607 protein-coding genes, 4 tRNA genes, 1 rRNA gene and 9 pseudogenes (2 of these 621 only partly in view) are annotated in these 922746 nt (G+C 71.1%); 300 read left to right on the forward strand and 321 right to left on the reverse strand.

Annotation, left to right across the window (positions count from 1 at the left end; genetic code table 11):
- Together WMF36_RS20970 and WMF36_RS20975 are read right to left on the reverse strand one after the other, a co-directional pair.
- A 16S ribosomal RNA gene (locus WMF36_RS20970) occupies nucleotides 1-486 on the reverse strand (it extends 1071 nt beyond the left edge of the window).
- 1029 nt (nucleotides 487-1515) lie between these two features.
- A complete protein-coding gene (locus tag WMF36_RS20975; protein ID WP_437581389.1) occupies nucleotides 1516-2139 on the reverse strand; it encodes a hypothetical protein in 624 nt (207 codons plus the stop codon).
- 381 nt (nucleotides 2140-2520) lie between these two features.
- Here WMF36_RS20975 and WMF36_RS20980 point away from each other — a divergent pair, with 381 nt between their 5' ends.
- Nucleotides 2521-4041 (forward strand): hypothetical protein, encoded by a 1521-nt coding sequence (locus WMF36_RS20980; RefSeq protein ID WP_437581941.1) that lies wholly within the window; start codon nucleotides 2521-2523, stop codon nucleotides 4039-4041.
- Nucleotides 4042-4078: 37 nt separating this feature from the next.
- On the forward strand, nucleotides 4079-8707 hold the full coding sequence (locus WMF36_RS20985) for a HEAT repeat domain-containing protein (protein WP_437581390.1): 4629 nt from the start codon (nucleotides 4079-4081) through the stop codon (nucleotides 8705-8707).
- A 403-nt stretch (nucleotides 8708-9110) separates the two neighbouring features.
- Here the strand turns inward: WMF36_RS20985 and WMF36_RS20990 are convergent, their stop codons facing one another.
- The gene (locus WMF36_RS20990) at nucleotides 9111-9485 is read right to left on the reverse strand and encodes a hypothetical protein (RefSeq protein ID WP_437581391.1); all 375 of its coding nucleotides are present in this window, start codon (nucleotides 9483-9485) and stop codon (nucleotides 9111-9113) included.
- Between the two features lie 192 nt (nucleotides 9486-9677).
- On the opposite strand from WMF36_RS20990, the gene WMF36_RS20995 reads away from it, so the two are divergent.
- Entirely contained in the window at nucleotides 9678-10364 is a 687-nt protein-coding gene (locus tag WMF36_RS20995; RefSeq protein ID WP_437581392.1) for a DUF1349 domain-containing protein, read from the forward strand.
- Here WMF36_RS20995 and WMF36_RS21000 read toward each other — a convergent pair.
- The 4 genes from WMF36_RS21000 to WMF36_RS21015 are packed head-to-tail and all read right to left on the reverse strand — an operon-like array spanning nucleotide 10313 to nucleotide 14565.
- Nucleotides 10313-11020, reverse strand: coding sequence for an SDR family NAD(P)-dependent oxidoreductase (locus WMF36_RS21000; RefSeq protein ID WP_437581393.1), 708 nt, complete (start codon nucleotides 11018-11020; stop codon nucleotides 10313-10315). The two genes, WMF36_RS20995 and WMF36_RS21000, sit on opposite strands and share 52 nt — an antisense overlap.
- Nucleotides 11017-12324: an aspartate aminotransferase family protein gene (locus tag WMF36_RS21005; RefSeq protein WP_437581394.1), complete on the reverse strand. Its 1308-nt coding sequence runs from the start codon at nucleotides 12322-12324 to the stop codon at nucleotides 11017-11019. Before WMF36_RS21005 ends, WMF36_RS21000 begins: the two co-directional genes overlap by 4 nt.
- Before the next feature lies 1 nt (nucleotide 12325).
- Entirely contained in the window at nucleotides 12326-13078 is a 753-nt protein-coding gene (locus WMF36_RS21010; RefSeq protein ID WP_437493530.1) for an SDR family NAD(P)-dependent oxidoreductase, read from the reverse strand.
- Nucleotides 13075-14565 (reverse strand): radical SAM protein, encoded by a 1491-nt coding sequence (locus tag WMF36_RS21015; protein WP_437581395.1) that lies wholly within the window; start codon nucleotides 14563-14565, stop codon nucleotides 13075-13077. Before WMF36_RS21015 ends, WMF36_RS21010 begins: the two co-directional genes overlap by 4 nt.
- A gap of 76 nt (nucleotides 14566-14641) precedes the next feature.
- Here WMF36_RS21015 and WMF36_RS21020 point away from each other — a divergent pair, with 76 nt between their 5' ends.
- The 8 genes from WMF36_RS21020 to WMF36_RS21055 all read left to right on the forward strand — a co-directional run bounded on the left by WMF36_RS21020 (nucleotide 14642) and on the right by WMF36_RS21055 (nucleotide 23516).
- On the forward strand, nucleotides 14642-15400 hold the full coding sequence (locus WMF36_RS21020; RefSeq protein WP_437581396.1) for an ABC transporter ATP-binding protein: 759 nt from the start codon (nucleotides 14642-14644) through the stop codon (nucleotides 15398-15400).
- Entirely contained in the window at nucleotides 15397-16419 is a 1023-nt protein-coding gene (locus WMF36_RS21025; RefSeq protein ID WP_437581397.1) for an ABC transporter permease, read from the forward strand. Before WMF36_RS21020 ends, WMF36_RS21025 begins: the two co-directional genes overlap by 4 nt.
- A gap of 504 nt (nucleotides 16420-16923) precedes the next feature.
- Nucleotides 16924-18345: a S8 family serine peptidase gene (locus tag WMF36_RS21030; RefSeq protein ID WP_437581398.1), complete on the forward strand. Its 1422-nt coding sequence runs from the start codon at nucleotides 16924-16926 to the stop codon at nucleotides 18343-18345.
- An 84-nt stretch (nucleotides 18346-18429) separates the two neighbouring features.
- Complete coding sequence (locus tag WMF36_RS21035; protein WP_437581400.1) at nucleotides 18430-19722, forward strand: cytochrome P450; 1293 nt, start codon at nucleotides 18430-18432, stop codon at nucleotides 19720-19722.
- A 216-nt stretch (nucleotides 19723-19938) separates the two neighbouring features.
- On the forward strand, nucleotides 19939-21153 hold the full coding sequence (locus tag WMF36_RS21040; RefSeq protein WP_437581401.1) for a ferritin-like domain-containing protein: 1215 nt from the start codon (nucleotides 19939-19941) through the stop codon (nucleotides 21151-21153).
- Nucleotides 21154-21262: 109 nt separating this feature from the next.
- Nucleotides 21263-21568, forward strand: a complete 306-nt coding sequence (locus WMF36_RS21045; protein WP_437581402.1) for a DUF3817 domain-containing protein — start codon at nucleotides 21263-21265, stop codon at nucleotides 21566-21568.
- Between the two features lie 290 nt (nucleotides 21569-21858).
- The gene (locus WMF36_RS21050) at nucleotides 21859-22446 is read left to right on the forward strand and encodes a hypothetical protein (RefSeq protein ID WP_437581403.1); all 588 of its coding nucleotides are present in this window, start codon (nucleotides 21859-21861) and stop codon (nucleotides 22444-22446) included.
- A gap of 269 nt (nucleotides 22447-22715) precedes the next feature.
- Nucleotides 22716-23516: a GNAT family N-acetyltransferase gene (locus tag WMF36_RS21055; RefSeq protein WP_437581404.1), complete on the forward strand. Its 801-nt coding sequence runs from the start codon at nucleotides 22716-22718 to the stop codon at nucleotides 23514-23516.
- A gap of 94 nt (nucleotides 23517-23610) precedes the next feature.
- Here WMF36_RS21055 and WMF36_RS21060 read toward each other — a convergent pair whose 3' ends face one another.
- The 3 genes from WMF36_RS21060 to WMF36_RS21070 all read right to left on the reverse strand — a co-directional run bounded on the left by WMF36_RS21060 (nucleotide 23611) and on the right by WMF36_RS21070 (nucleotide 29141).
- Entirely contained in the window at nucleotides 23611-25446 is a 1836-nt protein-coding gene (locus tag WMF36_RS21060) for a M2 family metallopeptidase (protein ID WP_437581405.1), read from the reverse strand.
- A 290-nt stretch (nucleotides 25447-25736) separates the two neighbouring features.
- Nucleotides 25737-27047 carry a hypothetical protein gene (locus tag WMF36_RS21065; protein ID WP_437581406.1) on the reverse strand — a complete coding sequence of 437 codons (1311 nt, stop codon included), beginning with the start codon at nucleotides 27045-27047 and terminating at the stop codon, nucleotides 25737-25739.
- A gap of 795 nt (nucleotides 27048-27842) precedes the next feature.
- Nucleotides 27843-29141, reverse strand: coding sequence for an SRPBCC family protein (locus tag WMF36_RS21070; protein WP_437581407.1), 1299 nt, complete (start codon nucleotides 29139-29141; stop codon nucleotides 27843-27845).
- Between the two features lie 325 nt (nucleotides 29142-29466).
- Here WMF36_RS21070 and WMF36_RS21075 point away from each other — a divergent pair, with 325 nt between their 5' ends.
- Nucleotides 29467-30162, forward strand: a complete 696-nt coding sequence (locus WMF36_RS21075) for a fatty acid desaturase (protein WP_437581408.1) — start codon at nucleotides 29467-29469, stop codon at nucleotides 30160-30162.
- Between the two features lie 211 nt (nucleotides 30163-30373).
- Entirely contained in the window at nucleotides 30374-30754 is a 381-nt protein-coding gene (locus WMF36_RS21080; protein ID WP_437581409.1) for a VOC family protein, read from the forward strand.
- A 372-nt stretch (nucleotides 30755-31126) separates the two neighbouring features.
- On the opposite strand, the gene WMF36_RS21085 is transcribed toward WMF36_RS21080, so the two are convergent.
- The gene (locus tag WMF36_RS21085; RefSeq protein ID WP_437581410.1) at nucleotides 31127-31885 is read right to left on the reverse strand and encodes a hypothetical protein; all 759 of its coding nucleotides are present in this window, start codon (nucleotides 31883-31885) and stop codon (nucleotides 31127-31129) included.
- Between the two features lie 688 nt (nucleotides 31886-32573).
- On the opposite strand from WMF36_RS21085, the gene WMF36_RS21090 reads away from it, so the two are divergent.
- Genes WMF36_RS21090 through WMF36_RS21110 form a run of 5 tightly spaced genes read left to right on the forward strand, consistent with a single transcriptional unit; the run spans nucleotide 32574 to nucleotide 35929 of the window.
- Nucleotides 32574-33296 carry a TRP-like protein gene (locus WMF36_RS21090; RefSeq protein ID WP_437581411.1) on the forward strand — a complete coding sequence of 241 codons (723 nt, stop codon included), beginning with the start codon at nucleotides 32574-32576 and terminating at the stop codon, nucleotides 33294-33296.
- Complete coding sequence (locus tag WMF36_RS21095) at nucleotides 33296-34171, forward strand: DUF4388 domain-containing protein (RefSeq protein WP_437581412.1); 876 nt, start codon at nucleotides 33296-33298, stop codon at nucleotides 34169-34171. The genes WMF36_RS21090 and WMF36_RS21095 overlap by 1 nt, the downstream gene beginning before the upstream one ends.
- Complete coding sequence (locus WMF36_RS21100) at nucleotides 34168-34971, forward strand: ParA family protein (RefSeq protein WP_437493580.1); 804 nt, start codon at nucleotides 34168-34170, stop codon at nucleotides 34969-34971. Before WMF36_RS21095 ends, WMF36_RS21100 begins: the two co-directional genes overlap by 4 nt.
- The gene (locus WMF36_RS21105) at nucleotides 34943-35503 is read left to right on the forward strand and encodes a hypothetical protein (RefSeq protein ID WP_437581413.1); all 561 of its coding nucleotides are present in this window, start codon (nucleotides 34943-34945) and stop codon (nucleotides 35501-35503) included. The genes WMF36_RS21100 and WMF36_RS21105 overlap by 29 nt, the downstream gene beginning before the upstream one ends.
- Before the next feature lie 51 nt (nucleotides 35504-35554).
- Entirely contained in the window at nucleotides 35555-35929 is a 375-nt protein-coding gene (locus WMF36_RS21110) for a hypothetical protein (RefSeq protein ID WP_437493586.1), read from the forward strand.
- 399 nt (nucleotides 35930-36328) lie between these two features.
- Here the strand turns inward: WMF36_RS21110 and WMF36_RS21115 are convergent, their stop codons facing one another.
- The 12 genes from WMF36_RS21115 to WMF36_RS21170 all read right to left on the reverse strand — a co-directional run bounded on the left by WMF36_RS21115 (nucleotide 36329) and on the right by WMF36_RS21170 (nucleotide 53252).
- Complete coding sequence (locus WMF36_RS21115) at nucleotides 36329-39040, reverse strand: hypothetical protein (protein ID WP_437581414.1); 2712 nt, start codon at nucleotides 39038-39040, stop codon at nucleotides 36329-36331.
- The gene (locus WMF36_RS21120; RefSeq protein ID WP_437581415.1) at nucleotides 39037-40137 is read right to left on the reverse strand and encodes a beta-ketoacyl synthase N-terminal-like domain-containing protein; all 1101 of its coding nucleotides are present in this window, start codon (nucleotides 40135-40137) and stop codon (nucleotides 39037-39039) included. The genes WMF36_RS21115 and WMF36_RS21120 overlap by 4 nt, the downstream gene beginning before the upstream one ends.
- Before the next feature lie 155 nt (nucleotides 40138-40292).
- The gene (locus tag WMF36_RS21125) at nucleotides 40293-42068 is read right to left on the reverse strand and encodes a tetratricopeptide repeat protein (protein ID WP_437581416.1); all 1776 of its coding nucleotides are present in this window, start codon (nucleotides 42066-42068) and stop codon (nucleotides 40293-40295) included.
- A gap of 61 nt (nucleotides 42069-42129) precedes the next feature.
- Complete coding sequence (locus WMF36_RS21130; protein WP_437581417.1) at nucleotides 42130-43143, reverse strand: DUF2169 family type VI secretion system accessory protein; 1014 nt, start codon at nucleotides 43141-43143, stop codon at nucleotides 42130-42132.
- Complete coding sequence (locus WMF36_RS21135; protein WP_437581418.1) at nucleotides 43140-44138, reverse strand: type VI immunity family protein; 999 nt, start codon at nucleotides 44136-44138, stop codon at nucleotides 43140-43142. The genes WMF36_RS21130 and WMF36_RS21135 overlap by 4 nt, the downstream gene beginning before the upstream one ends.
- Complete coding sequence (locus WMF36_RS21140) at nucleotides 44135-44938, reverse strand: hypothetical protein (protein WP_437581419.1); 804 nt, start codon at nucleotides 44936-44938, stop codon at nucleotides 44135-44137. Before WMF36_RS21140 ends, WMF36_RS21135 begins: the two co-directional genes overlap by 4 nt.
- 9 nt (nucleotides 44939-44947) lie before the next feature.
- Nucleotides 44948-45646, reverse strand: coding sequence for a hypothetical protein (locus WMF36_RS21145; RefSeq protein ID WP_437581420.1), 699 nt, complete (start codon nucleotides 45644-45646; stop codon nucleotides 44948-44950).
- A 1-nt stretch (nucleotide 45647) separates the two neighbouring features.
- On the reverse strand, nucleotides 45648-46007 hold the full coding sequence (locus WMF36_RS21150; RefSeq protein WP_437581421.1) for a PAAR-like domain-containing protein: 360 nt from the start codon (nucleotides 46005-46007) through the stop codon (nucleotides 45648-45650).
- A 51-nt stretch (nucleotides 46008-46058) separates the two neighbouring features.
- A complete protein-coding gene (locus WMF36_RS21155; protein WP_437581422.1) occupies nucleotides 46059-48287 on the reverse strand; it encodes a type VI secretion system Vgr family protein in 2229 nt (742 codons plus the stop codon).
- On the reverse strand, nucleotides 48284-50497 hold the full coding sequence (locus tag WMF36_RS21160; protein ID WP_437581423.1) for a type VI secretion system Vgr family protein: 2214 nt from the start codon (nucleotides 50495-50497) through the stop codon (nucleotides 48284-48286). Before WMF36_RS21160 ends, WMF36_RS21155 begins: the two co-directional genes overlap by 4 nt.
- On the reverse strand, nucleotides 50497-52722 hold the full coding sequence (locus WMF36_RS21165; protein ID WP_437581424.1) for a type VI secretion system Vgr family protein: 2226 nt from the start codon (nucleotides 52720-52722) through the stop codon (nucleotides 50497-50499). The genes WMF36_RS21160 and WMF36_RS21165 overlap by 1 nt, the downstream gene beginning before the upstream one ends.
- Before the next feature lie 8 nt (nucleotides 52723-52730).
- A complete protein-coding gene (locus WMF36_RS21170; protein ID WP_437581425.1) occupies nucleotides 52731-53252 on the reverse strand; it encodes a hypothetical protein in 522 nt (173 codons plus the stop codon).
- Nucleotides 53253-53430: 178 nt separating this feature from the next.
- On the opposite strand from WMF36_RS21170, the gene WMF36_RS21175 reads away from it, so the two are divergent.
- Together WMF36_RS21175 and WMF36_RS21180 are read left to right on the forward strand one after the other, a co-directional pair.
- Entirely contained in the window at nucleotides 53431-54078 is a 648-nt protein-coding gene (locus WMF36_RS21175; RefSeq protein WP_437581426.1) for a hypothetical protein, read from the forward strand.
- A 43-nt stretch (nucleotides 54079-54121) separates the two neighbouring features.
- A complete protein-coding gene (locus WMF36_RS21180; protein WP_437581427.1) occupies nucleotides 54122-54631 on the forward strand; it encodes a hypothetical protein in 510 nt (169 codons plus the stop codon).
- A gap of 46 nt (nucleotides 54632-54677) precedes the next feature.
- Here the strand turns inward: WMF36_RS21180 and WMF36_RS21185 are convergent, their stop codons facing one another.
- Genes WMF36_RS21185 through WMF36_RS21240 form a run of 12 tightly spaced genes read right to left on the reverse strand, consistent with a single transcriptional unit; the run spans nucleotide 54678 to nucleotide 64836 of the window.
- A complete protein-coding gene (locus WMF36_RS21185) occupies nucleotides 54678-55202 on the reverse strand; it encodes a hypothetical protein (protein ID WP_437581428.1) in 525 nt (174 codons plus the stop codon).
- A 35-nt stretch (nucleotides 55203-55237) separates the two neighbouring features.
- Nucleotides 55238-55690, reverse strand: a complete 453-nt coding sequence (locus WMF36_RS21190; protein WP_437581429.1) for a phosphopantetheine-binding protein — start codon at nucleotides 55688-55690, stop codon at nucleotides 55238-55240.
- Nucleotides 55687-56316 (reverse strand): nitroreductase family protein, encoded by a 630-nt coding sequence (locus tag WMF36_RS21195; protein WP_437581430.1) that lies wholly within the window; start codon nucleotides 56314-56316, stop codon nucleotides 55687-55689. The genes WMF36_RS21190 and WMF36_RS21195 overlap by 4 nt, the downstream gene beginning before the upstream one ends.
- Nucleotides 56313-57071: an SDR family NAD(P)-dependent oxidoreductase gene (locus tag WMF36_RS21200; RefSeq protein WP_437581431.1), complete on the reverse strand. Its 759-nt coding sequence runs from the start codon at nucleotides 57069-57071 to the stop codon at nucleotides 56313-56315. The genes WMF36_RS21195 and WMF36_RS21200 overlap by 4 nt, the downstream gene beginning before the upstream one ends.
- Complete coding sequence (locus WMF36_RS21205; protein WP_437581432.1) at nucleotides 57068-58315, reverse strand: beta-ketoacyl-[acyl-carrier-protein] synthase family protein; 1248 nt, start codon at nucleotides 58313-58315, stop codon at nucleotides 57068-57070. Before WMF36_RS21205 ends, WMF36_RS21200 begins: the two co-directional genes overlap by 4 nt.
- A complete protein-coding gene (locus tag WMF36_RS21210) occupies nucleotides 58312-59226 on the reverse strand; it encodes a beta-ketoacyl synthase N-terminal-like domain-containing protein (RefSeq protein WP_437581433.1) in 915 nt (304 codons plus the stop codon). The genes WMF36_RS21205 and WMF36_RS21210 overlap by 4 nt, the downstream gene beginning before the upstream one ends.
- Entirely contained in the window at nucleotides 59223-59699 is a 477-nt protein-coding gene (locus WMF36_RS21215; RefSeq protein WP_437581434.1) for a hypothetical protein, read from the reverse strand. Before WMF36_RS21215 ends, WMF36_RS21210 begins: the two co-directional genes overlap by 4 nt.
- Nucleotides 59699-60301 carry a hypothetical protein gene (locus tag WMF36_RS21220; RefSeq protein WP_437581435.1) on the reverse strand — a complete coding sequence of 201 codons (603 nt, stop codon included), beginning with the start codon at nucleotides 60299-60301 and terminating at the stop codon, nucleotides 59699-59701. The genes WMF36_RS21215 and WMF36_RS21220 overlap by 1 nt, the downstream gene beginning before the upstream one ends.
- On the reverse strand, nucleotides 60301-61044 hold the full coding sequence (locus WMF36_RS21225) for an SDR family NAD(P)-dependent oxidoreductase (protein WP_437581436.1): 744 nt from the start codon (nucleotides 61042-61044) through the stop codon (nucleotides 60301-60303). The genes WMF36_RS21220 and WMF36_RS21225 overlap by 1 nt, the downstream gene beginning before the upstream one ends.
- A complete protein-coding gene (locus WMF36_RS21230) occupies nucleotides 61044-61787 on the reverse strand; it encodes an SDR family NAD(P)-dependent oxidoreductase (RefSeq protein ID WP_437493617.1) in 744 nt (247 codons plus the stop codon). Before WMF36_RS21230 ends, WMF36_RS21225 begins: the two co-directional genes overlap by 1 nt.
- Complete coding sequence (locus tag WMF36_RS21235; protein WP_437581437.1) at nucleotides 61784-63286, reverse strand: radical SAM protein; 1503 nt, start codon at nucleotides 63284-63286, stop codon at nucleotides 61784-61786. Before WMF36_RS21235 ends, WMF36_RS21230 begins: the two co-directional genes overlap by 4 nt.
- Nucleotides 63283-64836 carry a radical SAM protein gene (locus tag WMF36_RS21240; RefSeq protein ID WP_437581438.1) on the reverse strand — a complete coding sequence of 518 codons (1554 nt, stop codon included), beginning with the start codon at nucleotides 64834-64836 and terminating at the stop codon, nucleotides 63283-63285. Before WMF36_RS21240 ends, WMF36_RS21235 begins: the two co-directional genes overlap by 4 nt.
- Nucleotides 64837-64971: 135 nt before the next feature.
- Here WMF36_RS21240 and WMF36_RS21245 point away from each other — a divergent pair, with 135 nt between their 5' ends.
- Nucleotides 64972-65373, forward strand: coding sequence for a PEGA domain-containing protein (locus WMF36_RS21245; RefSeq protein WP_437581439.1), 402 nt, complete (start codon nucleotides 64972-64974; stop codon nucleotides 65371-65373).
- 73 nt (nucleotides 65374-65446) lie between these two features.
- Here WMF36_RS21245 and WMF36_RS21250 read toward each other — a convergent pair whose 3' ends face one another.
- The gene (locus tag WMF36_RS21250; RefSeq protein WP_437581440.1) at nucleotides 65447-67717 is read right to left on the reverse strand and encodes a hypothetical protein; all 2271 of its coding nucleotides are present in this window, start codon (nucleotides 67715-67717) and stop codon (nucleotides 65447-65449) included.
- Between the two features lie 346 nt (nucleotides 67718-68063).
- Between WMF36_RS21250 and WMF36_RS21255 the strand changes: the two genes are divergently transcribed.
- On the forward strand, nucleotides 68064-68984 hold the full coding sequence (locus tag WMF36_RS21255; protein ID WP_437581441.1) for a transposase: 921 nt from the start codon (nucleotides 68064-68066) through the stop codon (nucleotides 68982-68984).
- Between the two features lie 37 nt (nucleotides 68985-69021).
- Here the strand turns inward: WMF36_RS21255 and WMF36_RS21260 are convergent, their stop codons facing one another.
- Complete coding sequence (locus WMF36_RS21260; RefSeq protein ID WP_437581442.1) at nucleotides 69022-69786, reverse strand: SDR family oxidoreductase; 765 nt, start codon at nucleotides 69784-69786, stop codon at nucleotides 69022-69024.
- A 19-nt stretch (nucleotides 69787-69805) separates the two neighbouring features.
- Nucleotides 69806-70678: an NAD(P)-dependent oxidoreductase gene (locus tag WMF36_RS21265; protein WP_437581443.1), complete on the reverse strand. Its 873-nt coding sequence runs from the start codon at nucleotides 70676-70678 to the stop codon at nucleotides 69806-69808.
- Nucleotides 70679-70872: 194 nt separating this feature from the next.
- Between WMF36_RS21265 and WMF36_RS21270 the strand changes: the two genes are divergently transcribed.
- The gene (locus tag WMF36_RS21270; protein ID WP_437581444.1) at nucleotides 70873-71706 is read left to right on the forward strand and encodes a helix-turn-helix domain-containing protein; all 834 of its coding nucleotides are present in this window, start codon (nucleotides 70873-70875) and stop codon (nucleotides 71704-71706) included.
- A 9-nt stretch (nucleotides 71707-71715) separates the two neighbouring features.
- On the opposite strand, the gene sigJ is transcribed toward WMF36_RS21270, so the two are convergent.
- Nucleotides 71716-72633 carry an RNA polymerase sigma factor SigJ gene (sigJ, locus tag WMF36_RS21275; protein ID WP_437581445.1) on the reverse strand — a complete coding sequence of 306 codons (918 nt, stop codon included), beginning with the start codon at nucleotides 72631-72633 and terminating at the stop codon, nucleotides 71716-71718.
- A 1-nt stretch (nucleotide 72634) separates the two neighbouring features.
- Entirely contained in the window at nucleotides 72635-73066 is a 432-nt protein-coding gene (locus tag WMF36_RS21280; protein ID WP_437581446.1) for a carboxymuconolactone decarboxylase family protein, read from the reverse strand.
- 237 nt (nucleotides 73067-73303) lie between these two features.
- Here WMF36_RS21280 and WMF36_RS21285 point away from each other — a divergent pair, with 237 nt between their 5' ends.
- Nucleotides 73304-74854 carry an Hsp70 family protein gene (locus tag WMF36_RS21285; protein ID WP_437581447.1) on the forward strand — a complete coding sequence of 517 codons (1551 nt, stop codon included), beginning with the start codon at nucleotides 73304-73306 and terminating at the stop codon, nucleotides 74852-74854.
- Nucleotides 74855-74915: 61 nt separating this feature from the next.
- On the opposite strand, the gene WMF36_RS21290 is transcribed toward WMF36_RS21285, so the two are convergent.
- The 4 genes and pseudogenes from WMF36_RS21290 to WMF36_RS21305 all read right to left on the reverse strand — a co-directional run.
- Complete coding sequence (locus WMF36_RS21290; RefSeq protein WP_437581448.1) at nucleotides 74916-75854, reverse strand: AEC family transporter; 939 nt, start codon at nucleotides 75852-75854, stop codon at nucleotides 74916-74918.
- Between the two features lie 156 nt (nucleotides 75855-76010).
- A complete protein-coding gene (gene tkt / locus WMF36_RS21295) occupies nucleotides 76011-77999 on the reverse strand; it encodes a transketolase (RefSeq protein WP_437581449.1) in 1989 nt (662 codons plus the stop codon).
- 417 nt (nucleotides 78000-78416) lie between these two features.
- A complete protein-coding gene (locus tag WMF36_RS21300; RefSeq protein WP_437582071.1) occupies nucleotides 78417-79526 on the reverse strand; it encodes a hypothetical protein in 1110 nt (369 codons plus the stop codon).
- Nucleotides 79527-79529: 3 nt separating this feature from the next.
- A pseudogene (locus tag WMF36_RS21305) lies at nucleotides 79530-80249 on the reverse strand (hypothetical protein); the annotation flags it as partial.
- 184 nt (nucleotides 80250-80433) lie between these two features.
- Between WMF36_RS21305 and WMF36_RS21310 the strand changes: the two are divergent.
- The 3 genes from WMF36_RS21310 (at nucleotide 80434) to WMF36_RS21320 (ending at nucleotide 88640) form a co-directional block, all read left to right on the forward strand.
- Complete coding sequence (locus WMF36_RS21310) at nucleotides 80434-81243, forward strand: hypothetical protein (protein ID WP_437581450.1); 810 nt, start codon at nucleotides 80434-80436, stop codon at nucleotides 81241-81243.
- A 342-nt stretch (nucleotides 81244-81585) separates the two neighbouring features.
- On the forward strand, nucleotides 81586-82572 hold the full coding sequence (locus tag WMF36_RS21315) for a response regulator (RefSeq protein ID WP_437581451.1): 987 nt from the start codon (nucleotides 81586-81588) through the stop codon (nucleotides 82570-82572).
- A gap of 62 nt (nucleotides 82573-82634) precedes the next feature.
- Nucleotides 82635-88640: an AAA family ATPase gene (locus WMF36_RS21320; protein ID WP_437581452.1), complete on the forward strand. Its 6006-nt coding sequence runs from the start codon at nucleotides 82635-82637 to the stop codon at nucleotides 88638-88640.
- 116 nt (nucleotides 88641-88756) lie between these two features.
- Here WMF36_RS21320 and WMF36_RS21325 read toward each other — a convergent pair whose 3' ends face one another.
- From WMF36_RS21325 to WMF36_RS21345, 5 genes are read right to left on the reverse strand one after another with little or no spacing between them, the layout of a single operon-like run.
- Nucleotides 88757-89116 carry a hypothetical protein gene (locus WMF36_RS21325; protein ID WP_437581454.1) on the reverse strand — a complete coding sequence of 120 codons (360 nt, stop codon included), beginning with the start codon at nucleotides 89114-89116 and terminating at the stop codon, nucleotides 88757-88759.
- Between the two features lie 2 nt (nucleotides 89117-89118).
- Entirely contained in the window at nucleotides 89119-89745 is a 627-nt protein-coding gene (locus WMF36_RS21330) for a YdcF family protein (RefSeq protein ID WP_437581455.1), read from the reverse strand.
- Nucleotides 89746-89780: 35 nt separating this feature from the next.
- A complete protein-coding gene (locus WMF36_RS21335) occupies nucleotides 89781-90947 on the reverse strand; it encodes a DegT/DnrJ/EryC1/StrS family aminotransferase (RefSeq protein ID WP_437581456.1) in 1167 nt (388 codons plus the stop codon).
- A complete protein-coding gene (locus tag WMF36_RS21340; RefSeq protein WP_437581457.1) occupies nucleotides 90944-91729 on the reverse strand; it encodes a WecB/TagA/CpsF family glycosyltransferase in 786 nt (261 codons plus the stop codon). Before WMF36_RS21340 ends, WMF36_RS21335 begins: the two co-directional genes overlap by 4 nt.
- A complete protein-coding gene (locus WMF36_RS21345) occupies nucleotides 91726-93156 on the reverse strand; it encodes a radical SAM protein (protein WP_437581458.1) in 1431 nt (476 codons plus the stop codon). The genes WMF36_RS21340 and WMF36_RS21345 overlap by 4 nt, the downstream gene beginning before the upstream one ends.
- A 290-nt stretch (nucleotides 93157-93446) precedes the next feature.
- Here WMF36_RS21345 and WMF36_RS21350 point away from each other — a divergent pair, with 290 nt between their 5' ends.
- Nucleotides 93447-94649: an oligosaccharide flippase family protein gene (locus WMF36_RS21350; protein ID WP_437581459.1), complete on the forward strand. Its 1203-nt coding sequence runs from the start codon at nucleotides 93447-93449 to the stop codon at nucleotides 94647-94649.
- Between the two features lie 51 nt (nucleotides 94650-94700).
- On the opposite strand, the gene WMF36_RS21355 is transcribed toward WMF36_RS21350, so the two are convergent.
- The 3 genes from WMF36_RS21355 to WMF36_RS21365 all read right to left on the reverse strand — a co-directional run bounded on the left by WMF36_RS21355 (nucleotide 94701) and on the right by WMF36_RS21365 (nucleotide 97433).
- The gene (locus tag WMF36_RS21355) at nucleotides 94701-95597 is read right to left on the reverse strand and encodes a sugar transferase (protein WP_437581460.1); all 897 of its coding nucleotides are present in this window, start codon (nucleotides 95595-95597) and stop codon (nucleotides 94701-94703) included.
- Between the two features lie 74 nt (nucleotides 95598-95671).
- Nucleotides 95672-96472: an SDR family NAD(P)-dependent oxidoreductase gene (locus tag WMF36_RS21360; protein ID WP_437581461.1), complete on the reverse strand. Its 801-nt coding sequence runs from the start codon at nucleotides 96470-96472 to the stop codon at nucleotides 95672-95674.
- Complete coding sequence (locus WMF36_RS21365; protein ID WP_437581462.1) at nucleotides 96465-97433, reverse strand: radical SAM/SPASM domain-containing protein; 969 nt, start codon at nucleotides 97431-97433, stop codon at nucleotides 96465-96467. Before WMF36_RS21365 ends, WMF36_RS21360 begins: the two co-directional genes overlap by 8 nt.
- 216 nt (nucleotides 97434-97649) lie before the next feature.
- On the opposite strand from WMF36_RS21365, the gene WMF36_RS21370 reads away from it, so the two are divergent.
- Nucleotides 97650-98588 (forward strand): UDP-glucuronic acid decarboxylase family protein, encoded by a 939-nt coding sequence (locus WMF36_RS21370; protein ID WP_437581463.1) that lies wholly within the window; start codon nucleotides 97650-97652, stop codon nucleotides 98586-98588.
- Between the two features lie 84 nt (nucleotides 98589-98672).
- Here the strand turns inward: WMF36_RS21370 and WMF36_RS21375 are convergent, their stop codons facing one another.
- The gene (locus tag WMF36_RS21375; protein ID WP_437581464.1) at nucleotides 98673-99620 is read right to left on the reverse strand and encodes a glycosyltransferase family 2 protein; all 948 of its coding nucleotides are present in this window, start codon (nucleotides 99618-99620) and stop codon (nucleotides 98673-98675) included.
- A gap of 231 nt (nucleotides 99621-99851) precedes the next feature.
- On the opposite strand from WMF36_RS21375, the gene WMF36_RS21380 reads away from it, so the two are divergent.
- Entirely contained in the window at nucleotides 99852-100577 is a 726-nt protein-coding gene (locus tag WMF36_RS21380; protein WP_437581465.1) for a DUF4336 domain-containing protein, read from the forward strand.
- A 155-nt stretch (nucleotides 100578-100732) separates the two neighbouring features.
- Here WMF36_RS21380 and WMF36_RS21385 read toward each other — a convergent pair whose 3' ends face one another.
- Nucleotides 100733-103555 (reverse strand): RICIN domain-containing protein, encoded by a 2823-nt coding sequence (locus WMF36_RS21385; protein WP_437581466.1) that lies wholly within the window; start codon nucleotides 103553-103555, stop codon nucleotides 100733-100735.
- 795 nt (nucleotides 103556-104350) lie between these two features.
- On the opposite strand from WMF36_RS21385, the gene WMF36_RS21390 reads away from it, so the two are divergent.
- Entirely contained in the window at nucleotides 104351-104854 is a 504-nt protein-coding gene (locus tag WMF36_RS21390) for a GNAT family N-acetyltransferase (RefSeq protein ID WP_437581467.1), read from the forward strand.
- A gap of 32 nt (nucleotides 104855-104886) precedes the next feature.
- Here WMF36_RS21390 and WMF36_RS21395 read toward each other — a convergent pair whose 3' ends face one another.
- On the reverse strand, nucleotides 104887-107301 hold the full coding sequence (locus WMF36_RS21395) for an ATP-binding protein (protein ID WP_437581468.1): 2415 nt from the start codon (nucleotides 107299-107301) through the stop codon (nucleotides 104887-104889).
- A gap of 561 nt (nucleotides 107302-107862) precedes the next feature.
- Nucleotides 107863-109923 carry a lipoxygenase family protein gene (locus tag WMF36_RS21400; RefSeq protein ID WP_437581469.1) on the reverse strand — a complete coding sequence of 687 codons (2061 nt, stop codon included), beginning with the start codon at nucleotides 109921-109923 and terminating at the stop codon, nucleotides 107863-107865.
- A 151-nt stretch (nucleotides 109924-110074) separates the two neighbouring features.
- On the opposite strand from WMF36_RS21400, the gene WMF36_RS21405 reads away from it, so the two are divergent.
- Nucleotides 110075-110518 carry a helix-turn-helix domain-containing protein gene (locus WMF36_RS21405; protein WP_437574014.1) on the forward strand — a complete coding sequence of 148 codons (444 nt, stop codon included), beginning with the start codon at nucleotides 110075-110077 and terminating at the stop codon, nucleotides 110516-110518.
- A gap of 32 nt (nucleotides 110519-110550) precedes the next feature.
- Entirely contained in the window at nucleotides 110551-111135 is a 585-nt protein-coding gene (locus WMF36_RS21410; protein ID WP_437574015.1) for a transposase, read from the forward strand.
- Between the two features lie 694 nt (nucleotides 111136-111829).
- Here the strand turns inward: WMF36_RS21410 and WMF36_RS21415 are convergent.
- Nucleotides 111830-115135, reverse strand: a complete 3306-nt coding sequence (locus tag WMF36_RS21415; protein WP_437581470.1) for a PAS domain-containing protein — start codon at nucleotides 115133-115135, stop codon at nucleotides 111830-111832.
- 758 nt (nucleotides 115136-115893) lie between these two features.
- Between WMF36_RS21415 and gstA the strand changes: the two genes are divergently transcribed.
- The gene (gstA, locus tag WMF36_RS21420; RefSeq protein ID WP_437581471.1) at nucleotides 115894-116499 is read left to right on the forward strand and encodes a glutathione transferase GstA; all 606 of its coding nucleotides are present in this window, start codon (nucleotides 115894-115896) and stop codon (nucleotides 116497-116499) included.
- A gap of 153 nt (nucleotides 116500-116652) precedes the next feature.
- Here gstA and WMF36_RS21425 read toward each other — a convergent pair whose 3' ends face one another.
- Together WMF36_RS21425 and WMF36_RS21430 are read right to left on the reverse strand one after the other, a co-directional pair.
- On the reverse strand, nucleotides 116653-118137 hold the full coding sequence (locus WMF36_RS21425) for a serine/threonine-protein kinase (protein ID WP_437581472.1): 1485 nt from the start codon (nucleotides 118135-118137) through the stop codon (nucleotides 116653-116655).
- A 565-nt stretch (nucleotides 118138-118702) separates the two neighbouring features.
- Entirely contained in the window at nucleotides 118703-119602 is a 900-nt protein-coding gene (locus tag WMF36_RS21430; RefSeq protein WP_437581473.1) for an S-adenosylmethionine decarboxylase, read from the reverse strand.
- 844 nt (nucleotides 119603-120446) lie between these two features.
- On the opposite strand from WMF36_RS21430, the gene WMF36_RS21435 reads away from it, so the two are divergent.
- Together WMF36_RS21435 and WMF36_RS21440 are read left to right on the forward strand one after the other, a co-directional pair.
- On the forward strand, nucleotides 120447-122747 hold the full coding sequence (locus WMF36_RS21435; RefSeq protein WP_437581474.1) for a response regulator: 2301 nt from the start codon (nucleotides 120447-120449) through the stop codon (nucleotides 122745-122747).
- 242 nt (nucleotides 122748-122989) lie between these two features.
- The gene (locus WMF36_RS21440) at nucleotides 122990-124402 is read left to right on the forward strand and encodes a hypothetical protein (protein ID WP_437581475.1); all 1413 of its coding nucleotides are present in this window, start codon (nucleotides 122990-122992) and stop codon (nucleotides 124400-124402) included.
- 92 nt (nucleotides 124403-124494) lie between these two features.
- On the opposite strand, the gene WMF36_RS21445 is transcribed toward WMF36_RS21440, so the two are convergent.
- Nucleotides 124495-125022, reverse strand: coding sequence for a hypothetical protein (locus WMF36_RS21445; protein WP_437581476.1), 528 nt, complete (start codon nucleotides 125020-125022; stop codon nucleotides 124495-124497).
- A gap of 223 nt (nucleotides 125023-125245) precedes the next feature.
- Between WMF36_RS21445 and WMF36_RS21450 the strand changes: the two genes are divergently transcribed.
- Together WMF36_RS21450 and WMF36_RS21455 are read left to right on the forward strand one after the other, a co-directional pair.
- Complete coding sequence (locus tag WMF36_RS21450) at nucleotides 125246-126097, forward strand: alpha/beta fold hydrolase (RefSeq protein ID WP_437581477.1); 852 nt, start codon at nucleotides 125246-125248, stop codon at nucleotides 126095-126097.
- Between the two features lie 100 nt (nucleotides 126098-126197).
- Nucleotides 126198-126824, forward strand: a complete 627-nt coding sequence (locus tag WMF36_RS21455; RefSeq protein ID WP_437581478.1) for a class I SAM-dependent methyltransferase — start codon at nucleotides 126198-126200, stop codon at nucleotides 126822-126824.
- A 63-nt stretch (nucleotides 126825-126887) separates the two neighbouring features.
- On the opposite strand, the gene WMF36_RS21460 is transcribed toward WMF36_RS21455, so the two are convergent.
- Nucleotides 126888-128114 (reverse strand): MFS transporter, encoded by a 1227-nt coding sequence (locus WMF36_RS21460; protein ID WP_437581479.1) that lies wholly within the window; start codon nucleotides 128112-128114, stop codon nucleotides 126888-126890.
- Between the two features lie 187 nt (nucleotides 128115-128301).
- Here WMF36_RS21460 and WMF36_RS21465 point away from each other — a divergent pair, with 187 nt between their 5' ends.
- A complete protein-coding gene (locus tag WMF36_RS21465) occupies nucleotides 128302-129141 on the forward strand; it encodes a DeoR/GlpR family DNA-binding transcription regulator (protein ID WP_437581481.1) in 840 nt (279 codons plus the stop codon).
- Between the two features lie 405 nt (nucleotides 129142-129546).
- Here WMF36_RS21465 and WMF36_RS21470 read toward each other — a convergent pair whose 3' ends face one another.
- Both WMF36_RS21470 and WMF36_RS21475 read right to left on the reverse strand, forming a co-directional pair.
- Nucleotides 129547-130398 carry a hypothetical protein gene (locus WMF36_RS21470; RefSeq protein WP_437581482.1) on the reverse strand — a complete coding sequence of 284 codons (852 nt, stop codon included), beginning with the start codon at nucleotides 130396-130398 and terminating at the stop codon, nucleotides 129547-129549.
- Nucleotides 130399-130545: 147 nt separating this feature from the next.
- Nucleotides 130546-134742 carry a protein kinase domain-containing protein gene (locus tag WMF36_RS21475; RefSeq protein WP_437581483.1) on the reverse strand — a complete coding sequence of 1399 codons (4197 nt, stop codon included), beginning with the start codon at nucleotides 134740-134742 and terminating at the stop codon, nucleotides 130546-130548.
- A 76-nt stretch (nucleotides 134743-134818) separates the two neighbouring features.
- Between WMF36_RS21475 and WMF36_RS21480 the strand changes: the two genes are divergently transcribed.
- Both WMF36_RS21480 and WMF36_RS21485 read left to right on the forward strand, forming a co-directional pair.
- Entirely contained in the window at nucleotides 134819-136381 is a 1563-nt protein-coding gene (locus WMF36_RS21480; RefSeq protein ID WP_437581484.1) for a serine/threonine-protein kinase, read from the forward strand.
- 147 nt (nucleotides 136382-136528) lie between these two features.
- Entirely contained in the window at nucleotides 136529-137881 is a 1353-nt protein-coding gene (locus tag WMF36_RS21485) for a sigma 54-interacting transcriptional regulator (protein WP_437581485.1), read from the forward strand.
- 16 nt (nucleotides 137882-137897) lie between these two features.
- Here WMF36_RS21485 and WMF36_RS21490 read toward each other — a convergent pair whose 3' ends face one another.
- A complete protein-coding gene (locus tag WMF36_RS21490) occupies nucleotides 137898-138692 on the reverse strand; it encodes a Sua5/YciO/YrdC/YwlC family protein (RefSeq protein WP_437581486.1) in 795 nt (264 codons plus the stop codon).
- A gap of 365 nt (nucleotides 138693-139057) precedes the next feature.
- Nucleotides 139058-139693, reverse strand: a complete 636-nt coding sequence (locus WMF36_RS21495) for a cadmium resistance transporter (RefSeq protein ID WP_437581487.1) — start codon at nucleotides 139691-139693, stop codon at nucleotides 139058-139060.
- Nucleotides 139694-139894: 201 nt separating this feature from the next.
- Between WMF36_RS21495 and WMF36_RS21500 the strand changes: the two genes are divergently transcribed.
- Nucleotides 139895-142363 carry a heavy metal translocating P-type ATPase gene (locus WMF36_RS21500; RefSeq protein ID WP_437581488.1) on the forward strand — a complete coding sequence of 823 codons (2469 nt, stop codon included), beginning with the start codon at nucleotides 139895-139897 and terminating at the stop codon, nucleotides 142361-142363.
- A 38-nt stretch (nucleotides 142364-142401) separates the two neighbouring features.
- On the opposite strand, the gene WMF36_RS21505 is transcribed toward WMF36_RS21500, so the two are convergent.
- On the reverse strand, nucleotides 142402-145827 hold the full coding sequence (locus tag WMF36_RS21505) for a patatin-like phospholipase family protein (RefSeq protein WP_437581489.1): 3426 nt from the start codon (nucleotides 145825-145827) through the stop codon (nucleotides 142402-142404).
- A gap of 503 nt (nucleotides 145828-146330) precedes the next feature.
- Between WMF36_RS21505 and WMF36_RS21510 the strand changes: the two genes are divergently transcribed.
- From WMF36_RS21510 to WMF36_RS21520, 3 genes are all read left to right on the forward strand, one after another.
- On the forward strand, nucleotides 146331-148328 hold the full coding sequence (locus WMF36_RS21510; RefSeq protein ID WP_437581490.1) for a hypothetical protein: 1998 nt from the start codon (nucleotides 146331-146333) through the stop codon (nucleotides 148326-148328).
- Nucleotides 148329-148611: 283 nt separating this feature from the next.
- The gene (locus WMF36_RS21515) at nucleotides 148612-150015 is read left to right on the forward strand and encodes a selenium-binding protein SBP56-related protein (protein WP_437581491.1); all 1404 of its coding nucleotides are present in this window, start codon (nucleotides 148612-148614) and stop codon (nucleotides 150013-150015) included.
- A gap of 6 nt (nucleotides 150016-150021) precedes the next feature.
- Nucleotides 150022-150660, forward strand: a complete 639-nt coding sequence (locus WMF36_RS21520) for a hypothetical protein (protein WP_437581492.1) — start codon at nucleotides 150022-150024, stop codon at nucleotides 150658-150660.
- A gap of 26 nt (nucleotides 150661-150686) precedes the next feature.
- Here the strand turns inward: WMF36_RS21520 and WMF36_RS21525 are convergent, their stop codons facing one another.
- From WMF36_RS21525 to pucL, 12 genes are all read right to left on the reverse strand, one after another.
- Entirely contained in the window at nucleotides 150687-152351 is a 1665-nt protein-coding gene (locus WMF36_RS21525; protein WP_437581493.1) for an RICIN domain-containing protein, read from the reverse strand.
- Between the two features lie 309 nt (nucleotides 152352-152660).
- Complete coding sequence (locus WMF36_RS21530; protein WP_437581494.1) at nucleotides 152661-154790, reverse strand: ATP-binding cassette domain-containing protein; 2130 nt, start codon at nucleotides 154788-154790, stop codon at nucleotides 152661-152663.
- On the reverse strand, nucleotides 154787-157471 hold the full coding sequence (locus tag WMF36_RS21535) for an ATP-binding cassette domain-containing protein (protein ID WP_437581495.1): 2685 nt from the start codon (nucleotides 157469-157471) through the stop codon (nucleotides 154787-154789). Before WMF36_RS21535 ends, WMF36_RS21530 begins: the two co-directional genes overlap by 4 nt.
- Nucleotides 157472-157477: 6 nt before the next feature.
- Nucleotides 157478-158656, reverse strand: coding sequence for an HlyD family secretion protein (locus WMF36_RS21540; protein ID WP_437581496.1), 1179 nt, complete (start codon nucleotides 158654-158656; stop codon nucleotides 157478-157480).
- A 173-nt stretch (nucleotides 158657-158829) separates the two neighbouring features.
- Entirely contained in the window at nucleotides 158830-160362 is a 1533-nt protein-coding gene (locus WMF36_RS21545; RefSeq protein WP_437581497.1) for a hypothetical protein, read from the reverse strand.
- A 118-nt stretch (nucleotides 160363-160480) separates the two neighbouring features.
- Nucleotides 160481-161473, reverse strand: a complete 993-nt coding sequence (locus tag WMF36_RS21550; RefSeq protein ID WP_437581498.1) for an iron-containing redox enzyme family protein — start codon at nucleotides 161471-161473, stop codon at nucleotides 160481-160483.
- Nucleotides 161474-161489: 16 nt separating this feature from the next.
- Nucleotides 161490-162407, reverse strand: coding sequence for an iron-containing redox enzyme family protein (locus tag WMF36_RS21555; protein ID WP_437581499.1), 918 nt, complete (start codon nucleotides 162405-162407; stop codon nucleotides 161490-161492).
- 288 nt (nucleotides 162408-162695) lie between these two features.
- The gene (locus tag WMF36_RS21560; protein WP_437581500.1) at nucleotides 162696-162839 is read right to left on the reverse strand and encodes a hypothetical protein; all 144 of its coding nucleotides are present in this window, start codon (nucleotides 162837-162839) and stop codon (nucleotides 162696-162698) included.
- Nucleotides 162840-163583: 744 nt separating this feature from the next.
- The gene (locus tag WMF36_RS21565) at nucleotides 163584-164741 is read right to left on the reverse strand and encodes a GNAT family N-acetyltransferase (protein ID WP_437581501.1); all 1158 of its coding nucleotides are present in this window, start codon (nucleotides 164739-164741) and stop codon (nucleotides 163584-163586) included.
- Nucleotides 164742-165308: 567 nt separating this feature from the next.
- Nucleotides 165309-166670 carry a DUF1552 domain-containing protein gene (locus tag WMF36_RS21570; RefSeq protein WP_437581502.1) on the reverse strand — a complete coding sequence of 454 codons (1362 nt, stop codon included), beginning with the start codon at nucleotides 166668-166670 and terminating at the stop codon, nucleotides 165309-165311.
- Nucleotides 166671-166683: 13 nt separating this feature from the next.
- Complete coding sequence (locus WMF36_RS21575; protein WP_437581503.1) at nucleotides 166684-168393, reverse strand: DUF1592 domain-containing protein; 1710 nt, start codon at nucleotides 168391-168393, stop codon at nucleotides 166684-166686.
- Nucleotides 168394-168783: 390 nt separating this feature from the next.
- Nucleotides 168784-169629, reverse strand: coding sequence for a factor-independent urate hydroxylase (gene pucL, locus WMF36_RS21580; protein WP_437581504.1), 846 nt, complete (start codon nucleotides 169627-169629; stop codon nucleotides 168784-168786).
- 207 nt (nucleotides 169630-169836) lie between these two features.
- Between pucL and WMF36_RS21585 the strand changes: the two genes are divergently transcribed.
- From WMF36_RS21585 to WMF36_RS21600, 4 genes are all read left to right on the forward strand, one after another.
- Nucleotides 169837-170574: a cobalamin B12-binding domain-containing protein gene (locus WMF36_RS21585; RefSeq protein WP_437581505.1), complete on the forward strand. Its 738-nt coding sequence runs from the start codon at nucleotides 169837-169839 to the stop codon at nucleotides 170572-170574.
- Between the two features lie 64 nt (nucleotides 170575-170638).
- On the forward strand, nucleotides 170639-171913 hold the full coding sequence (locus WMF36_RS21590; RefSeq protein ID WP_437581506.1) for a sensor histidine kinase: 1275 nt from the start codon (nucleotides 170639-170641) through the stop codon (nucleotides 171911-171913).
- Nucleotides 171910-173061 carry an ATP-binding protein gene (locus WMF36_RS21595; protein ID WP_437581507.1) on the forward strand — a complete coding sequence of 384 codons (1152 nt, stop codon included), beginning with the start codon at nucleotides 171910-171912 and terminating at the stop codon, nucleotides 173059-173061. The genes WMF36_RS21590 and WMF36_RS21595 overlap by 4 nt, the downstream gene beginning before the upstream one ends.
- A 52-nt stretch (nucleotides 173062-173113) precedes the next feature.
- Nucleotides 173114-174199: an NAD(P)H-dependent flavin oxidoreductase gene (locus tag WMF36_RS21600; RefSeq protein WP_437581508.1), complete on the forward strand. Its 1086-nt coding sequence runs from the start codon at nucleotides 173114-173116 to the stop codon at nucleotides 174197-174199.
- Nucleotides 174200-174442: 243 nt separating this feature from the next.
- Here WMF36_RS21600 and WMF36_RS21605 read toward each other — a convergent pair whose 3' ends face one another.
- From WMF36_RS21605 to WMF36_RS21645, 9 genes are all read right to left on the reverse strand, one after another.
- Nucleotides 174443-177109: a glycoside hydrolase family 15 protein gene (locus WMF36_RS21605; protein WP_437581509.1), complete on the reverse strand. Its 2667-nt coding sequence runs from the start codon at nucleotides 177107-177109 to the stop codon at nucleotides 174443-174445.
- A 367-nt stretch (nucleotides 177110-177476) separates the two neighbouring features.
- Nucleotides 177477-178631 (reverse strand): ABC transporter permease, encoded by a 1155-nt coding sequence (locus WMF36_RS21610; RefSeq protein WP_437581510.1) that lies wholly within the window; start codon nucleotides 178629-178631, stop codon nucleotides 177477-177479.
- 37 nt (nucleotides 178632-178668) lie between these two features.
- Nucleotides 178669-180192, reverse strand: coding sequence for a sugar ABC transporter ATP-binding protein (locus tag WMF36_RS21615; protein ID WP_437581511.1), 1524 nt, complete (start codon nucleotides 180190-180192; stop codon nucleotides 178669-178671).
- A gap of 53 nt (nucleotides 180193-180245) precedes the next feature.
- Entirely contained in the window at nucleotides 180246-181280 is a 1035-nt protein-coding gene (locus tag WMF36_RS21620) for a sugar-binding protein (protein WP_437581512.1), read from the reverse strand.
- A gap of 176 nt (nucleotides 181281-181456) precedes the next feature.
- On the reverse strand, nucleotides 181457-186517 hold the full coding sequence (locus WMF36_RS21625; protein WP_437581513.1) for an AAA family ATPase: 5061 nt from the start codon (nucleotides 186515-186517) through the stop codon (nucleotides 181457-181459).
- Nucleotides 186518-186911: 394 nt separating this feature from the next.
- On the reverse strand, nucleotides 186912-187793 hold the full coding sequence (locus tag WMF36_RS21630; protein ID WP_437581514.1) for an ABC transporter ATP-binding protein: 882 nt from the start codon (nucleotides 187791-187793) through the stop codon (nucleotides 186912-186914).
- On the reverse strand, nucleotides 187790-188620 hold the full coding sequence (locus tag WMF36_RS21635) for an ABC transporter ATP-binding protein (RefSeq protein ID WP_437581515.1): 831 nt from the start codon (nucleotides 188618-188620) through the stop codon (nucleotides 187790-187792). The genes WMF36_RS21630 and WMF36_RS21635 overlap by 4 nt, the downstream gene beginning before the upstream one ends.
- 5 nt (nucleotides 188621-188625) lie before the next feature.
- Nucleotides 188626-189423, reverse strand: coding sequence for a nitrate ABC transporter permease (ntrB, locus tag WMF36_RS21640; RefSeq protein WP_437581516.1), 798 nt, complete (start codon nucleotides 189421-189423; stop codon nucleotides 188626-188628).
- A gap of 55 nt (nucleotides 189424-189478) precedes the next feature.
- Nucleotides 189479-190759: a CmpA/NrtA family ABC transporter substrate-binding protein gene (locus tag WMF36_RS21645; RefSeq protein ID WP_437581517.1), complete on the reverse strand. Its 1281-nt coding sequence runs from the start codon at nucleotides 190757-190759 to the stop codon at nucleotides 189479-189481.
- Nucleotides 190760-191383: 624 nt separating this feature from the next.
- On the opposite strand from WMF36_RS21645, the gene WMF36_RS21650 reads away from it, so the two are divergent.
- The gene (locus tag WMF36_RS21650) at nucleotides 191384-192253 is read left to right on the forward strand and encodes a fibrinogen-like YCDxxxxGGGW domain-containing protein (protein ID WP_437581518.1); all 870 of its coding nucleotides are present in this window, start codon (nucleotides 191384-191386) and stop codon (nucleotides 192251-192253) included.
- A 15-nt stretch (nucleotides 192254-192268) separates the two neighbouring features.
- On the opposite strand, the gene WMF36_RS21655 is transcribed toward WMF36_RS21650, so the two are convergent.
- Together WMF36_RS21655 and WMF36_RS21660 are read right to left on the reverse strand one after the other, a co-directional pair.
- Nucleotides 192269-193459, reverse strand: a complete 1191-nt coding sequence (locus WMF36_RS21655; RefSeq protein ID WP_437581519.1) for a cytochrome P450 — start codon at nucleotides 193457-193459, stop codon at nucleotides 192269-192271.
- A 179-nt stretch (nucleotides 193460-193638) separates the two neighbouring features.
- Nucleotides 193639-194505 carry an alpha/beta fold hydrolase gene (locus WMF36_RS21660; protein WP_437581520.1) on the reverse strand — a complete coding sequence of 289 codons (867 nt, stop codon included), beginning with the start codon at nucleotides 194503-194505 and terminating at the stop codon, nucleotides 193639-193641.
- A gap of 1113 nt (nucleotides 194506-195618) precedes the next feature.
- Between WMF36_RS21660 and WMF36_RS21665 the strand changes: the two genes are divergently transcribed.
- The 7 genes from WMF36_RS21665 to WMF36_RS21695 all read left to right on the forward strand — a co-directional run bounded on the left by WMF36_RS21665 (nucleotide 195619) and on the right by WMF36_RS21695 (nucleotide 203756).
- Entirely contained in the window at nucleotides 195619-197787 is a 2169-nt protein-coding gene (locus tag WMF36_RS21665; RefSeq protein WP_437581521.1) for a hypothetical protein, read from the forward strand.
- Complete coding sequence (locus WMF36_RS21670; protein ID WP_437581522.1) at nucleotides 197784-198332, forward strand: hypothetical protein; 549 nt, start codon at nucleotides 197784-197786, stop codon at nucleotides 198330-198332. The genes WMF36_RS21665 and WMF36_RS21670 overlap by 4 nt, the downstream gene beginning before the upstream one ends.
- A 6-nt stretch (nucleotides 198333-198338) precedes the next feature.
- Nucleotides 198339-199295 carry a formylglycine-generating enzyme family protein gene (locus tag WMF36_RS21675; protein WP_437581523.1) on the forward strand — a complete coding sequence of 319 codons (957 nt, stop codon included), beginning with the start codon at nucleotides 198339-198341 and terminating at the stop codon, nucleotides 199293-199295.
- A 365-nt stretch (nucleotides 199296-199660) separates the two neighbouring features.
- Entirely contained in the window at nucleotides 199661-200056 is a 396-nt protein-coding gene (locus tag WMF36_RS21680) for a VOC family protein (protein WP_437581524.1), read from the forward strand.
- Nucleotides 200057-200132: 76 nt separating this feature from the next.
- Nucleotides 200133-201821 (forward strand): serine/threonine-protein kinase, encoded by a 1689-nt coding sequence (locus tag WMF36_RS21685; protein WP_437581525.1) that lies wholly within the window; start codon nucleotides 200133-200135, stop codon nucleotides 201819-201821.
- Nucleotides 201822-201825: 4 nt separating this feature from the next.
- Nucleotides 201826-202902, forward strand: coding sequence for a hypothetical protein (locus tag WMF36_RS21690; protein WP_437581526.1), 1077 nt, complete (start codon nucleotides 201826-201828; stop codon nucleotides 202900-202902).
- Nucleotides 202902-203756 (forward strand): formylglycine-generating enzyme family protein, encoded by an 855-nt coding sequence (locus WMF36_RS21695; RefSeq protein WP_437581527.1) that lies wholly within the window; start codon nucleotides 202902-202904, stop codon nucleotides 203754-203756. The genes WMF36_RS21690 and WMF36_RS21695 overlap by 1 nt, the downstream gene beginning before the upstream one ends.
- Before the next feature lie 121 nt (nucleotides 203757-203877).
- Here the strand turns inward: WMF36_RS21695 and WMF36_RS21700 are convergent, their stop codons facing one another.
- The 5 genes from WMF36_RS21700 to WMF36_RS21720 form a co-directional block, all read right to left on the reverse strand.
- On the reverse strand, nucleotides 203878-204984 hold the full coding sequence (locus WMF36_RS21700; protein ID WP_437581528.1) for an SMP-30/gluconolactonase/LRE family protein: 1107 nt from the start codon (nucleotides 204982-204984) through the stop codon (nucleotides 203878-203880).
- A 99-nt stretch (nucleotides 204985-205083) separates the two neighbouring features.
- Nucleotides 205084-205308 (reverse strand): DUF2188 domain-containing protein, encoded by a 225-nt coding sequence (locus tag WMF36_RS21705; protein WP_437581529.1) that lies wholly within the window; start codon nucleotides 205306-205308, stop codon nucleotides 205084-205086.
- Between the two features lie 131 nt (nucleotides 205309-205439).
- On the reverse strand, nucleotides 205440-206573 hold the full coding sequence (locus WMF36_RS21710) for a glycosyltransferase family 4 protein (protein WP_437581530.1): 1134 nt from the start codon (nucleotides 206571-206573) through the stop codon (nucleotides 205440-205442).
- Nucleotides 206570-207121 (reverse strand): acyltransferase, encoded by a 552-nt coding sequence (locus WMF36_RS21715; protein ID WP_437581531.1) that lies wholly within the window; start codon nucleotides 207119-207121, stop codon nucleotides 206570-206572. The genes WMF36_RS21710 and WMF36_RS21715 overlap by 4 nt, the downstream gene beginning before the upstream one ends.
- A gap of 67 nt (nucleotides 207122-207188) precedes the next feature.
- Nucleotides 207189-208646 carry a sigma 54-interacting transcriptional regulator gene (locus WMF36_RS21720; protein ID WP_437581532.1) on the reverse strand — a complete coding sequence of 486 codons (1458 nt, stop codon included), beginning with the start codon at nucleotides 208644-208646 and terminating at the stop codon, nucleotides 207189-207191.
- Nucleotides 208647-208900: 254 nt separating this feature from the next.
- On the opposite strand from WMF36_RS21720, the gene WMF36_RS21725 reads away from it, so the two are divergent.
- Nucleotides 208901-209989, forward strand: a complete 1089-nt coding sequence (locus WMF36_RS21725) for an endo alpha-1,4 polygalactosaminidase (RefSeq protein WP_437581533.1) — start codon at nucleotides 208901-208903, stop codon at nucleotides 209987-209989.
- A gap of 75 nt (nucleotides 209990-210064) precedes the next feature.
- Here WMF36_RS21725 and WMF36_RS21730 read toward each other — a convergent pair whose 3' ends face one another.
- On the reverse strand, nucleotides 210065-214987 hold the full coding sequence (locus tag WMF36_RS21730; protein ID WP_437581534.1) for an MG2 domain-containing protein: 4923 nt from the start codon (nucleotides 214985-214987) through the stop codon (nucleotides 210065-210067).
- A 473-nt stretch (nucleotides 214988-215460) separates the two neighbouring features.
- Here WMF36_RS21730 and WMF36_RS21735 point away from each other — a divergent pair, with 473 nt between their 5' ends.
- Both WMF36_RS21735 and WMF36_RS21740 read left to right on the forward strand, forming a co-directional pair.
- Nucleotides 215461-216282 carry a hypothetical protein gene (locus WMF36_RS21735; protein ID WP_437581535.1) on the forward strand — a complete coding sequence of 274 codons (822 nt, stop codon included), beginning with the start codon at nucleotides 215461-215463 and terminating at the stop codon, nucleotides 216280-216282.
- A gap of 78 nt (nucleotides 216283-216360) precedes the next feature.
- Nucleotides 216361-217305 carry a bifunctional methylenetetrahydrofolate dehydrogenase/methenyltetrahydrofolate cyclohydrolase gene (locus tag WMF36_RS21740; protein WP_437581536.1) on the forward strand — a complete coding sequence of 315 codons (945 nt, stop codon included), beginning with the start codon at nucleotides 216361-216363 and terminating at the stop codon, nucleotides 217303-217305.
- A 67-nt stretch (nucleotides 217306-217372) separates the two neighbouring features.
- Here the strand turns inward: WMF36_RS21740 and WMF36_RS21745 are convergent, their stop codons facing one another.
- Nucleotides 217373-218227, reverse strand: a complete 855-nt coding sequence (locus WMF36_RS21745; protein WP_437581537.1) for an NAD(P)H-binding protein — start codon at nucleotides 218225-218227, stop codon at nucleotides 217373-217375.
- 172 nt (nucleotides 218228-218399) lie between these two features.
- Here WMF36_RS21745 and WMF36_RS21750 point away from each other — a divergent pair, with 172 nt between their 5' ends.
- A complete protein-coding gene (locus tag WMF36_RS21750) occupies nucleotides 218400-219335 on the forward strand; it encodes a LysR family transcriptional regulator (RefSeq protein ID WP_437581538.1) in 936 nt (311 codons plus the stop codon).
- A 121-nt stretch (nucleotides 219336-219456) separates the two neighbouring features.
- On the opposite strand, the gene WMF36_RS21755 is transcribed toward WMF36_RS21750, so the two are convergent.
- The 3 genes from WMF36_RS21755 to WMF36_RS21765 all read right to left on the reverse strand — a co-directional run bounded on the left by WMF36_RS21755 (nucleotide 219457) and on the right by WMF36_RS21765 (nucleotide 222538).
- On the reverse strand, nucleotides 219457-220977 hold the full coding sequence (locus tag WMF36_RS21755) for a protein kinase domain-containing protein (RefSeq protein WP_437581539.1): 1521 nt from the start codon (nucleotides 220975-220977) through the stop codon (nucleotides 219457-219459).
- Nucleotides 220978-221142: 165 nt separating this feature from the next.
- Nucleotides 221143-221970, reverse strand: coding sequence for a hypothetical protein (locus WMF36_RS21760; RefSeq protein ID WP_437581541.1), 828 nt, complete (start codon nucleotides 221968-221970; stop codon nucleotides 221143-221145).
- A gap of 154 nt (nucleotides 221971-222124) precedes the next feature.
- Nucleotides 222125-222538 (reverse strand): DUF4351 domain-containing protein, encoded by a 414-nt coding sequence (locus WMF36_RS21765; protein ID WP_437581542.1) that lies wholly within the window; start codon nucleotides 222536-222538, stop codon nucleotides 222125-222127.
- A 559-nt stretch (nucleotides 222539-223097) separates the two neighbouring features.
- Between WMF36_RS21765 and WMF36_RS21770 the strand changes: the two genes are divergently transcribed.
- Together WMF36_RS21770 and WMF36_RS21775 are read left to right on the forward strand one after the other, a co-directional pair.
- Entirely contained in the window at nucleotides 223098-226745 is a 3648-nt protein-coding gene (locus tag WMF36_RS21770; RefSeq protein ID WP_437581543.1) for a hydantoinase B/oxoprolinase family protein, read from the forward strand.
- 564 nt (nucleotides 226746-227309) lie between these two features.
- Nucleotides 227310-231644, forward strand: a complete 4335-nt coding sequence (locus WMF36_RS21775) for a peroxidase family protein (protein WP_437581544.1) — start codon at nucleotides 227310-227312, stop codon at nucleotides 231642-231644.
- Nucleotides 231645-231726: 82 nt separating this feature from the next.
- On the opposite strand, the gene WMF36_RS21780 is transcribed toward WMF36_RS21775, so the two are convergent.
- The 4 genes from WMF36_RS21780 to rnk form a co-directional block, all read right to left on the reverse strand.
- Nucleotides 231727-233046 (reverse strand): PEGA domain-containing protein, encoded by a 1320-nt coding sequence (locus WMF36_RS21780; protein ID WP_437581545.1) that lies wholly within the window; start codon nucleotides 233044-233046, stop codon nucleotides 231727-231729.
- A 73-nt stretch (nucleotides 233047-233119) separates the two neighbouring features.
- A complete protein-coding gene (locus tag WMF36_RS21785; protein ID WP_437581546.1) occupies nucleotides 233120-234748 on the reverse strand; it encodes a protein kinase domain-containing protein in 1629 nt (542 codons plus the stop codon).
- Nucleotides 234749-234932: 184 nt separating this feature from the next.
- Nucleotides 234933-235913: a mechanosensitive ion channel family protein gene (locus WMF36_RS21790; RefSeq protein ID WP_437581547.1), complete on the reverse strand. Its 981-nt coding sequence runs from the start codon at nucleotides 235911-235913 to the stop codon at nucleotides 234933-234935.
- Between the two features lie 261 nt (nucleotides 235914-236174).
- The gene (rnk, locus tag WMF36_RS21795; RefSeq protein WP_437581548.1) at nucleotides 236175-236597 is read right to left on the reverse strand and encodes a nucleoside diphosphate kinase regulator; all 423 of its coding nucleotides are present in this window, start codon (nucleotides 236595-236597) and stop codon (nucleotides 236175-236177) included.
- 645 nt (nucleotides 236598-237242) lie between these two features.
- On the opposite strand from rnk, the gene WMF36_RS21800 reads away from it, so the two are divergent.
- On the forward strand, nucleotides 237243-237716 hold the full coding sequence (locus tag WMF36_RS21800) for an SH3 domain-containing protein (RefSeq protein ID WP_437581549.1): 474 nt from the start codon (nucleotides 237243-237245) through the stop codon (nucleotides 237714-237716).
- Nucleotides 237717-237989: 273 nt separating this feature from the next.
- Complete coding sequence (locus tag WMF36_RS21805; RefSeq protein ID WP_437581550.1) at nucleotides 237990-239216, forward strand: hypothetical protein; 1227 nt, start codon at nucleotides 237990-237992, stop codon at nucleotides 239214-239216.
- Nucleotides 239217-239239: 23 nt separating this feature from the next.
- On the opposite strand, the gene WMF36_RS21810 is transcribed toward WMF36_RS21805, so the two are convergent.
- The 3 genes from WMF36_RS21810 to WMF36_RS21820 form a co-directional block, all read right to left on the reverse strand.
- A complete protein-coding gene (locus WMF36_RS21810) occupies nucleotides 239240-240451 on the reverse strand; it encodes a glycosyl hydrolase 53 family protein (RefSeq protein WP_437581551.1) in 1212 nt (403 codons plus the stop codon).
- A gap of 138 nt (nucleotides 240452-240589) precedes the next feature.
- A complete protein-coding gene (gene uxuA, locus WMF36_RS21815) occupies nucleotides 240590-241663 on the reverse strand; it encodes a mannonate dehydratase (protein WP_437581552.1) in 1074 nt (357 codons plus the stop codon).
- Between the two features lie 226 nt (nucleotides 241664-241889).
- Entirely contained in the window at nucleotides 241890-245249 is a 3360-nt protein-coding gene (locus tag WMF36_RS21820) for a glycosyl hydrolase 115 family protein (RefSeq protein ID WP_437581553.1), read from the reverse strand.
- 1114 nt (nucleotides 245250-246363) lie between these two features.
- Here WMF36_RS21820 and WMF36_RS21825 point away from each other — a divergent pair.
- The gene (locus tag WMF36_RS21825) at nucleotides 246364-247191 is read left to right on the forward strand and encodes a TetR/AcrR family transcriptional regulator (protein ID WP_437581555.1); all 828 of its coding nucleotides are present in this window, start codon (nucleotides 246364-246366) and stop codon (nucleotides 247189-247191) included.
- Nucleotides 247192-247266: 75 nt separating this feature from the next.
- Here WMF36_RS21825 and WMF36_RS21830 read toward each other — a convergent pair whose 3' ends face one another.
- Nucleotides 247267-247902, reverse strand: coding sequence for a hypothetical protein (locus tag WMF36_RS21830; protein WP_437581556.1), 636 nt, complete (start codon nucleotides 247900-247902; stop codon nucleotides 247267-247269).
- A 263-nt stretch (nucleotides 247903-248165) separates the two neighbouring features.
- Between WMF36_RS21830 and WMF36_RS21835 the strand changes: the two genes are divergently transcribed.
- From WMF36_RS21835 to WMF36_RS21845, 3 genes are all read left to right on the forward strand, one after another.
- Complete coding sequence (locus WMF36_RS21835; RefSeq protein WP_437581558.1) at nucleotides 248166-248582, forward strand: hypothetical protein; 417 nt, start codon at nucleotides 248166-248168, stop codon at nucleotides 248580-248582.
- Between the two features lie 70 nt (nucleotides 248583-248652).
- On the forward strand, nucleotides 248653-248898 hold the full coding sequence (locus tag WMF36_RS21840) for a hypothetical protein (protein WP_437581559.1): 246 nt from the start codon (nucleotides 248653-248655) through the stop codon (nucleotides 248896-248898).
- Nucleotides 248899-249088: 190 nt separating this feature from the next.
- Nucleotides 249089-251824: a bifunctional acetate--CoA ligase family protein/GNAT family N-acetyltransferase gene (locus WMF36_RS21845; RefSeq protein WP_437581561.1), complete on the forward strand. Its 2736-nt coding sequence runs from the start codon at nucleotides 249089-249091 to the stop codon at nucleotides 251822-251824.
- Nucleotides 251825-251898: 74 nt separating this feature from the next.
- Here the strand turns inward: WMF36_RS21845 and WMF36_RS21850 are convergent, their stop codons facing one another.
- Nucleotides 251899-253113, reverse strand: a complete 1215-nt coding sequence (locus WMF36_RS21850; protein ID WP_437581562.1) for a cytochrome P450 — start codon at nucleotides 253111-253113, stop codon at nucleotides 251899-251901.
- Nucleotides 253114-253119: 6 nt separating this feature from the next.
- Nucleotides 253120-253854 carry a TetR/AcrR family transcriptional regulator gene (locus WMF36_RS21855; protein ID WP_437581563.1) on the reverse strand — a complete coding sequence of 245 codons (735 nt, stop codon included), beginning with the start codon at nucleotides 253852-253854 and terminating at the stop codon, nucleotides 253120-253122.
- Between the two features lie 144 nt (nucleotides 253855-253998).
- On the opposite strand from WMF36_RS21855, the gene WMF36_RS21860 reads away from it, so the two are divergent.
- From WMF36_RS21860 to WMF36_RS21880, 5 genes are all read left to right on the forward strand, one after another.
- Nucleotides 253999-254322 carry an ArsR/SmtB family transcription factor gene (locus WMF36_RS21860; RefSeq protein ID WP_437581564.1) on the forward strand — a complete coding sequence of 108 codons (324 nt, stop codon included), beginning with the start codon at nucleotides 253999-254001 and terminating at the stop codon, nucleotides 254320-254322.
- A gap of 2 nt (nucleotides 254323-254324) precedes the next feature.
- Complete coding sequence (locus tag WMF36_RS21865) at nucleotides 254325-254804, forward strand: SRPBCC family protein (protein ID WP_437581566.1); 480 nt, start codon at nucleotides 254325-254327, stop codon at nucleotides 254802-254804.
- Nucleotides 254805-255099: 295 nt separating this feature from the next.
- Nucleotides 255100-256050, forward strand: a complete 951-nt coding sequence (locus WMF36_RS21870) for a PAS domain S-box protein (RefSeq protein WP_437581567.1) — start codon at nucleotides 255100-255102, stop codon at nucleotides 256048-256050.
- Nucleotides 256051-256170: 120 nt separating this feature from the next.
- Nucleotides 256171-257715 (forward strand): NCS1 family nucleobase:cation symporter-1, encoded by a 1545-nt coding sequence (locus tag WMF36_RS21875; RefSeq protein WP_437581568.1) that lies wholly within the window; start codon nucleotides 256171-256173, stop codon nucleotides 257713-257715.
- Between the two features lie 329 nt (nucleotides 257716-258044).
- On the forward strand, nucleotides 258045-260831 hold the full coding sequence (locus WMF36_RS21880) for a hypothetical protein (protein WP_437581569.1): 2787 nt from the start codon (nucleotides 258045-258047) through the stop codon (nucleotides 260829-260831).
- Nucleotides 260832-260859: 28 nt separating this feature from the next.
- Here the strand turns inward: WMF36_RS21880 and WMF36_RS21885 are convergent, their stop codons facing one another.
- The 3 genes from WMF36_RS21885 to WMF36_RS21895 form a co-directional block, all read right to left on the reverse strand.
- Nucleotides 260860-262680 (reverse strand): CotH kinase family protein, encoded by a 1821-nt coding sequence (locus tag WMF36_RS21885; RefSeq protein WP_437581570.1) that lies wholly within the window; start codon nucleotides 262678-262680, stop codon nucleotides 260860-260862.
- Between the two features lie 106 nt (nucleotides 262681-262786).
- Nucleotides 262787-263158 (reverse strand): Kazal-type serine protease inhibitor family protein, encoded by a 372-nt coding sequence (locus WMF36_RS21890; RefSeq protein ID WP_437581571.1) that lies wholly within the window; start codon nucleotides 263156-263158, stop codon nucleotides 262787-262789.
- Between the two features lie 120 nt (nucleotides 263159-263278).
- Nucleotides 263279-263890 carry a TetR/AcrR family transcriptional regulator gene (locus tag WMF36_RS21895; RefSeq protein WP_437581572.1) on the reverse strand — a complete coding sequence of 204 codons (612 nt, stop codon included), beginning with the start codon at nucleotides 263888-263890 and terminating at the stop codon, nucleotides 263279-263281.
- Between the two features lie 169 nt (nucleotides 263891-264059).
- On the opposite strand from WMF36_RS21895, the gene WMF36_RS21900 reads away from it, so the two are divergent.
- The 3 genes from WMF36_RS21900 to WMF36_RS21910 all read left to right on the forward strand — a co-directional run bounded on the left by WMF36_RS21900 (nucleotide 264060) and on the right by WMF36_RS21910 (nucleotide 268975).
- A complete protein-coding gene (locus tag WMF36_RS21900) occupies nucleotides 264060-266588 on the forward strand; it encodes a PEP/pyruvate-binding domain-containing protein (RefSeq protein WP_437581573.1) in 2529 nt (842 codons plus the stop codon).
- On the forward strand, nucleotides 266581-268041 hold the full coding sequence (locus WMF36_RS21905) for an MFS transporter (RefSeq protein ID WP_437581574.1): 1461 nt from the start codon (nucleotides 266581-266583) through the stop codon (nucleotides 268039-268041). The genes WMF36_RS21900 and WMF36_RS21905 overlap by 8 nt, the downstream gene beginning before the upstream one ends.
- A gap of 82 nt (nucleotides 268042-268123) precedes the next feature.
- On the forward strand, nucleotides 268124-268975 hold the full coding sequence (locus WMF36_RS21910) for a class I SAM-dependent methyltransferase (protein ID WP_437581575.1): 852 nt from the start codon (nucleotides 268124-268126) through the stop codon (nucleotides 268973-268975).
- A gap of 77 nt (nucleotides 268976-269052) precedes the next feature.
- Here WMF36_RS21910 and WMF36_RS21915 read toward each other — a convergent pair whose 3' ends face one another.
- A complete protein-coding gene (locus WMF36_RS21915) occupies nucleotides 269053-269967 on the reverse strand; it encodes an SDR family oxidoreductase (RefSeq protein ID WP_437581576.1) in 915 nt (304 codons plus the stop codon).
- Between the two features lie 269 nt (nucleotides 269968-270236).
- On the opposite strand from WMF36_RS21915, the gene WMF36_RS21920 reads away from it, so the two are divergent.
- A complete protein-coding gene (locus WMF36_RS21920) occupies nucleotides 270237-275300 on the forward strand; it encodes a protein kinase domain-containing protein (protein ID WP_437581577.1) in 5064 nt (1687 codons plus the stop codon).
- Here WMF36_RS21920 and WMF36_RS21925 read toward each other — a convergent pair.
- Nucleotides 275284-276918: a DUF1552 domain-containing protein gene (locus tag WMF36_RS21925; protein WP_437581578.1), complete on the reverse strand. Its 1635-nt coding sequence runs from the start codon at nucleotides 276916-276918 to the stop codon at nucleotides 275284-275286. The genes WMF36_RS21920 and WMF36_RS21925 overlap by 17 nt on opposite strands.
- Before the next feature lie 742 nt (nucleotides 276919-277660).
- Here WMF36_RS21925 and WMF36_RS21930 point away from each other — a divergent pair.
- Nucleotides 277661-278233 carry a hypothetical protein gene (locus WMF36_RS21930; RefSeq protein WP_437581579.1) on the forward strand — a complete coding sequence of 191 codons (573 nt, stop codon included), beginning with the start codon at nucleotides 277661-277663 and terminating at the stop codon, nucleotides 278231-278233.
- 274 nt (nucleotides 278234-278507) lie between these two features.
- Here the strand turns inward: WMF36_RS21930 and WMF36_RS21935 are convergent, their stop codons facing one another.
- From WMF36_RS21935 to WMF36_RS21950, 4 genes are all read right to left on the reverse strand, one after another.
- Nucleotides 278508-279329, reverse strand: a complete 822-nt coding sequence (locus WMF36_RS21935) for a hypothetical protein (protein ID WP_437581580.1) — start codon at nucleotides 279327-279329, stop codon at nucleotides 278508-278510.
- A gap of 222 nt (nucleotides 279330-279551) precedes the next feature.
- Entirely contained in the window at nucleotides 279552-281183 is a 1632-nt protein-coding gene (locus tag WMF36_RS21940; protein WP_437581581.1) for a DUF1552 domain-containing protein, read from the reverse strand.
- 19 nt (nucleotides 281184-281202) lie between these two features.
- Nucleotides 281203-282915, reverse strand: coding sequence for a DUF1592 domain-containing protein (locus WMF36_RS21945; protein WP_437581582.1), 1713 nt, complete (start codon nucleotides 282913-282915; stop codon nucleotides 281203-281205).
- A 727-nt stretch (nucleotides 282916-283642) separates the two neighbouring features.
- The gene (locus WMF36_RS21950; protein ID WP_437581584.1) at nucleotides 283643-294817 is read right to left on the reverse strand and encodes an amino acid adenylation domain-containing protein; all 11175 of its coding nucleotides are present in this window, start codon (nucleotides 294815-294817) and stop codon (nucleotides 283643-283645) included.
- A gap of 775 nt (nucleotides 294818-295592) precedes the next feature.
- On the opposite strand from WMF36_RS21950, the gene WMF36_RS21955 reads away from it, so the two are divergent.
- Nucleotides 295593-296276: an FxLYD domain-containing protein gene (locus WMF36_RS21955; protein ID WP_437581585.1), complete on the forward strand. Its 684-nt coding sequence runs from the start codon at nucleotides 295593-295595 to the stop codon at nucleotides 296274-296276.
- Between the two features lie 3 nt (nucleotides 296277-296279).
- Here WMF36_RS21955 and WMF36_RS21960 read toward each other — a convergent pair whose 3' ends face one another.
- Together WMF36_RS21960 and WMF36_RS21965 are read right to left on the reverse strand one after the other, a co-directional pair.
- Nucleotides 296280-297092 (reverse strand): response regulator transcription factor, encoded by an 813-nt coding sequence (locus WMF36_RS21960; protein WP_437581586.1) that lies wholly within the window; start codon nucleotides 297090-297092, stop codon nucleotides 296280-296282.
- A gap of 323 nt (nucleotides 297093-297415) precedes the next feature.
- Nucleotides 297416-298585: an alpha/beta hydrolase family esterase gene (locus WMF36_RS21965; protein ID WP_437581587.1), complete on the reverse strand. Its 1170-nt coding sequence runs from the start codon at nucleotides 298583-298585 to the stop codon at nucleotides 297416-297418.
- Nucleotides 298586-299125: 540 nt separating this feature from the next.
- Here WMF36_RS21965 and WMF36_RS21970 point away from each other — a divergent pair.
- Both WMF36_RS21970 and WMF36_RS21975 read left to right on the forward strand, forming a co-directional pair.
- On the forward strand, nucleotides 299126-300301 hold the full coding sequence (locus WMF36_RS21970) for an efflux RND transporter periplasmic adaptor subunit (RefSeq protein WP_437581588.1): 1176 nt from the start codon (nucleotides 299126-299128) through the stop codon (nucleotides 300299-300301).
- Between the two features lie 26 nt (nucleotides 300302-300327).
- Nucleotides 300328-303486: a multidrug efflux RND transporter permease subunit gene (locus tag WMF36_RS21975; RefSeq protein WP_437581589.1), complete on the forward strand. Its 3159-nt coding sequence runs from the start codon at nucleotides 300328-300330 to the stop codon at nucleotides 303484-303486.
- 157 nt (nucleotides 303487-303643) lie between these two features.
- Here WMF36_RS21975 and WMF36_RS21980 read toward each other — a convergent pair whose 3' ends face one another.
- The 13 genes and pseudogenes from WMF36_RS21980 to WMF36_RS22040 all read right to left on the reverse strand — a co-directional run bounded on the left by WMF36_RS21980 (nucleotide 303644) and on the right by WMF36_RS22040 (nucleotide 374566).
- Entirely contained in the window at nucleotides 303644-304405 is a 762-nt protein-coding gene (locus WMF36_RS21980) for an enoyl-CoA hydratase/isomerase (RefSeq protein ID WP_437581590.1), read from the reverse strand.
- Nucleotides 304405-305661 (reverse strand): hydroxymethylglutaryl-CoA synthase family protein, encoded by a 1257-nt coding sequence (locus tag WMF36_RS21985; RefSeq protein ID WP_437581591.1) that lies wholly within the window; start codon nucleotides 305659-305661, stop codon nucleotides 304405-304407. The genes WMF36_RS21980 and WMF36_RS21985 overlap by 1 nt, the downstream gene beginning before the upstream one ends.
- 15 nt (nucleotides 305662-305676) lie before the next feature.
- Entirely contained in the window at nucleotides 305677-306915 is a 1239-nt protein-coding gene (locus WMF36_RS21990) for a beta-ketoacyl synthase N-terminal-like domain-containing protein (RefSeq protein WP_437581592.1), read from the reverse strand.
- Nucleotides 306893-307141, reverse strand: coding sequence for an acyl carrier protein (locus WMF36_RS21995; protein WP_437581593.1), 249 nt, complete (start codon nucleotides 307139-307141; stop codon nucleotides 306893-306895). Before WMF36_RS21995 ends, WMF36_RS21990 begins: the two co-directional genes overlap by 23 nt.
- Before the next feature lie 58 nt (nucleotides 307142-307199).
- A complete protein-coding gene (locus tag WMF36_RS22000; RefSeq protein WP_437581594.1) occupies nucleotides 307200-313766 on the reverse strand; it encodes a beta-ketoacyl synthase N-terminal-like domain-containing protein in 6567 nt (2188 codons plus the stop codon).
- Between the two features lie 247 nt (nucleotides 313767-314013).
- A pseudogene (locus WMF36_RS22005) lies at nucleotides 314014-323598 on the reverse strand (SDR family NAD(P)-dependent oxidoreductase); the annotation flags it as partial.
- The gene (locus tag WMF36_RS22010) at nucleotides 323595-331649 is read right to left on the reverse strand and encodes an SDR family NAD(P)-dependent oxidoreductase (RefSeq protein WP_437581595.1); all 8055 of its coding nucleotides are present in this window, start codon (nucleotides 331647-331649) and stop codon (nucleotides 323595-323597) included. The pseudogene WMF36_RS22005 and the gene WMF36_RS22010, both read right to left, overlap by 4 nt.
- 5 nt (nucleotides 331650-331654) lie before the next feature.
- A complete protein-coding gene (locus WMF36_RS22015) occupies nucleotides 331655-338365 on the reverse strand; it encodes a beta-ketoacyl synthase N-terminal-like domain-containing protein (RefSeq protein WP_437581596.1) in 6711 nt (2236 codons plus the stop codon).
- Nucleotides 338362-347124 (reverse strand): SDR family NAD(P)-dependent oxidoreductase, encoded by an 8763-nt coding sequence (locus WMF36_RS22020; protein ID WP_437581597.1) that lies wholly within the window; start codon nucleotides 347122-347124, stop codon nucleotides 338362-338364. The genes WMF36_RS22015 and WMF36_RS22020 overlap by 4 nt, the downstream gene beginning before the upstream one ends.
- A gap of 168 nt (nucleotides 347125-347292) precedes the next feature.
- Nucleotides 347293-348099 carry a tyrosine-protein phosphatase gene (locus WMF36_RS22025; protein ID WP_437581598.1) on the reverse strand — a complete coding sequence of 269 codons (807 nt, stop codon included), beginning with the start codon at nucleotides 348097-348099 and terminating at the stop codon, nucleotides 347293-347295.
- Nucleotides 348096-355238, reverse strand: coding sequence for a beta-ketoacyl synthase N-terminal-like domain-containing protein (locus tag WMF36_RS22030; protein WP_437581599.1), 7143 nt, complete (start codon nucleotides 355236-355238; stop codon nucleotides 348096-348098). Before WMF36_RS22030 ends, WMF36_RS22025 begins: the two co-directional genes overlap by 4 nt.
- Nucleotides 355222-370464: pseudogene (locus WMF36_RS22035) on the reverse strand (SDR family NAD(P)-dependent oxidoreductase); the annotation flags it as partial. The pseudogene WMF36_RS22035 and the gene WMF36_RS22030, both read right to left, overlap by 17 nt.
- A gap of 109 nt (nucleotides 370465-370573) precedes the next feature.
- On the reverse strand, nucleotides 370574-374566 hold the full coding sequence (locus tag WMF36_RS22040; protein ID WP_437581600.1) for a beta-ketoacyl synthase N-terminal-like domain-containing protein: 3993 nt from the start codon (nucleotides 374564-374566) through the stop codon (nucleotides 370574-370576).
- A 547-nt stretch (nucleotides 374567-375113) separates the two neighbouring features.
- On the opposite strand from WMF36_RS22040, the gene WMF36_RS22045 reads away from it, so the two are divergent.
- The 5 genes from WMF36_RS22045 to WMF36_RS22065 all read left to right on the forward strand — a co-directional run bounded on the left by WMF36_RS22045 (nucleotide 375114) and on the right by WMF36_RS22065 (nucleotide 389312).
- Nucleotides 375114-375863 carry a polyketide synthase gene (locus tag WMF36_RS22045; protein ID WP_437581601.1) on the forward strand — a complete coding sequence of 250 codons (750 nt, stop codon included), beginning with the start codon at nucleotides 375114-375116 and terminating at the stop codon, nucleotides 375861-375863.
- A 282-nt stretch (nucleotides 375864-376145) separates the two neighbouring features.
- Entirely contained in the window at nucleotides 376146-378038 is a 1893-nt protein-coding gene (gene fabD, locus WMF36_RS22050; RefSeq protein WP_437581602.1) for an ACP S-malonyltransferase, read from the forward strand.
- Entirely contained in the window at nucleotides 378035-387778 is a 9744-nt protein-coding gene (locus WMF36_RS22055) for an SDR family NAD(P)-dependent oxidoreductase (RefSeq protein ID WP_437581603.1), read from the forward strand. Before fabD ends, WMF36_RS22055 begins: the two co-directional genes overlap by 4 nt.
- A complete protein-coding gene (locus WMF36_RS22060; RefSeq protein WP_437581604.1) occupies nucleotides 387766-389127 on the forward strand; it encodes a cytochrome P450 family protein in 1362 nt (453 codons plus the stop codon). Before WMF36_RS22055 ends, WMF36_RS22060 begins: the two co-directional genes overlap by 13 nt.
- The gene (locus tag WMF36_RS22065) at nucleotides 389124-389312 is read left to right on the forward strand and encodes a hypothetical protein (protein ID WP_437581605.1); all 189 of its coding nucleotides are present in this window, start codon (nucleotides 389124-389126) and stop codon (nucleotides 389310-389312) included. The genes WMF36_RS22060 and WMF36_RS22065 overlap by 4 nt, the downstream gene beginning before the upstream one ends.
- On the opposite strand, the gene WMF36_RS22070 is transcribed toward WMF36_RS22065, so the two are convergent.
- Nucleotides 389284-389358 (reverse strand) — tRNA-Glu (locus WMF36_RS22070). The genes WMF36_RS22065 and WMF36_RS22070 overlap by 29 nt on opposite strands.
- A 189-nt stretch (nucleotides 389359-389547) precedes the next feature.
- Nucleotides 389548-389787 (reverse strand): hypothetical protein, encoded by a 240-nt coding sequence (locus WMF36_RS22075; protein WP_437581606.1) that lies wholly within the window; start codon nucleotides 389785-389787, stop codon nucleotides 389548-389550.
- A gap of 267 nt (nucleotides 389788-390054) precedes the next feature.
- Here WMF36_RS22075 and WMF36_RS22080 point away from each other — a divergent pair, with 267 nt between their 5' ends.
- The 3 genes from WMF36_RS22080 (at nucleotide 390055) to WMF36_RS22090 (ending at nucleotide 395102) form a co-directional block, all read left to right on the forward strand.
- The gene (locus WMF36_RS22080) at nucleotides 390055-392115 is read left to right on the forward strand and encodes a TonB-dependent receptor plug domain-containing protein (protein ID WP_437581607.1); all 2061 of its coding nucleotides are present in this window, start codon (nucleotides 390055-390057) and stop codon (nucleotides 392113-392115) included.
- Nucleotides 392112-393179, forward strand: coding sequence for an HmuY family protein (locus WMF36_RS22085; protein ID WP_437581608.1), 1068 nt, complete (start codon nucleotides 392112-392114; stop codon nucleotides 393177-393179). The genes WMF36_RS22080 and WMF36_RS22085 overlap by 4 nt, the downstream gene beginning before the upstream one ends.
- A gap of 240 nt (nucleotides 393180-393419) precedes the next feature.
- Entirely contained in the window at nucleotides 393420-395102 is a 1683-nt protein-coding gene (locus WMF36_RS22090; RefSeq protein ID WP_437581609.1) for a hypothetical protein, read from the forward strand.
- A 46-nt stretch (nucleotides 395103-395148) separates the two neighbouring features.
- Here the strand turns inward: WMF36_RS22090 and WMF36_RS22095 are convergent, their stop codons facing one another.
- The 3 genes from WMF36_RS22095 to WMF36_RS22105 all read right to left on the reverse strand — a co-directional run bounded on the left by WMF36_RS22095 (nucleotide 395149) and on the right by WMF36_RS22105 (nucleotide 397626).
- Nucleotides 395149-395973, reverse strand: a complete 825-nt coding sequence (locus WMF36_RS22095) for a CBS domain-containing protein (protein ID WP_437581610.1) — start codon at nucleotides 395971-395973, stop codon at nucleotides 395149-395151.
- Nucleotides 395974-396542: 569 nt separating this feature from the next.
- Entirely contained in the window at nucleotides 396543-396977 is a 435-nt protein-coding gene (locus tag WMF36_RS22100; protein ID WP_437581611.1) for a hypothetical protein, read from the reverse strand.
- 448 nt (nucleotides 396978-397425) lie between these two features.
- Nucleotides 397426-397626, reverse strand: coding sequence for a hypothetical protein (locus WMF36_RS22105; RefSeq protein WP_437581612.1), 201 nt, complete (start codon nucleotides 397624-397626; stop codon nucleotides 397426-397428).
- Between WMF36_RS22105 and WMF36_RS22110 the strand changes: the two genes are divergently transcribed.
- The 4 genes from WMF36_RS22110 (at nucleotide 397625) to WMF36_RS22125 (ending at nucleotide 402235) form a co-directional block, all read left to right on the forward strand.
- Nucleotides 397625-398449, forward strand: a complete 825-nt coding sequence (locus tag WMF36_RS22110) for a GNAT family N-acetyltransferase (protein WP_437581613.1) — start codon at nucleotides 397625-397627, stop codon at nucleotides 398447-398449. The genes WMF36_RS22105 and WMF36_RS22110 overlap by 2 nt on opposite strands.
- Nucleotides 398450-398499: 50 nt before the next feature.
- Nucleotides 398500-399906: an FAD-binding oxidoreductase gene (locus tag WMF36_RS22115; RefSeq protein ID WP_437581614.1), complete on the forward strand. Its 1407-nt coding sequence runs from the start codon at nucleotides 398500-398502 to the stop codon at nucleotides 399904-399906.
- Nucleotides 399907-400034: 128 nt separating this feature from the next.
- Nucleotides 400035-400907 (forward strand): alpha/beta fold hydrolase, encoded by an 873-nt coding sequence (locus WMF36_RS22120; protein ID WP_437581615.1) that lies wholly within the window; start codon nucleotides 400035-400037, stop codon nucleotides 400905-400907.
- 104 nt (nucleotides 400908-401011) lie between these two features.
- Nucleotides 401012-402235 carry an MFS transporter gene (locus tag WMF36_RS22125; protein ID WP_437581616.1) on the forward strand — a complete coding sequence of 408 codons (1224 nt, stop codon included), beginning with the start codon at nucleotides 401012-401014 and terminating at the stop codon, nucleotides 402233-402235.
- A 62-nt stretch (nucleotides 402236-402297) separates the two neighbouring features.
- On the opposite strand, the gene serA is transcribed toward WMF36_RS22125, so the two are convergent.
- A complete protein-coding gene (gene serA, locus WMF36_RS22130) occupies nucleotides 402298-403557 on the reverse strand; it encodes a phosphoglycerate dehydrogenase (RefSeq protein ID WP_437581617.1) in 1260 nt (419 codons plus the stop codon).
- Between the two features lie 169 nt (nucleotides 403558-403726).
- Between serA and WMF36_RS22135 the strand changes: the two genes are divergently transcribed.
- Nucleotides 403727-404899, forward strand: coding sequence for a S1C family serine protease (locus WMF36_RS22135; RefSeq protein ID WP_437581618.1), 1173 nt, complete (start codon nucleotides 403727-403729; stop codon nucleotides 404897-404899).
- 90 nt (nucleotides 404900-404989) lie between these two features.
- On the opposite strand, the gene WMF36_RS22140 is transcribed toward WMF36_RS22135, so the two are convergent.
- Together WMF36_RS22140 and WMF36_RS22145 are read right to left on the reverse strand one after the other, a co-directional pair.
- On the reverse strand, nucleotides 404990-406366 hold the full coding sequence (locus WMF36_RS22140; protein WP_437581619.1) for a DUF1552 domain-containing protein: 1377 nt from the start codon (nucleotides 406364-406366) through the stop codon (nucleotides 404990-404992).
- Entirely contained in the window at nucleotides 406363-408081 is a 1719-nt protein-coding gene (locus tag WMF36_RS22145) for a DUF1592 domain-containing protein (protein ID WP_437581620.1), read from the reverse strand. Before WMF36_RS22145 ends, WMF36_RS22140 begins: the two co-directional genes overlap by 4 nt.
- Before the next feature lie 381 nt (nucleotides 408082-408462).
- Here WMF36_RS22145 and WMF36_RS22150 point away from each other — a divergent pair, with 381 nt between their 5' ends.
- Complete coding sequence (locus tag WMF36_RS22150) at nucleotides 408463-409293, forward strand: alpha/beta hydrolase (RefSeq protein ID WP_437581621.1); 831 nt, start codon at nucleotides 408463-408465, stop codon at nucleotides 409291-409293.
- A gap of 189 nt (nucleotides 409294-409482) precedes the next feature.
- Here WMF36_RS22150 and WMF36_RS22155 read toward each other — a convergent pair whose 3' ends face one another.
- Entirely contained in the window at nucleotides 409483-409827 is a 345-nt protein-coding gene (locus WMF36_RS22155) for a hypothetical protein (RefSeq protein WP_437581622.1), read from the reverse strand.
- 665 nt (nucleotides 409828-410492) lie between these two features.
- Between WMF36_RS22155 and WMF36_RS22160 the strand changes: the two genes are divergently transcribed.
- The 3 genes from WMF36_RS22160 to WMF36_RS22170 all read left to right on the forward strand — a co-directional run bounded on the left by WMF36_RS22160 (nucleotide 410493) and on the right by WMF36_RS22170 (nucleotide 418197).
- The gene (locus WMF36_RS22160; RefSeq protein WP_437581623.1) at nucleotides 410493-412277 is read left to right on the forward strand and encodes a hypothetical protein; all 1785 of its coding nucleotides are present in this window, start codon (nucleotides 410493-410495) and stop codon (nucleotides 412275-412277) included.
- A 183-nt stretch (nucleotides 412278-412460) separates the two neighbouring features.
- Nucleotides 412461-416795: a CARDB domain-containing protein gene (locus tag WMF36_RS22165; RefSeq protein ID WP_437581624.1), complete on the forward strand. Its 4335-nt coding sequence runs from the start codon at nucleotides 412461-412463 to the stop codon at nucleotides 416793-416795.
- A 334-nt stretch (nucleotides 416796-417129) separates the two neighbouring features.
- Nucleotides 417130-418197, forward strand: coding sequence for a trypsin-like serine peptidase (locus WMF36_RS22170; RefSeq protein WP_437581625.1), 1068 nt, complete (start codon nucleotides 417130-417132; stop codon nucleotides 418195-418197).
- A gap of 57 nt (nucleotides 418198-418254) precedes the next feature.
- Here WMF36_RS22170 and tnpB read toward each other — a convergent pair.
- Nucleotides 418255-418443, reverse strand: a pseudogene (tnpB, locus tag WMF36_RS22175) (IS66 family insertion sequence element accessory protein TnpB); the annotation flags it as partial.
- A 365-nt stretch (nucleotides 418444-418808) separates the two neighbouring features.
- Between tnpB and WMF36_RS22180 the strand changes: the two are divergent.
- Nucleotides 418809-418934 carry a hypothetical protein gene (locus tag WMF36_RS22180; protein WP_437581626.1) on the forward strand — a complete coding sequence of 42 codons (126 nt, stop codon included), beginning with the start codon at nucleotides 418809-418811 and terminating at the stop codon, nucleotides 418932-418934.
- Between the two features lie 391 nt (nucleotides 418935-419325).
- Here the strand turns inward: WMF36_RS22180 and WMF36_RS22185 are convergent, their stop codons facing one another.
- Entirely contained in the window at nucleotides 419326-420039 is a 714-nt protein-coding gene (locus WMF36_RS22185) for a hypothetical protein (RefSeq protein ID WP_437581627.1), read from the reverse strand.
- A 706-nt stretch (nucleotides 420040-420745) separates the two neighbouring features.
- On the opposite strand from WMF36_RS22185, the gene WMF36_RS22190 reads away from it, so the two are divergent.
- Nucleotides 420746-421309, forward strand: a complete 564-nt coding sequence (locus WMF36_RS22190) for a DinB family protein (RefSeq protein ID WP_437581628.1) — start codon at nucleotides 420746-420748, stop codon at nucleotides 421307-421309.
- Between the two features lie 43 nt (nucleotides 421310-421352).
- Here the strand turns inward: WMF36_RS22190 and WMF36_RS22195 are convergent.
- Nucleotides 421353-421919: pseudogene (locus tag WMF36_RS22195) on the reverse strand (phytanoyl-CoA dioxygenase family protein); the annotation flags it as partial.
- 460 nt (nucleotides 421920-422379) lie between these two features.
- Between WMF36_RS22195 and WMF36_RS22200 the strand changes: the two are divergent.
- Both WMF36_RS22200 and WMF36_RS22205 read left to right on the forward strand, forming a co-directional pair.
- Nucleotides 422380-423132: an SDR family NAD(P)-dependent oxidoreductase gene (locus WMF36_RS22200; protein WP_437581629.1), complete on the forward strand. Its 753-nt coding sequence runs from the start codon at nucleotides 422380-422382 to the stop codon at nucleotides 423130-423132.
- A 2-nt stretch (nucleotides 423133-423134) separates the two neighbouring features.
- Nucleotides 423135-423773 carry a TetR/AcrR family transcriptional regulator gene (locus WMF36_RS22205; protein ID WP_437581942.1) on the forward strand — a complete coding sequence of 213 codons (639 nt, stop codon included), beginning with the start codon at nucleotides 423135-423137 and terminating at the stop codon, nucleotides 423771-423773.
- Between the two features lie 203 nt (nucleotides 423774-423976).
- Here WMF36_RS22205 and WMF36_RS22210 read toward each other — a convergent pair whose 3' ends face one another.
- Both WMF36_RS22210 and WMF36_RS22215 read right to left on the reverse strand, forming a co-directional pair.
- Nucleotides 423977-425107 (reverse strand): substrate-binding domain-containing protein, encoded by a 1131-nt coding sequence (locus tag WMF36_RS22210; protein WP_437581630.1) that lies wholly within the window; start codon nucleotides 425105-425107, stop codon nucleotides 423977-423979.
- 98 nt (nucleotides 425108-425205) lie between these two features.
- Nucleotides 425206-425400: a hypothetical protein gene (locus tag WMF36_RS22215; RefSeq protein ID WP_437581631.1), complete on the reverse strand. Its 195-nt coding sequence runs from the start codon at nucleotides 425398-425400 to the stop codon at nucleotides 425206-425208.
- A gap of 1004 nt (nucleotides 425401-426404) precedes the next feature.
- Here WMF36_RS22215 and WMF36_RS22220 point away from each other — a divergent pair.
- The 6 genes from WMF36_RS22220 (at nucleotide 426405) to WMF36_RS22245 (ending at nucleotide 433792) form a co-directional block, all read left to right on the forward strand.
- Nucleotides 426405-427982, forward strand: coding sequence for a hypothetical protein (locus WMF36_RS22220; protein WP_437581632.1), 1578 nt, complete (start codon nucleotides 426405-426407; stop codon nucleotides 427980-427982).
- A gap of 283 nt (nucleotides 427983-428265) precedes the next feature.
- On the forward strand, nucleotides 428266-428616 hold the full coding sequence (locus WMF36_RS22225) for a hypothetical protein (protein WP_437581633.1): 351 nt from the start codon (nucleotides 428266-428268) through the stop codon (nucleotides 428614-428616).
- A gap of 129 nt (nucleotides 428617-428745) precedes the next feature.
- On the forward strand, nucleotides 428746-430314 hold the full coding sequence (locus WMF36_RS22230; protein WP_437581634.1) for a S28 family serine protease: 1569 nt from the start codon (nucleotides 428746-428748) through the stop codon (nucleotides 430312-430314).
- Between the two features lie 402 nt (nucleotides 430315-430716).
- Nucleotides 430717-431931: a hypothetical protein gene (locus WMF36_RS22235; RefSeq protein WP_437581635.1), complete on the forward strand. Its 1215-nt coding sequence runs from the start codon at nucleotides 430717-430719 to the stop codon at nucleotides 431929-431931.
- A 124-nt stretch (nucleotides 431932-432055) separates the two neighbouring features.
- Nucleotides 432056-433486 carry a serine hydrolase domain-containing protein gene (locus tag WMF36_RS22240; RefSeq protein WP_437581636.1) on the forward strand — a complete coding sequence of 477 codons (1431 nt, stop codon included), beginning with the start codon at nucleotides 432056-432058 and terminating at the stop codon, nucleotides 433484-433486.
- Between the two features lie 51 nt (nucleotides 433487-433537).
- Complete coding sequence (locus WMF36_RS22245) at nucleotides 433538-433792, forward strand: hypothetical protein (RefSeq protein WP_437581637.1); 255 nt, start codon at nucleotides 433538-433540, stop codon at nucleotides 433790-433792.
- Nucleotides 433793-434231: 439 nt separating this feature from the next.
- On the opposite strand, the gene WMF36_RS22250 is transcribed toward WMF36_RS22245, so the two are convergent.
- The 6 genes from WMF36_RS22250 to WMF36_RS22275 form a co-directional block, all read right to left on the reverse strand.
- Entirely contained in the window at nucleotides 434232-435542 is a 1311-nt protein-coding gene (locus tag WMF36_RS22250) for a glycosyl hydrolase family 18 protein (RefSeq protein ID WP_437581638.1), read from the reverse strand.
- A gap of 134 nt (nucleotides 435543-435676) precedes the next feature.
- On the reverse strand, nucleotides 435677-436870 hold the full coding sequence (locus WMF36_RS22255; RefSeq protein WP_437581639.1) for a glycoside hydrolase family 19 protein: 1194 nt from the start codon (nucleotides 436868-436870) through the stop codon (nucleotides 435677-435679).
- Nucleotides 436871-437381: 511 nt separating this feature from the next.
- The gene (locus WMF36_RS22260) at nucleotides 437382-438308 is read right to left on the reverse strand and encodes a hypothetical protein (RefSeq protein WP_437581640.1); all 927 of its coding nucleotides are present in this window, start codon (nucleotides 438306-438308) and stop codon (nucleotides 437382-437384) included.
- Between the two features lie 242 nt (nucleotides 438309-438550).
- Nucleotides 438551-439639 (reverse strand): lysylphosphatidylglycerol synthase domain-containing protein, encoded by a 1089-nt coding sequence (locus WMF36_RS22265; RefSeq protein ID WP_437581641.1) that lies wholly within the window; start codon nucleotides 439637-439639, stop codon nucleotides 438551-438553.
- Between the two features lie 202 nt (nucleotides 439640-439841).
- The gene (locus WMF36_RS22270) at nucleotides 439842-440705 is read right to left on the reverse strand and encodes a PAS domain-containing protein (protein WP_437581642.1); all 864 of its coding nucleotides are present in this window, start codon (nucleotides 440703-440705) and stop codon (nucleotides 439842-439844) included.
- An 82-nt stretch (nucleotides 440706-440787) separates the two neighbouring features.
- Nucleotides 440788-441063, reverse strand: coding sequence for a hypothetical protein (locus WMF36_RS22275; RefSeq protein WP_437581644.1), 276 nt, complete (start codon nucleotides 441061-441063; stop codon nucleotides 440788-440790).
- 501 nt (nucleotides 441064-441564) lie between these two features.
- Between WMF36_RS22275 and WMF36_RS22280 the strand changes: the two genes are divergently transcribed.
- Nucleotides 441565-442851, forward strand: coding sequence for a PAS domain S-box protein (locus tag WMF36_RS22280; RefSeq protein WP_437581645.1), 1287 nt, complete (start codon nucleotides 441565-441567; stop codon nucleotides 442849-442851).
- 56 nt (nucleotides 442852-442907) lie between these two features.
- Here WMF36_RS22280 and WMF36_RS22285 read toward each other — a convergent pair whose 3' ends face one another.
- The 7 genes from WMF36_RS22285 to WMF36_RS22315 form a co-directional block, all read right to left on the reverse strand.
- Entirely contained in the window at nucleotides 442908-443873 is a 966-nt protein-coding gene (locus WMF36_RS22285) for a hypothetical protein (RefSeq protein WP_437581646.1), read from the reverse strand.
- A 292-nt stretch (nucleotides 443874-444165) separates the two neighbouring features.
- On the reverse strand, nucleotides 444166-444498 hold the full coding sequence (locus WMF36_RS22290) for a hypothetical protein (protein WP_437581647.1): 333 nt from the start codon (nucleotides 444496-444498) through the stop codon (nucleotides 444166-444168).
- Nucleotides 444499-444564: 66 nt separating this feature from the next.
- Nucleotides 444565-445377 (reverse strand): HugZ family protein, encoded by an 813-nt coding sequence (locus tag WMF36_RS22295; protein ID WP_437581648.1) that lies wholly within the window; start codon nucleotides 445375-445377, stop codon nucleotides 444565-444567.
- 138 nt (nucleotides 445378-445515) lie between these two features.
- Nucleotides 445516-445851: a hypothetical protein gene (locus WMF36_RS22300; RefSeq protein ID WP_437581649.1), complete on the reverse strand. Its 336-nt coding sequence runs from the start codon at nucleotides 445849-445851 to the stop codon at nucleotides 445516-445518.
- A 175-nt stretch (nucleotides 445852-446026) separates the two neighbouring features.
- A complete protein-coding gene (locus WMF36_RS22305) occupies nucleotides 446027-450538 on the reverse strand; it encodes an SIR2 family protein (protein ID WP_437581650.1) in 4512 nt (1503 codons plus the stop codon).
- Nucleotides 450539-450710: 172 nt separating this feature from the next.
- Complete coding sequence (locus WMF36_RS22310) at nucleotides 450711-452540, reverse strand: radical SAM protein (protein ID WP_437581651.1); 1830 nt, start codon at nucleotides 452538-452540, stop codon at nucleotides 450711-450713.
- A gap of 26 nt (nucleotides 452541-452566) precedes the next feature.
- Nucleotides 452567-453841: a glycoside hydrolase family 1 protein gene (locus WMF36_RS22315; RefSeq protein ID WP_437581652.1), complete on the reverse strand. Its 1275-nt coding sequence runs from the start codon at nucleotides 453839-453841 to the stop codon at nucleotides 452567-452569.
- A gap of 263 nt (nucleotides 453842-454104) precedes the next feature.
- On the opposite strand from WMF36_RS22315, the gene WMF36_RS22320 reads away from it, so the two are divergent.
- Nucleotides 454105-454821 carry a tetratricopeptide repeat protein gene (locus WMF36_RS22320; protein ID WP_437581653.1) on the forward strand — a complete coding sequence of 239 codons (717 nt, stop codon included), beginning with the start codon at nucleotides 454105-454107 and terminating at the stop codon, nucleotides 454819-454821.
- A 97-nt stretch (nucleotides 454822-454918) separates the two neighbouring features.
- Here the strand turns inward: WMF36_RS22320 and WMF36_RS22325 are convergent, their stop codons facing one another.
- The 9 genes from WMF36_RS22325 to WMF36_RS22365 all read right to left on the reverse strand — a co-directional run bounded on the left by WMF36_RS22325 (nucleotide 454919) and on the right by WMF36_RS22365 (nucleotide 464213).
- Nucleotides 454919-456238, reverse strand: a complete 1320-nt coding sequence (locus WMF36_RS22325) for a cytochrome P450 (protein WP_437581654.1) — start codon at nucleotides 456236-456238, stop codon at nucleotides 454919-454921.
- Nucleotides 456239-456394: 156 nt separating this feature from the next.
- Nucleotides 456395-456724 carry a DHCW motif cupin fold protein gene (locus WMF36_RS22330; RefSeq protein ID WP_437581655.1) on the reverse strand — a complete coding sequence of 110 codons (330 nt, stop codon included), beginning with the start codon at nucleotides 456722-456724 and terminating at the stop codon, nucleotides 456395-456397.
- A 111-nt stretch (nucleotides 456725-456835) separates the two neighbouring features.
- Nucleotides 456836-457567: a methyltransferase domain-containing protein gene (locus WMF36_RS22335; protein WP_437581656.1), complete on the reverse strand. Its 732-nt coding sequence runs from the start codon at nucleotides 457565-457567 to the stop codon at nucleotides 456836-456838.
- A gap of 77 nt (nucleotides 457568-457644) precedes the next feature.
- Nucleotides 457645-460008 (reverse strand): lantibiotic dehydratase, encoded by a 2364-nt coding sequence (locus tag WMF36_RS22340; protein ID WP_437581657.1) that lies wholly within the window; start codon nucleotides 460006-460008, stop codon nucleotides 457645-457647.
- Nucleotides 460009-460012: 4 nt separating this feature from the next.
- Entirely contained in the window at nucleotides 460013-460858 is an 846-nt protein-coding gene (locus tag WMF36_RS22345; protein WP_437581658.1) for a hypothetical protein, read from the reverse strand.
- Between the two features lie 4 nt (nucleotides 460859-460862).
- Nucleotides 460863-461762 carry a DUF692 domain-containing protein gene (locus WMF36_RS22350; protein WP_437581659.1) on the reverse strand — a complete coding sequence of 300 codons (900 nt, stop codon included), beginning with the start codon at nucleotides 461760-461762 and terminating at the stop codon, nucleotides 460863-460865.
- Nucleotides 461763-461873: 111 nt separating this feature from the next.
- Nucleotides 461874-462071 (reverse strand): hypothetical protein, encoded by a 198-nt coding sequence (locus tag WMF36_RS22355; protein WP_437581660.1) that lies wholly within the window; start codon nucleotides 462069-462071, stop codon nucleotides 461874-461876.
- A 58-nt stretch (nucleotides 462072-462129) separates the two neighbouring features.
- Nucleotides 462130-463254 carry a site-2 protease family protein gene (locus WMF36_RS22360; RefSeq protein WP_437581661.1) on the reverse strand — a complete coding sequence of 375 codons (1125 nt, stop codon included), beginning with the start codon at nucleotides 463252-463254 and terminating at the stop codon, nucleotides 462130-462132.
- Nucleotides 463251-464213 carry a class I SAM-dependent methyltransferase gene (locus tag WMF36_RS22365; RefSeq protein ID WP_437581662.1) on the reverse strand — a complete coding sequence of 321 codons (963 nt, stop codon included), beginning with the start codon at nucleotides 464211-464213 and terminating at the stop codon, nucleotides 463251-463253. Before WMF36_RS22365 ends, WMF36_RS22360 begins: the two co-directional genes overlap by 4 nt.
- 276 nt (nucleotides 464214-464489) lie before the next feature.
- On the opposite strand from WMF36_RS22365, the gene WMF36_RS22370 reads away from it, so the two are divergent.
- Nucleotides 464490-464984, forward strand: a complete 495-nt coding sequence (locus WMF36_RS22370; protein ID WP_437581664.1) for a cupin domain-containing protein — start codon at nucleotides 464490-464492, stop codon at nucleotides 464982-464984.
- 865 nt (nucleotides 464985-465849) lie between these two features.
- Nucleotides 465850-466143: a hypothetical protein gene (locus tag WMF36_RS22375; protein WP_437581665.1), complete on the forward strand. Its 294-nt coding sequence runs from the start codon at nucleotides 465850-465852 to the stop codon at nucleotides 466141-466143.
- Nucleotides 466144-466324: 181 nt separating this feature from the next.
- Here WMF36_RS22375 and WMF36_RS22380 read toward each other — a convergent pair whose 3' ends face one another.
- Together WMF36_RS22380 and WMF36_RS22385 are read right to left on the reverse strand one after the other, a co-directional pair.
- On the reverse strand, nucleotides 466325-467128 hold the full coding sequence (locus tag WMF36_RS22380; protein ID WP_437581666.1) for an SDR family oxidoreductase: 804 nt from the start codon (nucleotides 467126-467128) through the stop codon (nucleotides 466325-466327).
- Nucleotides 467125-467448, reverse strand: coding sequence for a nuclear transport factor 2 family protein (locus WMF36_RS22385; protein ID WP_437581667.1), 324 nt, complete (start codon nucleotides 467446-467448; stop codon nucleotides 467125-467127). Before WMF36_RS22385 ends, WMF36_RS22380 begins: the two co-directional genes overlap by 4 nt.
- Nucleotides 467449-467532: 84 nt before the next feature.
- On the opposite strand from WMF36_RS22385, the gene WMF36_RS22390 reads away from it, so the two are divergent.
- On the forward strand, nucleotides 467533-467928 hold the full coding sequence (locus tag WMF36_RS22390; RefSeq protein WP_437581668.1) for a winged helix-turn-helix transcriptional regulator: 396 nt from the start codon (nucleotides 467533-467535) through the stop codon (nucleotides 467926-467928).
- A 171-nt stretch (nucleotides 467929-468099) separates the two neighbouring features.
- On the opposite strand, the gene WMF36_RS22395 is transcribed toward WMF36_RS22390, so the two are convergent.
- Entirely contained in the window at nucleotides 468100-473805 is a 5706-nt protein-coding gene (locus WMF36_RS22395) for a sensor histidine kinase (protein ID WP_437581669.1), read from the reverse strand.
- A 511-nt stretch (nucleotides 473806-474316) separates the two neighbouring features.
- Here WMF36_RS22395 and WMF36_RS22400 point away from each other — a divergent pair.
- Nucleotides 474317-474940, forward strand: a complete 624-nt coding sequence (locus WMF36_RS22400; RefSeq protein WP_437581670.1) for a GNAT family N-acetyltransferase — start codon at nucleotides 474317-474319, stop codon at nucleotides 474938-474940.
- Nucleotides 474941-474999: 59 nt separating this feature from the next.
- Nucleotides 475000-476025: a cation diffusion facilitator family transporter gene (locus WMF36_RS22405; protein ID WP_437581671.1), complete on the forward strand. Its 1026-nt coding sequence runs from the start codon at nucleotides 475000-475002 to the stop codon at nucleotides 476023-476025.
- 34 nt (nucleotides 476026-476059) lie between these two features.
- Here WMF36_RS22405 and WMF36_RS22410 read toward each other — a convergent pair whose 3' ends face one another.
- The gene (locus WMF36_RS22410) at nucleotides 476060-481762 is read right to left on the reverse strand and encodes an AAA family ATPase (RefSeq protein ID WP_437581672.1); all 5703 of its coding nucleotides are present in this window, start codon (nucleotides 481760-481762) and stop codon (nucleotides 476060-476062) included.
- Nucleotides 481763-481884: 122 nt separating this feature from the next.
- Nucleotides 481885-483777, reverse strand: coding sequence for a phosphoenolpyruvate carboxykinase (GTP) (locus tag WMF36_RS22415; RefSeq protein ID WP_437581943.1), 1893 nt, complete (start codon nucleotides 483775-483777; stop codon nucleotides 481885-481887).
- A gap of 515 nt (nucleotides 483778-484292) precedes the next feature.
- On the opposite strand from WMF36_RS22415, the gene WMF36_RS22420 reads away from it, so the two are divergent.
- From WMF36_RS22420 to WMF36_RS22440, 5 genes are all read left to right on the forward strand, one after another.
- Nucleotides 484293-485114, forward strand: coding sequence for an SAM-dependent methyltransferase (locus WMF36_RS22420; protein WP_437581673.1), 822 nt, complete (start codon nucleotides 484293-484295; stop codon nucleotides 485112-485114).
- Nucleotides 485115-485126: 12 nt separating this feature from the next.
- Nucleotides 485127-486242, forward strand: coding sequence for a tetratricopeptide repeat protein (locus WMF36_RS22425; protein WP_437581674.1), 1116 nt, complete (start codon nucleotides 485127-485129; stop codon nucleotides 486240-486242).
- Nucleotides 486243-486257: 15 nt separating this feature from the next.
- Complete coding sequence (locus tag WMF36_RS22430; RefSeq protein ID WP_437581675.1) at nucleotides 486258-486581, forward strand: hypothetical protein; 324 nt, start codon at nucleotides 486258-486260, stop codon at nucleotides 486579-486581.
- A gap of 24 nt (nucleotides 486582-486605) precedes the next feature.
- Nucleotides 486606-491963, forward strand: coding sequence for a trifunctional serine/threonine-protein kinase/ATP-binding protein/sensor histidine kinase (locus tag WMF36_RS22435; RefSeq protein ID WP_437581676.1), 5358 nt, complete (start codon nucleotides 486606-486608; stop codon nucleotides 491961-491963).
- 206 nt (nucleotides 491964-492169) lie between these two features.
- Nucleotides 492170-494149, forward strand: coding sequence for a protein kinase domain-containing protein (locus WMF36_RS22440; protein ID WP_437581677.1), 1980 nt, complete (start codon nucleotides 492170-492172; stop codon nucleotides 494147-494149).
- Here the strand turns inward: WMF36_RS22440 and WMF36_RS22445 are convergent.
- From WMF36_RS22445 to WMF36_RS22460, 4 genes and pseudogenes are all read right to left on the reverse strand, one after another.
- Entirely contained in the window at nucleotides 494092-495603 is a 1512-nt protein-coding gene (locus WMF36_RS22445; RefSeq protein WP_437581944.1) for a complex I subunit 4 family protein, read from the reverse strand. The two genes, WMF36_RS22440 and WMF36_RS22445, sit on opposite strands and share 58 nt — an antisense overlap.
- A 2-nt stretch (nucleotides 495604-495605) precedes the next feature.
- Nucleotides 495606-497030, reverse strand: a complete 1425-nt coding sequence (locus tag WMF36_RS22450) for a proton-conducting transporter transmembrane domain-containing protein (protein ID WP_437581678.1) — start codon at nucleotides 497028-497030, stop codon at nucleotides 495606-495608.
- Nucleotides 497020-500145, reverse strand: a complete 3126-nt coding sequence (locus tag WMF36_RS22455; RefSeq protein WP_437581945.1) for a YbcC family protein — start codon at nucleotides 500143-500145, stop codon at nucleotides 497020-497022. Before WMF36_RS22455 ends, WMF36_RS22450 begins: the two co-directional genes overlap by 11 nt.
- Nucleotides 500146-500232: 87 nt before the next feature.
- Nucleotides 500233-501837, reverse strand: a pseudogene (locus WMF36_RS22460) (SulP family inorganic anion transporter); the annotation flags it as partial.
- 530 nt (nucleotides 501838-502367) lie between these two features.
- On the opposite strand from WMF36_RS22460, the gene WMF36_RS22465 reads away from it, so the two are divergent.
- The 4 genes from WMF36_RS22465 to WMF36_RS22480 all read left to right on the forward strand — a co-directional run bounded on the left by WMF36_RS22465 (nucleotide 502368) and on the right by WMF36_RS22480 (nucleotide 507984).
- Nucleotides 502368-502805: a CBS domain-containing protein gene (locus WMF36_RS22465; protein WP_437581679.1), complete on the forward strand. Its 438-nt coding sequence runs from the start codon at nucleotides 502368-502370 to the stop codon at nucleotides 502803-502805.
- Nucleotides 502806-503049: 244 nt separating this feature from the next.
- On the forward strand, nucleotides 503050-503283 hold the full coding sequence (locus WMF36_RS22470; RefSeq protein ID WP_437494317.1) for an MbtH family protein: 234 nt from the start codon (nucleotides 503050-503052) through the stop codon (nucleotides 503281-503283).
- 112 nt (nucleotides 503284-503395) lie between these two features.
- The gene (locus WMF36_RS22475; RefSeq protein WP_437581680.1) at nucleotides 503396-505237 is read left to right on the forward strand and encodes a nitroreductase; all 1842 of its coding nucleotides are present in this window, start codon (nucleotides 503396-503398) and stop codon (nucleotides 505235-505237) included.
- Nucleotides 505238-505251: 14 nt separating this feature from the next.
- Complete coding sequence (locus WMF36_RS22480) at nucleotides 505252-507984, forward strand: protein kinase domain-containing protein (RefSeq protein WP_437581681.1); 2733 nt, start codon at nucleotides 505252-505254, stop codon at nucleotides 507982-507984.
- Between the two features lie 44 nt (nucleotides 507985-508028).
- Here the strand turns inward: WMF36_RS22480 and WMF36_RS22485 are convergent, their stop codons facing one another.
- Nucleotides 508029-509981: a DUF6345 domain-containing protein gene (locus WMF36_RS22485; protein WP_437581682.1), complete on the reverse strand. Its 1953-nt coding sequence runs from the start codon at nucleotides 509979-509981 to the stop codon at nucleotides 508029-508031.
- Nucleotides 509982-510211: 230 nt separating this feature from the next.
- Here WMF36_RS22485 and WMF36_RS22490 point away from each other — a divergent pair, with 230 nt between their 5' ends.
- The 7 genes and pseudogenes from WMF36_RS22490 (at nucleotide 510212) to WMF36_RS22520 (ending at nucleotide 520653) form a co-directional block, all read left to right on the forward strand.
- On the forward strand, nucleotides 510212-511324 hold the full coding sequence (locus WMF36_RS22490) for a polyprenyl synthetase family protein (RefSeq protein WP_437581683.1): 1113 nt from the start codon (nucleotides 510212-510214) through the stop codon (nucleotides 511322-511324).
- Entirely contained in the window at nucleotides 511321-512355 is a 1035-nt protein-coding gene (gene mvk, locus WMF36_RS22495; RefSeq protein ID WP_437581684.1) for a mevalonate kinase, read from the forward strand. Before WMF36_RS22490 ends, mvk begins: the two co-directional genes overlap by 4 nt.
- Nucleotides 512352-513365, forward strand: coding sequence for a diphosphomevalonate decarboxylase (mvaD, locus tag WMF36_RS22500; RefSeq protein ID WP_437581685.1), 1014 nt, complete (start codon nucleotides 512352-512354; stop codon nucleotides 513363-513365). The genes mvk and mvaD overlap by 4 nt, the downstream gene beginning before the upstream one ends.
- Entirely contained in the window at nucleotides 513362-514360 is a 999-nt protein-coding gene (locus WMF36_RS22505; protein WP_437581686.1) for a GHMP family kinase ATP-binding protein, read from the forward strand. The genes mvaD and WMF36_RS22505 overlap by 4 nt, the downstream gene beginning before the upstream one ends.
- A 484-nt stretch (nucleotides 514361-514844) precedes the next feature.
- Entirely contained in the window at nucleotides 514845-515765 is a 921-nt protein-coding gene (locus tag WMF36_RS22510) for a hypothetical protein (protein WP_437581946.1), read from the forward strand.
- Between the two features lie 235 nt (nucleotides 515766-516000).
- Nucleotides 516001-516222: pseudogene (locus WMF36_RS22515) on the forward strand (GxxExxY protein); the annotation flags it as partial.
- A gap of 279 nt (nucleotides 516223-516501) precedes the next feature.
- The gene (locus WMF36_RS22520; protein WP_437581687.1) at nucleotides 516502-520653 is read left to right on the forward strand and encodes a PAAR-like domain-containing protein; all 4152 of its coding nucleotides are present in this window, start codon (nucleotides 516502-516504) and stop codon (nucleotides 520651-520653) included.
- A 15-nt stretch (nucleotides 520654-520668) separates the two neighbouring features.
- On the opposite strand, the gene WMF36_RS22525 is transcribed toward WMF36_RS22520, so the two are convergent.
- Nucleotides 520669-521601, reverse strand: coding sequence for a hypothetical protein (locus WMF36_RS22525; RefSeq protein WP_437581688.1), 933 nt, complete (start codon nucleotides 521599-521601; stop codon nucleotides 520669-520671).
- Nucleotides 521602-521731: 130 nt separating this feature from the next.
- Between WMF36_RS22525 and hisC the strand changes: the two genes are divergently transcribed.
- Both hisC and WMF36_RS22535 read left to right on the forward strand, forming a co-directional pair.
- Nucleotides 521732-522823, forward strand: a complete 1092-nt coding sequence (gene hisC / locus WMF36_RS22530) for a histidinol-phosphate transaminase (protein ID WP_437581689.1) — start codon at nucleotides 521732-521734, stop codon at nucleotides 522821-522823.
- Entirely contained in the window at nucleotides 522814-523968 is a 1155-nt protein-coding gene (locus WMF36_RS22535) for a tetratricopeptide repeat protein (RefSeq protein ID WP_437581690.1), read from the forward strand. The genes hisC and WMF36_RS22535 overlap by 10 nt, the downstream gene beginning before the upstream one ends.
- A gap of 2 nt (nucleotides 523969-523970) precedes the next feature.
- On the opposite strand, the gene WMF36_RS22540 is transcribed toward WMF36_RS22535, so the two are convergent.
- From WMF36_RS22540 to nuoE, 8 genes are all read right to left on the reverse strand, one after another.
- Nucleotides 523971-525026, reverse strand: a complete 1056-nt coding sequence (locus WMF36_RS22540) for a hypothetical protein (RefSeq protein ID WP_437581691.1) — start codon at nucleotides 525024-525026, stop codon at nucleotides 523971-523973.
- Between the two features lie 143 nt (nucleotides 525027-525169).
- The gene (locus WMF36_RS22545; protein WP_437581692.1) at nucleotides 525170-526696 is read right to left on the reverse strand and encodes an NADH-quinone oxidoreductase subunit N; all 1527 of its coding nucleotides are present in this window, start codon (nucleotides 526694-526696) and stop codon (nucleotides 525170-525172) included.
- Complete coding sequence (locus tag WMF36_RS22550) at nucleotides 526693-528705, reverse strand: complex I subunit 4 family protein (RefSeq protein WP_437581693.1); 2013 nt, start codon at nucleotides 528703-528705, stop codon at nucleotides 526693-526695. The genes WMF36_RS22545 and WMF36_RS22550 overlap by 4 nt, the downstream gene beginning before the upstream one ends.
- Nucleotides 528702-531266, reverse strand: a complete 2565-nt coding sequence (gene nuoL, locus WMF36_RS22555; RefSeq protein ID WP_437581694.1) for an NADH-quinone oxidoreductase subunit L — start codon at nucleotides 531264-531266, stop codon at nucleotides 528702-528704. Before nuoL ends, WMF36_RS22550 begins: the two co-directional genes overlap by 4 nt.
- 1 nt (nucleotide 531267) lies before the next feature.
- The gene (gene nuoK / locus WMF36_RS22560) at nucleotides 531268-531579 is read right to left on the reverse strand and encodes an NADH-quinone oxidoreductase subunit NuoK (RefSeq protein WP_437581695.1); all 312 of its coding nucleotides are present in this window, start codon (nucleotides 531577-531579) and stop codon (nucleotides 531268-531270) included.
- On the reverse strand, nucleotides 531576-532229 hold the full coding sequence (locus tag WMF36_RS22565) for an NADH-quinone oxidoreductase subunit J family protein (RefSeq protein ID WP_437494356.1): 654 nt from the start codon (nucleotides 532227-532229) through the stop codon (nucleotides 531576-531578). The genes nuoK and WMF36_RS22565 overlap by 4 nt, the downstream gene beginning before the upstream one ends.
- On the reverse strand, nucleotides 532226-533578 hold the full coding sequence (gene nuoF / locus WMF36_RS22570) for an NADH-quinone oxidoreductase subunit NuoF (RefSeq protein WP_437581696.1): 1353 nt from the start codon (nucleotides 533576-533578) through the stop codon (nucleotides 532226-532228). Before nuoF ends, WMF36_RS22565 begins: the two co-directional genes overlap by 4 nt.
- 4 nt (nucleotides 533579-533582) lie before the next feature.
- Entirely contained in the window at nucleotides 533583-534065 is a 483-nt protein-coding gene (nuoE, locus tag WMF36_RS22575) for an NADH-quinone oxidoreductase subunit NuoE (protein ID WP_437581697.1), read from the reverse strand.
- A gap of 698 nt (nucleotides 534066-534763) precedes the next feature.
- Here nuoE and WMF36_RS22580 point away from each other — a divergent pair.
- The 3 genes and pseudogenes from WMF36_RS22580 to WMF36_RS22590 form a co-directional block, all read left to right on the forward strand.
- A pseudogene (locus tag WMF36_RS22580) lies at nucleotides 534764-534829 on the forward strand (zinc-ribbon domain-containing protein); the annotation flags it as partial.
- A 45-nt stretch (nucleotides 534830-534874) separates the two neighbouring features.
- Nucleotides 534875-536332 (forward strand): hypothetical protein, encoded by a 1458-nt coding sequence (locus WMF36_RS22585; protein WP_437582072.1) that lies wholly within the window; start codon nucleotides 534875-534877, stop codon nucleotides 536330-536332.
- 12 nt (nucleotides 536333-536344) lie between these two features.
- Nucleotides 536345-536800 carry a DUF2752 domain-containing protein gene (locus WMF36_RS22590; RefSeq protein ID WP_437581698.1) on the forward strand — a complete coding sequence of 152 codons (456 nt, stop codon included), beginning with the start codon at nucleotides 536345-536347 and terminating at the stop codon, nucleotides 536798-536800.
- A 7-nt stretch (nucleotides 536801-536807) separates the two neighbouring features.
- Here WMF36_RS22590 and WMF36_RS22595 read toward each other — a convergent pair whose 3' ends face one another.
- Both WMF36_RS22595 and WMF36_RS22600 read right to left on the reverse strand, forming a co-directional pair.
- Entirely contained in the window at nucleotides 536808-537383 is a 576-nt protein-coding gene (locus WMF36_RS22595; protein WP_437581699.1) for a hemerythrin domain-containing protein, read from the reverse strand.
- A 153-nt stretch (nucleotides 537384-537536) separates the two neighbouring features.
- Nucleotides 537537-538496 carry a serine/threonine-protein kinase gene (locus WMF36_RS22600; protein ID WP_437581700.1) on the reverse strand — a complete coding sequence of 320 codons (960 nt, stop codon included), beginning with the start codon at nucleotides 538494-538496 and terminating at the stop codon, nucleotides 537537-537539.
- A gap of 420 nt (nucleotides 538497-538916) precedes the next feature.
- Here WMF36_RS22600 and WMF36_RS22605 point away from each other — a divergent pair, with 420 nt between their 5' ends.
- On the forward strand, nucleotides 538917-539471 hold the full coding sequence (locus WMF36_RS22605) for an exonuclease domain-containing protein (RefSeq protein WP_437581701.1): 555 nt from the start codon (nucleotides 538917-538919) through the stop codon (nucleotides 539469-539471).
- Between the two features lie 19 nt (nucleotides 539472-539490).
- Here WMF36_RS22605 and WMF36_RS22610 read toward each other — a convergent pair whose 3' ends face one another.
- Nucleotides 539491-541944, reverse strand: a complete 2454-nt coding sequence (locus WMF36_RS22610; RefSeq protein WP_437581702.1) for a hypothetical protein — start codon at nucleotides 541942-541944, stop codon at nucleotides 539491-539493.
- A gap of 33 nt (nucleotides 541945-541977) precedes the next feature.
- Nucleotides 541978-543927, reverse strand: a complete 1950-nt coding sequence (locus tag WMF36_RS22615; RefSeq protein WP_437581703.1) for an ImmA/IrrE family metallo-endopeptidase — start codon at nucleotides 543925-543927, stop codon at nucleotides 541978-541980.
- Nucleotides 543928-544068: 141 nt separating this feature from the next.
- Here WMF36_RS22615 and WMF36_RS22620 point away from each other — a divergent pair, with 141 nt between their 5' ends.
- A complete protein-coding gene (locus WMF36_RS22620) occupies nucleotides 544069-544761 on the forward strand; it encodes an HAD family hydrolase (protein ID WP_437581704.1) in 693 nt (230 codons plus the stop codon).
- A 37-nt stretch (nucleotides 544762-544798) separates the two neighbouring features.
- Here the strand turns inward: WMF36_RS22620 and WMF36_RS22625 are convergent, their stop codons facing one another.
- Both WMF36_RS22625 and ileS read right to left on the reverse strand, forming a co-directional pair.
- Nucleotides 544799-546019 (reverse strand): AAA family ATPase, encoded by a 1221-nt coding sequence (locus tag WMF36_RS22625; protein ID WP_437581705.1) that lies wholly within the window; start codon nucleotides 546017-546019, stop codon nucleotides 544799-544801.
- A gap of 295 nt (nucleotides 546020-546314) precedes the next feature.
- The gene (gene ileS, locus WMF36_RS22630; protein WP_437581706.1) at nucleotides 546315-550256 is read right to left on the reverse strand and encodes an isoleucine--tRNA ligase; all 3942 of its coding nucleotides are present in this window, start codon (nucleotides 550254-550256) and stop codon (nucleotides 546315-546317) included.
- Between the two features lie 98 nt (nucleotides 550257-550354).
- Between ileS and WMF36_RS22635 the strand changes: the two genes are divergently transcribed.
- The gene (locus WMF36_RS22635) at nucleotides 550355-550948 is read left to right on the forward strand and encodes a Uma2 family endonuclease (protein ID WP_437581707.1); all 594 of its coding nucleotides are present in this window, start codon (nucleotides 550355-550357) and stop codon (nucleotides 550946-550948) included.
- Between the two features lie 36 nt (nucleotides 550949-550984).
- Here the strand turns inward: WMF36_RS22635 and WMF36_RS22640 are convergent, their stop codons facing one another.
- The 5 genes from WMF36_RS22640 to WMF36_RS22660 form a co-directional block, all read right to left on the reverse strand.
- A complete protein-coding gene (locus WMF36_RS22640) occupies nucleotides 550985-551602 on the reverse strand; it encodes a thiamine phosphate synthase (protein ID WP_437581708.1) in 618 nt (205 codons plus the stop codon).
- Between the two features lie 31 nt (nucleotides 551603-551633).
- Nucleotides 551634-551951, reverse strand: a complete 318-nt coding sequence (locus WMF36_RS22645) for a tetratricopeptide repeat protein (protein WP_437581709.1) — start codon at nucleotides 551949-551951, stop codon at nucleotides 551634-551636.
- Between the two features lie 116 nt (nucleotides 551952-552067).
- Nucleotides 552068-553342 (reverse strand): glycosyltransferase family 4 protein, encoded by a 1275-nt coding sequence (locus WMF36_RS22650; protein ID WP_437581710.1) that lies wholly within the window; start codon nucleotides 553340-553342, stop codon nucleotides 552068-552070.
- Between the two features lie 114 nt (nucleotides 553343-553456).
- Nucleotides 553457-554758 carry a glycosyltransferase gene (locus tag WMF36_RS22655; protein WP_437581711.1) on the reverse strand — a complete coding sequence of 434 codons (1302 nt, stop codon included), beginning with the start codon at nucleotides 554756-554758 and terminating at the stop codon, nucleotides 553457-553459.
- A gap of 355 nt (nucleotides 554759-555113) precedes the next feature.
- Nucleotides 555114-555896 (reverse strand): thiazole synthase, encoded by a 783-nt coding sequence (locus WMF36_RS22660; RefSeq protein ID WP_437494394.1) that lies wholly within the window; start codon nucleotides 555894-555896, stop codon nucleotides 555114-555116.
- Nucleotides 555897-556035: 139 nt separating this feature from the next.
- Here WMF36_RS22660 and WMF36_RS22665 point away from each other — a divergent pair, with 139 nt between their 5' ends.
- The 4 genes from WMF36_RS22665 (at nucleotide 556036) to WMF36_RS22680 (ending at nucleotide 560724) form a co-directional block, all read left to right on the forward strand.
- Nucleotides 556036-556689 carry a hypothetical protein gene (locus WMF36_RS22665; protein WP_437581712.1) on the forward strand — a complete coding sequence of 218 codons (654 nt, stop codon included), beginning with the start codon at nucleotides 556036-556038 and terminating at the stop codon, nucleotides 556687-556689.
- On the forward strand, nucleotides 556676-557641 hold the full coding sequence (locus tag WMF36_RS22670) for a matrixin family metalloprotease (protein WP_437581714.1): 966 nt from the start codon (nucleotides 556676-556678) through the stop codon (nucleotides 557639-557641). Before WMF36_RS22665 ends, WMF36_RS22670 begins: the two co-directional genes overlap by 14 nt.
- A complete protein-coding gene (locus tag WMF36_RS22675; protein ID WP_437581947.1) occupies nucleotides 557638-558849 on the forward strand; it encodes an HRDC domain-containing protein in 1212 nt (403 codons plus the stop codon). The genes WMF36_RS22670 and WMF36_RS22675 overlap by 4 nt, the downstream gene beginning before the upstream one ends.
- 114 nt (nucleotides 558850-558963) lie before the next feature.
- A complete protein-coding gene (locus WMF36_RS22680; protein WP_437581715.1) occupies nucleotides 558964-560724 on the forward strand; it encodes a mechanosensitive ion channel family protein in 1761 nt (586 codons plus the stop codon).
- On the opposite strand, the gene bioB is transcribed toward WMF36_RS22680, so the two are convergent.
- Nucleotides 560663-561715: a biotin synthase BioB gene (gene bioB / locus WMF36_RS22685; protein ID WP_437581716.1), complete on the reverse strand. Its 1053-nt coding sequence runs from the start codon at nucleotides 561713-561715 to the stop codon at nucleotides 560663-560665. The genes WMF36_RS22680 and bioB overlap by 62 nt on opposite strands.
- A 263-nt stretch (nucleotides 561716-561978) precedes the next feature.
- On the opposite strand from bioB, the gene WMF36_RS22690 reads away from it, so the two are divergent.
- Complete coding sequence (locus WMF36_RS22690; RefSeq protein ID WP_437581717.1) at nucleotides 561979-562146, forward strand: hypothetical protein; 168 nt, start codon at nucleotides 561979-561981, stop codon at nucleotides 562144-562146.
- 169 nt (nucleotides 562147-562315) lie between these two features.
- Here the strand turns inward: WMF36_RS22690 and WMF36_RS22695 are convergent, their stop codons facing one another.
- The 7 genes from WMF36_RS22695 to WMF36_RS22725 form a co-directional block, all read right to left on the reverse strand.
- Nucleotides 562316-563368, reverse strand: coding sequence for a type IV pilus twitching motility protein PilT (locus WMF36_RS22695; RefSeq protein ID WP_437581718.1), 1053 nt, complete (start codon nucleotides 563366-563368; stop codon nucleotides 562316-562318).
- 242 nt (nucleotides 563369-563610) lie between these two features.
- Nucleotides 563611-564294 carry a thiamine biosynthesis protein gene (locus WMF36_RS22700; protein ID WP_437581719.1) on the reverse strand — a complete coding sequence of 228 codons (684 nt, stop codon included), beginning with the start codon at nucleotides 564292-564294 and terminating at the stop codon, nucleotides 563611-563613.
- 13 nt (nucleotides 564295-564307) lie between these two features.
- Nucleotides 564308-565696, reverse strand: coding sequence for a phosphomethylpyrimidine synthase ThiC (thiC, locus tag WMF36_RS22705; protein ID WP_437581720.1), 1389 nt, complete (start codon nucleotides 565694-565696; stop codon nucleotides 564308-564310).
- A 166-nt stretch (nucleotides 565697-565862) separates the two neighbouring features.
- Nucleotides 565863-566315 carry an ExbD/TolR family protein gene (locus WMF36_RS22710; RefSeq protein WP_437581721.1) on the reverse strand — a complete coding sequence of 151 codons (453 nt, stop codon included), beginning with the start codon at nucleotides 566313-566315 and terminating at the stop codon, nucleotides 565863-565865.
- A 5-nt stretch (nucleotides 566316-566320) separates the two neighbouring features.
- Nucleotides 566321-566737 (reverse strand): ExbD/TolR family protein, encoded by a 417-nt coding sequence (locus tag WMF36_RS22715; RefSeq protein WP_437581722.1) that lies wholly within the window; start codon nucleotides 566735-566737, stop codon nucleotides 566321-566323.
- A gap of 111 nt (nucleotides 566738-566848) precedes the next feature.
- Complete coding sequence (locus WMF36_RS22720; protein WP_437494415.1) at nucleotides 566849-567565, reverse strand: MotA/TolQ/ExbB proton channel family protein; 717 nt, start codon at nucleotides 567563-567565, stop codon at nucleotides 566849-566851.
- A gap of 169 nt (nucleotides 567566-567734) precedes the next feature.
- A complete protein-coding gene (locus WMF36_RS22725; RefSeq protein ID WP_437581723.1) occupies nucleotides 567735-568508 on the reverse strand; it encodes an energy transducer TonB in 774 nt (257 codons plus the stop codon).
- A 264-nt stretch (nucleotides 568509-568772) separates the two neighbouring features.
- Between WMF36_RS22725 and WMF36_RS22730 the strand changes: the two genes are divergently transcribed.
- On the forward strand, nucleotides 568773-571943 hold the full coding sequence (locus WMF36_RS22730; protein WP_437581724.1) for a TonB-dependent receptor: 3171 nt from the start codon (nucleotides 568773-568775) through the stop codon (nucleotides 571941-571943).
- A gap of 30 nt (nucleotides 571944-571973) precedes the next feature.
- Nucleotides 571974-573065 carry a hypothetical protein gene (locus WMF36_RS22735; protein ID WP_437581725.1) on the forward strand — a complete coding sequence of 364 codons (1092 nt, stop codon included), beginning with the start codon at nucleotides 571974-571976 and terminating at the stop codon, nucleotides 573063-573065.
- 91 nt (nucleotides 573066-573156) lie between these two features.
- On the opposite strand, the gene WMF36_RS22740 is transcribed toward WMF36_RS22735, so the two are convergent.
- The 3 genes from WMF36_RS22740 to WMF36_RS22750 all read right to left on the reverse strand — a co-directional run bounded on the left by WMF36_RS22740 (nucleotide 573157) and on the right by WMF36_RS22750 (nucleotide 576178).
- Entirely contained in the window at nucleotides 573157-574458 is a 1302-nt protein-coding gene (locus tag WMF36_RS22740) for a hypothetical protein (RefSeq protein WP_437581727.1), read from the reverse strand.
- Nucleotides 574459-574524: 66 nt separating this feature from the next.
- Nucleotides 574525-575190, reverse strand: coding sequence for a class I SAM-dependent methyltransferase (locus WMF36_RS22745; RefSeq protein WP_437494425.1), 666 nt, complete (start codon nucleotides 575188-575190; stop codon nucleotides 574525-574527).
- Between the two features lie 10 nt (nucleotides 575191-575200).
- Nucleotides 575201-576178, reverse strand: coding sequence for an NAD-dependent epimerase/dehydratase family protein (locus tag WMF36_RS22750; protein WP_437581728.1), 978 nt, complete (start codon nucleotides 576176-576178; stop codon nucleotides 575201-575203).
- An 87-nt stretch (nucleotides 576179-576265) separates the two neighbouring features.
- On the opposite strand from WMF36_RS22750, the gene WMF36_RS22755 reads away from it, so the two are divergent.
- Complete coding sequence (locus WMF36_RS22755) at nucleotides 576266-577192, forward strand: lysophospholipid acyltransferase family protein (RefSeq protein ID WP_437581729.1); 927 nt, start codon at nucleotides 576266-576268, stop codon at nucleotides 577190-577192.
- 60 nt (nucleotides 577193-577252) lie between these two features.
- Here the strand turns inward: WMF36_RS22755 and WMF36_RS22760 are convergent, their stop codons facing one another.
- From WMF36_RS22760 to WMF36_RS22800, 9 genes are all read right to left on the reverse strand, one after another.
- Complete coding sequence (locus WMF36_RS22760; RefSeq protein ID WP_437581730.1) at nucleotides 577253-578227, reverse strand: S66 peptidase family protein; 975 nt, start codon at nucleotides 578225-578227, stop codon at nucleotides 577253-577255.
- 44 nt (nucleotides 578228-578271) lie between these two features.
- Nucleotides 578272-583515 carry a hypothetical protein gene (locus WMF36_RS22765; RefSeq protein ID WP_437581731.1) on the reverse strand — a complete coding sequence of 1748 codons (5244 nt, stop codon included), beginning with the start codon at nucleotides 583513-583515 and terminating at the stop codon, nucleotides 578272-578274.
- A 176-nt stretch (nucleotides 583516-583691) separates the two neighbouring features.
- The gene (locus WMF36_RS22770; RefSeq protein ID WP_437581732.1) at nucleotides 583692-585305 is read right to left on the reverse strand and encodes a serine/threonine-protein kinase; all 1614 of its coding nucleotides are present in this window, start codon (nucleotides 585303-585305) and stop codon (nucleotides 583692-583694) included.
- Nucleotides 585306-585398: 93 nt separating this feature from the next.
- Nucleotides 585399-586418, reverse strand: a complete 1020-nt coding sequence (locus WMF36_RS22775; RefSeq protein ID WP_437581733.1) for a hypothetical protein — start codon at nucleotides 586416-586418, stop codon at nucleotides 585399-585401.
- Nucleotides 586418-587497: a tetratricopeptide repeat protein gene (locus WMF36_RS22780; protein WP_437581734.1), complete on the reverse strand. Its 1080-nt coding sequence runs from the start codon at nucleotides 587495-587497 to the stop codon at nucleotides 586418-586420. The genes WMF36_RS22775 and WMF36_RS22780 overlap by 1 nt, the downstream gene beginning before the upstream one ends.
- Nucleotides 587498-587684: 187 nt before the next feature.
- Nucleotides 587685-587993 (reverse strand): hypothetical protein, encoded by a 309-nt coding sequence (locus WMF36_RS22785; RefSeq protein WP_437581735.1) that lies wholly within the window; start codon nucleotides 587991-587993, stop codon nucleotides 587685-587687.
- Nucleotides 587994-588051: 58 nt separating this feature from the next.
- The gene (locus WMF36_RS22790) at nucleotides 588052-589122 is read right to left on the reverse strand and encodes a DUF4190 domain-containing protein (protein WP_437581736.1); all 1071 of its coding nucleotides are present in this window, start codon (nucleotides 589120-589122) and stop codon (nucleotides 588052-588054) included.
- A gap of 66 nt (nucleotides 589123-589188) precedes the next feature.
- Nucleotides 589189-590319, reverse strand: a complete 1131-nt coding sequence (locus WMF36_RS22795; protein ID WP_437581737.1) for a hypothetical protein — start codon at nucleotides 590317-590319, stop codon at nucleotides 589189-589191.
- Nucleotides 590320-590555: 236 nt separating this feature from the next.
- Nucleotides 590556-590642, reverse strand: a tRNA-Leu gene (locus WMF36_RS22800).
- 245 nt (nucleotides 590643-590887) lie between these two features.
- On the opposite strand from WMF36_RS22800, the gene WMF36_RS22805 reads away from it, so the two are divergent.
- The 9 genes from WMF36_RS22805 (at nucleotide 590888) to WMF36_RS22845 (ending at nucleotide 599521) form a co-directional block, all read left to right on the forward strand.
- Nucleotides 590888-592219 carry a dihydroorotase gene (locus WMF36_RS22805; protein ID WP_437581738.1) on the forward strand — a complete coding sequence of 444 codons (1332 nt, stop codon included), beginning with the start codon at nucleotides 590888-590890 and terminating at the stop codon, nucleotides 592217-592219.
- Nucleotides 592216-593682 (forward strand): 30S ribosomal protein S12 methylthiotransferase RimO, encoded by a 1467-nt coding sequence (gene rimO, locus WMF36_RS22810; RefSeq protein WP_437581739.1) that lies wholly within the window; start codon nucleotides 592216-592218, stop codon nucleotides 593680-593682. Before WMF36_RS22805 ends, rimO begins: the two co-directional genes overlap by 4 nt.
- 109 nt (nucleotides 593683-593791) lie before the next feature.
- The gene (locus WMF36_RS22815; RefSeq protein ID WP_437581948.1) at nucleotides 593792-594184 is read left to right on the forward strand and encodes a hypothetical protein; all 393 of its coding nucleotides are present in this window, start codon (nucleotides 593792-593794) and stop codon (nucleotides 594182-594184) included.
- A gap of 125 nt (nucleotides 594185-594309) precedes the next feature.
- Nucleotides 594310-595788, forward strand: coding sequence for a sigma-54-dependent transcriptional regulator (locus tag WMF36_RS22820; RefSeq protein WP_437581740.1), 1479 nt, complete (start codon nucleotides 594310-594312; stop codon nucleotides 595786-595788).
- Between the two features lie 163 nt (nucleotides 595789-595951).
- The gene (locus WMF36_RS22825) at nucleotides 595952-596533 is read left to right on the forward strand and encodes a type IV pilin protein (protein ID WP_437581741.1); all 582 of its coding nucleotides are present in this window, start codon (nucleotides 595952-595954) and stop codon (nucleotides 596531-596533) included.
- A gap of 150 nt (nucleotides 596534-596683) precedes the next feature.
- The gene (locus tag WMF36_RS22830) at nucleotides 596684-597286 is read left to right on the forward strand and encodes a type IV pilin protein (protein ID WP_437581742.1); all 603 of its coding nucleotides are present in this window, start codon (nucleotides 596684-596686) and stop codon (nucleotides 597284-597286) included.
- A gap of 78 nt (nucleotides 597287-597364) precedes the next feature.
- Entirely contained in the window at nucleotides 597365-597976 is a 612-nt protein-coding gene (locus WMF36_RS22835) for a type IV pilin protein (protein ID WP_437581743.1), read from the forward strand.
- A 61-nt stretch (nucleotides 597977-598037) separates the two neighbouring features.
- Nucleotides 598038-598535 carry a hypothetical protein gene (locus WMF36_RS22840; protein WP_437581744.1) on the forward strand — a complete coding sequence of 166 codons (498 nt, stop codon included), beginning with the start codon at nucleotides 598038-598040 and terminating at the stop codon, nucleotides 598533-598535.
- Nucleotides 598532-599521, forward strand: a complete 990-nt coding sequence (locus WMF36_RS22845; RefSeq protein ID WP_437581745.1) for a hypothetical protein — start codon at nucleotides 598532-598534, stop codon at nucleotides 599519-599521. Before WMF36_RS22840 ends, WMF36_RS22845 begins: the two co-directional genes overlap by 4 nt.
- Before the next feature lie 197 nt (nucleotides 599522-599718).
- Here the strand turns inward: WMF36_RS22845 and WMF36_RS22850 are convergent, their stop codons facing one another.
- The 3 genes from WMF36_RS22850 to WMF36_RS22860 all read right to left on the reverse strand — a co-directional run bounded on the left by WMF36_RS22850 (nucleotide 599719) and on the right by WMF36_RS22860 (nucleotide 605339).
- Entirely contained in the window at nucleotides 599719-601923 is a 2205-nt protein-coding gene (locus WMF36_RS22850) for a PEGA domain-containing protein (protein ID WP_437581746.1), read from the reverse strand.
- Nucleotides 601924-601936: 13 nt separating this feature from the next.
- Nucleotides 601937-602452, reverse strand: coding sequence for a hypothetical protein (locus tag WMF36_RS22855; protein WP_437581747.1), 516 nt, complete (start codon nucleotides 602450-602452; stop codon nucleotides 601937-601939).
- 82 nt (nucleotides 602453-602534) lie between these two features.
- On the reverse strand, nucleotides 602535-605339 hold the full coding sequence (locus WMF36_RS22860) for a hypothetical protein (protein ID WP_437581748.1): 2805 nt from the start codon (nucleotides 605337-605339) through the stop codon (nucleotides 602535-602537).
- A gap of 185 nt (nucleotides 605340-605524) precedes the next feature.
- Here WMF36_RS22860 and gatC point away from each other — a divergent pair, with 185 nt between their 5' ends.
- From gatC to WMF36_RS22895, 7 genes are all read left to right on the forward strand, one after another.
- Complete coding sequence (gene gatC / locus WMF36_RS22865; RefSeq protein ID WP_020737093.1) at nucleotides 605525-605836, forward strand: Asp-tRNA(Asn)/Glu-tRNA(Gln) amidotransferase subunit GatC; 312 nt, start codon at nucleotides 605525-605527, stop codon at nucleotides 605834-605836.
- 5 nt (nucleotides 605837-605841) lie between these two features.
- Nucleotides 605842-607389, forward strand: coding sequence for an Asp-tRNA(Asn)/Glu-tRNA(Gln) amidotransferase subunit GatA (gene gatA, locus WMF36_RS22870; RefSeq protein WP_437581749.1), 1548 nt, complete (start codon nucleotides 605842-605844; stop codon nucleotides 607387-607389).
- Nucleotides 607390-607405: 16 nt separating this feature from the next.
- Entirely contained in the window at nucleotides 607406-608002 is a 597-nt protein-coding gene (locus WMF36_RS22875; protein WP_437581750.1) for a GNAT family N-acetyltransferase, read from the forward strand.
- A gap of 93 nt (nucleotides 608003-608095) precedes the next feature.
- The gene (locus tag WMF36_RS22880; protein ID WP_437581751.1) at nucleotides 608096-609262 is read left to right on the forward strand and encodes an NAD-dependent epimerase/dehydratase family protein; all 1167 of its coding nucleotides are present in this window, start codon (nucleotides 608096-608098) and stop codon (nucleotides 609260-609262) included.
- A gap of 55 nt (nucleotides 609263-609317) precedes the next feature.
- Complete coding sequence (locus WMF36_RS22885; protein ID WP_437581752.1) at nucleotides 609318-610541, forward strand: lysophospholipid acyltransferase family protein; 1224 nt, start codon at nucleotides 609318-609320, stop codon at nucleotides 610539-610541.
- Nucleotides 610538-611710, forward strand: a complete 1173-nt coding sequence (locus tag WMF36_RS22890) for a tRNA pseudouridine synthase B (protein ID WP_437581753.1) — start codon at nucleotides 610538-610540, stop codon at nucleotides 611708-611710. The genes WMF36_RS22885 and WMF36_RS22890 overlap by 4 nt, the downstream gene beginning before the upstream one ends.
- Nucleotides 611711-611875: 165 nt before the next feature.
- Complete coding sequence (locus WMF36_RS22895) at nucleotides 611876-613219, forward strand: hemolysin family protein (RefSeq protein WP_437581754.1); 1344 nt, start codon at nucleotides 611876-611878, stop codon at nucleotides 613217-613219.
- A gap of 306 nt (nucleotides 613220-613525) precedes the next feature.
- On the opposite strand, the gene WMF36_RS22900 is transcribed toward WMF36_RS22895, so the two are convergent.
- Nucleotides 613526-614458, reverse strand: coding sequence for a formin (locus WMF36_RS22900; RefSeq protein WP_437581755.1), 933 nt, complete (start codon nucleotides 614456-614458; stop codon nucleotides 613526-613528).
- A gap of 690 nt (nucleotides 614459-615148) precedes the next feature.
- On the opposite strand from WMF36_RS22900, the gene WMF36_RS22905 reads away from it, so the two are divergent.
- Complete coding sequence (locus tag WMF36_RS22905) at nucleotides 615149-616123, forward strand: alpha/beta fold hydrolase (RefSeq protein ID WP_437581756.1); 975 nt, start codon at nucleotides 615149-615151, stop codon at nucleotides 616121-616123.
- A 132-nt stretch (nucleotides 616124-616255) separates the two neighbouring features.
- Here WMF36_RS22905 and WMF36_RS22910 read toward each other — a convergent pair whose 3' ends face one another.
- The 4 genes from WMF36_RS22910 to WMF36_RS22925 form a co-directional block, all read right to left on the reverse strand.
- On the reverse strand, nucleotides 616256-618652 hold the full coding sequence (locus WMF36_RS22910; RefSeq protein ID WP_437581757.1) for a Tex family protein: 2397 nt from the start codon (nucleotides 618650-618652) through the stop codon (nucleotides 616256-616258).
- Nucleotides 618653-618707: 55 nt separating this feature from the next.
- Nucleotides 618708-619991, reverse strand: coding sequence for an imidazolonepropionase (gene hutI, locus WMF36_RS22915; RefSeq protein WP_437581758.1), 1284 nt, complete (start codon nucleotides 619989-619991; stop codon nucleotides 618708-618710).
- Entirely contained in the window at nucleotides 619988-621103 is a 1116-nt protein-coding gene (gene nagZ, locus WMF36_RS22920) for a beta-N-acetylhexosaminidase (protein ID WP_437581759.1), read from the reverse strand. Before nagZ ends, hutI begins: the two co-directional genes overlap by 4 nt.
- 122 nt (nucleotides 621104-621225) lie before the next feature.
- A complete protein-coding gene (locus tag WMF36_RS22925; protein ID WP_437581760.1) occupies nucleotides 621226-622236 on the reverse strand; it encodes a zinc-dependent alcohol dehydrogenase family protein in 1011 nt (336 codons plus the stop codon).
- Nucleotides 622237-622454: 218 nt separating this feature from the next.
- On the opposite strand from WMF36_RS22925, the gene WMF36_RS22930 reads away from it, so the two are divergent.
- Both WMF36_RS22930 and WMF36_RS22935 read left to right on the forward strand, forming a co-directional pair.
- Nucleotides 622455-623507, forward strand: coding sequence for a CAP domain-containing protein (locus tag WMF36_RS22930; RefSeq protein WP_437581761.1), 1053 nt, complete (start codon nucleotides 622455-622457; stop codon nucleotides 623505-623507).
- Nucleotides 623504-624691, forward strand: a complete 1188-nt coding sequence (locus WMF36_RS22935; RefSeq protein WP_437581762.1) for a GspE/PulE family protein — start codon at nucleotides 623504-623506, stop codon at nucleotides 624689-624691. The genes WMF36_RS22930 and WMF36_RS22935 overlap by 4 nt, the downstream gene beginning before the upstream one ends.
- A gap of 42 nt (nucleotides 624692-624733) precedes the next feature.
- Here the strand turns inward: WMF36_RS22935 and WMF36_RS22940 are convergent, their stop codons facing one another.
- From WMF36_RS22940 to WMF36_RS22970, 7 genes are all read right to left on the reverse strand, one after another.
- Nucleotides 624734-626125, reverse strand: coding sequence for a GH1 family beta-glucosidase (locus tag WMF36_RS22940; protein WP_437581763.1), 1392 nt, complete (start codon nucleotides 626123-626125; stop codon nucleotides 624734-624736).
- 18 nt (nucleotides 626126-626143) lie between these two features.
- Nucleotides 626144-627199 carry an ABC transporter ATP-binding protein gene (locus WMF36_RS22945; protein ID WP_437581764.1) on the reverse strand — a complete coding sequence of 352 codons (1056 nt, stop codon included), beginning with the start codon at nucleotides 627197-627199 and terminating at the stop codon, nucleotides 626144-626146.
- A gap of 2 nt (nucleotides 627200-627201) precedes the next feature.
- The gene (locus tag WMF36_RS22950) at nucleotides 627202-628161 is read right to left on the reverse strand and encodes an ABC transporter ATP-binding protein (RefSeq protein ID WP_437581765.1); all 960 of its coding nucleotides are present in this window, start codon (nucleotides 628159-628161) and stop codon (nucleotides 627202-627204) included.
- Entirely contained in the window at nucleotides 628151-629107 is a 957-nt protein-coding gene (locus tag WMF36_RS22955) for an ABC transporter permease (protein WP_437581766.1), read from the reverse strand. The genes WMF36_RS22950 and WMF36_RS22955 overlap by 11 nt, the downstream gene beginning before the upstream one ends.
- 21 nt (nucleotides 629108-629128) lie before the next feature.
- Nucleotides 629129-630106 (reverse strand): ABC transporter permease, encoded by a 978-nt coding sequence (locus WMF36_RS22960; RefSeq protein WP_437581767.1) that lies wholly within the window; start codon nucleotides 630104-630106, stop codon nucleotides 629129-629131.
- Between the two features lie 48 nt (nucleotides 630107-630154).
- Complete coding sequence (locus WMF36_RS22965; RefSeq protein WP_437581768.1) at nucleotides 630155-631876, reverse strand: ABC transporter substrate-binding protein; 1722 nt, start codon at nucleotides 631874-631876, stop codon at nucleotides 630155-630157.
- 747 nt (nucleotides 631877-632623) lie between these two features.
- Nucleotides 632624-634981 carry a right-handed parallel beta-helix repeat-containing protein gene (locus tag WMF36_RS22970; protein WP_437581769.1) on the reverse strand — a complete coding sequence of 786 codons (2358 nt, stop codon included), beginning with the start codon at nucleotides 634979-634981 and terminating at the stop codon, nucleotides 632624-632626.
- A gap of 1096 nt (nucleotides 634982-636077) precedes the next feature.
- Here WMF36_RS22970 and WMF36_RS22975 point away from each other — a divergent pair.
- Nucleotides 636078-636773 (forward strand): hypothetical protein, encoded by a 696-nt coding sequence (locus tag WMF36_RS22975; protein WP_437581770.1) that lies wholly within the window; start codon nucleotides 636078-636080, stop codon nucleotides 636771-636773.
- 231 nt (nucleotides 636774-637004) lie between these two features.
- Complete coding sequence (locus tag WMF36_RS22980; protein ID WP_437581771.1) at nucleotides 637005-638546, forward strand: Glu/Leu/Phe/Val family dehydrogenase; 1542 nt, start codon at nucleotides 637005-637007, stop codon at nucleotides 638544-638546.
- Nucleotides 638547-638615: 69 nt separating this feature from the next.
- Here the strand turns inward: WMF36_RS22980 and WMF36_RS22985 are convergent, their stop codons facing one another.
- Nucleotides 638616-640571: a sigma 54-interacting transcriptional regulator gene (locus tag WMF36_RS22985; protein WP_437581772.1), complete on the reverse strand. Its 1956-nt coding sequence runs from the start codon at nucleotides 640569-640571 to the stop codon at nucleotides 638616-638618.
- Nucleotides 640572-640789: 218 nt separating this feature from the next.
- On the opposite strand from WMF36_RS22985, the gene WMF36_RS22990 reads away from it, so the two are divergent.
- Nucleotides 640790-641104 carry an Mpo1-like protein gene (locus tag WMF36_RS22990; protein WP_437494514.1) on the forward strand — a complete coding sequence of 105 codons (315 nt, stop codon included), beginning with the start codon at nucleotides 640790-640792 and terminating at the stop codon, nucleotides 641102-641104.
- Between the two features lie 358 nt (nucleotides 641105-641462).
- The gene (locus tag WMF36_RS22995) at nucleotides 641463-642311 is read left to right on the forward strand and encodes an SDR family NAD(P)-dependent oxidoreductase (RefSeq protein ID WP_437581773.1); all 849 of its coding nucleotides are present in this window, start codon (nucleotides 641463-641465) and stop codon (nucleotides 642309-642311) included.
- Here WMF36_RS22995 and WMF36_RS23000 read toward each other — a convergent pair.
- A complete protein-coding gene (locus tag WMF36_RS23000) occupies nucleotides 642289-642591 on the reverse strand; it encodes a hypothetical protein (protein ID WP_437581774.1) in 303 nt (100 codons plus the stop codon). The genes WMF36_RS22995 and WMF36_RS23000 overlap by 23 nt on opposite strands.
- Before the next feature lie 226 nt (nucleotides 642592-642817).
- Here WMF36_RS23000 and WMF36_RS23005 point away from each other — a divergent pair, with 226 nt between their 5' ends.
- From WMF36_RS23005 to WMF36_RS23050, 10 genes are all read left to right on the forward strand, one after another.
- The gene (locus tag WMF36_RS23005) at nucleotides 642818-644419 is read left to right on the forward strand and encodes an HAD-IG family 5'-nucleotidase (RefSeq protein ID WP_437581775.1); all 1602 of its coding nucleotides are present in this window, start codon (nucleotides 642818-642820) and stop codon (nucleotides 644417-644419) included.
- A gap of 58 nt (nucleotides 644420-644477) precedes the next feature.
- A complete protein-coding gene (locus tag WMF36_RS23010) occupies nucleotides 644478-644798 on the forward strand; it encodes a hypothetical protein (RefSeq protein WP_437581776.1) in 321 nt (106 codons plus the stop codon).
- 107 nt (nucleotides 644799-644905) lie between these two features.
- Nucleotides 644906-646129 carry a tRNA pseudouridine(13) synthase TruD gene (truD, locus tag WMF36_RS23015; RefSeq protein ID WP_437581777.1) on the forward strand — a complete coding sequence of 408 codons (1224 nt, stop codon included), beginning with the start codon at nucleotides 644906-644908 and terminating at the stop codon, nucleotides 646127-646129.
- Nucleotides 646130-646190: 61 nt separating this feature from the next.
- Nucleotides 646191-646952: a MotA/TolQ/ExbB proton channel family protein gene (locus WMF36_RS23020; protein ID WP_437581778.1), complete on the forward strand. Its 762-nt coding sequence runs from the start codon at nucleotides 646191-646193 to the stop codon at nucleotides 646950-646952.
- Entirely contained in the window at nucleotides 646952-647455 is a 504-nt protein-coding gene (locus WMF36_RS23025) for an ExbD/TolR family protein (RefSeq protein WP_437581779.1), read from the forward strand. The genes WMF36_RS23020 and WMF36_RS23025 overlap by 1 nt, the downstream gene beginning before the upstream one ends.
- A gap of 19 nt (nucleotides 647456-647474) precedes the next feature.
- Entirely contained in the window at nucleotides 647475-648491 is a 1017-nt protein-coding gene (locus WMF36_RS23030; RefSeq protein WP_437581780.1) for an energy transducer TonB, read from the forward strand.
- A gap of 68 nt (nucleotides 648492-648559) precedes the next feature.
- Complete coding sequence (locus WMF36_RS23035) at nucleotides 648560-649033, forward strand: cyclic nucleotide-binding domain-containing protein (protein ID WP_437581781.1); 474 nt, start codon at nucleotides 648560-648562, stop codon at nucleotides 649031-649033.
- 115 nt (nucleotides 649034-649148) lie between these two features.
- Nucleotides 649149-649832 (forward strand): hypothetical protein, encoded by a 684-nt coding sequence (locus tag WMF36_RS23040; protein WP_437581782.1) that lies wholly within the window; start codon nucleotides 649149-649151, stop codon nucleotides 649830-649832.
- A gap of 293 nt (nucleotides 649833-650125) precedes the next feature.
- Nucleotides 650126-651568 carry an amidophosphoribosyltransferase gene (gene purF, locus WMF36_RS23045; protein ID WP_437581783.1) on the forward strand — a complete coding sequence of 481 codons (1443 nt, stop codon included), beginning with the start codon at nucleotides 650126-650128 and terminating at the stop codon, nucleotides 651566-651568.
- A gap of 32 nt (nucleotides 651569-651600) precedes the next feature.
- Nucleotides 651601-652587 (forward strand): hydroxymethylglutaryl-CoA lyase, encoded by a 987-nt coding sequence (locus WMF36_RS23050; protein WP_437581784.1) that lies wholly within the window; start codon nucleotides 651601-651603, stop codon nucleotides 652585-652587.
- Between the two features lie 63 nt (nucleotides 652588-652650).
- On the opposite strand, the gene WMF36_RS23055 is transcribed toward WMF36_RS23050, so the two are convergent.
- Both WMF36_RS23055 and WMF36_RS23060 read right to left on the reverse strand, forming a co-directional pair.
- Entirely contained in the window at nucleotides 652651-654330 is a 1680-nt protein-coding gene (locus WMF36_RS23055; RefSeq protein WP_437581785.1) for a putative metal-binding motif-containing protein, read from the reverse strand.
- On the reverse strand, nucleotides 654321-654863 hold the full coding sequence (locus WMF36_RS23060; protein ID WP_437581786.1) for a hypothetical protein: 543 nt from the start codon (nucleotides 654861-654863) through the stop codon (nucleotides 654321-654323). Before WMF36_RS23060 ends, WMF36_RS23055 begins: the two co-directional genes overlap by 10 nt.
- A gap of 145 nt (nucleotides 654864-655008) precedes the next feature.
- On the opposite strand from WMF36_RS23060, the gene WMF36_RS23065 reads away from it, so the two are divergent.
- Nucleotides 655009-655986, forward strand: a complete 978-nt coding sequence (locus tag WMF36_RS23065) for a lamin tail domain-containing protein (protein WP_437581787.1) — start codon at nucleotides 655009-655011, stop codon at nucleotides 655984-655986.
- Nucleotides 655987-656064: 78 nt separating this feature from the next.
- On the opposite strand, the gene WMF36_RS23070 is transcribed toward WMF36_RS23065, so the two are convergent.
- Nucleotides 656065-656865: a peptidylprolyl isomerase gene (locus WMF36_RS23070; RefSeq protein WP_437581788.1), complete on the reverse strand. Its 801-nt coding sequence runs from the start codon at nucleotides 656863-656865 to the stop codon at nucleotides 656065-656067.
- Nucleotides 656866-656931: 66 nt separating this feature from the next.
- Here WMF36_RS23070 and WMF36_RS23075 point away from each other — a divergent pair, with 66 nt between their 5' ends.
- Nucleotides 656932-657642: a DUF192 domain-containing protein gene (locus WMF36_RS23075; RefSeq protein ID WP_437581789.1), complete on the forward strand. Its 711-nt coding sequence runs from the start codon at nucleotides 656932-656934 to the stop codon at nucleotides 657640-657642.
- A gap of 49 nt (nucleotides 657643-657691) precedes the next feature.
- Here the strand turns inward: WMF36_RS23075 and WMF36_RS23080 are convergent, their stop codons facing one another.
- Nucleotides 657692-658537: an MBL fold metallo-hydrolase gene (locus WMF36_RS23080; RefSeq protein ID WP_437581790.1), complete on the reverse strand. Its 846-nt coding sequence runs from the start codon at nucleotides 658535-658537 to the stop codon at nucleotides 657692-657694.
- 138 nt (nucleotides 658538-658675) lie between these two features.
- Between WMF36_RS23080 and WMF36_RS23085 the strand changes: the two genes are divergently transcribed.
- The 6 genes from WMF36_RS23085 to WMF36_RS23110 all read left to right on the forward strand — a co-directional run bounded on the left by WMF36_RS23085 (nucleotide 658676) and on the right by WMF36_RS23110 (nucleotide 665858).
- Nucleotides 658676-660091 (forward strand): hypothetical protein, encoded by a 1416-nt coding sequence (locus WMF36_RS23085; protein WP_437581791.1) that lies wholly within the window; start codon nucleotides 658676-658678, stop codon nucleotides 660089-660091.
- Between the two features lie 167 nt (nucleotides 660092-660258).
- The gene (locus WMF36_RS23090; RefSeq protein ID WP_437581792.1) at nucleotides 660259-661134 is read left to right on the forward strand and encodes a formylglycine-generating enzyme family protein; all 876 of its coding nucleotides are present in this window, start codon (nucleotides 660259-660261) and stop codon (nucleotides 661132-661134) included.
- Nucleotides 661135-661345: 211 nt separating this feature from the next.
- Nucleotides 661346-662203, forward strand: coding sequence for a 1-acyl-sn-glycerol-3-phosphate acyltransferase (locus WMF36_RS23095; RefSeq protein ID WP_437581793.1), 858 nt, complete (start codon nucleotides 661346-661348; stop codon nucleotides 662201-662203).
- 168 nt (nucleotides 662204-662371) lie between these two features.
- Nucleotides 662372-663823 (forward strand): serine/threonine-protein kinase, encoded by a 1452-nt coding sequence (locus WMF36_RS23100; protein WP_437581794.1) that lies wholly within the window; start codon nucleotides 662372-662374, stop codon nucleotides 663821-663823.
- The gene (locus WMF36_RS23105; protein WP_437581795.1) at nucleotides 663820-664848 is read left to right on the forward strand and encodes a hypothetical protein; all 1029 of its coding nucleotides are present in this window, start codon (nucleotides 663820-663822) and stop codon (nucleotides 664846-664848) included. Before WMF36_RS23100 ends, WMF36_RS23105 begins: the two co-directional genes overlap by 4 nt.
- On the forward strand, nucleotides 664848-665858 hold the full coding sequence (locus WMF36_RS23110) for a hypothetical protein (protein WP_437581796.1): 1011 nt from the start codon (nucleotides 664848-664850) through the stop codon (nucleotides 665856-665858). Before WMF36_RS23105 ends, WMF36_RS23110 begins: the two co-directional genes overlap by 1 nt.
- Nucleotides 665859-665896: 38 nt before the next feature.
- Here the strand turns inward: WMF36_RS23110 and WMF36_RS23115 are convergent, their stop codons facing one another.
- From WMF36_RS23115 to WMF36_RS23135, 5 genes are all read right to left on the reverse strand, one after another.
- Complete coding sequence (locus tag WMF36_RS23115) at nucleotides 665897-666706, reverse strand: hypothetical protein (protein WP_437581797.1); 810 nt, start codon at nucleotides 666704-666706, stop codon at nucleotides 665897-665899.
- Nucleotides 666707-666715: 9 nt separating this feature from the next.
- Nucleotides 666716-667420, reverse strand: a complete 705-nt coding sequence (locus WMF36_RS23120) for a DUF2914 domain-containing protein (RefSeq protein ID WP_437581798.1) — start codon at nucleotides 667418-667420, stop codon at nucleotides 666716-666718.
- Between the two features lie 288 nt (nucleotides 667421-667708).
- Nucleotides 667709-667903: a hypothetical protein gene (locus WMF36_RS23125; RefSeq protein WP_437581799.1), complete on the reverse strand. Its 195-nt coding sequence runs from the start codon at nucleotides 667901-667903 to the stop codon at nucleotides 667709-667711.
- Nucleotides 667904-668155: 252 nt separating this feature from the next.
- Nucleotides 668156-668389, reverse strand: a complete 234-nt coding sequence (locus WMF36_RS23130; protein WP_437581800.1) for a hypothetical protein — start codon at nucleotides 668387-668389, stop codon at nucleotides 668156-668158.
- A gap of 81 nt (nucleotides 668390-668470) precedes the next feature.
- Nucleotides 668471-669070, reverse strand: a complete 600-nt coding sequence (locus tag WMF36_RS23135) for a hypothetical protein (RefSeq protein ID WP_437581801.1) — start codon at nucleotides 669068-669070, stop codon at nucleotides 668471-668473.
- A 100-nt stretch (nucleotides 669071-669170) separates the two neighbouring features.
- Between WMF36_RS23135 and WMF36_RS23140 the strand changes: the two genes are divergently transcribed.
- On the forward strand, nucleotides 669171-670424 hold the full coding sequence (locus tag WMF36_RS23140; RefSeq protein WP_437581802.1) for a serine/threonine protein kinase: 1254 nt from the start codon (nucleotides 669171-669173) through the stop codon (nucleotides 670422-670424).
- Nucleotides 670421-673615 carry a serine/threonine protein kinase gene (locus WMF36_RS23145; protein WP_437581803.1) on the forward strand — a complete coding sequence of 1065 codons (3195 nt, stop codon included), beginning with the start codon at nucleotides 670421-670423 and terminating at the stop codon, nucleotides 673613-673615. The genes WMF36_RS23140 and WMF36_RS23145 overlap by 4 nt, the downstream gene beginning before the upstream one ends.
- Nucleotides 673616-673774: 159 nt before the next feature.
- Here WMF36_RS23145 and WMF36_RS23150 read toward each other — a convergent pair whose 3' ends face one another.
- On the reverse strand, nucleotides 673775-674581 hold the full coding sequence (locus tag WMF36_RS23150; RefSeq protein ID WP_437581804.1) for a hypothetical protein: 807 nt from the start codon (nucleotides 674579-674581) through the stop codon (nucleotides 673775-673777).
- A 386-nt stretch (nucleotides 674582-674967) separates the two neighbouring features.
- On the opposite strand from WMF36_RS23150, the gene WMF36_RS23155 reads away from it, so the two are divergent.
- The 7 genes from WMF36_RS23155 to WMF36_RS23185 all read left to right on the forward strand — a co-directional run bounded on the left by WMF36_RS23155 (nucleotide 674968) and on the right by WMF36_RS23185 (nucleotide 688391).
- Nucleotides 674968-677325, forward strand: a complete 2358-nt coding sequence (locus WMF36_RS23155; RefSeq protein ID WP_437581805.1) for a cyclic nucleotide-binding domain-containing protein — start codon at nucleotides 674968-674970, stop codon at nucleotides 677323-677325.
- 295 nt (nucleotides 677326-677620) lie between these two features.
- On the forward strand, nucleotides 677621-680554 hold the full coding sequence (locus tag WMF36_RS23160; RefSeq protein ID WP_437581806.1) for a vWA domain-containing protein: 2934 nt from the start codon (nucleotides 677621-677623) through the stop codon (nucleotides 680552-680554).
- Nucleotides 680536-682263 (forward strand): DUF4215 domain-containing protein, encoded by a 1728-nt coding sequence (locus WMF36_RS23165; protein ID WP_437581807.1) that lies wholly within the window; start codon nucleotides 680536-680538, stop codon nucleotides 682261-682263. The genes WMF36_RS23160 and WMF36_RS23165 overlap by 19 nt, the downstream gene beginning before the upstream one ends.
- Complete coding sequence (locus tag WMF36_RS23170) at nucleotides 682247-684700, forward strand: NAD(P)-binding domain-containing protein (protein WP_437581808.1); 2454 nt, start codon at nucleotides 682247-682249, stop codon at nucleotides 684698-684700. Before WMF36_RS23165 ends, WMF36_RS23170 begins: the two co-directional genes overlap by 17 nt.
- Before the next feature lie 53 nt (nucleotides 684701-684753).
- Complete coding sequence (locus WMF36_RS23175) at nucleotides 684754-686295, forward strand: vWA domain-containing protein (protein ID WP_437581809.1); 1542 nt, start codon at nucleotides 684754-684756, stop codon at nucleotides 686293-686295.
- 110 nt (nucleotides 686296-686405) lie between these two features.
- Nucleotides 686406-687677: an endolytic transglycosylase MltG gene (mltG, locus tag WMF36_RS23180; protein WP_437581810.1), complete on the forward strand. Its 1272-nt coding sequence runs from the start codon at nucleotides 686406-686408 to the stop codon at nucleotides 687675-687677.
- Nucleotides 687678-687770: 93 nt separating this feature from the next.
- Nucleotides 687771-688391 carry a hypothetical protein gene (locus WMF36_RS23185; protein WP_437581811.1) on the forward strand — a complete coding sequence of 207 codons (621 nt, stop codon included), beginning with the start codon at nucleotides 687771-687773 and terminating at the stop codon, nucleotides 688389-688391.
- A gap of 12 nt (nucleotides 688392-688403) precedes the next feature.
- Here the strand turns inward: WMF36_RS23185 and WMF36_RS23190 are convergent, their stop codons facing one another.
- The 3 genes from WMF36_RS23190 to WMF36_RS23200 are packed head-to-tail and all read right to left on the reverse strand — an operon-like array spanning nucleotide 688404 to nucleotide 693327.
- On the reverse strand, nucleotides 688404-689849 hold the full coding sequence (locus tag WMF36_RS23190; RefSeq protein WP_437581812.1) for a cation:proton antiporter: 1446 nt from the start codon (nucleotides 689847-689849) through the stop codon (nucleotides 688404-688406).
- Between the two features lie 11 nt (nucleotides 689850-689860).
- Entirely contained in the window at nucleotides 689861-691165 is a 1305-nt protein-coding gene (locus tag WMF36_RS23195) for a cation:proton antiporter (RefSeq protein ID WP_437581813.1), read from the reverse strand.
- A complete protein-coding gene (locus WMF36_RS23200) occupies nucleotides 691162-693327 on the reverse strand; it encodes a mechanosensitive ion channel domain-containing protein (RefSeq protein ID WP_437581814.1) in 2166 nt (721 codons plus the stop codon). Before WMF36_RS23200 ends, WMF36_RS23195 begins: the two co-directional genes overlap by 4 nt.
- A gap of 143 nt (nucleotides 693328-693470) precedes the next feature.
- Here WMF36_RS23200 and WMF36_RS23205 point away from each other — a divergent pair, with 143 nt between their 5' ends.
- A complete protein-coding gene (locus WMF36_RS23205) occupies nucleotides 693471-694571 on the forward strand; it encodes a glucokinase (protein ID WP_437581815.1) in 1101 nt (366 codons plus the stop codon).
- Nucleotides 694572-694616: 45 nt separating this feature from the next.
- On the opposite strand, the gene pgl is transcribed toward WMF36_RS23205, so the two are convergent.
- The 3 genes from pgl to zwf are packed head-to-tail and all read right to left on the reverse strand — an operon-like array spanning nucleotide 694617 to nucleotide 698032.
- Nucleotides 694617-695345 (reverse strand): 6-phosphogluconolactonase, encoded by a 729-nt coding sequence (gene pgl, locus WMF36_RS23210; RefSeq protein ID WP_437581816.1) that lies wholly within the window; start codon nucleotides 695343-695345, stop codon nucleotides 694617-694619.
- A 36-nt stretch (nucleotides 695346-695381) separates the two neighbouring features.
- On the reverse strand, nucleotides 695382-696458 hold the full coding sequence (locus WMF36_RS23215) for a glucose-6-phosphate dehydrogenase assembly protein OpcA (RefSeq protein ID WP_437581817.1): 1077 nt from the start codon (nucleotides 696456-696458) through the stop codon (nucleotides 695382-695384).
- Nucleotides 696455-698032, reverse strand: a complete 1578-nt coding sequence (zwf, locus tag WMF36_RS23220) for a glucose-6-phosphate dehydrogenase (RefSeq protein ID WP_437581818.1) — start codon at nucleotides 698030-698032, stop codon at nucleotides 696455-696457. Before zwf ends, WMF36_RS23215 begins: the two co-directional genes overlap by 4 nt.
- Nucleotides 698033-698267: 235 nt before the next feature.
- Between zwf and WMF36_RS23225 the strand changes: the two genes are divergently transcribed.
- The 4 genes from WMF36_RS23225 to WMF36_RS23240 all read left to right on the forward strand — a co-directional run bounded on the left by WMF36_RS23225 (nucleotide 698268) and on the right by WMF36_RS23240 (nucleotide 705124).
- Nucleotides 698268-698597 (forward strand): DUF433 domain-containing protein, encoded by a 330-nt coding sequence (locus tag WMF36_RS23225; RefSeq protein ID WP_437581819.1) that lies wholly within the window; start codon nucleotides 698268-698270, stop codon nucleotides 698595-698597.
- 277 nt (nucleotides 698598-698874) lie between these two features.
- Nucleotides 698875-700173, forward strand: a complete 1299-nt coding sequence (locus WMF36_RS23230; RefSeq protein ID WP_437581820.1) for a hypothetical protein — start codon at nucleotides 698875-698877, stop codon at nucleotides 700171-700173.
- A gap of 362 nt (nucleotides 700174-700535) precedes the next feature.
- On the forward strand, nucleotides 700536-704309 hold the full coding sequence (locus tag WMF36_RS23235; RefSeq protein ID WP_437581821.1) for a serine/threonine-protein kinase: 3774 nt from the start codon (nucleotides 700536-700538) through the stop codon (nucleotides 704307-704309).
- Nucleotides 704306-705124, forward strand: a complete 819-nt coding sequence (locus WMF36_RS23240; protein WP_437581822.1) for a lysophospholipid acyltransferase family protein — start codon at nucleotides 704306-704308, stop codon at nucleotides 705122-705124. The genes WMF36_RS23235 and WMF36_RS23240 overlap by 4 nt, the downstream gene beginning before the upstream one ends.
- Nucleotides 705125-705205: 81 nt before the next feature.
- Here WMF36_RS23240 and WMF36_RS23245 read toward each other — a convergent pair whose 3' ends face one another.
- On the reverse strand, nucleotides 705206-707113 hold the full coding sequence (locus WMF36_RS23245; protein WP_437581823.1) for an MYXO-CTERM sorting domain-containing protein: 1908 nt from the start codon (nucleotides 707111-707113) through the stop codon (nucleotides 705206-705208).
- A 158-nt stretch (nucleotides 707114-707271) separates the two neighbouring features.
- Nucleotides 707272-708120 carry an SDR family NAD(P)-dependent oxidoreductase gene (locus WMF36_RS23250; RefSeq protein WP_437581824.1) on the reverse strand — a complete coding sequence of 283 codons (849 nt, stop codon included), beginning with the start codon at nucleotides 708118-708120 and terminating at the stop codon, nucleotides 707272-707274.
- Nucleotides 708121-708468: 348 nt separating this feature from the next.
- Here WMF36_RS23250 and WMF36_RS23255 point away from each other — a divergent pair, with 348 nt between their 5' ends.
- Nucleotides 708469-709077, forward strand: coding sequence for an acyl-CoA-like ligand-binding transcription factor (locus WMF36_RS23255; RefSeq protein WP_437581825.1), 609 nt, complete (start codon nucleotides 708469-708471; stop codon nucleotides 709075-709077).
- Nucleotides 709078-709095: 18 nt separating this feature from the next.
- Here WMF36_RS23255 and WMF36_RS23260 read toward each other — a convergent pair whose 3' ends face one another.
- Both WMF36_RS23260 and WMF36_RS23265 read right to left on the reverse strand, forming a co-directional pair.
- Nucleotides 709096-710829 (reverse strand): hypothetical protein, encoded by a 1734-nt coding sequence (locus tag WMF36_RS23260; RefSeq protein WP_437581826.1) that lies wholly within the window; start codon nucleotides 710827-710829, stop codon nucleotides 709096-709098.
- A gap of 209 nt (nucleotides 710830-711038) precedes the next feature.
- Nucleotides 711039-711254: a hypothetical protein gene (locus WMF36_RS23265; RefSeq protein WP_437581827.1), complete on the reverse strand. Its 216-nt coding sequence runs from the start codon at nucleotides 711252-711254 to the stop codon at nucleotides 711039-711041.
- Nucleotides 711255-711308: 54 nt separating this feature from the next.
- Here WMF36_RS23265 and WMF36_RS23270 point away from each other — a divergent pair, with 54 nt between their 5' ends.
- From WMF36_RS23270 to WMF36_RS23280, 3 genes are all read left to right on the forward strand, one after another.
- Nucleotides 711309-714734: a CheR family methyltransferase gene (locus WMF36_RS23270; protein ID WP_437581828.1), complete on the forward strand. Its 3426-nt coding sequence runs from the start codon at nucleotides 711309-711311 to the stop codon at nucleotides 714732-714734.
- Between the two features lie 66 nt (nucleotides 714735-714800).
- Nucleotides 714801-715175, forward strand: coding sequence for a response regulator transcription factor (locus tag WMF36_RS23275; protein WP_437494611.1), 375 nt, complete (start codon nucleotides 714801-714803; stop codon nucleotides 715173-715175).
- Between the two features lie 63 nt (nucleotides 715176-715238).
- Entirely contained in the window at nucleotides 715239-716252 is a 1014-nt protein-coding gene (locus tag WMF36_RS23280) for a chemotaxis protein CheB (protein ID WP_437581829.1), read from the forward strand.
- A gap of 39 nt (nucleotides 716253-716291) precedes the next feature.
- Here WMF36_RS23280 and WMF36_RS23285 read toward each other — a convergent pair whose 3' ends face one another.
- Nucleotides 716292-717053: a Uma2 family endonuclease gene (locus WMF36_RS23285; protein WP_437581830.1), complete on the reverse strand. Its 762-nt coding sequence runs from the start codon at nucleotides 717051-717053 to the stop codon at nucleotides 716292-716294.
- 258 nt (nucleotides 717054-717311) lie between these two features.
- Here WMF36_RS23285 and WMF36_RS23290 point away from each other — a divergent pair.
- Nucleotides 717312-717962 (forward strand): annotated as a pseudogene (locus WMF36_RS23290) (DNA alkylation repair protein); the annotation flags it as partial.
- A gap of 322 nt (nucleotides 717963-718284) precedes the next feature.
- Here the strand turns inward: WMF36_RS23290 and WMF36_RS23295 are convergent.
- Both WMF36_RS23295 and WMF36_RS23300 read right to left on the reverse strand, forming a co-directional pair.
- Entirely contained in the window at nucleotides 718285-718833 is a 549-nt protein-coding gene (locus WMF36_RS23295; RefSeq protein WP_437581831.1) for a DUF892 family protein, read from the reverse strand.
- Nucleotides 718834-719252: 419 nt separating this feature from the next.
- Entirely contained in the window at nucleotides 719253-721799 is a 2547-nt protein-coding gene (locus tag WMF36_RS23300; protein WP_437581832.1) for a DEAD/DEAH box helicase, read from the reverse strand.
- A 301-nt stretch (nucleotides 721800-722100) separates the two neighbouring features.
- On the opposite strand from WMF36_RS23300, the gene WMF36_RS23305 reads away from it, so the two are divergent.
- Together WMF36_RS23305 and WMF36_RS23310 are read left to right on the forward strand one after the other, a co-directional pair.
- On the forward strand, nucleotides 722101-724923 hold the full coding sequence (locus tag WMF36_RS23305; protein ID WP_437581833.1) for a PAS domain-containing hybrid sensor histidine kinase/response regulator: 2823 nt from the start codon (nucleotides 722101-722103) through the stop codon (nucleotides 724921-724923).
- 79 nt (nucleotides 724924-725002) lie between these two features.
- Nucleotides 725003-725329: a rhodanese-like domain-containing protein gene (locus WMF36_RS23310; protein ID WP_437581834.1), complete on the forward strand. Its 327-nt coding sequence runs from the start codon at nucleotides 725003-725005 to the stop codon at nucleotides 725327-725329.
- A 203-nt stretch (nucleotides 725330-725532) separates the two neighbouring features.
- Here WMF36_RS23310 and WMF36_RS23315 read toward each other — a convergent pair whose 3' ends face one another.
- From WMF36_RS23315 to WMF36_RS23325, 3 genes are all read right to left on the reverse strand, one after another.
- Nucleotides 725533-725856 carry a hypothetical protein gene (locus tag WMF36_RS23315; RefSeq protein WP_437494625.1) on the reverse strand — a complete coding sequence of 108 codons (324 nt, stop codon included), beginning with the start codon at nucleotides 725854-725856 and terminating at the stop codon, nucleotides 725533-725535.
- 67 nt (nucleotides 725857-725923) lie between these two features.
- Nucleotides 725924-728182 (reverse strand): serine/threonine-protein kinase, encoded by a 2259-nt coding sequence (locus tag WMF36_RS23320; protein WP_437581835.1) that lies wholly within the window; start codon nucleotides 728180-728182, stop codon nucleotides 725924-725926.
- 106 nt (nucleotides 728183-728288) lie between these two features.
- On the reverse strand, nucleotides 728289-728597 hold the full coding sequence (locus tag WMF36_RS23325) for an HNH endonuclease signature motif containing protein (protein WP_437581836.1): 309 nt from the start codon (nucleotides 728595-728597) through the stop codon (nucleotides 728289-728291).
- A gap of 402 nt (nucleotides 728598-728999) precedes the next feature.
- Between WMF36_RS23325 and nudC the strand changes: the two genes are divergently transcribed.
- On the forward strand, nucleotides 729000-729842 hold the full coding sequence (gene nudC / locus WMF36_RS23330; RefSeq protein ID WP_437581837.1) for an NAD(+) diphosphatase: 843 nt from the start codon (nucleotides 729000-729002) through the stop codon (nucleotides 729840-729842).
- 54 nt (nucleotides 729843-729896) lie between these two features.
- Here nudC and WMF36_RS23335 read toward each other — a convergent pair whose 3' ends face one another.
- Together WMF36_RS23335 and WMF36_RS23340 are read right to left on the reverse strand one after the other, a co-directional pair.
- A complete protein-coding gene (locus WMF36_RS23335) occupies nucleotides 729897-731372 on the reverse strand; it encodes an MATE family efflux transporter (protein WP_437581838.1) in 1476 nt (491 codons plus the stop codon).
- A 128-nt stretch (nucleotides 731373-731500) separates the two neighbouring features.
- The gene (locus WMF36_RS23340; protein ID WP_437581839.1) at nucleotides 731501-732598 is read right to left on the reverse strand and encodes a Nif3-like dinuclear metal center hexameric protein; all 1098 of its coding nucleotides are present in this window, start codon (nucleotides 732596-732598) and stop codon (nucleotides 731501-731503) included.
- A gap of 681 nt (nucleotides 732599-733279) precedes the next feature.
- Here WMF36_RS23340 and WMF36_RS23345 point away from each other — a divergent pair.
- The 3 genes from WMF36_RS23345 (at nucleotide 733280) to WMF36_RS23355 (ending at nucleotide 736984) form a co-directional block, all read left to right on the forward strand.
- A complete protein-coding gene (locus WMF36_RS23345; protein WP_437572945.1) occupies nucleotides 733280-735067 on the forward strand; it encodes an RICIN domain-containing protein in 1788 nt (595 codons plus the stop codon).
- 153 nt (nucleotides 735068-735220) lie between these two features.
- Nucleotides 735221-736609 carry a WD40/YVTN/BNR-like repeat-containing protein gene (locus WMF36_RS23350; protein WP_437572946.1) on the forward strand — a complete coding sequence of 463 codons (1389 nt, stop codon included), beginning with the start codon at nucleotides 735221-735223 and terminating at the stop codon, nucleotides 736607-736609.
- Nucleotides 736610-736645: 36 nt separating this feature from the next.
- The gene (locus WMF36_RS23355; protein WP_437572947.1) at nucleotides 736646-736984 is read left to right on the forward strand and encodes a hypothetical protein; all 339 of its coding nucleotides are present in this window, start codon (nucleotides 736646-736648) and stop codon (nucleotides 736982-736984) included.
- A gap of 31 nt (nucleotides 736985-737015) precedes the next feature.
- On the opposite strand, the gene WMF36_RS23360 is transcribed toward WMF36_RS23355, so the two are convergent.
- Nucleotides 737016-737609, reverse strand: a complete 594-nt coding sequence (locus WMF36_RS23360; protein ID WP_437572948.1) for an ATP-dependent Clp protease proteolytic subunit — start codon at nucleotides 737607-737609, stop codon at nucleotides 737016-737018.
- A gap of 122 nt (nucleotides 737610-737731) precedes the next feature.
- On the opposite strand from WMF36_RS23360, the gene WMF36_RS23365 reads away from it, so the two are divergent.
- Nucleotides 737732-738622 carry an AraC family transcriptional regulator gene (locus tag WMF36_RS23365; RefSeq protein ID WP_437572949.1) on the forward strand — a complete coding sequence of 297 codons (891 nt, stop codon included), beginning with the start codon at nucleotides 737732-737734 and terminating at the stop codon, nucleotides 738620-738622.
- A gap of 25 nt (nucleotides 738623-738647) precedes the next feature.
- Here the strand turns inward: WMF36_RS23365 and WMF36_RS23370 are convergent, their stop codons facing one another.
- Nucleotides 738648-739253, reverse strand: a complete 606-nt coding sequence (locus WMF36_RS23370; protein ID WP_437572950.1) for a hypothetical protein — start codon at nucleotides 739251-739253, stop codon at nucleotides 738648-738650.
- A 182-nt stretch (nucleotides 739254-739435) separates the two neighbouring features.
- Between WMF36_RS23370 and WMF36_RS23375 the strand changes: the two genes are divergently transcribed.
- From WMF36_RS23375 to clpA, 3 genes are all read left to right on the forward strand, one after another.
- A complete protein-coding gene (locus WMF36_RS23375) occupies nucleotides 739436-742006 on the forward strand; it encodes a glycogen/starch/alpha-glucan phosphorylase (RefSeq protein WP_437572951.1) in 2571 nt (856 codons plus the stop codon).
- A 257-nt stretch (nucleotides 742007-742263) separates the two neighbouring features.
- The gene (clpS, locus tag WMF36_RS23380) at nucleotides 742264-742587 is read left to right on the forward strand and encodes an ATP-dependent Clp protease adapter ClpS (RefSeq protein ID WP_437494666.1); all 324 of its coding nucleotides are present in this window, start codon (nucleotides 742264-742266) and stop codon (nucleotides 742585-742587) included.
- Nucleotides 742584-744899, forward strand: a complete 2316-nt coding sequence (gene clpA, locus WMF36_RS23385) for an ATP-dependent Clp protease ATP-binding subunit ClpA (protein ID WP_437572952.1) — start codon at nucleotides 742584-742586, stop codon at nucleotides 744897-744899. Before clpS ends, clpA begins: the two co-directional genes overlap by 4 nt.
- 80 nt (nucleotides 744900-744979) lie before the next feature.
- On the opposite strand, the gene apaG is transcribed toward clpA, so the two are convergent.
- Nucleotides 744980-745363, reverse strand: a complete 384-nt coding sequence (apaG, locus tag WMF36_RS23390; protein ID WP_437494901.1) for a Co2+/Mg2+ efflux protein ApaG — start codon at nucleotides 745361-745363, stop codon at nucleotides 744980-744982.
- Between the two features lie 180 nt (nucleotides 745364-745543).
- On the opposite strand from apaG, the gene WMF36_RS23395 reads away from it, so the two are divergent.
- Nucleotides 745544-746578, forward strand: a complete 1035-nt coding sequence (locus WMF36_RS23395; protein WP_437572953.1) for a rhomboid family intramembrane serine protease — start codon at nucleotides 745544-745546, stop codon at nucleotides 746576-746578.
- A gap of 9 nt (nucleotides 746579-746587) precedes the next feature.
- Here WMF36_RS23395 and WMF36_RS23400 read toward each other — a convergent pair whose 3' ends face one another.
- Entirely contained in the window at nucleotides 746588-747799 is a 1212-nt protein-coding gene (locus tag WMF36_RS23400; RefSeq protein ID WP_437572954.1) for a hypothetical protein, read from the reverse strand.
- A gap of 152 nt (nucleotides 747800-747951) precedes the next feature.
- Between WMF36_RS23400 and WMF36_RS23405 the strand changes: the two genes are divergently transcribed.
- Entirely contained in the window at nucleotides 747952-748584 is a 633-nt protein-coding gene (locus WMF36_RS23405; RefSeq protein WP_437572955.1) for a hypothetical protein, read from the forward strand.
- 29 nt (nucleotides 748585-748613) lie between these two features.
- On the opposite strand, the gene WMF36_RS23410 is transcribed toward WMF36_RS23405, so the two are convergent.
- On the reverse strand, nucleotides 748614-749768 hold the full coding sequence (locus WMF36_RS23410; protein ID WP_437572956.1) for a 1-aminocyclopropane-1-carboxylate deaminase/D-cysteine desulfhydrase: 1155 nt from the start codon (nucleotides 749766-749768) through the stop codon (nucleotides 748614-748616).
- Nucleotides 749769-749784: 16 nt separating this feature from the next.
- Nucleotides 749785-750747, reverse strand: a complete 963-nt coding sequence (locus WMF36_RS23415) for a ferritin-like domain-containing protein (RefSeq protein ID WP_437572957.1) — start codon at nucleotides 750745-750747, stop codon at nucleotides 749785-749787.
- A gap of 193 nt (nucleotides 750748-750940) precedes the next feature.
- Here WMF36_RS23415 and serC point away from each other — a divergent pair, with 193 nt between their 5' ends.
- Together serC and WMF36_RS23425 are read left to right on the forward strand one after the other, a co-directional pair.
- On the forward strand, nucleotides 750941-752026 hold the full coding sequence (gene serC, locus WMF36_RS23420; protein ID WP_437572958.1) for a 3-phosphoserine/phosphohydroxythreonine transaminase: 1086 nt from the start codon (nucleotides 750941-750943) through the stop codon (nucleotides 752024-752026).
- Between the two features lie 509 nt (nucleotides 752027-752535).
- Complete coding sequence (locus tag WMF36_RS23425; protein ID WP_020737259.1) at nucleotides 752536-752856, forward strand: KGG domain-containing protein; 321 nt, start codon at nucleotides 752536-752538, stop codon at nucleotides 752854-752856.
- Nucleotides 752857-753050: 194 nt separating this feature from the next.
- On the opposite strand, the gene WMF36_RS23430 is transcribed toward WMF36_RS23425, so the two are convergent.
- Entirely contained in the window at nucleotides 753051-753995 is a 945-nt protein-coding gene (locus WMF36_RS23430; protein WP_437572959.1) for a fatty acid desaturase family protein, read from the reverse strand.
- A gap of 380 nt (nucleotides 753996-754375) precedes the next feature.
- On the opposite strand from WMF36_RS23430, the gene WMF36_RS23435 reads away from it, so the two are divergent.
- Nucleotides 754376-755422, forward strand: a complete 1047-nt coding sequence (locus WMF36_RS23435; RefSeq protein ID WP_437572960.1) for an agmatinase family protein — start codon at nucleotides 754376-754378, stop codon at nucleotides 755420-755422.
- 9 nt (nucleotides 755423-755431) lie between these two features.
- Here the strand turns inward: WMF36_RS23435 and WMF36_RS23440 are convergent, their stop codons facing one another.
- Nucleotides 755432-756727, reverse strand: a complete 1296-nt coding sequence (locus tag WMF36_RS23440) for a M18 family aminopeptidase (protein WP_437581949.1) — start codon at nucleotides 756725-756727, stop codon at nucleotides 755432-755434.
- A 302-nt stretch (nucleotides 756728-757029) separates the two neighbouring features.
- On the opposite strand from WMF36_RS23440, the gene WMF36_RS23445 reads away from it, so the two are divergent.
- Genes WMF36_RS23445 through WMF36_RS23455 form a run of 3 tightly spaced genes read left to right on the forward strand, consistent with a single transcriptional unit; the run spans nucleotide 757030 to nucleotide 760086 of the window.
- On the forward strand, nucleotides 757030-758166 hold the full coding sequence (locus WMF36_RS23445; RefSeq protein WP_437572961.1) for a quinone-dependent dihydroorotate dehydrogenase: 1137 nt from the start codon (nucleotides 757030-757032) through the stop codon (nucleotides 758164-758166).
- On the forward strand, nucleotides 758156-759316 hold the full coding sequence (locus WMF36_RS23450) for a GNAT family N-acetyltransferase (protein WP_437572962.1): 1161 nt from the start codon (nucleotides 758156-758158) through the stop codon (nucleotides 759314-759316). Before WMF36_RS23445 ends, WMF36_RS23450 begins: the two co-directional genes overlap by 11 nt.
- A 59-nt stretch (nucleotides 759317-759375) precedes the next feature.
- Entirely contained in the window at nucleotides 759376-760086 is a 711-nt protein-coding gene (locus WMF36_RS23455) for a hypothetical protein (protein ID WP_437572963.1), read from the forward strand.
- Nucleotides 760087-760434: 348 nt separating this feature from the next.
- Here WMF36_RS23455 and WMF36_RS23460 read toward each other — a convergent pair whose 3' ends face one another.
- On the reverse strand, nucleotides 760435-761736 hold the full coding sequence (locus tag WMF36_RS23460; RefSeq protein ID WP_437572964.1) for a sigma 54-interacting transcriptional regulator: 1302 nt from the start codon (nucleotides 761734-761736) through the stop codon (nucleotides 760435-760437).
- A gap of 390 nt (nucleotides 761737-762126) precedes the next feature.
- On the opposite strand from WMF36_RS23460, the gene WMF36_RS23465 reads away from it, so the two are divergent.
- Together WMF36_RS23465 and WMF36_RS23470 are read left to right on the forward strand one after the other, a co-directional pair.
- Nucleotides 762127-764472 (forward strand): DUF1588 domain-containing protein, encoded by a 2346-nt coding sequence (locus tag WMF36_RS23465; protein ID WP_437572965.1) that lies wholly within the window; start codon nucleotides 762127-762129, stop codon nucleotides 764470-764472.
- 41 nt (nucleotides 764473-764513) lie between these two features.
- Nucleotides 764514-765755 carry a DUF1501 domain-containing protein gene (locus WMF36_RS23470; RefSeq protein WP_437572966.1) on the forward strand — a complete coding sequence of 414 codons (1242 nt, stop codon included), beginning with the start codon at nucleotides 764514-764516 and terminating at the stop codon, nucleotides 765753-765755.
- A gap of 67 nt (nucleotides 765756-765822) precedes the next feature.
- Here the strand turns inward: WMF36_RS23470 and pbpC are convergent, their stop codons facing one another.
- From pbpC to WMF36_RS23485, 3 genes are all read right to left on the reverse strand, one after another.
- The gene (gene pbpC / locus WMF36_RS23475) at nucleotides 765823-768357 is read right to left on the reverse strand and encodes a penicillin-binding protein 1C (RefSeq protein WP_437572967.1); all 2535 of its coding nucleotides are present in this window, start codon (nucleotides 768355-768357) and stop codon (nucleotides 765823-765825) included.
- A gap of 3 nt (nucleotides 768358-768360) precedes the next feature.
- Nucleotides 768361-774144, reverse strand: a complete 5784-nt coding sequence (locus WMF36_RS23480; RefSeq protein ID WP_437572968.1) for an Ig-like domain-containing protein — start codon at nucleotides 774142-774144, stop codon at nucleotides 768361-768363.
- Between the two features lie 220 nt (nucleotides 774145-774364).
- Nucleotides 774365-775369: a hypothetical protein gene (locus tag WMF36_RS23485; protein WP_437572969.1), complete on the reverse strand. Its 1005-nt coding sequence runs from the start codon at nucleotides 775367-775369 to the stop codon at nucleotides 774365-774367.
- A gap of 202 nt (nucleotides 775370-775571) precedes the next feature.
- Here WMF36_RS23485 and WMF36_RS23490 point away from each other — a divergent pair, with 202 nt between their 5' ends.
- The 5 genes from WMF36_RS23490 to WMF36_RS23510 all read left to right on the forward strand — a co-directional run bounded on the left by WMF36_RS23490 (nucleotide 775572) and on the right by WMF36_RS23510 (nucleotide 780636).
- The gene (locus WMF36_RS23490; protein ID WP_437572970.1) at nucleotides 775572-776672 is read left to right on the forward strand and encodes an ABC transporter permease; all 1101 of its coding nucleotides are present in this window, start codon (nucleotides 775572-775574) and stop codon (nucleotides 776670-776672) included.
- On the forward strand, nucleotides 776672-777601 hold the full coding sequence (locus tag WMF36_RS23495; RefSeq protein ID WP_437572971.1) for an ABC transporter permease: 930 nt from the start codon (nucleotides 776672-776674) through the stop codon (nucleotides 777599-777601). The genes WMF36_RS23490 and WMF36_RS23495 overlap by 1 nt, the downstream gene beginning before the upstream one ends.
- 73 nt (nucleotides 777602-777674) lie before the next feature.
- A complete protein-coding gene (gene biuH, locus WMF36_RS23500; protein ID WP_437572972.1) occupies nucleotides 777675-778373 on the forward strand; it encodes a biuret amidohydrolase in 699 nt (232 codons plus the stop codon).
- Complete coding sequence (locus WMF36_RS23505; RefSeq protein ID WP_437581950.1) at nucleotides 778373-779965, forward strand: ABC transporter ATP-binding protein; 1593 nt, start codon at nucleotides 778373-778375, stop codon at nucleotides 779963-779965. Before biuH ends, WMF36_RS23505 begins: the two co-directional genes overlap by 1 nt.
- Nucleotides 779962-780636: a cysteine hydrolase family protein gene (locus WMF36_RS23510; RefSeq protein ID WP_437572973.1), complete on the forward strand. Its 675-nt coding sequence runs from the start codon at nucleotides 779962-779964 to the stop codon at nucleotides 780634-780636. Before WMF36_RS23505 ends, WMF36_RS23510 begins: the two co-directional genes overlap by 4 nt.
- Nucleotides 780637-780664: 28 nt before the next feature.
- Here the strand turns inward: WMF36_RS23510 and WMF36_RS23515 are convergent, their stop codons facing one another.
- Complete coding sequence (locus tag WMF36_RS23515) at nucleotides 780665-781855, reverse strand: BMP family ABC transporter substrate-binding protein (protein ID WP_437572974.1); 1191 nt, start codon at nucleotides 781853-781855, stop codon at nucleotides 780665-780667.
- A 175-nt stretch (nucleotides 781856-782030) separates the two neighbouring features.
- Between WMF36_RS23515 and WMF36_RS23520 the strand changes: the two genes are divergently transcribed.
- Together WMF36_RS23520 and WMF36_RS23525 are read left to right on the forward strand one after the other, a co-directional pair.
- Complete coding sequence (locus WMF36_RS23520) at nucleotides 782031-782357, forward strand: cupin domain-containing protein (protein WP_437494711.1); 327 nt, start codon at nucleotides 782031-782033, stop codon at nucleotides 782355-782357.
- A 461-nt stretch (nucleotides 782358-782818) separates the two neighbouring features.
- Nucleotides 782819-784777: a DUF2169 family type VI secretion system accessory protein gene (locus tag WMF36_RS23525; RefSeq protein WP_437572975.1), complete on the forward strand. Its 1959-nt coding sequence runs from the start codon at nucleotides 782819-782821 to the stop codon at nucleotides 784775-784777.
- A 171-nt stretch (nucleotides 784778-784948) separates the two neighbouring features.
- Here the strand turns inward: WMF36_RS23525 and WMF36_RS23530 are convergent, their stop codons facing one another.
- Nucleotides 784949-786877, reverse strand: a complete 1929-nt coding sequence (locus WMF36_RS23530) for a type VI secretion system Vgr family protein (RefSeq protein ID WP_437572976.1) — start codon at nucleotides 786875-786877, stop codon at nucleotides 784949-784951.
- A gap of 166 nt (nucleotides 786878-787043) precedes the next feature.
- Between WMF36_RS23530 and WMF36_RS23535 the strand changes: the two genes are divergently transcribed.
- The 7 genes from WMF36_RS23535 to WMF36_RS23565 all read left to right on the forward strand — a co-directional run bounded on the left by WMF36_RS23535 (nucleotide 787044) and on the right by WMF36_RS23565 (nucleotide 795759).
- A complete protein-coding gene (locus WMF36_RS23535; protein ID WP_437572977.1) occupies nucleotides 787044-787934 on the forward strand; it encodes a hypothetical protein in 891 nt (296 codons plus the stop codon).
- Between the two features lie 333 nt (nucleotides 787935-788267).
- A complete protein-coding gene (locus WMF36_RS23540; RefSeq protein ID WP_437572978.1) occupies nucleotides 788268-789350 on the forward strand; it encodes an ABC transporter ATP-binding protein in 1083 nt (360 codons plus the stop codon).
- Nucleotides 789347-790072 (forward strand): ABC transporter permease, encoded by a 726-nt coding sequence (locus WMF36_RS23545; protein ID WP_437475460.1) that lies wholly within the window; start codon nucleotides 789347-789349, stop codon nucleotides 790070-790072. Before WMF36_RS23540 ends, WMF36_RS23545 begins: the two co-directional genes overlap by 4 nt.
- Entirely contained in the window at nucleotides 790069-792060 is a 1992-nt protein-coding gene (locus tag WMF36_RS23550) for a Gldg family protein (RefSeq protein WP_437572979.1), read from the forward strand. The genes WMF36_RS23545 and WMF36_RS23550 overlap by 4 nt, the downstream gene beginning before the upstream one ends.
- A complete protein-coding gene (locus tag WMF36_RS23555) occupies nucleotides 792057-793103 on the forward strand; it encodes a DUF4340 domain-containing protein (RefSeq protein WP_437572980.1) in 1047 nt (348 codons plus the stop codon). Before WMF36_RS23550 ends, WMF36_RS23555 begins: the two co-directional genes overlap by 4 nt.
- A gap of 147 nt (nucleotides 793104-793250) precedes the next feature.
- Nucleotides 793251-793895, forward strand: coding sequence for a hypothetical protein (locus WMF36_RS23560; protein ID WP_437572981.1), 645 nt, complete (start codon nucleotides 793251-793253; stop codon nucleotides 793893-793895).
- Between the two features lie 4 nt (nucleotides 793896-793899).
- On the forward strand, nucleotides 793900-795759 hold the full coding sequence (locus tag WMF36_RS23565; protein ID WP_437572982.1) for a serine/threonine protein kinase: 1860 nt from the start codon (nucleotides 793900-793902) through the stop codon (nucleotides 795757-795759).
- 15 nt (nucleotides 795760-795774) lie between these two features.
- Here WMF36_RS23565 and xerD read toward each other — a convergent pair whose 3' ends face one another.
- The gene (gene xerD, locus WMF36_RS23570) at nucleotides 795775-796665 is read right to left on the reverse strand and encodes a site-specific tyrosine recombinase XerD (protein ID WP_437572983.1); all 891 of its coding nucleotides are present in this window, start codon (nucleotides 796663-796665) and stop codon (nucleotides 795775-795777) included.
- Between the two features lie 158 nt (nucleotides 796666-796823).
- Between xerD and WMF36_RS23575 the strand changes: the two genes are divergently transcribed.
- From WMF36_RS23575 to rpmB, 3 genes are all read left to right on the forward strand, one after another.
- The gene (locus WMF36_RS23575; protein WP_437572984.1) at nucleotides 796824-797684 is read left to right on the forward strand and encodes an N-formylglutamate amidohydrolase; all 861 of its coding nucleotides are present in this window, start codon (nucleotides 796824-796826) and stop codon (nucleotides 797682-797684) included.
- Between the two features lie 13 nt (nucleotides 797685-797697).
- On the forward strand, nucleotides 797698-798783 hold the full coding sequence (locus WMF36_RS23580; RefSeq protein WP_437572985.1) for a hypothetical protein: 1086 nt from the start codon (nucleotides 797698-797700) through the stop codon (nucleotides 798781-798783).
- A 209-nt stretch (nucleotides 798784-798992) separates the two neighbouring features.
- The gene (gene rpmB / locus WMF36_RS23585; protein WP_437572986.1) at nucleotides 798993-799217 is read left to right on the forward strand and encodes a 50S ribosomal protein L28; all 225 of its coding nucleotides are present in this window, start codon (nucleotides 798993-798995) and stop codon (nucleotides 799215-799217) included.
- Between the two features lie 361 nt (nucleotides 799218-799578).
- Here the strand turns inward: rpmB and WMF36_RS23590 are convergent, their stop codons facing one another.
- The 10 genes from WMF36_RS23590 to WMF36_RS23635 form a co-directional block, all read right to left on the reverse strand.
- A complete protein-coding gene (locus WMF36_RS23590) occupies nucleotides 799579-800628 on the reverse strand; it encodes a hypothetical protein (protein ID WP_437572987.1) in 1050 nt (349 codons plus the stop codon).
- On the reverse strand, nucleotides 800625-801350 hold the full coding sequence (locus tag WMF36_RS23595; RefSeq protein ID WP_437572988.1) for a DUF72 domain-containing protein: 726 nt from the start codon (nucleotides 801348-801350) through the stop codon (nucleotides 800625-800627). The genes WMF36_RS23590 and WMF36_RS23595 overlap by 4 nt, the downstream gene beginning before the upstream one ends.
- Nucleotides 801351-801439: 89 nt before the next feature.
- Nucleotides 801440-802387, reverse strand: coding sequence for a lysophospholipid acyltransferase family protein (locus WMF36_RS23600; protein ID WP_437572989.1), 948 nt, complete (start codon nucleotides 802385-802387; stop codon nucleotides 801440-801442).
- Nucleotides 802388-802459: 72 nt separating this feature from the next.
- Entirely contained in the window at nucleotides 802460-803641 is a 1182-nt protein-coding gene (gene queG, locus WMF36_RS23605; RefSeq protein WP_437572990.1) for a tRNA epoxyqueuosine(34) reductase QueG, read from the reverse strand.
- A 70-nt stretch (nucleotides 803642-803711) separates the two neighbouring features.
- Entirely contained in the window at nucleotides 803712-804287 is a 576-nt protein-coding gene (locus WMF36_RS23610; protein WP_437572991.1) for an RNA methyltransferase, read from the reverse strand.
- Nucleotides 804284-805075, reverse strand: coding sequence for a tRNA (guanosine(37)-N1)-methyltransferase TrmD (gene trmD / locus WMF36_RS23615; protein ID WP_437572992.1), 792 nt, complete (start codon nucleotides 805073-805075; stop codon nucleotides 804284-804286). Before trmD ends, WMF36_RS23610 begins: the two co-directional genes overlap by 4 nt.
- 40 nt (nucleotides 805076-805115) lie before the next feature.
- Nucleotides 805116-805628 carry a ribosome maturation factor RimM gene (gene rimM / locus WMF36_RS23620; protein WP_437572993.1) on the reverse strand — a complete coding sequence of 171 codons (513 nt, stop codon included), beginning with the start codon at nucleotides 805626-805628 and terminating at the stop codon, nucleotides 805116-805118.
- Nucleotides 805629-805640: 12 nt separating this feature from the next.
- Complete coding sequence (locus WMF36_RS23625; protein WP_437572994.1) at nucleotides 805641-805892, reverse strand: KH domain-containing protein; 252 nt, start codon at nucleotides 805890-805892, stop codon at nucleotides 805641-805643.
- Between the two features lies 1 nt (nucleotide 805893).
- The gene (rpsP, locus tag WMF36_RS23630) at nucleotides 805894-806160 is read right to left on the reverse strand and encodes a 30S ribosomal protein S16 (RefSeq protein ID WP_012237071.1); all 267 of its coding nucleotides are present in this window, start codon (nucleotides 806158-806160) and stop codon (nucleotides 805894-805896) included.
- A 439-nt stretch (nucleotides 806161-806599) separates the two neighbouring features.
- Complete coding sequence (locus WMF36_RS23635; RefSeq protein ID WP_437475505.1) at nucleotides 806600-806782, reverse strand: hypothetical protein; 183 nt, start codon at nucleotides 806780-806782, stop codon at nucleotides 806600-806602.
- 250 nt (nucleotides 806783-807032) lie between these two features.
- Here WMF36_RS23635 and WMF36_RS23640 point away from each other — a divergent pair, with 250 nt between their 5' ends.
- The 9 genes from WMF36_RS23640 (at nucleotide 807033) to WMF36_RS23680 (ending at nucleotide 818790) form a co-directional block, all read left to right on the forward strand.
- Nucleotides 807033-808460 carry a DUF4350 domain-containing protein gene (locus WMF36_RS23640; protein WP_437572995.1) on the forward strand — a complete coding sequence of 476 codons (1428 nt, stop codon included), beginning with the start codon at nucleotides 807033-807035 and terminating at the stop codon, nucleotides 808458-808460.
- On the forward strand, nucleotides 808457-809434 hold the full coding sequence (locus WMF36_RS23645) for an AAA family ATPase (RefSeq protein WP_437572996.1): 978 nt from the start codon (nucleotides 808457-808459) through the stop codon (nucleotides 809432-809434). Before WMF36_RS23640 ends, WMF36_RS23645 begins: the two co-directional genes overlap by 4 nt.
- Nucleotides 809435-809441: 7 nt before the next feature.
- Nucleotides 809442-811118 carry a DUF58 domain-containing protein gene (locus tag WMF36_RS23650; protein WP_437572997.1) on the forward strand — a complete coding sequence of 559 codons (1677 nt, stop codon included), beginning with the start codon at nucleotides 809442-809444 and terminating at the stop codon, nucleotides 811116-811118.
- Nucleotides 811119-811127: 9 nt separating this feature from the next.
- Nucleotides 811128-811958: a 16S rRNA (adenine(1518)-N(6)/adenine(1519)-N(6))-dimethyltransferase RsmA gene (gene rsmA / locus WMF36_RS23655; RefSeq protein ID WP_437572998.1), complete on the forward strand. Its 831-nt coding sequence runs from the start codon at nucleotides 811128-811130 to the stop codon at nucleotides 811956-811958.
- A gap of 217 nt (nucleotides 811959-812175) precedes the next feature.
- The gene (gene atpD / locus WMF36_RS23660; protein ID WP_437572999.1) at nucleotides 812176-813600 is read left to right on the forward strand and encodes a F0F1 ATP synthase subunit beta; all 1425 of its coding nucleotides are present in this window, start codon (nucleotides 812176-812178) and stop codon (nucleotides 813598-813600) included.
- 7 nt (nucleotides 813601-813607) lie between these two features.
- Nucleotides 813608-814165: an ATP synthase F1 subunit epsilon gene (gene atpC / locus WMF36_RS23665; protein WP_437573000.1), complete on the forward strand. Its 558-nt coding sequence runs from the start codon at nucleotides 813608-813610 to the stop codon at nucleotides 814163-814165.
- A 199-nt stretch (nucleotides 814166-814364) separates the two neighbouring features.
- Nucleotides 814365-816314, forward strand: a complete 1950-nt coding sequence (dnaG, locus tag WMF36_RS23670) for a DNA primase (RefSeq protein WP_437573001.1) — start codon at nucleotides 814365-814367, stop codon at nucleotides 816312-816314.
- Between the two features lie 118 nt (nucleotides 816315-816432).
- Nucleotides 816433-818352 carry an RNA polymerase sigma factor RpoD gene (rpoD, locus tag WMF36_RS23675; protein ID WP_437573002.1) on the forward strand — a complete coding sequence of 640 codons (1920 nt, stop codon included), beginning with the start codon at nucleotides 816433-816435 and terminating at the stop codon, nucleotides 818350-818352.
- Between the two features lie 27 nt (nucleotides 818353-818379).
- Complete coding sequence (locus WMF36_RS23680) at nucleotides 818380-818790, forward strand: hypothetical protein (protein WP_437573003.1); 411 nt, start codon at nucleotides 818380-818382, stop codon at nucleotides 818788-818790.
- Between the two features lie 51 nt (nucleotides 818791-818841).
- Here the strand turns inward: WMF36_RS23680 and WMF36_RS23685 are convergent, their stop codons facing one another.
- Nucleotides 818842-819603 (reverse strand): rhomboid family intramembrane serine protease, encoded by a 762-nt coding sequence (locus WMF36_RS23685; protein WP_437573004.1) that lies wholly within the window; start codon nucleotides 819601-819603, stop codon nucleotides 818842-818844.
- Between the two features lie 258 nt (nucleotides 819604-819861).
- Nucleotides 819862-822198 (reverse strand): outer membrane protein assembly factor BamA, encoded by a 2337-nt coding sequence (bamA, locus tag WMF36_RS23690; RefSeq protein WP_437573005.1) that lies wholly within the window; start codon nucleotides 822196-822198, stop codon nucleotides 819862-819864.
- Nucleotides 822199-822821: 623 nt separating this feature from the next.
- On the opposite strand from bamA, the gene WMF36_RS23695 reads away from it, so the two are divergent.
- From WMF36_RS23695 to WMF36_RS23705, 3 genes are all read left to right on the forward strand, one after another.
- Complete coding sequence (locus tag WMF36_RS23695; RefSeq protein WP_437573006.1) at nucleotides 822822-825224, forward strand: DNA gyrase/topoisomerase IV subunit A; 2403 nt, start codon at nucleotides 822822-822824, stop codon at nucleotides 825222-825224.
- A gap of 2 nt (nucleotides 825225-825226) precedes the next feature.
- On the forward strand, nucleotides 825227-827164 hold the full coding sequence (locus WMF36_RS23700) for a DNA gyrase/topoisomerase IV subunit B (protein ID WP_437573007.1): 1938 nt from the start codon (nucleotides 825227-825229) through the stop codon (nucleotides 827162-827164).
- Between the two features lie 403 nt (nucleotides 827165-827567).
- Nucleotides 827568-828164 (forward strand): helix-turn-helix domain-containing protein, encoded by a 597-nt coding sequence (locus WMF36_RS23705; protein ID WP_437573008.1) that lies wholly within the window; start codon nucleotides 827568-827570, stop codon nucleotides 828162-828164.
- 135 nt (nucleotides 828165-828299) lie between these two features.
- On the opposite strand, the gene WMF36_RS23710 is transcribed toward WMF36_RS23705, so the two are convergent.
- Both WMF36_RS23710 and WMF36_RS23715 read right to left on the reverse strand, forming a co-directional pair.
- Nucleotides 828300-829118, reverse strand: coding sequence for a carbon-nitrogen hydrolase family protein (locus WMF36_RS23710; RefSeq protein ID WP_437573009.1), 819 nt, complete (start codon nucleotides 829116-829118; stop codon nucleotides 828300-828302).
- Nucleotides 829119-829177: 59 nt separating this feature from the next.
- Nucleotides 829178-829936 carry a hypothetical protein gene (locus tag WMF36_RS23715; RefSeq protein WP_437573010.1) on the reverse strand — a complete coding sequence of 253 codons (759 nt, stop codon included), beginning with the start codon at nucleotides 829934-829936 and terminating at the stop codon, nucleotides 829178-829180.
- Nucleotides 829937-830087: 151 nt separating this feature from the next.
- Between WMF36_RS23715 and WMF36_RS23720 the strand changes: the two genes are divergently transcribed.
- Both WMF36_RS23720 and ligA read left to right on the forward strand, forming a co-directional pair.
- Nucleotides 830088-830573, forward strand: a complete 486-nt coding sequence (locus tag WMF36_RS23720; RefSeq protein WP_437573011.1) for an NUDIX hydrolase — start codon at nucleotides 830088-830090, stop codon at nucleotides 830571-830573.
- A gap of 13 nt (nucleotides 830574-830586) precedes the next feature.
- On the forward strand, nucleotides 830587-832605 hold the full coding sequence (gene ligA, locus WMF36_RS23725) for an NAD-dependent DNA ligase LigA (protein WP_437573012.1): 2019 nt from the start codon (nucleotides 830587-830589) through the stop codon (nucleotides 832603-832605).
- Nucleotides 832606-832623: 18 nt separating this feature from the next.
- On the opposite strand, the gene WMF36_RS23730 is transcribed toward ligA, so the two are convergent.
- Nucleotides 832624-833628 (reverse strand): DUF2804 domain-containing protein, encoded by a 1005-nt coding sequence (locus WMF36_RS23730; protein WP_437573013.1) that lies wholly within the window; start codon nucleotides 833626-833628, stop codon nucleotides 832624-832626.
- Between the two features lie 170 nt (nucleotides 833629-833798).
- On the opposite strand from WMF36_RS23730, the gene pruA reads away from it, so the two are divergent.
- Nucleotides 833799-835439, forward strand: coding sequence for an L-glutamate gamma-semialdehyde dehydrogenase (gene pruA / locus WMF36_RS23735; protein ID WP_437573014.1), 1641 nt, complete (start codon nucleotides 833799-833801; stop codon nucleotides 835437-835439).
- A 68-nt stretch (nucleotides 835440-835507) separates the two neighbouring features.
- Here the strand turns inward: pruA and WMF36_RS23740 are convergent, their stop codons facing one another.
- The gene (locus tag WMF36_RS23740; protein WP_437573015.1) at nucleotides 835508-835780 is read right to left on the reverse strand and encodes a hypothetical protein; all 273 of its coding nucleotides are present in this window, start codon (nucleotides 835778-835780) and stop codon (nucleotides 835508-835510) included.
- Between the two features lie 441 nt (nucleotides 835781-836221).
- Between WMF36_RS23740 and WMF36_RS23745 the strand changes: the two genes are divergently transcribed.
- Nucleotides 836222-837745 (forward strand): hypothetical protein, encoded by a 1524-nt coding sequence (locus WMF36_RS23745; RefSeq protein ID WP_437573016.1) that lies wholly within the window; start codon nucleotides 836222-836224, stop codon nucleotides 837743-837745.
- A 240-nt stretch (nucleotides 837746-837985) separates the two neighbouring features.
- Nucleotides 837986-840136, forward strand: coding sequence for a M3 family metallopeptidase (locus WMF36_RS23750; RefSeq protein ID WP_437573017.1), 2151 nt, complete (start codon nucleotides 837986-837988; stop codon nucleotides 840134-840136).
- Between the two features lie 125 nt (nucleotides 840137-840261).
- Here the strand turns inward: WMF36_RS23750 and WMF36_RS23755 are convergent, their stop codons facing one another.
- Nucleotides 840262-843063, reverse strand: a complete 2802-nt coding sequence (locus tag WMF36_RS23755) for a tetratricopeptide repeat protein (RefSeq protein ID WP_437573018.1) — start codon at nucleotides 843061-843063, stop codon at nucleotides 840262-840264.
- A 149-nt stretch (nucleotides 843064-843212) separates the two neighbouring features.
- Between WMF36_RS23755 and WMF36_RS23760 the strand changes: the two genes are divergently transcribed.
- Nucleotides 843213-843509: a hypothetical protein gene (locus WMF36_RS23760; protein WP_437573019.1), complete on the forward strand. Its 297-nt coding sequence runs from the start codon at nucleotides 843213-843215 to the stop codon at nucleotides 843507-843509.
- Nucleotides 843510-843522: 13 nt separating this feature from the next.
- On the opposite strand, the gene WMF36_RS23765 is transcribed toward WMF36_RS23760, so the two are convergent.
- Nucleotides 843523-844857: a serine/threonine-protein kinase gene (locus WMF36_RS23765; RefSeq protein ID WP_437573020.1), complete on the reverse strand. Its 1335-nt coding sequence runs from the start codon at nucleotides 844855-844857 to the stop codon at nucleotides 843523-843525.
- On the reverse strand, nucleotides 844854-846080 hold the full coding sequence (locus WMF36_RS23770; protein WP_437573021.1) for an FHA domain-containing protein: 1227 nt from the start codon (nucleotides 846078-846080) through the stop codon (nucleotides 844854-844856). The genes WMF36_RS23765 and WMF36_RS23770 overlap by 4 nt, the downstream gene beginning before the upstream one ends.
- Nucleotides 846081-846185: 105 nt before the next feature.
- Here WMF36_RS23770 and pilB point away from each other — a divergent pair, with 105 nt between their 5' ends.
- The 6 genes from pilB (at nucleotide 846186) to WMF36_RS23800 (ending at nucleotide 853379) form a co-directional block, all read left to right on the forward strand.
- Entirely contained in the window at nucleotides 846186-847886 is a 1701-nt protein-coding gene (gene pilB, locus WMF36_RS23775) for a type IV-A pilus assembly ATPase PilB (protein ID WP_437573022.1), read from the forward strand.
- A gap of 3 nt (nucleotides 847887-847889) precedes the next feature.
- Nucleotides 847890-849029 (forward strand): type IV pilus twitching motility protein PilT, encoded by a 1140-nt coding sequence (locus WMF36_RS23780; RefSeq protein ID WP_437573023.1) that lies wholly within the window; start codon nucleotides 847890-847892, stop codon nucleotides 849027-849029.
- A 204-nt stretch (nucleotides 849030-849233) separates the two neighbouring features.
- Nucleotides 849234-849926 carry a transcriptional repressor LexA gene (gene lexA / locus WMF36_RS23785; protein WP_437573024.1) on the forward strand — a complete coding sequence of 231 codons (693 nt, stop codon included), beginning with the start codon at nucleotides 849234-849236 and terminating at the stop codon, nucleotides 849924-849926.
- A 153-nt stretch (nucleotides 849927-850079) separates the two neighbouring features.
- Nucleotides 850080-850358, forward strand: a complete 279-nt coding sequence (locus WMF36_RS23790) for a DUF4398 domain-containing protein (RefSeq protein WP_437302040.1) — start codon at nucleotides 850080-850082, stop codon at nucleotides 850356-850358.
- A gap of 8 nt (nucleotides 850359-850366) precedes the next feature.
- A complete protein-coding gene (locus WMF36_RS23795) occupies nucleotides 850367-851524 on the forward strand; it encodes an OmpA family protein (RefSeq protein ID WP_437573026.1) in 1158 nt (385 codons plus the stop codon).
- Nucleotides 851525-851768: 244 nt separating this feature from the next.
- Complete coding sequence (locus tag WMF36_RS23800; RefSeq protein ID WP_437573027.1) at nucleotides 851769-853379, forward strand: hypothetical protein; 1611 nt, start codon at nucleotides 851769-851771, stop codon at nucleotides 853377-853379.
- 258 nt (nucleotides 853380-853637) lie between these two features.
- Here WMF36_RS23800 and WMF36_RS23805 read toward each other — a convergent pair whose 3' ends face one another.
- A complete protein-coding gene (locus WMF36_RS23805; protein ID WP_437475591.1) occupies nucleotides 853638-854003 on the reverse strand; it encodes a PilZ domain-containing protein in 366 nt (121 codons plus the stop codon).
- A 252-nt stretch (nucleotides 854004-854255) separates the two neighbouring features.
- Between WMF36_RS23805 and WMF36_RS23810 the strand changes: the two genes are divergently transcribed.
- Both WMF36_RS23810 and WMF36_RS23815 read left to right on the forward strand, forming a co-directional pair.
- On the forward strand, nucleotides 854256-855818 hold the full coding sequence (locus tag WMF36_RS23810; RefSeq protein WP_437573028.1) for a TIGR02266 family protein: 1563 nt from the start codon (nucleotides 854256-854258) through the stop codon (nucleotides 855816-855818).
- 39 nt (nucleotides 855819-855857) lie between these two features.
- Nucleotides 855858-856823, forward strand: coding sequence for a hypothetical protein (locus tag WMF36_RS23815; protein ID WP_437573029.1), 966 nt, complete (start codon nucleotides 855858-855860; stop codon nucleotides 856821-856823).
- 255 nt (nucleotides 856824-857078) lie between these two features.
- Here the strand turns inward: WMF36_RS23815 and WMF36_RS23820 are convergent.
- From WMF36_RS23820 to WMF36_RS23860, 9 genes are all read right to left on the reverse strand, one after another.
- Nucleotides 857079-857150, reverse strand: a tRNA-Val gene (locus WMF36_RS23820).
- A gap of 384 nt (nucleotides 857151-857534) precedes the next feature.
- Nucleotides 857535-858734, reverse strand: a complete 1200-nt coding sequence (locus tag WMF36_RS23825) for a pyridoxal phosphate-dependent aminotransferase (protein ID WP_437573030.1) — start codon at nucleotides 858732-858734, stop codon at nucleotides 857535-857537.
- Nucleotides 858735-858959: 225 nt separating this feature from the next.
- The gene (locus tag WMF36_RS23830; protein WP_437573031.1) at nucleotides 858960-860075 is read right to left on the reverse strand and encodes an MlaD family protein; all 1116 of its coding nucleotides are present in this window, start codon (nucleotides 860073-860075) and stop codon (nucleotides 858960-858962) included.
- Nucleotides 860076-860110: 35 nt separating this feature from the next.
- A complete protein-coding gene (locus WMF36_RS23835) occupies nucleotides 860111-860890 on the reverse strand; it encodes an ABC transporter ATP-binding protein (protein ID WP_437573032.1) in 780 nt (259 codons plus the stop codon).
- Nucleotides 860891-860930: 40 nt separating this feature from the next.
- Entirely contained in the window at nucleotides 860931-862706 is a 1776-nt protein-coding gene (gene recJ, locus WMF36_RS23840) for a single-stranded-DNA-specific exonuclease RecJ (RefSeq protein ID WP_437573033.1), read from the reverse strand.
- An 84-nt stretch (nucleotides 862707-862790) separates the two neighbouring features.
- Nucleotides 862791-864032 carry a protein translocase subunit SecF gene (gene secF / locus WMF36_RS23845; protein ID WP_437573034.1) on the reverse strand — a complete coding sequence of 414 codons (1242 nt, stop codon included), beginning with the start codon at nucleotides 864030-864032 and terminating at the stop codon, nucleotides 862791-862793.
- A gap of 74 nt (nucleotides 864033-864106) precedes the next feature.
- Nucleotides 864107-866260, reverse strand: coding sequence for a protein translocase subunit SecD (gene secD, locus WMF36_RS23850; protein WP_437573035.1), 2154 nt, complete (start codon nucleotides 866258-866260; stop codon nucleotides 864107-864109).
- A gap of 55 nt (nucleotides 866261-866315) precedes the next feature.
- A complete protein-coding gene (gene yajC, locus WMF36_RS23855; RefSeq protein WP_437573036.1) occupies nucleotides 866316-866750 on the reverse strand; it encodes a preprotein translocase subunit YajC in 435 nt (144 codons plus the stop codon).
- 214 nt (nucleotides 866751-866964) lie between these two features.
- Nucleotides 866965-868107 carry a transketolase gene (locus tag WMF36_RS23860; protein ID WP_437573037.1) on the reverse strand — a complete coding sequence of 381 codons (1143 nt, stop codon included), beginning with the start codon at nucleotides 868105-868107 and terminating at the stop codon, nucleotides 866965-866967.
- A gap of 413 nt (nucleotides 868108-868520) precedes the next feature.
- On the opposite strand from WMF36_RS23860, the gene WMF36_RS23865 reads away from it, so the two are divergent.
- The 3 genes from WMF36_RS23865 to infC all read left to right on the forward strand — a co-directional run bounded on the left by WMF36_RS23865 (nucleotide 868521) and on the right by infC (nucleotide 871659).
- Nucleotides 868521-868592: transfer RNA gene (locus WMF36_RS23865), tRNA-Val, on the forward strand.
- Nucleotides 868593-868625: 33 nt separating this feature from the next.
- The gene (gene thrS / locus WMF36_RS23870; protein WP_437573038.1) at nucleotides 868626-870692 is read left to right on the forward strand and encodes a threonine--tRNA ligase; all 2067 of its coding nucleotides are present in this window, start codon (nucleotides 868626-868628) and stop codon (nucleotides 870690-870692) included.
- 244 nt (nucleotides 870693-870936) lie between these two features.
- The gene (gene infC / locus WMF36_RS23875; protein WP_437573039.1) at nucleotides 870937-871659 is read left to right on the forward strand and encodes a translation initiation factor IF-3; all 723 of its coding nucleotides are present in this window, start codon (nucleotides 870937-870939) and stop codon (nucleotides 871657-871659) included.
- A gap of 174 nt (nucleotides 871660-871833) precedes the next feature.
- On the opposite strand, the gene WMF36_RS23880 is transcribed toward infC, so the two are convergent.
- Entirely contained in the window at nucleotides 871834-873360 is a 1527-nt protein-coding gene (locus WMF36_RS23880) for a serine/threonine protein kinase (RefSeq protein WP_437573040.1), read from the reverse strand.
- A 162-nt stretch (nucleotides 873361-873522) separates the two neighbouring features.
- Nucleotides 873523-874209 carry an SMI1/KNR4 family protein gene (locus WMF36_RS23885; RefSeq protein WP_437573041.1) on the reverse strand — a complete coding sequence of 229 codons (687 nt, stop codon included), beginning with the start codon at nucleotides 874207-874209 and terminating at the stop codon, nucleotides 873523-873525.
- A gap of 125 nt (nucleotides 874210-874334) precedes the next feature.
- Between WMF36_RS23885 and WMF36_RS23890 the strand changes: the two genes are divergently transcribed.
- From WMF36_RS23890 to WMF36_RS23915, 6 genes are all read left to right on the forward strand, one after another.
- A complete protein-coding gene (locus WMF36_RS23890; RefSeq protein WP_437573042.1) occupies nucleotides 874335-874598 on the forward strand; it encodes a hypothetical protein in 264 nt (87 codons plus the stop codon).
- Nucleotides 874595-876202, forward strand: a complete 1608-nt coding sequence (locus WMF36_RS23895; protein ID WP_437573043.1) for a hypothetical protein — start codon at nucleotides 874595-874597, stop codon at nucleotides 876200-876202. Before WMF36_RS23890 ends, WMF36_RS23895 begins: the two co-directional genes overlap by 4 nt.
- 97 nt (nucleotides 876203-876299) lie before the next feature.
- Entirely contained in the window at nucleotides 876300-877691 is a 1392-nt protein-coding gene (locus WMF36_RS23900) for a hypothetical protein (RefSeq protein ID WP_437573044.1), read from the forward strand.
- A 22-nt stretch (nucleotides 877692-877713) separates the two neighbouring features.
- Nucleotides 877714-879087 (forward strand): protoporphyrinogen/coproporphyrinogen oxidase, encoded by a 1374-nt coding sequence (locus tag WMF36_RS23905; protein ID WP_437573045.1) that lies wholly within the window; start codon nucleotides 877714-877716, stop codon nucleotides 879085-879087.
- Between the two features lie 94 nt (nucleotides 879088-879181).
- Nucleotides 879182-879745 carry an FMN-binding protein gene (locus WMF36_RS23910; protein WP_437573046.1) on the forward strand — a complete coding sequence of 188 codons (564 nt, stop codon included), beginning with the start codon at nucleotides 879182-879184 and terminating at the stop codon, nucleotides 879743-879745.
- Complete coding sequence (locus tag WMF36_RS23915) at nucleotides 879742-880365, forward strand: hypothetical protein (RefSeq protein WP_437573047.1); 624 nt, start codon at nucleotides 879742-879744, stop codon at nucleotides 880363-880365. The genes WMF36_RS23910 and WMF36_RS23915 overlap by 4 nt, the downstream gene beginning before the upstream one ends.
- Nucleotides 880366-880618: 253 nt before the next feature.
- Here the strand turns inward: WMF36_RS23915 and WMF36_RS23920 are convergent, their stop codons facing one another.
- Together WMF36_RS23920 and glgB are read right to left on the reverse strand one after the other, a co-directional pair.
- Nucleotides 880619-881230, reverse strand: coding sequence for a response regulator transcription factor (locus tag WMF36_RS23920; protein ID WP_437573048.1), 612 nt, complete (start codon nucleotides 881228-881230; stop codon nucleotides 880619-880621).
- A 295-nt stretch (nucleotides 881231-881525) separates the two neighbouring features.
- Nucleotides 881526-883772, reverse strand: a complete 2247-nt coding sequence (gene glgB, locus WMF36_RS23925; protein ID WP_437573049.1) for a 1,4-alpha-glucan branching protein GlgB — start codon at nucleotides 883770-883772, stop codon at nucleotides 881526-881528.
- Between the two features lie 338 nt (nucleotides 883773-884110).
- Between glgB and WMF36_RS23930 the strand changes: the two genes are divergently transcribed.
- The 3 genes from WMF36_RS23930 (at nucleotide 884111) to WMF36_RS23940 (ending at nucleotide 886265) form a co-directional block, all read left to right on the forward strand.
- Nucleotides 884111-885679, forward strand: coding sequence for an aldehyde dehydrogenase family protein (locus tag WMF36_RS23930; RefSeq protein ID WP_437573050.1), 1569 nt, complete (start codon nucleotides 884111-884113; stop codon nucleotides 885677-885679).
- A gap of 152 nt (nucleotides 885680-885831) precedes the next feature.
- A complete protein-coding gene (locus WMF36_RS23935; RefSeq protein ID WP_437573051.1) occupies nucleotides 885832-886035 on the forward strand; it encodes a hypothetical protein in 204 nt (67 codons plus the stop codon).
- Nucleotides 886032-886265 carry a hypothetical protein gene (locus WMF36_RS23940; protein WP_437573052.1) on the forward strand — a complete coding sequence of 78 codons (234 nt, stop codon included), beginning with the start codon at nucleotides 886032-886034 and terminating at the stop codon, nucleotides 886263-886265. The genes WMF36_RS23935 and WMF36_RS23940 overlap by 4 nt, the downstream gene beginning before the upstream one ends.
- A 21-nt stretch (nucleotides 886266-886286) precedes the next feature.
- On the opposite strand, the gene WMF36_RS23945 is transcribed toward WMF36_RS23940, so the two are convergent.
- Nucleotides 886287-886544 (reverse strand): hypothetical protein, encoded by a 258-nt coding sequence (locus WMF36_RS23945; RefSeq protein ID WP_437573053.1) that lies wholly within the window; start codon nucleotides 886542-886544, stop codon nucleotides 886287-886289.
- Between the two features lie 47 nt (nucleotides 886545-886591).
- Here WMF36_RS23945 and WMF36_RS23950 point away from each other — a divergent pair, with 47 nt between their 5' ends.
- On the forward strand, nucleotides 886592-886753 hold the full coding sequence (locus tag WMF36_RS23950; protein WP_437573054.1) for a hypothetical protein: 162 nt from the start codon (nucleotides 886592-886594) through the stop codon (nucleotides 886751-886753).
- A 322-nt stretch (nucleotides 886754-887075) separates the two neighbouring features.
- A complete protein-coding gene (locus WMF36_RS23955) occupies nucleotides 887076-888485 on the forward strand; it encodes a right-handed parallel beta-helix repeat-containing protein (RefSeq protein ID WP_437573055.1) in 1410 nt (469 codons plus the stop codon).
- Between the two features lie 299 nt (nucleotides 888486-888784).
- Here WMF36_RS23955 and lon read toward each other — a convergent pair whose 3' ends face one another.
- The 4 genes from lon to WMF36_RS23975 all read right to left on the reverse strand — a co-directional run bounded on the left by lon (nucleotide 888785) and on the right by WMF36_RS23975 (nucleotide 894808).
- Nucleotides 888785-891178, reverse strand: coding sequence for an endopeptidase La (lon, locus tag WMF36_RS23960; RefSeq protein WP_437573056.1), 2394 nt, complete (start codon nucleotides 891176-891178; stop codon nucleotides 888785-888787).
- 228 nt (nucleotides 891179-891406) lie between these two features.
- The gene (locus tag WMF36_RS23965) at nucleotides 891407-893221 is read right to left on the reverse strand and encodes an LA_2272 family surface repeat-containing protein (protein WP_437573057.1); all 1815 of its coding nucleotides are present in this window, start codon (nucleotides 893219-893221) and stop codon (nucleotides 891407-891409) included.
- A gap of 49 nt (nucleotides 893222-893270) precedes the next feature.
- Nucleotides 893271-894113, reverse strand: a complete 843-nt coding sequence (locus WMF36_RS23970; protein WP_437573058.1) for a tetratricopeptide repeat protein — start codon at nucleotides 894111-894113, stop codon at nucleotides 893271-893273.
- The gene (locus tag WMF36_RS23975; protein ID WP_437573059.1) at nucleotides 894110-894808 is read right to left on the reverse strand and encodes an RNA polymerase sigma factor; all 699 of its coding nucleotides are present in this window, start codon (nucleotides 894806-894808) and stop codon (nucleotides 894110-894112) included. Before WMF36_RS23975 ends, WMF36_RS23970 begins: the two co-directional genes overlap by 4 nt.
- Nucleotides 894809-895187: 379 nt before the next feature.
- On the opposite strand from WMF36_RS23975, the gene WMF36_RS23980 reads away from it, so the two are divergent.
- Entirely contained in the window at nucleotides 895188-895700 is a 513-nt protein-coding gene (locus tag WMF36_RS23980; RefSeq protein WP_437573060.1) for a hypothetical protein, read from the forward strand.
- Nucleotides 895701-895779: 79 nt separating this feature from the next.
- Here the strand turns inward: WMF36_RS23980 and WMF36_RS23985 are convergent, their stop codons facing one another.
- Complete coding sequence (locus WMF36_RS23985; protein ID WP_437581951.1) at nucleotides 895780-897027, reverse strand: cytochrome P450; 1248 nt, start codon at nucleotides 897025-897027, stop codon at nucleotides 895780-895782.
- 463 nt (nucleotides 897028-897490) lie between these two features.
- On the opposite strand from WMF36_RS23985, the gene WMF36_RS23990 reads away from it, so the two are divergent.
- The 9 genes from WMF36_RS23990 to WMF36_RS24030 all read left to right on the forward strand — a co-directional run bounded on the left by WMF36_RS23990 (nucleotide 897491) and on the right by WMF36_RS24030 (nucleotide 907835).
- Nucleotides 897491-898534 carry an alpha/beta hydrolase family esterase gene (locus WMF36_RS23990; protein WP_437573061.1) on the forward strand — a complete coding sequence of 348 codons (1044 nt, stop codon included), beginning with the start codon at nucleotides 897491-897493 and terminating at the stop codon, nucleotides 898532-898534.
- 76 nt (nucleotides 898535-898610) lie between these two features.
- Nucleotides 898611-899882, forward strand: a complete 1272-nt coding sequence (locus WMF36_RS23995; protein ID WP_437573062.1) for a DUF3237 family protein — start codon at nucleotides 898611-898613, stop codon at nucleotides 899880-899882.
- Nucleotides 899883-899941: 59 nt separating this feature from the next.
- Nucleotides 899942-901141 carry an MFS transporter gene (locus tag WMF36_RS24000; protein ID WP_437573063.1) on the forward strand — a complete coding sequence of 400 codons (1200 nt, stop codon included), beginning with the start codon at nucleotides 899942-899944 and terminating at the stop codon, nucleotides 901139-901141.
- A 112-nt stretch (nucleotides 901142-901253) separates the two neighbouring features.
- Nucleotides 901254-902480, forward strand: a complete 1227-nt coding sequence (locus WMF36_RS24005; protein WP_437573064.1) for a flavin-dependent oxidoreductase — start codon at nucleotides 901254-901256, stop codon at nucleotides 902478-902480.
- Nucleotides 902477-902923 (forward strand): DUF3237 family protein, encoded by a 447-nt coding sequence (locus WMF36_RS24010; RefSeq protein WP_437573065.1) that lies wholly within the window; start codon nucleotides 902477-902479, stop codon nucleotides 902921-902923. The genes WMF36_RS24005 and WMF36_RS24010 overlap by 4 nt, the downstream gene beginning before the upstream one ends.
- 89 nt (nucleotides 902924-903012) lie before the next feature.
- Nucleotides 903013-904299 carry a hypothetical protein gene (locus tag WMF36_RS24015; RefSeq protein WP_437573066.1) on the forward strand — a complete coding sequence of 429 codons (1287 nt, stop codon included), beginning with the start codon at nucleotides 903013-903015 and terminating at the stop codon, nucleotides 904297-904299.
- A 238-nt stretch (nucleotides 904300-904537) separates the two neighbouring features.
- Entirely contained in the window at nucleotides 904538-905515 is a 978-nt protein-coding gene (locus WMF36_RS24020; protein ID WP_437573067.1) for a fumarylacetoacetate hydrolase family protein, read from the forward strand.
- Nucleotides 905512-906675: a 4-hydroxyphenylpyruvate dioxygenase family protein gene (locus WMF36_RS24025; protein ID WP_437573068.1), complete on the forward strand. Its 1164-nt coding sequence runs from the start codon at nucleotides 905512-905514 to the stop codon at nucleotides 906673-906675. The genes WMF36_RS24020 and WMF36_RS24025 overlap by 4 nt, the downstream gene beginning before the upstream one ends.
- Nucleotides 906675-907835 (forward strand): homogentisate 1,2-dioxygenase, encoded by a 1161-nt coding sequence (locus WMF36_RS24030; protein ID WP_437573069.1) that lies wholly within the window; start codon nucleotides 906675-906677, stop codon nucleotides 907833-907835. Before WMF36_RS24025 ends, WMF36_RS24030 begins: the two co-directional genes overlap by 1 nt.
- Nucleotides 907836-907925: 90 nt before the next feature.
- Here the strand turns inward: WMF36_RS24030 and WMF36_RS24035 are convergent, their stop codons facing one another.
- The gene (locus tag WMF36_RS24035) at nucleotides 907926-913241 is read right to left on the reverse strand and encodes an AAA family ATPase (RefSeq protein ID WP_437573070.1); all 5316 of its coding nucleotides are present in this window, start codon (nucleotides 913239-913241) and stop codon (nucleotides 907926-907928) included.
- A 131-nt stretch (nucleotides 913242-913372) separates the two neighbouring features.
- Nucleotides 913373-913996: a TetR/AcrR family transcriptional regulator gene (locus tag WMF36_RS24040; RefSeq protein ID WP_437573071.1), complete on the reverse strand. Its 624-nt coding sequence runs from the start codon at nucleotides 913994-913996 to the stop codon at nucleotides 913373-913375.
- Between the two features lie 276 nt (nucleotides 913997-914272).
- Between WMF36_RS24040 and WMF36_RS24045 the strand changes: the two genes are divergently transcribed.
- The gene (locus WMF36_RS24045; RefSeq protein WP_437573072.1) at nucleotides 914273-915781 is read left to right on the forward strand and encodes a serine/threonine-protein kinase; all 1509 of its coding nucleotides are present in this window, start codon (nucleotides 914273-914275) and stop codon (nucleotides 915779-915781) included.
- A 10-nt stretch (nucleotides 915782-915791) separates the two neighbouring features.
- Nucleotides 915792-916883: a hypothetical protein gene (locus tag WMF36_RS24050; RefSeq protein ID WP_437573073.1), complete on the forward strand. Its 1092-nt coding sequence runs from the start codon at nucleotides 915792-915794 to the stop codon at nucleotides 916881-916883.
- 4 nt (nucleotides 916884-916887) lie between these two features.
- Here WMF36_RS24050 and WMF36_RS24055 read toward each other — a convergent pair whose 3' ends face one another.
- Complete coding sequence (locus WMF36_RS24055; RefSeq protein WP_437573074.1) at nucleotides 916888-918330, reverse strand: PQQ-dependent sugar dehydrogenase; 1443 nt, start codon at nucleotides 918328-918330, stop codon at nucleotides 916888-916890.
- A 290-nt stretch (nucleotides 918331-918620) separates the two neighbouring features.
- Here WMF36_RS24055 and WMF36_RS24060 point away from each other — a divergent pair, with 290 nt between their 5' ends.
- The 3 genes from WMF36_RS24060 to nrfD all read left to right on the forward strand — a co-directional run.
- On the forward strand, nucleotides 918621-919271 hold the full coding sequence (locus WMF36_RS24060) for a cytochrome c3 family protein (RefSeq protein ID WP_437573075.1): 651 nt from the start codon (nucleotides 918621-918623) through the stop codon (nucleotides 919269-919271).
- Nucleotides 919272-919385: 114 nt separating this feature from the next.
- Nucleotides 919386-922412 carry a TAT-variant-translocated molybdopterin oxidoreductase gene (locus tag WMF36_RS24065; protein WP_437573076.1) on the forward strand — a complete coding sequence of 1009 codons (3027 nt, stop codon included), beginning with the start codon at nucleotides 919386-919388 and terminating at the stop codon, nucleotides 922410-922412.
- On the forward strand, nucleotides 922409-922746 hold the 5' end (the start) of the coding sequence (gene nrfD, locus WMF36_RS24070) for an NrfD/PsrC family molybdoenzyme membrane anchor subunit (protein WP_437573077.1). It continues 1006 nt past the right edge of the window; 338 of the gene's 1344 nt are visible here — the first part of the coding sequence; the start codon lies at nucleotides 922409-922411; its stop codon lies beyond the right edge, outside the window. Before WMF36_RS24065 ends, nrfD begins: the two co-directional genes overlap by 4 nt.

Below are 922746 nucleotides of genomic sequence, written 5' to 3' on the forward strand. Positions count from 1 at the left end.
GAGCTGGATGTTAGCCAACCCTTATTCGTCCCTCTCCACAGAGCTTTACAACCCGAAGGCCTTCATCACTCACGCGGCGTCGCTGCGTCAGGCTTTCGCCCATTGCGCAAGATTCCCCACTGCTGCCTCCCGTAGGAGTCTGGACCGTGTCTCAGTTCCAGTGTGGCTGATCATCCTCTCAGACCAGCTACCCGTCTACGCCTTGGTAGGCCATTACCCTACCAACTAGCTGATGGGCCGCAGGCTCATCCCCTGGCGCCAGCTTTCATGAAGAGGCCGGCTTTGACCCCATCCTCTTTCGAAGACGTGGTCTCATGCTGTATTAGCGCTCCTTTCGGAACGTTATCCACCACCTGGGGGCAGATTACCTACGTGTTACTCACCCGTGCGCCGCTTTACCGGGGCCGAAGCCCTTTCTCGCTCGACTTGCATGTGTTAAGCGCGCCGCTAACGTTCGTTCTGAGCCAGGATCAAACTCTCCAGTTAAATCCTGTTACATCAGACGGTGGCTAAGACCGCCTGATTTGCTCGTCAGTTATGACGTGCGAGGTCGAGCTTGCGCTCGCCTTTGGGACCCACGTCACTTCGTAGGCATACAACCCAGTTTTCAAGGACCGAGGAGGAGAGATCTGCTCGCTTGCACGAGCCAGCTCGCCTCGACCATCTGCAATCCGTGCCGGCCTTCCGAGGAGCCGCTTCGCGCAGACGCTACCCTCTCGGGTCACGCCGTCGCGTCGTTCAGCTCGGATGATGTCCGGCCTCGACCGGACCAGAGAGACACAAGCCTGTGCTTGCCGACCCTCCGGCTCCGTCGTTCGGGGCGGGCTTTTTAGCGGCCCGTCTCGAATCTGTCAACCTTTTCTTTCGAGAAGGTCAACCCGTCTACCAACCAACCGGGCGGTCCAGAGTTGCAGCGCCTCCGCTGCCCGACTCTCCGGGCCACCAGTTCGGGGCGGGCTTTCTAACGGCCTGCCTCGAACCTGTCAACCTTTTCTTTCGAGAAGGTCAACTCGTCTACCAACCAACCGGGCGGGCGGTCCAGAGTTGCAGCGTCTCCGCTGCCCGACTCTCCGGGCCACCAGTTCGGGGCGGGCTTTCTAACGGCCTGCCTCGAACCCGTCAACCTTTTCCTTCGAGAAGGTCAACCCGTCTACCCGCCGGGCGGTCCGGAGTTGCAGCGTCTTCGCTGCCCGGCTTTTCCGCCTATTCGCGACGAGCCGTCTACCGGCTTTCCGCGGCGCTGTCAACCGTCTCCTTCGAGGACGGTCGACCGAGCGAGCCAGCGTCGCAGCGCACGCACTGCCCGGATCGCCGGTTCCGCCGATTCGCAGGACCACGCTATTGACCTCCCACGAGGGTGTCAACCGCCGCGAGAAGGGCCGCGAGCACCGCCGACCGAGCGGCCCGGTATGTCTGGCATCGATCGGGACTGTGGCGGCGGGACTTGTGGCGGGCGAGCTGTTCGCGGAGGCGGCGGGCGAGCGGACTCGTGAGTCGGCTGATGTGTCCGGTGCGTCACGCCGGGGCGCTGCGCGTCGTCACGGTGCAGCGTCGTACCGCGAGGGCCGACCGGGCCGGAGCCAAGGTCGCGTACGCGGCGAACGCATCCGTCCTCGATCCATCGCCGCGGACGATCCGCCGCAGATCATAGACGTGATGGAAGAGGCCGAAGAACCTGCTCTCGCGCAGCCAGTGGCCATCGCTCACCCGGCGCATCGTGAACCTCGCCAGCGGCTCCGGGATGCGGACGCGCCGCCCGGCCAGGCAGACGAACGGGACAATCGCGCCGAAGGTCAGGTCCGCGTTGAGCCGGAGCTCGTAGACGAGACGCGCCGCGCGCACCAGCGCGTAGAGCCCGCGACCCCGGAGATTGGCGTGCCAGCTCCAGATCCTCTCGCCGTAGACATGGATCCGCGTCGTGCTGGTCCCGGCATCCCAGGTCGACCCGCCGAGCGATATCACCTCGTCGGGGAGCGGGTTCCCATCCATCCAGAAGAGACCCTGGAGCGCCTCCGGGATCCCGCTCGACGGACCGGCGAGGAGCATCTCTCTGTCCACCTGGTCCGAGGATATCTCGATGAGCTCGTACTCAGAGCCCTCGATCACCCCGACTGGCAACGTCACGGAGACACGCTCCATATCGGGTGTATAGCGCTCGGCGCCTCGCTCGCCCAGGAAGCTTGACGCCACAGCCGGACGACAGCCGCAGGGACGGTCGACCTCGCCGCCAGCAGCGACCCTCTTTTTCCCTGGTCGGCATCAAGGGCCGCCGCCCGTCCGAAGCGCCCGCGCGCGCGGCGCGGCCTTGCTCACGCGCGGCCGTCCGGAGCGCATGCACGTGAGCGCAAAGGAGAACGCAAAGGACTAACGAGACCTTCATTGCAGCTCGGCTGCGCGCGCGTGCATCGATTGCGCGATGCATCCACCTCCCAGCTGGCCTGACCTCTGCAGACATCGGCGACGCGGGTGGCACAAGGTAGGCGTCAGGGGGAAGCAGCCATGACTATGCGCATCGGAGCGATGGCGGTGAGCTCAGCGGTTCTCGCGCTGGGCTGCATGGACTCGGATCAGCAAGAGCCGCGGCGCGAGGGCGCGGCCGCTCTCCAGACCGGCGCGAGGCCGAAAGAGACGCGCTTCATCGAGGGCGGCTCGATCCCGTACGTGCTCGGGTTCTCGCCTGAGACCGGGCAGATCCTCGGCGGCTCGCACACGCTCCTCATCCCCCTGACCGGTACGCGCGAGCCCATGGACGCCGCGAACCTCCCCACGAGCCTGCACCCGGAGCTCCGGGGAACCTACACGTCGCTGAACTCGAGCCTGCTGCAAGGCCAGTCCACGGGCCCCTTCGCCTCGCAGTGGTGGCCCCAGAACAGGAACGGCATCGCGGACCGCTGGAACTCCGTGGTCAAGGACTACGGCGATCTGACGTCCGATCCGGACAACGTCTCGCCGGCGGAGAAGTACGATCTCCTGTTCTACGCAGGACAGGCCCGGTCGCTCGAGGCGCCCGCGGGCGCCGGCGCCGATGAGACGGGCCTGCCCGAGGGGACGCGCGCGGCGCCGCGCGCTCCACGGGCGACGCGGGTGGTGGGGCCAACGACGTACTGGGAGCTGCGACACCACGGCCTGTACCAGGGCGTGACCCCGGAATACTGGTGGGGACACTGCAACGGCTGGGCGGCCTACGTCGTCGCCGAGGGCGGCGGTCCACCGCTGCGCGACATCCGCGTGAAGCTCTCCGGCACCACGCTGACCGAGTGCGCGTCGGTCGAGCGGGGGTGCATCCTGTTCCGCACGGCGGACATCGAGGCGCTGATGACCGAGGTCTATCACAACGACTCCGCCACCGTGTCGGGGCGGCGCTGCGAGACGCGGGAGGACCTCGTCCAGCGCGACGTCTACGGCAGGCCGGTCGACGCCGCGTGCCGCGATCTGAACCCGGGGACGATGCACGTGGCCATGACCGGCCTGCTCGGGCTGGGCGCGAGCTCGATCAGCTCCGCGTCGAGCGGGCACGGGCGGCGCTCGTTCGTTGTCGACTACACATGGCACCGCGAGGTGTGGAGCTACCCGGTCACGTCGTTCAACATCGACTCGATGGCAGAGGTGAGCGCGCAGGAGGCGGCGCGGCTCGTCTGTAGCGGCGGGTACCAGGGGGCCGATTGCTATAATTACCGGTTCAACCCGAACGCGAGGCGCTTCGTCCGCGTCGGGGCGCGCTACGGGATGATCTCGGACGAGGTGAGCCCCGCGGAGCTCCTCCAGCCGCCCGCGCTCCGCAGCGTCCCGATCCTCAGCTCGGAGCTCCACTACGTGCTCGAGCTCGATGACCGGCTGACGGTGCTCGGCGGCGAGTGGATCAGGAACCCCGCCCTCGTCAACGGCGTGAACGGCAAGGCGATGCACCCGGACTATCTCTGGATTCCGGTGAGGCCGCAGGGCGCGGGCGAGGACGGCGACGATCTGGGCGGCTCCGGAGACAACCCGTACATCGCGTACTCGCGCGCGAGGGCGCTGCTCGATCTGTCGCGGAGACGGTGAGCGGGCGGCGCGCGGGCTGGTCTACGATGACCGCCCGATGATGCACCTGGACGAGGCGCTCGCGGCGCCGCTGCGCCGCGGAGATGTGCGGTGGCTCGACGAGCACCTCGACGAGGCGCGCTGCACCGACGAGGTGCTCCGCCAGCTCGTGCGGCACGGCGAGGCGCGCGTGCGTTACCTGGGGCTCTCGCGGATCGCGCAGGCCGCCGCCCGTCGCAGCGCGGGCGCGCGGCGGGCGCTCGCGGCGATTCTACCGCGCGCGATCGACGGGGACGGGACGCCCGAGGAAGCGCGGCTCCTCGCCGGGCTCTACCGCGAGCTCTGGCCGTTCCTCCCGGAGCAGCGGCTGCCGGCGTGGCGCGAGGCCGCGCTCCCCGCGCCCGTCCGCGTCGCCTGGCTGCGGACCGAGATCCTCACGCGGCCCGAGGTCCTCCGCGACGAGCCCGCCGGCGAGCTCGTCTACCAGGCGCTCCACGCCCTCGACCCGGCCGAGATCCCCGCGCCCGAGGCGCTCCTCCCGGAGCTCGCGGCGCGCCGCGACCCGGTCCTCCAGGCCGCAGCGCTCGATCTGACCCGGCGCTGCCTCCACGCGGCGCTGCTCGCGCCGGCGCAGGCGCGCGCGGTCCTCGGCGCGCTCGCCTTCGCGACGGCGCCCGCGGTCGCCGCCGCCGCGCTGCGCGAGCTCGCCGAGCCGTGGGCGGTCCTCGCCGGCGCGCCGCTCCCGGGCGCGCGCCTCGAGCAGCTCCTGCGCGGCGATCCCGAGGTGGCCGCGGCGGCGCTGGAGGCCGCGGCGCGCCACGGCGAGGGCGCGCCGCTCCGCGAGGTCGTCGCGCGCGAGGACGCGCCGCCGCGGCTCCGGCAGCGGGCGCTCGCGCTCCTGGGCGAGCGCGCGACCCGCGAGGACGTCGGCGCGATCCTCGAGCTCGCCGCGCGCGATCCGCTGCTGCTCGGCCCGAGCGCGATCGCCTGCCTGCGCGCGCTGCACCGGCGCGGCCACTTCCCTGCCCCGGAACACGCGGCGGCGATCCTCGAGCTCGCCCTCGCCGATCCAACCCTCCCCGCCGGCGACGTCGCGGCGATCACGTTCACCTGCCGGCGCGCGCTCTTCGAGGCGCTCGCCGCAGCGCCAGCCAGCGACGCGCGCTGGACGCGCCGGGCCGCGATCGCCGTCGCCATGGCGGAGCAGGGCGCGACAGACCTCCCCCTCGGGGACATGCTCGCCGAGAAGCTCCGCGAGGCCGCCTCGCCCGCGCCCTTGCTGCGCGCGATCGGCGCCCTTCGCCACGCGGCCGCAGAGGACGACGTGCTCGCCGCGCTGCCGCGCGCGCCCGCCGAGGCCCTGGACGCGCTCGCCGCGATCGGCGGCCAGCGCACCGCGGACGCGCTCCGCACCGCCCTCGGCCTCGACGGCGCAGGCGCGACCATCGCGCCATCGTCGATCGCCCTGAATCTCCGTCACCAACGGTATCGTGCCGTGACGCTGCTGTGGCATCTGACGGAGGAGCCCGGGGACCGTCGCGCGCTCCTCGCCCGCCTGAACCCCCGCGATCTGCCGGTCGAGCTCGCCGCCGATCTCGGCGGGGCCGAGCCGGCGGAGCTCGCGGTGCTCCAGCATGCGGTGGAGCGGTACACGCCCGCGGATGCGCTGCAGGCGCTCGCGCGCGCCGGCGATGCGCGCGCGCTCCCGGCGATCGCCGATCTGCTGCTCCGGATCGCGGCGGATCTCGCGGCCGCGTGGGCTCCCGGCGGGCCGGCCGAGCGGCTCGAGCCCGCGATCGACCAGGGCCCCCAGCGGCCCGCGGAGCCGGCGGTGCCGGCGGAGGTCGCGGAGGCGATCCGCGGCCTTGGCCGGCGGCTCCACCGGCGCCGGAAGATCCGGCCCGTGTGCCTGCTCGACGCCGCGAGCGAGCGCGAGGCCGGCGACGCGCTGCTCGCGAGCCTGACCCTCGACCTGCTCGACCGGCCCGGCCTGTCCGCGGGCGAGCGCGCCCTCCTCGTGGACCTGCTGCGCTCGGCGCCGTGGCGGCACGCGCGCCCGCGCGTCCCGCGCCTCCTCCGCCACCGCGACCCGCACGTGCGCAAGCGCGTGATCGCGCTGCTCGCCCAGGGCGGCGCCGAGGCGCTCTCGGCCACCCTGACGCTCCTCACGGGCGCCGGCGACGTGCAGACGGCGCGGCAGGCGCTGCGCGCGCTCGGCGCCATGGAGGCGCGCTGGGCCTGCCCCGCGATCGCCGCGTGCCTCGATCACCCGAGCATGAGCATCAAGAAGACGGCGGCCGAGGCGCTGTCGCGGGCGGGCGGGCCGGAGGCCGTGCCGCGGCTCGTCTTCTGGCTCGGCCGCCACGACAACCCGGGGCTGCGCGCCGCGCTCGAGGCCGCGCTGCGGGCGATCGTCGGGCCGGCCTGCGAGGCGACGCTCCTCGCCGCCGCCGAGGCCGCGGAGGACGAGCGCGCGCGCGATCGGCTGCTCGACGCGGTGGGCCGCGCGCTGTCGGCGCAGGCGATCCGGAGCGGGATCCGGCAGGGATCGGCCGCGGCGGCGCGGCTGCTGGAGCGGGCGATGGCCGGGGAGATCGCGCTCGCTTCCGGGACCGCCGCCGAGCTCGCCGCGGACATCGAGGCGCACGACCCGCACCGGCGCGAGCCGGGATCCGCGGGCGCACCGGCGCCGCCGGGCGCGGGGGAGGCGCTCGCCGCGGCGGCGCTCGCGGCCGCGCTGGCCCGCGGCGGCTGGGACGACGCGACGGCGCGGCGGCTGCTCGAGCGGCAGGCGGCGCTGCCGCAGGACGGGCTCGCGGCCCTGCGGCAGCTCGCGCCGGAGTGGCTCCGCCTCGCGGCGGCCGAGCCGGCGCTGCGCGACGCGGCGCTCCGGCTGCTCGTCCGCGCCTCCCCTGCCCCGTGGTCGCCCGGCGAGGCGCGCGCGTTCGCGAGGCAGGTCACGGTGCTGCTCGACGGGGCCGCGGCGGCGGCGGCCGATCTGCGCGACGGGCTCCTTTCGCTGCTCGAGGCGGCGGCGCCGGAGCTCCCGGCGGCCGAGGCGCTGGGCGTGGCGGCGCGGGTGCGCGGGCTCGCACAGGCGCCCGGGGCGCGCCGGTCGCCGCTCGAGGTGCTGCGGCGGTGCGGGGCGATCCTCGGGCGCACCGACGTCGAGCAGGCGCTCGCCATGGCGCGCGTGGCCGCCGATCCCTGGACGGCGGAGGCGGCGATCCTGCGCGAGGCGTTCGGCGCGCCGGCGGAGGCGGGCGAGGGCGCGGATCCCGAGGGCGCGGCCGCGTGGCAGGCGGCGCTCCGGGCCGCGGCGCAGGAGCCGAGGGAGCTCGCGGCGCTCCGGGCGGAGGGGCCGCGCGGCGGGGTCGGCTCGCGGGCGCAGCTGGCCGCGCTGATCGAGGTGTTCCCGTCCGCGGCCGAGCCGGCGCGGGCGCTCCTCCTGGACTGGATGGAGTCGCTGCAGCCGATCGGCGCGCCGCCGTGGACCCTCGCCGAGCAGGCGGCGGCGCGGAGCGGCGGCGCGCGGGCGCCGCGGCCGTCCGATCTCGACCAGCCGCGCTCGGCCGCGCTCCGCGGGCGCCTGCTGTCGATGCTGGACGCGCCCGCGCCGGCCGAGCGGCGCGCGGCGGCCACCGCGCTGCTCTCGTGGCCGGAGGAGGACGTCCGCGCGGCCGTGCTGCGCGCTCACCTGCGCGGCAACGTCGAGGGCCTGGATGGGCGGAGCCTGCCGCGTGTGGCGGGCTCGCTGCTCGATGTCACGGAGGAGGAGCTCCGGGGCGACACCGGCGACGAGCTGCGCCGGGAGCGCGCGGCGCGTCTCGCGGCCCTGCTCGATCGGTCGGCGGTCGAGCGCCTGTTCCCGCTGCTGCTCGGGTGGTGGGAGACGGGCGCGCCGGAGACGCGCGCGGCGGCGGCCCAGGCGCTCCGCCGCATCGCTCCCGACGTGCGGGCGGCGCGGATCGTCGAACGCGTCCGGCAGGGGGCGTGGGGCTACCTCGACCTGGTCGCGGGCGAGCAGCTGCTGCGCACGCCGGAGCTCGAGGCCGTCGTGAAGCGCCTGCGCGCCGAGGGGCGGGTCGACCTGGCGGAGCGGATCTCCCTCGTGGACGGCCCGCTCCGGCCGCCCGGCGGTGCGGACGAAGACGCGCGGGCGCTCGCGGCGCTGCGCGCGCGCCCGGAGCCGCGGGCGCGTGCGGCGGGCGACCGCGGCCCGGCGCGGCAGGAGCTGGTGCGGCTCGCGCGCGCCGGGGATCCGGAGCAGTCCCGCCGGGCGCTGTCGGCGCTCGCCGGGGCGCCGGACGAGGAGCTCGCGGCGCTGCTCGTGGAGCTGCTCGGCGATCGGCGTCCCCGGGTGCGGCTCCACGCGCACCGGCTGCTGCGCGACGCGGTGGACCGCGCCGCCTACCTGCGCGCGACGTGCGGGCTCCTCTCGGATCCGCTGCCCGACGTGGTCCGCTCGGCGATCCGCATCCTCAGCTTCGCGCCGTGGCCGGCTGCGATCCCCGCGATCGTGGGCCTGCTCCTGCACCCGCACAAGGCAGTCCGCCGAGCGGCCGCCGAGGGGCTCGCGCACGTGGGCGCGCCGGCGCTCCCCGCCCTCAAGGAAGCGCTGGGGCACGCGCGGCCGGATCGACGGGAGGTCTACGCAGAGGTGATGAGGCGAATCGGGACGCTGTGATGCGGGGACAGGGTTGCTCCGCAGGATGGTCGGCCGAGAGAGAGAGAGAGAGAGAGAGAGAGAATTCAACGCAAAGGCGCAAAGACGCAAAGACGCAAAGACGCAAAGACGCAAAGACGCAAAAAAAAGAGGAGAGATAGAATCACAGCATGAGCATCATGCCATCTCGTTCTCTTTGGTTTCCTTGGCGGCTCATCTTCATTCCTGATTCCTGTCATGAGCACCTCTGCGCCATCGCTTTCGGTGAGCAGCCGGTGACACAGACACCACGCGATCAACGATCTGCCAGGTCGGACGCCCCTCCCTAATGGTCTTTTTTTGCGCCTTTGCGCATTTGCGCCTTTGCGTTGAATTCTCCCCTCCTGTCAGGAGCCGCACGAGATGCGCCGTCGCGCCCATCTCATCAGTTCGCTCCCGCCCCTTCGACCTGGCCTGCCGCTCCCCCCGGCCCCTCAGTCTCGCCCGCCGCTCCCCCCGGCTCGGCCGGCAAAGGCACAACACCGCGGTCGGGCTCCCCGAGGACGCAGGCCTCTTTGCCCTCGACCACCTTGCAGCGGCGATCTGCCGGGCACTTCCCTCCACACGGCAGCCGCACACACAACCCCGTCGCCGCGTCGCACGCCGTCCCGATCTCACAGATCGCGTAGCAGGTGTCGTAGACCTCGCGGTTCACCACAGCCGCCCCGGCCGCGGCGGCGAGCGCCGCCGCCGCGTCACCATAGGAGCTCCCACCCGACCGCTCGGGATCGGGGCTCCCACCCGACTGCACGGGCCTCATCCCCAACAAAAACTCGGGGGGACCGCGCTTCGCCCTCAAGCAGCCGGCCAGGTTTACAGCCACACAGCAGGATATCAAAAGGACGGTAATTCTCATCAACCTGAGATCCTGCATACACACAGTAACGATTCGACGCCAGGTCAGGAGCATACTCCGGTACAATGCTCGCCATGCAGGGGGGAGGGAACCAAGGTGAGTGAGCCTGTGCACCTGGCGCCGTTGCCGACGCCGCTTCGCTGGGAGGTACCGCCCAGGAGCTGGAGCGCCGGCAAGGCATCGAGCCTGACCGTCACGGCGGGCGGCAAGACCGACCTGTTCCTCGATCCGGAGCGCACCACCGGCGTCCTGAACGCGCCGCGCCTGCTCGGGACGCCGCAGGGGGATTTCCTCGCCAGCGCGCGGGTGACCGTGGGCTTCGCGGCGGCGCACGACGCCGGCGTGCTGCTGCTCTGGGCGCACGAGCGCGCGTGGGCCAAGCTCTGCTTCGAGCTGTCGCCGGAGCGCGTGCCGACGGTCGTCTCCGTGGTGACCCGCGGCCTGTCCGACAGCCGCAGATCCTTCAACGTCGACGCCGACCACGTCTGGCTGCGCGTCTCGCGGCTCGGGCGGGTGTGCGCGTTCCACGCCTCCACCGACGGGACGATCTGGCACGTGCTCCGCAGCTTCTCGCTCGGCAGCGCAACCGAGCTCGACGTCGGCTTCTCGGCCCAATCGCCGGCAGGCGACGGCTGCACCGCCGTCTTCGACGACATCCGCTTCACGCCGCGCCGGGTCGGCGACCTGCGCAGCGGACACGCGGAGAGCGACGCAGCGCTGGCGCGCGCCGGTCAGATGCCGCCGTTGACCGGGATGACCTTGCCGCTCACGTACGTGTTGTGAAGGGCGAGCCACGCGATCGCGGCCGCGGCCTCGTCGGGCGTGCCGAGGCGCCGCAGGGCCGAGAACGCGAGGTACTCCTTGCGGAGGCCCTCGTCGAGCCGCGTCGATAGCCCGGCGTCGAGCAGGCCCAGCGCCACCATGTTGACCCGCACCCGCCGCGGGCCGAGCTCCTTCGCGAACGCCATGGCGGTGGCCGCGATCATCCCCTGGCTCGCCGCGAACGCGACCGGGATCGGCAGCGACTGCGCGCGATCGGGCCCGCCGACGAGGACGATCTCCCCGCCCCCGCCCCGCGCCATCACCGCCCCGACATCGCGGGCGACCAGGAAGGCCGCGCGGGCGTTCGACGCATAGGCCCGGTCCCACGCCTCGTCCGACAGCTCGAGCCCCGGCGTGGCGTCGAGGCTCCCGGCGCAGTGGATCGCCGCGGCAGGCACCGGCTCGTCCGCGCCCATCCGGCCGACGAATTCGCGGAGCGCGGCGGCGTCGGTGAGATCGAGCCGGACGGCGCGGAAGCCGAGCTCGCGCGACAGCTCGGCCGCCCGGACCTCGCTCCGGCAGTACGTGAACGTGGCGCTCGCCCCGCGCGAGGCGAGCGCGCGCAGCACCGCGGCGCCGACGGCGCCCGTGCCCCCGAAGACGACGGCGTGCTTCATGTCAGGCCCTCCACGTACGCGAGCGCCTCGGCCGCGGCGTCGACGAAGGTGTCGAGCGTGTCGCGCGGGATGTCAAACCGAGGCTGGAGCCGGAAGATCGTCCAGTCGTGCCCGCAGGTGAAGCAGAAGAAGCCACGGCGATAGAGGCGGTGGCACACGAGCGGCGACACCACCGAGTGGTGCGCGAGATCCGGGAACCCGAAATGCTCGAAGGAGAGCCAGGGGTGATCCGGCGGATCGAGCTGCACGCCGAGCATCAGGCCCGCGCCGCGCACCTCCCTGAACAGCCGGTTCGGCCGGAGCGCCGACTCCAGCCGCTCGCGGAGGTACGCGCCCGTCTCGCGGACGTACGCGATGAGCTCGTCCGTGATCAGGTCGAGCGTGGCGAGCCCCGCGACCGCGGAGAGGGCGTTGTAACCCATGGTGTTGTTGTGGCTCTCGCCCGCGGCGAACTGGCTGCCGTAGGCGCGCACGAAGAGGTCGCGCCTCGTCAGCATCGCCGAGAGCGGCAGGAGACCGCCGCCGAGCTGCTTCGCCAGGAGCACCACGTCCGGCCGGCGCGGCCAGCGCTCGGTCGCGAGGAAGCCGCGCCCCGTGCGGCCGACGCCCGTCTGCACCTCGTCGGCGATGAGCAGCGCGCCGTGCCTCGCCGTGAGGTCGCAGAGCGCCTCGACGAACGGCGGCGGCAGCTCGCGCACGCCGCCCTCGCCCTGGATCGGCTCCACGAGCACCGCCGCCACGTCACCCCCGGCGAACACCCGGGCGAGCGCGTCGACGTCGCCGAACGGGATCGACGTGGCGCCCTGCAGCAGGGGCACGAACGGGTCGCGGAGGTACCCCTCCCCCATGAACGAGACGCTCCCGTAAGAACAGCCGTGGTAGGCGCCGGTCAGCCCGACGAGGACGGGCTTCCGGGTGAGCGCGCGGGCGAGCTTGAGCGACGCCTCGACGGCGTCGCTCCCCGTGCACCCGAAGAAGACGTTGTCGTAGTGGCCCGTGCGCTCGCAGAGGCGGCGCGCCAGGCGGCCGGCGAACGGGTTGACGCGCGACGGGTACCAGGAGGGCGCGTCCGAGTCGAGGAAGGCGCGCACGGCGCGGGCGATGCCCGGGTTGCGATGACCGAAGGCCTGGGTGCCGTGGAAGTCCTCGATGACGAGGCCCTCGCTGTCGACGAGGAGGCCGCCCTCGGCGCGCACGACCCGGATGGGCTCGCGGGCGAGCTTCGCCCGCTGCGCGATGAGCGGGTTCACGAAGGCGCGGTAGTCGTCGAACCCGTCGCGCAGGATGTCGTCGAACGCGTCCACGTCAGAGCCCTCCGTCGGCGACGAGCTTGGCGGCGCTCATGAAGGCGCTGTCGTCGGAGCACAGGAACACCGCGAGCTCGGCGATCTCGTCGACGCGGCCGAGGCGACGCAGCCCGCAGTGCGCGACGTACTCCGCCTGGCGGTGCTGCGGGAGCCCCTGCGCCATGCCCTCCTCGAGGAGGCCGGGGCCGAGGAGGTTCACGCGCACGCCATAGCGGCCGACCTCGCGCGCGAGCGCCTCGGTGAGGCCGCGCAGGGCCGACTTCGAGGCGGCGTAGTGGACCGGCGCCTCGATCACGCGCTCCGACGCGAAGTTGCCGATGTTCAGGATGACGCCGCGCTTCTCGCGGATCATGAACCGCAGCGCGGCGCGGCTCATGAGGTAGGCGCCCTTCACGTTCACGTCCATCACGAGGTCCCAGTCCTCCTCCTCGAGCAGCGAGATGGGCAGGACCTGGGTGATGCCGGCGTTGTTGACCAGCACGTCGAGCCCACCCCAGGCGCGGTGCAGCGCGGCGAGGGTGTCCTTCACGTGGGCGGCGTCCGCCACCGAGCCCTTGAAGACGAGCGGCGGGGCGCCTGTCGCGGCGATCTGTCGGCCCGCCTCGGCGGCGTCCGCGTCGTCGGTCGCGTAGGTGAAGGCGACGCGCGCGCCGTGCCGGGCGAACGCGAGGGCGATCGCGCGCCCGAGCCCGCGCGAGCCGCCCGTGACGAGGCAGCGCCGGCCGGCGAGGAGGCCGGAGGCGGCGCTCACGGGGCCTCCCGGCGAGGCGCCGGCGAGAGGAGCGGGAGGGCGCGCCGCCCGCCGGATCGATCCGGCCACGTCCGCGGCTCGCTCATGAACCGCGGCTCCTTCTCCCGGTAGAGCACGTTGTAGTTGCAGACAGGCACGGTCCTCCCGTCGGCGGTACAGTTGCTGTCGCAGCACTGGGCCGCGCGCTCGACGTCGAACGTCTCCTCATCCATGTGCGAGTGGACGTACACCGCCTTCACCGCGCGCTCGCTGATCCGCAGGGACTCCTCCCGCCGGAGCGGCTTCTTCGCCGGGAACAGCGCGCGCAGGAGGCCGTTCAGGAGGCCGAGCGCGCGGTCGTCGTCGCCGCGCGACCAGAGCGCGTCGATCGCGTCCTGCATGGCGCGCTCGAGGCGCGCGCTCGGCTCGAGGTAGAGGTGGTCGCCGAGGCAGGCGTAGAGCGCCTCGCGGCTCATGAACCGGGTGAACGGGATCGGCGGGCCGCCCGCGGGATCCATGAGCAGGTAGGCGACCTGGTAGCAGAGCGGGTGAGCGCACGGCGACGGGACGAAGTCGCCCGGCGAGAGGAGCCCGCCCGTCGTCTCGGCGATCCGCTCGAGGACCTCGAGCGTGGAGATGCGGCCTTTGCGATCGAACGAGGCGCCGCTCTGGCCGGTGAACGTCATCGTGTGGACCTCGAGGTGGCGGACGCAGCCGAGCCGGAAGCCGAGCTCGAGGATGCGGCCGATCTCGTGGTCGTTGAGGCCACGGGTCATGACCGGGATGAGCGTCGTGTCGACGCCGGCGGCGTCGAGGCGCTCGAGACAGGCGAGCTTCTTGTCGACGCTCCTGACGCCGTTCAGGGCCCTGTCCGTGACGTCGTCGAAGGTGTCGAAGGAGAGCGCGATCCGCGCCCCGAGCTCCGCGAGCCGCCGGAGGAGCGCGTCGTTCCTGAGCAGGCCGAAGCCGTGGCTGCAGATGCTCACGCGGTGGATGCCCGCGTCCTGGCACATCGCGACGAGCTCGGGCAGCTCGGGGTGGAGCGTGGGCTCGCCGCCCGTGAGGTTGATCAGGTCGAGATCGCCGCCGGCGCCGTCGCAGAGGTGGCGGAGCACCTCCCCGAACTCGGCCTTGCTCATGAAGAACGCGCCGTCGTTCTTGTTGTGCACGTAGCACATGGGACAGTCGAGATCGCAGGCGCTCGTGATCGTGACGACCGGCATCCTGACCCGCTGGGTGTGGGCCTCGCACGGGCCGCAATCGAAGGGGCAGCCGTGCTCGATCGGGCGCCGCGGCGCCCGCGGCGGCGCAGGGACCGGCGCGATCGCGCGCGTCGACTCGTACCAGGCCGCGCTCGTCGAGAGCCGCACGTCGCGCGGGCCGTGCTCGGGGCACGCCTTGCGCATCCACACCTCGCCGGCGGGCGTCGCCACGACCCGGGCGGGGACGGCGATCTTGCAGGCCGGGCACAGGCTCGTCGTCTCGTGGATCAGCCGGTCGGTCCCCATGGGACGGAGGATATCAGGCTCCTCGAGGCGAGCGCGCTCCCGTCGACGCCCCGCGCGGCCTGATAAGCTCACGCGCATGCCCCGCGCGCCGGACGAGATCGTGGCGGTCGAGTCGCTCACCAAGACCTTCGGCGGGGTCGCCGCGCTCTCGGACGTGAGCTTCCGCGTCGAGGGCCCCGGCCTCGTCGGCGTCCTCGGCCCGAACGGCGCCGGCAAGACGACGCTGCTCGATCTCCTGGAGGGCCTCAGCGAGCCGACGCGCGGCGCGGTCCGCCTCTTCGGCGCGCCCGTGCCGCCCTACCCGCGGCGGCGGGTCGGCGTGGTCATGCAGAAGGAGGTCCAGCTCGAGCGCTGCACGACGCGGGAGTACGCCGGCCTCTTCGCCGCGATCTACGGCGTCCGTGACGGCGCGGCGCGGATCCTGGAGCGGGCGCGCCTCGCCCAGCGCGCGTCGGTGCCCATGGCGCGCCTGTCGGGCGGCGAGGCGGCGCGCCTGTTCATCGCCACCGCGCTGGTCCACGAGCCCGAGCTGCTCTTCCTCGACGAGCCCACGGCGCCGCTCGACCCGGCCGGCAAGCAGGAGATCGGCGAGGTGCTGCGCGGCGTGGCCCGCGAGCGCACGGTGTTCATGACGACGCACGACCTGCGCGAGGCGGACGGCCTCTGCGATCGGCTGCTCTTCCTCGTCGGCGGCAAGCTCCGGGCGAGCGGGACGCGGGACGAGCTCGTGGCCGCGGTGCCCGAAGGCCGCCGGACGGGGCTCGGGGTCGAGGACGCGTTCTTCCACTTCTGCGCGGTCCGGATGCGCCGCGGCGAGGCGGAGGTCGCGTCGTGAGCGCCTTCTGGGCGCTCGCGCGCCTCCGGCTGCTCGACGTGCTGCGGAGCGCGAGCTCGACGAGCTTCGTGCTGCTCTTCCCGGTCGTGCTCCTCGTCGTCGTCGGGTTCGTGTTCATGAACGGCCACCCGTTCGAGGAGCGGACGATCGCCGTCGTCGCCGGCCCCGGCGCCGCCGAGCGCCCGCTGGAGGCGCTCGGCGGCGAGCTCGAGCCCGCGCGGCTCGTGCACGTGGAGAGCGAGGCCGCCGGGCTCGCGCAGCTCCGGGCGCGGACCGCGAGCGCCGTCGTGGTGCTCCCGCGCGGCGACGGGATCTCGCGGGTGATCGTGGGGCCGCGCGACCGGCTCTTCGGGCGAGGGATCGCCGCGTCGCCCGGGGTGCGGGCCGAGCTCGCCGTCGTGGAGCTCCCGCGCTGGGGCTACGTCCACTACCTCTTCCCGGGGATCCTCACGTTCAGCGTCATGCTCGCCGGGCTCTTCGCGACCGGCTACACGATGGTGCTCTACCGGCAGAACCGCTTCCTGAAGAAGCTCGCGACGACGCCCATGCCGAAGGCGGTGTTCGTCGGGGCGCAGATCGCGGCGCGCTCCGTCCTCGTCCTCGGGCAGATCGCCCTTGTCGCCGCGGCCGGCGCGCTGCTCTTCGACGTGCCGTTCACCGCGGTGTCGGCCCTCTGGGTGGCCCTGGTGTCGCTGCTCGGCCTGCTCGCGTTCATGGGCGTCGGCTTCGTGCTCGCGTGCGTCCTCAGGACCGAGGACCTGGTGGTCGACATCGTGAGCGCGGTGAACCTGCCGCTCGTCTTCCTGTCCGAGATCTTCTTCCCCCTGGACGCCCTCCCCCGCCCGCTCGCCGCGCTGGGCGCCATCCTGCCGAGCACGCACATGGTGCAGCTCACCCGCGAGATCTTGCTGTTCGGTGCCACCGATCCGGGCCAGCTCGCCGGCGGCATCGCCGTCCTCGCCGGCTGGACGGTCGCGACGTTCGCGCTCAGCCTCCGGCTCTTCCGGTGGCATCGCTGAGGGCGGCGACCTCGACCTGGGCGGGGTCGCCGGAGGGCAGAGCAGCTTTCCAACAACGGTTCGGGGGCATCACGCCCGGGGAAGGCGGCCGCCACGGTTTCTACCGCTGCCTGTCCACGCGCTCGGTCTGCAGCCGATCTCTACGCGAGAGTCCCCATCAGGGCGGCTAAGGGGATCGCGAGGCAGAGTGTTCGTCCCGCCCGGAGCCGTGTCGCCCAGCACGCTCATGCCTTGCTCGCCGCGAGCGCCCCTTATCTCACATTTCACAACTCGTATCCAGGAGCACGCATCGAACCCCAGCAGGGTCGAGAACCCTAGAATTGGGGGGAATCATGGGCCAAATCCTCCGGAAAATCGGATGGATCGCATGCCTCCTCGTGGTGGCGTCGAGCTTCTCGCAGCTTGGCTGTAGCGGTGGGGACGACCCGCCGCAGGCGCACGTTGACGAGGGCGCACTCGCCGCCATGGCGGACGGAGCAGATGCAACTTTCTGGGTTGTCTTCAATGAACGCGCGGACCTCCGCGCGAGTGACGGGGACGCGCGGCCTGATGGACGAGATCGCGCGGCGCCCCGAGGTGGAGGCCATCGTCCTCGACGGCGCCTTCAGCATCCCGCCTCCCGTGGACGACGGGACAGGCCCAGGCGACGAGGTCGAGTGGAACATCGCCAGGATCCGCGCAGATAAAGTCTGGTCGGCGTTCGGCGACGGCGACGGGATCGTCGTCGGCAGCATCGACTCGGGCGTCCAATTCGACCACGAGGCGCTCGTCCGCCAGTACCGGGGCAACCTCGGCGACGGCAGGTTCGTGCACGATTACAACTTCTGGGATCCATCGCAGATCTGCGGGCCGCTCGGCAGCCCGCCCTGCGACAACAACGGCCACGGCACGCACACGATGGGCACCATCGCCGGCGGCGATGGACTCGGCCCTTTCGAGGACGACATCGGCGTGGCGCCGGGCGTGAAGTGGATCACGGCCAAAGGGTGCGAAACGATCTCCTGCTCGTTCGCGGCGCTCGTGTCCTCGGGCGAGTGGATGCTGGCGCCGACCGATCTGCTCGGAAGGAACCCGAAGCCCTCGCGCCGGCCTCACCTCATCAACAACTCCTGGGGTGGCGGCCCAGGGGATCCGTTCTTCCGGGGCATCGTCAAGGCCTGGCGCGCCGCGGGGATGGCCCCGGTGTTCGCCAACGGCAACGCCGGACCGGCCTGCGGGACCGTGGCGTCGCCGGCCGACTACCCCGAATCCTTCGGCGTCGGCGCCACCGACATGATGGATGAGATCGCCGCGTTCTCGAGCCGCGGCCCCTCGGCGTTCGGCCCCATCAAGCCAGATGCGTCGGCGCCCGGCGTGGAAGTGCGCTCGAGCGTCCCCGGCGGCTACGCGATCTTCAGCGGCACGTCGATGGCGGCGCCCCACGTCACGGGCACGCTGGCCCTCGTCTGGTCTGCTGCTCCGGACCTGATCGGCGACATCGGGAAATCGTTCGAGCTGATCCGGAGAACCGCCGTCAATCGCCGGAGCTTCGAGTGCGGCGGCGCGGCGGACGGCGACCCGAACAACACCTATGGCGACGGCCGGATCGACGCGTTCCGGGCGGTCGCCGCGAGCGAGCGGGTCGCGGGCAAGCTGATCGGCACGGTCATCGAAGCCCGCACGGGCAGGCGCGTGGAGCAGGCGATGATCGTCGCGAAGCGGCGCGACGATGGATTGAAGCGCAGCACCTTCACGGACGAGGCGGGCGCGTACGCGATGTCCCTGCCCGTGGCTCCGGCGCACAGACTCGAGGTGTACGACGTCGTGGTCACGGCGTTCGGCTACGAGCCGGCCGCCGCCCGGGTCGCGATCCGGAACGACGAGATCACCGTGCGCGCGTTCAGGCTCGTACCGCTGCGGCGCTTCGACCTCTCGGGTAGCAGGTGACGCACAGGCCAGACCTGTAGTCCGCCCCCCGGGCGACCGGCGGCCCCTTTCGCTCGATCGCCGGCCCCGGTACGCTCGGGCGCGATGATCGCAGAGAACACGCTTCAGGGGTCGCCGGTCGCCGAGAGCTCGCGCCGGGTCGGCGCGCTGTTCGAACCCTTCTCGCCGAGCTATGCGGACAACCCCGCGCTCGCGTTCTATCAGGCGGCGCACCGGGAGGCGCCGGTCGCTTACAGCGAGGCGTTCTCCGCTTACCTCGTCGTGGGGCACGCCGAGGTCACGCAGGTGCTCCGCGAGCCGGTCGGGTTCTCCTCGGCGCACATCCTCGACCTGCCGCCGGATCTGCCGCCGGAGGTGATTGCCGAGCTCCAGCGCGGCATCTACCAGATGCCGCCGGCGCTCTTCAACAACGACCCTCCCGGGCACACACGCGCGCGGGCGCTGTTCTCCAAGGCGTTCACGACCGCGAGGCTCGCCGCCCTCGAGCCGACGATCGCCCTGGAGGCGGACGCGCTGGTGCGCGCGATGGACCCGGGCGGCGACACGGTGGATCTCATGCATGCGCTCGCCTTCCCGCTCCCCTTGCAGATCATCGCCACCCTGGTCGGGATACCGCTGGAGGACGCACCGCTGCTCAGGGCCTGCCAGGACGAGCGGTTCAAGCTCTACGAGCCGGCGCTCGATACGGCGCGGAAGGTCGAGGCCGCGCGGAGGTTCGTCGCCTACGAGCGCTATCTGGCCGATCTCATCGAGCGGCGCCGCGCCGAGCCCGCCGACGACCTGATCACCGCGCTGATCGGCGCCCGTGTCGACGGCGAGGCGCCGCTGTCGGTCGAAGAGATGATCTCCCACCTCATCATCCTGTTCTTCGCCGGCTACGAGACCGTGGCGAGCCTGATTGGCTCGCTCGTGCTCCGCCTGCTCGAGGCGCCCGCGCTGTGGGACGCCATAGGCAGCGACGCGGCGCTGCTCCAGGCGGCGATGGAGGAGACGCTCCGGATCGACGCCCCCGTGCAGATGGAGCCGCGGCGCGCGACGGCGCCGGCCGTCGTCGGCGGCGTCGAGATCCCCGCGGGGGCCACGGCGTTCGCGTTCTTCGGCGCCGCCAACCACGATCCGGCGGTCTTCCCGGACCCGCAGCGGTTCGACGTGAACCGCAATGTCGCCGGCCCGCGTGCGCGGCACCTCGGCTTCGGCTGGGGGGTGCACACCTGCATCGGCGCTGCGCTCGCGCGCATCGAGGTGAGGTGCGCCGTGCAGGCGTTGCGCGCCGCGTTCCCCGGCCTGCGCCTCGCCGCCGCGGCGCGCCCGAGCTACGCGCCCAGCCTGTTCTTCCGCAAGCCCACGGCCGTGCCCGTGACGCTCGGCGCGGCGTGACCGCGGCGGCCGCCGCCCTTCAGGACGGGACAGGCCACCAAGAAGAGCTCTCCGAGTCCTCCCGGCGTCTTTGGCGTCTTGTCAGTCTTCATCTCCGGGTCGCCCCTTTCGCTCGATCGCCGGACCGGGTACGCTCGGACTCGATAGAAGAGTTGGGACGGAGCAGTTGAGCGTTCGGATACCGATCGACGGCACATCGCTGGGAGGCAGAGCGCCATGAACAGAGAGCTGCGCGCGCGCATCATGCAAATCGTGGGAGCTGGCATGTTCACGGGCCTGTCGCTGGCGCTCGGCTGCCAGGACGGCACCGGCGGCGGCGCGGCGACAGGGGCGGGTGGGACCGGCGGGGCAGGAGGAACCGGCGGCGCCGGCGGTCAGGGCGGCGCCGGCGGTCAGGGCGGCGCCGGCGGTCAGGGCACCTCCTCGGAAACGAGGTGCTTCTCGCTGGACGAGATCCGGGCCAGCTCCGACGGCGGCGCTGGCGGAAGCGGCGGCGCGGGGGGGAGCGCCGAGACCTGCCCGAGCGAGTACCATCCGAACCCCGTGTCCTGCGTGGTCTACGAGAATGGCCGGCTGGAGGACGGCCAGTGCTGCTACGACGTCAACGATCCGGGCATCGGCGCCTGCGGCCGCCCGTTCCTCGTGGGCGGCGAGCCGCGCCTGGCCGGCGTCGAGGCGCGGGCCGACTGGGTGCTCGACGCCGCCGCGGACGAGCCGCTCGCGGTCGACCCCGTGACGCGCGCCGCCCTCGCCGAGGCGTGGCTCGCCGACGCGCGGCTCGAGCACGCGTCCGTCGCGTCGTTCGCGCGCTTCACCCTGGATCTGCTCGCCCTCGGCGCGCCGCCCGCCCTGATCGAGGCCGCGCAGCGCGCCCTCTCGGACGAGCTGCAGCACGCCCGGGCCTGCTTCACGCTCGCGAGCCGCTACGCCGGCCGCTCGCTCGGCCCGGGGGCGCTCGCCATGGACGGGGCGCTCGACCCGCCCACGCTCGCCGGCGCCGCGGCCGGCGCGGTGCGCGAGGGCTGCGTGGGCGAGACGCTCGCCGCGCTCCAGGCCGGCGCGCAGCGGAGCCGCGCCCGCGACCCCGAGGTGCGCCGCGCCCTCGACAGGATCGCCGACGACGAGGCCGCGCACGTCGAGCTCGCGTGGGCCTTCGTGCGCTGGGCCGTCGCGCGCGGCGGCGAGCCGGTGCGCGCCGCCGTGGCCCGCGCGTTCGATGAGGCGCTGGCCGACGTGCGCGGCGCCCGCGGCCCGGCGCGCCCCGGGATCGACGCCGCCGCGTGGCACGATCACGGCCGGCTCACCGAGGCGGAGCGGGCGCGCTGCCATCTCGACGCCGCGCGCGAGGTCATCGCGCCGTGCGCGGAGGCGCTGCTGTCCACGCCGCCCTCCACCGCCGCGGCCAGCGCCGGCCTCGACGCCCCGGCGTAGCCTCCCCTGGATCCGGCGCCCGAGCGCACCTACGTCAAGGAACGAGCACGACGTCGATGCCCGAGACGAATCCCACGAACCTCCCCGCCGCCTGGCCTACCTTCCCGTCATGACCGCGCTTCGCCAGCTCCGCCTCATCGCGATCCTCGAAGGCCTGTCCTACCTGCTCCTGCTCTTCATCGCGATGCCGCTCAAGTACCTCGCCGACCAGCCGCTCGCCGTTCGCGTCGTCGGCAGCGCCCACGGCCTCCTCTTCGTGCTGTTCCTCGCCGCGCTCGTCCACGCCGCCGTCCGGCGCCGGTGGTCGCTCGGCCGCTCGCTGCTCGCCTTCGTGTCGTCGATCGTCCCCTTCGGGACGTTCGTCTTCGACCGCTCGCTGCGGCGCGAGATCGAGGCGACCCTGCCGTCGTCGTAGGCAGGCGCGGAGGCGGCGCGATCGCGGGATCGCCTGGCCCCCCCCGCGTCAGCCGGGCACAGCGCCCGCGCACCTCGCCGCGGAGCCGCCCGCGCGCGCCGGCGACGCCGGGCGCTCCTCGCCGGGCGGCAAGCATAAAACACAGTTATTTTATACACTTACAAATGATCGTAAAAAAATGGACCGGCGTGTCGATCCCGCGTCTGCCCGTTCGTCGTGACGATGGAACCTGGGCGCATCCGGTCGGGAACGCCCGGACGCGCCGCTTCGAACCAGAAGGAGACACGACGATGCGACCCATGAACACCGCGGGACCGGCAGCGAACGAGGCGAGGACGGACACGCAGCAGCCTGCTCACGTCACGCCGTCCGATCGCCGGACGACGCGAGGCAGCACGGTCATGAGGCGCATCTCGATGGCAGCGTGCCTGTTCGTCGCCGCGTGCGGCGGCGCGGACGACGGCGAGGTGGACCCGGTCGACGGCGAGCCCGATCCGGTCGCGTGGAAGGACATGAGCTTCGCGGAGCGCACCACGTACATGAACAACGTCGTCATGCCCCGGATGAAGGAGGTCTTCGTCGCGTACGACGCGAAGTACGCGTCCATGGACTGCACGACGTGCCACGGCGACGACGCGGTCGAGCGCGCCTACGCGATGCCGAGCCCGCAGATCGCCCCGCTCCTCGGCGAGGAGGAGTTCCCCGAGTGGGTGTCGGACCCGGAGCACCCGGAGCGCATGGAGTGGACCGACTTCATGTACAATCAGGTCGTGCCCGAGATGGCCGACCTGCTCCAGGTCGCCAGGTACGATCCGATGACAGGTACCGGCGAGTTCTCGTGCAACAACTGCCACACGGTGGAGGATGTCGAGCCGTGAGACGGCCCGAGGCGTGAGCGAGCGACGCGGATCCCGGCGTCCTCGGCGCCACCGCCCTATCTCTGGCTGGTTTGCGCCCTCGCGGCTCGGCGTCTTTGCCCGAATTCTCCCTTCCGGACCCTGACCCGACGGGGCGGCGTCCTCATCCCAGCGGAGCGCGCTGCCGCGTCCGGCGGCCCGTCAACGCCGCGCGGCCCGGCAACTCGACGGCTGCAGCTCGATCTCTGGACGCCGCGATCCGGCTACTCTCCGCCCGGAGGAGGCTTCGCATGTCCGTCCCGATCGAGCTCGAAGAGTCCAACGCTCAGTTCCTGGCCGCCTGGATGCATTTCAGCCAGGGTCTCCCGGGCCATCGGATCGAGCACACCGACGGCGTCACCGTCGTCCTCTCGGGCACGGACATGGTCCTGCTCAACATGGCCACGCTCTCCTCGCCGGCAACCGACCTCCAGGATCTCGAGCGCCGGGCCCTCAGGGCCGTCGAGCTCGCGCGGACCGGCGGCGTTCCGTGGCTCTTCGCGCTGTCCGACAGCTGGTCGCCGGGCGGCGACGCGGGCGCGACCGCCGAGCACCTGGCCCGGCTCGGCTTCACGCCGGCCGTGTCGCTCATGGGCATGGTGGCCGACGCGATCACCCCCTCGCGGCGCCCGGCCGTCGGCCTCGATCTCCGGCGCGTGGCCGACGCCGAGACGCGCGCCGCCATCGCCGACCTCAACTCCGCCGCGTACAGCGTCCCGATCGCTGCGGGGCGCGCCTCCGTGGCCCACGAGGCGCTGTGGAACGACCGGGCGTTCGGGCGGGTCGGCTACGTGGGCGACCAGCCCGTGTGCTCCGCGGCGACGTTCATCGTGGAGAAGATCCGGTACGTGGGCTTCGTCGTCACCGCGGCCGAGCACCGGCGCAAAGGGTACGCCGAGGCGGTGATGCGCCGCTGCCTCGACGACGCGCTGAGCGAAACAGGCGTCGCGAGGACCGTCCTCCACGCGACGGAGATGGGGCGGCCCGTGTACGAAGGGATGGGCTACCGCGCGGTCACGCGCTTCGCCTTCTACACGCCGCCGCAGGCCTGAAGCCCACACGCCGCCGCAGGCCTGAAGCGCCGGCGGCCTACACGCCGCCGCAGGCCTGAAGCCCCGGCGGCGCGCGTCCCGCTGCGGCCGCCGCCTACCACCCGCACGTCCTGCCGCGGTTCTGCTGGTCGAGCCACCCCTTGAGCGGCGCGAAGTAGTCGAGCATCGCCGCCGCATCCATCTGACGCGATCCGGTCACCGCCTCGAGCGCCTCCGGCCACGGGCGGCTCCGCCCCATCTCCAGCATCCGCCGGAGCCGCTCGCCGGCCTGCTTGCTGCCGTGGATCGTGCAGCGGTGGAGCGGCCCCTTGTACCCCGCCTCCTCGCAGAGCGCGCGGTGGAGCTGGAACTGGAGGATATGAGCGAAGAAGTACCGGAGGTACGGGACGCTCGCCGCCACATGGAACTTCGCGCCGGGATCGAAGTCCGCCTCGGAGCGGGGCACCGGCGGCATCACGCCCTGGTACCTCGTCCGGAGCTCCCACCAGGCCTGATTGTACTCCTTCGGCGAGATATCCCCGGAGAAGACCCCCCAGCGCCACCGATCGACAAGGACCGCGAACGGCAGGAAAGCCACCTTGTTGAGGGCGTCGCGGAGGAGGAGCGAGAGATCGCTCGACGGCGGGGGCAGCTCGTCCACGAGCCCGATCCGCTGGAGGTACTCCGACGTGACCGACAGCCCGATCGTGTCGCCGATGGCCTCGTGGAACGCGGGGTTCGGGCTGTCGCGGTACAGCCACGGCAGGTGGTTGTAGGCCCTCTGGTAGAAGGTGTGGCCGAGCTCGTGGTGGATCGTCTGGAAGTCGTCGGCCGTGATCTCGATGCACATCTTGATGCGCAGATCCTCCTCGTCATCGAGGTTCCAGGCGCTCGCGTGGCAGACGACGTCGCGATCCGCCGGCTTGACGAACAGCGATCGTTCCCAGAAGGTGGCCGGGAGCGGATCGAACCCGAGCGAGACGAAGAATCGCTCGCCCGTCTTCACCATCTCGATCGGTGTGAGGCCCTTTGCGCGGAGCACCGCGTCGAGATCGTAGATCGGCGCGGCCCCCTCGGGCGCGACGAGATCGTCAATGTTGCTCCAGTCCTGGGCCCACATGTCGCCGAGCAGGTCGGCCCGGATCGGGCGCGCGGAGGGGACGACTTCCTCGCCGTACTTTGCGGCGAGCCGGCCGCGCACGTAGCAGTGGAGCGCGTCGTAGAGCGGCTTGACCTGCTCCCAGAGGCGGTCGACCTCCCGCGGCAGCGCCTGCCGCGGCATCTCGTATTTCGAGCGCCAGGCATCGCCTGTGTCCTTGAACCCGAGCTCGCGGGCGCCCTCGTTCGCCAGCGCCACGAGCCGCGTGAAGTCGCCGCGCATGGGCACGGAGACCGTGCGCCAGCCGACCCACGCTCGCTTCAGCTCCTCGGGATCGCGGCTCTTTGCGATGATCCTGCTGAGCTCCTGGAGATCGAGGCACTGGCCGGCCGCGGGGCAGTACTTGCCCGCTCCGTACATCGCCTCGAGCCGCGACGCGATGGTCGCGAGCTCCTGCGTCCTCGCGGGATCGGCGGGCGCGTACAGCGTGAGCGACGTGCGCAGGAGATCGAGCCGCCGGCGGACGTCGTAGGGCAGATCGAGGTCGCGGAAGCGGGCCGCCCGCTTGGCGAGGTCGGACTGCGCGCCGAGCAGCTTCGCGCTCGCCGCGGCCGCGAGGATCTGCGTGTCGACGGTGATGTACGTCGACGCCACCCACGCGGCTCGGTTGTTGTGGGTGCTGAGCGCGTGGAGCTCCGACTCGGCCGCCTCGATGAGTCGCGCGGCCTCCTCGGCCGCCGGCTGGGAGCCGGGCTGCGGCCGCGGCGGAGGGGTGGGATCGGAGCAGGCCGCCGTGAGCGCGAGGACGCTGCAGGGCAAGGCGACGACGAACACCGGAACCATGCGCACCATTTCCCGCCGCTCCTGGATCACCGACAGCTGAAGCGTGCAATGGTCCCTCCACCCCGGACGCGCAGAGGGCGTGGGGTGCGCTTCGGCGCCGCGATCCTGGTAGGGCCTCTAAGGCCGCTCGGCGGCTCGAGCAATCCTCGGGGGTGCATCCTCGCGAGGGGCTGACATGCGGCAAAGTCGGCTCCTTTCACGCCGTCACGTCAGCCTGGAGGATGGCCCCTCATCGCGACATCGGCAATGATGTTGGCGGGTCGTTCCTCTTGCGATCGCCGCCGTCGGCAGCACCGGGCTCACTCGTAGCTGAGCAGTGAGACCGCAAAACCAGGATAGGGATCGTCCGGGAAAAAGTGGTCGCCCGGGAGGCGATAGCCGACCAGGAGAGCGCCTGAGAGCGGATCATGGCGGACGACGACGACGGCGCCCAGATCGAGGGCGAGGGTCCGCTGGGCCTCGACCGTGCGGGAGGCAATATCGACGCGCTGGACGAGGCAGCCGGCGTCGCAGGGGGGATCGGAGAACGAAGCGCCTGACAGGCTCACCAGCCCGTAGAGCTTGCCTCCGGCGTCGTTATCCATTCCTAGGAAGCGCTGGGCGCCAAGGAGCGTCCCGATGCCCCCGTCGCGGACGAAGCACTCGGAGTTGAAGCTGCTCTCCGCCGCGCTGCACTGGGAGCCGTAGATGCGGAGCATGAGGCCCTCGTGCGTCACGAGGTGGGTGGGCGGGCTGCCGTCGTAGGCATAGACGTTCGTGACCCCGAAGTCTCCGTGGTAGGGCGACTCGTTCACGAACTGCGCCACGCCCGTGCCTAGCACAGAGTACAGGTAAAAATCCGAGGGCGAGGAGCCGACCGTGACGGTCACGAAATCGTCGGTTCCCGGGATGCGGCGCATGGGGACGCCGTGGTACGTGTACTTCTCGGAGGAGGCGACGAACGCCCCGGTCTGTGCATCGTATGTATAGAAGATGCGATCCCAGTCGTTGCTCGGACCGCAGATGAAGCGGTGATCGCTGACGAGCACGGCCGACGCGCACGCCTCGACGAGGTCGCTCTCCGTGATCCTCGACAGCGTGGCATCGTAGCTCGCGAATCGAGCCTTGTCCGCGACGACGAGGATTTCGCCGTCGAAGGCCGCCGCGGTGTTCTCGCGAGGCGAGTCCACACGCGTGATCTCCTCGCCTCCGCGACCGATCAGAAGGATGGAGTCGGCCAGCACGATAATAACACCCGAGTCGGCCACGAAGGCATCGATGAGCACCGATGTCCCGGTCCGGAGCCGCACCTCGCCGTCGCCGACGGCCCCACCGCCGCCGGTGCCGACGGCGCCCACGCCGCCGCCGCTGCCCACGCCGCCGCCGCCGCTGCCCACGCCGCCGCCGCCGCTGCCCACGCCGCCGCTGCTCCCAGGAGTCCCCTCGCTGCACTGGCATGCGAGGAACCGCCCGTCGTCCCCGCAGAGCTGCGCGCTGCTGCGCCCATCACCGCAAGCACAGGTCACCTGATGACCCGGAATGCATCGGCGCGGCGGGTATTCCTCATCGACAAACGACGAGGTGCATCCCACACCGAACACGACTCCCGCCAGCAAGCAGGTCTGTCTCATGGTTCTCATCTCGTTTCGACTCTCCTCGCCTTGAAAGCACCGCGGATCCGCAGGCGCGCAAGCCGCGCGCGTCCGGGGGGCACGCCGCCATCGCGCGCCATCATCAGAAAACTGCAATGAACATACCACTACAGGATGCTCGCGCGTCGCGGCGCAGCTGCTGGTGGCGCGGAGGCCGGGCGCAGCCCGGGCCCCGGCGCGACGGATTGCGTGGTTACGCAAAGCTCGGTCCGCGGCTCCGCCACCCCATCGGCTCCGCCACCCCAACCTGGGTCGGCTCCGCCGGGTCGGCTCCGCCACCCCAACCCGGGTCGGCTCGCCCCGCCCCCGCCTTCCACCCCAACCCGGGTCGGCTCCGCCACCCACCCCAACCCCGGTCGGGTCGCCCCGGCACCCCAACCCCGGTCGGGTTCGCCCCGGCACCCCAACCCCGGTCGGGTCGCCCCGGCACCCCAACCCCGGTCGGGTTCGCCCCGCACCCCAACCCCGGTCGGGTCGCCACCGTCGACCGAAAAATCGTCACCGCCGATGTCGAGGACGCGCCGGCAGCTCCGACTCCTCTGTGTAGCGCCGAGAACGGCGTGACATCACGCGGACGAGGACCCCATGAACACCATCGAAGCTCTTCAAGGAACGCTCACCGTCACGGCCGACACCGCCCCGGCTCGAACCACGCTCCGCAGCGTCGGCGCGGTGCTCTGCGGCCTCATCGCGACCGTCATCCTCACCACAGCCGTGGATCTGGCGTTTCACGCCTCCGGTATTTTTCCGCCGCACGGCGAGCGGATGTCCGACTCACTGTTCGTGCTCGCGCTCGCCTACCGCATCCCGCTCAACGCCGCCGGCTGCTACGTCGCGGCCCAGCTCGCTCCGGCTCGCCCGATGCGCCACGCGCTCGCCCTCGGTTTCCTGGGCGTCGCTCTCGCCACCCTCGGCGCCGTCATGATGTGGGAGCTCGGCCCCGCGTGGTACTCGCTCGCGAACATCGCGCTCGCGCTGCCGTGCGCCTGGGCCGGCGCACGGCTTCGAGGCGCTCGCTCCTGACGAAGGCGCCAGATCGCCTCCGTCGAGGAAGAGCACCGGCTTCCTCCCGCGCGCCCCCGCGACCCGCGACGCCCCCTCGGGGAAATACCGCTCCGCCAGCCGCCGGAAGCTCCGCTCCGTCGCGCGCTGGAACAGCGGCCGAAACACCGCCCGATCGATCCACCGCCCGATCCCCCCCCAGCGCACCTCGTACGTATACGACGTCGAGAACTCCACGACCCCCTCTCCCACGGCCCGATACAGCCAGAGCCCGACTCCGCGGCGGATCAGCGACCGCCGATCCTCCGACCAGAACTCGAACGTGGACTGCCGGCACGGCCGGTGGAGCTTGTACCGTCCACCGCCGCGGATCGTCACCCCGAGCAGGTCCTTCTCGTAACGCATCGCCGTCCCGGTCTGGATGACCTCCCCGAGCATGGAGATCCTGCTGAAGCGATGGTCCCAGCTCGGATGGAGCCTGTGATCCTGCGTGACCTCCCAGAGCCGCTCGACGGTGGTGCGGAGCCGGACGCGGACATGGATCGGAGCCGGTCGCGGCAGGCGCTGCTCGACGAGCGCGAGCCCCTCGACCACCGCGACGAGCGCAGCCCCCGCGCCCATGAGCCCAAGCAGCCCGCGAAGCCAGCCGGGAACGTCCGCCGGCGCATAAACGACCGCCGAGGGCAGGTGCCGCCATGCCAGCGAACCCATCGCGATCGCATGCAGATAGGCGCCGACGAGCACGCTCAGGACGATGTGCATCAGGTACTCCCCGCCGGGCAACCCTCCCTGGCTGCGCCGCGACGCCGGCTCGACGGCGATATCGGCCATGGCGACGCCGATATCGGCCACGAAGAGCGCGACGAAGACGGCGTAGAAGACGCCATGAAACTGGACATTGGGCACGAGCGCGAGCTGGAGCGCATAGATGAAGCCGCGCGCCACATGGAGCCACACCTCGACCCGCGACTCGGCGCGATCTCCGAGACGGCACCGGTACCAGTGGAAGTAGGCGATATCGAACGCGCCGAGGAGGCAGATTACGGCGAGGAGAAATGATGCGGTGGCCATGGTGCGTCCATCCCTGAGCTCGAAGGACCCGAACGAGCGAGATCTCTCGCCGTGGTCCCCCGCGGGTCACCGCTTTTGCATCTGCAAGCCGCTCACCAACCCCAGGAACCACGACAGCGCGCCGCTCCCCGCCGCCTCCACGCGCGCGCCTCGGCCCCGCCCGCCCACGCGCCTTCGTGGCTGTCCACGCCGTGGACACCCGGCGTGCCGACCGCGTGGACACCGGAGGTCGCGCCGCGCGCGCCGGCCCCGTCAAGCGCGCCACCGCGGCCTGCTCCACGTCGGCGCGTGCTCCCTGGCACGGTGGTCGCACCAGGCGGATGTCATGAAGCCTCGCCTCGGCGACCTCGCCTTGCACATCGCCCGTATCGGTCTCTGCGCCTCCGGCGTCGCCGCCGCTGCGCGCATCGAGAGCGCGACGCTCGCCGCGGCCTCCGGGGGCTCGCTCTTCTTCGCCTCCTTCGCCCTGATGCACGATGTCGCTCACGGCGCCCTCCGCCTGCCGCGCAAGGCGAACGAGATCGCCCTCACCCTCTCGGCCGCGCTGATGCTCATGAGCGGTCACGCCCTGCGCATCATGCACCTGCGCCACCACGCTCGCCCCCTCGCGCCCGACGACACCGAGGGTGCCCCCGCGCGCCTGCCGCTCTCGCGGGCGCTCCTCGGCGCCCCCCTCGCCGCCTTCGCCCTCCGCGCCGAGGCGCTCCGCGCCGCCGGCCCCACCGGCCGCCGCTGGCAGCTCGCCGAGGCCGCGCTCAACCTCGCCTCGCTCGCCCTCCTGCTCGCATCGCGGCGGCCTGCGCTCCTCGCCTTCGCGGCCACCGCCGCGTCTCTCCAGCTCACCATGGCCGTGTGGGCCGCGTACATCCCGCACAACGCCCCGGCCTGGATGCTGGCCGCCGCCCGCCGGCTCGCCTTCACCCGCTCGCCCATCGCGCTGAGCCTCGCCTACCACGAGCGCCACCACCGCATCCCCAACCTGCCCTGCAGCCGCCTCGCCCTCCCCTCCGCCGACTGCTAGCTAGTGCGGTTGCTCGGGTGAGCCCACCATGGCACGCTCGCCCTGATCCCGGGCGGGCACGCGCGGCGAGCCTGGTGCAGCGGCTCGCTCGGCCGGGCTCGGCCTGGACGGAGGGTACAGAGATGAATGACACCAGGCCAAAGACTGGAATCATGGCCTCGACGCAGCGGCCACGAGGCCTGCTCGGGCGCCGCGGAACGGGGGTGCGAGCATGAGCGTCCGGCTCAACCACACCATCGTGTCCGCGAAGGACAAGAAGGTGTCCGCCACCTTCATGGCCGAGGTCCTGGGCCTCGCCGCCCCGAAGCCGTTCGGACATTTCCTGGCGGTGCAGCTCGACAACGACGTCACGCTCGACTTCGCCGACAGCCCTGACGAAATCCGCCCGCAGCACTACGCCTTCCTGGTCAGCGAGGCCGAGTTCGACGAGATCTTCGGTCGGATCCGCGAGCGAAAGCTCCAGTACTGGGCCGATCCCAGAGCGCAGCGCCCCGGCGAGATCAACCACAACGACGGCGGGCGCGGCGTGTACTTCCCCGACCCGGACGGGCACTTCCTCGAGATCATCACCCGCCCTTACGGCGGCGGCTGATCCGGGCGCGCCGCGCTCCCGGCGGACGGGCGCTCATCCAATCTCCAGCACCTCATCGCCCATGCTCGTCCCGGATCCCGGAAGAGGATAGGCCCGAGGAGCCGGTGCTCGTCCGCCGCGCCGGAAGGGTCGATGTGGGAGCCCATAAGTCCTCGCTCCGCCGGCAGAGCCGGAGGGGCGAGGGGCGAGGGGCGAGGGGCGAGCTCGGTGGGGTTTGCTCGCCACGCGAGTCGGCGGCCGGCTACCGCCATCCGTGCAAGACTGCAACAGAGATTTGCGTAGAATGCTCGGCGCGTGGCGAGCGCGGGAGGGGGCCGGGGGCCGTGGAGGGGGCGGTGCGGTTGAGGCCCGAGAGACCCCAACCGCGTCGCTTCACGCGGCGAGCACCGAGGACCGGGTCATCACCTGGCTCACGCCGTCCGTCTCGGGGTCGGCCACGGGGGCGCTCACGGGGTGCGCGAGGGCATAGCGCAGGAGTTCGTGCGTCCACGGCTCGAACATCGCGTACACCTCGTCCGCGAGCGCCTTGTACCGCTCGCGCGTCTCCGCGTCGAGCGAGATGCGCGCGAGCTCGGCATGGTCGGCGTTCACCGCGTGGCCCGACTCGCGCTCGAAATGGAACGGGCCGCAGTAGCGCAGCTGCGTTCCGAGCTCCTTCTCCAGCGCCTCCGCCAGGGGAAGCATCGCGCCGAAGAGGACGTTGCCAGTCTCCTCGATGGCTTCGATGATGACGAGCCGCTCGAGGCCCGTCGTGCCCTTGATGAGCGCGGTGAGCCGCGCGGTGAGGATCCGATTCTCGATCGTCTCCTCGCCCCAGAGGAAGTTCATCAGGTCCGAGCTCCGCGCCTCGATGTCGAAGCCGAGCTTGGCCAGATCCTCCAGGTACCACGGCCAATGATGATCGTCCTCGCGTGTGTGGACGTTGACCATCTCCTGGTACTCGTCCGCCGCGTGCTCCTCCCTCAACACGAACTTGTTCAGATCACCGAAACTCAGGATGAAATAAGCCATGCATGGGTAGAACGCGAGCCGCTCGCTAGGATCGAGCTGTTCGTCACGCATCCGCTCGAACAGGGGTAGACGAGCATACGCCTGCTTCTTCTCGAAGATGTGCCGCAAGACCTGCCGCATAAGCGATCTCCTTCTCGGCTGTGGGTGTCAGTTGGTTGAGCGATCCCTCTGTTTGCAAAAGCCAAGCGCCCTGCGCGCCCCGTGACGCCTCAAGGCAAGACCACGGCGTACCCAAATGGATGCTGCTGCTGGATCTCAGCCGTGTCGAAATCCTGCATTCCCCTCCCCCCTTGCAGTCCGAGCTTGATTTTCGGAAACTTCCTCGAACCACCTCAAACGTTATGCGACGTTGGAGGGTGCATCCACTCGGTGTACCCACTCTAGCGCAAGTGCGGCGTAAGCTGCATCCAGTATCTTCATGGATCTCCAGTCCAATTGGGATCGGGATTCGGGTGGGCGAACCGGAGCCAATGTGCGACACCGTATTCGCTATCCAGGATCGGCTGGCCATCCATTCTGCGGGGCGCGCGAGGGCGTTCGGCGACTCAATGCACCGATTGCGGAAGCGGGTCGCTGTCATCGCCTCGTCAATGTCTCCACCGCTTCACGTGGGCCCATGTCGCAGCACCCGATGCTTTAGAGTAGGGTTCCGGCTGGTCCCACACGCACGCACCTGACGTGCGGCGATCCGGGTGGACGGCGCTGACGATGGTTCCCGCGAAGGGGCAACCAAACAGCTTGAAGGTCGGCGGTCGAGGCATGTAGCTTGCCGAGTCGTGCCGTGAAAGACCCACGCGATTCAGCTTTGATGATGGAACCTGAGAGCCGCACGCTCCCGAAGAGCGCGCCCGTGCGGGCGGAGGTCGTGCGGCTGGTCCGTGAGAAGCGCTACGAGGAGGCGCTGGCGGTGCTGTACCAGGCGCGCTCGGAGGCCCCCGGCGATCGCGAGCTGCAGACGAGCATCGAGCGGATCAAGGAGTTCCTCGCCGGCGCGTACGCCAAGCGGCTCGGCGGCCTCGATCGGGTGGCGGGGCCCATCCCGGTCGCCGCGGGTCGCTCGCCCGACGCGCTGCTCGTGGTGCGGTACATCGATGGCTCGTCGACGTTCGACGACATCGTGCAAATGTGCCCGCTCGGGCGGCTCCGCACGCTGCAGGTGCTCGTCGGCCTTTATACGGGCAAGGAGGTGGCGTCGCCGTTCAGCGAGAGGACGCCGCAGTCCTGGCGGCGGCAGCTGGACACGCTGCCATCCGAGCCCGGCACGGACCCGGGGCCGCCGACCATGCCGGAGCGCGGGCTGCACCGGCGAGCGCCGGAGCCTCCCCCCGCGAGCGCGCCGTTCACGCCGCGGGTGTTCGAGACGGAAGAGGATCGGCGCTACCGCGAGGCGTTCGCCCGCGGCACCGCCGCGTTCGTGCAGCGCCGCTTCGCCGACGCGATCGAGGCGTTCGAGGCTTGCGAGCGCATGCGCCCGGGCGACGCGGCGTCGTCGGTCATGCTGCGCCGAGCGCGGCGCGACTTCGGAGTCTGATGCCCATCGTCGTGGTCGCCGATCCCGATCTGCGCGAGCGCATGCGGTGCATTCGCGTCATGGCCGGGCAGACGCCGGTGAGCGCCCTCGGCGCCGCCGCCTGGGAGGAGCTCGAGCAGGCCCTCGAGGGCGCGCCGAGCACGGAGCTGATCATCTACGCGCCGTCGCTCCCGGGCGCGCCGGAGGACGCCATCGCGCAGCTCCTCCGCCGCACGGCGCGGCTGGTGCTCGCCGTGAACGACGGCGCGGAGGTCCCGGGAGCGGTGAGCACCACGCGGGTGACGTGGCCCATCGCCGAGGAGACGCTCATCCTCATGGCGCACGCCGCGGGCGCGCAATCGACGCCGATCGGGATGAACTTCATGCCCGTCGACTTCTTGCAGATGATCTGCATGTCCGGCGACTCGCACGTCCTCGTGGTCAGCAGCGACAGCGCCGACGTGGGTCTGATCGAGGTGCGGCGCGGCAAGGTATGGACGGCGTTCGACGGCCTCGGCGTGGGCGAGGCCGCGTTCGCGCGGCTCATCCGCCCCGAGATGCGGGTGCGCGTCACCCCGGCCGTCGGCTCGACGAAGGAGCGCACCATCTTCAAGGACCTGGCGGAGCTGCTGCTCGACTCGCTGCGCCGGATCGACGAGGGCAGCGTGGAGGCGCCGCCGCCGATCTCGTCGAGGCGGCTCGAGGTCGCGCTCGCCTCGCCGGAGCAGATCGCGATCCGGATCAAGCAGCTCAACTCCGACGCGCGGCGCCTCTTGATGGAACGCAGCTACAGCGACGCGGCCCGCGTCCTCACCGACCTCTCGACGCTCGACCCTGCGTCGAGCCTCGTGCGCGCTAACCTGGAACAGCTACGCAAGCTCGGATACCCAAGATGACCCGATCCATCGCATTCGCCAGTCTGAAGGGCGGAGTCGGAAAGACCACCGTGGCGCTCAACTGCGCCTTCGCCTTCGCGCGCCGAGGCGCGCGGACCCTCCTCGTCGACACGGATCAGCAGGGCGCCATCGGCATGTCGCTCGACGGTGTCGGGGACCGCGCCGGCCTGGCCGCCAACCTCGCGCGCGGCGGCCCCCCGCTCGAGGGCATGGTGAAGACCCGGCTCGCGGAGCTCTGCCTCTTGCCCATGGGCCCCGTCGACGCGCTCGACGAGGATCGCTTCGCCGTCAACGCCCGCGAGGCCAACCTCCTGGGGCGCGTCCTCGAGCAGAGCCAGCGCGACTTCGACCTGGTCCTCTTCGACACGCCGGCCGGGCTCGGCGGGATGTCGCGCCTCGCCCTGGAGGAGGTGGACAGCGTCATCGCCGTGGCGCAGTGTGAGCCGCTCGCGCTGCGGGCCCTGCCGCGGCTGCTCGAGCTCCTCGCGCGGCTCCGCGAGATCGGCTCCGCCTGCTCCCTGCTCGGCGTGGTCGGCACGATGAGCTCGTTCCGCGACCCGGTGATGCTGGCCTCGCTGGAGGAGCTATGGTCCCTCTACCGTGATCAGGTCTTCGACACGGCGGTCCCGCGCGACGGCACGTTCCTCCAGGCGAGCCGCGCGGGCGTGCCGCTCGGTCTGCTCAGCCGCCGCCCGCCGGCGGTCTCTGCGGTGTTCGACAAACTTGTGGCCGAGATCGAGGAGCGCCTCGGCACCACGGCAGGAGGCGAGGATGACGGTCCGATCCGTCTCGTGGACTGACGCGCAGCGGGTGAGCTCGCTGCTCGCGCGGGTGACCGCGACGCGCTCCCCCGAGCCCGCGGGGCTCGTGAGCGCCATGGGGGCAGCGCGCGCCGGCGCGCCGGGGAAGGCGGCGCCGACGCCGGCGAAGGCCGCGCCGAAGGCGCCGAAGGAGGTGCCGCGCCTCGTGCAGACCTCCGACAACCCGGCCGACCGGCTCGACGCGCTCGTCGCCTGGACGCTCGCGCATCAGGCGTGCGTGGGCGCCTTCGTCGCCGACGACAACGGCCTCACGCTGGCGGCGCACGGCATCTCCGAGGCGCACGTGTCCCTCGTGGGCCCGCTGCTCTCGGCGCTGGTCGGCGTCCGCACCATCCCCGGCGTCGACGCCACGGCGGGCGCGCTCTGGCTGGGCGCGCAGATGATGTCGTGGGTCGAGGCGCGCACGACGCGCGGCGGCTTCTGCCTCGGGACGGTGGGGGACGAGGCTCTCTCCACGCGGGCGTTCGAGCAGCTGAAGGAAGCGCTCGGAACGACCGTGCGCGGGCTGTAACGGATCCGGTTTTCACTACGGGCGCGCGCGCCCAGGAGCGACGGAAGCACGATGATCGATACCAAAGTCCTCGACGCCGCAGTCCATGACCTCCGCAACATCCTCCGCGACGGGCTGCTGGCCACCGACATCTGGGAACGCACGGCAGGCCTGTCGCTCGCCGGCTTCAACCAGCAGCCGGTGGCGGTGGCCCTCTTCACGCGCATCACCGAGGAGCTGGACAGCTCGCTGCGCGACTCGAATTTCCCATCGCTCGGGCGGTATTACATGCTCGACATGGCGGGCAACCACACCGTGGTGGTGCTGAACCACGGGAAGCTGCTCCAGGGCATGCTGGTGGACAACAGGCGGGCGAACCTGGGGATCCTCATCTCCGTCGCCATCCCGCGGATGATCGAGACCGTCGCACAGGCGATGGAGCTCTGAGCTTTTCGGCCCCCACCCGGCTCCTCGACGGCCTCCCCTCGAGAAGGCCCTCGGGGGCTAGTCCGGCAGGCCGGGCCGCCGCTAGGACACCGATCACGTTGAAACCCGGAGAATTTTCACAGGGAGGCGGGGAGGCGGGGAGGAAGAAAAAAATGAATCTCTCCCTCCCGCCGTCTCTCGCTCCCCGCCTCCCCGCCTCCCTGTGAAATTCATGCTTTTTCTCGGGGTTTCAACCCGTTTGTCGCTCTAGTACTACAGCCGCACGTCGGTGAGCACCGAACGAGCTGGGCTCCATCCGTGTGCGGAGGAGCCAAGCGTCACGATCGTCCGCCCGCTCATCGAAATCCGCGGAGATTCCGCGACGTGCGGCTGTAGTACTAGGGGGCTCGCCGGGGCGTGTCAGCGGGGCCCCTGCCCGCGGTAGTAGGCGACCAGGTGACGCCAGCGCTCGTGGAGCGCCTGGTCGGCGCTCAAGCGCCGTTGCCACGCACGGTCGGCCGCGAGCCAGGCGCCCTCGCCCGCGATGCCATGCTGCGCGAGGAGCTCGGCGCTCCTCGCGGGCTCGACGAGGCGCCGGGTCCAGAGCCAGGCGTGCTGCTCGAGCGTGAGGGCCGACGCATCGGCAGCTGCGCCGGCATCGGCCGGCGCCCTGAACGGCAATCCAGCGTAGGACGGCGTCGCCTTGACCGCCGCCGGCGCTGGCTCCGCGGCCGCAGACCTCTTGAACGGCAAGACGTCGCGCGGCGCGTGCATGGCGCCCCCCGATACGAGGGGCGCGGGCGCGGGCGGCGCGGGCGGCGCGGGCGCGGACGGCGCGGGCGCGGGCACGGGGGGCACGGGCGGCGCGAACGCGGGCACGGGCGGCGCGGGCGCGGGCGCGGACGGCGGCGACACGAACGGCAGCGCCGTGTCACCGGCGGTCCGCGCGGCCGACGGCGTGCGCGGGGGCGCCGCGCCCGGAGGCGGCGGGGCGAACGGCAGCGCTCCCGCCACCTCCACCCGCGGAAAGGCCACCATCGTGGAAGCGAGCGGCCGGCGCGACACCGGCGCGGCGGGAGGCGGCGGCGGCAGGCTGCTCCGCGTCCACTCGAGCGCCCACCGGCCCGCGGGGAAGCTCGCGTCGCTCACGCGACCGCGGAGCTCCGCCAGGTGGGCGCGCTGCCGCGCGACCCAATCGTCCGGCGAGAACGCAGAGACGAGCCCCGTCGCGATCCAGAGCTCGAGCGCGGCCTCGTGGCGCCGCGGCGGCGGGGTCGACCTCGCCTCGATCTCGTCGACGATCGACAGCACGGTGAACGGCCGCCCGCCGCGCGTGCGCACCTCCGGATCGAGCCGGCGCGCGTCGCGCCGCAGGGAAGCCTCCCAGCGCGCGGGGTCGGTGACGACCTTCTCCACCTTGCGGACAGGGATCGGCAGCGCGTCGCCCAGGACCGCAGCCTCGACCTCGGGAGGCAGCTCCACCTCCCACGGCTCCTCGACCGTCTCACGCAGGCCCGCGCCCGTGATGCGCTCCAGCGCCTCGGCCGCTGCTTCCACGAGCGGCTCGTCGCCGGAGCCGAGCAGGCTCACCAGGAAGCCGAGCGCCCCGATGTGCCCGAAGCGCCCGAGGCCGCGCACGAGCTGGGCGGTGGGCGCCGCGGCCACGCTGGCGAGCAGCGGCTCCAGATCGCTCCCGTGCCCGCCGAGACACAGCAGCCACGCCGCGCCCGCGGCGCGCGCCGGGCCCGCCCGGCCCGCCAGCGTCACGCGCAGGAGCGAGCGCGTCGGCCCGTGCCCCCGCCGCATCGCCGCCTCGGCGCCGGCGAGGAACACGGCGTCGCTCCCCGTACGCGCGAGCACGCCATCGATCACCGCGAGCGCCTCGTCGCGCGGGCCGGCCACGGCGAGCGCGCGGAGCGCGCGCTCCGCGAGCTCGGGCCGCTCCGACCCCGCGAGCCGCGACGCGAGATCGAACGGCACCGCCTGCCGGAGCGTGAGCACGTCGAGCGCCACGGCGGCGAGCGGCGCGAGCGGGCCGGCCGCGAGCTCGACCAGCGCCGCGTCGATCTCGGGGTTCGGGGCGAGCCAGAGGCCCTCGACCCACCCCGGGTACGTCTCGGGCGCGCTGTGCCGGAGCGTGGCCAGCGCCGCGTCGACCGTGTCGCGGCCCTCGATCGCGCCGAGCGCCAGCGCCACGGCGAACGCGCGCCCCGGATCCGGCGCCCTCGCCTCGGCGAAATAGAGCGACACGAGCGGCAAGGCCGCGGCGCCGACGCTGGCGAAGCAGTCGACGTTGTCGAGCAGGCGCTGCTCGAACGGCTCCTGATCCACCCACGTCTCGATGGCGTTCGGCTTGCGCAGATCGCCGTGGATGGCGATGTCCTCGAGGCAGTCGCGCCCGAGGCGCCGGAGCATCTCCGCCTCCTCGACGGCGGGCTCGTGGACGAAGCGGGGCGGCTCCTCGGCCGGGGCGGCCGGCGCCTCCGCCGCGTTCTCGCCGAGCTTCTCCTCGATCTCGCCCGCCGCCGCCGCGCGGGCGAACGCCTTCAGCGCGTCGAGCGTCGCGGGCGGCTTCAGCTTGCGCGGCGCGGGCTGCGGCTCGCGCAGCGGGACGATCGGGTCGAGCGAGGGCTCCGGGACGAGCCGGCGCCGCGGGAACGCGTGCAGCGACGGCGTGCCCTGGCTCGCGCGGAACGGTCGCTCGCGCGGCGGCTCGCGGTGCCGGCCGCCGCCCGTGAGCTCGCTCCGGCGCTCGAGCTGGATCTGCGCCACGGCCGTCGCGCCCATCGCGAGCGCCGATGCGGCCAGGTCGAGCGCGCCGAGCGCCCTGCCGAGCGCCGGCGCCTCGCGGCGATCGCCGGCGCGCGCGAGCAGCTCGCGCGCCTCGCGCACGAGCGCCGCGGCCTCGGCGAGCCCGTCGTGGTGGACCGGCGCGAGCACGTCGCTGTCGAGCACCGCGTAGCCGCACTGCACGGCCCGGCGCAGCCGGTCGCCGATGCCGGCGCGATCCATCTGGAACGGGATCTCGGGCACGGCGGAGAGCACGTCCTCCACGGCCCGCTGGGCCAGCACGGCCGCGTTCTTCCCGGGCTCGGCGGGCACATCGCGGGGGGGCACGCTCGAGGAGCTCATGGGGTCGGGTCGCGGCTGGCGAGGAGGGCGCCGCGCTCGGGGCCCTCGGAGTGGGCGCCGATGAGCGCGCAGTCGGCGGCGGCGCAGCCGGTCTGCCAGCGCATCGCGGCGATCGCGAGGAGCACCGCGGCGCTCGCCGCGCCGAGGTCGCCGGTCTTCAGCAGCGGCTGATCGTGGATCACGTCGGGCGAGAAGGCCTCGAAGGCGCGCGCCATGACGTAGCTCCACTCATCGACGCGGTGCCGCTCGTTCACGACGTCCGTCATCACCCACGGGATCCGGCGCGCCCGGGCGCCCACGGGCGCGACCGCGCGCTTCACGGCCGCGGTGATCCCCTCTCCGAGGCACGGCTCGTCCGAGCCGTACGGTCGTGGCTCCGACGCCACGCCGGCGCCGAGGATCTGGGCCAGGCGGGGCAGCGACGCCGCGCTCCGCCGGGAGGTGAGCAGCGAGAACCCCGCCCCCTCGCCCGGGATGAAGCCGTTCTCGGTCTGCATGGAGTGCAGGCGGAGCTCGCGATCCAGCCATTCGAGCGCGTCGGGGTCGAACCAGCTGTCCACGCCGCCCACGGCCACCGCGTCGTGCTCGCCCGCGCGGAGGCGCTCGATCGCCAGCCGAAAGGCCTCGACGCCCCCGCCGCGACAGCCGAAGATCAGGCCCGAGCGCGCGTGGTCGATCGGCACCTGCGAGCGCGCCTCGAGGCCGCGCAGCAGGTGCTGCTCGAGGCGCGCGTCGAGCCCGGGGCGGCGCCGGCTCGGCAGCGCCACGAGGACGGGCAACGGCCGCGCGGTCCGCCCATTCCTGCGCTCCGCGGCGAGCCACGCGAACGCCGCCTGGGTGAGCGCCGGCCCGCCGAGCGCCACGAACCGGTCGACACCCATGACCTCGTCACCGATGGAGGGCAGCCGGCACATGACCATCGGCTCGCCGTGCCTGTCGATGAGGTGGGACTCGCGCGGGTCCATCTTCAGCGCGCGCACGCTCATCGTCACCTGCAGGGCCGTGAGCCCGCTCGGCGCGCGAGCCCCCACGCCGACGACGACGACGTCGGAGGCGGGCAGCGGCGGGTGCCCGGCGGGGGGCGAGGAGGCGGCCATCGCCGGCGCATCCTACCAGCGGGAACGGAGCCGGCGCACTGCCATGAAGCATTCCCTGCGCGCGCCCGGGAGTACCCCTCCGCGGTGGGCCAACGGGTCGCCGACCCGTTCCGCAGGCCTCGAGGAACAGCCCCACCGGCACGCTCGGGCGCCCGTCATTCGGGCGGCGCCGACCACCCGCTCAGGTCGAGCTTGCTGTGTGCCTCGAGCGCGCGCGCGTCCTCGGGGTTCGCGTCCGGGTCGAACAGGACGACCTCGAAGAGGTGCGCGAGGTAGACGTCCACGCCGGGGTACGCGACGCGGACCCCGGGCGGATCCACGCGCATCTCCAGCACCGGGTACTCGCCCGCGGCGTCGGGCTCGCCGACATAGAGCACGTCCCGCGCCTCGCCGTCCTGCGCGCCGAGGAGGTAGGCCTCCCCCGGCAGCGCCTCCTCGATGCCCTCGAACATGCCCGCGAGCATCGGGTCGAACTCCGCCTCCGCGATCTGGCGGAGCGTCCTCGGCGCGAAGCGGGGCGCCTCCGGGTCCTCGAACAGCCCGAGGAAGCTCGCGTCGAACGCGAGGAAGGCCGCGAGGCCAGGTGACAGCGGCTTCTTGCACGGGAACGTGAGCTTCTTGAGCTTCGCCGCAGGGACCGGCCGCGGATCCGCGATCGCGTCCGTGCCCGCGATCGCCTCGATCACCTTCGCGACGAGCGCCCGCCCGCGGAGCCGCGCGGCCTTGCCCTTCGCGGGGGCGGGCTTCTTCTTCGCGCCGCCGCCCGCGCGCTTCATCGCCGAGAGCACCTTCACGGCCGAGGGCAGGTCGTCCCACCCGAGCGCGCGCTCGCCCGCGGCCATCGCCTCGATGAGCGGCGCATGCTCGGTGCGCCCGAGCTTGACGAGGGCGCGCGCCGCGTAGAGCACGACCTCCCGGCTCGGGTCGAGGAGCATCGCGAGCAACGGCCCGGCGTCCCCGCGCTCGACGCACGCGTCGGCGAACTGGAACCGCACCTCCGACTCCTCCCCAAACTGCCCGTCCTCCTCGCGCGCGAGCGCCTCGACGACGCCGCGCGCCGCGTCGAGCGCCACGATGGCCTCCTCGCGCGCCTTGGCCCAGGCGCGGGCGACGCGCCCGTCGATGGGCGAGTCCTCCGTGACCCACTTCGGCGCCTGGCGCGTGGCGAACAGCGCGTAATCGTGGTGACCGCGGGCGAGGCAGGCGACCGCATGCGCCCGCCGCTGCTCCTCGCCCTCGGCGAACGGGTTCAGCGCGTTCACCGCGCAGAAGCGCAGCCACGCGTCATCCGACAGGGCCGGGATCTTCGCGAGGTCCGGCGCGTACGGCTGCGCCTTCGCCCCGTCTCCGCCGAGCGCGCCGATCAGCGCGCGGAGGAACGCCTCGGAGTAGCCCGAGGACGCGAGGTAGGTGAGGACGCCGCCCGCGCGGCCGCGATCGCCCGCCCTGGCCAGCGCCACACCGAGGGTCAGGAGCGCGTCCGGGTTGGTCGGGTCCCACTCGAGCGCGCGCTCGGCGAGGCGCGCGGCCTCGTCGAAGCGGCCGAGGTGCACGAGGTCGTCGGCGATGGCGTCGAGCACGCGGTAGACCGAGGTCGGGTGCCACCGCGGCGTGAGGCGCAGCGCCGTCAGGTGGACACGGAGCGCGTCGTCGTAGCGGCCTTGCCGCGTGAACGCCGTCCCGACCAGGCCCTGCAGGAGCACGAACGAGCCCCAGGGGACGACCGCCTCCGCGAGCGCGTCGGCCGCCGCGCGCGCGTCCTTGCCCTCACCGGAGAGCGCCACGTGCACCGTGCGCGAGAGCGGCGCTTCGCCGAGCAGCCGGCGGCGGCTCGCGGCGGCGCCGAACGCCTCCACGGTGACATCGTTCCCCAGAAAATCGCGAAAGGCGGCCTCGACGCCCCCAGCGTCGGCCGTGCTCACGAGCGCCATTCCACGCGCCTCCTCGCCCCCTCGACTTGATCCCGACGGCATCCCTCGCGGCCCGCGGCGGTCACACGACCCGCTTATGAACCACGTGGACCCACTCTAACATCTCGTACTTCCTGGGCAAAGGGATCGCCGCGCGCCACGTGAGCTCGACGCGCATCGCGTCCGCGTCGATCAGCACGGTATCCAGGTGCGTGCGGTGCTCGGTGCGGGCGCCGAGCGCGAAGCTCGTGAACCCGAGGTGCACGCGCGGCAGCGCGAAGACCCACCGGCCCTGCGGCGTTGCGCCGGTGACCTCGATCGGCTCATCGCCCCGCAGCGGCGTCGGCGACCACTGATCCTCGGGGACGCAGACGTGGAACCGGCTGTCGAAATCGTCCGGCAAGAGCGGCATCTTCGTCTCCATCCACTCGGGGCCGTAGGTGCCCGCGTACGAGGCGCGCGGCTGCCAGTGGCGATGGATCGCGCCGAACCCGGCCGGTACGTTGCGGTGCCCCCCGATCGGGTGAGCCGGGTCCTCGATCCGCGCGGCCGCCTGATCGACGAGCGAGCGCACGTCGCGCATGGCGCCGCGGCCGACGGTGTTCCTCGGCTCGCCGAACGGCCGCTCCGGATCGGAGAGATCGAGGCCGCCCCACGCGAGCTCGTACAGCAAGGGGACCGGCTCCACGATGGGCTGCGCCGGGCCCGGCGTGAGCCCGCCCATCGCGCCGAGCGCCCACGCGCGCTGGCCGAAGGCCCGGACCGTCTTCGCGATGGAGCCCATCTTCAACGACACGTCGACGTGCTTCGCCTGCCCTGGAGAGCGCGCGTGGGCGTGCCCGAGCAAGAGCACGTCGGTCCCGGGCTTCTCATCGAAGAGATCGGACGGCTTCCGGATGCTCGCCCTCGCCGCGTCCGCGCCGTTGAACTCGTCCGCCAGGTAAGGCGCAGGCCCGTCCGGATCGATCGTCACGCCGCCGCGCGCGTCCACGGCGAACGTGATCTTGACGATGATCGCGAGCCGATCGCGCCCCTCCTTGCTCTTCACCGGGACCGCGAGATGCTGGCCCGGGGTCTGGTTGATGATGCGGATCATGGGCCGCCGAGCACCTCGAAGCGGCGGAGCCACCGCTCGATCGAGCGCTCGTCCCAGGGCGCGAAGAACTGCAGGTCGGCGCCGCCCGCGGCGCGGAGCGGGCGCACCAGCGCGTCGACCTCCCGGTAGGCCGGCGGAACCTGCCGCCGGTTCACGTCGCCGCGCTCAGGCGCGCCGCCCGCCTGGATCAGCACCCCGTCGCCCGACGCCGTCCAGGTCGACAGGCGCGGCGCGCCGAGGCCGCCTCCGGCCCGCAACTCGTCGAGCATCGAGGGCCCAAGCCACGTGAGCCAGCTCACGGTACGGATCCGCCGATGGAACGCCTCGGTGAGCCGCACGTACTCCGCCACGTCGTAACCCCAGTACCTGCGCGAATGCGCATAGATGGCGGCCGCGGGCGCCTGGTAGTTCTGCGCCTCGCAGTCGGAGAACGTGTACCCCGCGGCGCCCCAGCGGAGCCGGAGCTTCGCCGCGATGGCGCAGATCCGCGCGTGGAAATCCGCGAGCGGCCACGTCTCCGGCACGGTCAGGTGCAGGACCGCGTGGGCCGTCAGGTGCAGAGCGTCCGAGCCCTCCGGGAGATCGCCGATCTCCGCCCAGAAGCGGTACGAGTACGGTGACGCCTCGAAGGGGTCGCGCGACCCGCTGCACACGACGGACATCTCGTCCCGGCCGAGCCGCACGAGGTGAGCGGAGATCCGCTGATCCTCCGGTCCGCCGCCGGGGACCGGAGGGACGCCGAGGTTCGCTCCATGAGTCGAGATGTAATCGAGGTGCGCGCGCCGGACCGCCTCGGGGCGCTCGGCGCACGAGAGCGATACGTGCGTCAGCGCGGGGCCGATCCAGTCCCACACCATGTCGTTGACCGCATCGAGCCGCGCCTCGTCCTCCGCGGCGAGCGGCTCGAGGTGGAGGACCGCGCCGAGCGCCCCGTAGACGATCGGCGTCCTGTTGGCCAGCCGCGCGAGCGGCTCCGGCGCGACCTCGTGGCTCATAGCTTCAGCGCGACGCGCGCGATGGGCGCGACCCTCCGGTGAAAGCGGTAGAGGAGGTTCTCGAGCAGCGCGCGCGCCGGAGCGCGCTTGTAGGGGAGCTCGGCGTAATGGGCCCGGAACTCGGTGCGGCTGGACCCGAACGTGGGCAAGGTCTTCGACGGGTTCATGATGACCTCGAGCCCGTCCTCGGAGACGTAGTTGCGGATGAAGTTGAGCCACCACACGCTCATCGCCTCGAGCTCGACGCGGATCCCGGGGGTGATCGAGGCGGCGAGCTCGACGCGCAGGTTAGCGACATGATCGGTCGGCTCGACGTCCACCGGGAACTCCCGGTGCGGCCACGCCTCCAGGTACGTCGAGCGATCGTCGAGCCACGAGCGCACGAGGCCCTCGCGGACCGACAGCTCGCCGCCGTCGAGCGGCAGCGTCCCGACGAGGCTCATCCGCGTCACCGGGTGATCCGCGCCCGCGCGCCGGAGCTCCTCGACGACGTTGCGGAGGAAGAGCGGCGCGACGCCGGCGACGCGCAGCCTCCAGCGGTACGCCGGGCCGAGGACGCCCTCGGCCTCCCAGGGCCCGTCGATGCGCTCGGCCGCGCCGAGGAGGGGGTCGAAGACCGCCCCGCCCGCCGCGCCGCGGTTGATCGCCTCGATCAGGGCGCGGAGCGACGCGACCGACATCGGGAACTCGGCCGTGCCCGCCGTCTCCACCTCGATGGTGAGCTCTTGCGGCTCGGCGCTCGCGCGGTAGGCGACGAGCAGGCCGCCCGCAGCGAACTCCATGTCATAGAGAACAGGCACCGTTCACCGTCACTTGCATCCACCGTTGCTTGTCTTCTTGTTATCGCAGTTGGCCGGGGCGCATGACTCGCAGCTCGGCACGATCGGCGGATCGGGCCTGCTGAACGCCTGATAGTCCTTGGCTTGGCCCTTGCTCATCGTGTCGCCAGGGCCCTTGATCTCGATCACCTGCCGGCCGATGAGCCCGTCCGGGAACTTCACCCGGACGCCGCGGTTCATGAGCCGGAAGAGCGCGAACTTGATGCGGCTGAACAGCGGCGCGCCCCTGCGGATGCCCTCCATGGCGCCGAGGCCGACGATCCCCCAGGGGCCGGCCGGGATGCGGGGGTTCGCGAGCGCGCCGGTCACCGCGGCCGCGCCGGGCCCCGCGAAGGCGCGCACGCCCGCCTGGTGCGCGGCGAGGACCGCGTTCGCCGCGGCGCCGGCCGCGCCGGGCGCGTTCGTCAGGTTCGCCGCGAGCTGGCCAGCCGACCCGGCGGCCCCGCCGAACACGATGGGCACCTCGCGCTGGATGCGCCCCGCCAGCTCGGGGTTGTGGCGCCGGAGCTTGTCGTAGAACTTGTTGTTGAACGACCCGCGCTTCCCCTTCGGCTTCGAGCAATGCTCGTCGACGGCCTCGCGGAAGGCCTGGCACATCACATCCTTGTAGCCCGACGCCGCGAGCCCGCCTCCGCCGTGGACGAGCTGCTCGGGAGCCTGGACGGCCATCTCAGATGTTCCCGTTCGACTTGTCGCCGGTCCGCACGACGCCGCCGCCCTCGGCGTCCACGTCGGTCGACGCCATCAGGATGGCGACCATACCCATGATCTTGTTGCTGACGACGCCCAGCGCGACGCCCGGCTGATCCCCGTTGGAGAGCGCGCTCTTCCCCTTCTTGGTCCACATCGGCGTGGCGATGCTGAGCGTCTTCGTCGTGTAGCCCGGGCCCATCGTCGAGGAGACGGCCACGTTGGGGTACGGCATGGGGACCGGACCGCCGGGCGTCGGCGTCTTGCAGATGTCGAGCGGCCCCGACGTGACGGAGGTGTGGACCGACGCGACGCTCGCGCACATCTTGTTCTGGTTCAAGAGAGGCATACTCGTTCAAGTCCGTGCCGGGGCGCGGCGGAGGCCTCCTCGCTACTTGTCCGCCACCATGGGGGCAAGCTCGGGTTGAGGTCCGGTCGCGGTGAGCTTGATCGTCGACGACTTGATGACGACGGAGCCGGCGGAGATCGTCACGTTGGACCCGCCGACCTTGAGCGTGATCGAGGCGGCGTTCATCGACAGCGCGCCGCCGACGGTGATGTTGAGCGTCGAGCCGCTCGAGATGGCGATGTCGCCGCCGGCCTGCGCCGCCCAGACGCCGCCGACCGTCGTGGCCTTGGCGCCGCCGACATTGATCGCGACGTCCTTTCCGCTCGCCGAGATGAAGGCGCCGCCGACCGTCGTCGCGTGCGCGCCGAGGGTGAACGAGCTCGCGCCGGTCGCGCACGCCGCGATCTCGGCGCCGCCCACGCTGATGCTTGTGACGCCGGCGACGGCCATCCCGACGCCGAGCGCGGCCGCCTCGACGGCGCTGCCGCCGATCGTCTCGCTGAACGAGGCCGGCGTGCTCGCGCTGACCGACATGGGCGTCATCGTCGTGTGGCTGCCGCCGATCGTGAGCGAGCGCGAGCCCTTGACATCCACCTTCTCATCGCTGCTCACGGCCTCGGTCCGCGACCCGCCGACAGCGATCGTCTGCGACCCGCCGATCTCGATGTCCTCCTGCGCGCCGACGTCCAGCGTGGCGTTCGCGCCCACCGTCTGCTCGTGGTTCGAGCCGACGCCGAGCGTCGCGACGTTCGTGACCTTCTCGGTCTTGTTGTTGGCGACGACGACGTTGAGATCCCTCTCCGCGTGGACATGGACGTGCTCGCCGCCCCCGCCGTCCTCCATGCGGATCTCGTTGTGCCCCCCGCCGCCGGGGCTCGACGACGACTGCAGCGCCGACTGGGTCTTGCCGTCGGGAAGCTTGTACGGCGGGCCGTACTTGCCGTTGTAGACGCGCCCGAGGACGATGGGCCGATCCGGATCGCCGCCCTCGAAATCGACGACGACCTCCCAGCCGACGCGCGGGATCGCCACCGCGCCGCTCGAGTGCAGCTGCGCGACGCGCACCCAGCACGAGCTCTTGTCGTCGCCGGTGCCGCGCCGATCCCAGGGGAACTGCACCTTGACGCGCCCGAACGCGTCGGTGTGGATCTCCTCGCCCGCGGGGCCCGTCACGGTCGCGAGCTGCGGACCCGGCACGTCGCACTCCGGCGCCGACGCGGGCGGGCGGAACGGGAGATCTTTCGGCAGGAGGTGGAAGCGGTTCCTGTAGGTGCCCTCCCCGGACGCGTCCTCCCACACGTGCTCGATCTCGCGGACGACCCACTCGCCCTCGAGCGCCTGCTCCGGCGCGTCCGTGAGCTTCACCGTGTGGCCCGGCGTCAGCGAGGCCACGGTGCTCGCGCCGCGCGCGCCCTGCGACGCGGCCTCGAACGCCTCGAGGCGGATCCGCGCGCGCCGCGCGCCCTCCGACGGCTCGACGTAGCGGCCGGGGTAGTCGTAATGCTCGCGGCCGAGCGGCGCCTTGCCGCTCGCGTTGGCCTCGAGATCGAGCGCGGGCCGCTTGAAGTCGTGATCCCGGAGCGTCACCTCGGCCGGGCGGGCGCGCTCGAACAGCGCGAGATCGGTGATCGCATAGCCCGAGGTGAGCCCGCTCTCGCGCCGGAACACGACCTCCGCGGTCGGCTGCGCCTCCGCGTAGGCCGAGCTCGAGTCGCCGAAGACGACGATCGCGCCCTCGTCGCCGTGCTCGTGGAAGTAGAAGATGCCGTCCTCCTCGAGGACGCGCGAGACGAACGTGAAGGTGTCCTCGCCGAACTGCGTGCACACCTCGCGCTTCGGGTAGCTTCCGGACAGCCGCCACCGGACGCGCGCGCCGTCGATGCCCCGCTCCTCGAGCAGCGCGGAGACGATCTCCTGGCTCGTCTGCTCCTGGAAGATGCGATGATCCGTGGTGCACCGGAGGACCGCGAGCGGCGACTCGAGCGTGACCGCGATCGTGCGCGGGTCGCCGCGGCTCGCGCGCTCGCGCACGCGCGTCACGACGCCGCAGAAGAGCCGCGGCGCGCCCTCCTGGCTCGCGACGATCGCCGTCGCGCTCGCGCCGACCCAGCCGCCCGGGTCGAGATCGGGCACGGAGAGCTCGATCTCGACCTCGACCTGGTACGAGAGGCTCAGCCCCTCGTGGGCGGCGATGCTCCGCACGCGCGCGAGCTCCGGGGAGAGCCCCTCGGCCGCGAAGAACGCCTGGTGGAGGGAGATCGCGTCGCTCATCCGTTGTGCGCAATCTTCGAGGCCTTCTTCGTGATCGTCGCGCCGGGCGCGGCGATCGCGGGCGCCTTGACCTCGACGCTCGACGCCTTGATCGTGAGCGAGGCGCCCCCGACGCGCATCGAGATCTCGCTCTCAGCCTCGATCTCGATCGTGGGCGCGTTGACGAGCATCGCGCCGCCGACCGTGAAGGCGAGCCGCGACGTCGCGCTCTCGCCCACGTTCGCCCCGGCGGCGATCACGTACGCGCCGCCGACCGTCTCGGCGCACGCGCCCTTCACCGAGACGGCGCAGCCGGCCGCGCCCGCGTTGATCTTGGCGCCGCCGACCGTCTCGGCGCACGCGCCGCCCGTCAGGTACGCGAGGCCGGTCGCCGCGGCGCTGACCCACGCGCCGCCCACCGTGACGCTCGCCGTGCCCAGCACGAGGCGGTTCACGCCCAGCGCGGAGATGGCCATCATCGTCCCGCCGATCGTCACCGAGCGCCCCCCCGTCGCGTCGAGGCTCGATCCCATGGTCGCGGTGACGCTGCGCGAGGCGCCGATCGTCGTCGTCTCGGAGCCGCCGACGACCACGGACCGGCTGCCCGACACGGTGAGCGACTCCGCGCCGCCGACGCTCACGTCCTGGTTCGACACGACGCCGACCTTGCGGTTCGAGCCGACCTTGGCGTCGAGGTTCGCGCCGATCGTCTCCTCCAGGTTGACGCCGATCTTCTCCATCCTGTTATCGCCGACGACGACGTTCATGTCCTTCGACGCGTTGATGAAGATCTCCTCGCCGCCCTTCTTGTCCTCGAACCGGACCTCGTTCGACGAGCCGCCGCCCGGCGTCGTCGCCGTCTGCCACGAGGTCCGCGTCTTGTTGCCGGGGAGGCTGTAGGGGACGGGGAACTGCCCGTCGTAGAGGTGCGCGCTCACGTAGGGGAAGTCGACGTCGCCCTCGACGTGGTGCGCGAGCACGTCCCAGCCGACGCGCGGCAGGACCATCGAGCCGCCGAGCGGGAACTGGCCGACGCGCATCCACGTCGAGGCCTTGTCGTCGCGCTGGCCCTGGCGATCCCAGTAGAACTGCACGCGGACGCGGCCGGACCTGTCGGGGTGGATCTCCTCGCCCGGCGGGCCCACGACGACCCCCGTCTCCGGGCCGGCCGGGTCGCGCGTGACAGGCCCGCGGCGCGCGGCGCGGTACGGCGTCGCCTTCGGGATGGCGACCCAGGCGATGCGGAGCGTCTCGCCCCCGCCCGCCGACGGACCGCGGTCGTCCGAGACAACGTAGGTGACGCGCTCGACCAGGTAGCTGCCGTCGAGCCCCTCGACCGGGTGCTCCGACAGATCGAAGCCGCGGCCGACCCGCAACCGGGTCGTCGACGCATCGCCCGCGACGACGACCCGGCGTGCCCGCAGCTCCTCCAGGCGGACCTGCGCGCGGCGCTTGCCGTCGCCGGGCACCGCGAAACGCCCGGGGAAGTCGTAGAGCTCGCGCGCGCCGCTGCCGGCCTTCTCGTCCATGAGAAGGCGCGGCTTGTCGAAATTGTAGTCGCGCAGGCGGACCGCCTCGTGGGCGAGGGCGGCGCGCTTCGTCACCCGGTACACGGCGCCCCGCGCCTCGAGCAGCTGCGCGTCGTCCCGGAACGACAGCTCCGCGCCGCCGTCGATCGGGGCCGCCGTGGTCGAGTCATCGCCGAGGACGAGCTTCGTCGCTCCGTCCTCGTGCTCGAACCAGTAATAGATGCCCTCTTCGTCCAGCAATCGCTGGACGAAGTCCCAGTCGCTCTCGCGGTACTGGGCGGTGTAGGGCCGCGTCGCGTACGACGCGCTCGTGCGCCATTCGACGTCGGCCACCTGGCCGCGCGCGAGGACGTCCTTCACGATGTCGACGACCGTCATCTCCTGAAAGACGCGGCTATCGCGCCCGAGCGCGAGCGGTGAGACGGGCGACCCCAGCGTGAGCTCGAGCCGCGCGCCCTGCGCGAGATCGCCGACGTGGCGGGCGGCCGAGACGACCACGCCGCGGATGGGCAGCACGCCGCCGAAGCCGTCGGAGAGCACGAGCTCGTACGGCTCGCCCAGGAGCTCGCCTGGGGAGGGGGCGCCGTCGCGCGTGAACACCTCGGCCGACAGCGCGTAGGGGCAGGACAGCGCGAGGGTCCCCTGGAGGCGCGCGACCTCCAGCCCGGTACCCCCCACGGAGAGCTCGGCCACGTGCGCCATCAGCCCACCAGGTTGGGGTTGCCGGAGATCTTGATCTGGCCCGAGGCGTCGAGGGTGATGAGGCCCGCGAAGCTCGCGGAGGCGGGCGTCAGCGTCAGCACGCCGCCGCCGCCGAGCAGGTTCGCCACCCCGCCGACGAGGATGTTGATCTTCTTCGCGTTGATCGCGACCTTGCCCGCAGCGTTCATCGAGGCCAGGCCGCCGACGGTCACCGCCGCGGCGCCCTTCGTGCCGCCGACCCGGTTCGCGGCCGCGGCGTGCACGCACGCGCCGCCGACCGTGACGGCGTAGGCGCCGACGACCGACTCGGTGACGGACTTGCCGGACGCGGTGATCTTCGCGCCGCCGACCGTCTCCGACTTGGCGCCCGCCACCGCCACGGAGACGCCCATGCCGGCCGCCGAGACCATCGAGCCGCCGACCGTGAGCGAGTAGCTCGACTTGGCCGTCTTGTCGATGCCGAGCGCGGCGAGCGTCGTGTGGCTGCCGCCGGTCGTCTCGGCGTCGCTGCCCGCGATGAGCTGGCTGATGTTGCCGCTCACCGAGACGGTCTCCGACGCGCCGATCGACACCGTGCGATCGCTCTTGATCTGGAGGCCCTGGTCGGCGCCGACCGTGGAGGTCTGGTTCGCGCCGATCGACACGGTCTGGCTCGCGCCGATCGTGATCTGCTCGTCGACGCCGACCTCCACCCGCTCGTCGACGCCCACCTTCTCGGTCTTGTTGTTGTTCGTCTGCGCGTCGAAGTCCTTCGACGCGTTGACGAAGAACTCCTGCCCGCCACCCCCGTCCTCCATGCGGATCTCATTGGATTTGCCGCTCGCCGGGCTCGACGGCGTCTGGAGCGCCATCCGCGTCCCCGCGGCCGGATGGGTGTAAGGAGACGTCTTCTCCGCGTTGTACATCCGGCTCACGGCGATGGGCCGGTCGGGATCGCCGTCGAGATAGACGATCGACATCTCCCAGGTCATCCGCGCGAGGGCCATCGATCCGCCGATGGGGAGCTGGACGACGCGCATCCAGCACGAGCTCGTGTCGTCGTCCTTGCCGAGCCGGTCCCAGAAGAACTTGCCCTTCATGCGGCCGAGCCGGTCGGTGTGGATCTCGCCGCCGGGCCCCGTGACGACCGCGGAGTGCGCGCCCCGCAGCCGCGGGCGCGCGGCGGTCCGCGGCACGCGGAACGGGGTCGCGTGCGGGATGGCCGTGAACCGGTTCGTGTAGGAGCGCGCGTCGCCGCCGCCGGCCGTGCCGAGCCCGCGCGCGATGATGTCGTGCCGCACGGCGGTGAGCAGGTACTTCTGCGACAGGTGCGCGCCGGCCGTCTCCTCCAGCTCGAACCACGAGCCGGCGCGGAACGTCCAGCGATCGCTGTGACCGGCGCCGACGCGGGACCGGGCGAGGATCTCCTCGCAGCGGATCTTCGCCAGCGCCGCGCCCTCCTCCGGCGTCCTGTGCCCAGCGGCGTACTCGAAGCGCTCGCCGCGCGGCGACTCGACCCCGGCGTGGGTGGACGTGAGGTCGAGTTGAGGCGTCTCGAAGTTGTAATCGCCCACGGACGCCGCCTCCGGTGTCGCGATCGTCTCGAGCTCGAAATCGAGCACGCCGACGCCGTGCTCGCGCCCGTCGACGATGGGCCACGCCACGGTCCCCTCGACAGGAGGGAAGCTCGATTGCGCGTCGGCGAACGTGACGTGGGTCCCGCCGCCGTCGTCGTGGATGAAGTAATGAATGCCCTCGTGCTCGAGCAGCCGCGAGGCGAAATTCAGGTCCGTCTCGCGGGACTGGACGCAATAGGTGCGCTCGGCGAGCGTGCGTTGCAGCGACCACGCCACGTCACCGCGCGGGATCCCGGCGCCCTCGAGCACCTCGGACACGATCGTCTTCGCGTCCTTCTCCTGGAACATACGCGTGTCGCTGCGCAGGGTCAGGAGCGAGAGCTCGTGGACCAGCTCGATGAAATAGCGCCGATGGTGGCCGTGCTGCAGGCCGTCGAACCGCGCCGCGGACACGACGAGGTGGAAATGGCGCACCGGGGCGCCGTCGACGCAGAGGGCGAGGTGGGCCTTCTCCCCGATGAGCCGCTCGAGATCGAGGTCGTCGGGGCCGACGAGCTCGACCGTGGCATGGGTCGGCTGCGAGATGGCCTCCAGGACGGTCGCGGCCACGGCGGTGAGGCCGGCCGGGATCGTGCTGCATTCGAGGGAGAGCGAAAGGAGCTGCTCCACGGTCGACCTCAGTTGAGCCGGATGATGCGGCCGACGATCTTGTGGATACCGGAGGCGCGCGCGGTGATGTCGTGCGCGACCGTCTCGATGAGCCCCTGGGCGCGGACGACGAGGCTCGCCGCGCCGCTCGCGATGGCGAGCTCGTGCTCCGCCGCGACGATCACGCGGCGCGCCTTGATGAGGAACTCGTCGCCCTCGTCGACGCCGGGCGTGGGCGCGGTGCGCAGGGCGCCGAGCACGACCCAGCCCCCGCCCTCGCGCTGGACGATGACCCGCTCGCGGCGGACCAGCGCCGTGGCGAGCACGCGCGGCGAGAGCGCCTCGTCGAGCGCCGCCTCGATCTCGGAGCCGCCGAGCGAGAGCCGGGCCGTGCGCCCCTCTGCGTCGAACGCGACGAGCCGCGCGGCCATCAACCCGGCGGCCGCCGACTGCGCCTGCGACGCGGGCGGCGGATCCGACGCCGGGGCGGAAGGCGGGCTCGGAGGAATATCGAGCTTTCGCACCGCCGCCCGCTTCACTTGCCCCGCCATGCGGTCCTCCTGTGGTCCTGAAGCCTCCCGCGAGGTTCGCTCCGGCCAGGATACACGAGGAGCGCGCAATCATGCATCCTTCGAACAGCGCGCCTGACGCCGGTCGCGGCGCAGTTCGTGCACGCACCGCGAGACGATCGACCCGGAACCACCGCAGGCGCTACCATCGACGGCCGTCATGGGCCACATCGTCCGCCGACCGTCCTGGGGAGTCATCGATCTCGATACCCGAACCGGGCACATCTTCGTGCAAGAAGAGTGGCGGTACGTATGGCAGCTCGACCCCGGGGCCCGGCCGTGGACCTTGCAGGAACGGCGCCGGTTCCATAACACCGCCGACAGGCACATCTGGGGCGCGTGGAGCCGCCGGCTCCGGGTCCAGCCGACCGGCACGCACCGGCTGGCGAATCCAGTGCGCGACCTCCCCATCGCCTTCGACATCCGGTGGGTCCTCACCGGAGGCCACTGGACGGTGAACGTGAAAAAACTCAGCGCCGGCGCCCCCTCGCCCCGGAGCTGGGTCGATTTCCGCGCGCGCACCATCCAGCTCGATCAGCTCGACGCGATCCCGCACGCCGTCGGGAATGCCGCGCATCAATCGAGGAGCGGCTTCTACACGATACCGCACGAGTTCGGGCACACGCTGCCGACGGGGGCCGGCAGCGCGCTGCCGGTGGACGACGAGTACGGCGCGGGGCACGCGCACCTCGCCGATACCGATAGCCTGATGAACATAGGCCGCCAGGTGCGCAGCCGCCACGTGCAGGCCGTCGTGGACGAGCTCAACGCCATGCTGCCTGACCTGCAGTTCTCGGTGGCGCCCTGAGGGCAGGCTGGACTTGGGCGGTGGGGGCGGCGAGGATGCCCGGGTGCCGGCCCGAGGCAGGGACGAGGACGACCAGAGCACCGCGGAGCGCGGCGCGCCGCACGGCGTGACGCTGTTCGATCACGCGCAGATCTCCGCCGAGCTCGCGGAGGGCGATCGCGCGCTCGCGCGCGTGCTCGATGCGCGCGGGCTCACGGAAGCGCAGTGGAACGAGGTGACGCTGTACTGGATGCAGCGAATGGGCGACGACGTGATGGACCACGCCGAGCGCGCGCGCATCCCCATCGTCTACTCCGACGCCTTCTCGAAGGCGCAGGACGCGCTGAAGCCGCTGCCCGCGATGGACGTCGAGGGGTACGCGGCGCTGGTCGCCGCCATCCAGGCGGCCGGCTCGCCGGCGCAGCCGCTCGCGGCGCGCCGGCTGTCGATCGCCGACTATCTGCGCCTCTCACGCCATTTCGCGCGCGCGATGGCGGCGGACGCAGAGCAGTCCAGGCGGTTCTTCGAGGTGCTGCAAGCCCTCGCCCCGCCGGAGGAGGAGGTCGAGGTCTGACGGACACGGCGGGCGGGCGCGGCGCCCTCGCGGCAGCGGGGGCGGCTCACCCGGGCGAGCCGAGCGCGGCGCGCGCCGCGGCCACCATCTCGCGGTAGGTCCGGGCAAGCGTCGGATCGGCGGCGAGGCGCTGGGTCCAGGCGCGCTGCTGACGGGTATAGGAGGAGAGCGAGAGCCGGGCGCCGGCCAGCACGGCGCTCGGGGGCTCGCCCGCCTCGATGCGCGCGGTGAGGCGGGCGTAGTCCTCGATCGGCAACGCGGGCTCCGACGGGCCGAGCGCCGCCTGCGCGGCGGTGTAGGCGCGATCGAGGTCCTGGCCGAGCGAGAGGTCGGCCTGCAGCGCAGCGGTCGCGACGCGGAGGAGCCACGTCATCTCGACGTCCATCCACCGCACCTCGTCGAGCCCGTGCGAGGCCAGGACGCTGGATCGAGCGGCGGGCGCCTCGGCGAGCTCGGCGGAGATGCGGGCGTACGTGTCGAGGTCGACGCCTTCCACCGGCGAGCGCGGCACCGGCTGCGTCGGGTCGGGGCCGCCGGGGAGCTGCGGGAGGGGGGGACGTTCGTCGGGCATCGGTCTCCTGTCGCGCCTTCGCGCGCAGCCTCCGGCTATTCCGGCGGCGCCGCCGGCGCCACGCCGGCCGCGGGCGGCGCGAGCCGGCGCGCGGCCACGATGCATATCGCCTCGACCGTGATCAGCGAGAAGAGCTGCCGGGGCGTCACCCGCATCTTGTCCTCCACCGCCGCGAGCGCCGGGAGCCACGTCTCCAGCCGGGCCACCACCGGCGCGGTGAGAAACCCCTCCTTCATCACCTCGGGCGAGGAGAAATCGAGGCGGGTGATGAAGTTGAACTCGCTCTCTCGCGCGCGGATGTGGAGCTCGTGATCGACCATGAACACGATGTCGACGAAGTCGAGCGAGTCAGCGCCGAGGTCGTCGATGAGGCGGCTCCCCAGCTCGACCGCGTCGGCCTCGACGGCGAGGCTCTCCACGATGCAGCGCTTCACCGCCTCGACCACGTGCGGAGGGATGTCCACGCTCGCTGCGTCCGTGTCCGTCATCGGATCCACCTCGTGACCTTGCTCCCGGCCTTGCGATCGGTCGGCGCCGGCTCGCCGGCGGCGTACCCGACCGCCACGAGCGCGACGATACCCCAGCTCGCGGGCACGCCGAGGATCTCCTTGAGCCGACCCGCCGCGAGCAGCGGACCGGTCATCGCCGACGCGCCGAGGCCGGCGTCGTGCGCCGCGAGGAGCAGGCTCATCAGCGCGAGCGACGCGCCGGTCAGCCCCGAGTCGCGCTCCATCGCGGCGATCGTCTCGCGCAGCTCCGCCGGCAGCGAGGGCGCGACCAGGCCCGACAGCACGGTGTGCCCGCGGAAGATCGGCGCGATCACGACCGGCGCCCCCTCGAACCGCGTGAAGTAGTCGCCGTAGGCCACGAAGGCCCCCTGGCTGTCGGGCGGCACGTGCTCCGCCACGGTCGCCACCGCCTCGCGCACCGCGCTCGCCATCGCCGCGATCGCCTCCGGGCGCTTCACGACGACGAAGCGCCACGGCTGCTTGTTGCTGGCCGACGGCGCGGTGACGGCGAGCTCGATCAGCCGCTCGATCACGCCGTCCGGCGGCGGCTCCGGGAGGAAGCGCCGCACGCTGCGGCGCGATCGCAGGAGCTCCTCGAGCGTCATCCGACCGCGTAGCCCCCGTCCACCGACGCCACCGCGCCGGTGACGTACGCGGCCCGGTCGCTCAGGAGAAACGCCGCGTAGTCGGCGATCTCGCCCGGGGCGGCGATCCGCTGCTGCGGCACGCGGGCCACGATCTCCTCGCCGGCGAGCGCGCGCGTCCCGCCCAGCATGTCGGTGTCGACCGGGCCGGGCCGGAGGCAGACGACGCGGATGCCCTTCCTCGCGTACTCGACCGCGAGCGCGCGCGTGAGCGCCTCGATCCCTCCCTTCGCCGCCGCATAGGCGGCCTGGCCGCGGGCAGGGCGGACCGCCGCGACGGAGCTCACGTTGAGGACCACGCCGCGCTTGCGCCGCATCATGAGCGGCAGCACGGCGCGGGCGCACAGGAGCGGGCCGAGCAGGTTCGTCTCGATCTGGGCCCGGATCTGCGCCACGTCGCCCGTCACGAGCAGCCCCGGCGCCACGACCCCGGCGCCGTTGACCCAGCCGTCGATCGGCCCCACCTCGGCCTCGAACCGCTCCACGGCGGCCGCCACGGCCGCGTCATCGGCGACGTCGAACCCGAGGGCCAGCGCGCGCCCTCCGCCCGCCGCCTCGACCGCGGCCGCGACGTCCGCGGCCTCGCTCGCCCGCTCGCGGTAGCCGATCCCGACGCCGGCCGCGCCCTCCCGCGCGCACGCGAGCGCGATGGCCCGGCCGAGGCCGCGGCTCGCGCCCGTCACCACGACGCGCTTGCCCTCGAGCAGGAGGCTCAAGGCCGGATCGCCTCCGGGTGGCGCAGGACGATGGCCGCGTTGTGCCCGCCGAACCCGTACGAGCTCGAGAGCACGTGGCGCTGCCGGTGCGCGCGCGCCTCGTTCGGCACGTAGTCGAGATCGCACTCGGGGTCCGGCTCGTGGAGGTTGATCGTCGGGTGCACGGCGCCGCGCAGCATGCACACGACGGCGGCCACGGCCTCGACCGCGCCGGACGCCGAGATCAGGTGGCCGATCATCGACTTTGTCGCCGAGACCGGGACGCCGCGCGCGCGCTCGCCGAGCAGCCGCTTCAGGGCGAGCGTCTCGGCGGGATCGTTCTTCGGCGTTCCCGTGCCGTGGGCGTTGATCGCGTCGACCTCGTCCGGGCCGATCCCCGCGTCGGCGAGCGCGCGCGACATCGCCAGGAAGGCGCCGCGCCCCTCGGGGTGCGGATCGCTGATCTTGTAGGCGTCGAAGCTGCTCCCGTACCCCGCCACCTCGGCGAGGATGCGCGCGCCGCGGGCCCGCGCGTCGTCGAGCCGCTCCAGGACGAGCACGGCCGCCCCCTCGCCCATCACGAAGCCGTCGCGCGTCCTGTCGAACGGCCGCGACGCCGCCTCGGGCCGGTCGTTGCGGAGGCTCGTCGCCTGCAGCGCGCAGAAGCCCGCGACGCCGAGGGGGTTGATCATCGAGTCCGTGCCGCCCGCGAGCATGACGCGGCGGCGGCCCGTGGCGATGAGCCGGTACGCCGCGCCGATCCCGTCGGTGCCCGCGGCGCAGGCCGACACGTGCACGAGCGGCGGCGCGGCGAGGCCGAAGCGGTGGCTCAGCGCGTGGACGCAGACCTCCGAGGGCGTCTGCATGAAGGCGAGCCGCGCGGCGAGCCCCTCCGGCAGCGCGAACCCCGGGCGCCGCGCCGCCGCGAGGTGATCCATGTTGAAGAGCTCCAGGCCGACGCCCATGCTCACGCCCGCGTCGGCGCGCGGCGCGTCACCGCCCGCGCCGAGCGCGAGCCCGGACGCCTCCACGGCGCGCCTCGCCGCCGCGAGCGCGAACGCGACCTTGCGATCGCCGAGCGGCACCTCGGCCGGCAGCGGGGCCTGCCCGGCGATGCGCGTCGGCAGGGTGGACGCGTCGAACAGGGTGATGTGACCGACGCCGCTCCGCCCGGCGAGGAGCGCGTCGCCGAACGCATCGACGCGATCGCCGAGCGGCGACACGACGCCCATCCCCGTCACCACCACCGCGTGGCGCGCCGTCACGAGACCCTCCGGATCCAGCGGCTCTCCGCGGTGATGCCGTCGCGCCCCTCGAGGCGGTGCACGAGCTCGACGGCGCCGCGCTCCCACCCGCGCGCGAGCGCGACGAGCGGCGACGCGGGCCCGAGCTCCGCGCCCGCGTCGAGCGCGGCGTCTCCACCGCCGCCGCCGTCGGCCTGCGCGGGCGACGCGACCGCGACCGCCTCGCGCTTCGCGGGCGCACGGGACAGCGGATCGAACGGCGCGTACGCCACCGTGACCGACGCGAGCTCGCCGAGGGCCCGCGCGCCCCGCCCCGCCGCGTGGGCCCCGCGCTCCAGGATGACGGTGGCCGACGCGTCGAACAGCCGGTCTTGCGGCACGGGGTCGTCGATGCGCCGCATGTGGTGCTCGACGAGGTAGTTGCGCTGGTGCGCCACCCCGACCACGAGCGCCACGTCGATCTCGCCGCGATCGAGCGCCTGCACGGCCTCCTCGAGCGCGAGGTAGAGCTGCCCCGCGCTCGGGTAGAGCACCGCGTAGGGCCCCTCCACGCCGAAGCTCGCGGCGACGTGGTAGGCGGGCATGTTGGGCAGGCAGCGGAACGCGAGCAGCGGGTGCGCGCGCGTGTACCCCTCGGCGCCGAAGCGCGCCGGGCTGAAATCGCCGCGCTCGTCGAGCGAGCCCTCGAGCACCGGCGCGATGTCGCGCTCCAGGAACGGGATGTAGCCGACCGCGAGGTAGAGCCCGGTGCGCTCGCCCGGCAGCGACGCGGCGAGCCCCGCCGCCGCGAGCGCCCGCCCGGCGCTCACCACCGCGAGCGCGTCCTGGAGCCCGAGGTACTTCCTGCTCTTCTTCTCGCGGAGGAACGGCGACGGATCGCACGCATCACCGGGCGAGAGCACGACGGACGCGAGGCCGGTCACGAGCGTCACGGCAGCCACACCCTGTCCGGGAGCTCGCGCGTCCACAGCGCGTAGAGGTAGCGCCGCTGCGCGTGCAAGCGCTCCGAGTCGATCGCCTTCAGCACGAAGGTGAGCGTCGCCCGCATGCACCTCTCCCCGCGGACGTCGGCGCCGACCGAGAGCTTCGCCGCGACGTCCAGCGACTGCGCCACCTCGGCGAAGAGCTCGACGCTGTCCCCCGGCTGCGCGGGGCGGTAGAACTTCGCCCGGTCGATCTGCGCGAGGAGCGCGCGGCGCGGCGCCTCGGACGGCCTGTTCTCCGTCACCTCGACGAGGAAGCCGGCGAGCTGCGCGGCCGCCTCGAGGAGCAGCGCGCCGGGGTAGATCGGGTAGTCGGGGAAGTGGTCGTGCAGGACCTCGTCGGTCAGGGTCACCGCCTTCAGCCCGCGCGCGCAGCGGCCGGGTTCGACGGACGTGATCCGGTCGAGGAGGATGTAACGCATCAGGGGGCGCTCGCTCCGCGGGTCATGCCGTCCGCGGCGCCCCGGCGCGGCGGGCCGAGCCACGCCGCGAGCGCGCGATCGAGGACGAAGAACGTGAGGGCCGCCGCGGCCGCCACGAGGACGAAGTACCGGTCGTAGCGCGGGAACATCGCCTCCCAGCCCGCCCAGACGCGGTGGGAGAGGTTGACGTTCGCCTCCGGGGGCGTGAGCACGCGCGTCAGCCCACCGAGGGCGAGCAGCGCCCCCGTGGCCTTGAGCCAGGCGCGCCGCGCGAGCCCCATCTCCCGCACCGCGAGGACGGCGACGACGGGACAGAGCACGTGCGGCAGGAACGTGGTCAGGATGAGCCCGCTCCCCGTCGCGATGTCGAGCAGCCACATGGGCGTGCCGAACGCGAGCCACAGCGCCGCGATCGCGGCAAGGTCCGGCTTCGCGAGGAAGCAGCCGGCCGCGAGCAGGAGCGGCGCGACGTTGCACATCCAGAGCACGTCGTGCGGCGAGCCCCGCCGCACGTGGTTGCCGCCGTGGACGAGGAACGCCACCGCGGCGAGGCCGCCCAGCACCCGGAGGCGCAACGACGACGACGAGGAAGGCGCCGCCATCAGAGCCCCCCGTCGACCATCATCGTCTGGCCGGTGACGTAGGTGTTCTCGAGCGCGAACCACGCGGCGAGCGCCGCGACCTCCTCGACCTTGCCGAGGCGGCGGAGCCCGCAGTGCTTGAGGTACTCCCTGCGCAGGTCGTCGGGCAGCGTGCGCGAGGCGCCCGCCTCCAGGACGCCGGGCGCCACAAGGTTCACGCGGATCCCACGCGGGCCGAGCGACTTGGCGAGGCTGAGCACGAGGCCGGCGAGGGCCGCCTTCGACACGGCGTAGGGGACCGGCGACGGCACCGGCTTGATGCCGTCGACCGAGCCGAACAGGACGATGTTCCCGCCGCCGTCGAAGTGCGGGAGCAGGCTCCGCGCGGCGGCGAAGGCGCTGGTCACGTTGACGGCGAGGACGTCGGCGAACCCCTCGAAGCTGACGTCCTCGATCGCGTCGAACGCGGGCGGCTCGACCGACGACGTGCGGACCGCGCAGTGCGCGAAGGCGTCCACGCCCCCGAGCCGGCGCGCGAGCGCGTCCGCGGCCTCCGCGGCCGCGCGCGGATCGCCGAGGTCGACCTCGAGCGCGGTCGTACCCGGGAGAGCGCGCACCAGATCATCAGCAATTTCGCGCCCTTGTCTGTACGTGAACCCGACGCGCGCCCCCGCCCGGGCGAGCTCCGCGACCAGGGCGCGCCCGACCGTGCCCGAGCCGCCGAGGACGACGCAGCGGCGCGGCTTCGCGGCGGAGGCGGCCATCACACGCCCCCGTCCACCACCACGGTGGCGCCGGTCATGTAGCCGTTGCGATCGGACACGAGGAACGCCGCGAGCTCGGCGACCTCGCGGAAGGTGCCGACGCGGCCGAGCGCGCAGTGCTTCAGGTAGTCGGCGAGGCGGTGCTCGGGCAGGTTGCGGCCGACGCCGTCCTCGAGCAGCCCGGGCGCGACGCACAGGACGCGGATCCCGTGCCGCGCGACCTCCTTGGCCATGGCCTCGGTCATCCCCTTCAGGCCGGCCTTGCTCGCGCAGTAATGGATGGGCGCCTCGATCATCCTGACCCCGGCGAGCGACCCGATGTTCAGCACCACGCCGCGCTTCTTCCGGATCATCGACCGGAGCGCCTCGCGGGCCGTGAGGTAGGCGCCCTTGAGGTTCAGGTCGAGGACGTGATCGAAGTCCTGCTCCTCGAGCAGCGCGAGCGGGAGATTCTGGGACACGCCGGCGTTGTTGACGAGCACGTCGACCCCGCCCCACGCCTCCTCGACGGCGCGCACCATCGCGCGCGTCGCGTCCGCGTCGAGGACGCTCGCCCGGAACGCGCGCGCCTCCGCGCCGGCGGCCGCGATCTCGTCGCAGAGGCGGCGGGCGCCCTCCTCGCTCTTCGTGAAGGTGAACGCCACCCGGGCGCCGTGCCGCGCGAACGTCGCGCAGATCTCCCGGCCGAGGCCGCGCCCGCCGCCGGTGACGATCGCGCGCTTGCCGGCGAGCAGGCCTGTCACGTCTTGCCCCAGATCTGCGGCTCGCCGATCGGGCCCGCATACCGCGGATCCTTGTCGCGGTAGAGGTTGTTGTACGCGCAGCCGGGGATCAGCCGCCCGTCGGGGAGCGCGTAGTGGGTGCAGCACTTCTTGATGCGGTCGATCTCGAAGTTGTGCACGTCCATGAAGGCGTGGATGAACACCGTCTTCACGAGGCCCTCGCCGATGTGGAGGCGCTCCTCGAGCGCGAGGGCGCGCTCCTCGGGGTACATGAGGAAGATCGCCCGGCGCAGGACCTTCAGGATCCGGTCGCAGTCGGGGACCTGGCCCGAGCTCGTCCACATCTGGTCGATCGCGTCGCGCAGGGCGCCCTCGAACTCCTCGTCGGGCCGGATCGTGCCGCGGTTCGCCAGGAGCTCTAGATAGCGATCGAGCTCGAGGAACCTGGGGAACGGGATGAACTCGCCGTCGACCTTGAGCAGGTAGGTGAGCGCGAAGCAGCTCGGGTGGGAGCACGGCAGCGGCAAGAAATCGCTCTTCCTGAGGAGCCCTGTCTGCTCCTCGGCCGCGCGGACGACGTCGGGGATGGTCATGACGTCGAGCGGATCGTGCGGCGCGAAGTGGGCGCCGCCGTAGCCGGTGTACGCCGCGGGCTGGAACGTGAGCGACAGGATGAAGTCGTTGTCGTAGAGCAGCCGGAGGCAGTCGCCGATGCGGTCATCGTTCACGCCGCGGGCCACGGTCGAGACGAGGGTGGTGCGCACGCCGGCCCGCTTCAGGTTGGCGAGGGCCTTCTCCCGCGCGGCGGCCTGGTCCCCTGCCCCGCGCAGGACCCGGAGGGCGGGGTTGCTGAGCGCGTCGAGCTGGAGGCTCACGTACACCTTGCGCCGGGCGAGCTCCTCGCAGAAGGCGTAATCGCTCGCGCAGCGGAGGCCGTTCGTCGAGATGGAGACGCGCGCGATCTCGGTCCTCGCGCACGCCATGTCGAGGAGCGCGAGGAACTCGGGGTGGAGCGTCGGCTCGCCGCCGGAGAGGTTGATCGTCTCGAGCGTCCCCTCCTTGGCCACGATGCCGTCGAGCACGCGCCCGAACTCCTCGCGCGTCATGGTGTAATTGTGCCGGTTCTGCACGATGCAGATCGGACACTCGAGGTTGCAATGATTCGTGATCTCGATGATCGGGAGGCACGAGTGCTGCTCGTGATCCGGGCAAAGGCCGCAATCGTCCGGGCAGCCGCGCTCGACCGAGGTCGAGTACTCGATCGGCCTGGATCCCTCCTTGACGTAGGTGAGGGACCTCAGGAACCAGTCGGCGTCGCCGGAGATGAGCGCCTCGCTCTGCCCGTGCGCCGGGCACTGCTTGCGGAGGTACACCTTGCCATTGCGGAGGAGCCTCACGCCGTCGACGGCCTTCTTGCACTGGGGGCACAGCCCCCGTGAGAAGGAGTGGAAGACCTCGCGGTCCTTCGCGCTCGGGGTGAACGTGAACTTCCGGTCGACGAGGGGGAGCTTCGCGGTCATGACGGCACCTTGAGGAGCGGAAGTGAGCGCCTGTTCGCGGGGGGCGCGGGCGCGAGGAGCGGGTGCGGCTCGGTCCGCCCCATGCGAGCGAGCATGTCGGGATCGGCGAAGCGCGCGTCGTTCTCGCGGTAGAGGACGTTGTACGAGCACGTCGGGATGTTGCTGCCGTCGACATCGGGGACGCCGATACTGCACTTCATGACGCGGGCGACGTCGAAGCTCTCCTCGTCCATGTGGGAGTGGATGTAGATCGCCTTGGTCGCGCGCTCGGCGATCTTCTGCCGCTGTTCGATGGGAAGCGGCTTGCCCGGGGGGAACATCTCGCGGAGCAGGCGCTTCAGCGTGCGGAGCAGCGCCTCGCTCTCGGGCAGCCTGTCCGGATCGGCCCAGAGCTCGTCCATCGCGGTCCGGAGCGCCTCTTCGACGGGCTCGCGGGGCTGGATATAGAGGGAGTCGCCGAGCAGCTCGAAGAGCTTGTCCCGGCCCATGAAGCGCGCGAACGGGGCGACGCCGCCGCCGTCGAGCACGAGCAGGTAGCAGATCGAGTAGCAGTGCGGGTGGGCGAGCGGCGAAGGGACGAAGTCGCGCGCGGCGATGGCGCCGCCTGTGTGCTCCTCGAGGAGCCGGTGGAGATCGGGCGTGGTGATGCGCGCGGCGCGGTCGAACCCGGCGCCGCCCTGGCCCGTGAACGTGAGCGTGTGGAGCTCGAGCGAGACGATGTTCGGCTTGCGCATCATCAGGTCGAAGAGCTTGCCGAGGTCCTTGTCGTTCAGGCCGGCCGCGATCGCGGGCAGGAGCGTCGTCGTGACGTCGTGCTTCTCGAGGAGCTCGAGCGCCTCGAGCTTGGCCCGCACGGTGTTGGCCCCGAGCATCCGCTGGTCGATCTCGGGGTCGAAGGTGTCGAGCGACAGCACGATGCGCGCGTCGAGGGCGGCGAGCTCGCGGACGTAGGCATCGTTCCGCAGCTTGAGCCCGTTGGTCGAGATGGTGAGGCGGCGGATCCCCGCCTCGGACGCCATGCGGAGGAGCTTCGGGAGCTCGGGGTGCATGGTGGGCTCGCCGCCCGTGAAGTTGATGATGTCGAGCTCGTCGTGCTGGGCGCGGAGGTGGCCGAGGATCGCGGCGAACTCGCCCTCGCTCATCTGGTGCGCCCCCTCGTTCTTGTTGACCGTGTAGCAGATGGGGCAATCGAGGTTGCACGCCGACGTGATGGGGACGACGGGCATGTACACCTTCTGCTGGTGCGAGGCGCACGGGCCGCAGTCGAAGGGACAGCCGCTCCGCACGGCGCGGATCTCGCCGCGCGGCGGCGTGTGCGGCGCAAGGAAGGAGAGCGCGTCGAGGTACCATTCGACGCTGGAGGCGACGAGCACCCGCTGGTGGCCGTGTTCAGGGCAGAACTTGTCGAAATATACTGCCCCACCAGAAAACTGGATCTTGGCGTCGACGCCCTGCTTGCAGGTCTTGCAGAGGCTCTTCGTCGACGAGTAGTAGACGTGCTCCGTCGGCTGTCGCTGGTTCCCCGTTCCGCAGATCGCCACGGTCGACATGGCGACCAGAAGTACCTGGGGTGGTCGGGCAGCGCAACGCCCGGCTCCCCGGCGCTGGCACCGCGCGAGCGCGGCGCGCGCGGTGCCAGCGCCGGGCCATTCCCCCGCGCGTGATTCGTGTCTAGCCTCCGCCGCATGGTCCGTATCGCCGCTCCCCTCCTCGTCATCGCGCTCGCCGGCTGCGGCGGGGCCGCGAGCCCGCCGCCCCCGGTCGAGCCCACGCCTCCGCCGGTCGTCACCCCACCCGAGCCCGAGCCCGAGCCGCCGCTCGACGACGCGCCGATGCTCGACGTCGTCTCGGCGCAGCCCACCGAGATCCTGCTCGACGGCAAGCCGATCGGGTCGACGCCGATCTCGGGGCGCAAGATCGCGCCCGGCACGCACGAGGTGACCTTCGTGGATCCGGAGCGCGGCAACCGCACGATGATGGTGACGCTCGAGCCCGGCGACGCGAAGACGGTCCAGTCGGACCCGCCGCCCTCCATCAGGGAGAACGCCGGCGACGCCAAGGGCGAGAAGCCCGAAGAGAAGAAGTAGCGCCGGCCCGCGCGGCGTCGCCGGTCCTGCGCAGGCCAGCGCCGCGAGCTCCCGCGGTGGCGGGCGATCGAGCCTACGGCCCGAGATCGCACAGGACGGCGGCGTTCGCCAGGCCGCCGTAGTGGCTCCGCGCACCCAGGTTGACCGTGGTGGCCACCCAGCGGCCGTCGCTCCAGAGCCGGGAAGGGAGCTCCGTCTCGCCGTTCGACGAGAAATGCATCCAGTCGTGGTTGCGGGTCCACGAGGTGCCGTCCGTCCGGCCGAGGTACTGGTCGAACGGCTCTGCGTTGTGCGAGGAGGCGCTCGCGACGAGCCGCCCGGGCGTGCCCGCGAGATCCTCGATGTGCGTCGTGGGAGGCAAGGCGCCGAGCCCCCAGCCGAGATCATCGCGCACGCGGTACACGCCCAGTCCCTGCGCCTTCTCCCACGCGTAGGCCTCCAGCGCGTCGGGCGGGCCGATCTGCGCGAGGGAGTCTCCGGTCGCGGGCGACTCGGACCACGCGGCGCCGTCCCATTCCACGAGTGACGGTCCCCGGGAGTCGTCCAGCGCGTGCCTGTCGCACAGCGCGACCACGGCCTGCGCGCCCGCGAGCGCGAGGCGCGCCATGATCGGATCCCGCCCGTCGCACGGCGACGCGCCGAGCGACGACCACGCGGCGCCGTCCCAGCGGTGGAGGGTGTTGTCCAGCGCGACGTAGACCTCGGACGACGCTCGCCCCACGATGTTCGAGGTGGACGCGGCCGGCAGCGACAGGTCGCGCGTCCATGCCGCGCCGTCGTGTCGCCAGACCGAGCTCACGCCGGCGTCCATCGCGACGACGAAGAGCGCGCCGTCCGGCGCCTGCCACGCCGAGCGGCCGCGGATGGCCTCGGAGCCGGCGACCGGCGCCCACGTGAGGCCGTCCGCCGAGAGTCGGGCGACGCCGTCGCCGATGGCGTAGAGCTCGTCGCGCGTGCGGCCCGCGAACGACCTCCACGTCGGCGCGGGCGACTCCACGAGCGATGTCCAGCCGGTCGGATCGAGCCGCTGGATCTGCCCGTCGGCCGCGCTGGCATAGACGACGCCCGCCGGGTCGACCCGGAGGGCCGGGGCGTCGTTCGTGGGCGGTTGCAATGGGATCGGCTCCGGGAGCGCGGGCGTCGCGACCCATGCGCCGCCGCTCCGGAGGAAGACCCGGAACATCGACGCGTCCGAGCTCGCGGCGCGGCATTTCACGCTGAGGGCCAGCGTCCCGCCCCCGGCCGCCAGGTCGGCGTAGGATGTGACGACGGCGCCGCCTCCGCAGTCCGGCGCGGGCTGCTGTACGAGCGAATCGCCCGAGACCAGGTAAAGCTCCTCGGCGCCGGAGACGAACACCTCGGTCCCGCTCCCCGCGATCGCGGCGTAGCGCTGCGGCGCCGGGCCGGAGAGCTCTCGCCAGCGGGAACCGTCCCACCGCCGGACGCCGGTGTCGTAGGTCTCGAAGAGGTGCGTCGGATCGCCCCAGAGCGAGTGGGGATTCCCGGTGCCCGCCGGGAGGATCCTGCGCCAGCCGGTCAACGGGTCGTACAGGTCGATCGTCCCCTCGAACGTGGTGAGCGCCAGGGTCCCACCGACGTTGTGGACACGGCCGGCGCCGGCCCCGGGCTCCGGATCAGCGATGTTGTACCAGGTCCCGCCGCGGCGGTACGGGAGCTGGGTGCTGTCGCTGGTGGAGATCGCAACCCAGTCCGTCCCGGCAGCGACGTTGTAGAGCGACAGGCGCGGTCCGAAGCCCGTCATCGTCCAGCCGCAGCGCGTGAGATGCAGGACGTGCGAGGAGCTCAGGTACTGGCCGCTGACGATCCACGGGCCTTCGTCCGAGATGGCAGGCGCGGGGTAATCGTAGACGGGCGGGACCTGCGACCAGCCGGTGCACGAGCCCGCGCGCCACGGGGGGCGCTGCTCGTAGGGCGCATCCGGAGGAAAGACCAACGGCGTGGCGTTGACGGGCGGCGCCGGGTCCTCGGCGGGCGTCTCCACGACGCAGCCACCGCCGGTGCCCGCGCCACCGCCGGTGCCCGCGCCGCCGCCGGTGCCCGCGCCGCCGCCGGTGCCCGCGCCGCCGCCGCCTCCCGAGCCAGCTCCCCCGCCGCCGGCCTCCGCACCCGCGGCGCCGCCTCCGCCGTCCGCACCCCCGCCGCCACCCTGCGGCGAGCCGCCCCCGCCGCCCGTGTGGCCGGCGTCGGGAGGCGCGGCACCGCTGCCGCCGTCGCCGGCCGGCGGCGAGCCACCGCCGCCGGCCGACGGGGGCGATGAGCACGCGGCCCAGGCCGCGATCAGCCCGAGCAGCAGGGCAGGTGTTCGGCAGGAGAGAGACATCACGGGGCGAGTCATAGGCGGACATTCCAGCAGATGTCCGTCGCCCTCGCGCCCCCGTCATTGCAGGCAACCCGACCCAGGTTGGGAACCGCCAGCACCGACCCAGGTTGGGAGCGCCGACCCAGGTTGGGAGCGCCGCCGCCGCTCCGACCCAGGTTGGGAGCGCCGCCGCCGCCGCCGCCGCCCCGACCCAGGTTGGGAGCGCCGCCGCCGCCGCCGCCGCCGCCGCCGCGCCGGCCCAGGGTGGCGGAAACTGGCGGAATCCCCCGCCGCCACCCTGTGAGCGGAGCAAACCATTGAAATGATTCACACCGACTCACGGCGTGGCGTTTGTCTCTGCGCTCCGGCCATGAGCCAGCCTCGCGAGATCGCCCCCGGCGCCACTTACCTGCTCACTCGTCGCGTCCTGCGCCGTCACTTCCTGTTGCGCCCCGATGTGGCCATGAACCAGCTGTTGGTCTACGCCCTCGCTGTCTCAGCGCGCCGCTACGGCGTCGAGGTTCACGCTCTTTGCGCGATGTCGACGCACCTGCACCTCGTGGTGACCGATGTGCACGGCGTGCTGCCGCGCTTCTTGCACCTCTTCCACCGCCTCGTCGCGCTGGGCACGAAGGTGCTGCGCAAGTGGGAAGGGCCAGTATGGGACCACGAGGCCACGAGCGTGGTACGGCTGCTGACGCCGGCGGCGGTGGTGGAGAAGATCGCCTACGTGCTCGCGAACCCAGTGGCCGCTGGTCTGGTCCGACATGCGAGGGAATGGCCGGGCGTCAAGGTGGATGTGGGCGAGCTAGGCTGTGGCGTGCTGCGCGCGACACGTCCCTCGGTGTATCTCGATCCGGAGAATCCACAGTGGGTCGAGGAAGCGACGCTGCCGCTGGCGCTGCCGCCGGGCATCGAACAGGAGAACGCGGGGAGCCTTCGCCATCAGATCGCTGCCGAACTCGAGCGCCTGGAAGCGCAGGCCCATGCGGAGGCGGAGCGGCAAGGGCTCCGCTTCTTGGGCGCCGAGCGAGTCAGCAGGGTCTCCCCCTACGAGCGAGCCACAAGCTCCGAGGAATTGCGCGGGCGCAATCCGACATTCGCCGTCGGCCGTGACCAGGGTGACTCGTGGCAAACCGCTGCTACCGCTGTACGTGCGTTTCGTGCGTCGTACCGTGCTGCGCTCGAACGATGGAGAGCTGGCGTGCGCAGCGTCCTGTTCCCGGTGGGGACGTGGTGGATGCGCACGTTTCACGGCGCCAACGTCAATGAGGTGGTGCTCATGGGATAGCACCCCGCGCGGGGGCGCGACAGCGAGACGGGCCGGGCTAGGCGTGGGGCGCGACGATGCCCTGGCCCAGACCGCCGTCGACGGGCAGCTCGACGCCCGTGGTGAAGGTCGCGTCGAAGGCGAGGAACAGCACGGCGCGGGCCACCTCCTCGGACGTGCCGATGCGCTTCATGGGGGTGACCTCGCGGCCCTCCTGCTCGAAGGCTGCCAGCGCCTCCGCGGAGGCCCCCGCGATGCCCATGGTTGGTGTCTTGATGAACCCGGGGCTCACCGCGTTCACGCGGATCTGCCTCGGCAGGAGCTCCGCCGCGAAGACCTGCGCGAACGACCGCAGAGCCGCCTTCGATCCGGCGTAGACGCTCATCCCGGGGCTGCCGCCCTCGTTGGCGATCGAGGTCGTGAACACGATGGCCCCGCCGTCCCGGATCAGCGGGACCAGCCGCTGCACCGTGAAGAACGCGCCCTTCGTATTGATACCGAAAGTCCAGTCGTATGAGGCCTCGGTCACCTGGTCCAGCATCTCCAGGTTCGCGACACCGACGTTGACGAACAGCAGGTCGACCTGCCCGAGCGTCTCTTTCACGGTCACGGAGAGCGCATCGACGTCCGCCATGCTCCCCGTGTCCGATCGCACGACATGCGCCTCCGGGCCGAGCTCGCGCCGCGCCGCCTCCAGGTTCCTCTCGTTCCGACCGGTGAGCAGCACCTCGGCGCCTCCGTCGAGGAGCGCCTTGACCGTGGCGAGCCCCATGCCGTGGGTCCCGCCGGTGACGACCGCTTTCTTCCCTGTATACCTCTTCATAACCAGTCCTTTCGTCAACTCAGGTTCCCTCGCGCAGCACCTTGATGAGCGCGCCCGGAGACTCGGCGCCGTAGCCTGCCGCCACTCCTTTCCGGAAGAGCCCCGTGGCGAACGCCGGAATCACGGCGTCGATCCTCGCCTCCCGGGCCTGCCGCAGGACGATCTCGGCGCCTCGCGCGCACATCTCGACCGAGCTCTCGGCGCTCTCGTACGTCCCGGCCTGGATGGCGTCGCCGTCCTGCTTGATCATCGCGCCGACGGCCGGAGCGACGTCGGCGAGCATTGAACCGAAGTCGCCCACGCGAAGGCCCTCGGCCTCGCAGATGCGAGCGCCGTGATAGAAGCCGATCAGCCCCGCGAAGACGAACGAGATGAAGGCCAGGTCCAGGGCCGACGCCGAGCCCACCTGCTCGCCGAGGTACGACACGGTGCCGGCCATGCGTTCGAGGAGCGCCTTGCTCTTCTGGAATGCCGTGGCCGAACCCGAGACGATGATGCTGCTCTCGGGCTTTCCCATCTGGCTCGGGACAGCCAGGATGGCGCCGTCGAGGTAATCGACGCCTCGCTCCTTCGCCCACGCCTCACCGTGGCGCGCGTCCTGTGGGGTCCCCGTGCTCAGCTGAACGACCACCTTGCCGGCGAGGGCGGCGGCAACCTCGGTCGCCTCCAGCAGGCGGTAGGTCGCCTGGTAATCGGCGATGCAGACGACGACGACCGAGCTCGCCTGCACGGCGGCCACGACGCTCGACGAAAGCGCCGCCCCCTCGGCGACGAGCGGCTCGGCTTTCGCGCTCGTCCGGTTCCAGACAGTGACGCGGGCGCCGCTCCGGAGCAGCGCCCCGGCGAGCGCGATGCCCATGGGACCCAGGCCGATGACCGAGACTTCACTCATACGATCTCCTCCGTTGGCTCACCCGGGTTCGATGGCGGGCGGGCGTGGTCGCCATAGATGCGGTCCTCGCGCCGGGCCGTCGCGCACGTTCGGATGCGCGGACAGCACGTTCGGCCAGCGGAGGGACGGCCGCGCGGCGCGTCGTCGGCGCCGTGGCATGGCGCGTTGCTGGGCAGCGGTGGATACTCGCGGGGATGCAAGCCACCGGTAGACAGCAGCACGCCGCGAGCGCCCCCCGGCCCCGCCTCGGGATGCGCGTCGATGTCCTCACGACCCCGGGCGGCCTGGTCGCGCTCGAGGCCATGGACGACCCTCGGCTGAGGATCCACGCGGGGTCGCCGGTCCGCGGCTCCTGCGGCGTCCACCGGTTCCTCTACACGCGCGGCGACATCGACGTCCTCCCCGCCGGGTTCGCGGACGTCTGGGAGGAGGACGACGCCAGCACGTCGCTCCTGCTACAGCTGCCCGCTTCGCTCCTGCGCCACGCGGCGATGGACATGGGGCGCGACCCCGACACCGCCGGCCTCGATCTGCGCCACCAGCTCCGGGATCCGCAGATCGAGCACATCGCCTGGGCGCTCGACGCCGAGCGCATGGCCGGCCATCCGAACGGCCTCCTCTACGCGGAGAGCCTCGGCCTCGCCCTCGCCGTGCACCTGCTCGGCCGCTTCGCGGCGCCGAGCCGGCCACCCCGCGGGCTGTCAGCGCTGCAGCTGCGGCGCCTCACGGCGTACATCGAGGAGCACCTCGACCAGAGCCTGTCCCTGGACCGGCTGGCCGGCGTCGCCGAGATCAGCGCGTCGCACCTCAAGACCCTGTTCAAGCGGTCGACGGGTCTGCCGGTGCACGAATACGTCGTCCAGCGCCGGGTGGAGCGCGCGAAGGCGCTGCTCTCGCGCGGCGACCTGCCCGCCAGCCAGGTGGCGCTCGAGGCGGGGTTCGCGCACCAGAGCCACATGGCGCGGTGCATGCGCCGCGTCCTCGGCGTGACGCCGACAGCGCTGGCGCGCCGCTCGCCCAGGCGCTGATCCGCCCGGTCACCGCGCCTCGCGCCCGCCCCCCTGCCCGCCTCCGCCGTCCCCGCCCAGGCGAGCGAGCTTGTCGGGGTTGCGCACGATGTAGATGTTCGTCGCCGCGCCGTCCTCGTCGTAGGCGAAGGACACGCAGGCCGCGGCCGAGCCGTCCTTCCACAGGACGACGCCCCGACCCCCGTTGATGTCCGTCGCTTCCCACGCATAGTCGCCCCAGTACGCGTGCAGCGCGCGGCCGATGAAATCGAGCACCTCGGCCTTCCCCTGCAGGACTTCAAGGAGGCTGGACACCTTGCCACCCCCGTCGGCGCAGAGCTCGATCTCGTCCGAGAGCAGCGCCGACAGGTGCTCCGTGCCGCCGCTCGCCACGGCCGTCTGGAAGGCGGCGAGCAGCTGCTCCTGCCGGTGCAGCGGGGTGGTGTACCGCACCTTCGACTGACCCACGTTGGCGCGCGCCCGCGAGACCAGCTTGCGGCACGTGGTCTCCTGGATGCCGAGCGTCGCCGCGATCTCCGGATAGGAGACGTCGAAGACCTCGTGGAGCAGGTACGCCGCGCGCTCCTTCGGGGTGAGGCGCTCGAGCACCAGCAGAAACGCCGTCTGGAGCGACGCCGCCAGCGACAGCCGCTCGCTCGGCTCAACCTCGGTCGGCGCGTGGATGGGCTCTGGCAGCCACGCTCCCACGTAGTCGACCCTGGCGTTGCGGGCGGCCCGCAGGAGATCGATGCACCGGCGCGTGCAGAGGGTCGTGAGCCACGAGGCCGGGTTCTCGATCGTGCTCCTGTCGGCGCTCTGCCATTTCAGGTACGTGTCTTGCACCGCGTCCTCGGCCTCCGCGCGCGAGCCGAGGATGCGGTAGGCGAGGCCGAGGAGCATCGGCCTCGTGGCCTCGAACGCCGAGACGTCGTCCTTCTCTTGCGCCATCTCAGTGCTTCGACACCTGGATGCGGTTCCACAGGTTGATCATGGCGACGGCGGAGGTCAGGACGCCGATCTCCTCCTCCGAGAAGTGCTCCCGCAGCCGCGCACGGAGGGCCGCGTAGTCGGTCCGCCGGTCGAGGACGGTCAGCGCCTCGGTCCAGGCGAGCGCGGCCCGCTCGCGCTCACTGAAATCGCTGACGTGCTCCCACACGACCACCCGGTCCAGCCGGTCGTTCGTCTCGCCGTCCTGCCGCGCCTCCCGCGTGTGCATCTTCACGCAAAACGCGCACTGGTTGATCTGCGACGCGCGCAGCTGCACGAGGTGGATGATCTTCCTGTCGAAGCCGTGCCGGTTCATCACCTCGTGCACACCGGCCAGCGCCTGCAGCACGTCCGGGATCGTCTGCTCGTATTTCACAGCGGATTTCTCGCTCACGGTGGTTCTCCTTGTCCTGGGCCGCGGGCCCCTCCACCTGACGACGATCCAGCCTTCCCGCCTGTGACGCCGGGACGGCGCCCGCGCTCGTTTTTCTGGGGTGATCATCTAACAACAAACGACTTCGTCGTTCGCGGCCGGCGTCATCCGCACCTCGAGATCTCCGGAAGCGCATCGCCGCGGAGTTTCACCTCGGGCGGTCCGATGTGGCAGCATGCGGGCCGGAGGAACTCTACCGTGCGCCTCGGGATCGATTTTGGAACCACGCGGACCGTGGTCGCGTGCTGCGACCGCGGGAACTACCCCGTCATCAGTTTTCAGGATGCGGCGGGGGACCCCGTGGACTTCTACCCCTCCGTGGCGGCCGAGCGGCAGGGGGAGCTCCGGTTCGGCTTCGACGCCCTCGCCGTCGCCTCGGACCCGGAGTGGACCGTCCTCCGCTCGTTCAAGCGCGTGCTCTCGGGCCCGCGCGCCTCGCCCGACGTCGAGGTCGAGATCGGCGGGACGAAGCTCCGGGTGCTCGATCTCCTGACCCTGTTCCTCAGGTCGCTCCGCGACGCCGTGCTGCACCGGTCGAACCGGCCGAAGAAGAAGGACGACGACGGGCGCCTCATCTGCGTCGTCGCGACCCCGGCGAACGCGCACGGGACGCAGCGCTTCGTGACGCTCGACGCCTTCCGCCGCGCCGGCTTCGAGGTCATCGCGCTCCTGAACGAGCCCTCGGCCGCCGGCTTCGAGTACACGCACCGCTACCGCAGCACCATCACGTCGAAGCGCGAGCACATCGTCGTCTACGATCTCGGGGGCGGCACCTTCGACGCGTCGCTGGTCCACATGACCGGGCGCAGCCACGACGCCGTGACGACCGCAGGGCTGAACCACCTCGGCGGCGACGACTTCGACGCCGTGCTGGCCTCGATGGCGCTCGCCGCGGCCAAGCTCGAGCGCGCGGAGCTGCCGGCGCGCGCGCTCGCCGCGCTCGCGGACCAGTGCCGCGAGGCGAAGGAGCGGCTCAACCCGAACTCCCGGCGGATCGTGATCGACCTGGAGGCGTGCCTCGGCGACCTTTCGCCTGCCCACGAGGTGACGATCTCGGCCTCCGACTTCTACGACCGGTGCGTACCGCTCGTGGAGGAGACGATCACCGCGATGCAGCCGGTGATCGCGCGCCTCGACGCCGGCGCGGGCGAGGCGCTGGCCGACATCGCGGGGATCTACGTCGTCGGCGGCGCGAGCTCGTTGCCCGTCGTCGCGCGGACGCTGCGCGAGCGCTTCGGGCGCCGCGTCCATCGCTCCCCCTACCCTTCGGCGGCGATCGCGATGGGCCTCGCCATCGCCGTCGACGAGGACGCGGGCTTCGAGCTGTCCGACCGGCTCTCGCGCCACTTCGGGGTCTTCCGGGAGAGCGGCGGCGGCGACGAGGTGGTGTTCGATCCGATCTTCGACCGGGAGGCGCGCATCCCGTCGAGCCACGAGGCGCCGGTGGTCTCGCGCCGCGTGTACCGGGCGGCGCACAACGTCGGTCGCTACCGGTTCGTCGAGTGCGCCGCGCTCGACCGGCTCGGCGTGCCCCACGGCGACATCACGGCCTTCAACGAGGTCGTGTTCCCCTTCGACCGGCGGCTCCGCGACCGCGCCGCCGAGCTCGCCGCCGTGCCCGTGCAGCGCGTGAGCGACGAGGGGCCGCTGATCGAGGAGCAGTACGCGATCACCTCGCACGGCATCGTCGAGGTGACGATCACCGACGTGGAGGCGGGCTACCAGCGCGTCTATCAGGTCGGGGCGTGAGCGCGCCGGGCGCGGCCTGAATCCATCCGCGCTCGGCCGCGGCTGCGCGCGTTCTTCGACGTCACGAGAGGAGCCGGCGCAGCACCTCGATCACGACCGGCAGGGTCGCCAGCGCCCCGAGCGTCGTCACGACCGCGGTGGCCGCGGCGAACTCGCCGTCGCAGCCGTACCGCGCGGCGACGATCACGGACACCATGGAGGTCGGCATGGCGGACTGCAGCACCGCCACCTCCGACACGGGGCGCTTCAGGCCGAGCGCGAGCGCGGCGCCGAGCGCGACGGCGGGGCACAGGAGCAGCTTCACCGCGGCGACGGCCGCGAGCGGCCGCACGCGGCCGCGGAGGGAGCGCAGGTCGAGGCTCAGGCCGAGCGCAAGGAACACGAGCGTCGGGGTCACGCTGCCGAGCGCGTCGAGCGCGCGCTCCACCCACACCGGCAGCGGGAGCGGCAGGGCGTGGAGCGCCATGCCGACGGCGATCGACAGCACGTTGGGGTGCAGGAGCACCGTGAGCAGGCTCCGCGCGTCCACGCCGCCGCCTCCGCCCATGCGCGCGACGAGCGCCACGCCGAACGTCCAGAGCAGCAGCGTCGTGACGATGCTGTCGACGAGGATCGCCGTCCCCGCCGCGCCGCCGGTGTGGCCGTAGAGGGCCAGCACGACGGGGACGCCGAGGAAGCCGGTGTTGGAGAAGCTGCCGACGACGCCGGCGGCGCCCTGCGCGGCGCGCGGCAGCCCGAGCGCGCGCGCGACCGCGACGCCCGCGAGGGCGCACGCGAAGAGCGCGATCGACGAGGCGGCGACCGCGCCCCAGGCGCCGTGGCCGAGGCCCGAGCGGCGCAGCACCGAGACGATCAGCGCGGGCGTGGTGACGTCGATGACCAGCCGATGGAGGACAGCGGCGTCCGCCTGGCCGCCGCGGCCGAGCGCGCGCAGCAGCACGCCGACCCCGAGCACCGCGAAGAGGGCAAGGAGCTGCGAGATCAGGTCGCCTGACGGCACGGGCGGCTTTTAGCTCCGCGGCGGGCGGCGTCCAGCGATAGGAGGAGCACGCGCACGCGCGCGCACGAAAGAGGGGGATCGAAACGGGAGACGAAAGACGCGGGAGGACACGGCGCGGGCGATTCGGCAGCCCGCGCGGATCCTCTCCTCAGAGGCTCAGGGCACGAGCTCCTGCACCGCCTGCACGATCGCCTGCGGATTCATGCCCAGCCGGTCCAGCACGATGTCGCCGGGAGCGCTCGTGCCGTAGCGATCGATCCCGAGGGCGAGCCCCTTGGAGCCGACCCACCGGTGCCAGCCGAAGGTGACGCCGGCCTCGAGGGACACGCGCCGCGTACACGCGGCGGGCAGCACGGCCTCCTGGTAACCGCGGTCCTGGCGCGCGAACCGCTCGATGCACGGCATCGACACGACGCGGACGCCGGGGCCGAGCCGCTTCGCGGCCTCGACCGCGTGCTGCACCTCGCTGCCCGTCGCGATCAGGATCGTCTCGAGCGCCGCCGTCTCCTTGACGAGGACGTAAGCGCCGCGCCGCACGCCCTCGCGCTTCGCGGCGGCGTCGCCCGGCAGCATCGGGACGGCCTGCCTCGTGAGCGCGAGGACCGTCGGGCCGTCGGTGCGCTCCAGCGCGGAGATCCATGCGCCGGCCGTCTCCTCGGCGTCCGCCGGCCGGATGACGTCCAGATCGACGATGGCGCGCAGCCCGGCGACGGTCTCCACCGGCTGGTGCGTCGGCCCGTCCTCGCCCACGCCCACCGAGTCGTGCGTGAAGATGTAGATGACCGGCAGGTGCGACAGCGCCGCCAGGCGGATGCTCGGCCGCAGGTAGTCGGCGAACACGAGGAACGTCGCGCCGCTCGGGCGCAGGCCGCCGTGGTAGGCGATGCCGTTCATGATCGCGCCCATGCCGTGCTCGCGGATGCCGGCGCGGATGTTCCGGCCGCCCGGGTGCTCCGGATCGAAGTCGGTGCTCGACGCGATGTAGTTGAACGTCGAGCCGTAGAGATCCGCGCTCGACCCGATGAGCGCCGGCACCGCCTCGGCGACGGCCTGCAGCACCGTCTCGCCGGCCTTGCGCGTGGCGACCTTGGTGCCGGCGGCGAAGGCGGGCACGCGCGCGTCGAGGTCCGCCGGCACCTTCCTCGCGGTGCCCTCGTCGAGCTGCCGGGCGAGCTCCGGGTTCTTCGCGCGCCACGCCTGGAACGTCGCCTCCCACGCCCCGCGCACCTTGCCGAGCGCTTCCTTGCGCTTCGCGAAGAACTGCTTGACCTCCTCGCTCACATAGAAGTGCTCCGGGGGCAGCCCCAGGCTCTTGCGCGCCTGATCCACGAACTTGGCGCCGCCCTCGCCGTGCGCCTTCTGCGTGCCAGCGACCTCGGGGATCCCCTTGCCGATCTGGGTGTGGGCCACGACGAACCTGGGCTTTCCGCTCTTCGACGCCCGCGCCTGGCCGAGCACCCGGTGGACGGCCTCCAGATCGTTGCCCTGCTCGACGTGGAGCACCTCGAAGCCGTAGGCCTCGAAGCGCTTGGCCGTGTCCTCGCTCTGGGTCTTCACGGCCATCGCGTCGAGGGTGACGTCATTGGCGTCGTAGATGAGGACCAGGTTGTCGAGCTTGAAGTGGCCCGCGAAGGAGGCCGCCTCGGCGGCCACGCCCTCCTGGAGGCAGCCGTCGCCGGCAAGGCAGTAGACGGTCAGATCGAAGATCGTGTGCTCCTGCGTGTTGTAGCGGGCGGCCAGCATCTTGGCGGCCACCGCGTGCCCCACCGCGTTGCCCACGCCCTGGCCCAGCGGGCCCGTCGTCGCCTCGACACCCTCGGTGTAGTGGTACTCCGGGTGGCCAGGCGTCTTCGACTCCCACTGCCGGAAGCGGCGGATGTCGTCGATGGACACCGGGTAGCCCGAGAGGTGCAGCCAACTGTACAGGAACATGCTCCCGTGGCCGGCGGACAGGACGAAGCGATCGCGGTTCAACCAGTGCGGTTCGCTCGGATCGTGGCGGAGGAGGTCGCCATAGAGAGCGGCTCCGACCTCGGCGGCCCCGAGCGGCAGGCCGAGATGACCGGACGAGCAGGCGTGGACGGCGTCCATGGCGAGGCCGCGGGCCATCGTGCACGCGGCGGCGAGCTTGGCAAAATCAGGCATGGCGCGCACTCTAACCTACTTCGCCGCGAAGCGCGCCCCTTCGCTCACCCTCGCCTCCCCCTCCCGGCCGGCGTCGGGTCTACCTGGAGAGGGCCCCTCGGCGCGCGCTCGATGTCCACGATTTCTCGGGATGCGCGAGGATCGCCGGTCGCCGGCTTGGCCGAGCGCGGCCCGACCCAGGTTGGCAGGACCGCCACCCGACCCAGGTTGGCAGCGCCGCCACCCGACCCAGGTTGGCAGCGCCGCCACCCGACCCAGGTTGGCAGCGCCGCCACCCGACCCAGGTTGGCAGCGCCGCCACCCGACCCAGGTTGGCAGGGCCGCGCGGGGAGGTGCAGCGCGGCGAGCGCCGGCCCGGCGTGGTGGAAGCTCGCGGGCGCCGGCGGCCGTCCCCCCTGACGCGCGCGATCGCGTGCGTCAGGGGGCGAAGACCGTGATGAAGCCGTCCCTGTCCGCGGCGGTGAGCGGGCCGGTGCCGAAATCGGCTGTACCCGTGAGCTCGCCGACCAGCGCGATATGGTCGTCGCGAAAGGTTGTCATGCCCGCGATCGTGGCGGGCGTGTCCGTGAACGTGCGGCGCCAGAGCTCCGCGCCGGAAGCATCGAGCTTGACGAGGGACTGTCCTCCCAGGACGATGACGTTCCCGGCCGAGTCCGTGGCCACGGCGTCGCTCGGAGACTCTCGGTGCCAGAGGTAGTCGCCGAGCGGGCTCATCTTCACCACGAAGTGCGTTCCGCGATCGATGGGCCCACCGCCGAGATCGAGGCTTCCCAGGCTGTGGCCCACGACCAGGATGTTGTCCTCGGGGTCGACGGCGACGTCCTTCGCCTCGCCGCCGTCATCCGAGAAGTGCGATTCGGATCCGGACAGGAGCTTTCGCCAGAGCACGGTGCCCGCAGGGTCTCGCTTCTGGACGTCGAAGTAGAAGTCGCAGGGACATAGCCCTACGCCCGAGGCGTGCGCCATGGCCACGACGACGTTGCCGGCGCTGTCCACGGCGACCCCGCCTGGCCAGTCGCTGTACGTCCGGTTGGAGAAACCCCACATGTACTCGCCCGCCGCATTGTATGTCACCAGGGTCATGCCCACGTCGACGGAGCTCGGGTAGGCCAGGAGCACAGAGGGGCTGTCCGCGGCACCGGCCGCGATGTCTCGTAGGACGACCGAGATCGCGGTGCTCCCGGTGGTGTAGCCGCGGCTCCAGAGGTGGTTCCCGTCCGGATCGAGCTTGACCAGGAAGACGGCGCTCGAGGAGAAGTCGTAGGCCCAGGGGAGCGGGCCGCCTCCGAAGTCGACCGGCGGCGGCCCATCGAAGACGGCGCCGCCATAGCTCCCGCCGAGGAGGATGTTGCCGCTCGCGTCGAGCGCGATCTTCGTCCCTGCTTCCCCGTAGGGGCTGCTGCCGAACCGCCTGCTCCATATCGCATGGCCTGCCGGGTCGAGCTTGAGCACGAACACGTCCGCGGATCCTGCGCTCACGAGCGGCCCCGCTCCGAAATCGACCGTCCCCTCAAAAGCGCCCGTCACATAGAGATTTCCCTCGGCATCCGTTGCGACGGCGTAGGTGGAGTCGGCGCCGGCGCCCCCCAGAGCGGCGGACCACAGCGGCAGAGGCAAGCATTGGCCCACGCCGTCGCAGTCCTCGTCGGCGTCCGTGGCGCAGTCTTCAGCAGAGGGCGTGTTCTCACCGGTACACGGGCCATAGCCGGATCCGTCTGGCAGGCAGGTTTGAGCGCCGGAGGTGCAGAGTCCTACCTCTTGCGTCTCCGGGGGCCCCGAATAGCAGCTCAGCTGCGACCCCGGCACGCAAACAGCTGTGCCGCCTCCCTGCCCCCCGCCGCCGGTCGCCGGTTCTCCCCCGCCGCCTCCCTGCCCCCCGCCGCCTCCCTGCCCCCCGCCGCTGGTCGCCGGCTCTCCCCCGCCGCCTCCCTGCCCCCCGCCGCCGGTCGCCGGTTCTCCCCCGCCGCCTCCCTGCCCTCCGCCGCCTCCCTGCCCCCCGCTACCGCCGGTCGCCGGCGCTCCCCCGCCGCCTCCCTGCCCCCCGCCGCCGCCACCTCCGCTCGTGCAGCCGATGGCCAGCGACATCGCCAGCATCGCGGCCCCTCTGAACCCCTGCCACACTCCGGTGCCTCTGTATCCCATGCGCTCCATCTTTCGTTGACAGGCAACTGGTATCCGAACGCTCCCCTGGCGCTGGACGCGGGGGAGCCCAGACCACGATGTGCTAGATGCCGCGATGCGCGCGCGCATTCATCCCCTGCTCATCGACCCTGGAGGTTCCGGCTTGTCCATCTCTGAACAGCGATCTGCTCGGCCTACCCCCTCCGCCGGTCTGCTCGAATGGACCGCCCCGGCGTGGCGTTCCCGCTGGCTCAGCGCGTCCTCTGGGCTGGCGCTCGCGCTCGGCGGGGTCGCGTGTGAGGATCAGCGCGTCGTGATCGGCGCGTTCGCGCCCGAGCGGCCGCGGTTCACAGCACCGCAGGAGGTCGCCACGCTCAACGACGACACCGCCAGGGACGAAGACCCGACCCTCACAGGCGATCTGCTCGAGATCCACTTCATGTCCGAGCGCGGCGCGAGCCAGGATATCTGGGTCTCGCGGCGGGCGGACCTGGGCTCGCCCTGGGAGACGCCGACCGTCGAGCTCGCGGAGAAGCTCAACAGCGCGGACGACGACGACACGCCTGCCATCTCGAACGACGGGCTCAGGATGTGGTTCTTCCGCAAGAGCGAGCAACAATCAGGCATCTGGATGTCCGAGCGCGCGAGCCGGGGCGACCCCTGGGGCGAGCCCTCCTACGTCGACGCGCTCAACCCCGGCCGCGACGATGGCACGCAGGCGATGAACCCTCACGTCGATCTGCCCGAGCTCCGCGCCGTGATCGGCCTGAACGGCCCTGAAACCCAGGGTTGGGACCTCGCGATCGCGTCCCGCGAGCGCCCGGAGGACGACTGGGGCGAGTTCGTTCCGCTCGCCGAGCTGAGCGACGCGGGCGACCAGCTCGCGCCCTTCCTGTTCGACGACGGCCGGCAGATCCTGTTCCGTTCGGGGGACGACCTGTTCTGGGCGCGACGCCCGGGAACGAACGGCGCCTTCGAGCCGCCGCAGGCGCTCGACGAGGTGAACGTACCGGATGCGCGCGAGAACGATCCTTACCTGTCGCCGGACGGGTCCATCCTGTTCTTCTCCTCGGAGCGGAGCGGCGGGACCGACATCTACGAGGCCCGCCGCATCGCACCATGAACGGCCGGCGCGTCGAAGCGACCCGATGCGGGTCGGGGTAGCAGCCAGCCGTACGTCGCCCCGCCCGAACCTGGGTCGGGTCGCTTCTTCAGGGCGGCGCCGACGACACGAAGGGGGTAGTCATCGACGACCTGTGTGGCGCAGCCCACCCTCCTCTTCCGCCCACAAAACACATGTGAAAGCTGATCGTCCCGTGGTACGAGAGGAAAGAGTCAGGGGGAATGTCCTCTGCGGCAGAACCGCACTGCTCACAGTGCATGTGTCTGCGCGCTCGCTGTCCGGCGAGACATGCCGACCGGGCGCGGGAGGCTCGTTCAGGCGTACCGAGACCGGCAGAGATCGATGCAAGAGCAAGAAACGCCGCCGTCTGGGCTCGTCCTCATCGTGGACGACAGCGCGGACAACCTGAACGTGCTGTCGGACGCGCTCATGTCGGATGGACTGGAGGTCGCCGTCGCGCGCGACGGCGAGGAGGCGATCGAGCTGGCCGGCCGGTCTCAGCCGGACCTCATCTTGCTCGACGCGCTGATGCCCGGCCTCAGCGGGTTCGAGGCGTGCCGGCGGCTCAAGGCCGACGCGGCGACGCGGAGCATCCCCGTCATCTTCATGACGGCGCTCGCGGAAGCGAAGTTCAGGCTCCAGGGCTTTCGCGTGGGCGCCGTGGACTATGTGACCAAGCCGTTCGAGAAGACCGAGCTGCTGGCGCGGGTGCACACCCAGGTCTCGCTCCGGCGCGCGACGCGGGCTCTCGAGGAGCAGAATGCGAGGCTCTCGGACGAGGTCCGGGAGCGCGTCAGGGCCGAGGAGGCGCTGGCGGAGGCCGCGCAGAAGCTGCGCGACGCGAACGCGCAGCTCTCGCATCAGCTGACGCAGAACGAGCGCGCCGAAGCGGCCAGGGCGGCGCTGCAGGACCAGGTCATCGCGGCCCAGCGGGAGCGGCTCCTCGAGCTCTCCGCGCCGCTCATTCCGATCATCGATGGCGTCCTCGTGATGCCCCTCGTCGGCGCGGTGGACGTCGAGCGTGCCAGGCAAGCCGTCCAGACAGCGCTGTACGGAGCGAGCGAGCGCGGGGCGGACCATCTCATCATCGACATCACCGGTGTCAGGGCGGTGGATGAGACCGTCGCGCGCATGCTCGTCCAGGCGGCGATGGGGCTCTCCCTGATCGGCACGCGAACGGTCGTCACGGGCATCCGCGCCGAGGTGGCGCAGACGCTCGTGGGGCTCGACCTGCACCTCGATTGCCTCGTGACGAAGGCCACCCTGCAGTCGGGCGTGGAGCACGCGCTGCGGACGCGCGGTCGTCGCCGGGGCGAGGGCGAGCCCTGAGGACCGGATGAATCCGTCGTTCCCCGGCCTCTCCGCCGGGCTTGGAGAGGAGCTTAACCGGGATGGACCTGAGAGACTACGCTGTGGGGGAGGTGATGCACGAAGGGGCCGAGACCCGCGTGTGCCGCGCGGTCCATCGTCCCTCGGGCGACAGGGTGGTGCTCAAGCTCCCCGCGGCGGCCGCGCCGAGCTCGCGCGTGACGGGGCGCATCCTGCATGAGCACCAGATCCTGACGCAGCTCGGGGCGGTGCCAGGGATAGCGCGGGCGCGGGAGCTCGTGCAGCAGGACGGCACGGTCGGGCTGGCGCTCGAGGACCCGGGCCTCCGGTCGCTGGATCGCCTGCTCGCCGAGCGCGGGCGCCTGCCGGTGGAAGCGGGGCTGAGGCTGGGTGCGCTCCTCGCGCGGGTGCTCGAGGCCGTGCACGCGGCGGGCGTGACGCACAAGGATATCAAGCCGCAGAACGTGCTCGTCGATGCGGCGTATACGCAGGTCAAGCTGCTCGACTTCGGCATCGCCTCGTCGCTTCCGCTGGAGGCGACGGCGGCGAGCATCCCCGAGGGGCTCGAGGGGACCCTGGCGTACATGTCACCGGAGCAGACGGGCCGCACCGCGCGGGCGATCGACGCGCGCACCGACCTCTACTCGCTCGGCGTGACGCTCTTCGAGGCGCTGTCAGGGCGGCTGCCGTTCACCGAGCGCGACCCGCTCTCGCTCGTGCACGCGCACCTGGCCCGAGAGCCCCCCTGCCTCGACGAGGTCGCCCCGGGGGTGCCTCCGGGGCTCGCGGCGATCGCGTCCAGGCTCCTGGCGAAGAACCCTGACCGGCGGTATCAGACGGCCAGGGGGGCGGCGGAGGACCTGGAGCAAGCGCTCCGCGCGTGGCGCGAGCGCGGCACGGTGGAGCGCTTCCCGCTCGGGACCAAGGACTTCTCGCGCAAGCTACGGCTGCCGGACGTCCTCGTCGGGCGCGAGCGCGAGCGCGATCTGCTGAGCGCCTCCTTCGCCCGCGCCGCCGAGGGCGCGGTGGAGCTCGTGCTCCTCGGCGGCCCGTCCGGCATCGGCAAGACGGCGCTGGTGCGCACCGTCTACCGGGACATCGCGCGAGCAGGGCGCGGTCTCTTGATCTCGGGCAAGCACGACCAGCTCGCGCGGTCGACGCCCTACGCGGCCATGGCTCAGGCATTCGGCGCGCTGATGCAGCAGTGGCTGGCGAGCCCGAAGCCGGCGCTCACGGCATGGCAGGAGCGAATCAAGACGGACGTCGGGGACAACGCGCGGCTCATCGCCGACGTGGTGCCGGAGCTCGACCGGATCATGGGCGAGCTCGCGCCGGTGCCGCCGGTGCACGGCGAGCAGGTGCTCGCCCGCCAGCGGCTGACCTGGCTGAGCTTCGTGCGGGCGGTCACGACGCCGAACGCGCCGCTCGTGATGTTCCTCGACGACATGCAGTGGGCCGACAGCGCCACGCTGGAGATCCTGAAGACGCTGCTGACCGACGCGGAGCGCAGAGAGCTCCTGGTGATCGCGGCGTACCGCGACAACGAGGCGCCGCCGGAGCATCCGCTGTGGCGGCTCGTGGCGTCGGTGGACGAGAGCGGGGCGAAGGTGTCGAGGATGTCGGTGCGCCCCCTGTCGGAAGAGCACGTGCAGGCGTGGGTGGCGCAGACGCTGAGCAGCGAGGCGGCGCGGGTGGAGCCGCTCTCGCGGGTCCTGTGGCAAAAGACGCGAGGAAACCCGTTCTTCATGGAGCAGCTGCTGCTCTCCTTGCACCGGCAGGGCAAGGTGGTCCGGGACCCGGAGAGCGGCGCGTGGGGCTGGGACCCGAGGGAGCTCGCGCAGGCGCAGGTCACGGACAACGTCGTGGCCCTTTTGACGGACAAGGTGCTCGAGATGCCCGAGGCGACCCAGCAGCTCCTGGGGCTCGCGGCGTGCGCGGGGCACACGTTCCACCTCCACGACCTGGAGCGGCTCAGCGGATGGGAGCGCGCCCGGGTGACCGGGGCGCTGTGGCCCGCCCTGCAGGAGGAGCTCCTGGTGCCCGCCGATGGGGCCTACCGGCCCGCGCAGGCGCTGGGACAGGTCGGCGAAGGGGCGCTGGACGCGGAATACCGCTTCTTGCACGACCGCGTGCAACAGGCGAGCTACGAGCGGGCCCCGCCCGAGCAGCGCGTCCTGGCGCACCTGGAGATCGGCCGGCGGCTCTGGGCGCGGCACCGGACGCAGGCGGGCACACCGCAGCAGCTCCTCGAGCTGGTGCGGCACCTGAACCTCGGCTCGTCGCGGATGGACTCCGCGGACGAGCGCGAGGCGCTGGCGCGGCTGAACCTCGAGGCCGCGCTCGCCGCGAAGGCGGCGAGCTCGCACCGGCTCCTGGCGAGCCTCACCGAGACCGCGCAGGCCTTGCTCGGCGACGACGCCTCTCGCAAGGACCCGGCGCTGTCCGCGCAGCTCGCGCTGGAGCGGATCGAGGCGGCCTTTCTGATGCGGGAGTTCGACGACGTCGAGGCGCGGGCGGTGCGGCTGCTCGCGACGCCGCTGCCGGCGCTCGCCAGGCTCTCGGTGCAGGAGATCCGCGTCCGCTGCTCCCAGGCGGCAGGCCAGTTCGCGCGAGGGGTCGAGCTGGGGCTCGCCGCGCTCGCCGAGCAGGACATCGTCTTTCCCGACACGGACGAGGCGCGCCACGCCGCGCTCCTCGAGGAGTCCGCCGAGCTGGATCGATGGTTCGAGCGCGACCCTGACGCGTTCGACCGGATGCCCGCCGATCCCTCCCCGGAGCGCGTGCTCGTCGATGCGCTGACGATGCACCTGATGGTGTGCGCCGCGATCGGCGGTCAGCCGATCCTGTCCGGGCTCGTGGTCGTCCGCGCCGTGCTGAGGGTGCGGCGACAGGGCGTGCTCACGCCGGTCTCTCCCTTCATCATCGTCTGCTTCGCGAACGTGTGGTCGTTGACCACGGGGCTATATCGCCGCGCCGCGGACTGGGTCGGACCGGGGGTGCGCGCGGCCGAGCGCGTCGCGTCGCCCTTCCTGGCAGAGTGTCTGTCCTTCCAGGGGCAGTACACGGCCTACGCCCGCCCCGCGGATGAGATGGCGCCCATCTTCGAGCGAACCTGCGCGACCGGGCTGAAGGTCGGCTCGTTCCAGGGGACGAGCTGGGGGCTGGAAGGCGACCTGTTCTATTACCGGGTGTGGCGTGGCCAGCCGCTCGGACAGATCGAGGCGCACCGGGCGGCTCGCGCAGGGCTCGTGCAGCGCGCGGGGACCGCGCTCGGGGCCCACTACTTCGAGGCGGCCGCCTCGTGGTGCGACCGCTTGATGACGGCGGGCGGCGCGGGGCAGCTCCTCTCGGAGCAGCCCTTCTCACGCGGGTCGCGCTCCCTGCTGGCCGACGGCGATGGGATGGCCGCCGAGCTGGCGCGCATCCTCGAGGCCCACCTGTTCCTCGTCGCCGGCGCGTACCCGATGGCGCTCTCGCGGGCTCGGGAGGCCGAGCAGCACCGCATGTCCATCTTCGGCTTTCCCCCGGTGACGGACGTACCGCTCTGGCTCGCGCTCGCGGCCGCGAGGTGCTGGCCGGGGACCACGGACACGGAGGAGCGGGCCAGGCTCGGCGAGCACATCGAGCAAGGCCTCGCGCGGCTCTCGTATTTCGCCGAGGGGAGCCCGGACAACTTCCTGCACAAGCTGCGCCTCCTCCAGGCCGAGCACGCCCGCGTGCAAGGCAGGACCGACGAGGCCATGGCCAGGTACGACGAGGCCATCGAGCTGGCCCGCGGGCAGCGCTTCTTGCACATCGAGGGCCTCGCCGCTCAGCTCTGCGCCGAGTTCCACCTCGAGGCGGGCAGGAGCCGTATCGCCGCGCTGTACCTGCGCGAGGCGAGGGACGCCTATGTCCGCTGGGACGCGCACGCGGTGGTGGCCCACCTGGAGGCGAGGTGGCCCGCCCTGCTCCGCGCGCCTGCCCAGCCCGCGACGCCCGCGAGCGCCGAGCGCCGCCTCGCGGCGGGCGTCCCCACGCTGACCACCACGGGCGTCGACGGCGGCGCGCAGCTCGATGTGAACACCGCGGTGCGCGCGGCGCAGGCGCTGTCGAGCGAGCTCGATCCGGAGCGCGTCATCGGCCGGCTGATGGAGCTCGTGCTGGAGAGCGCCGGGGCGCAGCGCGGCGTCCTCCTGCTTGTCGAAGGAGAAGAGCTCTCGATCGTGGCGCGGCTCTCGGTCGAGGGGGCCCGCATCGAGACGGGCCTGTCCGAGCCGCTCGCGCAGAGCGACGAGGTGGCGAGGACGGTCGTGCGCTACGTGGCGCGCACGAGCGAGCCGGTCGTGGCGGACGACGCCAGGGCCGACGCCCGCTTCGCGGCCGATCCGTACCTGGCCTCGCACCCCGTCCTCTCGCTCCTCTCGCTTCCCCTGGTGCATCGAGGGCGCCTCCTCGGCGTGCTGTACCTCGAGCACCGCGAGGCGCCTGCGGCGTTCCCCGAGAGGCGGGTAGAGCTCCTGTCGGTGCTCGCCGCGCAGGCCGCCATCGCCGTGGAAAACGCCCTCCTGTACCGGGACCTGGAGGCCAAGGTCAAGGAGCGCACCATCGAGCTTTGCGTCGCCAAGGAGGCGGCGGAGCGCGCCAGCCAGGCCAAGAGCGACTTTCTCTCCAGCATGAGCCACGAGCTGCGCACTCCGCTCAACGGGATCATCGGTTATGCTCAGATCCTGGAGCGAACGCCTGATATCGCGCCGGCGTGGCGGGAAGGGCTGCACGTCATCCAGAAGTCGGGCGAGCATCTGCTCTCGCTCATCAATGACCTGCTGCACCTCGCCAAGATCGAGGCGGGCAAGCTGGACTCCGTCCTGACGGAGGTCCGGTTGCCCGCCCTCGCGCGGATGGTTGTCGACGTGTGCCGGGTGCGCGCCCAGGCGAAGGGGATCGCGTTCACCCACGAGCTGCGCGGCCCCGCGCTCCGGGCCGTCCATGCCGACGAGAAGCGGCTGATGCAGGTGCTCTTGAACCTCCTCGGCAATGCCATCAAGTTCACCGAGCGAGGCGCCGTATCCTTCCATGTCGAGGCGCTGGAGGAGAGCGTCCCTGCGGGCCGGATGGTGCGTTTCCGCGTCGAGGATACGGGGCCTGGCATCGCCTCGGAGCACCTGTCGCGCATCTTCGAGCCGTTCGAGCAGGTGGGGGAGCAGAGCGCGAGGAGCGAGGGCACGGGGCTTGGCCTCGCCATCACGAAGAAGCTCGTGGAGCAGATGGGTGGAGCGGTCGAGGTGCAGAGCGAGATCGGCGTGGGCAGCGTCTTCACCGTGACGCTCCCGCTCGCCGAGGTGCAGCCGGCGACGAGCCCAGACGAGGCCAGGGGTTGGGACACGATCGTCGGCTATCGCGGGGAGCGCCGCACGATCCTCATCGTGGACGACAACGCCGACAATCGCGCCGTGGCGCGCGGGCTCCTGGGCCCGCTCGGCTTCGACCTGTGCGAGGCGGACGGCGGCGAAGCGGCGCTGCGCGTGGCCGCCCTGCACGCGCCGGCGCTCGTCCTGATGGACCTGTACATGCGGGGCATGGATGGCTACGAGGCCGCGCGCCGCCTCAGGCTCGTGCCCGCTCTCCGGCGGACCGTCATCCTGGCCTCGTCGGCGAGCGTCTCCGAGGCCGAGCGGCAGAAGTGCGCCCGTGCCGGCTGCGATGACTTCCTGCCCAAGCCCCTCCAGGCGAGCGCGCTCCTGGATCGGATATCGCGCCTGCTGGGGGTCGAGTGGCTCCACCGCGAAGAGGCCCCCGCTCGGGATTCACCGGCAGAGGTCCCCACGGACGGCGGCCCCCTCGCGTCGCCTCCGGCCGAGGAGCTGGCCCTGCTGTCGGCGCTCGCGAACAGGGGGCTCGTCCACAAGATCCTGGACGAGGCGGAGCGGATGAGGCAGCGCGATCCGCACCTCAGGCCCTGGCTCGATCAGCTCGTGACGCTCGCGCGTGGCTACCAGACCCGGAAGCTGCGGGAGTTTCTCGATGCGTACGGCCCAGGCGGCGCGGTCGGCGCCGAGGGCCCCGCGGATCCGCGGGCATCGATGTAGGTAGAACGACGAACGGGTCCGGGGCATCCGGCGAGGAGCGGCGGAGGGTGCGCAGCCGCTACAGCATTGAAAGAATTATTCAATGCAACGGTCGCTTGCGACCTCCGGGTTGAGTTTCAACTCTCCCCGCCCCCTCCCGGACCGCCTCCGGCGGTCGGCCGCCCCCGCTCGAGGTCGTGCTGGGTGCGCCACGCCTCGAAGATCAGCGCCTGGACCACGGAGAGGACCAGGACGGACACGTCGGTGTTGACGTAGAGCCAGATGAACCCCAGCCCGAGGCCGCGCACGAGCAGCGCCACCCCCACCCCGACCGCGACGTTGCCGCCCCAGAACAGGAGGCACACGCCCACGAGCCGGATCCCCCGCCGGACCGCGGGCGGGAGGAGCCCGGCGCGCATCCCTCGGCGGCGCCCCACCGCGTAGGCCGCGCACGACGTGGCCGCGACGACGCCCAGGATGTAGAGCGAGTCCGACATAGCTACACGTCCCCCCGGAGCCAGGAGAGAGCGCGCGCCGCGAGCTCCTGGAGCAGCCCGCCGATCGTCGAGAGGCGCTCGCCCGGGAGGTTCGAGGTCGGCGCCCCCTCGCGCACCGGCGCGGCGAGGACCTCGAAGCCCGCGCGCTCGAAGAGCCGGCGGGCCCGCCAGACGCGGTGCTCGCCGGTGACGAGCAGGATCCTCCTCGCGCCCCTTCCCAGCAGGAGCTCCGCGCTGCGCTGCGCCTCCACCGCCGTCGTCAGCCCCCGCGGCTCCGTGAGGAGGGCCGACGCGGGGACGCCGAGGCCCTGCGCGAGGCGGGCGCGCGACTCGGCCTCGCTGGCCGCCCCGTTGCGGCTGCCGAGCATCAGCACGAGCGGCGCGCGCCCCTGATGGTACAGCGCGACCGCCTCGACGGCGCGCCGGAGCGAATCCTCCGGCAGCCGCCCGTGCGGATCGACGTCCGCTCCGAGGACGACCACGGCGTCGGCCTGCCCGGCGTCGGGCGCCGACGCCATCCAGCGATCGAGCGGCGCGGCGGCCGGGGTGAACGCGGCGACGGCGAAGACCGCCAGCCCGACCCCGCCGGCCGCCGTGCTCAGGCGGTCCCACGCTGCTCCCATGCGCATGACGCTGATCCTGGAACCGGTCCCCGCGTCGTGCCCTACGTCGCGGCCAGGAGCGCTGGCCGCGAAGGACGCACGGCGAGCCGCGGCGCCTCCAGCTCCTCCGCGACGCCGTGGATGGCGGCCTCGATGCGCTCGAGCGTCTCCTCGCTCATGTGGCTGTGCAGGGGCAGGCAGACCTGGCCCGCGCAGAGCCGGTCCGTGTTCGGCAGGGCGTCGCCCGCCGGGGCGCAGGTCAGCTCGTGCAAGGGCGGGTAGAAGTACCGGCGCGCCTCGACGCCGCGCCGGGCGAACGCGGCGACCGCGTCGTCGATCGGGACGTCGACAAGCCGGACCCCGAGGTTCTGTCCATTGAGGATCACGCCCGGCGGAATGCGCTGGGTGCGGTACACCTGCGGATGCCCGGACAGGGCCGCGCGCAGCCGCTCGAGATACGCCCGCCGGCGGGCCAGCGCCTCGGGGAGCCGGCGGAGCGACGCCAGCGCCAGCGCGGCGCGCAGCTCGTCGATCTTGGCGTTCATCCCCGGGACCGACGCCCGCAGCGGCTGCGTGAGCCCGTGGTTGCGCAGCCGGCGCATCGCCGCGCTCACCTCCCGATCCGGGGAGACGACCACGCCGCCCTCCGCGGCCACGAGGATCTTCGTGGCGTGCAGCGAGTAGGTCGTCGCGGTGAGGAGCGCCTCGGCCTCCCGGCTCGCCGTCTCGGTGCCCATGCCGTGCGCGTTGTCGTAGATGACGGCCGCCCCCGCGGCCCGCGCCTGCCGCGCGATGCCGGCCAGATCGGGCGGGACGCCGAACACGTTGACCGGGAGGACCAGCGTCACGTCGTGCTTGGCGAGCAGGCCGCGCAGGTGCTCCGGATCCAGCGTCCAGGTCTCCGGATCGATGTCGCAGAAGATCGGCTCGAAGCCCGCATGGACCGCGGCGTTGAGCGTCGCGATGAACGTGAAGGCGGGGAGGATCGCCTTGCCCCGCCGCACCGCCGCGGCCTCGATGGCGAGGCTGATCGCGACGGCGCCGTTCGAGACGACCACGGCCTCCTCGACGCCGAGGAACGTCGCGATCGCCCGCTCGAAGCCCTCCGCGTACGGGCCGCCGTTGCTCAGCCGCCCCGAGCGCAGGACCTCGGCGAGCTGCGCCGCGATCGCGTCCGGCTCGTCCACCTGCGGCAGGACCATGGGGATCAAGGGTCGCGGGTCGCTCATGCTTGTCTCTCCAGAGAAAGGCGCTGCAGCGCAACGCGGCCGATGAACTCGGGGATGCCGAGCAGGTACCGCCGCCAGAGCCGCCTCGGCTCGACCACAAGGCGGTAAAGCCACTGGACGTGATGTCGACGCACCCACTCGGGCGGGTAGGTCACGGCCCCGGCCACCTGATCCAGCAGCCCACCCATGCACCACGCGGCGTGCACCTGCAGCGCCGCGAGGTGCCGGTCCACCCATAGCTCCTGCTTGGGCGGGCCGAGGCCGACGATGAGCAAGGCCGCGCCCGAGTCGTTGATCGTCCGGACCACCGCCGCCTCCTCCTCGGGGCCGAAGTACCCGTGGTGAACCCCCGCGATCCGGAGGCCCGGACGCTGCGCGACGAGGCGGCGAGCGACCTCGTCGGCGATCCCGGGCGCCCCTCCGAGCAGGAAGACCGAGGCTCCGCGCTCGGCGCACAGGTCCACGATCCTCCCCAGCTCGATCGGACCCACGTTGATGCGCTCCGGACACGGGCCGCCCAGCAGGCGAGCCGCCCAGACCACCCCGATGCCGTCGGCGTACACGACGTCGGCGCGGCCGACCGCGGCGCGGTACGGCGCCTCGCGCTCCGCCAGCGTGGCGCAGTACGCGTTGACATAGGTGTAGTACGCCGGCCTGCCGCCGGCCTTCGACGACCTGAGCAAGGCGTCGTCCAGGTCGAGCAGCAGCTGCTCGAACGTGAGCCGTGCGACGGGGACGCCGAGCACGTCGACCCGCGGCGCCGCGGGCGGGTCCGCGATCATGCAGCACCTCCGGCCGGCGCCACCTTGGCCTGGGTGCTGATGAACGCGCGCGGATCGGTGACCGGCCCGCGATCGAGGACGGGCCGCGCCTCGTCGCTACCGAACATCGCGACGTAGTCCCCGTGGAACCCGTCGCAGATGTCACGGAGCGCGCAGCTCCGGCATCCGGCGCCCTTCTCGTAGCCGTTGTGCTCGACGCGGTTCAGCGCGTCGCCGCGGTAGGCGGCGTCCTGATCCCCGCGGCGGCGGAAGAGCCGGTAGGAGAGCCCTTCCAGCTTCCTCAGCGAGGGGCCGAGCCGCGAGCTCACGTCGGCGCGGAGCAGCCGCCCCCGGAGGTCGAGCGCGTCGGCCAGGCGGAGCAGCGGCTGCCGGAGCGGCCCGAGGCGCGGCCGCGCGCCGAGCGGAACGGGCGGCGTCAGGAGACCGCCCCGCATCCGTTGCGGTCCCTTGTTGGTCCAGGTCCAGCTCGCGAAATCCCACTCGTGCGGGTCGTACGGGAGCTGCTGGTAGTCGTACACCGAGGGCCAGTGGCGCTCGGACACGACGCAGTGGGGCAGGTACCGGACGTTCGCCTCCACGCCGGCGCGCGCGAGCACGTCCAGGGCCTCGTCGAGCGGCTCCCGCAGCTCGGCGTAGCGAGGCACGTTCTCGGCGGTGCGGACCCCCGCGTTGCGCTGATCGGCGAACGGGTTGAAGGCGAGGAAATTGACGGCGCGCGCGCCCACCTCGACCGCCAGCTTCGCGACCGCCGGCAGCTGCGGCACCGCGCGCTTCGACATCACGCAGTTCACCCGGAACGGCACTCCGAGCGCGATGAGGTGGTTCAGCGCGCGCATCTGGCGCACGTGCGCGCCGTCCGCTCCCACGGCCAGGTCGTGCGCCTTCCCGAGCCCCTGGACGCTGACAAGGAAGTCGGCGACGCCGGAGTCCTTGAACTGCTGCACCTTGTCGCGCTTGTCGAGCACCAGCGCGTTGGTGATGAGCGTCGGCGAGAGGCCGATCCCGACGCAGTACCGGACCAGCGCGTGGATGTCGCGCCAGATGGTCGGCTCGCCGCCCTGGATGTCGATCGCTGTGTTCCCGTAGAAATCGACGAGCGTCCGGCAGATGGCCTGCGCCTTCTCCAGCGACATGAACGGGTGCTCGGGGTGCTCCTTGTCCTCGATCCGATCGAGGAAGTAGCAGAAGTGGCAGCGGAGATTGCATGTCTGCCCGAGCCACAGCACGCCACGGCGCGTGATCGCTCGGCCCTGGGCGTGCAACGGCGGCGCGGCGGCCGGGCGCGCGGCCGGCACCGCCAGGGCGAGGGCCCGCTCGAGCAGGACCTCCGGCGGCTCGATCTCCACGGGCTCCTGCGGCACCGAGGCCTGCGACCCCTTGCGCTTGAGCTGCACCAACGAATTGTTACCATCCGTGCTGGTCTTCACTTGGGCCTCACCTGGGTTCAATCCTTCACGCGCGGCAGCGCGCCGCGCGCTGCGAAGGCGCCGACACGGCTCGGGGGTTCGTCTCTCGATGGCGGCGACGTGGCGTTGCACGCCGCGCCCCGCCGCTCGCCGGATCCGCTGACGGGCAGTTGAACTGCTCCGCGATCAGGGCGATAGAGGAGCGCCATGCTCACGCCACGACCCCCGGCGAAGGCGCTCCTCCACCCGTGACGGCGCCGGCCCCGCGCGAGGACCCCCCGCCTCCGGCGAGGAGGAGCGTCTCCGGCAGCATGGCGCTGAAGACCGCGAGCGATCTCGTCTCGCGCGGCGTCCGCATGCTCCTCGCCGTGGTCGCCGCGCGGCAGCTGGGGCCGGCGGGCTTCGGCGACTACAGCTACGCCTTCGCGGTGGGCTTCCTGCTCGGCGAGCTCGCGGACCTCGGCCTGCACCTCTTCATCGCGCGGGAGGTCGCCCGGGATCCGGGCGCTCCCATCGGCCCGCTCGTGCGCCTCAAGCTCGCGGTGACGCTGGCGGCAGGCGGCGTCGGGCTCGGGGTCGGCCTCCTCGCGGACGCGGCCTCGCCGCGCCGCGCGCTCGTGTGGCTGCTGACCGCCGCGTGGCTGATGGCCTCGTTCGTCGAGATGCTGAACCAGGTGTTTCGCGGGCACCAGCGGATGGAGCGCGAGGTGCTCGTGGCGATCACCATGGCGATCGCGTCCTTCGGGCTGGGGACGGCGGCGCTGCTCTCGGGTCTGGGCGCGCTCGGCCTCGCGTGGGCCCTCGTCGCGGGCCACCTGCTCGCCCTCGCGCTGGCCGTGGCCCTCGCCGCCCAGCTCCTCGAGCGCCGGCCGGGGTCCGGCGGGGGCGCGATGCTCCCGCGGGGCTTCCTCCGGGAGGCTGGGCCTCTCGCGGTGGTGATGGTCGCCAGCCCCGCCTACTTCCAGATCGATCTCCTGATGCTGGGCTGGATGAGCACCGCCGGGGCGGTCGGCGACATGAGCGCCGTCCAGCGCGTCATCGGCGGCGCCATGGTGCTGCCGGGCGTCGTGCGCGCGGCGGTCTTCCCCGCCTTCGTCGCCAGCGGCTCGGCGACCGTCCGCAGGCGCCTCGCCGCGTCCACCTTCCTCGGCCTCATGGCCGCAGGCGTGCTCCTGAGCGCCGCGGTGTGGTGGCTCGGCGAGCCGCTCGTCCGGCTCGTGTTCGGCGCGGAGTACGCGGGCGCCGTGCTGCCGCTGCAGCTCATGACGACGGCGCTCGTGTGGATGCTGCCGGAGTTCGCCATCGGCCCGATGCTGTTCGCGACGGGCCAGCAGCGCCCGTACGCCGCCCTCTGGGTGACGAGCGTGCTCTTCATCGCGGCCGGCAACCTGTGGGCGATCCCGGCGCACGGCGCCGCCGGCGCCGCCCTGGTGAAGCTCGTTGTCACGTTCGGCCTTGTGGCAGGCGAGGTGCTCGTCCTCTGGCGCGTCCGGGACCGCCTGGGGGCCCCGTGAGCGGCCGCGGAGCGGGCCTCTCCCGCGCTCGTCGATCGCCCGGCGCACGGGTCAGTAGCTCCCCACGCCGAAGAGCATGCGCAGCGGCGTGAGCGCGATGATCTTCAGGTCGAGCCGGAAGCTGGCGTTGGCCAGGTAATAGATGTCGAGGAGGACGCTCTGGTCGAAGGTGACCTGGTTGCGCGCCGCGACCTGCCACAGGCCGGTGATCCCGGGCCGGCCGTCGCTGCGAAGCCGGTGCCACGCCTTCAGCGCGTCGAACTCCGCCATCGGATAGGGCCTGGGGCCCACGAGGGCCATTTCGCCGGTGAGGACGTGGAAGAGCTGGGGGACCTCGTCGACGCACAGCCAGCGGAGGACGCCGCCGAGCCGCGTGATGCGCGGATCCCTGGGGTGCTTGGGGATGACGACCCCGTCCTCGCGCACGAAGCCGGGGATGTCGCCGCGGATGACCGAGAGCCGCGCGGCGTCGCCCCCGTCCTCGCCGTCGCGTCGCCGCGCCCGCATCGTCCGGTACTTGAAGAAAGCGAACGGCTTCCCGCCCAGCCCTGCGCGCGGGGCGACGTGGAACGCCCCGCCCGGGGACTCGAGGCGGATCAGCAGCGCGATCACCAGCCACAGCGGCGCGCCCCCGAGCAGCACCGCCAGGGCCACGAGCTTCTCGACGGCCTGGGTCGCCGTGGCGTCGAGGCCGCTCCGCTCGCCCGAGCCGAACCGGACCACCGGGATCCCCTCCGCGGTCCGCTCGGTGAGGCCGAGGCGCACCGCGAGCCACTCGAGGTCCCGCGATGCGATCGCGACGGCCCGCGCCTGTCCGCTCGCCCGCCGCGCCCGCCGCAGCACCTCCCCGATCGCGTCGAGGCCCTCGACGGCGATGGGAGCGCTCGGATCCAGCGGAGGAGGCGACGCGGTCTCACTGCCAGCGAAAGACGTCGGTGCACAGCTCAAGCAAACCTCCTGGGGGTGTCCGGTCCGGCGTCGCGACGGTGCTCCCGCGCTGCCGGACGCGCTGCCGTCTCGTCTCAGCCCTCTCTCAGCTGCTCCCCGAACGCCCGGCGTGTTCGCCACCGCGCCCACGCCGGGAAGAGCTCTCCCACCGCGCTGCGGAGGCGGAGCCGCAGCGCGGCGCTCCCGCGGGCGTGCGGCGCGCGCCAGAGCGCGGCCACGCTCTCGGCGACCCGGTCCACCGGGACGCCGCCGTCCTGCGGTCGAGACACAGCCCCCCGGCGCCGCCGCTCGTCCTCGTGCAGGCCCGTATCCACCCAGCCGGGGTGCACCTGGGAGACCCGGATCCCCCGGGGCGCGAGCTCGAGCTCGAGCGCGTCGCTGAGGCCGCGGACGGCGAACTTCGTGGCGCAATAGACGCTCTTCAGCGGCACGGCGCGGAACGAGACCTCGGATCCGACGTTGATGATGTGCCCTCCCCCGCCCCCCATGGCCTGCACCGCGTGCCGGCAGCCGAGGAGCACGCCGACGAGGTTGGTGCGGACGATCGACTCGACCTCCTCGAGAGCCATCTCGTCGAGGCGCCCGTAGCCCTCCCGGGCAGCGTTGTTGACGACGACGTCGATCCCGCCCAGGAAAGCGCGCGCCGCGCCGAAGAAGGCGCCCTGGGAGGCGTCGTCGCCGACGTCCACCGCGCCCGTGCCGAGCCGCCGGCCCGCGTGCTCCGACGCGAAGCGCTGCTGCAGCGCGAGGAGCGCCTCCTCGCCCCGCGCGCCGGCGAACACCCGATGTCCCTCCTGCAGCGCGCGCGCCACGACGGCCCGCCCGATCCCGCGCGAGCCGCCGAGCACGACGATGGCGAGGGCGCGCTCAGGCACGCGCGACCCGCGCCAGCAGATCTCGTCCCAGGCTGCGCACGAGGAGCTGTTCGTTGCTCACGAGGTGCTGCTGGTTGAGCCACGGCGCCGCGCACGCGAAGCAGCCATGATCGTGCAGGTGCTCCCACGCGGCCCGGAAGCCGACCTCCAGCACGTTCTTCGCGGGGAAGTCCGAGAGCCGCTGGTTGCACGGGTACATGCGTCCATCTCCGTCGATGAACGCATAGTACCGGCCCGCGCTGCACGGGAGGTACGGGAAGCTCGCCCGCCGCGCCTCCTCGGTGACGCGGTCCTCGCCGTGGTGCTCCCACCAGCGCGCCATGTTCTCCCAGACGCGCTCGCGGAAGACCAGGGGCGCCCCCTCGCGCTTGAGGGCGAGCAGGGCGTCGGCCAGGACCTGGCGCTCGCCCGCGTCGAGGGAGTTGTCGCCGTGGATGCGCAGCTGACGGTCGGACTGCGGGGCGTAGCTCATCACGACCTCGAGCCGCGCGTCGAAGCGGGTCGCGAGGTCGAGGAGCCAGGGCACCTGATCCTTGTTCCGGCGGTTCAGCACCGCCTTCACGATGCGCGGGATGCCGCGCGCCTGGCATACCTCCAGCGCCCCCACCGAAACGGCGAAGGTCCCCTCGCCGCGATTCAGATCGTTGATAGGCGCTGGCCCGTCGACGCTCACGACGATCGAGCTCAGGTGCACGAGCTCGTCCACGCGCTCCTTGACGCGGAATCCGCTGGTGACCATCCCCACCGAGATCCCTCGGCTCACCGCCCGCTCGACGATCCGGCCGATCGACTTGTGCAGCATCGGCTCGCCGCCCGTGAGCGTCATGACAGCAGTCCCTAGCGCCGCCGCATCGTCCACAATGGCGCACAGCTGCTCATAGTTAAACTGCCCGATGCTGTCGCGCCGGTGGTGGTAGTCTCCGTAGCAGTACTCGCAGCTCAGGTGGCACCGATTGGTCACGGAAACGTCCACCCAGACGGGACGCGCTTCGCGGGCGAGCTTGGCGCGAACGAGTGAGCCCAGGTACCGAGGAGAGCGGTGCACAGCCGGCACTATAGGGAACTGGCACCCGGATGTCATCCACTCTTTATAAACACGTTTTCCTATGGTAAGGGTTCGACGGGTCAAGACGTTCCGGAGCTCTCACCGAGCGGCCGTCAAGGAGGCATTTTTGCGATGAGCGCGAGCAAGCGAATCCTGGTCACTGGCGGGGCAGGTTTCCTCGGGTCGCACCTCTGCGCTCGGCTGCTGGCCGAGGGCAACACTGTGACCTGTGTCGACAGCATGGTGACGGGGCGCGAGGAGAACCTCGCGCCGCTGATCAACAACCCGCGGTTCCAGTGGCATCGCTGCGACGTCAGCGAGCCGTTCCATTTCGAGGTCGACCAGATCTACAACATGGCCTGCGCGGCCTCACCGCCGAAGTACCGGGCCGATCCGGTGCACACGCTCAACACGAACGTCTTCGGCGCGATCAACGTCCTCCGGCTCGCGGAGAAGCTGGGAGCCCGCGTCCTGCAGGCCTCCACGTCCGAGGTCTATGGTGACGCGCTGGTCCACCCTCAGCACGAGGAGTACTGGGGGAACGTCAACCCGATCGGGCCGCGGGCCTGTTACGACGAGAGCAAGCGGGTGGCGGAGACCTACTTCTGGGAGTACCGCCAGACCCGGAACGTCGACACCGTCATCGTCCGCATCTTCAACACCTACGGGCCGAACATGGCCCGGGACGACGGCCGGGTCATCGCCAACTTCGTGGTCAAGGCGCTGCGCGGCGAGGCGCTGGAGCTGTACGGCGGCGGCGATCGCACGCGCTCGTTCTGCTTCGTGAGCGACCTGATCGAGGGGCTGGTTCGCGTGATGAACGCCGGGGACCTGACCGGGCCCGTCAACCTCGGGAATCCGGCCGAGACGACGATGACGGCGCTCGCCGAGCTCATCATCCGCAAGACCGGCGGGCGCGCGAAGTTGACGACGGGCGCCGCCGTGGTCGACGACCCCCACCGGCGCAGGCCCGACATTTCCCGGGTCAGCGAGCTCATCGGCTGGCGTCCGGTCGTGGATCTCGAGTCGGGCCTCGACCGCACGATCGACTGGTTCCGCCCGCGCGTTTGACGTGTCGACCCGGGCGGGCGAGGCCTGTCGAGGCGCTCGCCCGCCACCCTCTATCGAGGGGTCCGCGCTCCGGCCGCTCCGCGCTCAGCCGCCCTTCGAGGGGAGGCGACCGGAGGTGGCCATGACGCGCCCGCCGCGGCCGGCGTGGACGTCCGCCAGGATCCGATCGCATTGCGCCGTGATCCGCCGTTCGAGCGCGCGGTGGAGCACGGCCCTGAGGGCCATCCCGCCCAGCCCGCGCACGACGGCGCCCGGCCCGGGAGCCGACTTCAACCGTTCCATGAGGATCCGCGGCGCGGTCCGCATCGAGAGCAGGCGAGCGTCGTCACGCCGATAGAGCTCCGGGTAGCTCGAGCGGAGCTGCTCTCTCGCGGCGGCGTTGCGCGCCAGCGCGCGGACCACGTCGGCCATGCTGTCGACCTCGAAATGGATGGGCGCCTCGGGGACCACGACAAGCGTGTCGCCCGCGACGAGCGCGGTGAGCCACGAGTCCTCGGTGACGAGATCGATGGGCAGCTGAGGGAGCGTTCCCTCGCGCAGCAGCCCTCGGTTCGCCATCACCGCGCCCAGGCGGTCGCGGTCGATGGCGTAGAGGCGACCGGAGATGTAGTCCTGACCGAGGCTCGTCGTGAGCAGGCGGATGACGGTGCCGAGCGGCGCCGGCGGCACCCCGCGCGGCTGCTCGAACGCCGCGGCGACGGCGGCGCGCGGCGAGCGCTCCAGGGCGCGCAGCAGGGCCGAGATGGCGCCCGGGGCCGGGCGCACGTCCGCGTCCGTGAACACGAGGCGGCTGTTGCGCGCCCGGGTCACAAGGGCGTTCCACGCGTGGTTTTTGCCGAGGTCGCTCTGGATGACGGCGAGTCGCGGCTCTCGCCCTCGAAAGGCGTCGACGACGCCCTCGGTGCCGTCCGTGCATCCGTTGAGGCAGACGAGGATCTCGTCCACGTCGGGACCGAGCCGCGACAGCTCGGTGAGGGTCGCCTCGATGGTGCGGACTTCGTTGTACGCCGGCAGGCAAACGCTGGCTGACATCGGCTCCGACGCATAGCACCGCGCCGGCTCGGATGTCACGCGAAGCGCGGGCCGCGCCGGCGTCTCCCGGGGCGCGTCGGCGAATCAGCCATGACGCCTATGGGGTCGTCCCTCTCTGGAGCGAGCCCCGCCTGCTGGGCTATGCGTACGACGACGAACGGGCGACTCGGCAGCGGATCGAGGCCGTTTTGCCGCCTTGACGACGGGGTCGGGCGCGCCTTGTATGAGCGGATGCTCCGAGCGATCGCCGAGGACGTGTGGGCGTACGAGAGGGACCTCCGGCTGCCGGTCGGCTATCTGCCGTCACGCGCGACCGTCGTGAGGCGGGCCGATGGCGGGATCGTCATCCATTCGCCGCTCGCGTTCGACGACGACGCGGCCCAGGCGATCGACGCGCTCGGCGAGGTGCGCGCCATCGTCGCCCCGAGCCGCCTCCACCACCTCTTCGTGAAGGCCGCGACCGAGCGCTGGCCGCGCGCGAGCGTGCTCGGGGCGCCCGGGCTGGAGAAGAAGCTATCCGGCCTTCGCTTCACCCCGCTGCCTCGGTCCGGCGTGGCGCCCGAGCTCGGCGACGACCTCGGCGTTCGCCTCGTGGAGGGCGTGCCGTACATCACGGAGCACGTGTTCCTGCACGCGCGCTCGCGGACGCTCATCGTGACGGATCTCCTCTTCAACGTGCACGAGGTCCGCAGCTTCGGCATGAAGGTCTTTCTCTGGCTCGGCGGCGCGTGGAAGAAGACCGCGCAGGACCACGTGTGGCGCGTGCTCATGAGGGACCGCGCCGCGGCCGCGCGGAGCGTCGCCGACGTCCTCGCGTGGGACTTCGAGCGCGTCGTCGTCGCTCACGGCGACGTCGTCGAGGGCGACGCGAAGGATGAGGGCGACGCGAAGGACCGGGCGCAGCGGGCGCTCGCCTGGATCGGCGGTGGGGCTACCCCGCTCCTGCCGGCGAGATGAGAGCGCGCTGGCTCTCTCGGCGCCCTTGGCGCTCCAGGCGTTCTTCTTGAGGGGAGGGTCGATGCTGCGACGGGAGGGTCGATGTACCCGACGCGGCCTCGGCTCTGTCTGACGAACCGCCGGGCGGCGCTCGTCAGACAGAGCCAGTCATCGCGCTAGTTGGAGCGGGTCGGCGCGTACTTGTAGAAGTTCTGCGCCCACTCGATGGTCCAGATCGTCGGCTCCACGTACAGGTTCTTGTCCGTGCCGAGGATCATCTCCCGCTTCATCTTCGCCATCGCCGCGAGGAAGACGCGGCGGTCGTCCTCCATCCGCGACCGCATCACGGTCGAGGGCGGGTACAGCTCCTTGACCTGCGCCACGACCGCCGGGTCGTTGATCCACCCGTCGACCCCGTGCTCGCCCTTCGGGAGGCGCTCGCCGCCGGCGTCCAGCCAGTCGCGCAGATCGTTGTTGCCACGGTTCATGCCGTCCGCGTGGCAGCCGATGCACGAGCTGCCGGTGTTCAGGCGGCGGTCCTGGGCGGCGAAGCCCAGCGTGCTGTTGATCGCCGCGTCCGAGGCGTTCCGGAGGATGCGCGGATCACGCACGATGTTGACGAAGGCGTCGACGCGGCGCTGGTTGAAGCCGCCCCACAGGGAGTACCCCTGCAGGCCGTTCGGCAGATCCCAGATGACCTCCTCGGCCGACTGCTGGAGCCCGTCGGTCCCGGTGTAGTAACGGCAGTTCACGAAGCCGCTGCCGCCGTAGCTCGGCGCCGGGTCGCACCCCGCCGGCTCCGTGCCCTGGGGCTGAGCCAGGGTCGCGATGAAGCTGTAGTTATTCGCCGTGCCGCCGACGCCGGTCCCGCTGATGAACTTCGGGATCGGGTGCGCCCAGAAGGGGAACCGGATCTGCCCCGAGTCCCACGCCTGCTCGATCGTGTTCACGCCGTCCAGCTGCCCGGAGAAGACGTCCCACGTCTTCCAGTAGTACCCGCCGCGCCTCGTCTTCGCCCTGAAGTACATGCGGGAGTCGACGGTGATGGCCTGCTTGGTGAGCATGTACTCGTACGACTTCATCCCCGCGTCCTTGATGACGCCGAGCTCGCTCTCGAGATCCTGGGCGTACCACGGGATCGCCATGATGGAGTTGTAGACGTCCGGACGGGTCAGCGTGTAGACGAGCTGGCTCGCCTCGATGTAATCCGTCTTGAAGCCGTCGACGTAGGGCGGCAGCACCGCGCTGTCCGTGGCGCCTTCCACGTTGCCGGCGAGGACGCGACCCCAGACCAGGCGCGCGAAGCTCGGATCCCTCTGGACCTCCGACGTGTACCGGTACTTCTCCCTGAAGGTGACATCGGAGCCGACCGGCTCACCCAGGTAGTTGACGCTGGTCCTCCCGAAGAAGACGTCGTCGTCCGACCCGCCGAAGTGGAGCTTCGTGACGCCCTTGTTGTAGCCCCAGTAGTTGCGGGTATCGAAGCGGTAGACGATGCCCTTGCCGTTGATGTCCACCGGGTTCACGATCGTGGGAGCCCAGCGCGCGGTCGAGTTCAGCGCCTTCGACACCCCGACGCGGGCCACGTTCATCTCCTCCGCCGTGACGCCCTTGTTGTGGATCTCGTGCAGCGAGGCGTACTTGATGAACTCCGCGTCGGCCGCGGGAACGGTGGCCTTGTCCGACGCGATCCACGACTTGACCGTGGCCTCGGTGACCTGCTCGCCGGCCGCGACGGGGCGCGGGGTCGCCGGCAGGGTCGACGAGACGGCGTTTGTCCACGCCTGCACGGCGGCGAGCATCTGCGTGTTCGCGTCCCTGCAGCTCGAGCCGAAGCAGTTGTGCCGGTCGATGCCCATCCGGACCACGAACTTGGAGTCCGCCGGCTTCTTGAAGTTCACGCGCGTGAGCGCGTACTCGTGGGCCAGCGCCGGATCGACGTCGGAGTGGAGGGGCGCCTGGGCCTTGCCCGTCGAGCTATGGCAGCCCGAGCAGTTGGCGGTCAGCAGCGGATAGACCGTCGTCTTGAAGGCCGCGAGCGACGTGGCCATGTTGAAGTTCATCTCGCTCGGAATGCAGACGGCCTCGACGTTGACGCCGCCCTTGCCGTTCGGGAGCTGGCTATAGCCGAGCCCGCACCCGGACGCGGGGGAAACCCCCGTATCGCCGCCGGTGCCGCCGCCGCCGGTACCACCGGTGCCGCCCGTGCCACCGGTGCCGCCCGTGCCACCGGCACCGCCGGTGCCGCCCGCGCCGCCCGTACCACCGGTGCCGCCCGCGCCGCCCGTACCACCGGTGCCGCCCGTACCGCCCGCGCCGCCCGCGCCGCCCGCGCCGCCCGCGCCGGTCCCGGTGGTCGACGAGGAGGTCGTCGACGAGGAGGAGGAGGTCGTCGACGAGGAGGAGGTCGTCGACGAGGAGGTCGTCGACGAGGTCGAGGAGCCCGCCACGGCCCTCATCGAGAACATCTGGTTCTGTCCGTTGGCCCAGCTCCACTGCTGGAGGCCGGCGCCGTCCGACGTCGACCGCCCCGTTACGTCGAGCACCTTGTTGCTGTTGCGGTTCGTGAGCCGCTGGTTGGCGCCGACGTCCGCGATAGAAAATTGCTGGCTCGTGGCGTTGCCGCAGCTGGACTGGACGATGGTGGCGCCGTTCGACGTCGACCCTGCGTTGACCCCGAGGCAGAGGCCGCTGTTCACGTTGCGCAGCCGGAAGAAGTTGTTGCCCGCGGACTCCACCCGAAACTGCTGGTTCGTGTTGCCGGTGCTGCAGGTGGCGATCTGCGCGGCCGCCGAGCTCGATGTGCTCGCGCCGCGGATCTCCACGCACTTGTTGCTGGCCACGCCGACTATCGTGTACGCCGCGCTCGGATCGATCGTGAGGCTCTCGTCGAGCTCGCCACCTTCCTCGCTGTCGTAGTCCTCCGCGAGACCTACGCAGGAGACGGCGAGAAGGCCCGTCGCGGCGGCAAGCAAGGCATGCCTGGATCTGAGTCTCATAGGATTCTCCTCATTATGGTAACCAAGTAAAAAGCCGATCTGTCTACAGCTCGACGCTGCCCTTCGTTGATCGGACGCGCTCGCCACGCGGTGAAGGTTAAGGCTGCCGAGATATTGCCGCGGTGACCGTCCGGTGAATCTCTCTCGCGAGGTGCACGGAGCGAGTGGGCGCGTTCCGTGTTCGGTCAGGCACTGCGACGAGGGTAGTTATTGTTTCATGTCGGCTTGCAGGTCAAGAAGAACCTGCAATTCGAGGTGTTTTGCGAGCCGACGTGACTATTCCGGAGTCACAACAACGACAGTTGTGAGGTGATAATTGGTGGCGCAATATCCGACATCAACCGAAGCCTCGGCGGTTCTTCGCCCGTGACACTGAACTGGTTAAGTCTTGTTTGAATCGAGCGCGCTGCGACTCCCGGGTGGATCCACCAGCGACCAGGTCTTCGCGAGCGCCGACGGCTTCAAGAATCCAGGTGAGTCGGTTCTTTTGCGCGGGGACTGGACGGGATGGCACGAGCGGCCGAGGGGCCGGGGCACCAGGACGTCAGGAGAAGAATTTTGATGCACAGGCGTCAAGATGCCAATCGCGCCCGCGAGACAGGAAATTTCGGCGCTCCCTGGTGCTCTTGCGCCCCGGGCGCTCTGGGCGCTCTCGGCGGATTGATCCAGATTCCTGCGGCAGAGGCCGCCGAGCGCCGCGCCGGCAGCTCGGGGATCCTGGTAAAATGCACGACCGGGACGCGCTCGCATCCCGGGCCGCCCTCAGCTCTTGTCTCTTGTTGCTCGGGAGGACCGATGTCCGACATGCTCGTCAATCTGCTCAAGCTGCCGCCGCTCGAACCGGTGATCGAGGCCATGCGGCGGGCCTCCGTCGTCGTGCGGCGGGCGGCGCCATACGAGATCACGCGCGTCCGGCGGTTCGTCGAGCAGCGCTTCACGACGGCCTGGGCCGATGAGATCAGCGTCGGCTACGCGAACAAGCCCATCAGCATCTATCTCGCGATCCGCGACGGCGAGGTGATCGGCTTCTCCGCCTACGAGTGCACCCGCCGCGGCTTCTTCGGCCCGACCGGCGTCGCCGAGAGCGAGCGCGGCCACGGGGTCGGCAAGGCGCTGCTCCTCGCCTCCCTGCACGGCCTCGCGCAGATGGGCTATGCGTACGGCATCATCGGCGGCGTCGGGCCTGCCGAGTTCTACGCGCGCACGGTCGGCGCGACGCTCATCCCCGACTCCACCCCGGGGGTCTACGCCGACCCGCTGAGCCACCCGACCCCGCGCGACGGCGCGGAGCCGACGTGAGGCGCAGCTGCTCGGCCCGCGGGCGCCGGAGCTCACGGCGGCGGCTCGACCTCGTCTGCGTTCGCCAGCGGCATCGTGAACAGGAACGAGCTGCCTCGGCCGAGCTCGCTCTCGACCCAGATCTTGCCCCCGTGGGCCTCGACGAGCCCCTTCGCGATGTAGAGGCCGAGCCCGCTCCCGCCGCCGGCGCCCCGCGACGCCTGCCAGTATCTATCGAAGAGGCGCGCCTGCTGAGCCGCCGGGATCCCGGGGCCGGAATCTCGCACCAGAAACTGCGCTTCAGCATGGGTGCGACTGGCCTCGATGTGGAGGGTCGCGCCCTCTGGCGTGAACTTCACGGCGTTGCCGACCAGGTTCGACAAAATCTGGAAGAACCTCTCCGGATCGGCGAGGATCCAGAGGCTCTCCGGTGCAGCGCGGCTCACCTCGATCCTCTTCGCCTCGGCGAGCGGAAGGACCACGAGGAGCACCTCGTCGAGCAACGCCGATGCGCGGGCGGGCCGCGGCGATACCACGAAGCGCCCCGCCTCGATCTTGGCCAGATCCAGCAGGTCATGGATCAGCGTCTCCATCCTCTCGACCGAGCGCTGGATGCGCTCGACGATGCCGAGCGTCCGGCGCGCGGGCTCGGTGGGCTGGGGCGCGAGCGGCGCCAGCAGGAGCGCCGTGGCCATCCGGATGACGCTCAGCGGGTTCTTCAGATCGTGCGAGACCACGGCGATCAGATCGTCCCGCGTGCGTACGGCGATGCGTTCGCGCGCCACCTGGCGCCCGAGATCGACCTCGATCGCCGAGCGCCGGACATCCGCCGCCGCCTCGCGGTCGCCGTCGCTCCAGGGGACGGACTTGCCGCGGACCACCTCCCGCCAGATGTCGAACGATCGGCGCGGGCGCAGGCGCATCCCCGGCGCCCCCTCCTCGACCTCGACGGGCTTGTTGGGATCGCCGCCCCAGCGCACCGTCTGGACCGCTTCCGGCCGGAACCAGAGGAGATAGTACGGCTCGAGGCGAGGCAGCATGATGGCGATGAGCCCGCTCGCGACATCCCGGTAGGGCGCCATCGGTGGAAACGCGTGCGGAAGGGAGGACGAGCAGAACAGCCCGCCCGTCATCCTCCCTTGCTCCAGCCAGCGGACGAGCTCCCGGATCTCCCCCGCCGGAGGCGTGCTGCCGGCGGTCGCGCAGCGGTCGTCGGACTGCACGGCCGCCCCCGTGGCGCCCACGATGGCCAGCAGGTCGTCGGAGCGGTTCACCAGGTCGATCAGCACGTCGCCCGCTGGATCGGCGGCGAGCGCGTCGAAGAGCCTCGACCGGATGGCCGTCTTCCGAGCTCGCGTCTGCCGCATCTCCAGCTCCTCCTGCGCCGCGACCTGCAGCGAGATGAGGCGGCCGAGCATCTCGCAGGCCGAGCGGACCTCGTACGGAACGTATCTCGTAGAGCGGTCGCTGCAGGAAATGAGCCCCAGCAGCTGCTCTCCGCGGACGAGCGAGACGCTCATCGAGGCGCGCGCGCCGAAGTTGCGCAGGTACTCCAGGTGGATGGGCGAGACGCTCCGCAGGATCGAGAAGCTCAGGTCCAGCGGCTCCATGGAGTCGGGGCGCAGGGCTGGGACGATAGGGATCGGCCGATAACGCGCGTCGGGGATGATCCGCAGCCAGTTCGAGATATAGAGCTGCCGCGCCTGCCGGGGGATATCCGACGCCGGGTAGCGCAGGCCCAGGTAGGGGTCGAGGCCCTCCGCGAGCGACTCGGCTCTCACCTCACCGTGCCCCTCCTCATCGAACTGATAGAGCAGGACCCGTTCGAACCCGGTGAGGGCGCGGATCTCCTCCACGGTGACCTCGAACAGCTCCTTCAGGCCGGTCGTTCTCTGGATCCGGCCGATGGCCCCGCGCAGCGGGCGATGCAGGCCCGGCGACGCCTCGGGGACTCCAGGCTCGATCTCCAGGATCGTCGCTCCGAGCCGCCGATGGAGGACGCCGTCGAACGGACGCCCCGAGACAGCGAGCACGAGCGGGTTGCTCTCCTCCAGGTGCTCCCGGTCGAGCGCCTGCCGGACGCGCTCGCCGGCGAGCTCTCCAAGCACCTTCCCGAGCGGAGCGCCGAGCACATCCTCCGGGTCCATGCCGAAGAATTCGCCCACGTTGGCGCTCACCTGGGTGACGGCGAGCGCAGGCTCCTGCAGAACGAACAACGCTCCGTGGGGCTGGATGGCTCCGGGAATATGGATTGGCTCCCGGTCGCAATTGGTGAGATCGACCGGGGTACCAGGCGCCAGGAATTTTGGGCTTTCCATGCTCTCGCCCTCAGGACGCATCCGAACCACGAGGCTCCATAGCACACGTGCAAGCAGCCGTGAACGAACGGAGTCGGCGAGCGGGACAGCGAGGTTGACCGAGCTCAGCTCACGGTGCGAGCCCGGCGTCAGCACGTGGATGCGGAGCACCCGGCGCCCAGTCCGGTCGAGCGATAGAGGAGCGGCCGCGCCGCGTGCGCGAGCAGCAGATTCTGGACCGACGTCGCGTCGTCTGCTCGCATGCCGAAGCTTACGCCACCCCGGTGAATATGTTGAAAAACTTATCGAACAGTTCACTAGAGGAGGGACACGAGTGGATGGTCGATCTCGATCTGGAAAGCTCTTTCGATCGAGTCCACCACGACCGCTTGGTCGCCAGGATCGCGCTGCGGGTCAAGGACCGACGGCTCATTGATCTCATCCGAAAGATGCTCAAGGCCGAGGTGATCCTGCCGAGCGGGGTGGCGGTGAGAACGGAGGAGGGAGCGAGGCCTACTGGACTTTCCATGTCGAACAAGAGAATGCGAGGACCCGTCGCGTGCGCTATGACGGGGGTCGCGTCCCGTCCCCGCTGGCCCCGACACAACCGGCTCTGCGACGGGTCAAGCGATCGAAATCATTGGCGCGCAAAAGAGCCGCACCCATTTCGGATGGAACCCGACCGCCGGTCAGCAAATATGCGGAATTTCGACTCCGCGATGCCGACGGGAGTTAGATATTGATGCTTTGCGGAATCGCCGACGGCAGCAGCGTCGTGTACGAGGTCCTCACACGAAGCGCGTTCTTCCCGTTGATATCGACCTCTATCCTCCGGAGCTCTCGCTGGAACGCTTGCAGTGCCTCCCCCACCTGCCGGAGCGCGAGCTCTCCGCCGTACTGGCCGAGAGTTGTATAATAGACGCCGCCGAGCGCGGTCGCGACCAGCTGCTGGAGCAGCCCCATCTGGAGCGGCGGAAGGACATCGAGGGGCTGCGTCGCAGGAGCGCCCTCCTTCGAGGGGAACTCGGCATAGGTAGCGAACGGCATGGCAGGGGTATAGGCCATCATCGTGCGTTGTGGGAAATTTACCGCCGCGTGTTGCACGCTCGCCGTGAAGATCACCTGGGTCAACAGCCTCGCGAGGTACTCCGCTGTCTCGATTTGCGGCGTCCCATTCACGACTTTGTCGCCGATGTCCTTGATCCTGCCCCCATCCTCCGAGGCGAGCTCCGCTATCCATGCTTGCAGCTGGTAATCTTGGAGCACGTCGGCGCTGGTGGGATAGTAAACGCTGACGTACGCCGTGACCCATGCATGAACGGCGTTCCATAAGGCCAGGGCGTCGTCGCGATAAGGATAGTCGGGCAGCGCCTTGACGTCGTCGACACCCCGCTCGACCAGCGTGTCCGGGAAGAACATCCGGTTGTAACGCGCGCTCTCGACCACGTTCGCTGCGAGGAGCCGCGAGGATTCAATGGTGCCTACGAGCAGCTGATCGACCGCGCCGCCATCGGCAACGAGCGTCGTCTGTGCCGCGTAATTGATGAACAGCGTACCCGAGAAATGCGGCGTAAGGAGCGCGAAGAGCGGATGCATCGGATCGAGCTGCCGATACGTAGTAATCACGAACGGCTCCGTCAAGAGGTGCGTAAGACCGAGGTGGCTGACGAGCTCGTGGTAATTGACGTCCGCCATATTAACGATAATCTTGGCGACTTCCCACGGCGTTCCGCCGTCCGGGAAGAAGACCGGACCGCCGGGCGAGATTTGAATCGCGAGCGGGCGCAGCGAGCGGCTTCCCGAGGCGGGGACCTCGAAGAGTGCTTTGGGCACATAGGGGTATTTCGGGGCGGGGTTCGTGCCCGGCTTGAGGATCGAGAGCGCACTGTAATCCGCGATATACAAGGCGTTTCTGTTTTGGGCGTCCTCGATGTCCGCGGCGCGGGTGCCAAGCGAGAAGCCCTTGAGGTCCTCCGCGTTCACGCGGCGAATCATGATCGGGTTTGGTCCCGCGACGCGCATTTGGGCAAAGATCTCGTCGGTCTGGTAGACCCCCACAGGCCAGGGGAGGGGCAGTGAGCGGAATTGTTCCTGATAATCAAAAATGTCGGTGGCGCGGCCGTAAATCCCCATGAGCTTGCCCAGAAACTCTGCGATGATCTTGACGAGATCATCGAGCCACGAAAGTACGCGCTGCTCGACGGTGATCTCGATGGGCGCGGCGATGTCCTTCTCAACGAAAGCCGCAACGTCTCCGAGCAACGAGGGCCGCGCGGAGGGCCGCGCGGAGGGCGCGGGGAGCACGGGCGGGAACGCGGCCGGGTTCGGGATCGTGAATCTGGCAAGTTCCGCGCGGGCTTTCTTGAGATCCTGACGGAAGCGCTCTGCGTCCGAGGTGAGCTCGTGCAGGACGAGAGGGACATCCTTCGGCGCGCCCTCGATATCGACCTCTACCCTGCTCGGCAGGGAAGGCGGTGGCGCCGAGGCCTTTGGCCTTTCGTACTCGGGCTTCCCGACCTTCATCTGGATCTGGACATCGAATTCGATCACGTTCGGGGCCACGATGTTCAAGAGATTTTCCCCGAGCGTGAGCACCATCTCCCCGAGGCCGGAGGCCCAAACCAGCGATAGCTCTATCGGGATGGGCGTCGCGGCCATGGGCAAGCCAGCAAGGGTTTTCGTGTTGTAGTCGAAGCGGTAGTGCTGCTGCTGCTCCTTCAGCGTAGCGCTTCGCTTGACGCGATTCTCCGGAGTGTCGTTCTGAGGCAGGACGAGCAGTGTGAACGGATCCATAGGACAGCCTCCCCTTCATGACCATCGCGCCCCCAGGCGAGGCACCGATGACGGAGAATCTACAGCTTTCTAGAGCGGTTTTCGTTCGGGTTCGGTGCAAGCAGAGCACGTCCGGTAGGGTGATGGCACGCAGGCTGCGTGGGCTACGCGCATGGGACCGTACAGTGTCGACCTGCGACAGCGGATCGTTGATGCCTACCGCAACGGCGAGGGAAGCATGCGAGAAATCGCCGCGCGTTTCGCCGTCGTTCTCAGCACTGTGCAGGAGTATCTCAGTATCGAGCGGTCGACTGGGAGCGTAGCGCCTCGGCCGCACGGTGGCGGAAGGGCCTCGAAGATCGACGAGGCCGGAGCGCAGCAGCTACGAGCGCTCGTCGACGACAAAAACGACCGAACCCTGGATGAGCTCATCGAGCTGCTGGAGCACCGCACGGGTGCGCGCGTGAGCCGCCCGACGATGTGCCGCGCGCTGATGCGGCTCGGTTTGACACGAAAAAAAAGACGCTATGTGCAAGCGAACAGGACAGGCCCGATGTCCAAGTCGCGCGTCGGAGGTTCCGCCGCCGAGCGCGGGCGGCGGGTGCGCGTCGGCTGATCTTCGTTGACGAATTCGGCGCTAACCTGGGCATGGCGCGCCGTTATGGGCGTGCGCCTCGCGGGAGGCGTGCGTACGGCAAAGTCCCCGCCAATCCGGACCCGAACATCACGCTGGTGATGGGGCTTGGCTTGCGAGGTGTCGTTGCACCGTGGGCCTTCAAGGGGGCGATGAACGGTGAGCACTTCGAGGTTTACGTGCGCCAGGTGCTCATGCCCGAGCTGAAGCGCGGAGACGTGGTCATTGTCGACGGCCTTGGCGCGCATCGCCTACGTGGCGTGCGCCAGGCGCTTCGTGCCCGAGGCGTCCGCTACTGGATTCTGCCCGCCTACTCGCCGGACTTGTCGCCGGTGGAGAACTGCGGCTCCAAGGTCAAGGAGGCACTTCGCGCCGCCGCTCCGCGCACCGTGCCGGCGGTTTACGACGCGATGGTCCGTGGGGTCGACAAGGTCTTCCGACAGGACGCGCAGGGCTGGTTCGCGCTGAAAGGCTACGTCCGACGACCTCGTCGTCCTACTCGGCGGCGCCCAGTCCGGTCGCAGGCTCCTGCGCGCGTTGGTCGAGCCCGTGCCCCGCCGAATGCTGGGTGTACCGCACTCGAACGAAAACCGCTCTAAAGCCGGCGTGTGTGTTTTTTTCGTGAAGCTCCGGCCCGTTGCCTAGCTCGGGTAAGGAGCCGCCGTCACTCCTCAACGGGAGAGAATTCCTGGCCCGGGATGACATGCTCGACAACAGCAACCCGGCCTCACGCCGGCCCCGCTGGCGCCGTGCGCAGGCGATGGATAGGGGGATTGCGGCGAGCGCGCGTCGTTGCCACCGAGCACCACCATACGCTCATGCGGCGCTTCTTTTCGCTTCCGGGAATGCAAATATCTCGCATCAGTGAGGAGAGCGGATGCATAAACGCCTTTCGTGGCTCCGCCAAGCAAAGGCAGGAGTCAGTTTCGGACCGTGGTCATGACCACCGTGCGCCTCGGCGGACTGGCCGACACGACGGGATGGGTCCATGAAAGGCTTACGGGGCGCCGTTCCGAGCGCCAGACGTCTCCATGACTCCTGGCGCATCGCAGCGGCTGGCCCCGCGGCTCGCGACGCGACGCTCGCGGCGCTGTCGGGCGTGCTGTACGCGAGCGCATCTCGACCTGGTCGTGTGGCCCGAAACTGCGGTGCATGTCGTCTACGAGGCGCGAGCTCTTTCGAGCGCGCTGACCCGCAGCCTCTATCAGGATGACTCTGCCGGGCGGCTGCCCCCCATCTTGACGGGGGTCAACCTCCGCGAAACGCCGTGCTGCGTCTCCTCGTCGCGCTCTTCTATGGCAAGGGCGGCCCCTCGTTGTCCGCCCGCGGCCGCCCCGTTCTCGCGCCGCGAGCTGCCAGGAGCCCGATGGCCGCCATGAGCTCCGTCGGCTGGATCGGTTTCGCAATGTGCGTCTGGAACCCGGCGAGCAGCGCTTTGGCGCGGTCCTCGTTTCTGGCGTACGCGGTGAGCGCCACCGCGGGCACGTCCCCGCCGCGCTCCGGCGGCAGCGCCCGCACTCGGCGGATGAGCTCGTAGCCATCCATCCCGAGCATCCCGATGTCGCTCACGAGCACGTCCGGCCTCTCCAGATCGAGCAACCTCAGCGCCTCTTCCCCTGATCCTGCGAGACTGACGCGCGCCTTGTGTTCTTCGACGAATGTCCTGACCATGTCGCGGGTGTCCGGGGCGTCGTCCACGAAGAGCACCGAGATGCCGCTCAGGTCGGAGAGCTCGCCGACGTTGTCGCCGCTCGCCCGGGCATTGACCGCCCGCCCGTCCAGGGCGCCTTCCGCCGAGGCGTGGGCGACGCCGAGCGGGAGCTCCACGGTGAAGCTCGCGCCCTTTCCCACGCCGGCGCTCGTCGCCCGCACGGTGCCGCCGTGGAGCTCGACCAAGTGCTTCACGATGGAGAGCCCCAGGCCCAGCCCGCCGTGCCGCCGCGTCGTCGAGGCGTCGGCCTGGCGGAACCGCTCGAAGACGCAGGGGAGGAACCCGGGCTCGATGCCTTGCCCGGTGTCCGAGACGGTGATTTCGACGTGATTGTCGGCGCGGCCGACCTTCACCTGCACGCTCCCGCCCTCCGGGGTGAACTTGATGGCATTGCTCAGGAGGTTGCATACCACCTGTTGCAGCCGGCTCGGGTCGCCGCGTGTCACGCCCACGGCGGGACTCGAATTTTTTCCGAGCCGGATCCCCTTCGCCTCCGCCGAGGGCGCGACGGACGAAACGGCCGCGCCGACCACGTCGTGCAGGTCCAAAGCCTGCATGTCCAGGCGGATCTTGCCGGACGTGATGCGGCCCATGTCGAGCAGGTCCTCGATGAGCTGCGCTTGCGCGCGGGCGTTGCGGCCGATGACCGCGAGTCCCTTGCAGAGGTCCTCGCCCTCGCCGCTCATCCGGCGGAGCAGGAGCTGCGACCAGCCGAGGATGGCGGTGAGCGGGGTGCGCAGCTCGTGGCTGACGGTCGCGAGGAACTCGTCCTTCAGCTGGTTCGCCCGCTCCGCCTCGCTGCGCGCGGCCTGCTCGACCTCGAGCAGGCGCGCCCGCTCCTCCTCGGCCTGCTTGCGGTCGGTGATATCGATGACAGAGCCGACATAACCAAGAAACTCTTCGCTCGGACTGAACCGCGGGGCCGCCGCATCGATGCACCACCGGTACTGCCCGTCACGGCGGCGGAGGCGGTAATCGAGCCGGAACTGCTCCTGCCTGGCGTTGGCGGCGAGGAAGATGTTCGCCGAGCGCTCGGCGTCCTCCGGATGAATCATGTCGAGCCAACCGAACCCGAGGCTGGCGGCCTGGGTCTGCCCCGTAAAATCGGACCAGACCTTGTTGACGTAGAGGCAGTAGGCGTCGGGCCGGGTCACCCATATCATCACGGAGGAGTTGTCGGCGATGTTGCGGAATCGCTCCTCGCTCTCGCGTATCGCGTCCGCCGCCGCCCGCTTCTCCGTGATGTCGGTGACTGTGCCGACCATGAAACGGGGCTTTCCTGCCTCGTCGTGCCGAACGATACCGAGGTTCATGACCCAGCGGATCTGCCCGTCGGGGCGGACGATGCGGAACTCATTGTCATAGCCCGCCCGCCCCTCGATGGCCGCCGCCGCCTCCGCCCGGACCCGCTTCCGGTCGTCGGGGTGAATCATCCGCTCGAACGCATCGATCGTCCCCTCGAACGTGCCAGGCGAAAGCCCGAAGATACCGTACACTTCGTCGGACCAGACGGTGCGGCCGGTGACGAAATCCGAATCCCACACGCCGGTCTGCCCGGCGCGCAGCGCCAGCCGCAGCCGCGCCTCGTTCTCCCGCAGCGCCTCCTCGACGCGCTTGCGCTCGGTGATGTCTCGGACGACCCCGAGCATCACAAGCTCGTTCCCCGTGCGCTCGAAGGCGCCGCTCGACTCCAGCCACAGGAGGGTGCCGTCGACGTGGAGGACGCGGTACTCGTCCTTGTAATGGGCGTCGGGTAGCCCGGATCGAGCCTGCTCTATCGCCCGGTCGATCGCGCGGGTGGCGGACTCCCGGTCCTCGGGATGGAGACGTTCAATCCAGCGTTCGTATTCCACCAGGCCGCTCCCCGGGCGGCCCCCCGCGTGGCCGAAGAGCGCACAGGCCTCGGGCGTCCAGAGTGCCATTCCGCTGCTGGCGTTCAATTCCCACACGCCGATCCTCCCGGCGCGGCTGGCTCGCCGCAGCCGCTCCTCGTTCTTGCGCAACAACGCACTGTTGCGTCTCTCGTCGGCGACGACGGCCAAGACCAGCGCGGTCACGGCGGCAGCGCCGATGAACTGTTGGAGCAGCGCGCACTGCAACGCCGCGGGGGTGCCGAACGGCCCGTGCCCCTCGCTCGTGGCCTGGACTGCGACGGCCGCGACCGGGAGCATCACCGCCGTCGCGCCCCGCACGCCCCACGTCAATGCCGCCCAGATCAGGACGGGAAAGATCATCCAGGGCCGGAAGATGCGGGAGTATTCAGGCCCGAAGCTCAGCCAGGCCACGGCCCAGCCAGCCGCGGTGCACAGCGCGAGGTGCAGCCACCGCCCCCGGTCCCGGCCCACCGGCTCGCCCCGCGCCCAGCTCAGCACGAGGGGCGCCACCACCAGCACGCCCGTCACGTCGCCGGCCCACCAGCTGAGCCATGTCACGAAAGCCTGCCTCAAGCCTTTGTCGAACGCGCCGGCCAGCGCACCGGTCGCTGCAGCGGCGGAGACGGCCGAGCTGCCCAGGGCGACGGTGATGACGGCGAGCGCGTCGGTCAGGCGCGTGAGCGCCGGCCGCAGACGGGCGCGGCGCAGGGCCCACGCGCCGCCCAGGGCTGCCAGCGTGTTCCCGGACGCAAGGGCGGCCTTTACCCACAGCGGGAGGGATGGCGCTTCCAAGAGGAGCGCGGCCGTCGTCCCGGCGAACACCGCCGGCCACAGCCTCAGGCCCCCGAGCAGGAGCCCGGCGAGCGCGACACCCGCGGCGGGAAATACCGGGGAGGCGGCGCCGCGGTCCGTCGCCCACCGGAGGCCCAATACAGCCAGGAGGAAGTAGCTCGCAAACAACGCGGCGGCAGGGCCGAGGGGGCGTGGCCGGTCAGCGCTACCGCCTGTTTTCATGACGCGCCTCCTTCCGCCGCGCGATGCGCGATGCGTGCCGGTCAGCTGCTGCTCCGTTGGCGATCTCAGCCTCTCGCGGACCACGTCGCTCGCATGGCCGCAGACACTGGAGAAAACCTTCTCGACGATGCGTCTTCGAGGCGCCAGAACGACTTAAAGGGTGAGGGGGCATTTCGCGAACAAAATGGCTTACATGATCTGCGTGTGAGCTTCTTCTTGCGCATGAAGGAGGAGCCGTCCAGGCTCTCGGCCGCTGGGTTGCGCAATGCGGTGCCCGGGCCGCTGACGAGAATAGTCGTCCGCCGCGCGTACCGGCGCTCCACGCGCCGCGCCCGCCGTCGCCTCAGCGCCGTCGCTCGCCGTGCTCGCCGGCGGCGCAGGCGCGGGCATGCTCGGAGGCGCTAGAGCGACAAACGGGTTGAAACCGCCAGAGGAGAGCAGAATTTCGAACCGCCAAGGCGCCAAGGACGCCAAGAAGAGAACACGATCTTGGCGTCCTTGGTGCCTTGGCGGTTCATTTCTCGCTCGATCAACGTGATCGGTGTTCTAGCGACTCATCCACCCATCGGAGGGGCCGCCATCGCGCCAAAGCCTGCCGGAGCTCTGACCCCGATCCTCGGCCCCGGACCGGTAGGTGTTGGCGCCACGCCCAGCAGTCGACCGATCGTTGGGCGGCAAGGTACCTGAGCGGCGGTCCTCTTGACGGAGGCGTCGGCGACGGGAAGGATGCTGCCCTCCGAGCTCCGGTGGAGGCCACGATGAAGCTCTATTTCAGCCCTCGCGCCTGTTCGCTCTCTCCCCACATCGCGCTGCGCGAGGCTGGCCTGGAGTTCGCCCTCGAGCGCGTCCACCTCGGCACGAAGAAGACGAGATCGGGCGCCGATTTCACCCTGATCAACCCCAAGGGCTACGTCCCCGCGCTCGAGCTCGAGAGCGGCGAGGTGCTCACGGAGGGGCCGGCGATCGTCCAGTATATCGCCGATCGGAGGCCCGAGTCCGGGCTCGCGCCCCCGGCAGGCACCCTCGGTCGCTACCGGCTGCAGGAGTGGCTGAGCTTCATCGGCACCGAGCTGCACAAGCAGTTCGCGCCCCTCTTCAAACCCAGGCTGCCGGACGAGCAGAAGAGCGCGGCCAGGGCCTACCTGGGCCGGCGCTTCGGTTACGTGGCGCAGCGCCTCGACGGCACCACGCACCTCCTCGGCGAGCAGTTCACGGTGGCGGACGCCTACCTCTATACCGTGCTCACCTGGACGAAGCTCGCAGGCGTCGATCTCGGCAGCTGGCCTGTCCTCGGCCAGTACAGAGAGCGCGTCGGCGCCCGTCCTGCCGTGCAGGCCGCCGTCGCGGCCGAACAGGGGATGTAGCGGCCCCTTCCCCCTCCAGCGCCTCGACTGGCCGCGATCACGAGCTTGCGACGTGCTCGCCCCGGGCGCTCGCCCTGCCGCTCAGGCGGGCGCGCTGTGCGCGACCGCGCGTTGACGCGCCCCGCACCGCCCTCGCAGGAGCGGCGCGAGGGGCTACCTGTGCATCGCGATGTCGTTGCGGGGGAACGGCTTGATGCGCCGGGTGAGCCTCCCCGACGACGGGGTCGACGGGGTGGGCTTCGCCCGCCCTGGGGACCGCGCGGGGCGCGCGGTGGGCTTCTTCTTCGCGGCTGACCGGGTCGCCTCGCTCGCAGGCGTGTTCTCGGGCCGTTCCGACGTGGCGCCGGCCTGGACGGGCTCCGGGAGCTCCGGCGCGAGCAGCAGCCGCGGCGTATCCACGACGCTGGCGAGGAGCATCGCCTCGGTCGGGCCGGTCAACCCGGCGCCGCGGGAGGCGACGGCGGCGAGCGCGGCGCCGTCGGCGGTGGGCGCGAGGTGCCGGACGCCGAGGAACAGGCCGGCGCCGACGACCACGGCGCCGACGGCGACCATCGTGGCGAGCCGCACCGAGGGCCTGAGCTTCTTGCGGCCTGAGGTCGCCATCATGACCGTCGTCGGGCGATCGGGGGCGTCTGCCTCGCAGGGATCCGTCTCCGCCAGCGCGACCGGCAGGGGCGCCGGCGCGGGGTAGCGCCGGGTGACCGCGCAGTCCTGCGCGTCCGCGATCCGTGATGTGGTCAGGGTCTCCGCGCCGGCGTCTCGGGCTGCGGGGTCCCACGAGTCAGCGCCCCGCTTGCGCGAAGAGAGCGCCCGCTCCAGCGCGTCGGCCATCTGCCTGGCGGATCCGAAGCGCGCGCTCGGGTCGAACTGCAGGGCCTTCCGCATCCAGTCGTCGAGGGCGGGCGGCGCCTCGGGCCGGAGCGCGCTCGGCGGCCTGAACTTGCCCGTGTGCACCGAGAGCGTGAGCGCCACGAGCGTATCCCCGCCGAACGGGGCCTGCCCGGTGATCGCGTGGTAAGCCACGACGCCGAGGGCCCAGAGATCCGCGCGAAAATCGAGGTCCTGCGAGCTGATGAGCTGCTCGGGGCTCATGTAGAGCGGCGTCCCCACGACGTTCCCCGTCGAGGTGACGCGCAGGTCCCGGGCCCGCTTGGCGATGCCGAAGTCGAGCACCTTGACGAAGGTCTCCCCGTCCACCTCGGTCAGGAACAGGTTGTCCGGCTTGATGTCGCGGTGGACGATGCCGAGCCGGTGCGCCTGCCCCAGCGCCTTGGCCGTCTGCGCCACGATGCGCGCCACCTCGCCGAGCGGCAGCCGGCCCAGGCGGCGGATGCGGGCCCTGAGGTCCTCGCCGCGGAGGAGCTCCATCGCGATGTACGGCATGCCCTCCGCCGTCAGCCCGTGATCGAGGACCTGGGCCACGTGCGGGCTCGTGATCTGCGCCGCCGCGACAGCCTCTCGCCGGAATCGCTCCACGTAGCCCGGATCGTCCGCGAACTCGGGCGACATGAACTTCACGGCCACCTGCGCCTTCAGCGAAAGGCGATCGGCGACCCATATGCTCCCCATCCCGCCCCGCCGGAGAATGCGTACGAGCCGCAGCGCAGGGGTCACCATCTGTCCGGTGTGCAGGGGCATACCTCTGCTACTCCTTCTCGAAGAGGCCCGAGCTGGTGGTTCGTGTCAGCTCTAGCCGATAACTCGCGTAAATAGATCACTACGACGCCTTCATTGTCTCTGCAAGACAAACAAGTGCTCTCCCGCGACGTCGCAACGTCGCAACGTCGCAACGTTAAGATTCCCACTTCCCGCGACCTCAGGGATCCCGCGGACGATTCACGCGGGATACCGCGGGGTTCACGGCATGGACGGACACCTGGCCTGCACCGATGTCGGCGCATAGGCGCACAGGAGCACAGGAGCACAAACATCATCCAGCCGGCCGAGTCCAGAGGACGACACGCACGATGTAAGGGGATTCCAGAGCCGCGCTCCGTCGCGCGCCGCGCCGGTGGCCTGACGGAGCGCGAGGCGGGTCGTGCCACACGGCGGGTCGCGCCTCGCCCTGGGAGCGGAGGCGGCCGTGAGGATCAGAGTTGACCGCGAGGATGGGGAGAGACGCAGAGACGCCCAACGACAGAGTGCGAACGGGCGAGGACGAGATAGCCAGGATCGGCGAGCGGCGTGCCGCGCGCTCTCGAGCTCAACCCTTGGAGGGCTTCGGCCCGAGCGGGCCCCCGTCGCCCGGCATCCGCGCGTAGACGCCGGGGTGCGAGGCGGCGAGCCACTGGTTCACGTGGCTCATCACGTGCGGGCGCTCGGTCCTGAGCTGCAGGTAGCGCTGGCCGCGCGGGACGAGCACCTGCTCGGTCACGTTGCCGCCGAACTGCTCCGCCAGCACCTGCACGACCGACGGCACATCGAAGAACTTGCAGCTGAACAGATCGAAGAACGCCTCGTCGCTGTCGGGGAAGATGTGCAACGTGATGTGCGACTCCGCGATCATCACCATCGCGCTGATCACCGGGGCCCCATCGCGCGTCGCCGTCTTCACCACGAAGGGGCGCATGATCGGGGTCATCCCGATCTTCGACGGCAGGCTATCGAAGATGTCGAAGAGCGTGTCGAGCGAGGTGGGCCCGCGGTACGGGCTGAACTGCAGGAAGAGGTGGGGGCCGAAATCGGCATCGGGGCTCACCACCTCGTGCCCCCTGCGCTCCTGGAGATCGCCCCCGTCGCCGCGATCGACCGTCTGCGTGAACACGCTGCGGCAGGGGAGCGTCGTCTGGAGCATCATCTGAACGCGCTGGGGATCGAACGCCCCCGGGTACACGAGATCCGCGAAGAAGCACTCGCGGAAGCTGAAGGTGTGGATGGTGAGGTGGCCGCCGAGCAGCAGCACGAAGGCGCTGATGCCGCAGTCCTCGGCCACGACGCCGTTGTAGTACGGGAGGATGAACGGAGGCATCACCGGCTTCAGCCGAAGCACGCCGGGAATCTCCTCCAGGAGCTCCTGCGCCAGCTTCACATCGTCAAAACGGCTGCGGAAGCCGTGGAAGCCATCCATCGTGAAATGGGTGAGGTTCTTGCGTGCCTTGTGCATGTTGCCCCTTCGTCGATGAGTTGAGCGATGCTACTCCACGCGGAGCAGGCGCGAGCGGAGAAATTTCGCGAGCTGCCTTCCGTCCGCACATTCGTGTGCGCCATCCGATGATCAGGTGGGGAAGCCGGATACAAGCATGGCTGTCGTGCGGCCATGACCCGCGATCCGCTGCCGATTCGCCCATCGGCTCACCTCGCCGTGCACGATGAGCTCGCCGGGACGGCGCACGATGCGGCAGCGCTCGCCCGCCGCCGGCCCCCCTCTGAGAACGGCCGCCGCCCACGCTGCGCGGCGGCCGCCGGCGAGGCCCGCGGGAAGGCAGGAGACGCTTGACTTCAAAAAAAGTCTTTCATTTGCCCTCCAGGCGGCGTGACGAATGCCTTCCAGACCACGCGACGAATCGCTTCCGGACCGCGCGACCGGCGGCGCGCATGTCGGTCAGGCAGCGCAGGAGTCGTGTAACTGGACGATATCGATGGGGCGCTCGGCGTCCAAGACGGGCCTGTCTTCCGCGCGCCGCGCGCGGGGCGCGCGGAGCCCCCTTTGCGGCGCCCCGAGGCCGTTTCCCAGGTCCCCAGCGCGGCGCGGCGCGCGCGCTCCCCCCGGGGATCACGCGCTGCGACAGGCGGGTTGGCCCCGGAAGAGAGCCAGAACCTCTCTCGCTTTCGGGATGCCGGCACACTGAAAGAGTTCACCAGGACGGCCCGGACGCCCTCGGGGCGCGCGTTGCGCCGGCGGAGGAAATCCACCTGCTGTGGTTCAGGTGGCGGGGTGCGACAAAAATTGAAGCCCAGGTGTCATCCATCGTTGCCCCGACGCGCGCAGGCGTAGAATCGCCGGAGCTATGACCCGATCCCCCTCCGACAAGGACGCGCACAAGAAGGCACCGGTCAGCCCCGTGTCGTCGCGAGGGACCCCGCCGGAGACGATCCCGTCGCGCGGCAACACCATCGGCAGCTACGTGCCGCCGGCGCCGCACCCGGCGCGCAACAACAGCAGCGGCCTGCCGCCGGCGCCGGCATCGAACCGCGGCGGCAGCACCCTCCCGCCCCCGCAGCCCGCGCCATCCCCGGCGCGCGGCAGCCACTTCCCGACCGACGCACGCGTGCGGCGAGAGCGGCCGAGCGGCCCGAACGCGCTGCACGGCAGCCACCCCTCCCCGGACGCGCGCTGGCGCGAGCGGCCGATCGGCGCGGCAGCGGCCACGGCGCGCGGCGGCCAGGCGCTGCAGGATCCGTTCGATCGATGGGACCCGCCGGAGGGGCCGCTCGCGATGCCCGCGACCCAGCCGCCCGAGCCGCCGAGCTCGCGGGCGCCGGAGATGTCGCGCCACGACGACGCGGGCCGCGGCCACGCGCCGGCCTCGTCGCCCGGCAGGCGCGTCTCGCCCGGCGGCCCGCCCTCGGCGCAGCAGCCGTCGGCCCGCCCGTCGGCGGGGCGCGAGCCGCAGCGGCTCCACGAGCCGCACGGCGGGGGGCACGACCCGTACACGCCCATCAACCAGATCCTCGGCTACACGCGCCTGCTCGTGGCGTCGCTGCAGGGCAAGGTCGCGCCGCAGCACATCGAGGACATCCGCAACATCGAGCTCGCCTCGCGCAAGCTGCTCGGGATCGTGCAGGCGATGGAGAACGGCGATGAGGACGCGCCCTCGAGCGTGAACCTCAACGTCAGCGCCCCGCGCGAGGAGCCCGCGCTCCAGGCCGAGATCGAGGGCGGCGGGCGCGGCGCGATCCTCGTGGTCGACGACAGCCGGGGCAACCGCGACGTGCTCTGCCGCGTGCTGCAGAACAACGGCTTCCGCGCGGTCGCCGCCGAGGACGGCCCCCGCGCGCTCGGGCTCGCCGCGCGCGAGCGCTTCGACGCCGTGCTGCTCGACGTGAACATGCCCGGCATCAGCGGCCTCGGCGTGCTCTCCGCGCTGCGCCAGAGCCGGTCGCAGGCGGAGCTGCCCGTGATCATGGTGACCACGCGGGGCGCGAGCGAGGACGTCGTCGAGTCGCTCAAGCTCGGCGCCAACGACCACGTGACGAAGCCCATCGACTTCGACATCCTGCTCGGGCGCCTCGACACGCAGCTCACGCTGAAGCGATCGCGCGAGCAGCTCTCGCAGCTCGCCGGGGAGCTGTCGGTCAAGAGCGAGTTCATCCGCAAGACGTTCGGCCGCTACCTGAGCGAGGACGTGGTGAACCGCCTGCTCTCCTCGCCCGAGGCCCAGCTCCTCGGCGGCGAGGAGCGCGAGGTCACCATCATGATGACCGACCTGCGCAGCTTCACGACGATGACCGAGAACATGCCGCCCGAGGTCGTCATGCGCCTCTTGAACGGCTACCTCGGCGAGATGGCGCGCATCATCGTCTCGCGCGGCGGCACGATCATCGAGTTCATCGGCGACGCGATCCTCGCGCTCTTCGGCGCGCCGTTCGCCACGGGCGACGACACCCGCCGGGCGGTCGCCTGCGCGCTCGAGATGCAGATCGCGATGGACGTGGTGAACGAGAAGAACAGCGCGGAGGGCCTGCCGACGCTCCAGATGGGCATCGCGCTCAACACCGGCCCGGTGATCGTCGGCAACATCGGCTCCGAGGCGCGCACGAAATACGGGGTGGTCGGCTCGCAGGTCAACCTGACGTCCCGCATCGAGTCGTGCACGGTGGGCCGTCAGATCCTCATCGCGGACACCACGCGCCGCGCCGCCGGCGGCGGCATCCTGCTCGGCCAGAGCCACGCGCTGGCCGTCAAGGGGTTCTCGAACCGCGTGCTGGTCCACGAGGTGCTGGGCCTCGACAACCCCGAGCGGCTCTACCTGCCCGAGCGGCGCGTCGAGATCCTCGCGCTCTCATCGCCGCTGCCGGTCGTGTGCGCGCGCCTCGCGGGCAAGCGGGTGGAGGGCGAGCCGCAGTCCGCCTTCATCCTCGGGCTCTCCCCGTTCGGGGCGGTGCTGCGCCTGCACCCCCGCCCTGCGCCGTTCACCAACCTCCAGCTCCACCCGTCCGTGGCGCTCGCGGAGCAGCTCGGCGGCGAGCTGCACGCGAAGGTGATCGAGCTCGACCCGCGCGCCGAGGACGTGGTGCGCATCCACTTCACGTCCTCGCCGCCGGGGCTCGCCGCGCTCGTGCAGGAGCTCCACCGCGCCGAGGCCTAGCGCCTCGGCGCACAGAGAAGCTCGTTTCCGGGTGTACCGGAGGTGTTGCCGGGCCGCCCGGCTCCGTGGAGGACGCCTCCGCGCGATCTGAGGAGGCGGCTCGACACACCCTCTTCCAGCGCACGAGCGACGACTTCGTGCTGATCGACGAGGGCGCCGCCGTACGGCGCGATCAAGGCGCTCCTTGTTGACGGCGAACCCGAGAGAAATCATGACGCGTGGAAGAAGAGGAGATCATGACCATGATCAACAGGCCTTGGATCATCGTTCTCGCCTCGCTTGCCTCCGTCATGGGCTGCGCCAGCGAGCCTGAAGGCACGACTCCTCTGGTCGATGTCCCCGCGGCGGGCCCGACGTTCCACAAGGACGTGGCGCCCATCCTGCAGAAGCGCTGCCAGGGCTGCCACTCGCCCGGCGAGATCGCGCCCTTTGGCCTGATCGACTACACCGACGTGAAGCAGGTCTCGAGTCGGATCGTGGCGGTGACGCAGGACCGGACGATGCCGCCCTGGGGCGCCATGGAGACGGACGAGTGCGCGCCGCGCTTCGGGTGGAAGGACGACAGCAGGCTCTCCGACGCGGAGCTCGCGACCCTCGAGGCCTGGCATGACGCCGGCGCCCCCGCGGGCGACCCCGCGGACGCGCCCCCCGCGCTCGATCCGTCGGCGCTCCACGGCCTCGAGGGCGTCAGCGCCACCATCAAGCCCGCGAAGCCGTATGTGACGAGCGGCGAGGAAGACCAGTTCCGCTGCTTCGTCATGGATCCGAAGCTCACGCAGGACACGTTCGTGAACGGCATGAACGTGGTCCCGGGGAACTCCAAGGTCGTCCACCACGTGGTGGTCTTCACCGACCCGCACGCGGAGAGCGACGCCCTGGCCGACGCCGACGGCGGCTACGAGTGCTTTGGCAGCGCCGGCGTCCAGGACACCCAGGTCCTCGGCGTGTGGGTGCCGGGCGGGCGACCGACCGAGCACCCTCCCAACGCCGGCTTCCTCGTCCCCGCGGGCTCGAAGCTGGTGATGCAGGTCCATTACCACCCGGCGGGCACGGTCGCCGCGCCTGACGAGACCAAGCTAGAGCTGCGATTCCTCCCGGAGCCGCCGGAGTACAGGGTCGTCTTCCTGGCGTTCGGCAACTTCCCATCGCAATGGCCGAACGGCGACGGTCTCCAGCCGGGGCCCAACGACAGGGATGGGGTCGAGTTCTTCGTCCCGGCAGGGGTCAAGGACCACACCGAGGTCATGAAGATCACGCTCCCCGAGACGTTCATGGGAGAGTCGCTGGTGGATGGCATCAGGCTCTACAGCGCGATGACCCACATGCACTATGTCGGGACCGACATGAAGGTCGAGGTCCAGCGCCCGAGCCCGCAGGGCGGCGATCCGGCCGAGGAGTGCGTGGTCCAGACGCCGAGGTGGGACTTCAACTGGCAGCAGACGTACACAATCGATGCGCCGATCGAGGAGCTCCCTGTCCTGAAGACCGGCGATATCATGAGCGCGCGTTGCCTCTACGACAACACGATGGACAATCCCTTCGTGAGGAGGGCGCTCCATGAGGAGAACCTCACCGCTCCGAGGGATATCGTCCTCGGCGAGAGCTCGCTCGACGAGATGTGCATCGGCCTCTTCAACGGGCTCGTCAAGAACTGACGGGCGCTCGACCCGCCCTCTCTGTCGCCGGGCCTCCACGGCCCACGCCGCCCCTTCCGCGCCGCCGGCGGCGGCCTCTCATGGCCGCTCGGTCAGCTGAAGCGCGCCCGGATCGGCGCCGGGCTCTCGCAGATCGGGCACGCGTCCGCGCGTTCGGCGACCTTGCCGCAATCCTTGCAGTCGACGCGGTAGCCGTGGAACCCGGGGTCGTGCAGCTCGACGCTCGTCTGCGCCTTGTTCGCGCGCTTTCCTTCGTACTTCACGCGCGCTGGCACGAACGCGATGAAGCGCACCTCGATGTGCTCGCACCGCGGGCACCGCTCCGGCGCCGCGTACGCGTTGGTCGTCGTGAGCCCGCGCGCGAGGCCGCCTTCGTCGTGGCACCGCGGGCAGCGCTCGTCCTTGAACAGGAGGTGCTGGCACGCGCCGCACGCGATCTCGTACAGCCCGTCGACGAACATCTCGCCCTTGTAAACCCACTTGACCGGGCCGACAGGCTCGCCCTCCATGAGCGGCACGAGCCCGTCCACGTAGGAGCGCAGGTTGAGCTGTCGTCCCCCGCACGAGGGACACCCCGCCTCGACCATCTCGGCAAACGCGCGCTCGGAGAGCCTGCTCATGTGCGCCGCCTTCTAGCACGACTCGGCGGCGCGCGTGCCCCGGAGGACGCCGTGAGCGTCGCAAGGCGCGATCCCGGGCACATCGACAAGTCATCCATGCATCGAAGACGCCGCCCTCACGCCAAAAGTTGACATCCACCATCGAGCGGCGCATCCAAGGGCAGCTCGCGCAGCGCAACACGGCTCCTTCACGCAGCCAACCACACCGAGGTAGCAAACGCACATGCGTTCCCTGACCGTCGCGGGCCCTGCGGGCGCGCTCCACATCGTCGATCATCCGGCCACGGGCGCTCATCCCGCCGCAGGCGCTCATCCCGCCGCAGGCGCTCATCCCTCGCACGAGGCGCTGCCGGTCGTGCTCGTGCACGGGATGGTCGGCCACGCCGGCTTCTGGGAGGCGCCGCTCGCGCACGTCGCCGGCCGGCGCCGCGCCGTGGCCATCGACCTCCGGGGACACGGCGCGTCGGAGCCTCCATCCGACGCGGACTACGCTCCCTCCGCGTGCGCGGCCGACGTGCTCGCGGTCCTCGACGCGCTGGCTCTCCCCCGCGTGGCGCTCGTCGGCCACAGCTACGGCGCGCTCGTGGCGCTCGCCGCCGCGGCCGCCCATCCGGAGCGGGTCGCGCGCCTCGCGCTCGCGGACCCGCCCCGCGACTTCACGCAGATCCCGGCGGAGGTCCAGGCGCTGCACTTCCCGCCCTACCTCGCCGCCCTCGAGGCGGACGGCTGGCGCGACACCGCCCTGGCCACCTTCAACGAGGCGCTCGCGGGCAGCACGCCCGCGACGCGGGAAACGGTGCTGGCGCGCGTCGCCTCAACGCCGCACGACCGGATGCTCGGCATGTCCCGGCGCTTGCTGCAGTTCGAGGCGGTGAACGCGCTGGACCGCTACCTCGCCGCCCCCGGCGCCCGCGCCCACGCCATCCTCGCCCCCTCGAACGCATGGCCGCAGAGCCTGCACGTGCTGAGGCCCGCGCTGACGTCCGTCGTGCTGCCGGGAACGAGCCACTGGCTGATGCTCGACGCCCCGACCGCGTTCGCCGCGGAGCTCGAGGCCTGGCTCGACGCCGCCTGAGGGAGCGCGCGCAGGCGGGCCGGGCGGTGGTCCCACCGCGCCGCGCCGCGAGCGCCTCCGGGTCCTTTTCGGCCGGGCGTTTCCGGCCCACACTGCCGCCATGCGCGACGACGACAGCTCCCAGCTCACCGCGAGGACCCTGGCTCACTACGAGGATCACGCCCTGTCGTTCTGGGAGGGCACGCGCGACCACGACGTCTCGCAGAACCGCGCCGCGCTGATCGCGGCGCTGGAGAAAGCGGGGGCGGGCCCGTTCACGATCCTCGATCTGGGCTGCGGCCCCGGGCGCGACCTCGAGGCGTTCCGCGCGGCGGGGCACCTCCCGATCGGGCTCGACGGGTCGGCGCAGTTCGTCGAGATGGCGCGGCGGCACGCGGGGTGCGAGGTGCTCCACCAGGACTTCCTGCACCTCGATCTCGGGGCCGAGCGCTTCGATGGGATCTTCGCCAACGCGTCGCTGTTCCACGTGCCGGGCCGCGAGCTGCCGCGCGTGCTCCGCGAGCTCCACGCGGCGCTCCGCCCGCGCGGCGTGCTGTTCAGCTCGAACCCGCGCGGCGACGATCGAGAGGGGTGGTCCGGCGATCGGTACGGCTCCTACTGGTCGCTCGAGCGGTGGCGCGAGCACGTGACCGCCGCCGGGTTCGAGGAGATCGAGCACTACTACCGTCCGGCAGGCCGGCCGCGCGAGCAGCAGCCGTGGCTGGCGTCGGTGTGGCGCAAGCGCTGAGCAGGGCGGCGTATCGTCGAGCCGCTGCCCGGCACGCCGGCTCCACGGCAACGGCGCCGGCGGTCAGTGCGCCCTGATCGCGTGCGGGCGCGCCGCGGGCGGGCGCGCGGCAGGCGCGCCGGCGGCCCCGCGGGCCACCGCCGGGGCCAGGACGACGATCACGAGGACCAGCGCCACGACGAGGGCGAGCCCGCCGCGCAGGGTGAGGTGGTCGGCGACGAGGCCGATGACGGGCGGCCCGACGAGGAAGCCGCCGTAGGACATGGTGGCAAGCGTCGCCAGCGCCCTCCCCGGCGCGACGCCGGGGGCGCTCGCCCCGGCGCGGAAGACCAGCGGCACAACGATGGACAGGCCGGCGCCCACGCACGCGAAGCCCAGCAACATGGCGGTGGGCACGTTGGCGATCAGCGCCGCGCCCAGCCCGCCCGCGACCAGGAGCCCGGCCGCGCGCACGAGCCGCTCGGCGCCGAAGCGCTGCGTCAGCCCGTCCCCGGAGAACCGCCCGAGGAGCATCGCCAGCGAGAACACGGCGTAGCCGGTCGCCGCCACGGCCGCGGAGGTGTGGAGCTCGTCGCGGAGGTAGACGGCCGACCAGTTGGCCATCGCGCCCTCGCCGATGGAGGAGCAGAACGCGATGACGCCGAGCAGGACGAGCCGGGTCGAGCGGCCCTCCGCGGGGACGCGCGCGGCCGCCGTGGCCTGGAGCTCGGGGCGCGCATCGGCCGAGAGCGCCCCGCCCGCGGCGGTGACCGCCGCGGCGAGGACGGCGGCGACGGCGAGGAGGTGCGCCGCAGGCGACAGCGCCCGGTCGGCCGCGAGCGCGCCGAGGGCCGCGCCGATCAGGCCGCCGAGGCTGAACATGCCGTGGAACGAGGCGAGGATCGGCCGGCCGTGGCGCCGCTCGACCTCGACGGCCTGCGCGTTCATGGCGACGTCCATGAGGCCGTTGCTCGCGCCGAGCAGCAGGAGCGCGGCGACGAGCGCGGCGAAGGAGGGCGCGAGCCCGGGCAGGGGCAGCGCCGCGCAGAGAAGCACGACCGAGACGCGGGTGACGCGCCGGCTCCCGAAGCGGGCGATGAGCGGCCCGGCAGCGCGGAAGGCGAGGATCGCGCCGCAGGCGATGCCCAGCAGGGCGAGGCCGAGCGCGCCGTCGCTCAGCCCGAGCCGCTCGCGGACCGCGGGTACGCGCGCGGCCCACGATGCGAAGGCGATGCCGTTCGCCACGAACATGACCGAGACGGCGCGCCGGGCGCGCGCGACGTCGTCGACGGGCGCCGGGGGCGCGAGCATCACGGCACCCCCCGCGCCGAGCCGAACGAGACGCCGGCGCCGGACGGATCGAGGAGGGCCGTCCAGCGGACGGCATGGAGGGTAGGGAGCTCCCACGAATCTTCGTGCATTATCGTGAACATCAAGGAAGAATCTTGCAGCCGAACGCGACAGAATCAAGCAGTTGCGTGCACAAACAGGAATAAACGTGCAAAACAACGCAGACACCTCCGGCCTCATGGTCGCCGAGCGGCGGCGGCATATTCTCTCGGCACTGGAACGCGACGGGAAGGTGGTGGCGGCCGAGCTGAGCCGCGCCTTCGGCGTCTCGGAGGACACGGTCCGGCGCGATCTGCGCGAGATGGCGAACGAGGGGCTGCTGCAGCGGGTGCACGGCGGCGGCCTGCCGCTCGCCCGGGTGAACCCGAGCTTCCCTGCGCGCGAGCGGCAGCAGCCGCGCGTGAAGGAAGAGCTCGCGCGGGCCGCGGCCACGTTGATCAAGAAGGGTCAGGTCGTGTTCATCGACAGCGGTACGACCAACGTGGCTGTCGCGCGCCACCTCCCGCGTGATCTCGAGGCGACGGTCGTGACCAACAGCCCCCCTGTGGCGATCGCGCTGTCCGAGCACCCGCGCGTGGAGGTGGTGCTGCTCGGCGGGCGCATGCGCAAGGACCCGCTGGCCGCGGCCGACGCGGTGACCATCGCGGGCGTGCGCCAGATCCGGGCGGACCTCTGCTATCTCGGCGTGTGCACGCTGGATCCGACGTTCGGCATCACCACGGTGGATCTGGATGAGTCGTACGTGAAGCGGGCGATGGTCGAGGCCTCGGCCGAGGTGGTGGCGCTGGTCACCGCGGACAAGCTCGGCACGGTGTCGCCGTACGTCGTCGCCCCGCTGGGCGAGCTGACGTGGCTCTTCACCGAGCGCGGGGTGTCGAAGGAGGCGCTCGCGCCCTACCGGGAAGCGGGAGTCACGATCACGCAGGCGCTGGAGACGGAGACGGATCCGGCTCAGGCACTCTCGCCCAGGGACGAACCTGGTGGATGAGGCGCGACCCGCGATGCAGGGCCCATCGGCGCTCCGGAGCAGCCTGCCGCTCGATTGTTGAGCCGCCGGCGAGCGGCGGTGCGACTGCAGCGTCGAACAGCCCTTGCGAGCGGGGGATACATGCTCATGGGCTCGCGACCCATCGGCGCTGTCGGGTGCGGAGTTGAGACCACGGGCCCGGAGTTTCCCGACGATGTCGACGTCAGGGCAGGCGCCACGGCGATCGTTGCGATCGTCAATCCGGTGGTGAATACGCCGCACACGACAGGCGTGCCGAGGTGGTGCCCTCGAGCAACGCCACGCTGCTCGACAACCACGGTGTCACGCCGCTGGACGCTCTGCCGCCGGTCGTGTGCGATTGATCCTGTGAGCTCTTTCCGGGCAAGCCCGACCCCGGCCATCGCACTACAGCAACCCAGGGAGCAGCCCCAGGACATCGCACGTCAGGCCCCCCGAGGAGAGCGCGACGAGGGGCTCCAGGCTCGACGCGATCGACTCCGGGTAAACGCCGCTCCCGGAGGCGCGGCAGGTCGGCGCGCCCGCGCGGTCCCGGGTGCAGACCGCGTCACAACGGCCGAGGAGGGTGAGCCTGCACGTGGGCGACTGCCCGCAGATGCGCTCGAGGGTCTTCGCGCTCAGCGCCACGCCGCAGTCGTCGACCAGCGAGTTGTCGGCGCACGCGAACGCGGTCGGGCGCGCCCGGTCGAAGAGATCGCCGAACATGATCGCGTCCCGGACCGTGTACTCCGACGCCTCGCTGTCCGGCGCGTCGGCAAGGGCCGGATGGCCGCCGGTCAGGTGGACCGCGACGCGCGCGCTCAGCGCGTTCAGCGACTGCAGCAGGCAAGCCGTCACCCAGCGCCGTGACGCAGGATCCGAGAGCGGCGCGGAGGCCCACTCCGGCGCGAGCCCGATCGACCCGCGGAAGGACCGCCCGGTGCCCGCCTCCACCGCCGCCCCCGCAGGCAGGGCGCAGGCGACCACGCGCTCGGCCAGGTGCCTGCCCTGCTCGGTCCGGAGGAGCACCGCACCCCGGGCGCCGCCCAGCGCGTCCGCGAGCGGCGCCTGCGCGAGCGCCCGCAGCCCCTGCTGCGTCGAGGACCTCCAGAAGAAGTCCGGATCGAGGCCGTTCATCACGATGATCCCCTGCTCCGCGACCCCGATCGACTCGCCCTCCTCGGCCGGCGCTGCACCGCACCCGACCGCAAGCAAGCAGAAACCAATCAACCCGGCAGCGTCGTTCCGTAAGCGAAGCATCACCCGTCCTCCAGTTCAGGCGCACATGTGTGCGCATCACACCGGCTTGTCAGCGACTCTTGCTTTAGCAAATCCCGATCCGCAGCCGCGCCCGGCCGGTCGCCGCAGGCGCAGGGACCGGGCTCAGCCGGGGGGAGCGCGGAGCGATCAGCGGCCGCTCGCCGCGGCCGGCGACCCGCCGAGCCGGCGCGCGAGCTCGTCGAACCGCGAGCGCCAGGCCGGATGCTCCGTCAGCAGCGCGCCGGCCCTGCCCAGGCTCGCGGCGGCAACCTCGACAGCACCGTGGCGCAATGCCGCACGGCCGCGCCAGTAGAGGACCTCGAGGAGCTCGTCGACGAACAGGAACGGGCCGGCCTCGAGCTCGGCCTCGTCGAGACCGCCGAGGAGCTCGCGCGGCGTGAGGCCGGCGCTGTCGTGCGACAGGAGACAGCGCAGCATCATGTAACACCCGTGCGCCGCCTTCGCGGACGGCTCCGGAGGGCACGACCCGGCGATCCACGCAAGGAGGCGCCGCGCCTCGCCGAGCTCCCCCCGCGCCGCAAGGATGCGCGCGAGCAGCAGCGAGCACTCCGGCACAGGGCGATCCACGAACCGCCGCTCCAGCGTGTGCGCGCGGCGCGCGAGCGAGAGCGCCTCGCCCTGCTGATCGCTCCAGTAGAGCAGCTCGGCGACGTTGTACGTGGCGACGCGCTCGAGCCACGGGTTGCCGATCTCCCGCGCGAGCGCGATCGCGCTCCGGAGATCCGCGGTCGCGCGCGGCAGGTCCTTCTTCAGCGTCCAGAGCACGACGCGGTTCATGATCGCGACGCAGAGGTGCGGCAGGTCCTCGGCCTGCTCGCAGAGCGCGATCGCCTCCGCGGCCCGCTGCTCCGCCTCGGCGAAGCGGCCCGCGTGCGCGAGCTCGGTCGACAGCAGCACGAGCGCGATGATCCGGCTCTCCTCGTCCCCCGCGGACTCGGCCAGCGACGCCCCCTCCGAGAGCAGCGCGATCGCCTCCGCGACCTCGGCCCGCCGGAGGCGCGTGCGCCCCTCCGCCACGCGGAGGCGCGCCGAGAGGCGCGGCGAGCCCGCGCGCTCCACGAGCGGCCGCGAAAGCTCGACCCGACCCGACGACGCCTCGTAGGCGCCCGTCCAGTCGAGCGCGGTGGCCTCCTCGAGCAGGACGTCCGCGCGGAGCGCGTCGTCCGCGAGCTCGAGCGCCGCGGAGAGGTCGGCCAGGGCCTCCTCGATGAGGTGGAGCCGGTAGCGGATCCTGCCGCGCCCGGCCAACGCGAGCGCGCGCCGGCGGTGATCGCCCTCGCCGGCGAGCCTGAGGGCGGCGGTGTAGCAGCGCTCCGCCTCGACGTGCCGGTGCCGCGCGAACGCGAGATCCCCGAGCCGGAGGTGCGCCTCGGCCGCCTCCTCCCCCTCCCCGCACGCGCCCGCGTGCCGGGCGAGCGGCTCGAGCTCCTCCGGCCCCGGCTGCGCCGAGAGCTCGGCGGACGCCGCGGCCGGATCGACCTCGGCCGACGTCGCGGCCGGATCGGCCCGCGGAGCCGCCGGGGGCGCGGGCGGGCGCCCGCGCTCGACCCGCGCCCGCCAGAAGGCGAGCGCATGCCGGTGGATCTGGGCGCGGTGCTCGAGATCGAGCGTCTCGTACACGGCGTCGCGAAAGAGCCCGCTCTGGAACCACCACCGCTCGGCAGCGCCGCGCGCCCCGCCCTCGCCAGGCGCGCCGCGCGGCGCCGCGTCCTCGCCGTGCGCGCCGCGCCCGATGATGCCCCGCTCGACGAGCACGCCGAGCCCGTACCCCGCGTCGACCGGCGTCCCGGCGCCTCCGGCGCGATCCACGGCGTCCTGTACCCACTCCAGCTCGGCCCGGGTGAACGACTCGCCGAGCACGGCGCAGAGCCGCGCGAGCGCGGCGACCTCCTGCGGCAGCGCCCCGAGCTGCCGCATCGCCAGCCACTGCCACGCCGGGGAGACCGGCAGGCCCTCGAGCGCCGCCGTCTCGACGCAGTAGTCGCCGCCCCCGGGGCGGCGGCGCACGAGGCCAGCCTGCTTGAGCGACCGGATGATCGCGGCGAGGCAACCCGGGTTGCCGCCGGCCCAGCGGGCGAGCCCCCGGAGCGCGTCGGCAGGAGGGTACGCCGCGGGGAGGAGCAGCTGCGCCGCGAGCTCCGCCGCGGCGGCCTCGTCGAGCGGAGCGAGCGTCACCCGGTCGGCGCGCTGCGTACGCGCGCCCCACGTGGGGCGAAAACGCTCGAAGCGCGGGTGCGCGACGACCGCCGCCCAGAGCGTCACGCCGGCGCCGTCGAGCGTCGCGACCTCGAGCGCGTCGAGGACGGTGACGTCCGCCCACTGCGCATCGTCCACGATCACGGCCACGGGGGCGCGGCGCGCGCGGCGGCGCAGCCCCTCGGCGATCGCCCGCGCCAGGTGGTGGGGCGTCGCGGCGGGCGCGGCGCGCGCGGCGCCGGGAAGCGCCCACCCGAGCGCCGCGGCGACGGACGCGAAGGTCGAGGCGCCGATCTCCGGGCCGAGCCGCGCCACGCAGAAGGCGCGGGGGTCGGCCGGCGCGGCCGCGGGCGCGGCGAGCGCGAAGCGCAGGATCGCCGCGGTGTCCTTGCTCGCCTCGCCCGGCAGGGGCTGCGCCGCCCGCACGACGAGCGCCGCGGCGCCGGGGCGGAGGCGCCGCGCCACGGCGGCCGCCTCGGCCGCGACCCGGCTCTTGCCGAGGCCGTCGTCGCCGAGCACCGTGACGAGCGCCGGGCACACGCCGCCGAACGCCGCGGCGGCGCTCGCCTCGAGCGCCGCGATCACGTCGCTCCGCCCGACCGTGGCCGGCGGCGGCGCCTCGAGCTCCGACGCCGGCGCAGCCGGGGGCGAGGTGGGGGTCATGGTCGCCTCGGCCTCCGCGAGGGCGCGCTCGATCTCCTCGGTGAGCGTGACGCCGGTCCATGGGGATGCGGGGATCCAGGTCTCCGGGCGATCCACCGCCGCGCCGTAGACCGCGGGCGGGCCCCTGTCGCGCGGGCGGATGATGACGCCCGCGAGGTGGAGCGCGGCGCGGGCGCCGTGCCGCTCGACGAGCTCGCGCGCGGCGGCGAGCGCGAGCCGGACCGGGTCCTCGGCGTCGTGGGCCGAGAAGACGGCGGTGTAGCGGCGCCCGCGCTGGCGGACGCAGATCCCCCTGCGGCTCGCGAGCGCGGCGATCACGACCGGCGTGGCGGCGCCCGTCTCCGCGACGAGCACGACGGCCGGCTGGAGCCCCTCGGCGATGAGCCTGCCGCCTCCGTTGCCGGAAGGCGGCCCCGGCGCGATCGCCGGTCGCGAGGTCGGCTCCGCGGCCGCGCCGGGCTCCGCGGCCGCGCCGGGCTCCGCGGCCGCGCCGGGCTCCGCGGCCGCGCCGAGCGGGCAGGCCTCGTCGATCGCGCGCCGGAGCCAGACCGCGCTCGCGGGCCGGCGGCCGGGCTCCTTCGCGAGGCACGAGAGCACGAGCTCCTCGAGGGCCGCGGGGACCGGCGCGAGCTCCCCCGGCCGCGGCGGGCGCAGCGTGAGGTGCCCGTGCTCGACCGCGCCCGTGTCCCCCACGAACGGCGGCCTCAAGGTGAGCAGCTCGAACAGGATCGCGCCGAACGCATAGAGATCCGCGCGCTCGTCGAGGTCGACCTCGGCGCGGATCTGCTCCGGCGCCATGTACTCGGGCGTGCCGACGACCGTTCCCCCGCGCGTGATCTCGATCTCGTCGTCGTGATGCGGCGCTCCGGCGGGCCGCGCCAGGCCGAGATCGAGCAGCACCGCGCGCACCGCGCCCGCCCCCGCACCAGCGCGCGCGCGGGACGGCGCGAGGATCACGTTCTCCGGCTTGAGGTCACGGTGGACGACGCCGCGCGCGTGCGCGGCCGCGAGCGCGGCGAGCAGCGCGACGGCGCGCGCCGCCGCCCAGGCCGGCTCCGGGGGCCCGGGCAGCGCCGCGAGCGCCTCGGCGAGCGTCTCGCCGGGGACGTGATCCATGGCGAACCAGGGGCGGCCGTCGTCGAGCTGCCCCTCGGCGTGGACCCGCGGGACGTGCGGCGGACCGATGCGCCGGAACGCGCCCGCCTCGCGACGGAACCGCGCCTGGAGCGTCGCGCGGGGAGAGCGCCCGACCTTGAGGGCGACGGGGAGGCCGTCCGCCTCGCGCCGCGCGGACCACACGGCGGAGAAGCCACCCTGACCGAGCAGGCCGCCGACCAGGAAGCCCGGGACGCGCGGCGCCCCCGGCGCGGGGGTGCGCTCGGCCGAAGGCGGCGTCGTCCCGCCGTCTCGAGGGCACACTCCCGCCGGGGGGAGCCGGCGGTGGCACTGTGGGCAGCGGGACACGTCGTTGCTCCCAGGGGGCAGGACGGAGAGCCATCAGCTCGCCGTCCCGCTTATGGTACCGTCGGTCGGCCGGTCCATGGCGAGCGAAGAGTCCGACACCCTCCCCAGCGCGGGAATACCCATCGAGCGCACCGTCCGGTCCGCGCAGGCGCCCACGGCCGCGCCGGCCGACGCGGACACGCGGCTCACGCCGAGCACGCCGACCCTCACGGACATGCGCCCCCCGGCGGGGGCGCTCGGCGACGGCCCCTCGCTGGACGACCTCTCGCCCGGGGCGCGCGCGGGCGACTGGGTGACCGAGGGCCGGCTCGGCGCGGGCGGCTTCAGCGTGATCTACCGCGCGCGGCACGCAGAGCGCGGCACGCCGGCCGCCGTGAAGGTGCTGCACCCGGAGCTCAGCGTGCAGCCGGACGTGGTGATCCGCTTCCAGCGGGAGGTGGAGACGGTCCGACGGCTGGAGCACCCCGGCATCGTCCAGGTCTTCGAGCAGGGGCAGCTCGAGGACGGGCGGCCCTACTACGTCATGGAGCTCCTCACCGGCGTCAGCCTGGATCAGCACCTCCGGTCGCGCGGCCGGCTGTCGCCCGACGAGACGCTCGCGTTGCTGGAGCCGCTCTGCGACGCGCTCGAGGCCGCGCACGCCCTGGCCGTCGTGCACCGCGACCTCAAGGCGTCGAACGTCTTCCTCGAGGAGGGCGGCCGCCGCCGCGTCGTCCTGCTCGATTTCGGGGTGGCCAAGCTGCTCGACGCGCCCGGGCCGGCGCTGACCACCTCGCGCGAGGTCATCGGGAGCCCCTCGAGCGTCTCCCCCGAGCAGCTCCTCGGCCAGCCCGTCGACCTGCGGGCGGACGTCTACGCGCTCGGCGCCCTCGCCTACCGCATGCTCGTCGGCGAGCCGCTCTTCAGCGGGGACATCGGCGCGCTCCTGCGCCAGCTGCACCTGTTCGCGAGCCCGCCGCGCCCGAGCGCGAAGGCGCGGCTCTCCCCGGGGTTCGACGAGGTCATCCTCCGGGCGCTCGCCAAGGACCCCGAGGCGCGCTACCCGACGGCCGGCGCCTTCCTCGAGGATTTCCGCGGCGCGCTCGAGGCCTCGCGGGGCGGGAGCGACACGCCGAGCGGGGGGCGCGCGCGCCCCGGGGTGGCGGTCTACGCCGAGGTGGGCGCCGCGCCGGAGGCGCTCGACGCGCCGGACGATCGCCTGCTCGCGGACCTGGAGGCGATCCTGCCGTTCGTGGCCGCCGAGCTCACCGAGGCCGGGCTGTCCCCCGCGGCCGAGACCGGCAACAGCCTGCTCTTCAGCGCGGAACGCCCCGACGACGCGGCCGACGACGCCGAGGCCCGCCGCCGCGCCGTGGACGCCGCGCTCTGGATCTTCCGGCGGCTCGAGGGCCGCCCCGGGCGCGATCCCAGGGTGCAGGTTCGCCTGTGCATCCACACGGGGGAGCTGCTCCTCGGCCCTTCCGGCGAGCTCCTCGGCGGGTCGCTGGCGGAGGTCGGCGGCTGGGCGCCCGAGGGGACGCAGGAGGGCGTCTTCGCCTCGCCAGAGGCCCTCGCAGGCCTCGGGATCGTCGCCGGGCCGATGGCGCTCGAGGGGGCGATGCTCGTCCTCGCCGGCGCCGAGCCCGCCCCGGCACGGTAGCGAAGACCGCCGCGAGCGCATGCTGGAAAAGTTCATCCAGGGTGCTGCCTGCGGGCGTCATCAGCTGCTGCGTGCCCGGGCAGGCACCGCCTCGCGCGATGTCCGGGGCGCGGCTCGGGCCAGGGTCACCATGGTAAGCTTGTACGAGTGAGCCGCACTCCGGTACCCGCAGCAGGCCAGGACGCGACCACCGTGCTGAAGGTCCACCCGCGCGAGGTGGCGTTCGGCAAGTTCAGCGTGCAGGTGGTGAGCGGCCCGGATCAGGGCGCGTCCCACGTGGCCGACGCGCCGGAGCTCGCGATCGGCACCGCGGCCGGCAACCACCTGGTGCTCACCGACCCGTCGGTGTCGCGCCATCACTGCATCCTCGCGGCGACCCCCAAGGGCTATCTGCTGCGCGATCTCGACAGCACGAACGGCATCACGCTCGCGGGCTTCCGCGTGGAGACGGCGTACCTGACCCCGGGCGCCACGTTCGGCGTGGGCCAGACGTCGCTGCGCTTCGATCACCTGCCCGAGGAGGTCCGCGAGCCGCTCGGGGACGCGGTGCTCTCCGGGCGGGTGCTGGGGCAGAGCACGGCCATGCGCCGGCTCTTCGCGATGATCCCGCGGATCGCCGCGTCGGAGGCCACGGTGCTCCTCGAGGGCGAGACAGGGTCCGGCAAGGGGCTGCTCGCCGAGGTGCTCCACCAGCAGAGCCCGCGCGCGGCCGGGCCGTTCGTCGTGATCGACTGCGGCGCGATCCCGCCCACGCTCATCGAGGCCGAGCTGTTCGGGTACATGAAGGGCGCCTTCACGGGGGCGCACCAGGCGCGCGCCGGCGCCTTCGAGGCGGCGCGCGGCGGCACGGTGCTGCTCGACGAGATCGGCGAGCTGCGGCTCGACCTCCAGCCGAAGCTGCTGCGGGCGCTCGAGGAGCGCTCGATCCGCCGCATCGGCAGCCTCGATCCCGTCCCGCTCGACCTGCGGATCGTCGCGGCCACGAACCGCGACCTCCGGCAGGAGGTGAACCGCGGCACCTTCCGCTCGGACCTGTTCTACCGGCTCAACGTGGTCCGGATCCGGGTGCCGCCGCTGCGCGAGCGGCGGGAGGACATCCCGCTGCTCGTCGCGCACTACTACCGGCAGTTCGCGGATCAGGCGGATCCGCCGGCCGAGCTCCTGGAGCGGCTGGTCCACCACGACTGGCCGGGCAACGTCCGCGAGCTGCGCAGCGCGGTGGAGCGCGCCGTGCTGACCGGCGATCCCGCGATCGGAGAGGACGGCGCCGCGGCGCGGGAGGGCGGCGAGGAGGAGTCGGCGCTCCGCCCGGACGACCTCGAGCTCTCGTTCCGCCAGGCCAAGGAGCGCACGGTCGCGCGCTGGGAGCGGGCCTACGTGAAGACGCTGATCCGGGCGAACGGGGGGAACCTGTCGCACGCCGCGCGCGCCGGCCGCATGGACCGGAACCACCTGCGGGAGCTCCTGCGCCGGCACGGGGTCACGGCGACCGAGTCGTGAGCGCCGCGCCCGGGCCTCACGAGGCCCCGGACCGCGGGCGATGGGACCGCGCGAGGCGGACGGGACCGGCGCGGTCCGAGGTCCGCGAGCGCCGCGCATGCCGCCCGCCTCGCCCGTCCTGCCGCCGGGGGAGCTGATTCCGGAGGAAGGCGGCGTCGGCGCGCGAGAGGACGTCGGCGAGGTAGTCGCCCCGCCCGGCGGTCGCGCGGAGGGTGTCCTGGATGCCGCGCCTGTGGATCTCCCAGCCGCGGCCGGGGACAAAGCGGAGCGTCGTCGTGGGCGCGTGCGGCCGCGCGCGATCGCGCAGGGAGTCGCCGTCGAGCACCCACACCTCGGGGCCGAGGTCCGCGACGGCCTGCCGCAGGTCGACCGCCGGCGGCGCGCCGGCGCGGTTGGCGCTGCTCACGAACAGCGGCGCGTGGCGCTCGAGCAGCCAGGCGATGGGCTCCCACGCGACGCCGAAGAGGAGCGCCATGCCGTAGCTCGCGGCGGGCTCGATCCAGCTCGGCGCGGCGGCGTCGCGGGCCTGCGGCGCGAGGACGCTCACCCGCTCGACCGCGAGCAGCCAGCCGAGGCGGCGGCGCTCCATCTCGTCGAGCGCGAGGTGCGGCGCGAGCCGGTCGAAGCGCGGCTCCCACGTTGCGACGGGATGGTTGTGAGGCCGCTCCCGCGCGAGGTTCACGGCCGCGGCCGTCTTCGCCGCGACCACGTAGGCGAGCGGCGACGGGGTGGGCAGGACGACCGCCTCGCCGCGATCGAGCGCCTCGTCGATGGCGAGCTTGCCCTCGGCATCAAATAGCGCGACCGGCAACTGGGCCTCCTGTGCGCTCGCGACGCTGCGCGGGCACGGATGATTCGTGTCTTGCTTGAAACATGGCATTCACACTCGATGGCGGGCGAGGTGCACGGGGGTGCACGACGTGATGGCGCCCTGCCGCCGCCGCGCGCTTCCAAGCAGGCATCGCGCCACGAGCGGCGCGGGCCGGGGCGAGGGCGCTCGCTGCCTCGAACGGCCCTGATTTCGATGAGATACGAGGGCCCGACGGCGCCGCGGCCGGCGAGCGCGGGGCAGCGCGACGCCTGACGACCGAGGCCCCTCCGGCGCCCGGGTGCCGGCTGCAGCAGGCGGCACGTGCTGGCTGGAGCAGGCAGCAAGCGCCCGCTCCAGTCGGCCGGTCAACCCCCCGCGCTCGCTGGACGGGCGAGCGCGATGGCGTCGGACAGGATCCAGAGCCCCAGGCCGATCAAGACGAACGGCAGCGCCGCGCGACCGTGGCGCCGGATGCGGCTGCCCAGGATCGGGTGGTGGACGAGGTGGTGGCCGAGCGCGCAGAAGGCGCCGGTCAGGACCGCGAACACGGCCGCGTGCAGCGGGACGTGCCCGGGGGTGCTGGAGAACAGCGGGATGTAGACGCCGAGGTTGTCCCCGCCGTTCGCGACGGTCACGCTCGCGACGGCGAGCGCCTTGAAGCGCGCCGCGCCGCCGCGCGGCTCCTCGGCGTCGTCGTCCTCGTCTTCGTCCGCTTTCGCGGGGCCGGAGCCGCGCCGGAGCGCCCAGAGGCCCCGCAGGCCGAGCGCGAGGGGCGCCAGGCCGAGCAGGCCGATCCACCCGTCCGGCACGCGGACGGCGAGCAGCGCGCACCCGACGCTGGCCATCACGAGCGCCCCCATGCCGAGGAACTGACCGGCGACGACCTGGCGCGGGGTGAAGCCAGGATCCGCGAAGAAGGCCGAGATCAGGAGGAGGTCATCGAGGTTCGTGGAGATGAACACGATCACGCTCACCCCGAGAGCCGGAAGGATCTGCTCCATGACGCGCCCGCGGACGTAGCACCTCCCGCTGCCCGCGACCGCTCGGCGCGGGCGCGGCCGGGATCAGGGCCGGCGCCGCCTCGGCCTGCGCCTGCGGGAGCGCCGCAGGTCGTTCCGGGGTAGACCCTCGTGGCCGCCGGAGCGACCGCGCCTGTGCAGGGCGACGGGAGACGAGCCGCGCGCTCGTGTAATGGAGAGGCCATGGCGACGATTCCCCAGCCCGTGGAGCCGACCCGGGCGACGGCCGCGCCCGCTGCGCAGAACGCCCGGACGGACCTCCCGGTGCAGGGCATGACCTGCGCGGCGTGCGTGCGCCGCGTGGAGAAGGCGCTGCGCGCGACGCCCGGCGTCCAGGAGGCGACCGTCAACCTCGTGACCCAGCGGGCGACGGTCGCCTACGACGCGCAGGCGACCACGCCGGCGGCGCTCGCCCACGCCATCGTGGAGGCGGGCTACGAGGTGCCCGAGGTGCCCGAGGCCTCCGCCGGTGACGCCGCCCCCGCAGCACCCGCCGACGGCGCCCTCGCAGCACCCGCCGGCGACGGCGCCCCTTCAGCACCCGCCGGCGACGGCGCCCGTGCGGCCCTCGCGGCCCCCGAGCGCTCCGCGGCCGTCGCGGTCACCCCGCCGCCGCGCCGGCGCCCGACCGCGTCCGAGCGCGCCGCCGCCATGGACGCGGCCGAGCAGAAGGAGCAGCGGACGCTCCGTCGCGACGTCGCGATCGCCGCCCTGCTCACGGCCCCCCTGCTCGTCGTGGCCATGTCCCACGGCGCGATCCCGGCGCTCGAAGGCGCCTCCGGGCGCTGGCTCTCGCTCGCCCTCGCGACGGTCGTGGTCCTCGGGCCGGGGCGCCGGTTCTTCCGCCTGGCCGCGAGCGCGCTCCGGCACCGCGCCGCGGACATGAACACCCTCGTGAGCCTCGGCACCGGCGCCGCCTGGCTCTACTCGACCACCGCCGTCGTGGCGCCCGGCCTCTTCCCGCACGCCGAGCACGGCCACCTGCCGCCCGTCTACTTCGAGGCCGCGGCCGCGATCGTCACCTTCGTGCTGATCGGCAAGCTCCTCGAGACGCGGGCGCGGAAGCGGCTCGCCGACGCCGTGCGCGGCCTCGTGGCGCTGCAGCCGAAGACCGCGCGGCGCGTCCGCGGCGACACCGAGGACGAGGTGCCCGCCGCCGCGCTCGCGCCCGGCGACCTCGTGCTGGTGCGGCCGGGCGAGCGCATCGCGACCGACGGCGAGGTGGTCCGCGGCGCATCCGCGATCGACGAGTCGATGCTCACCGGCGAGAGCATGCCCGTCGACAAGACCACCGGCTCGACCGTGCTCGGCGGGACGCTCAACCAGAGCGGCGCCCTCACCTTCCGCGTCACGAAGACCGGCGCGGACACCGCGCTCGCGCGCATCGTCGAGGCCGTCGAGCAGGCGCAGGGGTCGCGCGCGCCGATCGCCCGCCTCGCCGACGTGGTGAGCGGCATCTTCGTCCCCGTCGTCGTCTCCGTCGCGGCGCTCACCTTCGTCGTGTGGCTCGCGGTCGACCCGACCGCCGCGGGCCTCGCCACGGCGATCGAGCGGTTCGTCGCGGTGCTCGTGATCGCCTGCCCGTGCGCGCTCGGCCTGGCCACGCCGGCGGCCGTGGCCGTCGGGACGGGGCGCGGCGCCGAGCTCGGCGTCCTCGTCAAGGGCGGCGCGGCGCTCGAGGCGGCGAGCCGCGTCGACACGGTGCTGCTCGACAAGACCGGGACGCTCACCTCGGGGCGGCCCGAGCTCACGGATGTCGTCGCCCGCGCGGGCCACGGCGAGGCGGAGCTCCTCGGCCTCGTGGCGGCCGCGGAGCACGAGAGCGAGCACCCCGTGGCGCGGGCGATCGTCGAGGGCGCGCGCGGCCGCGGCGTCGGCCTCCCGCCGGCCTCGGCGTTCCGCGCGGAGATCGGCCACGGCATCGAGGCGCGCGTCTCGGGTCGCCTCGTGCGCGTCGGCACCGCGGCGTGGCTGCGCCGGGCGGGCATCGAGACGGACGCGCTCGAGGCCGAGGCCGAGCGCCTCGCCGCGCAGGGCCGCACGCCGTCGTTCGTGGCCATCGACGGGGGGCTCGCGGGGCTCGTGGCGGTCGCCGATCGGCCGACCGAGGAGGCGAGGCGCGCCGTCGCGGCCATGAGGCAGCTCGGCGTCGAGGTGGCCATGGTGACCGGCGATCGCGCGGGCGCCGCGCGCGCCGTCGCCGAGGAGCTCGGCATCCGCGCCGTGTTCGCGGAGGTGAGGCCGGAGGACAAGGCGAGGATCGTCCGCGAGCAGCGGGCCGCCGGCCGCCGGGTGGCCATGGTCGGCGACGGCATCAACGACGCGCCCGCGCTCGCCAGCGCGGACGTCGGGATCGCCCTCGGCAGCGGCGCGGACATCGCTGTCGCGTCCGCCGACGTGGCGCTGCTCCGCGGCGGGATCGCCGGCCTGCCGGTGGCGCTCGGGCTCGCGCGCGCCACGCTGCGCACCATCCGCCAGAACCTCTTCTGGGCGTTCGTCTACAACGTGCTCGGCATCCCGATCGCGGCGGGCCTCCTGTACCCCCTGACCGGGTGGCTCCTCTCCCCCGTCCTCGCGAGCGCGGCGATGTCGCTGTCGAGCGTGTCGGTGCTCGCCAACTCCCTCAGGCTGCGCGCGTTCGGCCGCGGCTAGCCGGGAGGCCCCGCGGCGCCCGCGCGCCCTTTCGCCGGCTACCGCTGGCGGAGCCGCCAGTGCAGCTTCCAGTCGGACGGCGCGAGCTCCGCGCCGACGGTGTCGCAGCACCGCTCGTACACCCCGCGCGTCCGCGCATCCTCGAAGAAGGGGCACCGCCTTCGCTCCCGCTCCCCGGTCGACGGCTGTTGCCGGAACACGCAGAGCCCCCTCTTCCGCCGTGGATCCTCGCGCCGCCCGTCCTCCGCGTCCTTCCGGATCATCTCCATGAACCCGTCCCGGTGCTCGTCGCTCCGCCCCGGCCGCTGCTCCTGGTAGCTCCGCCACTCCATCGCGATCCGGGTGCGGCGGCAGCCCGACGCGATCATCTCGCCCTGCTTGCGATCCTCGAAGCCGAGGTACGACTTGAACGCGAAGGGGTGCTCGTAGATCGTGTACGTCGGCGAGATCAGATCCATGTCCGCGACGATGGCCTGCCGCCGCCCCGCGCTGCGCAGGATCGGGTTCGCGGCCTCGGCCAGCGCGTTGATGTGCTGCTGCGCGATGAGGGTCTTCTCCACCTTCTCGTCCTCGCCGATCGCGTAGGAGCGCAGGAGCGCGAAGGTCAGGCCCTCCTCGCCGCTCCAGCGGGCGGCGGCGGCCTTGCCGCGCAGGAACATGGGCGACGTCAGGCTGAGCAGGAGGACCCGGTGCTCGGCCGCGCCGATCCACCGGGTCTCGGGCTTCGCGCTGAGCCGCCTCAGGTACGAGAACGCCGTGTCGCTCGGGAAGTTGTTGAAGATGCCCCCGTCGGCGAACAGGTCGTCGGCCCTGCCCACGCTGTCGGGGCCGAAGATCTCGCGGCGGCTCCGCCTGCGGAACGCGAGCGGGAACGACGCGGCCGCGAGGCACGCCTGCACGGCCCTCGGCGACGGCCGCTCCGGATCGAGCTCGTCGTCGTACCCGAACGACTCCGGCACGCCGCGGGTGTGGTTGGTCACGCTGAAGATGTAGCGAACGCGCTCGCGGCTCGAGTGCAGCTGCAGCGTGGGGTCCCCGTCGCCGAACACGATGCGGCGGAGGTGGCGCTCGAGGTTCTCGAAGCCGATGATCTCGCCGCGATCGGGGTGATCCGGCTCGAAGCAGCCGAGGCTCGCGGCGATCGCGTCGAGCGGCGCCATCGCCTCGTCCAGCCGGAGCCGGGCGAGGCTCAGGAAGAACCCGCGGAGCGCCTCGTGGTCGCTCGCGCGCAGAGATCCGCCGGGGAACGCGCGGGGTGAGCCGGCCCCCGCGCCCGGCGCGGGGGCGAAGAGGAGCGCCTCGGCGCCGAGCCGCAGCTTCTCCCAGCGCGCCCGCGCCGCGGCCGACGTGAGCCCCGGGGAGGCGAGGACATCGACGATCTCGCGGGGCGTGAGCTCGCGCAGCGGCCGCACCGCCTCGGAGCGCCACCGCTCGGCGAGCGTCTCGCGGATCCGGTCGACCCGCCCGCGCGGCGCCTGGGCGCCGCCGTTCCGGAGGCCGAGCTGGCCGGCGATCGAGGAGAGCCACGAGGCGGCGCGCCGCGCGCGCGGCGGCGCGGGCGGGTCGCCCACCGCGTCGATCCAGGAAGGCACGGTGTAGAGGAGCTGGATCACCTCGGCCAGCGTGTTGCGATCGCGCTGACTCGAGCCGTCCTGGCCCTTCAGGCAGGCCTGGAGCAGGTAGGAGAAGATCGTCCCCACGGAGGCGCCGGCGTAGAGATCGGGCGCGATCCCGTACTCCTTCAACGCCGCGATCGCGCCGACCTGGAAGGCGCCGAGGAACACGCCGCCCGCGGGCACGATGACGGTGAGCGGCGCCGGCGGCGCCGTCGCGCCCTCGCTTCGCCGTTGCTCCTCATGGAACGGGGCGAAGTCGTTGACGCCGCGCGCGTCGCGGCGCGGCGGGCGGGGAAAGAGCTGGCCCGGGCAGTGCACGCAGACCTTCTCCAGCGGCTTGAAGTAGTCCGCGATCGGCGCGCCGTCGCGCGTGCCGCCCTGGTGCGCTGCGCGCGCTGCGTCGAGCACCTCGCGGCACGGGGCCGACGGGCGGTCCTTGCAGAGCTCCCCGATCTTCGGGGCGAGGAGCACCTCGAGCGCGCTCCGGCACCCGGTCGCGCTGGCCTCCGCGAGGTCCTGTTCCCTGGGCACGCTGACCGGGATGAACGGCAGCGCCGCTCGCGGGGCGATCTCGGTGATCCGGACCGGCACGTACGCGCCGCCGGAGGCGCGCTGCGGGACGGTCGCGCCGGCCTCCTGGAGGGTCTGGATCATGTCGGTGATCATCTCGACCACGCGCGAGATGTACTGCTGGTCCACGCGGCTCCGGAGCAGGAGGTTGTGGAGCGCGGGCATGAAGAACGAGGTCTCCTCGGGCGGGGCGACCTCGCCCGTCGGATCGCTGTACACGGCGAAGAGCCGGTAAGGCTGCTTCGGAGAGCGCTTCAGCCCGGCCCAGTGGGTGACGGCGGGCGAGAGCGGATCCCGCTCCACCTGCGCGGCGTCCATGAGCAGGTCCTCGGGGCGCAGATGGGGAGGCATCGCGCCGAAGAGCTCCTTCATGTGCACGCCGGGGAAGACCGGCGCGAACGCGCAGCTCGCGCGCAGCGCTGCGAAGAGGTTGGCTCCCGAGAAATCGCGGCGCCGGCCGGGTCGCTTGCCGATGAGCTCGAGGCGCGGGGTGCCGTCGCGCCTCCGGTGGGAGGAGAGGTTCGCGACCTGGAAGAGGAGAGCGGTGTTCTCGAGCTGGTCGAAGCGGGTCTCCCAGCCCGACGGCGCATGCCGCGCGATCGCCTCGCCGAAGTGAGTGTCCACCACGCTCGCTTCCACGAGCGAGCGGCGCATGTCGTACGCCGCGAGGAGCTTCTGGGCGAAGCGCAGCGAGAGATCCTCTGTCACGCGGTCCGCGCCGATCTGACCGCGCAGGAGCGCGAGCAGCTGGCCGTCGCGCCAGAGCGCCCCGGCGGCGTCGCCGCTGGTCTCGAGCGCGGCGCGCAGGATGCAGGATCGGAGGTGGGGCGGCAGCGCGCACACGAGCGACACCCAGGCGCTCGGCTTGCCGGAGAGCGCCGCGCCGAGGCGCTCGACGACCTCCCCGAGCGGAAGGTCGATGTCCACGAGATCGCCAGCGAGGCGGCCGAACGGGCCCTCGGAGAGGCAGGTGAGGATGTGCTCGCCCGGGTTCCTCATCCACGCGTCGAGGTGCTCCGAGACGAGCGCGAGCCGCTCCGCCTGAGACCTCACCTCGCCGGCGATCGCGAGCACGGTGCCGGCGAGGCAGCCAGCGCTCGTGCCCACGACCGTGCCCGGGTAGTAACCGCAAACGACGAACGCATGGACGACGCCGGCCATGTAGACGCCGCGCAGGCCGCTCCTGCCCAGCGCGATCCCGGCGTGCTCGTCGTGGATCGGAAGCGGCTCGCTGGAAGGGAAGATGAACGAGCTGTCCGGCTCTCTACGCGAGTTCATCAGTCCATCGTATCCGAGCCGGGGTCATTCACCTAGAACACCGGACCGGTTGAAACCGCGACAGAATCGACGGGAAGGAGGCAAGCAAACGAATCACGATCACCCCGACTCCTCAGCAAGACGTGCGCGCCCGAGGCCGAATCGAAAGATCACGCGATCTCGCTCGCAACGTCCCCCCGACCGGGCCGGGATCGTCACCGAGGACCTCGCCGCGAGGAGCGCGGGGGGCGCGCTGGCAGACACGGATCAGGGCTCGCTCGCCTGCGTCATCCTGCAGCGCAACGCGGCGCGCAAGCGGCCAGACGAGCCGGGCGAGCCGTTCGCGGCCGTCGGGTCAAATTTCCCCGGGGGGTCGGCTTGCGTCGGAGGCGATCGGCCCGGACGCTCTGCCGCACGGGCGCTCCACGGCACGCCCACGCGCGCCGCGGGAGCACTCCCCCGACGCCGACCGGGTGAATGTTAGAAACAGCGGGCGCACCGAAGCACCAGAATACGGAGGACCTATGCGAACTTACCGAAGACACATTGGCACAGCCATTGCTTTTATTCTATCCCTTGTAGCTCAGGCCGCTGATGCGGCCGTCACCGTCAACATCCTTCAGCCGAGCAACGCGATCATCGACGGCGGCACGGTCCCGGTGCGCGTCGCCGCGTCGTCGCCAGAGGACATCTACTACGTCGAGGCGGAGTTCGAGGGGCTCACCATCGAGCTCGCGCCGACGGGAGACGGCTACTTCGAGGGGGCGTTCGATCTCGGCGAGCTCGGTGGCGACCTCCCCTACGGCCCTTATGTCGTGATGGTCAACGCGTACAGCACGTTCGGCGAGGCGGCGAGCGACCAGGGCACCGTGCACCAGTACGCGCCGCCGACCCTCTGGTGGAACGTGCTGCCGCACGACGCCCTCCCGGCGGGCAAGCGCTTCGAGGCGAAGTGCATCCCGACCCCGCCGTACGAGTGCAAGACCCTCTCGGCGACGTTCCGCAGCGACGAAGGAGGCGGCTACGCGCTCTTCGCCGAGAGAGATCGGCCCTACCCGTACCCTCCGCAGCCTGTGCCGGGGCGGCTTTACGTCAAGGAGGGGGCGTACGGCTATTCCGGCGCGATCCCCTCGGGCAGAACGTACACGCTCACGATCGAGGCCAGCGACTACGTAGGGCCCACAATCACAAAGACGATCGGCCCCATCCACGTCGACCGGAGCCCGAGGCTCACCGCCGTCCAGCGCGCTCCTGGCAACATCCTCGATTTCGATGCCACGCGGTTTCTCTTCGTGGATCATTATCGGCGCCTCGGGATCTCGGATCGGAACACGCAGGAGGTGACGTGGATTGAGACCCTCACCCACACGAGCACCCCGCTCAGCGCGGTCTACGGGGCGCTCACGCCGTCGGGGTCGGTGTACCAGTCGACGACCGGCGTCATCCTCGCCTGGGTCAACGGCGTGCGGCGCACGATCGCGAGCGTGAACCACGCGCCGCGCCTCGACGCGGTGAACGGCGACACGGTGATATGGACGGCGAACGGCGACGACTGGGCCCTCGCGCACACGCTGTCGACGGGCACGAACCGGACCCTCTGGCTCCGCCCGGGGAGCCGATCGCCGTTCCAGGCCGACGTTTCGGCTTCGGGCGACATCTTCTTCGGCACCTACGAAAGAGCGTCCATCGTCGGGCCGGGCAACGCGCTCCTCGGGGATCAAGCGGGCAACCTGCAGCGGCCGATCACCGACGGGACCAACGTCGTCGGCCGGTGGTGGGACGGGATGACGAGCTCCAGCTACCTGTACACGGCGGATGGAGAGGAGGTGTTCCTGGGCGACTCGCTCACCAACACCTCGGCCGGGCTGCTGGCGCACGCGGGCCACGCCGGCTTCCTGAAGAGCGATGGCGATGTCAACCAGGTATGGCTGCGGACCCCCGACGGCGAGCAGCACCCGATCAGCGACTTTCCGACGTCGAGCCGGTTCGATCAAGCGAAGCTCCGGGTCGGCCACGACGGTATCAGCGACACCGGAGAGGTCCTGTTCCTGAACGAGGACAAGCGCTATCTCGGCCGGCCCGGGGGAGCGCCCGAGCCCATCAGCACGGACCTCGGGCACGGTCGCTGGGTCGACGGGAGCTGGCACGTGGCGATCGGCAACACGCTGTTCCAGGTCTCGAGCACGGAAGTCGCCGTCGCGCGGCTCGCCGCGCCGGGGATCGGGGCGTTCGCGCCGGCGGAGGGCCTCGGCGATCCCGAGGAGCTGTCCACGTCGTTCGCCGAGGACGCGGTGCTCGATTCGACGGTGTGGGCTCGCGATCTGCACGAGCCCGACGCGCTGCCGGCGCTGGACGACGGCTCCCTGCTGGGCGACGTCGACGAGGACACGGGCGCCGACATCGCGCCGGCCGGGGCGGGGTGCAGCACCTCTGGCCCGGCGGGCTCCACCGGCGGCGTCGCTGCGCTCGCCGCGGCGCTGGCGGGCCTCGCGCTCGCGCGCCGGGGCCGCGCGCGGCCGTAGCGCGCCCCGCGGCACCTCGCCGCTGACGAGGGGTTCCGGGAGCTCCGGAACCTCGCCGGCAGAGTGGCCCTCGCCCGCGACGTCTGATATAACGGATGTCCGTCCACGGCCTGGCCTGGTCCGGCTCGACGCGCGGGGCCGCCGGGCGATGAAGCGCATCGGCTCGGCAACGGATCGCCGTTCATGGTCTCATGTCGCGAGCATCGCGCGCCCGTCTCGCCGGGACCGGCGGCGGCGCCTGGAAGTACACGCGACCCCCCAGAAATCAAGGAGATCCCAGCGCATGCGATTTCGTCCGGATCCCACGTTCTACCCGTCGCCGCGCCTGGCGATGGAAGCGCCGCCCGAGCGGCTGGCCTACGTGACCGCGTTCGACGCGGGCGCCGCGCTGAAGCGCCCGGGCAACCTTCGCCACGACGCGCTCACCGTCGTCGACCTCGATCCGAGATCGCCGGCGTATGGCACCCTCGTCTCGGTCAACGAGGTGCCGACCTACGGCGACGAGCTCCACCACTCGGGCTGGAACGCGTGCAGCGCCGCCCTGTGCCCGTACGCGCCGCACCCCCACGTGGAGCGCCGCTTTCTCCTGCTCCCGGCGCTCCGCTCGTCGAACATCTTCGTCTTCGACGTCAAGCGGGACCCGCGCCGCCCCGAGCTCGTCCACACGGTCCGGGCCGAGGAGATCGCCAAGCGAGCCGGCTACTCGCGCCCGCACACGCTGCACTGCGGCCCCGACGGCATCTACGTGAGCGCGCTCGGCAACCCCGAGGGCGAAGGGCCGGGAGGCATCTTCGTGCTCGACTGCGAGAGCTTCGATGTGCTCGGCCGCTGGGAGATCGACCGCGGGCCGCAGTTCCTCCACTACGACTTCTGGTGGCACCTCGGCCACGATACGCTCCTCACGAGCGAGTGGGGGACGCCGAAGATGATCGAGGACGGCGTGAATCCGGAGCTCCTGCTCGGCAAGAAGTATGGCAACAGAGTTCACGTCTGGGACCTCCGCAAGCGCAAGCACCTCCAGGCGCTGGAGCTCGGCGACGAGCACCAGATGGCGCTGGAGCTCCGCCCCGCCCACGACCCGACAAAGGCCTACGGCTTCGTCGGCGTCGTCGTGAGCGTCAAGGACCTCTCCGCCTCGGTCTGGCTCTGGCATCGCGACGGCGAGAGGTGGGCGATCCGCAAGGTGATCGAGGTGCCGGCCGAGCCGGCGGAGCCCGACCTCCTGCCCCCGCTGCTCAAGGGCTTCAAGGCCGTCCCGCCCCTGATCACCGACATCAATCTCTCTCTCGACGACCGGTTCCTCTACGTGTCTTGCTGGGGCACAGGCGAGCTCCGCCAGTACGACGTGTCGGACCCGTTCCACCCGAAGCTGACCGGCTCGGTGCACCTCGGGGGCGTCGTGCGCAGGACGGCGCACCGCCGCTCCGGGCCGCTGCGCGGCGGGCCGCAAATGGTCGAGGTGAGCCGCGACGGGCGGCGCATCTACTTCACGAACTCGCTCTACGCGTCCTGGGACGAGCAGTTCTATCCCGAAGGCGTCGGCGGCTGGATGGCCAAGGTCGACGCGGCGCCGGGCGGCGGCCTCGCGCTCGACCCCGAGTTCTTCGTCGATTTCGGCCCCTTGCGCCCTCACCAGGTGAGGCTCGAGGGGGGCGACGCGTCCTCGGACTCGTTCTGCTATCCCTAGCCCGCCATGACACCCTGGCTCACGCTGGCGCTCCTCGGCGCTTATCACGGCATCAACCCGGGCATGGGCTGGCTGTTCGCGGTCGCCCTCGGCCTGCAGGAGAAGAGCAGCCGCGCGGTCCGGCGGGCGCTCGTCCCGATCGCGATCGGCCACGCCGCGTCGATCGGCCTCACGGTCGCGCTGCTCGGGCTCGGGCTCGCGAGCGTCCCCGCCGCGGCGCTCCGCTGGATCACGGCGGCCGCGCTCGTCGCGTTCGGCGTGCTCAAGCTCGTGAGGCCGCGCCACCCGAGGTGGGTCGGGATGCGCGTGGGCTTCCGCGATCTGACCTGGTGGTCCTTCCTGATGGCCACCGCGCACGGCGCCGGGCTCATGCTGCTTCCGGTCTTCCTGCTCGGCGCCGACAACCCGGCTCCGTGCCATGGCGGCGGATGTCACAACGCAGCTGGCCTGTCGCTGACGAGCCCCGCAGGCTACGTCGCCGCCGTCCTCGTGCACACCGCCGCCATGATGGCGGCGGCCGCCGCGGTCGCGCTCGTCGTCTACCACAAGCTCGGCGTCGCGATCCTCCGCACGGCCTGGTTCAACCTCGACCGCGCCTGGGCTGTCGCGCTCATCGGGGCCGGCATCCTCGCGGCCCTGCTCTGACGGCCGCTCCGCCGTTCACCCGCCCGTCAGTTCGCCACGACGATCTGCCATCGCTGCTCCTCGCCGCCGCTCCCCCGCTGCTCGATCGCGGCAGCGTCCTCGGTCGAGCCCTGGACGACCCCGATCATCTTGCCGCTGTTCTTGTTCCTGATCTGGAAATCGCCGCCGCCCAGATCGATGAACAGCCACGCCTGGTTGTCGCCGTCATGGTTCGTCCATTGCTTGAGCGCGATCCCGTCGCTCGTCGACTCGTCAGGGACGTCCAGCACCTTGCCGCTCTTGACGTTGGTCAGCCGGAAATGACCGGAGCTGTTGTAATTGAAGCTCCACTTCTGGTTGTCTCCTCCGTTGTCCGCGCTCTGGACCACCGCCGCCCCGTCCTCGGACGACGCGCCCACGACCTCCATCACCTTGCCGCTCTTCCTGTTCACGAGCTTGAAGTTGTTCGTCGCCCCGGTGACGCTGCCCGCCGCCGTGTCGATCGTGAGCGTGTTGTTCCAGCTCATGCTCATGGTCGTGTCCGAGGGAAACGAGATCGGCTGCCAGACATAGGTCGAGTCGTTGACCCGCCCGCTCCAGGCCCCCGCCCAGCGATCCCCCATGTACAGGTAGGCCGTCCCCGAGCTGCCCTGGACCGGGACCACGTAGGTCGACTGGGAGTGGTAGGTCGTGCCGTCGCCGACGTTGGTCATCGCCGACCAGCCCCTGTCGAGCGAGCGGGAGGTCGCGTACTTGGCCTGGTTGGGCGACCAGCCCGTGGCGCCGGAGGTCAGCAGGAAATAGGTCCCGTTCCGCTTGAACAGCGCCGGCGCCTCGCGGTGTCCGCCGGGGAAGAGCACGGCGGCCAGCTTCTCGACGGACAGGTAGTCCGGGCTCAGCGCGTAGAGGTTGAGATCGTAGTTCTCGTTCGAGGCGGAGATGAAATAGCCCTTGCCGTCGTCATCGACGAAGAGCCCGCAGTCCCGGGACATGTAACCGGGCTTGTCGTGGTCGATCACCCCGGTGCCCGCCATCGGCCGGAAGCTGCCGTGATACGTGTAGTCGCCGTCCACGGTGCTCGAGCTCGCGACCGCGGCCCGGGCCTCGCCGTAGTGCATCCCGTTCTCCCAGTGCATCCACATCACGTACTGGCCCGTGGACGCGTTGTAGACCACCTTCGGGCGCTCGATGTTGGCCGGGTCGAGGTCCTCGTCCGAGTCCATGGTCAGCACATGGTTCCTGAACTCCCAGCGCCGCAGATCGGCCGATCGGTAAGCGGAGACAGCATAGAACGTCCCGTCCGGGTTCCGGTTCTCGCCGAACCAGTAGTAGTAGGAACCCACCTTGATCACCCCTCCCCCGTGCGCCTGGATGGGATTGCCCGAGGTGTCGGCCCACTGGATCCCGTTGACCAGGGGCCCGACCGCCGGGAGCGGCTCCGGGCCCCCGCCCTCGCCGGCGGCGCCGCCCTCGCCGGGCGCACCGCCGCCGCCGGGCGCACCGCCGCCCGAGGCGCCGACCCCCGAGGACACGCCGTCGCCGGGCGCACCGCCGTCGCCGGGCGCACCGCCGCCCGAGGCGCCGACCCCCGAGGACCCGCCGTCCCCGGAGCGCGAGCTCCCAGGACGCGCTGCCGGGCCGGCATCGCAGGCCGCGAGGCCGAGCCCCGCGACCAGCAGGCACACCATCGGAGACAAGGAATCGAGACGCATGATGCCCTCCAGAAAGAGCACCATCTCCGGGCCTTCAACCGGGCTTGTCAAGGCCTTCCCGTGCGCCATGACAGCACTGGAATAATTCGCTCCCGTGCGAACTGCCAGCCTGGGCGATCTCGGCCTCGGCCGCCTGCCCTTGAGCGTATCCACATGAACGGATAGAGCCCTGCACCGCCATGGTCGCTTTATCGCCAGGATAATATTGTCAGCCAAGAGGCCGGCTGGCGCGGTGTTCCCGCCTCGTTGGGATCACGCGCAGCGCGCGCAGCGGGGTCATCGAGGCTTCGCGGCGTGGCGCGAGAGCGCTCACGGGTGCGCGATGAGCAGCAGCGTCTGCGCGCGCGCCATCACGCACTCCAGCGCCAGCCGGAGCGTCTCGGGATCCAGCGCCGCGAAGCTCTCATCGAGGATGATGAGGTCCGCGCCCTGGAGAATGGTCCGCGCGACATAGATACGGCTCTTTTCTCCGTGCGAGAGCTGCCAGCCTGTCTCACCCACCATCTGCATCATGCCCCCCGGCATCCGATCGAGCAGCCCCCCCAGGCCGAGCTCACGGCAGAGCTCCTCGGCCTCCTCGAGGTCGACGATCCGGGGTGGCCACTGCCGGCCGAGCAGCAAATTGAAGGCGAATGGCGCCGAGAGGATGTGATTCTCGTGGAACTGAGGCGCGGACGCGACGTGACGGCGCCAGCCCGCGAGGCCGAGCGTGGACCTGTCGAGCCCGCGAATCAACAAGAGCCCCTGGCTCGGGACGCGCAACCCCGCGAGGATCGCGCCGAAGGTGGACTTGCCGCTCCCCGAGGCGCCCTCGAGCAGGAGCCGCTCCCCGGCGTGGACCTTCAGGCTGCAGTCGCGCAGCGCAGGCGCGTGTCGCCCGGCGTGCCGGAACGAGATGGACTGCGCGTCGAGCAGGATCTCGCTCGGCGCGACGCTCCGGCGCGAGACGGTCGCGAGCGCCGCCGTCGTCGTCACCTCGGCGCGGGCCGACGCGCGCTGGAGCGGGGCCGCCTGCTCCCACGCCACGGCGGCGCCCAGCAGATCCGCGAGCCCCGTGACGAGCGTGCGGAAGGCGCGGAAGCCGAGCAGGATCCCCCCGAGCGCCACCGCGAGGGCCGAAGGCTCTGCCGTCCCCGCGACGAACGCAGGCCCGAGCGTGGCGATGCCCACGACCAGCCACCCGCGCGGCACCATGACCGCCAGCAAGGCGTACACGCGATCGAGTCGCCTGGACGACGCGAGGTAGCGCTCGAGCGCCAGATCGTCGGCCTCGTACCAGCGCTCCGGGACTTCCTGCGCCACCCGCGTCCTGTGCCCCACGATCTTCTCGATGAGCGCGTGGGTCATCTCCAGCCGCGCGCGCGTCCATCGCCGGCGCTGCTGCAGGTAGATCGCCGCGACGATCGCGGTCAGCCCTGCCCAGGCGGCAAGCCCGAGGAGCTGCGCCAGCCCGCTCGGCCCGGAGCCGAGCACGAACGCCGCCATGATCAGCTCGACCACGGCCACGACCCAGATCAGCCCGCCTCCCACGGTGAGCGCCTCGAGGGCGTCGGCCTCGATCACCCGGCCGAGCAGCTGCCCCGCGCCCTCGTGCCGTATCTCGCCCGGATCGAGCAGCAGCGACCCGGACAGGAGCCGTTGCTTGATCACGTTGCCCAGCTCGACCCCTACGAGCCCCGCGAGCCAGCCCGACAGGACCCTGAACGGCAAGGTGCTGAGGAGCAGGAACGCCCACGCGATCAGCCATGACAGCTCGATGTGCCCGCCCAGCACGCTGCTCCCCACGACCCACCAGGAGAGCAGGAAGAGGGCATACTCGACGGCGCGCGCGAGGAGGAGCACGGCCAGCTTTCGCCCCCACCGCGCCTGGGCGAGCAGCCCTCGCAGCCCCGTGTCCGGCGAGCGGCGGAGCAGGAAGCACCCCCGGATCACGGTGCCGCCGAGCTGCTCGCGGAGGATCGCGTGGCGCGCACGATCGCGCTTTCGCTGCGGGACGGCGGCGGACTCGAGCGCGAGCTCGACCGCGGGCAGGAGCGGCGTCTCGACGATCTCGCAGAAGGCCGACCGCACCGCCTCGAACGCGACCTCGATCGGCTCGTCCTCCGTGGTGCGGAGGCACACCCTGCCCCGGCGGACCCCGACGAGGACGAGAAAACGCGGCTCGGGGCCGAAGAGCCGCAGGATGGCCGGCCCCGCATGGCGAACGAGATCGTCCACGTCCTTGTAGCGGGCCTCGACGAACTCGGCCTCGAGTCCGAGCCAGCTCGCCGCGCCTTCCATCCATCGCGTGAGCGCGAGGCCCCCGGGCTGAACGAGATCGGCAGGCGGCGCGGGGACCCCCGTGGCGCGCACGGGGAGCCCGGCCGCGCGCGCCAGGACCTCCAGCGCCTCTCCCAGACGGTGCGGAGGCCAGCACACCTGCGGCGGGAGGAAGCTCACGAGGCGCGCTCTTGCTCCACGACGCGGCCACCCGCCATCCGCAGCCGGCGCCATGCGGCGCTCGTCCAGATCTCCTTTCGGACCTGCTCCTCGGCGTCGAGCAGGGCGCGGTATCGCGAGCCGGCGCGCGCCGCGAGCTCGGCGGGAGCGCCGTCCTCAACGACGCGCCCGTCATCGACCACAACGACGCGATCGAAGGCGTGCGTCTCCGTGAGATCGTGGGTGATGCAGAGCATCGTCGTCCCTGCCCAGGCCGCGCGGCTCCGCGCGAGCAGCGCGCGGCGAAGCTCGCGGTCGAGCCCGCGGAACGGCTCGTCGAGCAGGACGAGCCGCGGGCGCGCGCGCAAGAGCGCGCGGCCGAGCCGCACGCGCTGCCCTTCCCCTCCGGAGACGAGCGCGCCGCCCTCCCCGAGCGACGTCTGCAGGCCGTTCGGCATCGCCTCGAGCACGCGCGAGAGCTCGACCTCCTCGATCACGCGCCCGACCCCATCGAGGCCGCCGGCGCCGTAAGCGAGGTTGTCGAGGAACGAGGTGTTCCAGAGCTGGACCGAGGGATCGACCCAGGCCGTCCGCCGCCGCAGCGCCTCGATCCGGGCGGCGCCGAGCGGCTCCTCGTCGACCAGCACCCGGCCCGCGCTGGGGCGGTGCCAGCCGAGGAGCAGGCCCACGAGCGTCGACTTGCCCGCCCCCGACGCGCCCACGACCGCGACGTGCTCGCCCGGCGAGATCGCGAGATCGACGCCCCTCAGGATCCGGTGTCCGGCGGCGACGACCTCGACCCCCTCGAAGCGCAGCGCCACGGGCGCGTCCTCGTCGAGCGGGGGCTCGGCCCGCCCGTCGCCGCTCGGCTCGCGAGGCTCCTCCAGCGCTCCAAGCGGCTCGAGCAACCGCAGCGCGACGTTGCGGAGCGGCGGGAGCTGCCTGGCCAGGAGGGCGATCTCCTGCCCGATCGCCGGGATGTTCAACGCCCAGAACAGGAGGAGGAGCGTGCCCGACGTGCCCTGCATGCGGTGCAGGCAGCCGACGAACATCCACACGGCGAAGCCGAGGGCGATCAGCGTGCTGAAGAGATCCGTCGCCACGATGGCGCGCAGCAGCCCCTTGGCAGCCCTCGCCCACTCGACGAGCAAGCCCTCGTGCTCCCTGCGGACCAGCCGCTCTCCGCCGTGCGTGCGGACGGCCGTCAACCCGAGTAGCGCGTCGAGATAGAAGCGGGTGAGCGCTCCGGCGTGGTTGCGGACGCGCAGGTCGCGCTCCATGAGCGGCGTCTGGACGACCAGGGGGACCAGGATGGACGCGGCGGCCGCGGCGAACGCGACCGGGGTGCTCTCGGGGTCGAGCCAGGCGATGCCGACGGCGCAGAGGACGATCTCCAGCGTATGGCGCAAGAACCTGCCGGCGAGCTCGGGGATCTGGCGGAGCCTGTGGCTGTTGTGGCAGCGCTCGGCCATGTCGGACGTCGGACGGCTCTGGAGGTAGCGGTCCCCGAGCCGAGGGATCTTTTGCACGAAGGCGACGCGCAGGCGCGCCTCGATGTGCCGCCCGAGCCATCCGGTGCCGAGCGCGATGGGCACCTCGAGGAGCAGCAGGACGCCCAGGAAGAGGAGCAGGGCGCCCAGCGCGCCCAGGCGTTGCTCGAAGAGCGCGAGCCTCGCGCCCACGTCGAGCAGGCTCTTGAAGAAGAGCGCCATGGCCGCCACCCCCACCGCCGTGACGCCGATGCCGGCGGCGAGCATCGAGGTCGGGAGCAGGCCGGTCTCGCGGACGAGGCGCAAGAGCTCCCTGCCAGGGCGCGCGTCGGGCTCCCGCAGCGCCGCTGTGAGCTCCGGAGAACGCGGCGCCGGGACGGGGGCGCCGTCGCCCGCCGCTGCCCTCCGCACGCCGCGCACCGCGACGAGCACCGCCCCGCGCAGCGCGAGGCGCTCGACGCCGTCGGGCGCCTCCGGCGCGGGACGGACGCACCAGAACATCTCGGGGATGACCGAGGTCTCGTCGCCTTCGGCCGCGGCTTCTCTCGCCTCGCGCACGAGGTGCTCGAGCAGCCGAGCCGCTCTGGGGCCGTAGCTCAGGCCGCCGGACGCGGTGATCGAGTCGACCATCCTCACCGCGGCGTCGAGCCTCGCCGTGCCCATCCACCCGGCCTCCGCGAGCGCCTCGCCGACCAGCCGGGCCCCGCCGTCTTCGATCCCGACGCGGGTGCACCGCTCGCGGAGCACCCGCAGGAACGCCGGTGACCCCGAGAACGAAGCCCAGTCCGAGGCCGGGATCGACGACGTGTGAAGGTACACGTCCTCGAGGAGCCCGCGGCGCGTGATCCAGCGGCGGCCCGACGCCGGATCCATGAGCTGCACGAACGGCCCGAAGCGCCTCCAGAGCACGACGAAGTGCGGGGCCCCGCTCGGCACGCGCACGACGAGGAGCGCCGGGATCGCCTGTGCCTCGGGGAGCAGGAGGTGATCGATCGGCATCATCACCTGCTCGGCCTCCAGGCCGAGCTCGATCGCGACCTCCTCGATCGTGTCGATGGATGTCCCGTCGACGTCCGTCTGGCATGCCTCGCGCAGCCGGCCGTAGCTGACGTGCACCCCGAACCCTTCGAGCAGGCACTTGAGCGACGCCGGCCCGCAATCCATGGCCGACGTCTGCACGACCTCCGGGGCGATAAAGCGCCGACGCGTCATCACGGATCAGCGGCTCGCCCCGTCGCCCGCCCGGCCACGCTCGAGCATCCGGCCTGCGGCGCGGAGCACGAGCTCCGCCGGCAGAACCCGCTCGACCTCCACCTCCACGGCGCCCGGGAGCCCGTGCTGCATCGGGATCGCCGGCGGCCCGCTGCCCGCGATGCTCAGCTCCACCCGCACCTTCCCGTCGCGAACCTCGCTGCCGACGCTCTCGACCGAGAGCGGCAGCGTGCCATATTCGGCCCACGGGAACCCGGCCAAACGCAGCCGGGCCGCCTGGCCGGGGCGAACGCGCCCGAGCACCACCTCCGGCGAGAAATCGGCGGTGACCTGCAGCTGCCCGGGGGGAACGACGGCGCCGAGCCGGGCCCCCTTCGCCACCACGGAGCCGGCCCGGAGCACCGCGACCTCACCCAGCTTGCCGCTGACCGGGGCGCGGATGCTCCGCAGATCGATCTCGTGCTGCAGCGCCTCGATCGCCACGAGCTCCTGCGCCTTCTGCCCTTGCAAGAGCTCGATCTCCCGCGAAAGCTTCGCGATCTCCGCCTCGATCTCGCTCCGCTTCAGGCGGCTCTCCGCGTCGATGCGACCGACCGCCACCTCCAGCGCATCGGCGCTGGCGCGCTTCAGCCGCCCCTCGGAGATCATCTTGGCGAGATCGGCCGCCGAGACGAGCGCCTGCTCCCGGAGCGCCGCGGACCGCTGCGCCTCGGACTGGGCATAATCGGCCAGCACCATGGCGCCCCGGTGCTGGGCGCGCGCCTCCGCGACCTGCGCCCGCGCGACCCGTCCGTGCTCGCCGAGCGCCCGCGAGTTGGTCTCGACCTCGCGATCCAGCGGCCCGAGCTGCGCCGTGATGCTCTCGACGCGAACCCGCTTTGCAGACAGCTCGATCTCCAGCGCCCTTGTGTCGAGCACGACGAGCACCTCCCCCGCCTCGACCCACCTGTCGAGCACGAGGCTCGACGACACAACCCGCCCTTCGACGACCGGCTCGATCGGGTGCGTGGCCACCTCGACCTCGACGCGCGCCTCGGAGCTCACCGCATAGACCGAGACGCGAAAGAGGAAGAACCACGCGCTCCACAGCCCGCACAGCAGCACGGCGACGACCAGCACCTGGATCGGGCGGCGAGCTCCGTCGGCGGCCAGGGCGCGAAGGGAACGGTGAAAAGGTGCAGACATACCGCTGTTCTGTACGAGAGCGAGTGGGAGGGCGCGCCTTCAGCGGGGAAGATCCGCCGGCGGGCCCGTGATCTCACGGCGCGGCTGGCGCGGAGCCGTCCCCGCCCGAACCCTGCGGGGACGCCCTGCGTCGACGATATCACAAGCGGGCGCGAGACGCGTCCCGGCAGGGCTCAGGCCGCTTTTCTGCGCTTGATGGTGACCTTCGGCAGCACGCGCAAGAACCGCTGGTCGCCTCGCAGGTAATGGTCCAGCAGATCATCCCAGGCACGGTAGTTGAGCTCGAGCACGAGCAACATGTAGCTCATCGCGAGGCGCTGGATCGCGGGAGAGACCGTCTTCACCTCCGACATGAACAGCCGCGGGATGCTGGTGTGATGGTACTTCTCGTTGAGCAAGATGTGCTTGTCGAGCGCCATGAACTCCCCGATGAGCTTCTTGTACGGCTCGTCCAGCGGAGAATCGACGCCGAGCACACCTTCGGTGATGAAGATGGACACCACGTACGCGACGGGATCCAGCACGCCGAGCTGCGTGAACACATCCACGTACGCGAAATGCAGAGGCAGCGGCTGGGCGCTCTGGATCTCCTCCTCGGACAGGCCCAGCTCGCGGCAGCTCTGGTACTCGAGCACGTCGTGTCCGACCTCTTCTGCGTAGTACCGGAAGGCCTTCGCGCGCAGCGTCGCGTTGAGCCGCTTGGGCAGGATCGCCGCGACGATCTCGGGGAAACGGGTCGTCACGTGGTAGTCCTGCAGGTAGCGCCCGTGCACCAGGATGACATCGGCGTCCGGCGCGCTGAGCTCCTTCAGGTACGCGGGGATCCCGACGCGGCTCGTGACCTCGCGCGCCACGCGCTCGACCTCCAGCATGAACCCGATGCCCGTCAGGCACTCCTTCGGCTCGTAGGTCGCGACGCAGAAGCGCTTGGCCCTGGAAGGATCCGTCCCGCTGACGAGGCATTCCGCCAGGCCGTTGAGGTGGCGTTGCGCGTCCGGGCTCGAGTACGACCCGCCGGTCAGCTCGCTGATCAGCTCATCGAGGACGACCTCCCCTGCCTGCGCGCTCGTGAGCCGAACCTCGAGCGACAAGAGCGCCTGCGTGCAGCACACGAGCGAGAGCGGCGCCTGAACTCGCTGGTAGAGCGCCTGCACCATGGCGATCTGCTGATAGAAGTTGTCGAGCGCCAGGATCTCGGGAGAGCTGAGCGGCCTCGTGTCCGTCACGGGCAGCGGGCGCTCCAGCGGCAGGGTCCGCGAGAATTCCAGCGTCAGGTCAAGGAAATGCTGGCGGAGAGTCCGCGCGTGAGAGAGGAGCGCCTGGCGCCCCCCGGGCCCCACGTCCGTCACGACCTGCTCGACGCAGGTGGAGATCCAGCCGCGCAGCTTCGCGATCTCGGCGTCGCGGCGGCCCTTCACCTCCGGCGCGGCGTCGCACAGCAAGCCCAGGTAATCCATCGTCTGGAGCAGATCACGCCAGTCGGAGTCCGGGGAGGCGGACAGCACCTCCTTCCACACCTTCGAGCCGGGCTCTCGAAGGGCGTCGAGCCGGCTCACGACGTCCCGCGCGGCCGTGCCCTCCCCGTGCTCGATCACGTACTCGTTGACGTCGGCGGTGACGAGCACCTCCCCGGTGGCGTCGTCGAGACGCACGCCCGAGATCGCGAGATAAGGAGATTCATACTTTGTAATGTTCCAGGCTTCCATATCACTGACTCCTAGCCACAGAAATGCAGCAAGTGCACCCACAGCCGTTCAGAGCTCGCTCCCGCGAGAGGCGCGAGGAGCGCCGGGGCCGCCACCGCGGGCCCCTCCGCTGGCCGGCTCAATCCCAGATGCGAGGGATGACGCTCCCCGGCTTCCCGTAATAGTCGACGATCTGGCCATCCATGAGGACGATCGACTCGACGAGGATGCCGATGTGACGCATCACCGCCTTCTGTTCCTCCTCGGAGATGCACGGGATCTCGGCGAACAGAGCCTCGCTGATCTGACCGTGATCGCCGTCGTCGTTGATCGACGCGTGATCGAGGATGGGCTTGTAGAACCCTTCGGGCAGGCCGACCTCGACGCACCGCTTCTTGTAGGCGGCGTGGAACTCGTCGCTCACCTCCTCGAACAGGAACAGGGCCGCCTTGAACGACGGCGGATGCTGGCGCGCGTACACCCCGAGGGAGGAGCAGATCGTGAACGTCATCGGGAGCGGCACCAGCCGGTCGAGGTCCTTACGCTCGACGCCGACGGCGGCCAAGGAGCGCTCGATCAGCCGATCGTGGTTGAGCTCGGAGACGAAGAAATCCTGCAGGATGCGCAGCGTCTTCCTCGACTCGTGGTACGACAGCGCCGGGGCGAGCAGCCCCGGGCACATGCGCACGATATGGTAGTACTCGAGCGCGTAACCGATGAGCGGCTCGCGCCCCAGGGTGCCGTCCACGAGGCCCTGGTAGAAGGAGCGGGTGCTGAACTTTTGCCGCACGCGCGCGATGAAGCGCTGCAGCTCTCGGTAGAACTGCGCGCCCCGCTTGGCCTCCAGCGGCTTGTGGAACGTCTCCGTGAGCAGGCCGAAGCGGTCGAGATCCCGGCAGACCCGGCCCACCTCGTGGGAGAGCGACGGCAGCTCGTTCGAGAGCTCGTCCATGGATTTCCCGCCACGCAGGAGCATCTCCAGCATGCGCACCGAGTCGTCCCGCGTCTCGGGCGCGAGATCGATCTCGTACTCCTCGTCCCGGTAACGGAGGACGCAGCTCTCGCCGTTTGCCTGCATGGTGACGGCCTCGCGCAGGCGCGGCTGTTGGAAGAAATTCGTCGTCACGGTCATGATGATCGCCTCGAAGTCAGATGGTCGACATCCTGCGCACGAGTTCCGCGCCGGTCCTCGGAGAGTAGAAGTTCCAGATGGCGGTGTAGAAGTCGTCGTACATCTCGACGAAGAGGCGCATCTGGCGCCGCAGCCGTGCCATCGTCAGATCGTCCACGTAGGGGATCTCGGCGAAGATGAGGCGCGTCAGGTTTCCGTGCTCCCCCTTGCGGTTGATGTCCGAGTGATCCCGCATCGGCTTGATGAACTTGGGAGAGAGCGAGGCCTTCTCGCAGGCCTCGATGAAGAGATCCTCCTCGGGATCCTTGCCCTCGAGCACGCCCAGCGTCGCGAAGAAGAAGATGGGATCACTGGACGCCCAGTACGAGAGGGCATTGCAGAGCGCCAGCGTCTCGGCCAGCGGCATCATGTCCTCCACGTCCTCGCGGCTGATTCCGAGGGCGAAGATCGCCTTGATGATGATCTCGTCGTGCCCGTACTCGCTGCAGTAGAACTCGTTGATCAGCTGGCGGACCTTGGCGCTCGCGACGTAAGGCAGCACCGGAGCGTCGAAGAGGCTCTCGCGGAAAAGGAAGTGGTAGTTCTCGATGGCGAGGCCGTAGAACGCGCTCTTCGGGCAGCGCTCCGGATCGCCCAGCAGGCTGACCCAGAAGACGTTGCGGTTGATGCTCTTCTCCATCAGCGCATTGGCGAGATCCTCGAGCTCGAGCAGCGCCTGGGAGCCCGTGCGCATCTTCACCTTGCCCACGTCGTCCAGCAGCTGGAAGCGTTCGAGATCCTGCAGCAAGGTCCCGAACCGCTTTTGCTGGGCCGTGTCCAGCCCACGCTGGAGCTCGCTCACGGTCCGGCTGCCGTCCAGCGCCTTGAGGAAGCCTCGAAGCTCCTCGGCGGACGATCCCTCGGGCTCCAGGGCGAACTCCACCCCGTCCCGCATGAGCGAGATCGCGTCGTTCGTGACGGAGACCTCGCAGACTAAACGCGGCTGAAAACTGGTTGATTCCAACACGTAACTGCTCTCCCTGGGCTCAAGGTTCGAGCTGTTAGGGCTCCGATCGAAACGAAAGAGCGCGCCGGGAAGCGGACACGCTCTTTCTTCTCGACCGGAGACCTCACAGCGCTGGATCGACAGACCCAGACCAACACGTCTGGCACACACGTCCGGTAACTGTCCCGGAGAAGCACGGACGTGCCTCTCCGGGACAACACTACCTGCCGGTCGGCATCACAGATGCACGGCGACGACCGGACCCGCCATGACGCCCGTCTTCAGGCGGATGCGCATGGCGCGGCTCTCGGTCACGGGAGCCGGCTTGGCCTCGGTCTTCTCAACGTTGCTCTCGACCTTGGTCTCGATCTTATTCGACATGTTTTCCTCCACGGCTGCATAACGCAGCAATGCGTTCCCACCATAGGAGCGCAACTGGGGTAATGGCTACTACACGAACATCGATGCGTCAAAATCTAAAATGGAAATCATGACGCTCGAATCCTGCCATCCGGACTCATTGAAACCGTTCAGCGATCCTTCAGATCCTGGGTCATTTTCGATGGGGCTTCACGCAGGCTCGGAATCTTGCGATATCTGCGGGGCAAAAATCTGTGGGAATAATAGTGGGTGCTGCGTGAGGCGGGAGCCGCCCCGTCTTTTCGACGGCAGAGCGCGGCACGGGCGGTGCAAGGAACATCGATAAGCTATCGATGACTGTTAATTATTGTTAAAGGCAACCATTTTTCACATGGCCTGTTCCCGCGCGCTTGAGCTCGCTCTTTTGGCGGGCGAGCTCAAGCGTCGCACGTCAGCGCACACGCCTCCGTCAGCCGCATTTGCATCCGATCGCTGGTAAGCAACGGCGGTCGTTGCGAAGCAACACCGGTGCCCGCGGCTGAGCCAACCGCGCCGCCGATCTGCGTGACGAGGGGCAGCACAGGCACGAACGATGCGCGGTGCATGAAGGGAGATCAGCCCCTCGCGTCGTTGATCCTCTGCGTGGTCCCCTCCCCAGGGATCGACCCGGACTAAGAAGAGTTCACCCCGTGAGCATTCTGGCGGCTGCGCGCGAGCGCCGGCCGTTCCAACTCACCCCGGAGGAGATCTCCTTCCCCCTTCTGCTCACCTCGCCGGCCAGTACACCTCTGGCCGGAAGATCTCCATGAACCTCTCGGGCGCCGGTAAGGGCGTGAAGCCGAACCTGGCGTAAAGACCGTGCGCGTCCTTGGTGGCGAGCACGAACCGGCGGACCTTCTTGAGGGTGGGATGCTCTGCCACGATGCCGACCAGCCACTTGCCGAGCCCCTGCCCCTGGTGCTCCTCGAGCACGTACACATCGCAGAGATACGCGAAGGTGGCGCGATCCGTGACCACCCGTGCAAAGCCCACCTGACGATCCTCTTCGAAGAGCCCGAAGCACATCGACCCCTGAAGCGACTGCGCTACCAACTCTCTCGTGATGCCGGCGGCCCAGTAGGATCGGGTGAGATAGGCGTGGATGGCCGCGACGTCGAGCTCTTGTGGATTCGAGGACACTCTGTAACGCCCGCGGCGATGCTCGCGCCCCTCTGCTTCGAGCGGGGCGGCGCGGCGGCGAGACAACCACTGAGCGACGATCTCGCGAGCCAGGCATTGCCCCGCGTCGATCAGGCGTAGATCCGTCTCGATGTGAGCCTTGATGGCGCTGAGGTCCATGCAGGCGAGGAGGACGGCATCGGCCCCGGCCGACTTCGCCCGCCGGAGCAGGCTGTCCCAGCTCGCGCGGAACAGCGCGGGATCCCGGGAGGTCCTGGTCGCGCCGATCAGGGCGTCCACCTCTCGCTGCCAGTCGACGTCGATCGGCTGGCCGCCGCGCCGGCGAATGCCATCTTGATAGATGCCGGACTCGACGGTTGGGCGTGCCGCGATCAGCGCGATGGATCGCGCGGGCTCCGGGCCGGCGTCGAGCGCGAGCTCGACCATGTTCAGCAGCGGGACGTCGATGCAGGCCGAGAGCTTTGGGTAGTAGATGTGCGCCGTGTTGCAGGGGATCGCGATGAAATCGACGCCGGTCCTGGCCATGCCCTCGAGCCCCGCGCGGAGGGTGGCCTCCATCGCCGCATGATCCGTGGCGCGATCCGGATAAAAAGGTGCCGGCAGCGAGCAGATCATCATCTTCGGGAAGTCGATATCGTCCTTCGCCCCGTACTGCTCCTGGCATTCGGTGATCACGAGATCGATGAACGGGGCCGTTGATCGCGGCCCCATGCCGGCGAGGATTCCGATGGTCGGCTGTTGCATCCTGTCTTGTCCTCCTCCGTCGCCTTCGATGACGCGGGCCTGGCCGGCGCAGCTCGGGCAAGATCACGCCGACGTACCCCTTCCTGCGTCAACAGCTCAGTTGCGCACCACCATGCGGGCGCACGGACATCGCCCCAGCGCCGGAGCCCGGACCGTGGACCGCGCCCCCGGCGCGTGCCGGGCACGCTCGACCGCTGCGCGCCCGAGGCACCCAGTGCCCATCCCCGGCATTGTCTCGCGTTTCCGCGGTGGCCGGATGAACACGATGTCGCTTGGATGCCACCAGGGACGCCCCTCCCATGTGGTGCAGAGTACAGCCAGCGGAGGGACGCGCGCAAGCACTGCGTCCCCCGCCGGTTCTGATCCCTTCGGGCACCGCGCTTTTGGGGCCGCTTAAATCCGTCCGAGATGAATTTCTAGCCTGGCTGTTCGATCCTGCATGGCGGGACCTCGGCGTGACGCGTTCGCGATCGCCTCCCGGAGCTCTTCCTCCGAGCCGGGGGAGAACGAGTGCCCGAAGCGCGCGGACGACTCCGCCGGCCGCGGCCGTGCTTCAGAGGGGCGGGACTACGTGAGATCGGGGAGCGGCCCGCTGCTGAACTCGGGGTCGCCGAAGGTCGTGTCGTCGGTCCCCATCGCGTTCGCGATCGTCAGCAGCAGGTCGTTGTGCTGGCGGGCCGCGCCGCCGTTCGCCAGGTAGTCGACGAAGCGGCCGGTGCGGAGCGCCCCGCCCGCGCTGCCGGCGAGCAGGAACGGCATGTTCGTGAGCGCGTGCTGCGTCGACTCGCTGATCTCGGTGACCCACAGGACGACGGTGTTGTCGAGGAGCGTGCGATCCCCTTCCGCGTACGAGTCGAGCTTGCCGAGCAGGTAGGCGAGCTGCTCCGCGAACCACGTGTGGATCTTCGAGTACTGCGCTTTGCCCGGGGTGTCCCACTGGTGCGAGATGGCATGGTGGTTCCCACTGAGCCCGAGCCACGGGTAGAGGTGCTCGCTCTCGGCATACGACCACTGGAGCGTGACGATCCGGGTGAGGTCGCACGCGAGCGCCGCGGCCGCCATGTCCATCTGGAGCTTGCCGATGGCGGGCATGTTCGCGTCGTCCGAGAGGTCGATCCGCTCGCCCAGCGCCGGGGGCTGGCAGGTCGTGGTCGAGCCGCCGGTGCCGGTCGAGGAGCCGCCGCCGGCCAGGCGCGCCTCGATGTCCTGGATCGATTGCATGTGCGCGTCGAGCTTGACGCGATCTTCCCTGCCGATGCGAGGTCGCACCTCCGCGATGTCCTCGCGGAGGATGTCGAACACGGTCCGACGCTGCGCGCGGAGCCGATCCAGCGCATCGGAGCTGCCCTGGCCCTGCCCCGGCACCGACGCCCCGAAGAGCTGCTCGAAGGTATCGTAGGGATCCTCGCGAGGGGGGATCGGCTGGTCGGGCCCGCTGTAGCAGAGCCGGCCGCGCACCTCGGCGTCGCGGACCTGGACGCCGAGCTCCAGGGTGCGAAACAGCGTCGAGGGCTTCAGCTTGTTCGCGATGTGCTGATCGAGCGAGATCCCCGACGACCAGCCGGCGTTGTTGGAGTTGAAGCTCCGGAAATTGCCCTTGAGCAGCGCCCGCCCCGTGAGCAGGCCGCCGATGCCCCGCGCGTGCTCGGAGCCGATGTTGGAGTTCACCACGACGTTCATGTTGATCCCGCGCAGCGGGATCAGCTTCGCCTTGAACGGCGAGAGCGGCTGCAGCAGCGGGCTCAGCGTGTAGTTGGCCCCGGGGCCCGTGGGCATCCATTGCGACTCGAGCGTGCCGTTCGGCGTGTAGAACACCACGAAGCGCTTGGGCGCGGTGGTCTCCTGCCCGCGGGCCAGCTCCGAGTTGAGCAGCGGGATCGTCGCCGTCGCCGCCAGCGCGCCCTGGAGCATCCGTCGTCGAGAGATCATTCGCTGTCTCATGTCACTCCTCCTCTGCTGCGATCGCGCTGCGGAACATGAACGCCTCGGTCTGCGTCGTCTGCACGATGAGCTCCACGAGATCGCCCTCGGAGCCGTGGAACTCGGCGCGCAGCTGGCCGAGCGAGCACTCGTCGCCGACCGTCTCGAAGCGACCCGCCGTGTAGCGGAACCACTGCGTCGCGAGGCACTCGCGGACCTGCTCGCTCCCGGCGAGCTTCTCCGCCAGCTCGCGGACGCCGACGAACGGGCCATCCATGTCCTCGGACTGGAAGATCTCGCCGGAGACGTCGATGACCTGCCCGCCCTCCTCGGTGCGGTAGGCGCCGACGGAATCGAAGTTCTCGAACGCGAAGCCGATCGGATCCATCAGCTGATGGCAGCCGGCGCACGCGCCGGAGGCGTGCTGGTTGAACCGCTCGCGCGCCGTGACGCCTTGCTCGCCCGTGGGCGGCGTGAGGTCGACGTCGTCCGGGGGCGGCTTCGGCTCGGTACACATGAACTTCGACCGGATCGCCTTGCCGCGCAGGACCGGAGACGTCTGATCCGGGTGCGCATGGACGGCCAGGAACGCGGGCTGCGTGAGCACCCCGGCGCGCTGGTCGGGCGGGAGATCGACGCGCTGGGGCGTCGTCGAGCCGGGCGGGACCGACACGCCGTACAGCTCGGCGACCGACTCGGTGGCAAAGCCGACAGGCAACGTCAGCAGGCTCGACAGCTTGCGATCCCCCGACCACAGGACGTGCTCGATGAACGCGGGCGTCTCGGCGCTCATCCCCGCGACGAGCTCGTCGTCGAAGCCGGGGAAGGCGCCCTCCTCCTTGACGATGAGTTCGAGCTTCCCGAGGTTGAGCCATTGCTTGTAAAATTCCGCGATCGCCAGGCGCGCCCGCGGGCTCTCCAGCATCTCGCGGACTCGCTCGGCGAGCTGTTCGCGGGTCTGGAGCAGGCCGGCCTCGGCGGCCTCGAGCAGCGCGTCGTCGGGGCCCGACGCCCAGACGAGGTAGGAGAGGCGGGAGGCCATCTCGTAGGGATCGAGACGCACCTTCGGCCCGGCGCCGTCGAGCTCGTGGCGCAGCTCCAGACGGAACAGGAACTTCGGCGACTGCAGCGCGGCCCGGATGACCACCTCGATCCCCTCGCGCAGCGACCCGCCCGTCCGCCCCGCAGCGTACGCGCGCATCAGCCGCTCGACGTCCTGCGGCGCGAGCGGCCGGCGGTACGCGCGGCGGCCGAAGTCCTCGACGAACTCCCGCGCGCACGCCTCCTCCGCCTCGACCTGACCGTCGACGGCAGCCGGATCGCACGGCAACAGCGTCGACAGGTCGCCCGCCACGGCCTCGGCCGCGAGCGCCTCGGCCGCCAGGAGGTATTTCTCGGCGTGCAGCGACGACACGGTGAGCACCGCCGCGTTGTTGTTGAATCCGCCGGCGATCTCGTCCGGCGGGAATTGCTCGGCAGGGGTGAGCGACGTTCCGAGCAGATCTCGAACCGTATTGTTGTATTCGAATCGCGTCAGGCGCCGCTGCGGCGCGAGGAGCCGCTCCGTGCCCCCGCACGCCTGCGGCTCTCCTTGTCCGGACCCCGACCCCGGGCCGTCCGTCCCGGCGCCTGCCCCTCCGATCGTCCCATCGCACCCGGCCGCGAGCGCCAGCGCGAGCGTCGCGAGGGTCACGCGACCACCTCGCCAGCGACGATATCCTAAGTCAGCCATACCGTGACCTCCTACCGTCGTGCAGAACCTACGGTGAAGCCTCGTCACGCGTCAAGCGCTGTTCCCATGGGCGATCGCATCGGAGGCCAGCGCCCATGGGCGGACATCGCTTATCGTGGAATCATCAGATCGAGGACTTCACCGCTAACACAATGATGAATCACTCCTGCCTTGACGCGGCTCCATTGACTGGCCGCGTCACGACAGAAGATCGCCGTTCGCCTCGTACCAGACGTCGCGAAAATTGTACCCGCGCCGAATCCATCGTGTCTCTGAGAGCCACCAGGACCGAACGCCGGACAGCGATCTTGTTAAATGCCCGCGCAGGGGCGACTTGATCACGAGCGCGTCAGAAATCCGTCTGCGCCACGTTGGACCGGAGGCCCACGCTCATCCGCCGCGCTTCATCGTGGCGTGAATGAGCCCGTGCGGCTCGTCCACCGGGACGAAGATCTCGTTGTCGTTGACGAACCCGAAGGGCGAGAGATCGACCAGCAGGCAGTGCTTGTTCGGCAGCGAGAGGCTCAGCTCGTCGACGGCAGGGCAGGCCGCGAACACCGCCTCGCCGAGCGCATGGATGGTGTGCTGCACCGAGACGCTGTGTTGCTCGGCGAACGTCTCGAGCAGGGCGCGGCGGACGCGCTCCCACGTCGCCGTGGGGGCCTGGTCGCGGGCCGCCGCGCGCCATCGCGCCAGGATGAGGGTGGAGAGGATGCGGTCCTCCGTCTCCTTGAGCGTTGTGTACTTGTCGCGCGGGAAGCCCGAGAACGCCGAGCCGGTGGTCTTGAGGACGAGCAGATCCGCGATGCCCGACGCGATCTCGACCCCGCCGGGAGCCGCCGTGATCTCCGCGGTCCGCCGCTCTGCCCCGGCGCGGAAGAAGGCGTGCCGGTGCGGCGCGCCGCCCGCGTCGATGCGCGACCAGACGTTCTCGGCGATCGAGACCCTCGCCCGCCGGGTAGGGGCCGTTCCGAGGAAGTGCTCGGCCAGCACGACGCCGAAGTCCTCGATCGGCTCGACCGGGTGGCCCTTGGCGAGGGCGTACACGGTGTTCTTCATCGTATCCGTGGGGAGCACCTTGCTGTTGTCGCCCCGCGTATAGGCGTCGTCGAAATCGCCCTCGAGCTGGATGTCGACGTCGATGTCGGTGAGCTCGTGCCGCCCGTCCGCGCGGCGAACCTTGACGAGCCGCACCCTCGATTTGCCGTAGCTGTTCTGCACCAAGGAGATCGACATCGTTCTTCAGCTCCCGCGCCTGGCAACGACGCTTCGTTGCGATGCGGGAGACCGTACCTTGAAGCAGGACGCCGGCTCAAGCCCGGCGGGCAGTCCGGCGCCGGCGGGGCCTGGCCTGCCGGCGGCGCCCGCACGCTCGAGCGCCCCGGGCGAGCTCGTGCGATATGGGACGTGCGCCGGCGATCCCGCGCTACAAGATAGGCACATATGGTGATCGCAGAGCGCGACATGGCGGCGGCCGACCGGCTCACCTCGGCGCACGTCGAGCCCCCCAGCTTCGTCCGGCCCGAGGCCCCGCTCGGCGTCGTCGCGTGCGGCTACCTCGACGCGCTCCTCCAGGGGAACCAGCGGCGGGCCCTGGAGCTCATCCGGGAGGCGATCGAGGCGAGCACGCCGGTCAAGGACATCTATGTTCACGTCCTGCATCCGTGCCAGTACGAGGTCGGCCGGCTCTGGCAGCTCCGTCAGCTCAGCACCGCCGAGGAGCACTACTGCACGGCGGTCACCCAGATGATCCTGAGCCAGCTCTATCCGCTCATTTTCAACGCCGATCGCGCCGGCCTCCGGCTCGTGGCCACCGCGGTGGACGGCAACCTCCACGAGATCGGCGCGCGCTTCGTCGCCGATTTCTTCGAGATGGCGGGGTGGGACACCTTCTATCTCGGGGCCAGCACGCCGGCCCAGGACGCGATCGACGAGGTCGTCCACCGCGCGGCCAACGTCCTCGCGGTCTCGGCCACGCTCGACGAGCACCTCGCGAGCGTCGGCGATCTCGTCGCCGCCGCGCGCGCCGACGAGCGGTGCAGGGACGTCGTCGTTCTGGTCGGCGGCCAGCCGTTCGGCGTGGACCACGACCTCTGGAGGCAGCTCGGCGCCGACGGCTCGGCGCCGACCGCGGAGGGGGCCGTCCTCGTGGCGGAGCAGCTCCTCGCCGCGCCACGGTGAGGGTCGGATTCCGATGGTACCGCGCGAGCCGCGAAGCAGAGGAGATAACGAAGCAAGGTCGCTCGTGGCCCCGCCGGCGAGAGGGCAGCTCGGCGGCCCGGCCGCAGAGCTCGCCGGCGCTTTCCTCATGGACTCGACCGCGCTGGCGATCGGCGTCTTTTCGCCGGACGGCGCGCCGCGGTTCGCGAACCGCGCCATGCGCCGGCTGCTCGGACACGCGGGTGAGCCGGCCCGCCTCGTCAGCCCGAGCTTCCCGCAGCTCGCCGCGGCAGGGCACGGCTGCGGGGCGCCGATCCACCGCGGCATCCTGCACTTCGGGGATCTCCGCTCGATCGCGCACAGCCTCCGGGGGGAGGTGTGGCGGCTCGGCGATGAGCTGCTGATCCTCGGCGAGTTCGACGTCGTCGAGCTCGAGCGCGTCGTCGTCGAGGTGTCCGCGCTGAACTCGAGGATCTCGAGCCTCCAGCGGCGGCTCGTCTCCGAGCAAAAGGCGCTCGAGAGGTCGCTCGCGCGGCTGCGCGCCACGCAGTCGATGCTCGTCCACTCGGAGAAGATGAACGCCCTCGGCAAGCTCGCCGCCGGCGTGGCCCACGAGATCAACAACCCTCTCGCCTTCGTCCGCAGCAACGTGCACACCCTCGGAGAGTCGCTCGGGCGGCTGTGCGCCGCCTACGAGGCGCTCGAGGAGGCCGCGCTCCGCGGGGGCCCAGGCGACGTGACGGGCGTCGCCGAGGCGCTCCGGGACGACGCCGACCTCGCGTTTCTGCGCGAGGACGCGGGCGATCTCGTGAAAGGCACCCTGGGCGGCCTCGCGCGCGTGCAGAAGATCGTCGCGGATCTCAGGACCTTCACGCGGCTCGACCAGGCCGAGGTGGAGCAGTCCGACCTGAGGGAGAGCCTGGAGACCACCCTCGCGATCGCGGGCCCCGCGCTGAAGAGCGGCGGTGTACAGGTGCTGGTGGAGTGGGCCGACCTGCCGAAGGTGCGCTGCAAGCCGGCGGAGCTCAGCCAGGTGTTCCTGAACCTCCTCATCAACGCGGTCCAGGCGGTCGAGTGCCGCGGGCGGGGGAACGGTCGCATCGCGATCCGCGCGCGAGACGACGGGCCCCAGGTCGCCCTGGACTTCGAGGACAACGGCGCCGGGATGACCGATGACGTCCGCGGCAGGGTCTTCGATCCGTTCTTCACGACCAAGCCCGTCGGGCAGGGCACGGGGCTCGGCCTCACCATCTCGCACAAGATCGTCGTGGATCAGCACGGGGGCACGATCTCGGTCCGCTCGACCCCCGGGGCCGGCAGCACCTTCACGATCACGCTGCCGAAGGAGCTCGAGCGGTGACGCGCGCGCTGCTCATCGTCGACGACGAGCGCGAGACCCTGAAGGCGCTCCGCCGCGAGCTCCGGCGCGACTACGAGGTCCTCACCGCAGAGAGCGCCGAAGAGGGCCATGCGCTCCTGCGCGAGCGGCTCATCCCCGTCGTCCTCAGCGATCAACGGATGCCGGGCATGACCGGCACGGAGCTCTATGCGGCGATCAAGGCCGAGTTTCCGGATACCGTCCGGCTCCTCATGACGGCCTATGCGGACACGAGCGCCGCGATCCAGGCCATCAACGCCGGCGGCGTGTACCGGTTCATCCCCAAGCCGTGGGATCCGCCGGCGCTCGCCGGCGCCGTGCGCGACGCGTTCGCGCTCCACGAGCGCCTCAGCGACCAAAGGCGGCTCCTCGCCGGCCTGGAGGCGAGCGCCGAGGCGCTCCGCCGGGAGAACCAGCACCTCGCCGAGCTGAGCCAGCGGAGTCATGAGCTCGTGGGCGTCGCCGCGCACGATCTGCGCAATCCGATCGCGGCGATCCAGTGGTTCTCGACGATGCAGCTCGGGGGCGCCTTCACCGCGCGCGAGGACGCGCAGCGCCACCTCCTGAAGATCCAGGCCAACGCCGAGTTCGCGCTGCAGCTGCTCGAGGATCTGCTCGACATCACGACGCTCGAGCACGGGAACATCGCGCTTCGTCTGCAGGACGCCGACCTGCGCGGCATCATCGCGGCGGCGGCCTCCCTGAACGAGCACGGCGCCCGCCGCAAGGGGATCACGATGGCGATCGATGTGCCCGCCGGTCTCCCGCTCGTCCGCTGCGACGTCGAGCGGATCGAGCGGGTCTTGAGCAACCTGCTCAGCAACGCCTTCAAGTTCTCTCACCGGGGCACGACGGTGACGGTGCGCGCGCGGAGGCTCGGTCGGGCGGTCGAGGTGATGATCGAGGATCAGGGCCTCGGCATTCACCCGGAGGAGATCGGCGGCGTGTTCAGCAAGTTCCAGAGGACGAGCACCCGGACGACGGGCGGGGAGAAGAGCACGGGGCTCGGCCTCTCGATCTGCAAGAGCCTCGTCGAGCGCCACGGCGGCACGATCCGCGTGGAGAGCGAGCTCGGCCGGGGAACGCGGGTGTCCTTCACGCTCCCGCTGGAGGCAGAGAGGAGCAGCTGAATCGACGCAGCTTTCTTCGAGCGCGATTTCCCGTCGCCTACTCTGCTCTGCCATGTGGACCGATACGCGCCTCACCCGACAGCTCGGCCTGCGTCTCCCGATCATCCAGGGCCCCTTCGGGGGCGGCCTGTCCACCACCGCCCTCGCGGTCGCCGTCTCGAACGCCGGCGGGCTCGGCTCGTTCGGGGCGCACGCCCTGACGCCATCGCAGATCGCCGACCTCGTCCCCGAGCTCCGGCGGCTCACGCCGCACCCCTTCGCGGTGAACCTCTGGGTGCCTCAGCCCGGAGAGCCCACCACCCTCGATCCGGCGGAGCTCGAGCGGCACGTGGCGCGGCTGCGCCCCATGCTGCGACAGCTCGACCTGCCCGACCCCGAGGTGCCCAGCGCGTTCGCCCCGCGCTTCGAGGAGCAGGTCGAGGCCGCGCTCGAGGCGAGGCCGCAGGTCCTGAGCTTCGTCATGGGGGTTCCTCCCGGCCCGGTCATCGAGGGGGCGAAGGCGCGGGGCATCGCCGTCATCGGCACCGCCACCACGGTCGACGAGGCGATCGCGCTCGACCAGGCCGGCGTCGACCTCATCGTCGCCTCGGGCAGCGACGCGGGGGGGCACCGCGGCGCGTTCCTGCGGCCCGTGCGGGAGTCGCTGGTCGGCACGCTGTCGCTCATCCCGCAGGTCGTGGACGCGGTGCGGGCCCCGGTGGTCGCCGCGGGCGGCATCGCCGACGGCCGCGGCGTCGCGGCGGCGCTCGCGCTCGGCGCCAGCGGGGTGCAGATCGGGACGGCCTTCCTCGCGTGCGAGGAGTCGGGGGCGAGCGCCGGCCACCGCAGCGCGCTGGCCTCGCCGCACGCGCGTACGACCGTGCTCACGCGGGTGTTCTCCGGCCGCACCGCGCGGGGCATCCCCAACGCGTTCGTCGAGGCCCTGACGCCGCACGAGCCCGAGGTGCCGGAGTATCCGGTCCAGAACTGGCTCACCCAGCCGATCCGCCGGGCCGCGGCGGCGGCGGGGCGCGAGGACTACCTGTCGCTCTGGGCCGGCCAGAGCGCCGCCCTCGCCAGGCCGCGGCCGGCGGCCGAGCTCCTGGCGGCGCTCGCCGAGCAGACCGAGCAGGTGATTCGCGGGCTCATGCAGCCTTGAGGAGCGAGCCGGGCGGCCAGCTAGAGCACCAATCATGTTGAAACCGGGAGAAATTTCACAGGGAGGCGGGGAGGCGGGGAGGAAGAAAGAAAAGAATCTCTCCCTCTCGCCGTCTCTCCCTCCCCGCCTCCTCGCCTCCCTGTGAAATTTCTGCTTTTTTTCGGGATTTCAACCCGTTTGTCGCTCTAGCCAGTCGGCCGCCGCGCGGCGCTCACCCCTCCCCTCGCCCGCGCTGCGCTTCTCTTACCAGCTCACCGTGTCATTGAGCGTGAGCGTCCCGCCGGACGCGGGGGTGCTCATCGTGCGATTGCTGCCGCCGGGCAGGCTCTCCCAGGTGACGGTGCCATTGGCGTTCTTGCGGTAGTACTTGTACTGCAAGGCGCTGCTGGCCGGCAGGTTGGCGCGGTTCGTCCACACGGGGTAGCTGCGCGGATCGACCGGGATGCCGAGATCGGTATTCCAGCTGCCCAGCGCCGCGGTGTTGCCGGTGACGTACACGTGCTGGCCGACCACGGTGGTCGCGGTCGCGTTGAACACGACGCCGGCCTGGCCGGACGCGGGCGGCACGACGCAGGCGTTGTAGCGGCTGCACACCACCGACGGGATGTCGACGATCTTGCCCGCGCGGATCGACGCCAGCAGGCTGATGTACTCGCCCATCGCCCAGTTCAGGGGGCTCATCGACCTCGTCGGGGTGCCCGCCGTGGCGGTCGCCGGCTTCACCACCTGCCAGCCGGTGACGTCCGTCGTCTCGCTCCACACCTGCTCCGGGATGAAGCCCTGAGGCGTCGAGAACGCCTTCACCGCGGTCAGGAACGGGTTGCCATCGCTGCCGACGCCCGTGCCGGCGATCTTGAACATGCCGCGCTCGGCGGTGAAGATGGGCCACAGCCGGCCCCGGCCGCCGGCGCCGTCGAAGTTGCTGCCGTCGTTCTTCTCGCCGTATCCATCGTAGTTGTAGCGGAACCAGGCGTCACCCTTGCCGGCGATGTTGCGCTTCAGGATGAGGTCGTACTCCGGCAGCGTCGCGAGGATCGACGGATCGTCCGGGCGCTTCACCCCCATCCGCACGAGCTCGAGGAACCCGCCGTCGACGATGTAGCGCTGGTCGTGCGTGCCACCGCCGTTGCCGATCGTGAAGGAGATCGCCGCGTCCGGCCCGGACACCGGGTTATACACCTGCGGTCCTGTGCCGGTGTTGCCCCGCGCCGACGGGTTGATACGGATGTAGTACTTGCCGTCGCCGTGATAGCCGGTGTTCGTGAACGTCCAGCGGTCGACGCTCTGCTGCCAGGCGTCGGCGGCGGCCATGTAGCGGGCCGCGCTCGTCGTGTCGCCGTTCGCGCGCGCGATCGTGGCCGCGCAGACGAGGCCGGCGATCTCCGCGGCGATCGTCGACGGCGAGTACCCGGCGTTCTCCTCCCAGCGCTCCTGCTGCGTCCACGGGCCGGTGTTGACGATGTAGTCGGCCGTCCTCTTGATCTTCGGCCACAGCGGGTTGTACACCGCCGGGCCCAGGCGCCAGGCCAGGATGATCGGCATCGCCTGCTCATCCATCTGCGTGCCCTGCCAGTACTGCCAGCCGCTGACCCAGGCGTTCTGCGGGAAGCGGCCGACGCGGCTATAGCCCTGCGGGCAGCTCGGCGCGTTGTACTCGGCGACGCCGCAGTCGCTCGACTGCTGGAGCGTGTTGAACAGGTAATTGACCACCAAGGGCGGGGTCGCCGTGTCTCCGGCCGTCACCAGCGCGTTGGCGAACTTGAACAGATCGCGCGGCCAGATCAGGTGGTAGCCGCCGTTGTTCGCGTCGCCGTTGGTCTCGCCCCACGGCGTGCCCATCCCGGCGATCATGGCGCCGTTCGACTTGTCCTGGATCGACTTGAGCGACATCGCCGCGAGGTAATACTGGTCGTCGGCGGTGCCGCCCTGGTTGTTGAGCCCGCTGGAGTAGCTGTTCCACCCGCTGTCGTAGGTGGTTCGCAGGGTGGTCAGGTTGCTGCCGAGCGTCGCGTTCGCGGTGGTCGTCGCCTCGGTCTCGGTGGTGCCGAAGCCGAGCACCACGTCGAACGAGAGGCTCGTGACGGCGCTCGCGCCGAGGTCGATCCAGCCCATCTGCGCCACGTTGCCGCCGCTCGCCAGGTCGTTGCGCCAGTTCATCGTCCTGTCGGCGCTGCCGCCGAGCAGGTCGGTAAAGCCGTCCGTCTCGCCGACGAAGCCGCTCGACACCATCGGCAGGCCGCCCGTGGTCTGCGCCTTCCACGCCCGCGAGATGGCCAGCGCCGAGACGCGGTTGTTCTCCGAGGCGACGAGCATCGTGCGCCCGCCCGCCGTCGCGGTCTTCGCGCTGTCGCCGGCGCCGGAGTTGTCCATCGCCGGGTTGTGGAGCAGGTAGAGGTTGAACTGGGTGACGTTCCTGCCGTTCAGCGCGTCGAACTGGACGCGCTGGATCAGCGCGTTGCGGCCGGGATCGGTGAAGATGGTCTTGGTGATCCGCCAGTTGTGGCCGCTGTTGCTGGTGACCGCCTGCCACCGCATGGAGCGCTTGTCCGGCTGGGTGACGGTGTAGCTCTGCTGCTTCTCCTCATCGACGAAGGTCTTCGCCGTATCCCCCACCAGGAACTGCAAGTCGACGGTGTTGACGGTGTCGAGCACCGGATAGAACACCTCGGACACGATGCCGCGGTGTCCGGTGAAGTAGACCCGCGAGGCCGTGGTCGTCGAGGTGCCCAGGAACGACTTCTCGGCCGGCCCCCACACCGAGGCGGCCCCTGCGCCCGCCAGGGCCGCGACGCCACGTCCGATCGGGACGGCCGATGCCTCACGCGAGGGCTCCTCGGCGCCGGCCACACAGCCGGCGAGCCCCAGCGCCAGATGAATAATTATAGCTCTACAAGAAATCCGCTTCCGCATCACGCCATCCCCTTTCCACGCGGACATCGCCGCGTGAAGGCCTCTCCACGGCTATCATAAGCCAGCGACTTGATTGATGTTTCCACGTGGCGCAGGCGGTCCGCGGCCCGCCCCGCCCCCCGGCCTCTGCTCGCTCCTGCTCCGCGTGGAACGCCGGCGATCTTTCAGCGTAGCACGCGATCTGCGCGCTCTCGCGCGCCGCCATGCCGGGCTCCTGGCGAGGACAGCGACGTTGCGCCTTACGCACCGTGTCGACGCGGCGAGGCGCGTCCTGCGACCGCGGCCGCGGGCGTCGCGCCGCCGGGGCGTTTGCTGGGCCTCGGCCGATCTCGGCGGCGGCCTGCTGCGCCGCCGCGAGCTCATGGCCTCATGAGCCAACCGCCCTGCGCCGCGCCGCCGCATAGCGCCTGACCAGCTCGTCCGCGATGACGCCGATCAGGATGACGGCGCCGATCACCGCGAACTCGATCTGCGTCGGGACGCCCAGCATGTTGATGGCGTTGCGCAGCACCTGCATCAGCGCGGTGCCGAGGATCACCCCCAGCACCGCGCCCTCGCCTCCACGCAGGCTGAAGCCGCCCAGCACGGCGGCGGCGATCGCGTAGAGCTCGTAGAAATTGCCGAAATCAACCGGCTGGGCCGAGTTGACCTCCAGCGCGAACAGCATGCCTCCGAAGCAGGCGAGCACCGAGCACAGCACATAAGCGAGGATCGTCATCCTGTCGGTGTCGACCCCGCTGTAGCGCGCCGCCTGCTCGTTGCGGCCGAGCGCCATCAGATAGCGGCCGTAAATGGTGCGGTTCAGGAAGATCGACGCCGCGATCGCGATCGCGAGGAACAGGAGGAACGGCATCGGGATGTCGATCCACGTGATCGCCGCGAGGCGCGTCCTCGCGCCCGTGAACGGGTGCACCGCGTACGGGCTGAAGCGCCCCTCCGAGATCCACGAGAGGAACGGCACGGGGATGGAGAACGGGCTGCCGACCGACAGGTAGCGCAGCGACTCGAACCCCATGCCGAACCCCTGCGTCTGGTCGCCCGAGATCCCGCGGGCCGTGCCTCTGTAGAGCAGGAGCCCGCAGAGCGTCACGACGAACGGCTGGAGCCGCAGCTTCGTGATGAGCAGCCCGTGCGCGAGCCCGATGCAGAGGGAGATGCCGAGCAGCACGGGCACCGCCAGCGAAGGCGGCCAGTGCTGGACCGAGAGGAGCCACGGCAGCATGCAGCCGGCGAGCGCCACGACCGAGCCGATCGACAGGTCGATGCCGCCCGTGATGATCACGAAGCCCGCGCCGATGCTGAGGATGCCGAACAGCGCCGTCCGCCGGATCAGGTTCTCGAGGTTCTCCGCCAGGAGGAACCTGCCGTTCATGAGCGCGGTGCCGAGCGACACGGCGAGGAGCAGCCAGAAGACGCCGAGCACCTTCCGCCGCGTGCTCGGCACGAGCGACGCGGGCGGCGCGGGCGGCGCGGGCGGCGCGGAGCCGCGCGCCCGGAGATCACGTGTCGTCGTCACAGGCATGCTCCTCTGGCCTCGGCCCCGTCTCGATGGCTCCGGGTCACGCCGCGGCGTCGCTGCCGGTCGCGAGCTGCAGGATCGCCTCCTCGCTCAGCCCGGCGCGGCCGAGCTCGCCGGCGATGCGCCCCTCGTGCATCACCAGCGCTCGATCGGACATGCCCATCACCTCTTCCATGTCGCTGGAGACGAACAGGGTGGCCATGCCGCTCGCGGCCAATCGCTCCATCAGCTGGTATATCTCGTGCTTTGCGCCGACGTCAATGCCGCGGGTCGGCTCGTCCAGGAGGAGCACGCGCGGCGACATCGACAGCCACTTTCCGATGACCACCTTCTGCTGATTGCCGCCGGAGAGGTGCTGCGCCGGCTGCACGTCGCTCGGCGTCCGCACGCCGAGCTCCCGGATCATCTCCGCCGACATCCGGCGCTCGTCCGCGCGGTCGAGGAGGCCGTAGCGCTGCGCCCGCCGGAGGCTCGGCAGGCTCACGTTCGCCCGGATCGCCATCTCCAGGATGATGCCCTGTTGCTGGCGATCCTCCGGGACCAGGCCGATCCCGGCGGCGATGGCGTCGCGCGGCGTGCGCGGGGTGATCGCCCGCCCGGCCACGCGCACGGCGCCGCCGGCCGCCGGCGTGACGCCGAACAGCGTCCGGAGCAGCGACGTGCGCCCTGCGCCGAGGAGCCCCGCCACGCCGACGATCTCGCCGGCGCGCACCGTGAACGAGAGCGCGTGCTCGGGGTGCCGCGGCGTCCGGAGGCCGGAGACCTCGAGCACCGGCGCGCCCGGCGGGTGCGGGACGTGCGGATAGAACTGGGAGAGATCCCGGCCCACCATCAGCCGCACGATGCGTTCGTGGCTCATCTCGTCGCGCGGCAGCTCGCCCGCGTTCTCGCCGTCGCGCAGCACGAGCACGCGATCGCACAGCGCCGTCACCTCGCCGAGGCGGTGAGAGATGTACACGACGCCGATGCCGCCCGCGCGGAGCTCCCGCACCACCTGGAACAGGGCCTCGGCCTCATGCGGGCACAGGCACGACGTCGGCTCATCCATGATGAGCACCCGGGCGTTCGCGGAGAGCGCCTTCGCGATCTCCACGAGGTGACGCTGCCCGAGCGACAGGCCGCCGACGAGCGCGCGCGGCGAGCACGCGAGGCCGACCCGCGCCATGATCGCCCGCGCCTCGCGCTCCATCCTGCCCTCGTCGATGAAGCCGCCCCGCCGCGGCTCCCGGCCGAGGAAGATGTTGGCCGCGATATCGAGGTTCTCCGCCAGGTTGAGCTCCTGGTGGATGAGCGCGATCCCGCGGGAGAGCGCCTCCCTCACCGAGCCGAGCGCGACCGGCCGCCCGTCGAGGCGCATCTCGCCGGCGTCGGGCGCCTCGACGCCGGCGAGGATCTTCATGAGGGTGCTCTTGCCAGCGCCGTTCTCGCCGACGATGCCGAGCACCTCGCCGCGGCCGAGCGCGACGTGAACGTCGCTGAGCGCGAGCACGCCGGGGAAGCGCTTGGTCAGGCCGCGCGCCTCGAGCAGCGGTGTCGCGTCCAGGTCGGGCGAGGAGGCGTTCATTCGCTTCAGGGGTCGTCAGCCCGGGCGGCGCGCCGCGCGGCCCGCCCGGGGGCTCACTCGGCCTTGCCTGCCTTCTGCTTCAGATCCGCCCAGAACTCGCCCAGGTTGCCCTTGCGGATCTGCCGGGCCGGCAGCGAGATGAACTCGTTCGGGGGCACGACGGAGCTGTCGCCCCGCACGAGCGCCGCGAGCACGCGCACCGACTCCTTGCCGTACATGTACGGGTTCTGCACCACCGTGCCGACGACCTCGCCGTCCTGGATCGCGCGCAGCGTCGCGTCCTGCTCGTCGAAGCCGACGACCTGGATCGAGCTCATCTTCCCCGCCTGCTTGAGCGCCTCCAGCAAGGCCGGCGTGTGGTACGCGTTCAGACCGATGAGGCCGACGAGGTCCGGGTGCGCCGACATCATGTCTTCGGCGTTGCTCTTCGCCTTGGCGGCATCGATCTGGTCCGTCACGGTCGCGATGACGGTGTACTTCGCCCCCTTCAGCTCCTGGTTCAGCGGGTCGTTCCCGGCGCTGTTGTCCGGGCGATCGAGCAGCTCGTCGAGCACGCCCTGGCGGCGCTTGCGGGCGTTGTCCCCCTCGAGCCGCCCGACGAAGATCGCCAGCTTGCCGCCGCCTGGGATCGCCTCCTTCACGAGCTGCCCCGCCATCCGGCCAGCGACGTAGTTGTCGATGCCGATGTACACGATCCGCTCGCTCTTCGGAGCGTCCGAGTCCTGCGTGATGAGCTTGGTCTTCGCGGCCGCCTTGTTGAGCAGCGGGACCTGGTTCTCCGCGTCGATGGGGCTTATCGCGATGCCGTCGACGCCGCGGATCAAGAGATCCTCGACCCGCTGCATCTGGTCGTTCACGTCGCTCGGCATCACGACGCTCACCTCGGCGTTGTACTCCTTCGCGCCGTCGATGACGCCCTTCTCGGCGATGGTCCAGAACGGGGCGACCCCGTTCGTGATGTAGGCGAGCTTCGGCTTGCCGCGCTCTGCCGGCGCGCCCGCCGCGCCGCTGCCGTTGTCGCAGCCGAGGGCCGCGAGCCCCGCCGCCACGCAGACCCCGACGATGAACCGACCGATTCTCTGGACCATACGCCTCACCCCCTCCACCCGCGAGGAGCCGCCCTGTTGTTCGGCGGCTCAGTACACCTCGTACCCCGCACGGCGCACGATGAAGCAGGCGCCCCCCGGCGGACTGGCGAGCTCATGATGCGCCATCCGCTCCGGAGCTGTCTACACGATTCGACGTAGAGACATCCGGCGAGGCCCTACACACGCGGCCCCGAAGAGCTCCCGGCGCCCGCTCGGCCGACGGCGTAGGCGATCCCGCTCTGCAGTGTCCCGCGGATCACGATGCGCGACAGGTCGATGTCGAGCCGGATGAGCGCCTGAGCGACCTCGCCGCGGATGCCCGTCAGCACGGCCTGGGCCCCGAGCAGCCGGAGGGCGTTCGCCGCGTTGATCAGGGCGTTCGCCACGCGGTGATCGACCCCCTTGATCCCGGTGACATCGATGATGACGACGCGCGCGCTGCTCCTGGCCGCGCCGTCGAGCAGGGTTTGCAGCACGTCCTCCGCGCGCTCCTCGTCGAGCGTGCCGATGAGCGGCATGACCATGACGTCGTTGGTGATGGGCACGAGCGGGGTCGACAGCTCCGAGATCTTCGCCCGCTGGAACCGGATCACCTCCTCATGCAGCTGGGCGCGGGCCTCCTCGGCGCGCTCACGCTCGCCGAGCTCGTGCAAGAGGCGCAGGTTGGTCTCCCGGAGCTCCTCGCCCTGCGCCGAGAGGCGCTCGTTCGCCTGCGAGAGCTCCTCCGTGCGCTCCCGCACCTCCCGCTCCAGCCGCTCGTTCGCCGCCCGGAGCTCGGCGCTGACGGCCGTGAGGTCGGTGTAGAGCAGCGCGTTCTCGACCGCCACCGCGGCCTGCGAGGAGAGGAGCCGCAAGAGCGCGATGCGATCGGCGGTGAACGCGTGCTCGGCGAGGTGGTTCTCCAGGTACAGCACGCCGCTCAGCCGGCCCTGGTGCAGGAGCGGCAAGCCGAGGATCGATCTCGGCCGGCGCGCGATCACGTGCGGATCGCCGGCGAGGCGCGGATCGTCCGCCGCGCGCCCGATCACGAGCGCCTCGCGCGAGCGCGCCACGTAGTGCACGACCGAGCGGGCCAGATCGAGGCGCGCCTCCAGGGGCATCGAGAGCCCGAGGCTCACCATGTCGGGGTCGACCGAGATCATCGCCTCGACCGTCAGCACCTCGCCGCGCGACAGGATCAGGAACCCCCGGCTCGCCCCGGCGCTCTTGATCACGATGCGCAGCACCTGATCGAGCACCTTGTCCAGCACGATCTCGCTCGAGATGGCCTGCGCTGTCTCGAGGACCGTGGCGAGATCGAAGCTCTCCCCCGCGGCGAGCCCTTGCAGCGCGGTGCTCGTCGGCGAGAGCGCGAGAGGCCCGCCCTCGGCCGACGGGACGGCCGGCGCGAGCTCCTCGCGCAGCGCCTCGGCCTTCTCGCTCGCCCCCCAGCGCTCGTACAGATAGAGCGCCCTGCGCAGGAAGATGCCGGCGAACTCGGCCCTGCCCTGGGCGAGCCAGAACCTGCCGTAAAGCTCGTTCCCGAGCGCCTGGTTGTTGATGTAGTCGGCCTGACGCGCCGCCTCGATCCCCCGCTCGTAGAGGTCCATGGCCTCGGCCCTCCGCCCCTCGACGCGGGCCTGCTCGGCGAGCAGGAGCAGGTATTTGTGAAGGACGTTGTCCGGCCCGGCGTCGGCCCACCGCTTCATCCGCACGAGGAGCCGCTCCAGCTGCTCCTCGTGCTCCCGCCGCTCGGCGCCCTCGGCGCTCTCGCACACGGCGATCCGCATGAGCGCCGCATAGAACGTCGCCTCGGGCACCTTGGCGTGCGTGGGCAAGGCGCCCTCGATCACGGCGAGCTTCGGCATCAGATCGGCGAAGCTCGCCCTGTCGCCGAACAGATAGGCATTCCGGATCTTGGCGTGGACGAGCCACCCCATGTGGTAGGGCGAGCCGCCGTGCCTCGCCGTGTAGGACGCCTCGTCGAACGCGCCGTCGTCGAAGCTGAGACGGCTCTTCGTGAGCCCTTGCAGGCATTTCAGGGGCTGGATCACGCCCGCGAGGAGGATATCGATGATGTCCTGGCTCCGGGCGCGCCGCAGGAACGCGAGGTGCGTGTCGGTGAGCTGCGCGAGCTCCGCGAGGGGCATCCCGTAGGTGAGCCGGTCCGAGCCGCTCTGGCTGATCATGTAGCCCATGGCCGTCCAGTCGCCGGCCTGGAGCCCGAGATCGTAGACGCGGTCGTAATAGGGATCTGCCCTCCGCAGCGGCTGCGTCCAGCTGTGCACGTCCGCGGAGAAGATGTGGTAGGTCTTGGCCCGGAGGACGAGGTTGTCGAGCTGGTCCGCGAGCTCGATGGCCATCCGGCCGAACCGATAGGCCGTCTCGTACTCGCCGAGCAGCGGGCCCACCACCATGCCGTACGCGACGTATCCGAAGGCGGACATATCGCTGTTCCCGTGCTGCAGCGAGAGCGTCACCATCTTCACGATGGCGAGGTTCGCGAGCGTCTGATCGCTCGAGTTGTAGGCCCCGAAGAACAGGTTGACGAGGAGCTCCAGCGTCACCGGGTGCTCGGGGCGCGTCGTCCTCGGGGCGTGGGCGAGCTCCTCGATGCTCCGCCCTCCGAGGAGGACCGGCACCGCCTCGAGCTCCCGCTCGAGCAGCGCGGCGACCTCGGCCCTGTCCTCGGGGATGGGGCACCCGAGGAGCCGGAGGCCGGCCTTCTGGACCAGGGTCGCCTCGTGGTTGCGCCACTGGAGCAGGTACTGGTTCGCCTGGACGAGCTGGATCGAGACCTTGTCCATCGCCGTCCGGGCGCAGGCGAGCGCCGCGGCGCAGAGCCGCTCGGCCTCCTCGAACGCGCCGCACAGCGACTCGACCTCGGCGCGCTCCCTGTGGAGCGCGAGGGCGAGCTCGTAGTGGTCGTCGAAGCCGCCGCGGGGCAGAAACCCCATGCCCGCGCGGAAATAGCCGGCGGCGGCCTCGTAGGCGGTGGCCGCCTTGGCCCTCCTGCCGGCGGCGAGGTTCAGCTCGGCGGCCGTGGCCTGCTCCGCGGGGGAGGTCACGATGGGCGCCGCGATGTTGACGTGGTTGACGATGTCGAAGAGCGCCTCCTCCCGCGCGGCGCCCTCGCTGCTGGCGAGCATGAGCCGCCCGATCCTGAGGTGGACCTCTCTCCTGTGATCCTCGCCGATGAGCGAGTAGGCCGCCTGCTGGACGCGATCGTGCAAGAAGCGGTAGTTGACCCGCCAGTCGACGCCGGTCTGCGCCTCGCCGTCGGTCGCGTGCGCGAGGCGGTAGTCGGCGTCGACGGGCGCGATCAGGCCCTCTTGCAGGATCCTCCACAGCGCGGCCACGGTCTCGTGCGGCGGCCGCTCGCTGATGACCGCGAGCGTGCGCAGGTCGAACTCGTGCCCGATGCACGCCGCGAGCCGGAGGACGCGCACGAGCTCGGGATCGAGCTCCTCGATCTTGCGCGCCATGAACTCGACGACGTTGTCGGTGACCGTGCGCCGCCGGATGCCGTCGAGCTCCCAGGTCCAGGCGCCCGCGTGGAAGCGGAGCAGGCCCTCGGCGTGGAGCGAGACAAGGAACTGCCGCACGAAGAACGGGTTGCTCTGGGTCCGGTCGAACACCACGCGGGCGAGCGGCTCGACCTCGGCGCGGGACGCGGAGAGCGCGTCCGAGAGCAGCTCGGCCACGTCGGCGAGGGCGAGCGGCTCGAGCCTGAGCTCGCGGAGCGGCGCGCCCGCCTTCTCGATCTCGCCGAGCGCGACGCGGAGCGGGTGAGCCGCGTACACCTCGTTGTCCCGGAAGGCGCCGATCACGAGCAGGTGGCCGCGCTCCGGATCCGCGGCGAGGACCTGGAGCAGCTTGAGCGAGGCGGGGTCAGCCCATTGCAGGTCGTCCAGGAAGAGGACGAGGGGGTGCTCGGCGGTCGCGAAGACGCGGACGAACGCCTTGAAAGTCGCGTGGAAGCGGCCCTGCGACTCCGCCGGCGCGAGCTGCTGGACCGGGGGCTGCGGGCCGACGATCCACTCGAGCTCCGGGATCAGGTCGACGAGGAGCTGCCCGCTCGTGCCGAGCGCGCGGCCGAGCTCGGTGCTCCAGCGCGCGAGCTGCTCCGGCCGCTCGGTGAGGATGTGCCGGATGAGCTCGCGGAACGCCCGCGCGAGGGAGGTGTACGGCGCGCCGCGGTTCAGCTGGTCGAACTTTCCCGCGGTGAAATAGCCCCCTCGCTGGGCGATGGCCCTGTGCATCTCGTTCACGAGGGCCGACTTGCCCATGCCCGAGTACCCCGACACGAGGAGGAGCTCGCCCTCCCCGCCTGCGGCGCGCTCGAAGGCGGCGAGCAGCGCGCGCTCCTCCTCGGCGCGGCCGTAGAGCTTCTGCGGGATGCGCAGCGTGTCCGGGATGTCGCGCTGGCCGAGCGCGAAGGGCGCCACCGCGCCGGAGGTCGAGAGCTGGCGGAGGCACGCGTCGATGTCGGCGAACAGGCCGAAGGCGCTCTGGTACCGGTCCTCTGCGTTCTTGGCGAGGAGCTTCATCACGATCCGCGACACCGCCTCGGGCATGTCCGGGACCCGCTCGGGCGGGGGCACGGGCGTCCGCGCGATGTGGCCGTGGATGAGATCCATCGGGTTGCTCTCGCTGAACGGCAGGACGCCGGTGAGCATCTGGTAGAGGGTCACGCCGAACGAGTAGAGGTCGGTGCGGCGGTCGATCACGCGGTTCATCCGGCCGGTCTGCTCGGGCGACATGTACGCGAGCGTCCCCTCGAGCGCCTCGGGGCTCACCGCCTGCTGCGTCTCCTGCGGGAGCAGCGTGGCGATGCTGAAGCCGGCGAAGTGGACCTCGAGCGTGTCCGGATCGACCAGGAGGTTGTGCGGCTTGACGTCCTTGTGAATCACCTTGCGGCGGTGGATCTCGTCGAGGACCCGGGCCGCCGAGCGGGCGATCGTCAGGGCCGCCTTGAGCTCCAGCCGGCCGGCGCGCAGGAGGTCGTGGAGCGTCGTCCTGCTCGGCATCTCGAGCACGAGGGCGAGGCCGTTCTTGTGCTTCTCGATCCCGTACGCCTTGACGACGCCCTCGACGTCGAGCTCGCACAGGACGTTGTACTCGTGCCGGAGCGCCGCGAGCTCGCGCGAGCTCGGGAACTCGCTCTTCAGGACCTTGAAGACAGCAGGCTTGCGCTCGTCGCCCCAGGTGCCTTCGAACACCTCGATGCTCGAGTCGCTGTAAATCTGCTGGCTCACAGTACAGGTTGCGGAGAGCATCTCACCTCGCCACGGCGCTGGACCTCCGGCCGACACTGCCGCTCACGCCGAGCAGACAGGACGGACGGTGGTCTCGCAGAATCGCACCGTGGGCGGATTCTGTCTAGATCGCTTGTCCGCGGATCCCCGTCGAACTGTGGGCGTCCATTCGCACCTGATTGATATTTTGCAGTCCTTGTGTCCCAGCTCTCTCGCTCGAACCGAGCCCGGCGGTCGTGCCCGGCGACGGGCGCGCCGCAGAACTTGCGCGCTGCCGCGTCCCTGTCGCGGCGCGCTATGCGTTGTGGGCTATCTCGCGGGGGACAGGAGCAGCGCGCCATGCGCTGTGGGCTATCTCGCGGAGGACAGGAGGCGAGTAATCCACCTTGCGGCGCTACGCCGACGTCCTGCTCCCCTTCCAGAGCGCGGTCCAGAAGCGTCCCGTCTTCACGGCGGCCTCCGGGGCGGGCTCGAGCGCGGTGTCCACGGCGGGCTTGTCCTTGTGCGCCTGGGCTTCGAGGAACGTGATCAGCCGCTCTCGGAGGGGATAGTACATCGGGTCCTCCAGCACCGCCTGACGGTCCCTCGGGTGCGGGAACGGCACCTCCAGGATCTCGCCCACGCGCGCCCCCGGGCCGTTCGTCATCATCGCGATGCGGTCCGACAGGAACAGGGCCTCGTCCACGTCGTGCGTGACCATCAGCGCCGTCTTCTGGTCCTCTGCCCACAGGTTCATGAGCACCTCCTGGAGCTCGAACCGGGTGAGCGAGTCGAGCATGCCAAAGGGCTCGTCGAGCAAGAGCATCTTGGGCGACAGGGCGAAGGCGCGCGCCAGCCCGACGCGCTGCTGCATCCCGGAGGACAGCTCGCGCGGCTTCTTGTGCATCGACTCCTCGAGCCCGACCAGCTCGAGGTAGTGCGTCGCGATCTCGATGCAGTCCTTCTTGCTCTTCTGCCGGTGGACCTGCTCCACCCCGAGCAGGACGTTCTCGAGCGCCGTCATCCAGTGCAGCAGGCAGGGCGACTGGAACACGACCCCGCGGTCCGGGCCGGGGCCGTGGATCTGCCTGCCCGCGAGGACGATGCCGCCGCTCGTGATCTCGCTCAGGCCCGCGACCATCGACAGCACCGTGGACTTGCCGCAGCCGGAGTGGCCGATGAGCGACAGGAACTCTCCCTTCTTCAGGTTCAGGTCGAAGTTCCGGACGACGATCGCAGGCCCCTTCGGGGTGGGAAACGTCTTTGTGACATTCCAGATCTCGAGATACTTCTTCATGCGACTGCCTCCGCCTCCCGCGCTGCGCCGGACACGCCCTTGCCCGCCTTCGGCCCGGCCCCCGGGCCGAGCAGGTAGTTGATGACCGCGCCGCGGATCTCCTTGAAGCGCGGATCGTGGTTGAGTGCCTTGCGATCCCGCGGGCGCTCGAGATCGACGATCACCCCGGGACCCAGCGTGGCGCCCGGGCCCTTGCTGAGCGGGACGATCCGGTCGGCGAGGAGGATGCCCTCGTCGACGTCGTTGGTGATGAGGAGCACGGTCTTCCGGGTGGCCCGCCAGATCCGCGCGATCTCGTCCTGCAGCGTCGCGCGCGTGAGCGCGTCGAGCGCGCCGAGCGGCTCGTCCATCAGGAGGACCTCCGGTTCCATGGCGAGCGCCCGCGCCACCGAGACCCGCTGGCGCATGCCGCCGGAGAGCTGCGCCGGCTTCTTGTCGCGGGCCGGGGTGAGCTTCACCATGGCGATGTATCGCTCGGTGTGCTCCCGCTTCTTCTCCGCGGGCCAGGACGAGAAGATCTGGTCCACGGCGAGATAGATGTTCTCGTAGACGGAGAGCCAGGGCAGGAGCGAGTAGTTCTGGAAGATGACGCCGCGGTCGGGCCCCGGCCCCTCGACCGCCTTCCCGTTCAGCGTCACCACCCCGGTATCCGGCTGCAGGAGCCCGGCGATGAGCGACATGAGGGTCGTCTTCCCGGCCCCCGAGTAGCCGACCACGGCGACGAACTCGCCCTTCTCGATCTCCAGGTCGATGTCCCTGAGCACCTCGGTGCGGGTGACCCCGGCGCCGTAGCTCTTCCCGACGTTGCGCAGCTCGAGGAGCGCCATGGCCGTCACCCTCCCGCCAGCTTGAGCCTGCGCTCGACGAGGCTCATGAGCGCGTCCAGCAGGAAGCCCACGAGCCCGATGGTGATGATGCACAGGATGATGTGCTCGTAGATGAGGCTGTTGTACTCCTGCCAGAGGAAGCCGCCGACCCCGGGCGAGCCGGTCAGCATCTCCACGGCGACGATGACCAGCCAGGCGATGCCGAGGCTGAGCCGGAAGCCCGTGAACATGTACGGCAGCGCGGCGGGGAGCTGCACCTTGAGCAGCGTCTTCATGCGTGAGAGCCGGAGCACCCGGGCGACGTTCATGTAATCTTGCGGGATCGACCGCACCCCGAGCGCTGTGTTCAGGACCGTCGGCCACATCGAGCACATGGCGATGGTGAAGACGCCGGCCGGGTCCGGCTTCTGGAAGAGCACGAGCCCGAGCGGGAGCCACGCGAGCGGGGAGACCGGGCGGAGGATCTGGATGATCGGATCGAAGCTCGTCCTGAACAGCTTCGAGGCGCCGAGGAAGAAGCCGATGGGGATCCCGAGCAGGATCGCCAGGGTGTAGCCCTTCGCGACCCGCTGGAGCGAGTACCACGTGAAGCGGAGGATGCCCTGGTCGAGCTCTCCCCGCTTCTCGAACGGCTCGAAGATGTAAGGCTTGCTCACCTCCCACGTCTTGAGCGGAGAGGGCAGCGCCTGGGTCCACAGGCTGCTCGCGATGGCCCACAGCCCGATCACGCATGCCACCCCGACGAGGGGCAGGATCAACTTGTCGACTCGAATCCTCGGAGACATCGCTTTCGCCTCGCTCATGCAGCACTCCTCCGCCGCCGCCGCGCTTTCCGTCGGCTCCCGGCGATGTGGGGGTTCATCCCTTCAGGGCGTTGACCGGGAAGGACGTCGCGTACTTCTCCGGGTCCTTCGGGTCGAACGTCACGCCGTCGAACAGCGTCTCGGGCTCGTCGCTCGGGCCGCCGTGCTGGACCCCGAGCTCCTTCATCGCCTCCTCGTAAAGGTCGGGGCGCATGACCTGCTTGACGACCCCCTCGTAGTCCGGCTTCCCCGCCACCATGCCCCAGCGGCGGAACTGGCTGAGCCACCAGAGCGCGTATTTCGCCTGCGGGTAATTGCAGCCCCGGTCGCTGAAGATCATGTAGTCCTTGTCCTCTTTCTTACGACCGTCGCCGTAGTCGTAATGCCCCTGGAGCCGGCCCAGGATGAGCTCCGGCGGACAGTTGATGTACGTGGGCCTCGACACGATGTCGGCCTGCTCGGGGCGGTTGTCGAGCTTGTCGAGCCAGACGCTCGCCTCGTGGAGCGCCTTGAGCACCGCCTTCACCGTCCTCGGGTTCTTGTCGGCGAACTCCGCGGTGAACGCGCACACCTTCTCGGGGTGGTCCTTCCAGAGCTCCTGCGTGGTGATGGCCGTGTAGCCGATCTGATCGGCGATCGCCCTGGCGCCCCACGGCTCGCCGACGCAGAACCCGTCCATCTGGCCCACCTTCATGTTGGCGACCATCTGCGCGGGCGGGATGGTCACGAGCGCGACGTCCTTGTCCGGGTGGATGCCGCCTGCGCCGAGGAAGTAACGGGTCCACATGGCGTGCGTTCCAGGCGGGAACGTCATCGCGAAGGTCATGGGCGAGCCCTTCTCCTTCGCCTCGTCGACGAACGGCCGGAGCGCCTTGGGATCCCCGGCCACCTTGCCCTTCAGGTCGCTTTTCAGCGTGATCGCCTGACCGTTGCGGTTGAGCTGCCACGGGATGACCATGGGCTTCTTCGGCGACCCGAGGAGCCCCATCGTCGAGGCGAGCGGCATGCCGAAGAGCATGTGCGTCGCCTGGAGGTCTCCGTTCGACAGCGAGTCGCGGATCGCCGCCCAGCTCGCGCCCTTCACGATGGTCGAGCTGATGCCGTACTTCTTGAAGAACCCCTTCTCATGAGCGATCACGAGCGGCGAGCAGTCGGTCAGCGCGATGATGCCGAAGCGCAGCTCGGACACCTCCGGCCTGTCGGCGGTCGCCACGAGGGGCGCGGCGTTCGCCGCCGGCGGCCCCGGCTCGCCGGAGCGTGAGTCGCAGGCGGGGAGGAGCGCGGCTCCCCCGAGCCCGAGGGCGCCGCCGAGAAAGCGCCGGCGTTCGAGGGGCATGGCGCTCGGTGCCTCACGCGAAGGTTCTCGTCTCTTCATTCCATCGTCCTTTGCTGTGAATGACCGCGGAGTCGCGGGCGCGTGGAGAGGTACGCGCCCGCCGGTCGGGGCAGAACGGACGGGTTGCGCTCCGGGGGCGCCGTCCGTGAAATCGCCTGTTCGTTCGACGGTGTGCCAGGCCAGCTCCGCAGCGGATCGGCGGGAGGAGATCGATCTCGCGGCGGGTGTGTACCCGGGATGGCATCAACCCTACACGGGCCCATGATCCGCCAAGGACGATGCATGGGCGCGTGTTTCAATCAAGTTTCTATGGAATGTTTTTTCTGCATTCGAAGTCGTGCGCGTCTCGACGTCTCCACGTCTCGACGTTTCCACGTCTCGACGTTTCCACGTCTCGACGTTTCCACGTCTCCACGTCTCCATGTCTCCACGTCGGTTGCCGGGCGGCAGCGTTCCGGGGCCGGGTCCGAACGCCCTCGCTCGACGGATGGATCGCCTTCTCCGGCGGCCGCCAGGTCGGCGTGCGTTGCTTGCCAGGCTGCAGGTGAGGCGGTAGCGTCCGCGCCGCGCGGCTCATCGCCGCGCAGGGCGTGACGGGATGATGCGGTAGGGAGAGGAAGGTAGATGACGAGCGGGTCCGCGAGATGGGTGTGGGCGGCGGCGTGCCTCGTGGCCTGCGGGTGTACGGCCGTGGCCGGGCTCGACAAGCCGTTTCATCTGCAGGAGGGCGGTGGCGCGGGGGGAGAGGGCGCCAGCGGAGGCGGCGGGGCCGGAGGCGGCGCCCCCGAGGGGTGCGAGGACGAGGTGAGCGAAGGGTGCGTCTACGCGCGGTGCGGCGCCGTCCCGGCCAGCGCCCCGGGCGGCGTCTACACGCTCGATCCCGACGGCTCCGGTCCGCTGGAGGCGCTCCAGGCCCACTGCGGTGAGCCGGCCGAGGACGGCGACCGGTGGGCGCTCGTCTACAACAGCGTCGGCGCGGCGGACGGCGCGACGCTGCCGTTCTGGAAGATCCTGTATGCCGACCGGCTCGGCGCCAAGGGGGAGCCGTCGCTCGGCGAAAACCATTACCAGCCTTCCCTGTACGTCGCCGGCCGGGAATACCGCGACGAGGTCGAGGACATCGCCGGGACCGTCGCCGAGGTCCTGCGCGCGACGGCCGAGGGCATCGACACCGCGGACATGCACCTCCTCACGCCGGTCCGCGTCGCCGGGGAGGAGGAGCTCTTTTCGTGGCAGTTCGCCACCGGGTGGTCGTCGCCGGACTTCGACACGGACACGAAGAGCGACGGCAACTGCGCGAGCGTCTATGCGGGCGTCACGCAGCACTACGGGCACTGCTTCGTCTACAACCTCGGCGCGGACGACGACGAGCCGATCGAGGACGAGGGCTGGGGGCCGCACGTGAACACCGCGGCCGCGACGTCGTACGGGCTCTCGAACGATGGCAGCGGCTACACGCGCGTGAAGCGGATCTCCCGCTGGACGCGCTGGTGAGCGCGCCCCGCGGGCTCAGGCCGGGTGCGCCACGAGCGGCAGCGACGTCACCCCGCGGATCGAGAGGGCTCGCCGCCACACCGGCGACCCGGCCAGGGAGAAGCGGCGGACGCGCGGCAGGAGCGCCGCCAACACGAGCCTGGCCTCGAGCCGCGCGAGCGGCGCGCCCAGGCAGAAGTGGATACCGTGCCCGAACGGCAGGTGGGTGACCCCGCTCCGGTCGACGTCGAACCGATGCGCGTCCGGGAAGTGCGCCTCGTCCCGGCTGGCGGATCCGATGATCACGAGCACCTTCGCGCCCTCCGGGAGGCGCACTCCGCCGAGCTCGGTGTCGGCCGTGGCGACCCGGTACACCGACCGCACCGGCGGCTCGTACCGCAGGACCTCCTCGACGAACCTCGGGACCAGCTCCGGATCGGCGCGCAGGCGATCGAGCACCTCCGGGTGCGCGATGAGCTGCAGCGCGCTGTGGCTCAGGAGGTGCACCGTGGTCTCCAGGCCGCCGACGAGGAGCAGGAACAGGAAGCTCATCAGCTCGGCGTCCGTGAGCGACTGGCCGTCTACCTGGGCGCGCAGGAGGTCCGTCACCATGTCGTCGGCGGGCTCGCGGCGGCGGCGGGCCAGCACCTCGGTCAGGTACTGCTCCGCCTCGCGCACCGTGGCGCGGATCTCCTCCATGCGCGCGGTCATGTCCGGCGTGACCGGAGCGATGCTGGTGAGATCGTCGGTCCAGCGCTTGAAGCGCGGGTGAAGGGACGGATCGAGGCCGAGGAGCTCGCCGATGACGCTCGCGGGGAGCGGCATGGCGAGCGACTCCACCCAGTCGACCGGCTCATCCAGCGGCAAGCGCGCCGCGAGGTCCTCGGCGAACGCGCGCACGCGCGCCTCCAGACGGGCCATGGCCGCGGGCGTGAAGGCGCGGTTGACGAGCGACCGCAGGCGGCCGTGCGCTGGCGGGTCGAGGACGAGCATGGAGTCGCCGAACGGGTTGTGCCCGAGCCACGCCGGCTTGGTGGCGGCGCGGAAGCCCTCGGACGAGAACAGCGCAGGGTCCTTGAGGACGGCGACGACGTCGTCGTGGCGGGTCACCGCCCAGAAGCCGCCCGGGTCGACCTGGCACACGGGCGCGTCGCGCCGCAGCTCGGCGTAGGTGGGGTACGGGTCGGCGAGCATCGCGGGGGACATCAGGTTCAGCCGTTCGCTCATGGATCGAGACCTCTCGGATCGGTCGGAGATGGGGCGGCATGGTCGCCTGCCGCGGGGGCGCGCTGCAAGCTCGTCCCCGATGCATGAGAGAAGGAATCACACAGGCGCGGAGGACACGGAGGAGAGGGCGCGAGTCAATGCCGTGCCCTCTGCGGGGAACCAGGCGACGGCTCCGCCGATCAGCGTTCTTTGATGAAGCCCAGGACCGCGGCGCAGAACGCCGCCGCGTCCTCCTCGGGCCACATGTGGGTGGCCCCGCGGACCACCAGGTGCTGCCCGGGGATGCAGCGGGCCGCCGCGCGGGAGACCACGCTGAACAGCGGCCGGGAGAGCTCGCCGTACGCAAGGGTGACCGGCACCTTCAGGCTGGCCAGGTCGCCGCACGTGATGGCCGGGGGCTGGGGCTGCGACAGGAGGAGCGGCATGGTCCGCGCGTTATCCAGGTAGATGGCCTGCCGCTCCGCGGGCTGAGCGGCGAAATAGCCCTCGCGCTGGCCCGAGCCGTCCAGCAGGAGCCTCACGGCTTCCTGGCTGTCACCGCGCTGGACTGCCCCGAAGACGGGGCCGAACATGGCGTTCATGTCGTCCCCCAGCGCGCTCAGCTCGGCGGGATCGGTGACGTACGAGGGCACGCCCGGCTCGTAGACGAAAGCGCTCCTGATCAGCGCTGGATGGCTCAGCGCTGCGCCCAAGGCCACATGGCCGGCGTAAGACCACGCGACCAGGTGCGCGGGGCCCGCGTCGAGGGCGCGAAGGAGCGCGACAAGGTCGTCCGTGTGCGTCTGCACGCCGAGCGGAGGCCAGCTCGATCCCCACGCGCCAGTCCCGAAATAGCGCTGGCTGTAGGCGATGGCCCGGTGATGCTGGCCCACGATGGCGCGATGCCGGTCCCACATCCGGTGGTCCGAGGCCGCTCCGTGCAGGAACACCACCGGGGTGCCCTGCCCCTCCTCCGCACAGGCGAGGTGGGCCCCGTTCACCTCGATGAACCGAGGAGTCTGCGCGCCGTCCGGGCCGCCGTGGCCCGCCAGGGGTGCTGTCGTCATGGGCATGGAGCGATAGCTCGCTCGAGCGCCCGGATCAATTGCCGCGGGGCGACGATGGGAGCAACGCCGTGAACTCGCTCGACATCGAGGTCTCGAGCCCACGCCCGCGCCGGCTCCTGTGGGAAGTGTCATGGGGCCTTCCGGCGCCGGCCCTCCGGGGGGACGGCTCGGGTCAGCAGGTCAATCCGGGGTGATGCTCAGCTCGAACGAGCCGGCAGAGACGTTGTTGTAGCTGTCGACGAAGATGTCGATCGGAGTCCCCGCCCTCGCGCACGTCGCGCTCCTCGCAGTCCTTCAGGATGTCCCCGTCGACAGAACGTGCCACAAGACTGCAATAGCGGAAATGGTGGACACTATTGCGTCCTGGACGAACTTTTCTAGTAAAGAAATAGATCTAACAATCGTGCACTCATGAGATGGCGACGTTGCATAATCGAAACGAGAGAGGGCACGTCCGTGACGCATCGACGCAATTTGGGGGAAGTTCCCGATGGCACATTCAGTGCTTCATAGGACCGCAGCGCCGCCGGCGCGGCCTTCGCCCCCCCTGAGGCCCCGGCGGCGCTGCCTTTTTGTTTGTCTGCGTGGGTTGCGTGCCTGACCGGCTCAGCCTGCCTCCCTGGCGGGCCGGGTCCGTCCGGCACGACGGCGGTGAGAGCCGTTCCCCGTGACGTTGTAGGGTCCGCCGCCCCAGGGCGACGAAGCTCTCCTCTCCCCCGGATCAACTCCCCCGAATCAACGGTTCGAGTGCCGCGACTGCCCATCTCGGTGCAGCCGGCCGCCCTGGACCCTCCGCTTCAGCATCGAGGAAGCCGCGCGATAGGGGGTCTGCCGAGCAGCGCGTGCCGGCGACTTGGCTCGCGAGCACCGCGGCCTCGAGAGAGGCGACCTCCGACGCGTCGAGGGAGAGAATCGAGACTCGATAGCGCGTCCTCGAGCTGTTTGCGCGTGCGATACGGATCCGCGAAGGCCACTTCCGGCGCCGTCGAGCTCGCGGCTCGAACGCCGCGTGGAGCTCGTCGGGCGCGGGCTCGGGCTCTCCGGCGCCCGCGGCCCCTCCGCCCGCCCGTTGTTGACCCGTGACCGGAGGGCGCGCGAAGATCCGGCGCTGCCTTGCTCCACCCCCTGACACGCACTCTCGCCGCACTCCTCGCGCTCGCTGCGGGCGCATGCTCCCGGGGTCCCGCTCCCGGCACGGACGCGGGCGCGGCCCCGGCCGGCAGCGCGGGCGCCTCGATCGGCAGCGCGGCCGCTCCGGTCGATCCCCTGGCGCCGCCGGGCGCCGCGCCGCTGCGCGCGCCGGTCCGGGAGGGCGGCGCCCTCGCCCGCGCGGCGCGCGAGGACGCGCTCTACGTGGCCGACGAGGACCACGGCGTCGTGCGCGTCGTGCCGCTGCCGCTCGACCCCGCGCGTCCCGGCGCAGGCGTGCCCGCGCCGGGACGGCCCGCGCAGGTGCTCGCGCTCGGCGGGCCCGAGGGGCGCGTGCTCGCCACGGTCCGCGACCCGGGGCTCTTGCTCATCCTCCGGCCGGACGCGGCGGCCGGCCTCGTCGAGGTCGGCCGCGTGCCGCTGCCCGCCGACGCGTGGGGCATCGCGGTCACGCCCGACGAGAAGACCGCGATCGTGACGTCGGCGTGGACGCACAAGGTCTCGGCCGTGGACCTCGAGACAGCCAGGACGAGGTGGACGGTCGACGTGGCGCGCGAGCCGCGGGGCGTCGCCGTGCTGCCCGACGGCAGCGCCGCGTACGTGAGCCACCTCGTCGGCGCGGATCTCACGCGGATCGACGATCTCGGCGGGGCGCCGAGGGTCCGGCGCGTCGCCCTGCCCGCGTCGCCGCTGCGCGCCCCGTCGGGCGAGCGGCTCGCGGCGTCGCTGGGCTATGCGCTGGCGCTCTCCGAGGACGGGCGGCGCCTGTTCGCGGCGCGGCACGCGCTCGGCGCCATGGGCCACGCCGCGTGGTTCGGCGCCGCGACCGTGGACGTGCTGATCACCGGCCGGGACGAGCCGCTCGCCCCGCCGCACCACGGCAACCTGCCGGTGCTCCGGTCGGCGTTCGCCGAGCAGGTGATCACGCCGGAGAGCGTCATCACCCTGCCGGGCGCGAGCGTCACGCCCGTCACCCAGCCGCGCGCCGTGGCGTACCGCAAGCGCGCGCGCACGCTGCTCGTGGCGGGCGAGGGCGACGACCTCGTGCTCGAGGTGGACGCGACCGCGGTGGATCCGACGCTCGCGATCGTGAAGAGCTACCCGGTCGGCGGCCGCTATGACCCGCACATCCGCGTGGCGGGCACGTGCGGCGCGCCGACCGGCCTCGCGCTGTCCGCGGACGAGGCGACGGCGTGGGTGTTCTGCCGCTCGACCGGCGACGTGGCGGCGCTCCGGCTGCACGATCCGGCGACGGGCGCGGCCGCGGCGACGGCGAGCTCGGCCGCGGCGTCGGCCGGCGCTGCGCCGACCGCCGCGCCGCCCCCGGAGGGGCCGGCGGCGCTCGTGCACCTCGCCGACGATCCGCTGGGCCCCGAGGTCGCGAAGGGCCGCCGGCTCTTCTACAACGCGCTCGATGGCACGGTGAGCGGCAACCTCGGCTGCGCGGGGTGCCACCCCGACGGGCGCGACGACGGGTACGTCTGGCGCGAGGCCACCTTCAGCACGGCCGACGGCGAGCACGCGAACTTCGTCGGCCGGCCGGAGAACATCCCCGAGGTCGCCAAGAAAAAGGGGGTTCCGCGGCGCACTCCGATGCTCGCCGGCAACGTCGGTGCGGCCGGGCCGTACGGCTGGCATGGCGAGAGCGACGATCTCGTCTCGAGGCTCCAGACGGGCATGGGGCTGCACCGCTGGGGCGGGCTGCCGATCGACCACACGCCGGCCGGCGTCGCGGCCCGGGCCACGGCTCTCGCGATGTTCCTCCGCCGGGGCCTGGTGACGCCGCCGCGCGCCGAGGGGGCGCCCGACGAGCGGGTGAAGCGCGGCCAGGAGATCTTCCGCAGCGACGAGGCGAAGTGCTCGCGCTGCCACGTGCCCGAGAGCGAGTACACGGATCGCATGGCGTACCCGATGCCGAAGCGGCCGCCGCTGCCGGGTTACGACGAGGATCCGCGCCCCGAGTACAAGACGCCGTCGCTGCGCTTCGTGGGCGGGCGGCCGCCCTACCTGCACGACGGGCGCGCCGGCACGCTCGCGGAGCTCATCGAGCAGAACGCCGACCGGATGGGCAAGACCAGCCACCTGTCGCCCGAGGATCGGGCGGCGCTCGTGGCGTTCCTGGAGACGTTATGAAGCTGCGCTTCGCGTGGATCGCCTGGATGGCCGCCGGAAGTGCCGGCGTCCTGGCCGCGGCTGCCGGCGCATCCGGCGCGCAGCAGGGCGGCGCGCGCGCGGCCGCAGCGCCCGACGCCGGCGAGGAGCGATCCCTCGACGCCGAGCCCTTTCCTGCCGAGCCGTCGAAGCAGCCCACGGCCGCCGAGTGGAAGACCGCGCCTCGCGTCCGCCTCTCCCGCACCGGCCCCGCGGCCGCGGGCTGCCGCGGCTACCGGATGAGGGAGTGGCTGCGCATCCGCTGCCCTGAGCTCACCGTCTCGGCCATCTCGCTGCTCGGCGGGAAGACCGAGGGCGTGGCCTTCTGGATCGATCCTCCCCTCGGCGGCAGCGAGCTCCCCCGCGGCGGCGAGGTGATGTTCCCGATCCGCCGCGGCGACCGGCGCGTGATCCAGATCCTGACCTTCGGCCCGGGCTACGACGGGCCGTTCACCTTGTTGCCGGCGATCGTCGTCCAGGAGCAATGGCTGGACGACGAGCCGGCGCCGACCGTGACCGCCTCCTGAGACACCATGCGATCCCACACCACGCCCCTGCCCCTCTCCGCGCTGCTCTTCCCTGCCGCCGCGTGCGGCGTCCTCGTCGCCGCGTGCGGCGCCTCCCCGGCTGCCCCCGAGGGCGCCCCGCCCCCCGCGCCGTCGCCCGCAGCGCAGGCCGTGCCGGCGAGCCCCTCCGGAGGCGCGGCGACCGCCCCGGCGCCGCCCCAGCCCGGGTCCACCGCGGCCCCGGCGCCGGCCGGCGCCGACCCGGCCGCCGCGCCGCCGGCCGGCAGCGGGCAGGCCTCCGCCTCGGCCGCGCCGGCGCCCCTCTCGGACGGCTGCCCCGACGGCATGGTCCGGGTCCCGGGCGGCAGCTTCGTGATGGGCCCGCTCAAGGTGAAAGCCACCGTGCCGGACCTCTGCATGGACAGGACCGAGGTCACCGCCGAGGCCTACGCCGCGTGCGTCAAGGCAGACAAATGCACGGATTCATTCGCAAATTGCGCAAAGGAAGCGTCGACCTACGGCGTGCCCGGCAAGGAGAAGCAGCCGATGGTCTGCGTCGACTTCCCGCAGGCCGAGGCCTACTGCGCGGCGCAGGGCAAGCGGCTGCCGCGCGACGGCGAGTGGGAGTGGGCGGCCCGCGGCGGCGAGGAGGCGCGGCCGTACCCGTGGGGCGGCGAGGCCCCGAAGGATCAGCTCTGCTGGTCCGGCGGCGGCACCGTGCGCAAGACCGCGTGCGACGTGGGGAGCTTCCCCGCCGGCGAAAGCCCGCAGGGCATCCAGGACCTGGCCGGCAATGTCTTCGAGTGGACGACGAGCGCCAACGACGGTAGCGGCAAGATGCGCGTCGCCCGCGGCGGCAGCTGGCGTGACGGCATCCCGCCGCTCGTCAGGACGGCGCGGCCGGGAGGGTTCGAGGTGACCTACCGCTGCGGGTTCCTCGGCATCCGCTGCGTCGTCGAGCCGGCGGCGCCGGCGGCCAAGTAGGTCGCGCCGCGTCGGTCAGCGCTCGGCGCGTCCGGAGACGCTGTCGATACAACACCAGCGATCGAGTGGACACCTTGTGGCATCGCGCTCGGCTTCGCGGGCGGTGCTGTATCCTCCGCGCCGATGAATTGACCCCATCGCCCCGCGCCCCACAGGCAGCGTCCCATCGCGCGCGCAAGCAGCAGAGTCGGCACATCCCACCGCGGGCCTTCCGCGCGCTCACGAGCCCAGCGTCGAAGGAGCGAGCATGACAGAGCATGACAGCGCAAGTTGACCGCGCCCGCCGGGCTCGCGGACGCCTGCTCCGCCCGCGTCTCGCGGCTTGCCTTCCGGCCCGGCGCGGCGCACCTTCGCGCCCAGCCACCATGCACAGCGACGATCCCTACGTGATGTCCGCCTACGTCAAGCTCCTCGTGGCCGACGCGGAGCGCTCCGCCTCGTTCTACGAGCTCCTCGGCTTCACCCGAGCTCACCAGGATCCGGTGTTCGTCCACCTGCGCTGGGCGCCCCATGCCGATCTCTTCCTCATCGCGACGCCGCCGGGTGTCTCGCTGGCCGGTCAGCGCGGCCTCGGCGTGATCGTCTGTTTCAGCGCGACCGGCGACCTCGGCATCGAGACGATCGCCGCGCGCGCCGCTGCGGCCGGCGCCGCCGTCGACGGGCCGCGCGACCAGCCGTGGCATACGCGGGAGGTCGTCGTCACCGACCCCGACGGCTACCGCCTCTGCTTCGTCGAGCCGAGCACGGCCCTGCCGGGCTGACGCCCCGCCCGACGACCGGGGACGCGAGCGGGCGAGGCGGGCAGCGCCGTGCGGGCTCGTGTATCATCGCGCCGGCATGTCGTCGGAGCCGTCGCAGCCCAGGCGAATCGGGCGGTATCTGCTGTACAGCCCCATCGCGTCCGGCGGGATGGCGTCCGTGCACCTCGGCCGGCTGGTCGGCGAGGCGGGCTTCGCGCGCACCGTGGCCATCAAGCGGCTGCACCCCCAGCTCGCCGAGGCGCCCGAGATCGCCGAGAGCCTGCGCGGCGAGGCCCGCATCGTCGCGCGCATCCAGCACCCCAACGTGGTCGCCACGCTCGATCTCCTCATCGCCGAGGACGAGGCGTTCCTTGTCATGGACTACGTGCGGGGCGAGTCGCTGGCGCGCCTGCTCCGGGCGGCGCGCGCCCGCGGCGCGCCGGTGCCAGCCCCGATCGTCGCGAGCATCGCGTGCGGAGCGCTCCACGGCCTCCACGCGGCCCACGAGGCGCACAGCGAGTCCGGCGAGCCGCTCGGCATCGTGCACCGGGACGTCTCGCCCGAGAACGTGCTCGTCGGCGTCGACGGGACGGCGCGGCTGCTCGACTTCGGCATCGCCAAGGCCCGCGGGCGGCTCAGCACCACCCGCGGCGGGCAACTGAAAGGCAAGCTGCCTTACATGTCGCCCGAGCAGATCCTCTGCGCCGACGTGACCCGGAGGACCGACGTGTTCGCGGCGGGTGTGGTCCTGTGGGAGGCGCTCGCGGGCCAGCGGCTGTTCGACGGCGGCGACGAGGCCGCGCTCATCGGGGCCGTGCTCGAGCGGCCGATCCCGCCCCCGAGCTCGCTCGCGGCGCACGTGCCGCCGGCGCTCGACGCGATCGTGCTCCGGGCGCTCGAGCGGAACGCCGAGGGCCGCCACCCGACCGCCCGCGAGCTCGCGATCGCCATCGAGGACGCGGTCCCGCTCGCGTCGCCGCGCGCGGTGGGCGAGTGGGTGGAGGAGCTCGCCGGCGACGCGCTCGCGCGGCGGGCGGCCCGCGTCGCGGAGATCGAGAGCGCCTCGGCGGCGGGCCTGGAAGACGCCCGGGCGGCGGGGATGGAGGGCGCCCAGACGGCGGGCTTGGAAGACGCCCAGACGGCGGGCCCGGGCAGCGCGGCGGCGCCCCCGCCTGGGTCCGCGACGTCCAGCGGGCTCTCCATGGCGCTCTCCCCGGGAGACGGCGCGCCGCGCGACGTCCCGCCCGCCGCGACGTCGAAGCGCGCACGCCCGGCCCTCGCGCTGGTAGGTGTGGTGCTCCTCGGCAGCGCGGCCGCGCTCGCAGCGCAATGGGTGCGCCGCGGCCCGCCCGGGCCGGAGGACGCAGCGAGCGCGGCCCACGCGCCCGCGGCGCAGCCCACCGGCACGGGGGTGGTGACGCCAGGCGTGACCGGCGCGCCCCCGACCCCAGCCCTGCCGGCGCCAAGCGCGCCGGGCGCGATGAGCGCGACGCCCACCGCTCCCGCCCCGCCGGCGTCCAGCCCGGAGAGCGCGCCGAGCCCGCCGGCGTCCAGCCCGGAGAGCGCGCCGAGCCCGCCAGCGTCCAGCCCGGAGAGCGCGCCGAGCCCACCGCCGGCGTCGAGCGCCGCCGTGACCGCTCCCGCCTTGAGGCCGGCACGCCCGGCGGCGGGTGCGCGCGCTCCTGCGCCCGCGCCGCGCGCGGCCGGCGCTGCCGCCCAGCGCTGCTCCCCGCCCTATACCGTGGACAAGGCCGGCATACGCCGGCTCAAGCCCGAGTGCATGTGACCCGATGAACGCCTCCTCTCCCGCTCGCGCGCGGCCCGCGCCCACGCTCGCCCTCGCCCTCGCCGTCGCCGCGGCGCTCGCGCTCACCGGCGCCCGCGCCCGCGCCGAGCCTCACAAGCGGGCGTGCGCCGCCGCCTACGAGCGCGCGCAGGGCCTCCGTCGAGACGGCAAGCTCCTCGCGGCGCGGGAGGCGCTCATCGCGTGCTCGCAGCCGACCTGCCCGGCGGCCGCCGTGGCCGACTGCGGGCCATGGCTCGCCGAGGTCGAGAAGAGCCTGCCCACCGTGGTCATCGCCGCCAGGGACGCGCACGGGCGGGAGCGGCTCGACGTGCGCGTGCTCGTGGATGGGCGCCTCCTCGCGGCGGCGCTCGATGGCAAGGCGCTGCCGGTCGACCCCGGCCCGCACACCTTCCGGTACCAGCCCGCCTGGGGCCCCGCGGTCGAGGAGCGTGTGCTGATCCGCGAGGGCGAGAAGAACCGCGCGCTCACCGTGGCCCTGGGCGCCTCCTCGGCCGGCGCGCCGGCCTCTCCTCCGCCGCCTGCCGCGTCGCCGCCTGCCGCGTCGCCGCCTGCCGTGCCGCCGCCCGCCTCGCCTGCCGCGTCGCCGCCTGCCGCGTCGCCGCCTGCCGTGCCGCCGCCCGCCTCGCCTTCCGCCCCGCCGCCCGCCTCGCCTGCCATGCCGCCGCCCGCCTCGCCTGCCGTGCCGCCGCCCGCCTCGCCTGCCGCGCCGCCGCCTGCGGAGCCCGCGGTCCCCGGGCTCGTGTGGGCATCCGGCGCCGTCGGCGCCGCGGGGCTCGCCGTGTTCGCCGTCGCCGGCGCGCTCTCGCTGAGCGCCGAGGCCGACCTGCGCGCCACGTGCGCCCCGCGCTGCGCGGCCGACGAGGTGCGCGCCATCCGCGTCCAGCACGCGGTCGCCGACATCGGCCTCGGCGTGGGCGTCGTCGGGCTGGGGGCCGCGGCGTGGTTCTACGCGACCCGGCCGGCCGCGGCGAGGCCGCCGAAGGCCGGCGCGGGCGCGCCCGGGCCGGCGCTCCGGCCGTTCGTCGCCGGCACCGCTGCCGGCATCGAAGGGGCCTTCTGATGCGTCCCCGGCCGGCCCACGCCGCCGCGGCCGCCCTCGCGGCCGCCCTCGTCTCGGCGTGCACGTTGGTGCGCCCGCTGCACGGCCTCACCTGCGAGCCCGGCGCCGGGAACGCCTCGTGCCTGTACGGCCAGCCGTGCGAGGCCGACGCCGACTGCGCGACGGCCTCGTGCGCCGCGCGCGTGTGCCAGTGCCCCGCCGCCATGGTGACGATCGAGAGCTCGTTCTGCATCGACCAGACCGAGGTGTCGAACGCCGCCTACCGCGCCTTCCTGGCCACGCAGCCGGACGTCGCCGCGCAGGAGCCGTTCTGTCGGTTCAACGACAGCTTCGCGTTCGACACCGGCCCCGGCGCGCCCGACGTGTGCACGACCCGCCGCGAGGACGACCGGCACCCCGCGACCTGCGTCGACTGGTGCGACGCCCGCGCCTTCTGCAAGAGCCTGGGCAAGCACCTCTGCGGCAAGGTCCACGGCGGCCCGCTGCCGTACGGCGGCGACACGGCGCAAGGCGAGTGGTTCGAGGCGTGCAGCGCGGGCGGCGCGCGCTCTCACGCCACAGGTGAGTTCGACGCGCAGCTGTGCAACGGCGACGGCGACGCGACGGTGCCGGTCGGCGACGACGCCAGCATGGCGTGCGAGGGCGGCTATCTCGGCCTGCAGCACATGAGCGGCAACGTCCGCGAGTGGGAAGATGCGTGCTCGGGCGACACCGGCTCCGGCGACCTTTGCAGGACGCGGGGCGGAGCGTTCGACAGCGGGGACGCGCTCGACGAGCTCCGGTGCGACGCGCGCGACGCGCGAGAGCGCGCCGACACGGACCACACGATCGGGTTCCGCTGCTGCAGCGGCTAGCGCCGCGTCGCCCGCGCTCGTCCCTGGTTCCTCGAGAGGCTAGTCCCGACGAGCCCGCGCTCGTCGCGCGGCGCGGGAGTCCCGACGAGCCCGCGGTCGCCGCGCTGCGCGGAGGGTCAGATCAAGGCAACCCCGGCACGTTCATCTGCACGGCGCGCACCTTCGTCCCGCCGCCGACGACCAAGAGGGTCTTGCCGTCGGCGCCGCCGAAAGCGAGGTTGGTGCCGCCGGGGAAGTCGCCGATTGTCTGCCCGTCGGGGTTCAGGATGGTCCCGCCCGAGAGGTACACGTTGCCGTCGCAGTCGACGCCGATGCCGTCGGCGTTGAGCGGAAAATCGCGCTGATTCGACGTCACGCCGGCCGCGTCCACATCGTAGAGGCCTGCGTTCACCACGTAGAGCCGAGTCTGATCGGGCGATAGCGCGATGCCGTTCGGCTGGTCGCCGCCTTGCTTGATGATCGACAACACCCCCTCGGGATCTCGCCTGAACACCGCGCGCCCGACGCCGGGAGGACGATTTCCGACCTCATAGGTCGGGTTCGTGAAATAGATCGTGCCGCTCTGGTGCGCGATCAGATCGTTCGGTGAGTCGAGCAGCCGGTTCATGTACATGTCGGAGAGGATCGTCACCTGCTTGGTGGCGACGTCGAACGAGCTGATCGAGCGGGTCTTGTGGCTCGCGCCCAGCAAATTCCCGTCGAGCGACGCCGCGAGACCGTTCGCGCCCACGTCCGAGATGAACACCTCGCAGCCGCCGCCAGGCGTATATTTGATGATGTCGCCGGTGAAATTGTTGCCTGCGGCGTGCTGCACGAAGTTGGTGAAGAAGAACGCGTTTTGCGCGGCGATCCACGTCGGGCCTTCGTTGTAACCGTAGTTGTACCGGAAACCCTCGCAAACAGCCGTGGATGTGACCGCCTCCGGCGCCGGGAACGGCCCTTCGGGGCACGCCGTCGCCGAGGGCGCCCCGCCCGAGCCGACGGAGCCCCCCGCCCCGCCCGCGCCCCCGGCTCCTGTGCTGCTGCTGCTGCCGCTGCTGCTGCTGCCGCCGCCGCTGGTGCTGGTGCTGGTGCTGCCCCCGCCGCCGGTGCCAGCCGCGTCTCCCCCGGCGCCTCCCGCGCTGCCGGTCGGCTGCGGCGGGGGCTGCTCGGTGTCTGCCGCGTCGCTGCATCCGACGAAGCTCGCCAATACCGCCAATCCAACCCAGTAGAAGCTGTGAAGTCTCATGATGCTCCGAGGGTAGGATAACGGAGGCGAATTGGCCATGGGTTTCCCCGCGCGACGTCGACATTCACCCCGAGCCGCGCGAGATGGGACGGGCGGATATCACGCCGCGAGCCGGTGCTCGAGCTCGATCGGAGTGAGCCGCGGGGGCTGTTCGTCGACGACGATCGTGCTGCCCGGATACCTGCGGACGAGCCCCTCCGCCACCTCGAGCGCTTCCTCCTTCGTGCCGTACGGGAGCGAGTGGGCCACGTACCCCTCGACCGCGACGATCCACCCCCGGCCGTCGGGATCCGGCAGGACGTGATACGCGAATTTCCTCATCATGGCGTCACCTCTCGCCCAAAAGCTAGAGCGGCGCCCGCGATCCGCAAGCGACCGGCGCTGCCGCGTTCGCCGGCCCCTCGGTCGACCTGCGCCCCGCGCGAACGCAGAGGAAAGCGCCGGAGCGCGGCGGCTCACCCCCCGTCCTTCGCCCTCGGGGAACGACGTACCAGCTCGTCGTAGCAGCGGCTCAGCTTCTTGAAGGCGACCTCGCTGGTGAATCTCTCCTGGAAGAGCCTCCTCCCGTTGCTCGACCTCTTCGTCGCGACCTCCCTCTGCCCGTCGATCGCCCTGATCGCCTCGCCGACCTCGCCGGTGGACACCTCTTTCAGGAAATATGCGCTCTCATCGCTCAGGATATCCCCCAAGAAGCCCTTCCTGGTGGTGATGATCACGAGCCCCATCATCAGCGCTTCATTGATGGAGTTGTTGTGCCCTTCCCCCTTGTGGCTCGTGGGATAGCAGAAGATGTCGTTCAGCTTGAAATGCCGCAGCACCTCCTTGTGCGGCTGCAATCCAAGGCGCTGGATCTTCAGGTTGGGCTGCTCGGCTTTGGAGTCCATCCACCGCGTGAAATCATCGTGCTCTTTCCCGATGATGGTCAGGCGGATCCTGGTGCCCTGCCTGGCGGCCTCCTCGCAGCCCGATACGACCTCGTAGACGCCCTTGTCCTTGTAGCAGTACCCCACGAACAGGACCTTGAGCTCTTCATCTCTCAGCTTGTCGGAGACCTCGTCGGGGATCTCTTCCGTCGGGATGAAGTTCGGGAAATAGTGCGCCTCTTTCCCGAACGTCTCCTTGACGAAGTCCAGGTACACGCTCCCCTCGGCGAGGACGACCTTGGAGCTCTTCAGGCAGAAATCGGTGAGGCGCCGCGACAGCGGGTTCGTGCTGCTGTACCACTGCATGAAGGCCCCTGCCTTGATCTCGTACAGGACCGGCTTCCCGAGCATCCTGGAGATCAGCACCACGGCGAACTCCCGGGGGATCGCCCCCCGGTACTGCGCGAGGATATGAACGCCGTCTGGCCTCGCCTTCACGAGGCCGGAGATGAAGGCGGAGATGTCCTTGGCAAGCCGCGCGGGAGCGGTGAATGGACCGAAGTCGTACTGGCCTCTCACGGTGTGAAAGCACGGGACGATCGTGAACTCATCGGACCTGAAATGGTTCAGGTACACCGACATGTTGCGCGTGTAGCCGCCGGTGCCGCCCCCGTACGCGTTCTTGAGCTTGGACAGCACGGGGCCGAACAGGAGGATCGTCTTCACTTGAGCTCCTTGAGGATCTTGAACGGAACACCGCCGATGACGCAGTTGGATGGAACATCCTTGTTGATCAGGGTGTTCGCTCCCGCGACGACGTTGCTACCGATGGTGACCCCCCTCAAGACAGTGCACTTGTCCGCGAGCCAGACGTTGTCTCCGATCACGATGGGCGACGTGCTGTACCCCTTCAGGAGCAATCGGTCGCCCTCCATCGTGTAGTTGTGATCGTGATCCACGATCGCCACGTGCTGAGCGATGGTCACGTTGTTCCCGAGGCGTATGGATTCGAACGCGACCACCCTGGAGTACCGGTTGATGACGAAGTTGTCTCCGATGGTCAGGCTGCCGTCAGCCTGCAGCTCCGTGTGGTCGCCCAGGATCGCCTTTCTCCCGAGCTTGAGCGTCCCCCTGGGCGAGACGAGGACGTAGCAGCTCTCCCCGAGCATCCCCACGCCCCCGAGCTCCAGCCTCCGCCCGTGAACCATCTTTGCGAAGGCGAGCCTCAGCACAGAGCATGATTTGTATGCGATGGAGTTCTTTACTATCCTCATGACCGTTTCCTGGGAGTATCGCCCCCGCCCTTCGTCCCTGCGGGATCTCGTGCTCGATCGCCCGCCCTCACCGCCGGAGATCGTATTTTTCCAGCTTGTAGAGCAGCGCGCGCCGCGAGATGCCCAGCCGCTTCGCCGCGCGCGTCTGGTTGTTGCCCTCGGCGGCGAGCGCGTCCTCGATGCTCTTCTTCTCCAGCTCGGCGAGGCGCGCCGGCATCGACGCGTCCTCCGCGGGCGCGCCCGCGCTGGCCGGCGCGCCCGCGCTCGGGGGGGCCGCGCCGTCCCCGGCCACCGAGGCCGGCAGGTGCTCGACCTCGATGACGCCGGCCTCGGCCAGCACGACAGCGTGCTCGACCGCGTTGCGCAGCTCGCGCAGGTTGCCGGGCCACGCGTGCGCCTCGAGCACCTGCATCGCGGCGGGCGCGAAGCGCGGCGCCCGCTCGCTCATGCGCTCGGCGACCTGCTGCGCGAAGCGGTGCGCGAGCAGCGCGATCTCGGCGCGCCGCTCGCGGAGCGGCGGCACGCGGAGGACGAACGTGCTGATGCGATAGTAGAGATCCTGCCGGAAACGCCCGGCCGCCACCTCGGCCTGGAGGTCCCGGTGCGTGGCGCACACGACGCGCACGTCGAGCTCGATCTCCTGCGTGCCGCCGATCCGGGCCATGCGCCGGCTCTCGAGCACGCGCAGCAGCTTGGCCTGCATGGCGAGGGGCAGCTCGCCGATCTCGTCGAGCAGCAGCGTGCCGCCCTGCGCCGCCTCGAAATAGCCGATCTTGCGGCGATCCGCCCCGGTGAACGCGGCCTTCTCGTGGCCGAAGAGCTCGCTCTCGAGCAGCGTCTCGGGCAGCGCCGCGCAGCTGAGCTGCACGAACGGGCCGCCGGCGCGCGGGCTCACGCGGTGGATCTGCTCCGAGACGACCTCTTTGCCCGCGCCCGTCTCGCCGAGGACGAGCACCGTCGTCCGGGCGCGCGCCAGGCGCTGCACCACCTGGAAGACCTTCACCATCGCCTCGTCCGCAACGACGAAGCCGGCGCCGGAGAGCGCGTCCTCCATCACCGGCGCGGACCCCGGCGGCGTCGGCGGTGGAAGACGCGCGGGCGCAGCGATCGCGACGACGATCTCGGCCGGGCCGACGCGGATCACGTCGCCGCCGGCGAGGTCCCGCACGGCGTCGCGCAAGACGGCGCCGTTCACCGAGGTGCCGTTGCGGCTCCCGCAGTCGACGACCTCGAGGGCGTCGCCGTGCCGCGCGACGATCGCGTGGTTGCGCGACACGCGGGGGTCGTCGACGCAGACCGCGGACTCCGGCGCGCGGCCGATCGCGACCACGTCGCCTTCGGTCAGGTCGATCACCCGCGCCGTGCCGTCGGCGGCGCGGACGATGAGCGACGCCTGCCCCTGGGGCGTCCGGCCGCCGAGCGCGCCCTCCGCGGCTTCCAGCTCGGTCGCGACCTCGGCCGCGAGGGGCGGCGGCACCTCGCCTGACGGAGGGGCTGCCTGTCGACGAGGATCTCGCTCCGTCATGCCGTTCGAAGGTTGCGCAAGTGTACGACGCTTGCGCAACGCTCAGCAACGGCGCAGCGCGGCACGGGCGCGAGACCGCGGGGCGAACGCGGAGCGTGCGCTGGCCCTCGCCTTGCAGTGCCTCTCCAGCGCGCACGGAGACGATGCGGGAGCCGCCGTCGCCGGGAGCCATCGCGGGGACCGCGGAGCGTCGAGAGACGCCCCGCGCCGCCGTGCGCCCAGCTTCACGAACGCACGAACCGAGGAGAGAACCCATGACTTATTCCAGCCGTCCGGCGTCCGTTCTCGCGCGCCGCAGCGCGCTGCGGCACGCCGCCGTGTGCTTGACCGCCGCGCTCGCCGCCGCCGGGTGCGGCGCAGATCCGGGCGCCGGCGCGGACGGCGCCTCGGCGGCGAGCGGCGATGCGGTCACCGGCAGCGGCGGCTCCACCGGCAGCGGCGGCTCCACCGGCAGCGGCGGCTCCACCGGCAGCGGCGGCTCCACCGGCAGCGGCGGCTCCACCGGCAGCGGCGGCTCCACAGGCAGCGGCGGCTCCACAGGCAGCGGCGGCTCCACCGGCAGCGGCGGCTCCACAGGCAGCGGCGGCTCCACCGGCAGCGGCGGCTCCACAGGCAGCGGCGGCTCCACGGGCGGCGACGTCTGGGTGCCCGCCCCGGGGACGACGTGGCAATGGCAGCTCACGGGCACCATCGATACCAGCCTGGACGTCGCCATGTACGATATCGACCTCTTCGAGGCCCCGCAGGCGACGATCGACGCCCTGCGCGCGGCCGGGAAGAAGGTGGTCTGTTACTTCAGCGGGGGGAGCCACGAGGACTGGCGCAGCGATGCGCCGGAGTTCCCCGACGCGGCGCTCGGCAACCCGCTCGACGGCTGGCCCGGCGAGCGGTGGCTCGACACCCGCAGCGCCGGCGTGCGCGACATCATGAAGGCCCGGCTGGACCTGGCCGTGACGAAGCGCTGCGACGGCGTGGAGCCCGACAACGTCGACGGCTACACAAACCGTCCCGGCTTCCCGCTGACCGCCGCGACGCAGCTCGACTACAACCGCTTCCTGGCCGCCGAGGCGCACGCGCGCGGGCTGTCGATCGGGCTGAAGAACGACCTCGATCAGGTGAGAGATCTCGTCGGGGACTTCGACTGGGCGCTCAACGAGGAGTGCCACGCGTACGACGAGTGCGAGATGCTCACGCCGTTCATCCGCGCCGGCAAGGCCGTCTTCCACGCGGAGTACGTCGCCGCGTCGAGGGCAGACGCCGTCTGCGCCGCCACGAAGCCGCTCGGCCTCTCGACGGTGATCAAGAAGCTCGACCTCGACGCCTGGCGCATCGCCTGCCCCTGATCCGAGCGCGCCGGCCCCCGCCGGCGCGAGCGCTGGCCGCCCGCCGGCGGCCAGCCCTCTCGCCCGCTCAGTCGCTCACTCCCCCATCACCTGCAGGAGCTGCGCTTCGGAGAAGCTCTGCTGCTCCGGCTGGTAATACGGGTGCACCTCGGCGCCGCCGTCCTCCGCCCGGACAGGCATGGTCGCCTGCAGCCGATAATCGAAGCTCGCCGCGCCGCCCGCGGGGATCTCCTTCACGTAGAGGATCAGCTGCTTGCCCGTGATCTCGAACTTCGAGAGCAGGCCCGCGGCGATGTACTGCTGGAGATCCTCGGTCAGGAGCTGGAAGCCGGGCGGGAGCCCGACGGTCACGAGGACCATGCTCTGCGCCGAGCTCGTCGTGTTCCGGACGTTCAGCGACGCGGTCACGATGTCGTTCACGTACAGCGAGGTCTTGTCGTAGCTCAGGCTGACCGCGAGCGGCCCGCCCCCGTCGCTCGGGACCGCGCTCCAGGGCAGGTTGTGGCGGCTCACCAGGTTGTAGCTGAGCTTCCCCTCCCCCGCGAAGGCGAGCGTGACCTCGTGCGCGCCGGAGGTCGCGAGGTGCGTCAGGTCGACCGTGGTCATGACGTCGGCCTGGTCCTCGCGCAGGGCGACCGTGCCCGTCGGCTCGCCGTCGACCGCGACGGTCACCGACCCGGTGGCGCCCTCGGTCCCCTTGCTCGCGGCGAGCAGCAAGGTCCGCAGGCTCCAGATCGTCGCCTGGGTGGAGCCGAAGTTGCCGTTCGGGTCCTTCGCCTGGGTCAGGAACCTCACGCCGCCGTCGGCGCTCGACCGGTGCGCGCCCGCGGAGAGCAGCGCGTGCGCCGCGAGCGCGGTGGTCGTGACCTTCGCGTCGTCTCCGACCTCGTAGAACGCGGTCTGCGTCCCGCCGTCGTCCCAGAAGAACGCGTCGCCTTCGGCCGTCTTGCGCTCGTCCAGGGCGTCGAGCACCCGGTCGGTCAGCGCGCCGGAGGGGTCGGCCACGGCGAGCGCATTGGCCACGATGGCCAGCGTGTACAGGTCATCGGTCGCCGGCTGCACCGACCTGCCCACGTAGCCGAGCCCCGCCGAGATCTCGGGTCCCGTGTACCCCGCGCTCGCGAGCGCCCAGAGCACGAAGGCGCTGTTGCGGAGCGTGCCCGTGTGGAAGCTGAAGAACTCGGTCTGATCGCCCTCCCACGTGCCGTCCGACTTCTGCTGCCCGGCGAGCCACGCCACGGTCCTGGCGAGCATCGCCTCGTCCACGGCGTGCACCTTGATCATGTCGGCGAACTCCATGACGCCGAACGCGGTGACCGACAGGTAGGGGTGCCCGTCCTGCTCGCCGAACCACGAGAACCCGCCGCCGGGGTGCTCGAAGGTGAGCAGGCGCTGGTACCCCGCCGAGATCAGCGACTCGGCCTTCATCTGGATCTCCGGGGTGATCTGGCCCGTCTGCTTCATGTACTGCGTGACGAGCACGTTGGGCCAGGTGGTCGAGGTGGTCTGCTCGAAGCAGCCCGACGGCACCTGGAGCATGCTGTCCATGCCGCTCACGACCTGCGACAGGAACGCGGGGTAGATCTCGAGATAGAGCTGGTTCGAGCCGGCGACCGCGCCCTCCGGGAACGAGAGGGCGTGGGCGACGCTGCCCGTCTCGAGCATGCCGGACTGGCTCTCGGCGAACGGCTTGCCGTCCGGGACCACGCGCACGGTGCGGGCCACGGCGTCGGCGCCCTCGGTGCCCCGCGCGGTGACCGTGAGCGAGTTGACGCCCACGGTGTCCACGCGCACGGGGAACCGGACGCCGAGCACCTCGCCCGGCGCGAGCGACACCCGCGAGGAGGTCGCGCCGAGCGCGGTGTACCAGCTCCCCGGCTCCAGGCTGAGATCGACCGTCTGCGGCGTCTCCAGGTAGTTGTAGACCGCGATCGGGAACTCGACCTCATCGCCGCGCGTGAGCGTGGCCGGGAAGCTCACGTCGACGAAGAAGTCCTGGAACACCTTGAAGCCGCTCTGCACGCCGCCGAGCTTGCCGTCGGCCGAGTTCGCCAGCGCCGAGAGCCGCCACTCGGTGATGCTGTCGGCGAGCGGGATGCTCAGGGTCGCCGTGCCGTCGGAGCTCGTGATCACGCTCGGGTTGACATACAGGGTCTCGGGGAACTCGCGCCGGACGCGCGGCCCGCTCTCGCCGCCGCCGCCGCCGCTGGGGTCCCCGGCGCTGCCGCCGCCCGCTCCGCTGGCGACGGCCCCATCGGCCCAGCCGCCGTTGTCGCCTTCGGCGGCGGGCCACGACCCCTCGGGCACGTCCACCCCGAGCGCGCCGAACGCGAACACGATCGACGCGTCGTCCGCGGTCTGCGACACCTCGTCGGGACCCGACGAGACCAGCGTGAGCCCCGTCCAGCTGGAGCTCACCTTGTACGCGTTGCCCCACACGTCGAAGGCGCGGAAGCGCTCGGTCGTCCGGCTCCCGAGCAGCGTGACGTACTCGCCCTCGGCACAGTAGTACTGGCTCGGTTCGCATCCGAGCGCCCGGAGGTCCTGGACGGCGCTCGCCGTGGCCTCGGCGAGCCAGGGCTGGAGCGCGCCCCGCTGGCGCTCATGGAACGGCGCGAGCTCGGTTTGCACCTTCGTCAGCACGGAAGGCCACGTGCGCGCCTGGAGGCCGGTGAGCGACGTGCCGGCGAGCGCGGCGAGCGACGCCTGGGTCGTGCGCTGCGCGGCCTCGGCCTGCTCGGGGTCCTCGCTCGCGGTCGCGCTGAACAGGAGGTTCTGGAGGTTCGCCGAGGGGCCGCGGATCTGGTAGCTCGGCTTCGCGAACTCGTCCTCCAGCTCGAAGTAGGTGCGGAGCAGCCCGGGCTGCGCGTCGACCAGCGCGAAGACGGCCTGATCGACCACCTGGACGCCGACCGCGGCGACCTTCGGGTTGCCCGCGTCGTCCTTGACCGAGAGCCGCAGCGTCGCCGTCTCTCCCGGCGCATACAGGGGCTTGTCGGCGGTGACCTCGATGCTGAGCGCCGAATCGCCCCGCGCGAAGACGGTGCGGCCCGAGCGGACCAGGTTGCCGTCGTCGTCGACCAGGTACGCCTCGACCCGGTTGCTGCCGAGCAGGCCGGCGTCGACGGGCATGCTGAAGCGGGCGCGCCCGCCCTCGAGCTCGAGAGAGCGCATGTCGACGGCCTGACCGTCGTTCAGCCAGTCGACGTAGACGCTGCCTGTCTCCTCGCTCGCCTCGATGGCGACCTCGATCGTCTCGCCGGCCTCGTACACGGCGCGGTCGGTGCGCACGATCAGGTGCTCGCCGCCCGCCTGCGCCACGAAATAGAACTCCCGCTCGACCGCCCGCTCGCCCACCGTGGCCCGGACCGAGAAGGCGCCGTGCGCCGAGCCGAGCGGCGGGGTGAAGCTCACCGCGGCCTGGCCGAAGGCGTCGGTGCGCGCGGCGAGCTGCGCGCCGTCCGGCGCGGTGATGACCGCGTCGGTATCGGGGATCGGCGCCCCGAGCGGGTCCGTGATGAAGAGCAGGAGGGTGTTCGGGACCCCCGGGACGAGCTCGCGCGCCTCGGGCACGAGGACGAGGGAGGCCGCGTCCGCGGCGACCTTCACCGGGATCGCCTTGGTGACCGCCTGTCCTGCCGTGTCCGCGACGGTGACCGTGAGCGTCACGGCGGCGTCGCCCTGCTCCAGCGGCAGGCCCGCGAGGCTCGGCGGCAGCGCCAGGCTGAAGCCGTAGTGCCCCTCGGCGTCGAGCTCGCCCAGGATGCGCTGGAACGTCGTCTGACCGACGTCGAGCGACGCCGCCTCGATGGTCACGCTGCCGCCGGCGACGTTCTTGCCGAAGAAATAGCGCGCGTCGATGGTGCCGGTCACCGTGTCACCGGCGCTGTACCAGGGCTTGTCGGTCCTCACGGCGACCTCGAACCTCGGCAGCGCGTACTGCCCCACGTTGACGGTCTTCTCCGTCGTCGTCTCTCCGCTCACGAGACGCACCTTGAACTCGCCGACGTTCACGATGGAGCCGATCCGGAACGTCGTGGCGGCCACGCCGAAGGCGTCGGTCACGACAGGCTTCTTGAAGATCTTGTTGCCCTTGCCGTCCTCCACCTCGAACGTGACCGCCTCGCGGACGAGCGGCGCGTTGTTCCCCCGCTCGAGCGCGAGCGCGCGGAGGTGGATCGTCTGGCCGGGCTTGTAGAGCGGCTTGTCGGTGGTGAGGAGCAGCTTCGGGCCGGGGCCCTCGACGGTGATGCTCTCGTCGACGACCGCGCTCACGCCGAAGCCGAGCGCCCGCGCGGAGACGGGGAGCGAGCCGATCTCGCCGGGCTCCACCTCGAACACCGCGGCGCCCAGCGCGTCGGTCGTCCCGCGGAGCTCCCGCGCCGCGGCCCCCTCGCCCACGGCGAGCTCGACGGCCACCTCGGGCACGGGCTGGTGGGTGAAGGCGTCCGTCGCGCGCACGCGGTAGCTCGCGGCGCGCCCGCGCACCACGCGCGACGGCCCCTCGAGCTGCACGTCGTAGGGTGGGATGACGCGCAGCAGGCTTCGCGTCACGAGCAGCCCCCTCTCCGACCCGTCGTCGATGCGGACGAGGTAGCGCGCGAGCCCCGGCTGCGCGCTCACGGCCGGCGCAGGCAGGCGAGCCTCCGCGGTCGCCGCCGCCGCGCTCGAGATCTCGACGTCGACATCGGTCGTGCCTTGTTCCTTGTCCGCGTCGATATCGACGAGCGTCACGCGCAGGTGGCCGCGCGTCGCCCCCGTGGTCAGGTTGCGCACCGGGATCCGGAGGCGCAGGTCGCCCTCCTCGATCACGCCCCTGAGCTGCGCTTCGTCGACCTCGATCGTGCCGTTCTGCGGCTGATCAGGGCGGCCGAACGGCGCTTGCGGCGCCTCGTCGGAGGAGCAAGCGGCCCCCGAGGACGCGCCCGCCAGCGCCAGCGCGGCAAGCAGGTGGGGTGAGCTCCAGCGTCGGCGGATTGCATCGAAGCGAACGCGCATAAGTCCAGTCCTCCCGAACGGCGCTGGCACAGCTCCAGCGACCGGCGCGTAGATTGCATCCGGCGTACCAGGACGCTCGAGCAGCAAATCCGCGGGAATAGACGCGGGTCGTCCCGGGGATGTGCCACCTTGTGCCCGGGATCTGGCTCACGCGATGCTCCCGGCGCGGCGCTCGTGGAGGGGTCGCTCCGCGCTCGCGGGGGCGACGGCGGTCGACGGCGCCCGGAGGGGGCGCTCGTCATGAAGCGTGGCGGCCATCTCGCGATCGCACCGGAGAGTCGCCGCGAGCCGGCCCTGTCAGGATCGCGGTTCGGGCTCGCGCGATCAGCATAGATGACCTCCCTGACAACACGCCGACACAGCCCAGGACAAGGGCTGTCGGGTCTCCTCGCTCGCTGGCGCTCCCCTGGACATCGGCGCCCGACCGTCTCAGGCTCTCGCTCGAGCACGAGGCTCTTCGTTCAGGAGGAACCATGCAGATCGACTTCGAGATGCCTGTGATCGCGGAGGGCGGCCTTGATGCGGGCGTGCTCGACCGGGTCCTGGTCGACCGGGAGCGGGGCGTGCTGACCCATGTGGTGCTCCGTTCACCGCTGGCGAGCGAAGAGCTCCTTGTATCGATGGATCTCGTGCAGGGCACGACGGGGGGCGAGCTCCGCCTGCGGCCGGGTCGAGACGAGCTCCTGGCGCTGCCTCGGTACTACGACGGACGGACGACGGCGCAGCCGGCGGGGCGGGTCGACACCTCGCTCGTCCCGCAGCCGCCCGAGCGGAGGCAGGAGCTGGAAGAGGCCCTTGGGGTCACCGAGGATACGGTCGAGCTCGGCCCCGAGACGCGGGTGATGACCGCCGATGAGGCCGAGGTGCAGCTCGTGGGCATCGGCGCGAACGACCCCGGCAATGACATCTCGCGGCTCCGCGTGCGCGGCCCCGCGGGCGCCGAGGCCGACTTCCCCGCATCGTGGATCGAGGTGATGCGCGAGGACGTCGTGGCGCTGACGGTGACCCGGGACGACGTCCTGCGGTTGCGCCCCGCGCCCAGGCGCCGTGACGGGAACCTCGCGGACCTCGAGGGGCTCTCGGGGATGGGCGGGCTCGACGGCGACACGCCCGAGGAGGTGTTCGGCGCGGACTTCGTCGATGAGCTGCGTGACAAGGGCGGAATGGTCCTCAATGTGCCCGGCACGAGCGGCCCCGGCGAGGCCGCCGACAGCCGCGTTGGAGAGCCCGTCGACGCGGGGGCGGGGGCCGGGGTGGAAGGGGTGGAAGCCGAGCGGCAGCGCCCCTCACGGTGAGCTCACGATACGGGCCGCTCGACGGTGCCCGTCTCGATCTTGACAGCGATGCTGGCGCGTGCTCGTCTCCGCGCCCAAATGGACCCGCACGACAAGCCGGCGCGCCGGGACACGGGCACGGCCAGAGTTCTCGATCCGACCGCGGTGGCGGAGGCGTTCCGAAGCGAGATGCGGGCGGAGATCGCCGCCCTGCCTGAGCCGCTGTTCCTGGTCGGCGTGCTCGCTGCGGATCACGGGCCTTCGTATACGTACGCGGAGTACACGCGCAAGGCGTGCGAGGACGTGGGGGTCCGCTTCGAGATCCGCCACGCCACGCGGCTCAGCGCCGAGGCCGCCATCCGCTCGGCGAACGAGGACGCGGGCGTGCACGGGATCATGGTGTATTACCCGATCTTCGGCACGGAGCAGGACGTCTATCTCCGGGACAGCGTCGAGCCGTCCAAGGACATCGAGGGGCTCCACACGTTCTGGGCACGTTGCCTGTACGGGAACCAGCGTTTCCTGGACGAGGCGAGGACGAAGAAGGCGATCCTGCCCTGCACGCCGCTGGCCATCGTCAAGCTGGCCGAGGCGGCCGGCTACTTCGGCCAGGGCGAGCGGCCCCTCGAGGGCCGGAGCGTGTGCATCTTCAACCGCAGCGAGGTCGTCGGGAGGCCGCTCGCGAGCATGATGGCGCACGACGGAGCGCACGTGACCTCCTTCGACATCGACGGTCCCCTGCTGTTCGTCCCCAGCTCGTCCGGCGGCACGCACGAGGTGCACGAGACGACGGTGGACCGGGCGAGCGCGCTGCGGCAGGCGGACATCGTGGTGACCGGCGTGCCTTCGCGGAGCTTCCCCCACGTGCAGGCCGCCGAGATCCGCGAGGGCAGCCTCTGCATCAACTTCTCCACCTTCAAGAACTTCAGCGACGATATCCAGAGCAAGGCGAGCGTGTTCGTGCCGCGCGTCGGGCCCATGACGGTGACCATGGCGATCCGCAACAGCCTGCGGCTCTACAAGAACACCCACCCGACCGCGTGAGCCCGGCGCGCTCGCGGCGGTGAGGCGCGCGGCCGCGCGGAGCCGTCATCGCCTGCGCTCGCCGGCGTCAGTCTCCGGTCCACGCCCGCGCGTGCTCGCGCGCCCAGGCCTCGAAGGTCATCGGTCTCCGCCCGGTCACGCGCTCGACGATGTCGGTCTGCATGGCGCCGTTCCCCGCGCGGATACGCTCGATGAGCTCGCCGACGGCCGTGGCGAGCGACGGGGGGGTCCCGGCCTCGATCATCCTCCGCCTGGCGGCGTCGATCGAGACGTCCACGCGCCGCAGCGGCGTGCCGAGGACGCGCGCGAGGATCTCCACCTGTTCCGGCGTGCTGAGGAGCTCGGGGCCAGTCACTTCCAGCGCCTGTCCCAGGAGCTCTCCCGTGATCATCGCGCGCGCGGCGACCGCGGCGATGTCGCGCGGCGCGATCGGCGCGGTCTTGCCGTCTCCGTGCGGATTGTACACCACGCGCTCGGCCCGGATGGACCGGGCCCACTGGAAGGTGTTCGACATGAACGTGCCGGGGCGGATGAACGTCCAGCGGAGCCCGGACGTCTTGACGAGGTGTTCCCTCTCGGCGTGGCTGCGGGCGAGCTCTACCGTAGGCGCGCCGGCGCTGATGCTCGACAGGAGGACGATGCGGGGCGCGCCGCTCGCCTGCGCTGCCGCGAGGAAGCCTCGGACGTGATCGATGCCGTCGGCCGCCGCGACCGGCAGCAGGAACGCCGCCCTCACGCCGTCGAGCGCCGGCGCGATCGTGTCCTGTCGCGTGAGGTCCCCCACGGCCTTCTCGACCCTGGCTCCCCAGCGAGCCACCTTGCGCTCGTCGCGCGTGAAGACTCGAACCTTCTCTCCGGCGGCGAGGAGCTCCTCGACGACTTCCTTCCCGACGTTACCGGTAGCACCCGTGACCAGGTACATGAGTGTCTCCTTCCAGGTGACTCCTCGGATCAACCCGTGAGTCGCGCGTGAGCCGTCGTGTCGCGATCGCGACCGAACCGAGCCACCCGTTCTGGAGAGAACCTAGGACTGTTCCACGGGGTTGATTAGTGTTGACCTTCAGGAAGGATCGTTCCATGAATGGGACAATCTGATGCTGCCCGACCTCAACGAGATCGCGGTCTTCGCCAGGGTCGTCCAGGCGGGCAGCTTCACGCGGGCTGCGCGCGAGCTCGGGATGCCGAAGTCGACGGTGAGCCGGAAGGTGTCCGAGCTCGAGGCGCGGCTCGGGGCGCAGCTGCTCCGGCGGACCACGCGCAAGCTCGGCCTCACCGACATCGGCGCGGTGTACTACGAGCGCTGCGCGCGCATCGTGGCCGATCTCGACGACGCGGACCGGACCGTGACGCAGATGCAGGACGGGCCGCGCGGGCTCTTGCGGGTCACGGCCCCGCTGCACTTCGGGTGGATCGGCGGCGTGGTCGCCGAGTACCTGCGCGATCACCCCGAGGCGAGCGTGGAGGTGGTCTGCACCGATCGCATCGTCGATCTCGTCGCCGAGGGGTTCGACGTGGCGCTGCGGTTCGGCGCGCCCAGCGACGCCTCGCTCGTCGCGCGCCGCCTCGGGGCGCTCCCGCGCTACCTCGTGGCGGCGCCCGCGTACCTCGCGCGGCGCGGCGCCCCGCGCGCGCCGGCGGACCTCGCGGGCCATGACGTCCTCGTGTCCGCGGGAGCGCGCGCGGGGGAGCCGCCCGGCGCGCGGTGGGTGCTCGACCGCGGCGCCCGGCGCGCGGAGGTGCGCGTGACGCCGCGAGCGACGGCGAACAACCTCGAGGTGCTGCACCGGATCGCGCTCGCGGGCGTGGGCATCGGGATGCTACCCGCCATGCGCTGCGAGCAGGACGTGCGCGAGGGGCGCCTCTCGCGCGTCCTCGACGAGTGGAGCCCGGCCGACGTGCCGCTCCACGTCGTCTATCCCGGCACGCGGCACCTGTCGCCGAAGGTCAGGGTGTTCCTCGACCTCGTGCGCGAGCGCATGGCCCCCGCGCTGCGCAACCGGCGAGAGGGCGGAGCAGGCGCCGGGAGGTAGCTGGCTCACCGGCCGGAGCGAGCCCGCATGAAGGCGGGAAGGCCGTCGATGTCCTCGTCCCGCATTCCCGCCTTCCGCCTCGGATCTGACCGCCATCCGCCGTGCGGAGCAGCCGACGAGATCACATGTGCTCGGTGGGATCGTCAGGAGCGGCCCTTGGCCTGGCGGGTGGCGACGTGCCTTTTCTGATGGATGGTGAAGGCGAAGGCGGCGCGTGCACGGGCGCGGATGCGCTGGTCGGCGCCGCGGGGGCTGGCGTCGCGCTCGCCGCGGCGGGGACGCTGTCGGCGGGCGGCGGAGGAGGCGCCGTCGCCGCCGCGGAGGGCGCTGTCGCGGACAGCGCTGCTGCGGAAGCAGGCGAGTCCGCCGAGTCGAGCCGCGGTGTCGGGGCGTCGCTCGACGCGGTGATGCGAAGAACAGCGTAGGTGACGAGCCCCATCGCGAGCGCGCCGAAGGTGAGCGGGATCCAGACGCGGCGGCCGCGGCTCGGCGGCGCGATCACGCTGCTTCCGGCCGGCGCCAGCGTGCTCGCGGTCTCCTGGAAGGCCGGCGCGCCGCCCTCCGGGGCGCTGCTGCCCGGCGAGCCCCGCGGGAGGTCGAATGGGCTTGCCGGAAGGGTGGACAGGAACGCGCCGCCGTCCGACTCCCTCGCGTCGGGGCCTGAACTCGGCGTTCCAGGGCGGGCTCCCATGGCGCCTGGGCTCGCTCCCGGCGCGTCGCCGCGGACGACGAGCACGGGAGAGGCGCCCTCCGCGGATGCCAGCGGCGCCGGGGCTCCGGTCCTCGCCCCCGGCGAGCTGACCGCCGCGCCGAGCGCCTCGGCGAGCGCGCTCGCGTTCTGGAACCGATGCTCGGGGTCGCGCATGAGCGCGCGCGAGAAGAACCTGTCCACCTCGGGCCCGACCTCCGGCGCGAGGCTGGACGCCAGGGGGGCGTCCTCGGTGCAGATGGCCACGAACACCTCGCCGATCTCCTCGCCTGGGAACGGGAGCCTGCCGGTGAGGCAGCGATAGGCGATCACGCCGACGGACCAGAGATCGCTGCGCCAGTCGAGGGTCTTGCTCCGGCGCACCTGCTCGGGGCTCATGTAGTAGGGCGAGCCGACGAGCGTGCCCGTCTTCGTCTCCTTGCCGGCCAGCAGCATGCCCGGGGCCTTGGCGATCCCGAAGTCGAGGACCTTCACGAGCTCGTCGTCGTCCTGGCGCGAGAGGAAGAGGTTCGCCGGCTTGAGGTCCCGGTGGATGATCCCCATCTCGTGCGCGCGGCGCAGGGCCTTGCACACCTGCGTGACGATGCTCAGCGTGGCCGCCATCGAGAGGCGCCCCTCGCGCGAGAGCCGCGTCTCGAGGTCCTCGCCGTCGAGGAGCTCCATCACGAGGAACGGCGTGTCGCCCTCGATCCCGTAATCGTGCACATGGACGACGTTCGGGATCTTGAGCTGCGCCGCGGCCCTCGCCTCGCGCTCGAAGCGCGCCCGCGCGGTGGACGAAGCCGCGTACTCGGACGCCATGAGCTTGATCGCGACCCCGGCGTCGAGCTGGAGGTGCCGGGCTACCCAGATCGCCCCCATGCCGCCTCGCGCGAGCATCCGCTCCAGGCGGTATCTTCCAGCGATGACACTGCCTTCTGCGAGCGAAATCATGAGCTTCGGCCTCTCGCTGGGATGACGTATCCAGGGGCCCGGGAGCCAGCGCTCCGGGGCGTCTCGCACCCAACGAAGCAAACGAACGGGCCCCCCGCAACAGGATCCGGCCCGGGGGCGGGAGCGCGCGCCGTGGCGTCGCCTGTCTCGCGCGGCGCGAGCCGCCTACCTGCGTCTCGGTCGCGTCGTCGAGCCCGCGGCGCCCAGCGCTGCCGGCGCGGCGGCGGCGCGCCCGGCGCCCTGCGGGGCCCGGAGCTCGCTCGCCCTGGATCGCCGCGCGGGAGCGCTGCCCTGCGACGTCAGCGGCTCCAGCGCGGCCCGCAGCTCGGCGCGCACGTGCGGGCCGAGGAGCTTCTCCGCCATGGCGCTCAGGCGCCCGGCGAACGTGGCCATGATGCAGCCGGCGCGCTGGTCGTCGCGGTCCGGGGCCCCCGAGCGCCGGTAGTGCCGTGCGTAGTCGCGCGTGATGGCCCCGAGGTCGCCGCCGACGTGGACCGCCTGTCGCATGAAGAGCCGCGCGGCGCGCTCGTTGGCGATCGGCGGCATCTGCGCGAGGGTCAGGGCGACGTCGGTCCTGCCCACGGCGAGCAGCATCGAGACCACGCGCTGGCGGGCGATCTCGACGAGCCTCGGGGCGAGGGTGTGCTCGTCGAAGACGTGGACGTTCGGCGGCACGAGCTCCCCGCGCTCCGTGCCGAGCTCGCTCAGGAACGCGTTGAGCACCGGCGAGCGCGTCGGCGCTGCCTGCAGGTACTCCCGCGCGCTCCCCGCCGTCGGCGCGCCGCCCGGCGGCGGGTGCGGGCCGGCGTCGGGCGTCGCGGGCGCCACGGGCGCCTGACGTCGCGCGGCGCGCGCCTGCCGTGCCCGCTCGAAGTGCCTCTCCGCGCTCCCGGCGCGCTCATCCGCCGCGGCGGGATCCGTCGCGCCGAGCAGCGCGACCAGCCCCGCCGCGTGGGCGGCGGTAATGTGCGGAAGGGGTTTCTGTCTGGACATTCGAGCAGGCTCTCTCTTTTCCAGAGCTGCTCGGGCGTTTACCACACCGTGCAAACAGTTGTACAGCGCTGAACCCCGGTTCCCAGGCGCACGTACGCGGGCACGAGGCCTTAGTGAGGCGGCGGAGCCACGTCCAGCGCGGCGAGACGTGCCCTCAGGGCTCGCTCAGCACGTCGGCCAGTGTCGGCGCCGTGAGCACGCGCTCGGACCAGCGATCGAGCTCCGCGATGTCGGCGGCGTTGATCCGCGCGACGGCGGCACCGGGCAACGCGCCGAACCGCGCGCCGAGCTGCCTCAGCAGTACGTGCCGGCGCCCCTGTTGCAGGCCTTCCCGCAGCCCCTCCCGCAGCCCCACCTGTCTTCCGCGCTCCACCAGCTGATCGGCTGCCGACACGATCTCCTCCTTCCAGGGTTCTCCCGCCGCGACCAGGAGCCGTTGCAGCCACAGCTCGGCGAAATCGATCTGCGACGACAGCTCGGGCGACAGCGCTTGCCGCAGCTCTCCCGCCGCGTGCTCGACCTGCGAAAAGGCGGCCTTGAACAGCGCATCATGCGTGTTGGTCTGCATCGGTCGATCGACACAATGCCTCATGGGCACGCCGCCGACACCCTTTTTGGCGATGCACTTTTGCGCATCAACTCAGGCGACTCTCCGTAATTCAGACCTCGCCTGTCCATTCGCACGCACGCCTGCGCCGCACGCATCGAACGGGAGCACGGCGCACGGCGGGCCGAGGCTGGATTCACGAACGAGAACGAAAACTTATCGTCCGTTCACACATTTTGTTGGCACAATGTCACCGCCAGCTCGGCGAGGTCGCGCGGCTCCTGCGCAGGCTGTCCGGCGCGTACGACCAGGCAACCCGTGCCGCCGGCTCGCTGTGAGCCCGGAGGCGCAGACGCCCGCGCCCCCGGCGCGCGAGCGCAGCCCCAGAAGAGACGCTAGAACGCCAATCATGTTGAAACCGGGAGAAATTTCACAGGGAGGCGGGGAGGCGGGGAGGAAGAAAAAAAAAGAATCTCTCACTCTCGCCGTCTCTCGCTCCCCGCCTCCTCGCCTCCCTGTGAAATTTCTGCTTTTTTTCGGGGCTTCAACCCGTTTGTCGCTCTAGCAAGGAGCGGAGCCCATGACGTCGACCTCGAGCAAGTGGCAGTTCTGGATCGACCGCGGCGGGACGTTCACGGACGTCGTCGCCAGGCGGCCGGACGGTTCCCTCACGACCGCCAAGCTGCTGTCGGAGAACCCCGAGCAGTACGCCGACGCAGCGGTCGAGGGCATCCGCCGCCTGCTCGGCCTCCCGCCCGGTCAAGTCATCACCCCCGACCAGGTCGCGTGCGTGAAGATGGGCACCACGGTGGCCACCAACGCGCTGCTCGAGCGCAAGGGCGATCGCACCGTGCTTGTGACCACGCGCGGCTTCCGCGACGCGCTGCGCATCGGGTACCAGAACCGCCCTCGCCTGTTCGACCGCCACATCGCGCTGCACGACCTCCTGTACGAGCGCGTGATCGAGGCGCGCGAGCGCATCGACGCGCGCGGCGAGGTGATCGAGCCGCTCGACGTCGCGGCGCTGCGCCGCGACCTGGACGAGGCGTTCGAGGCCGGCGTCCGCGCCTGCGCCGTCGTGTTCATGCACGGCTACCGCTTCACGGCGCACGAGCGGCGGGCGGCCGGGATGGCGCGCGAGGTCGGCTTCACCCAGGTCTCCGCCTCGCACGAGGTCAGCCCGCTCATGAAGCTCGTCTCGCGCGGCGACACCACCGTGGTCGACGCGTACCTCTCGCCCATCCTGCGCCGCTACGTCGAGCAGGTGGCCAGCCAGATGCCCGGCGTGCCGCTCTACTTCATGCAGTCGAGCGGCGGGCTGACGCTCGCCCACCGGTTCCAGGGCAAGGACGCGATCCTGAGCGGCCCGGCCGGCGGCATCGTCGGCATGGTGCGCACCGCGCTCGCAGGCGGGCACGAGAAGGTCATCGGCTTCGACATGGGCGGCACCTCGACCGACGTGTCGCACTACGCGGGCGAGCTTGAGCGCGCCTTCGAGACGCAGGTGGCCGGCGTGCGCATGCGCGCGCCGATGATGAGCATCCACACCGTGGCCGCCGGCGGCGGCTCCCTCCTCGGCTTCGACGGCGCGCGGCTGCGCGTGGGCCCGGAGTCGGCCGGCGCGAGCCCCGGCCCCGCGTGCTACCGCCGCGGCGGCCGGCTGGCCATCACCGACGCCAACGTGATGCTCGGCAAGATCCAGCCCGACTTCTTCCCGCGCGTGTTCGGACCGGGCGCCGACGAGCCGCTCGACCGCGAGGTCGTCGAGCAGCGCTTCCGGGCCATGGCGGAGGACGTGCGCCGCGAGACGTCGCGCCCGATCACGCCCGAGCAGCTGGCCGAGGGCTTCCTGCAGATCGCCGTCGCGAACATGGCCAACGCGGTGAAGAAGATCTCGGTCGCGCGCGGCTACGACGTCACCCAGTACACCCTCCAGTGCTTCGGAGGCGCCGGCGGCCAGCACGCCTGCGCGGTGGCCGACGCCCTCGGCATGCGCCGCGTCCTCGTGCACCCGCTCGCGGGCGTCCTGTCCGCCTACGGCATGGGCCTCTCCGACCAGAACGCGATGCGCGAGGCCGCGGTGGAGCGGCGCCTCGACGAGGCCGGCCTGGCCGCAGCGCACGAGGCGCTCGCGCGCATCGGCGGCGACGCGGAGGCCGAGCTCGTGGAGCAAGGGTTCTCGCCGGAGCGCGTGCGGCAGCGAAGGCGCGTGCACGTGCGCTACGACGGCACCGACACCGCCCTCGTCGTGCCGTACGGCAGCGCCGAGGCGATCCGCGCCGCCTTCGAGGCGGCCTACCGCAACCGGTTCGCCTTCCTGATGCCCGACAAGGCGCTGGTCCTGGAGAGCGTCTCGGTGGAGGCGATCGGGCCGGGCGACGCCGCCGAGGAGCGGCCCGCCGAGGCGCGCCCGCACCGCCCCGAGGCCGATGCCCGCGTGCGCATTTACTCCGACGGCGCCTCCCGCGACGCGGCGCTGTACAGGCGCGAGCGGCTGGGGCGCGGCGCGGAGATCGACGGCCCCGCCATCGTCGCCGAGGCCAACGCCACGACCGTCATCGAGCCCGGCTGGCAGGCCGAGATCACCGCGCTCGGCCACATGGTGCTCACCCGGGCGTCGCCGCGCCCCGAGCGCCGCGCGGTGGGCACCGCGGTCGACCCGGTGATGCTGGAGGTGTTCAACAACCTGTTCATGAACATCGCCGAGCAGATGGGGCTGCGCCTGCAGAACACCGCGCACTCGGTCAACATCAAGGAGCGGCTCGACTTCTCCTGCGCGCTGTTCGACGCCGAGGGCAGCCTGATCGCGAACGCCCCGCACATGCCGGTGCACCTGGGCTCGATGGGCGAGTCGATCAGGACCGTGATCGCGCGCAATCCCGAAATGAAGCCGGGGGACGTGGTCGTGCTCAACGACCCCTACCACGGCGGCACGCACCTGCCCGACGTGACGGTGGTCACGCCGGTATGGGACGAGCAGGGCGCTCGCGTGCTGTTCTACGTGGCCTCGCGCGGCCACCACGCCGACATCGGCGGCATCACCCCGGGCTCGATGCCGCCGTTCTCCAGGACGATCGAGGAGGAGGGCGTCCTGCTCGACAACCTGAAGCTCGTCGAGGCCGGGCGGCTCCTCGAGGCCGAGATCCTCGCGGCGCTGGGCAGCGGCCCGTACCCGGCGAGGAGCCCGCAGCAGAACCTGGCCGACCTGCGCGCGCAGATCGCGGCCAACGAGAAGGGCGCGCAGGAGCTCTGCGCGATGGTGGCCCAGTTCGGGCTCGACACCGTGCAGGCGTACATGAAGCACGTGCAGGACAACGCCGAGGAGAGCGTGCGCCTCGCGATCGCGCGGCTCGACCCGGCGCTCCTCCGCGACGGGCGCTTCACGCTGCCGCTCGACAACGGCGCGACGATCGCGGTCGCCGTCCGGATCGACCGCGCGCGCCGCTCGGCGGTGGTGGACTTCACCGGCACGTCGGCGCAGATGGACAACAACTTCAACGCGCCGCGCGCGGTGACCCTGGCCGCCGTGCTCTACGTCTTCCGCACGCTCGTGGACGACGACATCCCGCTCAACGCCGGTTGCCTGAAGCCCATCGAGGTCGTCGTCCCCGAGGGCTCGATGCTGAGCCCGCGCCCGCCGGCCGCGGTGGTGGCAGGCAACGTGGAGGTGTCGACCTGCGTGACCAACGCGCTGTACGGCGCCCTCGGCGTGCTGGCCAGCAGCCAGCCGACCATGAACAACTTCACGTTCGGCAACGACAGGGTCCAGTACTACGAGACGATCTCGGGCGGCTCGGGCGCGGGCATCGAGCTCGGCGCGGGCGGCGCGCGCGGCTTCCCGGGCACGAGCGTCGTGCAGACGCACATGACGAACTCGCGCCTGACGGACCCGGAGGTGCTGGAGCATCGGTTCCCGGTGCGGGTCGACCGCTACGAGATCCGCGAGGGCTCGGGGGGCGCCGGGCGCTTTCCGGGCGGGAACGGCGGTACGCGCGCCGTGCGCTTCCTCGAGCCGATGACGGCGTCGATCCTGTCCAACGGGCGCTCGACGGCCGCGTTCGGCCTGGCCGGCGGGGGCGCGGGCGAGCCCGGGCGCAACCTCGTGGCGCGCGCGGACGGCTCGATCAAGGTGCTGTCGCACATCGGGTCGGTGGAGGTGGGTAGAGGTGATGTGTTCGTAATCGAGACGCCGGGCGGCGGCGGGTATGGAGCGCCGGTGCCTGACTGAGGCAGCGCGGACCCCGGGGCGAACTGCCTGTTGCTGCCGGGGTGTGCCGGTGGCCACGCGCCACCCTGGAAGATCGCCGCCTGCGCCGCTCCGGCGCCGTTGAAGGCGAATGGAACGTCAGGGTCATGCTCGCGTGTCTCCCGCCTTTTTCTTGTTCACGGGCTGTGTGGTGCGTGCACACGCGCTCGCGTACACACCACTCCTCGTGAAGTCCAAGGCATCCTGCGTCGGCGCCTCCGCCGCGCGAGGCGTGTTTGATCGCGCTCTCCTGTAAACCCCTGTGGCACGCGAGCATGCGTGTGCGCGCACGAGCGAGACCTCACCGCGTTATCGCCGTACGGCACCCGGCTTGCCAGCAGCCTGTCCCCCAGCTCGCACAGGTGACCACGAAGAGAGGTGCGCGCAGCGCGCGGCAAAGAACGCGCTGCGCCGCACGTCGCGGGCTGCATGGAGGAGATATAGATGTCAAAGATCGCCAGCCACACAGGGTCTGGCCGCGGGCGCGCCGTCTCGACGCGCCCAGCGTCACGCAGGCAGCGCGCCGCCGTTCGCGGCGTACGTGCGGTGAATCGATGGTCGACGGTGCTCGCGCTCGCCGTGCTCGTATCGATCGCCGGCAGTCTCGCGATCGCGCGGACGGCCAGCGCCCAGGCTCCCGTCGGAGCGGGGTTCAACCTCGACGCCGGCGACCTGCGGTTCATCTTCCGGCAGATCGAGATCGCCCAGGCGCACGCGGCCGGGGGAGAGCTGCTGGGGCCCGGGTCGAACCAGGTCAACGAGCCGCGGCTCCCGTTCGGCCTGCGGACGGTCGACGGGTCGTTCAACCACCTCCTGGCCGATCAGACGACGTTCGGCGCCGCGGATCAGCTCTTCCCGCGCATGACGACGCCGAGCTTCCGCGCCGCGGAGGCCGGGACGTCCTACGCCCAGAAGACGGGGCAGGTCGTCGACTCTCGGCCGCGCGTGATCAGCAACCTGATCGTCGATCAGACGGACGGCAACCCGGCCGCTCGCGCGGCGGCTGGTCCGGACGCCGAGCCCGACCCGTCCGGCACGCTGTTCATCCCGAACGTGGCGCCCGACGCCGGCCTGTCCGCGCCGTTCAACGCGATCTTCCCCTTCTTCGGCCAGTTCTTCGACCACGGCCTCGACCTGTTGTCGAAGGGCTCCGAGACGGTCTTCGTGCCGTTGCAGCCGGACGATCCGCTGTTCGTACCGGGCAGCCCGACCAACTTCATGATCCTGAACCGAGGCGCGAACCACCCCGGGCCAGACGGCATCCTGGGGGACGACCCCGCGACCCCCGGCGTCGACGAGGGCGCCGACGATCTGCAGGAGGGGAGAAACAGGACAACGCCGGTCGTCGACCAGAACCAGACCTACACGTCGCACCCGTCTCACCAGGTGTTCCTGCGCGAGTACGAGATGGTCGGTGGTCAACCGGTGGCGACCGGCAGGGTGCTCGGCGGCGTCGGCGGCAACATCGCCACCTGGGGAGAGGTCAAGCAGCAGGCCGCCGAGCTGCTCGGGATCGGGCTCGTCGACACCGACGTGCTCGACGTGCCGCAGCTGGCGACAGACCCCTACGGCCGCTTCCTGCGCGGCCCGAACGGCTTCCCGCTGCTCGTCATGGCGGACGGCGTGACGATGGTGGAAGGCGACCCGTCGGCCCCCCTCTCCACCGTGGGCTCGAGCAAGACCGGCCATCAGTTCCTCGATGACATCGCGCGCGCCGCCATTCCCACGAGCCCCGCGTACGACGCCGCGCTGCTCGACGCGCACTTCGTCACCGGCGATGGCCGCGGCAACGAGAGCATCGCGCTGACCGCCGTCCACACCGTGTTCCACTCGGAGCACAACCGGCTCCGTGACAACATCGATCAGCTGATCAACGGCCCCGGCAGCCTGCTCACCGCGGAGGAGATCACGGCGTGGAACACCACGGATCCGGCGTCCGGCTGGGACTACGCCGAGCGGCTGTTCCAGGCGGCGCGGTTCGTCACCGAGGTGGAGTACCAGCACCTCGTGTTCGAAGAGTTCGCGCGCAAGGTGCAGCCGCTGATCAACCCCTTCATCGTGGACGGCATCAACTTCCAGAGCGAGATCAACCCGGCGATCGTGGCCGAGTTCGCGCACGCGGTCTATCGCTTCGGTCACTCGATGCTGACCGAGACCGTGTCCCGCACCGTCGCCAACCCCGACGGGACGACGACGGACCACGACATCCCGCTCGTCGATGCGTTCCTCAACCCCCTGGCGTTCAACAACGTAGGCGGCCAGGTACTGACCGCCCGCGAGGCGGCCGGGGCCATCTTCCAGGGCGGGACGCGGCAGATCGCGAACGAGATCGACGAGTTCAAGACAGAGGCCCTGCGCAATCGCCTCCTCGGGCTCCCGCTCGATCTGGCAGCGATCAACCTGACGCGCGGCCGGAGCGAGGGCATTCCTCCGCTGAACGCTGTGCGCCGCCAGCTCTACGAGATCAGCGCCAACTCGAGCCTGGTTCCCTACGAGAGCTGGAAGGACTTCGAGCTCGGGCTCAGGAACCGGGAGTCGGTGATCAACTTCATCGCCGCGTACGGCCAGCACCCGACGCTCGCCGCGGCGACCACGGTGGCAGAGAAGCGCGCCGCGGCGCAGGCCCTGTACGCCGACGCCGGCTTCATGTTCGGCGGCGCGGGTCAGACAGGCGTCGAGAACATCGATCTCTGGGTCGGCGGTCTCGCCGAGAAGCAGGCCCCGTTCGGCGGACTGCTGGGCTCCACGTTCAACTTCGTGTTCGAGACGCAGCTGGAGAACCTGCAAAACTCCGACCGGTTCTACTACCTGGAGCGCCTTGACGGGTTGAACCTCCTGGTCCAGCTCGAAGGCAACTCGTTCGCGGAGCTGATCTCGCGCAACACGACGGCCGCAGGCATGCCGGCCGACGTCTTCGCGCGGCCGGACTTCGTGCTCAACGTGCCGCGCATCGATGGGCCGGGAGGTTCGATCCAGGACGACCCCACGACGCCGGACGACGAGTCGGCGATGCCGGATCTCCTCCGGATGCCCGACGGGACGTTCCGCTATACCGGGACGGCTCACGTCGTCTGGAACGGCAGGGACGACGCGGATGACCGCCTTGAATCCAGCGAAGGTGACGACACCCTCCGCGGCGATGGCGGCAACGACCGCCTGGAAGGCGGCGACGGCAACGATCAGTGCATCGGCGGCCTCGGCGACGACATCCTCATGGACACCTTCGGCGACGATGTCCTCAAGGGCGGCGACGGCAACGACGCCCTCAGCTCGGGGCCGGGCTTCGACCTGAACCAGGGCGGGCGCGGGAAGGACTACATCGTCGGCGGGTCCGACGGCACGGAGACCTTCGGTGGACCGGGGGATGATTTCATCTTCGCCGGCGACGCGGAGGATACGGTCTTCGGTGACGACGGCGACGACTGGATAGAGGGCGGCCCGCAGCTCGACCTCCTGCAAGCCGACGCGGGCAATCAGTTCCAGAACGACCCGAACGGTGGCCACGATGTCATCATCGGCGGCCTCGGAGACGACGACTACGACTCCGAGGGCGGCGACGACATCATGGTCAACGACTCGATGGGAACCGAGCGAAACGAGGGCATGCTCGGCTTCGACTGGAGCACGTACCGCGGGGACCCGTTGCCGGTGGACGCCGACATGGCGATCCCCGTGCTGGCGCCGCCGACGCTCGACGAGCTCCGTGACAGGTTCGACCGCGTCGAGGGGCTGTCGGGGTGGATGCACGACGACATCCTGCGCGGCGACAGCCGCGACGCAGCCGCGATGATCCAGCACGAGCTGACCGAGGACGGCAGCGCCCGGATCGAGGGGCTGCGGACCCTGCTCGGCGGTGCGACCACGTTCACGGGCGGCAACATCCTCCTGGGTGGCGCGGGCAGCGACCTCATCGAGGGGCGCGGCGGCGACGACATCCTCGATGGGGACGCGTGGCTGAACGTGCAGATCGAAGGGCCGGACGTCGAGAATGGCGGCACGAGGCGGGCCGACAGCATGCTCGCGTTCCGGACCGACGTGTTCGCGGGCAGCGTCAACCCGGGCAACCTCCACATCCGTCGCACCATCGAGCTCACGGGCGCCGGCGCGGCCGACGTGGACACGGCGCTGTTCTCGGGTCCTCAATCCGAGTACGTCGTCTCCACGAACCCGGACGGCAGCTTGACGGTGAGCCATCAGGACGGGGCAGGCGTCGACGGCACGGACATCGTGCGAAACATCGAGCAGCTGACGTTCGCGGACGGGACCATCCAGCTCGTGAGCGGCAGGCTGTTGCAGGTGCCCGGCGTCGTCGGCGAGACGCAGGAGGCAGCGACGGCGACGATCGCGAGCGGGATGCTGCTGTTGGGCGACGTCACGTTCGAGAACAGCGACACGGTCGCGGCTGGCAGCGTCATCCGCCAGACGCCGGCCGCGGGCGAGACGGCGTCGCCGGGCAGCCCGGTGGATGTGGTCGTCTCGCTCGGACCGGCCGAGCCGGTCCTCGCCGCGACGGTCGTCGGCGCCACCCTGGGTGCCCGCGCCGTGACCAGCCCGTCGATCACGCCGGCGGCGAACACGTTGCTCGTCGCATACGTGGCGACGGGTGGCCTGACGGGGGCGGGCACGACAGTCACCGGCATCACGAACACGGGCGTCCCCCTGACCTGGACGAAGGCAGCCCGATGGAACAGCCGGCGCGGAACCGCGGAGGTCTGGTGGGCACATACGACGCCCGCGCACGCCAGGATGACGGTCACGGCGAACCTGAGCCAATTCCAGCCCGCCGCGCTGGTCGTCATGGCGTTCGCCAACGCTGACCCGTCGTCGCTCGCGGAGATTCTTGCCGGTGGGGTGAACGGCGCGCCGCGCCGCCTGCCCTGATGACCGCAGACGTGCCTCCATCCATCCGCCGCGCGGGAGCCCTGCAGGCAACCCGGGTCGGGTCGTCCCGGCGGCGCGCTCTCTAGAAGCTGCCCACCACCTGGACGCCGAGGCCGTCGCGGCCGTCGCGGCCGAGGCGCGCGGGCGAGGCGCCGAGGAGGCGCGGGCCGGAGCGCGCGACGTCCTCGCGCACGAGCGTCGTCTTCCGGAACAGGATACCGCTCGCGATCATCGCGAGGCCCGCCGCCTGCAGGATGCCGTCGGCCACGAAGAACGGCTCGCCTCCGCTCACCTGCGCCGCGTGGATCAGCGGACCGGCCACCGGCACGGCGAGGATCTCGTAGCCCAGAGCCGAGCCCGAGACCGAGAAGGTCGTGTAGGTGACGCCGAAGAGGGTCGCTCCCGCGGTGATGAGCCCGCTGCGCGCGTTCGTCTCGCGGCGATACCCCAGGGGGATGGGCGCGCCCTCCTCGTAGTCGAGCACGATCGGGTCCGCCGCGGTGAGCATGGGGCGCGCCTTCACCGCCCGGAGAGACGCGTCGACGACCTTGCCCGCCCGGACGGAGATCGTGGTCGGCGGCGTCCCGAAGCCGTCGGTCCCGAACAGCACGACCACGTGCGCGCCGGGCTCCACCTTGCCCTCCCAGGGGGTCGTGCCAACGCGCACGCCGTCCAGCGCGACGCCGAGCCGCCTGCCCGTGGTCTCCGAGATGCGCAGGCGCCCGCGCGTCTCGAGCGCCTTGAGGCTCGCCGTGACGCGCGCCGTCTGGCGGCCGAGGACGTCGACGCGCGCCTCGAACGGCTCGAATCCATCCTTCTGGATGCGCACCGCGTGCGCGCCCGCCGCGACGCGCAGCGGGGACGAAAGCGGCAGCTCGGCGCGCCGCTCGCCGTCGAGGAGCACCACCGCGCCGGGCGCGCCCCCCTCGATCGCGATCACGCCGACGACCTCGCGCAGCTGCTCCACCTCGGCGAGCGCCGCCTGCTTCGCATCGGCCGGGAGCACGTCCTCGAAGTCGGAGAGGAGCGACTCGAAGAGCTCGAGCGCGTCGGTGGTGCGCCCGAGCTTCTGCAAGCAGCGCGCGGCGCTGGACGTGGCCCCCCAGGTCGGGAAGAGCCGCCGCGACTCGAGGAACTCGGCCGCGGCGGCTTCCCACGCCTCGGCCCTGTACATGCGCAGGCCGCGCTGGAAGCGGGCCTCGGCGTCCGCCTTCGCGGCGTCCGCCTTCACGGCGTCCGTGGCTGCGGACGCGCCGGCGGAGGCGGGCACGCCGGCGGTGGGCGCCTTGGCGGCGGGCTCCGTGCGTCCGGCGTCCTGCGCGAAGAGCGGCGCCGCCCACGCGGCGAGGAGCAACGCGGCGGCCGCAGCGACGCGTCGGGGAGGGCAGATCCGGGTTCGCATGGTCGAGGATGCGGCGCCCGCAGCTTACAGGAACCCTGTCCCTTTCCCGCAACCTGGTTCGGGGCGCCGCCCGCTAGTGGAGCGTGCTCGGGACGAGCGGGTCCGCCGCGGGCATGGGCGCTGCCGGGGGCGCCTTCTCCGGGGCCGGCCGGCGTGGCGGCTGCGGTCTGGCGATGGGCGCGCTGGTCGGTCCGACCGCCGGGACGTCGAGCGCAATCCGCGGTGGAGACGCGCCGTTCTCGGTCACGACGACCTCCTCCACCCGCTCGGCCCCCGCGCTGACGAGGCGCACGCGGTGGTTGCTGCCGAGCACGCCGGCGATCTCGACGAGCCCGTCGCGCACCTCGGCGGGCGCTCCGTCCACCTCGACGGCGGCGTCCCTCGGCGCGACGGACAGAGCGACCCGCCGGAGGACGGCGGGCGCGGGATCGGGCGCATCGGGCGGCGTCGCCGGCGCCGCGCTGGCCGCCGCCGACGCGCTGGTCGCCGGCTCCGCGCTCGTTGCCGGCGCGGCGTCGCCGCCCGGGTCCGCCGCGCGCGGCGCCGCAAGGAACGCGATCGCGCCGGCGACGCCGAGGACGAGCAGGACCGCCGGCCCCCGCGACCGCGCCGCGGCGGTGCTCGTCGACGCGCCGCTCGCCGATCCGCTCGCGGCCGGATCGCCGGACGACCCGCTCACGGCGGGGCCGCGCCCGCCGTCCCCTGTCGGGTCGCTCCGGCTCCCCTCGTCGGCCGTCGCCGGGCTGCCTCGGCGCGCCGCGGGGCCGACGTCGAGCCTCGGCGCCAGCACGGCGCGCTCTCCGTCGGTGACGGCCACGAGCGCCTCCTGCCGCAGCGCGTGGCCGTCGGGGAGCAGCGGGTGCATCGCGGCGAGCATCTCCTCCGCGCCCTGGAAGCGGTCATCCATCTTCAGCTGGAGCGCGCGGTGCACCACGGCGGCGATCTCGCGGGGGACCCACGGCGCGACGTCCTGGATCGGCGGGGCCGGCTCCGTGCAGAGCAGGACGAAGAGGCGCGCGATCGAGGCGATGTCATGACGAGGCGCGTTCCCCGCCAGCGCGGCGTACAGGAGGACGCCGAGCGACCAGATGTCGGTGCGGTAATCGACGGTGCGGATGTCCTCGATCTGCTCCGGCGCCATGAAGAGCGGCGAGCCGAGCATCTTCCCGGTCGTGGTCAGCCCGGTCGTCGCGCCGCCCTCTGACGGCTTGATCTTCGCGATGCCGAAGTCGAGGAGCTTGACCACGATCTCCCCGTCGCCGGAGCGCGCCAGGAACACGTTCGCCGGCTTGATGTCCCGATGGATCACCCGAGCTTCGTGGGCCTTCTGCAGGCCGAGGCACGCCTGGACGACGACGCGCAGCGCGACGTCGGGCCGGAGCGGCCCGAGGCGGTGCAGCAGCTGCCCGAGGTCCTCCCCTTCGAGGTACTCCATCACGAGGTACGGCGAGCCGGTCACAGGGTCGGTCCCGGCGTCGAGCAGGCGAACGATGTGCGGGGTCTCGATGCCTGCCGCGGCGCGCGCCTCGCGCTGGAAGCGGCCCAGGGCGGTGCCGCTCTCCCGGCGCTTCTGCCCGCTGATGAGCTTCACGGCGACCTGCTCGCCGGTATCGAGCTGCCGCGCCTCGTAGACGCAGCCCATCCCTCCCTCGCCGATCAAGCGGGTAAGCTTGTATTTGCGGTCGACGATCTCGCCGTTCAAGGCCGCACAGGGTAGGTCGAAGGGCGCCCGGCTGCAAACCAAGCGCAAGCCGGGCGGCAGCCGAACGCCTCGACCTGCCCGCCGCGGAGACGAGAGGAGACGAGAGGTGCCCGGTCGACATCCCGCGCCCCGGGCGCCCTCGCGCCGCGGGCGTCCGGGGTCCTGCCGCGCGCTGCGGAGCGCGTCAGCCCTGCGCGCCGGCTCCCTCGAACCGCGCGCCGCTCGCGCCGTCCGGCGCGCCGTTCGCCGCCCTCGCGTCGGCCCTGGACGGCGGCTTCGCCTGGGCCGCGTGGACCGTCCGGTGAGCGAGCGGCATCTCGATGCCATGCGCGTCGAACGCCTTCTTGAGGCGCCTCCGGTACTCCCGGCCTACCTGCCACTGCTCGGCGGGCTGCGTCTTGATGCGCGCGCGGACGACCACCGCCTGCTCGTCGAACGACTCCACCCCGAAGAGCTCCAGCGGCTCGAGGAGGCTCGCCTTGTAGCGCCTGTCCTCGTGGAGCTCGTGCGCGACCTCGCGCATCACCCGCATCACCCTGTCGACGTCCTCGGTGTAGGCGACAGCCACGTTGAACATCACGGCAGACCACTCCCTGGTCATGTTCGAGAGCGCGTTGATCTTCCCGTTCTGAAAGACGTGGACCACCCCGGACTCGTCGCGCAGCGTGACCGTCCGGAGGCCGACCTGCTCCACGAGACCGCCGGTGCCGTTGACGACCACCACGTCGCCGACCCGGAGGTGGTTCTCGAGGAGCAGAAAGAAGCCCGAGATGACGTCGCGCACGAGCTCCTGCGCCCCGAGGGCGATGGCCAGACCGGCGATGCCCGCGCCCGCGATGAGCGGCGCGATGTCGACCCCGAGCTGAACGAGGAGGAGCATCGCCACCACGATCCAGATGACGACCTTCCCGGTCGTCCGGAAGATGCCCAGCAACGTGTCAGAGCGCTTCTCGATCTCGCGCACCGTCTTCACGTCGCCGCTGCGGCCGCGCCTCATCAACGACACTTCCACGCGCCTGCACAGGAAGTGGAGCACCTTGAGCAGCACGAGCGCGAGGACCACGATCAGCAGCACGGCCGGCAAGGCGTGGATGGCCCACGCGACGGTGCGCCGGAGAACGTCCGGCCAGAACGTGATGTCGAGCCAGGAGTCGAGCTGCGGCATGAGCGATGGCACCTCCACCGCAGGACGTCCGCAACCCACATGCCAGCGAGCTCGGGGGCTGCGAGGCCCGGCAGCGGGCGCGCGCGGTGCTGCGGCGGGCGGACCGCTCGCGCGCCGGTGCGACACGATGTCGCAGAGGAGCCGAATTGTCGCAGGGGTCGTGCACCCGGCGCCGCGAGCCGAGCGGTGCGCTGTGGAGGCCGGCGTCGTGAGCGGGCGCGGGCCTCCGGCGTGGCGGATCGCGCAGCGATCGGAGCGGTGTCAGAGGTCGAAGCGACCGGCCGCCTCGGGCTGATAGACGACGCGCTCGATCCGGAGGCGGCGCGTTCGGCTCGGCGTGGGCCACTCCACCTCTTCTGCTTCTCGACAGCCGAGCAGCGCGAGCCCCATCGGCGCGAGCACCGAGATTCGCCCGCTGTTCACGTCCGCGGACCCGGGAAACACCACGGTCACGCTGAGCGCCTCCTGCGTGTCGAGGTCGACGAGCTGGGCCCTGGAGTTCATGGTGACGACGTCCGGCGGGATCTCCTGCTGCTTCACGACGTCCGCGCGCTCGAGCTCGATCTCTAGCGCCTCCAGGGTCGGGGAATCGGCCCCCGGCCGCGCGCGGAGGGCCTCGAGCAACCGTGTGAGCCGCTCGCGGTCGAACTCGGTGATGACAATGGGGTTCGTATGAGGTGCCATGAACAGGGATCTCCTTGTGTCGTCGACTCGATCCAGGCCGTGGCCGAGGGCCCGCGTCGGGCGAGCAGACCGTCGAGCGCGCCCGGTAAATCCGTCCGGACGCAGGCGCGCTCGACGAAAGCCGCGCTTCATCCCGGGAGCGGCCGGCGAAAGGCGCCGGAAGACCGCTCCCTTACGAGCGTGCGGGCGACCTCGGACAGAGCAGCCGGGTCCGCGGGAGAACGAACGCGCCACGCGCGCCGCGGCGAGGCCACGGACACGATTCGAGGTGCAGGCGGGCGTTCATTCCACGCGGACGGTAGCACGGCGGACCTCCGCGAGCCATCGAGCCGCGCTGCATGGCGCTCCCGGCGCTGCGCGTCGCCGCCACCACCATCTCCCCGACGAGTCGAATCGGCCGCGCCGCCGGCGTCCGTGCCCCGGGCTCTGCGGCGACCGCTGACAGGGACAGGGACTCCGCGGATGGCGCGGCACTTGCCCGCAACCGCAGCCGCGCCGCCCCCCTCGGACGAGGCTGGACGGCACGAACGCACGCCGGTGCGCATCACCTCGGGCGGAGCGCGGTGACCGGGATCGAAAACTTGACAGCATCGATTCATCCCAGGACCGTCGCTGCCGATCGACCATCAACAGAGGAGGAAAAACTTGGACATCCGGCCGCTACTGCCAGTGCTCATCTTCTTCGTCGTCGCGCTCCCGAGCGCAGCGCGGGCCGAGATGCTCAGCGTCAAGGTCCCGGTGGCGAACTTCCGCGCGGGCCCGTCCACGAGTGAGCCCGTCGAGTTCACCGCGACCCGCTACTACCCCGTCAAGATCGTGGAGCGCGAGGACGGGTGGTGCAAGATCAAGGACTTCGAGGGCGACCTGGCGTGGGTGGCCGATCGCCTCCTGGCCAGGGTCAAGACCATCGTGATCAAGGCCGCACGGGGCAACGTCCGCGAGGCGCCGACGACCTCCGCGGAGGTCGCGTTCCAGGCCGAGCGCGGCGAGGTGTTCAAGGTCCTCGACCGCAAGGGGCGCTGGCTCCAGGTCGTCGACGTCAAGGGCGGGAAGGGCTGGGTGCGTGAGGATCTGGCCTGGGGCATGAAGAAGCCCGATGACGCGGGCGGCTCGTCGTGATGTGTCGCCCGCCACGAGAACGCCAGTCGAACAGGCGGCCTGCACAGGACGCCTCTCGCACCGGAGCCCGCGGGTCTCCCGCGCTCGCGGATAGTGGCCGCCGGGTGGCTCGCCCGTCGAGGCGGCTTCCCCTGCCGCCACGATGACCCGGGCTGCTGCTCCGCCCACCCGGGCCCGGCCTCTGAACGAAACGAAGAGCACCGGGCACAGACGGGCATGGCAAGGAAGACCTCCCGAACCCCCGAGCCGCGCGCATCACGGCCCGACGGTTTCATGCTTTACGCACCGCATGCGGCGCCAGCCCGCGTCGCGAGCCGCAGCCTCACGATGGCCTGCGTCACCGCGCTCATGGCGACGTCGAGCGCATGCACCACGACCGGGACGGGGACGCAGCCAGCGGAGCGCGGAACCCTGATCTCCGCCACCCCGGTGGCGGTGCTGGATGCCGACCAGGTCTCCGACTACCTCGAGGAGCTCGGCCTCGACACGTCGCAGGTGCGCTTCGGCGTGGCGGCACACCAGATCGTGTACCGGACGATCGACACGGACGGCGCGCCGACCACCGCGAGCGGCCTGGTGGCGCTGCCCGGCAACGACGAGAGCGAGCTGCGCGTCGTCGCGTGGCTGCACGGCACGACGGTTTACCGGCGCGACGTGGCCTCGGTGAACCCGGAGAGCCTCGATCGGGCGGCGGCATTCCTGTTCGCCTCCTCCGGCTATGCGACGTCGGCGCCGGACTACCTCGGTCTGGGGCTCGGCCCCGGCTTTCATCCTTACGACCACGCTGCGTCGACGGCCACCGCGTCCGTGGACGCGCTGCGCGCGACCCGCGCGCTCGTCGAACGGAGCGCCCGGCGCCTCGACGAGCGCGTGCTGATCAGCGGGTTCTCCCAGGGCGGCAACGGCGCGCTGGCCCTCGGCCGCGCCCTGCAGCAAGGCGCCGACGCCGAGCTGAGCGTCGGCGCCATCGCGCCGATCAGCGGGCCCTACGACGTGAGCGGCACGCTCGAGACCGCCGTGACGAGCGGGATCGAGCACGTCGCGCCCTATGTGGCCTATTTGACGGTCGCGTGGCACCGGATCCACCACCTGTACGACGCGCCGAGCGATGCGTTCCGCGCCCCCTACGACGAGATCGTCGAGGACCTCTTCGATGGCCACCACACCGGCAACCAGATCTTCGACGCGCTGCCCGCGACGCTCGAGGAGCTCTTTACGCCGCAGTTCCTGGGCTACCTGCGGAATCCGACGGGCACGCTCCTCGAGGCGCTTCAGGAGGCCGACAGCACGTGCGATTGGCGCCCCGGCGTGCCCGTGCATCTCTATGCGTCGACCGGGGATCGCGATGTGCCGATCGCGAACGCGCACCATTGCAAGGAGCTGCTCGAAGCGCAGGGGGCCGAGACCCAGCTTGTCGACTTCGGCGAGGCGGACCACGGCACGTCCGTCAACCTGAGCTTGCCGAGGGTCCTCGAGCAATTCGGCGCGCTCGAGGACTGAGCTCGGCCGGGATCACCGGATGGTCAAAAATCCCGATAATCGATCTTCATCTGATCGTAGGGCGCGATCATCGCCTCGATGACGTTGCCCCGGGAATCGAAGATGCGCTCGTGGTACTCGGTCGGCTCCCAGATGAAGGTGCCGAGCCCGCGCTTGTCCGGGAGGTTGAACATCAGATCGTTGGCAGCGCGTTTCTCCCACGAATACTCCGCCACAACGAACTTCAGGTCGGGGTAGCGCGTCACGAGATCGTCGAAGTTCCTCTGCCAGTCCGACGGCGGCCCCTGGTACTCGGTGTAACAGGACTGACCGAGCACATCGAACGCGACGCCCTGCCCGAGCACGCCGTCGACCCACCACCGCGTGACCGCATTGTCGTTGCAGCGGTCGAGGTGCAGCATGACCGCGATCGTGTCGTCGGCGTCCTTCACACCCTGGATCCCGGCCTTCAGGAGCGCGCCGAGCCCCTGGAAGGCCTGCCCCGTGACGAACCCGTCGGGCCACAGCAACCCCTGCGGGGTCTCGTTGCCGATCTGGACCATGTCCGGGCGCGCGCCGGCGGCGCTCAGCTGCTCGATCGCGTCCCGCGTGAACTCGCGCATTGCGCTCGCCAGCGCATCTCCCTCGAGCTCCGCCCAGGCGACGGGCTTGTGTTGATCGTCGGGATCGGCCCACACGTCGCTGTAGTGAAAGTCGAGGAGGAGCCCCATGTTCGCTCGCTTCACGCGCTGCGCCATCTCTATCGTGTGCGCGAGATCGCAGAACCCCTCGCGCGAGTACGGATCGTCGTCGACGACCGGATCGGCGTAGATCGCCGTGGGGTCGTTGAACAGGCGCAGGCGGATCCAGTTGAACCCGTGCGCCTTCAGGATCTCGAGGATGTCCTTCTCGACGAGCTCACCCGTCGCCGGGTCGACGTCGCGGAACACCTTGCCACCGGCTTCGCGCTCCTGCACCCAGGAGATGTCCGCACCGAGGATGAAGCCCGCGGGCGTGCCCGGCGTCCCGCCCCCTCCGGTCCCGCTCGTGGAAGCGCCGCCGCTGCCGCCGGCGCTCACCGGCGCTCCGCCCGCGCCCGCGTCGCCTCCGGTCGCGGCGCTGCTCGCGCCCCCGGATCCGGTTCCTGTGGAAGGGCCAGCGCCTGTCGTGGCGGCCTGACCGGCACCCCCCCCGCCGTCCGCCCCGACACCCGAGCTCTCACCGCACGCGACCAGCGCGGTAAGCAGCGTTGCCACAGAGATCGCGTTCAGCTTCCTTCGCCGCATCGTTGACCCCCTTGAGGAGATGACCCCACCGCTCGCTCGATCGCGGGGCCCGGCGCCGGGCGCGCCGCTCGTTCGCCTTCCGTCAGACACGTTGACTCCCCTACCCGCTCATGCGGGGCCGCTCGCCTTGGTGCCAGGTCCGCGTGAGAGCTTGCACGTCGCCTCCCACAGGCCGTTCAGGTAGACCAGGCCGAGCGCGCGGTCGTACAGACCATATCCGGGCTTGCCGGTCTCGCCCCAGATCATGCGGCCGTGGTCCGGACGCACATAACCGTCGAAGCCGACGTCGTGGTACGCCTTCACGATGGCGGCCATGTCGAGCGAGCCTTCACAGGACAGGTGCGCGGATTCGAAGAACGTGCCGTCCTCCTGGACCGCCACGTTGCGCAGGTGCCCGAAGGGAATGCGGCCCATGCCGCCGAACTCATGCACCAGCGACTCGATGCTGTTGCACAGGTCCGCGCCCAGCGAGCCGGAGCACAGCGTGATGCCGTTGGCCGGAGAGTCGACGATCTTCACCAGGCGCATCAGATCGTCGCGGTTCTTGACGATGCGCGGTAGACCGAAGATCGGTCGGGGCGGGTCGTCCGGATGCATGGCCATGCGGACGCCGACCTCCTCGGCGACCGGGATGATGCGCCGGAGGAAGTGCTCGAGGTGCTCCCACAGCGCCTCTTCACCGATGTTCTTGTACTCGCCGAGGACGGCGCGGAGCTGCTCGGGCCTGTAGCTGCTGTCCCAGCCGGGCAGCGCGATGCCCTGTTCCGGGTCGATCTTCGCCACGGCCCCGGCGTCGAATGCCAGGGTCAGCGAGCCGTCGGCCAGCTCCATGGCCATCTCGGTGCGCGTCCAGTCGAAGACCGGCATGAAGTTGTAGCAGATCACCTTCACGCCGGCGGCCGCGCAGTTGCGGATGTTCTGGCAGAAATTGTCGATCAGGCGCTCGCGGGTCGGCTTGCCGAGCTTGATGTCCTCGTGCACCGGCACGCTCTCCACCACATCGAACTTCAGCCCGACGCCCTCGATGCGCGCCCTGAGCGCCTGCAGCTTCTCGACCGGCCACACCTCGCCCACCGGCACGTCGTAGATCGCCGAGACGACGCCGTAGAGGCCCGGAATCTGGCGGATGTACTCCAGCTTGACGGGGTCGTTCTCTCCGTACCAGCGAAAGGTCATCTTCATCGTTGCGATCTCCTCGGGGACGTCCTCGGCTCGCGAGCGCGCGTGGCCAGGTCGACCTCCGGGGCAGAGCGGCGCGGCCTCGGCGCTGCGGGCCCCGGCATCGTACAGCCAGCTGGAAGCAGAGCAAAGAGATCGCGGGCGCAAAAAGCAGGCGGACACAAACGGCGAGAGCCCGCCGCGCACCCCGTGCACGGCGGGCTCTCCAAGGTAGCAACCAGCCGACTTGCTACTGTCCCAGTCCCTTGCCCATCCAGTAGCTCTCGGGCGGGCCCAGGTAGCTCTCCTTCACGCCACCCGCGTCCACCACGATCTTCTGGAGAACCACGCCCGGATGGACCATCCAGAACTTCAGCACGTGGTCCCCCGGCGCGTTGATCGTGTGCTTGGTGCGCATGATGTTGACGTTGTCCGAGGTGTGCCTCTCCCAGATCTTGTTGCCATTGCCGTTGAGCTCGACGGCATAGGTCATGTTGACCGGCTGGATCTCGCCATTGTCGATCGACACGGCGTACTGCATCCCCTCCTGCCAGTTCTGGAAGTTGTTCCTGGGCGACACGTACACCCAGACCGTCACCTCGCCGCTGCTGGTGAGGTGCATGTCGTACTCAAGCCGGGGAGAATCGTCACCGGGCTCCTGGGCCTCCGCCGTCACCGGGAACGGCGTCATCCCCGCTCCGGTGCGACCGATGTCCGGAAGCCGCTTCCACCAGATCTCCTCCGTCTGGACCGCGCGGCTGTAGTGATCCGCGAGCATCGACACATAGCCGTTGGCCTCGATGTAGCGGTTGGGCTTCCACTCGATCTTCCGCGGGTCGTCGACGCGAGCCGTGACCACCACCGAGCTTCCATCCGACCCGGTCACGGTGATCGGGACTTCGAGCGGGAACTCCAGCGGCAGCTGCTGCGCCGGATCCGCGGGGTTGGGGTACGTCGTGGGAGCGAGGGTCCAGTCCACCCGCACCGTCGCGCGCACCTCCTTGTCGACGACGCCATGGCTCGGGTAGACGTTCAGCCACGGCGGGCACGGGGCGCCCCCGCCCCAGCCGGCCCAGCCGGCCGGGCACGCGACGGGGAGCGCGGCCTCGATCGTGTACTCGAGCGGCTCGCTGCCGCGGTTGAACACCTCGATGTACTGCTCCGGTTGCGTCTGGTACTGGCTGAACGTCGGCAGCACGGGCAGCTCTTCGCTCGCGTCGCCTGCCCCGCCCGCCGTCCAGTAGTTGCTCGAGCCATCGATCGCCACGCCGAGCTCCGCCGCCGCGGGGACCTCGATCGACACGAGCTCAGGCCAGATGAACTCCTGGATGTTGTTGTACTGGTACTCGGCCTGCTGCCAGGACGGGTTGCCCGGCGCGCCGTAGCTGATGTGAGGCTGCGTCTGGAAGCCCTCCCACTTGCCGTCGGCGAGGTCGTGATTGTAGTAGTACGAGAGCGCCAGGTCGTCCTGGAGCCGCGCCTCCGCGATGGCCGCCAGGTCGTTGGTCGCCGCCCGCCCCTGCGCCGCGTAGTGCCGGTTCTTGAAGCCCGCCAGGCGCAGCGCATACAGGTTGGCGGTCGCCTTCACCTGGTAGAGCACGAGCTGGAAATAGGCGTCCTGCGCCTCGTGCGGCAGCAGCTGGGCCACGAACTCCGCCTGCGAGGCCAGCGACTCCCACTCGTCCGCGACCTGCTCGAGCTCCTGGTAGTTGGTGAGGCTGAACGGGCTGGCGCTGTCGTTGTACGTGACGGCGGCGGTGTCGGGGTCCGGGACCGCGGTCGTCGGCGCGCTGTGCAGCACGTCATAATCGACCGTGATCTTCCGGTTCGTCAGCTCCGGCTTGCGATCCGACTGCAGCTGCGAATAGCTGTGCAGGATGTCGGCGATGATGTCCGAGTACTCCGGGCCGAACTGCTGCTCGCTCCACTGCCGCTTCCACTCGCCGATGCGCTCGACCGGCCAGCGATCCGGGTTCCAGGCGTAGTCCAGGAAGAACTGGAGCGGGAGCTCCTCGTTCTTGAAGTCTCCGACGTTGACCACCCAGAGCCGATCCACGCCGTAGTTGTAGGCGAGGTGGAGCTGCTCCCAGACGTTGGGCAGGAGCGTCGTGTCGACCCACTTGTAGTTGCGGCCGCCGCCGACGTAGTCGAAGTGGTAGTAGAGGCCGTAACCGCCGGCCCGCTGCTCGCCCGGCTTCGGCAGGCGCTTCATGTTGGCCCAGTTGTCGTCGGCCCAGACCACCGTGACGTCATCCGGCACGCGGATGCCCGCGTCCCAGTAGCCCTGGATCTCCTTGTAGAGCGTCCAGACCTGCGGAATGGTCTTCACGTCCTCGCCGGTCACGGTTTCAAGGATCTCCCGCTGGGCGGCGACGATCGACTCCATCAGCGGGATGCCGTCCTCCGGGGCCAGGCTGACGTCGCCCGGGCCGCGCATGCCGAGCGTGACGACGCCCTCGATCTTCTCGTCGACCATCCGCTGGATGCCCTTGGTCCAGTGCTTCTTCAGCGCCTCGGCGTTGACCGAGAAGCGCCAGTCGCCGGTGCCGCCGTAGGGGTCCGTCTTCGGCGTGACGACGTTGCCGCTCGCGTCCTTCACCTCGGGGACGACGTGGCGATTCCACTCCTCGATGCCCTGCATCATCGGGGCCTCGTGCGAGGTCCCCATCACGATGCCGTAGCGCGTGGCCGTCTTGTGGTTGTCGGGGTCGTCCTCGCCGAACGCCCGGCCCCACACGGCGGGCCAGATGTAGTTCGCCTTCATCCGGAGCGCGGCCTCGAAGACCTTCTCCCAGTAGAAATGATTGAGCCCACCCGGCTGATTCGGCGCCTTGCCCGGGCCGAACATCTTGGCTGCCCAGTTGCCCGTCGCCGGGTTCTCGTCGTTGATGAAGAAGCCGCGGAACCTCACGGCGGGCTCACCCTGCGTGTGAAGCCCGGGCAGCACGTACAGCGCGTGCTTCCTCTGGGGCGGGACGTCGTCCCACCAGTACAGCGGCGACACGCCGATCTGCGCGGAGAGGTCGTACGCGCCGAAGATGGCGCCGCGCTGATCGCTGCCCGCGATCACGAGCGCCCGCTCCACGCCCTCCACCGGGTCCTCGACGATCTGCGTGACGAAGGTCTCCCACTTCCCGGTCACACCCGAGACGTCGAGCTTCCCCTCCTCCTCCAGCTGATCGATGAGCGGGCTCTTGCCCAGCGTGCCGATCAGGACCACCTCGGTCGCCGACTCCGGGATCTCATCCGGAACGACCGTCGCCGCGGCGCCGGTCACCCGCTGGATGTCCGCCGCCAGGTCGTTCACGACGCGGATCACACCGTCGTAATCGGTGGAGCTGACCACCAGCGGAGCCACCTTGCCGTTCACCGCCAGGGGAAAACGATCCGCTCCACCCTCGCTCGAGACGTACTTGCCCGGGCCGGCCGCACCTGCCGGCAGGTCGGGCTCGTCCGACCCGCCGTTCTCTCCCGGCGGACCCTGCTCCCCCGGCTCCCCCGGCTCCCCCGGCTCCCCCTGCTCCCCCGGCGGACCTTGCTCCCCCGGCTGGCCGTTCGCGCCGTCCGACCCGCAGCCGGTCAGCGTGGCGAGCGACAGGGGAAGCAACAAGCAGAGTAGCGAGGGTCCGATTCGACCCTCTCTGATGCCCATTCGTGCATAGCTCATAACGGTGTTTTCCTCGTTGATGCGGCTGACCGGTGTGGTCGGCTCGCCCGCGTCCGGCGCCGGCCGTGTCATCCGGCGCTGAGGCAGGCTGCTCGTGTGCAATGACCGATGTCCCTCGAAGGCGTGCGCCTGCAGTGGTCCGGTTCGTGTTGAATCGACGGAGCCGCGGACCCGTCGACCACGGCTGGAAAATTCTTCCAACCATGTCAACCTTCGAGCCCGTAAGTAACCAAACGAATCTGATGAGATCTAGGCGCCGTACCTATTCCCACGCAGAGCCGACCTGATCTCACAATCGACGCTATCGGAGGAGGATGTAAGCAACGCAACCCTCATCGCGCTGGCGTCGCCGAAGACGCGTGAAACCCCGCGCCGGGGCGGCAGATCGCCGAGATCTGCGCGGCTCGGCTCACGGCCGGCACTCCTTGCCTTCCCGGTCTCTCACGTGCTCGCCACTCCCAAGCTCGTGATGCCAGCCACCGCAGGCGGTGGACCGGAGGCGGCCCCTTCGAGACGTGGAGAGGCTATCGATGGCTCGTCGCTCTTCCGGGAGGGTGAGCGGACCGCACAACGGATCTCCGGTCGCCTGCGGCGGGCGTGGTGATTCGATCTTGACATCGTCGAATCATTCTGTCTTCCCCTCCCCTCCACCGGCTGTCCCGGTACGGGTGCCGCCACCGGCTGCGCCCGCGCCGCTCGGACCGGAGTCTCCGCCGGGATCGTCCCTGAAGGCGCAGCGAGCGATGGCGAGAGGGCGCTGGGCAGGAACGAGGCAAGGCACACCCCGCTATTACACCCGCTGGCCGGGCACGGGAAGCCGCGCGTGACACGGAGCGGCCCGGTGGCTCCGGGGACGGGGCGGCGCGCGGGCGGCGGCGCGCAGGCCTCTCCGGCCAGGGACTGCGCCGTGATCGAGGCTGGCCCGGCGGCGATGTCTTGCGTTGACGCGCTGCTTCGCTCCCGCCCATACTCGCCCGATGCGGCGTTCCGTGATGTGTACCATACACGGTACGGCTCGGCAGGTCGCTGTCGGGCCCGAGGATCCAGGGGCGACTCGATGACGAAGGGCCCCACGAAGCCGGCCAGAAAGCGCGTGCAGCGCGAGGGCGAGCGGCGCGCGGCCGACACGGCGAAGAGCCTCGCGCTTCTCTGGGGCTCTCACGGAAAGCCCGGGCGGTCGGGGCTGACGGTGCGCGCCATCGTGTCGGCGGCGATCGAGCTCGCCGACGCGCAAGGGCTGGAGGCCGTCTCCATGCGGCACCTCGCGGACCAGCTGAAGGTCGGGACCATGTCGCTCTACACGCATGTTCCCGGCAAGGCCGAGCTGACCGATCTCATGGTCGACACGGTCTTGGGCAACCTCTACGACGATGTCGACGCGCCCTCGCGGCAGCCGGGGGGGTGGCGTGGGTCGCTCGGAACCATCGCCGCGCGCAACTGGGAGCTCTACCAGAAGCATCCATGGCTGCTCGAGATCGTCAAGGGGCGCCCCGTGCTCGGCCCGAACGCCTCGCTCAAGTACGAGGCCGAGCTGCGGCCGCTCGACGGCCTGGGCCTCACCGACGTGGAGATGGATTCGGTGCTCACCCTCCTGCTCACGCACGTCGAGGGCACGGCGCGAGCGCAGGCGAACGCGCGGCGCACCCGGCAGGAGAGCGGCATGACGGACGTGGAGTGGTGGGTCGCCACCGCCCCGCTGCTCGACAAGGTCATCGACGCGAAGCGGTTCCCCGTGGCGACGCGCGTCGGGCAATCGGCGGGCGAGGCGTACCAGGGGGCGTCAAGCCCGGAGCACGCATTCCGCTTCGGCGTGGAGCGCATCCTCGATGCCGTCTCGCTCCTGATCTCGGAGCGGCGCGGGCGACAGGGAGTCGACCGGGCCTGAGGGAGAGAGAAGCCGCCGAGTCCCTGCGCTCGCGGCGGCCTCTCCGGCCCGCCGCGAGCGGAGCCCGATCCGGCGTCAGGCGCCCTCGGCGGAGCTCCGCGCCGCGAGGTGGGCGCAGAAGTCTGCCGGCGTCCGCACGCCGTGCTCGACGACCGCCGCGTAGATGTCCACGCCGCCGATCGGCTCGGGGTACTCGGGCCGGCGCGACCACACGTCCTTGATCCAGAGGATCGCCTGCCTCAGCTCGGGATCGAGATCGCGCAGGCGCCGCGTCGACTCGAGCTGCGCGCGCGGGGCGTCCGATTGCCACACGGAGATATCGATCTTCCAGACGTCCCCCGCGGGCGTGCGGTAGCGCAGCACGAGGTAGTGACGCTGATCTTGCGGCCGCCCCGAGGGGCTGCGCTCCCCGGTCTCCTCGCGGTAGTGGACCTCGAGGACCCCCGGATGCGCGAGCAACGGCAGCAGCGCCGTGAACACCTCGCGCGCGCCGGGCGCCCGGCACCGGACGCCGAGGTCGAGATCGCGCCAGACCATGAGCCCGGAGGCCGCGCTGCCGATCTGCTCCGGAACGCCGAGGCGCGACGCGCAGGCGAGCAGATCGAGCTGCGCGAGCACCTCGGCCGCCTCGGCCTGCAGGGCCGCCTGGCGCGCCCAGAGCGCGTCGGCCTGCTCGGGAGAGAGCCGGGTCGGGAGGTCCGCTTGAGGCATGTTGCGGCGAGTGTACACGGCGCGCCGCTCGGCGGCACCCGCCGGGCGCCGGAGGAGAAGCAACACGACCCGAGAAGGTCGGCCCGTCGCGTTCGCCGAGGCGCAAGATGAGTTAAGAATAATTAACAATCGACACCACGGAATTCGATGAACCGATCGCCGCGTACACGCGAGCTTGACGGCCCACAGGACGATTCCTATCGACCACGCTGTGCCGGAGGAGCAGCGTCGCACTCCGGCCGCTTCGCTCTAGGAGAAATCGAATGCGTATCCCGAACAACCCGTCGAGCGGCGGCTTCTGCGAGCACGTCGGCGCCTACGGGCGCACCGTACTCGGCCTGACCCGCGACTGGGACATCGACGAGCTCAATGGCAACTACACCGATCCCGACCACCACGGGTTCGACATCCTCATCGGCCTCACGCCGGAGTACGGCGGCGGCGCCGCGTGCGGCTGGCTCGGCGTGCAGGTCAGCGGGCTGTTCAGCTCCGCGCTGAACGTGGACATCGGCCAGATGATCTCCGTCCACGAGACCGGGCACCTCTTCGGCGCCCCGCACTGCGATCCACTGCAGGGATACGTCATGTGCGGCGGCGAGCATCACCCGCACTACATCAGTGACGGCCTCTTCGTCTGGCACAAGGACTCGTTCGACGCGATGCAGAGCCTCTGGGACTGAGCCCGCCGCCGCGCCGGGCGGGCTGCGAGCCGCCGCTCGCGGCTCGCCCGGGCGACGCGCCGGCCTGCCTTTGCGGCAGGCCGGCGGACGAACGGATTACCTCGGCGACGCGCGCACCAGCTGGGTCGACACAGGCGATGTCGCCCGCGTCGCCGCGGTCGTGCTCCGCGAGCCGAAGGCGCACGCGGGCCGCGCCTACGGCCTCGGCACGGAGGCCGCGTCGATGCCGGAGATCGCCGCGCTGATCGCGGCGGTCACGGGCCTGCCCTGGCGCGCCGAAGCGAGGGAGCCCGCGGAGTTCACTACCCATCCATGACAGCTGGATGGCCGAGCCCGCCAGTCGAACAGAACCGCTCCTGAGGCACGGAACCTGCATCGATCATCCTTCCGGAGACGTCCAGTGCGTCGCGCCCGGCCCCGTGGCATGACGGCCACCGTCGCCGCCGGGCGGCGAGCCGAGAAGCCCCCGCAGCACCGACCGCCAAGCGAGCCTCCAGAGGAGCGTCATGCCTGATTCCTTGCCCACGACCGACCGCGCCCACGACGTGCTTCGCCAGGAGTTTCAGAGCCTCGACCCGATCTTCAAGCCGCGGAACGTCGCCGTCATCGGCGCGACCGAGAACAGCGGCGCCGTCGGCCGCACGCTCCTCTGGAACCTGATCAGCAACCCGTTCGGCGGGACGGTCTTTCCCGTGAACCCCAAGCGGTCCAGCGTCCTCGGCATCAAGGCGTACCCGAACATCGCGGCCGTTCCGGCCAAGGTGGACCTGGCGGTCATCGTCACGCCCGCCGCGAGCGTGCCGGGCCTCCTCGGCGAGTGCGTGGACGCCGGCGTCCGCGGCGCGATCATCATCTCCGCCGGCTTCAAGGAGATGGGCCCTCCGGGCGTCCAGCTCGAGCAGCAGATCATGGAGCGCGCCCGCGGCAAGATGCGCATCATCGGGCCCAACTGCCTCGGTGTCATGAATCCGATCGGCGGCCTCAACGCCACGTTCGCGAAGGGACCGGCGCGGCCCGGCAAGGTGGCGTTCATCAGCCAGTCCGGCGCGCTCTGCACGGCGGTGCTCGACTGGAGCCTCCAGGAACAGGTCGGCTTCAGCGCGTTCGTCAGCATCGGCTCGATGCTCGATGTCGGCTGGGGCGATCTCATCGATTATCTCGGCAACGACCCCAAGACGAACAGCATCCTCATCTACATGGAGTCGATCGGCGACGCGCGGTCGTTCCTGTCGGCCGCCCGCGAGGTCGCGCTGAACAAGCCGATCATCGTGATCAAGCCCGGCCGCAGCGAGGCGGCGGCGAAGGCGGCCGCGTCGCACACCGGCTCGCTCACCGGCTCGGACGAGGTGCTCGACGCGGCGTTCCGGCGCGTGGGCGTGCTGCGCGTGAACGACATCGCGGACCTGTTCTCGATGGCCGAGACGCTCGCCAAGCAGCCGCGGCCCCGCGGCAACCGCCTCTGCATCGTCACAAACGCCGGCGGCCCGGGCGTCCTGGCGACCGACGCGCTCGTCGCCCACGGCGGCGATCTGGCGCCGATCTCGCCGGAGATCCTGGGCGAGCTGAGCAGCTTCCTCCCCGCCGCCTGGAGCCGCAACAACCCGGTCGACGTGCTCGGCGACGCCGGCGCCGACCGGTACGCCAGGGCCCTGCAGATCTGCGCCAGGGATCCAAACAACGACGGCGTGCTCGTCATCCTCACGCCGCAGGACATGACCGAATCGACCGAGACCGCCGAGGCCCTGCGCAAGCACGCGCACGTCGAGGGCAAGCCGGTCCTGGCCAGCTGGATGGGCGGCGTCGAGGTGGAGGCGGGCAAATCGATCCTGAACCGCGCCGGGGTCCCGACGTTCGAGTACCCCGACATCGCCGCGCGCGCGTTCTGTTCCATGGTCCGCTATGCGTACAACCTGCGCGCCCTGTACGAGACGCCGAGCATGGATGAGCGCGCACAGAACGTCGATCGCGAGAAGGCCGGGGCGCTCATCGCCGGCGTCCGCGCGTCGGGCCGGACGCTGATGGATGAGTTCGAGTCGAAGCAGCTCATGGCGGCGTACGGCATCCCGACGGTGCAGACGGCCGTCGCCCGGAGCGTCGAGGAGGCCTTGGCCACCGCGAGGCAGATGGGGTATCCGGCCGTCCTCAAGCTGTACAGCACGACGATCACGCACAAGACCGACGTGGGCGGCGTGAAGCTCAACCTGCGCGACGACGACGCCGTCCGCCGGGCGTTCGCCGAGATCCACGTGAGCGTCGCGCAGAAGGCCGGCGCGCAGCACTTCCAGGGCGTGACCGTCCAGCCGATGATCGCCCTGAAGGACGCCTACGAGATCATCCTCGGCAGCTCGATCGATCCGCAGTTCGGCCCGGTGCTCCTGTTCGGGGCCGGCGGGCAGCTCGTCGAGGTCTTCAGGGACCGCGCGCTCGGCCTGCCGCCGCTCAACGCGACGCTGGCCCGGCGCATGATGGAGCAGACAAAGATCTACCGCGCCCTCCAGGGCGTGCGCGGCCGCGCGCCGGTGGACCTCGCGGCGCTGGAGCACCTGCTCGTGCGGTTCTCGCAGATGGTGGTCGAGCAGCCATGGATCCGCGAGATCGACATCAACCCGCTGGCCGTGAGCGCCGAGCAGGCGATCGCCCTCGACGCGCGCGTCGTCCTGCACCCGGCGGACACGCCCGAGTCGGCGCTCCCCAGGTCGGCGATCCGCGCGTATCCGACGCAGTACGTGACGGAGCTGAAGGGCAAGGACGGGCAGGCGTTCACGATCCGCCCGATCCGCCCCGAGGACGAGCCGCTGATGGTGAAGTTCCACCAGAAGCTCTCCGAGCGCACCGTGCGGCTCCGGTATTTCTACCCCATGCAGCTCGACCTGCGCACCGCGCACGAGCGGCTGACGCGCGTCTGCTTCGCGGACTACGACCGAGAGATGGCGCTCGTCGTCGAGAAGCCGCCCGCGGGCGGCGCCGATCGCGAGATCATCGGCGTCGGCCGGCTGAGCAAGCTGCCGGGCACCGACGACTCCGAGTTCGCCCTGCTGATCAGCGACGAGCACCAGAGACAGGGGCTCGGGTCGCGGCTCCTGAGCCTGCTCGTCCAGATCGCCCGCGACGAGGGGCTCTCCCGCATCAGCGCCGATATCCTGGCCGAGAACACGGAGATGCAGCGCGTGGCGCAGAAGCTCGGTTTCCGGATCACCCGCGATCTGGAGGACTCGACCTCCAGGGCGGAGCTCGTGCTGTAGAAGCGTTGAGACGATGCAGGGCCGGCGGGGAGGTGGGTTCGAAGCCCCCCGGCCGGCGCGCGCTGGCTCCCTCGTCAGTGCAAGCTTCGCTGGACGTCCACCGGAAGCCGCCTGGCGCTGATCATCGTCCACGGGTTGTGGAGCTCGCACCGATCGTCGCGGGCCACCGCGATCGTCCGGTAACGATCGAGCAGGATCTCCAGCGCGATCTTGGCCTCGAGCCTGGCCAGCGGGGCGCCGAGGCAGAAGTGGATGCTGTGCCCGAAGCTCAGGTGCTGGTTGGGCTTGCGGTGGATATCGAACGTGTCGGGGTCCCGGAAATGGGCGCTGTCCCGGTTGGCCGAGGCGATCCACAGCATGAGCAGCTGATCGGCGGGGATCCGCTGCCCGCCGAGCTCCACCTCTCGCGTGGTCCGCCGGGCGAGCCGCGGGAACGGCGCGCGGTAGCGGAGCACCTCCTCGATGGCCGCCGGGAGCTGCGCCGGGTCGGCCCGGAGCTCCGCCGCGGCGGCGGGGTGCTCGTCGAGGCAGAGGATCGCGTTCCCGAGCAGCGCGGTCGTGGTGATGTGCCCGGCGATGAGCAGCAGGCCGACGAAGCCGACGATCTCCTCGTCTTCCAGGCGGTGCCCCTCGACCTCGGCGCCCACCAGCTGGCCGATGAGGTCGTCCGTGGGGCGCTCGCGGCGCTGCTGGATGTGCGAAAGGAGGTAGCGGTTCATCTCGCCGAGGACCGGCCCGAGGCGGTTCATGGTGGCCTGGTCCGGCAGGGTGCCCGGGCCCTCGCTCTCCCTCGACAGCATCGTATCCGCCCAGGTCCGGAAGGCATCCCGGTCCTCGGCCGGGATGCCGAGCAGCTCGGCGATGACGATCACCGGCAGCGGATGGGCCAGGCTCCCGACCAGATCGAAGCGCTCGGCGTCGCCGACGCCGGCGAGCAGCTCGCTCGTGACCGTCGCGATCCGCGGCCCGAGCCCGGACACCACGCGCGGCGTGAACGCCTGGCTGACCAGATCACGGAGCTTCCGGTGCTTCGGCGGGTCCATCCGGGCGAAGTTGCCCCTGGAGAACAGCTCGAAATCGGCCTGCGGCGGGATGAACCTGGACATGTCCGACGAGAACGTCGCCGGATCGGACAGCACGCGGAGGATCTCCGCGTGGCCGAAGAGCTGCCAGGTGCGCTGCTTCTCGTCGTGAAGAACCGGGCTCACCTCCCGCGCATTGCGCAGCCACGTCAGAAAGGCGTCCAGGGTGGGCTGGCTCGGCTGGGGGGTCACGTCGGTCGTGCTCATATCGGATCACTCCTCGGGGCTCTCCCGCGTTGAGGTGGTGTTGCCTTGTGAGAACTGCACGTAGTGAGCGCGTAGCTGCTCGAACCTGTCGATGATCCCGGGCGCGAGCGCGCGCAGGACGTCGAGGTCGGGGGGATCGGGGGGCTCGAAGGCCCTGCGCACCATGGCGGCGACCATCTCGGCCCTCTCCTCGATCGGCTGCCTCTCCTCGGCCGGCAGCAGCGGATCGAGCAGGTAGAAGCCGAGCACCGCCGCGTTGATCGCATAGAGCTGGGCGCCCAGATCCACGTCGGCGCGCAGCAGGCCGTGCGACCGCAGGAGCCCGCAGTACTCGCGTAGATACGCGAACTTGTGGCCCTGGAGCGGCCGCGCCGTGCTCTCGCTGACGAGGTTGCCGAGCACCTCAGTGTCACGGGTGAACAGCGCTTGCAGCAGCGGAAATTCCTCCAGCAAGAGGAGCCTCCTCCGCATCACGCGGTGAAGCAGGATCTCCGCCGGATCCTCGCGTATGGCCTCGGCGAACCTGTCGAACATCCTCAGGGCGTCGCGCGCGAGCACCGCGAGGAAGAGCGCCTCGCGCGTCTTCCAGTGCAGGTAGACCGTCCCCTTGCCGATGTTCGCCCGCTTGGCGACCTCGTCGATGGTGACGCGCTTGTACCCCCAGCGGAGCACCAGCTCCGCCGCTGCATCCAGGATCCGCTCGGCCCGCTGCCGCTGCTTCGAGAAATCTCCGTCGGCCACCCGCGCCCTCCGCCCGTCGAATCATGACCAATTTTCAAAATTGGTCAAACGTCATCGGGTCAGAAGCGACTGGCTGGCGATCCCAGGGCTCTCGCGCGTATATTCCTTGACAGGAATATACCTCATGGGGAATATTACTCATCGATGCTCCAGACGTTCGCGGCGCTCGCCGATCCGACCCGCCTGCGCATCGTCGAGTTGCTGCGCGCCGGGCCGCGGCCGGTCGGCGAGATCTGCGACCGCCTGCCTCTCCCGCAGCCCCAGGTGTCGAAGCACCTGCGCGTCCTCCGGGACGCCGGGCTCGTCGACGTCCGGCCGCGCGCGCAACAGCGCATCTACGGGCTGCGCGCGGCGCCGCTGCGCGAGCTCAGCGAGTGGCTCGAGCGCTTCCGGGACATCTGGGGCGCACGCTTCGAGCAGCTCGACGACTTGCTGGCCGAGATCCAGCGCAACGAAGAGAAGAGGTGAAGATGGACACAACGAATCTGGAAGTCAGATCCGATCGCGAGATCGTCATCACGCGCACGTTCGCTGCGCCGCGGCGCATCGTGTTCGACGCGATGACGAACCCAGAGTACGTGAAGCGCTGGTACGGCCTCAGAGTCCTCACGATGTCGGTCTGCGAGATCGACCTGCGCGTGGGCGGCCGATGGCGCTACGTCCTGCGCGCGCCCGACGGGAGCGACCACGGGTTCACGGGCGTGTACCGCGAGATCGTGCGACCGGAGCGGGTCGTGTGCACCGAGAACTACGAGCCGCTGGGGCCGGGCCACGAGATGCTCGCGAGGGCGACGTACGACGAGCACGACGGGAAGACGACGCTGACGAGCAGGATCGTCTACCAGTCCCAGGCCGATCGCGACGCGCACCTCCGGTCGGGCATGGAGGCCGGCATGCGCGAGACGTTCGAGCGCCTCGCCGAGATCCTCCCCGCGCTCTCGTCGAGTTGATGCGATACGGCGACCGCCTTTCCCCCGAGGCGTCCCCTCGTCCCCAGCCAGCCCATCTGCCTCGACGAAGGGCTCCCGACCGGCAGTGACACCGGCATCGCCTTCAACCACGACCCACCACGACGCTGCGCAACGGTGCGCTCAGGTGCGCCGACCGAGCGGCGTCGTGCGGGGCGATCGGAGCCGCTGTGCATAACGAGCCGGCGGCCGAAGTTCGCCCAGGACGGCTGCCCTTTTGGTAGGCTGGCGGAGAACGCGCCGCTGTCCGTCGGCGCTTCGAAGGGCCACGGGGATCATGAACGAGGGCGAAGCGAGAACTGGCACGACAGCAGAGGCGGAGCTGGAGAAGCTCCGCCGGCGCAATGCCGAGCTCGAGCGGGAGCTCGCCGAGAAGCGGCGAGTGGAGGTCGCCCTGCGGGAGAGCGAGGCCCGTTACCGGGGCATCGTCGAGGACCAGACCGAGCTCATTTGCCGCTTCCGGATGGACGGCACGCTGACCTTCGTCAACGACGTGTACTGCCGGTACTTCGACAAGACGCGGGAGGAGCTGGTCGGCCATCACTTCACGCCGCTCGTCCCTGACGAGGACCAGCGGCTCCTCGATCAGCAGTTCGCGAAGCTCGGCCCCGAGAACCCGATCGTCCATACCGAGCACCGGGTCGTGCGCCCCGACGGATCGATCCGCTGGATGCACTGGACCAACCGCGCCCCGCTCGGCGAAGGGGGGACGCACGCCGAGTTCCAGGCGATCGGCGTCGACGTCACCGATCGCCGGGAGGCGGAGGACGAGGTGAAGCGGCTCAACGCCGAGCTCGAGCTGCGCGTGGCGGAGAAGACGATGAGGCTCGAGCAGATGGTTCGCGAGCTATCGGCCCCGCTCATGCCGGTGGCGGATCAGGTCATCGCGATGCCGCTGATCGGCTTCCTCGACAGCGCCCGCGCCACGGCGGCGCTCGAGACCCTCCTCCACGGGGTCGTCGCGCACAACGCCACGACGGTGGTCCTGGACATCACCGGCGTGGGGGTCATCGACTCCCAGGTAGCCGAGGCGATGATCCGGCTGGCCAAGGCGGTGAGGCTCCTCGGCGCCCAGGTGGTGCTCACCGGCATCCAGCCGCGGATCGCGCAGACGCTGGTCGCGCAGGGCGTCGGTGTAGGCGACATCGTGACGCTTCGGACCCTGAAGGAGGGGATCGCGTTCGCCCTGCGGCGCGGCCCCGCCGATCGTCGACGGCCGTCCCGCTAGAGCCCCGGAGGGCGCCTCCAGGCGGCCCCGGAGCCCGAGCGTCGAGGAGGCTCGCGCGGCGCCCGGCGCTGCACGTCTCCTCTATCCGGTCTCCCGTCCTGGGTGGTATCTTCATCGGTTATGGCGCAAACGCACACGATCGCCCGCCCCGACGTGCACCCCGCTGCTCACGACGCAAGAGCCAGCGACGGCGTCCAGGGGACAGAAGGCGAGTTCGACTCCCGCTACATCAACGAAGACCTCGCCCCCGTGCGCCTGGATCAGCGCAAATGGCGGACGAAGGACATCGCCGCACTGTGGGTAGCCATGTGCGCCTGCACGCCCACGTACATGCTCGCCTCGGGCCTGATCGCTGAGGGCATGAGCTGGGCGCAGGCCGAGCTCACGATACTCCTCGGCAACATCATCGTGCTTCTGCCCATGATCCTCAACGCGCACGCGGGCACGAAGTACGGCATTCCATTTCCCGTCTACTGCCGGAGCGCCTTCGGCGTCCGAGGGGCCAACGTGCCGGCGGTGCTACGAGCCCTCGTGGCCTGCGGCTGGTTCGGGATCGGAACATGGCTCGGCGGGTGGGCCATCTACAAGATCGTCGCCGTCTTCATGCCCTCGATCGAGCAGATGCCGGTGACGCCGCTCGGCATCAACACCCCCCAGCTCGTCTGCTTCCTGCTGTTCTGGGGCATCAACCTCTGGATCATTCACCTGGGCATCGAGTCGATCCGGATCCTGCTCAACATCAAGGCGCCCCTGCTGATCGGCCTCGGCCTCTTGCTGCTCCTCTGGGCCTACAACCGCGCCGGCGGGTTCGGCCCCATGCTCGAGAAGCCGTCGGCCTTCGCGGCGGGGCAACCCAAGGAGGGCCAGCTCTGGAGCTTCTTCCTCCCTGCGCTGACCGGGATGGTCGGCTTCTGGTCTACCCTGGCGCTCAACATTCCCGACTTCACGCGCTACGCGCACTCCCAGCGCGATCAGGCCCTCGGGCAGGCCATCGGCCTGCCGCCCACCATGGCGTTCTTCTCGTTCATCGGCGTCGCCGTCACCTCCGCCACGGTCGTCATCTACGGCGAGACCCTCTGGGACCCGGTCGTCCTTATCGCCCGCTTCGAGAGCCCCATCGTCTTGATCGTCTCGCTCGCGGCGCTCAGCATCGCCAACCTGGCGACCAACATCGCCGCGAACGTGGTGAGCCCGGCCAACGACTTCTCGAACCTCTGGCCGTCGCGGATCTCCTTCCGTACCGGCGGCCTCATCACCGGCGTCATCGGGGTCCTGATGCAGCCCTGGCGGCTCGTCAGCGATCCCACGGGGTACATCTTCACCTGGCTCGTCGGCTACTCGGCGCTGCTCGGCCCCGTCGGCGCGATCCTGATCGCAGAGTATTACGTGATCCGGAGGACCCAGCTCGATCTCGTCCAGCTCTACAGGCGGGAGGGGCCCTACTGGTACACGCACGGGTGGAACCCCATCGCGATCGTCGCCCTCGTCGCCGGGATCCTGCCCAACTTGCCTGGCTTCCTCGGCACCATCCACGTCGTGACGGTCCCCGGCGCATGGATGGAGTTCTACCATTACGCGTGGTTCTCGGGCTTTGCGATCTCGTTCGTGGTCTACGTCGCCCTCACGCTGATGCGCCGCCCGGCCAGGCGCGCCGCGGCTTCTTGATCCTCGCTGCCCGACCCGAGGCGCGAGATCTCATCATCCATTGAACCCGGCGGCGAAGGCCGCGCCCCCGGCGCGCGACGCGCACCGTCGAAGAAACGCGCGCTCCCTCACCACAGCGACAAGACGTCCTCCCGACTGCGTCGTTGCTGTGGGTCATAACCCTACCATCGAAGACCTATAGCGCCTTATGGAGCGCTCCTCCCACGAGGGGATCTCACCCTAGAAAAGTGTCTTACCAAACAACCTAATCATATTTTTACACTTCGCACTTGATCGGAGGATGCACATTTATGTCATCATTGAATGTTCCTTCAGCCTCCGAGGTGCCCATGATGAAGCTCGTTTTCCTGTCGCTCCCGGCGCTCGCCATCGCCGCCTGCGGCGACACCGGCACGTTGGTCGACGAAAGCCCGGTAGTCGACGGATCCCCGGCGCCGGCGAGCGCCCCGAGCGCGCTCACCGCCCCCCGGCCCTACACCCTCTTCGAGAGCGGCCAGGTCCGCCCTCTCGCCCTCTCGCCCGACGGATCGACGCTCTTCGCCGTCAACACGCCGGATAACCGGCTGGAGATCTTTACGGTCAGGCGGGGCAGCCTCGTGCACCGCGGCTCGGTCGCCGTCGGCCTCGAGCCCGTCGCGGTCGCGGCCCGCAGCGACGACGAGGTCTGGGTCGTCAACCACCTCTCCGACAGCGTGAGCGTCGTCGACGTCTCGAGGCCCAGGAAGGCCCGCGTGGTGCGCACCCTGCTCGTCGGCGACGAGCCTCGCGACATCGTCTTCGCCGGCGCCGGCAAGGGCCGCGCCTTCATCACCACCGCGCACCGCGGCCAGAACAGCCCCGTGGATCCGGCGCTCACGACGCCGGGCGTGGGCCGCGCCGACGTCTGGGTCTTCTCCGCGGCGAGCCCGAGCCCCGCGCCGCTGACCGTCATCACCCTCTTCAGCGACACGCCGCGCGCGCTCGCCGCCACGCCCGACGGCGCGCGCGTCTACGCGGCGGCCTTCCACTCCGGCAACCGCACCACGGTGGTGGAGACCAACCTGGTCAACCTGGGCCACGGCCTGCCCCCGCCGACGACCAACGCCGCCAGCGCCGCGCAGCCGTCAGCGCCCCTCATCGTCAAATTCGACGGCCAGCACTGGGTGGACGAGCTGAATCGAACCTGGGACGACAAGGTGAACTTCGCGCTGCCCGACAAGGACGTGTTCGTCCTCGACGCCATGGCCGACCCGCCCGCGCCGGTCGCGGGCGCCGCGGGCGCCTTCCAGGGCGTCGGCACGGTCCTCTACAACATGGCCGTCAACCCGGTGAGCGGGCGCGTCTACGTGGCCAACACCGAGGCGTTCAACGAGCAGCGCTTCGAGGGCGCCGGCGTCTTCGCCGGCCACAGCGTGCGCGGCCGCTTCAACCACAACCGCATCACGGTGCTCGATCCGGCGACGGGCGGCGTGGCTCCACGGCACCTGAACAAGCACATCGACTACAACACGTGCTGCGCCCCGATCCCGAGCGCCGAGAACGGGAAGAGCCTCGCGCTGCCCCAGGGCATGGCCGTCTCGGGGAACGGAAAGAAGCTCTACGTCGCCGCGCTCGGCTCGGACAAGATCGGCGTCTTCTCGACCGCGGCGCTCGAGGCCGACACCTTCGTGCCCAAGCTCTCCCACCAGATCCCGGTCTCCGGCGGCGGGCCGACCGGCGTGGTGCTGGACGAGGCGCGCAAGCAGCTCTACGTCCTCACGCGCTTCGACAACTCCATCGCGATCATCGACATCAAGGACCGGGCCGAGATCGCGCACGTGCCCATGTACAGCCCCGAGCCGGAGAGCGTGGTCAGCGGCCGGCGCTTCCTCTACGACGCCTCGTTCTCGTCGAGCCACGGTGACTCGGCCTGCGCGAGCTGCCATGTCGACGGCGACGTCGACAGCCTGGCGTGGGACCTCGGCGACCCCGACGCGGTCACCACGCCGATGCCAGGGCCCTTCGTGCTCGATCCAGCGCTCTTCGGCCAGCCCGCCGAGTTCGCCGCCCTCAAGGGGCCGATGACGACGCAGAGCCTGCGCGGGATGGCCAACCACGGTCCGATGCACTGGCGGGGAGACCGCACCGGCGGGAACGACGCGCCGAGCGCGCAGCCGGACAGCGGCACCTTCGACGAGGACGCCGCGTTCAAGAAGTTCAATGTCGCCTTCGTCGGCCTGCTCGGGCGGAGCGCGCCCATCTCCGGGGCGGACATGCAGGCGTTCACCGACTTCATCCTCCAGGTGATGTATCCGCCCAACCCCATTCGCCCGCTGGACAACACGCTCACCCCCGACCAGGCGGCGGGCAAGGCCTTCTTCACCGAGCCGGGCGGCGCGTGCAGCACGTGCCATGTGCTCGATCCCGCGGGCAACGCCGAGCATGGAGTTCCCTTCCCCGGCTTCTTCGGGACCGACGGGCGCTACACGTTCGACTTCATCTTCCAGAGCTTCAAGGTCGCCCAGCTGCGGAACGTCTATCAGAAGGTGGGCATGTTCGGCATGGTGCAGAACCCCCGCTTCAACAACCGAGACCACCAGTTCATGGGCGACCAGATCCGCGGGTTCGGCGTCGCCCACGACGGGGCGGTGGATACGGTCTTCCGCTTCGACGATCAGGCCGGCTTCAACGAGGCCCCCGGGGTCGCCGGCTTCCCTCCGGGCGAGCCAGGCGACGTGCTGCGCCGGCAGGTGACTTCGTTTCTGCACGCCTTCGACACAAACCTGGCGCCCATCGTGGGCCAGCAGGCGACGCTCGCCGGCGCCGGCGACACGGCGGCCGAGCAGCGCGTGGATCTCCTGATCGCGCGCGCCGGCGCGGGCGAGTGCGATCTCGTGGTGAAGCGCCGCGTGCGCAGGGAGGAGGTGGGCTTCCTCTACCAGGGCGACGGCACGTTCCGCAGGAACAGGGCGGCGAGCGCGGCGATCAGCGACGCGGCGCTGCGCCAGCGCGCGACCGCGGGGAGCCCGCTGACCTATACGTGCGCGCCGCCCGGCTCAGGGGTGCGGATGGCGATCGACCGTGACGGCGATGGAGCGCTCGACGGCGACGAGGAAGACGCGGAGACCGATCCGGCGGATCCGGCCAGCATGCCCTGAGGCTGAGCCCGGACCCGCCCCCGGCGCGTCACTGCGCGAGGTAGGCAGCCACGTCCGCCGGACGCTCCTTGGCGTGAGCGATCAGCGTGGCGAGGCCGTCGTCGAAGGCCTCGGGCGACGCGAGGTGCGTGTGCCCCCCGATCTCGCCCTCGGGCCCGACGACGTACGGCGCGATCAGCTCGTGCGCCGCCCTGAACCACGCCTCGGCCTTGGCCGGCTCGTACTCCTTCTCCGCGGCCTGCTTCACGTAGCCGCGGTAGGCCTCGAGGTAGACCGGATCGTCGAGCAGGAAGCGGATGAGCGGCCAGTTCTCGCTCACCTCGTCCATCGAGAGGGGCAGCGCCTTCAGCCCGACGTTCGCGCCCGCTGAGTCGGGGTCCGTCCACGCGAAGGTGTGGTCCCACGGGATCCACGCGAATTGCCCGTTCTTGTTCGGGTCCGAATACATGTAGTAGTTGTGCGGCAGGCGGCCGTACACGTCCCAGTCCTCGATCACCGCGTTCAGCGCCATCCAGTGCAGGAAGCCATCGACGTCGAGGCGCGCCTCGAGCCCGGCGCGCCAGGCGGCGGCGTCGGTCCGGTCGGCGTGCAGCGCGTCGAAGAGCGCCTGCGCGTCCGAGAAGTCGGCCTCGTCCTCGTTGTTCTCCTTGATGAGGGTGTCGGGATCCCACGTCTCCCACCGCGCGCCGGTGCCGTCAGGCTTGTAGAGATTGCCCTTGTGGCCGCCGAAATGGGTGTCGAGGAACGACTCGTCCGACGGGAGCTCGATCCCGGTGTACAGCCCGAAATAGACAGGCCCGTCCCCGTGATCGATGAAGACCCGGTAGAACGCGGTCGCGGGCGCGGGGATCCCCGCCTTGGCGAAGATGTCGGTGCCGAGCTTCTCGCGCAGGAGCGACGGGTCCAGGTAGCCGCTGGCGAACGACAGCGCGTCGAACCCGTAGAAGCGCTGATTCTTTGTCTCGGGGTAGTCGTCCTCGAATTTGTCGAAATTGAGGCGCAGCGGCAGCTTCCAGTTCCCCTGGTTCCAGGGCAGGAGCAGGCTCGAGTTGCCCTTGAAGCGGATGCCGACGTGCTGCCATTGCCGATCCTCGGTGGCGATGTCGCACTCGACGTAGGCCGGTGTGCGCGGGAGCAGCTCGACGCTGCTGATGAGCCCGGGATCGCCGCCCGCCCCGGCCGGCACGCAGGTCAGGCCGGCTTCGTGCTCCGTGCACGTCCCCTCGGTGTCGGTGCCGAAGAGCGAGATCGTGCAGGCGGCGTCCGTTGCGAGCCCGTCGCAGGCCGCGATCCAGTCCGGCGGCGGGGTGAATTCCCCGGGCTCTTGCGGCTTCGGCTGGCAGGTCAGGCCGCCGGGAAGCTCGGTGCACGACCCCTCGGTGTCGGTCCCGAAGAGCGAGATCGTGCAGTCATCGCCGGCCAGGAGCCCGTTGCAGGCGTCGATCCACTCCTGCGGCGGCTCGAATCCGCCTGGCCCGCCTTGCGAGCCGAACTCGCCGACCATGTCCGTCATGTCGGCGACCATCTCCTGCCACTTCTCGGGCGCGATGGTGATGTCGAGGCGGGGCACCCGGTCCTGCGGGAACGCGGCAGCGTAATCGGGCGGCTCCGTGGGGATGCCGCCCGCGTCGCCTCCTTCCCCTGTGCCCCCCGCGCCGGTGCCAGTCCCGCCCGCGCCTCCCCCACCCGTGCCGGCGCCCGTCCCGGCGCCCGTGCCGGCGCCCGTGCCGGCGCTCGTCCCGGCGCTCGTCCCGGTCGCACCGGGATCATCGTCTGCGCCGCAGCCCAGCAGGGGCGCCGTAGCCAACGCGGCGAAAGGCAATAGATAATGCAAGGTCCGTAAGTTCATCGATCGCTCCTCAGCTCGGCGGTCCGGGGCAATCTTATGTCAATGGCGCATCGATCGCGTGGCGAAATCCACACCGGAGGCCAGGTTCGCAGCGGCTTAGACGCAACTAGAGTGGATATTTCCACCTGGAATGAGGTGGAGGGTTCCACCGTGGTCGAAGTGGAATTTTCCACCCTGAAGGAGGGCGGCGCGGGCGCTCGCCGGGCGACGCGACCGGCACGCCCGCCGCGTTCGCGGCGCACGCGTTGCTGTACGTCTTGCCGTCGCAGCCGCAGACCGGCCTGTACTCCTTCGGATGAGACCTCGTCGAGGCCACTGCCGCGGTGCAACGGGCGCGTGGTCCCCTTAGCAGGAGCCGAGCGACGCGCGTTTCAGGGCCTGCGCGCGCTGCCGTGGTGTCCGGGCTGTCCGGATCGGGCAGAGCCCTGCTCAAGTGAGCGAGGGATTGTCCAACTTGCGCGGCAATGCGGGAGTCCATTCCGCCGTGAAGATCGACGTTCCGGGGATCGGCGCGACCGATTCGACGACTCCGGATCCCATGGATCCCTGGCGGCCGCGCCGCGCGGGACGCTGCAGGAGGCGCGCGGCGCGCCGCGCGTCACGGTCGCTCCGCCTCGGGCGCGAGCGCCGCGAGCGTCCGGTGAATCGCGTCGATCGCGAACGTGAGGTAGGCCCGGTTCTCGGCCCGGTCGAACCCCTGGTTCGAGAGGTGCTGGTGGAACGGCCGGAAGTGCAGCGCGCCGAGGAAGAGGTCGGCCGCGTGCTCCGGGGGGACGGGACGCAGGAGGCCGCGGGCGATCGCGCGCGAGAACCACGCGACCACCTCGCGCCGCGCGCGCACCGGAGGCAGGTCCTCGCGCCGGTCGGCCATGGACTCGACGTGCATGCCGGCCGAGCGGAGCACCGCGAGGCACGGCACGATGCGCTCGAGGTAGGCGGAGATCTCCTCGCCGAGCTCGAGGAGCTGGATCCGCGCGTCACGGTCGTCCGGGCCCGCCCGCGCGCGCGCCATCCACGGCGGCTCGAACGGCGGCAGCAGCGCGGCGCGCAGGAGCTGCTCCTTGGTGCCGAAGCGCTGGAACAGCACCCCGTGCGAGACGCCGAGCCGCTCGGCGATGAGCATCGTCGAGACGCCCGCGCCGTGCTCCAGAAAGCACGCGCGCGCCTCCTCGAGGATCTGCGCGTCGGTGATGTTGCGCGGCCTTGCCATTCATAAGTATCATGATACTTACTGCGTGACGTCGCAATGACTTCCAGGTGACAATCGACGCTGACGCTGACGCTGGTGGCTCGAGCGAGGCGCTGCCCGGAGGGCGGGCGAACGCCGGGGAGCTCGGGGCGCAGGCGAAGCAACCTTTCTTGGCCGAAGGAGACGCCTGATGCTTGTTCATCGCTTGAGCCAGCTGTCCCGAGCCGACCTCGCCACGGCGGGCGGCAAGGGTGCCAACCTCGGTGAGCTGCTCCGGCTCGGGCTGGCCGTGCCGCCCGGGTTCGTCGTGAGCGCTGGCGCGTATGCGGAGCAGGCGCGCGCATGGGGGCTCGCCGAGCGCCTCTCGGCGCACCTCGCCGCGAGCGGCTGGGACGCGGCCGCCTCGGAGGCCGCGGCGCTCTTCGAGCGGGGCGCGATGCTGCCCGGGATGGAGAGCGCGGTCCGAGACGCGTACCGCGAGCTCGGCGCGCCGTCGGTCGCCGTTCGCTCCTCGGCGACGGCGGAGGACCTCGCCGACGCGTCGTTCGCGGGCCAGCACGAGACGTACCTCGACGTGGCGGGCGAGGACGAGCTGCTCCTCGCGCTGCGGCGGTGCTGGGCGTCGCTCTGGAGCCCGAGGGCCCTCGGCTACCGGGCGGCGCGCGGCATCGATCACCTGGGGGTCCACATCGCCGTGGTGGTGCAGCGCATGGTGCCGGCCGAGTTCGCCGGCGTCCTGTTCACCGTCGATCCGGTGGCCCAGCGCGCCGACCGCATGCTCCTGGAGGTCGCCCCGGGCCTCGGCGAGGCCGTTGTGTCAGGGCACACGACCGGCGATGTGTACCGCCTGCGGCGCGCGCCGTTCGCCGGAGCCGCGGCGCCCGGCTCGGACAAGCCGAACGGGGCCGCGCGCCCCGGGACGGACGACCTCGCGATCGACGACCGCGACCGCCGGGAGGCCGGCCGCCCCGCGCCGAGCGACGCCCTGGTGCTCGAGCTGGGCCGCATCGGGCTCCGCCTCGAGGCCCACTTCGGCTGCCCGCAAGACGTGGAGTTCGCCTTCGTCGGGGGCTCCATTCACCTCCTCCAGTCGCGCCCGATCACCACGCTCGGCACGGCCGAGATCGAGCCCCTCCCCCCGCCCCCGCAGCTCAACCGCATGCAGCGGAGGATGCTCGAGGCCAACGACAACGACCGGTTTCCCATCGCCCCCAGGCCGCTCGATCAATGGGGCTTCCGGGTGACGCTCCCCGCGCTCGTGCGCATGGTGCGCTTCCTGGGGGTCGACGTGGACGAGGCCGAGGAGCGCGCGTGGGTCGACCAGGTGTGGCGCCCGGTCTTCGTCCCTCCGCAGATGCGACCCACCCTCCGCTTGCTCCGGCTGCCGCAGAAGGTCGCGGCCAGCCTGCGCTACGACGCGATGGCGTGGTGGGAGAGCGACGGGTTCAAGCGGCTCCAGGAGGCCTGCGCGCCGGTCGATCTCCGCGCGCTGGACGACGCCGCGCTCCTCCGCCGCGCCGACCGGATCGGGGAGACCACGACCGCGGTCCTGGGCGAGCGGTTCGAGAGGAGCGCCAGCCAGCTGGCCGCGATCGCCCTCCGCGTTCCGGTCACCCTCGCCGTGGGACCGAAGCGGGCAGCGGCCGCCATGAGCGACCTCGTCGCGGGCCTGCACACCCGGACGTCCGACGTCAACCTGGCGCTCTTCCACCTCGCGCGCCGGGCGGCGAGCGCCGGGCCGGAGCTCGCCGGCGCGATCCGGGAGGGGCGCCCGGAGGCCCTCCGCGAATCGGAGGCCGGCCGGGCTTACCTGGCCGAGGTCGAGGCGTTCGTGGACGAGCACGGACACCGGGAGACCACGGGGCTCTACCTGTCGGCGCCGACGTGGCGCCAGGATCCCGCGCCCCTGTGGGGGCTGCTGCGCGGCCTGCTCGACGCCACAAAGCCGCCGTCCGAGGAGGCCGGGCTCGCGCGCTACCGGGCGACGCTCGAGGAGGTCACCCGCGGGATCCGCTTCGTACCGGGTCTGCCCGACGCGTTCCGCCGCACCCTCGATCAGCTGCGGAGCGCGATCGTCTTCCGGGAGCGCACGCACTTCGATCTTGTGCGCTCGTACTCCGCGCTCCAGGCGATCGTGGCCGAGATCGCGCGTCGCCTCGGCGAGCGCGGGCGCCTGCCGAGCCCTGACGACGTCTTCTACCTGACGGAAGCCGAGGTCCGGGGGTGGCTCCAGGGGGAGGCGCCGCCGCTCGACGAGGTGAAGCGGCTCGTTCGACGGCGGCGCGCGACGTACGGAGTGGTCAACGCGAGGTGGCAGAAGAGCGCGCTCGGGGCGGGCGCGGGGCGCGCCTCGGGCGACGAGCTCCGCGGCATCGGGGCGTCGTCCGGGGTGGTCCGCGGCAAGGCGCGCCTCGTGCGGGACGAGCGCGAGTTCGGGCGGCTGAAGGCGGGGGAGATCCTTGTCTGCCGCTACACGAACCCCGCGTGGACGCCGCTCTTCACGCTGGCCGCGGGCGTCGTGACGGACGCCGGCGGCGCCGTCTCCCACGCGGCCATCGTCGCGCGCGAGTACGGGATCCCGGCGGTGCTGGGGGCCGCCGGGGCGACCGAGCGCATCAAGGACGGCCAGGAGATCCTCGTGAACGGGACGGAGGGCCGGGTGACGCTCCTGCGCCAGGGCGACCGTCAGGGTGACGCGGGCGAGCTCGCCCGTGGCTGAGCCTTCGGCCGAGCTTCCGTCGCGCCTGCCGGTGTCCGTGCCCGAGACGCCGTCGCATCCGCCGGTGTCCGTGCCCGAGCCGCCGTCGCGCCTGCCGGTGCGGCTCCTCGCCGCCATCGCCCTCTCGACGGCGCTCGCGCCGCTCAACTCGACGATGGTCGCCGTGGCGCTGCCGGAGATGTCGCGCACGCTTCGCGTCGACTCCGGCACGCTCCGGCAGGCGCTCGTGACGAGCTACCTGCTCACGAACATCGTCCTGCAGAGCCCCGGCGGGAAGCTCGGCGATCGCCTCGGCCACCGGCGCGCGCTCGGGCTGGGCCAGCTCCTCCTGGCGGTCGGGGCCGCGCTCGCCTACCTCTGGCCGGTCCTCCCGGTGCTCGCCGTGTCGCGCGTCGTGATGGCCGCGGGCGGCGCGATCGTGGTCCCGAGCGCGACGGCCATGCTCCGCACGGAGCTGCCGCCCGAGGTGCGCGGGCGCGCCTTCGGCGCCTTCGGGGCGGTGATGGGGCTGTCGGCGGGCACCGGACCGACGATCGGGGCGCTGCTCGTGGGGACCTTCGGGTGGACCTCGATCTTCCTCGCGAACGTCCCGGTGCTGCTCCTCTCCGCCGCGCTCGCGCACGTCGGCGCGCCGCCGCGTCCCGCGGCCGTGACGCCCGCCGCGCCGCGCCCGCGGTTCGACGTCGTGGGCTCGGTGCTGCTGGGTGCGTCGCTCATCGGGCTCGCCCTCGGCCTCGAGTCCGCCCACCTCCGCTGGGCCGCGGTGCTCGGCGCGCTGGGCTTCGTGCCCTTCGTGCTCTGGGAGCGGCGCGCCGCGGACCCCGTCATCGACTTCTCGCTGTTCAGGCGGCGCGCGTTCGTCGGCGGCAGCCTGCTCATCGCGCTCCAGAACTTCGCCATGTACGCGACGATCTTCGAGCTGCCGCAGGTGGCGGGGCGGCTGTTCCACGTCGGGCCGCGCGACGTCGGCACGACGCTGCTGGCCATGATGGGGACGATGGTGGTCGTCTCGCCCCTCGCGGGGCGCGGCTCGGATCGCTTCGGGGCGCGCGCGGTGGCGCTCACCGGCTGCTCGCTCGCCCTGGCCGGCATGGTCCTGCTCGCCGTGCGGCCGCTGGGCGCGCTCACGGACGCGATCCCCGCGCTCGCGATGCTCGGCGCCGGCCTCGGCCTGACGTCCGCGCCGTCGCAGGCCGCGGCGATGAGCGACGTCCCGCGGGAGAAGAGCGGAATGGCCGCAGGCCTGACCTCGACGATGCGCTACATGGGGGGCATCGGCGGCCTCACCGTGCTCGGCCTCGTCCTCACCGACCGCCCGGCGGGCGACGTGGTGATGCGCGAGCACACGATGGCCACGTCCATCTTCGGCGCGGCGCTGCTCCTGTCGCTCGGCTGCGCCTTCCTCCTTCCCGGCCGCGCCGCCGCGCCGGCGCCAGCGGTGGGATCACGATAGAGCGGCTTCACGAGGAGAGGTGCGAGCCGCAGGCGGCCGGCCCCCTGGGACCGGCGCGCCTGGTTCGTGGTAGGGAGCGCGGATGAGCCGCCGCCCTCGCCTCGCCGCCTCCTGCGCCGTCCTCACCGCCCTCCTCAGCAGCTGCGGCGCCACGCCTGACGCTGCCGCGCCGGGCAGCGGCGGACGGCGCGAGGCCGCGAGCGGCGCGCAGGCCGCCCACGCGGACCATGCCCCTTCGCCCGGTCAGCAAGGCGCGGGTCACGCCGGCCACGGCGCTGGGCACGGCCACGGCGCTGGGCACGGCCACCCCGCGGCGCACGCGCACGGCGCCGCGCCGCTCGTGCACCGCTTCGAGCGGGCCGACGAATGGGTGGCCGCCTTCGACGGCCCCGAGCGCGACGCCTGGCAGAAGCCGGCGGAGGTCGTCGCCGCCATGCAGATCGCCCCGGGCATGCGGGTCGCGGATCTCGGGGCCGGCACGGGCTACTTCCTGCCGCACCTCTCCCGCGCGGCCGGGCCGGCCGGCGCGGTCATCGGCCTCGACATCGAGCGGGACATGGTCCGCTACATGACGGAGCGCGCGGCCCGCGAGCGCCTCGCCAACGTCACCGCGCGCGAGGTCCGCACCGACGATCCCGGGCTCGAACCCGGCTCGGTCGACCGCATCCTCGTGGTCAACACCTGGCATCACATCCCCGATCGCCCCGCCTACACGGCGAAGCTGAAGGCCGCGCTCCGCCCGGACGGCGCGGTGGTCGTCGTCGACTTCACCGAGGCCGCGCGCCGCGGCCCCCCGAAGGATCACCGCATCACCGCCGAGGCGGTCGCCGCCGAGCTCCGCGCCGGGGGCCTCTCGCCCCAGGTCGTCGCGGAGGAGCTGCCCGAGCAGTACATCGTCGTGGGCAGGCGCGCCGGCGCGGGCGAGGCGCGCTGACGCGGGCGAGGCGCGCTGACGCGGGGGCGGAGCGGCCGGGTGCGCCCCGCTCAGGACAGGGCTCGCCGAGGCGCCGGCTATCGATAGCCGGTGACGTCGGCGGGCTTGCCGGCGTCCTGGACCTCCACGAGGTACCGCCACGCGTCGGGCTGGCTGCCGTCCACGTCGGTGAAGCCATAGACCCGCGCGAGCTGGCCGCTCGACAGCGACTGCCCGGACCACCGGGCCACCTCCGGGTCGGCCGCGAGCGCCGCCACCGCCCGGCCGACGTAAGCGGGGGTCTCCGAGATCGCGAAGTGGGGCTGCTTCGCGAGCGCGTCGCGCCAGCGCTCCTCGGTGACCCCGTAATGACCCATCATGATCTCCGAGCGCAGCCAGCCGGGCGTCAGCGCGACGGCCGTGCCGCCGTGGGCCCGCAGCTCCTCGGCCTGGGCGAACGCCATGCGGAGGACCGCGGTCTTGGCGAGGTCGTAGAAGAACGAGACGCGGTAGTGCCCTGCATTGTAGTCGGCCGTGCCGTCCGTGATCTCGACGACCAGCCCGCCCGGCCTCTTGATGAGCAGCGGAAGGGCATGGTGGCTCGTGAGGATGTGGGTATCGATGGCCAGCCGCAGCAGCCGCATCCCGCTGTCCAGCGAGTGCTCCCATAGCGGCTTGTTCCACTCGAACAGGTGCTCGCCGCCCCACACGTCGTTGACCAGCACGTCGAGCCGGCCCTGCTCCCGCTCGATGCGCGCCACGAGCTCCCGGACCTGCTCGCGCTCCAGGTGATCCACCTGCACCGCGATCCCCTTGCCCCCCGCCCGGGTGACCCGCTCGGCGGTCTCCTCGATGGTCTCGGGTCGATCCATCTCCGAGCGCTGCGCGCGCGTGGTGCGGCCCGTGGCGTACACCGTCGCGCCCGCCGCCCCCAGCTCGACCGCGATCCCCCTGCCCGCGCCGCGCGTCGCGCCCGCGACGAGCGCCACCTTGCCGTGAAGTGCTCCGTTCATGCTCCCTCGTCTCCTTTGCTAGCCAGGACGCGCGCGACGGTCGCACGGAAATCCTGACACCTCCTGTCAGGTATTCCGGGACCGCCGCGATGTTCGGCGAGGGGGGCGGAGGTCGTGCTGGCGCGTCGCACTCGACAGCAGATGGCACGCGCGTCCAGTCGCCACGACGACACCTGCCCATCGATGCGACGTTTATCCACCACGTGGCACCTCAAGCGATCACGCGGTGCCGCTTGATGCAGCGCGGAGAAGCGCTCTACAAGTAAATTATGATCAGTATCCCCGGGTACACTCTCACCGGTCTCATCCACGAATCCGCCGCGTCGACCGTGTACCGAGGAGTTCGAAACGACGACCGCGCCCCCGTCGCGGTCAAGCGCCTCAGGAACGAGCGCCCGGCGCCGGCCGAGCTCGCGAGGCTTCGCTACGAGTACGCCATCGCCAAGGAGCTCGCGCTGCCCGGCGTCGTGAAGGTCCTGGGCGTCGTGAAGGCAGGGGCGAGCCTTTCGCTCATCATGGAAGATGCCGGAGCCTGCTCGCTCCATGCGCTCATCGGCGCGCGCTCCCTGACCCTCCAGGACACGCTCCGGATCGCGATCTCCGTCGCGGGCACGCTGGAATCCATCCATCGCGGCGGCGTCATTCACATGGACATCAAACCGCAGAACATCATGGTCGAGCCGTCCACGTGGAACGCCAAGATCATGGACTTCGGCAGCGCCACCCGCCTCTCGCAGGAGGCGCAGCGGTCGAAGAGCCCAGCCGCCTTCGAGGGCACCCTGGCGTACATGTCCCCGGAGCAGACCGGCCGGATGAACCGCGTGATCGACCTGCGCACGGATCTCTATTCCCTGGGGGTCACCCTGTACGAGATGGTGACAGGCAGGCTCCCCTTCCAGACGAAGGATCTCCTGGAGCTCGTGCACTGCCACATCGCCAGGCTCCCGCCGCCGCCGGCGCAGGTCTCGCCCGACGTACCGCGCCCCGTCTCCGACATCATCATGAAGCTCCTGGCGAAGAGCCCCGATGATCGGTTCCAGGGCGCCTACGGGCTCAGGATGGATCTCGTCGAGTGCCTCACGCAGCTCGAGGCGACGTCGAGGATCGAGCCGTTCGAGCTCGGGCGCCACGATTACGTGGACGCGCTCCGGATCCCGCAGAGGGTCTACGGCCGCGAGGCGGAGCTCGCCGTCCTCGAAGGCGCGTGGCGGCGCATCAGCCAGGGCGCGAGCGAGCTGCTCCTCGTGTCCGGCCACGCCGGCATCGGCAAGTCGCTCCTCGTCGGCGAGATCCAGAAATCCGTCGCGCAGGGCAAGGGAACCATCGTCGCCGGCAAGTTCGACCAGATCAACCGGACCGTCCCCTACGCGGCCGTGGCGCACGTCTTCCGGGAGCTCGTCCGCGCCCTCTTGACCGAGCCCGCAGAGGCGCTCGCGCTCTGGACGCAGAAGATCGCGACCGCCGTCGGGCAGAACGGCCAGCTCCTCATCGATCTCATCCCCGAGCTCGAGCTCATCCTCGGCCCACAGCCGGCTGTCACGCCGCTCGGCCCGACCGAGGCCCAGGCTCGCTTCCACCTCGCGTTCCAGAAATTCTGCGGCGCCATCCCCGCCCAGGAGCACCCCCTCGTCATCTTCCTCGATGACCTGCAATGGGCGGATCCGGCCTCGCTCAAGCTCCTCGAGCAGCTCCTGACCGCATCGGAGATCAAGCACCTGCTCGTGATCGGCGCGTACCGGCAGAACGAGGTCGACGAGAGCCACCTGTTCTCGATCACCCTGGCGGAGCTGCGCAAGGCCGGGGTGACCGTCGGGGAGATCGACCTCAAGCCGCTCGATCTCCCCGTCGTGACGCGCCTCCTCGCCGACGCCCTCTCCTGCGATCCCGCGCGGGCCGAGCCGCTCGCGCGTCATGTCATGACCAAGACCCACGGCAACCCGTTCTTCATGAACCAGTTCATGAGGGCGCTGCACGCCGAGAAGCTCGTCGCCTTCGACCCGGCCCTGCGCGAGTGGACGTGGGATCTGCCGCGCATCCAGCAGATGAAGGTCACGGAGAACGTCGTCGACTTCATGACGGGCAGGCTCCGGGAGCTCGACGAGCGCGCGCAGCGCATCCTCACGCTCGCCGCGTGCATCGGCTATCGCTTCGACCTGAAGACGCTCGCGATCGTGGACGGCAAGCCGCGCCGCGAGGTGGCAGGCGAGCTCTCGGCGGCGCTCCGCGAGGGTCTGGTCCTCGCCGTCGGCGCCGACTCCAGGTTCTTCGACGCGGCCCTCCACGGCGCGATGACCGGCGAGGCCGACGAGCCGGAGCTCTCGGTGGACGCCTCCTACCGGTTCTTGCACGACCGTGTGCAGCAAGCGGCCTACCGGCTCCTCGACGACCCCCGCAAGCAGGAGGTCCACCTCCAGATCGGGCGGCTCATGCTCGCGGAGGGCGACCCCGGAGACGCGGAGGGCAAAATCTTCGAGATCGCAACCCACATGAACCTCGGGTTGCCGCGGATCGGCGATCCGGGAGAGCGCGTCACGCTGGCGCGCCTGAACCTCGAGGCGGGCAGGAGGGCGAAGGCCGGCGCGGCGTACGAGGCGGCCGCGAGCTACTTCGAGGCCGGCACGACGACGCTCGGCCCGAGGCGCTGGGACGAGCAGCACGATCTCACCTTCGCGCTGACCACCGGGCTCGCGGAGTGCCTGTGCCTGACAGGCCAGTTCGACGCTGGCGAACGGCTGTTCGACGCCCTCCTCGAGCACGCGAGATCCCGGCTGGACAGCGCGCAGGTCCGCAACCTGCGCATGTCGTTCCACCTGATGCGCGGCAATCTCTCCGACGTCGTGCGGTGCGGCCTCGAGGCCCTCGCGCTGCTCGGGATCGACATCCCCACGGCGGCCGAGGAGCAACGCGCGCGGCTCGGCAGGGAGCTCGAGGCGATGCAGGCCCACCTCGCAGGCCGCCAGATCACCGATCTGCTGGGGCTGCCCACCGCCGCCGATCCAGAGAAGCAGATCCTCCTCCGCCTGCTTGCCGACATGACGCAGCCCGCCTCCGCGCTCGGGCTGCCGGTCCTCGGTCCGCTCACGCTCATCATGCAGATCAACCTCGCGATCGAGCACGGGAACTCGAGCTCGTCCGCGTACGCGTACGTGCTCTATGCGGTGCTCCTGATCGACGGCGTCTTCGAGCCGAGGACCGCGGAGGACCGGTACAAGGAGGCCTACCAGTTCGCCAAGGTCGGTATCGAGCTGAACGAGCGCGTCCCCAACCCGCGCATCGCGTGCATGCTCCTCACGACCTTCGCGTCCATCCTCCATTTCTTCGAGCCGCTCCGGGACACGATCAAGCTCCTGACCCGCTCCCGGCAGGCCGGCCTGGAGTCCGGGGATCTGGCGTATTCGTCGTATTGCTGCATTCACATGGTCTCGGCGAGCCTGGGGCTCGGCGACGATCTCGGCTCGGTGGCCGAGGAGATCGAGCAGGATCTCGCGCTCATGCGGAGGACGAACGACAAGCTCACGACGCTCATCCTCACGTGCGCGAGGCAGGTCGCCGCGAACCTCACGGGGGGCACCGCCGGGGCGCACACCCTGAGCGACGGCGCCTTCGACGAGGCCGCCTTCGCCGGTGCCATCTCGGTCCCGGAGCTCACCTACGTGGCCGCCTGGTACCACACGCAGAAGATCCAGCTGGCCTATCTCTACGGCGACCACGGCGCCGTGCGCTCGCTCATGGCCACCGTGGAGAAGATGACCGCCGGTTGCGTGAACAACTTCTGGGCGACCGAGCTCGTCTTCTATTCGTGCCTGAGCCTCGCCGCCTCGTGCGACGGGGCGCCGGCCCCCGAGAAGGAGCGGCTCGTGGCGACGATCTCGACGGAGCGGGAGAAGCTCGCCCGCTGGGCCGAGCTCTGCCCCCAGAACTACGCGCACAAGCACCTCCTCGTCGCGGCGGAGATCGCGCGCGTCTCGGGCGACGACAGGCACGCCGCGGCGCTGCTCTACGACCGGGCGATCGAGGCCGCCGAGGAGGCCGGGTTCACGCGCGACCAGGCGATAGCGAGCGAGCTCGCCGCGAAGTTCTACCGCGGAAGCGGCTTCACCCGGTGCGCTCGCGCCTACATGACCGACGCCCACCACGGCTACATGCAGTGGGGAGCGACCGCGAAGGCGGACCGCCTGGCGGCCGAGGCGCCGCACCTCGTGCAGCGGATCGAGCTCGCGTCGGCGCCGCCCGGCGTGCTGGAGCTCGCCCGGACCACGGTCCAGACCACCTCGACGACGAGGCTCAGCACCGGCGTGCTCGACGTCGAGGCGGTCATCCGGGCCGCTCAGGCCATCGCCGGCGAGGTCGTCCTCGACAGCGTGGTCCACCGGCTGCTCGATATCGCGATCCAGAACGCGGGCGCGAAGAAGGGGGTCCTCGTCCTGGAGCGCGATCAACAGCTGATGATCGAGGCGTCCATCACGGTGGATCCGAGCACGGTGAAGGTGGGTCAGCTCGTCCCCGTCGAGGGCAGCGCCGAGGTCCCGTCCTCGATCGTGCAGTACGTCGCGAGGACGAGGCTGCCGGTGGTCCTCGCGGACGCGAGCCAGGAGCCTCGCTTCGCCGCGGACGCCTACGTCGCCGCGCACGACCCGAGATCGATCCTCTGCCTGGCGATGGTGCACCAGGGTCGCACGACCGGCGTTCTTTACCTGGAGAACAGCACGGCGACCAACGTGTTCACGCCGGCCCGGCTGGAGCTGTCGAAGCTCCTCCTGGCGCAGGCGGCGACCGCGGTGGAGAACGCCGTGCTCTACGCGCACCTGCACAGGCGCACGGAGGCGCTGCACCGCGCCGAGGAGCAGCTCCGGGTCGAGTTCTCGCAGCGGGAGCGGAGCGAGCAGGCCCGCGTGGAGCTCCAGGAGGAGATCATCCGCGTGCAGAACGCCCGTCTCGCGGAGCTCTCCACGCCCATCATCCCGCTCTCCGACCGGATCATGGTCATGCCGCTCATCGGGATGATGGACAGCCAGCGGGCGCAGCAGGTCCTGAGCACGGCGCTCAAGGGGGTCGAATCGACCGGCGCCGAGGTCGTGATCATCGATATCACCGGCGTGAAGACGGTCGACACCGACGTCGCGAGCACGCTGATCAACACCGCCGTCGCCCTCCGGCTGCTCGGGGCGCAGGCGGTGATCACGGGCATCCGCCCCGACGTCGCGCAGACGCTCACCTGCCTGCAGATCGATTTCGGCACGGTGGTCACGCAGGGGACGCTCCAGAGCGGCATCGCCTACGCCCTGCAGCGGGTGGGGAGGCCCGGCGCGAGACCGCTCAGGAGCTCGCCTTGAGCGCGGCGAACTCGCCTGGATCGTGGATGGTGGGGGGATTGATCCCGCCACCGATGAAGTCTTCCGTCCGGTCGTACATGCCGAAGTGGGTCACCGGCTCCGAACCGCCCGGTGCCGGGAAACCATCCGTGCCTGCCCTGACGCCGAGGGCGTTCATCAAGTTGCAGTAGTACTTGTTGATCGGCGCGTTGGCGAGCGACGGATCGGTTCCCGTGGATTGGGTGGTCGCGTCGACCTCGCTCGGAGCGCCGTCGGCACACACGATCTCGCTGTTGCCGGTCGTGAGATCGGGCGAGCCGTCCTCGACGTTCACGGCCCAGCCGGTCTTGAAATAGCCGCCGGCGCTGCCGACCTGGACGATCGGCAGGTTGTTGAGGTTGCGGGCGCAGCCGTCCGACGCGTCCTGGAACCAGACGGCCGCGCTGTTGTCGAGGAGCGTCCCGTCGCCCTCGTCGATACGGTTCAGCTGCTCGACGAGGTGGGCGAACTTCCTCGCATAGTAGTCGTCGATCTTGAGGAGCATGTCGATCACACCCGTGACGCAGGTGCCCTGCATGCCCGCATTGCCCACGCGATACGAGAGACTTGCGCTCTCCATCGTCAGGCCGAGCCCCCGAAAATTGAAGTTCCCGGGGTACTTCAGGACGATGATGGGGCTCGCGTTGCACGCCGCCGCGAGCACGGCGAGGTTCGAATAGAGGTCCGCTCCGTCCAGACTGTCCGAGATTCGCCGCGTCAGCACGTCGTCGACGCTCGTGGTCGTGCCCGCCAGGGCGGCGTTCTCTTGCGTCGCACCGAGCGCCGTTGCGAGAGACGTGTTGCACTGCGCAGAAGCGACGGTTTTCACGGTCTCGTCGAGAATCGCTTTCCAGGCCTCCAGCTTGTTCTTGTCCGCCTGGCTCATGTCGAAGCGCGTGAGCGTGTCGAGATCGTCCCGCACGAGGTCGATGATGCTCTTGCCGCGGATGGCCTGGTACGTGTCCGGAGACGGGAGGGGGTCCGTAAACAAGCCCGTGAGCTTGGCCAGGATCTCCGCCGGCGCGCCCAGACCCGAATACAGGGTCTCGGGCGCCGAGTACGAAATTGCCGACGAAGCGCCGTCGCGGTTGTTTCCCACGCGCATGAACAGGGGCTCGCCGTCCGGGCTGAGCTGCCGTGCGATGACGTGGTCCAGCGAGGGACCGGTCGGTTTGGCGTTGTACTTCGTCGCCTGGTCGAAGCTGAACGGATCGTTGCTATTGGGAGTGACCGGGTGGCAAGTGAAGTACGACGCGTTCACCTGCAAGTGGCGATCGTTCCCCTGCCCCCGATCCATCTTCGGCGTCCACTCGTTCATCGCGCGGATGCCTCGGGGCAGGAGGAGCTTGTCGACGTAAGGCGTCAAGTGCTTGAGCGTCGTCGACTCGAGGTCCGCGGCGGTGAGCGCGCCGTGCGACTTCTTCGGGAAGAACCGCGTCGTGATGCAGCCATAGTGCGTGTACATCACGATCAGCCGCCTCGGTGGCGTGGCCGGCTGCGCCTTCACGGTGCGGTCGGTGATCGAGCTGAGGAACGGCGCTGCGACGCAAGCTCCGCCCAGCCCTCGGAGGAAGATTCTTCGATTCACGCGCTTTGCCATGGTCGTATTATCCCACCCTCGATGGACTTGAATGCCCGGCTGCCACTCCGAACGCCCTCTGAATGCCCACGTCTACCACGTCTCCATCATCCCTGCATGCCCGCAGGCCCGTTGACGACTCTCGCTCGGCCAATCGCGTTCGTCGGGCGGAAAGATGCCCCGCCGATCACCACGCGAAGCGGCAGCTCGGCACATCGCGGCAGTCCTCGAGAGCCATCTCGGAACAGGGCGTCGGGGTGCCCTCGCAAAACTGCGCGGGCAAACAATTGAGCTTAGAGCGCCTCTCAAAACCTCCCGTCGCCAGGCAGCCGAGCGCGGGTGCAGCGCCAGGCGCAGTGAGGAGCCTTACTGAAATGGTGCGACGAGGAGCAACGACGCGATGCGTCCGACCGCGGCTGCCTGGTGACGGGAGGTTTTGAGAGGCGCTCTTGGGCACCTGAGACCGGTTTGTGAACGCACACGGCACGAGCGTCAATCGACGTGTACAGCATGGCTGTACGCGAGGATGGCCGCCACGTACCGCTTGATTTTTCGAACGCATTTGCTCATCCTACCCGCCCAAGAGGACGTTCCTCGCCTAGCGCAGCTCTTGCCTACGGGCGACGTGATCAGAAAAGTTCGACTTCACCAATCCCATTCACCGATCGCACGTCGCCTCTGCAATCCGAAGCTCGAAGCCTCTTGCTTTGATCCAACGGGAACGAGAGCTAAACCTTCTCTCTCACCATCTTCGTCGTGAACCATGAAACTTCGACTCTCAAGCTTCATCGCGGCAGCAATCGTCGCCATCCTGTCACCGCTTCCAGGCTGCACGGAAACCCCTGACGACACCGGCGGTGGAGGCACCGGCGGCGCCGGCGGTTCGGACTCCGGAAGCACGAGCGCCAGTGGGTCTACCTCGAGTGGGGGCGGGGCCGGCGGTTCGGGCGGGGCTGGCTCGACCAGCGCGAGCACCGGTGGCGGCGGCTCGACCGGCAGTGGCAGCGAAATCGAGCCAACGTTCGAGACCGTGAAGTTCGTTGCACAGAGCGCTTGCTTCGGGGCGGGTTGCCATAACGACGATATGAACCCCCTGGACTTGATGATAAACGAAGAGCTGCACACGAGGCTAACCTCGCATATATCCAAGAATTGCGGCCCGCTCGTCAATCTCGACAACCCGCAAGAGAGCGCGATCATCAAGGTCCTACAGGGACCGTGCGGCGCAACTCCGCGGATGCCCCTTGAGTGCGTCAACGAAGGGGATACTGCGTGCATCCCCCCCGACTACATTGAAGCGATCACGCAGTGGATCGCCGACGGCGCGCTGGAGTAGGGCTTGGCGAGTAGCCGCCGACGGGTTGCGGCGCCCCACAGGCGCAGGTTCGCCGACCCGCCCTAGCACTATTGCGAGAAGTTGCCCCGGATCAGCGGAAAAACCGCCGTGGCGCCAAGGTCGTCCAGAGGAGAGGGGACGCACCGTCCCGGCATTCTTCCTTCCTGCTCCCCTGGTCTCTTGGCGCCCTTGGCGTCATGACGGCTCGCTTCTCGGCCCGACTTCCCGCAGTAGTGCTAGTGTCGAGGGATAGCCGCGCGACTCATGGGATGGTCTACTGCGTTACAAGCGCGGCCGCCGGGTATGCGGCTTGATCAGGTCCGGGCGTGTCCACGGTGTTCGTCTCGAAGGCCCAGCTGCCACCCGGCGGAATTTGCACTGTGCCGCTGCCGATCGCCACGCCGAGCGGACGCCCGACGCGATTGACTGAGAAGACCGTGGCGGAGGGCTTGCTCACCGCTACGTCGAGCCCGTTGAGGAGCGTGCCCGTGTACGCCGTGGCGGCGCCACGAGTTACGGCCTTCACTTGGCTGATGGTGAGGCCATCGATGGGAACAACATCGAGGGCAAAGTAAGGGCACCGGTAGACGACGTGCTCCACGTCTTCGATCACGATGTCTGAGGGCAGGTCCGTCACCGCGGCCATGGTCACGTCACCTGGACCCACGCACGCAGCGATGGCGCCCGAGCCATCCGTGAGTCGATAGAAATGCTGAGTAAGCAACCCGTTGATCCCAGCTGCCAGGGACTGCCCGGTCTTGTCGTAGAGCTCAACTGAAACGGCGGCGCTGCAGGCCGGGATATCCCCGTCGTTCCTCAAGGCGGCGTAGAGCTCGAGGTTGGTCGGTCCTTTGCGAAGAGTCAACGCGATCACGTTGAGCACGCCGTTGCCGCCGGGGAGCGCCACAACGGTGAGGTCCTCCGGAACGATGAGCGCGTCGTCACCCATGTCCCCGCCCACCCCGGCGCCGCCGCTCGCTTCGCCGCCGCTGGTCTGAGTCGGCGCACCCCCGCTGCTGAAGCTCTCTTCGCTCGAACAGGCGAGCGGGAGGAGCACAGCAGCAGGGATGAGGAGACGCTTCGCCAGCATGAACATGAGAAGAGATGCCCAGCCTGCCGCTGTCCGCCATCGTCGGGCAGCACGGGGTCGCGAAGTGAGGCACATCATGAAGAGCGTCAATTCGTGACGACGAGCAGACGGCTCAGGGCGCCGGCGCCCGCGGTCACCGGCGGCGCACGAACCCAAAGACCCCTCCGGTAAGAAGGGGTCTTTGGACCCGAGCTCGTCCGAGTGTTCAGGACCTCGCCCAGAGAGCGCTCAGGCCTTCAGCTCTGTGAACCCGCCCGGATTGTTGATCTTGGCGCCGGCGACCTTGCCCTTGCCACCGATGAATTCCTCCGTCTTGTCGGAATAGCCGAAGTGGGTCACTTCCGCGGAGCCACCCTTCGCAGGGAAGCCATCCGCACCCGCCTTCACGCCCATGGCGTTCATGATGTTGCAGAAGTACTTGTTGACCGGCGCGTTGGCAACCTTCGGATCGGTCCCGGTGCCTTGATTGATACCGTTGACCTGGCCGGAACCGTTGGCGCACTGCGACATACTGTTGCCGTTCACCGGGGTCGACGCGGGGTCGACGTTGATGATCTGACCGGTCTTGAAGTAACCGCCGGCGCTACCGGCCTGGATGATCGGAGCGTTGTTGAGGTTGTGCGCGTTGCCGTCCGACATTTCGTTGAACCAGATAGCGGCGCTGTTGTCGAGGACCGTCGTCCCATTCCCCATGGGGATGCTGTCGAGCATCTTGACGAGGTTCGCGAACTTCTGCGCGTAATAGGCGTCAACCTTCAGGAGCATCTCGATCGCGTTGGGCAAGCAGCTGCCTGTCATGCCTGCATTGTCGAGGCGGTGCGAGAGGGAGTGCGACTCCATCGTGATGCCGAGCCCCCTGAAATTGTAATTTCCCGGGTACTTCATGAAAATCACGGGGTTGGCGTTGCAGGCGGCCGCGAGCGCTGCGATGGACGAATAGATATCCGCTCCATCCAGGTCGCCGGAGACCTTGGTCGTGAGGACGTCGGTGCCCAGGCCGCCCGCCGCCGCTTTGGAGGCGTTCGCTGCCGTCGCGCCGAGCATCGCGCCGAGCGCCTCGTTGCACTGCGCGGAAGCCACCACGGTTCCTGTCGAGCTGAGGAGCTCCTTCCAGGCCTCGAGCTTCTGCTTGTCGGCCCTGCTCATGTCGAACCGCTCGAGCGTTTGCAGATCATCCTTGACGAGGTCGAGGATGCTCTTGCCGCGAATCGCCGCGTAGGTGTCCGGATTCATCGGCTCCCCCGTCTGGAAGAGGCCCGTGAGGCCGCTGAAGGCCTGCGACGCGTTGAGGCCCCTGTAGACGGTCTCGGCGGCGGAGTAGGAGATCGCCGACTGAGCGTTGTCATTCTGACCAGCCGTGTTCAAGAGCAACGGAGTGCCTTGCGGGCTGAGCTGCTGGGCCATGACGTGATCCAGCGAAGGACCGACAGGCTTTGCATTGAACTTCGTCGCCTGGTCGAAGCTGAACGGGTCGTTGCTGTTCGGAGTGACCGGCTGGCAGGTGAAGAACGACCCCACGATCTGCGTGTGGGAGTCGTTCCCCTGTCCACGCGTCATGTTGGCGGTCCACTCGTTCATCGTGCGGATGCCGCGCGGCATGAGGAGCTTCTTCGCGTAGGGAGCGAGGGCCGCGAGGCTCGTCGGCGTGAGGTCCGCCGCCGTGAGCTCGCCCTGGGTCTTCGCGGGAAACCAGTTATTCGTGACGCACCCATAGTGCGTGAACATCACGATAAGCGTTTTCCCAGCTGAAGAGGTGTCGGCCTTCGCCGTGCGTTCCCACACGGAGCTGAGGAACGGCGCGGCCAAGGCGGCTCCGCCCAGGCCACGCAGGAAGATTCTTCGGTTCAGTTGCTTGCTCATGTTCGACATTCCTCAGATTTCAGGGCGTTTCACGGACTCGCACGCGGAAGGAGTCCGCCTGAGTGAGATCGGCCAGCAGATTGAGAATGCTGTAGCCGCTCTCAGACAGCTTGGTGTCGAGCATATCTACGACGCATTTATCTTTCCCGTTCGGATCCCGCCCAAAGGCATAGGAGATCCACGCCTGAGCGTAAAGCTGCTTGGCCTTCTGAACCTGAGTGATTTCCTGCATGAACTGCAACGGAGAGGAGATCTCCTTCACGTTACCGTCGCCGAAGTTGACGCTGTTTGTTGTGACGCTTGCGTCGATCGCACCACCACGAGGATCGGTCGTTTGCAGTTTTCCGATGCCGTCGTAGCTCTCCATCACGAATCCCGGCGGATTGATGATCGAGTGGCAGCCCTTGCAGCCAGCAGGCTTCGTCAGCTCTTCGACGTACGCGCGCTGCGTTTCGAAGTCGCCCTGAACGGTCATCATGGTGGCGGCGGGATCGGGCGCACCCGGATTGACGCCGAGCAGGTACGTCGCGATGAACGCGCCTCGCAGGATCGGGCTCGTGGCGTCGAAGCCCGCGTAGGAGCTCAAGAACCCGACGCGAGTCAGGAAGCCCGGCCGCTCGTTGGCGTCCAGCTCCACCTTGGTCAGGTCGGTACCGTACGCCGAAGGATCGAGCCCATAGATCGCCGCGTTGTCCTTGTTGACGAAGGCGATATTGCTGAGGAGGAGGTCCTTGAACGAGCCGCCCCCGAACGCCACCTCTTCGAAGAAGGCGTCGAGCTCAGCCTTCCAGCTGGGCTTGGCGGCCGCGGAGTACAACGGATACGTCTCGGTGTCGTGATCCATCTTCCACCAGTGGGCGCTTCCGTTCTCCATCTGCGCCCAGCTGCGGTGGAACGCTGTCACGAGCGGCCCGGTCTTCTCGCGCACATCAATCATCCGCTGCGCCTGGGCCAGGATCTGCTCTTTGGTCTGGAGCTCGTTATTGTCGGCCGCCGCGCTCAGCGTGTCATCCGGGATGGAGCCCCAGAGCATGTACGAGAGCCTCATCGCCACTTCGTGGCCGGAGAGCTGTATGCCCTCACCCGACGAAGCCGGGGTGGTCGTCAGCTCGGGGAGCATGAGGAACGAGGGCGACACGAGGAAGCCCATCAGCGTTGTCTCGGCAACCTCGTCGGGCGTTCCTGCCGGCGTCGTCTGGCCCAGCTTCTCGAATCGCGTCACCTCCGCGGCGGTCAGCGGGCGACGGAACGCCTTGCGGCCGAAGGTCTGGATGGTCTGCGTCAAGCAACCGCTCTCCGAAGGGTCGCAGCTGATGAACTTGGACTTGTTCGGCCCAGCCATCACGTCTTTGGCGATCTGCGCGGCGACATCTTGATAGATGCGCCACGTGTCAGGGGTCATCGGGCCGTTGGAGTCGGAGACGAGCAGCTCAGACGGCAGCTTGCGGTCGGTCCCCACGGTGGTGACGCCGAGGAGGTCCCGCATCGTGTTGTCGTACTGCCGGTTCAGGAGGCGGGGGATCTGGGTCGTCGCCGGGAGGCCGGGGATGCATCTATCCGGGGGCCCATTGTCCGGCTCGCCCCCCGTGCCGCTGCTGCTGGTACCGCCGCCGGGGGGGTTATCGTCATCCTCGGGACCGTCCGCGATGCTGCCGGTGCAGCCAGCGAAGAAGGGTGTCGAGGCGAGAAAAATTGTCGTACCGATGTACGAGAGGTGTCGTAATAGTCGCATACGCATACGCCTATATTCCCGGTCGATGTCGAGATGATCACGGGAGCGAATCAAAAGCTGTGACGAGCCCGAGGCTCGTCCATCGGCGTGAGCACGGGCGCCTCGCCGATGGTTTCCTTTGAAGGCGTGATTGTGAAACGCCGGCGTACGAACGGCGCGCTGCCGCCCGCTTCGATGTCGAGGGCCGTGCCTCCGCCGAGCGGGGCGGCGGCGCGCACGAGGCCCCCGGCGCTCCGCCACGTAGCGCACGGTAGACTCCGGGTTCGTGATGCCTCGCCCATGGATCACGCGCAGCTCGCCGTGGACGTTCGGCCCGTCACGCCAGCCGCACGCCGACGAGCCACCCTTGCTTTAGAGCTCCATCCGCGAGGTACATCAACCGGAAAGTTCGCTCGCGCGACCCAGCTATGCCGGTAGCGCCACGACGAGCGAAGCGCGGATATCGAGCGGCCCTTTGCCCTCCTCAGGGAGTACCCGACGGTAGCTCGTTCGGCCGCGAAGACCGGCGATTCTGGCGTGAACGCGCTTTCCTCACGAGTCCAGTACATCCAGAAAGGTGCAATTAGGCCATTCTGACGTTCGAATCGTTCGTGGACAACGCGCTGCGCGACCGTGGACAACGCGCTGCGCGACCGCGGACAACGCGCTGCGCGACCCGAGGTGGGCTACTCCACCGATCGACTCGTGAGCGGCCAGGCTGGTCATTGGCGGCGCGGAGAGCAGGCTCTCAGCGCGACGGCGGGCCGCTCTCGGGCCCGCTCTCCGCGCCGAGGGGCCTCGCCCTCGGCCTCCGGAGCGCCCTCCCCTCCAGGGCGTCGACGAGCGCGGGCCTCAGCGCGCCCGCGATGTGCTGCTGGATCGCGCGGGCGACGTGCGCGACGTGGGGCGGCTCCATCATCGTGAAATGATTGCCGGGCACCACCTGCAGGGCGAACGCCGCTCGCGCCAGATCCATCCAGGCGTTGACGGCGGCCGCGTCCTCCGGGCTGACCTGCTCCCGCGCGCGCACGAACAGGACGCTGGCGTCCGTCGGCTTCGGCGCGTAGCTCGCGAGGGCCTGCCACGTGCTCGTGACCTCGGCGCGGAGCCGCGCGTCGTCCGCCATGGCCGCAACGAAGCTGCGGTATCGCTGCGACGCGACGGCTTCGAGCTTCGCCATCTCATGGGCGAGGCCGCTCGCCGGAGAGCGATCGCTCGCGCGCGGGTCGAAGCCCGTGTCCAGCAGCAGCAGCAAAGGCACCTTGCGCCCTCGCGCGAGCAGCTGCTGCGCCATCTCGTACGCGACGACGCCGCCGGCCGAATGCCCCCCGAGGAGGTAAGGCCCCTCGGGTCGGACGCTCAGGAGCTCGTCCACGTACCGCGCCGCGATCGCGGGGATGGACGTGAAGCCGGACGTGAAGCCCGGCTCGCTCGGCTCGACGCCGGTCGGCTGAATCCCGTAGACGGGCAGCTCGCCGCTCAGGCGCTGCACAAGGGGGTGATAGGCGTGGACCGTACCGCCGAGCGGCGGGATCAGGAAGAGCGGCGCGGTGTCCGGCGCCCCCGCCCGCAGCGTGACGAGGAGCTGCCCGGTCGCGCGCCTGTGGGGGAGGACCGCGGCGCTCCCGCTCCGCTGCGTCAGCGCGGCGCTCAGGGGCGCAGGCGAGTCCGGCGGCGGCGCGTCCCGCAGCCGCACGCTCGCCGGCGAGCCCGTGGGCGGGCCCGACGACTCCGGCGGACTGCAGAGCTTCGGCGACAGGGACCGCACCGTGGCTGGGCCCACGGTGCAGGTGGTGTCGAGCTGGTGCGGGACGCGCTCGAACGGGTACGTGGGCAACGGCACGCGCCGCCGGCGCTCGTCCCCGGAGAAAGCGGCCCAGTCGACGTCGACGCCAGCACACCAGAGCCGGCCCACCGCGGCGAGCAACGCTTCGAGGTCGCCGGGGCCCTCGCCCGGGCCTGCCAGGGTGGTCGCGATCGGTCGCTCCGCCCCCGCGCCCGGGTGCCGCGACGCCAGGGTGGCCAGGGAGGAGCCGGGCCCGACCTCGAGGAGGGCGCGATCGGCCGAGGCGAGCAGCGTGGCGATGCGATCGTCGGGGCGAGCCGATCCCGCGAGGAGCCGGGCCCAGAACGATGGATCGTGGACGTCGGTCTCCGTCACCCAGTCGCCAGCGAGGTTTCCGACGAGGGGGATGCTCGGCGCCCTCCTCGCCATCGACGCGGCCAGCTGGGCCATGCGCGCGAGGAGCGGCTCGGCGGCCTCCTCTTCTTCCGCGCGCCCGAGCAGCGCGACAAGCGCGACCGCCTCGTCGAGCGAGAGCACACCGGCGACGCACAGGGCGGCAACCTCGCCCACGCCGTGGCCGAACAGCGCGGCGGGGCGGATCCCCCACGACATCAGGAGCTGCGCCAAGGCGTACTCGGTCGAGAAGAGGGCGGCCGCGCGGAGGCGCGGAGAGCCGATGTCTTCTTCACCGCGGGAGCGCCCCTGCTCCTCGGGGAAGAGCCGGTCGCGGAGGTCGACCGACAGCTCGCGACGGAAGCGGTCGGCGCACCGGTCCATGCTCTCGCGGTAGGCGCGCTCGTGCAGGTAGAGCTCACGCCCCATGCCGACACGCTCCGCGCCCGCGCCGGGGAACATGAAGACGACCTCCGGCGGCCGCCCGCCGGCAACCTGCGTGAAGACGCGGGCCGGGTCGCGCTGATCGAGGCAGGCCGCTCCCGAGGCCGGATCCGCGCACACCACCGCGCGGCGGTGCGCGAAAGGCACCCTGCCCCGCTGCAGGGTGAACGCGACGTCGGGGAGCGAGCCCTCGGGCGCGCGCCGCAGGTGCTCGGCCAGACGATCGGTGCTCTTCTCGAGCGCGGCGCGCGTCCTCGCCGAGACGACGAGCAGCTGGCGGCGCCGCGACGGGCCGGACGGCGCCGGCTCCGGCGCCTCCTCGATCACCGCGTGCGCGTTCGTGCCACCGATGCCGAAGGCGCTCACCGCGGCGCGGCGCGGGGCTCCGCCGCGCTTCCACGCGCACGGCCCGGAGTTGACGAAGAACGGGCTGCTCGCGAGGTCGATCTCGGGGCCGGGGCGGCGGAAATGGAGCGTCGCGGGGATGAGCTCGTGCTCCAGCGACAGCGCCGCCTTGATGAGGCCGGTCACCCCGGCGGCCGCGCGGAGGTGGCCGAGGTTGCTCTTCACCGAGCCGAGCGCGCAGAAGCCGACCTTGTCGGTGGCCCTCCGGAACGCCCGCGACAGCGCGGCCACCTCGATCGAGTCGCCGAGCCGCGTGCCCGCGCCGTGCGCCTCCACGTACGTGATGCTCTCCGGGCTGACGCCCGAAGCGGCGTGGGCCCGGGCGATGGTCTCGAGCTGCCCTTCCAGGCTCGGCGCCATGTAACCCACCTTGAGCGCACCGTCGTTGGTGACGGCGGATCCGCGAATCACGGCGTGAATCGTGTCGCCGTCGTCCAGGGCGTCCTTCAACCGCTTGAGGACGACGAGCCCCACACCGTTGCTGGCCACGATGCCGCTCGCCTCGGCGTCGAAAGGACGGCAATGGCCGTCGGGCGAGGTGACCGAGCCTTCCTCGTGGAGGTAACCGATCCTCCGCGGCGAGAGGACGCCGACCCCTCCGGCGAGGACCATGTCGCTCTCCCTGGTGACGAGGCTCTGGCAGCCGAGGTGCACCGCGACGAGCGACGTCGAGCATGCCGTCATGACGCTCACCGCCGGCCCCCGGAGCCCCAGCTTGTAGGCCACGCGCGTGGTCAGGGAGTCGGTCACGTTCCCGGTATAGATCCGCTGGTGCTCCGAGTTCGGCGCGGCCGGAGGCGGCCCGACGCGCTCGATCCAGTAGCTCGGGGCGTCGCTCCCGGCGAACACGCCGATCGGCTTCGGGTAGGCGAGCGGGTTGTACCCGGCGCTCTCCATGGCCTCCCAGGCGCATTCGAGGAAGACCCGCTGCTGCGGGTCCATGAGCACGGCGTCCTGCGGGCTGTAGCCGAAGAACGCCGCGTCGAAGCACATGACGTCGTCGAGCACGCCGGCCGCCGGGATGAACCTGGGCGACCGGGTGAGCTCCGGGTCCACGCCGAGCGCCTTCAGCTCCTCGGACGAATAAAAGCCGATCCCCTCACCCCCGTCCTCGAGCATCGACCACAGCGCGTCGACGCTGCGCGCCTTCGGGAATCGACCCGCCATTCCGATGATGGCAATCGCGTTCTCGGGGAGCGCCTCCCGCGCCGGCGCCTCGGCCGCGGAGGCCACGGCGCCGGGTCCACGCCTGGAGACCGTGCTCTCGCCCGAGGCAGCCGCCAGAGGGCCCCTCTTCAGGTGGGCAGAGAGGCTGCGGATCGTCGGGTACTGGAACAGGTCCATGATGGGGACGTCCTCGCCGAGCCGCGCCCGGATGCCCGCGCGGACCCGGGCGAGGAGCAGCGAGTGACCGCCGAGCTCGAAGAAAGGATCGTCGAGCCCGACCTCGTCGACGCCGAGCACCTGGCGCCAGATGTCGCTGAGGATCACCTCGATGTTCGAGGCGGGCACCGGCGTCGCCGCCCTCGGCGCGGGCTTTGCGCGGTCGTCGGCCGGGAGGGCCGCCATGTCGACTTTCCCGTTCGCGGTGAGCGGCAGCGCGTCGAGCTTCACGAGGGCGGCCGGAACCATGTAGTCGGGGAGCTTCGCCGCGGCGAACTCGCGCAGGCCTGCGGGCATCGCGCGCGTCTTCTGCCGCCGGAGAGGGCTGTTCGCGAGCGACCGCTCGGGCAAGGTCTCCCCGGGCCGCGCCTGGACCCAGGCGCGCGGTCGCGGCGCGTCCTCGGCGCGCTCGAAGAGCACGTCCATGCAGCCCGGACCCGAGGTCCTCGATCCGGTGATCCGGACCGAGCAGCCGAGGCGCGCGCCGAGCGCCCACAGCGCCTCCGGCTCGATCGCGGCCATCGCTCCTTCGGCGGCCGTCGGGGCGGCGCGGGCCAGCGCGACGCCGTCCCCTTCCCGTAGCCGACGCGCAGCGATCACGTCGGCGTGCACGCGCGCGTTCGGGATCCCCAGGACCTCCAGCCCGAGGGATCCCTCCTCACGCAGCGCTCGCTCCACGCCGGCGAGGCCCTCCGAGGCAGCCCAGGCCAGCGATCGGCCGACGACGACGGGCTCGGGCGCCACGCCGACGTGCAGGACCACGTCATAACGGAAGCGCGTCATCTCGTCGGAGCCCGAACCCCGCTTGAGCCAGACCTCCACGTGCTCCACGCCCGGGACCTGGCCGCGCAGCGCGTGAAAGAGCTCGGGCGCGAGGACGAGCTCCTCCTCACCCGAGGCCGCCCGCTGCACCCGGGCCCGCAGCTCGGCCGAGGTGGCGCCCGCGGGCGCGCGGTGGAGCTGCACCGAGGTGTGAAACGCCTCGAGCAGCGGAAGGCTCCTGATGTCGCCCAGGAACACGACGCCGCCGGGCGCCGCCGTGCGCACGGCGCCCTCGATCACCGAGCGCAGGTAATCGGCGCCGGGGAAGTACTGGATGATCGAGTTCAGGACGATCACATCGAAGCTGCCCGGCTCGACACCGCTGAAGTCGTTCGCCTCCCGGCGTTGCAGCGACACGTGCGAGAGCGTGCCGCGCGCGACCTCGGGGCGGAGGAGCGAGATCGCCTGCTCCGAGAAATCCGTCCCGAGATAGGCGGCGCACTGCGGGGCCAGCTGCAAGAGCAGGAGCCCGGTCCCACAGCCGATCTCCCAGACCCGGCGCGGCTGGAGCGAGAGGATCCGCTCGACGGTGTGGTCCCGCCATGCGCGCATCGCTCCGGCGTCGATGGGCTCGCCGGTGTAGCTGCTGTTCCAGCCGGTGATGTTGAAGGCCGGATCCACCCCGGCGTCGCCCTTCCCGTAGGTGCCGTCGTACAGCGCCTGCCACGCCGAGACGTGCTCCGCTTGCAGGGCCGGGGCCTGCTCCGTGGCGCCGCCGTGCTCGAGGCGAGGGATGACGTAGGCGACAAGCCGCTTGTTGCCCGGCGGTTCTTCCCGCGCCACCACGACGGCCTCTTCCACGTCGGGGTGCTCTCGCAGCACGGCCTCGATCTCGCCGAGCTCGATACGATAGCCACGGATCTTCACCTGGTTGTCGACCCGTCCCAGGAACTCGAGGGTCCCGTCGGCGTGCCACCGGGCGCGATCGCCGGTGCGGTACATGCGTGCGCCCGGCTCGTCCGAGAACCGATCGGGGAGAAACCGCGCTGCGTCGAGCTCGGGCCGGTTCAGGTACCCGCGGGCGACGCCGACGCCTCCGAGGTAGAGCTCGCCGGGGACGCCCACCGGGACGAGCTCCCCGCGCGGATCGAGCAGGTAGACCCGCAGGTTGTCGATGGGGCGGCCGATCGAGGGATCGGCCGTCGCCGTCCCGCCGTTCGGCCGCGCCCGCGGCACGAGGCACGAGGTCGCCACGACGGTCGCCTCGGTCGGACCATAGTTGTTCACGACGTCGAAGGGGAGCGCCGCGCCAGGCCAGACGCGGAGCTTGTCTCCTCCCGTGAGCAGGTACCGGAGCGCGGCGGAAGCAGGCCAGTCGAGGCGCAGGAGCTCCTCCGCCATGGGCGTCGGCAAGAAAGAGACGGTGATCCCTCGCGCGATGAGCCACGCTCGAAGCTCGTCCGGGGAACGGCGGAGCGGCTCCCCGGGGATGAACAGGCACGCTCCCTCGCACAGATACGGCCAGAGCTCCCATACCGACGCGTCGAAGCCGGGGCTCGCGACCAGGGTCGCGCGATCCGCGCAGGAGACGGCGAAGCGCCGCACGTGCCACTCCACCAGGTTCATGAGGCTCCGGTGCTCCACGAGCACGCCCTTCGGTCGGCCGGTCGAGCCCGAGGTGTAGATGGCATAGGCCAGGTTCCGGGGGCCTGCGCACGCCGGAGGGGGCGACCCCTCCAGCGCCGCCATCTCCGGCCAGTCGGCGTCGAGGCGGATCACCGCGCCCGCGAACGGCGGGAGGCGCTCGGAGAGGTGCGCCTGCGTGAGGAGCACCGGCGCCCCGGAGTCCTCGAGGATGAACGCCAGCCGCTCTCTCGCGATCTCGGCGTCCACGGGGAGATACGCCGCGCCCGCCTTGAGGGTCCCGAGGATCCCGACCACCATCTCCAGCGAGCGCTCCGCGCAGATCGCGACCAGGGTCTCGGGCCCGACGCCCAGCTCGCGCAGGCGGCGCGCGAGCTGGTTCGCCCGGCGATCGAGCTCTCCGTACGCGAGCGATCCGCGATCGGACACGACCGCGGCGGCGTGCGGCGCGCGCGCCGCCTGCTCCTCGAACCGATCCAGGACGCGCCGGTCGCGAGAAAAATCGGCGCCCGGTTCGTTCCATTCGACGAGCAGCTGGCGCTGCTCGCGCTCCGGGAGCAGCGGCATCGACGAGACGGAGCGCGCAGGGTCCGATGTCGCCGCGGCGAGGAGCGTGAAGAGGTGATTCATCATCCGCCCCATCGTCGCCCGCTCGAAGAGGTCGGTGCTGTACTCCAGCATCCCGGCGACGCTGTCGGCGCTCTCCCAGGCATAGAGCGATACGTCGAAGATCGTCTTCTTCGTATCCGTGTCGATGGCGCGCGCCTCGACCCCGGTGAGGTGGAGCTCGCGCTCCGCGGGCGGCTGCGGCGCGAACACGATCTGCACGAGCGGGCTGTAGCTGGGGTCACGCTCGGGCTGGAGCTCCTGGACGAGCCGCTCGAACGGGAGCCTGTCGTGCGCGTAGGCGTCCAGGCACACATCCCTCACGCGGCGGAGCAGCTCCTCGAACGACGGCTCGCCGGAGACGTCGATCCGGATGGGGACCACGTTGACGAAGAAGCCGATCGCCGCCTCGAGGTCGGCGTGCTCCCGGCCCGCGCTCGGCAGACCGACAAGGAGGTCGTCGCGTTGCGTGACGCGGTGGAGCAGCGCGGCGAACGCGGCCAGGAGGACCATGTTCACGGTCACGCCTTCTCGCGCGCCGAGGTCCCGGATGGCCCTTCCGACCGTCGGGTCGAGCTGGAACGGGATCGTCGCGCCGCGGAAGGTCTGGACCGGCGGCCGGACGCGATCGCTCGGCAGCTGGAGCAAGGGCGGCACGTCGAGGAGCCTCTGCCTCCAGCCGGCGAGCAGCCCCGACAGGGTCTCCTCCGTCAGCTGCTCGCGCTGCCACGAGGCGAAATCGGCGTACTGGAGCGGCGTGTTCAGCAGCGGAGGGGGAGCCTCCCGACAGAAGGCATCGTAGAGCGCCGCGATCTCGCGGTAGGCCACCTCGAGCGACCAGCCGTCGACGGCGATGTGGTGGATGTGCAGCCAGAGGACGTGATCCCGCGGCCCGAGCCGGAGCAGCCCTGCACGGAAGACGGGGCCGCGCTTCAGGTCGAAGATCCTCTGGGCCTCCGCTTCGATGAGCTGCTGCGCCTGGGCCTCGCGCTCGCCCTCCGAGAGGTGCTGAAGGTCCGCGACGTCGAGCCGGAAGGAGGCGTCCTCGGCGACGATCTGGACGGGCTGGCCGTCGATCTCGGTGTAGACGGTGCGCAGGATCTCGTGGCGGCGGACGAGCTCACGGAGGCTCCTGTCGAGCGCCGGGACGTGGATGTCCCCGGTGAGACGGAAGGGACAGAGGCAGTTGTAGGCCCGGCTCTCCGGCGCGAGCCGGTGGAGGAACCACATGCGCTCCTGCGCGAACGACAGGGGGACTGGCCCCGTCCGGGTGCCTCTCGGAATGGCATGCTCCGCTCGGGGGGCCGCGCGGCCGCCGCCCTGGCTCAGCGCGGCGAGCCCGGCGACGGTCGGATGATCGAAGAGCTCCTGGAATCCGACGTCGATCCCGAAGGCGCCGCGGAGGCGGGAGAACAGCTGGACGGCGTGCAGCGAGCTGCCGCCCAGCTCGAAGAAGCTGTCGTGCACGCCCACGCGCTCCACGCGCAGGAGCTCCTTCCAGAGGCCTGCGAGCGCCTCCTCCAGCTCGGAGCGCGGCGCCACGAAGGCGCGTCCGAGCTCCTGGCGGTCGCCGCCGGGCGCAGGGAGCGCCCTGCGGTCGACCTTGCCGTTCGGCGAGGTGGGGAGCGCCTCGAGCGCCATGAAGGCCGAGGGGACCATGAAGCTTGGCAGTTGGCGCTGCGCGAGGGCGCGCAGCGCGGGGAGGAGCGCCTGCTCGTCGCCGACAGAGGCGCCCTGGACCGCGCGGGGGACGACGTACGCCACGAGCCGCTTGTCGCCCGGCGCGTCCTCGCGCACCACCACCGCGACCTCGCGCACCCCGGGGTGCTGGCACAGCGCCGCCGCGATCTCGCCGAGCTCGATGCGGTGGCCGTGGATCTTCACCTGATCGTCGATGCGGCCGAGGAACTCGATCTCGCCCGAGGCGAGGTAACGCGCGAGATCGCCGGTCTTGTACAGGCGTGAATCCGGGGAGTCGCCGAACGGATCCTGGAGGAAGCGCTCCTGCGTGAGCTCGGGGCGCTTCAGGTAGCCGCGCGCCACGCCGGGGCCGCCGATGTAGATCTCGCCGGCGACGCCGACGGGGACGGGCGCGCGGTTGCGATCGAGGAGGAGCACCCGGACGTCGGGGAATGCGACGCCGATCGAGCTCGACCACGGCCGCTCCAGATCGGGCTTTCCCATCGCGCGGTGGGTGGCGATCACGGTCGTCTCGGTGGGACCATAGACGTGGACGAGCCTGGGGTGCTCGTCCCCGTGGCGGTCCCACCACGGCTCGAGCATCGCCACGTCGGACGCCTCGCCGCCGTAGATCACGAGACGCAGCCGCAGGCGGTCGCGGAGCGCTGGCTCGGCCGCCGCATCGGCGTGGATCAGCTGGCGGAGCGCCGAGGGCGTCTGGCAGACGAGGGTCACCCCTTCATCGCCGAGGAGCCTGTAGAACGCGTCCGGCGTGCGGCTCGTGACGAAGGGGACCACGACCAGCCGTCCGCCGTGGCAGAGCGCGCCGAAGATCTCCAGGACGGAGAAATCGAAGGCATACGAGTGGAACAGCGTCCAGACGTCGCGGTCGCTGTAGCGATACGCGCTGGCGGTGTGGTCGAAGAGGCGAACCACATTGGCGTGGGTGACCATCACCCCCTTGGGCTTCCCGGTCGATCCCGAGGTGTAGATGATGTACGCGAGGTCGTCCGGGCCCTCGTTCGGCGCGGGCCCTACCTTGTCCTCGCGCTGTCGCTCGATCATGGCCCGATCCGCGTCGAGGCACACCACCCTCGCGCTCCCGCTCCGGAGCCGGGAGGCGAAGCGCTCCTCGGTGAGGATCACGGGGACGCCGGCGTCTTCCAGCAGGAAGGCGAGCCGGTCCGCCGGGTAAGAGGGGTCGAGCGGGACATAGGCGCCGCCGGACTTGAGGATGCCGAGCAGCGCCACGATCATCTCGAGCGATCGTTCCAGGCAGACGCCGATCGGGACCTCGGGCCCCGCGCCGCTCTCCCGGAGGAGGTGGGCTATCTGGTTGCTCCTTCGATCCAGCTCGGCATAGGTGAGACGCTGCCCTTCGAACACCACCGCCACCGCGGACGGGCTGCGCCGGGCGTGCGCCTCGACCCGCTCGTGCAGCCGATCGCGCGGCGGATCGAACACCTCGCCGCGGTTCCACGCGAGCAGCGTGCGGCGCTCCTCCTCGGTCAGGATCGGCAGCTCCGAGACGGGCCGCTCCGGATCGCTCGCCGCCCCGCGGAGCAGCACCGCCCAGTGCCCGAGCAGCCGCTCGAGCGTCGCCTGGTCGAAGAGGTCGCGATTGAACTCGACGCGCGCGATCACGCTCGCCTCGGACTCCTCGACGCGGACGGCGAGCTCGAACGCCACCTCGGTCGCCTCGAGCGCCGCCGGCGTCAGCGTGAGCAGGGCGCCTCGCCTCGGCTCCAGCGTGCCCGGCTTGCTGGCGAAGGTGGCCTGGACGAGCGGCGCGCGGCTCGGATCGCGCGGCAGCGAGAGCTGCTCGGCCAGGGAGGAGAACGAGATGTCTCCGTTCTCTTTCCCCTCCTGCATGGAGCGGCGCACTTGACGCAAGAGCGAGCGAAAGCTCGGATCCGCGCCCAGCCTGCCCCGTACGACCACGAGGTTCCCGAATGTCCCGATGAGGCCCTTCGTCTCCTCGTCGTCTCGCCCGGACAGCGCTACGCCGATGAGGACGTCGTCCTGGCCGGTAGTGCGGTGGAGCACGGCATGCATTCCCGCGAGCAAGACCGCGGACAGCGCCACGTCCTCTTCCAGCGCCAGCGCGCGGAGCTCTCGCACGAGCTCCCGATCGAGCGCGCGCTCCGCCGAGCCTGCGGCGAAGGTCCGCGCCGCGGGCCGCGGCCGATCCGTCCGGATCTCCAGCGCTTCCGGCGCCCCCGAGAGCTCGCGACGCCAGTGCGCGAGCTGCCTGTCGAGGAGCTCCGGAGTCCTGCGCTCCCGCTGCCGACGCGCGTAGTCCTGATAGCGCATCGTGGGCGCCTGCCGCTCGACGCCGTGATAGCCGTCGAACAGCTCCGAAAAGAACAGCGCCACGCTCGGCTCGCCATCGGAGACCATCGGATGCATGGAGAGCGCGACGAGGTGGCGCCTCGGATGCACGCGGATGAGGCTCACGCGCCAGAGCGGGCCGCGCTCCGGGTCGAGGGGCAGCGAGGTCTCCCGGCGAGCCATCTCGAGCGCGGAATCCTCCGAGGCGGACCGCCCGTCGGCGGCGAGATCCACCTCGCGGAAGGCGATCTCGGCCTGCGGTGAGACGACCTGCACCGGCTGCCCATCGCGCTCTGCGAAGGACGTCCTCAGGATCGCCTGGCGCGCCGCGAGCCTCTCGATGGCCTGGACCCATCTGGGCACGTCCAGCTCGCCATCCAGCCACACCGCGCCCCGTTCATGCAAGCCGGGCGCGGCGCCTCGGCTCCGGTCGAGCCCCCAGGCGCGTTCTTGCTCCAGAGAGAGCGGCGAATAACACATTTCGTTCATTGCAGATGACCTCCTTGTAGTGGGTAGGGGTCGGTTGCATCGATGCGCGAGAATCCACCGTACGCCGCGTCGAGACGCTCGACACGCGCACACCTGCACGCACACTTTGCTTGCTGTTCTGTCGTACGCTCATCAGGCATCACGGCCGCCTGGTCCACCGGACAAAAAGAGCCGGCGCCAGGCAGAACCCAGGCTCATACAACGCACTGTCGGCCGCATTGCAATGCGGTCACGATGAGCCCGCTGGGCAGTATGAAGTATGGACACCGCGACGCCAGCGTGGATTTGAAAGAAGGCGGGTGCCGGGGATTGACAGTTCTCATCTGATCTCGGGAACACAGCCCTGACTCCTGCTCTTGTGGGCGGATACACCAAGCCAGCTGTCGCCTCGCCCTGCATCGGTCCCCTTCCCTACCTTCCGGGCCGATTCCAGCGCATCACGTCCGAAACCTGCTCGCGCAGCGGCTTCGGGTCGTATTCGGGACAGAGAGCGCGCAGAATGGAGCCGGGGGTGCGTGCGTCCGCCGCTGTCTCGAGCCGGAGAGCGGGCGGGCGACCGCCGTGCCGCGATCGCCTCCACGACAACCGGCGCATCCGGGAGGGGATCCGGTACCACCTGGGCCTCAGCGACCAGGCGCAGCACCGACCTGGGACGCGGTGGCGCCCATTTGGACGAGCTCAGGCAGACACAACAATACGGTAAGGCGCCCTACGCCTGACAAAAGACTGCGAGGCGGGAGCTGGCTCGAGCGGCTCGGAGACGGGCCGGGGCGGAATGGGCGGGGACCCCGGCGAGGGCCTGCGCTTCGTTCCGGAAGGCTTATCCAACACCGAGCTGGACGGGGATGGAGACGGGCTCACGCTGGTCGCCTTCACGCTGGTGCAGGGGACGACCGGCCCCGAGCTCTACGCCGCTGTCAGAAATGATGGGGAGGTCCCGGCCTGCGACGCCGGCATGGTTGTCGACTTCGTCGACAAGGCCGAGCAGCTCGTGACAACCTGGGGCGGTAGCTTGCGGAGTAGGCGGCTCTATCGGCTGAGCGACGGCTCCGGCGTGATCGTTCCTTGTGTCGCCCCGGGTGAGATTGCGATGGTTGCCTCAACGGGTCTTTCGGACGACATCGCCATCGAGGACCTCGGATACCTGAGGCACAGGTTCCCGGCCTTCCCCATGGACGTTGCTCCTGTCGATGCCATCACCGTCAGCGAGGTGGAGACCGTCAGCAGGGGCGCCGGGAGCGCCTACACGGGCACGCTCGAGAACGGGCTCGATGTAGCCGTGAGCGACCCCGGGGTAACGGTCTTTCCGGTGAATCGAGTCGGACGGCCGCTCGGCGTGGCGACGAGCAGCGCGGCTGCCGACATTCCGCCCGGCGGGACCTGGACGTTCGAGACGACCACCGTGGGCGATCTCGGCGTTGATTACGTCGCGTACCCGACGGTTTCGATTCCTCCTTAGAGGTCAACCCAGGAGCCCCCGCTCGGCCAGCCACAGCGTCGCGCCGGCGCGGCTGTAGACGCCGAGCTTGTCGTAGGCGTGGGCGACGTGGTGCTGCACGGTCTTCGCCGAGATGCGAAGGACGGTGGCGATCTCGCGGTTGGTCTTGCCGGTCCCGACGAGCCGCAGCACCTCCAGCTCGCGCGCCGTGAGCGCCTTTCGTGGCCGAAGAAGCCGATCGTGCCGGGCACCGGAGCGATCGCTGCTCGGCGGGGCGCGTGGAACAGGATCGGTGGTGAGCAGATAGCCGTACGTCGTCCCGCGTGCCCCCGTGAGCCGATGCGCCCAGACCGGGTTGGCGCAGTAGATCTCCAGCATCTCCTTTGTGTATCCGATCACAAAGTGCTCGAAATACGGGTGCCAGACGGGGAGGTCACGCACTCGAAATTCGATGCCGGAATCCTTCAGGGTCGCCTCGGAGCGGCTGTCCGTCTCGGCGAAGTACCGGTGCCAGATGTTCTGAGTGGTCGCGACCAGCGAGGAGATCTCGGGATCCTGGACGAAGCGCTGCAGCGGACCGTCGACGAGCGCCCAGCGGGCCGATTCGGCCCCGAGCTCGAAGAGCGCGTCCTTGCCATCGGAATAGAACCGCCGGACGAGCTCGTCGTGGAACGAGAGGAACTCGGGCAGCGGAACCAGGCTGCTGGCGGTGATCGGCTGCCTGAACCATGGGTTGGCCAGCGCCACGTCACGAAAGAAGACGCGCCACGCTTCCGAGCCGAATCGCCGGCTCACCAAGGTTTTCCGCGTCAATATTGTGGTTCCGCTGACCTTCATGGACCAGCCAATCGGCTCCTGCCACTGAACGACGAGGTCGCGCAGGCAGCAGCAAGGCAAGGGAGCGCTCGCCAGTATGGCCGATCGGGGTGTCAGCGGTCAACGCGCGAGCTCGCTCATCCTGTGGCGGCGCGCTCACGATGCGACCGTGTATCAGGAGCAGATTAATTCAACGGTGCTGCAAGCTGAACGCTGAGCGCGTCGGGCGACGCGCCGTCATGCGAGTCGAGGCGCTTCTGCTGGAGGTCCCAGCCGGTGCCGCAGAGGGCCACAGAGATGCGTGAAACTCATGGGCGCCCTTCCCCGAGAACGGCAGACGTGCGCTACGGCATGGTGTGTCGTTTCAGCACGGGCCAGCCGACCGCGGCGTTGCCGGGGTCGTGGCCACCTCCCTGCTTCGTGCAGAGAGCCACTTCGACGCCGTCCCGGCAATTCGAATAGGTCGAGCAGCCCTGGCCATCTTCGGCCGAGGGCGAGCCGGTGCAGCCATTGATGTCGGCCCACTTCGCGAGGGTCGACTTCGCGCCGAGGAACGTGATGGGCATGCCCCGCACCACCGCGGAGGATCCACCGGCGTAGGGCACGATGGGATCCGACGTGCCTCGGAACGAGATCACGCTGATGGGACGCGCTGGCTCGCAGCCGCCGATGTTCTCCTCCAGGAGATCGAAGGCGGCGGGCGCCACGGCCGCGAACACATCGGCCGCGTGGCAAGCGAGGTAGTGGGACATCCCGCCCCCCATGGAGAAGCCAACGGCATAGACGCGCTTGGGGTCGATGCAGGCGGTCTCCTGGATCTTCGCCACCATCGCCTTGGCGAAAGCCACGTCGTCGGTGTCGGCCACGCAGCAGGGCCCGACGTTCCAGGCGCCGCCCGAGGGTCCGGACAGCCCGCTCGGGAAGGCCATGATCACGCCTTCCGGGTCGGTCTGCGCCGGATAGGGCGAGCCCGATCGCTCCGACGGGCCAGAGCCGCCAAGCGGGTGGAAGTCCACCACGAGAGGCACCGGCTTGCTGCCGTCGTACGTGGCAGGCACGTGCAAGACGTAGCTCCGATTCTGCGAACCTACCGCCACCGTCTGGTTCGTGTCGCCAGCCCTCAACGCGGTGGACGGGCAGGTGATGCTCCCGGTTTCGCCGCCTGTGCCGCTGCCCCCGGTGCCCCCGCCACCGGTGCCCGCGCCACCGGTGCCCCCGCCACCGGTGCCCGCGCCACCGGTGCCCCCGCCACCGGTGCCCGCGCCGCCGGCGCCGCTCCCACCGGCGCCGTTGCCGCCGGCCGAGCTCGTCGTGCCCCCTGACGCGGTCGTCGTATCCGCGGACGCGGTGCTACCGCCGCTGCCCGAGGGACCCGCGCTGGTATTGCCGCTGGAGCCACCGCCGTCGCCGCCGGCGGTGGTCCCGTCGCTGCCGCTGCCGCAGCCCATGAGGGCGATGCCCAGCGCTCCTGACAGCAGGATCTGGTGTGGTGAATTCGTTCGTCGGTTCATCATGGGTCAGCACCTTTGTTCGCCGGAGGCCGCGGACGTGATGACCTCTGGAGCGGTCGTGCCGAGGTTGCGAAACGTCGCCAAGCGGCCGCGCCTCCCTGCTCCCAGATCGCCATCTGTCCTCGCGTCACCCGATTCAGGTGACTGCAACGAGCTCATAGCCGAGACCGTTGGAGCGACACATAGGCATATTGGCCTACACCTCGTGGTGCAGGCCCTGCGGCGCCCGCTCGAAGAGGCCGGGGCTCGCGCACCCTTGACGCCCTCGATCACTCTAGCACGCTCGGCGGCCGAGGCGCCGAGCATCCATTGCCTGCGCGTCGTCCTGGCAGGCTCAGCGGACGCGGCGCCCGCTGCAGGATCTTGCGACAGATCGCCTCGGTTGCACGGGAAAACGCGGCCAGGGCGGCGCAGAGCGGGGCAACGCCTGCCGGCGCTCGGCGGTCCCGGTGGTTGAAAGGACCCCTCGCTTGCACTACTTCAAGGCGAAACCACGGGACGACCTCCTCCGTGGACCTCCCTCGGGCCCGGCAGAACGGACGCATGATCGACCTACGCAAGCTCGGCGGGATCCTCCCAGCCGCCCTCCTCGTCGGCGGGTGCCGCGCCGCGCCCGACGCGCCGCCGCCGCCCCCGCCCGAGGTCAGCGTCATCGAGGTCAAGATGGAGCCCGTCACCCTCCGCGACGAGCTCCCCGGCCGCGTCGCCCCCCTCCGCCTGGCGCAGGTGCGCGCGCGCGTCGCGGGCATCGTCCTGAAGCGCAGCTTCACCGAAGGGAGCGAGGTCAAGGAGGGACAGACCCTCTTCGTGATCGACCCAGCGCCCTTCAAGGCCGCCGTTGACAGCGCCCTCGCCGCCCTCGTCAAAGGGCAGGCCAACCTCGGCCAGGCCGAGGCGCGAGCGAAGCGCGCCAGCGCGCTCGTGCGAGAGGGGCTGGTCAGCGGCGAGGCGCATGACGACGCGATGGCGGCGCAGGCCGTGGCCCACGCCGAGATCGCCCAGGCGCGCTCGGCGCTCACGCTGGCCCGCCTGAACCTCGGTCACGCGACCGTGACCGCCCCGATCAGCGGCAGGATCGGCGGCGCGCTCGTCACCGAAGGCGCGCTCGTCGGCCAGGCCGAGGCGACGCCGCTCGCCGTCATCCAGCAGATCGACGCGGTACATGTCGACATCAAGCAGCCCGCCGCGCAGCTCACGCGCCTGCGCCGCGCCGCGCTGGACGGCGCGCCCCAGGGCGAGGCGGGCAAGCATGCCGCGATCCTCGTGCTCGATGACGAGGGCGAGTACCCCGAGAAGGGCGAGCTGCTCTTCTCCGACATCAGCGTCGATCCCGGCACCGGCGAGGTGACGCTGCGCGCGCGCTTCCCGAACCCGAGCCGCCTGCTCTTGCCCGGCATGTTCGTGCGCGTGAAGCTCGCCAAGCACGTCGACCAGGCGGCCCTCGCGGTGCCGCAGCAAGCGGTCGGGCGCGACGGCGCCGGCAACGCGACGGTCCTCGTCGTCCAGCCCGACGGCAAGACGTCCGTGCGCCACATCCAGACGGGCGGCGTCGATCGCGATCGCTACATCGTCACCTCCGGCCTCAACGCCGGCGACAAGGTCGTGGTCGAAGGCCACCAGAAGGTCGCCCCGGGCGCCGCGGTCCGCGCCGTCCCCTTCACGCCGGCGCCCGCGGCCTCGGCGAACGCGCCCGCGCCCGCGGCCTCGGCGGCGCGCTGACACGGACGGAGCAGATCGAGGCCAGCATGTCGCGCTTTTTCATCGACAGGCCCATCTTCGCGGTGGTCATCGCGATGTTCATCGCGCTCCTCGGGGCGATCGCGCTGCCGCGGCTCCCCGTGACGCAGTACCCGTCGGTCGCGCCGCCGACCGTCTCCATCTATGCGAGCTACCCTGGCGCGACGCCGCAGACGCTCGACCAGAGCGTCGTCAGCCTGATCGAGCGCGAGCTGAGCAGCGCCAAGCGCCTGCTCTACTTCCAGTCGTCGAGCGACACCTCCGGGACGGCCCAGATCACCGCGACCTTCCTGCCCGGCACCGACCCCGATCTCGCGCAGATCGACGTCCAGAACCGGCTCAAGGCGGTCGAGCCCCGCCTGCCGGCGTCCGTGAGGCAATACGGCCTCTTCGTCGAGGCCTCGACGTCGAGCTTCCTGATGATCGTCAGCCTGTCGTCGCGCGACGGCAGCCTGAGCCCCACCGCGCTCGGCGACATCCTCGCCCGCTCCATCATCGACGAGATCAAGCGGGTCCCGGGCGTCGGGCGCGTGCAGCTCTGGACCAGCGAGCGCGCGATGCGGATCTGGATCGATCCGACCAAACTCGCGGCGCTCGCGCTCTCGCCCGCCGACGTGTCGACCGCCATCGCCGCGCAGAACGTCCAGTTCGCGTCGGGCCGCATCGGCGACCTGCCGAGCCCGCCGGCGCAGCAGATCAGCGCCACGCTGATCGCCGAGGGGCAGCTCGCGACGCCCGAGGATTTCGGGGCGATCGTCCTCCGCGCGAAGCCCGACGGGTCGCGCGTGCTCCTCCGCGACGTCGCGACGATCGAGATCGGCGCGCAGAACATGGCGTCGTCGTCGCGGAGCAACGGCAAGCCCGACGCCGCGATCGGCATCCAGCTCGCGAACGGCGCGAACGCGATGAAGACCTCCGACCTCGTGCGCGCCCGCATGGCGGAGCTCGCGCGGGGCCTGCCGCCCAACGCGACCTACAGCGTGCCCTACGACACGGCGCCCTTCGTCAGGATCTCGGTCCACAAGGTGATCGAGACCCTGGTCGAGGCCATGGTGCTCGTGTTCGTGGTGATGTTCCTGTTCCTGCAGAACATCCGCTACACGCTCATCCCGGCGATCGTGGTGCCGCTCGCGCTGCTCGGCACGTGCGCGGTGATGCTCCTCGCCGGCGCGTCGATCAACATGCTGAGCCTGTTCGGGATGGTGCTCGCGATCGGCATCATCGTCGACGACGCGATCGTCGTGGTCGAGAACGTCGAGCGGCTGATGGCCGAGGAGGGGCTGTCCCCGCGCGAGGCGACGCGGAAGGCGATGGCGGAGATCTCGGGCGCCGTCGTCGGCATCACGCTCGTGCTCTCGGCGGTGTTCGTGCCGATGGCGTTCGCCTCGGGCTCGGTGGGCGCGATCTACCGGCAGTTCTCGATGTCGATGGCGGTCTCGATCCTGTTCTCGGCGTTCCTGGCGCTGACGCTGACGCCGGCGCTCTGCGTGGTCCTGCTCAAGCCCGTCCCCGCCGGCCACGCGAGGCGCCGCGGCGCGCTCGGCTGGTTCAACGCCGGCTTCGAGCGGCTCACCTCCGGGTACCGGCGGTGGGTCGCGGGCGCGCTCGACAGGCGCGCTCGGATGCTCCTCGGGTTCGCGATCCTCGTCGCGACGCTCGGCTTGCTCTACGCCCGGCTGCCGACCGCCTTCTTGCCGGAGGAGGATCAGGGGCTCGTGATCGTCGACGTGCAGCTCCCGCCCGAGGCCACGCAGCACCGCACGCTGAAGGCGGTCGAGCAGGTGGAGGCGCACTACCTCGGCCGCCCCGCGATCGGCGGCGTGGCGTCCTTCCCGGGCTTCGGCTTCTCGGGGTCGGGACAGAACGTGGCGATGATCTTCCTGACGATGAAGGACTGGGGCGAGCGCCCGGACGGCGCGACGGCCCAGTCGGAGGTCGCGCTGGCGAACGAGAAGCTCGGCCAGATCCGCGACGGCATGGTGTTCAGCCTGGTGCCGCCGCCGATCATGGAGCTCAGCAGCACCTCGGGCTTCAGCCTGAAGCTGCAGGACCGGGGCGGGCGCGGGAACGCGGCGCTCGTGGCGGCGCAGCAGCGGCTCATCGAGCTCGCCGCGGGGAGCCCGATCGTCGCGCAGGTGCGCGCCGAGGCGCAGGCCGACGCCGCGCAGATCCGGCTGCGGATCGACCGACAGAAGGCGAGCGCGCTCGGGGTGAGCTTCGAGCGCGCGGCCGCGGTGCTGTCGACGGCGCTGAGCCCGACGTACGTGAACGATTTCCCCAACCAGGGGCGGCTTCAGCAGGTGATCGTGCAGGCCCACGCGCCGAGCCGGATGCAGATCGAGGACGTGCTGAGGCTGTCCGTGCCCAACGACGCCGGTCAGATGGTGCCGCTCTCCGCGTTCACGACGGCGGCGTGGGAGCGCGGCCCGCTCCAGCTCGCGCGCTTCAACGGGTTTCCGGCCACCGGGATCAGCGGCGCGCCGGCGCCCGGCCGGAGCAGCGGCGAGGCGATGGCCGAGATCGAGCGCCTGGCCGCGCAGCTGCCGCCCGGGTTCGGGGTGGAGTGGACAGGGCAGTCGTACCAGGAGCGGCTGTCGGGGGCCGAGGCGCCGACGCTGCTCGCGCTGTCGCTGGTCGTGGTGTTCCTGGTGCTGGCGGCGCTCTACGAGAGCTTTGCGATCCCGCTCTCGGTGATGCTCGTGGTGCCGCTCGGGGTGGTGGGCGCGGTGCTGGCCATGACGGTGCGCGGGCTGCCGAACGACGTGTTCTTCAAGGTCGGGCTGATCACCATCATGGGGCTGTCGGCGAAGAACGCGATCCTGATCATCGAGTTCGCGAAGAGCCTGCACGAGCAGGGCAAGAGCGTGCGGGAGGCGGCGATCGAGGCGGCGCGCCTGCGCTTCCGGCCGATCCTGATGACCTCGCTGGCGTTCATCCTGGGCGTGATGCCCCTGGTGTTCGCGAGGAACGCGGGCTCGGCCACGCAGCACGCCATCGGGACGGGGGTGTTCGGTGGCATGCTCACCGCGACGATCTTCAGCGTCTTCTTCGCGCCGCTGTTCTTCGCGCTGGTCAGCCGCCTGCGGCGCGGGAGGGCAGCTGGCGGCCCGCGGGCGGGCCAGGAGCCCGCGGAGAGCCGGAGCTCGCCGGGGGTCCCCATCTCCTGAGGACACGCGTCGCGACGCCGACGTCACTGCAGGGGCTCAAACCTGCGAGCCGCCGCTGCGTGGCAGATAGGTGGCCACCCGGATCCGCGGAAACTGGACTCGAACTGGCTCCCTGTCGCCGATCACCCACCGCGCGACGCCGCCCGGCAACAACGCGTCACCGTTGCCACGGGAGCTGCCCCGTCGCCATGTACCTGAAGATCCCTTCGAGGTTGCCCGGATCGGAGAACACCTCCGTGGCCGCCGCCAGCGCGCCCTGCTTGGCCTGCTGGAGCTCCTGGCTCAGCGCGTGCATGTAGCGCTTGTGGCGGGCGATCGCCACCTTGGACAGGTTGCGCAGGCGAAGCAGGTGCATGTGGAGCACCGACGCGCTGTTGGCAGCGTGAGCATCGACCAGCCCCCACTCCAGCGCCTGCTGCACCGGCACCGGCTTGGTCATGAGCGCCATGTAGTGCGCCTTCTGAAAGCCGGCGCGACGCACGAGGAACGGCAGCACACAGGCCGGCATCAGGCCGAACAGCAGCTCGGAGAGCGAGAACTGCGCCGTATCGTCCGCGATCACGACGTCGCAGGCCGCGACGAACCCCACGCCCCCTGCGTTGACCTTGCCCCGGACGTGCGCGATGCTGATATACGGCCCGGTCGCCAGCTGGAGCCACAGATCGTACAGGGGCTCCGGGCTCTGTACAGCGCCTCCGCGCTCATGATGTTCCCGCAGCTCCTGGAAGTCCGCCCCCGTGCAGAACACCTCCGGCAGCCCCTCCAGCACGACGACTGTCGCCGAACGCTCGCAGATCGAGAGCACGTGACGGCACTCTTCGACGAGACGGTCGTTGATCGCGTTGTTGGCCTCCGGGCGGTGGAGCTGCAGGAAGCAGATCGACTCCTGGAATCGTACACGGACGGTCTGGTATTCCATCAGATCCACTCGTACTCGCGATGGAAGCCGTTGATCTCGCGCAGCACCAGGATCTTCGTGCCCGCCAGGGCTTTCCGGGCGCCCGGCACCATGTCGGTGTCGAGCTTCACGTTCCGGGTGCCGAAACGAACGACGCCGCTGCTGCGCACGACGGCCTCGTACTCGTCGACCGACAGCTCGTAGCGCTCGTCGAGCCGCTCCTTGATGCGGAACTGGCGTTGATGCTCCCGGGCCTCGGGCGTCACCACGCCGCTGTAGAACTCGGAGCAGCAGCCCGAGCCGTACGAGAAGATGCCGATGCGCTTGGGCGAGTCGATGACCGCGTTGTCGATGGTGCTGGCGAGAGCCATGTACACCGTCGCGCCCATGATATTGCCGACTCGCTGGCAGTAAGCGATCCCCGGCATCACGCGCTGCCGGAAGTCGGCCTCCGCCGTCGCGGGATCCGCCTTCGCCATCTTGCGCATCATCGCGCGATGCGCGCCCTTGACCATGCCTCCGAACGGAGTGTGGAACACCAGGTACTGGAAGGTGTCGCGGTAGTCCGCGCCGTCGACCCGCTTCCTGTACTCCAGGAACGACTTCTCGGAGCAGTCGAGATAGGACATCAGGGACAGGTCCGCGTCCCCCGCCTCGCTGTCCGGGATCGGGCGGCACGTGTCCATCACCTCGTAGCCGTAGTAGCCGCTCGCCCCGACGTCGAGCTGGAGCACGCGCGGGGTGTCGCTGACGAGCATCGCCACGGCGCCCGCTCCCGCGCTCGGCTCCGCGTAGGACCAGTCCTCCGTCAGGCCGTCGCCGCCCTCCGCGGCGAGGAAGCGGGAGATGTCCGTGCCGACGACCAGCGCCTTGGCCCCTGGAGACGCGCCGGAGAGGATGAAGCTGGCCGCCGTCTGGAGCCCCGCGGTCACCGAGTAGCAGGCTTGCTTGATCTCGAACAGGCGGCAATTGCGGCCGAGACCGAGGTAGTGGTGGATGTACGTGGACATCGACTTCCCGAAGTCGATGCCGGACTCCGTGCAGGTGATCACGAGCTCGATTCGCTCCCGCTCGGCGGGATCGAGGGCATCGAGGAGCGGCCTGGCCGCGTTGACGCCGTAGGAGACCGGGTCCTCGTAAGGGAGGGCCAGCGCCTTCTGCTTCATCATCAGGTTGTCGAACCGCTGCATGTCCAGCTTGCGATGGCGGGCCAGGGCGGTCACGTCGAGAAACGCAGACCCGCCAAACATGTTCATCGCCTCTATTCCGACGGTCATCGATGGAATCCCTCCTCACCAGGAGTTGTGCTGACTCAGGACCACGGCCGCGTTGATGCCGCCGAACCCCATGCTCATCTTCAGCGCATGGCCGATCTCGTGAGCCACGGGCTCGTGCTGAACCCAGCGGAAACGGGGATCGATCGGCTCGTCCAGGTTGCGAGTGGGGTGCAAGCGCGACCCCTGCATCTGCAGCAAGACGGCGATGATCTCGACCGTTCCCGCCGCGCTCAGCCCGTGGCCGATGATCGACTTGGTCGCGTTGATCGGCGCGTGGGCCAGATCGCAGTCGTACAGCACCCGGAGCTCCGTCTCGTCTCCGATCACCGAGCCGGTGCCGTGCGGATTGACGTAGTCGATGTCCCGCGCGGAGAGGTTGGCCTCGCGCAGGGCGCCCTGGATCACGCGCACCTCGCCTTCATAGGAGGGATTCGGGTTGCGGTTGCCGTCCATCGCCACCGCCCAGCCGGAGGCCCTGGCATAGGGCGTGACCCGCTCCCGCTGCCTGGCGGACTCGGCGCGCTCGATCACCACGGCGCCGCAGGACTCGCCGTAGATGAAGCCGTCACGCGAGGCGTCGAAGGGACGGCAAGCGCGGCTCGGGTCGTCCGCGTATCGGTCGGAGCCCATGGCGCCGAGCGAGCGAAACGCCTGTAGCTCGAAGAACGACAGGTCCGCCAGCGCCCCCAGCGCAATGCAGACGTCCACCTGCGCGGACCGGACAGCGTGGATCGCCTGGATGACGGCCAGGAGCCCGCTCGCCGACGCGCCGCCGATGGTATACGCCAGCCCCTTGATCCCGAACTGCTCCGTACAGAACCCACAGATGTCGCTGTCCATGTAGGTCACCGCGTAATTAGGGCGGATGTACTCGGAGCGGTCGCGATACGACTCGTACGTCTGCAGGAGCTCGCGTTGCTGCACGTTGGAGCCGCCGACGATCAAGCCGACTCGCTCGGGAGGGACTCCAGCCAGGTCCGCGTCCTGCCATGCCTCATGGAGGGTGACGACCGCCGCCTGCCCGGTGTGCGAGGCGGTCCGCAGGTTGCGCCTGGAGATCGACGGTGGGATGGACAGCTCCGGAAGCTCCGCTCCGATGTACGCCCTACCGCGCTGGCGTCCGGGGCGCCCCATCACGCCGAACGAATGCCTCCCTTCAAACAAGGCGGAGCGAAACGCCTCCTTGCCTTGCCCGATGGAAGCGGTGACGCCGATCCCCGAGATGACCAGCTCAGGGGGCTTGCAACTTTGCATGGAACGCCTCTGCCAGCCCTCCGATGTTCTGGACGTGTCCAAGCTCGACGAGGTCGAGCTGTAGGCCCAGGGCTTCCATCGTCATCATGACGATATCCGCGCGGTCCAGCGAGTTCGCTCCCAGATCCTTCAGCTGGTCGGTGGGGTAGAACGTGCGCCCTTCCAGCTCGGGCAGGACCTGGCACGTATGCTTGACGACGAGCTCGAACACTTCCTGCGACGTCATGAGGCGTGGCTCCTTTGGCGAGATCACCGAGATGTACCTATGCCGTGTTGACTCTCTGCTAGAGGGACATGCGACCGTGGATCCGCTCCGCCTCCAGGCGGAACGCCTCGTGGAACTGCGGCGGCATTCCCTGGAGGGAATACAGCGACTCGCAGAACCGGGAGACGGTCTCGAACACCGCGGCCTCCGACAGAAACCACATGTGGTTCGACGCGTCGACGTCGATCATGCTCAGGTTGGGCAGGCGCTGCTCCCACTCGCTCCAGTAGTTCTCCTGGTCGACCATGTAGATGCCGTCGGCGATCGCGAAGTACGGCTCGAGCTCACCGAAGAAGTGGCCGTTCTTGTTGCGGAAGTAGTAGCACGCGACCTCGGCCGGCCGGGGCAGCGGCTCGATCACGTACTCGGTGATCTTGTAGGCCGCTTGAACCTTGGCGCACTGCTTGATCATCTCGTGCATCAGGTTCTCCGAGCGGGTCAAGCCTCGCGACTGGGCGCGCTGGATCAGGCGCTCGAGGAACTCCTCGTAGTCGAGCTCGACGTTGGCCTCGCTGCGGTGGATGAGCGTCGACGCCATCTTCTCGGGGTGTTCCACGATGGGGAGGAACAGGGAGGCGTTGACCGTCTGTAGCGCCAGGCTCTTGTCGAACAGCGAGTCGGGGATATCGATCTTCCTGGCGCCGATGGAGTCGAACGTGTCGAGCATGACGATGGAGTTCACTACCTCGCCCTGCTCTTGTAGCTGGCGGGTGACCTCGTAGGCCAGCATGCCGCCCAGGGAGTAGCCGCCGAGATCGTAGGGGCCCTGCGGCTGGACCGAGCGAATGATCTGCACGTAATGGGAGGCCATCGCGCGGATGCCTTCCACCGGCGGCTGGTCGGTGAGCCAGCCGCGCGCCTGGATGCCGTAGAAGGGGCGCTGAACCTTCGGAGCGAGCGGCTGGTAGAGCTCCACGCCGCCCAGCGCGGCGTGAAGCCAGAAGACGGGCCGCCCCACGGTCCCCCGGTTGAGGGCCACGAGCTCCGAGATCTGCGGCGATGCGGCCGGCGCGGGCGCCTGGGGGAGCGGCGCTGGATCACGGACCGGCGCGGCCTTGCCGTTGCCGTTGTACGTCACGGGTCTCAGCCCCGTCGTGCCCGCCTGCGGCGCGGAGCCGCCCGTTGGAACAGGCTGGAGCGGCGACAGCTGGATGTGTCGCGGCGCCTCGCGCCGCGGGCCGGGGGCCGGGACCGCCTGTATCGTCGACACAGGCGTCAAGGTCAGCCGCGCAGGCGCTCCTGCATGGGGCCGTGGGCTCGGCATCGTGCTGACCGGCTGCAAGGCGATCGCCGCGGGCTTGCGCGGCGCGGGCGCGGCCGGCGCCGGTGGCGCGGCTGGAGCGGTCGGGGCGGCCACGGCCGGGGCAGGCGGCAGGGCCGGAGCGGCCGGCGCCGGGGCCGGGGCCGGCGCCCCATTCAGCTCGCCAGCGAGGAACCTGGCGAACTCCGCGACGGTCGGGTTCTCATAGACGTTGTTTGCGGTGATCGACACCCCGTACTTCTTGTTGAGCGAGTGCACCCACTCGACGCCGAGGATCGAGTCGAGGCCCATCTCGATGAACTTCTTGTCGACGTCGATGTCGCTCCTGGCGAGGAACAGGAGCTCCGCGAGGCTCTCTACCAGCTGCTCCTGCATCTCCTTCGACGAGGCCACCGCCCGGCGATGGACGCTGACCGGGGCGCTGGCCGGGGCGCTCGGCGCTCCGGCGGTCACCGTGACCCCGGCCGCCGACGGCGGCGCTGCCGGACGAGGTGGCGTCGGCGCGGGGGCGGTCCGGACGGGCTGGAGGACGGCACCCTGCGCCGGACTCGCCGCGGCCTGCCCCTGGCCCGCGCGGAGCTCGCTGGCCAGGAGCTCCGCGAACTCCGCAAGGGTGGGGTGCGCATAGACGTTGTTCGCGGTGAGCGTGATGCCGTACTTCTTGTTGATCGACTGCACCCACTCGACGCCGATGATCGAGTCGAGGCCCATCTCGACGAACTTTGCATTGACGTCGATGTCGGCCGGTTTGATGAACAGGATCTCCGCCAGGCTCCTCCTCAGCTCCTCGCGCAGCTGCGCTGCCGAGACCGACGCCGGCGCGACGGCCTCCGGAGCGCTCGCCGGTCGAGGCGGCGCCGTGGCCGCGCTCGGCGCCTGCGGGGCTCGCGCGGGCGCCTCTCGCCGGGCCTCCGCGACCCAGTAGCGCTCGCGGGAGAACGGGTAGGTCGGGAGCGAGAGCTTCGAATACGCTCCTCGCGCAAACAGGTTCGCGAGCTCCAGACCGTACCCCTGGACGAACAGCTCCGCGATCCCTGCCAGGTTCTCGACGTACCGGTCAGCGTCGCCCGGCGACCTGCACTCCTGGATGCACTGCTCTCCGTACCGCTTGAGCGATGAGACCTCACGGCGCGGGTTCTCTTGCAGGTTGCCCGTGAACGCCTGCGGTGCCCTGCCCTTCTCCAGCACCCTCCTCAGGACCTTCAGCAGCTCGTCACGATCTCGGACCACGACCGCCAGTCGATGCTTGAAGTGCCTGCGCCCCAAGAGCAGCGTGTAGCTGAGGTCGCCCAGGTCGACGCCCCCATGCTGCTCGCAATGAGCGACCAGCCGCTCCACCTGCTGCCTGAGCTGCTCCTCGGTGCGCGCGCTCAGCACGATCAAGTAGCCCGGCGCGGCGGGACGCCTGCGCACCACGCGCGGAGCCTCCTCGATCACGAGGTGCGCGTTGGTCCCGCTGAACCCGAAGGAGCTGACCGCCGCGCGGCGCCTCTCGTTCCGGGCGACCTGCCACTCCCTGAGCGTCGTGTTCACGTAGAACGGGCTGTCCTTGAACGTGATGTGCGCGTTCCCCTCCCTGAAGTGCAGCGACGGAGGGATCTGCTTGTTCTTCAGGGCGAGCAGGATCTTGAGCACGCCCGCCATCCCGGCCGCCGCCGACGTGTGCCCGAGGTTGGTCTTCACGGAGCCGATCGCGCAGAACTCCTTCTTGTCCGTGTAGGCCCTGAATGCCTTGCTGAGCGCGTCGAACTCGATCGGATCGCCCAGCTTTGTCCCGGTGCCGTGCGCCTCCACCATCTGGATCTGCGCCGGATCGATCTGGAACGCCTCATACACGCTGCGCTCCAGCCGCTCCTGCGACAGCGCGCTCGGCGCCGTGATGCCGTTGGTCGTGCCGTCCTGGTTGAGGCCGGACCCGCGGATCACGCCGTGGATCTGATCCCCGTCCGCGATCGCCTCGCTCAGGCGCTTCAGCACGACCAGGCCAACCCCTTCGCCGGGGACGAACCCGTCCGCACCCTGATCGAACGCGCGGCACTTGCCCGTCGGCGACAGCATGCCCGCCCGGTTCGAGGAGATGTAGAACCCCGGCGTGGACTGCACGAAGACGCCGCCGGCCAGGGCCATGTCGATCTCGTGCATCCAGAGCGCCTGGCACGCGTTGTGGATTGCGACCAGCGAGCTCGAACACGCGGTGTCGATCGTCACCGCCGGACCTTGCAGGTTCAGGTGATACGAGATGCGGGACGGGATCACCGCGTTGTGGTTGCCCCAGAAGGCCTGGGCAGGCGGCTCCCCGTCGAACAGCACCTGGTAGTCGCCGACGCAGCACCCCGCGTACACCCCGCACTGCAGTCCGCCGATGTGCTCGCCCACGTACCCGGCGTCCTCCAGCGCGTTCCAGGCCTCTTCCAGGAAGAGCCGCTGCTGCGGGTCCATGTACGTCGCTTCGCGCCCGGAGATGTTGAAGAACACCGGGTCGAACCGGTCGAGGTCATCGAGGAAGCTGCCGTAGTTGCAGTACGGCTTGTCCGCCGGAAGCTCTCGCGAGAGATCCCAGCGCTTGACCTCGTCGGTCAAGTCCCTGCCGGCGGCGAGGTGCTGCCATAGCTCACCAGGGTCCCTCGACCGGGCGAACCGGCCGCTCATGCCGATGATGGCGATCGGCTCCTTGAGCACGGCGTGCAAGCGAGCACGAGCGGCGGCTCCCGCGCCCTCCACTTCCCGGTACTGGTACACCTCCGGGATGGAGACGACGATCTTGCCTATGTTGCCGCGGTTGTCCAGGCACCGGTACGCGTCCTTGATCTGCTCGAAGGAGAACTCGCCGAAGATCGTCGGCCGCACGACGCCCCGCCGGATGTACTCGGACAGCTCCCCCTGATACTCGGCGATCGTCTCCGGCTTCTCGAAGCAGAGCTTGCGCAGATCGACGCTATAGAAGACCTGGTTGTTGTTGAGGACCGACAGGTCGATCGACTTTGCCGACTTCAGCGCGGTCATCGCGAGCTCGACATAACGCCCGCCCGACCGCAGGCAGTTCAGCCCCTTCTGGATCGCCGTGCCGGACAGGGTGTTGATGACCACGTCCACGCCCTCGCCGTTCGTCAGGCGCTTCACCTCTCGCTCGAAGTCGGACTCCAGGTAGTTGATCACATGGTGAACGCCCATGCGCTTCAGGTAGTCGAGCTTGTGCTGCGAGCCCGCCGTCGCGTAGATCTCCGCGCCGAGATGCAGCGCCAGCTGGACCGCGATGAGGCCGGTGCCGCCCGTCGCCGTCTGGACGAGGACACGCTCCCCCTTCTTCGGCTGTGCTTTGCGGAAGGCGTCGATCATCGTCAGGGCGACGGTCGGGAGCGAGCAGGCCTCCTCGAACGTCAGGCCCTCCGGCTTCAGCGAGACCTGCTCCTGCGCGCACGTGATCAACGTCGCCTGGGCGCCAAACGCCTCGGCGGCTCCGAAGATCACCTCGTCGCCCGGCGCCACCGCCGTGACGGCGCGCCCGACCTTGACCACGACGCCGCTCGCCTCGAACCCCGGCGTGAACGGATACGGCGGCATGGTCGGATACAGCCCTCGGACGCAGAGGATGTCCCCGAAATTCAACGAGAAGGCGCGGACGGCGATCTGCACCTCGCCGTTCGAGAGCTCCGGCACGACCGCCTCGACCAGGCGGAGGTCGTCAATCGTCCCCGGACGTTCGATGACCACCTTGTGGTACGTCGGCAGGTCAGCGCTTCGCTCCAGCGGTTCGACGACGGTCGGCGCCGGAGGTCGAGCCAGCGGGGCCACGGCGACCGCGGGAGCAGCGGCGCGAACGGCGCGCTCCGCCGGAACGGACGCGAGCCCCTGCGGTGCGAGCGGCGGCGCGACGTACAAGGGGGCAGGGGCGGGCGCCGGAGCGGGCACGTCCAGCGGCGCGCTCTCTCGTGCGCGCGCCGTCAGAGCCGCCCCGTGGGAAGCGACGATGTGCCTGCTCAAGGCGTCAACGCTGTTGTAGTCGAACAGCACGGTCGTCTGCATGGTGAGACCGCACTTGTCATTGACCAGGTTGATCAGGTTCACCGCGAGGATCGAATCCACCCCGTACTCGGCGAAGGAGAGGTCGTCCTGGATCTCGTCCTCGGTCATCTTCAGCGTTTCGCAGATGCTCTCGCGGATGGCCGTGCGCACCTGCTCCGCCACGAGGCTCGGTGGCAAGGCGCCCGCTCCGGACGGCGTGGCCCGGCGAGCCGGGGCGTCCATGGCCGGCGCCGGCTGGCGCGCCTGCCCGGCGACCACCCCGTCGCTCTCCGCCACGACGATCTGCTGCCCGAGGTCATGCGTGCGCTCGGCCGGGAAGAACACCTCCCGGTATCCTTCTGCTTCGAGGGCACGCTGCCAGCTCTGCGGAGAGAGGCCCGGGCAGCCCGGGATGCGCAGCTCCGGGTCTTCATATCGCCACCAGCCTTCGAGCAATCCGAAGGTCAGGTGCGTGAACAGCGAGTTGACGCTGATCTCGTTCAGCATCAGCAGGCCGTTCGGCCGCAATGCCTCCTTGGCGTGGCGGAGCGACTGGCGCACGTTCTTCGTCGCGTGCAGCACGTTGGCGGCGATGACCAGATCGTACCCGCCGACCTCGACGCCCTGGGCCGAGAGGGGCTGCTCCACGTTCAGCAGCTTGTACGAGAGGAACGGGCAATGCGGCCCGTACTCTGTCTCCGCGTGCATCAGGAACGCCTTGGAGACATCGGTGTAGCAGTACTCCCGCACATGCGCCTGGTACGGCTTCAACTTCCGGAAGAGCATGGCGCTGGTCCCGCCGGTCCCGGCGCCGATCTCCAGGAGGCGGATCTTCGCGCTCGGCTCTTCCAGCAGGCGCTCCTTCAGGTAAGCGACCACCGCATCGGCCAGCGCCTCATTGAAGTGATCGGAGACGGGATTGTTCTTGTAGATCCCCTCCACCAGCCTCATCGACGAGCTCGGGAACATCACGCCGGTCGCCGGCTGCTCGCCGGTGAGGATGGCCGGCAGCGCTCGCAGGGTCGCCTCCACGAGCGCCGCCTGCGCCTTCGCGCTCGGGTCGTCCAGCGCCCTGGCCTTCCTCGCGTTCCACTCCGCCCACGCGGCGTCGAGATCGACGATGGACGGGTCGCGCAGCACGCACGCCCGGCCGTCGGAGCTGAGCTCGCCGCTCCGCTCGAGGACGGCGATCGTCTCGTCCAGCCATCGCTGGTAGGGCGCGATCACTCGGCTCCGCAGGTCGGCGACCGTCGCCCGCTCATCACGGAACAGGCCGATCGACTGCAACTGCCCCAGGAACAACTTCAGAGGGATCTCATGCATGCTTTCAGTTCCGGTCTTGCGCCGAGAGGTGGCGCCGCATCCTGCTGATCATCGAAGTCGGCCCTCGCCGGGCCGCGGGTGCCACGGCGGAGGCCGTCTTGACGAAGGCCATCTGGCTCGCCGGCACCGACATGAACGTCTCCAGCGCCGCCATCGCCTCGGCGGGCTCGATCGAGCCGATGCCCGCCTGCGCCATGCGCTCGCGATACGCCTTCGACGCCACGACGCCCACGCTGCCCCAGTAGCCCCAGTTGATCACCTTCACGGAGCAGGGCCACTCCCTGGCGAGCGCCTGCGCGAAGGCGTCCTTGAACACGCAGCCAGCCACGTAGTTGCTCTGCCCCGGCCCTCGGGTGAACGAGTTGATTGACGAGAAGAACAGCGCGAAGTCCAGCGGCTCCCCCTGGAAGACCTGCGCCATGCGCACGGTCACATCCACCTTGGCGGACAAGCACGCACGGAATCGGCTCTCTTCCATGTTGGCGAGGCTCTGGTCCAGCAGAACGATGGCCGAGTGGACCACGCCATGGACCTGCCCGAAGCGCTGCTTGATCTCCCTGTAGGCCCACCGCATCCGCTCCAGGTCCGCTGCGTCCGCTGACAGGTAGACGGGGGCGGGGCCGTGGGCCGCCAGCCTGTCGATCTTCGCCTGGATGGCGCCGTCCTGAGGACGCCGGCCGATCCAGATGATCTGCGCCTGGTACCGGCGGATCATGGCTTCGCTCCAGACCTCGCCGATCCCTCCCGCGCCGCCGATGACGACATAGACTCCCCCTTGCCTGTAGGCCGGCGGGCCGGGCTCCGCGGCCTCCATGGGCACAAGCCTGGGCTCGTACCAGCGTCCATCCCGGTACGCCCGCGCGTTCCCCTGTGGATCGGCCGGGAAGGTGCGCAGCTCGGCGAGAGGCCACTCGCCTCCCCGCGGCATGTCCAGGACGCGGACCCTCCAGCCCGGGTACTCCTTCGCCATGGATCCGACCAGCCCATGCAGCCCGGCGTGGGTCGGATCGATGGGATCGTGAGCACCGACGCTCTGCGCCTGCGTTGTGATCAAGGTCCAGCCCAGCGCGCGGCTACCGAAGCCCAGCCCCAGCAGGGCTTTCACGAACCGGAAGCAGAGGAGCACCCCTCCGTTGTGCTCCTCGATCAGGTCGTCCGCCGCCAGCGTCGGGCGGGAACGCTCCGGCGCGATCCAGAGGACGTGGTCGATGGAGCCCAGCGCCTCGAGCTTCGCCGTTATATCGTCGATGGTGTCCAGAGGCGCGAGCTCGATGGCCTGCGCCTCGGGGAAGGTGCTCTGCACGCTGCGCCGTTGCTCCATCGTACCGCCCACGAGGACGAGGCGATCGGCGTTCGCCGGCTGGAGGGCGCCCGCTCGAACATCGCTCGGGATCCATCGCGGAACCAGCATGGCCAGGGAGGGATCCTTGCGCGGCCGGGCCCCTTCCAGGGCCCTCGACGACAGCCCCTTCATGCGGACACAGACGGCTCCGCCGTCATCCAGCAGATCGACGTCGATCTTCGAGACCGGCGCGTCCGCGCCGCTGCCCTCGCTGAACCGCACGTGCGCCCACATCGTGGGCGACAAGCTCCGGAAAACGTCGAGCTGGTCGAGGGCAAACGGAAGCATGGCCTTGCCCTCGCCATGGCTCCTGCCGGCCAGCAAGCCGATGGAGGCCTGGAGCGCGGCGTCCAGCAGGCTGGGATGAAGGACGAACTGAGGCAAGGTCCCCTCAACCGAGGCAGGGAGGACGAGCCTCGCCAGCACCTCGCTCGTGCCGAGATGAATCGCCTCGATCCCTCGGTGGGCCGGGCCGTACTGGATCCCGATCGCCTCGAAGGCTTCGTAGCACTGGGCTGCCGACATCGTCCCGCCACTGCACGCGGCCTGCAGCGCGCCCAGGTCGACGGCGGGCGCACCATGCACCGGACGGAACACGGCGATCCCCTGGCTGTTCACGCTCGCGCCGTCCTGGGAGATCCGGTACGCGATGTCGCCGTTCTTCCTCCGCTCCAGGCCTATCTGCACGCGAGCGGGCCCCGCCCCCACGAGGATCGGCCTGGCCCAGACGATGTTGCACAGCCGGAGGGCCTTGCGCTCCTTCATCGAACCGGCCGCCGCGTCCACCGCGGCCCGCGCCATCTCCAGGTACGCCACGCCCGGCAGGACTCCATCGCCCTTGATCCGGTGATCCGTCAGGAAGAACTCTCGTCCCGAGAACGTGGTGGTGAAGTGGATCCCGTCCAGGTCCGCGGTGTTCTGGTGCACGAGCGGATGAATCACGCCCACGGCCGGCCCCGCCGCGGCCACCGGCGAGGACGGGGTGGGGACCCAGTAGCGCTTCCGAGCGAACGGATAGGTCGGCAGCGCCACGCGCCGGGGCCTGTGCGCGCCGTGCAGCTGGCTCCAGTCGACGGCGAGCCCCTTCGTCCACAGGGCGAGCAGCTCGTCGTTGCGGAACGACCTCTCCACGCTGCCATTCGCGTTCAGGAGCGCCAGCTGGTCCCTGTCGCGCTTGGCGGATCCCCGGAACAGGCCCGCCGCGCTCTCGTCGCCGGCGAGGTACTCCTCCAGCTTGCGCTGGAGCTCCCGGACGGATGCCGCCGTCAGCCCGAGGCGCTCATCCATCGCGTCGCGGCCCGTCTGGAGCGTGTACGCCACCGCGGCGAGCTCCGCGTCGGTGATCTGACCCTCACGAGCCGCGTCCACGAACCGCCGCGCCAGCTCTTTCAGCTGCTCCTTGCTCCTCGCGGAGAGGACGATCCAGGCGGGGCGCTCCGCGTCGACCGCGGGCTCAGGCGCTCGCTGCTCCGCCCTGTATTCCTCGATGACTACATGCGCGTTCGAGCCGCCGGCCCCGAACGACGAGATGCCCGCAAGGCGCGGAGACTCCACGACCACACCGTTGATCGAGAGGACCTGGCGCTTCCACTCGGAGAGCCCTCGCTGGACGTAGAACGGCGTCTCTGCGAAGTCGATGTTGGGATTCAACGTCTCCGAATGGAGGGAGGGCGCCAGCTGCCCGTGCTTCATCTGCAGCAGGACCTTGGTGACCCCCGCGATGCCGGCTGCGCTCTCGCAGTGGCCGATGTTCGACTTGACCGAGCCGATCGCACAGAACTGCTTGTCCTGCGTGAACGGCTGAAACGCCTTGGAGAGCCCCCTTATCTCGATCGGATCCCCCAGGGACGTGCCGGTCCCATGCGCCTCGATGTAGCTGACGGCGCGCGGGTTCAAGCCCGCGCCCTCGTAGGCACGCTGGATCACGCTCATCTGCGCGTTCGGATTCGGGACGGTGTAACCGTTCGTCTTGCCTCCGTGGTTGATCGCGGTGGCCTTGATGACGCCGAGGATCGGGTCTCCGTCCGCGATCGCCCTGTCCAGCGGCTTCAGCAGGACCGCGCCGGCCCCCTCCCCTGGCACGTACCCGTCGCCGCCTACCCCGAAGCTCTCGCAGCGCCCCTTGCTCGAGGCGAATTTTCCCTGCCCGAGCAGCAGGTACTTGTTCGGGTGAACCGACACGTTGACACCGCCCGCGATCGCCATTTCGCACTCGCCGCGCGCCAGGCCCTGGCACGCCAGGTGGATCGCGGTCAGCGAGGAGGAGCACATCGTATCCACCGCCATGCTCGGGCCATGGAAGTTGAAGAAGTACGAGACGCGGTTCGCCACGGACGACGGGTTGCCCGACGCAGCGAACGGCTCGCCGAGCAGCTGCGCCTGCGCCCCGTAAAGCTGGTACTCCTCGTACATCACCCCGACGAACACACCAACGTTCCGGGTGAGCCCGGACCGCTGTGCAGCGGCGAAGGTGTCACGGGAGTAGCCCGCCCCCTCCAGCGTCTCGAAGGCCACCTCCAGAAACAGGCGCTCCTGCGGGTCCATCAGCTCCGCTTCGCGCGGGGAGATATTGAACAAGAGCGGATCGAAGAGGTCCACCCCGTCGATGAAGCCGCCCCACTTCGTGTAGGTCTTCCCGGGCTTGTCCTTGTCAGGGTGGAAGTACTTGCTGTGGTCCCAGCGCTCCGGCGGGACCTCGGTGATGCAGTCCCTGCCGTCACGGAGGTTCTTCCAGAACTGCGCGACGTCGCGCGCTTGCGGGTAGCGCCCGGCGACGCCGATGATCGCTATGTCGAGCGCGCCGCCCCTCCGCTCCACGGCGGGGGCCACGGCGCCAGGAACCACCGCCGCGAAGCGATGACGTCCCGGGCTGCCGTTCGCCAGGGCCCGGTCGGCTCGCGGCGCGGCGGCCGGCGCCTGCGCGGCCGCCGGCGGGGGCTCGCGCTTCGCTCCGTCCCCGCCGAGCAGCGCGACCAGCCTGGTCCGGTGCGCTCCCAGGAAGTAGCCGGCAAGCGCCTCGATGGTCTGGTACTCGAAGAACAATGTCTTGGAGAGCGGGCCGAACTCCCCCTCCAGGACGTTCGTCAGCTCCAGGATCATCACCGAGTCGATGCCATAGTTCTCCATCGGCGCGTCGGCTTCGATGCGGTCTGGCGAGGCCTGGAGCACGGACGAGAGCAGCTTCTTGAAATAGAGGACAGCCCTCTCGTGGAGCAGATCCTCGCCGCCTCCTGACCGAGCCTGCGCTGCCGCCGCCGGCCTCTCCTCGGCTGCGGGCCGCTCAGCCGCGGCCGGCATGGCCGGCGCGGCCCCGAGCACGCGCAGCGCTCTCCGATCCCCCTCGAGGGCCATGATCTGATCGTGGCCCGACGCGAAGCCTTGATGCAGCGCGCGCAGACCCGAGCTCGTCCGCATCGGCAAGAGGCCCGTGGACTCCGTCATCCACTTCTCCGTCTCCGGATCGACGCGCATGCCGCCGTCTCTCCAGAGCGGCCAGTTGATGGAGAGCGTGCGGCCGTGGCGAGCCCCCTGCCGGACGAGGCCGTTGCGATGCGCCGCGAACGAGTCCATGAACGCGTTGCCCATCGCATAGTCGGCCTGCCCCACGTTTCCCACCGCGCCCGCAACGGACGAGCACAGGAGGAAGAAGTCGAGGCGCACGTCCTTCGTCGCGCGGTCCAGGTGGAGAGTGCCGGCCACCTTGGCAGCCAGGACCTGCCGAAGCTCCTGCATCGTCTTCTTGATGATGAAGCTGTCCCTCTTCACTCCCGCGCAATGAATGACGCCATGCAGGGAGCCGAACGCCGCCTGCACCTCCTGGAGCAGAGCCTCGACCGCGCGCTCTTCGGCGACGTCCACCTGGCGATAGACGACCCTGGCGCCAGCCTCTTCCAGCTCCGCGATCCGCGCCCGTGTTTCTTCGGCGAGCGGAGACCGCGCGGTGAGGATCACGGTGGGCTCGGAGGACCGCTCGGCGATCTCCTTCGCGAAGATCAATCCCAGCCCGCCGGCGCCGCCCGTGATCAGGTACACGCCCCTGTCGCGATGGAAGAGGAGAGCCCGGTCCTCTCTCGGCACCACCTCCCGCCATGCGCGGATCAGCCGCTTTCCGTCTCGAACCTGGATCAGGCGCTCCCCCGGCGCGCCGCTGCTCGCGATCACCGCGTCGATCAGGTGCTGAGGCTTCGAATCCGCATCGAGAAGGACGACCTGTCCCTTCACCCGCGGGTTCTCGCGCTCCGCCGTCTGGAGCAAGCCGCTCAGCCCGGTGAGGAGGAGGTCCGGAACGACGATTTGCACCAGCACGTCGCCCGAGGGCTTGCCCCGGAGAATGTCCTGGATCAGCGTGAAGGCCTGAGCGGCGTACGTCTCGAAGCCGAGCTCGTCCGCCTGCAGCGCCAGGCACTGAGCTCCGGGCAGGCCCGCTTGCACGCGTCCGACAACGGACGGCTCCCAGCCGCAGAGGAGCACCAGGTGCTTCGCTACCGCCGCCCTCGCCCCTGGCGGAGCAGCCGCCTGCTCGGTCCAGTGCGGGGCCAGCAGCATGAGGCCGCCGCTGCGCTCGATCCCCCCTTCGAGCGCCCGGAAGGACAGGCCCTGGATCCGCGCGCAGATCGCCCCTTGCGCGTCACAGAGGTCGATATCCAGCTTCTGCACCCTGTCCTCGGGCTGGACTCCAGCGCTCGGCCGGATGTACGCCCACATCGAGGACGTGCACCCCGAGGAGATGTCCACTTGCTCCAGAGCGAACGGCAGCGACGGCCCGGAGGCCTTCTCGCCCTTCATCAACGCCACGGCAGCCTGGAAGGCGGAGTCGAGCAGGCTCGGATGCAGGACGTACCGGCCTTGCGTGTGCGCCACCGAAGACGGCAACGAAAGCTTCGCCAGCACCTGGTTCGTGCCGACACGGACCTCCTCGATGCCCCGGTGCGCCGGTCCGTACTCGATGCCCGCCGCGCGATATGCGTCGTAGCACTCCTCCGCAGTGAACCGGGCCTGCGCACAGATCGCCTGCAGAGACGCGAGGTCCAGCGTCTGACGGTCCGGGATCGGGACCAGCTCGGCGCGGCCCTGGCTGTGGACGACCCGCTCGCCCTCCTCGCGGTACACCTCGAACGCGAGCTCGCCGCCCTGTTCCGGAGAGAGGGCAATGTGCACCGAGATCGGCTGATCGGCCACGGCGATCGGGCGGACCCAGACCACGTTCTTCAGGCGGATCCCTGCCTGCCCCTGCCCTTCGAGACCAGCCGCCTGCTCGACGGCCGCACGGGCCATCTCCAGGGAGGCCACCCCCGGAAGGACCTTGTTGCCCGCCACGACGTGATCGGCGAGGAAGGGCTCGGCCCCCGAGAACACGGACGAGAACCGCTGCTCGCGAAGATCCGACGTGTTCCGGTGCAGCAAGGGGTGCAGCACCGCCGCGGCCGCCTGAGGGATGCGCGCCTTCGCCTCGATCTGCGTCACCCAGTGGCGGTCACGGGCGAAGGGGTATGTCGGCAGGGAGGTGCGGCGCGGCTTGCCGGCGGCGTAGAGCTTGTTCCAGTCGAAGTCGAGCCCTTTGACCCAGAGCTCGAGGACCTTCGAGTGCTTGTGCTTCGCGGCCCATGCATCGAGGAGCACCTGCATGTCCTCATCCGCCGAAAGCACGGACAGGACGTCCCGCCGCTCCCTCGTCGAGCCGCGGTACAGGTCAGCCCTCTCCTTGCCACCCAGGAAATCCCCCAGCCGCTCGCGCACCTCGGCCATCGAGCTGGCGATGAAGCCCAGGCGCACGTCCATCGCCTCTCGCCCGACCTGAAGGGTGTACGCCACCTCCGCGAGGTGGGCGTCCGTCAACCGCTGCTGGTCGATCCACTCGATGAGCCGCTGCGCCACCGCCTGCAGGCGGTCCGGGCTCTTCGCGGACAGCACGATGATCGCCCGCTCTGCCGGCAACGGGGGGCGCGCCTTGGGCACGTACTCTTCGAGGATCAGGTGGGCGTTGGCGCCGCTCCCGCCGAAAGAGGACACGCCCGCGCGGCGCGGATGCTCCTGGCCGTCCACGACCGGCCGCGACCACTCGACCAGCTCCTGATTGACGACGAACGGCGTCGCCGCGAAGTCGATATTCGGATTCAGCTCCGCCGAGTGCAGCGAGGGCACGATCTTGCCGTGCTTCATCTGCAGGAGCACCTTCGTCACACCGGCGACCCCCGCGGCCGACTCGCAGTGTCCGATGTTCGACTTGGCCGATCCGATCCGGCAGTGCTGCCGCGGCGCGCCGCCGCCGAAGGCGCTCGACAGTCCGGCGATCTCGATCGGATCGCCGAGCTTCGTCCCCGTGCCGTGCGCCTCCACGTACGTGATCGTGCGCGGATCGACCTTCGCCTCATGCAGCGCCTGGGCGATGACGGCGCCCTGCGCGCGAGGGCTCGGCACGGTGTAGCCGCTCGCCTTGCCGCCGTGGTTGACGGCCACGCCCTTGATCACCCCGTAGATGTGATCGCCGTCCCGCTCCGCGTCCTCCAGGCGCTTCAGGAACAAGACGCCGACCCCCTCTCCCGGGACGTAGCCGCCCCCGCCGACGCCGAAGCTCTGGCACTGGCCCTCAGACGAGATGAACTGCGCCTGGCTCAGCGCCAGGTACTTGTTGGGATGAATGGTGAGGTTGACGCCTCCCGCCAGCGCCGAGTCGATGCGACCTCCTCGCAGGGACTGGCAGGCGAGGTAGATGGCCGTCAGGGAGCTGGAGCACATCGTATCCACGGCCAGGCTCGGACCGTGAAAGTTGCAGAAATACGAGACGCGCGACGCGATCGAGCTGATGCCTCCCGGCAGCCCGAAGCGCTCTCCCCGCACGGAGGACTCTGCGGCGAACAGGGGGTACTCCTGGAACATCGCGCCCACGAACACGCCGACCTGACCGGGCAGATACAGACCGCCGCGCCCCTGCAGCTCCTCCCGGACGTATCCGGCGTCCTCCAGCGCAGCCCAGCAATGCTCCAGGAAGAGGCGCTCTTGCGGGTCCATCGCGTCCGCTTCGCGTGGTGCGATGTTGAAGAACATCGGGTCGAACTTGTCGTGGTCCTCGATGAAGCCGCCCCACTTGCTGAAGATGTGCCCCGGCTTGGTGCGGTCGTCCGAGTGATATTCCCTCCAGTCCCAGCGCTCCGTCGGGACCTCCGTGATGCAGTCCAGGCCCGCCTCGAGGTTCCTCCAGAACGCGTCCAAGTCGTACGACTTCGGATAGCGGCCTGACATCCCGACGACGGCGATGTCGACGCCGCTCGAGGTGGCCGGTAGGGCGGCTGGTGCGACAGGGGAGATCGAAGCAGAGGCGGCGACCGGCGGCGGCGCGGCGACCGGCGGCGGCGCAGCCGCGGCGGCGGGCCTCGCCGCCCTTCGCGGCTCCCGCTCCAGCTTGTCCCGCAAGAAGCGCATCAGCTCCCGGAGGCTGTTCGTCTCGAACAGCAGGGTCGGGTTCAGGGACAGCGAGAGCGTGTCTTCCAGCTCCTTGATGACCATCAGCAGCTGCGCTGATTCCAGCCCCAGCTCGAAGAACACAGTGTCGAGATCGAGGTCGCCCGGGTACCGCCTCAGGTGCCTGGCGAAGATGTTCCTCAACACCGCTTCCAGGTTGGTATCCTCGGGGCCGGCGTCTCGGACCTCGACCCGCTCCGGCTGCGGAAGGGCGTCATGCCGCTTCGATGCCACCAGCCCTTGCGCTCGCACCCTCTTCGTCGTCAGCCCCCTCAGCTCCGCGATCTGCCTGCCCTCCAGATCGAAGAACGCGAGGTCGATCGTGTGCAGATCCCCCCGCTTGCGCAGGGTGGCCGAAGCCAGACACTCGGTCCGAAGCGGCTCCGAGGCATAAAATGCCTCGTAGAACAGCGGCAGGAACAGCTCGTCGCCCTCCGGCGCCTCGCCTCCGAGCGCGGCCGACGCCATCGCCGCGCCGTCGAGCAGCGTCGGATGGAAGAGTAACTGCCCGCCTTCTTCGCGATGCACCTCGTCCACGCTCAGCTCGATGAGCGGCTCGGCAGGAGTGAGGTGGATCGTCCCCTTCGCCTTCATGATGCCCTGGTGAACCAGGCCGTGCCGCCGAGCCTCTGCGTACACCTCCTCGAGCTCTCGGGAGCGCACCGCCGCCTGCTTCAATGCCCGCACGTCGATCCGCCGGTCGAGAGGGAGAGGCGCTTCGTGCAGCTCGGCGGTGACGTAGGGAGTGTCGGACCGGTCGTCCCGGACGGTGATGCTCCAGGCTTCGGCCTCCTTTTTGAAAGAGAAAGCAATCTCGAGCTCGGCGGGCGCCGTGAGAAGCTTGTAGATCACCACCCGTTTCAGGCTGCATGTATGATACGCAACGCCGATCGCGCGCCGCGCCATCTGATACAGCATGTCGATGTAGGCCAGGCCCGGCAGGATGGGTGTCCCCTGCACCAGATGGTTCTTGATGACGGGATGCTCTGACCGGACGCTGAGCCGCGCGAATTTCTCCATGGCCGAGCTCATGAGGCCACCACCACTTCTCCCCAGAAGGTCTGGGTCGCCGCGACCAGCTCCGGCGCGAGGGTCCGGGTCGCCGCGACCGTCTGGGTCGCCGCGACCGGCTCCGGCGCGCTTCCGGCGCGCGGGGGGAAGCGCCGCCTCGCCAGGCTGGGCGCCGGCTTCGGGAAGTACCGCTGCTGGTAGGCGCCGCCGGCCACGAATTCCCCGATCACGACGTGGCAGTTGGTTCCTCCGTCAGGGAACGAGCTCTGCGCGGCCACCCGCTCCGTCCCAGGAGCCACATCCCACGCGATCGCCTCTCGGTTGAAGCGGATCCGGGACGAGGCGAAGTCGTAATGGTCGAACGGGTCCTTCGCCGACAAGAACGGCGGGATCTGCTTGTAGTGCACGCTGAGCACGCAGCGGATGAAGCCGGCGAGCCCTGATGCCAGGAGCAGGTGGCCGACATTCGGCTTGATCGAGCCGACCGCGCAGGCCGGCATCGCCGTGTTGCCCAGCTGGTACACGTCGGACAGCGCCTTGATCTCGATCGAGTCGAGCACGGGCGAGCCTCCGCCGTTCACCTCGATGTACCCGATCTCCGGGGCCCGCTTCCCGGCCAGGTCCAGCGCCTCCTTGAGCACCTGCCGCTGGGCTTCGATGTTTGGCGAGCCGGGCCCGAGCGTGCGGCCGTCGTTGTTGGACGCGATGGCCTTGAGGACTCCGTAGATCTGGTTGCCGTCGCGAACCGCATCGCCGAGTCGCTTCAGCACGACGATCCCGGCTCCCTCGCCGAGGACTTCGCCGCCCGAGCGCTTGTCGAAGAGCTCGAACCTGCCGTCTCTGCTGAGGATATTGCGAGCATCGAAGAGGTCGTGCGAGAAGGGCGTGAGCGTCAGCGAGACAGCGCCGACCAGCGCCATCTCGATGCGCCCTGCCTTCAGGGAATCCACAGCGAAGGACATGCCCGTCAGCGCGGACGAGCAGGCGGTGTCCACCACCAGGCTCGGCCCTCTCAGGTTGAAGAAGCGGGAGACGTTCGACGCCAGGTAGTTCGGAGAGATGGCCAGCACCGGGTTCGGCGCGTCAAGCACCGCCTGCAAGTCTGCTTGGTTCTGGGGGCGCGCCCCGATGTAGACGCCCACCCTCGCGCCAGAGAGCTCCTTGTGGTCGTACCCCGCGTCGTAGGCCGCCTTCAAGCTCTCCTCGAGGATGACGCGCGCCTGCGGATCCATCACGGCCGCGTCGGCCTCGTTCAGCCGGAAGAAGCCCGGATCGAACATGTCGTAGTCGTCGAGCCAACCGCCGTAGTCGATGCGGCCGCGCCTGGGCGCCCAGCGCCCGGAGACCGGCCCGATCGCGGATCGGCCGTCGACCAGGAGCGCCCAGAACGCCTCCTTGGTCGGAGCCGCCGGGAAGCGGCAGGAAATCCCGACGACCGCGATGTCGTCCGAGGCGGCGGCGGCCTCGCGCGCGGGGGCCGCCGCCGCACCGGAGGCGAGCCCCGCGTGTGCGGGCGAGCTCACGTGGTGGACCGACAGCGCGTGATGCTCCGCAAAGTAGTCGGTCAGCGCCGTGAGGGAGCCGTGCTCGAGGAGGAGGGCTGGGTCGAGCTTCTGCTCGACCTTCGTCTGCAGGACCTTGACGAGCTGCGCGATGAGGATCGAGTCGATGCCGTACTCGTCGAACGGTTTGTCGTCCTGCATCTGCGCATCGGTCAGCTTCAGCTCCGACATGAACACGTCGCGCAGCCAGGCCCGGATGGCTTCGCGGCCCCCCCCTCGCGCAGCGGCCCGGAGCGCCGGCTTTCCGCTCTCCTGGGCGGGCCTTGCCGGCTTCGCCCGCAGCAACGCCTCGGCCGAGAACGCGCCCGGCCTCCGCACGCACGGGAAGCTTACGGCGTGCTCGCTGGCCATCACGATGTCCAGGAGCCTGAGCCCATCCGCCGTGCCGACCGCGGCGAGCCCACTCCTGGCATATGTCGGGGTGCTGCCCTCGCCTGCCGCCATTCCGACCTCACCCCACGCCGGCCATTGCAGCGACTTGAAGCAGGAGCGGCCCTGGCCGGCGTGGTGGGCGGCGAAGGCATCCATGAATGCGTTCGCCATCGCGTAGTCGCTCTGGCCGGTCGCCAGGGTCGGCGCGAGGCCGGAGACGGAGGAGAACAGAATGAAGAACGACAGCGGCTCTTCCTGCAGCGCCTGAGCCAGGGTAGCCAGCCCTCTGACCTTCGGCTCACAGACGGCCTGGAGCTCCGAGGTCTCCTTCTGGAAGAAGACCGGGGTCCTCCCCATGACGCCGGCGCAGTGGAAGACGCCGCGGATCGGGCCTGCCTGCCGGTGGATGTCCTTCACCATCTCCTGCAAGCCACCCGCGTCCGTGAGCGGCGTGGAGAAGTAGCGAACGTCGCACCCCTGCTCGATCAGGCGCTGCAGCCGCGCGAGCTTCTCGCGCTGCTCCGTGCGATCCGGGCGGGCGATGAGTCCCCGCCACTCCGGGATGGACGGCAGCACCTCTCGACCCATCAGGACCAGGTGGCGGCAGCCTTGCGCCACGGCGTGCTCCGCGACGGCCGCCCCGATCCCGCGTGTGCCCCCGGTGATCAGGATGACGTCATCCGGCGAGTAGCGATGCGGCGCGGCCGCTGTCCGGCGGATGTGCTCGTTCGTCCGCTTCAGCACCAGCTCCGGCACATGCCGCCGCCCGTTCCGGTAGCAGACCTCGGAAGGCCCTGTCGGGTCGGACGCGGAGTCGCGACCCACGTTGGAGGGACCCGCGGACGCGGAGTCCCGACCCACGTCGAAAAACTCGGAGAGGATCTGCTCGACCAGGACCTCGCGCTGGCCGAGCGGAGCGTCGCTGTCCACGCAGATGGAGCGGACTTGCCGGTACTCGGCGCCGAGCATCCGGTACAGTCCGGAGACGCGCGCGCCCTGCATCGTGGGCGCCTGCGTCTGGCAGTCCGTCAGGTTGTGGGTCACCTGGAGCAAGGTGAGCCCGGCCGCCCTGTCGTGCTCGATCAGCCTTTGCAGGAGCGCAATCTTTCCCGCCTCCAGGTCGAGCGAGCGCTCATACTCGACGTCATACGCCGTCAAATCGATGACTCCCAGGAGTGCCCGGCCGGCGAGCCCGCTTTTCACCCGCTCATGGAGCACCACGCCCGCTTCCGCGGAGTAGAAGTCGGTGTCGCCCTGAACGGCGTGGAATGCCTCCACCCCATCCACATGCTCGAGCAAGGCAGCGGCCAGCGACGCGGTAGCCGGCGTCTGCAGGACGAGCACGACGCCGGAGGCCGGACGGGACGGATCTCCGGCTGGCTCGGGCTTCCATTCCTTCACGAAGATGGCCGCTTCCAGCTCGGCCGTCACCGCCGGCGCCGGCAGTTTCTGTGCCCCATCCTGCGGGACCCAGTAGCGCTCTTCCGCGAACGGGTACGTCGGCAGGCTGATCCGGCGAGGCCTTTGCTCTCCATAGAGCTCGCTCCAATTCACGGCCTCTCCGTCCGCCCAGCGCCTCGCGATCCGGGCCGCATCCGGTCCGCGGACGGGGGCGGCCTGCGCGCTGCCCTTCTCCTCGCTCGTGAAGCAATCACGAATTTCCTTCTCGCCATTCACGAACGCCGACAGCCTCTGCAGCAGCTCTTCCTGGGTCCGGACGAGGAAGGCGACACGGTGCTCGAACGGCTCGCGCCCCACCTGGTACGTGTACGCCAGCTCGGTCAGGTCGACCCGCCGCTCGCCGAGGAAGCGATGGAGCTTGCGCGCATAGGCCGTCAGTCGTTCCCGGGTGCGGGCTGACAGCGGGACGACCGCGAGGGATAGGACCGCAGGCTCCGAGACGCAGGCCGCCCCCGGGATGTACTCCTCGAGGACAACATGCGCGTTGCTGCCGCTGGCCCCGAACGAGCTGAGCCCCGCTCGTCTGGGATAGACGACCGGCTTCCCGTCCTCCACAAGCACGGGCCGCTCCCACTCCTGCAGGCGGTCGACCACGTAGAACGCGGTGCTCTCGAACGGGATGAAGGGATTGCGTGGCGTCCCGTGGAGGGACGGGAAGAGCTGCCCGTGCTGAAGCTGGAGCAGGACCTTGGTCAGACCGGCGATCCCGGCTGCAGCCTCCAGATGACCGATGTTCGACTTGGCCGAGCCTACCGCGCAGAAGCGCGTGCGGTCCGTCGACTGGCGGAACGCGCGGTTCAAGCCCTGAATCTCGATCGGGTCTCCCAGCGAGGTGCCGGTGCCATGCGCCTCGACGTAGGACATGGTCGTCGGGTCGATGCCCGCGTTCTTGAGCGCATGCGCGATGACCTGGCCCTGGGCGACCGGATCGGGCACCGTGAGCCCAGACGTCTTGCCGACGTGGTTCAACGCCGAGCCCTTGATGATGCCGTAGATGGGATAGCCCTGCCTCTCCGCCTCCTCCACCGTGGTCAATAGCACGGCCCCGACGCCCTCACCTGGCACATACCCGTCTCCTCCCGCGCCGAAGCTGCGGCACTTCCCGTCGGAAGAGAGGAAGCCCACGCGGGAGAGAAACATGTACTTGTGCGGGTGAGTGACGAGGTTGACCCCGCCCGCCAGCGCGTACTCGCACTCGCCTCGGCGGATGCTCTCGCAGGCCAGATGAATCGACGTCAGCGAGGAGGAGCACATCGAGTCCACCGCCATCGACGGGCCGTGGAGGTTCATGCAGTAGGAGACGGTGTTCGGGATCGCGGCGGGCGTCACGCCGAACGACATCGGCGTGCCACGCTGCGTCTGCTCGGCGGCGAACAGCTCGTAGTGGCTCCAGAACACGCCCGCGAACACGCCCACGCTCTTCCTGGCGGACACGGGGTAGTGGTGCTCCGTCCGATCCAGGTAGAACCCGGCATCCTCGCAGGCCTCCCAAGCCGCCTGCAGGAACAAGCGCGCCTGCGGATCCATCACCTCCGCTTGACGAGGCGGAATGTTGAAGAAGAGCGGGTCGAAGCCGTCGATCCTGTCGATGAATCCGCCGAACCTGTAAAACTGCTCCACGTCGTACGGGATTGAATGGCCCTCCCAGCGCTCCTTCGGCATGCCGGACGTACAGTCCCTGCCGTCCCGCAGGTTCTCGTAGAACTCGGCGATGGAGCTGGCCATCGGGTAGCGGCCCGACACCCCGACGACCGCGATGTCCCTTGGCTCGCTGGCGAACCGGTTCGCCCGCTCGTCCTGCGCGGCAGGAGCCGCCAGGAGGGAGCCGAACCGCTCCTCGACCTTCCGCTCGTCTCCGTAGACGACGAGGGTCCGCGCGTCGTCCCTCTGGACTATCTCGTCCAGGGCCCGCAGCCCCTCCTCCGCCGGCAGCGCCTTCATGCCGGAGGACTGGAGCATCATCCGCTCGAGCTCGCGGTGGATCTGCATACCGCCCTCGCGCCAGAGCGGCCAGTCGATGGAGAGGCTCTTTCCGGATCGCGCGCCTCCACGGACCAGCTGCCGGCGGTGCTCGATGAAGCAGTCCATGAACGCGTTGGCGCTCGCGTAATCGCACTGCCCCAGGCTGCCGAACGCGGCGGAGAGCGACGAGAAGGTCACGAAGAAATCGAGCGGCTCGTCCCGCGTGACCTTGTCGAGGTTCTCCAGGCCTCGGACCTTCGGGCGGAAGACGTCGACGATCTCGGACGGGTCCTTCTGAACGATGACCTGATCCTTGAGCAGCCCCGCCAGGTGCAGGACCCCGTTCACCGGCCCCATCCGCTCCCGGATGGCCTGCACGGCGCGCTGCAGCTCGGCCTCGTTGCCAAGATCCGCGCGGACGTGGAAGACGTCTGCCCCCGGACGGCTGAGACCGTCGATCTTCCATGGCTCCGCCTGCGAACGACCGATCAGGGCCACCCGGGCCCTCGCTCGACGGAGCAGATGATCGGCCAGCAGGTACCCCAGGCCGCCCAGCCCACCAGCGATGAGGTACACTCCGCCATCGCGATAGACTGGCCCGGCCGGCGCGCCCGCCGGCACGCTCCTCCGCCACTTCAGCACCCGACGTCGCAGCCGGTCTCCGAGGTATTGAACCTCGGAGCATCCCGGCTCGCGGGACGAGCCCTCGCGCCCGAGCAAACGGACGACCTCTTCCGGATGACGGTCGATGCCCTCGACGCCGATCACCTGGCCGTGGACGCTCGGGTTCTCCTGGTGGGCCGTCTTCAGCAAGGCCCCCAGCGCGTGGGCGTAGCGGCCTTCTTCACCGGAGTCCGCGACGATCTGCACGAGCAGCTCGGCACCCGAACGCTCCTTGAGCCACGCCTGGACCCTCCGGAACAACTGCTGAAACGACGCCTCGAAGCGAGCGGCCACGCTCGGCCCGGCGGAGTCCAGCCGGATCACTTCGGCGTCGCGGAGCGCCTCTCGAATGCGCGCCTCATGAGCCGCGGCCGAGCCGTGCAGCACCACCACGCGATGATCCGGTCGTCTCGCCGTTCGACTCGCCTCGACAGACGGCTCGTCCACCCACACCGGCTGGAACATCATCAGGCTGCCGGTCGACTCCACGAGCGAATCCGGTCCCCCTGCCCGTGCCGCCAGGGGCCGCGCTCTGCCCCGGAAGGCAGCCGCATGCTTCTCCACCAGGTAATCCGCGAGTCGCTCGACCGTCGCGTACTCGAACAGGAGCGTCGGATACAGCGCCTCGCCGACCCGCTTCTCCAGCACCCCGACGAGGTGCAGCAGCTGGGTAGAATCCAGCCCCAGATCGTAGAACCCGGTGCGATCGCCGATGCCCTCCGGCTGCCTCTCCAGCACACGAGCGACCTGCTCCTGCAGATAGCCGACGATGGCCTGCCTGATCTCGGGAACCTCCGGTGTCCCCGCAGGGGCAGCCTCATCGTCGCGGGCGAAGGCGCGAGGATGATGCTCGAGCAGATACTCGGTCAGCCGGCGAATCGTCGCGTACTCGAACAGCAACGTCGGATACAGCTCGGCGCCTACCTCCTGCTCCAGCCACCTGGCGAGGCCTAGCAGCTGCGTCGAGTCCAGGCCGAGCTCATAGAAGCCCGTCTGGAGGCCGACCGCCGCCGGGCTCCCGCCCAGCATGTCCGCGATCTTCGCCTGCAGGGAGGAGACGAGCGCGTGCTCCGCGGGCGGTGCCGCGTGCCCCGCAGGCGGTGCCGCGTGCCCCGCAGGCGGTGCCGCGTGACCCGAAGCCTGTAGAGACGCGCCGCGCGCGGACGAGGCCAGCTGCGTGATCAGCTTCGACTCCCGCACGCGCTTGATGGTCAATTTCTGGAACTCGACCAGCACCTCGCCTCGCTCGTCGCAGATCGTGATGTCGGTCGAGAAGAGGTCGTCGTGCGTCACCCCGTCATCGCCTGGACGGCGCGGTCGTGTCGAGTAGGTGTAGACCGTCTGCGGAAGCGGGCGATGGATGCAGAACCGCTGGATCAGGAACGGAATGAACGGCGTGCCCTGCCCGGCCCCGCCGTGCAGATCCCCGCTCAACAGAAACGAGGAGCCCGCGAGCGTGGATGCATCCAGCAAGGCCGGATGAGCGTGGAAGTTGCCGCGGTACTTCTCCGCCAGAGCGCTCAGGCGGATCTCCATCAGCTCTTCCTGGCCGCGCTGGTACACTGTGCCCAGCGTCTTCATGAAGTCGAAGTGTTCGATCCGACCTTCCCTGGCGACGCGGTAGAACTCGTCCAGATCCCAGCGCCTGTCCGGCTCGCGAACGAGGGCCTGGACATCGACCTTGCGGCCGGGAGCGCCCGAGGCTCGCGGCGCGAGCGAGCACTCCAGGATGTCGGCCTTCTTCGCTTCGACCTGCGCTCCGCCCTTCACCTTCTGGCTGGCGATGCTCACCGACCACTTCGCTCCCCGCGGGGCGAACGTGACGTAGACGTCCTGGTCGAAGTCCTCCGACGTGGAGATCGGCTGTTTGAACAGCACGTTCTCGAGCTCGATCGCCTGTGTGGACAGGTACGCCCCGGCCAGCCGATAGATCATGTCCAGCAGGGCCACGCCCGGCAGGATGCGCACGCCATGAACGAGGTGATCCCGGACGATGAAGTTCGCGTTCTTGATCGCCTGGATGAATGTCTTGGCTTCCCGACCGTTCTGCACGTGCGTCAAGCCTCCGCGATCTTGAAGAACTCGATGAATTCCGCGTCGTCCGGAGGCTGCCCATCGCTGACTGAGTCAGCCGGCCAGTAGCGACGGCGGTTGAACACGACCCTCTCGCCCTTCGGCGCCATGGAGGCGACAAGGTCTGCGGGGACTCCCTCGTTGCTGACGAGGATGTGCGCGTTGTTTCCGCCGAGCCCGAAGCCGCTGACCCCGGCCCGCAGGACCTGCCCGTCATGCGTCCACGGCTTCAGCGCCTGCACGGGGTAGAACGGAGACTCCTCGAAGTTGAAGCGGGGATTCGGCTGCTCGCAGTGCAGCGAGGGCGGCAGCTGCCGGTGGATCATCGCCAGCAGGACCTTGATGATGCTGGCCGCGCCCGCCGCGCTGAGCAGGTGCCCCACGTTGCTCTTGACGCTGCCGACGCCGCAGAACCGCTTGCGCGACGTGCGCGAAGCGAACGCCTGACTGAGCCCCTTCAACTCGATCGGATCGCCGATCAGCGTGCCCGTGCCGTGCGCGTCCACGTAGGAGATCGTCTCCGGGTGGACGCCGGCGTTCTCGATGGCGGCCCGGATCACGTCGCGCTGAGCCTCCGGGTTCGGCGTGGTGACGCCCATCGTGTTCCCGTCGTTGTTGACGGCCGAGCCGTCGATCACGCCGTAGATCTTGTCCTGGTCGGCGATCGCCCGGCGCAACGGCTTGAGGACCAGGACCCCGCAACCTTCGCCTATGCCGATCCCGTTGGCTCGCGAGTCGAACGTCCTGCAGCGCCCTTCGGGGGAGAGGATCTTGTTGATGCTCATCGCCACGAACGGCGCCTCGTCGAGCAGGATGTCGACGCCGCCCGCCAGAGCGATCTCCGACTCGCCCAGCCGGAGGCTCTGCACCGCCAGGTGAATGGCGGTGAGGGCGCTGGCACACGCCGCGTCCACGACCATGTTCGGCCCCCTGAAGTTGAGGATGTGGGCGAGGTGCGCGGTGATGAAGTTCTGCCCCGTACCGACGAACGCGGCCGGGAGCTGCTTGGCGAACTTCGAGGCGAAGGCCCCCGCCCGCGCGCCCGCAAAAACGCCGACACGTTTGCCCCAGAGGAGCTCCTTGGACTGGCCGGCATCGGCCAGCGCCTCGACGCTCACCTCGAGCCACTGCCTCTGCAACGGATCGATCTCGGGCGCCTGCGACTCGGGGATCTTGAAATAGGCTGGGTCGAACTCCTCGATCGACGGGAGGAACCCGCCCCACTTGGTCGCGCTCTTGCCGTGCACGTACCCGGGGGCGTAGTGCTGTCTCCAGTCCCATCGAGAACTCGGGACTTCCCGCATGCAGTCCGTGCCGGACCGCAGGTTCGCCCAGAACTCAGCGATGTTCTCCGCCTCCGGGAAGTGACAGGCCATGCCGATGATCGCCACCCGCTCGCCTGGCGGGACGTGCTGCGCCGCGGCGCTCGCGGCTGCCTGGACCGCCGGGGCCGGCCGCTCCGGCTGCGCGACGGGGCGCGGCTCGACCGCGGGCGCCGGCGCTGACGCCGCGAACAGCTCAGCGAACGCCGCAGCGTAGCGAGAGGCCATGTGCTCGGAGAGCCGATCGAGCGTAGGGAACTCCAGAAGCATGCCGGGCTCGACCGAGACGCCCGGCAACTTGCGGTCCATCCTCGTGACCACCTGCTGTAGGAGAATCGAGTCCATGCCATATTCCTGGAACGGCACGTTCGGCTCGATCTTGGTCGGGTCCAGTCGCAATTCCTCCGCGAGGATCGACGCCACCCAGGCCCGCACCTGCTCCTCCATGCCGGAAGAGGACGAAAGCGCCGATGCGGCGGTCAACGCCTCTCGCCTCGGCGGCGCGCCGGAGGGCGCCGAGGTCTGCTTGGCACGATGCAGGAGCCGCTCCGGCTCCCACCGCGACGGGTCGATCAGGGCGGGCAGGACGACGGGCCCCATGCGCGAGGAGAGGATCTCGTCCAGCAACGACAGCCCCTCCGCATCCGTCAGGGTCAGCAGGCCGGTCTGCTCGTACGCATCGCTGTGGCCCCCTTTGCCCATGCCGGTCTCGCTCCAGGCGGGCCACTGGACGCTCACCATCGGAACGCGCGGCGCCTTCGCGGCGGCGAAATAGTCCATGTACGCGTTGGCCATCGCGTAGTCAATCTGGCCGGCGCCCAGGGCCGGAATCGCCGCCGACACGGAGGAGAAGAGCACGAAGAACCGCAGCGGCTCCTGCTCCAGGCACCGGTACAGAGCATTCAGGCCGTCCACCTTCGGTCCGGCCACCTGCCTGATGGTGTCGAGCGGTTTGCGGATGAACGCGGGATTCTCTCGGTCGGACATCCCGGCGCAGTGGATGACGCCGCCGATCGGGCCCATGCGCTGCTTGATGCCGGCGAGGGCCCGGCGGAGCGCCTGCTCGTCGGCCAGCGATACGGACAGCACCTCGACCTGAACGCCCTGCGCCTCTAGGTCGAGGATCGCCCGGATCTTCCCCGCCGCGGCGGTCTCCTCCCGCGACGCGCCATCCCACGTCTCGCGCGGCGGGAGCGCGTCTCTTCCGGTCAGGACCAGGCGCTTCACCCCGTGACGGGTGGCGAAGTGCCGAGCGCACAAGAGCCCGAGCCCACGAGTCCCGCCTGTGATCATGAGGACATGGTCCTCGGGCAGTCCGCCGCCATCACCCGGTCGCGATGCGCCCGCGTACTCGGCGAGGCGCGACCGGAAGCGGCTCCCGTCGCGGTAACAGACCTCGGACTCCTGGGAATCCGCCTGCAGCTCCCCGGCGATCAGCCGCGCCAGCTCGAGCTCGTTCAGGGAGGGATCGGCATCCACGTGGCGGGAGCGGACGTGACCGTATTCGCTCTGCAGCGTGCGGTAGGCCCCCACGCAGGGAGCTCCTGCCAGGTTGACGTTCTCGTTTCGAAACGCCTCCAGCCCACGGGTGACGCACAGGATCGTCACCCGCTCGCGAGGCCCGCGCTCGATCAGCCGCTGAGCAAAGGGGATCCAGCCGGTCGATAGGCCGGCCTCGTCCGCTCCGGAGGCCGACAGATCCACCAGCGCGCAACAGTCTCGGAGGGTCTGCTCCGACAGGTCCACACCTGACGCCTCGACGCGGAAGATCTGGCTCTCTGCGACGACCTCGGACAGCCTGCCCGCCAGCCTGGCCGTCTCTTCATTCGCGAGGATGGCGACCTTTCCGCCGAGCGTTCGGGTCGATCCGAGGGGGGCCGACTCCCACTGCTTCTCCAGGAAACGGGTCCTGCGGGAGCCTTCCTGCACCCGCTTCACGAGCCCCCCGTTCGTCCAGTAGCGCTCGCGGGCGAACGGATACGTTGGCAAGCTCATCCGGCGCAGCCTGGCGCCCACGTACATCTTGCTCCAGTCCACGTCGAGGCCGTTGACCCAGAGGTCCAGCAGCTTCGCGTGCTTCCCCTTGGCCATCCACGCCTCGATGGTGCGCGCCATGTCCTCATCGGTGGCGAGCGCAACGAGGTCTTCTCGGTCGCGCCGAACGCTCCCCGAGAACACCCCCTCGAGATCCTCCTTCCCCTGCAGGAAGGCGTGGACCTTCTCCTCCAGCTGCTGGACGGAGCTCACGACCAGGGCCAGACGGATATCCATCGCCTCGCGGCCAACCTGGAGCGTATAGGCGGCATCGGCCAGGTTCGCATCGCTGACCTGGCCGTCGCGGATGGCGCCGGCGAGCCGCTGCGCCAGCTCACGGAGACGCTCTCCGTTCTTGGCAGACAGCAGGATCAGCGCCGGATTGCGCTCATCGACCACCACGCGCTCGCGCTCCGCGCCGTCCGGTACGAGCTCCTGCACGATGACGTGCGCGTTGGCCCCGCCAGCGCCGAAGGAGGAGATGCCCGCGATGCGAGGAAACTCCCGGAAGGCGCCGTCCACCTCGACCACGGGGCGCCTCCACTCGGCCAGCTCCTGCTGAACGACGAAGGGGGTCCGGGTGAAGTCGATGTTGGGGTTCAGCGACTGCGCGTGGAGCGACGGCGCCAGCTGCCCGTGCTTCATCTGCAGGAGCACCTTGGTCAGGCCAGAGATGCCCGCGGCGCTCTCGCAGTGGCCGATGTTCGACTTCACGGAGCCGATCGCGCAGAACTGATTCGCCGCCGTGAACTCCCGGAAGGCACCGGTGAGGCCCGCGACCTCGATCGGATCGCCGAGGGAAGTCCCGGTGCCGTGCGCCTCGACGTAGCTGACGGCCCTGGCGTCCACCCCGGCGCGAGCCAGCGCATCACGCACCACCCGCCGCTGCGCCTCCGGATTCGGGACGGAGTAACCGTTCGTCTTCCCGCCGGCGTTGATCATGCTGCCCTTGATGACGCCGTAGATCTGATCGCCGTCCTCCAGCGCCTTGTGCAGCGGCTTCAGGAGCACCGCGCCGACGCCCTCGCCGTCGACAAACCCGTCCGCGTGCTCACCGAAGGAGCGGCAGCGATCACCCGGCGAGAGCATGCGGAACGCCGACAACTTCATGTAATGAACCGGATCGACGATCAGGTTGACCCCGCCCGCGAGCGCGCACTCGCACGTGCCGCTGTTGAGGCTCTCGACGGCGAGGTGAAGCGCCGTCAGCGACGCCGAGCAGGCCGTGTCGACGGAGAGGCTCGGTCCCTGGAAGTCGAAGAGATACGAGACACGGTTGGCGATGGAGTAGTAGCTCGGCCCCGTCGGGTAGTTGCCGTTCATCACCCCGGCGAAGACACCGATCTTGCGGCTGGGCGAGATGCTCCGCGGCGTGTAGCCCGCGTCCTCCAGGGCCTCGTAGGCTACCTCCAGGAACAGGCGCTCCTGGGGATCCATCCACTCCGCGTCGCGAGGAGAGAGCTTGAAGAACAGCGGGTCGAACTTGTCGATGTCCTCGATGAAGCCGCCCCACCGGGTGTAGATCGCGCCGGGCTTGCCTTTCTCCTCGTCGAAGTAGGCTCTCCAGTCCCAGCGATCGGCGGGAATCTCGCGGATGCAGTTGCGGCCCTCCCTGAGGTTGCGCCAGAACTCGGCGACGTTCATCGCCTGGGCATAACGACCGGAGATGCCGATGATCGCGACGTCGCGGGAGGCGGCGCGCTGCGGCTGCTCGAAGGCGGGCGCCGCGACGGAGGACAGGGGAGCGAGGCGCGAGAGGGCGGGCGGCTCGCTCGGCGCCTCGGCCTCCTCAGGCTCCGCACCTGGCGGCGCCTCGGCCTCCTCAGGCTGCTCGTCCACCTCGGGCTCGGTCCGGACCGCCTCGGGGTCACCGCCTCGCGCCTGCAGGCCGGATATCCCCATCAGCGCCGGCCGCGCTGTCTTCATGAAGTAGTCGACAAGCGCGTTGATCGTCTGGAATTCGAAGAACAGCGTGCTGCTGATGTCCTCGATGTGCTTGCGCAGCGCGCTGCTCAGCCGCACCACCAGGATCGAGTCGATGCCGTAGCTTTCGAACGGTTCGGCGGGATCGATCCGGTGGCTCGGGATCTTCATCGTCTCGCCGATGAGCCTCTTGAAGAACGCAACGCTCTTCTCGCGGAGCAGCTCGTCGCTGACGGCGCCCTCACGCACGGCGACCTCGACCTCCCGGGTCCTCTTCGTCTTCGCGGGCGGCCGCGCGCGCTGCGCTGCCGGCGGCTTGGGCTGCGCGGCCTCCGGCTTCGCCCCGCGCTGCTGCCGGACGATGCCGTCGCTCTCAGCGACGACGATCTGCAAGCCGAGGTGACGCCCCGCCTCCGCCGGGTACATGACGGAGCGGAACCCCTCCGTCTCCAGGACCCGCTTCCAGGCGGCCGGATCGAGCGCCGGGGAGCCCGGAATGCGCAGCTCCTCGTCCTCGTAGAGCCACCAGCCCTCCGTGAGCCCGAACGTGAGGTGGAGGAACAGCGTATTGCGACTGAGCTCGTTGAGGACGATCAGCCCATTCTTGCGCAGCAACGCCTTGGCGTTGCGGAGGGTCACGCGGACGTTGCGGGTCGCATGCAAGACGTTCGCCGCGACAACGATGTCGTACTGACCGGCGTCGATGCCCTGCTGGGCCAGCGGCTCGATCGCGTCGAAGATCTTGGTTGTCAGGAACGGGTTCCCCGGGCCGTACTCCGCCTGCGCGTGGAGCAGGAACGCCCGAGAGACGTCGGTGTAGCAATACTCCTGCATGTTGGCGCGGTAAGGCTTCAGCTTCCGCAGCAGGAGCGCGCTGGTGCCGCCGGTGCCTGCGCCGATCTCGAAGATGCGGATGCGCGCCGACGGCTCTCGCGCGATCCGCTCCTCCACATAGGCCATGATCGTGTTGGCGAGCACCTCGTTGAAGTAGTCGGCGATCTCGTTGTGTTTGTAGACCCCCTCGACCAGATCCATCGAGGCGTTCGGGAACAGGATGTCGGTGGCGGGCACCTTGCCGAGCACGATGTCTGGGAGCGCGCGCATCGTGGCATCGAGGAGCACCACCTGTGCTCTCCGGTCCGGGTCCTGTCCCCGGGAGCGAACGTACTCGTCCCACTCGCGAAAGACGGTAGCGCGCTCCACGGTGCTCGAGACTTCACGGAAGCAATACGTCCCGTCGCACCTCAGATAGCCGCCGCGGCCCAGCAAGGCGATCGTCTCGTCAAGCCAGCGGCCATACATGCCGTGCAGCCTGGCCTTCAGGTCGGCGACCGCGGTCTTGTTCTCCACGAACAGGCCGGCCGCCTGCATCTGACTCCACAGCAGCTTGGTGAGCAACACGTCCAGGTCGTTCATACAGGCCACTCCGTGGGCGAGCCCGAGAGCTGAGGAGGCGGCGGAAGGACGATGCGCTTCTTCATCCCCTCGATCGCCGACGCCGTCGTCTCGGCGTACACCGCGACCATCTCGGTTCCGAGCGTCGGGTGGGATTGCTCGACGTCGATGGCCTTGAGGAACGCCACCTGCTCGAGGGGACCGGCGAGGAGCGCGTCCAGCGCCTCCATCGCCTCGGGCGGCTCGATCGAGCCAACCCCCTTTTGCGCCATGCGGTCCTGGTACTCCTTCGAGGCGACGGTCCCCACCGTGCCCCAGTACCCCCAGTCCATGACCTTCACGGCGCACCGCCACTCCCGGGCCATGCGCAGGGCGTACGCGTCCTTGAACGTGCACCCGGCCGAGTAGTTGCTCTGGCCCGAGGCCTTCACGAACGCGCTCATCGACGAGAAGTACAGGACGAAGTCGAGCGGCTCCGCAGCGAACACCTGGGCCATGCGGACGGTGGCCTCCACCTTCGGCGCCAGCCCCCTTCTAAACCGCTCCTCGTCCATGGTCAACAGGCCTTTGTCCAGCAGCAGCAGCGCCGAATGAACGATCCCGTGGACGTGCGGGTGGCGCTGCTTGATCTGCTCGTACGCGGCCTGGAGCGCGTCACGGTCGGTCGCATCCGCCGCAATGTAGAGCGGGGCCGGGCCCACCTGCGCGAGCCGGTCCAGCTTGGCCTGGATCCTGGCGTCGTTCTGCCGGCGCCCGATCCAGACGACGTGGGCTTGAAACTCGCGGATCAGGTGTTCGGACCATATCTCGCCGATCCCGCCGGCGCCGCCGATCACGACATAGACGCCGCCCCGCCGGTACAGCCCGCGTCCGGCGGAAAGCCCCGTGACCGGAACCAGCGTCTGCCGGTACCACTGCTCGTCCCGGTACGCGAGGGCATTGCCTTGTGGATCGGGGGGCAAGGTAAACAGGTCATCCACGCTCCCCTCGCCCGCCACGTCGAGCAGGCGCACGTTCCAGGCCGGGAACTCCTTCGCCATGGAACCGATGAAGCCGTGGATCGTCGCATGGGTGGGATTGACCGCATCGTCCTTGTAAACGCGCTGCGCCCGCGTGGTGACGACCGTCCAGTCGAGCTCCTTCGTCTCGTATCCGAGCGCCAGCAGCGCCTTCACCGTGCGGAACAACGGCAGGACGCCGCGCGCCTGCTCCTCGACGATGGATTCGTCGACGATCGACTCGAGGGGGCTCTCCGGCGCGATCCACACGAGATGTTCGATCGGCCCGCGCGCCTGAAGCTGTCGGGTGACGTTGGCGATCGTATCGGCCGCCCCGAGATCGAGCGGCTGCGCGTGCGGAAAGCGTTGCTGGATCGCGCGCACCTGGGCGGCAGTCCCGCCCGCGATCCGGACCCGAACGGACCGCGAAGGGAGCTGCGATCGCCGCGGCGCGAACGCCTCCCAGACCGGGGCCAGCATGATCTTTCGGGCGTCCGCCCGGCGGGAGAGCTCGCCTCTCATCACGCGGGACGAGAGCCCCCTGAGTCGGACCGCCACGCGCCCCTGCTCATCGCAGAGGGCGACATCGATCTTCTGCACCTTGTCCGTCGCCCGGTTTCCCTCTGCCAGGGTGATGTGCGCCCACATGGAAGCAGCGCACGGGCCGAAGATCTCCGCCTCGTCCAGCGAGAACGGCATGAGCGGCTTGCGGGAGGGTTCGCTCCCGGCATCCAGGAGCGCGAACCCGAGCGAGGCCTGGAGCGCCGAATCCAGCATCCCCGGGTGAATCACGTATCGTCCCGCTTCCCAGACCTTGGCGGGCAGCGACAGCTTCGCCAGCAGCTCGCCGGAGCCGACGTACACCTCGGTCACGCCGCGGTGCGCCGGGCCGTAGTGGAGGCCCATGTCCGCGAACACGCGGTACACGCGCTCGAACGAGAGGGTGCCGCGCCCGCAAGCGGCACGTAGCGCGGCGAGGTCCAGCACCGGCACCTCCTCGACCGGCGCGAACGAGGCGCTTCCCTGGCCATGGATCGCCACCTCGCTCCGCTCGCCGCCTTGGCTGGAGATCTCGTACAAGATCTTCCCGCGGTCGTCCGCGGAGAGAGAGATGCTCACCTTGACGGGCTCACCGCTCACGACGACAGGACGCGACCAGACAACGTCTCGGAGCTTGACGGCCGCCCTCCCCTTGCTCATGAACCCGGCCGACGTCGCGACCGCCGCGCGCGCCATCTCCAGGTAGGCGGTGCCCGGCAGAACGCTCTGACCTCCGACCTGGTGATCGGTGAGGAAGGGCTCCTGGCCCGTCAGGATCGACGTGAACTCCTGCCTGGACAGCTCCGACGTGTCCCGGTGCAGCAGCGGATGGATCATCTGCTCCTGTGACGCCGCGACCGGCCTCTGCGCCGTCGGTTTCGGGAACCAGTAGACGTCGCGGGCGAAGGGGTACGTCGGCAAGCTGATCCGTCGCGGCTTCGGCTCGCCGTGGAGCGCGCTCCAATCAACCTCCAGGCCCGTCACCCAGAGCTCCAGGGCGATGCCGTACTTGCCCTTGGTGAGCCACGTGTTGGTCGTGAGCGCCATGTCCTCGTCGGTCGCGAACACGGACAGCACATCGCGGTCGCGCTTGACCTCGCCCAGGTAGAGCCCCTCGATGTCCTCCTGGCCCGCGGCGAACCGGGTCAGCTTCTCCTCCACCTCGCGCATCGACGTGGCCGTGAATGCCAGGCGCTGGCCCATTGCCGTGCGTCCGACCTGGAGGGTGTACGCCACATCGGCGAGATCCGCGTCGGTCAGCGGCCGCTCGCGGACGGCCGCCGCCAGGGCCTGCGCATAGGCGATCAGCCGGTCACGGTCCCTGGCCGACAACACGATGATCGCGGGGCGCGCCTCGGTGATTGCGGGGGGCGCGCCGCGCGGCGCCGCGACGTACTCTTCCAGGATGACGTGCGCGTTCGCTCCACCCGCCCCGAACGAGGAGACGCCGGCGATGCGTGGGAGCTCCCGCCGATTCCCGTCGAGCTCCAGCACCGGGCGCGTCCACTCGGCCAGGTCCTGCTGGACGACGAACGGCGTGCTCGCGAAGTTGATGTTGGGGTTCAGCGCGCGGGCATGCAGGCTCGGCACCAGCTGCCCGTGCTGCATCTGCAGGACCACCTTCGTCACGGCCGCGATCCCGGCCGCGGCCTCCAGATGCCCGATGTTCGACTTGACCGCGCCGATCGCGCAGAAACCAACGTCCCTGGTGTCCCGTTCGAACGCCTGCTGCAGCCCGGTGATCTCGATCGGATCGCCCAGCCTGGTGCCCGTCCCATGCGCCTCGATGTAAGAGACGGCACGGGCGTTGACCCCGGCCTTGTCCAGCGCCTGTCGGATCAGCTGGCCCTGAGCCGACGGGTCGGGGACGGTGTACCCGTGGGTCCTGCCGCCGTGGTTGATCTCCGTGGCGCGAACGACCGCGTAGATGTGGTCGCCGTCGGCGATCGCCTGCGACAACCGCTTGAGCAGGACGACCCCCACGCCCTCGCCCGGCACGAACCCATTGCCGCCGTCGCCGAAGCTCTTGCATCGCCCGTCGGTGGACAGGATCTGTATCGCCGACAGCTCGATGTAGCTGGACGGATGCAGAAACAGGTTCACGCCCCCGGCCACGGCCAGCTCGCACTCACCACGATGGATGTGCTCGCAGGCCAGGTGAATCGCCGTGAGCGAGGAGGAGCACATCGTGTCGACCGGCATGCTCGGCCCCTGCAGGTCGAGCAGGTAGGAAACGCGGTTCGCCGCCGACGCGAACGATGTCCGCGGGTGGACTACCTCGCCCCGCGCCCACAGGTCCGGCCCCAGCAGATCGAATCCGGTCCGGCTCATGCCCGCGAACACGCCGACGCGCCCACCGAACCTGGACTGCAGCTGCTCTCGGGAGTACCCGGCGTCCTCGAAGACCTCCCAGCAGGCCGTGATGAACAGCCGCTCCTGCGGGTCCATGTTCAGGGCGTCCGTCGGCGAGATATTGAAGAAGAGCGGGTCGAACTCGGCGAAGCCGTCGACGAAACCGCCCCATTTGCCGTAGCTCTTCCGCAGCGCCACGGCCTCCGCCAACTCCGGGTGGAAGAACCCGTCCAGGGACCAGCGGTCCTCCGGGATCTCCGTCACCGAGTCCCGGCCGGCCTGCAGGTTCTCCCAGTACGCGCGCAGATCGCGCGCCTGCGGGTAGCGACCGCTCATGCCGATGATGGCGATCGGCTCCGGCGCCCCGGCGGCGCGGCCCACCGCTCTCTTCGCCTGGGTGCGGAGGCGCCGTGGCTTCTTCTCGGGCGCCACCTGGACCGGGGCCGGAGCTTGCGCGGTTGTGCCCACCACCTGGGCCAGGGCGTCGCGATGCCGCTGCATGAAGTACTCGACGAGCGCGTCGATGGTCCGGCACTCGAAGAACACCGTGCTGCTGATCTCGCCGAAAGCTTGGCCGAGGTTTTGGTTCAGCTGCGCGATGAGCACCGATTCCATGCCGTACTCATCCAGGGGCACGGAAGCGTCGATCTTCTGAAAAGGGAGCTTCAGCGTAGCTCCTATCAACTTCTTGAAATACGTAGTGCTCTTCTCGCGGAGCTGACCGGTGGCGGCCGCAGCCGCCTGACGCTTGACCGCCTGGACAGGCTCGACCGATCCGACGGCGGGTCTGACCAGACCTGTGTCCTCCGCCGTCCTCTCCTCGAAGGAGAGCCGCTTGACGGCCACGACCACGTTGCCTTCAGCGTCGCACAGGTCGACGTCCACCCGGCCCTCTGCCCTCCGGACGACCGCCCACATCTCGGCCGCGCAGCGGCCGTGGATCGTCAGCTCCTCCACGGCCGCCGCCGCGACGGAAGCCCTCAGGCCCGCTGCCGCATGGAACACCGCCTCCAGCAGACCCGGGTGCAGGACGATGTCGCCCGACGTCGCGACGTGCCCGGCCACCGCCACCCTGGCCAACGCAACCCCGTCGCCTTCCTGCAACGACCGCAGCGCTCCGACCTGAACCTCCCGCGTCCCGTGGCAGCTCGCCCGCACCGCGGCGAGCTCGATCGTACGGACGGGCTCGGCAGCGAGCACCACCGCGCTTCCCTGGCAGTGCACCGCCACCTCGCCCTCGTCGCCCTGAGCATCGGTGTAGATGTCGAACTCGACACGCCCGTGCTCTCCTTGGGCGAGCCCGACGTGCACGGTCGTCTCCCCTCCGCCCACGACGAGCGGCTCACTCCACTCGACGTGCTCGAGCCGCAGCGGAGCGCCGTCCTCCACCCCTGCCGCGTGAGCGACCGCCTTGCGGGCCATCTCCAGGTACGCGGCGCCCGGCACGACTCTCGCTCCGCTCGCCACCTGCGCCGCCAGCAAGGGCTCCTGCCCCGTGAACGTCGAGCTGAAGCGCAGCCCCTTGAGCCCTGACGTGTTCCGGTGCAGCAGCGGGTGAATCGCCGCCGCCACAGCCACGCCCCTCTTCTCTCCAGCCACGGGCAGCCAGTAACGCTCCCGAGCGAACGGGTAAGTCGGCAACGAGATGCGGCGCGGCCTCTCCGCGCCATAGAGATGGCTCCAGTCGTATCTCTGCCCCTGTACCCAGCGCGTCAGAAGCTCGGGCAGCTCCCCTCTCGCGGGCGCCGGGCCCACGTCCCCGCCTCGCTTGGCCTGGCCACGGAACAACCCCGCGCCCCCGCCCTCGACGAACTGCCAAAGCTTCTCCGCCAGCTCCGCGACCGTCGACGCCGTGAACGCGAGACGCTCCTCCATCTCTTCTCGGCCTACCTGCAGCGTGTACGCAATGTCGGCCAGATCCGCATCGGTCCACGCCTGCCCTCTCACCGCCTTCAGCAGGCCTCGCGCATGCTCCTTCAGCCGCTCGCGGTCACGGGCCGACAGGACGATCGCCACAGGACCGGCTGCCGCGCGCGGCCGCTCCGCGACCGACGGCGCGTACTCCTCCACGATCAGGTGCGCGTTCGCGCCCCCGGCACCGAAGCTCGATATCCCCGCGCGCCGTGGATGTTCCTTGCCGTCCACATGCGGCCGCTCCCACGCGCACAGCTCCTGGTTCACAACGAATGGCGTCGCGCCGAAATCGATGTTCGGGTTCAACACCCCCGAGTGCAACGACGGCACGAGCTGCCCGTGCTTCAGCTGCAACAGCACCTTCGTCACGCCCGCAACACCCGCAGCGGCCTCGCAGTGCCCGATGTTCGACTTCGCCGACCCGATCCGGCAGTACTTCTTCTCCCCAAGCCCTCTCCCGAACGCCTCGACCAGCCCGGTGACCTCGATCGGATCGCCCAGCTGCGTGCCGGTGCCGTGCGCCTCGATGTACGAGATCGTCCTCGCATCGACGCCCGACTCCTCGATCGCCTGCGACACCACCAGGCTCTGCGCCCTCGGGCTCGGCACCGTGAACCCGCTCGCCTTGCCCCCGTGGTTGATCGCCGCGCCCTTGATCACGCCGTAGATGTGATCCCCATCGCTCACAGCGTCAGCCAGCCGCTTCAGCAGCAGCACCCCCACGCCCTCGCCCGGAATATAGCCGTCACCGCCCACACCGAAGCTCTCGCAACGGCCCTTGGACGAGATGAACTGCGCCTGGGACAGCATGAGGTACTTGTTCGGGTGCAGGCTGACGTTCACCCCGCCGGCGAGCGCCGCGTTAATCTTCCCCTCTTTCAACGCTTGACACGCGAGATACACGCTCGTCAGCGAGCTCGAGCACATCGTGTCCACGGCCATGCTCGGCCCGTTGAAGTTGAAGAAGTACGACACGCGCGCCGCGATGCCCGAGATGCCCGTCGGCAGCCCCATGCGCTGCCCTTGCAGGCTCGCCTCCGCCGCAAACAGCGAATATTCCTGCGACATCACGCCAGCATAGACCCCGACTCGCACCGGGAGGCCCCGCCGGCGCGGGTTCTGCAGCGCCTCCCGCGTGTACCCCGCGTCCTCCAGCGCCATCCAGCTGTGCTCCAGGAACAGTCGCTCCTGAGGATCCATCAGCTCCGCGTCCCGGGGCGCTATGTTGAAGAACACCGGGTCGAACCGGTCGTGATCCTCGATGAAGCCCCCCCACTTGCTGTACACGCTGCCGGGCTGCGCTCGATTCTCCGCGTAGTAGTCCTGCCAGCTCCATCGCTCCTTCGGGACCTCCGTGATGCAGTCCCTCCCCTCACGAAGGTTGTCCCAGAACGCACCCACGTCATACGACCCAGGATATCGACCTGCCATCCCCACGATCGCTATGTCGAGCGCACCCGTCGACTCCACGCGCGGCTTCTTACCCTCGAAGAATGCAGCGTCCAGCGAGGACCGGTTGACCACCGGCACGGGCGCTGAGGCCGCTGCCGGCAGGGGTGCAGGCACGTTGGTGTGCGCGGATGCCGATGCCCCGGATAGGCTGGTGCGTGCGCCCACATGGTGAGCCTCGAGGTGCTCGGCCTGCGGGACCGTGTGATGTCTGGTCTGCAGCATGCGTTCGAATCCGGCTGGCTTCCCCTCGCCGACGAACGGCAACGAAACCGCAAATTTGGCGCGGATCAACCTGTCAAGGAAGGACAGCCCCTCCGCCGTCGTGATCGGGACGAGGCCTGTCTTCCTGTAGGCGGGGGTCACGCTCTGACCGGCCGCCATACCTACCTCGCCCCACGCAGGCCATTGGATCGATCTGAAATACGTTTGCCCCTGCGCCGCCCTGGCCGTCGCGTAGTGGTCCATGTACGCATTGGCCATCCCGTAGTCGCTCATCCCGGCCGCCAGGACAGGGGACGCGCTCGAAACCGAGGAGAACAAGACGAAGAAGCCAAGCGGCTCCTGGCCCAGCGCCTCGTGGAGAGCGACCAGCCCGGCCATCTTCGGTCCGCAGACCGTACGGATCTCCTCGGTGGTCTTCTCGATAAAAGCTGGGTTCTTGCCGACCGTTCCGGCGCAATGAAAAACGCCGGTGATACGGCCGGCACGGCGATGGATGTCCTCGATCATGGAGCGCAGGCCGTCCACATCGGCGAGCGGCGTGTTGTGATAGATCACCTGCACGCCCTGATCGGTAAACTTCTGCAGCCGCCGCTTCTTGTCCTGGCCCGCAGAGGCCAGGTCTTCACGGCCCATCAGCACAAGGCGACGGCAGCCCTGGGCCACCGCGTTCTCGGCCACCGCCGCTCCGATGCCTCGCGTTCCACCCGTGATCAGCAGGACATCATCCGACGCATAGGTCATCGGCGCCGCGGTCGTGACAGGGGTCGCGACCAGCCGCGGCTCGAAGCGTCGATCGCTCCGGTAACAACACTCGGACATGCTCCACTGGCCCGCGCCGAGAAACTCCCTCTCGATCTGCGCCGCCAACGCGGAGCGGTCAGAGAGCGGGCAGTCGCTATCCATCGTGACGGAGCGAAGCTGCTTGTACTCGGAGCCCAGCATGCGGTAGAGGCCGATCGTCCGCGCCCCCTGCAACGTCGGCAGCGCCGTCTGGCACGCCTGCAGGTTATGGGTCACCTGCAGCAGGGTCAGTCCATCGCGGCGCTCACGTCCGATGCAGGTCCGCAGGAAGGCGATCTTGCCCTCTTCGACGGCCGTCGATCGCTCGTGGAGAGGGTCGTACGCCGTGACGTCGATGACCCCGAGCACCCTGCGGCCGCCGACCTCGCTCCTCACGCGATGGTACAGAAGTTCTCCGTCCTGAGCGGAATAGAAGTTGATCGATCCATGCACCACCTGGATGTCTGGACTACCGACAAACAAGCCCGCTGCGAGGTGCGACGTCGCCGCGGTGTGCAGCACGACCACCGCACCTGACGGTGCCGTGCCAGCCGGCATAGCTCCGCTAACGCCCCACTCCTTCACGAGAACCGCTTGTTCTCTGGAGGCCGGCATGACATCCCGGGCAACGGTCCCATCGACTGCAGATCGCATCAACTCATCCTCCGGCCGCATCGAACGCAGAGAACGCTACGCCAGGAGCCGATCCTTCAGCCTCTGCTGCGTGCCCCGATCGATCTCGCAAGCTTCGCAGAGGTATCTCTCGAAAGAGCCGTACTTCTCGACGATCCTGTCATGCACCTCGTGCAGAAAATCCGGGTACGCCATGATCATCAACCTCACGCGTTCCGTGGGGACCTGGAACAGGGTCAGGACCCGCGTGACCTTGACGACCTTCTCCCATCGCGGCGCCAGATAGTCGTTGGTCCGCAGATACTCTTCAACCACCGTCTGGTACGGGACGCCGACGAGCAACTGGATCACGGCGGCCAGGAAGCCAGTTCGGTCCTTGCCCATGGTGCAGTGGATCAAGGCCGGGAGACTATCTTCCTTCGAGAGCAACGTGATCACCTCGCGAATCCGGGACGTCTGCTCGAACGCGAGGTGATGGTAGAACGATCTGGTGAAATCCAAGTACTCATCGCCGCCCGTCCTGGAGAACAGGAAACTGAGCATCTTACTGCGGCGGAAGAGGGCGTCCTCGGTCGCCTGTTCAACAAGCGGGATGTTCACCACCTGGATTGACTTGTTGGCCAAGCGCGGCGGCTTCTTCTGGCTCTCCCTGGGCGAGCGCAGGTCACAGATCACCTTGATGTTGAAGTCCTGCAGCTTCACCCGATCCTGGGGCGACATGCGAGACAATTCATCCGAGCGAAACAGCACGCCCGTCCTGAAGGTGTGGCCGTCCGCCGTCTTCACGCCGCCGAGGTCGCGAAAGTTGGACACGTTTTCGAAATGATAGACCACTTCGCTGTGCATCGCTTTGACGGGCGTCATTCCCTCACCCTCCCCGAAGACCCCTGGTGCGGCCCCTGATCTCCGGCCAATGGAAAGTCACGGCGTCCATTTGCGCTCCTGGCGCTTTCCGAGCCATTGACCAGATGATCGTCGGCATCGTCGACGTAGCGTCCCTGACCCGTCACGATCGCTTCGAATCTCTGCTTCGACAGCTCGGGCGTCTCCCGGCGCAGCAGGGGATGAACCATCGCCGCCCGAGCCCGCGCCTCCTCGGCCTGCTTCTTCTTCGTCAGCGTCGGGAACCAATAGAGCTCGCGGGCAAACGGGTAGGTTGGCAAGCTGAGCCGCTTTGGCTTCTCCTCACCGTACAACTTGTTCCAGTCGACCGCCAGGCCCCTCACCCACAGCTCCAGGACCTTGGCGAGCTTGCCCTTGGCGATCCATGCGTCGATCGTGAGCGCCATGTCCTCGTCGACCGCGAGCACGCCCAGCAAGTTGCTGTCGCGCTTGACCCGCCCCAGATGCAGACCTTCGATGTCCGATCGGTCAGAGATGAATCGAGTGAGCTTCTCTTCCAGCTCCTGCACCGACGTGACCGTCAGGGCCAGACGCTCCTCCATCGCCTCCCGTCCCACCTGGAGGGTGTACGCCACATTGGCGAGATCCGCGTCGGTCAGCGGCCGCTCGCTGACGGCCGCCGCCAGGGCCTGCGCATAGGCGATCAGCCGGTCACGGTCCCTGGCCGACAACACGATGATCGCGGGGCGCGCCTCGGTGATTGCGGGGAGCGCGCCGCGCGGCGCCGCGACGTACTCTTCCAGGATGACGTGCGCGTTCGCTCCACCCGCCCCGAACGAGGAGACGCCGGCGATGCGCGGCACCTCTCTTCTTTCACCGTCGATCTCCAGCACTGGACGGGGCCATTCGGAGAGGTCCTGCTGCACGACGAACGCGGTCTTCGAGAAATTGATATTTGGATTCAACGGACGGGCATGCAGGCTGGGGACCAGCTGCCGGTGCTTCAGCTGCAGGACCACCTTGGTCACGCCCGCGATGCCCGCGGCCGCTTCGGCGTGCCCGATGTTCGACTTGACCGAGCCGATCGCGCAGAAGCCGGTGTCCGGCGTGTCCGGCTCGAACGCGCGCTGGAGCCCCGCGATCTCGATGGGATCTCCCAGCTTGGTGCCCGTTCCGTGCGCCTCGATGTACGAGACGGCACGGGCGCTCAGGCCTGCTCTGTCCAGGGTCTGACGGATCAGCCTGCCCTGCGCGACCGGGTTGGGAACGGTGTAGCCGTTGGTCTTGCCGCCGTGGTTGATCCCGGTGCCACGGACGACCGCGTAGATATGATCTCCGTCGGCGAGCGCCTTCGACAGCGACTTGAGCAGGATGACGCCCACCCCCTCGCCTGGTACGAACCCGTTGCCGCCGCTGCCGAAGCTCTTGCATCGTCCATCCGTGGACAGCATCTGCATCGCCGACAGCTCGATGTACGTGGACGGGTGGAGGTACAGGTTCACGCCCCCGGCCGCCGCCATTTCGCAATCGCCGCGATGGATGTGCTCGCAGGCCAGGTGAATCGCCGTCAGCGACGACGAGCAACCTGTGTCAACCGGAAGGCTCGGGCCCTTCAGGTCGAGCAGGTAGGAGACGCGGTTCGCCGCCGAAGCGAACGATGTCCTCGGGTGCACGACCTCGCCCTGCTCCCACAGGTCCGGCCCCCAGAGGCTGAACCCGGTGCGGGTCATGCCCACGAAGACGCCCACGCGCCCGCCGAACCTGGCCCGCAACTGCTCCCGCGTATACCCGGCGTCCTCGAAGACTTCCCAGCAGGCCCTGATGAACAACCGCTCCTGCGGGTCCATGTTCAGGGCATCCGTCGGCGAGATATTGAAGAACAGCGGATCGAACTCGGCGAACCCATCGACGAAACCGCCCCACTTGCAGTAGCTCTTTCGCAGCTCGACGGCCTCTGCCATGTCGGGATGGAAGAGCTCGTCCGCGGACCAGCGGTCTTCCGGAACCTCCGTCACCGAGTCCTTGCCAGCCTTCAGGTTCTCCCAGTATTCATGGAGATCGCGCGCGTGCGGATAACGCCCGCTCATGCCGATGATGGCAATCGGCTCCCGTGCCCTCGCCGGACGGTCGTCGCTGACTGCCGTCTGGATGCGCGAACGGCGTTGTCTCTTCCTGAACGCCGGCCCGGTAGCAGCACGCGACCCCGCTGCCTGCGGGACCTCCGGCGGGGCGTGGATCGGTGTTTCCGCTCGCTCGCCGACACCCACCACCTGGGCCAGGGCGTCGCGATGCCGCTGCATGAAGTACTCGACGAGCGCGTCGATGGTCCGGCACTCGAAGAACACCGTGCTGCTGATCTCGCCGAAAGCTTGGCCGAGGTTCTGGTTCAGCTGCGCGATGAGCACCGATTCCATGCCGTACTCGTCCAGGGGCACGGAAGCGTCGATCTTCTGAAAAGGGAGCTTCAGCGTAGCTCCTATCAACTTCTTGAAATACGTAGTGCTCTTCTCGCGGAGCTGACCGGTGGCGGCCGCAGCCGCCTGACGCTTGACCGCCTGAAAAGGCTCGACCGATCCGACGGCGGGTCTGACCAGACCTGTGTCCTCCGCCGTCCTCTCCTCGAAGGAGAGCCGCTTGACGGCCACGACCACGTTGCCTTCAGCGTCGCACAGGTCGACGTCCACCCGGCCATCTGCCCTCCGGACGACCGCCCACATCTCGGCCGCGCAGCGGCCGTGGATCGTCAGCTCCTCCACGGCCGCCGCCGCGACGGAAGCCCTCAGGCCCGCCGCCGCATGGAACACCGCCTCCAGCAGGCCCGGGTGCAGGACGATGTCGCCCGACGTCGCGAGGTGCCCGGCCACCGCCACCCTGGCCAACGCAACCCCGTCGCCTTCCTGCAACGACCGCAGCGCTCCGACCTGAACCTCCCGGGCCCCGTGGCAGCTCGCCCGCACCGCGGCGAGCTCGATCGTACGGACGGGCTCGGCAGCGAGCACCACCGCGCTTCCCTGGCAGTGCACCGTCACCTCGCCCTCGTCGCCCTGAGCATCGGTGTAGATGTCGAATTCGACACGCCCGTGCTCTCCTTCGGCGAGCCCGACGTGCACGGTCGTCTCCCCTCCGCCCACGACGAGCGCCTGACCCCACTCGACGTGATCGAGCCGCAGCGGAGCGCCGTCCTCCATCCCTGCCGCGTGAGCGACCGCCTTGCGGGCCATCTCCAGGTACGCGGCGCCCGGCACCACCCGCGCTCCGCTCGCCACCTGCGCCGCCAGCAAGGGCTCCTGCCCCGTGAACGTGGAGCTGAAGCGCAGCCCCTTGAGCCCTGACGTGTTCCGGTGCAGCAGCGGGTGAATCGCCGCCGCCACAGCCACGCCCTTCTTCTCTCCAGCCACGGGCAGCCAGTAACGCTCCCGAGCGAACGGGTAAGTCGGCAACGAGATGCGGCGCGGCCTCTCCGCGCCATGGAGATGGCTCCAGTCGTATCTCTGCCCCTGTACCCAGCGCTTCAGAAGCTCGGGCAGCTCCCCTCTCGCCGGCGCCGGGCCCACGTCCCCGCCTCGCTTGGCCTGGCCACGGAACAACCCCGCGCCCCCGCCCTCGACGAACTGCCTCAGCTTCTCCGCCAGCTCCGCGACCGTCGACGCCGTGAACGCGAGCCGCTCCTCCATCTCTTCTCGGCCTACCTGCAGCGTGTACGCAATGTCGGCCAGATCCGCATCGGTCCACGCCTCCCCTCTCACCGCCTTCAGCAGGCCTCGCGCATGCTCCTTCAGCCGCTCGCGGTCACGGGCCGACAGGACGATCGCCACAGGACCGGCTGCCACGCGCGGCCGCTCCGCGACCGACGGCGCGTACTCCTCCACGATCAGGTGCGCGTTCGCGCCCCCGGCACCGAAGCTCGATATCCCCGCGCGCCGTGGATGTTCCTTGCCGTCCACATGCGGCCGCTCCCACGCGCACAGCTCCTGGTTCACAACGAATGGCGTCGCGCCGAAATCGATGTTCGGGTTCAACACCTCCGAGTGCAACGACGGCACGAGCTGCCCGTGCTTCAGCTGCAACAGCACCTTCGTCACGCCCGCAACACCCGCAGCGGCCTCGCAGTGCCCGATGTTCGACTTCGCCGACCCGATCCGGCAGTACTTCTTCTCCCCAAGCCCTCTCCCGAACGCCTCGACCAGCCCGGTGACCTCGATCGGATCGCCCAGCTGCGTGCCGGTGCCGTGCGCCTCGATGTACGAGATCGTCCTCGCATCGACGCCCGACTCCTCGATCGCCTGCGACACCACCAGGCTCTGCGCCCTCGGGCTCGGCACCGTGAACCCGCTCGCCTTGCCCCCGTGGTTGATCGCCGCGCCCTTGATCACGCCGTAGATGGGGTCCCCATCGCTCACAGCGTCAGCCAGCCGCTTCAGCAGCAGCACCCCCACGCCCTCGCCCGGAATATAGCCGTCACCGCCCACACCGAAGCTCTCGCAACGGCCCTTGGACGAGATGAACTGCGCCTGGGACAGCATGAGGTACTTGTTCGGGTGCAGGCTGACGTTCACCCCGCCGGCGAGCGCCGCGTCGATCTTCCCCTCTTTCAACGCTTGACACGCGAGATACACGCTCGTCAGCGAGCTCGAGCACATCGTGTCCACGGCCATGCTCGGCCCGTTGAAGTTGAAGAAGTACGACACGCGCGCCGCGATGCCCGAGATGCCCGTCGGCAGCCCCATGCGCTGCCCTTGCAGGCTCGCCTCCGCCGCAAACAGCGAATATTCCTGCGACATCACGCCAGCATAGACCCCGACTCGCACCGGGAGGCCCCGCCGGCGCGGGCTCTGCAGCGCCTCCCGCGTGTACCCCGCGTCCTCCAGCGCCATCCAGCTGTGCTCCAGGAACAGTCGCTCCTGCGGATCCATCAGCTCCGCGTCCCGGGGCGCTATGTTGAAGAACACCGGGTCGAACCGGTCGTGATCCTCGATGAAGCCGCCCCACTTGCTGTACACGCTGCCGGGCTGCGCTCGATTCTCCGCGTAGTAGTCCTGCCAGCTCCACCGCTCCTTCGGGACCTCCGTGATGCAGTCCCTCCCCTCACGAAGGTTGTCCCAGAACGCACCCACGTCATACGACCCAGGGTATCGACCTGCCATCCCCACGATCGCTATGTCGAGCGCACCCGTCGACTCCACGCGCGGTTCGGTCGCATCCCCGTGCGGCTTCTTGTCACGGAAGGATGCATTGGCCAGCAAGGATGGGTTGGACACCTCCCTCACTGACGCGTTGTGGACCTCGGCGATTCGCTCACCCTGCTCCGTGAGGACCACGGCGTCGAAGGATACGAAGCCGCCCTTCACCGCGCGGATCGTGTTGACCACATAGGCCGATTCGGTCATCGGCCTGTATACGGTGAGCCTCTCGACCAGCAAGGGGACAAAGATGTTGCTCCGCCTGCTCGGGTCGATGTGCTGAAAGACCATATAGCAGGCGTTGAACAGCAACGGATCGAACGCAAAGCGCGCGACGCTCCCCTTCTGAAGCTTGTCCTTCAGATCCACCCTCATCAAGAGCGTGGATTCGTCCACGAGGTAGGCCGCTTTGATGGTCCGGAGCATCTGTCCGAGCTGGAAGCCCGGGATCAGCTCGTACCATTCGTCGATGGTCTGATGATCCAGGGGCTTCGCTCGCTGGAGCATGGCCGCCAGATGGAGCGTGTCGGCCGCCGGCGTCGCCGATCCGGTCACCGTCCCTCGGCAGCACACCTTTCGGTCGCCCGGGTCGTTTACATAGTGATCGGTATTGAAGTGAGTGGTGCCATGCTCTTCGCGAAAATGAACGCTGATCTGCGCGGTCTCCGTCGCTTCCAGCGTGATCGGGCCGCCCACGAACTCGATCCGCCTGAGCTCCACCGGATAGGGATGATCTTTTAGATACGCGTCCAGGGCCAGAGACGGATGCGTCACCCCCATCAGCGCCGGCTTGCCGAACACTCGATGATCCTGCAGGTACGGTTCATGCCCGTAGAACGCATAGCTCCCCGGCGTCGCGGCCCTCGTCCCTGTCTTCACCTTCGGCGCGAGGTAGGCGATCAGCTCGCGCACGCTGTTCGTCTCAAACAGCAGCGTGGGGCTGAGCGACAGGCCAAATAGCGCCTCGATCTCCTTGACTACCTGCAGCAGCTGCGCCGACTGCAGGCCCATCTCGAAGAAGACGGTGTCGAGGCTGATCTCCTCCGGAGTCCCGTTCAATTGCCGGGCGAAGACAGCGCGCACGCTCGCTTCCAGATCACCGCTCGAACCAGGGACGACTTCACCGGCAGCAGCGGCCTTCGAATGACCTTTGTTCGACGCCAGACTCAGAGCGCCTGCCTCCCGCACCTTCTTGGAGGTAAATCCCTTCAGCAGCGCCACTCTCTTCCCGGACTGATTGTAGAACGCGATGTCCAGCGTGGCGATGTCGTTCGTCTTGCGCACGGAGGACACGTCTACAGAGGCGAAGCAGCTCGTCTGCAGCGGCTCCACCGCGTAAAACTCCTCATAGAACAGCGGGATGAACAGCTCCCCGTCGTCCACGACCCTCTCCAGGGCATAGGTGGAGACCGCTGCCCCATCGATCAGAGTCGGGTGAAACAGATACGCCTTCGCCTCTTCACGATAGCGGTCGTCGACGCGAAGCTCCGACAGCATGCCGAGGTCGGTCAGGTATACGTCGCCTCGCGCCTTGATCATGCCTTGGTGCACGAGGCCCCGTTCCCTGCATTCCGCGTAGACGCTCTCGAGATCGCGGCGCCGGCTGGCTTGGTCACGGATCGCATGAACCGAGAGCGTCTGAGCGAACGTCGCGGAGTGAGCCCGCAGCTCCGCTGTGATATAGACCTTCCGCTCAGTCTCCTCTGCTTCACAGCCGTCCACCGTGACGCTCCACCCGTCCGGCTGCTCGACGAACGCGATCCTCAGGCGAACCGGACGATCCTCCCCGACCGCCAGCGGGCGAAAAATCGCGATGCGCCGCAAGGCGTAGGAAGCGAAGTCAATCCCCAGCGCCTGCTGAGCCAGCTGATACAGAAGGTCGATATAGGCCAGGCCGGGGAGGATCCGCTGCCCGTGGACAACGTGGTCCCGGACGATCGGGTTCTCGATCGAAAGGGCGGTCTCAAAGACTTGATTCACGGTAGTCGCCCCAGACATTCTTGATCGACGAACAGGCATCTCGGGTCGTCTCCCGATTTGCCTGTCTCAAAGGGAAAGACTTGCGAGACAGCTTCGGAGGTGCGAGCGGCCGCTTCTCCTGTCGATAACCTCCGTTTGCCACAAACTCTTCGAGCAAGACATGGAAGTTGGTGCCGCCGTCGGGGAAGGAGCTCAGAGCGGCCACGCGCGTCTTGCCAGGAGCGGTCTTCCATGGGGTATTCTCCCGGTTGAACTCGATACGGGAGGACGCCCAGTCGTAATGATCAAAAGGTTGGCGCGCCGACAAGAACGGTGGAATCTCCCCACGCGAGATGCTCAGCGCGCAGCGGATGAATCCAGCCATCGCCGACGTGGAGAGCAAGTGCCCCACGTTGGGCTTGACGGAGCCGACCGGGCAGGGCGGAAGCGTAGGATCGTCGAGTCGATAGGCTTCCGAGAGCGCTTTGATCTCGATCGTGTCGACCACCGGGGAGCCGCCGCCGTTGATCTCGATGTAACCGACATCCTCCGGACGTTTGCTTGCCTCGCTCAGCGCCTCCTGGATGACCTGTCGCTGCGCCGCCAGGTTCGGGGAGCCGGGACCGAGGGTACGTCCGTCGTTGTTGGACGCGATCGAGCGGATCACGCAGTAGATGTGATCTCCGTCCCGAACCGCGTCGCGAAGTCGCTTCAAGACGACGACGCCTGCCCCTTCGCCGAGCACCTCGCCCGTGGAGCCCTTGTCGAAGATGTCGAATTTTCCGCTGTGGTTGAGAATATTGCGGGCCGCGAAGAGGTCGTGTGCATCCTGCGTGTGCAGGACGCTGACCGCGCCGACCAGCGCCATGTCGATGCGCCCGGACTTCAAGGCATCGGAGGCGATGCTCATTCCGGCCAGGCCAGAAGAGCACGCCGTATCCACGACCATGCTCGGCCCTCTGAAGTTGAAGAAGCGCGAGATGTTGGTGGCCAGGTAATTTTGCCCGGTGCCCAAGATCGGGTTCGGCGCCGCATATACGGCTTTCGTGTCAGCGTTGGGCTGCGAGCGGCCGCCGATGTAGACGCCGATCCTTGCGCCGGACAGCGCCTTGTGCTCGTAACCTGCGTCGTAGATGGCGGCGAGGCTCTCCTCCAGGATGATGCGAGCTTGCGGGTCCATGATGGCCGCGTCCGCATCTTGAATGTTGAAAAAGGCGGGATCGAAGCGATCTACGTCATCCATCCAGCCGCCATGATCCACGCGGTCTCCTCGGGTCGTCCGGCGGTCCGCCGCGACGGGCCGGATCGCTGACTCGCCGCTGGTCAGCAGCCGCCAGTAGGCGTCCTTGTCCGGGCCGCCCGGCATCCGGCAGGCCAGTCCCACCACGGCGACCTCGTCGATGGGAGCGACGGCCCGGGCCGGCTGCGCGGACGCCGGCACGGGCGGTGGCTCAGCGGCCGGCACAGGCGGTGGCTCAGCGGCCGGCACAGGCGGTGGCTCGATGGCCGGCGCGGGCGAGGACGGGCTGGCGAACGCGCCCGCGTGGTGGGCCTCGAAGTACTCGGCCAGGGCGGCGATGCTCGTGTGCTCGAGGAGCAGCGACGGGCTGATGTTCGCGCTCACGCGCTTCGCCAGCGAGTGAACGACCTGGGCGAGGACGATCGAGTCGACGCCGTACTCGTCGAAGGGCTTGTCCTCCTCCAGCTGCCCGGCCGACAGCCTCAGCTCCGCGGTGAGGATGTCGCGCAGCCACCGGCGGATCTCCGCGGAGACTTCCCCCTGCGGCCTCGTGCGCGGCCGCTCGGTGACTGGCGCCTGGTTCGGGGCCTCAGCGGCCGCGGGCGGTACGGCCTGGAGCAGGTGCTCGAATCCGGTCGGCGGCTCTTCGCCCACGAACGGCAGCGAGACAGTGGCGGGAGCGCGAGCCAGACTCCGCGACCCCGGGGATGCGCGCCGGCTGGCGGCAGACAGGAGCAGCTCCTCCTCCGGCCGGACCCAGTAGCGCTCACGAGCAAACGGGTACGTCGGGAGGCCGATGCGGCGCGGCACACGGCCGCCGTAGAGCTTGTTCCAGTCGAACGAGCCGCCTTTCACCCATCTGTCAAGCACCTCTGCGTGCCGTCCCGAGCCGCTCTCGCCCCGCCCTTCTGAAGGTTGATTGCGCCTGGCCTGGCCCACGAACAGCCCTGCGACCGTCTCGTTTCCAGCAAGGAACGCGGTCAGCTTTTCCTCCATCTCCCGCATCGAGACGCAGGTCAGGGCCAGACGCTCCTCCATGGCTTCGCGGCCCACCTGAAGCGTATACGCGACATCGGCCAGATCCTCGTCGGTCCATTGCCCTTCGCGGATCGCGTCCACAAACCGCTCTACCAGCTCTTGCAAGCGAGCCCGATTCTTCGCCGACAGCACGATCAACGCCGGCCGCTCGCGATCGAAAGTCCATCGCGAGCGACCTTCGTGCGTCACGTACTCCTCGACGATCAGGTGCGCGTTCGCGCCGCCCGCGCCAAAGGAGGAGATCCCGGCGATGCGCGGATACTCCCTCCGCGCGCCGTCCTGCTCCAGGACGGGGCGCTTCCACTCCGCGAGCTGCTGCGGCACGGTGAACGGCGTCTTCGGGAAGTCGATGTTCGGGTTCAGCACGTCGGCGTGTATCGACGGCGCGATCTGCCCGAATTTCATCTGCATCAGCACCTTGGTCAGGCCGGCGATGCCTGCCGCGCTCTCGCAGTGACCGATGTTCGCCTTGACCGAGCCGATGGCGCAGAACTGCCGGGCTCGGGTATACGCCCCGAACGCCTTCGTCAAACCTGCGATCTCGATCGGATCGCCCAGCGATGTGCCTGTTCCATGCGCCTCGACATAGCTGACGGCCCTGGCATCGACCCCTGCACGCAGCAAACAATCCGCGACGACGCGCGCCTGGGCGTCCGGGTTCGGCACCGAGTAGCCGTTGGTCTTCCCTCCGGCGTTGATCATGCTCCCCTTGATGACGCCGTAAATGCGGTCCTTGTCGGCGACCGCCTTCTCCAGCGGCTTCAGGAGAACGGCGCCCACCCCCTCCCCGTCGACGAAGCCGTCGGCGCGATCGCCGAACGCCCTCAGCTGGTCGCCGGATGACAGCATGCGTAGCTGCGACAGCTTGATGAAGTGCACCGGGTCAAGGATCAGGTTGACCCCGCCCGCGATCGCGCAATCGCTGGTTCCGGAGTAGAGGCTCTCCAGAGCCAGATGAATCGCCGTCAGCGATGCGGAGCACGCCGTGTCCACCGCCAGGCTCGGCCCCTGGAAGTTGAACAGATAGGACACGCGGTTCGCGATCGAGAAATAGTTCGCGCCGATCGGATAAATACCGTTCATCACCCCAGCAAACACACCGACCTTGCGGCTAGCCGAGATCGCGTCCGGGGTAGTTCCGGCGTCCTGCATGCACTCGTACGCCACTTCCAGGAACAGTCGCTCCTGCGGGTCCATCGACTCCGCGTCGCGGGGAGATAGCTTGAAGAACAGCGGATCGAATTTGTCGATATCCTCGACGAAACCGCCCCACCTGGTGTAAATCGATCCCGGCTTACCTCTCTCCTCGTCGAAGTAGGCTCTCCAGTCCCAGCGGCCTTCGGGGATCTCGCGGATGCAGTTGCGCCCCTCCTTGAGGTTGCGCCAGAACTCGGCCACGTTCTTCGCCCCCGGGTAGCGACCGGAAATGCCGATGATCGCGACCGCCTGAGCGGCGACAGGCTGCGGCTCACCGCGAGCCGACGTGACCACGGATGGCGCGGCTGCGCGCGCGGTCAATCGCGCGGTCAATCGCGCGATTGCCGGCGTCTCGACCGGCACGCCCGCGTCTCCCTCCTCGCGCTCTTCCTCCACGTCGAGCTCTCCCGGCTCCTCCTGCCCGCCGGCCAGCTTCATCAGCGCCGCCCGCCCCGTCTTCATGAAATGCTCGACCAACGCGTCGATCGTCTGGCATTCGAAGAACAGGGTGCTGCTGACATCTTCCATGTACTTGCGAAGGACGCTGGTCAGGCGCACCACCAAGATCGAATCGATCCCGTAGCCTTCGAATGGCTCGGCGGGATCGATCTTGTGGCTCGGGATCATCAACGTCTCGCCGATCAGCTCTTTGAAGAAGGCGACGCTCTTCTCGCGCAGCAGCTCGTCGCTGACGACACCTCTTGGCGCTGCGACTTCGACCTTCGTGGTCCTCTTCTTCGTCTGCCGCTCGCGTCTCGGTCCCGGCGGCTCCGGCTGCGCGGCGTCTCGAGTCGCCGCTCGTCGCTGCCGGACGATGCCGTCGCTCTCGGCCACGATGATCTGCGAGCCGAGATGGTCCGCCGCCTCCGCCGGGAAGAGCACAGGGCGGAGCCCTTCTGTCTCCAGGACCCGCTTCCAGGTGGCCGGGTCGAGCGCCGGTGAGCCCGGGATGCGCACCTCCGCGTCCTCGTGAAGCCACCAACCCTCCGTCAGCCCGAACGTCAGATGGAAGGTCAGATTGTTGCGGATGATCTCGTTGAGTACGATCAGCCCGTTCCTGCGCAGCACCGCCTTCGCGTTGCGCAGGGTCGAGCGGATGTTGCGAGTTGCGTGCAGCACGTTCGCCGCGACCACGACGTCATACTGACCGGCGTCGATGCCCTGTCCCGCCAGCGGCTCGCTCGCGTCGAAGATCTTGTACGTCAGGAACGGGTTCTCCGGGCCGTACGCCCTCTCTGCATGAAGCAGGAATGCGCGGGAGAGGTCCGTGTAACAATATTCCTGTATGCTGGCGTGGTACGGCTTCAGATTGCGCAGCAGGAGCGAGCTGGTGGCCCCGGTGCCTGCGCCGATCTCGAAGATGCGGATGCGCGTCGACGGGTCTCCCTTGAGCCGCTCCTCGATGTAGGCCACGATCACATCGGCGAGCGCTGCGTTGAAATATTCAGCGGTCTCGTTGTGCTTGTAGATTCCTTCGACGAGATCCATCGAGGCGTTCGGAAACAGGACATCTGTGGCAGGCACCTTGCCGAGCACGATGTCGGGGAGCGCGCGCATCGTCGCGTCGAGGAGCAGGACCTGGGTCCTTCGGTTCGGGTCTTGCACCCAGGACCGCATGTGTTCGTCCCACGCGCTCCAGGCGGCGCCGCCATCGAGCTGAGTCGTCCCTCCGTGGAAGCAATGCGTCTCGTCGAACGTCAGATAGCGACCACGAGCCAGCGCGGCGATCGTCTCCTCGAGCCATCTGCCATACATTCCGTGCAGCTTGGCCTTCAGGTCGGCGATCGCCGTCCTCGTCTCCGCAAACAAGCCGATCGACCGCAGCTGGAGCCACAGCAGCTTGGTGAGGAGCTCATCCAGATCACGGGAGTCCGACACCTGGGGAACCCGCGGAAGGGCGATGCTGCCTTTCACCCCCTCGATCGCGGATGCTGTCGTCTCCGGGTACGCCTCGATCGTCTCCGGCCCGAACCTCTGATAGATCCGTTCGGAGTCGATGGCTTTCATGAACGCCATCTGTTCGACCGGACCGGCGAGGAGCGCGTCCAACGCCCGCATCGCTTCGGGCGGCTCGATCGAGCCGACCCCTTGCTGCGCCATGCGGGACTGGTACTCCTCCGAGGCGACGATACCCACCGTGCCCCAGTAGCCCCAGTCCATGACCTTCACAGCACACGGCCACTCCCGGCCCATGCGCAGGGCGTACGCGTCCTTGAACGTGCAGCCTGCGGAGTAGTTGCTCTGCCCTGCAGCCTTCACGAACGCGCTCATCGACGAAAAATACAGGACGAAATCGAGCGGCTCCGCGGCGAACACCTGGGCCATGCGGACGGTTGCGTCCACTTTCGGAGCCAGACCTGCCTTGAAGCGCTCCTCATCCATGTGCAGCAGGGATCTGTCCTGCAGCACCAGCGCCGAGTGGACGAGCCCGTGAATGTGCGGATGCCGCTGCTTTATCTGCTCGTACGCGCCGCGGAGCGCTTCACGATCGGTCGCGTCCGCCGCGATGTAGATCGGCGCGGGTCCTGGCTGCGCGAGCCTGTCCAGCTGGGCCTGGATTCGAGCGTCCCTTTCGCGGCGTCCGATCCACACCACCTGCGCTCGGTACGTGCGAATCATGTGCTCGGTCCAGATCTCGCCGATCCCTCCGGCCCCACCGATCACGACATAGACCCCGCCTTGGCGGTACAGATCGCGTTCGCGGGAGAGCCCCGTGAGCGGGACGAGCTTCTGCCGATACCATTGATTGGCCCGGCACGCGAAGGCATCGCCTTGTGGATCGGACGGCAGGGTGAGCAGATCGTCGACGCTCCACTCGCCCGCCACGTCGAGGAGGCGCACCTTCCAGGACGGGAACTCCTTCGCCATGGAACCGATGAACCCGTGGACGCTCGCATGGGTCGGATTGACCGTATCATCCCGGTGAATGAGCTGCGCCCGCGTGGTCACGACCGTCCAGCCCAGCTCTCTCGCTTCGTACCCGAGCGCCAGCAAGGCCTTCACCGTGCGGAACAGCGGAAGGACCCCGCGCGCCTGCTCCTTCACAATCGACTCGTCGGCGAGCGACGCGATCGGGCTCTCGGGCGCGATCCACACGAGATGATCGAGCGCTCCATGCGCCTCTAGCTCTCGGGTCACGTTCGAGACCGTGTCGGCCGCTTCGACGTCGAGCACATGCGCTCGCGGGAAGCGTCGCTTGATCTCGTCCACCTGAGCGGCCGTTCCGCCTGCGATCCACACGCGAGCGGACGGCGGTGGGAGGTGGCGCACCCGCTGCGGAGCGAATGCCTCCCAGACGGGGGTGAGCGCGATCGTTCGCGTGTCCGCCTGAACCGAGGACCCGCCCTTCAACACCCGTGAAAAGAGGCCCTTGAGGCGGACTGCGATGCGTCCTTGCTCATCGCAGAGATCGATGTTGATCTTCGGCGCCTTGCCGGTCCCTCGCGCGCCATCTGCCGGGGCGATGTACGCCCACATGGATGCGGCGCACGGGCCGAGGATCTCCACCTCCTTCAGCTCGAACGGCATGATCGGTTCGCGGGAGGCTTCGCTCCCAGCATCCATCAGCAGGAATGCGAGCGAGGCCTGGACCGCCGAGTCGAGCATACCCGGATGGATGACATAGCGCCCATCTTCCCAGAGCTCGGCAGGCAGCGACAGCTTCGCCAGCAACTCCTCGGAGCCGACAACCACCTCCTTGACGCCACGATGCACGGGCCCGTAGTCGATGCCCATGCCCGTGAACGCGCCGTAGACGCGCTCGGAGGAGATGATGCCCCGGTTGCACGCGGAACGCAGCTCGGTGAGGTTGAGCACCGGCCCATGATCGGCCGGCGCAAACAGGGCGCTTCCCTGGCAGTGAAGCCTCGATCCCCCGCGCGCGTCACTCTTGCTGGAAATCTCGAACGAGATACTTCTTCCGCTGTCGTCCAGCGCGAGGGAGATCTCCACGGTGACGGGCTCTGCGCCCACGACCAGCGGACGCGACCAGACCACGTCGCGGAGCTGAACGGCCGTCCCCTCGGTCTTCATGAACCCGGCCGAGGCGTCGACCGCCGCGCGCGCCATCTCCAGGTAGGCGACGCCGGGCAATACCTTCTCGCCTCCCACCAGGTGATCGGCGAGGAAGGATTCCTGACCCGTGAACGTGGAGCTGAACTTCTGCTGCTGCAGATCGGACGTGTTCCGATGCAGGATCGGATGCAGCGCGGCCGTGCCGCTCGTACCCCGTCCGACGGCCGCTGCGTTCACCTGAGGGAGCCAGTAGCGTTCCTGGGCAAAAGGGTAGGTAGGCACGCCGATCCGGCGTGGTTTGCGCTCTCCGTAGATGCGGTTCCAGTCGAATGCGAGCCCCTTGACCCAGAGATCCAGGAGCTTCGCGAGCTTACGTTTTTCCACCCATCTGTCGATCGCTTCCAACATGTCTTCATCGTTGGAAACGAGAGTCACCGTCGCCTGATTGCGCTTGGCTTGCCCGTAGAACGCGTCCTCGATCGCTTCCTTCCCGTCGAGGAACGCCTGCAGCTTCTCTTCCAGCTCCTGAAGCGAGCCACAGAGCAGCGCGAGCCGCTCGTCCATGGCCTCCCGCCCCACCTGCAGCGTGTACGCGAGGTCCGGCAGCTCCGCGTCCGTGCAGGCCCCGGAGCGGATCGCCGCGACCATCCGCCTCGCGTACTCCTCCAGCCGCTCCCGGTTCTTCGCGGAGAGCACGACGATCGCCGGGTTCGCCCGCGTCACGGCGACGGCGGTCGGCCGCTCCGGCGGGATGTACTCCTCGAGGATCACGTGCGCGTTCGAGCCGCCCGCGCCGAACGAAGAGATCCCGGCGATGCGCGGAGACTCCCGCACCCGCCCGCCCAACTCGAGGCGCGGGCGCTCCCACGCCGCGAGCTCCTGCTGCACGACGAACGGCGTCCGTTCGAAGCTGATGTTGGGATTGAGCCTCCGGGCGTGGAGGCTGGGGACGAGCTGCCCGTGCTGCATCTGCAGGACGATCTTCGCCACCCCGGCGATCCCGGCCGCGGCCTCCAGGTGGCCGATGTTCGACTTGACGGAGCCGATCGCGCAATAGCCCGTCTCCTTCGTGTCCTTCTGGAAGGCCTGCGTCAGGCCGGTGATCTCGATCGGATCGCCCAGCTTCGTGCCGGTGCCGTGTGCTTCGACGTAGCTGACCGCACGGGCGTTGACGCCCGCCTTGTCCAGCGCCTCTCGGATCAGGTCGCCCTGTGCCACCGGGTTCGGGACGGTGTAGCCGTTCGTCTTCCCGCCGTGGTTCGTCAGCGTGCCGCGCACCAGCGCGTAGATGCGGTCCTGGTCCCGAAGCGCCTTCGTCAGCGGCTTCAAGAGGACCGTCCCGACGCCCTCGCCCGGAACGAAGCCGTCGCCGCCCTCGCCGAAGCTCTTGCAGTGCCCGTCGACCGACAGCATCCGATGCGCGCACAGCTCCACGTAGGTGGCCGGGTGCAGGTAGAGGTTCACCCCGCCCGCGATGGCCATCTCGCACGCGCCGCGGTGCAGGTGCTCGCAGGCCTCATGGATGGCGACGAGCGACGACGAGCACATCGTGTCGACCGCCAGGCTCGGGCCGCGTAGGTTGAGCAGGTACGAGACGCGGTTCGCCACCGAGGAGAAGGAGGTGCGGGGCGAAACCGCCTGCCCTTGCCTCCACAGGTCGGGACCGTACAGCTCGAACCCGGTCTTGGTGATGCCGGCGAACACGCCGACGCGTCCCCCGAACCTGGCCGCCAGCTGCTCCTTGGTATAGCCCGCTTCCTCCAACAAGCTCCAGCACGACTCGAGGAACAACCGCTCCTGCGGGTCGATGTTGAGCAACTCCAGCGGAGTGATGTTGAAGAAGAGCGGATCGAACTGGTCGAATCCTTCGAGGAATCCGCCCCATTTGCTGTAGCTCTTCCGCCCTTCCACCGCGCGTTCCACGTCGGGAACGAAGAACCCCTCCAGCGGCCAGCGGTCGCTCGGGACCTCCCCGACGCAGTCCTTCCCGGACCGCAGGTTCATCCAGAACGCGCGCAGATCCGGCGCCTGCGGATAACGCCCGCTCATGCCGATGATCGCGATCGGCTCGCGGCGCGTCCCGACGTCCGTCTGGCCGGCGCTCCTCGCCTGTCCGCGCCTCAGCGGGGTCAGGTTGGGGAGCTCAGACTCCGCACGAGCAGGCGCCGCGTGGACGGCCGGCGCCTGGCTCTCCAGCCCCGCCCAGCGCTCGCAGGCGGGCGCGTGCTCCCGGAGCAAGTAGTCGGACAGCGGGGACAGCGCCTGATACTCGAACAGCAGGGTCTTGGACAGCTCGCCGAAGACGCCGGCCAGCTGCTGGTTGAGCTTCGCGATCATCACCGAGTCGATGCCGTACGACTCGAGCGGCTCGTCCGCATCGATGCGCTGCACCGGCAGCTTGGCGACCTCGCCCAGCAGGCCCTTCAGTCGATGGATGACCTTGTCCCTGAGGAGCGCGCGTTCGGCGTGGGCGACCGGCCGCCGCTCCCTTTCGGTGGCCGCCGGAGCGGGCGCCCCCAGCAGCCGCAGCCGCAGCCGCCCCACGTCCCCTTCGAGCACCAGCACCTGGTCGGCTCCGCTCGACAGGCTGTCGTAGAGCGCTTGAATCCCGGCCGGGGTCCGCAGCGAGCTCAGGCCGAGGTTCTCCTCGAGCGCGCGCTCGACCGCCGCGTCCACGTGCATGCCGCCGTCCTTCCAGAGCGGCCAGTCGACGGCGAGCGCCCTCCCGGAGCGCCGCCCCCGCGCGACCTCCTGGTTCAGGTGGGCCGCATACCCGTCCAGGAACGCGTTGGCAAAGGCATAGTCGGCCTGCCCCGGATTCCCCAGCGCTCCGGCGAGCGAGGCGAACAGGACGAAGAAGTCCATCCGCAGGTGGCGCGTGGCTTCATCCAGGTGTACGGCCCCCGCCACCTTCGGTGCCACGACCTCCTGAAACTCGGCCCTTGTCTTCCTGATGATGTAGTTGTCCCGGTTCACCCCGGCGCAGTGAAGAATGCCGTCGAGGGCGCCGCTCTCCGCTTCGATCTCGCGGATCAGCCGCTCCACCGAGGTCTTGTCGGCCACGTCCGCCTGCTGGTAGACGACCGTCGCGCCAAGCTCCCGCATCCCGGCGAGCCGGGCGTGTCTGGCCTCGTCGAGCGTGGAGCGGCCCGTCAAGAACAGCGTCGCGTTCCGGACCGTGCGCGCGATCTCCTCCGCGAAGAGGAGCCCCAGGCCGCCCGCCCCACCCGTGATCAGGTAGACGCCACGATCCTTCCACGGCACCCGCGATGGAGGCGGCGCGCCGCGCATGGGCGCCCACCCGGCGACGAGGCGCTTCCCGTTCCGATATCGAATCTGAAGATCGTGAGGAGCGCGGCTGTCGGCGTCCAGCTTCTCGCTCAGCCGCTCTACGTCTCCCGGATCGACGCCGATCACCTGACCGACGAGCTTGGGATTCTCTTGCTGCGCCGTCTGCAACAGGCCGCTGAGGCCCCTGAAGAGAGGCTCCTCGTCGCCGTTCGGGACGACGACCTGGAGCAGCGCCTTGCCCGCGGACCTGTCCTCCAGGATGGCCCGGACCTGGTCGAAGAGCTCGACGGCGTGCTGCGCGAAGCGCGCCGCCTTTCCCTGCGCGCCAGCGCGCAGGGCCGTGCAATGCACGCCATCCAGCTCCGAGCGGATGCGCTCGGGCGCGACGCTGTCCACCTCGCACAGGATGACGAGGCGCTTCGCGTACACCGGACGGTCTGCCTGGGGTGGCGCGGGCCGCTCGGTCCAGACGGGCTCGAGCAACAGCGTTCCGCGTTCCGGCGCTCTGGTCTCGGCCGCTCCGTCGACCAGGTGAAAGGCGAGACCCTCGATGCGTACGCACACCGTGCCGTTCGGATCGCTGAGGTCGATGTCCGCCCTCCCCTCGGACACGCGGATGATGGCCCAGATCGATGCCGGACAGGCGCAGTAGATCTCCACCCGCTCGAGCGCGTGAGGGACCACCGTTCGCCGCGCGCCGCCGGCCACGGCCTGCAAGGCCGCGCCGAGCAGCGCCGGATGAAGCACGTAGGAAGAGGCCACCTCCGCCAGGGCGGGCGGCAGGCTCAACCTGGCGACGACGCGATCTCCCCCCGCCAGCAAGCGCTCGATCTCGGGGGCGCCGCCCGCGTCGCCTCTCGCGTCGCCTCTCGCGTCGCCTCCCGCGTCGCCTCCCGCGTCGCCTCCCGCGTCGACTGCGTCGAGCCCGGCCTGCAGCGCGCGCAGGTCGACCACAGGCGCCTGGACTGCGGCTCCCAGCACGGCCCTCCCCTGGCTGCGGATGAGCGAGCTCTCGCCGCCTTCGACCGGCTGGCTGTAGATCTCGTACAGGACCTCGCGCTCATCACCGGGGAAGACGGCGACGTGAATGGGCGCAGGTGGCGCCTCGGACACCGCAGGCGCCCACGCCACGTCGCGCAGCTGGACCACGGAGGCACCTGTCGCGCGCTCCACGGCCGCGCGGGCCATCTCCAGGAATGTCATCCCGGCCAGCGCGCGCTCGCCCTCTCCTGCCGGGCCCGCAAAGAAGAACTCGCGCCCGGTGAAGTGCGACGTGAAACGCAGCTCGGCCAGCGTCGATGTGTTCCGGTGCAGCAGCGGGTGGAGGGCCGATCCGGCCGGGAGCCCGCTCGAGGTGGCCAGGCTGGCGCCGGGTACGAGCTGCGGCAACCAGTAGCGCTCCCTCGCAAACGGGTAGGTCGGCAGGCTGACGCGTCGGGGCTGCGATCCCCCGTACAGCCTCTTCCAGTCGACCGCGTCGCCGCTGCACCACCGTTCCACCGCCTCCTTGGCCGAGAGCGCGTCACCCGGCGCCGGCGCCGGCGTGCCCTCCTTGTTGCGACGAACCTGGGCGCGGACCACATCGGGCAGGTCGACGTCACCCGCGATGAACCTGCTCAGCTTGTCCTGCAAGTCCTGCGGGGAGCGCGCGATCAAGCCCAGCCGCTCGGTCATCGCCTCGCGGCCGATCTGCAGCGTGTACGCGATGTCGAGGAGGTCCGCTTCGCTCACCTGCCGCGTACGGATCGCGTGCAGCAGTCGCCTCGCTCGCTCGATCAGGCGGTCCTCGTCCTTCGCCGACAGCACGATGGCCACGGGCAGGGAGGCCGCGGCCGGCCGCTCCTCGGCCGCCTGCGGCATGAACTCCTCGACGATCACGTGCCCGTTGGAGCCGCCCGCGCCGAACGAGGAGATCCCCGCCGCTCTCGGGAGCTCCTCGATCGCGCCATGTCTCTCGACCGTCGGCCGCTTCCACGCGCCCAGCTGCTGCTGGACGTGGAACGGCGAGCTCGCGAAGTCGATGAGCGGGTTCAGCGTCCTCGAGTGCAGGGATGGCGCGAGCTGGCCGTGCTTGAGCTGCAGCAGCACCTTGCAGAGCCCGGCGATGCCGGCCGCGCTCTCGCAGTGCCCGATGTTGGACTTGACCGAGCCGATCGCGCAGAACTGCTTGCTGTCCGTGTGGCGGCGGAACGCCTTGGTCAGCCCCGCGATCTCGATCGGATCGCCGAGCGCCGTGCCGGTTCCGTGCGCCTCGATATAGGAGATCCGCTCCGGTGCGATGCCGGACTCCTTGAGGGCCCGCTCGACGACGTCCGCCTGCGCGTTCGGGTTGGGGACGGTGTAGCCGCTGGTGTGGCCCCCGTGGTTGACGGCGGTTGCCTTGATGACGCCGTGGATCTGATCCCCATCGGCGATGGCCCGGTCTAGCGGCTTCAGCAGCACCGCGCCGACGCCCTCGCCCGGCACGTAGCCGTCCCCGCCCACGCCGAAGCTCTCGCAGCGCCCGGTGCTCGACGCGAACTTGCCCTGCCCGAGGAAGAGATACTTGTTCGGATGGATAGAGACATTCACGCCGCCCGCGATCGCGAGCTCGCACTCCCCGCGCTTCAGGCTCCGGCAGGCCAGGTGGATGGCCGTGAGAGAGGAGGAGCACATCGTGTCCACGGCCATGCTCGGCCCGTGGAAGTTGCAGAAATACGAGACGCGATTGGCGATGGAGGAAGGATTGCCGGGGATGGCGATCGGTCGGCCCAGCACCTGCTCCTGCGCCCCGAAGAGCTGGTATTCCTCGTACATCACGCCGACGTACACGCCGACGTTCCCCGGCATGCCGGAGCCTTTCAGGGACTGCAGGGCCTCCCGCGTGTATCCGGCGTCCTCCAGCGCCTCGTACACGCACTCGAGGAAGAGCCGCTCCTGCGGGTCCATCAGCTCCGCCTCGCGCGGGGAGATGTTGAAGAAGAGCGGATCGAACCGATCCACGTCGTCCAGGAAGCCGCCCCACTTGGTGTAGGTCTTCCCTGGCTTGTCCTTGTCCTCGTCGAAGTACGCCTGGTGCTCCCAGCGCTCTCTCGGGATCTCGGTCAGGCAGTCTCTGCCTTCTCGCAGGTTGAGCCAGAGCTCGTCCAGGTTGCGCGCCTTGGGGAAGCGCCCGGCCACGCCGATGATCGCGATGTCGGCGGGTCCCTGCGGGGCGGCGGCCTGCAGGGAGCCGAAGCGCCCGCGCCTCCGCGGGCTCGCCGTCGCCTGCGGGGCGGCGGCAGGCTCCGGTGAAGGCTCGGCCTGCGGCGCCGGTGCCCGCGGCGCCTCGTCTCCGAGCAGCTCGCCGAGCAGCCGCTCCCGGTAGGTGTCGAGAAAATATCCCGAAAGCTCGCGGATGCTCTGGTACTCGAAGAGCAGCGTCTTCGGCAGGGTGCCGAAGGTCCGCTCCAGCTCGCTCGTGAGCTCCATGACCATGATCGAGTCGAGCCCGTACCGGTCCATCGAGCCGTCCGCGTCGATTCGATCGATGGGGAGCTGGAGGAAGCCGGCCAGCACACCCTTGAGGTGGTAGATGACCTTGTCCTGCAGCGTGTCGCCGCGCTGCCCGGCGGCGACCGGAAGCGCCGCGGCCGCAGTGACCGCCGGCGCCTGCGCCAGCGCAGCCCTGGGGCCCTCGCCGGTGGCGCGGACCGCATAGCCCCTGATCCGCACGCGAATCCGGCCTTCTGCGTCGCAGAGGTCGATGTCGTGGGTCCGCAGCTTGCCGCCGCTTTCGCGGATGAGCGCCCACATCCGCGAGGTGCAAGGGCCGAACAGCTCCACTTCGGAGATGGCGAACGGCAGCGCCGGCCTCATCTCCCCGGCTGCGATCCACAGGCCCGCGCAGGCTTGCAGGGCCGAGTCCATCAAGCTCGGGTGCAGGTAGAAGTCGGATGGAGAGCCCTGCACGGACGCCGGGAGCTGCAGCTCGGCCAGCACCGTCCCCGCCCCTGCATGCAGCTGCACGACCCCTCGATGTCCCGGACCGTAATCGATCCCGATCGAGCGATACGCCTCGTAGAGCGCGTCCGCGGACAACGTCGGCGGGCAGCGCGCCATCAGCGCCGCGAGCTCCAGGACGGGCGCGTCAGTCGGCGAGGCACGCGCCGCCCGCCCCTGGCCATGGACGCCTGAGCCGCCGTACACCTCGAACGCGAGCTCCCCGTTTTCCTCCGGGAAGAGGCCGAGGTGAACGCGCACCGGTTCGCCCTCAGCCGTGAGCGGATGCGGCCACACGAGATCCTTGAGCCGGACGCCGCCGTGCCAGCCGGCAGCCTGCTCCACGGCGGCGCGCGCCATCTCCAGGTAGGCGACGCAGGGCAGGACCCGCCTCCCCCCGACGACGTGATCGGCGAGGAAGAACTCGTGCCCCGTGAAGATCGAAGTGAACCGCTGCTCGGAGAGGTCCGAGGTGTTCTGCTGGAGAAGCGGGTGAAGAGTGCTCCCTCGGGGTGACCCCAGGCCGGCCTGGAACTGTCCGATCAGCTCCTGCGCGTCGGCCTTGGACAACCGCTTGCTTTGAACTTCTCCAAAGACATAGCGCAGAAAATCCACTCTAGAACTCTCCCCAGGCAAGGGCCTTCCTCGCCTCCGAAGCAGCGACGTCGATGGATACGGACTCGTCCAGGACGCTGTCGAGGAGCTGCTCCAGGGAAGGGTGCGCCCGCCCGTTCTGCAACATCGCGTTCTGCGGCGTCCCGTTCTGCGGCGTCCCGTTCTGCAGCGTCCCGTTCTGCGGCGTCCCGTTCTGCGGCGTCCCGTTCTGCGGCGTCCCGTTCTGCGGCGTCTTCGACGGGGCGGAGGCATTCGGGACCCAGTAGCGCTCGCGGGCGAACGGGTAGGTGGGCAAGGGGATCCGGCCGTAGGCCTCTCCCTCGAACAGCTTGCCGTACTCCAGCGAATAGCCCCGCACGTACAGCTCGGCCACGGCGGAGAGGCGCTCACGCCAGGCGGCCTCGCCGGCCCTCGAGCGCTCCGCGATGCACTGGTTGCCGTAGCGGCGGCGCTCCGCTTCCTCGCGGACACCGTTCTCGGGAACTTGCGCGTGGACCACCTGCCTCGCGCGGCCGGTCGCGAGCCACTCGCGCAGGGCCTGGCCCAGCTCGCTCGTGGAGCCCACCACGCAGGCGAGGCGATGGCTCAGGTGCTTGCGGCCCTCCAGCAACGTGTAGCTCACGTCGCCGCAGTCGAGCCCGGGCTCTCCCTCGCAGCGCGCCGCGAGGCGCTCCGCCTGCTGCCGCAGCTGCGCGTGGCTGAGCGCGGACAGCGCGATCAGATAGGCCGGCTCTTGCGCGTGGCGGCGCTCGGTCCTCGGCGCCTCCTCGATCACCATGTGGACGTTGGTCCCGCTGAAGCCGAACGAGCTGACGACCGCGCGCCGCTTCTGCCCCGGCTCCACCGTCCACGGCCGCAGGCGGTCGTTCACGTAGAAAGGGCTGCCCTGGAGGTGGATGTTCGGGTTGATGCTGCGGTAGTGCAGCGAGGCGGGCATCTGCTCGTGCTCCATCGACAGCAGGATCTTGAGAATGCCCGCGACGCCCGCCGCTGTGGCCGCGTGGCCGATGTTGGTCTTGACGGAGCCGATCGCGCAGAACCCCTCTCGGCCGGTGTAGTGGCGGAAAGCCTCGGTCAAGGCGCTCCACTCGATCGGGTCCCCGAGCTTGGTGCCGGTCCCGTGCGCTTCGACCATCTGGATGCTCTCGGGGTCGATCTGGAAGGAGTCGTACAGCGACCGCACCAGGCGCTCCTGCGACTTCGCGCTCGGCGCGGTGATACCGTTGCTCTGACCGTCCTGGTTCATCGCCGAGGCGCGGATCACGCCATGGATGTGGTCACCGGCGGCGACAGCGTCCGCGAGGCGCTTCAGCACGAGCACGCCCACGCCCTCGCCCGGAACGAACCCGTCGGCCCGCTCGTCGAACGTGTGGCACCGCCCGGTCGGGGACAGCATGCCGGCCCGCTCGGTCGACACGTAGAACTCCGGCGTGCACTGGATGAACACCCCTCCGGCGAGCGCGATCTCCGTCTCGCCCGACCAGAGCGCCTGGCACGCGAGGTGGATGGCGACGAGCGAGCTCGAGCAAGCGGTGTCGACCGCGATCGCCGGGCCTTGCAGGTCCAGGTAGTAGGAGATCCGGGCCGCGAGGATCGAGCTCGAGTTGCCCCAGAAGACCTGGGCCGGGAGCTTGCCCTTTTCGTCGATCAGGCGCTTGTAGTCGCTGCCCGCCGTCCCGACGTAAACGCCGAATCGCAGGCCCTGAACGGAGTCGCCGGCATGGCCAGCGTCCTCCAGGGCCCTCCAGGACTCCTCGAGGAAGACCCGCTGCTGCGGGTCCATATACGTCGCTTCGAGGCCGGAGATGTTGAAGAAGAGCGGGTCGAACTTGTCTATGTCATCCAGGAAGCCGCCCGTGTTGCAGATGCTCCTCTTCTCCGCCAGCGGAGTCCCCTGGTAGGACTCGACAAGGTCCCAGCGCGTCACGGGGGTGATCAGGTCCGTGCCCGCCGCGAGGTGGCTCCACAGCTGGCGCAGGTCCTCCGATCGAGCGAACCTGCCGCTCATGCCGATGATCGCGATGGCTCGATCGCTCGAGGCCGTCGCCTGTGCGGCGGGAACAGGCAAGGGCGCGGGGGGCGGGCTCGAGGCCCGGCTCTCGACCCGCCCCGGTCGTGCCGCCGCCGCGGGCGGGGGCGGGGGCGCCGCGGGCGCCGGCACGGCCGCCGGCGGCGCCTGGGGTCCAGGCGATGTCAGCGAGGGCCGGTGCTCGCGCACGATGTGCTGCGACAGCTTGTCCACGCTGCCGTGGTCGAACAGCGACGTCGTCGGCATCTGGATGCCGCATCGCTTGTTGAGCGTCTTGACCAGGCGAACGCCGACGATCGAGTCCACGCCGTAGTCGGCGAAGCTGCGATCGTTCCGGATGCTGCCCGCATCCATCTTCAGGGCTCTGGCGACGCTCTCGCGAACGACCGCCTTCACCGCGCCGAGCAGGGAGTCCTCCAGGCTCCCCTCGCCCGGCGCGCGGCTCGCGGCCTGCATCGGCGGCGGGGGCACCGGCGCCCGCGCCGGCTTTTGCTCGCGCTCACTCACGATGAACCGCGACAGCTTGTCCACGCTGCCGTGGTCGAAGAGCGACGTCGTCTGCATCTGGACGCCGCACCGCTTGTTGAGCGCGTTCATCATGCGAACACCGATGATGGAGTCCACCCCGTAATCGGCGAAGCTGCAATCGTCGCGAATGCTGCGTTCGTCGAGCTTCAGCGCCTCGCTCACGACCTGACGGACGATCCGGCGCACCTCGTCCAGCAGCTGCTCCTCCGACAACGCCGCGCCCCGAGCCGGCGGTCGGGGTGGAGGCGACGCCGCCGGGCGCGGCCCCGCGCCAGCCGCGCTCGGCGCCGGCTGGCGGACGATGCCGTCGCTCTCGGCGACGATCAGCTGGTGACCGTACTCGTGCAGCCGCTCGAGCGGGAAGCGGACGGAGCGGTACCCCTCCATCTCCAGGGCGTGCCGCCACAGGGAGGGCGGGAGGCCCGGGCTGCCCTGGAGGCGCAGCTCCGGATCCTGGAACAGCCACCACCCCTCCAGGAGCCCGAAAGTCAGGTGCAGCCAGAGCGCCCCGTCGCTGATCTCGTTCACGAGGAGCAGGCCGTTCCTCTGCAGGAGCGCCTTCGCATTGCGCAGCGTGTTCCGGATGTCCTTCGTCGCATGCAGGACGTTCGTCGCGATCACGAGGTCGTACTGCCCCTGCGCGACGCCCTGCCCCGCGACCGGGAGCTCCACGTTGAAGGGCTGGCACCGCAGGAACGGAGTGTCCGGCCCGTACGTCTCCTCCGCGTGAAGCAGGAAGGCGCGGGAGATGTCCGTGTAGCAGTACTCGGCCACATGCTGGCCATACGGCTTCAGCTCGCGGAGGACGACGGCGCTCGTGCCGCCGGTCCCGGCGCCGATCTCGAGGATCCGGACCTGCGCCGACGCGCTCTGCCGCAAGCGCTCCTGGACGAAGAGCCTCGCCGCGTCGGCCAGCACTTCATTGAAGAGGCGAGCCGGGAACGTGTCCCGGTAAACCCCCTCGACGAGCTCCATCGAGGCGTTGGGGAACATCACGTCGGTCGAAAGCCGCTCACCCCTCAGGACGTCGGGCAGCGCCCGCAACATCGCCTCGGCCAGGACCACCTTGCTCTTCAGGTCCGGGGTGACCAGCCACCCGGGCTTGCGCTGCTCCCACCGCTGCCAGGCGGCCCCTGCGCTCGACGCGTGGCGCCCCGCGACCGCGAACGCGTCGCCGTGCGCGACGAGGAAGCCTCGTTCGCGCAGGCGCCGCAGCGTCTCCCGGAACCAGAGCTGATGGCGGGGGTCGAGCCGGTCCGGCTGCGCGAGGAGGTCGATGGACAGCAGCTGATGCAGCAGCAACTCGCAGAGGAGCCCGTCCAGCTCCCGGAGCTCGGCGCTCAAGCTCGGCGTGACAAGGTCGACCCCGGCGATCGACCCGGGGAGGTGCCTGTCCAGCTGCTCGATGACCGAGGGATAGCGCTCCCCGTAGGCCAAGAGCCGTCCTCGCCTGTCAACTCCGAGAGCCTCATTCAGTAGGATCATCCGAACCACGCCTCTGTGATCGGGTCCAAGTCCCGGTTGCGGATGCCCACGGTCGGTCGAACCCGGGAGGCAGCTCTGCCCCGCCCTTCTCCAGGCACCCGAGGGATGAGTCCGCCCGCAGCCGGCTGCTTCCGCATTGCGCGGGCCATGCCATTGCCGGATTTCCGTGGCTCTGGAAGTTTCGCCGCGGCCCACAGCCTGGCCATCGCGACTCCCAGCCCCTCCCAAGGGAGGGGTTCACGCCAGGTTTCCGTTAGTTTTCGTCAGAAAATTCCTTCTTTCAGTATCGCTCATTTTCTGACAAAGGAGCCCTTCAAGTCAATCCCTTTCTTGACATTTGTGACGAAATCTTGGATTTCTCGTGACATGCGGCTTTCTCCGTAGTAAAAGGCAGACCGGGAGTCTTGAGCTCACGTTCGAGCGACGCGCTCATCTCGGTTTCCTCCCGTCACGCTCGCCGTCGAGAGCCGCACCGCGGATCGACGAGGACCTTGAGCCAATGTCCGACTCCGTCATCGACGCGCGAGAAATCGAGCCCGGCATCGTCCAGGTCACGATGCAGGACCGAGCCCAGAAGAACGCGCTCTCCCGGGAGCTGGTGGCGGGACTGCACCAGGCCTTTGCCGCGATCGACGAGAACGAGCGCTGCAAAGCGGTCGTCCTCACCGGCTACGACAACTATTTCTGCACCGGCGGCACGAAGGACGGGCTGCTGAGCATCCAGGGCGGAGAGATGCAGTTCACCGCCCTGCACCTTCACAGCCTGGCGCTGGACTGCAAGGTCCCGGTCATCGCGGCCATGCAGGGGCACGGCATCGGCGCGGGCTTCACGATGGGGCTGTTCGCGGACCTCGTCGTCCTGAGCCGTGAGAGCGTATACACGTGCAATTACATGAACTTCGGGTTCACCCCGGGGATGGGGGCCACATTCATCGTCCCGAAGAAGCTGGGCATCAGCCTGGGCGAGGAGATGCTGTTCACGGCGGGCCGGTACATGGGGGCCGAGCTGGAGCGGCGCGGCGTGCCGTTCCGGGTCGTACCTCGCAACGAAGTGCTGACCGTGGCCCTGGATGTTGCCCGTTCCCTGGCCGAGAAGCCGCGCCTCTCGCTGATCATGCTCAAGGACAACCTGGTCGCGAGCCTGCGCGCGGAGCTCCCCGCCGCGATTGCCCAGGAGGTGAAGATGCACGAGGCGACCTTCCACCTGCCTGAGGTCAAGGACCGTATCAACGCCCTGTTCGGAAAATAAGCGAGATCATCGAGGCACGCTGCAGAGGGACAAGGACCGGCTCCTTGCGTAAGCCTGAAAGGATCGGATGAAGATGAGGGAGCATCTCTGGTTCGTCCTCCGGAGAGCACGAGGCTCATGAGCCGGTCTTGACATCGAGCGCCCACCTCGTGGAAGGCGGAGACCCCTCGTGGCCGACCCGATCGAGGACATCGATGGCCGCATGGCGGTGCCGGGCGGCCATCACTGCACCGGAGCCTCTGGCAAGCAGAGGCTGCCATCATCCGAAAGTCGAATCGAAGAATGACAACACGCTCGATCGTCTTCATGTTCTCCGGCCAGGGCTCGCAGTATTACCAGATGGGCAAGGAGCTCTTCCGGACGGTTCCGGCGTTCCGGCAATGCATGCTCCGCCTGGACGAGCGGGTGAAATCGGCGATCGGCGTCTCCGTCCTGGACCACCTGTACGACGAGAAGCGGCGGCTGAGCGACAGGTTCGATCGCACGCTGCTCACCCACCCGGCGATCTTCATGGTGGAGTACGCCCTGGCGCAGGCGCTGATCGACAGCGGCGTTCGGCCGGACTACGTCGTCGGCGCCAGCATGGGCGAGCTCACCGCGGCGGCGGTGGCGGGCGCCCTGCCGGCCGACGATGCGCTGGAGCTGGTGATCCAGCAAGCCAGAGCGCTGGAGACCCACGCTCGACCCGGCGCGATGCTCGCCGTCATCCACGATCCCGAGCTCTATCGGCGAGACCCCATGCTCTCCAGCAACAGCGAGCTGGGCTCCGTGGTGTTCGACGCCCAGTTCGTCGTGAGCGGCACGCAGGATCACCTGCTGCAGATCGAGAGCCATCTGAAGAGGCGCGACGTCGTCTGCGTCTCCCTCCCGGTCACTCACGCGTTCCACTCGTCACTGATCGATCCGGCGGGCCCCCACTACCAGCGAGTCCTCGACGCCTCCGCGATCGGCGCGCCGCGCATACCGATGATCTCGTCGGTGGACGGCAGGCCGCTGGAGCGGGTGCCCCGGCACTATTTCTGGGACGTCGTCCGCCAGCCGATCCAGCTGCCCAAGGCGCTCCTGGAGCTGGAGCGGCAGCAGAACCACGTGTACCTGGATCTCGGCCCGGGGGGCACGCTGGCCAACGTGATCAAGCGGAACATCACGCCGCGTACGCAATCGGCGGGATTCGCGACAATGACGATGTACCACCAGGACGTCAAGAACTTCAATCTCATCGTCGAAACGTGGGCGCGCCAGCCACCGGCCCCGGCCCCAGCGCCCGTACGGCCCGCGGCTCCCGCCGCCGCCCCCGTGAGGTCGCAGCCGGCGCGCCAGCTGACCGCCTACGTGTTCCCGGGGCAGGGCTCGCAGGTGCGCGGCATGGGCGGCGCCCTGTTCGACGAGCTCGCCGATCTGACCGCGAGGGCCGACCGGATCCTCGGCTACTCGATCAAGGACCTGTGCCTGAACGACCCCGAAGGGCGCCTGGGCCAGACCCAGTACACCCAGCCGGCCCTCTACGTGGTCAACGCGCTGAGCTACCTGAAGAAGGTGAGAGAGACGGGGTTCACGCCGGACTACGTGGCAGGCCACAGCCTGGGCGAATACAACGCGCTGTTCGCGGCGGGGGTCTTCGACTTCGAGACCGGGCTGAAGCTGGTCAAGAAGCGCGGTGAGCTGATGAGCCAGGCGCAAGGCGGCGGCATGGCCGCCGTCGTCGGCCTCACCAAGGACCAGGTGCAGGACGTGCTGGAGAAGAACGGGCTAACCAGCATCGACCTCGCGAACTACAACTCGAGCAGCCAGCTCGTCATCGCCGGGCTGAAAGACGACATCGCGAACGCCCAGCCGATCTTTCAAGCCGCGGGCGTGCGCGCTTATATCCCGCTGAAGGTGAGCGGCGCGTTCCACTCGCGCTACATGGCGATCGCGGAGCGGAGCTTCGAGGCGTACCTGGACACCTTCACCTTCTCGCCGCTGTCGATCCCGGTCATCTCGAACATCCACGCGAGGCCTTACGAGCAAGCCGAGGCCAAGCGGAACCTGGTCAAGCAGCTCACCCACCAGGTCAAATGGTTCGACAGCATGCAGTACCTGCTCGCGCTGGGCGAGATCGACATCCATGAGGTCGGACCCGGGAACGTCCTGACCAAGCTCACCACGGCCATCCGCCGTGAAGCACGATCATGACCACCGAACGAAAGCAGGACATTGCGATCATCGGAATGGCCTGCCGGTTTCCGGACGCCGCGAGCCCTCCGCAGTACTGGCGCAACCTGGCGCAGGGCAAGAGCGCCATCCGGACCGTCCCGCCGGATCGCTGGAGGTGGGAGGACTACTTCGGCGACCCGCAGAAGGAGGAGAACAAGACCAACAGCAGGTGGGGCGGCTTCATCGAGGATGTCGACAAGTTCGATCCGCGCTTCTTCTCGATCTCGCCGAAAGAGGCGAACTACATCGACCCGCAGCACCGCCTGTTCATCGAGGCGGCCTGGCACGCGATCGAGGACGCCGGCTACGCGCCGAGTGAGCTGTCCGGCAAGAAGATCGGCGTCTACGCGGGCGTCTCGAAGAACGATTACGCGGAGCTGATCGGGACCAAGATCAGCGCGTTCGTCTCCACCGGGACCGTGCACTCGATCCTGGCCAACAGGGTCTCGTACTTCTTCAACTTCCACGGCCCCAGCGAGGCGATCGACACGGCGTGCTCCAGCTCCCTTGTGGCGCTGCACAACGCCGCCCGCGACATCCGGGACGGCGAGTGCGAGGCGGCCATCGTGGGCGGCGTCAACGCGCTGCTCAGCCCCCGGATGTACATCTCGCACGCGAAGTCGGGCATGTTGTCGGCGGACGGGCAGTGCAAGACGTTCGATCAGGCGGCCAACGGGTACGTGCGGGGTGAGGGCGTCGGTGTCCTTTTGCTCAAGGCGCTCGACGTGGCGCTCTCGGACCGGGATCAGATCCTGGGCGTGATCAAGGCGACGGCAGTAAACCACGGCGGGAAGGCCAACTTCCTGACCGCGCCCAACGTGTCCGCGCAGGCGGACGTGATCTACGCCGCCCTGAAGAAGGCCGACGTCGACCCGCGCAACATCACCTACGTCGAGGCGCACGGCACGGGAACTCCCCTGGGGGACCCGATCGAGATCAACGCCCTGAAGAAGGCGTACGAGCAGTACTTCAAGCACAAGAACGTCACGCCGCTTCATCACTACTGCGGGCTGGGATCGGTGAAGACGAACATCGGCCACCTGGAGAGCGCCGCGGGCATGGCCTCGATCATCAAGGTCCTCCTCGCGATGAAGCACGGCGTGCTCCCGCCGGTGGTGAACTTCCACAAGCTCAACCCCTACATCAGCCTGGACGGGTCGCCGTTCTACATCCTCGAGCGGAGCACCGAGTGGAAGAGGCGTGAGCTCGGCGGCGAGCTGCAGCCGAGGCAGGCGGCCGTCAGCGGGTTCGGCATGGGTGGCGTGAACGCGCACGTCATCCTCGAAGAGGCGACGAAGAGGAGCCCGCGCCTCGGAGAGAGCGCCGGGAAGAAGCTGATCCTCCTCTCCGCCAGGGAGGGGCGAGTCCGCGCGCAGGCGCAGCAGCTCCTGGATCACCTCCGCTCGGAGGAGGGCAAGGAGCAGCCCCTGGAGGACATCGCTTTCACGCTGATGTTCGGTCGAGCCGAGTTCCCCGAGCGGCTGGCCTGCGTCGCGAGCAGCACGGAGGAGCTCGCGAACCAGCTGGAGCGCTTCCTCCAGGGCGAGCTCCCGGCGTCGTGCCACGCGGGGACGGCGTCCGGGAGCCAGCGCCATGCCCCGGTGACGGGCGATCTCGCGGAGCTCGCGCACCACTGGGTCAGCGGCGCCGAGATCGAATGGGAGGTCGCGTCGTTCCACGGACATCGCGTCTCGCTCCCCGGCTATCCGTTCGCCAGGCAGCGCTGCTGGTTCGAGGAGAGCCCCCCTGCCCCTGCCGACGAGCCAGCGCCAGCTGCAGGCCCCGCGGAGCGGCCCGCGGCGAGCGGCGCGCGCGACGTCACGGTCCATGCCGCCGATGAGATGATCCGGGACCATGTCGTTCGGGGCGAGAAGATGCTCCCCGCCGTGGGCTACCTGGAGCTGGTCCGCCAAGGCCTGCCGCCCGAGGCGCAGGCGTGGAGCTTCTCCAACCTGTACTGGTTGACGCCCACCCGCTTCGACGAGACCTCGCGGAATCTGACGATCGAGAGGGCGGGCCGGATCTTCACGATCAAGACCGGCGCCGAGGTGCACTGCCAGGGCAGCATCGAGGCGCAGCCCGCGCTCCCGCCGAGCGAAGCGCTCGACCTCCAGGCGATCTTCGCGCGTTGCTCGTCATCGAGCGGGAAAGACGAGCTGTACCGTCTGTTCGCCCGCAACGGCCTCGAGTACGGCCCGTCGTTTCAGGTCCTCGACACGCTGCGCTGGAACGAGCAGGAGGCGGTCGGCACGGTCGACACAGAGAACGCGAGCCGCTGCGCGGCGGGCATCCTGGATGGCGGACTGCAGTCGGCGGTCGGGCTGAGCGTCAGCAACGAGACGGCGGGCGGGGCGCAGTTCGTGCCCTATTTCGCGGAGCGCTTCCACCAGTCAAGCCGCCTCGCGGACGTGCGCCATTACTACGTGAAGCAGCAGCAGACCGCCGCGAAGGGCGTGATCGCCTTCGACGTCTTCTACTGCGACGGCAGCGGGCAGGTGCTCGCCGTCCTGCGCAAGCTCACGAAGCGTGCCCTGGAGACGAGCCGGGGCGCGATCCACTACTACACCGCTGGCTGGCGCGAGGACCCGGGAGCCGCCGGCGCCCCGGCCGTCTCGGGGGCGCTCCTCATCAACGGCGAGGTTGAGCTGGACGCCGGCACCCCGCGTCGCGCGCTTCAGCTGGGCAAGGCCCCTGGCCCGGAGGAGATCGCGAGCGCACTCGCACAGGTGCGCTCGAGCCAATTCGACTTCAGCCACGTCATCGTCCGGGCCGTCGATCCGGGCCGCGGAGATCTGCAGACGCTGCTGCTGCTGGCCCAGTCGCTGATCAAGGCCAGGCTGAAGCACGCGATCAAGCTCCTCTACGTCGGCCCGGACAGCGGGGCCGCGGAGCTGCCGTACCTGTTCGCGGCGGGCGGCCTCGCCCGCACCTTGAAGTACGAGTATCCGCGCATCGACCTCGAGGTGATCGGCTTCGACAAGGGCGTGGACTGGGGGCAGGCGCTGCGCAACGAGCTGCGTCTCCGGGTCGCGCCCCTTCATGAGGTCCTCTACCGGGGCGGCCGGCGCTTCTCGCGAGCGATCACCAGCGTGGACGTGACGGGCCCAGAGCAAGACCTCCCGCTCCGGAGAGGCGGGGCCTATCTGATCACCGGAGGAGCGGGCGGGCTTGGCCAGATCTTCGCGGAGCTCCTCGCGGGGACCTGGCAGGCGCGCCTGGCCCTGCTCGGCCGCCGGGCGCGGGACGGAAGGATCGACGCCTTGCTGGCGTCGATCGAGAAGCTCGGCGGGTCGGCCGTCTATCTACAGACCGATATAGGAGACGAGCGAGCCCTGATCGGAGCGGTGGGCGCGGCGCGGGAGCAGTTCGGGTCGATCAACGGCGTGCTCCAGGCCGCAGGGGTCATCGAGGACGGCTTCATCCTGCGCAAGTCGGCCGAGTCATTCGGGAGGGTTATCCAGCCAAAGATCCAGGGGACGGCGCTGCTGGATCGCGCGACGGCGGAGGACGACCTCGACTTCTTCGCGATGTTCTCGTCGGTCGCCTCGCTGATGCCGAACCAGGGGCAATGTGACTACGCCTCCGGCAACAGCTTCCTCGATCATTTCGCCGCCTACCGCCAGCAGCTCGTGGCGGCGAACCAGCGGAGCGGCCTCTCGCTGGCGCTCAACTGGCCGCTCTGGGCGAGCGGCGGCATGCAGGTCACGGACGAGGAGAAGCGACACCTGCTGCGCGTCTTCGGAATGCAGCCGCTCTCCACCGAGAACGGCCTCGCCCTGTTCCAGAAGGCGCTCCGGGTCGCCGGAGGTCAGGGCCTGGGACAGCTCGCCGGGCTCGAGGGGGACAAGGCCAAGATCGACGAGCACTTCCACGTCAAGCAGCGCCCCGTCGTGGGCGGCGTGCCGGAGGAGCTGCTCCCGAAGCTCGTCCGGAGAGACCTCTACGGCATCGTTGCCCAAGCCTTCCGGGTCCCGCCCGGACAGGTCCGAGCCAACACGTCGTTCGCGGAGCTCGGGGCCGAGTCGCTCTCGCTGCTCACGATGACCCGGCTCCTCAACCACTGTTTCGCGATCGACTTCAAGCCGACGCTGTTGTTCGACTACGGGACGGCCCAGCAGATCGAAGACCACATCCTGCAAGACAAGCGGGACGACGCGCGGCAGAGCTACGAGAAGCTCGGCTCCACGGGCGCGCTCTACCGCACCACGAGCCTGATCGATCTCGACAAATCCGACGCGAGCCAGGGGGCCTTCCAGCGCCGCTACGACAACCACGAGTTCTATATGGTCGACCACGTGGTGGGCGGCAAATACAACGTGCCTGGCGCGTGCTACATCGAAATGGCCCGCCAGGCTGGCTGCCTGGCGCAGCCGGGCCAGAAGGTCGCCAGGCTGACCAACAACTACTGGGCGAAGCAGCTCTCCTCCAGCGGCGAACCGTTCCTCGCGTACCTCGGCCTGGAGCGGAAGGACGGGAGAGCGGACTACACCATCTACAGCAAGGACGAGGCGGGACAGCAGGTCACCCACGCGACCGGAACCATCCATTATGCCTCGTTCGAGGAGGGGAGCGGGGCGGCCGCCGACCTGGACCTCCGGGCCATCCGCGAGCGCTGCACGACCCGCCGGACGCGCGAGGAGGTGTACGAGCAGATCCATGCGGAGGGCTTGAAGGTCGGCCCGACCTTCATGCCGATGCAGGGCATCGTGCTCAGTGAGCGGGAGGCGCTGGCGACGCTGGAGCTGCCGGAGGCGATCGAGGAGACCTACTGGGACTACCTCCTGCATCCGACCATGCTGACGGGCGTCTTCCAGACGGCGCTCATCAACAACCGCATCCACGGCGACGATCAGCGCGACTTCATCCCGATCGCGATCGAGGGCATCGAGGTGCTGCACCCGATTCCGAGGCGATGCCTGGTGTACTCGGAGGCCAGCCCGAAGACCGTCCACAACCGGGACATCAAGAAGTTCGACCTGACCCTGTGCGACGAGTCCGGTCACGTGCTCGCGAGGCTGACGGACTTCGCGTTGAAGACGACCGTCTCCTCCAGGGAGGCGACCCCGTCCAGAGAGGCGCCCCCGCGGGTCGCCGAGGCCACGCCCGCAGGGAGCACCGACGACTTCCAGCCGCGGGTGCTGGCGTACCTGAGGAACCTGCTCGCTCCGGTCCTCGGCATCGAGCCGTCCGCATTCAAGGCGAACGAGTCGTTCGATGCGTACGGCATCAACTCCGTGCTGATCCTGGAGCTGAACAAGGTCCTGGAGGGAGAGCTCGGCGGCGACCTGTCGCGGACCCTGTTCTTCGAATACAAGAACCTCGCCGAGCTCTCCAGCTACCTCGCGGAGGAGCACCGCGAGGCCCTCGCCGGCAACCTCGGGGCGCCGCCGGCGCGCACGGAGCCGGCGCGCACGGAGCCGGCGCGCACGGAGCCGGCGCGCACGGAGCCGGCGCGCACGGAGCCGGCGCGTGCGGAGGAGCCGATCTTCGCCCCGCTCCCCGCGCGGGTGAAGCAGCTCGAGCCTGTCCCGGTGGTGCCCGTCGCGGCAGCGCCCGCCCCCCCGGAGATCGCGATCATCGGTGTGGCCGGACGTTATCCGCATGCGGACACGCTCGAGGCCTTCTGGGCGAACCTGAAGGCCGGCCGCGACAGCATCGAAGAGATCCCGCCCGATCGCTTCGACTATGCCCCGTTCTACGACCCGGACCGGAGCGCGGGAAAGCTGTACGGCAAGTGGGGCAGCTTCATCGCCGACATCGACAAGTTCGACCCGCTGTTCTTCAACATCTCGCCGCGCGAAGCCGAGCAGATGGACCCGCAGGAGCGGCTCTTCCTCCAGACCGTCTGGCACACGCTGGAGGACGCTGGATACACCCGCCACGCTTTGCGCGGCAGCAAGGTGGGCGTGTTTGTCGGCGCGCTCTGGCAGCCGTACCTCGAGCTGGCCGTGCTCGCGCGCCAGCAAGGCGATCCGGTCGGGCCGAGCACCTTGCTCTACAGCATCGCCAACCGCGTCTCCTACTGCTGCGACTTCAGAGGTCCGAGCATGGCGGTCGACACGGCCTGCTCGTCCTCGTTCACGGCCCTGCACCTGGCCTGCCAGAGCATCCGGAGCGGTGAGAGCGAGCTGGCGATTGCAGGCGGGGTGAACCTGTCGGTCGGAGCGAGCAAGTACCTGTTCCTCAGCCAGAACAACTTCCTCTCCTCCGACGGCCGCTGCCGGAGCTTCGGCGCGGGAGGCGACGGCTACGTGCCCGGCGAGGGCGTGGGGGCCGTGCTGCTCAAGCCGCTGCACAAGGCCGCGCAGGACGGCGATCACATCTACGGCGTGATCAAGGCGACCGCGATCAACCATGGCGGCAAGACCAACGGCTACACCGTTCCGAATCCGAACGCCCAGGCCGAGATGATCCGGGAGGCGCTGGAGCAGGGCCAGGTCCACCCGCGCGCGATCTCCTACGTCGAGGCGCATGGAACCGGGACGGCCCTGGGCGATCCCATCGAGATCACCGGGCTGACCAAGGCGTTCTCCAAGCAGACCAAGGAGCGGGGGTACTGCGCGATCGGTTCGGTCAAGTCCAACATCGGACACCTGGAGGCGAGCGCGGGCATCGCGGGACTGACCAAGGTCCTGCTCCAGATGCAGTATCGTCAGATCGCGCCGTCGCTGCACTCGGCGGTGAAAAATTCGAACCTCGATCTGGCGCACACCCCGTTCGTCGTCCCGCAAGAGCTGATCGAATGGAAACGCCCGGTGGTGGAGCTCGACGGGGTCGAGAAGGAATACCCGCGCATCGCCGGGATCTCTTCGTTCGGAGCGGGCGGCTCGAACGCCCACGTCCTGGTCGAGGAGTACATCCCGGGGAGGAGCGCCCGCGCGAGCGCCCCCGAGCCCCTGCCCGTTGTGATCGTCCTGTCCGCCAGGAACGAGAGCCGCCTGCGCGAACGAGCGAGGCAGCTGGCCGAGGAGATCCAATCCGGCCGATACACGGACGATGACCTGGTAGACATCGCCTACACGCTCCAGGTGGGGCGTGAGGAGATGGAAGAGCGCCTGGCGCTGGTAGCGAGCTCCCTTCGAGAGGTGGAAAAGAAGCTCGATGGCTTCCTGCAGGGCCGTCCGGAGACTGACGGCCTGTACCGTGGTCAAGCGGACGGTGGCCGGGAAATCCTCGGCGTGTTCGGCGACGACGACGAGGATCTCCAGGATATCGTCGGCAAGTGGATGCGCCAGAGGAAGCACGCGAAGCTCGCCAAGCTCTGGGCATCCGGCCTGTCCGTGGGGTGGAGCCGGCTCTACGGCGAGACGAGGCCGCAGCGGATCTCCCTGCCGGTCTATCCATTCGCCAAGGAGCGCTACTGGCTGCCGGAGACGGCAACGTGGGATGCGAACGCGATCGCCGCTCGCGCCGTGACGGAGAGGACCGCGGCGCGGGCGGGCTCGGTGACGGGCGCCGCCCTGCATCCGCTCGTGCAGGAAGACACCTCAACTCCGGACGAGCTCCGGTTCTCGTCGACGTTCGATGGACGGGAGTTCTTCCTGGCCGACCACATCGTCGACGGGCGGGTGATCCTCCCGGGCGTCGCCTACCTGGAGATGGCGCGCGCCGCCATCGCCCAGGTGATGGCAGCGGACGGCGCCGAGCCCAGGGCGATCCGCCTGCACGATGTGGTCTGGATCCAGCCGATCGTCGTCCACGCCCGGGACCGGCGCGTGCACGTCGCGCTGGAGCCGCAAGGAGATCGAACCTTCCGGTTCTCGATCCATGACGGCGCGGAACACCTGGAGGAGGAAGCTCCCTTTTCCCAGGGGCTCGCCTCGATCACGTCGATGACCGGGGCGCAGGCGGCTCCGTTCATCGACCTCGCAGCCGTTCGGGCGCGCTGCGTACGGAAGGCGATGACCCACGAGCAGTTTTACGAGACCATGCGGGCCAAGGGCTATCATCACGGCCCTACCCTGCGAGGGGTCGAGGCCGTCTACTTCGGAGCGGGCGAGGCGCTCACCAGGTTCTCCTTGCCAGCGCCGGCCGAGCCGACCGAGCACCAGTTCGTGCTGCACCCGAGCATGCTGGACTCGCCGATCCAGGTCGGGATCGGCATCGCCCTGGACTTCGCCGCCGACCCGCACCGGACCCGCCGGACCGTGCTGCCGTTCTCCCTGGATGGGCTCGAGATCTTCGCCCGCTGCCCGCAGAGCATGTGGGCGGTGCTGACCGACAGCTCGGACTCGGATGCCAGCACCCGCAAGCTGGACATCGACCTGTGCGACGAGCGCGGCATGGTGTGCGTGCGCATGAGGGGGTTCGCCTCTCGCGTGCTGGAGAAGCGACCGAGCGTCGATGGAGCCCACCCAGAGGTGCAGGAGCAGGCCGTCATGCTCAGCCCTGTCTGGGAGCCGGTGCACGTGGAGGGCGGCCCGCAGCACCCCACGCCGACCGAGCGGGTGGTCATCGTCGCCGAGCCGGGACGCAACCGGGCGATGCTCCAAGCGCACCACCCCGCGGCGCTGATCGTAGAGCTCGGCCGCCACGACACGATCGAGGCGATCACGAGCAGGCTGCGCGCGTGCGGTTCCATTGAGCACGTGATCTGGATGGCGCCCGACGCACCCGTCAGCGGCGCCGAGGACGAGGCGATCATCGCGTCGCAACGGGACGGTGTCCTGCAGTGCTTCCGGATGGTGAAGGCGCTGCTCGCCCTGGGCTACGGGACGCGCTCGCTGGGCTGGACGGTGATCACGGTCCAGAGCCAGGCGCTCCACGCGCGCGACGTGGTGAACCCGGCGCACGCGAGCGTCCACGGGTTCATCGGCTCGCTGGCGAAGGAGTATCCGGGCTGGAGCATTCGTCTGGTCGATCTTCCGCGCGAGGGTGCCTGGCCGCTGGCGGAGGTGTTCAGGTTGCCGCCGGACGAGAAGGGCAACGCGCAGGCTTACCGCCACGGCAGGTGGCATGCGCAGCAGCTGCTCCCGTTCGAAGCGGCCGAGTCGTTCGCCGGCAAGGTACCGTATCGCACGGGGGGCGTCTACGTTGTGATCGGGGGCGCGGGCGGCATCGGCCATGCGTGGACGGAGTACATGATCCGTCACCACCGGGCCCATGTGGTCTGGATCGGCCGCCGCGCCAGGGACGCGGAGATCCAGCGGAAGCTTGATCTCATGGCGGCACTCGGCCCCGCGCCGCTGTACATCTCGGCCGACGCGACCGACCGGGACGATCTGCTCCGCGCCTGTCGGGAGATCAAGCGGCACCACGCGGCGATTCACGGCGTCCTCCACTCGGCGATCGTGCTGAACGACCACTCCCTGGCGAACATGCCGGAGAGTCAGTTCGAGGCTGCGCTGTCGGCGAAGGTGGACGTGAGCGTGCGCATCGCGCAGGTGTTCCGGGAGGAGCCGCTCGACTTCGTGGTGTTCTTCTCGTCGTTGAACTCGTTCCTGAAGCCGCCGGGACAGAGCAACTACGCGGCGGGCTGCACGTTCAAGGACGCATTCGCCTCTCAACTGGCCAAGCAGTGGCCCTGTGCCGTCAAGGTGATCAACTGGGGCTTCTGGGGGAGCATCGGCGTCGTGGCATCCGATGTCTACCGCGCGAGGATGGCCCAGATCGGCATGGGCTCGATCGAGCCCGAGGAGGCGATGGCGGCGATGGAGACGGTGCTCGCGATGCCTCTGAACCAGCTCGCGTTCCTGAAGTCCCGGCAGTGGATGACGTAGTCGAGACGATAGGCCGGTTCTCCATCACCGGAATCGCGCAATCTCAGCTCTGGAACGCAAGACATTGGACGTTCCTGTCGTCTCTACTAGAATCCACGCCCAAGATGGACATCGGACGTGAATTCTCTTCACCTTCTCCCCGGGTATTGAAGGATCCCTACGCGTTCTACGCCCAGCTGCGGAAGATGGGGCCCGTCATCCCGATCACCCACCCCGTGCTCGGGAAGGGATACCTGCTCACACGGAACGAGGATGTGTTCAGCGCCCTGAAGGATCCGCGGCTGGTCAACAATCGTGCCAATGCCGTGGAGGGCGCCGCCGGCCTCCTGGAGCGCTGGTGGATACCGGGGATCCTCCGGCTCCTCCAGAAGATCATGCTGATGCAGGACGAGCCGGATCACCGCCGCCTCCGGGACCTCATCCACAAGGCCTTCACCCCGCGCATGCTCGAGCGCCTGACCCCCCGGATAGATGAGCTCGTCGACGAGCTGCTGGACAAGGCCGCGAAGAAGCCCGTCGCCGACCTCATCGACGACTTCACCCTGCCCCTCGCGCTGAACCTCATCTCCGAGATGCTGGGCGTCCCCGAGCACGAGCGCCTGTTCTTCTGGCGTGCGCAGAGCCGGCTCGTCGAAGGCCTGGCGAGCGGCAACGTCTCCGGGCTCATCCTCGCCTATCCCACCGCGATCCGACTGGCTCGCTTCTTCCGCCGGCTGATCGCGCTGCGCCGCGAGCAGCCGGGCGACGATCTGACGTCGGCGCTCATCCGTGCGGAGCAGGCGGGGGATCGTTTCACCGAGGATGAGCTCATCTCGATGATCTTCATGCTGCTCCTCGCCGGGCATGACACGTCCATGAACTTCATCGGCAACGCGACGCTCGCGCTCCTGGACCACCCCGCCCAGCTCCAGAAGCTGCACGACCACCCCGAGCTGATCGACTCGGCCGTCGAGGAGCTGCTGCGCTACGCCGGCCCCGTGGGACACGCTGCGCCGCGGTTCGCCCGGGAGGACGTCGAGATCCAGGGCTACAAGATCCCGAAGGGGAGCCTGGTGCTGATGCTGTTCGAGTCGGCGAACCGCGACGAGGCGGCGTTCGTGGACCCTGACCGGCTGGACATCACGCGGACCCCGAACCGGCACGTGGCGCTCGGCTACGGCATTCACTACTGCGTGGGAGCGCCGCTGGCTCGGTACGAGGGCCGGAGCGCGTTCCTCAAGCTGGTGCGGCGCTTCCCGAACATGCGCCTGGCGGTGCCCCGGGAGACGCTGATCTGGCGCAAGAACCTCGCCATGCACGGGCTGAAGTCCCTGCCCCTGCACCTGTCGCCGTCCAGCGCGAGGTCATGAGCGGCGCCGAGGCCGGCGCACCGGCGGTCCTCGGCGGCCCGCTGCGGTTCACGCCCCTCGAGACCCCGGAGGGCCAGCGCTACCGGATCGAGGGCGTCCTCGCCCTGGAAGCCGTGGTCGCTATCGAGGGCAACGAAGTGCGTGCAGTACAGGCAGCGTCCCCAGCGGGATTCGAACCCGCGTAGCAGCCTTGAAAGGGCTGAGTCCTGGGCCGGGCTAGACGATGGGGACCGGCGATGCGGCGCGGGAAGCTACCGTCCGTCGTCGAGCAATGCAAGCCCAACTCGCATCGCCCGTTCCGTCCGCGGTCCCGCCCCCCGCGAAGCCCGCGGCGCGAGCCGGCCGCTCGGCGGCTCGTCACGGCGGGCTTCCCGAGGGAAGGCGCCGGTCCTCGTGGACCCGCTACCCGCTGCGGCGGGGTCAACCGGAGTGAGCCGGCGTCCACGCGGGAGCGTCGCTCGCGGGGAACGAGTCCTCCACGGTCTCGTCCACCTTTTGTTCCGTCTCCTTGTCCGCCGTGGCCTGGTGGCCCTCCACGGGGTCCCCCGGGACGTGCCTGCGTTGCCCGCCCCCGGCCTTCCGCTCCTGCGAGGGCGCGTCGGCGGCGCTCCTGGACGTCTCGGCCCCTCGTTCCTCCGATCCCTTCTCGTTCGTCTTCATGCGCACCTCCTCGGGTTCATGCGCACCTCCTCGGGCTGTTCCGGCGTCTCCAGACCACCTGGAGCCGTCGAGGCGCACCGCAAGGGGGCCAACCGGGCGCCGGTGAGCTCGGCAGGGCTCGACGCAACCGCGAACCCCTGGACGACCGCGCTGAATCGGGCGACCATGCGAGCCGCGCCACCCACCTTGCGCCACACAGGCAGACACCTTCCCCATGCTTCCGCTGCTGCCCCTCGGGCCTGCCGTTCCGACGTCCCAGGGAGGACCGTGCATCGCCCTCGGCGCCTGACGCGCCCCGCGCTGCTCGCCTTCTGCCTTTTCCCGGCGCTCCTCTCCGCCGCCCCTTCGCGCCCTGCGCTCGCGCAGCTTCCGCCTGCGCCGCCCTCTCCGCCCTCGCCTCCGCCCTCCCCCGCCCCGCCTCCCCTCGAGGTCGTCGTCACCGGCACCCGCACCCCCGAGAGCAGCCAGCGCGCCACGGTGCGCACGCGCGTCATCACCCGCGAGGAGGCCGAGCGCCGCGGCGCCACGAACGTCGGCGAGGCGCTCGACGGTGAGCTCGGCGTCCAGGTCAACCCGAGCGCCTACGGCTCCCTTGGCAACCCGAGCGCCATCCAGATCCAGGGCTTCGACCTCGACCGCGTCCTCGTCCTCGAGGACGGCGAGCGCGTCATCGGCGACAGCGGCGGCGCCATCGACCTCTCCTCCCTCCCGCTCAGCGACGTCTCGCGCATCGAGCTCGTCACCGGACCGACGAGCTCGCTCTACGGCGCGAGCGCCATCGGCGGCGTCGTCAACGTCCTCTCCGCTCCCCCGGCCCACCCGGGCTTCAGCGGACGCGGCCGCGTCGAGGGCCGCAGCCGCGCCGGGCTGCTCGTCCAGGGATCCGGCGCCTACCGCGGCGAGCGCGCCTGGGCCAGCGCCGACGCCTCGTTCCAGCGCGAGGACAGCCTCTCCCTCCTCGACGACAGCGCCGCCACCACCCTGCCCGAACGCGCACAGCACCTCGTCGGCCTACGCGCCGGTGCCGACCTCGGCCGCGGCATCGACGTGCGCCTCCGCGCGCGGTGGATCCACGACGAGCAGGACGGCATCGAGCAGCCGCCGCAGCTGCCAGGCCTCCCCGTCTACCTCTACGACCTCCCCGAGGTCACCGACCGCGTCACCCTCCACCTCACCGAGACGCTCGACCTCGGCGGCGGCTCCAACCTGCGCCTCGCCGCCGGCCGGCAATGGGCCTTCCGGACGAGCGGGCGCGACCTGCGCGGCTCGCCCTTCGCGGAGACGCGCGACCGCACAGGCACCCTGCAGAGCTACGAGGCCATCGCCACCGTCGCCCAGGGACAGCTCACCTGGGTCGCCGGCGTGCGCGCCGAGGTCGAGTCGCTCACCCAGGAGCGCGATCGCACCGAGGTCTCCACCTCGGGCATCTCCGAGAGCGCCATCGATGAGGTGCCCCACACCGAGCTCGGCAGCGCCGCGCTCTACGGCCAGCTCGCGTGGAAGCTCACCGATCGACTCACCCTCATGCCCGGCGTCCGCGGCGAGTACTGGCCGCGCTACGGCGGCGTCATCGCCCCGCGCCTCGCGCTCGCCTACCGGCCCGCGCCGTCGCTCACGCTGCGCATCTCCGGCGGCCGAGGGTTCCGCACGCCCAGCGCGAAAGAGCTCGGCTTCTCGTTCGATCACTCGGGCCTCGGCTACATCCTCGAGGGCAATCCGAAGCTCGCCCCGGAGACGTCCTGGGGCGCGAACGGCGATGTCACATGGATCCCCAGGGAAGGCCTCACGGTGCGCGCCGGCGCCTTCGCGAACTGGGTCGACGACCTGATCGACATCAACCCGAGACCCATCCGCTCCTCCGGCGGCGTCGACACGTATACCTACAAGAACGTCGCCAAGGCGCGGACCGCAGGCGTCGAGCTCTCGGCGACGTTCCAGGCGGCGTCGTGGCTCCGCGCCGAGGCCGGCTACGCCTACCTCTGGACGCGCAACAACGACACGGCCAATCCCGGGCAGCCGCTCTCCGGCAAGCCGCCGCACACAGCGCAGGCGGCCCTCCGCGCCGGCCTGCCCTTCCAGATCGAGCTCGTCACCCGGCTGCGGACGATCTCCAGCGCGTTCATCGAGGAGGGCCTGCGCGCGCCCGGCTTCACCACGCTCGACGCGCGGCTCGCGCGGCCGCTCTGGCCTTCATCGCAGGCCTACGTCGGCGTCAGAAACCTCCTTGGCGCGCAGAAGGATCCTGACCGCCGCGGCGATCACCGGCCCCTCGAGGGGCGCACCGTTTACCTCGGCGTCGTCGCCGGGCTACCCTGGGAGGATTCATGACAAGAGGATCAGTCGCCATAGCGCTTCTCCTGCTCGCACCGGCGTGCAGCAGCGGGGACGAGCAGATCACCGAGGACGGCACGCTCCTCGAGATCGAGGTGCCGGCCTCCGGCCGCGTCTTCCTCCAGCTCGCCACGCCGGAGGTCGTCGTCCCGGCCGGCGACGCCGCGGCGTCCACCGAATGGGACCTCGCGTTCTCGGGGTACGACGTCCTCACCAACAGCGGCCTCAGCGGCCCCGGTGATGGCGGAGCGCTGCCGATCAGCCTGGAGGACTACCGAGCAGGCCAGCTGCCGAGCACCCCCTTCCTGCTCCAGGACGAGGCCGGCGGCGCCTTCACGCGCTGGTACGCCTACGACGGCGAGACGCACGTCGCCTTCAGCCGCTATCACATCCAGGCGATCGAGCACGAAGGGCGGTACTGGAAGCTCCAGATCCTCTCCTTCTACGGCGAGGTGGACGGGGCGCCGGTCACGGGGCTCTACCAGCTCCGCTATGCCGAGGTGCTCCCCGACGGCTCCGGTCCGACGGTCGACATCAAGGATCTCGACGCGACCGCGGGCGGCATCGAGCAGGTTGACACCGCGCCGAGCGCTTGCCTCGACCTCGCCGGCAACCAGCAGCTGATGCTCACGCCGGAAGAGGCGCGCGCGTCGACGGCGTGGCACGTCTGCTTCCGCCGGTCGCTCGTCAGCGTCAACGGCGAGCTCGGCGGCCCCGGGACCGCGCGCGGCGCCGACCTCCAGGAACAGGAGGAGCGCTCCGAGGCGCTCGCCGAGGTCAAGGAGCGGACCGCCGAGTCGGAGGAAGCGCGGTTCAACGCCGCCGACCACGCCGCCCTCACCGATCCCGCGGTCGCGTACCGCGGCGACCACATCGCCACGGCCTTCACGGGGCGATGGCTGGCTCCCGGGTCGAGCCCCCCCGCCCCGGCAAAGGACGCCGCATGGCTCGTCCAGAGCGCAGACGGCCAGTCGCGCTTCGTCGCCGTGATCGAGCGCTTCGAAGGCGCGACCGACGTTTCCCCAGAACGGGTGATAATGCGCGTCAAGCAAGTGGAATGACCTCCACTCCCGTGATCTTGCGCCGCGGGACGTCACGAAGGTGCGCGGCGCGTGACATCGCGCCAGGACCCAAGCATACTGCGCGCGCGGTAAGGGACGCCCTTACCCACGATAAGGAGTACGCTTATGACAGAGTCGCTTGCACCCGCATCGCGCGCCAGAGGTCCGTTTCGCGAGAATGGGACGCTGGACGATGAGCGCGGGGCAACGCGGGCGCGCCGTGGGGGCCTGCTCCCCGCGGTGGCGCTCGCCGCGGGGGCCGCGCTGGCCGCAGGCGCCTGCGGCGGCAGGGTGGTGGTCGACGGGTTCGAGCCCACCGACGGCGCCGGCGGCTCCGGAGAGACGGCGAGCTCCGCCACGCCAGGATCATCGGGCGTCGGTCAAGGGGGCGACATCGGCGAGGGCGGCGCACCGCCGATTCCGCCCCTCGTGAAGCAGGAGTTCGGTCTCGTCGCCGGGGAGGCCGTCGCGGTGGTGGTCCCGCCCGGCACCCTCGGCATCACGGCCGTCGCTCAGCTCCTGACCTCGCCGCCGAGCTGGGAGCCGATCGGGATCAAGAGCATCACCGGACCTGACGGCAGGCTGCTGGTGACGGACTACTCGATTCCGGGCACCATGGCCCTCTTCTACAACCAGGGCATCGGCACGGCGGCCGTACCCCAGACTGGCACGGCTGCAACCGTGCCACTTGTGCCAGGCACCTACTGGATCGCGGCCGGCGACGGCAGCTCCGGCCCCCTGGCGGCGCCGGCGCGCCTCTCGGTGTGGCGCCGTCAGACGCTCGACGGGCGCTTTCACGGCGGGAAGATCGACATCAACGCCTTCATCGCCGGAAACGCGATCTCCGAGGAGTACATGCAGCGCGCGCTGCTCGCCGCCTACAGGGGGTTCGTGGGGCTCGACGTGGGCAGCATCACCGTCCATCACATCGGGTCGGAGTGGGCGAGCGTCGACGAGGAGCGCCTCCCCGGCGTGCTCGAGCAGACGGCCGGCGCCCTCGGCAGGCCGGCGCTCAACGTGATCGCGGTGTCGGAGTTCCACGGGCGGCTCGCGGGCGCGGCCGGCGCGACGCCCGCCGCCCCTGCGGTCGCGGTCGAGCACGGGACCCACCTCAGCGGGATCGTCGTCACGCTCTTCGAGGACCCCGGGGTCGACACCATCATCCTGCGCCACGAGCTCGGCCATTTCGCCGGGCTGTTCCACACCACCGAGTTCGACGCCGGCTTCGCCGATCCGCTGGACGACACCTCGCAGTGCGACGACGTGCTCTCGCAGCTCGAGGGCTGCCCCGATTTCGACAACATCATGTTTCCGACGGGGGGCGACCTCTCGAGCACCATGACGCCGCAGCAGACGACGATCGTGCAGGCGAGCGCGCTCTACCGGGGGATCGTCGAGGACGGCGGCGGCGCGGCGGCTCCGCTCCCGGCCGGCCCGGGTACGCCGGCGAGCGGAGCGCCCGTGGCGCCGCCGGCCCCGAGCGGGGACGCCCGGGCCGCGGCGCCCGGCCGCCGCGCCTGGGGGGCGGCGCTCCCGCCGCGCGCCGCGATCCTGCTCGGGGGGCACTTCTGCGGGCACAGCGCGGCCGGGGGCGCGGGCTTCTTCGCGCGGCTCGGCGCGGCCGGCGGCGCCGACGCCGACCAGCTGCTCGCGGTCGGCCGCGATGAAGGCGCGCCGGTGCACGCCAGGGCGCGCGCCCTCGCGGCGGCCGGCCGCTCCGCCGCGGCCTCGGCGCCCCCCGCGCGCGTGGTCGCGGAGCTCCAGGCCATCGCCGCGGACCCGCGCCTGCCGCGGCCGACGCGGCTCGGCGCGATCCAGGGGGTCGCCTCCGCGTCGCCCGCCGCCGCCCGCGCGCTCGCCGCGCGCCTGATCGCCGATCCCGATGAGGTGGTCGAGCGGACGGCGATCCGCGCGGCGCGGTGATCCGCGATCGTGCCGAGATCCCGGCTTTTGAGGACAGCTTATTCGTCTAGCCGGCCTTGGCCCTCGCGGCCATGGAGATGAGGCCCGTCCCGGCGACGGCGCGCGCGAAGTCCAGGCCCGTCAGCACGCCGCGGAGCCGTCGCCCCTGCACCACGAGCACGCGCCGCGCCTGCGACGCGTGCGCGGCGGCTGCGGCCCGGTGGAGCGGCGTCCGGGCGTCGAGACAGACCATGGCAGGGCTCATCACGTCCTCGACCGGCGAGTCCGACAGCACGCCGTGCGCGAGCAGCGCCTCGGTCTGGGTGAACATCCCCACCGGCCAGCCGCCCGGGTCCACCACCACGAGCCCGCTCACCTGCGCCGTCGTCAGGCGGTCGGCGGCCAGCGCGAGCGGCGCTTCGAGCGGGATCGTGTACGCGGGGGCCGACATGAGCTCGGCGATCGGCGTCGCCTCCCGCGACTCGACAAGGGCCAAGAGGAGATCCTTCGTGCTGAAGACGCCGGTCAAGGTGGCGTCGTCGCGAACGAAGACGCGGTGGATGCGGTGCTTCAACAGCACGCTCGCCGCCTGGACGACCAGCGTCGTGCGCCCGACCGTGATGATCCCTGGGCGCAGCACGTCGCGCGCCGGGACGTCGGGCAAGGTGAGCAGCATTCCGCGGCTGTTGGTCTTCGTCTCGAACTGGCCGAGCCGGAGCAGGTCGGTGCGCGACAGCACGCCCAGCGCACGCGACGCCGCATCGACGATGGGTACGCAGGAAATTGCGTGCTCGCACAACGAGCGGTGGACCCCGGGCAGGAGGGTCGTGTCGGGCGCTGTGATGACTTCGCAGGTCATGTAACGCGAGACAGGTGTCGCAAAGCGCATCATGGGGAGGATTCCTCAGAGGACGCCGGCGCGGGTCTCGGGCAGGCGGCGCGTGAGCGCGCAGCAGACGGGAGCAAGAAGCGATCCGTAATGCCGCAACGTGCGGCCGCGCCCGGCCGCCTTTGAGCGAAAGGCGTGACGCAGCGCCGCGAGCGGGCGCCGCGAGCGGGCGTTGCAAGCGGGCTCACCGCCGACCGCGCTGGCGCAGGCGTCGCGCGTGGGCGCGCGATCTGCGCCGGGGGTGTGTTACGAGCTGGGCAGTTCCGGGGCGATGAGCCCGAGGTCAGCGCGCCCAGCCGCCGATGTCCCAAAATGCATCACGTGGGGAGCCCTGGAACGTAGCCGCCGGGGCACGGCCGTAGCGGAACTGGAAAACCCCCGGGGCGCCTGGCCGCCTGGAGCAGCGCGTTGACCGCGAGCTCCCGGCGGCCAGCGCTCCGGCGACTTGCATCAGGCGACCCGCGGCTCAGACGCTGAGCGCAGCGCGGCTCCCTGTCGAGGTCCCGAGAGCACGCCGCGCCATGGCGCGGGGCCGGAGCTCACCTTCGCCTCGCAGCGCCGGCGCGGGGCGATTACCACCGCCCGTTGCAACCACCACCGTAGCCGAAGTTGCCGCCGCCGTAGTTGCCGAAGGCGCCGGAAGGGCCGCCGTAGCCGAAGTTGCCGGAAGGGCCGCCGTAGCCGAAGTTGCTGCCGTAGCCGCCGCCAAACGGCTGGCCGATGCCGCTGGACCACGGCCCCCCCCAGGACGGGTTGCTGAAAGAGCCCCCCCAGGGATCGAAACCGCCGCCCCTGTTCCAGGGGCGGCGCCACCGGTCGCGCCCCCAGCCGCAGTTCCGCGAGTTCCCATAACCGTGCAGCGCCTGCGAGGTCTCCTCGACCTCCACGGCCTCGGCCTCGTCCATGTCGATCTCGTCGGCGCCCGCCTCGCCCGCCGCGCACCCGGTGGTCAGGGCGGCCATCGCCATCGCAACACGCATCCACCTGCTATTCAACAGCTCAACCATTTCTCCTCCTTCCACGGCCCGCGACATCCGCAGGCCGTCAGGTCAGTCGGATTGAGCAGAGAGCAGCGCTCGTGCCCGAGAGCCGGTGTGCACAGGCTGCCGCCCGAGGGCGCGCGCAGCGGGCGGGAGGCAGCGACAAACCGACAATCCTAAACAGCGCACAACCTCGCAGTGGAGGCGCGTTCACCCGCGCTGGATCGCTGAGCAGATAAGGATCTTCGAGGCGCGCGCAGCGCACAGCAGCTCGCCGCGGCAGGCCCCCTTGAACGACGCGACGACTCGCGCAAAACACGCCTTTAGCGAGCCGCGGGTTTCTCGGCGCAGGGCGCCTCCACGAGGCGTCTCCGACGATTCGAAGCCTCGTCACCGACACGAGCGGTCGACAGGCGACAACGCCATACCAGCACTCACCCTCATCGGACGATCCGCGCCTTTCCGCGCGGCGCGCTCAGCCCATTTCCTCTGCGCCCACGTAGGCAAAGGTGCTCGACAAGAGCGTTCCAGGCGTCTCGCGACGTGCGCACCAGAGCACCTGTCGGGCCGGCCCCTGCACGCGCGCCCCGCTGGAGAAGCCCATGACATAACGCCCGCCGAACGTGTCGCCGAGAACGCGCGCCGCGCGGCGCCCCCGCAGGTAAGCTCGGCCCATGCTTCGCCTCGTCGCGCGCCCTGCGCGCCCATCCGATTATGACCACTTTGCTCGGCTCTTCGTGGAGCTCGGGACGGACCACCCGGTCCTGCCTCGCGACCGCTGGGAGAGCGCCTTGGCCAGGGACACCCTCTTCTTCGAGGCGGACGGCGAGGTGGTCGCCTACGCCTATGTCCAGCCGCTGCGCGGGGTCGGCTACGTGCGGCACGTCGTCGTCGCGCCGTCCCATCGCGGCCGCGGCGTCGGCGTCCAGGTCATGCGCGCCGTCGCCGCGCACCTCCGCGGCCGCGGCTGCACGCGCTGGTGCCTGAACGTGAAGCCGGACAACACCGCTGCCGTGCGGCTCTACCGGAGCGCCGGCATGGAGAACGTCTACGCCATGACCACGCTCCAGCTCGCCTGGGACGCCGCGGCGCGCCTCCCGCGCCCTGCCCGCCCGGTCATCGCCCGCCCGGCCGAGCCGCCCGACGACGCCGTCCTGGAGGCGTCGTTCGGCCTGCTGCCCGGCCAGATCGCCGAGGCCCGCGGCCGGGGCGGCCTCGTGCTCCTCTGCCTCGTCGACCCCGCCGCGCCGGGCGCCGCCCCGCTGGGGCTCGCGAGCTTCGACCCGTTTCTCCCCGGCGCGTTTCCCTTCCGCGTGGCCGCTCCCGAGCTCGCCGCTCCCCTGCTCGACGCCATCCGCCCCCACGCCCCGCGCGCCCCCGAGGCCCTCCTCGTCACGGTCGAGGACGACGACGCGCTCGCCGCCGCGCTGCGCGCGGTGGGCGCGACAGTGCAGCTGGTCGGCGCGCACTTTCGCGGCGAGATCCCGGACCCCGGCTGAGCCGCGAAGGCCGCTTGCCCTCGCAGCCACACCGCAGTACCGAGCCGGCCATGAGCCCACTTCCCGGCCTCCCCGGCGACTTCCTCGCGGCCGTCCAGCGCGAATTTCCCGCGGATTTCCTCTCCACGGACGCGGCCGATCTCGCGACGTTCGGCCGCGACTGGACCAAGGTCCACGAGCCGAGGCCCTCGGCCCTCGCGCTCCCGCGCTCGACCGAGGAGGTCTCGCGGCTGCTCCGCCTGTGCTCCGAGCACCGCGTCCCGGTGGTGCCCTCGGGCGGGCGCACGGGGCTCGCGGCCGGCGCCGTGGCGGCGAAGGGCGAGCTCGTCGTGTCGCTCGAGCGGATGCGCCGGATGGGCCCGGTCGACGTGCTCGGCGCGACCGTGCGCGTCGAGGCCGGCGCCGTGACCGAGGCGGTGCACCAGCACGTCGCGCCGCACGGCCTCACCTGGCCTGTCGACTTCGCCTCCAAGGGGTCGAGCCAGGTCGGCGGCAACATCGCGACGAACGCCGGCGGCGTGAAGGTCATCCGCTATGGCCTCACGCGGCAGTGGGTGCTCGGGCTCACCGTCGTGACCGCGAACGGCGCGGTGCTCGAGATGAACGGCGCGCTCGAGAAGAACAACACCGGGATCGACCTGCGCCAGCTCTTCATCGGCAGCGAGGGCACGCTCGGGATCATCACCGAGGCGACGCTCAAGCTCACGCGGGTGCCCGAGGGGCTCAACGTGTTCCTGTTCGCGGTGCCGGATCTCGCCGGCGTGCTCGCGCTGTTCCGCGAGGCCCGGCTGGGGCCCTTCGTGGTGATGGCCTACGAGTTCTTCACGGAGAAGTGCCAGGCGCGCCTGCGCAGCCACCGGAACGTGCGCGTGCCGCTCTCCGCGCCGTCGGACTACTACGTGCTCATCGAGGTCGAGCGCGGCCAGCCCGAGGCCCTCGAGGCGTGGATCACCTCGCTGTTCGAGCGCGAGCTGGTCACCGACGGCACGCTCGCGCAGCACGGGGCGCAGGCCGCCGAGCTCTGGGCGCTCCGCGAGGGGATCAGCGAGAGCCTGTCGGCGACCGGGCTGCCGCACAAGAACGACGTCTCGCTCCCCATCCAGGAGCTCGAAGGCTTCTGCTCCGAGCTGGAGAGCCTGTTCGAGGCCAGCTATCCAGGGTGGGAGATCGCGCTCTTCGGCCACATCGGCGACGGCAACCTCCACATCAACGTGATGAAGCCCGACAGCCTCACGCGCGAGGAGTTCCTCCGGCGCACCCACGAGGCGGATCACGCGATCTTCACGCTCGTGAAGAAGTACCGCGGCAGCATCTCCGCCGAGCACGGCATCGGCCTGCTCAAGAAGGACTACCTCCCCTACTCGCGCTCGCCCGAAGAGCTCTCGATCATGCGATCGATCAAGCGGGCGCTCGATCCGCTGAACCTCATGAACCCGGGCAAGATCCTCGATGTCTGAGCGCGTCCCAGGCCCCCTCGGCCCGAGGCATCCGGCGCGACGCCGGTGGACGGGCATGTAGAAACCCAGCCATTCAGCGCGTGATCGGCCCCGGTGCGCCGGCGGCCGTCCTGCGGAGAGGAGAGACGATGACCCTCGACGAATCCAAGCTATCGCACCGGTTCACCGAACGGAGCGGCGTGCGCCTTCACTACGTCGAGGCGGGCGAGGGGCCGCTGGTCGTGCTCCTCCACGGCTTTCCCGAGCTCTGGTACTCGTGGCGCCACCAGATCCCCGCGCTGGTCGAGGCGGGTTACCGCGTGATCGCGCCGGACATGCGCGGCTACAACCTCTCGGACAAGCCCCGGGGCGTCGCGGCCTACGGGCTCGGCGAGCTGACCGCGGACGTCGCGGCGCTCATCGAGGCTTCGGGCGCGGAGCGCGCCGCGGCGGTGGTCGGCCACGACTGGGGCGCCGCCGTCGCCTGGACGTTCGCGGCGCGGTATCCCGCGCTCCTCGATCGGCTTGTCGTCCTCAACGGCGCTCGGCCCCAGCGGCTGCTCGCCGCGTTCCGCACGGCGCGGCAGCTCCGCAAGAGCTGGTACATGTTCTTCTTCCAGCTCCCGAAGCTCCCCGAGCTGCTCGCCCGCAGGAAGGACTACGCGTGGCTCCGCGCGGCGGTGAAGCATGAACCGCAGCGGCCCGGCGCGACGAGCGACGAGGAGCTCGCCCGTTATGTCGAGGCGTGGTCGCAGCCGGGCGCGCTCACGGCCACGATCAACTACTACCGCGCCGGCTTCCGCCCGAGCAACCTCCGCGGGCTGGCCAGGACGCCCCGCGTCGACGCCCCCGTGCTGGTGATCTGGGGCGAGCACGACCGCTTCCTCGGCGCCGAGCTCGCCGAGCCGGATCCGGAGCTCGTCCCGAACGCCCGTGTCGCCCGCGTCCCCGACGCGGGCCACTTCGTGCACTACGACCGGCCGGAGAGGGTCAATCAGCTCCTCCTCGAGTTCCTGCGGTGAAGCCCGCGGCAGCGCGGCCGCGTCGCGCTGTCGTCAAAGCGGTTTTTCGCCGCCACGGACCCGTTTGACACGGCGGTGCGGCCGATCGACCCTGCCGGGCGAACATGCTCCGCCGCATCCCTGATCGGAATATCTGGCTCGTCTACGGCGCGATCTTCCTCCTCGGCCTCGCTTACGGCATCGCCATCTCGCTCACGGCGGTCTTCCTGGACATGCGCGGGTTCACCAAGCGCGACATCGGGCTGCTCGCGTCGTGCTTCGCGCTCGGCATCGTCCTGCTCTCGCTGCCCATGGGCGCGCTCATCCGCCGGTTCTCGGCGAAGGCCACGCTGGTGCTCTCGCTGGCCGGGTACGCGGCCGCGGTCGGCGTCTTCCCCTACCTGCCGGGCTTCGCCTCCATCGCGGCGGTCCGCTTCCTCGACGGCGCGTGCTCGGTCGGCATCTGGGTGAGCTGCGAGACGATCCTGCTCGCCCGGTCGGACAAGGACAACAAGGCGTTCATCACGAGCCTCTATGCGGTCGCGATGGCGCTCGGCTATGTCATCGGCCCGCTCTGCGCGAAGGGCATCGTCGCGCTCGCCTCGATGCCCGCGGCGTTCGTGGTCTCGTGCGTCATCGCGGCGCTCTCCGCGCTCCTCGTGCTCGCGCGCCTCGATCGCGACCCGAGGGACGCGCCGGCGCACGGGGAGGCCGGCGCGCCGGACGGCGGGGAGCCTCAGGCGACCTCTGCCTCGATCCTCTGGCGCATCAAGACCGCGTGCTTCGCGACCTTCGCCTATGGCTACTTCCAGGCCTCGGTCGTCCTGTTCCTCCCGCTGTATCTGATGGCGTCGAAGGGCGTCACGCTGGACCAGACGATCCTCATCCCTGCCTTCTTCGCGGTCGGGATGCTCGTCTTCACCAACGTCTTTGGCCGGATCGGCGATCGCCGCGGCCACCTGTTCCTCATGCGCGTGCTCGGCGCGATCGGCACGCTGATGATCCTCGGCTTCGTGTACCTGGATCGGTACGAGGCGATGTGCGCTGCGGTGCTCGTCGCCGGGGCGACGCTCGCGTCGATCTCGCCGCTCAGCCTCGCGCTCCAGGGCGTCGTCACCGCGCCGCGCGACTACAGCCGCGCGAACTCGCTCTACAACGTCTTCTACGCCGCCGGGATGCTCCTCGGCCCCCCGGTGTCGAGCGCCCTCTACGAGGCCTTGGGCGGCGTCGCGATGCTCTACCACCTGGCGGTGCTGTGGGCCGGGTTCGTCGTCTTCGCCCTCGTCTTCGCGGGGGACGACCCGGCGGCGCGGCGGCGCGAGCGGAGCCGGGTCGAGGCCGCCGCCTGAGGGCGAGCTCGGCGGGGCCCCCGCCCCCCGAAGAACACCCCGCCGGCGGCCGGGCCCTGCTCTCAGTAAAGAACGCGCGTCCGGAGGCTGGTCTCCAGCGCCCCGATCCGCCGGCTCACCTCGGCCGACACGTCCTGCGAGAGGTCCATGATGAGGTAGCCGATGTTGGCGTCCGTCGACAGCACCTGGCTGTCGATGTTGGCGTTCACGTCCGACACGATGCGGTTCACGTCACGGAGCACGCCCGGCACGTTGCGGTGGACGTTGAGGATGCGGTGCGTGCCCTTGAGCGGCGGGAGCTCCACGTTCGGGAAGTTCACCGCGCCCGTCGTCGCCCCGGTGGTCGCGAACTGCGTCAGCGCGCGCGACACCTCGCGGCCGATGGCCTCCTGCGCCTCCTCGGTCGAGCCGCCGATGTGCGGCGTCAGGATGACGTTCGGGAGCCGCTGCAGATCCGTGTGGAAGCCGTCCGAGTTCGACTCGGGCTCCTCCGGGTAGACGTCGATCGCCGCGCCCGCGAGGTGCCCGCTCTTCAGCGCCTCGGCCAGCGCCGGGATCACCACGACCGTGCCGCGGCTCGCGTTGAGCAGGTACGAGCCCTTGCGCATGTGCGCGAGCTCGGCGGCGCCGATCATCCTGTGCGTCTCCGGCGTGCCCGGCACGTGGAGCGAGACGAAGTCCGACTCGGCGAGCAGCGCCTCCAGCGTCGGCAGCGGGCGGTTGTTGCCCATCGGGAGCTTCTGGCCGATGTCGTAGTAGACGACGCGCATCCCCATCGCCTCGGCGAGCACGCCGAGCTGCTGGCCGATGTGGCCGTAGCCGATCAGGCCGAGCGTCTTGCCGCGGATCTCGTAGCAGGCCTTCGAGACCTTCTTCCAGGTGCCGGCGTGCACCTCGCGCGACCGGTCGCCGAGCTGCCGGGAGAGCATGACGCACTCGGCGATGATCATCTCGGCGACGCTGCGCGTGTTGCTGAACGGCGCGTTGAACACCGGCACACCGCGCCGGTTCGCCGCGTCGAGATCGACCTGGTTCGTGCCGATGCAGAAGCACCCGATGGCGAGCAGCTTGTCGGCCTTCTCGAGGACGCGCGCGGTGACGTGCGTCTTGCTCCGGATGCCGACCATGTCCACGCCCGCGAGCGCGGCGATCAGCTCGTCCTCCTTCATCGCGGAGCTGCGCGTCTCGATCTCGAACGACCGCGTTCGAAAGAGCTCGTGCGCGCTCTGGTGGATGTTCTCGAGCAGGAGCACCTTGACGGGCTCCTTCGCGGCTGGGGGGGTGGTCTGAAGTTTCGTTGAAGTTGGCGTCATTGGCTTCATCCGTCAGGGCCACCTCTACCGCAACTTGGCCCGTTTGCATCTCGGATCCGATCCGGCGCCGCCGGGGCGGCTGTCCGCGCATCCGTTGCGCGCGGCAGATCGCCGCACCGCCCCTCGCGCGCGCGCCGCAGGGGAGACGCCTTGCCCACGGCAGGCTAGATTGCGCCGCATGCGCCACCGCAGATCCGCTCGACTCCCCGCCTTCCTCGCCGTCGCCGCGCTCGCCGCTGCCCCTGGATGCAAGGGGAAGCCCAGCCCCGGCGGCCCGCCGCAGAGCGCGACGACGGCCCACGACGCGCCCGCGGCGCCGCCGGCCTCGACGACGATCGACACGATGCCGCCGCCGGTCCCGCCGCCGTCGAAGAACGCGCTCATCGAGGACGAGCGCAACACGATCTCGGTGTTCCGCGAGGTCGCGTCCGCGACGGTGTTCGTGACGCAGCGCCGCCTCGTGGTGGACCGCTTCTTCGGGACCGCGGTCGAGGTCCCCGCCGGCTCGGGCTCGGGCTTCGTCTGGGACGCTGACGGGCACATCGTCACGAACTTCCACGTCGTGGACAACGCGCAGTCGCTCATCGTCCGGCTCCAGGGGGAGAAGACGTTCCCGGCGCGCCTCGTCGGCGTCGAGCCGCGCAAGGACATCGCCGTGCTCAAGATCGACGCGCCGAAGGAGATGCTCAAGCCGATCCAGGTCGCGCCCCTGCGCGAGCCGCTCGAGGTCGGGCAGAAGGCGATCGCGATCGGCAACCCGTTCGGCCTCGATCACACCCTGACGACCGGCATCATCAGCGCGGTCGGCCGCCAGGTCGAGGGCGCCGGCGGCGTGACCATCCGCGACATGATCCAGACCGACGCCGCCATCAACCCCGGCAACTCCGGCGGCCCGCTGCTCGACTCGAGCGGGCACCTCATCGGCATGAACACGATGATCTTCTCGAAGAGCGGCGCCTCCGCCGGCATCGGCTTCGCCGTGCCCTCGACGATGATCGCGCGGGTGGTCCCGCAGATCATCAAGACCGGCAAGGCCGAGACGGTCGGCCTCGGCATCCAGCTCGACCCGGCCCGCCGCCTCGAGCGGCGCAACGGCATCCGCGGCGTCATCGTGATGGGCGTCATCCCCGACGGCCCCGCCGCCAAGGCAGGCCTGCGCGGCCTCTCCGAGGGCGACCGCGGGCTCGTGCTGGGCGACGTGATCGTCGGGCTCGACGGCGCGCCGGTCGCGGACTACGACGCGCTCTACAACGCGCTCGACGGCAAGAAGCCGGGCGAGAAGGTGAAGGTCGACCTGCTCCGCGGCGGCCAGAAGACCACCGTCGAGATCGCGGTCGAGCTCCTCAGCTGAGCGGCCGGCGGCCGCCGAGCGGTGTCCGTCGGGAGGAGCGATGAGCCGCCCGGCGGCCGCCGGCGCGGGCCCCGCCGGGCGAAGGCGCGCTCAGGCGATGATCGGATCGATGAGCCCGCCTTCGAGGCTCTCGTCGCCGAAGGTGTCGAGCGGGCCGCCCTGGCCATTGGTGCAGCCGACGGCCGCGCCGATCGTGTTGAGCAGCTTGTTGTTGGCGACCTTGACGTCGACGAACTGGCCGGTCTTCAGGTAGCCCGCGGCGCCGCCGGCGAGGATGTACGGGACCCTCCGGAACGAGTGGTACTTGTCGGCGTTGTCGTTGAGCCACACCGCCACGCCGTGGTCGAGCAGCGTCCCCGAGCCGAGCTCGTAGGACGAGAGCCTGTCGAGCAGGTGCTTGAAGATCCGCCCGTGGATCCGGTCGATCTGGTGATGCAGCTCCTGCGCGCCCTCGATCGGCGGGCCCTCGGAGCCGTCTCCGTCGATGCGGTGGGAGATCTTGTGGAAGCTCTTCTGCCGCGCGCCGTGGATCGTGTACTCGGTCCCGTCGTTGCCGTCGCCCACCTGGAGCGTCGCCGCGCGCGTCACGCCGCACGCCATCGCGAGCGCGATGATGTCCATCTGCATGCGGGCGATGGTCTCCACGTTGTCGTGGCTGCGGACGTCCGGGGAGATCGCCTCCATCTCGGCGACCCGCTCCTGCGGCAGCTTGCAGGCGAGCGCGACCTCGAGGTCGCGGATGCTGTCGAAGTGGAGCTGTAGCCGCTCGCGATCGCTCTTGCTGAGGTCCTTCCGGCCCATGAGCGACTGCATCTCCGCGCGGACCAGGTCGTTCACGCTGGTGCGGCGCTCGGCCAGCGACTGCGCGACCCCGTCGTCGGCGTCGGCGAGCCCGAAGAGCTTCTTGTACGCGTTGAACGGGTCGCGCTCGGCGGCGCGGAGCTGCTTCGGGCCGCGGTACGAGAGCACCTCGTTGATGTAGCCGACCATCCTGCCCGCGTAGAGCGTCAGCGGCTCGACGCCCGCCGGGTTGAGCTCGGTCGCGATGCGGTTGTCGATCGACTCGCCCATCGCGAGCGACTCGTTGCCCGACGGATCGTCCGACACGCGCGCGGCCGTGAGGCACTGGTTGCCGCCGCCGGAGTGGCCGCACCCGTTGGCCTTGAACGCGAAGCTGATGCCGCGCACCATGATCAGCTTGCTCGCGTAGTCCTTGAGCTCGCTGACCGCGCGGTCGCTGTCCCGCTCCATCGACTCGGCGGTCAGCGGGCCCGTCTCGCTCGGCCAGAACATCTCGGGCTCGTCGTCGACCTCCTGCGCCACGCCGTTCGCCTGGCGCATGAAGATCGCGAAGGGCGGCGCGTCGCCCGTGCCGGCCGCGGCGCGCCGGGGCGCGAAGGTCTCCAGGAACGGGAGCGCGACCGTGACGCCAAACAGGCCTCGAAGCACACGTCGTCGGGTGATCATTGCGCCTCCGCGGGAACGCGAGCGAGGAAGGAAGTGGACGAGACGATCTGGAGGACGAGCTCCTGGGTCGAGGCGCCGCCGCGCGACGCGTCGCCGAGCGCCTGGATGAGCCCTCGGTCCTTCGCGGCCGCGTCGCGGCCGTAGGCGAACTCGACCCAGTGCTTCGCGTAGCACGCGTGCGCCTCGCTGCTCTCGGCGAGGACCTGGCTGAACGCGATCGCGTCCGTGTAGCTCCTCGGCTGGCCGCCGAGATAATAGACGTCCGCGGCGTCGACGGGCACGCCGTTGTCGGTCGCGCGGTACTTGCCGATCGCGTCGTAGTGCTCGAACGCAAACCCGGCAGGGTTGATCATCGTCGCGTGGCACGCCTCGCCGCACGTCCCCTTGCCCGTGTGCGCCGCGACGCGCTCGCGGTTTGTCGCGTGCTCACCCGGCGGCACCGCGGTCGCGTCGTCGGGCGGCGGCGACAGCGACGCGCAAAGGATCCTGAGGTTCACGAAGACGCCGCGGTGGATCGAGTCCGGCTGCCGCGCCGTCGCCCTCGACGCGAGGAAGCCGAGGCGCGTGAGCAGCCCGGAGCGCTCCGCCCCATCGAGCTCCACCCGCTTGAATTCATTGGAGAATTCTCCGTCGATGCCGTAGGCCGCCGCGAGGTGGCCGTTCACGAACGCGGTGCGGGCGGTGAGCAGGTCGGTGAGCCCGCCTTCCTTGTCGAAGACGACGTGATCCACGAAGAGCTCCGCCTCGCGCTGCATGGCGTCGCCCATCTCGGGGACGAACTCGGGGAACAGCGCCTGGTCCTTGTTGAGGTCGTGGTACTGCTCGTAGTCGTAGAGCTGCCGGTGGAACGCGCCGACGACCTCGCGGGCGCGCGGGTCCTCGAGCATGCGCTCGGCGTAGGCGCGGACCGCCTCGTGGGTCGACAGCTCGCCCGCCTTCGCCGCCGCGAGCAGCTCCTCGGAGGGCATCGTGTTCCAGAAGAGGTACGCGAGCTTGGCCGCGATCTCGTACCCGCTCAGCGGGATGAGCCCGCCCTTCGCCGGCCCGGCGCCGAGCTCGACCCGGTAGACGAAGTGGGGCGATTGCAAGAACGCCTCGAGCGCCGCGCGCACGCCCGCGACGAACGGGTCCTCGCCCTCGAAGAGCTCCTTGCCGCGGTCGAACAGCGCGAGGTACGCGCCCCGCTCGTCGGCCGAGAGCGGGCGCCGGAACGCCCGCTCGCCGAACCGCTCGACGAACGCCTGCGCCCGCGCCTCCGGCTCGGCCGGCAGGTCCGCGGGCAGGATACGCGCGAGCTTGCCCTGGTCGCTTGCGACCATCGCCGCGAGCTCCTCGGCGGCGCGCTGGTAATCGCTCCAGAGACCCGGCGTCACAAGGAGCGCAGCCTCGTTGTTGTCGAACACGCCGCCGAGCGGATCGCTCGTGAACGACGCCGAGAGACCGGGCCTGTCGTCGAGGCGCAGGAGATCGCGCACCGTGTTCTCCCACTGCGCGTGGCTCAGCCGCGGGAACATGCTGCGCCCGGCGACCTGCGTCTCTGCCGCGCCATCCGGCAAGCCGCCCGGCACAGGGCCAGGGCCGTCGCCCTCCCCCTCCCCAGGCTCGCCCACGGAGCCCATGCACGCCCCGAGCAGGAGCGCCGTGGCGCAGAGCCCCGCGCCGAGCGCCCGCCTCCATCGCGGCGAGCCGGTCATCGAACAAGACGGTGGGGTCATCGTTCTCTCCTGACTAAGAGCTCTGGTAACTAAGCAGCTCGTTCAGTATAGCTATCAATGCAACTGCCATCAACCGGAAACCGTCGTGTCTGCTTGAACGTCGTGTCGGTTTAAGTTGCAGCTCTACGCTCCAAGTTCGCTCCAAGTTCGCTCCAAATTCGCGCCACGTTTGCTCCACAACCGCTCGACGCTGGACAAATCGAACATCACCGGAACTCCCATGCTCGCGCCGGAGCGAAATCGCCGGCGATCACGCGTTCTCGGTGGCTGCCGCGCAACCGCGGGCGGCAGGGTGTGCGCCGATTCGCCGCAGGGAGGCGCGTGGAGCCTCATGTAGGTTCTCTGTTGCTCCAGCGGGGACGATTCAGCAGTCTGTCGTCCATGCGCACCTGTCGCCCTCGACTCGTCTCCACGTGGTTTGCGCTCGCGCTCGCGTCGCTCGCGGCCCTCTCTGCCTGCGAGCGGCGGGCAGCGCCGCCCGCGGGCGGCGCCCCGGCGGGCCCCGGAACGGAGGCGCCGCCGGCCGCGCCGGTCGCGAGCGCGCCGGCGGCCGCCGCGGCGGCCCGGGTCGAGTACCTCGAGGAGGTCACCGGCGGCGCGGACAGGAGCGAGGCGCTCCCCCTGGTCGTCGCCATTCATGGGCTCGGCGATCGGCCCGAGTCGTTCGCGGGGGTCCTGGCGGGCGCCGATGTCAAGGCGCGCCTCATCGTGCCCCGCGGGCTCACGCCGTACGGGGACGGCTACTCGTGGTTTCCGCTCCAGCAGGCGCTCGCGAGCGAGGATGTCGGACAGGGCATCTTGCGCGCGGCCGCCGCGCTCGCGGCGACGATCGAGCGGATCGCCGCCGAGCGGCCGACGCGGGGCAAGGCCATCGTGACCGGCTTTTCCCAGGGCGGCGCGCTCACGTTCGCGCTCGCCCTGCACCACCCGCGCGTAATCGGCGCCGCCTTCCCCGTCAGCGGCTGGGTCCCCCCCGCGGTGCTGCCCGGCGGAAGCGCGGCGGAGCCGGCGACTCCGGCGCTCGTCGCGCTGCACGGCGAGGCCGATCGGCGCGTCCCGTTCGGCCCCACCCGCGACGCGATCGCGGCGCTCGGCGGGCGCGGCGTCAAGGCGAGCCTGAAGAGCTACCCGGGTGTCGGCCACACGGTGAGCGGCGAGATGCGGCGCGATCTGCTGCAGCTCATCCGCGGCGCCGCCGCCGAGATGCGCTGACTGGCTCCGGGCGCAGGGCGGGGCCACGATATCTGCCAGACGACGCTGACCCTGCCCTGACGACGCGCGCGCCTCGGTCTCGAGGCCGAGCGCGCGAGCGAGACCCGGCCGCCGGCCGCCTCCGGATGATTGTTCCGGAGGCAGCCGGCCACATTCTGCCTGGCTCGCCCGTATCCGGCTCAGGACCGGCTAGTCGTCACAGTGCTCGCTGTCGCAGAAGTCCTTCAGACAATCTTTGAGCTCCTCCTTGACGTCGTCCAGGACCTTGTCGGCGTGCTTGACCTTGCCGGCGCCATTCTTATCAGCGTGCTTGATCTCTTCCAGGACGTCCTTCACGCAGTCACAGATATCGTCGCAAGGATCCATCATGCCGGTGCCGGTCGTGGTGGTCGTGGTGGTGGTGGTCGGCATGGTGGTACTGGTGCCGCCGCTGGAACCGTAGTCGCCCGCTTCCGCCTGTGACACGCCGATCACGAGCCCGCAGGCGCCCGCGATGAGGAGAAGCGAAGCCCCGTAACCGATGATCTTGTTCATTGCGCACCCCCAGTCGACACGCCGCACGCGTCATCGCGCCGGGACGTCGACTTGTATGGTCACGAAACCTAGCTGCGAGAGCGCGAGATTCAACAAATTTCACAGTATTGACTTTCTCCTCTCCGCCGCCGGCGAACGATGAAACGAGAGCACCGGAATCGAGAGCACCGAAGTGTCGCGGGACACCGAGGTGTCGTGCGTCTCGGTCGCCGCTCGGCGCGCGCCGACAGCGCGGGCCTCGCCTGTCGCGTGAGCTTTCGAACGAAGCAGTCAGGCAGGAGACGAGACAGGATGAGGCTCCAGCGAGAAAGCATTGTCGCGCTCTGTCCGAGTCGACCCGGAACATCGGCCGTCATCCGCGCGGCCGGCGCCGCATGGATGCTCCCGGGCTCCGCGCACCGACCCTCCTGTGCGCGGAACGGAAGGTCCACGTCACCGGATCGCGCAGCGCTCCTCTGCAACAGGGCTCGCTCGCAGCGCAGCTCCCTGCAGAGGCCTCGCCGTCGCGCGTCGGTGAGGTCCTTCACATCGCGCCGACGGCTCATGAAACGGGGCGGCGGGCGGCGGACGGCGGACGGCGGGCGACAGGCGACAGACGGCGACGTGCGGGACGCGCAGCGCCCATCTACACGGCGCGCTGCGCATACCCTATGTTGCGAGCTCGAATGAAGGACCTTTCCCCTCGCTTCGAGCGGTGGCTCTGCCACCCTCGCTTCTTCAATGGCGTCTTGCTCCTCGCGCTCGCCCTGGCGGCGTCCACCATCACGCTCGCCTTCTACAGCGATGACTATATTCTGCTGTGCTATCTCGCCGAGCTGATCCCCGGCTCGCCGCCCTGGTACGATCTCTACAACTTCTTCAGCGGCGACCCGCACCGGACGCAGGCGAGCATCGACCTCACCGGGTTGCCGTGGTGGACCGATCCCGAGCTCAGGCTCCACCTCGTCCGCCCCCTGGCAAGCGCGCTGTTCACGCTCGAGAACGCCGTCTTCGGCCGCGCCCCGCTCGGGTACCACCTCGTCTCCATCGCGCTGTACGTCGCCCTGGTAGCGGCCGCCGGCAGGCTGTTTCTGCGGGTGCTCCCGGGCGCGACCGCGGCGCTCGCGCTGCTCATCTTCGCGGTGAGCGCGAGCCACATGCAGTCGGCCGGCTGGATCGCCTGCCAGCACCTGCTGCTCGCGGCGCTCTCGGTGGTGCTCGGGCTCCTGGCCTATCTCCGCTACCGCGAGGAGGGATGGCGCCCGGGGCGGTACCTGGGCCCGCTCGGGCTCGGGATCGGGCTCCTCGGCGGCGAGGCGGCGCTCGGCGGGGCAGCGTACTGGATCGCCTACCAGCTCGCCGGCCCCGTGCCGCCGGGCCGCGCGGCCGGCTGGCGCGCCCGCGCAGCCGCTGCGCTCCCGGTGCTCGGTCTCCTCGTGTACTTCGCCGCCTACAAGGCGGCCGGCGGCGGCGCCGCGCACACCGGCGGTTACGTCGACCCGCTCGCCAGCCCGCTCAGGTTCGTGGCCACGGCGGCGGAGCGCCTGCCCGTCCTGCTCGGCAACGCCATCGTGACCGTGCCCGCCGACTTCTCGACCGCGCTCCCCAAAGGCCCCTTCGTCGTCATCGGCCTCGCGGCGACCGCCGGCGCCGCCCTGCTCTACCGCGCTTGCCTCCCCGCGATCCCCGAGCGCGAGCGCGCCGCCCTGCGCTGGCTCGTCCCCGGGGCGCTCCTCGCGTTCGTCACGTGCCTCGGCGGCTTCCCCGGGTCGCGCCTCCTGCTGCTGCCGAACCTCGGGATCGCGCCGCTCCTCGCCGTCCTCATCGTGCGCGGGCTCCGCCGCGGTCCATCGCACGGGCTCGCGTCGTGGCCCCGCCGCGCAGGCGCGGGGTTTCTCGGCGTCGTGCACGTCGCGCTCGCGCCGCCGATGTTCCTCCTCGCCACCGTCTCGAGCGCGGACATCGCGCGGAAGCTCGAGGACGTCGCCCGCACCGCGGAGATCGGGGAGCCGCCCCACAAGCGGGTCTTCATCGCCGCCTCCTCGGATCCCATGGCATCCATGTATCCTCAGGCGATCATCGCCCTGGAGTCGCCCGACGCCATCTCCTGCTGGGCGATGCTCTCGATGACCAAGGCCTCACACCACCTCACGCGCACCGGCGAATCGTCGTTCACCCTCGCGCCCATCGGCCAGACGATGCTGACAGGAGCGTTCGAGAGCCTCTACCGCGCGCCGGAGGCGCCGCTCCAGCCGCGCTACGAGATCCGCCAGTGCGGCGCCACGATCCGGGTCGCGGAGGTCAAGGACGGGAAGCCCACGCGGCTCGAGATCGATCTGGGCGCGCCGCTCGAGGATCCAGGGCTCGTGCTCCTGGCATGGCGCGACGGGAAGCTCCGCCGCGTCGCGCCGCCCGCGGTCGGCCAGACGATCGAGCTCCCGTGGTCGCCGGGGCCGATCGGGCTCTTCTGAGCGGAGGATCGCGCCGCGCTGGAGTCGTCCGGGCGTGCGCCCGGACGAGAGCGCGGGCAGGGTCCGCCGCTTCCGCGTCGCGCCCGTGCAAGGTCGCTGTCCCACGGAACTCCAGCGGAATCGCAAACCCCTTGACGTGGACGCATCTCCGGTTTCTCCTGACTCTCTATGCTCAGCCAAAGAGTGTCTCTCGAGCGATGGGCGTGCTTCGTGGTCAGCATGGTGGCGATGACCGTCGGGTGCCGGAGCAGCGAAGCCCCTCGCGAGCCCGAGCCTGTCGGGGTCTCGACCGAGGCGCTCGTGGGCGACGAGCCCGACCTCGTGATCTCGAGCGTGAGCGGGCCTCCGAGCGCTGGGCCGGGCGGCTATTTCACGACGTCTGTCACCGTGTGCAACCAGGGCAATTCGGTGAGCTCCGGCACGAACGTCGAGGTGTTCCTGTCGGAAGACGCCATCATCACACCGTCGGATGCCCTCGCCGGCTACGCCTCGCTGGGGCACCTCTACCCGGGGCAATGCGCGGTGCTCGGCGTCCAGACCAGCGCGGGCGTGCCCGACGGTGCGTACACGCTCGGCGCCGTGGTGGACTCGTTCGGTGATGTGATCGAGCTCTCGGAGGCCAACAACGCGGCTGCGGGAGGCGACATGGGCATCGGCTACGGCCCGGATCTCGTCGTCTCCGCCGTGAGCGCCCCGCCGAGCGCCTTTCCCGGCGGCGGTTTCAACGTCCAGGTCACGGTGTGCAACCAGGGCACGGCGCCGGACCAGGCCGCGATCGTGGATGTGCGGCTCTCGCCGGACGCCACGATCGAGCCGTCCGATCAGCTCCTCGGCAGCGCCCCGGTGCCTTGGTTGACCTCTGGCCAGTGCGAGCCGGTGACCGTTGCTGTCAGCGCCGACGTACCCGAAGGCGTCTATCATCTCGGCGCGATCGCGCACGAGAACGGCTGGAACCAGGAGCTCATCACGTCGAACAACACGCGGGACGGCGGGCTGCTCGGCGTCGGCCATCGCGCGGATCTCGTCGTCTCCGCGGTGAGCGGGCCGCCGAGCGTCGTGCCCGGCGGCAGCTTCGACGCTGAGGTCACCGTCTGCAACCAGGGTACGCTGCCGAGCGACGGCGCCTGGCTCGACCTCCTGCTCTCGTCCGATGGGGCGATCACATCCGCCGATTTCCCGCTCGGCGACGGCTATGTGCCCTACCTGAGCCCCGGACAATGCGTCTCCGCGACGATCGCCGCGGACGCCTACGTGCCCGCCGGCCTGTACACGCTGGGCGCGATCGTGGATGCCCCCGATTGGGCCCTCGAGCTCATCGAGACGAACAACGCCTCGGCGGGGCGCGTGATGGGTGTCGGCAACCAGCCGGATCTGATCGTCTCCGGCGTGAGCGGGCCGCCGAGCCTCTTCCCCGGCGGCAGCTTTGACGCCGAGGTCACCGTCTGCAACCAGGGCACGCAGCCGAGCTACGGCATCCACGTCGAGCTGCGCCTCTCCGCGGACGCGACCGTCACGGAGGCCGACTTCCCCGCCGGCGGCGGTCCGGTGCCGTACCTGGACCCGGGCCAGTGCACGGTCGTGGCCGTCCCGGCCTGGGTCGCGGTGCCCGACGGCGCTTACCACCTCGGTGCCATCGTCGATCCGCACGACTGGACTCCCGAGCTCATCGAGACAAACAACGCCGGAGCAGGCTCCCTGCTCGGCATCGGCTACGGGCCCGACCTCACCGTCTCCATGGTCAGCGGCCCGCCCAGCGTCCTGCCCGGCAGCAGCTTCGACGCCGTGGTCACCGTCTGCAACCAGGGCACGACCCCGGGCGACAGCCTGGTGGAGCTGCGTCTGTCCGCCGACGCCACCCTCACGGCGACCGATGCTCACGCGGGCAGCGCCCACACGCCGTACCTGGCTCCCGGCCAGTGCGCTGCCGTCACGATCCCCGCCAGCGCCTATGTGCCCGACGGCGCCTACCACCTCGGCGCCATCGTCGATCCGCACGGCTGGTTCCAGGAGCTGATCGAGACCAACAATGCGACCTCGGGCGACCTGATCGGCGTCGGCAGCTGGCCGGACCTCGTCGTCGCTGCCGTGAGCGGACCGCCGAGCCTCATGCCCGGCAGCGGCTTCGACGCGTCCGTCACCGTCTGCAACCAGGGCACGACCCCGAGCTACGGCGTCGGCGTCGACCTGCGCCTGTCGAGCGACGAGGCCATCACGCCTTCGGACATCCACGCCGGGAACGGCTACGTGCCCGGCCTGAGCCCTGGGCAGTGCACCTCCGTCGCCGTACCCGCGAGCGCCTATGTGCCCGACGGCGCCTATCACCTCGGCGCCATCGTGGACCCGGGCGACTCGCTCGTTGAGCTCATCGAGACAAACAACGCCTCGGCGGGGCGCGTGATGGGTGTCGGCAACCAGCCGGATCTGATCGTCTCCGCCGTGAGCGGGCCGCCGAGCCTCTTCCCCGGCGGCAGCTTCGACGCCGAGGTCACCGTCTGCAACCAGGGCACGCAGCCGAGCTACGGCATCCACGTCGAGCTGCGCCTCTCCGCGGACGCGACCGTCACGGAGGCCGACTTCCCCGCCGGCGGCGGTCCGGTGCCGTACCTGGATCCGGGCCAGTGCGCCGCCGTGATCTTCCCGGCGAGCGCTACCGTGCCCGACGGCGCTTACCATCTGGGCGCGATCGTCGATCCGCACGGCTGGGTTCCCGAGCTCCTCGAGACAAACAACGCCGGAGCAGGCTCACTGATCGGCGTCGGCTACGGGCCCGACCTCATCGTCTCCAGGGTCAGCGGCCCGCCCAGCGTCCTGCCCGGCAGCAGCTTCGACGCCGTGGTCACCGTCTGCAACCAGGGCACGACCCCGGGCGACAGCCTGGTGGAGCTGCGTCTGTCCGCCGACGCCGCCCTCACGGCGACCGATGCTCACGCGGGCAGCGCCCACACGCCGTACCTGGCTCCCGGCCAGTGCGCTGCCGTCACGATCCCCGCCAGCGCCTATGTGCCCGACGGCGCCTACCACCTCGGCGCCATCGTCGATCCGCACGGCTGGTTCCAGGAGCTGATCGAGACCAACAATGCGACCTCGGGCGACCTGATCGGCGTCGGCAGCTGGCCGGACCTCGTCGTCGCTGCCGTGAGCGGACCGCCGAGCCTCATGCCCGGCAGCGGCTTCGACGCGTCCGTCACCGTCTGCAACCAGGGCACGACCCCGAGCTACGGCGTCGGTGTCGACCTGCGCCTGTCGAGCGACGAGGCCATCACGCCTTCGGACATCCACGCCGGGAGCGGCTACGTGCCCGGCCTGAGCCCTGGACAGTGCACCTCCGTCGCCGTACCCGCGAGCGCCTATGCGCCCGACGGCGCCTATCACCTCGGCGCCATCGTGGACCCGGGCGACTCGCTCGTCGAGCTCATCGAGACAAACAACGCTTCGGCCGGCGATCTGATCAGCGTGGGCTATGGCCCCGACCTCATCGTCTCCGCCGTGAGCGGGCCGCCGAGCCTCTTCCCCGGCGGCGGCTTCAACGCCGAGGTCACCGTCTGCAACCAGGGCACGCAGCCGAGCTACGGCGCCCACGTCGAGCTGCGCCTCTCCGCGGACGCGACCGTCACGGAGGCCGACCTCCCTGCCGGCGGCGGTCCGGTGCCGTACCTGGATCCGGGCCAGTGCGCCGCCGTGACCTTCCCGGCGAGCGCTACCGTGCCCCAGGGCGCTTACCATCTGGGCGCGATCGTCGATCCGCACGGCTGGATTCCCGAGCTCATCGAGACAAACAACGCCGGAGCAGGCCCCCTGCTCGGCATCGGCTACGGGCCCGACCTCATCGTCTCCACGGTCAGCGGCCCGCCCAGCGTCCTGCCCGGCAGCAGCTTCGACGCCGTGGTCACCGTCTGCAACCAGGGCACACAGCCGAGCTACGGCAGCGACGTGGAGCTGCGCATCGCGTCCGACGACCAGGCGACCCACATCGATCTTCTCGCCGGGGGCGCGCCGGTGTCGTACCTGGACCCGGGCCAGTGCACGGTCGTGACCGTCCCGACCTGGGTCGCGGTGCCCGACGGCATCTACCACCTCGTCGCCATGGTGGACCCCTACAATGGGAGCCCGGAGCTCATCGAGAGTAACAACGCGACCTCGGGCAGCTCGATCGGCGTCGGCAACCAGCCCGATCTCATCGCGTCCGTCGTGAGCGGCCCGCCGAGCGTCCCGCCGGGCAGCCTCTTCGACACCTCGATCACCGTCTGCAATCAGGGGACGGCCCCGAGCTACGGCGCCAGCGTGGAGGTCCGGCTGTCCCCCGACGCGACGATCACGACGGCCGACGTCATCGCCGGAGGCGCCTGGCTGCCGAGCCTCGACGTCGGCCAGTGCGAGAGCCTCGTCGTCCCCACCGACGCCTATGTTCCCGTGGGCACCTACACGCTCGGCGCCATCGTGGACGCCTACAACGGAGTTCCCGAGCTCCTCGAGAGCAACAACGCCACGGCCGGCGGCGAGCTCCTCGTCGCCTTCTGATCGTCCGCCTCGCGGCGTCGGCAGCAGCGGTGAGGACACCGCGTCCTGCCAGGCGGACCGTCAGCTGGGACGGGTAGATCGCGAAGCTCGTGATCGCTTGGAGATCGATCATGATCTCCTCCGTGCGGAAGATGCGCTGCAAGGGCGACGATCTGTACACGGAGGTTCAGCTTTTACCCAGGGATCCAGCGCACGATGGGGCTTCACGCCGACGGAGACGAAGCAGATCCTGGCCCGGGTGAAGCGTCACGTCCGGCGGAGGCGGCGGCCAGGAGGAAGCTCCGTCCCCGCAGGCCTACCGCCGCAGGCCCCAGAACTCTGATACGAGGGAGGAATGCACTTTCTATCATTTCTCCAGTTCGCGCAACGCGGGGGCCTCGTGGCCGCCGCGCTCTCCGTGGGCCTCGCGGCCTGCGCTGTCGACGGCGGGACCGACGCTGCATCGCCGGACGGCGACGCAGCCCCGCACATGACCCTCGAGGAGGTCGCGACCGCGGCCTCCCCACCCCCTGCGTTCGTTGATTCGGCCGGCGTGCGCTGGGTCTACGCCGGGCAGGTCGCCCGCACGAGCGCGCCCGCCGCCGACGGGGAGACCAGCGAGGAGCTGGCCGAGGACGAGGCCGCCGAGCTCGAGCCCCTGTCGCTCGTGTTTGCGGACGGGCGCGAGTACATCACGCGCGACACGCTGCCGCGCCTCGACATCGACATCCCTGGCAGCGGCGAGAACGTACATGCGCTGATCAATGGCTCCGACGGCCGTATGCAGATCGTGTCACCGGCGAACTTGTCCCCGCCGTTCTCGAGGGTCGTGTTCCTCGCCAACAGCAGCGCTAGCTGTTCCGGGGCGATGTTCGGCCCGCGTCACGTGCTCACCGCCGGCCATTGCCTGCACAGCGGCAAGCGCTCTGGGAACCACTATGGTCCGACCTCGGCGACGCCCGGTCGCGTGTGCGCGTCCGGCGCCGCCTGCGCGCCGTACGGCACCGCGGGCGAGCTCGCGCGCATCGTCTCGTCGTCGTGGCGCAGCGGTATCCGCCACCGCTGGCCGGACGATTGGGCGATCCTCATCCTCGACAGCAGCCTCGGCCTCAGCACCGGGTGGTTCGGAGCTGGCTCGACGAGCTCGAGCGCGCTCCGGGACGCCCAGGTCACGACGTATGGATACCCGGGCGACAAGCCGGCGGGTACGATGTGGGGTATGTCGTGCGGTGTCGATACCGTGCTTGCACAAAAGTTCCGCTATGAGTGCGACACGATGAACGGCCAGAGCGGGTCGGGCATCTGGATCGACGACAAGCTGGTCGGCATCCTCAGCAATCACGTGTTGTTCGCCAACCGCGCGGTCCGCATCCGCGACGAGATCGTGTCGGCGATGAACGACGCGCGCGCGGACTACCCTTAGCGCTTCACCCGATGCCCGAGCTGCACGATGCCATCGTCGGCAGGACATTCTATTGAGAAACAAGAACAACGCACCACTGGCCGGGTCCCAGCGGAGCACCTGCCGGGTGATCGCGGCGAGCCGGTCGAACGCACCTCGTAAGTCCACCGGACCGACCGCCAGATAGACGGCTATCGTCGCGGGGGTCACCGTCCCCTCCGCAGCGCTTCGATCGCTTCCATGAGGTCGCGCGCGCCGATCCCACATACCTGCATCCGCGTCCCGCCGGCAAACGCGAGCATGAGCCGCATCGAGGGCGCCTCTCGGCGCTCCGGGCACACGACGGGCATGAGCGGAACACGCTCGACCGCCATGGGGCTTGCTGGCAACACGCCCTCGTCCGCACGCTCACCTCCAGATACCCATCGATCGGCGGTGATCTTGCGGACACCGAGCTCCGTGGCGATCTCCGTCGGCGTCGCCCCCGCCCGACAGCGCTCTTTGACGTACGCCTCCGCCCGTTTTCGCAGCTCGCTCGGATACTTTTCACGCCTATGCACTGGGTCTTGTTGCCCGACGCGGGCCAGTTCTTCAGGAAGTAGCTCGACAGCAGACGGGTGGACGGGCTCTTGATGAACGGCTCGTCCTCGAAGAGGCGCGCGGGCGCGTCGTACGTGCTCCCGTCGCGGATGGTGATCCGGTGCGAAGCGACGACGGGCGCGCTGGACTGTAGCTCGATCCACCCGAGCGAGCGGTGACTCGCCGGGTCGCTCTCGGCGATGCCGTTCCAGGCGGGGTCGCCGTACGTGTTGTACGTCGCGAAGCCCGCGATCCCTGCGCCCTCGCCCCGCGCTCGCCCCGGTCGCAGGTCGACGGTGACACAGCAAGCCTTGCGCAAGGCGCTCCGGGGGGGACAGCAAGTCTTGCCGCGTCAGCAAGTCTTGCTGACTTCATGGCCAGCCCGCTCCGACGGGCGCGGCCTGGAAGCGGGCGAGGGCCGTGGCGAGCGATCCTGCCTCTCGTCGCCGACCGAAGACCCGTACGCCCGTGGACCCCCGCGGAGATCGTCGCCGCCGGTCTGGATCCGGACCTTGATCGACGAGACGACGGTGCTGCTCGTGGCCGCGGGGCGAACGCGACGAGGACGCTTCACTCCCTGGCCATCACCGCGGTCTCGCCCCCGATGTCCAGGCGCGAGAGAAACGATTCGACGGTCTCTACGGACAGGGGGGCATCGCTCACCATCAACGCGGATTCACGAACCCTGGTGAGCGCTGGGAGCCAGTCGAAGCTCGTGAGCTCGCCCGAGCTCGCGAGTCTGAGCTCGCCCACCTCCGCGAGGGCGTCGAAGCCGTCGAGGCCCGGGCCTTGCAGCAGACGCATCTGAAAATTCGCGCCGACGCGGCGCAGGTTGCGCAGCGCGGTGAAGTCGTCCGTGTGGTTGCGGAAGAGGGTCAGCGAGCCATCGATGTGGACGAGGGAGGAGAGCGGCTCCAAGGCGCCTGGCGTCGTGTCGCTCAGGTGGATCGAGCCTCGGAAGCGGGTGCATCCGGCCACGCTCGTGTAGGGCTGGATCACCAGATCGCTCGGCTGGCCACACACGACCGCCTCGGCGTCGGGGTCCGGCGGCTCCTTGGGAACGGCGTTCGTGAGGGACACCAGCGCGCCGCTGCGCACGTGCGACGTCGCGAAGGACTCCAACGCTTCAGCGGTCAGCTGCGCGTTGCGCCGAGCGATCATGGAGGCGCCGATCTCCGCGAGAGCAGGGAGCCACGAGAAGTCGGCAAAGCCGCTCTCGTAGAGCCACAGCCCGGAGACGTACTGGACCGACTCCAGGCCCCGCAAGGCTTCCAGCGCTCCCACGACCAGCAACCGTTCTTCGATCCGCGTCAGGTTGGACAGAGGCCCGAGATCCTCAGGAGGCCAAAGGAGCACCAAGGACCCCGCTATTTCCCTGAGCTCCGTGAGCGCGTCGATCGCCTCGGGTCCGCCCAGGCTCAGCAGATGAAGCGTGCCGAGAAAGCGCGTACAGCCGCGCAAGCGCTCCAGCTCGGGCGCGGGTCCGGTCGCGTCTTGAAGGACGTTCGCGCCCACCGCGATCACCTCTCCCGCCGTCCCGCAGTCACGACCCTCCGGAGATCCCGCCTGCCCGCCCCCGGAGGGCTCGGCGCCCCCGGAGCCGCCGCTGCCGATCGTCGCCCCCCCTCCGCCACCCGCGCCGGCGCTCGAAGCTCCCGTGGAAGCGCCGCCTGTCGCACCGCTCGGGCCGTCGGAGGTGGTGCCACAGGCCGCAGCCCCGAGAAGCAGCAACGCCGCCGCACCGCTCAGCGCGCCGCAGCATGTCCTTTTCCTCATTTTTCCTCGCATGGTCGCTCGATTCTAACAGAGCTCTCACGCGCGAGGCACGCTGGACTGAAGCGGCGCCGGCGGGCGGACTGGTTCCGCGTGTCAGAAATCCCACCAGTATCGGCGAGCAGATTGGAACAACGCCAGCGGCAGGAATGACCGTCGGGAGGCTTCCTGTGCGCGGGAAGTAGCAGGGGCGGGTGGCCATGCTAGGTTCCGGGCCATGAGACGTGACAGCCCTGACGTCCCGACGCCGCCCATGGCCAGCGAGGCCCGTGGCTACTTGATCCGGCAGTTCGAGATAGCGTGGCAGCTCACCAGCTTCCACCTCGACGGGCTCGCCACCGAAGAGTGCCTGTGGCGCCCTGCTGACGAGGGATTGCACGTCCGTCAAACCCCCGATGGCCAGTGGCGCGCCGACTGGCCGGAGCACGAGGGATACGACCTCGGCCCGGCGAGCATAGCGTGGCTGACGTGGCATCTCGGCTTCTGGTGGTCCATGGTGCTTGACCACTCCTTCGGCGGCGGCGCTCTCGTTCGCGAGAGCGTGACTTGGCCTGGCAGCGCCGACGACGTGCGCGCGTGGATCAGCGGGCTTCAGGAACAGTGGCGAGCGGCGCTCGAGCAGGCCACCGACGACGACCTGCGCTCGACGCGGCGGACGCGATGGCCGTTCCAGGACCGTCCGTTCGGTGACGTCGTCGCGTGGGCCAACGTCGAGCTCACGAAGAACGCCGCGGAGATCGGCTACGCCCGCTTCCTCTACGCGCGAAGGCTGCGCAGGTAGGGGGCAGACCTGCGCGCCTCCGCCAGAGGGCGACCGGGCCGCCTCAACCTGAGTCGGGTCGCTGGTCGGCTCCGCTCAGCGCCCGGCGGATGGCTTGCTCGACGGGTGACTGGTCGCCGCGCTCGCGATCGAGCTGCAGCGGCTCGGTCGGGAGCAGGGGCGGCTGGGCCAGGAAGCGCGGATGCGTGCCGCGGTGCGGCTGCGCTGCGTGGACCAGGAACGGGTGGCACAGATAGACCGTCCCCGCTTCGCCCGTCGCGAGCACCTGCGGTCGCTGCGCTGTCTCCGCGAAGCCGTTCGCGGCCAGCTCACGCAGCGTCAGTCCCTGCTCGGCTGCCGGCGCCAGCTGCCTCGCGATGTCGAGATGCGACCCCGCTCGGATGCGCGTCGGCGCGTCGGCTTCGCTGACATCCGAGAAGAGAAACAGCAGGAGCAGCGCGCGGCCGCGCGACATGACGTTCACGCGCCACTCCATGAAGTCGGGGCTCTCGGTGCCGAAGCTCGCGTCGATGTGCCAGCCCGTATCGCCCGGGTCGTCGGGCGATGGGAAGCGAATGGGGAACGTGCCGAGGGCGGTCAGCGGTTGCCAGCGCCCGCGGCCGACCAGTTGCGCTCGAGATCCGCGTCGGTGTTGTCTTTGAGCTCACGATGATGCCTTCTCCCCACCCCGACGCAGCGCAAGCTTGCCAGGGTGGGACCGAGTCCCGGTTCCGGGATCCCTCTCCCCCATCCCCCTGGCGGGCGACTCGGCCACGGCGCGAAGCCAGTGTCGCGCTGCGTGGGCGTCACTGCTGCCCCGGTGCCACGCCAGAACGAACCTCGCGGCTGTCGCGGCCGGCTCTCCTTCGACCTTCTCGGGCCAACCACTCAACTCGGGGCGTCTGGGCCGGCGCCATTCGGGCGCGAGCGCCTTGACAAACGGAACAGCGTTCCGTATCGTCGACCATGAAACGGAACAGCGTTCCGACTAACCCAAAGGGAACCCATGAGCCTACCTCGTGGCAAGGCCCTCGTTGACCGCCTCTATCACCGAAATCCACCGCAGATCATAGACGAGAATGGGAACCGCCATGCAAAACAGCCCCGTCGCCCTGGTCACCGGGGCTAACAAAGGAATCGGTCTTCAAATCGCGAAGGATCTCGCGGCGCACGGCTTCACCGTGCTCGTCGGGTCACGCGATTTCGAGCATGGGGAGACTGCCGCGAAGAGCGTCGGAACGGATGCCCGCGCTCTCCAGCTCGACGTCGCGAATCAGGCCTCCATCGCCGCAGCCGCGGAGCGCATCCGGACCGAGTTCGGCCGTCTCGACGTGCTGGTGAACAACGCGGCCATCTCCCATGCGGGAAAGCCAGGCACGCCACTCCACGAGATAGGGAAGTCGAGCCGCGCGAGCGTCGCATCTCTCGATGAGGTGCGCACGGTGTTTGAGACGAACGTGTTCGGCGTTCTCGCCGTCACGCAAGCGATGCTGCCACTCCTTCGTGAAGCGCCGGCAGCGCGCATTGTCAACGTATCGAGCGGCGCCGGCTCGCTGACGAGTAACGCGAACCCAGCCAATCCTATCCGCGAGATGTTCGGCGTCGTCTACACCGCGTCGAAGACCGCCCTCAACGCGATCACGCTCAGCTTCGCGATTGAGCTCGAGAAGACGAACATCAAGGTCAACGCCGCGTGCCCAGGTTTCACCGCGACGGCCCTCAACAACTTCGAGGGCACGCAGACCGTCGAACAGGCCGCGCGTGAGCCGGTACGCCTCGCGCTCCTTGACGCGAACGGTCCGACGGGCACGTTCTCGAGCGCCAGCGGTCCGATCCCCTGGTGATCGTGAAACCCTCCGCGAGAGCCAAGAAACCCGAGGCGGAGGCCCCCGCGGCACGCGGCGTGCGCGCCGACGCCCAGCGCAACCTCGACGCGCTGCTCGAAGCGGCCAAGGCCGTGTTCAGCACCTCGGGCGTGGACGCCCCCGTGCGTGAGATCGCCGCGCGGGCGGGGGTCGGTGTCGCGACGGTCTACCGTCACTTCCCGCAGCGCTCCGACCTGGTCGCGGCCGTGTTTCGACGCGAAATCGATGCTTGCGCGGCCGCCGCTCCCGCGTTGGCGCGCCAGCACGAGCCGGACGAAGCCCTGGCACGCTGGCTACGACGATACACCAGCTTCATCGCGACCAAACGTGGACTCGCCGCGGCCCTGCACTCCGGCGATCCAGCTTTCGATAGTCTGCCTGCTTACTTCCGGCAGACCCACGAGCCAGCCCTGCAGTCGCTGCTCGACGCCGCGGTGACAGCCGGTCAGATCCGCGACGACGTCGCGGCGTACGACCTATTGCGTGCGGTGGGCAACCTCGCCACCGCCACCGGGGAGGACGGAGCGCTCCACAGCCGGCGCATGGTCGACCTGTTGATCGACGGATTGCGCTACGGCGCCCTCGGGGCGGCTCCGAAAGGGCAACGCCGCTCGCGCTGAATGGCTTTGCGTGGGCGATCCTCGCGCTGCTGGAGGCGTCGCACCGGCCTCATGCGTGCGCGCCCGCGCCGGCCGACGACATCATCGCCGGGGGTTGTCGCTCGAGGAGCTTGGACATCCCCGGCGCCGCCGGGCAGGACCTCGGGGTCGCCGCGCCCGAGCGCGCTCTAGCCGCGCGAGGTCCTCCTCGATCTGCGACACCGCTACTGCTCTGCGCCGATCTCGTCGAGGAAGTCGATGTAGGCGTCGACCTTGTCCCACCGGACCACGTCGACGCCGAGGTCGAACTGATTGCCATCGAGCTGCGGCGCGAGGATCTCCTTGGTCGCGTCGAGGCCGATGCTCTTGACGCCGTAGACGATGTAGGGCCCGAGGTACCCCTCGTAGTACTGACGCTGGACGTGCGTGGCCTCGATGCGACCCTGGCGCATGTAGTCGGCGGTCTGCGGCGCGAAGTCGAAGGCGACGATGGGGAGGTCCGGCGCGCCCGCGGCGTCCGCGGCCAGCACGCATCGATACGAGTCGCTGAACATTCCGATCAGGCCCACGACGGGCGGGTCCGCGTCCGCGATCTCGCCTCTCATCACCTCGACGTCCCTGGCTTCGTCATCATAGATGGACTGATGCACCAGAACGTCGTAACCGGCTGACTCGAACACGCCCCTGGCGCCCTGAGTTCGATTGACACCGTCGACCCAGCTCGGGTCGGCCCAGCCGTGGATGAGCACCGTGCCCGGCCCCTCGGGCAGCATCTTGCGCAGGGTATTCCCTGCCGTGGCCCCGGCAGAATTGCTGAGTATCCCGACGTAGATCGGGCGCGTCGAGCTCACCAGGTCGGTGTCGAGCGTCACCACGGGGATCCCCTTCGCGATGGCCTCGTCCAGCGCGGCCACGTTGCCTTCGCCGAAGGGCGTGATCGCAATCCCCTCGGCGCCGTCCTCCACCGTCTGCTTTATCTGTTCAGTCTGGAGCTCCATCGATTGCTCTTGATCTGGCGAAGCATTGGTGGACCCGAGCACGTTCCCCGTGGCCCTCCCGGAGACCCCGAGCTCACCCATGGCTCGGTTCGCGCCCGTGGCGATCGGCGCAAAGAAGCCGCTGAGGGACTTCAGCAACACCGAGATCTGCATCGGCTGGATCGAGCTCTTGTTGATCTCGGCGACGAGCTCGTCGATCGTGGCCTCGATCTCCACCGGAATGAACTCGTTCTGAGGAAGCGGTGTTCGCTTGATGGGTGTAGCTGCCGTCGCGGCGCCTGTATCGCTCGCTCCGCATGCTGCCGTCATCAGCATGAGCCCGATGGCCGCTGCCCAATTTTGCCCGATCATCGTCATGAGACCCCTCCTGGTACGTTGTCGCTCGTTCGTATTTCGTATGTGGTTCGTGCGGTCGCGCGCGGTACCCGTGCGCGCAGATCAGACCTCTAGCGAGATCACGTCCGCGGTGTGCATGGGACAGAAACCGGGTCGAGATCGACGACGGACTCGCTCCGCAGGCTGAGCGAGGGCGAGGCCCCCATGTATCCGTCGAGGGTGCCTGCGGGGATGTTGACGAGGAGCTCCTCGGCGCGCAGCGCAGGGCCGAGGAGCCAGGTGCCCGGGCGTCCCGAGGCGGCCCATTCGGTCACGAGGGTCGAGGCGGCAGCGGGGCGAGTGGAGGGATGCGAGCCCCACAAGCAGCACGATCTGAGTACAACGCATGCGCCGGCTGAGGCGAGCGCACCCCGTGCCGCATCCACCGGAGCGATGCGACACGGCAGGTGACATCGAGTTCATGCGCGGCCTGAGGGACACGGCATCACAGCAAGGAGCGGCCTGTCAAGTGGCGTCCAAGGAAGAAGCTTCAGATCTGGGCTGGCCTACTCGGCTACACGCGCGACTACATCTACTCGCGGCTCCCCTACGAGCGCTTCCACGAGCCCGATGATCAGGAGTCGGTGCGGGCCCGCTGGAAGGGGCGCTGCGGTTGCTGCAGGCGTGAGGCGGAGGCAAGGGATGGGGAAGCCGGCGCCGCGGGCGCCCGCGGGAGGCGCTGAAGATCGGCCTTCACCCCGGAGACTGCGGCGCCACCGAGCCGGCGGCCTGGCGCGGGCCGAACGACAGGACCTCCCGCAGGCCGTCGACCAAGATGAATCTCCTGCACGAGGTCCATGACAGCTATGCATTGGAGTCATGTCTTCCGATGATCCATGGTCGCGGGGCATCCGACCTCTGCGGTAGAGAGGCCCGCGCAGGGCGCCGCCGGCCGTCGCGGGCGCCATGTTCATCCATCGTCGCACACTGCCGAGGCACGCAGCACGACGCACGTGGCGAGCGGTGGCAGAGACAGCAGCTCCCCCGGCGCCGGCTGCGCGTCGAGCACGCCTCCCGAGCGGCGGGTCCGGCCTCCCTTCGCGGCGGCAGCGCCTGCGGGTGCCCTCGTATCCCATCACCGATTCGTCACGTCGTTCCGAAAACAGTTTTGAGAAGCTTTCTGAAGCGTTGAGTTCTTGCTCCAGGCATCGATGAGGCATTGACGGGCGCGCACCACGCCCCTCTCGTGCGGCGACGCGCGAGAGCGCCCGGAGCAGGCCCTCCAGCGCGGTGCACGGCAAGCGAGCACCGCGCAACGGCAACAAGGAGATTGATTGACATGTCATTCCCGAAATCCGGGTTCTTGTCCCTTGGCTCGGCGATCGCAACTGCCTTGCTCACCTCCTGCGCCGCTCCCGAGCCCGGGGGCGGCGCCGAGCGCCATGGATCCGTGTCGAGCGCGCTCACCGCGCAGGACCGGCTCGCCGCATGCAACCAGGATCCGCGCGTGATCGCCGGGCTCGTGTCCGCGGAGGTCTGCGCGGGAGCGGACATCTTCTTCCGCGAGACGTTCGAAGGCAACGGCCGCACCTGCGGCACCTGCCATCCGGTCGCGAACAACTACACGATCGACGTTCCCTTCATCACGGCGCTCGACGCGAGCAACCCGAGCGATCCGCTGTTCGTCTTCGAGCACGACGCCGCCCTCGCCGAGCTCGAGACCTTCGAGCTCCGGACGCTGGGGCTGATCCTCGAGAACGTCGACGGGTTCGAGGACCTCGACAACAAGTTCACGATGCGGGCGGTCCCCCACATCTTCTCCATGGCGACGAGCATCACCCCTGATCCGGTGGACGGGACGGCGGTCCCGCCGGTCCATCGCACGGGCTGGTCGGGCGACGGCGCGCCCGGCGACGGCTCGCTCCGCTCGTTCCTCACCGGCGCGATCAACCAGCATTTCCCGAAGGATCTCAGCCGCCAGCCGGGGGTGTCGTTCCGGGTCTCGACCGAGGAGGAGCTCGATCTCACGCTGGCGTTCCAGAGGAGCGTCGGCCGGACGAACGAGCTCGACCTCACGCAGGTGAACCTCTTCGACCCCCAGGCGAACGACGGGCGGCAGGCGTTCCTCGACCCGCAGCGGGGCCGTTGCAACGTGTGCCACACCAACGCGGGCGCGAACCACCTGGACTCGGGGTTGAACCGCAACCTGGACACGGGGACCCGAAAGGCCCCCGCGACCGGCAGCATCGGGGCGTTCGACGGCGGGTTCGGCGGGCTGGGGCAGGCCGCGCCCAACCTCGACGCCGTGGACGCCGGGTTCCTCAACGCGTACGGCGACGGCACGTTCAGCACGCCGCCCCTCATCGAGGCCGTGGATACGCCGCCGTTCTTCCACACCAACGCCTTCGGGAACACGATCGAGGACGGGATTTCCTTCTACACCACCCCGAACTTCTTCCCCAACTCGCCGGCGGGCCTGGAGCTGGAGGCGCGGTTCGGCACCCCGATCGTCTTCAACGGCGACGACATCGTGAAGATGGGCCGGTTCCTCCGCGTCCTCAACGCCGCCTTCAACCTCGACATCGCGAAGCAGCGCTTGCAGGCGGCCCAGACGCTCGCCAACCAGTTCCATGACACGCGGGCGGACATCCAGCTTCGCCTGATGGAGCTCGCGGAGGTGGAGCTCGACGACGCGCTGGAGGTCCTCGGCGTGCCGGCCCCGAACCCCCCGCTGCACGCGACCTCCCAGAATCACCTGCAGCAGGCGAAGGGCGAGATCGCGGCCGGCCTCGCGGCCGCCACCTGGTCGCAGCGCCAGAACCGGATCTCGAACGCCCTGTCGCGTGTGATGAACGCGCGAGACCATTTCGGCTCGAACATCAACTACCAGCTCGGCCAGGGCACCCTGATGTACTAGGCCCCATCGGAAGAGCGTCGCGAGCGGCCCGTGCCCCGGGGAGAGCAAGCGAGGAACACGCAGTCCATCGAGTCAGTTGACATCGTCGCACGACCACGACGTGGTCGTGCCATCCCGTAAAGACCGTCGCTGAGGGCATCACCCCGCGCACGGCGCCGCATCACCGCCGAGGACACCCCGGCGCGAAGGCGACCTTTTCCCGCTCGCTGCGCGCCCGCGCGCGAGATACTCGGGCTGTACGGTACGCTGGCTGGTCGCTAGCCGCATCTGCTAGCATTCTCCCATGACGGAGCTCATCGTGGGGGGCGCGCTTCTCGGCCTGTTGGTTGTTGGCGGATTGGTGGTTTGGCTGCGGTTCACAATCGGGGTCGACATGCGCCGCGCGAAGGTGCTCTCGCAAGGCGAACCGGGGACGGCGCGCATCCTCCGCTGGGATCCCACCGCCGTCGGCCACGGGGGCAACTCCATCCTCCGCTTCACCCTCGACATTCGTCCCCGCGCCGGTGGCCCCGAGTTCCAGGGCACCGCCGACTACTGCGTGCGGCCCATGGAGGCGCCGCAGTTCCAGGCCGGAATGGAGCGACGGGTGCGCTTCCTCCGAGAAGGCGAGCGCCTGCTGGTGGAGTTCGAGTAGCGCGGTTCGATCAAGCCCGGTCTCTTCGCTGGTCGCCCGTTCCGCATGGCTCGACACCTGGGCGGCGCGCAGGACGCCGACCACGCCGTTCCTTTGAGGTGTACTCTCCCGGACATGCAACCACTCCGGATGGCTTCTCTGACCCTTCCCTTTGCCCTCCTCGGGCTCGCCGCTTGCGGCGACGGCGCGGCGCCCCCGGGGCCCACGACCAGCACCCAGGCCACGACCAGCTCCAGCGGCGCCGGTGGGGACGGCAGCACGAGCAGCTCCTCGGCGGGCGGCTCCGGCGGCTCCGGCGGCTCTGGCGGAGACGGCATCACGAGCAGCTCGTCGGCGGGCGGCTCCGGCGGGGACGGCGGCTCCGGCGGCGTCGTGCAGCCTGATGTCCTGGAGCAGCTCCGGGAGCTCCCCGGCGTCACGAACGTGGTCGAGGACCGCTCGGCCCTCGACGACTATCGCTTCTTCCTCATCGATTTCGACCAGCCCATCGATCACGCCGATCCGGCCGGACAGCACTTCTCGCAGCGCCTCGCGCTACACCACCGCGATGCCGGCGCTCCCTTGGTGCTCGCCAACTCGGGGTATTTCCTTATGGTGTCTTCAGAGTACCAGTACATCGATGAGCCGACCGGGCTGCTCGGTGCGAATCAGCTCAACATCGAGCACCGTTATTTCACTCCGTCGCGCCCTGAGCCGGCGGACTGGACGAGGCTCAACATCGAGCAGGCAGCCGCCGACCAGCACAGCATCTCCGAGGCATTCCACGCGCTTTACACCGGCCCCTGGATCTCGACCGGCGCCAGCAAGGGAGGGATGACCTCCGTGTATCATCACCGCTTCTACCCCGAGGACGTGGACGGCACCGTGGCCTATGTCGCGCCACACAGCAACTCCGTCGCGGACCCGCGGTACGTCGACTTCCTCAACGAGGTCGGCGACGCCGGCTGCCGGCAAGCCCTGAGAGACTTCCAGCGCGAGGCGCTGCTCCGGCGCGACGCCATGCTCGCGCGCATGGCCGAGCAAGCGACGATATTAGGGGGCACCTATGACCTCTTCGGGCTCGACGCGACCCTCGAGAGCACCGCCATCAGCTTGGCGTTCGGGTTCTGGCAGTCCCATGGGCAATATCGCTGCGCCGACATCCCCTCGCAAGAGGCCTCCGACAACGAGGTCTGGGGCTTCCTCGACGAGATCGGCTCGCCGTTCACCGCGTCCGATTCCTACATGCTCGCCCTGGAGCCCTACTACTGGCAAGCCTACACGCAGCTCGGTGCGCCGGCGATCGACACGTCCTACTTCGAAGATCTCCTGCTCTTCGACTGGGGAACCGTCGACGCTCTGCCCAGCGTCCCCATCGAGCCGGAGTTCGACCCGGCGCCGATGCAGGACATCTCCGCCTGGCTGGCGGCGGAGGGGGAGCGGATCCTCTTCATCTACGGGGAGACGGATCCCTGGACCGCCGGCGCCTTCGAGCTCGGCGGCGCGCGAGACTCGTACAAGCTCGTCATGCCAGGCGGCAACCACAGCGCGAGTATCGACGGCCTCGTCGCTGCGGATCAGCAGACCGCGCTCACCGCGCTGGAGACCTGGACCGGCGTGAGCCCGCGCTCCCCGAGCCGCCTCCTGCGCTCGAGGCCGACGCCGCTGCCGCCGTCCTTCCAGCTGCTGCACCGCCTGCACCGCCGCTCCCATCGCTGATCGCGGGCAAGGTGAGATTCCTCCTCCGGCTCTGCGCGCGAGAACGATGCGGCTCACCGCGCTCTTCTTCGAGAGCTTGCGGTGGGCGATAGGCACCGTGGGCAGGGTGACGATGCGCGCGGCCACCAGATCGCCGCTCTTCGGTCGGAAGAAGCTCGCCGAGCGGGGTGAGCATGGAGCCGCCCGGCAGCCGATCGAACACGGCCACCCGGAGCGTCCGTTCGAAGGTCGCCATGCGCCCGCGCACGTGGCCCACCGCCAGATTGTTGAGCCGTGGCGCCCCGGATGGCGCACTGCACCTCATGGTGCTGGCCCATGCCAGCTGTAGCTCGCACAGGATATAACCGCCCTCCGCGCCGCTGGCCCAGGCCGGCGACGCAGGGGGCGGGGACGGAGGACCTGATGACGCGTTTGGCTCGGATCACGCTGGTGTCGCTCACTCTCGCACTCCTGCCTGCCTGCGGCGAGGCCACGGCGACGGCCGAGGCGGAGATGGCCCTGAGCGAGGAGCTCGGCGCCGAGGTGCTGGTCGAGGAGCACGAGGACGGGAATGTCGCGTGGCGCATCGACGGCGACGGCCAGGTGAAGGCCGCGATCACCGCCAGCTCCGGTGTACGCCTCAAGGAGGACGTCGGCGGCGCGCTCGTCTGGAAGCTGCCGTCCGGAGAGGCGAGGACGATCCCGCTCGCGGTCGACGCGAGGACGGGGCTCCTGGTCGGGGCGGGGCCGAGGCTCGAGGCGGACCTGACGGAGGTCAACTACACGCTCACGATCTCGGGTAAGCCGTGGAGCGGCGTGCTGCACGTGCCCGCGGGCGGCACGGCGGAGCTCGTGGCGAGCGCCAAGGTGAGCGCCGAGAGCAAGCTGTCCGAGGTCACGGTGGGCCCCCACGGCGGCTCCATCCAGGTGGTCGGCGAGGACCGGCTGGAGATGGTCGCGGACGAGGCCACGGGAGAGGTGCGCGTCTACGTGCTCGACGTCCACCTCAAGCCGGTCGCCATCGAGGGGCGAACCCTCAAGCTGGGTCTCGTCGCCGAGCGACCGCAGGTGCTGGTGCTCGCGCCAGCGTCTGCAGGACTGTACTTCGTGGGCAAGCTCGCCGCGGCGGTGAATCCCTTCAGGCTGACGGTCGCGCTCGGGTTCCGCGGCACGACGCGCGTGGCGCTCTGGGGCTATCGGCCCGGCGTGCGCGTCATCGCGACCGCCGCGCGGGCGCCGCGGGTCAACATCCTCGTGAAGGGCTTCGCCGACGGGCCGGACGTCGACGTTCACGCCGGCGCGCGCGCCGACGTCCACGTGAAGGTCCATGACCACGACCATGGCGGCGGCGGCAAGGTCAAGGTCATGATCCACGACAAGGGCCATGGCGGCGGCGACAAGGTCAAGGTCATGATCCACGACAAGGACCATGGCGGCGGCGACAAGGTCAAGGTCATGATCCACGACAAGGACCATGGCGGCGGCGACAAGGTCAAGGTCATGATCCACGACAAGAACCATGGCGGCGGCGACAAGGTGATGATCCACGACAAGGACCATGGCGGCGGCGGCAAGGCCAACGTGCATGGGAAGAGCGGCGGCGCCTCGAAGGGCGGCAGCGACAAGGGCAAGCGCTGAGGTACACCGACGCTCGGATGGGGCGGCTCTGGGAGATCTCCGAGCGCCTGACCGGCGTCACCCGGCCCGTCTGACCAAGCCGAATCCGGTAACTCGATCGGGCGGATCTTGTTACGGTGCCCGGATGCCTTCTCAGCGCACCCTGCTGCCGCGGTCGGCACCGGCCGCCTCGGGGATGTCGTCCCGTTCGATCGCCGCGCTGCTGGACCGGCTCGAAGCGCAATCCGTCGAGTGTCACTCCCTCATGGTCGTATGCCACGGTCACGTCGTCGTCGAAGGCTGGTGGGCGCCGTACTCGGCCGAACGCCCGCGCCTTCTCTACTCGCTGACCAAGTCGTTCACCTCGGTCGCCGTGGGGCTCGCGATCGCCGACGGGTTGCTCTCGCTGGACGATCGGGTGGTGGACGTGTTGCCCGACCACGTTCCGGCCGACATCTCGGAGCAGGGGCGCCGCCTCACCGTTCACCACCTGCTGTCGATGACGGCCGGACACCGCACGGACAGCCTCGTCGAGGCCTGGCAACTGGAACCGGGCGACCTGGTGAAAGGCTTCCTGCGCGTACCGTTCACCGAGGCGGAGGGAACACGGCACGCCTATGACAATTCGACCACCTTCGTCCTGGCCCGGATGGTGGAACGGGTCACCGGCCGCGGCCTCCCGGAACTGCTCGACGAGCGCCTCTTCAAGCCGATGGGCGTCGAGCACGCCGAATGGGACCGGGTGGCGAGCGGCGCCGCCTTCGGATTTCACGGACTGCACCTCACGACCGAGGCTGTCGCCGCCTTCGGCGAGCTGCTGCTGCGCGGAGGCCGCTGGGGCGACCGGCAGCTCGTCCCGCGCGAATGGGTGGAGCTCGCGACCAGACGGCACATCGAGACACTGCAGATCGAGGACTGGTCGGAGAACCCCGACTCACTTTGCGGGTACGGCTACCAGTTCTGGATGTCGCGTCACGGTTATCGCGGTGACGGCGCCTTCGGCCAGTTGTGCGTGGTCGTCCCGTCGCACGATCTCGTGGTCGTCGTGACCGGCGCCATACCGCAGGGTGAGGCAGTGCTCGACCCCTTGTGGGAGTGCCTGCTGCCCGGCCTGGAAGACGCGGGAAGCGCCCGGGACGACGAGATCCTCGCCGATCGGCTGCGGCGGCTGTCATTCGCGCCGGTGCCGGGTTCGGCCGCCCCGGAGCGTTCTGCTGAGGCGAGACTCGACGCCTCCGCCGAGGATTCGGCGCTGCCCGACGGAACCACGGTGATCGTCGATCCCGTGGACGGCGGATGGCTCCTGCGATTCGGGTCGTTCCTCGACGTCGAGGCCGGCCACGGCGAATGGCGGGAAAGTTCGCCGTTCGGCCGCCCTGTCGTCGCGGCCGGCGCCTGGCAGGGCAACACGTTCGTCGCCGAGCTCTACGTCATCACCACCCCGCACCGGGTCCGGCTGGTGGTCGACGCCGACGCGGGGACAGCGGAGGCGACGTGGAGCACCGTGCCCCTGACCAGCCCCGATCTGATGTTGCATCTGCGGTCGCCATTGATGACACGGCCCGACGTCGCCTAGGTGATGTCGGCCTGATCATTCGCCGGGGAGCTCGCGTACACGCGCAACGGCGTGGGCTGGGTGGAGGAGGAGCGGCAGCTCGCCTCGGGAGACCAGTTCATCGTGCGGCGGACGTACGATCTCATGGGCAACGTCCTGCAGCGGACGACGTCGCTCGGCCACTCGGTCGCCTTCGCGCGGGACGCCTGCGGCCGGGCCACGCAGGTGGTGCTGGACGGGCACGTCGCGGTCGGCGTCGCCATCGGCGCACCGCTGCGAATGGGCGAACGGCGAGGAGCGCCACGGGGTCACGCCACGGCGGGGTAGGCCTATCCGGCGCGCCGTCGTGGGGCGGCTCACCGGGATTTGGGGGGGTCCACCCGGCCTCGGTGGCGGTTCACCGGGATCTGGGGGGGTCCACCCGGCCTCGGTGGCGGTTCACCGGGATCTGGGGGGGGGTCCACCCGGCCTCGGTGGCGGTTCACCGGGCCTCGATGGCGGTTCACCGGGCCTCGATGGCGGTTCACCGGGCCTCGATGGCGGTTCACCGGGCCTCGATGGCGGTTCACCGGGCCTCGATGGCGGTTCACCGGGCCTCCGAAGCGGTTCACCGGGCCTCGATGGCGGTTCACCGACCCTCCGCGGCGGTTCTCCGAGCCTCCGAGGCGGTTCACCGGGCCTCCGCGGCGCTTCACCGGCAGCGTCAACATCGGACCCGCGCCGGTAGCGCGGCGGCCCGGCCCGGCTCCCTCGCGATGGCGTCCCGCTACTGGACCAGCGGTCCGACGCGGTTGGCGAAGGGCCACCCGAGGCTCTCGTCGGTGTGGATCTGCCAGTCGAACGCGCCGCGGAGCGTCGGGTGGTTGCTCTCGATCTGGTTCCACGTGGGGATCGCCTCGTCGACGGACATGTAGTTCGGCTGGTCCCAGATCCCGAACCCCACGACGACGTGCGTCGGGCCGAGCAGCCCGACCCACTCGTTCACGTTGTTGACGATATAGGACTGCTGGTCCAGATCGGGACCGTCGTAATACTGCGGGGCCGCGTAGTCCATGGCGCCGGCCTCCACCATCTCCTTGCAAAACGTCTTGTCGCGGCTGTTCCAGGGGGCCGGAGGCGAGGTGATGAGGAAGCCCGGGTAGCGCCGCTTCAGCTCCAGGCTGATCCACTTCATCTCGGCGGTGTCGGGCGCCTGATCGGCCTCGAAGGTGTTCCAGTCGATGCCGTCGAACCCACCCAGGTCGTTGTAGATCCCGACCACGCTATCGACGAAGGTCTGCGACTTCGTGCGATTCGGGAAGCTCATGCCAGCGCCGGCGCCGCCGACGGACAGGATGATCTTGCGGCCCTGCGTCGTCCGCGCGTACTGGATGTCTGCCTTGAGGTTCGTCGCCGCTCCCCTGCCGTCGCCCGGCGGCGTCCAGGTGACGGCGCCCGTCGTGCCGGGCGACCCGCCCACGGGCGTCGCGGCGAAGAGGTAGATCACGTTGTAGTTGCTGTTGACGTCGCGGATGCGGACGGGCGACGGCGTCCAGTTGGGATAATAGCCACCGACGACCTTGGCGGGCAGCGCGCCGATCGGGCCAGGGGTGGGATCGGGATCGGGGCTGTCGCTGCAGGCTGCGTACGGCTCCCAGAAGTACGTGCTGACGGTCGGGATATAGCCCGGGTTACCGTGCTCGGCGATGTAGGCCGACCCCTCGTAGCTCACGACGGCCCCCTCGTCGTACCACGCGCCCTCTGTCCATTGCGGGTAGCTGCACGCGTCGTCGACAGGGCCCGGGCTGTCGTTGCAGCCCGTGTACGGCTCCCAGAAGTACGTGCTGACGGTGGGGCTATAGCCGGGGTTACCGTGCTCGGCGATGTAGGCCGCCCCCTCGTAGTTCACGACGGTCCCCTCGTCGTACCACTGCCCGCTCTGCCATTCCGGAGCGCCTGCGCACACGGCAGACTCGTTCTGCTCGACGTCGATCTCGTCCTGCGGCGAACCAGCACCGAGGCATCCGACGCCGCTCGTGGCGATGGCCACGAGGATGAATGACAGCCCAGAAACCGTGGTAGCAGAATTGAGCAACATGATAGATATTCCCTGTCTAAGTGGAGAAGAATGAAGGCGGACGGCCACCTTGCCTGCTGCAGTGTGGCCATGCGGTGTGCGATCCGGTGTGCTGCACACGGTGTTCCATCACCGCGATGAGGCGCCGGGGCAGCTCAGCAGCCGGTGTTGTTCCCGGGGTTCACGCCGAGGAGGCGCGTGAACTGCATGTATTTGTCCACGCGGCTCTGCACCTGGGCGGGGTTGCGGCCGTTGCACTCCAGCGCTCCGTTGATGGTGCGGATCGTCTCGCCGAATCCGGCGCCTGTGACCATGGCATCGTGCGCGGTCCTGGTGCCGGCGCCGGTCTGCGTGGTCCAGAACCAGAAGGCCGTGCGCCACGCGACGTTCGCGTCCTGCGCGACAAGGTCCGGGTTGCTCTGGAGGGGCAACCCGAGCGCGTTGCCCGCAGCGCAGTAGTTGCCATTCCAGGAGAGCTGTATCGGTCCGCGCCCGTAGTACGACTTGCCCGGTGCGCAGCTGCAGCCCGGCGGGCCCCAGGAGGTATCGCAGAGTTGCGCCTTCGCGATCTCCTCGACGTAGACGAGCCCGCCGGTCTCGTGCGAGGCATTGGCGAGGAAGGCCGCGACCTCCCGCTTGCGGGTGTCGGCGTCGCCCGTGGTGGCGAGCCCGGGGAAGGTCGACGCCGCGGCGATCAGCGCCCGGTACGTGTAGAACGGGTTGCGGCCCGGGAACATGGTGTTGAACACCGATTCGCTCAGGATCGCACCGAACCCGTCGCCACCGCCGCCACCGCCACCGCCACCGCCACCGCCACCACCGCCGCCACCGGCGCCGCCGGCGCCGCCGCCGCAGCCGGCGTGGGGGTCCCAGAACCATGTGCTGATCGTCGGGTCGTAGCCGGGGTTATCGTGCTCGGCGATGTAGGGAGACCCGTTGAAGACCACGATATCGCCCGTGCGGTAGTTCTTGCCCCGCTGCCATGCGGGGTAGCTACACCCGCCGCCTCCGCCGCTGCTGCCACCCGAGCTGGCGCTGGTGCTGCTCGAGCTGGAGCAGGTCCCCGTCTCCAGCCAGAGCGCGGGCACGGCGGAGGGCGTCCAGCCCGCCAGGCTCGTGTGGCTCTGTCTGCACGTGTAGGACTTGCCGCCGTAGTTCACGACAGATCCGACCGTGTACGCGACGCCCTCGGCCCAGCCCGGTGCGCTCGCACAGAGCGCCGCTTCCTGGCTGTCGAAGTCGTCCTCGTCCAGCGAGGCCTCCGCGACGCATCCGCTCGCGTTCACGGCCGCGGCGACGAGGACCAGGGACAGCAATGAACCAGGGATGATGCCGAGTTGGTGCGACATGGCAGTGCTCCTTTGCATTTCGCAGGAGGTGTCTCGCAGGCAGCCCCGCCGGCCGTTTCAGCGCAGCGTCGCCGATCGCGAGGGTTGACCCGCTGCATCGCAAGGAGCAGGCCTGTGGCCGGCGACCTTCAGCGAGCCTCGTTTCTGGCCTCCGTGGAGCGATGAGCGCAGCGATCGCGCCAGAGGGGGCGATCCACCCGATCACCCCCTCCGGCGATCCTGGGGATCGCCCTCCGGCGATCCTGGGGATCGCCCCTGTCGATCATCACGAGCCGGGCGACGAGGCGCTGGAACCTGTGATCCGGCAAAAGAAACAGCGAATCGATTCCAGCCCGCCCCCGCAGTGCAGCGTGGATGCCATCTTCCAGGAGACGCTCCGGGGTGAGGGATGGGCCGATGTCGCAGCACGATGTGGGCCATGTACGGCGGTGGGCCGCCCACCAGCGATGTCAGCGCCCAGGCATCGCGTGACAGAGCGGAGGCACGCGCGCGCGGCGCGCGAGGCCAGAGATCAGTACACGATCTCGGAGTACGGGCAGCGCTGCTGGATCGACGCGACGTCGCACGGCTCGGGCGGCATGCAGTCGAACGAGGGAGGGCAGCTCGCGTCCTGCTCGCAGCCGCAGCCGCACGCGCTCTGGAAGTAGGCCGTGCTCTCGGGGCAAATGAAGTCGATGAGCGTGCACTCCTCCGGGCTGCTGCCCACGTAGCTGCGCCACCCCTCGGTCTTCGGGTCGCACGCGCAGGCGCGCTCGGTGCACGCGACGCCGCCGCCGGCCAGGCACGTGCAGGTGTTGCAGCCGTCGAGCGACGGGAACGAGCCGCCCGGCTCGTGGCTCGCGCCGCCGTAGGTGCAGGTCTCCGGGCAGCCAGCGTCCGTGCAGATGACGTTGCCGTCCACGTGGCACGTGCAGGTGTTGCAGCCGTCGTCCGCCGGGAACACGTCCCCCCACTCGTGGCTCGCGCCACCGTAGGTACAGGTCTCCGGGCAATAGGCGTCCGTGCAGGCAAGGTTCCCGTCCGCGTCGCACGTGCAGGTGTTGCAGCCGTCGCCCGCCGGGATCTCCTCCCCCGGCTCGCAGACATGGCACGCTATCTTCGTGCAGCCGACATTGCCGCTGCCGGAGGGGTCGCACGTGCAGGTGTTGCAGCCATCCGAGGCGGGGAACGACGCGCCGGGGGCGTGGTCGACGCCCTCGTAGGTGCAGCCGGAGACGCAGGCCATGAGGGTGCACGCGACACTTCCATCCTCGGTGCAGTAGCAGCTGTTGCACCCGTCCTTGTCCGGGAACGAGTCGCCAGGGTGGTAGACGATCCCATCCCTTTCACAGGTCCCGTCAAAGAGGGTGATCTCGCAGCCCGCGAGGGCCCCGGGGAGGGCGACGGCGAGCGAGAACAGGCTGCCGAGGTGGAACCAAGAAAGACGATGGACTGTCATGGGTTTCGCTCCTGTGCCAGAGAGTGCCACGGCGCCGCATCCGGCTGGAGGCGGATCGACCGCGGATCGATGCTGGAGCGAGGAGATAGAAAATAACGTGCCAGCGCCGGGCGCCCGGCGCCGCTGCGCGGGGCTGTCCTCTCGACGCGACGCGCGCGAGGCGGCCGCGCTCCGCAGGAGCTCGTGGAGCGCGAGGTTCCGGCGCTCGCGGGACCGGACGCGCGCGAGCGCGGCGGCCCGGATCAGGCCGCCTCGGGCGCCGGGCGAAAGACGGCGCGGCCGCCGAAGAAGATGAGCAGGCCGAGGGCGATCCAGACGATCTCCTTGGCGCGCTTGACGAGGACGAAGGCGGCGCCGACCGTCGCCGCGGCGGGCACGCCGAGCGCGCCGAGGAAGGCGATGTAGCCGGCGTCCTGCATGCCGAGCCCGGCCGGCACCATGAAGACGGCCGCGCGGAGGAGCGCGAGGACGACCTCGAACGACAGGACCTCGGCGAGCGAGACGTCGACCTGCAAGAGCCGCAGGAAAAAGAGCGTCTCCAGCCCCTCGGCGAGCCACATCCCGAGCAGGAGGAGCGCCGCCGCCGCGAGCGCGCCGCGCCGCTTCCCGAGCGCGGCCGCGTGCCGGTCGGTCGCGGAGAAACCCGCGGCCCGCGCCTCGACGTAGGCCCTCACGCGCCGGCCGGGCAGCCGCCTGAGCTGCGCGAAGACCCGCGACGCGACCGTGCCCGAGAGGAGCGCGCCCGCGAGCGCGAGCGCGGCGGCGAGCAGGCCGAGCCCCGAGAGGACCACGAGCCACGGCAGCCAGGGCGCGCCGAGCAGCGGGCCCGAGGCGCGCTCCAGGTGGCCGAAGCCAAGGGCGAGGGCGATCGCCACATAGACGGCGTTCGCGAGGAGGATCAGCGACCTGCGCGCCGCGATGCCGGCGATGGCCTGCGGCCCCGGGACACCGCACCACCGGTGGAGCAGGAAGAACGTGACCGACTCGGAGAGGGCGGCCCCGGCCGGGACGCTCATGGTGAGCGCCTCGGTCGACAGCGTGAGCGAGAGATACCGCCCGAACGGCGCGGGCGGCCCGAACGCGCCGAAGACGCGCCGGCTCGCCTCGGTCTGGAGCAGCCGCGCGACGAAATTAGGAATCAGGGCGAGCGCCATCATCGGCGCGGACGCCGAGGCGATGAGCGCCCCGGCGCCCGGCAGATCCGCGCCGCGCAGCGTGCTCCAGAGCGCCGCCGCGGCCACCGCGACCCCGAGCCACTTCACCGCGATGGCGCCCGCGCCGGCGCGCGCTCTCGCCTCGGGAGGCGGCTTGTCGTGGGCAAGGAGGGTCATCGCACGCTCGCGCACGGGCCGTCGGCCGCGTGGGTGCTCGTATCGCGCAGGCGCGTCGCGCCCTCATGACACGCGCGCAACTCCGCCGCGACACATCACGTCTGGCGGCCGCCGGCCTATCCGCGCCGGCAGGGGCGGCCTCCAGCAACCCGCGCCGGAGCTGGCGGCCGCCGGCGCCCCAGCGCCGGAGCTGGCGGCGCGCTCACGCGTCCTGGGTCACCCGGATCCGCGCGATGAACTCGACCCCCGCGCCGGGCTGCGCTCCGAGCGGGGTCAGCGTGACGCTGGCCTCGAGCGCGCGGCTGCGCGGGCAGACGAGGCGGCTCCGCGCGACCGCGCGCGCGGCCGGGAGCGGGGCCTGCACGTCGACGAGCACCGACGCGACGTCGCGCCCGTAAAGGAGCTTCTCGTCCACGCCGAACAGGTCGTGAGCGCTCGGGTTGGCGCCGAGGATCTCCCCCGCGCTGTCGAGCAGGAGGCACGGATCGGCGATCTCAGCGAGGAGCGCCCTCGACCGCTCCTCGAGCTGCGAGACGCTCTCCATCGCGATCACGAGCTCCTCCTCCAGCTGGCTCACCGACGTCCTCACGCCGGCGAGCGAGTCGTACATCCGCGCGATGGTGGTGACGATCTGCCGGACCTCGATGGCCTCGAACGGCTTGCGGAGGATGAGCAGGTTTGGCGGACACCCGAGCTCGATCGCGATCTCATCCCAGCTGTAGTCCGAGTAGGCGGTGCAGATGACCGTGTAGATGTCCGGCGCGACGCTCCAGATCCCCTTGATCGTCTGGATACCGTCGAGCCCCGGCGGCATCCGCATGTCGACGAAGGCAAGGAAATACCTGCGCGGACTGGCCCTGACGAGCGCGATCCCATCCATGCCCGAGTGGGCCGATTCAATGGTGAACCTGAGCCCGTGAAGGGGGTCCGGCTCCTCCTCGGGCGGCTCGGCGCCGAACAGGCGCGACTCGAGGGCCTGCAGCCCACGGATCATCTCCGGATCGTGGATCGGCCTGGGCACGAGCATCCGCTCCATCAATCCATGGATGTCCGGATTGTCGTCCACGACGAGGATAGGTCGACTTACTGATTCCGAAGACATGAAGTTCCTCTCGAGTCGCTCCGGCCCCGCCGCGGGCCCCCCGGGTCTACCGCCGATTCCGCTGCTCCAGCCGGCGCCGGACCGAGGCGACGCGCAGCTCGGCCCGCGCGACGCTGGCCGCGGTGCCGATCCCGCCGGGCATCGCCGCCAGCGGCTCGAGCACGTCGTACGCGTCGTCGAGCGGCAAGAGGGCGCCCTCCAGCGCGAGCCGCTCGCCCTCCCGGTCGACGATCTCCGCCGCCGCGGCGCTGCCGAGCGCCCGCCCGAGGCGCTCCACCAGCGCGGCGCGCTCACATCGAGGGGTGCTGTCCGAAAATCCCATGCCTTCGCGTTTCCTTGATCGCCGCGTTGCGCGGCAAACATTGGACTCCCTGGCACGGGAGGTGTCAACGATCAGCGTGATCGTACGCACATCCCATCAGTTGACTCGAACTCAATAGGCGTAATCCAGACCACACCTTCCGGCAGAGCCCGGGCGTTTGCGGCGGTGCCGTCGCGGATCGCCGGGGCTTGCGCCTCGCCTCGCGCGCCGGCGGCACGGCGGCGCGGCGGTTGATCGTCCGCCGCCGCCTCGTCGCGCGCGCGGAGCGCGAGCAGCCGAGCCGTACGCCGGGGCCGCGCCGTCGCAGGTTTCATCCGCTCAGCAGAGGTTGTCCGCTGCGGAGCGCGCGGGCGCGGGTCGAAAGAGCGCGCGCGGGCCGGCGAGCGCACGGTGCGGCGTCAAGATCGGCTATCGTCCGCTTTGTCGCGGCGCGCGCGGGGGAGAGCGGCCCTCGGCCGGACGTGGACGGCCGCGGCAGGGATGACGGAAGGAAGACCGAAGGTGGCGACAGATCACGACAGCATCGAGCGGCTCCGGGTGGAGAACGCCGGACTGCGCAAGGAGGTCGACAGGCTGCATGAGCAGCTGGGGAGCCGGGAGGAGCGGACGCGGCTGATCCTGCAGGCGGCCGTCGACGGATTCCACGTCGTCGGGATGAACGGCGAGATCCTCGACTGCAATCCATCCTTCGCCAGCATCGTGGGTTACGAGCGGAGCGAGCTCCTGACGATGAACATCGGCCAGATCGACGCGCAATCGCCGCACGAGGTCGCCGCGATCATCGAGGAGATCAAGGCGAAGGGGGCGCTCCGCTTCATCACGAGGCACGTCCACAAGGACGGCCACCCGATCGACGTCGAGGTCAGCTCTCACCTCGTCCGCAGCGGTGACGAGCAGTTCTTCTCGGCCTTCTCGCGCCCGCTCACGGAGCAGCTGAGGCGCGAGAAGGCGCTGCGCGAGAGCGAGCAGAAGTTTCGAGCGATCTTCGACGAGACCTCGATCTTCATCAGCCTGCTCACCCCGAGGGGGGAGCTGCTCGAGCGCAACCGGACGATGGCCGATTTCATCGGGGCTCGTCCGGAGGACGGCCGCGGCGAGCCGCTCTGGCGCGCGCCGTTCTGGGGCGGCGCGCCGGGCGTGGAGGAGCGGGTGAAGGCGGGCGTGCTGAGGGCCGCGTCGGGCGAGCCGACCTCGTGCGAGCTGGAGATCCACGGCACGGGCGGGCGCGTGGCCACGCTCGACCTCAAGATGAAGCCGATCCTCGACGTGTCGGGCGAGAGCGTCCTCGTGATCGCCGAGGGGTACGACGTGACCGAGCTCCGGCGGGCCGAGGCGGAGCGGGCGGCGCTTCAAGGGCAGATGATCGACGCGCAGGAGGCGACGATCCGGGAGCTCTCGACGCCGCTCATCCCGCTCGACGCGGGGATCCTCGTGATGCCCCTCGTCGGGCGGCTCGACCGGGTGCGCATCGAGCAGCTGCTGGAGCGGCTGCTGCGCGGGGTGGTGGCGCAGCGCGCGGCCACGGTCATCCTCGACGTCACCGGCGTGCCGGTGGTGGACGCCGAGATCGCGGACTCGCTGCTCAGGGCGGCCCAGGCGGTCAAGCTGCTCGGCGCGGAGGTCATCCTCACCGGCGTCGGCCCCGAGGTGGCGCAGACGATGGTGAGTATCGGCATCGATCTCCGGGAGATCGTCACGCTGAGCTCGCTCCAGAGCGGGCTCCACCACGCGCTCGGGCGCTCGCGGCGCGGGAGCAGGGCGGGCGGCGCCCGGCGCCGCGGAGGCTGAGGAGCAGGCGGGCGACCGCGGTCAGGGGCGGCCGTCCTCCCCTCCCCGGAAGCGGTTCATCGGCGCATCGGCTCGGCGAGCCAGCGCACCAGCGCGTCGCCATCGAGATCGAGCAAGGCGTCCTCCACCTCGCCCGGTCCGATCGCCTGTGCGCGCTCGACGATCGAGCGCTCCTCCTCGATCGTCGGCCGGCGCCCCACCCGCCGCGCGAAGAGGCGGCCGAGGAGCTCGGCGATGACCCTCTCCGCCGCTTTCTCCGCCGCTTTCTCCGCGCTCTTCGCGGCCTGCTGCGCGGCCTGCTGCTCGGCCTCGAGGATCATCTCCCCGATGATCGGCATGCTCCGGAGCAGCTTCTTCTCCGTCTCCCTGTCGTCGAACAGCATGACGAGCTCCTTTCGCAGATTGTGACCCCAGGGGTCGATGGCCGCCATCACCAAGAGCGCGGCGTAGAGCTCGACCCGCTCCTCGTCGGTCGACGCTCGCGCGTGGATCTCCGCGACGACCTCCCGCAGCGCCGCCGCGGTCGCGTCGCGGGCCAGCGGGGCGAACACCAGCCAGAACACGCTGCCGCGCGCCCGGAGCTCGGCGATCGTGCGCTGGTAGACCGCGTCGATGCGGAAGTGCGCGCCGCTGAACGGCCGCTCCGGCCAGGCCGTGCGACGCTCGCCCGTCGCGGGCAGGCGCCGCCGGTGGCCCGAGAGGACCACGGCGACGCTCTCGATGGGCGGCACCGGCTCTCCGGGCGCTTCGGTGCGAAGCGCGGCAAAGAGGAAGCCGAGGTACTCGAAGACCCGATCCGGCACGTCGTCGCGCAGCGCGAAGCAGAACTCGACGTGCAGCACGCGCAACTCGCCGCCGACGCGCAGGCGCAGGGCCTTGTCTAGGCGTCGCTCGAGCTTCGTGACCTGGGTGTCGACCCACCCGAGGACCTCGACGGAGCGCCCCTCGGGGACGAACACGCGCGCCAGGTCTCCGGGGCATCTCCGGGCGATGTGGCGCAAGGTGATGTCGGCGTCTCCCATACGCCGCGCACCTGGCAGATCGCGTGCCGGGGGCGCGGATGGGTCCAACAGCGAGGGTTCCGGGGTGAGGCATGCGCTGCGGAGATAGCGTCGCCATGGCGGGGGCGGCGTCGCCACCCTGCGGGCCACCTGGCCGGGCGCTTGAAGGCTCGGCGAGCGTGACGCTCCGGCACAGCCGCCAAGCGGGGTCCGCCACCACGCGCTCGGGCGCTCGCGCCGCGGGAAGGGGGTCGGGCGGCCCGCGGCGCCGCGGTGGCTGACGGGCCGCCGAGCGCCTGCCGTCAGGGACGGCTCAAGGCAGCTCCTCGACCGCTCGCGCGACAAAGCGGATGGCCCCGGGGCTCGCTTCGAAATCGTCGACGCGAACGCCGATCCGGTCGAGGCCGCGAGCGCGGACATCGTGAATCACGAGCCCATAGCCCGCGGGGCCGCCTCGCTCGATCTCGAGGTCGTGCGGCGACCAGAACCGGAGTACGCGCCGCGCCACGCCGCGCCGGAGCGCCAGATCGAGGAAAGGTTCGCCGTCGTCGCCCGGCTCGAGCTCGAGCCTCAGACCGACGATCCTGTACTGCCATGCTTGCGGCAGGATCGGGTGTTCGGGATCTTCGCCCCACGCGTGCGTCATGAGCCTCGCTGTCGTGTAAGGAGCGCTCGGCGATCAGGATCGATGCGCCGCGGTGAGGACGAGCCGCTATGTGCTGCGCCCGCGCGCTTCGCGCACCAGCGCCACCATCGCCTTCCGCACCTCGTCCGACGTCGATACCGGCGCGTCGAACGGGAGCCGCGCCACCTTCGGCCCCGCCGGGGTGATGACGTCCAGCTCGAAGCCGTAACGATCGACCGAGGTCATCGTCGCACCGGTGGCGTCCTTGATCTCGGCGAGGGCCTTCGCATACGCGAGGACGGCGTCGGCGTGATCGGTGTTCATGTGCTCGAGGATGCGCGCGGCGTCGGCCGCGAGCGGATCCGGCTCGGCGGCCGCGTACTCGTCGGCCTCGACCCAGGACATCCGGCCGAAGCCGCCGACGTAGCGGATCGACACAGGGTCGAGCCGATAGAAGGAAAAATCAGTAAAATCCACGTAGTACGACGCGCGCGGGTGCGTCGCGAGGAAGGTCGTCCGGGCGGCGGCCGCCTCGGCGCCCTCGAGCGGACGGCAGGGGCCGATCAGCGTCATCCGCCCGAGCGCGAGCGGGTCCGCTCGGCCCTCGGCGGGCTCGGCGACGAGCAACGACGCTTCGACGCGAACCTTGAGGTTGCCCGTGTGCTCGGCGAGCGCCGAGAGCAGCAGTAGCGGCCGCCCGTGCGCGTCCACGGCGACGGTGACGAGCGAGCCGTACGGATAGCCGGCGGGGTCCCGCGCGAGCGTGCACAGCGTGGCGGTGCGGGCCCGCTGCGCCAGGGTGCGACAGCGCTCGGCGTGGCTGGGCGACGGAGCGTTCTGAACAGGGGGCGCCACCTCCGGGGCAGAGCCTGGCCGGCCGTGATCTGTGGGCGTCGACATGGAAAGCGGGTAGCACGCCCGGGGGGTTGCCGGGAACCCGGGAGACGGTGCACATCAGGGGCGCTCCGCGGTGCATCGAGCTCGGATCGCTCGATGGCAGAGGCGGTGCGTTCCGGCCGGTTTCTGTTCGCCCTCGGTTCAGCTCGGCTCGTCGAGCACGTCGGTGAGCGTGCCGGCGGTGGCGGCCTGCTCGAGCCAGCGCTCCAGGCGTTCCGGGTCCTTCTGGGCGACGATGCGTTCGCGTGCTGCGTCCGGCACCGCGATTCCGCGCGCGCGGAGCACCGTCAACAGCGCGCGTGCGGCTTCCTCGATGCGCCCCTGCGCGACGTACTTCTTCGCGAAATCGCTCTGGTACTCGTAGCCCTTCATCATCGCCTCCAGCGCCCGGCGAGCCGCCGCGTTCAGGGAATTGTACAGGAGATCGTCGGAGAACCAGGCGCGTTCGTCGTCGAGGAACTGGAGCGCGGGCAGCACCGCGCCGGCGATCGTCGCGCCTTGCTCCGTCTCCCCGTGGGCCATCGCGGAGCGCCCCCAGCTCCGGTCGGCGGGTTGCTTCCGATGGGTCCGTCACGACCGGAACGCTGTTGCGACGGAGCACGGGCGGCCCAGCACCGCCGATACCGCCCGGCAAGGACGGCTCACGTGAAGGTCACGGCTTGGTCGCTCGGAGCGCGCGGAGGATGGCCGGGAGGTCGTCGTGGTCTTGATAGGGCAAGGCCTGCACGTTGAGCTCGCGCTGCCAGCGATCGCGGTCGTTCGGGTTCGGGTTCGCCATCAGCGCGTAGTGCTGGCTGGTCGCCGATCCGAAAGCCCGGAGGTTAAGCTCGAAGACGAGATCGAGGTCCAGTGGATCGTTGATGCCGTAGCCAACGAGAAGAAACGTGTAGGCCTGGAGCAAATAGCCAATCGTGCGCCGGTATGGTTCGTCGCTGGACGCCTTCGTATATTCGCCCTGAGTCATCACAACTGACGCTTGATCGTCAGCGGTGCCGTGGATCTTGTACAACACTTTGCGCCCCCCGTTGATATCGGAGAGCACACTATCGGATTTCTTCCAAGTATAGGACTGCCGCCCGAGCTCCGCCTTTTCCAAGAGCTGGTCGTAGTTCGTGGTCACGAGGACGTCGAGTCCCAGTTCGACGAGCGCTCGGTGGACGTCGCCAGGCGCAGCGTTCGGCGGGCGGAAGATGGCGTTTAGCGCGGCCTGGTACCCGTGCGCGCGGAGGCTGGTCTTCGGGAGGTCGAGCAAGGTAAGCATGCTCTCCAGCGACACATGGCCCGCCTTCAAGTACAGGCGCAAGGCGTCGAGCTGCGCGGACTCGAGTACCCCATAATTCTGGGCCTGCTCGAAAAGTCGCTCGGGCAGCTCGTTCCAGCTAGGGAAACTCCCCTGGACGTCGCGGGCCATGGACAGGCCCGAGCCAAAGAGCACAGCAAGCTTGTTCTTCCTGTACGCGTCGACGAGCGGAGCCGGAAACGAGAAGCGGTGCATGGCGGCAGGGGGATGATGGCTGGGCATGGTCCTAAAGGTGGTGGAGCCGAGGTCGATGACCTCACACGGGGATCGGGGGATCCAGATGCCCTGAGCGGCGACATCTTTCGCGCGGTGAATGACCCAGGTGAAGTCGCGATCAGGGAAGGTCTGCTGGATTTGCTCGATCGCCGCGACGGCCTCGAGGGTGCCTCGCGAGCTCAGCTCGCCGAGTAGCGAATTTCGCAGCTCAGCCAACCTATGGCGTGAAGTAGAATCATCCATCTCACCTTGCCGATCTTGCGGGTCGCTATCGCTCGGAAAATGTCGTTCGATCCAGACATAGATCGTCATGGCGTCCTCGAGCGAGAGGCATTTACCCCACGTGCTCGAATGCCGCGGTTCGACCGCGCGAACGAACGTGAGAAATACCTCTTTACCGAAGGCGGGATCCACCTCGACAAGAGGGCGCACGACGGGCCAGCCGACCTTCGGGTTGAAGGCCATGAGCGCATGGGCTGCCGCGTGTGCGCGAAGCCGTCCAGGACCACCCTCAGGAATCGGAGCGTTCAGGATCGACACCGCCGCGTCCGTTGCACCCTCGACCCCATGCAGGATCAGCTCATCCAGCAGATCGCCGAGGAATCGAGGCTTCAGATCCGGACGCCGTGCGTACTCGATCAAGAAACGCCCGAGGTCCGCGTCCCAGCACGCTGCCATGTGGTGAAGCCGGAGTGGTTGGCCGTGCTTGCGATGATCCTCATCGAGCAGAGCGCGCAGCACATCCCGCACGCGCGGGGGTTCGGCCCGATACGCGCGTGACACGACTCGTTGGCTCTGCGCGTTTACATTGGGTGCAAAGGCGAGGGCGATGGCGCTCCAGTTCGCCCAGACGGTGACAGCATGCTCGTCGAGCCACGCGGGGTCGAGCGCGTCGATCAGGCAGACATACCTGTAACCAACGGCAGCAGGGCGATAGCCATATGGAATTTCTACACCCAACCACTCGCCGAAACGCTCATTGGCAAGTAACAGGTATTCGCGACCGACATCGAGAACGCGATTCTTAGTCTCTTCGTCGGCACGTTGCCAGCCGGGGAAATTCCTAAGATCCTCCCTGTAGTGCAAATCGTTACGCAACCTACCCTCAGAATCCACCGCAAGCAACGATTGCAGTCTCCATCCAGCATCGATATCGCCCTCTGCGAACCGTCGCAAACAAACCTGGATGCGCTTCTGCACACGCGAAACTTTTGGGGACACACGCGGCTTTACTCGAAAGCGACCACGAAACTTGCGTTCCTGACGACATGCGCGTCGCATCCACCGGGACAGGGCTGACCCGAGCTCAACGTTATTGATGAGACATGGCATTGCCTCGCGAATCTCGCCGACTTCATCCACTGCTCCGAGGATGGGGTCTGCGACCTCGAAGGTCCAATCCGAGAGTGCAACCTGCTTCAAGATCGCAGCCCAATGATCCCGCTCCAGCGGCGTAGCCCCGTTGCGGAGCTGCTCGATGACCCAGGGGACGTCCTTTGGGAGGACAAGTCCGTGATGGACGATGGAGAACGTATCGTACGGCCCCCATGGCAATAAGGCGACCATCGCGGTTGCGAGCAGGCGTCGCCGACCATCGTCCCGCGCTGGATCCGGGGTCTCCTCGTTGCGGTGGTTGCGACGCTGGAAGATAACGTCATAGACCGCCAGACGCCGAACCGCGGCCTGGGCAAGCAGGGCTCGCACTTCGGCGTCCTCGAGCCGCTCCCAGGCCGTCCGCAGAATGGTGTCGAGCAGGTCGGTGAGCTCAAGCGGTGCCTGACGGCGTGAGGGCAACCCGAGGGTCCAGTGGAGCGCCTCCGACAGAGCTGCTGGTGGCAACGTCTCGCTCAGCTTGTCCAGAAAGTAACCGTAAGATCCGCCATAAGAGCTCCTTTGCGATGGCATCAAGCTAGCGAACAGCTCGGCGGCAGTGATGTCGTCAGGCCAGAGAGCCAGCAACGCATATCCCTTCAGTTCGTCCTCCGGGTCTGCCTCGCGGTCGCCCCCAAGAAGCGGCAAGAGCCGTCGCTTGGTTTCCCGAGACCCGATGCGCACGAGCGTGCGCGCGGCCGACGAACGGAATTCTTTGTCGTCGCTACCATCGAGCACCACGTCCGCCACGACGTCTTCGAGCGCGACCACCTTGCATGAATCCATGAACTCCAGAGCCGCCCGCCGGGCCATGATGTAATGGTCACGCCCGGTGATATAAGGACGCAACTGGTCGGCAAGCGCGGCATGTTCAAGGCGCACCAGAAGCTCACTCCGGTGCTGGATTGTCATGATCGACATCTCTCGCCGGTCGAGCCTCTTCAGCAGAGCTCCAACCAACGCCTCGCGCTCCCCGTTCCCTACCAGTGCGAAGTCGCTCCCGAGCAGCGGTTCGGGGTCCGCGACGAGCATGCGCAGGAAGAACTCCTGGCTCGTGCCTGCCAAGCTCATGCTTGCCAGCCACGCCACCGTCTCGCGCAGCGCCGGGACCACGCGGCCCAGGGCTCCGTTCGAGACCTGGCCCACCAGATGCTCCGTCGATAGCCCTCGCTCACGCAAGAACCGGGCTGCCAGGAACTCGGCATATGTCTGGTGGGCCCACCCGATCTGGTCGCTGCCACGCGGTGCGAATAGGCCGCTCACGTTGAGCACCTCTTCGAGTGCGTCGGTGTCGACCGTCACCCGGCCGGACGCGCTCGGCTCGGCGGCCCCGGTGAGGTCTTCGAGCGTGACGGCTTCCGGCGGCACTGTCCCCAGATCCTGCCCCGTGAACACCACGCTGCGACGTCCCAGCACACAGACCGCCGCGATCCGGGAGGCGATCGCCAGGCGCTCCGGAGCGCGTAGCTTCCCGGTACGGCGTGCTCCCCGGCGCGACCTGCTCGACTCCTCACAGAGGATCCGGCACCCCTTCTCATACAGTTCCAACCGCGTGCGCGGCAGCTTCCCGCACCGCCGGTACTCCTCCAGCAGGAACCCCAGCGTTATCGGCTTGATCGCCAGCGATCCGGCGTCCACCCGCGCGATCTCGGCGAGGAACCCGGCCGCGTCCTTCCCTGCTGCCAGCTCGACATCGCTCTGCCGCAGCGGCGCAAGGGCATGGAAAGTCGCCTGCGGTTCTTCTCCCTTCGGCTTCCACAGGAGCGGGAGTTGTTCGTCGAGCATGGCAGGCCATTCCGCCGTGCGGCACGCGATCCGCAGCCGCAAGGAGCCGACCGGCCCGCGCCGGATCTGGTCGATGAGCTGCGACGCGACCTCGTATGCTCCCCGCGGATGCTCATCGAGGCTGTCGACGACGATCGTGAGCGGGATACGATTCGCGAGCCATTGCTCGAACGCCTCCGTCGCGAAGATCTGCTTCTGCAGGTCGGGACGCCACCGGCAGTCGACGTGGAGCAGCGTCGTGAAATGCTCCGCACGAAGGCTGGCCACGTAGGCGCCCACGGCATACGACTTCCCGCTCCCGGGCTCTCCGAGCAGCGCGACGCACGGCTTGTCCTCGAGTTGTTCCAGCGTCCGCGCTAACGGGTTGGTGGCCCTCGCGTCCTGCCGCTCGGGATCGGTCAGGTAACCGCGCCGATCGAGCACGGGCGCCGTATCGCGCGGGATCCAGAACCGCGTCCACGAAACGTCGATCTCGCCGAGCAGGCCTGCCATCACTCGCCTTCGCGTGCGCTCACGGGTCCTCGTCCATGTTGCGTCGTCGAACTCCGTGGATTTTCGCCGCCTGGTGCTCGCCCGAGCTTGGGAACGGCTCGGAGGATCCGAGTGCCCCGCTCGATTTCAGCAACGAGAATCGCCGGCGGCATCGGCAACGCTGCCGCCGCCGCTACGACGGCACCACCCGCAGCCGCCCGCGCTGCGTCGCTGCCTCGCGCCCGCCCGCCTCGGCCGGCCGCGCCGGCGCGGGCCGCGCCGCGGCCGGCGGCCACACCGCGAAGTCCTCCGGGAGCGGCCCGGGGAGCGCCGGCTGCGCCGTCCGCTCCAGCAGCTGGAAGTCGCAGCGCGCGACGAGATCGAGCGGCAGCCCCTTGTCCGGACCGCCCTTCGCGTACCACGCCCGCGCCGCCTGCACGTTGCGGATGAGCACGGCGTGCTGCGGATCGCTCTTCGCCGCCGCCGTGAAGTGATCCTGCATCGCCTGCCAGTCGCGCCGGCCCGCCGCGACGCACGCGAGCGCGTTGTACGCGAGCCCCGGCAACGGATACCCGAGCTCCAGCGCGCGCGCGACGTGCCGCTCCGCCAGATCGAGCTGCCCCGCGTCGAGGTAGGCGACGCCGAGCTCCAGGTGCGCCGCGTGATGATCGCCGAGCAGCGCGAGGATCGCCCGCCGCTCCTCCACCCCCTCGCGGTAGAGCTCGCGCAGACCCTTGTTCTGCTCGAACCACGCGCTCATCAGCGCCGTGTCCTCCTCCGAGGCGTCGAACGGGGTCTTGAGCTCCTGGAAGTCGCCGCGGAAATAGACGGCGCGCTCGAGCCAGCCGGCCGCCTCGGCGTCGTCGAAGTCGCGCGTCCCAGGGTAGATGGACAGGCACGAGAAGATGTACTGGTGCGGCTTCGCCGCCTCCAGGAACGCGAGCGTCTCGCGGAACGTCTCCGCCGTCTCGCCGCGGTTGCCCAGCATCATGTAATAGCGGACCTGGATACCGTACTTCTTCGCGAGCTCGGTCGACTCGATGATCTTCTTGGCCGTGATCTTCTTGTCGATGTTCTTCAGGATGGCCGGCGACCCCGACTCGACACCGAGGCTCAGCCGCTGGCAGCCGGCGAGGCGCATCTCCCGGAGCAGGTCGTCGCCGAGCACGTCGACGCGCGTGTCGCAGCTCCACAGAAACGAGATCTTGCGCTCGCGGATGCCACGGCAGATCTCGATGACGCGCTTGCGGTTCGTCGTGAAGGTGTCGTCCTTGACCTGGACCATCTTCACGGGGAGCTGCTTCACCGTGGCCTCGAGGGCGTCGAGCACGTAAGGCACCGACTGGCCCCGGAAGCCGCGGCCCCAGGTCGCCTCGGCGCCGCAGAACGTGCAGGCCCAGGCGCAGCCGCGCGAGGTCATCACGATGTGCGTGGAGAAGTGGTCGTGCGGCGACGCGAGCGCGTCGAGGTCCTCGATCGCGGCCCGGGGCGGGCCGAGCTCGACGCGGCCCTCGACGCGGTAGGCCGTGCCGGCGAGGCCGAGCGCGGGCCGGCCGGCCTCGAGGCGGTCGAGGAGCTCCAGAAACGAGTGCTCGCTCTCGCCGAGCGTCACCGTGTCGATCTCGGGGTGGTGCCGCAGCATCTCGGCCGCGAGCGGGGTCGCGTGCGGCCCGCCGACGACGATGTGCGCCGCGGGGTGGAGCCGCCGGATGCACCGGGCGGTGAGCGCCACGCCGCGGCGGTTGGCGGTCCAGCACGACATGCCGAAGACGTCCGCGTCGAGCTCGCGCACGATCCGCTCGACCTGCGAGAACGGGTACGACGAGAGGTTCAGCACCTTCACCTGGTGGCCCGCGCGGAGGGCCTGCGCGCCCAGGGAGAAGAGCCCGTACGGGGTCTGGTGGAAGTCCGGGTCGAGATCGCCCTCGCGGTAGTCCGCCGGCGGGCCGTCCCCGCTCGTGTCAGGCGCCTCTCCCGGCGCGGGGATCTTCCAGGGCGGTGGGTAGAGCAGCGCGATGCGCATCGGTCCTGCCTTTCCGGTGCTGGGGGTCACGCGGGCGCGGCGCCGAGCGCGAGCGACGCGCCGTCGGCGTCGATGCGGCGCGCGCGCGCGATCCGGGCGTAGAGCTCGGCGCTCGGCCGGGGGCTGCGCTCCTGGGTGACGCGGTCGACCTCGACAAGCCCGAAGCGCGGGGCGTACCCCTCGGCCCACTCGAAGCTGTCGAGCAGCGACCAGTGCATGTACCCGCGCACGTCGATGCCGCGCTCGATCGCCCGCGCGACCTCGGCGAGGTGCCGCACGAGGAAGCGCGGGCGCTGGTCGTCGTCGGCGTCGGCGATGCCGTTCTCGGTGATGTAGATGGGGACCCGGGCGCGGGGCCACCAGGCGTCGAGCACGTAGCCGAGCCCCTCGGGGTAGACCTCCCAGCCGAGATCGCTGACCTCGGCGCCCTCGGGGACGAGGCGCCGGAGGAAGCCCGCGCGCGCGTGCGCCGGCGAGAAACGGACAAGGTCGCGGCTGTAGTAGTTCACCCCGAAGAAGTCGTGCAGGCCGCTGTCGCAGAGGGCGCGCGCGAAGGCGTCGTTGAACAGCCGCTCGAAGAGCGCCGCCCACATGCGGTCGGCGAGGCGCCCGAACCGCTCCGGCTCGATGACGCGCAGGTGGTGCGCGACGCCGACGGCGATGGCGTGGCCGCGGCGGCCCGCGGCCTCGTGCATGGCGCGGTACATGGCGGCGTGGGCGCGGAAGAGGTTCTGGTGGGCGCGCACCGCCTCGACGGGCGAGCTGCGCGCGGGCGGCCAGACGCCGAGCAGGTGGGCCTGGAGGGCGAGCATGTTGGGCTCGTTGATGGTGACCCAGAGCTGGCAGAGATCGCCGAGCGCCTCGACGGCGCGCTCGGCGAAGCGCGAGAGGAGCGCCGGCAGCTCCTGCGAGAGCAGGCCGCCGCGCAGCGCGACCCAGCGCGGCAGGGTGACGTGGTGGACGGTGACCATCGGGGTGATCCCGGCCTCGAGGTGCGCGCCGAGCACGGCGCGGTAGTGGTCCCACGTGGCCGGGTCGAACTCGCCCGGCTCCCGCTCGACGCGGGCCCACTCGATGGAGAGCCGGTGGGCCCCCATGCAGAGCCGCGCCTGGAGCGCGACGTCCTCGCGGAAGCGGTGCAGCTGGTCGCACGCGTCGTCCGGCGTATCGCCGCCGCGGACACGCCCCGGCTCGCGCGCGAACGCGGCCCAGTCGCTCTGCGCACAGTGCCCCTCGACCTGTGTGGCAGAGGCGGCAGTGCCGAACAGGAAGGCGTCCGGGAAGCGCAGCTCCTCACCCATGGCCGCGCATCCTACGCGAACTCGCGCCGGGCGGCTGCCTTCCGGGCAGGAACGCGACCCCGCGGCGCGCTGCGCTGCGGCGTGACCTGCGTGACGGGCAGGACCGGCGTGCTGCGTGCGGCGGGGCGCGCCGGGGGCGGCGGCGCGCATCGGGCGACGGCGGCGCGCATCGGGCGACGGCGGCGCGCATCGGGCGACGGCGGCGCGCCGGCGGGCGGGGCGACGATTGCCCGATCGGCCGGGCGCCCGTACGATACGGACCGGTGCGGTGCGGAGGTGCGGCGAGCGCGGGACGGGGAGCGCGCGCCCTCGCCGTGGCCCTCGCCGCCGCGCTGCTGCACGGGGCCGCGCTGGCCAGGGCGGACGGGGTCGGCTGGGCGACCGCGCAGGCCGCCGAGCTGACGCGCCAGGCCGAGGCCCGCACGGCGGCCGGCGACGCGGACGTGGCGCTGTCGCGGTACCTGGAGGCGGTCCGCTTCGACGCCACCTACGGCCCGGCGTACCTCGGGCTCGGCGCGCTGTACGAGCGGGCGGGCGACCCGCGCGAGGCGGAGCGCACGTACTCGGTGGGCCTCGACCACGTGCGCGGCTTCGTCGAGGGCTACCGCGCCCGGGCGGCGCTCCGGGCGCGCGAGGGGCGGCGCGACGAGGCGATCGCCGACTTCGAGGCGGCGGCGGCGCTCCGGGGCGACGACGCCGGGCTGCTCCAGGAGCTCGCGGCCGCCTACGTGGCCGCGGGGGCGCTGCCGGCGGCGCTCGGCGTGGCGCGGCGGCTCTCGGCGCTGGCCGCGCAGGCCGGCGATCCCGCCCGGGAGGCCGCGGCGAGGACCCAGGCACGCGCCCTGTCGGCGCTGGTCGACGAGGCCGATCCCGTGCGGGCGGGCGGCGCCGATCGCGGCCCGGTGCGGCGCGCGCTCGCGCTGTACGCCGCGGCGCCGGCGCGCGGGCGGACCGCGGATCCGCGGCGCGAAGGGCGGTGATCGAGCCACCCGGAATGACCGCACGATCGTCCGTGTCGGACAGGGGAGCAGCCAGGATAGGCGCAGACCCAGAGGCGCGCTGGTCGGCGTCGGTGGGCTACGCCAGACGCTCCTCGACGATCATGCGCACCCCGTGCGCCGGCCCGGCGTTGGCGGCGCGCACCTTCCCCGGATCGGGCCGCAGCGACGCGAGGCGCAGCCGGTAGCGCCGCAAGATCGTGCCGAGCACCAGCCGCATCTCGTGGGCGGCCATCGCCGCGCCGAGGCAGCGCCGCGCCCCGCCGCCGAAGGGCACGAGCTCGAACGGCGTGAACTTGCGCTCGAGGAAGCGCTCGGGCTTGAAGCGCAGCGGCTCGGGATAGAGGTCCTCGCGGAAGTGCGCGACCCCGATCGCCACGCCCACGCCCACGCCGGCCGGCAGCGTGTAGCCCATGAGCTCCAGCGGACGCAGGAGCTTGCGCGGAGCGGGCGCCGGCGCGAGCGGGTAGCGGCGCAGGGTCTCCTGGCAGACGGCCTCGAGATACGGCTGCCTGTCCAGCGCCTCCACCTCCGGGTCGCGCCCAAGCGCCGCCAGCTCGGCGCGCAGCCGCTCGAGCGCCGCGGCGTTCTCGGGCCGGTGCAGCGCGTAGAACGCCCACGCGATGGAGATGGCCGTGGTCTCGTGACCGGCGACCACAAGCAAGATCAGCTGATCCCGGATCTCCTCGTCCGTCATGGGCTGCCCGTCCTCGTCGCGGGCCTGGACCAGGAGGCTCAGGATGTCCTCGCGCGGCCCGGCCACGCGCGCCGCCGCGATCAGCGCGTCGAGCTGCTCGCGGAGGAGGCGCTGCCGCCGCAGGAACGCAGCGAAAGGACCGAGGCCGCCGAGCTCGCGCCGCAGCGACGGGAAGAGCGCGATCAGCGGCGAGATCCCGTTGAGGAGATCCAGCAGCAAGGTGGCCAGCCCCGCCATCCGCTCCGGCTCGCTCACCCCGAAGACGGCTTGCAAGATCACGTCGAGCGAGATCCGCTGCGCGACCTCGTACACCATCACCTGCCGATCCGGCTGCCAGTCCGCCGTGTGCCGCTCGGCCAGGCGGCAGATCGCCTCCCCGTAGGCGCGCACGCGCGCTCCGTGGAACGGCGGCATCATGAGCTTGCGGAGCCGGCGGTGCTCGGCGCCCTGGAGCAAGATCATCGAGCGCCGGCCCAGGAACACGGACAGGTCCGCCGACAGCGGAGCGAACGTGTCGGGATCCGCCGTGTAGATGGCCTTGATTCCGACGGGATCGCCGGTGCACACCATCGGGGGATCGCCGGGAAACGAGAAGGGATCGCCGTACCGCTGCGCGAGCGGCACCATGCAGCCGATGGGATCCCGGAGGTACCGGATCAGAGTCCAGAGCTTGCTGCTCGGCCCCGGCGGGAGGGTGGGCATCCGACCAGACTACCAGGCGAGCGACCCGGCACCTTCACCGAAGAAGCGCCACCCACCACAGCCGAGACAATTCTCCACGACCGATCCCTCGAGGGAGCAGCCGAAATCTCCGGGCTCGGCAGAACGCGGCTGCCGCATCCGCCCCCGCGCTCCCCTTCAATCGACGATGAAGAGCGTCGCTCCCGCCTGCGTGGACGAGAGGTGCGGCTCGGCGCCGTCCGCCACCTGGTAGCTGGTCCCGGCTGGCAGCGTGAACGTCCGCCCGTCCTTGAGCTCGGTGGTCAGCTCTCCCTCGAGGACAAGGAGGACGTGCCCGCGGCTGCACCAGTGATCCGCGCGGTATCCCGGCGTGTATTCGACCTTCCTGACACGGAGGTTGCCGGCCTCGATCGTCCGCCAGATGGCCTTCCCGGTCTCCCCTGGATGCTCGGTCGGCTCGACCTTCGCCCAGTCGGCGACGAAGAAGGGGACCCCTTCGATTTTCATCCTCGACACTCCTCTCTGCGCTCTCGCGCCCTGCCCGCCCCGCCCGCTCGCCGCGAGCGGAGGCCGGCGGGGCGCCTCGCGCTGACGCCGTGCGGCCGGCGCCCGGCGCGCTCACTTGATGGCCAGGAACCCCTCGAACGAGACGTACTTCATGATGGACATGATATCGACGAAGCCGGCCCGCTTCAGCATGTCGACGTTCCCCTGGGTCGAGAACGGCTCGAGCACTCCCTTGAGGCTCCGGGCCTTCGCGACGATCTCGGAGGGGGTGAAGCTCTGCTTCAGCTTGAACTCCTGGTACAGCGCCGTCGTGATGTCCTGGAACCTGGCGTCGCACGCCCGCACCTTCTCGAACAGGACGAAACAGCCTCCCCAGTTGAGGGACTCGTAGATCCTGTTGATGACCTCCTGCCGGAACTTCGGCGGAACGAACTGCAGACAGTAATAGGACACCATCATGTCCGATTTCTCGAAGTCCCACAGGACCGCGTCGCCGACGTGGAGCTCGACGTTCTTCATGCCGTCGAGGCTCGCGCGCGCCTGCGCGATCATGGTCTCCTCGACGTCGAGGCCGACCCACTTCGCGTGCTTGCCCGCGTTGTGCCGGGCCAGCTTCCCGAGGAGCTCCCCGGTCGACACCCCGAGCTCGTAGCAGACCGACCCGTCGTTCACGAAGAAATCGCTGATCTGACAGATCAGGTCGTGCCCTGCGTCGTACAGCGGCACCGACCTGCGGACGTGCTCCAGAAACGTCTTCGGCACCTCCGCGCCGAAGGACCACGACGCGTTGGGCGCGAGGATACCGTCACCGACGCTGAACACCTCACTGTGCTGCATGCTCATAGAACTGTCTCCTCAAGTCAGGATCTGCTGCATCAAGCTCGCCTGAAGGCCGCCGCGCCCGTGCCGCGCAGGCGCGGTTACCGGGGAGAGCCCTGGGTGGTGAAGGATGTCCGCAATTCGGAGGTGAACGCGCCGCGCTCGTCGGCGAGCCAGAGCTCGTCGGGGCCCGGTCGCATCTCCGAGATCGTCACGTCGTCGGCCTGCCGGGCCTGTTTGTAGAAGAGGTCGACGGCGAGGGGGTTCTCGAAGTCGACGTAGATCGGCTTGGGCTCTCCCGGGCATTTCACGAACACCCAGCGCGGCAACCCCAGCGCCCGGGCCCACGCGTGGACGGCCATGAAGGACTGGAAGCTCTCGCCGGGGAGCTTCACGTTCGGCAGGCTCGACCCGGAGGCGCGCCACGTGCGGCGCTTCAGCATGAAGTTGCCGCACGAGATGCGGCACGGGTGCGCCGCTCCGAGCACGTCGGCGGCCAGGTCGAAGAGCATGCGGTGGAAATCCCGCGGCATCACCGTGATGATGTCCTCGAGGCGCCCCGAGGCGCGATCCAGGTACTTGACACCCCCGTCGCGGAGCACGACGCGCCCGTTCCCGGTCGCGACCTGCCGCGAGAGCGGCGAGCGGCTGTCGTCTCCGGGCATGAGCACGTCGTGGAGGTTCGTCACCACGGGCCAGTTGAGGTTCGAGCGCTGGTGCCCGAGCGCCGGATCGACGAGCACCATGCGGCCGGGGGCGAGCAGCGCGTCGACCTCCTCCTGGATCTCGCGCGAGAACGGCGAGAACGGCTGCGCCACCGGCTGCGACACGTTGTGGACGCCCGGGTGCACCTCTCCGACGATGATCTGGTACTCGCCGCTCCGCAGGGCCTCGAGGTCTCTGGCCGCGATCAGGAGATCGGGGGAATGCACGTCGACGCCGAGCGGCTCCGGGGCGCCGTCCGTGGGGCCGCTCTCCTCGAGCCAGCCGAGCAGGCGGACCAGATCGCGCTCCTCGATCATCGCGTCGTCCGCCGGCGCCGGGCCGAGGAGGCGCCCCCACGCCGCCCTGAGCTCGCCCCTCAGCAGCTCGACCGAGGGCTCCAGGGCGGGGCTCTTCCGCACGGTCGTGAAGAAGAGCAGGAAGTCGACGCCCTCCTCGTCGCCCTCGGCGCAAAGCTCCCTGTAGACGCGCTCGTAGCGCGCATGGATGAGCTGCGCGGCGCGCTTCGCGAGCCACCGGTAGATGTTGCAGACGGGCTCCAGCACCGCGCCGAGCCTCGCCTCCACGGAGCGCCCGAGCTCGATGAACAAGGACCGCTCGCAGTCCTCGTAGACGACGTACCTGCCCGTGTACATGCTCCCGGCTTCCCGGTCCGTGTTGATCCCGAGGCTCTTCAACACGCTGTAAAGCTCGCTCGAGGTGCGCGCGCGCTCCTCCAGCGCGCCGCCCTGGTACCGCTCCCGCAGCGCGAGGAGACCGTCGATCGTGTGCAGCCAGCGCGCGCGCCCCGGACACGCCTCGGGCAAGGCCGCGACGGTCCGCCGGACCCGCTCCTCGGGGCGATGCTCCGCTGTCGGGACCTCGATGTTCCGCACGAGCACGCCCTTTTCGAGCAGGAAGCTGCACGCGCGCTCGACCTCCTCCAGGCCCTGGCCCGTCTCGCGGGCGAAGCGCGCGGACAGCTCCGCCGCCGGCCAAGCGCCGTGGCGCCGCGCCTCGCCCACGAAGCGGAGGAAGTCCGCGGCGGGCGCCGAGAGCCGGGTCCGCTTGTTCAAGGGATACCGCAGCTCGGTGCCCTCGACGTGACAGCCCGCGTTGAGCCGGAGCGGCAGGTGCGGGGACACCTCGGGATCGGCCGAGATCGCCGCGCCCAGCGCGACGGCTGCCCAGTGCTCGAACGACACGATCCGCCGCTTGATCCAGCCCGGACCGGTCGTGCTCAGCCGCACGGGCTCGTCGAGCCCGGACATGCGCCCCCAGGCCATGGGGCCGAAGAAGCTCACGGTGTCGTTCTTCGTGCAGAGCCGCTGGAGGTAGCTCCACGCGAGGCGAACATGCTGTCTCCGGCGGCTGTCGAGCTGCGCCGCGCCGCCCTGCCCGAGCGAGCGGACCCGCTCGAGCGCCGCGGGGTTCAGGAGGAAGAGCGCCTCCTCCGCCAGCGGCCCGGACAGCCGCTCGACCACCTTGCTCCTGACGGCGCGCGCGTCGGCCGTGAACAGCGCCTCGCCCTCGGCCTCCAGCGCGGCCCTCCGCTCCGTCAGCTGCTTGCGCCGGACCGCGAGCGCGTCGGGCGCAGCCTCCGCCGCGCCGCCGGCTCGCCGCCCCGCGCCGAGGCCGCGCAGCTCGTCCATCACAAGGTACAGCTGCGCGACGACGGGGCGGCTCGCCTCGATGCCGAGGTCGCTGACCCAGCCGATGGGGAACCCCGCCGATCGCAGCCAGAAGGTCCTCGAGAGGGACATGGCGCTATCCTCTCGAGGCCTCGACGACCCCGTACTCGCAGAGCCGTTGAAGGATGACCACGTCGTCGCCCTCGGGGGGCTCGTCGCCCCCGAGCGAGCGGCGCAGCGCCGAGAGCGAGCGCGGCTCCGTCAGCGCGTTGAAGAGCCGCGCCCCGCGCTCCGGGATGCCGGCGAGCTTGTAGCTGCTCGTCGGCGACGGCACGTAGAGCAGCAGGTGCTGCGGTCCCTTCTGCAGCGGAGTCCGCCCCAGCAGGGATTTGTCCCTCAGCCACGGCCCGAGCGCGTGCTCCGTGGTCACGGTGATGCCCTGCAGGTTCCTGCGGAGCGTGGCGGCGCGCAGATCGACTCCATCGCTCGGCGCCGGGCGCCGGTAGCGCTCACCGGGCAGCTTCGCCAGGCGGCGCACGAGCTCCACCGAGGCCGCCTCGAGCGCGATCACGTCGCGCAGGTAGGGCAGCTCGGCGGCGAGCTCCGAGCGCCGCAGGAAGTCCAGCACGTCCGCGCAGAACGTGTAGACGAACGGCCCGTGATCCTCCCACCCCCGCGCCTCCATGTAGCGCTCGCCCAGCGCGCGCAGATCGTGGCCGGAGCTCACGAGCAGGCGCACGGTCAGCGGAGCGCCCGTCTCCAGGGCATACAGGAACGAGCTCACGAGGCGGAAGCGGTAGTTGACGATGAACCACCGCGTGCGGTGGGGCGTCTCGGCGTAGGCGAGCGCGATCGGGATCTGCTCCGCCGTGAAGCCGTGCTCCGAGGCGCGATCAGCGAAGCCGGGCTCGAAGATCACGTCGCTGAGCGCGGGCTCGCGGAGGATCCGGCGCCAGACGGTCCAGACGGTCGACGCTTCCATGCGGTCACCCTGCCTGCCGTGTCGCGACCACGCCATACGCCTTGTCCCACGCGCGGCGGGCGCGCTCGATGTCGCGCACGATCATCTCGTGATCGCTCTCGCGCCCGAGGACGCGCGTCGACGGGTGGTGCGCCTGGCCCTGGTACTCGATGATGACCGCGCCGGGCCGGGCCCGCTCCAGCACGCGGTCCAGGAGGTCCCACACGGGCTCCGGCACGCTCTCGTCGTGCCAGTCGTGGTAGAGGCCGTCCAGCCAGCTGCCGCCCGCGAGGTGGATGGCGATCACGCGGTCCAGCGGGATCGTATCCAGGTAATCCTCCATGTCGAAGCCCGGGAGGTTGATCGAGTTCGTGTAGATGTTGTGCAGGTCGAGGTGAAGGTAGGTCCCGGCCTCGTCCACGAGGCGGGCCATGAACTCGGCCTCCCGCATCTCGGCGCCTGGACACGGGATGTAATAGGCGGCGTTCTCGTGCGCGAGCGGCATCCCGTACATCTCCTGGAGCGCCCGCGCGCGCCCGGCCACCCGCTTCACCTCGGCGGTCGAGAACTGGACGGGGCTGCTCCAGATATCGAGCCACGAGTTGTCGCCATAGAAGCAATGGTTCGCGACCCACGGGCTGCCGATCGCCTTCGCCAGCGCGACGTGACGCAGCGCCGCCGGCGTCGTGTCGATCGGCTCGAAGCCGAAGTCGCACCCGTAGTTGGAGTGGGCGAGGAGCTTGTATTTCGAGGCGAGGCGATCGAGCTTCTCCTTCGCCCCCGGCTTCATGACATAGGGGCTGTCCAGGGGGCCCATCACGGTGTCGAGGAGGATCTCCATCGCGTCCACCTCCATCTCCTCGAAAGGAAACCAATCCAGGATCTCTGGATTGTACTGAAGGCCGACTCCGAGGCTCGGGTACATAGCGGCGCTCCTTGACGGAGGCCGTGCCCGGTCGATCGCCCCGAGCGCGGCCCCGTCCTTACGGCTCGATGGAGGGCTGGAGCGTTCTCCGGCCCTCCATCGAGCCACCTGTCACGCGAAGACCTTGCTCTCGAGGACCTCGATGTCGTCGAGATCGAAATCCTCGAAGCTCGCGGCGACCGGCTTCTGGGCGGCCTCGTCCTTCGCGGCGGTGGGAGGGCCCTTGGGGGCCTCGGTACAGCTCTCCTGGGCGACATGGCCGGTCGCCTCGATCGGGTCGCCCGCTTCGTGCTCATTCAAACGAATCATTGCTCTTCTCCTCCTGAGGATGCCTGTGGTGGATGCATTGCAAGGTAGGCGCCGGGGCCTACCGGAAGAACAGCGAGTACGCGCTGGCCCAGGCGATGAGCCAGCTAAGGAAGGTCCCTGCGACGACGGAGAGGTAAAGGAGCTTTCGCCGCGCGCTCAGGTCCTGCGTGCGCCCGGTGTCACGGCGGAGCAGGCCGCGCGCAAACCGCCACGACTTCTGCCGGAGGCCGGGGATCCCCAGCACCTCGGTCAGGAAGAGATAGCTGTCCCCGTTGAACACCGGCAGCAGCGTCGGGATGACCGCGAGGGCCGACGTCGCCGCCACGCGGACGCCGAAGACGCCGAGCTCCGAGCCGGGCGCCGCGAGCGCCCATATCACCATGCCGACCGAGGCGCACGCCAGGCTGGCGAGGGGCCCCATGACGATGCTCACGACGCGCTGTCGCTTCGTCATGCGCGACCACTCTCGCTGGACGGGGCGGGCCCATCCCGTCACGAAGAGGAGGTAAGCGCCGAGGCCCATCTCGCTGATGCGCACGCCGTACGCCTTGCAGGGCAAGGCATGGCCGAGCTCGTGGCACACCACGGACGCGATCATGATCGGGTAGTGCCACGGCAGCCAGCCCCAGCCCGTGTAGGCCAGCACGAGATCGCCCGAGAACACGTGCCATCTGAGCCCGGCGATCCAGCCGCCCGCGGCGATGAGCGCGAGACATCCGTAGACGAGCCACCGGCTGACGAGCACCGGGGCGGCGCGCGCGAGCCGGTCGAGGTGCTCGTCGGGCTTCAGGTTGATGAGCGGCACGAGCAGCAGCGACTTGAGCGGCCCGAAGCTGATGCCGGCGAAGGGGTCCTTGCGGGCCCTCTCGGGGCGGCTCGAATCGACGAGGATGCCGAGGCCGACGAGGCGCTGCTCGAACTGCGCGAGCTTCTCCGCGGACAGCCGCGGGGACACGCACGCCCGCGCCTGCTCCAGCACCTCGTCGCGGGATCGGCGCCCGTCGAAGAGCCTCGCCAGGGTGAGCTCCGCTTTTCCCAGCGCGAACGACGTGTCCGTGGCGCGGTCGTAGAGCGCGAAGCGGCGCGGGTCCGGCCCCTCGCCCTCCGCGGGCCCGACCACCTCGATGTCCGGCGAGAGGAGCGGGAAGGCCGCCGCGCTGCTGGAGCTCTTGCCGCCGGTCACGCGACGCCCTGGGCGCCTCGGTTGGGCGCCGCGTCGACCGCGACGCCGCCCGCCGCCAGGCGCTCCTGCAGCGCGCGAGGGTCGTCGCGCTTTCCGCTCCGGATGAGCGCGCGGACGACCTCCGGGGCGGGCACGTCGACCGCGCGTCCCAGGCAGTAGACGCCCCCCGGGCGGGTCGGCCCGCAGAGGGGCGCGTCCGTGGTGAAGAGGGGCTCCCAGCCATGCTTGACCATGAGCAGCTCCAGCGAGCTCGCGGTCAGGTACCGGCGGTGGTTGTGGCTGAAATGGCCGCTCAGGATGCCCTGCCCGAGCGCGCGCCCCTCGAGGAAGAGCAGCGCGCCGGGCTTGGAGGCCCGGCGGCACAACGAGAGCGTGTGGTTGGCGTCGTAGACATGCTCGAGCGAGCCGGTGATGACGACGAGATCGTACTCGTCCGCCGGCAGGTCCATGTCCTCCGCGTCGACCACGACCAGCGGCAGCCCCAGCCGATCCTTGCCGTGGTTGACGAAGCCGATGTCAGGATCCGTCCCCAGCCCCGTCCACCCGCGCCGCAAAAAGCTGACCATGAGGCCGCCGGCGGAGCACCCCACGTCGAGGAGCTTCCCCGGCTCCTTGAGATAGCCCCTCTCGGTGAGGCTCCTGTAGAGCAGCTCGCCGCGCCGCACCTGGTCGGAGATGAACGCCTTCTCGGGCTCGCTGCTCCCGAAGAGGAGGGTCCGGTAATAGGTGTTGTAGAAGGTCGTGTAGAAGTGCCTGTTGAAGCGCGGATTCTGCATCATGAATCCGCAGGCGGTACAGCACTGGATCGGCAGCTTCCCGAAGGCGTCCTTGCCGATGTCGACGATGTCCGCGACCGTGACGAAGTCGGCTCCGCCGCAGACCTCGCAGTCGACCGCCGACGCCGTGACCCCCTCCGTGATACCGATATGACGCAAGTAATCGACGAGGAACGATTCCATCGAGCCCTCATTGCAGGGCCGCATGCGTCAGCGCACGGCCGGCGTGTCGGGCGGCAGGATGCATGCTTACCATACACGGGTCAAGTCCGTATTTCGATCAGGGTTCGTCGGACTTCAGCCGTACGCGGCCGAGCCGGGCTGTGATCTCACACGGCTGTAACTCTCCATTCGCCGACGTGTCGCCCTGACGATATCGCACCGCACCGGCAGAGCCTGCCATCGGCAAGGGCCAACCTGACGGAAGAGTTTGTGTATCTTGAGCAAGGAAACTCCCCGATGAAAAATCCACAAGACGAGCACGGCGAGCACGGCGGCGAGGCGCGCTGGAAGCACGACGGCGTGCAGGTGATCTCCGGCGATCAGCTCGACCCGAACACGGCCCAGACGGAGGGCATGGATCGCAGGGCCGCGATCGACCACGCCCGCGTCGGAGCGCGGAAGCTGTGGGCCGGGACGGTGAAGATCCACCCGAACGCCAAGACCGGCGCCCATCACCATGGGCCGCTGGAGAGCGTCATCTTCGTGGTGAAGGGTCGGGCACGCATGCGCTGGGGCGACCGGCTCGAGTTCACGGCCGAGGCGGGCGCCGGCGACTTCATCTATGTGCCCCCCTTCGTGCCGCACCAGGAGATCAACGCGAGCGCGGACGAGCCGCTCGAGTGCGTGCTCGTGAGGAGCGACGGCGAAGCGGTCGTGGTCAATCTGGACATCACGCCGGCGGAGAGACCGGAAGCGGTCGCCTGGATCGATCCGATCCACCGCGCGCCGTAGAGAATCGGCCTCAGGTCCCCTCAAGACGAGCTCTGCGGCGCCTGCGGCAGGCGGCCACGCGAGAGGCAAATTGTCACGCGCTCCTCCCGCGCCGCGGCCGCGGGCGACGCGCCTTCAGCGGGCGCGGCTCGAAGCGCGTCCGCTTGGCACCTCGGTTGCTCCGCCTGCGGCCGCAGCGCCCCTGTCCTGCGACCAGCCTGGAGCGCGATGGGGGGGAGAAAGCGAGAACCCATGAAGGCGGCGCAGCTTCCTCGAGACGGGTCGAATGGTGAACCTTCGGACCGGGCTCGGATCGTCTGCTGGATCGTGGACCGAGCAACGCCGACCCCCCATCCGCTCTGCCTGGTCCCCCCGCTCCGCGCTCACTTCACCGCCGTGCGCGTCCAGCACGCCGCCGATGTCGCGGCCGGCGCCGGCTGGGTGGTCCTCCCCGACGCCCTGGACCGCAAGGTTCCGAACGCCGGCCGGGAATGGCCCTGGCAATGGGTCTTCCCCGCGACGCGGCCCTATCGCGACAGGGAGACAGGTCAGCTCCGGCGGCATCCTCTGCACGAGACGGTGCTCCAGCGCGCGGCGCGAGAGGCCGCCCTCGCCGCCGATCGATCGAGGCGCGCGAGCTGCCACCCCCTGCGTCACTCCGTGCCCCTCCGGCGCCCCCGGCCCCCGGAAAGGCGGCGACTGCCGCCGGTGTTAGATCGATCTACCCTATGGCGCTGGACAGCACCTGGGCCTTGCGGCGCAGAGCCGATCCGTGAGACTTTCCGTGGGGTAGACAACAAAAGGCGACGAGCTAGACAGACCTGGTCCGGCGGCTTTGGTTGACCCATCGACTGATAGTTGGGCAGACGTAGACCCGGGAGGGCGAGTGAACGAGGATACCAAAGAGCTCCTGGGATTCGGAAAGCATGACTTCTGGTACTATCCAGGTCTTGCGATGGCCATTGCATCATTCTGGATCTCGACCGCACCCGCCGTCCTCCTCCTGCTCGCCGCGTCCACACTCTTCCTCGGCGTCTTCCTGGTGAAGTCCACGCCCCGCTATCTGAGGTCGCCTGAGATGAAGGGGGCAACGCGCACCTTCGGGCTGGTCGGTAACGTGGCCTTGGTGCTCCTTCAAATTGGGATCGTGGGTGTTCGCTGCGCGCGCCTTCTAGCGTGAGCTTGGACGCTTCATGTGCTTGCTACCAGGGCTCCGCAAACGTTCGTTGCCGCGCTGCCCAACTGGATGTCGCAGCAGATGGGCTTGTCGGTCGGCCTTCGGCCTCCCTCGAGCGCCCGCCGCTGAACGCCAGTACGTTCGGCGGGCGCGCGTTGTGCCAAGGTGACTCCGGTATCTGCCGTCAAACGGTGGGCACAGTGCCCCCGTCGATCAGGTACTCGCTCCCATGGATGGACGCCGCCCTGTCGGAGGCAAGGAACGCGACGAGCTCCGCGACCTCTTCGGGCCATGCGGGACGCCCGATGGGGATACCACCGAGCGCGTTCATGATGCCCTGCCGGGCCGTGTCGTCATCTGTACCGGCGTGCTCGGCGAGGCGCTTCACCAGGGCGTCGGCTGCCGTCGTGCGGATCCATCCCGGGGCGATCGAGTTCACGCGGACGCCCTTCGGTCCAAGCTCCTTGGAGAGCGCCTTGCTGTACGTGGACAACGCGGCTTTCGCGGACGCGTACGCGATCGTCGAGTCGTGGAGCGGGAGCCGGCGCTGGATGGACGAAACGTGGAGGACGACCCCCGATCCTCGCGCGATCATGTGCGGGAGGAGCGCGCGATCGAGACGAACGGCCGCCATGAGGTTGAGCGATAGCTCGTCGTGCCAGATGTCCTCGGTGAGCGCCGCAAAGCCGCCGCCAGGCGCAGAGGAGCCGCCGAGGGTGTGGACCAGGAGGTCGATCCCGCCAAGCTCGCCCAAGACCGCGCGGACGACGGCGTCCACACCCGCTGCCGTGGCGAGGTCGGCCTGTACGAAGACGTTCGGCGACTGGCCTGCAGGGAGCGCAGAGCGCGCCGTGGTCGCAGTCACGGCGCCCCCAGCGCCGAGGCGGCGGACGATGGCCTCGCCCGCCCCCTTGGTGCCGCCTGTGACGAGCACGCGCTTGCCGGCGAACTCCTCGGGATCGATCGAGAATCTTCGGGGCGTGTTCATCCGTCGATCTCCAGGCGCGCGATCCGATCTCGATCGAGCGTGAAGTCGTAGCGAAGCCGGATCGGGCTCCCCGGGAACGTGCCGGAGACGGAGACGCGGAGGAGCACCTGCTGGCCCGCCGCGCCGACGTCGAGCACCTCCAGCGTGGGGTGGTACTTCGCGGTGGTCTCTTCCATCCACCCCCGGATGGACGAGGTGCCGCGGTACTCGCGGCGTTCGTCACGGACGACGGCGTCGTCCGTGAAGTAGGCGAGCATGGCATCGACGCTTCGCGCGTTCTGCGCGGCGACGTACCCTGCGAGCGGTTCGGGAACTTGCATAGGTGATGATTCCTCCTGGGGGGACGATGACCCGAGGCCCGTCACGTGGGCCCCTCGCACGCAGAGTTGGGCTAGGCTCATCGGGTGGCAAGAACGCACAAAAAGGTGGGGTACGCACCCGGAGGTGAGTACGACGAGCCGGCCACCCCCGAGATCGCCGCCGAGCGTGTCGAGCAGGCCCTCGAGCTCGTCAAGGGGCGCTGGAAGCTGGTGATCCTCTTTCGCCTCTTCGGAGGGAAGGTGCAGCGCTTCTCGGAGCTCGAACGCGCCATCCCCGGCGTCTCGCAGAAGATGCTGATCCAGCAACTCCGGCAGATGGAGCGCGATGGGATGGTCTGGCGCGTCACGCACCCCGAGGTGCCGCCCCGGGTCGAGTACGGGCTCACCGAGTGGGGACAAGCGCTCTGCCCGGCTCTGGACACGCTGCTGCGATGGGCAGCGAAGCGCGGCGCGTCCTCTCCCGTCGATGCGCGTTCGTGATGGCTGCCCCGGTGGAGTGCAACGCCCCGATGCTCGACACGGCGGACTCTTGATACCGCCATCCGATCACCGGACAGCCCTCGGCGCTCCGCCATGCGCGAGCTCGGCGAGCTCCTCGGCCACCACGGGCTGCGCACGCGGCTCGCCGGGACGCCGATCGCGCGGCGCCGCTCAGCCCGGCGGAGGGCTCGGCTCGGAGAGGTGCGGCGGCCCGGCGCACGGGAGCTCGACGAGGAACGTGGCGCCGGCGCCGAGCGCGCTCTCGACGTGGATCGAGCCGCCGTGCGCCTCCACGATCCTGCGGCTGATGTAGAGCCCGAGACCCAGCCCGCCGTAGTGCCGGTCGGATACGGCGCGCTCGAAGCGCTCGAAGATCTGCTCCTGCCGCGCCGGGTCGATGCCGATCCCGAGGTCCTTGACCGAAAGCCGCGCGGTCCCGGCCTCCTCGCCGACGGAGATCTCCACGGGCTTGCCCGCCCCGAACTTGATCGCGTTGGCGAGGAGGTTGGTGACGATCTGGTCGATGCGGGACTGATCCCAGAGGCCCACGATCCGGCCGCCGTGCCGCAGCGAGACCGAGCACCCGGCGCGCGCCAGATCCAGCTTGAATCGCGCGAGCACGTCGTGGACGACCGCCACGAGGTCGACCTCCGCGACCTCAAGCGATAGCCGAGCCGCGTTGATCCGCGAGACGTCGAGGAGCTCGCTGTTCAGGCGGGTCAGGCGCGCCGCCTGCCGCAGCGCGCGGTCGACCTGCCGGCCCATGGCCTGCGGGTCCCGGGAACGGCCCGATCGAAGGGCCCGATCCAGGGCCTCGAGCGTGAGCGTGAGCGACGTCATCGGCGTGTTGAGCTCGTGCGTCGCCACGGTGAGGAACTCATCCCGCACGCGGACGGCCTCCTGGGCAGCGCTGTAGAGCCGCGCGTTGTCGATCGCGATCGCGGCCCGGCGCGCCACCTCCTGCACGAGCTCGAGATCAGCATCCCCGTAGCGGCGCCCCGGCGCGGACGAGACGACGCTCAGCATCCCGATCGCCTGTCCCCGCGCCACGAGCGGCACGATGATGGCGCTGCGCGTCCCGAGCTCGCGGATGAGCCTCGCGTGCCCGTCGTCCTCGGCGTGGCTCCGGATGACTTCGTCGGAGATCTCGGGGAGCAGGAGGGGCCCACCGTCCCGCAGGGCACGGGCCGACGGGTGGGGCGAGCGCCGGTCAGGAGCGTATCGCCGTCGTAGCTCCTCGAGCAACGACTCCTTCGCGGGGTCTCTGTGGGCCCAGAAAGCTCGCCGGGTCTCCCCGCCTTCCACGAAGTCGATGACGCACCAGTCGCAGAGCCATCGAACCGACAGCCGCGCGAGGCGCGACAACGTGTCGCCATAATCGAGCGACCCGGAGAGGATCTCCCCGGCCTCTGCCAGGAAGGCCGCTCGCCGCTCCGCTGCCTCGGCCACGGTCCGCGCGGACTGCTCCTTGGCGAGGAGCCGCGCGTTCTCCAAGGAGATCGCTGCCTGTGTGGTGAGGAGGGAGAGGGCCGTGAGCCGATCCGGCGTGAACGCGCCGGCGAGGAGGTTGTTCTCGAGGTAGAGCAGGCCCGCCACCTCAGCCCGCCTCAGGACGGGCACGCAGATGAGTGATTTGGACCGATACCGCGCGAAGTACTCGTCGCTCGCGAACTTGCCCGCATCGACGGCCGCATCGTGCAGGATGACGCGCTCCTTCGTCCGCTGCACATAATGAACGAGTGAACTGGGGACCCGCTGCCATGCAGACTCCCCCAGCAAAGGCGCGAGGAGGGTCGTCGTCCCCCCGTTCTCGTCGAGGGTCGCCTCCGCTTCGATGGAGAGGCGCATGTCCTGACACAGAATGAGGCAAGCTCGCTGCGCGCCCCCCTGCTCGAGGACGAACGTGAGCAGGGTGCGCAGGAGCTTGTCGAGGACGATCTCGCTTGAAATGGTCTGCGATGCCTTGATCACCGAGAGCAGATCGAGCTCCTCTGACCGCGCCGCGAAGGAGGCGGCCTGGGCGAGCGGTCTCATGTCCCAGAGGTGCGGATGCTGCTGGTCGATCTGCTTGACCTTGCCGTCCGCCCCCCAGCGGTCGTAACAGGCGCGGGCCTCGCAGAGGTACGTGTCGGCGATCAGGTCGAACCCTCGCGTCCGGTAGAACCTCGACGCGATCTCGTAGGCGAGCGCCTCGTTGTGGACAAAGCCGCTTTCGCGCGCGGAGCGGATGGCCTGCTCGTACAGATGCTCCGCTTTGTCCCATTCGCCGCCGATGCGCGCGATCTCGGCGCCGACCAGCGCCGCGCGATCGCGGAAGTTTTCCGGGCAGCTCGAAGCCCAGACCTCGAGCTGCTCGTGGTGGGTGACGAGCGCCGTGAGGTGCTGCGACCGCTCGTCGGCGGATGGAGGTGCCGCGTCGTGGCGCGCCGCCAACGCGAGCGCATTATAGAAATAGTATTCGGTGAGTGCGAGGAACACCGGCGACGTCCGGAGGAGCCGCTGCGCCTTCGCCCCGGCCTCGAGGGCAGAGGCGTAATCACCCGCGTAGCAACGCGCTTGCAGCTTGTGGAGCCAGTACCAGCCCGCGGCGATTGAGAGGCGCGGATCGCCCTCGAGGCGCCGCTCGAACCGACCCTCGTCGAAGTAGTCATCGTTGAAGGAGCCGAAATCCGGCAAGAGCCCCCGGAGCATCCGGATGAACCTGAGCTGTCCGGTGACGAGGTCGACGACGAGGCCGAACTTCGCCTTCCGTGTGAACTCGAGGGCCCCCTCGGCCTCTCGCTGCACCTCGTCGAGCGGATCTCCCTCCGTGAGGAGGAGCGTCACCAAGACGGCGGACAGATAGGACGAATACGTGAGATCGCCGATCTCCTGCGCCGCGTGAAAGCCGCGTCGTAATGGATCGATGCTGGTGCGCACGTGCCTCGTCCATGGATTGATGGTGTACCAGAAGACAAAATAGACGCGGGCCTTGAAGCGGAGTATCGCGCGCTTCTCCATCAGATCGAGGCCGAGCTTGCCGAAGCGAAACCCCGCCCGGTAATCGCCGAAGTGCGATCCGAGGAGCGAGCCGAGCCGGACGTAGGCGAGGCATGATGCATCGCTGTTGCCATGCTCGAGGCTGAGGTTCACCATGCGAGCGACCAGGAGGCTCAGCAGGTTCTTGTCGGAGAACAAGGCCGGCACATCGCACGACGAGAGGACGTCGATGGTCGCGCGGCAGTCCGGGTCGGTCATCAGGGGCAAGTCGAGGAGCTCCTCGATCGGGCGGTTCCCGAGCGTTCGCCACATCCGCTCGTATTCCTGCCGGACCTCGGCGTCCGTCGGGTGCGGCGACCACGCGACGCCGACGCGCTGGAGGTACTCGAGGCACGCCTCCACGCTGCGGTCGCTCTGGTCCAGGGTCATGTAAAGGGCCATGCGCACGCACGTGACGGCGGCGAAGTCGACGACGTTCCGGGCACGGCGCGAGAGCATGGCTAGCCGCTCCTCCGCTGTCGACAGCTCGCCGGTCAGGTACTCGCACTCGGCCCGGTGGAGCTCGAGCGCGAAGGTGAGCTCGTAACGAAGCGACCAGCTGTCCTCGGTGAGGAGCGCCGCGCCGGCGGCGAAGTACGCCAGCGCCGAGGCGTAGGCGGTCGACCCCTTGGCGCGCTTGCCCGCGACGAGGTTGAGCTCCGCGACCCGTTCTCGCTCGCCCCGCGACGTGATGAGCCCGGCGCCGCGGTTGAGCTGGTTCACGATCTCGAAGATCTTCTTCTCGAGCTCTTCGGGCGGCGTATGCGACGCGAGCAGCCGGCCGATCCCGAGGTGCGCCGCCGCCCGCTCGCCTTCGGGGATGAGCGAATAGGCCGCCTCCTGGACGCGGTCGTGGAGCAACTTGTACGTGGCGTTCAAGCGAAAGACGAGCCCCTCATGAGCTGCGTCCCACAGATCCGCGTGCACGTCCTCCTCCGAGCCACCCTGAACCATCGCCAGGACGGCGAAGTCCGCGGTGCTTCCCAGACAGGCGAGCTGCTTCAGCGCTCCCTGGGCGCGCGGAGGGAGCCGCATGAGCTTCCCGACCATCAGGTCGACCACGTTGTCGGTGAAGCCCTTCTCGCGGATCTTCGCCATGTCCCACCGGAAGGCCTCGGCACGCTCGTCGAACTCGATCAGCCGCTCTTTGTGCAGCGCGGAGAGGAACTGGATCGCGAAGAACGGGTTGCCGGCCGTCTTCTCGTGGACGAGGCTCGCGAGCGGCGCGGCGTCCTCACGTCGGCAGTGCAGCGCGTCGCTGACGAGCGCGGCGAGCTGCTCCTGGGACAGCGACCCGAGCACGATGTCCGAGACGCGCGCGCCCTCCTTCCGCACCTGGTCGAGCACCCGCATGAGCGGGTGCGAGCGGCTCACCTCGTTGTCGCGGTACGCGCCGAGGACGAGGAAATGCCGTATTTCGGGGTGCGTCACCAGATCACGGAGCAGTCCGAGGCTCGCCGAGTCGGCCCACTGGAGATCGTCGAGGAAGAGCGCGAGGGGGTGCTCCTTCCGGGCGAACACGCCGATGAAGTGCCGGAACACGATGCGGAATCGGCTCTGCGCCTCGGACGCCGGGAGCTCGGGCACCGGCGGTTGCGGGCCGATGACGAGCTCGACCTGAGGGATCACTTCCACGATGAGCTGTCCGTTGATCCCAAGGGCGCCGAGCAGCCGCTGCTTCCAGGCTGCAATCCGATCCTCACTCTCGGCGAGGATCTCGAGCACGAGCTCCCGGAAGGCCTGGACGAGCGTGGAGTAAGGGATGTCGCGCTTGTATTGATCGAACTTCCCCGAAAGAAAAAAGGCTCGTTCCCGGACGATCGGCCTGTAGAGCTCGTGGACCAGCGCCGACTTGCCGATGCCCGAATAGCCGGAGACAAGCACGAGCTCGGGGGCTCCCGTGCCGACCACGCGCTCGAACGCGCGCAGCAGCACGGCTACGTCGTCCTCGCGGCCGTAGAGCTGCTGGGGGATTTGAAAGCGGCCAGAGACATCGCGCTCGGCCAGGGGGAACGGCTCGATCCTGCCGGTGGCTCGCCACGCCGAAAGGCACCGCTCGAGATCGTGCTTGAGGCCGCGCGCGGTCTGGTAGCGATCCTCCGCCATCTTGGCCAGGAGCTTCAGGACGAGCGCCGAGATGCCTTCGGGCAGCTCCGGGACGAGCGCGGAGGGCGGCGGCGGGACGCGAGCGACGTGGCAGTGCACCCACTCGAGCGGGTCCCGCGCCTCGAAGGGTAGCCGCCCTGTGAGCATCTCATAGAACGTGACGCCGAGCGCATAGAGGTCGGTGCGGCTGTCGATCGCCCGGTTCATCCGCCCCGTCTGCTCCGGAGACAGGTACGGCAAGGAGCCCTCGATGAGCCGGGGCGGCCCCGCCGGCGGCTGCTCGCGGGACAGGCGGGACGCGAGGCCGAAGTCGGCGAGCTTGACCTGGCCGGTGGCTGCATTGACGAGGATGTTCTGGGGCTTGAGATCCTTGTGGATGATGTCCCGCTGGTGGAGCGCCGCCACGCCATCTACGATACGAACCGCGAGGTCGAGGAACCGCTCGGTCTTCATGGGCGCGTCCATGAATTGGTCGAGCGACTCGCCGACGAAATCCTCCAGGACGAGCGCCGGCAGCCCCTCGTACGTCTCGAGGGCGAGCGGCGCCAAGATGGCCTCGTGGCTCAGCATCTTGCCAATCGCGTACTCGTGTTTCAGGCGCTCGATGTCCTGCGGGCGGCCGCGCCTCGGGTCGAGGACCTTCAAGATCACCGGGCGGCCATCGGCGCTCCGCACCGCGCGAAGTAGGCTGGTGCTTTGGCCCTTGTGGAGGGTCTCGGTGATCGCGTAGGGGGAGGCCGGGCTCACCTCCATGGGGACCATCTCCCTGGCGAGGACACGCCATGGAGCGCTGGCGCCCGGCGGCTCCGTGGGACATGAGAGCTGCCGACGCCGGAACGGTCGAGTCCGCGCGCCTCGCCGAGGCGACGCAGCCGCACGGCCGGCGTGAGCGCATGGCGCCGGCCGGGCACCGGATTCCCTGTCACGGTCTCCCGCGATCGTGCCATCCGAGGCCCCCTCTATCGATAGGTACCACGGCTGAGGCCCGGCAGTTCCGCGGTGCACCTCGCAGGCGCCGACGAGCAGCGATCCCCACGCCCACGTGCACGCCCGTCCACTCCCGCCCCGGCGCTGCGGCGCGGCCGCGGAGGTCGAGGCACCGCCAACGTGCGCCTGCTCGATCTGTCGAGCGCATGGCTCGACGGAGCCAGCCGGGCGCCGGCGCGTCCGTCAGCGCCATCGCGCAGCGGGGGCTATTCCCGCTCGAACGGGGAACTTCCCGGTCGCGTGGGGACCGCCGCGGCGGCTAGCCTCGGAGGCCGCCATGGACCTCGATCCGTACCGCGCCCCGCTCCGGGGCGGCCGTCACTGCATTCTCCGGCAGATCTCGCGAGAGGACGCCGCTGCCCAGCTCGACCTCGAGCGGGCGATCGTGCGCGCGCGCCACGGCATCGTGAAGCACGAGGACGAGCTGCCCGTCGACGCGGCCGCCTACGCCGAGCAGCGGGAGCGCGCCGGGCTCACGGCGAAGGACGGCTCGGCGCTGTGCCTGGCCGCCGAGCTGGAGGGGGGCGGCCTCGTCGGGGAGGCGACGCTCCTCCGGTTCAAGCCCCGGATGGTGCGCCACGTGGGGGTCCTCGGGATCGGCGTGCACCCGGAGGCGCAGGGGCTCGGGGTGGGCCGGGCGCTGATGGAGCGGCTGCTCGGGTGGGCGCGCGCGCACCGCGACGCGGACGGGGGGCGCGTGCGGCGGGTGGAGCTCTCCGTGCGGGCCGACAACGCCCGGGCGATCGCGCTCTACCGGTCGTTCGGGTTCACGCACGAGGGGACGCGCCGCGATTTCGTCCGCGGCGACGGCGGGGCGTTCGTGGACGACCTGATCATGGGCCTCCTCTTGTCCGACGATGCGCCCGCCTTGTCCGACGATGCGCCCGCCGCAGGCCGGTGAGGCGCGTCCTGCGCGCCGCGGGCATGACGGGCGCCGGCGCCACGGGTAGCCTCCCCGCGATGAGCGGACCGCCCAACGCCGCCCGCGCCGCCCCCCCCGGCGCCCTCCCCGACCCCACCGCCCTCCCCGGCCCTGGCGTGGCGCCCGCCGGCGCGCCTGCCCCCGCCGGCGCGCCCGCGCACGCCGCCCGCCCCGACCCCGCCGCCCGCGCCCGCGCCGCGCTGCGCGCCGGCCGCATCGCGGCGCTGACCGCGGGCGGCCTCGCCCTCGGCAAGCTCATCGCCGGCCAGCTCGGCCATTCGATGGCCGTCACCGCGAGCGCCGTCGACTCGCTCACCGACCTCTTCGCCTCCTCGGCGAACGCCCTCGCCATCCAGCTCGCCCACGCCGCGCCCGATCGCTCCCACCCGTTCGGTCACGCGAAGATCGAGACGCTCGCGACCGCCGGTCAGGGCCTGCTCATCGGCGGCTCGGGGGTCTACCTGCTCATCGAGGGGATCCGGCGGCTGCTCTCGCCCGAGCCGCTCCGCCTCGCCGCCGTCACGCTCGGCACCATGGCCGCCGCCGCGCTGATCACCGCGGCGCTCGTGGCCTACCTCGGCCGCGTCGCCGCGCGCACCGGGTCGAGCGCCATCCAGGCCGACGCCGTCCACTACCGCACCGACATCGCCGCGAACGTCGCGGTCCTCCTCGGCGTCGCCCTCACCTACGCGACGGGCTTCTCCCGCGTCGACGGCCTCCTGTCGATCGCGGTCGCCGTCTATATCCTCACGTCGGCGGGGACCCTCCTCCGGCTCGGCGTGCGCGACCTCATCGACACGAGCGCCCCCGAGGAGCGCGTCGGCGCCATCGAGGCCGCGCTCGACGCCATGCGCGCGCGCGGCGAGCTCCTCGGCCACCACGGGCTGCGCACGCGGATCGCCGGGAGCACGCTGTTCGTCAACGTGCACATCGAGCTCCCCGGCGACATCCCCCTCGCCCGCGCGCACGCGAGGAGCGACCGCGCGCGCGACGCGATCCTCGCGATCGAGCCCGACGCCGAGGTGCTCGTGCACATCGACGTCGAGCGCGACGAGCCGGCGTGACGGGCGGCCGCCCCCGCCGATCGCGCGGCGCCGCTCAGCCCGGCCGAGAGCTCGGCTCGGAGAGGCGCGGCGGCCCGGCGCACGGGAGCTCGACGAGGAACGTGGCGCCGGCGCCGAGCGCGCTCTCGACGTGGATCGAGCCGCCGTGCGCCTCCACGATCCTGCGGCTGATGTAGAGGCCGAGCCCCAGCCCGCCGTAGTTCCGCTCGGACACGGCGCGCCCGAAGCGCTCGAAGATCTGCTCCTGTCGCGCCGGATCGATGCCGATCCCGAGATCCTTGACCGAGAGCCGCGCCGTCCCGGCCTCGTCCGTGACGAAGATCTCGACGGGCTTGCCCGCGCCGAACTTGATCGCATTGGCGAGGAGGTTGGTGACGATCTGGTCGATGCGGGAGCGATCCCAGAGGCCCACGATCCGGCCGCCGTCCTGCAGCGAGACCGAGCACCCCGCGCGCGCCAGATCCAGCTCGAACCGCTCGGCCACGTCGCGGACGATCACCCCGAGGTCGACCTCCGCGATCTCGAGCGAGAGCCGATCCGCCTGGGTCCGCGACACGTCGAGGAGCTCGCTGTTCAGGCGGGTCAGGCGCGCTGCCTGCCGGAGGGAGCGATCGACCTGCCTGCCGATGGCCTTCGGGTCCCAGGGTTGATCCGACTGGAGGGTCCGCTGAGCGGCCTCGAGCGAGAGCGTGAGCGACGTCATCGGCGTGTTGAGCTCGTGCGTCGCCACGGTGAGGAACTCATCCCGCACGCGGACGGCCTCCTGCGCAGCGCGGTAGAGCCGCGCGTTGTCGATCGCGATCGCGGCCCGGCGCGCCACTTCCTGGGCGAGCTCGAGGTCGGCCTCCCCGTAGCGGCGCTCCGGCGCGGACGAGACGACGCTCAGCACCCCGAGCGGCTGTCCCCGCATCACGATCGGCACGGTGATGAGGCTGCGCGCCCCGAGCGCGCGGATGAGCCTCGCGTGGCCCTCGTCCTCGCAGCAGCTGCGGAGGCGCTCCTCGGAGAGCTCGGGGATCAGGAGCGGCCCGCCTCCCCGCAGGACCCTGGCCGCCGGGTGGGACGAATCCCGGCCAGGGGGATACCGCCGTCGCAGCTCCTCGAGCAACGACTCCTTCGCGGCGTCTCTGTGCGCCCAGGAGGTCCGCCGGGTCTCTCCACCTTCCACCACGTCGATGACGCACCAGTCGCAGAGCGATCGCACCGACAGCCGCGCGATGCGAGACAGCGTCTCCGAGTAATCGAGCGACCCGGAGAGGATCTCCCCGGCCTCGGCCAGGAAGGCCGCGCGCCGCTCCGCCGCCTCGGCCGCGGTCCGCGCGAAACGCTCGCTGGAGAGGAGCCGCGCGTTCTCCAGCGAGATCGCGGCCTGCGTGGCGAGGAGCGAGAGGCCGGTGAGCCGATCCGGCGTGAACGCGCCGGCGAGGAGGTTGTTCTCGAGGTAGAGCAGGCCCGCCACCTCGGCCTGCCGCAGGATGGGCATGCAGAGGACCGATCTCGGCGTGCCCCGCGCGAAGTAGGCGTCGCCGGAGAACTTGCACGCATCCGCGGCGTCATTGCCCAGGATGACGCGCTCCTTCGTCCGGTGGACATAGCGGACGAGCGACACGGGGACGCGCCGGGAGACATCCTCCGTCGAGCGCGGGAGGACGATCGTCGCCGCCCCGCTCTCCCCGAGGGTGGCCTCGGCCTCGATGGAGAGGCCTTGGTCCTGAACCAGGACGAGGCACGCTCTCTGCGCGCCGCCCTGCTCGAGGACGGCAGTGAGCAGCGTGCACAGGAGCTTGTCGAGGACGATCTCGCTGGAGATGGCCTGCGACGCCTTGATCACCGAGAGCAGGTCGATCTCCTCGGGCCGCGCCGCGAAGGTGGCGGCCTGGGCGGGCGCCCTCGAGTCGCACAGGGAGGGGTTCCGCTGATCGAGCAGCCTGACCTTGCCGTCCGCCCCCCAGCGCGCGTAGCAGGCGCGGGCCTCGCGGAGGTACGTGGCGGCAAACAGGTCGAACCTCCGCGCCCGGTAGAACCTCGACGCGATCTCGTAGGCGAGCGCCTCGCCGTGGACGAAGCCGCTCTCGCGCGCCGAGCGGATGGCCTCCTCGTAGAGGCGCTCGGCGTCGAGATCCCGGCCCTCCAGGCGCGCGATCTCGGCGCCGACGAGCGCGGCGCGGCTGCCGAAGTTCTCGGGGCAGCTCGAAGCCCAGACCTCGAGCTGCTCGTGGTGGGCGGCGAGCGCCGCGAGGTGCTCGGGCCGCTCGCCTTTCGACGCGGGCGCCGCCCCGCAGCGCGCCGCCCGCGCGAGCGCGCCATAGAAGTGGTAATCGGTAACGTGGAGGAACGACCGCATCGTCCAGAGGAGCCGCTCCGCCTTCGTCGCCACGGCGAGGGCAGAATCGTAGTCGCCGGCGTGGAAGTGTGCCTGGAGCCTGAAGATCCAGTACCAGCAGGCGGCTAGCGAGAGGCGTGGATCGCTCTCCAGATGCTGCTCGAACCTGGCCTCGTCAAAGCTCGCGTCGTTGAAGGAGGAGAAGCTGGGCGTCAGACCGCGGAGGCACCGGACGAGCTGCAGCTGCGCGAGGATACAATCAAAGATGAGACCGAACCTCGCCTTCCGTACGAACGCGAGCGCGCTCTCGGCTTCGTGCTGCACGTCGCCGAGCGGCTCTCCCTTGGAGAGCAGGATCAATATCGAGGCATTGCGGGCATAGGCTGCGAAGGTGAGGTCACCGGTCTCGCTCGCCATGTCGAAGGCGCGCTGCATCAGCTCGAGGCTCGTGCGCATGTGCCTCGTCCAGAGATTGACCAGGCACCCGAAGTCCAGGTAGACGCGGGCCTTGAAGCGGTCGAGCCCATGCTGGTCCACCAGATCGAGGCCGAGCTTGCCGAAGCGGTACGCTGCGCGGTAGTCGCCGAAGCGCACGCCGAGGACCACGCCAACATGGACATAGCCGAAGCACGATCCGTCGCTGTTGCCATGCTCGAGGCTCAAGTTCACCATGCGACCGACGACGAGACTGTGCAGCTTCTGGTCGGTGAACAAGGCCGGCGCCTGACCCCGGTTGAGGATGTCCATGATCGCGCGAATGACCGGATCGGTCATCGGCGGCAGGTCGACGAGCGCCTCGATCGGCCGGCTCCCGAGCTGCCGCCACAGCCGCTCATACTCCTGCTGCACCTCCTCGTCCGTCGGGTGCGGCGACCAGCTGACGCCAGCGCGCCGCAGGACCTCGAGGCAGATCTCGACGGCGAGCTCGCTGCGATCCAGCGTCGTGTAGAGATCCGCGCGCACACACGCGACCGCCGCCGCGTCGACGAGGTTTCCTGCGCGGCGCGAGAGCATCGAGAGCCGCTCCTCCGCCGCCCCGAGCTCCCCGGTCAGGTACTCGCACTCGGCCCGGCGGAGCTCGAGCGCGAAGGCGAGCTCGTACCGCTGCTCCCAGCGGTCTTTCCTCAGGAACGCGGCGCCGGCAGCCAGATACGTCAACGCCGAGGCGAAGGCCGCCGACCCCTTGGCGCGCTTGCCGGCGACGAGGTTGAACCTGGCGCACCGCTCTCGCTCCTCCCACGACGTGATCAGCAGAGCGCCGCGGTTGAGCTGGTTGACGATCTCGAAGATCTTCTCCTCGATCTCCTCCGGCGCGGTGCGCGACGCGAGCAGCCGGCCGATCTCGAGGTGAACCGCCGCCCGCTCGCCCTCGGGGATGAGCGAATAGGCGGCCTCCTGCACCCGGTCGTGGAGGAACCTGTACGCGCCGTCGAAGCGCAGGACCAGGCCCGCGCAGACCGCGTCCCAGAGATCGGCGTGGGCGTCTTGCTCCGAGCCGCCGCGGATCATCGCCAGGTGGGCGACCTCCGCGGTGTTCCCCAGACAGGCCAGCTGCTTCACCGCGCCCTGGACGCGCGGAGGGAGCCGCACGAGCTTGCCGACCATCAGGTCGACCACGTTGTCGGTGAAGCCCTTTTCACGGATCCTCACCACGTCCCACCGGAAGGCCCCGGCGCGCCCGTCGAAGTCGATCAGCCGCTCTTCGTGCAGCGCGGCGAGGAACTGGATCGCGAAGAAGGGGTTGCCGGCCGTCTTCTCGTGGACGAGGTCCGACAGCGGCACGGCGTCCTCGCGGCGGCAGCGCAGCGCGTCGCTGACGAGCGCGGCGAGTTGCTCCCGGGAGAGCGAGCCGAGCACGATCGCCGAGATGCTCACGCCCTCCTTCCGCAGAGGGTCGAGCGCCAGCATGAGCGGGTGCGAGGGGGTCACCTCGTTGTCGCGGTACGCGCCGATGACCAGGAGATGGCGCGTCTCCGGGTGCGTCAGCAGATCGCCAAGGAGCCCGAGGCTCGCCGAGTCGCTCCACTGGAGATCGTCGAGGAAGAGCGCGAGGGGGTGCTCCTGCCGGGCGAACACCCCGATGAAGCGCTGGAACACGACGCGGAACCGGTGCTGCGCCTCGATCGGCGGGAGCTCGGGGACCGGCGGTTGCCGGCCGATGATGAGCTCGACCTGGGGGATGACCTCCACGATCAGCTGTCCATTGACCCCGAGCGCGCCGAGCAGCCGCTGCCGGAAGGTCGCGATCCGGTCCTCGCTCTCGGCGAGGGTGTCCAGCACGAGCTCCCGGAAGGCCTGGACGAGCGTGGAATAAGGGATGTCGCGCTTGTACTGATCGAACTTCCCCGAGAGAAATAGGGCTCGTTCCCGGACGATCGGCCTGTAGAGCTCGTGGACCAGCGCCGATTTACCAATACCGGAATAGCCGGAGACCAGGACGAGCTCGGGGGCTCCGGTGCCCGCCACGCGCTCGAACGCGCGCAGCAGCGCGGCCACGTCCTCCTCGCGGCCGTAGAGCTTGTGAAGGCTCTGGAAGCGGCCGGAGGCATCGCGCTCGGCCAGCGGGAACGGCTCGATCTTGCCGGTGGCCCGGCGCTGCGAGAGGCACCGCGCGAGGTCGTGCTTGAGGCCGCGGGCGGTCTGGTACCGATCCTCCGCCGCCTTGGCCAGGAGCTTCAGGATCAGCGCCGAGAGCACCTCGGGCAGCTCCGGGACGAGCGCCGAGGGCGGCGGCGGGGCCCGGGCGACGTGGCAGTGCACCCACTCGGGCGGGTCCCGCGCCTCGAAGGGCAGGCGCCCGGTGAGCATCTCGTAGAACGTGACGCCGAGCGCGTAGAGGTCGGAGCGGCTGTCGATCGCCCGGTTCATTCGGCCCGTCTGCTCCGGAGACATGTACGGCAAGGAGCCCTCGATGAGCCGGGGCGGCCCTGCCGGCGGCGGCCGGCGGGAAAGGCAGCACGCGAGGCCGAGGTCGGCGAGCTTGACCTGGCCGGTGGTCGCGTTGACGAGGATGCTCTCGGGCTTGAGATCCTTGTGAAGGATGTTCCGCTCGTGGAGCTCCGCCACGCTGGCCGCGATACGAACCGAGAGCTCGAGGAACCGGTCGACCTCCATCGGGCCGTCGAGGCAGCGGTCGAGCGGCTCGCCGCCGAAATCCTCGATGACGAGCGCTGGCAGCCCCTCGTGCGTCTCGAGCGCCAGCGGCGTCACGATGGCCTCGTGGCTCAGCATCTTGCCGATCGCGTACTCGTTCTTCAGGCGCTCGACGTCGCGCGGGCGGCTCCGCCTCGGGTCGAGGACCTTCAGGATCACCGGGAGGCCATCGGCGCTCCGGACCGCGCGCAGCAGGCTGGTCACCTGGCCCGCGTGGAGGGTCTCGGTGATCGCGTACCGGGAGGCAATGCTCATCTCCATGGGGGAGAGACTCCGTGAAGCGCTGGCGCCCGACGGCTTGGCAGACCATGGCGATCGTCGCCGGCACAGGAGCACCCGAGTCCGCGCGCCTCGTGGAGGGGTCCGGGCTGCAATCCCGAGCCCTAGGCGCTCGCCTCGCCCTCGTCGCCGTTCTCGTCGTGCTCGTCGAGGTAGCGCTCGGGCGCGAGCTCCCACCGCTCCGGCGAGCGCCAGAGCTGCGACAGGAGCAGCTCGCGCATCAGCAAGAACTCCTTGGGCAGCCGGTCGTAGAGCCGCTCGAAGAGCTCACCGTGCGAGCCGAACTCGACCTTCCACGCCTCTCTATCGACCGCCATCAGCTGGTAGAACCGCTCCTTCGAGAAGCGATCCATGCCCCGCCACTCGATGTCCTCGTAGCGCGGCATCCAGCCGAGCGGGCTCTCCTCGGCGAAGCCGCGGCCGTGCACGCGATCGACGATCCACTTGAGGACACGCATGTTCTCGCCGAAGCCCGGCCAGAGGAAGTTGCCCTGGTCGTCCTTGCGGAACCAGTTCACCGAGAAGATGCGGGGCGGATTGACGATCTGACGCCCCATCTGCAGCCAGTGGTTGAAGTAATCGCCCATGTGGTAGCCACAGAACGGCAGCATCGCCATCGGGTCGCGGCGGACCTGGCCGATGGTGCCGCCCGCCGCCGCCGTCATCTCCGAGCCGATCGTCGCCGCCATGTAAACGCCGAAGCCCCAGTTGAACGACTGGTACACGAGCGGCACCGTCGTCGCCCGCCGCCCGCCGAAGATGATCGCGCTGATGGGCACCCCGTTCGGGTCGTCCCAGCGCGGATCGATCGAGGGACACTGCGACGCAGGGGTCGTGAAGCGCGCGTTCGGGTGGGCCGCCTTGCGCCCGCTGTCCGGGGTCCAGGGCTTTCCCTGCCAGTCGATGAGCTCCGGCGGCGGCTCGTCCGTCATCCCCTCCCACCAGACGTCGCCGTCGGGCGTGAGCCCCACGTTCGTGAAGATCGTCCCCTTCCGGATGGTCGCCATCGCGTTCGCGTTGGACTTCTCCGACGTCCCCGGCGCCACGCCGAAATACCCCGCCTCGGGGTTGATCGCGTAGAGCTTCCCGTCCCGCCCGGGCTTCATCCAGGCGATGTCGTCGCCGACTGTCGTCACCTTCCAGCCCGCGAACGCCTTCGGCGGGATGAGCATCGCGAAGTTCGTCTTGCCGCACGCGCTCGGGAACGCCGCGGCGACATACGTCTTCTCGCCCTTCGGCGACTCGACCCCCAGGATCAGCATGTGCTCGGCCAGCCACCCCTGCTCCCGGCCGAGCACCGAGGCGATGCGCAGCGCAAAGCACTTCTTGCCGAGCAGCGCATTGCCGCCATAGCCGCTCCCGAAAGACCAGATCTGCCGCTCGCCCGGGAAGTGGACGATGTACTTGTGCTCCGCGTTGCACGGCCACGGCACGTCGGCCTGCCCCGGAGCGAGCGGCATGCCGACCGAGTGCAGGCACGGGACGAAATCGCCGTCCCCGAGCGCATCGAGCACCTTGCGCCCCATGCGCGTCATGATCCGCATGCTCGCGGCGACGTACGGCGAGTCGCTGAGCTCCACGCCGATGTGCGCGTAGGGCGAGCCGACGGGGCCCATGCTGAACGGGATGACGTAGAGCGTCCGGCCCCGCATCGACCCGGCGAAGAGCTGGCGCAGCGTGGCCTTCATCTTCTGCGGCTCGGCCCAGTTGTTCGTGGGGCCGGCGTCCTGCTTGCGCCGGCTGCAGATGAACGTGCGGTCCTCGACCCGCGCGACGTCGCTCGGGTCCGAGCGCGCGAGGTAGCTGTCCGGGCGCTTCTCCGGGTTCAGGCGGATGAGCGTGCCCGCCTTGACCATCTGGTCGCAGAGCGCGTCGTACTCCTCCTTCGAGCCGTCGCACACGTGCACGTTGTCCGGCTGGCAGAGCGCGACAACCTCCGAGATCCACTGCCGCAGCTTCTCGTTGGCGATCGACGATCGCAGCCCGGGGATCGAGATCGGCGGCGGCGGCTCGGAGTGGACCGAGTTCTGGATGCTCTGGCTGGCTGCTACGGACACTGGCGTACCCTCCTGATTCTCTGGGTCGAGCGGGTTTGCAAGGTGCAGGCCCTGCCCGCCCTCGACCACGATTCTGGCCGAAATACGCCCGCCAGGCTGCACCGATTCTTCCTGAGCCTGGCCGCCGCAGCGCAGCCGCGCGCACCAGGTGCGCCCCGTGGCAAACGGTGCGCCGGCGATGCGCCCCGGTGATGCGCCCCCGCGACGTCGACCGCCGTCGCCGCCGTACCGAGTGGACGATGCGGGTCGCGGAGCGGGCGAGCTCGGGGCGAGCGCGCCCGAGGACGGACAGCGCCGCGCGCGGGCCGGGCCGAGGGCGCCCGCGGCGCCGGCGCACGTTCGATTGATCCCGGGTCGATGTCACGTTAGGGAGAAAATGAAGTCATGGGGTCCGGGGGAACGACGATGGATCGCCCCTTCGGCCGACGCGTGGACGCCGGCACAGGGCAGAGCGCATGTCAACCAATGGATCTCTCGTCGTCGTGGGAATCGGCATCCAGTGGGCCGGCCAGACGACCCTCGCAGCCCAGCGCGCCATCCAGCGCGCGGATCGCGTGCTCTTCGCGGTCGCCGACCCGTGGGCCGCGCGCTGGGTGCGCAGCCTGAACCCGGCGGCCGAGTCGCTGCCCTACGGGCAGGGCAAGACGCCGCGACGGTCGATCTACGCCGAGATGGTCGAGCGCATCCTCGCCGAGGTGCGCAAGGGGCTCAAGGTCTGCGCGGTGTTCTACGGGCACCCGGGCGTGCTCGCGAGCGCGGCGCACGAGGCGGTCCGCCAGGCGCGCGACGAGGGGTTCTCGGCCCGGATGCTGCCCGGCATCTCGTCCGTCGATTGCCTCTTCGCCGATCTCGGGCTGGACCCTGGCCGCGACGGGCTCCAGCTCTTCGAGGCGACCGATTTCCTCATCCGGGGGCGGGAGATCGACGCCCGGACGCCGCTCGTGCTGTGCCAGATCGGCGGCGTCGGCAACGCTGGCGTCTTCGACCCCTCGGACGCCGCGCGCATCCGCCGCGGGCTCGAGGCCCTCGTCGAGCGCCTGTGCCAGACCTACCCGGCCGCCCACGAGTCGGTGATCTACGAGGCGGCCGCGCACCCGCTCGCCTCGCCTCGGCTGGACCGGGTGGCGCTCTCGGCGCTCGCGGCGGCGCGGGTGGACGACATCTCGACGCTGTATGTACCGCCGATCGCGCGGGCGGCCGTCGACCTGGAGGTGCTGGAGCGCGTTGGCTGGGACGGCGGCGCCGGAGCCGGGGTGGACTCAACGCTTGTGCACTGATGAGGTGATTTCATGGCAGAAGACAAACAAAACGAAGACAAGCGCAGGCAGCTCAAGAACCTCGCCCAGGAGGGCGAGGTGCGGCGCTTGAACGGCCAGTACACCGAAGCGATCCGGCTCTTCACCAAGGCGCTCAAGATCGACAAGAACTACACGTGGGCCCACGCTCACCGGGGCGCCGCCCACGCGGCAATCGACAACTGGGATCCCTGTCGCGCAGATTTCGAGACGGCGTTGACGCTGAACCGCAACTACGGATGGGCCCACGCCCACTATGGCGACGCTCACCGCAGCCACGCGATCTACCAGCTCGGGGGGACCAAGACGCCCGCCGCGTGGCAGGAGCAGCACGACCTCATCGACGCCGGGATCGAGCACTTCGAGAGGGCCGCCGAGCTGTCGCCGCTGAGCGCATGGACCTTCGCCCACCGGGGCGCCGCGTACACGTACAAGCACTGGCTCGAGGTGATGCCGCGGCTGGCGCCTCGCCTCGGCCTGAACGCGAAGTATGTGCCACGGCTCGCGGCGAGGCCCGCCAAGGACGCACCGACGCTGGCCAGGGAGAGCTTCGACAGGGCGTGCGAGCTCAACCCGCGGTACGCATGGGCCTACGCGTTCAAGGCGTGCCTCCTGGCCCTCATCGCGCGCGAGCAGCCCGACATGAAGCCCGGGCTCCTGGAAGCGCGCGACTGCCTGCTCAACGCGCTCCTGCTCGACGTCAATAGGCGGCTTCTGGTCGACCGCCCCATCGCAGAGCTCCTGAGCTGCGCGGGGACTTACGCCGAGTCCGTCGCCGCAGGGATCAGCGGCGTGGAGAAGAATCCGTCGGATCTCGTCTCGCGCTATTTCGTCGCTGTGGGGCTGGATAAGCTGCAAGACCCCCTCGCGCCGGTGGTCATCGAGCAGACCAGGAAGCTGCTCGAGGCCGCGAGGCGCGAGATCAACACGATGCTCCACGGCCTGGACGTCCTCGATGGCCGGGAAACGGTCGGGATGATGAAGAACCTGCGGGAGAACATGTCCTTCGAAGCGATCGCGCTCGTCGCCTTCGATCCCACGTGGAGTACGCTCCGGGAGAAGCTGCCCCCGCACGCCGACAAGCAAGAGCCCCAAGCCAACGACGACTGAACCACCGGAGGACTCATGGATCGTCTCTTCGACCTGCTCACGGAGCTGAGCATCGACCCCTTCAAACAGGCCGCGTTTGTGGCCGATCGGCAGGATGAGCTGCTCACCGACGAGGAGCGGGCGGCGGTGAGGCAGCCCGGCCCGCCCGAGGTGCAGGCCGCGATCGCCGGCGGCGCGTGGACCCGATGTGCAGGTATCTTCGATCCTGGTCCCGACCCGGAAGAGGATCCCGACCCGCCCGACGCCCCGAGCGACAGCCCCGACGACGGCCAGGCCGACCGGCACGACGCGGCGCAGGGGTCCGGCTGCCACGGCCACGGGCTCGGCGCGCGGATTTGAGCGAGACAAGAGGGGAGCGGAACCATGGAGATCTGCGGCTGCGAGATCCTTGAGCGGCTCCGGGACGGCGCCCGCTCGACTGCCTATCGTGCGAGGCGACGGTCGGACGGGCTCCCGCTGGTGCTCAAGCTGCTGAACGTACAGCACCCATCGCAGGCGCAGATCGCCTCGCTCCGCCACGAGCACGCGATCCTCAGCGAGCTCGCAGACGTGGACGGGATCATCCGCAGCCACGGCGTCGCGGAGGACGGCGGCCGCCACGCCCTCTTGCTCGAGGATTTCGGCGGCTCCTCGCTCAGGGCCCTGAACGTCGCAGGGCACCTCTCGCTCGAGCGGATCCTCACGCTCGCCATCGACGTGACGAGCGTCCTCGAGGCGATCCACGAGCGGCGCATCGTCCACCGCGATCTCAACCCGTCCAATATCGTGATGAACCCGGCCGACGGGCGGGTGAAGGTCATCGATTTCGGCCTCGCCTCGGCGCTCGCGCAGGAGGCGACCGCGTTCACGAGCCCCGGCGGGCTCAAGGGCACGCTGGCGTACATGTCCCCGGAGCAGACCGGCCGGATGAACCGGGCGGTCGACTACCGGACCGACTACTACTCCTTCGGGGTGAGCCTCTACGAGCTGCTCGCCGGCCGCCTGCCTTTCGTGGCGGACGACGTGCTCGAGCTGGTCCACGCGCACATCGCGCGGCAGCCGCCCTCGCCGCGCGCGCTGAACCCGGCGATCCCGGAGGTCGTGGCGGACATCGTGCTCAGGCTGATGGCGAAGAGCGCCGACGATCGCTACCAGTCCGCGCGCGGCATCCGCGCCGATCTCACCGGCTGCCTCGATCAGCTCCGCCAGCGCGGCGCGGTCGCCGCCTTCCCGCTCGCGCGCCACGACCGGTCCGAGCGCTTCCACCTCCCGCAGAAGCTGTACGGCCGCGATGCCGAGGTCGAGCGGCTGATGGCGGCCTTCGAGCGCGCGAACCAGGGCGCGGTGCTCATGCTCGTATCCGGCTACTCCGGCGTCGGAAAATCAGCGCTCATCCACGAGGTGTATCGCCCGCTCACCGCGCGGCGCGGCGTCTTCATCACGGGCAAGTTCGACCAGTACCACAGCGACGCTCCGTACGCGGCGCTGGCGCAGGCCCTCCACGCGCTGGTCGAGCAGATCCTCACGGAGAGCGAGGAGCGCCTCGCGGCCTTCCGCGCGCGGACGCACGAGGCGCTCGGCGAGCGGGCGCGGGTCCTCATCGACATATGTCCGAGCCTCGAGCTCGTGCTCGGGCGGCAGCCCGACGTGGCGGCGCTGCCCCCCACCGAGGCGAGGCAGCGGTTCAGCCAGGCGGTGCGCGACTTCTTCGCGGCGGTCGCCACGCCGGACCACCCGCTCTGCGTCTTCTTCGACGACCTCCAGTGGGCCAACCTCGACGCGCTGAAGCTGCTCGAAGAGCTGCTCTCGACGGCGCAGGATCTGCCGCTCTTCGTGCTCGGCTCCTACCGGGACAACGAGGTCACGGACGCGCATCCCGTCGCGCTGACGGTCCGGGCGATCGAGGCGCAGGGGACGCGCGTGGAGCGGCTCTCGCTCGCGCCCCTGGGGCTGGGGGACGTCACGGCGATGGTCGCCGACGCGCTCGACGCCGCTCCGGTGGACGCGGCCCCGATCGCCGAGCTGCTGCTCTCGCGCACCGCGGGCAACCCGTTCTTCGTGCGCGCGTTCCTGACCTCCCTGTACGCCGACGGGCTGATCGGGCGCAGCGCCGACGGCTTCCGGTGGGATATCGACCGCATCCGCCAGCGCGGGATCACGGACAACGTGGTCGACCTGATGGTGGGCCGGGTGCGCCAGCTCCCGCCGGCGACGCAGGAGCTGCTCAAGGTGGCAGGCTGCCTCGGCGGCGTGTTCGATCTCGGCACGCTCGCGATCGTGGCCGAGCGCTCGGTGGAGGAGGTCGGCCGCGACCTGTGGAGCGCGGCGGCCGAGGGGCTCCTGATCCCGATCGATCCGGTGAGCTCCGCGGTGGAGATGGCGGCCGGAGGGCCAGGCCTGCGCTGCCGGTTCGCGCACGACCGCATCCAGCAGGCCGTGATCTCCATGCTGGACGCCGACGTGGGGCCACGCCTCTACCGCGACGTCGGCCGGCGGCTGCTGCGCAGCGCGAGCGCGGAGGAGCAGGCCCGCCGCCTGTTCGACGTGGTGGGGTTGCTCAACCAGGGGCGGGCGGCGATCGAGGAGCCCGGGGAGCTCGCCGAGCTCGAGCGGCTCAACCTGCAAGCGGCGCGCAGGGCGCTCGAGGCGGGCGCGGGGCAGCAGGCGCTGGTCTACGGTCGGGCGGGCATCGCCCTCCTCGGCGAGCGCGACTGGAGCGACGCCTACGAGCTCGCGCGCGACCTCCACGTGGTCGCGGCGGAGGCGGCCTTCGCGCACGGCGACTTCGAGGCGATGCAGGGGCTGTGCGACGCCGTCCGGCCGAGGATGCGCGGCGTGCTCGACGAGGTCGAGCTCCTCCGGATCGAGGGGCAGGCCCACTACTCGCAGCACCGGCTCGCCGACGCGATCCGGACGTACATCGAGGCGCTGCGGCGGCTCGACGTCGAGGTGCCGGAGAGCCCCGCGCCGGAGGACGTCGACCGGGAGCTCCGCGAGACCGCGGCGGCCCTGGGAGAGCGGCCGCTCGAGGAGCTCGTGGATCTGCCGGAGTGCGGCGACCCGATCGATCGCGCGCGGATGGTGATCCTGAACCAGGTGATCAACATCGCCGGGATCACCGGGATGAGCCTGCTCCCCGTCGCGATTGGCCGCCTGGTGCGGGTGTCGCTGCGCTCGGGGCTCGTGCCCCAGTCCTCCTTCGGGTACGTCCTCTACGCGCTCCTCCTCCTCCGCGGGGACGAGGTGGAGACGGCTTACCGCGTCGCGCGCCTCGCGCTGCGCCTCGCCGACCGGTTGGGGAACAAGGAGTGTCGCGCGCAGACCTATATCTACGGCGGCTTTCACGCGATCCACGTGAAGGTGCCGCTCCGGGAGCTCTCCCCGACGTTCCTGGACGCCTACCGTTCCGCGCTGGAGGCAGGCACCCCGTTCCACGCCGCCGGAGCCGCCGAGACGTTCTGCGTGGTCCGGTTCCTCGCCGGGGACGACCTCGCGATGCTCGCCTCCGACATGGAGCAGTACGCGCACGTCATCGAGAAGCTCCGGCAGACGATGGTCCTCGGCTGGCACCAGATCTACCTGCAGACGGTGCTCAACCTGCGCGGCAAGACCGCCGATCAGGTCGTGCTCGCCGGCCCTGTGTACGTCGAGGCCGAGCGGCTCCCCGCGCAGCGGGCGGCCGGCGACGTCGGCGCGCTGTTCAACCACCACTTCTGCAAGACGCTCCTCTGCTACCTGTTCGGCGAGCACGAGCAGGCGGCCTCGCTCGCGGAGGCCACCGCCCCTTACCTCGTCGCCGCGGAGACGTCCGCGTTGGCCGCCCCGTGGGCGCTGCTCGAGTCGCTCGCGCACCTCGCGGTCCACGACCACGCCGACGAGCCCGCGCGCGAGCGCATCGGCGCGCTCGTGGAGCGGAACATCGCCAAGCTCGAGAAGTGGCGCGAGCACTGCCCGGCCACCTACGAGCACAAGCTGCTCCTCATCCGCGCCGAGCGCGCGCGCGTGCTCGGCCAGGACGACGCGGCCCGCGACGCCTTCGAGCGCGGCGCGGAGCTCGCGGAGAAGAGCGGCTACCAGCACGAGGCGGCCATCGCCCACGAGCTCGCCGGGCGCTTCTACCTCGCGCGGGGCGACCAGAAGCTCGCGCGGCAGCACCTGCGCGACGCGCACGAGGGCTACCTGCGCTGGGGCGCGGTCGCCAAGGCGAAGGCGCTGGAGAAGCAGCACCCGGGGCTCGTGCCGCACGTCGCCTCCGGCATCCTCGCGGCCTCGAAGTTCTCGGAGACGGCCGGCCGCGAGCTCGATTTCAGCGTCCTCGACCTGATCAGCGTCCTCAACGCCTCGCAGGACCTCTCGCGCGAGATCGAGCTCGACCGCCTCCTCGCCCGGCTGATGCAGATCCTCCTGGAGACGAGCGGCGCCGAGGTCGGGTACCTGCTCCTCGAGCAAGGCGGCCAGTGGGTGGTGGAGGGCGAGAAGTCCGTCGATGAGGACGCCAAGGTCCTCCGGTCGATCCCGATAGCCGATCTCGCGCCCCGGGGGCGCCGGGGTCTGCCCACCTCGATCGTCTATTACGTCGCGCGCACGCAGGAGAGCGTCGTGCTCGACGACGCCGCCGCGAACCCCCGCTTCGGGCGCGACCCCCACATCGCCGAGCACGCGGTCGGCTCGGTGCTCTGCTTCCCGCTCGGCCGCCCGGGAGGCCGGCGCGGCATCGTCTACCTCGAGAACAGCCTGGTCAAAGGCGCCTTCACCCCGGCCCGCATGCGCATCCTGCAGATGCTCTCGACGCAGGCTGTCATCTCGCTCGAGAACGCCGCGCTCTACAACACCCTGGAGCAGCGGGTCCAGGCGCGCACCCGGGAGCTGCAGGTGAAGAACGAGGAGCTCGCGGCCACCCTGAAGCGCCTGCGCGAGGCCCAGGACCGCATGATCGTGCAAGACCGGCTCGCCTCGCTCGGCTCGCTCACGGCCGGCATCGCCCACGAGCTCCGGAATCCGCTCAACTTCGTCAACAACTTCGCCGAGCTCTCGGCCCGCCTCATCGACGACATCGGCGGTGACATATCGACCCTCGCCCGGGGGCTCGACGACGGCCGCGAAGAGTACCTCACCGAGGCGCTCGGCGACCTGACGAGCAGCGTGAAGAAGATCGGCGAGCATGGCCAGCGCATGGAGGGCATCATCCGCTCGATGCTCGACCACTCGCGGGGTGAGCGCGGAGAGCGCCAGGAGGTCGACTTCAACACGCTCGTGACGACCTACGTCAACATCGGTTATCACGGCGCCCGCGCGCGCGCCTCATCGGCCGAGATCGCGATCGAGCTCGACCTCTCCCCTTCCATCGGCCAGGTGAGCCTCGTCCCCCAGGAGATCAGCCGCGTGGTCATCAACCTCGTCGACAACGCCTGCTACGCCGTGCGGCGGAGAGACCCGGCGCGCGGACAGGGGTCCTCCCCCCGTATCCGGGTCACGACACGCGATCTCGGCGATCGCGTCGAGCTGCGTGTCCATGACAACGGCGTCGGCATCCCGGCGGGGATCCGGGACAGGATCATGAACCCCTTCTTCACGACGAAGCCGCCGGGCGAGGGCACGGGGCTCGGGCTCTCGATCTGTCATAACATCGTCGTCGAGGGCACCGGGGGCACCCTGACCTTCGAGACGGAAGAAGGGGAGTTCACCGAGTTCATCGTGACGCTCCCGAAGCGCATGTCCGGCCCGGAGCTCGGTGCTGTGTAGGCGCCCTGACCGGACCACCGCGCGGACCCTACAGCGATCCTCCCGCGCCGCGCGCAATGGAGCGCAATGGAGCGCAATGGAGCGCAATGGAGCGCAATGGAGCGCAATGGAGCGCAATGGAGCGCAATGGAAGATGAGGGCTGTAGGGCAGAGCCCGCGCTGCTCCATTGACTCCCGTATGCCACGGCTGTAACATGCGGCCCGCCATGGCAGAACCCATCATCGCCGAGAAATACATGCTGATACGGCATATCGGCGGTGGCGGCATGGGGCAGATCTGGGAGACGGAGGACTTGCGCCTTCAGCGGCGCGTCGCGCTCAAGCTGATGAGCGCCGAACACGTGGAGTCGCCGGAGTCGCGCGCCCGCTTCGAGCGCGAGGCCAAGGCGATTGCGCAGCTCCGCAATCAGCACGTCGTGCACATCTACGATTACGGGATCGACCGCGGGATCGACGAGGAGCGGCCGTACATCGCGATGGAGCTGCTCGAGGGCGAGGATCTCCAGCGCCGCCTCGATAACGTGAGGCGGCTCCCGCTCCGGGCGGTCGCGTCGATCGTGACGCAGGCGGCGCGGGGCCTCGCGTCCGCGCACGCGGCGGGCATCGTGCACCGCGACCTGAAGCCCGGGAACGTCTTCCTCGCCCGGACCGAGGCCGATGAGGTCGTGAAGCTCCTCGACTTCGGCGTGGTCACCATGCTGTCGAGGACCGATGATCTGCGCCTCACCGGCGGCGGCGGCCTCATCGGCACGCCGACGTACATGAGCCCGGAGCAGATGCGCGGCGCCGTCGTGGACCACCGGAGCGACCTCTGGTCGCTGGGCGTCCTCGCCTACTGCGCGCTCACCGGCGAGCTGCCGTTCTCGGCGCAGACGCTCGCCACGCTGGTCATGGGCATCTGCACGGAGCCCTTCCCTCCCCCGTCGAGCCTCGTCCCCGAGCTGTCGCCAGAGCTCGACCGGTTCTTCGAGCGCGCGCTGGCCAAGGACCCGACCCAGCGCTTCCGGTCGGCGCGCGAGATGGCCGCCGCGTTCGCCGCGCTGGCCGCCGGCAACGAGCGGCGCCCGGCCAAGATCCTGATCGCCGACGACGAGCCTGACGTCTCCACCCTCATCAAGCAGTGCTTTCGTCGCCAGATCCGCGAGGGCATCTACAACTTCGTCTTCGCCGAGGACGGCGAGGGCGCCCTCGCCGCGCTCCGCAGCCAGCCCGACATCGATGTCATCCTCACCGACATCAACATGCCCCGCATGGATGGTCTCACGCTGCTCGCCCACATCGGCGATGTGACCCCGCACGCGCGGGCGGTGGTCGTGTCCGCCTATGGCGACATGCAGAACATCCGCACCGCCATGAACCGGGGCGCGTTCGATTTCCTGGTGAAGCCCATCGCGCTCAACGATCTCGAGCTCACGATCGAGAAGACGCTGAAGCAGGTGCGCGAGCTGCGCGACAACAGCCGATCGAGCCGGGAGAACGACCTCCTGCGCACGTTCGCGAGCCCGCTCGCCGTCGAGCGGCTCCGCAGCCCCGACGGCTTCGGGGCGTGCGAGGTCGCGGAGGGCACCGTCGCCTTCCTCGATCTGGCCGGCTTCCACGACGCGGTCCGGGGCAAGCGCGCGGAGGAGACGGTGCGGATGCTGAACGCGAACCTCGATGTCATCGCGCTCGAGCTCTCGATGCGGGGTGGGATGGTCGACAGGTTCCTGGGCGACTGCGTCATGGCCCTCTTCCGCGGCCCCGATCACGTCGCGCGCGCGCTCGACGCCTGCCTGGTCGTGCGCGGGCAGCTCGAGACGCTGGCGCGCCGCGCCGGGGAGACATCGGCCTTCGTCCCCGGCATCTCCATCGGCGTGGCGACAGGCGAGCTCATCATCGCCGAGGTCGGCTCGAGGTCGTGCCGCCGGCTCGACTGCACGGTGCTCGGCGAGGTCGTGAGCGTCGCCGCCCAGCTACAGGCCGCGGCCGAGCGGAATCAGATCCTCGTGAGCGGAGACGTCCACACGAAGGCCGCCGGCTTTCAGTGCGCGCCGCGCGGGCAGCGCGCCTTCGTGGGCGCCACGGGGCCCGTGGAGGTCTTCGAGATCCTCGGCCGTGCGACCGCGGCGCAGGGGGCCGCCGCGGGCGCTCAGGGCGACATCCCCACGCTCGAGATTCGCTCCAGCCGAGCGACGTCGGCCTCCTGAGCGCTGCGCCCGAGGACCCGCTTCACCACCGGCTCGTGCAGCGCGAGCAGCCGCGACGGCGCGACGCCCAGGGCCACGGTCAGCGCCAGGATCGACAGCAAGACGGCCCGCTCGCGGAACAGGAGCGCGGAGATCGCCGCGCCGCTCGCCCGGCCGCGCGGGATCGGGCCCAGGAAGGTGCGCTGGAACGCGCGGAACATCGTGATCCCGTTGAGCGCCGTCGCCCCGAGCATCAGCACCGCGAGCACCGGGTGCACGTGCAGGATCCCGTGCAGGAGGAGATCCTCGCCGATGAACGTCAGCGCCCCCGGGAACCCGATCGTCGCGCACGCGAGCAGCAAGAAGAAGGCGGCCATGCGCGGCGTCTTCGCCACGAGGCCGCCGAGCTCCGCCATGTCCGCCGTGCCCGTGCGCGCCTCGATCGCCCAGACGACCATCGTCACCCCGGTGACGGCGATCGACAGCGCGAAGCTCTGGAGCAACGCGCCGCTCAGGCTCTGCGGGTTCATCGACGCGATCCCGAGGAGCACGAGCCCCTTCTGGCTCGCCACGAGGTAGCCGATCATCCGGCGGAGATCCGTCTGCGTGAGCGCGAGGATCGAGCCGTGCAGGGCGCTGAAGAGCCCCAGCGCGGCGAGGATCGGCATGTCCTCGGCGCAGCTCTCCGGCAGGAGCGGCGCCACGACGCGCACGAGGACGCACAGGCCGACCTGCATCTCGGCGAGCAGGACGGTCACGCCGAGCGGCCCCCGCTCGAGCAGCACGGGCAGCCAGCCGTGGAACGGCACGGCGGCCATGCGCATCAGCACCGAGATGCCGACGAGCGCGAACAGCGGCGACTGCCATTCCTCGGGGATGCCGGCGCGGGCGACCTCCTGGAGGTCGAACGGCAGCGCCACGCCGCGGCGCGCGGCGAGCGCGGCCATGATGCCGAGCGCGAGGACGAGCGGCGCCGTGCCGCCGATCAGGAAGATGCGGTAGGTGCGCCGGAGGAGCTTGTCGGCCGCGCCCCTCCCGGCGATCAGGCGCGCGCCCGGCAGGAACGCGGCGACCCACGCCGCCGCGAGCAACGCGAGGTCGGAGGCGCAGTAGACGCCGAGGATGGCGCTGCCCGTGGTGAGCAGCGCCGTGAGGTTCTGCCGCTCGAGCGCGGCGCGCGGGCCCGCGGCGATCAGGGCGAGCAGCATGAAGCCGAGCAGCGGGAACAGGGTGGCGGTGAAGCCGTCGAGGCCGAGGCGCAGGCGCACGCCGAGGAGCGGCACGGCGGGGCCGATCGCGTCGACCGCGACGCCGCCGGCGGCGTAGAACAGCGCGAGCGACACGAGCGAGAGCCCCAGGGTGAGCGCCGCGCCGGCGAGGGCCACGCGGCGCGCGGCCTCGTCGCTGCGCGCGCGGGAGACGGCCAGCGCGGCGAGCGCGGGCGCGAGCACGGTCGCCGAGAGGAGCAGGAACATGCTCACGAGCGCGCCCCCTTCGTGCTGGGCGCCGAGGCCCCCGCGCCCGCGCGCTCGCCGCGAGCGCCCGCCTCGTCGGCGTCGCCAGCATCGCGCTCGGCGAGGCCGCTCAGCGCCGCGACCCAGCGGCGCTCGAAGCCGTCGATCGCCTGCCCGAGGCGCATGAGCGGCGCGGCGATGAGCCGCTCCTGCAGCGCCTCCAGGTGGAAGCGCTCGAGGGAGAGCCAGTACGCGCGCCGCACGAGCGACGCCGGCAGCACGCGGGCGGCGATCCCGAGGTGCGGCAGCGGCTCGCCGGCGTGCGCGGCCCGGATCTCCTGCGCGTCGCGGAGCGCCGAGGGCGCGCGCAGCATCTGCAGGCACCGCAGGCACGCGTGCGCGAAGAGGTGCACAAGCGCGAGCCGGTAGTACCCGAGCCCGATCTCCACGAACATGATCCCGACCTGCGACATCGTCGCGTACGCGAGCGCGCTCTTCACGTCCGCCTGCGCCCGGCCCACCAGCGTCCCGTAGGCGGCCGTGAGCGCCCCGACGCCGGCCACCGCCGCGCTCGCCACGGGCGAGCGCTCGAGCAGCGGGGCCGCGCGCAGCATCAAGTACACGCCCGCGTGGATCGAGATCGCCCCGTAGAAGAGCGCGCTCGACGGCGTCGGCCCCTCCATGGCGCGCGGAAGCCAGCTCCCGACGGGGAACAGCGCGCTCTTGCCCATCGCGGCGAGGAACAGGCACAGCGCGAGCGCCGTGGCAGCGGAGGCGCTGATCGCGGCGGCGGGCCCGGGCCACGCGGCGCCGCCGAACACCTCGGCGAAATGGGAGGAGCCCGAGATCCCGTGCATCAGCACCAGGGCCACGAGCAGCCCCACGTCGCAGAGCCGGTAGGTGATGTAGACGCGCAGCGCCGCCCGCGCCGGCGCCGCGCGCTCGTGGAAGAAGGCCACGAGGAGCACGCTCGTCGCGCCGACGAGCTCCCAGCCGGCGAAGAGCAGGTCGATGCTCCCCGCGGACACGAGCGCCAGCATGCCCGTCGAGAACAGGGCGAGGAGCAGGAAGAACCGCGCGAACCCCGCCTCGCGATGCAGGTACGCGACCGAGAACCTGCCGGCGATGAGCGCGATGAGCGAGACGAGCACCATCATCGTCGTCGACAGCCGGTCGACGAGCAGGACGATGTCGAACGAGTAGCCCGAGGCCTCGAACCAGCGCCCGAGCTCCACCGAGAGGAAGGCGTGGGGCGCCATGACGGACGAGCCCCAGACGACGAGCGAGGCGGCGAGCGAGAGCGAGAGGGCCGACAGCACGACGCCCGACACGACGCGCTCGCCCGGCGTGCGCAGCAGGAGCAGGTAGGCGCCGAGCGCGGCGAACGCGAGCGCCGGCGAGAGCACGGCGAGCGCGGCGAGCTTGCCGAGGAGGAGGTCAGGCAGCATGGGAAGCGATCTCCGGCGAGGGCCGCGGAGGCGCGGCGGCGGCGTGGACGATGGCGGGCGGGAGGAAGCCGCGCTTGCCCGCGTACCAGTCGGCGGACCGCTGGACCGTGGGCAGAGGGTGCTCCGGGGGCGTGAACGGCGCGAAGGCGCCGCGGGCGAGGTGCGCGATCTGGCCCGTCGCCGGATCGACGCAGACGAGCTGGATCCAGCCGTTGAAGATGAGCTCGCGGAGCGAGGGCTGCCGCGCGCAGATCGCCGCGGCCGTCTCCGTGCTCGCCTCCACGATGACGAGCAGGCGCACCGGCTCGTGGATCTCGATCATCTGCTTGGGCAGGCCGGTGCGCAGATCGCTCAGCGAGCCGTCCATGACGCCGAGCAGCGAGGCGAGGTTGTGCGGGAGCTTGGTCCCGGCGCCGTAGCGGAGGTTGTCGACGCGGGAGAAGTAGTACTCGAGGTTGATCCCCGCCCCGACAGGACCGGCGGAGAGCAGGACGCGCTCGAGGATCGCGCCGGAGGGGTCCTGGGCCGGGTCGTACGAGACGAGGAACGCCCGGCGGTCGAGGAACAGCCCGCGGGTGAGCTCGCGGTGGCCGACCACGCAGACGGCGTTCGTGGCGTGGCCGAGCTCGGGCCGGGCCTCGCTGAGGTCCACGGCGCGCGCCTCGACGTGCGCGAGCGCCCGCTCGGGGCTCAAGCGCTCCGAGGCCGACGCGAAGCGACGGCAGCGCTCGTGCGCGTGCCGCTTGCGCGCCTCGCCGAGGGCCTCGATGAGCGCCGCGATCTCGCCGCGGTGCGACGCCGGCGCGAGGTGCTCGTCGTAGAAGACGATCTCCTCCGTCGTCGTGTTGTTCATCCCGCCGAGGAAGAAGGTCCCGTCCGGGATGTCGATGCCGCGCGCGGCCAGGAGCGCGCGCACCTCCCGGTCGTTGGCCATGGCGGCGAACAGGCGCGCGTTCGGGCCGCCGTGCCGGCCGCCGCACGCGCCGCAGTCGTACGCGGACTGGTGCGGGTTGTTCACGCTGGCCGCGCCGTGGCCGAGCACCGCCACGATCGGCGCGAAGCCCCGGGTGAGCCCCATGCTCTCGAGCGTCGCCGCCACCCTGGCGGCCTTCTCGGAGGCCGTGAACGGCGCCCCTCCGCTGCCGGCCGGCTCCCCGTCCTCGTGCGGGCTGCGGAGGTGGGTCGGCACCGCCGGCAGGAGGCGGCGCTCGATCGCGCGGCGCAGCCGCGCGGCCCCCCTCGGGAAGAGGATGCGCCCGACGAGAGGGATCGTGGAGAGCAGCCCGAGGGTCGGCGTGAGCAAGAGGCCGCGCGAGAGGGTCCGCGTCCCGTGCCCGAGCGCGTGGACGAGGCGCGCCCAGCGCCTGCGGCGCCCCTTCCGGAGGAGCCCGGCGTCCTCCTCGCGGGGCCGCTCGACGATCTCGTGCGCCGGCTCGACGCCGACGGGGCACAGGCTCACGTGGCCGGCGTCGTCGAGCCCGCGGTACCGGATCGGCACGCCGAAGAACCCGGCGAAGCCGAGGGTCTCGTGCCGCGGGGAGAGCTCCTCGAAATGCCGCCGGAGGCCCTCGCAGCGATCGTCGATGCAGAGCACGACCTGGAACCGAGGATCCACGACCGCGCGCTCGTCCGCCGGGCGCCGCAGGTTCGCCGCGATGCCGTGCAGCACCTCGACCCGGTGGTGACGCTCGTAGGCCTCGTGCAGGAGGCGCCGCCGCGCCACCTCGTCGAGCGCCTCGAGCGCCTCGATCGCCCAGACGCGGTCCGCCGCCGGGAGCGGCTGGATCTCTGCGACCGAGAGCCCCGCGAGCTGCGCGAGCTGGAACAGGCGGAACGGCCGATCGCAATCGGGCGAGCGTCGCGGCGGCTCGGCGTGCCTCGCGGCGCGCCGGGCGTGCTCGACGAGCCCCGCGAGCGGCCCCTCGAACCCGAGCCTCCGGCGCGCCACGTCGCGCAGGGCGTACCGGGCGAGGGTCAGGCGCACCGCGAGGTACTCGAGCAGCGACGCGGGCGGCGAGCCCCGCGGCCGGTCGCCCGGGGTATGCTCGAGGCGGTGGATCAAGCCCGCCCAGCCCGGCAGCTCGAGCAGGACGCGCGTCACGTAGCCTTCCCATCGATCCTCCGCGACGCCGAGATCGCGCAGGGCGGCGACGACGATGGCGGCGGGCGGCGCGCTCGCTCCGAGCCGGCGGAGCTCCGCGCCGAGCCCGGCGAAGTGCGCGCCGGCCGGCGTTGATCCCTCCAGCACGAGGCCGCGGAACGCGCGAAAGAGCCCCTGCGCGCGGTCCGGCATCGCCCAGTGCGCGACGCCCTCGTCGAGGTAAGCGCCGAGGAGCCGGATGAAGAGCGGGTCGATGAGCTCGGCCGGATCTTCCCCCGTGAGCGCGAGCAGCAGGTCGCGGTGCGATCGATCGACCCCCACGCGGTCGGCGAGCGGCCGTTCGGCGGGCGGCGCGGGCGGCAGCGGCACGCTGCGGCACGCATTCCAGAGGGCGAGCGCGGCGCGGGACTCCGGGTCGCGACCGCCCTGATCGAGGAGGCGCGCCGCGGCGTCGGGGCGGTCGGCGAGCCAGCGCTCGGTCTTGACGATGAGGCGGCGGTACGGCTCGGTCGGGAGGTCGGGCCGGAGCCTGCGCGTCTCTCCCGCCTCGGCGATGCGCCACCGGAGCCCCGCCTCGGTGACGGTCTCGATGCCGAAGCGCAGCGCGAGGCGCTCGATCCCGTTCCGTGACAGCGGGCCCCGGCGCTCGTCGGGCCTCTCGGCGAAGCGCTCGGCGAGCGCCGCCTCGATGTCCTGGTCGTCGATCCGACCTGACGCGATGTGCGCGCGGTACTCCGCCTCGGAGAGGAACGGTTCTGCCTCGAACAGCGCGCTCGCCGCGGCGAGCGCGTCGTGGAACGGCAGGTGCTGGAACGCGTGCAGCGTGTTGTGGTGGACGAACACGCCGATGGGCCCCTGCGCTGGCAGGAGGTGACCGGCGTGCTGGAGGAGGGTGCGCAGGCGCTCTTCTGGAGCTTCGTCTGCGCCGGACTTCGCACTTGGCTCGTTCATGTCAATCGTACGATGGTGATTATCCCTCCAGATGCGCTGCGCGCACGCGGATCTTTCGCGCATCTCGCCCGCACCGTGCGGGCTCAACGGCTTATCCTTCTCATCCTCCTCATCATCATGCGCCCGGGGAGGCGGCTTCTCCTTCCGCTTCCGCTTCCGCGCAGAAAGTGGGTGCGAGGACATCGGGCCGTGGTCGTCGAGGCCTGAGAGCGTCAGCGCCCGCCCCTCGCGCGCGAGGCTGGCCTTGAGATCGTGCAGGTTGGCCATGACCGTGTGATCGACAAGACCGGTGTCGGCGAGATCGATCTCGATGGCAGGGGTGCCCGGGTGCCGCGCGAGCCTCCGTTTGATCGAGAGGTAATTGCTGAAGACGGCCGCCTGCTTGACGCGCAGCACGACCCGCCCGCCGTCGACGTGCTCCTCGAGACCGGGCCGGAAGAGGTTGCGGAGCGGCGCGCCGTTGAGCACGTGGATGAGCATCTCCACGGCGATGCCGGCCGCGACCCCCACGAGCAGATCGGTCGCGATGGTGATCGCGGCGGTGGCGACGAAGACCACGAGCTGCTCCTTGCCGATGCGGAACGTCTTCACGAGCTCCCCCGGAGACGCGAGGCGGATGCCCGTGAACGTCAGCATCGCGGCGAGCGCGGCGAGGGGGATCCGGTGGATGAGCCCCGGCGCGAAGGCGACGAAGAGCAGGAGGAAGGCGCCGTGGAAGAAGTTCGAGAGCCGGCTCCTCGCGCCGTAGCCGAGGTTGGCGGAGCTGCGGACGATCTCCGAGATCATGGGCAGCCCGCCGAGCAGGCCCGCGACGAGGTTGCCGAGGCCGGTGGCGAGCAGGTCCCTGTCGAGGTCAGGGCGGCGCCGCTCGGGATCGAGAGAGCTGACCGCCTTGGTGGACAGCAGCGACTCGATACTTCCCACCATGGCGAACATCAGGACGTACTTGATGGACGCGGGCGAGGTGACCCGGCTGAAGTCCGGGAAGACGATCGCCTGCGCCAGGCTCCCCGGCAGGTTGACGAGGAACTGCGGCCCGATCGTGTAAATCGAGCCCGTCAGCGGGAGCGTGTACGTGTGCTCGTGCTCCAGGTCGAAGGCGAGCGCGAGCGGCATCGAGGCCGCGAGCACGAGGAGCGGCGCGGGGATCTTCTGCATCCATGGCGCTCTCCTGGCGAGCGCCGGAGTTCCGAACAGGAGGACGAGCGACAGGACGCCTATCAGGGCGATCTCCGGGTTCAGCCGGAGGACGCTCGCCGGGATCTCCAGCAGCAGCTGGAGCGGCGCTCTGGCGGTCGGGGTGACGCCGAGGAGCGTGTGAATCTGCTTCGAGCAGATGATGATCCCGATGGCCGCGAGCATGCCGTGCACCACCGAGGAGGGGAAGAGATCGCCGAGGGTGCCGGCGCGCGCGAGCGCGAAGGCGATCTGCACCACGGCGGCGACGGCGATGCAGGCGAGCGCGCGGCGATAGCCTGTCGCGTTGTCCCCGCCGCCGAGCTCCTGTACCGCGCCGAGCGCGATGACGATGAGCCCCGCGGCCGGGCCCTTGATGGTGAGCGGCGCGCTGCCGAGCCAGGTGGCGACCACGCCGCCGATGACGGCGGTGAGCACGCCTGCGATGGGGGGAAATCCGCTCGCCATGGCGATGCCAAGCGAGAGCGGTAGAGCGATCAAGAAGACGAGGAATCCTGCGACGAGATCGCTCTTCCACGTCAATGGGTCCGGTGCTTGTGGATCCGGGATCTTCGGCATGGGCTTGGTGGTATTCGACCTTCGGGCGCGCGGGCAGGACGTGAGTCCCGCAGCCGCTGCGCCGACCGCTGGTACGTTGTCGTCCAGGCTCGTCCAGGTTCGTCGCTCACGTGGCCAGCGCGCCAGCGAGCCTCTGAGATGGCTCGCCTCCACGCCGGTCTCTCCGCGGCGGACCTCGGATGAACTTGGGCGACGCGGTACTAGGAAACGAGGTGGACGGTTTCCAGTCCCGGGTCAGGCGATATTTCAGAAATGTTTCCTGAAGCACCCACGTCCAACTATTCCACTGTCAACGCATCGGCGCCGTGATCGTACGACCACGTTGCACGCGCTGGTGGACGGGACGCCGCCGCGCGCGCTCAGCATGGGCGCCCCCTCCCCGTCCGCGACCCACGTTGAGGCGAGCGCGGCCGTGAAGCGCGAGAAGCCAGGCTTCCAGGTGAAAAGAAGCCGAAAAATCTGCGCGCGACCCGGTCCCACCGCTCGATTCTTTGTCATGCTTCCGGCTGGGTCTAGGTAAGGAGGCAACGATGGACAGCGTCGGCGAAATCCTCAACAGGAAGGGTCGGAACGTCTACACCATCTCGCCGGAGGCGACAGTCGTCGAGGCCGTGCAGTCGATGTGCGCGCGACACGTGGGCGCGCTGCTCGTGAGCATCGACGGGTCCCCGAGCGGCATCATCAGCGAGCGGGACGTGATGACGCGGGTGATCCTGGCCCGGCGCGATCCGGCGACGACCCCGGTCGCCGGGGTGATGACCTGCGAGGTCGTCTGCGTCGAGCCGAGCACGACGGCGCGGCAGGCCATGGCGGTCATGACCGAGCGGCGCTGCCGTCACCTGCCGGTGGTCCAGGACGGGCGGGTGGTCGGGATGATCTCGATCGGCGATCTCGTGCACTGGGCGAGCCGAGAGCAAGAGGCCGAGATCAAGATGCTGACCGAGTACGTGCAGGGGGTCTACAGCTGAGCGCCCCGGTGGGTGGCCGCCTTGCATGATCTCGGCTGGCGGCTCGGATAGGGGAGTCGAGCCACCGTCCATCGGTTCGCCGACATCATGCCAGGACATGGGCATCGACCCCGGCATGACGCCGTATTGGGCCGGAGACGGCCTGATCCTGCGATGCGCGCTCCGAGATTCGGGCTCGCCTGCGCGAGCGCCGAGGTTATGGTGCGACCCCGCGGCGCAATCGGGCCGACCCTCGGAGGTGAAGATGAGCCAGGAAGAGCGGCAGGACGCAGCCACCTATCGCGTCGTCGTCGATCACGAGAAGCAGTACACCGTCTGTCCGGTCGAGCGCGCGATCCCGCGCGGGTCGCGGGAGGCCGGCAAGCAGGGCTCCATCATGGAATGCCTCGCTTATATCGAGCAGGCATGGGCCTTACCGATCCATCGAGAACGACACATTCAGCCTGGAATACCCGTGCAACGCGAGGCTGGAACCTGATGGCGCGCCCCGCCGAGCTCATCTCGAAAGACAGGGGACCCAGCGGAAGAGCTCGCTCGGTCCGGTAGCGGCGCCCCGGGCCGCTGCTACCCTGTGTCCGCTGAGCGGCCCCATGTCCAGAAGCCCCGTCGAGCGCGCGCTCTCGTATCACACGCGCACAAAGCATCACCTGAGGCGTTATGCCCGCGCCCTGGGCCACCTGGACTGGAGCACGCAGCCCGATCCATTCCGCACCTTCGAGGGCGCCCCGGAGGTCCTCTTGCCGCTCCGCGCCGGCGGGGTCGCCGCGTCGTACAGGGACCTCTACCGCCCCGGCGCGGTGCCGCCCGCCGCGGTCGAGCTCGGATCGATCGCGGCCCTCTTCGAGCTCTCCCTCGGCCTCTCCGCCTGGAAGGAATACCGAGGCTCGCGCTGGGCGCTCCGGTGCAACCCCTCGAGCGGGAATCTCCACCCGACCGAGGGATACCTGCTCTCGGCGGGCGCCCCCGGCCTACCTGCGGGCCTCTATCACTACGTGAGCCGCGACCACAAGCTCGAGCGCCGGTCCACGCTGGATGCCGGAGCCTCCCGCGCGCTCTCGGAGCTCCTCCCCGCCGGCGGCTTCCTCGTGGGGCTGAGCTCCGTCCACTGGCGCGAGGCGTGGAAGTACGGCGAGCGGGCGTTCCGCTATTGCCAGCACGACGCAGGTCACGCCATCGCCGCCGTCCGCTATGCCGCGGCCGCGCTCGGCTGGTCCGCCGTGCTGCTCGACGACCTCGGCGATCCCGAGCTGTCCGCGCTGCTCGGCCTCGATCGGGACGCGGACTTCGCGGGGATCGCGGCGGCGGATCGCGAGCACCCGGACGCCGCGCTGCTCCTCGTGCCCGCCGCGCCGCTGCGACGAGAGGAGGCGCTCTCGGCCGCCCGGACGGCCTCCGCGCGGGCGGCGGAGCTGACCCGCCTCGCCGGCGAGGGCGCGTGGGCCGGACGGGCGAACGCGCTGAGCCCGGGCCACGTCGACTGGGAGGTCATCGAGGACGTCGCCCAGGCCACCTGGAAGGCCCACACGGAGGATCCGGCCGCCGTCCTGGAGGGCGAGCTGCCCCCGTTGCCTGACGTCGGCGGAGGCACCCTTGCGTCCGAGATCATCCGGACGCGGCGGAGCGCCTCCGCGTACGACGGCCGCACGTCGATCGGCGCCGAGACGTTCTACGCCATGCTCGACCACCTCCTCCCCCGCCCCGGCGTGCCCCCGTGGGACGCGCTCCCGTGGGCGCCGCGGGTGCACGCGGTCATCTTCGTTCACCGCGTCCGCGGCCTCGCCCCGGGCCTCTACGCGCTGGAGCGATCCGAGGCCGCGCACGAGGGGCTGAGGGCCGCGCTCGCGCACCCCTTCGCGTGGGAGAAGCCGGAGGGGTGTCCGGATCACCTGCGGCTCTATCGCCTCTCCGAGGCCGATCTCCGGAGCGCCGCGCAGATCGTGAGCTGTCATCAGGAGATCGCCGCCGAAGGCGCGTTCAGCCTCGGGATGGTCGCCGACCTCGGCGCCACGCTCCGGGAGCGCGGCGCGCCGTGTTACCGCCGGCTCTTCTGGGAGGCCGGCGTCCTCGGCCACGCGCTGTACCTCGAGGCCGAGGCCGCGCGGGACAGCGGCGGCCGGGTGCGCGCGACAGGCATTGGCTGCTACTTCGACGATGTGTTTCACGAGCTGTGCGGCATCGCCGGCGACGACTTCCAGAGCCTCTATCACTTCACCGTCGGCGGCCCCGTCGAGGACACGCGCCTGATGACGCTCGCCCCTTACGAGCACCTCGAGAGCGCACGGCTTCCCGCGTCCCCTTCCCCGGCGCACCGCCCACGTGAATCGACCCAACCCGCAGCGGCCGTCGCCCCTGTGGCGGGGGCCGGCGGCGTTGACAGCGATATCGGTCTTTGCTCCTATGGCCAATCCACTCGGAGCGGCGCGCGCGTCTGAGGACGGCCGGGGGCATGGTGGGCACGGGTCAAGACATCTCGGACGCGGAGCCGACCCAGACGGCGATCATGGGCAAGTACCGGCCGATCGCGAAGCTCGGCCGGGGTGGGATGGGGGACGTGTTCCTGGCGAGCGCGCGGGGGCCGGGGTCGTTCAACAAGCTCGTCGTCGTCAAGCGCCACCGCGGCGTGGGCGGAGACGACGAGAAGTTCGTCGCCATGTTCCTCGACGAGGCGAAGCTGTCGGCGCGCCTCAACCACCCCAACATCGTCCAGACCTACGAGGTCGGCATGGACGAGGCCGGCTACTTCACCGTGATGGAGTATCTGGAGGGCCAGCCGCTCAACGGGATCATGAAGGCGGTGGTTCAGGGAGAGCCGGGCGCAGCAGGCTTCAAGCGCGGCGTCTGGGTCCGGATCGTCGCCGACATGCTGAGCGGCCTCCATCACGCGCACGAGCTCTGCGATTACGACGGCACGCCGCTCGGCATCGTCCACCGCGACGTCTCCCCGCACAACATCTTCGTCACGTACGACGGCGCGGTGAAGCTCCTCGACTTCGGCATCGCCAAGGCGTCCATCAACACGAACCACACCGAGACCGGGAAGCTGAAGGGCAAGACGTCCTACATGGCGCCCGAGCAGGCCGTCGACAGCGCGGGGATCGACCGGCGGGCCGACATCTTCGTGGCCGGGATCGTGCTCTGGGAGCTCCTCACGCGGGAGCGGCTCTTCGGGGGCGACGCCGTGAGCGCGCTCTGGAAGCTGGCGGCCGTGGACGAGATCCAGCGGCCCTCGCTCGTCCACCCGGACATCCCGCCGGCGCTCGACGCCATCGTCGCGAGGGCGCTCGAGCGCGACCCGGCGAAGCGGTTCGCGACCGCGCAGGAGATGCGCGCGGCGCTCGAGGACTACCTGCATGGGGCGGGCGAGGACGCCGGCTCGGACGAGATCGGCGCCACGATGCTGGGCATGTTCGCGGAGCGCCGCGCCAGCATGCAACGGCAGGTCAGGGCGTACATCGAGCAGAGCTCGATCCGTCCGAGCGCGCTCCTCTCGCCCCGCCTCTCCTGCACGAGCTCGATCGAGGGCGCAGACGGAGGGCGCCTCCTGGCCATGCCCCCCCTCGATGAGGAGCTCGGGCAGAGGACCCCTGGGCCGCCTGGCCAGAGGCGCGCCACGTCCGACTCGACGAGCCTCAAGTCGACCCTCCCCACGGCTGCCACGCCTCAGCAGCGCAGCTACCTGATCGGGGCGCTCGGCGTGGCCGCCCTGGTCGCCGCGGTGGCGATCTCCACGCGCCGCCCGGAAGGGCAGGCGCGCTCGGCCGGCTCCGGGGCGGCCGTGCTCGCCGGGTCGACCGCTGCCGGGTCCGCCGCGGCCGCGGGCGCCGGCTGCACAGGGGCGCTCCGCATCCGGATCACGACGGGCGAAACAGGGCCGACCGCCGACGTCGCGCCGGCGTACAAATACGGAGTCTACGACTACCTGCGTCACCTCAACGACAGTCAGGGAGGGCTCCGCGGCTGTCCCATCGACGTCGACATGAAGGACGCGCAGTACGACCCGGCCAGGACGGAGGAGGCCATCGAGGCGTGGCGGCGGGAGCCGGCGTGGAGCGAGGTCTCCACGCTGTTCATCTTCGGCACCGGGCCGACCACCCGCGTCGCGCCGAAGCTCGCGGAGGAGAAGAAGCTCATCATCCCCGGCTCGTACGCCGGCTCGCTCGCCACGCCGGTGCCGATCTCGGCGGACGTGCGCTACGCCGAGTTCAACGCTCTCGGACACAGCCTCTCGGCGACCGAGCACAAGACGAGCCCCGGCTATCCGTACATCTTTTTCCCGGCCACGGACTACTCGACCGGGATCCGCATCGGGATGAAGGCCGCCTGGAAGATCGCGCCCGGGCGCATCGCGATGGTGCATGACACCATCGACAGGTGTCTTTACTGCGTCGACCCGCTCGCTGCGGGCAAGTCGTACGTGGAGCACCTGCCTGGCATGCTGCTCGGCGAGGATCTCCTCGTTCCCCAGACGTCCTCCCCCGAGGACGAGGGGCTCATCGTCGACGCGGTGACCCGCTACGTGAAAAGAGAGATCGAGAAGAAGACGGCGGACCCGTCCTACGTCCCGGCGAGCTGGTTCTGGGCCGGCAACACCGTCCTCTCTTCGGCCTTCGTCGGGAAGGGCGCCGCCGCCGCGCAGAGGCTCGTCGATCGGGCGTTCCCGGAGAAGGAGCGCTGGCAGCTGCGCGTGATGGCGAACAACTGGGGCATCGGCGAGCGGACGCTGTCGCTCTGCGGGGCCGACTGCGCTGGCATCTTCTACGGCCTGTTCCCGGTCCCGATCTACGGTGACACCCAGCATTCGAGCGGGATGGCGGAGATGCTGCGGATCCACCGGGCGTACCGGGAGAAGGACGACCACCCGCTCGACCGGTATCAGGACCAGTTCTACGTCCAGGGCCACGCGGCGGCGCTCATGTGGCGCAAGGCCGTCGAGCGGGCCGTCGACGCGGGGCACGAGCGGCCGACGGGAGAGGACCTGAAGGACGCGCTCGAGTCGTTCCAGAACGTGGTGCTCGACGGGATGACGGCCGGGCCGATCTCGTTCAGCCCGACCGACCATCGACCGCAGTCGAACGAGTCGGTGTACGCGATCCGCGCGAGCGGGGATGCGGGGGGCGTGGCGTTCCGGTTCGTGGACTACTATTCCATCGAGCTCGATTCGAAGTGGCGTGGCTACTGAGCCGAGCCCGCGGGATCCAGGGATGAGCCTGGACGACGCGGCGCTCAGGTAGGTCCGGCGATCCGCCAGAACCCGATCCTCGCGGCGCCCCGGAGATCCGGGCCGACCGGGCCCTTGCCCCAGAAGTGATCGTCGTAGTTGGGGAGTGTCCAGTCGTGACCATAGACCCCCATCACCGCGTAGGTCACCTTGTCGTCGGGCTGGATCTCGATCGCCGTCGTCGCCCACGCCTGCCGCACCGGCGCCGGGCTCTTGTCGTCCAGCAGGTAGCTCGCGAACAGGGAGCCCTCGGTCGTGTCGTCGAACGACTCGGTCGCATACCCGAGCAGGAGGTGGAGGCCGTCGAACGCGCCCGACCACCGGACACGCCAGGCGCCCGCGTCGTCCTGCAGCGGGCCGCAGGCGGCGACCACCATCCACTCCAGGTTGGAGTTACCCCAGTGAGCGTCGCTGAAGTGAAGGAACCGATCGTTCATGGCGCTGCAGAACATGAACCCGACGCCGTTCGCGTGCCCCGTATAGAACGTGAGATCGACCGAGTCCGCGAACGACGCGTCCTGGCCCCCCAGCGCCGGATCCTTGAAATCGACCTCCCACGCGCGGAGCTCACCCCAGTTGAAGCGCTGCTGGACCCCTCCCTCCCGGAAGCCCTTCAGGAGCCCGTCGACGTTCGCCGCCGAATGATCGAGGCCGCCGCAGAGCCCGACCCACTCGGCGCCGACCATGGCGCGCCCCTCGTCGCCCGGAGACGACGGGGAGGGGCTCGGCGACGGGGGCGGGCTCGGCGCCGCGGGCCCCGCCGTGCGCGCGAACGAGAGCGGCCGCGCCGCCGTGGCGACAAGGCCGTCGGCGTCCGTGACATAGAGAGAGAGCGTCTCCGTCTCGCCGCGAAAGCCCGAGCCGCCCCGCGCGATCCGCACCGCCCTGCCGTCTGCGCCGGCAGGAGCGAGCGAGCGCGCCGAGGATACCCACCTGTACGTGTAGGGAGCAGTGCCCCCGGCGACGCTCGCCTCCGCAGAGACGGTCTCGCCGTCCACACGCACGGTGATCGCGGCCCTCGGAGCGTCGACGACGGCCGGGACGATCGCCTTGCGGACGTCCATCACCTCACCGCCGACGCGCCGCCTGGCGCTGCACACGAAATGGGGGAGGATCCGCCGCACCTCGCGGGAGAGCGGCGGCGCGTAATAGACGAGCTCCGGCTCGGCCGCGATCACCGCGCCGCCGCCCAGCGCGCGGGCGCACAGCGCCGGGGCCTCGGAGGCCGGGACAATCGCGACGTCCTCCCCGCGCTCGAGGTCGCGACGCGCGTAGATCAAATGGGTCACGGCGCCCTCGGCGTCGAACGTCACCCGGACCTTGGCGCCGGGGCCGATCAGCCGGAGCCCCTCGGCCTGATCGCGAAAGCTCACCTGCGTGTCGAGCTCGGCCCGCGCCACGTAGCGCCCCTCGATGTCGATCGCCTCGAAGAGCGAGTGGCCCACGGCGATCTCGCGCCCGACGGGCAGGCGCGCGCCTTCCAGCGCGGCCCACGCCCGCGCCGCCGCGTCCTGCTCCGGGACGACGCGCAGCGCCGCGAGCGCCTCGAAATCCAGGGCGTCATCGCCCGGCGCCGTGGCGAAGCCGCGCTCGTCGCGGAACCCGCGCGCGGGCGGGCCGGCCTTCGTCGTGGGCAAGCGCTGGAACCGCGCGCGATCGAGGTAGCGAATCGCGCCGTCGGCCCCGATCGAGGCGCCGCCCCGGAAGTTCTCCTCCGCGAGCCCGAGCGCGCCGACAAGCGCGGACGCCCGCGCGACATCGGCGCTCCGGCCGATCACGCGGTAAGCGGGCAGGAAGCTCGCCCTCGCCCACGCCCGCGTCAGAGCGGGCGCCGTGCCGGACGCACCGTCACCGGCGCTCTCCGGGAGATCCTCGCCGGCGTCGCGGCCGCTGCACCCCGCGACGCCGAGGGTCATGACGAGAAAGATACCCAACACCCCACCCGGTGATCTCTTCACGAAAGTCCCCCTTTCCCTTCGGTTGCGGCGAGGCTCGGCGCGCAACTCCAGAGGAGCGATCTCGCAGGGAGCCTGCGCGCGGCGCTCCCGGCCCGCGACGCGGCCCCCCACATTGCAGGACCCAAGCCACCTCGGAGGCGGCGCGGAGCGGCGCGACTCACCGCGCTATTCGCCGTTTCTCGGCCGAGATTGACCGGCTCGCGCGCGGCTCCTAGGCTGCCGCGCATTCCATGACAGCGCACACGAAGGACGGAGAGAGCGCGCCCCGCGCCGGCGATCGGACGCTCGAAGGGACGGCGGACCCAGGCGCGCGCCTGTTCCTCGACTTCCTCTCCTCGATCCGCCCCCGCATCGAGGCCGCGCTCGATCAGCGCTGGCGCGACAGGGTGAGCCACGTGCAGCGCTACGGCCGCGAGGTCGCGGCGATGGCCATGGAGGCGAGGAACCTCACCCTGCGCGGCGGCAAGCGGTTCCGCGCGGGCCTGCTCGTCGCCGCCTACCAGGGCGTCGCGCCGGACGCGCCGCTCGAGCCCGCGATCGACGCCGGCGTCGCGCTCGAGCTGCTCCAGACGTACCTGCTCATCCAGGACGACTGGATCGACGGCGACACCGTCCGGCGGGGGGACCGCACCGTGCACGTCGCGCTGACCGAGGCGCTCGGCGATCCGCACCTCGGGGCCTCGTCCGCGATCCTCGCGGGCGATCTCACGTGGAGCCTCGCGCTGAGCGCGCTCGCGGGCGCCGAGGCGCCGCCGGCGAGGGTGCTCGCGGCCGTGCGGCTGTTCTGCGCGATGCACGAGGACGTCGTGATCGGGCAGCACCTCGACGTGGTCGGGCGGGCCGAGGACGTCGAGCAGATGCACGCGCTCAAGACCGGCAGCTACACGGTGCGCGGCCCGCTCGCGCTCGGCGCCACGCTCGCCGGCGCGCCGCCCGAGACCGTGGCGGCGCTCGAGCGGTTCGCGGCGCCGGTGGGCGTCGCCTTCCAGCTGCGCGACGACCTCCTCGGCACCTTCGGGAGCGCCGCCGCGACCGGTAAGCCCGTCGGCAACGACCTGCGCGCCGGCAAGCGCACCGCGGTGCTCGCGTCGGCCGAGGGGCGCCTCGACGCCGCGGGCCGGAGCGCCGTCGAGCGAGCGCTCGGCCGCAAGGACGCGAGCGACGACGCCGTGGCGGCCGCTACCCTGGCGCTCGAGGCGTGCGGCGCGCGGCGCGCGGTCGAGGAGCGGCTCTCCGCCCTGTGCGGCGAGGCCGAGGCCCTCGGGCGGTCGCTGCCGGTGAGCGCGTCGGCCCGGCAGATCCTGTGCGGCGCGGCGAGCGCGCTCCGGTGGACAGGCGCATGATCGAGGCGCTCGGCCAGGCGTCCGGCAAGGTCATCCTGCTCGGCGAGCACGCGGTCGTGTACGGAGCGCCCGCGCTCGCCGCCGGCATCGAGCGAGGCGCCCGCGCGCGCGCGACGCGCGTCGGCGCGGGCGCGGGCGACACGCGCGCGAGCGCGCTCCGGCTGGGCGGGCGCGAGCACGGCACGGCGCCGGCCGAGGGCGACATCGCGCACGCGTTCGCGGCCCTGCTCGATGCGCTCCCCGGCGCCGGCCCGGTGCGCGTCGAGGCGGAGAGCGACCTGCCGCCCGGCGGCGGCCTGGGGAGCTCGGCGGCGCTCGGGGTCGCGATCGCCCGTGCGGTCGCCGCGCTGGCGCGCGGGTCGATCGAGGCCGCCGCGCCGGCCGCGTCCATCGCGCCGGCCGCATTCACCGCCGAGGCCGCGGTCGCCGCGGCTGCCGCCTGGGAGCGCGTGTTCCACGGCAACCCGTCGGGCATCGACACGACGGCGGCCGCGCGCGGCGGGTGCTTCCGCTTCACCCGGGCGCACGGCGCGACCGCCGTCGCCCCGCGCGACGACCTCTGGCTGTGCGTGGGCTCGACGGGGGTGCCGTCGTCCACGCGCAGCATGGTCGAGCTCGTGGCGAAGCTCTTCGAGCGCAACCCCACGCTGGCCAACACCTCCATCGCCGGCATCGCCGCGCTCGTCGAGAGCGCGGCCCTCGCCATCGAGGCGGGCGACGCGATCGGGCTCGGCCGGCTGATGGACCTCAACCAGCTGCTCCTCGCCGGGATGTTCGTCTCGACCGAGGCGATCGAGACCCTGTGCAAGCTCGCGCGCGAGGCCGGCGCGCTCGGCGCCAAGCTCACCGGCGCCGGCGGCGGCGGCTCGGTCATCGCCCTGCTCCCGCCCCCTCGGCCCGGCGGCGGCGCGGCGGCGACGTCGAGCGGCGCGGCAGATCGCGTGCTCGCCGCCTGGCGCGACGCGGGGTACAGCGGCTTCGTGACCCGGGTGAAGGCGGGCACGAGGACGGGGGCGGAGGAGCAAGCATGAGCGCCGTGAGCCGGGCGACCGCGATCGCCCATCCGAACATCGCCCTCGCGAAGTACTGGGGCAAACGGGCCGACGGGCACAACCTGCCCGCCGTGCCGAGCCTCTCGGTGACGCTCGCCGGGATGGTGACGACGACGGAGGTCGTCTTCGACCCGTCGCTCGATCGCGACGAGCTCCACCTCGGCGGCGCGGCCCTGCCGCCGGACTCGGGGGCGACGCGCCGGGTCGCCGGGCTCCTCGACCGGGTCCGCGCCGCCTCGGGGCGGCGCGAGCGCGCCCGCGTGGTCAGCCGCAACGACTTCCCCACCGCGGCGGGGCTCGCCTCGAGCGCGTCGGCGTTCGCCGCGCTCGCGCTCGCCGCGAGCGCCGCCGCGGGCCTGCCCACCGCGCCCGCCGTGGTGAGCGACCTCGCGCGGAGGACCTCGGTCTCCGCCGCGCGCTCCGCGTTCGGCGGCTTCGTCGAGCTCCGCGCCGGGCGCCCCGGCGACGAGACGCTCGCGGCGACGCCGCTCGCGCCCGAGGGCCACTGGCCGCTCGCGGTCGTGATCGCGGTGACGCGCGAGGGCCCGAAGGAGGTGGGCTCCAGCGAAGGCATGCGGCACACCGCGACGACGAGCCCCTATTTCCCCGCCTGGGTCGACGCCGCGCCGTCGCTCTTCGACGTGGTCCGCGCGGCGGTCCTCGCCCGCGACTTTGCCGCGCTCGGCGCCGCGGCCGAGGCGAGCGCCCTGTGCATGCACGCCTCGAGCATCGCCGCCTCGCCGGGCCTGCTCTACTGGACCGGCGCCACCGTCGAGGTGATCGCCGCGGTGCGGAGTCTCCGGGGCCAGGGCACGCCGGCGTTCTTCACCATCGACGCCGGCCCGCACGTGAAGGTCTTCACGGCGCCCGAGGCGCAGGCCGCCGTGGAGCGTGCGCTGCTCGCCGTCCCCGGCGTCCTCCGCACCATCTCGGCCGTCCCCGGCGGCGGTGCCCGCCTCGCGCCTTCGGCGGGGGGCGCGGGCGCGTGATCGTCCGGGCGCCTGGCAAGCTCGTCCTCTCGGGCGCGTACGCCGTGCTCGAGGGCGCGCCCGCGCTCGTGGCCGCGGTCGATCGGTATGTCGTCGCCGATCCGGCGCGCCGGGCCGACCTCGTCACGGAGGAGGTCCAGGCGGCGATCGACGCGGGCGCGCTCGACCGGGCGGTGTGGTTCGACGCGTCCGCGCTTCGTTCGTCGGCGACGCCGGCGGCGTCGGCGACGCCGGCGGCGCCGGAGCCGCCGGCGGCCTCGCCGGGCGCGCCGCCGCCCGGGGCGAGCCGCAAGCTCGGCCTCGGCTCGAGCGCGGCCATCCTCGTGGCGACCCTCGCGGCGCGCGCGGCGGCGTCCGGCCGGCCGGTGCCTGCCTGGGACGTCCGCGCGCTCTTCCTCGCCGCGCTCGCGGCGCACCGGCGGGCGCAGGGCGGGGGCAGCGGCGTCGACGTCGCGGCGAGCGTCCATGGCGGCGTGCTCTGCTGCCGGCTCGGGCCGGACGGCGAGCTCGCGGTGACGCCGCACGCGCTGCCGGGCGGGCTCGCGATCGAGGTCTTCGCCAGCGACGCCTCGGCGCGCACGAGCACCATGCTGGAGCGCGTGCGTGCGCTCGCCGCCCGCGAGCCGGAGGCGCACCGCGCCCTGCTGGACGCGGCCGCCGGGGGCGCACGCGCGGCGGCCCTTGCCACGGACGCCCGCGCGCTCGTGGCCGCGCTGGATCGTCAGGTCGATGCGCTCGCCGAGCTCGGCGACCGCGCGGGCGCGCCGATCGTCACCCCTGCCCTCGCGCGCCTCCGCCCCGCCGCGGCCGCCGAGGGCGCAGCGCTCGCGCCGAGCGGCGCCGGCGGCGGCGACGTCTCCGTTTACGTCGGTGGCGCGCCGCCCTCGGCGGCATGGCTCGCTGCAGCGCGCGCGGCCGGCCTCGAGCGTGTGCCCATGTCGCTCGGCGCCCCCGGCGTCCACGTGCTGGACACAGCCCCTCCGCCGCACGCCTGAGCGCGCCCCCTCGCCGATCGTGCGCCCCGCGGTGTCGCGGCGCTTGGCACGGAGCCCGCTCTGCTCGCTCCGGGATCGACCGCGGCGCTGCGCTCCGGCGACGCACCGCGGGCCTTCGCGAGGCCTTCGAGATGCCAAGAGCGAGACAAGCATGAGATTCGTGGAGCTCGTGATGCCGCAGCGCCGCCATAAAATATTGAATTTTCATGGAGTTACCGTGTGGTCAGCCGATGAGCGCGGCGGGCACCGGGTCCTCCGAGGCAGGCTTGGCGGGCTGGGGGTCGCCGGCGGGGGCTCGGCGAGCGTGAGCTGTGTTCACAGCGCGCCGGCGCGGAGCGCGCGTTTTCGCGCCGAGCGCCTGACCGGCTGTGTCGGTCGCGGGGGGTGGTGAACGGGGCGAGGTGGCACGAGGACCAGAGGACCAGGTGGTGAGGAGGGGGGCTCCATGACGACGTGCGATCGAGAGCTTTGCCGATTGGAGGATGTGCTTGGCGCCAGCATGGCCGAGTCGCGGGCGACCCTGGCCGCGTTCGGCGTCCAGGTCGCACCGCTGCGGAGGCGCACCGCGCGCACCTACCTGGGGCGGGTGATGGTGCACCCGTACAACCTGCTCGTCGTGGGGAGCGTGCTCCTCCTGAGCTTCATCGGCTGGAGCCCGCTCCTCTTGCTGTTCGGCCTCGGGGCGGAGCTCGTGATCCTGTGCATCATCCCCTGGCGCGGCTACTTCCGCCGCAGCATCGATGCGCAGCTCGACGAGGCCGATCGGGCGGCGTGGTCGCGGGCGCGCGAGTCGCTGATCCGGCAGATGGACATCCGGCACCAGCAGGAGCTCGCGCGGCTCGACCGGCTGATCGATCGCACCCGCGAGAACATCCGTCGCCGCGGCGGCTCCGTCCCGCTGTTGCTCGACGACGGCTTCGGCCTGAGCCGCCTGCTCATGAGCTACATCCGCCTCGCGATCGCGCACAAGGCCGGCCAGGAGTCGCTCGCGATGACGAACCACAGCGAGCTCATGGAGACGATCCGGTCGCTCGAGGCGCTCCGGAGCACGTCGGCGGGGCGCGCGCGCGGGCTGTCCGAGCGGCGGCTCGCGATCGCCTACCGGCGGGCCGAGTGCTGGAGCCGGACCCGCGAGGGGCTCGATGTGGTGTCGCAGAAGCTCGCGACGATCCTGGAGCTCATCCAGCTGATGCACGAGCAATCGATGACGCCCGTGGACTCGCCGGCGACCTGCGCGGAGATCGACCGGTTCATGCGCGAGCTCGACGGCTTCGACAGCGGCGAGAGCACGCAGCGCGAGCTCGAGGAGCTCGACCTGGACATGGACAGGGCGTTCGAGCTGGAGGAGCTCGAGGCCGAGCACACCCAGCACAACCGCCCCGCGATGCGCCTGGTCGCGCGCTGACGGCGCGCGGGTCGGCCGGTGTGATCGCCCGGCGATTCGGGGCGGGTTCCGGCGCTGCGCGCGGGCAGCCGCGGTGGACGGCACAGCGCGGCCGGCCAACGTCGGGTCGCTCCTCGTGCCTTCAGCTGACGTCGCCCGTCGTCGACGAATCTCGGATTTTTAACGCAAAGGCGCAAAGGCGCAAAGGCGCAAAGGCACAAAATGACGGAGATGGAATGAGCGAGAGTGCAAGGCGACGGCCGCCTATAACAGAGCATCCAAGGCTCGGGCGCTCACCTATCTTCGGCTCTCCGATCTCAAGCTCGCGATCGTCATCAACTTCGGCGAAGCGAAGGCGAAGCACGGTATCCATCGCGTGGTCAATGGATTGCAACAATACCCACAGGTCTCTTGCCTTTTTGCGTCTTGGCGCCCTGGCGCCTTGGCGTTGAATTCTCCGGTCTCGCGCTGCGAGTAGACACGCCCCTGCGCCGCATCTGCGCGCCCCGGGTTACCTCCGCCGCGTCCCCGACGCGCCCTGGGACGCCGCCACCGCGTCCCCGACGCCCGCCGGCGTCCACGGTCGCAATGCTGCCATCTCACGCCGACCCGGGTGATGCGCGCTTTGGGGCGTACCTGGCCAGCCCCGGGCAGGCTACTCCCTCGATCCCCTCCCCCACGCTCGCGACGACGGTGGACTGCAGGGACGAGCGCGCGGTTGTGGCCGCCTCCCCGCCCGTGAGAGCATGCCAGGGCCATGGGTAAGGTCACTGCCCTCCACCTGGACACCATCACGGAGAAATCCGGACACCAGATGACCGGCATGGCCGTCAGCGTGTGCCTGACCCCGGCCGCGCCCAGCCCATTGCCCATCCCCTACCCGACCATGGGCACCGTCGCCGAGGGGATCATCGACCCGTGCATGCGCACGAAGATCGAGGGCGCGAAGATCCTCACGGTCGGCGGCTGCATGAAGGCGTGCCACGGCAACGAGCCAGGCACGCTCAAGGAGGTCGTCAGCCTCAACACCGGCGGGCCCTGCTTCCCCTGGCTCGGCGCGCCCAACGTCCTGATCGAGCTCGGCATGGCCGGCATCACCGGCAGCATGGGCCAGATGAACAAGAGCATCACCTTCGGCGCCGGCGCGAACGCGAGCAACGCCGCGGGAGGAGGAGGCGGCGGCGGGGGAGGCGGCGGCGGCGCCGGAGGACCGGGCGGCGGCGGGCCGCAGGGCGGGAGCAACGCCGGCGGCGGCGGCGGCGGGAGCGGCCAGGGCGCCGGGCCGCCGAGCCCGCCGGCGCCGCCGGGCGCCGAGGGCCAGGCGGCCGCGGGCCACCCGATCGACGTCGTGACCGGGACGCTGTTCACGATCCCGGCCGTCGACTTCTCGCTCCCCGGGTTCCTCTGGGTGCAGTGGGTCCGCACCTACAGCACCTCGGCCGTGCGCCACCGCTGCGGCCTCGGCTGGGGCTGGTCGCACAGCCTCGCCTGGCGCGCCGAGCGCAGCGGCGATCGCCTCGCCCTCATCGACGACCAGCAGCGCCGCACCGAGATGCCGCTGCCCGGGGCCGACGAGGCGCTGCTGCTCCCCCACGGCCGGAAGGTGCTCCGCGACGGCGAGGCGATCGTCGTCGACCTGGACGACGACCTCGTGCGGGTCCTCCGGCCCACCGCGGATCCAAGGGCGTACGCGCTCGTCGAGCTGCGCGATCGCTTCGGCAACGCGGCCCACATCGACTGGGAGCAGGACGAGATCGTGGCCATCACGGACTCGGTCGGCCGCCGCGCGGCGCTCTCCCGCGAGGGGAACCTGCGGATCTGGACCGTCGCCGTCACGGACGAAGGCGGCCAGGAGCACCGGCGGCGCCTCGTGACCTACGAGCTCGATGGCCGGGGCGACCTCGTCCGGGTGATCGACGCGGGCGGCGCCGAGACCCGGTTCAGCTACGACGAGGAGCATTACCTGCTCTCGGAGGCGCGCCCCGATGGGGTCGTCTTCCATTTCGTGTACCAGGACGTGGGCGGCGAGCGGCGCTGCGTCGAGACCTGGGGCGAGATCCCGGGCGCGGACCTCCTCGCCGCGCTCGGCGATCCCGACGGGCGTGCCGGCGGCGGCGCGCGCGGCATCTTCCACACGCGCATCGCGTACGGGCCCGGGCCTCACCAGGCCGCCGTGACGGACGCGCTCGGCCACGTGCACCGTTACGAGGGCAACGCGCTGGGGCTCGTCGAGCGCTACGTCGACCCGCGCGGATACGCGATGCTCTTCAGGTACGACGCGGTCGGACGGCTCATCGCCGTCACCGACGGCGCCGGCGTCACGCAGCGGCGCCATTACGACGCCTCCGGCCGGCTTTCGTCCCTCAGCGACGGCAGCGGCACGGTCCGGTACCTGATCGACGCGGAGCGACAGGGGGTCACCACCCTCGCCCCCGACGGGACCCGATCCACCGCGCGGCGCAGCCATGGGCGGGTCGTCGAGCTCGAGGACGCGCGCGGCAAGACGACCGCCGAGTACAACGGGCGCGGCAAGAACACGAAGATCACGTACCCGAGCGGCCTCACGGACACGCTCGAGTACGACGCGCACGGCAACCTGATCCGCTACGCCCAGGGAGAGCGCGTCTGGGCCTACGTGTACGATCTGCTGGGCATGCCGGTGCGCATCGAGTCGCCCGGCGGCGCGGCGACGACGCTCGAGTACGACTCGTCGGGGAACGTCGTCGGCGTCGTCGGGCCGAGCGGGCAGCGCACCGAGCACGCCTTCGACGGGCTCAGGCTGTGCACGGCGACGTCGTACCCCGGCGGCGGTCGCGCGCATTACCGCTACGTGGCCAGTGCGCTCGTCGAGCAGACGCTGCCGGACGGCTCGCGCTGGCTCATGGGCTACGACGCGCTCCTCCGGCTGCGCTGGATGCAGAACGCCGCGGGCGAGCGGCGCACGTTCGTCTACGACGCGTCCGGCAACCTCGCCCGCGAGACGACGTTCACGGGCCTCCAGTACCGCTACGAGTACGACGGCGCGGACCGGCTCGCGTCGATCCTCCGGCCCGACGAGTCGCTCGTGCGGCTCGCGCGCGACGGCGCGGGCCACGTCGTCGCGCGGGAGCACTCCTCCGGCCTCATCGAGCGCTTCGAGTACGACGCCCTCGGGCGCGTCGTGGGCGCGACGAACGGCGCCTGCACGACCGAGCTCGCGTACGACGATCGCGGCGCGATCCTTCGCGACACCCAGACCTGCGGCGGCTTCAAGTTCGTCACGAGCTACGACTATGACGAGGGCGGCAAGCTCGTGGGGCGCAGGTACTCGTCCGGCTGGCGCGTGACGCTGGAGCACGACGCCCACGGGCGGGTCACGGCGATGGGCGTGGGCCAGCCGGACGCCGCCGAGCGCTTCGTCTTCGAGCGCGACGCGCAGGACGGCGAGCGCGCCCGCCGGCGCGAGGGCGGGATCGGGGCCATCTTGACCCGGCGCAACGCCGAGGGTTTTCCCGAGGAGGTCCGGGTGGAGGGCGCGCCGGGGGAGGTCGTCCGGGCCCGCGCGTACCGCTGGCACCCGACCGGGGCGCTGGCCGCCGTGATCGACACCGAGCGCGGCGAGCGCCGCTACGAGCTCGACGCGCACGGGCGGCCCGTGGAGGCGCGCGGGCTCGGCGTGACGGAGTCGTTCTCCTTCTCGCCGCACGGCACGGCGATGCCGCGGGGCGAAGGGTCGGTCGGCGCCGGCGGGCGGCCGCTCGCGCTGGGCGATCGGACCCTGTACTGGGACCGCCTCGGCCGGCTGGCGGGCCGGGACGCGCCCGATCCGCAGCGCACGTGGCGGTACACGTTCGACGACAACGATCGGCTGACCGAGGCCGTGCGCGGCGACGGGCTGAAGGTCCAGTACATCTACGACGCGCTCGGCCGCCGCGTGGCCGAGATCGTCGGCCAGGGGAGCACCTGGTTCGGCTGGGACGGCGACAGCATCGTCGAGGAGCGCACGGCGAGCGGGCAGATCACGCGCCGGGTCTTCGACACGCCGGGTCACATGCCGCTGCTCGAGTCGCAGGGCGGAGCGAGCTTCCGCCTCGTGGCGACCGACGCCGCAGGGACGCCGTGGCTCTACCTCGACGCGGCCGGCCAGGTCACAGAGATCGATCTGACCACCTGGGGCGAGGTCGCGCACAGGCGCGGCGAGCCGGGCGCGCTCCGCTTCGCCGGGCAGCGCGCCGACGAGCTCACCGGGCTCCACTACAACCGGTACCGCTACTACGCGCCCGACCTGCGCGTGTTCATCACGCCGGATCCGATCGGCGTGTCGGGCTCGCTGCAGGAGATCGGCTTCGTCCCGAACCCGACGCTCTTCATCGACCCGCTCGGGCTGCTCACGATCATCACGGCCTCGAACGATCCCAAGCTCCACAACGCGTACTATTCGCAGTACGCGGCGAAGTACCCGGGCGCGACGATCCTCAAGCCGAACCAGGTCGTGCCAGGGAGCCTCAAGGGTGAGACCGATGTCGTCGTCGACACGCACGGCTGGCCTGGCAGCGTCGAGTGGGCGGGGAAGAAGATCTCGGGGGCGCAGCTCGCGGACAAGCTGAACGCCGCCGGCTTCAACGGGAGCATGCCCGGCACGCGCGTGGACGTCGTCACGTGCAACGGCGGGACGAAGCCGAGCACCTTCGGCCGGAGCGTCGCGCAGGCCGTGGCGGACCGGACCGGGGCGACCACGTCCGGCGCGACCGCGAAGGGCATTCCAGGGGTGGCCTCCGCCGGGCAGCTGGGCAACGTGGGCGCCTCGGGGCTGGTCAGCGGGATGCCCACCGGCCTCGGATCCGGCAGCGCCCCAGGCAACCTGCACGTCAACGGCGGTGGCCACCTGATCTCGGACGTCAAACCGCGCTGGTACACGTTCGGGCAGTGACGGGCGGCCTGCCGCTCAGGGCGCGCCGACGGTCGCGCCCTCCGGCGCCGCGATCCAGGCGGCGAGCCGCACCTCGTCCTGCGGCGGCGCGCCCAGGACGACGACGAGGAACGGGCCGTCGCAGACGAAGGGGCGCTCGTACATATCGCCGCGCCCGAGGGTGATCGGCCCGGGCCCGATCGGCGGGAGCGCGTCCCAGCCCAGGCGGAAGTGGACCGCGTGGCGTGCGTCCCCGATCCGGGGACCGTCATCCCCGCCTGCGAGCGGCTTGCCGATGAGCTCCTCATGGGCGCGGATCGCGCACAGATCGAGCGAGGGGATCCGCAGCGCGCAGCTCCGGTCGAAGGGCTTCGCGCCGAACCATCTCCCGCGCCAGCTCCGCGACCTCCGCACAGCCGCGACGACCTCCGCGACGGCGGCCCCGAGCGTCTCGGGGCGCTGGCATCGCGCGACAACGACCCGCTCATCGTCCTTGGCGTCGAGCTCGATCACGAAGTCATCGAGGTCGCGGTGGCGATGCACCAGGAGCTGCGCCGCGGCCCGCGACCACGTCGCGTCGTCGACGTCCTTCCAGAGCCCGAAGACCGGCACGACGCGCTCGCCGAAGAAGACGCCCTCACGCTGGCTGGCGAAGGGCGATACGAACGACGGGCGCACGAACGAGAACGCGTACGCGCCGAGGGCGTCTCCGGGCGCGCTCTCCGGCAGGGCGCCGTCAGGGAGGGGGCCGAACCTGCGCGCGACCTCCTCCGCCACGTCCCGGAGCGCTTCTGCTGCCGTGTCGACGCGCGCGACCGACCAGGGCACCTCGGCGGCGCGCCGCACGGCGAACGCCTTCCCGTCTCGCTCCTCCAGCGGGAAGTCCGGCGAGAAGATCAGGTTCAGGTCTGGAACGATGGGGGACGACAGCGACGGCACGAGCACGGTCGCACGGCGGATCGTGGGCATGAGATCACCTGGTGTCGCACGTCGAGATGTTCCCGGTCCGGCGCGGGTAGTATACCGCTCTCCAGCTCCCCTCCTCAGCTCCCCTCCCCAGCTCCCCTCCCCCGCGCCCGCGACGACCGTGGACCGAGACATGCCGCTGCCCGACTTCCTCTCTGCGCTGCTCCGTCCGGAGCTCGCCGAGCTCCACGCCTACACCCCGGTCGCGGGTCACTTCCCCGTGCGCCTCGACGCCAACGAGAGCCCGCCGCTGCTCTCGGTCGAGGCGCGGGCCGCCCTCGCGCGGGCCGCGGCGCCCGAGGACTGGGGCCGCTACCCCGACGCGCGCCTGCTCGAGCTCCGCGAGGCCATCGCCGCCCGCTGCGGCGCCGAGCCCGACGAGGTCCTCGCCGGCGTCGGCTCCGACGAGGTGATCTCGATCGTCCTCACGGCGCTCAGCCGCCCGCGGCCCGACGCGCACGCGGCGAGCATCGTGACGATCAGCCCCACCTTCGTCATGTACAAGCTGAGCGCGCGCGCGCGGGGCATGCGCGCCGTCGAGGTCCCGCTCGACGCCGGCTGGGATCTCGACGCGGCGGGCCTCGTGCGCGCCGTCGAGTTCGCGCGCCCGAACGTCGTCTTCATCGCCTCGCCGAACAACCCGACGGGCGCGCTCATGTCGGAGGACCGGCTCGAGACGGTCATCGCCGCGGCGAGGGACGCCCTCGTGATTATCGACGAGGCGTACATCGACTTCGCCCCGCGCGACCAGCTCGCCCTCTGGCGCAAGCACCCGAACGTCGCCGTGCTGAGGACGCTCTCGAAGATCGGCCTCGCGTCGCTGCGGGTCGGCTGGCTCCTCGGCGACCGGGCGCTCGTGGCCGAGCTCGACAAGGTCCGCCAGCCCTACAACCTGCCCGTCCCGTCGCAACGCGCCGCCACCTACGCCCTGCGGGAGCTCGGCGGCGAGCTCCGCCGCGCCGCCGCGACCGTGATCGACGAGCGGGAGCGCCTCGCGCGCGCCCTGGCCGAGCTCGGCCTCTCGGTCGCGCCGAGCCACGCGAACTTCCTCTGGGTCGGCACGCGCCGCCCCGCCGGGGAGGTGTTCGAGGCGCTCGCGGCGCGCGGCGTCCTCGTGCGCAGCTTCCACGCGGCGGGCGGGCGCCTCGCGCACCGGCTGCGCATCACCGTCGGCCTCCGCGAGGAAAACGATCGCCTCCTCGCCGAGATCGCCGCGTGCGCGTAGCCCTGCCGCGCTCCGCCGCGCCGCTCGCGGCGCTCGCGGCGCTCTCGCTCGGCGCCGGCTGCGCCGCGCCCCGGGTCGCGCGCTCGGTGGACGGCCAGATCATCGAGGGCCGCCAGATCGGGCCGCACGCCTACGCGCTGTACGCCATCGGCGCCGAGGCCGAAGCGCGCGGCGATCTCGCGATGGCCCTGCAGGCGTACGAGCTGGCGGAGGACAGCGATCCCGAGAGCGCGGACATCTGGACCCGGGTCGGGTCGGTGCGCTGCCGCCTCGGCCGCCCGGAGGCGGCGGACGACGCGTTCGAGCGCGCCCGCGCGATCGATCCCGACTACGAGCCGGCCCACCGCGAGCAGGCGCGCTGCGATCTCGCGGCGGGGCGGCTTCTAGCGGCGCTCGGGCGCGTCGACCGGGCGATCCTGCTCGATCCGGATCGCGACGACGGCATCCTGCTCCGGGCCGAGATCCTGCGGCGGCTCGGCCGGACCGAGGACGCGCGCCTGTCGTTGCGGGCGCTCCTCGTGCGTCGCCCCGGGTCGGCGGACGCGTGGCGCGAGCTGCGCGCGGTCGCCCTGGCGGCCGGCGATCGCGCAGTGGCAGACGAGGCCGCGCGGCGCCTGCGCGAGCTCGCGTCGCGGAGGGCTGCCGCTACCGGGCGGCCGCTGCCTCCCCGGGGGCCGCTGGCCGAGCTCGACGAGGCGCTGGTCCTGGGGCAGCTGCGCCGCGCCCGCCGGCTGGCGCGCGACGCGGATCTGCCGCCCGCCGAGATCGCGGTGCGCGCGGCCGCCCTGGGCCGCGTCGCCGAGGCCCGCGAGCAGGCCGAGCTCGTCTCGGCGGCCGACCCGGCGAGCGCCTCGGCGCTCGTCGCGCTCGCGGTGGCGGCCGATCTGGGCGGCGATCTCGAGGCGCTGACCCGCGCCTGCGACGCGCTCCACGCGCCTGCGGGCGGCGGCGCCGCGGTGCCCCCCTCGCGGCTCGCCCGGCTCCTCTTTGCCGAGCTGCTCTTCCGCCGCGTCGGCCGTGACGCCGCGCTCGTCTGGCTCGGCCCGCTGCCGCCCCCCGCGCCCGGCGCCCGCGATCCGCTGTCGCACGCGATCGAGCAGCGCGTTCACCGCGAGCTCGCAGGGGGCGCGCCGGCCGCGCCCTGAGCTCACTGCGACGGCTTCGCGCTCTTCTTCTCGTTGTGCTTCTCGAGATCGAAGTTGAGCTCGAAATCGAGCGTGTTTTCGCCCTCCTTGATCTCGATCTCCTTCTTCACGTCCTGCTCGATGGCTGGCAGGAGCGCGGCGGTGAGCACCTTGCCGACGGGGATGTTCTTGATCTCGAACTTGCCGTCGAGGCCGGTCACGTCGTGGGTCGCGAACTTGAGCACGAAGACCTCGGCCTTGAGGAACGGCTTCGGCATCTTGTCCACGAGCTGGTAGTAGCCCGGCTGCGGGGGGTGGAACGGCACGGCTTCGCCTTGCGGCATGGCGACGAGGACGGCCATGAAGGGGACGCCCTCGAGGTTGGGCATGTAGGGTTCCAGCGGGTCGAGGTTCGCGACCTCGAGCCGCTGTCCGAAGGTCATGGCCACGGTCCGGGTCGAGAACGCGCAGCCGTGGATGGTCACCTTCTCTGCCTCCTCGCGCTCGGGCACGTGACCGCTGTAGTTGACGACGGTGACGAGCGCGTCGGCGACGGCGTTCTGCGGCCCCACGCGGAACAGCCTCCCGTAGGTGGCCGCTGCCTCACCGCACTTGCGGGTCGGGAAGCTGAGCCCCGTATCCGGCGGCGGGTCTCCCTTGATGGTCACCCGTCCTCGCAGCGTCCCCGTGGGCCCGCTGTACGGCGCTCGCCCCCGCGGGTTCATCACCTTCAGCACTGTTTCCGAGGTCAACGAGATCGTGGACACCGCAGCCGGCGCCGCCTGCGCGCTCCCCGCTGCGCTGGCGCTCGCCGCCCCCCCCGGCGCCGCGCTCCCTGCCGGCGCCGCGCTCCCTGCCGGCGCCGCGCTCCCCGCGGGCGAGCCTCCGCCCGTGTTCCCCCCCTGACACCCGAGCGCCCCGAGCAGCGCGACGCTTGCCGCCCGCATCCGCCAGTTCCCCGCCGTCCTCTGCATCTTCTCACCGTTCCGCATCGGCGCCGACTTTAGCAACTCGCGCGCCCCGCGCAGCACCGCGTATTCGCTGCAGAAGGACGCGATCGCCGCTAGCGCCGGTGCCATCGTTGCCAAATAAGTTGGCGGCGCGCGGCGCATCCGCCTTCGCGGCCGTCGCGCTTCCGTGCGCCGCCCGACGAGCAGGGGCCCCGAGGCCGGTCAGCTCGGCGAGGCCCCCCCCGCGGAATCAGCGATGATGGCCGTGTGGATCAGTGCGAAGCGAGGACCGCGCGAACCGCGATCCCGAGGGAGGTCGTCGGCCAGATGCCGAGGACCATCACGAGCACCGCGGAGACGATCAGCGCCGCGTTGACGTAGCCCGAGCGCATGGGCCGGGCGATCGGCGCGCCCGGGGCCGGCTCGCGCATGTACATGAACACGAGCACCCGCAGGTAGTAGTAGGCCGAGAGCACGCTGTTGAGGAGCAGCGCCACGGACAGCGTGTACAGCTCGGCGCCCATCGCCGCCTTGACGATGTAGAACTTGCCGAAGAAGCCGGCGGTCGGGGGGACGCCGGCCAGCGACAGGAGGAACAGCGAGAACGCGAGCGCCGCCACCGGGTGCCGCTTGCCGATGCCGGAGAGATCCTCGTAGCTCACCGCCTCGGCGCCGCGGCTGCCGCAGAGGATGAGCGTGCCGAAGGCGCCGACCGTCGAGACCGTGTAGACGAGCAGGTAGAACATCACGCTCGCCTGCGCGTCCTCGCTCGCGCGCACCGTCGCCGCCACGCCGACGAGCAGGTAGCCGGCGTGCGCGATGCTCGAGTAGGCGAGCATCCGCTTCACCGACTCCTGCCGCCCCGCGATGAGGTTCGCGACCGTCATCGTGAGCAGCGCCATCACCGCCACGGCCGGCGGCCAGCCCGCCGCCCACGACGAGAGCGCCGGGCCGCCGAACGCGCCGAGCAGCACGCGCAGCAGCGTCGCGAACGCCGCGCCCTTCACCGCGACCGCCATGAACGTGGTCGCCGGCGTCGGCGCGCCCTCGTAGGCGTCGGGCGTCCACATGTGGAACGGCACCGCGCTCACCTTGAACGCGAGCCCCACAAGCATCAGCGCCGCCCCGATGAGCAGCAGCGCCGGGTTCGGCGCCTTGTCCCCCGTCGCGCCCGCGATGGCCTCGCCAATCCCGGCGAGGTCGGTGTGCCCCGTCGCCCCGTAGATCAGCGCGCCGCCGTAGAGCAGCAGCGCCGCCGCGAACGAGCCGAGCAGGAAGTACTTGATCGCCGCCTCGGTGCTCCGCGGCGAGGTCCGGCGGAACCCGGTCAGCGCGTACGCCCCGAGCGACATCGTCTCCAGGCCGAGGAAGAGCGTCAGCAGATCCCCCGCGGCGGCAAGGATGATCGCGCCGACCGTCGAGAAGGTCAGCAGCGGGTAGAACTCCCCGCGATCGAGCCGGTGCTCCGGGAGGTACCCGCCGGCGAGCAGCGCCGCCAGCGCGCCGCCCAGGCAGAGCACGAAGGAGAAGAACAGCGTGAAGCGGTCGATGATCAGGTAGGGCGCGAGCGCCTCGGCCCCGTCCAGCGTCTCGGGGCCGACGAACCCGACCGCGCCCGAGAACACCGCCCCGGCGAGGAGCGTGATCGCGGTCCCGAGCGCGAGGTCGGACGAGGGCCCGGAGTGGCGGTCGTGCGACTCCTCGCGGCGGTGCGAGAACGCCTCCGTGAGCATCAGCAGCACGCCGCCGAGCGCGACCACCAGCAGCGGCGACACCGCGATGAACGGTCCGAGGTTCATCGCGCCGCCTCCCCCGCGCGCGCCGCGACCTTGCCGCCCGCCGCCGGCTCGAGCCGCGCCTCTCCGCCGTCACCCGCCCCCTCCGCGCCCTCACCGGAGCGCAGCACGGGCGCCCCCTTCATGAAGGCCGGGGAGAACGTGTCCTCGGGCAGGAGCTTCGCGTTCTGTTCGTCCGCAAAGAGGATCGCCTGCCCGGAGACGACCTTGAACTGGTTGTAAGTAGACAGGACCGACTCCTTCATCCGATCGAGGAAGATCCCAGGGAACAAGCCGATCACGAAGATCATCAGGATCAGCGGCGCGAGCGCGAGGCCCTCGCGGGGCGTGAGGTCGGGCAGGTGCCTGTTCTTCGGGTTCGTGAGCGGCCCGAAGAACATCTTCTGCACGACGCTCAGCATGTAGACGGCGGCGAGGATGACGCCCGCCGCGGCGCCCACGGTGTGGATCCCGCTGAAGACCCCGAGGCGCTCGGAGACGTAGGTCGCGGTGATGATCATGAACTCGCCGATGAACCCGTTCGTGCCGGGCACGCCCACGGAGGCGAACGTCACGATCAGGAAGAGCGCCGCGTAGACCGGCATCACCTTGGCGAGGCCGCCGAACTCGGAGACCTGGCGGGTGTGGCGGCGGTCGTAGATCACGCCGACGAGGAGGAAGAGCGCGCCGGTGGAGACGCCGTGGTTCACCATCTGGAGCACCGCGCCCTGGATCCCGCTCGGCGTGACGCCGAAGAGCCCGAGCATCACGTAGCCCAGGTGGGCGACCGACGAGTACGCCACGAGCCGCTTCACGTCGGACTGCTTCCAGGCGACGAGCGCGCCGTAGATCACGCCGCCGAGGATCGCGATGCCGGCCAGGTTGGCCGCGAGGCTGGAGGCCGGGCCGGGGAAGAGGCCCATCGAGAAGCGCAGGTACGCGTACGTCCCGATCTTCAGCATCACCGCGGCCAGGATGACCGAGCCGCCGGTCGGCGCCTGCACGTGGGCGTCCGGAAGCCACGTGTGCACCGGCCACATCGGCACCTTGATGAAGAACGCGATCGAGAACGCCCAGAAGCAGAGCATCTGGGTGCTGCGCGGCAGCACCACGCGCGAGAGCGCGAGGTAGTCGAAGGTGTACGCGCCCGTGAGCTTCTGGTTCGCCCACACGAGGTACACGATGCCCGCGAGCATCAGCATCGAGCCCGCCATCGTGTAGACGAACAGCTTGATCGCGGCCTTGATCTTCTCGACGCCGCCCCAGATGCCGATCATCACGAACATCGGCACCAGCATCAGCTCCCAGAAGACGAAGAACAGGAACAGGTCGAGCGCGACGAAGGCGCCGAGCATCGCGCCCTGCAGGAGCAGGAGGCAGAAGCAGAGCTCCTTGATCCGGCTCTTGATCGACCCGAACGACGCGTACGCCGCGATGGGCGCGATGAACGTCGTGAGCAGGACGAGCCAGAGGCTGATGCCGTCGATCGCGACGTGCCACCGGATGCCGAGCGACGGGATCCACTCCTTGATCGACTGGAAGTGCCAGCCCTCCGTCATCGGCACGCTGAGCAGCCAGAGCGACGCGAGGAAGCCCGCGCCGAGCACGGCCAGCGTGAAGCCCCGGAGCAGCGAGAGCATCTGCCGCGGCATGAACAGCACCGCGGCGGCCCCGACGAACGGCAGGCCGATGAGCACGTTGAGGAGCGACGACCACTCCCCGGACGCCTCCGCCGCGGCCGCCGGCGCGTCGGACGGCCAGAGCCACTGCACGCCGAGCACGGTGAGCGCCGCGATCAGCCCGAGGCCGAACCGCTGCCACGGGGTGTACCCGGCGCTGGCCTGGGCCTCGCCGTGCCCGTCGCCGTGGTGGTGGTCGTCGCCCGCGTGGTGGTCGTCGCCGTGCCCGTGGTCGTGGTCGTGATCGTGATCGCCGTCCGCGCGGGCGGCGTCCGCGCCCCGCGGGAGCAGCGCTCCGACGACGCCGGCTGCGAGCGCCGGCCAGTGATGGGTTACGAGGTCGAGCGCGCTCATTGCAGGCCTCTCGGCTTGATCAGGTCATGGATCTGCTCCGCCGGGGTCGTCCCCGGGGGCAGCGTGGGCACGTCCGGGACCCGCAGCGTGGTCGGGCCCGTCGGGCTCTTGCGGCCCGGCGGCCGCGAGAACGAGAACGTCTCGGTCGCCTCGCGGTTGAAGGCGTTGCGCACGCGGAGCACGACGTCCTTCTTCTCGCCCGGCTCGAGCTTCACCGTGACGTCGGTGGCCTTGGAGAAATCGCGCGACGGCACGCCGGGCCCCTCCCAGCGGTACTGGTAGCCGAGCCCCGGCGCGGCCGAGAGCTTCACCTCGCCCGACCGGCGCAGCTCCGCGTCGTCGACGTTCGCGTCCGCGTGCGGGCTGACCATGAACCAGCCGACGCCGGCGAGCCCGACGACCATCGACGCGGCGTAGACCTGCACGCGGCCCGTCTGGAGCGCGCGCAGCACCGTGCCGAAGAACCCGACCAGCGCGGCGGAGAGCTTGGCGATGACGCCGTCGATGATCCACTTGTCGGCCATCGTGAAGATGTCCGCCAGGGCGTCGACCATGCCCACGACCGTCGCGTTGTAGAGCTCGTCGATCCGCCACTTGTCGTAGATGAGCCGGTAGAGCCCCGGGAAGGTCTGGGCGAAGCGCCGCTCGTGCTCGCCGCGGCGGTTCCAGTACACGTACGTGGCCGCGACGATGCCGATGAAGCACGCCGCGACGCCGGGCAGCATCATCGGGAAGAGCAGCCCCTTCGCCGCCTCGCGCTCCACCACCGCCCGCGACGTCATCCAGAAGACCGGCTCGAGCAGGTGCGCGAGCGGCGCGAACGCGTGGACGTGGGTGAGGTGCACGAGCGGCTCCGCCATGAGGAAGCCGGCGAAGACCGACAGCGCCGCGAGCACGATCAGCGGGATCGTCATCGACAGCGGCGACTCGTGCGGCTCCGGGCCATCGAGCTTCTCGTCGGCCGCGTGCGCGTGGTGGTCGTCGTGATGGCCGTGCGGGTGCGGATCCTTCCACCCGCGCACGATCTTCCAGCCGCGGAACTCGCCGTGGAACGTCATGAAGTAGGCGCGGAACATGTAGAAGGCGGTCATCGTCGCGGCCACGATGCCGGCGAAGAAGATCGTCGGGCCGAGCCACTCGGGCCACTGCCACACCGGCTGCCCGCGCGTCGCCACCGAGGCGATCCGGCTGGAGAAGGCGCGCCACAGGATCTCGTCCTTCGACCAGAACCCGGCGAACCCGGGGAAGCCCGCGATCGAGAAGCACGCGAGGAGGAACGTCCAGCGGGTCAGGGGCATGTACTTCTTGAGGCCACCCATGTTCCGCATGTCCTGGGACTTGTCGGTGTCGTGGATGCGGGCGTGCATCGCGTGGATCACCGAGCCGGCGCCGAGGAAGAGGCAGGCCTTGAAGAAGGCGTGCGTGAGGACGTGGAAGAAGCCAGCCGCGAACGCGCCGACGCCCACGCCGATGAACATGAACCCGAGCTGGCTCACCGTGGAGTAGGCGAGGACCTTCTTCAGGTCGTTCTGGAAGAGCCCGATCGAGGCCGCGAACAGCGCCGTGAGCACGCCGGTCACCGCGATCACCGCCATCGCGAACGGCGACAGCACGAACACCGCCGCGAGCCGGGCCACGAGGTAGACGCCCGCGGTCACCATCGTCGCGGCGTGGATCAGGGCGGAGACCGGGGTCGGGCCGGCCATGGCGTCGGGCAGCCAGATGTACAGCGGGATCTGCGCGCTCTTGCCGGCGCAGCCGAGGAACAGCGCGAGCCCGACCAGCGTCGCCGCGTACATGAGCACGGGCTGCGACGGGATGAGGAAGCTCAGGAAGCCGGGCACCGTCTCGGCCGACATGTTGCCGATCGGCCAGACCTTCACCGCGGAGAGCAGGTTGCCCGCGTTCGCCGCGATGCCGTCGAAGTTCAGCGTGCCCGTGTAGTAGACGAGCATCGCCATCGCGACGAGGAGGCCGAAGTCGCCGATGCGGTTCACGACGAACGCCTTCTTGCCCGCGCTCGCGTTCTTGTCGTCCTGGAACCAGAAGCCGATGAGCAGGTAGCTGCACATGCCGACGCCCTCCCACCCCACGAAGAGGACGGCGAGGTTGTCGGCCAGGATCAGCACGAGCATCGAGAAGCAGAACAGGTTCAGATACGCGAAGAACCGGTGGTACCCGGGGTCCTCGCGCATGTACGCGGACGAGTACAGGTGGATGAGGAAGCCGACGCCGGTGACGACGAGGATCATCGTCCCGCTCAGGCCGTCGACGCTGAAGGCGACGTCGATCGGGATCGACTGGCCCATCCGGCCGGTGATCGAGAACCAGCGCCAGGCCGTCCAGGTGAGCTTGCCGCCCTCGTGCGGCAGCATCAGGAACGTCATGACGGCGGCCAGGAAGGCGCCGCCGAGCGCGGCGAGCGCCATCAGCCGGACCGCGTCCTTGCCGAGCCGCTTGCCGAAGAGGCCGTTCACGAACGCGCCGAGCGCCGGCAGGCCGAGCACGACCGCGAGCAACGCGAACTCGGACGCGGGGAATAAGACTCTCAGGGCTTCCACGCTAACTCCTCAGGAGATCGGCGTCGTCCGAGCGCATCGTCTTCCGGATGCGGTAGAACGCGAGCACGATCGCGAGACCGACTGCGGCTTCCGCCGCGGCGATGGCGATGACGAAGAAAGTGAAGATCTGCCCGGTGTGATCCTGCAGGTGCACCCGGTTGTACGCGACGAGCGTGAGGTTCACGGCGTTGAGCATCAGCTCGATGCTCATCAGGAGGACCAGCAGGTTCCTGCGCAGCAGGAAGCCCACCGACCCGATCACGAACAGCACCGCCGCGACAACGAGGTGGTACTCGATGGGGACGGAGATCATGATTTCGGCTCCTTCGTCGACAGGGTGAAGTGGCCCGTGAGGGCGCCCGGCTGCGGGTCCGGCGCCGCCGCGTCGCGCACGGGGACCTGATCGCGCGCGTCCGGCGACGCGGCCCCGGCCGGCAGCAGCGTGGGGTCGACCTGCTTGCCGCGGGCGACGGCGACGGCGCCGACCACGGCGACGAGGAGCAGCGCGCCCGAGAGCTCGAACGGCACGATCCCCTTCGTGAAGAGCTCGTGCCCGAGCGCCTCGATGGTCCCGAGCGACTCGGGGGCCTCCGCGAGGACCCGGGCCCCGGGCTTCGCGGCGCTCGCGACGAGGGCGAGCGCGCCGATGCTGCTGGCCGCGAAGACGCCGGCGCCCAAGTAGCGCGGCACCGCGGTGCGGGCGTCGCGCGGCGACGTCGCCGACGGGCCGAGGAGCATGATCACGAAGAGGAAGAGGATGACGACCGCGCCCGCGTACACGAGGATCTGGATCGCCGCGAGGAACTCCGCGGAGAGCATCAGGTAGAGCCCCGCGATGCCGACGATCGACGTGAGCAGGCCCATCGCGCCGCGGATCGGGTTCCGGGCCGCGACCGTGGCCACGCCGCCGAGGAGGACGAGCAGCGACGCCAGCCCGAAGAAGGCGAATTCGAAGATTTTCACGGCGAGAGCACCCCTGTCGACGACCGGCCCTTGGTCTGTATGTACGCCTCGAATTCCTTGCGGAATTTGCGCAGGAAGCCGAGCGCGGGCATCGCCGTGCCCTCGCCGAAGGCGCAGATGGTGTTGCCCATGATGTTGTCGGCGATCTCGTGCAGCCGATCGAGCTCCTCGATCGTCCCCTCGCCGTGCACGATGCGATCGAGGATCCGGTGGATCCACGCGCTGCCCTCGCGGCACGGCGTGCACTGGCCGCACGACTCGTGGCGGTAGAAGCGCATCAGGTTGTGCATCGCGAGGACCGGGCACGCCTTGTCGCTGAGGACGATGGCGCAGCAGGTCCCGAGCATCGTCCCGAGCGCGCGGAACGTGTCCACGCCGAGCGGCACGTCGAGCACGCTCTGGCCGTGCCACGGGTGGAGCGGCGACTTCTCGTTCGGGGCGTTGACGATCTCGTCGGCGCGCAGGATGGGGCACGACGAGCCGCCCGGGATGACCGCGAGCAGGTTGCCGTGCTTCACGCCGCCGCCGAAGTCGTAGATGAGCTCGCGGAGCGTGACGCCGACGCACGCCTCGAAGATCCCGGGGTTGTTCACGTGGCCGCTCACGCCGAAGAGCCGGCAGCCGCCGTCCTTCAGGTGGTGCAGCGCCGAGAGCTTCGAGAAGTTGTCGCCCCCGAGCTCGAGCGCCGTGGGCACCGCGGCGATCGTCTCCAGGTTGTTCACGGTCGTCGGCATCCCGAACGCGCCGAACTGGGCGGGGAACGGCGGCTTGAGCCGCGGCTCGCCGCGCTTGCCCTCGAGCGAGTTGAGGAGCGACGTCTCCTCGCCGCAGATGTACGCGCCGGCGCCCGTGTGGACGTAGACCTCGACGGGGTAGTCGATCCCGAACGGGCGCTTGCCGAGGTAGCCCTTCGCGCGCGCCTCCTCGATCGCGGCCCAGAGCCGCGCCTTCGAGAGGTGCAGCTCGTCGCGCACGTAGATGTACGCGGCGTGGGCGCCGATGCCGAAGCACCCGATGATGCACCCCTCGACGACGGAGTGCGGGTTCTTCTCCATCAGCGTGCGGTCCTTGAAGGTGCCGGGCTCGCCCTCGTCCGCGTTGATGACGAGGTAGTGCGGCTTCTCGGGCTTCGGGGGCCACGGCATGAAGCTCCACTTCACGCCCATCGCGAAGCCCGCGCCGCCGCGGCCGCGGATGTTGGCCGCCTTCATCTCCTCGACGAGCGCCTCGCGCGGCATCCCGAGGGCGCGCTTCGCCTGCTGATAGCCGCCGCCCTTCTCGTACACCGAGAGCTTGTGGCCGTCGGGCGTGTCGTAGTTCTTCGTCAGATAGCGCGTCAGCCGGAGCATCTCGTCACCTCGTCAACCGATCGAGGATCACGTCCACCTTCTCGAGCGTGAGGCCCTCGTGGTAGTCGCGATCGACCTGCATCATCGGGGCGGTGCCGCACGAGGCGAGGCACTCTGCGGTGCGCAGCGTGATCTTCCCGTCCTTCGTGGTCTCGCCCGCGTGGATCCCGAGCCGCTTCTCGCAGTGGTGGAGCACCGCGTCCGCGCCGCTCAGCGCGCAGCTCAGCGTCCGGCAGACCCAGACCTGGTGCTTGCCGACGGGCTCCTTGTTGAAGAGCGTGTAGAAGGTCGCGACCCCCTGGACGTGCGCCGCCGGGAGGCCGAGCTGCTCGGCGACCCAGCGGAGCACCCGTTCGGAGACCCACCCCTCCTGGCTCTGGCAGAGGTGGAGCACCGGGATGCACGCGGCCTGGCGGTTCGGGTAACGCGCGAGGATCTTCTCGAACTCGGTTTGCCGGTCGGCGCTCAGAGCAAATTTGTCGGTCATGTCCGCTGTTGGCACGGTCCGCTGGCTCCCTGGGCGCGCCGTGATTGAGGCGTGCCCGCTTCGACATGCAGTCGGGACCCCGCAAGGCGGGTCCCTTCCAACGAGGGTCTGCCCGGCAGAGCCGGGCGCTACCTCGTGCGCCTCCGGTGTAGAGGCGCCTGCCGGAGGCGGACAGCCCCGCGCACCGGCGGCCGGGCATTCGGTTGTCCGTCGTACGGAGCCGTCCCGAGGCGCCGGCACGCTAGTGAGCGACGGTGGTCACTGTCAAGGCGCGCCGGGGGGAAACCTCCAGCGAACCACGCAAACCCTCCCGCGGCCCAGAAAGGTGGCGCCTGCAGCAGCACGGGTGACAGGTGCCCCGCAGCCGCAGCCGACAGAGCGCCGGCCGGCCTGCCCCGACCACGGCGGGTCGCCGGCGCGCCGGCGACCCCCGGCGGCACGGCCTTCCAGGTGGTGAGCGAGGAGCGCGCGGCGTGCGGCTGCGGCGTGCGGCGTGCGGCGTACGGGGAGCGCGCTCGCTCGCGGCGAGAGAACGCCCTGGGTTTTCTGACGGAGAACGCGTAGCCTCGGGAGAAGTCCGCAGCGTTCTTCGTCTTTCACTTGAGAACCGGAACGCGCTTCAACTACCCTTCGCGCCCATTACGACGCGCGCAGGGCGCGGACATCCGTAGCAGCGAACCCCCCTCCGGAGGTGGTGCGTGTTCTGTCCGAATTGTGGGACGCAAAACTCGGAAACGGCGTCCACGTGCACGAAGTGTGGCTTCAACCTCAAGGGGGCGGCCGCACCGAAGTTCAAGGGCACCATGCTGATGAGTCAGCCGTCTTCGGGGGCCCCGCGCGCTCCTGGGGCGCCTCTACCTCCGGCGCCTCCGGCCGGCGCACCGCCGGGCATGCCCGGCGGCATCCCGAGCCCGCCGCAGGGCCTGGCTGGCACGGTGGTCGGCGTCCCGCCGGCGGGGCTCGGCGCTTCTGCCGGGCCGCCCCCAGCGCCGCCTCCGCCCGGGATGGGCTATGGATCGCCCCCTGGGGGACAGCAGCCCTCCGGTCCGTCCTTCGGCGGCGCGGCCGCGAGCCCGTCGGGCGGGTATGCGCCGTTCGGCCAGCAGCCCAACCAGGGCGTGAACCCGCTCGGCGGCACGATGGCGATCGACCAGCTGCCCGGGTACAGCGGGCCGGGCGGGCAGCAGTCGCCCGGCGGCGCGCCGGCCGGCGCGTTTCCGCCGCCCGGCGGCAGCTACGGTCAGCCCCCGCAGGGCGGCAGCCCCTTCGGTTCGCCCCCGGGCCAGGACCCGATGGGCGGGCTCGGCGGCGCGCCTCCCGGTTACGGCCAGCCTCCGGGCTACGGCCAGCCTCCCGGCTACGGCCAGCCTCCGGGTTACGGCCAGCCCCCGGGCCAGGACCCGATGGGCGGGCTCGGCGGCGCACCTCCCGGCTACGGCCAGCCTCCCGGCTACGGCCAGCCTCCCGGCTACGGCCAGCCTCCCGGCTACGGCCAGCCGCCGCAGCACAGCGCCAGCGGGTACGGTCCGCCTCCGGGCCAGGATCCGCAGGGCGGCGGCGGCTACGGCAGCCCCCAGGGCGGCGGCGGCTACGGCAGCCCTCAGGGCGGCGGCGGCTACGGCAGCCCTCAGGGCAGCGGCGGCTACGGCAGCCCCCAGGGCGGCGGCTACGGCAGCCCCCAGGAGGGCGGCGGCTATGGCAGCCCTCAGGGCGGCGGTGGTTACGGCAGCCCCCAGGAGGGCGGCGGTGGTTACGGCAGCCCTCAGGGCGGCGGCTACGGCAGCCCTCAGGGTGGCGGCGGTTACGGCAGCCCGCAGGGCGTGAGCGATCCGGGCGGCTACGGCGGGTCGCCAGCCGGCGGTCAGCTGTCGGCGCCCGGCCAGTTCGGCCAGGCGGCCAGCAACCTGGGCGTGTACGGCGGCAGCGGGTCGCTGGCCCCGGGCGGCGGCCGGGGCGAGACGCGCAACCCGGTCACGGTGTGCGTGATCGGGATGGTCTGCTTCGTCTACGCGATCTGGCAGCTCTGGGCGATGCTGAACGAGCTGCAGCAGGCGACGAAGGATCCCGAGTTCAAGCCCTGGTACGTCTTCATCCCGCTGCTCAACTACTACTTCCTCTGGGTGAAGGTGCCGGAGCAGGTGACCCGAGCCAAGCAGATGGCCGGCTCGCGCAACCCGCAGGCCGAGGGCATCGTGCTCTACATCTTCCTCCCGCTCTACGCCCTCGCGAAGGACCTCAACGAGGTCTGGGACCCGAACGCCGCCTAGCCTGCACCGCCGTTGTCGCTGTCCTGCCCGACCGACGCCCCTTCGCCCGCTCCACCGGCTCCGTCCCGATGGAGCGCGGCGCGTCCGGGCGGCCGCGCGGCGCGCCTCGGCGCGATAGCGGCGCTGCTCGGGCTCCTGGTCGCGTGCGGCGTCCCGCTCTGCCCGTTCGCGATCGTCACCGGCCACCCCTGCCCCGGCTGCGGGCTCACGCGCGCGACCCTCGCCCTCGCGCACGGCCACGTGGCCGAGGCGCTGCGATTCCACCCCCTCGCCCCGCTCATGGCGCCGCTCGTGCTCGCCGCGATCGCCTACAACGCCGCGATCTACGTGAAGGACGGCCGCATCGCCGCGACCGAGTCGGTGCAGGGAGCCTGGGTGACGCGGCTCGGCGCCGCGCTGGCGGTCCTGATGGTCGCCGTCTGGGTGGCGCGCTTCCTCGGCGCCTTCGGCGGCCCCGTACCGGTCTAGTTCCGTCCTACCGGCTCAGCACCCGCGGGCGCGGGGGCCCCTCGCCGCGGCGGCGCGACATGGGCCGGAGGGCGCGCAGGGTGTGGGTGCCGCGCCTCGGCCAGCCGCGCTGCGATCGCACGAGCGGGACGCCCGCGGGCACCCCGACGCGCAACAGCACCTCGTACGCGCGCTCGAGATCGCTGCCGATCACGTCGAGCTGCTCGTCCGTGAGGCCCCGCTTCGCCTTCGGGAAGATGACGCCCTCCTCCTCGTCGGCGTGGTGGGCGAAAACATCCCGCAGGAGCCGGAGGCGCGCCTCGAAGCGCACATCGGTCACGCGCGTGCGCAGCAGGTTGTCCGCCGCGAAGCGCGCCAGGCCGTGCTGCTCGTACGCGTCGTGGAGCGGCTTCCGGTCGCCGGCCATCCGCTCGGCACACACCGGGTAGAGGTACGTCTCCTCGATGCGCACGTGCGCGTCGATCATCCGGGAGAGCTGCGCGACCATCGATGTCCGCAAGCCCGGGCTGGGCTCGGCGGCGATGCGCGCCATCAGGTCGCTGACTTCGAGATGCTGCTGCTCCAAGAGATCGAGTGCGTCCATGGGGTTCCCCTCGCGTGAAGCTCACCGCGCCGCGTCGCCGCCCTTGAGCAGCGCGTGCACAGCCCGGCTCGCGGTGCTGCGTGGCGCGGCCCCCGTCGTGGCAAGGAGCGGGCCGGCGCTGGAAGGGACCGCGGACGCGCCGCGCGCGCGGGGCTACACCTGAATGGCGGCGAGCGCGTCGCGCATCGCCGAGGCGCCGGCGAAGCGATGGTCGGGGTGCTTGGACAGCGCGCGGGAGAGCACCTCGTCGAGCACGCGCGGGATACCGCGGCGCTCCCGCCGGAGGGGCACGGGCGCGGAGCGCACGATCGCGACGAGCACGTCGAGATCGCCCCGGCCGCGGAAGGGGAGCTTGCCCGAGAGGGCGTAGTAGATGAGCAGCGCGGCGGCGAAGAGGTCGCTCCGCTCGGTGATGGCGCGGCTGCGCATCGCCTGCTCCGGCGACATGAACCGCAGGGTGCCCACGAGCGACCCGGGGCTGTCGGGCGTCATGCCGTCGCCCGTGTCGACGCCCGGCTCGTGCGCGAAGCCGAGATCGATGAGCTTGATCGTCGGCGCCCCCTCCCCTGCCCCGGCGCCCGGCGCCCCGGGGACGAGCAGGATGTTGCCCGGCTGGAGATCGCGGTGGACGACCTTCGCCTCGTGCATGGCCGCGAGGCCGGCGAGGATCTGGTCCGCGAGGGCGAGCGCGCGGCCCAGCGGCAGGGGGCCGTTGCGCCGCACCTCCTCGCTCAGGGTGACGCCGTCGAAGAGCGGCATCAGGAAGAACGGGCGCCCGTCCGCGAGGCGCCCCTCGCCGAGCACAGGGCAGACGTTCGGGTGGTCGATGCGGCGGGCAAGCCGGACCTCGCGGGCGAACCGGCTCTCGATCCCCGCGTCCCCCGCATGCACGCGCCGGAGCACCTTGAGCGCGACCGGCTCCCCCGTCGCGACGCGGCGGGCCGCGTACACCGCGCCCATACCCCCCTCGGCGATGAGCCGCTCGATGTGCAGTCCGTGCTCTGTACGGCCGACGAGCGGGTCGACCGCCGCAGCCCCACATGCTGCCGGAAGCCCCGCCGCCACGCCGCCCGCCGCCGCCCCGCCGCGCGCCGCGGGGTGCGCCTTCGCCACCCCCCGGTCGCGGCCCGCGTGGCGGACGATCCCGGAACGAGGAGGCAGCTGTCGCTCCGAGGCGGGACCGGGATCCTCGGCGGCAGGTTCGGGGAGCGCCTCAGCGAAAGCGGACCTGTCCCTGACTGAACCGGAGGAGCGACGGAGCGGGGAACCAGGAGCCACGTAGAGAACCTCGTCAGAAATTACCTGACGAGTGTCCATGGACCAGGCCCTCCAAGCAAGGGGATTGGGCACCGAAACGACCGAACCACTGTAGGTGCTCTGCCGGCTTATGTCCCGTATCTACTCAGTTTTTACCCGGACAAAGCGAACCGCCCGAGGCGGTTTTGACTTGTCGGGAAAATCCCGAAAGAATTTGCGTCCCGATCGCCGTTACAATGCCAGCGTACTCATCACTACATGTAGGGGCGATGACAGATGGCGAAGCGTCTTGATCTCATCCTCGTGATCGACGTGGAATCGACCTGCTGGGACGGCGACCCGCCGCGGGGCGAGGAGAACGAGATCATCGAGATCGGCGTGTGCACGCTCGAGGTCGCGTCGGGCCGGCGGCGCGACCGGCGGTCGATCCTGGTGCGCCCCGAGCGCTCGCGCGTGAGCCCGTTCTGTACGGCGCTGACGACGCTGACGCAGGCGGACGTCGAGGCGGGCGTCTCGTTCAGGGAGGCGTGCGCGCTCCTGCGGGGCGAGCTCAAGGCGCAGGATCGCCTCTGGGCGAGCTACGGCGACTACGACCGGCGCATGTTCGAGCGGCAGAGCCAGGCGTCCTGCGTGCCCTTCCCGTTCGGGCCGAGCCACCTCAACGTGAAGAGCCTGTTCGCTGTGACGCACGCGCTGTCGCGCGAGGTGGGCATGGCCGAGGCCCTGGAGCGCGTGGGCCTGCCGCTCGCGGGCACGCACCACCGGGGCACCGACGACGCGTACAACATCGCGGGCCTGCTCGCGCACCTCCTCCTGGCCGCGCGGCGGTGAGGCCGGGCGCGCCGCGCGCTCACGCGATCGGCGCCGCCTCGGGCACGTCGGGCTGCGCCCCCGCGGCGCCCCGGGCCGGCTGCGCGCTATGGGCGGCGGCGGCGGCGGCGGCGGCGCTCGACGGCCCCCGCTCGTCGTCGCCCACGGCGGTCGCCCCGGCCGCTGCGGGCGGCACGGCCGCCGCGGCGAGGAGGTACACGAGGCCCGCGCCGAGCAGCAGGGCGCTGTAGCCGAGGTGCATCGCGCACAGGGCGCCGAGGGCCAGCGCCGTCGCGCCGGCGAGGGCGCAGAGCGACCAGCACCAGGGGAGCAGCACCGGCGCGATCGAGGCCACGAGCTTGACCCCGAGCGGCGCGAGCGAGCCCGCGAGCAGGCCGAACGGCACGAGGATCGCGACGGCGAGGAGCGCGCGCGGGATGGACCCGAGCCCGAGGCTCCACCGCGCGAGCGGGACGAGCCCCACCGCGGCGAGCGCCGCGGCAACGACGAGCGCCTCCGCCACCCGCGCGGAGGCCCGCGTCGCGGCGTCCGGCGCCACGCGGGCGGTGAGCAGCCCGCCCACGCCGGCGGAGACGAGGAGGATCGCGAGGACGGCCGGGAGCTCGTGCGCAGGCAGCTCGAGCAGGAGGAGCCCGTGGCGGAAGACGGCGAGCTCGACGAGCGCGAAGCCCGCGCCGATCGCGGCGAAGAAGAAGAGCGCGCGGGCGCGCGGCGGCGGGGGCGCGGAGCCGGGCCCCACAACGTCGCGCGCCGCGGCGTCGCGCCGGAGGCGGCCGACGCGCGCGGCGAGCACCGGGAGCAGCGCGGCGAGCGCGAAGAGGCCCGCGCCGACGACAAGCAGCGCCGAGAGCGCGAAGAGGCCCGCGTGCTCGGCGCGGAGGGCCCCGAGGTCGCCGAGCACCGCGGGCAGGCGGCGCGCCGGGACGGTGTACGAGAAGAACGGCCTGTCGTCGGTGGGCGTGGGCGGCGTGAGATCGGCCCCCGCGCCGGGCGCGCGCGCCCCGGCGGCCGCGACGAGGAGCCCGCGGCTCGGCGTACCTGGACGGTCGGGGGCGAACGCCTCCGAGAACTTGTGCCGGCGGCAGTGGCGGCGCAGCGCCTCGACGTCCTGGCGCGCGAGCGGCGTGCGCCGCGCGAGGAGCGAGGTCCTGTGCGCGGCGGTGCACGCGAAGAGGTGGTCCCTCGGCTCGGCCGCGCCCGCGTGGCGCAGCGCCGCGGCCGTGAGGGCGAGCAGGCGATCGAAGTCGACGTCCGCGCGGCTCAGGACCAGCGTGCCCTCGGGCAGGAGGCGCGAGAGGAAGTCCCCGACGCCCTCGACCGTGTGGAGCCGGCTCTCCGACAGCGCGAGCGCGCCGGTCGTCGACGCCTCGGCGGTCTCGGCCGACGGGATCACGATGTTCCGGAAGAGCAGCGGCGTGCGCCGGGCGAAGCTCCGCCCGTCGCCCAGCACGAGGTGGACCTCGGGCTTGTCGAACAGGTGGCCGTTGAACGCGGCGTACCGCCCGCGCATCACCTCGACGACGCCGCGGTCTCCCTCGACGGCGACCACGTGCTTCTGCCCGGCCTTCAGCGCGGCGCGCACGTCGCGCCCGCCCCCGGCGCCGACGACGAGCGCCGGGCCCTGGTCCTTGTGGAGCGCGTACGCCATGTCCTCGGGCTGGGGCGGGGGCGACGTCTTTGCGTCGAGGATCGGGCTCTGCGCGGCGCTGCCGAGCCGCATCATCGCCGTGCCGGCCCTCGGGCGGTCGACCGTGATCAGCGAGCGCTCGCTCCAGGCCTCGTGCTCGGTCCGGTCGGGCGCGCCCCGGCGGAGGCCGGCGAGCCGGAGCCACGGGGCGCCGAGGTCGCCGGCGAGGAGCACGAAGCCGCCGAGCACGAAGGTGGCGACGAGGCTCCCCGACGCCCGCTGCTCGCCCTCGCGGCAGCGCGACCCGAGGTAGAAGAAGACGCCCGCCACCGCGAAGAAGATCGCCGCCGCGAGCGCGGCGCGGGGCGCGCCGGCGCGGATCGCGACGGCCGCCGCGAGCCCGCCGAGGGCGCCGCCGGCGAGATCGAGCAGGTAGAGGCGGGGCATCTCGGACGCGGCGTGCCGGATCGCGGCCGCGAGCGCGAGGCCGGCGAGCGCGAACGGGACGGTGGACGCGGCGTAGAGCAGCGCGTGCCACGGGAGCGACCCCGACGCGGGCCCGCGCTGCGCGAGCAGGATGATCGCGGCGAGCGTCGCGCCCGACGCGAGCGAGGAGAGGGCCGCCATGCGGGCGAAGAGGGCGGGCGGGCGGACCAGCGACGGGGCGAGGTAGAGCAGCGCGCCGCCCGCGCCCGCGCCGACGAGCGGCAGCGCGAGCGCGACGAACGCGTGGGGCTCGCCGAACAGCGCCGCGCAGATCCGCGTGAGCGAGATCTCGAGCAGGACCGTGGCGCACGCGAGGGCTGCGACGCCGCTGAAGAGGCCGCTCCGCTGGGAGACCCGCATGGGCCCGCTCCTACCACAGCGTGGAGCGGTCGCTCACCTCTCTCGACCGAGCGGGGCGAGCGGCCACGGCGCGAGCAAGGGCACGGGGCCGCTCGGCCGGAACCCGGGCGCGCCGGGAGGGCTCACCGCCGCGGCCCCCGCTCGAGCGGCCTCCGCGCTTCGCGGCGCGGGCCCGCCGGGGCGCGGCGCCGGCGGCGCGCCGCTCTGCGGGCCCAGGCGCGGGTCCGCCGCGCCGCTCTGGCGGAGCGCGCGCGCGCACTCGTCGACCGTGAGGCGGCGCGGCCCGTACGCGGAGGCGTTGGCCGCGTCGGCGTCCATCAGCCGGGTCGGGGTGTCGATCCCGAAATCGTCGGGGTGCCCCGGCTCGTCGAGCAGCACGTGGCCGAGCTCGTGCGACAGCGCGAACGAGGCGCGATCCGCGCGCAGGCCGGCGCGATCCTCGATGATCGTGTTCCGGATCGCCCCCCCGTCGGCAAAGATGAACGACTCGCCGATGCGCCCGCCGCCGGCGAAGCTCGGGACCATCACGACGTCGACGGTCGCGGGGTCGCCGTCGTCGAACGCCTTGATGAGCGCGCGCTCCTCGACGGTGCCGGCGATGGCGTCCGTGTCGGTGAAGTGCTGCAGGCCGTCCTCGAGCTCCACGGCGCCGATGCACGCCGTGAGCGTGGCGTCGGTGCTCAGCGCGCCCGACGCCGGCGGCTCGATCGTCGCGAGCGCGCCGCCGGGGCGCCGCACGAGCACGTCGGTGGTCCCGTACGCGCCCGCGCCGATGACCGGGTTGTCGGAGAGGCGCACCGAGAACCCCGCGGCGCCGATCGCCGCGGCGACGGCGCGGGCCGCGGCGCCGGGGCGCATGCGGGGCCGGATCGCCGCGGTCACCTCGTGGCCGTCGACGCGCACCCGGATCGCGCCGCCGCTCGCCGGGAGGCCGTGGTCGCAGCCGATCGCGAGCAGGTGCGGGCGCGGGGGGTCGACGAAGGTGATGTCGAGCTCCTCCAGCGGGCCAAAGCTCACGCCGCACGCGCCCCAGAGGGCGTTCGCGCGCTCGACCTCCGCCCGCGCGATGGCGATGGCGCCCGCGTCGTCCCCGCCCATCGGCGGCGGCCCGCCGGCGCGCGGCCGCACCATGAGGATGCGGAGGCGCGCGCGCGTGCGCCCGAGGGGCCCGAGCGGCGAGGCGCGCGGGCCGGCGATGCGGATCATCTGGAGCTTCGACCCCCCGGGCACGGCGACGACGAGCGCCCCGCCGACCTCGCCCTTCACGGAGCGATCGGCGATCATCGGGTGGTTGCGATCGATGTCGTCGGCGACCGCCCGGAGGGGGCGCGTCGAGCCGCACACGAGGCCCGGCGCGACGTCCGGGGGGCACGGGACGTGGCCGAGCGGCACGCTGGACAGCCGATCGATCGCCTTGCCGGACGGCGCCGCGGAGTGGACGTCGAGGGTGAGCGGCAGATCGTCGGGCGCGCCGATGACGAGCAGCCGGATCGCGTCGGGATCGTCGAGGTTCCCGAGCGGGTCGTCGCCGAGCCGGTCCGGGGGCGTGCGCTGGAGCGAGGCGTGGGACCGCGCCATGTCGATGCGCCTTCCAGCGCCGTCGATGGCGCGGACCTCGAATGCGCTGATCGTCCGCGTCGTACCGAAGAGGGCGACCTCGCTCCGCCCCGCCCGGACGGCCTGGATCTCGACGCGGCGCGCGCTCGCGGGGATCGCGCCTCCCGGCTGGACGGGGCTGCCGTCGACGAGGAGCCGCAGGCCGGCGGGGATCGCGGCGGGCGCCTGGCTCGCGCCGCGCGGCGCGCGCAGCGCGAGCAGCTCCGGGGAGGGCGGCACGCGGCCCTGCGCGCCGTCGGGCACGCCGTCGGCGTCGTCGTCGTCCTGATCGACCACGACCACCGCGGGCCCGGCGTCCGCGGCGGAGCGCTGCGGCCCGAGGAGGGCGCCGAGGAAGACCGAGAGTGCCGTCAGCCGGCCGTTCATGGATCGCATCGCCTTGTCCGCTCGCCCTCCTCGACCAGTCTATCGCGCCTTCGTCCGGGCGCCGCTCGGGCCCGCGCGGCGGCCGCGCCGTCGGGAGCCCTCCGATGGCGGTGCGTCCGGCCCTGCGCCACGTGTCGCGCCATGGTCAGCGTCAGCGCCGTCATTTTCGGTGTCGACGGCACGATCCTCGACACCGTGGATCTGCACGCGGCCGCCTGGCAGCAGGCCTTCGGGCGGTTCGGCCGAGAGGTCTCGCGGGAGAAGCTGCGGAGCCACGTCGGCAAGGGCGCGGACCAGCTGCTGCCGGTGTTCCTTTCGCCCGAGGAGATCGGCTGGATCGGCGCGGGGATCGCGTCGCTGCACGACCGGATCTACGAGCGCGAGCTCCTCCCGGGGGCGCGCGTCTTCCCGAAGGTGCGCGAGCTGTTCGAGCGCGTCGCGGGCGACGGGCGCCGGATCGTCCTCGCCTCGTCGCTGCCGCGCCGCGAGCTCGACGCGAGCACCGAGCGCGCCGGGGTGGGCGACCTTGTCTCGTGGGCGGTGTCGGCGGACGACGCGGAGAGGTCGAAGCCGCGCCCTGACATCCTCGAGGCGGCGCTCGACCGGCTGGGCAGCGTCGATCCGCGCGAGGTGGTCCTCGTCGGCGACACGCCGTCCGACGCCGAGGCCGCGGCGAAGCTCGGCATCCTGACGGTGGGGCTGCTCTGCGGAGGCTTCCCCGAGATGGAGCTCGTCGAGGCCGGGTGCGCGGCGCTCTACCGCGATCCGGAGGACCTCCTCGCGCGGTACGACGCATCCCCGCTCGCGCCGCGCAGGGAGCGGCTCGCGGGGTAGCGGCGCCGCGGGCGCGGACCACGGCGCGCGGGCGGGCTCACGGGACACGCGGCGGGTGCTCGGATCGCGCGGCCTGGGCGCGCTGGCGCTCCGCGGCGCCGAGCTGCTCGTGGAGCGCCTTCCGCTGCGGCGCGTCCACGAGCGACGCGGTGGTCGAGCCGTCGCGGAGCTCCACCGAGTAGACGGATTCGAGCGACAGGAGGTCGAGGAGCGCGGGGCTCTCGGTCGTGAGCAGGAGATGGCGCTGGGCGGAGGCGCCGCGCAGGTACTCGATCAGCGTCGGTAGCGCGCCGCGATCGACGCCCGCGTCGGGGTGCTCGAAGCCGGCGAGCACGAGCGGGGGCTCCTGCGAGAGAGCGGTGACCATGGCGGCCACCCTCAGCGTGGCGTCCGGCTCGTCCGCGGCGGCGCGCCAGCGCTCGCGGCCGCCTTCGTCGACGCCGTGGCGCAGCTCCGGGACGAGGAGCCCGCCGGACGAGGACGCGCGGGCGCCGTCGATGTCGCCGGTCACCTGCGCGAGGCCGGCGAGGAACTGTTCGCTCCAGCGCTCTTTCTCGAGCGCGCGGAGGACGGAGCCCCAGTTCTCGCCGCCCGCGCGGAGGCGGCGGGACGCGCTGATTTTCTGGGGCGAGCGGAGGGTGCGCGGCGCGAGGGAGTAGAGGACCGCGCGGCGCAGCTCGTCGAGCATCGGGGTGAGCGGTCCATCGGAGAGCAGCGGCAGGACGAGCCTGGCGCCGCTCACGGCGATGGGGGCGACCCCGCGGTAGGCGAGCGTGCCGCTGCGGCCCTTGTCCTTGCGCGAGAACCCCTTCGGGCTGCCCTTGAGCCGGTCGAAGGAGACCTCGGGCGGGTCGGTGCCGGCGTCGAAGACGTCGCGCAGGCCCGGCTTGACGAGCCGCGTGAGCGCGCTGCGCTGCCACCACGCGGCCGTCTCGCTCTTGACGCGCGGCACGCCGTCCCGGTCCCCCGGCGCGAGTTGCACGAGCCAGAACCCGTGGCCCTCGGTCCTGGAGACCGCGACGCCGAGGGTGGTGAGCGCGCCGTCCCCGCAAGGGCGCTGCAGCGCGCCGCCGCCGCGCCGGCTGGCCGCTGCCTGATCGAGCGCCCCGTTCGCGCACTCGGCGAGGAACCGCACGGCGTCGAGCAGGCACCCTTTCCCTGCGCCGGGCGGACCGACGAGCGCGGTCAGCGCGCCGAGCGTGAGCTCGAGGCCGGCGCCGATGGTGCCGTAGTTGCTGACGTAGATGTGGGTGATCATCCAGGGAGATCCGGGGGAAGTTGTCGACGCTCGGTGGACGCTGCCACCTTCACGCCACGGAAAGATCCTGGCGTCGGTGCCGGCAGTCCTCCCTCTCGGGCCGGTGATACGCGGCCCGCGGTGCCCTCCTGAGAATCCTCGATGCTCCCCACCCGACGAGGATCATCGAACGCCTCGTCAGCGATGGCCGCAACAAGATCCGTTCAGGCGGAGCGCCGCCCCGCGAGGCAAGGCGATCGCCCCCGCAGGATAGTAACGCCCGATACGGAATCGCGGAGGTGCCCGAGGGCCGCGGTCACGCCGTGCGCGCGAGCGCGATCGCGAGCGCCTCGCCGTCGACGTTGACCTCGCGCCGCTCGGCCTGTCCCCACGCCGCGGGCGCCGCGCCGAGCACGAGCTCGGCCGCGAGCGCCTCCTGCATGAGCATCTCGCGCGCCGCCCCGGCCACCTCGCGGGCCCGCTCGCTGCCGTCGATCGCGAGCCGGATCCGCTCGGTGAAGCCGAGGTCGAGCTCCTTGCGCAGACCCTGCACGCGCGAGAGGATCTCCCGGCCGAGCCCCTCGTCGCGGAGCGCGTCCGTGAGCGCCGTGTGCAGCACGACCACGCCCGCGCGGCCGCCGGCCGCCGCGAACCCCTCGCCCGCCTCGACCGCGACGTCGATCTCCTCGGGGCCGAGCTCGACCTGCTCGCCGTCGAGCGCGATCGCGATCTTGCCCTCGGTCGCGAGCGCCGCGCGCAGCGCCGACGCGTCGGCCTTCGCGAGGACCTGCTTCGCGAGCTGCACCTTCTTGCCGAGCTTCGGACCGAGCGCGCGGAAGTTCGGCTTGAGCACGTAACGGACCGCGCTCCCCTCCTGGCCGGGCTTCAGGAAGCGCACCTCGTGGACGTTGAGCTCCTCGGCGATGAGCGGCACGTGCTCGGCGAGCGCCGCCGCGAGGCCCTGCTGCGACAGCACGATGTCCGCGCGCGCGAGCGGCTGCCGCACCTTGAGCCTGTTCGCCGTGCGCACCTGCAGGCCGAGCGAGACGAGCTCGCGCACGGCGCGCATCTCGATCGCGAGCGGCTCGTCCACCGCGGCGGCGTCCGCCTCCGGGAAGGCCACGAGGTGCACGCTCGCGGGCTGCGACGCAGGCCACGGCCGCCGCACCAGGTTCTGGTACACGGCGTCGGCGAGGAACGGCGTGAACGGCGCGCTCAGCTTGGCGATCGCGACGAGCACCTCGTACAGCGTGAAGTACGCGTCGCGCTTGTCCTGGGCCGCGCGCACGGCGCCCGGCGCGACGTCCAGCAGGTCAGCCGGAGAGGACGGCGAACGCCGATCCTCGACACACGTCGGGGACGGGGCCCAGAAGCGCGCGCGGCTCCGGCGGACGTACCAGTTCGAGAGCGCGTCCACGAGATCGACCAGCCGCTGCGCGGCCTCGTACAGCCGGTACTCGTCGAGGTGCGCCGTCACCTCCCGCGTCGAGAGCGCGAGCTCCGAGAGGATCCACCGGTCGAGGAGCGACCGCTCCTTCGCCGGCCGGTAGCCCGCGCTCGCCGCGAGCGCCGCGGGCGACGTGTCCCTCGCCTCGGGGTTCCCCTCGGCGGGCGAGAAGCCGTCGATGTTCGCGTAGATGGTGAAGAACGAGTAGACGTTCCGGAGCTTGACCGCGAACTCCTTCTGGTACGCGCGCACGTTCGTCAGCGAGTGGCGCGTGTTCGTCCACGGCGGGGAGGACGCGTAGAAGAACCAGCGGAACGCGTCGGCCCCGGGCGCGGGCGTCGTCGGGTCCTCGATGGTGACGCGCTCGGGCTGAGCGAGCCGCGGCACGTCGTTCGGCATCACGGAGAGCGCCCCCTGTCCGGGCGTGAGGCCGAGCCGGTCGAGGTCGGCGTCGGAGAGCGCGACGAGCCGCCGCGGCATCCCCTTCTGCGGCCGGAGCTCCATCGCGATCGGCTGCGCCTCGCGATCGGCGCGGTACATCCGCACCTTCGCGGTGTCGCCCGTCAGGTCGAGCCCCTCGTAGTCCTCGCGCGCGATGAGCGCGACCCCGTCCTTCGGCTGGGCGCCTTTCAACCAGGTCGGGGATCCGCCTCCGCGGTCCCCTCCGACATCAGCCGCCCGCACCGCCGCGAACTCCATCCGGACGCGCTCGAGGATGACCTCGGGCGGCGTGTAGTTGCCCTTCGACTTGCTCTCCTTCTTGCCCTCGCGGTCGCAGACGTGCCCCAGCACGACGCACGTCCTGTACGGGTGCGGGTAGGTCCGGATCCGCGACAGCCCGAGCTTCTCCTGCGTCGCCTCGTCGAAGACCAGCGTCGAGACCATCAGCAGCGAGTAGAACCAGCCCCGCGTCTGGTCGATCGCCTCGCTGATGAAGTCCGCCGGGAACGCGCGATCGAACAGCTCCTTCGAGCCCGGCGCGTGCGGGTAGCCCCACTGCGCGAACGGCATGCTCCCGCTGTCGAACCACGCGTCGATGACCTCGGTCACGCGCCGCATCTCGCCGCCGCACGTCGGACACGGGAAGGTCACCCGGTCGATCCACGGCTTGTGGACGATGAGGTGGTCGTTCAGGCTCGGGTCGGCCTTCTTCGCCTCGTGGAAGTGGTCGAAGGCGCGCGGGTTCAGCGCCTCGATCTCGGCGACCGACGCCGGGGCGAGCTGGTGCTCCTCGCTGTTCGCGCAGACCCAGACGTTGAGCGGCGTCCCCCAGTACCGCTCGCGCGAGAGCGCCCAGTCGACGTTGTTGGCGAGGAAGTCGCCGAAGCGGCCCTCCTGGATGTGGGGCGGGAGCCAGTGGATCGCGCGGTTGTTGGCGATCGCCTTGTCGATGTTCTCGCGCGTCCTGATGTACCAGGCGGGCCGCGCGAGCTGGATCAGCGGGTCGTCGTCCGCGCGCCAGCAGAACGGGTAGTCGTGCCGGTACTTCTCGTCGTGGACGAGCAGGCCGCGGGCCGCGAGATCCTTGAGGATGAGCGGGTCGGCGTCCTTCACCCAGAGGCCCGAGAACGGCGTGAGCCCCGGCTCGAAGGTGCCGTCCGGCCGGACCGCGCACAGCATCGGGACGTCGCCCGCGGCGCCCGGCTCGGCGAGATCCGCGATGCGCCGCTTGTGCGCGTTGAAGTCGTCCTCGCCGAACGCGGGCGCGATGTGGACGATCCCGGTGCCGGAGTCGAGCGTGACGAAGTCCGCGCCGAGCACGACCCAGTAGAGCGGCTCGTCCTTGCCGTCCTTCCTCCGCAGGGTGGCGCCCTCGAGCGACCTCGTGAAGCTGTCGAACGGCGGGCGGTATCGCTTGCCGATGAGCTCGCTCCCCTTGAGCTCGCGGAGCACGGGCAGGTCGCGCTTGAACTTCTTCGCGAGCTCCTCGCGCAGCGCCGCGGCGACGATGAGCTTCCCGGCCACCGGCGCCGCCCCGCCGCCAGCGTCCGCCGACGCCCCGGCGTCCACGACGACGTAGTCGAACTCGGGCCGCACGGCGGCGTAGCCGTTCGAGGGCAAGGTCCACGGGGTGGTCGTCCAGGCGCAGAGCGCTGTGTCGGGCTCGTCGACGAGCGGGAACGCCACGAACACGCTCGGGTCGTCGACCGTCTTGTAGTTCGAGCCGACCTCGGCCGCGCTGAGCGCCGTGCCGCCCTGGGCCCACCACCAGCACACGCGGTGGCCGCGGTAGAGCAGCCCCTTCCCGTGCAGCTGCGAGAGGGCCCACCAGACGCTCTCGACGTAGCTCCGGTGGTAGGTGACGTAGGCGCTGTCGAGGTCGACCCAGAAGCCGATCTTGTCGGTCAGGCTCTCCCACGCCTCGGTGTACCGGAAGACCGAGTCGACGCAGCGCGAGATGAACGGCTCGACGCCGTAGCGCTCGATGTCGGCCTTGCCGTGGATGCGCAGCTCCTTCTCGACCTCGACCTCGACCGGCAGCCCGTGCGTGTCCCAGCCGGCCTTCCGCGGGACGTCGTAGCCGCGCATCGTCTTGTAGCGGGGGAAGACGTCCTTCACGGCGCGCGTGAGCACGTGGCCGTTGTGCGGCATGCCGTTGGCGGTCGGCGGGCCCTCGTAGAAGACGAACGTGCCCCGGGAAGGGCCGGTGGCGCGGGTCTCGGCGCGGAGGGTCTTCTCGAAGATGCGGTGCTGCTTCCAGAAGGCGAGGATCTTCGCCTCGTCCGCGGGGAAGTTCAGCTCGGTCGCCACCTTGTCGAACAGGGGCTCGTGCGGGCCGCCGGTCGGTTTCTTCGAGGACGCTTCGGACATGGCTCGGCCTAGTAGCAAGGCAGATTGCCAGCGTCGAGGGAGGCGCTGGGGCCGGCGCGGAGGCGCGCGACGAACGGCAGGGGTGCTAGGATCGGACGATGAGCGCGCAGCACCCGCTATTTCCAGGCAATGCGCCCGCGGTCGAGGCCGCGTTCCAGGCCGTGCCGGACGAGATGGTCGCCGAGATCCTCGACGGGGAGCTGTACACGTTCCCGCGGCCTGCGCGGCCGCACACGCGGACGGCGTCGCGTCTGAACGTGAGCCTCGGGGGTCCGTTCGATCTGGGTGCTGGTGGACCAGGAGGCTGGGTCATCCTCGTCGAGCCCGAGCTCCACCTCGGGCCGAGGCCCGACAAGGTCGTCCCCGATCTCGCCGGCTGGCGCCGCGAGCGCATGCCCGACGCGCTCGGCCCCGAGGACGCGCCCGCGCACTACGACATCGCGCCCGACTGGGTGTGCGAGGTGATCTCCCCGCGCACCGAGCGCGTCGACCGCGGCAAGAAGATGCGGATCTACCGGCGCGAAGGGGTCCGCCACGCGTGGCTGATCAACCCGGTCGCGCAGACGCTCGAGGTGTACCGGCTCGACGACGGCCGGTTTTGGCTGCTCGATACCCACGAGGGTGACGAGGCCGTGCGGCCCGAGCCGTTCGAGGCGATCGAGCTGCCGCTCGCCGCGCTCTGGGCGCGGTAAGTCGCCGCCGGACGGGGCCGGGCGCGGCGGCGCAGCTCACCCCGCGCGCGGCGCCGGCAGCGCGCCGTCGAAGTCGGCGCGGATGGCGGCCACCCCGTCCGCGCCCGCCGCGAGGCAGGCTGGCGCCGAGGCCGCGTCCACGCCGCCGAGGGCGATGAGCGCGACGCCGCGCGGAGCCGCCGAGAGGCGGGCCCGCGCCTCGCCCAGCGCGGTGAGCCCGAGGGGCGGGCCCTTGCCGGGCGTCGCGAAGATCGGCGAGAGCACCGCGGCGTCTGCCCCGGCCTCCGCCGCGCGGAGCGCCTCGTCCACGCTGTGGCACGCGACCGAGACGAAGACGCCGGCGCCGAGCAGGGCGCGCGCGTCGGCCACCGCGACCGAGCGGCGGCCGAGGTGCACGCCGTCCGCGCCCAGGAGGAGCGCGAGATCCAGGCGATCGTTGACCAGAAACGAGGCGCCGATCGCGGCGGTGGCGTCGCGCAGGCGCCGGCCGAGCGCGTGGAGCGCCGCGCCGGAGAGCTCGGGGTCGCGCAGCTGCACCGCCACGCGGGCGCGGGCCTCGGGCGGCAGGGCGCCGAAGGCCGAGAGCCGCGCGAGCAGGACCGGCTCCGGTACGTCCGCCGTCTGGGCGATCAGGGTCAACCTCGGGGTGAGCATGGCCTTCCTCCAGCGCGAAAGCGGCGGCGCCTCAGCGGGCTCCGTCCCCCGGAGCGCGCCCGCCCGGAGCGCCCGTGTCGCCGAGCGCCTCGAGGTCCTGCCGGGCCATCCGGGCGAACCGGCTGGAAGGATACCGCTCGACAAGGAAGCGCAACGTATCGATATGGGCGCGGCGATCGCCGTTCGCCTTGAAGCGCCCGGCCAGGTCGTACAGGGCCTCGCTCGGATCCTCGTACTGGCGATGATCCGGGTCGACATCGCTCGCGCACTGGTACGGAGCCCGCGCGACGGCGGCGAGGAGCACGAGCGGGCCCAAGGCCGCGCGGAAGCCGGTGAGCACGAGCGGCATTGGCCGCTGAACGGGCGCGAGCGTCAAGAGGGCGCCGCGCCCGCGAGCCATCGCGACCGCCGCGGAGGCCGCGCCCGCGAGCCGCCGCGACCGCTGCGCCCCGCCCGATCCTCCTGTCAGCTCAGCGGGGCGCCCGTCCGCGGTGCGCCGCTCTCGATCCCGCTCTTCGGGGCCGGGACGCTGAAGGCCACGTCGTCGAGCTCCTGCCCGCCCGCGCTCGGCCGGCGCGCGCTGCGGATCGCGCGCAGGAGCGTGTCGTGGAGGGCGCGCGCGCTGTCATCCCAGTCGCGCCCGCCGGCCAGCTCCGCGATCCGCGCCGGGTCGTAGTCGTGCCGCGCGGCGCGCAGCAGCGCGTCCGCCAGCGCGCCCTTGTCCCCGGGCGGGATGAGCTCACCGAGCTCCGGGCTGTGCAGGACGTCGGGGATGCCCCCCACGGTCGTCGCCACCACGCGGCGCCCCGAGGCGAGCGCCTCCAGCACGACGTTGGGGGTCCCCTCGTGCAGGCTCGGGAGCACCAGGGCGTCCGAGGCCCCGAGCCACAGCGACACCTGGTCGTGCGGCAGGTAGCCGGTCACCGTCAGCCGGCCGCCCAGCCGGGCGGCGGCGGCCCTGCACGCCTGCTCCTCGGCGCCGCTGCCCACGAGCGTCAGCTCGATGTCCGGGTGCGCGGGCGCGAGCCGCTCGAACGCCGCGACAAGATCGAGCACCCCCTTGTCACGGTTCAGGTGGCCGACGAAGACGAACAGCTTCGAGCCCGGGGACCGGCCGAGCGCCGCGCGCGACTCGGCGCGGCTGCGCGGCTGGAACAGCTTCGCGTCGACGCCGTTCATGATGACGTCGATGCGATCGCGCGGCACGCCGAGCGCCGCGACCCCGTCCGCGAGCTTGCGGCTGACCGCGACCACCCGGGTCGCGCGGGTGAGCCCCCAGCCGAGCGGCCGCCGCAGCCGCCGGTCGCGCGGGATCACGTCGATGTCCGAGCCGTGCACCTTGATCACCACCGGCACCCCGAGCAGCCGCCCCAGGCACACCGCGGCGAAGCCGTCCGGGTAGGCGAAGGCCCCGACGATCACGTCGGGCGACGGGCCGCGCCCGACGAGCTCCGGGAGCATCGACGCTGCATACAGCGGGCCGTTCAGGGCCGGCGCGACCCTCGGCACGTAGAGATAGCGCGGGTGCCGGACCGGCAGCCCATCGATGACCTCCTCGCGCGGCGCGCTGGCGCCGACAGGCCACTTCGAGAGCCGCTCCATGCCAGGGAACCACGGGATCGTCGCGAGCACCCGGACGTCGCAGTAACGCGACAGCGCGGCGAACTGGCGGCGATTGTACGGCGCCTCGTCCGGGTGGACCGCATTCGGGAAAATTTTCGTGATAAGCAAAACGCGCATCCGCCGCAAGAGCTCCTCCTGTCTGATCGATCCGAGGCAGTGAGCGCCCCGACAAAGGCTGTTGTTGTGTTTCTGTCGGCTTCTGTCGGAAGCCCCGGACAAGCCTGCTGGGAGCTACACGTCCAGCCCCGCCCGATCGCCGGGCCGTCCGTCCCGCTCGCCCCGTCCGGGGGTCAGTCCGCCCGCTGGAGGGCCGCCCGCTGGAGGGCGCGCCGGCTCGGCCGAGCCCGCGGGGGCCGATGGCGCGCCCGCCCGGGGCGAGGTCCCGCCGCGCCGCCGGGCGACGAGCTCGTCGAAGAGGCGCACGTGCGCGTCGACCATCGCCTCCAGGCTGAACTGCTCGGTGAACTTCGCGGGGCTCCGCGTGCGCGCGCGCTCGCGGAGCTCCGCGTCGCGGGCGACGCGCGAGAGGTGCTCGACCAGCGCGCCCGGGTCCTTCGGCGGGACGAGGAACCCGTCGACCCCGTGCTCGACGACCTCGGGGACGCCCCCGACGCGGCTCGCCACGATCGGCTTGCCGAGCGCGAGCGCCTCGAGCAGCGCGAGCGGCAGCCCCTCCCAGAGCGACGGGAGCACGTAGGCGTCGAACGCGGAGACGAGCTCGGGGACGTCGGAGCGATAGCCGGGGAAGAGCACCCGGTCGCCGAGCCCCGCGTCCCTGGCGCGCTGCTGCAGCTCCCCCCGGAGCGGGCCGTCGCCCGCGATGACGAAGCGCGCCTCCGGCACGCGCCGCAGCACCTCGGGCGCCGCCTCGATGAGGTAGCGGAGCCCCTTCTGCTCGATGTGCACCACCGCGCACCCGAACACGAACTCTTGCTCGCCGATGCCGAGCTCCGCGCGGATGCGCCCCTGCTCACCGCTGCTCAGGGCCCGGGCGAAGCGCGTCCCGTCGATACCATTGTGGATGACCCGGACCGGCGCGCGGACCTTCACGTCGTCGACGAGGATGCGCTTGAGGTCGTGCGAGACCGCGACCATCTCGTCGGCGAGGTAGGCGTAGTAGCCGAATTTGCGCCGATCGAAGCCCTTCGCCCGGTTGATCTGGTTGTGCTCCGAGTAGACGACCAGCGGCCGATTCCGGAGCAGGCGCGCCGCGATGCCGGCGAAGATGAGCGGAGCCCGGTTGTGGACGTGGACGATATCCACCGAGCGCTGGTGGAAGAAGCGCCGGATCCAGAGGAGCGCCTCCGGATCGCTCTTGAGGCCGGGCAGCACCGGCCGGAGGTCCTTGGTGATCACCAGGCACTTCGAGCGGGGGAGCTTCACCTCCGAGAAGAGCCGCCCCTCGCCGTCGAGGCAGATCAGCGACAGGTCGAAGCCCTGATCGCCGAGCCGATCGAGGAGGCTCAGCACCACCTTCTCGAGCCCGCCGACCTCGAGGTTGTTCACGACCATGCAGACGTTGGGCTTGCTCATACTCTCCTGAGCGGACCGTCAGGTCGCAGCGGTCGTCCTCGGAGCGCCTGTCGCGCCACGACAGAGATGTCGACCGTGCGATGAGCGTTCCGTGTCATTGTGACTCAGGTAGGTGAGCGTATCATGACACCGGCGTGCTGTTCGTTTGACTTCGCACATCGGCGTCGGCGCGTCGCGCGCAGCGAGCGCCGCTCTCCCACGGCGCGCCCCGCGCCGCCCGCGTCTCGCCGGGACATCGGGCGCGCCGCGCTCGTCGCCCGCCGTCCCTCGTCGCCCGAGACGTCTGCGCGATGACATCGCGCCCGCGAGCGCCTGCCGCCCCGGCGGGACGCGCGCGACGCCCACGCGGCGCCCCCTACAGCGCGGCGATCTTGCCCTGCTCCGGCGACGACGCCGTCGCATAGAGCTTCTTCGGCATCCGCCCCGCCAGGTACGCCATTCGCCCGGCCCTCACGGCGTCTCTCATCGCCTGCGCCATCAGGATCGGGTCCCGCGCGCCCGCGATGGCCGTGTTCATCAACACCCCATCACACCCGAGCTCCATCGCCACCGCGGCGTCGCTCGCTGTCCCGACTCCCGCGTCCACGATCACCGGCACCTTCGCTGTCTCGCGGATGATCATCAGGTTGTACGGGTTCCGGATGCCGAGCCCGCTGCCGATCGGGGCCGCCAGGGGCATCACGGCCGCGCACCCGAGGTCCTCCAGCTTCCGACAGACGATCGGGTCATCGATGCAGTAGGGCAGCACCGTGAACCCCTCCTTCACCAGGATCCGCGCCGCCTCCAGCGTCGCCTCGTTGTCCGGGAACAGCGTCCGTTCGTCGCCGATGACTTCGAGCTTCACCAGGTCCGACAGCCCGAGCTCGCGCGCGAGCCGGCAGGTGCGGACCGCATCCTCGGCGGTGGCGCAGCCCGCCGTGTTCGGCAGGATCGTGACGCGCCTCTGCTGGAGCAGCGACATCATCGACCCCTCGCCCCGATCCTTCAGATTGACGCGGCGGAGGGCCACCGTGACCACCTCCGCGCCGGACGCCTCGAGCGCGCGACGGGTCTCATCCATGTCCCTGTACTTGCCCGTCCCCACGAAGAGTCGGGAAGTGAACGTGTGTCTGCCGATCGTCAACGCGTCGCTCGTCATCGCAGGCTCCTCGGGTCTCGACCTAGACGATCTGCTAGTCGGACCGGGACACAGGGTCCAGCGCGTCGACCACGCCCCGGCGCTTCCGGCGCGCCTCGCTCGCCAGCATGGTATCTTTGCGCCGATGTCTCCCAGAGCCTTGATCATAGCCCTCCTCTTGGCGTTGCCCCCCGCCCTCACCCTCGCGCCCCCAGGCGGCGCCGTCCCGGCCGCCGGGGTGGGCCCCGGCGCGCTCCTGTCCGGTCCGCGCGCGGCGCAGGCAGCCGTCGCCATCCAGCTCTCGCTGGATGAGCTCGTCTCCGCCGCCTCGTACGTCGTGGTCGCGACCGCGGCCGAGCAGCAGAGCAAGTGGGAAGAGCTCGGCGGCTCCAGGAGGATCGTCACGTATACCCGCCTGTCGATCGACCGGACCGTGGCCGGACAGCCCGACGGGGACGTCTGGGTCAGGACGCTCGGGGGCGTGGTGGGAGACATCGGACAGCACGTGGAGGGCGACGCGCAGCTCAGGGTCGGCGCGCAGGCGATGCTCTTCGTGTCCCGGGCGAGCTCCGCCCTGGTCGTCTCCGGGATGGCCCAGGGCCACTACCCCATCGTCGACGGCGCGGAGACGCGGCGGGTGGCCGGCGCGCCGCGCATCGCCGTGCGGCGGCTCTCGGCGAGCCCGTCCAGCGGGACGGTCCTGGCCCGGCCCGGCCCCGCGATCTCGGCGCGCGAGCAGCTCGTCGGCGCGACGCTCGACGCGGCGATCGACGCGGTGAGCCGCGCCTGGAAGGCGAAGCATGCGCAGAAGTGACCGCGCGCCCGCCGGGCGGGGCGCGCGCGCCCGCGCCCTCGCCGTGGCCTTCAGCGCGATCGCCGTCGCGGCGCTCGTCCACCCCCGGGCCGCCCTGGCCTTCTGCCGCACCAGCGTCTGCCCCAGGACGCAGTCGACCGCGGCCGTCTGCACGCCGGCGCAGTCGACCGACTGCGGCATCCCCCTCGCCTGGCCGTCGCCGTGCGTCGGCTACGCCATCCAGGAAGACGCCTCGGACCAGGTCTCGCTCGCGGAGACCGAGGCGATCTTCGCGCTGGCGTTCGCCGCGTGGACCGAGGCCGACTGCGGCGGCGGGGAGACCCCGCGCATGGAGGTCACCTACATGGGCCCGGTCGCGTGCGACGCGCACGAGTACAACCAGCGCCAGGGGAACGCGAACCTCATCACGTTCCGGGACGACGGGTGGCCGTACGGCGGCAGCGGGAGCACCCTCGCGCTCACGACCGTCACCTACAACCTCAAGACCGGCGAGATCTACGACGCCGACATGGAGATCAACTCGTTCGACCAGAAATTCACGCTCGGCGACGACGGCGTGGGGACCGATCTGCTGAGCGTCGCGACCCACGAGGCAGGCCACTTCCTCGGGCTCTCGCACTCGAGCGATCCGGAAGCGACCATGATGGCGCACTACAACGACGGGACCGTCCTGCTCCGCGACCTCCACGACGACGACATCGCCGGGATCTGCGCGGTGTACCCGCCCGGGGCGCCGGTCAAGGGGTGCGACCCCACGCCGCGCCATGGCTTCTCCGACCTGTGCGCCGCAGATCAGCCCAGCAGAGCGCAGGCGAGCGGCGGCTGTACCGCGGTCCCATCGCCGGGCGGCGGCGGCGGTGGGCTCCTCGCCGCCGCGCTCGCGTCGCTGGGCGCGATCGCGCGGGCGCGGCGCGGCGCGACGGCGCGCCCGGGCCGGAAGAGGGCCCCCTGAGCCAGAGCCCTCTCCTCCTCGTCGAGCGCGAAGACGAGCTCGCCCGGCTGGTCGAGCGCGCCGCGCGCGCCGACGCGCTCGCGGTCGACGTCGAGGCCAACGGGCTGTTCGCCTACCGCGCGCGGCTCTGCACGGTCCAGCTCGCCTTCCGCGAGGGGGACGGCATCGCGGTCGCGGTCGTCGACGCGCTCCGCGTGCCCGTCGGGCCGCTCGCGCCGCTCCTCGGGGCCGCGGGGCCGCCCAAGGTGCTGCACGACCTCACCTTCGACGCGCGCATGCTCGCCGAGGCGGGCGCGCCGCTCGCCGCGGTGCGCGACACCTCGGTCGCCGCGCGCATGCTCGGCTGCGCGGCGACGGGGCTCGCGGCGCTGCTCGCGGCGGAGCTCGGCGTGAAGGTCGACAAGCAGCTCCAGCAGCACGACTGGGGGCGCAGGCCGCTCGCGAGCGCCGAGCTGCGCTACCTGGCCGACGACGTGCTCCACCTGCTCTCGCTCGACGCGCGCCTCGCGGAGCAGGGCCGCGCGCTCGGGATCGACGACGAGATCGCGGAGGAGTGCGCCCACAAGCTCTCGGCCGCCCTCGGTCCGCCGCGCGATCCGCGGCCCGCGTACGCGCGCGTCAAGGGCGCCCAGGCGCTCGACCCGGAGGGCCGGGCGATCCTGCGGCGGCTCGTGGCGGCGCGCGAGGCCGCCGCCGAGGAGGCGGACCAGCCCGCCTTCAAGATCGTCGCCAGCGAGGTGCTGCTCGAGCTCGCGCAGCGGAGGCCGGCCCGGGCCGACGACGTGCGCGCGGTCCGCGGGGCCGCGGCGGGACGTGCGGCGGGCTTCGTCGCCGCGTGGCTCCGCGCCATCGAGCAGGGGCGCAGCGACGGCGACGTGCCGGAGGACGAGCGCGCCCTCTTCCAGCAGGCCCGCCCGCCCCGGAAGGAGCTCGCCGCCCGGCGCGCGGTGGAGAGCCGGATCACCGCGTGGCGCAGGGCCGAGGCGAGGTCGCGGAAGGTCGACGAGCAGGTCGTGCTGCCAGGGCACTGCGCGCAGGATCTCGTGGAGATCGCGCTCGCGGGCGGCTCGCTCGACAGCGCCGCGGTCGCCGCCGCGATCGCGCGCATCCCCGGGCTCGGCGCGCGCCGGCTCGCGCGCTACGGCACGGCGCTCGCGGCGCTCGCGACCGCGGCGCTGTCGAGCGAGCCGCCCGCCGCAGCGGTGTAGCTGCGAGGGAGCCTACGCACCGCGCGTCGCGCGCGGTGCGATACGCGCGCCACCCGGCTCACGCGCGCGACGCCCGGTCGACAGGCACGCCGGGCGATGGAATAGCAGGGGCCCATGCCCAGGAACGATCCTCCCGAGGCGCCGAAACGGCGCCGCCTTTGGCCGGCGGCGCGGTGGTGGTTCCGCGCTGCGTTCGCCTTCTCGCTCGTCTTCGGGTGCGTCCTCCTCGGAGCGAGCGCCGCCGAGCTGGCCCCTCCGCCTGCCCCCTCGGCGCCGCCGACGGCGAGCGCCGAGGGCGGCGTCGATCCTGAGACGCTCCCGGTCGCCCCCGACTCGCCGCAGGCCTCCATGCGCCGCTTCATCGAGCTTTGCCGCGCGGGCGACTACGCCGAGGCCGCGCGCTACCTCGATCTGCCGCCGAGGGCGGACGGCGCGGTGCTCGCGCAGAAGCTCAAGGCGGTGCTCGACCGGCACATCTGGCTGGACGTGGCGGCGCTCTCGCCGCTCCCGCTGGGGGACGCGCAGGACAACCTCGGGGCTGGCGTGGAGGAGCTCGGCAAGATCCCGACCCGGACAGGGCCCCAGCCGGTGCGCCTGGTGCGGCGAACGACGCCCGACGGCGTGCGCTGGATCTTCTCGCGCGCGACCGTGGACCGCGTCGGCGAGTGGTACGCGCGGCTCGAGGATCGCTGGCTCCGCGACCACCTGCCGCCGGCGCTGCTGCGCGCGGGCCCGCGCGAGCTGCTCTGGTGGCAGTGGCTCGCTTTGCCGGTCCTCGCGCTGGCCGCCTGGCTCGTCGGCGCGGTGCTGAGCTTCCTCCTCCGCGCCTTGCTCCGCCGCATCATCGTGCGAACGGACTCCACGCTCGACGACGCGCTCCTCGAGGGCACGCGCGGTCCGCTCACGTTCGCGGCGGCGCTCCTCGCCATCGCGGCCGCGCTCCCGTGGTTCGGGCTCTACCAGCCGGCCGAGGAGTTCCTCGACAAGGTGGTGCGCGCCGGCGTCTTCGTCGCCGTCTTCTGGTTCGCGCTCTGCGCGATCGACGCCGTCGGCGGCCGCCTGCTCGCCGCCCCCGCGACGCGCGACAACCCCGCGGCGCGCTCGCTCGTGCCGCTCATGGGGCGGATCGCGAAGGTCGCGATCGTGATCGTCGGCGCGATCGCCGTGCTGTCGGAGCTCGGCTACCCGGTGGCGAGCCTCCTCGCCGGCCTCGGCATCGGCGGCGTCGCGCTCGCCCTCGCCGCGCAGAAGACGGTGGAGAACCTCTTCGGCTCGGTCTCGATCGGCATCGACAAGCCGTTCCAGGTCGGCGACTTCGTGAGGGTCGACGCGCTCCTCGGCACGGTCGAGAGCATCGGGCTCCGGTCGACCCGGATCCGCACGCTCGACCGGACGCTCGTCACGATCCCGAACGGCAAGCTGGCCGATCTCCAGATCGAGTCGTACACGGCGCGCGACCGGATGCGCCTCGCCTGCGTGCTGAGCCTCGTGCACGAGACCACCCCCGAGCAGCTCCGCGCGATCATCGAGGGGTGCGAGCGCGCGCTGCGAGCGCACCCGCACATCTGGCCCGACGACGTCGTCGTGCGCTTCATCGGCGTCGCCCCCTCGTCGCTCGACGTCGAGGTGATGGCCTGGTTCGAGACGCGCGACTTCGGCGAGTTCCGGACCATGCGCCAGGAGATGCTGATCACCTTCCTGGAGATCGTCGGCTCGGCCGGGTCGAGGCTCGCGCACCCGACGCAGACGCTGCACCTCGCGACGCGCGACGGGGAGCGCCCGCAGGCCGACGCGGCCGACGGTGGCGGCCCGGCTAACGGCGGGCGGCGTGAGCTGCGGCAGGCGCCATCGGCTGGAGCCCGGCCTTCTCGATGAGCGCGCGGTCCTCGTCCGGGCCCGGGTTCGGGGTGGTGAGCAGCTTGTCTCCGTAGAAGATCGAGTTCGCCCCCGCGTACATGCAGAGCAGCTGCGCCTCGCGCGAGAGCTCCGTCCGGCCGGCGGACAGGCGCACCATCGCGCGGGGCATCATGAGCCGCGCGACCGCGATCATCCGGACGAACTCGATCGGGTCCACGGGCGGCAGGCTCTCCAGCGGCGTGCCCGGCGAGCGCACGAGGGCGTTGATCGGCACGCTCTCCGGCTGCGGATCGAGGCGCGCGAGCTCGACGAGCATCTCGCAGCGGTCGGCGATCGACTCGCCCATGCCGATGATCCCGCCCGAGCAGACGGTGATGCCCGCCCGCCGGACGTTCCGCAGCGTGACGAGCCGCTCGTCGTACGTGCGGGTCGAGACGATGGACTTGTAGGCTTTCCGCGACGTGTCGAGGTTGTGGTTGTAGGCGTCGAGGCCGGCCTCCTTGAGGCGGCGCGCCTGGTCGTCGGTGAGCATGCCGAGGGTGCAGCACGCCTCGAGGCCGAGGGCCTTCACGCCGCGCACCATGTCGAGGACGCGCTCGAAGGCGGGGCCGTCCTTCACCTCGCGCCACGCGGCGCCCATGCAGAACCTCGTCGAGCCGCCGCCGCGGGCGCGCTCCGCGGCCGCGAGGACCGCGCCGACGTCGAGCATGCGCTCCGCCCCGACCTCCGTCTCGTAGTGGCTCGACTGCGGGCAGTAGGCGCAGTCCTCGGGGCAGCCGCCCGTCTTGACGCTGAGCAAGGTGCAGAGCTGCACCTCGTGCTCGCCGTGGAAGGCGCGGTGGACCGAGCGCGCGCGGTCGATCAGCTCGAAGAGCGGGAGATCGTGCAAGGCGACCGCCTGCTCGACCGTCCAGTCGTGGCGGACCGCGCCCGCCGCCGGGGCGCGACCGCCCGGCTCGCCGCGCCCACCCTTGTGCTCCGCCGTTTCTCGTTCGATCCCTTCGAGCATGGGCTCGCTCCATACCCGGGCTTGAGGCGCCGCCGCAAGCGAGCCGCGCGGGGCGCGGAGCGCGGAGGGGGAACGAGCCGCGGGAGACCTCGGGAGACCGCGAAATGTCGTGCTCCAGACGCGACGGAGCGCTTCGTTTCCGCGACGGAAGCTTCCGGAGCGCGGCAGACGGCCTCGGGCACGCGCCGGAAGCCGTTATTGTGAGATAAATTACTTAATCTGGTCACAACGCGGCGCTTGCTGCGAAGGCGTCGCGGTCGACGATGGACGACCTTGACGGCGAGGAGCAGTCGGTGCGCGAGGCGAGCCGCGCGCCGAACGATCTCACCGTCGTGACCATGACGCTCTCGGCGCAGAGCCTCGATTGGGACGCTGGCAGGCCGGTACCACTCGATGGTTTCAACAAATTCACCATGGTGATCCGACGATGAGCCACTCTGGATCTAAATTCTTCGCCTGGTGCGACGAGCCAGAATGGATCGATGCGCTCGCGGCGGCACTGACACCGAGGGGTCGAATCCGGACGACCCGGGGCACCCGCGATCGGAGAGGGGGAGAGCGAGGTGCCGTGCGGCGAAATCCTCGCCAGGACGCAGTTCGCTACAGCGACGTCACCGCCTTGGCCGTCTCCTTGGCGATCGCACCCTGGGCGACGAGCTGGCGCAGGTGCGCCTCGAAGGTCTGCATGCCGTAAGGAGTGACCCCCTTCTCCATCAGCTCGCGCAACGACGGGCTCCCCTCCGGGCGACGGATCGCATCGCGCACCGCGGCCGTCGCGACAAGCACCTCGGAGGCCAGGACCTCCCCGGCACCGTCGCGGCGAGGGAGCAGGCGCTGCGCAACCGCGCCCTGGAAACAGTCGGCCAGCCGGTCGCGCACCTCGTTCGGACTCCTGCCAAGCGCGACAAGCCGCCCGAGCGTGCGTGTGACGTCCGGCGTGTGCACGGCCGCAAGCACGAGGTGCCCCGTCTCGGCAGCGTGCAGCGCCAGATCGAGCGACTCGCCGTCGCGGAGCGCGCTGAGCATCACGACGTCCGGATCCTGCCGCAGCGCGGAGCGCAGCGCGGTCGGAAAATCCGAGGTGTCCACGCCGATCTCGCGCTGGCTCACGCTGGAGCGGTTGTCGTCGTGCACGTGCTCGATCGGGTCCTCGAGGGTGACGATGTGGCGCGGCAAGGTCGCGTTGATCTGCCCGACAAACGCGGCCAGCGTGGTGCTCTTGCCGCTGCCAGCCGTGCCGGCGACGAGGATGAGACCATGGTCGTGCTCCGCCATCGCCCGCACCGCCGAAGGCACGCCCAGCTCATCGAACGCGGGGACCTTGAGCGGAATGCTGCGCAGGATGATCGCGAGCGAGCCGCGCTGGCGATACAGGTTGACCCGGAACCGTCCAAGGCCCGGGACGACATACGAGGTGTCAAGCTCCTGGAGCGTGGCAAGCAGCTCGCGCGAGGGCCTCCCCGCAAGCAGCACGCGCGCCGCAGCCTCGCTGTCCTCGGGGCGGATCCTGTCGACCCGGAAATAAACCATGTCGCCGCGCACCCGCGCGCCCGGCGGCTGACCGACCTTGAGATGGATGTCGCTGGCGTGGGCGGCTAGCGCCTTGCCGAGGAGCTGGTGGAGGAAAGCCTCGGAGGTGTACGGCGTCGTCACGGGGGGCAAGCTACCAAAATGGACCCCGACCGGCCCAAAGCGCGGCTGCTCGACCCGGCGGCCAGGGGCGCCGCGCAGGACGGCCGCGCGGGTGGTGCGGTCATTTGAACATGAAGGCGGGAAGGCGGGAAGAAAACCCTAATGATCTTCCTGACTTCCCGACTTCATGGGATACCTCTCTGGGCAAATGACAGCACCACCGCCGCGCGGCCTTGACGTCCCGCGGCCGGCCGCGCAGGACGTCAAGGCTGCGGCGCCTGGCCCCCGGCGGTGCCCGCGCCGGTGACCGCGGGGTCCAGATCCGCAGGGATCCGGCCAGGGTCGACGAGCCCCTTCTCGGCGAGCGCGCGCGCCGCCGAGATCGCGAGCGCGCGCTCCTCCGCAGGGAGGTCGCGCCTGCCCGACAGCTCGACAAGCGCCGCGGCCGCGGCGCGCGCCCCGTCCGGGTCGAGCGGCTCGCGCGGGCGCGGCGGACGGCCGGCGATCCCGAGGAGCGCGTCGAGCAGGGGGGCGAGCGACGGCCCGCTCGCCGCGCGGGCGCGCTCGGCGAGCGGCGCGAGCGCCAGATCGGCGTCGTCGGCGTGAGGCAGCGCGCGCAGCGCCGTGAGCGCGATGTCGCCGCCGTCGTCCAGCGCGTCGAGGAGGCCGGACGCGCCCTCGGCCTCGGCCAGTCGGGCGCACTCCAGCGGGTCGTCCCCGGCGGCGAGGCGCCAGCGCGGATCCGTGAGGCGAGGGCTCGGCGGGCGCGGCGCCGCCGAGACGGACGCTGCCGGCGAGGAGGGCGACGACGAGGCGCGCGAGGAATTCGCGCGCTCGCGGCCGCACGCGACGGGGGCGAGGAGGACGAGCGACAGGCACGCGACAAGGGCCGCACGCGCCGCGAGGGGCGCGCGAGGGAGGACCGCGCGACCCCTCCCCCGCGTCACGGCCGCCCCGGCGTCACGGTTGATCGATGAGCGCGAGCGACCGCTTCGTGGGCGCGTTCTCGGGCTCCTGCCGCGAGTTGTACTCGTCGACCACACGGTTGATGTGCATCGAGCAGAACTTCGGCCCGCACATCGAGCAGAACTCCGTGGTCTTGAAGTACTCCTGAGGGAGCGTCTCGTCGTGCATCGCCTGGGCCGTCTCCGGATCGAGCGAGAGCGCGAACTGCTGCTTCCAGTCGAAGGCATAGCGGGCGCGGCTCAGCGCGTCGTCGCGATCCCGCGCGCCCGGGCGCTTGCGCGCGACGTCCGCGGCGTGGGCGGCGATCTTGTAGGCGATGAGGCCCTGCTTCACGTCGTCCGCGTTCGGCAGGCCGAGGTGCTCCTTCGGCGTCACGTAACAGAGCATCGCGGCGCCCGCGAAGCCGGCCATCGTCGCGCCGATGCAGCTCGTGATGTGGTCGTAGCCGGGTGCGAAATCGGTGACGAGCGGGCCGAGCACGTAGAACGGCGCCTCGTGGCAGAGCTCCATCTCCTTCTGCACGTTCATCGCGATCTGATCGAACGGCACATGCCCGGGGCCCTCGATCATGACCTGCACGTCCTTCTCCCAGGCGCGCTTCGTCAGCTCCCCGAGCGTCTTCAGCTCGGCGAACTGCGCCGCGTCGCTCGCGTCGTGGAGGCAGCCAGGGCGGAGGCCGTCGCCGGCCGAGATCGTGACGTCGTACTTGGCGCAGACCTCGAGCACCTTGTCCCAGTGCGTGTAGAACGGGTTCTGCTTGTGGTGCTCGATCATCCACTGCGCCATGATCGAGCCGCCGCGCGAGACGATGCCCGTGATGCGGCCCTTCACGAGCGGCAGGTGCTCGAGCAGCACGCCCGCGTGGATCGTGAAGTAATCGACCCCCTGCTTCGCCTGGTGCTCGAGCATGTCGATGAGGTCCGCGGCCGTCATCTTGTCCGTGCCCTTGCACGCCTCGAGCGCCTGGTAGATCGGCACCGTCCCGATCGGCACCGGGGAGTCGGCGATGATCGCGCGGCGGATGCCGTCGATGTCGCCGCCGGTCGACAGGTCCATCACCGTGTCGGCGCCGTACTTGATGGAGTAGCGCAGCTTCTCGAGCTCGCCGTCCACGTCGCTCGTGGTCTGGCTGTTGCCGATGTTCGCGTTCACCTTGCAGAGCGACGCGATGCCGATGCACATCGGCTCGAGGTTCAGGTGGTTCTTGTTGGCAGGGATGATCATCCGGCCGCGCGCGACCTCGCTGCGGATGAGCTCGGGCGCGAGGTTTTCACGGCGGGCGACGTACTCCATCTCCTCCGTGACGACGCCCTTCCTCGCGAAGTGCATCTGACTCTGGTTGGGGCTCCCGGCGCGCTTGCTCACCCATTCGGTCCGCAACATCAACAACCTCGCTTTCGAGGTGGGCGGTGTAGGTCGCGACCGCGCGCGACGCAAGCCTCCCGTCGCGCCAGGCCGCCCGCGTTGAGCCCGCGAACCAGGGCCCGCGAACCAGGGCCCGCGAACCGGCGCCCGCGGCGGCGCGGCGCGCCGCGTGGGCGCGCGCCGCTCAGGGCGATGGCGGCTCGGGGAGCTCGGTCATCATGCCGAGCGTCTGCGCGCCGGCCGCCTTCGCGCCGTCGAGCACCTCCACCACGGTGCCATAGACGGCGCCGTCGTCGGCGACGACGAAGACGATCCTGTCCTGCGGCCTGCTCTGGCGCTCGAGGAGCGGCCTGAGCTTGCCGACGAGATCGGCGCGCTCGACCCGCTCGTCGTTCACCAGGAGCTCGCCCTGCGCGCTCACCCGGACGACCAGCTGGTCGGGCGGCGGGGGGGTGTCCACCTTGACCTGCTCGGTGTCCGGCACGCGCACGCCGATGTCCTTCTCGAGCAGCGGCGTCACGACCATGAAGATGATGAGCAGCACCAGCACGACGTCGACGAGCGGCGTCACGTTGATGTCCGAGTTCAGCGGCACCGCCGGCTTGACGACGAACTTCCTCTTCGCGCGAGCGCTCATCGCCGCTACCTCCCCTTCAGCTCCTCGACCGCCAGCGACACGCTCTTCGCGCCCGACTTGCGCGCCGTCTCCATCACCCTGCGGACGTCGCCGAACGAGAGGCGCTGGTCCCCCTTGACAAGCACCTTGCGCCCGCTGTTCGCGGCGAACTCGCGCGTGAGCCGCGCGGCGAGCCCGGCCTCATCGTACTGGTCGTTCTCGACCCACACCGTCTTCTCCAGCGTCACGGAGAGGATCAGCGGGTCCACCTCCTTCTTCTCCTCGTCCACCTTCGCGGCCTGCGGCAACTTCACGTCCTTGCCGCGCTGCAGCATCGGCGTGACGACCATGAAGATGATGAGCAGCACCAGCACGACGTCGACGAGCGGCGTGACGTTGATCTCGCTCTTGAGGCCCTTCTGCGGGCCGGCAGCCATCCCCATTGGAACGCTCGCTTCCCGGCTGAGCGCGTCAGCGCGCGCCTCGCCGCGGGCGCACGGCGCCGCGCGCCGCGCTCCGCAACCAGACAGGCACCGTGTCGCGCGGGCTCTGTGTCAAGCGGCCTCGTCGGAGGCCGGCGCGAGGCGGCCGTCGAGCCGCTTCGCCACGATATCGAGGAGCTCGTTCGACGACTCCGAGATGTCGATCGCCCGGGCGTCGACCCAGCCCTGGAGATAATTGTAGCCCATGACGGCCGGGATCGCGACGAGCAGGCCAAAGGCGGTCGTGATGAGCGCCTCCGCGATACCCGCCGAGACGGTGCCGAGGCCGCCGGAGCCGGCGGCCGCCATCTGCTGGAACGCGGTCACGATGCCCATGACCGTCCCGAGCAGGCCGACGAACGGCGCCGTGGAGCCGACCGTGGCGAGCAGGCCGTAGCCGCGCTTCAGACTGAGCACCTCGCGCTGCGCCTGGCGCTCGAGGGCCCGCGAGACCGACTCGAACACACCGTCACGCTCGTGCCCCTGCGCCGGCAGCCGGGAGGGGGCGCTCGACGCGTAGGCGGCGAGCCCGGCGCCGATGACGCGCCCGAGGTAGCCAAGCTCGGCCGGGGGCTTGGCGGCGGCCCGGGCGCCCTCGAACTCACCCCGGGCGAGCATCGGCCCCACCCGCTCCGCGAAGGCGCGGGAGGCGGCGCGCGACTTGAACGATACGACGAGGCGCTCGCCGAAGATGATCAGGGACGAGACGGACATGAGGGCCAGCGCGAACACGATCAGCTTCGCGAAGAGCCCCATGTGGCCCCACAGCTCAATCAACGTGAATTGCATCGTCTCGCTCGCGCCTCCTGGCGCTCCATGGTGTCGTGATGGTTTTGGCTAGGCTGGATCAGCGCCTCTGGACGCCGCAGCGAACTCGACAGTACCTCGGAGCGGACCTACCCCGTACCCTTCTCTACTACGTGCCGAGCCCGTTCAACAACACCCCCGGGCCCGACGGTCAAGGGAGCTTGAGCCGGATGTTGAACACGTAGTCGACCGAGACCGGGCGCCCCTGGTACATCACCGGGGTGTAGCGACGGCCCGAGAGCGCATCGAGGATCGCCTTGTCCATGTGGGGCAGTGATTTGACCATGCGGCAATGGGTCAGGGCGCCGTCGACCTTGATGACGCACTTGACAATCGCGAGCCCCTCCACCCGCGCGGCGAGCGCCTCGCGCGTGTACTGCGGATCTCGCCCCGAGGTCATCGTCGGCCGGCTCATCCCGGCGCCGAACGGCAGCACCACGTTTTGCGGCGGCGCCGTGCTGCCCAGCTGACCGCCGAGCTGGCCGCCCAGCGTACCGCCGATCTGCCCGCCGACCTGGCCGCCGACGGTCCCGCCTGGAACGCCGCCCTGGACTCCCCCCTCGACGCCGCCCGGCTGCTCCGGCGCCTCGTCCTTGGCCGGCTCCGGCTCAGGCGCCTTGGCCTTGGGCTTCTCCGGCATGTCGTAGATGGTGTCAGGTGTCTTGACAGGCTTCGGCTGCTCGATGCGCTCCACCTTCGACGGGCGCTTCGCGCCGCCTCCCGGCGGCGGCGGCGGCGGCGGGGGCGGCGGCGGCGGGGGGGCGAAGAAGGTGACCTCGACGTCCTTCTGCTTCTCGCCCCCCGGGCGCGCGGCCAGCCCGAGGATGGCCGCCGCGATCGCCGCGTGGGCGACAATGGAGAGCGCTGCGCCCGTCCCTAGACGCCCCTGGGTGGCGGTGGCGCGACCGAGTACCGAGTCGAACATGGGGGGTCGTAACTCCTGGAACTCGAGCTGTTCGATCAGGAGGCGCCGTGTGGAAGCGTGCGGCGCCTACCCGGAGTGTACAAGCGAGCAAGTACTACAAAAAAGTCTATTGTCTCGCGCGATTCCTGTCTAGGGTAAGGAGGGACTCGAGGGGCCTGCACTTCTGGAGGGAATTCCGTGAAGTTTCTCGAAAAGAGGCTGAAACACGGAGCGCGCTTACCACGTGCACCGTTGGGGATGTGGGCGGCATTGGTGCTGCTCGCCATGACTTTGTTGACCGCGGTCCCGGCGCTCGCGCAGACGGGCAACAGCGTTCTGATCGGACGGGTAATCGACGCCTCGAGCAAAGCGCCCGTCGCCGATGTGGTCGTGACGGCGACCTCACCCGCGCTGCAAGGGGAGCAGCTCGTGGTCACGGACGGCACAGGGCAGTACCGTATCCCGAACCTGCCTCCAGGCGACTACACACTCCGCCTGGAGAAGGAGTCGTACAAGCCGTACGTGCGCAGCGGAATCGCGGTCCGCACCGGGACGACCCTCCGCGTCAATGTCGAGCTGCTCCCGGAGGCGCTGAAGGCGGAGGAGATCGTCGTCGTCGGCCGCGCGCCGACGGTCGACGTCGGCTCGAGCACGGTGGGCCAGAGCATCACGGAGGACTTCACGCGGCGCATCGCCGTGGCGCCCCCGTCGGGGAAGGGCGCCGCGTCGCGCTCGTTCGAGTCGATCGCCTCGACCACGCCCGGCGCGCAGGCGGACGAGTACGGGACGTCCATCGCCGGCACGTCCTCGCCAGAGAACCAGTACGTGATCGACGGCCTCTCGGTGAACGACCCGGCGTACGGGATCATCGGGACGCCGCTCACCATGGAGTTCATCAAGGAAGTCAACGTGATCGCCGGCGGGTACATGCCCGAGTTCGGCCGCGCGACCGGAGGCGTCCTCGACGTCGTCACGAAGAGCGGCGGCAACGCGTTCCAGGGCTCGGTCTTCTTCAACATCACGCCCGGCGCCACCGAGGGAGCGTTCAAGGAGGTCCGCCGCCAGGGTGAGACCATCTCGACGGACGCGCGCCTGTCATCCATCCGCGACTACGGCTTCGAGGTCGGCGGCCCCATCCTGAAGGACAAGCTCTGGTTCTACGCGGGCGCCATGATCGCGTTCAAGAGCAGCGAGATGGAGCGCAGCCTGTTCGCCACGCGCTACGACCCCGACACCTTCGAGCCTGTGAAGGATCCCGAGACGGGTCTCAACGTCGTCGACCGGCTGCCGGGCACGCAGCGCTTCTACCGCGCCGAGGAGCAGACGCTGCAGTACCTCGGGAAGCTGACCTACCAGATCAACCCGGATCACAGCATCGCGCTCTCGGTCTACGGATCGCCGTCCTCCTCCGGCGGCAACGGCAACTTCGGGTACGACCCGCAGCAGGGCGCGATCGAGGCGTCCAACATCGCCGGCAGGTACGGCGCGATCGCGCACGAGTACGTGGCGTCGTCCAACGACGTCGCGCTGAAGTGGGCGTCGGCGTTCAACAACAAGACCCTGCTGCTCGACGCGACGCTCGGCTGGCACAACCAGCGCAGCGCGCGGCTGCCCCCGGACGGCTCGGAGCTCGGGACGGACAACGGTCTGGCGGGCAGGCCGTTCGTGCTCTGGGCGAGGTACGACCCCAACCGGCGGTCGATCTACGAGTTCGAGAAGCTCTCGCCCGAGGCCCGGGCGATGTGCGAACCGCTGCGCGGGGAGGACGGCGAGATCGCCGCGGTGCCGTGTCAGGTGCGCACGTACTGGGACGGCGGCCCCGACTACCTCGACGACGCCTCGCTCAACCGCGTCCAGCTCAATGCGAAGGTGACGAGCATCTTCCAGGCGCTCGGGCACCACGTCGTCAAGGCCGGCATCGACGGCGAGATCACGACGTACAAGCACATCAAGGCGTACGCGGGCGGCACCACCTACCAGGAGGAGGGAGACGGGACCGCGTTCCATGACGAGCGACAGCTCGGCTTCCTGACCGGTCCGGATGGCCTGGCGACCGGTCCCGGCGCCAGGGACTACGTGATCCAGGACAAGGTCACGGTGTCGTCGCTCGGGGCGACGATCGGCGCGTTCGTGCAGGACAGCTGGAGCATCCTCGACCAGGTGACGTTGAACATCGGAATGCGCTACGACGCGCAGTACCTGTACGCCAGCGACGGCAAGCTCGGGCTGGCGCTCGCGAACCAGTGGTCGCCGCGCGTGGGCGTCGTCTACGACATCACGCAGCAGGGCCGGTCGAAGCTGTTCGCGAACTTCGCGCGGTATTACGAGAGCGTCCCCCTCGACATGATGGATCGCGCCTTCGGCGACGAGCGGAACGTCCGCTCCTACCACGCGGCGGGCCCCGATGGGTGTAACCCTGCGGATCCCGTGGACGCGAAGGGCTATGGCGAAGGGCAGTGCCGGAGCGACGCGAACCGGCCCGGGATCATGGGGAGCCACGATCCGAACCGGGCGTGGTACACGCTCGGCGGCGGCAAGTCCCCGGTGGATCCGGACCTCGCGCCGCAGTCGTCCGACGAGCTCGTTGTCGGCGGCGAGTACGAGATCATCGCGAACGGGCGGATCGGCGCGACGTACACGAAGCGCTGGATGAACAACGTCATCGAGGACATGAGCCGGGACGAGGCGAACACCTACTTCATCGGCAACCCCGGGAAGGGGATCGCGAAGGACTTCCCCGAGGCGAGGCGCGATTACGACGCGCTGACCCTCTATTTCCAGAAGGCCTTCGCCGACCTGTGGCTCGCCCAGGCGAGCTACACGCTGTCCTACCTGCGCGGCAACTATCCGGGCCTCTTCAAGCCCGAGACGGACCAGCTCGATCCGAACATCAACACGGAGTTCGACCTGGCCTCGCTCCTCGTCAACCGCGATGGGGCCCTGCCCGGCGACAACGCGCACGAGATCAAGATCTACGGCGCGAAGACGTTCGAGCTCCCGAAGAACATGCTCGTCGACCTCGGCCTCACGTACCGGTCCCGCTCGGGCGCCCCCATCGACTACTGGGGTTCGCACTACCTGTACAGCTATGACGAGACGTTCATCCTGCCCCGCGGCTCCGGCGAGCGGCTGCCCTGGCAGCACAACTTCGATGGCCACCTCGGCTATTCGGTCCGGCTCTCGAAGGACAGCCAGCTCACCGTCAGCATGGATGTCTTCAACATCTTCAACTTCCAGGGGGTCGTCGCGGTGGACCAGCGCTACACGACGGCGAACGTGAACCCGTGCGTCGATGGAACGCTCGAGGATCTGGAATCGAGGCCCGGAAAACCGACGTGCGTGACCACCACGGACGGCGAGCCGCTCGCGGAGAACGCCAAGAACCCGAACTTCGGCAAGCCGACACAGTACCAGACGCCCCGGCAGTTCCGGTTCGGCGCGCGGGTCACGTTCTAGGCGCGGCGCGCCCGTGAAAGGAAGCAAGCGATGAAGAGGCGATGGCTTGTTGGGATGGCGGGGCTCGCGGCGCTCTCACCGCTCGCGGCGATGTCGCCGGGCTGCTCGCAGCCCAAGCCCGAGTGCACGGTCGGCAGCGCAAGCGCGTACCCGTTCGCGGCGACGTTCACCCTGATCGACGGGGAGGCGGAGAGCCCCTGCGGTCGGAAGGATGGGACTGTCGAGCTCGTGGGGATGCAGGTCTACAACCCGGACGCGAACGGCGACCAGATCCCCGACCGGGACACGAAGCTCGTCGCGATCCAGACCGGGGAGTTCGGCGGCTGGTACCGCGGCGGCGCCACGATCGACCCGAACCCGGACCTGAACGCGTTCGCGATCGGGACCTTCGCGGCGCTCCAGCCGGATGACAACGAGATCTGTACGATACCGACGCTCGCTGCTGCCGAGGTGGTTGTGCTGCCCGCCGGCGAGGGCGGCGCTGGCGGCGAAGGCGGCGCCGGTGAAGGCGGTGCCGGCGGCGAAGGCGGCGCCGGTGAAGGCGGCGCCGGCGGCGAAGGCGGCGCCGGCGGCGAAGGTGGCGCCGGTGAAGGCGGTGCCGGCGGCGAAGGCGGCGCCGGTGAAGGCGGTGCCGGCGGCGAGGGCGGTGCCGGCGGCGAGGGCGGCGCCGGTGAAGGCGGTGCCGGCGGCGAAGGCGGCGCCGGTGATGGTGGCGCTGGCGGCGCTGGAGATGGCGGCGCCGGCGGCGACGGCAGCGAAGTCGCGTGCGACGTTGTCACACCGCCGCCCCCGCCGCCGCCGGGATCGCGCAAGCTCGAGTGGAGCAACGTGCGCGTGTACGTGACGTCGGGCAACCTCGGGAATCAATTCGAGGCTGAAGTCACGTACTCGGAAGAGAGCTGCACGGCGCGTTACAAGGTCGTCGGGCTGTGGCCGATGGTCGATTGCCGGATCTACACCCCACACCCCAATCCCGACTGCGATCCACGCCCCACAGACACATTCGATCAGGGAGTCTGCCAGGATCCTCTCTCCGGCATCTCTCCGGATCTCAAGGTGAAGTGCGACACCAACGTGGGCCTGTGCGTGCTCGACTCGCCCTCGATCCCCGCCTTCAAGTAGGCAGTCCCGCGGGCGCGACGCCCATCGCCGCGCCCGCGCTGCTCCGGCTCCCCCTCCCCTCACCTCCCCGGCGTCGTCCCTGAGCCCAGGCTCACGGCGCCGGCTTGCCCGCTATCCTCTCCAGGGCCGCGCAGCCGGCACCGCTCGCGATCTCGAGCGCGGCCGTGAGCGCGCACAGGCGCGTCGCCCGCCCGAGCGCGGCCGGATCACCCGACACGATGGCCCGCTTGGCCTCGTACACGGTGCGGAACGACAGCGTCGTCTGCGCGCGAGGGGGCAGCTCCGCGCGACGCGCCGCGAGCACCTCGCCGAGCTTCGGGCCGGGATCGGCGGCAGGCACCCACGTCCAGACCGACGCGATCAGGGCGTCCGCGAACGCCGCGCGCAGCTCGTCGCCGCCGCGCGCGCCGTCGCACGGGAGCGCAGGACCGGTCGGCCCGACGTCGGTGGCAAGGAGCCTCCGCTGCGCGATCCGCCGGAGCAGATCGTTGTTCACGCCGGCGAGCTTGCCGTCCTCCTCCGAGAACGCCCCCGCCTTGAACCGCACGGCGAGCGCGGCGCACCTCTCATCGCGCTCCGCGCGCGCCTTCTCCTCGGCGCGGGCCTTCTCCTCGGCGCGCACCCGCTCCTCGCGCTCGCGCGCCTCCCGGGCCTCGACCGCGGCGCACTGCTCCATCCGCGCGGCCACGCGCCGCTGCTGCTCGCTCGCCGCCCGGCCGAGATCGCCCGACGCGATCTCGCGGACGGCGCACACCTCGGGCCGCGCGAGGAGCGCGTCGACGCGCGCGCGGGCGGTCTGGACCCGCACGATCACCGACAGCGCCGCCACGATGATGAGGGCCGAGACCGCGATCGACGCGAGCTTGCGGATCTGCCGGCGGCGGTACGCCTTGGCGAGCGCGCCGCCGCCGCTCTCGTCGAGCAGCTTGCGGCAGCGGCCGATCATCGCCTGCCAGGCCGCGATGTCGTCGGCGAGCGCCTGGAGCGGCTCCGCGAAAGGGCGATCGCGCCGGACCTTGCTCGCCAGCCGCTCCAGGCACAGGCCCACGTCCGGCGCCTGGCCGTAGTCGGTCACCTCGGCGACCCCCTCGAGCAGCCCGCCGATGCGCCCCGCGTAGACGTCCCACGCGACCACGGCCTCGGTCTGGCTGTCGCCGAGCCGCTCGATCGCCTCGCGCACCTCGTCCATGGGGAGGAGGCGCTCGACGTCCTCCTTGCGGACGCCGGCGAGCTTCGCCGCATGCTCGACGCCGCGCTGGAAGCCGCCGAGGAGCCCCTCCGGGGCGAGCGCAACGAGCCCCTCCGGCACCCTGCTGGCCTGAATGGACGCGCCGGCGTGGTGCAACGGCCCCATCGCGCAGGTCAGGAAGGCGCCCCCGAGCTTCACTTCCATTGCACCGTCGCCCTCTCTACCCCGGACGGCGCGGCGCGGAAAGGCTCGCCGCGTGTCCTCGACGCATCACCGGCCGCTGCGCGGGGCCTCGAGATCCCAGAGGGCGTAGAGCACGTCGACGTCGTACTCGGTGTGTCGCCAGCCCGGGTGGAGGCGGTAGCTGCGCGGGAGCAGGCCCGAGCGCAGGATCGCGTCTGTCTGCTCGGCGAACGTGTAAAGATACATGCTCACGCCGGACAGCTCGGCGTCGGAGAGCGGGCGCGCGGCGCGCTCGTGCATCCGGACGTGCGGCCTGCGCTCGACGATGCTCACCAGCATCCGGCCGCCGGGCCGCATCGCGCCGGCGAGGTTCGTGAGGGCGAGCGCGAGATCGTCGCAGAACTCCAGCGTTCCGAGCGCGAGCGCGACGTCGAACCGCCCCCACGAGCGGGGGATCGGGAGGTGGTAGTCGTGCCGGTGGTACGCGCCGAGGGGCCGCTTCTTGCGGGCGATCTCGAGCATGCCCTCGGCGATGTCGAAGCCGACGACGTCGACGGACGGCGGGAGATCGCGCGTGAGGTGGCCCGGACCGCAGCCCGCGTCGAGCACGCGGCCCCCCTCGGGGACGGCATCGCGCAGGAACGCGCGCACGGGCTTCTCGTAGTGCTGGATGTCCTTCCAGGTGGAGACGTAGTCGGGCGCGAAGTCCTCGTAATAGCCGACGAGCCGCTCGATCCGGGTCGATCGCTTCATGACGCGCCCTTCAGGTGATGTCGTCGACCGCCTGGACGGTCTCCTGGATGTCGTGCTGATGCGTGTGGCCGAGGATCTCGCGCGCCCGCCGGTCGTCGACCATGCACACGTAGCGGATGTGATCGAGCTCGGGGGCCGGGAACGAGGTCGCCCGGAACCGCCAGAGCCGCGGGATGATCGTCTGCATGAGGAAGTGGGGAATCGCCGCGTGCGCCCGCCCTGTCATGTCGATGACGCGCGAGAGCGGCAGCGGCGCCGGGCCCGCGAGGTTGAAGATCCCGCGCACGCCGGGGCGGAGCGCCGCGGCGATCGCGGAGACCACGTCGTCCTGGTGAATGACCTGCACCATCGGATCGAAGCCGAGGAGCGTCGGGATGACGTTGAGCCGGAGGTAATTCGACGGCGCGTTGCGCACGGAGCCGAGGATGTGGACCGGCCGGAGGATGACCGTCTCGGTCTGCGGGTGCTTCCAGAAGAACGACTGCGCCAGCATGTCGACCTCGATGAGGTCGCGGATCTCGCTGAACGAGGCGCCGCCGAGCAGCGGCGCGTCCTCGGTGATGAACTGCGGGTTGTCGGGGCGCGGCCCGTAGGCGTTCGCGCTGGACAGCACGATGAGCTTGGGCACGTCGTACTGCGCGACGAACTCGAGCAGCCGCTGGAAGCCGGCGAGGTTCCAGCTGTGGTGCTCCATCTGGCTGGCCCGCGGGTCGTGCATGACCCCGAGGTGGACCACCGCGGCGAGCTGCTCCTGGCGGAAGATGTCCTGGGTCTTCTTGCGGCGGATATCGATCTGGTGATGCTCGATGTCCTTGGGGCGCCCGTCGAAGCTGCGCCGGTCGACGCCGATCACGCGCCGCTCGCGGTGGAGGCGCCGCGCGAGCCGCCGTCCGAGACGACCGCAGATGCCGGTGATGAGGATGGGCCGGAGGGACGGATCCGTGTCTGCACCGGGGCGGCGGCCTCGACCGAGGATTCGTTCGCTCATCGGAGCGACGGTCGCTTCGAGGCGGCCGATGGTCAAGCCCTTCCTGCCGGTGCAGTCTCACGCGAGGTTTGCTATCGTCCCGGGCCCATGGCCAGCAGAACGACGCTCGCCAGGCTGAGCCACTTCGTCACCCACAGCGCGCTGCCGCTCGCGCGGGTCGGGGTCGACAGCCTGCGCGGCACGATCGACGACGCGACCATCCGGTTGCTCGGTCAGGATTTCGAGGATCGGCTGCGCCGGGTCGCGCTGCCGCACGCCGCCGACGGGGTGGACCCGTTCGGGCTCGACCGCGCGTGGGCGAAGTACGCGGTCGGGGTCGCGGCCTTCTTTCATCGCTTCTATTTCCGGACCGAGGTGTTCGGCATCGACCGCGTCCCCTCCGGACGGGTCCTCCTGATCGCCAACCACTCCGGCCAGCTCCCGTTCGACGGCCTGCTGATCGCGGCCTCGCTGTTCCTCGACGCCGAGCCGCCGCGCGTGATGCGGAGCATGGTCGAGAAGTGGACGCAGACCCTGCCGTTCGTGGCGACGTTCTTCTCGCGCGTGGGCCAGGTGGTCGGCGTGCCCGAGAACGCGCGGCGGCTGCTCGACATGGGCGCCGCGATCCTGGTGTTCCCGGAGGGGACGCGCGGGATCTCGAAGGGGTTCTCCAGCCGCTATCAGCTGCTCGACTTCGGGCTCGGGTTCATGCGGCTCGCGCTCGAGACCGACACGCCGATCGTGCCCATCGCGGTCGTCGGGGGCGAGGAACAGTACATCTCGCTCGGCAACCTCGAGTCGGTCTCGAAGGCGCTCGGGATGCCGACGTTCCCCATCATCCCTCAGGTGCTGATCCCCGGCGGCCAGATGCCGCTGCCGACCCGATACAGGATCTACTTCGGCGAGCCCATGACGTTCCAGGGCGATCCCGACGACGACGACGCGGTGATCCAGGAGAAGGTCGGCCTCGTGAAGGGCCGGATCCAGTCGATGCTGAACCGCGGGCTGAAGGAGCGGAAGAACATCTTCTGGTGATCGCGTGATCGCGTGATCGCGTGATCGCGTGATCGCGTGATCGCGTGATCCTGCGGGCGCTCAGGCGCCCGCGAGCGTGACCACGGCCTCGGGGCCGAGCGAGAGGACGCGCGCGCGACCACCGAGGATGGCGGGCTCGTTGCGGAGGCCGTGGCCGATCGGCAGCCCGGCGACGACGGGGACCCCCAGCGGCAGCAGCCTGTCGCGGAGGACCTCGTCCACCGTGACGCCGTCCGGGCCTGGGTTGCACTGCTCGAAGTCGCCCAGGATCACCGCCGCGGCCGGCGCGAGGTGGCCGCCGACCTCCAGCGTCGCGAGCATGCGATCGATGCGGTACGGCCGCTCGGTGACGTCCTCGATCACAAGGACGCACCCCTCCGGCACGCGGAGGCGGCCGGCCGCGGCGCAGGCGTGGAGCAGGGCCAGGTTGCCGCCGAAGAGCGGGCCCTCGGCGGCGCCGGCGCGCAGCGTGGTCAGGCCGTCGAAGCGGCGCTCGCCCAGCGGATCTTCGAGGGCGCGGATCAGCGCCGCGCGGGCGCGGGCGTCGCCGCGGCCGAGCGCTGTGACGTGGGCGCCGTGGAGCGAGGCGACGCCGGCGCGCGTGGCCTCGACGTGGAGGGCCGTGACGTCGGAGAAGCCGACGATCCAGCGAGGGCGCTCGGCGAGGACGCTCCAGTCGAGCCGGTGGACGAACCGGTTCGCGCCGTAGCCGCCGCGGGCCGCGAAGATGGCGCGCACGTCGGGGTGCGACAGCGCGCGGACGAGCTCGTCCCTCCTCCGCGCGTCGCTGCCGGCCAGGTAACCGGTCCGCGCGAACATCCCGTGGCTGGAGGGCGCCGAGAGCGACGGCTCCCCGCCCCCGCGGCTGTCGCCGGCGAGCGGAGGACCTCCGCCGGTATCGAAGAGCACGCGGTAGCGCTGGGCGAGCCAGCCGAGGCCGACCCGCGCGAGGACGTGCTCGAACGGGCTGGAGGGGGCGATCACGGCGACGGTGTCGCCCGATCGGAGCGCCGGGGGGAGGATCAGAGGGGGCATGTTTCCTCTGTGCCTCTGTGGCTCAAGATCTCTCCGTTGCGCGGCTAAGGAGCACCGGAGTCGTCGTCGAGGAACTCCACATCTTCCGCGTCCTCGTCGACCTCGACCTCGTCGGAGGCAGGCAGGGGCGGCAGCGCGGGCGGGTAGAACGACGGCCGAAGCGCGGCCCCCCCGGCCGCCGCGGCGTGCAGCGGCGGGGGAAGGGGCGGCGCGATGGAGGGAGGACGCGAGGGCGCCGCGAACGACGGCGGCGGCGGCGCGACGGGCTGCGGGGGGGCAGCGGGCGCGACGGGCTCCGCCCCGTAGGCCTCTCCGCCGTCGTCGAGGCCGCCGTGCGCCGGCGGCGCCGCGTAGCCGTCGAGGTCCAACCGCGGCGCAGGGACGGCTTGCTCGTCGGCGGTCGGCGCGGCGTGGCCGGCGCTCTCCGGAGGAAGCTCCTCCCCCTCGGACGGCCCCGCGTGGGCGTCGACGGCGCCGCTGTTCGCGTCGCCCTCGGCCGTCGCGTTCAACGCGTCGCCGTACGCCTCGGCCTGCGGCTCCGGCGCGATCTGCGGCGCCTCCGGGCCGGCCACCCCGGGGTCGTCCACATGCAGCGCCTCGGCAGCGGCGTGCACCCCGCCGCCCGCGTAGCCGTTGCTCATGGCCGCCGCCGCCGCGCCAATCTCCACGCCGGGAGCCTCGAGGGTCGGCAACCGGGGCGCGAGCGGCGGCTCGGTCAGCGACAGGCCCGGCGGCCGGGTCGGCAGCGAGGGCGGCGGCGGGGTGCGCTTGAGCTTGCCGGTCTTCGCCCGCTCGAGGCCCGCCGTCGCCTCCGGATCGCCCGCCTTCATGCGGAGGACGCGGCGCCAGGCGTCCGCCGCCTCCCGCGCCTCGCCGAGCTCCTCCTCCCAGAGGCGCGCCACCTTCCGCGCGAGCTCCGCCCGCTGCGCCGGATCGCGACCGCGGAGGACCTGGTCCTCGTACAGCTGGATCATGCCGCGGTGGTCGCCGAGCTCCTGCAGCAGGCCGGACAGGTCGTTCATCACGTCCTGATCCGAGGGCGACAGGTCGTGGAGCTTCTTCAGATCCGCCGCGGCGCCCTGCCGGTCGCCGAGCACGTCGCGCCGCAGCCTGGCCCGCCGCTGGAGGAGCTTGCGCACGAGCGGGCCGTCGAACACCTCGTCCAGCGCGCGGTTCAGCGTCGCGCCGATGCGGGGCAGGTCGCCCACCTCGCGGCCGAGCGCCTCGAGGGCGTCGAGTGACGCGTCGTCGACCTGCGTGAGCACGGCGTCGCCGAGCCAGCTGAAGGCGCGGTCGACGTCCCCGAGGTCCTGGTAGGCGATCGTGGCCGCCCGGCGCAGCAGCGCCACCCGGGTGCGGCCGCCGTCGCGCGAGCCCTGGCCGCCGGCCGCGAGCGCCTCGGCGAGGATCGTCCGCAGCACGGTCGACTGGGACCGCTCGTCGTCGTCCCGCGCCACCCGCTCGAGGGTGGTGATCGTCTCCTCCTGGACGCCGCCGCCGAGGGCCTGCTCGAAGAAGCTCCTCGCCCGATCGATGGCGCCGCGCTCACAGGCGATCTGGGCGGCGCGGACGAGCGCCGCGAGGCGATCGACCGGCGTGCGGCAACGGCCCACCTGGCGCTCGAAGAGATCGATGATGAGGCTCGGGGCCTCGGCCAGCGCCGCGAGCCGCTGGAGCAGCGGCTCGACCTCGGCGGTCGGCACGCTCGACAGCGCGCCCTCGCCGTGGTGGATGGACTCCAGCGGGTCGGCGCCCATGGAGACCCGGACCTCGGCCTGCCGTATGAGCTCAACCGCGCGGGCCATACCCGAGAGATCCCTGGCGAGGAGCTCGTGCGCGACGGCGAGGGCCTCGCGATCCTGGAGCTCCACCGCGATCGCCTCGAGCTTCTCCGCGAGGCCGGCGTCGGCGGTGCGCGAGCGGGCGAGCTCCATCGCCACGCGCGCGGCGTCGCGGTGGCGGTCGACCTCCACGAACCTGTCGAAGGCCCCGCGCAGGGCGACCTCGCGCCCCGCGCGCGCGACCGACTCGTTCCAGGCGACCAGCTTGGTCGCGACGACGCCCTTCCACCCGAGGCGGTCGCCGAGCGCGACGTAGGCATCCCGGCACGGCTCGTCGCCCTGGTCCGCGAGCCGCTCCAGGAGGGACAGCGCCTCGTCGCTCCTGCCGAGCGCCAGCTCCAGGATCTCGGCGAGGCGGCGGGTCATGTTCGACACCTCGTCCTCGTCGCCCTCCACCTCGATCAACGCCGCCTGGAGGCGCGCGACCGTCGGCCAGTCGTTCAGCCGCTCGGCGAGCCGCTGGAGCCGCGCGATCGCGTCGAGGTCGTCCGGCTCCGCGGCGTGGACGATCTCGAGCGCCCTGACGGCGCCGTGCGGCTCGTCGAGCGGCCCCTCGTACAGCGCCGCGAGCCGCTGCGCGATGTCGAGCTGCTCGGGGCCGTCCACGAGCGCGAGCTCGCGCTCGAGCGCGCCCGCGGTGCCCCGCAGGTTGCCGCGCCGCTCCTCCAGATCGGCGATCCCCCGGAGCGCGATCCGGTTCTGCGGATCGAGATCGGTGACGACGCTCTCGTAGCGCGCGATCGCCGCCTCGAGGTCGCCGGATCCGTCCGCGAGCATGCGCGCCTCGCGCAGGGCGAGCGAGATCTTGCCGGGCTCGCTGTCCGTGAGCGCGCTGAGCCTGTGGAGGAGCTCCGCGCCGTGCTGGTGATCGCCGCGCTCGTCGGCGTCCTCGGCGAGCCGCGCGAGCGCCTCGGCGTCCTCGCCGTCGGTGAGCAGCAGCGAGAGCGTCGCGCGCTCCCCGTCGCGGTCGCCGAGCTCGCGCTGCGCCACCGCCGCCGCCCGCCGCGCCGCGACGCGCGCCGCCCGGTCGCCGAGCAGCTCGGCCCGGTGAAGGAGGAACCGCACGAGCTCGGGCAAGCGGTTCGTGCGCCGGTAGAGGACCTCGATCGCGGGGGCGCAGGCGTCGCTCGCCGGATCGATCTCGAGGGCGCGCTCGACCCGGTCGAGCGCGCCCTCGACGTCGCCGGCGCTGAGGAGCAGCTCGGCGGCCTGGACGAACAGCTCCGGGCGCGCCTTGCGGTCCGCGAGCAGCGCGCGCTCGCAGAGCGCCCGCGCCGCCTCGACGAGCCGGCCGGCCGCGACGTAGGCCTTCTCCGAGAGCTCCCACAGCTTCGGCTGGCGCAGCAGCTCGGCCACCTGGCTGTACGCGTCGCCCGCGGCGCCCGGCTCGTCGAGCCGCATCCGGAGCTCGCCGAGCTTCTGGAGGAGCGGCGCGCGGGTGAGCTTGTCCTGGAACCGGGAGGTCGCGTCGGCGAGGACCCGCGCGGCGAGGTCGAACCGCTCGCCCCGCTCGAAGAGCTTGACCGCGGACTGGATCGCCGTGCTGTCCTCGGGCGAGAGGGTCGCGACGCGCACCCACGCCTCGGCGGCCGCGATCGGATCGCGGCGCTTCTGCTCGTGGAGCGAGACGAGCTTCTTCTCGATCTCGATCCTCTGCGCGACGTCCGAGGTCGCCGCGGCCTCCTGCTCGAGCAGCGCGGCGAGATCGTCCCAGCGGGAGCTCCGCTCGAGCAGCCGCCGCAGCTCGGCCTGGGCCTGCGCGTCGCCGGGATCGAGCTCGGAGAGCAGCTTCCAGGCCTGGACCGCCGTGTCGACGTCACGCAGCTGCGCCTCGCACAGCCCCGCCACGTCGCGCAGCTGCGCCATCCGGCGCTCGACGGGGGCCGTGGGGACGCGCGCCGCCGCGAGCAGGACATCGCGCAGCTCGGCGAACATCCGCTTCTGGCGGAGGTGCTCGTCGACCTGCGCGAGGGCGTCCGGGTTGGCCGGATCGGCCTTGAGCACCTCGCGCAGTCTGGCGAGCGGAAGCGGCTTGCGGGGCTCGGTCACCTCGTCTGCCGCGGGCGACGCCTCCAGCGGGGGCGCAGCGCCGGGGGCTCCAGGAGCCGGCGCGGAGCCGGGCGCGGCCTGCGCCGGGCCGGAGCTCGGCCCGGCGGCGCTCGGGAGCGACGCCGGCGCGTCCGAGGCCGCGGGCCCCGGCACCGGAGCGAACGAGGAGGCCGGCGCGAACGCGGCCACCGCCGGCTGGGCCAGCTCCACCTCGGTCGCGGCGGCGGCCGGGGGCGACGGGATGCCGGAGGGGGGCACCGGCGGCGCATGCGCAGGGGCGACGCCCGCGGCAGGCGGCGCCGAGGGCGCCCGCGCCGGGGCGGGGATCGCGCCCACCGGCGGCGGCACCGACGGCAGTCGCGGAGGGGGCGGCGGCACGGACGCCCTCTTGCGCGCCTCGGCCGCCATGAACCCGTTCGGGTTCACCTGGAGGTAGGCGAGGTAGCGCGGGCGGAGCTCGGCGGTGCGGCCCAGCTGCTTCGCGTAGTGATCGGCGAGCTGCATCGCGCGGTCGTGGCCCGGCAGCGCGCGCAGCGCGTACACCGAGTACGAGTAGCCGTACTCCCCGTCGTACGTCTCGGCGAGCGCGACGAAGAGCTCCGCGGCCTCATCGCGCTCCGGCTGCGGCACCGGCTCGCCGGCCTCGACGCGGTCGACGACCGCGACGCCGAGCGCCTGGATCAGCCCCACGTCGTGCGGCACGAACGCGCGCGCGCTCCGCAGCGCCACCGTGGAGCCGGCGAGGTCGCCGGCGCGGCGCCGGATGTCGGCCTCGTCGCGCAGCAGGGCGAGCCGCCGGTCCGGATCGTCGACGAGCGCCTGCTCCATCGCGAAGTAGGGGATCGCCTCGGCGTACTGCTGCTGGGCCTTCAGCAGCTCGCGCGCGGCGTAGATGGCGTAGACGTTGTGCGGATCGAGCTCCGCCAGGCGGCGCCAGTTCTCCAGGGCGCGCTCCGGCCGCGACAGCGGCGGCTCGCCCCACAGGCGGCCGAGCTCCTCGTGGAGCGTCGAGAGCTGCGCGCGCACCTCGGGTCGCTCGAAGAGCAGCGGCGTGAGCGCCTTGACGAGCCGCTCCAGGAGCGCGACGAGCGCCTTCTGATCGCCCTTGTCGCGGTAGAGCTGCGCCAGCCGCTCGGCCGCCGTCCGCTGCGTCGGGTCCTTGTCGATGGCGATCATGAGCGTCCGCGCGGCGTGGTGCGCGTCGCCGATCGTGGTCGACCACACGTTCGCCGCCTCGCTCAGCCAGTGCGCCGCGTACGACGGATCCGCGGTGGAGCTGCCGACGCGCTCGAGCAGCATCGCGTACGAGCGTGGGTCCTGCTCCCCGGCTCGGTGCGCATAGGCCAGGGCTTCCCCGTCATGCGGATTCGTGACGAGGCGCTGGATGAGCGTTTCCATCTCCCGGGGATCCATCGGTGCGCGGCGAAGTTACACGTTAGCCTCCGCCTCGTACAGCGACTCTCGGCCCAATTCGCCAACGACCGCCGCTGCTTCTCACGCGGCAGGACTCGTCGACGAGGGGACCTCCTGCGCCCGGATCGGCCTCGCGCAGCGGCGCTGCGCGCCTGCCGTCATCAGTCGAATTTCACATACGGCTTGCGCGACTGCGGCGGCCTGCGCTTCGGCGTCGACGCGGATAAAACGCCCGCGGGCTCGGGAGCCATGCTGGCGGCGCCCGCGGGGAGCGGCGCGGGGGCCGTCGTCGCCGTCGTCGCCGTCGTCGTCGCGGTGGGCGGCGCGACGCGGGGCGGGGCGGGGAGCGCGAGCGCGTCCGCGAGCGCCCTGGCTTCCAGCGCCACCCCCGCCTGGAGCCTGCGCACGCCGCCGTCGGCGGGGCGGCGGAGCTCGCGCACGGCGAGCGCCGTCACGATCAGCGACAGGGCGACGGTCCCGACGGCGACGCGCGAGGTGCGCTTCCGCGGCGCGGGACGCGACGTGCTCGGCGGCTGCGAGGCGTCCACGTCATCGCCCACGACCGCGAGCAGCTCGCTCGTCGCGCCGACCTCGGCTGGCTGGATCGGGCCGGGGCGCTCGCGGCTCAGGCTCGGCCTCGCCTGGTCCATCGCGCGATCGAGCTCCGCGATGAGCTCCTGCGCGCTCCGCGGCCGCTCGTCGGGCCGCTTGGCCAGCGCGCGCTGCAGGAGCGCCGAGAGCGACGACGGTATCCCGGCGCCAGGCGCCGCCTCGATCGCCGGCACCGGCGGCGACTTGATGTGCCTCGCCATCACGACGACCGCGTCGTCGTCGATGAAAGGCGGCCGGCCGACCAGCATCTGATAGAGCAGCACGCCGAGCGAGTAGAGGTCGCTCCGCGCGTCGAGCGGCCTGCCCTGCGCCTGTTCCGGAGACATGTACCGCGGCGTTCCGAAGACGGTGCCCGCCTGGGTCTCGAGGGCGTCGACCGGCCGCTCGGTCCCGGTCATCACCTTCGCGATGCCGAAGTCGAGCACCTTGCAGATCTCCTCGTGCTCGCCCGCAGGGGGCCTCGCCAGGAACAGGTTGTCCGGCTTGAGGTCCCGGTGGATGATCCCCTTGTCGTGCGCCTCGGCCAGCGACAGGAGCGCGTGCCGGGCGAAGCGGGCGGCGTCGCCGACGCGCAGCCGTCGCAGCCGCTTGAGCCGCTGCCCGAGCGATTCACCCTCCAGGAGCTCCATCGCGAGGTAGAGCGAGCCGCTGCGCCACGTCGCCCCCTCCGCGGGCGAGCTCTGCTCCGCGGAGCGGCCACGGCCGAAGGCCGCGTCCGCCGCGTCGTCCACGATCTCGCCGAAATCGAAGACGGTGACCGTGTGTGGCGACCGGAGGAGGCTCATCGCGCGCGCCTCGCGCGTGAAGCGGGCCTTCGCCTGCGCGTCGAAGGCCCGGTCCGACCGCAGGATCTTGATGGCCACGTCGCGGCCCATCGCCTCCTGGCGCGCGCGGTACACCGTGCCCATCGAGCCGGCGCCGAGCTTGCCCACGATCACGAACCGATCCGCGATCGTGATCCCGAGGAAGGGGTCCTCCTCGGCCTCGGCGAGCGCCTCGCGGCTCACGAGGGCCAGCCCGTCGTGGGGGCAGCGCGGCAGCTTCGCGGACGGGCCGGTCTGGGAGCCGCGATCGCTGGCGGCGGGCGGGAGCAGGCTGGACGAGCTCCTCGCGTCCAGAGCGACCGCCGCAAGGTGGTGGCACCGCGGGCAAATCAGCGCCAAGGCCCTGCTGGGCTCGCCGGGCAATCCGGGTGCGCTGGCTGGGAACTGGTCGTCAGCTGTAGGAGCTACCACCGCGATGGGGGGGATCGTCGGTCACTTGGGCTCGCATCGCAAGGCCCACGACGGACCCGTCGAATGCGGGCGACAGCCGAAGGACGAGACATCGCCGCAGGACGCCTCGCTGCAACAGACATCGCTACAGAATCGCTGCGTTTGTTCAGGATGCTTGACGCACATACCGCTCCGACACGCATCATCCGTGGCGCACGGAACGCCGACGGCGGCGAAGCTGTGCTCGGGCAGCGGCCTCGCGCACGCCCGGACGGTCGAGCCTTCCCCGACCGTGATCTCGGCGCAGCCGACGTTCTGCATCACGTCGCCCGGCGCGGCCGGGCACATGTCCGAGGAGCAGCACGGGATCGTGCAGCGGCGGGTCCCGCCGACGTAGACGCAGAGCCCGGAGGCGCAGTCCGCGTTCCCAGCGCACTCGTCGAAGTAGCGGCCCTCCCCCTGGCCGACGGGCTGGCACGCCCAGGCCGAACCGGCCGAGACGAGGTCCGTCGTGAACCGGCACGCCGCCCCGCTCGTCGCGCAGCTCGTGTCTGAACAGCAGGTGTCGACGCAGGCGCCTTCGTCGCAAATACCAGAACGGCAGTCGCCGGGCGCGGCGCAGGTCGCGCCGGAGAGCCGCGTACCCACCTCGGGCCGGCCGACGTCCCGGCCGACGCGACAGAGTCCGCTCCCTCCGCCGTCGGGGATCCAGCAGACCGCGTCCAGGACAGGATCGCAGTCGCTCGAGGTGCAGCAGGCGCGCGCGCAGACGCGCGGCCCCTCGCCGTCGAACAGCGCGGGATCGAGGCAGAAATCGAGCGCTCCGCAGTCTTCGTGATCCGTGCAGGGCGCACCCAGCGCGCGCTCGGTGGGCAGCATGTCGATGCAGGTGCCGTCCCTGCAAAAGGCGCCCTCGGGGCATGCCGGGGGCCCGATCGCGCCCTCGTCCGAGCAGGGCACGGAGCCCAGCTTGCCGTCGACGAGGACCTCGCACCCGACGCCGAGCAACGCGAGCGTCGCGAGCCCGAGGAGGAGCCTCCGCCCCGCGACGCCTAGGTCCATCAGAACTGCACCCGGAGCCGGGCTCCCCCGGCGCCCAGCGACAGGCCGACGCGCGGCGCCTCCTCCCCTGCGCGGGCGCCGCGCGAGGTCGGGCCGTCGTCGTGACCCGAGCTAGGAGCGCTCGAGGCCGGGCTCGCGGCGCGCAGGCTCGCCGCGGGAGCCCGCGGCGACAGGGCCAGGTAGAGCGCCGCTGCGCCGGAGAGCCCGGCGACCAGCAGGGCGACATCCGCGGCGACGGCGCACCGGTGGGCGGCGCTCGCGTCGGCCTGCAGATCGGCCACCGAGACGCCTCCGCCCGTGCGCTTGCCGGGGCCGGGATCCCGCGCCACGGCGAGCGCCGCGAACACGCCGCCGACCGCGAGGGACCCCGCAGCGATGCCCCCGCTGACGTAGAGCCAGGGCCCCTGCGGCTTCGCGCTGCCCGCCGCCGCGGAACGACGCGGCAGGCGCGGCAGATACGGCAGCGCCGCGGAGGTCTGGGCGGAAGGCGCGGGCGCGGGCGGCGGCTTCGCGCTGGAGAGCTCCCGCTTCGCCCCCTGCAGCCGCTTGAGGACCGCCGCGACCTCCTCACGCTCCTTCGGGAGCGCCTCCATCACGAGGTAGCGCCGATAGTAGCGCTCGGCCTGCTCGATCTCGCCCAGCCGCTCGTGGATGACCGCCAGGTTGTAGATGAGCTCTTTCCCCTCCGGATCGAGCGCCACCGCGGCCTCCAGCTTCGCGATGGCGGCGCGGTACTCGCCGTGCTGGTAGAGCCCCTGCGCCGCATCGTGCAGCGCGGTGGCTCGCTCGATGCGGCGCCGCTTCTCCGCCCCCTCCTCCTGCGATATCGCCGGCGGCGCAGACGGGTCCTGGGCGCTTCCCTGCGGCGGTGGCGCGCTGCCCTGCGGCGGCAGGGCGGCGCCGGACGGCGCGGGCGCGGCCCCCGGCGACGTGAGCGGCGCCCGCGAGGGCATCTGCGCGGCGAGCGCACGCGGCGGCGCTCCGAGCGAGGCCACCGCGAGCGCGCAGGCGAAGCACACGACGAACCGCCCGGCCTCGGGACCGATCGAGAGCGGCAGGCGCGCTGCGTGATTCGTCACGGCCGCCCACAATAGCGCAACTTTCGCGAGGGTAACGCCTCTTGCGTGGCGCGGGTCGGCGCAGCGCGCGCGCTGCCCCGGCGCCGTCTGCCTCACGCCGGCCGCGGTCTGCGTCGACTCGCCGGCGCGCGGCCCGGCGCTCCGAGGACGGGGCGCGCTCCTTCCCGCGAGGCCGCCGTTGCGTCGATCACCTGAGCTTGCAGCTGTACTCGCCCGCGAGCACGAGCGCCCGCTCGCACCGGACGTCCACCGTGCGCTTCGCGGTGGTGAACTCGAAGGTCTGGCCGAACGGCGTCCGCTCCAGCCGGGTCATCTGCGCCCTGCAGCCCCCGCTCGCGCGGCGCGGATCCGGCGCGAGCGAGCCGCCGTCGTCGCCGCACGCGACGAGCGCCGCCCTCCGCTCGACCGCGGCGTTGTCGGAGAAGACGTTGTAGGCCGCCGAGAAGCTGAACGCGACACAGAGAGCGAAGAGGGCGAGCTGGATGAAGCGCTTCACGGGCCGAGCTTACCCCGTCCGGGGCGCGGGGGGCTGGCCGCCGCGCGCGCGACGTCGCTCAGAGCCGCATGCCCGAGCCCGGCAGCGGGTGCCACGGCTGGCGGCGGGTCGTGTACTGGCCGCGCACGAACGCCCCGAGCACGGGCGCGATGTTGCGCGCGATGTCGTCGTCCCACTCGCCGCCGTTGATCCCGTCCTGCGGGGAGAGATCCGGCGAGAGGAGGAAGAAGCCGGGGTAAAGCCGCCGCGGCATCTTGATCTGATCGAGGTCCTCCTTGAAGACGTCGATGTCCACGCGCACGAGCCGCACGCTCCGGAGCGCGGTCTGCATCAGCGGATCGCTGAGCGCGCGGTCGACGCCGCGGCACGGCTCGCACGGATCGCTCGTCGTCATCACGAGGACCTTCTCGCCCCGGGCGTGCGCATCCGCGCGCTGCTTGGCGAGCTCCTCGCTGAGCGTCGAGACGTCCACGCCGATATCGACGATGGAGACCCCGCCGATGCGCCGCTGGATCGTGTGCTGAGGGACGCTGCCGCCGGGCTGCGCCGCCGGAGGAGGCGCGTCCGGCAACGGCGCCGCCGGGGACGCGGTGCTCGCCGGCTCCGGCGAGGGCTCACCCTCCCCGACGGCGGCGGCGGCGGTCTCGCCGCTGTTGTGCGTGCTCCACATCCACACGCCGAAGCCAATCGCCGAGCTCCAGCAGAGGGTGAGGAGCACGCCGAGCGAGAGCCCCACGCTGGCGAGCACCTGGCCCCTGCGCGCCTCGGGGGCCCGCTCGATCTCGCGGCGGGCCGCCCAGCCGAAGGCGATCGCGGCGATGGCCCCGAGCGGCCCGAAGAGCGCCGCGACCACCGAGCTCACGGCCAGCGTCGAGAACGGCGGTCGCTCCGGCGGGAGCGGCCGGGTGAGGTAAGGATCCCGGATGACCGGCAGCGGCGTGGTGGCGCCGCTCGGCGACGGCGCTCGGGGAGCGGCAGCGACGCGCGCCGCCTCGTCGCAGGCGGGCGCGCTGACAGGCAGCTCGCCCTCGCCGAGCAGGAGGCCCGCCCGCGCATCCCGGAGCGCCGCCAGAGGCTCGTTCGCATCGCGGTTCGGCGGTGGCTGACTCGGGCCGCATGCGGGGCTCACGTCCCTTATCCTAGCGCCAGAGTCGGAGCTACGCCCGCGGTACGCGCCCTCTCGTCGCGTCGGAGCTCAAGGGATGCAGGCGCGCTCGAGCACCCGCAAGACTGCGCGCTTCGTGCTCACACCGCGGCTCATCGCCTCCGTCCATGCGACGCCGACGCGCTCGCCGACGAGGGCCAGGCTGGGAGAATCCTTTACAGGAGTCACCCCATCCGACACCCGGATCCCCCGGGCAGAAGGCGCTCCGTCGGCGGCCAGCTTCACGAGCAGGAGCTGCCCCTCGGCCTTGCCATCGTGGCCGACCCACGCCACGAGCGCCCCGTCCCCGCTCGGCGCGATCGCGCGCCACTTGCCCTTGCCGAGGACCCAGGGCGCCCCGCGAGGCCGCGCCTCGGCGTCCAGCGCACGGGCGATCAAGGTGGACCCTTCGTTCCACGCCACGAGCGCCCCGCCGCCGGTGGCCACGAGCCCGAGCCGCCGCTCTCTGTCCGGTGTTTCCTGAGTCGCCGCGGCCGAGAGGTCGCTGCCTTGGGGTTTGGCCACGACGTGGGCATTCCCTTCCCTGCCGGCCGCGTCGAAGTGCGAGGCCCGGATGCTCCCGTCCGCCTCGTCGTGCCACGCGACGAGGTAGCCGCCGGACGCGTCCGCGGCGACCGCCGGCCAGCGCGGCTTCTTTGTGTGGCGCGTGACCCCCACCGCCTTGAGCTGCGGCTGCGCGGGATCCATCGGCGCGAACTGGAACACCCCCAGCTGATTGCGCTCCGCCCCGAAGGGGGCGGCCGCCACCAGGGCGCCTCCCGGAGCCGGCGCGATGGCGACATGCTCGCTGACGTCCCTGCCGATGGCGCCAACGCGCAGGATCTCCGTCGGCGGGGTCGTCTCCCAGCGGGGCCGGGCGTACGCGAGCCCCTCCGCGTCGAACCACGTGATCGCCCACGCGTCCCCGGAAGAGAAGATCCGGAGCCCTGCCTCGCGCGTGTTCGAGATCGCCCTCGCCCGGGCGATCTGCCGGGCGTCGCTGTCGAAGCCGGCGAACGCGATCTGCGCGTCCCCGCCCTTGAGATCCACGAGCCACACGGCGCCGAACGAGCCGTCGGCCCGGCCCGCCACCCCCATCCCCTCGCGCAGGATGTAGGTCGCCATATCACCCGACTTGACCTTGCACGCGGCGAGGGTCCCGAGGGGAACGAACTCCTGCACGCCGGTCCCCTGCGGAGGCGCGATCTCGACCGGCGCCGTTGCGACGGCGGGCTCGGTCGAGGCGCTCGATGCGGGGGGGCCGGTGGGGGGGCCGGAGCGGGGCTCGGCGTCGCTCGAACCGGAAGCCGCGGCCGCAGCGCCCCCGGAGCGGGAAGCGCTGCGATCGCAGGAGCCGCCAAAAACGGCAAATAAGGAGAGGGCCACTACAGTGGCTAAAGAAGGATAAGAAGAGCGCTTGGTGCGAAGCAGAGGACTTGAACCTCCACGGGAGTTACCCCACTGGAACCTGAATCCAGCGCGTCTGCCAATTCCGCCAGCTTCGCGAGCGGGGACGGCATCACTACCTCACCCCTTCGCGATCCGTCAAGCCCCGCGTCACGCCCTGAGCGTTTTTCTTCCATCCCGCGTCGCCCGCCGCTCGTCTCGTCGCGTCTCGTTACCGGCCAGCGCGTGCCTTCACCCGCTTCACCCGCTGACCTCGCAGCGGCGTCCTCGCCGCGCTCTGGGCCCCCGCTGACCCCGCAGCGGTGCACGGCGAGAGGCGCATGTGCTAGGGGAGCGCGCTCCCATGGCGGCTATCGGCTCCCCTCCCCCTCTCCTTCTCATCGTCGGCGTGCGCGCCGTCGACCCGGCCCAACAGCTCGACGACGTGGTCGACGTCGTCGTGGAAGACGGCGTCATCACCCGGGTAGGGCGCGGCGCAGCGACCGACGATCTGCGCCGCGCCGACCGGGCCGAGGTCGTCCAGGGCGAGGGGCTTCTGCTCCTCCCCGCCTTCGTCGATCTCCACGCCCACCTTCGCGAGCCCGGGCAGGAGTACAAGGAAGACATCGCCTCCGGGCTGGCCGCCGCGGCTGCCGGCGGCTTCGCGCACGTGTGCGTGATGCCGAACACGCGACCGGTCAACGACACCCGCTCCATCACCGAGGCCATGATCGCGCGCGCCCGCGCGCTCTCGGGGCCCGCCCTCCACCCCATCGGCGCGATCACGATGGGCCAGAAGGGCACCGAGCTCACCGAGATGGCCGACCTCAAGGACGCCGGCGCGGTGGCGGTCTCCGACGACGGGCGCTGCGTCACGTCGAGCGCGGTGATGCGCCGCGCGCTCGAGTACGCGAAGACCTTCGATCTCCCGGTCATCCAGCACGCCGAGGACCACGCGCTCACCGAGGGGGCGCAGATGCACGAGGGGGCGATCGCGACGCGGCTCGGCCTCCGGGGCTGGCCCCGTGTGGCGGAGGACATCATCGTCGCGCGCGACGTGCTGCTCGCCGAGGCCACCGGGGCGCGCTACCACGTCGCGCACGTCTCGTCGCTCGGAGCGGTCCGCATCCTCCGCGAGGCGAAGGCCCGCGGCATCGCCGTGACCGCCGAGGTGACGCCGCACCACCTGACGCTCACCGACGCCGCCGTGCTCGGCTACGACACCGCGTGCAAGGTCAACCCGCCCCTGCGCGAGCAGGCGGACGTCGACGCGCTCCGCGAGGCGCTCGCCGACGGCACGATCGACGCGGTCGCGACCGATCACGCGCCCCACTCGACGCTCGAGAAGGACTGCGAGTTCGCCGAGGCGTCGCCCGGCCTCATCGGCCTCGAGCTCGTCGTCCCGGTCCTGCTCGACCTCGTCCGCCAGGGCGCCCTCCCCCTCGGGCGGCTCGTCGACGCGCTCACCCGCGCCCCCGCCCGCATCGTGCGGCTCGACGCGCCCGCGATCAAGGTCGGCGCCCGCGCCGAGCTCTGCCTCGTGGATCCGAACCTGAGCTTCGTCCTCGACCCGGCGCGCCTGCGCTCGAAGAGCAAGAACACGCCGCTGCTCGGCAAGCAGCTCACGGGCCGCGTCAAGATGACGCTGGCCGCCGGCAGGGTCGTCTTCATCGACGGCGAAGGAGCAGCTACATGAGCTCGCGCAAGGTCCATTTCGTCAGCCTCGGGTGCCCCAAGAACCGCGTCGACTCCGAGGTGATGCTCGGCGTCGCCCGCGCGGCCGGCTACGCGCACGTCGACGACGCCGCCGAGGCCGAGGTGATCGTCGTCAATACCTGCGGCTTCATCGGCGAGGCGAAGAAGGAGTCGATCGACGCCATCTTCGAGATGGCGCAGCACAAGGAGCGCGGCAGCTGCAAGCGGCTGGTGGTCGCCGGCTGCCTCTCGCAGCGCCACCCCGAGGATCTCGCCCGCGAGATGCCCGAGGTCGATCACTTCCTCGGCTCGAGCGACATGCTCAAGCTCGGCCGGGTGCTCGCGGGCGACGCGGAGCGGATGCTCGTCGGCAACCCCGCCGAGTGGCTGATCCACGCCGGCGATCCGCGCACGCTCTCGACCCCCGGCGGCAGCGCCTACGTCAAGATCGCCGAGGGCTGCAACCGCACCTGCTCGTTCTGCGTGATCCCCGACCTGCGGGGCGTACAGCGCTCGCGGCCCATCCCGGACGTGGTGCGCGAGGTGGAGCAGCTCGCGGCGGCGGGCGTCCGCGAGATCAACCTCATCTCGCAGGACACGATCGCCTACGGCCGCGACGCCGCGGGCCGCGCGCAAGGCGACGCACGCGCGACGCTCGCGCAGCTCGTGCAGCAGGTCGCCGACGTGCCCGGCGTGCGCTGGGTGCGGCTCTTCTACCTGTACCCCGAGACGATGACCGACGACGTCATCGAGCTCCTCGCCGACCACCCGCGGGTCGTGCCCTACGTCGACATGCCGCTCCAGCACGCCGCTGACGCGATGCTGCGCAGGATGCGGCGCGGCCACGGCGGCGACCGGCTCCGGCGGGTCGTCTCCACGCTGCGCGAGCGCGTGCCCAACCTCACGTTCCGCACCGCGTTCATCGTCGGCCACCCCGGCGAGACCGACGCCGAGTTCGAGGAGCTCTGCGATTTCGTGCGCTGGGCCGAGTTCGAGCGGGTCGGGGTGTTCCGCTACTCCGACGAGGAGACGAGCCGCAGCCATGCGCTCGAGGGCAAGGTCCCCGCGCGCACCGCCGCGAACCGCTACCGCCGCCTGATGACGCTGCAGCGCCGCATCGCCCACAAGAAGAGCGCCGCGATGATCGGCCGCGAGCTCGATGTGCTCGTCGAGGGGACGAGCGACGAGCACGAGTACGTGCTCATGGGCCGCCACGCCGGCCAGGCGCCCGAGATCGACGGGCAGGTCTACCTCTCCGGCGGCGAGGTCCGCCCGGGTGAGATGTGCCGCGTCCGGATCACGCAGGCGAGCGACTACGATCTCGTGGGCGAGCTGCTCGACGAGGAGGAGGGCGAGCGCGGCGCCGCGCTCCCCCTGCCCCCGGAGCTCGGCGCGGTCGCGGCGAAGCGGCGCGTCGCCCTGCGCGTGCTGCAAACCGATGGACGCGAGCGCCAACAGAATTGACGGCCCGGCCGGCAGGTCGCGGCGCGACGGCTGAAAATCACGGCACACCGCGGCGCTCACGGGCGTCGAAGGCGCGGCACACGGTGTGCTATGAAGCGGTGCCGTGCCGATGCTCCGCCGCGCTGCGCTTCACCTTGCTCTTGCCCTCGCGACCTCGCTGCTCGCCGGCGCAGCGTGCCTGAGCCCGACGTTGCCCCTCCCCCCGCCCGAGCCGGCCGATACGATGCGGCCGTCCGCGGACCGGGAGGGGGTGTGGCAGATCTCGGGCAACTGCAGCCCTGGCGCGCGCGTCAGCGTGTTCAACGAGCGGACGCAGCGGGGCGTGATCGAGGACGACACCGACGGGAACGGCCGGTACCACCTCGAGATCGAGGCCGAGCTCTGCGACGTCCTGCTCGTGTGGCAGGAGCTGGAGGGCAGCAGAGATGAAGAGAGCGCGTGGCAGTCCTTCGTCGTCGAGGAGCGCACGCCGCTCGGCGTCGTGAACGACGCCTGCCCCTGAAGGCCGACGGGCGCGCCGCCGCGGCGCGATCCCCGCGGGCCTGAGCGGGCGCGACGACGCAGCGCGCTGGGCCCGACGGCCGCCGTCGACGCGCGCGCGGGGCATCGTGATAGTGTGGTGGCGTGATGGCGACGATCCCGCCGAGCGTCCCGCCGAAGACCACCCGGGTGCTGGTCGTCGATGACGAGCCTGGCCTCCGTCAGGTGCTCACGATCGCCTTCCGCCGCCAGGGCTACGAGGTCGTGCTCGCGCCCGGCGCCCACGCCGCGCTCGAGGCCATCCGCCAGAACCCGCAGCCGTTCCCGCTGATCCTCACCGATCTCGTGATGCCCGACGGCTCGGGGATCGAGGTGCTCACGGCGGCGAAGGCGCGGAGCAGCGCGACCGAGGTGATCGTGATGACCGCGCACTCCACCGTGGAGAGCGCGCTCGACGCGATGCGCCACGGCGCCTACGACTTCGTGACAAAGCCGTTCTCGCCGGCGGAGCTCACCGCGCTCGCGGCGAAGGCGCTCGAGAAGAGCTCGATCGTCGCCGAGAACCAGCGGCTGCGCGCGCAGCTCGAGCGGCTCGATCTGCCGTCGCGCGAGCCGCTCGGCACGAGCGCCGCGATGCAGCGGATCTCGGAGCTGATCGGCAAGATCGCGCCGACGCGCACGACCGTGCTGATCACGGGCGAGAGCGGGACCGGCAAGGAGCGCGTGGCCCGCGCGATCCACGATCAGAGCGACCGCGCCGCGAAGCCGTTCCTTGTCGTCAACTGCGGGGCGCTGCCGGAGGCGCTCATGGAAAGCGAGCTGTTCGGCCACGAGAAGGGCTCCTTCACCGGCGCCGGCGCGCGCGCGCTCGGGCTGTTCCGGGAGGCGGACGGCGGGACGCTGCTCCTCGACGAGATCGGCGAGCTGCCGGCCTCGCTGCAGGTGAAGCTCCTCCGCGTGCTCCAGGAGCGGAAGGTGCGCCCGGTCGGCGCCGCCGCGGAGCTCGCGGTGGACGTCCGGCTCCTCGCCGCGACCAACCGCGATGTGGAGGCCGAGGTGCGCGAGGGCCGGTTCCGGCAGGATCTCTATTACCGGCTCAACGTCATCCGCATCGAGCTGCCGTCCCTGCGCGAGCGCCCGGAGGACATCTCGCGGCTCGCCGAGCGCTTCCTGCGCCGCTTCGCCGCCGAGCTCGGCAAGGACGTCCGCGGCCTGACGACGGACGCGGTGCGTGCGCTCGACGCCTACAGCTTCCCGGGCAACGTGCGCGAGCTCGAGAACATGATGGAGCGCGCGGTGGCGCTCGCCGGAGGGCCCTCCATCGGCCTTGGCGACCTCCCGAGCGCCGTCGCCGGCCTCAGCGCGAGCCCGGCCCCGCTCCTCGCGCAGCTGCCGCCCGGAGGGTGCATGCTCGACGAGGTGCTCGGGGAGGTCGAGCGGCGGCTCATCCTGCAGGCGCTCGAGCGCACCGGCGGCGTCCGCAAGGCCGCCGCGAAGCTGCTCGGCGTCTCCTTCCGGTCGCTGCGCTACCGGCTCGCCAAGCACGCGCTCGCCGCCGACGGGGAGGGCGACGACGATCTGGAGGGGTCCCGACGAGAATCGTCACCGCCCGGCGCCCCGCAGTGACGGTTTTCGTCACCACCGCAAACGAACACAAACACACACCTTCCGGAGCTCGCCCCGCTCCACTCTAGGAAAACCGAGGCAACTCATGAGCTTCTCGCGCAAGTCGACGACGACGCCGGGCCGCGCTCTCCTTGGCACGTCGCCTGCTGGAAGGTCCGGACGGATGCGGAGCACGCAGCGACAGCGAAACGCAGCGAGGCGAGCGTTCACGCTCGTCGAGCTCCTCGTCGTCGTGGCGATGGTGGGTGTCCTCGCGGCGCTCGCCATGGTCGGTTACCGCAAGTACATGAACGCAGCGGGCGTCGCCGAGCCGAAGGCCGTCATACAGGGGATCCGCGGTGCGCAGGAGTCCTACAAGGCCGAGATGCTCGAGTATCTGCCTGTCTCGAGCTCGCTCAGCAACTGGTACCCTTCGGCGACGCTCGGTGATCACAAGACCGCATGGAGCAACCCGAGCCACGCCGATTTCGCGAACTGGCGGATGCTCAATGTGACGACGGACGGCGCGGTCCGCTTCGGGTACGCGAGCGTGGCGGGCGTCGGGACCCAGCTCGAGCAGGCCACCGGCACGACGTACACGTGGGGCGGCTTGCCCATGCCGCCACTGAACGATCCGCAGTTCGCGCCCAACGGCCCCTGGTACGTCATCCAGGCGGCCGGCGATCGCGATGAGGATACAACGCTGGCATTGCTCCTGACGGCATCGACGATGTCCGGGGTCTACTGGGAGAACGACACGGAGTAGAGGATGGTTTGCCCCGGCGCGGCGCCGAGAGCGCCTGTCCGCGGGAGAGATTTTCGCGCTGCGGGCTGGCCGGGCCCCGCACCAGGCACTGTCACGGTCCGTCTCGGCAAAGAATCCAATTAAAGACATCATCACGGAGGATCGACACTCATGCGTGCACTGAAGCGATACGACAGGAGAGGCTTCACCCTCGTCGAGCTCATGATCGTGGTCGCCATCATCGGCGTCCTCGCCGCGCTGGCGATCTTCGGCGTCCGCCGGTACCTCGCGAGCGCGAAGACCTCGGAGGCCAAGAACACCGTGGGCGCGATCGCCCGCGGCGCCGTCTCCGCCTACGAGCGGGAGACGTCCGCCTCGGAAATCGTGGCCCCCGGCGACGTCTCGGCGGCCGCGAGCCACGAGCTCTGCAATTCGGCGGCCGCCGTTCCGGCCACCGTCCCTCAGGGCACGAAGTACCAGCCGGACCCGGCGGCGGACTTCAGCTTGGGCGACTCGACCGCGGGCTGGCCGTGCCTCAAGTTCTCGATGTCGCAGCCTGTCTACTATCAATACCACTATCTCCGTGATGCGAACAACGCTCACGCCGCCCTCACGGGCGCGCCTGCGGTCGGCGCCGCGGGCTTCGAGGCGAGCGCGATCGGGGACATCGACGGCGACGCGACCGCGTTCAGCGGCTTCGCCCGCGCCGGCACGCTCAACAACCGCGAGCTGATCTTGGCCACGCAGATCTTCGTCCTCAACGAGTTCGAATGAGACATCGCGGCTGCCCGGCTCGCATGGGCCGGGCAGCCCCAGTTTCCCGGCGTCGTCTGCGGGCGGAGAGGGCGTGTCATGTCGAGCACGACAGCGGTCCGTGGACGAGGCTTCACCCTCATCGAGGTCATGATCGTGGTCGCGATCGTCGGCGTGCTCGCCGCCCTCGCGATCGTCGGCGTGCGCAGCTACCTCGCCACGGCGAAGACCGCGGAAGCCAAGCAGACCGTCAGCGTCATCACCCGCACCGCGATCACCCAGTACGAGCGCGAGCGCGACATCTCGCAGATCCTGCCCACCACGGGCGTCACCGCGGCGAACACGCATCTCCTCTGCACCTCGGCGACGCCGGTCCCGCTCCTCTTCACCTCCGTGGAGGGGAGGAAGTACCAGCCGAGCAATGCGCCCGGCGCCGACTTCAACTCGGGCTCGACGCTTGTGGGCTGGCAGTGCCTCGGCTTCTCGATCAGCCAGCCCATCTACTTCCAGTACTCGTACCAGGTCGGCGAGAGTTATGTCAGCGAGGGCCTACCCGGCGCCCCCCTCCCCGGGCCGGACGGGTTCGAGGTGGGCGCGCTCGGGGACCTGGACGGCGACGGGCGGAGGTGCACGATCGTCCGCACCGGCGCGGTGCGCGACGGCGAGATCGTGACGAGCACCCTGCTCTACACGCACAACGACCCGGAGTGACGCGGCCCACGCGCCTCGCTTGCGCTTGTTCCGACGTGGAGGGGTGAGGTAGAGAGGGGCCATGACCTGGCGCTCCTGGAGCGCGCTGGAGCTCAGCGCGGCCTTCGCGGTCGGCGGCAGCGTCCTCGCCGTCGCCGTTCCCGCGTTCTTCCGAAATCTCAGCGCGTCCAAGCTGAGCGAGCCGATCGAGGGGCTCGACCGGCTGGTGACCAGCGCGGTCGCCTACGCCGATTCGCGGCCGCAGGAGATCAGCTTCCCCCCGTCCGCCCCGCTGACCCCGGCGCAGGTGCCGCGCGGCGTGCGCGCCGTCGATCCGCCGGAGTCGTGGGAGCACCTCACGTGGCGGTCGCTCGATTTTCGCTTCGAGGGGCCGCACGCGTTCGCCTTCCAGTTCACGAGCGAGCTCGACGCGTCGAAGGCCATGCGCTTCGTCGCGACCGCGCACGGCGATCTCGACGGGGACGGCGCGCTGTCCACGTTCGAGGTGCGCGGCGAGCGGATCCCCGGGGAGCCGGCCCGCGTGCTCCCGGGCATGTTCGTGGACCGCGAGGTGGAATGATGGCGGCTCGTCCGGCGCCCGGGACAGCGGTCCGTCCGGCAGCCCGCCCTCTCCTCTCCCGCGTCGCGCGCGCGCGCGACGCGCTCGTCACCGTCGCGCTCTCGGCCGCCGCCGCCGTCGCGATCGGGAGCGTGCGCGCGCCGGCCGCGGCGCTGGAGCAGCGCGTCGCCGAGACCTCCGACGTGTACGTCCTGCCGCCGCCGGACGAGGTGGTCACCCTGTCGCTCGGCTACCGCTCCGCGCTGGCCGATCTGCTCTGGTCCCACGTGCTCGTCTCGCAGGGGCTGCACACCGTCGAGCGCCGCCGGTTCGAGAACCTCACCCTGCTGCTCGACGCCATCAACGCGCTCGACCCGACGTTCCGCGACCCCTACCTGTTCGCCGACGCGCTCATCACGTTCCAGACCAGCACGACCCCGCGCGACGAGGTCATCAAGGCGCGCGAGATCATGGAGCGCGGGGTGCAGAACCGCCCCCTCGACGGCGAGCTCTGGCTCGCGCTCGGCCAGTTCGTCGCCTTCATCGCGCCGGCCTCGTACCTGACCGATCCCGCGGAGAAGGCGCAGTGGCGCCTCGACGGGGCCCGGATGCTCGCGCGCGCCGCGGAGCTCGGCGGCAACGACGCGAACATCAGCTGGCAGGCGCTCGGGGGCGCGGGCATCCTCGGGCGCGCCGGCGAGCGCGAAGCGCAGATCCGGTTCCTCCAGCGCACCCTCGCCGTCACGGACGACGAGGAGCTGAAGCAGAACATCCGCGCGCAGCTCGACGCGCTGCTCGGGGAGCAGGCCGCAGAATCGTACCGGCGGCGCCTCGACGGCTTCAGCGAGATCTGGCGGCGCGATCTGCCGTTCGTCAGCAAGACGGCGATCCTCGTGCTGGGCCCCCCGCGCGACCCGGCGTACTGCGCGGGCGGCGCCCACGCGGACGAGCCGCGCTGCGCACCCACCTGGCGCGCCTGGGCGGAGCGGGTCGAGCACGACAGGTGAGCCACCTCCAGCGCTGAAGCGGCTCGCACCGCGCCGGACGCGCGAACAGCGATGGATCCGCCCGGGAGTCGCGCCTCCAGCATCGAGTCGCCTCGAGGAGCGCTCGAATCGGCTCGAAGAGCGAGGCTGCCACGAGGAACGGAGCGCCAGGGACGCTCAAGAGAGGTGCTCCCTCTCCCCATGTCCCTGGCGTCGCGTCACTCGAACCTGACGGCCGCGGTCTTGGTCTCGCCGGCCTTCACGGAGACGGTGACCGACTTCTTCCCGAGCTCCGAATGGATGAACGTCACCGTGTGCGACCCCGCGGGGACGCTGACGCCGACCTTGGGCGTGCTCCCCAGCGGCCGCCCGTCGAGGACCACCTTCGAGACCGGGATCGAGTTGATGTTCAGGGTCGCGTTGCCAGCGGCGGCCGCGGGCGCAGCCGCCGCGGCCGGCGCCTCCGCCTTCGGCGACGCGGCCGGCGCCTCCGACCTCGGCGCTTCGGCCGCCGCCGGGGCGGGCGCAGGTGCCGGATCCGGAGCGGGCGCCGCGGCGACGGCGGCGGCCGGCGCGGGCTTGCTCGCCTCGCCGAGCGCGATCCGGATCGTCTTCTCGGCCTGCCCGTCGTCGAACGAGATCGCCTGGGAGAAGTCCTCGTACCCCCTCTTCGCCGCGACGACCTTCCAGCCCTCCGACGGATTGACATCCACCTTGACGGGCGGCTTCTTCCAGGCCGAATCCGGCAGCTTCTTCTCCGTCCCCTTGGCGTTCACCAGCTTGACCGAGGCCCCCGACGTGGCGAGATCGAGCGTGACCTGCCCCTTCAGCACCTTGAGCGCGACGGTGCCGAGGTCCTTCATCCGGCCCTGACCGACCTCCACCGTCTGCTCCACGGGCTCGTAGCGCTCGCCGCCGTCGAAGCGGATCTTGTGCTCCCCCGGCGATACGCTGACCTCGAGCGGCAGCGTGCCTTTCTCCACGCCGTCGACGAGGACCTTCACGCCGGGCTGCGCGCCCGACGCCTTCACGCCGGTCGTCGTCGACGCGTTGGTCGACGTCCCCGCCGCGTTCGCGCCGTCGAGCGTGATCACGACGACCTTCTCCTTGCCGCCCTCCACGATCTCGACGGCATCTCGCGGCGGGAAGTCGGGGGCGAGGATCTTGACCGCCTTCGAGCCGGGATCGAGCTCGCGCACGATGCAAGGCACGGTGTCGCAGCGCTTCTGGCCGTCGATGAAGATCTCGGCCCGCGCGACCGAGGCGCCGCCCGGGGTCTTCAGGTCGATGTTGAGCGCGCCTTTCTTCGGCACCAGCAGGACCACGGCCAGGATCAGCACGGCCACCAGCGCGAGCCCGCCGAGGAGCACGCCCGCCTTGCCGGCCCCCTGCTGCATCGCGGGGCGCGGGCGGATCGCCGTCGGCTCGTCGTTGTTACGCGACAGCGGGCGGTGGCCGATGTCCGGCATCGGAGGCGCCGGCGGGGCGCTCGGGATCGGCGGCGGCGTCGGGATGGGGGGGCGCGCCTTCGCGGACGGCGCCGCGCCGCCGGAGCTCGCGAGCAGCGCCGCGGCCGCCTTCGGGATCGCCGGCGAGCCCCCCGCCGGCAGCGGGGTCGTCCGCCCGGGCATGCTGTCGCTCCCCTGCCGGTCGTAGACGTGGGTCGACTCCTCATCGTCGTCCCAGTTCATGTCGACCGCAGCGCCCTTGCCCGAGCGAGGCTTCGCGTCATCAGCCGCCTTCTGCGGCGGCTTCACCGACGGCGCCCGCACCGGCGGAGGGACCACCGGGGGCAGCGCGCTGGTCGGCGCCGGCGGCAGAGGGCTCTTCGACGGCAGGGCCGGGACGGCGATCGCGGGCAGAGACGGCTGCCGCGAGCGAGGCGGCACCACGGACGGCAGAGCGCCCGGCTTGACCGAGGGGGGCATCGGCGGCGGCAGAGAGCCCGGACTGGTCCCCTTCGGCATCACCGGCGGCGGCAGAGAGCCCGGACTGGTCCCCTTCGGCATCGGCGGCGGCAGAGAGCCCGGACTGGTCCCCTTCGGCATCACCGGCGGCGGCAGAGAGCCCGGACTGGTCCCCTTCGGCATCGGCGGCGGCAGAGAGCCCGGACTGGTCCCCTTCGGCATCACCGGCGGCGGCAGAGAGCCCGGACTGGTCCCCTTCGGCATCGGCGGCGGCAGAGAGCCGGGACTGATCCCCTTCGCCGTCACCGGCGGCGGCGGCAGCGGAGAGGCCATTCCCCCAGGGAGCGTCATCGCAGGGTTGTTGGGAGGCGGCTGCAGCGCGCCGACCCCGCCGACGAGGGTGCGCTGCCGCGTCGGCGGCGAGGGGGGCACGAGAGCGGGGGTCGTGGCGCGTGACGACTTCTTCGCGAGCCCCTCGAATACGTCTAGATCGCTGCCGCCCTTGTTATCCGCCATGTTCGAGAACTCCTCAGGACATGCGGCGCAGTTCGCCGCGGCTTCCGGGAAACGATCGCGCACGCACCGCGCGATGAGCGTGACATGGAAAAGCAGGCCCTCGTCGCGGGCGCGCGCCGAGAGCCCTGCGCAAACCTGACCCGCTGAAGCGTACCGCTGGTCCGGTAATTTCGCGAGCACCATCGCGGGGATGCCGGCGACCGAGCCACGGCACACGCACCGCGATCTCGCGCGGATCCAGCGCGTCACGGCCGGCGAAACGCCCCATCACGTCCGCGGCGCTCGAGGCCTCGGACAGGCGCTTGCCTGCTGTCATCGTCCGGAAACAGATGCCCAGCGCGACGTGGACCGAGCGCGCGCCGCTCGCGATCGCGCGCAACGATGCGACCGCGCGCAACGATGCGACCGCGCGCCTCGACACGATGGCGCGCGCGCGCACCCGGCACGTCGCGCGCGCGACCTCCGCCAGCGAGCCCACGCCGATCCGCGCCGAGAGGTCGCAAGCTCCGAAGGACTGCAAACGGTGCACCGACGACCTTTTTCTAATCCCTCGGACCGCCGGCGCACAAGCGCCTACTGCATCCCAGGAGAGGATCCGGGCGCGCCCACGCTCAGGGGTCTCCGTTCGCCGTTTCCTCTCTCTTCGGCTTTTTGAAGTATCGAACTCGCTTCTGCTGGAGCGGATACCAGACGCTGTGCGGAACGATCGGTGTGGATTCGAACATCCTGCCTGCGCCGGGCGCCTCGGCGCGCGTGAGCCGGACGGCGCGCGGGCCCGAGGGCGGGTGAACCGCGGCGCCGGAGAGATCTGTATCGCCGCCGAGGGCCACCGAGAGCGGCCGGGAGAGGTAGATCCGCGAAGAGCACCCGAGCCGCGCCAGGAAGTCCTGGAGGAGCTTCGCGTCGCGCGGGTCCACGGGCGTCGGGGGCGGCGCCGAGGCGTCCGGCGACAGCGCGGCGTCCGGTGCGCTGGACGGGCCGGCCGCCACCCGCTCGACGTAGATCAGCATCCCGTCCTCGTCGTTGACGCCGAGAGCGGCCACGGCCCCCGCGCTGCCGTCAGCCCCCGTCGCGATCCGGACCGCGCCGCGGACCGGAGGGGTCGGCGAGGCAGAGAAGGCCCCGGCCGAATGCCATAGGCTCGACGCCGCGCCCCGGCCCCCGCCGGGCGCCGCGCCGCCGTCTCCGTCGCCGAGCACCGCCACGGCCGCGCCCGTCCCGGCCGGCGGGGGCGCCCCGGGCTCGCCCAGCGGTGTGGCCGCGACGGTCCGGGGATCGACCTTGAGCACCCGCAGCCGCACGTCGGGCCGCGCGGGGTCGGGGCGGAGCTCGGTGGTCGCCACCGCGTACGGGAAGCCGTGCTGCGGGAGCCCCTGGGTGCGCCAGATGCCCTCCCCCGCCTCGGCCGGCGCGGCGCGCGGGGCGAGCGGCGGCCCCGGCAGGAGGTGTCGCAGCGTCATGTAGAAGAAGTCGCGCGCCTCCCGCCGGATGTAGCGGGGGAAATTCATCAGGCCCATGCCGCGGATGAGCCGGCGGCCGCGGAACCGGTAGCCCGAGAGCCCCGAGACCTCGCCCTCCGCCTCCCATTCGCCCTGGAGCGGGCGCCCCAGCGCGGGCAGCTCGCCGCTCGGCGCCACATGGTAGAACTCGAGCCCGCTGTGGCCCGCGTTCATGTCGAGCGCGATCCCGTAGGCGCAGCGGGCCTGGATCATCGCCTGGGACAGGGCCTCCGGGCTGACGTCGGCGCCGTAGAAATACGCGACGAAGCGCTCCCGGGTCAGGCAGATGCCGGTCCTCACCGTGTGCGTCTTGTCGGCCCAGCCGGGCGGCGTGCCCCCCCACCATGTCCGTCCGAACGGATTCCACTTCTCGTCCTGGACCATGACCGTCATGTTCTGACGGAACGAGAGCATCCACTCGGGGATCGTCTCGTCCTCCGACCAGGTCCCGAAGACGGTGCTGCCGTCGCGCCGGACGGCCACGGTCGCGGCGTACGGCTTCGGCGGCAGGTACACCACCCCGTCGGCCATCATGCCGAACTCGCCGTGCATCGCCTGGAAGCCCGCGTTCGACGCCGCGACCACGCGCTTCATGACCTCGGGCGTGCGCGGGATGAGCCCGGGCCCCGCCTCGCCCGTCGCGCCCTTGGGCTCCACCGTGCCCGCCATCATGTGCAGCTCCACCTGCCGCGGGTCCCAGAGCGCGACGTAGACGCGCGTCGCCTTGCGCGAGCGATCCGCCCGCATATACGTGGTCATGAACGCCGGCGGCAGCCCGTCGAGCTTGCGCACGAAGGCGTCGCCGCCCTGCGGGTTCCACTGCCCCTCCCCGGGCAGCGCCGGCGTCACCCACGGATCGAGCGGCGAGGGCGGCCAGCCGATCTCGGGATCGATCGGGCTCTGGCGGACGGGCGGATCCAGCGCGCTCTTGCCGAGGTCCGAGGCGATGTCCTCGGCGCCCGTGTCGCCCGTCACCGCCTCTTTGTTGCGGAGCACGAAATCGAGCGCCGTGAACGCCACGGCCTTGACCGTCTGCATCGCGGCGTCGCCGATCACGAAGCGCACCCGGTCGACCGCCCAGGTGACGAAGTTCCCCGGCCGCGCCGTCTCGAACGCCTCGGCGCGGATCCACGCGGGCAGCGGCGCGTCCGCGCCGTGCAGGGGCAGGCGCGCCTCGCGGCCGGCCGCGCGGACGACGACCGCGCTGTCGTCCTCGAGGGCGATCGCGACGTCGCCCGCGTTCGGGGCGCGTCGGCTGCCCCCGTCGGGCTCCGCGGCGCCGGGATCCTCCACGCCGGGGTCCTCGGCGGCGAGGTCCTCGGCGGGGGCGGGGTCGATCGCGAACGTCCGCCGGCCGATCCCGCGCAGCCGGCCGGTCGCCTGCCAGTTCGTGAGGGCGTGCTGGAGCCGCTCGACGAGGGGCCAGTCGGCGCCGCCCGGGAGCTCCCGTCCGCCGAGATCGAGCACGTGCACCGTGGGCGACGCGGCCTCGATCAGCGGGCGCGAGATGTACGCCAGCGCGTCGCGCCGGAGCACCGGCTTCGACTCGTCCGCGCTGCTCGTCTCCGTGAGGTTGTGGATCCCCGAGACGTCGAGCAGGACGCCCTCGGGCGAGAGCCTGGTGTCGACGAGGTAGAGGTCGGTGGGCTCCCCGCGGTCGGCGTCACGGCGCGCGCCGCGCGCGACGGCGCGCGCCGTGACGCCGAGCGGGCGGAAGCCGCCGCGCGGCGGGTCCACCCAGACCACGTCGCCGGACGCCGCGGTGATGCCCTGCTCCGCGAGCTCCGCGGCGAGCGCGGTCGAGCGATCTCGAGCGCCTCCGCCCACGTCCGGCGACATCGCAACGGCCGCGGCCATGCAGAGGACGATGATGCCGATGCGCTCGCGGCGCAGGGAGGGCGTTTTCGGGGACAGCATTCGCCAACAACGCGCGGCGGGCCGGGGCTCCTGCCCGAGCGACCGAGAACGACCGAGCGCGCGAGAGCCCGCCGTTATCACCGTTTTTGTACCGCGGCCAGATTCGGGGGGCGCGCGTGGGGCGGCCCTCCATGCGGCCGGCTCTAGCGTCCGCCGAACCGGCGGTGCTACATCGGGCGCTCGCCATGTCGAACGCTGACTCGCCCCCTCTCCGCCGCGATGAGGCGCTGACGATAGCGCGCCTCGCCCACCTCGACCTCTCCGCTGAGGAAATGGAGCGCCTCACCGGTGATCTCGGCAACATCCTCAGCTACGTCCGGCAGCTCGAGGAGCTCGACGTCTCGGCGGTGCCGCCGACGGCGCACGTGCAGATCGAGCGGCTGCCGCTCCGCGCCGACGAGGAGGCGCCGAGCCTGCCGCGCGAGGTGGCCCTGCGGGAGGCGCCGCGGGTCGAGGACGACGGGTTCGCCGTGCCGGCGTTCGTGGACGAGGGGTGAGGCCGATGGACACAGCGATCCTCGATCGATCCATCCCGGAGCTCGCGGCGCTCGTGCAGCGCGGCGAGGTGAGCGCCGAGGAGGTGGCCCGGGCCGCGCTCGCGCGCATCGAGCAGCGCGACGGCGGGCTCGGCGCGTTCCTCACCCTGCAGGGCGAGCAGGCCGTCGAGGCCGCGCGCGCGCTCGACGCGAGGCGCGCGCGCGGCGATGCGCTCGGCCCGCTCGCCGGCGTGCCGATCGGGCTCAAGGACGCGCTCTGCACCGAGGGCGCGCCGACGACCGCCGGCTCGAAGATCCTCACGCGGGCGGCGGCGGGCGGATCGTTGAAGGCGCCTGACCCGTCGCGCGGGTATCGCCCGCCGTACGACGCCACGGTCGTCGCCCGCCTGCGCGACGCCGGCGCGATCCTGCCGGGCAAGTGCAACATGGACGAGTTCGCGATGGGCTCGTCGAACGAGAACAGCGCCTTCGGCCCGGTGAAGAACCCGTGGGACCCGACGCGCATCCCCGGCGGGTCGTCCGGCGGCAGCGCGGTCGCGGTGGCGGCGGGGATGACGCCCGGCTCGCTCGGCTCGGACACGGGCGGCTCCATCCGGCAGCCGGCGAGCCTCACCGGCGTCGTCGGCATCAAGCCGACGTACGGCCGCGTCTCTCGCTACGGCCTCATCGCGTTCGCCTCGAGCCTCGACCAGATCGGGCCGTTCGCGCAGGACGTGAAGGGCGCCGCGCGCCTGCTCGAGGTGATCTCGGGCCGCGATCCGCGCGACGCGACGAGCCTCGACGCGCCGGTGGGCGCCTACGAGGCCGCGTGCGGCCGCGACGTCGCGGGCCTGCGCATCGGCGTGCCCGAGGAGTACTTTGCGAAGGGCATCGATCCGCAGGTCGAGGCGAAGGTGCGGGAGGCGATCGAGGGCCTGCGCGGGCTCGGCTGCGAGATCAGACCCGTGCACCTGCCGCACACGCGCTACGCCGTGGCGGCCTACTACATCGTGGCGACCGCCGAGGCGTCGTCCAACCTGGCGCGCTTCGACGGCGTGCGCTTCGGGCTGCGCGTGGAGGGCGAGCGCGGCGGGAAGGCGGACCTCCAGGGCCTCTACGGCAGCACGCGCGGCGAGGGGTTCGGCCGGGAGGTGAAGCGCCGCATCCTGCTCGGCACGTACGTGCTCTCCGCGGGCTACTACGACGCGTACTACCTGCGCGCGCAGAAGGTCAGGACGCTGATCCGGCGCGACTTCGACGAGGCCTTCCGCGAGGTCGACCTCATCGCGGCGCCGGTCTCGCCGACGGTCGCGTTCCGGCTCGGGGAGCGCGTCGACGACCCGCTCTCGATGTACCTCGCCGACGTCTACACGCTGCCCGCGAGCATGGCGGGCCTGCCCGCGATCAGCGTCCCGTGCGCGACCGCGCCGGCGCCCGACGGCGGGCCTGCGCTGCCCGTCGGCCTGCAGCTCATCGGCCCTGCGCTGGAGGAGGCGCGGCTCTGCAGGGCGGCCTACGCGTGGGAGCAGATCTCTCCGGTGCGCGGGCTGCGCGCGCGCGTGTCGATCGCGTGAGAAAGGGAGCGCGAAGGTGAGCTCCGCGATCGCGGTGGCGGCGGCCGGCCCCGAGCACCTGGCCGGGCTCGAGGCGCTCTTCGAGGCCGCCGGCACGCCCTGCTACTGCCGCTACTACCACTTCGGGGGCACCAACAACGAGTGGCTCGCGCGGTGCTCGGACGGCCAGGGCGAGAACCGCCGGGAGTTCGCCGAGGCGCTCGCCGCAGGCAGCGACGAGGCGCGCGGCGTCGTGGCGCTCGCGAAGGACGTCCAGGACGTGGTCGGGTGGCTCAAGGTCGCGCCCGCCGCGGTCGTGGCGAAGGCCTACGAGCGCCGGCTGTACCGGGGGCTGCCGTGCTTCGCGGGCGATCGCGCCGGCGTCTTCCTGATCGGCTGCGCCGTCGTGCACCCGGGCCATCGCCGGCAGGGCGTCGCGACGGCGCTCGTCGCGGGCGCGGTGGAGCTCGCGCCCGCCTGGGGTGCGCGCGCCCTCGAGGCCCTGCCTCGCCGTCCGAAGGAGCCGGTGAGCGACGAGGAGCTGTGGACCGGCCCGGTCTCCGCGTTCACGAGGAACGGATTCGTCGAGGTGAACGCTTTCGAGCCGTACCCGGTCCTTCGCCGGATGCTGTGACCGCGCCGCCCTGCGGACGTCGCGGGCGGGCACGGCGGCCGTCGCGCTGCGCTTGCGCGCGCCGGCCGACCAGGTAGTGTCGCGCCCGCGCGCATGGCTTCCCCGTCCGAGCACCCCGACGCTGCGGCCCACGACGACCCTGCCGAGCGGAGCTCCGCCGCAGGTGCAGACCGCGCCGCGCCCGCCGCCGACCCAGGCGCGGCGACGAGCAGCCCGGGCGAGCCCGCGGCGGCCGAGGCCTCGCCTGTCAGCCGGCAAGCGTCGTCCGGCCCGAGGGGCCGGGTCGTCGCCCTCACCGGCGCCGCGTCCTTCCTCGGGCGCAACCTCATCGGCATCCTCGAGGAGGATCCCCGCATCGCCCGCGTGGTGGCCATCGACCTCAAGCCGCCGGACACGGGCGGCTCCAAGCTGCGCTTGCACACGGTCGACCTGACGGCGCCTGCGTCCGAGGAGCACGTCGCCGAGGTGCTCGCGGCCGAGCAGGTGGACACGCTCGTCCACCTTTGCTTCCTCTCGTCGCCGACCCCGGCGACCGCCTGGGCCCACGAGCTCGAGTCGGTGGGCACGATGCACCTGCTCCACGGCGCGCGCCAGGCGAACCTGCGCAAGCTGATCCTCTGGAGCCAGACGATCCTCTACGGCGCACACCCGACAAACCCCAATTTCCTCACGGAAAAGCACCCGCTCCGCGCCGATCCGGAGGAGCGCTTCTTCGCGGACAAGATGGCGGCCGAGCGGGAGTTCAACGCCTTCGGCGCGAAGGCCAAGGGCACGACCGTCACCATCCTGCGGACCGCGCCGATCCTCGGTCCGACCGTCCAGAACTACCTCACCCGGTACCTGGCGCGGCGGCTGGTCATGACCATGCTCGGCTTCGACCCGCTGTGGCAGTTCATCCACGAGGTCGACGCGATCGCCGCCTTCAAGCTCGCCATCGACAGCGATTTCCCTGGAACGTTCAACATCGTGGGCGACGGCGTGCTGCCGGTCTCCACGATCGTGCGCCTCGCGGGCCGGACGTCCTTTCCGGTGCTGCACAGCGCCGCCGGCCCGCTCGTCGCTGCCCTCTGGGCTGCGCACGCGGCGATCGCGCCGCCCAGCTTCCTGCGCTACCTGCGCTACGTGTGCGTGGCGGACGGCGAGAAGGCGGCGCGCGTCATGGGGTTCCGGCCGGTCTACTCCACGCGCGAGGCGCTTCTCGATTACACCAGCGCGCAGCGGCTGCGGGACGTGCGGCTCCTGCAGGAGACACCCGCGTGAGGCGGTTCGGGGGGTAAGCATGGGCACGGAGCACGATCGAGCGCGCAAGGGAGCAGTGAATGGGCCATCGGCGTCGGCGCGGGGGCGCTCCGAACGACCGGGGTCGAGGCAGGTCGTCCCGAGCATCGACGTCGAGGACGAGGAGACCCGGTACCTGGCGCCGATCGGCCCGACGGAGCCCTCGGACGGGCGAAAGATGCAGTCGTCCGAGGTGCACGCCCCTGTCGTGCCGGTGACGGCCGACGAGCTGGAGCGTCAGATCCGGGAGCTCGAGACGCGGCTCAAGAGCATGCTCGCCGGGGGCCAGCCGCACGACGCGAGCGCGGGGAGTCGCGGCGGGCCCGAGACGCAGCGGGGCCCCCGCCAGGGCAGCGCGCCCGCGGCTCACGAGGGCCACGCCAGCGAGCCGCCGCCGTCCGAGCCGGGGACGGCGCGGGACGTCCTGTCGACCGATTTCTACCTGCGGCAGTGGGGTCGCGCCGGCCTGCGCAGCCGCTCGGAGGAGGTCGACGAGTTCGGCTTCGATCCCAAGTACGAGGCCCGCTACAGGCCGCTCTTCGACTTCCTGTACAGGCACTACTTCCGCATCGATCTCCAGGGTGTCGAGCACATCCCCAGCGAGGGGCGGTGCCTCGTGGTGTCGAACCACGCGGGCGGGCCCATTCCGTACGACGGGCTCATGCTGCGGGCGGCGGTGCGGCGGGAGCACCCGGCGCATCGGGAGCTCCGCTGGCTGGCCGACGACTTCGTGTACTATCTGCCGTTCGCCGGCACGATCATGAACCGGCTCGGCGCCGTGCGGGCCTGCCAGGAGAACGCCGAGCGGCTGCTCGCGGGCGAGCGGCTCGTCGCGGTGTTTCCGGAGGGGGCCAAGGGCAGCGGGAAGCTCTACAAGGACCGGTACCAGCTCCAGCGGTTCGGCCGCGGCGGGTTCATCCGGCTCTGTCTGCGCACGCGCACGCCGCTCGTGCCCTGCGCCATCGTGGGGGCCGAGGAGACGAACCCGCTCCTTTACCGGGTCGAGCACGTCACGCGCGCGCTCGGCATCCCGTACTTGCCCATCACGCCGACGTTCCCCGCGCTCGGGCCGCTGGGCCTCGTGCCCGCGCCCACCAAGTGGAAGATTCGCATGGCCGAGCCGATGCGGTTCGACGCCTACGGCCCCGAGGCGGCGGACGACCAGATCCTTGTGCGGCGCCTCGCCGAGCGGGTGCGCGCGACGATCCAGGGGCTCCTCGACGAGACGCTGGCCACCCGGAAATCGATCTGGTTCGGATGAAGCAGACTGCGCAGACGGATCCTCCGCCCATGCCCGAGCACACCGTGGAAGGGGCACCGCCCCCTGAGCCCGAGCGGGCGACGACCGGGAGGCCACGCCCCGACGGCGTGCTGGTGATCGACAAGCCACGCGGGCCGACGAGCCATGACGTCGTGGCCCGGCTGCGCCGCGTCCTCGGGGTGAAGCGCATCGGGCATGCGGGGACGCTGGACCCGATGGCGTCCGGCGTCCTCGTGGTGCTCGTCGGCGAGGCCACCAAGCTCGCCCCGTACCTGACCGCTCAGGACAAGCGCTACACGGCGCGCGTCGTCCTCGGCGTCGGAACGGACACCCTCGATGCGGACGGGGAGATCACGGCGGCGCAGCCCCTGCCGGCGTGGCTCGACGACGAGCTCGGCGCGCTCGCCGGGGCCGGCGGCACCCCCGGCGCCGAGGCGGTCGCGCGCGCGGCGCCGCGCATCGCGGCGGCGCTCGACGCGGAGCGGGCGAGGAGGGAGCAGACGCCGCCTGCCTACTCGGCCATCAAGGTCGCGGGGCAGCGCAGCTACGCCCTCGCGCGCGCCGGCCAGGCGGTGGATCTCGCGGCGCGGTCTGTCGAGGTCCGGTCGCTCGCGGTCGCCGGCGCCTCGCGCGGCGGGCCCGACACGCCGGCCGCGGACGCCGCGCCCGCCACCCTCGAGCTCGAGCTCGAGGTCAGCAAGGGTTACTACGTGCGCTCGCTCGCCGGCGATCTCGGCGCGCACCTCGGCGTGCCCGCGCACCTGTCCGCCCTCCGCCGCACCGCGAGCGGCGCCTTCACGGTGGCGCAGGCGGTGCTCCTCGACGCCGGCGCCGGGGCGCTGCGCGCCGCCCTGCGTCCGCTCGCCGAGGCAGCCGCCTCCAGCCTCCCCGTCGCCCGCCTGACCGAGGACGGCACCCGGCGCGCGCGCCTCGGACAATCGCTCACCGAGTCCGACTTCTCCATGGCTCCTGCGCATCCCGGCGCCGCCGTATGGCTCGACCCGGACGGACACGTCGTTGCTCTGGGCGCGCCGGACATGACACTGGGCGCCCCCGAGGGCACCGGCGCCGAGGCTGCCGAGAGCTCACCTGCCCTGCTCGTGACCCGATTTTCCGTCCTACGTGGTTTCACCGGGGGGGCCGATGCCCGTGAAAATGCTGCCAGGTGATGGAAATGCCGCAACGCACGGCAATTCCCTGGACTTCGGCAGATCCACGGATCATGTCACTGGCCGAGCTTGGCCTTGTGGGTCGAGCCTGGGAGTCCGCCCTGCAGCGAGACCGCCGAGAGCGCGTGGATCCGTCGTCTCCCGAGATTTCGCGCCCCGGTCCGGTTGCGCTCCCCTCGCCTGTTCCGTTACGATTCGTCCGTTAGGAGTCTCGGTTTGAGTCCCGATTTCGTTCCATTGCCAGCGCTCGGCGCTGCAGTTCTCTCCGCTGTACTTGGCTCGCTGTTCGTCGGCGCCGACACCGCCCTGACGACGCTGAGCGCAACCAGGCTCGGCGCGCTGATTGAGCAGTCGACGGGCCCCACGAAGGCCGCCTACGAGCGGATTCGTCGAGAAGACGCCAAGCTCCGCTCCCGTTACCTGCTCGGCTGGGTCGTATCGACCAGCCTGACCGCCGCCTGCTTCGACCTCTTCTTCCGGCGAAGCGTCCCGGGGGCGGCCCTGGGTCTCGAGCTGGCGACCACCGCTGTCGTCTGCGGGGCCCTTTACGAGGTCAGCTCGACGCTGGGCCGCAAGCACGCCGATCGGGCGGCATCGATGGCGGTCCGCTTCTTGCGCCCTCTCGAGATCGCGATGCTGCCGCTCGCCGTACCGCTCGGCTGGATCGGCTCCCGGCTCGGGCATCGGGACGGTGAGCAGCCTTCGAACCCGCGGGTTGCCGAGGCCGAGGTCGAGATCCTTGTCGATGAGGTCGAGCGCTCTGGCCTCTTCGGGCGAGAGCCGGCGGAGATGATCCGGAATGTGCTCGAGTTCGCCGATCGCACGGCGCGGGACGTCATGGTGCCGCGCTCCAAGGTCGAGGCGATCGAGATCTCCACTCCGCTCGAGAAGGTGCTGGAGATCGTGACCGAGAGCGGGCACTCCAGGTATCCGGTGTACAAGGACCAGATCGACAACATCGCTGGTCTTCTCTACGCGAAGGACATGTTCAAGGTCCTCGAGGAGCGCCGTCTCAAGAACACGACGCTCCGGGAGATCACGCGGAGCCCTGCCAATTTCGTCGCCGAGTCGCAGCCGCTCTCCTCTCTGCTGAGGGAGATGAAGAGCCGGAGACAGCACCTTGCGATCGTGGTCGACGAGTTTGGTGGGATGTCTGGGATTGTCACCCTGGAAGACGTCCTCGAGGAGATCGTCGGCGACATCCGGGATGAGCACGACGAGACGGACGATGGGGCATCGATCCAGGACCTCGGCGACGGCCGGCTGGTCGCCGACGCGGCGGTGTCGATGAGTGATCTCTCGGCGTACCTGGGAGCGGAGCTCGACCGGGAGGGAAAGTACGAGTCGCTCGGCGGCATGCTCACGCAGCACGTGGGCAAGGTGCCCGAGGTGGGCACGGCGGTGAGCAAGTTCGGGTTGCGCTTCATCGTGCGGGACAGCGACGAGCGGCACATCGGGAAGGTGGAGATCGTCCGCCCCCGCGCCATGGGCGCCGGCGGCGCCGCCTAAAGCGGCCGCCAGCGAGGCCCTGCCGAGCTGCCCGGCCCGCGGCGCGCGCTGCTCTCCGGTCTGCGACGGCCGCGCGCTGCCTTCCGGTCTGCGACGGCCGCGCGCTGCCTTCCGGTCTGCGACGGCCGCGCGCTGCCTTCCGGTCTGCGACGGCCGCGCGCTGCCTTCCGGTCTGCGACGGCCGAGCGGCGCGCGCCCGCACAGGAGACGGGCCCAGATCGGCGTTTTCGGCGCGCAGGCGTACTCTCGTACGCCGAGCACCGAAAACGCCGAGGTGGGCCCGTATCCGCAGCGGGCGCGTGCCGCTCAGCGGGCGAGGGAGATTTTGCGGAGCTCGTTCGCGAGATCGTCGCCCTCTTTGATGAGGCCGGCCGTCTCGGTGACGGGGTTTTCCTTGTTGCCCTCGAGCAGCTGGCGGACGTCGATCATCGCGCCGCGCAGCTTGAAGACGATCTGCTCGCTCGTGAAGGCGGCCACGGACTGAGGGTCGACCGGAAGGGTCTGCAGGTCGCCGCCGGCGATGTCGCCCTTGGTCCAGCGGGTGGCCTCCTTCTCGGCAGCCTTCAGGCCCTGCTGCGTGCGCTCGAGACGGGTCACCGTGTACTTCGCCGGCCAGTCCTTGCCGAACGGGAACGGCGCCTTGTTGGGAACGAGCTCGGCCAGCGTCTTGTCGCCGTCCCGGCGGAAGACGACCGAGAAGTTCACCACGGGCTCGTCCTGCTCCTTCCACGATTTCTCGACGGACCCCTGCGCCGCCGTGAGCAGGTTCTTGAGGCTGTCCTTGGTCTTGTTCAGATCCTGGACCGACGTCGTGTAGGCGAGCAGCTGACGCATCACCCGGCCCGGAAGGCTGCCGATCTGCTTCCCCTCCAGGTTGGTGGCATCGAACGGGACGTTGATCGCACCGAGCTCGGTCGTCAGCTCTGCCGGGAAGCTCTTCTGCGAGAGCTTCGCGGCACCCTCCTCGAGCTTCTTGGTCAGCTCCTCCATCTTCGCGTTCGCGGCCCGCACGTCCTTCTCGAGCGCCGCGGCGCCCTCGACAGCGAGCTTGCCGCGATCGCCGCGCTCCTTCGTGCCGCCGACCGCGAAGCCCACGGCGATGCCGACCAGCGCCGCGAGGCTCGCGTAGAGCGCCGTCTTCTTCGAGGCCTTCCGGCGCTCCTGCTCGACCTCCTCGCCGACCTCGACCTTGATGGTCTGCGCGGCCGCCGTCGGCTTCGGCGGGGGCGTCTGGATCACGGGACGCGGCGCCGGCGCGAACGGAGGCAGCGGAATTCCCGGAGAGATGCCCGGCGGAGGCGCAATGCCTCCCACCGAGGGCATGGGCGGACGCGCGCTCGGATACGGCGAGGGCATGCCGCCCGGGAGCGGGCCCCCGTCGGGAGGCGGCCCCGATCCAGGCTGCGGGCCAGGCACGGGAAGGGGGACGGCCGCTCCCGGGGCCCCGCCTATCGTCGTTTTGCCAAGCCGAGCCTTCAGATCGATTTTGCTCTTCTTCTTTTCTTCAGCCATCGGCTCCTCGAGGACGGGATCGCTGCACCACTTCGCCCTGAAAACTCCAGCCCGCCCGAGGGAACCGACCCACCGCGGCCCGAACCGGAGCTGCTCCTGCGCGAGCGGCGACAGGATGTGACACGGGCCGGCCTCCAGCGGACCGACATGGGAGCGGGGAGGAAAAGATCAGCAACACAACGGGAGCGTCGGGCGAGCGGACGACCCGCCGCGCACGTTAGCGGCGCGCCGCCTGGAATGTCAACGCGATGGCGATCATGGCGCAGGGTGTGTTTCGGCGAGCGATCGCCAGACCGCGCCGCCACCGCGATCCGCGGCAGCGCCCTCGCCCGGGCGTAAGGCCGCCCCCTCCGCCCCCGCAGGCCGTCGCCGGCAGCATGGCCCTCCGCGGAGGGACCGGGTAGGAAGCAGGGGCCCATGGTCTCGTTCAAGCTCGGCGGGGGCCGGCAAGCGCCGCCCCCTTCTTCCCCCGGCGGGGGCCGGCAGGCATCGCCTCCGCGGCGACCGCCGCTCCGGATGGAAACCCGGCGGGTGACGAGCTTTGATGGAACCGACATCGCCTACCGGGTGACGCCACCGCCGTTCGAAGGAGCGAAGACGGTGGTCCTGTTCAACGGGCTGGGCGGGCCCTACCTCGTCTGGCGGGCGCAGATCGAGTACCTGTCCGACCAGTACCGCTTCATCACGTGGGACTACCGCGGGATGTACGCGTCGAAGCGCCCGTCGCTGGACGCCCCGGAGGCCTATGCGGTGGCCAGCCACGTCCGCGACCTGGAGGCGATCCTCGCGGCCGAAGGGGTCCGGCACGGCTCGCTCATGGGATGGAGCATGGGCGTCCAGGTCGCGCTGGAGGCGTTCCGCCGGCTCCCAGGGTTCGCCGCGAACCTGGTCCTGTTGAACGGCACCCACCGCCCGCCGCTGGAGACGATGGGGCCGCTGCCGGGGCTCGGGCGGCTGTTCCCGCCGCTCGTGGCGCTCGCAGCGCGCGCTCAGACGGCCGCGACGAGGATGACTCGTCGCGTCATCGGCCAACCGGACGCTGTGGCATGGCTGCGGCGGCTGGGGCTGCTCGGGAAGACGCTCGACGGCGAGGTGCTCGCCGAGCTCGTGCAGCCGTTCGGCCAGCTCGATATGGAGGCGTTCCTCCGGAACCTCCGCGCGCTGGGCACGCACGACGTCGAGGAGGTGCTCGACCAGATCGACGTCCCGACGCTGCTCATCGCCGGCGACCGCGACGCGTTCACGCCCCGAGCGCTGGCCCAGTCGATGGCGCGACGCATCCCGCTGGCCGAGATCCTCGTGGTCCGCGGCGGCACCCACACCACCGCGCTCGAGTTCCCGGAGCTCGTCTCGCTCCGGATCGAGCGCTTCTTCGCGGACCACGATTTCTAGACCGGAGCCCCCGCCAGGACGCCGAGAGATCCGCTTCTTCTCCCCTGGAGTCTTCGGCGTCCTCGCGGCTCTTCTCTTCCGTCTCGACCGGCGCTGACGGCGGCCCACGGCGAGCCGTCCGTCACCTCGGGGCTATTTCCGCAGCAGATCCGCGAACGGGTTGTTGCGGAAGCCGCCCGCCGAGTTGCCCTGCCCCTGCCCCTTCCCTTGCCCCTGGGCCGGCCTGCGGCCGTCGTTGCGAGCGCGCGCGTCGCCGCCGGCCGGCGGGCCGCCCGCCTGCGGGCGCGCGCCGGCGGGGGCGCCGCCCTTCTTCGCGGTGAGGGCGATGCGCTTGCGCACGAGGTCGACCTCCAGCACGCGCACCTTGATCTTCTCGCCGACCTTGGCGGCCTCGTTCGGATCCTTCACGAACCGGTCCGCGAGCTGCGAGACGTGCACGAGGCCGTCCTGATGGACGCCGATGTCGACGAAGGCGCCGAACGCCGTCACGTTGGTCACCACGCCCTCGAGCTCCATGCCCGGCTTGAGATCCTCCATGGTCCGCACGTCGTCGCGGAACTTCGGCGGCTCGAACGTGGCGCGCGGGTCGCGGCCGGGCTTCTTCAGCTCGCTCAGGATGTCGTTCAGCGTGAACGAGCCGACGTCGCCGGCCTCGTACTTCTTGGGATCGATCCGCGCGATCGCCGCCGTGTCGCCGATGAGCGACCCGACCGGCACGCCGAGATCCGTCGCGATGCGCTCGACGAGGCCGTAGCGCTCCGGGTGCACGGCGCTCGCGTCGAGCGGGTGCTCCCCTCCCCGGACCCGCACGAAGCCCGCCGCCTGCTCGAACGTCCGCGGGCCGACCCCGGGCACGTCGAGCAGCGCCTTGCGGCTCTTGAACGCGCCGTGCAGATCGCGGTGGGCGACGATCTTCTTCGCGAGGCTCGGGCCGATGCCGGCGACGCGGGCGAGCAGCGGGGCGCTCGCGGTGTTGAGCTCGACGCCGACCCGGTTGACGCAGCTCTCGATCACCTCGTCGAGCTTCCGCGCGAGCAGACCCTGATAGACGTCGTGCTGGTACTGGCCGACGCCGATGCTCTTCGGGTCGACCTTCACGAGCTCCGCGAGCGGGTCCTGCAGCCGGCGAGCGATGCTGATCGCGCCGCGCACCGTGAGGTCGAGGTCGGGGAACTCCTCGCGCGCGACGTCGCTCGCCGAGTAGACGCTCGCGCCTGCCTCGCTCACCGGGACGCAGAACATCGTCCCTGACGCGGGCCCGTGATCGGCGTTCGCCGTCTCCTTCAACCCCTCCGACGCGAGCACGTCCTTCACGAACGCCTCGGTCTCGCGGCCGTGCGTGCCGTTGCCCACCGCGACCGCGCGGAGCGGGTACTTGCGGCAGATGCGGCGCAGATCCTGCCGCGCGCGCTCCAGCGCGTCGCTGCTCCCGACTAGGTAGATCGTCGTGTGCTCGAGGAGCTTGCCCGTCTCGTCGACGACGGCGCACTTGCAGCCGGTGCGCTGGCCCGGGTCGATGCCGAGCACCGCCTTCGTGCCGAAGGGCGCCGCGAGGAGGAGCTCGCGGAGGTTCTGGGCGAAGACCTCGACCGCGCCGCGATCGGCCTGCATCTTGAGGTCGACGCGCACGTCGCTCTGCACCGCCGGGAGCAGGAGCCGCTTCACGGCGTCCTCCGCGGCCTTCGTGAGCTCGCCGGCCCACGGCGACTTCGGCTTCAGCCCCACCGCCGCGTGGATCGGCGGGACGAGCGGCTCGGGCGCGAGCTCGATCGCGGCGCGGAGCACGCCCTCGGCCTCGCCGCGACGGATGGCGAGGTAGCGGTGCGAGGGGATGTTCGCGACGGCCTCCTCGAAGCTCGCGTACATGTCGAACTTCGTCTGCTTGCCGTCGTGCTCCTCGTTCTTCTGAACCTTGATGACGCCTTCCCTGACGTAGGCCTCGCGGACGAGCTTGCGCACGTCGGCGTGCTCGGCGATGCGCTCGGCGCAGATGTCGCGCGCGCCGGCGAGGGCAGCCGCCGCGTCGGGGACCTCCTTCTCGGCGCTGACGAAGGCGCGGGCCTCCTCCTCGGGGCTGCCGTCCGCCGGCTGCGACCAGAGGCGATCCGCGAGCGGCTCGAGGCCCCGCTCCTTCGCGATGATGGCGCGCGTGCGGCGCTTCGGCTTGAAGGGCAGGTAGAGGTCCTCGAGCTCGGCCTTGGTCTGGCAGGCGCGGATCTTCGAGGCGAGCGCGTCGGTGAGCTTGCCCTGCTTCTGGATCTCCGCGAGCACCGTGCCGCGGCGCTCCTCGAGCTCGAGCAGGTAGGCGCGGCGCTCCTCGATCGCGCGGATCTGCACCTCGTCGAGCCCGCCGGTCGCTTCCTTGCGGTAGCGGGCGATGAACGGCACCGTCGCCCCCTCGGCGAGCAGCTTGGCCACCGCCGAGACCCCTTGGCGCGGAAGACTCAGCTCCTCGGCGAGGAGCGGGACGGGATCAAACGAGCTGTCCGCGCGGCTCGGGACAGCGACAGGACTCTGCGTCTCGGTCATGAGCGCGGCATACGCGCAGGGTGCACGCGCGTCCAGGCTTGACTTGCGCGCCGCCTCACCCGGCCGCCGCGATGACCTCGCCGTCGCGCAGCACGGCCAGCGCGCGCGGCGCGCCCCAGGGCTGCACGATCGCGTTCTCGTGCGGCAGGTCCCAGACGGCGAGGTCGGCGCGGAGCCCCGGCCGCACGGCGCCGCACACGCCGCCGAGCCCGAGCGCGCGCGCCGCCTCGCGCGTCGCGCCCAGGATCGCCTCGGCGACCGTGAGGCCGTAGAGCCGCACCGCGAGCGCGAGCGCGAGCGGCAGGCTCTCGGTCGGCGCCGTGCCGGGGTTCGCGTCGCTGCCCACGATCAGCGGGACGCCGGCGGCCCGGAGCGCGGCGACGGGCGGCGGCTCCTGCCGCAGCGTGAAGCTCGCCACGGGCAAGAGCGCGGCGGCGACGCCCGCCCGGGCGAGCGCCGCGATGCCCGCAGGCGCGACGCGCTCGAGGTGGTCCGCCGACGCGGCGCCGAGCTCGGCCGCGAGCTCGGCGCCGCCCACGTCCGCGAACTGCCCGACGTGCACGCGCACGCCGAGCCCCAGCGCGCGCGCGCGCTCGAGCACCGGCCGCGCCTCGGCGACCGAGAACGCGCTCCGGTCTATGTATGCGTCGACGTAGCGCGCGAGGCCGGCCGCGGCGATCGCGGGCAGCCACGAGCGCGCGACCACGCCGGCGTAGGCGGCGCGATCGCCGCCCGCCTCCGGCGGGAGCGCGTGCAGGGCGAGGTACGTCGGCACGACGCGGGGCAGGCGCGCGTCCCTCCCCGCCTCGGCGACCGCCTCGAGCTGCTTGCGCTCCGAGGCCTCGTCGAGGCCGTAGCCGCTCTTCGCCTCCACGGCGGTCACGCCGAGCGCCGCCATCCGGCGGAGGCGGGCGCGGAGCGCGCCGGCGAGCTCGCCGGCCGTCGCGGCGCGCACCGCGCGCATGCTCGCGACGATGCCGCCGCCGGCCGCGGCGATCGCCTCGTAGTCGCCGCCGGCCATGCGGACCGCGTACTCCGCGTCCCGCGAGCCGACCCACGGCGCGTGCGTGTGGCAGTCGACGAGCCCGGGCGTGACGACCCCCGCGGCCTCGATCGCGACCGGGACGCCGGCCTCGGGCCGCAGCACCTCGCGCCGCGGCCCGACCGCCTCGATGGCGCCGCCCCGCACGACGATCGCGGCGTCCTCGATCACCCCGAGCGGATCGCCGGCCGAGGCGCGGGACGGGTCGCACGTGACGAGCCGGCGCGCGGTGACGGCGAACGCGCGATCGGGGCGCTGCGCGGGCTCCGCCGGCGCGGCCCCCGGCGGCGCGGTCACGTGGCCGCCCCGGCGGCGAGCGCGGCGCGCACCCGCTCGATGTCCGCGAGCACCGCCCTCGAGGCGGGCCCGCCGACGATCTCGGCGAGCGCCGCGGGCGAGGCGACCGGTCGCGGCGGGCACCTCCGGCGCAGCCCGAGGCAGCGCGCGGCCGCCTCGACGCAGCGATCGCGGAAGCTCGGATCGCGCTCGGCCCTGCGCACGAGCGCCTCGTGCGCGCGGTCCTGCAGGTCCTCGTCCTTGCAGACGAGCAGCGCATCGCAGCCCGCCGAGATGGCCGCGGTGGCGGCCTCCTCGACCGGGTGATGCGCCGCGATCGCGGCCATCTCGAGGTCGTCCGAGAAGAGCACCCCCTCGAAGCCGATCTCTCCGCGCAGGAGGCCGGTGCAGATGGATCGGGAGAGCGTCGCCGGCACGCCGGGATCGAGCGCCTCGACGACGATGTGCGCCGTCATCAGCGACGCGACGCCGGCGCGGCAGGCGGCGCGGAACGGCGGCAGCTCGATCTCGTCGAGGCGACCGCGGCCGTGGGCGAGGGTCGGGAGCGCGAGGTGGCTGTCGAGCGCCGTGTCGCCGTGCCCCGGAAAATGCTTGCCGCAGGCGAGGACGCGCTCCTCCTGGAGCCCCTCGAGGAACGCGACGCCGCCCTGCGCGGCGGCGCGAGGATCGCGGCCGAAGGCGCGATCGCCGATGATCGGGTTCGCGGGGTTCGAGTCGACGTCGAGCACGGGGGCGAAGTTCAGGTTGATGCCGACGGCCCGGAGCTCGGACGCGACGGCGCGCGCCGCGCGGCGCAGCAGCGGGAGATCCATGAGGTCGCCGAGCGAGCGCATCGGCGGCAGCTTCAGGAACGGCGCGGGCAGGCGGGTGACGCGGCCCCCCTCCTGATCGATGCCGAGGAAGGGAGGCCGATCCGGGCCGCTCGCCGCGGCGAGCGCCGCGCAGAGCCGCAGCGTGGCGTCCATGTCAGGGACGTTGCGCCGGAAGAGGATCGCTCCGCCCCTCCGCCCCTCGGCGAGCGCCCGGAGGTACCGGGCGGGCGGCTCGGCGCCGTCGAAACCGCCCACGATGAGCTGACCACACAGGACCTCGAGCTCCAGATCGAGCTGCACCGTCCACCACCTCTCGCGCGGCCGAGACGCGTGGCTGGCCGCGGGGTCCGTTCGTAAACGACTTGGGCCGACGAGGCCACTTTTGAGGGACGCGTCGGAGGGCCCGCGCCGCGGCCCGCCCGTCAGAAACGGAGCGCGATCTTCCCGAAGTGTCCGCCGCTCGCCATGTGGTCGAGCGCCTGGCGGATCTCGGTGAAGGGGAACACGCGGTCGACGACCGGGCGGAGTCCGCTCGCCGCGATCGCGCGGCTCAGGTCCTCGAACATCGCGCGCGAGCCGACGAAGATGCCCTGCGCGCGGATCTGCTTCATCAGGAAGGGGAACAGGTTGAGCTCCGGCGCGCCGCCCGAGAGCACGCCGATGAGGCTCACGCGCCCGCCGAGCCGCACCGCGCGGAGCGACCGGGCGATCGTGCCCGCGCCGCCCACCTCGATCACGTGATCCACGCCCGCGCCGCCGGTGAGCGAGAGCGCCTGCGTGTCCCAGTCGGGCGTCGTGCGGTAGTTGATCGTCTCCGACGCCCCGAGCGACCTCGCGCGCTCGAGCTTCTCGTCGCTGCTCGAGGTGACGATGACGCGGGCGCCCGCGAGCCGGGCGAGCTGCAGCGCGAAGATCGAGACGCCGCCCGTGCCCTGCACGAGCACCGTGTCGCCCGCCTTGAGGTGGCTCGCCGCGAAGAGCGCGTTCCAGGCGGTCACCGCGGCGCACGGCAGCGTCGCGGCCTCCTCGTCCGTGAGGTGCGGCGGGACCGCGACGACCCCCTCCTGATCCAGGAGCACCTGCTCCGAGAGCACCCCCGGCAGCTCTCCACCGAGCGCCCCCTTGGTCTTGGCCCGGGAGATCTCCCCGTCGATCCAGCGCTGGTGGAAGATCGGGCACACGCGATCGCCGGCCTTCACCCGCGTCACCCCTTCCCCCACCCCGATCACCTCGCCGACCCCGTCCGAGAGCGGGACGAGCGGCAGCGAGAGCTTCGGGTTGTAGAGGCCCTTCGCCATGAGCAGGTCGCGGAAGTTGAGCGACGCCGCCTTCATCCGGAGGACGATCTGCCCGGGCCCAGGCTTCGGTTCCGGGAGGTCCATCGGGCGGAGCGCGTCGAGGCCGAACGAACCCTGGAGAGCGAACGCTTTCATGCAGATCCTCCTTCAGCGGAGGTGCGCTATCTCATGCGGGGTGGACCCGGTCAACGCGCCAGGCGCCGCGCAGCGCCTGGGAAGCGAGCCAGAGGCGCGGGCTGCTCCGCGTGCCGGCGAGGGGGCGCACCCGGGTGCGCGCGCGACAGCGAGGCGCTACCGTCGCAACAATGCACGCGAGCACGAGAAGCACGAGAAGAGGACGAAAGACAGGAACGATGGGCGGGGCGCCCAGGCTGGGGCTCATCGCCGCGGGCGCCCACGCGCTCGCGTGCGGCGCGAGCGCCGGGAGGGAACCGGCCGAAGGAACGTCGGGGGCGCGGGCCGCCGAGGCAGCGACGGAGGAGAGCGCGCGCACTTCGGAGGGCGAAGCCTCGGACGCCGAGCCCGGCAGCGGCGGCGAGGCGCAGGCCGCATCCGCGCCGCCCGCCCCGGGGCCGCGGATGACCCGCGCGGAGGCGGGGCGGTACGTGCTCGCGCTTGTGAACCGCGATCGGGCTGCGCACAAGCTGCCGCCCGTCCGGTGGGACGAGACCGCGGCGCGCGCGGGGCGGCGGCACACGGAGGACATGGTCCGCGTGGGCTTCACCGGCCACTGGGGCAGCGACGGGTCGGTCCCGGAGGAGCGCTACACAGCGGCCGGAGGCGACGGCTTCGTCATGGAGAACGCCGGCTGCTTCGCCGACGCGATCCCGCGCGAGGTCGATCCGGATCCGCGCTTCTCCGCGGAGAGCCTCGAGCGGGTCCACCACGCCTTCATGAACGAGAAGCCCCCGGCCGATGGGCACCGGCGCAACGTGCTCACAGCGTCGCACACGTCGCTCGGGGTCGGGCTGGCCAAGGCCAAGGGGTTCGACATCGCCTGCATGGCGCAGGAGTTCGTCGACGACTACGGCACGTACCAGAAGCTGCCCAGGCGGGCGCAAGTCGGCGAGGTGATCCAGGTGGCCGGCGAGGTCCGCGCGCCGGCGAAGATCGCGGGCGTCGGGATCTCGCGGATCGAGCCGGGCAAGCCGATCCCGCCGGAGAAGCTGCTCAGGATGGGCGGGTACGCGATCCCGTCCCCCTACGCGACGTTCTTCCCGAGGGGCTTCAAGACGCCTATTCCTCTTCAGGTGACAGGCAATCGATTCGACATCGAGGTCCCGCTGAACGACCGCAAGCGGCCCGGCCTCTACGGCGTCAGCGTCTGGGCGACGTTCCCCCCCTCGAACGAGCTCAAGATGGTCTCGCTCCGCATCATCGACGTCGGCAAGGGAGGCGCGCGGTGAACCACAGCCGCCCCCCGGCGTCGTCGGCCGAGGATCTCGACGCGGTCAAGGTGCTCGATCACCTGGTCCGCCGCGCGGTCTCCATGGGCGCGAGCGACATCCACGTCGAGCCGAAGCGCGACAGCATCCGCGTGCGCTACCGCGTCGACGGCGTGATGGTGGCCCAGGGCCAGATCCCGATCGAGATCGGGCCGTCGCTCACGTCGCGCGTGAAGGTGCTCGCGCGGATGGATATGACCGAGCGGCGCCTGCCGCAGGACGGCCAGTTCGGCCTGGAGCTGCACGGGCACCCGCTCATCCACCTGCGCGCCTCGACGTTCCCCGCGATCCACGGCGAGACGCTGGTGCTGCGCGTGCTGCTCAGCCACCAGCTGATCGCGCTCGAGAAGCTCGGGCTCTCCGAGGGCGACGTGCCGCGGCTCCAGGGGCTCGCGGAGCGCGCTTCGGGGCTCATCGTCGTGTGCGGGCCGACCGGCTCGGGCAAGACGTCGACGCTCTACTCGCTGATCAAGGTGATGAAGACCAGCGAGCTCAGCATCGTCACGCTGGAGGATCCGATCGAGGTCGAGTTCGCCGACATCACCCAGGGACAGACCAACCCGAGGCAGGGCTTCACGTTCGCGACCGGCCTGCGCGCGATCCTGCGGCAGGACCCGGACGTGATCATGGTCGGCGAGATGCGCGATCCAGAGACGGCGCAGATCGCGCTGCAGGCGAGCCTCACGGGGCACCTCGTGCTGTCGACGCTGCACACCTCGGATGCGGTCGACACGGTCGCGCGGCTCGTGGACCTCGGCGCGGAGTCGTGGATCGTGGCGAACGCCCTGCTCGCGGTGATCGCGCAGCGGCTCGTGCGGCGGCTCTGCGAGGAGTGCGCGGAGAAGTACGAGCTCGAGACCGCCGTGACGGACGAGGAGGAGCAGGTCCTCATCGAGAAAGGCACCGAGCTGAAGCGCGGGGTCGGGTGCCAGACATGCCACCTGACGGGCTACCGGGGCCGGGTCGGGCTCTTCGAGATGCTGGAGCTCGACGACGACCTGCGGGATCTCGTCAAGGCGCGGGCGGGGAAGCGCGCGTACCGGGACGCCTCGCGCAAGGTGGGGCTCGTGCCGCTCCGGCACGCCGGGCTCACCAAGGTGAAAGAGGGCGTCACCTCCCTGGACGAGGTGCTCCGCGTGACGTGACGGCCTCTGGCGCAGCGCGCAGCGCGCTGCGCGCGCCGCCGGTCAGGTGGTCTGCGAGGCGCCGTCGTCGACGGCGTTGGCGGCGATGACGCCCTTGTACCAGAGCGCGCTGTCCTTCGGGATGCGGCGCTGCGTCTCGTAGTCCACCCAGACGATGCCGAACCGCTGGGAGTAGCCGCGGTCCCACTCGTAGTTGTCCATCAACGACCACACGAAGTACCCGGCGAGCGGCGCCCCCGCGTCGATCGCGCGCCGCGCAGCGACGAAGTGATCGCGCAGGAACTGCAGTCGCTGCTCGTCCGGAATGCGGCCGTCCTTGTCGGGCCCGGTCGAGTAGGCCGCGCCGTTCTCCGTCACGTAGAGCTTGGGCACCCCGTACTCCACATGCAGCCGGATGAGCAGCTGCCGGAGCCCTTCCGGGTACACCTCCCAGCCCATCTCGGTCTGCTCGGACGCGGGCGCGACGCGCTCCGTCCTCGGCAGGTTCTGCTCCTCGGGCACCTTGCTGCTCCGCAGCACCGCCCGGGAGTAGTAGTTGAGGCCGAGGAAGTCACACTGCGTCGCGATGATGTCGAGATCGCCCGGCTTGCACACGGTCAGCCCCTCCGGCGGGAGGTGGCCCAGCGCGATGTAGTCCGCGATCATGTCCGCCGGGTAGTGCCGGCCGTACAGCGGATCGAGGAACCAGCGGCTGAAATACCCGTCGTAGTGGCGGGCCGCGTCGTAATCGGCGGCGCTCGGCGACGCGGGCATCGCGTAGTTCATGTTCAGCGTGATGCCGACCTCGGCGCCGGGAACGTTCTTGCGCAGCACGGGCACCGCGAGGCCGTGCGAGAGCAGGAGGTGGTGGCTGACCGCCAGCGCCTTGCCGAAATCGCGCATGCCCGGCGCGTGGATCCCCTTCTCGTAGCTGAGGAACGCCGTGCACCACGGCTCGTTGTGGGTGATCCACTTCTTGACGCGATCGCCGAGCCTCCGCGACACCACATCGGCGAACTCCACGAACGCATCGGCCGTCGAGCGGTGCTGCCAGCCCCCGACCTGGTCCTGGAGCACCTGCGGCAGGTCCCAGTGGAAGAGCGTCGCGTACGGCTCGATCCCGGCCTCGAGCAGGCCGTCCACCAGCCGGCTGTAGAAGTCGAGCCCCTTCTGGTTCACCGCGCCCCGGCCGTTCGGCAGGATGCGCGGCCACGCGATCGAGAACCTGTAGGCCATCAGGCCCAGGCTCTTCATCAGCGCGATGTCTTCAGGCCACCGGTGATAGTGCTCGCACGCGATGTCGCCGTTGGTCCCGTCTGTGATCTGACCGGGCGTCTTCGCGAAGCGATCCCAGATCGACTCGCCGCGCCCATCCTCGCTCGTGGCGCCCTCGATCTGGTAGGAGGACGTCGCAGCCCCCCAAACAAACTTGTCGGGAAATCTCAGGGACGACATGTTCTCTCGTGATTCTCCTCAGACAGATACGGCCTCGACGGAGGCAGGTACCTTGCGCTCGTACTGCGCGGAGGGAGCGACGGAACCGGGCGAGTAGAGGTGGCAGCGGACCCAGTGCCCCGAGCCGACGTCGATGGCCGCCGGCATCTGCTCCCGGCACGCGTTCATCACGCTCGGGCAGCGATCGGCGAAGGGGCAGCCCGGCGGCGGGTTGACGAGCTTCGGCGCGCCGGAGCGGGCCGGGAGCTCGCCGCGGATCGAACCGTTCGGGTCCGGCACCGCCGAGAGCAGGAGCTTCGTGTACGGGTGCGCCGGCTGCTGCATCAGCTCCTCGCTCGGCGCGCCCTCCACGATGTGGCCGGCGTACATCACCATCGTGCGATCCGCGACGTAGCGCGCGCTCGCGATGTCGTGGGTGATGTAGAGGTACGAGATGCCGCGCTCCTCCTTGAGCTTCTCCATCAGGTTCAGGACGCCCATTCGAATCGAGACGTCGAGCATCGAGATCGGCTCGTCCGCGAGGATCACGCTGGGATCCACCGCGAGGGCGCGGGCGATCGCCACGCGCTGCCGCTGGCCGCCCGAGAGCTGGTGCGGGTACTTGACCGCGACCTCCGCAGGCGGGTTGAGATCGACCGTCTTGAGAAGCGCGTGCACCTTCTCCCGGAGGATCGCGGCGTTCGGCGCCTTGTTGTGGAGCAGCAGCGGCCGCTCCAGGTGGTAGCCGATCGAATGCACCGGGTTGAGCGAGCCGAACGGATCCTGGAAGATCATCTGCACCTGCCCGCGGTAAGCGAGCGAGGCGCGGGTCGGCTCTTCCTTCAGCACGTCGCGACCCTTGAACAGGATCTGCCCGCTGCTCGGGGGCATCAGCCGCGCGAGCAGCCGTGCGATCGTGCTCTTGCCGCTGCCCGACTCTCCGACCAGCGCGATGACCTCACGCTCGGCCAGCGAGAACGAGGCGTCGTGCAGCGCCCGGAGCTGCTGCGTGCGTAGCCCGCCGCCGACGGGGAAGAACTTGGCGAGGCGCACCACGTCGAGGACAGGCGAGACATAAGGTTGCGTCATCGTCATCGTCAGTAGAGGTGGCAGGCGCCGCGATGCTCGGGCGCGATTTCACGAAGGGCGGGCTGCTCGGTCTGGCAGGTCGCGAAAGCTTGCGGACACCGGGGATGGAAGCGGCAGCCGGACGGCGGGTTGCGCATGTCGGGCGGCGTGCCCGGGATGCCCTGCAGCCTGCGGCGCGGGCCCCGGACCGAGGGGAACGACCCGAGGAGCCCCTGCGTGTACGGGTGCTTCGGATCGCTGAAGAGGTCCTTGGCGCGGGCGGTCTCCGCGAGCTTGCCCGCGTAGAGGATGGCGATGCGCGTGGAGAACTCGGCGATGAGCGAGAGGTCGTGCGTGATGAAGAGGATCGAGAAGCCGAGGCGCTCCTTGAGCTCGGCGATCTGCTGCAGGATCTCCCGCTGTACGACCACGTCGAGCGCCGTCGTGGGCTCATCCATGATGAGGAACGGCGGCCTGAGCGCCATGGCGATCGCGATCACGACGCGCTGGCGCATGCCGCCCGACAGCTGGTGCGGGTAGCTGGTCAAGCGCGACGGGTCGATGTTGACGAGCTTGAGCAGCGCGGCCGCGCGCTCCATCGCCTGCGCCGGCGTCACGCGGTCGTGCGCGATGATCGGATCCGCGATCTGATCGCCGATCGTCAGCACCGGGTTGAGCGCGTTCATCGCGCTCTGGAACACCAGCGCCACCTTCCGCCAGCGGAACGCGCGGAGCTGCTCCTCGTTCATGGACAGGACGTCCTGCCCGGCGAAGTACACGTGCCCGCCCGTGATGACCGCCGGCGGCCGGAGCAGGCGCATGATGGCCTGCGCCACCGTCGACTTGCCGCTCCCCGACTCGCCCGCGAGGCCCAGCACCTCGCCCGGGGCGATGTCGAAGGAGACGTTGTCGACCGCGCAGACCGGACCGGCCGGGGTCATGAACTCGACCCGGAGATCCTGAACCGAGAGAATCGGACTAGGCGCCATGAGCCCTCACTACCGGCGTAGACGGACCTGCCGCGACGTTGCGGCTCTTGAGCAGGCGCGACCAGGACCCCTCCGCGCGGAGCCGCGGATTCGAGATCTCGTCGATCGCGTAGTTGATCAGCGTGAGCGCGAACCCGACGAGCGCGACGCACACGCCCGTGGGCACGATGGTCCACCAGGCGCCCGTGAGGAGCGCGGCGTTGTTGCTTGCCCAGTAGAGGTTCGTCCCCCAGGTCACGGCGCTGAGGTCGCCGAGCCCGAGGAACTCCAGGCCGACCTGCGCGCCGATCGCGTAGACCGTGGCGCCGATGAAGCCGGACATGAGGAGCGACGTCATGTTCGGCAGGATCTCGAGGAAGATGATGCGCGCGCTGCCCTCGCCGCTCACGAGGGCGGCGGAGACGAAGTCCTTGTCGCGCAGCGCGAGCACCTGCGACCGGAGCACGCGCGCGTTCCACGCCCAGCCCGTGAGGACGAGGACGAGGAGGATCGTCATCGGCCCGGCCGGCAGGTAGGCCGCGATCACGACGGCCATCGGCAGGCCGGGGATGATCAGGAACACGTTCGTGAGCAGCGAGAGCACGTTGTCGATCCAGCCGCCGAAGTAGCCTCCGGCCATGCCGATCGCCGCGCCGATCGCCATCACGGCGAAGCCCGTGGCGAAGCCGACGGCCAGCGAGGTCCGCGCACCGACGATCGTCTGCGCGAGCACGTCCTGCCCCTGGCCCGTCGTGCCGAAGAGGTGCTCGGCCGAGGGCGCCTCGTGCGGCATGCCCACGAACGCGTGCGGGTCTTGCCCGACGAGCACGGGGCCGAGCACCGAGAGGAGCAGGAAGAAGAGCACGATGAGCGTGCCCACCATCGCCTTGCGATTCGAGAGGAGGAGGCGGACCCACCCCGCCGAACGGGTGGCGCTGCCCCCGCTGTTGCTTTGTTGCGCAGCCATCGCTTCTCCTGGACCCAGCCCTCAGCGCCCTCGGGCGCGGGGATCAAGAAACACGTAGACGACGTCGACCAAGAAGTTCGCCCCCAGCACGGCCAGCGTGATGGTGAGGAAGATCCCCTGCATGAGCGGATAGTCCTGGTTACGAACAGCCTGGATGAGCAGGTAGCCCTGACCCGGATACGAGAAGACGATCTCGGTGAGCAGCGACCCGGCGAGCACGAAGCCAAGCGCCATGCCGAACCCGGTGACGTTGGGCAGGAGCGCGTTCCGCGCGGCGTAGCTGAACATGACCCGCCACTGGGAGAGCCCCTTGGCCTGGGCCATCGTGATGTACTCCTCGGACAGCACGGTGACCATCGCGCTGCGCATGCCGAGCATCCAGCCCCCGATGGTGGCGATGACGATCGACAGGCCGGGCAGGACCATGTGCGACAGCACGCTCCCGATGAACTCGAAGCTCCACTCGGGCGAGAGCGTGTCGCTGTAGGCGTGGCGCAGCGGGAAGGCCCCGAGCACGAAGCCGAGGACGTAGAGCGCCACCATCGCGAGCCAGAAGTACGGGAACGCGCCGAGGAACATCAGGACGGGCGGCATGATCGAGTCAAGCCAGCCGCCCCGCTTCCACGTCGCGACGATGCCGAGCAGCGTCCCCAGCGCGAAGCTGACGAGCACGGCGGCGCCCGACAGGAGCAGCGTCCAGCCGAGCCCCGTCGCGATGACGTCCGTCACCTTCGCGGGGAAGTGCGCGACGGACAGGCCGAGATCGCCCGTCAGCGTGTGGCTCAGGTAGGTGATGTATTGCTTGTAGAGCGGCTCACCCGTGAACCCGAACGCCTTCCGCAGCGCGTCGATCGCTTCCGGCTGAAGCTGCCCGCGGAAGCGCGCGAACATCGCCGTGGCGGGGTCGCCCGGCATGAGCCGCGGAATGAGGAAGTTCAGGGTGAGCGATGCCCACGCCGCGATGAAGTACAAGCCCAGCTGTCGAAGAAGGTAACGCACAGAAGCTCTCTCTTCTAACCTGCTCTCCGGATCAGATCACGCCCGATGTCACTTCGGCTTGAGCTCGGTGAGGACGAGCAGGTACTCGGGCGGGTTGTTCGGCGACAGCTTCGCGTACGGGTTCTCCTTGCTGGGGAACCCGGTGAAGCGGCGGGTGTTGAACTCGCCCCAGGACGGCCCGGGGAACAGCGGGATCGAGGGCGCCGTCTCGGAGAAAGTCTCCTGGAGCTGCTCGATGAGCTTCTTCTGCTCCGCCGGATCCGTCGCGGCCTCGAACGCCTCGAAGAGGCTGTCCGTCTGCTTGGCGCCGAAGCGGTGCCAGTTGCGCGCCGACGACTCGCCGACCGGCTTCACGGTCGCGGTGCCGATGAGGTCGCGGTAGAAATTGTAGGGCGTCGGCTCCTCGTTCGACCAGCCCATCGACAGGTCGAAGGTGCCCTTCTGGAGCGCCTCGAAGAACGCGCTGAAGTCGTACGTCCTCAGCGAGGCCTCGACGCCGATCTGCTTCACCTGCTGCGTGACGATCTGCGCCGCGCGCACCCAATCGGACCAGCCCGTGACGACGTTGATGTCGAAGCGCAGCGGCTTCCCGTCCTTCGAGCGGATGCCGTCCGGGCCCTTGGCGTAGCCCGCCTCGTCGAGCATCTGGTTCGCCTTGGCCAGGTTGAACTTCACCCAGTCGCCGCCCTCGACGACCTTCTGGCTGCGCCAGCGCTCGTGCGCGTCGCTGAGCGCCGTCGCGTCCGCCGGCCGCGTGTAGTTGTTCATGGCGACCTTGACGATCTGCTCGCGGTCGAGCGACATGCTGATCGCCTTGCGCACCCGAATGTCGTCGAGCGGCTTCTTCGTCGTGTTCGTGTAGACGAACACGGTGCTGCCGACGAGCGGGAACCAGTAGTGGTGATTCGCCGGGTCCTTGCCGACGTAGACCTTCTCGATCTCCGGGACGAAGTTGCCGGCCCAGTCGACCTCGCCGTTCAGGAGCGCCAGGTTCGCCTGGTCGTTGCCCGGGTAGGCCGGGAAGCGGAGCCCCTTGATCGCGGGCTTGCCCTGCTGCCAGTAGCTCGGGTTCCGGCCGAGCTCGTAGATCTGGTTCTGGAAGGTCTTCACCTCGGTGAAGGGCCCCGTCGCGACCGGGTTCTCGTTCGTGAACGTGACCGGATCCGTCACGTCCTTCCACTTGTGCTCCGGCACGATCGGCTGGTGCCCGAGGAAGACGAGCCCGGGGACGTACGGCCGCGTGAGCGTGAACTCGACCGTGGAGTCGCTCTTGGCCTCAACCGCGGTCAGCCACTTCCAGACGCCCTGCAGATCGAGGGCCGCGTGCTTCTTCAGGAGCCCGAAGGTGAAGGCCACGTCCTTCGCCGTGAAGGGCTGGCCATCGGACCACTTCACGCCGGGGCGCGTCGTGAAGGTGAGCGTCTTGTTCCCGTTGCTCCACTCGTACTTCGAGGCGAGCCAGGGGGTGAACTCGCCCTTCATCGTGTTGTAAACGAGGAGCGGCTCGTAGATGCCAGCGACGGTTGGCCAGCGAACGTTGCCAGAGGCCAGCAGAGGATTGAAGTTGCGCACCCACGAGGCTTGCTGCTCGATCGAGACGGTCAGGAAGGTGTCCGCAGCCGTGGGGTTCTTGCCGGTCCCCTGACCGCCCGGGGCCGTGCCCGCGGGGTCCTTCTTCGCATCGGACTTCCCGCAACCTGCCGCGGCGCCGACCGAAAGAAGCAACGCCGAAAGAACCAACGTTCGACGCGGCAACAACCAGTTCCTCATGAAATGCTCCTCAGCGGGGCCCTCGTGGACACGCCCGAGCGCCCACCGTCCCTCTCCCACTCAATTGATCTTCCTGGAAGCCGCCACGTGACAGAGCGACTCGCCGGAGCCCGACGCGCGCAACGCAGCGCACCATACCGGCATCCAGACGTCGGCACTGTAGCCGTCTTCGCACAGCAGTGTCAACGGGGATTCGAGGTCGCTACCAAGTTCTCACGCCGCTCGCGCAGGCGCGTTTTCAAGGGAGATGTCGTGGCGCGTCATGTCTCGCGGCGGCAACTCCGTCTCATGGTGTCATCGCGCGTCATGACGGCTGAGGGCTCCGGCACTGACACTGTTATTTTCTTCGTTCACAGCAAGACAGGAAGGCAGTCGATGACGCATCGTTTCAGAGAACGGCCGGAGCACGTCTATACAGACGTCCGTGAGCGATGACAAGACCAGATTTTTCGGTCTCGCTCCAGTGTGCGGATGGGCACTCTCGGAGGGGCGAGGTGCTGCGCTCGCCCAGCGCAGGCGGCAGGGAGATCGTGCGCGGCGCGCGCGGCGCGATGCGGTCGATAGGCCGGTGCGCTGAGGGTCAATCCGGGGCTGGCGACTCTACGCGTGGAGCCCTGATCCCCGCGGCCGTGGCCCTGGAACCCAGGTAGATACCACGTGTCGGGGAAGATTCCATTCCATGTCCGTTGGGTTTCGCATGGGCTCGTACGGGCTCGTTCGGCGGGGGCGTGGTCGAGCGGGCGCGCCTCACGGAAGCGGGGGAGCGGACGCTGGCACGAGGAGGTCGGCGCCAAAAAGCTCGTCTGCCACGCTGTTGTCGGTGAACGCGTTCTCGCTCCCCTTCTTCAGCTGGGGCGCGGGCGAGCCCTGCACGACCAGCCCGAAGCGGTTGTCCGAGGCGCGCACCCTGGAGAGGCGACCCGAGCTCCGGTCGTACAGGATGCCGGCCCGCGCACAACCGGCCACCCGCACGTCGTCGAGGGTGGCTGTGGACCCGGCGAGCACCAGGACGCCATCGGCGACGAGGTCGTCGCGCCGCGCGCCCATCCCGGCGCGGCCGTCGCCGGTCACCCCGTCGACGACGGTCTGTGCGATCTCCGCCTCGGCGGCGAACAGCGCCACGCCGGCCGTGCGGCTCGCGCGGACGAGGGACGAGGCGAGCCGGAGCTGATAGCCCGCGGCGGCGACACCGATGCCGGCGCCGCCGTCGCTCGCCTCGCCGCCCGAGGTGTCCTCGATGAGGTCCCCCGTGATCTCGACCTTGCCGCCCGGGAACTCCGCGCCGGCGAGGACGCCGACGGAGCGGTTGCCGCGGATGACATTGCCCGCGAGCACCGCGGTGGCCCCCCGATAGATGACGATCCCCTGCCCCACCGGCGCGCGGCGGTCCGGCGCGACATGCCCTTCGACGAGGTTGCCTGTCACGGTCGCCTCGGACCCGTCATACCCCACCGACAGCCCGGTCCCCTCGTTGTCGCGAATGGCATTCGACGAGAGCGTCACGCGGCCCTCCATCACGGCCACCCCGGCCCCGTCGCCCCAGGCCCCTCCGGCGATCGTCCCCTCGATGAGGTTGCCTCCCGCAACCAGCTCGGCGGAGAGATCGCCCACGTGAACCCCGGTCCCGCGGTTCTGAACGACCGCGCTGTCCTGGAGGCGCATCGCCGCGCCGCGGGCCACGGCGACGCCGAACCCGCCGAGCAGCGACCGCGACGGGGCCGCCACCGTGCCCTTGACCAGGCTCCGCGTCATCGTCGCCGCCGAGCCCTCGCCGATGACGGCGACGCCGAGCTCCGCGTTGCCGAGGATCACGCTCGAGTCGATCGCGACGCGCGATCCGCTCGCCGCGTACACGCCGACGCCGTAGCTCGGCTCGTGGCTCCCGGGCATCGTCCCCTCGACGAGCACGCCGGAGATCGTCGCCAAGGAGCTCCCCGACGCGACGATCCCCGACAGCCGGTTTCCGACCACAGCCGTGCGCTCGATCGACGCCTCGGCGCCGCCCCGGACGACGATCCCCTCGCCGTCCACGAGGTGCTCCGACGGCGAGGTCCCCTCGATGAGGCTGCCCACCACGGCCGCCGTGGCACTCACCTCGAGCGCGGCCACGCCCGCGGCGCGGCTGCTCGTCACGGCGCTCTCCTTCACGAACAGCGCGCCGCCGGTGACCGCGGAGGCGCCCATGCCGCCGCCCGCGGTGCCGGAGCGCGTCCCCTCGATCCAGCTCTGCGCCACCGAGAGCCGCGCGCCGTCGCTTGAGAGGACGCCGGCATGGACAGCGCCCTTGATGTGCACGCGCTCGATCGTCACGGCGCTCGCGCCCGTGGCCACCACGCCGGCGCCATCTCCGCCGATCTCGACCCCCCGGAGCGTCACCTCCCCTGCGCCGAGCACGGCCACGATCGCCGGAGGATGGACGAGCGGGCTCACCCCGCGGAGGCGCACACGCGAGGCGCACCGGCCGGCGATCGCGAGGGGCCTCGTGATGACGACCGGCTCGTCGTAGGTGCCGTCCGCGAGCGCGATCGTCCCGCCCTCGACGACGAGCTCGAGCGCCGCCGCGAGCGTCGTGACCGGCCTCGCCTCGGAGCCATCGCTGTCCGGACCGGCGTAGCTCGGGTCGACATACACGTTCCCGGGCGCGCGAGGGGTGTTCCCCCACGGCCCGAGCCCGCAACCGTCGGGGCCATCGACGGACACGCACCCCGCTTCCGGGAGTGCGAACATGCCTGTCGGGCACCTCGCCATGGCCGGCCTGCAGAGCCCGTCGTCGCCGACGAGCTCGGGAGCGCAGCGCGGGATGCCGGCGGGGATGCAGCCCTCGTCGAACTTCGGGATCGTCCCCGGAGGGCATTTCGCCATCGAGGGGTGGCAGAGATCGTCGTCCTCCACGAACAGCTCTGCGCACCCCTGGATGCCCACGGGCATGCACGCGTCCTCGGGCCCGAGGACGTGCCCGCGCGCGCAGCGCGGGGCGACGTGCTCCCCGTCGAGCGCGGCGTCGGAGCTGCGCGAGGGGTCGCTGCACGCCGCGGCGAGCAGCGACAGGACCGCGATACCGGCGGCCAGGCAAGACAGACCCGCGCGCGTCGCGCAGAAGCGCATGCAATACCCTCCCTGGACAGCGCTGCCTCGCGGCGCGCCCCGCGAGCTCCCGCTCGCTCCTGAGGCGAACGGCTGCCCGGAGCCCCCGCGACGGCGGGAGACCGCGTGTCCGGCATGAACCGGCGCTGCGAGCGCCGGAGATCATCATCGAGCCCGCGGAAAGATGACGAGGACAGCGCCTGAACGGCGCCGCGTGACCCCTTCAGCGTAATGAATCCTACAACAGGAGATAGCCTCCTGCCAGGCAGAGGAGCCTCGATCGCGCCGACTTTCCCTGCATCGCCGGGGACGTCTGCGCCGCGCTCCTCTCTCCGGCGCGGGCGTGTGAATCCTCTCGGGCCGCGAGGCTCGGGCGCGCCTCCTATCGTGTGGGTCGCACGCTTTCTGTCAATCACGTCGGGCCGCGCCGAGCGCCGCCGGGAGGCTCCGCGGAGGACGCCGTCTTCGCTGCCTCGCGGGGCCGCCGTCCGCGGCTGAAGGCCGCGGCGGCGCCGTCGTTCGGGACGACATGGCGAGGGTGCGCAGAGCAAAGTGAGTCTCAGGCGCGCGCTGCGCCGACGCGGTTGCCGCAGAAGGAGCGCCGCTCTGGGCCTCTGTCGGCTCACGTGGGCTGAGCACGGCGTGACCAGAGGACCCGAGGCCCGCGGGCCGTTGCCGCCCATCAGCGATGATGTCGAGTCTCCTCAGCCCTCGATTGCAGAGATCGACCGGGTCTTCGGAAATGCGGTTTGCAGGGCCCGATAAAGCTGCAAGTCGGGTCGCTCTCGTCCCGTCCCGCCGCGCGCCGCGCGCGGGGGAGCCCCGCGGCGCGCGTCGACATTTGCCTTTCTCCAGCGCTCGGGAGCCTCCCACATCGGCGCTGCGAGGCGGCGTCGATACGCGCCGGCGCGGCGGCGCCCGGGCGCGATGGAGAGGGGCAAAGCTCCCACCCGGCGCAGATTCAGACAATGCACTTTCGCCGTCGCCGTCCGGCAGCCGCAGAGGGCCGACGCGGCAGGCTCTGCACACGCGCTGTCAGGCACGCAGCCTGCTCTCGACACCGCTCAACATGCCACTGCGGGCCTGACGGCCCTGGCGGGGCATGGAAGGAGGACGGATGGTTAGCTCGATCGATATGAAGATGGCGCAAGCGGTGATGCTCTTTTCCGTGTTGATGACCGGGTGCGCGGTCGACGCGGTGACACCGGAGGAGGCCGACTTGGAGCAGGCCGACGTCGACGTGGCGTCGAGCGAGCAGGCATTGGAGGGAGAGACGGAGGAGACGCGGGGCGGCGGCGTGGTGGGCCCGCCCGCGATCCCGGGCAAGACCGATATTGGCCAGGGGCCGATCAAGGGCCCCGGCGGGCCGCTCGTTCAGGGCCCCGGCGGCCCGGGCTTCGGGCCGCTCGGCCCGGGCGCGGGTGGGCCGTTTCAAGGGCCCCCCATCGGCAAGGGCGGCCCCGTCGGCCAGGCTGATCCCGGGCAGGTCCCGGGCGGCTTCCCGGGCGGCTTCCCCGGCGGCGGCTTTCCGGGCGGCGGCTTTCCGGGCGGCGGCTTTCCGGGCGGCTATCCGGGCGGCTTCGGCGGCGGCCTCGGCGGCGGCTATCCGGGCGGCTTCGGCGGCGGCCTCGGCGGCGGCTATCCGGGCGGCGGCTTCGGCGGCGGCCTCGGCGGCCTCGGCGGCGGCCTCGGCGGCGGCCTCGGCGGCGGCCTCGGCGGCGGCCTCGGGTGGCCGGGCGGTTACGGCGGCTCCCCGTACGGCTCCTTCTCCGGCGGCCTGGGGGGGGCCGGGACCCCCGGGCTCTTCCCCTGACGTCATCGCCTGAATTGGCCGGCCACGTTGCCGGTCGGGAACAGCGGTGATCGACGCGACGGGCCGCCGGAACCTCTGCGGGGAGCCGCACGAGCTCCCCCGCGAGGCCGGCGGCCCGCCGGTCGATCGACCTGTCGAGATCACGCGCCCGTCACAGCGCGCTGGCTCGAGCGGCGCGCGAGGCCCTCGCGAAAGGTTGGAACCCCGCCGCGGTCGAGGCAGCATACGGCGATGGAAGACGCCCCCCTCCTAGAGCGCGAGCCGGAGACGAACATCTTCGGTGAGTCCATGGCGGTGTTTCACACGGCCGCGGATCTCATCGGCCTGGCTCCCCGCATCCGGCTGGAGCTCGAGCAGCCCGACTACGAGCACATCTTCTACATCACCACGCAGCTCCAAGACCGCCTCGTCCCCTTCCGCGGGGAGGCGACCGCGACCTACGAACGGCTCCCCCCGTCGGTGATCCTGAACCGCGCCGCCGTCACCCCGCTCTTCAACGGCAAGCTCATCCTCCGCCCCGAGGCGCTCCGGAGCGGCTCGATCCACGTGCAGGACGGCGTGATCCGCCTCGCCGACCAGGGGCTTTACCGGATCCAGCCCGGCGAGTTCGTTCGCTTCAAGGCCTATCGGGTCCAGCACAACCAGGCGAGGGGGCCCTACAAGGGCGGGCTCCGCTTCCACAAGGCCGTGTCGCTCGACCTGTTCAACGCGCTCGCCGCCGAGATGACCTGGAAGACCGCGATCGCGCATGTCCCGTTCGGCGGCGCCAAGGGCGGTATTCGCATGGATCCGCGCGAGCACAGCAAGGAGGAGCTCGAGGCGATCTCGCTCCGGTACATGTACCGGCTCAAGCAGCTCATCGGGCCCAACGTCGACATCCCCGCGCCCGACGTGGGCACGAACGCCGAGGTGATGGCGTGGCTCCTGCGCCAGTACAGCGACGGCGAGCGCGAGCGGCACAACCACCGCGGCGTCGTCACGGGCAAGGACGTGCGCATCGGCGGCTCCGAGGGGCGTGCCAAGGCGACCGGCCAGGGGCTCGCGTACTGCATCGAGGAGTGGTACGCGCAGCGCGGCGCCTCCCTCGCCGGGGTGCGATTCATCGTGCAGGGCTTCGGCAATGTCGGCTCCGCCGCCGCCGAGATCCTGTGCAGGATGGGCGCCCGGTGCGTCGCGGTCCAGGACTCCGACGGCGCGGTGGTCGACCCGAATGGCATCGATGTCGGCGCGCTGATGACCTACGTCAGCGAGAACCCGCAGAACCTCCGGCGGTCGGTCGCCGGCTACGGCGGGGCCCAGCCGATCGCGCGGGACGACTTCTGGGGCGTCGACGCGGAGATCTGCATCCCTGCCGCGCTCGGCGACGCCATCACCGGCGAGGTGGCCGAGCGGCTCAAGGCGAAGCTCGTGGCCGAGGGCGCCAACCGCCCGACCACGACCGAGGGGGACAGGGTGCTGGCGGAGCGCGGCATCAGCATCATCCCCGACATCATCGGCAACGCGGGCGGCGTGACCGTCTCGTACTACGAGTGGATCCAGAACAAGCGCATGGAGCACTGGACCGAGGGCGAGGTGAACGCGCGGCTCGAGCGCGCCATCAAGAGCAACTACCGCCTGATCTGCGACATCGCGGAGGACCGGCCGCGCCGCACCGAAGATCACGACTCGACGAGGCTCGTCCTCGGCAAGCGCCTGCCGATGCGGCTCGCCGCGATGGTGCTCGCGCTCAAGCGCATCGAGGCGCACTACATGCTGGAAGGGTTCTCCCAGTAGGCCGCGCCTCCGGCCGCCGGAGCGGCGCAGACGTCCGGCCGCCCCTGGCCGGACGTCCTTCGGGCGGCGCTACCGGGCGACGCCGTACCCGAGCTTCTTGATGCCGTAGACCTTGATCTTGTGCTGCAGCGTCCGCAGCGGCAGCTCGAGGCGCCGCGCCGCGTCCGTCTGGTTCCAGTCGGACGCGCGCAGCGCCTCCAGCAGGAGATCGGCCTCGATCTGCTCCAGGCGCGTCTTGAGGCCGCCCGCCGCGGAGGCCGCCGACTCGGACGCGCGCGAGGGCAGCGGCTCGGACGGGCGCTGGGACAGGGCCGGCATGCCGGGCTCGGACGAGCGCGAGGGGTCGTGGGCGCGCGACGTCGCGGGCGGCGAGCTGTGCGAGGTCACCGCCACGCGGATCCGCTCCGGGAGGTCGCGCGCCATGATCGCCTCGCCCTCCGCGATCACCACCGCCCGCTCGATCGCGTTGCGGAGCTCGCGCACGTTGCCGGGCCACGGGTAGCTCTTCAGCAGGGCCAGCGCCTCGGACGTGATCGACTGGACCCTGCTGAGGTTCGCCGCGTTCGCCTGCTGCAGGAAGCCCGCGGCGAGCGTCGCGATGTCGTCGCGGCGCGCGCGGAGCGGCGGGATGTTCAGCGTCATCGCGTTCAGCCGGTAGAGCAGATCGAGCCGGAACGTGCCCGCGTCGCACATCGCGTCGAGGTCGCGGTGCGTCGCCGCGATCACGCGGACGTCGACCTCGATCTCCTTGGTCGCGCCGACGCGCGTCACCCGCTTGGTCTCGAGCACGCGCAGGAGCGCGGCCTGCGCGGCGGCGGGCAGCTCGCCGATCTCGTCGAGCAGGACCGTGCCGCCGGCGGCCGCCTCGAAGACGCCCTTCTGCTGCTGGCTCGCCCCGGTGAAGGCGCCGCGCTCGTGGCCGAAGAGGGTGCTCTCGATGAGCATCGCGGGGATCGCCCCGCAGTTCACGCAGATGAGCGGCTCGCCGCGGCGCGGGCTGCGGTCGTGGATGAACCTCACGAGCACCTCCTTGCCCGTCCCGGTCTCGCCGCGCAGGAGCACCGGGATCGAGGAGCGCGCGGCCCGCAGCGCCACCTCGACGAGCGATCGCATGAGCGGGCTCTTGGTGGCGAGGACGTGGCCGTCGGCCTCCCACTGGCTCTCCGGCACCGCGCCCGCGGCGCCCTCCTCCTCGGGCGGCCGGGCGCCTTCGACCTTCGGCGCGACGTAGAGCAGCGCGCCCTCCGGGGCCGCGAGGTGCACGGGCTCCGCGGGGCTCGCGCTCCGCGACGCCTCGTGGCTGACCTCGATGAGCTTGTCGGTGGAGGTCGCGGCGTCGGGGAACACGGCGACCCCCGACACCAGCATGGGCTCGCCCTCGCGGCGCGCGACGATCGCCTTCGCGAGCTCCTCCGCGAGCTCGGGCGTGACCTCGGGGAGCAGGATCTCGAGGGTGTCGGCGCTGTAGAACGCGACGCGATCGACGGGCCGCAGCGCCTCGCGCACGCGGAGTCCCCAGTGGCGGAGGTGGCTCGCCTGCGCGCCGAGCGAGCGGACCACGACGAGCGCGAACTTCCGGCTGAAGAACCTGGATCGCACGATCTCGGCCTGCAGGGCGACGCGGAGCGCGTCGGAGCCCTCCAGGCCGAACGGCGGCAGCTCGCCGCCGGCGAGCACGTGCACCGACGCGACGATGCCGCCGAGCAGCACCTCGTCCCCGGCCTTGACCACGCCGTTCTCGACCCGCTGCCCCGAGATGCGCGTCCCGTTGCGCGAGCCGAGGTCCTCGACCACGACCTCGCCGCCCACGAGGGTGAAGCGCGCGTGCCGGCGCGAGATGCTCCTGTCCCGGATCACGACGTCGGCCGGGGGTTCCCTGCCGACGACGACGCCGACGCCGGGGCTCATCGGGGCCATCTCGACGCCGTCATGATGGTAAACGAGCAGAAGAACGCGCCGCTTCTCCGAGCGCGCGCCCTGAATGAGCTCCCCTGTCTTGAATGACAGCGGTGCAGTCGTCGCCATGGGACCGGTTCTATGACCGCTCACACTGCCCAACTACGCCTCATTGCTCCAAGCGGCAACCGGGAAGCAACGGCACCGCCGGTCTTCGACGAAAGCGCGCCGGGACGCTCGGTCTGCCGCATGCCTGCACCCCGCGCCCCGCGCCCCGCGCCCCGCGCCCCGCGCCCTGCGCCCCGCGCCCCGCGCCCCGCGGGGCGGCAGCGTGGTAAGATGGGCGCATGCTCCGTCTCAACGCCGAATGGACAGAGGTGCTCCGCCGGTACAAGGAAGACCACCAGGATCCGCGCAACCAGGCGTGTCACAAGGTCGGCATACCGCTGATCGTCGCGAGCTTCCCCGTGGGCGCGACCCTCATCGGCCTTCCGCTCGCGGCCGCGATGTTCACGACGGGCTGGGGCTTCCAGTTCGCGGGTCACTACTTCGAGGGGAAGAAGCCGTCGTTCGTGGACGACAAACGGAGCCTGATCGTCGGCGTGCTCTGGTGTCTCGAGAAATATGGCCTGCGCGTCTTCGAGGAGACGCCCGCCCCCTGAAGCGCCGCACCAGCCTCGGCCATCTCTGCCGTCCCACGTGCACGGCTATGACGCGGACACACCCGACCGCGCAGCCAAGGAAAATCTGGAATTACCCACTTCACGTCCCTGCCGCGATGCATAATGCTCGCTTGACGTGATGCATGCAGGGTCGTACCTGTGTCGCGGGCGGGGGCGACGACTCTTCTTCTTCGGGGTTTCCGGCGGGCACCGCGCCGTCTCGGCGCTTCGGCGTGTGCCCGCTGCCTGCTCCTGTCGCCGACAAGCTCCCGGAGCGTCGTTACCGGCCCGCCGCCGCAGCGATGAGATGGACGAGGACGGCGAGACGAGGAGACGGGAGATGGGGTGTGGGCAAAGCATGAGGGGGAAAGTCGCCGTGATCACCGGGGGCACCTCGGGGATCGGGCTCGCGACGGCATCTGCGCTGGCGCGGCAGGGCGCCCGGGTGACCGTGCTCTGCCGCAGGACCGGCTCCGAGGGCGCGAGGAAGCTCGCCGCGCTGAAGGTGCAGGGCGAGGTCAGCCTCGTCGAGTGCGATCTCGGCCGGCTCGCGTCGGTGCGCGCCGCGGCCAGGCAGGTGGCTGACCGGTGCGGGGTCGTTCACCTGCTCGTGAACAACGCGGGGGTGTTCCTGCGCGAGCGCGCGGAGTCCGCCGACGGCCTCGAGATGACGTTCCAGGTGAACTACCTGTCACATTTCCTGCTGTCGAACCTCCTGCTCGGCCGGCTCAAGGCCGCGCGCGACGCGCGCGTGGTCAACCTTGTCGCGCCGGTGGACGGCATCCGGCTCGATTTCGACGACCTCATGTCGAAGCGCTCCTACTCGTTCCTCGCCGCGTCCGCGCGGTCGAAGCTCGCGCTCGTGCTCGCGGCGCACCGGCTCTCGGAGGCGCTCTCGGGCACGGGGGCCCAGGTGCTCTGCTACTACCCTGGGCTCGTACGGTCGGGGCTCTTCGAGGGGAGCTCTCGCGTCCTCAAGACGCTGATCGACGTCGTCGGCGCGACCCCGACGCAGGCCGCCGCCAACCTCCTCGCGATCCTGGCCGACGCGTCGCCCACCGAGGGCCCCGCCTTCTTCGAGCGGACCCGGGTGAGGCCCCTCAAGGGGATGGCGACGGACGCCGAGGCGGCCGCGCGGCTCTGGGAGATGAGCTCGCGGCTCGTCGGCCTCACCCGGGCGGACGTCATCGGAGCCCCCGCTTCTTGAGGTCCGCCGCGAGCGACGACCGCACGCGCCCGACCTCCCTGGCGATGGCCTGCACCGCCTCGGTCGCGCTCTCGATCGTCCCGGCGCGCGCCTCCCGATCGAGCCGCGCGCAGAGCTCCTTCAGGTTGAACGCCGCGAGCGTGTCGGCGCTCCCGTAGAGCGCCCAGGCGAGCTGTTCGATCTCGCCGAGCGCGCCCCGCGCGGCCGCCTCGCTCCATCGTGACGTGGGGCACTGGACGGGAGGCTTGCGGGAGACCGGCCCGGGCGCTGCGAAAGGCATCGAACGAGGTGCCCGTCGGCGACGGATGGGGGTCCGCCTCCGCGATCGCACAAGACGGGAGGGGCGCGCACCCTGGCGCAGCTTTCCGGCGCCGCGCCCCCGCGACCGCGGCGCGCCTCCACGCGCGGGGGGTGGCGCCGCGTCGGACGGCTGATCCGGCGGAGGGCGCCCGGGGACGCACCGCGCGCGGCGTCAACGCTGCGACGCGTTCATCGAGATAGGGCCCTTGGTACGCCTCGTGGGCGTGGGATACGATAGTCGACCCACTGTGTTCATCGAGCAGCTCGAGCTCCCCCTCGGAGGGCTCTATCCCCAGACCGAGCCCACGCGCATTCCGCGGACCCGGCGCGTCTTCGTCAACCGCAACCTCAAGCTTGCGGGGGTCGACTGGGTCGGCTTCGACATGGACTACACCCTGGCGATCTACGACCAGACCGAGATGGACAACCTCTCGATCCAGGGGACCGTCACGAAGCTCGCCGCGCGCGGCTACCCCGAGGATCTCCTGCGGCACCTCCGCTACCCGATCCACTTCCCGATCCGCGGCCTGCTGATCGACAAGCGCTTCGGCCACGTGCTCAAGATGGACCGGTTCAAGGTGGTCCAGCGCGGGTACCACGGCCTGCGCGAGCTCACGAAGGACGAGCTCCGGTCGCTCTACCAGCACCGCAAGATCCGGCCGAACACGGCCCGCTACCACTGGATCGACACGCTGTACGCGCTGAGCGAGGCCACGCTCTACGCCGGCATCGTCGACGCGCTCGAGGCGCGCGGCGTCCCGCTCGACTACGCGCGGCTCTTCACCGACATCCGCGAGTGCATCGACGAGGCGCACCGCGACGGCACCATCCTCGACGTCGTGCTCTCCGACCTGCCGCGCTTCGTCCAGCGCGACCCGAACCTGGCGCAGACGCTCCACAAGTTCCGCTCGGCGGGCAAGAAGCTCTTCCTGCTGACGAACTCGCGCTGGCCGTTCACCGAGAAGATGATGACGTACCTGCTCGGGGACGCGATGCCCGAGTACCCGAGCTTCCGGCACTACTTCGACGTCCTGGTGGTCGCCGCGCAGAAGCCCGCGTTCTTCCAGGAGCGCCGCCCGCTCCTCATCCGCGACGGCGCCGAGGTCCGCCCCGCCACGGCGCCGCTCGAGCGCGGCGCCGTCTACGAGGGGGGCAACCTCCACGACTTCGAGAAGTTCCTGAACATCTCCGGCGATCGCGTCCTCTACGTGGGCGATCACATCTACGGCGACATCCTCCGCTCCAAGAAGGAGAGCGCGTGGCGCACGGCGATGATCATCCAGGAGATGGAGGCCGAGGTCGCCGCCCACGAGTCGTGCCGCCGCGAGCACATGGAGAGCGCGCTGCTCGAGGGGCGCCGCGAGGAGCTCGAGGACCAGCTCCGCTTCTACCAGCAGCGCTACAAGGACCTCACCCGCAAGATCGAGGAGGAGCAGCAGAAGAAGAACGGCGCGGCCAACGGGGGCGGAGGCTCGCTGCTCGCGGGGGCGGCCGGCGGCCACGTGCAGGTCGACTACGCGACGTCGTTCTACGAGGCCGAGCGGGGCCGCACGAAGCGCGCGGTCGAGCGCATCCGCGGCCAGCTCCGGGCCGTCGACGCCGAGGTCGGCAAGCTGGAGCGCGAGATCGCCCGCCGCTTCCACCCCTACTGGGGCTCGCTGCTCAAGGAGGCGAACGAGACGTCCAGCTTCGGCGATCAGGTCGAGGAGTACGCGTGCATCTACACGTCGCGCGTCTCCAACCTGCTCGCCTACTCGCCGCTGCAGTACTTCCGGAGCCCGCGCGACCTGATGCCGCACGAGCTCTGATCGCCAAGGCCCACCGCACCTCCGCGCCCGCGCGCGGGCGCCGCTCCCGGAGATCGCCATGAGCATCGCCAGCCTCCGCCCGCTGATCCTCGCGCTCGTCCCCCCCGCCCTCCTCCTCTCGGCCGGCTGCGGCAAGCGGGCGTGCTTTCACTGGACCGAGCTCGAGGGGGCATGCCCGTCCAGCGAGGACGCGTACGTGTTCTTCCAGAACCCCGGTTGTCTGAGCGCGATCGAGTCCATCGACAGCGAGGCGGATTTCGACGGTGAGCTCTGCTGCTACGACGTCACCACGGTCGACACGGGCGACGAGGAGTGCGCGACCGTGCAGAGGCCCACGCCCGGCGGCGGTGGCGTCGGCGGCGTCTCCGGGCCCAGGTAGCCGCCGCGCGCGCGTTCGCCGCTGGACGCCGGGGTGCGCGGCGCGCGACAACCACGCGCGCGTTCGCCGCTGGACGCCGGGACGATTTCGGTCACCCTGGCGCTCCCATGACAACCACCGCCCCGCCCGTCGCGGACCTCGCGGCCGCGGGCTCGCCCGGCGACCTTCCCACGGCCGTGCTCCGGAGCTCGCCCGCGGACTTCGTCGTCGAAGAGCTCCCCGCCTACGCGCCGAGCGGCCGCGGCGAGCACGTGTTCGTGACCTTCCGCAAGACGGGGCGCACCACGCCCGACGCGGTGCGGGCCATCGCGCTCGCGCTCGGGGCCGACCCGGGCAGCACCGGCTTCGCCGGCATGAAGGACCGGCACGCGATCACCACGCAGACCGCCTCGATCCAGCTCCCGCTCGCGCGCGATCCGGCGCCCCTGCTCGAGCAGGCCGAGCTGCCCGGGATCGAGATCCTCGCCGTCGCCCGCCACGACAACAAGCTCAAGCCGGGGCACCTGCTCGGCAACCGGTTCCGGATCGCGCTCCGCGGCATCGCCCCGGCGGCGCTTCCGCTCGCCGAGCGCCGCCTCGCCGAGATCGGCCGCGCCGGCATGCCGAACGCGTTCGGCCCGCAGCGGTTCGGGAGGAACGGCGATAACCCCGAGCGCGCGCTCGCGTGGCTCGCGGGCCGGGAGCGCGGGCCCCGCGACCGGCGCGAGCAGCGGTTGCTGTTCTCGGCGCTCCAGTCGCGCTGGTTCAACGAGGTGCTCGCGCGCCGCGAGGCGGACGGCACCTGGAGCACCGTGCTCCCCGGCGATCTCGCCAAGAAGCGCGACACCGGCGGGCTGTTCCTCGTACCCCTCGAGGGCCCGGAGGTCGCGGACGCCGAGGCGCGCGCCGCCGCGCTCGCGATCTCGGCAACGGGCCCGATGTTCGGCCGGAAAATGCGCTGGCCCGAGGGCGCCCCGGGCGCGCTGGAGCTCGAGGTGCTCACGGCGGCGATCGGCGACCCGCGCAGGCTCGACGCGTTCGCCCACGCCGGGGAAGGCACGCGTCGCCCGCTGCGGCTGGAGGTGGACGGCCTGGAGGTGTCCGCCGCCGGGGAGCCGGCGGTGGGCGCCGGCGCGCTCCAGCCCGCGGGCGATCCGGGCGCAGAGCAAGGAATCGTCGTCTCGTTTGTGCTACCGAAGGGCGGCTACGCGACCACCGTCCTTGGGCGAGTCTTTCGGCTCGTCGACGCCTCCGCCCCCCAGCCCTCCGTCGGCAGGCCGGGGGCGGCGGGCGCCCCCGCTCCGGAGGAGGAGGACGCAGTCGAGGAAGGGCAGCCCGGCGCCGACCCGTAGGTCCTCTCGAAGCGCGGCTCCCCCCCCACCCCCACCCATCGGAAAGGCACCAAGGAACAAGATGAACCTCGTCGAGTGGCTGCAGCGCATCATGGTCGGCTTCGGGGCCGCCTGGGTCATGTGGTTGATGATCGTCCTCAGCGTCGTCTCGGTCGCCATCATCCTGGAGCGCGCCTGGTTCTTCTGGTCGCTCCGCGACGACCTCGCCGTCCTCGCGCGGGATCTCCGGACCTCCCTCGACGACTCGATCGAGGCGGCGCGCAGGCGGATGGACGCCTCGCCCTCGGCCGAGGCCGCGGTCGTCTCGGCCGGCCTCGCGGTGGCGCATCAGGGCCCCGACGCGGCCGAGGAGGCGATGGCCGGCGCCGCGGCGCTCCAGCGCATGAAGCTGGAGCGGCGCCTCGCCTACCTGGGCACGCTCGGCAACAACGCGCCGTTCATCGGGCTGTTCGGCACCGTCATCGGCGTCGTCGGCGCCTTCGACGCGCTCGGCCAGGCGGCGAAGACGCCGGTCGCGCAGGCCGCGTCGCAGTCCATGGCGCCGCAGGCGGTCATGTCGAGCATCGCCGAGGCGCTCGTCGCGACCGCGGTCGGCCTCGCGGTCGCCATCCCGGCCGTCGCGGCGAACAACTTCTTCCAGCGGATGATCAAGTCGACGCTGGCCAACACCGAGGCGCTCACGCGGGTCCTGCTCGCGCACCTCAAGATCGACCCGGCGTTCGCCGGGGCCGCGCCCGCCGCCCCCGAGCCGCGCGGCAAGGCCGCGAGGGCGCCGCGTCAGGACGAGAGCAAGAAGAGCAGCGCGGGCGAGGAGGAGCGCTGATGGCCGCCACGAGCCGCAACGACGATGACGACATGATCAGCGGCATCAACGTCACGCCGCTCGTCGACATCACCCTGGTGCTCCTCATCATCTTCATGGTCACCGCGAAGATCATCGTCTCGCAGTCGCTCCCGCTCGACCTGCCGAAGGCGGCGCAGGGGCAGGAGGTGCAGCTCATCTTCGGGCTCGAGCTGCACGCGAACGGCGACACGCTCGCGGACGGCAAGAAGCTCGCGAGCGAGGACGCCATCCTGCCGATCGCGCGCGAGGCCCAGGCGAAGAACCCGGAGCTCCGCGCCGTGATCCGCGCCGACACGACGGTCCCGCACGGCCGGGTGATCCGCGCGCTCGATCTGCTGAAGCAGGCGGGCGTCTCCAAGATCGCGTTCGGCGTGACGCCGATCGCGCCCGAGCCCGGCGCTGCGCCCGGCCCGGCGCCTGGCGCCCCGGCCGCGCCTCCCCCGGCCGCCCCCGCGCCGGCAACACCGAGCCCCGCGCCCTGAGCGCGCCGAGCGAGAGCTTATGAGCCAGGCCACGAGCGATCGCGCCGCGGGGGCGCTTCACGATGGGCGCCGCCGAGACAAGCGCGGCGGCGCCGACCCCGGTGGCGCCAAGGGGCCCCCGACCGCGCTCGCCGCGCCGGCCCCGGGTCGCGCCGGCGACCGGCGGCGCGCCGCGGATCCGTTCGCCGCGGTGCTCGCGCTCGGCGACCGCGCCTCGCGCGTGGGCGCCTTCCTCGGGGTCACGCTGGCGCTCACCAGCCACAGCGCGGCCTCGGCCCGGGCGATCGTCTCGGGGTCGCTGCGCGACATGCGGCAGGTGGTCGAGGAGATGCGCGTCGGCATCCACGACTACCTCTGGGCGATCTACGAGGTCGACCTCAAGCCGCCGAAGGCCGAGGAGCCCAAGCCGCCCGAGCCCGAGCCGCCGGCGCCCGAGCCCGAGCCCGTCCCGACGGTCGCGCCGCCTCCTCAGGCGAACACGCCGCCGCCCAAGGACGACCCCTACGAGCCGCCCCCCGCCGCCGCCGAGGCGGCGAAGGTCCTCACGCGCGAGCCGGATCCGGACGAGGTCCTCGACATGACCGATCGCGGGATCGCGAGCGGCGAGGGCCAGGGCGTCGGCTACGGCCAGGTGGCCGGCGCGGGCACGGCGAAGTCCCCCACCTTCAATCCGAACGCCAAGGTCGGGGGCGTCGTCGGCGGCAAGGGCACGGGCGATCCGGTCCCGCCGCCTCCGGCCGCCGCGGGCCCGGACCGCTCGGCCCCGCCCGGCCTGGTCGGCAGCAGCAACTGGAACTGTCCTTTCCCTCCGGAGGCCGACGTCGACCAGATCGATCAGGCGAAGGTCGTCCTCATGATCACGGTGCGACCCGACGGCAGCCCGCTGTCCGTCAAGGTCATCCGTGATCCCGGACACGGTTTCGGTCGCTCCGCGCGCATGTGCGCGCTCAGCCGGCGCTACACCCCCGGCACGGATCGCGCGGGATCCCCGATCGCCGCCACGACGCCGCCCATCACGGTGACGTTCACGCGCTAGGGTCTCACCGCGAGCTGCCTGAAAATTCGCTCTGCAGCCGGCGCCTCGGTTATTCTCCGCGGCAGCTTGTGATCGTCCCCGAACGGATCGAGCAGCTCTCGAAGGTCCCCCTGTTCAAGGGCCTCACCCCGGCCGCGCTCGAGCTCATCTCGCGCGTCGCGAGCGAGGAGACGCACGCCCTCGGCACCAAGATCTTCCAGCACGGGGATCCGGGCGAGAAGCTCTACATCCTGCTCGAAGGCAAGGTCCGGATCAGCCGCGAGATCGCCGGGATCGGCGAGGAAGCGCTCGCGGTGCTCGGCCCTGGCGCGGTGTTCGGCGAGATGGCGTTGCTCGACGAGGCCCCACGCTCCGCCGACGCGCGCGTCCACGAGCGCTGCCGGCTGCTCACCGTGTCGAAGGACGCGTTCGAGGATCTGCTCTTCCTGCACAAAGAGCTCGCGTACGAGGTCCTCTGGAACGTCGTCCGGATGCTCGTCCAGCGGCTCCGCGAGACCAACAACAAGCTCACGTTCCTCTCTGTCTCGGGCAAATTCGAGTAGAGTGCGCCTGATCGCCCGGCGACCGTGGGAGCGCGCCCAGGCGGCGCGCCCTGCTGCACGGGAAGCCGCGCTCTGCTCACGATCAACGTTCCTTTGGAGGAGTATGGCAGCCAGGATGAAGCACGCAGCGCTCGCCCTTGCGCTCTGGATGGGCGCCTTCGCAGGAGCCTGTGGCTCCGCCACGCCGCCGCCCGAGACGGCGGCCGACAAGGACGACTTCGACGGAGAGTCGAGCCCGGGCGAGGGCGACGCGACCGCCGGCGCAGAGGGCGAGAAGCCCGCGAAGCCTGAGAAGACGGCGGAGGCCGACAAGGGCGAGGCGGACGAGGCGCCCGCCAAGTCGACGCCGCTCCAGACGACCAAGTTCGAGGCCGATCTGAAGAAGATCGGGATCAACCTCAAGAAGATCCCCGCGCTCGAGAAGCTCCCAGCCGCGCAGAAGAAGAAGGTGATGCCGCTGCTCCAGAAGGCGCTCGGCTTCGACACCTGCGAGGGCTGCCACGCCGAGGGCGACTTCAAGAAAGAGACGCGGGACATGAAGGTCGCCCGCGAGATGTGGCGCAATTTCGTGATGCCGCTCCGCAGCGAGAGCGGCGGCACCCTCTTCTGCGACAGCTGTCACGCAGGGAACGAGCACGTCCTGAACCGCAAGGACAAGAAGGCCCTGCAGACGTTCATGGAGGAGGAGTACCAACACAAGCTCTCGCGCGCGAGCAAGGAGGACATGGAGTGCGGCACGTGCCACGGCGACGCCATGGAAACCAAGATCATCGAGAAGCTCTGGAACATCCCGAAATAGTGGGAGTTGCCCGGCTTCCCTGACGCGCCTTCCTCGTCCAGCACCGGCGTCCCTGACGCGCCTTCCTCGTCCAGCAGCGAAATACCGAGGGATCTCGCGACCCTGGCGCCCCGCGCCGCCGCCAGATCGTTAACCTGCTTACATTTCAGGTGCGGTCAATCCGCGGGCCTGCCCGCGCCCTGATCTCGCACCAGCGTCCGCCCAGAGCTCGGCGCCGGCGCTCGGCCGCCTCATCATGACGACAGATCGCCATGATGGTGGGTCATGCCCCGTTTTCGTACTAGATAGGCGGCATGTGCGGTGTGTTCGGAATCTTTGGCCACCCCGAGGCGGCCAACATGGCCTACCTCGGGTTGCACGCGCTCCAGCATCGAGGGCAGGAATCTGCGGGTATCGTCAGCAGCGACGGGGAGCGCCTCTTCGGCCACCGCGCCATGGGGCGGGTGCAGTCCGGCTTCACCCCGTCCGATCTCGCGGCGCTGCCCGGCGATCGCGCCATCGGCCACGTCCGCTACTCCACCGCGGGCGGCTCGCACCTGAAGAACGCGCAGCCGCTCGGCGTCGACTACGCGCGCGGCTCGCTCGCGGTCGCGCACAACGGCAACCTCACGAACCACGAGGCCCTGCGCGAGCGGCTCGAGGCGCGCGGCTCGATCTACCAGACCGCCAGCGACACCGAGTCGATCGTCCACCTCATCGCGATGAGCAAGAAGGAAGAGCTCCGCGACCGCATCGCGGAGGCGCTGAAGCAGGTGGAGGGCGCGTACTCGCTGCTCTTCCTGACGGAGCGCGAGCTCGTCGCCGTGCGCGACCCGCGCGCCATCCGGCCGCTCTGCCTGGGCGAGATGCCGATGAGCGACGGCGGCGTCGCCCCCGTGGTCGCGAGCGAGTCGACGGCGTTCGACCTCATCGGCGCCCGCAAGGTGCGCGACGTCGCCCCGGGCGAGATGCTGATCATCAACGCGGACGGGGTCCGCTCCGAGTTTCCCTTCGCGCCCGAGCCGCGCAAGCTCTGCATCTTCGAGCACGTCTACTTCGCCCGCCCCGACTCGACGATCCAGGGCGTGAGCGTCTACGAGGTCCGCAAGGCGTTCGGCCGGCGCCTGGCCATGGAGCAGCCGGTCGAGCCCGACGGCAATCTCGTCGTGATCCCCGTGCCCGACTCGGGCGTGCCGGCGGCGATCGGCTTCGCCGACCGCGCGCGCGCCCCCTTCGAGATGGGCCTCATCCGCAGCCACTACGTCGGCCGCACGTTCATCGAGCCGCAGCAGTCGATCCGGCACTTCGGTGTCCGGCTCAAGCTCAACCCGAACCGGGCGGTGATCCAGGGCAAGCGGGTCGTCGTCGTCGACGACTCGATCGTCCGCGGGACGACGAGCCGGAAGATCGTCAAGATGATCCGCGACGCAGGCGCCCGCGAGGTGCACGTCCGCATCTCGAGCCCGCCCACGCGCTGGCCCTGCTACTACGGCGTCGACACGCCGACGCGATCGGAGCTCATCGCCTCGAGCCACTCCGTGGACGAGATCCGCAGCTACCTGACGGCCGACAGCGTCGGGTACCTGTCGCTGGAGGGCATGGTCGAGAGCGTGCGGTCGATCGAGGAGCGCGAGGGCGACGCCACCACCGCGCGGCCGTCGGCGGACAGCTACTGCCACGCGTGCTTCTCCGGCAACTACCCGATCCCCTTCACGCCGGCCGCGCCGAACAAGCAGCTCCGGATGGTGAGTGGTTGACGCTGCCGCGCTCTGGCGCTGAGGGTCTGCCGATGACCGAGGGCACCGCCGAGCACTCGAGCGCGGATCGCGCCGCCGCCGCCCCGCCGCTCTTCGCCCGCGTCGCCGACGAGGTCTCGATCTACGAGGTGAGCCCGCGGGACGGGCTCCAGAACGAGGCGGCGATGATCTCGCTCGAGGGCAAGCGGCGGCTCATCGCGGCGCTCGTCGCCGCCGGCCTCCGCCGGATCGAGATCACGAGCTTCGTCTCGCCGAAGTGGGTCCCGCAGCTCGCCGACGCCGAGGAGCTCGCGAGGACGCTCTCCGCCGAGCCTGGCGTGACCTTCAGCGCCCTGTGCCCGAACGCGCGCGGCCTCGAGCGCGCGCTCGAGGTGGGCCTGGGCGAGATCGCCGTCTTCCTGAGCGCGAGCGAGGCGCACAACCGCGCCAACATCAACAAGTCGATCGACGACACGCTCTCGGTGTTCTCGGAGATCGTCCCTCCGGCGCGCGAGGCGGGCGTCGCCGTGCGCGCCTACGTCTCGACCGTGTGGGGCTGCCCGTACGAGGGCGACGTCGATCCCGCTCGCGTCGTGCGCATCGCGGAGCGGCTCATCGAGCTCGGGTGCTACCAGGTCTCGCTCGGCGACACGATCGGCATCGGCACGCCGCGGCAGACGCATGACATCGTCCGTCGCTTCCTGGACGCGATGCCGCCCGAGCGGTTCGCGCTCCACCTGCACGACACGCGGGGCACGGCGCTCGCGAACATCCTGATCGGCCTGGAGCTCGGCGTGCGCGACTTCGACGCGTCGGTGGCGGGCGTGGGCGGCTGCCCCTACGCGCCGGGCGCGGCCGGCAACATGGCGACGGAGGATCTCGTGTTCATGCTCCACGGGATGGGCGTCCGGACCGGCGTCGATCTCGACAAGCTCATCGAGGCGGGCAACGTCGCCGAGCAGGTCATCGGCCGCCCGCTGCCGGGCAAGGTCCACCGCGCCGGCCCCTTCCGGCTGCGCCGCCTGCCGACCCGGGGCTGAGCGCGGCGCCGGACCGACGCCGCGCTCGGCCGCGAGGCCGGCACGCGCTCGGCCGCGAGGCCGTCAGTCGCCCGCGATGCAGGCGAGCCGGGTGAAGAAGACGTGGTGCTCGCCGCCCTCGCGATCGTCGCGGAAGAGGATGCCCACGTCGCCCTCCGGCCCGAACGTCGCGACCGGGCCGATGCTGTCGCGGCGCGCGAAGGTGAGCCGCTGCTCGGCGCTGATCGGCGCGAGCGCCGCGTTCACCGTGACCGCGTAGAGCTCGTAGCCGTCGTTCTGATCGCGATCGTCCGAGTAGATCGCGAGCAGCCGATCGCCGAGCGGGCGCAGGAACGGATACCGGGAGCGGAACGACCCCGGGTTCGAGATGGCCGTGGGCTGCGCGAGGATCTCACCGTCCTCCGAGACCGCGGCGGCATAGATGCCCTTGGGGCTCGCCGACTTGTCGTACCACGCGATGACGTAGCGGTCGCGGTTCCACACCACCGTCGGATAGACCGCGTCGGTCTCGCCGCTCGTGAGCGTGACGACCTCCGAGATCGGCTCGAGCTCTGCGTCGAACGTCCGGAACTGGATGAGGTGGGTGACCGCGTCGCCCGTGGACCACGCGACGCCGATGCCGCCCTGGCCCGCCGCCGCGGCGGGCGCCTCGTTCGGGAAGCCGAGCGATGCGTCGGTGAGCTGGACGTTGTCGCCGATCAGGTTGCCGTCGATGTCGATGCGCTGGGCGAACAGGTCGAAGGAGCCGTTGCGCTCGTCCTGCCAGACGGGGATGAACTCCGCGTCGTTCCACGTGAGCGCGACGTTGACCGAGAAGCCGGGGGCGTTCGTGAGCCGCCGATCGCCGCCCTCCACCTTCTGGCCGTCCTCGTCGAGCAGGGAAAAATACACCTCGTAGTCGCCGTCGCGCCGGTCCTGCCAGGCGGCGCCGTACCGATCGCCGACCCACACGATCGGCCCGCCGGAGGCGTCGCCGTTCTTCGGCGTGATGATCTCCTCGCCCGGCGCGAGCGGCTCTCCGTCGGCGCTGATCATCGAGCGGTACAGGTTGAAGCCCCGCGCGGTCCCGGTGTAGAGCGACGCATACGAGGTCCCGCCCCAGGCGAGGCCGCCGGAGCCGGCCGGCGCGATGTCGCCCGAGATGCGGGTCGCGTCGGCGTCGCGCGGCACGAAGCGCGCCCCGTTGTCGACCGTGCCGTCACAGTCGTTGTCGACCCCGTCGCAGATCTCCTGCCCGCCGGGGAAGGCCGCGGCGCTCGAGTCGTCGCAGTCGTCGCCGCACGCGAGCGGTTCGCCGGGGATCGTGCCGGGCAGCGACGCGCGGAAGCCGTCGCCGTCGATGTCGAGCGTCGACGGCCCGTAGCTGCACGCCCCGGTCGCGCGCTCGCAGGTGTCGCTGGTGCACGGGTCATCGTCGTCGCAGTCGACCGGCGTCAGCGCGACGCACGTCCCGCCGCGCCGGCTCGCCGCGCCGCCCGGCGCGCCCTCGGGGGAGGGCGCCGCACCGCCGTCGGGCTGCCCCGCCTCGAAGAGCTGGCAGACCACCGGCTCGCAGAGGTCCTTGGCCCCGGGGCAGTCGGCGTCCACCTCGCACTCCGGCGCGGGCGGCGGGATGTTCAGCCCCGTCCGCGCCCCGCACCCCCCCGAGAGCGCGGCGCCGCCGGAGGCGATCCCGAGCAGGACCAGCGCCAGGGCCGACTTCCGATGCGCGAGCTGATCCACGGAGCGCTTCGTCACAGGCATCCGCCGATCCCCTCGACGTCGATCGGCTCGCACACGAGCCCCGGACCGCAGTTGTCGTCGCCGCTGAGCGCGCAGAGCCCCACGCACTGCGTGCCCGAGCCGGTCACGACACAGGCGAACCCGGCGCCGCACCCCTCCCAGCACGGATCGCCCTGCCCGCCGGAGCCGGCCGGCGCGCAGGAGGCGCCGTAGATTTCTTGCCCGCACGGCTCGTCCGGATACTGCACGAAGATGAAGCACCCCTCTCCGGGGGCGCAAAAACCGCTCGACTGATCGTAGGGATCGCACGCGAAATCCGTGAGCGGCGGCCCCGTGTCGGGACAGCCGGGGTCCTCGTACTCCTCGAGCGGGTCCGTTCCCGCGCCCGCGCCGCCTCCCCCGACCCCCGGGACGGGGGGCGCGCCGGCCTGGCCACCCCCGCCGTCCGCGGATGGATCGTCCACGATGACTGTCTGTCCGCAACCGACGGCGAGGCCCAGCCCAGGGAGCGGTACGCAGAGAAGTGTCAGGAAGAGCGAGAAGCAGCGTCGCATGGCGTCATGCTATCGATTCCTCGCGCGCCCGCCACGCCTTTGGCAGAGCGAGCAGCGTCCTGACGCGATCGCGAGAGGTGGATCCTTTCCCCCAGGCTGCAATCCCACTTGCCTGTTGGCCAGCGCTCTGATGTATCTCTCAACAATGCACAAACGCAACCTGCTCAGTATCGCGCTCCTCGCGGCTTCCCCTCTGACGCTCGCTCACCTCATGGCTTGCGGCGGCGACGACGCGACCGGAGGAGGCGGGGCGAGCTCTTCCAGCACCACCTCGAGCAGCACGGGCGAAGGCGGCGGCGGCGGTGAGGCCGGCGGCGGCGGCGGCGGCGGCGCGGGTGGCGGCGGCGGCGCGGGCGGCGGAGACGGCGGCGGCGGCGGCGCGGTCCCCGGCGAGCCCGCAGGCCACCTGCTGATCTCGGAGGTCGTCGTCCGGCCTGGAGCGGCCGAGTTCATCGAGATCTGGAACCCGACCGAGGCTGCGGTCGACCTCACCAACTACTACCTTTCGGACAACACCGTTTATTATGCCCTCACCGAGGGTGAACCCTGGGCGCCCGTCGGCAGCGCGGGGACGGACTTCCTCGTCCAGTTCCCTCCCGGGACCATGATCAACCCAGGGGCCCACCTCGTGCTCGCGAGCGACGAGGGGTTCGAGCTCGCGTTCGATCGGTGCGCCGACTTCGCGCTTGACGAGACGGCCATCCCCTGCGGGGGGGGCGACGTGCCGCCCATGATCGCGCCCACGAACGGCGCCCTCGGGGCGCAAGCCGGCGGGCTGCTCACCGACAGTGGGGAGATGGTGATCCTCTTCGAGTGGGACGGGACGGAAGGCAGCCCGCTCAAGGACGTCGACTACGTCATCTGGGGCGAGGAGCTGGGGAACTCGGCGATGGCCTACAAGACAGGGAAGACGGGCTATGCCGACGACACCGCGCGCAACAGCCAGCGGCCCGCCGCGGCCCCCGGCGACGGAGAGGGCATCGTCCGCTGTGACGATCGCGAGATCGGCGAGCTCCTGACCGAAGGCAACGGCATCAGCGGGCACGACGAGACGAGCGAGTGGCTCGACGTCAGCTTCATCGCGTCCTCGCCGTCGCCCGGCGAGGCGAGCGACTGCCAGTAGCCATCTCCCCTCCGAGCTCGGCCTCCCGCCGCGCGGCGGCGGGAGCGCGAGCTCGGCGCGCCGAGCGCCGGGACGCCGTCACTGCCGGGTGATCGTCACCTTCTTGATGACTGGCGGGTTGGCCGGGCGTTCGCCCTTGACCTCGACGCTGGCAAGCTTGTGGACGAGCTCCTCGGGCCCGCACTCACCGAAGATCGTGTAGCCGTTGTCGAGGTGGAACGCCGCTGCGTCGGTGATGAAGAACTGCGCGGAGTTCGTGTTCTTGCCGCGGTTCGCCATGCACAGGAGGCCCGCGCGGTCGTGGCTACCGTCCTCCCAGACCTCGTCGGGGATCACGTAGCCGGCCTCGCCGGTGCCGTTCTTCTTCGCGTCGCCGCCCTGGATCATGAATCCCTTGATGATGCGGTGGAAGATCGTCCCGTCGTAGGCGGGCTTCTTCTCCCAGGTGCCCTCGGGCGTCTTCCAGGGCCTGATCCCGCGCGCCAGGCCGACGAAGTTGGCCACCGTGATCGGCGCCTTGTCGTCGAACAGCTTGCAGGACAGCGTGCCGAGATCGGTCTCGATCGACGCCGTCAGCGCCTTGCCCGCCGGGAGCCCCTTGGTGGCGTCCTCGAGCGTCCACTTGCCCTTCACCGGGTCGTCCTCGCTGGGCTTGACCTCGGCGACCGGCTTCGCGGTGACCTTGCGCCCCTGCGGCGGGGGGCGCTCCTTCTCCGTCTTCTCCGCCTTGCCTCCGGCCAGGCCCGTCGACGCCGGCGTCGTCGTCTTCGGCTTCGGCGATTCTTCGGCCGTGGGCTCCGGGGTCTTCGAACATCCGGCGAGGATCGCCAGCGCGGCGAGCGTGGCGACGGACTGAATGGCGAGGGGTCGAGCGATCATCGGGCAACGATTTCGCTCGTCGCGGTCCAGCGGTCAAGGACGAGCGGCGCCGTGGTAGGAAGCGCCATGAGCTCGCGCTGCGCCCTCGCGACCCGTCCGTCCTCGCTCGCCTCGCTCGCCCCGCTCGCCCCGCTCGCTCCCGCCCTGGGCGCGCTGCTGCTCGCGGTCGCCCTCGGCGCGTGCGAGCGCCGCGTCGACGAGCCGCTCCCGGCCACGCCCCGCAGCGACGCGGTCGACGTCCCCGCCCACGACGTCGCGCCGCCCCCGGCCGGGACGCCGCCCGCCGTGGTCGAGGCGCCGGGCGACGGCCGCTGCATCGACGCGACCCCGCCAACGCCGGCGCGACCGCCCCCGAAGGCCGGCCCGGATCCGGCGTGCCCCGACGACCCGACCGGCCCGTTCCAGCTCGCGACCGGCAAGGTGATGTTCCTCGAGGCCAAGGCCCCCGACGTGCTCGTCGAGATCGCGCGGAAGGAGCAAGAGCGCGCCCGCGGGCTCATGTACAGAAAGAGCATGGCGGAGAACCGCGGGATGCTCTTCGTCTTCCAGCAGCGGAGAAATCACTCGTTCTGGATGCACAACACCTGCATCCCGCTCGACATGCTGTTCATCGACAGCGATGGAACGATCGTCGGTATCGAGGAGAACACCCCGACGCTCAACGACTCGAACTTCGACGTCGCCTGTCCCTCGACGTACGTCCTCGAGCTGAACGCCGGCTGGGCGCGGCGCAACGGCGTCGTCGCGGGCCAGAAGGTCCGGCTCGAGGGGATCTGACGCTCGCCCGGCGCAGGATCTGGCGACGTCCCCCGGCCGGCGCGCCGAGCTACATCCCCGGAAACAGGCCGAGCTGGCGCGGGGGAGCCGGCGGGCCGAGCGCCGAGCGCGCCTCGCCGGGCGGCGGGGCCGGCGGCGCCGTGTCGAGGACGAGCGGCCCCCGCGGCGGCGCGGCGAGGAGGCGCGTGCGCCTGCCGAGGAGCGCGTCGCGGGCGGCGTCGAGCGCGAGATCCGGGCGGTTGTTGACCTCGGAGAGGTGCATCAGCGCGACCGTGTGCGTGCCGCCGGGCAGCGCCGCGAGCAGCGCGCACGCCTGTGCGTTCGCCAGGTGGCCCCGCGCCGAGCGGATCCTGCGCTTGAGGTGCTGCGGGTAGGGGCCGGCCTCGAGCAGGTCGGCGTCGTAGTTCGACTCGAGCATCAGCACATCGCAGCCGGCGACGTGCTCCAGGAGCCCCGGCGGGACCTCCCCGAGATCGGTCACGAGCGCGGCCCGCCGCGCGCCGTCGTCGACGACGAGCGCGACCTGCGCCGCGTCGTGCGGCAGCGGCCTCGGCGAGAAGGTGAGGGCGCCGATCGCGAACGGCTCGCGCGGCGAGAAGCTCCGGACGCGCGCCGGGTCGCCGAGCTCCGCGGCGCGCGCGGTCGCCTCCGAGGCGTAGATCGGGATCTTGTGCTTCTTGTTGTATTTGGCGGCCACGCCGACGTGGTCGGCGTGCGCGTGCGTGATCACGATCGCGTCGGGCGCCCAGCCGAGCGCGCCGCCCGCGCCCGCCGCCGAGAGGCACTGCTCGAGCACCCGGGGCCCGACGCCCGCGTCCACGAGGACCCGCGTGCCCCGGGAGGCGAACAGCGTGGCGTTGCCTCCGCTCCCGCTCGCGATGATGGTGATCTTCATACCGGGCTCCGCAGAACGGGAACGACCACGGGCGGCTCCTGTGACCCGTAGCGCAGCCGAGGGCCCCGCTGCAAGCGCGCTGGAGCCGCGCGAAGCGCTCGCGAGCACGCTGGAACGACGCTACAGGAATTCCACTTCGTGGTGCCCTCCTCTCGCCCCTCCCCTGACCCCGACGCGGTGGCCCCGCTCGCCGCGCCGCGTGCACCCGGCGACAGCGGCCCTGGCGACATCGGCGGCGCGCAGCGTCCCCCCGGCGACAGCGGCGGCGCGCCGCGCGGCAAGCGGCGCCGCCGCGCCGTGATCGCGGCGCTCGTCGTCGTCGCCGTCGTCGCGGCGGCCGTCGCCGCGCTCCTCGTGCTCGGTCCGCCCGCGCTGCGCCGGCACATCGTCGCCGAGGCCCGCGCGCGCGGCGTCGCGCTGGATCCGGGCGCGATCGACGTCGGCCTCCACGCGGTCCGCCTGCGCGACGCGCGCTTCTCGCTGCTCGGGGTGCGCGGCCTCTCGGGCACGGTGGCGCGCACCACGATCGCGCTGCGCGAGCTCTCGCCCGCGGGGATCACGGCGGACGGGGTCGAGCTCACCCTCGTGGGGGTCGACGCCCTGGAGGGCCTGCCAGCCTGGGTCGCGCAGCACGGCCCGCGCGCGTCGGCGTTGCCGCTCACCACGGGCCGCGTCCGCCTCGGTCTACGGGATCGCGATGGGGGGCCGGAGGTGCTCGCGCTGACGGATGCCTCCCTCCTGCGGCGCGCGGCCGGCTCGGTCCAGGGCGCCGCAGCGCCGCCGCCGGGCACGCCGCGGCCGGAGGTCGGCGTCCTGAAGCAGGCGCGCGTGCTGGTCGCCGGCAAGGAGGTGGCGCGCACCGACATCGCCTGGTCGATCGGCGCGGCCGCCATCTCCCTGGGCTTCGGCGGCGAGGACGTCCCCTCCGCGCCGCTCCGGGCCGAGCTCCGGCCGCTGCCCTCGCCGAGCGCCTCGATCGAGCTCGCGCCGACGCCGCTCTCCGCCCTGGGCGCGCTCCTTGGCGTGGACGTCGGCGCCTCGACGATGGTCGTCTCCGGCACGCTGGAGCTGCGGCTCGCGGCCGGGGCGGACCGGACGGCCCTGTCCGAGGCGCCGCTCGAGGGCCCGATCGCGCTCACGGTGAAGGGCTTCACCCTGCCCCACCCCAGGGAGCTCGACGGGCTCCTCTTCGGCGACACCACCACCGTCAAGGCGGACGCACACATCTCGGGCGACCGCCGGCGCATCGCGATGAGCGGGGTGGAGGTCGCCGCCGGGGCGCTGAAGCTCAAAGGCACGGGGACGATCCAGCGCGAAGGCACGGACGCCTCGATCGGGATGGATCTGTCTGGATCCATCCCGTGCTCTCTGCTGGCCGGCTCTGCCGCGATGTCGCACCTGACCGGCGCCGTGGGTCTGCTCGCGCGCGACCTGGCGAGCCGCGCGCTCGCGGGCTCGGTGGCGGTCCAGGTTCACGTCGACGCGCGCGCGAGCCGGTTGACCGCCGCGCGCGTCACCCCGATCGCGATCCTCCGCTGCAAGATCCGCCTCTAGCGCAGCGCTCTGCGGCGTCTGGCACGGCGGCACAGCGAACTGAAGGAGGAAGACGGAGGACGAAGGTCGGTATCGAGGACGATTTGACGCAACGGATCACGGCGGAGAGCCGCGCGCGCTCGACGAGAGAGCGCCGCTCTGCCACCCTGGTCGATGAGGAGCCCGCAATGCGCCCTGGAGCTCTCGCCGTTCGGATCGCCTCGCTTCTCGGGCTCGTATCCCTCTTCAGCGCTTCCTGCACCGGCGGCCTCGGCTCCGGCAAGGACGACGCCTCGGGCGGCGGGGGGGCAGCTGCGACGTCGTCGTCCTCGTCAACCTCCGTGACGCTCGCCGGCAGCGGCGGCGCTGGAGGAGGCGGCGGCGCTGGAGGAGGCGGCGGCGCCGGGGAGGGCGGCGCCGGAGAAGGCGGCGCGGGGGGAGGCAGCGGCGGAATCGACGAACAGGACTTACCGCTCGACACGCTGCCCGAAGGCCCGTGCCCGCTCGACATGGTGGAGGTCGAGGGATACTGCATCGATCGCTTCGAGGCGCCGAACATCGAAGGCGCGCTGCCGCTCGTGATGGAGAGCGCCGTCTCGGCGCACGCGTGGTGCGAGGAGCGCGGCAAGCGGCTCTGCAACGAGGACGAGTGGGACACGGCGTGCCAGGGCCCCGAGGCGTTCGTCTATCCGTACGGAAACACCCACGAAGCCGAGCGCTGCAACGACAACAAGACATGGATTGCGCCGGACGAGCGGGCGCTCAACACCTGGCCTTCCGACGAGGCGCTCGCCGAGGTCCAGGCGCTCTACCAGGCCGCGCCGAGCGGCTCGCGGCCGGGATGCGTGAGCGCGTTCGGCGTCTACGACATGACAGGGAACGTCGAGGAGTGGGTGGTGCGCACCCGATACCACGTCAACGAGTATCCTCATGTCCTCAAGGGCTGTTACTGGTCCGGCTGCTTCGGCGGCGCGAAGCCGCGGTGCAGCTCCACGAACCCGGCGCACGCGGACGCGTTCCGATTCTACGAGACCAGCTTCCGGTGCTGCCGCGACGTCCAGTGACCCGCCCGGCGGCGCCGCTCCGGCCCGCGCCGCCGCGCCGCGCCTCGTCGCGCCGCCGCGCCGCGGGGGACCGGCGCGGGCAGCGACGGCGCGCCGGTAGCCCGGCGGCAGGCGCCCTGGACGAACCGCTTCCCCTCGGTCGCGCCGCAGGCTAGGGCACCGGGGCACGGTGCTGATCCTGTCAAAAGAGCCCCGCCCCAGCCTCGACCTCGTGAGGGATGCAATCGCCGCGTTCTCGGCCAAGGGCCGCGAGCGCGCGCGCCCGGACGACCTCGACGCGCGCGACCCGGCGTTCATCGCCCGCGTGCTCCCGCTGCTCGGCTTCCTCTACGACGACTACTTCCGCTGCGAGACCGAGCTCGAAGAGGAGCTGCCCGACGGCCCCTTCCTCGCCGTCAGCAACCACAACGCGATGACGGGAATGCCGGACATGTACTGCCACATGACGGCGTTCTGGCGCCTTTATGGGCCCTCGCGCCTGTCCTACGGGCTGATGCACGACCTCCCGTTCAACGTCCCGAAGGCCGGCGCCTGGCTCAACGCCTGCGGGGCCATCGCCGCGAGCCCGGAGAACGCGCGGCGGGCGCTCGCCCGGGGCGCGGCGGTGCTGGTCTTCCCCGGCGGCGATCTCGACGCCTGCAAGCCCACGTCGGCGCAGTACACGATCCGCTTCGGCCGGCGCCGCGGCTTCGTCCGGCTCGCCATCCGCGAGGGCGTGCCGATCGTGCCGATCGTGAGCGTGGGCGCGCACCAATCGCTCTACATCGCCACGGATGGCCGCAGGGTGGCCGAGTGGCTCCGCCTCCCCCAGCTCGCGCGCTCGAACGTCGCGCCGCTCGGCCTCGCGCTGCCGTGGGGGCTCATCGTCGGCATCCCGATCCCCCATGTGCCCCTGCCGGTGAAGATCCACACACGCGTGCTCCGCCCGCTGCACCTCGGCCTCCCGAGAGAGGCCGCGAACGACCCGGACGAGGTGGAGCGCGCGTTCGCGCAGGTCGTCGCGCGGATGCAGGCCGGTCTGGACGAGCTCCGAACGGCCGGCAGGCACGGCCTCTTCCCGCGCGGTTGACAGGTGAGCCGCAGAAGGATGGCAGCGCGGTGGCTCCCCGAGAGCGCCCATGACGCCGGCGGGCAGCGCTCCTGCCGCGCCGAAACCTGCCGGCGCGTGACAAAGGGGGCTCGGGCTCGCGCGGCTCTCGGAAAACCGAATCCGTTCATGTAGGCTTGAGCGCCAGCCGTGACCCCCGACCGCACCGCGCAGCTCCTCGCACCGCTGGCCCAGCCCGGAGAGCTCATCGCGGCCAAATACCGCGTCGAGCGGGTCGTGGCCATCGGCGGAATGGGCGTCGTGCTCGCGGCGCGCAACGAGGATCTCGACCAGCAGGTCGCCATCAAGATCCTGCGCCAGGACGCGCTCACGAACCAGGAAGCCGTCGCGCGCTTCCTGCGAGAGGCGCGCACGGCGGCCCGCCTGCAAGGCGAGCACGTCGCGCGCGTGTTCGACGTCGGCACCACGGAGAGCGGCGTGCCCTTCATGGTGATGGAGTTCCTGAGCGGCCTCGATCTCCAGCAGGTCATCGACACCCACGGCCCGCTGCCCATCCAGGACGCTGTCGACTACGTATTGCAGGCGCTGGAGGCGGTGGCCGAGGCGCACGCGGCCGGCGTCGTGCACCGGGACATCAAGCCATCGAATCTGTTCCTCGCCGAGCACACGGACGGGACACGGCACATCAAGGTCCTCGATTTCGGCATCTCGAAGGGACAAGGGCTCGACTCGCCCGCGGAGCCGGGGCTCACGTCGACGAAGCAGGTGATGGGCTCGCCCGGGTACATGTCGCCCGAGCAGATGATGGCCCCGAGGACCGTCGACGGGCGCGCCGACGTGTGGTCGTTCGGTGTGCTGCTCTACACGCTGGTGACGGGCGAGCAGCCGTTCCAGGGCGAGACGGTCGCCGCGGTGATGGCGAACATCCTGCACCAGCCGGTGCCGCGGCTGCGCGACAAGCGCAGCGACGCGCCCGCCATGCTGGAGCGGATCGTCGCGCGCTGCCTGGAGCGCGACGTGAGCGCTCGCTACGCCAACGTCGGCAAGCTCGCGCAGGCGCTCGATCCGCTCGGATCGAGCTTCGCGAAGCTCTCGACCTCGCGCATCCAGAGCGCGATCGGCGCGGCGTCGCCGGCCGGACAGTCGCTGCTCAACTCGAGGGCGGCCGAGGACAGCGACCGGCTGTCCGGTGCCTCGTGGACGCACACGGGCTTCCGCCGCCGATCGCGGCGCAAGCTGCTCGTGGCCGCCGGCGTGGGCGCGCTGCTCGCCTGCGTGGCCGGCGCGGGCGTGTGGCTGGTCGGGAGCACGCGCATGGCGCCTCAGGCGCCGAGCGCCGCCGCGGCGGGCGAGCCCGAGCGCCCCGGCAGCGGCGCGCTCGGCCCCGGCTCGCCCGCCGCGGCGCCCAACTCCGGCGCGCCGGCTGCAGCGCCGAGCGCGCCGGCCGCGGAGCCCGGCGCCACGACCGCCGCGGCGAGCGCGGCGCCGTCGGTCGCTGCGCCGGGCGCGGCCTCCGCGAGCGGCGCAGCGACCGGCGCGCGCCCGATGGCGACCGCCTCCGGCGCGCCGATCAAGCCAGGCACCCTGCCGCGACCACCGCGGTCGACCAGCGAGGACGATATGCTGAGGAGCCGCCATTGAGATCGTTTCGAGCACGACACGCGGGCGCCTGGCTCGCGCTGCTCTCCGGGATGAGCCTGACCTCGCCGCTCTGGGCCCAGCCGACGGCGGCGGACAAGGCGCTCGCCGAGGGGTTGTTCCAGGACGGGAAGAAGCTCATGGACGAGGACAAGCTCCAGGAGGCGTGCCCCAAGCTCGCCGAGAGCCAGCGCGTGGATCCCACGGTCGGGACGCTGCTGAACCTGGCGGTCTGCCACGAGAAGGAGGGCAAGACGGCCAGCGCGTGGGCCGAGTTCAAGGAGGCGTCCGCGCTCGCGGCGAGCGCCGGGCAGCAGGACCGCTCGCAGTTCGCGGCCAAGCGCGCGTCCGAGCTGGAAGCCCGCCTGACGCGCCTCGTCCTGGAGGTCGCGCAGGCGGCGCCGGGGATGGCGATCACGCTGAACGGCAAGGAGCTGAGCGCCACCGCGGCCACCGGCACGGGCATCCCCGTGGATCCGGGCACGGCGACGATCGAGGCCAGGGCGCCGGGCAAGCAGCCGTGGTCGCAACAGGTGACGCTCGATCCCGGTCCCAGCACGCCGCGGGTGGTCATCCCGCCGCTCGCGGACGCCGCCGCGCAGGCGCAGGCGAAGGCCGCGCCCGCTGCCCTGCCGGCGCCGGTCGTCCGGCCGGAGGCTGCGAAGCCCGGTGCGACCGGCAGCCCGCTGCGCGCGCTCGGCTTCGTCGCCGGCGGCGTCGGGCTCGCCGGGATCGGCGTGGGCGCGGTGTTCGGGATCATGGCGATCCAGGAAGCCGGGGACGTCGAGGTGGGCTGCAGCGGCAACTTCCGCTGCAGCCGCGCGGACGTCGAGGCCAACGAGAGCGCCCGGTCGACCGCGATGGTGTCGAACATCGCGGCCGGCGCTGGTCTTGTGTGCCTCGGCGCCGGCGTCGCGATGGTGCTGATGTCGCGGTCGCCGGAGAAGCCCGTCGCGAGCGAGCGCGTCTGGCTCTCGCCGAGCGTCGCATCGGACGGGGGGCGCGTGACGCTTGGAGGCCAGTGGTGATGCGAAGGTCGAGGAGCTCTGCCGTACTGCTCGCGCTCGCGCCGGGCCTCCAGGGGTGCGCGGAGATCGCGGGGATCGAGGATCGCGAGGTGATCCCGCTGATCGTGATCGCCAGCAGCCAGGGGGCGCCTCAGGGCATCGCGCTCGACGAGGAGGCGATCTACTGGACCAACGCGAGCGACGACCGGAGCCAGGGCGGCGCGCTCCGGAAGCAGATCAAGGATGACCGGGAGGTCGTCGACCTGCTCGCGCCTTCCAGCGAGGCGCCCGGGGTCATTGCCCTGGACACGACGCACATCTACTGGTCGAGCACCGACCAGGCGTTCACCGGCGAATGCGAGGGCGGCACGGCGGAGCGGGACAAGCTGTGGAAGCTGCCGAAGACAGCGCAGTTTCCGGCGGCTGGTGGGGAGCTGCTGTGGGGCGTCTGCGGCGACGTGACGGAGATCGCGCTCAGCGCCGACAACATCTACGGCGCTCGCCCCAGCGGCGACCGCATCAGCTGGATCCCCAAGGGTGGCGGCACCCGGAAGGATCTGACGGAGGGCGGCGCGCCCGTCGGGGTCGCGACCGACGGCGCCGTCGTTTACTGGACCAATCGCGCCGACAACACGCTTTGGGTCAACAACACGAGCGACAGCGCCGACGCGGAGCAGCTCCTCACGGGCCCCGCGGAGCCGGGCCTGCTCGTGCTGGACGAAGCCCACCTGTACTGGCTCATCCAAACCAACGTGTTGCGGTATCCGCGGAGCCCATCGGATGGCGACGCCCCGGTGCCCCTCCTCGAAGGCCTGTCGAGCCCTCCCACCGGGATCGCCGCGCACGGGGACCATCTCTACGTCACCGTCAGGGCGGCGGGGAGCGTCTACCGGATTCGCAAGGACAAGGCCGCCGATGCGGAGATCATCGCGACGGGTCAGGGGGGCCCGACGGGCATCGCCGCGGACGGGACAGGCGTCTACTGGACGAACACCGACTCCGGACAGATCGTCAGGTTCAACGACGAGTGATCGCGGCCGCCGCGCGCGGGCCGCTCGGTGTCCCGGGATCAATCGATCTGCAGATGGTAGTGAGGCGGCCGCGACTCCTCGAGCGCGAGCACGCCCCCGACCTCGTCGACCCCATCGAGAAACGCGCGCTTCTCGGCCTGCGTCATGTCCCGGTTCCGGATGTCGACCGCGCCCTCCCTGAGGTGCGCCGAGATGAACACGCCGCGGTCGATCTGGGCGCGGATCACCCGCTCGAGGGCCGCGATCACGGCCTCGGAGGGCTGCTCGGCCGAGAGCTCCTCCTCGTAGGTGCCCTTGATCTCGCGCGCCGCCGACTTGTCCTTGTAGAGGCCGAGAACATCGGCGCCGTGCCGGAAGAGATCGTGCATCGCCTCGGCCTGCCGCGCGGGATCTCGCGTGCCGCTCGTGACCACGAGCTCCTTTCCGGTCCGCCGATGATAGGCGCAGGCGATCTCCGCGACCTTCTGTTCCACGGCGGGCGCCAGATCGACGCCGGGCAGGACCACGTAGCGGCGCTCCTCGTCGGCCTCCGCCGACGTCGCGCCCCGCGACCGAACGAGCGCGGGCGGATCGGCGTCGGCCGGCTCGACGTCGGAGGGATCGTCCTCGGTGCTCTCCGGGACCTGCAGCGACAGCACCCTGGCCGCGGGTCCATCGGGCACCCAGAAGTCGAGCTCCACCTGCTCGCCGAGAGCACGGGCGAGCGCGAGCGAGCGCCGCGGCCCGGCGGCGTCGGGTTCCCGGGCGACGCGGGAGACGCAGCCTCCCGCAGCGAGCGCGAGGACGAGAACGGCGGCGCGACGGGCGCGCCGGAGCAAGGCGGGGTGCGAGCGCAACAAGCGAGCCACGGGCGCCTCCTACGTCGTGATCGTGAACGAGGCGCGCGCGAGCTCCTTGCCCGCCGCGTCGCTGACCGTCACCGACCAGAGCCCCGCCGCGCGCGCCTTCCGCGTGGCCGCCCAGGTGCGAAAGCGCCGCTGCGCGCCGACCGCCAGGGGGATGCGCAGCGGTGCGCTCCCGTCGGGCGGCGTGAAGACGACGCGGATCTCCGAGACGGCCAGGTCCTTGTTCGAGAGCTCGACGAAGGCGTAGAGGCGGTCGATCTCCGCGCTCGCGAACGAGGTCGCCGGCTCGACCGGCTCCCGGCCGGAGATGCCCTTGGAGACGACGAGCCGCGTCACCTGGAGCTCGGGCGCCGCGGGCGCGCCCTCGTCAGCACCGCCGCCTTGCGCCGGTCGCCCCGCGTCCTCCGCGGCGCGCCCCTCGAGGGCCGACCCCGACCTGCGGCGCCGCTCCCGCGCCGGGCCACGGGCCGCACGCGCCGCGCCGAGGCGATCTGCGTCGCTCTGGCCTTCCTCCACGGCAGCGCCGTCGACCGACCGCGCCGCGCCGTCCTGCGCCGCTGCGCTCGCTTGCCCCTCTGCCCCGCCGCCCGGCCGCCCCTGGGCCGCGCGGCTCAGCGCGGGAGCCTCTTCCCGGGCGATCCGCGCGATCGCCTCGCTCGGATCGCTGCAACCGAGCGCCGCCCCGCCGAAGGCGGCGACGGCGAGCGCCAGGACCATGGTTTTCCGCGTCGTTCCCCGGGTGTTCACACCGACGAGGTGCCACGATTCAGCGGAGCGGGCGAAAAAACGGCAACCCAGCCACCGGAGGGCCCGCCGCCTGCGCTGGGCTCACGAAGCGCCGCGAGCGCTGAGCGGATGCGGGGTTCGGCACGAAGCGCCGGGAAAACGAAACCAGCTACGCAGGGCAAAAGGCCCCGTCAGGGACGAATAACGCAACGCGTCACGACGCGTTGGTGTGCGCTCCCCTGGGACCGCTGGAACGGAAGGCGCTCCGGGCGCCGAGCGTCAGCGCTTCGGACGGGGCCAGCGCCTGCCGTTCGCCAACTCACTCTCTTGTGTGGGACCAAAGCTCGCGATCGCGCTGTCTTCGATCATCAGGATGAGCAGGCCTCCGCTCGCGCCTCGTGCCGTCGTCGCCCGGGATCCCTGGCTTGTCTCCCGTGGCGACTGGTCCGAGCTTTCCGCTGAGATCTGCTTCATCTCCAACTCCTTCAACACTTCAGTCTGGCTGTTCACGCCCCGGCTGGCTGGCCAACCTGTACTTCCGTGCACCGTGTCTGGGGCGAAAAACTGACCTGGGCGCGAGAGCGCCAAGAGTCGCAGAATAGTCACGACTTCGAGCGAAAATCATCAGGAAAGAAACTCGCCCGATGACTTCTGTCCGGTACGCTTTCTACCTGCGCACCTTGGCACCTTGGCGCTTATTCGCCGTGACGCAAGCGCACAAGCGCCTCAGCGGCGGCCGAAGCCGGACAGCTGGCGGGTTGCGGCCACCACCTCGTCGCAGTCGATGCAGCGCATGAGCCCGTCGACCAGCTCCATGCTGCCCAGGCTGCCGCACTCCGGACAGCGGTTGGCGAGCTGGTGCTTGCTCTCATCGCAAAGCCGGTTCTGCTCCGCCTCGGCCTCCGCCTCGACGCGGAAGATCTCGGCCGGCGAGCGGACATCGCGCTTTCGGTCATCCATGGCGCGCAACGTATCACGCGCGCCGCGCGCCCCGCGAGCGCCGCGCGGGGATGCGCGCGGCCGCGCGAGCGCCGCGGCCGCCTACCGCAGCGACTCGAGCAGGCTCCGGAACGCCGAGCGCGCCGACTGCACCGTCTCGTCCGGGCCGACCATCCTGAAGAACCAGTTGCCGCGATCGGGCGTCCTCACCGCTGCGCCGAGGAGCCGGTAGCCGTCCTTCACCATCTCCACGGGCGAGCGCCTGCGGGCGCCCGCCTGAGGCCCGAGCGGGATCTTGTAGGTGCCGACCACCTCGACCAGCTCGATCCGCATGCCGCGAACCTCGAACGAGTCGCGCCTCGCCTTCGCACCGATGTCGCCGTCGAACTGCGCGAACCACTCCCTGAAATTCGCCTCGACGTCCCCTTGGCTCCCCATGCCGAACGAGAGGACCTGCACCTCGACGTCGTCCTTGTCGTCCGCCGCCCTCGGCACCTTGTAGAGGGCCTTGCGCGGGCCGGCGCGCGGCGCCTCGAGCGCCGCCCAGCTCCCCGGGACGTCCCACGCGAGCGGCGCGACGGCCGGCGCGCCGGAGACGGCCGGCGGCGGCTCCGGCTCCGGCTCCGCCGCGGTCCGCGAGCAGGCCGAGCCCGCGAGCGCCAGGATCGCGGCTCGGGCGAGCGACGCCCGACGTGGGTGCATGGAGGCCAGTTCTACCACCGGACACGAAATCGGGTGTAAGCCATTGGCACCGCTCGCACGTAGATAGAGACGCCCCGGCCGGGGAGAGGAGACGGCGCGCATGGACCAGATCGGCGAGTACCTCGTTCGACGCCTCGTCGGCGAGGGGGGGATGGGCAAGGTGTACGAGGGCGAAGAGCGCCTGTCGCGCCGGCGCGTCGCGCTGAAGGTGCTCCGCCCGGAGCTCGCCCGGAGCGAGCAGGGGCGGCGGCTCTTCCTGAACGAGATGCAGATCCTCGCGCACCTCGAGCACCCGAATATCGTCCGGAGCCTCGCCAGCATCGAGGCCTCCGGCGAGCTCGTGATGGTGCTCGAGTACCTGGACGGCCAGACGCTGCGGTCCCTCCTCGGCGCCGCCGGCCGCCTCCCCTGGCCGGAAGCGGTGCGGATCACGGCCAGCGTGGCCAGCGCCCTCGCGGCGGCCCACGGACAGAAGCCGCCCGTGATCCACCGCGATCTCAAGCCCGAGAACATCATGGTGCAGAAGGACGGCAGCGTGAAGGTGATGGACTTCGGCATCGCCAAGGTCGTCGAGGCGATGAACCAGACCAACACGCAGAGCGTCGGGACCCTGCAGTACATGAGCCCGGAGCAGATCGACGCGCGCTCCATCGATCACCGGTCGGATCTCTACTGCCTCGGGCTCATCCTGTACGAGGCGCTCTCCGGGCTCCCGCCGTTCCAGTCGGCCTCGCCGCGGGAGCTGCTCAACCTGCAGTGCACGGCAGAGCCCCCGCCGCTCGGTGACGACGTGCGGAACGGGCTTCCCCGCGGCATCGAGCAGCTGCTCTTCCAGCTGCTCGAGAAGGCGCCCGAGGACCGTCCGTACCTCGCGCAGGACGTCGTGGATCGGCTGGAACCGTTCCAGACCGCCGCGATCGCGCCGCGCGGCACGGCGAGCGGCGAGCGCGCGGCCGGCAGCCACGACCGCGCGAGCACGCCGCACCGCGCCGGCGACCACGACCGCACCAGCGCGCCGCACCGCGCCGGCGACCACGACCGCGCCAGCGCGCCGCACCGCGCCGGCGACCAGGACCGCGCCAGCGCGCCGCACCGCGCCGGCGACCAGGACCGCGCCAGCGCGGCGGGAGCAGCGCGCGTCACCGGCGGAGCGGGCGCGCCGCGCGCCGACACGATCGCGCTCGTCGAGCAGATCGACCGGAAGCGCGACGTCCCGGCCGGGCTCGCGATCGCCATCATCGTGGCGCTGTCGGGGCTCGCGGGCCTCGGGACCTGCGCGATGCGCTCGACGAGCGGCGCGCCGGAGCCGCCCTCCAGCGCCGCGACGCCGGCCCCGCCGGTGGGGGCGCGGTGAGGAGAGCGTCGCCGGAGCAGGCGGGCTACGCGGAAGGCGCGCCCCTCCCGGCCGTCGGCTGCGCAACGCGCTCACGCTGCGGCGCGGCCGAGGAGCTGTGGCGGCTCGGCGAGGCGGACCGGGGCGGCCCGGCAGGGCCCGAGCGCGAGGCCGTCGCGGCGCGTCTCCTGGAGCTCGGCAGCGCAGGGATCGGCGGCTTCATCGACGGCGGCATCGCCGCGCCGGCCGAGGGCGCGGCCGCCGCCGCGAGCCCGGTCGGCGCGCGCGTCTGGCTCGTGCGGAGGCTCGCGGGCACCCCCCTCGCGGATCGGATGCGCGCGCGGCGCGGGCCCTTCCCGTTCCAGGAGGCGCTCCGGCTCGCCCTCCCGATCGCCCGCGCGCTCGCCGCCTGCGAGCGGGCCAGCCTGTTCCCCGGGCCGCTCTCGCCCGACGCGCTCCTCGTGGACGACGCAGGCCAGGTGACGCTGCCCGCGAGCGCGCTCGTCGCGGCGCTCGTCGGGGCGTCGGTGAGCGGCGGCGGCTCGGCGCCCCGCGCCGAGGGAGCGCGGGTGTCCTCGGAGATCCCGCCGCTCTGGACGCCGCCCGCGCAGGCCGACGGCGCGGTCTGGGACAGCGCCGCGAACCGGTACGCGCTCGGGCTCGTGCTCTACCGCCTGCTCGCAGGCGAGCACCCGTTCGCGGGCGCAGGCCTGCGGCACGCGCTCGGCGAGGCCGCTCGCCGCGAGCCCCCGCCGTTCGTCGAGAGCGTCGCGACGTCGCTGCCCGCGGGCCTGCAGGGCCACGTCTTGCGGCTGCTCCATCCGGACCCTGCGCAGCGGCCGCCGCGCGCCGAGGCGATCGCGGACGCGCTGAGCGGGTTCCTCGAGGGGGACCCGCCGGAGCGGCCGGCGCAGGTCGCCCGGACCTCCCGCCGCGCCGGCGCGGCGGCCCAGGCGAGCGCCGGCGCGGCGCCGCGCGCGCCGCGAAGCGAGCCGCACACCCGCCGCCCGCCGCCCGGGCCCGCCGGCGCCGCGGCGCGGCTGTGGCGGCTCGCGCCGCTCGGCGCCGGCGCGCTGGTCGCGTCGGCCGCGCTCGCGCTCTCGCGGGCCGTGCCCGGGCCGGCGGCGCCGCAGGCGGTCTCCGTGGCGCCGGTCGTGCCGCTCGCGCAGGCGCAGACGGCCGCGGAGGACTGCGCGGCGTGCCACGGCCGCCAGGCCGCGGAGTGGCGCCGCTCGGTGATGGCGCACGCGGTGAAGAGCCCGCTCTTCAACGCGCTGGAGAGCCTCATCGAGGAGCAGGTCGGGCGCGACGCCGACTGCCCGAACGGCGCGGGCATCCTGCGCAAGGCCGATCCCGCGCGCGCCTGCCGCGACAGGCGCAGCGGCGTCGTTGTGACCGGCTCGGGCGGCGAGCACTGGTGCGTGAACTGCCACAGCCCGGCGGAGAACCTCGACGCCGCCATGCCCACGTGGGACGGCCGCGCCGGCGGCGATCCCCGCACGCGCCTCCCCGTGCGCGACCTGCTCACGCGCCGCGGCATGGAGGGGATCTCCTGCGGCTTCTGCCATCAGGTGCACGGCCCTGTCGGCCCGCGCGGGCGCCCCGGGTACCAGGGCAACGCGACGTGGACGTCCTTCGTGACCGGCGCCGTCTTCGCGGCGCGCCCCGAGGACACGCGCGGCCTGTTCGGGATCGCGAACAGCGGCTACGACCTCCGCCCCGAGGAGCTGCTGCTCCCCGGCGGCCCGGGCGCCGACCGGCGCGCCGGGACGTCGCCGGCGAGGCCGGCGGGCGCCGATGACCCCGTCATGCACGGCCGCCCGTCGGCGAGCGCCAGGGCGTACCTGCGCTCGAGCGAGTTCTGCGGGGCCTGTCACGACGTGCGCCTCTTCGGCAGCGACAGCCTCGCGGCGGCGCGGGGCGAGCACTTCAAGCGGCTGCGCAACGCCTACACCGAGTGGGCGGAGTGGGCGAGGTCCGAGGAGCGCGCCGGCCGCACCGCGGCGAGCTGCCAGGACTGCCACATGAGCACCTACCCGGGCGTCTGCGAAGCGCTCCCGGCGGGCGCCGCGCCGGCGGCGGCGCCGGATCCCGGGTGCCCGCCCGGCACGCGCTTCGCCCCGCGGCCGCCGGGGGCGCGGCCGCGGGGCCGGATCGCGGATCACTCCACCGCTCCGGCGGACGTCGTGACCCACTACTTCTCTGGCGTGGATGTGCCGCTGTCGGACGAGTTCCCGGAGGCGCTCATCGATGAGCCGTCGCTCGATGTGCACGGCATCCCCGCCAGCGCTCGCCGCCGCCGCGATCTGCTGCTCCGCCGCACGTTCCGCTTCGAGCTCGGCGCCGCGCGACGCGCCGGCGCGGCCGGGGGTCGCCTCGAGATCCCGATCGAGATCGAGAACACCGGCGCGGGGCACAAGGTGCCGGCCGGCTTCAGCCAGGAGCGCGAGATCTGGGTTCACCTCGTGGTCAGGGACCGAAATCGGCGGGTGATCTACGAGGTCGGCCGGGTCGACCGCGCAGAGGAGGACCTGAGAGACAAGGTGTTCACCCGGGTGACCACCCATCCAGACGCGAACAACCCCTTCGGGCCGGCGGGCGCTCAAGGGGGGTTGTTCGGGGCAGACGTGCGCGACGGGCCGGATGTCCCCCTCTGGGACCCACCTCCGCGGCTCGGCGGCACCTCGTTCCGTGGGCGAGGGCTCATCAACTTCCAGAACGGGTTTCTGCGCTGCGTCCGCTGCATCGGTGTCGTGGCCGCGGACGGCAGCTGCCGGCCCGGGCCCGGCCAGGGGCTGCACCACGCCGACCGGTACGCGGACGGCGACTACGATCCCGACACCGGCGCGTGCGGCTCGAACCTCACGGGACCCAACGCCTTTCTGGAGATCTATTTCCCCGTCGGGGCGCTGGACGCGAGCCGCGGCGTCGTCAGGGGGCCGGACGCGATCATCGATACGCGCTCCGTGCCGCCCGGCGTGCCGATCCGGTACACGTACGAGCTCCCGGCCGGCGCCCTTCGCGGCCCGCTCCGGGCCGAGGCGAGGCTGCTCTTCCGAGCGTTTCCCCCGTTCCTGATCCGCGCCTTCGCCGGGTACGAGCGGGAGCAGGCGCGGCGCGGCCTCAGGCCATCCGGCCCGCTGGTCGCCGAGTCGATGCTCGCGCGCCTCGAGATCGTCGAGCTCGCGCGGGCCGAGATCGAGATCCCCTGAGCCGAGATCCCCGCGATGGAGCAACCGGCGAGGCAGGCCGCTCGGCGAACGGGCGAACAAAAAGGGGCGAGCCCCTACCCCGGCCCGCGGGGTAAGGGCTTCGCTGGTCGGGAGCTGAAGGGCTCAGCTCACCGTGATCGTGAAGAGCGTCCCCGGCGATCACGGAGGGGGCGGGGGATCCTCGGTCGAGGCCGCGTCGGGCAGCTTGAACAGCCTGCCGACCCGGTAGGGCCGCGTCATGGGGGAGTAGTAGCTCGTCGTCGACGACGTGACGCTCCACGTGTAGCCGAGCAGATAGCCCGTGATCGAGTCGGCGTACAGGCGCATGGTGGCCGTCCCGGCCCCCGCCTCCATGTTGCCACCGGTGCACGGCCCGTCCCACCGGCTGTCCGCGTACTCGTGGTCCTCAGCGAGGCACCCGTGCGACGAGGAGGTCGAGTCCACGATCGGCACGGCGTACTGCTTCGTACCCGAGTAACGCGGCAGGATCTGCGGGAAAATCTCCTTGACCGGGCCCGCGATGATCACCGTGTGACCGGCGTAGGTGGAGGTGGCGCCGATGGCGAGGACATCGCCCCTCTGGATGTCGAGCGCCCTGTTGACGCGGCGGAAGGACGTCTCGTCATCTGGAGATGGCGGGGGCGCGCCGGTCGCCGGGCTCATGTTGATCCAGTCGAAGAGGTTATCGGACGTAAGGCCATACGCGCCCCAGATTTTGCGAATATCGCTCTCCGCGTACCCCTTCGACTTCTGCAGCGACATAATGAAGAAGCACGCGCCCTTGGTCCTGCCGGACCAGGCCGGCACCTCGGCGGTCACTCCATCGACGCTCAGGACCTGCGGCTCCTCCCAGGTCATGAAGCACTGCTCGCCCGTGCCGGCGAACTCATTGCTGGCCGAGCTGTCGATGAAATCGAGGGCCCAGTCCACGTGGTCCTTGGCGCTCGCGGACGCCGAACCCAGCATGATGAAAGACGCGGCAGCCAGGGATGCAACAGCCAAACTCGTCGTGCGCCTGCTCATACTTCTACCTCGTTGGTTTGAATGACCTTGCATGTGCACTCTGGAACAGATGCTAGTCATTTCATGTCGAACCATCAAACGAACCCTGGCGCCGAAGATGCCGAGTCTAGCAGGATGGATATTCACTATGATCGGCTTAGGTGTCAAGGCTTTTTCGGGGCGCTCATCCTTTTCTTGCAGTCCTTCGAGTGCTCGCGAACGCTCGCGAACGCTCCAACGTGAAGTAAGACCATGTCGTCCCTTACGACAGCTGATGCGCGATGGTATGAAGCGAGTGGCGCGCCGGGCGCCGCGTTTCCGGCTGTGCTCGGCGGACGGGAGCCCTGCTGATGCCCTCATCGGACCACAGTGACGTCGATGCGCGCGGCGCGGCGCGCGAGCGCCCCGACGCCTGGCCGCCGGGCGTGTTCAACGCCCCCTTGCTGCGAGGCCTCGACGAGCGCGCCCGGCGCGAGATCGCCGAGGCAGGTAGGCTCCGCTCCCCCTCGACCGACGAGGTCGTCTATCGCGCCGGCGACGCGGGCGATGCGTTCTTCGTCGTCGCTTCCGGGCGCATCGCCCTGCGCGCGACACGCCGCGGAGACGATCGCGATACCGAGGTGCGCACCGCCGCTGTAGGCGATGTCCTCGGGGAGGAGGCGGTCGTGGGGATGTCGCGCAGGACCACCGCGGTCGCGCTCGCGCCCAGCGTGCTCGCGGAGATTCCAGTCCACCTGTTCCGCCGCGCGGCCGGCCGCTCCGGCAAGGCCGAGGTCGCCGAGAAGCTCGAGCGCGGCCTGCGGAGGAGCGCCACGCGCGACCTCCTCAGCACCCTTGCCTTCACGCGCGATCTCGATCCAGAGGACATCGAGATTCTCCTTGACGCGGTGAGTCATCGTCGCTTCGAGCGCGGTCAGGCCATCTATCGTGCCGGGGATCCCGCGACCGAGCTGTGGCTCCTCGCCGACGGGATGGTGCAAATTCAAACCGAGGACGGAGATCGGATCCATGTGCGCGCGTACCTCACCCGGGGCGATTTCTTCGGAGACGTGGAGCTCGACGAGGGTCGCTGCCGGACGGCGAGCGCCGTGGCCAGCGGCGCCGCGGCGCTCCTGTCGGTACCGTCGAAGACGTTCGCCGGGCTCGCGCGGAGGCACCCTGATCTGATCCCGCGACTCCGGCGCATCACCGGCGAGCAGCACGCCGCCCAGGAGGCGATCGTCGCCGGGCAGGCGCGCAACGACACGGCGCATGTCTTCCGGGACCTCTATCGCCTCCAGGTCGCGCGGTCCCTCCTGGTCATCGACCTCGAGACGTGCGCGCGCTGCGGGCACTGCGCGTGGTCCTGCGCCGACGTGCACGGGGTCTCGCGGCTCGTCCGCCGCGGCGACAAGGTGCACGCGCGGGTGGACGACATCGCGCCGGGCCCGCCGCAGGAGGCGCCGCGGAGCCTGCTCCTGCCGAACTCCTGCCAGCACTGCGAGAGCCCCGCCTGCATGATCGAGTGCCCGACCGGCGCCATCGGCAAGGACACGGGGGGCGAGGTGTTCATCCGCGACGCGCTCTGCACCGGCTGCGGCGCCTGCGCCAAGGCGTGCCCCTGGGAGAACATCGCGATCGCGCCCCGCCCCACCGCCGCGCCGCGCCCGGGCGGCGCGGGCTTTCCGGACCTCGCCGTCAAGTGCGATCTGTGCCGCGAGCACGACGGCCCCGCGTGCGTGAAGGCCTGCCCCACAGGGTCGATCTTCCGCGTGAACCCGGCGGAGGAGATCGCCGACGTGCGCGACCTGCTTGGCGGGGCGCGGCGCGAGCAGGAGCGCTCCGCAGGGCAGCGGGGCGACGCGGCGCTCCTCGCCGGGAGCGCGATCGCGGCGGCAGGGCTCGGCGCGGCGGGGCTGTCGGCGCACGCCCACGGCGGGGCGCGGCCGGGCGAGGGCGCCGCGCTCTGGGCGGGCGTCGCCGCAGCCGTGGGGATCGCGCTGCTGCTCTTGTACGCCGTCCCGAAGCGCGCGGGGCGGCGGCTGTGGATGCGGCCCAGGCGGCGCGGCGGCGCAGCCGACGAGGCGGGGGACGCCGCGCCCATCCGGAGCCGACTGCGCCCGCAGCTGTCCGGGCACCTCGCGATCGGCCTCGTCACGGCCGGCCTCGCGCTCGCGCACGCGCCGTGGCCGCGGTCCGGCCGCCCGACGCTCGGCGCGGCGCTGCACCTCGCCTTCTGGGCGACCGCGGCGGCCGGCGCCTTCACGGCGCTCGCGTACCGGCTCGCGCCGCGGCGCCTCGCCCGGATCGAGCGCACCGCCGCGCTCCCCGAGGACTTCGCCGCGGCCCGCCGCGAGCTCCTCGACCGCTTCTACCGCGAGGTGAGCGGGCGCAGCGATCTGGTCAAGAAGATCGTCGAGAAGGTCCTCGTACCCTACCTGAAGAGCCCCCTCGGCCCGCTCGCGCTCCTCGCCTCGGGGCGCGGGCTGCGCGAGGAGGAGCGCGCGCTGCGCGCCCGCATCGACGCCGTCCTCGAAGGGCGCGGCGCAGAGCGCCTGGCCGGCCTGGCGGAGCTCATCCGGATCGCCGTGGAGCTGCGCGCGCTCCCGGCCCAGCGCGCGCTCCTCGGCGCGCTCCGCGGCGGGCTGCCGGCGCACATCATCACGTTCGGCGTCGCCGCCGCGCTGCTCGTGCTCCACGCGATCACGGCGGCGAGCGCACCCCGATGAGCGCGCGGCGGACCGGGAGCGCGCGCACGCCGCCCCACACGCCCTCAGGCGCCGCGCGCGGCCCGCGACGCGCGCCGCGGTCGGCCGACAGCGCCTCTGACGCGCTATGCAATCGTTGCGAGGCACGGCATTTCTTTGTGCCTTGCGTGCGGCGCCGCGCGCGGCGACGTCCGCACCTCCGCGCAGCGGCCGCCTTTTTTGCGGCAGGCAGCGCGCGGGCGAGAGGCCTGGACTTTGCCTTCAACGCCCAGGTACAATTTTCCCGACACCACCCCAGTGGAAGGTAGAAAAGCTGATGGCTGGTCCCTCGACCAAGTGGATGGGAGCGCTCTTCGGATCAGGCTCCGCCGAGGCGTGGGCGCCGAGAGCGCTGCTGCTGGTCACGCTGCTCACGGCGTCGGCGGTGATCGCCGGGGCGTGCAGCGGAGACGACAGCGGCCCCCCGGGGCCGCAGGACGGGACGGGCGGGCCCGACGCGGGGACGGGCACGGGTGACCCGTGCGTCGACGGCGAAGAGGCGGAGTGTCACATCACCGTCGGTGAGCACGAGGGCGTGCTGACATGCATGGACGGGATCCGCAGGTGCGAGGAAGGGCGCTACGGCACCTGCGAAGGGACGATGACGATGCTGAGGTCGCCGCTCGGGCCTTCGCCCCGCGGGAGCGGCGAGAGCGGGTATCCGCGCCCGCTCGCCAACTCGGAGGCTTCCGACGCGGGTCTCTGCGCGACCAACCCGTGCGACCCGTCGTGCCAGTCGTTCGAGGAGGTGCCGGACGGGGGGCCCATCGATCTCTCGGGGGTCGGCACCACGTACACGTGGTCGGTCGGGGACATCAACGAGCTGCCCGAGGACGTCGCGCGGGAAGGCACGCACCAGCCCTGCACGACCAGCGAGGACTGCCAGTTCGACCAGTACTGCGAGCACCCCGCGCAGGGCGCGTGCGCCCACAATCCGTGCGAGACGGGCCTCTCGCTCCTGTCGACCTGCAGCGGCTGCGTCGCGAAGGTCTGCGAGGCGAACCCGAACTGCTGCACCCAGACGACCATCCCGGCCGACTGCGGGCATGACGCCTGCGAGGATGCCCCCGGCGTCGCGACCCACATGACCGCGACGTGCGGCGACCCGTGCATCGCCAACATCTGCGCGGCCGACCCGCTCTGCTGCGACTTCAGGTGCACGATGACCACGCAGTGCACGGCCGTCTTCGGAATGAACTTCACCTGCCCTACGGTGCTGCCCGGCACCCCGCGACGTTGCCTCCCGCTCAGCGGCGTGTGCCCGCCGGGAAGCGTCCTTTCCAACGGCAGGTGCGCGGGGACCTGGAGCTCCGAGTGCGTCGATCTCGTGGCTACCGAGTGCCCTGGGAAGACGTGCACCCCACCGACCCAGGTCTGGGACGCCACGTGCGTCGACCTTGTCGAGCAGCTGTGCGGCTCCACCTGCAGCACCGATCCAGACCAGCAACGGGGCCTCTGCAAGGCCTACCTGCCGAACCAGACGAACCCCGCATGCACCGGCGTGGATCTCACGGTCGGCGTGCCCTGCGGCGGGACGATCCCGGTCTGCAACCGCGGCAACACGCCGGCCCCCGCGGGCATCGCGATTCACCGCTACGCCGCGGGCGCGGGCCAGCTCCCCTCCTCGGCCCCGAGCCAGGTCCTGGACTCGTGCAGCCCGAGCGGCGGCACCCTCGCCTGCACGACCACGCAGCCGATCGCCCCGGGCGAGTGCATCAGCGTGGCCGGCTGCACAGGCGTCGCCGACGGCATGGAGCTCATCGTCAACCCGCCGGGCCCAGGGCAGATCGCCGAGTGCGAGTGCGCCAACAACGGGAGCATCTATCAATCGGCCATGTGCGAGTCGCCGGGCTGCATCGCCACGGCCAGCATCTCGCTGATCAGGCCGGTGACCATGTTCGTGTCGCTCGATCGATCCGGCTCGATGTGGGCGACCACGCCGGACCCCTTGGCGCGCAACAGTCGATGGATCCCGGCGACCAACGCCCTCAAGGAGTTCTTCAAAGATCCGGCGTCGGCGGGGCTCGGCGTCGCGTTCCGGTTCTGGCCGCTCGACAACCCCGGCGCTTGCAACGACAGCCCCAACTGCCAGCCCGCCGGCGGCGGCGGCTGTGCGCTGCCGCTCGTCCCGTTCAACGGCGCCGCAGCCGACAGGTTGACCGAGCAATCCGCGTTGATGGGCGATCAGCAAGAGATCAGGCTCCTGCAGGCGTTCGTCGACTTCCCGATGCCCTCCGGCGATACGCCGATGTACCCGGCGCTCGACGGCGCCACGGCCTGGGCGATCAACTATAAGACCGCCCACCCCGAGGAGGAGGTCGCTGTCGTGTTCGTGACCGACGGCATCCCGTCGCACTGCGAAACCGTCCCGAACCGCATCGCGAACCTGGCGGGAAACGCCTTCGAGAACCACGGCGTCCGCGTGCACGCGGTGGGCTTCGGCAACTCGAACGCGGAGATCATCAACCTCATCGCCGCTCGCGGCGGCGGACAGGCGTACAATCTCACCGCAGGCACGGCGCTGCAGGGCAGCCTCCTCAACGCGCTCGTCTCGATCCGCGGAGAGGCGCTCCCGTGCGACGTGACGGTCCCCCTCGCCGGTGTCTCGGATCCCGCCTCGGTGTCCGTCGTCCACGTGGACGGCGCCGGCACCGAGACCACCCTCACGCCCCGGCCCGCCGGGCTGGGCAGTTGCGGCAGCGGCTGGTACTTCGCCGACGCGACGAACACGAGCGTCAAGCTCTGCCCGCAGACGTGCTCCGATCTCCGCGACAGCCCGGGGAAGGTCCGCGCGACCGTCCCGTGCGTGACCACGAGCCTCACACCGATCACCACGAGCTGGGAGCGCTACCACGGCGTCTGCCCGCCGGGGACCAAGACCCAGTGGGGGTATCTCAGGTACAGGACGGCGACGCCGGGCGACTCGAGCGTCGAGTTCTTCGTGCGATCGGCCGACGATCCCGACGATCTCAGCGGGGCGACGGTGCGGCTCGCCGCCACCGCGCAAGCGGCGCCGACCGACACGCGGATCTGCGATGAGAGCTCGGCGCCGCCGTGCGCGGTCGATCTGTTCGACGTGCTGGAAGAGCTCCCGGACGCCCGGACCGAGTACCTCGAGGTCCAGATGAGGCTCAATCCGACGAGCACGGGCGGAGGCGGTGTTCAGGTGCAAGACTGGGAGATCACGTATTCATGTCCGGATTCCGAGTGAGCCGCGGCATCACGGTCTTCGCGCTGCTCTCCGCCGCGGCGATCGCCGCGGCGGCGTGCGGCGGAGACGACGACAACCGGCCGAGGCCGTCTCCCACCGGCGGAACGGGGGCCGCCGGCGGTGAGGGCGGCGGCGGGGGCGGCGACGAGGGCGGCGGCGGCGCCGCGCCCGCCGCCTGCGGCGACGGCGCCGCCGAGCTGGACGAGGCGTGCGACGGGCCCGATGTCAGGAACGCCACGTGCCAGAGCTTCGGCTTCGAGAGCGGCCAGCTCGGGTGCAGCGCCGAGTGCACCGTCGACACGTCGGGCTGCGCGGGCGTCGAGGGGTGCCAGGACGGCCGCGACAACGACGGCGACGGCAGCGCCGACTGCAGCGATCCGGAGTGCGAGGCGGCCTGCGCGGACCTGTGCGCCGCCCCGGTGGCGCTGGCGGATCCCGCGTTCGTCACCGGCGACATCAGCGGCCACGCGGCCGTCGAGGGCGGGTGCACGGCGGGGTTGCCGGGCGTCGCCTACACGTTCACGGCGACCACCACCGGGTTCCTCGACGTGGTGTTGACCCCGGGGACCGACGCCGCGCTCCTGGCCGTGCTGCGCGGCGCCTGCGACGACGCCGCGACGGAGCTCCATTGCGGCGGCGTCAGCGCCGGCGCGGGCATCGAGAACCGGCTCACCGTCCCCGTCCGCGAGGGCGACGCGTTCTATGTGGTCGTCGCGGGCGCGGCGGACGAGGGCCAGACCGGCGCGTTCGAGCTCGGCGTGAGGAGCCGCGAGACGGTCTGCGGCGACCGCATCCAGGATCCAGCCGAGGAGTGCGACAACCTCGTCGGTCAGCCGGACGACGGGTGCACCGACGACTGCCGGCTCGAGGTGACCGAGACCGAGCCGAACAACGCCATCGCCTCGGCCAACCCCCACGCGGTCCCGTTCTTCGCCTCCATCGATCCGCCGGATGACGTGGACGTCGTGCACGTCACCGTGCCGAGCGGCCCCACGGTGCTCATCGCGGAGACCTCCGACGTTACGAGCTCCGACTGCCTCAACGGCCGGCTCGACACCGCGATCGAAATCCTGGACGAGAGCGGCGCGCTGCTCGTGCGACGCGAGTTCGGGGGCGTCGGCCACTGCGCTCTCGCCGTCGCACCGGCGCTCCCGGCGGGCGACTACTACGTCCGCGTCACGGCGAACGTCGGCGCCGAGCAGCGGGCTCCCTACCGGCTCCTCGTGACGCTCGTCCCCGAGGTCTGCGGGGACGGGGACGCGACCGACGGTGAGCAATGCGACGACGGCAACACGACGGCCGGCGACGGGTGCAGCGCCGCCTGCCGCTTCGAGCTCGACGAGACGGAGCCCAACAACACGCCGGCGCAGGCCGACGCCCACGCCGCCCCGTGGCTCGCGGAGATCTCTCCGGCAGGCGACGTCGACGTGGTCGCCGTGAGCGTGCCCGGGCCGAGCTCGACCCTGATCGCGACCGTCAGCGACAACGGCACCGAGGCCTGCATGACCGGGCGGCTCGACAGCTACATCGAGATCCTGGGCGACGACGGGGCCGCGGTGCTCGCATCGGACGAGGACTCGGGGCTCGGCTATTGCTCCTCCGCGTCGGTCACCGACCTGGCCGAGGGCACCTACCATGTGAGGGTCAGGGCCGCAGAGCTCGTCCCCGACGCGACCTTCTTCTATCGACTGAATGTCACGATCCTCTAGCCCGAGCGGCCGGGGGAGCGGGACGGAGGCGCCGTCCGGCGGCGCCTCCGGGGAGGCGGCGCGCTCGCCCGACCCATCGAGGACGCTCTACCGCGCCGACCTGTCGGATCCGCGCCAGCGCGCCGCCCAGCCGCGGGAGGTCGTCCGCGGACGCGCCGCGCGCCGCGCCGAGTCGACCTCCGACGTCACCCGCTTCCGCGGCGTGCTGCCGGCCACGCTGGCCGGCGCCGTCGCGACCGGCGCGGCGGCGCTGCTCTTCCCGCCGCCGGGGGGGCACGCGGCGCCGGGGCCGCTCTCGCTCCCCCACGCGCGCGCGCAGCTCGCGTGCGCGTCGTGCCATATCGAGCAGGCGCCCGCCGCCCCGCGCAAAGCCGCCGCGCCGCACGAAACCGCCACGGGCGCGCGCCTGGACCAGGCCTGCACGGGGTGCCACGGCGACCACGGGTCCACCCGCAGGAGCCACGCGCAGCTGCTCGCGAGCGGCGCGCTGGGCTGCGCCACATGCCACCCGATCCACCGCGGAGACCAGGGCGTCGTGTTCGACCCCACGAGTCCGCCGGTGCGCTTCGCGCCGGGCGCCGAGGTGGAGCTCCCGCCAACGGCCTTCCGCCCGAGCCAGCCGGCCACCGTCGCGATCGTCACCGCCGGGAGCTGCACGCCGTGCCACGACCTCGCCGCGCCGCGCGACCCGATCGCGCGCTGCCTCGTGGCGGCGCAGGCGCCGCTCGGCGACGCCCGGCCGATCACCTGCTTCGACGAGCACCGCCCCGCCCTCCCCGAGGACGCCGCCATCGTCCGCGCCGACCGCGGCAGCAGCAGCGGCCGCCGCGGCAGTAGCAGCGGCGTGTGCAGCGGCCAGCACACCGAGGACCGCGCCCTCGCGTGGGACGCGGCGCGCGACGCCGCCGCGGCCTTGCCGGTCGTGACGGGCGCGGTGCCCCACGGGAGCGCGCCCCACGGGAACGCTCCCCCCGGCAGCGCGCTGCCCCCCGGCCGCGCCCTGCTCTGGATGGGCGCCGGCCTCGCCGCCGCCGGCCTCGCGTTCGCGGGCGCCCGCGGCGCCCACGCGCGGCGCGCGCGGCGGCCTTCGCGCGACGCCGAGGCGGCCGAGGCGGCCGAGGCGATGCTGCGCCCCGCGGCGCGCGTGCGCCTGCCCCGCATCGACACGACCACCTGCCTCGGCTGCTACGCGTGCGTCGACGCGTGCCCGTACGACGTGCTCGCCATCGAGCGGTACGTCGCCGTCGTGGCCCGCCCCGAGGCGTGCTGCGGCCTCACCCTGTGCGAGCAGCGCTGCCCCAACGGGTCGCTCACCATCGAGGGCGGCGCGCCCATCGCCGATCGCCCGCGCCTCGGCGACGACCTCGGGAGCCTCGACGTGCCGGGCCTGTACCTCGCCGGCGACGTCACCGGCCTCCCCCTCATCAAGAACGCCATCCACCAGGGCGCGCACGCGGCGACGCGCGTCGCGGAGGACCTGCGGCAGGCCGGCCCGCGCGGCCCCGGGCTCGATCTGATCATCGTCGGCGCCGGGCCCGCCGGGATCAGCGCCGCGCTGCGCGCCAAGGAGCTCGGCCTCTCGTTCGAGGTGATCGAGCAGGGCAGCGTGGCGCAGAGCATCCAGAGCTTCCCGCGCGGCAAGCTGGTCTTCGATCAGCCGCTCGACCTGCCCATGACCGGGAAGCTGTGGCTGAAGGAGTCGACAAAGGAGGAGCTCCTCTCCCACTGGCTCCGCATCGTGCGCAAGGAGCGGCTCCCCATCCTGCAAGATACCCGGATGGTGTCGGTCGCGCGCCTCGGTTCAGGCGACACGCGCGATACCGCGCGCGCCGCCGGCGAGGCCCCGCCAGGCTTCGTCGTCGTCACCGAGCCGCGCGACGGCGGGCCGCGCACCGAGCGCCGGGCGCGACGCGTGCTGCTCGCCCTCGGCCAGCGCGGCTCGCCGCGCCGCCTTCCGTGCGAGCTGTCCGCCGAGGTGGAGGGACGCGTGTACTACCACCTCGCCGATGCGCGGAGCCTCGCCGGCAGCCGGGTGCTGATCGTCGGGCTCGGCGACGTCGCCATGGAGGCCGCCATCGCGCTGTCCCGCCAGCCGGCCACCGAGGTCACCGTCGTCTACCGCGGCGGCGGGTTCCGGCGCGGGAAGACGCGAAATATAGAGGAGATACGACGACTTGCAGCCGCGTCCCGCCTCTCGCTCCGGTTCGAGACCGACGTCGCCGCGCTCGCCCGAGATCCGCGCGGCGCGCTCGTGGCGACCCTCGCCTCGCCGTCGGGGGCGCTGGCGCACCCCTGCGACGCCGTGCTCGTCCTCATCGGGAGCATCCCGCCCTGGAGCGCCCTCCGCGCCGCCGGGATCCGGCCGACCGTGGAGCCGTCAGATCGTTCCGGGCCCGACGACGTAGAAGGGCTCACGCCTGCGGTCCCTCCGCCGTGAGCCCGGCGTAAGGGCGTAAGGTCGAGGGACGCAGGCAGTTCTCTGGAGGAGCCATGAAGCCGACCCATGTCGCCCTGTTCTCCGCCCTCGGCATGATGTTCACGAGCCTCTCGGTCTACTCGCTCGCACCGTCCGGGGGCCGGGACGCGACGGAGGTGGCCACCGAGGTGACCGCCGAGCCGCCCCGCGTGGTCCCGGAGGTGGCGGGCGGCGCCGTGGCCGCGGTCGACCCGAGCCGCTTCACCGCCGGATCCAGGCTGATGCTGGAGGGGCGCGTCGGTCACGCCCGCCTCCCCCGCTCGGCGCAGGAGACGTTCCTGAGTTTCGAGGTCCGCAGCGACGGGTCGCCCACGAAGACGCAGGCGCAGGCGAGCCTCTCGCTGGTCATCGATCGCTCCGGCTCGATGAAGGGCACCCGCCTCGCCAACGCCGTCCAGGCGGCGACGACCGCCGTGAGCCGCATGAACGACGGCGACGTCGTGTCGGTGGTCACCTTCGACACGAGGACGACCGTGGTCGTCCCGCCCACGACCGTCGCGCCGGACACGCGCGGCCGCATCCTCGCGAGCGTCCGCGGCATCTCGCTCGGCGGCGACACGTGCATCTCCTGCGGCATCGAGGAGGGCCTCTCGCTGCTCGGACAGACGGGCGGCGGCGTGAGCCGGATGCTCGTCCTCAGCGACGGCGACGCCAACCACGGGGTCCGCGACCTCCCCGGCTTCCGCGCGATGGCGCAGCGGGCGCGCGACCGCGGCGTGAGCATCACGACCATCGGGGTCGACGTCGACTACAATGAGAAGATCCTGTCGGCGATCGCGCTCGACTCGAACGGCCGGCACTACTTCGTCGAGAACGACGCCGCGCTCGCGCGCATCTTCGAGGCGGAGGCGGAGCAGCTCACCGCCACCATCGCGAACGGCGCGGAGCTCGCGATCGATCTCGCGCCCGGCGTCACGCTCGATCGGGTCTTCGATCGCTCGTTCCGGCGGGCCGGCGACCAGGTCATCGTGCCGCTCGGCGCGTTCGCGGCGGGGGAGGTGAAGACGGTGCTGCTCAAGGTGCGCCTCGACGGCCTCGGCGGCGACGGGCGCGGCGAGTCTCCGATCGCCGACGTCGGCCTCGCTTACCGGGATCTCGTCGCGAAGACCGACGCCCGGTGCGAGGGCAAGCTCGGCGTCGCGCTCGCGGACCGCGACGCCGACGCGAGCGAGCTCGACGCGCTCGTCGCGGGGCGCGTGCAGCGCAGCGAGACAGCGGCGACGCTGAAGCAGGCCAACTTCCTGTTCGAGCAGGGTCGGCTCGACGAGGCGCGCAGCAAGCTCGACGCGCAGCAGCAGTCGCTGCGGAGCGCAGCCGACAAGGCGAAGCGCAGCGCGCCGACGAGCCGCGCGAAGGACGTGGCGTCCGATTTCGAGGGCCAGCTCGCCGCGCTGGAGCGGGCCGACACGGGCTTCGCCACGCCGCCGCCGGCCGCCCCCGCGAAGCCGGGCGGCTTCGCGCAGGCCCCGGCGGCGCTGCCGGCCCCGGCGAAGTCCCGCGAGGGCAAGGCCGCCGTCCGCCGCAACGAGGCGGACGCCTTCGATCTCGCCCGCTGACGCGCGGCGCGGGGCAGGCGGCGGCGGCGCGGCTGGCCGGCGCGGCTGGCCGCGCGCGCCGCAGCCCGGGCGTTGACGCGGGTCGGGCTTTCGGGTTTTGACTCCCGGCGGTGGGCGTTCGACCTAAGGCGAGCCGGCCGGGAAACCGACGGACGGGTGGCGACGGCGCGCAGGGCTCGCCCCCGCGCGAGCCCTCGCCGTCGACCCGGAAGACCACCCCTGCGCGGCGCGCGCGCGGCGCGGGGCAACGCGCGCCGGCGTCGCGACGCCCGGCGCGGCCCTGGCCGAAGCGCGGGCGGGCGCTGCTCCTCGGGCTCGCGGGCGCGCTCGCGGCGGCGGGCGCGGCGCTGCTCGCGCTGGTCATCGGCTTCGGGCGCATGAGGGCCCCGGACCGGGGGCGCGTCGTGGAGATCAACTGGCCGGAGGGGCTCGACGCGGGCGAGGCGGCCTCGCTCCTCTGGGCCGAGGGGCTCGTGGAGAGCGAGCGCGCGACGGCGCTGTACCTCGGCGCCACGGGCGGCACCGAGGGGTTCGTGCCGGGCCCGCACCTGCTCTTCGAGGGCGCGACGCCGCGGGAGCTGCGGCAGCTGCTCACGCGCGCGGAGGGGCGTCCCACGGCGAAGGTCACGATCCCCGAGGGCTGGAACCGCTTCGACATCGCGGCCCGGCTGGAGAATTTGCACGTCGCCGGCAGGAAGACGTTCCTCGCCGCGACCGCGGACGGCGCGTTCCTGGACGCGCTCGGCATCGAGCGCGGCGGCGCCGTGGGGGCCGAGAGCGCGGAGGGGTACCTCTTTCCGGCGACGTACGAGCTCGCGCTGGACACCGACGCGCGCGAGGTCGCGAAGCGCCTCGTCGCCGAGTCCGACCGGCGCTGGAGCGCGCTCGCGGGCGAGAGCAAGGACGGGCTCGCCGCGCTCCAGGCGACGCTCGGCTGGGGTCGCCGCGAGGTGCTGACGCTCGCCTCCATCGTCGAGAAGGAGGCGGTCGTCGCGGAGGAGCGGCCGCTCATCGCGAGCGTGTTCCTGAACCGGCTCCTCGATCCGGCGTTCCGCTCGCGGCGGCTGCAGTCCGACGCGACGGCGCTCTACGGCTGCGTCGCGTGGCCCGAGCAGGCGCCGTCGTGCGCCGAGTGGGGCGGCAAGCCCACGCCCGCCGTGGTGCGCGACCCGAGGAATCGCTACAGCACCTACGCGCACCCGGGGCTGCCGCCCGGGCCGATCGCCAACCCGGGGGCGCCGTCGATCGCGGCCGTGCTCGCGCCGGCGGCGACGAAATACCTCTACTTCGTGGCGGCCGGCGGGGGCCGCCACAGGTTCAGCGAGAGCCTGGACGAGCACAACGACGCGGTGCGGAAGCGGCGGGAGGCGACGGGGCCGTAGAGAGAGAACAGAAAAAACGCAAAGGCGCCAAGGCGCACCGCGCCGTCCGCGCTTCCTGGATCGCCGCGAGCCGCAGTAGATTCGCGCGCCATCATGCGCCGTCCCGCTCCGTTCCTCCTCGCGCTCTCTGCTCCCCTCGCCTTCGCCGCCGCGGCAGCAGGCTGCTCGCCCCGCACCACGCCCCCGAGCGAGCGCACCGACCGCAGCGTCGCGCCCCCGATGGCGGCGACGCAATCCGCGCCCCCGAGCGCCGCGCCGTCGCCGCCCTCCGCAGCCGCGAGCGCAGCTCCCGCGGCGAGCGCCGCAGCCTCCGCCGCGCCCGCCGCCCCCACCGCTAGCGCCGCTGCCGACCCGACGGCCCCAGCCGACGCCGCGCCGCTCCCGAAGGTGAAGGTCGCGAACATCGGCATGCACATCGGCGGCGGGCCGCACGACGACTTCACCAAGGAGCCGATCAAGCGCTCGGTCGCCCCCCACTTCGACGACTTCCGCCGCTGCTTCGCGCTCGCGGAGGACCCGGCGAAGGCCGGCGACTTCGGGATCGACCTGCGCATCGAGAAGGACGGCGGCAAGGCCGAGGTGCGCAAGCCACGGACGGCGCTCAAGGGCGAGGCGTTCACGACGTGCGTCGTCGGCGTCTTCGAGCGGATCGACTTCCTCAAGCCGAGGAAAGGCCCCACCGTGGTGAGCTACTCGCTCCGGTTCACCCCGTGAGCCGGCCGCAGATCACCCGTGGCGCCCGATGTTCGGCAGCGACCCGCGCGAGGCCTCGACGGCCGTCTCGCCGGCGCGGTCGAGCGCGTACTTGAAGAGGATCGGACCGACCACCTCGTTCAGCGCCACGCACCCCACGACGAGCGCGCGGAAGCCGGCGCCCAGGCTCGGGAACGCGCGCTCGATCGTCAGGCTGATGCCCAGCGTGAGCCCGGCCTGCGAGACCAGGCCGCACCAGGCCCACTTCCGGAGCACCGGCGGGTCGTCCGCGAGCCGGTTGCCGATCCGGCTCGCCACGAAGGTCACGAGGGCGCGCGACACGCCGAAGAGCAGCGCGACAGGCCACATCAGCCGGAGCAACGGCAAGTCGAGGTGCGCGCCCGCGGTCGCGAAGAACAGCACGAACACCACGCTCGCGGCGTCCTCGACGGCGTGCACCAGCTTCTCGCCCTGCTTCGACAGGTTCGCGACGACGAACCCGGCGACCACGAACACGAGCAGCGCGTCGAACCGGAGGTAACGCAGCACCTCCGTGGCGCCGAAGCCGAGCGCCACGAACACCAGGATGAGCTGCCGGCCGATGAGCCGCATGTAGGCCGCGAGCGCGAGCCCGAGGGTCGTGCCGATCGAGATGCTCCCGAGGATCTCGCGGCCGAGCAGCTCGATCTCGTGCATGGACATCGTCGTGCCCGGCTCGATGAGCGGCCGCACCGTGGAGAGCGCGATCGCCGTCACGACGATGACGATGATGTCCGACGTCATCACGAACGCGAGCGTGTTCATCGCGACAGGCCCCGTCGCGCGCGTCTGCGAGAGGATGCCGAGCACGGCCGAAGGGCTGCGGGTGACCGCGATCACGCCCCAGAGGATCGCCACGCCGAACGCCGCGGTGGTCGAGAGATCGGCGGCGAACGGGACGAGCGAGCGCGCGGCGTAGAAGACGCCGGTCATCGCCACGAAGACGAGGACGGTCTGGACGACGTTGTGCAAGAGGAGGCTCTTCAGGCTCTTCTTGACGATCTCGATCCGGAGCTCGGCCCCGCCGGCGAGCGCGATGAGCGCCAGCGCCAGCGCGTTGACCCGGGAGATCTCCTCGACGGCGTGGTGGTCGACGAGCTTGAGGACGTGCGGCCCCGCGATGATGCCCGCGAGGATGTAGCCCGAGAGGTGCGGCAGGCGGAGCGGCTCGACGAGCTCGCTCGCGAGCGTGCCGGCGAGCAGGAGGAAGCCGATCGAGGCGATGGTGCCCGCCAGCCCGTGGTCGTGGGGGACCGCGCGCGTCGTCGCGTAGAGCACCCCGAACAGGATCACCAGCGCGACCGCGTGCGTGAGGTGGTTCAGCGGCCCCTTGGGGGCCGACCCGTGATGGCGGGCGGCAGGCGGGCCTTGTGGCTCGGCGGGCCCGGCGGGCGCGGCGGGCGAAACGGGCCCGGCGTCAGGAAGTGCTGCAGCGCTCACGGTGACACCTCCTACCCCTCCCCCCGCCTGGCCGCGGACGACGGCGGGGCATCCCCGTCGCCCGGCGAGGCGTCACGCGCGGCGCGGGCCAGCCCGCGGCCGAAGAAGAGCGACTCCCGCTCGGGCGCGGCGAGCTCGCCGGCCTTGCGGAGCGTGGCGCGCAGCGCCTGCGGCCCGACGACCTCGCCGAACACGGCCGCGGCCGCCGCGGCGAAGAGGACCGTGTGCCCGACCGGGCCCGGAAAGCGCAACGCGAAGGCGAGGCCGACGCTCATGGCCACCGCGCCGGACGAGAGCAGCCCCAGGCCGAGCCACGGCGACGCGCCGCGGGCGTCCGGCGACATGACCCGGAAGACGAGGCCCGTCCCGAGCTTGCCAGCGACCCGCGCCGCGAGCGCGATCGCCACGATCCAGGGCAGGAACGGCGCCGCCTTCGGGCTCACGTACGCGCCCGCGAGCAGCAGCGCCGGCAGGATGACCGGCCGCTCGGTCGGCGCGACCATCGCGACGATCTCCTCGCGGTGCCGGGAGATCGCGGCGATGGTCACGCCCATCGCGAACGTCGCGAAGAGCGGCGACAGGCCGACCCGGGCGCTCGTGCCGATCGTCAGCAGCGACGTGCCGAGCAGCACGCCCCAGCTCTGGATCAGGCGGAAATCGCTGCCGAGGAGCACGACCGCGACGAGCCCGAGCACCACGCCGATGAGCGCCGTGACGATCGTCCACCCCCAGAACGGGAGCGGCCAGTGGCCCGTCGCCTGCGGGACGAGCGCGAACGCGCCGCCCATCATGAGCAGCGGCCCGAGGTCGTCGCAGTCGGCGATGTCGGCGATGAGGTCCGAGAGCCTGCCGCTCGCGCTGTAGCGCTGCGTGACCCAGAGCACGGCGTGCCGCGTCGTCTCGGCGGAGACGGCGCCCACGCCCGCCGCGAGCAGCACCCGGTCGCCGGGCTCCAGCGACGGCGCGCCGCGGGCCGCCGCGAACCACACCGCGGCGGCCACCGCGCCGCCGGTCAAGAGGCTCATCAGCACGCCGAGCGCCATGCGTGACGGACGGACGCGGCGGTTGCCGACGAAGCCGAAATCGAGGCCGACGATCATCGCGAGCCAGCCGAGCGCGACGCCCGCCACGGGCTCGAACGCGGCGAGCGACGAGGGCTCGAGCAGCCCGAGCGCCGAGGGCCCGAGCACGAAGCCGAGCACCACGTACTCGGCGCCCGAGGGGAGGCCGATGCCCCGCAGCACGCGGCCGCTGACGAGCGAGCTGCCGAGGTACGACAGCACGAGGAGCCCCATCAGCAGCCAGATGGCGTTCACGAGGCCGCGCCCCGGTCCTGCGGCGCGCTGCGCGGCGCGGCGCCGGAGGGCACAGGCGCGCGCCCGAGCGGGATGCCCGCGGCGAGCAGCGCCTGCGCCACGGCGGTGAGCCAGCGGCTGCGCACGTCGTCGCCGTCGCAGGCCATCGTGGCCCGGAAGTGCGCGCCCCCGTCGTCGATCGCGACGAGCGCGGCGCGGGCGCGGCTGCCGAGGCCCGAGCCCGTCTTCAGGAGCAGCTCCCGCACCCGCTCGAGATCGGCGGAGGGGTCGACGCTGATCTCGAGGGCCACGAGGGGAGGACGGCCGCGGACCCGCGTCGGATAGAACAGGCTGAGCAGGTGGGGCACGCGCACGACGCACCCGTCCTCGTCCTCGAGGCGCGCCTCGAGCAGCGTCAGCTCGCGGACCCGCCCGGACCGGCCGCCCACGTCGGCGACATCGCCGACGCGCAGGCGCCGCCCGAAGATGATCGAGAGGCCGACGGCCGCCGAGGCGATGAGCGGCGTGCCGGCGAGCCCGGCCGACGCGAGCACCACGAAGCCGACCCGCGTGATCGCCCCCTCGTCGGTGCCGGTGATGAGCGGCGCCGCGAGGAGCAGCGCGGCCACGAGGATGCCGAAGCGGACGAGGACCCCGGTCGCGACCGCCAGATCGGAGGGGAGCCACCCGAGCGACGTCTCGCCGCGGCTGACGCTCCCGAAGAACAGCCCCACGAAGCGGATGACGACGATGACCGCGAGCGTCGCGAGGATCGCGAGCACGAGCACGGGGACGCTCCGCGCGATGCGCCCCATGAGATCCGACATCGGCGCGAGCACGAAGCCGGTGAGCTTCTGGCTGTAGTTGCGCGTGGGCTCGAACAGGGAGAGCGCGAAGAGGATCCAGATGTAGGCGATGCCCAGCCGGACGAGGATGCCGGCGGCGCCGAGCGCCACCGAGAGCGCGCCCTGGGACGCGGCGGGCCGGAGCATCTCGATGCCGCGGACGTGCAGCGCCGGGAGCCGCTCCGGATGCTCGGCGACCCAGGTGCGCGCCCGCTCGACGAGCTCGCCGACCTTGCGGAGCAGGAGCAGCGCGATCAGCCCCGAGAAGACGAGCAGCGAGAACGAGAACACGCTCGTCGCGAGGCGGCTCCGGCTCTGCTCCTTGGCGAGGACGTCGCGCACCGTGGCGGCGACCGCGGCGGCGTGGACGGAGACCGTGGCGTTGCCCGCCGCGACGGCGTCCTCGGGCCCGAGGTGGATGAGCGGGCTCTCGCCGACGTAGACGATCGCCACGCCCGCCTGCTCGTCGACGCGGACCTCGGGGACCTGCTTCTCCTGGGCGGCGCGCTCCAGCACCTTCGCCGCCTCGCGGGCGCGCTCCGGGGGAGAGAGGCTGCCCCGGTGCACACGGACGGCGAACACCGTGCGGCCGAGCAGCTCGACGCGCGCCTCGGGCTGCTCGGCCGTCGGAGGCGGTGGCTGGGGGTCGGGAGCGGGCGGCTCGCCCGGGTCAGCGCTTGAAGCTGGCGGCGCGGGCGCGGGCTGCGCCGGCCGCGCGGGCGCCAGCACGACCTGCGCGGCCGGCGACGGGGCCGGCGCAGGCGACGACGCGACGTGCACGAGCGGCGGCTGCACGGGCGGAGGCGGCGCGGGCGCGAGCTGCGCCGCCGCCTCCGACGCGGCCTCGGGCGCGGGCGCGAGCGGCGCCGGCGTGGAGGCGATCTGAGCGGGCGCGAGCGGCGCCGGCGGCGCGGAGGTGACCGGCGCGCGCGGCGCCGACGCGGCCTGCGCGGGCAGCGGCGCCGACGCCGACGCCGACGCCGTCGCCGGCGCGAGCTGCGCCGGCGGCGCGGAGGTGGCCTGCGCAGGCGGCGCCGGTGTGACCTGCCCGGATCGCGGTGCGACCTGCGTGGCGGATGGCGGCGCGGAGACGACCGGCGCGGGCGCGCGCAGCGGCGGCGTCACCGGCGCGCGCGGCGGCGGCGGCGGAGGCGGCGGCGGCGGCGCGCGCTGCTGCGACGGCGTCGCGGGCGCGCCCTGCGCGAGCTGCGCGAGCGCGGGCGCAGGCGACGGCGAGAGCTGCGCGAGCGCGCCCGGCGCCGCCTCGGCGAACGCTGGGCCGGCGGGAGAGACGAGGCCGGCAAGCGCGACCAGGCGCGCGGGGAACAGCCGCTGCACGCCGGCACTCTCGACCGGAGGCGGGGCCCCGGTCAAGGCGGGACATCGACGAGGGGCCTCGTGAACCACGGGGCGTCGGCGCCGGTGCGATCGCTCGAGGCCCGAGGGCCGCTCGAGACGATCGCATCGGCCGCGCTCGCCCGATGACGGATCGCCTTGCCGCCGACGCAGGGCGCTGGCAGGGCGCCCGCGTGGCAAGGACCAAGAAAACCGTGGCCCCGTCGCTGCTCGTCGGCGACATCGGAGGCACGAACACCCGGCTCGCGCTCTACGACGCCTCCGGCGGCAAGCCGCTCTCGGAGGCGGTCTTCCGCAGCCGCGAGCACGCGAGCTTCGAGGAGATCGCCCTCCCCTTCCTCGTCCGCAGCGACGCGCCCCACCCCGCGGTCGCCGTGCTCGGCGTCGCCGGCCCCATCAAGGACCACGCCGCCACCGTCACGAACTTGCCCTGGCGCCTCGCGGAGCGCGAGCTGTCGCGCCGGCTCAAGATCGCGCGCGTCCTGCTCGTGAACGACCTCGTGGTCGGCGCCCGGGGCTGCCTGCACATCCCTCGCGCCGCCGCCACGCCGCTCACCGAGCATCGGCCGCGGCCGAAGGGGAGCAACCTGGCCGTCATCGCCGCCGGCACCGGGCTCGGCGAGGCCCGGCTCATCTGGGACGGCGCCCGCCACCTGACGCTCCCGACCGAGGGAGGTCACGCCGACTTCGCCCCGCGCTCCGCCCTCGAGACCGAGGTGTGGCAGTTCCTCGTCGAGCGGCACCCGGATCACGTGAGCTACGAGCGGGTCCTCTCGGGCGACGGGCTCGGCGCCCTCTTCGACTTCTTCGCCGCCCGCGCCGCCCGCGTGCCGCGCGCGATCGAGCGCCGCCTCGCCGAGGGCGACCGCAACGCGGCGATCTCCGAGCTCGGGCTCACGCGCGCGTTCCGGCCCGCGGCGCGCGCGGTCGACCTGTTCGTCGAGATCTACGGCGCCGAGGCGGGCAACCTCGCCCTGCGCGAGCTCGCGCTCGGCGGGGTCTTCGTCCTCGGCAACATCGCGAGGAACCTCGTCACCGCCCGGCGCGAGCTGTTCATGAAGTCCTTCCTGAAGAAGGGCCGCCTCGCGCCGCTCCTCGCGGGGGTGCCCGTCGCGGTGGTCACCGATCCCCTCGTCGGCGTCCGGGGCGCGCTCACCTTCGCGAAGGAGCTCGCCGCGCAGACCGACGAGGCGCCCCGGCCCGGCGCGTCGTCCAGGAAGCCCTGAGCGCAAGCGCCGGGCGAGCCCGGGCGCTCCCTGCCCGGGCGCTCCCTACCCGGCCGGCGCCGCCGCCGCGTCGAGCAGCCAGACGAGCTGTCCGGCCCCGCCGCGCACGACGCGCGTCGGCACCTCGTCGGCCGGCCCTGGCCGCTTCGCCTGCTCCAGGACCGCGCGCTTGCTCGCCCCGCGCGCGAGGAGCAGCTTCAGCCGCGCCTCGCGGATCACCGGGGCCGTCAGCGTCAGCCGCGGCTCCAGCCCCTTGTCCGGCTGCGCCGGGATCGCGGCCACCAGGCGATCCTCGATGCCGACCGCGCCCGTCCCGGGGAAGAGCGACGCCGTGTGCGCGTCGTCGCCGATCCCCAGCGTCATCAGGTCGAACGCCACCGCCGACGCGACCCCGAAGCGCGCGCGCAGGAGCTGCTCGTAGCGCGCCGCGGCCCCGGCGAGATCGGGCGCCTCCCCCTCCATCCGGAAGAAGCGCTCCTCCGGGATGCGCGCCGCCGCGAGATCCCGGCGCGCGGCGCCGTAGTTCGAGCGGGGATGGTCGGGCGCGACCGCGCGCTCATCCACCCAGAACCACTCGGTCTGCGCCCACGGGAGCGACAGCGCCGCGAGCCGCTGGTACGCTTCCGACGGCGTGCTCCCGCCCGACAGCGCGATCCGCGCGACGCCGCGCGCCTCGATCGCCGCCGAGATCGCGCGCGCCATGAGCTCCGCCCCGAGGCGCGCGAGCTCCGCCGCGTCCGCCGCGACGCACGTCTCCTCACCACCACCGTTCATCTCGGTCCTCCTCATCTACTTCTGCTCCGGGCCTGCTCAGAGGGCGCTCCACGCCGCGGCGGCGAGCACCGCCTCGCGCAGCAGCCGATCGCCCTCCAGCGAGTCGATCGTCTTCGTCAGCACCCACGTCTCGTCGCGGTAGCCGAGCGGGTGGAGGTGCTCGGCCGACCGCGCCCCCTCCATCGTCCACCGCACCGTGGCGGGCGCCTTGTCGAGCCGCACGCACCCGAGCGCGAGCGGCTCGCCGCGCAGCGACGTCCAGAGGCGCACGCCGTCGATCCGCCGCCACGCCTGCTCCTCCGCCGGCGGCCCGTCGACCAGCGCGATCTCGATCGGCGCGCCGTCCGCCGCGCGGGCGCGGCCGACCACGCCGGCGCCGCCGGATTGCGCCGGCCCACGCGAAACGAACGTCCATCCGAGCCGCGAGCCCATCCAGCCGAGGAACAGCGCCGCAGGATCCGGCTTCGACCCCGCGCTGCGCGCGATCTCCACCCGCCGGATCGCGCGGCACGCCTCCGGCATGTCGTCGAAGAACCGGGCCACGAGCTCGCGGAACGAGAACGTCCGCACGTACGCCCGGTCCGCGAGCGGCGCCCTCGTCCCGCGCGCCACCTCCGCGATGCGCTCGATGCACGTCTCGGCCGAGTCGAACACAAGCCGATCGCAGATCGGCGCGAGCGCGTCGCCGAGCACGTTCGGCGCGCCCGGCGCGAGCTCGACGATCACGGCCACGTCGGAGATCGTCAGCGCGCTCACCACCGACGCGACGCGCTCGGCGGCGGCCACCCCGAACGTCAGCTCCACGCGGTCGTAGCAGATCGGCACCTCCCCGGCGCGGCGGCACGTGGCCGACCAGTCGGCCTGGACGCTCAGCGGATCGAGCCGGTCGTCGAGCGTGATGAGCAGCGTCCGGCCCGCGTGCGTCTCGGCGAGCTCCTCGGCCTGCTCCTTCAGGCGCTCGACCTCGGCGCGGCTGCCCACCGCGACGAAGTTCATCGTCGACGCGCGCGTCTTCGGGGCCGGCTCCGGCCGCGACTCGTCGGGCGCCGACCAGAACTCGGCGAGCTCCGCCTCGACCCGCTTGATCACCGCGGCGATGCGCTCCGCGCTCACGGCCGCCTCCAGGCCCGCTCCGAGGGCTTGCGGTCGCCGCGCGAGCCGCACGGATCGGACGTCGGCTCGACCAGGGCGTCGGCCTCCGGCGGGCCCCAGGTGCCCGCGGCGTAGCGCGCGATCGGCGCGTTCTGCGTCCCCCACCCCTCGAAGATCGGATCGACGAAGCCCCACTGCGCCTCGACCTCGTCGGCGCGCGTGAACAGCGTGGCGTCGCCGCGCAGCGCGTCGAGCAGGAGCCGCTCGTAGGCCTCGGGCGTGCTGGAGCCGAACGCCGCGCCGTACCGGAAGTCCATCGTCACGCCGCGGATCGCGATGCCGCTGCCCGGGATCTTCGCCGCGAACCGGAGCGAGATGCCCTCGTCGGGCTGGAGGCGCATCACGAGCGCGTTCGGCTCGTCGGTGGCGCCGGGGGCGCCCTTGAACAGGCCGTGCGGCAGCGGCTTGAAGTGCAGCACCACCTCGGCCACCCGCTTCGCCAGCCGCTTGCCGGCGCGCAGGTAGAACGGCACGCCGCCCCAGCGCCAGCTGTCCAGGTGGAGCTTCATCGCGACGTAGGTCTCGGTCTTCGAGTCCTTCGCCACGTCGGGCTCCTCGGTGTAGCCGGGGACCTTCTCGCCGCGCACGATGCCGGGCGCGTACTGGCCGCGCACCGTCGACGACAGCACGTCCGGCCCCTCGATCGGCCGGAGCGTCCGCAGCACCTTCACCTTCTCGTCGCGCACCGCGTCCGCGTCCCACGACGACGGCGGCTCCATCGCGACCAGCGTGAGCAGCTGGAGCGCGTGGTTCTGCACGATGTCCCGCGTGATGCCGACCTTCTCGTAGAACTTGCCGCGGCCCTCGACGCCGATCTCCTCGGCCACCGTGATCTGCACGTGATCGACGTGCTGCCGCGACCAGAGCGGCTCGAAGATCGTGTTGCCGTACCGGAAGACGAGGAGGTTCTGGACCGTCTCCTTCCCGAGGTAGTGATCGATCCGGTAGATCTGCGACTCGGCGAGGTGGGCGAGCAGGTCGCGGTTGAGGGTGCGGGCGCTCGCCAGGTCCTCGCCGAACGGCTTCTCGACGACCACGTGCTGGAACGGCGCGTCCTTCTCGTGCGACGGCGGCGCGACGAGGTTCGCCGCGCGCAGGCCGCGCACGATGGGCGCGAACTGGTCGGGCGCGACGGCCAGGTAGAAGACCCGGTTCTTGCGGGTGCCGCGCTCGGCGTCGAGCCGCTCGAGCTCCGCGGCGAGCCGCGTGTAGGTCTCGGGCTCGTCGAACGCCCCCTGGACGTAGCTGATGCCCTTCTCCAGCTCGCTCCAGGCGGCCTCCTCGATCGGGCGCCGCGAGTACTTCCCGACCGCCTCGCGCATCTCCTGGGCGAAATCCGGTTTCGGACGCCGCGCCACGCCGACCACGGCGAAGCCGCCGGTCAGGAGCCGGCTGAGCGCCAGGTTGTAGACCGCGGGCAGCAGCTTGCGCCGGGTCAGGTCGCCCGAGGCGCCAAAGATGACGAGCGCCGCCGGCGAGGCGGTTCGCTCCTCGGGCATTCCTTCGCGAAGCGGGTTCTTCTCGGCTTGGGTCATGGTGGATGAGCTCCGGTCGGTGACGACGGGCACGATGCTCGCGCGCCTCCGCGGCGTAGGCTAGCTCCGATCGCGCCGGCGGAAGGCCGAACGGCGCGCCACGACGCCGCTGACGATGGCGGCGCGCGGGCGTGCGGGCGGAGCGCCGAGCGGCGCCGAGCGTGCCCGCCGGCTCGCGGCGCCCTTCCATCCGAACGCGACCGGTACTAGGCTCCGCCGCGCGATGGCCGCGCCGGTGCTCCCGCGAATCCGCGTTCCTCACCCTCACGTTCGGTGCGACATCCAGGTGCTCGCCGGCAGCCCGCACGTCGCCGGATCGCGCGTCCCGGTCCGGCGGCTCTGGGCGTGGCATCGCGGCGGCGCGTCGGTCGAGACGCTGCTCAAGCGGTACCCGAACCTCGGGCCCGCGCGCGTGCTCGACGCGCTCGCGTTCGCCTACGACAACCAGGAGCTCGTCGAGGCCGACATCGCGCGCGAGCAGGCGCTCTTCGAGAAGAAGGGCGGGCCCACGGTCGGCGCGCGCCCGCTCGCGCAGCTCCCCCTCCCCTTCGACGACGACGAGTAGCGGCGCGCCGGGGGGAGCGCCGCGGCGGTCGACGTCACCCGGCGTTCACCGGTGTCAATGGAGTTCGCCGCTCGGCGCTCTCCGCTTGTTTCTTTACAGCCATCGTGACTTGGGGCAATAGGGCGCTCTATCGCTGGGGCCCGGAGTGCGGGGGCTGCTCGGCATTGCGAGCGACGGCCGCGCAGGATCGCGGCTGTCCCGGCTTTCAAGGTCGCGGTCGTTGGTGTAGGGTCCGCGCCCCAAGGGGTACCCATCGAGGTGCCGGAGGGTTTCAGAGATGAGCGTCAATCGATGGAAGTTGTTTGCGATGCCCGTGGCCCTGCTCGGGCTGGCTTCGCCTCTCCTCGTGAACTGTGGTGGCAAGGGGATCCCCGGCGCGGACAGCCTGCCCGGGCCCGCCGGTGACCTGGCGTCCGCCGCGAGCGGCTGCGAGGAGCTGAAGAACGGCGGCATTGCCGACCTCAAGTTCGAGGGCGGCGCCGATGTCCAGGGCAAGATCAAGGGCTTCCTCGAGGCCGCGGCCTCGCTCGACAAGCTCACGGTGGACATGGAGGCGGACCTCATCGCCTCGTGCGGCAAGCTCGGCAAGGATCTCGGCATGAGCGACGCCGACCTCAAGGCCGACGCGGGCGGCGGCAAGGGCGCCGAGAAGGTCTGCAACGCGGTCTCGGCCAAGGTGAACGCCGCCGTCAAGGCGAACGCCGAGGCGAAGCTCGCGGTCCAGATCGAGCCGCCGAAGTGCTACGCCGACGTCACCGCCATGCAGAAGTGCCTCGGCGACTGCGGCTCGCCGGTGCAGCCCGGCAAGCTCGAGGCGAGCTGTGAGGGCGGCGAGATCAGCGGCAAGTGCGACGCCGAGTGCAAGGGCAAGTGCAGCGTCGAGGCCGGCGCGGCGTGCTCCGGCACCTGCAACGCGAGCTGCTCGGGCAAGTGCGACGTCGGCTTCAAGGGCACCTGCGGCGGCAAGTGCGACGGCAAGTGCGACGGCAAGGACTCGAAGGGCGCGGCCTGCGCGGGCACCTGCGACGGCAAGTGCGACGCCAAGGCCGAGGGCACCTGCTCCGGCACCTGTGAGGGTTCCTGCTCGGGCTCCTGCGAGATCAAGGCGGCGGCCAAGTGCTCGGGCTCGTGCTCGGGCGGCTGCAGCGCCGAGATCAAGGAGCCGAAGTGCTCGGGCGATTTCAAGCCCCCGAGCATCGACCCGAGCTGCCAGATGCAGTGCACGGCGAAGACCGCCGGCACGGCGTCGTGTGATCCGCCGAACGTCCGCATCGTTGCGAACGGCAAGGTGAACGCCGACGCGCAGAAGCTCATCGCGGCGCTCCGGACGTCGCTCCCGGCGATCGCCAAGGTCCAGCTCGGGACCGGCAAGAAGCTGGCGGCGGCGGTGTCCGGCGTCGGCAAGGCCGGCGTCGAGGTCAAGGACGCGGCGCTCCAGGCCGGCGGCAAGGCGGTCGCCTGCGTCGCCGCCGCGGTCGACGCGTCGGCCAGCGCGACGGCCTCGATCGACGTCAACATCAAGGCGAGCGCGAGCGTCAGCGGCTCGGCCAGCGGCTCGGCCAGCGGCGGGACCTGATCCCCGGAACGGTTTGAGTCCGGACGCGGCGGCGGTCCCCCTCCTGGAGGGGGTCGCCGCCGTCGTCATTTCCGGCCCCGATCCTGGGGGTCGAATCGCAGTTCTGGATGCGGGCTCACCTTCCCTGCCGCCGCGCGAGCGCGCGGGGCGCGAAGATCCCGGCCATCACCGGAATTGCTGCCCCAATGTGACACGCACGTTTCTTGTCCAGACACGCGCGATGCAGCAAGCGGTCGAGGCGCGACGCGCCCCGAGGCGCCAAATGGCCGTGAAGAGGGCCATTGCGCGGCGTCACGGCGCCGCGTCCGGAGTATCATGAGCCTTCTGCGAGCGATGACGGAGTACTCGGAAGGGCAGGAGCGATGGTCGGCGGTCCCTTGATCGAGCGCGGCGCCAGGATTGGCGAGTACACGATCGACGAGCCGCTCGGCGAGGGCGGATTCGGCGCCGTGTTCCGCGGCCACGACGAGTCCGGGAACGACGCCGCCATCAAGATCTTCAAGGAAGTGAGCGCCCAGAACGTCGGGCAGCTCTTCGCCCAGCAGAACGAGATCGAGGCGCTGCTCCGGCTGCGCCATCCGTCGCTCGTGAAGCTCTCGTCGTACGGCGTCCTCGACGGCATCGGCCTCTACCTCGCGATGGAGCTCGTGCGGGGCGAGACGCTCGACCGGTACCTCGCGCGGATGGGCCCGCTCGACACGATCGAGGCCCTGCGCATCGCGCGCCGCGTGGCCGAGGCGCTCGCCCACTGCCACGCGCTCAACGTGCTGCACCTCGACCTCAAGCCGAGCAACATCGTCCTCACCGATCCGTACGAGCCCCGGCTCAAGATCCTCGACTTCGGCCTGGCCACGCTCACGGTGAGCTTTCAGCCCGAGCACGTCCGCGTCAACGCGGGCACCATCGCCTACCTCGCGCCCGAGTGCCTGAAGCGGGGCGCGCTCGGTCGCCCGAGCCCCCGCATGGACCTCTACGCGGTCGGCGTCATGCTCTACGAGCTGCTCGCCGGCCGCCTCCCGTTCGCGGACGGCACCGTCGACAGCGTCATCAACCAGAAGGTCTACGGCACCCTCGTGCCGCTCGCCCACGTCGCCCCGGAGACGCCGGCGCCCGTCGTCGCGCTGGTCGAGGAGCTCATGCACCGCGATCCCGCGCGGCGCTTCTCGAGCGCGGCCCGGCTCTGCGCGCGGCTCAAGGAGCTCTACTACGTCACGCTCCACGGCACCTCGCAGCCCCCGGCCGCCGAGGCGGCCGAGCGCGAGCGCGACGCCGCCGCGCCCGACGCCCTCGACGACGCGCCGTTCATCGGCCGCGAGCTGGAGCTCGGCCGGCTCACGGAGCTCCTCCAGAGCGCGGTGCTCGGCGAGCCGCGGCCGGCCGTGGTGGTCGGCGACACGGGCGTCGGCAAGAGCCGCCTCGTCACCGAGCTGCTCCGGAGCGTCGAGCAGACGGGCACGGCCATCGTCGCGTACGGCAGGTGCCGCGAGCTCTCCGGGCTCGTCCCCTACTCCGCGATCCGCGAGGCGCTGACGCAGATCGCGCTCTGGCTGGAGCGGCACACCGACAGCCGCGCGGCGCGCATCCGCCGCCTGGTCAGCCTCGTGGTCGCCGACGACGCCGCCCTGCTCCAGGGGCTCGTCCCCGAGCTCATCCGCGCGGTCGGGCTCGCCGACGAGGGCGGCGCCATCGGCCCGGGCGGCACGCGCTGGATCGCCGATCTCCTCCTGCGGCTGCTCGGCGCGATCTCCGAGGAGATCCCCGTCGTCCTCGCGATCGAGGACGTCCACTGGGCCGACGAGGCGACGCAGGACGTCCTCCTGCGGATCTCGGACCACCTCGCCGAGATGCCGGTCCTGCTGCTCGGCACGGCCCGGCCGCCGTTCCCGGGCGCGCGCAGCGTGGCCGGCTCGACGCTGCCCCCGCCGGCCTCGGCCGGGGTGCGCGGCTCGCCCGGCTCGTCGCCGATGACCCCGCGCACGGCGGGGTGGCTCGCGTGGAAGAACGTCGAGCGCCTCGACCTCGGCCCGCTCCCGCCCGAGGCGAACCGGGCGCTGCTCTCCGCGCTCGGCCGCGGCGCGGGCGACGACCTCGTGCAGGAGCTCGTCCGCCGCGTCCCGCTGCTCGCCGCCGGCAACCCGCTCTTCAACATCCAGGTCGTCCGCAACATGGAGACCGAGGGCTTCCTGCAGCGCGGCCGGAGCGGCGCGCTCGAGCTCTCCCGCGCCGACGCGCACTACCGCGCCCCCGCCTCGGTCTCGGACGTCCTCTCCCGCAGCATCGAGGCGCTCGACCCCACCACGGTCCAGGTCCTCGGCGTCGCCGCGCTCATCGGCCGCCAGTTCCTGCGCGACGACCTTGTCGAGCTCGGCCTCTTCGACCCGGCGCAGGTCGCCAGCGCCCTGCGCGACGCCGCCGCCCACTACGTCTGCATGAGCGAGGACGGGCGCCTCACGTCGTTCTCGCACGACGTGGCGCGCGAGCAGCTCTCCGCCCGCGTGCCGCCCGAGGAGCGCGGCGAGGTCCACCGGCGCATCGCGCGGCGCATCGAGCTGCGCGGCGGCGATCCGGGGACGCTCGCGCACCACGTCGAGCGCGCCGGCGAGCTCGATCGCGCGGCGGAGACGTACCTGCTCGCTGCGGTCGAGGCCGACCGCCTCCAGGACCCGCACGGCGCGAGCCGGCGGCTCAAGCAGGCGCTCGCCCTGCTCGAGCGGCTGCCGCTCGACCCCGCGCGGATCGATCTCCGGGCCCGCTGCGCCCACGAGCTCGCGCGCGTCGCGTGCCTGCTCGGCAGCACGGCGGAGCCGCTCGATCTGCTCCGCCGCACGCAGGGCGCGCTGCCGGAGACGCCGCTCGTCACCGCGGCGCTCTCCAGCGCGCTGTCGCGCGTGCACTACGTGCGCGGCGAGTTCGCCGACGCCGTGGCGCATAGCCGCAAGGCGCTCCAGGCCGTCGGCGCGAGCCCCGAGCTCCGCCCGTACCAGTGCCTGCCCGCGAACATCCTCGGGCGCGCGCTGTGCGCGGCCGGCAAGGTGGGCCCGGCGACCGAGCCGCTCCGCCGCGGCTGCGAGCTCGCGGAGGCGGCGGGCGAGTACATCGAGCTGTGCCACTCGCGCGGCATCCTCTGCGTCGCGCTGAGCCAGGCGGGCTACTACGCCGAGGCCGAGCAGAGCGCCGCCGACGCCGCGCGCCTCGCCGAGCGCCTGCGCGACCCGGTGCGGCTGCTCGGCACGTGGTTCTACTACGCGGTGCTCGCCGAGGGCCGGTTCGACTGGGATCTCGGCGTCCGGTCGACCGCGCAGCTCCTCTCGTACGCCGAGGAGCACGGCCTGAGCGGGCTCTACCTGTACGTCGGCACGATGTACGCGGGCCGGCATCAGTTCCACGTGGGCCACCTCGCGCGGGCGCGCGTGCTGCTCGCCAACGCGTGCAACCTCAGCGGCGTGCTGGGCATCGGCATGGGGCGCGGCTGGGCCGAGGGGTACCTCGGCGACGTGCTCTTCGTGCAGGGCCAGCTCCCGGAGGCGCTCGCCGCCTACGAGCGGGCGGTCGAGATCGGCTCGGCGGGGACGGGCGACGCGTACGCCGTGGGGCTCGGCCGGGTCGGCCGGATGCACGCGCTCGCGCTCCTGGGCCGCGACGTCGGCGAGCTCAGGGCGTACGGCCGGGAGACGCTCGAGCTCATCCGCGCCTCGGGCAACCGGACGCAGCTCGTCACGGCGCTCGAGCGCTTCGCCGAGGCGTTCGACGCGCTGGGCGACGAGCAGGAGGCGCGCGACGTCCGCGCCGAGCGCGAGGTGCTCGTCGAGGAGCTCGGCCTCACGGAGCCGACGTTCTGGCCGCGGCCCCCGGTCGAGGCGGCGTTCCAGGGCACCCCGCGGGCGTACTGGGCCGAGCTGCCGCGCGAGATCCGGTCGGCCGGCCCGAGCAGCATGGGCACGACGCAGATCGTCGGCGCGACGGTGGCGGAGCTCGCGGCGGCGGCGACGATCGCGATCCCGGAGGAGGACATCGGCGTGCCGACGTACGTGGCGATCCCGCGCCTGCGCCACGTGACGCTGCTCGAGACGCTCGCCTCGGTGGAGGGCTTCGTCCCGCGCTTCGACGGGCCGGAGGCTCCCCCGGTCGCCAAGTGACGGCGGCGGGGGGCGAGGGCGCTGCCGTGGCGCCGGCCGGTCCTGTGGAGGTCGTGCGCACGGCGCTCGCCCACGCGTGGGCGATGCTGTTCCTCGTCGTCCTGCTCCCGGTCGGCCTGCTCTGCTTCCCCTTCGATCCGCGGCAGCGGATGCACGACCGCCTCTCGGTGATCTGGGCGCGCGGGGCGCTCTGGCTCGTCGGCGTGCGCGTCGAGGCCGAGGGGGCCCTGCACGCGCGGCCGGGCGAGCGCTACGTGATCGCGGCGAACCACCAGAGCACGCTCGACATCCTCGCGCTGCTCGTGGTGCTGCAGGGGCGCACGCCGTTCCGCTTCCTGGCGAAGCGCGCGCTGTTCCGGGTGCCGGTGCTCGGCTGGGGCATGCGCCTGTACGGCCACACGCCGGTCGACCGGCGCGCCCGCGGCGCCGTCGCGGATCTCGGCGCGGCGCAGCGCAACCTGATGCAGCGGTGGTCGACGGTGTTCTTCCCGGAGGGCACGCGGAGCGCGACGGGCGGCCTCCTGCCTTTCCGGCTGGGCGCCTTCCGGGTCGCCGCAGCCGCGGGCGCGCGCGTCTTGCCGGTGACGCTCGTCGACGCGGGCGCGCTCCAGCCGAAGAGCCGTTACGCCGCCGCGCCCGGCGTCCTGCGGGTCGTTGTGCACCCGCCGCTCGATCCGCCCGGGCCCTCGCTCGAGGAGCTCCGCGCCTCGATGGAGGCGTGCAGGGCCGCCGTGGCCTCGGCGCTGCCGGCGGCGCTCCGGGTGGTGGCCGGATTTGAACATGAAGGCGGGAAGGCGGGAAGAAAAGATCAATGATCTTCATGACTTCCCGCCTTCGTGGGATTCACTCCGGGGCCAATCAGGCCACCCCCGCGGCTGAGACACCGCGGAGCCGCGTCAGCGCGGAGCCCGCCGCGCGCGCCGGCGGCGGGTCGCGGCGGCCAGCGCAAGGAGCGCGGCGCCTGCGATCGACGCGCTGGCACGCCCGCTCTGCCCGGGCGTCGCGCAGCCGCAGCCGCCATCCGAGCCCGCGTCCCCGGAGTCGCCCGGGGGCGCCGCGCCCGCGCCCCCCTCGCCCGCGCTGCCCCCCTCGCCGCCCGTGCCCGAGGACACGCCCTCGCCGCCGCCCTCGCCGCCCGTGCCTGAAGACACGCCCTCGCCGCCGCCCCCGCCGCCCGCGCCGGGCTCTCCCTCGAAGCCGACGGTCGCGAAGTTGCCGTAGCTCTCGCTCAGCGGCGGCTCGCCCTGGCAGGTGACGAACTCGTACCCCCATGTCGGGTGGAGCGAGAACGCGCTCCCCTGCGGCGGGCCCACCACGTCGAGCTCGAGGACGACCGTGCGCTGCTCGCCCGGCGCGAGGTCCCCCGCGTCGACGCCCGCCATCAGATCGCCCGCCGCGACCGGCGCGCCCTGCGCGTCGCCCGCGACCCCGTCGGTCGTGAAGCGCTGGAGCGCGAGCCCCCCCTGGAGCGGGACCTTGAAACGCACGTTCGTCGCCGCGGCCTGCCCCTGGTTGTCGAGCGTCACGGTCACGGTGAGCGCGTCACCGATCTCGACGAACTCCGCGCTCGTGCGAAGCGATGAGGCCCCGCCGGTGAAGCGCGGCGCGTTGACGTCGATCTGGAACGCGGCGAGCGCCGGCATGAACGAGTCGCCCGTCGTGATCGTCCGTATCACCGCCGACCGCTGCCCCGCGACGAGCTGCCCGCCCGCCGAGCTCACGGGCACCGAGGTGACGTCCCACCCCTGGCGCCCGCCGGAGATGTTGACCCCGGCGATCGCGTCCTGGTTCGCGCTGCCGAACGTGCCCCGCGTGTCGAGCTTGCCGTCCGCGTCGTTGAGCTGCGAGCAGAAGAAGTTGTCGCCGGGGTTGTTGCCGCCCGACAGGTTCACGAACACGTCGGCCACCGTCGGCGCGAGCAGGAGCTGATCGCCGGCGAGGTCCGCGTCCCCATCGATCGCGCTGATCGCGACCTTCCCCTCGATCGGCCCCGAGGGCGGCGCGCAAAAGCCGCTCACCACGTAGTCCTGCTGGGTGTCCTCGTCGACGAACGATCCGCCGACGAGCACCGACAGGTTGCGCACCGGCTGCGTGCCGTCGCGGTACGCCACGACGAGCGTCCACCCGGCGGCGTTCGGCGAGTTGTTCGTCTCGTTTTGCGTGCCCGGCACGCCGCGCACCTCGTACGCCCCGGCCCCGTGGGCCTGCACGAACGCGGTCACGTTCGCCGACCGCAGGTAGTAGTTCACGGAGAACCCGCTCATGGCCGCCTCGGCGAGCGTCACCGAGGTCGCCTCGTCCGGCGACGCGGCCATCGACGCGCCGCCCGTGCTCAGCGTCACGGGGGTGCCCAGGAACGCGGTGACATCGTCGCCGTAGTTGTAGCTGCCGCCCCAGATGAGCTCCGCGTAGAGAACGTCGAGCTCGCCCGGCAGGACCAGCTCCGCCGCCGACCCGTTCTGCCTCCAGTCCGCCGTGGTCCCCGCGGGCCACGGGTTCGCGGCGTTCGGCGGCGTGTCGTCGACGCTGCCGCCGAGCGAGAGGAACGTCCCGATCGAGTCCTCCACGCCCGGCCCGTTCGCATTGACTTGCTTGCTGAGCCCCAGCGTGTTCCCGGTGGCGACGATGCCGCCCGGCGCCGTCGTCGTGAAGCGGAGCTGGGTCGCCGAGGCGGGCTGGGCGTGCCCGAGGCCCAGGGCGGCGAGCCCGGCGAGGGCCGCCGTGCGGGGGCGCAGGTGACGCATCGTTGCCTTCGTCTCCAGCAGCCGCGCGGCCCACCGATCCCATCGCGCTCGAGTCGTCATGGCTCCTGCCGCCCTGGATCGGTCCCACCGCGCAGAGGCCACGCCCTCCGCGCTCCGGGTGTGCTGCCGGCCCCGCGTCCGTGCGCAGGATACCCGCGCGACGCCGGGCGCTCCAGGGCGTCCACGGAAGGGACGGCTATCCTTCCTGGTGCGAGAGATCAGCGGGCGGCGAACTCCCGCTCGTGGATGGAGCGCACCTTCTCCAGCACCCTCGGCCCCTGCTCCCGGAACGGGAGATCCCTCGCGCGGTCCTTTCTCAAGTAGATGCCCGAGAGCTCCCGGTGCGCGCCGAACGCCCCCTCGTACAGCCGAGAAGCGCCCTGGCTCGGCGGCGGGAAGAAAAACCGCATCAGCGGCTCCACGTAAAACGGCAGCCCCGACCGCTTCCCCTTTCTCAGGGTGTTGTTGGGCCCTGGATCCACACTCCGGATCTTGATCCCGTCCCCCTCGAGCAGCGGCGCCACCTCACGCGTCCAGAGCGAGAGCGCGAGCTTGGACGTCGCGTACGGGCCGAAGAGCTGCTTGAACGACGCCGGGCGCTCCAGGGCGTCGGGGTCGAAGCGCCTCGTCCTGTCGAACGCATTGGAGGAGGTGTTCACGACCGTCTTCAAGGCCCCCCTCCGCAGCAGCTCTCTGAGCTCCATCGCGATGATGTAGGGCACCACCGCCTGGAGCTCGAAGTGCAGCTCGCGGCCTTGCCTGGAGAAGGTCAGCTCCGGGACGCTGCCGCCGGCGTTGTTGAACAGCACATCGATCTTCTCTTCGCTCGCCTTGATCGCGCCGAGCGCGCGCCTGAGGCCCTCGAAATCGGACAGATCCGCCCTGTGGACACGGAGCCTCCGGCGCTCGAGGCTCTCCCGGATCAGCGGATCGTCCTCGGAGAACGCCGAGCGGTTCAGCGCGATGACCTGAAAGCCCTCCGACAGCAGACGGCGCGCGAGCTCGAGGCCGATACCGTGGTTTGCGCCCGTGATGAGCGCGACCTTGTCGTGTTCCTTGGTGTTCATCGTGGATCCTTTGAGGGCCGCCTCTTCGCGCGTCCTCCGGCGGGCAACGACAGCGCGCGCGCCGATCCGCCCGAGCCGACCGGCGCGCGCGCCGAAACGTCGGTGTCCGCTCCGGCGTCCGCGGCAAAGCGGTCTCCTGCGATGCGCCCGCGCGCGACGGCCGCGCCGAGGCCTCGGCCGCCGCTCGAGGCGATGGCGATGGATGGACTCCGTACCTGGGGTAGAGCGCGCTCCCTCGCCCGAGATCGCTCGAGATCGGCGCGGAGCCGCGACAGGGGGAAGAATGTGCCACTGAGTAGCATTTGTCAAGGAGAGGCCCCTGGATCCTGCGCGTGGTAGCGTCGCGGCATGGCGGAGGGCCAGGCCCCGGGGCTCCGAGAGCGCAAGAAGGAGCGGACGCGCGTCCAGATCATCGAGACCGCGATCGACCTCTTCCTGAAAAATGGCTACGAGCAGACGACGCTCGACGAGGTGCTCGGAGCGGTCGAGATCTCGCGGAGGACGTTCTTTCGCTACTTCGAGTCGAAGGAAGACCTCCTCATCGCCTGGATGGATCAGCTCATCGAGGTGGCGTGCGAGGCGGTCCGCGCGCGCCCTCCGAGCGAGCCGCCGCTCGTCGCGATACGCAACGCGATCCGGGATACGCTCGGCTGGCTCTCCGAGGGGAACCTGCCGCGGTTCGTCGCGGTCCAGCAGTTCATCGCGAAGACGCCCGCGGTCCGCGCGAGGCAGAGCGAGCGGCTCGGCCACTGCGCGGAGGCCATCAGCGAGCCGCTGGCCGCGCGGATGAACCTGGATCCGCAGCGCGATCTCGCGCCGCAGGTGCTGGCCAACTGCGCGATCGCCATCATGAAGTGCTCGATCGAGGCGTGGATCGCCCGCGGCGCGACGGAGGGGCTCCTCGAGCTCGTCGACGAGGGCTTCCGGGCGCTCGCGCGCGAGCACGAGCGCCCCTGATACGGCGAGCGCCCGGGGTCACTCGCCCCGCGAAAAGGCGCTCTCCACCTGCTGCGCGAGCTCATCGCAGCTCCGGTACGCGTTCCGGTACGGCTCGGCGGAGAGGTTCTTCAGGAACCGGAGGACCGACCGCGTCACCGCGTCGATCTCGTCGCGGGGCGCCATCGGGTGAGAGCGCCATTCGTTGAACCGCTCGACCACGTCGCGAGGCTCGACGGGCAGACACCTCGCGACCGGGCTCGGATCGGGATCCGGATAGGAGGCCAGCGTCTCGACCTCCTCCCGCGCCAGATCGAGCGCCCTGCGAGGGTCTGCCTCGCGCAGGAGGAGCGCGTAATCCCGGTACGGCGTGTGGTGCGACGGGGGCAGCTCCAGCGCCTTCTCGTAGTAGAGTCGCGCCGCATCCGGATTCCCGAGGTGGTCCCGGTACAGGTTCCCGAGCCTGCCATACGCCTCGACCGTCCCCGGATAGAACCTCTTGATATCGTAGTAGTCCCGGTGCGATGCGTACGAGTTCCTCGGGGAGAAATCGGGCTCGAGCTCCGCGAAGCGCGCGTAGTGGCGCGCGGCCTGCTCATGGGCGCCCCGCCGCTCGTGGAGCTCTCCCAGATAGAAGTGGTTGACCGCGTGAAGGCGCGGATCGTGGTAGGCGCGCGATACGCCGTCCGGATACCGCTCCTTCAGGGGGACGCGGGGCATGACCGGGACCGCTCCGGCCTGCCCGCGGGTCATGAGCGTCTCCGCCAGGTGAAGGGAGCGGAGGAGATGGCGCTCCGCCTCGTCCGACTCGTGATAATGCCACAGGAACTGGCTGCTGATGATGTAGGCCCCGAGCGGATGGATGCCGTCCTCGTTCATGAAGGGGTCCGAGTGGTCGTAGGGGACCTCGGACTGGAACGAACGCTCGATCTCGTCCCGCCAGCGATCGAGGTGGCGCAGTGACGCGAGCGCGCTCTCCAGGGACATGTTCAGGCTCCGCTCGGAGTACCACCAGTAGATCCCGTACGGCATCCGGAGAAAGGCGACCGCCTGCCGGAGCGACCCTTGCTCCTCGGCGGACAGCCCTCGCCGCTTCGTCACGTCGTACTCGACGCGATCGAGCCCGGGGTACTTCCAGCGGACCTGCTCCTCTTCTTCGCGCTGAAGCTCGGTCTGCAAGAGGTCGATCACGGTGGTGACGTCCACCCGGACCGACTCCTCTTCTTCCCCTTCGAGGGCGGCTTGCAGGACGGGGACGAACCGCGCCCAGCCGGCCCTGTTCTCGTAGGTGCACCAGGCCGCCTGGGCCCTGACCTCGGGGCGGGGAGACCGCAGCGCGCGCTCGTACAGCGCGGGAATCCGGTCGTCGAGCTCGTCGTCATGACTCGCCACCTCCGCGAGGAGCTCCAGCGGGACCGGCGTCCGCTCCACCTCGCGGGCGGCCAGGTCGATCAGCTCGTCGAGGGTGTACTGCGGGAGCCTCTCCCGGACGAGCTGCGCGACCGCATCGAGCAACTCCGAGCGGAGGACGCTCGTCTCCAGCCGGTAATACCGGAGCCGCTGCGATGCCTCGAGGACGAAGCGAACCCCCTCGGAGGCATACTCGACCGCCGGAGTCCGGTCCGCCGTTCCCGCCTCCTTCCGGGTCACGGTGAAGGCGAGGGAGTGCGTCTCTCCAAGGCTCGTCACGAGCTCCTCCAGCGCGCGGAGGAGCGCCTCCGGGAGCCGCGATGGCTCGTGGGCGCCTCGGAGGACTGTCGTGAACCGGCTCATCCGCGTCCACTCCCGGCTACCCGCCGCCCTCCGTCTTCACCCTGGTCCATGAACCATGGATTCAACCACAGAGGCCCCCGCGGACACAGCGGTTTCTCCTCTGTCCTCTGTCCCCACTTGCTCGGCGCCGCCGCGTCGCCGGATGGTGTGATGCTGCGCCTGGGCAGCTCAGCGGGTCGCGGCGACCCTCTCCGGTGCCCCGAGCGGGGTCACGCCGCCCGGCTCGGCCTCGGCAGCAAGTCGGCGGAGATCGTCGCCGTCGATCCGGGCGCCTGCGCCCCGAGCGGCGGCGAGCCGGTCGGCGAGATGCTGCCGGCCGCACCGTCGACCTTCTGCTGCCTGGCATAGCGCTCCCACGGGCACCGCGCAGCCCGCTTGTCGCTCGCGCGGCTCCCCTCGCCCTCCCTTGAATGGCTGTCCTTCACCGCAACTATCCCGGCGTGCGCCGCGTCCCGCATGTATAAATGTGAGACGTTTTCATGACCGAAGCCCGCTCCAGATCTCAGCTGGTCGTGGTCGGCTGCTCAGCCGGGGGCATCGAGGCCCTCTGCACGCTCGTCTCCACCTTGCCGACCCCGTTCCCGGCCCCGATCGTGATCGCCCAGCACCTCGACCCCAGGCGGCAGAGCCACCTCGGCGACGTCCTGCGCCGCCGTAGCGAGCTGCCCGTCCGCACCGTGGAGACGGCCGCTCCGCTCGAGGACGGCGTCATCTACGTCGTGCCCGCGGGCCGCGACGTCGAGATCACCGACCATGAGCTCCGGCTCCTGCCCGAGACCGCCGCGCGGCCCAAGCCGTCCGTCGACACGCTCTTCCGCACCGCGGCGGAGATCTTCGGCGAGAACCTCGTCGCCGTCGTCCTGACCGGGAACGGCTCCGACGGCACCGCCGGCGCCCGTCACGTCAAGAAATTCGGCGGCACCGTCGTCATCGAGAACCCCGACACAGCGAAGTTCCGCGGCATGCCCGAGTCGCTGGCCCCGACGACCGTCGATATCGTGGCCGAGCTCGACCGCATCGGGACCATCGTGGGCGAGCTCCTGTCTGGATCGTACGTCGAGCCCCGCCAGGAAGACGAAAACCAGCTTCACGGGCTGCTCGACCTCGTGCGCGAGCGGAGCGGGATCGATTTCAAGAAATACAAGCAGGCGACCATCCTGCGCAGGCTCCGGCGCAGGATGGCCGCCACGAACACCGACACCCTCGACGACTACATGCGCTATCTCGCCGAGCGCCCCGAGGAGCACCAGCGGCTGGTCAACAGCTTCCTGATCAAGGTCACCGAGTTCATGCGCGACCCGGAGCTCTTCGCGCACCTCCGGGAGGTGATCCTGCCCGCGCTCATCACGCACGCCCGGAGCGCCAGCAGATCGCTGCGGATCTGGTCGGCCGGGTGCGCCACCGGGGAGGAGGCGTACTCGCTCGCCATCCTGGTCAGCGAGCTGCTCGGCAACGAGCTCGACACCTTCCACGTCCGCATCTTCGCGACCGACGTCGACGTCGACGCGGTCGCCTTCGCCCGCCGCGGGATCTACGGGGCGAGCAGCGTCGAGGAGCTGCCGCACGAGCTCGTGGAGCGCTACTTCGTCGCGATCGACGGCCAGTACCAGGTGAAGAAGCGTATCCGCAGCCTCACCGTGTTCGGCGAGCACGACCTCGGCCAGCGCGCCCCGTTCCCGCACCTCGATCTCGTGCTGTGCCGCAACGTGCTCATCTACTTCACGAGCGAGCTCCAGCGCCGCACGCTGCACCTCTTCGCCTTCTCGCTGCGGGAAGGCGGCTATCTCGTGCTCGGCAAGGCCGAGACCACGAGCCCGCTGAGCGAGTACTTCGTCGCCAACGACCTCCACCAGAAGGTCTTCGTGCGCCGCGGAGAGCGCATCCTCGTGCCCCCCTCGAGCATCGCCGCCCCGACGCCGCCCCGGCGCGCGCCCCGCGGCGAGAGCCCCCTCCTGCCCCTGCGCGGCATCCCCAAGGAGCTCCCGAAGGAGCTCCCGCGCGCCCGCATGTCCATCGACGTCCTGCTCTCGAGCTTCCGCGTGGGGATCGTCCTCGTCGACCGCCGCTACGACATCCTGGAGATCAACTTCGCGGCGCGGCGCCTGCTCGGCATCCACGGCACGGCGCTCGGCCAGGATCTCGTGCACCTCGCGCAGTCCGTCCCCCACCGGCCGCTGCTCGACGCCATCGAGGCCGCCTTCCGGGGCGAGTCGTCGGAGCCGATCGAGGTCGCCATCGAGCCGCCGCCCGCGGGCGACCCGTCGTACCTCCAGATCACCTGCCACGGGCCTCGCCCCGAGGTCGAGCCCGGCAAGATCGACGCTGCGCTGATCGTGGTCGAGGACGTCACCGAGGCGGTGCGGCGCCGGAAGCAGGTCCAGCAGATCCTCGGCCGGGACGCGCAGCTCCAGGCCGAGCTCGCGGCCGCGAGGGCCGACCGCGAGCGGACCGACGAGCGCGTCGCCGCCGAGCGCGAGGGCCTGCGCCGCGAGAACGAGGCCCTCGGCGCCGCGCTCGCCCGGCTGGAGTCCACCCAGGAGCAGGACCATACGGCGATCCAGCGGCTGACCGAGCAGAACCGGCGGCTGCTCCGGGCCAACGAGGAGCTCACGGCGGCGCACGAGCAGCTCCGCGCCGTGAACGAGGAGCTGATGGTCTCCACCGAGGAGGCGCAGGCCGCCATGGAGGAGGTCGAGACGCTGAACGAGGAGTTCCAGGCGACCAACGAGGAGCTCGAGACGGTCAACGAGGAGCTCCAGGCGACGATCGAGGAGCTCAACACCACGAACGCCGACCTGGAGGCGCGGAGCCGCGAGATCCAGGAGCTCGCCGCGCCGGTCGAGGTGGAGCGGGCGCGCCTCTCTGCGATCCTGCGCAGCATGGGCGACGCGCTCCTCGTGGTCGACGGCGCGGGGCGGCCGGTGCTCACGAACGAGGCCTACCAGGCGATGTTCGGCGCGGGCCGCCTCACGGTGCACGACGAGAAGGGCCGGCCGGTGCTCTACCAGGACACGCCGGAGCAGCGGGCCGCGCGCGGCGAGGGTTTCCAGATGGAGTTCACCGCCCCCGGCCCCGGCGGCACGGCCCGGCACTTCGAGGCCACCGGCCAGCCCATCGGCGGGAGCGGCCCGTCCGGCAAGGACGCGGTCGAGCAGGGCGTGATCGTCATCCGCGACATCACGGAGCGGAGCATCCGCAAGCTGCAGGACCGCTTCATGGCGATGGCGAGCCACGAGCTGCGCACGCCGCTCGTGCCCCTGCGCGGCTACCTCGACATGCTGAGCACCCTCCTCCCGCCGGACGGCGACCCGCGCCTCGGCCGCTTCACGTCGCTCGCCCGCGCCCAGACCGAGCGGCTCGAGCGGCTGGTCGACGATCTCGTGAACGCGACCCGGATCCAGACCGGAAAGTTCGAGCTCAAGCTCTCGGAGGTGGAGCTCGTCCCCCTGGTCTCGCGCGCCGCGGAGGTCGCCCAGACGCTCTCGCCGACTCCGAAGATCCACGTCGATCTGCCCTCCAGCGCGGCGGCGCCGATGGTGGTGAACGGCGACCCCGCGCGCCTGGAGCAGGTCCTCTTGAACCTGCTGGGCAACGCCTTCCGGTATGCCGACGGCTCCCCCAGGATCGATGTGCGCCTGCGGCAGGCCGGCGGCGCCGCCGAGCTCGACGTGGAGGACTACGGCCCGGGGATCCCCGCGGCCGATGTGCCGCACGTGTTCTCGAGCTTCTACCAGGTGGAGCGGTCCAGGGGCTCATCGCCCGGCGGGATGGGCCTCGGGCTCTTCATTTGCAGGGAGATCGTCAAGGCGCATGGCGGCCAGATCTTCGTGCGCAGCGCGGAGGGTAAGGGAGCAACCTTCACCATCAGGCTGCCCCTGATACCGAATCGAGGCGCGCACGATTGATGCATTGATGCAATGGATGCACTGCACACGCGCGGCTCTCCTGCGTGCGGCTCCGGAGAAGAGATCATGGCGACCAGGGCGAAGATCCTCGTGATCGAGGATGATCGAGACTCGAGCGATATGCTCGCCGAGATGCTCGGGATGGCCGGCTACGAGGTGGAGTCGGCCTCCACGGCGGACCAGGCGATCGCCGCGCTGACGGAGCGGCGTTACGAGGCCGCCCTGCTCGATCTGACGGTGAAGGGGGCGACGACGGCCGAGCTGGTCGAGCGGCTCCAGGAGGTGCCGGAGAGGCCGCCCCTCGTGATCTTCTCGGCGCGGATGCCGGAGGACCTCCGGCAGGCGGCGAAAGAGCTCTCGGCGGCGGCGTTCCTCCAGAAGCCGGCCAGCATGGCCGCGCTGCTGAGCACGATGGATCGCGTGGTGCGCCCGGCTGCGTGAGCGACGCTGCGACGGGGCGCGTCTTCCCTCTTTCACAACCCCATCTCCTCGACGAGGCCCACCGTGCCAGGACACGACATCATCACGATCGGGGCGTCGGCCGGGGGCGTGGAGGCGCTGATCGCGCTCATCGGAGGCCTGCCTTCGGATCTGCCGGCGGCGCTGTTCGTGGTCCTGCACCTGCCGCCGACGGCCCGGAGCATGCTCCCGCAGATCCTCGAGCGGACGACCCGGATGCCCGTGTCGGCCGCGGTCGGCGGCGCGCTGATCGAGCGGGGGCGCATCTACATCGCGCCGGTGGACAACCACCTGATGCTCGACGACGGCTTCGTGCGCGTGGTGCGCACAGCGAAGGAGAACGGCCACAGGCCGGCGGTGGATGCCCTGTTCCGGACCGCGGCCGAGGTGTACGGCCCGCGCGTCGTCGGCGTGGTGCTCTCCGGCATGCGCGACTGCGGTACCGCCGGCCTGCTGGAGATCAAGCGCCGGGGCGGGATCGCCGTGGTCCAGGATCCCAGGGACGCTCTGTTCCCGGAGATGCCGCAGAGCGCGCGCGACAACGTGCCCGTGGATCACTGCGTCCCCCTGGCGCGCCTCCCGCCGCTGCTGGCCGATCTGGTGCAGCAGAGCGCGGGAGAGGCGCCCGCGGAGGCGGAGTCGCCTCGCGGGCTCGTGGGGGAAAAGGTGGAGGCACCCGAGATTGAATTCACGTGTCCGGACTGCGGAGGCAACCTGACCCGGAACGGCGACGGCGCGACGCTCACCTTCCAGTGCAAGGTCGGCCATCGTTATTCCCCGGAGGGGCTGGAGGACGTGCAGGCGGACGCGCTCGAGGCGGCGCTGTGGGTCGCGCTCCGCACGATCGAGGACACCGCGGCGCTGGCGCACCGTATGGCGGCGCGCGCGGCGGAGCGGAACCAGCCGCACGTGAGGGCCCACTTCGAGGAGAAGGTCCGGGTGGCCGAGGAGCGGGGCGCCCTGGTGCGCCGGGCGCTGCTCGGCCCGGGCGGGGGGAACGGGGCTCCGTGGGCCCGGTCTCCGTGGGCCCGCGCCCGAGGCGCTCCTTGCAGCGGCTGAAGGGGTGAGCGCGGGCCGGGGCGGGCGGGCTCGACGGGGCTAGCGCGATTCGCCGCCGGGCAGCGTGCCGAACCGCTGCTCGTACTCGGCCAGCCGAGCGGCGAGCAGCTTCGCCTCGTCGTGCGCCGCGCGGGCCCGCTCGTCGGCGGCGCGCGCCTGCTCCTCGGCCGCCCGCGCCTGCTCCTCGCCCGTGGGCAACACACGCCCCTCGGCGTCGAGCCAGCGCAGCCAGTCGACCTCGAGGTTGTGGTAGGTGCCGCGGCGGACGCCGAGCCCGAGGTGCAGCCGCCGGCTCGCCACGTCGCCGTTCGCGCCGGGTGCGACGGGCGCGTAGGACATCGTGGCGAGCTCGAGCGCATACGCCTCGAGGACGCCCGTGAACGGATCGAACAGGTAGTACTCGGGCACGTGCAGGAGCTTGGCGTAGATCCGCATCTTGTCCGTGCGATCGACCTTCTCGGTGGTCTCGGAGAGCAGCTCGATCACGACGTCGGGCGTCCTTCCGTCCTCCTGCCAGACGACCCAGGACTTGCGCTCGCGCCTCACGGTGTCGAGCACCACGAAGACGTCCGGCCCGCGGAAGTCGTTCTTCTTCGCCTGGAGCTCGCTGAAGTAGATGGCCATGTTGCCGCTGACGAAGACGTCGTCGCGATCCTTCCAGGATAGCTCCAGCGCCTCGATGAGGAGGTCCATCTGCTGGCGGTGCCGTTGAGACTCCATCGGCTCTCCGTCGTCGTACGGCAGCTCGTCCTCGCCCGGCGGCCGGATCGGGACGAGCGAGGTGTCGCGCTCAAAGGCCATGCGTCGCTCCTTGCGGGAGAGTACCGCTGCTCGCCATCGCGGTCGAACCCGCCGCGGAGCGCACAGGTAGCACGGCGCCGCGACGGTCGCGACGGCGCTCGGCGACGGCCGCCCGCGGCGCCCAGGCCGCCGGCGCGACGCACAGGGTCGACGCCGCGGGCGCGCCCCGTGCCGCGTCGACAAGCTCGCCCCCCGAAGCGGTTTGCGCGAAAAAAGTTGGTGCGAGCGCGTAATGGACAGAAAGGTTAGGTGAGAGCCATGAATTTCACCGAGGTGATGCGCGAGCTCGAGCGGCTCGGCACCGAGCAGAACCGGAAAGTCTACCGGCGCCACGGCGCGACCGATCCGCTCTTCGGCGTGAGCTTCGCCCACATGAACACGCTGGAGAAGCGGATCAAGCGCGATCACGAGCTCGCCGAGGCGCTCTGGGCGACGGGCAACTCCGACGCGCGGACGCTGGCGGCGGCGATCGCCGATCCGGGGCGCTTCACCCGGGATCAGCTCGAGGCGTGGCTCGACGGCCTGCGCTCGCCGCTCCTCGTCGACCTCTTCGTGAAGCACATCGCCGCGAAGACGCCGTTCGCCCGCGAGGCGATGGCGCGCTGGACCGCATCGGACGACGAGTGGGTCGGCCGGGCGGGCTGGACGCTCCTCGGCGCGCTCGCGACCGGGGACCCGTCGCTGCCCGACAGCCTGTTCGAGGAGCGGCTCTCGGTGCTCGAGGCGTCGATCCACGAGGCCGGGAACCGCGCGCGGGAAGCGATGAACAGCGCGCTCATCGGCATCGGCTCGCGGAACGAGCCGCTGCGGGGAAAGGCGCTCACGGCGGCGAGGCGCATCGGCAAGGTCGACGTCGATCACGGCGAGACGAGCTGCAAGACGCCGGACGCGACCGCTTACATCCAGAAGGTATGGGCCACCCGGAAGCCGGCCGCCGCGCCGGCGGCCAAGCCGGCCAGGGCCGGCGCCGCAAAGCCGGATGCCGCCAAGCCGGCCAGGGCCGGCGCTGCGAAGCCAGCCAGGGCCGCCTCCGCCAGGCCGGACGCCGCCAAGCCGGCCAGGGCCGGCGCCGCAAAGCCGGCCGCCGCCAAGGCGGCCAGGAGGGTCAAGGCGCGCGACGGCGGCGACAAGGCCGCCCCCGCCGCGGAGAAACCGAAGCGCGGCGCATCGCCCCGCGCCGCCCCGCGCCGGGGCTGATCCCGAGGGCGCGCGCCGCCCGGCGCCGGGTCGGTCACGTCGGATGCGCCGCCGCGATGGCCTCGTCCGGCGGCCCGAGCAGCTCCTTGCGCGTGAGCCGCTCGACGACCTCGCGCGTGAGGATGAGGTGGTCCTCCTCCTCGTGCAGGCGGCGCCGGAGCTCGTCCCTCGCCTCGCCGTCGTCCGCCTCGTCGGCGAGCTCCAGCAGGAGCTCCCAGCCGGCGTTGTCGACGAGCTCCGCGGTGAGCAGCGCGTGGAAGAGGTGGGTCGGGTTCTGATCCCCGTCGAGCACCACCTGCTCGATGCCTTGCGACTCGATCGCGATCAGCCGCGACATCTCGGTCTCGGCGTGCGCGTCCCCGCCGAGCGCGCGGATCTGCGCCTCGAGCCACTCCTCGTGCTCCTTCTCCTGATCCCGATGGGTCTTGAGCTGGCCTAGCAGGTTCAGCAGGCCGGGATCGGCCGTCCGGCCCACCTTCTCCATGACGGAGTCGTAGAGCTTCACGCTCGCGCGCTCGAACGTCAGCCGCTCGTTGAGCAGGTCGATGGCCTTGTCCTTGTTCACCTGTGCAAGCTTCTGCATGGATGCCTCCGGCCGGGGCAGATGCGATTCGCAGGCCGCCGCGCTGCGGCGGGCGCACCGGCCCGGGCGCGCACCGCGGAGAGGTGCTCGGTCAGGTACTCCACGAGGGTGCGGTTCGCGAAATGGCTCGCCGCCGGCGACCGGTAGCGGTGCCGCTCGCCCGGGAACACGCCCCTGTCGAACCGCCGCCCGCGGCCATGAGCGCCTCGATCCTGTGGGCCGTGTGCGCGAAGTGCACGTTCTCATCCATGAGCCCGTGCATCAGGCAGAGCTGGAGGACACGTCGTATCGAGCGCGCTGCCTCTTCGGCGACGCTGCCTCTTCGGCGACGCTGCCTCTTCGGCGACGCTGCCTCTCCGGCGACGCTGCCTCTCCGGCGACGCTGATCCGCGTGTGCGCGCGCGTGGACCCGAGGCCCGTCAGCTCGCGACACGCCGGAGCACGATGACCGGGCGCCCCGCGTCGCGCGAGCGCTCGAGATCCACCTTGCAGTCGAGCATCCAGTCGTTGTGGTCGTCCGGATCGGCGATGATCTGCTGGACCGCCCAGGAGCCGCCGTCCTCGGCGGGCTGGATGATCGTGTTGCTCGGGCTCCGGGCCGCCGGGTCGGTGCGGATCGCGGCGTGCTCCGCGTGATATCCGCGGAGCGCCTCCTCCAGCCGATCGGCGGTCCACGGCGCCTCCTCGCCCTCGACCATCTCGGCGGCCACCTCGTAGTCGCGGCGGGACAGCGCGCGCAGGAAGAAGAACAGCTCGTTCCTGACGAGCACCGTGAACTCCTTGGTGTTGCGCGTGACGTCGAACGCGGTCGGCTCGACCGTGCCCGAGGCCCCCGCGCGCGGCTGGTACGACGGGTCGCGCAGCCGCTCCCACTCGTCGAGCAAGCTCGAGTCCACGCCGCGGATGAGCGCCCGGAAATAGGCGATCATATCGATCGTGTCGCTGTCCTTCGCGTAGTCGGGCACCGTCTGGACCAGCGCCTTGTACACCTCGGACACGTACCGGAGGAGCAACCCCTCCGCCCGCTCCAGGTTGTACTCGCGGATGTACTCGCCGAACGACAGGTACTGCTCGTACATCTCGCGCGCCACGCCCTTCGGCCGGATGTTCTCCTGCCCCACCCAGGGGTGCCGCCGCGCATAGTCGTTGAACGTCCCGTAGATGAACTCCCGGTTCGGCTTCGGATAATCGAGCTTGTCGAGCTCCTGCATCCGCTGCTCGTACTCCACCCCCGCCGCCTTGAGCTCCGCGAGCTTCTCCGTCTTCAGCCGATCGAGCTGCTTCTGCAGGATGAGCTCGGGGTTCTCCAGGATCGACTCGACGAGCGTGAGCAGATCGAGCGGATACGTGCCGCTCTCGGGATCCAGCTTGGCCACCGTCTCGAGGACATAGAGCGAGAGCGCGTGGTTCAGCGAGAAGTCCTCCTGGAGATCCGCGTTGATGCGGATACGCTTGCCAGGCCCGTCCTCCCTCGGGACGAACTCGATGATGCGCGCCTCCACGAGCGAGCGGAAGAGGAGCATCGCGGTCTTGCCGTGCTGCCGCCGGACCGCGGGCCGGTCGTGCGTGCTGCGGATGAGCCGCTTCAGCGCACGACACCCGCCCTCCTCGCGGCCGAGCACGTTGACCAGCAGGCCGTGCGTGACCTGGAACCGCGACACGAGCGGCTCGGGCGGCGACTGGATCAGCCGCTCGAACGTCGCTCGATCCCAGTGCACATAGCCCTTCTCCGGCGGCTTCTTCTTGACGATCTTCCGCCGCTTCGCCGGGTCGCTCCCCGCCTTCGCCTCGAGCCTCATGTTCTCGATGACGTGCTCCGGCGCCTGCGCCACGACGCTCCCCTGCGTGTCGAACCCCTTCCGGCCAGCCCGGCCGCTGATCTGCTGGAAGTCACGCACGCTCAGGACGGCCGTCTTCTCGCCGTCGAACTTGCAGAGCTTCGTGAACAGCACCGTGCGGATCGGGATATTGACGCCGACGCCGAGCGTGTCCGTGCCCGAGATGATCTTGAGATGCCCCTGCTGCGCCAGCTTCTCGACCAGGAGCCGGTACTTCGGCAAGAGCCCCGCGTGGTGGAGCCCGATGCCGTGCCTGACGAAGCGCTGCACCTCGCGGCCATAAGGGCTCGAGAACTTCACCCCGGCGAGGGCGGCGTGGATCGCCCGCTTCTCCTCCTTGGTGCAGTAGTCCTGGCTCATCAGGTTCTGCGCCTCCTCGGCGCAGGCCCGCTGGGTGAAGCTCACGATATAGATCGGCGCCTTGCCGTTCTTGGCGAGGTTCGCCACCGTCTCGTGGAGCGGCGTCTCGCGGTACTCGTAGTCGAGCGGGACCGGGCGCACCGTCGACTTGACGACGGCGGTCTGCTCGCCGGTGAGCCGCGTGATCTCCTCCTGGAAGAACTCGGTGCCTCCCAGCGTGGCGCTCATGAGCAAGTACCTCGCCTGAGGCAGCGTGAGCAGCGGGATCTGCCAGGCCGCCCCGCGGTCGCGATCCGAGTAGTAGTGGAACTCGTCCATGACCACGTAGTCACAGAGCGCCTTCTCACCCTCGCGGAGCGCGATGTTCGCGAGGATCTCCGCGGTGCAGCAGAGGATGGGCGCGTCGCGGTTCACCGCCGCGTCGCCGGTCAACATACCCACGTTCTCGGGGCCGAAGTCGTTGCAGAGCGAGAAGAACTTCTCGCTGACGAGCGCCTTGATCGGGCACGTGTAGTACGACTTCATGCCCTCGGCCATCGCCTTGAAGTGCATGGCGGCCGCGACGAGCGACTTGCCCGAGCCGGTCGGGGTGTTGAGGATGACGTTCTTGCCGCCGAAGATCTCGAGGATGGCCTCCTCCTGCGCCGGGTAGAGCTCGAGTCCCCGCTCGGCGACATAGTCGAGGAAGCCGTTCAAGAGATCGTCGGCCACGAAGTCGTGGGACGACGGCGGGAGGCGGGCGAGGAGCGGAGCAGCGGATTGATCCATGGCGGCTGGGACGCCCGTCAAGGGGGCGCCCCCTGCAGAAGCCTGGTTCCAGGGAAAAATGCAAGCAAACTCCTCCATGTCCCAGTCGGATTGCCCGGCTCCGCGCGAGACCCGGACGGAACGGACTCCGGGGACAGCCCCGGTGAGGCGAGGGCGTGGGCTCGATCCGGCTGCCATGCTGCCGCGCCCCGGCGTGTTCGTGATAGCGTGGCCGGACGAAACGGGGGAGCCGCGCGCGCACGTCCGGGGGACAGGTCGAGCGCGCCGGTGGCCGGAAGAGCGGAAGAGTAGACAGACAGCAATGGGGGAGAGCGCCGGACATCCGGCCTGGGCGGTACGCGGTCCGGGCAGGGGGAGCGTGCAGGTCGACGCGCCGAGCGGGCGGCTCCTGCGCATCAGCAGCTCGCTCTGCCAGCTGCTGGGCTACGCGGAGCGGGAGTTGCTCGAGAAGAAGCTGCTCGATCTGGCCCTGCCGGAGGACCGGGCAGGCGCGCAGGCGGCGTGGTGCTCGCTGCTCGACGCCGACGCGGAGGAGCTCACGTTCGAGATGCGCTGCCGCTGCAAGGACGGCGGCGTCCGCTCGCTCCAGATGACTGGCGTCTTGGTCCGCGACGCCCGGGGCCGACCGTATCGCGCGGTGGTGTTCGTCGAGGACATGACCGACCGGAGGCGCGCAGAGGAGCGGGCGCTCGCGGCGGAGCAGGCGCTGGCGGAGAGCGATGCCAGGCTGCGGAAGCTCTTCTACAGCAACATGGCCCCGATGGCTTTCTGGATGCCTGACGGGCGGATCGTCGAGGCGAACGACGCGTATCTGCGGCTCGTGGGCCACCCGCGGGAGGATCTCGCGGCCGACCTGGTCCGCTGGGATTCCGACCTGTTGCCGGAGGAGCGCCCCGCCGACGACCGTGCCCGGGCGGAGGTCCTGTCGAGCGGGTGGACGTTCACGCCCTTCGAGAGGACCTATGTGCGGCCCGACGGCACGCCGATAAAGATGCTCGTGAGCGGCTGTCTGCTGCCCCGGGGGCGGTTCGAGGACGGCGGCTTCGTGCTCGCGCTCGACATGACGCCGCTCCGGCGCGCGGAGGAGGCGTTCCGGCAGAGCGAGCGGGCCTTCCGCGCCATCGGGGAGTCCCTCGATTACGGCCTCTGGGTCACCGACCGCGAGGGCCGGAACGTCTATGCCAGCGAGGCGTTTCTGCGCATGACGGGGATGACCCAGGCGCAGTGCTCGGAGGACGGGTGGCTCAACGCGCTCCACCCCGACGACCGGCACAAGGTGGCGATCTTCGCGCGGTGCCTGCGGACGGGCGAGCCGTTCGAGGAAGAGCTCCGTTGTCTGGGCGCGGACGGCGCCGTCCACCCTGTCCTCGACCGGGCCGTCCCGATCCGCGACGAGCGGGGCGAGATCACCTCCTGGGTCGGCCTCTGTCTGGACATCAGCCGGCTCAAGCGCACGGAAGAGGCGCTGCGCGAGAGCGAGCGCCGGCTCCGCGCGGCGCTCGACGACGCGCGGCGGGTCATCGCCGAGCGCGAGCGCCTGGAGGACGAGCTCCGCCGGCGCGAGCGGCAGCTCACGTCGCTGATGGCGAGCTTGCCCGACGTGATCTTCCGGCTCGACCCGGAGATGCGGGTCACGTTCGCGACGTCCGCCGTCGAGGCGATGACCGGGTTCCCGCCCGAGCACTACCTCGGCAGGCACGCCGCCGACGCCGGCCTCCCGAGGGAGACGTGCGATGCCAGCGAGGTCGCGTGCCGGGAGGCCGCGAGGACGGGCAAGCCGCAGCGGATCGAGTTCAGCCTGGGGGAGCGGAGATACCGGACGCGCTTCATCGCCGAGCTCGGGCCCGACGGCGCGGTCGAGTCGTTCATGGGGATCACCGATGACGTCACCGCGGAGCGGCAGGCCGAGGAGGAGCGCCAGAAGCTGCTCGAGAGCGAGCGCGCCGCCCGCGACGAGGCGGAGCGCGTGAGCCGGGTCAAGGACGACTTCGTCGCGACGCTCTCGCACGAGCTACGCTCGCCCATCAACGCCATCCTGGGCTGGGCGCGCATCCTGCGGAGCCGGGCGCCGGAGCCGCAGGCGCTCGCGCGGGGGCTCGAGGTCATCGAGCGCAACGCGCGGCTCCAGGCCGACATGGTCTCCGAGCTGCTCGACATGAGCCGGATCGTGTCGGGGAAGCTGCGGCTCGACGTCCAGCCGGTCGATCTGCAGGGGGTCCTCCAGAGCGCGCTCGAGGCGATCAAGCTCGCGGCCGAGGCCAAGGGGATCGCGATCCACGCGAGCGTCGATCCCGAGGCGAGCTCGCTCCGGGGCGACCCTGCGCGGATCCACCAGATCGCCTGGAACCTCCTGTCGAACGCCGTGAAGTTCACGCCGGCGGGCGGTCGGATCGACGTCGCGCTGCGGCGCGCCGGCGCGCACGCCGAGCTGTCGGTGACCGACACCGGCCCGGGCATCGCCCCGCAGTTCCTGCCGCACCTGTTCGAGCGCTTCCGGCAGGCGGATGCGTCCTCGACGAGGAAGCACGGCGGGCTCGGCATCGGGCTCTCGGTCGTGAAGCACCTGGTCGAGCTGCACGGCGGCACGGTGGGGGTCGCGAGCCCGGGCGAGGGCCGGGGCGCGACGTTCACGGTGAGGCTGCCGCTCGCCGGCGTCTCGCAGCGGGCGCCCGGCGCGACGCAGCGGGCCACCTCGGCGCGCGCCGAGGCGCTGGCCGACTACCCGGCGGCCGATCTCACCGGCGTGCGGGTGCTGGTGGTCGACGACCAGCCCGACGCGCGCGAGGTCGCCCAGCGCGTGCTGGAGGAGTGCGCGGCGAGCGTCACGACGGCGGCGTCGGCCGCCGAGGCGATGGCCACGCTGGAGCGGGAGCGGCCCGACGTCCTCGTCAGCGACCTCGGGATGCCGGGCGAGGACGGCTTCCAGCTCATCCGCCGGATGCGGGGCCTCGGCGAGGCGCGCGGAGGCGCGACGCCGGCCGTCGCGCTGAGCGCGCTGGCGCGGGCCGAGGACCAGGCGCGGGCGCTCGGCGCGGGGTACCAGGCGCACGTCGCGAAGCCGCTGGATCCGGCGGAGCTCGTGGGGGTGGTCGCGGCGCTCGTCAGGGAGCGGGCGGCGATGTGAGAGGCGGTTGTTCCCGGGGAGCTCTTTGGATAGGTAGAGGCGTTTACGGTATCATTCCGGGGGCGATCGCGAGCAGACCATGGTCCAGCAGATTTCCGTGAAAGAGCTCTTTCTGAAGCTGAAGGCGAGGGAGCCCGTGGTCCTCCTCGACGTGCGCACGCCCGGCGAGCACGAGATCGCCGCGCTGCCGGACAGCACGCTGATCCCGCTGAGCGAGCTCGCCGAGCGCGCGGACGAGGTCGCGCCCGCCGAGGGCGCGCTGGTCGTCGCGTACTGCCACCACGGCGTCCGGAGCCTCTCGGCCGCCGCGATCCTCGAGAAGCTCGGCCACGAGCGCGTCGCCTCGCTCCAGGGCGGCATCGACGCGTGGTCGATCCACATCGACGAGAGCATTCCGCGGTACTGACGCGGGGCGCGGGCGCGGGCAGGGCTAGGACCGCGGGTCAGAAATCTGCCAGGGATCTGCCTCGCGAGCGAAGAGAGATTTCAACGCAAAGACGCCAAGAGCGCAAAGACGCAAAAATGACCGAGATTTGTTCTTTTTGCGACTTTGCGACTTTGCGTTGAAATCTCTCTCCGGATCCCTGGCCGGACTTCTGGCGGGCGGAACTAGTTGAGGGAGGCGGCGCCGAGCCGGAAGTAGAGCTTTCGGCGCGCGCCGCACGCGCTGCAGGCGACCTGCGCGACGCGGAGGCGGACGCCGTCGAGCGTCTCGGCCGTGTGGTCCTCCATGCGGAGGGCGCCGCGGCAGCGCGGGCACGGGATCGACCGCGCGGCCACCTCGACCTGCGAGGCCGCGTCGAGCGCGATGGCGCGCCCGGGGGAGTGGCCCGGCTCGAGCAGCGCGAGCCGCTCGATGTCGCGGGTGAGCTTCGCCGACGTGCGATCGCTTTCGCGCCGGGTGGCGCGGGCCGAGAGCTTCTTCTTCGCCATGATGCCTGTCCCTGCGGCCCGCCCGGTGCGGCGAGGCCGACCCGCGCGCGGGGAACGCGGGGCTGGTCTACCGCTTGTCGCGGATCGGCTCCAGGCCCTCGTACACGTCCTCGCCGCCTCCGCCGTACACGTCCCTCTCCGGCGAGAGGGGGCCCGAGCGCGAGGGCGCGAGGGTGCCGGGCCGCCGCACCTTGTGAGGCCGGACCGCCAGCGGGCGTTGTTCGGGGACGGCTGAGGGGTCGGGCGTCGTGGCGGCGGCGTCGGCGGCCCACGCGGAGGACGTGTCGGCCACGGCCGGCTCCGCAGGTTGCGCGAGCGCTTTCGGGGCCGCTGCGCGCTCGACGTCGGAGGGCGCTGGCACGGGCGTGCTGAACGGAGCGGGGCCGGCCGTACTCGCGAGGGTCATCGGCGCGCCTTGGCCCGACGGCGAGCTGGCGGCCGACGCCGCGTCCGAGCTCCCGGGCCGGCGCGCCGCGCCGAGCGCTACCGCGGCGAGCAGAACGGCGGCGGCTGCGATCCACGCGCCCGCGTTGCGGCGCCAGCGGAACGCGCGGGTGCGCCACCGATCGCGGCGGCGTTCGGTCCCGTCGTGCGTGCTCCCGGCGATCTCCGTCCCGTCGGGCTGGGTCAGCGGCACCGCCCGCTCGCTCCCCTCGAGCTGCATCAGCGGCACCGCTCGCGTGCCGCCCTCGAGCTGCATCCGCGGCGCCCCCCGCTTGCGCGCCATCGTCAGCGTGGGGAAGTCGTCGCGCGCCATCGTCAGCGTGGGGCCGTCCTCGCGCGCCATCGCCAGCGTGGGGCCGTCCTCGCGCGCCATCGCCAGCGTGGGGCCGTCCTCGCGCGCCATCGCCAGCGTGGGGCCGTCCTCGGAGGCCACCTTCAGCGCGGCACCGCTGTCCTGCGCCACCTTCAGCGCGAAAACGCTCCCCTGCACCATCTTCAGTGCGAGGCCGTCCTCGCGCGCCATCGTCAGCGTGGGGCCGTCCTCGGGAGCCACCCCGGACGAGGGCCGGTCGTTCCGCACCATCTTCAGCGTGGGCCTGCTGTCCTGCGCCGGGGTCGTGGGGCCGCTGCTCCGCGCCGGGGTCAGCGTGGGCCGGTCCTCGGCGGGCACGATGGGGAGCGTGCGACGCTCGCTGGACGGGGCATCGCTGCTGGAGGGGGGAACGACCGCAGCGCCCTGGCTGGGCAGGGTGGTCAGGTGGTCGCCGGCGCCGGGCGCGACCACCGTGGAGCAGCGACCTCGCCCCGCGTCCGCGCCTGGGTCGGCATCCGGTTGCGGCAGGGTCGACGACGCGCCCTGGTCGTCGTTGCCCGGGGCCGGAAGCGTGGTCGCGACGCCGTCGCCCGAGGGCCCGAGCGGCCGTGACGAGGGAAAGGCCCTGCCCCGGGCGATCGCCGCGATCTGCGCCAGAGCGCGGGCAGAGTGCTCCGTACCGAACGGCGCGAGCTCGCGGCAGAGCTCCGCCACGCTCTGGACGCGCAGCTCCGGCTCTTTCTCGAGGCAGCGCAGGATGATGTCCTCGAGCTGGGCCGGCAGATCCATCCGGTGCACCCGCGGCGGCGTGGGCGCCTGCGTCACGATGGCGACAAAGAGCGCCGAGAGCTTGGACGCATCGAAGGGAAACCGCGCCGTCAGGAGCTGATAAAGAATGATGCCGAGCGACCAGAGATCGGTGCGCGCGTCGACGTGCTTCGAGCACCGCACCTGCTCCGGCGACATGTAGCAAGGGGAGCCGAGCATCATCTCCGACGCCGTGAGCTTGCCGTCGTCCTCGGGAGCGGCCGACTTGGAGAGGCCGAAATCGAGCACCTTGACGATGGGCGCGCCGGTCGCGCCGGTCGTGAGGAAGAGATTCCCCGGCTTCAGGTCCCGATGGATGATGTCTCGCGCGTGCGCCTCCGCGACGGCCTCGCAGCCCTGGATCACGTAATCGACCGCCTCGGACACGGGCAAGGGGCCGCGCGAGTCGAGCTCCTGCTGGAGATCGCGGCCGCGCAGGTACTCCATGACGAGGTAGGGGATGCCGAGCTCGGCCGTGCCTACGTCGATGACGCGGGCGACGTGCTCGCTCCGGATCGCCGCCGCGGCGCGCGCCTCGCGCAGAAAGCGGGCGCTGGCGCCGGGCAGCGTCATCGTGCGGGGGAGGAGGAACTTGACGGCCACGCGCTGGCGCAGCGAGATGTGCTCCGCGGCGAAGATGGCGCCCATGGCGCCTCGGCCGAGGCTGCGCTCGAGGCGGTATTTCTGCGCGAAGACCTCGCCTATCGCTGGGATGCCCGCCGTCGACGCGGGGGCATCCGGTTTCGATGGCCCGACCTCCATCGGCACACTATAGCCGCGCTCACATTTTTTTTGGCACGAAGATGCGGGGCGTCGGCGGCGGAGGCGGCGAAATGCGGGGGCAACGGAACGCGGTCGCCGCCGATGATCAGCATGGGACGCGGGACGCCTCCGACCACGCGAGGAGCGCGCGTCCCGCGCCATCGAGCTCCGCCAGCGAGCGCAACTCAGACACCAAGGCGCTCCGCGAGCAGGGTCCAGCGCCGGCGTACCTGTTCCACGTCGTTGTCCGCGTCGTTCGAGCTATCCAATCCCCGGTCTCCCCATCGATGGAAGCCAGATCGGTCCCTTTGTGCTTGTTGCACAGGACGCAAGAGAGGGCGAGATTCTCAGGTAGGGTCGCGCCACCATGCTTCAGCGCGACGAGGTGATCGACCTCGTGCGCCGCCAGGGTCATCTGCTCCGGGATGGCGATCGCCGGCCCATCCCCTGCCCTGCAAGGCCCTCCCTGCCCCTCGTCATCGGGCTGTTGTTCGATTCATCCGAAAGCGCCCGCTCCGACACGCGATTCTCTGGAGCCGAGGCGTGTTCATCCAGAATCCACAGACGATTCTCTGGATCCGACGCGTGATCACCCAAAATCAACAGACAATTCTCTGGATCCTGGGCGCGATCACCCAGAATCCACAGACGATTCTCTGGATCCGACGCGTGCTTCCCCAGATCCGACAGGCCCGCGCGCCCGCCCGAGGCGCTAAGCTCTCCCGCATGCACCCGATCGGCTCTCCAGCAGGCGGACATCGCGCAGCGCAGGCCCTCGCAGCGGAGCCCGCGCGGGCTCGCGGGCGGGCGTGACGCCATGCCGCCCGCCCGTTTCCGCCCCGGGATCGGCCGCCCGGGCGCGCCGCCCGCCGAGATCGCGTGGTTCGCGTTCCACGGCGACGAGCTCCTCGTCCGCGCGCGCGTGCCGGCCGACGGCGGCGGTGAATTCGACGTCCCCGTCGCGGCCGATCTCGCCCGGCTCGGGGTCCTCGTCGTGCGCGACCAGCCGCTCGGCGAGCTCGACGGGCGCCCCTGCCGCTCGGCGGAGCTCGCGCCGGGCTCGCCGGCGCCCGAGGGGCACGCCTATGTCTCGCTGCGGCGCCTCCACGGGCGCATCGATCCGGAGCTGTTCGACCTGGCGGGCACGGCGTACCAGGTGCAGCACTGGGACAGGGCGCACCAGTACTGCGCGGCGTGCGGCGCCGAGCTCGAGGGCGGGCAGGACGAGCGGGTCAAGCGCTGCGGCCGCTGCGCGAGCAACTACTTCCCCCGGATCACGCCTGCGACGATCGTGCTCGTCGAGGACGGCCCGCGCCTGCTCATGACGCGGCAGGCGCGGTTCCCTGCGGGCATGTACGGCCTCGTGGCCGGCTTCGTCGAGCCCGGCGAGACGCTGGAGGCGTGCGTCGCGCGCGAGGTCCACGAGGAGACGGGCGTCGACATCGCCGACATCGCCTATTTCGGCAGCCAGCCGTGGCCCTTCCCTCACCAGATCATGGTCGGCTTCACCGCGCGCTACACGGGCGGCGAGCTCCGCGTCGACACGCGCGAGCTCGAGGACGCGCGCTGGTTCCACCGCGACGCGCTCCCGCTGCTGCCGCCGCCGCTCAGCATCGCCCGCAAGCTCATCGACGCCTGGCTCGCCCGCCCCGCGCGGTAGCGGCGGCGGCGCGGCGGCGCGTCCGAGGGGCGCTCCCGCGCGCGGTGACGCCCCTCAGACGCGGCGCTGCTTCCAGGCGCCGCGGCGGAACATGAGCCAGCCCGCGACCGCGAGCGTCGAGAACGCCACGGCGATCGCGATGGGCACGCCCGCCGAGCCGATCCCCGCGGCGCGCGAGAGCCCCCAGCCGAGCGGGATCTCCCAGAGCCAGAAGCAGGCGAAGTTCAGCATCGTGGGCGTCCACGTGTCGCCGGCGCCGTTGAACGCCTGCGTGAACACGATGCCGAAGCCGTAGAACAGGAACCCGCACGCCACGATCCGCAGCGTCTGCGTGCCGGCCCGGAGCACCTCGACATCGTCCGTGAACGCGCCGACGATCGCGCCGGCGGCCACCGCGAAGACCAGGCCGACCGCGCCGAGCATGACCGTGGTCCAGAGGCCCGCGCGGTAGACGGCGGCCTCGGCCCGCTCGGGGCGCCCGGCCCCGAGGTTCTGCCCCACCATCGTCGCGGCGGCGTTCGCGAGCCCGAACGCCGGCAGGAGCGCGAACGCGATGACCCGCATCCCGATCGTGTAGCCGGCGAGCACCGCGCTCCCGAACGGGGCGAGGATGCGCACCATGCCGATCCAGCTCGCCGTGCCGATGAGCGCCTGCAAGGCGCCGTTCGCGAAGAGGCGGAGCAGCGCCGCGAGCGCCGTCGGATCGGGGACGAGGTGCCGCGCCTTCACCTTCACGCGACCGCCGCCGCGCGCGAGCAGGAAGACCTGCAGCGCGACGCCGGTCCCGCGGCCGAGCGTCGTCCCGACCGCCGCGCCGGTCACGCCGAGCTCCGGGAACGGACCGAGGCCGAAGATGAAGCACGGGCCGAGCGCCATGTTCAGCGCGTTCGAGAGCCAGAGCACCCGCATCGACAGCGCCGCGTCGCCGGCCCCGCGGAAGATCGCGTTCATGACGAACAGCATCAGGATCGTCGCGTTGCCGAGCAGCATGATCGAGGCGAACGGCGTGCCGGTCGCGATCACCCCGGCGGTCGCCCCCATCGCCTCGAGCAGCCGCGACGCGAGCAGCCCGCCGGCCGCCGCGATGGGCAACGAGGCGACGAGCCCGAGCAGGATCGCCTGCCCCGCCATGGCGGCCGCCTCCTCGTGGCGCCCCTCGCCGACCCGCCGCGCGACCGTCGAGGACGCCGCGACCGAGAGGCCGAGCCCGAGGGCGTACACCACCGCGAGGAGCGACTCCGTGAGCCCGACGGCGGCGACCGCGTCGGCGCCGAGCCGCGACACCCAGAAGACGTCGACCACGACGAAGAGCGACTCCATGAGCATCTCCATGACCATGGGGATCGCGAGCAGGACGATCGCCCGGTCGATGGAGCCCTTGGTGAAGTCGTGCCCGCTGCCGCTCACCGCGTCGCGGAGCGTCGACCAGACGCCGGCGCCGCGGCGCAGGCCGGGCGAGGGCGCATCGGGCTCCGCGCCCGGGTCATCCGCGCGCAGGTCGCGGGCAGGAGGCGTGGCATCGTCGCGCATGGGGCGAGCAGGCTGTTCGCGGGTGCGCGCCTCGTCCAGCGCCTTCGCGGGTCCGAGCGCCCGTCCTCGAGGGGCAGCCAGACTTACCGGTCCTCTCCGCGTTCCCCTTTCCCGGGTTCGCCGCGCCGTCAGCGGATCGAGAACGGATCCCGGTCGCGCGCGCTGAGCTCGACGCGGAGCGACGGCAGCTCGGCGCGGAGGCGCTCGGCCAGGCGCTTCAGCGCGGCGCGCTCGCTGTTCGAGTGCAGCGCGCACACCACGGTGACGCCCGCGCTCGCCGCGCGCAGGGCGTCGTGGTGGCGCAGCTCGCCGGTCAGGTAGAGCTCGGCGCCCTGCGCGATCGCGTCGTCGAGGAGCGCGCCGCCCGCGCCGGCGCACGTCGCCGCGCGGGAGACGGCGCGCTGCTCGGGGCCGGCCACGAGCAGCGCGTCGACCCCCAGAGCCTCCTTGATGCGGCCGAGCAGCTCGCCGACGGGCGCGGCGCCGGCGAGCGGCCCGATCCGGCCGATGCCGGCCCGCAGCGGCTCCACGGCGAGCTCGACGAGGTCGAACGCCACCTCCTCGTAGGGGTGCGCGGCGCGCATCGCCTGCAGGACCTCCTCGGTCCGATGGCGCGGAAACACCATCTCCAGCCGCACCTCGGTGACGCGCTCGAGCCGGCCCTTCTCGCCCACGGTGGGGTTCGTGCCCTCCTCGCCGAAGAACGTGCCCGTCCCGACCGTGCGGAAGCTGCAGCGCGAGTACCGGCCGATCCGGCCCGCGCCCGCCTCGGCGAGGGCGTCGGCCACGGCGTCGACGTGATCCTCCGGGACGAAGACGACGAGCTTGTGCTGCCACGCTTTCGACGGCGCCCGCCTGAGCGGCGCGCGTTCCCCGGACATCCCGAGCGCGTCCGCCAGGACGTCGTTGGTGCCGCCCTCGGCGACGTCGAGCGCGGTGTGGGGCGAATACAGCGCGATGCCGTCGCGGATCGCCGCGAAGACGGGGCTCGGCGCGACGACGCGCTTCACGGCCTCGAAGAGCGGCGGATGGTAGGCGACGACGAGATCGCAGCCGAGATCGCGCGCCTCCTGCGCGACCTCGGGGGTGTAGTCGATGGCGAGGAGCGCCGCCGACGCGGGCCGCGCCGGGTCGCCCGCCAGCAGGCCCACGTTGTCCCAGGGCTCGGCGAATCGGAGCGGGGCGATCGACTCCAGCGCGGCGATGACGTCTTGGAGGAGGGTCATGCGCGCATCTATACCAGCGGCGGCGGCGGCGGCGGCGGCGGAGCCAGCGAGCCAGCGAGCCAGCGAGCGACGGTAGAGCCGCCGTGTCGTGCGTCGAGCTCTGAGTGCGCCAGTAGACCCACACCGACTCCGGCGCTCTCACTGGAGGACTCACGCGTTCACCCTCGACCACGGATTGCCACCCTCGCGACAAAGCGCGCAGAATGCCGGCCCAAATCGCTCGAGCGGCCGAGCACAAGCGCCCTGCGCCAGATCACGTGCTGACGCTGGGTGGTGTTTTCATGTCCATTCAGGATCTCTCGCGATCCATGCCAATCACGCAAACATCATATCTGATTGGATCATCGGCCGCCCTCACGTGATTGTTCCACCGAGAGAGGCGAGCTGCCCGTGTCAAGCCGGGAGCACGACTGTGGCCGCGAATTTGCTTTGATGGGAAAGGCACTCGCGAGGGTGTCTTGACGGCAACGTGGCGTGACGATCGCGAGCGACGGTCGCGCCACGCGATGAGCGGGTTGGCCGTCAAGTTACATCAGCAGCGGAGAGGCTGGCGGCGCTTGCGGCCTCTCCTTGGCAGCGCTCCGTCGCGCCTCGCCCAGGCTCCTCCGGGGGGATGGCGCGGCGCTCTCCGACCTCCGGAGGCGACGGGCGTATCGGACCGAGCCAGGAAAGGAAGATCCCATGCAGCGCTTCAAGTCACACCTCTCCACCGTTGCCCTCACCGCAGCGTGCGCGTTCGCGCCCGGCTGCCTGAGCATCGACGCCGGTGACGAGGAAGCGGGGCCGACCCCCACCGCCTCCGGAACGCTGACCGTCGCCGTCGCCAATGGCGAGGCGCGGTACATGCTGGAGCGGGAAGACGGGGTGTTCGTGCGCCTCAACCTGGACGCGCTGACGACGACGGCGTCGCCCGGCGCCGAGTCGGCGATCGACTGGCGCACGGCCAGCGGCTCACCGGTGGACGTGTTCGGCACCGAGGGCGACGACGGCGCGATTGTCGTCGACGTGATGCGGCCGGCCGAGGGGATCGGCGAGCTGACGAGCGCGCTCGTCACGACCGGGACCAAGCGCGTCCTGGCGCTGCGCGTGCAGTTCGACGGCGGCCAGACGCTCGGCACGGAGCAGGACGTGCGCAACACCATGGCCGGCGCGGCGACCCACCTGGCGGGCTCCTCGTTCGGGAAGATGCAGCTCGAGTACGACGTCGCCGGCCCGTTCAACATCACCTTCGGCAAGTGCGATGACTACAACCGGTGGCAGAACGAGGCGAAGGCCGCGGCGCGGAACGCCGGCTTCGACCTCAGCGCATACCAGCACTTCATGATCATGGGGAAGATCGATTGCGGGTATGCCGGCATGGGCGCGCAGCCCGGCAGCGCCACCTGGATCGCCGGCCTCTGGCCCGAGGTCGTCGTGCACGAGCTCGGCCACAACTTCGGCCTGTGGCACGCCTCCTCGCGGACGTGCCGCAACGGAGGGGCGACGGTGACGATGAGCAACGAGTGCACCTTCGACGAGTACGGCGATCCGTTCGACCCGATGGGCAACGGCGGGAAGCAGCACTTCAACGCCAACTACAAGGCGAACCTCGGGTGGATCCCGTCATCGCAGGTCATGACGGCAGCCAGCGATGGAACCTATACACTCGCCCCGATGACCGAGGCGAGCACCGGGATCCAGCTCCTGCGCGTCAAGGGCCCGAACGACGTCATGTACCATATCGAGTTCCGCCAGCCCGCGGCGACGAACGTCATCGACTCGCGCAACAGCTCCGGGCGCGGCGTCCTCGTCCATGCGTTCTTCACGCAGTCGAGAGAGAGCGGCCGGGCGCACCTGCTCGACCTGGTCCCGGGCGGCAACTTCAGGGACGCGCCGCTCGTGGTCAACGCCTCTCATCAGCTCTTCGGGACGAACGCGACGCTGAAGCTCCTCTCGGTATCGCCCACGGGCGCAGCGGTCCAGATCTCCGGCCTGGGCGGCACCGGCGGCACGGGCGATCCCGGCGACCCCGGCGACCCCGGCGACCCGGGCGATGACGGCGGCACCGGTACCACCGGCCAGAGCCTGACGGTCCTCCATTCCGGCAAATGCATGGGCGTCAACGCGGCGAGCCTGGACAACGGCGCCACCATCGTCCAGCGGCCATGTACCGGGGCGGGCGACCAGCAGTGGCAGATCGAGACCCTCAGCGGCACCACGGCGGTCGTGAAGAACGTGAACAGCGGAAAGTGCCTCGACGTGCGGGGGGCCAGCCGGAACAACAGGGCGAACATCACGCAGTCAGATTGCGACGCCAGCAAGAACAGCCAGAAGTGGGATCTCATCGACCGCGGCGACGGCGTCGTCTCGCTGCGCTCGGTCAACAGCGGAAAGTGCGTGGACGTCTCGGGGGCCAGCACCGCTGACGGCGCCAGCTTCATTCAGTACACTTGCAACAGCGGAACGAACCAGCGGTTCCGGCGGCAGTAGCGCGCGTCCGGCGCGCGACGGCCCGGGGACGCCGCTCCTGGCCGTCGCGCAGCAGAGCGGCGGGTCGCGGCCCGATGGAAACACCGGATCTCCCCGGCCCGGCGCCGCGCCTCGAGACCTCCTGTCGAAGCGTTGCGCTGCGCAGGAGGATGGATGAACCTCCCTTCGATGAACCGCTTCGCTCTGGGACTTGGGGCCGCCGCGGCGTGGTTCGCCCTCTCCGCCGCGGCGCCCGCGCTCGCCAACGGCCGATACCCCTCCGCCGGCCAGATCCTCGTCGATCCCGCCGATCCTGACCACATCGTCGTCCGCGCGACCTACGGCGCCCTCGTCACGCGCGACGGCGGCGAGCGGTGGTCGTGGATCTGCGAAACGGCCATCGGCTACAGCGGCTTCGAGGATCCCATGATGGTCGTCACCGGCGACGGCTCGATCCTCGCCGGGCTCTTCGACGGGCTGAGCGCGACGCACGATCGCGGCTGCGATTGGCAGTTCGCCGAGGGCCCGCTCGCCCAGCGCAACATCGTCGACCTGTCGATCGACCGCGCGGACCCAGCGAGCGTCCTCCTGCTCGGCTCCAGCGTCATGGCCGGCGACGCGATCTTGACCCAGGTCTGGGAGTCGAAGGACGACGGGAGGACGTGGACCCAGGCCGGCGCCGATTTCCCGAGCACGTTCCTCGGCGTGACCCTGGACAGCGCGCCGAGCGATCCGCGGCGCATCTACGTGAGCGGGCGCCGGAACGGACCCACGTTCCAGGGGATCGTGCGGCGCTCGGACGATCGCGGCGCGACCTGGGAGGAGCTCGACGTCCCTGGCAGCGACGATCGCAGCCTGCCGTATCTCGGCGCGGTGGACCCGGAGGATCCCGACGTCGTGTATGTGCGCCGCGACGGCGACGGCGCGGACGCCCTGCTGGTCTCGGAGGACGCGGGCGTCACCTGGCGCGAGGTGTTCCAGGCGGTGAGCCTCCTCGGCCTCGCCCTCTCGCCCGACGGGACGAGGATCGCGGTCGGCAGCGACATGGACGGCCTGTGGGTCGCGCCGACGGCGACCCTGGAGTTCACCCAGGTGGGGCAGCTCGGCGTCCGCTGCCTGACCTGGACGCCACAGGGCCTCTTCGCGTGCGCCGACGAGCCCCTGGACGGCTTCACCGCGGGCGTCTCCACGGACGGCGGCAAGACGTTCTCGCCGCTCCTGACGCTCGACCGCCTCTGCGGCCCGCCGCCGGCCTGCGGGGGCGAGAGCTCGACCGGCCGGACCTGCCCCGAGCTCTGGCCGGGGACGGCGAGCTTCCTCGACGCCGCAGGCGCGTGCGAGTCCGGCGCGGGCCCCGGCGGCACCGCGGGCGCGGGTGGGAGCGGGACGAGCGCCGGTGGGAGCGCGGAGGGCGCGGGCGCAGCCGAGTCGAGCGCCGGCGGCGGCTGCTCCTGCGAGGCCTCGGGCGGGGGGCGCGCCGGCGTGCTCCTGAGCTGCCTGGCCGCGGCCGGCGGCTTGCTCCTGCGCGCGCGGCGGCGAGGGCGGAGCTGCCCTGGGCGATGACCGGGACCGGGTTTGTTGGCCGGTCCAGCCGCCTCGATGGACACTGGCAAGACGGTCGCGATGAAGAAGTGGAGCTTTCTCGCCCTGGGACGCAGCTACGAGATCACGGATTATGGCCCGAGGTTCGGTATCGAGGTCACACGGAACGGTTACACGGTGTGGACCGGCTACCGTGATGGATCGCGGCTCGTGACCGACACGAGCACCCTGCCCGCGCGCGAGCTCGTGGCGCTCCGCGAGGAGCTCGCGCGGGGAGCGACCTCCCGGGACGCCACCCCGGCGGCGGACGCGGGCCGGCGCGCGCGCCGGCCGCAGCGCGCGGTCGAGCAGCTCGATCTGCTCGGAGCGTCCCTCCTCGGGGGCTGTCAGCGCTGAGCCGCGAGGCTGCCGGGGTGCGGTCGGACGCTCAGACCTCCAGCGCGCTCTCGATCACGCGATGCACGAGGCCGTACGCCTGGGCCTCGCGCGCCGTCATCCACAGGTTGCGCTCGGTCTCCTGCGCGATCTTCGCGGGCTCCTGCCCGGTCGCCTCGGCGAAGATGCGGTTGAGCCGGTCGCGCGCGGCCAGGATCTGGGCCGCCTCGATCTCGATGTCCGACGCGGGGCCGCGCACGCCGCCGAGCGGCTGGTGCAACAGGAAGCGCGTGTTCGGGAGCGCGAACCGGTGCTCCCTCCGCGCGGCGACGAAGATCAACGCGCCCGCGCTGGCGACCCACCCGGTGCCGATCACCTTGACCTCGGGCCGGATGAAGCGAATCACGTCGTAGATCGTATCCCCCGACTCCACGTGCCCTCCCGGCGAGTGGATGAGGATCCGGATCGGCTCCTCGCTCTCGTTCGCGAGGGCGAGCAGCTGCGCCGTCGTCGTCTGCGCCAGCTCGCTGGTGATCTCCCCGAAGATCAGGAGGGTCCGGCTCCTGAGGAGGCTTCTGCGGACCTCCTCGGGCAGCGCGCGGGGGAGCAGCTGTTCTTCGTTCGGCGTCGCATCGAAGCGCATCATGGCCCCGAGCTTCCGGCCGCCCCCGCCCGCGCGCCATGACCGCGAAGCGCGGAGTCATACCCGCGCGTCTCGACCCGCGAACGAGCGCTGGACGAGCGGCCTCGGCGCGGCAACCCTGCGGCATGGCGGACGACGTGGAGCGGCAGCTTCCCCGCGGCGTGGCGGTCTCCCGGCATCCTGCGCATCCTGGGACGCACTTTCGTGTGGGCGCGGCTGATCCGCCGAGCCTCCACGTCGTCGTGCAAGGCTCTTTTCACCTGTCGCAGGACGGGGAGCGCGTCCTCCCGCTCGATCCTGGCGACCTCGTGCTCCTCGGGTTCGGCCCGCGCGGCGCGGCGCCCTGCGAGCAGAGCCTCCGCTGCGTCGCGCCGCCGCCCGGCGCCGCTCCCGCGCCGGCGGAGCTGCTCTCGGCCACCTACACCGCCGCGCCCGCCGGGGCGCTCGCCTCCCTCGCGCCCGTGGTCCACCTCGCCGCCGGCGAGGTGCGGTGCGCGCCGGGGCTCTCGGCCGTCGTGAGCCTGCTGCGCGCCGCGCTCGCGGATCCTTCCCCCGGGCAGGCTCGGCTGGCGCGCTCGCTCCTCGATCCGCTGCTCGCCTACACGCTGCACTGCCATGAACGCGCGCGCACAGGGCGCGCCGCGGGCGCCTTCGATCGGCGCGTCGCGCGCGTGCTCCGGCTCATGCAGGAGAAGCCGGCGGAGCGCTGGACCCTCGAGGCGCTCGCGAAGGCGGCGGGCCTCTCCCGCGCCGCGCTCGCGCGGCGTTTCCTGGCCGAGCTCGGCGTCCCGCCGCTCCGCTACCTCGCCGAGCTCCGCATGCAGCGGGCGGCCGAGCTGCTCGCCGAGGGCGACGGCTCGCTGGCCGCCGTCGCGGCCGAGGTCGGGTACGACTCGGAGTTCGCGTTCAGCCGCGCGTTCAAGCGGCGCACGGGCGAGGCGCCGGGCGCCTTCCGCCGGCGCAGCCGCTCCGAGGGCGCCGCGTTCCGCCTGCCGCCGATCCGCGCGGCGGCGTGAGCGCTACGTCCGGCGGCCCGGGAGCTCACCGCCCCGCGCCGGCAGCCTCCCCGCCGGCCGGCTTTCCGCCCTCCAGCCCGGAGGCCTTGCTCCTCGGGCCGGGCACGACCGCGCCCGCCTCGCCCTCTCCGGGGAGGCACATCTTCCGGCCCGCGCTGTCCGCGGTCTCCTCGCAGGCCTTCAGGCCCGCCGGGCAATCCTCGGCGCTGTCGCAGTACGCCGAGCAGTGCCCCGGCTGATCCAGCGCGCCGGTCCGGTGCAGGCACCGCCCGTGCTGGCACTCGACCGCCGTCATGCACGCCTCGCCGAGCGCCCGGCCCTGCGGCCTGCTGCACACGCCGCCCGGACCGTCGTCGCGCGAACGGCACACGGACCCCGCGCCGCACTCCCGGTCGACCCGGCAGCCCGTCGAGCAGACGCCCCCGATCGCAGCGCACACCGACGACGCGCACTCCGCGCCGTCCGCGCACGCCTCGCCGAGCACCTTCTTCGCCGCCTTCGCGGCCGGGCTCACCCCGGACCGCTCATCGCAGCCCGCGCAGAGCAGCCCCAGCACCCCGGCAAGCGCGAACGCCCCGCCACGCGCGAACGCCCCGCCGCCGCCTCGCCCAGCCCGCTCTCCGTGGACCATCCGCCGACCTCCCGAGGCTCCGGCTGGCGATGTTCGCGTGGCGCACGAGGTCGCCGGGCCGCCAGCGCTCCTAGCACACCGGCAACCAGGAGCGATCCGCAACCCACAGACCCGACGGAACCTCACCCGGGCACGTCGCGCAGCCCACCAGCCCGGCCCGGATCCGTCTAAAGTGCGCCGCCATGGCCAACCCGATCGACGTCGATCCCAACCGTCAGAGAGAAACCCCCGCCCAGCGAGACACCCCTCAGCGAGACGCCCCCGCCGCTTTTTTCCGCGGAAACCCGGCGCCGGACGCCCGCACCGGCATGCACCCGGTGGCGCTCCGCCGCGCCTTCGCTGACCACCTCCACTACTCGCGCGCCCGGGAATCCCTGTCCGCCACGCCGTTCGACCGGTACGTCGCCCTCGCCCTCTCGGTGCGCGATCGCCTCGTCGACCGGTGGACCAAGACCCAGCACACCTACTACGAGCAGGACGTCAAGCGCGGGTACTACCTCTCCGCAGAGTTCCTCCTCGGCCGAGCGCTCGTCGCCAACCTGCAGGCGCTCGACATCTACGACAGCTACAAGACCGTCCTCGGCGAGCTCGGCCTCAACCTCGACGAGCTCGCCGACCAGGAGCCCGACGCCGGGCTCGGCAACGGCGGCCTCGGGCGGCTCGCCGCGTGCTTCCTCGACTCCATGGCCACCATCGGCCTGCCCACCTACGGGTACGGCATCCGGTACGAGTTCGGCATCTTCGAGCAGGTCATCCGCGACGGCTACCAGGTCGAGCGCGCCGACGAGTGGCTCCGCTTCGGCAACCCCTGGGAGGTCGAGCGCCCCGAGCACGCCGTCCCGGTCTCGTTCGGCGGCTACACCGAGCGCGTCCCCGACAAGCGCGGCGGCTTCCGCGTGATCTGGCGCCCCTCCGAGCAGGTCATCGGCGTCCCCTTCGACACGCCCATCGCGGGCTACAAGTCGAACACCGTGAACACCCTCCGCCTGTGGTCCGCCCGCGCGGGCGAGGAGTTCGACTTCGAGCTCTTCAACGCCGGCGACTACGTGCACGCCGTCCACGAGAAGAACCAGTCGGAGGTCATCTCCAAGGTCCTCTACCCGAACGACAACTTCGACAAGGGCAAGGAGCTGCGCCTGCGGCAGGAGTACTTCTTCGTCGCCTGCTCCATCGCCGACATCGTGAACCGCTACAACCGGGTCCACCCGGACTTCTCGCGCTTCGCCGAGAAGAACGCGATCCAGCTGAACGACACGCACCCCGCCATCGCGATCGCCGAGCTGATGCGCGTCCTCGTCGACGACCACCTCCTCACCTGGGAGGACGCGTGGAAGCAGACGACCGCGTCCTTCGGGTACACGAACCACACGCTCTTGCCCGAGGCGCTCGAGCGCTGGCCCGTCGCGCTCTTCGAGCGGCTCCTGCCGCGGCACCTCGAGATCATCTACGAGATCAACCGGCGGTTCTTGCGCGAGGTCATGGACGCCCACCCGCAGGACCACGACCGCGTCGCGAGGATGTCGCTCGTCGAGGAGGGGCACGAGCGCCACGTGCGCATGGCCCACCTCGCGGTCGTCGGCTCGCACTCGGTGAACGGCGTGGCCAAGCTCCACTCCGAGCTCGTCAAGCGCGACCTGCTCCGCGACTTTTACGACCTCTGGCCCGAGCGATTCAACAACAAGACCAACGGCGTCACGTTCCGGCGGTGGCTGCTCGCCTGCAACCCCGCGCTCGCCGCGCTCGTCACCGAGAAGGTCGGCCCGCGCTGGGTGACGGAGTTCGAGCGGCTGCGCGAGCTCGAGGGCCACCTCGGCGACCCGGAGTTCATCGAGCGGATCGCCCGGGTGAAGCGCGAGAACAAGGAGGCGCTCGCGAAGATCATCGCGCATGAGCTCGACATCAGCGTCGACCCCTCCTCGCTCTTCGACGTCCAGATCAAGCGCCTCCACGAGTACAAGCGCCAGCTGCTCAACGCGCTCCACATCGTCGCGCTCTACCTGCGCCAGAAGCGCGGCGAGCAGGTGACGCCGCGGACCTTCATCTTCGGCGCCAAGGCGGCCCCCGGCTACCGGCAGGCGAAGCTCATCATCAAGTTCATCCACGCCGTCGCCTACGTCGTGAACGGCGACCGGCGCCACACCGGGCTGCGGGTCGTGTTCATGCCGAACTACCGCGTCTCGCTGGCCGAGCGCATCATCCCGGCCGCCGACGTCTCCGAGCAGATCTCGACCGCGGGCATGGAGGCGTCGGGCACCGGCAACATGAAGCTCGCGCTGAACGGCGCGCTCACCGTCGGCACCCTCGACGGCGCCAACATCGAGATCCGCGACGCGGTGGGGCCGGAGAACTTCTTCCTGTTCGGCCTGACCGCCGACGAGGTGATCGCCCGCCGCCATGCGCACTTCGAGGGGCGCGACGCCGTCGCGGCCGACCCGGAGCTCCGCGAGGTGGTCGAGCTCATCTCGTCCGGCTTCTTCTCCCCGGAGTACCGTGAGCTCTTCCAGCCCCTGCTCGACCGGCTGCTCGGCCGGGACGAGTACATGATGCTCGCCGACTTCAAGGCCTACTCCGCCTGCCAGCGCGAGGTGGACGCGGCCTACAACGACCGGAAGAGCTGGCTGCACAAGTCCACGCTCAACATCGCCCGCGTGGGCGAGTTCTCCTCCGACCGCACGGTGCGCGAGTACGCGCGCGACATCTGGGGCCTCACGCCCGTCGAGATCGACCTCGGCGCCGCCCCGTCGCTCCTGTGACCGCGTGACCCCACGCGCCCGCACGCCCGCCAGGGGACGGCGCCCTGCCGGGCGGCCCCGGCGGCGCCTCCGGGCGGACCCGGCCCGCCTCCAGCGCTGCCCCTGAGCGGCCCCCGATCCAGAACGCCACAGCGGACGGAAAATCCAGGGCCGCGCGTGGCGGAACACGTTCCGGCGGAGCATGCTTCCGCGAGCGGGAGCCTCCTTCGTCGGCCGCTCGCGGAGGCGGGGGGCTTGCTATCCTTCCCGACGGATTTATGCCGAACGATCCTGAGGAAAGAGAAGACAAGCAGGGCGACCTCGCGACGGAGCGGGAACGGAAGGTCGAGAAGGCCCGCCGCTACAAGGTCGTGTTCCACAACGACGACTACACGACGATGGAGTTCGTCGTGCTTGTCTTGATGAAGTTCTTCCACCGCACCGAGACGGAGGCCACGCACATCATGCTGAGCGTGCACCACCGCGGCCACGGGATCGCGGGCGTGTACACAAAGGATGTCGCGGAGACCAAGGTCGCCCAAGTCCAGGACTTCGCCAAGGAGCACGGAATGCCCCTTCGGTTGACCGCCGAGCCGGAATGACCATGCGCATCAGCCCCGAAGTTGAGATCGCCTTTTCGCTCGCCACCCGGGAGGCCTCGCGCCGCCGGCACGAGTTCGTGACCATCGAGCACCTGCTCTACGCGCTGCTCTTCGACGAGGAGACGGCCGAGGTGCTCCGGCACGCGGGGGGCGACACCCCGCTGCTCAAGAAGAAGCTGGAGCGCTTCCTCGACGAGGAGATCGAGGCGCTGCCGGACGACGCGGACACGAGCCCGACGCTCTCGCTCGGGTTCCAGCGCGTGGTCGGCCGCGCCGCGATGCACGTGCAGTCCTCGGGCAAGAAGGAGCTCAAGGGGGCGAACGTGCTCGTCGCGATGTTCGCCGAGCGCGACTGCCAGGCCGTGACCCTCCTCGGCGAGCAGGGCATCAGCCGCTTCGACGTCGTGAACTACATCTCGCACGGCATCTCGAAGACCGGCCAGGACGACAGCCTCCGCGACGAGTCGTCGGAGGAGGGCGGCGAGCCCGGCAACGCGCAGTCGATCAAGGACCCGCTCGCCGCGTTCACGATGAACCTCAACAAGGAGGCGGCCGAGGGGCGCATCGATCCGCTGGTCGGCCGCGAGAACGAGGTCTCCCGCACGATCCAGGTGCTCGCCCGGCGGCGCAAGAACAACCCCCTCCTCATCGGCGACGCCGGCGTCGGCAAGACGGCGATCGTGGAGGGGCTCGCGCAGCGGATCGAGAAGAAGGAGGTGCCCGCGCCGCTCAAGGACGCGACCGTCTACGCGCTCGACATGGGCGCGCTCCTCGCCGGCACGAAGTACCGCGGCGACTTCGAGAACCGCCTCAAGGCGGTGCTGCGCGCGCTGGAGAAGCAGCCGGGCTCGGTCCTGTTCATCGACGAGATCCACACGATCATCGGCGCGGGCGCCGCGAGCGGCGGGACGATGGACGCCTCGAACCTGCTCAAGCCCGCGCTGACATCGGGCCGCCTGCGCTGCATCGGCGCGACCACGTTCCAGGAGTACCGCGGCCACCTCGAGCGCGACAGCGCGCTCGCGCGGCGCTTCCAGCGCATCGAGGTGCCCGAGCCCTCGGTCGACGACACGACGCAGATCCTGAAGGGCCTGCAGAAGCGCTACGAGGAGTTCCACAAGGTCACGTACACGCCCGACGCGATCGAGGCCGCGGCCAAGCTGTCGGCGCGCTACCTCCAGGATCGCCGGCTGCCCGACAAGGCGATCGATCTGCTCGACGAGGCGGGCGCCGCGGCGCGCCTGCGCCACGGCGACGGCTACACGGTGGAGACCGCGGACATCGAGCTCGTCATCGCGAAGATGGCGCAGATCCCGCCGCGCCAGGTGTCGACCTCGGACAAGGCGCAGCTCAAGGATCTCGAGGGGTCGCTGCGCTCGGTGATCTTCGGCCAGGACGAGGCGGTGAAGCAGCTCGCGTCCGCGATCAAGCTGTCGCGCGCGGGGCTGCGCGCGCCGGAGAAGCCGATCGGCTCGTTCCTGTTCTCGGGCCCGACCGGCGTCGGCAAGACCGAGCTCGCGAAGCAGCTCGCCAAGGCGCTCGGCATCGGCTTCCTGCGCTTCGACATGAGCGAGTACCAGGAGCGCCACACCGTCTCCCGGCTCATCGGCGCGCCGCCCGGCTACGTCGGGTTCGATCGCGGCGGCCTGCTGACGGAGGCGGCGGCGAAGACGCCGCACGCGGTGCTCCTGCTCGACGAGATCGAGAAGGCGCACCCGGACGTGTTCCAGGTCCTGCTCCAGGTGATGGACCACGGCACGCTGACCGACAACAACGGCAAGAAGAGCGACTTCCGCCACATGGTGCTGATCATGACGAGCAACGTGGGCGCGCGGGAGCTTTCGCAATCGCGGGTCGGCTTCGGCGAGCGGGGCACGGCGGGCGACGACGACAGGGCCTACAAGAACACGTTCAGCCCGGAGTTCAGGAACCGGCTGGACGCGCGCATCATGTTCCGGCCGCTCGATCCGTCGGTGATGGGGAGCATCGTCGACAAGTTCATCGGCGAGCTCGCGGCGATGCTCGCGGACAGGTCGGTCACCGTCGAGGTGACCGAGCGGGCGCGGGCCGAGCTGGCGACGCGCGGGTACGATCCGGCGAACGGGGCGCGGCCGCTCGGGCGCGTCATCGAGAACGAGATCAAGCGCCGGCTCGGGGATGAGCTGCTCTTCGGGGCCCTCGAGAACGGGGGGAACGTGGCGGTCGACTTCGAGGGAGACGACTTCACGTTCAAGTTCACGGCGGCGAACGGGGGGGACGCCGAGAAGCCGAGGGCGAACGGGGCGGCGGTGGAGCCGGCGGCTGTCGGGTAGCTCAGAGGCGACGGAGCCAGCGGAGAGGGGGTGCCCGTGCGCGGGCCCCCTCCCCGCTGGCGCTTCCCGGCTGGCGAGGGTCAGTTCAGCGAGTGCGGCATCGCGAGGGTGAAGGGCGCGATCTCGGCGTCGAAGACGCGGCCGTCAGGGCGGTGCATCTGGTAGGTGCCGCGCATCGTGCCGCGAGGGGTCTCGAGCACACAGCCGCTCGTGTACTCGAAGTGCTCGCCAGGCTTGAGCGAGGGCTGCTGGCCAACCACCCCGGGGCCGCGCACCTCCTCCACCTTCCCGCTGCCGTGCGTGATGATCCAGTGCCGCGTCCTCAGCTGGGCAGGCTCGGTGCCTTCGTTCGCAATCCGCACGGTGTAGGCAAAGACGTAGCGATGCTCCGTCGGGGATGACTGCGTGGGGACGTACACCGTCGAGACGGTAACCCGGATGCCCTGCGTGATGGCTGTCGACACAACCACGCACTGCCACCGCTGCGCCGCGCGCACAAGGGTCCGGCCGCGCGGGTCACGCCGGGACAGAGGCGGTCGGGCTCCCCGAGCGGCGGCGTTGACAGCCTCCAGCCTCATCCGCAGGTTTCGTCGACCTGGGGTCAACCAACCGTGGAGGAACCCGCCGTGGGCGAACAAGACCGTATGGGTGCTCGAGATGCTGCTGGCGAGCGGTTCGTCCCGATCGCGATCCTGCCACCGGCGCGCGGCGAGAGGGCGGCGATGATCGAGAACAGCGATGCCCCCGGCGGAGAGGGCGAAAACCACGGGCTCGGGCTCACGGCCATCGGGCCCGTCACGCCCGAACGCAAGGTCCGCGAATGGGCCCTCGTCCTCCAGTCGAGCGAGCTTTGGCACGCGGTGCGTTACACCCACGCAGGCTGGGTGCTCCTCGTGCGCGACGAGGACTACGCCTTCGCCGCAAGCTCGATCGATCGGTACGAAGCGGAGAACCGCGACTGGCCTCCGCGCCGCCCGCGCGAGCGCCCGCGCCACCCGCCGTCCATGGTCGCTGGCGTCGCGTTCGCCGCGCTCGCCCTCTTCTTCTTCCTCGTCACCGGCCCCGCGAGCGGCGGCGGGCGCCTGTTCCAGCGCGGCGCCTCGGTCGCCGACCTCGTCGTGGGCCCCGAGCCGTGGCGCGCCATCACCGCGCTCACGCTGCACGCCGACTCGGCCCACGTGATCGGCAACGTCATCTCCGGGACGATCTTCGCGTCCGCCGTGCAGCGCCGCCTCGGGCCGGGCGGCACCGCGCTCGCCCTTGTCGCCTCGGGCACGATCGGGAACCTCGCGAACGCGCTCTGGCACCAGAGCCTCGGCCACCACCACGCCTCGATCGGCGCGTCCACCGCGGTGTTCGGCGCGATCGGGCTGCTCGCCGCCACGCAGCTCATGCTCGACCGCGCGCACGACAAGGACAGCGGCGAGAAGCGCCACCTCCTCCAGCTCGTCGCGCCGCTCGTGGGAGGCCTCTCCCTCCTCGGCGCCCTCGGCGCGAGCCCGCGCGCCGACCTCGGCGCGCACGTCTTCGGCCTGATCAGCGGCGCCGGGATCGGGCTCGTCGCCGGCCTGTCGCTGCGCAACCGCCCCTCGCCGCGCGGCCCCCTCGTCCAGGTCGCGCTGGGCGCGACCGCGGCCGGGCTCGTCCTCGGCGCGTGGCAGCTCGCGCTCCACGCCTGACGCGCGACCTCAGTCGACCGGCCAGATCCCCACCGTGCCGCCCACCCAGGTCAGATCCCGGTTCTGATCGACCCCGAGCATCCTCCCGCGCGATAGCCGCACCAGGTTCAGCACGAGCGAGAGCTCGGGCTCGTCCGGCGCGCGCAGGAACATCATCCGGACCTCGGCCTTCACCCCGGTCCCGTCAGGCATCATCAGCGCCGGCTCGTACGCGATCTTCTCCTGGAGCAGCCACCTCGAGCGCTCCCCCTCCGGGATGGCCGCGATGTGCTCGGGCGTGACGTCGACCTTCACCCCGGAGCCCGCGAAGGAGAACAGCGGCTTGAGCACGTAGCGCTCGAGATCCGGAGGCACACCGTCGAGCGCGCTCAGGGTCCGCGCCCGCGGGACCGCCGGATGATCGAGGTAAGGCAGCGTGTACTTCGACCAGGTCCAGTACCAGTTCGGGTGCGAGCACCACGTGACGTCGAGCGGCTCGTCGTACCGGAACGGGAGCTCGACGCGCTTCGACTCGAGCTCGTCGAACACGACGCGGTTGTACAGCCGGCGGACGGGGACGAGCCGCCCGTCCACTCGGCGGAACAGCCGGTTTCTCTCCCGGACGAGCGCCGTCGGGCAGACGGCGTCGACGCCGACGAGGAGCTTCGTCGCCACGAAATCCGGGTAGGTCTTCTGCTGCTCCGGCGCGAGATCGAGCAGCACCACCGACTCCTCGGGCTCGCCCGCGAGGATCGCGCGGCGCAGCTGCGCGACGACGTCGTCGCGGCTCCGGCCCCCGAAGCAGCACGACCAGCGACGGTCGAGCCCGGGCATCCCGGCGAGCACCTCGGCCATGATCTCGGTCTGCACGAGCATGAGCGCGTACAGCGACGGGAACGCCTGCAGCTCGACCACCTTGCCCTCGAGCTCGCCGTCCGGGCCGCGCACGATCGCGAAGTCCACCTGCGCGCAGTTGGGGAGCGCGTCCATGCCGGGGACGTCGAGGTGCGCGGGGATGGCGCGCTTCATCTGCTCGATGAGCGCCGGGCGCGAGATCTGCTGAACGATCTCCGTCGCGGAGCGCTCGAGGTTCTCGCGCAGCCTGCCCGGCAGGAACAGCGGCGTCTCGGCGACGCGGAACGGGATCGAGCAGCCGAGCCGCCGCTCGAGGCGGCCCAGGATGTCCGCGTAGATCGACGGGCCGAAGGCCGCGTTGAAGGCGCGCCGGAAGGTGGGCTCCATGAATTTTGGTGGTATCACGGCGGCGCGCGCGGCTGCACGACCGACAGCGCCTCCGTCCGGAGCGCTGGAAGCGCCCTCGCAGGTCCGATCCGGCTTGAGGCTCCGGGCGCGGCGACTACAGTCGCGGCGAACCCCCGCCGAGGCACCCCACGATGATCAAGCTCCGCTCCGCCATGGTCCTGCCGCTCGTCGCCGCGCTCGCCGCGGCGTGCTCGAAGACCCCCGAGCCGACGGCCACGTCGGCGCCCGAGCCGCCGGCGACAAGCAAGCCCGCGGCGCCCGCCCAGGCGGCGCCCGCCCCGGCGCCTGCGCCCGCCGGCGGCCAGCAGGCGGCCGCGGGCGAGCTCGCCTGGGACGCCCCCGCGAGCTTCGAGAGCGCGCCGAACCCCAACTCGATGCGCAAGGCCACGTACAAGATCAAGCGCGCCGCGGGCGACACCGAGGACGCCGAGCTCAGCATCAGCCAGGCCGGCGGCAGCGTGGACGCGAACATCACGCGCTGGGTCGGCCAGTTCTCCCAGAAGAGCGACGACTCTCCGAAGCGCACCGAGCTCAAGGTCAAGGACATCAAGGTCACGGTCGTCGAGGTCAAAGGGACGTTCGCCGGCTCCGGGATGCCCGGCATGCCCGCCCAGGATCCGAAGTCGAGCTACGCCATGCTCGGCGCCATCGCCGAGATGCCCTCCGGCGACCCCTGGTTCTTCAAGATGACCGGCCCCGAGAAGACGGTCACCGCGGCGCGCGCCGACTTCGACAAGCTCGTGAACAGCCTGCACGTGAAGTGATCCGGCGCGCGCCGCCGCGCGCCGCGCCCTCAGTACGCGACGTCCCCCTCGAAGAACCTCGCGAACGCGGGCGGAAGCGCCGCGGCGCCGCCCTCCGCGAGCGGCGGGCGCGCGCTCGAGAGCGTCTGCCAGAGGAGGATCGTCTCCCCCGGGTGCTCCCGGCCGATCTCGCGCAGCGCGGCGAGCGCCTTGGCGCTGTACGTGATCTCCCCCGGCACGCCGATCAGCCGCTCCACCTCGGGGATCGCGGCGATCGACGCGGGGGTCGGCGCGCCGTAGCCGGGGCCGATCGCGCGGTGATCGATCGCGAAGCGGACAGGCGGGAGCCGCCGCGCGGTGAAGCGCGGCGCGCGCCGGGCGAGGAGGCGCTTCATGTTGCGGATCTCGTACCGGACGACGGCGCGGTTCGAGGCGACGCGCTCGGTGATGCGCACGCCCACGATCGTCGTCGGCCAGCCGAGCATCGCCGCGCCGAGCGCGAGCCCCGCCAGCGTCCCGCCCGTCCCCGAGGGGACGACGATGCGATCGGGACGCGGCGCCTCGCCGCGCCGGACCTGCTCGGCGAGCTCGAGCATGGCGTCGACGTAGCCGAGGCACGGGAGCGCGGCCGAGGCGCCGGGCAGGATGAAGTAGGGCCGCTCGGCCCGGCGCAGCGCCCGGATCGCCCGGAACGCGGTGGTCGCGTACCCGCCGCCGTGGACGAGCTCCGCGCCGCTGGCCGCGTCGGCGAGGAGCGCGCCGCGGCCGAACCGGGTGATCGGCTGGTCGAACAGGACCGCGGTGACGGCGAAGCCGAGCGCCCGACCGAAGAGGGCCGTGGCCATGACCTGCGTCGACGCGAGCCCGCCGACCGTGACGAGCGTCCGCGCCCCGCGCCGCTCCGCGTCGGCGAGCAAGAACTCGAAGCGCCGCACCTTGTTGCCGCCGTAGAGCGGCGAGATCACGTCGTCGCGCTTGACCCAGACGCCGCCGCGGCCGAGGTAGCCCTCGATCGCAGCGCAGGGGACGACCGGCGTCGGCGCGTGCGCGAGGGGACGCCACGGGATCCGCCCCGAGAGCTCGGGCAGCTCGGCGAAGAGCGGCAGCTCCCGGGAAGCGGGGAGGAAGCCCCGCGTCGCGCCGACGGTCGCCGCTGCGCCGGGCGCCCCGGCGCCGGCGGCTCGCTCCTCCTCGTCGTCGATCACCCGCGCTCCCTCGCGCTCAGGCGCGCGCCGCCGCGCCGTGCCCCGCCGGAGAGCCGCCCGGACCCGCCTGCTCGCCGGCGTCGCTCGGGTCGTCCTCCGCCGCGGCGCCGAGCCGGCCGCCGCCCACGACCAGCGGATCGCTCAGGTACGTGTCCGTCAGCCGCTTCGGCCCCGCGAGGCCGAGCAGCCGGAGCGGCGAGAGGAGCACCGAGAGCACCCACGACGCGAGCCCGAACGCGAGCTTGCCCGCGTACGCCTCCGCCACGAGCGCGAGCTTGCGGGCGGCCGACATCGACGAGATCGGCGCGTCGGTCAGGCCGATGCGCGTCAGCCGGAGCTCCGCGATCCGCACCGAGTGACGGACCAGATCGGGCAGGCGCTTCAGCGCCGGGTGGTCCTTCGGCAGGCGCTTCTTCATGAACGCGTCGAGCCGCGACACGCCCCAGAGCGACACGAGCGCGAGGCCGAGCAGCCGCCGCCGGAGCGCGGGCCTGCCCGCGATCGCCTTCCTCGTCTGCCGCTCGCCGAAGTCGACGTGGCGCTCCTCCTGCCGCACGCCGCGCTTCAGGATCGCGACGATCTCCGGCTCGTCCACGGTGTCGATCATCGCGTAGAACGCCTGGAGGACGAGGCCCTCGCCGAGCGCCATCTCGAGGGCGACGTGCTCGGACCAGTCGCCGCCCATGAGGCCGGTCGCGAGGAAGCGCACGCTCCAGGCGGCCTTCTCCGGCGGCGCGCCGAGGATCTCGAGGATGCGGAGGAAGTTGCCGACGTGCTGGAACTCCTCGACGGCCTGGCGCGCGAGGAAGCGCGCGGACTCCAGATCCGGGGCGTTGTAGAGCCAGTGACCGATCTGGACGCCGGTGATCTCTCCGTAGAGGAACTGCTGGACGGCCCAGACGATCACGTCCTTGTCCTTGACGGGATCGAGCTTGGCGCCCTGGAAATCGAACACCATCTCTTCGCGGGTCACCAGCATCGTTCGCCTCCGGAGCGGTGAATTTAGCCCAGATCGCGGCCCCGGGCAGGCCCGAGACGCAGAGCTCGGCGCGGCCCTGGCCGCCGCGCCCGGGCCCTTGCTCGGCTCGCCCGGGCGGAGCCGGCGTCCCCCGTGGTATACGGCCGCGGCGGCGGCATCAGGAACCGCCGACTTGAACCTCAGGAGAAGCACCATGGCGCGCGTCCACAACTTCAACGCCGGCCCTGCCGGGCTCCCTCTTCCCGCCCTCGAGCGCGCTCAGCGCGAGCTCCTCGACTTCGAGGGGACGGGCATGTCGATCATGGAGCACAGCCACCGCGGTAAGGCGTTCGAGGCGGTGCACAAAGAGGCGATCTCGCTGCTCCGGCAGCTGCTCGGCCTCTCGGACGACTACCACGTGCTGTTCATGCAGGGCGGCGCGGCGATGCAGTTCGCGGTCGTGCCGATGAACCTCCTGCCGCCCGGCAGGAGCGCCGACTACCTCCTGACCGGCGGCTGGTCCGAGAAGGCCCTGGACGAGGCGAAGCGCGTCGGGACCGTCCGCGTCGCCGCGAGCACCGCCGTCGACAAGCGGTACACCCGCGTCCCCCACCAGAGCGAGCTCTCGCTCGATCCGGACGCCGCCTACGTCCACATGACGACGAACAACACGCTGTTCGGGACGCAGTGGCACTGGCTGCCTGAAACGGGCGACGTGCCGCTCGTCGCCGATATGTCGTCCGACATCCTGTGGCGCAAGATGGATATCTCCAGGTTTGCCCTGGTTTACGCCGGCGCCCAGAAGAACATCGGGCCGAGCGGGATCACGGTCGTGATCGCCCGGAAGGACCTCGTTGACAGCGGGCGAAAAGACATTCCTGTCATTTTCCGTTATGCCACTTACGCAGCCAACAACTCGCTCTACAACACACCTCCGACATTCGCAATCTACCTCATGCGCAACGTGCTCGCGTATACGCTTGAGATCGGTGGGCTCGAAGAGGTCGAGCGACGGAATCGCAAGAAGGGTGAGCTGCTGTACGAAACCCTCGACGCACATCCGGAGATTTTCCGGGCTCCGGTCGAGAAGGAGAGCCGTTCGTTCATGAACGTGGTGTTCCGGCTGGCCAGCGAGGAGATGGAAAAACGCTTCGTCGCCGAAGCGGCAAAGGAGGGTATGGTGGGCCTCGCCGGACACAGGTCGACCGGGGGTATCCGGGTTTCGATCTACAACGCAGTCTCTGTGGAGTCGGTGGAGCGCCTCACGGCGTTCATGCGGGACTTTGCCAAGAGGGCATGACGCGCGGCGGGAGCACGACATTCTCGGTATTTCCAGGCTCACCTCGGTTTCCAAAAGCATCTCTGGTGAGCTTCCCCCCAATTCGTCGCGTCCCAACCTTCAGCCCGCTTGACGTTGTTCCGCCCGGTACAACAGGCCCCCGCGGAAAGGGCCTGTCGGCCTTTCCGCAGCTGGGAGGGAGGCGGTGAACGCCGCTTCCCGATCGGCACCGGGAGGGGATGGCGAACGCTGGATCCCTGACCGATACCGGGAGGGGGCGGACATCGCCGGCCTCGCCCGGACCGGCCGGGGACGGAAAGCGCCGCCCCCGACCGGCTCGCAGGCCCCGTTCGGAGACCTGAATCGAGCGAGCCAACCGTAAGGAGAGGATGATGGCGAGCATGGATGATCGTGGGATGATTTCCAGGAGTGAGGAGGACCAGGAGGAGAAAGGGGCCTCGCCGAGCGAGCCCCCGCCTTCGTCAGCGACGCAGAGGGCAATTGAGCGGCAGCAGCGTGGGTTCGCCGCCATGGATGAGGAGCGTCAGCGCAAGATCGCCAGCAAGGGCGGGAAGGCAGCCCACGAGAAAGGCACGGCCCACGAGTTCACGCGCGACGAGGCCCGCGCCGCCGGCAAGAAGGGCGGCGAGGTCGTCAGCCAGAACCGCAAGCACATGGCCGAGATCGGGCGCCGGGGCGGCGAGCGCGTGAGCCAGGACCGGGCCCACATGGCCGAGATCGGACGCAAGGGGGGCGAGGCCGTGAGCGGCGATCGCCAGCACATGGCCGAGATCGGTCGCCGGGGCGGCGAATCGCGGGGAGACCAGCCGCGCGAGAATCAGCCGCGCTAACCCGGGGGGAGGCGAGAGCCCGGTGCCGAGGCGCCGGGCCAGCCCTGCACGCTTGCGCCGTCCACGACCCGGGGCTCCCGGTCGTGGCCGCAAGGTGCCTCTTCGAACGTATCCAGGGATGGCGAGGCCGCGGTCACCGCGGCCCTCGCTCACGCCGCGGGGTGTCCGGCGCGTGAAGGACAGGAGACCGGGCGTCAGCTCGGCGCGATCGCGCCCAGCGAGACGTCGCCCGGCGTCTCCTTCGGGCCGGGGATCCACTCCTCGTCAGGCTCTTCCTGCGGGAGCACGACCGGGGCGCCGTCGTAGCGCAGGCGCTTTCCGGGCCAGACGAAGGTGCGGAGCAGGTAGGCGGGGAGCGAGGGCTGGTCGAGGTTCGGGTGGATGAACGGCGCCACGCGCCTCGCGTGCTCGGCCGGCAAGAGGCTCCAGTGGAGGCCGGGCTCCATGTGATGGATGGAGTGGAAGCCGTTGTTGTACGTCCACCAGTTGACCAGCCGGCCGACGAAGTTGCGCGAGTGGTCGTGCTCGCTGTCCTCGTCGCAGCCGTCGTGCTGGAGGTAGTTCATGGTGACGATCCCCCACGCGGCGTACTGGTGCGGGATCAGCACGTAGACGAGGAACTTCTGCCAGTCGAGCGCGAGGAGGGCGCCCATCGTGCCGAGGAACACCGCCGACTCGAGGAGCATCTGCCGGAACCACGGCGGGTTGCGCCGGTACATCGCCTTGAAGTAGCGCATGTCGGCGGGCAGGATGTCCCGGACCACGCGGCTCATGAAGAGGAGCCCGTTCAGCAGGTTCCACCGATAGCGCACCTTCGTCGTCCGCATCACGTCGCGCCGGGACTGCGTGTACTTGTGGTGGCTGAGGTTGTGGCCGGGGACGTAGGCGCTGACCGGGTGCCCGTAGGTGAGCGTGAGCGCGACCTGGAACGCGCGGTTCATCCAGCGCTGCCGGAAGACGGGGCAATGGATCGAGTTGTGGGTCGCGACAGCGCCGAGGAACGAGAACGCGCAGGTCATCGCGAGGAGCGGAATCGCGAGCCAGAGCGAGCGCGGCGCGTAGACCCATTGCACCGCCACGAGGACGAAATACGTCGCGACGAAGAGGAGCGTCTTGATATCAGCGCGGTACCGGAGCATAGCTGTTCTTCAGGGTGCGATGGGCCCGCGCGCCGGACCGACCGGCAGCGCGCCGCAGCGCTGGCCGATCCGAACGGGCGCGGAGGCCCGTCATCCATCGTCTGGGCACCCTTCGTACCCCATTTCGTCGGTGCTGGAAGCCCCAAGTTGCATTCCGACGGGCGCTTCGCGGCGTCGCGCACGACACCCGTGTTTCACGACGATGTCCCGCGCTCGGTGCGATCACCTCTACGCACCTCGCGCCGGCGAGCCCGGGTGTGGAAGGCGCTCCGCGGGTGCTCTGCGGAGCGTGAGGTGGAGCGCTCCGCCGCGCTCCGCCGCGCGTTTGGCGGGCGAGGCTCGCGCTTGACGACCTTGTCGCGAACCGCCAACGTGGCCGCGTGAGCTCATCCCCTCTCGGTTTCGATCCGAACGGTCCCGCGGTTGGCCACGGGATCTACGGGCTGCCACACACGGCCGAGGACGCTCGGGTGGTCCTCATCCCGGTGCCCTGGGAGCCGACGGTGTCCTACCGCCGCGGCGCCGCCAAGGGGCCTTCGGCGATCCTGCGGGCCAGCCGGCAGGTCGACCTCTTCGACCTGCACACGGGCAGGCCGTACGAGCAGGGCATCTCGATGCTCGACGTCGACCCCGACATCGTGCGCTGGAACGCCGAGGCGTGCGCGGCGGCCGAGCCGGTGATCACGGCCCAGGGAGCGGTCGCCGGCGACCGGGACCTCGAGGCGCGCCTCGCGGCGGTCAACGCGCTGTCGCGCCAGCTGAACGAGCGCGTCACCGAGCTCGCCATGCGGTGGATGGAGCGGGGCAAGATCGTCGGGGTCGTCGGCGGCGACCACTCCGCGCCCTACGGCACGATCGCGGCGCACGCCGAGCGTTACCCCGGAATGGGGATCCTCCACGTCGACGCGCACGCCGACCTGCGCGACGCGTACGAGGGATTCACCGACTCCCACGCTTCGATCATGCACAACGTCGCGACCCGCCACCCGAAGATCTCGCGGATCGTCCAGGTCGGGCTGCGCGACATGAGCGAGGACGAGCTCAGGTTCATCCGCGCGTCGAACGGACGCGTGGTCGCCCACGTCGACGCCGCGATCGCCGATCGGCTCTTCGAGGGGGAGCCGTTCCACCTGATCGCCGACGCGATCGTGGAGGATCTCCCGGACGACGTCTACGTGACCTTCGACATCGACGGGCTCGATCCGACGCTGTGCCCGAGCACCGGCACGCCCGTGCCCGGAGGCCTGTCGTTCCAGCAGGCCGTCGCGCTGATCGGGCGCATCCACAAGAGCGGGCGGCGCATCGTGGGCTTCGACCTGAACGAGGTCGCGCCCAAGGACGACCACGACGACTGGGACGGCAACGTCGGCGCGCGCCTGCTCTACAAGCTGATCGGCTTCACGCTGCTATCGCAAGACAACCGCTAGGCGCGGCGCTCAGGCGAGGGCGCGGCGGTAGGTCTCGATCGCGAGGTGCACGTCGAGGGTGCCGGCCATCTCGCGGCAGGAGTGCATGCTCAGCATCGGCGCGCCGACGTCGGCCGTGGCGATCCCGAGCGCGGCGGCGGTGATCGGGCCGATCGTGCTGCCGCACGGGAGGTCGCTGCGCACGACGAAGCGCTGCGGCGCGTAGCCGGCGTCGTGGCAGAGCGCCTCGAGCGCGGCGGCCGTCGCGCCGTCGGTGGCGTAGGACTGGTTCGCGTTCGACTTGATGACGAGCCCGCGGTTGATCTGCGGGGCGTGGCGCGGCTCGTGCTGGTCGGCGTAGTTCGGGTGCACCGCGTGGGCCATGTCCGCCGAGAGGAGCAGCGAGCCCGCCATCGCCCGGGCGAACGCCTGCGGCTCGCGCGCCGGGTACGCGTCGACGATCCGCGCGAGCACGTCGCGCAGCACGCTGCCCGCCGCCCCCACCGCGCTCCGGCTGCCGCACTCCTCGTGGTCGTAGAGCGCGACGACCCGCGTCGCCGCCCCAGGAGCGCCCGCGCCGATCAGCGCGGTGGTCGCGGCGTGACAGCTCGCGAGGTTGTCCAGTCGGGATGCAAAGACGAACTCGTCGGCGAGCCCGCCGAGCGACGCCTTGAGCGTGTCGTACAGGCAGAGATCGAAGCCGAGGACGGCGTCGCGCGGCGCGTCGACCGCGCGCGCGAGCAGGGCGCGCAGATCGGCCTCCCGGCCGAGGCCGATCACGGGGACGAGGTGCTTCTGCGCGTTGAGCACGAGCCCCTCGGAGTTGACCCCGCGGCTCAGGTGGATCGCCAGGTTCGGGATGCGCGCGACGGGGCGGCCGAGGTCGACGAGGTGGCGCTCGATCCGGCCGTCCCTGCGGAGGTGGACGCGGCCGGCCACGCTGAGATCGCGATCGAGCCAGGTCGAGTACAGCACGCCGCCGTAGACCTCGACCCCGAGCTGCTGGTAGCCGCTCCGCGAGAGCTCGGCGCTCGGCTTCACCCGGAGGTTCGGCGAGTCGGTGTGCGCGCCGAGGATGCGGAAGCCGCCGAGCGCCGGGTGCTCGACCCCGGCGACGAACGCGACGATCGTCGACCCGCCCCGGATGACGAAGCGGCGATCGCCCGGAGCGATCGCCCACGCGTCGCGCTCCCCGAGCTCCGAGAAGCCGGCCCCCGCGAGCCGCGAGGCGACCTCGCGGACGGCGTGGTACGGCGTCGGCGCGCGATCGATGAAGGCGCAGAGGTCGCGCGCGGCCGCGACGCCGCGCTCGCGCAGCACCGACATCTCGTCCGCGCTCTTCGCGAAGCGCTCGCCAAGGTCGGTCGATGGCTTGGGATCGCCTGGGCGATCGAGGATCTCGGGGGCCGTCATGGGGGCGCCGAGTCTAGCAGAGCCGACGCGCGCCTCGTCCGGCGTGCGCTCGCCCGGATCGCGCCCGCGCCCCCGTCGCGTCCCCTCGCGCGCCTCGCGCGCCTCGCGCGCCTCCCCAGATGGCGGCACACGCGCCCGGTGCGTCGTGGTATCGCCCACCGCCGCGCCGCGCGCCGGCCCCTCCGGCGCCGCGCACGCAACGGAGACGCGCCCCGATGTACCGCCTCGTCCGACCGCTCCTCTTCGCGCTGCCGCCCCGCCTGGCGCACGAGCTCGGCATGCTCGCGCTCGCCCCGCTCGAGCATGCGGCGCCGCTCCGCGCCCTCGTGCGCGCCCGCCTCGCGCCCCCCGACGGGCGCATCGCGGTGCGCGCCCTGGGGCTCGACTTCCCCTCCCCGCTCGGCCTGGCGGGCGGCTTCGACAAGGACGCCCGCCGGGCGCGCGCGCTCGCCGCCCTGGGCTTCGGCTTCGTCGAGCTCGGGACCGTCACGGCGCAGCCCCAGGCCGAGAACCCGCCGCCGAACCTCTTCCGGCTGCCGGCCGACCGGGCGCTCATCAACCGGCTCGGGTTCCCGAACCAGGGCGCCGCGCGCGTCACCGAGCGGCTCCAGGGCCGCGGCGGCGCGCCGGCCGTCGGCGTGCCGGTGGGCATCTCGATCGGCAAGTCCCGCGTCGCGCCGCTCGATCCGATCGAGCCCGCGATCGAGGACTACCTCGCGAGCTTCCGGGAGGTGCGGCGCGCGGCCGACTTCGTCGTGATCAACGTGTCGTCGCCGAATACAAAGGACCTCCGGGCCATGCAGGGGCCGGCGATCGCGCGGGCGCTCCTCTCGGCGATCGCGCGGGAGAACCGCGGCGCCGGGGCGCCGCTGCCGCTGCTCATCAAGGTCGCCCCGGACCTCGGCGACGAGGAGCTCGAGGCGCTGCTCGCCGTCGTCGAGGAGGTCGGCCTCGCCGGCGTCATCGCGACGAACACGACCGTGCGGCGCGACGGGCTCGCGACGGGCGCGGCGGCCGTCGAGGCGATGGGCGCGGGCGGGCTGAGCGGCCCGCCGCTCCGGCAGCGCTCGCTCGCGATGGTGCGGCGGATCCGCGCGCGCCTCGGGAGCGGCGTCACGGTGATCGGCGCCGGCGGCATCGAGTCGGCGGAGCACGCGATGGACCAGCTCAAGGCGGGCGCCGACCTCGTGCAGCTCTACACCGGCTTCATCTACGGCGGCCCCCTCCTCCCCGCCGCGATCGCGCGCGGGCTGTCGGACCTCGTGGCGCGCTCCGGCGCGCGGTCGATCCAGGAGCTCACCGGCCGGTCGGGCGGCGCGACCCACGCTGCGATGATCGACCATGGAGCTTGAAGCGCACGTCCACGGCGCCATCCGCGAGATCCCGGAGACCGAGTGGGACGCGCTCGACGGCGCGGGCGAGGCGCCGTTCCTCTCCTGGGCGTGGTTCGACGCGCTGGAGCGGACGGGGTGCGTGGGCGAGGAGGCGGGCTGGCTGCCCCACCACATCACGCTCCGGGCCGAGGGCGTCCTGCTCGCCGCCGCGCCCGCGTACCTCAAGGACAACAGCGAGGGCGAGTTCGTCTTCGATCAAGGCTGGGCGTCGGCGTCCCACCAGCTCGGCGCGCCGTACTACCCGAAGCTCGTCGTGGCGGTGCCGTTCACGCCCGCCACGTCGCCGCGCCTGCTCGTGCGCCGCCCGGAGGACCGGCCGGCGCTCCTCGAGGTGTTCGCCGAGACGCTCCGCCAGCTCGTCGCGCGGAGCCGCATCTCGGGCGCCCACGTCCTGTTCCCGACCGAGGACGAGGCCGCCGCCCTCTCCGGCGCGGCGATGGCGCACCGCTGCGGCATCCAGTTCCAGTTCGAGAACGAGGGGTATGCGACGCTCGACGACTTCCTCGCGCGCTTCAACGCGAAGAGGCGGCACCAGATCCGGCGCGAGATGCGCGAGGTCTCGAAGCAGGGCCTCTCGATCGAGACGCTGCGCGGCGCCGAGATCACGCCCGAGATCGTGGACGTGATGTTCGGCTACTACGCCTCCACGGTGGAGAAGTTCGCCTGGGGCCGGCAGTACCTGAACCGCGCTTTCTTCGAGGAGATCGCGGCCCGGCTCCGCTCCTCCGGGGAGCGCGCCGGGGGCCGGGGAGGCGTCGAGATCGTCCTCGCGCGGGACGGCAAACGCCCCATCGCGGGCGCGCTCAACCTCGCCGGGCCGACGACGCTCTACGGCCGTTACTGGGGCGCTTCGGAGGAGCGCCCCTTCCTGCATTTCAACGTCTGCTATTATCATCCGGTCGAGGACTGCATCGCCCGGGGACTGCGCCGCTTCGAGCCGGGCGCGGGCGGGTCGCACAAGCTCGTACGCGGATTCGCTCCGAGCATCACCCACAGCGCCCACCACCTCGCGCATCCGCGCCTCGACGCTGCGGTGCGCGATTTCCTTGTCCGCGAGCGCGCCGTCGTCCGCGCGAAGACGGCGGACAGGGACGTGGCATTCCGCTGAGCGCTCCTGACGACGCGCGGTGTTGACGTGACGCGCTCGCGGGAGAGATGCTGTCGGGCATGCGCGCCTTTCTTGCCCTCCTCACCTCCTCCCTCGTCGTCGGGTTCGCCGTGAGCGGCGGCTGCTCGAGCAACCCGGCGGCCGACGCGACCTCGACGACCACGGCGGCGACGGTCGCCGGCGCCGGCGGCTCGCTCGGCTTCGGCTGCTTCGGCGGCAGCCCGGACGGGCGGTGCACGATCCTCGCCCAGGTCCCCGAGAGCTGCGGCTGCCCCGATTGCGCGGACACGGCGAACTGCCTCGACTTCTGCAACGACGACGGCGCCTGCGATCTGCGGCCCGACGCCCCCGACGGTGAGGATTGCACCTGCCAGGACTGCGCCCACAGCGTCGCCGAATGCAGCCCGTCGCGCGGGTGCAACGACGCCGAGGGGTGCAACCTCAACGAGGATTGCACCTGCCCCGATTGCACGGACACGCCGCGGTGCACCGACCATTGCACCGACAACGGCTCGTGCGCGCAGTACTTCGAGGGCTGCTCCTGCGGCGATTGCCGCTCCGCGGAGCGCTGCGGCGGCAACCCGGCCACGACCACCACGGCCACGACGGGCGGCGGCGAGGGCGGCGAGGGCGGCGAGGGCGGCGGCAGCGGCGGCAGCGGCGCGGGCGGCGACCCGGCCGGCACCGGCGGCAACGGCGCGGGCGGCGACCCGGCCGGCACCGGCGGCAGCGGCGGCGCCGCCGGCACGGGCGGCGCGGGCGGCGCCTAGTACTACAGCCGCACGTCGCGGAATCTCCGCGGATTTCGATGAGCGGGCGGACGATCGTGACGCTTGGCTCCTCCGCACACGGATGGAGCCCAGCTCGTTCGGTGCTCACCGACGTGCGGCTGTAGTACTAGAGCGACAAACGGGTTGAAATCCCGAAAAAAAGCAGAAATTTCACAGGGAGGCGGGGAGGCGGGGAGGGAGAGACGGCGAGGGAGAGATTCTTTTTTTCTTCCTCCCCGCCTCCCCGCCTCCCTGTGAAATTTCTCCCGGTTTCAACATGATTGGTGCTCTAGCGCTCGGACAGCGAAGCAGACCACAGAGAGCGCATCTTATGTCACCGCCCGCGCCTCACTGCTTCGCGGTCAGCCCGTGCTTCCTCAGGAACATCCGCACGTGGTGGCGCTCCATGCCGGCGCGTCGCGCCATCTCGCTGACGTTGCCGCTCGTCGCGCGGATCAGCTCGCTGAAGTAGCGCTGCTCGAACGCCGCGACGGCGCTCCGCTTCGCCTCGCCGAAGGCCGACGTCGGCGCGACAACGTCGCCGCCGCCCTCGAGCGGGAGGATCGCCGCGATCGCCTCGGCCCCGGGCGGCAGGCTCGCGGCCACGCTCGTGACGTTCATGAGCTCGCGGACGTTGCCCGGGAAATCGTGCTGGCCGAGCGTCGTCGTGATGAGATTGACCATCTCCACGGCGCGCTCCGGGCACCCGAGGCGCGCGCAGACGCTCTCGACGAGCAGCGGAATGTCCTCGCGCCGCTCGCGGAGCGGCGGCAGCTCGACGCGCATCTGGGCGATCCGGAAGAAGAGATCGCTCCGGAAGCGACCGGTGTTCATGCTGCGGCCGAGATCGCGGCGGGTCGCCGCGACGATCCGCACGTCGACGGGCTCGTAGACCCGCGACCCGACGCGCTTCAGCTTCCGCTCGGACAGCACGCGGAGCAGCTTCGGCTGGAGCTCGGGCGGCAGCTCGCCCAGCTCGTCGAGGAAGATCGTCCCGCCGTTCGCCTCGTGGAAAGCGCCGCCCTTGCGCTCGGTCGCCCCCGGGAAGGCGTCCCGCTCGTGCCCGAACAGGAAGCTCTCGGCCAGCGCGCCGGGCAGCGAGGCGCAGTCCACGACGATGAACGGGCCGCCGCGCCGGCTCGATCCGTCGTGGATCGCCTGCGCCGCCAGCTCCTTGCCCGTGCCGGTCTCCCCGGTGATGAGCAGCGACAGCTCCGTCGCGGCCACCTCGCGCAGCAGGCGGAACAGGTGGCGCATCCGCGGCGAGGCGCCGATCAGCGGGCCGAAGCTCTCGTCGAAGCCGACGTCGACGCGCTCCTTGTCGAGCGGCTCGAAGCCCAGCACCGAGCCGCCGACCTGGATCACGCACGCGGCCGTCAAGATCGCGTCGCGGATGCGCACCGTCGACACGAACGTCCCATTCTTGCTGCCGAGATCGCGGACGAGCACGCCGGGCCCCTCGGCGCGCAGCTCGCAATGCGTCGAGCTGATCTCCGGATCGTCGACGACCACACCGCAGCTCGGATCGCGCCCCACCACGACCGGCGCGACGCCGATCTTGACAGGATCCCGGCCGGCCACCCGCAGCGTGCCGCCGCGAACGAACCACTGAACCGCGCGAGCGCGGGTCGCATCCCTCGTGGAGCTCATATCCAACGGTTATTCGATTTCTCCGGACTTGACCACATTCACGTACGCCCCCGCCACCGCATGACTGCGCCCACCTGGGCGCACCGGGTACGCGCCTTCCGGAGGAGCCACAGCGTCGTATCGCAAAACTTCACAACCACGAGAGGTATCGGGGAAAATTCAGATCCTTCGATGTGCCTAGCGCATAGCGGGAAAGGCCCTCGAGAGGTTAGACTGGGAGGCTACGCAGGAGATGATGCGGGCGCTTCTCCAGCTCGCTTCATCGGGCGTCGTTGAACGACAGCCCACATTGGGTTGTTCGACCGTGTGTCGATCAACGCGGTTCGGGGCTCCGCACTCCCGGTCCCTTCAACGCGGGGGCGCGCGCAGGCGCTCCCGGCGAGGATGCTTATGCCGAGAACAGGATGGTTACTCCGGAAGCGCGCCGCGACGGCCCTGGGGCTCCTCGGGCTCTCCGCGGGCGCGACCGCGCTCGCGTCCGCGTCGAGCGGTTGCAGCAGCGAGGCCGACGGCCCGTGCATCTCCGACGAGCAGTTCTTCGCCGAGAAGGTGTGGGTCCCCATCCTCTCGACGAAGTGCATCGGCTGCCATAACCCGCAGGGGCAGGCGGCGGAATCGAAGCTGATCCTCGCCGGGAGCAGCGAGGCGGGCTTCCTCGACAAGAACCTCGCGACGTTCAAATCGCTCGCGGGGCTCGAGCTGAGCGGCGAGTCGTACGTGCTCCTCAAGCCGACGAAGACGATCGAGCACGGCGGCGGCCACGTCATCGGCGTGGACAGCCCCGAGTACGAGGCGCTCCGGGAGATGGTCGACCGGACGAAGAACCCCTCGTCCTGCGAGACGGACGTCAACGCGTCCTTCGCCGGCGTGGTGATGAGCGGGCCGCAGGAGACGCTCCGCACGGCGAGCCTCGAGCTCGCCGGCCGCCTCCCCACCGAGGCCGAGGAGCAGGCCGTCGCGCAGAGCGGCATGGACGCGCTCGATCCGATCCTGGACCAGCTGCTCACCGAGGAGGCGTTCTACGTGCGGCTGAAGGAGATCTACAACGATCTCTTCCTCACCGATCGCTACCTGAACGGCGAGGCGGCCGTCGATCTGCTGAGGAGCGACGCGTACGACCCGAAGTGGTACAACAGCCTCCCGCAAGATCCCGCGCTGGTCGCGAAATACGGCGCGCGCGACCTGGAGGACGTCATCAACAGGATGAAGTCCTGGACGAACCGGGGTGTCGGGCGGGAGCCGCTCGAGCTCATCGCCTACATCGTGCGGAACGACAGGTCCTTCAAGGAGGTCCTCACCGCCGACTACACGGTCGTGAACCCGTTCTCCGCCAGAGCGTACGGCGTGACGGCCGAGTTCGAGAACGACGCGGATCCGGAGGAGTTCGTCCCGGCGAAGCGCGATCCGATCCCGCTCGCGGGCGTGCTCACCTCGCCGGTCTTCCTCTCCAGGCACCCGACGACGAGCACCAACAGGAACCGCCACCGGGCGAGGATGGTCTATCAGTACTTCCTCGGCACCGACATCCTGAAGACGGCCGAGCAGCCGCTCGATCAGACGAAGATCACCGACTTCAACCCGACGATGAACAACGCGGCGTGCACCGTCTGCCACGCCGCCCTCGACCCGCTGTCGGGCGGGTTCCACACCTTCGACTCGTCGGGGCGGTACCGGGCGGACGACGCCTGGTACGAGGACATGCGGCCGCCGGGCTTCGGCGCCCTGTCGGTGCCGTTCAGCGAGTTCCCGAGCGCGCTCTCGTGGGTGGCGAAGCGCGTCGCCGACGACCCCCGCTTCGCGCTCGCGGCGGTCTACACGATGTACACCGGCCTCACCGGGCAAAAGCCGCTCGTCGCGCCGACGAACGACGATCCGGAGTTCAGCGCCAAGTTCCGCGCGTACCTCGCCCAGTATCACGCCTTCAACGCGATGGCGCGCGACTTCGCCGACGGCGATTACAACCTGAAGACGGTCGTCAAGGCCATCGTCAAGAGCCCTTATTTTCGCGCGCGCAACGTCCTGCAGGCGTCGTCGCAGGGCAACGCGCCCTCACAGCTCGGCGGCACGCGGTTCCTCGGGCCCGAGCAGCTGCACCGGAAGATCTGGGCGGTGACGGGGTATCCGTGGCGCCCGAGGGCGTTCGAGGACGACGGCAGCCGCTACGACTTCCTGCTCCGGCGCGACGCCTACCGCTTGCTGTACGGCGGCATCGATTCGGAGGAGGTGATCCAGCGGATCACCGAGCCGAACGGGATCATGGCCAACGTCGCCGACCGGATGGCGAACGAGATGTCGTGCATCTCGGTGCCGCGCGATCTGAAGCTCCCGCAGGAGGAGCGGCTCCTCCTCCCCTTCGTCGAGGCGACGTTCGAGCCGCGGGACACGAACGATTTCGACGTGCTGCCGGCCGTCGAGGCGATCAAGCAGAACATCCAGTACCTGCACAAGCGGGTGCTCGGCGAGTCGCTCGAGCTCGGCGACCCGGAGCTCGAGCGGACCTACAAGGTCTTCCTCGAGACGTGGGAAGAGGGCAAGGCGGGCATGAAGAAGCCGGAGGGCGACGAGGGCCGGCTCTCGACGTGGCTGCCGGGCGCCTGCCACGTGAACAACGACTACTGGACCCGCGACGGGCTGCCCGAGGAGGAGAGGCTCCAGCGGGACGAGAAGTACACGATCCGCGCGTGGATGAGCGTGATGACCTATCTCCTGTCGGACTTCAGGTTTCTTTACCAGTAGGAGCAGCCATGGAACGTCGAGATTTCCTCAAACTGGCATCTATGGCGGGCCTTGGCGTCGTCGCAGCGGGCTCCTTGTCCAGGGACGCCGCGGCGGCCGACCCCTACACAGGCCCCCTCTGGGTCCACCTCCACGCGAGCGGCGGCTGGGACCCGACGAGCCTCTGCGATCCGAAGGGCGCGATGAGCGTCGAGGAGCAGGAGCGGCGGGAGGCGATGAACCGCAGCTACCTGAACGCAGACATCGGGACGGCCGGCAACCTCAGGTTCGCGCCGGTCGGCGGCAACGCCGAGTTCTTCCAGAAGCACCACAGCCGGCTGCTCGTCATCAACGGCATCGACACCGCGACGAACAGCCATGACGCGGGCGTGCGCAACACCTGGTCCGGGACGCTCCGCGAGGGCAAGCCCGGCTTCGCGGCGCTCGTGGCCGGCGTCCACGGCGGCGAGCTGCCGATGGGGTTCATCAGCAACGGCGGCTACGACACGACGGCGAACCTCGTGGCGGTCACCCGCGTGCCGGACACGGGCCTCCTGCAGCGGCTCGCCTACCCGAACAGGATCGATCCGTCGAACAACGAGAACCTCGAGCAGTACCACACCGACGCGACGATGACGCGGATCCTCGAGGCGCGGCAGGCGCGGCACGGGGTGAAGCTCGAGCAGCAGCGCCTGCCCCACGTGAAGCAGGCGATGAGCACGCTCTTCACATCCCGCGTCGGGCAGAACGAGCTCAAGCAGCTCATCCAGTTCCTGCCCGAGAAGTTCGAGGACGCCTCGCTGAGGCGGCAGGCGCAGGTCGCGCTCGCGGCCTACCGGGCCGGCATCTGCGTCAGCGCCAACCTGACGATCGGCGGGTTCGACACCCACGGCAACCACGACGACAGCCACATCCCGCGGCTCACCCAGATCTGCGACGGCGTCGACTTCCTCCTGGCCGCCGCCGAGGAGCAGGGCATCGCCGACCGGATCGTCATCGTCGTGGGCTCGGACTTCGGGCGGACGCCGGGCTACAACGAGGGCAACGGCAAGGACCACTGGAACATCACGAGCATGATGCTTGTCGGCGCAGGCATCCCGGGAAACCGGGTGATCGGCGCGACGGACGATCGGCACAACCCCTTGGAGGTCGATCCGGTGACGCTCGCGCCCAAGCAAGGCGGCGTCCGGATCACGCCGGGGCACATCCACAAGGCGCTGCGCAGGCTCGCGGGGATCGCGGACGACCCGCTCGTGCAGCGATTCCCGCTCTCCGAGGAAGAGGACCTGCCGATCTTCGGATGACGCGCGCGGCGGGGGCGGGCGCGGCCCGGTTGACCACGATCGACGGGCGCCTCCCCTCGCCCGCCGCTCACTCCACCGAGAACGCGATCTCCTCGCCGGCGGACGCGCCGTCCGCCTCGACGCGGAGCCGGTGCGCGCCGGCGACGAGCGGCCAGTCGAGCGCGAACGGGGGACCGACCTCGATCGGGCGGCCGTCGAGCACGAAGCGCGCGCGGCGCACGCCCGGCGGGACGTCGGCCCGGAGCCGGATCGCCTGCAGCGAGTTGACCGAGGGGTCGAGGACGAACCGGGCGCCGTCAGGCGGGAACGCGACGCGGACGCGCGCGCCGGCCGGAGGGACGCCGTCGCCCCCGGGGAGCGGGCCGCAGAGGGGCGACGCCTCCTCGGGCGCGACGGGGCGGCCGGCGGCGCGCGCCCAGGCGGTGAGCTCCGCGTCGTAGCGCTCGAAGACGCGCTCCTCGACCGCCGCGTCCGGGCAGGCGCCGGCGCGCAGGCCGTTGCGGCGATCGATGCGCACGGCCTCGTGCATGTCGCACGGCGCGAGCGCCGCGGCGTCGCCGCGCGGGAGGAGCTCCCGGCGGCGGTGCGGGCACGCGGCGGTCGGCCGCATGCCGGAGAGGCCGCAGACCTCGACCTCGGCGAGCAGCTCGGGATCGGGCGGATCGAAGGGGCGCGGCGGCCGGACGCGCGCGGCGGCGAGCATGGCGTCGCGGAAGAGCGGGCCCGCGCCGGTGATGCCGCTGACGCCGCCCATGGGGGAGCCGTCGAAGTTGCCGACCCAGACGGCGACCGTGACGTCGGGCGTGAAGCCGACCGCGAGGTTGTCGCGGAACCCCTTGGAGGTGCCCGTCTTCGCGGCCACAGGGAACGGCAGGTCGAGCGCGCTGCCCTCGCCGAACGAGCCGATGCGCGCCTTGTCGTCGGCGAGGATGTCGACGATCACCCGCGCGCGCGCGGCGTCGAGGACGCGCGCGCCGCGCCCTGGAGGCGCCGCGGGCGGCTCGACGGGAGCCGCGCCGGCGCCGCCCGCGGGCGACGAGAGAGAGAGCGCGCGCACCGCGCGCACCGGCAAGTAGAGGCCGCCGCGCGCGAGCGTGGCGTAGGCGTTCGCGAGATCGAGGAGCCGGACCTCGCCGTCGCCGAGCGCGATCGCGACGCCGTAGCGCGACGGTTCGCCGTCGAGCGAGCCCAGGCCGAGCTCGCGGAGCCGCGCGAGGACGCGCTCGGGGCCGAGCGCGGCCGCCGTCCAGACCGCCGGGACGTTGTACGAGCTGGCGAGCGCGTCCCGGAGGCGGACAGGGCCGTGGAAGCGCCCGTCGTAGTTCCGCGGCACGTAGCTGCCGCCCTCCGCGGTCGGGAACGAGAGCTCGACGTCGGGCAGGACGGTCGCGGCCGTGAACCCGAGCTGCTCCATGGCGAGCCCGTAGACGAACGGCTTCAGGGCGGAGCCGGGCTGGCGCAGCGCGAGGACGCCGTCGTTGTGCCCGAGCCCGGCGGCGTCCTCGATGTCGTGCGACCCGACGTACGCGAGGATCTCGCCGGTCGCGTTCTCGAGCACCACCACCGCCGCGGCGCCGACGTCGCGGTCCGAGAGGCCCCGGACGGTCTGCTGCGCGAGGACCTCGATCTCGCGCTGGAGGCCGCGGTCGATCGTCAGGGTGATCGAGCTCGCCCGGCCGCGCAGCGGCGCCGCGCCGCCTTCGGGGGGGACGGCGGCCGGGCCCAGCGCGCCGCCGAGCACGGCGTGGACGAGGTGCGGCGCGCCGAGCCCGCTGCCCTTCGGGGCGAGCGCGATCGGCTCGGCGCGGGCGCGCGCGACCTCGGCCTCGCCGGCGAGGCCGGCCGCGAGCATGCGATCGAGGACGCGGTTCCGGCGGCGCTCGAGCGGCCCCGCGCCGCGGCGCGGATCGTACAGCGAGGGGCCGCGCGGCAGGCTGGCGAGCGCGGCGGCCTCCGCGAGCGACAGGTCCGCGGTGGGCTTGTCGAAGTAGAAGCGGCTGGCCGCCTCGACGCCGCGCAGGCCCGGGCCGAAGGCGACCCGGTTCAGGTACTGCTCGAGGATCTCGCGCTTCGAGAGCGACGCCTCGATGCGGAGCGCGAGCGCCATCTCGCCGAGCTTGCCGCGCACGGTGCGGGGGCGCGGGACGAGCGCGCGCGCGAGCTGCTGCGTGATCGTGGACGCGCCCGAGACGACGCGCCGCTCCGCCGCGAGCTGGCCGAGCGCCCGCGCGATCGCGATCGGGTCGACGCCTGGGTGGCGCGTGAACCGCCGGTCCTCCGCGGCCAGGAGCGCGCGCTGGATGCGATCGCCGGCCTCGGCGAGCGGCAGCCAGCGCGCGCGCGCGCCGTCGCCGGCGCGGAGCTCGCGGAGCACGGTGCCGTGGCGATCGAGCAGCACCGTGGAGACGGCGCGCTCCTCGGAGGCCCCGAGCGCCGGCGGGAGCGGCGTGAGGGCCGCGGCGACGGCGAGCAGGAGCCACGGGGCGACGGCGAGCGCGAGCGCGAGCCACGCGGCGCGGCGCAGGACGAGCGGCAGGCGCGGGTGGACGCGCGCGAGCCAGCGCCCTGCGCGGCCGGGACCGGGCGGGGAGAGCGCGCGCACGGCTCAGCGCGGGCGCGGCGCCGCGTCCGGCGCCCGGCTCCCGACCTTGACCGCGAGGGCGCCCGTCCGGCCAAAGACCTCGGGGCTGTACATCTCCTCCGCGCGCGCGGGCGGGACCACGAACGACCCGAGCGTCGTGGCGCGCGCGAGGTAGCGGTACCGGTACATCCCGGCGGCCATGTGGTCGACGAAGAACAGGACCCGGTCGTCGCGCACCTCGCGGACGAAGCGGCTCGGGTTGTACGCGCGGCCGGTCGCGCGCAGGTCGTCCTGATCGTCGTCGTCGTCGTCGTCATCTGCCCTGTCCTCCGCCGCGTCGACGTCGAGCGAGCGCGCGGACGTGGCGAGGCGCGCGTCGATCGCCTCGAGGCCGGCCGGCAGCGGATCGTCGATGACCACGAAGTCGCGCGGCGAGGGCGTCACAACGAGGATCTCGCCGAGCACGAGGTCGCTGCCGGCGAAGGCGAGCGACGAGGGCGCCGCGCCGGGCCGACGCGGCGCGCCGTCCGGCGCCCCGCCGCCGAGCGCGGCGGCGAGCTCCTCGGGCGCGAGCGCGCGCAGCGACTTCTCGATGTAGAAGCCGCGATCGAGCCCCGCCGTCGGGAGCTCCTTGCGCGCGTAGCGGAGCCGCGCCTCGTAGAAGAGCCTGCCGCGCCCGTCGACGGTGAACGCGAGCGGCGCGCCCGCGGCGCTCGCGAGCCGCGCCGCGGGGATCGACGTCTTGACCTGCTCGGTCGTCGGGCCGTGGAACGGGGCGGAGAACAGCTCCGCCTGCCCAAGGAACACCCGCGCGTCGAAGTCGGGCGCCGACTTCTCCTGCGCCGCGCGGTACTTGTCGAGCGCGAGCAGCGCCCAGGCCGTCTCCTGCGTGCTGCGCCACGTGCCCCCGCGGCGATCCGCGAGCAGGCCCGCCGCGAGCCGCGGCCCGAGCGGGTGCGCGGGCCGCGCCGCGAGCAGCGCGCGCAGCACGAGCGCCGAGGTGCGGGCCTCGGAGTCCATGAGGACCGCGTACGCGTCGCCGTGGTTGTGGACGGCCCGCGCGATCGGGCCGTCGAGGCGCAGCGCCCCCTCGAGCTCGCGCACGAGCTCATCGACGGCCGCCCTGTCGCTCTTGCCGATCACCATCGCGTGGGCGAGCAGCGCCTTCGAGAAGAGCGGCAGCTTGGCGCGCTCGTCGAACAGCTGGCTCGCGCGCCCCGGGTCGGGGGCGCCGCTCGCCGCGAGGACGTCGAGGATGAACGGCGCCGTCGCCCGCAGCAGCGGATCGTCGCCGGCCTCGTTGAGCCGCCCGCGCAGGAACGACGTCGCGCGCTCCAGCGCGTCGGCCGGCACCGCGACCCTGTAGCGCTTCGCCTCGGTGAGGCCCCACAGCGCGTACGCGGTGGTCCACAGGTCCGCCCGGTCCGACTCGGCGAAGAAGCCGAAGCCCCCGTCCCCGCGCTGGTGCGAGAGGATCTCCCGGACCGTCTTGCCGATGACCGCCGTCAGGTCCTTCGGCAGCGCGATCCCGTAGGCCTTCGAGAGCTCGCGCAGCGAAAGGAGCGGCACCATCCGGCTCGTCAGCTGCTCGGTGCACCCGTACGGGTACTCGAGCAGCTGCTCCACGCCGCCGCCGAGCCCCACGAGCGCGGTCGGCGCGAGGCTCACCGTGAGCCCGCCCGTGTCGTCGCGGATCGCCGACAGGTCCCCGAGCTTCTCCGCGCTCGCGGTGGTCGTGTCGCCGTAGAGCGCGACGGCCTCCGGCGACATGGGCGCCCTGACCTCGCGCGTCACCTCGACGACGTCCGACGCGCCGCCCCCGGTCGCGCGGAAGCGCAGCGTCGCCGGGCCGGCCCGCGGCGCCGAGAGCGCGAAGCGGACCTCGGCCGACCCGCCCGGGGCGAGCTCCACCGCGCGCTTCGCGCTGCCCGCGAGCGTGAGCCCCGACGCGGTGAGCTCCACCTCGACCGTCGTCGGCTTCGCGAGCCCCTTCGACGTGACGACCACGCCCGCGTCGATCGCGTCGCCGGCGCGGAGGAAGCGGGGCAGCGCCGGCCGGGCCATGAGCGGCCGGCTCGCCGTCACGCGGGACTCGCCGTAGCCGAAGCGGTCGTCCTCGGCGGTCACGACCGCCATGACCCGGTAGGTCGTGAGCGAGTCCGGCAGCTTGAAGCTCGCGCGCACCTGCCCGGAGGCGTCGGTGACGAGCGCGGGGTGGTAGTAGGCGCTCTGGCGGAAATCGCGGCGCACGCCCGTGCTGCCCTGGGCGCCGCCGCCGCCCGCGCGCCCCTTGTCGGCGCCGAGATCGGCGAACGGGTTGCGCACCCGGGCGAGCGCCTCGCGCGTCTCGACCGTCGCCACCCTCAGGCTGCGCGGCGCGCCGAACACCGGGATCGGATCCGGCGTCGCGTAGCCGGTCAGCGAGAGCACGCCCTCGTCCACGGCGTAGAGCGTCACCTCCGCGCGGGCGGGCTGGCCGGCACGATCGCGGACGTCGACGTCGACGCGGAGCGGATCGCCGGGGCGCGCGTCCGCCTTGTCCGGGCGGACGCGCACCGCGAGCCGCTGCGCCTCCGGGTTCACGCGCAGCGGCGCATAGCCGAGGCGGAACGCCGGCGCGCCGACGTCGGGCCCGGGCACCCCGCCCTTCCCGGGCGCGGGCGGCGGCTTCGTCCGCCCGCGCAGGATCAGCACCGAGACGAACGCGTTCGGCCGGAGGTCCTCCGTGATCGGGACGTCGATCACCGGCATGGCGCCCGACAGCTTCACCTTCCGGTGCGACGAGATCCCGGCGCGCTCGACCGTGACGAGCGCGTCGGCGGACGCGAACGGCGACTTCACGATCACGCGCGCCGTCTGCCCGATCTCGTAGCTGTCGCTGTCGGGCACGAGCTCGACCTTGAGCTCGTCGCTGTCGCCGAAGCCGCCGCCGCCCCCCTCGCCGAGCGCGTAGACCCCGGCGGCGGCGCCGACCGGGTTGCCGCGGCGGTCCTTGGCCGTCGCGTGCAGCAGGTAGTAGCCGCCGGAGGGCACCGCGAGCTCGCAGCTGCGCGGCGTCGCCGCCGTCGTCACGCCGCACCGCGCGACGACCTTGTCGACCGGCACGCTGATGCTGCGGTACGCGCTGCCGCTCTCCGCGCGGGCGAGCGTCCACGTCCGATGCACGAGCTCGACCCGGACGGCGACCTGCGCGACGCGCGCCCCCTTCGGGTCGACGGCGAGGATCTCCGGCCGGAGCACCTCGCCCGCCTTCGCGAAGCGATCGGGCTCCTTGAGGGCGACGTAGAACTCGGCCGGGTGCACGAGCGCCGTCGAGCTCCCGGCGATCGCCTGGCGCGACACGTCCGTGATCTCCGCCTCGCACGTGACGAGCTCGGTGCCGCGCTGCCCGGGCATGGCGAGCGTCGCGCCGATCGCCGCCTGCCCGGCCGCGTCGAGCTTCTCGCGCCCGCTCTGCACCTCGAACTCGCGCGGGGCCCCGTCCAGCAGGGCGTCGGTGAGCTCGTCCTCGCGGACCGTGAAGCCCTCGAGCCCCGGCGGCGAGAACGCCGACGGCGCGCGTGTCACCGAGAGCCGCGCCTCCGCGTTCGTCATCGGCGCCCCGAACAGGTAGTCGCCGCGCGCGATCCAGCGCGCCTTGTCGCCGCGGACGTAGCTCGGCCTGTCGCTCTCGACGCTCACCTTGAACTCGGCGGGGCGGTACTCGGCGACCTCGACGCTGCCCGTCACGTCCGGCCACCCCGCCTCGCCCCCCTGGACCGTCGCGGCGAGGCCGTACGTGCCGAGCCGCGCGGTCTCCGGGATCTTCACGTCGGCCGAGAACGTGCCGAAGGCGCTGAGCGACGGGGAGAGGGTGACGAGCGCCTCGCCGTCGGGCCCCTCCACCTTGAACGCGACGCTCTTGCCCGCCGGCGTCCTCGTCCCCCGCGCCGCCTCCTCGCGGAAGATCCCCCTCACGCGCACCGTGTCGCCCGGCCGGTAGATGCCGCGATCGGAGAACACCATCCCGAACGGGCGCGGCTCGCTGAAGTCGGACTGCGCGCCGAAGCGCCACCCGCTGAGCGCGTCGGCCACGCGGCGGTACGTCCAGTCGTCGCCCGAGCGCGCGAAGATCACGCCGCGCTCCGGGCCGGGCGTGGCGCCGGGCCGGTACGCCGTCGCCGGGACGGTCGCGAACCCCTCGGCGTCGGTGAGCACCGCCGCGGGCGCGCGCGCGCCCGGGGTCCGGATCCACACGCTGGCGCCGGGCACCGGCGCGCCCGTCGACAGGCGCGTCACCCACACGACCGAGCCGTTCGGCGACACCTTCGCGCTGATCCCGAGGTCGGTCACCTGCGCGATCACCGCCTCCGAAGCGGTGCGCGCGTGCCGCGTCCCTGGCCGCGCGGTGTAGCTGATCCCGATCGCGAGCGGCCCGCGCTTGCCCTCGCCGCCGAGCACCTCGCTGGCCCGCACGAGGTGCGTCGCCGGCGCGTTGGTCGCGGCGGCCGGGCGCAGGACCGACTGCTTGCCGCCGGGCAGCGCCGCGATCTCGCTCATCTTCGGGCTCCGCCCCGGGCTGTTCGGGTCGGCCTCCAGCGCGAGCACCGCCTCCTCGGTCATCGCGCCGAGCGCGAGCGAGAGCTCGCGCACGTTCACGGACACGACGGGGATCTCGCGCCGCTGCGCCGGCTCGAAGATGCTCCCGGTGAGGCCGATCTGCGCCTCGGGCCAGCGATCGCCGAACGCGACCTGCTCGGTGACGGCGCCGGCGAGCGCCTGTCCGTGCTGGTCGCGCAGGCCGGCGGCGACGCGCACCTGGTAGCTGCGCCCCGGCACGAAGCGCCCGCCGAGGTGGAGGCGGCTCGTGAGCATGTTGTCCTCGAGCCACGTCGGCCACGTCAGCTTGACGGCGGGCTCCACCGAGATCGCCCGCTTCGCGTCCGCGAAGCGGACGGGGTTCGAGAAGGAGAGCGCGAAGCCCCCGTCGGGCGCGCAGGCCCCCTGCGGCGTGTCGCGATCGCACTCATGGCGCAGCACCCGGAGCGGCCCGTAGGTGCGGTACGAGAACCGCTGCTCCTCGCCGGCCGGCAGCGGCCCTTCGCTGCCGCGGAGGCTCCCGGCCACGACGACCTCGACCTCGCTGTTGCGCGGCAGCGGCGCGCGCGGGACGATCTCGGCGAGCATCTCGTTCTTCGGGTCGGGGCGCCGGACGTCGAACGCCACCTTGGCCGCGAGGCCGGCCGCCCTGATGGACACGCTCCGCGCGACCTCGGCGGTCTCGACCGGCTGGTTGAACCTCAGCTCGAACCGCGTATCCGGCCTGAGGTCGTCCCTCCCCGACCACGGCTCGACGCGCGCGACGCTGGGCAGCTCGGTGCGGAAGGTGAGCACGTAGGGCTCGGCGAGCGCGCTGCCGTCGAGCGCGCGCGTGCCCGCCGGGACCTCGACGGTGAACGCCGTGCCGCGCGGCAGGCGCCCCTCGGGGGCGAACGTGAGGCCGCTCGTGCCGACCCAGCGCCAGCTCCCCGGCGCGGGCGGCTTGAGGATGGCGGGGGCGGCGGCCTCGCCGCCGGCGAGGTCGAGCGGCCGCATGGGCCGGTTGAAGACGAGGCTGATCTCGGCCGGGCTCGTCGTCTGCCCGCGGGGCGCGCCGAACACCACCGCGAACGGCCCCTCCGCGGCCCTGGCGCCCGGATCGAGCGCTCCGGGAGCGAGCGTGCCGCGCGGCGGAACGTTGGGGGCGCGCGCGCCCTGAACGCACGCGAGGCTGAGGGCGATGGCCGCCAGGGCGGCAGGCGCGAACCGGAGGCGCGGAGCGGCGAGCATGGTCCCGCGACTCAGCAATGGCGATGCCGCGGGCGCAAGGGGCCTGTCCGCGGCGGAAGCCGGGCGCGCGATGTGGCAGGCGGGACACACCGGGGAAGCTCCGGGACGCGGCGGACGAGGGTGGGGGTGGCCGCGGCGCCCAGGTTCGTCGCTGCCTCTACGTCCACCGCAGGCCCCAGGAGAGGGCGCTCGTCGCGCGAACGAGCGCGATGGAGGGGGCTCACGGCCAGGTGGCCAGCACCGGGGCAATCCACCGTTCCGGATCGCGAAACCCGGGGTGCTGCTCGATGTGCACGAATCGCCGAGATCGCCGGGGAGGGGGCGCCGCGGCGCTGCCAAAGCCCCACTCCATCGGCGCGCTGTTGAGGAGCCGCCCCTGGACGTTGCTCGTCGCGTTGAGCGAGCACGCACGGCTGCCGGCGACGCCGATCCGCCATGTCGGCTCGCGGGCGAGGAGGTTCTTCCTGAGCTCCAGGATCTTGTCCTCCCCCGCGGGGGGCGTGCCCACGCCGTGAGAGAGGTGCACATCCACGGGCGCGCACGTGTCCTCGGCCATGCCGTGCCACTGAATGGCCCACCACGGCTTCTCCCCGTAATGGGCCATGACCTCCACATGCGTTGTGTGGAACATGGTCGCCGCGTTGCGGGTGGCGTCCGAGCTGGCCGAGACGCCGTGGAATCCGCCCTCGCCCGGCCTCGCGTCGCGGTGCGCGCCGGCCAGGAGGAAGGTGCGGGATCTCGTCTTCTTGAAGACGGTGACGGCCTGCGTCTCGGTCCCTGCGTCCGCGATCGGGTGCGACACCTGGTGGCTGAGCTCCCGCTCGGCGCTCGCGTCGACGATGAAGGCCCCGAAGCCCCGATCGACCACCCCGTCCCCGTTCCAGTCGGCGGTCTCCATGAGCACGCAGTAGCTGCGGCCGTTGTCCGCGTCGCGGAAGCGCCGGATCTGCACGAAGAGCGACAGGCTGTAAGGGAGCGCGAAGCCGCAATCGCCGCGCAGCATGGCGGAAGCGACGCTCCGCCAGGCGCTCATCTCCGCGAAGCTCGGGGCGACGAACGTCCCTGATCCCCGGCTGGGCATCTGGTCGCGAAGGCACGCCACGAGCGCCTCGAGGGTCGCGCTCGATGGACAGGTCCGCTCGGCGGCGCCCGTGGCTCCCGTCGGGCGCGTCGCCAGGAGGACGCTGGCGCTCAGGACGAGAAGGAACGATCGGCCGCACCGCATGCCAAAGACACCTCCGGCTCCGGGCTCACCGGGCCGACGTGCGCCGGGTGCAAGGCCGGGACCGGACGGGAGAGGGGCGCGCTGTGCGGATCGTTCGCGGTCGCCGCGGCCACCACATCGCAGCATCCCTCGGACCGCAGCGTCACGCCCCGCAAGCTCCCCGAAAAAGAGCGGAAATAGTGGAGGCCTTATCCTCGACGGCGTGAAGCTCCTCCCGCAAGCGCTGCTCGGACGCGAGACCGCCGAGGCGATCGCCATCCCCGCCGGGGCCCTCGCGGCCTCGCTGCTCGTGTTCGGCGCCTTCGTGGCCTCCCAGGGGGCGAACCCGCTCGGCGTCTATTACGACATGTACCGCGGCGCCTTCGGCACGTGGTTCTCGTTCCAGAACACCCTCCTGCGCGCCGCGCCGCTCATGCTGACCGCGCTCTGCACGGCGCTCCCGGCGCGCCTCGGCCTGATCGTCATCGGCGGCGAGGGCGCGGTCGTCGTGGGCGGGCTCTCGGCCGCGTCGGCGGCGCTGGCCTCGCGGGCGCTCGGCGCGCCGCCCGTCGCGGTGCTCGCCGCGATGCTCCTGTCGGGGCTCGCCGCCGGCGCGCTCTGGATCGGCCTCGCCGGCGCGCTGCGCGTGTACCGCGGCGTGAGCGAGACGATCAGCAGCCTGCTCCTCAACTACATCGGGATCGCGATCCTGAACCACCTCGTCGAGGGCGCCCTGCGCGACCCGGCGAGCCTGAACAAGCCGTCCACGGCCCCGATCGGCGCCGAGAACGCGCTGGGGAGCCTGCCCGGCGTCGAGGTCCACTGGGGCCTCGCCTACGGCGTGCTCGCCTGCGCGCTCTGCTACGTGCTCATGCACCGGACGACGTTCGGCTTCGCCGCGGCGATGAGCGGCGGCAACGTCCGCGCGGCGCTCCTCGCCGGCCTGCCGGTCAAGCGCCTCGTCGTGATCACCTGCATGCTCGCCGGCGCGTGCGCGGGGCTCGCCGGCATGGTGGAGGTCGCGGCCGTCCACGGCCGCGCCAGCGCGTCGCTGGTCAGCGGCTACGGGACCACCGGGATCCTCGTCGCGTTCATCGCGCGCCACAACCCGCTCGCGATCCTGCCGGTCGCCCTCCTGCTCGGCGGCATCGGCGCGAGCGGCGGCCTGCTGCAGCGCACGGCGCAGCTCCCCGACGCGACGGTGAACGTCCTCCAGGGGATCCTGTTCATCGCGATCCTCGCGAGCGAGACGCTCCACGGGCGCCCCCGCGCCGCCCGCGAGCCCGAGGTCCGGCAGGCGGCGCCTGCATCGGCGGTGGCGTGATGAGCGACGCAACGGCGCTGGGTCTCTGGGGCATCCCCCTCGCGGTCGCCGCCGGGGCCATCCGCATCAGCACGCCTTTCCTCTTCGTGAGCCTCGGCGAGTGCCTCACCGAGAAGAGCGGCCGCGTGAACCTCGGCCTGGAGGGCACGCTCGTCATGGGCGCGATGGGCGGCTACGGCGTCTCTTACCTCACCGGCTCTGCCTGGCTCGGCGTCCTCGCCGCCGGCCTCATCGGCGCGGCGCTCGGCGCGCTGCACGCGTGGCTGTGCTCGAAGCCGCGGGTCAACGACATCGCGGTCGGCATCGCGCTCATGCTCTTCGGCGTCGGCCTCGCCTTCTTCCTCGGCAAGCCGCTCATCCAGCCCACGGCGCCCCGCCTGCCCGCGATCTCGCTCGGCTTCTTCAGCGATCTGCCGCAGGTCCGCGCCGCGCTCGAGGTGAACGCGCTCTTCCTCATCGGCGCCGCGCTCGCCCCGCTCCTGCTCTGGATGCTGAGCCGCACCCGCTCCGGGCTCGTGCTCCGCACCGTCGGAGAGAGCGCCGACAGCGCCCGCGCGATGGGGGTCGACGTGAACCTCGTCCGGCGGCGCGCGACGATGGCCGGCGGCTTCCTGGCCGGCGTCGGCGGCTCGTTCCTCTCGCTCTTCTACCCCGGCAGCTGGAACGAGGGCCTGTCGAGCGGACAGGGGCTCATGGCCGTCGCCCTCGTCATCTTCGCGCGCTGGAACCCGGTGCGCTGCCTCGCGGCCTCGCTCCTCTTCGGCGGCGCGAGCGCGCTCGGCCCGGCGCTCCAGTCGGTGGGCGTCACCTGGGGATACCACCTCTTCAACGCCGCGCCGTACATCGTCACGCTGGCCATCCTTGTCGCCGCGAGCTCCGCGACCCGGCCCCTGCGCGACCAGCCCGCCGAGCTCACGCTCGCCCGATGAGCCCAGGAGACGCGAACACCCCAGGAACCACGCGAAACGCTGCGAAACGCTGAACAACAGGAGGACTCGACGCATGACCTACGTGGCCGCTGACCCCTACGCCTGGCCGTACAACGGCGAGCTCCGCCCCGAGACGACGGCCCTGATCGTCATCGACATGCAGACCGACTTCTGCGGCAAGGGCGGGTACATCGATCGGCTCGGGTACGACATCTCGCTGACGCGGGCTTGCATCGCGCCGATCCAGCGCGTGCTCGCGGGGGTGCGCCGCCGCGGCGTCCACGTCCTGCACACGCGCGAGGGGCACCGGCCGGACCTCTCCGACCTTCCGGCGAACAAGCGGTGGCGCTCGCGCCGGACCGACGGCGGGCGCGGCACGGGCGTCGGCATCGGGGATCTGGGCCCGTGCGGGCGGGTGCTCGTCCGGGGAGAGCCGGGCTGGGAGATCATCCCGGAGCTCGCGCCGCTGCCCGGCGAGCCGATCATCGACAAGCCGGGCAAGGGCTCGTTCTGCGCGACCGACCTCGATCTCATCCTCCGCCAGCGCCGCATCGAGAACCTGATCCTCACCGGGATCACGACGGACGTCTGCGTGCACACGACCCTGCGCGAGGCGAACGATCGCGGCTACGAGTGCGTGCTGCTCTCCGACTGCTGCGCGGCCACGGACCCCGGCAACCACGCCGCGGCCCTGAAGATGATCACGATGCAGAACGGGGTGTTCGGCGCGGTCTCGACCTCCGCGGCGCTCCTGGAGGCGCTCGCGTCGTGATGGACCCGCGCGTCCTCTCGAGCCCGGCGGCGAGGCCGATCCGCGCCGCCGCCGCCCGCGACCCCGGCCCGCTCGGGCCGCCCCCGGCGCTCTCCGCCTCCGGGATCACGAAGCGGTTCGGGCCGCTGCTCGCGCTCGACGACGTGTCGCTGCGCCTCGCGCCCGGGAGCTTCCACGCGCTCCTCGGCGAGAACGGCGCCGGCAAGAGCACGCTGGTCAAGTGCATCATGGGCTATCACCCGGCCGACGCGGGCGAGGTGCGGGTCGGCGACGCCGCCCTGTCCATCAGGAGCCCGCGCGAGGCGCAGTCGCTGGGGATCGGCATGGTCTACCAGCACTTCACCCTGGTGATGAACATGACGGTCGCCGAGAACCTCGTGCTCGCGCGCCCGTCGCTCCCCCTCGTCATCGACTGGCGCAAGGAGCGCGAGGCGATCCGCGCGTTCATGGCGCGCATGCCCTTCCAGATCGATCCGGAGCGGACCGTGCGCGAGCTCTGCACGGGCGAGAAGCAGAAGCTCGAGATCCTGAAGCAGCTCTACCTCGGCAGCAGGATCATCCTCCTCGACGAGCCCACCTCGGTCCTCACGCCCGCCGAGGCCGACGAGGTGCTCGGGATGCTCCGGCGGATGGCCGAGGAGCAGCGGATCAGCGTGCTCATGATCTCGCACAAATTCCGCGAGGTGACGGCGTTCGCCGACGAGGTCACGGTGCTGCGGCGCGGCCGGGTCGCGGGCCGGGGCAAGGCCCGGGACCTCACGCCGGCGGCCATGGCCGAGATGATGGTCGGCGCGCAGCCGGCGCACGTCTCCGCGGCGCGCGGCGACGCGCCCCCCGGGGAGCCGGTCCTGCGCATCGAGGGGCTCGCCGCGACCGACGGCCGCGGGCGGCGGGCGCTCGACGGCGTGACGCTCGCGGTCCGCCGCGGCGAGATCGTCGGGATCGCCGGCGTCTCGGGCAACGGGCAGGAGGAGCTCGTCGAGGTGCTCGCGGGCCAGCGGACCGCGCGGGCGGGCGCGGTGCTCGTCCATGGCGAGCCGTACGGCGCCGGACGCGAGCAGACCCGGGCGCACCGGGTGCGGTGCCTGCCCGAGGAGCCGCTGCGCAACGCCTGCGTGCCTGCGATGTCGGTCGCCGAGAACCTCGGCTTCCGCGTCTTCGACAGGCCGCCGTTCACCGCGCTCCGCTTCGGCGTGAGCCGCGCCGCGCTGCGGCGGTCGGCCGAGCGCCTCGTCGCGGAGTACGCCGTCAAGACGCCCTCGGTCGACGCGCCGATCGGCAGGCTCTCCGGCGGGAACGTGCAGCGGGCCGTGCTCGCGCGCGAGCTCGGGTCGGGCGAGGACATCGAGCTCCTCATCGCCGCCAACCCGTGCTTCGGGCTCGATTTCGCGGCCGTGGCCGAGATCCGCTCCCGCATCCTCCTGGCGCGCAACCGCGGCACGGCCGTCCTCCTCGTGAGCGCGGATCTCGACGAGATCTTCGCCATGGCCGACCGCGTCCTCGTGATGAGCGAAGGCCGCATCGTCCACGAGTCGCCGATCGCCTCGGCCGACGTCGCGGAGATCGGACGCGCGATGGCGGGGCACCGATGAGCGCGCGGGCCCCCGAGATCGCGGCGAGCCCGCACCCGTTCCGCCTCGCCGAGCCGGACGCGGTGGCGCTGCTCGTCATCGACATGCAGCGCGATTTCCTGGAGCCGGGCGGCTTCGGCGCGGCGCTCGGCAACGACGTCCGCCGGCTCCAGCGCATCGTGCCGACGGTTCGCCTGCTGCTCGACGCGTTCCGCGAGCGCGGCCTGTCGATCATCCACACCAAGGAGGGTCACAGGCCGGATCTCTCGGACTGCCCGCCCGCGAAGCGGGCTCGCGGCGCGCCGGGCATGCGGATCGGCGATACCGGCCCGATGGGCCGCATCCTCGTCCTGGGCGAGCCTGGCAACGACTTCGTCCCTGAGCTCGCGCCGGCGCCTGGGGAGCTCGTCCTCCCGAAGCCTGGCAAGGGCGCCTTCTACAGGACGGGCCTCGACGCCCGGCTCGCGGCGCTCGGCGTCTCTCAGCTGCTCATCGCCGGCGTGACGACCGAGGTCTGCGTCCAGACCACGATGCGCGAGGCGAACGATCGCGGTTACGAGTGTCTGTTGATCGAGGACGCCACCGAGAGCTATTTCCCCGAGTTCAAGGCCGCGACCCTGGAGATGGTCCGCGCCCAAGGCGCCATCGTCGGCTGGACCGCCCCCGCTGCCGCGGTCCTCAAAGCCCTCTAAATCCCCCGAACCGTCCCAGAGCGCCGCTCTACTGGACGGAGCCGATGGCGCCGTCTACGAGGTAGTTCATGCTCTCGAGCACGAGGTCGGTCTGCTTCTGCTCGACGGCCTCGGCGATGACCACCTTGCCCTCGTTGTCCTTGACCGGCCCCTTGAAGATGACGAGCGTGCCGTCCGTGAGCCCCGCCTTCGCCTCCTCGGCCTTCTTCTTCGCCTCCTCGGAGACGGCGGGCCCATAGGGTGAGATCTTGATGAACCCCTCCTTGAAGCCGCCGCGCAGGAGGTGTTGATACGGCTTTCCTTCGCGGATCCACGTCATGTAATCGGTGTACACCTTGGACCAGTTCCACTCGGCTCCGGTCAGGTACCCCTTGGGGGCGAGCGTTGCCTGGTTTGTGTGGTAGCCGGTGCTGAACGCGCCGCGGCGCTCTGCGAGCTCGATGATCACCTTGGGCGAGTCCACGTGGGCGGTCAGGACGTCGACGCCTTGGTCGATGAGGCTGTTCGCCGCCTCCGCCTCCTTGACGGGCATCGACCAGTCGCCGGTGAAGATCACGGCCGTCGTCGCGCTCGGGTTCACGCTCCGGACGCCCAGCGTGAAGGCGTTGATGTTGCGAAGCACCTGCGGGATCGGCTTGGCCGCGATGAACCCGAGCTTGCCGCTCTTCGTCGTCATCCCGGCGACGATGCCGGACACGTACTCGGCCTCGTCGATGTAACCGAAATAGCTGCCGACGTTGCTCGGGTGCTTCGACGCGTCGTAGAGGCCGCCGCAGTGGAGAAAGACCTTGTCCGGGAACTTCTCCGCCACCTTGAGGAGGTGCGGATCGAAGTAGCCGAAGGACGTCGGGAAGATCACCGCCGCGCCGTCGAGGTGGATCATGCTCTCGATCGTCTTCTGCACGGCGACCGTCTCGGCGACGTTCTCCTCCTCGCGCGTCTTCACGCCGGCCAGCTTGGCGACCGCGGCGGCGCCCTCGGCGTGCGCCTGGTTGTAGCCGTAGTCATCCCGGGGGCCGACATAGATGAAGCCCACCGTGAGCGGCTGGTCGCTGGACGCCTCCTTGCTGCAGCCGGCCGCCGGCAGCAGCGAGAGCGAGAGGAGCAATGGATGCAGGAAAGCGAGGACGCTCCAGCGGCGCGGCGTGTCGGCCCCACCAGGGAGGAGCGGAGTTCTCAGGGTGTTCTTCACCCCCTGGATCTGTACGCGCCTCTTCATTTCCGAGAGTTTTCCCGTCCATGAATTGTTCGCTCCCCACGCGATCGCCGTTGAGCGCGGACCGCTTGCCGTGCCATGGTTCCATCAACATGGGAGATTCGCGATGACGTCCATGAATCCAGCAGCAATGCGGAATGCGGTACCTGGGCATTTGCCGTTCATCGTTGCAGACGTGATGGCGCTCACCGCTCATCCGGACTTGGTCCCGTGGCGTCGCTTCCGGGAAGGTGTCGAGATCCATCGCCTTCACGGGAGCGGCGACGCGGGCTCCTCGGCGGCGCTCCTGCGCTATGCGCCGGGTGCGTCCGTGCCGCAGCACGTCCATCGCGGCCATGAGCACATCCTCGTGCTCGCTGGCTCGCAGACGGACGAGCGCGGGCACCACCGCGCCGGCACGCTGGTGGTGAACACGCCGGGCACCCGACACAGCGTATCGAGCGCCGAGGGCTGCATCGTCCTCGCGATCTGGGAGCAGCCCGTCGTCTTCATCGGATCCATCTGATCCAACTCACGAGGGGCACAGTCCGCGCATCTGGACATCCCCCCGGTCATCTGGACATCCCCCCCGGGTCATCTGGACATCCCCCCGGTCATCTGGACATCCCCCCCGGTCATCTGGACATCCTCCCCGGTCATCTGGACATCCCCCCCGGGTCATCTGGACATCCTCCCCGGTCATCTGGACATCCTCCCCGGTCATCTGGACATCCTCCCCGGTCATCTGGACATCCCACATCCGCGCCCTCCACTCGCGCGCCGGCGAAGCTGGCCGCGGGGCCCCGACGCCTCCAGGTCGCGGGCGCCGGCATCGCCTCCGGCGTGACGGCGGAGTTCGCCCGGACGCGGCCCTGCCGACTCGGATATCCTGAGGGACATCGCTGCGATGCACGTCGCCCGGTGCACGCGGGATGGACGCCCGACGCGCGTCTGATCCCCGCCTGTTCGTCGTCTGTTCTTCACCTGATGCACCTCGTCTGCCAAGGCCTGATACGCGCCAGCTCGCTGGAATGGCGCCCCGGACCCGACGCGTGGGTGCTCACCGTCGCGTGCCATGCGCTGTTCGAGCTCGCGCCGTTCGTGTCGCCGATCACGAGCGGCCCCGCGGCCCCGCTGGAGGACGAGGGGGACGAGCGGCGGTTCGTCGAGCCGTGGGGCCCGGTCGCCCCGTTCAAGCGGTGGGGTGAGGTGCTCGTCGTCGGCCACGCGCACGCGCCCGAGGGCGGCGCGGTGACGTCGCTCATCGCGCGGCTCTCCGTCGGCGACATCGACAAGGCGATCGAGGTCCGCGGCGACTCGTGCTTCGCGCCGGATGGATCGCTCGGCGAGCCCGCGCCCTTCACGCGCGTGCCGCTCCGCTGGGAGCGCGCCGCGGGAGGTCCGCTCAGCTCGAACCCGGTCGGCGTGCCGACGGGCAGCGGCGCGCTCGCCGGTGGATGGGGGCGAGCGCGCGCGCCGAACCTCCTGCCGATGGCGTCGTCGACCGCGATCCGGCACGGTCTCCTCGGGCCCGCCGGCTTCGGCCCGCTCCGGCCGGAGTGGCCCGACCGGGCGCAGCGCCTGCGCCGGCACGCGGCAGGCTGGGATCACGCGCGCTGGACCGAACGAGCGCTGCCCGAGGGCATCGACGCCGGGTACTTCAACGTCGCGCCGCTCGATCAGGTGACGAACGAGCTCACGGGCACGGAGCAGCTCGTGCTCGAGCACCTGCACCCGCGCTTCCCGCGGCTCGCGACGCGCCTCCTCGCGCCGGCGCCGAGCGCGATCGCGGCGCTCAACGGCGTCGAGCAGCGCGTCCCCCTCCGGTGCGACACGCTCGTCATCGACGCCGATCACGGCGTCGCGGCGCTCGTCTGGCGTGGGCAGCTCATGCTCGATCGCCCTCCGGGCGAGGGCGTCGTGCTCGTCAGCCAGGGCGAGCTCGCGCCGAGCCTCACGGGCACGATGATGGCCCCGCTCTCGTCGAGGCCTTCCGCGGTCCTCCCGTTCCTGCAGGCCGCCGCGCAGCTCGCCCCGGAGCCGCCCGCCGGAGCCGCGCCGGACGCGGCCGACCCGCGCTTCCCGCCGGCGGAGCCGCGCTTCCCGCCGGCGGAGCCGCGCTTCCCACCGGCGGAGCCGCGCTTCCCACCGGCGGAGTCGCGCTTCCCGCCGGCGCCCCCGTCGTCGCGCCCCGTCGAGGAGGATCCCGCGCAGACCGTCGTGCCCGCCACGGTGCTCCCGAGGCCCGCGCTCCCGTTCCACGCGCTCCCACCGGAGCGATCCCACGATCGCTCGCTCGCGCCGCACGAGCACGAGCACGAGCCGGAGGAAGAGCCGCCGACGCCGCGAGCGCCGCCGGCGCCGCCAGCGCCGCTCCCGCTGCCGGCGCAGCTCGCGGCGATGCGCGTCGCGGAGCCCGTCCGGGCGGCGGCGACCGCGCCCGACGCCGCCGTTGCCGAACGACATCCGGCGGCTGTCCCCGAGCAGCGTCCCGCCGAGGGGCCGTCCGAGCCGACCTTGCCGGTCGAACCGTACCCCCTCGCGCGGTGCGCGGCGATCGCGGCGCGGCTCGCGAAGCGCCCCGAGGCGCTGGACGCGATCCTCGCGGCGGAGGCGCTCTCGACGGACACGTGGGAGGCGCTGCACGCGCACTGGCTCGACGCGATCCGCGCCGACGTGGGGCGCGGAAAGAGGCGGCTGCTCTCGTCGTACGACGCGGCGTACATCGCGGCGCTGGAGGCCGAGCGAGGGCCGATCACGGCGGCCGAGTACGCCCGGCTCGTCATCGCGTCCGAGCGCGGGAATGACGCCCAGACGCGCGAAGAGCTCGGCCTGCCCGACGGCGTGCTGCTCCGGCTCCGGCGCGTGTGGCTGGAGAGGTGCGTGAAGGATCCGATCGCGGCCCAGGAGGTGCGCGCGGCGATGCGCAGGGCGGCGGAGGCCTAGAGCGACAAACGGGTTGAAACTCCGAAAAAAAGCAGGAATTCACAGGGAGGCGAGGAGGCGGGGAGCGAGAGACGGCGAGAGGGAGAGATTCTTTTTTTTCTTCCTCCCCGCCTCCTCGCCTCCCTGTGAAAATTCTCCGGATTTCAACATGATTGGTGTTCTAGAGGACGACTAGTTGAGGTCGATCGGATCGCCGTAGACCTGCGTGTGGCCGCTCGAGTGGACCGTGATGTCGGTCCCCGAGATCACGATCTTGCCCGACTTCTCGAGCACGATGCTCGACTTGCCGCAGACGATCTCGACCCTGTCCCCGACCCGGGTCGCCTGCACGCTGCCGATCTCCACCGTCTCGTTGTTGCCCACGGCGCGCGATCGGTTCATTCCGACCACCTCGCGCGCGTTGTTCATCACCTGCTTCGCGAAGTCGTTGCCGACGGTCTGATCCTCGTTGTGTCCGATCGCGCTCACGCGATCATTGCCGACGGTGACGTCCTCGTCGTGCTTGACGGTCTTGTGCAGGTCGCGCTCCGCCTGCATCCGGACGAGCTCCTTGCCCGCCGCGTCCTCGAACATGATCTCGTTGTAGCCGCCGGTCTCGGGCGACGAGCTGCTCTTCCAGCCGCTCTGCGTCTTGTTCGCGGGGAGCTTGTACGGCGTCTTCTGGAGGTTCGTGTACACCCGGCCCGTGATGATCGGGCGGTCGGGATCGGCGCCGAGGAAGTCGACGATCACCTCCTGGCCGACGCGCGGCAGGCTGGTGCCGCCGAAGCCGGCGCCGCTCCACGGCTGGCTCACGTGGATCCAGCACGACGACCCGTCGTTCATGTGGCCCTCGCGGTCCCAGTGGAACTGCACGCGCACGCGGCCGAACTCGTCGACGTGGATCTCCTGGCCGGGCGCGCCGACCACGGTGGCGCACTCGACCCCCTGGACGCGCGGCTTCGGCGTGCGGAGCGGCGGGCGGTACGGGACGTCCGCGGTCACGCCCCGGCACGCGTGCCGGAAGGCGCCCGGGACCTCTCCCGTGAGCGTCGACTCGAGGACGAGGAGCGCCCTGTCCGGGCCGAGCTCGGCCTTCGGGTGGTCGAGGAACGAGAGGACGGTGCCCGGCGCGGGATCGATCGTGTTGGTCTCGAAGGTGATCTCGCGGGCCGAGGCGCGCTTCGCGTCGAGCCGCCGCCGCGCGAGCGCGGCCCCCTCGGACTCGTCCGCGCGGTACTTGCCCTTGTCATCGGCGGCAGGCGTGATCTCACCCCGGTCGCTCTCGAACAGGAACGCCCCGGGCACGTAGTGGAACCGCTCGAGCCGCTCCTCGACGCCGCCTGGGCCGGAGGCGCTCGCCACGAGCTCGTACGACGCCGGTCGCCGGGTGTCGTGGTCGCGGACCGTGTACTTGCCCGGGCGCAGCCGACGGGCGACGTGAACCGCGGTGACGTGCTCCTGGTCGGCGTCGGTCGGGTGGTCGCGGAACGCGATCGCGCGGCGACGGGGGTTGCCGTGCGGTCCGTCGTCGAGGACGAGCCGGCTCTCGCCGCCGCTCTCGAAATAGAAGCTCACCCCCGCGTCCTCGAGCATGCGGCAGACGAACGTGTAGTCGCTCTCGCCGTACTGGACGCGGTACTTGCGCTTCCTGTAGCTCCCGGTGAGGCGCAGCGCCGGGGAGATCTCCCACTCCTCGAGGAGCTTCAGGGCGATGTCGATCTCCGACATGTGCTGGAAGATCCGGTGGTTGCGCCGCTGCGTGGCGAGCCACAGCGCGGGGACGAGCGTGAGCTCGTAGGTGGAGAGGTGGCGCTCCTCGACGGCGATCTGCCGGAGGTGGCTGCAGATGCCGGACCACGCGCGGATCTGGTCGCTGTGGGCGGCGAAGCGCATCGGCCGGCCGATGACGGCCTCGAAATCGATGTCCGGGTTGTCCGACACGGCGACGACGCGCACCTCGAAGAGCGCCGACATGCGGTCGGAGACCGTGAACTGGCGCACATCGAGCATGTCCCCGGAGGCGACGTGCACCTCCGCCCGGGCCTCGCCGCGCGCGCGCAGCGCGCCGGCCGCGCCGTTCCCCTTCACCAGATGAGCCGGGTTCGCACCGTCGTCCATACATGCTCCCATGCCCGCGCCTCCCGCACGGGACGTGACGGGGCCGACCGGTGGATGGTACCCGGCGACGCGAGCGCGCCACAAGGCCGGCTCCGGCGCTCGCTATCTCGGCTTTCTCGGGCACAGAGGTTCAGGTGGACCGCACTTTGCCGTAGGCTGGACATCCATGGATCCACGCGGGAAGTCGCTCCCCCCGGGGCCGCTCGTCACGGACGAGGACATCCGGGAAGAGCTCCGGCGGCTGTTCGACGCCGGCCCCGATTCGGGGCTCGTCATCCGGGTCTACGGCGAGTCGGGCGAGGGGGCGGCCGCGGCGGACGCCTTCCGCGAGATGTTCGCGTCGCTGCGCATGTACGAGGGGAAGCCGCAGGGCCAGCCCCTGGAGATCCTCGTCGACGCCCCGAGCAAGGCGCATATCGCCCGCGCGCTGTCCGTGCTCGGCCACAAGCAGCACCAGAAGCGGATCCTCGATCACATCCTCACCACGTTCGGCCGCCGCCTGATCGACCCGCTCGCCGAGATCCTCGACACGACCCCGACCGGCTCGTTGACGGGGCGGCTGACCATGCTGCGGGACATCTTCCTCGCGCACATCGCGGATCTGCGGATGACGCCCGAGTCGCAGCAGATCCTCACGAGCGACCTGCGCAAGCTCCTGTCCGACGACTACCTGGCGATGGTGGCGGAGAACGAGGAGCGCGTGCAGCGCCCGCGCGTGGCGAGGCTCGCGCAGCAGATCCTGAGGCTCGTCGGCTCGACGTTCCACCAGGCGCTCAAGCGCTGGCCCGCGCACGCCGAGCAGATCGCCTCGTCGATCGCGCGGCGGAGCCCGAAGAAGGTCCGGCTGAGCGAGGTACCGAGGCTCATCCGCGGCCAGATCACCGACGGCATCGAGGAGTTCCTGTGGATCGAGACGAGCGCGGACATCGAGGGCGCGCTGCGCCCGATGCTCGCGGAGCACCACGACGTATTGCCGGTGAAGCAGGCGACGCTCGAGCGCTCCACCTACCGGGAGTTCGCGGACGCCTGCTGGGCGATCATCGCCGAGCATTGCTGACGGCGGGTCGAGCGCGCCGCCGGCTCGCCTCCCGTCGCCCATCGTCGCCGGACGCCGACGCTTCCATCGTCGCCGGGCACCGACCTCCTCGCCGGACGCTGAGATCCTGCACGTCCCGGTCGTTCTGCTCACCGCCTCCGCCACATGTCCCGGTCGATCGCGTCTGGCGGATGGGCTGTTGCCCTCCGGAGGGCGACCCCGCCGGCGCCGCGTGGGGAATGATTTCCGTCACCCGCTGTTGTAAGGGGCCGCTGGCGCCTGGACCGCCGCGCTCAGCGGCGTCCGATTCGCCGGCGCGGAGAGCTTCTTCCCTGCGCGGAGGGGTGCACGGCCGTGATCGAAATCAGCGACCTATATAAGTATTACGGCGACCGGAAGGCCATCGGGCCCCTGTCGTTCTCCATCGAAACGGGCGAGATCGTCGGGCTGCTCGGCCTGAACGGCGCCGGCAAGACGACGACGCTCCGGATCCTCGCCTGCGACCTCCTGCCATCCGCAGGCCGGGTCCTCGTGGACGGGCTGGATGTCGTCGACCACCCGCACGAGGTGCGGTCCCGCATCGGATATCTCCCCGATCGGCCGCCGCTCTACGAGGAGATGAGCGTGCGCGCCTTCCTCCACTTCGCGGCGCGCCTGCGCGGCGTCGAGCCCGGCGCCGCCGACAAGCGCGTGGCCGAGGCGCTCGCGGTGACGCAGCTCGAGGACGTCGCCGCCGATCCCATCAGCGCGCTGTCGCACGGCTACAAGCAGCGCGTCGGCATCGCCCAGGCGATCGTGCACAAGCCGCGGCTGCTCGTCCTCGACGAGCCGATCAGCGGGCTGGATCCGGTGCAGATCGTCGAGATGCGCTCCCTGCTCCGGAGCCTGCGCGGCGAGCACACCATCCTGCTCTCGAGCCACATCCTCTCCGAGATCAGCGAGACGTGCGATCGCATCCTCGTCATCCGGGACGGCGAGATCGGCGCGCAGGGGACCGAGCAGGAGCTCTCGGCGAAGCTCCTCCACGGCGTCCGGATCGAGCTCACGGTGCGCGGCCCCGCGGCCGAGGGCGCCGGCGATCGCGTGACGCGCGGCGAGGCGGCGCGGGCGCTCGAGCTCGCCCGCGAGGTCGAGGGGGTCACGTCCGTCGAGCAGCTCGCCACGACCGAGCCGGGGAGCGACGTCGTGAGCTTCGCGGTCGAGGCCGATCGCGACGTGCGGGCGGCGCTGTGCGCCGAGCTCGTGCAGGCGGGGATCGGCATCCTCGAGGTGAAGCGGAGCGAGCGCGAGCTCGAGTCGGTGTTCCTGCGGCTCGCCACGCGCGCGCCGCACGCGACGAAGGGCAGGCCCGCCGCCGCCGACGGGGCGAGGGCCGGCGGCCAGGCGAAGAAGGCCCCTGCTGAGGAGCAGGCGGAGGAAGGCGAGGGCGAAACATGAGAGGGACATTGCTCGTCGCGCGGCGGGAGCTGTCCGCGTACCTGAGGTCACCGCTCGGGTACGTCGTCGCCGCCGCGGCGTTGCTCATCGACGGCATCTACTTCCAGGTCGCGGCGCTCGGATCGGGCGCGCGGCTGTCGGCGGAGGTGCTGCTCAAATTCTTCGACGGCACGGCGTTCATCACCATGGTCGCGGCGCTCATCCTCTCGATGCGGCTCATCGCCGGCGAGCGCGAGAGCGGGACGCTCATCCTGCTCAGGACGGCGCCCGTGCGCGACGGCGAGATCATCGTCGGCAAGTTCCTCGCCGCGCTCGCGCTGGTCGGCGTGATGACCGCGATCACGATCTACATGCCGCTGATGATCTTCGTGAACGGCAAGGTGTCCGTCGGGCACATCCTGGTCGGCTACTCCGGGGTGCTGCTGCTCGGCGCCGCGTCGCTCGCGATCGGGCTCTTCGCCTCGACGCTCGCGGCGAGCCAGGTCATCGCGGTCATCCTCGGGGCGGCGATCCTCGGGACGCTCGGCTTCCTGTTCCTCGTCGCCCGCGTGACGGCGCCGCCGCTCAACGACTTCGTGAGCGCGCTGAACCTCTACCCGCTCAACCAGAAGCCGTTCCTGAACGGCGTGCTCCGGCTGGAGAACGTCCTGTACTACGTCGCGGTCGCGTACTTCTTCCTGCTCGCCGCGACCCACACCCTCAGGGCACGGAGGTGGCGGTGAAGGACCAGAAGACTCAGGCCGACGAGGCCGAGATCAGCGGCGAGGAAGCGAGCGCCGCGCAGCGCGCCGCCGCGCCTGCGCCGGGCTCAGAGCAAGAGGCCCTGCCGGCGCCCGCCGCGCAGCCCGGGGCGCCCGCGCTGAGCGCCGGGGGCTGGATGGTGCCGGCGTACGCGGGCGCGCTCCTCGCCATCTTCCTGGGCGAGCGCGTGGTGCCCACGATCGATGGGCTCCGCTACGCGCTGTCGGGGCTCGGGCTCCTGACGCTCGTCCTCGTCACGGCGCTGCGCTTCGCGACCGCCGTGCGCGAGACGGGCGAGCGCCGCGTCGTCGAGCGCGCGCTCGCGATCCTGTCGGCGCTCGGGGTCGTCGCGGTGGCGGCCTACTTCACGACGACCGACGCGGGGCGCAACCTGCTCGGCGTCTCGCAGGCCGCGCCCGAGCTGCGCGCGCGCATCGACGCGGCCACGATGGTCGGCTGGATCGCGCTGCTCGTCATCGCGACGGTGCCGCTGTTCTTCGGCGAGGCGGCGCTCGCGCCGATGCGGCGCGCCGAGCGCATCGAGGGCCGGCGGGTGCGCGCCGCGACGCTCTCGGGCGTGACGCTCGCGTTCGCGGCGGTCTACTCGGCCCTCTTCGTGTACGCGGCGAGCCAGCTCGATCTCAAGGCGGACTTCTCGTACTACCGCACGGCCCGCCCCGGCGAATCGACGAAGCGCGTCGCCGAGAGCCTGACCGAGCCGCTCAAGATCACGGCCTTCTTCCCGCAGCAGAGCGAGGTGGGCGCCGAGGTCGAGGGCTACCTGCGCGAGGTGAAGGCGGCGTCGCCGCAGGTCACCGTGGAGATGCAGGACCGGCTGCTCGTCCCCGCGCTCGCCAAGGAGGCGAAGGTCACGCAGGACGGCGTCATCGTGCTCTCGCGCGACACCTCGCGCGAGACGCTCACCATCGGCGCCGACATCAAGACCGCGGGCGCCAAGCTGAAGAGCCTCGACGCCGACTTCCAGAAGGCGTTGCTCAAGGTGATCCGCGCGCAGCGCACCGCCTACTTGACGGTCGGCCACGGCGAGATGAACGAGGCGACCACCGCGGCCGAGGGGCGGACGGCCAAGAACCTCCGCAAGCTGCTCGAGTCCCAGAACTACGCCATCAAGGATCTCGGGCTCGCCCAGGGGCTCGGCAGCGAGCTCCCGAAGGACGCGGGCGTCGTCATCGTGCTCGGCCCGCAGAAGGAGTTCCTGCCGGAGGAGGTCGCGGCGCTCAAGCGGTACGCCGACGGCGGCGGGCACCTCCTGCTCGCGCTCGATCCGGAGGCCAAGGTCGACCTGTCGCCGCTCGCCGGCGCCGTGGGCCTCACGTGGAAGCCCGAGGTGCTGGCGAACGATCGGGTCCACGTGCGGCGGCGCTTCAACGACTCGGACCATGCGATGCTGGTCTCGACGCGGTACTCCTCGCACGCCTCGGTCTCGACCTTGAGCCGCCACGCGCAGCAGGCGCCGACGATCTTCCCGGGCGCGTCGTCGCTCGACAAGGCCGAGGGCGGCGACCTGAAGATCGACTTCGTCGTCCGCTCGCTGGGCGAGACGTTCGCCGACGCGAACGGCAACTTCAAGTTCGACGACGGGAGCGAGAAGCGGAACGCCTACAACCTCGCCGCGGCGGTCTCGAAGGAGCTCGCGCCCGGCGGCGGTGACGGCAAGGACAAGAAGGAGCTGCGCGCGTTCGTGGTCGCCGACGCCGACGTGTTCAGCGACGCAGCATTCAGGAACGAGCCCAACATCGTGCTCGCGCTCGACGCGTTCCGGTGGCTCGGCGGCGAGGAGAGCTTCGCCGGGGAGATCACGACGAACGAGGACGTCCGGATCGAGCACACGAAGGAGAAGGACCAGGTCTGGTTCTGGGCCACGATCCTCGTGGCGCCGGCCATGGTGCTGGGTCTCGGGCTCTTCATCACGCGCCGCGGGCGGCGCGCGAGCGGGAGGCGCGCATGAGGTTGGATCGCAGCTTTTTCGTGCACCTCGGTCTTCTTGTGGTCGCGACCTTGTTCGCGGTCGTCGTCTGGACGCGCGACAAGACGGCGGCCGCGCTCTCGGTCGCGGACGTGACCGTCTGGGCCGGCCGCGCCGAGGACGTCGAGCGCATCACCTTCGAGGGCAAGTCGAAGACCGTCGTCCTCGAGGCGAAGAAGGACAAGGACGGCCGTTACTTCGTCGGCACGACCGAGCGCAGGACGACGCCCCCGGCCGACAAGCCGAAGGACGACGCCCACGAGGACCACGGCGACGAGCCGCACGACGACCCGCCCGCGGAGCCGGAGCCGACGGTCAAGACGACGACGTTCGTCTCGGTGAGCGGCGGCAACAAGCTCGCCGAGATGATCGCGCCGCTGAAGGCCCTGCGCTCCATCGGCCGCATCGCGGACGACCGCGCCAGCGAGTTCGGCCTGGCCGAGCCGGAGGGCACGATCACCGTCAAGCTGCGCGGCGGAGAGCGCAAGCTGGTCGTCGGCGGTGCGACCCCGGGCGGCGCGGACCGCTACGCGCGCGACGAGGCCACCGGCGAGGTGTACGCCATCAAGGGCGACGTCTACCGCGATCTCGAGACCGCGGAGTCGCGGCTCATGGAGCGGGAGCTGCACGAGTGGAAGGACGTCGATCTCACCCGGGCGCGCGTCATCGCGGGCGACAAGCGCCGCGAGCTCGTGCGCAGCGGCGATGAGGGCAAGAAGTTCTGGGCCGATCCAGCGAGCCCCGAGCAGAACGACGAGACCGTCGGCAACTGGATGAGCAAGCTCGACCGCCTCCGCCCCACGGAGTACGTGGCCGCTGCCCCGGAGCAGAAGGAGGTCGTGGCGCGCATCGAGTACACCGGCCGCTCGGGCGACATCGGCTTCATCGAGCTCGTGAAGGGGCCTCCCGGGGCGAGCGGCAAGCCCGACTACTTCCTGGTCACGGAGCGCACCCGCCTCTACGGCAAGGTGCCCGTGGGCGTCGCGGAGCAGGTCGAACAGGACGTCGGCGCCGTCGTCAAGTAGCCGCTGCGCCTCGCGAGCGCGCCGGGGCAGCCCCCCGGCGCGCTCGCCGTTCCAGGGGCCGCCGACCGCGTCCCGCGGCGCAAGCTGCCCCCCCGGCATCGCTCTTTACTTGCCGTCCCGGGGCCGGTCCTGCAACGCTCGTGCGCAATGATCTTCCGACGATGGCCCACCCTGGCGCTGAGCGCTGCGGCGGCGCTCGCCACGGCGTGCAGCTCGCCGCCTCCACCGCAACCCGTAACGCCGGCGCCGGTCGTGACCGCGGCGCCCGAGCCTCCGGCCCCTCCTGCCCCGAAGCCCTGCAAGGCGCTCGACGAGCAGTGCCAGGCAGAGGAGTCGACCCGGGCGAAGATCGCCGGGAGCTCGCTCGTGCTCACGCCCGCGAAGGGCTGGACCTACGCCCAGGCAGAGAGCGCCACGGTCGCGCAGGCCGCGGACGAGGGCCCTGCCCTCGCGACGGCGCAGGTCGACACGGGTGAGGGCAAGCAGGCGGCCGACAAGCGCGACGCCGCGCTCGAGGCGCTGGCGCGCGAGATCAACGTCACGCTGCCCAAGAAGAAGGTGAGCTGGAAGAAGCCCGACGACGTCAAGGAGATCGCCGGCAGGAAGATCGGCCTGTGGCAGAGGGAGGGCGCCGCGCGCGGGGCCAGGAAGGGCCCGCTGCTGATCTTCGCCGACGCCGGCAAGGACGGGGAGGTCGTGATCGGGCTCGGCTTCGTGCCGGACGACGACAGCTCCGGCGCCGACGCGACCATCCTGCAGTCGATCGAGTCGATCTCGGTCGCGGGGGAGTGATCTCGTGACGGCACCGAACGTCGCGCCGGGCAGCGTCGTCGCGGGGAGGTTCTCCGTCCGCTCGCTCCTCGGCTACGGGGGCGCGACGGCCACCTTCCGCGCGGTGACGGCGCAGGCGCGCGACGTCGCCCTCAAGCTGTACTCGCCGGCCATCGGCCAGCGGCCGGACGCGATGCAGCACCTGCAGCGGTACGTGGCCGAGACGAACAGGATGCCGCACGAGCTCGTCGCGCACATCCTCGAGGCCGGCTACGACCCGGGGACGGCCGCGCCCTTCACGGTGACGGACATGATCCACGTCCCGTCGCTCGCGGAGCTCGCGCTGCGCCGGCCCATGAGCTTCGAGGAGGTCGGGGCGATGCTCCGCTCGCTCGCGGCGGTGCTCGACGCGGCGCACGCGCGCGAGGTGCCCCACCACGGCCTCAAGCCGAGGAACCTGTTCATCGACCCGAGCGCTCCGGGCAGCGTGAAGGTCACCGATTTCGGGCCGTCCGTCGCGCGGAGCCTGCTGCCGACGTCGGAGGGCTACGTCCTCTCCGCCCCGTGGCTCGCGCCCGAGCAGCTGCAGGCGGGCGCCCCAGCGGGCGCCGCCGCCGACATCTTCTCCGCGGCGCTCGTCGCCTTCTTCGCGCTCACCGGCCGCTCGTACTGGCGATCCTGCCAGGGTCAGGTGGACGTGCCGGCCTGGCAGCGCGAGCTCATGGCGCCGCGCCTGTCCGCGTCGGCGCGCGCCGCGGAGCTCGGCGTCCCGGTGAGCCCCGTGCTGGACGCCGCCTTCGCGCGCGCGCTGGCGCACGATCCGCGCGATCGTTTCCGCTCCGCGAGCGAGCTCGCGGCCATGCTCAGCGGCTTCTCGGCCGCGGCGATCGAGGTGGGCTCGACGCTCGCCCTGTCCCCCTCGGCGAACGAAGCGCCCGGGCCGCCGGCCCACGCCGTCCCCGCGGCGGGCGCGCCCGCGCCTCTGCCGGCGGCCGACGCGACGCAGCTGGCCCCTTCGCCTTTTTCACCGTCGACGCAGCTGGCCTCCTCGCCTTTTGCGGCATCGACGCAGCTGGCCCCCTCGCCTTTTGCGGCATCGACGCAGCTGGCCCCCTCGCCTTTTTCACCCTCGCCGCCGCCGCCCCCCGCGCCGTTCTCGCCCTCGCCGGCCCTGTCATCTTCACCGCAACCGCCGCACCCTTTCGCTGACGCGAACCGCGGGCAGGCGCCGTCGCCTGCGGCCCACAGCGCTGCTGCCGCATCCCCTCGGAGCGCCGGCGCGGTGCTGACCGCGGTCAGCGCGCCGCGGTCGCCCTGGGGCAAGGCGGCTTCCCTGACGGTGGGGATCGCTGCGGTGCTGCTCGTCGGGGGCACGGCCGCCGCGTGGTACGTCATGGATCGCAGGGAAGAGCCGCAGCCGAGCCCCGCCGCATCGACCACAGCTTCCTCCATGGCCCCCGTGCCGACGGCCGCGCCCGCGCTGCCCGAGCCGACCGCGAGCGCGCAGGCGGCCGATGCCGGAGCCCCGGCGACCGCGCCCCCGATCGATGCAGGCGCCTCGACCGACGCGGGCGTGGCGACCGACGCGGGCGCGGCGACCGACGCGCTCGTGAAGATCTCCTGCAAGCCCGTCGCGTGCGAGGAGATCACCGTCGATGGCAAGGCGACCCGAGCCCCGGAGGCCGAGCTCGCGCTCAAGCCGGGAGTGCACAAGGTCAGCGTCAAGCGCACCGGCTACTTCCCGCGGAGCATGAGCATCGTCGTCAAGGCCGGCACGCCGCTCGTGCAGGAGTTCCAGCTCACCCAGATCCCCCCGGCGCCCGCTCAGCCCGCGGGGCAGGCCACGAACAAGCCTTGCGGTAAGTTCCTCAAGCGCTGCAAGTAGCCGCGGTCCGCGCGCTCACGCGCGAGGGTGCGCCCGTCGGTACGCGGCGCGCACATGATCGTCGGCGAGGTGCGTGTAGATCTCGGTCGTCACCAGGTTCGCGTGGCCGAGGAGCGCCTGGACGCTCCGGAGATCCGCGCCCCCTTCGAGCAGGTGCGTTGCAAAGGAGTGGCGGAGCTTGTGCGGCGAGCTCGGCTTGCCGATCCCCACGGCGCGCGCGTATCCCCCGAGGAGCTTCCACACCGCCTGCCGGGTGAGCGGCCCGCCGCGGGGGGACAGGAACAGCACCTGCGTCGCTGCGCTGCGCGGGTGCGTGGCGCGCGCCTCCAGGTACGCGTCGATGGCCGCGAGCGCCGGCTCGCCGAGCGGCACGAGCCGCCGCTTCCCGCCCTTGCCGAGCGCCGTCACGATCCCCTTGCGCCGCTCGATGTCGGCGACCTTGAGGCGCACCACCTCGCTCACGCGCAGGCCGGCTGCGTACATCACGTGGAGCATCGCGCGATCGCGCAGCCCCTTGAAGCTCCCCTGCTCGGGCGCCTCGATGAGGAGCGCGATCTCGTCGAACGAGAGCACCTTGGGCAGCCGCCGCCCGACCCTGGGTCGCTCGATCAGCGCGCATGGATCCCGCTCGATGCGGCGCTCGCGGAGCAGGAAACGCATGAACCCGCGGACCGCAGAGAGGTGGCGAGCCGCCGAGCTCGCGCTGATACCCGCCTGACCGAGCGCGACCAGGTAGGTGCCGATCAGCGCCTGGTCGATGCCGTCGACGGTCGAGATCCCGGTCGCCTCCGCATGGGCGACGAGCTTGGCGAGATCGTGCCCGTACGCCTCGAGCGTCAGCGGCGCCAGAGCCCGCTCGACGCGGAGGTGGTCCAGGTATGCGTCCACCCAGGTCGCGAGGTCCACAGCCAACGCTACTGCGGAACCGGCCAAGTACGCCAGAAAGCCGGGCGGAGCAGGTGCCCCCAGGATGCCCCGGACGGCAACACTTCGTCCTTACCTTCCGGTCAGGAACCTCCCCGTCCTGGTTCCAGCCGGACGCGGAATGCGTCACAGTGGGCCTCGTGGTGTCAGCCTTCGAGGTCGTCGAGCCCCGCGGAGCGGAAAGCCCGGTCCTCGTCGAAGTACCGCACGCGGGGGTCCACATGGATCCCGAGTCGCTGTCCTGGACCATCGCGCCTGCGCGCAGCATCGGGCGCGACGCCGATCTCTACGTGGACGCGCTCTTCCAGGACGCTCCGGCCGAGGGAGCGACCCTCCTGTTCTCGCGGATGAGCCGGCTGGTCGTCGATCTCAACCGCAGCGAGTCCGACTGCGACGGTGACGCGGTCGAGGGCGGCGGCCGGGCGCCGTTCCCGAGGGGGCTCATCTGGCGCGTGACCACCGACGGCGAGCCCATCCTTGGCGCTCGACTTCCGAGGCGGGAGGTCGAGCGCCGGCTCGACCTCTTCTATCGCCCCTACCACCGTACCCTCAGCGCGATCCTCGCCCGCAAGCGCGAGCGCTTTGGCTTCGCGATCCTCCTCTGCGCCCACTCGATGCCGAGCCAGAGCCGCCGCGGCCATGCCGAGGGCGCGGTCGGCCGAGCCGACATCGTCCCCGGCACGCGCGGACGGACGACCGCCGCGAGCGCGGTGATCGACGCGGTCGATCAGCACGCGCGCGCCTGCCACTTCTCCGTGCGTCATGACGACCCCTACAAGGGGGGTTTCAGCACCGCGCACTACGGCCAACCGCGCCGTGCTGTCCACGCCGTGCAGATCGAGATTGCACGCCGGCTGTACATGGACGAGCAATCCCTCGCCATGGATGGGCAAGGATTCACTACCGTGCGAGACTTCGGGCGCACCCTGGTCGCGCGGCTCACCTCGGCCGAGCTGCTTGGTCAGCTCCGCAGCAACCCCATCGACGCCCGTGAGATCTGATCCAGCTCCATCCATGGAAAAGCCTTACGGAGAGGCGAACCGCGACCGCCCGCCAGCGAGCCGTCGCGCGATCGCCGAACGGGACAAGGCAACACCAGCCCAGCCGGAGGGCGCCGCAGGCGGCGACAGCCCGGCCGAACCGCCCCCGGCAGGGCCTCCTGCGGCGCCATCCGGCGCCGCGCCGGTCGAGCGGCTCTCCGGGTCGAGCCCGGCCATCTCGCTCGAGGATCCGCCCGCGAGCGCGCGCGAGCATGTCACAAAGCCGCTGCTCGCGTCCGAGGCGCTCATGGAGGACCTGGCGCCGATGCGTCCGGCGCAGGACGCGGCGCGGGTCTGGTGCGCCGTGGTGGGCGTGAGCTTCCTTCTGTTCGGTGGCCTGTCGGTTGCGGGGCTCCGCCCGGACGGCGTGGTCGCGGGGCCGCCTGCGTTCGTTCTGGGCATCGTCACGCTGTTCACCGCGCTCACGTCGGTGAGCTACAGGCAGCGCGCCGTCGCCATGGTGGTGCTGGGGACGATCGCTACCGTCATCGGCCTCCAGAGCTCCGGTCCTGCGGTCGGCTGGGGCGCTGCCCGGGCTGGGGCGGCGATAGCGCTCCCGGCGGCGCTCGTCTTCCGGTCCCGCTACAGGGCGTACACCGGCGCCCGCTGGCTGCTCGTCGTCGCGTTCCTTGTCGCGCTCCCCTCGTTCGGGCATGCCGTCGCGCAGCTCGCCTTGCTCGATCCGCACCTGGGCCAGCTCGGCGCCCTGATGGTGATCCTGGCGGTGCTCTCGAGCCTCACCGGTTTCATGGGGTCGGAGACGACGGGCGCCGGTTCATCCCTTGCGGTCGCGGTGGTGCTCGCCTTCACGGCCGACCTGGTCGTCGGCAGGCTCACCCAGCTCAGCGCCTTCTCGCCCCGCGATCTCGTCAGCGTACTCTCCGCAGGCCTGGCGTTCGCCGCGACGTCTGCGATCACGAGCCTTGGCCTGTTCCAGATCCTGGCCTGGCGTCTCGCCGCCGACGCCCGGCGTATCGATCTGCATCGCCCCGACAACGACGACAACGACAAGGATGGCCGGGACCGGCGACCGCCCTCGGGCGGGGAGTGGCTGACCTAGCTCCGCGGGCGGTCCATCGCCCCCTCCGCGGGCGATTTCCGGTGCATTGCGGCGAAGTACCCCCGGTGGACGCTTGACATGTCCCCCGGCTTCCTTCACTTTCCCGCGCTCCCGAGCCCCCCTGCTCCCCCGCGCAGGGCGTGCGCCCGGCCAGCTTGTTCGATACAGGATCGGGTACCGAGTCCGGTCCCCTTCCAAACGAGGACGTCATGGCGAAGAGCGACATCACTGGGAAGCGGAAGCTGCTGGCGCAGAATGTCTCCCACTCCAACATCAAGACGAAGCGCTGGCAGCTCGCGAACATCCAGACCCGGCGCGTCTGGGTCCCCGAGCTCAACCGCTTCGTGAAGCTCAACCTCACGACGCGTGACATCCGCACGATCGACAAGATCGGCGTCGTTGCCTACGCGAAGCGCTACGGCGTCACGCTCTAGCAGGAGCGGTGCTCGGTCGCGTCTGGAACAGCGAGCCAGCGAGTACGACCCCGACGAGAAAACCGCCAGGACGCCAAGGACACCAGGAGAACCGAAAGTTCCTCTTCGTGGTGCCCTTGGCGCTTTGGCGGTTTGATCGCTTCTCGTAGACCAGCGCCATGGCCTCCGCGCTGACGCGCCCGCCGGAGGTATGGCTGCCTCTTCGGGCCAGCAGCGCTCCCCCCACAATGCCTTCGACGGCCCGCGCAGGCTCTCCGGCTAGCCGAACCCGCCCGGCCTCTCGCGCCCGCTTCGGCTAATCCGCTCGGCTCCCCTGCGTCGGCTTCGGCCGATCGGTCGGCCAGCCTGCGCCGGCGTCGCCTCAGCCCTCTGCTGGCGGTGTCCGTGCCCCTGCCATGAATCCGGCCGCGAGGTTGACCGCGCGCGCGTCGCGGTCGTCGCGCAGGACGGCGATGGCGCCGTCGGCGCTCAGCTGCGTGCGGACGTCGTGGAGGGCCGCCTCGAGCGCGTTGCCGCGGAGGAGCGCGCCGAGGGCGGTCACGTCGAGCTTGGGCCTGCCGGTCACCGCGATCGCGGCGGCGAAGGCGCTGCGCTGGAGGATCGCGATCGGCGCCGCCGCCGGCAGGGGCGTGCCTGGGGCGAGGCGCGTGATTCCGCGGCGCACCGGGACGGCGTCGCGGCCGAGCACGATGTCGAGCTCGGGCACGGTGATCCCATCGTCGGTGCGCGCGTAGGCCAGCGCTGCCACCGTACCCCATCCGTCGCAGGCGACGATGGCGTCCGCGGGTCGCGCCAGGTCCCCGACCGGCCACGGCGCCTGGAGCGCTGTCGCGCCCTCCGCGATCGTGGTCGACGCGGCCTCCACCTCGGCCGGGACCGCCTCGGCGAGGTCTTCGGCGGTCAGGGTCCCACCGGCGACCGGCCCGCCCACGGCCAGCAGCGCCCGCTCCACGTCGCGCGCCCGGAGCGCTATCGCGCCGAGCGAGCCGACCTCGCGGAGCAGCTCGGCGCGCCCGCTGGCGCCCGCGCGCTCGGCTGCGGCCACGCCGGCCCGAACCAGCTCGCGGAGGCGCGCGCGCCCGAGGTAGCCGTGCAGCAGGACCAGCATCCCGAGCGAGCGCGGAACCGCGACGCGCGCGGCCTCCGGCACGCTTTGCCCGTCGACGAACCCGCGCGGGCGCGGCGCGCCGCGCCCAGGTTGGCTCGCCCGTCCATCGAAGGCGCGCGCGCCCACGCCGACGCCTGCCGCAAGCGCGACGGCGGGCGCGAGCAGCACGTCGGGCTGCTCGCCGGCTGCGGCGAAGAAGCCGGCGATGATCGCATCGATCGCGCTGCCGGACGACTCGAGCGCGGCCCGAGCGGCCGAAGCCGCGAATGCATCACTCGCCGTGGCCGCCGCGCCGCGGATCACTGCTCCTCGTCCTCGGCGACGAGGGTGTTCGGCATAGGCATGGTAGGCCTTACCACGGCGGAAGATGTTGAGCGATCGGGCTTGCGCGCGAGCGACGCCGCGAGCTGGGACTTGATCTGTGGCGCGCGGTCGCCCTCGACGACCAGGAACACCTCACGCCGTCCGCGCAGGCGATCGGCGACGCGCTCGAGCGCGGCCGCTCCAATCGACGACGACTTCCCGAGCGCGCGCAGCCGTGTGTAGACGATCGGCCCGGGCGGCGGCGCGTCGCGCGCGACGTCGAGCACCGGGATGACCTTCGCGATGCGCGCGGTCGCGACGATGTCGTCGCGCTCCCACATCCCGGAGGGCTCCCAGCAGCGCACGACCCCTTCGGCGGGCAGGCGCTCGAAGAGCGCCGCGACCTTCTTGCGGTTGCTCGCCGTCGGGCGGAGCGACGGCGGCGTCTGGAGCACGACGCACCGGGCCTCGAGCACGGCCGCCACCTCGAGCGAGGTCGAGAGCGCTTCGTCGAGCTCGTTCCCCGCCGCGAGCTCGCCGACCACGCGCGGCAGCACCACGCTGAAGACGAAGCCCGGCGGCACCGCTTTGCGCCACTTGCGCAGCGTGGTCGCGCGGGGCAGCGACGTATCGATCGGACGGAGCTCGACCAGATCGAAGCGATCTTTGTACTTCTGGATATCCCCCTTGAGCGAGGGCAGTCCGACGAGGAGGCGGGCCATCAACGCGGACTCTTAACCCAGGTTGCGCGCCGATGCAGCGCGTGGCCGACCGCGGTGTGATTTCTCATTTAAGGCTCAAAGTCCTTGATTTATTCGAAGTGGAACCACTGCGTCGGGTTCTCCCGCAGAAAGCGCTCCATCTCCGCCGTGATCTGCCGCGCCGCGACGTCGAGCTCGGACGGTCCTGGCCTCCTGGGCAGCGAGATGGGCGGCGCGATGCAGATCTCGTACTTCATGAAGCCGGTCCGCCGGGTGAACACCGGGACGATCGGCGCGCCGCTCACCGCGGCGAGCTGGAGCGGCCCCTCCGGGACGCGCCAGGGCATCCCAAAGAGCTCGACATCGCGCCCGCGCATCCCGGACGGGAGCCGATCGATCTGGATGGCCACGACGCCTTGACGCCGCAGGTGCGCAAGCAGCGGGAGCACCGCGAGCGGATCGTCATCCACGTGCTGCATCCGCACACCGACCCGATCGCGCGCGCCGTCCTGGATGGCCTGCGCCCGGCTGTCGCGCTCGCGCTGCATCACGATCAGCACGTCGGCCGCGTGCACCGAGCGCAGCAGCGGCGCGGCGGCCTGCCATCCGCCGGTGTGCGCCGTGACGACGATCACGCCGCGGCCGCGCCGGAACGCGCTCGTGAAGTGCTCGTCGTTCACGCACAGGCCGGTGAGCCGCTCGGACCGGCTGCTGCCCGCGATGAACGCGTCGGTGAGGCAGCTGGCGAAGTTGATGAACACCCGGGCGACGTCGCGGTACTCGTCGAGCGCCCCCCGCTCGCCGAGCGCCAGCCGCAGGTTCCTGCGCACGGCCCGCCGGTGCTCCGGCAGCACGGCCCCGCAGACGAGGCCGAACAGCGCGGGGCTGTGCCGGACGAGGAGATCGGGGCCGTAGGTCACCCCGGCGTCGACCGCACGCCGCCAGAGGACGGAGTCGTGCCGGCGCAGATCGTCGAGGAGCGCTCGGAGCCTGGGGGGGAGATCCACGTTCTTGCTCGTGCGCGCGGCGTCTTGCCGGCGGACACCGTAGCGGATCATCGGCCGCCCGCGAAGGGCGCCCGAGCACCGCCGCGCCTCGGCGCGACGATCGACCTCGACGCCCTCTGCGCCTCAACCTGCACCGGGATCCTCGAGCGACCCGGCAGGCTCCGCTGCGTCCGGGTTCGTCGACTCACCGCAGCCCGCGCGGCGCATGCCCCACGCGGCGACGGCGCGCACGGAGGGATCGTCGTGGGTGAGCGCCACGGCGAGCGCGCGCTTCGCGCTCGCCGCGGCCTCGCCTTCCGCTCCGCGCGCGAGCCGGTTCGCAGCGACGATGGTCGCGTTTCTGGCGAGCCCGCCGCGCCGCGCGCGCCGCACCGGCGTCCCGACGGTCAGCGCGTCGAACTCTTGCTCATCCAGCGACGTGAGATCGTCGACGTCGCGCGCTTCCCATCGTGCCAGCGGATGGAACGGCGCGGTGCGATCGAGGGGCGGCGGCGCGGTCCTGTTGAACGGGCAGACCTCCTGGCACACGTCGCAGCCGAAGAGGTGCTCTCCCATGGCGGGCCGCAGCTCCTCGGCGGGCGCGCTTCGCTGCTCGATCGTCAGGTACGCGACGCAGCGCCGCGGATCGAGCACGAAGGGCGCATCGAACGCCTGCGTTGGGCACGCGTCGAGGCAGCGTGTGCACGAGCCGCAGCGCTCTGCGATGGGCACGTCGGGGACGAGCGGCAGCGTGGTCACCACCTCGCCGAGCAGCTGGTAGCTCCCCTGCCCCGGCGTGATGAGCAGCCCGTTCTTGCCGACGAAGCCGAGGCCGGCGCGCACCGCCCAGACGCGCTCCATCACCGGCTCGACGTCGCAGAGCGGCCGCGCGAGGACGGACGGCGCGAGCGACCGGATGAACGACGCGAGCCGCCGCAGCCGGCGCTTCAGGTGGTTGTGATAGTCCTGGCCGCGCGCGTACCGCGCGATGATCTGCGCGAGCGAAGGGTCGCGCCCCTCGCTGTCCTTGGGCCGAGCATACCTGCGGCCGACGCACACGACCGAGCGCGCCCCCTCGAGGATCGCGCCGGTGTCCACCCGGCGCCGCTGCTCCGCGTACTCCGCGAGGTAGCCCATCTCCCCGTGCATGCCCCGCTCGATGAACTCGAGGTACCGCGCGTGCTCGACCCCGAGCGGCTCGTCCGCGCGCGCGACGCCGACGACGTCGAACCCGAGCGCGAACGCCTGCTCGCGCACCAGCCGATCGTGCGTCGGTCGCTCCGAGCTCGCCTCCTCTGCGGGACGATGGGCCTCGCGCTTGCTCATGGCCGTAGGATGGACCGCGGGGCGGACGGCGGCGCTGGCGTCACGCTCGGCCGCCGCGCACCGCGAGGGCTCACCCGGCGTGCCAGTCGCCGAGCAGCCGATCGAGCGTGATCGCGCACGCCGCGCGCACGCTCAGGTGGTTGTAGCCGGTGCTCGCGGCCGCCCGGATGGGCTCGATCCGGAGATCGGCGTCGTCGATGACCTCTGGCGCGAGCCCCCAGCCTGTGCCGAACAGGATCAGCACCGGGCGGCTCGCCTGCGCGAGGCGCGCGCGGGTCGCTGCATAGCTCGTCACCTGGAGCCCTCGCGAGGCCGCCGCCGTCGTCCAGACCTCGACGCCGGTGCGCCCTGCGCTGCTCAGCGCGCCATACACGTCGTCCAGGCTCGAGACCACGGTCAGCACATCGAGCGCGACCGCGCGATCCGGGATCCGGCGCTTGCCGGATCCGAGCACCCAGTGCTCCCTGATCCGCTCTGCCAGCGCGCGCTGTGCGGCCACCGGGTGCACGACAAACAACCGCTCGACCCCGTACGTGCGCGCGCTCCGCGCCATGTCGTGCAGGTCGAGGTTCGTGATCGCGGTGGTCACCGTCTCGCCGGAGCGGTCGAGCACCGGGTGGTGAACGAGCGCGAGCGCCAGCCTCATCGCCGCACCTCGCCGCCCTCGTCCGGCGGAGGCTCTCCTCCGCGCGCCTTGCGCCACAGGTCGGGCCGGCGCTCGGCCGTGCGCTGCTCTGCCTGCGCCCGTCGCCAGCGAGCGATCGCCGCGTGGTTCCCCTGCTGCAGCACCTCGGGCACCTTGTGTCCGCGGAACTCCACGGGACGCGTGTACTGCGGGTACTCCAGGAGCCCGGACAGCGCGGGGCTATGCGACTCGTGCTCCGCCGACCCCGCGTTGCCCAGCACCCCTGGGCGCAAGCGCACGCACGCATCGATCACCGCCATCGCCGCCACCTCGCCGCCCGTCATCACGAAGTCGCCGAGCGAGATCTCCTCGTCGACGAACGCGCGCACCCGCTCGTCGAACCCCTCGTACCGACCGCACACGAGCGCGACGGCGGGGCGCGCCGCGAGCTCGATCGCCTTCTCTTGGCGGAAAGGCTGCCCCTGCGGTGTGAGCAGCACCCGGTGCGCTCGCTGCGCAGGGCCCGAGGGCGCCGTCTCCTCTCCGGAAGGCGCGCCCGCCGGCTCGCCCTCGGCGGCGGCCTCGTCGAGCGCCTCCAGGCAGCGGACGATGCAGTCGACGCGCATCACCATGCCCGAACCGCCGCCGTAGGGCGTGTCATCCACGCTCCGGTGCCGGCCGAGACCGAACTCGCGCGGGCTGCGCGTCCGGACCGCGAGCGCGCCCGAAGCAAGCCCGCGCCCGACCATGCCGATCGTCAGAAATCCCTCGAAGAGCTCGGGAAACAGGGTGACTACATCGATGCGCATCGAACTTGCCGCGGCGGGCCGCCTCGCGCCGGACGGCGGCTCAGACGAGGCCTTCCAGCGTCACCAGCTGAACGATCTGCTGCTCCACGTCCACGCTGCCGACGAAGCTCTCGGTCAACGGGATCTCGATCGAGTCCGCGCCGCGCCTCTCCACGACGAGCACGTCGCAGGTCGGGTACGACTGGAGCGATTTCACGTGCCCGAGCAGGTCGCCCTCGGGGGTCATCACGCGCGCCCCCTCGATGTCGCATGCGTAGAACTCGCCCTCGGAGAGCGGCGCGAACGCGTCCCGCGGCACGCACACCGCCGCGCCGCGCAGGGCCTCGGCCGCGTCCCGACCGTCGATCCCAGCGAGCCGCACGAGCAGCGCCTTGTCGGTGGGGCGCGCCGCGATGATCTTCGCGTCCCGCTCGGTGCCATCGGGGAGGCGCAGCCTGATCGGAGGCCGCGCGAGCAGCAGGTCGGACGACTCGTTGTAGATACGAAGCCGCAGCTCCCCCTGGACGCCATGCGGCCGGGCGATCTCCGCGACGGGAACGTAGCGTCGCTCCACGGTGGGTTCGCCTCAGTCGAGGATGTCGAGGTGCGCGCGCCGCCCCGACTTGCTGGCAGCGGCGCTCAGCAGTGTCCTGATCGACTGCGCGGTGCGCCCGTCCTTGCCGATCACCTTGCCGATGTCCTCGCGCGCGACCGTCAGCTCGATCCGGGGGAAGCGGTCGCCCGCCACCTCGCGAACGACGACCCGGTCCGGCTGGTCGACGAGCGCGCGGGCGACGAGCGCCACGAGATCGACCAGCGGAGACGTCGAGGAGACCATGCTACTTCGCGGCGTCCGCCGGAGCGGCTGCCTGGGCGAGCCCAGGGTGCTTCAGGAGCAGCGCCACCGTGTGCGTCGGCTGGGCGCCGTTCGAGATCCAGTGCCTCACGCGGGGCACATCGAGGCGGATCTCGGTCCTGCGCGGGTCGTATGTGCCCAACCGCTCGATGAACCTGCCGCCGCGCGGGCTGCGCTGGTCGGCGACGACGATGCGGTAGAAGGGCGTCTTCTTGGTGCCCGCGCGGGCGAGGCGAATATGAACGGCCATCGGTAGAACCTCGATCGATATGGAAGAGCCCGTGCTCACGTTGCGCACGGTCTGCTCTGAAGCGCCGGAGCGTAGCTCGTTCAGTGCTCGACGCCAGAAGTGGGGGCGCAACCTAGGCGAAGTTCCTGCCTCGGGTCAACCCCGCACGAGCGTGTTCAGCTCCACGAAGGACAATTTTTCGGCCCCACGCCGCTCGGCGCCATGCCGCGCACAGCGAACCAAGGAACGGGCCCGCGGACGTCGCCTACGGACCAGACGAGCTCGGTTCAGGCAAGAAACGGAGCCCCACGCGCGCGCATCGGAGGATGCGTGGGTGCCCGTTTTTTCGGGATTTACAGGAAAACGGAGGGAGTGTCGGGGACGTCCCGTGGGCTTTGCCGCTGGGGCGGCGTCTCGCGTCTCCACGGGAACCGCGAAGGGGGGGGTGCTACACGTGGCGTCAGCCCAGGTCGAGGATGATGACGCCCCGGTTGGGATCGTCCTCTTCCGTATCGGGAAGACGACGAGGTGCGGGGTAGCGTTCGATCGGCAGCTCGAGGCGCGGTCGAATTTCTTCGCTTCTTGACCGATCCTTCTCTTCTTCGCGCTGCCGTATTTGCTCGATGATGAACGGAGGAAGCATCGACTAACCCCGTAGAGTGCTCGGCCGAGTTGGTGGAACGAGGCCTGCGAGAAAGCACCCCGCTCTTAAAAACGAATCTAGCAATGTGGGATGGCGGGTCAAGGTTATCGCTCGGGCTGACAGTGGTATGTTCGCGGCGCTCATGACGCGGCACGGCGCGTGGCTTGCGCACGCATCCTTCGAATTTCACAGGGATCATCGGCGTCTGCCGGTGCACCGACGCGCCACATCCTGCTCCCCGCGGGTCGCGTTGATCGCGCTGGTCACGCTGGTCACCCTGATTGCGCTGCTCGCGCCCGCCCGAACAGCGAGCGCTGCCTTCGACGTGAACGACACGAGCTGGGAGGGTTGCTCGGAGTTTCTCGAGATCGCGCGCGCGGAGCTCGGCGTCGCCAGGGTCCACCCCGTCGCTGTGCTCGACTGGAGCCAGGTCGGCCCGGAGGACGGCATCCTCGTGCTCCATCCGCAGCAGGCGCTCGACGCTGACGAGACGACCTCGTTCATGAAGGCCGGCGGGCGGCTCGCCATCGTCGACGACTTCGGCCGCGGCGACGACACGCTCCGGCGGTTCCAGATCGAGCGCGTCCCGACGCCAGCTCGGCCGCTCGCCGCGCTCCGGAACCGCCCCGCCCTCGCCATCGCGGAGCCCGTCGCCGACACCGTCGGGGGCCACGCCGTCGGCCGGCACCCGGTCGTCAGCCACGTCGAGCGGCTCGTCACGAACCACGCGACCGGCCTCCGGCACCCGAATCTCTCGCCCGTGCTGCGCATCCGCGCCGTCAGCGAGCCGGACGTGATCGTCGCCGTCGCCGGGCAGGTCGGCAAGGGCCGGCTCTTCGCGATGGGCGACCCGTCGGCGCTGATGAACATGATGCTCCGGTACCCGGGCAACCGCGCCTTCGCTTCGGGCCTGACCCGCTACCTGGTCGACGAGGATGGCGCTCAGCCGCACCGAGGGCGGCTCTACGTCGTCGCGAACCGGTTCGACGAAGAGAGCTCGTTCGGCGGCGAGACGTCGCTCCGCAAGGACTTCGACGCGCAGCTCAAGGCGCTCGCGAGCGCCGTCGAGGACGCCCGCCGCGACGGGCTCCCCGGCGGCGCCCTCCTCGCCCTCGCCGCCCTCGCCGGCCTCGCCCTCGCGATCTGGACCGCGCGCGCCTCGGCGAGGCCCTACCGAAGCCCGCTCCCTCGATACGCCCGTCCCACGCCGCTCGTCGCGCAGGGAGGCGCCGCCGGGCGCTTCGCCGTCCTCGCCGCCCCCTCGTCACCGCGCGGGCTCGCGTACCTCGAGCTGAAGAGCGCGCTGTTCGAGGCCCTGTCCGTGCGGTTCGGTCTCGAGGCCAACCCGGCGCAGGAGACGGTCGCGCGGCTCGTGGCCCGAGAGGGATCTCTTGACGAGCGGGCCCTCTCGGCTTTCAAGGAGGTTCTGGGCACCATGTACCGAGTCGAAGCGTCCGTCGTCGCCGGCAAGCCGGCGAGCGTGTCCAGGCCCGCGCTCCTGCACGCCGCCGACGTCGTGCGGAGCGTCCTCGCCGCCTGCGGCGCCGACGGCCGGAGGCCACCGCGGGGGCCTCACCCCGGCGCGCCAGCCGACCCTTCGACGGCGTCGCCGGAGGCGCGGCCCTCACCGGCGGAAGCGAAGCTCGCAACACCACCCTCTGACAAAGGCGCTCGATGAACCAGGTTCAGGCCGTCGCCGTCGACGAAATCTCCGCTGCCAGGGAGCGGATCGAGGCGGTCCGGCGGGAGATCACGCGCGTTTACATCGGATCGCCGCGCGCGATCGATCTGATGCTCACCGCCCTGCTCGCGCAGGGGCACGTGCTGCTGGAAGGCGTGCCCGGCGTCGCGAAGACCACGCTGGTCAAGGCGTTCGCGGCGGCGCTGGGCGCGTCCGTCCGGCGGATCCAGTTCACGCCCGACCTCCTGCCCGCCGACATCACGGGGACGTACGTCCTGTCGCCCAAGGAGGGGACCTTCACGCTGCGCCCCGGCCCGATCTTCGCGAACCTCGTGCTCGCTGACGAGATCAACCGCGCCCCGGCGAAGACCCAGTCGGCGCTCCTCGAGGCCATGCAGGAGCGGCAGGTGACGATCGAGGGCGATCGCTTCGAGCTGCCGTCGCCCTTCATGGTGCTGGCGACGCAGAACCCGATCGATCTCGAGGGGACCTACCCGCTGCCGGAGGCGCAGATCGACAGGTTCCTCATCCGCGTGAGCATCGGCTACCCGCAGCACAAGGACGAGGTGGCGATGCTCCGCGCGCACAACGTCGAGCCGCCGCGGGTGCGCGCGACGCTCGCCGTCCAGGACCTCCTCATGCTGCAGGGCGTCGCGCGACGGATCCACGTCGAGGAGGACCTGTACGACTACGCGGTGAACCTCACGGGGTTCACGCGGACGCACCCTCGCGTGCTGCTCGGCGCATCGCCGCGCGCCACGCTCGCGCTGATCCAGGCGGCCAAGGCGGCGGCGGTGATCGGCGGGCGCCCGTTCGTGACCCCGGACGACGTGCGCGGCATGGCGCCCGCGACGCTCGCGCACCGCCTGGTGCTCGTGCCCGAGGCCGACGTGGATCCGAAGGCGCGCGACGCGATCATCGACGAGGCGGTGCAGCGCGTGGGTTACCGGCGCGCGGCGCGGCCGGCGTAGATCCCCCATGCAGCTCTATCCCACGCGCACCGCCGCCCACCTGGCCATCGCCGGCGTCGCGGTCATGGGCGCAGGGCTCATCGCGCGCGAGCCGGCGATCGTCGGCTGGGGCGGGGCGATCCTGGTCGCGATCGCGCTCGCCCGCGGCGTGACGCTGGTGTCGGTGGCGCGCATCCGCGCGGCCGGGTTCGAGATGCTCTGGGGCGGCTCGCGGCGTGTCCTCCGGTCCGCGCGCGGGGGCACCGTGGAGATCGAGGCCGAGGTGCGGAACCGCGACACGCTCGCGGCCCGCTACGTCAAGCTGCGCGCGATCGCCTCGTCGCAGCTCGACGTGCGCATCGAGCCGAGCCGAGGCGAGGTCTCCGCCTCGGGGCGGCTCAAGGTGAAGGTCGTCGTGCGCACGCCGCGCGTCGGCCAGCACGGGCTGCACGGGCTCGCGCTCGAGGTGCACGGCGCCCCGGGCCTCTTCGAGGTGCCCCTGACCTTCGCGAACCCGTACGGGATCGAGGTCCTCCCGCGGCCGTTCATGGCGTACCTCACGCAGCCGCGCGGCGGGCGCAGCCACCTGCTCGCGGCCTCCGGCAAGCCCGGGCGCGTGCGCGGCGAAGGGGACGACCTGCGCGAGCTGCGAGAGCACCAGCCGGGGGATCCCTTCCGGAAGATCGCGTGGAAGGCGAGCGCGCGCCGGGGCACGCTGCTCGTGCGGGAGTTCGAGCGCGAGGAGCGGGATGTGGTCTGGATCCTCGTCGACGCGGCCGTGGAGCTCTGGGCGGGCCCGCTCGGCCGCGCTCCGCTCGATCTCATGATCGACGAGGCCTCGGCCATCGCCACGAGGCACCTCGGGCGCGGCGATCGCGTCGGGCTCATCCTCCTGGCGCCCGGCCCTCGCGTGACGATCACGCCCGACCATGGCCCTGGGCACGGCCAGAAGATCGCGCATGCGCTCACCGTCGGGTGCGGCACGTACGACGCGGATCGGAGCGAGCTCGACGAGGCGGACGTCGCGGCGCGCGTCCTCGAGCACCTCAGGCCGCTCGACGCGCGAGGCCTCGACGACCTGCGCCGCGGCGACCTCGACCGGCTGGCCGCCCGCGCCGAGTCGATGCGCGCCCGTGCGCCGTTCTCGGCGCCGGCGCCGCTCGGACGCTCGCAGCGCGAGCGCACGCTGCGCCGCTACCTCGCGAGCTACGGCATCGAATCGCCCGCCCGGTCCGAGCTGGATCGACGCGATCCCACCGTGACTGTCGCGGAGTCGCTCACGCACATCGCGCGCACCAAGCCGCGCGCGAGCATGGTCTACGTCCTGGCGCCGCCGCCCGCCGACGCGCAGCTGAGCCGGCTCTCGGAGGCGGTGCGACGGCTCTCGCGGAAGGCGGTCCACGTGATGTGGACGCTCCCCGATCTCGAGCCGGGACTCGCTCCTCCCTGGGAGGCGCCGCGACCGCTGGAGAGCGACGGGGACGAGGAGCAGAGGAGCCGCACGCCGGCAGACAAGGCGTTCCAGGAGCTCGCGCCCATCGCGGCCGAGGCCGTGCTCATCCGCGCGCGTGTGGCGCAGACCCGCCGCGAGGCGGTGCTCCGCAAGGTCGGCGTGCGCGTCGCGCGGCTTCGCCCCATGACCGCGGCCGCGCCGAGCGCAACCGCGGTCGCGCCCCACGACGGGGCGCACCCACCGCAGACCTGAGGTCGAGGGATGTCCATCGCAGAGCTCTTGCGCGCACGCGGCCTCTCCCCGAAGAAAGGGTTCGGACAGAATTTCCTCGTCGACGTCGAGGCGGCACGCCGGATCGCCGAGGCAGCCACGACGCCGCCAGGTGGCGCGGTGCTCGAGATCGGGGCGGGGCTCGGCGCGCTCACGCGGCCGCTCCTCGTTCGCGCCGCGCACGTCGTCGCGATCGAGCGTGATCGCGACCTCGTCCCGATCCTCCGCGAGCAGCTCGCCGACCCGATCGAGGGCGGCCGGTTGACGTTGCTCGAGGCCGACGCCGCGCAGGTCGACTGGGTCGCCTCGCTCTCCGGCCATGCGCGCCCGCACGCGGTGGCCGGCAACCTCCCCTACCAGCTCACGGGCCGGCTCCTCGAGCAGGCCACCATCATCGCGGACCAGATCGATCGCGCGGTGTTCATGGTGCAGCTGGAGGTGGCGGAGCGCCTCATCGCCACCCCGGGCAGCGGCGACTACGGCGCGCTCTCGGTCTTCGCGCAGGCCGCGTTCGACGTGCGCCGCCTCCTCATCGCGCGCGCCGGCGCGTTCTACCCGAGGCCGGAAGTGAACTCCGCCGTCGTCGTCCTGACGCCGTGGCGCCCGCGGCGCGCCGAGGAGACGGACGCCTTCCGCGCCGCCGTGCGCGCCGCCTTCTCGGCCCGCCGCAAGACGCTCCGGAACGCCTGGAAGAACCTCTACGGCTGGTCGTCCCAGGAGCTCGAGCGCCACGCGAAGGACGCCGGCATCTCGCTCGACGCGCGCGGCGAGACGCTCAGCGTCGAGGCGTTCGCGCGGATCGCCGCCCTCCGAGATCGCTGACCGCAGCCGCACACGGGCGTTCCCTCCCCGAGGAGCGGGTCGCGAGGCACGGGACCCCGCTTGAGAACCCAAGGGCCTGATGCCATGCACCCCCGCCGCGAAGCGTCGGCGCGAAGCGCGGCAGGATTTCTGGCGCGCGGCCACTAGTCGGACGCGCAGGTCCATGCTAGTGGGCCGCGCGACTCGTCAAAGCTCGTACGAGGAGGACTCCCGCTCCATGGTTGTTGGAAAGATCACCCAGGTCATCGGACCGGTCGTCGACGTCGATTTTCCGTCCGGCCAGCTACCCAAGATTCTGAACGCGCTCAAGCTGAGCAACCCGAGCATCTCGGCCGAGCCCGACAACCTCGTGCTCGAGGTCGCCCAGCACCTCGGCGAGTCGACGGTGCGCACCATCGCGATGGACTCCACCGACGGCCTCGTGCGCGGGATGGAAGTCCGCGACACGGGCAAGCCCATCATGGTCCCCGTCGGCAACGAGTGCCTCGGCCGGATCCTGAACGTCGTCGGCGTACCGATCGATGACGCCGGCCCCGTGCATGCCAAGAAGCTGTCGCCGATCCACAGGGAACCGCCCCCGTTCATCGAGCAGTCGACCAAGGTCGAGGTCTTCGAGACGGGCATCAAGGTCATCGACCTGATCGCCCCTTACCGCAAGGGCGGCAAGATCGGCCTCTTCGGCGGCGCCGGCGTCGGCAAGACGGTGCTCATCCTGGAGCTCATCAACAACGTCGCCAAGGCGCACGGCGGCGTGTCCGTCTTCGCCGGCGTCGGTGAGCGGACGCGCGAGGGCAACGACCTCTTCCTCGAGATGAGCGAGTCGAAGCTCGCGGACGGCAGCCCTGTCATCTCGAAGGCTGCGCTCATCTACGGCCAGATGAACGAGCCGCCGGGCGCTCGCGCCCGCGTCGCGCTCTCGGCGCTCGCCGTGGCCGAGCACTTCCGTGACGAGGAGGGCCAGGACGTGCTCCTGTTCGTCGACAACATCTTCCGGTTCACCCAGGCGGGCTCCGAGGTGAGCGCGCTCCTCGGACGTATTCCGAGCGCCGTCGGTTACCAGCCGACCCTCTCGACGGAGATGGGCGCCTTCCAGGAGCGCATCACCTCGACGACGAAGGGCTCCGTGACCAGCGTGCAGGCGATCTACGTCCCCGCCGACGACCTGACCGATCCCGCGCCGGCCACGGCCTTCGCCCACCTCGACGCGACCACCGTTCTCTCGCGCGCGATCTCGGAGCTCGGCATCTATCCGGCCGTCGATCCGCTCGACTCGAACTCGACGATGCTCGATCCCCAGATCGTCGGCGAGAAGCACTACTCCGTCGCGCGGCGCGTGCAGCAAACGCTCCAGCGCTACAAGGATCTCCAGGACATCATCGCCATCCTCGGGATGGACGAGCTCAGCGAGGACGACAAGCTCGTCGTGTCGCGCGCCCGCAAGATGCAGAAGTTCCTGTCGCAGCCGTTCTTCGTCGCGGCCCAGTTCACCGGGCTCGAGGGCAAGCTCGTCTCGCTCAAGGACACGATCTCGGGCTTCGAGGAGATCCTGGACGGGAAGCTCGACCACATCGCGGAGCAGGACTTCTACATGGTAGGCAGTATCGACGAGGTGAAGGCTCGAGCGTCGAGGAAGGCGGCCTGACGCGGCCATGGCCGACACAATCCTCCTCGAAATCGTGACGCCAACCGGCGTCGCGCTGCGCGAGCAGGTCACGGACGTGACCGCGCCGAGCGTCGCCGGCGAGTTCGGCGTGCTCCCGGGTCACCTGCCTCTGCTCGCCGCCCTCCGGACTGGCCTCGTGACGTACCACCAGAACGGCCAGGAGCACCGCCTGGCCGTTCACCACGGATTCGTCGAGGTCGCCAACGATACCGCGCTGCTGCTCACCGAGCGCTTCGCCAAGAAAGATGATGTCGACGTCGTCCGGGTGCGCCGCCGGCTCAAGGAGGTCGATGCAGAGCTCGACCACTGGCAAGGCGACCTGACTGATCCGCGCCGCCGCGAGCTCATCGAAGAGGAGCAGTGGCTCGCCACCGAGCTCGAGCTCATCGGCGATCCGCCTCCTCCAATGGTTCGCGAGGATACGCGGTTCCTCGCCGACCACGCCGAGGCGCCGTCGGTCGAGGAGATGGTCGAGGCCTCCCAGCCCGACGAGAGCCTCACGGACCACAAGAGACCCGGCTCTCCGTTCCCCGATCCGAAGTGACGGACCTGGCGGCTACCGCCTTGCGCGCGCGGCCGCCGCACAGGACACTGTTCTCCACACAGGCCGCGAGGGGCTGGGGGATCTCCCGCCTCGCGAGCTACCCGCACCGCCAAGGCGCTGGCGCAAACGGCGCCACGCTGTCTGGGTCCACCCGTGATGTTCTGCGGGCCCCGCGCGCACGGGGCCATCAAGGCAGCCCATGATCACTCCGGAGACGATCGCGCTCGTGAAAGAGCGCACGGATCTCGTAGCGCTCATCGGCGAAAACGTGCGCCTCACGCGCCGCGGGCTCTCCTTCACCGGGCTCTGCCCCTTTCACAAGGAGAAGACGCCCAGCTTCCACGTGAACGCGAACCGCGGGTTTTATCACTGCTTCGGCTGCAAGGAGACCGGCAGCGCCATCGACTTCGTGATGAAGCTCGAGGGCCGGACGTTCGCCGAGGCGGTGCGCGCGCTCGCCGAGCGCGCCGGCATCGAGGTGGCCGAATCGCTGACCGACGCCGAGCGGCGCGAGGCGCAGGCGGCGCGCAAGTCGAAGGACGACCTCTACGCCGTCAACCACCTCGCCGCGACGTTCTTCGAGCACAGCCTCCGCGGTGGCCCGGGCAGCGGCCCCCATCCGCTCGCGCGCTACGCCCACGAGGAGCTCCTGCGACGCGGTCTGCCCCTCCGCGACGGCGATGGCGGCGTCGACCCGATCTCCGATGCCCTCCAGGCGTTCCGGATCGGCTACGCCCCGTTCGGCTGGGACGCGCTCGCCACCTACCTGCGGCAGCAAGGCATCTCCCCGGTCCTCGCGGAGCGCGTCGGGCTCCTCGTGCCGCGCTCCTCGGGGAGCGGCCATTACGACCGCTTCCGCCACCGGCTCATGTTCGCCGTGACCGACGTGATGGGCCGGGTGATCGCGTTCAGCGGGCGCGCGTTGCCCGATCCGAGCCCCGCGGAGCTGTCGTCGCTCGGCCTCACCGGCCCTGCGCCGCAGACCGACGGCGCGCCGGCGAAGTACATCAACAGCCCCGAGTCGCCGATCTACACGAAGGGAGAGCACCTCTTCGGGCTCTACCAGGCGCGCCAGGCGATCCGGCAGCGCGGCGAGGGGGTCCTCGTGGAGGGCAACTTCGACGTCGTCGCGCTCCACGCGCGCGGCATCGGCCACGCGGTCGCTCCGCTCGGGACCGCGTTCACGCCCGCACAGGCGAAGCTCATCAAGCGCTTCGCTCCCGTGGTCATCCTGCTCTTCGACGGCGACGCGGCCGGCAAGAAGGCCACGCGCGCGGCGCGCGCCCCATGCCGCGAGGCGGGGCTCAGCGCGCGCGTCGCCGTGCTGCCGGCCGGCGTCGATCCCGACGATCTCGCTCGCAAGCACGGCCCGGAGGCGGTCGCGCGCATTCTGAAGGGCGCGCGCGGCCTGCTCGAGCACGTCATCGACGAGGCGCTCGACGGCGACAGCTTCGGCGGCTCGTCGCTGCCCGAGCAGCTCGCTCGCGTGCGCGCCGTGGCCGCGTTGCTCGCCGACGAGGACGATCCGAACCTCAGGATGATGGCAAAGCTCTACGCCGATCGTGTCTCCTCGAAGCTCGTCATCGGCGGTCGCTCACCCGACGACCTCCGGCAGCTCGAGCGCGTCGTCGAGGAGTCCCTTTCCCGGCCGCGGAACCAGCCCAGCCGCGAGGTGACCCCCTCCGGACAGACGACCGAGACGTGGGAGCACGCGCGCTCACGCGCGCAGATCCCGGAGGTCAGCCTCGAGATCCTGGGCGCGATCCTCGATTTTCCCGAGCTCATGGCCGACGACGAGGTGCAGACCGCGCTGGAATGCCTCGAAGGCGAGGTCGCCCTGGCGATTGTCACAGCGCGTCAAAATTTCACATTTGAAATGGGTCTTGCCGCCGGCGAATTTCTTGCGCAAGTCCCGGCTCCGATCCATTCATTCGCGGCTGGACGGCTGGTCTCGCCTGTCTTCGAAGCGGCCTCAACGGCCAAGGCGACGCTCTTGGAGAATTCACAAAAGTTGAGCAGGCAGGCCCTGTCGCGACAGAAGGCAGCCGTCATGAGCCAGCTCCAGAAGAGCGCGGTCGATGCCGATGCTGAAAACGCTTTGTTGCGTGAGCTATTCCAGCGGAGAGCGGGGGGGCTCGGTCTTCCTTGATGCGTTCCGTGTCGCCCCTACGTGGCGACCCGACGTGCGTGATCCCTAGAGTTTGTCGGAATCATTTGGTGTCTTGTCGGTCGCGGCGAGCTGGTCGCCGTAAGTGGAGCATGAGGTAATGGCGAGCAAGGCCAAGCAATCTTCCGGTCGGGCAGGCGGGGTCGCAAGGGCGGCGGGGGGCGGCGCGCTGAACGGCGCGCGGCACGCATCGACACGCGGGCACGCTGAGGCAGGGGCACGCCCAAGCAACAAAGGAGACGCGGGCAACCGAGCCGAGCGGTCCGAGAAGGACCGGAAGACCCTGGAAAAACTCGTCGAGACCGGCAAGAGCAAAGGCTTTCTCACCTACGACGAGGTGAACGACGCGCTCCCCGCGGACGTCGCGCCCGATCAGCTGGACGACGTGGTGGGCGCCCTCGGCGACGAGGACATCGAGATCGTCGACGGCGCGACCCAGGTGAAGATCGCGCCGAAGCGCATCGCGGACGAGGAGGCGGGCGAGAAGAAGCTGGTCGTCACGCCCGACCGCGAGGAAGAGGACGTCGACTACTACTCGAAGTCGAACGATCCCGTCCGGATGTACCTCCGCAAGATGGGCAGCGTCTCGCTGCTCACCCGCGAGGGCGAGGTCGAGATCGCGAAGCGGATCGAGGTCGGCGAGCAGAAGGTCAACGCCGCGATCCTCGACTCCCCCATCGCCGTCCGCGAGATCATCGATCTCGGCGAGAAGCTCCGGAAGCACAAGATCCGGGTGAAGGAGCTCATCAAGGACGCCGAGAACGACGACCAGGAGTTCGACGAGGAGGAGGCCGACCGGCGCATCATCCGCCTCATCGACAAGGTGAAGCGCGTCGACAAGAAGAAGGCGGAGCTCGTCGAGGAGCGCAAAGAGGTAAAAACCGAGGTCCGTCGCAAGCAGATCGACATCGAGGTCACGCAGGCGACAGCCGAGCTCGTGATGACGCTCGAGGAGATGCGCCTCAACAAGCGAACGATCGACAAGATCGTCCAGAAGCTGAAGAGCCTCATCTCGAAGGTCGAGAAGGCCGAGGCCGGCGCGACGGAGCTGGAGCGCCGCACGGGGCTCTCGAAGGGCGAGCTCAAGCGCGAGCTCATCAAGGTGAAGGGCAACCGCGCCCTCGAGGGTCGTCTCGCCAAGAAGCTCAACGTCAACCGCGAGGAGCTCAACGACTTCGAGTCGACCATCAAGAACGCCCAGAAGGGCCTGAAGAAGGTCGAGGAAGAGCTCAACATCGACGTCTTGGCGATCCGCGACACCTACGAGAACATCCGCGAAGGCGAGCGGATGGCGGAGCGCGCCAAGGCGGAGCTGGTCGAGGCGAACCTCCGCCTCGTGGTCTCCATCGCGAAGAAGTACACGAACCGCGGGCTGCAGTTCCTGGACCTCATCCAGGAAGGCAACATCGGCCTCATGAAGGCCGTCGACAAGTTCGAGTACAAGCGCGGCTACAAGTTCTCGACGTACGCGACGTGGTGGATCCGGCAGGCGATCACCCGCGCGATCGCGGACCAGGCGCGGACGATCCGCATCCCGGTCCACATGATCGAGACGATCAACAAGCTCATCCGCACCTCGCGCTATCTCGTGCAGGAGTACGGCCGCGAGCCGACCCCCGAGGAGATCGCCGAGAAGATGGAGCTCCCGCTCGACAAGGTGCGGAAGGTCCTGAAGATCGCCAAGGAGCCGATCTCGCTCGAGACCCCGATCGGCGAGGAAGAGGACTCGCACCTCGGCGACTTCATCGAGGACAAGAGCGTGATCTCGCCGGCAGAGGCGGTCATCAACATGAACCTCGCCGAGCAGACCCGGAAGGTCCTGAAGACGCTGACGCCGCGCGAGGAGAAGGTGCTCCGGATGCGCTTCGGCATCGGCGAGAAGAGCGATCACACCCTCGAAGAGGTCGGTCAGGACTTCGAGGTGACCCGCGAGCGCATCCGGCAGATCGAGGCCAAGGCGCTCCGCAAGCTCCGGCACCCCAGCCGGTCGAAGCAGCTCAAGAGCTTCATCGACAGCTAGTCCGTGGGCTGGCCTGCTCGGCAACCGATGGCAGCCTCTACGCGCGCATCGCGCGGCCGGCCTCTCCCCGGCGAGCCGCGCGCTCGCGCGGGGAGGAGCCCGCTCGGCGCGCAGCGCGCCGTCGCGGCCTTCCTCGTGGTCGCGGGCGCGCTCTATGGCGCCGGTTGCGGCAAGACCATGTCCGAGGAGGACTGCCGCAGGATCGGCGAAGCCATGCGCGCCGCGTGGGCAGCGGAGGTGAAGCGGGTGGGACCGGCGGAGCCAGGGGGCTCGGGCAAGGCCACGGTGGTGCTCGCGAGCGAGGGCGAGCGGCTCTCGTCGGAGTGGACGTCCGACTGCAAGCGAGAGCTCACCGGGAGCGAGGTGGCCCCGGGCGAGATCGACTGCCTCACGCGCGTGAAGACGCTCGAAGAGCTCCGTCGGTGCGCCGCGCCGTGAACGCCGGCGCGCGCGCCGAACAGGCGGCGTGAACGGCGCGCCGCGACGACTTCAGTTCAGGTAGCGCTTGTCCTTCGGGGGGTCCTTCTGGCCGCCGGGGATGACCCGGAGCGAGGCGCCCCCGGAGCGGCCGCGCGCCGCGGGTACGCGGCGGAGCGCGGCGGACTGCGCCTGCAGCTGGCGGAAACGCATCCGCAGGTAGAAGCGGCGCAGCGGGGAGAAGTCGCCGAAGAGGTAGCCCGCCAGCATGCCGCCGAACGGCGTGATCAGCCCCTCGTGGGGCGCGCGCATGGAGATGACGTTGAGCACCGAGAGGGCGAAGATGAAGACGAGCAGCATCGTGCCCGTCACGGGGAGGACGAAGAAGAGACGGACCGTGGTGTGCCGGTGCGCGAGCGCCCACGCGACGGCGACCGCCTCGATCATCCCGAGCCCGCCGTAGAACACGGGCTGCGCCACCTTCGGGAAGAGCGCGCCCACCGCCACCTGGAGCGCGAACGCGAAGGCCGCGGAGCCGAACAGGAACGCCAGCATCCGGCCGGCGCCCCAGCGCTCCTCGAGCGAGGTGCCGAGGAAGTACAGGCCGAGCAGCGTCGTGACGAAGTGCCAGGGATCGCTCGGGCCGTGGACGAGCGGCGCGGTGAGCAGCCGCCACACCTGACCGTGGAGGACCCGATCGCTGATGCCGAGGAACGGCGCGAGCACGCCTTCCCCCGCGCCCCCCCAGTTCAGCCCGAGGGTGAACATCACCCAGATACAGCCGATCGCGATCATCATCCCCAGCAGGGCCTTGCCTGGTTTGGGGAACCCCATTGAGCTGTGCTCCGGGCGCATAGCTTTCCACCTAACAGCCGCGCCCCCACCGGGCAACCGCTGCCCCCTTACTTTACTGCGATTCGCCCCCCGGCCAGCGTCCGCGCGACGAGCGCAACGCTCGCCGCGCGCCATCCTGGACACTCCGGGGCAGGGCACGCCCGGCGGCGCGCGGGGGGGCCGGGCAGCGCGCGCGCCACCGGGCGGCGTGCCCGGTGGGAAGCATTCACGTCCCTGCTGCGTCCGGCGCCCAGCGACTCAGAAGAAGTTGCCGATGTTGAACTCGAACTTGTACGTCTCTTCGTAGGGCAGCCGCTTGAACGGGAAGCCCCACTCGAAGCGCAGCGGCCCGAGCGGGGAGAACCACCGGAACCCGAACCCCCACGAGGTGCGGACATCGAGGAGACGCTCGATCGAAAAGCACGGGTTCGTGGCGTCGTGCGGCGAAGCGGGGGCGGCGTTGCAGTAGAGTTTCTCGAGATTCCACGCGTTGCCGAGATCGGTGAACACCACGCCCTTGATCTGCACGGCCTCGATGAGCGGGAACTCCAGCTCGAGGTTCTGGTAGTACATCAGGTTGCCGCCGATGTTCGCGCCGTTCACGATGGGCGGTGAGTTCGGATCGAGCGACTCGCGGAGCGGGAGCCGCGGGCCGATGTCCCGGATCTCGAAGCCGCGCACGTCGAGGATGCCGCCCAGGAAGAAGCGGGCGAAGATCGGCACGCCTTCCGGGTTGGGGCTCGTCACCATGCCGGCCTCGGTGTTCAGCTTGAGGACCAGGCTGTCCGTGATCGGGTAGTAGAACCGCCCCGTGGCGCGATACCGCAGGAACTCGTTCTGGCTGCCGAGCGCGCTGTGGGCGAGCTCCACCGAGCCCTGCAGGTAGATGCCTGAGGTCGGGAAGAGCTGGTTGTTGCGCGTGTCGTAGGTGAGCGCCGGTCGGATGCTGGACGTGATCCCGTCGTTGAAGAGGTTGTAGAGCGGGAGCCGCTGAAACGTGGACCGCCCTTCCGCCGTGCCGAGGCCGGTCGTCGTGGAGGACGAGATCTCGTCTTGCTCCAGCGTGTAGGTCAGCTGCGCGCGGAGCTCCGGCTCGATGAGCGGGTAGCCGAGCGTGAGCGAGCCGCCCGTGGAGGTCTGCGAGAACTGCGTGTAAGCCCGCAGCTGGTTGTAGACGCTCACCGCCGCGGAGAACGGGCTGTCGAACAGGTACGGCTCGAAGAAGCGGACGTCGACGAGGCGCCGCAGCCCCGAGATCTGCGCCTGGAGCGAGAGCGACTGGCCGCTTCCGAGCAGGTTCGCCTGCTGCACCTGCGCCGTCGCGATGAAGCTCTCGACGCTCGAGAAGCCGGCGCCGATCTGGAAGGTGCCCGTCGGCTTCTCGCCGATGTCGACGTTGACGTTGATGTGCTGGGCGTCCTCGCCCTGTTCGGTGGAGATGTCGACCCGCTCGAAGTAGCCGAGCGCCGTGATCCGCTGCTTCGACCGCTCCAGCTTCGTCTCGCTGAACAGCTGCCGCTCCTCCACCTCCATCTCGCGTCGGATCACCTTGTCCCGCGTCTTCGTGTTGCCGCGGATCTCGATGCGCCCGAAGTAGACGAGCTGGTTTCTGCGGATGCCGACGGTGATGTCGACCTCGCGCCTGTCCGGGTCGAGCTGGGTGTCGGGCGAGGCCTCGACGTTGGCATAGCCGGCATCCCGGTACAGCGTCTGGATCGCGCTGAGATCCTTCGCCAGCTCGGCGCGGTTGAACCAGTCCCCCGGCTTGGCCCGCACCATCTCGCGCAGCGCCCGGCGCCCGCCGAGCGGCTCGATCTCGCGCCCGTCGGCGTCGCGCTCGTACACGCGGAGCGAGCGGATGCGGAACCGCGGCCCCTCGTTGATCGTCAGCGTGACCTCGATGCCCGTGCGGTCGGGCGTGAGCATCACCCGGGGCGTCGCGACCTGCACTGCGAGGAAGCCGCGATCGTAGTAGAGGGCGTTGATCACGAGGACGTCGCGCTCGAACATGTCCTGGCGGAACGGGCCGCCCGTGCCGAAGGCGAAGAACCCTCCCTGCCCCGTGAGCATGACCTCCCGGAGCTCCTCGTCCGGGATGTTGTGGTTCCCGATGAACGTGATGCGCCGGACGGTGACGGGCGCGTGCTCCTTGATGGTGAACTTGAGGGTGACCTGGTTCTCCCGCTCCGGTTTGACCTCGTAGCTGACCTCGGCGAGGAAGTAGCCCTCCTCGGCGTACTTATCGCGGAGCTTCTGCACGCCGCGGCGGACGGCCGCGTAGCTCAGGATCGTGCCGGTCTTGAGCTCGACCGAGAGCGCCTCGGTGAGGTCCTCGCTGTCGATCTCGTTGTTGCCGGAGAACTCGATGGCCTTGATGCTCGGGCGCTCGCGGACGAGCACCCGCAAGCTCACGCCGTCGTCGCGGCGGGTGAGGTCGACCTCGACGTCGTCGAACAGGCCGGAGTCCCAGAGCTCGCGCACGTCGCGGGCCAGCCCCTCGGGGGTGAACGGCCTGCCGACCCGCGTCTGCCCGAGGTAGACGAGCACGTCCTCGGACGAGATCCGCCGGTTGCCGGCGATGACGACCTGGACCACCGGCTGCCCGCGAGCGAGCTCAGCCTCCGTGGGTGCCAGGTCGAGCGTCGGTTCGGCCGTATCGGCGGCCCCCTGCGCAGGTGTACCGGCCCCAGGCTGGGGTCCCCCGGTCGCGTTGGCCGGGGCAGACGGCTGAGCGGCACCGGCCGGAGCGGGAGCCGGCGGGGCGCCGCGCCCGGGCGCCTGCGTGTCCGGAGCACCTCCGGGCACCTGAGCTGCCGCAAGCCGGGGCCGTATCGCCGCTGCCGCAACGAACACCAGGAAGAGGCCGAGCCAGACGAGCCGCTGCCAGCGGCCGGGGAGGCGAAGCATTGAACGGGTGCCTGTCGCGTACAAGGCGCCACCCCGTAGCCCAGTGCGCCGTGAGTCTCAAGGGCGGACGCCGAAAACAGGGCGTCGCCGGCCGATCGCGCCGCGACCCCCCTGCGTGCGGGTCGATCTCTCGGCCACTTGACGCTATGCCAGGGGCCGCACGAACGCAGGCGAGCACGCGCAGCCAGAAATTCCCGCGGGCCAGCCTTGACCGAGCGCGAGCCCCTGGGTAATTGCCGAGGCTCGCCAGCGTTCACCTGAACATCGGAACACCTGCTCAACCGGTGCCCGAGCATTCCCTGGAGTAACGCGTGTCTCGAACCCCCTCCCTTCCGTCCGACGGTGAGCCGCCTCGCAAGGGCCGCCGTGGCGGCCGGCCCGGTGATAGCGAGCCTCCGCCGCCCCCGGCGCCCGACACCTCGCTCGCCGACGAGGCGCAGCGCCGGTACCTGAACTACGCGCTCAGCGTCATCACGTCGCGCGCGCTCCCCGACGTGCGCGACGGGCTGAAGCCGGTGCAGCGCCGCATCCTCTACGCGATGCTGCACGACCTGCACCTCGGGCCGGACGCGAAGTACCGGAAGAGCGCCGCGGTCGTCGGCGACGTGATGGGCAAGTACCACCCGCACGGCGACGTCGCGATCTACGACGCGATGGTCCGGCTGGCGCAGGACTTCGTGATGCGGGCGCCGCTCATCGCCGGCCACGGGAATTTCGGCTCCGTGGACGGCGATGCCCCGGCGGCGATGCGTTACACGGAGGCGAAGCTCCGCCCCCTCGCGCTGGAGCTGCTCGGCGAGCTCGGCCAGCGCACCGTGAACTTCCGCCCGAACTACGACGGCACCCGCTTCGAGCCGATCGTCCTCCCTGCCCGCTTCCCGAACCTCCTCGTGAACGGATCGCAGGGGATCGCGGTCGGGATGGCGACGAGCATCCCGCCGCACAACCTGAGCGAGGTGATCGACGCCTGCGTCGCGCTGATCGAGAACCGCGAGCTCACCACGCAGCGGCTGCTGTCGTACGTGAAGGGGCCCGACTTCCCGACGGGAGGCCAGCTGCACGCGACGAAGAAGGAGCTCGAGGCCGTCTACACGTCCGGCCAGGGCTCGCTGAAGCTCCGCGGCGAGTGGCTGCAGGAAGAGGGCGACGGCAAGCGCGGCGCCGTACCGCAGATCGTGATCACCTCGATCCCGTACGGGATCGAGCGGAAGGCGATCGTCGAGAAGATCGCCGAGGTGATCCTCTCGAAGAAGCTGCCGACGCTCGTGGACGTGCGCGACGAGTCGACGGCCGAGGTGCGCATCGTGATGGAGCTGAAGCGCGGCGCCGACGCGCAGCTCGTGATGGCGTACCTCTACAAACAGACGCCGCTCGCGATCAACGTGCAGGTGAACCTCACCTGCCTCGTGCCCACCGACAACGCGGACGTCGCCGCGCCGCGGCGGCTCGGCCTGCACGAGATCCTGACGAAGTTCCTCGACTTCCGCTACGCGACCGTGACGCGGCGGCTCGAGTTCCAGCTCGGCGAGCTGAGGCGGCGGATCACGATCCTCGAGGGGTTCGAGAAGATCTTCGACGCGCTCGACGAGGTGATCCGGATCATCCGCAAGAGCGAGGGCAAGGCCGACGCGGCCGAGAAGCTGATAAAGCGCTTCACCCTGAACGAGGAGCAGACGGACGCGATCCTCGAGCTCAAGCTCTACCGGCTGGCGCGCCTCGAGATCCTGCTCGTGCAGAAGGATCTCTCCGAGAAGCGCGCCGAGGCGAAGCGGATCGACGGGCTGCTCAAGAGCGACGCGAAGCGCTGGGGGATCGTCCGCGACGAGCTCGTCGAGATCAAGGGATCCTACGGCGAGAAGCGCCGCACGAAGGTGGTCGGCTCGATCGACGAGCCCGAGTACCAGGCGGAAGACTTCATCGTGGCCGAGGACGCGAACGTCATCCTCTCGGCGCAGGGCTGGGTGAAGCGCGTGCGCGAGGTGCGGGATCTCTCCTCGACGCGCGTCCGCGAGGGCGACAGCGTGCTCGCGGTCGTCGCCGGCTCGACGCGGTCGACGGTCGCGTTCTTCTCGAATCTCGGCGCGTGCTACGTGTGCCGCATCCACGAGGTGCCGCAGTCGACCGGCTACGGCGATCCCGTGCAGAAGCTGTTCAAGCTGGCGGACGGCGAGCGGCTGATCGCGATGCTCTCCTTCGATCCGAGGGCGCTCGACGTCCCGGGGCAGACCCCTGACTCCGCCGAGCCGGAGCCTCCCTTCGCGCTCGCGATCACCCGCGGGGGCCTCGGCTTCCGGTTCTCGCTGCGGCCGCACCGCGACCCGTCGACGCGCTCCGGGCGCCGTTTCGCCAAGCTGAACGAGGGCGACGAGGTGCTCTTCGTCCACGCCGTGGACGGCGCCGACAGGGTGCTCTGCGCCTCGAGCGACGCCTGGGCGCTCAGCGTGGCCGTGGAGGAGCTGGCGCTGCTCTCCGGACCGGGCAAGGGCTCGGTGGTGATGCGGGTCGCCGAGGGCGAGCGCCTGGTCGGAGCCGCCCTCGCCCTCGGCCGGAACGACGTGATCACGGTCGAGACGGAGAAGGGCAAGACGCTCGAGATCACCGCGAGCAAGATCGCCGGTCCGCGCGGCACTCAGGGTGAGCCGGTCGCACGACGCGACCGCTTCATCCGCGTGGTGCCGCCGGCCGTCGTCGTACCGACGCTGGAGGTGAGCTGAACATGGCCGCCACGAATCCCCCGGTCCGCGCCGCGTCCGGCGCGCGTTACACGGCCGCTGACATCGAGGTGCTCGAGGGGCTGGAGCCCGTCCGCAAACGCCCCGCCATGTACATCGGTGGCACCGACGTCCGGGGCTACCACCACCTGCTCTGGGAGATCGTCGACAACGCCGTCGACGAGGCGATCAACGGGCACGCGAAGCGGATCGAGGTGACGCTCGACGCCGATCTCCAGGGCGTGACCGTAATCGACGACGGCCGCGGCATCCCCGTCGACGTGCACCCCCGGTACAAGCGCCCCGCGCTCGAGCTCATCCTCTGCACGCTGCACGCGGGCGGGAAGTTCGCGAGCGACAGCTACAAGGTCTCGGGCGGCCTCCACGGCGTCGGCTCGAGCGTGGTCAACGCGCTCTCGGAGCTCGTCGAGGTCCGGGTGCTACGCGACGGGTTCGAGCACCAGCAGACATTCTCGCGCGGCGCGCCGAGCAGCAAGCTCAAGAAGGGCGCGCCCACCCGCAAGCACGGCACGAGCATCCATTTCCGGCCGGATCCGGAGATCTTCGGGCAGGGCCGGCGGTTCGATCCCGAGACCATCCGCGAGCGCCTGGAGGCCAAGGCGTACCTCCACGGGGGGCTCGCGATCGCGTTCCGCGATCTCTCGTCCGGGGAGTCGATCGAGCTCCTTCACCCGAACGGCATCGCGGACTTCCTGCCGAAGCTGGTCTCCCAGCGCGGCAAGGCCGTGACGCACCCGACCATCTTCTACGTCGCGCGCGAGGGCGAGATCCGGCTGGAGTCCGCGCTCCAGTGGACGGAGTCGACCGACGACTACGTGAAGTCGTACGTCAACGGCATCCCCACGCACGCGGGCGGCGCGCACGAGGCGGGCTTCGGCTCCGCGATCGTGAAGGCGGTCCGCGCCTTCATGGACGCGAAGAAGATCCAGCCGAAGGGCGTGACGCTGACGGCCGACGACATCCGCGAGGGGATCGTGGGCGTCCTGTCGATCTACATCCAGGAGCCTCAGTTCCAGGGGCAGACGAAGGATCGACTCAACAACGCGGAGGCAGGACCGGCGGTCGAGGGCCTGGTCCGGCCCGCGCTCGAGCAGTGGCTTCTCCACAACGGCACGGCCGGCGAGTCGATCGTGGCCCGCGCGATCCTGGCGGCGCGCGCCAGGGAGGCACGGCGCGAGGCGACCCAGCAGGTCCTGCGGAAGACCCCCGTGTCGCACCGGCTCAACCTGCCGGGCAAGCTCGCCGACTGCGCCTCGACCGATCCCAGCGAGAGCGAGCTCTTCATCGTCGAGGGAGACAGCGCAGGCGGCTCCGCCAAGCAGGGCCGGGATCGCCGGACCCAGGCGATCCTCCCGCTGCGCGGCAAGGTGCTCAATGCGGAGCAGGCCTCGACCTCGAAGGTGCTCGGCAACAAGGAGCTCCAGGACATCGTGAGCGCGCTGGGCTGCGGCTTCGGCAAGGACTTCGACGCCTCCAAGTTGCGATACGGCAGAATTTTTCTACTCATGGACGCCGACAGCGACGGCCAGCACATCGCGACGCTGCTGCTGACGTTCTTCTACCGGCACCTGCCCGGCCTGCTCCGCGGCGGGCACGTGTTCCTCGCACAGCCGCCGCTCTACAGGATCGACGTCAGCAAGGAGACGTACTGGGCCCTCGACGACGCAGAACGCGACCGGATCCTCGCGAAGCTCCCGAAGACGGCCAAGGCGGATATTTCTCGCTTCAAGGGACTGGGCGAGATGCCCGCGGAGGACCTCAAGGCGACGACACTCGACATCCGCCGCCGGCGCGCGCTGCGCATCGTGATCGAGGGAGAGATCGAGACCGATCGCATCCTGAACGAGCTGATGGGCAAGGACGCGCAGGCGCGCTTCCGCTTCATCATGGAGCGCGCGCCGAACGCCGAGATCGACGTCTGACATCGACCCCTCGCCCCGGAGATCGCGGCGCCTCCTCGCGCGCGCGCGAATCTCGTTGGATGCCGGATCGCCGGCTCACATTCATCACCTGACAGTCACAAGATCGCCGCGACGATGTCGCGATCCGTGCGACCGCCGCGGCGTGCGTGCGGCGTGCGCGCCGCACAGGCACGTTGTGCCAGGCACGGGGGATCCTCGGCGGTTGTGCCACGTGAACTGTGGGCCACACCCCCTATGACATCGCGAGCAGGTTGACCCGCAAACGCGGCGTTTTGCGCTGGTGAACGCCGATTCACCTGAGCCGGGAACGCGGAGTCAGCTTGCGGCCTGCTGGTTGCAATACGTCGCGCCGGTGGCCGCGATGACCGCGGCACATCGCCCTTTCACCGCTGGAGAGGTACTCGTGACGACTGCGCTTCCCATCTCGACTCCGATCGCACCCTCCTCGTCCCACAACACGCCGGCCGCACGCTCCCTGTCGGTTCCGGCCACGCCCATCGCAGCCGGGAGCGGCGGGTCGGTCGCACGGCCAACGCCGCTCCCGGCGTCCGACGCCGCAGCGCCGAGCTACAGCGCGCCGCCGCAGCGCGAGCACGCCGCAACCACCGCTGGCTCGCGCTCCACCCTTCCGCCGCGCCCGGCAGTCCCGCTCCCGCGCAGCACCTCGGAGCGGCTCCTGCTCGGTCGCGACCACATCCGCAGCGCCGCAGAAGGTGGACAGAGGATCCGTTCCTACGAGGTCGCACTGGAACTCGATCTGTCCGAGTTTCATTTCGCGCGGCTCTTCCGTGCCGCCTTCGGGCTATCGCCGCACGTCTACTACGACGAGGTACGCGCGGAACGCGCCCGCACGCTCTTACGCGAGGGGCACACCGAGGGGGAGGTCGCCCGCCGCATCGGCTTCCGCCGGCCGGCGGAGCTCCGGGTCCTCCTGTCGAAGCGCGGCGGCTCGCTGCCCCCGGCCGGCGAGGCGGAGGCGAGCGACGCCTCGGCCGAGTGATCGGCTGAGTGATCGGCCAAGTGATCGGCCAAGTGATCGGCCGAGTGATCCGACGCAAGACGTCGGCCACGCGAAGCGCCGGAACCACCAGTCGCCCTGGCGCGAGACAAAGTGCTTACCCCCATGACAGCGTGATCAGAGTCGCCTGTGCCTGAGCGAGGGGAGATTCGCCCTGACCCGATCGAGGTAGGCGGGGTCGAGCATCGCCATCGCGATCCCCTCCCCTTCGGAGGCCTGAGCGATCACCTCACCCCACGGATCGATCACGCACGACTTCCCGAAGGTCGCCCGCCCGCCGGGGTGCTTGCCCCACTGCGCTGCGGCCACCACGTACGCCTGGGCCTCGATGGCCCGCGCGCGGAGCAGGACCAGCCAGTGGTCCTTGCCGGTGAGCAGCGTGAACGCCGCGGGGACGACGATGGCCTCGGCGCCTTCCGACGAGAGCGCGCGATAGAGCTCCGGGAACCGGAGGTCGTAGCAGATCGATAACCCGAGCTTCACGCCGTCGATCTCTGTGACGACGGGGAGCTCGCCGGCGGTCGTCGATGCCGACTCGCGGTACTTCGTGCCATCGGCGATCTCGACGTCGAAGAGGTGAATCTTCCGGTAGCGGGCGGTGAGCCGGCCGTCGGGCCCGAAGACCGCGCAGGTGTTGTACGGCCTCGCCGCATCCGGGGCGCGCTCGGGGAAGCCGCCGGCCACGAGGGTCACCCGGGCGGACCGCGCCGCGTCGGCGAGACGATGCGCGATGGGACCGCCGCCGGCGTCGAGGTCCTCCGCGATGTGGCGCTTTCCCTCCTCGTTGCCCATGTACGCGAAGTTCTCTGGCAGCACGACCGTCGTCGCCCCGCGGCCCGCCGCCTCCACGACGCGCGCCTCGATCCGCGCCAGGTTCTCGCTCACGTTCTCCTGGCTGGAGAGCTGGAGGGCCGCCCAGATCACCGGTTTCTGCATGGGGCAAGCCTACCGCACGAGGAACCGGAGCGGACCGCGCGTGGAAGAGCGCGCGGACTTCACCGGATTCCTCGTTGTCCGGACGCGCCCGCAGCTCCGCCGGCGCCCGCAGCTCCGCCGGCGCCCGCAGCTCCGCCGGCGCCCGCAGCTCCGCCGGCGCCCGCAGCTCCGCCGGCGCCCGCAGCTCCGCCGGCGCCCGCGGCTCCACCGGCGCCCGCGGCTCCACCGGCGCCCGCAGCTCCGCCGGCGCCCGCAGCTCCGCCGGCGCCACCCAACCCGGCGCCCGCCTCAGCGCACTCGAGCGGCGCGTCGTAGTAGGCGCACCTCGCGCCGCACGCGGCGCACACGCAGGCGAGCACCTGCTGAAACGCCCGGTGTGCGGCGCCCGCATCGTCCGGGAACACGCACGCGGTCTGGCAGGCCTTGTTGTGACCGCAACCCTTGAGGCACACGCTGATCTGCCTGCACCCGGGCTCGCCGTCGCACGCCGAGAGCTGCGCCTCGCAGCGCGCACCGCGGGAGGCGTGCTCGTTGAAGCAATCGCCGCATCGCCCCGCTTCGCCGCCATAGGCAACGACGCACTCGCAGAGGTTCGCCGGCCGAGGCCCCTCGTCGACGCTCGCATCGGACGGCGCGCCCCCCGCTGCGCCCGCGCCGCTCGACGTGCCGGCATGAGCGCGCGGCGGCGGGAGCCGTTCTTCGGTGCAGCTCGGCGTCGACGCGAACGCGAGCGCCGCCCCCCACGCCGTCGCGCCGCAGAGGACAGCGCGGCCGTACGATCCGACAGGAGCGCGCAGCGCCCTCCCCACAAACGACATGATGGAGCGAGCGTAGCCTGCCCCTCACCCGGGGCCGAGCTCGAGCCGCGCCGCTCAGGGCCGTCCGAGGGATCGGCCGAGGTCGCACGGAACCCTCTCCCGGCCACCGCCGATCGCTTCTATGCTTTGCTGACACGTCGCAAAAATTCTCATGGAAATCGCTCCCCTCTCGCTGTTACCGCGCTCCGTGCTCGCCCTGGCCAAGGAGGTCGCGCGCGCGTTGCTCCGGCGGCCGGTCGTCGGGATCGCCGCCGCCGCACAGACCGCCGACGGCCGGTGGCTGCTCATTCGCCGCAGCGACACCGGAACCTGGGCGCTCCCAGGAGGGACCCTGGAATGGGGCGAGACGCTCCGCGACAGCATCGTGCGGGAGCTCGCCGAAGAGGCCGGTGTCATCGAGGTCGAGCTCGGGCGGGTCGTGGGCGTGTACTCGCGGCCCGACCGCGACATCCGTTTCCACGCCGTGACGGTCGTCGTCGCCGCCCGGATCGGCGCACCCACACGCCCTCCACAGAACCCGCTCGAGATCCGCGAGGTCAGGCTGTTCCGCGAGGACGAGCTCCCGGCCGAGCTCGCGATGGGCATGGGGGACCTCCTCGCCGCCGCCCGGCGCGCCGGCGACACCGAGCTCGAGTGAGCCGAGGCAAGCGATGACGCAGGCACACCACGACGAGGCCGATGCGCGCAACCCGCTGCAGGGCGGGCTCGCGACGGATCCGACGCACAAGGCGAGGATCGATGAGCTCGCCGAGCGCATCGAGAAATACAGGGCGAGCTACTACGCCGGACACCCGGAGATCTCGGACGCGGCGTTCGACGCCCTCGAGGATGAGCTCCGCGCCCTCGATCCCGCGCACCCGGTGCTCGCCCGGGTCGGCTCCGCCTCCCTGATCACGGAGTGGGAGAAGGCGCGGCACGAGATCCCGATGGGCTCGCTCAACAAGGTCGTCTCCGAGGACGAGCTCCGGGCCTGGGTCGCCCGGTGCGACGAGCTCCTCGCGAAGGACGCGCACGACGGCGCCGCGCAGCCGGCGAGCTCCGCCGGTGCGAGCGTCGCGGACGACCTCTTCGTGGCGGAGAAGCTCGACGGCATCTCCATCGAGGTCATCTACAAGGGCGGCAAGCTCGTCGATGCGATCACCCGGGGCGACGGCGAGTGGGGCGAGCGGATCACCGCGAACGTCGCGAGGATGAAGGGCGTCCCCTCGAGGATCCGGGAGCGGGGCCGGCTGTCCGTGCGCGGCGAGATCATCCTTCGCCTCTCGGACATGAAGCGCTATTTCCCCGGCGTCACCAGCCCGCGCAACATGGCCGCGGGCGCGGCCAAGCGGTTCGACGGCCAGGGGGCGGAGCACTGCACGGTGCTGTTCTACGACGTCGCCGATCACCTCGAGATCCCGACGTGCCGGGCGCGCTTCACGTGGCTGCGCGACCTCGGCTTCGCGACGCCGCAGACCGCTCACGGCAACGTCGAGGACGTCGTGAAGCTCTATCGGCGCTACTCGAGCGAGCTCCGCGCGAGCCTCGACTACGAGATCGACGGGCTCGTCGTCTACGTGGACTCGCTCCACCTCCAGGGCATGCTCGGCGACGTCAACCGAAGGCCGCGCGGCGCGGTCGCCTTCAAGTTCGCGTCGCCGGCCAAGGTGACGACGGTCGTGGCGATCCAGTGGGACACCGGGCCGAGCGGGCGCGTCACCCCGGTGGCGATCGTCGAGCCGGTGGAGCTCGCGGGCGCCAACGTCCGGCGCGCCTCCCTGCACAACGCAGCCAACGTGCGCGGCCTCGGCATCGGGGTGGGCGACGAGGTGCTGGTCTCGCGCCGCAACGACGTGATCCCGTACGTCGAGGAGGTCGTCGAGAAGCGCGGCCCCGTCGCGGTCCCCCCGTCGCTCTGCCCGGTCTGCAGCGCGCCGCTCGTCGTCGAGGGAGAGTACCTCCTCTGCCGGAACGCCGCGTGCCGCGCCCTCATCGAGGGGCGCATCCACAACTGGATCGACGCCATCGGCGCGCTGGAGTGGGGCGACAAGCTGATCGAGCAGGTGGTGGCCGCGGGCCTCGTGCGCGAGCCGCTCGACCTCTACAAGCTCACGGTGAAGGACATCGCCGAGCTCGACCGGCGCGGGGAAAAGAGCGCCACGAAGTGCCTCGACCAGCTGAAGAGCCGGCTCCCGCTCACGCTGCCGGTCTTCCTCGCGGCGCTCGGCATCGAGGGGTTCGCGATCCAGACCGCGCGGCTGCTCGTGTCCGCCGGCTACACAACGATCGAGAAGCTGCTCGCGGCCGGCGAGGACGAGCTCGCCGGCATCCCGGGGCTCGGCGCGATCAAGGCCGCGAGCATCGTTCGAGGGCTGCGCGCCCGCGGCGACGAGATCGCGCGGCTGCTCGCCGCCGGCATCGTCCCGGTGACCCCCGAGGCCGAGGGTCCGCTCGCCGGCCTCACCTTCTGCTTCACCGGCGCGGCCGTGCGCCCCCGCGGCGAGCTCACCCACCTCGTCGAGTCGAACGGCGGCCGGGTGCTGAACAGCGTCACGAAGGAGCTCAACTACCTCGTCCTCGCCGACGTGGCGTCCGCGTCGAGCAAGGCGGTCAAGGCGCGCAAGTACGGCACCAAGCTCATCACCGAGGACGACCTCGACAAGCTCATCACCGAGCGCCGCGGCGGCTGACCGAGGGAGCCGCCGGGGCTACCAGGTGATGTCCTGGTCCTCCGTCACGCCGAGCACGTCCCGGAGCTCAAGGACCCGCCCGTCCGGGAGGCGGATCGTGCCCGAGTAGAGGCCGATCGGCTGCAGGAACTCCGAGACGACAAGGCCGAGGTTCGTGTGGTTCGAGTGCGCCGCGCCGGGGACGAACCGGAGATCCACGGCGCCGTCCGCGGTCCGGACGCGCCACGGGTCGAGCGGCCGGGCCGCGTCGAAGGTGAACCGGCCCTCTGCGAGCGGGATCAGGTCGCCATCGATCCAGAGCGCGCACTCGGCATCGCCGATGAACCCCTCGCCCACGTTCAGACCGACGCGCTCGCCGCTCTCGGCGCGCCCCAGCGCGAGGCCCCAGCGCCAGGCCGTGCGGCGCGGCAGGAGGCCGCTCGTGTAGTCGTAGCTGGCGAGCGCTCCATCGAGCGAGATCCGGCGGCCGAGCACCGACGCTTCCCCTTCGACGCCGAGGAGCAGCCGCTTCTCGGTGGCGATCAGGACGCCGCGCGGCGCCTGCGCGATCGCCGAGAGCGCCGGCGGAGCCGCGCGGCTGTCCAGCCGGGCCTCCAGCGCGAGCCCGCGGAACGCGGCGGCCACAGCGACCCTCGACTCCCCGCGCGGGCGCTCGATCCGCACCTGCGCGCGGGGCAGCCACGCGCGCGCGGAGCTGCCTTCGCCGCCCACGTCGCCAACGCTCGCCGCGAAGGGAGGGCCGAACGTCGAGCGGTCCACGAGCAGCCGCCGGCCCGCCTTGTCGAAGACGACGCCGAACACGAGCGCGAGGTAGCCGAGGTGCACGACCCCGACGGCGATGAAGACCTCGTCGGACGCGAACGCCACGTAGGTCCACCGCTTGTGCCTGAGGAGCCGGTCGAGCCTGCGCAGGGCGAGCGGGCTCAGGTCAACGCGCGGGAGCTCGCCCCGGTAGGACCCGGCGCGCGCCGCTCCCGTGCTCGGATCGAGGATCGAATCGGGCGGCGTGATGAGCTCGCGCATCGCACGAGCGTAGCGGCGGCGCGGGCGCTGCCCAAGGCGGGCGACGCCTGAACATGACATCCGCGAAATGCGGTGAGCGCTGCCCTGCGCAGCCATCCGGCTCACCCAGCGGTCGCGAACGGCGGCGCCGGCGCGCTGCGCGCCCGCATCTCCCCCGCTAGACTCGCGTCATGATCGACGCCATCGCCACGCCCCCGAGCCCCCAGAACGAGCCCGTCCTCGCGTACGCCCCTGGCAGCCCGGAGCGCGCGGCCCTCAAGGCGGAGCTCGATCGCCGGGCACGGGAGACGATCGACATCCCGATGGTCATCGACGGCGAGGCGGTCCGGACCGGAGCCCTCGACGAGGTCCGCGCTCCGCACCGGCGCGACCTCCTCCTCGCCCACGCCCATCAGGGCGGCGCCGAGCACGTCGCGCGCGCGATCGAAGCCGCCCGGCGAGCGCAGCGCGCCTGGTCGCGGGCGCCGTGGACAGAGCGCGCCGCGGTGTTCCTCAAGGCGGCCGAGCTGCTCGCGACCCGGTACCGCCCCGTGCTCAACGCGACGACGATGCTCGGTCAGAGCAAGACGGCATTCCAGGCGGAGATCGACTCCGCCTGCGAGCTCATCGATTTCTTCCGCTACAACGTCCACTTCGCCCACCGGATCGCGGCGGAGCAGCCGGCGAGCGCGCCCGGCATCTGGAACCTCGCCGAGCCTCGCCCGCTCGAGGGCTTCGTCTTCGCGGCCACGCCGTTCAACTTCACCGCGATCGCGGGCAACCTGTGCGCGGCCCCGGCGCTGATGGGCAACACGGTGGTCTGGAAGCCGTCGGCGAACGCGCTCTACTCCGCGCACGTCGTGATGGAGCTCCTGATCGAGGCGGGCCTGCCTCGCGGCGTCATCAACCTCGTCATGGGCCCGCCCGAGCTCGTCTCGAACGCCTGCCTCGATCACCCGGACTTCGCCGGCATCCACTTCACGGGATCGACCGCTGTCTTCCGGTCGATCTGGCGCCGCATCGGGGAGAACATCGGGCGCTACCGGAGCTACCCGCGCATCGTGGGCGAGACCGGCGGCAAGGACTTCGTCTTCGCGCACGCGAGCGCCGACGTCGACGCGCTCGCCGTGGCGCTCGTCCGGGGGGCCTACGAGTACCAGGGGCAGAAGTGCTCCGCCGCGTCGCGCGCGTACGTCCCCCGCTCGCTCTGGCCGGCGCTCAAGGGCCGACTCGAGGGCCACATCCAGGCGATCCGCATGGGGGACGTCGCCGACTTCCGCAACTTCATGGGCGCGGTGATCGACGGGCGCGCGCACGCCCGGCTCACGGAGCGGATCGCCGCGGCGAAGAAGGACCCGGCGTGCTCGGTCGTGTGCGGCGGCGGCGGGCGCGCCCACGACGGGAGCGACGGCTGGTTCGTGGAGCCGACGCTGATCGAGACCACGGATCCGCGCCACGCCCTGATGACGGAGGAGCTGTTCGGTCCGGTGCTGACGGTCTGGGTCTACCCCGACGGCGAGGAGGACAAGGCGCTCGCGCTCTGCGACGAGACGTCACCGTACGGCCTCACGGGCGCCGTGTTCGCGCGGGACCGGGCGTTCATCGAGGCGGCGAGCGACGCGCTCCGCTTCGCGGCGGGCAATTTCTACATCAACGACAAGCCGACGGGCGCCGTCGTCGGGCAGCAGCCGTTCGGCGGCGGGCGCGCCTCCGGCACGAACGACAAGGCGGGCAGCCTGTTCAACCTGCTCCGGTGGGTCTCGCCGCGGGTCGTGAAGGAGACGTTCGCCCCACCGCACGCAGTCGCCTACCCGTTCATGGCAGCCGAGTAGGACGCGCGCGGCGCGCCAGGAGGCACGCGGCGGCGGCGCGGCGACGACGAGGTGGCGGGCCTCGTCGGTCAATCCTCCGGCGAGTAGTCGCAGGCGCCGGCCGCGAGGTCGGCGCAGGACCAGCTCTCCTCCTCGTAGCATTCGGCCTGACGCTCGATGGCGATGGCATAGGACGCGCGGTCGGATTCGCCGAGACAGATGGCGATGCAGGCGTCCTTGCCAGGGCTGTCGGGCTGGCACTCGGCGTTCTTGGCGCAGACGACCTCGCAGGGGTCGCTGCCCGAGCAGCCAGCCGTGAAAGCGAAGAGCAGCAGGGCAAAGACGAGCGCGGGACGGGGCATGGCGGAAGCTCCAGCGGCCATCGGAGCACGCGACGCAGCCGGCGGCGAGAGGCGAGCAGGAGGACGGCCGCGCGCCGTCAGCCTGCCCGGGAGATCAGGATGGAAGCGCGCCCCGACAGCGGTGACGCCGGAGGTGAGCTAACCGGCGACAGCCGTGCTCGATCCGCCGCGCCGAGCGCCCGGGCGAAGACCAGGTCGCGCCACGAGAGTTCAGGCCCGACGGATCACCCTCCCGGCACCGCTCACCGAGCTCCACAGCTCGCTCCGGCCTCTGGAGGCTTCATCTGTGGAGCAGCCCCCAATCGCCACGGTTTGTCCAGATCTTGCACCGTCAAAACCGTGCGCTCTCATGGCGCGCGCGACGAGCAGCAGTGTAGGTATACTATTCCCACGTAGCCACACCAAATACTGCTGTGGGACAGCAAACGTGTTGGAGGTGCCATGAGGTCGATGTATTTTTTGGGTTTCTTCGTGCTTGGCACGATCGCGGCGACGGCTGCGGGCTGCGGTGGTGATGACGACGGCAGCGGCGGCAGCGGCGGCGAGGGGGGAGCCGGGAGCACCACGACGTCGAGCGTGACCACCACGACCAGCGGCGTCACGAGCACCTCCACGGGCTCGGGCGACGTGGACGACGGCAACGACAGCATCGATGAAGCAGAGGAGATCCCCGCCGGCAACAACGGGCTAGACGGGACGCTCGAGCCGCTCGAAGAGGACGCGGACTACTATCGGTTCACCGGAACCAAAGGCCTGCCGGTCTACCTCATCAGCGACGCGAAGCCGGACGACGCCGAGAGGGATCCGACCTTCCCCGATACGGTCATCACGCTGCTCGACGCCGACGGGAACCAGATCGCGCAGAACGACGACCCGGTCGACGGCCTCACCAACGACAGCGAGCTGCTCACCGTGCTGCCCGCAGACGGCGAGTATTTCGTGGCCGTCCAGGACTGCAACGCCGCCTTCCCGCAGTTCGCCTTCCCGGACGGTTGCTTCGACCCGGCCGAGGTCGTCAGCTTCGACTACTCGCTGCGGTTCCTCCCGGTCAATCTGGGAGCCAGCGACACCGACAGCCTCGTCGGGGAGACGGAGCCCAACGATGGCGCCGAGCAGGCCGTGCCGATGCCGTATCAGCTGACAGAGAACGAATCGGCCTACTACACCACGTTCGTGTTCGGCAGCTTCGCGAGCGAGACCGACGTCGACGTGTATTCGTTCACCCCGCCGGCGACCCCCGAGGTCGACAACGCCCAGCTGGCCGAGCTCACCTTCTCCGGCCCGGGCGGGCCCGAAGGCAACGGCTCGACGGTGGAGGTCAGCGAGGTCGCCGTCTTCAACGCGACCGACCTGACGAGCGCCTATGCGAAGGTCGATCCGTCAAAGGGCGGCGATATCGCCGTTCCTGTGGAGGCCGGGCAAGAGTACCTCGTGTTCGTCAAGCGCCCCGCAGGTGCGGTGGGGAAGAACGACTTCTACATCCTGCTGAACAACCGGGCGAGCTCCGAGCCGCTCGAAGCCGCGGAGCTCACCAACGGCGATGTGACGACGCCGGAAGGCGGCCTGGTCTCCTTCCCCAACGGGGGAGGCGGCGTCAGCTTCGCCATCGAGGGGAAGCTCGCCGACATCGAGGAGGGCGCGGACGTCGACGTCTACGAGGTCCCCCTCGACGACGTGGAAGCGGGCTGGACGATCTCGGTCATCTGCGGAGCCCAGCGCCACGGCTCCGGGGTCCGCGAGCTCAGCGCCGAGGTGCTGAACGGAGACGGCACCCCGATCGACGCCACCACCCACTCGGCCACGGAGACCGAAGCGGAAGAGCTGTTCATCGATAGGGTCGCGCTCCCGGAGGCCCCCGAAGGCAACCGGCTGCTCGTCAAGGTGTCGGCCGGCACCCCGGCCGCCGATGTGACGAGCCGCGGTTACAACTGCCTCTTCGCCTATCTGCCGCCGGCAACCGACTGAGGGTCTGAAGCACCGCACGGCTCGAGCTCCCGTTTTCCGGGGGCTCAGGCCGCTCGGCGCTCTGGAGCGCGCACCGTCGGACAGCGCCGGAAGGCCTGGGCCGCGCGCTCCTCCGGTTGCCGCCCGTTGGGTGTTGCCCGTTGGGTGTTGCCTGTTGCCTGTTCGTTGCAGGCTCCAGCCACGGCATCGCCGGCACTCCCGCCCGAACCCCTCGAGACCCCGTGGTATAGCCGGACCGACATGAAGGTCGGCCACACGCCCGCGCGCCCCGGGCTCCTCTCCCTGCTCCTGCTCGTCGCCTGCAGCGCCGGCCCCCGGACCGGCGCGGTCGCGCCGCCGGACGGGCCCCGCGGCGCCGCCCCGCCGGGGACGACCTCGCATCCGGCGATGACGCCGCCGTCCGAGGAGGCCCCGGCGCGCGCCGAGTTCGACCCCGTGCCGCACGGGATCACCGCGGGCGGGGTGAAGCAGCTCTGCGACGATCACCTGCGCGCGGCACAGGAGCACCTCGACGCGATCAGGGCGCTCCGCGGCGCGCCGCCGGAGAAGCTCACCTACCCCGCAACCCTCCGGCGGTTCGACGACGCCGTGCTCGAGGTGAACAGCGCGGGCGACTTCCCGTACCTGATGGGGGTCGCGCACCCGGACGCGGCCGTGCGAGAGGCCGCCAGGCTCTGCGAGCCGAAGGTCGACAGGTTCACGACCGCGATGTGGCTGGACGCCGATCTCGCCGCCGTCATCAAGGCGTACGCCGAGACGGGCGAGGCGCGCGAGACGCTGAAAGGAGAGCGTGCCCGGCTCCTCTCCGACGTCCTCCGCGACTTCCGACGCAACGGGCTGTCGCTGCCGCCCGACCGGCAGCAGCGCCTCCGCGACGTGAACGAGCAAATCACCCGCATCGGACAGGAGTTCATGGCGAACCTGTCCACGTCGACCGCCTCGATCGAGATCGCGCCCGCCTCGCTCGAGGGGCTGCCCAAGGAGTACGTGGCGAAGCACCCGACCACGGCGAACGGCAAGGTCGAGATCAGCACCGACTACCCCGACTTCTTCCCGTTCGTCACCTACGCGAAGGACCGCAAGGCCGCGCTCGATCTCTACGTTCTGTTCACCAACCGCGGCGGCGAGAAGAACGTGAAGCTGCTCGAGCGCCTCCTCGCGCTCCGCTCCGAGAAGGCGAAGATGCTCGGCTACAAGAGCTGGGCCGACTACGCCATCGAGCCGCGGATGGCCAAGACGAGCGGCGCCGTGCGCGCCTTCCTCGACCAGGTCAAGACCGCGCTGAAGGAGCCAGCCAAGGCCGAGTTCGCCGAGCTGATGAAGGAGCACGTGCGGCTCGGAGGCAAGCCGACCGACAGGCTCCCGCCCTCCGAGCGCTACTTCCTCGAGGATCGGGTCCGCGCGTCCAAGTACCAGTTCAACTCGCAGGCGCTCTCGGACTACCTCGAGATCGGCGCGGTGAAGCAGGGGCTCATGGACATCACGGCGCGGATGTACGGGGTCGAGTACAAGGAGGTCCCCGCCAAGGCCTGGCACCCCGACGTGACCGCGTACGAGGTGCGCTCCGAGGGCAAGGCGATCGGGAAGTTCTACCTCGACCTCTACAGCAGGCCCGACAAGTACAAACACGCGGCGATGTTCGCCGTGCGGACGGCAAAGCTGCTCGACGACGGTTCGTGGCAGACCCCCGTCGCGGCGCTGGAGTGCAACTTCCCGAAGCCGGGGGCGCAGGCGGCGCTCATGTCCCACGAGGACGTGGTGACGTTCTTCCACGAGTTCGGGCACGTGCTGCACCACCTCCTCACGCGCTCCGAGCTGGCCTCCTACTCGGGGACCGCGACCGTGCGCGACTTCGTCGAGGCGCCGAGCCAGATGTTCGAGGAGTGGGCGTGGTCCCGCGAGGTGCTCGATCTGTTCGCGAAGCACCACGCGACCGGCGAGAAGATCCCGGACGATCTCTTCCAGGCGATGACCCGCGCGCGGGGCTTCGGGCGAGCGCTCGCGACGCAGCGACAGCTCACCCTCGCGTCGATCGACCTGGAGCTCCACACCCGCGAGCCGGGCTTCGACACGACCCTGGTCGTGGCGCAGGCGCAGCGCGCGAACGAGTCCTTCGCCTTCATGAAGGGGACGCACCTGCAGTCGAGCTTCGGGCACCTCATCACGTACGACGCCGGCTATTACGGCTACCAGTGGGCCCTGTCGCTCTCGCGCGACGTGCTCACCCGCTTCAAGCAGGAGGGCCTGCTCAACCCCGTCGTCGCGCGCGCCTTCCGCGACGAGGTGCTCGCCAAGGGAGGCGGCGTCGAGGCAGGCGATCTCGTCGCCCGCTTCCTCGGCCGACCGCCGCGCCACGATGCGTACCTCGCCTACCTCCAGGGCAAGGAGTGAACGCGCCTCGGCCGCGCCGCGGAGGCGGGGCCGGGAGCGAGGTTTCCAGGAGACAGGACGGGCGCCGCGCGCCCTCCGCCGCGGAACAGCGGCCGGGGCTCGGGAAGGACCTCTGACCCGCGGAGCTACGGCTCGATCGCGACGCCGAGCTCCTCGCGCAATGCGTGATAGGCGTCCGAGACGGTGAACGAGAGGAGATCGCCGATCTTCTCCTCCGCCGTCAGCACGCCAGGCGCATCCCCGCGCGAGAGCGACGACGCCGCGACCGAGAGCTCGCCGGTCAGCAGGTAGCCGACCCGGGCAGCGCACCGCTCCACCGAGCCCGCCCAGTGGGCGAGATCCAGCGGCGCGCGGATCTCGTAGAGCTCGAACACCGCGGCCTCCAGCGCGTCACGCTCGCGCTCCGTCAGCCGCTCGTCGAGCAGGGGCATCAGCGCGAGCACCGCGCCCTCGAGCTCGGCAGGAACAGGCTCCGACGGCCGCGCCACCTTGACCGCTGCAGCAAGACAGACACCGAGCTCCTCGAGCGAGGGGAAATGCAGGAGCAGCCGGTGCGGGCCGACGTGGTACGCGACGTGGCTGCCCACCAGGAACGCGAGCTCGGCGGCCGTCCTCCCGCGAAGCGCCTCGCCGCCGACCAGGACGCTGGGCTCCTCGACCGTCACGGCCGCGACCGCGATCGGCGCGTCCTTGCGGAGATAGACCGCCGGCGCGGCGATCCCGAGGCACCGGCTCGCCCACGAGAACAGGCGCACCACGCCCGCCGCGTTCCGCTCCGCGTCGGCGCGCGCGGCCGGATCGACGTGGGGGGCCTTCTTCTCCCGCGCGCGCTGGGCGAACCGCGCGCGGATCGCCGCGTCGGCGACCGACGCGAGGATCTCCTCGAGCGCGCGATCGCGATCGGCCGCGCGCAGGAGATCCCAGCTCCCCGGGCCCAGCCCGCGCGCGGGCTGCACGAGGCCCGCGGGCCGGTGCTCCTCGAAGATGAAGCGCTCCCGCTCCTCGGCGGCGCCGAGATAAACGGCCACGCTCGCCGCGGCCCAGGCCTGGTCGACGCGCCTCAGCTTCTGGAAGGTGTCGAACAGGTCGTGAAACACCTGGACGTTGCCCGGGTCGAGCACCGCCGCGGCCTGGAGGTGCACGGCCGCGCGCTCGATCCGGCCGGCGCTCCGCGCGAGCGACGCCGCGCTGAGCCGCCCCGGGACGTCGTCCGGCCGCTCGGCCACCGCGCCCTCGAACGCCTCCAGCGCGGAGCTGGGGTCCTCGAGGTGGTCGCGGAAGAGCATGCCGAGGCGGCGGCACAGCTCCCAGGTGACATCGCTCCGGACGCGCAGGCCGGGGATGCGCTGCGCCCGGTCGAGCATGCGCCGGTACGCGAGCTCGAGCTCGCCCCACTCCTGCCGCGCCGAGAGGAGGATCGCGATCAGCGCGAGCGGATCGAGGAACGTGGGATCGGCGTCGAGCGCGCGCTCGAGCAGGTCGATTCCATCCTGCTCGCGCGTGACCTCGGTCAAGGTGGCGCGGGCCTCGCCCTGCATCACGGCGCGCGCGAGCTCCAGGAGCGCGACCGCCCGCTGCCGCGGGTCCGGAGTGAGCTCGGCGAGGCAGCGGCGCGCGTCGAGCGACGCCGCGAGGTCGCCCGCCGCCTGGTAGAGCCGGCCCAGGCTGCGCAGGACCGCGGCGTCGTCCGGGCCGAGCTCCCGGGCCCGCTCCAGGAGCTGCTGCGCCCGCTCCGGATCCCCGGCGACGATCTCCCAGTGCTCGGCGAACCGGACGAGGAGCGCGAAGCGATCGGCGTCCCCCTCGACGCGCGTGAGCAGCCGCTCCTCCGCGGTGCGCAGCCTGGCGAAGTCCCGCTCGGCGAGGTGGAGCTCGACCAGCGCCTCGAGCGCGGGCCGGTGCTCGGGCGCGAGCGCCAGCGCCTTCTCGAAGCCCTCGATCGCCTCGCGGTGCCGCTCCTGGCGCCACCGCGCGTGGGCGATGCGCAGATGCACCTCCGCGCGCGCATCCCGCTGCACGACCCCGACGAGCGCGAGCGCCTTCTTGTACGCCGTGAGCGCCCCGTCGAGGTCCGACGCGGCGGCGAGCGTGTCGCCGGCCACGAGGTACTGCGCGACAGGGTCGTCCGGCGCGGGCGCAGGCGTGGTGGCGGCGCCGCCTTCGCCCGCGCTCTCGAGCAGCGCAGCCTCGGGCTCCCTCGCCCGGCGCCTGCCCGGAGCGCCGCCGCGCGGGACGAGCACCGCGAACGAACCCCGCCCGCCCACCCGCGCGAAGCAAGGGATGGCGCCGGCGAGGTCGGGGTTCTCCTGCACGCGGCGGAAGATCTCCTCCGCGGTGAGGCCCCTCTCCAGATCGGCCTCGTCGAGGTGCTCGACGAAGGCGCGGGTGAACACCGACGGCAGGTCGGCGTCGAGCGAGCCGATCGGGTGGGCCGAGACGAGGAGCTCGACCCCCGTCACGGGGGACGCCGCCGCCTGCTCCGCGGCGGTGACGACGGCGCGCGAGGTCGCCCCGGGGCCGTGGTGGCACTCCAGGACGAAGAGCACCTCGCCGCGCGCGCGATCGCGGAACACCGCGGCGATGTCGCCCAGCGCGTCGCCCACGCCGGGGTTCTCGGGGTCGAGGCAGAGGAAGAGCTCCCCGTCCGGCGACAGCGCGACCGCGCAGGAGGCATAGAAGAGGAACAGGGTGGAGGCCTCGTCGCGCGCGGCGTCCTCCGCGTCGACCAGGGTCCGCCGCGTCGCGACGAGCTCGTCGAACAGCGCGTCGAGCTGCTCCGCGAGATCCCGCGCGGGATCGACGTCGATCACCCGGAAGCCCGCGTCGTCCAGCGAGAGGCGGGCCCGGATGAGATCACCGTCCAGCGAGCCGGGCGCCGGCCGCTGATCGCGGTGCAAGCTGGGCGTGGCGACGACCGCCAAGCGCATCAGGGCGCCCTCTCCTCGTTGCGTACGCGCATGCAGGCGAGCAATCTACCCAGGGCCGCGCCCGAAGCGAAGAAGGTTGCCATCCGGCGTGCAACTCCGACGCGGCGCGAGGTCCCCCGTACGAGACAACCCGCCGGGAGAGAGCACGCATGAGCAAAGGCAGGGGTCGTTGGTGGACGGAAGCGCCCGGCAGCTCCGGAAGAGCTCGCGCTGCGTCATTCGCGCTCGCGGTCGCCCTCGCCTCGGGCTGCGGGGGCACGTGCGACGAGGCCGAAGACCACATGGAGGAGTGCGGCTTCCCGGGCAGCGACCTCTCCAGCGAGGCGTCGTGTGAGGGCACCGTCCGTTGCGCGTCGGCCTGCGCCGCGGAGGTGCCCTGCGGCGCGTTCGACGGAACGGACGCGGCCGCGTTCGAACGGTACAGGAGCTGCCTCGACGCGTGCTGAGGCGTCGCGGAGCTCAGCAGACGGCCCGGACGAGCGCCGCGCCGTCCTGCGGCCGCTCGTCGTCCCGGCCGAGGCACCGCAGCGAGACCTCCTTCCAGGGAGCCAGCCCCTCGCCCCCGAGCGGCTCGAGACGCACGAGGACGTCCTCGAGCACGCGGCCGTAACCATAGATATCGTCGCGCGGGTCGCTCGGCCGCCCGGCGAGCCGCTCGGGCGAGACGTACCCCGGGCTGCCGCCGGCCGACGGCGCGCCGCGGGGCCGGGCCAGCCCGAAGTCGCTGAGCACGGGCTCGGCGAGGCTGCGCAGGAGCACGTTGGCCGGCTTGACGTCGGCGTGGACGTAGCCGCGCTCATGGATGCGGGCGAGCGCACGGGCGAGCGGGCGCGCCCACCGCGCGAGCGGCGCGAGCGCCGCCGCGTCGCCGGCGCGAAGCACGTCCCGGACCGAGCCGCGCGCGATCCACTCGAGCGCGATCCACCCCTCGTCGGGGTCCGCGTCGAACACCCGCACCACGCCGGGGCCCGCGAGCGCCGCGACGAGCCGCACCTCGCGGGTGAGGTGCGACCGGTCGCCGCCGCGCCCGTGGTAGACCTTGAACCCGATGCGCCGGCCGAGCACCTCGTCCTCGGCCTCGTAGACGGCGCCGGCGCCGCCGCGCGCCACCTCGCGGAGCAGGCGGAACGGGGTCTTGCCCGCCGAGGGCGCGACGACGGTCACGTCCTCCGTGCGGACCGCCGCGGGCCGCTCCGCGCCGAGCGCCGACCGCCAGCGGTGGTGGCGCTCGCGCGCGCCGGGCGCGTCGATCTCCCGGGCGAGCACCCGCTCGATCGCGCCGACCGCCCGCGGGAGCTGCCCCAGCGACGCGTAGAGGTCGGCCGCGAGGACGAGCCCCTCGGTCGAGGACACCGGCTGCGCGCGCGACGCGCCGCCGCGCTCGCGCGACGCGGCGCCCTCGAGCACGGAGAGCGCGCCCAGCTCGTCGCCCCGGGCCGCGAGCAGGTCGGCGCACGCCACCCGGATCGGATCCGGCAGCACCCGCTCTGCCATCGCCGCCACGAGGTGCGCCACGGCCTCGGCCTCCCGCAGCGTCCCGCGCGCGCGCCGCAGGATCGCGATCACCTCGTCCGTCGAGGGCGCATCCCGCCTGCCGGAGCTCCGCAGGCGCGCGATGTCGTCGCCGCCGTCCTCGCGCATCGCGCGCCCCCGCGCGTCCCCCGCCGGCCGCGCCGGGTGCGCGCCGCGCGCGACGCCCGGCGCGGCCGGCGCAGCGCCCCCGGGCGGCGGCGCGCCGCCCTCCGCCGCGCCGGCGCCGCCGAGCCGCTCCTTGAGCCTCCGCCACAGGCTCATGCCGGCCCGCCCTCCGCGCCGCCGTCGCGCCGCATCGACGCGGCCTGGCCCGCGGCGGGCAGCCGGAAGACCGGCGTCCCGCCGCGCGACGCGGCGATCGCGTCGCCCGCGCAGAGCTCGACGGACGGCGCGAGCTGGTAGTCGCCGAGGAACGGCGGCGGCGCCCCCGGCGGCGTCTTCAGCGCGACGAACGCCGAAGCGCCCGCCCGATCGAGGCGGAGCCGCCACGGCCCGACCGGCAGATCGCCGAGCGGCGCCGTGAAGCGCTCGCCCGCGATCTCCACGACGCAGCCCTGCCCGATCCCGGGCGCGATCGCGCACGGCACCTCCCCGCCGAGCAGGACCTGCACGCCGCGGCCCACGGGCAGCGGCGCCGTGAGCCGCGCGCCGGCCAGCGTCGTGCCGTTGCGCGTCCCCAGATCTTCGACCTCGATGCCGGACGGGCCGCGCCGGATCCGCACGTGCGTCCGGCTGACGGCGCGGGACGCGACGACGAGGGTCGCCTCGCCGCGGCCGATCGTGACCTCGTCACCGAGGGCGCACCGCACGAGGGCGCCGCCGAGCTCGATCGAGAGGAGCGGCCCCGAGAGGAGCCGCGCCCGGATCGCGCGCAGCGCGTCGGCCACCTGCTCGCCGCCGCGGCCACCGCCGACCCACGCCTCGGCCACCGCGATCGCCTCGCGGCGCTCGGCCATCCGGTCGAGATCCGCGATCCTCGTCAGCGCCGCCGCGAGCTCGCGCTGGTCCCTCTCGGCCGTCATCGAGACGCGGAGCCGCTCCTCGAGCCGGTCGATCGCGCCCGCCGCGGCCAGCACGCGCGTCTCCGACTCGGTGTCGCCGACCAGGGCGTACGCGTCCGCCGCTCGCTCGAGCTCACCCGCCGCCTCGAGCTCGCGCGCGACCGCCAGCACCTCGCTCCGCATCGCGCTCGCCTCCCGCGCGCGCACCAGGTCGAACGCGAGCATCGCCTTGCGCCCGAGCGCCGCGCGCTTCAGCTCGGGGCTCTCCGCCGTGCGGAACGCCGACGCGCAGAAGGCGATCCGCTTCTCGACGCTCCGCTCGGCGTCGGCGCGGAGGAGCAGGACCCGGGCGGCGTCGTCCGGCATCCCGGCCTCGAGATACAGCTCGACCGCCCCCGCGAGATCGCCGGCGAGCTCCCTGGCCTCTGCCGCCCGGCGCCGGCTGTCCCCCCGCTTGAGCCCGAACCACTCAAAGAGACTCACGCAGCGCCATCCTCACCACCAGCCGCCATCCTACCCTTGATGCGCGCCGGCCCCAACCGCCAGCGTTGACTCCCTCCCTCGCCACCCGCAGGATTTGCGGCCTCGATGTCGACCACCAACCGCCTCGGCGAACTGCTCGTCCGCGAAAAGCTCATCAGCCTCCAGCAGCTCAGGCAAGCCCAGGAGGAGCAGCGCAAGACAGGTCAGAACCTCGGCTACGCCCTCGCCAAGCTCGGGTACATCTCCGACGGCGAGATCACGAGCTTCCTCTCGACGCAGTACCGCGTCCCGGCCGTCGCCCTCGACGAGTACGAGATCGACGCGGAGGTCTCGCGCCTCGTCTCGCGGGACGTCTGCGAGAAGCACAAGATCATCCCGATCTCCCGATCGGGCACGGCGCTCGTCGTGGCGATGGCCGATCCGACGAACCTCCACGCCATCGACGACATCAAATTTCTCACGGGCTTCAACGTCGAGCCCGTCGTCGCGTCCGAGACGGGCATCACGGAGGCGATCGAGCGCTCCTACAACGTCGGGCCCTCCTACGACGAGGTGCTGAGCGAGTTCGGGGAAGAGGAGGTCGGCTTCCAGGTCGAGGCCGACGACCTGAACGTCCTCGAGCTGGAGAAGGCCGCCGAGGGCGCGCCCGTGGTCCGGCTCGTCAACGCGATCCTCCTGAACGCCATCAAGAAGGGCGCGAGCGACATCCACGTCGAGCCGTACGAGAAGAAGCTCCGCGTCCGCTACCGCATCGACGGCGTGCTGATGGAGGAGATGCAGCCGCCGATCAAGCTGAAGAACGCGATCGCGAGCCGCCTCAAGATCATGAGCTCGCTCGACATCGCCGAGCGAAGGCTCCCGCAGGACGGCCGCATCAAGCTGAAGATGGGCCGGGGCCGGGAGATGGACTTCCGCGTCTCCGTGCTCCCGACGATCTGGGGCGAGAAGATCGTCCTCCGCCTCCTCGACAAGGGGAACCTGCAGCTCGACATGGCGAAGCTCGGCTTCGACCCGAAGCCGCTCGGGGACTTCAAGTGGGCGATCGGCCAGCCGTGGGGCATGGTCCTCGTCACCGGCCCGACCGGCTCCGGCAAGACGACGACGCTCTACTCGGCGCTCTCGGACCTGAACCAGATCGGCTCGAACATCAGCACCGCCGAGGATCCGGTCGAGTACAACCTGCACGGCATCAACCAGGTGCAGATGCACGACGAGATCGGGCTCAACTTCGCGATGTCGCTGCGCTCCTTCCTCCGGCAGGACCCGGACATCATCATGGTCGGCGAGATCCGCGACTTCGAGACCGCCGAGATCGCCGTCAAGGCGGCGCTCACCGGCCACCTCGTGCTCTCGACGCTGCACACGAACGACGCGCCCTCGACGATCTCGCGCCTCCTCAACATGGGCGTCGAGCCGTTCCTCATCACCGCCAGCGTGAACCTCGTGCTCGCCCAGCGCCTCGCGCGCAAGATCTGCACCGACTGCCGCGTCCCGCTGCGCCTGGACTCGGCGGTGCTCCTCGACTTCGGCTTCACCGAGCAGCAGGTGGCGCGCGCGGATCTCGTCCGCGGCGGGGGCTGCAAGACGTGCAACGGCTCCGGCTACAAGGGCCGCGTCGCGCTCTACGAGGTCATGCGCTTCACCGACTCGCTGAAGGAGATGGTCCTCCAGGGCGCGTCCACGGCCGAGCTCAAGGCCGCGGCCATCAAGGGCGGGATGCTGACGCTCCGGATGAGCGGGATCGAGAAGGTGCTGGCAGGCGTCACCACGACCGAGGAGGTCGGCCGCGTGACGATGGGGGACTAGCGCATGACCACCGAGCTTGTCGGACAGCAGGAGGGCCTCAGGTACACGCTCCAGCAGCTCCTCCGCGCGATGGTGGAGAAGGGCGCGAGCGACATGCACATCACGAGCGGCACGCCGCCGCTCCTGCGCATCGACGGCACGGTGGTGCCGCTCAAGCTCCCGCCGCTGATGCCGAGCGACACGAAGCAGCTCTGCTACTCGGTGCTGAGCGAGGAGCAGGTGGCGACGTTCGAGCAGCGCAGCGAGCTCGATCTGTCGTTCGGCATGAAGGGGCTCGCCCGCTTCCGCGCGAACATCTACATGCAGCGCGGCGCCGTCGCGGCCGCCTTCCGGCAGATCCCCTTCCGGATCATGAACTTCGACGAGCTGGGCCTGCCGCCGGTCGTGCTCGACATCACCGCCAAGCCCCGCGGCCTCGTGCTCGTGACCGGCCCGACCGGCTCGGGCAAGACGACCACGCTCGCGAGCATCATCGACAAGATCAACTCCGAGCAGCGCCTCCACATCCTCACGATCGAGGATCCGATCGAGTACCTGCACCCGCACAAGCTCTCGCTCGTGAACCAGCGCGAGATCGGCTCCGACACCGCATCGTTCAAGGACGCCCTGCGCTACGCCCTGCGCCAGGATCCGGACGTCGTGCTCGTCGGCGAGATGCGCGATCTGGAGACGGTCGAGTCGGCGCTGACGATCGCCGAGACGGGCCACCTCGTGTTCGCCACGCTCCACACGAACTCGGCGATCTCGACGATCAACCGCATCATCGACGTCTTCCCGCCGCACCAGCAGTCGCAGGTGCGCCAGCAGCTGTCCTTCACGCTCGTCGCCGTGATGACGCAGCTGCTCCTGCCGCGCGCGAACGGCCCGGGGCGCGTCATGTCGATGGAGGTCATGATCCCGAACGCCGCGATCCGGAACCTCATCCGGGAGGACAAGCTCCACCAGATCTACTCGCAGATGCAGATGGGCCAGTCCGGCAGCGGGATGCAGACGATGGCGCAGTCGCTCATCTCCCTCTACCAGCGCCGGATGATCACGCTGGAGGAGATGTTCGCCGCCGCCACCGACGCAGACGAGATCCGGGCGATGCTCGAGCCCCGCCAGGCCATGAGCTCGCGGAACAACCTCCCGAAGCCGACCTGAAGCCGACCTGCTCAGAGGCCCCTGCCCTTCGGTTCACCCTGCACGCTCGACGCGCCCCCCGGCTCACCGCGCGGCCCGCGCCACGGGGTCAGCCGCGCCCGCGCGCCGCGCCTGCCCCCCGAAGATCGCGGCAAATTCGGCCCTGTGGAGAGAGACCTCCACACTTTTTTGACATCTACCCAACCGTTCAGTAGGTTCCGCCCGATGCAGGGGCTCACCGAGCGGCAGCAGCAGGTCCTTCACTATATCCGGCAGTCGATCACCGAGCGCGGGTACCCGCCGACGCTGCGTGAGATCGGCGCGCATATGGGGATCCGCTCGACGAACGGGGTGAACGATCACCTCCGGGCGCTCGAGCGCAAGGGCTACCTCACCCGCGAGGACATGAAGTCGCGTGCCCTCCGGCCGCGCGACCTCGACGGCGGCGGCACGAGCGGCGGCGCCGAGCTCCGCGGCGCGCTGGTGGCCGGCGGCAACGACGCCCCTGCGAACGACCAGGACGACGATCTCGTCGAGATCGCGGTCGTCGGCCGGATCGCCGCGGGCCTGCCGCTCCTCGCCGAGGAGCACGTCCTCGATACGGTCCGGATCGAGCGGACGCTCGTGCGCGGCGGGCGCGAGGTGTTCGGCCTGCGCGTCACGGGCGACTCGATGATCGAGGCGGGCATCTTTAGCGGCGACTACATCTTCGTGCGCCGGCAGCTCACCGCGCAGCGCGGCGACATCGTGGTGGCGCTGATCGGCGACGAGGCGACCGTGAAGTATTTCTTCCCCGAGAAGGATTACGTGCGCTTCCAGCCGGCCAACGCGGCGATGGCGCCCATCCTGGTCCGGGCGAGCGATTTCAAGCCCGCGATGCTCCTCGGCGTGGTCGTGGGCGTCTACCGGAAGCTCTAACATCCTCTCCCTTTCCCGAGCCGGTTGACGCGCGCCGAGCGCCCTTGATAGCGTCGCGACCACCGGGCGGACGGTCCAAGGGCCCGCTCCAGAAAGAACGCGATCGTGACGACGCACGGGCGGCGATTCGGGATTTGGATTTCAGGCGCGGGCATGGTGCTCGCGGCCGCTCTCACGAGCGGCTGCGGCGGCGCCATCTACGCATTCACCGCGAACTCGGCCTCGAGCAAGCTCGAGACGGCGGAGGCGCTCGGCGCGGCGAAGTATGCGCCGTACGAGTACTACACCGCGCGAGAGCACCTCTGGAAGGCGCGCGAGGAGGCCGCGGCCGCCGACTACGGCGACGCGATCGACTTCGCCGACGTCGCGGAGGAGTACGCGGACAAGGCGATCACCCTGGCGAAGCAGGCACACGAGGGCGCGGGTCGATGAGCATTCGGATGAAGCGTCGACCTTCCCACCGCGCTCGTCGCGCCGGCGCCGGCGCCATCGCCGTCGTGATGATCGCGGGGTCCGCGCTCTCGTGCGCGCAGGTGCCGGTCATGCGCGGCGACATCGAGGCGCTGAGCACCATCGCGAAGCAGGCGGAGCGCAACGGCGCGCTCCGCTGCGCGCCGCGCGAGCTGGCGATGGCGAAGTCGCACCTGTCGTTCGCCAAGGTCGAGCTCGATCAGGGCTTCTTCGCCCGCGCCAAGGAGCACCTCGACATCGCGAAGGCGAACACGCACGCCGCCTACGATCTCTCGCCGCCGCAGAAGTGCGCCGAGCGCGGGTTCATCGAGGAGGCGCCGCCGCCCACGCCCGGCGACTGCGACGGCGACGGGCTGCTCGATCCGCAGGACAAGAAGTGCCCCTGCGATGCCGAGACGTGGAACGGCTTCCAGGACGACGACGGCTGCCCGGACGATCCGGACACCGACGGCGACGGCATCACGGACGGCAAGGACAGCTGCGTGCTCCTGCCCGAGGACAAGGACGGCTACCTCGACGAGGACGGCTGCCCCGAGCTCGACAACGATCTCGATACGGTCCCCGACCTGAACGACAAGGACAGCACCGGCAAGAACTGCATGAACGATCCGGAGGACCCGGACGGCTACGAGGACGCCGACGGCTGCCCGGAGCCGGACAACGACCAGGACACGGTGGTCGATCTCGAGGACCAGTGCCCGAACGAGCCGGGCGTGGTCGGCGGAGACAAGCCGGGCTGCCCGAAGAAGCCGAGCCTGGTCATCGTCACCGAGAAGGAGATCAAGATCACGCAGCAGATCCACTTCGAGTTCGACAGGGACAAGATCCGGCCCGAGAGCTTCCCGATCCTCGACGCCGTGGTGGAGGTCCTCCAGCAGAACCCGAAGATCAGGATCGAGATCCAGGGGCATACCGACAACAAGGGCGCCGCGGCGTACAACAAGAAGCTGTCGGATCGGCGCGCGGCCTCGGTGAAGAAGTACCTGGTGGCCAAGGGGGTCGACGAGGCCCGGTTGACGTCGAAGGGCTACGGGATGGAGCAGCCGATCGTGCCGAACACGTCCGATCAGAACCGCGCCCTGAACCGGCGCGTGCAGTTCGTCCGCACGGAGGGTGGCGCGCAGTAGTCAAGCAGCTGCTGGAGCGCCGCCCGGCGTGTCGGGGTACGCGCGTTCTCGACCGCGCCGTCCTGGAGCCGGATCCGGCTCGGATTCTGAAAAGCAAGAGCCCCTCCCCAGCATTTCCTGGAGGTTCGAACCCGTGTTTTCTTGTCGCTCACGCCGCGCTCGCCTCGCGTTCGCACTGACTTCGCTGCTCGTCCTTGGCGCGCCGGCGGCGGCCAGCGCCGCCGGTGAGAGGGACGCGGAGGCGATGAAGCTGCACAACCAGGCGATGGACGACGACTATCTCTCTGTCGAGTTCGACAAGGCGGAGAAGAAGCTCAAAGACGCCCTGAAGAAGTGCGGGAAGAGCGCGTGCTCGAAGCCGGTGATCGGCAAGCTGCACATCGCGCTCGGCACGGTGTACGGCGGCGGCGACAAGCTGGATCAGGCCAAGGCGGAGTTCGTGCTGGCGCTCCGGGCCGACCCGAAGGCGGCGCTCATCGACGCGCTGACGACGACCGAGCTGGCCCAGGCGTTCAAGGACGCCCAGAAAGAGGCGCAGGGCGAGGGCGGCAGGCCCGCGAAGGCCGCCGCGGGCGACGTCCCGCACACGCCGGTGGCGGAGCAGACGGTGAACACGCCGGTGCCCGTCTATGTCGAGATCCCGGAGGAGATCGACGCGTCCAAGGCGACGGTGCGGTACAAGCCGTTCGGCTCGCCCAAGTGGAAGTCGCTCGAGATGACGAGCATGGGGAGCGGCTTCGGGGCGGAGATCCCCTGCGAGGATGCCACGACGACCGGCGAACTCCGGTATTTCGTGATCCTGCGGGACGAGGCGGGCGATCCGGTGGGCACCGCCGGCTCGATGCAGGCGCCGCACCGGGTGCCGATCAAGAACGAGATCGAGCAGGAGCCGTCTCTCCCCGGCCAGGAGCCGCCGAAGCGGTGCGCCGCGAAGGAGGATTGTCCGCCTGGCCTGCCCGGTTGCCCCGAGGCCGGCGGCGAGCGCGGGGACAAGGACTGGGGCTCGGCCTGCGAGGAGACCGTGGAGTGCCAGTCCGGGCTCGTCTGCCTGAACGGGACCTGCGAGCAGGGGACCGAAGGCGGGGGCGGCGGAGCCGCCAGCGACAAGGGCAAGGGCAACCGCAACGTGATCGGCCTCTGGGGTGGGCTCGACCTGCTCCTCGTGCGCGGCACGGATTACGTCTGCTCGGGCAGCGACGCCGCCTACGCCTGCTTCTATCCGGGCAGCGACGGCAAGCAGTTCTACGGCGAGCCGGCGGATCTCCCCGGAACGAACGGGGTCAAGGGTGGCCTGAGCCCCGCTGGCGGACGTGTGATGTTGTCGTACGACCGGCAGCTCTTCGCGAACCTGCCGCTGCTCGTGGGTGTGCGGCTTGGATTTGCCTTCGGCGGCTCGCCGACCTCCGCCGAAGAGCCGACGTCGTGGGGCGGGGCGCAGAACCCGCATCTCCAGGCGCTCAGCTTCCTGCCCCTCCACGCGGAGCTCCGCGCCGCGTACTTCCTCCTGGGAGATCGGATTGTCGAGAAGGGTGGATTCCGCCCGTATGGGTTCCTGTCGCCCATTGGTCTGGCCCAGGTGAACGCCTCGGTGCCAGTGGATGTGTGCGATCGTCGGAGGGAGGACGGCTCGCTGCAGGAGGGGAGCGGCAGCAACAGGTGCCCGTCGGACACCCGTTTCGTCGAGGATCTCGACGCCTACCAGATCACCGGTCGGAACTTCTCGGCGGTCGGCGCCGGCGTGGTCTATGGCATCACCCCGCACTTCGGTGTGTCCGCCGAGGTGAAGGTCATGCTGATGTGGCCGACGCTCGGCCTCGTCCTAGCGCCCACCATCGGCCCGGTCTTCGCCCTCTAGCCCCCCGCGCCATTCCCGCCCCCCGGCGACCTTCTCGCCACGCAGGCGCGCTCCGCCACGCAGGCGCGCTCCGCCCACGCAGGCGCGCTCCGCCACGCCAAGCCTCTCCCGTTCCCCCGTTCCCCCCCCCACAGCGCGGGGGAGCGCCCGCACAGGAGACGGGCCCAGATCGGCGTTTTCGGCGCGCAGGCGTACTCTCGTACGCCGAGCACCGAAAACGTCGAGATGGGCCCGTCTCCGAAGCGGGCGCCCCCCGCGCTAGAGGTCGAAGCGTTCGGTGCCGAGCAACTGGTAGAGCGCGTAGAGCGCCCCGGCGTCGTGATGCTCGAAGCGAACGCCCCCGCGGGCCGGTCTCCCCGCCGGCCCGCGGCGGATCCAGGCGATCCGGCCGCGGAGGCTCAGCGGGTCCCAGAGGTTCGGGGTGGTGACCTCGAGCGTCACCGAGGCCTCGGGATCCAGGAGCTCCGACGCGAGCTGAGCCTCGGACAGCTCGATGCCGGCGCCGCCCAGCCCCAGATCGCGGATGCGAACGCCGTGCTCCTCGAACGACTGCCTATCGCGCAGCGTCGCCCCAAGATCGACGCGTCGCCGCGCATGAGCGCGAAAGTGGTCCCGGACTGCCATCCCGGCGCATTCTCCAGTCGGCGCGAACATATCACGAGAGGCGCGCGCACATGCTCGGTTCACCAAGCCCTGCAACGCAGGGGCACGGGCGCGAGCACGCGCGCACGAACAGCATGCTCGCCCGGTGGCCCATGGCCGCGTTCGGTAAAGCGACCGTCACGTGTTAGCCTTTGGGCTTCGCGGCGAACCTTGGGTAACATGCGGACGAGATCCGCAGGAGCGAGTCGCGAAGTAGACGGGAGTTCTACCCTGATGGCCCAGGACACACGCAAAGATCCGCGAGCGAGGGTGCTGCAGATGACCGTGCGCTACAAGAGCGCCACGGTCGACGAGTTCATCGAGCACCACTCGCATGACGTGAGCCGGGGCGGCATCTTCATCAAGACGCCGTCGCCCTTCCCCGCCGGCACGCTGCTCAAGTTCGAGATCCGTCTGCTGGACGAGCAGGCCGTCATCGCCGGCGTCGGTCGCGTCGTATGGAAGCGGGAGCCTGCGCAGGGGAGCGACGCGCACCCGTCCGGCATGGGCGTGAAGTTCATCAAGATCGATGAGAAGTCCAAGGCCGTCATCACCCGCCTGGTCGACGCGCAGCAGGGCGCCGGATCGGCGTTCGAGGCCGGCATCACCGACCTGGGCGACGAGGCGCCGGAGCCCGCGGCGGCGACGGCGACGGCGACGGCGACGGCGACCGCGCCCGCGCCGGCGCCGCAGGCCGAGACTGCGGCCGCGAAGGCCGCGCAGGTGAAGCGGGCGTCGACGATGCTGGGGCTCGGCTCGATCGGGGCGACCTCGAAGGGCGACGCGACGAAGAAGGCCGACCCCGTGGAGGCCGGCGGCTTTTTCCCGCAGACGAACCCCGAGAAGGAGATGCCGCCGCCCGACGAGCGGACGATGATGAAGCAGGCGGCCGAGCTGCTGAAGCAGGCGCTCGCCGAGGCCGGCGGCTCGCTGGATGAGATCGGCGCGTCCAAGGAGCCGCTCATCGCCACCCCGCCGAAGAAGGCCGAGCCCGCGCCGGTGCCGAAGCAGGAGCGGGCGAAGCCGCTGGCCGAGCCAGCGGCCGTTCCGGTCGCGGCGGTCGCGCAGCTGGCGAACGAGAGGGAAACGCGGGACGATCTGCCCGCGGCCGAGGCGAGAGCAGCCAAGGTCTCCGCGGTGAAGAAGCCGGCGGAGGTGGCGGACAGGACGCCGGCCGAGGAGCTGCACGGCAAGCCCGCGCGCCAGGAAGAGAAGGCGGCCGACGAGCCGGCCAGGGCAAAGCCTGTGGCCGCCAAGCCGAAGGACGACAAGGCGGTCGCCGCCAAGGCCGCAGCCACGGGCAAGGCCCCGCTCGCGCAGGAAGAGGAGAGCAGCGGAACCGGACGGCTGCTCACGATCCTGCTGGTCGCGGCGGCGCTCTGCGGCGCGCTCTGGCTCGTGTTCGGCCAGAGCGAACCCAAGTCGACCGCACCCGCGCCGGCCGCGCCCGCCCCGGAGCAGCCCGCGGCGAAGCCCGAGGCTCCGGAGGAGAAGCCCCGGCCGACCGAGGTCGTGCCCGCGGCAACGGACACGACCGCGCCCACGGCGCCGGCTGCGCCCGCAGCGGCCCCCGAGGTGACTGCGGCGCCTACGCCCACGCCCACCGTCGAGGCCCCCACCAAGGCGACGGCGGAGCCCACGGCGACCGCCGAGCCGGCAGCGCCCACGGCGACCGCCGAGCCGGCAGCGCCCACGGCGACCCCAGAGCCCGCCGCCCCCAAGCCGACGGCCAGGCCGGCGCCCAGGCCGAGGCCGGCCGCGCCGAAGCCGCCGAAGAACGACGATCCCTACGGTTGAGGACGAGGCCGTGGGTCACCCGCGGGAGAGGCGGCGGCAATGAGCGGCTCGGGTAGTCACGTCGATGAACCGGGGCCGGGGCTGGGTCGGCCGAAGGCGGCCGCCCCCCTGGCCGCGCTGGGCCTGCTGGCCGCCACCGGCCTCATCTGCGGCGCGGTCGCGCTCCGCAACCCGACGGCCGTGACGGTGCTCGAAGGGGAACTCAGCGGGGCGCGGAGGCCCGTGCCGACCGCCGCCCCCAGCGGCAGCGGCCGCGCCAGCGTAGCGGAGCCCGAGCCGGCGACCGCGATCGAGCCTGCGGAGCCCGAGGCCCCCGCGAAGTCGGAGCCCGCCCGCGCGCAGCCCGCGGAGCTCGAGCGCGCCCAGGCCACGGGGGTCGCTGCCCTCGGCGCGCTCGCGCAGCGGTATCCGGAAGACCCCGCGGTCCTCCGGGCGCTCGCGCTCGCGCAAGGGCGCGAGAAGGCGACGGTGGCGGCCGCGCTGCTCACGGCGAAGCGGCTGTTCGAGATCGCCCCCGAGGAGACCGGGAACGACGAGCTCAAGCAGCTCATCCTGAGGGCCGCGAACGGCACCCCGGACGTCGCCCTCACGGCGCTCGATCTGATGGCCAAGCACATGGGAAGCCGCGGGCCCGACCTGCTCTACGAGGTGGTGACCGCGCCGAAGTTCGGCGATTGGCCCAGGGACCACGCGAGCACGCTGCTGCTCGACAGCAGCGTGCGCCAGTTCGCGTCGCCGGCGCTGCTCGTCGCCGACGACCTGCGCCGGCTCACGGGGTGCCCCACCAAGGCGCTGATCGCCAGGATGCGCGAGGAGGGCGATGTCCGCTCGCTCCATTACATCAAGCAGCTGCTCACCCCGCAGCGCTGCGCGGGCCAGCGGACGCGCCGCTGCATCAAGTGCGGCGCCATCGCCAAGGATCTGCGCGCGACGGCCGGCGTCATCGAGAGGCGCAAGAACGACAAGGCGGCAGCAACCCCGCCCGCGGCGACCCCTGCGCCCTGACGTCTGCGCCTCGCCTCGGGCACGTGGGCGTCGGCCTGCGGACCTTGTCGTCGCCGAGGTCGCGACGGCAGACAGGGGCGTCACCTAGCAACGCGCGACGGCATGTCCCCCGGCGCGAACGGGAGGCACATGGCGCGTGCTGCACCACGCTCGACGCGACGCATCGGCCCAGCTGCCCATGCGCCTGCCGCTGGCGGCACCGTCGCGCGGGCGACTCGATGCATTGGACCAGCTCGCGCGGGGGGCGAATCGGGGTGGGCGCAGCAGGACTTGAACCTGCGACTTCGTCCGTGTGAAGGACGCACTCTACCGCTGAGTTATGCGCCCGATGCCAGCCGGTTGTCACCCGGCCGTTTCGGAAAGACGTGGCGCTTTTAACCCAGACATCGGCGTTCGACAAGAAGAACTCGCTGCCGACAGCGAACTTCCTCGCGGTGCTCGGCAAAACGGGCGCCAGCGGGCCGGGCCGCCCCTCACGGCTCCGGCGAGAGGCTCGGCCGGGTGGTGGGGGGATTTGCCCAGAGAGATGTCACATGAAGGCGGGAAGGCAGGAAGATCATTGATGATTTTCTTCCCGCCTTCCCGCCTTCATGTTCAAATGATCCCACCTCCTCGGCCGCGCCCCTTCTCGGTCGCGCCCTCGAGCGGGCGGGGCCGGCGCCGCGGCCTCGAAGCCGCGCCCCGGGGATCGGCCCAGGGGTCCGCGATCCGTCAATCGAGCGCCGCGACGGCGCGACGGAGCGCGGCGAGGCCCGCTTCGATGTGGTCCTCGTCGCAGGCGTAGGAGAACCGAAGATAGCCGGGCGCACCGAAGGGGGTGCCGGCGACCGCGGCCACGTGCGCTTGCTCCAGCATCCACGTCGCCACGTCCTCGTCGCTCGCGAGCGTCTTCCCCTGGAAAGAGCGCCCGCAGAGCCCCCGTACGTCGGCGAACGCATAGAAGGCCCCCTCCGGCATCCGGCAGCGCACCCCTGGGACCGCGTTGAGGCCCTCGACCATGAGCGAGCGCCGCCGGGCGAAGGCCGCGCGCATCGCGAACACCGCGTCGCGCGGGCCGTTCAGGGCGGCGACGGCGGCGGCCTGGGACACGGCGGCTGCGTTCGTGGTGCTCTGGCCCTGGACCACGTCGAGCGCCCTCGCGACCTCGGTCGGCGCGATGCTCCAGCCGACGCGCCAGCCGGTCATGGCGAAGGTCTTGCTGACCCCGTCGACGACGATCACGCGCGGGGCGAGGTCCTCCGCGAGCGCGGGGAGCGACACGTGCTGGAAGCCGTCGTAGGTGAGGTCGGCGTAGATCTCGTCGACGATGATCCAGCAGTCGTGGCGCCGCAGCACGGAGGCCAGCGGGAGCAGGTGCTCCTCCGCGTACGCCGAGCCGGTCGGGTTCGAGGGCGTGCACAGGACGAGCGCCTTCACCCGCGGCGACAGCGCGGCCTGGAGCGCGTCCGCCGTGAGGCGGAAGCCCGTCGCCTCGGTGGTCTCGACGATGACCGGCGTGGCGCCGAACAGGCGCACCTGCTCGGGATAGCTCACCCAGTAAGGCGCCGGGATGACGACCTCGTCCCCCGGATCGAAGAGCGCGGCGGCGAGGTTGAACAGCGCATGCTTTGCGCCGCAGCTCACGGTGATCTGGCTCGGCAGCGGCCGCCATCCGCGGTGCTGCTCGGTCGCGGCGCAGATCGCCGACTTCAGCTCGGGTGTACCGGACACGGCCGTGTAATGGGTGGCGCCGGCGTCGAGCGCCGCCTTCGCCGCGCTGCGAATCGGCTCGGGCGTGTCGAAGTCCGGCTCGCCCACGCCGAAGGAGTAGACCTCGTGTCCCTCGGCGCGGAGCCGCGCGGCCCTCGCCGCCATGGCGAGCGTTGCACTGGGCGCGACGGCCGACAGACGGTCAGCGAGCTTCGTGGGCATGGGGACAATGAGGAATAAAGGGGGGCCCGGAACAACGCAAGGCGCTACCCCCCTGGCGGTTGCACAGGCGGCCCGGATGTGCCTCGCGCCGCGCGAGCTCCGCCGTCGTGCGCCCCGAGCGTCGCGCGTCACGCGACGGGCGCGGCGCTCGACGCCTCCCGGGGGAGCCGCCGCGGAGCGGCGCAGCAGCCCGGCCACGCACGGCCGGACGCCTGATGCGCGGCCCTAGGGAGAGGGCGCCGGCGTGGTGCCACCGACCTGGACTGCAGGCTTCTGCTCGTCCTGCTTGATCGAGTAGCGCACGAGCGCGCGGAGCACGTCGTTGCGCTGCACATTGCCGAGGAGGCTCTTCATGTCCTCGTAGATCGACGGATCCACAAGGAGCGCGCCGAGGGTCCCCTTGCCCGCCCTCATGTCGTGCACGATCGCCCGAAGGTCGCCGGTCATCGCCGTGACGTTGGCGAGCGCCTCGGCGCCGTCGCCCTTGCCGCCGTAGAGCGCGTCGTGCGCGAGGCTGTCGCTCTCGCGGATCCCCCGCAGCGTCATGGCGACCTCGTCCGCGGCGTTCCCGAACTGCTGGACCTGCTTCTGCGGACCGTCGCCGTAGATGACGTCGTGCGCGAACCCCGGCCCCTCCTTGACGCGCGAGACGACCCCCCTCACCTCGCGCAGCGTGCTCGCGAGCTCCGTGCCGACGCGGTCGAGGCTCTGCAGGGTGCGCGAGATGCGCTCGGCCTCCTCGGGATCGGTCAGGAGGCGGTGCGGATAGCCCTCCCCCTCGGTGACCTGCTTCATCAGCGTGTTCGCCGAGGCGACCGTCTCGCGGAGGTCCTTGTGCAGCCGCTCGTCGGCGATGCTCTCCGAGACCTTCTGGATGTTGTCGAGCGTCGCCTCGGCCTTCTCGGCCATCCCGGTCACCTTCCCCATCACGTCGGTCGGGACCTCGCCCGGGATGTGGCCCCCGGGCGGCACCGAATCGGGGCTCTGCCCCTTCGTGAGCTCCAGCATCTTGTCGCCGAGCAGGCCCTTGTTCGCGATCTGGGCCACGCTGTCGGTCTTGATCCGGCTCGACTCGCTCTCGACGACCTCGAGCTTCACATAGATCTTTGTGTCCTTTGGGTCCGGGCCGTAGGCGACCTCGGCGACATGACCGATGTCGATGCCGCCCATGCGGATGGGCGCGCCCGGCTTCAGACCCTGCACATCGCCGAAGTTCGTCGTGAACTCGACGGAGGCGTCGAAGAGCCGCCGCTCGTCGCCTATCAGGAAAATGACTAGGGCGGACAGCACAAGGCCCGCCAGCACAAAGAGTCCGACCTTCAGATCGCGCGCTCTGCCCATGCAGACGGGCATCTTGCGCGATCTTGGAGGGATCGTCACGTCCCGAGAAGCGTCTGGACGTCCTCATTCACCGGAGCGGTCCCGGTGATGAAATCGGCGACATGCGGATCTGTGGACGCCCGGAACTCGTCCGGCGTGCCGGTCGCGATGACCTCACCGCGGTAGATCATCGCCATCCGATCCGAGATCGAGAACGCGCTCTTCATGTCGTGCGTCACCACGATGCTCGTGACGTTGAGGGCCTGCTTGAGCCCCTTGATGAGGTGGTTGATGCGCTCGGTGTTGATCGGATCGAGGCCGGTCGTCGGCTCGTCGTAGAGCAGCACCTCGGGCTGCACCGCGATGGCGCGCGCGAGGCCGACGCGCTTCTTCATGCCGCCGGAGAGGTCCCCCGGGCGCATCTGCTCGATGCCGGGCAGGCCGACGAGCGACAGCGCCCAGTTCACCCGGTCGGCGATCTGCGCCTCGGTCATCTGCTTGCGGAAGTGCTCGTGCAGGCCGTAAGCGACGTTTCCGCCGACCGAGATCGAGTCGAACAGGGCGCCCCCCTGGAACAGCATCGCGATGCGCTGGCGCACCCCGGAGATGCGCGCCTCGCTCACGCGCGTGATCTCTTCACCGTGGAACTGGATAGATCCATCGTCCACGTCGAGCAGTCGGATGAGCAGCTTGAGCATGACGCTCTTGCCGACGCCCGAGCCGCCCATGATGGTGAGCGTCTCGCCCGGGTACACCTCGAGGTTCAGGTCGCGGTAGATGACCTTCGGACCGAAGGCCTTGCGCACATGCGAGAACCGGATCAGCGGCTCAGCCACGCGCCCACGCTAGCACGCCGCCGAGGCCCGCCGCGAACGCTCAGTCGGCCGCGGCGACATGCTCGATCCTGATCTCGACGGCGTCCCCGCCGCGCCAGGCGTCGCGCCGCAGGCGGCCCACCACATCGACGCTCCGGCCGGTGAACCGCGGCGCGAGCTCGCCCAGCTCGAACCCGAAGCACGAGATCTCGCGGCGGGCGAAGGTGAGCTCCAGCTTGAGGTGGCCCTTCAGGTTCCTCGCCGAGCGCACGGCCGCGCCCGGTAGGAGGACGTACGCCGGGCGGTTCCCCTCGCCGCACGGCTCGAGCCTCTCGAGATCGCGCGCCACGGCCGCCAGATCGTCGCGATCGTCGAGCCGGACGTGGGCGGCCGCGAACGCCGCGGCGGCGGGGAGGTCCTGCTCGCGGAAGGCGTCGCACCACGCCGCCCGGAGCGCCTCGACGCGGTCGGCGCGCACCTCGACGCCGGCCGCCGCCTGGTGGCCGCCGAAGCCGACGAGCTCGGCGCGGCAGAGGGAGAGCGCGTCGTGGAGCCGCGCGCCGGCTGGACCGCGGACCGAGCCGCGCCCCTTCGCGCCCTCGAGGGCGATGACGATCGTGGGCTTGCCGAAGCGGGAGGTGACCCTGCCCGCGACGATGCCGACCACGCCGGGGTGAAAGCCCTCCCGCGCGATGACGATCGCGGGATCCCGCTCGAAGCCGGCGCGCTCGATCTCGGCGAGCGCGGACACAAGCATCTCGTCCTGGATGGCGCGCCGCTTCATCTGCGCCTGCTCCACCGTGGCGGCGAGCGCCGAGGCGGTCACGCTGTCGTGCGCGAGCAGGAGCTCCAGCGAGATGTCGGGATCGCCGAGCCGGCCGGGCGCGTTGAGGCGAGGCGCGATCCGGAAAGCGACGTCCTCGGCAGAGGCGCCGCGCCCGAGATCGAGGTTGGCGAGCGCCGCGAGCGCTCGCAGCCCGGGCCGAGGTCCGGTCTGGAGCACGCCGAGGCCGGCCCGCACGAGCGCGCGGTTGTCACCGGTCAGCGGCGCGACGTCGGCGACGGTGCCGATGGCCACGAGGTCGAGGTAGGGGCGGAGATCGAGCGACGAGCCGAGCTTCTTGCGCACGGCGGCGAGCAGCGTGAGCGCGAGCCCGCACGACGCGAGCCCCTTGTACGGGAAGCCGCAGTCGGCGCGGTGCGGGTTCAGGAACGCGAGCGCGGGGAGCGGCTCGGCCGGCACGAGGTGGTGGTCGATGACGACGCAGTCGATGCCGGCCGCGCGCGCGGCGGCCAGCCGCTCGTGATCGCTGGAGCCGCAGTCGCACGTGATGAGCAGCGTGGGGCAGGCGCGCATCACGCGCTCGAGCGCGGGCGCCGAGAGGCCGTAGCTGCCCTCGACGCGCGTCGCGAGGAGCGGCACGACCTGGCCGGAGAGGGCGCGCAGCGCGCCCGTCATGATGGCGGTCGCGGTGATCCCGTCGCAGTCGTAGTCGCCGAAGACGGCGATCCGCTCGCCGGCGCGCACGGCGCGCGCGATCCGGTCGGCGCTCGCCTCGCGATCGGCCATGGCGTCGGGCGGCGTGAGGTGCGAGAGCCGCGGATCGAGGAAGCGCCGGGTCGCCTCGTCAGGAGCCCGGCCCGCCCGGTGCAGGATGTCCGCCACCGTGATCGACAGCCCGAGCTCGCGCGCCATCGCGAGCGCCTCGGGCGACGCCTCGCCCGGGTCCGCGATACGCTCGGACGCGCCCGCGCCGTCCCGCGCCGCGCGCGAGGCGGGGGACGGCGCCTCGCGCTCGGGGAGCTCCTTCCAGGCCTCCGTGGAGGTGCTCGTCATCGTCAGAGGCGGTACATCGGCGCGATGGCGGCGTCCACGGCCTGGGTCCGGGCTGCGCGAGCGGCCGCGATCACGGCGAGGCGCTCAGACGACCGCGTCGGCGCGCTTCTGCGTGCGGACGCGGTTGACCTTCTTGCGCTTGCTGGAGTTCGAGCCGAAGAACTTGCGGTCGATCCACTCGGTGAGCGGCGCGGCGACGTAGATGGAGGAGTACGTCCCGACGACGATGCCGACGACGAGCGTGAACGCGAAGTCCCGGATGACGCCCGTTCCGTAGAAGAGGAACATGACGAGCGACAGGAACGTCGTGAACGACACGAGGATGGTGCGCCCGAGCATCTCGGAGAGCGAGAAGTTGATGACGGCGGCGAAGCTCATGTCGCGGTGCTTCCCCAGGTTCTCGCGGATCCGGTCGTAGACGACGACCGTGTCCGTGATCGAGTAGCCGACGATCGTGAGCAGCGCGGCGACGGTGGAGAGGGTGATCTCCCGCTGCGTGATCACCATGGCGCCGAGCGCGATGCCGACATCGTGCACCAGCGCGAGGATGCCGCCGGGCGCGAACCGGATGTCGAACCGGAACGCGATGTACGCCATGATGAAGAAGATCGTGATGAGGACGCTCTTGATGGCCGCGTCCCGCAGCTGCGCGCCGGCCTTCGGCCCGATCCACTCGACCCGGAGCGCCTGGTCGGGCACCTTGTCCGCGCCGAGGTGCTCCCGGAGGCCGTCCATCAGCTGGTCGCCCTTGGACTTCAGGTAGAGCTCGACCTTGTTGTCGCGCTCGCTCACGACGAGCGGGTTGTTCGCGCCGGGCCTGAGATCGACCCCCTCGATGCCCTCGAGCTGCTTCTTGAGCCCCTCCAGGTCGGGCGTGACGTCGTAGCGGGCGGAGATCTTGTCGCCGCCGGGGCTGAACTTGACCTCGGTGGCGCGCACCGCCTGCGGGCAGCGGTCCTCGGGGACGGAGCCGTTCTCGGGCGCCAGGCACATCCGCTCGCGCACCGCCGCCTTCTGCGGCTCCGACAGCGCGGAGACCTCGTGGACCCGGATGAGGTAGCGGTTCGGGTTGGCCTGGTCCGCGACGGACACGATGTCCGGGGAGTCGAAGCCCGATTTCGAGACGGCCTCGCGCACCTCGGCGCTGGAGACCGGAGCCTTGAAGGCGACCTCGATCTCGGTGCCGCCCTTGAAATCGGTCCCGAGCTTCGGCCCCGGCACGATGAACGAGATGATCGACAGGAGGAGCAGCACCCCGCTGAGCCCGATGAAGAGCCAGCGCTTGCTCATGAAGTCGAACTGACGGCCAGGTTTGATGAGTTCCATCGTCGTGTCTCAATCGGAGACCGCTCTCGCGTTCTCCCTCAAAGGTCGGAGATCCGCTCCCGCGGCCCCCGTTGTCAGCCGAGCGAGAGCGTCTTGATCTTCCGGCCGCGGACGGCCCAGTCGAACATCAGGCGGGTGCACACGACCCCGGTGAACAGGCTGATGGCGATGCCGACGATCAGCGTGATCGCGAAGCCCTTGATCGGGCCGGTGCCGTACTGCGCGAGGATGAGCCCGGAGATCAGCGTGGTCACGTGGCCATCGAGGATGGCGCTGAAGGCCTTGTCATAGCCGACGTCGACCGCGGCGCGCGGGCTCTTCCCGGCCCGGAGCTCCTCCCGGATGCGCTCGTTGATCAGCACGTTGGCGTCGACCGCGATGCCCATGGTGAGCACGAGGCCGGCGATGCCGGGCAGCGTCATCGACGCGCCGAACATCGCGAGGACCGCGATCTGCAGGAAGAGGTTGAAGATGACGGCGGCGTCCGCGATGAGCCCGGCGCGGCTGTAGATCACCACCATGAACACGACCACGAGCAGCCCGCTCGCGATCGCGCCCTTCATGCTCTGCTGGATGGCGTCCTTGCCCAGCGACGGGCCGATGCGCTGCTCGTTCGACGGGGAGATCGGGGCCGGCAGCGCGCCCGACCGGAGCACCAGCTCGAGCTTGCGCGCGTCCTGGAGCTGCTGGTCGGGGTTCTGCGAGCCCATCGTGATCTGCGCGCGGCCGCCGCCGATCTTCGTCTGGATGACCGGCGCGCTCTCGACCTTCTCGTCGAGGATGATGGCGAACCGTCGCTTGACGTTCCGGCCGGTGATGTCCTCGAACCGGTCGGCGCCGGTCGGGGTGAACTCCATCGACACGTACCAGCCGCCGAGGCCGCCCTCGCTCTGATCCGGGAGCGCCTGCGCGTCGCGCACCATGTCGCCCGTGATCTCGGCCTTGCTGAAGAGGAAGTACGTCCGCCAGCCGATCTCCTCGATGACGTCCTTCTCCTCGTTGTACTCGTACAGCTTGCCGTAGCCGACCTCGTTGTCCGCCGGGACCTGGAGCGTCCCGACCCACTCGCGCAGCCGCTTCAGCGTGTCGCGCAGCTCCTCGTGCTCGGCGCGCACCATCCGGGCAAAGTGGACCGGCTTGGTCTTCCCGGGGCCGACCGGCGCGTTCTCGATCGAGAACGTCAGGCCCTTCGGGAGATCCTCCTCCTTGGCGCTCTTCGCGATCGGCTCGAAGAAGTCCTGGTCGTCGTCGACCATCTTGAACTCGAGCCGCGCCGTCTGGCTGATGATCTCGCGGATCGTGTTGAAGGAGCTCTCGTCGTCGCCGGGGACCTCGATGATCACGTCCTCGTCGCGCGCCGAGACGCTCGCCTCCTTGAGGCCGAGGCCGTCGACGCGGCGGAGCACCGTCTCCTTGGCCTGCGTCACCGCGCGCTCGCGGATGCCGCTCGCGACCTCGTCGCGGATCCGGAACCTCGCGACGTTGCGGTCCGCCGAGCGCTGGAGCTGCATCTCTCCGAGGAACTTCGCGAGGAAATCGCTGTTGATCTTCTCGGCGTCCGCCGGGTCGTTGAAGGTGATCACGATCGTGTCGGCATGCTCGCGCGACTTCTCGATGCGGAGCTTCGTCTGGAGCTTCTGCATCTCCTCGATCGTCGGCGGCTTGTCGCCCTCGTGGAACCCGAACGACGTCGCGAGCGCCGCGCGCAGGTCGTCGTAGTACCGGTCGCGCTTGTCGCTGATCGCCTCGTCGACGTCGACCGTGTAGACCAGGCGGAGGCCGCCCTTCAGATCGAGCCCGCGCACCAGCCGGAACGGGATGTTCGAGGTCAGGAAGCGGCTGAACCCGAGCTCTCCCCGCTTCGCCTGGGTCTCCTGCTCCGACAGCTCCTCCGACGGGACGCCGGTGTGATCGGGGCGGCCGAACCGCTCGTCGTGGTAGGTCGGGTAGATGCAGAGCGCGGCGCCGAGCGCGAGGAACAGCACGAAGCCCGTCTTCGCCCGCCACGCAAAATCGATCCACGGCCCGGTGCAGAGCAGCGCCCACGGCACCATCAGGCCGAACGTCGCGAGGGCCCAGAACACTTGGTAGTGGGCCGCGAACGCGGCGGCGCCGGCGGAGAGCGCCGCCCAGGCGAAGACGCTGCGCCGCGAACGGCTGAGCCACGCGCCGAGGAGGCACAGACCGGCGACGCCGGCGAACCCGTACTGGAAGATGTTTAGGAGCATGGAGTGGGGCGCCGCGAGGGGCGGTAAAGAGCTTCCTGTTGGGCCGAGCGCCGGCCTACGACTTCTTGTCCTTCGCGGCGTCGGCGACCTTGGCGTCCGCCGCCGCAACCTCGCCCGGATCGTGGCCCTGGATCACGCTCTTCAGGATCTGCACGTTCACGCCGGGGGCGATCTCCAGCTTCACCCGGGCCGAGTTCGGGCTGATGTCGGTGATCCTGCCGAGGAGCCCGGCCTGGGTGACGACCCGGTCGCCCACCTTGAGGTTCGACTCGATCTGCTGCTGCTTCTTCTTCTGGCTCCGCGTCATCACGAAGATGAGCAGCAGCGGCAGCGCCAGGATGAGGAACGAGAAGGCCCCTCCGCCGAACGGCGCAGGTTGCGCCTCCTGCCCCCCGGACGGCGGCGGCGGTTGACCTTCAACCGGCGTCGCGGGCGCATTGCCCGCGCGCCCGGGGGCGGCGTTCGGCTGGAACGAGTTTGAGCTTGCCAAGGTGACGCGTGTCTCCGGGCCCCGACGGGCTTGCCCGCAAATTGCAGGCCTCTCCCAACCCCCCGGGGCCCGCCTCCATACCCAGGATCCAAGGGTCGCGCAAGGAGCTAGGCGGGCAGCCTCACCCGGGCACGCCGGGAATGCAGCCTTATGGCCCTTTCCGGTCCCGCCCCACCCGGCCGCGCGGGACGCGGTACCACCCAGAGCGCCGAGATCAGCCGTCGCTGCCGAACACCATGTGCCGGCGGGCCCGCTCGCCGCTCGCGATCTCGGCGAGCGACAGGCGCACGTCACGCTCGGTGATCGTGCCGTCGATCGTCGCGAACGTCGCGGAGAGGATCGGCGGGATGCGCCCGACGCCCGGGAAGCCTGGGGCCCACGTGAGCGCGTCCGCGAACGCGGCCTTCACCAGGGCGGCGACGTGCCCCTGCGGCGCGAGGGGCACGTCGAGCGGCTCGAGCACCACGATGGCCTTGGCCCGCCCGAGGGTCTTCACCACCTCCGCGCCGTAGAACGGCCGCAGCGCGCGCACGCCCACGAGCCCGACGCGCCGGCCCTGCGCGCGCAGGCTGCGCACGACCTCGCGGGCCGCCGGGAACGCGCAGCCCACGACGACCATGATCTCCTCCGCGTCGGCGGTGTCGACGCGCTCGATCGCGCCGAGCGGCCTCCCGGTCAGCTCGCAGAGCTCCCGCATCGCGCTGGCGAGCGCGAAGGGCACGCGCGCGCAGAAGCTCCGCTCGGCCCGCTTCCGCACGACGCCGCGGCCCTGCGGGCGAGGGCCCCCGTCGCCGTCGCTCTCGCCCGGCGCCGCGTCGGTGAAGGTCGGCGCGCTCCGCTCCGGGCCGAGGAAGCGCGCGGCGAGATCGCGCGTGGCGCCGAGGGCGGACACGTCCGAGGGCATCGCGTCCACGACGTGCAGGAACGGCGTCTCGCTGTCCTCGGCGGCGCGCCGCGCCACGAGCGCCACGTCGGCCGCCTCCTGGCTGCTCCAGGTGACGAGCACCCCCGCGCCGACGTCGAGGGCCGGCGCAAGCTCATCGCGCCCCACGGCGAGCCCGCCGCGGCGCTCGATGACGTGCACGGTGACCGGCGTCCGCACCGCCGCCGCCTCGCCGAGCGCGGCGAGCGCCCCGACGAGCTCGTGGGCGCCCAGCACCACGCTGGCCCGCTGCCCTGCGCGCGTGCGGGCCGCGGCGCCGCGGATCGCCTCGGCCGCGGACGCGGCGCGCTCGATCGGCAGATCGCCGGGCACCGCCGCGTGCGCGGCGAAGAGCGCGCTCCCCGCGGCCACCTCGACATGTGCGATCACCGCCGCCGGATCCGGCGGCGAGCCTAGACCGTCAGGCCCTGCCATCCAGCCGTTCGTCGCCCGAGCCGCACGCGAGGTCAAGCGCGAGCGCGATCGGATTGCGCGCGACGACCGGATCGAAGCGGTGCAGCGATCGCGCTCATCCATGTCTGGACGTAACTCCGAGAAAGGGAGCTTTCATCTCGAGGTGAAGCTCCTGCCTCACGCGGCCGTCGGGCGGGGTCGCATGACCAAGCTCAGCCCCGATCGTGGCTGCCCCTCGCGCTCGGCCCGGCGCACCGACCTGACGCCGCACCGACCTGGCGCACGGACGCGGGGAGGCCTCCCGCGCAGGGGCGTCGCGACCGATGCGCTCCCGAGAAAAGCGATACCGAAAAACAGATCGCTTGACGGACTCTCCGGCCCTTGCTAGGAGGCGCTCTCCGTTTCGTCGGCATCGCGTCGAGCGAGCGGGACATAGGCGCGTAGCTCAGTGGTAGAGCACTACCTTGACACGGTAGGGGTCGCCGGTTCGAAACCGGCCGCGCCTACAAATCAGCAGGAGACCTAGCCTGCGAGGTTTCATGGCCCTCGATCAGACAGCCCAGGCCGCCTCGGCGGCCCGCACCACGGTGCGCGAGGCTCTCGCCGACGACATCGCCAAGGACCGCACCGTCATCGGCGCCCGCGTCAACGGGCGCCTCGTCGATCTCCACACCCCATTCCAGCGCGACAGCTCGACCCGGATCGAGCCGGTGCGGACGAGCGATCCGGAGGGCCTGCGCATCATCCGGCACTCGACGGCGCACATCATGGCCGACGCCGTGCAGCGCCTCTTCCCGGGGACGAAGGTCACGATCGGCCCCGCCATCGACGCCGGCTTCTACTACGATTTCGACAAGCCGAGCGGCCCCTTCACGGACGAGGATCTCGCCAAGATCGAGGCGAAGATGCGCGAGATCATCGCCGCGGGCCGCCCGTTCCGGCGCGACGTGGTGAACCGCGAGACGGCGCACGAGCTCTTCGCGCAGATGGGCGAGACGTACAAGCGCGAGATCATCGACGCGATCCCGGCGGGCGAGGACGTCTCGCTCTACCGGCACAGCGACGGCGAGCGCGAGTGGGTCGACCTCTGCGAGGGCCCGCACGTGCCGGACGCCTCGCTGCTCCAGGCCATCAAGCTGGTCAGCGTGGCCGGCGCCTACTGGCGCGGCGACGAGCGCAACCCGATGCTCCAGCGCATCTACGGCACGGCGTTCCCGAGCCAGGCGGCGCTCGACGAGCACCTGAAGCTGCTCGCGGAGGCCAAGGAGCGCGACCACAGGAAGCTCGGGAAAGAGCTCGAGCTCTTCATGTTCCACGAGATCGCGCCGGCCATGCCGTTCCTCCTGCCGCGCGGCGCGCACGTCTACAACGCGCTCGTCCAGTACATGCGCGACCTCTACGTCGACTACGGCTACGAGGAGGTCATCACGCCGCAGATCTTCGACAAGCGCCTGTTCGAGACGAGCGGGCACCTGCCGAACTACCGCGAGAACATGTACCTCCCCGTCACGGCGGAGCACCTGGACGCGGCGCGGCTCGCGCTCCGTCTCGGGGTCTCTCCGGGGGAGGCGGACGCGGCGATCTACAAGGAAGCGGACAAGAAGCGCGACGCCGCGGTCCTGGAGCAGCTCGCGGAGCTCGAGCGGCTCGCCCAGAAGCCGATGAACTGCCCGAGCCACTGCCTCATCTTCGGCCAGCGGCGGCGCAGCTACCGCGAGCTGCCGTGGCGGCTCGCCGACTTCGGGCGGCTCCACCGGTACGAGCGCGGCGGCGTCGTCCACGGCCTCGCCCGGGTGCGGAGCTTCTGCCAGGACGACGCCCACATCTTCTGCGCTCCGGAGCAGATGCAGGGCGAGATCCAGGCGTTCCTGCGGCTCTTGCTCGAGGTGTACGCCGCGTTCCGGTTCGCCAAGATCGACATCAAGCTCGCGACCCGGCCCAAGAAGCGCATCGGCACCGACGCGCAGTGGGACGCCGCGGAGGGCGCGCTCGCGGACGCGCTGAAGCAAGCTGGCCTCCCCTTCGAGATCGCGCCCGAGGAGGGCGCGTTCTACGGCCCGAAGCTCGAGTTCCACGTCGAGGACGCGCTGCGGCGGAGCTGGCAGCTCGGCACGATCCAGGTGGACTACGCGTTGCCCGACCGCTTCGAGCTCGAGTACACAGGCGCCGACGGCGGCGCCCACCGCCCCGTGATGCTCCACCGGGCGATCCTCGGCTCGCTCGAGCGGTTCTTCTCGGTGTACCTCGAGCACGTCGGGGGCGCCTTCCCGACCTGGCTGGCCCCGGAGCAGGCGGTCATCGTCACGGTCAGCGAGAAGCAGGCCGCCTACGCACAGGAAGTGGTGGCGCACCTCCGGGGCCGCGGGCTCCGGGCGAGGGCCGACCTCAGCCCCGACAAGCTCGGTGCCAAGATCCGGGCGGCGCGGCTGACGCGCGTCCCGTACGTGGTCGTGGTCGGCGACAAGGAGGCCGAGGGCCGCAAGGTCGCCCCCCGGTCGCGCGACCTCAACAAGGACCTCGGGGCGATGCCGCTCGAGGACTTCGCCGACCGGCTCGCCGCGGAGTCGAAGCCCCCTCGTCTCGCGGTGAGCGCCTCCGCTTCGTGACCAGCCGTTCCGGCTGGCCCTTCTCGCCGGCAGGCCCTTCCCTACCCCCGTCGAGCCCGGCAGCTCAGGGCTCCCGAGCGCCCCTGCGCCGCGGCGGCCGTCGTGCTTGCTGCCGTTGCCTGCGGCGCGGAGTCAGGCGACATTGGCGTGGTGATGGTCGCCGCGACCACCTTCGGTCGCGAAGCGGCGGTCCGTCGCTTTCAGAATCACAGAACACAAGGAGGCAGCGAAATACCACATGGCGATGAGACGCTTCGACCCTCGGCAGGCCCAGCGGGGGCCGCAGATCCGCATCAACCAGCGCATCCGCGTCCCGGAAATCCGCGTCATCGGCGATGATGGCGAGATGCTCGGCATCATGCAGACCCACGAGGCGCTGCGCCGAGCACAGGAGAAGGGGCTCGACCTCGTCGAGGTCAACCCGAAGGCGGATCCTCCGGTCTGCAAGATCCTCGACTTCGGCAAGTACAAGTACGACGAGAAGAAGAAGGCCCGCGAGGCGAAGCGCAAGCAGAGTGTGGTGGAGATCAAGGAGATCAAGCTCCGTCCCAAGACGGACGACCACGATCTCGAGTTCAAGACCCGGGCTGCGCATCGGTTCCTCGGCGCAGGTCACAAGGTGAAGTTCACGGTCCGCTTCCGCGGCCGCGAGATCACGCACCCGGAGAAGGCGCAGGAGCAGCTCGACTGGATCGTCCAGCACTGCGAGGAGATCGCGAACGTCGAGGTGCGCCCGATGATGGAGCAGCGCACGATGACGCTGATGATGGCGCCCAAACCCGCCATCCTGCAGAAGGTGGCCCAGGCCCGCGTCGCCGCGGAGAGGGCCCGCCAGAAGGCGCTCCAGGAAGGGCGCGCCGCTCCCGCCGGGGACGAAGAGGACGAGGAGATCGAGAAGCTCGAGAGGCAGCTCGAAGAGCAAGACGACGACGACGACGACGACGAGGCCGAGGGAGCGACCGGGTAACCCGCCCGGGGAGAGCGCGCGCCACGACGGCGGCCGCGGCTGCGGCGGGGCGCGCATCGCGCCGCGCGGCGGGTGCTCGCGTGCTCGCGTGCCGCGCTCCCTTCTGCGTCGCGGGGGGCGCGGCCTATCCCTCGAACGGCCGCGGGCGCGGCGAGGCGCTCGCGCGCCGCCGGCTCAGTGCGGGATCAAGCCGCCGAGCCACGCCCCCGCGGCGAGGACCGCCAGCGCGGCGACGAGCAGCACAGCCTTCACCGCGCCTCCCCCTGTCTTGAGTGGACGGAGCTCCGGCTCCAGGTCGCCCGGCGTGGCGGGCGGCGCCAGCACGCGCACCGGCGGCGCAGGGCGCTGTGGCGCAGGCACGGGCTGCGGGGAGGCCAGGGTCGGCTCGGCCCTCCTCTCGAGCGGCTGGCGCGCGGGCAGCGGCGGCGCGGGCGGCTGACGCGCGGGGAGCGGCGGCGCATGCGGCGGCTCCGCGGCCGAGTACGCGGGCAGCGTGGCGGGTGGAGCGACCTCCTCGGGCTCCTCGAGCGCGGCGAGGTTGCCCGCCTCGACCGAGACCGCGGCGAGGGAGCGCCGCATGAGGTCCTCGCCGGGCGCCGAGATCTTGAGCTCGTCGGCCCACTTGCCGATGTCCTCGAAGGCCGAGATCTTGAGCGGCTCGCTCAGCCGCGCAGCGCTCGGCGCCGCCTTGTCGTCCGGGAGCGACGTGAACTCGAGCAGCGTCTCCTCGATGAGCCTGTCGATGAACGACGCCTTGTCCGACGCGGGGGCGCGCTTCCGCAGCGCCATCGCGCTGCGGACGTGCTCGGCGATGTCGTAGGCGCTGACCGGCCGGCCGAACCTGTACAGGAAGGTCGTGAGATCCCGGCCGAGCTCGCGCGCGGAGCCGTAGCGATCACCGGGGTCGCGGGCCAGCGAGCGGGCGATGATGCGATCGAGCTCGGGGGGAACCGCCGTGTTGATCTCGGAGAGCGGCGGGATCTGCGCCTGCTGCACGAGCTTGACGGTCTGGTAGTCGGTCTCGCCGAGGAAGAGCCGCTTCCCCGAGAGCATCTCCCAGAGGATGGCGCCGACCGCGAAGATGTCGGTGCGGGGATCGACCTCGAGGCCCTGCGCGGCCTCGGGCGAGAGATAGCTGAACTTGCCCTTGATGATCCCCGCCTCGCTCTTCTCGAGCTGGCTCGTCGCCTTGGCGAGGCCGAAGTCGACGATCTTCACCTCGCCGTACTTGGTGATGAGCACGTTCGGAGGCGACATGTCCCGGTGCACGATCTTGAGCGGGTGCCCGTCGGCCCCCCTGAGCTCGTGGGCGTACGTGAGCCCCTCGCAGAGCTTGCCCGTGATGAACACGGCGGACTCGACCGGGAGGATGCGCCCAGCCTTGCGCATCGACTCGAGGACGGCCTTCAGGTCGGCGCCGTCCACGTACTCCATCACGATGAAGTACGCGTTGTCGCCGACCCCGATGTCGAACACCTGCGCGACGTTGGAGTGGGAGAGGTGCGCGGACAGCCGCGCCTCGTCGAGGAACATCGCGATGAAGCGCTTCTTCTCGCTCAGGTGCGGGAGCACGCGCTTGATCGCGACCTGCTTCTTGAACCCCTCGATCCCCGCGCTCTCGGCGAGGAAGACCTCGGCCATGCCGCCCGAAGCGAGCCGCTCGACGACCCGGTAGCGCTGCTGCTGGTGGGCTTCCGTCATGCTCCGACTAGTACATCACGTCCCACGCTGTGCGCGGAAACAACCGGCTGGGCCCGGGGTCCCACGCGCGCTCGCGTGGTCTGTGACGAGCGCGTTCCATACCCTTTCGGGCGCGAGCTCACGCGGACAGCGCCGCGGCCGGGCTCGGCGGACGGCGCCGGCTCAGCCGGTGAGCGCGCTCCTCGCGAACGCGCGAGGCGCGGGTGTGAGCGGCACCGCCACCGCGCGCGCGCGGCTCCTCGGCGCGACCACCGCGCGCGGGCGCGGCGTCAGATCGCGCTGCGCGGCAGCGCGCTGCCGTCGATCGTCGAGCTCCGCGGCGAGCATCTCCTTCACCATGTCGAGGAGCTCCGCGAAGCCCGCCAGGCGCAGCCCGAGGTCGTTCGTCCAGAGGATGATCTCGAGCTCGCCGTCGGGCGCCCTCGCCTCCGGATCCCAGGCGAAGACCGTCTCGGCCGCCGCGTCGATGCCGAACGGGACGAGCGCGCTCCGCGCACCGTAGCGGCCGCGCACGGTCTTTGGCGCGGCGTCGCGCTCGCATGCGCCGCGCGCCTCCTGGCCCTCGCAGTGCTCGAGCACCATCCGCCCGATGTCCATGTACGAGCCGCGCGCGAGCGCGCGCACCCCGAGCAGGCTGGCGCCGGCGAACAGCTGCGGCCAGCCGTCGTGCCGCGAGAGCAGCTCGCGGTAGCTCGGCGGCAGCGGCATCCCGAGGCGGCGCTCGACGCCGGTGATCTCCGCCGCGGAGGCCCCGGACGGCGGCGCGATCGGCATTCCCCGCCGCGGGTCCATCCGCGCGAGCTCCAGCTTGAGCGCGCGGATGCGGTGCATCGACTCGAGCCACTCCATGCGCGCGACCCTACGCGCCCGGCGCCGGTAGGAGCAAAAAACGCGCGATGCCCGACACCCCCGCACCGGGTCGGCGCGTGGAGCGCGCGCTTGACAGGCATTTGCGCTGGCGGCACGGTGCTTGCGTGATCGGCTTGGGCTCCTGGGCATCACTGCGCACCGCCTTCGTGGCGGCGGGCGTCGCGTTCGTCTTCGCGTCGCTCGCGACCGCGTGCCTCGACTACGCGGGCGAGGAGCTGTTCGACCAGTGCGACACGCCGGCGGCGCCGCTCCCCGGCTCGGGCTCCGGCTCGGGCGCGACCACCGGCACCGGGGCGGCCAGCGCGGATCCGCCGGACTGCGGCGCGCCGACGCACGCGCCGGGCTCGGGATCCGGCTCGGGCTCGTGAGGGAGGAGCGGCGCGACGTCGTCGCGCTCGCCGCGCTCACCGCCGCCGCGCTCGCCTCCCGCCTGCTCTTCCGCATCGACCACGACGAGGACATCGACGCGCTCCGGTTCGCGCTCGGCGTGGAGCGCTTCGACGTGGCCGCGCTCCGCCCGCACGCGCCGTACTATCCCGTGTTCATCGCCGCGGCGAAGGGGCTCGCGCTGCTCGGCGCCGCGCCGCGCGCCGCGCTCGCCCTCGTCAGCGCCGCGGCGGGCGCGGCCACCGTCGCCTTCACCGCCCTGCTCGCCCGCGCGGTCGCCGGGCGGCGCGCCGCGGTGTTCGCCGGGGTGCTCGCGCTCGCCTCGCCGTTCCTGTGGCTGTCGTCCGAGAAGCTCCTCAGCGACATGGCCGGCGCCGCCGTGACGACCGCGGCGCTCTGGCTCTGCGCCCGCGCACGGGGCCTCCGTCGCGCGCCTGAGGCCGCCCTGGCGGCGCCGCCCGAGATCGCCGCCCGCGAGGCGCGCGCCGCGCGCTCGCGCACGTGCGCGCTCGTGTTGCTCGGCGTCGGGCTCGGCGTGCGGCTCTCGTACTTCCCGTTCGCGCTCGCCTGCCTCGCCGTCATCGCCCGCAGCGAGGGCGGCCGCCTCGCGTGGCTCGCGCGCGGCCGCGACCTCGCGACCGGCGCGCTCGCGTGGCTCGTCCCGCTCGTGCTGATCGCGACGCCGCGCGACCTCGTCGCGACGACGTGGGTCCAGGGGCTCGGGCACTTCACCCGCTGGGGAGGGACGGCGATCACCGTCTCGTCGCCGGCCGATCGGCTCCACGGCGTGCTCTGGGGGATCTGGGCCAACGGCCTCGGCGGCGCGTGGCCGGACGCGCCGGCGGCGCGCTGGCTGGGCGCGCCGATCCTGATCGCGCTCCTCGCCGCCGCCGCGCTCCGCGTCGCGCCTCTCCGGCGCGCCGCGCGCGCGGCGCGAGACCAGCCCGAGCTCTGGGCCTCGGCGCTCGCCTACTTCGTCTGGGCGCTCCTCGGGCAGAACATCGCCTACAAGCCGCGGCACTGGCTCCCGCTCGTCCCGCCCTTGCTCGTCGCCCTGGCCGCCGGCGCGGCGGCGCTCTCGCCTGCGACGAGCGCGCCGCGCGGCCGCGCGCTCCGCTCGGCCGCGCCCGCCGCCCTGGTCGCGGCGCTCGCGGCGCAATGGCTCGCCGATGCGATCGCCCTCGCGCGCGAGCACCAGGCGCCCTCGCCCGCGGCCGCGATCGTCGGCTTCCTCCGCGACGCCGGCGCCGAGCAGCGCCCCGTGCTCACGCGCGACCTCGACCGGATGATCCAGGAGGGCGCGCCGGGCCGGCGGCCGATGCGCGTCCGCAGCGACGCCGAGCTCGTCCGCGCCGTCGAGCAGGCCGGTCCGGGCGGCGCGCTCATCACGAGCGAGGCGCTCTCGCCCGCGGCGCGCGACGCGCTCGCCGGCCGCGGTTATGCGATCTCGATCCGCTTTGCGCGCCCGCGCTCGCGTTACGTCGACGCGCTCTGGAGCGACCTCGCCCTGCTCGAGGCGCTGCCCGGTGGATCTGTGGTGGCTCGAGCGCTCCCGCGCTCGCCGCGCAGCGCGCTCTCCCGCTGAAAACGAGGTTGACCTCCGTTTTCAAGGGCGCGAAGACTCCCGCCCTGCCGAGCGCCTCGCCGGGCTCTCGGTCCTCGTCATGAAAGCAATCTCGTCCTTGTGGCCTCGCTCTGCGGGCGTCGTCCTCAGCGCGCTGCTGCCCTTCGCTGCCGCCGCGCAGCCCGCGCCCGCCGCGCAGCCCGCGCCCGCCGCGCAGCCCGCGCCCACCACGCAGCCCGCGCCCGCCGCGCAGCCCGCGCCGGACGGCCCGGTCCTCGACCTCCCGCCCGAGCATGCCGCGCCGCCGCCGGCTCCCCAGGAGCCCGCCATCGGCCTCGGCGCCGGGCAGGCGCCGGAGCACGAGCTCGTGCGCGGACTGACCGAGCAGCGGTTCCGGAGCGCCGGTGCGAGCGCGAGCAACACCTCCGTCGGCGGCTACGGCGAGGTGCACGTCCGCGGCACGACGACCGGCCGCGAGGGCGAGCGCGCGTGGGTCGCCGACATCCCCCGGCTCGTGCTCTTCGTGGCGCACGAGTTCACGACCGACATCCGGTCCTATGTCGAGATCGAGGTGGAGCACTCGCTCTCCTGCGCGAGCTGCCCCGGCGCCGCGGAGCTGGAGCAGGCCTACCTCGAATGGAACGCAGCAGGCCGCGCGCTCGGGCTGCGCGCGGGCCTCGTGCTCGTCCCGATGGGGATCATCAACCAGTGGCACGAGCCACCGGTGTTCCACGGCGTGGTCCGGCCGAAGGTGGAGACCGTCGTCATCCCCTCGACGTGGCGCGAGATCGCCGTCGGCGCCTTCGGGCAGCCGCTCGACTGGCTGCGCTTCGAGGCCTACGCGATGACCGGCCTCGATCCGCTCGCCTTCCGCGCGGGCGGCCTCGCCGGCGGCCGGCAGAGCGGCGGGCTCGCCCGCGCCAACGCCTGGGCCGGCGTCGCGCGCATCGAGGCCGAGCCGCTCCTCGGGGTCGTCGCCGGCGCGTCGGTGTACGCGAGCGACGCCGGCTCGAACGGCGACGGCAAATTCTTCCTCCGCGACGGCACTCCGGTGGATCTCACGATCCCGGTCCTCGGCTGGTCGCTCGACGCGCGCTGGCGCAGGAGCGGCCTGGAGACGCGGGTCCTGTTCGCCGAGTGGCACCTGCCCGAGGCGCGCGCTCTCATGGTCTCGTTCAACGAGAGCGGCGCGCCCAACTTCATCGATCCCACGAGCCCCGTCGCCACCCGGATCCGCGGCGGCTACGTCGAGGCCGCCTACGACGTGCTCCGCCCGCTCGGCCTGGGCCACGAGCTCCTGCCGTTCGCGCGCCTCGAGGCGTACGACACGCAGTCCGCGGTGCCGGACGGCTACAAGGCGAACGCCTCGTACGGGGTCCGCGAGATCACGCTCGGGGCCTCGTACCGGCCGACCCAGGGGGTCGTGCTGAAGGCCGACTACCAGCTGCGCGATCGCACCCTCGGGTTCGACCAGACGCAGCTCAACTTCGGGCTCGGGTTCATGTACTGAGCGCGCCGGTCGAGGGCACCCCATGTCACTCCGCCCAGACGGCGCGGGGCCCGAGCGCCTCGTCGTCGGCGCCGGCATCTCCGGCCTCTACGCTGCCCTGCTGCTCGCGCGGGCCGGCCGTCGCGTGCGCCTCCTGGAGCGCGCCGCGCGCCCCGGCGGCCTCGCTGGCGCCGAGCTGTTCCGCGGGCTGCCGTGCGATCTCGGCTCGCACCGGCTCCACCCGGCCGCGCTCGAGCAGCCGCTCTTCCGGGAGGTGCACGCGCGCTCCCCGTTCCTGTCGCGCCCGCGCCGCGGGGTGCTCGTGCTCGGCGAGCGCCACGTCCCCTACCCCCCGAGCGTCCCCTCGATGCTGCGCGCGCTCGGCCTCCGCGCCGGCGCCGCGATGGGCCTCGGCTTTTTGGCGCAGCGCGGCCGCCGCGCGGCCTTTGCCCGCTGGGAGCACGACCGCGCGAGCGCCGGCGAGGACGTCGGCTTCGAGCGCTTCGTGCGCGAGCGCGTCGGCGCCGCGGCCTACGCATCGTTCTACCGGCCCTACGCCGAGAAGGTCTGGGGCATCCCGCCGTCCGAGCTCTCGCAGACCGTCGCGAAGAAGCGGATCAGCACCACGAGCCCGCTCGCGCTGTTCAAGGGCCTCGCCCGCGCCCGCGGCGGCGCGGCGGCCGACCTCGCGCGATTCGTCTACCCGCCGGCGGGCATCTCGTCGCTGATCGCGTACCTCGAGGCGCGGCTCGCGGAGGCCGGCGTCAGGGCCGAGTGCGGCACCGCCTTCGGCCCGGCCGGGATGGCCGCGCGCGCCGGCGCGGCGCCGGTCCTGTTCGCGGGCGACCTCGCGGATCTCGTGCCCGACGCGCGCCTCGATCACCGCGGCCTCTACCTTGTCTACCTCGCCTACCCGCGCGCGCGGCTCGGCGCGCCGGAGACGTACTACTGCCCCGACCCGCGCTTCTGGTTCGGCCGCGTCTCCGAGCTGCAGAACTACGCGCCCGATCTCCGCCGCCCGGGCGAGACGGTGCTGTGCGTCGAGATCCCCGAGGGCGCCTGGGGTCGCGGGCGCGACTTCGCCTCGGGCCGGCCGCTCGAGGTGCTGCTCGACCAGCTCGTGCGCGCGGGCATCGCCCCGCGCGGCGTGGCCCCCATCGAGGCCCGCCAGCGCTTCGTGCCGGGCGTGTACCCGCTCTACCGGCGCGGCTGGCTGGAGAGCTGGCGCGCGGCGATGCGCCGCGCCGCCGCGCTCGGCGCGCTCCCCTTCGGGCGGCAGGCGCTCTTCCTGCACTGCAACCTGGATCACTGCGCCGCGATCGCGGCCGACGCGGTGGCCCACGTCGAGGCCGGCGGCAGCCCGGAGGCGTGGGTGCTGAACGCCGAACACTACCTGGACGTACAGGTACGCGACTGAGCGCGACTGAGGCGCGCGCCCACACGCAGCGAAACCCAGGCGCCAAACGCTGTTGACGTTGACTTTCACGAGTGACAGTTTCGCTGGAGCCTTGATGCATCCTTCCGGTCTCCGCACTGCCCACTTCGCCGCAGCCACGGCGCTCGCGTTCGTCCTCGCGGCGCTCCCCGCCCACGGCGCGACGTACTGGACGATCCCTGCCGTCCTGAAGAGCTTCTTCGCGAGCTCGAAGAAGGTCGGTTATCGCAAGGTCGTCCTCAGCGACGTGGAGGCGCGGGACGTCGGCAAGAAGCTCGGCGCGCCGGTCAAGCGCGAGTGGGTCGTGTACGTCGCGGAGTCGGACGGCAAGACCGACGGCTACGCGATCAAGGACGAAGAGAAGGGAATGCACGAGCCGATCGACTTCGCCGTGAAGTTCTCGACGGCCGGCGCGGTGGAGCGGATCGAGATCCTCGAGTACCGCGAGGCGTACGGCGACGAGGTCCGCGGCGATCGCTTCCGCGCCCAGTTCCAGGGCAAGACGGCGAGCGACCCGATCACCGCGGGCAAGGACATCGACATCGTGTCGGGCGCGTCCATCTCGTCCCGCTCCGTCGCGCTCGGCGTCAAGCGCGACACGCTCGTCCTCCAGCTCGCGCTGAAGCGCGGCGCGCTGTGAGAGATTTCACCGCGGCGGCGGGGCGGCTGAGGTCGCTCTCCCTCGGCGCGAAGCTCCTGTACTCGGCGTTCACGCTCGCGTCGCTCCTCGGTTTGCTCGTGTCGTGGCGCCTCTACGGGGCGATGGTGCAGGACGCGGGGGCGGCCGCGTACTACGCGGGCGCGCCGGTCGCCGCGCCGCCGCCCGCCCCGACGCAGGCGCCCGCCGCGGCCGAGGGGCCGGCGCTCGATCTGGGCCCGGAGCTCGATCTCCCCGGCGCGCCGGAGGCGCCGCGGGTCCTGGTCGAGCAGATCTCCGAGCGGAAGCTGCTCGAGGTGACCCACTTCCACCTCTTCTCCGTGCCCGTCTACGTGCTGATCCTCGCGCACCTCTGGCTGCTCGCGCGGCTGCCGTCGTGGCTGCACACCGCGGGCGTCGTGGCGGCCGTCGTCACGAGCGGGCTGCACATCGCGGCGCCGTGGCTCATCCGGAGCGCCCCCGGCGCCGCGGCGCTGATGCCGATCTCCGGCGTGGCCATGCTGCTGTCGCTCGGCGCCATGGCGGTCGTCTCGACGGTGGACATGTGGCTGCCCAGGCGGTCGCGGCGGGGCGACACGGCGCCGCTCGACGAGGCGCAGTGAGACGCAGGAGCAGGTTCGGAGGAGCCCCGTGCCGGAGGGCGCCAGATCAGGAGTTACCGGCGGACAGAGGAGCTCCAGGCGGGGCCCTGTAGACGCCAAGGCCGTCGGACAGAGCCTGTAAAGGGGAGCTCACCACCTCTGTACCGTTGAACCGGTGTCGAGGTTGAGGCGCTGGCTCAGGACCCCTGCCGAACCCACACCAGGCGTATCAACACGGCTCCCGGGGCGTCAACGCCCCCGCAGCGCGGTCCTCTCACCGCCTCGCCGCGCTCCGCTTGAGCCACCGGGACGTGAGCGACCAGGCGAGCTCCAGCACGTCCTTGCTCTCGAACGGCTTGCTCAGCAGCCGGAGCTCCGGCCGCTTCAGGCGCCGGATCACGTCGTGCCACGAGTAGTCCGAGTACGCGCTGCAGATCACGGCCTCGATGTCCGGACACTCGGACCAGATCCGCTCGATCGTCTCGATGCCGTCCCAGCCCGGCGGCATCCGCATGTCCACGAACATCAACGCATAGGGGCGGCCGCTCCGCTGCATTCGCCGGATCTTCTCCAGGCCTTCCTGACCCTGGCAGGCGCCGTCCACCTGGAACGTGCTCCTCGGGGTGGCCGCCGGCCCCCCGAAGATCGCCGCGTCGAGGGCGTCGAGATCCGCCGACGCCCCCGAGTCGGGACAGAGGAGCTTCTGAAAATCGCGGTGGATCGCGGGGTTGTCGTCGATGACGAGGACCCTGCGGATCTCGCCTCCCCGCACGGACTCAGGCCCCGTCGACGCCGCGGGCGGCATCTGCGAACGGAAGCGCGACGGACCTCCTTGACTCATCATCGCCCACGTCTGACCAAGGAGCTCGCCGTTGCTACTCACCATTGAAGCATTCCACCTTTGCTCGATCCGAGCCTGCTCATCCCATCGTACGTCGGAGGACCAGGAGAGCACCAGGCAGGGGTTCCGATATCGGCCCACCAGGCCGGGTGCGTGACGAGGAAGAACGGCGCACAAGCGCAAGCGCAGCGAAGTGCTTCAACCTGGACGGACATGACCTCGTGCTCGCATCGTGGTCGCGGCGACGAGTTGCTTGGCGCGATGAGGACGAGGCGGCCGGCCTCGAGCGGGGCCAACGGCGAGGCGACGGCCGGCGCCTCGCCGCGCGCCGGGGGAGGCGTCAGGGCTGCGCGTCGTGCTCGGGGACGAGCCAGAGCACCCCGATCGGCGGGAGCGTCAGCACGATCGACTGCGGGAACCCGTGGCAGGGGACGTCCTCGACCTCGACACGGCCCATGTTGCCCACGCCGCTGCCGCCGTACGCGCTCGCGTCGGTGTTGAGCACCTCCAGGTAGGCGCCGCGGCGCGGGACGCCGATGCGGTAGTCGTGGCGCGGGACCGGCGTGAAGTTGCCGATGAACACCACGTGCACGCCCGAGGGCGACATCTGGTCTCCCGCGCCGTCCCCGTAGCGGATGAACGAGATCACGGTCTGCATGTGGTCGGTGCAGTCGATCCACCGGAAGCCGTGGTGCTCGTCGTCGAGCTCGTACATCGCCGGGTACTTCTTGTAGAGCGCGTTGATGTCCGTCACGAGCCGCTTGAGCCCGGCGTGGGCAGGCACCGAGAGCAGCCCCCAGTCGAGCTCCGTCTTCTCGCTCCACTCGGCGAACTGGCCGATCTCTCCGCCCATGAACAGCAGCTTCTTGCCCGGATGCGCCCACATGAACCCGTAGAGCGCGCGCAGGTTCGCCAGCATCTGCCAGTAGTCGCCCGGCATCTTCGAGAGCAGCGACCGCTTGAGGTGAACGACCTCGTCGTGGCTCAGCGGCAGGAGGAACTTCTCGGAGAAGGCATAGACGAGCCCGAACGTGAGCTGGTGGTAGTGGAAGGCGCGGTGGACGGGCTCGTGCTTGAAGAAGTCGAGCGTGTCGTGCATCCACCCCATGTTCCACTTGAAGTCGAAGCCGAGCCCGCCGACGTACGTCGCGTGCGTCACCGACGGCCAGGCGGTGGACTCCTCGGCGCACAGCACCGCGCCCGGGAAGCGCTCGTGCACCCGGTTCGACAGCTCCCGGATGAACTCGATCGCCTCGATGTTCTCGCGGCCGCCGTACCGGTTCGGCACCCAGTCGTGGCCCTCCGCGGCGTAGTCGAGGTAGAGCATCGAGGCGACCGCGTCGACCCGCAGGCCGTCGATGTGGAACTCGTCGAGCCAGTAGAGGGCGTTGGCGACAAGGAAGTTCCGCACCTCGTGCCGGCCGTAGTTGAAGATGTACGTGTTCCACTCGCGGTGCTCGCCGAGGCGCGGGTCGAGGTGCTCGTAGAGCGCCGTCCCGTCGAACCGGCCGAGCGCCCACGCGTCCTTCGGGAAGTGCGCCGGCGTCCAGTCGAGGAGCACGCCGATGCCCTTCTGGTGGAACCGGTCGATGAGGTACCGGAGATCGTCGGGATCGCCGTAGCGGCTGGTCGGGGCGAAGTAGCCCGCGACCTGGTAGCCCCACGAGCCGTCGAAGGGGTGCTCCATGACCGGCATGAGCTCGACGTGCGTGAAGCCGAGCTCGGCCACGTACTCGACGAGGTGGTCGGCGAGCTCGCGGTAGGTCATCCAGCGCATCCCGTGCTCGTACGGCGGGCCCTCGCCGGGCACGCGCCGCCACGAGCCGGCGTGGACCTCGTAGATGGACATCGGCTTCTTGCGCGAGTCGGCCTCGCCGCGCGCCCGCATCCACGCGTCGTCCTGGAACGTGTAGCGGCTCGTGGTGACCCGCGAGGCGGTGGCCGGCCGGAGCTCCATCGCCTGGCCGAGCGGATCGCTCTTCGAGGTGATGTGCCCCGCCGGGGTCTTGATCTCGTACTTGTAGAGCGCGCCCTCGCCGACGCCGGGGACGAAGAGCTCCCAGAAGCCCTCGCCCATCCGGCGCATCGCGTGGCGGCGGCCGTCCCACTGGTTGAAATCGCCGACGACGCTCACGCGGCGCGCGTTCGGGGCCCAGACCGCGAACGCCGTTCCGGAGACGCCGTCCACCTCGCGCACGTGCGCGCCGAGGATGCGGTAGAGCTCCCAGTGCCTCCCCTCGGCGAGGAGGTGAAGGTCGACGTCCCCGAGGGTGGGCGGCATGCCGTACGGATCCGGCTCCACCGAGGCGTTCCCGTCCGGGAAGCGCAGCTCGAGCCGGTAACGGAAGCGGCCGTCCTCCGGGTAGGAGACGCCGGGGAAGCGCGCCTCGAAGAGCCCCTCGGGGTGGACGCGCTCCATCGACCGCCTCCGGAGCGAGGGGTCGGCCGGGAGCACCGCGATCTCGGTGGCGTCCGGGCGAAAGACGCGGACCACCAGGTCGCCTTCCTCCTCGTGCGCGCCGAGCACGTGGTGCGGATCCGGATGCTCGACAGCCGCGATGAGATCGACTTCTCGTTGTTCCAACATGTCAGGGTCCGCGTATACCGGCTCCTCTCGCCGACGTCATGCCGAGAGTCCGCCCCAGACGCCAACCAGGGTCGGCCCGACGCACCGGCGCGCTCCTCGCCGCCCGACCCCCCCTGGCGCCGCCGCGGTGTGCTCACCATTTGTCCGCGACGCAACAGCGGGCGCCGTGGGGCCGGATCGCGCGCAATTTTGGCGGGAATCATCGGGAAACATCGCAAATGCTCATTTGCTGTACCTTCGCTGGGAGGGTACGGTCCGGGCGCCGAGCAGCGAGTCACGGAGACGATCCGGCGGCAGCGCGGGCTCGACAGGCGGAGGGATCGAACATGGGTCAGGTGGTGAGCGAACGCTCGATCGGGGGCAACGGCAGCGGTCCGGGCATGAACGGGCACGGGGGTGCGACGATCCGCAGCTACGCGCCGGCGACCGGGGACCTCCTTGGGGAGGCCCCGAACACGAGCGCCGAGGAGGTGCGGGCCGCGGTGGCCAGGGCGCGGCGCGCGCAGGAGGCCTGGGGCGCGCTGCCCGTGGAGGAGCGCTGCCAGCGCATCCTCCGCTTCCGCGACGCCATCGTCGACCGGACCGACGAGATCGTCGACCTGCTCTCGCGCGAGTGCGGCAAGCCGCGCCACGAGGCGCTCCTGCACGAGGTGCTTGTCGCGGCCGACATGGCGACGTACTTCGCCGGCATCGCCGCGAAGGCGCTCGAGCCGCGCGAGATCAAGCTCCATCTCTTCAAGCACCGGCGCAGCTGGGTCCACTACGCCCCGCGCGGCGTGATCGGCGTGATCTCGCCGTGGAACTTCCCGTTCCAGCTGGCGCTGCGCGACGTGCTCGCGGCGGTCGTCGCGGGCAACGCGGCCGTGCTCAAGCCGAGCGAGGTGACGCCGCTCATCGCGCTCAAGCAGAAGGAGATCTGGGACGGCGCGGGCATGCCGGAGGATCTCTTCCAGGTCGTCACCGGCTACGGGCCGACCGGCGCGGCGCTCATCGACAGCGGCATCCAGATGCTCCTGTTCACCGGCAGCGTGAGCACCGGCAGGAAGGTCGCCGCCGCGTGCGGGGAGCGCCTCATCCCGTGCGTGATGGAGCTCGGCGGCAAGGCCCCGCTCATCGCGTGCGCCGACGCCGACATCGAGCGCACGGCGCAGGCGATCGTGTTCGGCGGCTTCGCGAACGCGGGGCAGGTCTGCGTCGCGGTGGAGCGGGTCTACGCGCACCGCGAGATCCACGACCGCCTGCTCGAGCGCACCGTCGAGATCACGAAGGGGCTGAACCAGGGCGATCCGGGCAAGGAGTTCGTCGACGTGGGGGCGATCATCTTCCCGCCGCAGATCGACGTGGCCGAGCGGCACATCAAGGACGCGGTCGAGAAGGGGGCGAGCGTGAAGGCCGGCGGCAAGCGCGCGCCTGGGCAGGGCCAGTTCTTCGAGCCGACGATCCTCGCCGGCTGCGATCACGGGATGACGGTGATGAGCGAGGAGATCTTCGGGCCGGTCGTGCCGTTCATGCAGGTCGCGACCGAGGAGGAGGCGATCCGCCTCGCGAACGAGTCGCACCTCGGCCTGAACGCCTACGTCTTCTCGCAGGACACCGATCACGCCCGCCGGCTCGCCGAGCGCCTGCAGGCCGGCAGCGTGCTGGTGAACGACGTGCTCATGAACGGCGCCCTCCCCGAGGCGCCGTTCGGCGGCATCAAGCAGAGCGGCTTCGGCCGGGTGATGGGCGAGGACGGCCTCCGGCAGATGTGCGACGTCAAGCACATCAACGCGGACCGCATCGCGCTCGGGTCGAAGGACCCGACGTGGTTCCCCTACACCGAGTCGTCGTACGGCTGGTTCAAGCGCGGCATGCGCGCGCTCTACTCGAGCGGCAGCTTCCTCCGGCGCATCGGCGAGCTGTTCTAGAACAGGAACGCGGGCGCGGCGCGGCCCGGTGCGCCAGGGGGGACGGCCGCCGGGGGGGATGGCCGCCGGGAGAGGACGGCCGCCGGGGGGATGGCCGCCCTTTGGCTTCGTGCCGCTTGCTCCCGTGCCCCCTTCCGATCCACGCTGAACCCATGCCCACCCGCCCCGGTGCCTCGCCGAGCGACCCCATCCTCGCGGCCATCGACCGCGCGCCGCGCGTACAGAGGCTCACGCCGGCGCAGCGCGCCGAGCTCGAGCGGGACGTTGCCGACATCGCGGCGGGGCGGGCGCGCCTCGTCGCTCACGAGGATCTTCCGCGGGCCCTGGAGGAGCTGGCCCGCGCGCAGGACGAATGAGCTTCCGCGTCGCCTGGAACTTCCCCGCCCTTGTGACGTTCTACGGCCTGCCGATGCACTCGGCCTTCATGATCGACCGGGCGGTCGTTCGCTTCGCGGAGACGGGCGAAGGCGAACTCGCCTGGGAGGCGCCTCACCACCTCCTCAGCGCGGGCTTCCACGACGTGGTGCTCGCGATCGATCGCGAGGCGCGGGCGATCACCGTGCTCCGCATCTATCGCGTTCGCTGAGCGCTCCAGAGACGAGTCGCTTCAGACCGGCGCGGGCTCGACCGGCTTGGGCTCAGCGGGCTTGGGCTCGGCGGGAGCGGCCTCGGCGGGCGCGGCGTCGGGCTCCGCGGCGGCGCTGCCCCGGCGCTTCGGGCGGAGCCTCCGCAGGGCGTTGCGGAACGAGGCGGCGCTGAAGCGGCGCTTCGCCTCGGGGATCTCCCAGCAGGCGTTGACGCCGGCGGCGCGCGCCTCGTACCCGAGCAGCGTGGCGTAGGTCACGATGGAGTTGCGGAGCGCCATCGCCTCTTCGCGGCTCCGCAGGCCGAGGATGATTGTAGTCCAGAGACGTGATCGAGATCACGGCCTCGTCTTCGGAGCCGCACCCGGCGACCGCGAGGCCGAGGGTGAAGCAGGCCAGCCAGGGCAAGGCTCTCGTCATGCAGATTCCAGGAGTCCAGTCCTGCGCGCTCCTCGAGATCGAGCAGAACGGTCCCAGAGCCGTCGGGTGAGCCCCGAGCGACTTCCGTTCCGGGCGCGGAGGTCCGCTGAAGTGGTGGAGCACCATGGTTTGCTGGCAAGTGGAAGACATGGTATATAGCGACATAGATAAAATCTGTTCTCAGTTGTTCTAGACGCAGCGCGGGCCAGTGTGGGCCGCAGGATGCTGCCGAAACGCTCGGCGTCGACGCGGCGAACAGGATCGCGCTCGCAGCGCGGGGCAGGTGGCGAGGAGGTGCGGCCGGGACGGGCTTCCCAGGGTCACCCGAGCGCCTGTACTGGACCAGAGCCATGACAAGATCCCGATGACCGAGGTCGCAGAGGGGGAGTTTCATGAGTTGTAAGCGCGGCGTGTTCGTCGTGTTATGTGCCGCGCTGGGCGGAGCTGCTGCAGGCCTCGTATCTGCGCAGGCCCATGCCTCCGGCGCGATGCTGACGGATTGGGCCTCATGGTATGGGGCGATGTCCGTATCGGGTGAGAACGCCGGCTGCCAGCTCTGTCACGCGAATGACCACGACGAGCTACCACCGCCGGCGGACGAGGGACGGCTCCCGCCCGGCCAGTACAAGCGCCAGACCCTCGTCGTCCGGCCAGGCCAGTCGATCCAGAGGGCGATCGATCAGGCGGCCGATGGGGCCAGGATCCTCATCCGGGCAGGCGTGTACCGGGAGACCGCCAACCCGACCAACGGCCTGATCATCAACAAGAGCGGCCTCTCGCTCATCGGGCTCAACACGCCGACGAACCGCGTCATCCTCGAGAACGCCGGCGACCAGCGCAATGGGATCGTCGTCGTGCCCAGCGAGCGCAACGACTGCATGGGCTGCCACGAGAGCATGGCGCCGCCGTTCGAGCTCAAGCCCGGCATCGACAGCGGTATGACCAGCGACGAGCCCGTCCTGTACGACGTCGAGATCCGCGGCATCACCATCCGCAATTTCGTGAACAACGGCCTGTTCACGGAGCGCGTCGACGGCTTCCGAATCGTGGACGTCCACTCGGAGAACAACAAGAGCTACGGGATCTTCCCCACGCAATCGCGCAACGGGCTGATTGCGCTGAGCAAGGCCACGGGCGCCAACGATAGCGGCATCTGGGTCGAGACCTCGGAGAACGTCCGGGTCGCGCACAACCTGGTCGAGAACAACACAAACGGCTTCGAAGCGTCGAACAGCGACGATATCGATCTGACATACAACGTGGCCAGGAACAACTCCGTGGGGTTCTCGGTCCTGTTGCTGCCGGGCATTTTCGACGTCCGGGCGGGCGCCAAGCGAATCAACGTTCGCGACAACTCCGTGTACAACAACAACAGGCCGAACACGGCGCGGCCGGGAAGTATCCTTGCGGCCGTCCCGCCCGGGTCGGGCATCCTCTATGTCGGCGTGGACGAGTCGGAGATCTCGGGTAACCACGTCTTCGGCAACAAGCTCACGGGTATCGCCATCGCAGACTACTGTGTAGTGGTCAGCGGCACTCCGGACCTCGACTGCCAGACGGATCCTTCCATCACCGTTCCGTACCTGCTTGACCAGGACGCCCGCGACAACTACGTGGCAGGCAACACGGCGACGGACAACGGTCTGGATCCAGGATCGCCAGCCGAGAACCCCTTCTTCTTCGCCGCGAGCGACCTGACGCTGCTCACCCTGCCGGACACGCACGGCAACTGCTTCGAGGGCAACACGTTCGGCACGCTCTTCTCGCTGATCGGGCTGTCGGCTCCGCCCGGTTGCGACTAGCAGGCTGTTGTTCGGGGATGCCCCGCCCCCTGTTCGCCCTCACCCGGTTCGAGGGTTACGTGGCGGGTCTGCGGCTCACCCGTGGTTGGCTGGTCTAGCGCGCCCGGAGCACGACGGAAGCACCGCGCCGCGCTCCCGATCTGGCGCGTCGCCCTCGCGCGCCGTCCCAGGACCCGACGCATCGCGAGCGCCTCGGAGCTGTGCCACGCGACTCGGCACCTGTCGGGGAACAGCGCCCACAAGGCGACGTGAGCGTCGGCGGGGGGCTGCTCGGCGCAGCCCCCCTCCCTTCCCCTACCCTACGCGGCGGCCGCCGGCTCGGCCGACGTCACGTTCGCCGGGGTGCCCGTGGCCTCGATCGGCGCCTCCTCCAGCGCAGCCGCGATCACCTGGCTCATGTCCTCGACGAAGATGAGATCGAGCTCGGACCGCACCTCCTTCGGGATGTCCTCGGCGTCGCGCGCGTTCTTCTGCGGCAGGATGACCCGCGTGATCCCGGCGCGGTGCGCCGCGAGCACCTTGGACTTGATCCCGCCGACCGGCAGCACCCGGCCGCGCAACGTGCACTCGCCGGTCATCGCCGTGTCCGGACGCACGCGCCGGCCGGAGAGGAGCGAGGTGAGCGCCGTGAACATCGTCACACCCGCCGACGGACCGTCCTTGGGCACGCCGCCCGCCGGGACGTGGATGTGCAGGTCCTCCGTCTCGAGCTTCGCCGTGTCGACGCCGAGCTCGCCGGCGTGGCTGCGCACATAGGTGAGCGCCGCCTTCACCGACTCCTTCATCACGTCGCCGAGCTGGCCCGTGATCTCGACCCTCCCCTTCCCCGGCATCCGCGAGGTCTCGATGAACAGGATGTCCCCGCCCACCGGCGTCCAGGCGAGCCCGGTCGCGACCCCAGGCACGCTCGTCCGCTCCGCGACGTCGCTGAAGAACCGGACCTTGCCGAGGTACGCGCCGAGATCGCGCGCCTCGATCACCCGGCGCGACACCTTGCCGTCCGCCGCGCGGGCGATCTCCAGCGCGACCGCCCGGCAGAGCTTCTTGATCTCGCGGCCGAGCTGCCGCACCCCGGCCTCGCGCGTGTAGTCACGCACGATCGCCGCGAGCGCCTCGTCCGTGATCGACAGCGACCCCGGATCGATGGCGTGCTCCTTGAGCTGCTTCGGGACGAGGTGCGACCGCGCGATCGCGATCTTCTCGTCCGGCGTGTAGCCGGACAGCTCGATGACCTCGAGCCGGTCCCGGAGCGGCGCCGAGAGCGCGCCAAGATCGTTCACCGTGCAGAGGAAGACGACCTCCGACAGATCGAACGGGAGCTCCATGTAGTGGTCGACGAACGTCCGGTTCTGCTCCGGATCGAGCACCTCCAGGAGCGCCGCCTCGGGCGAGCCGCGGAAGCCCGCGCCGAGCTTGTCGACCTCGTCGAGGAGCACGATCGGGTTCCTCACCTTGGCCTTCTTCAGCGCGTGCACGATGCGGCCAGGCAGCGCGCCGACGTACGTCCGCCGGTGGCCGCGCAGCTCCGCCTCGTCATGCACGCCGCCCAGCGAGATGCGCACGAACGGGCGGCCGGTGGCGTCGGCGATCGACTGGCCGAGCGAGGTCTTGCCCACGCCGGGCGGGCCCGCGAAGCAGAGGATCGTGGCGCGGGCCTTCCCGGTCAGCTTGAGCACCGCCATGTGCTCCAGGATGCGGCGCTTCACGTCGTCGAGGCCGCGGTGATCCTCGTCGAGCTTCGCCTGGACGGCGTCGAGGTCGTCCTTGACCTCCGCCGTCGCGCTCCACGGCAGATCGGCGATCCACTCGAGGTAGGTGCGGATGACGTTGTGCTCCGCGCCCTGCGGGCCGATCGACTCGAGCCGCCGGAGCTCCCGGTCGGCGACGGCGCGCGCCTCCTCGGAGAGCCCGGCCTCGTCGAGGCGCCGCCGGAGGAGCGACAGCTCGTCCTCGCCCTGCTCGCCGCCCGCGAGCTCCTTCTGGATGGCCCGGAGCTGCTCGCGGAGGATCACCTCGCGCTGGCCCTTGCCGAGCTCGCGACGCACGTCGCTGTCGATCTTCTTCTTCAGATCCGCGAGCGCGGCCGCCTCGGAGAGCAGGCCGGCGACCCGCTGGAGCCGCGGGACGACGCGGAGCTCGGCGAGCACCTCCATCTCCTTGTCGGTCGGGAGGCCCAGCGCGCCGGCCACCTGATCGGCGAACAGGCCCGGCTCGGCCCGGCTCGCGGCGGCGATCTCGGCGAGGTTCGTCGCGGTCCTCGGGCCGAGCTCGCGGGCGCGCTCGCGCAGCGACGCGGCGAGCAGGCGCGCCTCCTCGGCGTCGCCGGGGAACTCGGGCGCGAGGGCGCCCTCGGCGCGCCAGTACGGCTCGGCCTCGACAAGGGAGGTGAGCGCGAAGCGATCGAGCCCCTCGATCACCAGCCGGTAGCCGTTCGAGACGCGCGTGACGTCGACGATCCGGGCGAACGTGCCGATGTCGTGGAGGTCCTCGCGCCGGGGATCCTCGCGCTTCGGATCGCGCTGCGCGATCACGCCGATGACGTCGCCGGGGTGCACCGCGGCGAGCAACGCCACCGAGCGGGCGCGGCCCACCGGAAGCGTGAGCACGGTGCCCGGGAAGAGCACGCCCGTGCGGAGCGGGAGCAGAGGGAACGGAGAACGAGGCGCGCTGGCGCCGCTGCGAAGCTGGCTCATGCGAACTCCTGTGGGCAGCGGTCGGCTCGCGCCATCCCTGCCGGTTCGGTGGACGGGTTGTACGGCGCGTCGCGCCCCTGCCGGTCAGGCAGCGCGCGACACGCGGATCGGACGCTCACGTAGACCGCCGCGAGCAACCGCTCGGGCGAGCTCCATGAATCGATGAACGGAAAGTAAATTCGTTCACGCGTCCGTCAACCCACCCCGCGAGCGAGCGCGGCGGTTGGCTCAGAACGCCTGGACGCCGAGCACGACGCCGGGCCAGCGGCGCTGGGCGTCCGAGTCGCCGATGCCGAGGGGGACGCTGCCGTAGGGGCTCAGCCGGGCGTCCTCGGCGGTGTCGCCGAACGCGACGTTGTAGCTGGGGCCGCCGAAGACCGCGAGCTCCGGGAAGAGGCGGACGCCGAGGACCGCGCGCGCCTGCACGAGCGCGGCCGAGGTGTTGATCGACGAGGGCTCGTGGAGCGAGTACCCGAGCAGGTCCATGTCGGCGTAGAGGCGCTCGCCGAGGTGGATGCGGCCGCCCAGGCCGAGCGAGACGACCATGCGGGGGCGGTCGCCCGTCATGCGGATGCCGATCCCGTAGATGTTGTGGAAGTGGTCGCTCCCGTTCTTGAGGCCGGCCATGACGATGCCGGACTCGAGCCCCCACACGTCGAGGTGGAGGCGGCCGTTGCGGACGACGTTGAGCAGCCCGAACGAGAACGGCGACTCGTCGGCGTAGTTGACGAGGCCGATCTGCATCCCCTCCACCTTGCCCGTGGCCACGTTGACGAGCCCGATCTGCACGCCCGTCGACTCGCCCGCGGCGAGGTTGGCGAGGCTGAACTGCGCGCCCGTCGACTTGCTGGCGGCCACGTTGGTCAGGCCGACCTGCACGCCGGTCGCCGCGCCCACGCCGAGGTTGACGAGGCCGACCTGCACGTCGGTCGCGTCGCTCACGGCGACGTTGGCCACGCCGATCTGCAGGTCGGTCGAGGCGCCCGCCGCGACGTTGATCGCGCCGAGCTGCGCACCGTCCACGGCGCCGGCGGCGAGGTTGAGCACGCCGCCCTGCGCGCCCGTGACCGGGCCGGCGACGACGTTGATCGAGCCGACCTGCGCGCCCCAGAGCCCCCTGGCGAGGTTGAGGCCGGCCGAGAGCTGCGCCCCGCGCGCCGGACCGAGCACGAGGTTGGCGCCGGCCGAGAACTGGGCGCCGCACAGGAACGACGAGACGATGTTGACGCCGACGCCGAGCTCGAGGCCCGTGACGCCCGCCGTGTACCCGCCGGCGAGGTTCAGCGAGTAGCGGCGGACGACGTTCGCGCCGTCGACGGTCGAGGTGCCGACGAACGGGAGGAGGTCGGCGCCGAGGCGGACGGTCTTCGCGCCGGGGAGCTCGCACCGAGGAGGCTCCGGGGGCGCGGAGCGCGCGGCTCGCCTGGCCTGCGCGGACGGCGCGGGGCGCGCGGCGCGGGGAGGCGACGCCTTCGCGCCTGCAGGGCGCGCGGCGGGCTCCGGCTGCGCCGGCGGCGGCGGCGGCGTCGTCTCGCGCGGGCGCTTGCCGAACGCCGCCGCGAGCTCCGCCGCCTCGTCGCGAACGAGGTTGCCCGCGAGCAGGGCGATCGCCTCGGCGGCGCGATCGGGATCCTCGGGGACGTCGATGGTGCGCTCGATGCGGCGGTCGTCCGCGGCGCTGTAGCTCAGCGTGACGCGGCCGTCGGGCTCGCCGCGGAGGACCAGCGTGGGGCGCCCGGCGGTCGCCGCGGAGGCCAGCGTGATGTTGGCGCCGAGCTCGCGGCCGACGGCGGCGCGCACCGCGTCGGGGTCGAGCGTCCACGGCGCGCCATCGACGACGAGCTCGACGCCGGCGGCGCTCGGCGCCTCGGCGAGGGCGCGCGCAGGAGGCGCGGTGACCGCGGCGAAGGCGCCCGCGGCCGCGAGGAAGCGCAGGAGGAGGACGCCCGCGCGGAGGCCTGCGCCGCGCGCGGACGTGCTCCGGTCGCGGCGCGGCGAGCCCCGCAGAGGCGCGGGGAGGAGGGCGATGTCGGGTGTGTTCATCAACCGTGCTGTGCCCGCTCGCGGCGCGTTCGTTCACGCGCCGTGACGTTCACTCGTCCGCGCTGCGCATCGCCTCGATCAGCGAGCGCGACTCGGTCTGGCGGTAACCGCCGAAGGTGCCCTGCGCAAACGGCTCGAGCGCCCGCTGCGCCTCGTCCTTGCGGCCGAGTCGAACGAGGCAGAGGGCACGGTTGTACTGGGCCTCGACGGCGAAGCGGCCGCGCGGGGTAGCGGCCAGGTAAGCGTCCCAGGCGTCGAGCGCGGACGCGGGGTCGCGCTCGACGAAGTGCGCGCGGTGCGCCGCTTGATAGAGCGCGTCCGCGTCGGGCCCGGCCGGCGGGCGCTGGATGGCCTGGGGATCGCCCGCCGCCTTTCGCGGGGCGGGCGGGACGCGCGCGGCGCTCGGCGCGACGGCCTTGCGCGCGGGCGGCGCGACCGCCATCACCGGGGCGCGCGGCGGCGCGGGGTCCGGGCCGGGCAGCGGCATCGACGGCTGGACCGGCGCGAGCGGATCCGCGGGCGCCTCGGCCTCCGCCGCGGGCGCGTCGGCCTCCGGCGGCGCGGGCGCCTCGGCCGCGCGCCGCGGTCCGGACAGCGCGCGCGGCGACGGCGGCGCAGGCGGCTCGATCGGCGCCTCGGCCGCGCTCAGGCCGAGCTGGGACGCGATGTCGTTCCAGCCGCCGGGGAACCAGCGCGCGGCCGAGGCCCACGCGACCGATCCGACGAGCACGGCGGCCAGCGGGACCACCACGCGGACGGTGGTGAGCCGGCGGGCGCGCTGCGCCTTGAGGCTCCTCATCACGCGGGCGCGCGTCTCGTCACGACGGGCGCGCGACGCGCCTGCATCCTCGCGCAGCGCGCGCGCGGCCTCGCGGAGCACGTCGTCCTTCATGGGGTCCTCTCTTCCAGCAGCGTCCGGAGCTTCTGCTTGGCGTGGAACAGCCGCGTGCGCACCGTCGCCTCGGGCACGCCCAGGATCTCGGACACCTCGCGCGCGCTGCGCTCCTCGACCTCGCAGAGCACGAACGTCGCGCGCTGCGCGTCCGGCAGCGCGTCGAGGGCGCGGTTCAGGGCCTGGGCGAGCGCGGCGCGGCCGGCCTCCCGCTCGGGGCTCGGCGCGTCGTGCTCCTCGGGCTCCAGGGCGAGCCGCTCCATGGCCGCGCGGCGCCGCGCCGCGCCGCGGAGGTGGTGGCGGGAATGGTTGACCGCGATCGAGATGAGGAACGTCTTCAGCGACGAGCCGCCGCGGAACCGCTGCGCGGCCTGCGGCAAGCTGACGAAGACGTCGTGCGCCAGGTCCTCGGCGGCGGCGTCGTCGCCGGTGAGGCGGCGGGCGAACCCGCGCACCGCCGCGTAATGCTTGTCGTACGCCTCGCCCACCGCCGCGGCGTCCCCGCGCCGCAGCCGCTCGACGAGCGCTTCCTCCTCGTCCTGCGCGCGCTCGGCGCCGCGCGAGAAGAGGAACGGCATGACGAGCGCGATCGCCCTCATCGGCCGCGACCTCTCCACGGCGCGCTCGGGGTGAGCGGCGCCCGGCGTCTGTCCCGGCGGAAAGCCCGCCGATCGCTCCGTCCCATCTCGGTCCATGCCTGCGTTGTCATCGTTACATCCGAACGGGCCCCGCGGCGCTGCCCTTTTGCCGTCAGCAGGCGTCGGAGGGCTCGGGGCGACCTGGGGCACAGGGCTTCGTACCCGGAAGGGAGGGGACCGTTCATGGGGGGCCGTCCATTTCGTGCCCGGACCGGTCGGGAACGTTCAACCCCGGCGGGCGAAATCGACACCCCCAGGAGGTCCCCCCCGCCGCCGGGCGGGTTCCGGGCGGGTGGGCGTCGGAATCGTGCGCAGGCTCGCGACCGTTGAACGGAGCGCGCGGCAGCGGGCACGCAGCATCGAGTGGTCAGAGGGCGCCGCCGCGACGCGCGGCGCCGCTGTCACGGGTCCATCGCAGATAAGGAGTGATGACGCTATGAGCATGCGCACGGCTTTCGAGTGGGGTCTTGGTCTCTCTCTGTGCTTCTTCTCCACGACGATGATCGGCTGCCACATCAATACCCACTGCGACTGGGACGACGACGAGGAGGAGTGCTCCTGGGACGACGCTCCCGATGCTCCCGACGCTCCCGACGCTCCCGACGCCCCCGACATCGAGCGCCCGGACCGCGACGATGACGACGACGACGACGGCGGCTCGATCAGCGCCGGCGAGGGTGGCTCGAGCAGCACCAGCTCGAGCAGCGCCGGCGGGGGCGGGACCTCCTCGGAGAACCCGGGCGCCTGCGAGGCGGACTGCGACTGCCCGAGCGGCAGCGAGTGCGTCGCGGGGGCCTGCAAGACCCCGTGCGCGGCCTCGTGCGATTGCCCCGAGGGCGAGTCCTGCGAGGCCGGCTATTGCGAGCCGCCGCCCGAGCCGGCGATCTCCTGCGAGGCGGACTGCGACTGCCCGAGCGGCGGCGCGTGCGTCGAGGGACTCTGCACCTGAGCCGCGCCGCGCTCCCCGGCGGCAAAGCGCCCTGAATCGGTCCCTTCCCGACTCCGGTCCACGCGCCGCTCCAGTACCGTCAACGCGCCGGCGGGGGCGCCGCCGCTTCCCGCTCGGCGCCCGCGTGCGCCGCCCGCGCCGCGCTGGGGCTCGCCGGGACGAACCGGAGGAACAGCTCCGCGGGGCCGCGGACGGTGATCGCGCCGTTGTACTGGACCTCCGCCGCGGCGCGCTCGATCCGCCGGAACCGCGCGAGCAACACGTCGAGCGCCACGCGCGCCTCCATGCGGGCCAGCGCCGCGCCGATGCAGAAATGGATGCCGTGTCCGAAGTGGAGCCCGCCCTGCGAGCCGCGGTTCAGGTCGAACCGATCCGGATCGGGGAACTTCTTCTCGTCCCGGTTGGCGGAGGCTGGGAACGGGAGCACCAGCGCGCCCGCAGGCACCGTCACGCCGGAGAGCGAGACCTCGGAGGTCGCGATCCGGGGTAGGGCCATGACCGGCCCGTCGTAGCGGAGCATCTCCTCGACGAACAGCGGGATCAGGGCGGGGTCCGCGCGCAGGCGGTCCATCATGCCGTCGTGGGCCGCGAAGTAGATCATCATGTTGCCGAGGAGATGCGTCGTGGTCTCCAGCCCGCCGATCAGGAGGAGGACGAGGAAATCGATGACCTCGGTGTCCGTCAGCCGCTGCCCGTCGACCTCGGCGCCGAGGAGGTCGGTCACCGTGTCGTCCGCGGGCGCGCGGCGCCGCGCCGCGATGACCTCCCGCATATACCCGGTCAGATCGGCGATGGTCTTCCGCACGCGCTCGGCGTCCTCGTGGGGCGCCGGCGTGATCGAGAGGATATCGTCGGTCCATCGCTTGAAATTGCGGCGGAGGGCGTGGTCCATCCCGAGGAGCTCGCCGATGACGAAGGCCGGCAGCGGCATGGCGAACGCATCCACGAACTCCACTTCTCCGACGAGGCGGCTCGCGAGATCCTCGGCGACGGCGCGGACGCGCGGCTCCAGGCGCGCCACGGTGCTCGCCCCGAACGCGCGGTGGATCAGGCCGCGGAGCCGCGTATGCGCCGGCGGATCCATGGCGAGCATCGAGTTGGCCATCGGGTTGTAACCCACCCAGGGCGGCTGCCACGCCACCTTGAAGCCCCCGGACGAGAAGACCTCGGGGTTCTTGAGGACGAAGAGCACGTCCTCGTAGCGCGTCACGGCCCACATCCCGCCAGGCTCGACCTGGCACACCGGGCTCGCGCGCCGGAGCTCGGCCAGATACGGATACGGGTTCGCACGAAACGCTGTATCGAAGATGTTGATCGGCTGATTCATCGCAGTTACCCCCGGGCCCGTGAGGCCAACGCGGCGCAGCTCGAGGCCGACGGCGCCCGAGCAGTCCTGTTGCGCGGCGAGCATCCCCGGCGCCACGTAACAGCATTGGAAATACATTTGCCATAGAGCCAGGACGCAATCAATTGGTACTGTCGAGACCGATCGACCGGCGCGCCTCACCTACGTGAACCTTCATCCACGGCGCCATCGCGGCGACGAGAAACGCGCCGTGGCGTCGGCGCCGTGCCGATTCCAGCCCCGCTGGAGATCATGTAGTGCCAGTCGAATTCGACTCTCGCCCGAATCGTCCAGTCCTTCAATGTGGGCGTGACGTCTCGCGTCAAGGCATAGGCGAGTATGCCTATGCCTCGATCCAGCGGGCTCGGGTACAAGCTCGTCGCAGGCACCTGCATCGGAGGATGCGAGGACGGACGGCGATCTTGGAATAGAGAGGCGAGGACGAATGGAAACGCTCCGCAATTTCGGCACGACGGTTCCCGGGATCGTTGCGCTCGCGGCGTTCGCGGCGATGGCCTGCTCCAGCCAGGGAGACGGGACGACCGACGCACCGCACGGCAGCGGCAGCGCCGGAGGGCTCGCTGGGTCCAGCACCAGCGGCTCCGGTGCCACGGGTGCCTCGTCGGCGATGGGTGGCTCGTCGGGCGTTGTCAGTGGCGCCGGCGGCAGCGGCAGCGGCGGTCACCCGACCTCGGGGGGAGCCGGCGCGGGCGGCGCGGGCGCCGTCGGCTCCGGCTCGGGCGGTTCCGGGGGAGAGGCGCGGAGCGCGGGCTGCGGTAGCACGACGGAGCTGACGAGCGGCCGTTTCAGCATCGATGTCGGGGGCACGACGCGCGAGTACATCCTCGCCGTGCCGGACGACTATGATTCGAGTCGTCCTTACCGGCTGATCTTCGCCTGGCATCCCCGCGGCGGCTCGGCCGAGCAGGTCGCGACCGGGTTCGGCGGCGGCTACTACGGCCTCCAGGGTCGCGCCGACGGCTCGGCGATCTTCGTCTCGCCCGAGGGCATCGACCAGGGCTGGGCGAACACGGGCGACCGCGACATCGCGTTCCTCCGCGCCATGCTCGACCGCCTCGGCGCCGAGCTCTGCATCGACGAGAGCAAGATCTTTTCGACGGGATTCAGCTACGGCGGCATGATGTCGTACGCGATCGGCTGCGGGATGGGCGACGTCTTCCGTGCCATCGCCTCCATGTCCGGCGCGCTCTACAGCGGCTGCGCAGACGGCGACAGTCCTGTGGCCATGTGGGGCGCCCACGGCGACGCCGACGACGTGGTTCCAGTCGAAAATGGTCGGTCCGCTCGCGATGTCTTCCTCGAACGAAACCACTGCGACCAGCAGACCACACCGGCCGAGCCGAGCCCCTGCGTCAGCTACGAAGGCTGCGACGCGGGCTATCCCGTCGTCTGGTGTGAGTTCAGCGGGGGCCACGCCCCACAGAACAACTCCGGCGAGTCGATCTGGAGCTTCTTCTCGCAGTTCTGAGTCGGGTCTCGCTCGCTGGAGCGCTCTCCGCAACTTTCATGGACGACGTTTGGCGCCACCGCTGTCAATCGACGACATGCTCTTCACTGAATGGATGGATCCGACGATGAAGATGGGGAATTGGCCGACGAAGGCCTTGATGGTTGGAATCCTTGGCATCTGCTCTGGAGGGTGTGGTCAGTCGAGCGAGGATGGCAGCGGACCAACGACGAGCAGCGGCTCTGGCGGCGCGGCGTCGGGCGGCTCTGGTGAAACGACCGGCACCGGCGGCGACGCCGGCATGGACGGCGCGGGTGGCGGGATCGCCGGAGCCGGTGGAGCTGGGGAGACCGGCGGCAGCAGCGGCAGCGCAGGCGGCGGCGTCGGCGCTGGCGGCGACAGCAACGGCGGCGGCGAGGCGACGATCGTCCCCGATCCATCGTGGACCTGCGGCATGCCCGGCGGCATCCCGCTCCCCACGCTCGGTGAGCTCGTCTTTCGGGCGACGCTCCAGCTCGGCGAGACCCACGACGTCGGGACCACCCAGTTCGGACACCGCCGCCTCCTCGACGTGAAGGGGGGCACGCTCACGGGCGACAAGGTCCAGGCCACGTTCCTCACGGGCGGCATGGAGCTCGAGCTCACGCTGTCGAACGGATCCGTCGAGCTCGAGGAGATCAACATCCTGAGAGCGAGCGACGGCACCCTCATCTACCTGCGGAGCTGCGGCGTCGCGCCCGCCGGCGATGCGGTCGTCCGGATCGTCCCGGACTTCGAGGTCGCGGAATCGAGCTCGCTCGCCTGGCTCAACACAGGGAAGTTCGTGGGCACCCGCGTCGTCGACGCCACGGCGGGCACGGTCCAGCTCGACGTCTACGACATCGCCGACGTGGCCGCCGGAGAGCCGAAGATCCAGCTCAAGGATCCCGAGGGCGTCCCCCATCAATCGTGGGAGTGCTCGACGGCGACCGGGGCGAGGGGATCGAGCGTGTTCACCGAGTCCGTCACGCTCGGTTCTTCCCTCTCCGTCGGCGCGAGCAAGCGCGGCACGCGCAACATCATTCCCATCACCGGGGGCACAGTCACCGGTGGAACGCTGCTCAGCGGCCTGTCGGGCTCGGTGCTCCCCGGAGGGGCGGACTACCAGCTCCTCGGAGCGAGCACGGTACTGGACGCCAGGTACGCGCTGTCCTCGAACGACGGCGAGGTCATCGTGGTGAGGAACTGTGGACCGTTCGGCGCGCTCATCCCGGTCTTCGAGACGCGCGCGGACGGCCCCTACGCGATCCTCAACACGAAGCAATATGTGAGCTCCGACCCGGGAGGCGCGGCGGGCGGGGTGAGCCTCACCTTCTACGAACGCAAATAGCTCCAGTGCGGCCAGCTGCAACCATCCCGGCTAACGGGACGAAAACGGGAGGTTTCCCCATGGGCGCATCGCCCCCTCACGCGCCACGCGACGCGGTCACGCTGTCGCTGTGCTTTCTGATCGCCCTGCTGGAGGGGTTCGATATCCAGGCCATCGGCGTGGCCGCCCCCCTGCTGATCCCCGCTCTGGGCCTTTCGCCCGGACAGGCGGGCGTCGTGTTCGGGGCCGGCATGGCCGGACTGGTCTGCGGCGCGCTGGCCGGCGGCTGGATGGCCGACCGCATGGGCCGCAAGCCGCTGCTGATGATGGCTGTCGGCGTCTTCGGCCTGTTCACGCTGGCCACCCTGGTGGCGGGCGGACCGCTGTCGCTGGGCCTCTTCCGGTTCCTGGCTGGGGTCGGCATGGGGGCGGCGATGCCCACCCTGGTGGCCGTCGCCCTGGAGATCGCCCCGCCCGACCGGCGGACCCGCACCACCACCATGATGTTCAGCGGCATGCCGGCCGGCGGGGCGCTGGCGGCGCTGTTCGCGGCCGGTTTCCTGGGGCGGTTCGGCTGGCACAGCATCTTCCTCGCCGGCGGCGTGCTGCCGCTCTTGCTGCTGCCGGTCATGGCGTGGCTGATGCCCGACAGCCGCGCGGCGGCGGCCGGCGGCGCCCAGCGACCGGGCGGCGTGCAGGCGCTGTTCGGCCAGGGCCGGCTGCTTGTCACGCTGCTGGCCTGGTTCACCTTCGGCCTGACGCTGCTGGTGCTGTATCTGCTGCTGAACTGGCTGCCGTCGCTCGTGGCGGCCAAGGGCCTGGGCGGGGTCGGAGGCGCTGGGGCCGCCTTCGCCTTCAATGCCGGCAGCGTCCTCGGCTGCTGGATCATCGGCATGCTGGTGGACCGGCTCGGGCCGCGCCTTCCCATCATCGTGGCCTATCCCGCGCTGGCCCTGTCGCTGTTCGGGCTGGCGTGGGCCGACAGCCTGCCGCCGGTGCTGGCGCTGGCCGGGCTGGCCGGCTTCTTCCTGCTCGGCGCGCAATATTCGCTCTATGGCGTCATCCCGCTCTATTACCCGGCGCCGGCGCGCGGGCTGGCCACCGGCGCCTCCATCGCCGCCGGCCGGCTGGGTTCCATCGGCGGGCCGCTGATGGCGGGCCTCCTGCTGGGCCAGGGCTGGGGCCCCGCCTCCGTGGCCATGGCCATGGTGCCGGTGGTGCTGTCGGCCGGGGTGGCGGCCGCGGTGATGACCCTCCGCGGTCGCTATGCCGGTGATTGAGGAATGGCGGCGGCGATCAGCGCCGGGCCGTGGCGGTCGACGTCGGGACCAAACCACCATCAAAGCCTAGAACAATGGTCGGCTTCAAGCCGCATGTCTGCGGGAGGACTTTATGCAGGTGATCGTCGCAGGCGCCGGGATCGGCGGCCTGGCCGCGGCTCTGGCGCTGCACGCCTCGGGCCATGAGGTGACGGTGTTCGAGGCCGCGCCCACCATCCTGCCGCTCGGGGTCGGCATCAACCTCCTGCCCCACGCCGCCGAGGTGCTGGACGAGCTGGGCCTTGTCGAGGCCCTGCTGGCGCAGGGGGTGGCGACCCGCGAGCTGGTCTATTTCAACCGCTTCGGTCAGCGCATCTGGGACGAGCCGCGCGGCCGCTTCGCGGGTCACGCCGCGCCGCAGATCTCCCTGCACCGCGGCGCCCTGCAGGGCGTGCTGTTCGACGCCGCCGTCGAGCGGCTGGGCGAAGGCCGGGTGATCTGCGACCGGCGCCTTTCGGACCATGAAGAGGGCGGAGGCCGCATCGTGGCGCGCTTCTTCAATCGCGAGGGTGCGGCCTCGAAGGTTCCCGCCGACCTCCTGATCTGCGCCGACGGCATCCATTCGGCGGCGCGCGCCGGCCTCTATCCGGACGAGGGGCCGCCGGTCTATGGCGGCCGCATCCTGTGGCGGGCGACCAGCCTGGCGGCGCCCTTCCTCACCGGCGCCAGCATGATCATGGCCGGACATCAGGACCAGAAGTTCGTCGCCTATCCCATTTCCCCACCGGGGCCGGACGGCCGCCAGAGGGTCAACTGGATCGCCGAGCTCACCGTCGCCGAGAGCCTGCGACGGGAGGACTGGAACCGGACGGGCGATCCCGCCGACTTCCTGCCCAGGTTCGAGGCCTGGCGCTTCGACTGGCTGGATGTGCCCGGCCTGATCCGGGGCGCCGAGGCGATCTACGAGTTCCCGCTGGTCGACCGCGATCCCCTGCCGCGCTGGAGCCATGGGCGCATGACGCTGCTGGGCGACGCCGCCCATCCCATGTATCCGATCGGCTCCAACGGGGCGAGTCAGGCCATCCTGGACGCCCGCGCGCTGGTCCGCGCGCTCGCCGCCCACGCCGATCCGGTGGAGGCGCTGGCCGCCTACGAGGCCGAGCGCCTGCCCGCCACCGCCGCCATCGTCGCGGCCAATCGCGGCAACGGTCCGGAGCAGTGCATGCAGATCGCCCAGGACCGCGCGCCCGACGGCTTCGACCGGATCGAGGACATCTTCGCCCCCGGCGAGCTTTCGGCCATCGCCGCCCGCTACAAGGTGCTCACCGGCCTGAAGCGCCCCTCGGAGCCCCGCGCGTGAGCCCGCCCCTCGCCCGCCTGATGACGCTCGAGGTGACGGTGGACCCGCCGGTCACCGTCAATTCAAGCCCGCCCGGCCGACGCTTCATCCCCATTGTCGGCGGCACGGTGGCCGGCGGCCTCGAGGGCCGGGTGCTGCCGGGCGGCGACTGGCAGACGATCTGGGCCGACGGGCGGATGGACCTCTCCGCCCATTACATCCTCGACATCGCCGGCCATGGGACGGTGGAGATCCTCTCCGAAGGCGTCCGCGCCGGGCCGCCGGAGGTGCTGGCGGCGCTCGGGCGCGGCGAGGCCGTGGACCCCGGGCTCTACTATTTCCGCACCGCCATCCGTATGCGCACCTCGGCGCCAGGGCTCCTGCGGCTGAACGCCGTGCTGGCCCTGGCCGTGGGCGAGCGGCTGGCCGACCGGGTGCGGCTCACGGTGTACGAGATCGGCTAGGGGCGCGATCGTGGCTGAGACCTCACGGAGAACGCATGAGCACACAGACGAGATCGTCGAGACGCCGGGGCGATGTTGGCGCAGGGTTCTTGGCCGTCATCCTCAGCATCACTTCCTTCAACCGCTCGGCACGGGCGCAAGCGCAGCCCGAAGCACCGCCGGCGCCGACGGGCGAAACCCCGCCGATCGCGGCTCCCGCGACCGAGCCCGCGAGCCCTCCTGCAGACGCGACCGCGGCGCGAGCGCCGTCTGCGGAGGCCCACGCGGGCGCGCCGGCACAGCAAAGCGCCGCCGGGCCCGGCCCAGCTTCGCCGGCGCCACCGCCTCCGGCGGAGGAGGAGCCATGGAAGAAGCCGCTCAGCATCGCGGCCTGGGCCCGCGTCGGAGGTCGCTTGCAGAACCCCGGCGCGCGCGAGAAGATGGACCGACTGCTCGCGGACGGAGAGCTGGATCTGTCGTTTTCAGGCGAGATCAACCGGTTCATCGGGGTGCAGGGCGCGATCGTCGCTCAGTTTGGGCCGACCCCAACGGGGGGCAACATAGCGGGCAGCGCGACCCTCCGTGACGCCATCGCCAAGATCAAATTTCATGATCTGCTGAACGTCTGGATCGGTCGAATGATCGTGCCGTCGGATCGCTCCGCCTTTTCCGGGCCGTGGTCGATGGGGCCGTGGAACTATCCCGGATTCTTCCAACCCTATGCGCCGCCGCTCGGCCCGAGGCAGGGGCCGTTCGGGCGCAACGATGGGGTGACCGCCTGGGGCAAGATCGCGGGCGGCCTGTTCAAGTATTACGCCGGTGCTTTCAACCTGCATGACTCTTCGGTGAGCCCGCTCTACACAGCGAGGCTCAACTTGAGCTTGCTCGACCCGGAGCCGGCCTATTACCAGAAGTCCACGTACCTCGGAGAGAAGAGCATCCTCGCGCTCGGCGTGGCGGGCGAAGTGCAGAGGGAAGGTTCCGTCGAATCGTTGCCGCCCCCTGCGATGGGCATGCCCCCAGGCGTCCCGCGTAAGGACACCTTCATGGAGGCCAACGCCGACATCCTGTTCGAGAGGAACCTCGGCACCGCGGGCACGATCACGCTCGAAGGCGCATTTTACAAGTACTTTGGAGACTTTGAGGGCTTCGACTATTCCTTTTTTGCCCTCGCGAGCTACCTCGCGCCGAGCAACGTCGGCGTCGGGAAGTTGCAGCCTCTGGTCCGACTGCAACAAGCGAAGCCGAAGAACGCCGACCCGTATGTGCTCATCGATGCCCAGGTGGGCTACATCATCGAAGGGCACGCTGCGCGCGCGGCGCTCGGCTATCAAAGGAGCGATCTCTCGGGGGCGAAGGGGAATGCCCTGTTCCTCGGCGTCCAGCTGCAGAAGTGATCCCCGAAGCTTGGGAGTCTCGCGTCCACGACCCGCTTGCGAGGAGCTGGTCATGCGCAGCATGGGAGCGGCCCCGTCGGCAAATCGCGGCATAGGCGAGTCTGCCTATGCCGCGAGCCAGAGGGATCGGTTACGAAGTCGTTGCAGTCACCTCCATGGCGCGTTGCACAGGATCGTGGAGCGTCGTGAAAACATCCAATCCGGTGTTCATGCGGATCCGTTCAACCGGTTACCCGATATGAAGCTCGCCTCTCTCCGCGGCCCCGGCCGCGACGGCACGCTCGTCGTCGTCCGCCGCGACGGCCTCGCCTACGCGCCGACCGGCGCCGCCTTCCCCACGCTCCAGGCCGCGCTCGACGACTGGGAGCGCGCCGAGCCCGCGCTCCGCCGCATCGCCGACGACATCGAGCGCGGCGACGCGGAGGTGGCCCCGCTCGTCGTGGAAGAGCTCGCTGCGCCCCTGCCCCGCGCGTACGAGTGGATCGACGGATCTGCGTACATCCACCACATCGAGCTCGTGCGCAAGGCGCGCGGCGCCGAGCCCCCCGAGACGCTCACGACCGATCCGCTCGTGTACCAGGGCGGCTCCGGCGTCCTCCTCGGGCCGACCGACGACATCGTCCTGCGCGACGAGGCGTGGGGCCTCGATTTCGAGGCCGAGGTCTGCGTCGTCCTCGGCGACACCCCGCAGGGCACGCGCCGCGACGAGGCCCACCGGCACATCCGCCTCTTCCTGCTGGCCAACGACGTGACGCTGCGCAACCTCGTGCCCGCCGAGCTCGCGAAGGGGTTCGGGTTCTTCTGCTCGAAGCCGGCCACGGCGTTCTCTCCGTTCGCGATCACGCCGGACGAGCTCGGCGACGCGTTCCGGGACGGGCGCGTCCACCTGCGGCTCCGCTCGACCTACAACGGCGCGCTCATCGGTGATCCCGAGGCCGGCCCGGAGATGCACTTCTCGTTCTCCGATCTGGTCGAGCACATCGCCAGGACCCGCAGCTTCACGGCCGGGACCCTCCTCGGCAGCGGCACCGTCTCGAACCGGGATCCGGCGCGCGGCGTGTCGTGCCTGGCCGAGAAGCGCATGCTCGAGATCCTCTCGCACGGCGCGGCGAGGACGCCCTTCATGAAGCCAGGAGACACGATCATGATCGAGATGCTGGATCACGCGGGCCAGAGCCTCTTTGGGCGTATCGCGCAGCGGGTGGTATCCGGATGAGCACCCCGGCGAAGCGGCCGGAGTCGCTCGGCATCAAGCGGGTGGAGGCGCTGCACTACTACGTGCGCGACCTGGAGCGGAGCCGCAGGTTCTACACGGACAAGCTCGACTTCCAGGAGATCGCCGCGAGCTCGCCGGAGCTCACGGCGGCGGCGGCGCAGCGGTCGGTCGTCTTCCAGGCCGGCGAGTGCGCCATCGTCTGCTCGCAGCCGCTCGGCGAGGGCGGGCGGGCGTGGCGCTACCTGCGCAAGCACCCCGACGGGGTGGGCACGATCATCTTCGAGGTGGAGGACGTGGACCGCGCCTTCCGGCTGCTCGAAGGCCGCGGGGGCACGCCGATCGACGAGATCCACCGGGCGACGGACGAGGGCGGCACGTTCGCGTCGTTCTCGATCACGACGCCGTTCGGCGACACCACCTTCCGCTTCGTGGAGCGGCGCGGCTACCGGGCGCTGTTCCCCGGCTGCGTGGCCCACGACGCGCCGCGCGGCGGCGAGAACCGCTTCGGGATCGCCCGGTTCGATCACATCACCTCGAACTTCCAGACGATGGCGCCCGCCCTGCTCTGGATGGAACACGTGCTCGGGCTCGAGCCGTTCTGGAAGATCGCGTTTCACACGAACGACGTCGCGAAGGACGCCGATCACGGCTCGGGCCTGCGCTCGGCCGTGATGTGGGACCCGGGCTCGGGCGTGAAGTTCGCGAACAACGAGCCTTATCGGCCCTACTTCAAGAGCTCGCAGATCAACGTCTTCAACGAGGAGCACCGCGGCGACGGGGTGCAGCACGTGGCGCTCGCCGTGGACGACCTCCTCGCGGCCGTGCGCGGGATGCGCGGCCGAGGGGTGGAGTTCATGCCGACCCCGGCCGCCTACTACGACATGCTGCCCGAGCGCTTGCGGCAGCTCAGCATCGGGCAGATCGACGAGGACGTGGCGGCGCTGCGGGAGCTCGAGGTGCTTGTCGACGGCGACGGCGCGAAGTCCTATCTCCTCCAGATCTTCCTCAAGGAGTCGGCCGGCACGCACCGCGATCCCGACGCGGGGCCGTTCTTCTTCGAGCTCATCCAGCGCAAGGGGGACCGCGGCTTCGGCGCCGGCAATTTCCGGGCGCTGTTCGAGAGCATCGAGCGGCAGCAGAAAGCGGAAGGGAGCGGCTGATGCTCGACCGCGTCGTCGCCGGGAGCGTCCCGCGCAAGCACCACATCGCCCTCCAGAGCGAGGCGGGGGAGCTCCGCTACGAGGAGTGCCTGACGCGGGAGGGCTTCGACGGCCCCTACACGATCGCCTACCACGAGCGCCGGCCGCACGAGCACCGGGTCGCGCGCGCCGCGCACGGCTTCGCGCTGCCGGTCGCCGCGCCGGCGCGCCCGCTCGCGAAGCGGCACTACCGGTCGCAGGACCTGCCGCGGCGCGGCGGGCCCGCGATCGACTGCCGCGTGCCGCTGCTCTTCAACGACGACGTGGTGATCGGGATCGCCCAGCCGGACGACGACGATCCGGTGTACTTCGCGAACGCGGACGCCGACGAGCTGCTCTTCGTCTTCCGCGGCGGCGGCGTCCTGCGCACGATGCTCGGCGATCTCCGCTTCGAGCGGGACGACTACGTCGTCGTCCCGAAGGGGCTCTTCCACCGCTTCCTCCCGGACGCCGCGCCCCAGCTGTGGCTCTCGATCGAGGCGGCGGACATCCACCTCCCGCGCAGGTGGCGCAACGAGGTCGGCCAGCTGCGGATGGACGCGCCCTACTCCCACCGCGATTTCCGGCGGCCCACGTTCATCGGCCCCCTCGATGAGGGCATCCGCGCGCTCGTCGTGAAGCGCGGCGGCGCGTTCCACGGCTTCGCCTGCGAGCGCTCGCCGCTCGACGTCGTCGGCTGGGACGGGACGGTGTACCCGTTCGCGTTCCCGATCCAGAGCTTCCAGGCGCGCGTCGGGCTCGTACACCTGCCGCCGGACTGGCACGGGACGTTCGCGGCGCGGGGCGCCCTCATCTGCAGCTTCGTGCCGCGCCCGGTCGACTTCCACCCGGAGGCGATCCCCTGCCCCTACCCCCACTCGTCCGTCGACTGCGACGAGCTCCTGTTCTACTGCCGCGGCAACTTCACCTCGCGCCGCGGCGTCGGTCCCGGCAGCATCTCGCACCACCCGGCCGGCGTCCCGCACGGGCCGCACCCCGGCGCGTACGAGGCGAGCCTCGGGAGCCGCGAGACGAGCGAGCTCGCCGTCATGCTCGACACGATCCGCCCGCTCGCGGCCACCCCGGCCGCGCTCGCGGTGGAGGACCCCGGCTACCAGGACAGCTTCATCGCGGGCCCATGATCGGGATCAGGCGCTCGGCGCACCGAGAAGCAGCGGTTCAGGGGCTCGTTGATTTCCTTCTCCCCGAGGCCGCTTCGCGCAGCCGCCTTCTCAAGCGAGCGCCTCGGCGTGGATCCTCCCGCGCCGGGGCGCGGTGGCCGGGAGCTCGAGCGTGAACTTGGCGCCGAAACCGAGGCCCTGGCTCTCCGCGCGGAGCGCGGCGCCGAGCAGGCGGGCCTCCAGCGCGCTCGCGTGCAGGCCGAGCCCCGTGCCCTCGGGCCACGTGGTGAACCCCTGCTGGAACAGCCGCGCGAGGTGGTCCGACGCGATGCCCACGCCGGTGTCCTCGACCTCCACCGAGCAGCCACCCCCCTCCCGCGGCGCGCACCGGACGAGGACCCGGCGATCCGGGCCCGCCGCATGGCACACCGCCCGCCGCGCGTTGGTGATGAGGTTCGTGACGATCTGCAGCAGCCGGTGCCGGTCCGTCTCGACCCGCGCGTCGTCCGAGAGCTCGCAGACGACCTCGATGCCGTGGTGCGCGCGCTCGGCGCGGTTCAGCCCGACACGCAGGGCGTCCTCGACCACGGAGGAGACCGTGACCGGCTCGACGATGATCTTCATCCCGGCGTTGCGCAGCTGATCGGACACGATGTCGCGGATGCGGCTCGCGCACTCGCCGAGCTCCGAGAGCTCGCCGGCCGCGGCCTCCTGCTCGGCCGCGAGGTGCCGGGCCAGCTCGTCGATGTACTCGATCAGCCGCTGGCCGCGCGGGTCCGCCGCGAGGAACCCCGCGAGGTCGTCCCTGTGCGTCTTCAGGAGCTGCGCCACCTGGCCGAGCCGCGGGACGCGCGAGCCCGCGATCCGCTCCGAGAGCTGCATCCGCAGCACCATGACGCTGTTCAGCGCGTTGCCGACGTTGTGGATGGCGCTGCCCGCGACCTCGGCCATCCCCGCCTTGCGCGCGGCGTCGACGAGCTTCTGCTGCGTGCTCCGGAGCTCGTGCGTGCGCTCCTCCACCATGCGCTCGAGGCTCTCGTAGACGAGCGCGTTGTTGAACGAGACGGCCGCCTGCGCGGCGAGCAGGTGGAGGATCTCGAGCCGCTCGGGCCCGAAGAGCCCCTCGAACAGGTTGTTCTCCAGGTAGATCGCGCCGAGCACCCGCCCCTTGAACAGGAGCGGCGCGCAGAGCATCGACCGGACCCTGCGGGAGCTCACGTAGGGGTCGTCCCGCAGCGCCGGGTCCTGGGAGGCGTCGGCGTGGATCACGCTCTCCCGCGTGCGCACGGCGAGCCGCACCACCGAGGCGCAGACCTCGTCGCTCTGGTCCTCGAGCGGGATCGACGGCAGCGCCCGCGACTCCGGCGGGTGCGCCACGCCCTGCGCGACGAGCACGAGGCCGTCGCCGCGGGCGAGGAGCAGCGCCCCCCGCTCGGCGCCGGCGTTCTCGACGAGCACCTGCACCATGCTGCTGAGCAGCCGCTCGACGACGAGCTCCTGGGAGAGCACGCGCGCCGCCTTGAGCAGCGTCTCCACGTCGAAGACGTCCGCCCGCGCGGCCCCCGGCGCGCCGCGGTCGCGCCCCGGCTTGATGAGCGGGAACTCCTCGGTGAGGAGCGCGATCTTGCGATCGACGCCCCAGCGGCCGTAGGCCTGGAGCGCGTCGGTCAGGAAGTCGAGCGCGGCGCGCGTCCTGCCGCGCGACATCCAGAAGCGGCCGGCGAGCTCGCACGCGAGGGCCTCGATGTTGACGAACGCGTGCTGGCGGCCGAGCGCGATGGCCTGCTCGTAGAGCCTCGCGGCGTCGTCCAGGCGCCCGTCGACGCGCGCCGTCTCCGCCTCGACGAGCGAGTGCTTGTGGGAGAAGTTCGCGGGGCAGCTCTCGGTGAAGCCGCGCAGCCGCTCGCGGCACGCGTCGAGATCGGCCCGCAGCCGCGCCCGATCCCCCTCCGCCGCCTCCGGCAGGAGCGCCGCGATCGCGAGCGCGCGGTAGAACCGGAGCGCCGCGGTCTGGAACTTCCCGGCGAGGAAGCCGAGGTTCTCCTCCGCCTCGTCGGCGACCCGCAGCGCGTCCGCGGGGCGGCCGTGCAGGTACAGGCACATCGCCTTGAGGATCTGGTGGTGGCAGAGCGCGTAGCGCGTCTGGTGCGCCTCGCAGTCCTTGAGGAACCGCTCCTCGGTCAGCGCCTCCTCGGGCACGGCGGAGGCGTCGCCCGTGAGGTCCCGGAGCGCGAGCAGGAGGCCGAGGAGGCTGTGCGTGGCGACCGTGTGCTTGGTCCGCTTCGCGAAGCGGAGCGAGGCCGGCAGCTCGTCGAGCAGCCCGCGCGCGCTGGCGCCGCGGAAGAGCGGGTTGAGGAGCAGGTAGATGAGGAAGTAGCCCGCGAACTGGAGATCGCCCGCGTCCATGCCGGCGCGGTAGCCGTCCCGGAACAGCGCGTCCGTCTCGGAGAGCGGCCGCACCCACGACTGGATGTTGTTGCCGAGGATGTAGCAGGCGCGGCAGAAGTCGCCCTGCATGCGGAACCGGAGGCCGATGTCGGCGGCGAGCCGGCCGAGCTCGTAGCCCCTCTGGTAGTCGCCGTAAAAGTGGCCGATCAGGCCGCCGTACATGGCGAAGCCGTACGACGCCTCGGGCGTCAGGCCGTGCTCGAGCGAGATCCGCACGATGCTGCAGCACGCGAAGAAGTTCAGCTTCTCGAGCTTGAGCATGTAGAGCGGCGCCATCAGCTCGTTGAGCACGCCGACGGCGAGCTTCTGGCTCCCGTCGGCGATCTCCTCGGCGTCGATCAGGGAGGCGAGCGCCCGCCCGGCGAGCAGCGCTTTCACCCGCGCGGCCTCGGCCTCGACGAGCGCGTCGAGCTCCGCCGCGCTCGCGCGGGAGGGGAGCGCGACGCCGACGAGGGCGAGCGCCTCCCGCCCGGCCTCCACGGTGTCGGTGAAGCGCCCGCGCATCGTGTACTGCACCATCCGGAGCTTCAGGAGATCGGCCTTCTCGACCGGCGTCCTGGCGTGGCCGAGCGCCTCGGTGACGAGCGCCTCGGCCGCGTCCATCGCGCCGAGGAGGTACTCCACCTCGGCCAGCTGCCGGAGCAGGGCGAACGCGAGCGCGTAGTGCGACGCGAACGCGCCGGCCGGGAGCAGGCGGCGGCCCGCCTCGAGGTAGCGCCGGGCGGCGGCGTAGGCGGTCGCGTGCTTCGCCCGGACGGCCGCCTCCAGGTTGAGCCCCGCGATCGCGAGCCGCTCCGCGGCGTCGCGCACGAGCCCGAGCCCCTCGTCGAGCTGCTCGACGATCTCGAAGATGCGCTCGGACCGCTCCTCCGGCGCCGTGGCCGCGAGGAGCCGGCGGCCGATCCGGAGGTGGATCGCCTCGCGCTGCGGCTTCTCGATGAGCCCGTAGACCGCCTGCTGCACGCGGTCGTGGAGGAAGCGGAAGCGGCGCGCGGCGGCCTCGCCGGGCGCGCCCGAGAGCTCGCCCGCGGTCTCGAGGAGGTACTCGTTGCGGATCGCCGGCTCGAGGCGGCGCGCGATCTCGATCGGGTCGAGGCCGGCGATGACGGCGAGGGTCTCCCGATCGAAGGTGCTCCCGATGCACGCCGCGATCGTCAGGAGGTCGACCGTGCCGGCCTGGAGGCTGCGCACCCGGCCGCTCATGAGCTCGACGACGTTCTCGGTGAACCCGCGCGCCTCGATCTTCTCGATGTCCCAGCGGAAGCGGCGCTCCTCCGGGGAGAAGGTGACGAGCCCGTCGGCGTCGAGCGCCTGCAGGAACTGCCGCGCGAAGAACGGGTTCCCCTCCGTCTTGTGCATGACGAGGCGGGCGAGCGGCTCCACCGCGTTCGGCGCCTGCCTCAGGGTGTCGGCGACGAGCCGGGTCAGCGCCGCGAACGGGAGCGGGAACAGCTGGAGGGTGTTCACCGTCACCGAGCTCGCCTGCACGGACCTCAGCGTCATGAGCAGCGGGTGGCTCTCGTTCACCTCGTTGTCGCGGTAGGCCCCGACGAGGAGCAAGGGCCCGAGATCCTCGCCGCCGAGGAGCCCCTCGAGGAGCCAGAACGTGCCGGCGTCCGCCCACTGGAGGTCGTCCAGGAAAAGGACGAGCGGCTGCTCGCGGCCGCAGAACGCCTGGAGGACCCCCCGGAAGGCGAGCAGGAGGCGGTGCTGGGCCTCCGCCGGGCCGAGCTCGGCCGGCGCAGGCGGGACGTTCCCGGCGCCAAGCACGATCCCGAGCTCGGGCAGCACGTCGGCGAGCAGCGACGCGTTCCTCCCGAGGCACCGCTGCAAGGACTGCCGCGCCGCTCCGACGCGCTCCGCGCTCTCCGCGAGCACCTGCTGGAGCAGGCTCCGGAGCGCCTGGATCACGGCGGAGTAGGGGATCCCGCGGTGGAGCCGGTCGAGCTTGCCCGAGATGAAATAGCCGTGCTCCCGCGTGAGCGGCTTGTAGATCTCGTGCACGAGCGACGTCTTGCCGATCCCGGAATAGCCCGTGATCATGATCATCTCGCGGCTGCCGGCGAGCACCCGCTCGAAGATCGACAGGTACTGCTGCGCCTCCCCCTCGCGCCCGTACAGGCGGTGCGGGATGCGGAAGCGACCGGAGACGTCGTGCTCGCCGAGAGGGAACGGGTCGATACGACCGTCGTCCCGGAGCGAGCGCTGGCACCTGAGCAGATCTCTCGAGAGGCCTTCTGCGCTCTGGTACCGCTCCTCCGCGTCCTTCGCGAGGAGCTTCATGACGACGGCCGACACGGCCGGAGGTACGGAGTCCTCGGGCAGCGGCGCGGGGGGTCGGGCGAGGTGAGAGTGCATCCACTCGAGCGGCCCCGAGGCGTCGAACGGCAGGCGCCCGGCGAGCATCACGTAGTACACGACCCCGAGCGAGTAGAGGTCCGTGCGCCAGTCGAGGGTCCGGTTCATCCGGCCCGTCTGCTCCGGGGACATGTAGGGGAGCCTGCCCTCCTCGACCGTGCTCTGCGCCTGCGGGTGCTCCTTGCGGAGCCGCGTCGAGAACATGAAATGGGTCAGCCGGACCGCGCCGGTCCCGGGGTCGACGAAGAAGCTCTGCGGCTGGATGTGCTTGTGGATCACGCCGCCGCCGTGCACCTCGGCGAGCGCGCCGGCCATGCTCGCGGCCCACGTGAGGAGCTGCTCGATCCGGAGCGGTGAGCGCGCGAGGAGCCGGTCGAGGGGCACGAGATCCTCGTCCTCGAAGACGAGGACCGGTGTCCCGCCGCAGAGCTCCATCAGCGTGGGGCTCAGCACCTGCGCGGCGTCGAGCGAGCGGGTGATCTGGAATTCGTTGAGGAGCGCGCCGGCGGCCGGAGCGTTCGTATGACGAGGTGAGTCGAGGTGACCCTTGAGCAGCACGCGCCTCTCGTCGCTCTCGCGCACGGCGCGCACGATGCTCCATCGCTCATTTGTCGTTTGCAACACCTCTTCGTTTCGATAGCCCACAGCTGCTTGCAAGGCTCTGCTCCGATCTGGCGACGCGCCGACTGACCCCCGGCGAGGATCGGAGGATAAGCCGGCGATTCGCGCCTGTCACATGGGCATCGCCGGAGTCAACACTTCGGCTTGCGGGCGGGCTCACGGCCGGCGAGGCCGTAAAGGACGATCCGGTGGACGGCGGACAGCATCGCTTCCACCTCCTCGCGGGAGCTCTGGAACAGCCACGGAGGAGAGAAGCTCGCATAGGCGCGCAGGAGCGCGCGCGCGGCGAGCTCGGGGTCCTCGACGTCGAGCTCGCCCGCGCGGGCGCCGCGCGCGATGAGGTCGCGGAGGAGCGCGCGCTCCTCGTCGAGGAAGCGGGCGTGGGCCGCCTTCACGGCGCGGCTCTGGCAATGCACGAGATCGCACGCGTGCGCGCCCGAGCCGGCGAGCTCCAGGAACGAGCGCGCGCGGGTGTCGAAGACCGCGCGCAGCCGGTCGCAGAAGGGCAGGTCGTCCCCGGCCGCGGCGGCGCGCATGGCGGCCATGACGGCGCGGTGCTGGCCCTGGGACAGCTCCTCGACGATGGCGTCCTTCGAGGCGAACTCCAGGTACACGGCGCCGACGGCGATCTCGGCCTCGCGGGCGATGTCGGCGACGGTGGTCTTGGCGGGCCCATACCGGCGGAGGAGCCGCTCTGTCGCCTCGAGGATACGCTGGCGCCGCTCGCTCGCGCTGCCGGGGTGACCGTGCTCCATGACGTGAGCGATGTTCTCTCGGATTCACGCCCGGGGGAAGTGGCCCGGCGAACAGCGGGAGGGAGCCGACGGGGAGCGCGGGGCAGCGCGACGGCGCCGGCTGCGCGGGAGGCGCGCGGGCCGTGCGGGGCGCGCGGTCGCGGCGCGTCGGAGCCGAGCCCCGAGATTGATCGCCGTCCGCCCGGCGGCTATCGTGGGCTGGCTTTGCGCCGGATCTTCCGCGAAGATCGCGCGGTTCACGAGATCCGCGATCCGGCGCGCCGAAGGGACCGATCCATGACGAGCACCGCGCCGACACACGACGAAGCCGAAGGGCTGGTTCGACAGGGGCAGGTGATCGCCGGCAAATACCGCGTCGAACGGGTGATCGGCATCGGCGGGATGGGCGTCGTCGTCGCCGCGACCCACCTCCAGCTGGAGGAGCAGGTCGCGATCAAGCTGCTGCTGCCCAGCGCGGCCCACTCGCGCACGCTCGCCGAGCGCTTCGTGCGCGAGGCGCGCGCCGCGGTGAAGGTCAAGAGCGAGCACGTGGCGCGCGTGACCGACGTCGGGACGCTCGAGTCGGGCACGCCGTACATGGTGATGGAGTACCTGTCGGGCAGCGATCTCGCCGAGGCGCTCCGCGCGGGCGGGCCCATGCCCCCGCAGGCCGCGGTGGAGTACGTGCTCCAGGCCTGCGAGGCGCTCGCCGAGGCGCACGCGGCGGGCATCATCCACCGCGACCTCAAGCCGGCGAACCTGTTCCTGACGCGGCGCGCCGATGGCTCCCCGTGCGTGAAGGTGCTCGATTTCGGGATCTCGAAGGTGGCGACCGGCGGCTCCGATCCGCGGATCACCGACACGACGGCCGTCATGGGCTCGCCGCTCTACATGTCGCCGGAGCAGCTCAAGTCGTCCCGCGACGTCGACGCGCGCACCGACCTCTGGTCGCTCGGCGTCATCCTGTTCGAGCTGCTCGCGGGCGCGCCGCCGTTCGACGGCGCCACCATGCCGCAGCTCTGCGTGGCGATCATGCAGGGGATCCCCCGCCCGCTCGCCTCGCTCCGCCCCGACGTGCCCCCGGCGCTCGTGGCGGTGATCCTCCGGTGCCTGGAGAAGCTGCCGGAGCGGCGCTTCCGCGACGTGGGCGCGCTGGCCGAGGCGCTCGCGCCGTTCGTGACCGGTCGGGCGCGGCTGTCCGTCGACCGGATCAGCGGGATCTCGCGGAGCTCGGCGCCCTCGCGGCCGGACGCCCCGGCGCGGAGCGGGGCGACCTCCCCGACCATGGTGAACACCTCCCCGGCGTGGACCGATACGGTGGTGCCGCGGAAGCGGCCGGTGGGGCTCGCCGTCGCGCTGGCCGGCATCGGCCTGTCGCTGGTCGCCGCGCTCGCGGTCTTCGGCTTCCTGAGCGCCCGCGCGCGCGGCGACGGCGCCGCGACCGAGCCGTCCGGCAGCGCCTCGGCGGCGTCGTCCCCGGCGGGCTCCGCGGCGCTGCCGGAGGCGCCCGCGGCGCCGTCGCCGGCGGGCTCCGCGGCGCCGCCGGACATGCCCGCGGCGCTCTCGCCGGCCGTCACGCCGGGCGGCGCCGAGGCGCCCGCGCCCGCGGACGACCGCGCGGCGCCGGGTCCGGCCCGGGCGGCCTCGGCGGCGCCGGCCAGCGCCAGGCCCGCGGCGGCGCGACCGGCGAGCGCCGCTCCCCGACCCGCAGTCGCCGCGACCGCGCCGCAGATCCGGGCCGCCCGGCCGGCCGCCGCGCCGGCCCCCGCGCCGACCAGCGGCAACCTGTTCGACGATCGCAAATGAGGACACGACCATGACGAGCCTGCCCATGCAGCACCTCGGGCGCCTGCTGGCGCTCGCGATGTTCCTCGCCGCCCTCGTGGGGGGCGGCCGCGACGCCAGGGCCGATACGGCGGCCGCGCAGGCGCTGTTCGACGCGGCCAGGCAGCTGATGGCCCAGGGCAAGTACGCCGACGCGTGCCCCAAGCTCGAGGAGAGCCAGCGGCTCGACCCGGGGATCGGCACGCAGTTCAACCTCGCGGCCTGCTACGAGCAGATCGGCCGGACGGCGAGCGCCTGGTCGACGTTCCTCGACGTGGCCGGCGCGGCGAAGGCCGCCGGCCAGGCGGAGCGCGAGAAGGTCGCGCGGCAGCGCGCCACGGCGCTGGAGCCGAGGCTCGTCCGGCTGACGATCACGGCGCCAGCCGACGCCCCGGCTGACCTCCAGGTGAAGCGCGACGGCGCCCCCGTGGGGCGCGCGCAGTGGGGCACGCCGGTGCCCCTGGATCCCGGAAAGCACACGATCGAGGCCTCCGTCGCCGGCCGAACGCCGTTCGTGAAGGCCGTCGAGCTCACCCGGGCGGGCGCCTCGGAGACGGTGGCCATCCCGCCGCTGCTGCCCGCGGGCGCGCCGGCGCGCGCCGCCACGCCGCCGGCCAGCGGCACCGCCGCGCCGCCGGTGAGCGCCGCCGCGCCGCCGGCCAGCGGCGCCATGTTCGCGCCGGTCGCCGGACGCGCGCCGGCCCGCCCGGCCGAGCCGCTGACCCGGCGCCGCAGCAAGGGGATGATGGTCACGGGCATCGTCCTGACGAGCATCGGCGCCGTCGCCCTCGTAGGCGGGGCCCTGGCGATCGCCTCGGCGTGCTCGGGCCCGGGCTGCGAGTCCGGGGAGGAGCTCGACCCGCTCGAGGAAGAGTTTGGCTACGCGGAGGAGGACAGCGAGATGGACGCCGGGTACGCGCTCGTCATCGGCGGCCTCGTCTTCGCCGGCGTCGGCATCCCGCTCGCCATCATCGGCGGCCGCAAGGTGCCGGTTCAGCCGGAGAGGAAGGCCGCCTCCGCGCCGGCGCCGCCGCCCGAGCTCGTCATCGGCCCGCGCTACGCCGGGCTCCGCTGGTCCATGTGAGCCGTCACTCCGGATCGACGCGGTACACGGTGCCGCTGCCGAAATCCGTGACGTAGACCTCGCCCACGCCGTCCTGCCCGAAGCTGGCGAGCTTGAACCCGAACGACCCGAGATCGTCCGTCCGGTCGACGGGCGCGGACGCCACCCCGCCCTCGTACGTCAGCGTCCAGATCCGGCCGCTGCAGTAATCGCCGAAGAAGTAGCTCCCCCGGAGCCACGGGATCCTGCTGCCCCGGTAGACGTAGCCGCCCGTGACCGAGCAATCCTCGATGACCCGCCCGGCGTGGGCGTACTCGGCGGCGGGGGGCGTGGTGATGCGGTCAGGATCGCAGTTTTCCGCGGGCACGAAGCAGTGCGCGCCCTCCATGAGGCGCCAGCCATAGTTCTTCCGGCCCTGCCCCGCCGGCTCGATGTTGATCTCCTCCCACAGTCGCTGTCCGACGTCTGCGATGTAGAGATCGCCCGTGCACACGTCGAAGCTGAAGCGGTACGGGTTCCGCAAGCCGTAGTCCCAGATCTCGGGCAGGACGCCCTCACCGGTCATGTTCCCTTCCGGGATGCGGTACGGGTGCGTCGAGACGTCGAAGCGAAGGATCTTCCCGAGCAGCGTCGCGAGTTCCTGGCCATTGCCGATGGGCGCGTGGCCGGGGCCGAAATCGTTGCTGTTCCCGCCGTCGCCGAGGCCGAGATAGAGAAAGCCGTCGACCGGGCTGAACTCCAGCGAGCCGCCGTTGTGGTTTCGCTCCGGCTGCGCCTGCTCGAGGACCGTGGCCACCGGCGCCGGATTGGCCACGTCCGGGCGGTCGCCCCGCGCGAACTCGACGATGCGCGTGTCGCCGCCCGTCGCCCTATCCGAGTAGTGAACGAAGAAGCGGCCATTGCTCTCGTATTCCGGGTGGAAGGCGAGCCCGAGGAGGCCGCGCTCGCCCGCGAAGAGGACGAGGTCCTGAAGTTCGAGGAACGTCGTCGGCACGGTCGCCCCCTCCTCGAGCACGAGGATCTGACCGGGCTGCGTCACGATGAAGAGCCGCGTGGGGTCGCCCGGCGCAGATTTCACGAGGAGCGGTGACCGGAGGCCGGTGACGACCGGGGTGAGCTTCAGCGAGCCCTCGTCCTCGGTCGGCGGCGAGCAGCTCGGTCGCGCGACAGGCGCGCCGCCGCCGCCGTCACCGCCGCTCCCGCCGGCGCCGCCCTCACCCGCGCCGCCCTGATCGGCTCCGCCCCCGCCGGCGCTCCCCCCGGCATCGCCGCTTCCGCCGGCGCTGCCTCCCTCGATGCCGCTCCCGCCCGGCCCGCCGGTCGAGGAGACCGAGGAGGCCCCGCCGCCGCCGCCGAGCGACAGCGGGGAGAGCGATTCGTCGCGCGAGCACGCGAAGAAGGCGAGCCCGGCCGCCACGGGAAGCGCGATGAGCAGGAGGGGCGACAGGGCAGAGCTCGATGGCCTCATCGCAGGAGAATATCGCAAATCTCCGTCCCTGGAGGCGAAGAACGGGTGTTCGTGACCGGCGCGGCGCGCAATCGAGCGGAATCGAACGCAATCGAGCGCCATCGAACGCAATCGAGCGGAATCGAGCGCGCGCGGGACAAGCATGCCGGACGGCGCCGCTCCGGGATCGCCCTAGCGCGCTGATCCCGCCGCCCGCGAGATGGCGAGATCGCGAAACGACCCCAGCGATCCACGCATCGATGGAGATGGCCGTATCGCCGCACATCGAGCGAGGCCGGCCACACGCGATCATGGCATCCGTTTTTCCGCGATGGAGCAACACCGCCTTCCGGCTCGCCATCGCCGCCGTCCTCCTCGGCGGCGCGGCGGCCGTGGCAGCGCCGATGATCTACGTGCGAACCGAGTGGAACACCGGGCAGAACCTGCCCGTGCAGCAGCCGGTGCAGTTCGACCACAGGCACCATGTGCAGGACGACGCCATCGATTGCCGGTTCTGCCATGACACGGTCGAGCGCGCCGGCCCGGCGGGCATGCCGTCGACGGCGCTCTGCATGGGGTGCCACAGCCAGATCTGGAATCAGAGCCCCAAGCTCGAGCTCGTCCGGAGCAGCTATTTCTCGGACACGCCCATCCCCTGGAACCGCGTCAACGACGTCCCCGACTTCGTCTACTTCAACCACGCGATCCACGTGAACAAGGGGGTCGGCTGCGTGACGTGCCACGGCCGCGTGGACCAGATGGCCGATGTCTACAAGGTGTCTCCGATGACGATGGGCTGGTGCCTCGACTGCCACAGGGCGCCGGAGCGGCACCTCCGCCCGCTCTCCGCGATCGCGGACATGGACTGGGACGCCGGCCCCGACGCGGCGCGGATCGGCCGGCAGATCGCGCAGGAGCTCGGCGTGCGGAGCCTCCTGCACTGCTCGACCTGCCACAGGTGAGCGCGCGAAGGAGCAGGCGGGGACGGGGACAAGAAGAAGACGACGGGCGTGCGGCGAGCCGCGGAGAGCAGTCGAGGCGGCGGCGTCGATCCACCGATGACCTGAAGAGGGATGATGGCTGATCAGAGACAGACCCCCTGGAGCGCGGCGCTCGACGGCAAGACGGGCAAGGCGTACTGGCGCGGCCTCGCGGAGCTCCTCGAGTCGCCGGAGCTCCGCGAGGCCGCCGCGCGGGAGCTCCCCGGAGGCGAGGGCGGCCCGGGCGCGGTGAGCCGGCGGGGCTGGCTCAAGCTCCTCGGCGCGAGCATGGCGCTCGCAGGCGTCTCCGGGTGCAACTCGAGGCCCGCGGACAAGATCGTCCCCTATGTGACGACGCCGCCGGAGGTGACGCCGGGCGTCCTCCGGTACTACGCCACAAGCCTGGAGCTCGACGGGTTCGCCACAGGCATCCTCGTCGAGAACCACGAGGGGCGGCCGACGAAGGTCGAGGGCAACCCGGAGCACCCGGCGAGCCTCGGCTCGACCGGCGTCTACGAGCAGGCGTCGGTGCTCGGCCTCTACGATCAGCACCGGGCGCGCGCGGCGCGGCGCGGCGCCGCCCCGGCGACGTGGCAGGCGTTCGTCGAGCAGCTCGGGGGCGAGCGGAGCGACCGCGGCGCCGGGCTGCGGTTCGTCCTCCGGCCGACCGGCTCCCCGCTCGTCCTCGACCTCATCGGGCGCATCCAGGCGCGCCATCCGGCCGCGCGGTTCACGTTCTACGCGCCCGCCCGGTCCTCGCACCCGGCGCGCGGGGCCGAGCTCGCCTTCGGCGCTCCGCTCCAGGCGCAGTACGACTTCCGGACGGCGGACGTCATCCTCGCGCTCGACGCCGACTTCCTCGCGTCGATGCCGTTCAGCGTGCCGTATGCGCGCCAGTTCTCGGAGCGCCGGCGCCTCGGCTCGCCGACGGGCACCATGAACCGTCTCTACGTCGTCGAGCCCGGGCTGAGCCCGACCGGGAGCATGGCCGATCACCGCCTGCGCAAGCGCCCGAGCGAGATGCCGGCGCTCGCCGCGGCGATCGCGGCGGAGCTGCTCCTCGCGCAGGGCGCGCGCCCGGGGGCCATCCCCTCTCAGACGCTCGGCGCGCTCGAGCCGCTGCGGGCGCACGTGCGCGAGGAGGAGAAGCCGTTCGTCCGGGCGCTCGCGCGCGACCTCGCCCGCGGCGCCGCGGCGAGCGTCGTCGTCGTGGGGGAGCGGCAGCCGCCCCAGGTCCACGCGCTCGCGCACGTCATGAACACGGCGCTCCGCAACGACCGCGCGGCGTGGGTCACCGGGGCGACCTTGATCTCGGCCGGCGCCGCGGAGCAGGAGCTCGCCGCGCTCGCCGACGAGATCCGGCGCGGCGTCGTCGATACGGTGGTGATCCTCGAGAACAACGTGGCCTATACGGCGCCCGCGGATCTCGAGCTCGCAGCGCTGCTCCGCGCCGTCCCGAACCGCGTCTATCTCGGGCTCTACGAGGACGAGACTGCGGCCGCCTGCGACTGGTTCGTGCCCGCCGCGCACGAGCTCGAGGCCTGGGGAGACGCCCGCGCCTACGACGGCACGATCTCGCTGGTCCAGCCGCTCATCGAGCCGCTCTTCAACGGCAGGACCGCCTCCGAGGTGCTCGCGGTGTTCGCCGGCGAGCCGCGCCGGGGCGCGCGCGAGCTCCTGCGCGACGCCTGGACGGCGCGGCGGGGCGGCGCCGATTTCGAGGCGTTCTGGGAGGAGGCGCTCCGGCGCGGGCTCGTCGAGGGCACCGCGGCGCCGCGCGAGAGCGCCGCGCTGCGGGTCGACGGGGTGATCGCGGCGCTCGGGCAGCTCGCGGCGGCGGTCCCGGCGCCGGCGGAGGCCATCGAGGTCGCCTTCTCGACCGACTCGAACGTCTATGACGGCCGGTTCGCCAACAACCCGTGGCTGCTCGAGCTGCCGGATCCCGTCACCAAGCTCACCTGGGACAACGCCGCGCTGCTCAGCCCGGAGACGGCCAGGGCGCTCGGCGTCGAGAGCGAGGATGTGGTCGATCTCGTCCTCGGAGGGCGAACGATCTCGATACCGGTCCTCGTCGCGCCGGGGCACGCCGACGGGACGGTGTCGCTCTCGCTCGGCTATGGGCGGAGCGGCGCCGAGTCGATCGCCGCCGGGGTGGGGACCGACGCGTACCGGCTCCGCACCGCGGACGCGCCGTTCTTCGCGGCGGGCGTCTCGGTGCGGAAGCGGCCGGATCAGAAGCACCGGCTCGCCCTGACGCAGACGCACTTTCGCCTGCAGGGGCGCCCGATCGCGCTCTCGGTCCCGCTCGCCGTCTACCGCGAGCACCCCGACTTCACGGAGGCGCTCAAGGGGCCGCAGCCGTCGCTCCTGCCCGAGGTGCCCGCCCCCGGGACGCCGCTCGGGCAATGGGCCATGACGATCGATCTCACGATCTGCACCGGCTGCAGCGCGTGCGTCGTCGCGTGCCAGGCCGAGAACAACGTCCTCGTGGTGGGCAAGGACGAGGTGCTGAACAGCCGCGAGATGCACTGGCTCCGCATCGACACCTATTACGCGGGCGACCCACGCGACCCGGGCGTCGTCCACCAGCCCATGCTGTGCCAGCACTGCGAGAAGGCGCCGTGTGAATACGTGTGCCCCGTCAACGCGACGACGCACAGCCCCGACGGCCTCAACGAGATGACCTACAACCGTTGCGTCGGGACGCGGTTCTGCTCGAACAACTGCCCCTACAAGGTCCGCCGCTTCAACTGGTTCGATTATACCGAGCTCCACGCGTACAACGGCGGGCTCGCGAAGCTCCAGCGCAACCCCGACGTCACCGTGCGGGAGCGCGGCGTCATGGAGAAGTGCACGTACTGCGTCCAGCGGATCCGCCGCGCCGAGATCGCCGCGCGCGTCGAGCAGCGCGGGATCCGCCCGGGGGAGGTCGTCACCGCCTGCCAGCAGGCCTGTCCCACGCGGGCGATCCAGTTCGGCTCGCTCGATCACGAGGGGACGCCGATGGTCGCGTGGCGGAGCGAGCCGCGGAGCTATGCGGTGCTGCACGACCAGGGCACCCGGCCGAGGAACATCTACCTCGCGCGCATCGACAACAGGAACCCGGAGCTCGACGAGCCGTGACGCAGCCTCTCCTCCTCGGGCGGCCCACCGACGAGACGCTCTCCGAAGAGCTCCTGTCGGTCGTCTGGAAGCCGCGCTCCAGGCTGTGGTGGGCGGCGTTCGCCCTCACCGGGGCCGGGACGGTCGTGCTCGCGATCTCCGTCATCTACACCATCACCACCGGGATCGGGGTCTGGGGCAACAACATCCCGGTCGGCTGGGCGTTCGGGATCATCAACTTCGTGTTCTGGGTCGGCATCGGCCACGCGGGGACGTTCATCTCGGCGATCTTGCTCCTCCTCGAGCAGCGCTGGCGCACGAGCATCAACCGGTTCGCCGAGGCGATGACGCTCTT

The organism is Sorangium sp. So ce887 (genome assembly GCF_051521455.1).
Lineage (GTDB): Bacteria > Myxococcota_A > Polyangia > Polyangiales > Polyangiaceae > Sorangium.

What these genes read in the sequence shown, in the direction of transcription:
- WMF36_RS21400 (WP_437581469.1), bottom strand. Translation starts at nt 109,923, where the DNA reads ATGGATCCGTTCACACTGCTCGTCCTGCCTCAGAACGACACTCCGGAG.
- WMF36_RS23375 (WP_437572951.1), top strand. Translation starts at nt 739,436, where the DNA reads ATGGCCAACCCGATCGACGTCGATCCCAACCGTCAGAGAGAAACCCCC.
- WMF36_RS23030 (WP_437581780.1), top strand. Translation starts at nt 647,475, where the DNA reads ATGAGCCAGGCCACGAGCGATCGCGCCGCGGGGGCGCTTCACGATGGG.
- WMF36_RS21600 (WP_437581508.1), top strand. Translation starts at nt 173,114, where the DNA reads ATGTGGACCGATACGCGCCTCACCCGACAGCTCGGCCTGCGTCTCCCG.
- WMF36_RS23815 (WP_437573029.1), top strand. Translation starts at nt 855,858, where the DNA reads ATGAGCGGCTCGGGTAGTCACGTCGATGAACCGGGGCCGGGGCTGGGT.
- WMF36_RS23110 (WP_437581796.1), top strand. Translation starts at nt 664,848, where the DNA reads ATGCGAAGGTCGAGGAGCTCTGCCGTACTGCTCGCGCTCGCGCCGGGC.
- WMF36_RS21160 (WP_437581423.1), bottom strand. Translation starts at nt 50,497, where the DNA reads ATGGCGCACGTGGCCGAGCTCTCCGTGGGGGGTACCGGGCTGGAGGTC.
- WMF36_RS23300 (WP_437581832.1), bottom strand. Translation starts at nt 721,799, where the DNA reads ATGGATCAATCCGCTGCTCCGCTCCTCGCCCGCCTCCCGCCGTCGTCC.
- WMF36_RS22625 (WP_437581705.1), bottom strand. Translation starts at nt 546,019, where the DNA reads ATGATCACCCACATCTACGTCAGCAACTACGGCACCATCGGCGCCGGC.
- mvaD (WP_437581685.1), top strand. Translation starts at nt 512,352, where the DNA reads ATGAGCGCCGTGAGCCGGGCGACCGCGATCGCCCATCCGAACATCGCC.
- WMF36_RS22815 (WP_437581948.1), top strand. Translation starts at nt 593,792, where the DNA reads ATGCTCCGCCGCGCTGCGCTTCACCTTGCTCTTGCCCTCGCGACCTCG.
- WMF36_RS22725 (WP_437581723.1), bottom strand. Translation starts at nt 568,508, where the DNA reads ATGTTCGACTCGGTACTCGGTCGCGCCACCGCCACCCAGGGGCGTCTA.
- WMF36_RS21540 (WP_437581496.1), bottom strand. Translation starts at nt 158,656, where the DNA reads ATGTCTGCACCTTTTCACCGTTCCCTTCGCGCCCTGGCCGCCGACGGA.
- dnaG (WP_437573001.1), top strand. Translation starts at nt 814,365, where the DNA reads ATGATCACTCCGGAGACGATCGCGCTCGTGAAAGAGCGCACGGATCTC.
- WMF36_RS21440 (WP_437581475.1), top strand. Translation starts at nt 122,990, where the DNA reads ATGATCAACAGGCCTTGGATCATCGTTCTCGCCTCGCTTGCCTCCGTC.
- WMF36_RS21080 (WP_437581409.1), top strand. Translation starts at nt 30,374, where the DNA reads ATGAGCGTCCGGCTCAACCACACCATCGTGTCCGCGAAGGACAAGAAG.
- WMF36_RS23495 (WP_437572971.1), top strand. Translation starts at nt 776,672, where the DNA reads ATGAGCGACGCAACGGCGCTGGGTCTCTGGGGCATCCCCCTCGCGGTC.
- WMF36_RS22660 (WP_437494394.1), bottom strand. Translation starts at nt 555,896, where the DNA reads ATGACGAGCGACGCGTTGACGATCGGCAGACACACGTTCACTTCCCGA.
- WMF36_RS21535 (WP_437581495.1), bottom strand. Translation starts at nt 157,471, where the DNA reads ATGACGCGTCGGCGCTTTATCGCCCCGGAGGTCGTGCAGACGTCGGCC.
- WMF36_RS23360 (WP_437572948.1), bottom strand. Translation starts at nt 737,609, where the DNA reads ATGATGCGCTTCGATGCGACGCCGAACGAAGAACAGCTGCTCCCCCGC.
- WMF36_RS23450 (WP_437572962.1), top strand. Translation starts at nt 758,156, where the DNA reads ATGGAGCTTGAAGCGCACGTCCACGGCGCCATCCGCGAGATCCCGGAG.
- WMF36_RS21995 (WP_437581593.1), bottom strand. Translation starts at nt 307,141, where the DNA reads ATGACGTCGCAGGAAGTGTTCGAGCTCGTCGTCAAGCATACGTGCCAG.
- WMF36_RS21190 (WP_437581429.1), bottom strand. Translation starts at nt 55,690, where the DNA reads ATGACGGACACGGACGCAGCGAGCGTGGACATCCCTCCGCACGTGGTC.
- WMF36_RS23400 (WP_437572954.1), bottom strand. Translation starts at nt 747,799, where the DNA reads ATGGAGCCCACCTTCCGGCGCGCCTTCAACGCGGCCTTCGGCCCGTCG.
- WMF36_RS23305 (WP_437581833.1), top strand. Translation starts at nt 722,101, where the DNA reads ATGGGGGAGAGCGCCGGACATCCGGCCTGGGCGGTACGCGGTCCGGGC.
- WMF36_RS21195 (WP_437581430.1), bottom strand. Translation starts at nt 56,316, where the DNA reads ATGACGCTCGAGGAGCTCCTGCGATCGCGCCGCAGCGTGCGGCGCTTC.
- WMF36_RS21330 (WP_437581455.1), bottom strand. Translation starts at nt 89,745, where the DNA reads ATGCGCATGGGAGCAGCGTGGGACCGCCTGAGCACGGCGGCCGGCGGG.
- WMF36_RS21090 (WP_437581411.1), top strand. Translation starts at nt 32,574, where the DNA reads ATGATGGAACCTGAGAGCCGCACGCTCCCGAAGAGCGCGCCCGTGCGG.
- WMF36_RS21630 (WP_437581514.1), bottom strand. Translation starts at nt 187,793, where the DNA reads ATGAAGAAGTATCTCGAGATCTGGAATGTCACAAAGACGTTTCCCACC.
- WMF36_RS23560 (WP_437572981.1), top strand. Translation starts at nt 793,251, where the DNA reads ATGATCTTCCGACGATGGCCCACCCTGGCGCTGAGCGCTGCGGCGGCG.
- WMF36_RS22355 (WP_437581660.1), bottom strand. Translation starts at nt 462,071, where the DNA reads ATGATTCGTTTGAATGAGCACGAAGCGGGCGACCCGATCGAGGCGACC.
- WMF36_RS22720 (WP_437494415.1), bottom strand. Translation starts at nt 567,565, where the DNA reads ATGCAATTCACGTTGATTGAGCTGTGGGGCCACATGGGGCTCTTCGCG.
- clpA (WP_437572952.1), top strand. Translation starts at nt 742,584, where the DNA reads ATGACCATGCGCATCAGCCCCGAAGTTGAGATCGCCTTTTCGCTCGCC.
- WMF36_RS21680 (WP_437581524.1), top strand. Translation starts at nt 199,661, where the DNA reads ATGCACAGCGACGATCCCTACGTGATGTCCGCCTACGTCAAGCTCCTC.
- WMF36_RS21095 (WP_437581412.1), top strand. Translation starts at nt 33,296, where the DNA reads ATGCCCATCGTCGTGGTCGCCGATCCCGATCTGCGCGAGCGCATGCGG.
- WMF36_RS22220 (WP_437581632.1), top strand. Translation starts at nt 426,405, where the DNA reads ATGTCATTCCCGAAATCCGGGTTCTTGTCCCTTGGCTCGGCGATCGCA.
- WMF36_RS23430 (WP_437572959.1), bottom strand. Translation starts at nt 753,995, where the DNA reads ATGCTCCGGTACCGCGCTGATATCAAGACGCTCCTCTTCGTCGCGACG.
- WMF36_RS22235 (WP_437581635.1), top strand. Translation starts at nt 430,717, where the DNA reads ATGACGCGTTTGGCTCGGATCACGCTGGTGTCGCTCACTCTCGCACTC.
- WMF36_RS21585 (WP_437581505.1), top strand. Translation starts at nt 169,837, where the DNA reads ATGGTGATCGCAGAGCGCGACATGGCGGCGGCCGACCGGCTCACCTCG.
- WMF36_RS23370 (WP_437572950.1), bottom strand. Translation starts at nt 739,253, where the DNA reads ATGGTCCACGGAGAGCGGGCTGGGCGAGGCGGCGGCGGGGCGTTCGCG.
- WMF36_RS23610 (WP_437572991.1), bottom strand. Translation starts at nt 804,287, where the DNA reads ATGAGGCTGGCGCTCGCGCTCGTTCACCACCCGGTGCTCGACCGCTCC.
- WMF36_RS21370 (WP_437581463.1), top strand. Translation starts at nt 97,650, where the DNA reads ATGAGCGCGAGCAAGCGAATCCTGGTCACTGGCGGGGCAGGTTTCCTC.
- WMF36_RS22905 (WP_437581756.1), top strand. Translation starts at nt 615,149, where the DNA reads ATGGTCTCGTTCAAGCTCGGCGGGGGCCGGCAAGCGCCGCCCCCTTCT.
- WMF36_RS21685 (WP_437581525.1), top strand. Translation starts at nt 200,133, where the DNA reads ATGTCGTCGGAGCCGTCGCAGCCCAGGCGAATCGGGCGGTATCTGCTG.
- bioB (WP_437581716.1), bottom strand. Translation starts at nt 561,715, where the DNA reads ATGCTCGAAGGGATCGAACGAGAAACGGCGGAGCACAAGGGTGGGCGC.
- WMF36_RS21035 (WP_437581400.1), top strand. Translation starts at nt 18,430, where the DNA reads ATGATCGCAGAGAACACGCTTCAGGGGTCGCCGGTCGCCGAGAGCTCG.
- WMF36_RS21760 (WP_437581541.1), bottom strand. Translation starts at nt 221,970, where the DNA reads ATGTCCAGACAGAAACCCCTTCCGCACATTACCGCCGCCCACGCGGCG.
- rnk (WP_437581548.1), bottom strand. Translation starts at nt 236,597, where the DNA reads ATGGCACCTCATACGAACCCCATTGTCATCACCGAGTTCGACCGCGAG.
- WMF36_RS23985 (WP_437581951.1), bottom strand. Translation starts at nt 897,027, where the DNA reads ATGAATCAGCCGATCAACATCTTCGATACAGCGTTTCGTGCGAACCCG.
- WMF36_RS22605 (WP_437581701.1), top strand. Translation starts at nt 538,917, where the DNA reads ATGGCGAAGCGTCTTGATCTCATCCTCGTGATCGACGTGGAATCGACC.
- WMF36_RS22250 (WP_437581638.1), bottom strand. Translation starts at nt 435,542, where the DNA reads ATGTTGCTCAATTCTGCTACCACGGTTTCTGGGCTGTCATTCATCCTC.
- WMF36_RS21910 (WP_437581575.1), top strand. Translation starts at nt 268,124, where the DNA reads ATGAGCCGCCGCCCTCGCCTCGCCGCCTCCTGCGCCGTCCTCACCGCC.
- WMF36_RS21790 (WP_437581547.1), bottom strand. Translation starts at nt 235,913, where the DNA reads ATGCCGCAGCTCGACTCCTGGCTCGACATCACGTTCTGGCCGGACGTT.
- atpC (WP_437573000.1), top strand. Translation starts at nt 813,608, where the DNA reads ATGGCCGACACAATCCTCCTCGAAATCGTGACGCCAACCGGCGTCGCG.
- WMF36_RS23945 (WP_437573053.1), bottom strand. Translation starts at nt 886,544, where the DNA reads ATGGCGCTCCGCAACTCCATCGTGACCTACGCCACGCTGCTCGGGTAC.
- WMF36_RS21175 (WP_437581426.1), top strand. Translation starts at nt 53,431, where the DNA reads ATGGGCCACATCGTCCGCCGACCGTCCTGGGGAGTCATCGATCTCGAT.
- WMF36_RS23125 (WP_437581799.1), bottom strand. Translation starts at nt 667,903, where the DNA reads ATGAAGCAGATCTCAGCGGAAAGCTCGGACCAGTCGCCACGGGAGACA.
- WMF36_RS22990 (WP_437494514.1), top strand. Translation starts at nt 640,790, where the DNA reads ATGCTCCGTCTCAACGCCGAATGGACAGAGGTGCTCCGCCGGTACAAG.
- WMF36_RS23170 (WP_437581808.1), top strand. Translation starts at nt 682,247, where the DNA reads ATGTCACGATCCTCTAGCCCGAGCGGCCGGGGGAGCGGGACGGAGGCG.
- WMF36_RS23720 (WP_437573011.1), top strand. Translation starts at nt 830,088, where the DNA reads ATGGAAATCGCTCCCCTCTCGCTGTTACCGCGCTCCGTGCTCGCCCTG.
- WMF36_RS22550 (WP_437581693.1), bottom strand. Translation starts at nt 528,705, where the DNA reads ATGAGCGCGCTCGACCTCGTAACCCATCACTGGCCGGCGCTCGCAGCC.
- WMF36_RS22385 (WP_437581667.1), bottom strand. Translation starts at nt 467,448, where the DNA reads ATGCAAGTTCCCGAACCGCTCGCAGGGTACGTCGCCGCGCAGAACGCG.
- WMF36_RS21410 (WP_437574015.1), top strand. Translation starts at nt 110,551, where the DNA reads ATGGCGCGCCGTTATGGGCGTGCGCCTCGCGGGAGGCGTGCGTACGGC.
- WMF36_RS21805 (WP_437581550.1), top strand. Translation starts at nt 237,990, where the DNA reads ATGCTTTACGCACCGCATGCGGCGCCAGCCCGCGTCGCGAGCCGCAGC.
- WMF36_RS20985 (WP_437581390.1), top strand. Translation starts at nt 4,079, where the DNA reads ATGATGCACCTGGACGAGGCGCTCGCGGCGCCGCTGCGCCGCGGAGAT.
- WMF36_RS23235 (WP_437581821.1), top strand. Translation starts at nt 700,536, where the DNA reads ATGGTCGGCGGTCCCTTGATCGAGCGCGGCGCCAGGATTGGCGAGTAC.
- atpD (WP_437572999.1), top strand. Translation starts at nt 812,176, where the DNA reads ATGGTTGTTGGAAAGATCACCCAGGTCATCGGACCGGTCGTCGACGTC.
- WMF36_RS23975 (WP_437573059.1), bottom strand. Translation starts at nt 894,808, where the DNA reads ATGGACCGAGATGGGACGGAGCGATCGGCGGGCTTTCCGCCGGGACAG.
- WMF36_RS23710 (WP_437573009.1), bottom strand. Translation starts at nt 829,118, where the DNA reads ATGCAGAAACCGGTGATCTGGGCGGCCCTCCAGCTCTCCAGCCAGGAG.
- ligA (WP_437573012.1), top strand. Translation starts at nt 830,587, where the DNA reads ATGACGCAGGCACACCACGACGAGGCCGATGCGCGCAACCCGCTGCAG.
- WMF36_RS22735 (WP_437581725.1), top strand. Translation starts at nt 571,974, where the DNA reads ATGAAGAGGCGATGGCTTGTTGGGATGGCGGGGCTCGCGGCGCTCTCA.
- WMF36_RS21955 (WP_437581585.1), top strand. Translation starts at nt 295,593, where the DNA reads ATGGGCGGGGACCCCGGCGAGGGCCTGCGCTTCGTTCCGGAAGGCTTA.
- trmD (WP_437572992.1), bottom strand. Translation starts at nt 805,075, where the DNA reads ATGCGCATCGATGTAGTCACCCTGTTTCCCGAGCTCTTCGAGGGATTT.
- WMF36_RS21255 (WP_437581441.1), top strand. Translation starts at nt 68,064, where the DNA reads ATGAGCCAGCCTCGCGAGATCGCCCCCGGCGCCACTTACCTGCTCACT.
- WMF36_RS22585 (WP_437582072.1), top strand. Translation starts at nt 534,875, where the DNA reads ATGAGTCAGCCGTCTTCGGGGGCCCCGCGCGCTCCTGGGGCGCCTCTA.
- WMF36_RS22985 (WP_437581772.1), bottom strand. Translation starts at nt 640,571, where the DNA reads ATGGCGACGACTGCACCGCTGTCATTCAAGACAGGGGAGCTCATTCAG.
- WMF36_RS22545 (WP_437581692.1), bottom strand. Translation starts at nt 526,696, where the DNA reads ATGAACCTCGGACCGTTCATCGCGGTGTCGCCGCTGCTGGTGGTCGCG.
- WMF36_RS21895 (WP_437581572.1), bottom strand. Translation starts at nt 263,890, where the DNA reads ATGGCAAGGCCGCGCAACATCACCGACGCGCAGATCCTCGAGGAGGCG.
- gstA (WP_437581471.1), top strand. Translation starts at nt 115,894, where the DNA reads ATGAAGCTCTATTTCAGCCCTCGCGCCTGTTCGCTCTCTCCCCACATC.
- WMF36_RS21555 (WP_437581499.1), bottom strand. Translation starts at nt 162,407, where the DNA reads ATGCGGGACGGGGTGGAGTTCGCCCTGGAGCCCGAGGGATCGTCCGCC.
- WMF36_RS21695 (WP_437581527.1), top strand. Translation starts at nt 202,902, where the DNA reads ATGCGTCCCCGGCCGGCCCACGCCGCCGCGGCCGCCCTCGCGGCCGCC.
- WMF36_RS21570 (WP_437581502.1), bottom strand. Translation starts at nt 166,670, where the DNA reads ATGATCTCTCGACGACGGATGCTCCAGGGCGCGCTGGCGGCGACGGCG.
- WMF36_RS22540 (WP_437581691.1), bottom strand. Translation starts at nt 525,026, where the DNA reads ATGGCACCGGCGCTAGCGGCGATCGCGTCCTTCTGCAGCGAATACGCG.
- lexA (WP_437573024.1), top strand. Translation starts at nt 849,234, where the DNA reads ATGCAGGGGCTCACCGAGCGGCAGCAGCAGGTCCTTCACTATATCCGG.
- serC (WP_437572958.1), top strand. Translation starts at nt 750,941, where the DNA reads ATGGCGCGCGTCCACAACTTCAACGCCGGCCCTGCCGGGCTCCCTCTT.
- WMF36_RS21270 (WP_437581444.1), top strand. Translation starts at nt 70,873, where the DNA reads ATGCAAGCCACCGGTAGACAGCAGCACGCCGCGAGCGCCCCCCGGCCC.
- WMF36_RS21870 (WP_437581567.1), top strand. Translation starts at nt 255,100, where the DNA reads ATGAACGAGGGCGAAGCGAGAACTGGCACGACAGCAGAGGCGGAGCTG.
- WMF36_RS21435 (WP_437581474.1), top strand. Translation starts at nt 120,447, where the DNA reads ATGACCCGATCCCCCTCCGACAAGGACGCGCACAAGAAGGCACCGGTC.
- fabD (WP_437581602.1), top strand. Translation starts at nt 376,146, where the DNA reads ATGACAACACGCTCGATCGTCTTCATGTTCTCCGGCCAGGGCTCGCAG.
- WMF36_RS21980 (WP_437581590.1), bottom strand. Translation starts at nt 304,405, where the DNA reads ATGGAATACCAGACCGTCCGTGTACGATTCCAGGAGTCGATCTGCTTC.
- WMF36_RS23745 (WP_437573016.1), top strand. Translation starts at nt 836,222, where the DNA reads ATGAGGTCGATGTATTTTTTGGGTTTCTTCGTGCTTGGCACGATCGCG.
- WMF36_RS22440 (WP_437581677.1), top strand. Translation starts at nt 492,170, where the DNA reads ATGGCAGAACCCATCATCGCCGAGAAATACATGCTGATACGGCATATC.
- WMF36_RS21185 (WP_437581428.1), bottom strand. Translation starts at nt 55,202, where the DNA reads ATGCCCGACGAACGTCCCCCCCTCCCGCAGCTCCCCGGCGGCCCCGAC.
- WMF36_RS23715 (WP_437573010.1), bottom strand. Translation starts at nt 829,936, where the DNA reads ATGTCGTTTGTGGGGAGGGCGCTGCGCGCTCCTGTCGGATCGTACGGC.
- WMF36_RS23285 (WP_437581830.1), bottom strand. Translation starts at nt 717,053, where the DNA reads ATGGCCTTTGAGCGCGACACCTCGCTCGTCCCGATCCGGCCGCCGGGC.
- WMF36_RS21215 (WP_437581434.1), bottom strand. Translation starts at nt 59,699, where the DNA reads ATGCGTTACATCCTCCTCGACCGGATCACGTCCGTCGAACCCGGCCGC.
- WMF36_RS23920 (WP_437573048.1), bottom strand. Translation starts at nt 881,230, where the DNA reads ATGGTGAGTAGCAACGGCGAGCTCCTTGGTCAGACGTGGGCGATGATG.
- WMF36_RS21900 (WP_437581573.1), top strand. Translation starts at nt 264,060, where the DNA reads ATGCTTGTTCATCGCTTGAGCCAGCTGTCCCGAGCCGACCTCGCCACG.
- WMF36_RS23165 (WP_437581807.1), top strand. Translation starts at nt 680,536, where the DNA reads ATGTCCGGATTCCGAGTGAGCCGCGGCATCACGGTCTTCGCGCTGCTC.
- WMF36_RS21325 (WP_437581454.1), bottom strand. Translation starts at nt 89,116, where the DNA reads ATGTCGGACTCGCTCTACATCCTGGGCGTCGTCGCGGCCACGTCGTGC.
- thrS (WP_437573038.1), top strand. Translation starts at nt 868,626, where the DNA reads ATGGCCCTCGATCAGACAGCCCAGGCCGCCTCGGCGGCCCGCACCACG.
- hisC (WP_437581689.1), top strand. Translation starts at nt 521,732, where the DNA reads ATGCCGCTGCCCGACTTCCTCTCTGCGCTGCTCCGTCCGGAGCTCGCC.
- WMF36_RS23465 (WP_437572965.1), top strand. Translation starts at nt 762,127, where the DNA reads ATGCCGAGAACAGGATGGTTACTCCGGAAGCGCGCCGCGACGGCCCTG.
- WMF36_RS22295 (WP_437581648.1), bottom strand. Translation starts at nt 445,377, where the DNA reads ATGTCGACGCCCACAGATCACGGCCGGCCAGGCTCTGCCCCGGAGGTG.
- WMF36_RS22425 (WP_437581674.1), top strand. Translation starts at nt 485,127, where the DNA reads ATGGCAGAAGACAAACAAAACGAAGACAAGCGCAGGCAGCTCAAGAAC.
- WMF36_RS22140 (WP_437581619.1), bottom strand. Translation starts at nt 406,366, where the DNA reads ATGATCACCCGACGACGTGTGCTTCGAGGCCTGTTTGGCGTCACGGTC.
- WMF36_RS23700 (WP_437573007.1), top strand. Translation starts at nt 825,227, where the DNA reads ATGGCCGCCACGAATCCCCCGGTCCGCGCCGCGTCCGGCGCGCGTTAC.
- WMF36_RS21850 (WP_437581562.1), bottom strand. Translation starts at nt 253,113, where the DNA reads ATGAGCACGACCGACGTGACCCCCCAGCCGAGCCAGCCCACCCTGGAC.
- WMF36_RS22435 (WP_437581676.1), top strand. Translation starts at nt 486,606, where the DNA reads ATGGAGATCTGCGGCTGCGAGATCCTTGAGCGGCTCCGGGACGGCGCC.
- WMF36_RS21405 (WP_437574014.1), top strand. Translation starts at nt 110,075, where the DNA reads ATGGGACCGTACAGTGTCGACCTGCGACAGCGGATCGTTGATGCCTAC.
- serA (WP_437581617.1), bottom strand. Translation starts at nt 403,557, where the DNA reads ATGAAGCCAATGACGCCAACTTCAACGAAACTTCAGACCACCCCCCCA.
- WMF36_RS24045 (WP_437573072.1), top strand. Translation starts at nt 914,273, where the DNA reads ATGACGAGCACCGCGCCGACACACGACGAAGCCGAAGGGCTGGTTCGA.
- WMF36_RS22100 (WP_437581611.1), bottom strand. Translation starts at nt 396,977, where the DNA reads ATGGTTGAGCTGTTGAATAGCAGGTGGATGCGTGTTGCGATGGCGATG.
- WMF36_RS21445 (WP_437581476.1), bottom strand. Translation starts at nt 125,022, where the DNA reads ATGAGCAGGCTCTCCGAGCGCGCGTTTGCCGAGATGGTCGAGGCGGGG.
- WMF36_RS22520 (WP_437581687.1), top strand. Translation starts at nt 516,502, where the DNA reads ATGGGTAAGGTCACTGCCCTCCACCTGGACACCATCACGGAGAAATCC.
- WMF36_RS21875 (WP_437581568.1), top strand. Translation starts at nt 256,171, where the DNA reads ATGGCGCAAACGCACACGATCGCCCGCCCCGACGTGCACCCCGCTGCT.
- WMF36_RS23650 (WP_437572997.1), top strand. Translation starts at nt 809,442, where the DNA reads ATGCAGCTCTATCCCACGCGCACCGCCGCCCACCTGGCCATCGCCGGC.
- WMF36_RS21240 (WP_437581438.1), bottom strand. Translation starts at nt 64,836, where the DNA reads ATGTCGACCGTGGCGATCTGCGGAACGGGGAACCAGCGACAGCCGACG.
- WMF36_RS21635 (WP_437581515.1), bottom strand. Translation starts at nt 188,620, where the DNA reads ATGGCGCTCCTCGAGCTGCGCAACGTCGGGAAGAGCTACGGCGCCGGG.
- WMF36_RS22000 (WP_437581594.1), bottom strand. Translation starts at nt 313,766, where the DNA reads ATGCATGAGATCCCTCTGAAGTTGTTCCTGGGGCAGTTGCAGTCGATC.
- WMF36_RS23680 (WP_437573003.1), top strand. Translation starts at nt 818,380, where the DNA reads ATGGCAGCCTCTACGCGCGCATCGCGCGGCCGGCCTCTCCCCGGCGAG.
- WMF36_RS24020 (WP_437573067.1), top strand. Translation starts at nt 904,538, where the DNA reads ATGAAGCTCGCCTCTCTCCGCGGCCCCGGCCGCGACGGCACGCTCGTC.
- WMF36_RS23780 (WP_437573023.1), top strand. Translation starts at nt 847,890, where the DNA reads ATGACCACCGAGCTTGTCGGACAGCAGGAGGGCCTCAGGTACACGCTC.
- zwf (WP_437581818.1), bottom strand. Translation starts at nt 698,032, where the DNA reads ATGACCCAAGCCGAGAAGAACCCGCTTCGCGAAGGAATGCCCGAGGAG.
- WMF36_RS22240 (WP_437581636.1), top strand. Translation starts at nt 432,056, where the DNA reads ATGCCTTCTCAGCGCACCCTGCTGCCGCGGTCGGCACCGGCCGCCTCG.
- WMF36_RS21825 (WP_437581555.1), top strand. Translation starts at nt 246,364, where the DNA reads ATGACGAAGGGCCCCACGAAGCCGGCCAGAAAGCGCGTGCAGCGCGAG.
- WMF36_RS21970 (WP_437581588.1), top strand. Translation starts at nt 299,126, where the DNA reads ATGATCGACCTACGCAAGCTCGGCGGGATCCTCCCAGCCGCCCTCCTC.
- WMF36_RS22180 (WP_437581626.1), top strand. Translation starts at nt 418,809, where the DNA reads ATGAACGGCTCGTCCTCGAAGAGGCGCGCGGGCGCGTCGTACGTGCTC.
- WMF36_RS23510 (WP_437572973.1), top strand. Translation starts at nt 779,962, where the DNA reads ATGAGCGCGCGGGCCCCCGAGATCGCGGCGAGCCCGCACCCGTTCCGC.
- WMF36_RS22715 (WP_437581722.1), bottom strand. Translation starts at nt 566,737, where the DNA reads ATGGGGATGGCTGCCGGCCCGCAGAAGGGCCTCAAGAGCGAGATCAAC.
- WMF36_RS21455 (WP_437581478.1), top strand. Translation starts at nt 126,198, where the DNA reads ATGCGCGACGACGACAGCTCCCAGCTCACCGCGAGGACCCTGGCTCAC.
- WMF36_RS23935 (WP_437573051.1), top strand. Translation starts at nt 885,832, where the DNA reads ATGCCCACCCGCCCCGGTGCCTCGCCGAGCGACCCCATCCTCGCGGCC.
- WMF36_RS21375 (WP_437581464.1), bottom strand. Translation starts at nt 99,620, where the DNA reads ATGTCAGCCAGCGTTTGCCTGCCGGCGTACAACGAAGTCCGCACCATC.
- WMF36_RS23070 (WP_437581788.1), bottom strand. Translation starts at nt 656,865, where the DNA reads ATGATCGCTCGACCCCTCGCCATTCAGTCCGTCGCCACGCTCGCCGCG.
- WMF36_RS21070 (WP_437581407.1), bottom strand. Translation starts at nt 29,141, where the DNA reads ATGGCCACCGCATCATTTCTCCTCGCCGTAATCTGCCTCCTCGGCGCG.
- WMF36_RS22315 (WP_437581652.1), bottom strand. Translation starts at nt 453,841, where the DNA reads ATGGGTGAGGAGCTGCGCTTCCCGGACGCCTTCCTGTTCGGCACTGCC.
- WMF36_RS22650 (WP_437581710.1), bottom strand. Translation starts at nt 553,342, where the DNA reads ATGCGCGTTTTGCTTATCACGAAAATTTTCCCGAATGCGGTCCACCCG.
- WMF36_RS22930 (WP_437581761.1), top strand. Translation starts at nt 622,455, where the DNA reads ATGGGCGGGGCGCCCAGGCTGGGGCTCATCGCCGCGGGCGCCCACGCG.
- WMF36_RS21015 (WP_437581395.1), bottom strand. Translation starts at nt 14,565, where the DNA reads ATGGGGACCGACCGGCTGATCCACGAGACGACGAGCCTGTGCCCGGCC.
- WMF36_RS23595 (WP_437572988.1), bottom strand. Translation starts at nt 801,350, where the DNA reads ATGGCCCGCCTCCTCGTCGGACTGCCCTCGCTCAAGGGGGATATCCAG.
- sigJ (WP_437581445.1), bottom strand. Translation starts at nt 72,633, where the DNA reads ATGGCGCAAGAGAAGGACGACGTCTCGGCGTTCGAGGCCACGAGGCCG.
- WMF36_RS21460 (WP_437581479.1), bottom strand. Translation starts at nt 128,114, where the DNA reads ATGCTCGCGCCCCCGGCGCCCGTCGACGACGTCGCGCGCGCCCGGCGC.
- WMF36_RS21770 (WP_437581543.1), top strand. Translation starts at nt 223,098, where the DNA reads ATGACGTCGACCTCGAGCAAGTGGCAGTTCTGGATCGACCGCGGCGGG.
- WMF36_RS22805 (WP_437581738.1), top strand. Translation starts at nt 590,888, where the DNA reads ATGGCGGCTATCGGCTCCCCTCCCCCTCTCCTTCTCATCGTCGGCGTG.
- WMF36_RS22450 (WP_437581678.1), bottom strand. Translation starts at nt 497,030, where the DNA reads ATGCTGCCTGACCTCCTCCTCGGCAAGCTCGCCGCGCTCGCCGTGCTC.
- WMF36_RS22400 (WP_437581670.1), top strand. Translation starts at nt 474,317, where the DNA reads ATGGACCTCGATCCGTACCGCGCCCCGCTCCGGGGCGGCCGTCACTGC.
- WMF36_RS23995 (WP_437573062.1), top strand. Translation starts at nt 898,611, where the DNA reads ATGCTCTTCACTGAATGGATGGATCCGACGATGAAGATGGGGAATTGG.
- WMF36_RS20980 (WP_437581941.1), top strand. Translation starts at nt 2,521, where the DNA reads ATGGCGGTGAGCTCAGCGGTTCTCGCGCTGGGCTGCATGGACTCGGAT.
- WMF36_RS22145 (WP_437581620.1), bottom strand. Translation starts at nt 408,081, where the DNA reads ATGACCCCACCGTCTTGTTCGATGACCGGCTCGCCGCGATGGAGGCGG.
- WMF36_RS22760 (WP_437581730.1), bottom strand. Translation starts at nt 578,227, where the DNA reads ATGCCCCCTCTGATCCTCCCCCCGGCGCTCCGATCGGGCGACACCGTC.
- WMF36_RS23730 (WP_437573013.1), bottom strand. Translation starts at nt 833,628, where the DNA reads ATGCGCGAGCTCATCACGCCGCCCGATTCGATCCTCGATCCGAGCACG.
- WMF36_RS21705 (WP_437581529.1), bottom strand. Translation starts at nt 205,308, where the DNA reads ATGATGAGGAAATTCGCGTATCACGTCCTGCCGGATCCCGACGGCCGG.
- WMF36_RS23485 (WP_437572969.1), bottom strand. Translation starts at nt 775,369, where the DNA reads ATGCGGTGCGGCCGATCGTTCCTTCTCGTCCTGAGCGCCAGCGTCCTC.
- WMF36_RS22200 (WP_437581629.1), top strand. Translation starts at nt 422,380, where the DNA reads ATGCAAAACAGCCCCGTCGCCCTGGTCACCGGGGCTAACAAAGGAATC.
- WMF36_RS21170 (WP_437581425.1), bottom strand. Translation starts at nt 53,252, where the DNA reads ATGGCGGGGCAAGTGAAGCGGGCGGCGGTGCGAAAGCTCGATATTCCT.
- lon (WP_437573056.1), bottom strand. Translation starts at nt 891,178, where the DNA reads ATGAGCCAGCTTCGCAGCGGCGCCAGCGCGCCTCGTTCTCCGTTCCCT.
- WMF36_RS21660 (WP_437581520.1), bottom strand. Translation starts at nt 194,505, where the DNA reads ATGACGACAGCACCCCTGGCGGGCCACGGCGGCCCGGACGGCGCGCAG.
- WMF36_RS21425 (WP_437581472.1), bottom strand. Translation starts at nt 118,137, where the DNA reads ATGCCCCTGCACACCGGACAGATGGTGACCCCTGCGCTGCGGCTCGTA.
- rimO (WP_437581739.1), top strand. Translation starts at nt 592,216, where the DNA reads ATGAGCTCGCGCAAGGTCCATTTCGTCAGCCTCGGGTGCCCCAAGAAC.
- truD (WP_437581777.1), top strand. Translation starts at nt 644,906, where the DNA reads ATGACAACCACCGCCCCGCCCGTCGCGGACCTCGCGGCCGCGGGCTCG.
- WMF36_RS22995 (WP_437581773.1), top strand. Translation starts at nt 641,463, where the DNA reads ATGAGGGGGAAAGTCGCCGTGATCACCGGGGGCACCTCGGGGATCGGG.
- WMF36_RS21145 (WP_437581420.1), bottom strand. Translation starts at nt 45,646, where the DNA reads ATGGCCGTCCAGGCTCCCGAGCAGCTCGTCCACGGCGGAGGCGGGCTC.
- WMF36_RS23205 (WP_437581815.1), top strand. Translation starts at nt 693,471, where the DNA reads ATGACGGATCGCCTTGCCGCCGACGCAGGGCGCTGGCAGGGCGCCCGC.
- WMF36_RS22645 (WP_437581709.1), bottom strand. Translation starts at nt 551,951, where the DNA reads ATGCCGCTCGTGCTCACCGGCTTCCGCGCGGCCTTGGGCCCGCTCGTG.
- WMF36_RS23255 (WP_437581825.1), top strand. Translation starts at nt 708,469, where the DNA reads ATGGCGGAGGGCCAGGCCCCGGGGCTCCGAGAGCGCAAGAAGGAGCGG.
- WMF36_RS21985 (WP_437581591.1), bottom strand. Translation starts at nt 305,661, where the DNA reads ATGACCGTCGGAATAGAGGCGATGAACATGTTTGGCGGGTCTGCGTTT.
- WMF36_RS23310 (WP_437581834.1), top strand. Translation starts at nt 725,003, where the DNA reads ATGGTCCAGCAGATTTCCGTGAAAGAGCTCTTTCTGAAGCTGAAGGCG.
- WMF36_RS21085 (WP_437581410.1), bottom strand. Translation starts at nt 31,885, where the DNA reads ATGCGGCAGGTCTTGCGGCACATCTTCGAGAAGAAGCAGGCGTATGCT.
- WMF36_RS22955 (WP_437581766.1), bottom strand. Translation starts at nt 629,107, where the DNA reads ATGGCTGCGCAACAAAGCAACAGCGGGGGCAGCGCCACCCGTTCGGCG.
- WMF36_RS21390 (WP_437581467.1), top strand. Translation starts at nt 104,351, where the DNA reads ATGTCCGACATGCTCGTCAATCTGCTCAAGCTGCCGCCGCTCGAACCG.
- WMF36_RS23860 (WP_437573037.1), bottom strand. Translation starts at nt 868,107, where the DNA reads ATGGCAGGGCCTGACGGTCTAGGCTCGCCGCCGGATCCGGCGGCGGTG.
- WMF36_RS21915 (WP_437581576.1), bottom strand. Translation starts at nt 269,967, where the DNA reads ATGAACGGAGCACTTCACGGCAAGGTGGCGCTCGTCGCGGGCGCGACG.
- WMF36_RS22230 (WP_437581634.1), top strand. Translation starts at nt 428,746, where the DNA reads ATGGCTTCTCTGACCCTTCCCTTTGCCCTCCTCGGGCTCGCCGCTTGC.
- WMF36_RS21845 (WP_437581561.1), top strand. Translation starts at nt 249,089, where the DNA reads ATGCCTGATTCCTTGCCCACGACCGACCGCGCCCACGACGTGCTTCGC.
- WMF36_RS23075 (WP_437581789.1), top strand. Translation starts at nt 656,932, where the DNA reads ATGAGCTCGCGCTGCGCCCTCGCGACCCGTCCGTCCTCGCTCGCCTCG.
- WMF36_RS22310 (WP_437581651.1), bottom strand. Translation starts at nt 452,540, where the DNA reads ATGCGCATCGCGCTGCTCTACCCACCGCCCTGGAAGATCCCCGCGCCG.
- WMF36_RS23805 (WP_437475591.1), bottom strand. Translation starts at nt 854,003, where the DNA reads ATGGCAGTCCGGGACCACTTTCGCGCTCATGCGCGGCGACGCGTCGAT.
- WMF36_RS23440 (WP_437581949.1), bottom strand. Translation starts at nt 756,727, where the DNA reads ATGTCGGTGCTGCGCGAGCGCGGCGTCGCGGCCGCGCGCGACCTCTGC.
- WMF36_RS23765 (WP_437573020.1), bottom strand. Translation starts at nt 844,857, where the DNA reads ATGAGCCTGTGGCGGAGGCTCAAGGAGCGGCTCGGCGGCGCCGGCGCG.
- WMF36_RS21655 (WP_437581519.1), bottom strand. Translation starts at nt 193,459, where the DNA reads ATGAGCGAACGGCTGAACCTGATGTCCCCCGCGATGCTCGCCGACCCG.
- WMF36_RS21125 (WP_437581416.1), bottom strand. Translation starts at nt 42,068, where the DNA reads ATGGCGCTCGTGAGCACGGCCGACGCTGGGGGCGTCGAGGCCGCCTTT.
- WMF36_RS22110 (WP_437581613.1), top strand. Translation starts at nt 397,625, where the DNA reads ATGCTTCGCCTCGTCGCGCGCCCTGCGCGCCCATCCGATTATGACCAC.
- WMF36_RS23135 (WP_437581801.1), bottom strand. Translation starts at nt 669,070, where the DNA reads ATGCACCCACGTCGGGCGTCGCTCGCCCGAGCCGCGATCCTGGCGCTC.
- WMF36_RS22370 (WP_437581664.1), top strand. Translation starts at nt 464,490, where the DNA reads ATGAAAAATCCACAAGACGAGCACGGCGAGCACGGCGGCGAGGCGCGC.
- WMF36_RS22595 (WP_437581699.1), bottom strand. Translation starts at nt 537,383, where the DNA reads ATGGACGCACTCGATCTCTTGGAGCAGCAGCATCTCGAAGTCAGCGAC.
- gatC (WP_020737093.1), top strand. Translation starts at nt 605,525, where the DNA reads ATGTCGAACGCTGACTCGCCCCCTCTCCGCCGCGATGAGGCGCTGACG.
- WMF36_RS22150 (WP_437581621.1), top strand. Translation starts at nt 408,463, where the DNA reads ATGCGCACCTGTCGCCCTCGACTCGTCTCCACGTGGTTTGCGCTCGCG.
- WMF36_RS21610 (WP_437581510.1), bottom strand. Translation starts at nt 178,631, where the DNA reads ATGCCTGTGACGACGACACGTGATCTCCGGGCGCGCGGCTCCGCGCCG.
- WMF36_RS22750 (WP_437581728.1), bottom strand. Translation starts at nt 576,178, where the DNA reads ATGAGCGAACGAATCCTCGGTCGAGGCCGCCGCCCCGGTGCAGACACG.
- WMF36_RS21835 (WP_437581558.1), top strand. Translation starts at nt 248,166, where the DNA reads ATGCGTATCCCGAACAACCCGTCGAGCGGCGGCTTCTGCGAGCACGTC.
- WMF36_RS23810 (WP_437573028.1), top strand. Translation starts at nt 854,256, where the DNA reads ATGGCCCAGGACACACGCAAAGATCCGCGAGCGAGGGTGCTGCAGATG.
- WMF36_RS23760 (WP_437573019.1), top strand. Translation starts at nt 843,213, where the DNA reads ATGAGCAAAGGCAGGGGTCGTTGGTGGACGGAAGCGCCCGGCAGCTCC.
- WMF36_RS22345 (WP_437581658.1), bottom strand. Translation starts at nt 460,858, where the DNA reads ATGGAAGCGTCGACCGTCTGGACCGTCTGGCGCCGGATCCTCCGCGAG.
- WMF36_RS22210 (WP_437581630.1), bottom strand. Translation starts at nt 425,107, where the DNA reads ATGACGATGATCGGGCAAAATTGGGCAGCGGCCATCGGGCTCATGCTG.
- WMF36_RS23130 (WP_437581800.1), bottom strand. Translation starts at nt 668,389, where the DNA reads ATGGATGACCGAAAGCGCGATGTCCGCTCGCCGGCCGAGATCTTCCGC.
- WMF36_RS24000 (WP_437573063.1), top strand. Translation starts at nt 899,942, where the DNA reads ATGGGCGCATCGCCCCCTCACGCGCCACGCGACGCGGTCACGCTGTCG.
- WMF36_RS23325 (WP_437581836.1), bottom strand. Translation starts at nt 728,597, where the DNA reads ATGACCCTGGCGGCGCACGAGGTCGATCACCTCGTCGCGCTGAAGCAT.
- WMF36_RS23460 (WP_437572964.1), bottom strand. Translation starts at nt 761,736, where the DNA reads ATGAGCTCCACGAGGGATGCGACCCGCGCTCGCGCGGTTCAGTGGTTC.
- WMF36_RS23055 (WP_437581785.1), bottom strand. Translation starts at nt 654,330, where the DNA reads ATGCCTGTGACGAAGCGCTCCGTGGATCAGCTCGCGCATCGGAAGTCG.
- WMF36_RS21990 (WP_437581592.1), bottom strand. Translation starts at nt 306,915, where the DNA reads ATGCAAAGTTGCAAGCCCCCTGAGCTGGTCATCTCGGGGATCGGCGTC.
- WMF36_RS21350 (WP_437581459.1), top strand. Translation starts at nt 93,447, where the DNA reads ATGGCGCTGAAGACCGCGAGCGATCTCGTCTCGCGCGGCGTCCGCATG.
- WMF36_RS21545 (WP_437581497.1), bottom strand. Translation starts at nt 160,362, where the DNA reads ATGGAAGCCTGGAACATTACAAAGTATGAATCTCCTTATCTCGCGATC.
- WMF36_RS21860 (WP_437581564.1), top strand. Translation starts at nt 253,999, where the DNA reads ATGCTCCAGACGTTCGCGGCGCTCGCCGATCCGACCCGCCTGCGCATC.
- WMF36_RS23645 (WP_437572996.1), top strand. Translation starts at nt 808,457, where the DNA reads ATGAACCAGGTTCAGGCCGTCGCCGTCGACGAAATCTCCGCTGCCAGG.
- clpS (WP_437494666.1), top strand. Translation starts at nt 742,264, where the DNA reads ATGCCGAACGATCCTGAGGAAAGAGAAGACAAGCAGGGCGACCTCGCG.
- WMF36_RS23520 (WP_437494711.1), top strand. Translation starts at nt 782,031, where the DNA reads ATGGCGCTCACCGCTCATCCGGACTTGGTCCCGTGGCGTCGCTTCCGG.
- WMF36_RS23795 (WP_437573026.1), top strand. Translation starts at nt 850,367, where the DNA reads ATGAAGCGTCGACCTTCCCACCGCGCTCGTCGCGCCGGCGCCGGCGCC.
- WMF36_RS21060 (WP_437581405.1), bottom strand. Translation starts at nt 25,446, where the DNA reads ATGGTGCGCATGGTTCCGGTGTTCGTCGTCGCCTTGCCCTGCAGCGTC.
- WMF36_RS22970 (WP_437581769.1), bottom strand. Translation starts at nt 634,981, where the DNA reads ATGCGCTTCTGCGCGACGCGCGCGGGTCTGTCTTGCCTGGCCGCCGGT.
- WMF36_RS22615 (WP_437581703.1), bottom strand. Translation starts at nt 543,927, where the DNA reads ATGAACGGCCGGCTGACGGCACTCTCGGTCTTCCTCGGCGCCCTCCTC.
- WMF36_RS21645 (WP_437581517.1), bottom strand. Translation starts at nt 190,759, where the DNA reads ATGCCCCTCGAACGCCGGCGCTTTCTCGGCGGCGCCCTCGGGCTCGGG.
- WMF36_RS23515 (WP_437572974.1), bottom strand. Translation starts at nt 781,855, where the DNA reads ATGAAGAGGCGCGTACAGATCCAGGGGGTGAAGAACACCCTGAGAACT.
- WMF36_RS21385 (WP_437581466.1), bottom strand. Translation starts at nt 103,555, where the DNA reads ATGAGACTCAGATCCAGGCATGCCTTGCTTGCCGCCGCGACGGGCCTT.
- pgl (WP_437581816.1), bottom strand. Translation starts at nt 695,345, where the DNA reads ATGAACGGTGGTGGTGAGGAGACGTGCGTCGCGGCGGACGCGGCGGAG.
- WMF36_RS21020 (WP_437581396.1), top strand. Translation starts at nt 14,642, where the DNA reads ATGCCCCGCGCGCCGGACGAGATCGTGGCGGTCGAGTCGCTCACCAAG.
- WMF36_RS23250 (WP_437581824.1), bottom strand. Translation starts at nt 708,120, where the DNA reads ATGAACACCAAGGAACACGACAAGGTCGCGCTCATCACGGGCGCAAAC.
- WMF36_RS23350 (WP_437572946.1), top strand. Translation starts at nt 735,221, where the DNA reads ATGAACCTCCCTTCGATGAACCGCTTCGCTCTGGGACTTGGGGCCGCC.
- WMF36_RS22075 (WP_437581606.1), bottom strand. Translation starts at nt 389,787, where the DNA reads ATGAAGACGAACGAGAAGGGATCGGAGGAACGAGGGGCCGAGACGTCC.
- WMF36_RS22820 (WP_437581740.1), top strand. Translation starts at nt 594,310, where the DNA reads ATGGCGACGATCCCGCCGAGCGTCCCGCCGAAGACCACCCGGGTGCTG.
- WMF36_RS22740 (WP_437581727.1), bottom strand. Translation starts at nt 574,458, where the DNA reads ATGGAAGTGAAGCTCGGGGGCGCCTTCCTGACCTGCGCGATGGGGCCG.
- infC (WP_437573039.1), top strand. Translation starts at nt 870,937, where the DNA reads ATGAGACGCTTCGACCCTCGGCAGGCCCAGCGGGGGCCGCAGATCCGC.
- WMF36_RS23270 (WP_437581828.1), top strand. Translation starts at nt 711,309, where the DNA reads ATGACCGAAGCCCGCTCCAGATCTCAGCTGGTCGTGGTCGGCTGCTCA.
- WMF36_RS21675 (WP_437581523.1), top strand. Translation starts at nt 198,339, where the DNA reads ATGCGATCCCACACCACGCCCCTGCCCCTCTCCGCGCTGCTCTTCCCT.
- WMF36_RS23790 (WP_437302040.1), top strand. Translation starts at nt 850,080, where the DNA reads ATGGTGCTCGCGGCCGCTCTCACGAGCGGCTGCGGCGGCGCCATCTAC.
- WMF36_RS21225 (WP_437581436.1), bottom strand. Translation starts at nt 61,044, where the DNA reads ATGGCCGCCTCCGCCGCGAAGCCGCGCCGCTGCGTCGTCCTCGGCGGC.
- WMF36_RS21130 (WP_437581417.1), bottom strand. Translation starts at nt 43,143, where the DNA reads ATGATCCGCATCATCAACCAGACCCCGGGCCAGCATCTCGCGGTCCCG.
- WMF36_RS21055 (WP_437581404.1), top strand. Translation starts at nt 22,716, where the DNA reads ATGTCCGTCCCGATCGAGCTCGAAGAGTCCAACGCTCAGTTCCTGGCC.
- WMF36_RS21480 (WP_437581484.1), top strand. Translation starts at nt 134,819, where the DNA reads ATGGCGAGCGAAGAGTCCGACACCCTCCCCAGCGCGGGAATACCCATC.
- WMF36_RS22470 (WP_437494317.1), top strand. Translation starts at nt 503,050, where the DNA reads ATGAGCCAGGAAGAGCGGCAGGACGCAGCCACCTATCGCGTCGTCGTC.
- WMF36_RS23025 (WP_437581779.1), top strand. Translation starts at nt 646,952, where the DNA reads ATGGCCGCCACGAGCCGCAACGACGATGACGACATGATCAGCGGCATC.
- WMF36_RS23535 (WP_437572977.1), top strand. Translation starts at nt 787,044, where the DNA reads ATGGATCCACGCGGGAAGTCGCTCCCCCCGGGGCCGCTCGTCACGGAC.
- WMF36_RS21715 (WP_437581531.1), bottom strand. Translation starts at nt 207,121, where the DNA reads ATGAGGATAGTAAAGAACTCCATCGCATACAAATCATGCTCTGTGCTG.
- WMF36_RS23355 (WP_437572947.1), top strand. Translation starts at nt 736,646, where the DNA reads ATGGACACTGGCAAGACGGTCGCGATGAAGAAGTGGAGCTTTCTCGCC.
- tkt (WP_437581449.1), bottom strand. Translation starts at nt 77,999, where the DNA reads ATGCCTGATTTTGCCAAGCTCGCCGCCGCGTGCACGATGGCCCGCGGC.
- WMF36_RS24005 (WP_437573064.1), top strand. Translation starts at nt 901,254, where the DNA reads ATGCAGGTGATCGTCGCAGGCGCCGGGATCGGCGGCCTGGCCGCGGCT.
- WMF36_RS21320 (WP_437581452.1), top strand. Translation starts at nt 82,635, where the DNA reads ATGGACCTGAGAGACTACGCTGTGGGGGAGGTGATGCACGAAGGGGCC.
- WMF36_RS23175 (WP_437581809.1), top strand. Translation starts at nt 684,754, where the DNA reads ATGAAGCCGACCCATGTCGCCCTGTTCTCCGCCCTCGGCATGATGTTC.
- WMF36_RS21750 (WP_437581538.1), top strand. Translation starts at nt 218,400, where the DNA reads ATGCTGCCCGACCTCAACGAGATCGCGGTCTTCGCCAGGGTCGTCCAG.
- WMF36_RS21925 (WP_437581578.1), bottom strand. Translation starts at nt 276,918, where the DNA reads ATGGCAAAGCGCGTGAATCGAAGAATCTTCCTCCGAGGGCTGGGCGGA.
- WMF36_RS21650 (WP_437581518.1), top strand. Translation starts at nt 191,384, where the DNA reads ATGACGAGCGGGTCCGCGAGATGGGTGTGGGCGGCGGCGTGCCTCGTG.
- WMF36_RS22825 (WP_437581741.1), top strand. Translation starts at nt 595,952, where the DNA reads ATGCGGAGCACGCAGCGACAGCGAAACGCAGCGAGGCGAGCGTTCACG.
- WMF36_RS21755 (WP_437581539.1), bottom strand. Translation starts at nt 220,977, where the DNA reads ATGATTTCGCTCGCAGAAGGCAGTGTCATCGCTGGAAGATACCGCCTG.
- WMF36_RS23260 (WP_437581826.1), bottom strand. Translation starts at nt 710,829, where the DNA reads ATGAGCCGGTTCACGACAGTCCTCCGAGGCGCCCACGAGCCATCGCGG.
- WMF36_RS22690 (WP_437581717.1), top strand. Translation starts at nt 561,979, where the DNA reads ATGGACGACCTTGACGGCGAGGAGCAGTCGGTGCGCGAGGCGAGCCGC.
- WMF36_RS20990 (WP_437581391.1), bottom strand. Translation starts at nt 9,485, where the DNA reads ATGAGGCCCGTGCAGTCGGGTGGGAGCCCCGATCCCGAGCGGTCGGGT.
- WMF36_RS22730 (WP_437581724.1), top strand. Translation starts at nt 568,773, where the DNA reads ATGACTTTGTTGACCGCGGTCCCGGCGCTCGCGCAGACGGGCAACAGC.
- WMF36_RS22490 (WP_437581683.1), top strand. Translation starts at nt 510,212, where the DNA reads ATGACAGCGCACACGAAGGACGGAGAGAGCGCGCCCCGCGCCGGCGAT.
- WMF36_RS22980 (WP_437581771.1), top strand. Translation starts at nt 637,005, where the DNA reads ATGGAAGACGCCCCCCTCCTAGAGCGCGAGCCGGAGACGAACATCTTC.
- WMF36_RS23185 (WP_437581811.1), top strand. Translation starts at nt 687,771, where the DNA reads ATGCGCCGTCCCGCTCCGTTCCTCCTCGCGCTCTCTGCTCCCCTCGCC.
- WMF36_RS22265 (WP_437581641.1), bottom strand. Translation starts at nt 439,639, where the DNA reads ATGACCCTCCTTGCCCACGACAAGCCGCCTCCCGAGGCGAGAGCGCGC.
- WMF36_RS21335 (WP_437581456.1), bottom strand. Translation starts at nt 90,947, where the DNA reads ATGAGCGACCCGCGACCCTTGATCCCCATGGTCCTGCCGCAGGTGGAC.
- secF (WP_437573034.1), bottom strand. Translation starts at nt 864,032, where the DNA reads ATGGAACTCATCAAACCTGGCCGTCAGTTCGACTTCATGAGCAAGCGC.
- WMF36_RS23060 (WP_437581786.1), bottom strand. Translation starts at nt 654,863, where the DNA reads ATGCGACGCTGCTTCTCGCTCTTCCTGACACTTCTCTGCGTACCGCTC.
- WMF36_RS23275 (WP_437494611.1), top strand. Translation starts at nt 714,801, where the DNA reads ATGGCGACCAGGGCGAAGATCCTCGTGATCGAGGATGATCGAGACTCG.
- WMF36_RS24040 (WP_437573071.1), bottom strand. Translation starts at nt 913,996, where the DNA reads ATGGAGCACGGTCACCCCGGCAGCGCGAGCGAGCGGCGCCAGCGTATC.
- rpsP (WP_012237071.1), bottom strand. Translation starts at nt 806,160, where the DNA reads ATGGCCGTTCATATTCGCCTCGCCCGCGCGGGCACCAAGAAGACGCCC.
- WMF36_RS22380 (WP_437581666.1), bottom strand. Translation starts at nt 467,128, where the DNA reads ATGAACACGCCCCGAAGATTCTCGATCGATCCCGAGGAGTTCGCCGGC.
- WMF36_RS21135 (WP_437581418.1), bottom strand. Translation starts at nt 44,138, where the DNA reads ATGAGCCACGAGGTCGCGCCGGAGCCGCTCGCGCGGCTGGCCAACAGG.
- WMF36_RS23320 (WP_437581835.1), bottom strand. Translation starts at nt 728,182, where the DNA reads ATGGAGGTCGGGCCATCGAAACCGGATGCCCCCGCGTCGACGGCGGGC.
- WMF36_RS21615 (WP_437581511.1), bottom strand. Translation starts at nt 180,192, where the DNA reads ATGAACGCCTCCTCGCCCGACCTGGACGCGACACCGCTGCTCGAGGCG.
- WMF36_RS23755 (WP_437573018.1), bottom strand. Translation starts at nt 843,063, where the DNA reads ATGCGCTTGGCGGTCGTCGCCACGCCCAGCTTGCACCGCGATCAGCGG.
- WMF36_RS21265 (WP_437581443.1), bottom strand. Translation starts at nt 70,678, where the DNA reads ATGAGTGAAGTCTCGGTCATCGGCCTGGGTCCCATGGGCATCGCGCTC.
- WMF36_RS23445 (WP_437572961.1), top strand. Translation starts at nt 757,030, where the DNA reads ATGTACCGCCTCGTCCGACCGCTCCTCTTCGCGCTGCCGCCCCGCCTG.
- WMF36_RS23335 (WP_437581838.1), bottom strand. Translation starts at nt 731,372, where the DNA reads ATGCGCGACGATGCCACGCCTCCTGCCCGCGACCTGCGCGCGGATGAC.
- WMF36_RS23425 (WP_020737259.1), top strand. Translation starts at nt 752,536, where the DNA reads ATGGATGAGGAGCGTCAGCGCAAGATCGCCAGCAAGGGCGGGAAGGCA.
- WMF36_RS21520 (WP_437581492.1), top strand. Translation starts at nt 150,022, where the DNA reads ATGACACCCTGGCTCACGCTGGCGCTCCTCGGCGCTTATCACGGCATC.
- WMF36_RS23415 (WP_437572957.1), bottom strand. Translation starts at nt 750,747, where the DNA reads ATGCTGGTGACCCGCGAAGAGATGGTGTTCGATTTCCAGGGCGCCAAG.
- WMF36_RS22120 (WP_437581615.1), top strand. Translation starts at nt 400,035, where the DNA reads ATGACCCTCGACGAATCCAAGCTATCGCACCGGTTCACCGAACGGAGC.
- WMF36_RS22765 (WP_437581731.1), bottom strand. Translation starts at nt 583,515, where the DNA reads ATGGAAACGCTCATCCAGCGCCTCGTCACGAATCCGCATGACGGGGAA.
- WMF36_RS21565 (WP_437581501.1), bottom strand. Translation starts at nt 164,741, where the DNA reads ATGCAACAGCCGACCATCGGAATCCTCGCCGGCATGGGGCCGCGATCA.
- WMF36_RS24065 (WP_437573076.1), top strand. Translation starts at nt 919,386, where the DNA reads ATGGCTGATCAGAGACAGACCCCCTGGAGCGCGGCGCTCGACGGCAAG.
- rpoD (WP_437573002.1), top strand. Translation starts at nt 816,433, where the DNA reads ATGGCGAGCAAGGCCAAGCAATCTTCCGGTCGGGCAGGCGGGGTCGCA.
- WMF36_RS21110 (WP_437493586.1), top strand. Translation starts at nt 35,555, where the DNA reads ATGATCGATACCAAAGTCCTCGACGCCGCAGTCCATGACCTCCGCAAC.
- WMF36_RS21575 (WP_437581503.1), bottom strand. Translation starts at nt 168,393, where the DNA reads ATGGCTGACTTAGGATATCGTCGCTGGCGAGGTGGTCGCGTGACCCTC.
- WMF36_RS23530 (WP_437572976.1), bottom strand. Translation starts at nt 786,877, where the DNA reads ATGGACGACGGTGCGAACCCGGCTCATCTGGTGAAGGGGAACGGCGCG.
- WMF36_RS21515 (WP_437581491.1), top strand. Translation starts at nt 148,612, where the DNA reads ATGCGATTTCGTCCGGATCCCACGTTCTACCCGTCGCCGCGCCTGGCG.
- WMF36_RS22115 (WP_437581614.1), top strand. Translation starts at nt 398,500, where the DNA reads ATGAGCCCACTTCCCGGCCTCCCCGGCGACTTCCTCGCGGCCGTCCAG.
- WMF36_RS23740 (WP_437573015.1), bottom strand. Translation starts at nt 835,780, where the DNA reads ATGCCCCGTCCCGCGCTCGTCTTTGCCCTGCTGCTCTTCGCTTTCACG.
- WMF36_RS21120 (WP_437581415.1), bottom strand. Translation starts at nt 40,137, where the DNA reads ATGGCCGCCTCCTCGCCCCCCGCCGGGCACCCGCCGCTGCCCGCCTCC.
- WMF36_RS22480 (WP_437581681.1), top strand. Translation starts at nt 505,252, where the DNA reads ATGGTGGGCACGGGTCAAGACATCTCGGACGCGGAGCCGACCCAGACG.
- WMF36_RS21720 (WP_437581532.1), bottom strand. Translation starts at nt 208,646, where the DNA reads ATGACGGAGCGAGATCCTCGTCGACAGGCAGCCCCTCCGTCAGGCGAG.
- WMF36_RS22965 (WP_437581768.1), bottom strand. Translation starts at nt 631,876, where the DNA reads ATGAGGAACTGGTTGTTGCCGCGTCGAACGTTGGTTCTTTCGGCGTTG.
- ntrB (WP_437581516.1), bottom strand. Translation starts at nt 189,423, where the DNA reads ATGAGCGAGGCGAAAGCGATGTCTCCGAGGATTCGAGTCGACAAGTTG.
- WMF36_RS23245 (WP_437581823.1), bottom strand. Translation starts at nt 707,113, where the DNA reads ATGACGACTCGAGCGCGATGGGATCGGTGGGCCGCGCGGCTGCTGGAG.
- WMF36_RS23160 (WP_437581806.1), top strand. Translation starts at nt 677,621, where the DNA reads ATGGCTGGTCCCTCGACCAAGTGGATGGGAGCGCTCTTCGGATCAGGC.
- WMF36_RS21725 (WP_437581533.1), top strand. Translation starts at nt 208,901, where the DNA reads ATGACTTATTCCAGCCGTCCGGCGTCCGTTCTCGCGCGCCGCAGCGCG.
- WMF36_RS21505 (WP_437581489.1), bottom strand. Translation starts at nt 145,827, where the DNA reads ATGAACTCGCGTAGAGAGCCGGACAGCTCGTTCATCTTCCCTTCCAGC.
- WMF36_RS22255 (WP_437581639.1), bottom strand. Translation starts at nt 436,870, where the DNA reads ATGTCGCACCAACTCGGCATCATCCCTGGTTCATTGCTGTCCCTGGTC.
- WMF36_RS22925 (WP_437581760.1), bottom strand. Translation starts at nt 622,236, where the DNA reads ATGAAAGCGTTCGCTCTCCAGGGTTCGTTCGGCCTCGACGCGCTCCGC.
- WMF36_RS22465 (WP_437581679.1), top strand. Translation starts at nt 502,368, where the DNA reads ATGGACAGCGTCGGCGAAATCCTCAACAGGAAGGGTCGGAACGTCTAC.
- WMF36_RS22850 (WP_437581746.1), bottom strand. Translation starts at nt 601,923, where the DNA reads ATGGCGGATAACAAGGGCGGCAGCGATCTAGACGTATTCGAGGGGCTC.
- WMF36_RS22025 (WP_437581598.1), bottom strand. Translation starts at nt 348,099, where the DNA reads ATGACGCCCGTCAAAGCGATGCACAGCGAAGTGGTCTATCATTTCGAA.
- WMF36_RS21315 (WP_437581451.1), top strand. Translation starts at nt 81,586, where the DNA reads ATGCAAGAGCAAGAAACGCCGCCGTCTGGGCTCGTCCTCATCGTGGAC.
- WMF36_RS23020 (WP_437581778.1), top strand. Translation starts at nt 646,191, where the DNA reads ATGAACCTCGTCGAGTGGCTGCAGCGCATCATGGTCGGCTTCGGGGCC.
- WMF36_RS23230 (WP_437581820.1), top strand. Translation starts at nt 698,875, where the DNA reads ATGAGCGTCAATCGATGGAAGTTGTTTGCGATGCCCGTGGCCCTGCTC.
- purF (WP_437581783.1), top strand. Translation starts at nt 650,126, where the DNA reads ATGTGCGGTGTGTTCGGAATCTTTGGCCACCCCGAGGCGGCCAACATG.
- WMF36_RS22880 (WP_437581751.1), top strand. Translation starts at nt 608,096, where the DNA reads ATGGCTTCCCCGTCCGAGCACCCCGACGCTGCGGCCCACGACGACCCT.
- WMF36_RS23065 (WP_437581787.1), top strand. Translation starts at nt 655,009, where the DNA reads ATGCACAAACGCAACCTGCTCAGTATCGCGCTCCTCGCGGCTTCCCCT.
- rsmA (WP_437572998.1), top strand. Translation starts at nt 811,128, where the DNA reads ATGTCCATCGCAGAGCTCTTGCGCGCACGCGGCCTCTCCCCGAAGAAA.
- WMF36_RS23000 (WP_437581774.1), bottom strand. Translation starts at nt 642,591, where the DNA reads ATGCCTTTCGCAGCGCCCGGGCCGGTCTCCCGCAAGCCTCCCGTCCAG.
- WMF36_RS21340 (WP_437581457.1), bottom strand. Translation starts at nt 91,729, where the DNA reads ATGATCGCGGACCCGCCCGCGGCGCCGCGGGTCGACGTGCTCGGCGTC.
- thiC (WP_437581720.1), bottom strand. Translation starts at nt 565,696, where the DNA reads ATGTTGCGGACCGAATGGGTGAGCAAGCGCGCCGGGAGCCCCAACCAG.
- WMF36_RS21430 (WP_437581473.1), bottom strand. Translation starts at nt 119,602, where the DNA reads ATGCACAAGGCACGCAAGAACCTCACCCATTTCACGATGGATGGCTTC.
- WMF36_RS22745 (WP_437494425.1), bottom strand. Translation starts at nt 575,190, where the DNA reads ATGAAGCGATCGACCCGGATCGAGCGGCTCGTCGGCTATTACGAGGAC.
- WMF36_RS21950 (WP_437581584.1), bottom strand. Translation starts at nt 294,817, where the DNA reads ATGAACGAAATGTGTTATTCGCCGCTCTCTCTGGAGCAAGAACGCGCC.
- WMF36_RS22610 (WP_437581702.1), bottom strand. Translation starts at nt 541,944, where the DNA reads ATGCGGGTCTCCCAGCGGAGCGGCCTCTTCAGCGGCGTCGCAGCCCTC.
- WMF36_RS21235 (WP_437581437.1), bottom strand. Translation starts at nt 63,286, where the DNA reads ATGACCGCGAAGCTCCCCCTCGTCGACCGGAAGTTCACGTTCACCCCG.
- WMF36_RS22335 (WP_437581656.1), bottom strand. Translation starts at nt 457,567, where the DNA reads ATGAGCATGCAGCACAGTGAGGTGTTCAGCGTCGGTGACGGTATCCTC.
- WMF36_RS23905 (WP_437573045.1), top strand. Translation starts at nt 877,714, where the DNA reads ATGTCACTCCGCCCAGACGGCGCGGGGCCCGAGCGCCTCGTCGTCGGC.
- WMF36_RS21050 (WP_437581403.1), top strand. Translation starts at nt 21,859, where the DNA reads ATGCGACCCATGAACACCGCGGGACCGGCAGCGAACGAGGCGAGGACG.
- WMF36_RS21380 (WP_437581465.1), top strand. Translation starts at nt 99,852, where the DNA reads ATGCTCCGAGCGATCGCCGAGGACGTGTGGGCGTACGAGAGGGACCTC.
- WMF36_RS22940 (WP_437581763.1), bottom strand. Translation starts at nt 626,125, where the DNA reads ATGTCGTCCCTGAGATTTCCCGACAAGTTTGTTTGGGGGGCTGCGACG.
- WMF36_RS22455 (WP_437581945.1), bottom strand. Translation starts at nt 500,145, where the DNA reads ATGCGCGAAAGATCCGCGTGCGCGCAGCGCATCTGGAGGGATAATCAC.
- WMF36_RS22135 (WP_437581618.1), top strand. Translation starts at nt 403,727, where the DNA reads ATGCGCCACCGCAGATCCGCTCGACTCCCCGCCTTCCTCGCCGTCGCC.
- WMF36_RS22860 (WP_437581748.1), bottom strand. Translation starts at nt 605,339, where the DNA reads ATGCTGTCCCCGAAAACGCCCTCCCTGCGCCGCGAGCGCATCGGCATC.
- WMF36_RS22260 (WP_437581640.1), bottom strand. Translation starts at nt 438,308, where the DNA reads ATGACAGTCCATCGTCTTTCTTGGTTCCACCTCGGCAGCCTGTTCTCG.
- WMF36_RS22410 (WP_437581672.1), bottom strand. Translation starts at nt 481,762, where the DNA reads ATGGAGATGAGCATTGCCTCCCGGTACGCGATCACCGAGACCCTCCAC.
- WMF36_RS21220 (WP_437581435.1), bottom strand. Translation starts at nt 60,301, where the DNA reads ATGGCGGCGCCTTCCTCGTCGTCGTCGTTGCGCCTCCGGGTGCTGGGC.
- WMF36_RS21495 (WP_437581487.1), bottom strand. Translation starts at nt 139,693, where the DNA reads ATGGAGCAGATCCTTCCGGCTCTCGGGGTGAGCGTGATCGTGTTCATC.
- WMF36_RS21740 (WP_437581536.1), top strand. Translation starts at nt 216,361, where the DNA reads ATGGACCCGCACGACAAGCCGGCGCGCCGGGACACGGGCACGGCCAGA.
- WMF36_RS21670 (WP_437581522.1), top strand. Translation starts at nt 197,784, where the DNA reads ATGAAGCTGCGCTTCGCGTGGATCGCCTGGATGGCCGCCGGAAGTGCC.
- WMF36_RS21890 (WP_437581571.1), bottom strand. Translation starts at nt 263,158, where the DNA reads ATGGACTCCCGCATTGCCGCGCAAGTTGGACAATCCCTCGCTCACTTG.
- nuoE (WP_437581697.1), bottom strand. Translation starts at nt 534,065, where the DNA reads ATGACCGACAAATTTGCTCTGAGCGCCGACCGGCAAACCGAGTTCGAG.
- WMF36_RS21000 (WP_437581393.1), bottom strand. Translation starts at nt 11,020, where the DNA reads ATGAAGCACGCCGTCGTCTTCGGGGGCACGGGCGCCGTCGGCGCCGCG.
- WMF36_RS21920 (WP_437581577.1), top strand. Translation starts at nt 270,237, where the DNA reads ATGATCAGTATCCCCGGGTACACTCTCACCGGTCTCATCCACGAATCC.
- WMF36_RS21040 (WP_437581401.1), top strand. Translation starts at nt 19,939, where the DNA reads ATGAACAGAGAGCTGCGCGCGCGCATCATGCAAATCGTGGGAGCTGGC.
- WMF36_RS23940 (WP_437573052.1), top strand. Translation starts at nt 886,032, where the DNA reads ATGAGCTTCCGCGTCGCCTGGAACTTCCCCGCCCTTGTGACGTTCTAC.
- nudC (WP_437581837.1), top strand. Translation starts at nt 729,000, where the DNA reads ATGCCGCCCGCCCGTTTCCGCCCCGGGATCGGCCGCCCGGGCGCGCCG.
- nuoF (WP_437581696.1), bottom strand. Translation starts at nt 533,578, where the DNA reads ATGCTCCGGCTGACGCGCTATCTGACGAAGAACTACGACACGCCCGAC.
- WMF36_RS24055 (WP_437573074.1), bottom strand. Translation starts at nt 918,330, where the DNA reads ATGAGGCCATCGAGCTCTGCCCTGTCGCCCCTCCTGCTCATCGCGCTT.
- rpmB (WP_437572986.1), top strand. Translation starts at nt 798,993, where the DNA reads ATGGCGAAGAGCGACATCACTGGGAAGCGGAAGCTGCTGGCGCAGAAT.
- WMF36_RS21730 (WP_437581534.1), bottom strand. Translation starts at nt 214,987, where the DNA reads ATGCGCGTTCGCTTCGATGCAATCCGCCGACGCTGGAGCTCACCCCAC.
- WMF36_RS23600 (WP_437572989.1), bottom strand. Translation starts at nt 802,387, where the DNA reads ATGATCCGCTACGGTGTCCGCCGGCAAGACGCCGCGCGCACGAGCAAG.
- WMF36_RS22330 (WP_437581655.1), bottom strand. Translation starts at nt 456,724, where the DNA reads ATGAAAATCGAAGGGGTCCCCTTCTTCGTCGCCGACTGGGCGAAGGTC.
- WMF36_RS23050 (WP_437581784.1), top strand. Translation starts at nt 651,601, where the DNA reads ATGACCGAGGGCACCGCCGAGCACTCGAGCGCGGATCGCGCCGCCGCC.
- WMF36_RS22395 (WP_437581669.1), bottom strand. Translation starts at nt 473,805, where the DNA reads ATGGAGGTGAGCCCGGCCTCCCCCTACGCGATCACCGAGACCCTCCAC.
- WMF36_RS24025 (WP_437573068.1), top strand. Translation starts at nt 905,512, where the DNA reads ATGAGCACCCCGGCGAAGCGGCCGGAGTCGCTCGGCATCAAGCGGGTG.
- WMF36_RS21765 (WP_437581542.1), bottom strand. Translation starts at nt 222,538, where the DNA reads ATGCAGACCAACACGCATGATGCGCTGTTCAAGGCCGCCTTTTCGCAG.
- WMF36_RS22095 (WP_437581610.1), bottom strand. Translation starts at nt 395,973, where the DNA reads ATGATGCGCTTTGCGACACCTGTCTCGCGTTACATGACCTGCGAAGTC.
- WMF36_RS23635 (WP_437475505.1), bottom strand. Translation starts at nt 806,782, where the DNA reads ATGCTTCCTCCGTTCATCATCGAGCAAATACGGCAGCGCGAAGAAGAG.
- WMF36_RS22620 (WP_437581704.1), top strand. Translation starts at nt 544,069, where the DNA reads ATGGTCAGCGTCAGCGCCGTCATTTTCGGTGTCGACGGCACGATCCTC.
- WMF36_RS21100 (WP_437493580.1), top strand. Translation starts at nt 34,168, where the DNA reads ATGACCCGATCCATCGCATTCGCCAGTCTGAAGGGCGGAGTCGGAAAG.
- WMF36_RS21450 (WP_437581477.1), top strand. Translation starts at nt 125,246, where the DNA reads ATGCGTTCCCTGACCGTCGCGGGCCCTGCGGGCGCGCTCCACATCGTC.
- WMF36_RS21745 (WP_437581537.1), bottom strand. Translation starts at nt 218,227, where the DNA reads ATGTACCTGGTCACGGGTGCTACCGGTAACGTCGGGAAGGAAGTCGTC.
- WMF36_RS22055 (WP_437581603.1), top strand. Translation starts at nt 378,035, where the DNA reads ATGACCACCGAACGAAAGCAGGACATTGCGATCATCGGAATGGCCTGC.
- uxuA (WP_437581552.1), bottom strand. Translation starts at nt 241,663, where the DNA reads ATGAAGATGACCTTTCGCTGGTACGGAGAGAACGACCCCGTCAAGCTG.
- WMF36_RS22045 (WP_437581601.1), top strand. Translation starts at nt 375,114, where the DNA reads ATGTCCGACTCCGTCATCGACGCGCGAGAAATCGAGCCCGGCATCGTC.
- WMF36_RS23150 (WP_437581804.1), bottom strand. Translation starts at nt 674,581, where the DNA reads ATGCTGGGTTCGGCGTCCGCGAGCGCCAAGGACCACGTGGACTGGGCC.
- WMF36_RS22085 (WP_437581608.1), top strand. Translation starts at nt 392,112, where the DNA reads ATGACAAGAGGATCAGTCGCCATAGCGCTTCTCCTGCTCGCACCGGCG.
- WMF36_RS22475 (WP_437581680.1), top strand. Translation starts at nt 503,396, where the DNA reads ATGTCCAGAAGCCCCGTCGAGCGCGCGCTCTCGTATCACACGCGCACA.
- WMF36_RS22170 (WP_437581625.1), top strand. Translation starts at nt 417,130, where the DNA reads ATGCACTTTCTATCATTTCTCCAGTTCGCGCAACGCGGGGGCCTCGTG.
- WMF36_RS22305 (WP_437581650.1), bottom strand. Translation starts at nt 450,538, where the DNA reads ATGGCAGGCCTGCTCGGCGAGATCGACGTTTCGTGGACGCGGTTCTGG.
- WMF36_RS21960 (WP_437581586.1), bottom strand. Translation starts at nt 297,092, where the DNA reads ATGAAGGTCAGCGGAACCACAATATTGACGCGGAAAACCTTGGTGAGC.
- WMF36_RS22840 (WP_437581744.1), top strand. Translation starts at nt 598,038, where the DNA reads ATGACCTGGCGCTCCTGGAGCGCGCTGGAGCTCAGCGCGGCCTTCGCG.
- WMF36_RS21975 (WP_437581589.1), top strand. Translation starts at nt 300,328, where the DNA reads ATGTCGCGCTTTTTCATCGACAGGCCCATCTTCGCGGTGGTCATCGCG.
- WMF36_RS23685 (WP_437573004.1), bottom strand. Translation starts at nt 819,603, where the DNA reads ATGGGGTTCCCCAAACCAGGCAAGGCCCTGCTGGGGATGATGATCGCG.
- WMF36_RS22910 (WP_437581757.1), bottom strand. Translation starts at nt 618,652, where the DNA reads ATGACCGAGACGCAGAGTCCTGTCGCTGTCCCGAGCCGCGCGGACAGC.
- WMF36_RS22365 (WP_437581662.1), bottom strand. Translation starts at nt 464,213, where the DNA reads ATGGAATCGTTCCTCGTCGATTACTTGCGTCATATCGGTATCACGGAG.
- WMF36_RS23545 (WP_437475460.1), top strand. Translation starts at nt 789,347, where the DNA reads ATGAGAGGGACATTGCTCGTCGCGCGGCGGGAGCTGTCCGCGTACCTG.
- WMF36_RS21865 (WP_437581566.1), top strand. Translation starts at nt 254,325, where the DNA reads ATGGACACAACGAATCTGGAAGTCAGATCCGATCGCGAGATCGTCATC.
- WMF36_RS23470 (WP_437572966.1), top strand. Translation starts at nt 764,514, where the DNA reads ATGGCGGGCCTTGGCGTCGTCGCAGCGGGCTCCTTGTCCAGGGACGCC.
- mvk (WP_437581684.1), top strand. Translation starts at nt 511,321, where the DNA reads ATGATCGAGGCGCTCGGCCAGGCGTCCGGCAAGGTCATCCTGCTCGGC.
- WMF36_RS22775 (WP_437581733.1), bottom strand. Translation starts at nt 586,418, where the DNA reads ATGGACCTAGGCGTCGCGGGGCGGAGGCTCCTCCTCGGGCTCGCGACG.
- WMF36_RS21620 (WP_437581512.1), bottom strand. Translation starts at nt 181,280, where the DNA reads ATGGTCCAGAGAATCGGTCGGTTCATCGTCGGGGTCTGCGTGGCGGCG.
- WMF36_RS23970 (WP_437573058.1), bottom strand. Translation starts at nt 894,113, where the DNA reads ATGAAGGACGACGTGCTCCGCGAGGCCGCGCGCGCGCTGCGCGAGGAT.
- pruA (WP_437573014.1), top strand. Translation starts at nt 833,799, where the DNA reads ATGATCGACGCCATCGCCACGCCCCCGAGCCCCCAGAACGAGCCCGTC.
- recJ (WP_437573033.1), bottom strand. Translation starts at nt 862,706, where the DNA reads ATGACGAGCACCTCCACGGAGGCCTGGAAGGAGCTCCCCGAGCGCGAG.
- WMF36_RS21510 (WP_437581490.1), top strand. Translation starts at nt 146,331, where the DNA reads ATGCGAACTTACCGAAGACACATTGGCACAGCCATTGCTTTTATTCTA.
- WMF36_RS22065 (WP_437581605.1), top strand. Translation starts at nt 389,124, where the DNA reads ATGAGCGGCGCCGAGGCCGGCGCACCGGCGGTCCTCGGCGGCCCGCTG.
- WMF36_RS21045 (WP_437581402.1), top strand. Translation starts at nt 21,263, where the DNA reads ATGACCGCGCTTCGCCAGCTCCGCCTCATCGCGATCCTCGAAGGCCTG.
- WMF36_RS22155 (WP_437581622.1), bottom strand. Translation starts at nt 409,827, where the DNA reads ATGAACAAGATCATCGGTTACGGGGCTTCGCTTCTCCTCATCGCGGGC.
- WMF36_RS22285 (WP_437581646.1), bottom strand. Translation starts at nt 443,873, where the DNA reads ATGGGAGACGCCGACATCACCTTGCGCCACATCGCCCGGAGATGCCCC.
- WMF36_RS22845 (WP_437581745.1), top strand. Translation starts at nt 598,532, where the DNA reads ATGATGGCGGCTCGTCCGGCGCCCGGGACAGCGGTCCGTCCGGCAGCC.
- queG (WP_437572990.1), bottom strand. Translation starts at nt 803,641, where the DNA reads ATGAGCAAGCGCGAGGCCCATCGTCCCGCAGAGGAGGCGAGCTCGGAG.
- WMF36_RS23080 (WP_437581790.1), bottom strand. Translation starts at nt 658,537, where the DNA reads ATGAAGATCACCATCATCGCGAGCGGGAGCGGAGGCAACGCCACGCTG.
- WMF36_RS22945 (WP_437581764.1), bottom strand. Translation starts at nt 627,199, where the DNA reads ATGACGATGACGCAACCTTATGTCTCGCCTGTCCTCGACGTGGTGCGC.
- WMF36_RS23955 (WP_437573055.1), top strand. Translation starts at nt 887,076, where the DNA reads ATGAGTTGTAAGCGCGGCGTGTTCGTCGTGTTATGTGCCGCGCTGGGC.
- WMF36_RS23825 (WP_437573030.1), bottom strand. Translation starts at nt 858,734, where the DNA reads ATGCCCACGAAGCTCGCTGACCGTCTGTCGGCCGTCGCGCCCAGTGCA.
- WMF36_RS21780 (WP_437581545.1), bottom strand. Translation starts at nt 233,046, where the DNA reads ATGCGAACCCGGATCTGCCCTCCCCGACGCGTCGCTGCGGCCGCCGCG.
- WMF36_RS23580 (WP_437572985.1), top strand. Translation starts at nt 797,698, where the DNA reads ATGGAAAAGCCTTACGGAGAGGCGAACCGCGACCGCCCGCCAGCGAGC.
- nuoK (WP_437581695.1), bottom strand. Translation starts at nt 531,579, where the DNA reads ATGATCTCCGTCCCCATCGAGTACCACCTCGTTGTCGCGGCGGTGCTG.
- WMF36_RS23480 (WP_437572968.1), bottom strand. Translation starts at nt 774,144, where the DNA reads ATGCTCGCCGCTCCGCGCCTCCGGTTCGCGCCTGCCGCCCTGGCGGCC.
- WMF36_RS21930 (WP_437581579.1), top strand. Translation starts at nt 277,661, where the DNA reads ATGAAACTTCGACTCTCAAGCTTCATCGCGGCAGCAATCGTCGCCATC.
- WMF36_RS23090 (WP_437581792.1), top strand. Translation starts at nt 660,259, where the DNA reads ATGCGCCCTGGAGCTCTCGCCGTTCGGATCGCCTCGCTTCTCGGGCTC.
- WMF36_RS22755 (WP_437581729.1), top strand. Translation starts at nt 576,266, where the DNA reads ATGGCCAGCAGAACGACGCTCGCCAGGCTGAGCCACTTCGTCACCCAC.
- WMF36_RS23155 (WP_437581805.1), top strand. Translation starts at nt 674,968, where the DNA reads ATGCCCTCATCGGACCACAGTGACGTCGATGCGCGCGGCGCGGCGCGC.
- WMF36_RS23405 (WP_437572955.1), top strand. Translation starts at nt 747,952, where the DNA reads ATGATCAAGCTCCGCTCCGCCATGGTCCTGCCGCTCGTCGCCGCGCTC.
- WMF36_RS21075 (WP_437581408.1), top strand. Translation starts at nt 29,467, where the DNA reads ATGAAGCCTCGCCTCGGCGACCTCGCCTTGCACATCGCCCGTATCGGT.
- WMF36_RS23885 (WP_437573041.1), bottom strand. Translation starts at nt 874,209, where the DNA reads ATGGAGTGGCTCGAGTCGATGCACCGCATCCGCGCGCTCAAGCTGGAG.
- WMF36_RS23340 (WP_437581839.1), bottom strand. Translation starts at nt 732,598, where the DNA reads ATGACCCTCCTCCAAGACGTCATCGCCGCGCTGGAGTCGATCGCCCCG.
- WMF36_RS21690 (WP_437581526.1), top strand. Translation starts at nt 201,826, where the DNA reads ATGAACGCCTCCTCTCCCGCTCGCGCGCGGCCCGCGCCCACGCTCGCC.
- WMF36_RS23830 (WP_437573031.1), bottom strand. Translation starts at nt 860,075, where the DNA reads ATGGGCAGAGCGCGCGATCTGAAGGTCGGACTCTTTGTGCTGGCGGGC.
- WMF36_RS22015 (WP_437581596.1), bottom strand. Translation starts at nt 338,365, where the DNA reads ATGAACGACCTGGACGTGTTGCTCACCAAGCTGCTGTGGAGTCAGATG.
- WMF36_RS21965 (WP_437581587.1), bottom strand. Translation starts at nt 298,585, where the DNA reads ATGATGAACCGACGAACGAATTCACCACACCAGATCCTGCTGTCAGGA.
- WMF36_RS22670 (WP_437581714.1), top strand. Translation starts at nt 556,676, where the DNA reads ATGCGCAGAAGTGACCGCGCGCCCGCCGGGCGGGGCGCGCGCGCCCGC.
- WMF36_RS22635 (WP_437581707.1), top strand. Translation starts at nt 550,355, where the DNA reads ATGAGCGCGCAGCACCCGCTATTTCCAGGCAATGCGCCCGCGGTCGAG.
- WMF36_RS21500 (WP_437581488.1), top strand. Translation starts at nt 139,895, where the DNA reads ATGGCGACGATTCCCCAGCCCGTGGAGCCGACCCGGGCGACGGCCGCG.
- WMF36_RS21885 (WP_437581570.1), bottom strand. Translation starts at nt 262,680, where the DNA reads ATGAACTTACGGACCTTGCATTATCTATTGCCTTTCGCCGCGTTGGCT.
- gatA (WP_437581749.1), top strand. Translation starts at nt 605,842, where the DNA reads ATGGACACAGCGATCCTCGATCGATCCATCCCGGAGCTCGCGGCGCTC.
- WMF36_RS23525 (WP_437572975.1), top strand. Translation starts at nt 782,819, where the DNA reads ATGCACCTCGTCTGCCAAGGCCTGATACGCGCCAGCTCGCTGGAATGG.
- WMF36_RS22950 (WP_437581765.1), bottom strand. Translation starts at nt 628,161, where the DNA reads ATGGCGCCTAGTCCGATTCTCTCGGTTCAGGATCTCCGGGTCGAGTTC.
- WMF36_RS22405 (WP_437581671.1), top strand. Translation starts at nt 475,000, where the DNA reads ATGAGCGGACCGCCCAACGCCGCCCGCGCCGCCCCCCCCGGCGCCCTC.
- WMF36_RS23910 (WP_437573046.1), top strand. Translation starts at nt 879,182, where the DNA reads ATGCATCCTTCCGGTCTCCGCACTGCCCACTTCGCCGCAGCCACGGCG.
- WMF36_RS21880 (WP_437581569.1), top strand. Translation starts at nt 258,045, where the DNA reads ATGATGAAGCTCGTTTTCCTGTCGCTCCCGGCGCTCGCCATCGCCGCC.
- ileS (WP_437581706.1), bottom strand. Translation starts at nt 550,256, where the DNA reads ATGTCCGAAGCGTCCTCGAAGAAACCGACCGGCGGCCCGCACGAGCCC.
- WMF36_RS23140 (WP_437581802.1), top strand. Translation starts at nt 669,171, where the DNA reads ATGGACCAGATCGGCGAGTACCTCGTTCGACGCCTCGTCGGCGAGGGG.
- WMF36_RS23800 (WP_437573027.1), top strand. Translation starts at nt 851,769, where the DNA reads ATGAAGCTGCACAACCAGGCGATGGACGACGACTATCTCTCTGTCGAG.
- WMF36_RS23625 (WP_437572994.1), bottom strand. Translation starts at nt 805,892, where the DNA reads ATGGTCTCCTCGACGTCTCCGCTGGTCGATCTCGTGGCGCTCGTCGCC.
- WMF36_RS21115 (WP_437581414.1), bottom strand. Translation starts at nt 39,040, where the DNA reads ATGAGCTCCTCGAGCGTGCCCCCCCGCGATGTGCCCGCCGAGCCCGGG.
- WMF36_RS21550 (WP_437581498.1), bottom strand. Translation starts at nt 161,473, where the DNA reads ATGACCGTGACGACGAATTTCTTCCAACAGCCGCGCCTGCGCGAGGCC.
- WMF36_RS21105 (WP_437581413.1), top strand. Translation starts at nt 34,943, where the DNA reads ATGACGGTCCGATCCGTCTCGTGGACTGACGCGCAGCGGGTGAGCTCG.
- WMF36_RS21525 (WP_437581493.1), bottom strand. Translation starts at nt 152,351, where the DNA reads ATGCGTCTCGATTCCTTGTCTCCGATGGTGTGCCTGCTGGTCGCGGGG.
- WMF36_RS22890 (WP_437581753.1), top strand. Translation starts at nt 610,538, where the DNA reads ATGAAGCAGACTGCGCAGACGGATCCTCCGCCCATGCCCGAGCACACC.
- WMF36_RS21260 (WP_437581442.1), bottom strand. Translation starts at nt 69,786, where the DNA reads ATGAAGAGGTATACAGGGAAGAAAGCGGTCGTCACCGGCGGGACCCAC.
- WMF36_RS21935 (WP_437581580.1), bottom strand. Translation starts at nt 279,329, where the DNA reads ATGTTCATGCTGGCGAAGCGTCTCCTCATCCCTGCTGCTGTGCTCCTC.
- WMF36_RS21245 (WP_437581439.1), top strand. Translation starts at nt 64,972, where the DNA reads ATGGTCCGTATCGCCGCTCCCCTCCTCGTCATCGCGCTCGCCGGCTGC.
- WMF36_RS20975 (WP_437581389.1), bottom strand. Translation starts at nt 2,139, where the DNA reads ATGGAGCGTGTCTCCGTGACGTTGCCAGTCGGGGTGATCGAGGGCTCT.
- WMF36_RS22340 (WP_437581657.1), bottom strand. Translation starts at nt 460,008, where the DNA reads ATGTCCCTCTCGAGGACCTTCTGGCTGCGATCGGCGGGGTTCCCCATC.
- WMF36_RS22710 (WP_437581721.1), bottom strand. Translation starts at nt 566,315, where the DNA reads ATGAGCGCTCGCGCGAAGAGGAAGTTCGTCGTCAAGCCGGCGGTGCCG.
- WMF36_RS22420 (WP_437581673.1), top strand. Translation starts at nt 484,293, where the DNA reads ATGTCAACCAATGGATCTCTCGTCGTCGTGGGAATCGGCATCCAGTGG.
- WMF36_RS23965 (WP_437573057.1), bottom strand. Translation starts at nt 893,221, where the DNA reads ATGAACACACCCGACATCGCCCTCCTCCCCGCGCCTCTGCGGGGCTCG.
- secD (WP_437573035.1), bottom strand. Translation starts at nt 866,260, where the DNA reads ATGCTCCTAAACATCTTCCAGTACGGGTTCGCCGGCGTCGCCGGTCTG.
- WMF36_RS23455 (WP_437572963.1), top strand. Translation starts at nt 759,376, where the DNA reads ATGCGCGCCTTTCTTGCCCTCCTCACCTCCTCCCTCGTCGTCGGGTTC.
- WMF36_RS22640 (WP_437581708.1), bottom strand. Translation starts at nt 551,602, where the DNA reads ATGCTCACCCCGAGGTTGACCCTGATCGCCCAGACGGCGGACGTACCG.
- WMF36_RS23990 (WP_437573061.1), top strand. Translation starts at nt 897,491, where the DNA reads ATGGAAACGCTCCGCAATTTCGGCACGACGGTTCCCGGGATCGTTGCG.
- pucL (WP_437581504.1), bottom strand. Translation starts at nt 169,629, where the DNA reads ATGTCGATCTCCTTGGTGCAGAACAGCTACGGCAAATCGAGGGTGCGG.
- WMF36_RS21155 (WP_437581422.1), bottom strand. Translation starts at nt 48,287, where the DNA reads ATGAGCGACGCGATCTCCCTCCACCAGGCGTTCTTCGCGGCCGAGGGG.
- WMF36_RS23505 (WP_437581950.1), top strand. Translation starts at nt 778,373, where the DNA reads ATGGACCCGCGCGTCCTCTCGAGCCCGGCGGCGAGGCCGATCCGCGCC.
- pilB (WP_437573022.1), top strand. Translation starts at nt 846,186, where the DNA reads ATGTCGACCACCAACCGCCTCGGCGAACTGCTCGTCCGCGAAAAGCTC.
- WMF36_RS21065 (WP_437581406.1), bottom strand. Translation starts at nt 27,047, where the DNA reads ATGAGACAGACCTGCTTGCTGGCGGGAGTCGTGTTCGGTGTGGGATGC.
- WMF36_RS22430 (WP_437581675.1), top strand. Translation starts at nt 486,258, where the DNA reads ATGGATCGTCTCTTCGACCTGCTCACGGAGCTGAGCATCGACCCCTTC.
- glgB (WP_437573049.1), bottom strand. Translation starts at nt 883,772, where the DNA reads ATGTTGGAACAACGAGAAGTCGATCTCATCGCGGCTGTCGAGCATCCG.
- WMF36_RS23010 (WP_437581776.1), top strand. Translation starts at nt 644,478, where the DNA reads ATGAGCATCGCCAGCCTCCGCCCGCTGATCCTCGCGCTCGTCCCCCCC.
- WMF36_RS21700 (WP_437581528.1), bottom strand. Translation starts at nt 204,984, where the DNA reads ATGAGACTTCACAGCTTCTACTGGGTTGGATTGGCGGTATTGGCGAGC.
- WMF36_RS21945 (WP_437581582.1), bottom strand. Translation starts at nt 282,915, where the DNA reads ATGCGACTATTACGACACCTCTCGTACATCGGTACGACAATTTTTCTC.
- WMF36_RS22830 (WP_437581742.1), top strand. Translation starts at nt 596,684, where the DNA reads ATGCGTGCACTGAAGCGATACGACAGGAGAGGCTTCACCCTCGTCGAG.
- WMF36_RS22125 (WP_437581616.1), top strand. Translation starts at nt 401,012, where the DNA reads ATGCTCCGCCGCATCCCTGATCGGAATATCTGGCTCGTCTACGGCGCG.
- WMF36_RS21560 (WP_437581500.1), bottom strand. Translation starts at nt 162,839, where the DNA reads ATGTCGAATAAGATCGAGACCAAGGTCGAGAGCAACGTTGAGAAGACC.
- WMF36_RS22835 (WP_437581743.1), top strand. Translation starts at nt 597,365, where the DNA reads ATGTCGAGCACGACAGCGGTCCGTGGACGAGGCTTCACCCTCATCGAG.
- WMF36_RS22275 (WP_437581644.1), bottom strand. Translation starts at nt 441,063, where the DNA reads ATGGGATTTTCGGACAGCACCCCTCGATGTGAGCGCGCCGCGCTGGTG.
- WMF36_RS23040 (WP_437581782.1), top strand. Translation starts at nt 649,149, where the DNA reads ATGAAGCACGCAGCGCTCGCCCTTGCGCTCTGGATGGGCGCCTTCGCA.
- WMF36_RS23395 (WP_437572953.1), top strand. Translation starts at nt 745,544, where the DNA reads ATGGGTGCTCGAGATGCTGCTGGCGAGCGGTTCGTCCCGATCGCGATC.
- biuH (WP_437572972.1), top strand. Translation starts at nt 777,675, where the DNA reads ATGACCTACGTGGCCGCTGACCCCTACGCCTGGCCGTACAACGGCGAG.
- WMF36_RS23880 (WP_437573040.1), bottom strand. Translation starts at nt 873,360, where the DNA reads ATGACGGAAGCCCACCAGCAGCAGCGCTACCGGGTCGTCGAGCGGCTC.
- WMF36_RS21605 (WP_437581509.1), bottom strand. Translation starts at nt 177,109, where the DNA reads ATGCGGAAGCGGATTTCTTGTAGAGCTATAATTATTCATCTGGCGCTG.
- WMF36_RS21470 (WP_437581482.1), bottom strand. Translation starts at nt 130,398, where the DNA reads ATGCTTCGCTTACGGAACGACGCTGCCGGGTTGATTGGTTTCTGCTTG.
- WMF36_RS24050 (WP_437573073.1), top strand. Translation starts at nt 915,792, where the DNA reads ATGACGAGCCTGCCCATGCAGCACCTCGGGCGCCTGCTGGCGCTCGCG.
- WMF36_RS22325 (WP_437581654.1), bottom strand. Translation starts at nt 456,238, where the DNA reads ATGCCCACCCTCCCGCCGGGGCCGAGCAGCAAGCTCTGGACTCTGATC.
- WMF36_RS22225 (WP_437581633.1), top strand. Translation starts at nt 428,266, where the DNA reads ATGACGGAGCTCATCGTGGGGGGCGCGCTTCTCGGCCTGTTGGTTGTT.
- WMF36_RS21830 (WP_437581556.1), bottom strand. Translation starts at nt 247,902, where the DNA reads ATGCCTCAAGCGGACCTCCCGACCCGGCTCTCTCCCGAGCAGGCCGAC.
- WMF36_RS22190 (WP_437581628.1), top strand. Translation starts at nt 420,746, where the DNA reads ATGAGACGTGACAGCCCTGACGTCCCGACGCCGCCCATGGCCAGCGAG.
- WMF36_RS23120 (WP_437581798.1), bottom strand. Translation starts at nt 667,420, where the DNA reads ATGGTCCTGGCGCTCGCCGTCGCCGCCTTCGGCGGGGCGGCGCTCGGT.
- WMF36_RS22655 (WP_437581711.1), bottom strand. Translation starts at nt 554,758, where the DNA reads ATGAGCAAGCCCAACGTCTGCATGGTCGTGAACAACCTCGAGGTCGGC.
- WMF36_RS23980 (WP_437573060.1), top strand. Translation starts at nt 895,188, where the DNA reads ATGAGCATGCGCACGGCTTTCGAGTGGGGTCTTGGTCTCTCTCTGTGC.
- WMF36_RS23555 (WP_437572980.1), top strand. Translation starts at nt 792,057, where the DNA reads ATGAGGTTGGATCGCAGCTTTTTCGTGCACCTCGGTCTTCTTGTGGTC.
- WMF36_RS21030 (WP_437581398.1), top strand. Translation starts at nt 16,924, where the DNA reads ATGAACGCGCGGACCTCCGCGCGAGTGACGGGGACGCGCGGCCTGATG.
- WMF36_RS22160 (WP_437581623.1), top strand. Translation starts at nt 410,493, where the DNA reads ATGAAGGACCTTTCCCCTCGCTTCGAGCGGTGGCTCTGCCACCCTCGC.
- WMF36_RS21940 (WP_437581581.1), bottom strand. Translation starts at nt 281,183, where the DNA reads ATGAGCAAGCAACTGAACCGAAGAATCTTCCTGCGTGGCCTGGGCGGA.
- WMF36_RS23345 (WP_437572945.1), top strand. Translation starts at nt 733,280, where the DNA reads ATGCAGCGCTTCAAGTCACACCTCTCCACCGTTGCCCTCACCGCAGCG.
- WMF36_RS22680 (WP_437581715.1), top strand. Translation starts at nt 558,964, where the DNA reads ATGCCCAGGAACGATCCTCCCGAGGCGCCGAAACGGCGCCGCCTTTGG.
- WMF36_RS21735 (WP_437581535.1), top strand. Translation starts at nt 215,461, where the DNA reads ATGCAGATCGACTTCGAGATGCCTGTGATCGCGGAGGGCGGCCTTGAT.
- WMF36_RS23750 (WP_437573017.1), top strand. Translation starts at nt 837,986, where the DNA reads ATGAAGGTCGGCCACACGCCCGCGCGCCCCGGGCTCCTCTCCCTGCTC.
- WMF36_RS22290 (WP_437581647.1), bottom strand. Translation starts at nt 444,498, where the DNA reads ATGACGCACGCGTGGGGCGAAGATCCCGAACACCCGATCCTGCCGCAA.
- WMF36_RS21415 (WP_437581470.1), bottom strand. Translation starts at nt 115,135, where the DNA reads ATGAAAACAGGCGGTAGCGCTGACCGGCCACGCCCCCTCGGCCCTGCC.
- WMF36_RS23315 (WP_437494625.1), bottom strand. Translation starts at nt 725,856, where the DNA reads ATGGCGAAGAAGAAGCTCTCGGCCCGCGCCACCCGGCGCGAAAGCGAT.
- WMF36_RS24060 (WP_437573075.1), top strand. Translation starts at nt 918,621, where the DNA reads ATGGCATCCGTTTTTCCGCGATGGAGCAACACCGCCTTCCGGCTCGCC.
- WMF36_RS22445 (WP_437581944.1), bottom strand. Translation starts at nt 495,603, where the DNA reads ATGTTCCTGCTCCTCTCGGCGACCGTGCTCGCGCCCGCGCTCGCCGCG.
- WMF36_RS23365 (WP_437572949.1), top strand. Translation starts at nt 737,732, where the DNA reads ATGGCGGACGACGTGGAGCGGCAGCTTCCCCGCGGCGTGGCGGTCTCC.
- WMF36_RS24030 (WP_437573069.1), top strand. Translation starts at nt 906,675, where the DNA reads ATGCTCGACCGCGTCGTCGCCGGGAGCGTCCCGCGCAAGCACCACATC.
- WMF36_RS22975 (WP_437581770.1), top strand. Translation starts at nt 636,078, where the DNA reads ATGGTTAGCTCGATCGATATGAAGATGGCGCAAGCGGTGATGCTCTTT.
- WMF36_RS22105 (WP_437581612.1), bottom strand. Translation starts at nt 397,626, where the DNA reads ATGGGCCGAGCTTACCTGCGGGGGCGCCGCGCGGCGCGCGTTCTCGGC.
- WMF36_RS22350 (WP_437581659.1), bottom strand. Translation starts at nt 461,762, where the DNA reads ATGTACCCGAGCCTCGGAGTCGGCCTTCAGTACAATCCAGAGATCCTG.
- WMF36_RS22525 (WP_437581688.1), bottom strand. Translation starts at nt 521,601, where the DNA reads ATGCCCACGATCCGCCGTGCGACCGTGCTCGTGCCGTCGCTGTCGTCC.
- WMF36_RS23295 (WP_437581831.1), bottom strand. Translation starts at nt 718,833, where the DNA reads ATGCAGAAGCTTGCACAGGTGAACAAGGACAAGGCCATCGACCTGCTC.